This window comes from Micromonospora sp. A3M-1-15 (assembly GCF_024213425.1).
Lineage (GTDB): Bacteria > Actinomycetota > Actinomycetes > Mycobacteriales > Micromonosporaceae > Micromonospora > Micromonospora chersina.
Map to the genome: position 1 here is coordinate 223,903 of NZ_JANAVK010000003.1, position 774,081 is coordinate 997,983.

Genomic DNA, 774,081 nt, shown 5'->3' on the forward strand with positions numbered 1-774,081 from the left:
TCTGATCGTGCCGCGAAGTACGCCGCGAACGCGGCGTCACGATCGCTCATCCGATGCCTCCGATTCTCGAGTCCGGATAGTCACGCGGGGTCCGGCTCGGAGGGTTGCATCAGATGCGAGTTTCAATGTCGCGGGTCGCGGTCAGCGGACGTGGCGACCCTTGCCAGGCGGCTTGCGGCGAGGGCCCGAGCGGTCTGGGCAGCACTGTGCGGACATCGCGCTGCTGACCGGATGGGGCCAGTGCGGGCGTCAGGCGGCGCAGTCCGCTATTTGAGCTTGCGGGTCGACCGGGCCACGATGCCGTCGTACTCGGGATGCTTCTCCAGCCAGCCGCTCAGGAACGGGCAGATCGGCACCACGGTGCGCCGGTTCGCCCGCGCGTGGTCCATCACCGCACGGGCCAGCGTCGAACCGACGCCGCGTCCCTCGAACTCCGGGGCGACCTCGGTGTGGGTGTAGGCGATGATGGTGCCGGTCAGCTGATACGTCACCACGCCGGCCGTGGCGCCCGCCTCGTCCCGCGCCTCGAACCGCTCCCGCTCCGGGACGTCCACCACCGTGAAACCCATTCGCCCATCCAACCATGCCCTGTGCTCGGCGTTCACCTCCGCCGGGCGCGGGCGGTGGCCCGGGCGTTGGCCTTCTCGATGGCTCGGACCAGCTCGTCCCGGTCCAGGTTCTGCGGGTCGTCGACGCCCACCCGGCGGGCCACGTCCTCGAGGTGCCCCGTGCTGGCGTTGGCGTCGACCCCCTGGGCGGTCGGGCGGCTCCTGTCGCGGGAGGCCGGGGTGCCCAGGGCCGCCTGCGGATCCGACGGCCCCTTGTGCTCCTTGGGCTCCCAGTGGTCGCCGACCTTCTCGTGGGTGTGCTTCAACGACGCGTACGCCGTGCGGTGCGCCCGCTCCCCGTCGCCGTAGCTCTCCTCCGCCGCCTCCAGCGTCTTCTTGTACGTGCGGACCGCCTTGTCGTCGGAGCGCGCGACGGTCGACGGCACGTCGTCGCGCATCTGCTCGGCCTGCTCGTGCTTGTCCGGCATGAGATCCCTCCCGTCCGGTCCCCGTTACCGGCCCAGCTCGTTACGGGCGGCGTCGGTGCCGGCCGGGACCACCCGGGAGGCGGTCGCCGACACCATGTCGCGCACCTCGTCGGCGAGTCGGGCGGAACTGCCGCCTGCCGCGCGCAGCTGCTCCAGCCCCATCCCACCGAGGACCACGGCGGTGGCCAGGTAGCCGGCGGTGAGGCCCGCGGCGGCCAACCGGCGCGGCAGGAACGTCTCCAGCAGGCGCAGAACCGTGGTGGAGGCCGCGCCGGCGCCGAGGACCAGGCAACCGCCGGCGGCGGCCAGCAGCACGATCCCGAGCCCGGCTGGGCGGGCCGCCTCGGTCAGTTGCCCGCGGACGGCACGGACCTCCTCGCGGACGACGTCCGCGACGTCCTGCGCCAGACGGTCGGTCGGGCTGCCGCTGTGCCCGTTCCGGCCCGGACGCCCGATCGGGTCGCTCATGCGCGCCTCCCCCTGAGCTGGTGCACGGGCCGTGCGGGTACCCGGGTGGCCGGGTAACACACCGGAGGGGCCGTGTTTCCTCGGTCGTCAGGCTGGCGTGCGCGCGTGAGCGGCGCCGGTCAGCGCAGTCCGGCGAACAGGTCGTCCTCGGGCGTCGGCGCGTCGGTGGTGTCGCGGACCCGGACGAAGGTCTCCACGCCCATCAGCTCGGTGAACCGGTCCTGGCCCAGTTGCAGGAAGAAGATGTTCTCGGCCTGGCTGGCGTGCGCCGCCAGTGATGCGAACTTCTGCCCGCCGTAGCCGCTCGTGTCCACCCAGGTGGTGATCTCCTCGTCGGGCAGGCCGAGCTGCGGCATCTCCTCCGACGGCCCGTCCGGCTCGGGAAACTCGACGCCGATCTCCTTCATGATGCGGCCGAACTCCTCGAAGGCGCTGCGCGGCACGGTGGTCCAGTAGACCTTCGCGGGGATGCCCGTCCGCTCGACGGCGGCCATGGTGATGCGGTGCGCCTGGATGTGGTCCGGGTGGCCGTAGAAGCCGTTCTCGTCGTAGGTGACCACGACGTCGGGCCGGTAGCGCCGGATCAACTCGGCCAGCCGGTCGGCGGCCTCCGGCACCGGCGTGTTCCAGAACGCGCCGGGCAGGTCGTTGGTCGCCCAGCCCATCATCCCGGAGTCGGCATAGCCGAGCGTCTCCACGTGGGTGACCTTCAACGCCTCGCAGCTGGCCGTCAACTCGGCCGCGCGCATCGCCACCACGGCCTCCGGGTCGTGCCCCGGGTCGCCCGGCTTCACCCCGCCGGGCCCGTCGCCGCACCGCCCGTCCGTGCAGGTCACGAGCACCGTCGTGATGCCCTCCGCCGCGTACCGGGCGAGGACGCCACCGGTGCTCGTCGCCTCGTCGTCAGGGTGCGCGTGCACCGCCATCAGGGTCAGAGATCGTTCAGCCACCCCATCACCATACGAGAGACACCTGACGCACTAGCATTGCCGCGGTCCGGGACGGCTGCTGAAACGAGGCGAGATGCGTTGGCTCCGGCAGTTGCTGGGTGGCAGGCGGGTCCAGCTCGATCCGGCGCGGCAGCAGGCGCTGCTGCGGGACGTCCAGCACCGGTACGGCGCGGGCGCCCAGATCCGGTTTGCCGACCAGGTCGAGGCGGTCAGCCGGCTGCTGGCCGACGACGACGGTCTGGTGGTGGCGGCCCGGATCGTGAGTGTGGCCGCCGAGGAGGCCCACGCCGACCTGCGGGCCCAGGCCCGCGACGTGCACCGGCGGACGGGCCGGCGGCTCCTGGTGCACCGCGGGAACTACCGGCCGCTGTGGAAGGAGGCTGGCCGGGCGCTGCGCTGGCCACTGTTCGCGCTGCCGAGCGGCTTCCACCCGTACGCGCAGGTGGCCGCCGCCGTCGCGGTGGTGGGCGGCGGGGCGCCCCGGCTCGACCGGGTGACCGACCCCAACCCGCTGGTGACCCACGTGTTCGAGCTGCTCGACCTCACCACCGCCGGCTGGGAGTACGGCCGGGTGCGAGTGGACACCGACGCGGCCGCGCTTGCCGATCGACTGATCTCGACCGCCGGGCAGGTCCTCGCGGCCATGGACGACCCGCCCCGGCTGCCGCCTGCGGTCCGCGAGCTGATGCGCCGCAACAACACCCTCGACGTGTACGACCCGGCGGGCCCTCGGGTGGTCGGCCGCATCAATCCGGGCGCGCGGATGCGCGAGACCCTCCTGGCCTGACGCCACCGCAGCGGTGCACGCGGAAGTGTCCGAGGGGCCGCGTACCGTCCCTCGCGTGACCGATCGTGGCGACGTCCCACCCGAGATCCTCGATCGGCTCCGGCCCGCCTGCCTCGGGTTGCCGGAAGCCTACGAGGAGCCGGCATGGGTGGGCACCCGATGGCGGATCCGCAAGCGGACCTTCGCCCACGTGCTCACCGTCGGCCCCGACCACCAGGCCGCCTCTGCCCGGGCCGCCGCCAGCGACGAGCCGATCTGCGTGCTGAACTTCCGCTCCCCCGGCGACGAGATCGCCGGGTTGCTCGCCGGCGGCCATCCGTTCTACAAGCCCGACTGGGGCGCCGACGTCGTCGGCATGGTGCTCGACGACGGTGTCGACTGGGCCGAGGTCGGCGAACTGCTCACCGAGAGCTACTGCGTCCTGGCCCCGAAGAAGCTGGTCGCGCTTGTCGACCGGCCGGCCGGGCCACCGCCGGCCCGGCCGGCGCCGCACTGACGCGCCGGATCGCCTCTGGCGCGCGCCCGGACATGCTGCCACGCTGACGGTTGTGTACGACTACGACCTGCTGGTGCTGGGCTCCGGGCCGAGCGGTCAGAAGGCCGCGATCGCCGCGGCCAAGCTCGGCCGGCGGGTCGGCATCGTGGACCGCCGCGACATGATCGGTGGGGTGTGCATCAACACCGGCACCGTCCCGTCCAAGACGCTGCGCGAGGCCGTCCTCTACCTGACCGGCCTGAGCCAGCGGGACCTCTACGGCAGCAGCTACCGGGTCAAGGAGGAGATCACGGTCAGCGACCTGGCGGCCCGGACCCAGCACGTGATCAGCCGCCAGACGGACGTGATCCGCAACCAGCTGGCCCGCAACCGGGTCGCCATGATCACCGGCACCGGGCGGTTCGCCGACGCGCACGCGGTCTGGGTCGACGGTGGCTCCGGCCGCGAGTCCCGGGTGACCTTCGACAAGATCGTCATCGCCGCCGGCACCCGGCCGGCCCGCCCGGACAGCGTCGACTTCGACGACCGGACCATCGTGGACTCCGACGGCGTCATCAATCTTCAGGCCGTGCCCCGCAGCATGGTCGTGGTGGGCGCCGGCGTGATCGGCATGGAGTACGCGTCCCTGTTCGCCGCCCTCGGCACCAAGGTGACCGTGGTGGAGCGCCGCGACCGGATGCTCGACTTCTGCGACGAGGAGATCGTCGAGTCGCTCAAGTACCACCTGCGGGACCTGTCGGTGACCTTCCGCTTCGGCGAGGAGGTCGCCGCCGTGGAGAAGCACCGGACCGCCGCGCTGTGCGTCCTGCGCAGCGGCAAGAGGATCGTCGCCGACACGGTCATGTACTCCGCCGGCCGCCAGGGCCAGACCGACGACCTGGCGCTGGACGCGGCCGGCCTGGCGGCGGACCACCGGGGCCGGATCCAGGTCGACGCGACCTACCGCACCGCGGTCGACAACATCTACGCCGTCGGAGACGTGATCGGCTTCCCGGCGCTGGCGTCCACCTCGATGGAGCAGGGCCGGCTGGCCGCGCAGCACGCCTGCGGCGAGCCGGTCCGCGCGATGCCCGAGTTGCAGCCGATCGGCATCTACACGATCCCGGAGATCAGCTTCGTCGGGAAGACCGAGGAGGAGCTGACCGACAGCTCCACCCCGTTCGAGGTCGGCATCGCCCGCTACCGGGAGCTGGCCCGCGGCCAGATCGTGGGTGACTCGTACGGCATGTTGAAGTTGCTCGTCTCGCCGGACGACGGGCGGCTGCTCGGCGTGCACGTGTTCGGGACCGGCGCCACCGAGATCGTCCACGTCGGGCAGGCGGTGATGGGCTGCGGCGGCACCGTCGACTATCTGGTGGACGCGGTGTTCAACTATCCGACGCTGGCGGAGGCGTACAAGGTGGCCGCCCTGGACGCCGCCAACAAGATCCGCAACATCACCCGGATCGACGGCTGACCGCGATGTCGAGAACTCCGCGGGCGAGTCGCACCGCGGTGCTGGTGTGCCAGGGTCGCGCCGCCGCACACGCCCTGATCGCCCCCGGCCGCTTCGCCGATCCCACCGCCCTGAACCTGCTGCGTCCGGACGAGCGGGAGGCCGTCCAGTGGGTGCGCGAGGGGGTCCCACCCGGGACGTGGCGGCAGCGGATCGACTACGAGACCGTACGGGCCGCCGCCGAACTCATGGCGCCCCGGACGATCGCCATCGACGACGCGATCCGGGCGCACCCGTCCCCGCAGCTGGTGATTCTCGGCGCCGGCCTGGACGGCCGCGCCTGGCGGATGCCGGAACTCGTCGGGGTGACGGTCTTCGAGGTCGACCAGCCGGCCACCCAGCAGGACAAGCGCGAGCGGGCCGCGGGCCTGTCCGGCACGCCGCCCCGGTTCGTGCCGGTCCACTTCGGCCGTGACCGGCTGGCCGCGACGCTGGCGGCCCACGGGCACCGCGCCGACCTCGCCACGACCTGGGTCTGGGAGGGCGTCGTGCCGTACCTGACCCGGGCGGAGGTGGCTGCCACGGTTGCGGAAGTCGCCGCCTGCTCCGCGCCGGGCAGCCGCCTGGTCGTCAACTTCCAGAGCCCCGCCACCTCGACGGCGCTGGGCCGCGTCGTGGCCCGGCTGCTGACGGCGTCCACCGGCCGGTCGAGCGTCTGGGCGAACGAGCCGTGGCGCTCGACCTGGACCTCCGCCGCCATGGCCGCCCTGCTCACCCGCCACGGCTGGACCGTGACCCGGGACGAGGACCTGCTCGACACGGCGCGGGCACTGGCCCTCCCGGTCCGCCGCGGCACGTCGCTGCGCCACAGCCGAGTGATGGTCGCCGACCGACCCTGACACCCGGCACGCCGCCGGGGACGTTCGCGGCGCCGCCGTACAGATGCTTGGCCGGTGGCGCTTGTCGCCAGCCGCCGGCGCCCCACGGATGCGGCCGGATTCTGTTAGCGTGGCCGCCGTGGCCGTCGTACGGGCGTTCGAGCGCGACGATTACTCCCCCGAATATGGACTCGTCGTCCTGCGCGACCCGGGCGGATTCGGGGTGCCGGGCGACGCTGCGGAGTTGCCCCGCGAGCGCGACCGCGGGGACGAGCCGACCGGCACGTTCGCAGGCGCCGGCGCCGGCTGGATCACCTGCCAGGCCGGCGACGGCTACCACGTGGTGCGGCTGGAGCTCCACGACGGCCCGCCGCCGGATGACCACGCGGGCTTCGACGACGTGCTCGAGACGCCCTACCGCGCGCGCTCCGGTGGGCTGTCGCTGACCATGCTGACGGGCGGCGCCGGTCAGACCGACCTCGACCTGGGCGACGCCGGCACCTACCGGGTCCGGGTGGCATGCCGGCGCGGCGACACCGAGGACGGGTTCGGGGACCGCTGGCTGCTCCGGTTCTGGCCCGATCCGGCACCCGCCCCACCGGTCTGGCTGGCACGCGCCCGGCCCGCCGTGGGCCCCGGCTACGACGGCTGGCAGCTCGAACTGCAGTACGCGCCGATGGAGCTGGCCGGCATCGTCAACGCCGCGGCCCGTGAGCACGGCGGGCCGGTGACCGTGGAGCACGTCGACGAATGGTGCCGTGCCCACCAGCGCCCACCGGGCTGGCTCGACGCGCCGCTGTGGCAGCCGCCCCGGGAGCCGCTGACCACCGGCCACGCCGATCTGGACACGCGCAACGCGGCACAGCACGCGGAGGTGGTGGCCCGGCTGGCAGGGCAGCAACGCCGGCTCGACGAGATCGCTGCCGAGCTGGGCGTGCCGCCGGTACGCCGTAGGCGCGACGTGCTGCCGCTGCTGGCCGCCGCCGGCATCCTCGTCCGGGAGGGTCCGGACGGTTACCGCGCCGGGCGGCCGGCCCGGGTGGACACCGTGCTGTCGCTGCCGCCCGACCGGGTGCGGGCCGTCCGGCTGCAGGACGACCGCGCCCGTTACGGCCGCCTCGCCGACGATCTCGAGGCAGTGCTGAGGTGGTTCCCCGGGGCGCCGCTGGAGGTTACCGCCGCGAAGCTCGCCGGGCGGCTGCTGGTGAGCGAGGCGGAGCTGCGTGACGGGCTGGCCTTCGCGGAGCGGACCGGCCTGCTGCACGTCGACGGCGACGAGGACCAACCGCTGCGGCTGTGGCTGGGCCGCCGTTCGAGCGCGGCACCGGCCGCCCGCACCGCGCCGGACGCCACCAAGCCGGCCGCCCGCACCGCGCCGGCCGCCACCAAGCCGACCGCCCGCACCGCGCCCGCGGCGTCGGCCGCCGCGCCGATGAGGGCCGGCCCGGCGCCGAACCCCGGCGGCCCGCCGACCGGAGCCTTCGGGTTGCGCGCGATTGCCCGGTCGACGGGTGAGACGACGCACGGCCGCGCGAGGTTCGTGACGTTCCTGCGGCACAACCGGGAGGAGCGGCCGGGCCCGCCGTTCGGCGCGCCGCCGCGGGCTGGTGTGGTGGAGGCGAACGGCACCGTGGTCGAGTGGCGCGACGGCGGGCGGGTCGAGCTGGCCCGGCTCCCCGCCGCCCACTGGAGCCGGGCGCTGCAGACCAGGCACGGCGTGCTCGTGACGGGCCTCGGACATCCGGCCCGGTTGGTCTCCGCGGCGGGCGAGGTGACCGAGATCGACGAGGTGCGGATGCCGGGCGTGGCGCTGCTGGACGGCGGCAGGCGGGTGGCGGTGGTGGACGCCGAGCACCACCGGCGGGTAATTCGATACCGGCTGCGGGTTGTCGACCTGGCCGGCGGCCCGGTGGAGACCATGCCCTGGCCGGAGGACCAGGTGATCCACCTCCTCGGGGCGTACCGTGGCCAGGTCTTCTTCGGCGACCAGTCGGAGGGCCGGCGGGCGACCATGCGCTGGACGCCCGGCAGCGCGCCGGAGCGGCACGCGTACACCGTTGACCAGGTCGACCCGCTCAGCGGCACCGGAAGCGTGCGGACGGCGCAGGGGGTCGCCGTGGTCAAACAGGATGGGACGACGGTGACCGTACCGGTCGACCTGACGGCCCGGCTCGCGCCCGGAGGCGACCGGCTGTGGAGTGTGCGCCGCGAGCCGCCGGCCCTCACCCTCTTCCCGGTCGAGCCGGGAGCCGGGGCGCAGCCGCAGGTGTGGTGGTTGGCCCAGGAGGACCGACGCATGCCCCAGGGGATGTATCGGGAGCCGATCTGGGAGGACACCGGACACGTGTTGTTCGGCTACCAGCTCTGGCACTCCCCACGTGACCCCGCGGGCGGCGTACGGCTGTCGGTGCGCGACGGCGCGGTCGAGCGGCTACCCGCCAGTGGACCGCCCGGGCAGCCGGCGATGTTCGTGGAGCCGCTGCTCACGCCGTAGCCCTCGCGTCGTCTCGACGCGTGCCCGACCTCGCCGTCGTTGACATGTGACCATTTGGTCACCTATCCTGGTCCCGTGAGCGACGACGACGACCTGGTGTTCAAGGCGCTCGCCGATCCGACCCGACGCGCCCTGCTCGACCGGCTCTTCGTCCGCGACGGCCAGACGTTGACGGAGCTGGAGTCCGAGCTGGCGATGACCCGGTTCGGTGTCATGAAGCACCTGCGCCTGCTGGAGGACGCCGGTCTCGTGGTCACCAGGCGGCAGGGCCGGGAGAAGCTGCACTTCCTCAACCCGGTGCCGATCCGGTTGATCCACGACCGCTGGATCGACAAGTACACCGAGCACCACACCACGACGCTGCTGGACCTCAAGGCGGAACTCGAACGCGACGACCCGAAGGAGAAGTCATGACCACCACGACGACGGCCGGGACAACCAAGGTCTACCGGGTCTACATCAAGGCCACCCCGCAGGCGATCTGGGACGCGATCACCAAGCCGGAGTGGACCCGGAGGTACGGCTACCAGGGCATCGCCGAATACGACCTGCGGCCGGGCGGCGCCTACCGGGCCCGGGCCATCCCCGAGCACCAGGAGGCGGGCATGCCGGAGGTGCCGGTGGAGGGCGAGGTGATCGAGGTGGACCCGCCGGTCCGGCTGGTCCAGACCTGGCGGGCCACGTGGCTGGACGAGCCGGCCACCCGGTTGACGTACGAGATCGCGGAGCGCGGCAACGGCGTCACGTCGCTGACGGTGACCCATGAGCTGGAGGGCGCGCCGCAGACCTTGGCGCAGGTCGCCGGCGAGGTCGAGGGCGCCGGTGGCGGCTGGGCCGAGGTCCTCAGCGACCTGAAGTCGCTGCTGGAGACCGGCAGCCCGCTCTACGCCTGACCCGAGCGCTCGGGGACGCGGGCAGGGCGGCCCGGCTGGTCGTACGCCGGGCCGCCCGTCAGGTCGTGCGGTCAGCCGCCGAGGCTCGCCGCGGCCGAGGCGATGGCGGCGGCGAAGTAGCTGACCTGGGTGTAGACACCGGGGTAGTTGGGGCGGGCGCACCCGTTGCCCCAGCTGACGATGCCGACCTGGATCCAGGCGTTGCTGGCGTCGCGGCGGAACATCGGACCGCCCGAGTCACCCTGGCAGGTGTCCACGCCGCCGCTTGCGTAGCCGGCGCAGATCTCCTCGGCCGGGATGATGTCGCCGCCGTAGTTGGCGCTGCAGGTGGCGTCGCTGACGAACGGCACGGTCGCCTTGAGCAGGTACCGCTGCTGCCCGCCCCCTTCGGTCGCCGCGCCCCAGCCGGCGATCGTGAAGGTGCCGTTGTCGTAGGCGGTGGTGTTGGCGATCTTCAGGGTGCTCAGGCTGGTGACCGGGGTGGCCAGTCGGATCAGCGCCCAGTCCTTTCCACTGCCGTTGTAGCCGGGCGCCCGGTAGACGTAGTTCGACCGGACCGTGATCCGGCTGGACGACTGGAGGTCGACCACGCCCAGGGTCGCCGTGATGCTGGTGTTGGTGCCCGTACGGCCGACGCAGTGCGCGGCGGTGAGCACCAGGCGGGGGCTGTACAGCGCGCCGCCGCAGCCCATCGAGAGCCGCACCATGAACGGGAACTCGCCCTGCGCGGCGCGGGTGCCACCGACGACGTTCGGCGTCACGGGACCGGGATCGGCGACGGCGGGTGCGGCGAGAGTGAGGCTGCCCGCGGTCACCGCGGCCAACGCGGTGGCCAACAGGCCGGTGAGGGTGCGCCAGCGAACCATGAGTTCCTCCGCATCAGGACCGGTGCGCCTCGGGGAGCGCACCTGATTCGAGATTGCGGACAGCATATTGATATCAATAGATTGGCCGGCCATACTCTTCGGGTCGTATCGCCCCGATATGCACACCCGTCAGGGCGCCAGGCGCTTCTCGAACCAGTGGTGCGCGTAGGGCTCGTCGTTGTACGGCTCGATCTCCTCGTAGCCGGCGGCGCGGTACATGGCGATCGCCTCGGTGAGGTTGCGGTTGGTGTCCAGCCGGACGGCGGTCCAGCCACGCTCGGCGGCGTACCGCTCCAACCGGTCCAGCAGCCGCCGGCCGACGCCCAGCCCACGGACGCCGTCGGACACCCAGACCCGCTTGATCTCCGCGGGCGCGCCGGCGTGGAGCTTGACCGCCCCGCAGCCGACCGGCTCGCCGTTGAGGGTGGCGAGCAGGAACACGCCGGCGGGCGGGACGAGTTCCTCGTCGCGGACCGGCTTGCTGAGTGCCGGGTCGAATCCGTCGTCGAAGCGCTGCGCGATCTCGCGGGCGTACGCCCGCACGCAGGCGCGGGCCCGGGGCTCTGCCGGCGGGCAGGGCTCGACGACCACCATCGAGCCGACGAGCAGCCGCTCCACCTCCGCCATCGCCGTGACGAGGCGCTCGCGGCGGCGGTCGCTGAGCGGTTCGAGGATGGACCGGGCCAGCTCGTCGGAGCGCTCGTCCAGCTCCGCCCACTCCGACCGTCCGGCCGGGGTGAGCGTGGCGACGCGTACCCGCCCGTCGCCGCCGGCCCGGTCGGCCGGGCCGACGGTCACGAGCCCGTCGCCCTCCAGGGTGCGCAGGAGCCGGCTGAGGTACCCGGAGTCCAGCCCGAGCCGGGCCCGCAGAACCGCGACCTCGGCGCCGTCGGGGCCGATCTCCCACAGCAGCCGCGCCTGGGCGAGGGGCCGGTCGCGGGACATGTACTGGTCGTCGAGAGCGCCCACCCGTTGGGTGACCGTCCGGTTGAACCGCCGCACGGTGGCGATGAGCTCCGAGTTCATATGCCTGACTTTAGTCAGGCTTCATCGCCGGCCGCCGGCACCCTGGCGTGTCCCACGAGGTGGAACACCGGCTGAGCTGGCGGTAGGGGTTCGGGACGCCTCCCCCACGGCCGCGGGATTCAGCGTGCCGACGGGGAGGCCACGGTCTCGGTCGTGTCCTGGCGTTCGAGGTGCTGTTCGTGCACGCGCAGAGCGACCGTCGTGGCGTCCAGCAGAGGAGTGGGTACGCCGAGCGCACGGGCCCGCGCCGTGAGGTCGCCGAAGATCTGCTCGGCCTCGGTCGGCTGCCCGGCGACCAGATCCCGGTAGAGCGAGGCGGTGTCGGCCGAGCCGGGCCGGGTCATGAAGGCCCGGACGGTGTCGAGGGTCTGCTTCGGCACCGGATACCCGGCCGCTGCGGCGACGGCGGCGGCCTCGGCGGCGATCTGGGGGCCGAGGCGGTCGCCTCCGGGGACCGCGACGGCGTCGCCCACCGAGCCGCGTACCAGGGTGTTGAGGGCGCCGAGGGTGCTGATGAAGACCCACTTGTGCCACATGGCCGCGCGGATGTCCGGCGAGACGCGCAGGTCGAAGCCCGCGCCGGACAGCACCTCGGCGATCTGCGCGACGCGCGGCGACGTGCCGCCCCGCTGTTCGCCGATCACGATCTCGGCCAGGGCGCCCAGCCGGACGATGTCACCCTCGGCGTCGAGCGTGGTGAGGACGCGGACCACCCCGCCGAGCACGGCGTCCGCACCGAACCGCTCGTTCAGCGCGTCCATGTGCGCCATGCCGTTCAGGAACGGGATCACCGTGGTACGCGGACCGACCGCGGCGGCGACGTCGTCGAGCGCCGCCGGCAGCGCGGTGGCCTTCACCGAGACGAGGACGATGTCGTAGTGCCCGTCGACGTCGGCCGCGGTGAGCAGCCGCGGCGCGAGCACGGTGTCGGTCCCCAGGCCGGTGATGCGCAGCCCGCGCCCGCGGAGCACGTCGGCGCGCCGGGACCGGACGAGGAAGGTGACGTCCCGGCCGGCCTGCTGGAGCTGGGCGCCGAAGTAGCCTCCGGTCGCGCCCGCCCCGACGACAAGAATCCTCACTGCTGGACCTCTCCTCCGGCGTCTCGTGGTTGACGTGTGCTGCGGAACGGGACGCGCCGTGGCCGCGCTCCACCACGGCGGCCACGCGTCAGGCGGCGAGCTGCGCGCGCAGTCCCCACCGGTCGATCTGGATCCAGTACTCCGCGATCCTCCCGTCGGCGACGCGGTACACACAGCTGGTCACCTGCGTGACCGGCCGGCCGGTGGGGGCGATGCCGTCGACGGTGCCGACGTGGACGCCGTTCTGGGTCCAGCGCGCGTACACCTTGTCGCCGGATCCGAACAGCTCGTCGATCTCCAGGCGGAACGGCCCGTAGGCCGCGAGCATCTCCTCGACGTGCTCGGCGTACTCCCGCGGGGTGCGCGTGATCGTCGCCCGATCCTCGGCCTGCACCTGGTGGGCGATCACCGTGGGCGCCATCAGCCGGTCGGCCTGGCGCGGATCGGCTCCCGATCGGACGACCCGCAAGAAGTCCCGCACCACCGAAACCGGATCATGGCTCATGCGTCGATTCTGGTCGACGGGGTCGTTCCGGCAAGGGTGGCGGTGCGATCTGTGTGTGTCGTCACCAGCCGAGGCGGAGATCGGCCGGCGGCCGGCGAGGCGTCGTGGCCCGCCGGCCGTTGCGGCGTCGTCGTTGCCGGGCGGACCGCTCAGGTGGCCTTGATCGGCTTCGGCGTGGTCTTCGAGTCCAGCCAGGTGTTGATGAGCTTGGTGAAGTCGCGTCCGGTCTGCTTGTTGACGAAGGCGATGAACGACGCCCGGTCCTGCTGGGTGTTGCGCTGGTCCTGCACCCAGGCGCGGGCCAGCGCGAAGAACGCCTTGTCGCCCAGCTGCCGGTGGATCTCGTGGAGCATGGCCTCCGGGCACAGGTAGACGTTGCCCTCGGCGAAGTTCTTCGGGTTGGGCTTGCCGGGCGGGCCGAGCTTCTTGCGCATGGCCGCGTCGGCGTCGCGCAGGTAGCGGTCCAGGCTCGCGTCGCTGAGGTGCAGGGTCTCCTTGGTGTACAGGTCCTGGGCGTACTGGGCCCAGCCCTCGTTCAGCCACAGGTCGGTCCAGGTGGTCGGCGTGACGGAGTCGCCGAACCACTGGTGGGCGTACTCGTGCAGCAGGTCGCCGCCCCAGCGGTCGCGGCGGGCCTTGGTGTTCTCGATCTTCCGGCCCATCGTGATCATCTGCTGGGTCTCCATGCCGGACGCCGAATCCACCACCACGACGCCGCCGGACGGGAACGGGTAGGGCCCGAACTTCTTCTCCAGCCAGGCCAGGTACTGGGGGGACTTCTTCAGGTACGGCAGCAGCTTGTCGTCGGCGCCCTTGCGGTACCAGAAGGTCAGCGGAACACCCCGGGGCCCCTTGGCGGTCAGCTTCTGGTACTTCCCGACCGCCAGGGTGGTCAGGTAGGACGCGACCGGGTCGGCGCTGCGGTAGGTGAACGTGGTCCCGGACTGGCCGGCCGGGGTGCCGCTGGCGATCGCGGACCAACCCGCCGGGACGGTGACCCGGATGTCGTAGAGGGCCTCGTCGGACGGCTGGTCGTTGGCCGGGTACCAGGTGAAGGCCCCGAACGGCTCCTGCATCGTCCAGAGGCCGCCCTCCTTGGTGACGGTGAGGCCCAGGTCCTCCACGTCCTTGCGGTGCGACGGCATCGGCGTGGTCTTCGGCGTGCCGTGGTACTTGACCACCAGCGTCACCGGCTTGTCGGCGACGACCGGTGCGGTCACGGTCAGCTTCTCCTTGGCGACGGCGCCGGTGACCGTCGTGCCGTCCAGCGTCACCCCGTCGACCTGGTAGGGCATGAAGTCCAGGACCAGGGCGGGAGCGTCCTTCGTGGGCCGGATCCGCAGGGTGGCGGCGCCCGTGAGGGTCTTCGTCGCCGGCGCCCAGTCCAACGCCAGGTCGTAGTGCAGGACGTCGAGCGCGTCGCTGCCCCGGGCCGGGTAGATCTTGTCGGCCACCGGCGTCGAGCGCCCGGCCTGCCAGGCGGTGTAGTCGACGGCGGGCGCGGTCGGGCTCGGCGTGGTCGTGGGGGCGGACGGGCCGGCGGCCGGGGCGGCCGGATCGCTGGTGCACGCGGTGGCGAGCAGCGGTGCGAGGAGCAGGGTCAGGGGTACGCGGCGACGCATCAGCGCACCATACGGCAGAGATCCACTTCCGTGGGGGCCCTCGCCGGTTGGCACCTTTTGCGGCTTTGCCAGATTGGCACAACCCCTCTGGCCAGCGGGCGCGTTCGGCAGCAGGATGAGGGCGAGGCTCTGATGGGGTGGTTCCCATGGTCAGCACCGACCAGACAGTCCACAACTTCCGCCAGTTCCCCGTGGAGGCCCGGCGGTCGGCGGAGGCCGCTGGGGAGGAACGTGACAAACGCCTGCGGGCGGTCACCACGAAGCGCAGCCGCAGGGCGGCGAAGCTGTCGGCGGAGGCGAGCCAGCGGCTGCGACGCCTGCTGGGCGACGACGACTGGGCGCAGCTGCGCGAGTTGATGCGGCAGGAACGGATGACCGTTCGTGACCTGCTCCAGCCGCCCGAGGGGTTGACGACGAGCTACGACGCGCTGAACCGGGCCCGGCGACGGAAGGCCAAGGCGTTCCTGCGCAGCCGGGACATCCGGCGTGAGGCGATCGTCGCGATAGCGGCCGACTACCACGAGGCGTTGGGCGACGTGTTCGCCGCCGACGAGAACGTCGGTCCCGGGTTCCACCTCGGGCACCACCTCGACAAGTGGTTGAGCCTGTCCCCCTTCCACGACCGCGCGCTCCCCTGGGGTGTCTTCGAGCCGGACGACGGCGACGACCCGCACCGGTGGGAGGTCTTCCGGCCGCCCTTCTTCGGGTTCAACTTCGGCTTCGTCCCGGTGCGCAACGACAACTTCGTCGTCGACCGCGTCCACACGCTGAACCCCTCGGTCGGGGACGTCGGCATCTCGATCACCATGAAGGACGATGACGCCGGCGACTTCGACTACGCGTCCGGCGACGGCTTCAGCGCCATCGCGTTCGCGTTCGTCCCGCCGACGACCGGCCTGGTCGAGGTGCTCATCGACGCGCAGTGCGTCGAGGCGACGCACCGGCTGGACACCACGGACGAGTGGGGCTGGTCCAACTCCCGCACGACCCAGCAGAACTTCCTCATGCTCGACGTGCTGCACCCGAACGTGGCCGAGCCGTCGTACGCCGCGATGTCGACGCTCGACGAGACCACCGACGACGACGAGAGTTTCCACCAGGAGAAGCTGACCCGCGGCACCCACTACTTCGCGCAGCTGTTCAGCGCGGGACCGGTGCCGGCGGGCCAGTCGGTGATCGTGTGCGCCGGCACGCGCTCCTTCGACATGAGCGGCACCAATGACGTGTCCATCGACAGCACGTCCGACTTCCGGTGGTACATCAGCTCGGTCGAGGTCCGCGTCTCACCGTGAGCGGCTAGTGCTCCGCGACGCCGTCCAACCGGACGCAGCAGGCCCCGGGACGCGGCGCGAGGCGGGGCAGCAGGTCGGTGCGTCCCGCGCCGTCGACCAGGCCGGCGAGGAACGCGTGGTTGAGCCCGCACACCAGGGCGGTCTGCCGGGCGGCCAGGACGTGGAACGGGCAGTTGCCCAGCAGCACCTGGTCGTCGAGCGCCTCGGGCTCGAAGCCGAGGCCGGCGAGCGCGGCGACGAGGTCCTCGCCGGAGTCGCGTACCCGTGCTCCGATCTCCTGGCCGCGTCGCCGGGCGTGCCGCCGCGCCGCCTCGGGGGCGTCGTGGGGGTCGTCGGCGACCGCGTCGGCGAGGATCTCGGCGATGAGTTCGTAGCGCCGCTCGGGAACGGTGATCGCCACGCCGTCGCCGATCGCCTCGTAGACCTTCGGCGTCCGGCCGCGGCCCCGGGGCTGGTCGGCCGGCGTCCCGTAGTGGGCCCGCAGCAGGCCGGACTCGACGAGCTTGTCGAGGTGGAACGCCGTGAGGTTGCGGGACATCCCGTGCGCCTCGGCGGCCTCCTCGCGGGTGACCGGGTGGTCGGCGCGGCACACGTAGTCATAGAGCGCCCGTCGGGACCGGTCGACGAGCGCGGCCATCGCGTTCCAGCGCTCCCCCGTGCTCATGCCGAGAGGTTATCACCAATGAAGGCTATTGAAATTCGGGGCGCGGTGAGGCAGCATGATCGCTATCACCAATGAGCGTTGGTGAAAATCTCCTGGGGGTTCCGAGTGAGTGTCAGCGCGCTACGAGTGCAGCACCAGCGTCCGGGCCGCGACCCGGCCGCCGCGGAACGGGCGGCGGCGGAGTTCCTGGCCGCGCTCGGCGTCGACCTCTCCGCCGACGGGCTCGCCGACACGCCGGGCCGGATGGCCCGCGCCTACGCCGAACTGCTCACCCCGCGCGAGTTCCAGCCGACCACCTTCGCCAACGACGAGGGCTACGACGAGCTGGTGCTGGCCCGGGCCATCCCGATCCGGTCGGTCTGCGAACACCACCTGCTGCCGTTCGTCGGCGTCGCGCACGTCGGCTACCTGCCCGGCGAGCGCATCCTGGGCCTGTCCAAGCTGGCCCGGGTGGTCGAGCTGTTCGCCCACGGCCCGCAGGTCCAGGAGCGCCTCACGAAGCAGATCGCCGACTGGCTGACCGGCCAGCTGCGCCCGCGCGGGGTCGGCGTGGTCATCGAGGCCGAACACCTGTGCATGACGCTGCGCGGCGTCCAGGCCGTCGGCAGCAGCACCATCACCTCCACCCTGCTCGGCACCCTGCGCGACGACCACCGCTCGCGCGCCGAGTTCTTCACCCTGGCCGGGGTCGGCCCCCGCTGATCGACGTACCCCCGAAAGGAGCTGGACCGATGTCGAAGACCGGCACGTTCGTGATCGTGGGCGCCGGGCTCGCCGGCGCGCGGGCCGCGCAGACGCTGCGGGAGGAGGGCTTCGACGGCGGCATCGTCGTGATCGGCGACGAGCCGGAGCGACCGTACGAGCGGCCACCGCTGTCCAAGGGCCTGCTGACCGGCGGCGCCGAACCCGACAGCGTGTACGTGCACGACGCCGGGTGGTACGCCGCGCACGACGTCGACCTGCGCACCGACACCCGCGCCGTCGCCGTCGACCGTTCCGCCGGCGAGGTCCGGCTCGCCGACGGCCAGCACCTCCGGTACGACAAGCTGCTGCTGGCCACCGGCGCCACGCCCCGCGACCTGGCGGCACCCGGTGTCGACCTGGACGGGGTGCTGCGGCTGCGCACCCTCGCCGACAGCCGCCGGATCGCCGCCGCGCTTGTCGACGGCGCGCACCTCGTGATCATCGGCGCGGGCTGGATCGGCCTGGAGGTCGCCGCGGCCGCCCGGCAGCGCGGCGCCACCGTCGACGTCGTCGAGACGGCCCCACTGCCGTTGCGCCGCGTCCTCGGCGACGAGATCGCCCGGGTGTTCGCCAACCTGCACCGGGACCACGGCGTCAGCTTCCACTTCGGCGCCGAGGTCCACGACATCCGCGGCACCGGTCGTGTCGCCTCGGTCCGGCTGGCCGACGGCACCGACCTGCCCGCCGACACCGTGGTGGTGGCCGTGGGCGTACGGCCGAACACCGAGCTGGCCGAGGCGGCGGGCCTCACCGTCGAGAACGGAATCGTCGTCGACGCGTCCCTGCGCACCGCCGACCCGGAGATCCACGCCGCCGGCGACGTCGCCAACGCCTACCATCCCGTGCTGCGCCGGCACCTGCGCGTCGAGCACTGGGCCAACGCCCTGCACGGCGGCCCGGCGGCGGCCCGCGCGATGCTGGGGCAGGCGGTCAGCTACGACGACCTGCCCTACTTCTACACCGACCAGTACGACCTGGGCATGGAGTACGTCGGACACGCCCCGCCCGGGGCGTTCGACCGGGTCGTCGTCCGGGGCGACCTCGCCAAGCGCGAGTTCATCGCGTTCTGGACGGCGCGCGGTCGGGTGCTCGCCGGCATGAACGTCAACGTGTGGGACGTCGTGCCGTCGATCCGTCGGCTCGTATCCGCAGCCGATCCGGTGGACCTCGACCGGCTCGCCGACCCCGACGTGCCGCTCGACGAGCTGTAGCCGCAGGCGGCCGGAAGGCAGCCGGTCCGTTCGGGGCACAGGACGTCGGGCAGGATGGACCTCCGCCTCGCGGGGCGGGAGGACAACGGAGGGGCCAATGAGTATCGCCAGCGCACATGCCGCCGCATTCAGGCGGGAGGTGTCGACGGAGCGTCAGGTCTGGACGCTCCTGGAAGACGACTCATACATCGCCCCGCACAAGCCGGACGGCACGCGGGCGATGCCGTTCTGGTCGAAGGGGTCCCGAGCGAAGCTGGTGGTGGACCAGGTCGCGGCCTACCACGGGCTGACGATCGTGTCATGTGCCTTGGACCCCTGGCTGACCGACCTGTTGCCGTGGCTGGCGGAGCAATCCGTGCTGGTCGGCATCAACTGGAGCGGCGAGCGGGCACTGGGATACGACGTGCCTGCGAAGGACGTTCGTCACTGGTTCGACCCACCTGGTGCCGACGTTCAGCGCGACTGAACTTTCGCCAGCGGCACGGGCAGCTACCGGCCCGGCGTACCTGCGCCACGCTCCTGGCCGACCTCGACGTCCACCCGCGAGGCTTGCCACCGTCGGGAAGATGTCCACGTGGCAACGGGACAAGAGAACGGCAGGTCCTTCAAGCGCGAGGCGCCCGGGTTGCGACCCGCGCACCAGGCCGGAGAAAACACCGTGAATGACGACGAGCTCGCAACCTCCCTGGCGGCCCACCTGGGCCGGCTCACCTTCGTGGACCGGTCGACCGACGAGGTGACCGCGCTACTCGTCGACGCGGCCGCCGCGTGGGGCGAGGCCCAGGGCTTCCGGGTGTACCGACGTGCCGCGAGTGTCGTCCCGCTGCCCGCCCCCTACCAGAACCGGCACTCGGTCGTAGACGTCGCCTGCGCCCGTCTCGCGGGTCGTCCCATCGTGATCGAGGTGGACCGCACCGATCGCCGGCGCACGATGGAGAAGCTGCTCGCCGAGGCCGACGCCGGCCGGGTCGCTCTCTGGGTGCGCTGGGGGCCGGGCCCGTTCGCCGCCGCGCCGGCGCCCATCCGCCTCGTCACCTGCGAGGTCGCCGTGCGCCACCATCGGCACTCGCGATTGCCGAGCCGCCCGGCGCCGCACCACTCAGCGCCGGGCAGTACGGCCGTCGAGCCGGTCGAGCTGCCGCTCACCGCAGAGTGAGCGCATAAGCCGGCGCGAGGTGAACGTGAGCTTTCGGCCGACGAACTCGTGCGCACTCCGCCTGATCGACGCCGAGCAACGCGGGAAGGACCGCCACGAGTAGACCGAATTGGATCTCGGTTAGGGTCAGGCGGTAGCCGGAGGCGTCGGCCGCGTCACAGGGAGTCCTTGGATGAGCACGAGTCCGTCATCGAGGCCGGCCCTCCATGCGGGGCCGGCGGTGGCGCCGGTTCCCCGGGAAGGCACGACACCGCCGGTCGGCCGTGGCGGGAGGCACGCCGCGACGTACGCGCACCGCGGGTCGTCCGGGATGGCGCCGGAAAACACCGCGGCCGCCGTCGAGCGCGCGATCGCCGAGGGCGCCGACTACGTCGAGACCGACGTGCAGCTCAGCGCCGACGGGGAGCTGGTGATCATCCACGATGTGACGCTGGCCCGCACCACCGACGCCCGGCGGGCGTTCGCGGACCGCCCGCCCTGGAACGTGCACGACTTCACCCTCGCCGAGCTGAAGAAGCTCGACGCCGGCGGGTGGTACGCGGCCGAGTTCACCGGCCAGCACATCCTCACCCTCGACGAACTGCTCGACCTGCTCGGGGACCGGGTCGGGCTGAACCTCGAACTGAAGTCCCCCGCGGTGAATCCCGGCCTGGCGCGGGCGGTCGTCGCTCGGCTGCGGCGGCGTCGCGACTGGATCGCGCCAGGCGCCCGTCCGCGGCCGCTGATCGTCGGTTCCTTCGACGAGCAGGCCCTCCGGGACGTCCACACGCGGCTGCCGGACGTCCCGGTCTCGCTCATCACCTACGACGTGCCGGCGGGCGGGAAGCTGGCGGACCTCGCCGGGTGGATCTTCTCCGTCAACCCGGACATCCGCCGGCTGCGGCCCGAGGACGCGGCCCGTGTCATCGAGGCGGGCCTGGCCCTGGTGCCGTGGACGGTCGACTCGCCGGAGCTCTGGCGGTGGGCCCTGGACCTCGGCGTCGACGGCATGATCACCAACTACCCGTCCGCCCTGAAGGACCTGCTGCACGGCCGCGGCCCGGTGCGCGGCGCGGCGGGCGTGGCCATCGAGGACATCCGGTGCCACTCCCCCGGCGAGCACGTCGTGCTGCGCAACGTCTCCGACCAGCCGGTGGACGTCGGCGGCTGGTACCTGCGCAACCAGGCGTCCGACCGGATCATCGTGGGCGACGGCCACGTCATCGCACCGGGCGGGCTGCTGCGGGTGCACACCGGCCCGGGCACCGACGACGCGACCGCCTACCACGACGGGCGTGCCACCGCGTTCTGGAACAGCACCCACGGCGACTCCGCCGGGTTGCACCGCGCGGACGGCGCCCTCGTCGACCTGTACGCGTACGTCATCTGAGCCGGCGGAGACACGAAGGGGGGCCGGCTCCGCCGGAGCCGGCCCCCCTCAAGACCCGCTGGTCAGCTGACGGACTTGTTGTAACTGTCGATCGCGGGCTTCACGCTCGCCGCGGCGTCCTTCATGGCCTGGTCGGCCGGCTTGCTGCCGACGATCGCCGCCTCCAGGCCGTCCTCGGACGCCTTGCGGGCCTGCGGCATCACGCCGAGCAGGCAGCCGGCCGACGCCACCGACGGCGGCAGGGCGTGCAGCTGGTCCACGGCGGTCTTGAACTGCGGGTACTGCGCCACCCAGTCCTTGTCGATCTGCTCGTCGAGCGCCTTGGCGTTCACCGGCACGTACCCGGTGCCCGTGTGCCACTTGGCCTGCTGGCTCGGGCTCGCGGCGAACTTCACGAACTCCCAGGCGGCCCGCTTCTCCTTGTCGCTGTGCCCGACGCCGTTGATCCACAGCGAGGCGCCGCCGATGATCGGCCCGCCCGTCGCCGAGCTGCTGGCCTTCGGGTACGGCGCGGTGAGCACGGTGAACTTGCCCTTGGCCGCGTCGATGTAGCCACGCATGGCGCCCGTGGACTCCAGGTGCATCGCCACCGTGCCGGCCTTGAAGGCAGCCTGGGCGTCGTCGGTCTTGCGGCCGGTGTTCGTGGCGTAGCCGCCCTTGACCAGGTCCGCCCACCACTGCGCGACGCGCACGCCGGTCTCCTGGTCGAACTGCACCTTCGTGGCGAGACCCTTGCGGCCGTTGCCGTTGTCGCAGTACTCCTTGCCGTCGGTGGCGATCAGCTGCTCCACCAGCCAGCCGTAGATGGCGGCGCCGAAGCCGTACTGGACGGTCTTGCCGCCGGCGTCCTTGACGGTCAGCTTCTTCGCCATCTCCCCGATCTCGTCGAGGTTCTGCGGCGGCTTCGTCGGGTCGAGGCCGGCCTTCACGAAGGCTTCCTTGTTGAGGTAGAGCAGCGGGGTGGACGTGTTGAACGGCATCGACTGGAGCTTGCCGTCGATGGAGTAGTAGTTGGCGATGTTGGGTTCGATGTCGCCGGCGTTGAACTTGTCCTTGTCGATGAACTTGTACATCGGCACGGTCTGCTTGGAGTCGACCATGAAGCGGGAGCCGATGTCGTAGATCTGCACCAGCGCGGGGGTGTTCTTCTGCTGCACCGACGCCTTGTACTTCGCGATCGTCTCGTCGTAGTTGCCCTGGAAGATGGCCTTGACCTCGACCTTGCCACCGCTCTGGGCGTTGAAGTCGGCGACCAGCTTGTCGATCGCCGCGGCGTTGGCGCCCTTCATCCCGTGCCAGAACTCGATGGTGGTCTTGTCGGTGGCCTTCTCGAGCACCTCCGCGCCGGGCGCTTCGAGGGCGTCCTTGCCGGAATCGGTGCCGGACCCTGAGCCACCGCACGCCGTCAGCGCGGCGGCGGCGACCAGGGCGACGAATGCCGTCATGCTCCGGCGGAGCCTGGGTTGTCTCACGGGTTTCTCCTCTTTGAGAATTAACGCAGCGCGCCGGCGGTGAGGCCGCGGACGATGTAGCGCTGGCCGAAGAGCACGACGGCCAGCGTGGGGAGCAGGGACAGCGCGACGCCGGCGAGGACGAGGCCCGGCTGGGCCACCTCGGCATCGTTGAGCTGCGAGATGCCGATCTGCAGGGTCTGGTAGTCGGAGTCGCGGATCAGGATCAGCGGCCAGAAGTACTGGTTCCACGCCGAGAGGAAGACGTAGACCCCGACCGCCGCGATCGACGGCTTGGACAGGGGCACGATGACCCGCCACAGCAGGCGCCAGTGGCCGCACCCGTCGATCACCGCGGCGTCCCGCAACTCGGTGGGGAACTGCAGGAAGGCCTGGCGCAGCAGGAACGTGCCGAACGCCGAGGCGAGGAAGGGCAGCACGAGGCCGAGGTAGGTGAGGTTGCCCCGCGCCAGGCCCCAGCCGGAGACGGCCAGGTAGTTGGGGATGATGATCGCCTCCCACGGCACCATGAGGGTGGCGAGGAACAGGGCGAAGGTCGCCGCCTTCGCCGGAAGGCGAAGGAACGCGAAGGCGTACGCGGCCAGGATGCTCGTGACGATCTGGGCCACCGTGATGACCCCGGCCTGGACGGCGGAGTTGACGTAGAAGCGGCCGAGCGGCACCGAGTCGAAGACGTCGGTGATGTTCTTCCAGTGCAGCTGGTGCGGCACCAGCGCGGGCGGGTAGGTCGCCAGGTCACCGGGACCCATCACGGCGCCGACGAAGCCGTAGTAGATGGGGAACAGGACCGGGATCGCGGCCAGGCCGAGCACGACGTAGACGGCGATCTGCCCGAAACTGAGCTTCTTCATCGATAGTGGACCCGCCGCTCGAGGATGCCGAACTGGACGGCCGTGCAGCCGAGCATGACGATCAGCAGCACGACGGCCTGGGCGCTGGCTGATCCGAAGTCGGAGGACCCGAAGGCGAACGCCTTCTCGTAGATCGAGTAGACAAGCGTCGTCGTGGCCTGGTCCGGGCCGCCCTTGGTCAGGATGTGGATCTGCCCGAAGCTCTGAAGCGCGTGGATCGTGGACACCACGACGAGGAAGAACAGCTGCGGAGAGAGCAGCGGGACGGTGATCCGGGAGGCCAGCCGCCAGCCGGTCGCGCCGTCCAGCCGCGCCGCCTCGACCACCTCGGGTGAGATCGCCGCAACGCCGGCGGAGAGCACGAGGACGTTGTAGCCGAAGTTCATCCACACCGTCGCGGCGGCCACGGCGGGCAGTGCGATCGACGGGTCGGTGAGCCAGTTGACCCGGTCGATCCCGAGGGATCCGAGCACGCCGTTCGCCACGCCGATGGCCGGGTTGTAGATGACGGCGAAGACGACCGACGCGGTCGCCACCGAGAAGGCGAACGGCAGCGCGAACGCGGTGCGCAGCACCCGTACGCCGCGGATGCGCGCCTCCAGCAGCAGCACCACGACCAGCGCGCCCAGGACGGCCGGTACCACGGAGAACAGCGTGAACAGGCCCGTCGTGGCGAGCACCTTGCCGAACTCGGCGGACAGCATCTCCCGGTAGTGCTCCGCACCGACGTACACCGACGGGGCGCCGAACAGGTCGTTGCCGTGCACGGACAGGTACAGGGTGCGCCCCAGTGGCCAGAACACGAACAGCGCGAAGACCACGACCGACGGCGCCAGCAGCAGCCATCCGAGACCGGTTTCGGTGAAGCGCGCCGGTTTCCTTCGGCGGACGGTGGGGCGTGTGGACTCTGTGGTCGGCGCGCGGTCATCCGGTGGGGCGCTGACGGTAGGCGGGGGCGGCACGGCAGCACAGTATCGAAAGAAATCCTTCTCCGCAGGACCCGGAGCTGGAAGTTCTTTCCGGTGGCGGTCCCGTTCGGCGGCGCGGAGGCCGAGTGCCCGGCATAATGCCAGGTGGCCCAGGGACGTGAAAGGATGAGCGATGAGGCTCGGTCTGCACTACTGGAACTTCTCCACGCCCGCCGAACCGTCGGAGATGGCCGCGACCCTGGCGGAGACCGCCCGGATCGCGGAGCAGGCCGGGGTGTCCGCGTTCAGCGTCATGGACCACTACTTCCAGATGGAGTTCACCACCTCGGCCGAGGAGCCGATGCTGGCGGCCTACACGACCCTCGGCTACGTGGCGGCCAGGACCGAGCGGATGACGCTCGGCGTCCTGGTCACCGGCGTGATGTACCGCTATCCGGGCCTGCTCGCCAAGATCGTGACCACCCTGGACGTGCTGTCCGGCGGGCGGGCACGGCTCGGCATCGGCGCGTCGTGGTACGACCGTGAGCAGCGCGGGCTCGGTGTGCCGGTCGTCCCGGTCGCGGAGCGCTTCGAGCGGCTGGAGGAGACGTTGCAGATCTGCCTGCAGATGTGGAGCGACGACAACGGCCGGTTCGACGGCAGGCACTACCAGCTGGCCGAGACGCTGAACGTGCCGGCGCCGGTCAGCCGGCCGCACCCCCCGATCATGATCGGCGGTGGCGGCGAGAAGAAGACGCTGCGGCTCGTGGCCCGCTACGCCGACGCGTGCAACCTGTTCGGCAACAGCCCGGCGGAGGTCGCGCACAAGCTCGACGTGCTGCGGGAACACTGCGTCGCCGAGGGCCGGGACTACGGCGGCATCGACAAGACCGTGCTGGTCATGCGACCGCCCCTGCCCGACGTCGACGCGTTCGTGACCGAGGTGGCCGAGTACGCGGCGCTCGGCGTGACCGAGGTGCAGACGATGCCCGACCGCCACCCGGTGGAGTTCGCGCGGGAGCTGGCCGAGCGGCGGGTCGCCGCGCGGCTCGCCGAACTCGCCTGATCCCCAGGGCCCGACCGCCAGCCGGACGCCGGTGGTGCCCCGCCGGTCGGCGGGGCACCACCGGCGACTAGTTGCCGCCCTGGTCGTGCGGGACGGTGACGGTGACCGTGCAGCCGACCGGCCGTCCGATCTCGTCGTGACCGGCGTACGTGAGGGAGTAGACCCGGTCCCCGCCGTTGCCGGCCCGCTCGGCCCGCAGCTTCCCGCTGGTGTCCGGCGCGCCGGTGGCGAAGTCGCTGACGTCCGCGGCGTCACCCCCGGTCACGCCGGTCAGGGCGAACGCGTTCGGGCCGAGCACGCCGTCGCGCAGGTCCACGGTCACGTCGACGTCGACCAGCTCGTGGTTCGGCGGCCACAGGACCGGTCGGTCCACGGCGCAGTCGAGCTGCCGTACCGGCAAGGGGTTCGCCAGGGTGGCGGTGGCGTGCCCGATGGTCGCGGTGAGCCGGGCGCCGGCCTCGTAGTACATGTGCACGGTCCGGCCGTCGAAGTAGAACGTCGGCGCGGCCGAGCGGCCGAGGTCGGGGGCCGCGGTCATCGAGTCGTGCACGACGCCGAGGTGGATCTCCTGGTCGAAGCCCTCCCCCACGTCCACCGCGTGCATGTTGCCGTCGGCAGCGTGGTAGATCACCAGGTTGCGGTCGTTCCAGCGCAGGAAGAACGGCCCCGAGGCGTTCGGGCCCTCGTCGCCCTGCGGGGTCACGATCGGTTCGGGCTGCATGGTCCAGGTCCGCGCGTCGTTGGAGACCGCCCAGCGGATCCGCCGCGACACGGGCCCGGTCGGTCCGGGCAGCGCCGCGGTCGGGTTGTCCATGAAGAGCATCAGGTAACGGGTGCCCAGGCGCGGCACGGACTGCTCGAACACCCGGGCGTAGGACGTCTCGCCCCCGGTCGTCTCGTTGCGGCTGACCGCGGTGCCCCCGTAGCTGAAGTGGATGCCGTCGTCGGAGGTCGCGTACCGGGTGATGGAGTTCTCGCCGTGGAAGTAGAGGAACAGCTTGCGCTCGCCCTCGATCCACACGGCGTGCGGCGAGGAGATGTGGCTGACCGTGGAGTAGTGGGGCAGCCAGGTGTTGCTGACCAGCGGGTTGGCGTCGTACTCGGTCCACGGGCCGTCGATCGAGTCGGAGTACGCCAGGGCGATCCCGCCGGGACGCTCGTGCGGCGCGTAGTAGAGGTAGTAGGTGCCGAGCGGGTTGGGGAAGTAGTCGGCGGCCCGGATGACGCTCGGGAAGATGAACTCGTTCGTCGGGTTGTAGGCGAGGGCGCTCTTGTCGAACGCGGTGCCCTGGTAGGTGAACTGCGGGAAGTCCAGGCCGGGATCGGCGGTGGCCGGCGCGGCGCCGGCCAGGGCGGCGACGAGCAGGCCGGCGCCGGCCGTGGCCAGGACGGCGCGGCGGGAGGACGGGACGGGTGCCTTCGTCATGCGGCTTCCTCTTCTGTCGGTGCGATCGGACGCGGTGACGGTTCGCGCGCAGCGCAGGATGACTCTCAGTAAGAAAGCAGGGAGGATCGATCGGCGGACGCGTCGTGGCGTCGCCGCGCTAATACGTATTAGCATCTATGTTTCTCGAATGTTGCTCGGTCGGCGCCGCTTCTGTCAAGAGGTGGCCCGGCGCGGCGCCGAGCCAGCTCGGGCGCCGACCGTTCCGGCGGGCGCTGACTCGCTAATGCGCATTACTTCAGCGGGTTCATGCCGCCGAAATCTTCCGGCCACCCCTTGACACACGCCGGTCAACCCGCCAGGCTCCTTCCCAACGCCGAGCGCTAATACGCATTAGCCGCACCGGAAGGACCCGACGTGACCGCTCCCCCCAGACGCGTCACCCAACGTGACATCGCGCGGATGGCCGGTGTCAGTCAGGCAACCGTGTCGCTGGTGCTCAACAACCGCACCGACGCCGAGGTCCGCATCGCCCCGGAGACCCGCGACCGGGTGCTGCGGGTCATCGCCGAGACCGGCTACGCCGCCGACCCGGTGGCCCGCCGCCTCGCCTCGCGGTTCAACCGGATCATCGGCGTCTTCACCTACGAGCCCGCCTTCCCCAGCGGCAGCCGGGACTTCTTCCACCCGTTCCTGCTCGGCATCGAGGAGTACGCCGAGCGGGTCGGCTGCGACCTGCTGCTGTTCACCAGCGCGCCGGTCGTGGACGGCCGGCGGCGCATCTTCCACCACGACAACCGGCTGCGCCTGGCCGACGGGTGCATCCTGCTCGGACGCGAGATCCCCGGCGCGGAGCTGCAGCGGCTCAACGGCGACGGATACCCGTACGTCGCCGTCGGGCGCCGCGACGACGCCGGCGGTCCGGTCCCCTACGTGGGCGCCGACTACGCCTCGGCGGTGGCCCGGCTCGTCGAGGCGGCGCTGCGGCACGGCCACCGCCGCCTGACGTACGTGGGCATGGGGTCGACCGCCGAGTCCTCGCAGGACCGGCGCCAGGGCTTCGGCGCCGCCGCGAGCACCGCCGAGAGCGCCCGCCAGGTGTCCGCGGCGCCCGGGGCGGCCGACGCGACCCTCGACGATCTGCTGGCCGACGGGAGCACGGCGGCGTTCGTGGAGGACTTCGCCACGGCGGTGGCACTGGAGGCGGCCGCCCGCCGGCGCGGCCTCACCGTGCCCGGCGACCTGTCGATCGTGACCCTCGGCGACCCGACCGTCCCCGTCCCCACCGACGTCGTGTTCACCGGGTTCCGCATCCCCCGCGAGGAGATGGGCCGGCAGTCGGTCGAGGTGCTGACCGGCGTCATCGACGGCAGCGCGGGCGGCCTCCAGCAGCGACTTCTCCCCTGCGAACTCGTCGAGGGCAGCACCCTCGGCACCCCTGAACCGGCGGTCGACCGGCGCTGAGCGGCCGGCCGCGCAACTGGAAGGAAGCAAGTGGTCATCATGCGTGCGGACGTCCTCGTCGTCGGGGGCGGACTGGGCGGTGTCGCCGCGGCGCTCGCCGCGGCCCGGACCGGCCGGTCGGTCATCCTGACCGAGGAGTTCGACTGGCTCGGCGGGCAGCTCACCAGCCAGGCGGTCCCGCCGGACGAGCACTCCTGGATCGAGCAGTTCGGCGCCACCGCCAGCTACCGGGCGCTGCGCGACGGCATCCGCGACTACTACCGTCGCCACTTCCCGTTGACCGAGCGGTCCCGGGCCTGGACCGACCTCAACCCGGGTGCGGGCTGGGTGAGCCGGCTCTGCCACGAGCCGCGGGTGGCCGTCGCCGTCATCGAGGAGATGCTCGCCCCGTACCGCGGTTCGGGCCGGCTGCGGGTGCTGCAGCCGTACCGGCCGGTCGCCGCGGAGACCGACGGCGACCGGGTGACCGGCGTGACGCTCGCACACCGCGACCGGGACGAGCGGATCGACGTGGTCGCGCCGTACGTCCTGGACGCCACCGAGACCGGCGAGCTGCTGCCGCTGACCGGCACCGAGTACGTCACCGGATTCGAGTCCCGGGCGGAGACCGGCGAGCCGAGCGCCCCGGCCGAGGCCCAGCCCATGAACATGCAGGCCGTCTCGGTCTGCTTCGCCATCGACCACGTCGACGGCGACCACACCATCGACCGCCCGGCGGGATACGACTTCTGGCGCGACTATAAGCCCGACTTCTGGGGCGACCGGCTGCTGTCCTGGAAGTCGCCGCACCCGCGCACGCTGGAGATCGTCGAGCGCAGCTTCACCCCCAACCCGGACGACGACCCGTTGAGCGTCAACGCCGACCAGCGGGTCAACCCCGGTGACGGCAACCTGTGGACGTTCCGGCGGATCGCCGCGCGGCGCAACTTCGTCGACGGCACGTACGGCAGCGACATCACGCTGGTCAACTGGCCGATGATCGACTACTTCGAGGGTCCGGTCATCGACGTGCCGAACGCGTCCTGGCACCTGTCCAAGGCCCGGGAGCTGTCGTACTCGGTGCTCTACTGGCTGCAGACCGAGGCGCCCCGGCCCGACGGCGGCACCGGCTTCCCCGGCCTGCGGCTGCGCGGCGACGTGACCGGCAGCGCCGACGGGCTGGCCCAGGCCCCGTACATCCGCGAGTCCCGCCGGATCCGCGCCGAGTACACCGTCGTCGAGCAGGACCTGTCCCTGGCGGTGCGGGGTGAGCACGGCGCGGTCAGCTACCCGGACGCGGTGGGCGTGGGCATGTACCGCATCGACCTGCACCCCTCGACCGGCGGCGACAACTACATCGACGTCGGCTCCTGCCCGTTCGAGATCCCGCTCGGCGCGCTGATCCCGCAGCGGATGGAGAACCTGCTGCCGGCCGGCAAGAACATCGGCACCACCCACGTCACCAACGGCAGCTACCGGCTGCACCCGGTCGAGTGGAACGTCGGCGAGGTCGCCGGCCTGCTCGCCGACTTCTGTCTGGCGCGGGGCGAGTCCCCGCGTGCGGTCCGCAACACCCCCCGTCTGCTGGCCGACTTCCAGGACCGCCTCACCGCGGCCGGCGTGGAACAGCGCTGGCCGCGGATCGCGGGCTACTGAACACACACCCCCGGTGAGGAGAAGATTGTGAGAGCAGGAAAGGCCCTGCGCGGCGTCGCCGTGGCGCTGGCCGGCGCGCTCGCCCTGACCGCCTGCGGCGGCGGTGGCGAGTCCGCCGACAGCGGCCCCGCGAAGCTGCGGATGACCGTCTGGTCGGCCAACGAGGCGCACCTCAAGCTGTTCAACGAGATCGCCGACGAGTACCGCAAGAGCCACCCGGACGTGGCGGAGATCAAGTTCGACCCGCTGCCGTTCGACAACTACACCACCACCCTGACCACCCAGATCGCCGGCGGGAACGCGCCCGACCTCGCGTGGGTGTTCGAGAACTCCGCCCCCGACTTCGTCGCCTCGGGCGCGCTGCTGCCCCTGGACGACACGCTCAAGAAGGCCGAGGGTTACCAGTACGACGACCTCTCCCCCGCCACGCTCAAGCTCTGGCAGAACGACGGGAAGCTCTACGCGTACCCGTTCTCGACCTCGCCGTTCGGGGTCTTCGTCAACACCGACATGGTCAAGAAGGCCGGGCAGAAGACCCCGGCCGAGCTGATCGCGGCCGGCCAGTGGACCTGGGACAACGCCCTGACCACCGCCGCCGCGGCGGCGGCGAAGTCCGGCAAGGCCGGCCTGGTCATCCGCGACTTCGACTACAAGGGCTGGGACAACCTGTCCACCTTCTGGACCGGCTGGGGCGCCCAGGCGTGGAGCGGGGACGGCAGGACCTGCGGGTTCAACAGCCCGGAGATGGTCGAGGCGATGACCACCCTGCACAAGGCCACCTTCACCCAGAAGGCGCTGCCCGGCCCGGGCACGACGGCCGACTTCTTCGCCGGTGACTCGGCCATGACGATCACCCAGATCTCCCGCGCCTCGCTGCTGAAGGACGGCGGCTTCGGGTGGGACCTGGTGCCGCTGCCGGCCGGCCCCAAGGGGAACTACGCGGTGGTCGGCCAGGCCGGCCTCGGGGTGATGAAGAAGAGCCCGCACGCCAAGCAGGCGGCCGACTTCCTGGCCTTCTTCACCAACCCCACGAACTCGGCGAAGCTCGCCCAGTTCTTCCCGCCGCCGCGGCAGTCCCAGCTGACCGCCGAGACGCTCGCCAAGACGAACCCGAAGCTCAAGCCGGAGCAGCTGCAGAAGGTCGTCATCGACGGCATCACCAACGGCGTCGTCAAGCCCAGCCACGCCGGCCAGGCCGAGCTGAGCCAGCAGGTCCGCGCCGGCCTCGACCCGCTGTGGCAGCCGAACGCGGACGTCAAGGCCGTGCTCGACGGCGTCTGCGCCAAGATCCAGCCGCTGCTGGCGAAGTAGGGCTGAGGACCATGACCCAGACGGACACCAGGGTGGGCCCGGCGACCGCCGGGCCCGCCCCGGGCCGGGCCCGGCCGTTCTGGACCACCCGCCGCCGGGACCAGCTCACCGGTTACCTGTTCATCGCCCCGCAGCTGCTCGGCAGCGCCGTCTTCGTGATCCTGCCGCTGATCCTCGTGGTCTGGTACAGCCTGCACGAGTGGAACGTGCTCGCCGGGACCTTCGACTTCGTCGGCACGGACAACTACCAGGCCCTCGCCGACGATCCCAACCTCGGCGCGGTGCTGCGCGCCACCGGGCTGTTCTCGGTCGGCCTGGTGGTGCTCAACCTCGGCCTGGCGTTGCTGCTGGCCGTGCTGCTCAACCAGAAGCTGCGGGGCACGATCCTGTTCCGCACGCTGTTCTTCTCCCCCGTGGTGGTCTCGCTGGTGGCCTGGACCATCGTGTGGGGCTTCCTCCTGCAGGACAACGGCGGGGTGAACAGCCTGCTCGACACCCTCGGCGTGGACGGGCCGAACTGGCTGCGCGGCGAGGGCACCGCGATGGTGTCGGTCGTCGTCGTGCAGGTGTTCAAGAACGTCGGCCTGAACATGGTGCTGTTCCTGGCCGCCCTACAGGGCGTGCCTGCGGACCTGTACGAGGCCGCCGAGGTGGACGGGGCGAGCCGGATGCGCCAGTTCTGGCGGATCACCGTGCCGCTGATCAGCCCGACGATCCTGCTCACCTCGATCATCACCGTGGTCGGGTCGCTGCAGGTCTTCGCGCAGATCGCAGTGCTCACCCAGGGTGGGCCGGGCACGTCGACGACGGTGCTCGTCTACTACCTGTACCAGCAGGCCTTCCAGTTCCATCACTTCGGCTACGGCGCCACGCTGTCGATCGTGCTGTTCGCCATCGTGCTCGCGCTCACGGTGCTGCAGTGGCAGATGCGCAAGAGGTGGGTCTTCCATGAGTCGTGACCTGTCGCGGCGGACCAAGCTGGTGCTCTACGGGGTGCTGCTGGTCCTGGCGATCCCGTTCGTCTTCCCGACGTGGTGGATGGTCACCTCGTCGCTGAAGCCGGTGGCTGACATCTTCGCCTTCCCGCCGGACCTGCTGCCGACCAACCCGCGGCTCGACGCGTACCGGCGGGTGTTCGAACTGCAGCCGTTCGGCCAGCAGTACCTGAACAGCCTCTACATCGCGCTGCTCGTCACGGTCGGCACCCTGGCCGTGTCGGCGCTGGCCGGGTACGCCTTCGCGCGCATCCGGTTCCGCGGCCAGAACGTGCTGTTCCTGGTCGTCCTCGCGGGCCTGCTCATTCCCAGCGAGGTGACGATCGTGCCGCTGTTCCAGATGTTCTTCAAGCTCGGCCTGGTCAACACCCACTGGCCGCTGATCCTGGTGCCGATCTTCGGCGCGCCCAGCGTGCTGGCGACGTTCATCATGCGGCAGTTCTTCATCAGCCTCCCCGGTGAGCTGGAGGAGGCCGCCCGGGTCGACGGGCTCGGCCGGTTCGCCACCTTCTGGCGGATCGCCCTGCCGCTGTCGCGGCCGGCGCTGGGCGCGGTGGCCATCTTCACCTTCCTGCACAGCTGGAACCTCTACCTGGAGCCGATCGTGTTCCTCTCCTCGCCGGAGAAGTTCACCCTGCCCCAGGCGCTCACCCAGTTCGTCGACGCCTACGGCGGCCCCATGTGGGACGTCCAGCTGGCCGCGGCGTCGATGACCGCGCTGCCGGTGCTCGTGGTGTTCGTCATCGCGCAGAAGCAGTTCGTCGAGGGCCTCGCGCACACCGGTCTCAAGGGATGACGTCACCGGTCGTCGGCATCGACATCGGCGGCACCAAGACGGCGGCGGCGCTGGTCGACCGGGGCGGGCGGGTGCGGGAGCGCCGCGAGGCGCCCACACCCGCCCGGTCCGGGCCCGAGGCCGTGCTGGACGCCGCCGCGCGGCTGGCCGCCGACCTGCTCGGCGCGGCCGCCGGGCCGGTCGGTGTGGGCACGGCCGGCACGGTCGACCCCGCGACGGGCAGCATCCGGTACGCCACCGACAGCCTGCCCGGCTGGACCGGCACCCCGGTCGCCGACGCGCTGGCCGCCCGGCTCGGTCGACCCGTGCGGGTCACCAACGACGTGAACGCCGCCGCGCTGGGCGAATGCTGGGCCGGCGCCGGGCGCGACCACGCCCACGTGCTGCTGGTGGCCGTCGGCACCGGGCTGGGCGGGGCGCTCGTGCGCAACGGCCGCGTGGAGGCCGGTGCCCGTGGCGCCGCCGGCGAGGTCGGGCACCTGCCGGCCCCGGGCGCCGAACGGCTGCGGTGCGGGTGCGGCCGGCACGGGCACCTGGAGGCGATCGCCTCCGGCAGCGGGCTGGCCGCCGCGTACGCCATCGAGACCGGAACCGAGGTCACCGGCCGGACCGTGGCGGACCGCGCCGCGGCCGGGGACGCGGTGGCCCGGCGGGTCGTGGACCGGGCGGGAGCCGCCCTCGGCGCGGCCCTGGCCGGGCTGGTGGCCCTGCTCGACCCGGACGCCGTCCTGGTGGCCGGCGGCGCGGCCGGCGCGCTGCTGCCCGCCGCGTCGGCCGCCTACTCCGCCGAGGTGCCGGCGGGCTGGGCCGACGTCCCGCTGCGGCCCGCCGCGCTGGGCGCCGACGCCGTCCTGGTCGGCGCGGCCCGGCTGGCCATGGACAGTCACGACCTCGAAAGGACCAGGAGCAGGTGAACGTGCTCGACGACCTGGCCGGCGGGCTGGTGGTGTCCTGCCAGCCGCTGCCCGACGACCCGGACGACCCGATGCGGGACCCGTACGTCCAGGCCCGGGTGGCGGCCGCGGTGGTACGCGGCGGCGCGGTGGCGGTCCGGGTCAACGGACCGGACGACATCGCCGCGGTGCGCCCCGCCGTCGACGTCCCGGTGATCGGGCTCTACAAGCACGGCACCGAGGGCGTCTTCATCACCCCGACCGCGGCCCACGCCCTCGACGTGGCACTGGCCGGCGCGGACATCATCGCGATCGACGCCACCGACCGCCCCCGGCCGGACGGCCGCACCTTCGCCGACACGGTCCGCCTGATCCGCGAACGGACCGACGCGCTGATCCTCGCCGACGTCGCCACCGCGGCCGAGGGCGTCGCCGCCGTCGAGGCCGGCGCGGACGCCGTCGCCACCACGCTGTCCGGCTACACCCCGGCCAGCCCACCGACCGACGGGCCCGACCTCGGGCTCGTGGCGCGACTCGTCGCACAGCTGTCCGTGCCGGTGATCGCCGAAGGGCGGTACCGCACCACGGAACAGATCGGCCGGGCCTTCGAGGCGGGTGCGCACGCGGTGGTGATGGGCAACGCCGTCACCTCCCCGCTGTGGATCACCCGCCGGCTCGTGCCGGCCACCCCCCGCGCGGCGAGCGCGCCGGAGAAGAGGGAGTGAGCATGAGAAGACGTACCCTCCTGGCCACCGGCGTGGCCGGGCTGGCCACCGTGGCCGTCGGCCGGCCCGCCGTCGCCGGGCCCGCCGACCGGCAGCCGACCGTGGCGCTGGTGCCGCTGGACGACCGGCCGGTCAACACGTACGCCCCGCAGATGACCGCGGCGAGTGCCGGCGCCCGGGTGCAACTGCCGCCGCGGGAACTGCTGGGCCGCTTCTTCACCCCCGGCGACGGCGCCGCCATCGCCCGCTGGCTCGGCGCCACCGACGGCGTCGACGGGTACGTCATCTCGGTCAGCATGCTCGCCTACGGCGGGCTGATCGCCTCCCGCACCGCCGCACCGACCCTGGCCGCCGCCCTGGACAACCTGGCCGCCGTCCGGAATCTGCGCGCGACCCGGCCGGAGGCGGTGATCGAGGTGCACGACACCATCCAGCGCCTCGCGATCACCAGCACGGGCACCGAGCTGGACCGGTACCGCGACGCGCTGGTCAGCTGGGCGAAGCTCTACGACCAGGTGGTGAACCTCGGGCAGGAGGCGCTGCGGGCCCAGCTCGACGCCGTGCGGGCGCAGATCCCCGACCAGGTCGTCGAGGACTACCTCGCCGCGCGGGCCCGCAACCACCAGGTCAACCGGCTCATGGTCGAGTGGGTCGCCGACGGCACCATCAGCCACCTCGTGCTCTCCGAGGACGACACCGCGCCGGTCGGCCTGGCCCGGGCCGAGCGGGTGGAACTGGAGGCGCTCGTCGCCCGGCTCGGCGTCGAAGACCGGGTGGAGATCTTCCCCGGGGCCGACGAGGTCGACGCGCTGCTGGTCGCGCGGGTGATCGCGGCCGGCACGACGCCCACCTACCGCGTGGAGTACGCCGGCGTCTCCGGCGAGAACTGGACCGCCCAGCTGGAGGGCATCCCGTTCGCGGAGAACATCCGCCGGCACGTGGCCGCCGTGGGCGGACGGGTCGTGAGCGGTGACGCGGACATCGTCCTCGCCGTGAACACCCCCTCGGCCGCACCCGGGCAGCGGGCCGCCGACCTGGACGCCTTCGTCGGGCGGATCGGCGCGCTGCTGGCCGCCGGCACCCCGGTCATCGTGGTGGACCCGCTCATCGTCAACAAGGCCGACCACGACCTGGTCGCGCGGATGGAGAGCGGCCTGGACCTCGCGGCGCTGCTGTCGTACTCGGGGTGGAACACCGGCGGCAACGCCCTCGGCCTGGCGCTCGGGCACGGCACCGCCCGGTGGGCGTACCTCCGCTCCTCGGGCAGCGGGTTCGGGGTGCCCGAGCTGCGCGGGCCCGGCCAGGCGCACGCCGAATATCTGCTCTACCGGTTCGTCAAGGACGACCCGTGGAAGAACGTCGTGCAGGTCGAGGCGTACGCGCACGCGCGGGCGCAGGGGTGGGACCCGCTCGCGCTCACGCCCGAGCAGAAGAGCTACTTCGACGGCTGGGTGAGGGAGCGGCTCGTGCCGCTGACCGAGCGGTACTTCGCCGACCACTTCGCGGGGCACCGCATCGTGCTGGGCCGGCGGGGCGCGAAGACGTTCACGGCAACGTTGGCGGGCTTCGAGTCGGCGCGGGTCGAGCTGCCGTGGGACCGGCTCTTCGAGGTGATCCTGGAGCCCCGGCTGCGGTTGTCCTGACCGGAGGGCCGGTCGCGCCGGGTCTCACCCGCCGGCGCGACCGGTCCGGTGCCGTGCCTGTCGGGGCTCAGCCCGCGCGCTCGCGGTGCGGGCGCGGTCGGTGCTGGCCGTCCTCGCGGTCGATGCGCAGCTCCCGTTCGAGCTCGCCGATGACGGCGCGCAGGTCGTCCAGCCGTTGGGTGAGCGCGATCCGGTCGAGCTCGTCGGGGATCCCGTCGCCGTCCTCGTCGTAGTCCGGCGACAGCCGCTCCGTCATCTCCAGCCGGCGGGCCTCCTCCATCGAGTTGACGATGACCGCGATGAGGATGTTGAGCAGCAGGTTCACCGTGATCAGCACGTAGCTGACGTAGTAGACGAGAGTCCACGGCGAGACCGCCATGCCCTGCTGGAGCAGATCCGGCAGGGTCTCCAGCGACAGCAGCACGAACAGCGTCAGCAGCGAACGGCCGATGTCGCCGTACTGCTCCGGGTACCGCTCCCCGAAGATCAGCCAGCCGGCCATGCCGTACACGTAGAGGGTGACCGCGGCCAGGGCGAGGAAGCCCGCGACACCGGGCAGGCTGCGCCAGAGCGCCGCCACGATGGTGCGCAGCCCGGGTGAGAACCGCACCAGCCGCAGCACCCGCGCGACCCGCAGGAACCGCAGCACCCCCGAGTCACCGTGCAGGCCGGGAATGAAGATGCTGGCGATCACCAGGAAGTCGAAGACGTTCCAGCCGTGCCGGAAGAAGTCCTGCGGCCGGCGGCCGAAGGCCAGCACCCGGATCGCGATCTCGACGACGAAGACGAGCCGGAAGCACCACTCCAGCCACCGCAGGGCCGGGTGCGCCGCCCCGAGGTCGCGGTAGGTCTCGAAGCCGAGCACGACACCGTTGAGCATGATGACCACGACGATCACCACGTCGAAGGCGCGCGAGTCGGCGATCAGCCGGCAGCGGTCCGCCAGAGCGGACCGCCCGACAGGCGGTGCGCTTCGTTGCCTGGGCAGGCCGGGCGGCCTCACCGCCCCTGCCCGCCCAGGCTTCCACCGGAACCGTCGGGCTGAGCGGGTGCGCGGTGCCGGGCAAGCATGCCGACAAGCCTAGAGGTGCGGCGGGTTCACATTCGTCGCCGTCCCCTGCTGACCCCGTCCGCGTTCGCCCATCGCCCGGCGTCAGGATGCCGCTTCGATGATGCGCAGGTCGCGGTCGGCGCCGTCGCCGAGCGCCCGCAGCGCCTCCTGGTAGGCGGGGGTCTCGTGGGCGGCGAGCGCGGCGTCGACGCTGTCGAACTCGATCAGCGTCGTGCGCTCCAGCCGGCCCGACTCGAACGCGTACGACGGCAGGCCGCGCGCCAGGAACGTGCCGCCGGCGGCGCTCAGTGCCGGACCTGCCAGCTCCGCGTACGCGGCGACCTTCTTGTCGTCGCTGATGGACCGGTAGGTGGTGATCCAGTAGGCCTTGGGCATTGTCGCTGACTCCCGCTCATCCGGTCGGGCGCTCCCCTGCTGGATTGCCCTACGAAGGGTAACGGTCACCGACGGGCGCTCGGTCACGCCTCGGCGCCCCGGTCCACCGGACAAGCCTCCGTGACCCTGCCCGACCAGCAGCGCAGCGCCGCGACGCCGCGCCGACATGCCGCACCCACCACTCGGGAACACTGGTCACCCTTCCCGAGTCGGCTTGCCGGTGGCCGAGCGGGGCAGCGCCGTGACGATGACGATGTCCCGGGGCAGTTCGGCGCGGGTGAGCCGGTGCCGCAGCCACTCCCGGAGGCTGGCCTCGGTCAACGTGCGATCTGCGCGCACCTCGACCGTGGCCAGCAGGCGCTGGCCGAACTCCTCGTCGGGTACCGGCCGCAGCGCGGCGTCCGCCACGTCGGGGTGGCTGGTGATCGCGGCGGCAACGGGGCCGGGGTACACGTTCTCCCCACCGGAGACGATCATGTCGTCGACACGGCCGTCCAGCAGGAGCCGGCCCACCAGGTCGAGGTGGCCCAGGTCGCCGGTGGCGAGCCACGCGCCGTCCGGCTGCCATCCGCTGACCTGCACCTCGCCGACGTGGCCGGGTGGGAGGGGCGCGCCAGCGCGGTCGACGACCCGCAGTCGTACGCCGCGCGGTGCCCGGCCGACGGTGCCGGGCGCGGCTCGCAGGTCGGTAGGCGTGGCCATCGAGGCCCAGCCTGCCTCGGTCGTCGCGTACATGTTGAAGACGCGGTCGCCGAAAAGCCCGCGCAGTCGCTCGCCGAGTTGAGCCGGGAGAGGGGCGGCGCCACTGATCACCGCCCGCAGGTGGCGGAGTGGGGGGCGATCGGTCACGGGGAGATCGCACATCCGCCGCAGCTGGATGGGCAGTGCGACGAGCAACCGGGCGCGGTGTTCCTCGACCGCGTCGAGGATGTCCTGCGGCCCGCGGCCGCTGACCAGCACCACCGGCCCGCCGAGGGTCAGGCCGGCCGCGAGGTACGTCAGCCCGTAGCCGTGATGGACCGGTGCGGCGACGGCGATCGGTTCCCCAGGGCGGACCGGGGTGAGCCGCAGGTGGGTGATGGCCGGGCCGAGGAGCATGCGCGCCGGCAGGGGTCGGGACACGCTGCGAGAGGTGCCGGTGGTGCCGGACGTCAGCACCGACATTCGGCCCTTGCCGCGGCCTCGGGGCGGACACGTCGCCGGGTCTCCGGCCAACAGCGTGGATACCGGGACGGTGGGCACTGGGCACGCGGGCGCGTCCGACTCGTGGACGAGCGCGACCAGGCGTTCCCGGGTCACGAGGTCGGTTACGCGGTCGGCGGGCAGGTCCGGGGGCAGCAGCAGCACGTCAGCGCCGGCGCGGGCCAGGCCGGCCGCTGCGGCGACGAAGCCGCGGTGATCGCGGCAGGCGAGGCCCACCCGGTCACCGGGCTGCACGCCGAGGGTCGCCTCGGCCGCCGCCGCGCACCTGCCGGCGGCCGCGTCGAGTTCCGCGTACGTGGCCGGTCCGTCCTCATCGATCATGGCGACCGCCGTCGGCGACCCGGCGGCGATCGCCGTGGCGAGGGTACGCCCGTGGCGGCGGCCAGCCCGCGCCAGACGCACCAGCCGGCCCGGCCGCAGAAGGCCCGCGCCGACGATGACCCGTAGCGGTTCGGTCGCCGTCACCACCCGTAGTCCCGCGGCGAGCACCCGCTCCACCGCGCGGGGCAGCGCGGCCGCCACCACCGAGCCGAGCCGAGCCCACCATGGCCACCAGGTCCGCGGGCACGCGACGGCGCGGCACACGATGCCCGCCGCCTCGGCGGCCGACATCGCCGGCGCACGCCGGTAATGCACGGTAGGTGCAAGCATCCGGGTACGCACCAGGTTGCAGTACACCGTGCTGACGGTGACGCCGTCATGCCGCAGCTCGGCGGCGGCAGTGCGCAGCCACGTGTCGAACGCCGCCTTCGAGGCGTGGTACGCCGACCAGTGCGGGGTGTTGACGGCGAGTCCGGCGGTCGAGACGTTCACGAGGTGCCCGCCGCCGGTGGTCCGCATGCCGGACAGCAGCACCAGCAGCAGTTGGGCCGGCCCCAGGTAATTCAGGTTGATCGTGCGTTCGAGGTCGTGGAACCGGTCGGCGGTGTCGGCGACCCCACGGCGGATCGACCGTCCGGCATTGTTGACCACCACGTCGATCCGGCGGTACCGCGCGAGCAACTCCTCTGCCAGCGCGGCGGCCTGCGCGGGTACTGACAGGTCAGCGGTGTGAACGTACGCCACGCCGCCGCCCGCCACGATCTCGTCCCGAACCTGCTCCAGCCGCGACGTCGTGCGCGCCACAAGAAGCACGACAGCGCCCGCTTCGGCCAGGCGGCGGGCGGTCGCCGCGCCTATCCCCTCAGACGCGCCGGTCACGAGGACAGTACGACCGGCGACCGCCGCGCGCAGCCGGTCAGGGCTCACCCCACGTCCGGTGATCCCCGCAGCAATCCGCACCCAGTGCATGAGCCCGCCCATCACATGATTGTGCGGCCAGCGACGCGTTGATCGGCGGCCCGAGGAGCCGGCGTGCGGGAAATGGGGAGATACCGGCTCGGTTCACAGCTGCTTCAGGCATGGCACGATGTGCTCACCGAGCCCTTCGACGAACCCGACCGGGTCACCGGTCCAGGGCATGACGTGAACCTCCTCGATGCCCACCGCGGCGTACTCGGCCATCTGGTCGGTGAAGGCCTCGCCGCCCTCGGCGTGCGTGGCGACCGGCGCAGCCCACAGCACCGTCTTACGGATGCGGTCGTAGTCGGTGCCCTCCCGCGCGCAGTGCTCGGCGAGGACTTCCAGCTTGGCGCGCACCTGCTCCGGGCCGGTGTCGGGGCGGGCGAACAGGTTGGTGGCGTCGGCGTAGCGGGCGACCAGGCGCAGGGTCTTCTTCTCCCCCGCGCCGCCGATCATGATCGGTGGACGGCGCAGCGGCTGCGGGGAGTTGATCGTCTCGGCCAGCTGGTGGTGCTTGCCGTGGAAGGGACCGTTGTCCTCGCTCCACATCTGGTGCACGATCCGCAGTGTCTCCTCCAGCCGCTCGAAGCGTTCGGCCAGCGGCGGAAACGGCACGCCGAATGCGTCGTGCTCGCGCTCGTACCAGGCCGCGCCCAGCCCGAGGACCGCCCGCCCGCCGGACAGCACGTCCAACGTCGAAACGATCTTCGCGAGGAGGCCGGGGTGCCGGTAGGTGACCCCGGTGACCAGCAACTGCAGCTCCACCGAGGTGGTGTGCGCGGCGAGAAAGGCGAGGGTGGTGTAGCCCTCCAGCATGGGCGCGTCCGCGTCGCCGAGGCCCATGCCGGCGATCTGCAGGTAGTGGTCCATCGTCGACAGGTTGTCCACACCGGCGGCCTCGGCCGCGACGCCGACCCTGGCCAGGGTCGGGCCGATCGCGGCGGCGCCGCCGGGGACGTCGAAGTTGACCAGGTGTACGCCGAGTCTCATCGCGATCTGCCTTCCGTCGTCGTGGTTCCGAGTCGGAGCCCCGGCCGGTGATCAGCACGGTCCTGCCGGCCATCGGCTTGGCGTCGTCGGTCGTCACCGGGGCGGGTGGCCGGGCGTCGACCGGCCACCCGCGTGTCGGCCGGGTCAGCGGACGATCTTGAAGTTGAACATCGGGGTGTCCAGCGCGCCCATCAGGCGCAGCCACACCGGCAGGAGCATCTCGGTGCCGCGGGCGGTGGAGATGTCGCCGAGGTCGATGACGTCGGTGTGGCCGAAGGACTCCAGGAGGCCGGTCACGGTCTTCTTGGCCTCGGCGTCGTTGCCGGAGACGAAGATCGAGTGGTCGGCGTCGGCGAGGGCCTTCGGGTTGACCATCAGCGCCGCGGTGAGCGTGTTCAGCGTCTTGACCACGCGCAACTGCGGGAAGGCGGCCTGGATCTGCTCGCCGAGGCTGTCGGTGTCCTTGACGAACAGGGTGGGCGGGAACCCCTGGCTGAAGTCCAGCGGGTTGGCGATGTCGATGAGGATCTTGCCGGCCAGGTTGTCGGTGCCGGCCGCCTGCAGCGCTGCGATCGACACGTCGCCGGAGGTGGCGTTGACCAGCAGCTCGGCGCCGGCAGCAGCGTCGGCGAAGGGGGCCAGGCGCACCTGCGGATGTTCGGCGGCCCACGCGGCGTAGGGCGGGTTGCCCATCCCGTCCGGGGTGGTCCTGGCCAGCGTCGCTGCGACGTCGCGGGTGCCGACGGTGACCTCGTGGCCCAGCTCCGCGAGGCGGCCGGCCAGCGCCTGGCCGACCATGCCGGTGCCCAGAACTGCGATCTTCATGGTGCTGCTCCCTCGTGACGGCTCGGTATGCGCCCATTCCGGTTCTCGGCCAGCGCTCATCGAAGCTAACAGACCGGTCTGTCTACCCGCAACCCGCCTTCACTTGCCACTCGCGAATCAGGGTCGCTCAACTAGGCGCACAGACTTGTCTGTACAATCGGAGCCCTGCCACGGAGGTGAACGGATGAAGCAGTCAGCGCAGCCCGCGCGGGAGCGCATCCTCGACACGGCGTTCCAGCTGTTCTACGCCCACGGGCCCCGCGGCGTGGGCGTCGACACCGTCATCGCCCGGTCCGGGGTCGCCAAGGCGACCCTGTACAAGCACTTCCCCCGCAAGGACGACCTCGTGCTGGCGTACCTGGACAAGGTCGACCAGGTGTGGTTCGGCCAGCTCCGCGCCGCGGCCCGCGCGGCCGGCGACGACCCGCGCGACCAGCTGGTCGGGATGTTCGACGCGCTCGCGTCCGCGTGCCGGCGTGAGGGTTACCACGGCTGCGCCTTCATCAACACCGCTGCCGAGACCGAGACCGGCAGCGACGTGCACGCCCGCACCGTCGAACACAAGCAAGTGGTGCTGGGCTGGGTGACCGACCTGGCCCGCCGGGCCGGCGCCACCGACCCCGCACTGCTCGCCCGCCAACTGACCCTGCTGCTCGACGGTGGCCTGTCCGCCGGCGTGCTCGACGCCGATCCGGCGACGCCGGCCGCCGCCAGGGCGGCCGCCCGCGCGCTCACGGACGCCGCCTGCCCCACCCGTTAGCCGGACGATCGGGACGTGGCGGGGTTCCTGGCCGAGCCGGGCGCGGAATCCCGCCTTCGTTCACGGCGTGTTACGGTCCGCGACCACGAGGGTGGGAGCGGAGGGCCATGACGACAGTCGCCGAAGATGTGGCTCGCCAGGCACTGCGCCTGCTCGCCGAGCCCGGGAACGCGTCGGCCGAGCGCCTGGCCCGGTTGCGCACCGAATTGGCGGGCGACGCGCGAGCACGTGAGAGCGTCGCCCTCGCCCTGACGGTCAGTGAGCGGCTGGCCGAGCGGGATCGGCGCGAGCGCGAGCTGACCGCACTGTACGAGACGGCTGGCGACCTGTCGTCGCTGCGGGACGTCGAGGAGGTGCTGCGGGCGATCGTCGCCCGCGCGCGGGGACTGCTGGGCACCGAGGCCGCCTATCTGATGCTCATCGACGAACAACGCGGCGACACCTACGTGCGAGTCACCGACGGCATCCACACCGACGCGTTCAAGACGGCCCGGCTCGCGATGGGCGCCGGGCTGGGCGGACTGGTGGCGCAGACGCGCCAGCCGTACGCCACCCCGGACTATCCGCACGACAAGCGGTTCGTGCACACCGTCGACGAGGTCGTCGGCGACGAGGGCCTGATCGCGGTGCTGGGCGTACCGCTCCTGCTGCGCGAGAAGGTGATCGGCGTGCTGTTCGCCGCCAACCGGCGGGAACGGCCCTTCGCCGACGCCGAGGTCGCCCTGCTGATCTCCCTGGCAACCCACGCGGCGATCGCCATCGAGACCGCCTCGCTCTTCGCCGACGTACGCGCGCACGGTGACCTCATGGAGCGGGCGGCCGACGTGCACGAGCGCCTCACCACCGTCGCGGCCGAGGGCGGTCAACTGCCGGAGGTCGCGGCCGTGGTCGCGGAGGTGCTGGCCGCCGACGTGATCGTGGCCGATCCCGGTCTGCGGGTCCTCGCCTCGGCCGGCCCGCTCGCACCGGCGCCGGGCGACCCGGTGACCGGTGTGGTGGCGGAGACCTGCCGGTCGGCGATCACCACGCGGGCGACCGCGGCGACGCGTGAGGGCTGCGCGTCCCCGGTCGTCGTCGACTCTCAGGTCCTTGCCGTCCTGGTGGCCTGCCGAGGCGATTTCGGCGTCGACGACCAGCGCACCGTCGAGCGGGCTGCCCTGGTGGCGGCCATCCTGCTGCTGACCGAGCGGCAGCTGGCCGAGGCCGAGCACCGGGTACGTGGGGATCTGCTGACCGAACTGCTGGCCGATGCGCAGCCGGACCCGGACGGGCTGCGGCGGCGGGCCCGGCTGCTCGGATGGGACCTGGATCGGCCGCACGCGGTGGTCGTGGCCTACCCCGAACGGGCTGAGGACCGCCGCACCGTGGCGAGCGCCCTCGGCAGCTGGGCAGCCCAGTGCGGTGGCTTGTGCGGCGAGCACGGCCGGGACGTCGTCGTGCTGCTGCCCGGCACGGACCCGGCGTCCGCTGCGCCGGCGGCGGTGGATCGCCTGCGCCGGGCCGTCGCCGCTCCCGTCACCGTCGGTGCCGCCGGCCTCGGAGCGGGGCCGGCGGGGCTGCGTGACGCGCACCGCGATGCCCGGCACTGCGTCGACGTCCTGTGCGCGCTGGGCAGAGCCGGCACGGCGGCCAGTCCCCCGGATCTCGGCGCGTTCGGGCTGCTGTTCGGCCCGGCCGGCCGCGATCGGGTAGCGGCGTTCGTGCAGCGCACCCTCGGTGCGCTGGTCGATTACGACACGCAGCGCGGATCGGAGCTGCTGCGGACGGTGGAGGCCTACTTCGACGCCGACGCCAGCCACGTCCGCGCCGCCGCGGCGCTGTTCATCCACGTCAACACGCTCTACCAGCGGATCGAACGCATCAACGCGCTGCTCGGTGAGGGGTGGCGGACCGGTGAGGAGGCGCTACAGGTTCAGCTGGCCGTCAAGCTGCACCGGATCGTCACCTTCACGGAGCAGCACTCGGTTTAGTGGTCGACTCCTCCGTCGAACCGGCTCAGTAGTGTGGGAATCCTCCATCGTCCACCGGCCTGAACGGGCCCTAGGTTTCGCTCATGGAGTCCCGCTCATCCGACCCACGCAGGCCCGTTGACGACTTCCGGCCACGGTGGCCGGGGTTCGCCGCCTTCTTCCGTGACCGGACCGACCTCGACGCCGCGTACCTGACCGAGCTGCACCACGCGCGGGACACCCGGCGCGCCTGGACGGTCGGCGAGTGGCGGTCCCGGGTCGAGGCGACGGCGGTCTGGCTGCGTGGGCAGGGCATCGGTCCGGGGGACGCGGTGGCCACCCTCGCCGGCAACACCGCCGAGGCACTCGCGGTGGCGTACGGCTGCTGGCTGATCGGGGCATGCTGCGTCCCCCTGAACGCACAGGAGGCCACCGACCGGCAGGTCTTCGTGCTGCGCGACTCCGCGGCGCGCCTGCTCGTCCACGCGCCGGAGCACGCCGACCGGGCCGCCGCCCTCGCCGGGGCGACCGCCCTGCCGTTGCACCACACCGACAACCTGCCGACCGGGAGCCCGACCGCGGTGGAGGACCCGGCGACCGGGCTGGACGTCGCGGCGTTGCGGCTCTACACCAGCGGCACCACCGGAGAGCCGAAGGGCATCATCACCACGGGCGGCAACCTGCTGTCGGACCTGGACGCCCTCGCGAGCACCTTCGCCTGGGGTCGTGACACGCGTGTCTACACGGTGCTGCCGGTGCACCACGCCAACGCCCTGGTCATCTCCAGCCTGCTGCCGTGGCACACCGGCGCCTCCACGGTCCTGACCGACCGGTTCCGGACCGAGCGGTTCTGGGCCGACGTGGCCGCCGAGCGGGCGACCACCGCCAGCCTGGTGCCCACCCTGCTGGAGTTCCTGCTCGCCGGCGACGGCGAGGCGCCCGGGTGTTTCGCCGAGGTGCTGTGCGGCGCCGGGCCGCTGCTGGTGGAGACCGCCCTCGACTTCGAGAAGCGCTTCGCCGTCCCGATCCGGCACATCTACGGCCTGTCGGAGACCACCTGTGTCGCCTCCGCCATGCCCGCTCTCCCCGAGGAGCAGCGCCGTCACTGGCATGCCGACTTCGGCTTCCCCAGCATCGGCAGCGCGCTGCCGCACGCGCAGATGACCGTGCTGCACCCGCTGACCGGCGAGGAAATGCCCCCCGAGGTCCGCGGTGAGCTGGCGGTCCGCGGCGCGATCATCATGCGGGAGTACGCCGGGCGGCCCGACGCCACCGCCGAGGCGTTCCGCGACGGATGGTTCCACACCGGCGACGAGGGCTTCTGGCGTCCCGGCCCGGACGGGCGCCCCGCCTTCTTCATCACCGGGCGGATGAAGGAACTGATCATCCGGGGTGGGCACAACATCTCCCCGTTCGAGATCGACGAGGCGCTGCGCACCCATCCGCGGGTGGCGTTCGCCCTCGCCGTGCCGTTCGAGCACCGGATCTACGGCGACGAGATCGCCGCGTACGTCGTCCCCGACGGGCCGCTGACCGAGCAGGAGGTCCTGGACCACTGCGCGGCCCGCCTCGACTTCGCCCACCAGCCCAAGGTGGTCGTCTTCGGCGACGACGTGCCCTACACGGCGACCGGCAAAGCCAAGCGCCTGGAACTGAAGAAGCGCCTCGCCGCCGAACTCGCCGCATACCGCGACGCCGGCTTCCGTCGTCCCAAGGTCGCCCGTGAGGAGCAATCGTGAATCCCGAAGAACTCGACGTCCCCGTCGCCGGCGGCACCCTGCGGGTCTGCCGCTGGCCGGGCGGGACCGGCCCGACCGTGCTGGCCGCGCACGGCATCACCGCCAACGCCCTGTCCTGGGCGCCGGTCGCCGACGCCCTGGCCGGCCGCGCCACACTGGTCGCCGCCGACCTGCGCGGGCGCGCGGGGAGTGCCGCGCTGCCCGGTCCGTACGGGCTGGCCCAGCACGCCGACGACCTCGTCGCCGTCCTCGACCACCTGGGCCTCGACCGGGCACCGATCGTGGGGCACTCGATGGGCGCGTTCGTCGCCGCCGTCGCCGCGCTGCGCCACCCGGACCGCGTCTCGTCGGTGCTGCTCGTCGACGGCGGCGTCACCCTGCAGGTGCCCGAGGGAGCGAACATCGACGACATCCTGGAGGCCGTCATCGGCCCGGCCATGCGCCGCCTGCAGATGACGTTCGACAGCGAGCAGACGTACCTGGACTTCTGGCGGCGGCATCCCGCGCTGTCCGCGGCCTGGTCACCCGCCGTGCGGGACTACGCGCTGCGCGATCTGGTCGGCGAACCGCCGGCACTACGCTCCTCCTGCTCGCTGGAGGCGGTACGCCACGACGCCACCGACACGCTGCTAGACGAGCAGACGACGACCGCGGTCCACCGCATCGGGTGCCCGACCACCTTCCTGTGGTGCGAACGCGGCATCCTCGACGAACCGCAGGGCCTGTACGACGAGGCCCGCCTCCAGGCGGCCGGCCTCGACCGCGGCCGCATGAGCGTGGAGAAGGTGGCCGACGTCAACCACTACACGATTCTGCTGTCGCCGAAGGGCGCCGGCACCGTGGCCGACCACATCGGGCGGCTGGCGTGAGGCCCGTCCTGATCGCGGGCGTGGGCATGATCCCGTTCCGCAGGCCGTCGCACACCCTGGCGTACGACGTGATGGGCGAGACGGCCGCGCGAGCCGCCCTCGCCGACGCGGGCGTCGACTATGCGCTGGTGCAGCAGGCCTACGCCGGCTACGTCTACGGCGACTCCACCTGCGGGCAGGCCGCACTGTACGGACTGGGCACGACGGGGATCCCGGTCGTCAACGTCAACAACAACTGCGCCACCGGGTCCAGCGCGCTGTGGCTGGCCCGGCAGGCGGTCGCCACCGGCGCCGCCGACTGCGTCCTGGCGGTCGGCTTCGAGCAGATGGCCCGGGGTGCGCTCGGGATGGCCTTCGGCGACCGCGACAGCCCGCTTGCCCGCGGTGACGCCACCCGTTCCCGGCTGCAGGACGACGAGGGCGTGCCGTTCGCGGTGGCCTACTTCGGCGGCGCCGGCGCCGAGTACGCCCGCCGCCACGGCACGCCGGCGGAGACGTTCGCGGCGATCGCGGTCAAGGCCCGCCGCCACGCGGCCCACAATCCGAACGCGGTCTTCCGCGACGCCGTCACCGTCGAGGAGGTGCTGGCCTCCCCGCCGATGTACGGGCCGCTGACCCGGCTGCAATGCTGCCCACCTACCTGCGGTGCCGCCGCGGCCGTGCTGTGCAGCGCCGACTTCGCCCGTCGCCACGGCCTCGACACGACCGTGACCATCCGCGCCCAGGCCCTGGTCACCGACACACCGGGCACGTTCGACGAGACCGACATGATGCGGCTGGTCGGCTACGACATGACCCGCACCGCCGCCGATCGCGTCTACGCCGAAGCCGCAGTCGACCCGCTGGACGTGCCGGTCGTGGAACTGCACGACTGCTTCACCACCAACGAACTCATCAGTTACGAGGCGCTCGGCCTGACCCCGGAGGGCACGGCCGAGAAGTTCATCGCCGACGCCGACAACACCTACGGCGGCCAGGTGGTCGTCAATCCTTCTGGCGGCCTGCTCGCCAAGGGCCACCCGCTCGGCGCGACCGGCCTCGCCCAGTGCGCCGAGCTGACCTGGCAGCTGCGCGGCACCGCCGGCCCCCGGCAGGTCGAGGACGCGAACCTGGCCCTCGCGCACAACGTCGGCCTCGGCGGCGCCTGCGTCGTCACCCTCCTGGAAAGGACCGCATGAACAATCTGCAGGGGCGCGTCGCGCTGGTCACCGGCGCAGGACGCGGGATCGGCCGGGCCATCGCCACCAAGCTCGCCGCACACGGCGCCCGGATCGTCGTCAACGACCTCGATCCCGGTCCTGCTGCGGAGACCGCCGAGCTGATCGAAAAGGCCGGCGGGCAGGCGGTCGCGATCGCCGGCAGCGTCACCGATACCGACTTCGCCGGACGGTTCGTCGACGCCGCCGTGTCCACCTTCGACGGGTTGGACATCATCGTCAACAACGCCGGCTACACCTGGGACGCGGTCATCCAGAAGACCACCGACGACCAGTGGGCCGCCATCCTCGACGTGCACCTCACCGCCCCGTTCCGCTTGCTGCGCGCCGCCCAGCCGGTCATCAGACGGCTCGTGGAGCGGGACCGCGGCACCGGCACCACGCATCACCGCAAGGTCGTCAACGTCTCGTCGATCTCCGGGCTGGCCGGCAACCCCGGCCAGGCCAACTACTCGGCAGCCAAGGCAGGCGTCGTGGGCCTCACCAAGACCCTGGCCAAGGAGTGGGGCCGGTACGCGGTCAACGTCAACGCCGTCGCCTACGGCGTCATCCGCACCCGGCTGACCGATCCGGCAGGGCCGGGCAGCATCGACGTCGAGGGCCGGCAACTGGCCGTGGGCCTCAACCCTGGCATCGCGGCCTCGCTGGACCGGTCGATCCCGCTGGGGCGCGCCGGGACCGTCGGGGAAGCGGCCGGAGCGGCCTACCTGCTGTGCACGCCGGAAGCGGACTACATCACCGGCGAGGTGCTCCTCTGCGCGGGTGGCTACAGCTTCTGACAGAGCCATGACCCGAGCTGGCGCGCCGCTGGTCGGAGCATCTTTGGACAAGTGACCCATACCTGTGCGCCAGAGACGGGGTTACGCTTTCGACGGACGCGGCGTAGCCCTTGGCCGGTGTCTGGAGGCGAGCCATGGTACGCAGAGCGCTGGCTGTGCTGCTGGGTGCGGCGGTGGGGTTCGTGGGGCTTGCCGGAGGCGCGTCGCCGGCCCGGGCGCTGCCGACCCCGAGTGGATACGCGATCACCGGCGTCGACGTGTCCTACTTCCAGGGACCATCGCTCGACTGGGCGGCGACAGCCCGGGGCGGTGCGAAGTTCGCCTACATCCGGGCCAGCGAGCAGGACGGCCAAGCGGTGCCGCACAACAATCCTGATCCCTTCTACGCCACCAACTACACCGGCGCCCGGGCCAACGGCCTGTACACCGGGGCGTACCACCGGGCCCGCCCCGACCTGAGCAGCGGCAAGCAGCAGGCGGACGTCCTGCTCGGCTTCGCCCCCTACGTCGCCGATGGACGCAGCCTGCCGCCGATGCTGGACCTCGAGTGGCCCCGGGCCGACTGGGGTCTGAACGACTGCTACAACATGACCCCCGCGCAACTGGTGGCCTGGATCCGGGACTTCGTCACCGAGATCGCGGTACGCACCGGCCGGCAGGCCATGATCTACACCAACACGAACTGGTGGAATCCCTGTACGGGCAGCAGCCAGAGCTTCGCGGCGAACCCGCTGTTCATCGCGAACTATTCACAGAATCCGCCGCCGTTGCCGGCCGGCTGGTCGTCCTTCACCGTCTGGCAGCACGCCGCGGGAGCGCCCATTCCCGGCTCCGACTTCTCCACGCCCGATCTGGACGTCTTCAAGGGCGACCACGCGTCGCTGGCCCGGCTCCTCGGCGGTCCCGCGACGAGCTGGCTGGCGACGGTGAACAACCGTTACGTGACCGCGGAGACGGCCGGCGCCTCAGCTCTGATCGCCAACCGGACCGCCATCGGGCCCTGGGAGCAGTTCGACCAGATCGACGTGGGGGGCGGGTTCGTGGCGTTCCGCGCCAGGGTCAACGGCCGGTACGTCACGGCCGAAGACGCCGGCGCCTCACCGCTGATCGCCAACCGCACGGCCGTGGGGTCCTGGGAGAAGTTCCGTGTCATCCCCAACGCCGACGGCACGGCCAGCCTGCTGGCCAACGCGAACAACCGGTACGTGACCGCGGAGCAGTCCGGCACCCTGCCGCTGATCGCCAACCGGACCGCCGTCGGCGCCTGGGAGAAGTTCCGCGTCGTCACGCCGCCAACCCTCGTCAACCTGCTGGCCACCGTGAACCTCCGGTACGTCACCGCGGACAACGGCGGCGCCTCAGCCTTGGTCGCCAACGGGACCATGACCGGTCCGTCGCAGCAGTTCGACCAGATCGACGTGGGGGGCGGGTTCGTGGCGTTCCGCGCCAGGGTCAACGGCCGCTACGTCACGGCCGAGAACGCCGGCGCCTCACCGCTGATCGCCAACCGCACAGCCGTGGGGTCCTGGGAGAAGTTCCGCCTCATCACCAACGCCGACGGCACGGCCAGCCTGCTGGCCAACGCGAACAACCGGTACGTGACCGCAGCGCAGTCCGGCACCCTGCCCCTGATCGCCAACCGGACCGCCGTGGGCCCATGGGAGAAGTTCATCCGGCTGACCAGTTGACCGGAGACCTTGACGCTGCCTGCTCGTTGCGGGTGGATTGGGCGTACGCATCTGGCGACCAGCGGTGCCACGGCAGTCCAAGGGAGAGAATCCACATGACAATCCCACCGTTGCGCGGTGCCGCGCTGGCCACCGCAGCCCTCGTGACCATCGGGTCGTTGGCGGTACCGGACGCGGCCGGCGCAGCACCTGGCAATCCCGGAGCCCCTCGCTACTCGGCCGGCGCGGCGAGCGTCGGCGACCCGTACTTCCCGGACGAGGGCAACGGCGGATACGACGTCCAGCACTACGACATCAACTTCTCCTACGACCCGGCGACCCGGTTCATGGCCGCCACCGCCACCGTCACCGCGATCGCCACGCAGGATCTCGACCGGTTCAACCTGGACTTCCGCGGTCCGGAGATCTCGTCGCTGACGGTCAACGGGCACGCGAACGACTTCGTCCGGGACGGCCAGGAACTGGTCGTCACGCCGCGGCCGAAGCTCAGGACCGGGCAGGCCTTCACCGTGGTGGTGAGGTACGCCGGCGTACCGGGTCCGATCACCGACCCGGACGGGTCGATCGAAGGCTGGGTGCCCACCGACGACGGCGCCTTCGTGGTCGGTGAGCCGCAGGGCACGCCGGCCTGGCTGCCCACCAACGACCACCCGACCGACAAGGCCACCTTCCGGTTCACGGCGAAGGTGCCCGAGGGGCTCACCGCCGTCGGCAACGGGCAACTCCTCTCCCAGGAGACGCGGGACGGCTGGACCACCTTCACCTGGGACTCGACCGAGCCGATGGCCACCTACCTGGCGACGATCACCATCGGCAATTTCGTGGTCACCGAGTCGACCACGTCGAGTGGGATCCCCGTGTACGTTGCGATCGACCCGCGACAGGTCGCCGGGTCCTCCGCCGCGGTCGCGCAGATCCCGCGGATGATCGAGTTCTTCACCTCGACGTTCGGCCCGTACCCGTTCGCCTCGACCGGTGCGATCATCGACCGGGCCCCCGACGTGGGCTACGCCCTGGAGACCCAGACCAAGCCGATCTTCTCCAGCGCGGCGAGCGTCGGCACGATGGCCCACGAGCTGGCACACCAGTGGTACGGCGACTCCGTCTCGCCGCGGCGTTGGTCGGACATCTGGCTCAACGAGGGCTTCGCCACCTACGCCCAGTGGATGTACACCGAGTACAACGGCGGCGCGTCGGTCGGCCAGACCTTCAACGGCGGCAGCAACTACGGTCGCGCCGCGTCGTCGCCGTTCTGGCAGATCGTCCTCGCCGACCCGGGCCCCGAGGACATGTTCAGCAGCATCCCGTACAACCGGGGGGCGATGACCCTGCACGCGTTGCGGGGCAAGGTCGGCGACGACGCCTTCTTCCGCATCCTGCGCGAGTGGGCGGCCGGCCACCGGTACCGCGACGCCGCGACGGCCGACTTCATCGCCCTCGCCGAGCGGGAATCCGGGCAGAATCTCGATGCCTTCTTCGACGTGTGGCTGTTCCAGAAGGGCAAGCCCACGGCCTGGTGACGTATGTGCGGGCCTGCAACCGGAATGGTCGCGGGCCCACACGCCTCAAGTAATGCTCAAATCCAGTTCGGCCAATCCTTCACAGCGAAGACGCTGCATACGCTCAGCGCACCCAGCTCTCTCACGGTCCTCCCCGACCCGTCACGGCGGTGACCACCGTCGCGCACGGGACGGCCCTGTGCGAGCTCGGCGTGACCGTCGCGGATGGTCGGCCCGACCCGCAGCCGGCCCGGCCACCGCGTCCACCGCACGTCGCAAGCAGAAGGAGGGGAGAATGCGACGCATACGACGGCGCATTGCGCTTTTCGCGGTGCCCACCCTGGTGGGAAGCGTCCTCATGGCAACCGGGCCGGCGGGTGCGGATCCCGCGGGGTCGGCAGCCACGGCACGATCCAGCCTCGAGGTTCCGGAGGCCGCACGTCTCGTACGCATCAAGCTGACCGGCGCCGACATGCTGGACAAGGTGGTCGCCGCCGGATTCGACCTCGAACACGGCCTGAAGCGCGTGCCGACCGGCATCGAAGGCGAGGCGGTGGCGACCGCCGAGCAGGTCGCCGAACTCGAGGCGCTGGGCGTCGAAATCCTCGGCGACGGCGAGGGCTTCGCCTGGAGCGAGGAGGCCGACGGCGGCCTCCAGGCCCTCCGCGCGCAGGCTGTCCAGCCGCTCACTCACGAGGAGACGGTACGCATCGCCCGTGCCGACTGGTTCACGACGAAGGGCCAGGGCTTCCTCTACGTCGAGGCGCGGACCACCGAAGGGGCGCAGACGAACCCGGTCGTCGGGATGCAGCTCGAGAACGACTCGGGCCCGGGCACCTCGTTCGGCTCCGCCCGGACCATGAGCCGCTTCGTCGATTCCGGGCAGTACATGTTCCACCGGAACCTGTTCAAGCTCGACGCCCGCCCGAGCCAGATCCGGGTCACGAGCTCGACGGGGGGTGTCGCGACCGGCTACGTCTCCAACTGGCTCGAGGACGGGGCGCCGCCGCTGACGGCGAACCCCGCCTACAAGTGGGACTTCGTCGACGGTTACCGGCACCCGCAGCAGCTCTTCAGCCGCGCGGAGGAGATCGCCCGCCAGTACCCGGACATCGCCGAGATCGTCTACCTGCCGAACAAGACGAACGGCTACCAGCGGAAGGCGCAGGCCACGATCGGCGGCACGGGGCAGAGCGCTGTCGTCGTCAGCTCGGCCGCATGGGGCCACGAGGGCGGCAACGACATCACCGTCGAGTTCGTGGACCGGCCGGGGGCGAACCTCCCGCTCGGGGTCGAGGTCGCGGGCAAGGCGGTCCGCGTCCTCCTCGCGAAGGACGCCTCCGGCGGGCTGGCGAGTACGGCCGCCCAGGTGGCGGCGGCACTGGAGAGCCAGTCCCAGGGCCTGATCGACCGGGCGCACCCGTATCGCACCAACGCGGGCACCGGCATCGTCGCGGCGACCTCCGGCCCGGTCGCGCTGACCGACTTCCTCGACCAGAAGCGCGTCGGCGCGCCGGAGGGCGAGGTGCCGCGCGGTCCGGCCACGATCCCCGTCCTGCGGATCGGCAAGCACCGCGACGGCAGGAACCCCGGTGTGCTGATCCAGGCGCAGGACCACGCCCGCGAATGGGTGCCCGCGACGACCAGCCTGGAGTCGGCCGAGCGCCTGGTGCACAACTACAAGTCCGACTGGGAGACGAAAAAGATCGTCGACAACACCGACGTCTTCTTCATCCTGTCCAACAACCCCGACGGGGCGAACTACAGCTTCTACAACTTCGCCTCACAGCGCCGGAACATGACGAACCACTGCGCCGACGACAACGCCGATCCGGCCCGGCGCAACTCCTGGGGTGTCGACCTGAACCGGAACTACCGGGTCGGGTCGGCTCACGACGGCTACTCGGGCGGGTCGAACAGCTGCGTCAGCGACACCTACCAGGGACCGGAGAAGCTGTCCGAGCCTGAGTCGAAGAACATCATCTGGCTGGTCGAGAAGTACTCGAACATCAAGTTCATGATGTCGGTGCACTCCAACGGCGGCCAGCTGTTCTGGCAGCCGGGCGCCTACATCGCGGACGGGCGGATCACCACGCCGCGTCCGCCGCTGGGTGACGAGGCGTTCTACTGGCAGTCGGCCGCCAGGATCCTGTCGCAGGTCAAGGCGCACCGGCAGACCGTCGTCACGCCGGAGAACGTCGGCGGCTCGTCCGACGTGCTCTACTCCTCCGCGGGCAACGTACGCGAGGACCTCTACCACACCTACGGGATCTACGCCTTCGGCTGGGAGGTCGGCGGCTCGATCTACAACCCGGCCACCGGCGACTGGCAGGGCGGTTCGTTCCAGCCGGCGTGGGAGGGAAACCCGGACCTCGTCAGCGGCCACTCCGAGACGATGGAGTACGCCAACGGCATCATGGAGATGTTCAAGATCGCGGCGGAGTGGGGCAAGGACCACCAGATGCCGACGTCCCGGCTTGTTCCCGGCGGCGGGAAGTACTCCGGGCCGGTCGACGTGCGCTTCGAGACCAGCGAGCCGGCCACGATCTACTACACGACGGACGGCAGCCGGCCCACCCTCGAGTCGCCGCGCTACGCGGCGACCGAGTTCCGTGAGCCGGGGCAGGTGTTCCACGTGACCGAGACCACCACGTTCCGCTGGTTCTCGATCGACAGCGCCGGCAACATCGAGCAGAACTACGACCCGTCGAACAACGACAGGCGCAACAACTACCGCACGGCGACGATCACGGTCGCCGAGCAGTAGTCAGGCGCCGCCCTCCGGTGATCATTGCCTCGTCAGCGGGGTTCCGCCCTCGCTGACGAGGCAATGGTCGTGCTCGGCGCCGTTGACAGGCGCGTCCTGGACCGGCCGGCCCTGCCAGACCGGGCGCCGTCAGGCAGAGGCTGACCCTCGAACACCGTACCGTTCGGCGGCGCGCGCCTTGGCCTTTGCGGCCTCCACCTCGCGGTCACGGGGCGGCGCCTTCGTCACGAGGCTGTCCAGCAGCGTCCGGGTCGCTGCCGTGACGACGCGGACCGCCTCGTCGAACGCCTCCTCGTTGGCCGCGGACGGCCGGGTCGCGCCGCTGACCTTGCGCACGTACTGGATGGCGGCGGCCTCGATCTCGTCGTCGGTCGCCGGCGGCTCGAAGTTGTGGAGCACGCGAATGTTCCTGCACATGCCTCTAAGAATGCCAGGTCGGGCGGACACCGGTGGACGGGTGGCGTCCGACCTGCCGTGGCCTAGGCTGCGTCGTCATGGACGAGCCGCGCGGGTCAGGGGTACTCCGTCATCAGTCGCTGCACGAGGGGTTCGTGCCGGCGCAGGGCCCGCAGCAGGCCTTCGCCGACGCGATCGACCGGCACATCGAGGAGCACTTCGGGCCTGTCGAGTTCGTCTACCACGAGATCGCCTCGCACCTGGTCGGTGTGCACATTCATGTCGTGGCGCCGACCGAGGAACGCCCGTACCGCACGCTGATCACGTCCGGGATGAGCGAGCTGCCGATGGCGGTGCCGGAGGGCCACGGCATCAGCCCGTACGCCGAGCTGATGCTCAGCCTGCCCCTTGACTGGCCGCTGGACGAGGTGACCGGGCGCGACGGTGCAGGTGGGTGGCCGCTGCGTGTCCTCAAGCAGGTGGCGCGGCTGCCGCACGAGTACGGGACCTGGATCGGCGAGTGGCATTCCGTGCCGAACGGTGAACCCGCGCTGCCGTACGCCGCGGGCACCCCGTTCGCCGGAGTCGTCGTGGCGCCGATGCTGCGTGTGCCACCCGAGGCTCGGGCGATCGACGTCGCCGGCGGCGTACGGATCGCGCTGCTCGCGCTGATCCCTCTGCACCCGGACGAGCTGGCGGTCAAGGTCGAACGCGGCACCGACGCGCTCATCGAGGTGCTTGATCGCGGTCGCGTCAGCGAATTGCTGGATCCGCGGCGGCCCTCGTACGCCTGACCGCATACTGACCGCCGCGACCGACCATGAAGGAGGTGGCCGCTGTGCCGATCGGTCGGCTCCACCATCTGATCGTCGACTGCCCGGATCCGATGATCGAGGCGCGTTTCTGGAGCGCCGTCCTCGGCGACCCGATCACCTACGCGGACGAGGACTTCGTCGTCGTGTCGGCCAGCACGGCTGCGTCCGGGCTGGCGTTTCAGCGCGCCGCCGACCTGACGCCGCCCACATGGCCGGAGCCGGCGGTGCCGCAGCAGATGCACCTCGACGTGATGGTTGACGACCAGGCCGCGGCAGCGGAGGCAGTGCTCGCGCTGGGCGCGCGGCCGCTGCCCGGCGATCACGTGTACGCCGATCCGGCCGGCCACCCGTTCTGCCTGATCAAACGCCCTACCTGGGCGCCACCCGTGGCTTGAGCCGTCGACCGCGCGATCTCGGTTCTCCGGCTCGACGTCCATCGGCTGGTAAGGGGGCCCTGGATTGCCATTGCGGCTGGTAGAACTTGCACCGGCTGCACAGCGGCCTGGGCCACCGGAGTCCCGCCGACCACGAGGCCGCCCTTTCGGCGGGACCACCACACCGTTGGGGTCCGCCACGGCGGAACGAGCTCAGAGCACAGGAGTGTCAGAACGGATGGACGGAACCGCAGGCAACCCGTGGGCGGTGACCGGTCTGGATCCACTGGCCGGGCGGGTGTTGGAGCATCTGGTGACCGTGCCGTCCACGGACGTCGCCGAGGTGGCGGCGGCCGTCGGGGTGTCAGCGGCAGAGGCGGAACGGGCACTGCGGCACCTCGCGGACTCCGCACTGGTGCTGCAGATCGATGGCACGGCACCGCGATGGGCGGCCGGTCCCCCACGGTCATCGCTCAGCGCCCTGCTGGCTCGGCGGCGGGCCGAACTGGCCCGCGTCGAGGGCCTCGTGGATCGGCTCCACGAGGTGTACGAGGCGGTGTCCGGGCCGCGCGCGGCGCACCTGGTGGAGGTGCTGGAGCGCGAGGACGAGGTGCCGGCGCGCTACGGTCAGCTGCTGAAGGGGACTTCCGTCGAGGTACTGCACCTGGCCAAGCCGCCGTATGTGACGGCCGCGCAGGCGTCCGTCAGGGCGCCGGGAGTGGCGCCCGGAGTGCGGATGCGGTCGGTGTACGAGACGGAGGGCTTCACCGACGCCGTGTCGCTCACGACGGCGCTGCGCGGGACGGGTCAGGGCGGGGAACTGCGGCTGGCGTCAGGGCTGCCGGTGAAGTTGGTGGTGTTCGACCGGGCGGCGGCTCTGCTGCCGGTGCGCGGGGATCGCCCGGCGGCCGGCTCGTTGGTGGTGCACTCCCCCGCGCTGGTGGTGGCGCTGGTGGCGCTTTTCGAGAGCGTGTGGGAACGCGCCGAACCGGTGTCCCTGGCGAGCCGACACGACGGGCCGGCCCCGAAGGGCAGTCCGACGACCGTCGAGCCGGACCAGCGGACACGGGAGATCCTGCACATGATGGCCACCGGGCTGAAGGACGAGGCGATCGCCCGGGTGCTCAAGGTGAGCCGCCGTACCGTGCAGAAACATGTCAGCGACGCGGGTTTCCTGCTCGGCGCCCGGACCCGGTTCCAGATCGCGCTGCTGGCGGCGGAGCGGGGGTGGCTGAGGGAGTCGGTGGGGACGGGACGCCGCACCGGGCCTGCCGGTCCGGCGCCGGCAGCCGCCCCTCCATTTCCCGCCATGCCGGCCCCGGTCCCGACAGACGCTCGTTGAACGGGCAGCCCCGGTCGAGGCGCACGGCCCCGCCGGGTCACCAGAGGCGGTGACCAGGCGGGGCCGTTACGGCCTCCACCGGGGCGGACGCCGGTCTCGTCCGTTGAGCCGGAGCCTCAGAAGGTCAGGCTCCAGCGCTGGAGATGGCCCGCATCCAGGTCGAAGATGCCCGGGGTGCCGTCGGTGACGCGCAGCTTCCAGGTGCCGACGGCCGGGACCGCCGAGGCATCGACCGTGTACGTCTCGTGCAGCTCGGGCGTGAGCACCCAGGGTCCCCACGGCTTGACGGTGAGGACGGTGCCGTCGGGAGCGATCAGGTCGATCACCATGGCATTGCTGAACATGTGGTCGAGATCGACGGTGACCTTGAGGTCACCCGGTGCGTTGCCCGGCCTTCCCCGGACGACCAGCGGAGACTCGACCACGCCGTTCTCGGGGATCAGGTACCGGGTGGGGTTGACGAAGAAGTGTCCGCCGGATTCGAGGGCGCTCCAGGTGAACGAGAGGCTCCGGGTGTTTCCGGCCGCGTCCGTGATGACGATGACCGAGCCGTAGTCGCCGGCCTTGTCCGGCGTGCCGGTGATCAGGCCGGTGGTGCGGTCGATCGACAGGCCCCGGGGCAGCGTCTTGGCGGAGTAGGTCAGCGTGCCGGGACGGCTGCTGTATGCGGTGATCTGGCGGCTGACCGGCTGACCGACCGCCACCGGCTCGGTCGGCAGCGGCTCCACGGCGATGTGGTTGACGAACCGGATCCCGACGTTGACGCCCGCCCAGGCGTTGGCCACGGCCTCGGAGGCGTCGCTGTCCGGACCGTAGAGGTCCGCGGCGGCCCGGAGCGTCGCGGCCCGCGCGCCCGGGTAGTCGGTGGTGCTGGTCATGTAGACGGTGAGCGCGCGGTACACGACGGCGGCGGCGTCGGTGAGACCGATGCCTGCCACGGGCAGCCCGTCGTACGTGGGGCTGTCGTAGTCCACGCCGTTGATGGTCTTCTGCCCGCTGCCCTCGGCGAGCAGGTAGAAGAAGTGGTCCCCCACCCCGGCCGCCATGTGCGCTTCCTCCCACTTCAGCTGCGGCGTCCAGTAGTCCCGGGGCGGGTAGCCGACGGCGCTGACGCCGGCCTTCGAGGGACGGTCCATGTACCGGATGGGCTTGCCGTCACCGTGCAGGTCGTCCAACTCGGCCATCAGGTAGTCGGGCACGTCGTTGGGGTTGTCGGCGTAGAACTCCACGGCGGCGGCCATCATGTCGCTGATCGCCTCGTTGAGGGCCGGCGATTCGCCGAAGTTGCCCAGCCCCGCCGTGGCGGAGGTGACCCCGTGCGCCATCTCGTGCGCGGCGATGTCCAGGGACGTCACCGGGTGCTGCCCGTCCGCGCCGTCGCCGTAGCTCATGCAGAAGCAGCCGTCCTGCCAGTTGGCGTTGGCCAGGTTGACCCCTTGCACGGACTGGTAGTGGACCCGGGAGTAGCTGCCGCGGCCGTCGTCGGCGATGCCGTTGCGGCCGAAGCGGTCACGGTAGAAGTCCCAGGTCGTCCGCGCGCCGTACGCCGCGTCCACCGCCGCGGTCTGCGGGTTCGCCGCCGTACCGTCGCCCCACACGTCGTCACTGTCGATGAACAGGACCCCACTGGACTTGACGCTCGCGTCGAGGGTCCGGTGACCACCGCGCTCCGGATCGATCAGGGCGTACGTGCCGTCGTCCTGGCGGGTGGAGCCGATCGTGACCGGCCCGCTGTAGAGGCCGTTGCCCTCGGCGGACTTCACGTGCTCGGCATTGTTCAGGACGGCGTCGCTCGTGGCATCGGTCACGACGTGACGCTCGCTGGGGGAACCGTCCTGCTGCACGCCGGTGACGACCGTCTCCCAGGCCAGCTTCGGCCCGGCGCCCATCATCCAGACGACCTGGCGGGGGGCGGTGGGCGTGCCCGCCTTGCGGGTGCCCTTCTCCTCGGCCCTGCTCAGGGCCCCCTTCTTCGCCGTGGCCGCCGACACCTTCGGCGTGGTCGTCGCCAGGGCCAGCTTCTTCTCGGAGGCGTAGGTGACGGTGGGGGCCCCGCGCCGCTGGTGCACCACCAGGTCACCGCCGATCACGGGCAGTCCGGCGTAGGTCCGCTCGTAGCGGGTGTGGACCGTCCCGTCGGCGTCCTGGATCACGTCCGTCGGGATCAGCTTCTCCGTGGGACCGAGACGCAGGGCGCGGGCGGTGTCCGACGCCGCCCCGGCGGCCTGGTCGAGCAGCCGTCGGCGCTGCGCGGGCGAGAGGTGCACGGTCCCGGCCCCCGGCCTGGCTGTCGCCTTGATCTGCGGGAGCGCTCCGGTGTTCCGGCCTCCGGAGGCGTCGGCGGTGGGGGCGGCGCCGGCCGAGGCGGGCAGCGCGGAGAACGCGAGTGCCGCGGCCGTGATCACCACGGTCCCGGCCAGGCGCCGTCGGGGCCGGTGCGAACCCTGCGGGGACGCGGTCCGGTTACTGGGGGAAGTCAATCTGAGGTCCTTCCGTTCGGCCGTCTGCCGATGACGACAGCCGCGCACAGCGCGACTCATGGGAGCGCGCCCGCGGCTCGCACTGACCTTCGCTGCCACACGCGCACCGTGACAAGGAGAAGACCGCGGGGAATACGTGCAGTTGCGCAGGTGTGAAACCGCACCCTCGGCCCTCTGCTGCTCCCGGCGCGACGACGCGCCGGGACCGCAGGGTCCCGGCGCGTCGTCGTGGAGCGCCCTTTCCAGGGAGGGCTCACTCGCAGGACTTGGCGCCCTTCGCGTACGCCAGGCCGAAGCCGCCCGCCGACGAGTCCATGAAGATCACCTCGCGGCCCGCGCCCGCCGTCGCGAACATCTGCGCACCCGGGCTGCACGACGCCGGGCCGACGTACGTCCCGGTGAACGTGTACTGCTTGAGCTTCGGGTTGAGCGCGTTGTCCGGGTAGCCGCCGGTCGAGAGCCAGAGGTCCGCGGGGGCCTCCTCGGTGACCGTGAGGGTCGTGTCGGACAGCGTGAGGACGTCGGCACGGATCGCCTGCGGGGAGTTCTCCTCGAAGAGCAGGTGGCTGGTGCCCGTGGCGAAGTCGAAGAGCCGCACGGAGTCGTTGAACGTCCCCTTGCTCCACTGGCCGTCGACGTAGTGGCCGTAGTCGCGGTTGATCACCCAGGCGACGCCGGTGCCGGACACCTGGGGGTAGCTCATCGTCTCGGCGCCCGGGTCACCGCCGGCGAAGGTCGTCTTCCCGGTCGCGACGTCGTACACCTCGACGCCCAGCGACCACCAGGTGCCGTCGGGGTTGGGCTGCGCGTAGTCCTCGTACCGGACGTAGGAGATCTTCCCGTTCCTGACGCTCGGCGCCGTCGCGTTCCCGACCCAGTCGGGGTGCGCGAGGGTGTGGACGGTCCGCGAGGTGCCCTGCAGGTAGCGCACGACGTCGCGGTACCCCTGCTCCGGGTCGTACTGGCTCCACGCGACGACGTCGCCGTCGAAGCCCAGGCCGTTGATCCGGTACGGGGAGCTGTAGATCTCCTCGACGTGGCCGCCGCCGACGGGCGCCGACAGGATGCGGTTGGTCTCCCAGGTCGGCGAGCCGGGGTCGCCCGCGATCGACAGCCACACGACCCGCTTGCCATCGGTGTACGGGAAGGTGTGGTTGTTCCCGTCGTTCGGGGAGATCCGGTACGGCGCGACCTTGCCGTCGGTCCGGCCCACCCAGATCGACATCGGCTCGGTACGGTTCGCGTCCGACCGCGGCACGGTGAACCAGCCGGCGGCCATGCTCGCCTTGGTGTCGCTGTACAACCCGGTGTTGAGCCGGTCGATCAGCAGGTCGGTGTTCTTGCCGTACAAGCCGGCCTTCCACTTCGCGGTGATCCCGCGCGAGTCGAACGCCGCCCGCACGACCGTGAGGTCCTTGTTGCTGAGGCCGAAGGACCTGGCGGAGGCGAGCACCGCCTCGCGGGCGTCGACGAAGTCGGACATGGGCGCGAGGTAGTCGGTGAGCGCCCGGTAGACGATCTTGTCGGCGACCGCGCCGCCGAACGTCTGGCGCAGGTCCCACAGCGCCCCGGACACGATCGTCGAGTTGAGGTGGACGCCGCCGTCGTCCATCTGCGGCGTGTCCATGAGGTGCTGGAAGTCCGCCGTCGTGGCACCGTCGTCGAGGTTGCGCAGGGCGCACCTGGTGGGCGCCAGGGTGCGGCAGAGGTCGCCGCCGATCAGGCTCGCCTCGGGGTCGGACATCGGCGTGCCCGCCGCGTCGAGGTCGATGGCGTTGCCGAAGTAGTCGGCGATCGCCTCGTTGAGCGCCCCCGGCTGGCCGGCGTACACCAGGCTGGCGGAGTTCTCCACCACACCGTGCGTCATCTCGTGGCCCACGACGTCCGGGTCGGCAGCCAGCGGCAGGTACTCGTCGTCGCCGCTGCCGTACACCATCCGGGTGCCGTCCCAGTAGGCGTTGACGAACGGGTAGCCACCGTAGGTGATGCCGACGATCGAGTTGATCGGCATGCCGTCGTCGTCCAGGCTGTTGCGTCCGAGCTTCGCCTGGAACCACTCGAACACCTGCGCGGCATCCCAGGCCGCGTCCACGGCCCCGGCGTCGGTCAGGTCCGCGCCGAGCGTGCTCGACGGCGACGCGAACGGCCCCACGCCCTCGGGCAACTGGCCGTCGAGCAGCTCGTAGTAGTCCCGGCCCCGAGCGTCCCAGGTGGTGATCCGCACCGTCCGGCCGTCGGGAAGGGTGTGGGTCTGGTCGATCATGAAGTAGGAGCTCGCGTCAGCGCTCCGGACGAGCGGGACCGGCACCGTGGCGCCGTGCAGGCTCCTGCCCTCGCCGACAACCGGCGTCGTGCCGTCGCCCGACGGGGACGGCTCCGTCACGGTCCGCGGCGCGACGGCGGTGCCGCCGGCGGCCAGGGCGGCGGCCTGCTGCGCGGTGGCGAAGGGCTTGATCCGGCTGACGCTGAGCAGCGTCACCCCGTTCGTCGCGCCCACGTACACGTCGCGGAGCACGGGCTGACCCGTGACGACGTCCTTGCCCTGGACGAGCACGCGCCGCGCGAGCACGCCGGTGCCGGTCGGCATGACGACGAGCCCATGGTCGGTGCCGCTCAAGTCGGCGTGGGCCGCGTCGGGCTTCGTGCCGGGCCGCGGGGCGCCGGCCACGACGGCCGCACCGGGGTGCAGGCTCCTGCGCACGTCCTCGACCGCTCGGGAAGTGGCGACGTCCGCGGGCATCGGGGTGCGGGTCGTGTCGACGTCGAGGTCCGTGAAGTAGGTGCCCGACGTGCCGGTCACCGCGCGCTTGCCGGCCCTCTTCTCCATCCGCACCACGTACTGGGCGCCGAACACGGGCAGGCCCTTGTACCTCTGGTTCAGCCGGACCGTCTCCCGCGCGCCCCGCGTGTCGACGCGCGCGGTGGTGAGCGTGCCGGCCGGGTCGGTGATCTTGTAGCGGTCCTTGTGGCCCGCGAGGTGGGCCTTGGCGGCCTTGTCCGGTGCGATCGTGGCGTCGACCGGGTCGGCCAGGTCGTCCACGAGCGCGGGGGTGTCCGTAGCGGGCGCCACGGTGGCCGGAACGGAAGCCTCCGCGGCCGTCGTCGTGCCCGTCGCCGACGGGGTCGCCGCGTTCGCGGCCTGGGCGGTGGTTCCGAGGAGGGCGGCCGCCGCCAGGACGGCGAGGGCAGGTGGTGCCGTGAGTCTGCGCATCTGTTGCTCCTGCAAGGTGGTCCAGCGCCCGGCCGGCTCCTTGCGGCACGGGGTTCGCTCACCCTCGCCGCGCTGTCGTCAGCGGCACAAGAACGACTTTGCGCATCTGCACAAGTAGGAAGCTCCGCAGCGGCGGGCCTGGTCGTCGCCGTCCTCAGTCCGTGGCCGGTCCCTGATGGTGGCGTTCGGCGAGCCGCTTCAGGTTCAACAGCTGCCGTCGAGCCATGACCAGGTCACCGAGGGACAGCCCGAGGGCGGCCCAGCGGGTCGTCCGCATGACGACCTTGAGCAGCAGCCGCGTCGTGTCGGGCTCCTGGGGCACCAGGACGTACGACATGAAGGCGCCCATGATGGTGCTGGTCAGCTGCCGGCCGGGGTCGACCGAGACGATCCTGCCCAGCTTCCGTCCGCCGGCAGTGGTGAAAGCCTCGCCGACTCGGGGCTCGGGCAGACCCACCAACCGTCGGGGTGAGCGGCGGCCGAGGTTGTCGATCCAGTCATACGAGTACGGCGCGAGCCGCACCTGCGCCAGCCACGGCCACACCGCGGCGGCGGGCGCTTCGATGTGCACTCCCCGCCACGCCTGCAGGGTGGGCGAGACGACGAAGTCGTCGCACGGATAGGAACGCATTGTCTCGCCGTCAGTCACGCCCCACCGGTCACCGATCATCCCTCCATCTTCCACAGCCGATATCCGAACCCGGAACCTGTTGAAAATTGCCGATCGGTGCGATGGAATGGTCGAAATATTTCAGCCCGCACCGACATGCATCGACATTGTCCGCCGGCCCACACCAGTCGGTCGTTGTGGTTCCACACCCGCCATGGAGGCAGCGCATGTCAGCTCATCGGCACGAGGTCGATCGCCGCACCCTGCTCAAGGCGGGTCTGGGTACGGGGATCGCGGCGATCGTCGGCACCGAGGTGTTCACGGCGGCACCGGCGGGTGCGGCGCCCAGCGCCCTGTTCCCCTGGGTCATCGATTGCGACACATGGGGTGCGCGCCCGCCGAGGGGAACGATCCAGATCACCGGCAACACCACCAACAAGATCATCCTGCACCACATGGCGTTCCCGAACGTCGCGGACTACTCGCGCGACCATGCGATGCAACTGGCGCGGGACTGCCAGAACCTGCACATGGACGTCAACGGCTGGGCGGACACCGGACAGCACTTCACGGTCAGCCGTGGCGGCTACGTGCTGGAGGGTCGTCACCGCAGCCTGCAGACGCTCGACACGGGCGGGCACCAGGTCATCGCCGCACACTGCCCCGGCGAGAACGGGAACGCGATCGGGATCGAGAACGAGGGCACGTACATCACCGAGACCCCGCCCGACGCCCTCCTCGACTCGCTGGTGACGCTGTGCGCCGCAGTGTGCCAGCAGTTCCGGCTGCAGCCGTGGGACATCTTCGGCCACGGGGACTTCTATACGACCCAGTGCCCGGGCACCGCCTTCTACCGGCTGTTTCCGATGGTCCGCTCACGTGTCGCGGCAGCACTCGGCACCCAACGTGCGGACATCCCCGCACGCCGGTGGCCGGACATCTGGCGCTTCGTCGACGGCCCGGTCGTGCAGGTCGCGCAGTACCTGCTCGCAGACCTCGGCTACCCGCTGACCCCGAACGGCGACTTCGGCTACGACATGAACGCCGCCGTGGCGGACTTCCAGGCCAACCACGGGATTCGGGTCGACCCGGACGCGACCTTCGACGCCGCCACCTGGGAGGCGCTCGTGCCGACACTCGACAAGGACGCCGTCGGCCTTCCCGTCAACGCGCTGCAGTTCATGCTCGGCCGCAAGGGGTACGACGACGTCACGACAAGTGGCGAATTCGACCACAACACCATGAAGGCGGTCCAGGACATGCAGCGCCTGCACGGCCTGGTACCCAATGGAAAGGTCGACGTGGACACGTGGTGCGCAGTTGTCGGTGGCACCGTCCGTTCAGCCTTCCAGCGAGTGGACGCCGCCTAGGAGCGTGTCTCAGTAACCGGCACCCGCGTGTGTCTTGTGATCATGCATTCAGGATGATCCCGATTCGCGTGATGGAAACGGGCCGTTCGAGCTGGTTGTCACGCGGTGGAACAGCCTGATCTCCGACACGGCCTGATCGAACAGGGCCACGCCTTCGACCGTCCCTGCCATAGTGGGCGCATGAACTTGATCAAATATGGCCACGCCTGTGTGCGCCTGGAGGCGGACGACCGGGTACTGCTGATCGACCCGGGGACGTTCTCGGAGGCCGAAGCGCTCGACGGGGTCGACGAGGTGCTGGTGACGCACGAGCACCCCGACCACCTCGACATCGCCAAGCTCGTGGCGGCGAGTCAGCGCAACTCCGCGTTCCGGGTGTACCTGCCGTCGGCAGCGATCGAGTCGGCCCCCGAGCTGGGCGACGCAGCGGTCGCCGTCGATGCGGGGCAGCGGTTCACAGCGGCCGGGTTCGCCGTCGACGTCGTGGGCGGGGCACACGCCGAGATCTACGACGGTCTGCCCGGCTGCGCCAACGTCGGTTTCGTCGTCGACAGCACGGTCTACCACCCGGGCGACTCGCTGTTCGTCCCGCCGTCGCCGGTGGCGACGCTGCTCGTGCCGGCTGCCGCACCCTGGCTCAAGCTCTGCGAGGCGTTGGACTTCGTGCGGGCGGTGCGGCCGAAGCGGGCGTTCCCGATCCACGACGCCACGCTCAACGAGCTCGGCCAGGAGTACTTCGACGGCTGGTTGGACTTCAAGGGCGGCACCGAGTACGCGCGCATCCCGGTCGGCGAGTCGGTGACGATCCGTTAGGAGGATGTCACAGCAACCGGCAATCCGCGCGTCGCGGGCGCGTGCGGCAGCGGTGGGCAAGAAGTTCCGGGCGTTCGATCGCCCGGTTCCGCCGCCGTCACCTGGACGCCTTGGTCGGCTTCGAGGACGACGCCACCCGGTCAATGGGCCGTCAACGTCAGGTGATGGCCACCAGCACGGCCTGATCGTTCGCGGCTGCGGCGTTGTAGAACCGGCGCAATTCGACGAAGTGCGCCATCAGGTAGTCAAGCGCCTCGGCGCCGTCGGTCCAGATGTCGGGGTAGATCTCGGCCGCGGTCATGGCGTCCGGGTCGAAGCGGGCGCCCAGAGTCTCCACATCCAGTGCGTCCAGCTCGGTGGCCACCGCACGGACCGTGGCGCGGTCGAGTAGACGCGGAGGACCGTAGCCGCCGTCCTGGCCGATCTCGACACCACCGAGAATCGCCGCGCCAGCGCCCTCACCGATCCGCCATTCGGTGCCGGTGAGGAGGTAGTGGATGCCGTGCCACGACTTGTCCAGGTCGAGCTCCGGCTCGGGCATCTCGGCCTCGTCGTCGTCGAGGTCGCCGTAGAGCAGCGTGTCGACAGCCGTCGGGTCGGCGCGCACCGCTGCCACCTGCTCGGGCGACAGCCGGTACCCGATCAACACCATGCCCACGGGCGGCCCCTCCGATCGGCGGCGTACGGTCCTGCGGTCGACGGCTTGTCAGGCGCCACCGTACCGCCCTCACCGGCGTAGCGGCGGCAGCATCAGGTGTCGTCAGCCGCCGCTGACGTGGCGGAGGACGGCCAGGACCCGGCGGTTGTCGCTGTCCGAGGAGGGCAGGCCGAGTTTCGCGAAGATGTTCGCCACGTGCTTCTCCACGACTCCGGGGGTGATGACAAGTGCGGCCGCGATCCCGGCGTTGGAGCGCCCCTCGGCCATCAGCGACAGCACCTCACGCTCCCGGGGGGTCAGCGACGCCACCCCGGCCGTCGCCTGCCCGGCCCGCATCAGGTGACCGACCACCTCCGGATCCAGGGCGGTGCCACCGGAAGCGACCCGGGTCAGCGCGTCCACGAAGTCGGCGACGTCGGCGACGCGGTCCTTGAGCAGGTAGCCGACGCCGGTCGGCCGGTCGGCGAGCAGGCGCGTCGCGTAGCGGGTCTCCACGTACTGGGAGAACACCAGCACGCCGACGTCGGGATGGTCGCGTCGGATGTCGATGGCGGCACGCAGTCCCTCGTCGGTGTGCGTCGGTGGCATCCGGATGTCGATGATGGCGACATCCGGCGGGGTGTCGGCGATCGCCGACCGCAGCGCGTCCGCGCCGGCCACCGCGGCGGACACCTCGAACCCGCGGTCGGTGAGCAGCCGGACCAGCCCTTCGCGCATCATGGCGGCGTCCTCCGCGATCACCACCCGCATGTCGTCGCCTCCGTTCACACGTGTGTGGGCAGCTCGATCTCGACCCGGGTCGGACCGCCGGCCGGACTGTGTACGCGCATCCGACCGTCCACGACGGCGATGCGGCGGGCCAGGCCGGACAGGCCCGGACCGTCCGGGTTCGCCCCACCGACGCCGTCGTCGCTGACCGTCAACGTCAGACGCTCGCCGCGTCGCAGGACGCCGAGCCCGATCCGGGTCGCCCGGCTGTGCTTGGCCGCGTTCGCGAGCAGCTCGGCGGCGCAGAAGTAGGCGATGGTCTCGATCGCGGGCGCCGGGCGGTCGGGCAGCTCGACGTCCACCGCGACCGGGATGGCGCTGCTCGTGGCGAGGGTCGCCAGGGCGTCGCCCAAGCCGTTGTCGAGGACCGGCGGGTGGATCCCGCGTACCAGATCGCGCAGGTCGGCGAGGGCTTCCTTCGCTCCGCGGTGGGCGAGCGCGACCAGTTCGCGGGCCTGCGCGAGGTCCGGCGACGGGCCGTCGACGCCGAGCTTCTCGGTCGCCATGCCGAGGTTCATCGCCAGGGTGGCCAGCCGGATCTGCGCGCCGTCGTGCAGGTCCCGTTCCAGCCTGCGCATCATCGCGGCGGCGTCGTCGATCGCGCGGGCCCGGGTGACCTGCAGTTCGCGTACCCGCTCGGCGAGCCGACGCGGACCGAGCAGCCGGCGCATCGCGGCAAGGTCCAGTGTCGTGCCGGCCCGCATCAACCACGGTGCGATCAGCAGCATGGCGAGGCCGGCCGCGGCGATGAGCAACGCGCCGGCGAACGTCCGCGCGCCGATGGCGCCGAACGGCGTCAGCGCCCACACCGGACCGAGGCGCGTTCCGGCCGGGTGGTTGCGAAACAGCGGCCACCACACCGGGTAGCTGAGGTTGACCAGGCCGAACACGTAGCAGAACGCGCCGTAGCCCTCGGGAATGGCCAGTGGCACCTTGAGCAGGCCGTACCCGACGGCCCGCCAGCCCGGTCCGTCGGTGATCAGCGCGCTGATCCGCTTCGAGAGCCGCGGCGGCGGGGCCTCCACCTGCACGTCGAGCAGCCGGTCGGCGAGTGAGCGGTGCACGGCTCCCAGCGCGCGCCCGATCGGGGCGGCCAGCACGACCAGGAGCGCGGCGGTGAGCGGAAGCAGGACCAGGAACAGCGGGGCGACGGCAGGTGCGGGCTGCTGGGACATGGCGCCGGTCGCCCAGAGGACGAGGGCGCCCAGGGCCGGCACGAGCGCCGGTACGCTCAGGATCGCGGCCGCACTGACCACGCCGGCGAGGCAGAACACCGCCCGGCGCAGGGCCAGTGTGGTGAACGGAGCGTGCAGCGCGGTCATCAGCCCATTGTCGCCGCTCACGTGTCGCGGTGGCGGAGCAGCACGCCGCCGCACAGGATCGCTACCGCCGCGTACGCGCACATCAGCAGTGCGCTGATCCAGCCGGCGAACAGCCCGGGCACCGGCGCGGTCACCGCGATCGAGTTGAGCAGCATCAGCAGCGGCACGAAGCGGCCGACCTGGATTCCGCTCTCGCCGAACAGGCCGGTCACGATCGTCGGGACGAACAACAGACCGAACAGCGTGCCGATCGCGGCACCCGAGTGCCGCACGATCGTCCCGATGCCGACCCCGATCAGCGCGGTGAGGCCCAGATACACGCCGGTCAGCACGACCGCGCGCAGGATCGCCGGGTCTGTCAGGGGTGCGGCCGGGATGGCGGTGCCACGGATCGCGAGCTGCCCGCCCAGATAGCCAGCGAAGCTGGCGACGAGGCCGACGCCGAGTGCCGTGCCGCCGCACACGGCGACCTTCGCGGCCAGGACGATCCGACGCCGCGGGACGGCGGCGAACGTCGAGCGGATCATCCCGGTGCCGTATTCGCCGGTCACCGTCAGGACGCCGACCGCGCCGAGGAGCAGCTGAGCCACGATCGCGCCGCCGAGGCTGTTGTTCAGGATCTGGGCGGCGGTGGCGACCGGGGTGTGCGATCGGTACCCGAGTCCCACCCCGGTCCCGGCCGCGGCCATCGAGACCACCGCGGCGATCGCCAGCCACCACGTCGATCGGACGCTTCTCAGCTTGATCCGCTCCATCCGGGCCGCGTGCCGGAATCCGTACCCGTTCATGACGCTCCCACTCCGCGGTAGTCGGTGGCCTCCGAGGTGAGCCGGAAGAACGCATCCTCCAGGCTGTCGTCGCCGGCGGCGAGTTCGGTCACGGTCGTCTCGGCCAGCAGCCGGCCGCGGCCGATGACCACCAGTCGGTCGGCGGTCAGCGCCATCTCGGCGATCAGGTGGCTGGACACGAACACCGTCCGGCCTTCGGCGGCGAGCCCGCGCAGCAGGTCCCGGATCCAGCGGATGCCCTCCGGGTCCAGTCCGTTGACCGGCTCGTCGAGCAGGAGGACGCCCGGGTCGCCGAGCAGGGCAACAGCGACGCCGAGCCGCTGGCGCATGCCGAGCGAGTACGTGCCGGCACGCCGCGCCGCCGCGTCGGACAGACCGACGATGCGCAGCACCTGCTCCACCCGGGAACCGGGGATGTCGTTGCTCGCGGCCAGCGCGCTCACGTGCGCGCGGGCGCTCCGGCCGGGATGGAACGCCCCGGCGTCGAGGAGCGCTCCGACCGTCTTCAACGGCCAGTGCAGGTCCGGGTACCGCACGCCGCCGATCAGCGCCTCACCCTGGTCGGGGGCATCCAGGCCGAGGATCATGCGCATCGTCGTCGACTTGCCGGATCCGTTCGGGCCGAGGAAGCCGGTCACCACTCCCGGCTGCACCCGGACGCTCAGCCCGTCCACGGCGACCCGGTCGCCGTAGCGTTTCGTCAGCTCACGTAGTTCGATCACACCACCGACGCTAGGCAGCGCCGTCGGCGGTCAGAAGCCGGAAACCATCCGACTCCGCCTGGGGGTTTTCCACCCCCACGCGGTCCGGGCCCAGGTGGCGGCCGGCTACAGGTCGCCATGTCGAGGTCCAGCCCTGGCAGATCGGGTCACACCCGGTCGAGGCCGAGACCGCGGCGGCCGATCTCGTTGAGGTCCTCGACCCGGAAGCGGTTGGGCCAGTCCCGCTCATAGTGCTCGGGCGGGAAGTCGCTAGGGCTCGACCCGGTCAGGAACGCCTCTCGCACCTTCGCCGCGTACTGCTCGTTACGCGGGCACCAGGGCGCGGCGGGGATGTACATGACGTTGCCCCAGCCCTTCTGGTTCTCGACGGGGGCCACGCTGTGGATCATGTCGCAGTGCCACCAGACGGAGTCGCCGGCCTTCACGTCGGGGATGCCGGCGAGGGCCTCCATGAGCGGGGCATGCCACTTGTGGCCGGCCGGGAAGACCTGGTTGACGGTGACGCCGCACATGTCGTCGTCGGGCACGTCGTCGAGCAGCGGGCGCAGCATCAGGTAGGCCATCGCCTCGGGGATCGGCACGGTGTGCAGGACGCCCTGGTCATGGTCCATGTCGGACAGCGCGGTCCACCCCTGGAAGGTGCGGAAGGCCGAGCACATGGTCGAGCCGGGATACTGTGGTCCGGCGGTGCGGTAGGCCGCGTCCCACGGGTCGTACCGCTCGACACTGCCGTCGAACAGGTGCCGGAACGCCTTCTGGTAGGCCTGGGTCATCCACAGGTCGAGGGTGCCGGGGTCGAGGTGCGTGCCGAGGCCGGCTGAGTCGGCGCCCTCGGGCCGGCGGCGGATGCGGTCGGGGTACAGCGAGTCGCGGTCGGGGTCGAACCACCGCACACCGTCGGACTCGTGCTTCCACTGGCCGTTGAGGAACGCCTGGACGGTGGCCATGCGCTCGCTCTGCCGGGCCTGCATCTGCGCGGGCGACCAGTAGATCGGGTAGATCTCGGGCTTGGACCCCACGCTGCCGAAGAAGTCGTCGCCGGGACCGCGGTAGTTCTCGAAGAAGCGGTTGCTCTCGACGTAGTCGACGATGTCCCGGTCCCAGGCCAGGGCCTGATCACGGTCGAAGTGGCCACGCACGACCAGGCAGCCGCGGCGTCGCAGCAGGGCGAGCTGCTCGTCCGGGACGGCGCCGGCGGCGATGTCGGCGTACTCGATGACCGGCCAGATCGTCTCTCCCCGGCGGCGGGCCGCGGAGACGTCGTCGACCGCGGCCTGGACGCGCTGCTCGACGACCGAGAAGACCTCCTCGACCGTCCGGCCGGAGGCGGCGATCCGCTCCCGCAGCGCCTTCTTGATCTCGCGGGTCGCGGCCGTGAGGTCGGCCGGTGTCTCCTCCCAGTGCGGCAGCGCGGCAGTCGTCGACACGGCAGCTCCTTTTCAAGTGAGCCTTACTTACTTGAAAAGGACTGTAGGCGCTCTCCTCGCTTCAAGGCAAGGGCCCTGACTAGAATCGCGGCGTGGAATCCACCAAGCCGTCAGTGGATCTGGTCCGGTCGCTGACCGACGAGCACGTCCTGCGGGCACTGATGGAGCACCGCCGCCTCACGCGAGCCGAACTCGCCGTCGAGATCGGCATCTCCAAGCCGACCGCCGGTGAGAGCGTCCGCCGGCTGACCGAGCTCGGGCTGCTGGCCGACACCGGGGAACGCACGCCGGGCGGGCGCGGCCGCGGCCGGGTGGGTTCGTACTACGCGCTGGCGCCGACGGTGGGGGTGGCGCTGGCGGTCACGATCGCCCCGGAAGGCGTGGTGGCGGAGTGCGTGGACGTCTACGGCGACACCGTGACCCGCGCGGTTCGCCCGATCGACCGGCCTGCCCGGCCCAGCCAGGTCTCGTCGGCGTTGCGTGCGGCGGCGGCGGAGGCGGGCGCCACCGCCGGGCAGCCGGCCCGGTTGGCCGTCGTCGGAGCGGCCGACCCGGTGGACCGTGCCACCGGCCGTCTGGTGCAACTGCCCGACGCGCCCTTCCTGGTCGGCGAGCTGGACCCGGTCGCTGTCCTCGCCCCTTTCGCCGAGGGACCGGTCGTGGTCGACAACGACGTGAACTGGGCGGCCCTGGCGGAGCGCGACCGTGTCGGCGCGGAGCAGCTGCGCGACTTCGCGTACCTCTATCTGGGCGAGGGCCTCGGATGTGCGATCGTCAACGACGGCGAGGTCCGGCGCGGGGGTGCCGGCCTGACCGGTGAGATCGCCCATGTGGTGACTGCCGGGCCGGGCGGTCGGGCGCTCCGGTTCATCGAGCTGTTCGAAGACCTGGGTCTGCGCCTCAGCGGGTCCACGGCAATCGACACCGAGCGGCTCCTCGACAGCGCGGCAGCCACGCACGAGACCATCGGCACGGCCGTCAGCGGGGTCGTCGCCGCCGTGGTCGCGCTCGCCGACCCGCAGGAGGTCGTCGTCGGCGGATCGTGGGGCCCGGCGTTGATCGACAGCATCCGTGCGGCGACCGCCCTGATGCCGCGACAGGTGTCCGTCCGGCCCGCCCAGTTGAGCAGTGAGCCGGTCCTGGTCGGAGTGCGAGCCGAGGCCCTTCGGCGCCTGCGGTCGTCGGTCACCGCCAGCAGCCGACCGGAACGGACAGCTGACCGACCAACCTGAGTGGCACCGCAGCATGGGCGTCCGGCCACCACCGGTTCCAGCCAGGACGCCGGATGCCGCCGCGGCATCGCCAGGTACACCGTCACGCACAGTAGGGAACCGCAGGGGTGAGCCTCAGGGCGTCTCCTCGATCAGCTGCTTGGCGGCGCGGCGTACGTCGTCGAGCAGGATCTCCATGTCGCGGCGGGCGGTGCGGTAGTTGAGCACGCAGCCGCGCAGCGCGAAGCGGCCGTTGATGGTCGCGTTCGACAGGTATGAGCTGCCAGCCTGCTGCAAGGCCACCATGATGCGTTCGTTGATGCGGTCGAGTTCATCCTCGTCGGCCTGCGGTCGCGAGCCGGCGCGTGCACTCGGCGGCAGGTAGCGGAAGCAGAAGACGGAGAGCCCGACCGGGGCGAGCAGTTCGAAGTCGGCGCTGGCGTCGACGAGTTCGGCGAGGTGACGGGCGCAGTCGAGGTTGCCCTCGATCGCCTCGCCGAGGGCTCGCGAACCGGTGTGCGCCAGCGCCATCCAGACCTTGAGTGCCCGGAATCGCCGGGTCAGGTCCGGACCGTAATCCCAGAAGGCGAACGCCTCGGCCGGCTCGGTCTGCATCACCCGTGTGTAGTCGGCGTCCAGGCTGAAGGCGGCCCGCGCCGCCTCGGGGTCGCGGTAGATCAGGCAGCCACAGTCCGCGGGCAGGTAGAGCCACTTGTGCGGGTCGAGGGCGATCGAGTCGGCCGCCGACATGCCGTCGAAGAGCGGACGGGCCGAGGGGGCCAGCCGCGCGAAGCCGCCGTAGCACGCATCGACGTGCATCCACAGCCCGTATCTCCGCGCGACCGCTGCGATCTCCGCGAGCGGGTCCACCGCGCCGGTGACGACGGTGCCGGCGTTCGCCACCACGCAGAACGGATCCGCCCCGGCGGCCCGGTCCTCCTCGACGGCGCGGACGAGGGCGTTCACGTCCATCCGGAAGCAGTCGTCCACCGGGATCTCGCGGACGTTCGCCCGCCCGATACCCAGCAGTGCCGCGGCCTTGTGGATCGAGTGGTGGGTCTCAGTGGAGGCGTAGACGCGCAGTGGCGCGGGGTGGGCGGCCGCGCCGTGGGTGGCGACGGCGTCGCCGCAGTGGCGGTGTCGCGCGGCGGCGAGCGCGGTGAAGTTGGCCATCGAGCCGCCACTGGTGAACAGGCCCCCGGCACCCGGGTCGCAGCCGAGGGCCTCCTTGATCCAGTCGATGGCCACGTGCTCCAGTTCGGTGGGAGCCGGGGCGGACCGCCATGCCGTGAGGTTCGGATTCAGCGCCGACGCGAGGAAGTCGGCGACCGCGGCGATGGCGGTGCCCGGCGCGGAGACGTACCCGAAGAAACGGGGGTGCCCGTTGTGCCGGCTGCCGGGCACGACCACGTCACGAAATACCGTGAGCAGGTCGGTGAAGTCACGGCCCTCGACGGGCAGCGGCTCCGCGAGCGCCTTCTTCAGGGCGGCGGCGGAGGTTCGCGGGGCGATGGGCAGCTCGCGGATCGAGTTGTGGTGAGCGACCACCCACTCGACGGCACGCTCACCCATGTCCCTAATCTGCTCGGCCGAGGGGTCCAGAGGAGAGTCGACGCCGCGCCGATCGGGTGAGGTGGCTGCCATGGCCCGGAGAATAGTGTCGGGTGCTCACCCGTGCTGCCCCTGCCCGAGCGCAGCTCCGTCCGGGGTGACGGCACGGCCCAGCGCGGCTGGCCGCGCTCGTCGTCGTAGCCGTCACCTGATGCCCCGGGCCACCAGCAGCGGCACCAGCCGCCGTCCCACAACCCCGCTCCCGCCCGCCACAAAAACCCGCATGACCATCACCCTTCCGATCAATCTTGTTCCTGCATCTGAGAAGAACCAGCCCGGCCGCCGCTGACATGGCGGCAAGATCATTCACGAGCAAGACCCCGCCGCTGGTGTAGACGGCCCAGCACCCGTGACCGGCACGGCAAGACAACGGCGGCCGGCAACGGCGCCTGACCCCATCAGGCGGTCGCCGTTCCGCTGGGTCGGCCGGCGAACGACGCGGGACCGACACGTCCCCGCTAGACCGGCTTGTTGCGCCTGCCGCCGGTGGTGGCGAGCATCCGCGACGAGATGGTCAGCCGCTTCGCCAGCCCGTAGGTCTTGATCGGGCTGCTGCTGACCGTCTCCTTGTAGAAGATGGCCGCCCGGCCGGTGATGTACCAGCGCCGGGGGCTGTCGTCGCCGTGGGTGAACTGGATTACCGCGTCCTTGCGTCCGAGGCTCACCGGCTGGTGGAGGTAGCCGAAGCGGAACGGCTTGAGCTGCTTGCCCCGCAACTGGCGAGCGATGTTCTCGGCGACGTGCGCCGCCGACGGAATGCCGCTCTGGCAGGTGCCGTGGATGACGCCGTAAGCCTGGCGGATGGCGGCCGCGTCACCGATCGCGTAGATCTCCGGATGCGACACCGACCGCAGCATGGCATCGGTAAGGACGCGCCCGTGCTCGTCGGTGAGAATGCCGGCCTCGGTGGCCAGCGTGGCCACGCGCACCCCGGTGGTCCACAGGCAGCCGTCGCCGGCGACGAACTCGCCGCCTTCCAGCTCGACCCCGCCCGGACGCACCTTGGTCACGCTGACGCCCTGCCGGACGGTCACTCCCAGCCGATCCAGGGCCGCCGTCAGGTACGCACGAGCCTTGGCACCCATCATCGCGGCCGGCTCGCCCCGGCTCAGCAGGGTGACCCGGACGTTCGGGTGCGCCTCGGCGATCTCGGTCGCGGCTTCGATCCCGGTCAAGCCGGCTCCGCAGACAAGGAACTCGCTGTTGCCCCGGCGCGCGAGGTGCGCGGCCATGTCCTGTGCGCTCTGCGGGCTGTTGAGGGTGAAGGCGTGCTCGGCCACCCCGGGGACACCGCCGGTGTCGGTGGTGCTGCCGACCGCATAGACCAGCGCGTCGTAGCCGAGGAAGACCTGACGTTCATCCACGGTGGACACGGTGATGGCATGCGCGGCGGTGTCGATCCCGGTCGCCCAGCCCTGCACGAAGTCGATGCCGGTGCCGGCCACCAGGTCCGGGATGCGATGTTCGGCGAGCTGTTGGCCGGTGGCGATCTGGTGCATCCGCAGCCGCTCGGTGAACCTCTCCCACGGGTTGACCAGGGTCACGTGGACCCGGCCCTTGGCTCGATTCGCCGCGCCGAGGGCTGCCAGCATGCCGGTGTAGCCGGCGCCGATGACAACTACCTGCTTGATGTCGGTCATGCCCCACGGACGACACAGCCGCCGGAAGCCGTGAGGCGCTGTGACCGGCGTCACAGACCGGCGACGGCGGTGAGCTTCTCCGGGTTGCTGATCAGGTGAATCTCCCGCGCACGCCCATCGACAAGATGCAGCACGATGACCGCCACCGGGGTTTCCGCGGAGTAGATGACGACGCCGGGCCCGCCGTTGACCTCGGCCACCACCACGCGCGGCTCCTGCGGCATGCGGCCGCCGAACGTGATCAGTGCCCGCGCCACCAGATCGATTCCCTCGATCGCCTTGCGCGGCGCCGGCGCCAGGCCGCCACCGTCGCACACCAACCTGACGTCCGGCGCCAGCACCTCCATCAGCGAGACGAGATCACCACCGGCGCTCGCCGACATGAACGACTCCGTCACCTTGCGCCGGGTCGCCTGATCGGTGTCATAGCGGCGCCGCCTGCGGCTGACGTGCTCTCGCGCGCGCAACGCCGTCTGACGTACCGATTCCGGGCTGCGCTCCACCATGGTGGCGATCTCGCTGTGGGAGTAGCCGAACGCCTCGTGCAACACGAAGACAGCCCGCTCCAAGGCGGACAACGACTCCAGGACCAACAGCATCGCCAACGACACCGACTCCGAGCGGGCGACGTCGTCGGCGACATCCGGCGCGGTCAGAATGGGCTCGGGCAGCCATGGGCCGACATAGGTCTCGCGCCGGGACGCGGCACTGCGCAAGCGATCGATCGCCAGGCGGGTGGTCACCCGGACCAGATAACCCTCCGCGTTCTCCACCTGCTCGACGTCAACAGCACTCCACCGCAGCCACGCGTCCTGGACCACGTCCTCAGCGTCGCTCCAGCGGCCGAGCACCCGATATGCGACGGCGTTGAGAAGAGAGCGATGCTCGTTGAAGATCGTGTCGTGCGGCACCAGCCGAGCCTAGTCTGCCCTCAACGACACCAGCCCAGGCCGTGGTCGTCGCGCCCGCCTCGCGGGCGCCGCTCTGCCGGTGCCGCGGTCGTTCCTGAGCGGGTGCCCATGCGCTCTCCGCTCGTGGCGAGGAGGCACCGGGTCGCTCTACCAGGGCAACGGCCGGCGGTCGCGGTAGAACCCGCCGGTGGGTCCATCGTCGGGAAGCGTCGCCGCCCACACGATGCCCGCTGCGCCGTCGGCCACCGGTCGACCGCCGGCGCCACCCATGTCGGTGGCCACCCAGCCGGGACAGACCGCGTTGACCAGTACGCCGTCGGCGCGCAGCTCCGCGGCGAGCATCCGGGTCAGGGCGTTCAGACCCACCTTGGAGATCTTGTACGCGGGGGTGCCGCCACCCATGCCCGCCAGGGAACCGGCCTCGCTCGAGACGTTGACGATCCGGCCGTGGCGGCTGAGGCGGAGCAGCGGTAGCAGGGACTGGGTGACCCCCCAGGCGCCGAACAGGTTGGTGTCCAGGGCCTCCCGGACGGCGTCGAGGTCCGCGTCAGCCGCGTCGGCCCACGTGTCGTAGGAGATGGCGGCGTTGTTGACCAGCACGTCCAGCCGGCCGTACCGGTCGCGGATGGTGGCGGCGAGGGCGGCCGCCGTGGCGGGATCTCTGACGTCGAGCGGGTGTGGCACGACGGTGCCACCCGCGCCGCTCAGGTCCTTCGCGGCGGCTGCGGCCTTGTTCGCGTCCCGCGCGGTGAGGATGACGGTGTCACCGCCTGCGGCGAGCTGCCGCGCCACCTCCTTGCCGATACCCCGGTTGGCTCCGGTGACCACGGTGATCCGCTCGGCCACTCCTGACCCTCCCCGTCGGCCGTTTTCCCGGGAGTCTACGGGTCAGCGAATGGCGAAGAGACCGACTTGCACGGCGCCTCGGTCTAGCCTGTGGGCAGGGCGGATGGTCCGCGCCACGCGACCGGCAGGGGGGCGCCGGTGAGGTCGGGTGAACCGCGGCCGACGCCGGCCGACCCCTTTCCGAGCACGGACGCGCCGCGGCGGGTGCCGAGCGGCGCCTGCCGCGATCTCCCACCCGAGTTGGGGCCGGACACGGTTGGCGTGCTCGAGGGCCGCACCTTCATGTTCTCGGACGCGGCGGGGAACGTGCCGAAAGGCTCGATCGGCGGACTCGTGCACGACGACACGCGGTACCTGGACCAGTGGGAGTTGGCCATCGACGACCGGCCACTGCTGGTTCTGTCCTCGGGCACGGTCGACGCGTACTCGGCGGCGTTCTTCCTGGCCAACTCCGAGCTGCCCGACCTACCGGCGAACCGGGTGGGGATCCGACGACAACGGGTCGTCGGAGACGGCATGTACGAACGGGTCGAACTGCGGTACTTCGGCGCCGAGCCGGTGACGCTGCGGCTGCGCCTCGCGGTCGGCACCGACTTCGCCGACCTGTTCGAGATCAAGGAAACCGGCCGGGACCGGGCTACGGACATCGTCCGCCGGCATGAACCGGACGGTTCGGCACTGTCGTTCAGCTACCAGAACGGCGACTACGCGGCGCTGGTTCGCGTCGAGCCCGATCCGCCGGCCGACCACGTCGACGGCGACAGCCTGGTCTGGCACCTGCACCTGGAACGGGGGCAACGGTGGAGTTGCGCGATCTGGGTGCCACTGAGCTGCGGCGAGGAGAACTACCGGCCCGTCCTGCGCGGTTTCGGGGAATCCTTCGACCACGGGCCGGAGGACGCCGCGACCCGGTGGGCCGCCGGGAAGCCGCACCTGCACGCCGACCGGGACATGCTCGCCAGCATCTACGAGCGGTCCGCGCTCGACCTGGTCGCCATGCGTATCGAGAAGACCATCGCCGGTGAGCCAGTGGTGTTGACCGCCGCCGGCCTGCCCTGGTTCCTGACCGTATTCGGCCGTGACACGCTGATCACCGCCTACCAGACGATGATCTGCGGCCCGGACGTGGCCCGGGGCGCCCTCATCGTGATGGCCGCGCACCAGGCGACGACGGCCGACGACTTCACCGACCGGGAACCGGGCAAGATCTTCCACGAGTACCGCTCGGGCGAGCTGACCCGACTCGGCCTCAAGCCGTACAAGCCCTACTACGGCGGTGCGGACACCACGGCACTCTGGCTGGTCCTGCTCTCGGAGTACTGGCGGTGGAGCCGCGACGACGCCCTGGTTCGCCGGCTTCGGCCGAACGCCGACGCCGCGCTCGCCTGGATCGACCGGCACGGCGATCTCGACGGCGACGGATACGTCGAGTACCAGACCCGGTCCAGCCAGGGGTTGGGCAACCAGTGCTGGCGGGACTCCCCCGACGGTATCCAGTTCGCCGACGGCAGCATCCCGGTGTTGCCGATCGCCACCTGCGAGACACAGGGCTACACCTATGACGCGAAGCTGCGCGCCGCAGAGCTCGCAGACGGCCCGTGGCAGGACCCGAACCTGGCCCACCGACTGCGCGACGAGGCAGCCCGGCTGCGGGAGCGGTTCAACCGCGACTTCTGGATCGCGGAACGCGGCGGGTACTACGCGGTGGGCCTGGACGGCGACAAGAACCGGATCGACTCGATGACCTCGAACATGGGGCACCTGCTGTGGAGCGGCATCGTGCCCGCCGACCGCGCCGAGCTGGTCGCGCGGCAGCTCATGTCCGACGACATGTTCTCGGGCTGGGGTGTGCGCACGCTGTCCGCCGCCGACGGCGGCTACAACCCGATCGGCTACCACACCGGCACCGTCTGGCCGCACGACAACTCACTGATCGCCGCAGGTCTCGCCCGCTACGACTTCCGGCAGGAGGCGAACCGGATCGCCATGGGGCTGCTGGAGGCCGCCGCACACTCGAACTACCGCCTGCCCGAGGCGTTCTCCGGATACGACCGGCCCTTCGGGCGGCAGCCCGTCCCCTATCCCACCGCGTGCAGCCCGCAGGCCTGGGCGAGCGCGGCTCCACTGCTGCTCCTGCGGACGCTGCTGGGCCTGAACCCCCAGGGCGACGGGCTGGCAGCCGACGCACACCTTCCCGAGCACCTCGGCGAGATCCGTTTGCACGACGTCCAAGCCGGCGGCCGCCGCTGGAACGTGACGGCGCAGCAGACACAGTCCACCGTCGTCCCGGCCGACTGACGTGGCCCGTGGGGTTGTCGAACTGCAGGTGCACGGCGTCTGTCCGGCGCGACGGTGAAAGCCCTCTGCCGGCTGCAGGTGGGTCTGCCGGGATACGAGGAGATCGTCGCTCTCCTCTTCGCCATGTTGACCGCCCTGCTGATCCTGCTCGGAGCAGCTGTGCCGTCGGCACATCGCGGCGACCCGGGCGGGCCGCGACTGCGGGCCCTTGGCGCCCCCGTCATCGGGGCCGTCGCGGCAGGGCTGGCGGTGGCCTTCTCGGCCAAGCTCAGCTACCGCGTGGCGGACTTTCTCGACCGGAACGCGCCCACCCCAGAACGGCTCGCCAGCAGCCCGCCTTCGGCAGCCTGACCATGCTGCAGCTTCCGGCGACCATTCGCCAGCCTCGAACTCGTGCACGACCCCGCGCGTCCGGTCCGGGACGTCGGCGCGGTCAACCACCTCGTCATACAGGTTGACGACCTCAGCGCCACGGTCGCCGACGTCGCCGGACAGGGCGTCGCGGCGGAGCCACCGACGGAGCTGGGACCGGGAATGTGGACGTCGTGGCTCACCGATCCGGACGGCTGTCGGATCGAGCTCGTGCAGTGGCCGCCCGGCCAGCCAGCTGGCATGACGGCGGCAGACTTCAGGTGACGAGGAGCATCGGCCCGCGTGGGCCGACGGCCGAGGCGAAGGGCCTGCGTCAGCGGGTTTTCCGCGCCGAGCGCTTCCGCGGCGGAGTCAGCAGGTCCGCGATCATGGCGATCGCGGTCGGCACCAGCCGGTAGTACGCCCAGACACCGCGCTTCTCCCGCTCCAGCAGGCCGGCCTCGGTGAGGATGCGCAGGTGGTGGCTGACCGTCGGCTGCGAGAGGCCGAGCGGTGCGGTGAGATCGGTGACCGACGCCTCCCCCTCGGGGGTCGACTGGATCAGACTGAGCAGCCGCAGGCGGGCGGGGTCGGCGAGGGCCTTGAGGACTCCCGCGAGCCGCTCGGCGTCGGCGCGTTCGATCGGCTCGCCGGCGAGCGGCGAGATCTGAGGAACAGTCATTCCGGTCGGTGCGTGTGCCACACCTGCCATCCTTCCATTGGAAGCATCCACGCAACCCCATATCGGCCATTCGCGACACGCCACCTGGTGCGCCTCGTGCTCACGCCTCGGACGACGAGTGTCGTATGGAATGCCAGGCTGCGCGTACGTGGCTGCGCATGACCGACTCCGCCCAGTCGGGGTCGGACGCGGCGAGGGCCGCCACGAGCTCGTGGTGGTGCGCCAGGCTGCGGCGCAGGGCGTCCGGGCTGTAGCGGGAGAACGTCCGCCAGACGAGCGGCATCTGGATCAACGAGGAGACGACGCCGGCCAGCCGGCTGTTGTCGGACGCCTCGAGGATCATCCGGTGGAACTGGTTGTTCAGCTCGGTGAGCTCGTCCACGTCGGTCGGTCGTCCGCCCGGGGCGACCTCGTCCATCCGGTGCGCCAGCGCCTCCAGCGCGGCCAGGTCGATGGCGCCCGTGGTGGCCGCCAGCCGGCAGCCCCAGGGCTCGAGCACGGATCGCAGGCTGAAGATCTCGTCGAGATCGTGGATGCTCCAGGCCTGGACCTGCACGCCGCGGTTGCGTTCGTGGCGGACCAGCCCCTCCGCGGTGAGGCGCCTGAGCGCCTCCCGGACCGGCGTGCGGCTCACCCCGATCGACTCGGCCAGCTCGCCCTCACGGAGCCACTCGCCGGCCGACCGCTGCCCGGACAGGATCTGCTCCCGGATCAGCCGGTAGGCCTGGTCGGCGGCGTGGCCGTTGTCGGCCTCCCGCAGCGTGGCGTGGTCACTCATGATGCTCCGGACCGTAACAACGCCGAAGGTTGTATGCAATAAGCCCACCGGCCATTGACACCGTCGGCCGTGCAAGCCTACTTTTCCCGCACAGCCGGATGTAACGACGATCACAACCCCGGCTGATTGCATGCAAACACAGCTGATCGAGGGATGCATGAGCACTGCACTGCCACTTGACGACGTCCGGGTGATCGAGCTCGGCCAGCTGCTGGCGGGGCCCTTCTGCGGCCAGCTCCTGGGTGACTTCGGCGCCGAGGTGATCAAGGTCGAGGACCCGGGTCAGGGCGACCCGATGCGGCAGTGGGGACGCGAGAAGCCGTACGGCAAATCCCTGTGGTGGCCGGTGGTGGCGCGGAACAAGAAGTCCGTGACCGCGGACCTGCGGAACGCGCAGGGCCAGGACCTCGTACGCCGGCTCATCGCACGAGCCGACGTGTTGATCGAGAACTTCCGGCCCGGCACGTTGGAGCGCTGGGGCCTGGCCCCGGAGCGCCTGTGGGAGATCAATCCCGGCCTGATCGTCACCCGGGTGACCGGCTTCGGGCAGACGGGTCCGTACTCCTCCCGCGCCGGATACGGATCGATCGGTGAGGCGATGGGCGGCATCCGGTACGTGACGGGCGACCCCGATCGGCCCCCGGCCCGGGCCGGTGTCTCCCTGGGCGACTCGCTGGCGGCGACGTTCGCCTGCCTCGGCACCCTGGTCGCGTTGCACCAGCGTGGACGTACCGGCCGCGGCCAGGTGGTGGACTCGGCCATCTACGAGGCCGTGCTGGCGATGATGGAGTCGCTCATCCCCGAATACCAGATCGCCGGCTACCAGCGGGAGCGTACCGGGACGACCCTGCCGAACGTGTCCCCGAGCAACGTCTACCCGACCGCCGACGGCGAGATGGTCCTGATCGCGGCGAACCAGGACACGGTGTTCCGCCGGCTCGCCGACGCGATGGGGCGCCCGGAGCTGGCCACCGACGAGAAGTACGCCACGCACGGCGCCCGAGGGCGGTGGATGGAGCAGCTGGACGGACTGATCGCCGAGTGGAGCTGCACGTTCACGTCCGACGACCTGCTCGAGCGGCTGCACACCCACGGGGTTCCGGCAGGCCGCATCTTCCGGGCCAGGGACATGCTCGCGGACCCGCACTTCGCCGCGCGCGAGGCGATCGTCCGGCTGACCCACCCCGACCTGGGTGAGTTCGCCATGCACAACGTCGTACCCAGGCTCTCCGACAGTCCGGGCCGGGTCCGGCACGTCGGCCCCGAGCTCGGCGAGCACAACGAAGACATCTACCGCCATCTGCTGGGACTCGACGACGACGCGATGGCGTCGCTGCGTTCCGCCGGCGTCATCTGAGGAGGAACCATGACCTACCGGCTCGGCGTGGACGTGGGGGGAACGTTCACCGACATCCTGCTGATCGACGAGGCGACGGGAGACACCTACCGGGCCAAGACCTCCTCCACCCCCGAGGACCAGTCCATCGGGGTGCTGCGGGGCATCGAGCGGGCCTGCGCGGCGGCCGGCGTGCCCATGTCGGAGATCGCCGAGGTGTTCCACGGCACCACGGTCGCCACGAACGCGATCCTCGAGGGCAAGGGCGCACGGGTCGGGCTGGTCACCACCGACGGCTTCCGGCAGGTGCTCCAGATCGCCCGCTCCTTCGTGCCGGGGGGCCTCGCCGGCTGGATCATCTGGCCGAAGCCGGAGCCGCTGGCGGCCCTGGAGGACACCGTGCAGGTCGTCGGCCGGATCGGCGCCGACGGCGCGGTGGTGACCGAGCTCGACGAGGCGGACGTCCGCACGAAGCTGCGTCAGCTGCGTACGCAGGGCATCGAGGCGTTGAGCGTCAGCCTGATCAACTCCTACGCCAACCCGGGGCACGAGCGCCGCGTGGCCGAGCTGGCCGCCGAGGAGCTTCCGGGCGTACCGGTGTCGTTGTCGTCGTCGGTGCTGCCGGAGCTCCGCGAGTACGAGCGGACCATCACCACCGTCGCGAACGCCGCCGTGCAGCCGCAGGTGGCACGCTACGTGGCGAACCTCGAGGCGCAGCTGCGCGAGTCCGGGGTGGACGGCCGGCTGTGCATCCTGCGCAGCGACGGTGGCCTGGTCTCCGCGGCCGTCGCCGCGGACAACCCGGTGAACCTGCTGCTGTCGGGCCCCGCGGGCGGGGTGACCGGCGCGGCCTGGGTGGCCGAGCAGGCGGGCTACCCGAATTTCCTGACCTTCGACATGGGCGGCACCTCCACCGACGTCGCCCTGGTCCAGGAGCTCTCACCGCGCGTGGGTCGCGAGACCACCGTCGGGGACCTGAAGGTCCGCGCCACCTCCGTCGACGTGCGGACCGTGGGCGCCGGAGGCGGGTCCATCGCCCACGTGCCGCCGCTGACCCAGGCGCTGCGGGTGGGGCCGCAGTCGGCCGGCGCCGCACCCGGTCCGGCGGCGTACGCGGCCGGCGGCGACCAGCCGACGGTGACCGACGCGAACGTCGTGCTCGGCTACCTGCCCACCGACCTGGCCGGCGGCGAGATCAGGCTGGACCGCGCGGCGGCGCGGGCGGCGGTGAAGTCGATCGCCGATGCCACCGGGCTGGAATCGGTGGAGGCAGCCGCCGCGGGCATCATCGACATCGTCAACGAGAACATGTTCGGCGCGCTGCGGCTGGTGTCGGTGCAGCAGGGCTTCGACCCGCGCGACTACGCGCTGGTGGCCTTCGGTGGGGCCGGCCCGCTGCACGCCAACGCCCTGGGCAGGCTGACCGGGGCCTGGCCGGTCATCATCCCGCCGTCGCCCGGGGTGCTGTGCGCCTACGGCGACGCGACGACCAACCTGCGCGACGAGTCGGTGCGGACGCTGGTGCGCCGCTTCAGCGAACTCACCGACGACAGCCTGCGCGCGGTGCTCAGTGAACTCGCCGGCAAGGCGTGCGCCACGCTCGGCGAGCAGGGTGTGCCCGAGGAGGAGCAGCGGGTCGTCTACTCCGCCGACCTGCGCTACCACGGGCAGGGTTTCGAGATTCCGGTGGACGTCGACATCGACGCCTTCGACGGGACCGGCAGCGGGCTGGCGGCTCTGCGGTCGGCGTTCGACGCCGATCACCAGCGACTGTTCTCCTTCGTCCTCGACGCCGAACACGAGCTGGTGACCGTCCGGGCCACCGCGCACGGTCCCCGGCCACAGGTGGCCGCGCCGGAACTCGAACGGGGGGACGCGGACCCGAGCCCCGCGCTCCGGGCCCACCACCGCATCTGGGTCGACGGCGCCGAGGTCGACGCCGGCGGCTACGACCGGGCCCTGCTGCGCGCGGGCAACGTGGTGCCCGGTCCGGCGATCATCACCGAGATGGACTCGACCACCCTCGTGCTGCCCGGGCACACGGCGACCGTGCATCCCAGCGGCAGCCTTCTGATCCGTCCCGCCGACACCACCACGGAGAGCTGACCATGGCACGCCTCATCGAGACCGCTACCGGACCACTTCGCCGCGTGGATGTCGACGTGGTCACCCTCGACCTGATCGAGAACGGGTTGCGCAACGCACGCTACGAGATGGACGAGGTGCTCTTCCGGACCGCCCTGTCCCCCGGCATCCGCGAACAGCACGACGAGTTCCCGCTGATCGCCAACCGCGACGGGAAGATGATGGTGGGACAGTTCGGGCTGTCCATCCCCGACTTCCTGGAGAACTTCGACGGCGACATCGAGGAGGGCGACGTCCTGCTGACGTCGGACCCGTACTCCTGCGGCGCGGCGATCAGCCACGCGAACGACTGGCTCGTGGTGCTGCCCATCTTCTTCGAGGGCCGGATCGTGGGCTGGGCGGCGATGTTCGGGCACATGTCCGACGTCGGTGGGAAAACCCCGGCCTCGATGCCGACCGACGCCCGCACCATCTTCGAGGAGGGCGTGGTGATCCCGCCCTTCAAGCTGTACCGGAAGGGGGTGCTCGCCGAGGACGCCCTGCGGATCATCCTCAACCAGGTGCGCAAGCCCGACTGGAACCGCGCGGACCTCAACGGGATCGTCGCGGCCTGCCGGACCGCTTCGCGCCGGGTGCAGGAGATGTGCGCCCGGTTCGGGGTGGACACCTACGACTCCGCGCTCGACCAGCTCCTGGACCGCAACTACCGGGCCATGAAGGTTCTACTCGAGGCGGTATTCAAGGAGGGCGAGACGCTGTCGTTCACCGACTACGTCTGCGACGACGGGCTCGGCTACGGCCCGTACGAGCTGAAGCTCAGCCTGACCCGGACCGGTGAGAAGGTGCTGCTGGACTTCACCGGCAGCAGCCCGCAGGCGCAGGGCCCGATCAACTACTACATCAACGAGAACCTCGTCCGGATGTTCTTCGGCATCTACATGATCACCGTCGCCGACCCGCAGATCCTCTGGAACGACGGCTTCTACCCGCTGGTCGACGTCACGATCCCCGACGACTCGTTCTGGAAGCCCGCGTACCCCGCCGCCCTCAACGCGCGCAACCACGGCATCGGTCGCGTCTTCGACCTGTTCGGCGGCCTGCTCGGCCAGACCAACCCCGGGCTGCTCAACGCCGCCGGCTTCTCGTCGTCACCGCACTTCATGTATTCGGGCACCTACGGGCCCGGCGAACGCAAGGGCGAGTGGTTCCAGCTCTACTCGATCGGATTCGGTGGCATCCCCGGGCGACCCGTGGGAGACGGCCCGGACGGCCACTCGCTGTGGCCGTCGTTCGTCAACATCCCGTGCGAGTACCTCGAGTCCTACTACCCGCTACGGATCGAACGCTGGGAGACCATCGCCGACACGGGCGGCGCCGGGCTGCACCGCGGCGGAAACGGCGTCGACGTGGCCTACCGGTTCCTGGAGGCCGGCACGATCGCCATCCACGACGACCGCTGGCTGACCTACCCGTGGGGAGTCAACGGTGGCGAGCCGGGTGCGCGCGGCCGCAAATGGCTCGAACGGGCCGACGGCAGCACCGAGATCCTGGGCAGCAAGGTGCACGACGTGTCCGTGGCCCCCGGAGACGTGCTGCACTTCGTGACCTGGGGCGGCGGCGGGTGGGGCGACCCGCTCGCCCGTGACCCGGAACTCGTCGGCCTCGAGGTCCGCCGCGGCCTGGTCACCCCCGCGGGGGCCCGCCGCTACGGCGTGGTCTGCGACGACGCCGGCGCCGTCGACGTCGCCGCCACCGAGGAGGTACGGGCCGAGCTGCGCCGTGGGCGCCCCGAACCACTGCCCACCTTCGACATGGGGCCGCCGATCGAGACGATCCTGGAGCGGTGCCTGGAGGAGACCGGCCTTCCCGCTCCCCGGCCGCCCGTCGCCCGATGAGCCCCGCGCCGGACAGCAGCGACGACGGATTCGGGGGCGCCCTCCTGCCCGGCGCCCGTCCCGCCGTGCTCGTCATCGACCTCATGCGGGCGTACTTCGACCCGGCCAGCCCACTGTGCCTGCCGTCCACCGACTGCCTGCGGTCGGCTGGCCGGGTCATCGCCGCGGCCCGTGACCACCGGATCCCGGTGCTGCACACCCGCGTCGCCTACGGGCCCGGCGGTCTCGACGGAGGGTTGTTCGTCCGGAAGGTCCCCGCCCTCCGGCAGCTCTTCGACGGAGGCGGAGCGATGGGGGAACCGATGCCACAGGTCTCCCCCGCCGACGACGAACTGGTGCTCGTCAAGCAGTACGCCAGCGCCTTCTTCGGCACGTCCCTGGCGTCCACCCTGCGCGCGGGGAGCATCGACACCGTCGTGCTGGTCGGCGTGAGCACGAGCGGTTGTGTACGTGCCACCGCGGTGGACGCGATGCAGAACGGTTTCGTCCCGCTGGTGGTCCGGGAGGCGGTCGCGGACCGCGCCGCCGGCCCGCACGAGGCGAGCCTGTCCGACCTGCAGGCCAAGTACGCCGAGGTGATCAGCGAGGCCGGCGCCGTCGCGTACCTGTCGGAGGAACGATGAAAGCCAGGATCGACATCGTGGAGGTGTCGCCCCGTGACGGCCTGCAGAACGAGGCGACACTCCTCAGCACCCGCGACAAGATCGAGCTCGTCGAGCGGGCGGTACGAGCGGGCGCCCGGCGGGTCGAGGTGACCAGCTTCGTCAATCCCGCCCGGGTTCCGCAGATGGCGGACGCCGACGAGCTGATGGCCGCGCTCCCCCGCCACGACGGCGTCCGGTACGCGGGCCTGGTGATGAACCGGCGCGGCCTGGACCGCGCACTGGCCGCCGGCGTCGACGAGATCAACGTCGTCGTCGTGGCCACGGACACCTTCTGCGGCCGCAACCAGGGCATGACCACGGCCCAGGCGTGCGACACGGCGGCCGAGCTGGTGCGGGCGGCCGACGCGGCAGGAGTCTTCACGACGGTGACGGTCGGCGCGGCGTTCGGATGTCCGTTCGAAGGTGAGGTCCCGCCGGCCCGGTTGCGGGAGGTGCTCACCCGGGTGGTGGACGCCGGCCCCGACGAGCTGGCTCTCGCCGACACCATCGGGGTGGCCGTACCCGCCGACGTCACCGAGCGGCTGACGCTCGCCCGGGAGATCACGCGATCGCGGACACCACTACGGTTGCACCTTCACGACACCCGGCACACCGGCGTGGCCAACGCGGTCGCGGCGGTCCAGGCGGGCGTCACCACCCTCGACGCCAGCATCGGCGGGGCAGGTGGATGCCCGTTCGCGCCGGCGGCGACCGGGAACGTCGCCACCGAGGATCTCGTCTACCTCTTCGACCGGATGGGGCAGCCCACCGGCCTGGACCTGGAGGAACTCACCTCGGCCACCGGCTGGCTGGAACACCGCCTCGGCAGGCAGCTGCCGGGCGCGCTGCTCCGGGCAGGAGGCTTCCCCCGCTGAGCACCCGGCCCGCCAGGCTGACCGGGTGCGTTCCTGCTGCGCGGCCGGAGCAGGCTCAGCGCACGGACGCCTTACGGTCGGGCAGCCGATCCGGTTTGTCGACGACGATGTCGTGGGTCGTGTGCGGCGCGATGAAGGCGGCGAGCTGGACGGCCTCGGTCAGCAGTGCGTCGTGGTCGGCGTTGGTCAACGTGGTGAACGGCTGGATGTGCAGCGTCCGGTCCCGGATGCGCCAAGTGCCCTGCCAGACTCCGTCGATCAGGAACGTTCCGGTGCTGGCGCCCCGGCCCGGCGGTAGCGGCACCGGGCGGTTGTCGGGGATCAGGCGGCTGCGGTCCCGGTGCGACAGCAGCAGGTTGTCGTATTCGGGCAGGAATCGAGGTGGGGCGGAGGTGTCCGCGGAGGGCCGGGGCGCATCGGGTAGGTCGTACAGCAGTTGCCCCGTCTCGGCGTGCAGCCATGAAGGGCAGCGGGAGCGGGGCGGCGTCGGTGCCGACGAGGAGGTCCACGCCGGCGTCGTGCAGCGCCTTCACGTCCTGGCCGGAATCACCGCCATCGCCGCAGGCGCGATCCTGACCATGGTCGCCGACACCATGATCCCGGAAGCGTTCGAGAACGGTAACCTGCTCAGCGGCCTCGTCACCGTCGCGGGCTTCCTGCTCTCCTTCGGGCTGTCCCAGCTGGGCGAGTGAGGCTATGAGGCAGGACACCGGTGCGGTAGGCACTGCCTAGTGATCAGCTGCAGGCCCATCACGGTGATCGAGGAGGCCACCGCGGGTTACGGGAGCATCGCGGTGATGACCGCCCCTGGTTCGACAGCCGTGGAACCCGTAGCGTTCATCGCCCTAGCGGGCGGCCTTGTCCGGAACGGGTCGCGCGGGCCGAGAGACGACCAGCAAGGCGGCGAAGAGGCCAGCCGCCAGCAGGATCCTCGTCACGTCGAACAGCACTGCGTCGCCCCTGGAGTGGGGCGGAAAGACGTCCTTGACGAGCCAACCGGCACCCATCCCCAGCCCCAGGCAGACGTGCATCGCTGCCCGCAGGCGTGGATAGGGCTGCGGGCGGCCGAAGATCCGGGGCACCGCCGTGCCGCCACGGCTCCTGGCGAGCAGCACGGCGGCGACGGCCAGGTTGGCCGCGGCGACCACGACAGCCAGGATCAGGTCCACGGATCCCATGAGGCCAGACGCTATCGCACGAATGCACCCTGGCCAGGATCACCTGATGATGAACTCCTCGTCGTGGAACGATGCGGCCGGCGCGCCAAGCCACCAGCAGGGACAGCCCGCAGCGCCTGCTCCGCAAACATCACGAACGGCAGGATGCTGCCGTCCGAGGCGCTCACCGCGCCGACCGTGGCTGCCACCGCCGACACCATGAGCCGCCTGGTGCCTGCGAGCGCGCGGGGTGAGGCGACGGGCCTGCACGGATCGGCGATGACGGTAGTGCCGGCGCTCGGCGCCCCGCTGGCCGGGGCGGTGATCGACGCCTACGCACCGGCCTGGGGCTTCGCCGCGACCGGCCTGCTCGGCGCGCTGATCGCGCTGGCAGTGCTGCCGACCGAGTTGCGTCACCGGGCTCCGACACCGCCGAGGCCACCGTCACCCCACCGCCGCACCCATGCCCGATTCCACCCCCGTCCGACTGTCCGTCTAGAAGACGACACCCGGCAGATCGGTGACGTCGTTCGCCCGTCTCGGGCCAAGTGCGGTCAGCCACGCAGCGTGCAGATCAGGGGGTAACACTGGTTAGTGGCCGAGAGGGCGGTAACGGAGGTGAACGACGCCGTTGTGGAATCGGCGCTCGTCGAGGAGCGCGAAGTCGGCGCGCACGCCAGTAGGCAGACCCGGCTTGCCGCCTCCGACGGCCGTCGGCCAGACGAACAACTGGCACTCGTCAACCAGTCCAGCCCGCATGGCTTGCGCCGCCAGGTTGGCGCCTCCAACGGTGATATCACTGCCGGCGGTGGCCTTCAGCTGGTGTACGGCGGCCGGGTCGAAACGGCGGTCCAAGCTGGTGACGGCCGTTGACACCGCGGTGAGAGTCGTGGAGTAGACGACCTTGTTCGCCGCTTGCCAGACGCTCGCGAAGTCAGCCATGAGGCCGGACTGCGCGGCTAGAGCAGCGTCGGTTTCCCAGACAGCCATCGATTCGTACAGGCGCCGCCCGTACAGGAACGTACCCACCGACCGCAGGAGGTTGGTGGTGAACGCGAATACCTCGTCGTCAGGCGGAAACCAGGCGAAGTCTCCGCTTTCGTCCTCGATGTAGCCGTCAAGCGACACATTGGTCACGTAGATCAGCTCTGCCATGCCTCTACCTCCGGTGCACGTAGGACCTGCTTGGGATGTCACCCTCGCCTGCTGGCTGGTTGACCATCACGGGTCGGGCAGACGTCTCCGCCTCTCGCCCGTTCTACGAGCGGCTCGGCCCGGATCCGACACCATTTCGAGAGAAAGTTCCACGGGATCCTCGGCTGGTCGGCGCACGCTGGCGGTGTCCGCGCGACCGGGCCGGTCACCCGCTGGGAACTGGCGGCCCACCAGCAGACCTCTCGGGGACCGCGTTGATCGGTGCCGGACTCCACCACGTCGACCTCGCAGAACGCCGCTACCTCTCCATGAGCACCGTCAAGACCCACGTCACCAACGTGCTTGCCAGGACCGGCAGCCGCGACCGCGTACGAGCCGCCATCCTGGCGATCCAGGCCGGCCTCTCACCCTGACAAGAACCGGCGGCGGTCTCGCTCGACGCGTCCGAGCGACTCGCTCGGCCCAGGCAGAGACGACATGTTGGCGTTCGGCTTCCTGCTGCCCTGCTGGTCTGGCCTGTTCGCGACCTCAGTACTCTGCCCGAAGATCATGGGAAGAAGGAACGTGACTGTGCTGAAGATCCGTCCCGCTCGTCCTGACGAACTGCCGGCGCTGACGACGTATCCGAATGATGAAGTGCGCAACGCCGCTACGGCTGCCTACCTGAACGGGTTACTGGACAGCGGGTGCACCCACCCAGAGTGGTGTCTGGTCGCCGAACGCGACGGGACGCTGGCTGGCAACGCGGTGCTCTGGACGATTCCCGGTCGCGGGGTACCGATGGACATCGTGCTCCTCGAGCCCGGTGACGCCGACACTGGTACGGCACTGCTGGAGCACGCCGCCGGCCTCGCCCGATCGCTGGGAGCGGTGACGCAGGGGCATGTGTTGGACTCGCCGAGCCAGGCCCCTCAGTTCCAGCGCGACCCGCACATGCGCGAGCAACTGCTGGCCGACAACGGATTCTCGGTCGCCCGTGACGGGTGCCGGTTTCTGTGGCAGGCCGGCGAGCCCCTGCCCGCTCAGGACGAGCGGCTGCACTGGCGATCTCTGGCGGAGCTGGGCGAAGAGCCGTTCGTGGACCTGCTCTCCGACTCGTTCGCCGCCACCAGGGACTCGATCTTCCTCGCCGAGATCGCCGAGCACGGCCGGCGCGGTGCGGCAGAGCGCACCGTCGCCGACATGCTGGAGATGGACCACCAGCCGGACTGGTTCGAGATCGGCTACGACGCACAGGACCGACCTGTCGCCCTCAGCATGCCCGCTCGCAACCCGAGCGCCGCGGTGATCGGCCTCGTCGGCGTCGCGACCGCCGGACGGGGGCACGGTTACGCCACCGCTGTAGTCGCACGCGGTACCCAGATTTTGGCCACCAACGGCGCCACCGAGATCCGCGGCGACTGTGACGCCAGCAACGTCGCCATGTTCAAGGCCTTTCACCGCGCGGGCTACCGCAACTTCGCCAACCGGAAGATGTTCAGCCGCCCGCTGTAGACCGATGGAAGCGGCTCAGTGCCATGGAATCCATGGCACCGAGTCTTCTGTGCGAGTCCCCTGAGTGTGGATGCTTCCGCCGCCACGGAACAGCGGACGGTCCGGAACCGCCGTAGCGGCTCCGGACCGTGCGCGGTTCGGTCAGACCTGGTTCGCGCCGCCGTCGACGAAGATCTCGCCGCCGGTCATGAAGCTGCTCTGATCGGAGGCGAGGAACAGGGCGACGTTGGCGATCTCCTGCGGCTGGCCCATGCGGCTCATCGGCACTGTGGAGGCGAGCATCTGGACCAGGCCTGTGGCCTCCTCCGGGCTGTTGGCCAGCCCGGTGATGCCCGGGGTCTCGGTCGGGCCGGGAATGAGGGTGTTGACCCGGATCCGGCGGCCGGTCAGTTCGGCGGCCCAGGTACGGCCGAACGAGCGGATGGCGGCCTTGGAGGCGGCGTACACGCCGAAGGCCAGGGTGCCCTTGGTGGCGGCGGTCGAGCCGGACAGGATGACCGATGCGCCGTCGTTGAGCACCGGCAGAGCCTTCTGCACGGTGAACAGGGTGCCGCGGACGTTACGGTCGAAGGTGTCCGTGTAGTGCTGCAGGCTGATGTTGCCCAGGGACGCGAACTCGCCTCCGCCGGCGTTGGCGAAGAGCACGTCCAGGCCGGCGCCGTGGGCGGTGATCGCGTCGATGACGCGGTCGAGGTCGTCGAGGTCGCTCACGTCGCTGCGGATGCCCGTGGCGGCCGGACCGATGGCCGCGACGGCCTCGTCCAACTGCTGCTAGCGGCGTCCGGTGACGAAGACGTGCGCGCCCTCGGCGGCGAAGCGGCGGGCCGCGGCCAGGCCGATGCCGGTGGTGCCGCCGGTGACCAGGGCGGTTTGCCGCTGAGCTGTGCCATGTGTCGTACTCCTTGGATATCGGGTGGTGCGGGATGGGTCGTGCGTTCGCCGGTCCAGGTGGTGGCACTCGGCCGGCCGGGGTGGTCAGTTCGCGGTGCGCGGGGTGAATCGGGGCAGTAGCGCGGCGAGTTCCCGCCACTGCCGCAGGGGCAGACCGGCACTGTCGGTGTCGGGTCGTAGGACGGGCAGGGTGAGGTGGTCCGCCCCGGCGTCCAGGTGGGCCTGGACCCGGTCGGCCACGTCGTCGAGGTCACCCCAGGCCACCAGCGCGTCGATGAGCCGGTCGCTGCCGCCCGGGACGAGGTCCTCCTCGTCGAAGCCGAGGCGGGCCAGGTTGGACCGGTAGGCGGGGAAACCGATGAACATTCCGATACCGGCGCGGGCGGCAGCCCGCGCCCGGTCGGGGTCGCGATCCAGGACGACCGCCAGGTGCGGCGCGACGAGCGGGCGGTGGCTCACCCGCTCCCGCAGTCGGGCCGAGTACTCGGGCGTCACCACGAAGGGGTGCCATCCCGAGGTCCGAGCGGTGGCCAGATCCACCATCTTCGGGCCAAGCGCGCCCAACAGTCGCCGCAGTTCGGACCTCAGGTCGTCAGTCTCGTCAGCGGCCCGCTCCTGGGGCCGGCGTGGACGTTTCCGGGCTGGTCGCCGGGCCGGTGGGCTGGTGAAGACCGGGGCCGCCCGCCGCCGGGCGGCCCCGTGTCGGTCAGCGCGGCGGGCAACCGGTCATCGACGGAACGGCCCGGTGACGCAGTAGGTGATGCCGCCGGAGGACGAGCCGGTCGTGCCGCGTTGCGAGGAGAAGTACAGCCGGTCCCCAGCCGGGGTGAACGCCGGCCCCGTGATCTCCGAACCGCTCTGTCCGGTGATCCGCAGGAAGACGGAGATCTTGTCGTCGGGCGTGATCATGCAGATTTCCATGTTGCCGCCGTCCTCGGCGATGTACAGGTCACCGGCCGTGGACCCGGTGATGTTGTCGACCCCGGTCAGCGGGGCGGTGCCGGGGCTGACCAGGTTGTCGTCGTAGGCGAGCTCGTACGTGCCGGCGGCCAGGTTCACCTGCCACACGCGGTTGTCGCCCTTGGTGGTGAACCAGACGGTGTCGTCCGCGTAGTGGCAGCCCTCGCCACCGTTGAACGTCTTCGTGCCGGACACCTGCCGACGGGTCGGGGTGGGCGAGCCGTCCGGGTCGGGCACCGTGACCCAGGTGAACGTGCCGGAGGTGGCCGAACCGGCGCGGAAGACCTGGAGGGTTCCGGCGGACAGGTCGCCCCAGGTGGTCGGCACGAAGCGGTAGAACTTGCCGTCGGTCTCGTCCTCGGTCAGGTAGATGACCCGGCGGACCGGGTCAGCCGCGGCCGCCTCGTGCTTGAACCGCCCCATCGCGGGACGTACCACGGCGGTCCCGCCGAGCGGGTATGTCTCGAAGACCCGGCCCAGCGATACTTCCTCGCAGGAGAGCCAGGTGTTCCACGGCGTCTTGCCGCCGGCGCAGTTGTTGTTGGTGCCAGAGAGGATCCGCGAGGCCCCGACCACGGCACCGCTGGAGTTGAAGACGAGGCGCGAGGCACCGCCGCCCGCACTGGCTCCCACCTCGGAGTTCGACACGTAGATCCAGCCGGTGCCGTTCGGGAACACGGCGCCGCCGTCCGGGGCGTCGTGCCAGGTGTACGTCGTTCCCGGCACCGTCTGACGGGACCGCGCGACGATCGAGCTGGTGAAGCCGGCCGGCAACTGGATGCCGTTGGCGTCGGCGGGCTGAAGCCCACCGTAGGGCCCCGCCGCGTTCTGCGCCGGGGCTCCGTACGCCGCCGACCACGCCGTGAACGGCAGGGCGACCGCGCCCGCACCGACAACCGTGGCCCGCAACATTGCTCGACGATCCATGGAACCTCCTCGGTAGGTTCCCCAGATCTGACCGGGCGCAGCTTACGCACGTCGATCCGTTGGATGAACGTCGATGGACACCTCGGTGCGCGACGTCGTATCGACGACCATCTCGTGCCGGGCATGGCCCGGCCGACCGCCGGCTCTGGACCCCACTCGGCCCGGGAAGAGGCTTGGTCCATGCCGGGCCGACGTCGCTCGCAGTAATGCTGTTGACCCGCCGGGAACCCACTGTGATCGTTGTGCCGCCGCCTCTCCCACCTGGTTGGCGGACGGCGCCGTACGGGTCGGAATACCGGCGGTCCGACCGCCGATGAGAGGCTGCGATGATGATCGTGCAACGTCTACCCGCACCGGTCGGCGACGCCGAGAAGTTGGTGGCCATCCTGCATGAGGCCGACGAGGATGACGAGCGTATCCGGGCTGCCTTGCGTGATCCGGCCTGCCGCACCTACCTGGCGCTCGAGGACGACGCTCCGGTGGGGGCGGCGGTCGTACGGTGGGACGACGAGCAGCCGAACGAGATCCTCTACATCGCGGTCGTCGCGGACCGGCGCGGCGCCGGTCTCGGTCGGCAGATCGTCGCCGCGATACAGTCCGACCTACCCGCTCACGGACGCACTCTGGTCGTTGGCACGGCCAACTCAGCGATCGACAACATCGCCTTCTATCAGAAGTGCGGGTTCCGGATGCACTCAGTCAGGCGCGACTACTTCGACTACATCCAACCGCCAGTGGAAGAACATGGCATCGTGATTCGGGACATGCTCCTGTTCACCTACGACCTGCCTCTTGCGGCTGACAGGTCTTCCTGATCGTGCCGGCGCTCGGCCGAACCGGTCCGAGGGGCCTCGCGCCTGCTCACTGCTGGAACGGATCGCCCGTCAGGAGCCCCTGACCGAGGTGCTCGAGGGTGCCGGCTCCTGCGGCACCGCCGCCCACCGGCGCCAGACAACCCCGCGTACGGGAACCGGGGAATCTCAGGTGCGGAGAACGTTGGCGTAGATCAGCCAGGCCAGCGCGGACTTGGCCACCAGGCTGAGCACGATGTACGAGACCTCGCCGTAGCGGTAGTCCCGCCATCGGCCGCGCTGGGCGTACTGCAACGCCATGTTGACCGCGAAGCTCGCGAAGAGCAGGAACTGGACGATGATGATCGCCCACACGAAGCCAGGGATCTCCGGCGGCTGGGCGACGTAGACGGCGATCGCCAGCCACGGTGCCAGGCCGACCAGCGAGCCGAACCAGAAGGCGCTCCAGTCGGGACGGCCTGGCGTCTGCTGCCGCTCCATGAGCAGACCGAACAAGATCATCGCGGTGTTCGCGGCGAAGAGCCCGATGACCGCCGCGAGATCCCGGATCCCCACGAACAGGCCGATGAGCACAATCATGATCGACGCGCTGACCGAGTACTCGATCCAGCGGGCATAGTTGATCCGCCGGTCCAGGTGGCGTTCGTACCAGCGGTGCACGCCCGGCGCGGCGGTCACGAAGTGGTCGAGCGCGGCCAGGAGCAGGAAGACCGCCACCGCCGGGCCGACGGCGATCCGGAAGGCCACCTCCGGGAGCGTGGCGTCCCGCAGCGTCACCGGGTCCGCCGTCAGGTAGGACGCGGTGACCGGCAGGGACAGGTCGCTGCTGGCCGCCCACATCCAGATGCCCTCGGCGGCCAGCACCAGACCGACGAACACGTTGAAAGCGCGCAAGCGTCGGTAACGGTGCGCGCCCGCCGCAGCGTGATGCCCCATGCGCGCCACCATAGGCAACCCGAGGGGTCGCCGGCCGCGATTCTGCCCGGATCTGTCACCCCGCCGAGTCACGGTGCCCTTAACGCCTAAGATCAAATGGTTGCCGGCCGACTTCGCGGGCGGTCAGTGCCCGTGGCGACCGTGCCGTGCCTCCCGGGCAGCCCCGGCATAGTGTGGGGCAGGTGGACACACGCGCCCTCACACCCCGCGTACTTGTGATTGGACTCGATCCATATCGGGTGCCGGGGCCCTGGGATCCCAGGCCGGTCGCAGACGCTATCGAAGTCGGACGGTCCCGCTTCACGGAGCACGGTGTGGGGACGGAGTTCTGTCTGTTCGGTCTCGACGGCAGCGACGACATCGAGGTGATGGTCACCGTCGCCCTCCGGGCGCAGCCGTGGGAATGCGTCGTGGTCGGTGGCGGTGTGCGCAATCAGTTGGATCTCTTTGAACGCGTGATCAACCTGGTACACCGTCATGCTCCCGACGCAGCGATCGCCTTCAACGCCACGCCGGCGGACACGTTCGAGGCAGCTGCCCGCTGGTTGGACACGTCCGGCTGATCACGCGGTCTGCCGCCGTGCTCAGTGGGCTGAACGCGCATCCGCGCCGCGGCACGTCCCTCGGCGCGGCCCTCATGGGGCAGCGGCTGGGCGCCTGCTCGGTCCCCGAGCCGATCGTGCTGCGTACAGGCTGGTTCACTCGGTTCACCCTGGGCCTATGGTCAGGCATGCTGGCTCTGGAGGTGGAACGGCATGGCACGAATGGCGCCGGAGATGCACGACGAAATCCTCGCGGCCGCGGCGCGGCGTTTCGCATTCGCTGGCTACAAGGGCACCTCCCTACAGGACATCGCCCGCGAGGTGGGCTGCTCCAAGGCGGCGGTGCTTTACCACTTCCCCAGTAAGGAAGCTCTGCTGGTTGAGCTGATGGCCCCGGCCCTCGCGGTGATCCGGGCGCTTGAGGACGGCATCGCCGCCACCGCCGGTCCGGCCAGCGCGCAGCGAGTCGCCATGGAGGGCTTCGTCGACCTCGCGGTCCGGTTCCGGCGGGAGATGGCGCTGCTGCGAGGCGAGTTCCGCGAGTTGCTCGAGAGCCCCCAGTTCGCGCACCTCGAACGGTTCGCCGATCGACTCGTCGATGCGGTAGCCGGACACTCCGAGCGTCCGGCCGCCCGGATCGCCGCGCGGGTGATGCTCGCCGGCATCGCCGAGACGTCCGGCGATTTCGACGACGTACCCGACGACGAGCTCCGTGAGACGCTGCTGGTGCTGCTACGCGGGGCGCTCGAGCCCACCGACTGACGATCCGACCACGTCGGCAGGCCCACCCCGCCTGCCGGCTTTTGCAGCTCTGCATGCGGGGTGGGAGCCGAGAGTGTCACGACCCGCGGTGGGTGTCAGGGCTTGAGAATCAGTCGGATCGGGCTGCCTTCCTTCTTTACGAGCCGTTCGACGCCCCGGGGCGCCTCCGCCAGCGGGAGCACGTCGCTGATTGACCCGGAGAGATCGAGCCGGTGGTGGCCCACCAGGGAGACGAGCTGCTCGACGTGCTCTGGTGCGCTTCCATAGTGACCGCGGACCTGCTGCCTCAGGTAGCTGAAGAGCGTCGTCTGGTGGATGGTGAGGGGTTCGGGTGCCAGTCCGACCAGGACCAGCCGCCCGTCGCTCGCCAGAACGGTCTGGGCCTGACTCCAGACCCGTGGGGCCCCCGCCAGGTCGAAGGCGACGTCCAGGCCGCGCCCGCCGGTGATCCGACGGACCTGCTCGGCGAAGTCCGCGGCGCCGGGGTCGAGGACGTGGTCGGCGCCGAGGGCGAGGGCCCGCGCTCGGGCATCCGGGATCGGGTCCACGGCGACGATGGGGGCGGCGCCGATGAGTCGGAGAAGTTGGACGGCGTGGGCGCCCAGCCCGCCCAACCCCCACACGCCGACGGCCTGTGTGGGACGCACGTCGGCGGTGGCGACGATCGCTCCCCACGGGGTGGAGACCGCGTCCGGGATGATCGCGGCCTGCTCCAAGGGGAGGTCGTCGGGGATGCTGACGAGGGTGAAGTGTTCGGCGATGGCGTACTCGGCCCAGCCGCCGTCGTAGTCAACGCCGCGGGTGTGCGGGTGCTGGCACTGGCCTACCCGCCCCAGCAGGCAGGGCGGGCAGGCGCCACAGGGCTGGCCGGCCTGCAGGAGCACGCGCCGCCCAATCTGCCATTCGGTGGGTACCTGCTGGCCGACGGCGTCGATGACGCCGGCGACTTCGTGGCCCAGGGTCACCTTGTCGACGCCGGTTTCCAGCCGCAGGCTGCCGTCGATGAGGTGGACGTCGGACAGGCAGATGCCCGCCGCGGCGACCTTGATCCGGACCTGGCCCGGTCCAGGCTGCGGGACGGGTACCTCTTCCATCGCGAACTCGCCCGTCCGGTAGTCGAGTCGGCCGGCAAGCATGGTGGACATGACATTCTCCTTGTCTCGCGGTGGGTGCGGTCGCCCCACCGCGTCAGCGTGGGTGTCGGGTGCGGCGGTCGCACCCCTGGCGGACGGTCAGGCGAAGACGTCCTGCTGGTAGCGCCCGTCGGACTCGAGCTGGTCGAGCCATTTCTCGGCGTCGTCGGCGCTGCCGCCGGTGTGGCTGCGGTAGATGCCGGCCAGGGCGTGTCGTACGGAGGGGGCCATCCGCCTGCCGTCACCGCAGACGTAGATGTGGGCGCCGTTGTTGATCGCGTCCCAGATGCTGTCGCCGTCGGCGGTCATGGCGTCCTGCACGAACCGGTACGGGTGATCCGGCACGGTGGAGAACGCCAGGTGAACCTCGGCGATGCCGGCTTGCTGCCACGCCTGCATCTCCTCGCGGTAGAGCCAGTCGTGCTCGGGGTGCCGGCAGCCGTAGAACACCTTTGACAGGCCCACCTCGGCACCGCTGGCCTGCTGGGCGCCGCGCTCCTCGAGGAAGCCGCGCAGCGGGGCGAACCCGGTGCCGGGACCGACGAGGATCATCGGCGTGGCCGGTTCGGTCGGCGGGTGGAACGGCGGGGATGGGACGCGTACGTAACCGAAGAACACGTCGCCGGGCCGCAGCCGGGCCAGGTACTGGGAGGCCAGTCCCCGGTACTCCCCGTCTCCGGACAGTGCTGGGCCCTCCACCAGGCCGACGGTCAGTCGCGGCCGGTTGGGCTCGACAGTGGGGGCCGAGGAGATGGAGTAGAAGCGCGGCCTGATCGGACCGGCCAGCTCCAGGAAAACGGCGAGCGGCAACTCGACGGCAGGGAAGCGCTCCAGCAGGGTAAGGACCGAGAGCCGCTTCGCGAGGATCTCGTCCTGGTAGCGCTGACGCGCGTCGTCGGTGTCGCCGATGTACGCCTGCAGCTGCGCGGCGGTCCACTGACACTGGGTGTGCTCGACCAGCGCGCGCAGGTGGGTGCGGGTGGCCACCTCCTGCAGTTCGACGAACTCCGTCAGCAGCAGCTCTGCGGTCACGGGCAGGTCGATCGGCAGATGTGTGGGCTGGTTGCCCTCCTCGCGGCGTAGCCGGACCACCTGGTCGCGGGGCACCCGCAGCAGTCCCAGCGCCCGCGCCACCAGCTCCGGGTCGTTCTTGCCGAAGACGGCGAGGTGGTTGCCGGTGTCGTAGCTGACCCGGTCGGGCAACTCCACGGTGATCGACAGCGCCTGCGGGCGGGGCGCCTCGACGCTGAAGTCCCACAGGCCCGTCGGGTCGCCGACCAGCTCCTCGCTGGTCACCACCGTGATCGGGTACGCCTTCTGGGAGACCACTGCCGGGCGCACGTGCGCCTCGGTGAGAACGTCCAGCTGCAGCCGCGGGCCGGCGCTGGCGTTGGTGTTCGCGCCGTACTGCTCGGCCAGCGCCGCCCACAGTGCGTCCATCCAGGTGGTCGCCATGCCGTCGAAGTCGCCGTTGGCGTCGACCTCGCCGCGCGGCACGATCGGCGTCGCGCCGGCCGCCAGTAGCGCCGCCTCCACCCGCTTGGGGAAGGCCTGGTAGGTGATCCAGTGCGTGTTGCCGTTGCCCAGCACCGCGAACCGCACCTGCGACATCGATCCGGCCGTCAGTCCGCCGGTGGCGGCGAGGGTGTCGAAGCGCTGGGCGTTGTCGGGGGCCTTGCCGTTGTAGCTCGGCGTGACCACGACCAGAATCCCGTCGCGGGGCGGGTTGTCGGCCAGCTCGTCCAGCGTGAGCACAGTGGTGTCGAAGCCGGACTGCTCGGCTCGGCCGGCCAGCTGGCGCGCGAGATCCTCCGACGCGCCCAGGTTGGAGCCGTACGCGACGCGTAGCGTGACGCCAACGGCGTTGACCGCAACCGCTGGGGCCTGTGGCGCCTGCGCCGCCCGTACCTCGGTGCCGAATCGCTCGTACGGCTGGCGGGGGCGGACCCGCACCAGGAAGTTTTCCGGCTTGCGGGTGAGGGTCTCTTTGACCTTGATCTGGTAGTCGTTGGGGTCGGTGATCGCGAAGTTCCGCAGGACGAGGGCGAGGGCGAGCCGGGCCTCGGTGAGGGCGAACTGCCGGCCGATGCAGGCGCGCTCGCCGTTGCCGAACGGCTTGTAGGCGTGCGGATGGTGCTGGGAGATGTTCTCCGGCAGCCACCGGTCGATGTCGAACTCAGTCGGCCGGTCCCAGGCCTTGGGGTGCTTGTGCAGCGCGGGAATCAGGACCATGACCTGCTGGTCCTTCGGCAGTGCGTATCTGCCGCCGATCACGGTGTCCTCGTGCGGCGCCAAGGCGATCGCGGGGATGGGCCCCCACAGGCGCAGGGTCTCGTCCAGGATCCGCGGGATGACGTTCAGCTTCATGGTGGTCTCGTACGTCGGCACGGTGTCGCCCGGCAGCAGCCGGTCGACCTCGGCGTACGCCTGGGCCAGCACGTGCGGGTTGCGCAGGAGCTGGTACAGGGCGTAGGAGAGCAGGCCGCTGGTGGTTTCGTGCCCGGCGATGAGGAACGTCACCACGTTGTTGCGGATGTTCTCGTCGGACAGTGGCTCGCCGGTCTCGGGGTCGACCGCGTTGAGCATGAGGCTGAGCAGGTCGCGGCGGTCATCACCACCACCCGCGCGGCGCTCGCGGATGACCTCCTCGACGAGGGAGTGCATGACCCGCACGTTCTCCTCGAATGTCCGGATCTGTCGGCGCCGCATCGCGGTGACGAAGGGCGGCTGCTTCAGCCGGCCCATGGCCTCGTGCAGTGAGTCGGCAAGGGCCTGCAGGAACGGGTGGACCTCTTCGGTGCCGAAGGAGTCGAAGCGGTAGTCGAAACCGGTGAGCCCGATCGTGTCGAGGGTCAGGCGGGTCATGTCGGCGACGACGTCGAGGTCCTTGCCCTCGTTGCGCCGCCACTTGCTGACCAGGGCCTCGGCGACCTCGAGCATCTCCGGGAAGTAGGACTTCATCGACCGCTGACTGAAGGCGGGCATGAGGATCCGGTGGGCCTTGCCCCAGTTCGGCTCGTCCCCCCTGGCGGTGAACAGGCCGTCGCCGGCGATCGCGCGCACGTCACTGTGCGGTTTGTCGATCGGCTTGTAGAAGCGGGACTCGTCGCACACCTCCGCCACCAGGTCCGGGTCCCAGACGAGGACGATCTCGCGGTTGGGCAGGGCGAGCCGGTAGATGCCTTCGGGAAATCGACCGGTCAACTCCTCGAAGTACGCAGCTGGTCCATCGGATGGGATCTGCAGCGCGTTGCCGACGATCGGAACCCCGCGCGGGGCGGGGATGTTCTTGAGACTGCTCGACACGTGGACTCCATTCCTTGAGGCTGCCGGCGATGGCCGGCCCACGGAACACGGGCTCCGGCAGCCATACAGTGTATGGCTGCTGCTACCATACGGTGTATGGCTACGACTGGACAGGCCTCAGGCGGCCGAGGAGACGCACGTCTCACCGAGAGAGGGATCTACACCGCGGCGCTGCGGCTCATCGACGCCGACGGCGTCGGCGCGCTGAGCATGCGGAAGTTGGCCGGGGTGCTGGGTGTGAACCCGATGTCGCTGTATCACCACGTGCCGAGCAAGTCCGCGCTGCTACGCGGCGTCAAGAACCTCGTCGCGGCGCAGTTCCAGCCGCGGGTCGACGGCGGGAGCTGGCGGGAACAGCTGCACCGGTTCGCGAAGGACTTCCGGGCGCTCGCGCACCGGCACCCCAACCTGATCGTGCACAGCCTGGCCAGCCCCGACTTCATCGAGCCGGAAGATCCGTTCTGGACAGGGCTGACCGGCCTCCTCCGCAACGCAGGCCTTCCGGTCGCGGAGGTCGCCCGCGTCGGGGCGGTCCTCACCAGCCTCTTCTCGGGCTTCCTCCTTGCGGAGGCCAACGGAACCCTCGGGCGCCTCGCCGCCCTGCAACCCGCACCGGCAGAGGCCGCATCAGCCACCGGATCTGGCGCAGACGCAGATGGCGACGCCCGATTCGAGTTCGCGATCCAGACCCTCATCGCGGGCCTCGAGGCTCACCTCGGGCCCGCGACCGCCCGCTGAGCTCAGCGACTTCGCCACGTCCTACCCGGTGCCGGCGCGGCGGCCGGGAACAGCACGTTTATCGCCTTCCGCCACGGATACTCCGCCTCGTGTTCGATGACCGGAGCTGTGGGATTCCGCGGCAAGGCGCCGTGCGTGGGCTCGGCCACGAACGGGACTGATCACGGATGGGTGAGCCGGGTCGCGAGCAGTTTGCACGGCAGCAGTTCAGCTGGCACCGGGCGACCATCCTCGAGCTGTTCTTCGACCTCGTCTTCGTTTTCGCGCTCAACCGGATCAGCCTGCGGCTGTCGGCCGACTTCCACTCCGGCGGGCTGGGATTCACCCAGGCCGCCCAGACGCTCCTGCTCGCACTGGGACTGTGGTTCATGTGGCAGACGACCGCCGCCCTGACCAGTCGGGTGCACCCGGATTCGTGGCCCGGTCAGTTCATCGTCTTCTCCTCGATGGCCGGCGCCACGGTCATGGCGGTTTCGGTGCCGCAGGGTTTCGAGGGGCGGGCTCTGGTCTTCGCCGGCGCCTGGGTCTCGGTCCGGCTCAGCCGCGTGCTGCTCTACCTCCTGGTGCCGCGATTGCACACCGGCGGGTCGTCCCTACCCGGGCTGCTGTCGCTGCTCGGCAGCAGTGTTCCGTGGATCGCGGGGGCGTTGGTTCACGACCCGCTCCTGCGAGGTGGGCTCTGGGCGCTCGCGCTCGCCATCGAGTTTCCCGGGTTCGTGGTCGGCTTCCGTCACTGGGCCGGCATCCAGGTGGCGGGCGAGCATTTGGCCGAGCGGTTGCAGCAGATATTCCTGATCAGCCTGGGTGAGGCTGTCTTCGTGTCCGGCCGGGCATTCTCCGACGGCGACCTCACGTTCCCGCACGGTCTGGGGTTCGCGCTGGCCTTCGTCGGCATCGTTCAGTTGTGGCGGATCTACTTCTACCGGGCCGGCCTGGTCCTGCCACAGTCCATCACCGCCGCCCGGGATCCGGCCCGGCAGTCGGTGGGGGCCGCCCTCAGCCATCTGGTCTTGATCTCCGGGGTGGTCCTCAGCGGTGTGGGCTTCGAGCTGTACATCAGCGAACCCACCGGCCGGCCGGAACCGAACTGGCTGATCGCCATCCTCGGCGGCCCCGCGCTCTTCCTGTTGGGGCGGGCCCCCTTCGAACTACAGGTGTTCGGCCGTATCTCGCTGTCCCGGCCGATCGGGCTCGTCGCCCTCGGTCTGGTGATCCCGGCCGGGTGGCTCGCTCCCCCGGTGGCCGTCGGCGCGGCCGCCACCGCCGTGCTCGTCGGGATCGCGGTCGTGGACGCATGGCACGCCCGCCGGCGGCAACGGGAGCCGCCCGCCCCGCTGTTGTGACGCTCCGACGACGCCCGCAGCGCCGGGGATGGTGCGGCGCTGCCGGTCGCACAACAGCACGGGGGGTCAGCTCCGGCCGAGGTCGAGGGCGATGTCCAGGATCATGTCCTCCTGCCCGCCGATGAGCCTGCGCCGGCCGACTTCCAGCAGGATGTCGCGGGCGTCGAGACCGTACTGGCGAGCGGCGGCTTCGGCGTGGCGCAGGAAGCTGGAGTACACACCGGCGTAACCGAGGGTGAGGGTCTCCCGGTCGACGCGGACGGGTCGGTCCTGCAGCGGGCGGACGAGGTCGTCGGCGGCGTCCTGAAGGGCGAACAGGTCACAGCCGTGCTGCCAGCCTTGCACGGTGGCCACGGCGATGAACGGTTCGATGGGACAGTTGCCGGCGCCGGCGCCGTGGCCGGCAAGCGAGGCGTCGACGCGGGTGGTGCCCTCCTCCACGGCCACGACGCTGTTGGCCACGGAGAGGGACAGGTTCTCGTGGGCGTGGATGCCGATCTCGGTGGCGGGGTCGAGGACGTCCCGGTAGGCCCGCACCCGGTCGCGGACGCCGTCCATGGTGAGCCGGCCACCGGAGTCGGTGACGTAGACGCAGTGGGCGCCGTAGGCCTCCATGAGCTTGGCCTGGGCGGCGAGCTCCTTGGGCTCGGCGAGATGGCTCATCATGAGGAAGCCGGAAACATCCATGCCCAGCCCGCGGGCGGTGGCGATGTGCTGCGCGGCGATGTCGGCCTCGGTGCAGTGGGTGGCCACCCGGACCGACCGTACGCCGAGGGCGTGGGCTTGTCTGAGGTCCTGGATGGTGCCGATGCCGGGCAGCAGCAGGGTGGTGAGACGGGCGCGGGTGACCGCGGCTGCGGCCGCCTCGATCCACTGCCGGTCGGTGTGGCTGCCGGGGCCGTAGGTGAGGCTGCCGCCGGCGAGCCCGTCGCCGTGGGCGACCTCGATGCCGTCGACGCCGGCCGCGTCGAGCGCGGTGACGATCCGGGCGACGTCGGCCGGGGTGATGCGGTGCCGGGTGGTGTGCATGCCGTCGCGGAGCGTGACGTCCTGGATGAACAGGCGGCGGGTGGCTGCGGTGGCGGTCATCGGCGGGCTCCCTTGGCGGCCGCGAGGCGTTCGGCGACCCGGAGTGCCGCGGAGGTCATGATGTCGAGGTTGCCGGCGTAGGCAGGCAGGTAGTGGGCGGCGCCTTCGACCTCGAGCAGGACACTCACCTTGGTGGTGACCGCGGTCGCTTCATCGGGCAGCAGGGTGTGGACCGGTTCGTCCGGCGCCACCGGGGTGAACTGCACGGGCTGTTTGAGCCGGTAGCCGGGAACGTAGGCGGCGACATCGGTGATCATCTGCTCGATGCTGGCGCGGACGGCGTCGTGGTCGGCGGGGCCGATGAGGCACTGCACGGTGTCCCGCATGATCATCGGTGGCTCGGCGGGGTTGAGGACGATGATGGCCTTCCCGCGCCGGGCGCCGCCGACCTGTTCGATGGCGGCGGCCGTGGTCTCGGTGAACTCGTCGATATTGGCGCGGGTGCCGGGACCGGCGGACCGGGAGGCGATGGACGCGACGATCTCGGCGTACGGCACGGGCGTCACTCGCGACACCGCCGCGACGACGGGGATGGTGGCCTGTCCCCCGCAGGTGACCATGTTGACGTTGCCGGCGTCGAGGTGCGCGTCGAGGTTGACGGCCGGCACGACGTACGGCCCGATGGCGGCCGGGGTGAGATCGACGAGCGTCTTGCCGTACGGGGCGAGGGCGGCGGCGTTGGCCTTGTGCGCCCCGGCCGAGGTGGCGTCGAAGACCACGGCGACGTCGGCGAAGTCGGGCATCGCGACAAGTCCGGCGACGCCGTCGGCGGTGGTCGGCACGTGGAGGCGGCGGGCGCGCGCGAGTCCATCGGAGGCCGGGTCGATGCCGACCATCGCGGCCATCTCCAGCGTGTCCGACAGACGCAGAATTTTGATCATCAGGTCGGTGCCGATGTTGCCGGATCCGATGACGGCGACCTTCGTACGCGACATGAGCTGCCGCCTTTCGTCAGGGGGTGGTGAAGGTGGTCTCGACGCTGCCGAGGCCGGTGAGGTGTGCGCGGACGTGCATGGCGTGGGTGACCGGGACCATCGGCCCGAGTGCGCCGGAGAGCACGAGGTCACCGGCGCGCAGCGGGTCGCCGTGGGCCAGGGCGGCCCGCGCCAGCCAGGCGAGGGCCTCCAGCGGGTCGCCGAGGCACGCCTCGCCGGCGCCGGCCGAGGCGGGCACACCGTCGACGGACATGGTCATCTGCACCGCCACCGGTTCGACGGCGCCGAGGGGAACACGGTCGGCGCCGAGGACGAACAGTCCGCTGGATCCGTTGTCGGCGACGGTGTCGGCGAAGCTGATGTCCCACCCGGCGATGCGGCTGTCCACGATCTCCAGGGCGGCCACCGCGTAGGCGACCCGCTCCCGCACCGTGACAGCGGTGACGCCCGGGTCGGTGATGTCGTCGGCGAGGACGAAGGCGACCTCGGCCTCGATGCGGGGTTGCAGCAGCCGGTTGAGGCTGATCGCCTCGGACTGCGGGCAGGCCATGTCCTCGAAGAGCATGCCGAAGTCGGGCCGGTCGACCCCGAGTTGGCGCTGCACGGCCGTGGAGGTGAGACCGACCTTGCGCCCGACCGCCCGCCCGCCGTCCCGGATCCGGGCCTCGGTCAACCGGCGCTGGACGGCGTAGGCGAGGGTCTCGTCGTCGGGGCCGATGAGGTCGCGGACCGGCGGGCACGGCGTGCGAGTCCGCGCGGCGGTACGCAACCGGCGGTAGGCGGCGGCGACAGGATCGGCGGTGCCGGTGGTCACGGGGTCTCCGTGGCGGGACCGCCGGCGGTCAGGCGGGTGAGGGCGTCGTGGAGGGCGCGGCCGTGCAGTTCGAACAGCGGCCTGAGGTCGACGCTGTCGCCGCCGATCTCCTTGGCGATGAACAGCCCGTCGGCGCCGGCGATAGCGTAGGTGGTGACCAGGTCGATCGCGTCGCGGTCGGCGTCCGGGGCGAGCGTGGCGAGCACGGCGGTGAGCCGCGCGCGGGCGGTGTCCCGGACCTGCAGGAACATGCGCCGGGCGCTGGGCTCCTCGGGACGGCGCTCCAGGGTGAGCATGAGCCCCAGGCGGAGGAAGTCGGGCGAGTCCAGCAGGGTTTTGGCGACCTGACCCGCGAGTGCCGTGACGCGTTCCCGCGCCGGGTCGGTGTCGTCGCCAGGGAGGGTGAGCGCCTCGGCCCAGATGTCGAAGCTGCGCTCGATCACGGCGGCAAGGAGGTCGTCCTTGTTCTTGAAGTGCCAGTAGATCGAGCTGGCGGGCAGGCCGCACTTCTCGCTGACCAGCGCGATGCTGGTGCCGTCGTAGCCACGCACGCCGGCGACCTCGGCGGCGGCGTCGAGGATGCGCCGCCGTGACTCCTCGCCGTTGGCTCGGCGCTTGCGTTCCCCGCGAGATTCCGTCATCGCGCCCTTCCCGTGTTTCCGGCTGATGTCTTGACGATGTCAACAGTGAAGCTTACCGTAGCGGCCACTACAACTGGAACGTTCATTACATTAACGGCACAGTGGCTGCGGGAGGTCAAGTGAGCGTCGGGGAAAGCACTGCCGAGCAACGGCTGGTGCGGGTGGGCGCGCGGGACATCGCCGTCACCGATCGGGGAGCCGGCGAGGCGGTGGTGCTGCTGCACGGGGGCGGACCGGGGGCCTCCGGGATGTCGAACTACACCCGCAACGTCGACGCCCTGGCACAGCGATTCCGCGTGATCGTGCCGGACCTGCCCGGCTACGGCCGGTCCAGCAAAATGATCGACCAGTCCGACCCGTTTGGTGACCTCGCCGGTGCCGTTGGCGGCCTGCTCGACGAACTCGGCCTCGACCGGGCGCACCTGGTCGGCAACTCCTACGGTGGTGCCGCCGCGCTGCGGCTGGCGCTGGAGCGGCCCGACCGCGTCGGACGCCTGATCCTCATGGGCCCGGGCGGGATCGGCACGACCCGACGTCCGCCGACTCCCGGATTGCAGCGCCTCCTCGCCTACTACGGCGGCGAAGGCCCGACCCGGGCCAAGCTCGAACGGTTCGTCCGCGGGGACCTGGTCTACGACGGGAGCGCCGTTCCCGCCGAGATGATCGAGGAGCGGTACCGGGCGAGCATCGACCCGGAGGTGGTCGCCAACCCGCCGCTACGGCGCCCAGCCTCGCTCCGCACCCTGCTGCGGATGGATCTGCTGCGGGACAAGCGGCTGTCCCGGGCCGCCACGCCCACGCTCGTGCTGTGGGGCACCGACGACAAGGTCAACCGGCCGTCCGGCGGCCGGCTCCTCGCCGAGCGGATGCCCCGCTGCGACCTGTACCTCGTCGCCGGCACCGGCCACTGGGTGCAGTGGGAACGCCCGGGGCTGTTCAACTCCCTCACCACCGCCTTCCTCTCCGAGGAGTCCACATGAACGTCTTCGGCAAGGTCCACTTGGGCTTCCTGTGCATCGAGACCACCCGGTTCGGTGACTGGCGTCGCTTCGGCGCCGACGGCGTCGGCCTGCACGTCGACGAACTCGACCGCGACCGGATGCGCTTCCGGCTGGACGACCACGAGTGCCGCCTGCTGCTGCAGCGGGGCCCCGCCGAGGACGTGACCACGGTCGGCTGGCACGTCGACGACCACGAGGCGTTCGACGACATCGTCGCCCGCATCACCGCCCGCGGCGTCACCGTCGAACCGGGCCACGACGAGGAAGCCGCGCTGCGCGGCGTGCAACGGCTGGTGCGCTTCCCCGGCCCGAAGGGCCTGATCCAGGAGCTGTACACCACGCCTACCACCACCACCGCAGCGCTGCGCATGCAGGCCAGCGGCTTCGTCACCGGCGACGCCGGCATGGGACACATCGCCATCACCTCGCGGCAGCCGGACGCCATCCACCGCTACTACGACAACCTTCTCGATGCGCGGCTGAGCGACTTCATCGTCGAGACGATCAGCGCGGTGCGCTTCCGGATCCGGTTCCTGCGGGTCAACGGCCGCCACCACACCGTGGCGGTCGCCAACACCGAGGGCCTGCGCATCGATCCGGTCCGCACCGTGATCCAGCACCTCAACACCCAGGTCGCCACGTTGGACGACATGACCACCTCCTACCAGCGCCTCAAGCAGCTGGGCTTCACCATGGCGCTGGGCATCGGGCAGCACACCAACGACAAGGAGCTCTCCTACTACGCCCGGACGCCGTCCGGCTTCGAGTGGGAGGTCGGCTGGAATCCGATCGTCGTCGACGAGGCCACCTGGGAACCCACCACCCACCAGGGGATCAGCATCTGGGGACACACCCCCGAAGGCCAGACCGTCATCGACAAGCTCCACCAGTTCCGCCACAGCGCGGCCTCGCTGCGCCGCGGGGAGATCACCGTCCCGGCCTTGAGCGGAGCCACCGCATGAACACCGAACAGCACGACTACGACGTGATCATCGTCGGATACGGCCCGGTCGGCGTCACCGCCGCCAACCTGCTCGGCGGCATGGGCGTACGGGTGGCCGTCATCGAGCGCGACGCCTCGATCTACCCCCGGGCGCGGGCGATCTCCACCGACGAGGAGACGATCCGGATCTGGCAGGCGATCGGCCTCGCGGAGCGGCTCAAGCAGGACATGCTCGCCGGCCGGCCGATCGACTTCGTCGACGCGCGCGGCCGGTCGTTCCTCAGCCTCGCGCCGGCCCCCCGGGGCAACGGGCACCCGCCGCAGCTGTTCATCTACCAGCCGGCCACGGAACAGGTCCTTCGCGACGGCGTCGGACGCTACCCGAACGTCAAGGTCCTCCTCGGCCACGACTGCGAACTCGTCGAGCAGGACGGCGAGTCTGTCACCGTCACAGCGCGGGACCTCACCGACGACACGCCACGTACCCTGCGCGCGGCCTACCTCATCGCCGCCGACGGCGGCTCCAGCCCGACCCGGACCCGGCTGGGCATCGGCTTCGACGGCCGCACCTACCACGACCGGTGGATCGTCATCGACACCAAGGTCAAGCGCGGTTGGGACACCGTCGACCGACTGCGCTTCCACTGCGACCCCGCCCGGCCCGCCGTGGACTGCCCGACCCCACTCGGCCACCACCGCTGGGAGTTCCCCGTCCTGGCCGGCGAGGACGAACAGGATCTGATCAGCCACGACTACATCTGGCGGCTGCTGCGCCGCTACGGCCGGACGCCCGACGAGGTCGAGATCCTCCGCGCGGTCGTCTACAGCCACCACGTCCGCTTCGCCTCCCAGTGGCGCATCGGCCGGATCTTCCTCGCCGGCGACGCGGCCCATGCGATGCCGCCGTGGATCGGCGAGGGCATGTCCTCCGGCGTACGCGACGCGGGCAACCTGTGCTGGAAGTTGGCCGGGGTGCTGCGGGGCGAGCTGCCCGATGACGTGCTGGACAGCTACGAGGTCGAGCGCAAGCCACACGTGCGGGAGATGACCGCGCAGGCGGTGCGGTTCGGGCGCATCATCACCGAGCGACGTCCCGGGCTGACGGCCCTGCGCAACGTCGCGTTCCGGGTCCTCATGCGGGTCCCGGCATTCCGGGCCTACATGCAGGAGGCCGGGTGGTTCCCGGCCACCAGCTACCGGAAGGGCCTGCTGGACCTCACCGGTGGCAACCGGGCGGTCGGCGAGCAGCTCCCACAGCCCTGGGTCCACACCGAGGACGGCGACCGGGTCCGTCTCGACGACGTGCTCGCCGGTCGGTGGACGCTGCTGCACACCCGCCCGGCGCGACCCTGGCCGGCCTGGGCGGCCAGTGGCATCGGCTGTCTGCAGGTCACGCCGGCGGGCTCGGCTCCCGCTCCCGGCACGATCGTGGACGACGAGGACGTGCTCCTCCCCTGGATGCGCCGGCACCACGCCACGGTGCTCGCACTGCGACCCGACGTCGTCGTCTACGCCGCCGCGACCGGTGCCGCCGACCTGCCCCGCCCACCGGTCGACTGCGCGCCCCAGACGCCCGTCCGCGAACAGACGTCCCCATCCGCCGCGACGACAACGCCCTGACCCGCTCCACGCCACGAAGGAGAGCCGCAATGCTCAACCTCGCGCTCATGCTCGAAGGCACCGCCGAACGGCTGCCGAGCCGGGACGCCGTCGTGCTCGGTGACACCCGCATGTCCTACGCCCAACTCAACGACGCGGCGAACCGGGTCGCGAACCTGCTTGTGGACAGCGGCATCCGGCCGGGCGACCGGGTCGCACTCTCCTGCCCGAACCTGCCGTATTTTCCGATCGTCTACTACGGCATCCTGAAGGCGGGCGGCGTCGTCGTGCCGCTGAACGTGCTGCTCAAGGCCGGCGAGATCACCTACCACCTGCAGGACTCGGGCGCCAAGGCGTACTTCTCCTTCGAGGGCACCCCCGAGTTGGCCATGGGGGCCGAGGGCTGGCGCGGGTTCGGTCAGGCCGTTGGGTGCGAGCACTTCTTCCTCATCACCGCGGACCTTCACGCGCCGAGCCCGATCGAGGGCGTCCGCACGCTGGGCACCGTACTCGCCGGCAGGTCCCCCCGGTTCGAGACGGTGGTCACCGAGGCCACGGACACCGCGGTGATCCTCTACACCAGCGGGACGACAGGACAGCCCAAGGGCGCCGAGTTGACCCACGCCAACATGGTCATGAACGCCCTCACGTGCTGGCGCCTCTTCGGCGCCGCCGACCAGGACGTCCATCTGGTGACGCTGCCGCTCTTCCACTCGTTCGGGCAGACGGTGCAGATGAACGCGGGCCTGCACGGCGGGGCCACGCTGGTTCTCCTGCCCCGTTTCGACGCCGCGACGGCACTGGCGCTGATGGCGCGGGAGCGGGTCACCTTCTTCGCCGGCGTCCCGACGATGTACTGGGGCCTGCTTTCCGTCAATTCGGAGAACGGCAGCGCGCCGGCGATCGCGGCCGACCTGCGCATGGCGATCTCCGGCGGTGCCCCCCTGCCGGCGGAGATCCTCGAGCAGGTGGAGAAGGTCTACGGCGTTCGGATCCGGGAGGGCTACGGCCTCTCGGAGACAAGCCCCGTCGCGTCGTTCAACCACCCCGGACGCGAGGCCAAGCCCGGTTCGATCGGGCAGCCGATCTGGGGCGTGCAGATGAGGCTCGTCGACGCCGACTGGAACGAGGTCCCGGACGGCGAGCAGGGCGAGATCGCCATCCGGGGCCACAACGTCATGAAGGGCTACCACGGCCGCCCCGAGGCGACGGCAGAGGTGCTCCGGGACGGGTGGTTCCGCACCGGCGACGTCGCCCGCCGCGACGCGGACGGCTACTACTTCATCGTCGACCGGGCCAAGGACATGATCGTCCGCGGCGGCTTCAACGTGTACCCGCGAGAGATCGAGGAGACCATCCTGAGGCACCCCGACGTGAGCCTGGTCGCCGTGGTCGGCGTTCCGCACCGGTCGCACGGCGAGGAGGTAAAGGCCTTCGTGATCCGCCAGCCGGGCTCCCCGCTGACCGAGGACGAACTGGTCAACTGGTGCAGGGAGCGGATGGCCAGCTACAAGTACCCCCGCCTCGTCGAGTTCCGCGACGAACTGCCCATGACGTCCACCGGCAAGATCTTGAAGCGCAGGCTCCGCGACCAGGCGTGAACTTGAGGCCGAGCGCAGCCGCTGGTGTTTCGCTTGTTCCGCAGCGGGGTAGCCGCGCCCGGTGAGCGACGCCGCCGACCGGTTCATGGCCCGCCGGACGCTGATCGTCATCGGTCTGCTCCTTGCCACTGCGGCCGGGTTGGCGTTGGCGTGGGAGACCCGGCGGGTGCTGATGTGGGTGCTGGTCGCCGCGTTCTTCGCGGTGGCCCTGAATCCGCTGGTGGATCGCGTGCAGCGCCGGCTCGTCCGGCGTCGGGCGGCGGCCACGCTGGTCGTGTTCGTGGTCAGCTTCGTGGCGCTCGCCGCGCTCGGCGTGCTGATCGTGGTGCCCCTGTTGGACGAGCTGGCCCGGTTCGCCGACCGGGCGCCGGACCTGCTGCGCGAGGCTCGGGCCGGGCGAGGGCCGGTCGGCGAACTGCTGGAGCGGTTCCACCTGCGACAGTATGCCGAGGCCCACGCCGACCAGTTGCAGAATTACGGCGGCGAGCTCGGCCGGTCGACGGTCGGGTTGGTCCGCGGGACGGTTCAGGGCGTCGCCGGAGCGCTGACCGTGGTGGTGCTGGCGTACCTGATGGTGGTGCAGGGGCCGCGGATCACCGCCGGGACGCTGGCCCTGGCCGGCGGTGACCGGGCCGAGCGGCTGCGACGCGTCGGCCAGGAGTCGGCGCGCACCATCACCGGCTACCTGAGTGGAAATCTCCTGATCAGCCTCATCTGTGGCCTGGCGACGTTCGTGGTGCTCGCGCTCAGCGGCGTGCCGTTCGCCGCCGTGATCGCGCTGTTGGTCGCCATCGCTGACCTCATCCCGCTGGTGGGGGCGACCCTCGGCGCCGTCGTCGCGGGCGGCGCGGGCTTCCTGCACTCGCCCACCGCCGGGGTCGTCGTGCTGGTCTTCTTCGTGGTCTACCAGCAGGTCGAGAACCACCTGTTGCAACCGGTCATCATGTCCCGCGCGGTTCACCTCAACCCACTGACCGTCCTGGTCAGCGTGCTGCTCGCCGCGGAGGTGGGTGGCCTTCTGGGAGCCCTGCTGGCCATCCCGGTCGCCGGGATCGCGCAGATCCTGCTGCGGGAGTTCGTCCCCGCCAACCGGCGAGCCGGCTCTGTGCCGGCAGCGGCCGGCCATGCGGACCGCACCCCGAGCGACCGCCCGGACCAGCCGGCGGGCGAACGACCGGCGGACGGTGGGACAGCCGGCAGACGGCACTCCGGTCACCGGGGCCGGCCACCCGCCGACTGAACAGGCGAATCACCCCGACAGGGAGAACGGGCCGCAGGTTTGCGCGGGCCGGGCGGGGTAACCCCCGCCATGGCCGCTGACCGGAGTCCCCTGCCGCGCTCCGAGGAGATGGTCGAGCAGGCCAGAGACCTGGCGACGCAGGCAGCCCGCCGCGGTGGCAAGGCCGGCAGGCTGCGGCTGCGTCAATTCGAGGTCATCCTGGTCATCGCGGCCCAATGCGGGCTCGCCGCCACTCTGGCCTGGGGGCTGGCCCACGAGGTAGCGGGGCGTCCCGCGCCGGTCTTCGCCCCCAGCGCGGCCGTCGGCACGATCGTCGCCGCACTCGGACAGCGCGCCCGACGTACCGCCGAACTGATGCTCGGTGTCGGCCTGGGCCTGTTCACCAGCGACCTCCTCCTCCGTTACGTCGGGTTCGGAGCCTGGCAGATCGGGGTGGTGGTAGCGCTGGCCATCGCGGTCGCCCTGCTGATGACCGGGCACAGCGGCGCGCTGGTCGCCCAGGCCGGCAGCACCGCCGTACTACTCTCCACACTGTCACCGGTCCAGCACAACCTCGAATGGGAGCGCATCGTCGAAGCCGCGTCGGGCGCCGTCGTCGGGCTGGTGGTCGTCGCGTTGCTGGTGCCCATCGACCCGATGCGCACCCTCCGGCGCGCCGCCGCACCGCTGACCGAGACGCTCACATCGCAGCTTCGGGAGGTCGCGCAGGCGCTGAGACATCGGGACGCGGACCGCGCCGTGCGCGCACTCGACCAGCTTCGCGGTATGGACGACGACCTCAGACGGCTGCACGAGGCCCTGGGCGGCGCGGAGGAGGTGACGATGATCTCGCCGGTCCGGTGGCGGCGACGCCGCGATGTCGAGCGCTACCAGCGCGGCGTCCAGTACATGGATCGGGTGGCCCTCGAGTGTCGGGGGATGGCCCGCTGGGCGGCGACCTCGCTGCAGTACGACGAGCCGGTGCCGGAGGAACTCATCGCCGCCCTGGAGCGGCTCGCCGAGACGATCGGGATGCTGCAGCAGGAGGCACGAAAGTCCGGGCCCTTGGAGCAGACCCGCCGCGGGGTACTGGAAACCGCGCGGCTGGTCGGCCAGGCGTGCCGAAAGGGCCCGAAGTCGTACGGGAACGCCATGGTGATCCAGCTCCGCACGGTGGCGAGCGACCTGCTCCGGGCGACCGGATACGAGCCGGACACGGCCAACCGCATGGTGCGCGAGGCGGTCAACAGCTAGGTGGGTCGAGGGCGGCCACTGTCCAGGAGCCGCCACCCGGGGGATGGACATCGCCCTAAGGGCGACGGTCGTCCAGGTCGGGCAGCGGGCGTTGGCAGATCTCGTGGGCCTCGTCGGCCGCGACGCCGAGCATGCGCAGCACGTCTTCCGTGACCTGGTCGGTGGCCTCGGCATCGTCCCGCTCAGGCTGGTCGTGCAGCAGTTGACCAAGGCACAGCGCGGCTCCCGCGACGATCACCATTGCCAGCTCTGGCTCGCGCACGTGGAAGCGGCCGGCGCGGACCCCGTCGTCGATGTCGCGTCGGGCCCGCGGCGCGAGGCCCTTGCCTGAGCCGGCCAGCGCCAGGCCGTTGTTGAGCAGGACCTTGCTCAGTTCGGGACTCCGGCGGTGCAGGCGTCCGGTCAGGCGGAAGCTCTGGGCGAAGACGTGAGCCGGGTCGTCCAAGCCGACGGTCAGCTCGTCGAGCAGGGCGCCGTAGCGGTCGAGTGCGTCTTCCACGGCGGCTTGGAAGAGCTGCTCCCTGCTCTCGAAGTGGTTGTAGAAGGAGCCCATCCCCACGTCTGCGGCCTGCGTGAGCTCCAGGATCGGGACGTTGAGCTTCCCGGCGGCGATGAAGGCCTGGGCCGCGCGCACGAGCGCGCAACGGGTACGCGCTTTGCGCCGTTCCAGGCGGTTCGGGGCGTGCCCGGTCTGCTGCGCCATCGCTGTCCTCTCCGCGGTCGATCCGCACCCACCTTACCGTGGCGAAATTCAGAGGTGACGGAATCGTCATCTGCTCTTGACTGACGCTAAACTCGTAAGTGACGATTTCGTCAGCACCTGGAAAGGAGGGCGACATGATCGACCGGCACGATCCCCATGCGGGTCTGCACAGCGAGCAGGGCGCGCTGCGGGGCGAGCACCCCGGGCGGGCCCGCAACCCGATCCTCAAGGTGCACGATCTGGCCTGGCTGGAGTTCCAGAAGCCCGATCTGGAGCGGGCCGAGATCTTCGCCCGGGCCTTCGGCTTCACGACGGCGCTGCGCACCCAGGACGAGTTGCACCTGCGCGGCACCGACCCCGGATCGCCCTGCGTGCTCATCCGCCGAGGTCCTCGGTCCCGTTTCATCGGCCCCGCATTCAGGGCGGCCGAGCCGAACGACGTGCTGCGGCTCGCCGAGGCGACCGGGAGGACGATCGCGAGCCTGCCGGAGAGGCTCGGTGGGGTGACCGTGGATCTGGTCGACCCGAACGGGGCGCAGGTCCGCGTGGTCGCCGACACGCATGAGCTTCCCGCGCTGCCCACGCAACAGCCCTTGCCGTTCAACGCCGGGCACGACGTGGCGCGGGTGAACGCCACCCAGCGGCCGCCGCGGGAGCCGGCCAAGGTCCAGCGCCTCGGTCACGTCGTGCTGCAGACGACCCGGTACCTGGAGACGCTCAACTGGTACCTCGAGCACCTGGGCCTGATCGTCAGCGACTTCCTCTACCACCAGGGGCAGCGCGAGCGCGGCCCGGTCATGAGCTTCATCCGCTGCGACCGCGGCGGCACACCCACCGACCACCACACGCTCGCGATGACCCTCGGCCCGGCCAACCGGTACGTGCACTCGGCATACCAGGTCCCCGACCTCGACTCGCTGGCCGCCGGCGGGCAGCACCTGCTCGACCGGGGCTACCAGCGGTCCTGGGGTATCGGCCGGCACATCCAGGGCAGCCAGATCTTCGACTACTGGCGCGACCCGGACGGCTTCCTGGTCGAGCACTTCACCGACGGCGACCTGTTCGACTGCACGCTCGAACCAGGCTGGGCGCCGATGGCCGCCTCCGGGCTCGCCCAGTGGGGTCCACCCGCCACCAAGGACTTCCTCGGCATGAAACCCGGCCGGGAAGCACTTCGCGAGCTGCGCGCGGTCATCGGCGCGCTGCGCGAGGACAACGAATTCGACCTCCACCGCCTGCGCGGCCTGATGAAAGCGTTCGCCTCATGAGCACCTCCGTCCTGCGCACCGCCGACGCCTGGTGGGTGCTCACCCCCACCGGCGCCGCCAAGGTGCACACCAGCGCCACCACCACCGCCGAACTGCTGGCCGACCGGCGAGCGATCGCCGCGGCCGCGACGAGCAGCGACACGGTTCCGGTCGACGACCTCGCCCTGGTCTCCCCGGTGACGGCCCCCTGCCGCGTCGTCGCCCAGATGACGAACTTCGCCTCGCACGTCAAGGACAGCGGCGGCGATCCCGCAACCGTCCCCTTGACCTTCTTCCGCAAGACCTCGGGCTCGATCAGTGGGCCGTTCGCCGACGTGGTCCGCCCCGCCCACGTGCGTCTGCTCGACTACGAGGTGGAGATCGGCCTGGTCTTCGGCCGCGAGATGCCGGTCGGCACGACCGTCACCGACGGCAACCTCGCCGACTACGTCGTGGGCCTGGTGGTCACCAACGACATCTCGGCACGCGACGTGCAGCTGCCCAAGACCCAGTTCTACGAGGCCAAGTCGTACCCGACCTTCACCCCGGTCGGCCCCGCGCTGGTGCTGCTCGACGCCGACGAGATCAAGCGCTTCACCGACCTGCGGCTGAAGCTGTGGGTCAACGGCGAACTCCGGCAGGACATGACCGTCGCCGACATGATCTACCGCCCGGCCCAGGCCCTGCAGGCGCTGACCCGCTTCCAGCGGATCGACCCCGGCGATCTGCTGCTGACCGGCACGCCCGTCGGAACCGCCCTCAGCGCGCCGCCGAAGCCGGTCATGTTCCTCGTCTCGCTGTTGCCGCCCGCGGTCAAGTGGAAGATGTTCTTCAAGGGGCAGGCCCGCAACCCCCGGTACCTCCAGGACGGTGACGTCGTCGAGGCCACCGTCGCCACCGACGACGGCGCCATCGACCTGGGCCGCCAGCGCACGGTCGTGAGGTACGCCCCATGACCGGACCTCTGCTGTGGCCGGACTACGCGACGCCCGCCGACCTGGCTGCCATCGAGGCGGTGCCGCTCGAGGCGCGGGGCCTGCCCGAGTCGACGTACGAGCTGCTCGCCCGGGCGGCGACGCGCTGGCCCGACCGTAGGGCGCTCGCCGTCCTGCCGGACGCCGCCCACTGGCATGAGCCGCTGCACCGTACCTTCGCCGAACTCCTGGCCGACGTCCACCGGTACGCGAACCTGCTCCACGACCTCGGGGTGCGGCGGGATGATGCGGTCGCCCTGATGGCACCCAACTGTGCCGAGCTGGTCACCGCCACACTGGCCGCGCAGCTCGCCGGGATCGCGGCGCCCCTGGGCGGCGGCCTGGCACGGCAGCATCTCGCCGAACTCCTCCGGCGCTCCGGCGCCCGGGTGCTGATCACGGCCGGGCCCGACCTCGCGTCGGACACGTGGGCCGCCGCGCAGTCGCTGGCCCGCGACGGCCTGCTCGACACGATTCTCGTGCTCCGGCCCACCGGCGCCGTGGGCACCCCGGAGCCGCTGCCCACCATCGCCGGCGTGCGCATCGGCTACCTTGGCGAGCAGGCCGCAGCCATGGATTCCTCCGCCTTCCACGGGGATCTGCCCCGGTCGGCCGACCTGGCCGCGATGTTCCACACAGGCGGCACGACGGGCGCTCCGAAACTCGCCGCGCACACGCATGCCAACGAGGTCACCGACGCGTGGATGCTGGCCGCCAGCGCGCTGTTCGACCAGGAGACCGTGGTGTTCGCGGCACTTCCGCTGTTCCACGTGAACGCGCTCGTGGTCACCCTGCTCGCGCCCCTGTTCAAGGGACAGACGGTCGTGTGGGCGGGTCCGCTCGGCTACCGCGACCCGGCGCTGTACGCCGCGTTCTGGAAGATCGTCGAGCACTATCGGATCGCCGCCATGAGCGCCGTGCCCACCGTCTACGCCACGCTGGCGCAGTGCCCCGTCGACGCCGACATCAGCAGCCTGCGGTTTCCGATGGTGGGAGCCTCGCCGCTGCCCAGCGCGGTTCGGGAGGCCTTCCAGGCCCGCACGGGGACGACCCTCGTCGAGGGCTACGGGCTCACCGAGGCGACTTGCGCCAGCGCGCGCAGCTTCCCCGGTGTGTCGCGGGCGGGCTCGGTCGGGCAGCGCCTGCCCTACCAACGGGTGCGGGTGGTTACCGCTGACGGGACCTGGAAGGACCTGCCCACCGGTCGGACGGGCCTGCTGGCGATCAGCGGACCCACGGTGTTCCCCGGCTACGTCACCGACCGCGAGGCCGACGGCCACGTCCTGGACGGACTCGGCAAGCTGGTCGACGGCTGGCTAAACACCGGCGACCTCGCCCGCATCGACGACGACGGTTTCGTCTACCTCACCGGCCGGGCCAAGGACCTCATCATTCGCGGCGGGCACAACATCGACCCCGCCATCGTGGAGGACGCCCTGCTGGCCCACCCGCAGGTCACCGCGGCCAGCGCGGTCGGGCGCCCGGACGCCCACGCCGGCGAGGTACCCGTCGCCTACGTCACCCTCGCGCCGGGCGCCACGGTCACCGAGGACGAACTGCGCGACTGGGCGAGCGACCGGGTGCCCGACCGCACCGCCGCGCCCAAGACCGTGTCGGTCCTCGACGAGCTACCCGTCACCGCCGTGGGCAAGCTCTACAAGCCCGCACTGCGCGCGGATGCCATCGGTCGAGAAGTCCGCGCCGCGCTCGACAAGGTCGCGGGGATCCGCGACATCGGGGCCGCGATCGAGGGCAGCTCGGTCGTGGCCACGATCACCGTTTCCTCATCCGCCGACGAGGCGGCCGTCAAGGCCGTCCTCGGCCGTTATGCCGTTGAATGGCGATTGGTGGTTATGTCATGACGATCGCTGCGGCAATCCTCGCGGTGCTGCTCGGCCTGATCTTCCTCGCTCTCGGCACGGCCAAGATCCTGGCCCTGCAACCGATGCGCGAGCTGGCCAGGGAGGCCGGTTTCACCGTCGCGGCCTATCGCCGCATCGGCCTGCTCGAGGTCGCCAGCGCGGTCGGACTGCTCCTCGGCCTGTTCGCGCCGCTGATCGGCGCCCTCGCCGGTGCCGGGCTGGTGCTCCTGCTCGCCGGGGCCCTCGTGGTGCACCTACGCAAGGGAGACGGCCCCCAGAAGTACGCACCGGCCCTCGTCTGCGGGCTCCTCGTCGCCGCCTACCTCGTTCTTCGGTTGCTGACGCGATGACAGCGGTTCCGGTAGTGATCGTCGGCGCTGGCCCCACCGGGCTCACCGCCGCGACGCTGCTCGCCCAGTACGGCATCGAGTGCCTGATCCTCGATCGCTGGGAGTCGATCTATCCCCAGCCCCGGGCCGTCGCCCTCGACGACGAGGTCCACCGCATCCTGGCCCGCCTCGGGCTCCGGGACGAGTTCGCCGCCATCTCCCGGCCGCACCTGGGTCTGCGCCTCCTCGACCGGGACATGCGGGTGTTGGCCGAATTCCGGCGCGACGTCGCGCAGGGCCGGCACGGCTATCCCCAGGGGAGCATGTTCGACCAACCGGAACTGGAGGCGATCCTCCGCCGGAATCTCCAGCGATATGCCACCGTCACTCTTCGCGGCAGCGTCGAGGTCACCGGGCTGACCCAGGACGCCCATGGGGTGCGGGTCGACGTCACCGACACCGCCACGGGCGAGCGGGACTCCATCCGCGCGGCGTATGTCCTGGGCTGCGACGGCGCCAACAGCCTGACCAGGGCCTCCATCGGCGCCACCATGCACGACCTGGGCTTCACGCAACGCTGGCTCGTCATCGACGTGGCCACCGAGGCCGACCTCGACCAGTGGGAGGGCGTGCACCAGCTCTCCGATCCGGCCCGCGCCGGCACCTATATGCGCATCGGGAAGACCCGCTACCGCTGGGAGTTCCAGCTGATCCCGGGCGAGACCGCCGACGACTACCGCGACATGGCCCGGCTTCATCCGTTGATCTCGCGGTGGACCGGGGACATCCCCGTCGCGGACCTGGAGGTCATCCGCGTCGCCGAATACACCTTCCGCGCGCAGCTCGCCGACCGGTGGCGGGACCGGCGGGTGTTCCTGCTCGGCGACGCCGCCCACCTCACCCCACCGTTCATCGGCCAGGGCATGTGCGCCGGGCTGCGCGACGCGATGAACCTCGCCTGGAAGCTCGCCGGCGTGCTCGACCGGATCCTGCCCGAAGCCGTGCTCGACACGTACGAGATCGAACGCAAGCAGCACGTCCGCGCCATGATCAAGCTGGCGAAGTTCATCGGTACGGCAATGACGGCCGGCGGCGAGCTGGGCAGTGTCATCCGTCGCGCCGTGGCGCCGCGGCTTCACCTCGTGCCGGGCCTCACGGACCTCGCCACGGACAGCCGGACACCCCCGCTGCACCGCTCCGACCTCGTGGTGCGGCCACGGCTGCGCCGCGGCCTCGCCGGCGGGCTGTGCCCGAACGCGATCGTCGACGGAAATCGACGTCTCGATGACGTGGCCGCCGGACGGTTCGCGATCGTCACGTCCCTCGAGCCGACCGCGGCACTACGAGCCGACATCGAACGGCGCGGGGCGGTACTGATCACCGCCCGACCCGGCAGCGAACTGCACCGGTGGTTGCGCGCCGGAGCCGCTCGCGCGGCCGTGGTCCGCCCCGACGGCACCGTTCTCCGTGCCGACCGACGGCTGCTCCCCCGTACGATCGACGCTGTTCCGTCGGTCGTACGGGGGAGCGACAGCCCCGCTCGGTCGGGCAGCCTACGGGGGCCGCTGCCGGCGATTGTTGAGGCTCCGCCAGAATCGCGGCGGGAGCGGGCATAAGCTGACATTCTGGGAGCATTCGGCGACACTCGGTCGATGATTGATGTTCCGCCGAGGTCCTGTCGTACGTGTTCGGCGTGGTGATCGTCGCGAGCTTCGTCAGTCTCATGGGCGGACTCCTCAGCTGATGAATCCTTCCGACGAGCCAACTTCCGCTTGCAACCGCCCACGTGCGGGGGTGGCCTAACCGGCACCAGCAGCCCCGAGGCCGGCCCGGAGGGTGACGGGTCGCGGCCCCACACGGGCGGGCACGAGGGGCGCCGCCAGCCAGCCGGTTTCATCTACTCAGGAGCGGGAAGCCGGCATGGCATGTCCTCTGATCCGGGCGCAATGGCCAGGCAGCAACTGGAGCGGGCGCGAGAGGCAGTTCAGAAGATCCACCAGGCCGCCGTCCGGCACCGGGACGCGGGCTTGCACGAGCTGGCCGACGACATCAGTGAGGTGGCGCTGGCCCTGGGGCACGACGCGGGCCCGGTTCAGGAGTGGCGTGCCTGCCCGGTGTGCGGCGCCGAGCCAGGATCGAACTGCATCCGCAAGCCGGGCCATGAGATGGCCAACGGGATGCATCCCGAACGGACCAACCTGTAGCACCACGGGGGCGCCACGGCGTGACCTCGCGCCCGGCCTCACACATACACCAGTGTGACCCACCACCTCCGTTGGCAGGATGCGCCAATCCTCGTGAGGAGGGGTGGCGTGTTCGTTGTCCGGATGGCCTCGATCCACGAGTGGGGCCGTGATCAGCTGGTGGCGTTGCGGGAAATATGATCAGGTCATGCCTTTGACGGTGGATGACGTCGACCGATTCGAGCTGTCGAGGCCGCGTCTGGAGGCCATCGCCTACCGTCTCCTCGGCTCCGCGGACGAGGCGGAGGACGTCGTGCAGGAGACGTTCTTGCGCTGGCAGGCCGCCGATGTCGACCGCGTCGAGGTTCCCGAGGCTTGGCTGACGAAGGTACTCACCAACCTGTGCCTCAACCAGCTCACCTCCGCGCGGGCACGCCGCGAGACCTACGTGGGCCGATGGCTCCCCGAGCCGCTGCTCGCGGGGGACCCGATGCTCGGCCCGGCCGAGACCGCAGAGCAGCGCGATTCGGTCTCGTACGCGGTCCTCACCCTCTTGGAGCGCCTGTCCCCCAACGAGCGCGCCGTGTACGTGCTGCGGGAGGCCTTCGACTACCCGCACCGGGAGATCGCCGAGATCCTCGACATCACCGAGGCCGCCAGCCAGCAGATCTTTCACCGTGCCAAGAAGCATGTCGTGCACGGCAGAGCCCGCAGCGAAATCGACCAGGCCGCCGCCCGGCGGATCGTTGAGGAATTTCTTGCTGCCGCCACCAGTGGCCAGACCGATGAGCTCGTACGCCTGCTCACCAGGGACGCCATCTCCATCGGCGACGGCGGAGGGAAGGTTCCGGCGCGCACCAGGGCGTTCGAGGGAGCCGTCGCGGTCGCGAAGTTCCTGTGGGGCCTGTTCAAGCCCGCCGAGGCCAAGCGCACCGTCGTGGGCGGCTCGCCTGAGCTTTACGCCTGGAGCGCCAATGGCGAACCCGCCGTTGTGGCCGTCGTGGATGGCCGGGTCGTCGCCATCATGTGCCTGGAGGTCACCACGGAGGGCATCACTGCCTGCCGTAGCCAGGCGAACCCCGACAAGCTCCAACGCGCGACCGAGCGATGGGCGGCAACCACCCATGGGGAGCCCCTGCTGACGATGTGACGTGCGTCACCTGCGGTTCCTGTCAGTAATCGGTGAGCCATCCGGTTCAAGTGCCAGATCCGAACCGGACAGCAAGGGAGCCGACGATGAGGGTGCTGGTGGCAGGAGCGACCGGAGCGATGGGCAAGGAACTCGTGCCGCGTCTGGTCGATGCCGGGCACGAGGTGTTCGCCATGATCCGCAGTGAATCCAACAAGGCCAGGGCAGCACAGCTGGGCGCGGTACCGGTCATCGCCGACGCGCTGGATCGCGCCCAGGTCGAGGCGGCCGTACGCCAGGCGGCCCCGGAGGTGATCGTCCACCAGCTGACCGCCATCGGGCACATCGACACCCGCCACTTCGACCGCAGCTTCGCCGCCACCGACCGGCTGCGCATCGAGGGCACCGACAATCTGCTCGCGGCCGCACGCGCCGCGGGAGTACGACGGTTCGTCGCCCAGAGCAACGGCGCGTTCACCTACACGCGGACCGGCGGTCCGGTCAAGACCGAACAAGACCCCCTCGACCGCGCACCGGTCAGCCAGATGGCCGCGATGATCGCCGCGATCGAACACTTGGAGAAGGCCGTGCTGGGCGCCGCCTGGACCGAGGGGATCGTCCTGCGCTATGGCGCGTTCTACGGCCCCGGCACCTCCATGGCACCAGGTTCCGAGCAGCTCGAGATGATCCGCAAGCGCAAGTTCCCGGTCGTCGGCGACGGCGGCGGGGTGTGGTCGTTCGTCCACATCGCCGACGCCGCCGAGGCCACGGTCGCGGCGGTGGAGAACGGCGGCCGCGGTGTCTACAACATCGTCGACGACGACCCCGCCCCGGTCGCCGAATGGCTGCCGGAACTGGCAGCGATGCTGGGCGCCAAGAAACCCGTGCGCGTACCGCGGTTCATCGGACGGCTGGCCGCGGGACAGGCCGGCGTCGTGCTCATGACCGAGCTGCGCGGCGCATCCAACGCCAAGGCCAAGCGCGAACTGGGCTGGCACCCGACACACCCCACCTGGCGCCAAGGCTTCCAGATGGTGCCGTGACCAACCGAGCGTCGTTCTTCCCGCCTCAGTAGGTATCAGGGGATCCGATCGCCTGTCGAAGGGCAACCATCCGGCAAGGATGGCTGCCCTTCGGCCGCGCCCTAGGTGTCGCCGTCCCTCCGCAAGCGCCTGCGCCGCAACCATCGGCAGCTCCTCGCTAGCCGGGTCACCGGCCAGAACCCGCACCCCGCAGGTTGCGGTGCCCCAACGACGAGTCTTCACATCTTGGCAGCGGCGCGCGCCTCCGCTACCGTCCATGGGAACGCTCCCATAGACTTGGATACATCTATGTGATCAGGAGGAAACACGTCGTGGCTATCCTCTCCCCCCGGCGTCGCAGATCGGCGGCCATCAGTGTGGCGGCAGTCGCGGGCATCGCCGCCGCCGGCGTCTGCCTCGCCGTCGGCGGCGCGTCCGCCGGCACGGTTTCCGGATCGCTCTACCGCGACCCGAGTTCGGCCGTTGTCCGCTGGGTCGCCGCCAATCCCGGCGACTCGCGTGCCGCCGTGATCCGGGACAAGATCGCGAGTCAGCCGCAGGCCCGCTGGTTCGCCAACTTCAACCCGTCGACCGTGCAGTCCGAGGTTTCCGGGTTCATCGGTGCCGCCAACGCGGCGCAGCAGATCCCGGTGCTGTCGGTGTACGAGATCACCAACCGGGACTGCGGCGGGGCCAGCGCAGGTGGGGCGCCGGACCTCAACCAGTACCAGACGTGGGTGTCCAACTTCGCCAGAGGACTCGGCAACCAGACGGTCTTGATCATCCTGGAAACCGACTCGCTCGCCCTGCAGACCTGCCTGAGCAGCGGCGAGATCAGCGCGCGCAACCAGGCGCTCACGACGGCCACCCAGACCATCAAGTCGGCCAACCCCAACGCCAAGGTGTACCTCGACGGCGGCCACTCCACCTGGAACAGCGCGGGCGAGCAGGCCAACCGGCTCCGGGCGGCCGGCGTGCAGTACGCCGACGGCTTCTTCACCAACGTCTCGAACTTCAACTCCACCTCCGGCGAGGCGAACTTCGGCCGGGCGGTCATCTCCGCCCTCGCCGGCATGGGCATCCCGGGCAAGCGCCAGGTCATCGACACCAGCCGCAACGGGGGTGCCAGCGGGGACTGGTGCGCCGACGACAACACCGACCGGCGCATCGGGATGTACCCGACGACCAACACCGGCGACGGCAACATCGATGCGTACCTTTGGGTGAAGCCGCCGGGGGAGGCGGACGGCTGCCGCTACACGGCCGGTTCGTTCCAGCCCGACCTGGCCTACAGCCTCGCCAACGGTGCGCCCAACCCGCCCACCACCGCGCCGCCGACGACCGCTCCCCCGACCACCGCTCCCCCGACCACGGCCCCGCCGACGACCGCTCCCCCGACCACGGCTCCCCCCACCACCACGCCGCCGACCGGTAACGGCTGCTCCGCGTCGGTGGCGGTCAACCAGTGGTCGGGCGGCTTCACCGCGAGCGTGACGGTCACCGCCGGCTCTGCGGACATCAACGGCTGGACCGTGACCATCACGCTGCCCGGCGGCGCCGCGGTCACCGGCGCTTGGAACGCGCAGGCCAGCGGCACGAGCGGAACGGTCCGGTTCACCAACGTGAGCTACAACGGACACGTCGGCGCCCGGCAGTCGACCAACTTCGGCTTCCAGGGCACCGGCACCGGCCCGGGCGCGACGGCCACCTGCGCGGCAGTCTGACCCCACCCGATCCCGGGGCCCGGCGCGGAGGACCACTCTCCGCGCCGGGCCCGTCCCCGTCCTGCGGTACGGGCCGGACCGGCCGGCGCCGGAATGACGGGCGAGTGAACGTCACCGTGTGCGCGGGGACCACCTCGCCGTACACCCGTGGCGAATGTTCTCGAAAACATCTGGGCGTGCTTGTCGATTGGGGGTGCTCCTCTTCGTCGTCCTGGTGAGGGCCCGGTACCGAGCCGGTCCATACACCCAACTGGAGGGCACGATGACCACCACCGTGAACACGACCCACGCCACCGCTTCGACCTTCGGTGTGATGGTCCGGACCGGTGTCATCGCCGCGGTTGCCGCGAGCGCCGCCACCATGGCCGTCGCCGCCGCCGGCCACGCGGCAGGGGTCAGCCTCGACATGGCCGGCGCCCCGATTCCGGTGGCGGGGTTCGGCGTGCTGACCGCTGCTTTTTCGCTGCTCGGCGTCGTCATCGCCGCGCTGCTGTTCCGTTTCGCCCGGCGTCCGCGGCGGACGTTCGTCCGCACGACGGTGGTGCTGACGGTTCTGTCGCTGGTGCCGGACGTGATCGCCGATGCCGGGGCGGCCACCAAGGTGCTGCTGATGCTCACCCACCTGGTCGCGGCCGCGATCGTGATCCCGGCTGTCGCGCGCCGCCTCACCGCCTGACCGGCCCACCCCATGGGCGCGCTCATGAGCCGAAAGGGCCCGGGTTACGGAAGTCCCACAGGCGCACTGCCGAACCGTCAGACAATGCGGGAGTTGGCCTGCGGTTCATCCCCAGGGGCGGCCGGCGGGCTGATCGGACCACCGTCGGGAGGGAGCAGCAGTCGGATGAGCACGATGCACGCGGTGAGAGCTCACACCAGAGGCGGGCCGGAGCAACTCGTGTACGAGGAGGCGCCGCGGCCCGAGCCGGGGCCTGGTGAGGTGTTGGTGGCCGTGAAGGCTGCTTCCATGACACCCACTGAACTCACCTGGCCGCAGACTTGGACGCACAGCTCGGACGGGTCAGGACCGGAGCGCACTCCGATCATCCCGTCGCATGAGTTCTCCGGAGTCGTCGCGGCGTCCGGGACGGGGGTGGAGAGCCCTGCCGAGGGGGAGGCCGTCTACGGCTTGATCCCTTTCACCAGCGATGGCGCGGCCGCCGAATACGTCGCCCTGCCTGCGGCAGCCGTGGCGGCCAAACCCGCCAGTGTTGACCATGACCACGCCGCGGCGCTCCCACTGGCTGCGTTGACTGCCTGGCAGGCACTGGTGGACCACGCCGATCTGCAGGCCGGCCAGCACGTGCTGGTGCAGGGCGGCGCCGGCGGCGTGGGGAGCTACGTGGTCCAGCTCGCGGCCGGTCTCGGTGCTCGCGTGAGCGCCACGGCGGCGGCGGCCGACCTGGAATTCGTCAGGGGTCTGGGTGCCGAGCAGGTCATCGACTATGCGCGCGACCGCTTCGAGGATCACGTTCGCGACGTGGACGTGGTCGTTGATCTTGTCGGAGGAGCCACGCAGTCGCGGTCCTGGTCGGTCCTGAAACCGGGCGGTGTCCTGGTCACCCTCGTCACCCCACCCGATCAGCAGGAGGCAGCCCGGCACGGCGTTCGTGGGGTGTACTTCATCGTCGAGCCCGACCGGAACGCGTTGCGTTCCATCGCCGAGCTCGTCGACGACGGCAAGTTGAGGCCGGTGCTGGACCGCGTGCTGCCCCTCACGGAGACGCGCTCAGGTTACGAGGCGCTTGAGACGGCCAAACGCCGCGGCAAGATCGTCATCCACGTCGCTGACTGATCACTGCCGCGTCGGTGCCGCGGCGGGCACCCGCGGCCCGCTGTTCGGTGGAGCCAGCGAAGCGGTAGCCGCCCGTTACCCTGCACTCTGCCTGATCCTCACCCCATCGGTGCGTTTCCGGCCGCCGTGACCGGGTAGCACGGGCCATGCCTGGACTGTCACTGGTGACGGTCGGCGCCAGTCTGGTGCCGGCCGATCCGGCGCAGCTGCTGCCGGCGCGGGAGCAGATGGCCTTCACCCTCGGCTTCCACATCATCCTGGTGCCGTTCGGGGTGGCCTTCACCTTCCTGATGCTGATCGCGAACGCCCGAGGCATTCGTCGGAACGACGAGACCGCGCTGCTGCTGGCCCGGCGCTGGTCACAGGTGGCGGCGGTGCTGTTCGCCGTCGGCGCGGTGTCCGGCACGATGCTGTCGTTCGAGCTCGGCCTGCTCTGGCCACGACTGATGGGCACCTACGGCGCGGCGTTCGGCATCCCGTTCGCGATCGAGGGTCTGTTCTTCTTCCTGGAGGCGATCTTCGTCGCCATCTACGTCTACGGGTGGCGTCGGATGCGCCCGTGGCCACACTTCTGGACCGGGGTGCCGGTGGTGCTTTCCGGGATCGGCGGCACGCTGTCGGTGGTCGCGGCAAACGCCTGGATGAACCAGCCGGGTGGATTCACCATGCGGGACGGCAAGATCGTGGCGGTCCGCCCACTGGAGGTGATCTTCAACGACGCGTTCTGGTACGAGGCCATCCACATGCTGCTGGCCGCGTACATGGTCGCCGGGTTCGTCGTCGCCGGCGTGTACGCGGCGGGGATGCTGCGCGGCCGCCGCGACCGGTACCACCGGCTCGGCCTGCTGATACCGCTGACCGTCGCGGCGCTGGCCACCCCACTGCAGATCTTCGTCGGCGACGTCGCCGCACGCGAGGTCTACCGGAACGAGCCGGCGAAGTTCGCCACCATCGAGGCCCACCCGACCACGGGCACCCACGTGCCGGAGGTGCTGGGCGGCTACTACGCGAACGGGGAGGTGCACGGCGGCCTCAAGGTTCCCTCGGGCGCCTCGCTGCTGTCGGGCTACTCGCCGTCCACCCGCATCCAGGGCCTGGACGCCATACCCGCCGAGGTGCGGCCGCCGGACCGCCTGGTCACGATCGTCCACCTGAGCTTCGACGTCATGGTCGGTATCGGCTCCGCGCTGCTTGCCCTCTCCGCCTGGTACGGCCTGGCCTGGTGGCGCCGCCGTGACCTGCCGCGCAGCAGGTGGTTCCTGCGGGCGACCACGATCAGTGGCGTACTCGCGGTGGTGGCGCTGGAGGCGGGCTGGGTGGTCACCGAGGTCGGCCGGCAGCCGTGGACGGTCGTCGGTCACCTCCTCACCCGGGACGCGGTCGCCACGTCCGGCAACCTGTGGCTGTTCTTCGCCGCCACCGTCGCGCTGTATGCCGCGGTCGGCGCCACCACCGTGTACGTCCTGCGGCTGCTGCGCCGCCGCTGGCGCGACCAGGGCGGGGCCACCGAGACGGACGTGCCCTACGGGCCGCCCCGGTCCTCGGAGTCCGCGCCTGCGGGAGGGCAGGCGTGAGTACGTTCGCCGCTGTCGTGTTGTTCATCGGCGTCACCGCCTACGCCGTGCTCGGCGGCGCGGACTACGGTGCGGGCTTCTGGGACCTCACCGCCGGTGGTGCGCGGCGCGGGCGGAACCCGCGGCACCTGATCGACCACACCCTGGCACCGGTGTGGGAGGCCAACCACGTGTGGCTGATCTTCTGCCTGGTGATGCTCTGGACCGGCTTCCCGTCCGCGTTCGCCGCGATCATGACCACGCTCTACATTCCGCTGGGCCTCGCCGCGCTGGGCATCGTGGTCCGCGGCAGCGGGTTCGCCTTCCGGAAGGTGGTGGTGAAGACCGACCAGCAGCGGGCGACCGGGGCGGCGTTCGCCACCTCGTCGGTGATCACGCCGTTCTTCCTCGGCACGGTCGCCGGTGGAATCGCCTCCGGCCGGGTTCCCGCCGACGGGCACGGCAACCCCGTGACCAGTTGGGTCAACCCGACGTCGCTGCTCGGCGGGGTGCTCGCGGTCGGGGTGTGCGCGTTCGTCGCCGCGGTGTTCCTCACCGCCGAGGCCCGTACCTACGCCGACGCCGGCCTGGAACGCCGGTTCCGCCGCCGGGCCCAGGCCACCACCGTGGCGACCGGCGCCGTGGCACTGGCGGGCATCGCCATCCTGCACGCCGACGCCGGGCGCCTGTTCTCCGGGCTGACCGGCCGCGGCCTACCCCTGGTGCTGGTCTCCGCGGCATGCGGACTGGCCAGCATCGCACTGCTGCACCGGGCGGCGCCCCGGTTGCTGCAGGCGCTCGCCGTCAGCACGGCCGGCGCGGTGGTGCTCGGCTGGGGCGTGGCGCAGTACCCGTACCTCCTGGGCACCCACCTACGCATCGACGAAGCCGCCGCTCCCGACGCCACCCTGGCGTCGCTCACCCTTGTCGCCGCTGCGGCGCTCCTGCTCGTCGTGCCGGCCATGGCGCTGCTGTTCGTCCTGCATCAGCGAGGTCGTCTGGACGCCACCTGACCGCTTCCGTTCACGCCGGGCGGACGCTGCGCAGGACCAGGTAGGGGTGCGTCAGTTGACGATGCCGAAGCCGCCGGTCCACGGAACCTTCTCGTTCGCCGCCAGGCTGATCTGCAGGAAACCGATGGCCTCCATCTCCCGGGCGCGGTGGAGGGAGCCGACGTCGATCGCCTTCAGACCGGCGGCGGTGACAACGCCAACGAGGGCGGCCTTGGCGTCCGCGTCGTCACCGGCGATCAGCACGGTGGTGGTAAGCGGCCCGACAGCTCCCTCGGAGAGGGTGCCGGCGAAGGTGGTGTTGAACGCCTTGAGCACCCGCGAGCGCGGTAGCTTCGCCGCGATCTCCGCGGCGGCCGAGGAGTCGGCGGGAACGGTCAGGGAGTCGAAGGTCTCGAAGTTCAGCGGGTTGGTGATGTCGACGACGATCCGGTTGTCGAACTGGCCGGAGCGCTGCGCGAGCACCGGGTCCACGGCCGGATAGGGCACGGCGAGCACCACGATGTCGCCGGTGACCGGCTTGTCGAGGTCGTCCTTGCCGAGCATCTCCACGCCGTTGTTGCCCTTGGCGGCGACCGCGGAGATGGCGCGGCCCATGTTACCGGTGCCGATGATCGAAATTTGCGCCACGAGGCTCTTCCTTTCATTGATGGCTGCCGCTTCGGGAAGAAATTGGACCTGCAGCGGTCGGGCGGGCTCGCGCCCCAGCGGTGGGTCGCGTGGAGCCCGGGCAGCCTGGCAGCGGCCGCCCCCCGTCGGTGCGAAAGGACGGGCACTTCATTATCGACCCACCACGTCTCCGCCGTGGCCGCATCAACCGATGGCCGCCCGTCCACGGATCTGCGCCCGCCTCCTGGCCGTCACCCTCGATCACCAGACGAGGTGCCGTCCCGGATTGGTGGCCTTGGTGAGAACCGCCGTGCTGGAGGGGGCCGGCGGACGAGGGCGCAGGACTCCCCGGATTCTGCCCATCCCCCGCGCTACGAGGACGCGCCGTCTCAGATGAGACCGTGGGCGAGCATCGCCTCGGCGACGAGCCGGAAGCCGTCGATGTTGGCTCCAGCCACGTAGTTACCCGGCATGCCGTACTCGTCGGCGGTGGCGAAGCAGCGGGCGTGGATGGTGCGCATGACCTCCCGCAGCCGCTGTTCAGAATGGGCAAAGGTCCACGAGTCGCGGCTGGCGTTCTGCTGCATTTCCAGCGCGCTTGCCGCGACTCCGCCGGCGTTTGCCGCCTTGCCGGGCGCGAACCGCACCCCTGCCTCGGCGAAACCCCGCACCGCCTCCGGCGTGGTGGGCATGTTGGCCCCCTCCACCACGGTGGTGCAGCCGCCCGCGATCAGGCTGAGCGCGTCAGCGGCCGTGATCTCGTTCTGCGTCGCGCACGGGATCGCCACCTGGCAGGGCACCTCCCAGACCGGGCGACCGGCGACGAACGTGGCGTGCCGATGGCTCTCGACGTATTCGTCGATCCGTGCCCGGCGGACCTCCTTGAGCTGCTTGAGCGCCTCGACGTTGATTCCCTTCTCGTCGTGGACGTAGCCAGAGGAGTCCGAGCAGGCCACCACGGTGCCGCCGAGCTGATGTACCTTTTCGATCGCGTAGATCGCCACGTTGCCCGAGCCGGAGACCACCACCCGCTTGCCGTCGAGGCTGTCGCCGCCGTCGGCGCGCAGCATCTCCTCGGCGAAGAACACGGCACCGTAGCCGGTAGCCTCCCGGCGCACCTGGGCACCGCCGTAGCTGAGCCCTTTGCCGGTCAGCACCCCGGACTCGTACCTGTTGGTGATCCGCTTGTACTGCCCGAACAGGTAACCGATCTCTCGGCCACCGACTCCGATGTCGCCGGCCGGCACGTCCGTGTGCTCGCCGATGTGCCGGTACAGCTCGGTCATGAACGATTGGCAGAACCGCATCACCTCGCGATCGGAGCGGCCCTTGGGGTCGAAGTCCGATCCCCCCTTGCCGCCGCCGATCGGCATGCCGGTCAGAGCGTTCTTGAACAGCTGTTCGAAGCCGAGGAACTTCACGATTCCCAGATAGACCGACGGGTGGAAGCGGAGACCTCCCTTGTACGGGCCGAGGGCGCTGTTGAACTCCACCCGGAAGCCGCGGTTGATGTGGACCTCACCGCGATCGTCCTCCCATGGCACCCGGAAGATGATCTGCCGCTCCGGCTCGCAGATCCGCTCAATGATCTTCGCTTCGGCGTACTCGGGATGCCTCTTCAGGGCCGGCGCCACACTGTCGAGCACCTCCCGCACCGCCTGGTGGAATTCGCCCTCGCCCGGGTTGCGCCGCACCACCGAAGTGAAGATCGACTCAAGCTTGTCCTGTACCGACACGAATACTCCTCGGTGTGTAACCATGGCCGGTTCGCGACGGCGCGCCAGGCCACCCGCGGGGTCACCCACACCGCACGACCACATTTGTCGTGGTACGGCTGCTTCGGCGTGCTCAGCGAGAAGCTTCGGCAGGACGAGGTCTTCTCATGGACCTTGTCCGGTCCTTGCCAGCGCTTCGTCGTCGTTCACCCTGACATTCCCAGTTGCTGGTCCGTTACCGGCGGTACCGGTTGGCCAGATGACGGGTGTGCCGTAGCCCCGGCCCCCGACCTCCTCGCGGGGCCGCAATCGGGCTGGCACGCGGATAGCGCCCTTTCCGGAAATCGGCCGGCACGGGCCTGCCCCGGGGAACAGAAGCCTGCCGAGCCGGAGCCGCGACGGGACGAGCCCGGACGCCACATGATCTGTGGCGCCCGGGCGGTCGGACCTGCGATCAGGGCACCATCCAGTTCAGGACCGGGGATGCCTGGAGCGCGACCAGCACGCACATGAACAGCAGCAGCACGAGGCTCCAGCCGAACACCTTCCGGAAGATCTCCCCCTCCCGGCCGGCCATGCCGACCGCGCCGGCGGCGATCGCCAGGTTCTGCGGGCTGATCATCTTGCCCAGCACCCCGCCGGACGAGTTGGCCGCGGCCAGCAGCAGCGGGTCCAGCCCGGCCCGGGCCGCCGTCTGCACCTGCAACGCGCCGAACAGCGCGTTGGCGGAGGTGTCCGAGCCGGTCACCGCGACGCCGATCCAGCCGAGGATCGCCGACAGGAAGACGAACGCCCCGCCGGCCGCGGCGAGGAACGCGCCGAGGGTGTTGGTCTGGCCGGACTGGTTCATCAAGTACGCCAGGGCGAGCACCGCCATCACCGTGACGATCGCGTAGCGCAGCTCGACGTAGGTGCGGCCGTACGCGCGCAGCGCCCGGCCCGCCGAGACCCGCAGCACCAGCGCGGTCAGGATGCCGGCGAGGATCATCAGGGTGCCCGCCGCGGGCAGCCAGTTGAGGGTGAACGTCACCGAGGACAGCGGCTTGCCGTTGCCGCCCAGGATGTCCAGCCCCGGCCAGGGGAACTTCACCGTCCACGGCTCCTTCGCCAGGGCCGTCTTCACCGCGCCGAGGTTGGCGACGGAGAAGATCGCGATGATGATCAGGTATGGCGCGTACGCCCGGCCTATCTCGGCTGGCGTGTCCGCGATCCGCCGACCGCTCGCCGTGGCGGCGCGCACCTGGTCGGTGGGCCGCGGCTCCAGGTCGTCGTCGCCGCGGTGCCGGCCGGCGGGCGCGGTCTCGTCGATGCGCGGATCACCCGGCGGGGTCTCCCCGCCGGAGCCGCCCAGTCCGGGGGCGGCGGTGCTGGTGGTATCGGAGCGGGTGCCCGCGGCGGCGCGGACCGGGCCGTGGCCGGCCAGCTCCGCGTCGACTGCCCCGCGGGCGGCCGGCACGGCGGCGGCCTCCGGCTCGCGGCCGAGGTCGGCGGGGGTGACCGGGCGCCAGACGCGGACCAGCAGGACCACGGCGGCGGCCGAGACCAGCGCGGCGACGATGTCGGTCAGTGGCACGGAGATGTAGTTCGCCGCGACGAACTGCGCCAGGCCGAAGCTCACCCCGGCGACCAGTGCGGCGGGCCAGGTCTGGCGGATGCCGCGCCGCCCGTCGACCAGGGCCACCAGCATCAGCGGTACGACCACCGCGAGGATCGGGGTCTGCCGGCCGACCATCGCGCCGAGGGTGTCGACGGTGAGCCGGGGGTCGGGGTTGGCGCCACTGCTGACGCTGGCCAGCGTGACGATCGGGGTGGCGAGCGCGCCGAAGGCCACCGGCGCGGTGTTGGCCAGCAGCGACACCGAGGCGGCGTGGATCGGGCGGAACCCGAGCGCCATCAGCATCACCACGGTGATCGCCACCGGCGTGCCGAAGCCCGCGAGGGCCTCCAGCAGCGCGCCGAAGCAGAACGCGATGATGATCGCCTGGATGCGCATGTCCGGGCTGACCCGTTCGAAGGAGCGGCGCAGCACGTCGAAATGCCCGCTCTCGACGGTGAGGTTGTAGACCCAGATCGCGTTGATGACGATCCAGAGGATCGGGAAGAAGCCGAAGGCGGCGCCCTCGGTGGCCGAGAGCACGGCCTGCCCGATCGGCATGGCGTAGACGGCGATGGCCACGATCAGGGCGACCACGAGGGAGATCACGCCGGCCAACCAGGCCTTGACCTTCATGACGCCGAGCAGGACGAAGAGGGTGAGCAGGGGTAGGACCGCGAAGATGGCCGAGAGCGCGACGGAGTCACCGACGGGATCGGTGACGACCTTGAACTGGTCGAACATGGGTCACCTCGACGCTGTGGGGGGACGGGGGTCAGCGGTGACGGTGGATCCCGCCGTCAGGACGGGGTTCGCTGGTGCAGCAACTCCTCGACCCCTCGTCCGCGGATCGAGGCGTCGAGGACCTGGGCGGTGTGTGCCAGCGCGATGTCGCCGCCGGCGCGGGTCACCGAGGCGGCGACCTGCATCAGGCAGCCGGGGTTGGCGGTGACGAGCAGCCGCGCCCCGGTGGCCAGTACGGTGCGGGCCTTGCGGTCGCCGAGTTCGGCGGCCGGCCCGGGGTGGAGGATGTTCCAGATGCCCGCCGAGCCGCAGCAGATCTCCGGATCGGCGATCTCCCGCAGTTCCAGCCCGGGGATGTCGCGCAACAGCCGGCGGGGCTGCGCGCGGACGCCCTGGGCGTGGGCCAGGTGGCAGGCGTCGTGGTAGGCGACCGTCACCGGTAGCGGGTGCCGGGTGGCGACCGGGCCGAGCTCGACCAGCACCTCGGAGAGGTCGCGGACCTTGCCGGCGAAGTCGGCGGCGAGCGCCGCGTACCTTGGGTCGTCGCGCAGCAGGTCGCCGTACTCCTTGAGGGTGGAGCCGCAGCCGGCCGCGTTGACCACGAAGTAGTCGATGCCGGCGGCGGCGAAGGTGTCCACCATCCGGCGGGCGAAGCGGCGCGCCTCCTCCTCCCGTCCGTTGTGCACGCTCAACGCCCCGCAGCAGCCCTGCCGGTCAGGCAGGATCACCACCTCGCAGCCCTCGGCGGCGAGCACCCGGGCGGTGGCGGCGTTCACCTCGGGAAAGAAGGCGCCCTGCACGCAGCCGGTGAGCATCCCGACCACGGCCCGCCGGGTGCCGACGGCGGCCACCCGCTGCGGCGGGCGGGCGGCCCGGCCGAGCCGGGGGGCCAGCGACTCCACCGTCGCCAGGGTGGGTGCCAGCCGGCGCAGCAGCCCGCTGCGGCGGACCAGCCGGGGCAGGCCGGTGGCCTGGTACGCCCGCAGTGGCCCGCGCAGCAGCCGCAGCCGCCTCCGGTACGGGAAGAGCGCGAAGATCGCCGCCCGCAGCGCCCGGTCCCGAGGGCCGCGGCTGTGCCGGCGTTCGACCTGCTGGCGGGTGGCCTCGATGAGCCGGTCGTACTGGACGCCGGAGGGGCAGGCGGTCACGCAGGACATGCAGCCGAGGCAGCGGTCGAAGTGGGTGACCATGGAGTCGGCGAGCGGCTCGCCCTCGAGGCCCTGCTTCATCAGGTAGATCCGCCCGCGCGGCGAGTCCATCTCCTCGCCCCAGAGCACGTAGGTCGGGCAGGTGGGCAGGCAGAAGCCGCAGTGCACGCAGTCCGCGACCAGTTCGGCGGACGGCGGGTGGTGCTCGTCGAAGGCGCCGACGCCGGGCGGCTGGGCGGCCGCGCCGAGCACGTCCCGGGGACCGCTGGCCGGCTGGCTCCCGCCGGGTGAGGTGACCGGGGTCGGGCCGGGCTGCTGGGGGATGCTCATCAGATCCCTCCCACGAATCGGCCGGGCGCCAGCCGGGCGTCCGGGTCGAAGCGCTGCTTGACCCGGCGCATCAGCTCCAGGCCGTGGACCGGTCCCCACAGGTCGACGCGGTCCCGCACGGGCGCGGGGGCGGTGAGCACCACCGTGTGCCCGCCGACGGCGGCGGTCGTCGCCCGGAGCGCGTGCACCAGGCCGGCGACCCGTTCCGGGTCGGATGCGCCGGGCAGGCCGGCGTAGAGGACACCGACGCCGGCCGAGCCGCGCAGCGACAGCGGCAGGTCGTGCCGGTCGGCCGCCGCGGGGGCGTCGCTCAGCAGCCGGGGTACGCCGGAGAGCGCGGCGGTCAGCTTCAGGCCGACGTCCCCGTCCCGCCACGGATGACGTGCCCAGCCTTCGGGCGGCTGGTCGGCGTCGGTGGCGTCGGCGCCGAGCAGCCGGCGGGCCGCGGCGGCCCGGGCGGCCACCCCGGCCGGGGTGCCCTCCAGCAGCACGGTGACCGTCGCTCGCCCGCCGGCGGGCGCGTCCACCTCCAGCGCGGTGGGTACGAGCTGGGCCGCCCGTACGGTGGCGGCCAGGCGGCCGGCCTCGGCCAGGTCGTCCACGGCGCGGGAGACGTATGCGACGGTGGCGGGCAGCGGGTGCAGCCGGAACGCGCACTCCGTGATCAGCCCCAGCGTGCCGTACGCGCCGGTGACCAGCTTGCCCAGGTCGTAGCCGGCGACGTTCTTGACCACCTTGCCGCCGGCGTGCGCCACCACCCCGTCCGCGCGCACCAGGGTGACCCCGATGAGCAGGTCGCGGACCGTTCCGTAGAGCATCCGGCGCGGGCCGCTGGTGTTGGTGGCCACGGCGCCGCCGACGGTGCCGCCGGGCAGCGGTGCGTCGAGGGCGAGCTGCTGCCCGGCGCCGGCCAGGGTGGCCGGCAGCTCGTCGAGGCGGGTGCCGGCCCGGACCACGGTGATCAGGTCGCCGGCGGCGTGCTCGACCACCCCGGTCAGGGCGGTGGTGTCGAGGATCAGGTCGAGTCGACGGGGCGCACTCCCCCAGTCCTGCTTGGTGCCGCCGCCGCGGAACGTGACGGCCAGGTCGAGCGCGGCCGCCGCGCGCAGCAGGGCGGCGGCCTGGCCGGTGTCCCGGGGCGCGGCGACGTAGCGGGCCGCCGTCCCGGCGATGGTGTCGTGCTCGCCCGCGGTGCGGACGACCTCGGCGGCGGCGCGGAGCTGGTCGAGGGTCCGGTCGGCGGGCATCAGAACACCTCCGCCAGGCCGGCCTCCTGCGCCGGGTGGACCCCCTTGTGTCGGCCCGGCACCTCGCCGCACAGGCGGGGCGTCGGGAAGACCTTGCCGGGGTTGGCCAGCCCGTCCGGGTCGAACGCGCAGCGCAACAGCTGCATCGTGTCCAGGTCGTCGTCGGTGAACATGCGGGGCATGTACTTCGCCTTGTCCATGCCCACGCCGTGCTCCCCGGTGATCGAGCCACCGTGGGTGATGCAGAGGTCGAGGATCGCGCCGGAGACCTCCTCGGCGCGGACGGTCTCGCCGTCGACGGCGGCGTCGAAAAGGACCAGCGGGTGCAGGTTGCCGTCGCCGGCGTGGAAGACGTTCGCCACCCGGATGCCGCGCTCGGCGGAGAGTTCGCCGATGCGGCGCAGCACCTCCGGCAGGGCGGTCCGCGGAATCACCCCGTCCTGGACGATGTAGTCCGGGCTGATCCGCCCCACGGCGGCGAACGCGGACTTGCGCCCCTTCCAGAACAGCGCCCGCTCGGCATCGTCGGCGGCGATGCGGATCTCGAACGCCCGGTTCTCCCGGCACAGGCTCTCCACCTGCGCGAACTGGGCGGCGACCTCGGGTTCCGGCCCGTCCAGCTCGACGATCAGCACCGCCCCGCCGCCGGGCGGGTAGCCACAGTGCACCGCCGCCTCGGCCGCCTCGATGGCCAGGGCGTCCATCATCTCCACGGCCGCCGGCACCACCCCGGCCGCGATGATCGCCGAGGTCGCCGCACCGGCCTGGTCTGTCGTGGAGAATGCGGCGAGCAGGGTGCGCACCGACTCGGGCAGCCGGGTCAGCCGGACGGTCACCTCCGTGGCGATGCCGAGGGTGCCCTCGGAGCCGACGAACGCGCCGAGCAGGTCGTAGCCGGGGGCGTCGGGGGCGCGGCCGCCGAGGCGTACCCGGTCGCCGTCCGGGGTGACGAGCTCGACGCCGAGGACGTGGTTGGTGGTGAAGCCGTACTTCAGGCAGTGCGCGCCGCCCGAGTTCTCCGCCACGTTCCCGCCGATGGAACAGATCTGCTGGCTGGACGGGTCCGGCGCGTAGTAGTAGCCGTACGGGGTGGCGGCCCGGGTGACCGCCAGGTTGATCACGCCGGGCTGCACCACCGCCCGCTCGTCGTCCGGGGCGATCTCCAGGATGTTGCGCATCTGCGAGGTGACCACGAGGACGCCGTCGGCGCGGGGCAGGGCGCCGCCGGAGAGTCCGGTGCCCGAGCCGCGGGCCACGAACGGCGTGCCCGCGGCGACGCAGGCCCGCACGACGGCGGCGCACTGTTCCGCGTCCGCCGGGAGCGCCACCAGCGCGGGGACCACCTTGTACTGGGCCAGCCCGTCGCACTCGTAGGTGCGCAGCTCCTGCCGGTCGCTGATCACCCGGTCGGCGCCGATGGCGGCCCGCAGGGCGGCGGCGAGAGTGTCGAGGTCCGTCGTGGTCCTGCTCATCGCCACCTCCACGTCGCGTCGGCCGTCGGTCAGGGCATCCGTTCGTACGCGGGCACGGTCAGGAAGTCGGCGAACTCGTCGGCGACGGCGACCTCCATGAACAGCGCCCGGGCATCGGCGTAGTCACCGGGAGCACCGGGCAGTTTCCCGATCTCCTCGTCGGCGATCCGTTCGACCAGCTCCCGGGTGACCCGCTCACCGGTGTCGTCGAGGGTGACGTCGTTGTGCAGCCACTGCCACACCTGGCTGCGGGAGATCTCCGCGGTGGCCGCGTCCTCCATCAGGTTGTAGATGGCCACCGCGCCGGAGCCGCGCAGCCAGGTGGCCAGGTACTGCACGCCGACGCTGACCGCGTTGCGCAGCCCGCCCTCGGTTTGCTGTCCCGGGGTGGAGCGGACGTCGAGCAGCTCGGCGGCGGTCACCCTTACCTCGTCGCGGGTGCGGTCGAGCTGGTTCGGCCGGTCACCGAGGACGCGGTCGAAGACCTCCCGGCAGATCGGCACCAGGTCGGGGTGGGCGACCCAGGAGCCGTCGAACCCGTCGCCCGCCTCCCGGGTCTTGTCGTCCCGGACCTTCGCCAGGGCCGTCTCGTTGACCTGCGGGTCGCGGCGGCTGGGGATGAACGCGGCCATCCCGCCGATGGCGTGCGCCCCTCGCCGGTGGCAGGTTCGCACCAGCAGTTCGGTGTACGCGCGCATGAACGGCACCGTCATGGTCACCGAGTTCCGGTCGGGCAGCAGGAAGTCGGCGCCCCGGGTGCGGAACTTCTTGATCACGCTGAACATGTAGTCCCACCGGCCGGCGTTGAGCCCGGCGGAGTGCTCGCGCAACTCGTAGAGGATCTCGTCCATCTCGAACGCGGCCGGGAACGTCTCGATCAGCACGGTGGCCCGGATGGTGCCGCGCGGGATGCCGAGGCGTTCCTGCGCGAGCAGGAAGACGTCGTTCCACAGTCGCGCCTCGAGGTGGCTCTCCATCTTGGGCAGGTAGAAGTAGGGTCCGGCGCCGCGGTCGAGCTGCCGGCGGGCGCAGTGGAAGAAGTAGAGGCCGAAGTCGACCAGGCTGCCGGAGGTGCGCTCGCCGTCGACCAGGATGTGCTTCTCGCTGAGGTGCCAGCCGCGCGGCCGGACCACGATGGTGGCCAGCTCACCGTCGTGCAGGGCGTACTGCTTGCCGTCCGGCGAGGTGAAGCTGAGCTTACGATCGATCGCGTCGCGCAGGTTGAGCTGGCCGGAGATGACGTTCTCCCAGAGCGGGGTGTTGGCGTCCTCGTGGTCGGCCAGCCACACCTTCGCCCCGGAGTTGAGCGCGTTGATGGTCATCTTGGCGTCCGTCGGGCCGGTGATCTCCACCCGGCGGTCGACCAGGCCCGGCGCGGGGTCGGCCACCCGCCAGTCGGACTCGCGGATCTCCCGGGTATCGGGGAGGAAATCGAACGGCGCGCCTGCGGCGAGCTCGGCCTCGCGCCGCTTGCGCCGGTCGAGCAGGTCGCGACGGCGCGCGTCGAAGGCGCGGTGCAGATCGGCGAGGAAGCTCAACGCCTCGGGGGTGAGGATCTCGTCGTACCGGGGGTGCATCGGCCCGGCGACCTCGATGCCGGCAGAGTTGGCCATCGACTCGCTCCTCACCGTGATATGTGTCGCGATCTATCCGGTGGTGCTCCAGCCGACTGTAGTTCTCGCTGGTCATGGCCGCGAGTTGAGCGACGGCACAGGGGCCGGGAACGGTCGGTCCACTGCGGCGAGCGGTGCCTGACCTGCGGCGAGCGGTCGGGGCGGCGTCACCGCACCACGGCGTACCGCACGTGAACGGCGTACGGCGACTGGTGGACCGAGAGGATCTTGAGGTCGATGTCACGGTCGAAGCCCTCGAAGAGCCGCTTCCCCCGGCCGAGGACGACCGGGGCGGTGGTGATGCCGAGCTCGTCGACCACCCCCGCCGTGAGCGCCTGCCGGATGATGTCGGCGCCCCCGCCGATGGCGACGCCGCCGTCCCCGGCCGCCCGCCGGGCCGCCGCCAGCGCCTCCTCGAACCCGTCGACCATGAGGAAACCGGTGCTCGGATCCGGCTGGTCCGCGGTGCGGTGGGTGAGCACGACCATGGTCCCGCCGAACGGATTCCGGCCGCCCCACGCCCCGGCGCTGTCGTACATGCCCCGGCCGCACAGGCCGGCGCTCGTCCCCTCGAGCAACGCGTCGAAGTACGCACGGTCCTCGTCGGTCATGCCGGCGCCGGGTTCACGTTCCGTCTCATAGGTCCACGGCCCGCCCATCACCCAGTAGTGGAGCCGCTCACCGCCGATGCCGAGCCCCTGGCCCGCGCGATCGTCGGGACCGGTGACGTAGCCGTCCAGTGACACGGTGATGCCGGCCTTCACGGGGCCCTGCCGTTCGGTGGTGCTCACGCTTCCTCCTCCGACCATTGGTGCAGCACAGCGGCCAACTGGGCCAGAACGACATGAGCGGCGTCGAACAGGGCCAGCTTCCGCGGGAAATTGTGGATGAGCCCCTGGTACCGGGCCGCGGTGACGGGAACACCCGCCGCCAGCAGCTCGGCGGCGTACCGCTCCCCCTCGGCGGACAACAGGTCGAGCTCGGCGGTGACGACCACGGCGGGCGGCAGGCCGGTGAGGTCGGCCCGCAGCAGGTCCAGGTCCGGCTGCGTACGGTCCACGCCGGGTGGGGCGAACGCGTCCCAGAAGAACCGCATCTCCTCCCGGTCCAGGCCGTACTCGTCCAGCGCCGGGTAGTCGGCCGCGGGATCGATGACGGGGCAGACGAGGATCTGTCCCGCAAGCCGGATCCCGGCGTCCCGGGCACGCCGGGCGGTCACCGCCGCCAGGTGTCCGCCCGAGGAGTCACCGGCCACCGCTGTCCGGCCCGGATCAAGGCCGTGCCGAGACGCCTCCGGCCCGCGCAGCCAGGTGAGCGCGCGCACCATGTCGTCCACCGGGGCCGGGTACGGATACTCAGGCGCGAGCCGGTAGTCCACGGAGAGCACGGCCCAGCCGGACGCGGCCGCCAGGTGCCGGCACAGCCCGTCGTGGGTGTCCACGCTGCCCATCACCCAGCCTCCGCCGTGCGCGTAGAGGACCACCGGCAGCGCGTCGTCATCGCCGTCGCGGTAGAGGCGGGCGGGCACGCCGCCGGCGTCGACGGTCATCACGGACCGGATCGCCGGTCCGCCGCCCACCTCGGCGGGAGTCGCCTGGACCATGCTGAGCCGTGCCGCCGGCAGGTTCGCCCGGGTGAGCGGGACACGCTGCTGGACTCGCATCGCCGCCCGCGCCTGCGGGTGGAGCCGGCTGAGGTCCACCCGGTCAGTATCACCGGCCTGGCGGAGGTCAGTGTTGCCGACACGGCGGTACCGGACGGGTGACCAGGCCGTTACGGTCTGGACCGTGGACGAGCTTCTGCCGGCGCTGCCGGAGGACTGGGACCGCTGTCTGGCCGTGGTCGCACACCCCGACGACATCGAGTACGGTGCGGCCTCGGCGATCGCCCGCTGGACCGCTCAGGGCAAGCAGGTCACCTACCTGTTGGCCACCCGGGGCGAGGCGGGGATCGACGCGATGCACCCGGACCAGGCCGGGCCGTTGCGCGAGGAGGAGGAGCGCGCCGGGGCCCGGGAGGTCGGCGTACACGTCGTGGAGTTCCTCGACCACCGCGACGGCGTCGTCGAGTACGGTCCGGACCTGCGCCGCGACATCGTGCGGGCGATCCGCCGCCACCGGCCCGACGTGATCGTCTCGGGCGCGTTCACCGTCCGCATGGTGGGCGGTATGACCAACCAGGCCGACCACCGGGCAGTGGGACTGGCGGCGCTGGACGCCGCCCGCGACGCGGGCAACCGGTGGATCTTTCCGGAGCTGGTGGACGAGGGGCTGCCACCCTGGGGTGGTGTGCGCTACGTCTGCTTCGGCGGCGCCGAGCGCCCCACGCACGGCGTGGATGTCACCGGTGAACCGTTGCGGCGCGGCATCGCCTCGCTGGCCGCGCACGCGGAATACACCCAGGGCCTGGGAGTGGCCGGACCGGAGCCCGGGCCGTTTCTGACCTGGGCGGCCCGCCAGGGCGGGCCGGCGCTGGGCGTGGAGGCGGCGGTCCTGTTCGACGTTCACGCCCTCGCCTTCGAGGGCCCACCACCCTGGCTCTGAGCCCTGCCGGAAGGTGACGGGTCACCACCGCCGTCATCGAGGTCACCGACGAGCGAGTCTGGGGCACGCATGCGCCACGCGTCGGTGACGAGCTCCTTCAGCCGATCGACGCTCACCTGCGCCATCCGCAGCATGAGCAGGGGCAACCCGTCATACGCGGGCGTGGTGAAGAAAACCTCTGGCTCACCGAGGAGTAACGCCTGCTTCTCCGCTTCGTCGCCCACGTACAGCACCGCGATGTCGGTCCGGATGCGGCGCGGCGTACCGGGTCTGCGCTCGACCCGCCAGCAGCGAGAGCGTTTCGTCGTTTCAAGGAGCGCACGGCGGCCATCAGGATGTCGCCCTTTACCTATCGGTCGTTGCCGATTTCCTCGTTGCCGATTTCCACCAGGCCGCACTCGTAGCCGAGGATGACGGCCTGCACACGGTCCCGCAGCCCCAGCTTCGTCAGGATCCGGCCGAGGTGCGTCTTGACCGTGCTTTCGGAGACAAAGAGGGCTGCCGCGATTTCCGTGTTCGACAGCCCCCGCGCGACCAGGGTGAGGACCTCGAGCTCGCGCTCCGTCAGCGCCGCCAGCCGCGCGTTCGTGTCGGGCCGAGGCGGGGTCTTGCCAAGGTAGTGCGCGAAGAGGCGGCGGGTGACGCTGGGCGCGGCCACCGCCTCGCCGGCGGCCACCACACGGACGGCGGAGATCAGGTCGGCGGCGAGCGCGTCCTTGAGGAGAAAACCACTGGCTCCGGCGCGAAGCCCGGCCAGCACGTACTCGTCCAGGTCGAATGTGGTCAGGATGATCACGCGGGCCGCGTGGGGGCCAGAGCGGATGCGGCGGGTTGCCTCGATGCCGTCCAAGCCCGGCATCCGCACGTCCATCAGGACCACGTCCGGCCGGCTACGGGCCACCACGTCCAAAGCCTGTGACCCGTCGGCGGCCTCCCCGACCACCTCGATGTCGCTGGTCTCCTCCAGCACCAGCCGGAACCCGGTGCGCACCAGGGTCTGATCGTCGACCAGCACCACCCGTAGTGTCATGGCTGTACCGGCGTGATCCCGCGCGCCTGCAGCGGCAGCGCCGCACACAACCGGAATCCGCCGCCCTCGGTCCGGCCGATCTCCAGTTCGCCCGCCAGCATGGCGACGCGCTCGGCGATGCCGCGCAACCCGTTGCCGCGCCCGTCCGCCCCGTCCGCCAGACCCGTGCCGTCGTCGACCACCTCCAGCAGGAGCCGGCCGGGCTCGAAGGCCAACCGCAGCACCGCGACGGCGCCCAGGCCCGCGTGCTTCAGCGTATTCGTCAGGGCCTCCTGCGCGATCCGGTACGCGGACAGATCGACCGCTGCGGGCACCACTGCGGGTACCCCGTCGACGTGTAGCTCGATCCGCATTCCGGCGGACCGCAACTGATCGATCAGCGCGGGCAGCGCACCGAGGCCGGGCAGCGGGGTGAGTCGCGCGTCCTCGGCCGGATCGGTGTGCCCGGCGGCGAGCAGCCGGCGCATCTCGGCCAGCGAAGCCCGTCCGGTTGTGATCACGTGCTGCAGCGCGGTGGCGGCGCGGTCCGGATGCCGGTCCAGCGCGGCGGACGCGCCCTGCGCCTGCACCACCATCACCGAAATCCCGTGCGCCACCACGTCGTGCAACTCCCGGGTGATCCGCGCGCGCTCAACCGCGACCGCCAGCGCCGCCCGTTGCCGCTCCTCCCGAGCCAGGTCGGCGGTCCGCTGCTCGACCGCGGCCAGGTGCGCGCGCCGGCTGCGCATCGCGTCACCGACCGCGAACGCCGCGACCAGCAGCAGCCACAGCTCCGTGACCGCCTGGCCCACGGTGACCAGCCTGCCGACCGAGAACACCGAAGGGCGTCGTGGTCCCGTCCTGGCCACCTGCTTGGTTGACGCCCCCTGGACCTGCTCCGGTACGACCTGCTTGCCGGACCGGGCGAACTCCTGCTGTTCGACATAGATCCGGCCGCCCACCATGGCCGCATAGGTCAGGAGCATGGCGAGCGCGAGCACGGCGAGCGAGACCCGCCGGTTCCGGGCCACCCCGGCGACGGTGTACAGCACCAGCGGAAGCGCCAGATCGAGCAGCTGGAACCTGGCGTCGGTGAACAGATGGCCGAACGTCCCGGCCCCGGTGAGGACCAAGGCCAGCGGGGGATGCTGTTGTCTGACAAGTAGGCCGAGAACGATCAGTGCGGCGAACACCCACCAGGAGCGGCCCCCCTGGAGAGCCATCTTCTCCACGTATTCTTTCCCGGCAGCCGGGTTCGTTCTGGCCACGAATTCCATCACCAGCCCGGGCCCCACCGTGAGCACGACCAGCACCAGCGCGAGAGTGGCGTCGGTGAGGAAGTGGCGCGGCACGAACCGGGGCACCCTCCCATGGTAGGGAGCGAAGGCGTCGCCAGCGTCCGACTCAGGTGCTACGTCCGTGGTACCGGCGGCCGTCGAAGGACCGACTCCGGTCCGACGAATTCCATCGCCCCGGCGGCCACCGTGAAGCCATGACCAGGACAACGTCCACAGTGTTCCTCACCGTACTGCTCGCGGTCGGGGCTGGGGCCGCCGGATGCGACCGCGGCGGTTCTGCCTCCGGGGCGTCGAGCCCGTCGGCGTCCGCCTCGGTGGGCCGGCAGCAACTCCTCGCCCTCGGCCAGGAGTGGGTCCAGTGCCTGCGCGACCACGGCCTGACCCGGATGCCGGACGCGGACCTCACCCCGGATGGGTACCTCCAATTTCCACCTCAGGGCACGTACAACTGGAAGGGAGACCTCCGCAACCGTCCGCAGGTCATCGAGGCGTGCAAGTCAATCGAGGACCGGTACCCTCCGACGGCGTTCCGGCCCAAGGATCAGGTCTCGGCCGAGGACCTGCGCAAGCTCGCCGAGTACGCCAAATGCATCCGCGAGCACGGCATCCCCGAGTTCCCGGATCCGAACGCCGCCGGCGAATTCGACCTCACCGGAACCTCGCTGGCGAACGGTATCCCGCCCGCGCAGATGAACCCCGCGGCGCTGGCGTGCCGGCACATCTGGGGCGAAGGCCTCCGCATCCTGGACAACAACGGCGGAGGGAAGAAGTGAGCCGCCGGCGCGGGGCCGGCACCGTGCTCGCGGTCGCGGTGGCCGCGCCGCTCGCCGCTTGCGTGGCCTACGCTGCCCGTTCGGTGCCGGACGCCCCCGGCACACCCGCCGCTACGGTGGCCATCGGAACCGCCGAGGTCACCCAAGGCACGCTCACCGAACGCGTCCAGGTCGGCGGCGTCCTCGGATACGCCGGCTCCTACACGGTCGACCATCAGGGCGGGCCGGGTGTGCTGACCGCGGGGCCCGACTCGGGCGACACGATCGGACGCGGCGGCGTCCTCTACCGGGTGGCCAACGTGCCGGTCCGCCTCCTGCTCGGGGGTGTACCTGCCTACCGCGACTTCCGCTACGGAATGAGCGACGGCCCCGACGTACGCCAACTCGAGCGCAACCTGGTAGCCATGGGCTTCGACCCGTACCACCGGATCACCGTGGACCGGCATTTCAGCGCAGCCACGGCCGCGGCGATCCGGCACTGGGAGGCGTCCTGGGGGCGGCCGGCGTACCAGCGCACCGGACGGCTCGCCCAGGGCGAGATCGTCTTCCTGCCCACCCCGCTACGCGTCACCCAGCTGCAGATCCGGGTCGGCGGGACCGTCGGGCCCGGGACGACAGTGGTCACCGGAACGTCGACGAGCCGGGTGGTGACCGCCCAGCTGGACACCGCGCAGCGCAGCACCGTACACGTCGGTGACCAGGTCGAGGTAACCCTGCCGGACGCCGACCCGATCCGCGGTCGGGTCAGCGCCGTCGGTGAGGTCGCGACGACACCCTCCGCCGAGGCGGGCAACGGCCCCCCGCAGCCGGCGAGTCCCGACACGGCGACAATCCCGCTCACCATCGCGGTCCGCCTGCCCCGCGGCTCCGGCCTGGACCAGGCGCCGGTGACCGTCGAGGTCGTCACCGGCACCCGCCGCGATGTCCTGCTGGTCCCGATCGCCGCACTGCTCGCGCGGCCGGGCGGCGGTTATCAGGTCCGCCTGACGGGCGGCAGCGCGGTCCAGGTGGAACCGGGCCGCTTCGACGAGGGCACCGGCCAGGTGGAGATCGTCCGCGGCCTCACCGCCGGCCAGACCGTGGAGGTGCCTGCATCATGACCGCCGTCCTGGAGCTGATCGACACGCGTAAGGTCTACCCCGGCAGGCCGCCGGTCGAGTCGTTGCGCGGCGTCACCCTCACCGTGCACCGCGGCGAGCTGGTCGCCGTGGCAGGCCCGTCCGGCTCCGGCAAGACCACGTTGCTCAACCTCGCCGCCGGCCTGGACCGCCCGTCCGGCGGCTCGGTACGCATCGCCGGCCACCCGGTCGAGAAGCTGCGCGACGGGCAGCTGTCCGGCGTGCGTGCGCACCTCCTCGGGGTCGTCTTCCAGCAGTTCTTCCTGCTGGAGCGGCTGAGTGCGGTAGACAACGTGGCGACCGGCCTGCTCTACCGCGGGGTGCCGGCCGACGAACGCCGGCGTGCCGCCCACGTCGCATGCGAGCGGGTCGGCCTGGCCCATCGCGCCGACTTCCCCGCGGCACACCTGTCCGGCGGCGAGCGGCAGCGGGTGGCGATCGCCCGCGCGCTGGTCGGCCGCCCCGCCGTGGTGCTCGCCGACGAGCCCACCGGCAACCTCGACTCGGTCACCGGCGCCGAGATCATCGAACTGCTGCGCGAGCTCAACGACGACGGCGTCACCATCGTGGTGATCACGCACGACGAGCGGGTCGCGTCGGCGATGCGGCGCCGCATCCAGTTGCGGGACGGCCTGTTGGTCCGAGACAGCGGAGGTGCGTCGTGAGGTCTCGCCTGCGCGTCGCCGACCTGCTGCCGGTGAGCACCGTCGGACTGCGGTCGCGGCCCGGCCGGTCGGCGCTGTCCATCCTCGGGGTGGCGATCGGAATCGCGGCCATGGTGGCCGTGCTCGGCGTCGCCCGGTCCAGCCAGGCCGACGTGCTCGCCCGCATCGACCGGGTCGGCACCAACCTGCTCACCGTGGCCAACGGCAAGACCATCCGCGGGGAGGAGGCCAAGCTGCCAATGACCGCGGGCACGGCGGTGGCGCGTACCGATGGGGTGCTCACCTCGGCGGCGACCGCGACGCTCGACGAACGTATCTACCGCAACGACCGGATAGCGTCCGGGCGCACCGGCGGGCTGTCCGTGCGGGTCACCGACCCGGCGCTGCTCGCCACGCTGGACGGCGCCCTGGTGGACGGCCGCTTCCTGGACGCGGCGCTGGCCCATTATCCGGCGGTGGTGCTCGGTCACTACGCTGCCACGTCGCTGGGCATCCACCACGTCACCGGCCACCCACAGGTCTACCTCGGCCACCACTGGTACACCGTGGTGGGCATCATGGCGCCGGTCGAGCTAGCGCCAGAGCTGGACGCTTCGGCGCTGATCGGCGCGTCGGTGGCGGCCGACCAGTTCGGGTACGACGGCAGACCGACCCGGATCTTCGTGCGGGCACAGACCGAGCGCACCGACGAGGTGGCCGGCCTGCTCGGGCGGGCCGCCAACCCGGCCCACCCCGAGGAGGTAGCCGTGAGCCGGCCCTCGGAAGCGCTCACCGCCCGAATCGCGGTCACCGACGGAGCTACCATTCTGCTGCTCGGTCTCGGCGCGGTGGCGCTGCTGGTGGGCGGCATCGGCATCGCCAACGTGCTGGTGATCGCGGTCCTGGAACGGCGCGGCGAGATCGGGCTGCGCCGGGCGCTGGGCGCCACCCGGCGGCACATCGCGGCCCAGTTCCTGGTCGAGTCGCTGCTGCTGGGCGCGGGCGGCGGTGCTGCGGGGGTGTTGCTGGGCAGCGCGGTCACGTACGTGATGTCCGTCGTCCGCGGCTGGCAGATCCTCGTGCCGGCCGCCGCGATCGGCGCGGGACTGGCCGCTGCCATCCTCATCGGAGGGCTGGCCGGCGTCTACCCCGCTCTGCGGGCTGCCCGCCTCTCTCCTGCCGTGGCCCTGCGAACCGCTTGAGCGCCGGCACCCCGCAGCTTGAGGTAGCACGGATCCGGGCCGACAGCGCCCAGAAGGACGACTCGACGGCCCGGATCCGCGGCAGACGTGATCGAAGTGCACCACGGCCTGGCCCTCGCCGGGGCGTCGTCGCCAGCGGGGCAAGTCCGGCACGACGCGCAGTACACCCAGCCGCCCGGGGTGCGGTGCTGGGTGATGTCGGTGACCCACAGAGCGTCCGGCCGGTCGGCGACGAACGGCCGGTTGACCAGGTCCGCCGACGGTGAGGCGTGCGGGTCCGCATCGAAGGCACGCTCTCGCAGTGGCTGGTGACTGATCGTTGCTGACCCCGCGATGTCTTTGAGTACAGAATATCGAGCTCCGTTGACGGCCATTTGTGCGAGTCGACGCCTATACAGCCGACTGACCAGCGGAAATGTAAACCGCAGAGTGGACCTGCGCGGGGCGGAAACAGTCACTCCGGGCGATTACAGTAGGTCACTGCCACTGTTTGTCGCATCTGCCGCCGCTACTTCCCCGCCGCCTTCCCTTCCCGGTTCAGCCTCGAGGCGCCTTCGTGGACGCTGCGGACGCGACGACGGAAGAGGTCAGCCGACCGGCCCGGCCCGGGTCAGCCGGCGCGGACACACGTCGCTCGACCGGTCGTCCAGAATCAAGCGGTTCGTCATATAAATCCCGCATGTTCTCCTTTGCGCGGTGTTAGCTTTGCCCCCTGTTCATCTCGGCCCAAAGCGGCCAAATTAGCGCAAACCGGACACCAGGTTATAAACCGTTCAATGCTGCGTCGGCATCGTGGGGGAAGAGGAGCTGATGAGAAGTACATCGAAGGTCACCGCCGGTGGTACGCCGGAGACGGATCTCGCGCCGCGGAACGGCGTGACGGGGCCCGTCGGGGAGGGGATCAGGTGACCCTGAACCGGGACATCGATGCGCACGTGCCCAGTCTGCTGTCCGAGCCGCCGCTCCCCGCACCGTCCGGGCATGTTGACCGGCCACTGAGCATCCTGCGGATGCGGGAACGGCCCGAGGATGACGCCGGACTGGTCAACGGCCGCGAAGTGCGACAGACCGTGAGCGTGGTCATCCCGACGCTCAATGAGGAGCAGAACATCGCGTGGGTACTCGAGCGCCTACCGTCGATGGTCGACGAGGTGGTGCTCGTCGACGGGCACTCGTCGGACCGTACGGTCGAGGTCGCCCGCGCCATCCGGCCGGACGTCGTGGTGCTGACGCAGCACTGCCGGGGCAAGGGCGACGCGGCGCGGGTGGCGTTCGCCGCCGCCACCGGCGACCTGATCGTGATGATCGACGCCGACGGCAGCATGGATCCCGCCGAGATCCACCGCTTCGTCACTCCGCTCATGAACGGCTACGACTTCGTCAAGGGTTCCCGGTTTCTGGCCGCCGGCGGATCGACCGACCTGACGGCGCTGCGCCGGACCGGGAACCAGGTGCTGGTGCGGCTGACCAACACCCTGTTCCTCGTCCGCTTCACCGATCTGTGCTACGGCTTCTGTTCGTTCCGTCGCGACTGCCTGCCGGCACTCGCTCTGACCGCGCACGGCTTCGAGATCGAGACCGAGCTCGTGGTCCACGCGCTGAAGGCGAACCTGCGCATCGCCGAGGTGCCGAGCAACGAACTCCCCCGCCGCTGCGGCACCTCCAACCTGCGTACCTTCCGGGACGGTCAGCGGGTGCTCCGGACGCTCATCCGGGAGCGGATCGTACGGCGCCCCCGACCGGTGGTGGACCCGATCGACCACCGGGTGCTGCACCGATGGCAGCCACTGGCCGCCGAGCCGACCAACCCGGCGCTGAGCGAGGTGCCGCGGTGATGACCCGTCCCCTGCGCCGTGCCCGGCCGACGCGCACGTCCTACGCCTTGGCCCTACTGGTCGGCGTGCTGATCGGCGCCGGGCCGGTGCCCGGTGGGCTCGCCACGTCCGCCAGTGCGGCGACCGGCGACATCGGCTACGTCGGTCCGTCCACTGCGGGTGACGGCTCCGCGGCGACCGGTGAGAAGCCGGAAAGCAAGCTGTGGTGGAACGACGGCGCCTGGTGGGCGGTGCTCTTCCACACCAGCAGCCAGACCCACCACATCTTCCGGCTGGACCGCTCCACGCAGCAGTGGGTCGACACCGGGACCGTCGTCGACAACCGGCCGAAAACCCGGTCCGACGTGCTGTGGGACGGCACCAGGCTCTACGTCTCCTCGCACGTCCGCGCCAGTTCCTCCACGGGCGCGGCCTCCGGAAACCCGGCCCGGCTCTACCGCTTCAGCTACGACGCCGCAACGAAGACCTACTCCCGCGACACCGGCTTCCCGGTGCAGATCACCAACTACTCCAGCGAGACCCTCACCATCGACAAGGACTCGACGGGCGTGCTCTGGGCGACCTGGACGCAGGGCTCGAAGGTCTACGTGAACAACACCACGGGCGGGGACGCGGTCTGGGGCACGCCGTTCGTGCTCCCGGTCACCGCCGCCACCGCCCTGTCCAGCGACGACATCTCGTCGGTGGTGACCTTCGGCGGCACCCGGACCGGCGTGATGTGGAGCAACCAGGTGAAGTCCGCGATGTACTTCGCCGAGCACATCGACGGTGCGCCGCGCGAGACCTGGGACGTCACGCGTACGGCGATCCAGGGTCCGAACAGCGCCGACGACCACATCAACCTCAAGTCACTCCAGGCCGATGCCTCCGGCCGGGTCTTCGCGGTCGTCAAGACCGGACTCGACGACGCCGGCGCCTCAACGTCGGCGCCCTTGATCATGCTCCTCGCCCGGGACCCGTCGACCAGCGAGTGGTCCAGCTACCGGGTCGGGCGGATCAAGGACTGCCACACCCGGCCGGTCCTGCTGGTCGACTCCGAACACCAGACGCTGTACGTCTTCATGACCGCGCCGGACAGTGGGTGTCCCTACACGGGCTACCCGGGAACGATCTTCATGAAGAGCTCCCCGATGGATAGCATCGCCTTCCCCGATGGCCGCGGTACGCCGGTCATCAGGGACGCCCTCTCGCCCAACATGAACAATGTGACGACCACCAAGCAGAGCGTCACCGGCGCCACCGGCATGGTGGTCATGGCCAGCAACGACGCCACCCAGCGTTACTGGCACGCCGACCTCCAGTTGGGCTCCTCGTGAGCGTCGGAACCAGCCTGGAACCCGGCCTGCGGGGGGCGTCCGGCGACCCGCGACCGCTGCGGGTGACCAGTCCGGCGCCGGTCGACGTGTGGGAGCAGGTGCTCGCCTCCGCGCCGAACGCCCTGCCCAGCCAGACGCCGACGTGGCTCCGCTGCGTCTGCCTGGTCGAAGGCTACGAGGACGTCTCCCGGCTCTACGAGACGGCCGACGGACGGCGACTCGTCCTTCCGCTGGTACGGCGCCCGGGACTCGGCCCGATCCTCGCCACGGACTTCGGACTCCCGGTCGGCTGGGGACCGGGCGGGCTGGTCTGCGACGGTGGGGAACTCCACCCGGAGGACGTCCGGATGGTGGTCACCGACCTGGGGCGACGGCACGTGCTGAGCACCCTGGTCCGTCCCGACCCGGCGACGGCGGCGACCTGGGAAGCGGCGGTGCCCGCGAGCGTGCTCCGCGAGGAGCGGATGACGCAGACGCTCCCCCTCGACGGCGGTTTCGACGAGGTCTGGCGCAAGCGGTTCCGCAGCGACACCCGCAACCGGATCCGGCGCGCGGAGCGGGCCGGCGTCCTGGTCGAGTGTGACGACACGGGAGATCTGGTCCGGGTCTTCCAGCAGCTCTACCGGGAGTCCGTCGACCGATGGGCGCGACGCGACCGCCTCCCGCTGCCGCTCGCCCGGCGGCTGGCAGCCCGGCGGGAGCCGCCTCGGAAGCTGAGCACCGTCGCGGCCATGCTTGGCTCCCGGTGCCGGGTGTACGTCGCGTACCACGAGGGACGACCGGTCGCCGCAATCGTCGTGCTGCTCGGCGCGAGGACGGCCATGTACTGGCGCGGTGCGATGCTGGAGAAGCTCGCCGGCCCGGTCTACGCCAACTACCTGCTGCACAAGACGGCGATCGCGGACGCGGTCGCGGCGGGGTGCACGTCCTACAACATGGGCGACTCTGCTCGGGTCTCCTCGTTGGAGCTGTTCAAGAGCCGCTTCGGCGCTGTCAGCCAGGACTACGCCAGCTACCGGATCGAGCGGCTGCCGATCACTCCGCTGGTCCAGCGCGCCCGCGGTGGCGTACGGCGGATCCTGGCGCTCCGGCAGGTGCGGGAGTAGTGATGAGCCGTACCCCACGTCGCCGGCCAGGCCTGTCCCGGCCGGCTGGCCGCCGGTGGCTGGTCCTTTCCGCGGCCCTGACCGCGATCGCTCTGCTCGTGAGTTTCGACCGCCCCGCCTCGAACCCGCCGGACGACGCCGAAGGCCTCCCGATCGGCTGGGACGCGGCCGGATACGACTGGTCGGCGCCACAGAGCCACCGTCCCGACCCGGGCACCCTGTCCCTGGGGGTCACCCACACCCGCTACTCGATCGACGACTGGGGCAGCGCACCCGCCCTCGCCTCCGCCAAGGCCGTCCTGACGGCGACCGCCAGCTACCAGAATCAGCACATCCTCGGCTGGGGGGCGGAGAACCCGCAGCCGAGCCCGGGCAGGTTCGACTGGTCCTCCCTGGACCGGCGGATGAAAATGATCAGGTCGACCCGCGGCACCCCGGTCATCACGCTCTGCTGCGCCCCGGACTGGATGAAGGGTGGACGGCCCGGGGAGACCAACTGGAAACGGCTGGAGGTCGCGCCCCGTCCCGAGCACTACGCCGACTTCGCCGCGCTCGCCGCGGCGGTCGCCAGGCGCTATCCCGACGTGCGGCACTTCCAGGTGTGGAACGAGATGAAGGGCTTCTGGAACGCCGCCGGGAACCGCTGGGACTACGAGTCCTACACCAGGCTCTACAACCTGGTGTACGACGCGCTCAAAGCGGTGGACTCCACCATCGCCGTCGGTGGCCCGTACGTCGTCATCGACATCTGGGCGAACGCGAAGAACGCCAGTCACCCGTCAGCGCTCGCCGGCACCTGTGGTGTGGTCGACCAGCGCGGGCTCGACGCGCTGGACTACTGGCTCCGGCACAAGCACGGCGCCGACTTCGTCGCCGTCGACGCCGGGCTGTCCACCCGTGACCAGGGCACGATTACGGCGACCACCACCAGCGGCGAACTCTTCGGCGCGCTCACCCGATGGCTGCGTCAGCGGACGTCCCTGCCGATCTGGTGGAGCGAGTTCCACGTGGGCCGGGCCGATGCCGCCGGGCAGCAGAAACTGACCGCCCGGGCCGTCGCCGCCCTTCTGCACATGGCCGACCAGGGCGCGGCGGCGGCACTGATCTGGGAACCCCAGGGCGACACCGGGCAGCCGCACGCGCCCGCGCTCTGGACCTCGACGAACGGCGACGGCGGGGGACGGCCCCTGGCGTACGGGGAGGCGGTCGCCCGGCTGCAGCAGGTGCTCGCCGGCCGGGCTGGACCCGACGCCGTCTCGTGGCCGGCACCGGAGCTGGGCCTGGCCTGGGGCCGGGAGGGCGTCCTCCTGGTGCACAACGCCGGCGACCGGATCGACCTTCAGATTCAGGGGCGGCCGCTGAACCTCGGGCCGTACGAGGTCCGGTACCTCCCGCTGCGGGCCGGCACACCGGTGGAGTTCGCGGTCCCCGGGCCGTCGGCGCCCACCGCACCGGCGGGTCAGTGCCTTCGCCTGACCGACGCGACCGCATCCTCGGCGGAGACACGATGAGCGGCGATGACATGACCGCGCCGACAGGGATCGCGGCCGCGGAGCGCCCGGCGCCGGAGCCGGCCGGACCGGCGAGGGCCGCGCACGGGCTCGCCCGGGCGGTGCTGGCCGGCCTCGACGACGCCGGCGTGCGCTGGTGCCTGCTGCGGGGCGGTCCGGAGGCGCTCACCGGCCCCGGAGACCTGGACCTCCTGATCGCGCCGGCCGATCTCGCGCGGACGGTGGCCGTCATCGAGACCCACGGCCTGATCCGCCTGGCCGGTCACGGCCGGGGCAGTCACCGGTTCTTCCTGGGGCTCGACGAGGCCACCAGCTCGTGGATCGAAGTCGACCTGGTGACCGAACTCGCCTACGGCCGCCACTTCGAGGTGCGCACTCCGGTCGCCGGGCAATGCCTGGACCGCCGGGCCCGCCAGGACGACGTGTGGGTGCTCGCGCCCGAGGACGAGTTCTGGGCGTTGCTGCTGCACTGCGTACTCGACAAGGGCACCGTCGCCGGCCACCACCTCCGTCGTCTGCGGCACCTGGAGGACCACGCCACGCTCGACGGTCCGCTCCCTCGGGCGCTGCCGGACCGGACGGCCCGGATGCTCCTTGCGTACTGGCGGGCCGGTCGTCCGGCGGCGCTGCCGTCCGTCCGCCGGCAACTGCTCGCCACCTGGTGGCGGGCCCGTCCGGCAAGCGCGGTGCGCCGTGTCGTCGGCTCGGCCACCTTGCGCGCGATCGAGCGGCCCTTGCAGGCGTGGAGTCGCCGGGGCGCGGACGTCGCCCTCCTCGGCCCCGACGGGTCTGGGAAATCCACCCTGGCCCAGGGCCTCGAGTCGACGTTCTACTTTCCGGTACGCCGGGTCTACATGGGGCTCTGGCCGTCGACCGAGACGCCGCGCAGCGTTGCCGAGCAGGCCGTACGCATTTCGCTGCGCCCGTTCACGGTGTGGCGCCGGTACCTGACAGCCCTGGGCCACCGGACCCTCGGCCGGATGGTGGTCTACGACCGGTACGTCTACGACGCGCTGCTCCCGCCGCGCGGGCCGCTGGTATGGCTCAAGTGGCCGTACTTCCAGCTGCTGAGCCGGCTCTGCCCGGCACCCGACGTGGTGCTGCTGCTGGACGTCCCGGGGTCGGTCATGTACCGCCGCTCCGGGGAGTACGACCCGGCGCACCTCGAGCGGGAACGCGAGCAGTACCGGCGGCTGCGCCGGCGAATTCCGCATCTGGAGCTCGTGGACGCCGACCGGGCACCGGAACTGGTGCTCGCCGACGCGCTCGGCCGGATCTGGCGGCACTACGTCGAGCGGAGGACGCGGTGAGGGGCGCGGTCCAGTGGGCGCAGCCGGTCCTGCGGGACCGGCTCGCCTCCTGGCTGCACCGGCCCGAACGAAGCTGGACCGCCACGGTCGCTCCCCGCCTGGTCGCCCGGGCGACCGCCACCGACGACACCTGGTGGCGGACCGAGGCCGTCACCTTCACCAGCACGTCCGTCGCCGTGGCGGCGGTACGGAGCCGCGGAACCGGCGGCCGCTACATGGTCAAGGTGCCCTGGACCCGCCGGGCCGTCGAGGGCCTGCGGCGCCAGACCGAGGTACTCGACCTTCTGCGGGCGGACCCGCGCCTGCCCGCCCTGCGCCCGGTCCTGCCGTACTGCGCGGCGCAGGGGGAGATCGACGGGCGCTACTACTGCGTGGAGGGGGCCCTGCGCGGCGCTCCGGCGAGCGGGATGATGCTGCGGCGTACCCGGCGGAGCGCGCTGCTCGCCTCCGCCGGCCAGGTCGTCCGCGACCTCCACGCGCAGACCCGGGAACGGACCCTGCTCGACCGGGCCGCCGTGACGGGGTGGGTGGACGCCCCGCTCCGGCGGCTGGAGGAGTTCTCCGCCCGCCACCCGCGCGGCGGTCTGCTCCTCGGCACGGTCCGGCGGCTACGGGAGGAGCTCGTGGTCGCCCTCGTCGACCGCACCGTTCACACCTCCTGGATCCACGGCGACTTCTGGCCCGGCAACCTTCTGGCGACCTCGGTGGACGGCCAGGTGACCGGAATCGTCGACTGGGACCAGGCCGCGGACCGGCAACTCCCCCTGCACGATCTGCTGCACCTGCACGTCCTCGCCCGTCGGCTGGCCCGCGGCGACGAACTCGGCGAGATCGTCGTCCACGCGCTGCGGCACGGCATCGACCGGACGCTCGACGTCCCCGCCGGCGAGGTGGCCGACTGGCTGGACGGCATCCCACCGCGCCCGGCCCTCCTCCTCTACTGGCTACGCCACATCCTGCTCTTCCTCGGCTCGGAAGGTGACCATGACGATCCACGCTGGGTCCGCAGCAACGTCGAACGCGTCCTCGTCAACGTCTGAGCCGATCACCGTCCTCACTCCGGAGACGCCGGCCGGCTCGGCTCCGACCGCGACCGTGGTCATCTGCGTCTACACCGAGCGGCGGTGGCGCCAGATCGTCCGGGCGGTCGGCTCCGCGTTGGCGCAGGACGTACCGCCGGCACAGGTCGTCGTGGTCGTCGACCACAACCCGGCGCTGCTGGAGCGAGCACGCGCCACGTTCCCCGAGCTGACCGTCGTTCCGAGCAGCGGCCCGCGCGGCCTCTCGGCGGCCCGCAACACCGGGCTGGCCCGGGCGACCGGTGAGATTGTCGCCTTCCTCGACGACGACGCCGCGGCGGAGCCCGACTGGCTGGCCCGACTGCTGCCGCACTACCAGGACGAGCGGGTGCTCGCGGTCGGCGGCCACGCCCTGGCGGACTGGGAGAAGGAACGGCCACGGTGGCTGCCCCCCGAGTTCGACTGGGTGGTCGGGTGCAGCTTCACCGGCCAGCCCACAGAGGTCGCGCCCGTGCGGAACGTCATCGGCTGCAACATGTCCTTCCGTCGGTCGATCCTGGACCGCACCGCCGGCTTCGACCCGGCGCTCGGCCGAGTCGGCCGGACGCCGGTCGGCTGTGAGGAGACGGAACTCTGCATCCGTCTCCGGCAGCTCGAACCGGACGGCGTGGTGCTCTACGAGCCTGCGGCCCGGGTGCGGCATCGGGTGACCGTGGACCGGGCGAAGTGGCGCTACTTCCGGCAGCGGTGCTTCTCGGAGGGCCGATCCAAAGCCGTGGTCGCCCGGCTGGTCGGCAGCGACGCCGGACTCGCCACCGAGCGCACGTACACCCGCCGTACCCTGCCCGCCGGAGTGCGCCGCGGCCTGCGCCAGCTTCGGCACGGCGACCCTGCCGGGCTGCTGCGCTCCGCGGCGATCGTCGTCGGGCTGCTGGTCACCGCCGCCGGCTACGTCTCGGCCCACGCCCGTCGCGCCTCTCAGGCGGTGAGCACGCCGGTCCCCCGGCGCCGGACGGGTCCGACGCCCGTGCGGGTGGTCACCGTCGAGCTGTCCGAGGGGGTGCCTGACGTACCAGACACAGGCGGGCCGGACGACACCCGGTACGGCGCCGCGCAGGTCCTGGTCCGGCTGCACGGGCAGCCGCTCGGGCTGGTCGAGGTTCCGCTGCCGGCCGGCGGGCTGGCTGCGCCGGCGCTCACCGCCACCATCCGGTCCCAGCTGTCCTCGGCGATCGACGCGCACCGGCGGCACGACGGCCTGCCCACGCTCGACCGCCTCGACGCCGAGTCGGCCGAGGAGACCGGCGGCCCCGGGTCGTGTCCTTCCCGTCGACGGGCGGTGGAGCAGCCCGCCTTCATCAGCGTGCTGGTGCCCACCTGTGGACGCACACCGCTGCTCGAGTCCACCCTCGACTCGCTCGCCGCGCTCGACTACCCCGACTACGAGATCGTCGTCGTGGACAACGCGCCGCAGGTCACCGAAACGGCGCGAATCGTCGCCCGGCACGCCGCCGACGATCCCCGCTTCCGCTACGCCGCAGAGCCGCGACCCGGCGTCGCGCACGCCCGCAACCGGGGGCTGGCCGAGGCTCGGGGTGCGATCGTGGCCTACGCCGACGACGACGTGATCCTCGACCGAGGGTGGCTGCGCAGCCTCGTCGACGGCTTCACCGACGACGTCGCCGCGGTGACCGGTCAGGTCCTCGCCCGGGAACTCGACACGCCGTCGCAGATCTGGCTGGAACAGTACGGTGGCTACGGCAAGGGCTGCCAGCGGCGGCGGTTCGACCGGGCCGGGTTCACCACGCTCGAGGCCGGAGCAGCCCGTCGGGTGGACCTTCCACCGCGATCGCTGCACCCGTACCTGCCCGGCTCGTACGGCTCCGGCGCCAACATGGCGTTCCGCAAGGATGCGCTGCTCCGGCTGGGCGGCTTCGATCCGCGGCTGCGCAGCGGGGAGGACATCGACGTCCTGCTGCGCGCCGTTTTGGCCGGACATGTGCTGGCGTACGAGCCGGGGGCCATCGTCTGGCACACCCACCGACGTGAGGTGCGGGCGCTACGACGGACCATGTACCAGTACGGGGTCGGCCTCGGCGCGGTGCTGACGAAATGCCTGGCGGACGACCCCACCACCCGACGCGAGCTGCTGGTGCGGCTGCCCCGCGGCGTCGCCTACGCCCTGCGGCCCGGCTCGGCGAAGAACGGCCGCAAGCAGAAGGGATACCCCGCCTGGCTGACGGCCGTTGAACTCTGCGGGCTGGCGCTCGGGCCGGTCCATTACGCCGCCGCCGCGGCCAGATTCGCAAGGAGCCGCCCATGAACCCGGCACCGGAGATCTCCGTTCCCGTCCTCTGCTATCACAGCGTCGGCGACCTGCGCCGCGACGGCACGTTGCGCTGGTCGGTGTCGCCGGGCGACTTCGACGAGCAGATGGCGCTGATCCGGGCGCGCGAGCGGACGCCGATGACCGTGAGCGACTACGCGGCCGTGCTGCGCGGGCTGGTCCCGCTGCCGCCGCGACCAGTGCTGGTCACCTTCGACGACGGCTTTCCCGACCTCGCCGAAACCGCACTGCCGGTTCTCCGCCGGTACCGGCTCACGGCGACGGCGTTCGTCATCGCCGCCCGAGTGGGCGCGACGCCGTCGCCGGACGGGGATCCGTCACTCGACTGGGACCAGCTGCGTGATCTGCACTCGCACGGGGTGGAGATCGGGTCGCACAGCCAGAGCCACCGCGCCCTCGACTGCCTCCGCCGGACCGAGGTGCGGCGGGAGGTCGCCGGGAGCCGACAGGCGTTGGAGGACAGGTTGGCGACGCCGATCCGGTCCTTCGCCTATCCGTACGGCTACCACAGCGACGCCGTGCGGACCGCGGTGCGCGCCGCCGGTTACTCCTCCGCGTGTGGCGTCAAGAACGCGCTGAGCCACCCGGGCGACGACGTCTTCGCCCTCGCCCGGGTGCTGATCGAGCGGGACACCGGTGTCGCCGGCATCGGGGCCCTGCTCGACGGCACCGGCTGGCCGCTGGCGTGGCACGGCGAGCGGTTGCTCACCAGGGGCTGGCGCGCGTACCGACGGGCCCGCCACCTGGTGCACGCTGCGCATCCCCGGCTGAGCCGGCCGACGGCGTGACCGCTGGGAGAGCACGAGGGACGGGAGGAGGGCTGATGTCGTGAGTGCCCAACGAGCTGGGACGGCGGATCCGCCGGTGGGCCGCGCGACTCCCGGCGGTGGCATCGTCGCCGAGCCGATCGGCGTACGGCTGCGGCAGCACCTGCGCGACCCGCTGAACGGCAACGTCTACGCGCTGATGCTCAACACGGCGGTGAGCTCACTGCTCGGCATCGGGTACTGGGCTCTCGCCGCCCGCCTATATTCGCCGGCCGAGCTCGGCGTCGGGGCGGCGATGGTGTCCACGATGACATTTCTGAGCAACCTCGCGCAGCTCAATCTGAACGGAGCCCTCGCCCGTTTCCTGCCGGCCGCCGCCGGTCAGGCCAGTCGGCTGGTCGGGTACTCCTACGGGCTCGCCTGTCTCGCGGCGCTCGCCCTGAGCGGCGGTTTCCTGCTGCTCGCCCCCCGACTCACCGACCGACTTGATTTCCTGGACCGCACCCCCCTGCTCGCTGTGGCGTTCGCTCTCTCCGTCGCCGGCTGGTGCGTCTTCACCCTGCAGGACAGCGTGCTGACCGCCCTGCGCGGTGTCGTCTGGGTCCCGATCGAGAACGCCGTCTTCGGGCTCGTCAAGATCGCGCTGCTGGTGCTGCTCGCCGGCGCCGTACCGAGCCTGGGCATCTTCGTCTCGTGGAACCTGGCGGTCGTCGTGGCGCTCGTCCCCGTCAACGTGCTGGTCTTCCGCCGGCTGCTGCCCCGGCAGCGGGCGCGCCGGACCGAAGCGGCGCTGCCGGGCCGCCGGGTGCTCGCCCGGTTCGTAGCGCTGGACTACGTCGGATATCTGTTCATGCAGGCCGGCACGAACGCGCTGCCGTTGATCGTGACCGCCCGGCTGGGCGCCGAAGCCAATGGCGTCTTCTACGTGGCCTGGCTGCTCGGCGGGTCCCTGGAGCTGGTGGCGTACCACTTCGGCACCTCGCTGACCGTGGAGGCCGCCGCCGACGAATCGCGGCTCGCGGCCTACGCGCGGCAGATGCTGCGACGGGGCCTGCTCCTCTTCGTACCGGCGGTCGTCCTGCTCTGCGTGTCGGCGCCGCTGCTGCTGACCCTGTTCGGCAGCGGCTACGCCGCGACCGGCTCCGGCATCCTGCGGCTCTTCGCGATCGCGGTGCTGCCCAAGCTGGTGCTGACCGTCTTCGTCGCGGCGTCGCGCGTGCAACGCCAGGTGGGGCGGATCATCGCCGTGCACGCGGCCACGACCACGCTGGTCCTGTCGCTGGCGCTGGTCGCGATGGCCGAGATCGGGGTCGTCGGGGTCGGCGTCGCCTACCTCGCCGGACAGGTCGTGGTGGCGGGTGCCGTCCTGCCGTCGATGATCCAACTGCTACGGCGCGCGTCGTGAGCGGCAACGCACTGCTGGCCGCCCCGGCGGCCGCCGCCGGTCAGCGGATCCGGGACGGCCTGCTCGCCGTCGTCGAGTGGGCTGCGCCCGCGGCGGCGCTCGCGCTCGGGGTCTGGGCCCTGCGGCGGGGGGACGTCGCCGACATCGGGTCGCTCGGCCTGGTCACCGCGCTCCGGCCCGAGCTGTACGCCGCACTGGCCCTGCTGACGGCAAGTTTCCTGCAGGGCGTCTTCCGCACCCGCCCGGCCTCGGACACCCTGCTCGCCGCGCACGCGGTGGTGCTCGTCGTCCTGCTCTTCGGTGCGGCGCCGATCATCGAACCACTGCCGCGCATGATCCCGGGCTGGCTGCACGTCGGCTTCGCCGACTACATCGCCCGTAGCGGGAAGACGCTGCCGGAGCTGGACGCCCGCTTCAGCTGGCCCGGATTCTTCGCACTGACGGCCATGGCCACGCGGGCGGCCGGGATGCCGGACGCCATGCCGCTGCTCGCCTGGGCGCCCGTGGGGTTCAACCTGCTCTACGGCGCCGCGGCGTTCCGGCTGGCCCGGGTGACCTCGGCTGATGCGCGGACGGCGTGGCTCGCCCTCTGGCTGTTCCTTCCCGCCAACTGGGTGGGGCAGGACTACTTCGGTCCCCAGGCGCTGAACTACCTCTTCTACCTGGTCCTGCTGATGCTACTGCTCCGCTGGTTCCGGCCCGTTCGGTACGGCGGCCGGCAGCGCACGCGGCCCCGGCGAAGCCCGGTCGGCCTGCTGCTGCGCCTGCTCCGGCTGCCGCCGAGGCCGCTGCTGCTCGAACCCGTGGCCCAGCAGGCCAGCCCGGCGTCGCTGGTCGGTCTGGTGGCGGTGATCCTCGTCCTCTTCGCGGCCAGCACCGTCAGCCATCAGCTCACCCCGATCGCGATCGTGGTTTCCGTCGGTGCGCTGGTGCTGGTCCGCCGGTGCACGCTCCGTACGCTGCCGGTCCTGCTCGCCGTCGTGCTCATGGCCTACATCAGCTACGGCGCCGTCGTGTACTGGGCGGGGCACCTGGACGACATGTTCGGCTCCTTCGGACAGGTCGGCGGCACCATCAACCAAGGGGCGGTCGACCGGGTGCGGGGCGACGAGGGGCACCAGGTGGTCGTGCTGCTGCGACTCGCCCTCACGGTGTCGGTCTGGGGGCTGGCGGCCGCCGGTGCGTGGCGACGAATGCGCCGGGGTGATGCCGACCTGGGCCTCCTGGCGCTCGCCGGGGCACCGTTCATCCTCATGGGGATGCAGAGCTACGGCGGCGAGATCTTCCTTCGGGTATACACCTTCGCTCTGCCGTTCATGGCGATCCTGCTGGCCGCGCTGGTGGTCCCGGTGTGGCCGGCGCGGCGTCGCGTCCCCTCGGCCCTCATCGCGGGCGCGCTGAGCACCGTGCTCATCGGCGCGTTCTTCGTCGCCCGATACGGCAACGAGGCGTTCGAGCAGGTACGCCCGGCCGACCACCGGGCCGTCGAGTGGCTTTACGCGCATGCTCCGGAGGGCGTCTCGTTCGTCTCGGTGACGTCCAACGTCCCCTGGCGGGCGCAGGGCGTCGAACGATACCGGTACCGGCCCCTCGGCGAGGACCTCGGGCCGACGAGCGTCATGGCGATCGAGGACGAGATGCGGCGCAACCCGAAGGGCGCGTACCTGATCGTGACGGAGGGGCAGTTCGTCTTCGCGGAGTCGTTCCTGGGCAAGCCGCGCGGCTGGGGCGAAACCCTGGAACGCCAGGTCGTCGACTCAGGACGGTTCAGGCTTGTCTACACCAACCCCGAGGCGCGGGTCTATGTCCTCAGCAACGGCGAAAGGGGCGGCGGTGACGGAGATCGTTGAGCCCTGCGCGGCCGCCGAACGACGTCTCTCCGAGCAACCGGCCGCCTCCTCACTGACGGACCTCCCGTTCTCGCCTTGGCCGGCGTTGGCGACACTCCTCGCCAACGCCGGCGTTATCAACCTCGTCCTCTGGGACGTGCCAGGCAACTTGCGCGCGGTCATCGTCCTCGGCTACCTCGCCGTGGCGCCGGGACTGGCTTGCGCGCGTCTGATCCGGATACCGGACGGCCTCAGCCGGTTCGTCGTCGGCGTCGCGCTCAGCCTCGCCCTCGGCGTCCTGGTCGCGCAGGGGATGATCCATCTGCATCGGTGGTCACCGCCGCTCGGGCTCGCCGCCCTCACCGCGATCGCGTCGCTGGCCGCCCTGATCGAGCTGGCCCGATACGGGCTGCGGCACCGCCGGAGGCGACGGACGGAGACGGAATGACGGACATCGCCCTCACCGCGGCCCGGGCCGGGCCCGTCCAGGCGACCGTGCTCGCCCTGCTGGTGCTGGCGCTCAGCTCCCGGATCGTGGTGCAGCTCACCGGCCGCCCGGCGCGGCGGAAGACCCTGCGGATCCTCGACATGGTCGCCGCACCAGTACTCGTCGCATTCGTCATCATCATCCTTCAGCGGTTCCGTGACCTGAGCTGACGGTTGCTCCCTCGGTCCCCACAGTGAGCCCTGCACCCGCCGCCTGCCAGGAGATCGCCGGCCACTACGTGCCGCACCGGCCGATCCTGACCGAGGCCATGCGGGACGGCATCGCCATCACCTACACCTCGCGGCGTTGCACGACACCGGCTCTGCGACGAACGCGCAGAGGCGAGCGGAATCGGGGCAAGATCCGCGTCCGCTCTTTTAATGCCAATCAGGGTCCACCGACCCTGGACGGGGTCGCTTTGATGAGAGACCTCCTCCGGTGAGGATCCGGGCGCCGGCACCGCCGCCTGCGCGGTCAGCTCATCGTGTCCAGCAGGTCCTGGCAGGCTGGTTCGCACGCCCGGCAGGCGTCCGCGCACACCTTGCAGTGCTCGTGCTGGTACGCGTGAGAGGCGCACTCGTCACCGCAGGACCGGCACGCCGTCACGCACGCCTGCAGCAGGCTGCGGCTGATGTTCGCGTCGTCGACAGTGTGCCGCGACAGCACCCGGGAGGTGGTCGTGCAGATGTCCGCGCAGCCCAGGTTCGTACGGATGCACTTGGTCAGCTGCGCGACCATGTCCTCTGCTCGATCCACCTGGTTCGTCGAGCCGGGAGGGCAACGCTACTTCGAGCAGAGCAGTCCCCTCTTGAGCCTCTCCCCGCCCTGGCGGCGCCCGGGACTGCGCAGGCCAGATGAGAGCCACACGACCAGCGTGGGCAGCCGAATTGAGAGCGACAGCCCGGGTGCCTCGACCGAGGCCCGGCCGGGCAACGGTCGCAGGTCAACGAAACAAGTAGCCGAATTGAATATGTTGCGGCCAGCTGGTCGAGACCTGCTGGTCGTGCCGTTTCTGTGGGGTTGTTCGGCGGTCAGGGGACGGCGTCGGTGAGTCGGGTGGTTCCATGCAGGTCCGAACCCTTAATGCTGGCCGAGGACGAGGCGGCCGGATCATCGCGCACCGGCCCCACGAAGCTTCCGCTGGGCGGTCCTGAGCTCCCGGGGACTACCCCAAGGGTAGATGGTGATGCGGTTGCCGAGCGCCGCCAGCCGGGCGGCGGCGCCGGACAGGTCACCGGCGAGCCAGAGGACGTACGAGAAGCTGCACTCGGCCTGGACCCAACCGTGCACGGGCCGGTAATCGGGGTGCCCGACCGACCTGGCCACGGCGTCCCGGATCTCGTCGAGCACAGCCGGCGAACGCAGGTGGGCGATGCCCGACTCGTACGCGAACTCCAGGTGGGCGTCGGCCACGGCCGCCGCGTTGAGCGATCCGGGCGACGATGTCGCGGCGCAGTGCCGCGCGAAGCTGAGCAACTTGTCCAGCGAACCGCCCCACTTCGGGCACAGCTGCTGGACGTGGGTCAGCTGGGCGTAGAACGGATCCGGCCGTGCCTTCGCGGCGCGCTCGTACCGCCGGCTGGCCTCCGCATGCCCCAACCCGAGGCCCCGGGCGGTACGCAGCCGTGCCGTCCACGCGGCGATGTTGCCCGGCTCCTCCGCGGTCACCTCGCCGAGCACCCGCTCGGCCTCACGGAGGATCTCGTGGAAGGACGCGAACTGGCGGTTGCTGGTGTACCGGGCGCGCGCCGCCCCCCGGGCCTCCCACGCCATCCACACCAACCGGGCGCCGAGCAACGTACCGGCCAGGGTGGATTCGGCCGGTCCGCCTCCTGCCACCCGCAGGAACGTCTCCACGCCCTTCGTCTCGGCGACCATCGCGGTGGCGACTGTCGGGTCGTCGTGCTCCGGCAGCTGGTCGAAGAAGGCGACGACGGCCGGCCAGTCCTCGGCCTGCAGAGCACGCCGCAGCGGCGCGAGATCGGGGTAGTGGTCGACGAGGTCGTAGCTCGGCAGCCCGAAAAGCGAAGAGATCTTGAGGAGGGGCACGCCGGAGAGCATAGGAGCAGGCGGCCGACCGCCGAGGGCACCGATTGGCCTGAGGACGGGATCAAGCCGAATCGATGACCCGTCCCCGTACGTTCGGCCAGGCCGAACGCCAACGCGCCGGCGCTTCTGCACAAGCCCCGATGAGTGTCGGACTTCTTGACCCTCCGATCGCTTGAGGTCAAGACAAGAGTTCACGCGGCAGGATCTGACGGCTACCGGCGTGCCGTCGAGCCAACGGAACCCGCTTGGTCACGGGCCGCCGGTGCCTCGCGGCCGAGGCGGGCCCGTGCTCGGGCCATACGAATCGCGGCTGTCAAGGTCGTGATGTCGTAGGCGCCGTAGTGGCGGCGGCCGTTGATGAAGAACGTCGGGGTGCCGGACACTCCGCTGTCGTCGGCCGAGTCGATGTCGCTCTCGATGCGACCGGCGTGGGCGTGACTTGTCAGATCGTCGTGGAAGCGTTCCTGATCCAGGCCGAGGTCGCCGGCGTATTTGATCAGATCAGTGATGTTCAGCTTGTCCTGGTGGTCGAGCAGCAGGTCGTGCATCTGCCAGAACTTGCCCTGAGCGGCCGCTGCTTCGGCGGCCTCGGCTGCCAGCAGGGCGTGCGGGTGCACGTCTGGCAGAGGCAGGTGACGCCACACGAAACGCAGGTCGGCGTGGCCCAGCAACTCCCGGACGGCTGGCTCGGCCTTCCCGCAGTACGGGCACTGGAAGTCGCCGTACTGCACCAGCGTCACCGACGCATCGGCTGGGCCGCGGACGTGGTCCTGCTTCTCGTCGACGTCTGGGATGAGGTCGATCAGCTCCGTCATGTCGCCGAAGAGCGCCCGGGTGCGACTGTCCTTGGGCAACATGTTGGTGACGCGGAACGCGGTCCAGGTCAGCACCGCGGACACGACCGCGGCGCTGAGCACCCCGACCTTGGCCTCGGCCAGTTGGTCGCCGGTGAAGGCCAGGCCGGCGATCAGCAGCGACACCGTGAAGCTGACACCGGCGATCGTGCCGCTGCCGAGCACGCCCGCCCAGCCCACGGCCGGACGGACGCGGCCGTGTGAGATCCGGGTGAGCCCGGCCGAGGTGCCGATCACGGCGAGCGGCTTGCCTACGACGTAACCGAGCAGCACGCCCCAGGTGACAGGCGACTTGAACGCCTGGGCCAGGAACGGACCGTCGATGCTGAGGCCAGCGTTGGCCAGGCCGAACAGCGGCACGATGACGTAACTGGACCAGGGGTGGTAGATGCGCCGAAGGCGGTCGTTGGGCGACAACGTATGCGCGAGGCCGATGGAAGCCGTACGCGCGAGCTTGGGCGTCGGCTGCTCACGGAACGACCGGAACAGCCCGCTGACCTGCTCGAGCTCAGCGCGACCGGGAGAGTAGGCGAACGCGGTCAACCCGATGGCCAGTCCGGCCACCACCGGGTCGACTCCGCTGACCAACAGCGCGCCCCACATCACAATGGCGACCGGCACGTACGCCGAGCCACGTCGGACGCCAACTGCGCGGAGGGCCAGCATGACCACGAACGCCGCGACGGCCACCACGACGGGCATCATCCTGATGTCGTCGCTGTAGACCAGGGCGATGACGATGAGTGCGATCAAGTCGTCGACCACGAACACGGTGAGCAGGAAGATCCGGACCTGGTCGGGCACGCCGCGGCCGAGCAGTGCCAGCAGGCCCAACGCGAGGGCGGTGTCGGTCGACATGGCGACGCCCCAGCCGTGCGCGCCCGGCCCGCCGTGGTTGATCGCCAGGAAGATCAGCACCGGGATCAGCATGCCGATCACGCCGGCCACGGCGGGCAGCACGAAACGTCGCCGGTCGCGTAGGTCGCCGAGGTCGAACTCGCGCCGCGTCTCAAGGCCGACGACCAGGAAGAACAGAGTCATCAAGCCGCTGTTGATCCAGGCGTGCAGGTCGCGGGAGAGCTCGAGGTGCCCGAGGCGTAGGGACAGTTGGGTGCGCCAAAGGGCTTCGTAGGAGCCGAGGTCGATGTTGGCCCAGAGCAGTGCGGCGACGATGGCGGCCACGAGCACGCCGGCGCTGCCGGACTCAGTCCGCAGAAAGCCTTGCAGCGGTGCCGCTGGATTCCGCTTCCAGATCGTTCGGCCGTTCATCTTGGTCTCGGTCACACATCACCTTCGGACGCGCTGGCCGGGCCAGCATGGATAGCTAGATCACGTGCCGCATTGCGGGCACGCGACCCCTCGGTTCAGTACTGATCGCGCTGCCCCAGCTGTGGCCGGCCGCGGAGAGAGCGACGAGGCCCGCCGATGCCCTGCACGATGCGGGTGACTATCAGTGAGCTCATGGTCGGGACGACCGCGCGCGAGATCGACGCGATGGTGAAGCCCCGGCGCATCGTCCACCGTGGCCCGGCTGATCACACGGCGAGCCATGCGCGACCCCTGAGCTGCCGGCACGAGTCACCGGCCGTCCGCCAGCCACCGGGACCTGCGCTGCACGGCGCGGTCGACGGAAACACTGTCGCCGCCTGGGGAACGACAACCGCGTGCCGCTCGGCCGTGATCGCCGAGCAGCACGCGGCCCGATTCAGCGCGGCCCGACGAACTCGGTCCTCACGCTCCATGCGAACTGGATCAGCAGGGTCACCGGGGACTTCTCGGCGATGTCATGCATCACCTTCAAGTCCTCGGGGTCAGGTTCTTCGCTCAGCGTGATCGTGCGCTGCAGGTAACGCTCGGCGCCGTCCTGCTCGGGCTCGTGGTAGTCGATCTCGACGGTGATGTCACCGGCGGTGTCGTACTTGTAGTCGACATACTGCCGCAGCGTCTGAGCAGTGCACGATGCGAGCGCCATCAACAGGTACTCCGTCGGCGTCGGGCCTTCGCCGAGTGCGCCGTTGTGCGGTTCGTCGGCGACGAACGTGAAGCCGCGGGTGGTCATGTCCGTGCGCCGGCGCTCAGTGGCCGGAAGGACAGCTCGGGCGGATGCGACGACACGATCCTGATCGGTTTCCATCAGCCGCGCCTTCCTGTAGATCCTGGTAATGACGGTCCAGGTACGCGGATCCAGCAGCAGCCGAGCCGCAGTCTGAGCGAGGGCTGCGGCCGCGTACACCCCGTGACCGAGTACCTCCAGAGGCTAGCCTCTCCGGACTGGATGGTCCAAATTATCGCTCGTCGTCAGAATCGCTCAGCCCTCGCAACCCATCACCTCGGCGGCCTTCAGCTGCTCTCGGTGAAGGTTGGGGCCAGTTTCCCCCAGCTGAAGTCATCCAACGTCGGGCGCATGGTTGGACTCATAGGTCCGTTAAGGTTAGGATATGCTGTCGTTCACGCATCAGGGCGGACGCCTTCCGCGACTCGGGCGGACTCAAATCCGAACAAGGTGAGGAGCATCGATGCCCGGTGATCCGCGGTCGCAGTACGAGGCGATCCAACGACGGGTGGAACGACTCGATGGCAGCCTTCACCCGACAGCGGCCAGCGCCCAGCTCGCTGGATACCGAGCCTGCAAGCGTTGCTCCCCCGACGCAGCGCCGCGGCCCGGCCGGCGTCCGGTCAGTCGACGCTCGTCGGGCGTGCTGAAGCAATCATCGAGGACGCCGCAGCGGGATCGTGGCGGGGTGAGACCGCACGGCGAGCCTCCCGGTCGGGGCTCAATTAACGGGTCGGCTCGCCGGACGGCTCCGAGAGGAACGATCTGATGTGTTCCAGCGCCATGTCCAGCGCAACTTCCATGGGTGCGACGTTGTGCGCGGCGTTCGCCAGCAAGTAGCCGCCTTGCAAGGCTGCCATCAACCCCGTGGCCAACTTCTCCGGGTCGGCGTCCTGGCGCAGTGCACCGCTGTCCCGCATCCGGTGCAGACCATCACTGATCAGCTTTTCCCATGCCGCGAACGTCTCCAGCAGCATCGATCGAGCCTGCTCATCTTGATCGGACAGCTCGACCGCCATCGACCCGAGGCCGCACCCGTACCTGCCGTTGTTCAGCGAGTTGGCCTGGACCAACGCGTTACGCCACCGGACCAGCCCCGAGAACGATCTCAGTCGTTCGAGCCCTCCGCGCTCGCGTTGAAGCACAAGCGCGCCTCGATATTTGACCAACGCTCGCACGAGCTCCTGCTTGTCGGCGAAGTGGTGGTAGAGCTGAGACTTGCTGGTCTGGCTTGCCTCGCGGACGTCGTCAAGGGTCGTCGCGTTCACTCCGCGCACGAACATCAGCCGGTTCGCCGCCTCGAGGATTCGCTCTCGCGTGGCGATGCCCCGTTGACTGATCCTCCGCCGACTGTTCGGCGCAGCCACCTGCTCGTCGCTCATCGCTCAAGTCTATCCGGCGCGTCAGATAATCGCTGGAGAATGGGACCTTGTGGTCCATCGGGCCCCATGTCGCACTCGCGCGATGAGGAAAGGACGAGCGCTTGCTCCCCCAGCCTGGCGGACGATTGCTCTCTTCACGAGACCATCGACGGGGGTGTGCCTGTTGCTGGACTGCCTGGTCCTCGCTGCGCTAAGTCACGGCTCAGGAGCTGCTCGGCGATGCGTCGTAAGCAGCGCGCCGGAAGTCAATGCTCGTGACGTGCGTCTGCACGTCACACACATCACCGGTAGCTGACAACCTGCCCGGCCGTACCGACCGGTTGAAATGATCTTCAGGGCGCCCCTTGGCCGCACTCTCGGCGCCACGACCCCGCACGGTATCGCTCATGCTGTCACTGACACCTCGGCCTGAGCCGGCGCGCGGACCCGGGGTCCGCGCGCCGGAGGTGTCAGGCCGTCGCCCGCTTCGGGAGCTTCCACCCCGGGCGGGGGAAGTGACAGGTGTAACCGTTGGGGTAGGTCTGCAGGTAGTTCTGGTGCTCGGGCTCAGCCTCCCAGAAATCGCCTGCCGGGGTGACCTCGGTGACGACCTTGCCGGGCCACAGGCCCGAGGCGTCGACGTCGGCGATCGTGTCCTCAGCGACCCGCTTCTGCTCGTCGCTGGTGTAGAAGATCGCCGAGCGGTAGCTGGTGCCGATGTCGTTGCCCTGGCGGTTCTTGGTCGAGGGGTCGTGGATCTGGAAGAAGAACTCGAGCAGCGCTCGGAAGTCGGTCTTCTCGGTGTCGTAGACGACCTCGATGGACTCCGCGTGGGTGCCGTGGTTGCGGTAGGTGGCGTTCGGGACGTCGCCGCCGCTGTAGCCGACGCGCGTGGACACGACGCCGGGCTGGCGGCGGAACAACTCCTCCATGCCCCAGAAGCAGCCGCCGGCGAGAATCGCCTTTTCGGTGGTCACGTCGTCTCCTTACTCGTCGTCGGTGTCAGTGTCAGTGTCGGTGTCACTCGTGAACAGGTCGCGGTATTCGCCGTACCCTGCGTTCTCCAGGTCGTTGAGGTGGATGAACCGCAACGACGCGGAGTTGATGCAGTAGCGCAGTCCACCCCTGTGGGCGGGACCGTCGTTGAAGACGTGGCCGAGGTGGCTGTTCCCGTGCAGCGAGCGGGCCTCGGTCCGGATCATCCCGTGGGTGGAGTCTTGGCTCTCGACGACGTTCGTCTTGGCGATCGGCTTCGTGAAGCTCGGCCAGCCGGAGTTGCTGTCGTACTTGTCGACCGATGCGAACAGCGGCTCGCCGGACACGACGTCGACGTAGATGCCGGGCTCGTGGTTGTCCCAGTAGGCGTTGGCGAACGGGCGCTCGGTGCCGTCCTGCTGGGTCACGCGGTACTGCTCCGGGTCCAGCCGCGAGACGGCTTCCCGGTTCTTGTGGTACTGGGCCTGCTGGGGCACAGCTCTCCCTTCCCCGCCTTTCGGCGAGAAGCTGGGGAACCAGGCGAAACGCACCTGGACGCGCAAATATACAGACACCCAGTGGGCCGGATGTATTCCCCCAGCTCTCACCTTCAGTGGACTGTCTGGTCCGGAGGAGACTTCCTGGGATGCCGGCTAGACGCCGCAGTCATGCTGGTAGGCATGGGTTACGGCGCCGCCACAGTAGCAATCGCTCAACCCGATAGTGGACTTGACCGACCAGTTCTTCCGCGACTAGGTTCGGGGCGTCCGGCTGGGTGCCTCCGCTAGCGACGAACTGCCCGACGTGCCCACCGGCGCCGAGTTCTCCGGACGTCGCCCCACTCGCGCGGGACCGGGGAATGCTGATGAAACGAAGTTGTGCTCCTCGTGACCGTGCGAACGAGGACTGGATACAGGGGGTCCCGATGAGGGCGATTGTGGTGACGGACAGGGCCGCGGGAACGGCCGGGATGACGCTGGTGGAGCGGCCTGAGCCGGAACCGGCGCTGAACGACGTCGTCGTTCGGGTTCATGCGTCGGGATTCGTCCCGACTGAGCTGGCGTGGCCCTCGACCTGGACCGATCGCCTCGGCCGTGACCGGACGCCGTCGATCCCTGGGCACGAGCTGGCTGGGGTGGTCACCGCTCTCGGCTATGGCACGACGGGACTGTCGGTGGGACAGCGGGTGTTCGGCCTCACGGACTGGAATCGCGACGGCACCCTGGCGGAGTATGTGGCCGTCGAGGCGCGCAACCTCGCGCCGCTGCCCGGCGACGTCGACTTCACGGTGGGCGCGAGCCTGCCGATCTCGGGCCTGACCGCGTGGCAGGGACTGTTCGAGCATGGCCGCCTTCAGGCGGGGCAGAGCGTCCTCGTGCACGGCGCCGCTGGCGCAGTCGGTTCGATAGTGACGCAGCTCGCAGGTGAGTTCGGCGCCTACGTCATCGGCACCGGACGCGCCGCCGACCGTCAGAAGGCGCTCGGCTTCGGCGCGCAGGAGTTCGTCGACCTCGAGAATGAGGTCCTCGAAGACGTCGGCGGAGTCGATCTGGTTTTCGACGTCATCGGCGGCAACATCGGGAAGCGGTCCGCAGGCCTGGTTCGAGCCGGAGGAACGCTGGTGTCCGTCGTCGGGCCGCCCGAGGCGCAGCCCGCGGAGGGCCTGGCGGTCGATTTCGTCGTCGTGGCCGATCGCGCCCAACTGGGTGAGATCGTCCGGCGGGTGCGGGACGGCCGACTGCGGACGAACATCGGCAACGTCGCGACCCTCGACGACGCGGTCGCCGCTCTCAACCCGACCGAGCGGACCACCGGGAAGACGATCATCCGCGTTCCGTAAAGACTCACCCGCTCCCCGACCAGGTTGACTGATCCTTGCCTCCTCGGTGCCTTGCATCGGCCCAGGCGCTGTCATTGTTCAGCGAACCGAGCGCCCTCCCGAGGGGGATCATCGGTGGCGGACGGCGCGCAGCGACCCGGCAGCTGTCAGGAGAGCGGCACCGAGGAGCACTGTGTCCTTCAACAGGAACTGCCCCAGCTGGGAAAGGCTGAAAGTCCCCTGCCCCTCCTGCCGAGCCTCGGGCGTCGTGGCCAGGAAGCTGAGCGTGGTGAGGAACATCCCGACCGCGCCGAAGCTACCGATCGCCGACGCTTTGGGTGCAAGCGGCTTCATGGCGATCAGAGAGCCCACGGCGAGCTCCGTGACCCCGATGAGTCGGTTGAGCCTTTGGGCGCCCAGTTTCTCGCGGATCCGCGAGAACAGCGGACTCGAGGTGACCAGGGGCTCGTCGTTCTCGACCTCGTACTGCTTGAACTTGAGCGCACCGATCCACAAGATGTTCGTCGCCAGTGCGGAGCGCAGGACCGAGAGGCCTACGGAAGCGAGGCCATCGGCCGAGGCGTGTCGTGTGCCCATCGCTCGCTCCTAGTCGCTGTGTCGGCGGTCGGCGTGCTGGGGACCAATACCCGCTTGGACCCGCCACACGCACCGACGGCGCGCGCACATCACCGTGCTGACGTCCTACCGGCCGGGGCGGAAGGCTGGGTCACGTATGCAGCCCCTGGCTGCGGCGTTGGTGCTCGACTCCGGTCGCACCATCCGTGAGGTAAGTCGGAGTTGGGCGTCAACCACGAGACCCTGGGCAACTGGGTGGCCCATCTGCGGCAGGAACGTGACGGCGGCCGGAACAGCCGTCTGGGTAACGTCAGCCCCGACACCCACGAACGCAGCAGGCTCTCCTCGTAATGTCAACGTGCCCCCTCCGCCCCAGGGCGGCGCATCACCGCCTCCTGCGGCGTGCCCAGCAATTCCGTCTTGACCCCGCGGCGGATCAGCAACAAGGTGGGCGGCCAAGCGGCGAAGAAGCCGATGATCAACCCGACCTGGATAATGAGCCAAAAAACCGGACTACTAGGCCGCAGGGTCTCGTGGAAAACACGAAAATGCATCAGCGCCAGCCAACCCAATAGTGCGAGCTCGAAGACGGACACGGTCAGCAGGTCGCTGCGGAAAAATCTCCGCATTGCGGCCCACGCTCTTCGACCACCCGCGTGAGCCTCAGCAGAGTAGCGAAATGCAACACCGATGACCACTGCGCCCACATAGTCGCCGACGACTTCGGGCCACAGTGTGCTGCCGAATATTTCGAGGCCTACGCCGTAGGTGATAGGTGTAGCAATGATGACACCCAGAGTGCAATGCGTCGCACAATGATAAGTTTGGATTGTCGTGGGAGCATGTCGCGACGCCCTAGGCGGGTTGCCGTGCCGGTCCAGCCACCGGCGAGACTGGGTTCTACCCCACTTTATATAGGTTAGGACGGCTGCCGGGCCTAGGTAGAGGGCTGTTGCCGGCCAGACCATCTCCATGATCTTGACCGGCTGACGATATCCAAGAACAAATTGATCAACAGCGACAACGGCGGTGCTGGCCAACACCACAAAGAGCGAGGCCCACGCAAGCATCACCAGCCACGTCGGTTGCACAACCATCTCCGTTCGCTGCACGGCACTCAACACAATGTCGGTGGCGGCGGCCCTGACGAACTCCGCCCACCAGCTGAGTACGGCAACTCAAGATGCCGCTTCAAACATGAGAGCACATCGGGCGGTGAGGCATGCGGCATCGCGCACCTGCACAACGTCCCCCTTGCGGGCTGAACAATGAGAGTGTGACGGAGCACCCACGCCCCTGCCCGGCCAAATCTGCTGGCCGACGCCGGATGGCACGTCCTTGTGCTCGAAGCGGACGACGTGCCGGGCGGCGCTGTGCGGTCCGCGGAGGTTCTGGGGCCGGGATTCAACACGGACCTGTTCACTGCGTTCTATCCGCTGGGCGCGGCCTCCCCCGTTCTTCGGGCTCTGGATCTGGACCGGTACGGGGTGCGGTGGAGTCACGCCCCGGCCCCGCGTGGCGCATGTGCTGCCCGACGACCGGGCGGTCGTACTGTCCCGCAATGTGGCCGCGACGGCGGCCTCTGTCGAGCGCTTCGCGCCGGGCGACGGCGCGGCGTGGGAGGCTCAGGTCGAGCGGTGGGACCGCTACGGCGACGACGTGCTTGAGGCGCTCTTCAGCCCTTTTCCTCCCATCCGGTCCGGCGTTCGGCTGCTCGCCGGCATGGAGCCGGCCGACGCCTCTTGCGGCCGGGGTGAATGAGCAAATCAGGCGCCCGCCGAGTACGCCGCCCAGCTTCGACCGGTAGAGCGCCACCGGGAGGCTGAACAGGACTCGCCTCAGGCCACGGGCGAGCCTTTGGCTGCGATCTGCCGCACCATGCACTGATCTTTCGTTTCCCCTCGTCGTGAGCAGACGTCGGCGCGACGGCGGTGCCGCCTCCCCCGGTCTTGTCGCACAACTGTCATGAACCTGCGGAACGACCTCCACGATCCGCACCCAGAGTGGTCAGGGAGATCGCAACCAACAACAGAAGCGCACAGGAGTCGTCGGTAACCGCGCGCCTTCCGCTCCCAGCGGGGTGTCAGGTGCCCCTGGGTCGAGATCAAGATCGTCAAGGAACTCGGCCTTCCCAACTATCCGAGCTCGGCGTAGTCATCGACCGGGTCCTGTCCCAGCAGCAGAAGGAGGTGGTGGTGGTGGTGATCGATTTGTCCGAGTGCCGGCATGTCGACGCGGCGGCCATCGGCCTGCTCCTCAATGTCCAACGCCGCTTGAGCCGTGGCGGTGGAGTGCTCATCGTACGTGCGATGTCGCCGCGCTCTTGGCGCGGACGTGGCAGCCCGCTCGCGATCACCTACCGCCCGGGCGGGGACGCGCGCGAGTTACCCCGCCCACATCCTGAGCAGGGTAGGGAGAGGAGCACCTGGTGAGTGGCAGCGGTCTTCTCAGCGCCATGGCCGTCGGTGTCACCGTCGGCGTCCTAGGCCGACTCGTTGTGCCCGGTCCGAAGGCCGCTCCCGTGGGGCTGACCGTTGCGCTGGGCGTGGCCGCAGCGCAGTTGGGTTCCATCACCGCGAGCCTGATCGGCGTCGGCACCGTCGAGCCGAATGCATGGATACCGCGATCGGTGGCTCAGGTGAGCTTCGCCGTCGCGGCGGTGGTCCTGGCTGTGGTGGCGACGGGGCGGCGGCGGCCGTACGAAGAACCGGGTGCGAGGGTCGACCCGGAGGAGAAGCGGGCGGGTGGCCGGCCTGGCTCTGGCAGGACCCTGCGAGGACCGGCATGACCGACAGCCCTTAGTCGCCCGAGCTACGCGTCCAGCTACGCCGCCATGAGTCGTCCTCGCTCTGCAGCACGCGTAACCAGAGTTTCCTTTCGGATCCGATGAGCCAGCGACAACCGGCCTCAGGACCGCCGCCTCGATGTATTGAGGACGCCTGCGAGAGGTGGATCATCACAATCCGGGAACCCTGCCGTTACGTGAGGTTCGCGTTGTCCGGGATGAGCAGGCGAGGGTCGTGGTGCGGCTCATCGGCGGTGACCGGGCTATGCCGTTGGGGCGGTAGCCGAGCTGCTCGATCGCGGCGAGCACTTTGCCGGGGTCTGTGCCGACACGGGGGCGGCCCGCCATTGAGAACATAGCTCACCACCGCCGGCGAGGTGCCTGCCAACCGGGCCACATCCGTCCGCCGAACCATCACAGGACCCTCCGGTCAACACGGGTTGCGCTCGATGTGGCACGAATGATGTGACGAGCACAGAGTTCGAGGTCGTCAGCGGGCCGATCGGACGGCTGGCAGCCTGCTCCGATGACAGGGCCGGGTATCAACTCACACGGGAGGCGCCGTGGGCATGGCACCCTCGGCGAGCTTGAGTCGCGTCCAGATGTTCATGTTGATCACCACGGCAACGATCTCCAGGATCTCGTCCTCCGTGAAGTGCGTGGCCATCCTGTCATGTGCCTCCTGGACCCGGTTGTTGACGGTGGCGTCGGCGGCTCGGGTCAACGCCTCGGCGTAGGCCAGCGCGGCTCGCTCCTCCTCGGTGAACAGGTGCGTCTCCCACCATGCGGTGAGAGTCTCGACCTTGGACGGCGGGATGTCGGCGGTGCGGGCAGCGGCGTGGTGCACCAGAAGGCAGTAGCTGCAATTGTTGATCTGTGCGACGCGCAACCGCAGGAGCTGGGCCAGGGCCTGGTCCACCTGGAGTGTGGCGGTATGGCCGAAAGCTGCGGCCCCTGCATTTGCCAGAGCCATGAGTTGCTGGTTTGACGTGGCGTCCAGTCGGACGTTCTGGATCCTGGTATCCAAGAGATGACCTCCTGTAGGTCACAACGACAACACCAGTGGTGGGGACGTCCACGTCGCTGACAGCCGTGTCGGGATTCGCAGCAGCCTTGATAGGCGGGCGTAGGTCGTACCGCGTCTTTCAGGTGCGCAAGCGGGGGGAGTTCGACGCGCCACAGCCGGACCCGGTACTCAAGGCGTCCCGCCGGATTTCGAACCGCCACGGGTGGACCGGGACGCTGAGGCTGGCCGGTCGTTCCGCCAGGATTACAACGTCGCGGACCTGCTAGCGGCGTCGATCGCCACGGCCACGGCGGCCCTGACTGGGCTGGTTGGCTCTGGCCCTTTCCGCTCCACTCGACATGAAGGCATCGCTGGGAGAAGGCGCCTCAGCGCGCGGTTGGTACCAGCGGGTGTGACTTCGACGTCGCCGGCGGCCCCGACCGCGACGCGGGGTGCGTCGGAGGCCCTGCGGTGCGTACAGTTCCGGGTCGGACTTGGGGTGGGCCGGGCAGATCCGGCGCAGGAAACGGGATGAGACAGCGACGGCATGGCGGCGGACAACTATACGGAAACCGGTCAATCCGGCATCGATCGGAGCCTGCTGGAGACCTGTCTCAGCGTCTTTGAGGCGTTGGAGGACCTGCCTTCCGATCACCCCGACGTGGTGCGGGTGCAGCGGGCCACCGCGAAGTTCTACAAGGTGATCAAGCAGCGGCGACGCGAGGAACGGCGGGATGCCATCGCGGCGGCGGACCGCGCGGTGACGGCGGCCACCGCCACCGGCGCCCCGGGCCGGATCGACGACGAAACCCAGGGCATCCCGCTCGCCTCCCCCACCGTGGGTGCCACGGCCGGCTTCCTCCACAATCCGCGCGGCTGCTACATCTGCAAGCAGCGTTACCGCGAGGTGGACGCCTTCTACCATCAGCTCTGCCCGCCCTGCGCCGCGCTCAACCGGGAGCGCCGGGACGCCCGCACCGACCTGACCGGCCGGCGCGCGCTGCTCACCGGCGGCCGGGCGAAGATCGGCATGTACATCGCGCTGCGGCTGCTGCGCGACGGCGCGCACACCACGGTGACCACGCGGTTTCCGCACGACGCGGTCCGCCGATTCGCCGCGATGCCCGATAGCGGGGACTGGCTGCACCGCCTGCGAATCGTCGGGATCGACCTGCGCGACCCCGCCCAGGTGATCGCCCTCGCTGACTCGGTCAGCAGCCAGGGACCACTCGACATCCTGATCAACAACGCGGCGCAGACCGTCCGCCGCACGCCCGGGGCGTACTCGCAGCTCGTCGCCGCGGAGGCGGCGGCCCTGCCGGACGGCCCGCTGCCGGAGATGATCACGTTCGCCAAGGCTGCCGGCCAGGGCGACCCGGCGGGCCTGATCGCCTCGCCGCAGTTGAACCCGGTCACCCCACAGGCACTCACCGCGCTGGCGCTGACCAGCGGGTCCGCCTCGCCGGAACGGATCGCGGCAGCCACCGCCATCGACGCCGGCGGTCTGGTCCCGGACCTCGATCCGGTCAACAGCTGGGTGCAGCGGGTGCACGAGGTGAACCCGGTCGAGCTGCTCGAAGTCCAGCTGTGCAACGTGACCGCGCCGTTCGTGCTGGTCAGCCGGCTGCGACCGGCGATGGCCGCTGCGACCGCCCGCCGCAAGTACGTGGTGAACGTGTCGGCGATGGAGGGCCAGTTCGCCCGCGGCTACAAGGGGCCAGGGCACCCGCACACCAACATGGCCAAGGCCGCGCTGAACATGCTGACCCGGACCAGCGCCCGGGAGATGCTGGCCGACGGCATCCTCATGACCAGCGTCGATACCGGCTGGATCACCGACGAGCGGCCCCACCCGACGAAGATGCGACTGGCGGACGCCGGCTTCCACGCCCCGCTGGACCTGGTCGACGGCGCGGCCCGGGTCTACGACCCGATCGTCCGCGGCGAACAGGGCGAAGACCTTTACGGCTGCTTCCTGAAGGACTACGCGCCCTGCGCTTGGTGATCAGCGCGCCCCGTCAGCGGGCCTCGCCGCTCAGCGCGCGACCACCCCGGCGCAGCGCCAGCCCGCAGTGTGCCGGCCCCGTGGCGGCTCGCCGCTGGTTGATTCCACCCCAGACCAAGCCACCGATGGGGCTGTGACACCCGCCCGAGATTCTGTGCGATTCCACCAGTCGCCGAGCCCGTCTGGGTCGAGAAGAAGCCGAGCGCGCGATCCGCGCGACGGGTTTGGACGAGCGCGGGCCGCGTTCCCCTGCTCGGCGTCGAGTGACGGCTGGATGACGGTGAGGCTTCGTCATGATCACTCATTGGGCCGGCTGGCCGTGTCGATGTGCGAGTTGCGCGCAGCGACGACAGTGAACGCGGTGGCGAGGACGGCAAGTGTGCCGTACCCGAACGCGATGTGCGGCACCGAGAAGACGTTGGACAGTTGGGCGGCGATAAGGCTGGGAATGGTCGCGCTGCTGTAGCTGAGGAGATATACGACAGCGAAGATCGGTGCCCGGTCGTGCAGGGTGCTGCCGTACAGCAGGCCGCGGGTGGCGGCGCTGATGGCGATGCCCTGAGCGGCTCCCGCAACGATGGTTGCGGTGATGAACAACGGCAGTGCGGCGGTGGTGATCGCTGTGATGATGCCGATCCATCCGGCCAGGAAGGCGATCATGCCGATGCGTTGAGCTGCCGCCGGTGAGAACCGGCTGCCAAGGGGGGCGCCCAGAGCGCTGGGGCCCATGTATGCGGCGAACACCAGTCCAAGTACGAGCGAGCTGTTGGTGTGAAGTTGGTCCTCGACCAGTGCGGGCACGAAGGCCTGGTAGAAGGCCCCTGTTGCCCAGGTGGCCAGGAACACCGCGGCCGCGACGGGGAGCAGATGCCGGACGCGGACCGGTACCCGAACGCTGGGGCCCAGTGAACGCCAACCGCCCGGCGAGGGAGGCACGGTCTCCGGGCTGATGGCGACGAGCGCGGCAGACAGTAGGAGCAGGCTGATGACAACCAGGTAGATGAGGTCACGTGGCCAGGGGCCGAATTGGACCAGGGCACCGGAGGCGATGGCGCCCACGGCGAGACCGAGCATGACTGTTTGGCTGGAAGCGACGGACGCCAGCCAGGTCGGCCTGGTGGGTGCGGCGTCGACGATGTAGGCGGTGAGGCTGCTGCTGGCCAGCCCGGCGCCGAGGCCCATCAGGAGCCGACCGGCGATCAGGATGCCGATGTGGTGCACGTTCAACAGCAGCAGACAACCCAGTACGAGCAGGCCGAGGCTGGCGATCGCCGCAGGTCGTCGGCCCACATGGTTGGACAGTCGTCCCAGCACTAGCAGCGTGCTGAGAGTAGCGGCGGAGTAGGCGACGACGGTCAGGGAGATGCCGGCGTTGGTGAACCCGTCCTCGGCCCGGTAGATGTTGAAAAGAGGGATCGTCGAGCCCACTGCGGCAAACACGGCCACCAGTGAGACCACCGCAGATAAGAATGCAAGCCGGAGCGTTCTGTCTCGGCGGGCCAGGTTAGTCGCTGGGGTCACGTGTTGCATCGAGCCGTCTTTCTCTTGTTCTGCACCATGCCGGCGCTTCTGGAGGTTTCGGGGTGCGCACGTCTACGTGCCAGGCCGCCCCTCGCCTCATTTCGGTCCCATTTCCTCCGGGCGAGGGTCACGAACCGCGCCGCCACCGCGGCGAGCACGGCGGAGGTAAGGACAAATGAAGCCCGCCGTGAGGAGCACCATCTGCAAGGTTGTCGACGAAACAAGGATCGCGTCGAGGCAAGATCCTGCCGCCAGGGCTATCTGCGTTGATCGGCGGGCCACTCACGGACTTGAGTAGGGCGGCATGGTCAAGGTGCGTCGCGGCTGATGGCGTGGCTACCGTCGGGCCGGCCCGGTGTCGCGGCGAAAGCCGCTGAACAGGTTGCGATGGACTTGGATCCGGCCTCTTTGAAGAGCAGGGCCGCCGGGACGTCCCATGCGTCGGGCATGATGAACGTATCGGGGCCACGATGGACTTCGACGAACTGTTCGTACCGTAGCTGGGCGGCAATATCCGACACATGGTGGCGGGTCAGGCGCCCGGGGCGATCGCGCAGGCGGAGACGCAGACCCAGGTTCCCTCGCGCTTCTGGTACACGTCCGTGTACAGCGCTTCCTGCTCCACTCCATCGGCAATCACGGTGTATGTCGCCCGGCCGTGGATCAGCGCAACATCGCCGAGGATGCGGATCTTGAAGTCGCGCAGAGCGAGGTTTTTGAAGGGTCGGGGCTTGGCGATGTATTCGAGGTACTCCTCGCGGTTGCGGGTGACACCCGGTGTCTGCACGATGAAATCTTCGGCGAGAAATTCACTGAAGCGCTTGGCATCGCTGGCCTGGTCCGCGTTGTTGTAGTCGAGGTTGAGCTGTTCGAGGATCGCCAGATCTTCGGCGTACTGCTTGGAATCGTTCATTTCTTGCTCCTTCTCCGTGAAGTTCGGCTTTCGCTGAAGCTGGGTGTCGTTCCGTGCCCGATATGTGGTGCTGGCGTGAGCGGTCGTACGGTCTGGTTGGTGTCAGATTCGTCGCGCCGTTTTGCCGACCACGTCCCAATCTCGGTCGGGCCTCGACGCCCGCCCGCCCCAGTCGGTCCGCGGCTGATGGCTACCGCATGCTCGGTCCTCGAGTAGCGGCAGGTAGTTGGCCCGATGAGCTCGGCCGCTCCCGTTCGACCATATGGCGACTGGACGACTTGGTCCAGTCTACGAGGTCGCGGACCCGCTCGCAAACGCGTGCTCCTGGTTCTGACCTGACCATGCCCGGTCTACGGCTTGCTTCGTTGCTGAGCACGTCAGGGTGGATGCTTGACTGCCTGGCTTGCTGGTGCGCACGATCATCTGGCACCCTCCAGCAGCGCATCCGGGAATCCGCTTCTGGACTCTAACGTCCTTCTATTGCTGAGAAAGTAGCAGTGAGTTCCCCCCGCCTGGATGGAGCGGTGGTTACATGCCGCCGGACGGCGCAGGGGCGGACAGTTGGTTCGGCTGGTTTCCTCTGGCGGGTGTGCCAGGCGGTCTCGTACTCGTCGGGGCTCAGGTAGCCGAGTTGCCCGTCAACGACACGGGGCTGCCGCCGGAGAGCATCGGCCAGGACTGGTTGTGGGTGGAGTACGGCGGGGAACTACTGGCCGCTGACGTCGACGGGGTGTACGAGCCGGTCGCCGGTCGCCGGTTCCGGGCCGACATGGGTGTACATCTGGGCGCCCGCGGGGCGCTGACCGCGGCTGGCGACCAGGTCGGTGAGTTCCTGTTTCGCGATCCTGATCTTCCTTGTCGATGACGACGAGTTCGCCGATCAGCTCGGAGGTCAGCCGGCGGCGGGTCTTGCCGACCACGCCACGCGGGCGCACGGCAACCTCGAGCCGGGCAGTCCCCTCTTGAGCCTCTCACCGCCGCGGTGACCGGCGAGGCGCACACAGCCCGGTCCACGAGCCGCCGGCCACGCTATTCCGCCATGCGCGCCGACGCGGCGATGACGAGCACGAGAGGCGCGATCAACAGCACCGGCGACCATGCGGGCACGTGCCTGGCCATCAGTGCACCGACGACGGCACCGGTGATCAGGGCCAGCAGGACGTGAGCCTTGGGCCGCAGGCTGTGCCATGGGCTTCGAGCAGCGACCCCCGCGATCAGGCTCGTGAGCGTGCCGGTCAGGTACGTGGAGGAGAGGCCCGGTACGCCGAAGCGCTGAATGGCACTGCTCTGGACGCCCAGCGCCGCTGCCGACAGCATCAGGAGCCCAAGATCGACCTGCTCCGAACGACCGGGCAGGTTGACCACCCAGACGACGAGGAAGACGACGAACACCAGGAGTTCCAGGACGAGCGTGTGGGTGACCCGGCGGGGCCAGACAGGGTCGTCCGGCTGCGCCGAGCCGGCGAGGCGGGCGCCCGCGAGGACGCCAATGATGAAACTGACGATGGCGCAGCCGGAGGTCAGCGCGAGGTCGGCGTCGCCGCTGCCCGCCGAGAGCCCGAGCAGGACCATGTTGCCCGTCATGACGCTCGAGAAGGCTCCGCCGAGGGCCAGGAAGCCGATGGCGTCAGCGCTGCCGGTCAGGAAGGTGAGCACGACAACGAGGGCCTGCCGCCGCCGCGCGAGGTTCCGGTTCCCCGTCACCGCGGCGCGCAGGCGCATGACGGATGGCACTGTTTTCAGCACGGTCGGCTATCCTCCCCAGATTGTTCTTCGTATACGCTCTGCCTGGACGATTCACGGAGAGGCGGTCAGGTTGGCTGATGACCTGCGAGGCAAGCTCGGCGCTCAACACCTGCCGCTACGCGACCAGGTCCTCGCCGCACTGCGGACCGCCATCATCAACGGCGACTACCTTCCCGGCGAGCGGCTGACCGAGGATCGGCTGGCCGAGGACTTCGCCGTCTCCCGCAACCCGGTCCGGGAGGCACTGCGCGTCGCGGAGGCGGAGGGTTTCGTCGTGATCCTGCCCCGCCGCGGTGCGGTGGTCGCCTCCCCGAGCAGTGCGACCATCGCGGACATGTTCGCCGTCCGCCAACGCCTGGAGTCGCTGGCCGCGCGGCTGGCGGCCGAGCGGGCGACGGCGGCGGACGTGGCCGCCCTGCGGGGCCTGCTGGAGCAGGGCCGCGAGGCGACGCAGCAGCAGGACCTCGGCCGGGTCGCCGAGCTGAACAGCGCCCTGCACCTGCGGATCCTCGAGATCAGCGGCAACCCGTGGCTGTTGTCGATCGCCAAGGCGCTCTACCTCCATGTGCAGTGGGTCTTCCGGCTGGGCGCCGCGGAACGGGCACCACACTCGTGGGCCGAGCACATCCAACTGGTCGACGCCATCGAGTCGGGTGACGGTGACCGGGCCGAGCGGGCCGCACTGGCCCACCTCGATGCCGCTTCCGCTGCCGCGTACGAGAACGCCGAGGCCGGATACGGAACCCGCTGAGGCGTCAGCGGCCGCAGGCGTAGCCCTGCATGCCACGCGGGTTCGCTGCGGCCGCCAGCACGCCGGTGTCCGGATCGCGGGTCACGGCACAGAGGCGACCCAGGCTCCACGCGCCGGACAGCCGCACCTCGTGCCCCTGCGCGCGCAAAGCCGCCAGGGCATCCTCGTCCAGCCGGTCCTCCACCACGAGAACGCCGGGCTCGTTGTCGCGCGGGTAGAACGAGGCCGGCAGGCTGATGGTGTGCCACATCGGCGCGTCGATGGCTTCCTGCAGGGACCGACCGCCGACGAGATGGCGTAACAGGAACAGCAGCTGCCACTGGTCCTGCTGGTCGCCACCCGGAGTGCCGAACGCCAGGATGGGTTTCCCGTCGCGGTGCACCATCGTCGGGCTCAGCGTGGTGCGCGGCCGGCGTCCCGGCGCCAGCGACGAGGCGAGACCTTCCTCCAACCAGAACATCTGGAGCCGGCTGCCGAGGGGGAAGCCGAGGTCCGGAATGGTGGGAGAGCTCTGCAGCCAGCCGCCGCTCGGCGTGGCGGAGATCATGTTGCCCCAGCGGTCGACCACGTCGACGTGGCAGGTGTCGCCCCGGGTCACCCCGTCCGACTGCACCGTCGGCTCACCCGTCGTGGGGTCCGCCAGGTCGACCCGGCGTCCGGCACCGCGTCGCACGTGAGCCGGGAGGCGTGGCTCGGCGCCTTCGGGGCGGCCCGGTCGCAGCTCCGCTGACGCGCGGTCCCAGATGAGGCCGGCCCGCTCCCGCGCGTACTCGCGGGAGAGCAGCGCCTTTGCGGGCACGGGACCGTCGCCGTACCAGGCCTCACGGTCGGCGAAGGCGAGTTTGAGGGCCTCGGCCTGGGCGTGGATGCCGGCCGCGGTCGACGGGTCGTACGCCCCGGGGTCGTCGAGCGCGTCGAGGACCGCCAGGGTCTGCAAGAGCACCGGCCCTTGGCCCCAGAAGCCGGTCTTCGCCACCGTATAGCCGCGCCAGTCGAGGGTGGTCGGTTCCTCCCAGGTGGCCCGGTAGGCGGCCATGTCCGCGCCGGTGACGAGACCGGCGTGCGCGCGTCCGCTGGAGTCCTGGAAGGGCTCCCGGCTGAACCGGTCGACCGCCTCGGCGACGAAGCCTTCGCCCCAGGCGCGACGTGCGGCCTCGATCTGCGCCTCCCGGTCCGAGCCCGCTCCCCGGCCGGCGTCGACCAGTCGTTGCAGGGTCTGCGCGTACGCCCGGTTGGTGAACAGCTCCCCCGCCGCCGGCGGCCTGCCGTCGCGGAGCCAGAGCTGGGCGGAGGTGGGCCAGTGCTCCTCGAACAGCAACCGCACGGCGGCCACGGTGTCGCCGACCCGGCCGATCAGCGGGTGACCCGCGCCGGCGTAGCCGATCGCCGGCTCCAGCACCTCCTCGAGGGAGAGCGTGCCGTGGTCGCGCAGCAGCAGGAGCCAGGCGTCCACGGCGCCGGGGACGGCCGCGGCGAGCGGGCCGGACCCGGGGATGAGGTCCATCCCGAGGGAGCGGAAGTGCGCGATGGTGGCGCCGGCCGGCGCGGGCCCCTGCCCGCAGAGCACCCTCGGGGTCGGGTCGTGCGCGGTGGCGACGATTGCTGGCACCTCACCGCCGGGCCCGTTCAGGTGTGGTTCGACGACGTGCAGCACGAATCCGGCGGTGACCGCGGCGTCGAAGGCGTTCCCACCGCGCTCGAGGATCCCCATGGCGGACTGGCTCGCGAGCCAGTGCGTCGAGGACACCATCCCGAAGGTTCCCTGCAGGGTCGGCCTGGTGGTGAACGTCATGACAACACCTCACTCGAGTCGGCGGCGGCCCGGACGTCGGGCCGGGTGCCGTCGGGCTGGACCAGGTGGCAGGCGGCCATGCCGCCGCCGAACGCCACCTGTGCGGGTACCTCCGTGGCGCACCGGTCGAACGCGAGTGGGCACCGGGTGCGAAAGCGGCAGCCGGACGGCGGATCCAGCGCGGACGGCAGGTCGTCGCCGAGCAGCACCGGTTGACGCTGCCGTTGACGGACCGGGTCGGCCACCGGCGCGGCCGCCAGCAGCGCCTGGGTGTAGGGGTGGGCCGGGCGCGTGAAGATCCGCTCGCGCGGGCCCTGCTCCACGAGTTGACCGAGGTACATGACGGCGATGTCGTCGGCCAGGTACTCGACCGCGGACAGGTCGTGGGTGATGAAGAGGCAGGCGAACCCGATGTCGCGTTGCAGGTCGGCGAGGAGGTTGAGCACCGACGCCTGCACCGACACGTCGAGGGCGCTCGTGGGTTCGTCGGCGATGAGCAGCTTGGGCTCGGAGATCAGCGCCCGGGCGATGCTGACCCGCTGACGTTGGCCCCCGGAGAGCTCGTGCGGATACCGGCGCGCAACTTCCGCCCGCAGGCCCACCCTGCCGAGTTCCTCGGCGACGCGGGCCTCCCGGTCGCGTCGGGTGATCCGCTTACCGGACAGCCGCAACGGCTCGGCCACGATCTCGCCGACCAGCATGCGCGGGTCCAGCGAGCCGGCGGGGTCCTGGAAGACGATCGACACGTCGTTGCGGTGCTGGCGTAGCTGTCGCCGGGTCAGCTGGGTGACATCGGTCCCGGCGATCCGGACCACGCCCGCGGTGGGCTTCTCGAGCCGCACCACGCACCGGCCCACTGTCGACTTTCCCGAGCCGCTCTCCCCCACCAGCGCCGTGACCCGGCCCTTGGGAATGGTGAGGGTGATCCCGTCCACGGCCCGTACCGGCCCGAAGTGCATCACCAGGTCCTCAAGTTCGAGGGCGTTCGGTTGCGGCGTCATGCGGTTGTCTCCCGGGGCTGCGTCCGCGGCGCTGGGCAGGGATGCCAGCAGGCCGCGAGGTGGTCCGTCACCGCGGTTCCGACCGCCTCCAGAGGCGGCGCGGCCTCCCGGCACCGCGAGTCGGCGGCGGCGCAGCGATCCGCGAAGGTGCAGGCGTCGGGCTGGGTGGACAGGACCGGCACGAGGCCGGGAATCTCCTGCAGCCGCTCGGTACCGGCGTGCTTGCCCGGCGTCGGCGAAGCCGCCAGGAGCCCGGCCGTGTACCGGTGGTACGGGTGCGCGAACAGGTCGGTGACCGGTGCCCGCTCCACCACCCGCCCGGCGTACATGACGACGACGCGGTCGGCGATGTCGGCGATCACGCCGAGGTCGTGTGTGATGACGAGGATGGTGGTGCCGAGCCGGTCCCGCAGGTCCCGGAGCACCTGCAGGATGCCGGCCTGGACCGTGACGTCCAGGGCGGTGGTGGGTTCGTCGGCCACCAGCACCTTCGGGCCGCAGGCCACCGCCATCGCGATCATCACGCGCTGGCGCATGCCGCCGGAGAGCTGGTGCGGGTAGTTGTCGACGCGCTTCGCGGCGGAGGGGATTCCGACGAGCGAGAGCAGCTCGACGGCGCGGGCCCGGGCGGCGCGCTTGGACATCCGCTCGTGTACCTGCAGGACCTCCCCGATCTGCCGCCCCACGGTGAGCACCGGGTTCAGCGAGGTCATCGGCTCCTGGAAGATGTAGGCGATCTCCTTACCGCGCACGCGGCGCAGCACCGGCTCCCGAACGCCGACCAGCTCGGTGCCCTCCAGCTGGACGGAGCCGGAGACCCGGGCGCTGTCGGGCAGCAGGCCCGCGATGCTCATCGCGGTGACGCTCTTGCCGCAGCCCGACTCGCCCACCATCCCGACGATCTCTCCGGACGCGAGCTCCAGGCTCACCCGGTCCACCGCCGAAACGGTCCCGCCCTCGGTGGTGAACGAGACCGACAGATCGCGTACTTCCAGGACGGGCGTCGCGACCGCGGCGGAGGATGCGGCCGCCCGTTCGACCGTGGTCATCGCCGGTCTCCCTTCGGATCGAGGGCGTCCCGAAGGGCGTCGCCGAAGACGTTGAACGCCAGCGCCAGACCCATGATCACGACGCCGGGCAGGACGGCTGCCCAGGGCGCGCGGGCGGCGAACTGCTGGGCGGAGGCCAGCATGGTGCCCAGGCTGGGGGCCGGAGGCTGGATGCCCAGGCCCAGGAACGACAGCACCGCCTCGCCCAGGATCGCGGCCGGGATCGCGACGGTGGCCTGCACCAGGATCACCGACGTCGCGTTGGGCAGGACGTGCCGGGCGAGCACCCACAGGTCACTCGCCCCGTCCACGACAGCGGCGGCGACAAAGTCCAGCGACTTGAGCCGCAGGGTGTCCGAGCGCACTACCCGGATCACGCCCGGGATCTGCGCGATCCCGATGGCCACGGCCGCGTTGGTGAGGCTGGCGCCCCGGATGGCCGCCAACCCCACCGCCATGATCAGGAAAGGGAACGCGAGCAGCAGGTCGGTGAAGCGCGAGATCACCGCGTCCCAGGACCGGAAATAGCCCGCGGCCAGTCCGAGCGGCACCCCGATGATCAAGGAGGTGCCCACCGCCAGGAGTGCCACCAGCAGGGAGGCCCGGGCCCCCAGCATGATGCGGGACAGGACGTCCCGGCCCAGGTCGTCGGTCCCCAGGAAGTGACCGGGGGTGCCCGGCGGCGAGAACGTGTGGGCGAAATCGGTCTGCTGGACGTCGTGGGGAGCGATCCAGGGCGAGAGCAGGGCGACGATGGCCGCGAGCGCGAGCACGAGGAAGCTCACGACGGCGAGCGGGTTCCGGCGCAGTCGCCGGAGGACCCGGGTGCGCCGGCTGATGCCGGCGGGGCCGGCCTCCGCCATCGGTACGGTGAGGACGGTCATGCCGGCTCCCCCGTCACCCGGATACGTGGGTCGATGACCGAGTAGAGCAGGTCCACCAGGAAATTGATCACGATGTACGCCGTCGCGGTGAGCAGGACCACCGCCTGGATCACCGGATAGTCCCGCTGGAACACCGCGTCGATGGTCATCTTGCCGAAGCCCGGCAGCCCGAAGATCTGCTCGGTGACGACCGCTCCGGAGATCAGGCCGCCGAGCTGCAGGCCCACGATGGTCACCACCACGATGAGGCTGTTCCGGAGGGCGTGCCGGGTGATGACGGCCCGTGGCCGGAGACCCTTCGCCTTCGCCGTACGGACGTGGTCTGAGGAGAGCGCCTCCAGCATCGCCGAACGCGTCTGCCGCATGATGATGGCGGCGAGGCCGGTGCCGAGAATGACGGCCGGCAGGACGATGTGGTGCAGGTTGCCCGCGGGGTCCTGCAGCAGTGGCACGAAACCGGAGGCCGGGAAGAGCCCCGCCGCCACGGAGAGGTAGAGGATCGCCAGCAGTCCGAGCCAGAAGTGCGGCACCGACAGTCCCACCAGGGCCAGTCCGTTGGCCAGCCACTCGGCGGGACGCCCGCGGCGGACAGCGGCGAGCACCCCTGCCCCGACACCCAGCGCGGCGGCGAGGAGGATCGCCAGGAGGGACAGCTCGACCGTGACGGGCAGGGCGGTCGTGAGCATCGACGAGACCGGTATCCCGGTTCGGATCGACACCCCGAAGTCCCCCTGCACGACGCGCCCCACGTACTGCGCGAACTGGATGGGAAGCGGCTGGTCGAGCCCGTAGTGGTGCCGGATGGCCTCCAGTGCCTCCGGGGACCGGTCCTCGCCCGCGAGGGCGAGGGCCGGGTCCCCGGGCAGTGCCCGCACCCCGAGGAACACCACGACCGTCGACATCAGCAGCGTCAACGCTGAGTGCCAGGCGCGTGTGAGTAGATACCGAGCCACGGGGCGACCTACTTGGTGAATCCGGCGAAGGCCGCGCGGATCACGCCGTCGGGGAAGACCTGCAGGCCCTGGATCTTCTTGGAGACGGCGGTCAGGTTCCGCTGCCGGTAGAGGTAGATGAGCGCGTCGTCCTGCTGGAGGATCGTCACCGCCTGCCCGTACAGCTTCTTGCGCTCTTCGAGTTCGTTGGACTGCCGGGCCTGGGTCAGCGCGGCGTCGAGCTGCGGGTTGCTGTAGCCGGAGACGTTCTGGCTGCCGCCGGTGCCGACGAAGTTGGTGATGTTGGCGTCCGGGTCGATCCGTCCGCTCCAGCCCAGCTGCAGCAGCTCGAAGTTGCCGCGGTCCTGCTCGTCGAGGAGCGAGGAGTACTCCACCGGGTTGATCTTGAGGTCGAATCCGCCGTCCTTGACCATGGCCTGCAGCGCCTGCGCGAGGCGCAGCGAGTCGGGCGTGTTCGAGATGAGCATCGCCACCGGGTAGGGCGTCTGAACGCCGGCTTCGGACAGCAACTGCTTGGCCTTGGCGGGATCGTGCGGGGGGCACGCCTGCGCTTCCTCGGACGAGAACGGGCTCGCGGGCGAGATCGGCGAGCAGGCGGGGGCGAAGAGTCCGTTGAAGACGGCCTGGACCAGTGCCTTCCGGTCGAGGGCGTACTCGAAGGCTTGCCGGACCTTGGCGTTCTGCGCGATCGGGCGGTTGATCGGCTTCGGCGTGGTGCCGACGCCGTCGACATTGCCGATGTTGAAGGTGAGGCCCTGGTATCCGAGAGACTGGGACTGCAGGACGCTGAGCGAGGAGTCTCCGCGCAACGCCCCGTAGTCCTGTGTGGAAATGCTGTCGGCGACCTGAGCGTCGCCGGAACGCAGGTTGGCGGCCCGAATGCTCGCGTCGCTGAGGATGTGCCACGAGATGGCGTCGAGGTTGACCTTGGCGGCGTCGTAGAAGTTCGGGTCTCGCACCACGTCGATGGAGTTCTGCGGCACCCGCTTGGCGAACTTGAAGGGCCCGACGCAGACCGGCGCGCTGGCGAAGTTGTCGCCCAGGCTCTGCAGCGCCTTCGGGCTCATGATCATGCCGGCCCGGTCCGCCAACGCCCCGACCAGGGGTGCGAACGGCTGCTTCAGGTGGATCGCGACCGTGTTGGCATCGGGCGTGTCGACGGTGTCGATCGGACCGAGCTCGCTCTTTCGCGCGGACCGGGCGTTGGTCAGGTGCCGTTGAAGGGTGGCCTTGACCGCGGCGGAATCGAACGGCGTTCCGTCCGCGAAGCGCGCGCCCTGGCGCAGCGGAATGGTGACCGTCTTACCGTCGCCACTGATGGTCGGGAGTGCGGTGGCCAGCTGCGGCACGACCTGCGCCTGCTCGTTCACGTCGTAGAGCTTCTGGCAGATCGCCTGGAAGACGTAGCGCGAGTAGAGGCTGCGCGACAACGTCGGGTCCAACGCGTCGGGCTCCGCGGAGAGGGCGATGACCAGCTTGCCGCCCTTCTTCACCGCGGCCGGGTCCGCCGGCGTACCGAAGTTGTCCTGTCCTGCCGCCTGGTTGTCGCCGGAATTGGCGCCGCCCTCGTCCTTGGACACCGGCGAGCACGCTACGACGGTGCAGGCGACGGCGACCGCCGCCACAGCTGCCCGGAATGGATGAAGCCTTCGCAGGCTCGGTTCACTGAGGTTCGTCATTGGGGAGCTCCTCGAGTGGGCGATTCGGGGAGCGTATGTTGTATACGAACTGCTCCGCAAGACCTCCGGTCTGCGGCAGGACGCGCAGCCAGCGGCCGACCAACCGGGCCAAGCTATGCGCGGCGGGCAGGTCGGCAGCGACGACCGGCAGGTGGATGACGTACCGCTGGGTCACCGCTGGTGTCCTCGGGCGTCGGGGGCGCGGGCCTGGTCGGACTGCCAGCGGCGCAGCGCTTCATTGATGACGGCGGCCTACCGGCGGCTCGGGGACAGCGCGACTCATTCCCACCCCGCCCAGGACTCTGGACGAGGTGTGGGCATGAGCAGCATCGCGTCCAGCCTCAGGGTGCCCACATCTCAGGGGGAAGCCCACAGTCCCCCAGGTTTCCAGTCCACGGCCGCGTGCTATGCGATCGCGTGCGTGCAGCGCATCGACTCGTCGGGGGTGGCTTGGCCGTGGGTGCGCTGGAGGTGCGCCTCGCCCCAGACCCGGACGCCTTCCACGACGGGCAGAACCGTAATGCCGTAGGAGGTGAGCCGGTAGATGATCGGCGCTGGGATGGGTCCGGTCACGACGCGCTCGACGAGCCCGTCAGCCTCGAGTTCGCGCAGCTGCTCGGCCAGCACCTTGGGCGTGATCGGTGCGCCCAGACGGCGGAGGCCGGCGAAGTGGCACTCGCCATGGGCTAGCCAGTACAGAAGGGTCAGCTTCCACTTCCCACCGATCGCGGCGAACGCCGCGGCCATCGGGCAGCCGGGTAGCGGATTGGGGCGCGCCGGTGAGGGGTTACCTGCAGGTGCCTTCTTGTTCATGGGCGTGCTCCGCTCAGATAGTCGGATCATGAACCTTCACACCAAGATCACCCTGCCATACAAGCGGGTCCTGATCCCGTGCCTGTCGCTTCTCATCCTGGCCGCGACGGCGGCGTCGGGGGACGCGGCGGCCGCTCCCCGCAGGGCTTCGGCGGCTGTCGAGGACGGCCAACATGACTTCGACTGGGAGATCAGCGCCTGGCATACCAAGGTGCGGGTGCTCGCCGATCCGCTCTCGGAATCCGAGGATGAATGGCTCTACTTCGAGGGTACGAGCGTCGTGCGTCCGCTGCTGGACCGGCATGCGAATGTCGTCGAACTTAAGGTCTCGGGGCCGAACGGACGGATCGAGGGCCTCAATCTGCGGCTCTATGAGCCCCAGGCGGGACGCTGGAGCCTGACCTTCGTGAACATCCGCGATGGACTGCTCACCCCGTCCGTGTACGGCGGGTTCCACGACGGTGTCGGCGAGTTCTACGGCGACGACCAGCTCGGGGGACGCGCGATCAAGGTGCGCTTCCTCATCTTCCGGCAGGGCCCGGACAAGGCGAGGTTCGAGCAGGCCTACTCAGACGACGGCGGGGAAACGTGGGAGACCAACTGGATCGCCGTGGACAACCGAATTGACAATGCCAGCTGAGCTTTTCTACAACCTCGGCGGCTGGTCCTCGCCGAGGTCCGCGACGACAGGCGCGACTGGAAGCTCGACCGGGCCATTCACCGGGGCGTGCCCTTCCTCCGATCCCCGATTGCATCGACCCCCGTACCGCGTTCGGGCCACCGAACCGGTCGGCGATCAGCTGCCGCATGTCGTCGCGGACGACGTCGGCGTCTCACACCGCGGGGTATCAGGCCGACGAGAAACGGCGCGTCACAGTTGAGGGTGTAGGGCCTGGCGCGGGGCATTGGCAGTTCACACTGGGTCTGGCAGTTCGATGAGCGCGAGCTTGGCTGGGTCGATCACAGCGGTGATCTACCCGATGCTCACAGGCAACGGAATCAAGTACGGGCTGGATGGCGAGGCCACCGGCTATCAGACCGAGTACGGCTGGGCCTTCGCCGGCATCGTCGACGGGGACTGGACCTGGGCGGTGGACGTGCTGGCCGGCGGTCGTACGGCGATGGCGCCCGGGAAGGCGTCATACCGAGTGATCGACAGAAGCGTCGACCAGCGCTTGGAAAAGCATGCTCTTCTGGCCGACGTCAGCTACTGGCCCCACCAGAACCTGACCGTGACGACCGACCCAGGCGCCCTCCCGACCATCGCCACCGAGCATCTGCCCGTCGCTGGGCTGCTGCAGCAGTCTGCCGTTGCCCGAGGCCGTCCATCGGCGTACGTGCCCGATCGTCACTGAGTTGGTCACCCAGACTGAATGACCATATTGCTATCAGGGGCCATCGTTAGGCTGCGCGCCGTGATCACGCGGCCCACCGAGGAGTGGGCCCGCGAGGTACACGACCAGAGCCCCTGGGGTAGCAGTCCGTCAGTTCCAGAAGGAACCGGTGTTTGCGCCCCATGGCGACGATTCGAGGCGGCTATCGATGTGGTGTGTGCTTCGACCACCGTCGAGCAGACCGGCGTCCCAGGCGAATTTCGGCATCAGCGCTTGCAACGCGGGGGTGCCGAAGAGCGCCACCGCGAGGCCGACCTCAACGGGCTCCAGCTGGGATCTCTCGACGAGGCCGCGGTGTCGAACCCGGGCGGTAGCCAATGCTCGCGCTCCGGGGACAGTCCGGCGAGGCATCAACCAGACGGCGATCCCCACGATAACCACGACGGCCACCAGTCCCTCGGTCACACCGACCATTCCCGCGGCCACCAACTTCGGAAGCAACGCCGGGGGCAGCGCCACCAGCAGGACCGGCATCAGCACCCGTCGGCTGGACGCCCGCACGAGTCCGCGTTCGACCAGGCTCTGTCGCACGTCGCGAAGCGCTCGCTGCACGCGCTTCTGGCGGGCAAGTTCCCTCGGGCCGACAGAACCGTACAAGGCGGCGTACAGCGCCCGCTCCAGCGGCTCGGCATCCTGCGGAAGCGATCCCGTCCGGCGGATTCTGCCGACCCCCGTCGCCAAGACCCCGCGCGTGTGCAGCATGGCCAGACCAGCGATCACCGCTCCCCAGTTACCGCCCTGCAACCAGCCGATCTCGGTGGCGGCAAGCGTCTCGGAGTCGTCCATGCTTCCAGCCTCGGACACCCGTGCAACGTTGCCACTCTCGCATCGCGGCCACCGACGCGAGCAGAGCGACATGCGCCGCCGATGGCGATCAGCCGACGGAGTGTCACCCCGGGCCCTGAGACTTGTCACGCAGGGCCTGAGATCGGACATCGCAGGCAGCCGGGTGTCGTACGCGCTTGATTCGTTGCTTCGTGGCTTCACTTGATTTGTGGCGCTCCGCCGAGTGCCGATCGTGCTCGCTTTACGTCATATGGCTGAGCCGATCTAGTCTCTCCGCATGGGGAACCAGCCCGAGAGGGCTATGTTCGACTTCGACCAGTACTCGCGTCGGGTAACCGAGGGGCCCTGCTTCGTGTGCGCGTTCCTAGCCGGCGACCCCGACTACCGGCACCATCTCGTCTACGAGGACGACGACAGCATCGCCTTTCTCGCCCGCTACCCAACGCTGCTCGGCTACTGCCTCGTAGCGCCGAAGCGTCACCTGGAGAGCTGGGTGCACGACATGGAGCAGCGCGAGTTCCTCCACTTCCAAGGCGCCGTACACAGGGTCGCGAGTGCCATCGCGGCCACGCTACCCACCGAGCGGATGTACTCGATGAGCCTGGGCAGCCAGCAGGGTAACGCCCATCTGCACTGGCACCTCGCACCGCTGCCCCCAGGAGTCCCGTACCACCAGCAGCAGTTTTACGCGGTGATGGCGGAGAACGGCGTTCTACGGGTCAACGACAACAGCCAGGCGGCACTCGCCGAGCGCATTCGAAGTCGCATTCGAGCCTGAACGTCCACGCCACGTCGGCGTTCCAAAGGCTGATCCTGCATGATCCCGTCGGCGGTGAACCGGTTGATCGCCCTGAGCCGTCGGCCAGTCTGTATGGAAGCCTCCGTTTGGAACAGCGCGATCAACCGGCAGGCCGCCCGCGATGAAGCCGGGTAGCGGCTGCGCCCAGTACAGGTTGCCGATGGCCATTCCCGCCGCCAACGCGAACGGCAACGTCAGTCGGCGGCTCCTCTCCGAAGGCGGTGCCATGCGGGGTGCTGCCACCCTGCCAGCTAAGGCGCGGAGCCAGCGAGGGCCAGCGAGGGCCTGAGCGTGGCAGGGCCGCGCCCGCGGGGTCGCCGTTCCCTTGCCCACGTGGATGACACTGATGGTGTGAGCTCGGCAATCCGAATCCGGCTCGCGGTGCTGACCCTCTGCGTGGTGGTCGCCGCCGCGGTCGGTTCGCGGCTGGGCTGGAGGAGTGCGCGGGTGGAGCCGCCCTCACCACCCTCCTGTCTGTCAACTCATCCGATCCGAGGTTTTTGACCTTCTCGTACCTCGGCGCGGGCCGCTCAAGGCCGACGACGAGGAGGAGAGTGTCCCTGGCACTCGTTCGAACGTCTGTCAGGCCGAAAGTGCGTCCAAGACGGACAGGCAGTGGGCTTCGCTGTGGGTGGCGTTGGTCCGCTTCGGTCGGCACGATGGCCAGAGCCCCCGGTGCGTCGACCGAGACGGATTGCCGATGATGATTGTCAATCGCGTCAACCACCCGGTCGTGCTTGGCGACGGTGCTGTCTACACCGTCGCGGGCGATCCCGCCGGCGGCCGAGTCGTCAATTTCGCCGCCTGTCTTGGCACCTATCTCGTCTGGGTCAGGTACGAGGTTGTCGGTGCCACGGACGCTGCTGCCGTCGAATCGGCCACCACCGTCACCCAGGAGGTGCTGTCGTGGCTCTGATGTGGCCCCCGTGGGCAGGGGATCTCAAGAACGGCCTGCCACCCCGCACTCCCATGGCGCGGCGGGCGCTCGTCCGTGCATGGCTGTTTGGTCTGGTCGCGGTGTCGCTGGTCATCGCCGCGGGGGTTCTCGGCTGGCACTTCGCCCGGCTGGCCGCACCCACCGTCGTGCGCTGGCAGATCAACGGTATCGATGCGAACAGTGACTCCCCGCCACGGCCGCACCTGCCCCCGTCGCCGTTCGTGCGATGACTTCTATGGTCCGCCGTCCATGTCTCGGGCCAAACCGGTCCGCGCCGACACCAACCTTCTCCATCTCGGTGCGGTGCGCGATCCGCACGGCGATCCGGATCTCGTCGAGCCGCAGCCCGCTGTTGTAGCGCAGCTGCGCGCCGATCCGCCGCGCCGTGGCCGCTCCGAAGACGCTGACACCGGGCGGCCCGGTCCGCCTCTCGCCCTGCCCTCGTCCACGCCGCGATTCTCCCCCGGTGATCGCTCCCCCGCCACGGTGACATCGGGGTGACATCGCTGGCTGCCGGCGTCCACTCCCCAACGATGCGAGCGGTACAGCCAGGGCGGCACGTGCTCTGGTCACGCGGGTACGTACTGCCGCCCGTCAACACTCGTCGGCGAGGTGGCCGAGGCGGGCACCGCGGGGACGGCGAGCCCCACCGCAAGTCGCTCCGGGTGTGACCATGACGGTCACGCCCTCCGTCACCGCGCAGTGCCGCCGTCGTCAGCCAGCCGATTGCGTGTGGGCTACCGACCAGGGCCCGTCGCCGTACTTGGCCCCGCAGGCATCCGGCACGTCCACCTGGGTCTGGGAGTTGTCAATGTTCGTGTCCTCCCCTTGCGCTGCGCTGGTCGCTCCGGCCGTCCTCCGGCCATCGAGACCCTCGGACCGCTGCTCGCTCTGACACCCGCCCGCCGGCGTCTGGGCGGCCACGCTTGCTCGCTTCCAAGCCGTGTTAGCCGTCACCGAAGGTGACGGCTAACAGGCCTGGTGCATTACCGGCGCCGGAGTGTCGACGATCTGGGGGTCAGGTGACCCCGATGTTCAGGTAGAAGTGGCCGAGCTTGAGTGATAGCGAGGCGCCTCCAAAGTGGTGAATGAGCATGGCCAACAGGATGACGATCAGGATGCAGACGACGAGCCAGATCAGGAACCACACGAACGCTGGGATCCCGTAGCGACCGACGCGAGCCATTAGGCTCGCCCCCTCGCGCTTGGCGCTGCAACACGCGCCGCCGCGCATGGACATGTCGGCTGTCGGTAACTGCGCCCGGCGCTAGCGGACGTCTCCATACAGCCTCCTTCGTTGAGGTGCCCGCGAAATTTCCCTACCGAGGCGCGCGTCAAACCGGGCCGTAGGAGCCCGCTCCAGGATCCCGACGGAGCCGGGCCGTGTCCGTACTGTCGGTAACATCCGAGGTCGGTCAACTGGACGGGTTTCTTGCCCGCACGAACGTCACATCTGCACTGCGGTTCGCTCCCTACTTCCGCTTGCTGTCGGAGGCGACCGGGATCGGCCTACGACCAGGGAACGGCGCCTCGGCGTCGCCGATCGGCTGCTCCTCAAGGACCGCTTTGCATGCACCACCCGGACGCGAGTGGCATGGCCTACTCAGCAGTCGGCTCTCGACGGACGACCCCTCGCTTGTAATGCGGTTCCGGTGAGAGCCGTGGCGACGCCGATGTCTACTGAGCCCAGACCGGAGACGACATCCGTCCATGGTGGTCCGACTTGGGCCACCACAGTTGATGTCAAAGGCTGATGTCAGTTCGCCGCAGCTGCCGGCTCTCGATCCGAGGAGGGTGACTCCCCTCGGGGGATGCGGTCTCAAGCAATCGGCCGCTGCCAACTGGCGGCGGCCCGCGTCGGCGAGCAGGTACCGGGGTCGAGGGCTCACGTCCGGAGTCGACCCGGGCGAACCTCTGCCCGTCAGCACCGCCGGGCAGGATCTGCTGCGAGAGCGCCTTGCTTGGTACCCACGTGAAGAAGGCGCTAGCGTCCGTTGCATGAGTGACACCCCGCTATCCGATGTCATGACGGAGCACGCGGAGACCAGTAGCCAGGAAAGCTACGAACGTTTTCTCGGCCTGTTTCGGGCTTCCACCATCGGCATCGTGGCCGTCGGGACACCCTTACAAGATCCGGATGGGGGTTTCAGGGCTGACGGCGACCTTGGCGCGGGCAGGACCACTCACGGCGACGGCCGGGCACGCATACTGGCCTACGCCGACCCTGAGGCAGCCCTACGCAACTTTGGTCCCCGATTCAATGCCGGCCTGGCCGGCGAGGTGCTCCTACAGATGGCCGCAGCCGATCCCGGCTGCGAGGGCATCCTTGTCAACAGCGCCATCCGTGAAATCAGCCTGACGATCAGCCAACGAACCGCCCGGTCCCTCCTGACATCAACCATGACCGAGGTGCCCGGCCGACGGCGTTGGTGGAAGCGCCGTTAGCGAAGCTGTAATACTGGTGATGACAGGTGGGCGCGGCAGGCTCGTATCTGCGATCCCTCGCTTGTAAGAGGAAAATGCCGTTGGCGCGGCACCCCGCCTGTCTGGACGTAGCCCTGACTGGTCCATATCACTCAACCTCTACGGCTACTTCCGCCTGAGTTCTAGGCGCGTCGTCTGGTGGAGTCCGTCCGCATCCTCGACCGCGGGTCAATGCTGAGCCGCTGGCGGCTTTCCTCGTCCCGGCCCGTTGCTGTTGCCGCCGCTGTCGACAGCTACCCGCGCGTTCCGTCGCCCGCCGTACCGGAGCGCCCGACAAGCGCTCTGACCGGGGCAGCGTATTGGGGCAGGATCATCGGACGTGACACTCGTCCTGCCGCCGCGCCTGACGGCCTCGGCGCAAAGCTTGCGCGACGCGGCTCACCGACGAGGACTATGCAGCGTCCAGCTCCCTACTTTCGAAGTGCCCGCCGGGATGCGTGCTGATCACCTGCACGCGGGGCCAAGCTTCGCCGACGTCGTCGCACCGCTGCTCGGGATTGCGCCCCTGGAGGCTGAACCTGGCTGGCTGACCAGGCTCCCCCGTGAACTGACCCGCCGAGAGGTCACCCTGGTCCCCATCGGGGAGGCCTACGAACTCCGGCGACCAGCGTTCATCAAGTCGCCCAACGACAAGAACATCCGGGCGATGATCTACACCGATGGCTCCCGTCTGCCCGGCCCGGATGCTGTCGACCGACAAACTCCAGTGCTCGTCAGCGACATCGTCGACTTCACCGCCGAGTACCGGCTACACCTGCTCGACGGCGCGGTCTACGCAGGCAGCCAGTACGCCGAGGACGGCCGGATACACCTCGGCCCTCCGTCGGTCGACGCGCTGGCTTTCGGCACCGACCTTCTCGCCGGATATGGGCACACGCTGCCCTCCGCCATCGTCGTAGACGTAGGTCTGGTCGACGGCTACTGGGCCGTGATCGAGGCGAATGCCGCGTGGGCCAGTGGCGCCTACGTAGCGGCCCCAGACCTGGTCCTCGATGTTGTCCTCCGAGCGGCCAGCCCAGCAGCTTCTGTCAGCGCCCGCGACCTACCATTCATCCGGAGGCCTGAGCGGCCCGACCTAACCCCTTAGGCCACTTCGGTGTGAACCGGGACGCTGCACCGCCTTTGAGCTGCCGAAACGTGGAGCTGCAGGTGAGCGGGTGTGCCGTTGGGCGCAGTTGGGCGCCGTTCTATGCAGTTCAGCACCGTTCAGCGCGCCCATTGCTCCCAACCCGCTCCCCCACCGCCGGCAGGCCGTGCGACGGGCGTTGACGCCCGGTTGGGCCATCGGCCGCCGAGGCCTCCGTGCCCGGATGCCACATCGCCCATGCGCTCGTCAATGAGCAGCGTCAGACTCTGGCCGCTTGGTGCAGGGGTAATTCCGCCGGTAGGCAAGGTCCGTCTGCACCTCAACGGGAGCAGGGCCAGGCGCGATTTGGCACTCGTCAGGCGATCTCCGCACCGTCGGGGTGATCTTTCAGTAAAATTTCGGGAGTGGACGGCGATTCGAACACTCGGCTTGAGCACATTCTCGGCGTACCGCTCGCACAGGATGCGGTGCGCCAGTGGCCGCAGTCCGGCGAGCTGATCCGGGGACGGGCGCGAATAGCGGAAGTGGAGTCGCACTTCGTCGGGCTGCGGCTCGGCGTCGGCATGCGGCACTCCTGCGGAGACACCTTGGTCGTCGAGTGGAGCAACGATTATGGTGACGGCCGGATCTACCGCAACGTCTCGATCGCAGAGCTGCGCAATGGCGAGGCGATCCGGGTAACCGACTACTGGGGCGAGCCGTTCACCGCGCCCGAGTGGCGGCAAGCGCTAGGCGAGAAACTGGACCTGCGAGGCAGCGGCGTATGGCCAGCATCCGACGACCTGACCGTCAGCTGACGCCGGTCCCGGCTGCCAAATGTGTCTGATTCGTTCCGATCTGCAGAGACGGTCATCGGAGAAAGCACGAAGATAACCATGTGGTTCCAGGTCGCGGATACACATCAGAGTTATGAACGAGAGCTGACGGAACTCCCTCCACGCCGAATCATTTGTCCACGCGTGAAGACTGACCCCCGGAGCGGCGCGAATGACGATCGTCCCCGGTCACGCCTGTCAAGTCCTCGCGGTGAACCGTACCCAGCAAATGGCCTCCCGGGTCGGTGATGATCGCGTAGGTCAGGTGGTGGGCGCGCAGATGGGACTCGGCGCCGGCCAGGGCCAAATGGGGGCGCAGCGTCGAGGGGCCGGACTCCATCACTTCCTGGGCCGTGGTGCCGGGGGCGGCATCGAGGGCGGCGTGCCGGAGTCGGCCGAGCAGAGTGCGGTCGCCGGCGACAACAACGGCGAACCGGTACGGGGAGGCGTCGACGCGGGCACGAACGGCGGAGAGCGCCTCCTCGGGGCCGGCGGTGGGAACGTCGTGGCGCAGCCGGCTACCCACGGTAGGTGCGCTGGCCGAAGCGCCCCCGATGGGCAGGTTGTGCGCGAGCCAGTCCACCTTGCCGGCGGCATAGTCGTAGACGTCGGTGAACCCGAGGGCTTCGAGCCGGCACGCGGCTCGCGGGCTCATGTCTCAAAGGTCGTCCCAGCAGTAGACGACGATTGGGCGGGTGCGGTTGAGGCCAGCGGTCGTGTCTGGGCTGAGGACCTTGAGGGGGGATGCTGAGAGCGCCGGGCAGATGCTGGCTGGCGTACTCGGTCGCGGGCAACACCTCGACGAGCTGGGCGCCCGCGTCGAGCAACCCACGCAGCTGCGGCAACTCGATCCGGGCGACCATCAGTCGGCCGCCAAGGCGGACTGCCGGCGCTGCAGTGCGGCCAGGATCCACTCATCGGGCGGGGTACCCCGAACACCATCCTGTGTCGGGTAGAGCCGGCACTGCAGGCCGTAATCCGTGCGTTGCGCGGCCGTCGTGTCGACGTCCACGCCGTCGATTCGCAGGTCGGCGATCCGAGAAAACGGTGCGCCCCGGGCGCCGGCGTTAGTCTCCACCACGCGCTCGTGGATCGGATCGTCCACCCCAGCGCTGTCGAGCAGCGCCCGCAGACGCGGCACGAAGCCCTCGTGGTTCGGGCAGCCGTCGAAGAACAACACCTCGATCACGGCAACTGAGCCGCCGAACGCGAACGGGTTCTGCCACCAACACAGCCTGAACCACCTACACCGTGCGGCCGGCACCCCCGACGGCAGCTCATCCAACACCGTCAACGTTCGTAGTCACGGCACTAGGCCCTGTTTCAAAAATGAAACCGTCTGACCGCCCGCTGTTGGTCTGCGCTGGATTGGCACCGGCGTGTCGCTGATCGATAGATGGCGAGGCCTCCGGTAGAGGGTTCTTCGACCAAGACGAACTTCCAATACCGGAGACCTCGTGGCCACCTTAGCGGTGACGAGGCGACACGACCTGACCGATGCTCAGTGGGCGGAGCTGGAGCCGTTGCTGCCCAGGCCGCGTGGGTCGGGTCGTCCGCCGAAGTGGAGCAGACGGCAGTTGATCGACGGGATCCGGTGGCGTACCCGGGTCGGTTCGCCGTGGCGGGACGTGCCGGCGTCGTACGGGCCCTGGCAGACCGTCTACGGGCTGTTCCGCAGGTGGCAGCGGGCCGGAGTGTGGCGGGACGTGGTCACCGGTTTGCAGTCCCGCGCTGACGCAGCGGGATCGATCACCTGGGATGTCAGTGTCGATTCCACCAGCGCCCGCGCTCATCAGCACGCCGCCGGCGCCCGCACCCGTGGCAAGGTGCAGGTCGAGTCGCCCGGCGGCGTAGATGACGAGCCCGACGACCACGCCCTGGGCCGGTCGCGAGGTGGGTTGACCACCAAGCTCCACCTGGCCTGTGAGCAGGGCCGTAAGCCGTTGTCGACGGTGCTCACCGCCGGACACCGCGGCGACAGCCCGCAATTCGTCCCCGTGCTGGCCGCCATCCGGGTCCCCAGGGCCGGCGGTGGCCGGCCCCGCACACGACCGGACCGGGTCCTGGCCGACAAGGCCTACAGCTCCCGCGCCAACCGGCAGCACCTGGCCCGTCGAGGGATCGCTGCGACCATCCCCATCAAGATCGACCAGGCCGCGAGCCGACGCAGGAAGGGCTCCAACGGCGGCCGCCCACCAAGCTTCGACCCCGACACCTACCGGCAACGCCATGCCGTCGAGTGCGGCATCAACCAGCTCAAACACAACCGAGCACTGGCCACCCGCTACGACAAACTCGCCGTCCGCTACCACGCCACCGTGCACATCGCCACGATCAACGAATGGCTCCGACCCGGCTTATGAAACAGGGCCTAAGGCGTGTTTCGTAAGTCCCAGGGGCCGGCCGAAGTCACGGCGTGGCGGTGATCGATAACTGAAGAGGTCTCCGGTATCTGGTTCTGCGACCAAGCAAGAACTTCATACCGGAGACCTCGTGCCCAGCGTAGCGGTGACGAGGCGGCATGACCTGACCGACGGGCAGTGGGCTGTTCTGGCTCCGTTGCTGCCTGCCGCGCCGAGGACTGGTCGTCCGCCGAAGTGGGAGAAACGGCAGCTCATCGACGGGATCCGCTGGCGGATCCGCATCGGCGCCCCGTGGCGGGACGTCCCGGCCGAGTACGCGCCCTGGCCCACCGTCTACGGCCTGTTCCGCCGCTGGCAGCGGGACGGGACCTGGGACAAGATCCTGTCGGCGTTGCAGGCAGCCGGCGACGGGCAGGGCCGGATCGGTTGGACGGTGAGCGTGGACTCGATGACCAGCCGCGCCCACCAGCACGCCGCCGGCGCTCGCACCGACGGGCATCTGCAGAAGGAGCCGCCCGGTGGCGTGCATGACGAACCGGCCGATCACGGGCTGGGCCGATCCCGCGGCGGGCTGACCACCAAGACCCATCTGGCCTGCGAGCAGGGCCAGAAGGTCCTCTCCCTGATCGTGACCGCCGGACACCGTGGTGACAGCCCGCAGTTCATTCCCGTCCTGCGTCGCATCCGCGTGCCCCGCCTCGGCGTGGGCAGACCCCGCACCTGCCCCGACCTGGTCCTGGCCGACAAGGCCTACACCAGCCGCGGCAACCGCCGATACCTGCGCTCACGGGGGATCAAGGCCTGCATCCCCCGCAAGACCGACCAGGACGCCCACCGCAAAGCCAAAGGCTCCAAGGGCGGGCGCCCACCCACCTTCGACAGGGACCTCTACCGGCTACGCCACGCCGTCGAGAACGGCATCAACAGGCTTAAACGCCACCGCGGCGTCGCCACTCGATACGACAAGCTCGCGGTCCGCTTCCAAGCTGTCCTCACCATCACCGCCATCACCGAGTGGCTCTGACCGACTTATAAAACACGCCTTAGGGAACTCGAGCGGCGGATTCGGTTCCAACTGCCTTTGCGTCGAGTGGGATCGCGAAGGTCTCGATGTAGTCGAGAGCGGCTTCCAGTGCGTCCCTGAGGGGGGAGATGTCCCGGGCGACTTGTGCGAGGAGCATGCCGCCCTGGAACGCGGCGAGGAGCAGGCTCGCGAGCCGTTCGGGGTCGGCCTCGCTGCTCAGACGGCCCTGCCGCTGCAGGCGGAGGAGCGCGTCGCGGAAGATCTCTCGCCACTGGGCGAACGCATCCGCAAGCTCATCGTGAACGTCGAGGTCGGTCTTGATGATCTCGCTGGCGAGCGACCCGAGGCTGCAGCCCTCGTGGTAGGAGCGTTCATACCCGATATAGAACGCTGCCCACTTCCGAAACCCCTCGAGGCTGCCGAAGCCGTCGAACTGTTCGCTGTGATGGAACCCGAGGACGCGTTCAGCCTGCCATTCGATCACCGCCAGGACGAGGCTCTCCTTGGTCGGGAAGTAGTGGTTGATCTGCGACCCGCTGACGCCGGCGGCGCGCCGGAGCTTGTCGTTGTTCGTGGCGTGGACGCCCTCGGCGTAGATGAGCGCGGCGGCGTGCTCCAGTATCCGGGCACGCGTCGCCTGCCCCTTCTCGGTGAGCTGGCGAGGCGCTGGCGCTGCCGTCGTGGACTTCATGATCTACATCTTAGCAAAAGTGGGCTTGACAGCCCAGTCTTGTGTAGTGTTGCATCTACGGAGTGGGCTACGCAGCCCAAAACTTGACCAAGGTCGGTTACCGACCACCACCCACATGAACCGGAGTGGATCTCCCATCTCACGCCTGAGCGTTCTTCCTGCCGATGAACCCTCCGCCGACGTGCGGGGCACGCTTGACCAGGTCGGAGCGTGGTTCGGCTTCGTACCGAATATGTTCACCATGCTCGCGTCGAACCCGACCGTCCTCGATCTCGTCATGACGGTGCAGATGAAGGCGAGCAGCCTCCTGGACGCGAGGACGCGCCACACGATCGCGCTGGCCGTGTCCGAAGCCGATGGCTGCGACTACTTCCTGGCGCTGCACACGGCCGGATCCCTGAAGGGCGGCATGCCGTGGAGGACGTCGAGCTGGCGCGGGCGGGAAGCTCGGTCGATCCGAAGCGGGCTGCGGTAGCTCGCTTCGCCCACCGGGTGATCTGACGCGCGGACGGGTCAGTGATGCCGACCTCGCGGCCGTCCAGGGTGCCGGGTACACCGATCCGCAGATCTTGGCGATCGTCACGCTGGTCGTCCGGGCACTGCTGACGAACTATCTCAACAACGTGAACCTGACCGACGTCGACATCCCGGCCCCCGACCTCGCATGAGCGCTTACCAAACTCGCGAGAACAGCGGCCTGACCGGTCGAACCCTCGCTCTGATCGACCACACTGGAAAGGAATGACATGCCCGGTTCTGAGCTCTATGAGAAGTTCATGGCGCTGCACGCCCGAGAAGGGGGCCTCGTCATGCCGAACGCCTGGGATGGCGTGTCGGCATTGGTCCTGGCGGATGCCGGCTTCGAGGCCATCGGCACGTCGTCGGCGGCCCTGGCGGCCGCGCTCGGCCGCATCGACGGACGCCACAGCATCTCCCGCGACGAGCATCTCGACCACGCACAGCTGCTCGGCCGGCTCACGGGGTTGCCCGTCAACGGTGACTTCGAGGACGGCTACGGCGTCACCGCCGAGGACGTCGCAGTGACTGTGGACAGTGCCGTCGCGCACGCGCTGGCCGGCATCGGGATCGAGGACACCACCGGGAATCCCGATGACCCGATCCGCGACTTCGACGACGCGGTAGGCCGGGTTCGCAGTGCGGTCGCCGCGGCGAAGCGACGCATCGTCGTCACCGCTCGCACCGACAACTTCATCCAGGGGCGGCCTGACCTCGATGACACCATCCGACGGCTGACGGCCTTCGCCGAGGTCGGCGCCGACGTGCTCTACGCGCCGTTCCCGCCCGACCTCGAGTCCCTGGTCGCTATCGTAACCGCCGTCGCGCCGACACCCGTGAACGTTCTCATCTCACCGGCGGACCAGGTGCTGACCGTCTCTGAACTGCAGAAGGCCGGGGTCAAGCGCATCAGCCTGGGCCCTGCGCTCTACACGCATGCAATGGGTGCTCTCGAACAGGCGGCCGCGGCGCTCAAGTCCGGCGACATCGCCTCGGCCACGACAGGCATCAGCTTCGGCCGGGTGGGCGAACTCCTCGCCCGCAAACCCTAGCCGTATCCGACTTTCACCATCTACAACAACCCTCAACTCATCACGCACAGAAAGCACGATGACATGGATCTCGACAAGCTCATGAGTAAGCACCTCAGCCGGTATTTCGACGGCAGCAAGACGATCCCGGATGAGACTCTTCAGCAGCTGCTGAGGTTCCTGCGCTCGGCTCCCACCTTCGCCTGAGCGGCCCGGCCCGGGCGAACCGATCGCTAGAGGAGTTGATCAGCTATGGACGGACAGGAACTCCAGAAGGTCGCAAACGAGTACGCGACAGAGCTGCCGGACGTGACGTTCGAGCACCGTGTCGGCCCGAATTGGGAGCTGTACAAGGTGGGCGGCAAGGTCTTCATGCTCATGACCGACATGCCGGGACACCCCGTCGTGATCCTGAAGGCCGATCCGGACGAGGCCGTTGGGCTGCGCGAGCAGTACGCAGAGATCACGACCGGCTACCACATGGACAAGAAGCACTGGATCACGGCAGCAGGTGGGCCCAGCCTCGACGAAAACCTGGTGAAGGAACTCGTCACCGACTCCTACCGGCTCGTGGTCGACAAACTCCCGAAATCCAAGCGGCCCGTGGATCCGAGCACGAACCCGCCCGCTTGAAACCCGAGACACGCACGAACAGAATCAACACAGAAGGAAGAACCATGATCGGACTCGGTGTTCGAGCCGCCAACGGCGCACTGGAGATCCTCGACCTTCCGAACCCGCGCCAGCCTGACGCGGGCGAGCTCGTCCTGGAGGTGGTCGCGGCAGGGATCGGGCCGTGGGACGCCCTGCTTCACACGGGCGGATGGGACGTCGGCCTCGTTCCGCCCGCGGCTCTGGGCGTCGAAGCCGTCGGCCGCGTCACCGCGACCGGCCCGGACGAGACCGAATTCCGCGCGGGAGACCTCGTGCTGGTCCACGAGGCGCCTCTGCCAGGCGGCAGCGGCACCTGGGCAGAGCGCGTCCTAGTCCGTTCCGCGCACGTCGCACGACTGCCCGAAAACCTGGCGCCGGAGATTGGGGCGGCACTCCCGGTCGCCGGGCTCACCGCCCAGCAGGCGCTCGACGAGCTCCAAGTCGACGCCACCACCCGCCTGCTCGTCGTCGGAGCGTCCGGGCCCACCGCGTCACTGGCCGTGCAACTCGCCCACCTCCGGGGCGCCGACATCGTCGCCGGTGCCGGGCCGGCCCGCGCCGATCAGCTCCGCGCCCTCGGTGCCAGCGAGGTCATCGACACCCACGCTGACGGTTGGGTGCAGAAGATCGATCGCCGATTCGACGCCGTCCTCATCGCCGCGACAGGCACCGCCGAGGACGCGATCGGACTGCTCACCGACGGAGGCCGCCTCACCTCCATCACCTCGGACGCACCCGACCCGATTCGCGGAATCACCACCTCGGACCTCTATGTGCAGCCCGACGGACGTGCACTCGACGAACTCGCGGCACTCGCCGCCTCCGGCGAACTGAGATTTGACGTCCAGACGACGCCAATCAAGGACGGCGCCGCGATCGCGGACCAGGTCGCGGGCGGCCGCTCTGGTGGGGTCAAGTACGTCCTCGAGTTCTGACGTCCGCAGTAGAAGGACGTTGCAGATCGTCCGAAATGATGGTGTTCGTGCGTCATGTGGGGTCAGCGCCTTCGTGACACACCGCCCGTCTCCCTGCCCCTGACCATCGACGGCGACCGCATCACCGGGCTCGGTAAGTGCCTTCCTTGACGGGCGATCAGGGCCTTCGACAAGCCAGATCATCCCAGACGGGAAGGCACTTCCTCATTCTCGATCTTGAGTCACGCGCGGCCTTACTGAAGGGCCGAGGCGTCCCCCGCCTGTCCGGCTCGCCACACCCTGACAGGCGTGATCGGGGACGTCGAGGTTCACGGCAGTGTCCGTGCTGCTCGACCCCGCCTCCGCGCGGCATTGGGCGAAGCGCTGGCCGGCAGGGCGCGGCCGTCGTTCCCGGACCGGACCCGCGCGACGACGGGCACTTTCGCCGGACGTGCGGACCGGGCCCGGCCGCCCGGCTGGCGCCGTCGGCTCGTCAGGGAGCCCGGCCGCAGCAGGCACGGGGCGCGGTCACGACGCGCCTTGCTCGGTGTCGCCACCGGTTCGAGACAGCCGGCGGCGATGGCCCCCGTCCGTCATCCGCTGGGCGTGAGGGTGTTGATGTGCGCGATGGCCATGTCAAGGGCCCGGGCCAGGGGCCGGGCGGTCCGCCGGGTCTTGGCCAGGAGCAGGCCGCCCTGCAGGGCGGCGATGAGCGCCTCGGCGAGGGCCGCAGGATCCGCCTCGGACACCAGTTGCCCGTCGGCCCGCATCGCGGCCAGCCCATCGGCCAGCCGCGCCTCCCACCGCCCGAACGAGGAATCGAGGACACCACGGGTGTTCTCGTTCCGGTCGGCCAACTCGTTGGCCAACGAACCGAGCGGGCACCCCCCGACCCAGCCAGCGGCCTCCTGGGTCGCGACGACCAGATCCCGCCAGCGCCGGAGACCCTCGATCGAGTCGAGGTCGTCCAGCTCGGCGCGCTGAGCCTCCAGAATGCGGCTGGTCTGTCGGTCGATCACCGCCCGCAGCAGGTCGTCCTTGTCGGCGAAGTAGTGGTAGAGCTGCGATTTGCTGACCGCCGCCTCGGCCATGACCTCGTCCAGGCTGGTTCCGGCGGCGCCCTGGCGGAAAACCAGGGTGGCTGTCACCTCGATGATCCGCTCCCGGGTCCGGGCACCGCGGGCGGTCAGCCTGGTGGACCTCGTCGCTGTCATGTCCGTCACGATAGCTAAACTGGACTTGTTAGTCCAGTTTTCGTGGCGTTGACTCAATCGTGATCGTGGACCGGCTGACAAGGAGACGCACCATGGCTCGACTCGACAACGGCCAGACCTTCCCGACCCTCGAGGTGCCCCGTACCGGCGGGGGCACCCTCCGGCTACCCGACGAGTTCGCCGGGCACTACGGCGTCGTACTGATCTACCGGGGCTCCTGGTGCCCCTACTGCAACGCCCAGCTCGCGGCGTTCCAGCGCGCCACCGACACCCTCACTGCACTCGACGTCCGGGTCGCCGCGCTCTCCGTCGACGACGAACCAACCACCAAGGCGCTGGTCGACAAGCACCACCTCGCGTTCCCCGTCGGCCACAGCGCGGACGCCGAGCGGGTCGCCGCCCTGACCGGCGCGTACCTCAACGACGACCCCCGTTACCTGCAGTCGGCCGGCTTCGTCCTCGGCCCGGACGGCTCCGTACTCAACGCCGTCTACTCCAGCGGCGCCATCGGCCGCCTCGTACCGGAGGACGTCGCCGGGCTGGTGCGCTACCTGCGCTCCCACGCCTGACACCATGCCCCCGCTGCGGCCGGCCATGCTGGAGTGCGCGCACAGACACCCCATCGTGGCCGGGTACGCGGTGGACACCAGCGGCGGGAACAGCCACCCGTGGAAACAGGACAAGGCCAGACCCACGCCCGTAAGCGGGCGGTAAGGGTGTCAGACCAGGCCGCCGGGCTAGCATCCGGTCATGCCCGGCCCCCGCACAGCCACCGCCCCGGCCACCGCCGTCCTCGCGGCAGCGATCCTCGCCCTCGCCGCCTGCGGCGGCGCCGGGAAGCCGCCGAACAGCGCGACCGCCGCGTCGAGCACCGCCGCGAAGCCGACCACCACGACCGCTCCGGGCGCCATGCCGTCCGGTGGAACGGCCACCGCACTGCCCGAGACGATCTCGTTCAATGCCCGGACGATCGACGGCGGCACCTTCGCGGGCAGCAGCCTTGCCGGCAAGCCCGCCGTGCTGTGGTTCTGGGCGGCCTGGTGCACCCGCTGCCGTGCGGTGGCCGACGAGGTGGCCGTCGTGCAGCGGGACAACGCCGGCAGGGTCAACCTGGTCGGTGTCGGCGGACTCGGTAGCGGCGACGAGGCGATGCGGCGGTTCGCGCGGGAGACCGGCATCGACGGCTTCCCCAACCTGGCCGACGACGACGGCCAGGTGTGGCGCCGGTTCAAGGTGACCAGTCAGGAGCACTACGTGCTGCTGGACTCCGCCGGGACGGTCGTCCACTCCGGTCCGCTGTCCCAGGCGGAGCTGCGCAAACGGGTCGCCAGGCTGAGTTGAGCATGCCGGACACGCCCTACGGTCTCGCGCTGGGCGCCGGGCTGCTGGCCGCGGTCAACCCGTGCGGCTTCGCGCTGCTGCCCGCGTACCTGTCGATGCTGATGCTGAGCGATGAACCGGCGGCCGATCGGGGGCCGTTCGCGCCGATCGGCCGGGCGCTCGCGCTCACCGGCGCGATGACCGTCGGCTTCGTCGCGGTGTTCGGCACGTTCGGGCTGCTCGCCGCGCCGGCGGCGGACGCGGTGGCCCGGCGGCTGCCGTGGGTTTCGGTGCTGATCGGACTCGCCCTTGTAGCGGCGGGCGGTTGGTTGCTGACCGGACGGCAACTGCCCACCTTCACCCCGAAACCGGCCACAGGGCCAGCGGTTCGACGACGGTTCACCTCGATGGTGGTCTTCGGTGCGGCGTACGCGGTCGCCTCGCTCGGCTGCACCATCGGCCCGTTCCTGGCCGTCGTGGTCGCCGGCTTCCGCGCCGGCTCCGCCTTCTCCGGCGTCGGACTGTTCGTGGCGTACGCGCTGGGCATGGGACTCGCGGTCGGGGCCGCCGCGCTCGCCGTCGCGCTGGCCCGGGAGTCACTGGTCCGCCGCACGCGCCGCGCCGCGCCGCTGCTCGGCCGGCTCGCCGGCCTGCTCCTGGTGCTCACCGGCGGCTACGTGGCCTGGTACGGCAGGTACGAGATCCGACTCTTCACCGGCCGGAGCGGCGCGGACGACCCGGTCATCGAGGCCGCCGGCGCCGTCCAGAGCGCAGCCAGTGGCTGGCTTGCCGGCCTCGGCCCGTGGACGGTCGCGGGGACGGCCTTCGCGCTGCTCGTCCTGACCGCCGGCGCCACGCTGCTCCGCCTGCGCCGCTCGCCCGGCGAGTCCTCGGCAAGCCGCCACCCACCCGACTGAGACCACGATCAGCTCGCCGCACGCGCCGATGCCACCGTCATCTGGCACAACTGGACCATCGACGCACCCGTGAAGCGATCACTCATCGCCTATGACCACTGATCTTCAAGGCACTAATCATCTAGGGACGACAGACGTAGGCCAGGCGGCTGCTCCGCCTGGGTGACAGCAGACTATCCGCAGCTGAGGCGCTGTTCGTGCACGCGCGGAGCCACCGTCGTGGCGTCCGGCAGAGGAGTGGGTACGCCGAGCGGACGGGCCTGCGCCGTGAGGTCGCCGAAGATGTGCTCGGCCTCGGTCGGCTGCCGGGCGATCAGGTCCCGGTAGAGCGAGGCGGTGTCGGCCGAGCCGGGCCGGGTTACGAAGGCCTGGACGTTGTCGAGGGCCTGCTTCGGCACCGGGTACCCGGCAGCTGCGGCGATGGCCGCTGCCTCAGCGGCGTTCTGCGGGCCGAGGCGGTCGCCTCCGGGGACTGCCACGGCGTCGCCCACCGAACCGCGGACCAGGGTGTTGAGGGCGCCTAGCTCGGTGTCACCGTCAAGAAGACCCGCCCCTACCAGCCCCAGACAAACGGCAAGGTCGAACGTTTCCACCGGACCATGACTGACGAATGGGCCTACGCCAAACCCTACCGGTCCGAAACCGCCCGACGAGCGGCCTTGTCCGCGTGGCTCCACGCCTACAACAATCACCGGCACCACACCGCACTCGGCGGCCCACCCGCCAGCCGCGTCCCCAACCTATCTGGGCAGAACACCTAGCGGACGGGTCGTCCGGCAGCCGGCGCAGGTGGGTTCGGCAACGGTGAGATCGGTCCCCATGATCTCGCCGAGCGGTCCGGCGAGAGCGTCACCGTCCGCCCAGGGTGCGTCGTCGGCTCCGACGTTGGTGGTCGACATGGTCATCCTCCGGTGGGTCCGAAACGTTCGGTGCGGATGTTCGCGGGGTCGTGGCCGATGTCGACGAGTAGGTCGGCAACGGTCTCGACGAATCCGGTGGGCCCGCAGACGAACGCCACAGCGTCGGCGTCGCGGGGCCAGGCGACGCGGGCGAGGGTGTCCGCGTCCAGTCGTCGGGGTGGGGCCGGCCAGCCGGGGGGCGCGACCCTGGTATAGACGTGTGTGACGGCGACGAGCCCATCGCCTGCGGCTCGTGCAGTTGCAAGATCCGCGGTGAACAGCGCATCGGACGGGGATCGGGTCGAGTAGAGCAGTCTGGTGGGATTCGTCGCCGCACGCACCATCGACATCAGGGGCGCCACGCCGGACCCGCCGCCGATCAGCAACGCCGGGCGCGGATCGGCGGGTCGGCGTACGAACCAGCCGCCGAGCGGTCCACGGATCTCGAGTTGGTCACCCGGCTCTGCAACGTCGACGAGGTACGGCGAGACCTCACCGTCGGTCACCGCCTGGACGGTCACCTCGAAGCGGTCGGGCTCCGGGGCGGAAGAGATCGAGTAGCTGCGGTACGCCGTGTAGCCGTCGGGAGCCGTCAACCGGACGTCGACGTGCTGGCCCGGCACGTGGCCTGTCCAGCTGTCAACGTCGAGGACCAGGGTCCGCGCCGTCGCGGTCTCCGCGCGGGTGGCGGCGACGGTCGCCGGCTGCCAGGTCAGTCTTCCCGGTACCGCTGCTCGCGCCATGGGTCCCCGTCATTGTGGTAGCCGGCCGTCTCCCAGAACCCGGGCTCGTCGTCGAGACGCAGTTCCAGTGCGCGCAGCCATTTCGCGCTCTTCCAGAAGTACAGATGAGGAATGAGGAGACGAGCTGGCCCACCGTGCACCGGTGCCAACGGCTCGCCGTCGAACTCGTACGCCACCCAGGCCTGGCCGTCGAGAAGATCCTCGAGCGGGACATTCGTGGTGTAGCCGCCGTAGGAGTGGGCGACGACGTACTCGGCCGCAGTCTCGACGTCGGCCAGCAACGTGTCCACCGAGACGCCTCGCCAACTCGTGCCGAACTTCGACCAGCGCGTGACGCAATGGATGTCCACGGTCGGCTCGTCGGCGGGAAGGGCGGTGAACTCCGCCCATGACCACGTACTCCGCTCGCCAGTCTCGGTCACCACGGCGAGCTGCCACTCGTCGAGGCCGATGCGCGGTGTCGGTCCCGCCGACAGCACCGGGAAGTCGTCCGTGCGGTACTGGCCGGGCGGGAGGTCGGTGTCGTCGCGTCTGCGGCCGCCGAAGCCGCGGGTGATCACTGTCATGCGCCCCTCCCCAAGCGGCGGAGCGGCCGTGATCCCGCTGCCACCCGCGCTTCCACTCGGCCGGTCGATGTCGATGTGGTACCCGCCCATGACGTCATCGCCAGCGAGTGTCCCGGTGATGAGATTCTCCCCGGTAGGAACGTGGTCGCCCGCATTCCGGGATATATTAACTGGACCATCGCGTCCAGGGTAGGCTGGCGTGGCACCGGTCTGCAAACCCCGCTGACCGGTGGCCTGCAGCAGCAGCCGGACGGTTGTGACGGTGCGTCCCCCACCTGGCGGATGCCTCTGCAGCGAACAGATGGTGGACTATAGCGTCCATAGGGTGCGGCTAGAGATTGTTCCGAGTTGGTCGTTCGACATGTCGTCGCCGCTGCGAGATGGCGGCGGCCAGTGTCTTGCCCGATGTCAGGAGAGTTCGATGGACCCGGTTCCCTCCGGTGGGGACGTTGTCGATGGCCAGCCGGTCGATGCGGTGGACATGATCGCCGCCCTGACCGCTGCACAGCTTGTGTTCCACAACGGTGCAACTCAATCGTTCACGGCGGATGGTCGAACGACTTACGTCGACAGGGGCACACCGTCAGCTGGCGAGTGGTCTGTTACGGGTGACGGGACCTTTTCTTCATTCTGGCCGCCGACGTACCGGGCGGCGTACACGGTTCGGTGGATCGTCGACGACGGAGTGCGGGTGGGCGTCAGCTTCACGGATACCCGAAGCGGGGTCCGCTACGACGGCCAGTACGAGTGACTGAACGAGATTGCAGCCATACGTCGAGTCACGATTCGTTCGGTTACCTCCGGTGAGGTTGCGCGACTCCTGGCTCAGGGCACTCTCCTCGTCCGCATGACGATCCCTGTCAGCGGGAGGGAGGTCAGTAGAACGGCCGCGTGGAGGAGCGCTCAAGCCAGGCCACAGCCTCGCGGTTGACGGCGCGTGGCGCGAAGACGAGGTCTCGGATCATCGAGACGGCAGCCGACCTGATGCGAGTACGCCCTGCAAGAGGGCAGGTACGGGTGCCCATTACTGCCGAACGAGCTTCGGTAGAAACCGGAGACATGGGTACTACGAACAGCAGTTTTCACGCCGACGTTCTCCTCATCGGCTCCGGCAGGGGGAAGGGCCGTAGCCGCGAAGATGGGCCGGTCCGCCGGCCAATCCCCGGCAGGCGGTCGCTCGTCACGTGAGGTTTCCTTGATCGGCAAAACAGGCGACGGCCGGTACCGGAACATCCGCCCCGAGGCCGCCTGACACCCGCGGCAGACCTCACTAACCCAACCAGTTTCAAGATCGGCAGGAAACATCCTAGGTTTCCACCATCGCTGGAGTCTTACGAAGGAGAGACGGCCGTGAGCCAGACCGAGAGCATCGAGCCCGTCGAGGAGTGGGACGCGATCGAGGACGACGGGGTCCTGGACGCCTCGGACACGCTGGACGACGATCGCGTCAGTGATCCCCTCGATACCGGCATCGTCGCCGCAGATCACTGGACGGGCGCGAACCGCTTCGGCACCACCATCGCCGAGCAGCGGGCGGGCGAGTCCCTCGATCAACTGCTGGGCCAGGAGGAGCCAGACCTCGATCCGTACGCCGAGGTGGCCGACGACGAGGATGAGTTGGCCCGGCGGGGGTACGAGCGGGAGACGCGCGCGGGGCGCCTCGTCGCCTACGACGAGGGTCTGGGCGCGGACGAGGAGGCCGAGTTAGTGGCGTGGGACGCCGGAATCGACGCGGGTGCCGCAAGCGCCGAAGAAGCCGCGATTCACCTGGTCGACGACCCCAACGGCCCCGGCGATGGCCCGTTGCGATAAGTCGGGCCGTTCGCACAGCCCTAACTTGATCTAACCTCCGAGGGGCCTTTGGGGACCCTGGCTGGCCGCGGAAACAACCCTTGGCCGATGATTTCCTTGTCTAGGGAAGAGCATCAATAACCAAGGGCTGTTCTGGTGACCAGTGTGCGTGACCATCGTCCGGCTGATGCCGTCGGGGACCTGGAGAAGTTCCGGCGGGAGTTTTGCCGCGGCTTGACCGTGCGTGGTGACGCGTTGTTCGACCTGACGGACGCCGCGTTGTGCGCCGATGGACCGGTCCGGTCGTTGGTGGAGTTGTCGCTGGTGGGTGAGCACCGTCGAGGTCACGGGGCGTTGTATGACGCCCTCGCCTGCGGGCGGCTGGACATCGACCGGCTGCGCACCGCCCTCGCCGGGGTGCCGCTGCCGCGGGCGTGCGGGGCTCGAATACTCGGTTCGGCTGTCTGAAGTGCGGTTCTGTGCGAGCCCGAGCCCTGCGCAGCCGCATGTTCGTGCCCATGAGCGCGTCGTTGCTGTACCTGCTGCTTCGCCAGATTCTGCCGGTCCACACAGTCGTAGGAACCCGTTACCAGCTCCGCGTACCGCGCACTGAAATCATCGATCACTCTCACGCCGTACGGACCGCCCGGCCGGCACCGCACCTACCCGCCAGGCGAGGCTGCCCCGAAGGGGCCACCGATGTTGGCGAAGTCCCAAGATCAGCAAAGGTTTCTGGCTTCTCGAAGGTCAGGAACCGAAGATCGGAACACGGCGTGCGTTTGACCAGGGTATTTCATCGGCAGGTGGGCTTCGATCGGGCGGTCGTCGAAGGACGTGTGCCTCGATGAGGACGCCGACGGCGAGGTCCTCGTCGTTGCGGCCGGCCACGTAAGGGCGTCATGCGCCGGTGCGGGCGCTGCTCGGATGAGGGGCAACAGCGCTCTGGGCGCGGTCGGCGTCAGCGTGATCAGTCGGCGGAGGGCGGGACGCGGAACGAAGCCGGATTGACGGGACGGCTCTGCTTCGGCAGGCCGGCAACGACGAGGAGGTACGACTCGGTCACGAGATTGTCGACAAGCGCGGGCTCGACGTCCGCGCCCGCCCGCACCGTGATCCAGTGCTTCTTGTTCATGTGGTAGCCGGGCGAGATGCTCGCGTGAGCTGCGCGGAGCGCCTCCGCGTCGGTTGGATCCGCTTTCAGGATCACGACGGGCTCGCCGGGCATGGACGTCTGCAGCATGAACACCTTGCCGCCGACTTTCCATACCTCCCAGTCGCCGGCGAACTGGTGTGTGTGCTCGGAGCCGGGAAGCTCGGCAGCGCGGGCCGCGGCTCGATCCTGCGCTGCCTTATCAATCTGCATCTTGACCTCCTCGAAGTCCTCAGGGGGTCGACTGCCCAGCCTCCGTTGAGGAGGTGCGGACGCCGGGCAACCGAGTCGAAGTGAACGGGGCCGGCACCGCGGTCCGATGTCCGCCCCGTCCGTCACATGTGCGTGAAGATCTTCTCCGCGTCGAACCGCGAGACCGGCTGGCGGGAGATCCGAGCCTCGTCGGGGTAGCCGAGCACCAGAAGCAGCGTGGTCGTGTAGTCGGTGTCAGTCAGGTCGAAGGCCGCGTCCACGGTCTTGCGGTCGAAGCCCTCCATCGGCGTCGCGTCCACCCCGAGGGATGCGGCGGCCATCATCGTGGCGCCGACGACGAGGTAGGTGTTCTTCTCAAGCCAGTGGAGCACGTTCCCGCCATAGTTCTTTGTCTGGATCTCCACGAAGTTGGAGGCGCCCGCCTCCCATCCCTTCTGGATCTCCGGGTCGGCGAAGCGCCCGTCGGCGCGCTCCTTCTCGAAGATCTCCTGCAGGTGCGTGTCGGGGATGTCCTTGCGCGTCGTGAAGACGATGGCGTGCGACGCGTTGCGCACCTTCTCCGCGTTGTCCGCGAAGCGGCCGACCAGTGCGTCCGCGAGCTTGTCCTTGCCATCCTGCGTCTCCAGCACGTGGAAACGGTTCGGCTGGATGTTGATCGTCGTCGGCGAGGTGCGCAGGTAACGCAGCAGCTGCTGGAACGTCTCCTCCGGGATCCTCTTGCTCGGGTCGAAGTAGCGGGTGAGGTGCTTCGTGATCAGCTTGTCGAGATTCAACATCGTGCTTTCCTTCGTTTGAACGGCGGGTGGAGAGGAAGGTCAGGCCGACTGGTGGTCGGCGCCGGGGACGTCGACGACGGCGTCGCTGACGTTGTTGAGGTAGTTCGTGAGCAGGGTGACGACCACGATCGTGACGATCGCCTGGATCTCCGGGTCGATATACCCGACCTCGCGGATCGCTGCGAGGTCGTCGTCGCTGACCTGGCCACGCGTCTCGATCACGTGCTGCGCGAACTTCGCGACGGCGGCGCGCTTCGGGTCGCTGGACGTGCCCATGCGGGCGAGCTCAATCTCCTCCGCCGACATACCGCCGAGGTTCGACGAGATGAAACCGTGGAGTGCCTGGCAGTAGTGGCAGCCGTTCGACTGAGAGACCGCGAGGGCGATCGTGTGGCGCGTCTTCGCGTCCAGGAGCTTCGCGATGCTGCCCTGCAGGCCCATCACGATCTCGAGCACGGTCGGGTTCGCGGCGAGCGTGGTGAACATGCTGGGGGCGAAGCCGAACTGCTTCGCGATGGCGTCGAGGGCGCCCTGCGTCTTCGCGTCGATGTCGGCGCGCGCGGGAGCGGTCAGGCGGGACATGGTGATGAACCTCCGGGTGACCTTACTGGACTATTTAGTCCACTCGCTTGAGTGAACACCATCGAAAGTGGGCTTCCAAGCCCAGTTTGTGTAACGTCGATTACATGCGGGGAGGCAACGGGGTGCAGGCAGCCCAGAAGTTCACTCCCAAGGGCCAGGCCGCGCGCGAGCGAGCACTGGCGAACGCGGCCCCCGCATGAGGTTACTGGACTATTTCGTCCGCTCGCTTGAGCGAACACCATCGAAAGTGGGTTTCCAAGCCCACTTTGTGTAACGTCGATTACATCCAGGTAGACAACGGGGCGGAGGCAGCCCAGAAGCTCCCTACGCCATCGTCTTCACCAACGGGGCGCTCATCGTCGGATACCTCGTCGCCCTCACCTGGTGGGGCATTTGGCTTACGCACACTCTGCGGCTTGCCTTCCCCACCGCAGGCGCAACGCTCCGCCGCCTCCTCGACGGCCGAGATGCTTGATGTTCTCGCACCCAGGCCCGCCTCGATCTTGCGACGACCCGACCCTATTGTTGACTGGATCGGCGAAACCTGAGCGGCGTCTTCGCATCTCCTTACCGCCCGCTCACGTGCTCGTCACAAATGCCCGCTTGATATCGAGCAGGTCCTGGGTGTTGTTCTCCCTGACGCAGTCAAGCAACCGGCGACGACCCAGGACCCGACCGAGCCGATCGAGCAGCGAACCGCCGGTAAGCGTGTACGTGATCTGAACGGTGGTGGCACGGCCACCGTCGTGAGGGACCAGCCGATACTCAGTGACGCTATGCCCGCCTGCCTGGCACTCCACCAGGTATCGGGCCTGAGGCTGACAGTCGGTCACGCACAGGTCCACCGTGACGGGCCGGCCGTAAGGGCTGCGGGCCTCCCGCCATCTGGTGCCCTGTCCGAACGGGTGGCGGGTGAGCAGCTCAGCGCTTCGGCATCAGTGAACAGAGCCGAGTACCCCGAGATGTCAGTGAGGAGCTGCCACACCTGCTCTGGCGGCGCGCAGACCGTGCCGCTGAAGGCCATCGGCTGCATGCTGATCATCCTCTGCTGGGCGACGGTGACCGCGCCAACCCAACGGAGCCTCACGATCCCGACGATCCTTCTGTAGCGATGATCAATGATGGCTTGATGTCGGCCATCTCGGCGTCGCGCCACGACTGGGTCTACCCGTTCACCGGCTGCGCCCGACCCGGTTCCGCCGCCTGGTACGCAGTGGTCACCAGCCGGGGCGGAGATGCATCGGCGACCGGCCGTGGGTGCCTACGTCGAACACACCGTCGTCCGGGACGCCGGCCGGCCGGGTTCACCTCGGGCTGCACCTGACCGACGAGGCGGAAACACAAACGGTGCGGGCAAGTGAAAATCTTGCCACGCACCGTTGGGATTTCGTTGGTGTCCGAGGGGCCACACGAACCATTGCCCCACCGCCGATGAGGATCGGCAAGACCTTGAGGCTAACCCAAGCCTAATTGGTCGGTGAACTCTTCTGGCACGCCGAAGAGCGAGGAGCAACGCCGGCTGCTCACCGACGCGCGACTTACGATTCCGGCGCAACGCCGCAAGCACCAGTCACCTGGGCCGATGTCGTCACCAGTGGTCGTCGTTGGTCGGTCCCGATCGACCTCCGACGGCCTGGTGACGGCCTGGATGTCCGTCGTGGTCGTCACTCGGTAAGCACCCCCACGCGGACTTCATGGTAGGTCCAGGACCATGACCCCCATGGATGAGGCTCAACGGCGGCGGTGGCATCAGCAGCACGAGATGTCCTGGCTCCAGCTCGCGGCCACCCTGCGGACCGAGGGCTGGGAGGCGCAGGTGACCTGTTCGGCAGCTCCAGTGCAGGTAGAAGGGTCGCTGCCCAATGGCGAGCGGTTCTACTTCCGCGCCCGGCATAGCGACGTGTCGTTGGGCATCGGCGGCGACGACCCGGCAGACATCCCCGAATGGGAAGACAGCGAGTCACATCACGAAGCCAGTTACCTGCCCGCCGCCGACGGCGAGGCCTTCATCGGACGGCTTGCTCGCAGCTACCTAGCGGAGCGCTAACCGACCGGATGAGCACCCTCAGTCGACTGTCAGCTTGGGAATCGCATTGCTCCCAGGGCCAGGCAGATGAATGCTGCCGTGGTGGCCAGCCCTTGGCCGCACGCTGGCCACCTTTAACATCCTCTCCGCACCCTCGTTGACCTCTGCATCGGGCACGGATCGGGCACGCTTGTCGACTGCTGGTTTCGTTCGCGGTCACTCATTCGGTCAGTCGCTCGGCCTGTCGAGCGGCCTCCCAAAGCGCTTGCCTGTTTCCTTGTAGCCAAAAGGTGGCGGTAGAACTCATGCGCGTCGCTGCGCTGAGCACCGGAGGTGACGACAACCCTGCCTGCTCCCGCCTGAATGGCCCACCGTTCGAATGCCTCGACTAGCGACCGGCCCACCCCAGCCCGCTTGGCGGCTTGTGACACAACAAGGATGATGAGTTGAGCGATGCAGTTGTCTTCCTCTAACGGACGCATGAGGTGACCGCCCGCCAACCCAAGTAGCCGCCCATCATCAGTCTCGACTGTCCACGCCGAGTAGCTTGGGTCTCCCTCGATCCGCTTCAACCGTGCAGCGAGGCTCATCGCACTGGTCGGATAGCCGAGTTCCCCAAGCAGGTCGAGCAGAGCGACGGCATCATGCTGAGAAACGTGTCTAATCTGCATATGCTGGTCACAATCGCTTGCGCATGTGGATGGCTGTGACCTCGAAGCCCATCTGCTCGTACAGCGCGCGGGCCCCGAGATTCGACCCAAAAACGCTCAAGCCAACGGACACAACGCCCAACTCTCGGCAGACCTTCTCGGCCGCATGCATGATCGCTCGGCCGTAGCCCTTCCGGCGTAGCTCCGGGCGCACCTCGAAGTCATAGCCAAAAGCATGCAGGCCGTCCGACTTCTGCTCTACCTGCAGCCATAGCACGCCAATCTCAACATCCCCGTCATAGGCGGTCCAGAGACGATGACCCTTCGTGCCCAGACCATCGGGCAAAAGTTCGTTGTAGTCCTGTTGTGCCTTCTCCTGGGCTTCCGGCAATGGCATTGCGCCGGAGGCGGCAATGTTCTGCGCATAACTTACTTCCGCCCGCTGTCGGTACAGTTGGTACTGCTTGTCGGTCATCGTTTCGAGTCTCAGCGTCACCACTCAGGTACCGTATTCCACCCGCTCTCGACGAGCCGCCCACAAACACGAAACGCATAGTCGTCCCTTATCGGGCAAAAGCCAATTTCAGCTTGACGCCTGGCCGAGCAAGCGCGATGAGGCCGTGGTGGGGAGGCGGCGCGCGCACCCCGGGCAGGCCCCCGGCCTGCCGGCGACTGCCGGCCCGAGGGGTCGCAGAGGCTCCCGGGTCAAGGGCGGCCCGTAGGGCCGTCGCGCAGCGACGCGAAGCGCCCTTGAGGTCGGAGGGGCGGCCCCGCATCCTCCGCGCCGCGTCCCCACCACGGCCGGCGGTGACTCGCCCTACGGCGCGGCGGTGCGACGGCCGCCGCGCCCCGGCCGCCTGCCGGCGAACCACAACCACTCTCGGCGCTACCGGCTGCGGCGCCCCCGGGCTCCCCGCTCTCCGCGCCGAGCCGCCGGGGGGGGCGTGTTGCGTGGCCGGCGTGGAGCGACAGCGGAGCGTCGGACGCGCCTATAGCCGGACGCGTCCGGTGCCCTATTCTCGCACCGACGCCGTCCTCGTTCCTGTTGTGGGGTCCGAGCCTGTTGCTAATGAGAGTTACCGGGTCGGTTACGGCAGACTCGGATCCGGTAGCCGCTGGCAGGTGAGCACTCCCCGTTGCAGGACGCGACGCAGTCCTATTGACAGATCGTGTCCCTGCCGGTGGTCGGGAGACGGAATTGCTGATGGGATGTCGTGTCCGCCGCGCCGGCGTGAACACTTGATCATTAGCTTGCGGAAGGTCTCCCGGAGGCTGTCAGACAGCTCGCTCGACTTTGGACCAGCGGGAGGATGACGTGCTGTTCGTGGGAGACGACTGGGCCGAGGACCACCACGATGTCGAGATACAGGACGAGGCGGGCCGGCGGCTGGGCAAGGCGAAACTCGAGGAGGGGATCGGCGGGGATCGCCCGCCTGCACGCGCTGATCGGCCAGCAGTTGGGCGAGGACGACGCGCCGGTCCAGGTGGTGATAGGCATCGAAACCGACCGGGGTCCGTGGGTGCAGGCCCTGATCGCGGCCGGCTATCAGGTGCATGCGATCAACCCACTGCAGGTGGTGACCCGGGCGCACAAGACGCTGATCTGGGAACGCACCCGCCACACGTTGCGGCTGCGGCAGACGCTGCGGGAGTTCTTCCCCGCCGCGCTTGCCGCGTTCGACGACTTGGCCGCCGCCGACAACCTGGATCTGCTGAGCAAGGCCCCAGACCCCGCCTCGGCGGCCCGCCTGAGCACCGCGACGATCACCGCCGCGCTGAGACGGGCTCGTCGCCGCGATGTGGCGGCCAAGGCCGAGAAGCTGCGGGCGGCGTTGCGCAGCCAGCAGCTGGGCCAGCCGCCGGTCGTGACTGCGGCTTACGCGGCCACCGTCCGCGCCCAAGTGGCGATCCTGACCACGCTGCACACCCGGATCAAGGCGATGCAGGAGCAGGTCGAGGCGCATTTTGGGCAGCACCCGGACGCTGAGATCTACCTCAGCCAGCCCGGCCTGGGGCGCATTCTCGGCGCCCGGGTGCTTGCCGAGTTCGGCGACGACGCCAGCCGCTACGCCGACGCCAAAGCCCGCCGCAACTACGCCGGAACCAGCCCCATCACCAGACAGTCCGGCAAGAAGAAGATCGTCCGGGCCCGCTACGTGCACAACGACCGACTTCTCGACGCCCTCGGCCGGCAGGCCTTCGCCGCCCTCATCGCCTCCCCCGGCGCCCGCGCCTACTACGACCAGCAACGCACCCGCGGCATCGGCCACCACGCCGCCCTGCGCCAACTCGGCAACCGCCTCGTCGGCATCCTCCACGGATGCCTCAAAACCGGCACCGCCTACGACGAGGCCACCGCCTGGCGACACCGCGAAGAGCCCCACCAAACGGCCGCTGCTTGACCCCAAAGCTCATGGGATGTCTGTCAGGATGGTCGCCAGCCAATGAGGGTAGTGACTCAGCGGTGGGCGCCTGGCTTGAAGGATCGCGACGCGGGGAGGACGGCATGACTGCGCGGCGGACGGCGTTGGTCATTCCCGGCAGCGGTGGCTGCTGGCACATGCCCCATCAGATGTTCGCTGTCGACGCGGTGCGGTCGCGGGGCGCGCAGATGCACTACGTGTCGTGGAGCGGCCAGGTGCCATCAGAACCGGAGGCGCGGGGCCCGTGGGCGGTCGAGCAGATAGCGGCGGCGCGGCGTGGGCTGTCCGAGCCGTTGATCGTCGCCAGCTCGCTGGGCACACTCGCTTCGGAGCTTGCTGCCGAGCATGGACTGCCCGCAGTCTGGATCACGCCGTTGCTGCACCGCCCCGAGGTGGTGGAGAGCATCCGCCGCGCCAGCGCGCCCTGCCTTCTCATCGGCGGTACGGCCGACAGCAGCTGGCGTCCGATTCTGGCTCGTGATCTGTCGCCGCATGTGTTCGAAGTAGAGGGCGCCGATCACGGCCTCCGTGTGCCGGGACCACTGGCCAGGTCAGCTGCGGTGCTGGGTGAAATGGCTACAGCGGTCGAGAATTTCCTCGACCGAGTTCTATGGCCTGCGCCCTAATTGGCTCTGGTACCACCCGAGTGGCGGTCGACCTACCCATTGCAAGATCAAGTTGCGCACCACTCCCCTGTCGTCCGCTGCCCTCTCGCGGGTTGGAGGCGGACCGCTCGCCTTGCCGGGCGGCACGGAGCGTCGGTTTCGCAAGGACGAAGATCACGGCCGACAAGGACCTCAATCGAGCACGCAGCGGGCACGGGACGGGAGAGCAGGCACCTCGTAGGGTTGATGGGGTGTTGTTCGAGCCTGTGACTGCGGAGCTGTCGTTCGAGAACGACGGGAACGAACTGGTCGGCGATTTCGTCCGCCCGCCCTGGCCGGGTCCGTACCCGGCGGTGGTTTTCGTCGAAGGTTCTGGTCCGGGCGGTCGCAACCAGGGGCCGTGGCAGACGAGGCTGGCCGCAGCCGGCTTCGCGAGCCTCGCCTATGACAAGCCCGGTTCCGGCGCCTCAACTGGCGATTGGACCCGTCAGACCATGGCCGACCGCGCCGAGGAGACCGTGGCTGCGGTACAGGCCGTGAGAAGCCGCGAGGACGTGCTCTCCCATGCGGTCGCGCTGATCGGCGGCAGCCAGGGAGGCTGGGTGGCTCAACTCGCGGCGTCAGCGGACGACAGGATAGCCGCGGTGGTGACGGTGTCAGGCCCGGGCGTGAGCGTGCGAGTTCAAGAGGAGTACCGGCTCCGCCACCAACTCGCGGCGGAGGGCTTCACCAGCGCGGACATCCAGCAGGCCCTTTTTCTGCTACACGACCAGATTCGGCGGGTTCAGTCAGGCGACGATCCGGCGCGAGTGCACGCCGCGCAAGCGCACTGGCATGCCGCCCCCTGGTATCCGCTACTCGCCGGAACAACACCCCAGTCCATCGCATTCATCGCGGGCATCGCAGACTACGACCCTGCCCCGGCACTGGCAGCCGTGAACAGCCCGCTGCTGGCAATCTTCGGCGCAGATGACCTGCTGGTGCCGGTAGAGGCGAGCGTGCGCGCCATCAGCAACACCCTCAAGGACGCACGCCATGCCGATCACGCGATGGTGGTCTTTCCCTGCGCTGACCACAACATCCGCGTCTACAAGGGCAAGGGACCCGCGCAGGTTAAGCAGGGTCGCTACACCCCTGCCGAGCGGGCTCCGGGTTTCGATGAACTCATCGTCACCTGGCTACAGCGGCGCTTGCCGCTGGGACCTGATCTCCTCGGCAGGCAGTCGTAGACCTTCCAGCCTCCCCAGACGGGGACAAGGTGGAGCGCCCTACCGGACGAGTCTCAATGGCGGCTGTCAAGCGAGCGCGCAGTGGGGCCCGGGGACATCGTCGCCATCTGGGGTGCCGGGCCGATCGGCCAGTTCGCCGCGATCAGCGCGTACCTGCTCGGGGCCCGGACGCGGACCGCTGACCCTTGGATCCGTAGCCTCGGCCGACCTGTCTGGGTCGATCCACATACGCCTACAGCCACTTATCAGAGTGCTCTCCGCGGTGTATGTCCGCGCGGTGCCGCTGTTGTCAACGGTTGCTGTCATCGGGGTTCTGCTCCGACGACAGCCAGAGCCCGGGCAGCTCCGTTCCCTCCGGAACTCCGCCAAGGACCAGAGACGTGTTCACGCCGGCCGGAGCAACACGCGAGTCGATGAACCTGGTGCAGAGGTGGTGGACGGCTCGCACGAAGACGTGATGCCGCAGCTCACCCTGGTGGAGCCAGAGGGCATCGCCCTGGTTGATGTCCGCCCACTTCTGCCGTCCGGTGACTACAACGCCGACACGGGGAACCGCGAAGGAGTCGACGATCAGCATTCGAGCCACACGTACCTCCTTCACGGCGTTTCGGCCCCTGACTTGCAGAGATCAAGCTTGCTGTCGACCGAGGTCGGTGACCGCCGTTTAGCTGCTCGTCCTGTCGCCTCGGGTCGCCCTCCGACCGGCTGGGTCGGCCCGCTTGCCTGTACGGTGGCTGCACAGCCCAGCCCTTGGACCTAAGCCCGTGGCCTGTGAAGCGGCCTACAGTTCCTCAGGAGCAGGGCGAAGCAGGCCCAGCTGCGGGTCGAAGCAGACAAGGCCGTGTTCAGCAGCAATTCGTGCAGCGCCGGCCGATACTTCCTCACAGCGGCTGTACACCATCGGGAAGTAGATGAACGGTCCCGATACCTCCTTGATCAGTGGCCCCGTCGACCATGGGCTCCGCTCATCGTCGTCGTCCTCAGTGAGGCCGATCCACTGCTCAAGGAGGGCTTCGACATAGGCCCGGATGCGTGGCGCCGGCGGAGCCTGGCCTCTACCGCTGTACCTCTCATAGAGCGCCTTGAAGGTGGCCAGCGCCGCGGCGTTGTCAGCGGGCCTGTCACCTTCCCAGACCGCCAAGTCGTAACTCATGCGGCGGAGTGTGCCAGCCAGCAACGACAAGTCGCGGAGCAGGCTCCGCCAGCCACCTCGCTGCGGAGGTTGACACCGTCGTCCCGAAGGAACACCGGCCGGCGATGAGCTGCGTCAACAGCAGGGTGAGTTGCCTACATGCTCGACCGGAGTCCAGGGGCGTCCGACGCTAGCCGCGCCCGTCGTCATCCAGCTCAGCTGCTCAAGCACCTACGGAGCAAACGGCTGGTACTTGAGAGCTTCTTCGATTACTTCCTCGTCACTCAACTCGGGTTCCCTGAAGAACATCAGGGAGACGACGTGTGGGCAACACAGGATGCGTTCCAGCTCCTCAACTCGCGCCCCGGTCTCCTCGTCGGGAAGGGCGGGATCGCGCAGTTCACGAACGAGGGCCAGCGCTCTGCTTCGCGCCGGGTCGTCCAGCTCCACAGCCACGCAGAATACGTGACCCGAACTGCCATCCCGTCTGCCACCGACCCGCCCTTCGGAGAGCCGGCCGCCGCCCGGGCCCGCCCACGTCAAGCGGACCTTGACGGCCACGACGTCTACGGCCGGCCGCGGACGAACGGAGGCCCGTCGCCTCCGCCGCGTCCTTTGGAGCGCGTCGGCGAAGGACGCCCCGCGAAGACCGGGCCGCCCAAACCACCTTCCCCGTCCACGCCGACGACCATCTCCTCACCGAAGTGCCTCGCACCACCGCCAAGCCCATCGCCGGTTCAAGGCTCGTAAACCGGAACCACCACGGCAGACGACGATGGGCAGGCGAGGCGGACAACGACCCTCTATCGCCTCGGCGGCCGATGCCATACTCCTCGGATGCCCGACAGAGCTGCAACGACTCGGCTGGTCGCAGCGGCCGCACGGCAGCATCTACAGCCGCTTGGACTGCATCGGCGAGGCGCATCACGCGTCTGGTTCGATGACCGAGGCTGGTGGCTAATCGTCGTTGAGTTCCAGCCTTCCCGCTCACATGGCACCTACCTCAACGTCGGCGCGATGTGGCTATGGCACGAACGCGACCACTGGTCATTCGACGACGGCGGCCGCATCTACTGGCGCAACGACGGCGCGTTTGTCCCACATCCGCCGATCGGCGAAGCCGGATGGACAAGCTCTCTCGACTTCGTCAACGCCGAACAATTCACCCGCGACATGGACATGGTCGCCGGTATTGCCGCACAACGGGTCGAGCAACTGCGCAGCCAGTTTCCCGACCCCGCAGCCACCGCTCGCCAGCTGGCCTCTCGCACGACCAAGCACGGCGAGTCGCCGTGGTGGCACGCCTATCACACTGGGGCCGCTGCAGCGCTGGCCCGTGACCCCCACACAGCACGCCAAGCATTCCACCGCATCACCGTCGGCAACCTGAACCCGGCCTGGGCCCATGACCTCGCCCAGCACGCAAAACAACTAGCCGACCTCGCTGACAACCCGCCTGCTCTGCAACAGCGCGTCACCGAAGTCATCCACGCCACCCGCCAGCGGCTCAAACTACCGCCGGCCCCACCCAGCCCATGCCCAGACCGCGTGCCTAGCGGTCGGGGCGAGAACACCAGACCGCGTGCCTAGCGGTCGGGGCGAGAACATCAGCGTGGGCAACTGACCGACTACCCTGACCATGAAGATCGTCTAGCCGGACGTGTCACCCACGTCCCGAGACTGATCTGGGTCGCGTCTCACCAAATGCTTGACACCGCTGGCTGGGAGCGTGTGAAGTCGCCGCGGCCCGTCGGTTGCGAACCGGAGGTGATGCGTGGATTCTGGCCGGCTGGTGATCTGGCGCGAGGATCTGCGGAAGGCAGTCGCCTCTGCGGTGCTCGACTTCGAAGACCGTTACGGGTACCCGCCTGGCGAGAATGCTGTCAGTGGGCCGGACACGACCACTGCTGCGCTGATCGCTGCTGCCCGTCCCTCCATCCCGGCTGCCCTCGTAACGCTGTACGGGGCGGTCGGTACCGTCGACCTACCGGACATCGGTAACGGGTTCTTCCTGCGCACGGCCTCCCACGTGGCCCATGCCCACGAGGCACGGGACCTCTGGCACGTAAGCGGCCGCCACGACGCCGACGTTGTCGTATTCGCTAGCGATGGCGGCGGCACGCAGTACGCGCTAGCGACGCCTGCCGGATCGCCCGTCTACCGACTCCCACCCGACCTCGTCCTCAACGGCATCTACACCTCAGAAGACCCGCGCTTCAACGTGGCTGCCCCGGACCTGTCCACCTTCCTCGACCGCTTGCTCCAGGCCGTGAGGACGTTCGCTGCATCGAGCACACCGCCGAGCTTGTGATCGATCCTCTAGGCCAACCGTCAAACAGGTATTGCCCGTCACCATCGAGGTCACCGTCACCGAGCTGGCCATCGCCTGCGAGGACGGCACCCGCATCGTCCGACGCACCACCGACCAGCCCGCCCGCAACCGTAAAGCCAGCAGGCCGCGCACGACAGGTCGGGTCACCACTATCACTGGCCTGGCAGTGACCGTCGATGAAATGCCACCGACCTCAGCTTCGACCCGACCGAGGTGACGCGATGGATTTCGTGGAGCTAGTGATCGACGGTCCAATCGCCGTCGATCGCGACGACATTGAAGATGAGCTCAACCACGCTCTCCTCGGACGCGGCGAGGTCACCGGCGCCGGAACAAGTGAGCGTGGCTCCCACCTCGACATCGACATCCTTGCGACAGCGGACAGGCAGGCCGTCCTGGACACCATCTTCGGGGTGCTCGCCGCCCTGGACGTAGGCGACTCGGTGCGGGTCCGGCCTGGCGATGGGCAGACCTGGCTCCGCCCGAGTGAGTGGCAGCCTTCATGACCAAAGCCGCGGACAGCAACCTAGACCAACGGTCAAGCGTCAGGTGGGACCAGACAGTAGGCAGGAGGGGGAGACTGCAACGGTGGCCAGCGGACGGATGCGAACGCAGATCGACGAGTTCTTGGCGTTGAAGGATCAGGTCATCCGGTCCTGGAGTGGCGTGGAGATGGCGGTGCGGGGCGGCGATGGGCCGACACCCGAGTTCGCCGGCCAGGACGTACCCTGCCTACAACTGTGGGCTCTGTACGCACGGACTGACACCGGCGACACGGTCACCATCGCCACCTACCAACACGATGACCTGTTCGGGTTGAGGATCGAGCGGAGTGCCGGGTCTGACGGCGATGACGTCAGCCATGGTTATCGACGCCGCGCCCTGCCAGAGCTGCCCACGGGCCTGGTCCGAAGGGTGTCTATCGACTTGGACGGCGACGTTCTCGCCGAAGTCCGGCTTCAAGTTGAACGCCGCGATCTGCTGCTGGTGGCCGGCGAAGCGGAGGAGAACTTCGACGGCCGGCTCGTATGGCGCCGCCTTGACGAGTCCGTCCTCGCGTTCACAGACCCGAACACGGTCGAACAGATGAAGTGGGTACCCGCTCGTAGGCGGCTACAACGAATCACCTGATGCCCTGCTGTGTCGCTCGGGCACGCGTCTGCATCGATGCCCCTGGACGTGTGCGCGGGCCCGTTCGGTGACGACCTCAACGCGACCGCCAAACCGGCTCGACAAGGCGGTCACGGCGCGGGACGCGGACTATCTGCGGACTGACACCACGGACCGCGGCGTACCGACCGCGGGAAACGGCGAAGCCCAGGTCGATGACCTGCGCTCTGCACAGAGCCGCCTGACGGAATCGAACCCGCAACCATCCGCAGCTTCACCCGTGGCCTACGCCAAGACCTCGCCGCAGTCACCGCCGGACTGTCCATGTCCTGGGACTCCGGCCCCTTCGAAGGGCACGTCAACCGGATCAAGATGCTCAAACGACACATGTACGGCCGCCGGTGGGGGTTCGAGTCGCCGGCCAGCGACTTGGCGCCAATGTTGCCTGACCTGCGATGTGGGGCCTGGGGCTAATCGGGGGGCCACACGAACCAATGCCCCACTGCCGATGACGATCACCAAGACCATGAGGCTCACACAAGTCTAGGTGCTCCGGTGACCTCATCGAGCCCGCCGAAGAGGTCACCGGCCAGGAAGCCCTGGTCAGCAGGGTTGCCGGTGGATTCGAGCCCCAGCTCTCGGGATCCGTACCGACGCCACCACGGCGGATCCCAGAGGCGTACGTCGATGCATCATGTTCCCTGTGAATGGCGTCAGCAGGCCCCAGGACGGCGGCCGGCACCAGCCAGGCGGGGAGCAGCCAACGCTGACCACTTCGGCGTTCTCTGGGAGGTCGCGCCGAACCGCTCGCACGCATCACCGCAGGTAAAAGCCCTCTGTTCTGTCCAGCCTTGATGAGCACTTCGGGCGCGGTGACCACTTCGCCAACCTGCACCCAATCTGCTCCCACTTGCAAGGCCAGGCCATCCAGCGGCTCCTTACCGTCGTAACCTGCGCATACTCCCTGCCAGGCGACATAGATTGCCGTCAAGTGCGCGCAAAACTGCTGAGCACTCCGTGTGAGGCAGGACGCTGCACCCACTCTGACCTGCGATGCAGTTGTGTTGACCGGTGCATGGACATGCATTAATACGTCGGTGCCCGCCTGCCACCTGTGTCGTACGGCTCAGGGTTCTGGTGCTCAGCTGTTCTGTGGGAAGCCGAGGTTCACTCCACCGTGGGAAGGGTCGAGCCACCGGCTGGTGACCACCTTGGATCTGACGAAGAAGTTCACTCCTTCCGGCCCGTACGCGTGCGTGTCACCGAACAGGGAGTCCTTCCACCCGCCGAAGGAGTAGTACGAAACCGGGACCGGGATCGGGACGTTCACTCCGATCATGCCGATCTCGATCTCGTTCTGGTAGCGCCGGGCTGCGCCGCCGTCGTTGGTGAAGATGGCGGTGCCGTTGCCGTAGCGGTTGGTGTTGACCACCTCGACGGCGTCGTCGTAGCTGGGCACGCGCAGCACCGAGAGCACCGGTCCGAAGATTTCGTCGGTGTAGAGGGACATGTCGGTGTCGACGTGATCGAAGAGGGTCGGCCCGAGCCAGAAGCCGGCTCGCTCACCGTCGATCGGGTGGCTTCGCCCGTCGACCACCAGCTCTGCCCCCGCGGCCCGTCCAGCGTCCAGGTACGACACCACCCGGTCGCGGTGGGCGCCGGTGACCAGGGGCCCCATCTCGCAGCCCGGCCGACGGCCGTCGCCGACCTGGAGCGCGGCGATCCGCTCGCTGATCTTGCCGACCAGCGCGTCGCCGACCGGGTCGACGGCCACGACCACGGAGATGGCCATGCAGCGTTCGCCGGCCGAGCCGAAGCCGGCCGAGACGGCGGCGTCAGCGGCGAGGTCGAGGTCGGCGTCGGGCAGGACGACCATGTGGTTCTTCGCGCCGCCGAGCGCCTGCACACGCTTGCCGTTGCGGGTGCCGGTCTCGTAGACGTAGCGGGCGATCGGGGTGGATCCGACGAAGGAGATCGCCTTCACCGCCGGGTGTTCGAGAATACGGTCGACTGCCTCCTTGTCGCCGTGCACGACGTTGAACACTCCGTCCGGCAGCCCGGCCTCGGCGAACAGTTCGGCGAGGAAGTTCGCCGCGGACGGGTCCTTCTCGCTCGGCTTGAGGACCACGCTGTTGCCGCACGCGATCGCGTTCGGCGCGAACCACAGCGGCACCATGGCGGGGAAGTTGAACGGGGTGATCACGCCGACCACGCCGAGCGGCTGCCGGATGGAGTACACGTCGACCTGGGTGGAGGCGTTTTCACTGAACCCGCCCTTGAGCGTCTGCGGGATGCCGCAGGCGAACTCCACGTTCTCCAGCCCGCGTTGGATCTCCCCCGCGGCGTCGGACAGCACCTTGCCGTGCTCGGCGGTGATGATCTTGGCCAATTCGGGCCGGCGGGCGTTGAGCAGTTCCCGGAAGGCGAACATCACGTTTGACCGCTGGGTGAGGGAAGCCGTACGCCAGCGGGTGAAGGCCTCGCCGGCGGCGGCGACGGCCTGGTCGACGACCGCGGCGGTCGCGAAGTCGACGTGCCCTGCGATCTGTCCGGTGGCGGGGTCGTAGATGTCGCCGGCGCGTTCGGCGACGCCGTTCCACGGCTTGCCGCCGATCCAGTGGGTGGTCCTCATCGCTGCTGCACCTCCTTGGCCACGGCCTCGATCGACTGGGTGAGGATCTCGAGCGCCTCGTCCGCCTCGGCCCGGGTCAGCGTCATCGGTGGTGCCAGGCGGATGACGTTGCCGTACAGGCCGCCCTTGCCGACGAGCAGTCCACGTTCCCGGGACTCCTCCAGCAGTGCGGCGGCGGCCGCCGGGTGGGGCGCGCCGTCGGGTCCGACGAGTTCCAGCGCGATCATCAGACCCTTGCCGCGGACGTCGCCGACCACGGGATGTGCCTGCGCGACCGCACGGAGGCCGTCGAGCAGCCGGGCACCGAGATCTGCGGCGTTGGCCTGGAGGTCGTGTTCCAGGAGGTAGTTGAGCGAGGCCAGAGCGCCGGTGGTGGCGAGCGGGTTGCCGCCGAAGGTGGAGATCGAGTTGGCGCCGAGGCAGTCCATGAGGTCCGCCCGGGCGATGACTCCGCCGATCGCCAGGCCGTTGCCCAGGCCTTTGGCGAAGGTGATCGCGTCGGGTACGACGCCGTGCGCCTGGATGCCCCAGAAGTGCTCGCCGGTGCGGCCCCAGCCGGTTTGCACCTCGTCGGAGACGAGGAGGATCCCGTACTCGTCGAGCACCTTCTTGAACTCGCCGAACAGGCCGTCCGGCGGGGTGGTGAAGCCGCCGACGCCCTGGATCGGTTCGACGATCATGCACGCGACGTCACCCGCGGTCGTCGTCTCGATGATCTCGCGCAGGTCGGCGACGCAGGCGCGGACGTAGTCCGCGTCGGGCAGGTCCCGGAAGGGGCTGCGGTAGCGGTAGCCGCCGTGCACCCAGCTCACCTTGACGGGGCTGAGCGCGCTGGCCGACCAGCCGCGGATGCCGGTGATGCCGACGGTGGCGAACGCGCGGCCGTGGTAGGAGTTGCGCAGGGCGAGCACCTGCTCGCTGCGCCGGTGCTGGGTGGCGAGCATCAGCGCGGTCTCGTTCGCCTCGGTGCCCGAGTTGGTGAAGAACACCTTGGCGTCCGGGATCCCGGAGAGCTCCGCGATCTTCTCCGCGAGCTCGACCTGCGACTGGATCAGGTAGAGCGTGGAGGAGTGCAGCACCCCGGTGTCGATCTGCGACCGGACCGCGTCGCTGATCTCGGCCACGTCGTAGCCGATCGCGTTGGTGAGGATGCCGGCGAAGAAGTCAAGGTAGGTGCGTCCCTCCCGGTCGGTCACCCGGCGACCGGACGCGCTGGCGAACTCGATCGGCTGTTCGTAGTACAGCGCCAGCCACTTCGGCATCACGGACCGGTGTCTGGTCAGCAGCTCGCGGTGCGCCATCGCGTCCTCCGTATCTCCGCCGGTAGGCCGAGTGTGGCGGCATTCGTTGTCCAACCGCTATGTGCAACCTGTACCGCTCTGCGGCCGCTGCCATTACGTTGTGTGCAATCCCGGTAGTAGGGAGGTCGCGATGTATCCCTCCGTCGCAGAGGCCGTCGCGTTGCCGGTGATCCGGCGCGCGAGGCCGCAGGTGGTGGCCGGGTCGGCCGGGATGCAGGGCCGGGTCCGCTGGGTCCACGTGGCGGAGGTCGCCGACATCGCGCACCTGCTCCGCGGTGGGGAACTGGTACTGACCACCGGCATCGCGCTGCCCGAGGAGCCGGCGGCGCTCACGGGCTACGTGGAGGACCTGGCCGCGGTCCACGCGGCGGGACTGGTCATCGAGTTGGTCCGCCGGTGGAACGATCACGTACCCGAGGCGCTCGTGACGGCGGCCGACCGGCACCGACTCCCCCTGATCACGCTCGCGGAGGAGACGCGGTTCGTGTCCGTCACCGAGGCGGTGGTGGCGCTGATCGTCGACGCCCAGCTCGCCGAGCTGCGGGCCGCCGAGCAGGTGCACGAGACGTTCACCTCGCTCACCGTGGCCGGGGCCGAGCCGGCCGAGGTGCTGCGCGAGGTGGCCAGGATCTCCGGGCTGCCCGTCGTGCTCGAGACGCTGGGGCACGAGGTGCTCGCGTACGACGCGGCTGGGCAGGATCCCACCGAGCTGCTCGCGGACTGGAGTCAGCGGTCCCGGTCCGTGGCGGTGCCCGAGCGGACGGCCTACGACGAGGGGGCTGGCTGGTTGGTCACGGTGGTCGGCGCGCAGGGCGCCGACTGGGGACGCCTGGTGCTGCTCTCCCCGGACCCTCCGCCGCACCGGCACATGGTGGTCGCGGAGCGGGCCGCGTCGGCGCTGGCGGTGCATCGGCTCGTGGCACGTGATCGGGAGAGTCTGGAACGGCAGACGCATCGGATGTTGCTCGCGCAACTGCTCGGTCAGGCGGTGCCGCCGCCGGATCTGGCCGCCCGGGCGGCCGCGCTGGGCGTCGGCCTCGAACGGCGGCAGCTCGTCGGGGTGGCGATCCGGCCCGGGCACATGACGCCACGCGCGCCTGCGCTGGCCACCCAGGAGGTGCTGCGCGACCTCGCCGAGGTGACCGCGTCGGCCGCACGGCGGGTGTCGGTGCCCGCCCTGGTGGGTGTCGTGGACGACACGAGCGTGCGGGCGCTGTTGTCGCTGCCCGCCCACGCCAGGGTCGACGCGGTCCTGCGTCGGCTGGCCGAGGAGGTGCACCGCTCGACAGCCGGCCCGGTGCTGGTGGCGGTCGGCACCACCGTGTCACACGCCGCCGAGGTGCGCCGCAGCCTCGGCGAGGCCGCCCACGTGGCGGGGGCGGCCCTCCGCACCCCCGGTGCGCAGCTCTACCACAAGCTGGACAACGTGCGCCTGCGCGGCCTGTTGCACCTGTTGCGGGAGGACGAGCGGGTCCAGGCGTTCGCGGACCGGGAGTTGGGCCCGCTGCTGGCGCGGGACGCCCACCAGCGCAGCCGGCTGGTGGAGCTGCTGCGCTGCTACTGCGAGCAGGGCGGGAACAAGTCGGCGGCGGCCGCTGCGGCGCACCTGTCGCGTACGGCCTACTACCAGCAGCTGTCGCGGATCGCGCAGGTGCTCGGGGTGTCGCTGGAGGACCCGGAGTCGGTGCTGTCGCTGTACGTCGCGCTCCTGGTGCACGAACTCGACGCGTAGGACTCCTCGCAGCGTTAATCCACCCACCGTGCTGATTGACAGGTCGGCGCGGGCGTGCCGTGGACAGAGTGTGCCCCGATCATGGCAAGCGCGGACACTTTGCCGCTGCCCGGGGCGGGCTCGCGACACCCACCATTCCCCCATAAAGATCGCGCTGAACCGCCCACCAGGAGCCCGTGAGCCGGGTTGGTCGGCCAGTGTTGCGGCACCGTATCAGGAGGTGACCGATGACCGTCGAACCCCTGCCCCCGGCCGAAACCACAGCGGTCGAACCCGGCACGCAGATCACCCATCCGGACGGCCGAGTCGAGTTGCGCGACTTCTCCACGATCGCCGACAGCCGCTACTTCAACGAAGAGCTCGCCCCGGTGCCCATCGAGAAGCGCACCTGGACCACGTACAACTTCGCGGCGCTGTGGATCGGCATGGCGCACAACATCCCCACCTACCTGCTCGCCGCCGGGCTCATCCAGCTCGGTATGAACTGGGTGCAGGCGTTCCTCACGATCACGCTGGGCAATCTGCTCGTCCTCATCCCGATGCTGTTGAACAGCCACGCGGGCACGAAGTACGGCATCCCGTTCCCGGTCTTCGCCCGCGCGTTCTACGGAGTCCGCGGCGCGAACCTCCCGGCGCTGCTCCGCGCCTTCATCGCCTGCGGCTGGTTCGGCATCCAGACCTGGATCGGCGGCGAAGCGATCTACGCCATCGCTGGCAAGTTGCTGGGCTCCTGGTGGGTCGACGCGGCGAAGATCATGGACTACCCGTGGACGCTGTGGGCGTCGTTCCTCGTCTTCTGGGTGATCGAGATGGCGATCATCTGGCGCGGCATGGACACGCTGCGGCGCTTCGAGAACTGGGCCGCGCCGTTCGTCCTCGTGGTCGCCATCGCCCTGTTGATCTGGGTGCTGGTCGAGGCCGGCGGGCTCGGCCCGATCCTGTCCGAGCCGTCGAAGCTGGGCTGGGGCGCCGACTTCTGGAAGCTGTTCGCCCCGTCGCTGATGGGGATGATCGCGTTCTGGGCGACCCTGTCACTGAACATCCCCGACTTCACCCGGTTCGGTGGGAGCCAGCGGCAGCAGGCGTACGGACAGATCCTCGGTCTGCCGACCACGATGTCGTTCTTCGCCATCCTGTCGATCATGATCACCTCGGGCACGGCCGTCATCTACGGCGAGGCGATCTGGGACCCCATCCAGCTCGCGGCCAAGTTCGAGAACCCGCTCGTCGTCGCGCTCGGCCTGTTCACGGTGGTGGTCGCGACACTGTCGGTCAACGTCGCGGCGAACACGGTCAGCCCGGCGTACGACTTCTCCAACGCCGTCCCACGGCTGATCAACTTCCGGACCGGCGGCCTGATCACTGGCGTGCTCGGCATCCTGATTCAACCGTGGCGGCTGGTGCAGGACCCCAACATCTACATCTTCGTCTGGCTCGGGTTCTACGGCGGCCTGCTCGGCGCGGTCGCCGGCGTGCTCATCGCCGGTTACTGGATCCGCTACCGGACCAGCCTCCAGTTGCCTGCCCTCTACCGTCCGGAGGGCCGGTACTGGTTCTCCGGCGGCTGGAACTGGGCGGCCGTCGTGGCCACCATCGTCGGCGCGGTCCTCGCGGTGGGTGGCGCCTACTCCGCGCCCGGCAAGGGGCCGTTCCCGGAGGACGGTCTCATCCCGTTCCTCAAGCCGCTCTACGACTACAGCTGGGCGATCGGTCTGATCGGCGGGTTCCTCGTCTACCTAGCGTTGTCGATGCCGCGCACCAGCCACGTAGCCAGCCACGCAAAGGAGGCCCGATGAGCAACATCGTCCGAGCCGGACTGGTGCAGCAGAAGTGGACCGGCGACAAGGAGTCGATGATCGCGAACGCGGTGGAGGCGATCCGAAGCGCCGCGTCGCAGGGCGCACAGGTCGTCTGCCTGCAGGAGTTGTTCTACGGCCCGTACTTCTGCCAGGTGCAGGACGCCGACTACTACTCCTACACCGAGGCGATCCCCGACGGGCCGACGACCGCGCTGATGCGTGAGATCGCCGAGCAGCACGGTGTGGTGCTGATCGTACCGATGTACGAGCAGGAACAACCAGGCGTCTACTACAACACGGCGGCGGTGATCGACGCCGACGGCACCTACCTCGGCAAGCACCGCAAGAACCACATCCCGCAGGTGAAGGGGTTCTGGGAGAAGTTCTACTTCCGGCCGGGAAACCTGGGCTATCCGGTGTTCGACACCGCGGTGGGCCGCATCGGCGTCTACATCTGCTACGAACGGCACTTCCCCGAAGGCTGGCGGGCGCTGGGGCTGGCCGGCGCGAAGATCGTCTTCAACCCCTCCGCCACGAGCCGGGGCCTGTCGGAGTACCTCTGGCGCCTCGAGCAGCCGGCCGCCGCGGTCGCCAACGAGTACTACGTCGGCACGATCAACCGGGTCGGCGTGGAACCGTTGGGCGACAACGACTTCTACGGCCAGTCCTACTTCGTGGACCCGCGGGGGCAACTGGTCGGCGACGCCGCGTCGGACACCGACGAAGAGGTCGTCATCCGCGATCTCGACATGGACAGGCTGGCCGAGGTGCGCGACCTGTGGGCGTTCTACCGCGACCGCCGGCCGGAGACCTATGAATCGCTGGTGACGCCGTGAGCATCGTCATCCGCAACGGAACAGTCGTCAACGCCACCGGGGAGTACCTGGCGGACGTGCTGGTGGAGGGCGAGCGGATCGCCGCGCTCGCCGCGCCGGACTCGGGTCTGGCCCAGCAGTGGGCGTCCGGCGCCGAGCGAGTGATCGACGCCGCCGGGAAGTACGTCGTGCCAGGCGGCATCGACGGCCACACCCACATGGAGATGCCGTTCGGGGGCACCTTCTCGGCCGACACCTTCGAGACCGGGACGACCGCGGCGGCCTGGGGCGGCACGACCACGATCATCGACTTCGCCGTGCAGGGCAAAGGCACGTCGCTGCTGTCCGCGCTGGACAAGTGGCACAGCAAGGCCGACGGCAACTGCGCGATCGACTACGGGTTCCACATGATCGTCTCGGACGTCAACGACACGTCGCTCAAAGAGATGGAGACCTGCATCGACGCGGGCGTGAACACCTTCAAGATGTTCATGGCCTACCCGGGTGTCTTCTACGCCACGGACGGGGAGATCCTGCGGGCGATGCAGAAGGCCCGGGACACGGGATCGATGATCATGATGCATGCGGAGAACGGCATCGCCATCGACCAGCTCGTCGCGCAGGCACTGGCGAGTGGGCGGACCGACCCGGTACAGCACGGGCTGACCCGGCCGCCCGAGCTGGAAGGCGAGGCGACCTCCCGGGCGATCACCCTGGCGAAGGTCACCGGCGCACCGCTGTACATCGTGCACCTGTCCGCCGCGCACGCCCTCGACGCGGTCACCCAGGCCCGCGACACCGGGCAGAACGTGTTCGCCGAGACCTGCCCGCAGTACCTGTTCCTGTCGCTGGACGACCTGGCCAGGCCTGACTTCGAGGGCGCGAAGTACGTCGCCTCTCCCCCGCTGCGGCCCAAGGAGCACCAGGCGGAACTGTGGCGGGGCCTGCGCACCAACGACCTGTCGCTGGTGTCCACCGACCACTGCCCCTTCTGCTTCAAGGATCAGAAGGAGCTGGGCCGGGGAGACTTCTCGAAGATCCCCAACGGGATGCCGGGCGTCGAGCACCGGATGGACCTGCTCTACCAGGGCGTCGTGAAGGGCGAGATCACCCTGCCGCGCTGGGTCGAGATCAGCTCGACGACGCCCGCCCGGATGTTCGGTCTCTACCCACGCAAGGGCGTCATCGCCCCGGGCGCGGACGCGGACATCACGGTGTACGACCCGACGGCCGAGCAGACCATCTCCGCCCGCAGCCACCACATGAACGTGGACTATTCCGCGTACGAGGGCATGCGGCTGACCGGGAAGGTCTCCACCGTGTTGTCCCGCGGCCGGATCGTGGTCGACGACAACGCCTTCCACGGCGCCGCCGGGCACGGCACGTTCCTGAAGCGCGACCTCAGCCAGTACCTGGTCTGACGAGGAGTTGACCGTGGACTTCGGTGTCGTACTGCAGACCGATCCGCCCGCTCGCGACGTGGTGGCGGGCCTCGCCGCCGCCGAGGACAACGGATTCCGCTACGGGTGGACGTTCGACTCCTGCGTGCTGTGGCAGGAGCCGTTCGTCATCTACTCGCAGGTCCTCGCCGCGACCAAGCAATTGATCGTCGGACCGATGGTGACCAACCCGAGCACCCGCGACTGGTCGGTCACCGCGTCACTCTTCGCCACCCTCAACGACATGTTCGGCAACCGAACCGTCTGCGGGATCGGCCGCGGCGACTCGGCCCGCCGAGTCATCGGCCAACCGCCGGCGAGCCTGGCCACCCTCAGCAGCGCCATGCGCGTGATCAAGGAACTGGCCGAGGGACGCGACGTCGAACACCACGGCACGCCGGTGCGCATCCCGTGGGTGCGTGACGGCAAGCTGGAGATCTGGATGGCCGCCTACGGCCCGAAGGCGCTGCGGCTGGTCGGCGAGCAGGCCGACGGCTTCATCCTGCAGACCGCCGACCCGGACATCGCCCGCTGGACGATCGGCACGGTACGCGACGCGGCCGGCGCCGCCGGCCGGGATCCGGACTCGATCACGATGTGCGTGGCCGCCCCCGCCTACGTGGGTACGAACCTCGTACACCAACGGGATCAGCTGCGCTGGTTCGGCGGCATGGTCGGCAACCACGTGGCCGACCTGGTCGCCCGCTACGGCGACTCCGGCGTGGTGCCGAAGGCGCTGACCGACTACATCACAGGCCGCGAGGGCTACGACTACGCACACCACGGCCGCGCCGGCAATCCGTCCACCGACTTCGTCCCCGACGCCATCGTCGACCGATTCTGCCTGCTCGGCCCCGAGTCGGCCCATGTCGACCGGCTGCAGGAGCTCAAGGAGATCGGGGTCCACAACTTCGCCCTCTACCTGATGCATGACGACAAGGAGAAGACCCTCACCGCGTACGGCAAGAACGTGATCACGCACGTCTAGTGCGTCGCGGCTGCGGCAGGAGCGGATCAGGGCAACGGGGGCAGCTGCTGGTGGATCGGGACCTCAAGGCCGGTGAGCGGACGGCCCGAGCCTCCCCAGGCCTGGGCGATGATCTCGGCGGCGATGGCCACGGCCGTCTCCTCCGGCGTCCGTGCGCCGAGGTCGAGCCCGATCGGCGAGGAGAGCCGGGCGAGGGCGGCCTCGTCCACACCCTCTTCCCGCAGCCGTCGTAGCCGGTCCGAGTGGGTGCGGCGGCTGCCCATCGCGCCGATGTAGCGGGCCGGCGTGTGCAGGGCGAGCTTCAGCAGCGGTACGTCGAACTTCGGGTCGTGGGTCAGCACGCAGAGCACCGTGCGCTCGTCGACGGTGGTCGACTCCAGGTATTTGTGCGGCCACTGCACGACGAGGTCATCGGCCTCGGGGAAGCGCCGGCGGGTGGCGAACACGGGGCGGGCGTCGCAGACGGTGACGTGGTAACCGAGGAACCGGCCGATCCGGGCCACCGCGGCGGCGTAGTCGATCGCCCCGAAGACGATCATCCGGGGCGGTGGCAGGTACGACTGGACGAAGACGGAGACCTCGTCGCGTCGCTGCTCCCCCTGCCTCCCGAGGTGGATCGTGCCGGTGGTGCCGAGCGCGAGCATGCCGGCCGCCTGCTGCGCCGCCGCGCGGTCCAGGTCGGGGTCGCCGAGGCTGCCCGCGACCCGGTCGGGCCAGACCACCAGCTGCGCGTCCTCGACCGAGGCCGTGGCGACGGGCCGGCCGGTCCGGATCGCGGCGAGCACCTCGTCGGGTTCGGTCAGCGCGGTGTCCGGCCGGACCAGGATCTCGATGGTGCCGCCGCAGGTCAGTCCGACGTCGAACGCGTCGTCGTCGCTGACGCCGTACGTCTGGATGTGGGCCGTGCCGGTCTCGACGGACGCCAGGCACAGCTCGTAGACGGCGGCCTCGACGCAGCCACCGGAGACGCTGCCCAGGACCTCGCCGTGGGCGGAGACCGCCATGGCCGCGCCCGGTTGCCGGGGCGCCGAGCGCCAGGTCCGTACGACGGTGGCCACGGCGAAGGCGACACCGGCGGCGCGCCAGGCGATCAGTCCGTCGGCGATGTCCCGCATGGCGGCACGATCCGCGAGCCGCGGCGGACCGTCAACGCCGACCTAAGGAACTGCTTAGGTCGGCGTTGACTTTGTCGGGTGCCGGGGCGAGATTCTGCCGGACTGCGGAGGTGCGACATGCAGGTCCCGGCACCGTTCGAGTACGAGCGAGCCACCACTGTGGATCAGGCCATCGGCCTGTTGGAACGGCTGGGCAGCGGGGCGCGGCTGATCGCCGGCGGGCACAGCCTGCTGCCCATGATGAAGCTTCGCCTGGCCAACTTCGACTATCTGATCGACATCAACGATCTGCACGCGGAGCTGGGCTACATCCGGCCGGGCCCCGACGAGCTGCGGATCGGCGCGCTCACCCGGCACCGCGAACTGCTCGAGTCCGCGGAGCTGGCCGCGGCGTTCCCGATCTTCGCCGACGCGGAGCGGGTGATCGCCGACCCGGTGGTGCGGAACCGGGGCACGTTGGGCGGGTCGCTGTGCCAGGCCGACCCGTCGGAGGACCTGTCGGCGGTGTGCACGACGCTGGACGCGAGCTGCGTGATCCGTGGGCCGGGCGGCGCCGAGCGGGTCGTGTCCATGGAGGAGTTCCACGTCGGGCCGTACGAGACGGCGGTCGGCGAGGCCGAGATCCTGGTCGAGATCCGGCTGCCGGTGCGGCCGGGCGGCGGCAGCGCGTACGAGAAGGTCGAGCGCCGTGCCGGCGACTGGGCGGTGGTGTCGGCCGGCGCGGCGGTCTGGCTCGACGGCGGCGTGGTCGTGGACGCCCGGGCCGGGCTGGCCGCGGTGGGGCCCAACACCACGGGCATCCCGGGGATCTCGGCGCTGCTGCGGGGCCGTCAGCCCAGCGAGGACCTGCTGGAGCAGGCCGGGGCGATCGCGGCGCGCAGCTGCGATCCGGTCACCGACCAGCGCGGCAGCGCGGACTACAAGCGGCATCTGGCCGCCGAGCTGACCAGACGGGCCCTGCGCCGGGCCGTGGAGCGGGCGAGGAGCTGAGCATGCAGGTGACGATGACCGTCAACGACGTCGAGGTCACTCGGGAGATCGAGGGCCGGCTGCTGCTGGTGCACTTCCTGCGGGACGTGCTGGGCCTGACCGGCACGCACTGGGGCTGCGACACCAGCAACTGCGGCACCTGCGTGGTGTGGCTGGACGGCGAGCCGGTGAAGTCGTGCACCGTGCTGGCCGCGATGGCCGGAGGCCACGAGGTGCGTACGGTCGAGGGCCTGGCCAGGGGCGGTGAGCTGGACCCGGTCCAGCAGGGGTTCATGCAGTGCCACGGCCTGCAGTGCGGTTTCTGCACGCCCGGGATGATGATGACGGCCCGGGCGCTGCTCGACCGGAACCCGGACCCGACGGAGGCGGAGATCCGCGAGGCGATCTCGGGGCAGATCTGCCGGTGCACGGGTTACGCCACCATCGTGCGGTCGGTGCGCTGGGCGGCCGTGCACGAGGCGGCCGCCGCTGCCCAGGTCACCGAGACCACCGAATCAGACGATGCCGGTGAGATCGCGAACGCCGGCCAGCCCGCCGGGAGCCTGTCATGACGGCCGTGCACGAGCGCCCGGACACCTTCCACGACAACGACCAGAAGCCGGTCGGGCACGGCCGGATGCTGCGCAAGGAGGACCCGCGGTTCCTGCGCGGCCGCGGCCGGTACGTCGACGACGTCCAGCTTCCCGGCATGCTGCACCTCGCCATCCTCCGGGCGCCGGTGGCGCACGCCCGCATTCTCGGCATCGACACCAGCGCGGCCGAGGCCTCCCCCGGGGTGAAGGCGGTCGTGACCGGCGCGATGCTCGCGGAGCAGAACCTGGCCTGGATGCCGACGCTGTCCAACGACGTGCAGGCCGTGCTCGCCACCGACAAGGTCCGCTTCCAGGGCCAGGAGGTGGCGTTCGTCGTCGCCGACGACCGCTACGCGGCACGGGACGCGCTCGAGCTGATCGACGTCGAGTACGACGTCCTCGACCCGGTCGTCGACGCCCGCCGCGCGCTGGAGCCGGACGCGCCGCTGATCCGCGACGACCTCGAGGGCAAGACCAACAACCACTGCTTCGACTGGGAGACCGGCGACGAGGCGGCCACCGCGGCCGTGTTCGGACGCGCCGACGTCGTGGTCAGCCAGGACATCGTCTACCCCCGGGTGCACCCGGCGCCCATGGAGACGTGCGGGGCGGTCGCCGACTTCGACGCGGTCGAGGGCAAGCTGCGGCTCTGGTCCACCACCCAGGCACCGCACGCGCACCGCACCCTCTACGCCATCGTGGCGGGCATCCCCGAGCACAAGATCCAGGTGATCTCGCCGGACATCGGCGGCGGGTTCGGCAACAAGGTGCCGATCTATCCCGGGTACGTCTGCGCGATCGTCGCCTCGATCGTCACCGGCAAGCCGGTGAAGTGGATGGAGGACCGGTCGGAGAACCTGGTCAGCACCGGCTTCGCCCGCGACTACATCATGCGCGGCGAGATCGCGGCGACCCGCGACGGCCGGATCCTGGCCATCCGCACCAACGTGCTCGCCGACCACGGCGCGTTCAACGGCACCGCCGCGCCGGTGAAGTACCCGGCCGGCTTCTTCGGGGTGTTCACCGGCAGCTACGACATCGAGGCCGCCTACTGCAGCATGACCGCGGTCTACACCAACAAGGCGCCGGGCGGTGTGGCGTACGCCTGCTCGTTCCGGATCACCGAGGCCGTCTACCTGGTCGAGCGGATCGTCGACTGCCTCGCCGGCGAGCTGGGCATGGACCCGGCGGAGCTGCGGCTGAAGAACTTCATCCGGCCGGAGCAGTTCCCGTACACGACGAAGACCGGCTGGGTGTACGACTCCGGCAACTACGAGCCCACCATGCGGCTGGCGATGGACATGGCCGGCTACGACGCGTTGCGCCGCGAGCAGGAGGAGAAGCGGGCCCGGGGCGAGCTGATGGGCATCGGCATCGCGTTCTTCACCGAGGCCGTCGGCGCCGGGCCCCGCAAGGACATGGACATCCTCGGCCTGGGCATGGCCGACGGCTGCGAGCTGCGCGTGCACCCGACCGGCAAGGCCGTGGTACGGCTCAGCGTGCAGTCCCAGGGCCAGGGACACGAGACGACGTTCGCGCAGATCGTCGCCGAGGAGATCGGGATCCCGCCGGCCGACATCGACGTGGTGCACGGCGACACCGACAACACCCCGTTCGGTCTCGGCACGTACGGCAGCCGCTCGACGCCGGTGTCCGGTGCGGCGGCGGCCCTGGTCGCCCGGAAGGTCCGCGACAAGGCCCGGATCATCGCCTCCGGGATGCTCGAGGTGTCGGTCGCCGACCTGGAGTGGGAGAAGGGTGCCTTCCACGTCAAGGGCGACCCGGGCAAGACGGTGACGATCCAGGAGATCGCCCTGCGCGCGCACGGCGCCGGCGACCTGCCCGAGGGCATCGAGGGCGGGCTGGAGGCGCAGATCTGCTACAACCCGTCGAACCTGACCTACCCGCACGGCGCGTACATCTGCGTGGTGGACGTCGACCCCGGCACCGCCCAGGTGAAGGTGCGGCGGTTCATCGCGGTCGACGACTGCGGCACCCGGATCAACCCGATGATCATCGAGGGGCAGGTGCACGGCGGGCTGACCGACGGCGTCGGCATGGCCCTGATGGAGATGATCGCGTTCGACGAGGACGGCAACTGCCTCGGCGCGTCGCTGATGGACTACCTGATCCCGACGGCGCTCGAGGTGCCCGACTGGGAGACCGGCTTCACCGTCACCCCGTCGCCGCACCACCCGATCGGCGCGAAGGGCGTGGGCGAGTCGGCCACCGTCGGGTCGCCGCCCGCGATCGTCAACGCGGTCGTCGACGCCCTCAAACCCTTCGGCGTACGGCATGCCGACATGCCGTTGACGCCGTCGCGGGTCTGGGACGCGATGCGCGGCAACGCCCGCCCGCCGGTCTGAGGGAGGCCGCCATGACGACCATCGCCGACCGCGCCCGGGAGCTGACCGTGTCGCGCGCGCCGTTCGTGCACGCCACCGTGGTCCGCGCCCAGGATCCGACGTCGGCGCGGCCCGGCGACGACGCGGTGATCCTGCCGGACGGCACGATCGAGGGTTTCGTCGGCGGGGTGTGCGCGGAGAGTTCGGTGCGGGCGGCCGCCCTGGACACCCTGCGCGACGGCACCACCCTGCTGCTGCGGGTCCTGCCGGACGGCACGGCCACGTTCCCCGACACCCCGGGGGCACTGGTCGTGGTCAACCCGTGCCACTCGGGCGGCGCTATCGAGATCTTCCTGCGCCCGGTGCTACCCGTGCCCGTGCTGGGCCTGGCCGGCAGCACGCCGATCAGCGCCGCGGTGGCCACGCTGGCCGCGTTCCTCGACTTCGAGGTCTCCACGTCCGGCGACTACGCGGGCGCGACCGCGGTCGTGGTGGCCGGTCTCGGCAAGGGCGAGCAGGACGCGATCCGCGCCGCGCTGGACGCCGGCGTGGGCTTCGTCGCGCTGGTAGCCAGCCGCACGCGCGGCGCGGCCCTGCTCGACGAGCTGGCGCTGACCGACGCCGAACGCGCCCGCGTCCACACCCCGGCCGGCCTGGAGATCGGGGCGCGCTCGCCGCAGGAGATCGCCCTGTCGATCATGGCCGAGGTGGTCCGGGCGCTCAGGGTGGACGGGCTCGCCTCCTCCCCCGGCGCACCCGCGGCGCGCCCCCAGCAGGCCGTCGACCCGGTGTGCGGGATGACCGTCCTGGTCGGGCCGGACACCCCGCACGCGCGGGTCGACGGGCAGGACGAGTGGTTCTGCTGCGCCGGCTGCCTCGCGCGCTACACGGCGGCGTAGCCGTGTTCGTCACCGGCCTGGTCCTCGCCGCCGGGGCGTCCGTACGCCTCGGCGAGGCCAAGCAGCTGCTGCCGTACCGCGGGCGGACGCTGCTCGACGCCACCCTGGAGCTGGCCCGCTCGTGCGCCTTCGACCAGCTGCTCGTGACCCTCGGCGGCGCCGCGGACCTGGTCCGCGACCGGGTGGACCTGACCGGGGTCCAGGTCGTCGAGAACGCGGAGTTCAGCACGGGCTGCGGGTCGTCGATCAGCGCGGCGGCGCAGGTGGTGGACCCGCGCGCCGACGGGCTCGTCCTGCTGCTCGGCGACCAGCCCGGCGTACGCGCCGCCGACGTGGGGAGGGTCGTGGCGGTGAGCACCCCGCTCGCGGTGTGCCGGTACGCCGACGGGCTGGGGCATCCGTTCTGGTTCGCCCGCGAGGTCCTTCCGGAGCTGCGCAGCCTGCACGGTGACAAGGCCGTCTGGAAGCTGCTGCACTCCGGCCGCCACCCGGTGACGGAGGTACCCGCGGACGGGCCGGTGCCGATCGACGTGGACACCCGCGCGGACTACGAGCGGCTGCTGACGGGCGAGGCGCGGTGAAGGATCCGCTGGCCGTCCGGCGCCGGCTCGACGCCGTCGACTACCTGGCCGACGACGGCATGGCGATGGCCATCTTCCTCGCGCTGGAACTGGGCAAGCCGCTGCTGCTCGAGGGCGAGCCCGGCGTCGGCAAGACAGCGGCCGCGAAGGCTCTGGCGCGGGCGCTGGACACGACGCTGATCCGGCTGCAGTGCTACGAGGGCCTGACCGCCGGCGAGGCGCTCTACGAGTGGAACTACCAGCGGCAGCTGCTCGCGATCCGGCTCGCCGAGGCCCAGCACGCGACCCTCACCGACGCCGACCTGTTCAGCGCGGAGTTCCTCCAGGAACGGCCGATCCTGCGGGCGATACGCCATGAGGGGCCCGTCCCGCCGGTGCTGCTGATCGACGAGATCGACCGCGCCGACGACGAGTTCGAGGCGCTGCTGTTCGAGTTCCTCGGTGAGGCCGGGATCACGATCCCCGAACTCGGCACGTTCGCCGCGACCACGCCGCCGGTCGTGGTGCTCACCTCGAATCGCAGCCGCGACCTGCACGACGCGCTGCGCCGCCGCTGCCTGTACCACTGGATCGACTTCCCGGAGCCGGGCCGGGCCGCCGAGATCGTCCGCCGGGCCGTGCCGGGCGCGGCCGAACCGCTGATCCGTACGGCGACCGAGTTCATCGGCGTCGTGCGCGCCCTGGAGCTGGACAAGGCGCCCGGCATGGCCGAGGCCATCGACTGGGTCGCCGCGCTGTCCGTGCTCGGCGCCGCCGACCTCGCCGCCGATGACGTCCTCCAGACCATCGGCACCATCGCCAAGACCCCCGACGACCGCGCCGCCGTCGCCGCCGCGCTCGGCGCCCACCAGGAGAGCCCGGGATGAAGATCACCAACGAGTTCACGGTCAACACCCCGATCGAGCGGGCCTGGGCGGTCCTCACCGACCTCGAGGGCATCGCGCCGTGCCTGCCGGGCGCCCAGCTGACCGGCGTCGACGGCGACGTCCACCGGGGCAAGGTGAAGGTCAAGGTCGGGCCGGTCGTCTCCGAGTTCGCGGGCACCGCCCGGTTCGTCGAGAAGGACGAGACGCGGTACCGGGGAGTGATCGACGCGAAGGGCCGCGACGCACGGTCGGCGGCCAACGCGTCCGCGCTGGTCACCGCCCGGCTGCGGCCGGACGGCGACCGGACCCTGGTCAACGTGGACACCGACCTGAAGATCTCGGGGAAGCTGGCCCAGTTCGGCAGCGGCATGATCAAGGAGGTGTCGGGCAAGCTGCTCGCCCAGTTCGTCGGCAACCTCGAGGCCAAGCTGGCGGCCGAGGAGATGGGCAGCACAGCGCCGGTGGGCAGCCCGCCCACGTCCACCGCGCGACCCGAACCCGAGTCCGCAGCAGCCGCGACAGCCTTCGCGACCACGCCCGACACCCCCACAGCCACCGCGACCACGCCCGACACCCCCGCAGCCACGGCCGAAGCCCCCGCGGCCGTCGCAGCCCCGCCCGACACCGCCACGGTCGCGTCGACGCCAGTCGAACGGCCGTCCACCACCGCCCGCGCCGTGCCGGCCGCCGAACCGGAGGCGCTCGACCTGCTCAGCATCGCCGGTGGCTCGATCACCAAGCGCCTCGTGCCGGTGCTCGTCGGGATCGTCGTCGTCGGCGCGGTGATCGCCTGGCTGGTCGCGCGCCGGTGAGTTCCGGCCTGTTGCGCGGGACCGACCGCGCCGCGTTCGCGGTGGCCTTCGCCGGCCGGCTGCGGCACGCCGGTGTGCCCGCCGGGCTCACCGAGGCCGACGACTTCGTCCGGGCGCTCGCCGTCAGCACACCCGTGGAGATGTCCACGCTCTACTGGACCGCCCGGATCAGCTTCGTCCGGCGGCACGCCCACCTCGCCGCGTTCGACCGCGTCTTCGCCACCGTCTTCGCCGACGCGCCGCCGCTGCCGCTGACCCGGTCCGCGGCCCCGTCGGGTGCCCGCGACGACGTACACCTGCCGGTTCCCGCGGACACCGACGACACCGGCGGCGGCGGTGGGCTGCCGTGGGCGATGCTGCCACCGCCCGTCGCCGAGGCGGAAGCGTCCGATGCCGCGATGCGGCTGCCCGAGCGGCGCCCCAGTGCCCTCGCCGGGCTCGTCGACCGGCCGTTCGAGGACCTCGACAGCGCCCAGGTCGACCTGCTCGGCGACGCCCTGCGCGAGGCCGTCGCCGGCTGGCCGACCCGACGCACCAGGCGGCACGCCGTCGGCCCGGCCGGGCGGCGGGTCGCGCTGCGCCCGACGATCGCCCGCGCCCGCCGCACCGCGTGGGAACCCGTCGAGGTCGTCCGCGAGCGGCCGGTACGACGACCGCGCCGGGTCGTGCTGCTGTGCGACGTCAGCGAGTCGATGCGGGCGCAGGCCCACGCGTACCTGCACCTGCTGCGGGCGTTCGCGGTGGTCGCCGACGCGGAGGTGTTCGCGTTCGCGACGACGCTTACCCGACTCACGGTCGCGCTGCGACACACGTCGGCGACCGCAGCGATCGCGCAGGCCAGCTCGGCCGTGACCGACCGGTTCGGTGGTACCCGCATCGCCACGAACCTGCGGGCGCTGCTCGCGTCCCATCACGGCGACGCGGTCCGCGGGGCGGTGGTGGTGGTCGGCTCGGACGGCTGGGACAGCGACCCGCCCGGCGAACTCGCCGCCGTCATGGCACGGCTGCGCCGCCGCGCCTACCGGATCGTCTGGTTGAACCCACGGGCCGGCGCCCCCGGGTTCGTTCCCCGGGTGGCGGGCATGGCCGCAGCTCTGCCCTACTGTGACCGGCTACTGCCGGCCGCGACGTTCCAGGACCTCGTGGACGCCGCCCGTCAGCTCCAGAGCGTCACGTGCACCGACGGCCTGAAGTGGTTCACCGCGACGCCCACGCCGCGCATCATGGCCTGAATCGCCCGCGGCGTCGACGCGAACCGGCACAGCTCGGCCGCGGCGGACGGGGCGCCCGGGTTGGTGAGCACCAGCGAATGCCACACCGCGTCGGCCGTCGCGTGCGGCCCGGACAGCGCCGCGAGCTGGCCGTTGCGGACGTCCGGAGCGACGGTGAACGACAGCGCCGGTGCGACACCCTTGCCGCGCTTCGCCTCGCCCAGCGCGGCCGCGTGGCTCTGGAAGATTTGCTGCCGCTCCTCGGGCACACCGAGCCGGCGCAGCATCGCCGGCATCGTGCCCAGGTCGGCGGCGGCCGACGGCCCGAGCAGCCAGGTCTGGTCACGCAACTGCCCCGGCGACGCCGGCACGCCGGCCAGCGGATGGTCCGGGCCGACGACTATCACGAGCCGGTAGTTCATCACCGGCCGGCCGGCGATCGCCGTGTCGAGCACCGGCGGCAGCGGCCCCATCGCGATGTCCGCGGCCCGGGTCAGCAGCAACGACTCGAAGGATCCCGGGTCGCACACGCTCAGCTCGACCTCGAGGTCGGCAGCCCGTTTCGCGAACAGCTCGATCAGTCCCGGCGCGGCGAACTCGGCGAACAGGCTGGACGCGGCGACCCGCAACAGACGGCGGCCGCGTCCTGCCGCGCTCACCTCCAGCACCGTACGGTCCTGCAGGCCCAGCAACTCGGCTGCGCGGCTGGCCAACCGCAGCCCACCGGGGGTGAAGGCCAGCCCCACCGCCGTCCGCGAGAACAGCTGGTCCCCGAACTCCTTGCGCAACTGGCCGATCAGCAGCGAGACCGCCGATTCGGAGACCTCCAGCTGCGCGGCGGCCTGCTTGACAGATCCCAGCCGGACGACGGCGACGTAGGCACGCAGCTGCGTCGGTGTCATCGGCGTCGACCCACTCTCCCGCTCCCCGATCGAGTGCTCCGGACATCCCGCGATGTGCCTCGATCATTCCCGGTCAGCCGCCCTGCCGCCAGTGCCAGCTCAAGGTCGGGCTGCCTGATCGAAGAAGGTCCACGGCACCGTGCGCGTCGCCTGGCCTGCGGTGTTCGTTGCCTGCGGTCAGGCGGTCACTCTTTCCGCCAGTCCCCCTCAATCACCCGTCGCAATCGATTGACTTCGCACGGATCTGGCATGCTGCTCCCGCGTGAGCGCGAATGGGGCCGACGCCGCCCGATGCCGGCCGCCCGACCCTGCCCGGCGGCCCGCACCGCCTCCCCACCTGACGGGACAGGTTTCTGGTCAGCAGAGAGATGGCGACATGGAGACGCCGACTCTGCCCGTCAGCCTCGCTACGGTACGCCGGTTCTCAGATGAGCCCGTGGGCGAGCATCACCTCGGCGACGAGCCAGAAGCCGTCGATGTTGGCTCCAGCGACGTAGTTGCCCGGCATGCCGTACTCGTCGGCGGTGGCATAGCAGCGGGGCGTGGATGGTCCGCATGATTTCCTGCAGCCTCTGCTCGGAATGGGCGAAGGTCCACGAGTCGCGGCTTGCGTTTCGCTGCATTTCCAGTGCACTCGCCGCGACCCCGCCGGCGTTGGCCGCCTTACCGGGCGCGAACCGCACCCCGGCCTCGGAAACCCGCGCGGAACTCGACGCCGGTGCTGACCCGGCCGTGGTCGCCGGCTGGATCGCCGAAACCCAGGCAGATCGGCAACGCGCCGAGCAACGCCACCAGGCGCCGGCCGAAGAGAACCCTGTTTACCCGCTCGCCCCAGCGAGGAGCAGATCATCGCCGTCGTCGAGGAACTCGGAGACCTCGTGGACGCCCTTCGGGACGCCGAGCCGGAACACAAGCTGGAGGTCTACCGCAGCCTCGGGCTGCACCTGACGTAGGACCCCGCAACACAAACGGTGCGGGCAAATGCATCTTGCCGCGCCGTTGGAATTCGGTTCGTGTCCGAGGATCGACACGAACCGATCACCAACTCGAATTGCGCGAAGTGGGTGCCATCCCGATCGCCTGACAATCACCCTACAGGGAGCGATCATGAGCCCCAGGATCGCCGCACGAACGCGACTTCGCAGATGACGGGGCGGTGACGCGAGGGCGGAGCCGTTAGGCTGGGCGGCTGTCCGAGCTCGTCACCGACCACGTTGCCGGCCCGGTTGCCGGGGATCGTCGCAGACGCCCTCCCGCGGATGTGCCTGTAGCCGTCATCGGCGAAGTCATCGCCGGACTGCTGCCCCCGGGCCTCACCGCGGATAGCATCCCAAGCGGCGCCAAGATCTGGTTGGCGGGATACCCGCCGGGCCGGGGCTCCGGGCCGGGCTGATCCTCCCGGCCTGGAGCCCACCGGGTCAGGCTGTCGCCACCTGGCGGACGTGTCTGCCCTCGGCGAACTCGTCTACCATCTTGGCGCAGAAGGCCGGAAGGTCGCTGGGGCTGCGGCTGGTGACCAGGCCGTTGTCAACCTGTACCTGTTGGTCCACCCAGTTCCCGCCCGCGTTGCGGATGTCGGTACGCAGGCTGGGGAACGAGGTGACGGTCCGGCCGTTGACCATCCCGGTTTCGACCAACGACCAAGGGCCGTGGCAGATCGCCGCCACCGGCTTCTGTTGCTCAAAGAACGCCCGGACGAAGCCCATTGCCTGCGGGTTCATCCGGAGCCGGTCGGGGTTGACCGTCCCGCCCGGCAGCAGCAGGGCGTCGTAGTCGGCCGTGTTGGCCTCGTTCACGGTCCGGTCCACCCGATACCGGTTGGCAGGGTTGATGTCCTGGTTCATTGACTGAATCTCGCCGGAATTCAATGAGATCAGGTGGACTTCGGCCCCCGCCTGCTCCGCGGCGGCCCGGGACTGGGTGTACTCCACGTCCTCAACCCCGTCGGCGGCGAGGCAAGCGACTCGTTTGCCGGTCAGCGGCTGCTGGCTCTGCGCCATTTTTGCGGCCTTCCCTTCGCGGCGCCGCCCCGTCGACGGCGCATCGTTCGCTCGCTGTCGCCTTCCCGGCGATGGCACCGGAAAACAGGCCACCGAACGCCACTCGAGGGCGGACAATCCGTCCTATACGTCCGCCGCTCACAGAGGGCCTGCGCGGAGGAAGGTCGCACTACGAGAGTGCTTCCTGTCGCAGCGGGTAACGCACCCAGCCCACTGGTACCAGGCTCCCGAAAGGCCGCCATGACCCTCGCTGCCGCCGCGATCGAGCTACCATCCGGCCAGACCATGCCCGTGCTCGGCCAGGGAACCTGGCACCTGGGTGAGCGCCCCGGACGGCGGCAAGACGAGATAGCCGCCCTACGCGCCGGGCTCGACCTGGGCATGACCATGATCGACACTGCGGAGATGTACGGTGACGGCGCCTCCGAGGAACTCGTCGGCGGGGCGATCATCGGACGACGCGCCGACGTCTTTCTGGTCGACAAGGTGCTGCCGTCCAACGCCAGCCGACAGGGAACCGTGCAGGCCTGCCGCCGCAGCCTGCAACGACTCGGCGTCGACCACATCGACCTCTACCTCCTGCACTGGCGCGGCACACATCCACTCGCGGAGACGATCGAGGCGTTCGCCGAACTCGTCGACGCCGGTGACATCGGGCAGTGGGGCGTGAGCAACTTCGATCTTTCCGGCATGACGGATCTACTCGAGGCGGGCGGGAACTCCTGCGCGACCAACCAGATCCTGTACAACCTCACCCGCCGCGGTCCCGAGTACGACCTGCTGCCGTGGCTACGCGAGCGCCGAATCCCGGTGATGGCGTACTCGCCGATCGAGCAGGGCCGACTGCTCGGCCACCCCCAGGTCGCGGAGGTCGCCGCTCGGCACGGGGCCACACCCGCTCAGGTGGCGCTGGCCTGGCTACTGCGGCAGGAGAGGGTTGCGGCCATCCCTCGATCGTCCAACCCGGAACACACCCGGGAGAACGCGGAAGCGCGCGACCTGCATCTGAGCGAGGAGGACGTGGCGGCACTCGACACGGCGTTCCCGCCGCCGGCCGGCCCGCAACCGCTGGAGATGTTGTAGCGTCACGGATCGGTTCGGCGGACGGCGGCTACGTCCGCGCGTCCGCTCGGCGGTGGGCGAATTGCGGCGGGCCACGGCTTCGGCGGCAGCCACCACCTACCTGCAGGGCAGGTTCACCTCGTACGGCTGCGCCGCGAGCGCGGCGATGAATGAGGTCTTCCTCGAGCCAGATGTGGGCGTGGTCCCGCCCGGCGGTCGGGACCGCAGGTGCGCTCGGCGGACCCGGCGAGACATCCGGAGTCGAGCCGGGCGCCGACCGGCCCGGTCAGGTGCCGACCCGGCGGGGCTGGAGACGTCCCGTCCCCGGCCCGGTCAACTGCCAGAACTCCTGGGGCAGCTGGTCGACCAGGTCTCCGTACTCTTTCGCGCTGGCCGACTCACGAAGGGTATCCAGCACCGCCCGTGCTGCGTCGGTGGCCACCTGGCGATCCACCCCGGCCCGTGACTGCACCCGTTGGAAGAATTCGGCGAGCCCGAACCGTTCCGGATCTTCAGTGGGCCTGTCCACCAGCCCTTGCAGCTCCTCAGGGAGCTGAGAAGCGAGGTCCCTCGCCTGGCCGCCAGTGATCCGTTCTGCCAACGTCTCGAGCGTGGCCCGGGTGATCGGTTCCGCCTGCCCCGGCGGAACCTTCGGTCGCGCTGCCACGGACTGGATGAACTCGGTGTAGTTCACCTGGGATCCCCTCTCGAACCTGATTGCGGCGGGTACCCGCGCCCGCCGGGGTGAAACGGCGGTCCGCCCGCCCTCAGCCAGCTGGTGGCGGAGGGCGGTGGCTGATCCGGCGGGTCACCCGAAACTGGTACAGGCCCGCGCTGGTGACGGCGTAGAAGGCGGGCAGGAGGAGGAAGATGGCGAGGCCGACCAGCGGCGTCACCAGGTAGCCGAGCACCCCCGCGAGGGCGTACAGCAGGACTCCGGCGAGGGCCCGGATCCGCTCGACGCGGAAGAACTCGTGCTTGACCTGTTCCTTCAGCAGGTCCGGGTGCCGGGCCAGGTAGTGGTAGAACGCCAGCCACGCCGCGCACAGCGACGCGCCGATCAGCGCGTAGAAGGCGATGGCCACGCGCTGGTCCGCGCTGTCGTGCTCCTGCAGGGCGTGCGACACGACGATGGTCGGAAACGGCAGCAGCGCCGTGGTGAACAGCACCAAGAGGTTCATCCAGTGCAGGCCGCGATCAGTCTGCTGGATGCGGTTGAATGCCGCCTTGTGGTTGAGCCAGACGACGGCCACGTACGAGTAGGACGCGAGATACGCGACGTACGACGGCCACTGGCTGAGCAGTCCGGACAGGAGGCGGCCGGGCGGGACGTCCGGCACCCGGAGGTCCAGGACCAGCAGCGTGATGATGATGGCGAAGATGGCGTCGCTGAACGCCACGGCACGGCTGGTGTCCGACCGGGTGCCGAGCTCCGTCTCTGGCCCGCTCACCGAGCGTGCCTTCCCAGGGGTCGTCCGCGGCAAACACCCAGGCACCCGCCGCCCGCAACGCGAATCAGTATGACCGGCGCCTCCCGACAGACGCCGCATCCGGCCACCGTGCACGCCGCGGTCGCCGGATGCGGGTGGTCGTCAGGGTTTGAGGACGACCTTCTCGCAGTGGTCCTGCTTGTTCTTGAAGATGTCGAAGCCGCGTTCTGCCTCGTCGAGCGGCAGGGTGTGGGTGATGACCCGGGTCGGATCGATCTCGCCGCGTTCGATGCGCTGCAGAAGCGGCTTCATGTAGCGCTGTACGTGGCATTGCCCGGTACGCAGGGTCAGCGCTCGGTTCATCCACGCGCCGGAGGGGAACTTGTCCAGGAAACCGCCGTACACGCCGATCACCGATACGATGCCACCGCTGCGGCACGACAGGATCGCCTGCCGCAGCGCGTGCGGGCGCTCGGTCTCCAAGCGGACCGCCTGCTTGACCCGGTCGTAGGCGTGGACGTGTGCACTGCCGTGGCTGGCCTCCTGGCCGACCGCGTCGATGCACTTGTCCGGTCCCCGCCCACCGGTCAGTTCCAGCAGCCGGGACCGCACATCCACCTCCTCAAAATTGATCGTCGTGTAGCCCGCCCGTTCCGCCATCTGCAGCCGGTACGGCTCCTTGTCGATGGCGATGACCTTCGCGGCGCCGAGCACCCGGGCGCTGTCCATGGCGAACTGGCCGACCGGGCCGGCGCCCCACACCGCCACCACGTCGGTGGACTGGATGTCACACAAGTCGGCACCCATGTAGCCGGTGGGCAGGATGTCGGAGAGGAACAGCACCTGCTCGTCGGTCAGATCGGACTCGATCTTCAACGGACCGACGTCGGCGAACGGCACCCGCGCGTACTGCGCCTGACCGCCCGCGAAGCCGCCCGTCAGATGCGAATAGCCGAAGATCCCGGCGACCGGATGACCGAACATCTTCTCCGCGATCCCTGCGTTGGGGTTGGAGTTCTCGCAGCAGGAGTACAGCTCGGCGGCGCAGGCACCGCACGCGCCGCAGGCGATCGGGAACGGCACGACAACCCGGTCGCCGACCCGTAGCTTGTCCGCGGGCACTCCCGATCCGACCTCGATCACCTCACCCATGAACTCGTGGCCGATGACGTCGCCGTCCTGCATCGTGGGCACATACCCATCGATCAGGTGCAGGTCCGAGCCACAGATCGCGGTGGACGTGATCCGTACGATGGCATCGCGCTTGTTCAGGATCTTCGGGTCCGGTACGTCACGGACCTTGACCTTGTTGCGGCCCGCCCAGGTGTTCGCCCTCACGCATCCGCTCCCTTCGCGAGGTCGGAAGCCGACAGCGGTTGCGCCGGACGCTGCGGGAACTCCTTGCGGGCCCGCTTGCCCCACGGGGCGCCGTCGGAGCGGATCACCTCGCCGGTCTCCAGAACCTGCTTGAGCCGGCGCAGATCGTCGTCGAGCTGCTGGTGCGGTTCCTCGCCGAAGTACTTGGCGACCGCCTTGCCGACGGCGCCGCCCGGGATGTCGTAGGTCAGGACGACGTGCACCTCGGTGCTCACACCGTCCGGGGCGGGCACGAACCGAACCGTACCGGCGTTCGGCACGTCGGCGTTCCCGGTCGACCGCCACGCGATCTTCTCGCCGGTCGCCTCGTCGATGATCTCGGCGTCCCACTCGACGTTCATGCCGAACGGAGCGCTCGCGGACCAATGGCTCGTACGGTCACCGGTGGCGCTGACCTCCTGGAGATGAGCCATAAACGTCGGGAGGTTGCCCAGATCGCGCCAGAACGCGTAGACCTCCGATGGGGGTTTGCGAACGGTGGTCGTGGCTGTCAGCTCCATGGGTCCTCCTTTGCGTGCGCCCCGTACCGCCGGCGCGGAGCCGATCTTCTTCGCCCGAGTGGCTTGCACGGCGGTCAGTACATCCAGCACCGTGATCCCGAGGACGGCGCCAGTGACACCAAGGAGCCGCCGCCGGCGGCGCCCGCCCCGGTGAGCGATGGCCATTCCAAGCGAGGTCAGGTCCATCGCGTCGCCCACGACACGGGTCCATGTCCAGGCGCTCTTCCGCCGGCTCGTCAGGAGCCCGGCCGCGTGTACCAGCTCCCGCGCCCCGACGAGCGGCACCACCGCCCGAGACGTCGCGGAGTCGTCTACGCCGCTGATCCGGCGCACCGTGTCCGGCGCCGCCAGCTGCGCCACGCCCAGACCGAGACTCATCCAGCCGAGCCCGCGCCCCCGCCGCTGCACCTCCTCGTGCCTGGGATTCGCTGCCTCTCGGACTGCCAGTCGAGTCACCGGTAGCCTCCGTATCCGATCGCACCTCGCCGAGCATCCCGGTCATAGCGAACCGGGGCGGCGAACTAGTGGGGCCGGCATACCCGCCGCAGTCCACCTGAACCCCCGCGAATCGCCCGCTGACGGAGACTGCACTTCAGGCTCGGGCGGCTCGGGGGGGCGTCGGGAGGAGCCCATCGTCACTGCAACCGGCCGGCGAACGCCGGCGGACTACGGCCTGTTTCATAACTCGGTGGAGTTGTGAGACAGCGCCCTTCTCGGGCGTCCGCGCCTCGCCCTGGGTGGGGTGGGTGCGGTTCCTGCGTCATCGGGGCCGGTTTCGCCTGCGCGTGTGCGCGGGCCAGAGCCTTCCCCTCGGCCGGCGTTGGTGACCGGGCCCCCTGCGGGGAGGTCCCGGGACTGGGCGTGGTGCTGCTCGGCCCAGACAGCGAGGTTGACTGCGGCGTTGTGGTCCCGATCGGCCTGATAGCCGCACGCCTGGCAGGTGAACGTGCGCTGGTGCAGAGGCATCGCGGGGGCCACGGTCCGGCATGCGGAGCAGGTCTTGGTCGACGGGTACCAGCGGTCGACCAGGGCCAGTTGGCCGGCGCGCCACTGCTGCTTGTAGGCCAGTTGGCGGGCCAGTTCGCCCCATGCCGCGTCGGCGACCGCGGACGCCAGGCGCCGGTTGGCGAGCATGCCGGTGATGGTGAGGGTCTCGATGGCGAGCCGGTCGTGGGTATTGACCAGCTGGTTGGAGACCTGGTGCAGGAAACGGCGCCGGGTCGCGGACACCCGGGCGTGGTGGCGGCCCAGCCGGGCTGCGGCCTTGGCGCGGTTGGTGGAGCCGCGCTGTTTGCCGGTGACCTTCCGGGACAGGCGGCGCTGCCGCGCCAGCGCGGTCCGGGCGGGCCGTGGCCAGCCGTCGACCCGCAGGACCTGCGTGCCGTCGGCGCGCGCCGCGGCGACGAACGTCGACAGGCCCCGGTCGACACCCACCCACCCTGCGGCGCCGGTGTTCGGCTGGTGGCGGCGGGCATCGTGCAGGTCGGCGGCTTCGCAGGTCAGTGACACCGCCCACCGGCCGGCCCGGTGGCTGACCGTCGCGGACACGACCTTCGCCCGCCCCTTGGCCAGCATGCGCCGCAGCCGGCGGGTGTCCTGCCGTACCGCCACGGCGCCGATGCCGGGCAGGGTCACGGTACGCGGCGCGCGCTCACCGACCCGGATACCCGCCCGGCCCGTGGCAGAGGTCCTGCTGCGGATGCGAAACGACAGCGGTGCGCGTTTCTTGGACTTGAACCTCGGAAAACTGACCCGCCGACCCCGCCGCCGGCCGGCGCGCGATGCCGTGTACGCGGACAGGCCGCGGCCGAGATCGACCGCGGCCTCTTCAAAAACCTGCTGACACACCTCGCCCCGCCATGCCAGACCGGTCACCTGCACCGCGACGGTCCCGTCACCGGCGGCGACCATCACCCGGCCCGCGTCACCCGACCGTTTCCACCCGTTGAACGCGTTGATCAGATCGAAGCCCGACCACGGCACCTTGCCGACCGTCCCACCACGCCTGCCGCCCAAAGCGTCCTTGACCAGCCGCAGGCACTGGTTGTAGCCGAACCGGGCCGCACCCGCATGCCGACGCAACACAAACTCCTGCTCAGCGGTCGGGTCCAGACAGAACCGGAACGTGGTGAAACGCGCCACGGCAACACACCATGCCACACACCACCGACAAACAGCCCACCACCTGCACACACCCAGAAACCCCACGAGCCGACCGACCACAATGGCTCACCACGCCCAGCACCAGCCGCTCACTTATGAAACACGCCGTAGGAGCTGACTGCCCTGAATGAACCGATCCGTGCGTGGTGCCCCGCGGTTCGGTCGCGACTCGGGCATGCGTCCGCTCACACCCCGCCCACGGTGGGGCTACCCGTCCCTCTCGTCCCGCCAGCCGCCGGGTTCGGGATGGTAGCCGTAAGCGGCGGCTCGCACCGTTTCCTCGTTCTCCAGCCCGGAGCCGATCGCGCCACCGACGGTGGCCAGCGAACTGGTGATCCAGGCGAGCGTGAGGTAGTCGGTGACATCGACCGGTCGCTGCAAGGTCTGCTCCAGCACCGATGTGTCGATCAGCAGCGCCCCGACGAGCACCGTGCCAGCGAACAGGACCAGGTAGGAGACCGCCGTGGCCAGAGTGAGGGTGAGGATCGTACCCAGGTTGAACAGCCTGGCCAGCTCAGGCGGTGTCTCGCGGCCTGGTTTCTCCCACAGGCCGTGGGCGACGATCAGCCAGGCCACCAACGCGGTCAGCCCGAGTACCATGATCACGGCGAGCCGGAGTCCGCCGAGCGCATCGCCCATCTGCCAGATGGTGTCCGTGGTGAGCGCGAACGCGGCAGTGCCAAAGGCGCCGACCAGCAGCTTGGACAGGCCCAGCAGAGCCCGTCCCGGTCGGTTGGCCCGGACCATGCCGGCCAACAGCCGCACCCGGCCGATCAGCGGTGAGGCGACGTAACCCAGCTCCCCGGCCTTGCCGACCACCTGATGGATGGCCGTAACCCGGCTTGCCATCTCGGCCGGTGCCCAGCCGGCCCGCGGCACCCGCTGGTCGGAGGCGTCGGTGAGTAGCCGGCTCACCATATCGGGAACGGCCGCGCGGGCTGCTCGCAGCTGCTGCAGTCCCAGCGCCGGCAGGGAGACCATCGCGACCCGGCGCCGGCCGGAGGTCTGCGCGACCAGCGGCACCCCCTCGGTGTGCAGCGGCAGGTCGGTCAGGCAGATTGCGACGTCCCACCGGTCGCCGGTGCGCCGTTCCGCAACGTCGTCGAGCAGCGCCTCGACGCCACCGTCGCGGCGCGGCGCCACCTCCCCCCAGCCTTCCCGAACGGTCCACCGTACGTCCGCGTCCACCCGCTCGGCGAGCCGGCCGGCCAGCTCGGCGGTGAGCCGCGCGGCCACCCGGGCTGGGTGGTCCGGCGGGGTCGCCACCAGCCCGACGACGATCTCCGGGCGGTGCTGTTCGCTGTAAGCCATCGGTGTTCCTCACGGGTAGCTGGGCTCGTCGCCGTCCACCGGCACCAACCGGGTCGCCGTGAGCCCTCCGACGGTTGTCATGGTGCTCCCTCTCGGTGTCGGCACGGAGGTCATTCGCCACCCCGGTCGACGCGGCGGCCACGAAGAAAATGCCGACCAGCCCGACAGAATCAGCCACCACACCGCAGGCGAAGGCGCCGACCGCTGCCCACTCCCTGGATCACCCGATAGACGGCCGGGCCCCGGGCGCACACAGCCATGAACGACCCGGTGGCGCAGCTTTGCCTGTCGTTGGCTCGTCGTGAGCGCGCGGGCACGGGTGGGAGCAGGTGGTCACCTGCTCGCCCCTCGCTTTCCGGCGCAGCTGATCCGCGTCTCCTCGGCCGCACCACTGAGCCGTTTGATGCTTCGGCACACGGGTAGACCGCGACCCGGTCCGAGGGGGTGGGCCGAGGATCGGAGCCACATACCGATGTTGGGCTCCATCCGGTCCGCATGCGAGGCGAGGCCCGAGGAGTGCGGGATGGCCGAACCGGAGAGCCGGGGCAGGGGCGCACGGGAGTCGCCTGCGCAACCGCGCGAGCAGGTCGATCGACAGCGCGACGCCGAGGAGGGCGCGGGAATGTCCGGTCGTGGCCAGAACCTCGGTCGCGCCGACGGGCCAACGGGTGCCGAGCGGCCGGGCAACCACCCCGCCGCCCCGCAGCGTGGTGAGCACGAACTTCCCCAGCCGGCTGGCGGGCACAGCAGCAAGACGATGTCAGACCCAGACGTCGTCCTCCAGATCCCGCAGGCCAAGGTCGAACAGATCTACGTCGAGGTCGACGACCTGGACGCCTCCGTCTCACTGCGAGCCCGACTGGGTAGCCTGCTCCAACTCGACGTGGGCGTTCAGGCGCAGCTCGGCACGGTGAAGATCGATATCAAGGGCGTTGAGGCCGAGGCGATGCTCGAGGTCCGGCTCGAAGAGCTCCGCGGCATTCTCGACAGCGCCCTGCGCACCATCGAACGCAACCCTCAGATCATCGAGTCGCTGGTCAAGACGGTGGACACCGCCGTGAACCAGGTCGGGCAGACAGCTCAACAGGCGCTCGGGCCGCAGGGGCCGCTAGCGCGGACGCTCGACCACGTCGGGCAGACGGCACAGGAGGCTCTGGGGCCCAATGGGCCGCTGTCGCAGACGCTGCAGCAGACCACCCAGCAGGTCGGCCAACAACTCGGACAGACCACCCAGCAACTGGCTCAGAACAGCGGGGCGGCGGCTGGCGGCGGTGGGGGTCTGGGCGGCGTGCTGGGCGGATCTCCGGCCCGAACGGCGTGGCAAAGAATGAAGAAGGGCGTCAACAACAGCCAGCCACTGAGGCAGGTCACGGCACGGCTGGTAGGACCGCAGGGGCAACAGCCGCAGAGCTGATTGCGGCAGGCGTGCCGCAGCGGCTCCAGCAGCCACTTGTACCGGCCGCGGGCTACCCGACGGACCAGCACGCCGGAGATCAGGTCCACGACCACCGCCCTCGCCAGCGCGGCTACCACGATCAACGCGGTATGCAGGCGGTGCCGGGCGGCAGGATCGCCATCGGGTGCCCGTGCCGGCGAGGGCGTCCGCGCAGTGCTGCACCATGCCGTCGCCGCCAAACGAAGATCAACTCGCCCCCTTCTTCAGCGCCTTGCGGACCTTCTTCGGGGCCTTGCGGCTCTTCGGCACCGCCTACCAGATGGGGTCTTCGACGCCCGCGCCGGCCAGCTCCGCCCACAGCTTGTCGAGGCCGCCGCTGAGGGTCTTCCGGTGGTGGGCGACGACGGCGACCATGCCCACCCGGGCGACGGCCACCCGCTCGGGGCCCACCCCAGTGCTCGTGCTCATGGCCGCCGGTGTCACCCGGCCGATCAGATCCGTACGCGTCGGCTGCCTCTCACCGCGGTGCCGGCGCCTATGAGTGCCACCCGGAAGGGGTGTTCTTGACAGGAAAAACTCGGTGTCCTCCCGGTGTGCATAGGGTCAGGCGGTAACCCGTCCTCTGTACGTCATGACGTGGGCGAGGAGCGCAGCGGGATGACGCTCGAGACCACGGCGGTCGCCGCCTGATGCGCGCGGCGTTGATCATGCTGGCCACGCTGGCGGTGGTCGTGCTGCTGGACATCGGCACACGCAGGCTCGTCCGTCGCGTCGACCACGGTCGCTACCGATGGGTCCTGGGACCACTGCGGAAGGCCTGCCGCCGTCCGACGGCCGCCGTGCTGCTCCTCACCGGGCTGTACCTCGCACTACCGCCGAGGCCGGCCGGATGGCTCGGCGACGTCCGACACGCCATCGGGCTGTTGCTCATCGGCAGCGTCGCCTGGCTGGTGATTAAGGCGTTGCACGTCGCCGAGGGCGTCACCTTCAGCCGGCTGCCGCCGGAGGTGGTCGCGGACCGCCGGATCCGGCGGGCCCGAACCCAGATCCGCCCCGTCCGACGCTTCACCGCGGTAGTGGTCACGATCGTGACCATCGGCCTGATCATCACCACCTTCCCACCCATCCGCGCGTTCGGGATCTCCGTCCTGGGCTCGGCCGGCGTCGTCGGCGCGCTCATCGGCCTGTCCGCCCGGACCGCGCTGGGCAACGCGTTCGCCGGTATTCAGGTCGCCTTCTCGGACGGTCTGCACGTCGGCGACGTGGTGGTCATCGAGGGCGAGTGGGGCCGGGTCGAAGAGGTCAAGCTAACCAACGTGGTCGTCCGGCTGTGGGACGACCGGGTGCTCATCCTGCCGACGATGTACTTCACCGAGCGCCCGTTTCAGAACTGGTCCCGGCACGAGGAGCGGGTGGTCGGCAAGGTCCAGATCCACGTGGACCACACTGCCGACCTGGAGGACCTGCGTACGGAGACCCGACGGCTCGTCGAGTCCTCACCGCTGTGGGACCGGAGCCAGTGGGTACTGCAGATGGTCGACGCCACCGCATCGAGCGTCGTGATCGAGGTGCAGGCCGCCGCCGCCGACGGGCCCAGCGCCTGGGACCTCCGCTGCGACCTCCGCGAGGGCCTGATCCGCTACATCCGCGACGACCACCCGCAGTGGCTCCCCCGCACCCGCAGCGAGTACAAACCCTGACCTCCCCGCAAACCAGGTCCAGCTCGGTGCGGGCCCGGCGGCCCACAAAAGCCGCCTTGACGGGCGAAAGGTGCGTAGCGTTCAGGTGGGCCTGCGCCGAGAGCATCCAGATTGTCTGGACGTGAGCGATAGTGGTGCGCTACCGGATGAGGCAGAACGGGTGGCCGGCTGGGTCGGCGAAGACCCTGAAGCGTTCACCGTCGGCGCTCAGCCGACGGCCGCCCAACTCCAGCGCCCGGGCCTCGCCTGCGTCGAGGTCGTCGACGAGGAGGTCGAGATGGGCTTGCTGTGGGTACGCCGGATCCGGCCAGCGGGGCGGGTTGTAGGCGCTGATTTGCTGGAATATCAGGCTCTTGCCGCCACCGGCGATGAGCGCGCCCTCGGGACCGTCGTAGGTGATCTGCATACCGGCGAGGTTGGCGTAAAAACGGGCCAGTGCTGATGCGTCCGGGGCGTCGATCGTCACCGCGAACAGCCTCATCGCCGAGCCGACACCCTCCGCCTGGCAGAGGTCGAATGGATGACCGGCCGGGTCGACCAGTGTGATCCAGGTAGGGCCGTCGGCCAGCCGGACGGCACCGAGGGCGACTGCTCGCTCGGCCTCCGCCTGGGGATCGTCGGTCTGCAGATCCAGGTGGAACTGCTGCGGGTGCTTCTGCCCGGGCCACCGCGGCCCGACATGGTCGGGCGCGCGCTGAAACTCGATCTCCTGACCGTCCGACGTCCGGACGCCGAACCGATCAGAGTCCTGACGGACGACGTCCCAGCCGGCCAACTCGGCATAGAACGAGCCGACCTTGTCAATGTCGGCCGCATCGAAGATGGCCAGGTCCAGGCGAGCTGTCACGGTCATGACCACATCCTGTCCCAGCCCACCGACACGAACCCCCGCTACGACACGACGAGCGCAGAAGCGCCACCGCGACCTGCACGGACGCACCTCGCTCGATCGGGTACACGCTCATGCCGCGAGGCGCGCGGTCTTGCTGAGCTGCCACGAAGCGTTCGCGCCTAGGGTGACCGTAGGTGTCAGGTCGAGCGGTCGGCTCGTGGAGCTGGGGGCAACGGACTGGTGCGGGGCCAAGGGGACGAGGCGATAGGACTGGCACGCTCCCCGGCCACGAGCGCAAGGAGCCACCGCTCCTGATCTCCGATCGATGCATCGGGCCGCCACGACCGAGGAGTCGGACGCTCCGCCGTTGGGTTCGAGTCGTCTCGGAGGCCAGCATCTCGAAGTCGGGCTTGACCTGGAGTGTTGGGTCTGGGTGTGTGTCGGGATCGACACGAACTGACAGCCATCACGGGTTGCGTCTTGTCGGCGCCATTCCGCTCGGCCGACAACAACCTACGGAGATTGGGTTGCCCCGGGCTCTCAAGCCCGGGGCAATCGGGCACTGCGGTGCAACGGGTGGGCGTGTAACACGCCCACCCGGGCAGGCCGCTCAGCCCAGCACCCGATGCGGGTTCGCGCGCAGCGCGGCGACCAGCGGCTTCGGCGCGGTGCCCGGGGATCCCGCCGGGTACGGCGGCCGGGGGTCGTACTCGATGCCGAGCTGGATCGCCTGGGCGACGGCGTCGCCGGCGATCCGGCCGGCCAGCGTCAGGGCCATGTCGACGCCGGCCGACACGCCGGCGGCCGTGACGTACTTGCCGTCCACGACCACCCGCTCCTCGGCCGGCACCGCCCCGAACGCGGGCAGCTGGTCCAGGGCCAGCCAGTGCGAGGTGGCCTGGCGGCCGTCCAGCAGCCCCGCCGCGGCGAGCAGCAGCGAGCCGGTGCAGATCGAGGTGGTCCAGGTGGTGGTGGCGTCGACGGCGCGCAGCCAGTCGAGCAGCCGGGCGTCGGTCATCCGGGCGATCTGCCCAGGCCCGCCGGGGACCACGAGCACGTCCGGGCTGGTCACCTCGTCCAGGGTGGCGGTGGCCGTGAGGGCGAGGGTGCCCACGTCGGTGGTGACCGGGCCGGGCCGGTCGGCGACGAAGACGGTACGGGCGCCGGGGAGCCGGCCGAGCACCTCGTACGGGCCGACGGCGTCGAGAGCGGTGAACCGGTCGAAGAGGAGGACTGCGATCTGCATGGCTGTTCCTTTCAGGGTGTGGGCTGGTCAGCGGGCGTCGACGGTGAACGGCACGGTGACCACATGGCCGTCGGCGAGGCGGAACTGGCCCCAGAGCCGGTAGCGGCCCGGGCGGGGGAAGTCGACGTGCAGGTCCAGGTCAGGTCCGTAGGTCTGACCGGGCAGGGCGAAGACGGGCCGGCCGTCGGCGTCGGTGGTCTCGGCGTGCTCGTGGGCGAAGCTGTCGCCCGCCTCCGACATGACGACCACGTGCCCCGCGGCGGCCAGGTAGGGCCGTAGCCGGGTCAGCGGCCGGCCGGTGGCCGCGTCGGCGAAGCGGTAGGTGAAGCTGCTGCCGCCGACCTTGGCGGTCCCGTCCAGGGTCACCCGCACGTCGTCGACGACCTGCTGCCGCCCGGACACCTCCGGCCGCTGGTGGATGACCTCCGCGGGGTCGCCGACCACCACGTCGTGCCGTTGCAGCACGTCGGTCAGCTGGCCCTTGCGCCGGAACTCGGTGTGCACGATGTACCGGCCGGGGGTGGGGAAGGTGAGCGTCACGTCGAATTCGCCGGGCCGGCCCGCTGGCTGCGGGTGGACATGGGCGAAGCTGGCCAGGTCGTCGCGCACGGCGATCAGGTGCATCCAGGCCTCGTGGCTGCGTCCCACGTCCCGGACCGGATGGCCGCTCTCCGCGTCGGTGATCCGGACCCGGACCGCGGCGGGCCGGCCGGGCGCGACGTCGGCGGGCAGCCGGACGTCGACCCGGACGCCGGCGTCCTCGGCGTGCACCGGCTCGGTCTCGGCGGTCATCATGGTGCTCATCGCCGGCCGCATCGGCATGCCGGTGTCCTGCGTCCAGGCCAGCACCCCGTTCATTCCCCGCGCGGCGGCGTCGGTGCGGCTGAGCGCGGTGAAGCCGGCGCCCACGGCGAGCGCGAGCGCGGCGACTCCGGTCAGGTACGCCCACTCGCCGAGCCGGGCACCCAGGCGGGGCCGCAGCGCGGCCGCCGTCTCCGGGCGGCGGAAGCGGCGCAGCCGCAGCGCGTTGGTGACCACGCTGACCGAACTCATGGCCATCGCGGCGGCGGCGAGCGACGGGTCGAGCAGGATGCCCCAGGTCGGGTGGAGCACGCCGGCGGCCACCGGGATGAGCAGGGCGTTGTAGCCGAACGCCCAGCCGAGGCCCTGCTTGATCGTGGTGGCCGTACGCCGGGACAGCGCGATCGCCGAGACGATGCCGCGCAGGTCCCCGCCGACCAGGGTGATGTCGGAGGCGGCGATCGCCACGTCGGTGCCGGTGCCGATGGCGATGCCCAGGTCGGCGCGGGCCAGCGCCGGAGCGTCGTTAATGCCGTCGCCGACCATCGCCACGACCGCGCCCCGTTCCTGCAGGGCGGCGACCCGGGCGGCCTTCTCCTCGGGCCGTACGTCGGCGATCACGTGGTCGATGCCGACCTCGCGGGCGACCACCTCGGCGGTGACCCGGTTGTCGCCGGTCAGCATCCACACCTCCAGGCCCAGGGCCTGCAACTGCGCCACCGCCTCGACGGACTCGGGCCGCAGGGTGTCGGCGATCCCGGCGACGCCGGCGAGCCGGCCGTCGAGGGCGACGTGGACGGGGGTGCCGCCGGCGGCGGCGACGGCAGTGACCTGGCTCGACAGGGCGGCCACGTCGATGCCGTGGCGACGCATCAGGGCGGCATTGCCGATGAGCAGGTCGTGGCCCTCGACCCGCGCCTCGACGCCGTGCCCGGGCACCGCCGTGAAGGTGTCCGCCGCCGGCACGGTCAGGTCGCGGGCGCGGGCGTGCCGGACGATCGCCTCACCGAGCGGGTGCTCCGAGCCGGTCTCGGCCGCTGCGGCGTAGGCCAGGAGCTGGTCGGCGTCGACACCGTCGACGGTGTGCACCGCGGTGACGTCGGGACGGCCGCGGGTCAGGGTGCCGGTCTTGTCCAGGACCACCGTGGTGATCCGCCGGGCCTGCTCCAGCGCCTCTCCCCCGGAGATGAGGATACCCAGCTCGGCGGCCTTGCCGGTGCCGACCATGATCGCGGTCGGGGTGGCCAGGCCGAGCGCGCAGGGGCAGGCGATGATGAGCACCGCGATGGCGGCGCCGATGCCGAGGGTCAGCCGCCCGTCGGCGGGGCCGGCGATCGCCCAGACGGCGAAGGTGAGCAACGCCAGCCCGAGCACCGCCGGGACGAACCAGGCGGAGACGGTGTCGACCAGCCGCTGCATCGGCGCCTTGCCGCCCTGCGCCTCGCGGACCAGGCGGACGATCTGGGCGAGGGTGGTGTCCTGGCCGACCGCGGTGGCCCGGAACACCAGGGCGCCGGTCCGGTTGACGGTCGAGCCGATGACCGGGTCCCCGGCGGTCTTCGACACCGGCATGCTCTCGCCGGTCAGCATGCTCTCGTCGACGGTGGAGGCGCCCTCGGTGACGGTGCCGTCCACCGGCACCTTCTCGCCGGGTCGCACCCGCACCAGGTCGCCCACGACGACCGAATCGACGGGCACCTCGATCTCGACACCGTCGCGCAGCACCTGGGCGGTCCGCGGGCGCAGCCCGAGCAGTGCCCCGATCGCGGCGCCGGTCTGCCTGCGCGCCCGGGCCTCCATCCACCGCCCGGTCAGCACCAGTGCGATGACCACCACGGATATCTCGAAGTAGACGTGCAGAGGCAGGCCGAGCCGTTCGGCGGTCGCCGGCCATAGGGTGACGAAGGCGCTGTAGGCGTATGCGACCGTGGTGCCCAGGGCGACCAGGGTGTGCATGTTGACGCCGCCGTGCCGGGCCGCGGCCCACGCCGCTCGGTAGAAGGGCCGGCCCGCCCCGAACTGCACCACGGTCGCGACGACCAGCAGCGCCGGCATCAGCCAGTCCATCGCGTCGACGGACAGCGGCAGGTACATCAGCACCATCATGGACAGCCCGGTGGCCAGGGTGAGCTGCCAGATCCGCTTCAGCCGGGTGACCTCCCGGTCCCCCGCCCGGCTCAGCTCGGCGTCATCCGCGCTCCCGGCGGCCGGTGGCCGGGACTCGTCGGCCTGGACCGTGGCCGTGTAACCAGCCCGCTCCACCGCCGCGATCAGCGCCGGCGGGGTCGCCCGGGCGGAGTCGTAGACCACGGTGGCCGTCTCGGCCGCCAGGTTGACCTCAGCCCGCTCGACGCCCTCGACCCGGCTCATCGCCCGCTCCACCCGCCGGACACAGGACGCACAGGTCATCCCGCCGATGTCCAGCGTGCCGGAGACGATCGTCGGTGTCGTCATCGCACTGCTCCTCTCGTACCGGGCGTCGCAGGCGCCCTCGCTGGTCCGGCGGCATTCGCCGGCCGGTGACGCCACGCTCCCGGCCGCCGCTGTCCGCCCGCTGTCCGCGACCCGTTCGCCCGTCCTGGCGTAGGCGACAGGGCGCGGACAGCGCTGCCCGGCACGGTTTGATCCGCCGGCCGCCACGAGGGCGGCCCGCAGGACGAAGGAGTGAACCGTGAGCCAGCTCGTGCTCTCCGTGCCGAACATCCGCTGTGGCCGCTGCGTCGAGGCGATCCGGGAGGAGGTCCGCCTGGTCGCCGGTGTCCGCGCCGTGGCGGTGGACCTCGCCAGCCGCACCGTCCGGGTCGACGGCGACGCCGAACGGGCCGCGGTGGTGGCCGCCATCGGCGAAGCCGGCCACCAGGTCGCCTGACCAGTACGAGGGGAGACGGACCGATGGACCTGGACACCGTGGTCGTCGGCGGCGGCCAGGCCGGGCTGGCGCTCGGCCACCACCTGCGCCGCGCCGGCGTGCCCTTCGCGATCCTCGACGCGCACGACCGCGTCGGCGACGCCTGGCGGCACCGGTGGGACTCGCTGACCCTGTTCACCCCGCGCCGGTTCTCCGCCCTGCCGGGCCTGCCGTTCCCCGGCGATCCGGACGGGCACCCCGGCAAGGACGAGGTCGCCGACTACCTCGCCCGGTACGCCGCGCACTTCGACCTGCCGGTCCGGCTCGGCTGCCGGGTCACCTCGGTCCGCCCCTGCACGGCGGGCGGCTTCACGGTCGACACCTCGACGGGAACCGTGCGCGCCCGGCGGGTGGTGGTCGCCGCCGGGGCGTTCCACACGCCCCGGATCCCCGACGTGGCGCGGAAGCTCGCACCGCGGGTCGCCCAGCTGCACAGCAGCCGGTACCGCCGGCCCGGCCACGTGCCCGGGCAGGACGTGCTGGTGGTCGGCGGCGGGAACACCGGGGTGCAGATCGCCGCCGAACTCGCCGACGACGGCCGCCGGGTGGTGCTCGCCGCACCGACCCTCGGTCCCGTGCTGCCGCAGCGCTGGCTGGGCCGGGACATCTTCTGGTGGTTCTCCCGGCTGGGAACCATGCGGCTGGGCCCGGAGAGCGTCCTGGGCCGCCGGATCGCCGCCCAGAACCCCGTCATCGGCACCGACGTGGCCGGGTTGCTGCGCCGGGTGGACCGGGTCGGTCGGGTGGTGGACGCCGACGGGGACAACCTCAGGTTCGCCGACGGCGGACAGCGGCGGGTGGACGCGGTGATCTGGGCCACCGGCTTCCGCCCGCACTACCCCTGGTTGCAGGTGCCGGTGCTGGACCCGTCCGGCGCCCCCGTCCAGCGGGAAGGCGTGACGGACTGGCCGGGCCTGTACTTCCTCGGCCTGCCCTGGCAACGCGCCCGGGGCTCGGCGGTGCTCGGCTGGGTCGGCCGGGACGCCGAGGTGCTCGCCGCCCGGCTGGCCGAGGACCGGCGGCCGGCGCCGGCCCGACCGGTGGTCCCGGCCTGATCGCGGCAGCTCACCGCCGCTCGGATGATCGTTTCGAGGGCGGTCGGGACGTACCATGGGCCCGCCCGGGCAGCCGCCCGGCGACCGGAGCGGGCCCTGCGGCGTCCGCCGCGGCGGACGGGAGTGCGATGAGCGGGGACAGCGAGCCCACGGTGAGCTTCGGGGTGCTCGGCGCCGTCGAGCTCCAGGTGGCCGGCCGTCCCGCCACGCCACTCGCACCGGCGGTCCGCGCGCTGCTGGCTCGGCTGGTCCTCGCCGCGGGCCGGGTGGTCTCCGCGGACGCGCTGACCGACGCGCTGTGGGGCGAGCGGCCTCCGGCCGACGCCACGAACGCGTTGCAGCTGCGGGTGTCCAAGCTGCGCCGCGCCCTGGTGGCCGCCGGGGCGGGCGGCGACCTGTTGGTCACCCGCGCCCCCGGCTACCGGCTCGCGGTGGCCGTGGACGCGGTGGACGCGTACCGCTTCGAACGGCTGCTGGAAACGGCGCGCAGCGCGACCACCGGCGACGGACCGGCCGCGGCGCTGGCCCGCTTCGACGAGGCGCTGCGGTTGTGGCGGGGACCGGCCCTGGCCGACGTCGGTGACGCCGACTGGGCGCTCGCGGAGGCGGCCCGCCTGGAAGAGCTGCGGCTCGGCGCGGTGGAGGACCGGCTGGAACTGCTGCTGGAGGTGGGCCGGCAGGCCGAGGCGGTGGCTGACCTCGAACGGCTGGTCGCCACCCACCCGCTGCGCGAGCGGCTGCACCGGCTGCTGATGCTGGCGCTCTACCGGGGCGGGCGGCAGGCGGAGGCGATCACCGCGTACCACGCGCTGCGGCACCGCCTCGCAGACGAGCTGGGTATCGACCCGGCACCCGAACTCCAGGCGCTCGCCGAGGCGATCCTGCGCCAGCAGGTGCCCGCCCCGGCACCCGCCGCCCCACCCGTGGCCGAGCCGGCCGCCCCGCCCGCCGTGCCGCCCGCCCGGACGGCGGCGGCGGCGCCGGTCCCCGTCCCCCGGGCGCCGCAACGCGGCGACCTGCCCCGCCGGCTCGCCTCCGTCATCGGCCGCCAGGACGACGTGCAGCGGGTGCTCGACCGGCTCCGCCAGAAGCGGGTGGTGACGCTGACGGGACCGGGCGGCGTCGGCAAGACCACCCTCGCCCTGGAGGTGGCACGCCGCGCCGACGACACCCTCGCCGATCGGGTGCACCTGGTCCGCCTGGCCGCCCTGCCGACCGGGACGGACCTGCCCGAGGCGGTCGCCGGTCAGCTCGGCGTGCCCGCCGGCGGGCCGGGAGCGGCCGCGACCGCCGCGCTGGTGGCCTGGCTCGGCGCCGACCGTACCCTGCTCGTGGTCGACAACTGCGAGCACGTCATCGACGAGGCCGCCGAACTGGTCGAGCAGGTCGTCGCGGCCTGCCCGGCGGTGACCGTGCTGACCACCAGCCGCGAGGCGCTGGCCGTACCCGGCGAGACCCAGCTCGCGGTGGCGCCGCTCGGCGTACCCGACGGTCCGGCTGATCTCGCGCGACTCGGCGACAGCCCGGCGGTGGCCCTGTTCGTCGATCGCGCGCGGGCGGTGCGCCCCGGGTTCGTCCTCGACGAGACGACGGCGCCGGTGGTCGCGGACATCTGCCGGCAGCTCGACGGCATGCCGCTGGCCATCGAGCTGGCCGCCGCACGGGTGAAGGCGCTGCCGCCGGGCGAGATCGCGGCCCGGCTGCACGACCGGTTCGCGCTGCTCACGGCGGGCGCGCGGACCAGCGAGGCGCGGCACCGCACGCTGCGGGCCACCCTCGACTGGAGCCACGACCTGCTGTCCGAGGCCGAGCGGCGGCTGCTGCGCCGGCTGGCGGTGTTCCGCGGCGGCTGGGACCTGGCCGCCGCCGAGCAGATCTGCGCGTTCGACGGCCTGGCTGCCGACGAGGTTTTGGACCTGCTCTTCCGCCTGGTCGACCGGTCGCTCGTGGTGCCGGAGCCGACGACCGGGCGGTTCCGGCTGTTGGTCACCATCCGGGAGTACGCCGCCGCCCGGCTCGCCGAGGCGGGCGAGACGGAGGCGGCCCGCGACCGGCACCTGACCCACTTCATTGAGCAGGCCGAGCGGTACGGACCGCACGCACGGTCCGACGCCGACGCCTGGGCGCGGTTGACCGAGGAGCACGACAACTTCCGCGCCGCGATCGACCGCTGCCTGGACCGGCACGACGGGGTCGACGCCGGCCTGCGGCTGGCGGACGCCCTGTTCCTGTTCTGGAACTACGGCCCCCGGTACGAGGGGGTCCGCGCCCTGACCGCGCTGCTCGCCGCCGGCATCCCGACGCCGGCCGCCCGGGCCGCCGCCCTGCAGCGGATCGGCCTGCTCGGCGTCTACTACCCCACCGCCCAGACCCGGGCCGCGGCCCGGGACAGTGTGCTGGCGTTCGAGCGCCTGGGCGACCCGGTCAACACCGCCACCTCGCGGCTGGTCGTCGCGTGGGAGGGCCAGTACGACGGCGACCCGGACCGGTACCGGGCGATGGTCGCCAAGGCGGTCCGCGAGCGGGGCGACACCGACGACCCCTGGTGGCACGGGACGGTCCACTACGTCGAAGCGCTGCTGGATCTGCGGACCGGCGCCTTCGAACGGTCCGCCGAGCAGTGGGCCCACAGCCTGGAGTGGACGCGGAAGGCGGGGGACCTGCTGCTGCCCGCCGGGATCCTGGCGCACCTGGGCATCGCGCTGCGTGAGGCCGGCCGACCCGACGAGGCGATCGCCACGCTGGAGGAGGCGGCGGCCGAGGCACGGCGCAACCCCTCACCCCACGCGACGGCGTTCACCCTCGTGCAGCTCGCGCACACCCGGCTGGACCGGGGCGAGGTCGACGGGGTGACGGCGATGCTCGCCGAGGCCGACGACACCGCCCGCCGCAGCGGCAACCCGCGCTGCCAGGCCTGGTCGGCCTGGGGCCGGGCCCGGATCCGGTACGCGGACGGCGACGCCGCCGGCGCGGCGGACGAGTGCCGCCGCGCCCTGGACCTGCTCCAGGAGCGGGAGTTCCCGTGGGCGCGGCGCCGGCTCTGGTGCCTGGCGGCCGACGCGGCGTCGGCCGCGGGGCGGCCGCAGGAGGCGGACGCGGCCCGGCGGGCCGCCGAGGACCTGACGGCGGACCGCTAACCGGAGCAGTCCGGTCCGGCGCGGCACACCGTCAGTCCGGCCCGGCGCAGGGCGGCCGGATCCACCTCCCCGCCCACTCGCAGCGTGCCGGCGTTCACGTCGAACTCCAGCGACACCACCCCGGGCAGGTCACTCACCCGCCCGCTGACCGCGCGGACGCACCGTCGGCATATGCCGGCCGGCAGCCGCACGGTGGTCACCGGCGTTGACGCCCCGGGCTGGTTCCGTTCCACCATGCCGCCAGTCTGGGCGGGGCCGCTGTCCATTCGCTGTCCGCCGCCAGCCCGTCGACAGCCAGCGTCCGGACAGCGCGACCGGCGACTCTCCTCGTGTCACCCGAACCGCACCGAGGAGTTGCCATGAACCATCTGCTCACCGCCGAGCTGGTCCACCTGGAGCGCGCCGAGCTGGTCCGCCGGCTGCGCCGGGACCGGCACGCCGCCACCGTTCGCGCGACCCGCAGCCCGCTGCGCCGCCGAACCGCCCGCTGAAGCCCCCGACGCACCAGCCAGGAGATCCCCGATGACCACGAGCACCGCTCCCGCCCCCGCCACCACCGTCGCCGTGCAGGCCCGGGACGTCGTCCGCACCTACGGCCGTGGCGACGCCGCCGTCCGCGCCCTGGACGGCGCCACGGTGTCCATCCCGGGCGGACGTTTCACCGCGATCATGGGCCCGTCCGGCTCCGGCAAGTCGACGCTCATGCACGCGCTGGCCGGCCTCGACACCGTCGACGCTGGGCAGGTCCTGCTCGGCGGGACGGACCTCGGCCAGCTGACCGAGCGGCAGCGCACCCTGCTGCGCCGCGACCGGATCGGCTTCGTGTTCCAGGCCTTCAACCTGGTGCCGACCCTGACCGCCCGGGAGAACATCGTCCTGCCGCTCACCCTGGCCGGCCGCCGGCCCGACCCCGAGCGCCTGGCCCACCTGGTCGCCACCCTCGGCCTGGCCGACCGGTTACGGCACCGGCCCGGGGAACTATCCGGCGGCCAGCAACAGCGGGTCGCGGTGGCCCGCGCCCTGGTCACCGGCCCGGAGATCGTCTTCGCCGACGAGCCGACCGGAAACCTCGACTCGCAGGCGGCCGAGGCGCTGCTCGGCTTCCTGCGACAGGCCGTGGACGAACTCGGGCAGACCATCGTGATGGTCACCCACGACCCGCACGCCGCCGCGTACGCCGACCGGGTGGTGTTCCTCGCCGACGGTCGGATCGACGGCGAACTCGACGCGCCGACCGTTCCGGCCATCCTGTCCCGCATGGCGCGCCTGGGCGCGCCCGCCGCCACCGGGGGGAACTGACATGTGGCGCCTGACCCTGCGTACCACCCTCGCCCGCCGGACCCGGCTGGCGCTGACCCTGCTCGCGGTCGTCCTCGGCGTCACCTTCGCCACCGGCGGCCTGATCCTCACCGACACGTCCGGCCGGCTGCTGGACGACCAGTTCCGCACCGCGACCGCCGGCGTCGACCTGACCGTGCGCGACGCGGTCGCCTTCGACTCCGCGATGGGCGTGGAGGTCGCCCGGGATCCGCTGCCGGCCGGCCTGCCGGAACGGATCGGCGCGGTGCCCGGCGTGGCCGCCGCCCGGCCACAGGTCCGGGGCCAGGGCCTGCTGGAGGTGGACGGCGCGGCGGTCGTGCCGAGCGGTGCCTCCGTGCTGTCCTCCTGGGTGCCGGCGCCGGTCGGCGCGTTCACCGTTCGAAGCGGCCGGCCGCCGGCCGCCGACGACGAGGTGGTGATCGACGAGGCCACCGCCCGCGGCCACCACATCGGGCTCGGCGACACCGTGACGGTCCGGGCGACCGACACCGCGCGGTTGCGAGTGGTCGGACTCGTCGGGTTCGGCGCCCGCGACGGCCTGCCGAACAGCACGGTCGCCCTGGTCACCCTCCCGTCGGCGCAGCGCCTCCTCCGGCTCGGCTCCGCCGTCTCCGAGGTGGCGGTGGTCGCGGCACCCGACGTCGCCCCGGAGGAACTGCGGGACCGCGTCAGCGCCACCGTCGGCCCCGGCTACGAGGTCTCCCCGAGCCGTGACATCGCGGCGGCCGGGGCGGCCGCCGCCCGGGACCAGCTCAGCTGGCTGCAACTGGTGCTGCTCGCCCTGGCGGCGGCGGCCCTGCTGGTCGGCGCGTTCCTGATCGCGAACACGTTCTCCATCGTCATCACCCAGCGCACCCGGGAACTCGCCCTGCTGCGGGCCGCCGGGGCGACCGGCGGGCAGGTGCTGCGCTCCGTCCTCGGTGAGGCGCTGGTGATCGGGCTCGCCGCCTCGACCGTGGGGCTCGGCCTCGGCGTCGCCGCCGCCACCGGCATTCGGAACCTGGCCGGGGCGTTCGGCGTACCGCTGCCGGAGGGCGGGCTGGTGCTGAACGTCCGTACCGTCCTGGTGGCCTTCGCCGTGGGCGTGCTCGTCACGGTCGGCTCGGCGGTCGGCCCGGCTCGGCGGGCCGCGGCGGTGGCGCCGGTCGCGGCGCTGCGGGAGGCGGCCGCCGCCCGCACCGGACGGCTCCGGGTGGTCTCGGGTGCGCTGGCCGCCGCGGCCGGCCTGGCCGCGACCGCCGCGGTGCTCGCCGCCGACGCGCCGGTCCCGCTGCTCGGCGTGGCCGCGCTGGGCGCCGTCGGCGGGCTCGCGCTGCTCGGCCCCGCGATCACCCCGACCCTGGTACGCCTCGTCGGCCGGCCGCTGGCCGCCGCCGGCGTGACCGGCCGCCTGGCCACCGCGTCGGCGGCCCGCACCCCGCGGCGTACCGCGGCGACCGCCCTGGCGCTGGCGCTGGGCCTCGCGTTGATCAGCTTCATGGCCGTCCTCGGCACGTCGGTCAAGAGCTCGGTCCGCCAGTCGTACGCCGAGGTGATCACCGCCGATCACGTCGTGGAGAGCGCCCGCAACGAGATGCTCGGTGGCCTCTCCCCCACCGTGTACGACCGGGTGAGCCGGCTGCGTGAGGTGGCGGTCGCGTCCCGGCTGCGCTACGGCCACTGGCGCGACGGGGACGCCACCCAGGCCCTCACCGCCGTGGACCCGTCGACGCTGCCCCGGGTGACGTCGCTGCACTTCACCGCCGGCAACCTGGCGGCCCTGGACGGCGGGGGCATCGTGCTGGCCGAGCACGTGGCCCGGGACCGGGGCCTGGCCGTCGGGGACGAGTTGCCCATGACGTTCTCCCGCACCGGCGCCCGCCGCCTTCCGGTGGTCGGCCTGCTAAGGGACGGGGATGCTCGGGCGCTGTCCACCGACTACCTCATCTCGCTGGACACGTTCGCCCGGCTCTACAGCGAGGAGATGGACGCGAGCGTGCTGATCCGCACCGCCGAGGGGACCGACCGGGCGGCCGCCGAGCGGGCCATCAGGGCGGCGCTGTCCGAGACCCCGACCGCGCAACTGCGCGACCAGGCCGCCGCGGTGGCCGGCCGAACCCAGATGATCGACCAGGTGCTCGGCCTGGTGACGGTGCTGCTGATGCTGGCCGTGCTGATCGCACTGCTCGGCATCACCAACACCCTGGCCCTCTCGATCACCGAGCGGACCGCGGAGATCGGGCTGCTGCGGGCGGTCGGAATGACCCGCCGGCAACTGCGCTGGATGATCCGGGGCGAGGCTGTCCTCGTTGCCGCGCTGGCGAGCGTCCTCGGGATCGCGTTGGGCGGCGGCTTCGCCGCCGCCACGGTCCGAGCGCTGGGCCGGGACGCTCCGACAGTGCTCGCGGTGCCGGCCGGCCGGCTGCTCCTGGTGCTGGCCGTCGCCCTCGCCGCCGGTCTCCTCGCCGGGCTGCTGCCCGCCCGGCGAGCCGCCCGGCTGGACGTCCTCACCGCCGTCGGCACCCCGTGACTCCCCCGGGCGGCACCGGCCTCGTCCGGTGCCGCCCGGCCACCACCTTCGAAAGAGAGCACCATGAACGACACCATCACCATCCGCCGGGCCGGCCCGAACGACGCGACGACCGTGGACACGCTGGTCCGGGAGATCGCCGCCCACGAGGGAGACAGCGCCCACGTCATCGTGACCACCGCCGGGTGGCGCAGCCTGCTCGCACGAGCTGACGTCACCGTCCTGCTGGCCGAGCGGGCCGGCGAGCCGCTGGGCTACGTGTCGGCGCAGCGCCGGTTGCACCTGTGGACCGGCGCGGACATCCTCGCCCTGGACGACCTGTACGTCCGCGCGCAGGCCCGCGACGGCGGGGTGGGGCGAAGGCTGATGACGGCGCTCGCCCACTGCGCCGCCGTCGACCGCCTCGCCATCCGGTGGGAGGTAAAGCCGGAGAACGCCGCGGCGCAACGGTTCTACCGCCGGCTCGGCGCGCGGCTCTTCACCAAGGTGATCGTCGGCTGGCGTCCGGATGACTATCTCCCGCTGCTCTCGTTAGGAGACACCGAGGCATCTGGCGTCAGGCCGGGCGCCACCGAGCGCGCACAGTGGTGTGGCGGCCGTGGCGGGATCGCGTTCCAGCAACGCCTCCAGCCGTAGCTTGGCGCTGTTGGTCGCCGCGTTGGTGGCGACTGCCGGGCCGGCCCTCCTCGCGCTCGTTGCGACCAATTGCGGCTGGTACGCACCGCGGTCGTTTTCCTGGTGCTGACCGTCGTGATCGCCGTGCCCGCCGTCCCGTTCGCCGTGCTCGCCGGCCGGAACCTCGATCCGGCGCCGCCCGTGACGACGCCCGGCCCGCCGGGGCACTGCGTGGAACACAGCGGCGGGGACACCCGTTGCCCGGGCGGCTGAACGACTGGTTCCGTCGGACCGTCGTGCCATGAGTGGGCGCCGGTGGGCATGCTGCTGGCGGTGGCGGGGAACCAGCCGATCGTGTCCGCCGTGCACGAGCCGCGCCCCTACACGACGCTGTCCGGCATCCTGGTGCTGGCCGACGTCGCCGCGCTCAAAAGACCGAGGGCGGGCCGATCATCATCAACGGAAGCGCCACCCTGAACCGCAACCTGGCCGACGCCCGCCTGATCGACCGCTACCACCTGCTGGTCTTCCCAGTCCTGCTCGGCGCGGGCAAGCGGCTGTTCAGCGACACCGATCGGGACAAGCAGAACCTCAAGCTCATTGAAAGCGAGTCATACGCCAACGGAATCCAAAAGCTCATTTACGACGTCATCCGCTGAGCAGCCCGTCGGGGTCGGCCCTGTTCAGGGGCCGACCCCGAGGGACCCTCGGGGGGTTGGTCAGGCTGGTGGATCGTCCCGAAAGAGATGCTCTTTCAAACCTCGGCCGCGCCAGAGGGTCGCAACGAGTTCGGGACGAGGACGGCGCGGCTTGGGCACCCAGCCGTGTTGTCTGTTGTCGGGCGCGGGGCTATCCCAGTCGGCGATCAGCGCAAAAGGAACCGTGGCGCGATCAGGCCCTTCGTCACACGGCTCCCGGACGACCATCGCTGGGTAGAAGCGCGTCTCCTGAGCCACCCTCCAGTCATCCGTTCGGATGGCGACCACGGCGCCGCAGTCTTCGCAAGCCACACACGGGTTCCACCCCACCACTGACCAGCGGCCCGTGCGAACAAGGTTGTGGACGAAGCGTGTCCCGCGTACGTCGCCGGGTGAGAGCACGAAGGTGCCGACGACCTGATCACGGCCATACGCGGCCTCGCCGATCGCATAGGTGCCGGGCTCGAGGAGCGGCGGGTTCACGTGATGGCAATCCAGGAGCGACCAGTGCGGCCCCGCCGGCAGCCCCACCAACCGGACTGGGACGCTCAGCGTGTTCCCGCAGCTCGCACACCGAAAGCCCTCCACCGCGGCAGTGTGACATTCGGGCCAGGCGACGGCATCCGAGAATGCGAGGGACCAGGCGTTGGGGTGATGGACCAGCTCGAAGTGGTCGCCTTCCCGAATGCACTCCGGTGCTGAGTCACGCTGCGTATCGCGCGGCTCGCGGCGGGTGTGCGCACTGCTCGCGGACGCGCTGATCGGCGTGCCGACTGACCCCGGAGCTGAACTCCAACGTCCAAGGCTCAGAGGGGACGGGGGTGGGCGACTAGTCACCGACGAATGTCGCGCACATACTGCTGATAGAGCCGCCGCGCGGGATCCGGTGACACAGGGAGGCGCCCATACCAGCAGGCGCAGCGCTGCCGATCGCCGCCGGAGGGTATGCACCGTTGATCGTGGCTGGCGGATGAGGTGGGAACACCGCAGACCGGTCACCGTCGACTGATCGTCGGGTCCCGTCCGGCGCACCGGTATCGGTGCGAGCTACGTGGAGGTGGCCGTGTACCCAGCGGCGAAGGTTCGCACCGCTCTGGCGGCCGGGACGCTCGGCCTTGCGATGGTCGCCTGCCAGTCCTCGCGCGCCCCCGCGCCCCGGCCGTCCACCCCTGGTGCGACACGCTCAATCTGGTTCACGCCCAGTGGGTCGGGTGGCGGATGGGTGGCATCGCCGTCCGCATCGACCGCGCCGCCGTCCACGAGGGTCCAGCGGCCGCCGGCGCCGGTACCGTCCGTGCCCGCGCCGACCAGGTCGGCCGGCCTTACCAGGCGCCAACTGGCCGGGCAGCGGATCATCTACTCCTATCCCGGGTTGACACCACCGGCGGGCCTCTTGAGGATCATCCGCGCCGGTGAGGCCGCCGGGGTGATCTTCTTCGGGGAGAACATCGCCGACACCGCCCAGATCAGCAATGTGATCGCCCAGTTGCGACGAGCCCAGGCGCAAAGCCCGGTCCACGTACCGCTGCTGCTCATGGTGGACCAGGAGGGTGGCCTGATCCGGCGGTTGCCGGGGGCGCCCATGCGGTCGAAGAAGCAGATCGGCCAGTCCGCCGATCCGGTCACCGCAGCGGCCGCGGCGGGCACCGGTGCCGGCCGCACCCTTGCCGCAGTGGGCATGAACGTCAACCTCGCCCCGGTTCTCGACGTCTACTCCTCTGCGGGCAACTTCATCGACCAGTACCAGCGCTCCTACAGCGCGAACCCCGGCACCGTCGCGCCCCTGGGGCGGGCGTTCATCGCCGCCCAGCAGCGCACCGGCGTGGCCGCCACCGCCAAGCACTTCCCCGGACTGGGATGGGCGGCAACGGCCCAGAACACCGACACCGGGCCGGTCACCCTGTCCCAGTCGCTGGCCAGGTTGCGCGGCACCGACGAATTCCCGTACTCAGCCGCCGTCGCCAGCGGCGTCGACCTCGTCATGGTTTCCTGGGCCATCTACCCGGCGCTGGACCCGAACCGCCCAGCGGGCCTGTCGCCGACCGTGATCGGGCAAGAGTTGCGCGGCCGCATCGGGTTTACCGGGGTGACCATCACCGACGCCCTGGAAGCCGGTGCGCTGGCTCACTACGGCAGCACCGGTCAGCGCGCGGTCGCCGCCGCAGCCGCCGGCATGGACCTCATCCTGTGCTCCGCCCGTGACGTCAGCCAGGGCGAAGCCGCCACCACCGCCCTGGTCAACGCCCAGGCCGGGGGCCAGCTCGACTCCACCGGCTTCATCGCCGCGGCGGATCGGATCGCCGACCTACGGGCCCGTCTCCACTGAACGGCTAGTGCGCCACCTGGTTAGCTCGCCTCACCGCCCGGCGACCAACTCCTTCTGCCTCCGGATCACGTCGAGGCAGATCTCGCTGGCTGTCTGCTGTTCGAGTTTGATCCTGCAGCCGAGACCCCTTCCTTACCGTCGACCTCGCCCGACGCGACGACGGCACCTGGCGCGTCGTCGAACTCGGCGACGGCCAGGTCAGCGACCGGCCCAGCACCATCAGCCAGCCCATACGACTTCGTCGCTACGCTCCTCGACGGCGAGCGGGGACTGGCTGCACCGCCTGCGAATCGTCGGGATCGACCTGCGCGACCCCGCCCAGGTGATCGCCCTCGCTGACTCGGTCAGCAGCCAGGGACCACTCGACATCCTGATCAACAACGCGGCGCAGACCGTCCGCCGCACGCCCGGGGCGTACTCGCAGCTCGTCGCCGCGGAGGCGGCGGCCCTGCCGGACGGCCCGCTGCCGGAGATGATCACGTTCGCCAAACCGGCCGGCCGGGGCGACCCGACGGGCAGCCTGGACGCCCCGCCGAAGTCGGCCACAATCACCCCGCACGCGCTCACCGCGTTGGCGCTGACCAGCGGGTCCGCCTCGCCGGAACGGATCGCGGCAGCCACCGCCATCGACGCCGGCGGTCTGGTGCCAGACCTCGACCCGGTCAACAGCTGGGTGCAGCGGGTGCACGAGGTGAACCCGGTCGAGCTGCTCGAAGTCCAGCTGTGCAACGTGACCGCGCCGTTCGTGCTGGTCAGCCGGCTGCGACCGGCGATGGCCGCTGCCACCGCCCGCCGCAAGTACGTGGTGAACGTATCGGCGATGGAGGGCCAGTTCGCCCGCGGCTACAAGGGGCCAGGGCACCCGCACACCAACATGGCCAAGGCCGCGCTGAACATGCTGACCCGGACCAGCGCCCGGGAGATGCTGGCCGACGGCATCCTCATGACCAGCGTCGATACCGGCTGGATCACCGACGAGCGGCCCCACCCGACGAAGATGCGACTGGCGGACGCCGGCTTCCACGCCCCGCTGGACCTGGTCGACGGCGCGGCCCGGGTCTACGACCCGATCGTCCGCGGCGAACAGGGCGAAGACCTTTACGGCTGCTTCCTGAAGGACTACGCGCCCTGCGCTTGGTGATCAGCGCGCCCCCGTCGGCCGCCCAGGCTCAGGCCGAGTAAACGAGAACACGCAAGTCGTGGTGGGTGCAGTTGAGTGCCGTTCGGCGCCGTCAGTTGCCGTTCAGTGCACCCGGTTGCTCCCAACATGCTCCCCAATCTCAATCCGCGAGACCAGCGGCACCTCGCGCCGGACCCGGACCGCCACCGTATCTGCTTCTTTTGCACCTCGATCGCCGCGACCCGCGGATACCGGACCTCCACGACGCCGCCAGGTGGGAGCCGAGCCGACAAGGCGCCGCCCGCGGAACCCGTCAGGACCCTGGTCGCAGCGCCGCGAGCTGGATCTGCAGCGCCAGCCGGGTACGCGACGACTCCAGGTCGATGTGGGTGATCTCGGCGAGGCGGCGCATGCGGTGCCGGAGTGTGTTGGGGTGCACGTGCAACTGCCGGGCCGCCTTGTTCGGGTTTCCCTGCTGCTCGAGCCAGGCGGCGACTGTGGCGACGTAGTCGGTGCCGTGCCTGCGGTCGTGGGCGACGAGGGCGGGCAGCGGTCCGCCGACCAGCAGGTCGGGCTGCGGTACGGCGGTGACCACGCGGTGCACCACCACGTCGGCCCAAACGTCCTCGAACCGCAGCACGGGACCGTGCTGCCGGGCCGAGCCGCGCAGCGCGAGCAGTTCCGCCGCCTCGGCGCGTGATCGGGGCAGGTCGGTCGGCTCGGCGGCGACGCCGCCGGATCCGGCGCCCAGCCCCGGGTCGTGCACGGCGATGTCACGGATCAGCCGCTCCATCCAGAGCCAGGAGCCGGGCAGCTCGCCCCGGTCGACCACGACGGCGAGCAGGACGTCTCCGACATCGGCGATCAGCGGCTGGCGCCAACCGTGCCGACGGGTGATCGACTCCCACAGGGCCAGGTTGTCGACGATCTCCCCGGTCCCCCCGTGCGCCCCGAGCGCGACGACCCGCCACGGCCCCTGGGGCAGGCCGAGTTCCTCGCGGCTCATCGGGGCGGGGGCACGCAGGGCGGCCTTCAGGCGCTCGGCGGACACTCGGCGGGCGACGTCTGCCTGCACCCGGAGGCGGAGCAGGTGCAGCGCCAGCACGGACGCCGTGCCTTGGAGATCGCGCAGGCGCTCGTCCGGCACCGGACCCTCCACGACGGCCCAGATCGAGCCGAGCAGCTCACCTCCGGCGCGGATCGGGATCACCAGCCGGGGCAGCGTCCCGTCCGGGCCCTGCGGCACGAAGACCAGTTGCCTACCCTTCGCCAGTTCGCGGAAGACGCCGCGGGAACGGAAATGTGCGATCACATCACCGGGGACCCGCCGTCCGACGATGGTCGAGACCCGCGCGGGGTCGGTGCGATCTTGACGCGACGAGTAGGCGATCACCCGGTACTGGGCGTCCTCGATCGTCACCGGCGCGTCGACGATGGCGGCGGTCGCGTCGGCGAGCGCGAACAGCTCGTCGTACACCCCGGTTTCCCCGGTCTCCGGCGAGCCTGGCGCGACGGCCCGGTCGATCACGCCCCGGAGCAGCCAGACGAGCTGGGTCCACGACCCGTGGCTCTGCAACTCGACCAAGGTCAGGTCGCGATCGGCGGCGGACGACGTCACGTCGGGGTGCGAGGCGAGCGGCGGCTTGAGGACGAGGCCGGCCGCCGCAGTCGCCGCGCAGCGCTCGATCACGGCAAGGGCCTGATCAGGGGTGGCGATGCCCGCGCCGAGGACGAGGTCGCCGCTCTGACCGGTCGGCGCTTCGTCGAGTTCGGCGAGGGTCACGTCGCGGACCTCCGCCGCTCCGGCGGCGACGACGACCTTGAGCAGCGCGGCGCCGACGGCGTCCACGATGCCAGCCACGGTGATCATGACCGAATTGTGCCTCGGCATTGTTCGTTTCGACCAGTCGTACGGACGAGCATTGGCCCGGCGGAACAATGACGTTCCGCCGCAGTAGAGACAGGATGGGGCCGATCTCAGTTGCCGTGAAGGAGACAACGGATGTCTGCCACCGGGTCCGCGCCCAGCCCTCAGCGCATCGCCGTCATCGGTGCGGGAATGGTCGGGCTGGCCACCGCCTGGTTCCTGCAGGAGCGGGGGATCCAGGTCACCGTGCTCGACCGCACGGGTGTGGCGGCCGGCGCCTCCTGGGGCAACGCGGGCTGGCTCACCCCCGGCATCACCACTCCCCTGCCTGAGCCGGCGGTGCTCCGCTACGGCCTGCGCGCCGTCCTGAGCCCGTCGTCGCCGGTCTACGTGCCGCCGCGCGCCGACGCTCGGCTCCTGCGGTTCCTGGCGGGCTTCACCCGGCACAGCACCGCGGCTAAGTGGCGGACCGCAATGCGGGCATACATCCCGATGAACCGCCGCGCGTTCGAGGCGTTCGACGCGCTGACGGCCGGCGGGGTCGACGCGACGACGCACGAGGCGAAGTCGTTCATCGCGGCGTACCGGACCGAGGCCGAACGGGCGGTCCTGCTCGATGAGCTGGCGCACATCCACTCGGCCGGCCAGGAGATCGAATTCGACGTCCTGACCGGGGCGGAGGCACGCGAGGTCGAGCCTTCGCTGTCGGACGGCATCAGCGCCGCGATCCGGCTCCACGGCCAGCGGTTCATCAACCCCGGTGAGTACGTGCACGCACTCGCCGAGTCCGTCCGGGCGCGCGGTGCCGCGCTGGAGATCGGGGCGGAGGTGGTGACCGTTCACGACGAGGGAGCCGGGGTCCGCCTGGTGACCTCGGCCGGCGCGGACGAGCGCTACGACGCGGTGGTGCTGGCGACCGGCACCTGGCTCGGTGACCTCGCCCAGCGCTTCGGGGTCCGGACCGTCGTGCAGGCCGGCCGTGGCTACAGCTTCAGCATCCAGCTCGAGCACGTCCCGGCCGGTCCGGTGTACTTCCCGGCGCAGCGCGTCGCGTGCACCCCGCTGGGTGACCGGCTGCGCGTCGCGGGGATGATGGAGTTCCGCAACGCCGAGGCGCCCCTGGACCGCCGCCGTATCCTGGCCATCGCCGAGGCCGCCCGACCGCTGCTGCGCGGCGCCGACCTGGACGACCGCGCCGACGAGTGGGTGGGTTCGCGCCCCTGCACCCCAGACGGGCTGCCGCTGATCGGCCGCACCCGGTCGCCGCGGGTCTTCGCCGCCGGCGGCCACGGCATGTGGGGCATCACCCTCGGTCCGCTGACCGGCAAGCTGCTCGCCGAGCAGATCACCACGGGCCGGCAGCCCGCGGAGCTGCACCCCTTCGACCCGCTGCGCTGAGCCCTGGTCGGTCCGGCGGTCGCTCGCGATCGCCGGACCCGGTCGCCCCATGGTCGTCCCGATACATTCGCCTGACCGGCAAGAGCGGGCGGAGCGCGACAGCGCTCCGCCCGCTCTTTTCATAAGTTGGAAGGACTCCGAGGTGTACGTCGTGAGCAGGCAGGACGAGCTGGGTTTGCTGCGGATCGTCCTGGAGGAGCAGTACGAGCGGCACAGCACCCAGCTCGCGCTGCTGGCCCGGCAGGCCCGCCAGGCACCCGGTGACGAGGGCGACCTGGCCGCCGCGTCCGCGCTGACCGCGGCATCGCGACGGGCCCTGGGCGACATCGCCCGGGCGCTGCACTATCTGAAACAGGGCCGGTACGGAACCTGCGAGAGGTGCCACTGCGATATCCCGATCGAGCAGCTGGCGATCCGGCCGGCGGCCCAGTTCTGCACCACCTGCCAGCCGGAGGCTCCCCACCTGTCGGGCTCGTAGATCAGAGCGCGGGCTTCCTGCTAATGGCCACGGCAACCTGCGGGGGAGGCAGTATGCCGAGCAGTACCGGAACGCGGAGTTGATGGCACGCGCGGAAAGCTTTCCGGCGTTCGTCACCGCCGCGTCGGCCGCGACCGGTGGCCGGATGATTCCCTCCCCGGGGCGGAGTTCTGATCATCGACGCGAGCAGTAGTGCATCTGATCTTGGCGACTGCTGGCTGAAGCGACTGCAGGGAGGGCGAGGTGCTGAGCGCTAGCGGTGACAGCCGCGACGCCTACTGCGTAGGTTGGACCCCGCTTCGATACCTGTCCGCCGAGACTTCCTCAACTAGGGGTCCGCTTTCGCGCGGGCACGATAGGCGCGCATCTTCACCTTGCTGCCGCAGCTCGCCATCGAGCACCGCACGCGAGAGCCGTTGCGGGACGTGTCGTAGAACGCGTAGTTGCATGCGTCCTCCGGGCAGGCTTCAACCCTGCCCCAGGTCCCGTCCCGTATCGCCTCGTAGACGATCCCGTCGATCTGCCCGAGCGCTCCGATAGCACCCGACGACAAGACGTCCAGACCGACGCCGTGGACGGTGAACGCCGGCCCCATGTCCGAGTCGCGTACCAGAGCATGGAGGGCGTCGATGCCGGCGGCGTGAAGCTCGGCGCCGTTGTTGGCCAGGCACATCCGGCGGAGCACCTCGCGCAGCCGATGCAGCCGGGCGAGGTCTACGGCCGTCAAGGCGAACTGCGGGGCCGAGCAGGCCACGCGCCCGAAGCCAGCCCGCGGCATCCCGGGGCCGGCCAGGTCGTCGCGCCCACGCCGCACGTCGAAGCTGTTGGCGAGTTGCTGGATCACCGCCAGCCGGCCCTCCTCGGCCGCCGACCCGCGCGGGCCGACCTACCGGGCGACCAACTTCTCGACCTGCGGCACCAGCGGCCGGCGGTCCGGCGCCGGCGTGGTGGGCCGGCCGGACCAGAGCACCCGGGCGACGATCCCCGGCGCGAAGAGCCCGGGCGGCGGCGTCATCAGATTGGCGACGCTCAGGAAGCGCCGCCCGACGACGGGGTGCCGTGCGGCGGCGGCGTGCAGCCGGGTGACGTACCCGTTGAGGAAGCGTGTCCGGCCGCTGCGCGGCCCGACCACGGCCGGGTGACGCAGGTCGGCGCCGACGGCCATGTCCCAGGGCACGTCCACCACCTTCGCCGCTGCGGCGAAGAACCGGCGGGGCAGGTCCCGCCGGCCGCGGCGGAGGCAGTCACGCAGCACGATCGCCTCCGCCGCAGCCACCGTCATGCCCTGCCCGTACGCGGGATTGAAGCTGCACACCGCATCGGCGACCGCGATGAACCCCTCCGGGAGACGGGCGAGGCGCTCGTAGCGGCGCCGCTGGCTCGTGGGCAGCCGCATCCGCTTCGGCGGGCCGAGCGGCTCCGCCCGGCTCAACAGCGCGTGCAGCTCCGGCGCGGGCAGCCGACCGGCGAAGGCGAGGTAACCCTCGGAGTCGACCGGCGGGGCGTGGTCCGGGCCGACGCCGAGGAGCGTCACCATCCACCGGTCGCCTTCTGCGGAGATGGCCACCCCGCCGTACGGGGCTGCCGGCGACGGGCTACTGATGACGGCGGCGAAGTCGGTGTCGCCCGGGGCGCGACGGTAGTCGCGGGAGACGTACACCGTCCGCGGGTCCACCCGCTCCTCTGCGGGCGGCTGGTAGCCGAGCTCGGCAAGCCAGGCGGGACCGCGGTTGCCGCGGCCGGTCGCGTCCACGACGAGGTCGCCGACGTGGCGCTCCTCCCGGCCGCCGCGAGGAAGGACCCGCGCGCCGGTCACCGCGCCGCCTTCGGCGACCAGCCCCACGGCCTCGCACCGGTCCCGGATCTCCACGTTGGGCAGCGCACGGACCCGATCCCGGACGTACGCCTCCAAGGCGCGCCGGCTGACGCAGAGCCCCGCCAGACCGGAGGCGACCCGGGGGATCCGGTGGCCGTCGTTGATCCATAGGCAGTCCCGTTGGATGTCGACGGGGACGGCACCGTAGGCGGTCAGGTCGGCGGTCAGGCCAGGGAACAATTCCTCGAGGATCTGGCGACCCCGGGCGAGCAGGCCGTGCGAGTGCTCGCTCTGCGGCACACCCTTGCGGTCGGCGGCGTCGGCCGGCAGGTCGTCCCGGTCGAAGACGGTCACCGTCGCGTACGACTCGCTCAGCACCCGGGCGACGAGCAGGCCGCCGATGCTGCCGCCGAGGACGATCGCACGCCCGGTCTGGTTGGTGGTGGACACGGCTGACTCCGTTTCGTTTTCAATGGATGTCTCCAGTCAGCGGCACGCCGTGTGCTCAAGGGAAGCAAATTGGCGGACGACTAGCTGACAGTGAAGTTCCGGTCAGGAGCGCCGCCCGCTCCGACCCGTCCGCCGATCACCCGACGGTGGGTGAAACTCCTGGTCAGGCCTTGTCTTCCGGCTCGGCCGGTCCGGCGGTGACCGACATCTCAGTCGACTAGCGGTCAGTCGTCCCGGGCCGTCGGCGCTGGGCGGACCACGGTGGTCAGTGGCGAGAAAGGATGCACGTTCGCTTTCGCCCGTCGTCGGGCAGGAGGTGCGGGCCAAGCGGCGGTCGAGGTCGAGCGGAGAGAACGTGGGCGCGTCGGGATGGTCGTACAGCGTCACCTACCAGCCGGAGGTCGCCGCTGCGCTCGAACAGTCGCGTCAGGACGCGTACAACCGGGGCGCGTACTACCGCGAGGAGCCCGACCCGAACGACGGCCCCGGATCAGGTTGTTAAGTGGATGAAGACGGTCGACCCGTTCTCAATCCACGATTGATGGCAGGGCGTACACGTCGTCAGCTACCTCGACGGCCAGCCCGAGCAGATCCACTTCTCCGGGTTCCGAACGACGAGATCCGGTGGGCTCAGCGGTGCGTGCCGGCACGTAACATCTCGATGGTCTTGGTGACCCGCTGCGCCCGGGTGGCCTCCCGCTTGGCCTCGGTGATCCAGCGGACGAACTCCTTCCGATGCGAGGGGGCCAGCGCCTCGAACGCCACCTGCGCGTCGGCGTCGCCGGCCAGAGCGCCGGCCAGGTCCTCAGGCACCTCGACAGCACGCGTCCCCACGTCGGGGGCGATGCCGACCTCGTACGCCGACCCGATGCTCACCCCAGCCTGCTCCCGCGCCGCGCGGGACAACCCGATCAGGTTCTCGCCACCCATCCGAGCCACCCGCAGCGGCAACGTCACCCCGTTGACACTGACCCGCACCGGGAACGTCCTGCGCCCCTCCCCCACGACGGCTACCTGCTCGTCGGACAGCACGAACGCCCCCGCCGGACCACGCTGCTCCAACGTCAACGCCAACGTGAGGTTCTCGGCCATGCCGCCATCGTAGCCGTCAGGTGTCCGGCAATATCCCGCTAGATCACCTACGGTCGGCCTGAAGTTGCTGCTCCACGCGGTCCTGGTGACGGCCAGATGACGTCCGGGCCGGCGAGGTCGGTGACGAGGCCAGGGCTGACGCGGGCTCTTCGCGGGCCGCGGAATGGGCCGCCCGCGAAGAGTTCCGCGTGGTGTGGCTCTCAGTGGTGGCGGCAGAGCAGGAGACGTAGGGCGGTCGCCGCTTGGGCGGGGACGACGCCGTTGCCGAGGACGCGCAACGCGCCGGTGCGGGGAAGATCGAGGGTGGGGTCGGTGACCCAGTGGGCGGGTAGGCCCATGAGCCATTCCACGAACGGCGGTGCGAGCACGGGCTTGCCGTGCTGGCCGGGTTGAGTGGGCGCGGGAACGGGCCGGCCGATCAGGAGCTCCCAGCGTGCGACCGCCGGTGCGTCGATCCCCCAGGCCGCCTCATCGGGTGTTTCCAGCCTGCTGGCGCCGAGCTGGGCGACGGTGGTCCGAAGGTCGGGGCCGCCGTCGCCGTGGTGGCCGGGGCCTCGCGCGTCGGAGGCCCGGGGCGTCGGTAGGGCAGGCGCTGCGCATCGCACGGCTGCGGACGGAAGGGTGAGGTCGCCGTAGGAGCCCGGTTGTCCCGGGCGGCCTTTCTGCCCGTCCGTTGCCCAGGGGGTGGGTAGGAGCACTTGTGACAGTGGCGGCCGGAAGCCGTCGCCTGCGTGGCGGCCGGGGGTGCCGGTGTCGCTGGTGCGTGGGGTTGGCAACAACTTGTGGCGGGTGCCGTGGGGTTCGATGACGTCGGGCAGCCCGTTGTGGTGTGTCCGGGTCCTTTGCCGTCACGGGCGCAGGGCGCGGGAAGTGTCCGCACCTTCTCCCCCGCCGCTGGTGGTGGCGAGCAGGAACAGCCGGTCGCGTCGGTGGGCGGCGCCGATGTCGGATGCGCGTAGGCACAGCCAGCTCGTGTCGTACCCGAGCGCGGCCAGGTCGGTGTGGAGGACGTCGAGTCCGCGCCTGCGCAGGGCGGCGACGTTCTCCACGAACACGAGCGGGGGTCGAAGATGGCGAAGGGCTGTGGTGATGTGCCGCCAGAGGCTGGAGTGGGGGCCGGTGATGCCGGCGCGTTTGCCGGCGTTGGAGATGTCCTGACAGGGGAAGCCTGTCGTGAGGACGTCGACATGCCGGACGCGGGTCCAGTCGATGGTGCGGATGTCGCCGAGGTTGGGCACCTCGGGCCAGTGGTGGGCGAGGACGGTGCGGGCGTGTCGGTCGGTTTCGGCGTACCAGGTGAGGCGGCCGCCGAGCACCATCTCGACGGCCCGCACCACACCGCGACCAACCCGCACCGGTACACCGGAGACTCCGACATCAGCCGAGGGGCGGGCCGCGTTCCCACAGCGCTTGGCCGAGCCGACCTCCTAGGCGCGCCCTCCGGAACGGGTCACGCGGGGGATACCGAACCCGGCCGGCCGCGGATAGTGTCCACGCATTGACCGCCCGTTCGTCCGGAGGGCTCCGTCATGAGATTCGGACTTCCGTGGCTGCCCCGAACGGTGGCCACCGTGCTGCTTCTTCTCGGAGGGGTCGGCGTGCCCGCCGCGTCCGCCTCGGCGGCGCCGACGGGTACGGACCTCACCGTCGACCTGGCCGGCGGGACGATTCCGCTGGGGGTCACAAAGAAGACGCTTCACCTGAAGATCAGCAACCAGGGCGACGCGACCCCGACCCAGGTCGTCGTCCGGGTCGACGCGTCGGAGCTGGATCCGTCGAGTTTCAAGATCACGCTCTGGCCGACCGGCGGGCTGGGTGAGTGCGACGGGGATGTCTCCGGCTGGTACTGCGACCTGCTGCCGGATCAGCTTCCGGGGCCGGGCGAGGCGGTGGAGCTTCCCGTCCTCGCCACCGTTCAGACCGGAGAGCCCTTCGCGGGCCGGATCAAGGTGACGGTCGAGGTCAAACCGGTCGACACGAATCCGGCCGACAACACGAAGTGGTTCCCGATCGAGGTGGTGGACCACCCCGAAGCCGACCTTTCGGTGGTCGCGCCGGACGTGACGCAGTCGGTGCAGATCGCTGCCGACGGCAGCCTCAAATCCACCGGCACGTTGAATCCGGGCGAGACGGGCGCGGTGCGCTACACGATCGCCAACCAGGGGCGGAAGCCGGTCGGTGGCGTCAAGGTCGAGCTGCGCCTGCCCACGGGCGCGACGTTCACCAGGCCGCCGAGTGAATGCGTCCTCGGTGCCGCCGGGCGCACGGCGGTCTGCACCTACGACCGGCTGGTCCTCATTCCGGTCGACCAGGACACCGACCCGAACGACCAGCTCCACTCCGCCGTCGAGCTGTACCACCTGGTGACGGTGTCGGCCGCCACGAAGGCGCCGGTCACGCTGCGGAGCGGGACCGTCCGGGTCGAAGGCCTGAGCGAGCCTCGGTCGGACCTTTCCGGTCTGGCGCGGAGCGACCTCCCCGCGAACGCGGTCGCCGTACGGGCGGTCGACGTGGACGACAGCGACAACCAGGACGGGTTCGCGGTCGTGGTGGTCGCGAACAGCAGCAGCGGAGGTAGTGGCGGCCCCGGTGACGGTGGTGGCGGTGGTGGTGGCGGCCGCCACCTCGGTAACGGTGGTGGCGGCAGCTTGCCGATCACCGGGTCCCGGGCCGGGCTGACCGCCGGGACCGGCTTCGCCCTGCTGGTGGGTGGCGGCGTGCTACTGCTCCTGACCCGACGGCGCCGGGCCATCCGGTGACCATCGAGGGGTGACCGGTGTTGGCGGTGCGCAGCTAGCCCTGCAGGACCCCGACCGCCAGGCCGACGATCCAGATGGCCGCGAGGAGCCGGAACGCGGGCTCCGGCCGCGCGCCGCCCACTTGGCCCGGCATCGTCCGATCAAGTCGGGTGATCGGACGACCAGGTAAAGGCACTTCAGGGCGGCCTGTTCGGCCGGGAATTGCCCGCGAGCCCAGCGCTTGCACCGCCAGCAGGCCGAGCGCGACCCGCCGCCTTGACGGCTCAAAGCCGAACTCGGCAACCGCCGCGGTTAAGCCTCGCGACGCGTTCGGTGGAAGATTGATCGGCGGGCGATGAGCTGCCCGTGAGCCCCTGCTGAGCTGCTGCGGCAGTCCGCCGCGTCCGAGTACGTCCGTCGGCGTGCGTACCGATCGTCACTCAGATGGGCACCCAGGCTGGTCGACTCCAATCGATATCAGACGCGGTCACTAAGCTGCGCGCCATGATCACACGACCCACCGCGAAGTGGGGCCGCGAGGTGCAGCACCAGAGAGGCCGCATCGCTGCAGGAACCCTTGCTGAGGATGACGCCTACGCCCTGAACCTCTGGCCAGAGGCATTCATCACTGCTGTCGATACTGCTCTTGACGCGTATGAAGCAGGCGTACATTCATTCTCGTCACCGTCGGATGATGAAGTCTTCGCATCGGTCGAGCGGGTCGTCATGGCTCTCAACCTGATCGATGAGGAACACGGAAGCAGGATCGAGACGGGCGAGCGCGAGGAGCTGTGTGAGTACGTCGACGATGTCCTGACAGACGCCGGTATTGATGTCGATGGTCTCACCTCCCGACGAAACATCGACCGGGCAGAACTTACCGACGAGTGGCGCGACTGGTGAGGCACTGATCCAGCCAGTGAGGCCTCGCCATCCCGTCGCCGTCGACCCGCCCTTGCGGGAGCGGGCCGCCGTCGGGGCCGCCACCTCAAGACGGCCTTGACGCACGGACGGACGCTGGCGGCCCTGGCGGCGGTCTGCTCGGCTCGTCCCGGGTCGTCGGCGGTGGCATGGCGCTGCCGCAACCACCGACGGACCGCGACCCGCCGACGGGTGATGCTGCGTCCGCTCGCTACGGTCAGCTCGCGCTTTGAGGCTGCCCGGCACACCAGGTCGCGAGAGCCTCCTCTGTATAGGGGAGATTGCACTCTCCGATGGCTCTCGGCATCATCGGACCCTGCCTGAGCAGGCGGACATGTATGACGACACGAACGACCTCCTGCTGGAGAGGTGAGAGATCATCGAACGCGGCGCCGTCCGGAAGCGGACCGTCGGGAAAGGCCAGGCCGAGCAGGAGCCGCAGCGCCAGGAAGTCATGCCGATGCGGGTCCGGAACCCGCATCCGCTCCAGCAGCAGACCAGCGAGCTGTGGCACCGAGTTGGCGGTGAGACGGCCGAGGGCCGAGGCGGTGGCGTTGGCCATCGCGCCATCCGGTGAACCCCAATCCACAACCGGTTCCATCAGGCAATCGGCCAGTTCGGCCAGCAGCGCCGTGTCGGGCTCCGGGACCAACCGCACCAGTCCGATCAGCGCCGCCCGGTGAACAAGCCGGCCGGAGTTGCCGCGCCATCGGCCTACCGCATCCACGATGGCGCCGTCAGAGGGTTGGCCGGCGAGTCCCGCCGCGATGCACATTTCCGCCGCTACGGCCGGGTCCATCTCCACTGAGAGCCGTTGGGCCAGAACGGGTGACATGGTTGCCCACTCCCGCGGGAAGGCGGCGAGCAGATACGCCATCCCGAGCCGAAGGTGCGGATCGGGACTCTGCAGGACCAGCAGGTACGTGGGGACACCCGCCCGGACCGCCTCATACGCCGCGGCGCGCCAGGGAGCAGTGACCGGGCGTCGGTATCCGCCATGCCTGCGCCACTCCGGCGACCCGGATAGCCACCAGTCCGAGCGCTGCGATGCGAGTTCGCTGAGACTCGGAACGTCCGACGCCGGCCTCGGCGATTCGTACAGCTCGGCACAATCGAGAATCGTCCGCAGGAGGCGGTAGGCCACCAGCCGATCCGATGCCTCCTGGTCGGCCAGCAGATCGATCAGGTACGGCGCGGCGGCCGCCGCCGGCTCCTCCACCAAGCCTTGGTGCTGGAGATGGTCTTCGAGCTGTTCTTCCGCCTCGGCCCGCGCCGCCGGGTCGTGAGATCTAAGCGTTTGCAACAGCCTTGGCACGTCCGAGGCCGGTCCGTACGGACCTTGCAACGATTCCCAGTCGACGGCGCACAGGTAGTCATTCACGGCCGGCAAAGTAGCAGCAGGGACCGACCGCCAGGCTGATCGAGAACCGGCAGCCGTATAAACCCGCGTGCCCGCGCCCGTGGGTCGTCACTCCCCCGCTGACCGTTTCTGTACAAAGCTGCTGTACGCAAGCAGAAAGGCCACCTCCCGAATCCGGGAAGTGGCCTTTGACTGGAGACCGTGTTCTGGGACGCCGGCACCGCCCGCCTGCTGCCCAGCTGATCAAGGGCCGCACGCGCGGGCCGGTGTTTGTCACCCATCGCCGGCCAGCGCCGGGGAAGGTCGTCAGCCGGCGCGACGTTTGCCCGGAGTTCGAGCTCATCCGGCTGTCATACGGCCAGGCCCGCGCCCTGCTGGATGAGCACACCGCACTCGGCGGCGTGCCGGGTACGGGCTGGGATCTGCATGATCAGCGGTGTCGGGCGCCGCCGTCGACGTGGACCGTCTCGCCCGTCACCCATCCTGCACTCAGGAGCCACAGGGCGGTGTCGGTGACGTCCTCGAGCGTCCCGACCCTGCCTGCGAGGGAGGCCGCGGCGGCACTGTCGTACAAGGCACGGCGCCGCTCGTTCGGAAGCCGGTCCCAGGTGCCCGAGTCGGTGATACCAGGCGCGACAGCGTTGATACGCAGCGGCGCGAGCTCCACGGCCAGGTGAGTGACCAGCGCTGCCAGGGCAGCATTCGCAGTACCTTTGACGACGGTGCCGGGCTTGGGCTGCCAGCCCACTATGCCGGAGAAGAACAGGAACGATCCGTCGGCAGGCATCCGTGGGGCGAAGTGCTTGGCCAGCAGCAGCGGGCCGACGACCTTGGCGGAGAACGCGGCCTGGATCTTGTCGTGTTCCAGGTCGGGCACCGGCACGTCATGGTGAGCCGACGCGGTGGAGATCACGTGGTCGAAGGCGCCGAGCGCCTGCGCGGCTCGCGCGATGGTGGTCTCGTCGGTAACGTCGATCCGGACCTCGGGGCCAGAGCGTGTGGCGACGACGACGTCGGCGCCGGCCTGCCCGGTGCGCCGGACGATCTCAGCGCCGATACCGCGGGCCCCGCCGACGACCAGGATTCGCTTGCCTGTCAGGTTCTCGCTCATGACCGCGACGGTATACATTTGCTACCGGTATCTTCAACGCTACCGAGAGGACCTCCATGGGCAAGGCGTACAACGTCATGGCGGCGACGTGCCCGAGCCGCACTGTGCTGCACCGCATCGGGGCGCGTTGGACGGTGTTCGCCATCAACGCACTGGAGGACGGACCGATGCGGTTCACCGAACTCAAAGCCCACATTCGCGGGATCACCCCGAAGGCCCTCACCGAGACGCTGCGCGCCATGGAGGCTGACGGCCTGCTCACCCGTACCGACCTGGGCGGCAACCCGCCGCACGTCGAATACGCCCTGACCGAGCTCGGCCGTTCCCTGCTGGTTCCGCTGCGTGCCGTACGACAGTGGGCCGAGACGCACGTCCCGGACATCCTCGCTGCGCGCCAACGAGCCGGCGTCCAGGAGGCCTCAAGCTGAGGATGCCTCCCCGACCGACGGCAGCAGCGCGAGGTGCCGACGACAGCGTCATGTCGAGCCTCTCAAGCCGACACGCCGTGTCAACAACGCTCATGATCACTACACCTAGTCGCACAGCGAGAAGGTCCACCAGTGCTCCTGGCCTGAGGCCAAGAGCGTGAGTTCTTCCATTGAACCTCACGAGACGGTCGCTGCCGACCGCCCCGTCGAGCGGCATTCATCCGTAAACAGCCGCATGGCGTTCAGAGTCGTGCGACCACTGCTTCTGCGGCACGCCCTCCCGCTGCTTCCCGCAGTGGAGACGGCATGTCGAGAGCGCCTGGAGCGCCCCAAGGGGGCGATCTGACCGGCCCGAACCCGGCCAACCGAGGCAAACCAGGCAGCAAGATCCATGTCGTCTGCGACCGGGCCGGTCTGCCCTTGGCCGTTGGACGACAGACGGTTCTGGGAAGGGCGCGCTTCATCGCTTCCCCAGGTGGCAAGCGCGCTGGACAGATCTCCGGGCGCGCGCCGCCGGCGTTATGAACTTCGGTGCAGATCGAGGCCCAAGCGTAAGCACCGTCGGTGGAGAATGCCGGCGTGCCCACGCCGATGCTCCTCGCCCGGATCCTGCTGGGGATCCAGGCCCTGATCCTGTCGTCCATCACCCTGTTGGTGGTGCCAGCCCTGTTCCAGGCGGACCCGGGGCTCCGTTCGCTGTGGCAGGATCTGCTACTCGGAGCGGCCACGGTCGGCCCGGCCGCGCTCGCCATCATCTCGGTGATCCGGATCGGCGCGGCCCGCCCGTGGATCTGGGCGGCCGCGGTCTCGGCACACCTCGTGGCGCTCGCCGGCTATGGCTGGTTCATGTTCGAGGCGATGACGGCCGACGTGCCAGAGGGCATGCTCTTCTTCTCGGCGGTGGTAGTCGGAACCCCGCTGGTGCTTCTCTCGGTGGCGGGACTTGTCCTGCTTTTGGTGCCGGGGTCAGTGAAGCACGGCTTCGGCCGTCGGCGGGCGACGTGAAGGCGGCTGTTTCATCGACGCCGGCCGGAAGGATCCTGCCTCCAAGATCAAGTACCGGACACACTCCGGGTTACCTGCGCGGCGCTGCTCAAGCACGGCGCGGCGGCCAAATCCCCTACGAACGCCTCAAGCAGAGGACTACGACCCGGCGTAAAGGTCAGCGTCGGTTGCACACGGCAGACCTTCCGCCCCGGCACGAGGGATCACGCCGGACCGACGTGTCGGTGCCCGGTGCTACTCTGGCGCTCGTCGAGCACACCACCGCGGCCTTCCTGCCGGATCGCTGGTCTCGACGTCGGAGATTTCGAGCGGCCTTGGTGCCGCTGATGCGGGCCACGTCCTGCCGGCTCTCAATCGCACCGGCCCCACGCGGAGGCTGTGCTGGAGGTCGGGTTGCAGCGCGGTTTCGTCGAGGCTGAGAGGGTTAGCGGCGTAACGTCGTTCATCCGAAACGGAGCAGCAGCGCGGCGCCCGCCGCCTCGCCGCCTGAGCAGCCCACCCTGCACGTCCGAGCCCATCGTCCGGGGCGGGTTGGCGCGCATGGTCGGCTTCTCAGTGGGTGTGGCTGACCAGGGCGGGCGCGGCTCTTCGCGGGCGGCCGGCGGATCCGCCCGCCCGCGAAGAGCCACGCGATGGGTGGTGTGGGTTAGTGATGGCGGCACAGCAGGAGGCGCAGCGCGGCCGCTGCTTGGGCGGGGACAACGCCGTTGCCGAGGACGCGCAGCGCGCCGGTACGGGGTAGGTCGAGTACCGGCTCGGTGACCCACCGGTCGGGTAGGCCCATGAGCCATTCCACGAACGGTGGCGCGAGGACGGGCTTGCCGTGCTGGCCGGGTTGGGTAGGCGCGGGTACGGGCCGGCCGGTCAGGAGTTCCCATCGGGCGATGGCCGGGGCGTAGACGCCCCAGGTGGCGTCGTCGGGTGCGCCGAGGCTGTCGTTGGTGAGCTGGGCGACGGTCGTGCGGAGGTCGGGTCCTCCGGCGCCGTGAGGGCCGGGGCCTCGGGCGTCGGAGGCGCGGGGTGTCGGCAGGCTGGGTGGTGGGATGCGCACGGCTGCCGAGGGCAGGGTGAGGTCCCCGTGGGATCCGCGTTGGCCGGGGCGGCCCTTCTGTCCATCAGTCGCGCGGGGCGTCGGGAGGAGTACCTGGGACAGGGGTGGGCGGAAGCCGTGGCCGGCTCGGCGGCCGGGGCTGCCGGTGTCGCTGGCGCGTGGCGTCGGCAGCAGGGTGTTGCGGGTGCCGTGCGGCTCGATCAGGTCGGGCAGCCCGTGCTGGTGGCCGGGTCCCTTGCCGTCACGAGCGCACGGGGTGGGCAGCGTGCGTAGCTTCTCCCCTGCGGCTGGTGGCGAGCAGGAACAGTCGGTCGCGTCGGTGGGGTGCGCCGATGTCGGATGCGCGTAGGCACAGCCAGCTCGTGTCGTACCCGAGCGTGGCCAGGTCGGCGTGGACGACGTCGAGTCCGCGTCGGCGCAGCGCGGCCACGTTTTCCACGAACACGTGCGGTGGTCGAAGGACGCGAAGGGCTGTGGTGATGTGGTGCCAGAGGCTGGAGTGGGGTCCGGTGATGCCGGCGCGTTTGCCGGCGTTGGAGATGTCCTGGCAGGGGAAGCCTGCGGTGAGGACGTCGACGGGCGGCACGTGGGCCCAGTCGATGGTGCGGATGTCGCCGAGGTTCGGAACGTGCGGCCAGTGGTGGGCGCAGACGGTGCGGGCGTGCCGGTCGGTTTCGGCGTACCAGGCGAGGTGGCCGCCGAGCACCAGTTCGACGGCCAGGTCGAGGCCGCCGTATCCGGTGCACAGGGATCCGATCCGGAGCCCGGGGTGGTGGTCACTCACGCCACCTCCCGCGCACATCGAGCCGTCCCCACCGCCATGGCCGCTGCGGTGCGTGGATCACCAGCGGGCGGCTGGTGGGCTACGGTTCGCCGATGACAAGGTTCCGGCGGACCTACCGCGACGTGGACGGACAGCGGGTCGAAGGCACCTGGCGGCACATCTTCATCCGCAACATGGACACGTACTTTCTGACCGACCTCGTGATCTACGCCGACGGGGCCATTGACTGCGGTGTCGGCGGCCTTACCGATCTTGAGGGGTTGCGCGAGGAGCTGCGGTGCGGCCGGGTGGTGACGAGCATCGAGGAGGGTGGCCGGGCGTCGGCGCCTCATGTGGCGGTCTGGCGGTTCACCGAGCCCCACACCTGGATCGACGAGGGGATGCTCCTCGGCGAGGTCGCTGACGAGATCGACCGGCTCAACGACCGCCCCGACTCGACCGGCCGGTGCCTGCTCGCGGTGCAGGCGTTCTTGGCTGACATGAGCGAGCGCAATCGCCTTGCCGTCCGGGATCGGTAGCTCGCTATCCCGGAGCATCTGCGCGTCTACGCGCTTGGCGACATGGACCGCAAGGACGCTCCGCTGCGCATCCTGATCAGCGGTCTCGGTGAACCGATGTACGGGTCGCCGATCGGACCGACGGTCACGCAGGAGCAGCGGGACGAAGCGGTCGACTATTTCCGGAAGCGCGACAGGTCGATCGCTGAATGGGATGCTCGGGTGCCCGCCGACGGCCCGGCGCAGCCTGAGCAGCCGACGCTGAGTCTGAACAGGACCCACTACCCGAACGGGTGGCCGACCGAGCCAGGGGTGGCGGTGTTGCAGAACGATTTCCCGGCCGCGATCACCGCCAACGGGCGCAGCTACCCGACCGTGTCCCACGCCTACTGGGCCCTGTCGACAAGTGATCCGGATCTGCACGACCAAATCGCCGCGGCGCCGCGGGCCTATGCGGCCACCAAGCTGGCCGAACAGGCTCCGCGCCGCGACGGCTGGCCGGAGGTTCGTCTGGCGGTCATGGCCGCGCTGATGCGCGCGAAGTACCTCCAGCATCCCGAATTGGCGCAGACGCTGCTGTCCACCGGTGACGCCCGGATGATCTACACCGACCTGGATTCGCCGTACTGGGTCGCCGGCCAGCACGGCACCAACTGGATCGGCCGGCTCCTGGAGGTCATCCGCTCCGAGCTGGCAGCCGCCGCGGCGGGCATACCGGTGCCCGCCCCTCATGAGGGCGGCTCCTCGGCTATGCCGTGAACGGGAGCAGCCGCCTGCGCGGGCGAGCCGTCAGGAGGCTCGAGTTCGGCATGAGCGACCTCCGGTTCGCCGGAGCGGGCGGATTTCGGCGGCCGGCGGAAGATCAGCACATCCTCGTGGGTGATCAGGTGTAGCGGGGTGCCGCCGGCGCGGGCCCTGCGCACGGCCTGGAGTTGGAAAAACGACGGCCGGGCGACGAGGTGCCCGCCGCGGACCGCGGCAAGGAGGGCGACGCACCGCTCGGTCGGGACCAAGCCGGCGCGCAGGCCGGCGGCGATGACCGCGGAGGGCAGGTCGACGAGCTGGCCGTTCTTGCGCCAGGGTCGCGCGGTGACCACGACCGTGCCGCCGGGGCGTAGCAGGGCGGCGCAGCCGGTCAGGATCTGTTCGAAGCCGTCGGTGAGGCCGGTGAGGTCGCGGTAGGCGAGGTTGCCACGGTCGGTGCCGTAGGTGTTGTCGAACTTGGCGACTCCGTCGGTCCCGGGCCGGACGAGGCCGTGGACGGTGGGCCCGTACGGGGGTGAGGTGACCACGAGGGCGACCTGCCCGGCGAGGGCTGTGGGCAGGAGGGAGGCCAGGCGGGTGGCGTCGCCGCGGACCACGGAGGCGCGGCCGGTGGCGCCCTGCTGGTGGGCGTGGGTGATGTTGGTGTCGGCGATGTTCGACCAGCGTGGCTCGTACTCGACGCCGATGGCGTCGCGGCCGGCGTGGATGGCTTCGACGAGGGTGGTGCCGATGCCGCACATGGGGTCGAGGACGAGCTCGCCGGGCTGGGTGTAGGCGGCGATGGCGTGCGCGGCGATCGCGGGGAGCATCCGGGCGGGGTGCTTGACGGAGTCGGGGACGTAGCGGCCGCGGCGTTGCACCGGTCCGGTCTGCTGCGCGGTGGCCCACACCGACAGGCGCTGGGGTTGGTCCGGTGCCCGGTGACGCCCGCTGCTCTCGAGGTGGCCGCCGTCGTCGCCCTGCTGGCCCGGGTAGGCGTCCTCGGCGTCGCCGGGCTGCCCCTGGCCGGGTGGGAAGGGGGTGTGTTCAGCCACGGCGATCACCGCCCTCGCGCCGCCGCCGGTTCGTCTGTCTGGTGGCCGGTCCGGGTACGGGACTGAACACGAGCAGGTCCGCGTGGACATTCAGGTGCGCCACCGTCCACCGCTGCGGGCTGGCCTGCTGGGCGATGGTGAGGAGTTCCTCGTCGGTGACGTGGTAGACGAAGGCGTCCCCTTCGGTGTCGGCGGAGACGGCGACGATGTGCTGCAGGTAGCCCAGGCCCACGGACGCGGCGGCGGTGGCCACCGGGGTGAAGTCCTCCGGCCCGGCGGCGGTCGTGGTGGGGACGGTGACGACGAGGATGAGGCAGCCGCCGGGGCGCAGGAGGCGCGCGCAGGCGGTCAGCAGCCATGCCAGCCGGATCCGGTTGGTGGCGTCTGCCGGGTCGAGGGGCCAGCAGGCGACGACGAGGCTGGTCGCATCCTGCAGTGATGTTCCGTGGCGGGACGGGGTGCTCAGGTCGGTGGACGGGGGCAGGTCGGGGTCGGTGAGGTCGTCGCCGAACCAGGTGCCCATGTCCGGCAGGTCGCCGTTGGTGGGCGGCGCGGCGGGGTCGGGCGGGGTCGGTGCGGTGGCGGGGCCGATGATGAGGCTGGAGACGTCGGTGAACCAGCCGGGGTGGTGCCGGCGGCGGCCTGCGTGGCAGACGGCGGCCAGGGCGTGGTCGAAGGTGAGGTCGACGACCGGGTCGCCGGGGCGGCTGTAGGCGGCGACGAGACGGTAGGCCAGCCGGGCGCCGATGCTGCGGCCGGTGTCGGCGTCGGTGCGGGCGGTGCGCCACACGGTGACCGGCACCGGTGGGTCACCGGCGACCACGTCGGTCGGGGTTGGGTCGGCCTCGGGTGGGTCGACGGGCTGGACAGGGTCGTGGGGGTGCTGCGGCGTGTGCTCGCTCATGTGGATGTGGGCTCCGCGCCGCGCCGTGATGCGCTGACACCCTCAAATCGGCGTGTGTCAGCTGTGGCGGACACCCCCTTGGCCTGACGGAGGTCTGACAGCACCGCCGGGCGTAAAGCGTGGCGCCCGGGGTCGGTCAAACGTGCCCGGACGGCGTCGCGCCCGCCCTGACCGAAGGTGACGGACAGCCGTGGCGGCAGCGGTGGGATCCGTCGGGGCGGCCGCTGCTGTCAGACATTCGCCGGGTCGTGGTCGCCGCATGTCAGGTCCAGCGCGGTGAGGGCGGCTTCGTCGACGGCCGCCGTGTCTGTCATCCAGCGGTGCCGCTGTCAGACCTGGTGAGGCCGCCGTGTCAGACGCCGCGCCATGTTTCGCTGTATCGGCGCTGTCCGGCGACGGGCAGGCTGTCAGAGACGGCCACGGCGGCACCGTGCGATTGTCAGGCCGCCGTCAGATCCGGTTGTGGGGCAGGCGAGGCTGTCAGGTCCGCCGGCGCGGCGTGCGTCACCACCGCGCTGGCGATGTCATCGCCCAGGTCAGAGCCGGCTTGTCAGGCCGGCGCCAGGATCCGACGCGGACGACGGCCGTCGTCGGCGTCGATGCGTGCCAGTGCGGCGGCACGCGGCTGTCGTGCTGCCGGCCTGCACTGTCGGAGGTCTGTGAGGGCGCTGTGGCGCAATCGATGTCTTCCGCGCCGATGTGACACCACCTCGGCGTGCCGTCGACGATCGCCTCTTGGAGTGTGTGACATGACCGTGTCCGACTCGAATTGGCCGGACTCGCCGCTGGACGCTGTCGAAGCCGCCTTCGCGGCACTGACCACCGGCCCCGCCCCCATGACACTCGATCTGGACAGGCTCGGACCTGGCACCGGCTTGCCGGCCGGTGTCATGACACTGCCGGCGCTGCGGGCCTGGCTGCTGCGCCATCCGCGCGCCTATGCGGCACGTGACGCGGTGTGGCGGGACCTGGTTCGCCGCGCTCGCCTGGACGGACCGTCCTGGGTCATCGCGGCGGTGGCGATGGCGATGCCCGCGCTGCGCCGGCATGCCGGGCGACTGCATGCGGGGTGGTCCGGCGACGGCGCCGACCTGGACGCGGAGATTCTCACCGGTTTCCTCACCGCCTTGCGCGACCGCGTCGACCTGGCCAAGCCGGCCCCGTACGCCGCGTTGTGCATGGCCGCCTGGCGGGCCGGACACGAGATGCTGCGCCACGCGGGCACCGCGGTGCCGGTGCAGGACGTGGAGCACGTCATCGGCCCGCGTGCCCCGCTCGCCCCCTACGGCCACCCCGACCTTCTGGTTCAGCGGGCCGCCCGGCTCGGTCTGCTGGAGGCCTGCGACCTCGAGCCCTACATCGACCTGCGGCTCGGGGGCAGGGCGATCGAACCGATCGCCGCGCGTCTGGGCATCACCGTCGACGCCGTGCGCAAGCGGATGAACGGCATCGACCAGCGCCTCGCTGACGCCCTCGCCATGGGACTGCTCAGCGGCGTCGTCTCGGCCAAGGCTCGCGAGTGTCTGCAGCAGCAGTCCGCGCACCGCACGCGGACTCGTGCCGGCCGCGCCCCGCAGAGCGCGCCTCGGGCAGCCGCCTGACCTGCGAGGCTCTCCTGCAGCCTGGCGCTTAGCAGAGTCCGGAGGCAGGGCGCCGCGTGGTCAGGGGCGGATGCCCTTGGCCGCCACGAACTCCAGGAAGTCCGGTGCTTCCCACGTCGGGGCGCCGCCGTCGTGGTAGTGGAACAACACCTCGTCCCGGCACCGGCCCTCAAGGACGGGAAAGCACCAGTAGTCGCCTGTGCCCACGGGCGCCACCGCGACGAAGGCCCCGTCCGGGAACTCGGCCTGGCTGACGGCCACGACGTCTTCGTCGTGGCGCGTGGCCCCTGCCGCCGGTATGGGCAGCAGGTCGAGGAAACCGAACTGCCCGGCCCCGTATCGCAGCATGAACGCCTTGTACTTCGCGGGCAGGGCCGCCCCGAGCGCGCGTTCCGCTTCGGCGATCTCCTGCGCCGATGCGGTCAGCCCTTCGATCAGTGCGAAGTCTTCGATGGCTGCCACGCCGGAGCGTGCCGCCCGGTCGAGTAGCGACGCGACATGCTGGTCGAACTCCTCGAACTCCATGTCTCGATCATCGTTGACCGCTGCGTGGTGCTGACCGGGCGGGATGGTTAGAGCAGATCTCGCCAGAACTCGACGGTCGCTCGTGGCTGCGCGCGGTCGGCGCCTTCGCCCCGGTCGGGATCGCCGAACTCGCGACCGATGTAGTCGACCAGGTCGACGCCGTAGTAGATGACGTCTGTCTGCCACATCGACAGAACCGGGTGACCGTAGGTTCCCCTCCCGGCCGGGAAGAACCGGTGCCCATAGATCGGCACCATCCTCGGCACGTCGGCCAACATCCGGCGGGCTGTCGAGATCGCCGAGGCAGACGAGTCGGGACGCGGGCCCCAGCCGTCGTCCCAGAAGCCGTTCCTCTCGACGTCAAACAGGACTCCCCGGACAGGCCAGTCGAGCAGTTCCCGAAGGGCTGCGGGATCGCCGTCGCGCCAGTCCGGCCACGGCTCAGGATGGGTGTAGACGACCCCTGGCTCCCGCGGCTGCGGCCGGGTGTTCACCGGAAGCCCGGCCGCCAGGAAGCCCCGATGGTCGTCGGCGAACTCGAATCCGAACTGCGTCTCGATGCGGGCGAACTCCGCATCCGTCAGGCCGGCGTCGATGTCACACACGTCCCTGAGCCGGAGTCGTCGCATCGCCTCCGCGCCGAGCTGGCCCCCATCTGCGCGTCGCGGTTCATGCCTCACCACGGCAGGGCACTCTACCGAGCGGGCCGGGCATCATGATGCCCGCGCCTGGGCGCAGCTGGTGCTCAGATGAGCGCCGTGGCTGTCAGACCGGTGTCAGCTGCGCGGGTGTCCGGCAGAGCTGACAAACGCCGGTTTGAGGGTGCGGAACTCTTCCGCCGCGCTACACGAGGCGCTGGGAGGTTCCGCCCGCCGCCGGGCCCGAGATGTGGGGCTGACGCGAGCCAGGCGCCTCGGGTGCCGTGCCGTCTTGGTGCGCTGACACCTCACCGATTCCCGCTACATCCGACAGGGAGGACGCGCTCCTCCCGAGGGACTGTCGTGGCTCGCTGACGCTCCGTTTCCAGTGCCCGGCGGCGGCCCTGTCGACGTCCTTTCGACGCCCACCCCTCGCCAGGTCGAGGGGTGGGCTGGAGGTGAACCCGCCCATGTACCGCATCCGCGTACGTCTTCGTGCCCTCACCAACGTCCACGTCCTCCGCCGCGTCGTCACGGTGGCCGTCGCGATCGTGCTGGTCGTGGCGGCGCCGGCCGCCGCGCACGCCGATCCTGGTGCGCCGGCGATCGTGGCGGTGAACTCGCTGCCGGTTGTCATCGCCAATCTGCGGGCCTGGCTGATCGGCATCCTCGCCGCCCTGGCCACCTTGTTCCTCGTCCTGGCCGGCGTCTACTGGGCCACCGCAGGCGGCGACCCGGCGCAGGTCGAGCGGGCCAAGGGCGCGCTGAAGAACGCCCTGGTCGGCTACGGCCTTGCTGTCCTCGCCCCTGTCCTGTTGCAGGTCGTCCAGGGCATCGTCGGGGGCTGACCGTGGGCTGGCTATTCGACCAGATCCTGGACTGGCTGGCGGCGGCGATCCTCGCGAGCCTGGACGCGCTGTTCGGGGTGATCAGCGACGCGCTGCTGATCACTCCAAAGGTCACCGCCCTGCCGCAGGTGCAGGCCCTGACCGGCCGCTCGGTGCTCGTCGTCGACACCGTCTTCGTCCTCGCCTTCGTCGCCGCCGGGCTGCTCACCATGACCGCCGGCGGCAATGAAACCACCCGCTACACCGCCAAAGACCTCATTCCGAGGCTGATCGTCGGGTTCGTCGCCGCGCACTTCTCCCAGCTCTGGTGCGGCATGCTCACCGACCTGGCCAACGCCCTGACCGGCGCGCTCACCACACCCGACGGCGACAGCGACGGCGCGCTGCGCGCCATCAAGACGCACATCCTCGCCGGGCGCGACACCACCGCGGTGCTGCTGTTCGTGATCTGCGTGGCGATCATCGCCGTGCTCCTCGCGGGCACCGCGTTCAGCGTGATCGTCCGCTTCGCCGTCGTCATCGTCCTGACCGCGTTCGCGCCGCTGGCCCTCGCTTGTCACGCGATGCCGCAGACCGAACCGGTCGCCCGCATGTGGTGGCGGTCCTACACCGGCGTCCTCGCCGTCCCTGTGGTGCAGGGCTTCACCCTCTACGCCGGCCAGTGGATGCTCACCGACCCCGACCATCTGCTGCCCGTGCTCGGTCTGCCGGTGGACCCGGGCGGCGCGATCAACCTGTTCGTGGTCATGGTCATGCTCTGGACGACGCTGCGCGTGCCGTCCCTGATGCGCCGCTACGTGACCACGGGCAACAGCGGCCGCGGGGTGAACATGCTCGGCGCGGCAGTGCGGGTCATCGTCGTGCAGCAGGCCACCCGCTCCGTTCCCGGCCTCGGCCGCGGCCTGAAGGCGGTCGGCCGATGACCCGCCACGACGACCGCGCCGATGCGGGCCGGGTGCGGATGCCCGCCGACGTCGACGCTCCCGACAAGGTGCTCTACGGGCTGACGTTCCGGCAGCTGGCGATCCTCGCCGTCGCCGCCCTCGCCTTCTACGGGACGTGGCGGACCCTGCACACGTTCGTTCCGGCGCTGGTGCTGGTCGGCGCGGCTGTCGTGCTCGGCGGTCTCGTGTTCGGCATGGCCGTGGGGCGGCGGGACGGCCTGCCGCTGGACGTGTGGCTGCTCGCCGCCGTGCGGCACTCTCGAGCGCCGCGGGCGTTGTCGACGACCGACACGACAACCGAGGTGCCCGACTGGGTGCAGGCCCCGGCGTCGAAGGTGACACTGCCGGCGCCGCTGACGCTGCCCGCCGACGCGATCGACGACGGCGGGGATATTCGCCTGGCCGGAGCGCGCGCGGCGATGGTCGCCGCCACCAGCGTCAACCTCGCCCTGCGCACCCCTGATGAGCGGGCGGCGCTGGTGGACGCGTTCGGCCGGTGGCTGAACTCGCTGTCCGCGCCGACGCAGATCGTCGTGTCCGCCCAACCGGTGGACCTGCAGGGCGCCGCCCGCACCCTCGCTGAGGCAGCCGAGCGGCTGCCTCACCCCGCTCTGGCGGACGCGGCGGCCGATCATGCCCGCTTCCTCGGCGATCTCGCCGCCCGGCGGGATCCGCTGCGCCGGCAGGTCCTCATCGTCACCCGCACCGCCGGCGAGCGCGCCGCTCGCCGGCGCGCCGAGGACACCGTCCGCGCGTTGGCCGGCCTCGGCGTCACCGCCCGGGCGCTGGACGGCGCGGCCGTCACCGCGGCGCTCGCCGCCGCGGCTGACCCCTATCGGCCGCCCCGACCCGGCGGTCTCGCGGCCCCCGACGCCGTCATCACCGCATCCGCGTCCCACCGGCGCCACTGACCTGAAGGGAGCCGACAGGCATGAAGAAGCGCAACCGATCCCACCCGGGCGGGCCGGGCCGCCGGGCGCGGGGGCTGGCCGCGACGGTCGCCCCTGCCTCCGTGGAGGTGTCCCCGCGGATGCTGCGCGTCGGCGACGGCTACGCCGCCACCCTCGTGGTCACCGGCTACCCGGCCGAGGTCGGCCCGGCCTGGCTCGAGCCGCTGCTGTCCTGGCCTGGCCGCCTGGACCTCGCCCTGCACATCGACCCGCTGCCCGCCCCGGTCGCCGCGGCGAGGCTGCGCACCCAGCAGGCCCGCTTCGAGTCCTCCCGGCGCGCCGACGCCGGACGGGGCAAGCTACCCGACCCGGCCGTCGACGCCGCGGCTGACGACGCGGCGGACCTCGCGCAGCGGCTCGCCCGTGGCTCGGCGAAACTGTTCCGCGTCGGCCTCTACCTGACCGTGCACGCCCGCACCGAAGACGAACTCCTCGAGGCGTGCTCGCAGGTCAAGGCCGCCGCGGCGTCCACCCTGATCGAGGTGCAACCGGCAACCTGGCGGCATCTGGCGGGCTGGAGCACCACCCTTCCCCTGGCCACGGACTCGCTGCGGATGCGGCGCACCATGGACACCGCCGCCCTCGCTGCCGCGTTCCCCCTCGCCTCCGCCGACCTGCCGGCGCCGCTGCCCGGCGACCCGCCCGCCGAGGGTGGGGTGCTCTACGGGGTGAACCCGGACTCGCAGGGCATCGTGTGGTGGGACCGGTGGGCGCAGGAGAACCACAACTGCGTCGTCCTGGCCCGCTCCGGCGCCGGCAAGTCGTACTTCGTGAAGCTGGAGATCCTGCGCAGCCTCTACCAGCAGGTGCAGGTCGCCGTCATCGACCCCGAAGACGAGTACCCGCGCCTGGCCGACACGGTCGGCGGCACCGTGGTCCGCCTCGGCGCGTCCGGGGTGAAGGTCAACCCCTTGGATCTGCCGGCCGGCGACACCCGCCCGGACGTGCTCACCCGACGCGGTCTGTTCCTGCACACCCTCGTCAGCGTCCTGCTCGGCCAGCAGCCGCCGCCAGCGGAACGCGCGGCCCTGGACCGGGCGATCCTGGCCGTCTACCGGGCCGCGGGCATCACCGCGGACCCGGCCACCCACCATCGGCCCGCACCGCTGCTGCGTGACCTCGCCGACCGCCTGCACGCCGAGACCGACCCCGCCGCCGGCCAGCTCGCCGCCCGCCTCGCCCCCTGGGTTGAGGGTTCCTTCTCGCACCTGTTCGACGGGCCCACCACCACCCGCCCCGACGGCCACCTCGTGGTGTGGTCGCTACGGCACCTGCCCGACGAACTGCGCACCGTCGGCACCCTCCTCGCCCTGGACGCGATCTGGCGGCAGGTCGACGCACCCAGCCGGCAGGCCGCACGGCGGCTCGTCGTCGTGGACGAGGCGTGGCTGCTCATGCGCGACGGCGAGGGGGCCCGGTTCCTGTTCCGCATGTCCAAGGCCGCCCGCAAACGCCACGCCGGCCTGACCGTCATCACCCAGGACGTCGCCGACGTCCTGGGCACCGACCTCGGCCAGGCCGTCGTCGCCAACGCCGCGACCCAGGTGCTGCTCAAGCAGGCACCGCAGGCCATCGACGCCGTCGGCGAGGCGTTCGGGCTCACCGCCGGCGAGCAACGCCTACTCCTCGCCGCCCGGGTCGGCACCGGGCTGCTGATCTCCGGCACCAACCGGACCAGCTTCGAGGCTGTCGCCTCCCCCGCCGAGCATCGACTCTGCACCACGAGCCCGAGCGAGCTGGCCGACCTCGACGACGAAGGAGACGCGCTGTGAAGTGCTCCATCGCCACGTACCTGGCCTTGCCAGCGACCGCACCCAGCCCTTCCGCGCCCGGCACCGATGTCCTCCCACCACCGACGGGCGCCGCGCGGTGGGTGCTCGACGCCGCCGGCTGGGCAGCGCAGCGACCCTGGCTGCTCGCCGTCGCGGCGATCGTGCTGGTCGCCGCCGTCGCCGGGCGCAACCTGCTGCGGCTGTGGCAGCACCGCCGGCATGCCGCCGGCGCCCGTCTGGTCACCATTGCTCCGCCACCGGAGGTGGACCCGCACGGCGCGGCGGCGTTGTGGGCCAACCTCGCCGGCACCCTCACCCCGTCGCGCCGACGGAGGCTGCTCTATGGCAGTCCGCACGTGGTGTGGCAGTACTCGTGGACCGGCCGGCGGCTGCTGATCTCAGTGTGGGTGCCCGGCACGGTCGCGCGCGGCGCCGTGGAAGCCGCCGTCCGCGCCGCCTGGCCCGGCGCCGCCTGCGCGGTCGAGGAGGCCACTCCCCCGCCGATGCCGTTGGATGTGCCGGCGGCGGTGGGCGGTCACCTTCTGCCCGCAGCAGCGGAGTGGCTGCCGTTGCACACCGGGCACGACAACGATCCGCTGCGGCCGTTGATGTCCGCCGGCTCCCAGCTCAAGGCCGACGAGTACGCGTGCGTGCAGGTCCTGGCCCGCCCTGCCGCGCCCCGTCGGGTGTCGCGCGCCCGGCGGGCCGCCGCCCGGTTACGCGAGGGCAAGACCACCGTCCCTGGGCCCAACCCGGCCACTGCACTGCGGTGGCTCGTCGAGCTGTTCCTGCCCGGCGGCACCGCCGGCCCCGCCCGATCAGCTCCGGCCGGGCGGCGCGATCCGGGCGTGGAGCGCGATGTGCGAGCGATCCTCGACAAGACCTCCCACCCGCTGTGGGAGACCGCTGTGCGCTACGCCGTCGGCAAGGACAGCCGACGCGGGAGCACCGACCAGCGGCCCCGGCTGCTGGGCATCGCCGATGCGATCGCCTCATCCTTCGCTGTGTACTCCGGCCGCAACCGCCTGGTCCCTCGTACCCGCATGTCGTCGCCGGCCGCGGTGCTGGCGTCGCGGCGTCTCGGCGCCGGGTTCCTCACCTGCACCCCGGAGCTGGCGGCGCTCGCCGCGCTGCCCCGGGACCTGGCCGTGCCCGGGCTGGATCGGGCGCGGGCGAAGTCCATGCCGGCACCGGTCGCCGTGCCCAGCGGCGGGCGCGGCACGAAGATGCTCGGCGACGCGCAGGTCGGCGGTCACGGGGTGGCCCTGGCCGTGCCCGACGCCCGCTACCACCTGCACGTCGTGGGGGCCACCGGCTCCGGGAAGACGACGTTGCTGGTGAACATGGCCGTCGACGACATCACCGCCGGCCGCGGCACCGTGGTCATCGACCCGCACGGCGACATGGTCCTGGACATCCTCGACCGGCTTCCCGCATCGGTCGCGGACCGGGTAGTGCTGTTCGACCCCGACCAGCCCAACCCGCCGACGATCAACCCGCTGTCCGGCGACGACCCGGATCTGGTCGTGGACAACCTGGTGTCGATCTTCGGGAACATCTTCGCCAAGGCGTGGGGCCCCCGGATGGACGACGTGATGCGGGTGGCGTGCCTGACCCTGCTGCGGCACGCCAACGTCACCCTGCAACACATCCCGCCCCTGCTCAACTCCGCCCAGTTCCGCTCCGCGATGACCGTTGACCTCGACGACCCGGCCGGCCTGTCCGGGTTCTGGCAGTGGTACGACGAGCTCAACCCCGCCCTGCGCTCCCAGGTCATCGGACCCGTCCTCGCCCGCCTCCGCGCCTTCCTGCTGCGCGACTTCGTCAAACGCACGATGCGCTACCCGCGCTCGAGTTTCGACATGGGCAAGGTCCTCGACGGCGGGGCGCTGCTCGTGCGCATCCCCAAGGGTCAGCTCGGGGAGGACACCAGCAAGCTGCTCGGCTCTCTGGTGCTGGCGCAGGTGTGGCAGGCGGCCACCGCCAGGGCGAAGATCGCCCCCGACAAGCGGCGCGACGCCACGCTGATCATCGACGAGGCGCAGAACTTCCTCACCCTCGCCAACAGCCTGGACACGATGCTCGCCGAGGCCCGCAAGTACCGGCTGTCGCTGGTGCTGTCCCACCAGGACCTCGCCCAGTTCCCGAAGGATCTCCTCGCCGCGGCGTCGGCGAACGCCCGCAACAAGATCTATTTCTCGTGCGCGCCGGAGGACGCCCGCGTCCTGGCTCGGCATACCCTGCCGGAACTCGACGAGCACGACCTCACCCACCTCGACGCATACACCGCCGCCACCCGCCTGGTCGTGGGCGGCCGGCAGACGCCGGCGTTCACCATGAGGACCCGCCCACCCAAGCCGCTGATCGGCGAGGCGACCGCGATCCGGCAGGCCGCGGCGCGCGCCGTTCCGGCGCAGGACATCGGCGCGATCGACGCCCTGGTCGACAGCTACTCACGGCCACCCCAGCAAACCCGCGCGCCCCGCGTGGAGAACGACAAGGCCAGGCCTTGAGGCCGGTTGACCGCCAATGGGTCGCCGATACGGCCAGGTGGCCGGGCTGACGGGATTCCTTCGGCGTCTGTCAGGCGCCTGCTGGGGTTTCCGTCACCCCTTCCGCAGACGCTTCCTCCGCCCTTCACCACCAAGGGCTGACCGCCGCTGACAGACCAGCGCGCAAGGGCCTGTCAGTGCAGCACACGGCGGCCCACCGGCACGGTCACCACCAGCTTCGAATTCAGACACCCCTCCACGGAGGGGATCCACTTCCTCCCTGAAGGGATGTCCGCTCGTGTCTACCGATCGACCTGTCTTCCATCCTCGGTCATCCAACCCCCGGCTTCTCGCCTCGCGCAGCAACACCAGCCGCCGCTCCCGTCTGGAGCAGCTGCGTCGGCTCACGCTGCGCGACCGTCAGCTCCTCGCCTGGCTCGCTGAGCACTATGTGCTCTCCGCAGACCAGATCACCGAGGCGGCGTTCACCTCCCGCCGTTCCGCCCGGCTGCGGCTGGCCACCCTGCACGGCATCGAGGCCGTCAGCCGCTTCGTCGACATCACCACCGGCGACGGGCAGTACCTCTACGCCCTCGGTCCCCTCGGCATGCTCGTGCACCCCACCGCCTACAACGACCCGGACCGGCCCGACGCCCGACCACCGCGCAGCAGCATCGAGCGCACCGAACGCATCATCGGCAGTTGCCGCCTCGCCCACCTGCTCGGCACCAACCAACTGTTCGTCGACCTCCTCGCCCACGCGCGCAACCATCCGAACGTGCGGCTGGCCAGGTGGTGGTCCGAGCAGCACGCCACCGCCGCCTACGCCGTCGCCGGCATCCGGCCCGACGGGCACGGCGTGTGGTGCGTCGGGGACCAGCAGGTGGGGTTCTTCCTGGAGCACGACAACGGGACCGAGCCACTCGCCGTCGTGCTGCGCAAGCTGCGCGGCTACGAGCGCCTCACCCAGTTCGGGCCCCGCTACCCCGTCCTGCTGCGCGTGCGGAGCCGACGCCGCGAGGCCAACATCCTGCGGGCGCTCGCCGGCGTGCCTACCGCCATGCCCGTCGCCACCGGCATCCACGACGAGCACCCCGCCGGACCCGCCTGGACGCTGACCACCGAGCCCGGGCTGCGCCGCTGGCTGCACGAGCTGCCCAGCGACCACGGCCCCGACAACCCCGCCACGAACCCCCACCGCTTCACCCACCCCGACGACGACTAACCAGATGCCGCAGTCAGCCCCGCTGGCGCGGGTCACTGCTCGACAGTGCCTGCAGCCCGGCGGGGCAGGTGAAGCCGACCTCGTTGAGCGCCTGCTGCCACGGGTCGTCTGGCCCACTCGACAGGTGCTGAACGTAGCCAGGGCCGAGGATGAGGTAGTCGATGAACCCGGCAACGTCGTCCGCCAGCTTCGCGAAACTGGCCAGCTCAGCGTCGGTGTACCAGACGATGTTCAGGTCGGAGAACCACCACACCTCCCCGGTGGCACGCTCCACCAGAACGGGATTCTCCAGCACGTCCGCGACCGCGCACCACCGTGCAGCACTGCCCGGCAAGTCGTCGGCCGCCCACGGCATCTGCCGCACGGAAGCTGCCGACCACAGCCGGATGTCGCCGGTGCTTCCACATGCAGCCCCGTCGGCAAGGCGCAGGAACTCGGCGTAGCCGGGGGCGATGTCGTCGAGTGGCTCGTCTGGCGAGATCGGTGGTGGCAGCTCCAGCGGCCCGTACGGCGGTGCAAGACGCCCCAGAACCAGGGCGATTCGACGGACCGAGTCGGTCAAGGGCATGGCCCTCATTCTCTAGTGCGATGTCCGCGAACGTTCACCAGGCGTGCGGTGGTTGTTGTGGGTCCTCGCCTGATGGGCGAGCGACTCCCCGCCTGAAGGTGGTGGACAGCTGGGCAACGCGTCCAGGTCGGCAAGGTCCACGCCCGCACGATGGTGTCCGTCGCCCTCGACGAGCTCCCCTGCGCGGCATATCGCCCCAACCTCGACGGCGAGCGGCCACGGTTCCGATCGGTCCGCCCCACCATGCCGCCCGCATGGCAACCGCTCGATTACGCCTGGTCGTACGCGTCGCCCTGGCTGGTTGCGAGAGTTGGATTCCCGCCGTCTGCGCTGAGAAGCCATCGGAGCAGCTCGGGAACCGATGTGGCGACGACAGGCATCTCGCCGACGAGGCCGTAGGTATCCCAACTCACCAAATAGCAGCGTCCCGCCCGGGCCGGGTGGAGGTCGACAACGACGTGCAGGTCTGTGGCTGCCCCGCCGCCGTCGGCGATAACGTAACAGCCGTTGGTCAAATCCTCTGGCGCCTCTGTCGCGACTTCTCGCGCGATGTGCTCAGTCAGCAGTCGGGGACTCGCCGGCACGAGGTCCCCTGGTCGGCAAACTCGCCATTGGTAAGGGCCGTCGCGGAATAGCCAGGCCCCGCCGCACAGCTCGTAGAGCTCCCGCAGGTCGTTTGGGAGTCGGTGCCCTCGGCCTGCGACAGCACCACCTGTCGGCGGCAGGACAGAACATCCGTGGGTGCGCGCGATGCAATCGAGCAAGTCACGCAGCTCCCCGGCGGGCAGCCCGGAATCCGTCACGCCAGAACGATAGGCCCCGCGTGGCCGACCGGCTCGGCGTTCCTCATCCGTTCTGTCCAGCAGTCTCCACGTCACCGACACCGAGCTGGCCATCGCCTGCGACGACGGCACCCGGATCGTCCGATGCACCACCGACCAGCCCGTCCGCGACCTCAAAGCAAGCCGACCCCGCGTGCATGCGGCGTGTCCACCGATGCTGCCCGCTTCTGCTGCGGGCGCCCCTCAGACCCGGCGCAGATCGTGAATAGCGAAATGCAGGTCCACCTCATCGCCGGGTTCGAACCACAGACCCACGGCGGCCAGCACGTCGGCAGCAACAATCGGGGCCTGCGCCACCGGCTTCTGCTCGGCACGGAAGCTCGGCCACACCAACAAGGGGATCGCGTGCTCTTCGCCGTAGCGGCGAACGTCGGTGATGTCACCGAGCACCGCCGGCGGAAGGGGGTCATTGGCCCAGGACCACAACCACGTCTGCTGGACATGATCCACGCTGCCGATCACCGTGATCCGGCCGTGAAGGAAGTCCCGGCCACCGCGCGACCAGGCAATGGTGGCGTCGTCCATTGACCAGTGGTACTGCACATCACGACCGAGCCCATGATCGGCAACCATCGCTACCTGCCGCTGCCCGACCCTGTCGCGAGCCGGTGTCCGACAGGTGCAGGATCCGCATGCCGCAAAAGTGTCGAGTGATCCTTCTACCGGTTGCCTCGGACAACGGCAGACTTCGGATCGCTCATCGGCACGTCCGGATGCGTGCATCCGTGACCGAGTGCATGTCTAGGGCTAATGGCGCGACGCCTCGCGGACTGGCCACGCCCGCGGCTGTTCTTCATCGGTTGTCTGCCGGCCGGTAGATCAAGACCCAGTTGGCCGTCGCGCGGGCTTGCCCTGGCACAAGACGGTCACTGCGTCGCGGGCCACAGAACTCGTCGTGTTGATCTAGGGTGATGCGGTGACCGCCAAGCCCGTGACGACAGTACTGTTCGACTTCGCCTGGACTCTGTTCGCCCGCGATTCGGAGCGCTGGGTGGGCAACGCGGCGGCATCGATCGACCGGACATTGGCTGCCGGCGAGGCGCACCGTATTGCCGGCGACTTCGCGGAACTGTTGCGGGAGACGGCCACGGATCCGGCCCACATCGCCCGGGATCTGGATCCGCGGGTCTGGGATCGGGCGATCCTCGCCGCGCTGGAACAGATTCCTGGGGTGGACCAGGCGTTGGCATCGGTCTTGCACGAAACACACGCCGAGGCGATCGAGCCGTACGCCGACACCGTCGCCACCTTGTCCGCATTGCGTGATGGCGGTGTTCGCATCGGCGTCGTCAGCAACGTCGGCTGGGACATCCGCAAATGCTTTGCTCGGCACGGACTCGACGGCATTGTCGATGCGTTCGTACTGTCCTACGAGGTCGGCTTCGTCAAACCGGACCCTCGGATCTGGGGCGCTGCCCTCGAAGCCCTTCAGGCCGCACCTGGCCAGACCCTGATGGTCGGTGATCATCCCGCTGGCGACGGCGGATCGGTTTCCGCTGGCATACCAGCGCTGCTCCTGCCCATGGTGGATTCGCCCGCGCAGGAACGCGGCTTCGGATACGTGCTCAGGCTTGCCCAGGTTCCGTCGTGACGGTCTGTCGCCGGTCCATTGTCTGAGGCTGCCGGGGGTGGAGGGGCTCAGTAGAGGTACACGTCGACCAGGAATGCGACAACCCGGCGAGGAGCGCGTACGCGGTGGTGCGTCGTGCGGGTTGGGCCGGAAGCGCCGCCAGAGCGCGCGCAGAGCGGTGGTGTCCGAGGCGACCGGTCCGAATACCTCTGCTTGAGCCCGCAAGGCTTCGATGTCGACGATGTCGACCCCGCCCGCGGCGATCGCACACGCCATGTCGACCAGGACCCGGCCGCGGTCATGGATCGGCCGGAACCCAGGCCGGGCAAGGATTGCCGATATCGCCTGCGTCAGACCGGTGCGGTCGGCGAGCATCCGCACCGCGGCCACTCCGACCATGCTCACACGCCGTCACCGTTGGTGCTGACGCGAAGATCTGCCGACCATCCGGTAACCTGATGCACTTCGGAAGTGCCTCCTCGCAAGAGATCACGGTAGATGTCGTAATCACCATTTTCCCTTGCGTCGCAGGCACTTTCGTCTATCCAGACCTCACGAAACGGTCACAAGATCACGACCTCGTGAATGTCCAGGGTTAGGTCACCTTTCGGGCAGCCTCTGGCGGCTATCCGCCCGCCCCCCTTGGCCCGGGGGTGCCGTTTGAGCTTTGACCTGTGGCGCCCGGGACTCGCACGCCCGCGACGAGACGGCGTACGGCCTCGGGATCACCGATGATGGCGGCGCCGGCCGCTGCGTGCCCGGCGAGGTCGGCGCTGCCGAAGGCGGCGAGGAGGGCATCCGTCGTGGTGGACAGGACGGCGTCTGGCTGTTCGGGCGGTTCGTGGGTGACCTCGGCGCCGGCCGAGGTGAGGCGGACGCCGAACACCCCGGCCGGACCGTGGTCGCGTAGTTCGATCCGGAGCGTGACCTCATGCTGCTCCGGCGTCGGCACGAAGAAGGTGCGGATGCTGAGCATGGCGCTGTCCACGCTCACGAAGCGCTGTTCGGCGGTGGGTGGGGCGGCCAGCGCCCAGGTGCCGAGCGCGACCACGATCGGTTCGAGGCCGCGACCCCACGGGGTCAACTCGTAGACCCGCACGTTGCCTGGTGGAGGCAGTTGCCGACGGCGTAGGACGCCGGCGTCGGCCAGCTCGCGCAGCCGGTCGGACAGTGCGTTCGGGCTGGCGGTCGGGAGCGCCTGCTGGAGGTCGGTGAACCGTTTCGGCCCGAGCAGCAGTTCGCGCACCACGAGCAGCGACCACCGCTCCCCCACGATGTCGAGGCCGCGTGCGACACCGCAGGCCTGCCGATAACCCCGCTGAGTCGGCACCGAAAACCTCCCTACGCCTTGTCCGGAACCGCGCCGCCCGTTCGTCACACTGGTGAGTCCAAGAATCATACTTGCTTGATCCTAGCAGTCACTATTAGCCTCATAGCTACTGACCCGAGGAGGAGTCCATGCCCACACCAGCGACACCCCCGATCACCGACCGCGAGACCTGGCAGAAGCAGCTTGATGAGTTCCGGCTCCGCGAGAAGGCGCACACGCGTGAGGGCGACGCCATCGCCGCGGCTCGCAGGCGGCTGCCGATGGTCGAGGTCGACCCGACCGCCCCTCTGGTCGGCGCCGACGGCCAGGTGCCCCTGCTCGACGTCTTCCAGGGGAGGACCCAGCTGTTCGCGTCGTACCACATGTGGCACACGGGCAGGCCGGCCGCCGACCAGTGCGAGGGCTGCACATTCTTCACCGGCCAGGTGCTCGAACTGTCGTACCTGCACTCTCGCGACGTCACGTTCGCGGTTTTCTGCCAGGGTCCGTTCGAGGAGACATCGCGCTACCGCGACTTCATGGGCTGGCAGGCTCCCTGGTACTCCGTGCCCGAGGAGTCGCTCGACTCCCTCGTCGCCGGTCGCGCGTTCGGAATGAAGGCGTGCTACCTGCGCCAAGGAGAGCGCGTGTTCGAAACCTACTGGACCACAGGGCGGGGCGTCGAAGCGATGGCGCCGTCGTACGGCCTGCTCGACATGACCATCTACGGTCGCCAGGAGGTCTGGGAAGACTCGCCGGAAGGCTGGCCGCAGCGCTTCCGGACCGACGGCGACCAGTTCCGCCTCGACGGGCGGCCGACCTCCCAGTGGTCGCGCCTCGCCGCCGGCCGTGACGACGACCTGGGCACGACCGGCCCCACCGGCAGCGAGCACCAGTGCTGCCACTGAGGTTCGGCGTCTGCCGGAGGCCCCGCCACCGTTCGTGGGGCCGATGATCGGCATTGCCCCCCTCCGATGGCTGCTGACAGTGGCGTTCGGCGGGGCGGCCGCCTTTCACCTGCTCCGGTGCCTTCGCCCACCCGCTGCGTGGCTCTGTCCGGTGGCGGAGCATCGACTCTCCGAGATGTTGCACCTGGTCATGGGTCTATCGATGATCGCGATGATCTGGCCGTGGGGCGCGGCGGTCCCGGCAGCAGCCTGGATTGCCATTTTCATGATGTCGACGGGGTGGTTCGCGGTGCGGGCGATGTGGACGCCGCGCGGTCGCGCCCACCCGGTTTTCTTCGCCACCGCCACAGGGACAATGGTGTGGATGGGTGCATCGGCACCGGGGGACGCCTTCGCCGGCGGTCACAGTGGTATGGACATGGCCAGGATGGGTCATGCGCCGGTCGGATGCGCCGGATGGGCCAGTGCGCTGCTCGGGGGGTACCTGGCACTCGCCGCTTTCTGGTGGGTTGGCCGCGGGATGCACATCGGTGGACTGTCCACGGCGACGACGAACGCGGTGGGGTGCCCGCTGGACTGGTCGGCACTGTGCCACGGCGTGATGAGCGCGGGTATGGGCATCGCCCTGCTCGCGATGGCGTAAACGATGGGCGCCAGGCGGGATGCTCGTCGCCGGGTGAACTTCGGTTGAGATCAACAGGAACATGCCAAGATCGGGCGTTTCAGCAAGGTTACATTCGGCCCTGCGAAAAAGTGTCGTGTTAGGGAGGTTCAGAAATGACGGTGGCAGTCGACGCCGAGATCACCGCGTTGATGCAGTGCCTCCAGAGGCAGCGAAACCACGTGCTGGGTGCCGTGGAAGGACTGAGCGATGAGGCGCTGCGGCGCCCCGTGCTGCCCTCTGGGTGGAGCTGCCTGGGGATGCTGCAGCACCTCACGCTGTCGGTGGAGCGTTTGTATTTCCGCGCTGCTGTGGCCGGCGACCCGGAGGTCATCGACATGGTCGGCAGCCAAGACAGCCCATGGCAGGTAGCCCCGGGACTACCGGCCGGCGATGTCCTTGACTGCTATCGCCATGAGGCGTCTCTGGCCGATGCCGTCATCGCCGCCTCATCTGCCGATGCCGACCTGGCCTGGTGGCCCTTCCCCGAGAGTGAGTGGCGCCTGCACAATCTTCGGGACGTCCTGCTCCATGTGATCACCGAGACCGCCTGCCACGCCGGACACCTCGACGCGGTTCGCGAACTCATCGACGGGCAACAGTGGCTGGTGAACACCTGACCAGTTGGCCTGGCGCCGCATTTCGACTCCCGTGCGGCCGAACCCTGGTTGCGCCATTCCGGTCCCCCATGTCAGACCTGGCGACCACTCTCACGGCCAACCGGATCTGCCGCGGGTCGCGCGCTCGATGCGACGCCGGAGCGATCATGTCAAGCGTCAACCGAGGCCCGTGTCAACCATCAACCGGAGTCGGACAAAGTCTCCCCAGAATGTGATCCGACAACTGATGTGCGACGCAGCTCTGCCAGGTGATGTGCGACAGAGCCAGCAAGCTAGGGGCGACAGGATGGCCGCCGGCGCAAGGTCCTGTCCTGTCATGTAGCCGGGGAGCGGATGTCGGTGGAAACGACGGTGGGGCCGGATGACGGGTACTAGGCCAGCCGTGCACGATGCTGTCTGTGCGTACCGAGCGTCTGAGCTTCTCCGTTGAGTCCGTCCAGGCCGTGCCGGGAGGCTGGCAGCTGGAGGGTGAGCCCGGGTATCACCCGCAGCATTGGGCTCGCCCGGGTGACCGCTTCGACCGTGCCTGCCGGGAGCACGGCCGCAAGGAGCGGAACGTGGACCTCGTCGTGGTTGAGCTCACCGGGTCATCCGCCATCGTCACCGGCGCCGGCGGCGACCAACTCAGGCCCGGCGACATTGTCTCCGGCGAGCGACTCATCGAGGACGACAGCCTGGCCAACGAAAGGCTCCAACGGCCAGTCGACGCCACTGAGCGCCTGTCCCGGCTACTGGGTCTGCCAGCACCCACCGTGGCAACCGAGGCCGGATGCGACTGGTCGCCAGTCGAGACGCAGCTGGGTGTTGCGCTTCCGGACGATTACAAGACGTTCGTCGACGCGCACGGTTCCGGCTCGGTCGATGATCACCTCATCGTCTGCGCCCCCAACGCCGTCCACGATTGGGCAGACCTGGTGCAACACAACACCTATGCGCACGAGTGCGTCCGCCTCGACTTCGCGGGGCCCGACAACTGGTCCGGAGACTGGCCACTCGGCGACGCGTCCCGTTGGGCCCCGAACCGTGAAGATGTCCCGTCCTGGTTCGAACCCGGCGACAACCTGATCTCGTGGGGGTACACAGGCAACGGCGACTTCCTCTTCTGGCACGTCAGGCCGGCCATGGCCCCTGAAGACTGGCCTGTGGTGCTGAAGGAAAGAGGGCCGTATTGGGAGCACTACCATGTCGGATTCTCCGCAGCACTGGTCGGCCTACTCACCGGCGAAATCCAATCCGAGTATCTGAGCCGCTGGCTCGGCGGGCCGCACACCTACGGCCTCTGACGAGCTGACCACGGCATACAGCTCCCCACGGTCAGGTGCACGACCTGCCGCAATCAGGGCGCTGAGGTCTCGCAGATCAGTTGGCGCACGTATGTCGCACATCAGTGGACGGAGGACACGCTCCTTGGCGCACTGTTGCCGAATTGGCCTTCTGATAGAGCAAGGCGGCCCGCACGTGCGCCGCGCCGGCCCGGCCCCGGCCTGCTGGCGACCTCGGGCCGGCATCGGCCGGGCCGGCCGGCCACCCTTGGGAGGACCGAGCCCTTGAAGACCTCGGGCTCCGCCCCGAACCCCAACCCTCCTCAGAGATGCCGCCGCGGATCTCCTCGTCGGGCACCACAAGGGCTGGACGGTCTGGCGGCTGCCCGACGAGGAGATCCGCTTAAAACGCTAATGCCGATGCCACGCTCGCGACGGTCGTGACCAGCAGGCCCGTGACGACCGCGGATAGGTCTGCCTGCGCCGTCACCGGGTGCCGCGGCGCTCCTCATCTGTCTCCGCTCCTGTGGGGGTTCAGGAGGAGAAGGTCAGTAGTGACAACTCCGACTGCCTACTGGGAATTCCCGATTCCGCTGTGTCCTTTCTTCAACGCTCCGCCACTTCCCGCCACAGCTGTCACCTGCGCATACTCCAGGGCCGCCGCCCTTGAACCGCCGAAGGGCGAAGGCCGAATCAGATGGAGTTGATGGAAAAGATGACGTCGCACTCGGTCTCTGCAGCAGCCGCTGGGACGTGGCTGCTCGGTGACCTCAAGGTCAACAGGATCGGCTTCGGCGCCATGCGCCTGACCGGCAGCGCCGCCCTCCACCAGGGCACTCCCAGCGACCGCGGCCAGGCGATCAGCGTGCTGCGTCGCGCGGTCGAGCTGGGCGTGAACCACATCGACACCGCCGCGTTCTACTTCTCCCGGTTGCGCTCGGCCAATGAGCTGATCAACTCGGCGCTGGCTCCGTACCCGGACGATCTCGTCATCGCGACCAAGGTCGGCCCGGCACGGGACGCCGCCGGCGAGTGGGCCACCCCGGCGCGGCCCGACCAACTGCGCGGCCAGGTGGAGGAGAACCTGCGTCAGCTCGGCCGCGACCACCTCGACGTGGTCAACCTGCGTCTAATGGGCCAGGACTGCATCAGCGAGCACTTCGGGGCCCTGGCCGAGCTGCGCGACGCGGGACTCATCCGCCACCTCGGCATCTCCGGCGCCCGCCCCGAGCATCTTGCGGAAGCCCAGGCGATTGCACCGGTGGTGTGCGTGCAGAACCGCTACAGCATCGACGCACCCGGCGAGGACGAGCTGCTCCGCGCCTGCGCGGAGTTCGGCATCGCGTTCGTGCCCTTCTTCGCCATCGCCGGGGAGGGGCGCATGGCGGGAGCCGCCCGGGCCGAGCACGACGAGGTTCGCGCCGTCGCTCGTGTGCACGGCATCTCATATGCCCAGATTCGCCTGGCATGGATCCTGCGAAAAGGTGCCCATGTGCTGGCCATCCCCGGTACGGGCAACCCGGATCACCTCGTCGACAACGTGGCAGCGGGCGCAATTCGACTGACGGAGGAAGAACTTCAGCTTCTCAATGCGATTGGCTCGTCCAAATCCTGATGTCGATCACGTCAACCGTGCCGTTCCGCCGGGCGTTCGAGGTGTGCCCGGACGTGGCATTGGCGTGCCATCGGGCGGGACAGCAAGGGCCAGCCGACGCCACCGGGGGCCGCCGAGATCAGACGGCCGATCCGGTACCAGGCAGACATCGACAATTTCCAGACTGACAGGTCTGGGAGCCCACGGCCGGGAGCCACCGGGGTGAACGAAGCCGGACGAGCCCGGACCGATCCAGCTGCCGGGAGCGCGCGGGCCAGGGCGAGGCGGACGTTGCCGAATGACTGCGGAGTGGCCTTGGGAATCTACGGCTCAGAAGGCTAGGAGTTCGAGTCCCTTCGGGCGCGCAATAGTGAGCAGGGAAAACGCACAGGGCCGGTCGCTTGCGACCGGCCCTGACAGCAGCCGGTGACAGCAACGTCATTCTTCGGGCTGTTGGTCGAGCAGGCCGCCCAGCTGATCCAGCGCCGCCCGTTTGTCGTCCAGGCTCACGTGACCGTAGACCGTCATGGTCATCTCCAACGTGCTGTGCTACACGATGTCCATCACCGTCCGGGAGCGTCGAAGTGGCCGTCGTGATCACCGCCAGCGACGCCGGCTGGGACGCCCACCGCCGCCTGGCCAGCGACACCGACGAGGACCGCGACGGCTTCGCGTTCCTCTGCGACCAAGATCCCGTCTTCACGCTGCGCTTCGAGGAGGAAAGCACCGTCGCCGTCACCGTCCACCCACCGACGACCACCGCCGGTTCACCCTCACCGAATACACCGGGCCAACACATCGCCCAGTCGAGCATCACATCGAACTAACCCAACCCCACGCCCCCGGGCGACGATGACGCTGCCCTGCCGCGACCGGGCCCAGCTGGTCGTGTGGGCGTACGAGTCGGGGCTGGTCGCGCCGCGCCGCCGCTGACCGCCGGGCGTACGTCAGCTCAGTCGCGCGAGCTGGACGCGCACCGCCTCCGCGTCCGGATGATTCAGCTGTTCCAGGATCGCCAGCGCGTGGCGCCACGCCGCGCGCGCCTCCTCCCGGTCACCGGCGGCGCGGCGGGCGCTGCCGAGATGGGTCAGGACGATGGTCTCGTCGTACCTGATGCTCAGTTGCCGGGTCAGGGCGAGCGCGTTGCGGTAGCACTCCGTCGCCCGCTCGTGGTCGCCCAGGTTGCCGTGGACGTGACCGAGGCTGTCCCAGGCTTGGGCGGCACGGCGCCGGTCGCCGGTACGCTGGTGCAGGTCGAGGGCCCGCCGGCAGTGGCCGAGGGCCTGCCGGTGCTCCCCGAGGTGGGTGAGGTACCAGCCGATCGCGTTGAGCCCGTCGGCCTGCCCGGCCACGTGGCCGAGTGCCTGGTAGAGCGCGAGCGCCTCCCGCGCCTGCGGCAGCGCTTCGGCGTAGCGGCCCTGCCGGTCGAGCACCCAGGCCAGGTTGAGCCGGGTGTGCGCCTGGCCCGTGCGGTCGCCGGTCTGTTCGAACAGCTCCAGCGCGCGCTGGAAGTGCCGGCGGGCGTCCTCGTGGTCGCCCAGCTTCGCCCTGGCCCGCGCCAGCCCCCAGTGCGTGTGGGCCTCACCGCGGCGGTCGCCGAGGCGCCGGGCGGCCGTCATCGCAAGATCCTGCACCGCGGCCAGGTCGTGCCAGTACGCGTGGGCGTCGAGGAAGTCGAGCAGGGTCCAGGCCAACTGCCAGGCCCGGCGGTCCGAGCCGGTGCGGGTCGCCTGGGCGACGGCGGCCAGGAGCACCGGCCTCTCCGCGCGGAACCAGGCGAGTGCCTCCGCGTAGCCGGCGAGGGCGGTCGGGACCGTGCCGGGCTCGTGTGCCGAGTCGGTGATCGGGTCCCGATGGGGGTCCAGGAGGCGGGCGGCGCTGTCGGCGGTGTGCAGGTAGTGGTCGAGCATCCGGTGCCGGGCGCGCCGCCGGTCGCCGGCGCCATCGTGAGTGTGGGCCAGCTCCGCGGCGTACCGGTGGAGCAGGTCGTGGCAGGCGTAGCGCCCGGGGGCCGGCTCGCCCAGCAGGTGCGCGCGGGCGAGCTCCGCCAGGAGTGGCTTGACGACTGCGGCCGACCGGCCGGCGAGGCTCGCCGCGGCCGGCGCGGCGATGTCCGGGCCGGCGTGCAGGCTCAGCAGCCGGAGCAAACGGGCGGCGTCGGTGGTCAGGGTGCGGTACGACCAGGAGAAGATGGCCCGGATGTCGGTGGCGAGGTCCCCGCCGTCGAACGGGTCCAGCGCTGCGTCCGGTTTCTCCGCGGCGCGCCGCAGCTCGGCGGTCAGCGTGGCGAGCGGAAAGTCGGGCCGGGTGACGGCGCGCGCGGCGACGACGGCTAGCGCGAGCGGCAACCGCGCGCACCGGGCGATGAGGTCGTCGACCGCGCCGGGATCGGTGGCCAGCCGGTCCGCGCCGAGGCGCCCGGCCAGCAGCTCCCGGGACTCCTGCGTCGACAGCAGGTCCAGGGTCAAGGGATGCGCGCCCTCGCTCACCGTCAACGGGGTCAGCTCGGTGCGGCTGGTGACCAGGACCAGGCAGCCCGGCGCGGCGGGCAGCAGCGGCCGGACCTGCGCGGCGTCGCGGGCGTTGTCGAGGACGACGAGCACCCGCCGGCCGGCCAGCATGCTGCGGTACAGCGCGGCCTGTGCGGTCGGCTCGACGGGAATCCGCTGCGCCGGCACCCCGAATGCGTCGAGGAAGCCACGGATCGCCGCGGCCGGATCCACCGGGCAGCCGTGGTCGGCGAACCCACGAAGGTCGACGTACAGCTGCCCGTCGGGAAACTCGCCGGCCACCCGGTGTGCCCAGTGCACAGCGAAGGCGGTCTTGCCCACCCCGGCGGTGCCCGACACCACCGCGATGGGCAGGGTGCCGGGCTGGTCGACGCGGGACGTCCGCGCGGCACGCAGCAGGGCGTCGAGTCGCGCCAGCTCCGGACGGCGGCCGGCGAATCCGCGCACGGCCACGGGCAGTTGGGCGGGCACGGGACCGGACGGTGCCGGCTGGCCGGCCGGCGCGCCGGTCACCCGGGCCGGCTCGCTCATGGCCGGCGGTGCCAGGTCGGCGTCCTGCCGGAGGATGGCGGCGTGCAGCCGGCACAGTGCCGGGCTCGGGTCGACGCCGAGGTCCGTAGCCAGGGCGGTGCGCAACCGCTGGTAGGCCGCCAGCGCGTGGACCTGCCGGCCGTCGCGGTACAGCGCGAGCATCAGGCGGTGGTGGATCTGCTCGTGGTAGGGATGCTCGTCGGCCAGGCGCGCCAGTTCCGGTACGAGCGACGCGTGTTCACCCAGCGCCAGCCGGGCGTCGAGCAACGCCTCCCGGGCCGACAGCTCCAGCCCGGCCAACCGCTCGGCCTGCTCGTCCAGCCAGCGGAGCCCGGCCAGGTCCGCCAGCGGCCGTCCCCGCCAGAGGGCCAGCGCGGCACGCAGCGCAACCGCGCGTTCGGCGGGCTCCGCCGGATGCCTGCTTTCGCCGATCAACCGCTGCGCGAGGTGCAGGTCGGTGGCCTCCCGCGGCAGGTCGAGGACGTAGCCATGTGGACGTACCGCGATGGCCGCCCGCCCGCCGAGCACCCCACGCAGGTACGAGATGTGCCGTTGCAGCGAGTTCTTCGCGGTGGCCGGCGGCGTGCCGTCCCAGACGATGTCGATGAGCAGGTCGGGGTGCACGGCGTCACCGGCGTGCAGGGCGAGTGCCGCGAGTAGGGCCTTGCGTCGTAGGCCGGGCACCGGCCGAGCCCGATCCCCCTCGGTGACGTCGACCGGCCCGAGAAGACGGACCTGAATGGTCGCCACCTCCGCTCCACAGTGGTCGGGCAATCGAATGCTAGCGATCGCCGGGCCGCCCGGGTCAGCGCGCGTCAGGTTCACGTCAGCGCCGGATGCCATCGTGCGACGGCGCGCCGGCCGCCGCGGCGCGGTCTCCGCCCGCAGGACAAGCCCGATCAGAGGAAGTGAGGGACCAAGATGCTCAGGCATGCCATCCGCAGGACGTTGACCCTCCTGACCGCAGCGACGGTCGTCGCCGCCGGAACCGTCACCGCGAGTGCGGCGCCCGCGCTCGCCGTGACCGCGAAGCTGGAACTCTTGCTGGGGTGCCAGACGAGCGACGGCCGCAACTGGGACTACACGGTCCGGGTGAGCGGGATCACGGCACGCAGCTACTACGACCGGTACATGGTCGAATTTCGGGTCTGGGGCGACGACGAGTGGAGCGACGATCTGCTCGGCGGCCCGTACCGGACGTACTACGAGGGTCTCGGGCAGGGCTCCTACTCCGTCGGCGTGTGCATGAACAGCTCGACCCTGAACGAGGACGTCGGTCTCGACGACATCTACGCTGGCGTGCGCATCTACAACGCCAGCGGCGTGAACACCGAGACGGCGGAGTCGAACCGCTGGTACGGCTACTTCTGAGGGGCGGAGACCTCGCCGTCGGGGCGGCGTCCGGTCCCCGGCGGCGAGCCCGGTCGCGGCGATCGTCGCCGCCGGTCGATTCCGCAGACGCACCGCCCCGGCCTGCGGATTGGCCATGGTCACGTGAGCGGTCAGCCACCCCGGTCCTTGCTGGGCGAGTCGCGCCATGTCGCCGGCCTTACCCAGGAGGAGTTGGCCGAACGCACCGGGCTGACCGTGCGGGGCATCCAGCAACATCGAGCGGGGCCGGGTCCTTCGACCGCGCCGGCGTTCGCTGGAGGCGCTCGCCCTCGGTCTCGACCTCTGGGGCGACCAGGTCGACCAGTTCGTCCGGCACTACTAACGCGGCCTCGGCGGCGTGGGCGTTCACGGCCGTGTAAATCGGTCTGATGTCGCGGTGAAGAGTGCTCGATGAGGACGCCGCCGGTGAGGTCCTCGTCGTTGCGGCCCGGCCACGCAGGGGCACCATGCGCCGGTGGGCGCTGCTCGGATTAGGGGCCACAGCGCTGTGTGCGCGGTCGGCGTCAGCGTGATCAGTCGGCGGAGGGCGGGACGCGAACCCTCACCGCTACATCCACCCCGACGACGACTAGCTAGGTGTCACAATCAGCCCTGCTGACGCAGGTCACTGCTCGACAGCGCCTGCAGCCACGGGTCGTCTCCGGTGTCTGGAGGTGTGGCGGGATCAAGCATGCTAAGCGTGGCTTTGCTTGCATCCCATGACCGATATGGGACTCACTCCTCAGCCCTACCGCTGCTCACAGGCCCGGTTAGCCCTAGGCGAGAACGTGATCCTCAGGGACCGTGTACAGGTACAGGACGCTGCCTTCGTCCACGTAGAGGCGCCGCTCCCCGCCGCCGGCCTAGGCGGCAACATAGTGGATTCGGCCAGACCCACCACTCTGACGCCATGCCCCAAGGATGACGCGGTCAAGGATGTGAGGCATGGCAGTCCTCCTTGCGCGGCGAGGTTCGCCTCCTATCCCAAGGGGTCCAGCCAGGCAGTGTCAGCCACTCGCTGCCAGCCGCCGACTGGCTGGCGATCCCTCGCTTGCAGGTTCTAGGCGATGCGTCCGCCGTCGTTCGTGTACGGCTGTGACCTCGGATAGCCGTCCACCAGCGCCTCGGCCTGAACGTCGTCGTCCGGGCCCGTTGCTGTCACGGTTGCTACCAGAAAGTCGGCCTGCGACAGTAAGCGGCCGTCCGGGCCTCCCGATCTCGAACTGACGGCGAAGCGGCGGTCTCATCTGTCATGGCTCAAGGCATGCCAATGGATGTCTTGATTGCCGTCGCAGCCAGCGCGACCCCAATGCTGTTGGCGGTCTGCAGAGCCCACTTCCCAGCCGACCGCAGATGCTCCAAGGCCCTGCCTTGGTCCCCCTCTTGGGCCGCCCTCGAAGCGCGCCCCACCTCTGCGAGTGCGATGTCGTTCTCCTCCGAATCGGGCTGTTTCCGAAGGGCTGCCCGAAGAAGCGCGAGCTCCTGAGCCAGTGCGGTCAGGTCGAGACTTGACCCACCGCCTGCCTGTATCTGGTTGAAGGTGGCGTTCGGCGCGGTCGCGTTGCTGCCGACCGCGCCGGCCTGCTGCACGTAATTGTTGTCGCCCATTCTGGCTCCTGACTGATCAAAGTGGATAATGGTCTGTACTGTCGGTGTACTGGGGAATGACTCTGCGGTTTCTGGCGTCGAACCCCCTTCTGGCAAGTGATCGTCGGCGCTAACTGGAAAATCATCCGTGGTCCGGATTCGGGCAAGTGTCTCGTTGTCGAGTGACGCATCGGTCGATATCGTGCGCACGATGTCGTGTTGGAGACCGGTCAGTTCGCTCGGAATCCGGGGGAACACGAATGCTGCATCAAGGCCCGGTGCGACCGAGCGTCGACCCCACGTTTTAATCCATGCCGCCAGGCTTGGCTCCTCGTCGACGTCCGGCTCGTGGAGCGCAAGAGACGAGTATTTCCTCAACTGTTGGAGGGCGGCATGGTGGTCACCGAGTAGAAAGTACGCGAGGGACCGCAACCAGACGTGCGCCGGGTGAGTCGATCGCAACCCCTTCAATCTCTGCAGTGCATCGGCGGGCCGACCGAGGCACAGATCCGAGAACGCAAGTTGGTAGTTCAAAGGAGTGGCGCTGAGCCCTCCTGCGACCGGCTGGATAATTGAGGCTTTGAGAAAGTCGTGGTCGAGCTGGTGGAGGAGACAGTCAATCAGGTGCTCTAGGTTCTTTCGTTCGAACCTCTTGACCAGGACGTCACGGATTTTTTGCAGTCCTTCGCGGTCGCCTCCGGCGAACGCCAAGAGCGCTGCCTGTTCGATCACCAGGCCCAGGTTCGGGGACGCTCTCTCGAGCCGTGAAGTGTGCGACACCAACAGGTCGATTGCCTCGCGGTATCGCCCCTCTGCGGCCAGCAGGACGGAGGCGAGTTGATAGAGCACCCAGGAACTGGGCGCCGCGTGCGACAACGGCAATGCGTGGTTGAGCAGCCCTATAAGATCCCGAACGGGGGCCTGTCGCTCCATCCAGACCTTGATGCCAGCGAAGTAGACATGCGCCAAGGCCTCGGCCGGCAGGACGCTGTCCGCTTGTCGCAAGGCGGCGACCGTGGCCGAGAATGTCTCCAGCCGGGCGGTCAGCCGTACACGCAGGACCCACACCTGGAAATCGCGCGACTGGCTACTGGCAACGGTCACGTGCCGCAGAGCTAGGAGGAGGTCCTCGTGTCCGCCCAGTGACTCGAGAATCCGGGCGGCGGTGTGACGGGCCTCGGGATAGCCCGACCTCTTGCCTCGCAACGCGGCGATGATGGTACTCGCGGTTTGGCGGGCGACCTTGGGATCCGATGGTATGGGACGTGACTTGCCGAAGTTTGCGAGCAGATAGCTGCCATACCTCGCTGCCAGGTCCTGAAAGGCTTCCTCCTCCCCGGCGAGGACTAGGTGGTAGCGGGCTTCGACGAACTCGCTCCCGCGACTTGCCAGATCACTCTTATCCTTGGCCTTGAAGTGACGCAAGAAGTGGGCGGCAGCTAGGGAGTGGGCCTCTCTGGCTCTGCCCTGGTCGGCCTCCATCCGCTTTCTGGCGAGTTCGCGCGTTACAGGGTTGAGCGTCACCCAACCCGTCGAGTGTTCCAGCAGGAATCGGCCGATGAGATCGGCGTAGGCGCGGCCCACGTCGCCGACCTTGGGGGCGAAGGGCTGAATGCCTTCCTTGACGAATGGCTTCCGGTAAACGGACAGGTACTCGAGCAACAGCAGGCTCGGCGATTCGAGGCGCCCTATGACGCGATCGAGAAACTCCGCTTCGAGCTTGCCGACGAGCGATGGCGAGAACGCCTGATAACGGACGTCCCAGGCCTCTGGCTGCAGTTCGATGAGATCGTCCAATGAGTCACCGTCGACTAGGCAGGAGACTAGCGCACGCAGAGCCCGCGGGTTGCGCCCAACCCACTGAACAACGTCGGACCGCAGATCGGGCGCGATCTCCCCCTCCACCCGCCTACTTACCAGGAGCTGGTCCAACAGCTGCATGGCATCACTCTCATCGGGTGGACCCAGGGTAATGATCGGCAGCTCGATCGTCCTGGCAAAGGGCAGCCGTTGGTCGGTGACGAGCAGGAGTCGAGCTTTGGAATGGCGCGTCGCGAGACGTTTGAGAAGGTTGTAGAAGTCGGCCGGCGGCAACTTGGTCTTCGGGTCCACGAGTTCGTGGAAGTCGTCGATCACGGCGAGGCACTCGGTACGCATCATCGCGTCAAATACTTTGATAAGATTTTCGTCGATCCGCTTCGCCATTAGATCGCTTCCGGAGTGTTCGAACTCGGCGGCGAGCTCGAACAGTACATCTTCGACGCCTAGGCTCTCCGTGGTCCCGTACACATGCGCTGTCGGGAGCGATGTTGATTGGGCGAGCTTTCGAACCAGTGTCGACTTCCCCACTCCGGTGAAGCCCTCTAGAACGGCGACCACTGGACCGTCACGGATCCAGTCGAGCAACAGCGTGCTGGGGGTGGGAGTTCCGCCTACAGTGTCCTTCACCTGTACCGCGCCCTTCGCCGAAACTGGCTCGTGTTGTTGCAGTAACCCGGTGCTGTCGAGCGTACGGCCGGATGGCCTGGTGTGGCTAAGTTGACCATCAGTCTCACCGGCTACGGCCCGCTGTCCGGTTCACTCCTATGTGGCGGTGCGGCTCAGCCATGGCGGTCGGCGGCGCCCGAAGCGGCCGGCAAGTTTGACCGGCGGGGATCCAGAGTGGCACGGACGTGCTAGCGGGACTTTCACCTGATGCGCAATCGCGTACTCCTTCGGTGGGGCGCCCAACCGCTGTCCAGCATCGAGCGCGCGGGCCTGGTCGCGGTCAAGGTCCATGCCGTGAATGTCGGCGATCGCGAGGGCGAAGGTCCCGGTGATCTCGGACTGGAGTTGCTCATCACCAGCTGGCAGGAGTGCGACGGCCCTTTGGGCGCCTGTCTTCCCGGCGTTGAGCGCCACGCCTTTCGCGAGCGCTTTCGCCGCCTCCTTGCAGGCCTTCTTCGCCGCAACCTTGCCGGCCTTCTTCGCCGCAACCTTGCCGGCCTTCTTCGCGTCCTGGGCGCTCACAGTCTTGGCAGCCGTAGCGGCGCCACCGCCCGGGACCAGCGCAATCCCGGCGGCAGCGGCAATCGAGCCGGCAGAGACGATCCCCCCGGCGATGGTGATCGCAGCGACGTGGTGCCGCTCAAGCATCGTGATGACCTCGACGGGAGTCGCGTCGGGGTTGCGCTTCCGCACCCGCTTGACGTACTTGCGGGCGATGGCGTGCCGGGCGCTCACCGCCTTCGCGATCTCACGCTCGGCTTCTTCGTTCGGGAGTTCCGCCTCCAGGGTGATGTTCTCGACGTCAGTCACAGGATCGTCTCTCCCACGGTCAGATACTTCTCAGCGCCAGCTCAGCTGCACGAGTCTATGAGCGGGCTGTGTCGCAGGCGACCCCGAACACCTCATCGCGCTGATAGCCGACAAGCCAGCTTTGCCGCCCGCTGCCGTTGGTGGTCACAGACCGCCTCGCAAGCCCTGCGGCGGCCCGGGCCAGCGCCCGGGCTTTCTCACCGACGCTGGCGCCCGGCCGGCGACGTGCATCTGTCACCGTCGCCGGTCGCCTGTCAGACCCACCCGATCTGACAGGCATCCGCCCAACCCTGGCGGCGCAGCCGTCACGCGGGCTGACATCGCAGGTCAACACCGCTTCTCGGTCAGGACGGGGGCAACGGGCGCTGACAGATCGGGCCGCTACCGTCTCGGCCAACACCACCCCACATTTCGCAGCATCCCGGTCCGGTCCCATCTCAGGGATCCCCGCCGCACCCCTGCGGTGTGCGATGCCCACCCGCTTCGGCCGGTCGGCACACAACCCGCGCGGCGACCCCTCGAGGACGACCGGCCACTCGCACCACTGTCTTCCCGCCCACCTGAAGCCGACCCGCGCGCCCCGTGGGCCGGTCACTCCTGCGCGCCCACGCGCAAGCGCATCGAAGGAGGATCACCCATGTCCCCTGTCAACGGCACTCCCCTGACCCGCCACGGCAGCCGCGTGCCCGCAGTCCCCGCACGACCGACCGCCGCGAAGGCCGCTCCATCCTCAGGGCCCCGACCGGCCGCCACCCGGGCGGCCACCACCGCGTCGCGGCCGACCGTGACACCGGCCCCGAGCATCGCCACGATGGTGATCTGTCTGCCCGAGGAGCTGCCCGCCGCGGCGCTCACGAGCCACCACCTCGACACACACTTCGGCGTCACCGGCACCCTCACGGCCCTGTTCTGGGCGACGCCGCGACTGCGGCTCTGGCAGCACCACCTCATGATCGGGCTGCGCAAGGGCCACCCTGCGCCGTGCGCGGGCGGACCAGTGCGACGGCTCGACCTGGCCGGTATGCGCCAGGCCGCCGCCGTGGGCGCCGGCATCCGCCACCAGGTCTGGCAGCGGGTGGTGCATGGCACGAGAGCGGCCACCCCTTGGCCGACGTTCGAAGCTCGCTACCTCGCCGACCCCGACCGCTACCCCCTCGGGTCCGCGGTCGCGGATTTCCACGCCCAGCCCCGCGTACAGGCCATGCGTCTGCACGCCGCCACCGTCGGTCCCGGGCAACCCTCCGTCGGGGAGCTGGAGATGTACCAGGCCGGTGAGGTCGCCTACCAGCACTACCGGGCCGCGAGTGCCGTCGCCGGCGATGCGATGCTCACCGTCGATGGCCGCAAGCTCGCCCCGGCCAGCGATGCCCTCGCTCACCGCATCACCTACCTGGAGCAGGCCCTGGCCCACCTCGATTCCCTCGATCCAGATCAACGGTTGCTCGCCGTCGCTCTCTAGTACGAGACAGGCCGCCGACCTCACTGTCACGGAGGGACCCCACCGCCGCCCACTATGTGACGCTGCCGCTGTCGGCCGCATCGGCTATCGAGCTGCGGACCGCTGCCGCTCCCCCGGGCCAGCTGAGTCCAACCGATCTCGCATCACCTCCGGCCTTCCTCCGCCCCGGCTGGCGCGTCATCCGCCGCCAGGGGCGGTGGCCGCGCGCCGGCCGGCGGGCCGCGGGGAGGCGGCCGCCGCATCGCCAGCGCCCCGGGCCCGGGGCCCCCTCTGAGCCGAGGCCGGCGACAGGCCGCTGTTTCCTCTTCCACCTGCCAATCGAGAGCTGCACCGTCACGACACACCGACTGTGCACCGCATCGAGACGCGTGCCTCGCTCGCAAGACCCACCTCGCCTGCCCAGCCGCTCACTCCACCAGCTCGCGGCTTGCCACTTCCGGGAGGCGGAGCGGCTCTTCGGGAGCCGGGAGACAACCGGCCAGCAAGAAGGCAGCGAGCGCGTCGCCGCTACCAAGCGCCGACATGGGCGAAGGGCTCGTGCGTGACGGCCATTGCCGGATCAGTGCGGACGCGGCGCACTGAATTCCATGTCAGTAAGGCCTCGTCCCGGTAGTCAGGAGCGGGCTGCGAGGTCGTCGCGCTCCTCGGGGGTCATCTCTTGGAATGCGGTCCAGAAGGTATGGAAGGGCGCAGTCAGCTCGGTTCCGTAGGTGTTGCTGGCAGCTGCCTGGCGGAGGGTGAGTTGGCCTTCTTGGACTGCGGTGGCCATCTCGCGCAGCAGCGGGTTGTTGCTGCAGGCGAGTTGGTCCAGAACCTGGCGCAGGGCTTGGCCGCGCTTCTCATCGCCGCCGGTGATGTCGTCCAGGTCGTCCACGCCGTTCACGCAGTGGCCCCGGCGAGGGGGTGGTCGTAGCGACCGCCGTCCGGAAGTGCGGGGAGCGCGACGGTGTCGAGGTCGCTGAGCTCGCGGGTGAGGGCGGCCCGGAAGACGAGGACGGCGGCGGAGATCTGTTGGCAGAGCTTGGTCGCTTCGCCCCAGAGCCGGAACATGTTCGCGACTTCGGCGGCGGCGACGCCGTAGCCGACGAGCGCGCCGACGCCGGTTTCGGAGGTGACGGTGCCGGCAGCGGCGGCGATGCCGGCGATGATGGCAGCGTCGATGAGGCTTTTGACGACACCGCCGAGGGCTTCACCGGCGGACCAGAGAGCGTCGGCCATCTCCCGGTATGCCCTGCTGATGGCGGACATGGGGGTGTGGAGGTCGGCGGTGGCGTTGGCCGTGGTCGTGAAGTAGCGGAAGGCGCCGTCGCCGGCGGCGCCGTGCCAGAGGGGCCGCAGGGTGGTGGTGCCGGACTGGACGTTGTAGGCCAGGTTGTGCAGGGCGCCGCCGATGTTGTCGACGACGGGCGCCATGTTGGCCAGGGCTTCCCAGTCCCCGGAGACCTGGCTTTGGATCCTGCCGATGGGGTCGAAGCCGAACACGTGGTTGAAGACCTCGTTGAGCCAGTTCGCGGGGCTGATGTAGTCCATCCAGCCCAGCGGGTTCGCGGGCTTGTCCGGGTCGCCCGGAGTGTCGAGGTGGCCGCGTACGTCCCGGACGTCGACGAAGTTCGCCGGAGCGCAGGGGTTGTTCGCCAGCTCCAGTTCCAAGGCGGTGATGCAGCGGTCGGCCGCCGGCGGCAGGGTGCGGTCGAGGCGCTCGGCGTTGGCCAGGTCGGTGCTGCGGTAGTAGCCGGCGGCGGCCCGCAGTTCGGGGGCGGAGTTCTCTAGCAGGCAGGCGAGCCGGTTCAGGGTGCCGTTGATGACCTGCACTGCGTGCTCGTGCGCCTCCTTGGCGATCTTGATCTGCTCGCCTCCGGTCGCGACGTCGGCGTGGCGGTTGAGGTAGGCGCGGATCTCCCACACGTCTGCGGCGGCGCGGTCGACCTGGCGGGCGAAGCCGACCAACGCCTCCGGCTCGACCGACAGCGTCATCTGCGCCGCCCTAGTCGGTGAGGAACATGCCGGCCACGCCCACCACGGCCAGGACGACGGCGGCGGCGAGCACGTAGAGCCGCGGACGCGGCTCCCGGACGAAGTAGGTGGCCAAGCCGAACGCGCCGCTGAGGATCGACACGGCGTACCACGGGAAGCTCGCCGGGGTGGCCTGCCCGATGAACAGCATCCAGGTGGCGACGACCGCGACGAAGATGGTGGCGTAGGCGATCGTCTGCCGCAGGTTCCGGTAGGCGGTGTGCTGCAACCGGCCGACGGACTCCCGGTAGTCCTTCACCGCCGCAGTCCGTTCCTCGTCGCTGACCTGCCGCCGCTTGTTGCGGCTTCCAGAGCCCCGGCCCCCACTCATGCCGCAGAAGATACCAACGACAGTCACGCCGCCGCTGCCCTGAGTAACGCCGGTGGGCAATCTCGACCACGAGCCGCCGGCCGACCCACACGCGCTTGCGCTGGTGCGGGCTCGGCGGTAGTCCCCGCTGACTGCGAGCGCCATGCGCGCAAGAACCATCGTCGCCTTCCGCCAGCTGGCGGCCTCGGCACCTTCCACCGCCAGCGCCTCGCCTTTCGCCGGATCCCCCCAAACGACGTCCGGCTGCGCCGAACCAGGCCCTCTGGCCTATCCCGAGATGCGGTCCATGCACTTGATCACCGCCGCCTTCCAAGCGTGGATCAGCGCGCGGACCTCGACCCGAATCGAACGATGAAAGGACAACTGGCATGACCGAAACACACACGGAAAGCCCTCCCGCGCACAGCGCGTTCAAGGTCCTCGCGGCGCTGGCGGAACTCGGCCAAGCCACCGCCGCCGAAGTCGCCGAGCACGCCGGACTTGGCTACTCCACCACCACTCCGAAGCTGCGCGCCTGGGAAGGCTCCGGGCAGGCTGAGCGGTTCCGCACCGGCGACGGCCGCACCCTGTGGCGGCTCACCGACGCCGGCCGCGCCGCCACCGCCGCCAGCCCGCAGCCAGCTCCGACCGACGCACCCGCACCGGCCGCCGAACCCGAGACCAGCGACCCTCCCGCCGCCCAGCTTGAGGCCGCCGAGGCGCAGCTCCAGCCCGGTGACGCCGACCCGCCGGCCGCAGCCGACACCACCGGACCGTCCAGCAGCGACACTGCCTCCCAGCAGCAGCCCGAGCTGGACGCACCGCACGCCGGGGAGTCCACCGCCGGCAACGTTGCGGACAAGCCCACCGACCCGGCGTGCCAGGCGCCGGCAGGCAGTCACGACAGCGGCGACGGGCCGCGCGGCGAGGGCCGTTCGGCGGCGGCGCGCCGTAGGGGCGGGTCGTTGCGCGGGGCGGTCCTGGACATCCTCGAAGCGCACCCCGATCGGGCCTACAGGACCGGCGAGCTGTGCAAGCTCATCGACGCCGCGAACGCCGGCACGGGCGCGGCCAAGGCCAGCGCCGGTGCGGTCGCCAACGCGGCCATCAAGCTCGTCGCCTCCGGCAAGGCGGTGCAGACCGTCGAGCGCCCCGCCACCTTCCAGCTCGCCCCCGCCAACGGCGGCGAGTAGTCCACCTGTCCGGCAGCCCGAGGGCGGGCGTCGAAGTTGGCGCCTCCCGCCCGCCCCCGGTGCTCCTTCACGTACAAGGAGCGTCCCGAGTGTCTCCCACCCTGAACACGATCGCTACCGCCACCGGCGGCATCCTCGCCGGCCTCGCCTTCGCCGGAGCCCTGCTCTGGCGGCAGCAGCAAGCCCTGCAGACGGCCCGCTACCAGGCCACCCACGATGACATCACCGACCTGCCCAACCGGCGGCTGTTCCTCACCCGGCTGCGTGCCGCGCTCGCCGACCGCACCCCAGTCGGAGTCGTCCTGCTCGACCTGGACCGGTTCAAGACTGTCAACGACACCCTCGGCCACGACGCCGGCAACGATCTGCTCGAGCGGATCGCACGACTCCTGGCCGGCCTGCCGGCACCGGTGCAGGTCGCGGCCCGGCTCTCCGGCGACGAGTTCGCCCTGCTCGTCTCCGGCGACCGGGACGACACGGCCGCCGTGGCCCATGCCGCCTGGCAGGTCATCGCCGCCGCCCCGATCCGCGTGGTCAACGGCAACCTCCGGGTGGCCGCCTCGGTCGGCCACACCCACAGCGGCAACCGGCACACCAGCCCCCGACAGCTGCTCGCCGAAGCCGACACGGCCATGTATCAGGCCAAGCGCTCCGGTGGCGGAGTGTGCGAGCACCATCCCCGCACCGCCCCAGATGGCCGGCGGAGCCGCGACCGCCACTACCGCTGACCACCGGGCGCCCGGCCCGCACATCGCTGGCAGAAATGGGCACCGGGCGCCGCGCCCACCGATGCCGGACCGCTGCGGTCGGCTGCCCCGGGTCTGCGCCGGCCGCGCCGCCCACCAGTCCCCCGCCCACAAGTCGGCCCGTTCCTGATGCCGAGGACCCCGCAGCCGCTGGCTGCGGGGTCCTCCCCTTTTCCTGCCCCCATGACAAGGAGATCCCTGTGTTGTCCTTCGCCGCTGTCCACACCCTCGCCGGATGCCTGCTGGCCGTCAACGCCGACGCCGACGCGCTGGACTGGGGCCGGCCCGTGACGCTGCTGCTCATCCACGACCGCCCCCTGATCACCGACGGGCCGACGGTACGCCAGATGCGCAGCGTGGAGTTCCCGCTGCACCGCGACGACCTGCTCACCGACCCGGCCGGGCTGCCCGCACTGCTGCACCGCCTCGCCGCCAGCCTCGACGAGCCGGGGGCGGCGGCACCCTACCCGGCCACCCTCGACGCCATCGTCCGGCTGATCCGCGCGACGCAGCCCGACGTGCGGCTGCTGGCCTGGGCCGCCTGCTACGACGACATCCTCACCCACGACGGCCAGCCGAGTCAGGTCCGCCGCATCGACGCCGTCGACACCGATGGCCGCGTCTACCAACTCACCCACTACCTGGGTGAGGACCACCCGGCGCTGGTCGTCGACGACATCCCCGACCCGGACGACACCCCTGCCACCCAGCCCGGACTCGCCGCGCTGATCGCCGCCACCGCCCGCCACCCCCACTGGAACACGTCGGGGGGCACGGCATGACCGGGCAGCTGCCGCCTGACACCGACCCCGACGAGCCGATCTTCGCCGTGTGCGGGCCCGACGGCGCGTCCATCCGGTGCCGGGTCTGCGGCGCGGTCGACCAGGTCGTCTCCGACGAGGTGCCGTCCATGGCCGGCTACGGCGAGGACACCTACACCCGCTGCACCCGCTGCGGATCCGTCGAGACCACCGACCCGATCTTCGGCTGGCGCCCCCGGCCCGCCACCTGGCCGCCCCGCCCTGACCACGACGAGCCCTGACCGGACGGCGCCACCAGCTTCACCCATTCCACGCGCCCGGCATGGCCATACCGGCGGACGTCGCCACGCGCGAGCAGTGCTCGCGCCAGCCGCGGCAGGCCTGTCCGGGCCTCCCCCACCACCCGAATGCGCCCGCCCGCCGCAATGCGGGCAGGCGCACCCCATGTCATTCGCCTCTCGCTGAAGGAGTCCTGTCCCGTGAGCAGCCACTGCTACGTCGGCGTCACCGAACCCGACCGCCCGCGCCTCGCGCACGCCCGATTTGTGCTCTGCGACGGCCACCCGAGCGTCATCCTGCCCAGCCTGGCCGCGATCTGGGCCGGGCATGCCCACTACGACACTCGCGCGTTGATCACCGCGATCCTTGCCTGCGACTGGGAGTACCTCGACCCGGACATCACCGCCGCTACCCACTCCGGGTTCGCCGGCCAGCACACGGTGCCGGGCGTTGGCATGACCCTGGCCCTCACCTGTGCCGACGGGACGGTGGACGTGCTGGAACCGCTCACCGTGTTCCCGTTGAGTCACGCCCAGCACCTCGACGTCGCATGGATCTACCTGCTCGACCCGGACACCGCCACTGTCGCCGTGCACACCGACGACGGCAGCCTCATCGCCTGCTACCCCCTGTCCGGGTGTCTGCCCGGGCCCGCCGCCGCGAACCGGTGCATGGCAGAGCCTGGACGCACGGCAGCGACGGCGGGAGCGGCGCGGTGAACGCCCGCGCCCTCGCCGCCCTCGCCGGTGGGGTGGTCGCGGTGGTGGTGCTGTGCGCGGGCGGGATCGGCGCGCTGTTCACCGACGGCGGCACCGCCTCGGCTGCCTGCTACGGCGCCATCAGCGCCGGGTCCACCATCGCCGTGTCTCCGCCCGCGGCCGGCGCCGCCGGGTGGAGCAGCGACCAGGTGGCCAACGCCTCCGTGATCGTCGCCGTCGGCGCGCAGCTGACGGTTCCGCCTCGGGGCTGGGTCATCGCGCTGGCCACCGCCATGCAGGAGTCGACCCTGCGCAACCTGCCCGTCGGCGACCGCGACTCGGTGGGGCTGTTCCAGCAGCGCCCGTCGCAGGGCTGGGGCACACCTTCCCAACTGCGGGAGCCGCGCTACGCGGCCGGGAGGTTCTATCACGCGCTGCTGGCCGTGGACGGCTGGCAGGCCATGGCGCTGACCGACGCCGCCCAGGCGGTGCAGCGATCCGCCTACCCCAACGCCTACGCCCCCTGGGAGGACGACGCGATCGCCCTAGTCCGCGTCCTGACCGGCGGCACCCCCGCCGAGCCTGTCGCCGCCGATCTGGAGCAGGCCATGAGCAATCCGCTGTGCCTGTTCGACGGCGGCGACGGCCAACCCGGCAGCGAGCAGGTGCCGCTACCGGCAGGGTTCGCGCTGCCGCCGGGCACCCCGGCGCAGGTGGTGACGGCGGTCGGCTGGGCCCTGGCCCAGCTCGGCACCCCCTACACCTTCGGCGGGGACTGCACCGCACCTCACTCCGGTGTTCCCGCCCGACAATGCGACTGTTCGTCCCTGGTGCAGCAGGCGTATCGGGCGGCTGGCGTTGGCCTGCCGCGGACCACGAGCGAGCAGGTCGACGCGGGCCAGCCTGTCATCGATTACCGGGACATGCGGCCCGGGGACCTGCTGTTCATCCCCGGCAGCCGCGGCAGTGCGGCCCGTCCCGGCCACGTCGGCATGTATCTCGGTCAAGGGCTGATCGTGCAGGCCCCGCACAGCGGCGACGTCGTCAAGATCAGCCGCTTGGCCGCGTGGATCGAGCAGCTGGCCGCGGTGCGCCGCGTCGCGCCCAGTGGGCTCGCTCGCCCAGCCGGGGACCGGACACCCGCCTCGCGCTCTGACGACCAACTTCCAGAACCACGCGGACGGGCCACGCTAAGCGATAGCCACCCATACGTGGCCTAACCCGCGACGCGACCATCCGGCCACCGATCCGACGGGCACCGTCACAACACCTTGCAATGACGACGGTTCTCAGCCATCTGTCAGGCGCGAAAGCACGAGGTCGTGCAACAGGCCGTTGGTCACAACCGCAGTTCCACGGGCAGGGTCCGCACAGCCGTCGATGTCGCTGAACCTGCCGCCGGCCTCTTCCACGATGATCTGGCTCGGCGCCAAGTCCCAGACATACCCGGTGGGGTCGAGGGCGACATCTAACTTCCCTTCCGCCACTGCCATTTGCGCCAGGAAGCCACCTGATCCGAAAGTCCACCGCGCTTCCGAAACCAGCCCTACCAGGGGATCCAGCAGCTGGCGGCCGCTCCACACCTCCAACTGGGCAAAGCTCAGGTGAGCATCGGCCAAAGCATCCACACCTGACACACGGACAGGTCGGCCGTCGGCGAAAGCCCCACCACCGCGGGAAGCCCACCACCTGCGCTTCAGCGATGGCGCAGAAACCACACCAACGACGGGCCGAGCGTCTTCCAGCAGCGCGATCAATGTTCCGTAGTGCGGCATACCCCGAGCGAAGTTGTTTGTGTGGTCGATCGGATCGATCGTCCAGCAACGACCCTCTTGGATCTGCTCGCCATGCAGCTCCTCCGCGGCGATCGCGTCTCCCGGCCGGCGCTCGGCCAACACCGCGGCGAGTTCCCGTTCCGTCTTCAGATCAGCTTCCGTCACCAAGCTGCGATCGGCCTTGACCGTGACGGCTGCGCCCGTGTGGAAGAACCGGGTATTGATCCGGTCGGCGCGCTCGGCAAGCTCCAACGCCAAGCTCAGGTCCTGCTCATTTCGGGCACGCACGGCCCGACCCTATCCCGGCCGCCCGAGGGCGAACCGACAGGCACATGCCTGCAGAACGCCGAACGGGTTTGGTTCGCACACAAGCGCTCTGCGAGTTGCTTCAACCCCCAACCGCCCGCGAGTCCGGGCGGTTCCGCCGTGGCGTGTCCCGGTCGTTCCCGGAGCGCCACCACTTCTGACCAGCACAAACGAAAGGGACATCGATGAACGACTCACCAACAGCGTCCATGGCGACCGTGAGCTACCAACCGGGCGAGCGCGTCGCGCTCGAGCACACCAGCGACCCGCACACCCGGCTGCGGCCGGGCGACGAGGGCACGGTGCGCCGCTACGACCCGCGCCAGCAGGTGCTGGACGTGCGGTGGGACAGCGGCTCCCGGCTGGCGATGCTGCTTGGCGCGGGTGACCGCGTGCGTCGCCTCCCTGACGCCGGCTGGGAGCGGGTGCTCAAAGCCCTGCACGAGGTCGGACAGGCCGCCGGGCGGGGCGCCGCCGCATGGTGGGCGCAGGACACCATCGGCGGGCGGGCCAGCGGCGACGTAGTCGCGGCCGCGCGGGAGATCCTCACCGCCATCGAAGCGGGTCGGGACATTGGCGGGCTGCCGGCCGCCGACCGATACACGCTGGCCGACGACGCCGGCCGGTACGCCGAGCACGCCCCGTTTGGCGCGCCGGCATGGGAGCGGCTCACCGCGCAGCGGTGTGACCAGGCGCGGTGGGCGTGGTGCGACGGGTACGACGCCGCCGCCGAAGCCGAGGCGGCCCGGCAGTGCCGCGTGGTGCTGCACCCCGACGGCGACGACCGGGACCTCAGCCATGTGTACCCGGACCGGGTGCGTCTGGGCGGGCCGGGCGTGTTCGCCGGCGACTGGGCGTGGACGCCCAACGAGCACGGGCAGCTGCGCATCCCGGTCGGGTTCGCCGGGACCCTGGTCGACACGTGGAACGGGTGGGCGGTGTTCACCTGCACCCGGCGGGTGGCGGAGGCGATCGTCGCCGACCAGCACGATGCCCGCGACCGCTACCGGCAGCAGCTCGCCGCCGACGGGATCGTCGGCGAGCGCCTGGAGCAGATGGTCGACGAGTCCTTGGCCCGCCTGCGCTTTGACGACGACGTCATCGTGGCCGACGAGAGCCGGGTGCACGACGACCCGGACGCCGTCGACCGCATCACGCCAGACGTGGACGGCCAGTACACCGTGATGGGCCGCGCCTGGACCTGGATCGCGGTACACCCCTACGACTGCGACCGGATCGCCGGCGACCTCCCTGGCCCGCCTGCGACGGCGGCTACCTGACCCGGTCTCCCCAGCTCATTCCCGGGTGAGCTCGTCCAGAGGCAGCCGGTACCAGTGCTCGGCGGTGATCAGGTGCAGCACCGGGCCGCGACCTATCACCGTGGCCTGCGGTGGGAGCGGGGCTCCGCCGGGCAGCACCAGCCGGTACTCACCGACGACTCGCATCGCCTGGTCCGCCAGCTCACCCACAACGAGGCGGTCCTGCTGCGGTGCGTACCCGCCGAGCAGTCCAACCCGGTTGCCGCTGACCGCCAGGGCCTTCGCCCCGGAGATGTGATTGCGCCAGCCGGCGACCGAGTCATGACGAATCTGCACGATGGGATAGTCGGTGTAGTAGCAGGTCCAGACCGATTCGTCGCTGACGTTGAGCGCGTAGCAGTCGCTGATGGCGCCCCACTGGTTGTCCACGTGGGACGGGAATCGCCACGTCGGCTCGAGCTGTGGTGAGAACCGCACCAGGCCGCTGCTGCCCACCGGCGGCGCCGAGTTTGCATCGCCCCAGCCGTAGTTTCCGTAGACGCCTTCGTCGAAGTAGCCCACCCATACCTCTCCGGAGGTGGTGGTGAAGACGTGTTCGATGCCGTCACCGAGCGTCGCTTGCGCCTCGATGCGTCCGTCGCTGCCGTAGATCACGGCGTTGCGGTCCGGGCCGTCCTTGCGCCACCGGCAGCGGGCTCCGACCACCAGTACCCGTCCCTCGGGCAGGGGCTGGACTGAGGGGTGGGCCAGCGTCAACCCGGGCAACTCGGTGACGTCGACGAGGTCCCCTGCCTGCCTGGTCATTCGGGCGGTCACGGGTCGGGCCGCCGTTGGGTCGGGGAACGTCGCCCAGCCGGGTTGGGTGGTGACCGACCGCAGCGCCGCCTCGTCCTCGGATGTCGACCACAGCGCTACCAGCTCACCGGCAGGCCCGATGGAGGCCGACACGAGCGCGTCACGCGGGTCAGCCCGCAGGACCGGCCAACCCTCGCCCAGCTCCCACTTCGGCAGCGCCCGGCTCGTCTGCTTCCTCTTGCGCCATCGACCCTTCCCGCTCATCACCCGGGTACCTCATCACCTCACCACACCCCTACGCCAGCCGATTCGATCTGCGGCAGACGCCCCCGCGGCGGCGGCATACCGAGACGCGCTCGCCACCACGCAAGCGTTCCGTGGCTTCCAGCCGGCCGGACGACATGAAGCGACACGACCTACAACGAGGAGCATCAACATGTTCGATGACCCTGCCGACGAGTTCGGCGAGTACGCCCACGAGGAGATACTCCAAGCCCTCGTCCGGAGCCTGCTGACCAGCGCCGACCTGGATCAGCTCTGCGACGAGGCCGACCTGCCCCAGCTCACCCACGACGACGACACCCCGGTGACCGTCACTTCCGCCCGCGTCTACCGCGACGCCGGCGTCATGACCCTCGACCGCGGCGTGTGGCTGGAGCTGTCCGACGGCAGCGTTTTCGGCCTGACCGTGACCATCGCCCGCCGCCCCCACCACGAGGTCACCCTCCGCCGCAGGTAGGCCCTCACCGCCGGATCGACTTGATCGATCCGGGATTGGGTGCGTTCCTTGTCGTCGCCCACCGCCGGTGGCGGCGACACCACCCCCGGCAGTCCTTCCTGGGTTGCCCTTTGAGCACCTCACGGAGTTGCTGATCGGCCCCTGCCAGGGGGCTGTTCCAGTACCTGCCCGTCTCCCCCGCGCGGATACCGCACCAGCTGCCCGCGCACCCGGCGACGGGTGCGCGGGCCCCTATGACAGGAGAACCCGCATGGACCCTGCAACCCCACCTCACCCGAGCGACCCCACCCCGCAGACAGCCGACGGCCGACGGCCCGGCTACCTCTACCGGCAGGTCGCCGCCCACCTCGCCGCGCACCCCGATCAGGTGTTCAAGGTCGGGGAACTCACCGCGGCGATCGCCGCCCCGTCCACGGGAGCGGTGTTCGAAGCGTTGAAGAAGATGGCGGCGGCCGGATACGCCACCCACACCACAGGCCCGCACCGCTTCCAGATCACGCAGGCCGGTGTCGACGCCGCCGGGACGATGCCACCGCCCGCCCCGCGTACACCCCGCCAAGGACGTCGCGGGGCGGGTCGGCGGCAGCCGGTCACACGCCCCAACGGGGACCTCTACTTCCCGCGCAAGCTCGCGGGGGCGACCGATGTGGACGTACTGCGCCGGCTACGCGAAAAGCGTATACCGGTGCTGCTCTACGGCCCGCCCGGCACCGGCAAGACCGCCCTCGTCGAGGCCGCCTTCCCCGACCTGCTCACCGTCGCCGGCACCGGCGACACCGTCGTGGAGGACTTCCTCGGCAACTTCATCCCCCTGCCCGACGGCGGCTTCGAGTTCGTCTACGGGCCCCTCGTCACCGCCATGCGGCAGGGGCGGGCGTTGCTGGTCGACGACGCCACCCTCATCCCGCCGAAAGTCCTCGCCGTGCTCTACCCCGCGATGGACGGACGGCGGGTCATCACCATCCCCGGCTACCGCAACGAACGCGTCGACGCCGCCGACGGCTTCTACGTCATCGCCGGCCATAACCCGGGCGTGCACGGCGCGATCCTCACCGACGCGCTCGCCTCCCGGTTCGACGTGCACATCGAGGTCACCACCGACTGGTCCCTCGCCCGCCACCTCGGCGTCCCCTCCCCCGCCGTGGCCGCCGCCGTCGCCCTCAACGGTGACCTGGCCGCCGGGCGGATCAGCTGGGCGCCGCAGCTACGCGAGCTGCTCGGCTTCGCCCGCGTCCGCAAAACCCTCGGCCTGCCCGCCGCAGCCGCCAATCTCGCCGGCCGCGCACCTGAGGAGGACCGGGAGCAGGTCCTCGCCGCGCTGCGGCAGCACTTCGGCACCGAGATCACCCCGCTGACCCTCGGCAAGCAGCGCTAACCCCTGGAAGGAGTTCTGATGCCTCAACCACACCACCTGCAGCCCGGCCCGACCGCGCCCACTGGTGGCGACCCGGCTTGGCAGGAGTGGAGCGACGCCTGGACCCGGCACGTCCCGGTGCTGACCGGCCGCACCGACCTCATCGTCACCGTCGCCCCCGGCGCCGGCGGCGGCGCACCGGCCTGCTTCTACCCCGCGGCCGGCCGTATCGAAGTCGACGCCACTCACATCGGCGCCGCCGACGTCGCGAACCCCCGCCGCGCCGGCCACAAACGCCTTGTTCCGACCGCCTACGGGCTGCTCGTTCACGAAGCCGCCCACGCCGTCCACAGCCAATGGAGCACCCCGCCCGGCACTCCGCCCGTCGTCGCCGCCGTCGCCGAACTGCTCGAGGAATCCCGGATCGAAAACCGGCACCGCGTCCGCCGACGGACGGACCGGCGGTGGCTGCGCCACACCGTCACGGCACTGGTCAGTCCCGCCGACGCCCCCGTCGACGACGTTTGGCACGCAGGCCAGCTCGCCGGGCTGCTGCTGGCCCGGGTCGACGCCCGCATCATCACCGCCAAAGACATCAAGGGTGTCCGCGCCGCCGTCACCGCCATCCTCGGCCGCAAGCGGCTGCTGCAGCTGCGCGACGTGTGGCGGCAAGCCCACACCACCGACGACACCGATGCCGACGCGATGATCGGCCTGGCGTGGCGGTGGTGCGAGATCCTCGGCATCGACCCGCACCGGCAACCCGACACCCCCACCGTGGACGCGGGCGTGTTCGCCGGTGTGCTCGCCCAGGCGCTGGCGGACTACCTCGCCCACACCACGGGCCTAACTCCCGCGCAGTATCGGGCGCAGCAGCTCAACGCCCGGTTCTCCGCGCCTGCCACCTGGTCGCTGCGGGACCCCACCGACGGCGAACGCGCCGCCGCCCGCGCCCTCGCCGCCCGACTACGGCGCGCCCGCACCCACCAGCCCGAACCTGACACCCGGCCCAGTCTCGCGCCGCCCGGACGGCTGCGCACCCGCCACGCCATCACGGCGAAGGCACAGATCGCCGCCGGGACCGTGCCGACGGCGACCCCGTGGCAGCGCCGCGCTCAGGTGCCGCCGCCGAAGCCGACACTGCACCTCGGGGTCATCGTCGACGCCTCCTTCTCCATGCACCCCTGGGCGGCGCCGATGTCGTCGGCCGGGTGGATCCTCGCCCACGCCGCCCGCGCCAATCAGGCGGTCACCGCCACTATCGCCTTCGGTAGCGACGTCACCCTGCTCGTCCCACCCCGCCAACACCCTCAGCAGGTCCTCGAGCTGCGGGCCGACGGCGGCAGCGCGGCGTTCACCGACGCGGTGAAACTCGCCGACGAGCTGCTGCAGCTGCGTCAGCCCGGGCGGTTGCGGATGCTCACCGTCGTCTCCGACGGCGACCTCCCCGACATCGAACCCGCCCAACGGCTGATCACCACCCTGCACCGGGCCGGCTGCGCCGTGCTGTGGCTGCGCCCCGCCGAGCTGCCCGGGCACACCTTCACCGACACCACCACCCTCGCTGTGACCGATCCCGTGCAGGCCATCGGACACATCGCGGACGCCACGGTCACCGCCCTCGAGCGCGCCTGACACCTCCGGGCAGCCCAGACAGGCGCCACGTCGAACAGCCCACCGCCCGCAGGCCCCGGACGCCGCCATGCCTCGCCAGGCCAACCAGCGGGCCGCCGATCCATCCCGCACCTCTCGACGCCGTTGCCGGATACCGGCGCGAATCCGCGCGCCCTGGCGCGGCCGATCGACCCTGCCCGACTTCACCTCACCTAACGACAGGAGACACCATGACCGACTTCAACCGGCTACCGGTCGGCTCACCCGCCGACCTGCTCACCGCCGTGCCGTACCTGCTCGGGTTCCACCCCACCGACAGCCTCGTCACCGTCGGCGTCGCCGGCACCCGAGTCGCCGTCGCAGGCCGCGCCGACCTCCCCGAACCCTCCCACGTCGCCGCCTGGATCGGCGGCATGGCCCGCTCGCAGATCCGGCTGCTGCGCCACGCCGCCGCCACCCGCGTCATCGTGATCGGCTACGGGCCCGCCACCGCCGTCACCCCGGTCATGGACGCCATGACCCCACGCCTCACCGCCGCAGGCCTCGACATCCTCGACGCCCTGCGGGTCACCGACGGCCGCTACTTCTCCTACCTCTGCCAGGACCCCGCCTGCTGCCCCACCGACGGGACGCCCTACGACCCGCACCGCAGCGACGTCACGATGCACGCCATCGTCGCCGGCTGCCGAGCCCTGCCCGATCGGGCGGCGCTCGTCGCCAGCATCGCCCCCACCAGCGGGGCCGCCCGCGTCGCCGTCACCCGCGCCACCGTCGGGGCCCGCGCCCGCCGCCGCGCGCTGCTCGCCGCGGCCGGACACGACGGCCTCGTCCGCGCAGGCGTCGACGCAGTGACCGCCGCATTCGCCCGCTACCGCGACGAACAGGTCCTCCACGACGACGAGCTCGCCTGGCTGACCGTCCTGCTGTCCGACCCGGTGATCCGCGACGCCGCCTGGCAGGCCAGCGACGACTGGCAGGTGCCCATGTGGACCGACATCACCCGCCGCGCCCACCCGCCCCTCGCCGCAGCACCGGCCAGCCTGCTCGCCTTCACCGCCTGGCGATGCGGCGAAGGCGCCCTCGCGTCCGTCGCCGTAGACCGTGCTCTCGCCGCCGACCCCGATTACAGCCTCGCGCACGTGATCGACCAAGCGCTACGCGCCGGGCTCCCCCCGTCCGTGCTGGATGGCTGGCCGCACATCGGTCACCCTCCGTTCTGAGCCGCAGGAGAAACGCTTCGATACCGCCCTTCCTCGACGCCGTATCCGGGCTCCTGCACGACCACGCGGCTACACCCCCAAACCCGGACCAGCTCCCCGACGCCTGCGCCCATCGCCCGACGAGGTAAACGCGCTGCTCGCCGGAGCGCGCACCATCACCGCCGCTGGTGGGCAGATCATCGCCCTGACCGGCGCCACCGGCGTACTCAGCAACCCCCACACCAGCTGCGGCCCGAAACTGTCGCTGCGGGGAACGGCTCGAGCACATCGCGCACGCGCTGACCACAGCCCTCGCTCGCCACGACAAGGCCACCACAGCTCGTCACCGCGTCCGTGAGTTTCTCAGCCACGCCGGCTGACCTGGTGTTGGTTCCCAATCCCAGCACCGCTGAGCGCGGGCGTACCAGCTGCGATGCGACGCCTTGAACGGCCCACCACGGCGACGTTCACCGCGTGGCCGTGATCCGCACGCCGCGGACCCAGCACCGCCACCGCCCGCGGGCCGACCTCGCATGCCGGTGCCTTGCCGACCACACCCACGCCCAGAAAGGGGCACACCCACCCATGGCCCTGCATCTCTATTTCGACCTGACACAGACGCTACGGCTGGCTGAGCACGCCGTCGCAGCCACCGACCAGGCACCCTCGTTCACCGAGCACGAAGACGGCATCGCCTGCCCCGGTGCGCTCGTGTGGGTCCACGACCACGGCGTCTACCTGATGTCCAGCGGCCTGCCGCGCCTCGAGGATCCGAACCGGCCCGGCAGCAGCCTCGTCGTCTACGCACACGGTTGGAACCCCGACACCGACGGCCACCGCCGCGACCCGGATCTCGGCGGCGACGACTTCGCCGAGCACCTGCACCTCACCGACCAGCCCACCCCGCTGATCACCACCCTGCGCACCGCCGCGGCCGCCGGCTATTCGTGGCTGCGCCTGACCGTGCGCTCCGACACCTACGAGGTCCGGGTCACCCGGATCCGCCGCCAGTCCTGACATCACCCGACGGTCCCGCCGCCCGCCAGGGCGGCGGGACCCTTCCCGTTCCCGAGGAGGAACCTCCGATGACCACGCCTGAGACGACGACGTCACCACCGACCCTGGAATCCGTCCTACTCGACGCCTGGAACATGTTCCACCCGGGCCAACCCGCACCACTGGGATGGCTCACCCACACCACCGCCCAGATCCACGCTCATCTGCACAGCCCACACACCCCGCCGCAGGCCCAACCGCACACCGCCGACCCGTACGCACTGGCCCGCTTCCGCCGCGAGGTGTGGCGATCACTGCGCGAGGCCGCCAGCACCCACGACATCGACGCCGACGCCGCCGACCGGGTACTGAGCGCGCTGGACCTGCCGGCGCTGCCCCGCCGCTGGCAGGTCCGCCTCACCCTGCCGATCCTCATCGAGGTCACCGCCACCGGCCGCGAGGACGCCTTCGACACCGCCGAAGCCGCCGCCGAAACCGCCCTCAACGCCGCAGAGGTGGGAGCGCGGATTGAGTGGGACGGCAGCGAACGCGACGACGCTGACCCCGGCGACCTGGACCCTGCCGTCGACGAACCGGCCGAGCTGGGGTGAGCGCCACGGCGCGCCGCACCGAGGCAATCTCCTCGCAACAGCGAACGAGGAGCCGATCCCGCCGAAGGAGGCAACAAGCGTGCAGCTGCCGCACCGCCACGCCGTGCCCCGCGCCGTCACCGACGTCCTGCTGTGGCTGCTCGCCACCGACGTCGCCGCAGCTCACCATGCACAGCCCGACCAGCCGGGCCGCTCCGCCAATCTGCGGTGTACCGGCCTGGCCTATCCGTGCCCGCCGGCACTCGACGCCCACCGCGCCTGCCAGGTCGCGGCCCGGCCCGATCCGCCGGGAGTGGGGATTGCTCCTCTGTCAAGCGGCGACTGGTTGGCGGGTGACGAGGTCGGCGCGTAGGGCTTGGTAGACGACGTCGGAGAGGCGCCGCTTGAGGACGCGGATGCGGGGCGCTGACCTTGGATATCGAGAGAGGCGCGTGGCGGCCGCGGTGATCGACGGGCCGGTCGCCGGCGTGAAGTCTCCAGAGGTCATTGGGACGCCTTGCCAACCGTTATTGCCACGACCACCTCCGTTGGGCCAGGGCACAAGCTGTCGGGCCGTCGAGGCCGCGGGCGGCCGGGCCGGCGAACCGGTACCCGACCGCCCGCGTTCTGATCGCTGGCGAACCTACAGGTCCAGGGGCTCGATCCAGATGCTGCGGTACTGGACCGGGTTGCCGTGATCCTGCAGCCGGATGGCACCCGTCGCCGGGCCTTCGGGCCGGCTGCTGCCGGTCGGGCCGAGGATCTCGACGTCGTCCTGCACCTTCACGCCGTTCCAGACCACCGTGACGCGCGGGTTCTCGAGCTTCTTGCCGGCCGCGTCGTAGCGGGCCTGCCGGTAGACGATGTCGTACGTCTGCCAGGTCTCGGGCGGCAGCGCCGCGTTCACGTCGGGGGCCTTCTGGTTGTAGATGGCCGCGGCGTCGTTCTTCTGGGGCGGGTCGATGCCGAACGAGTCCAGTATCTGGATCTCGTAGCGGTCCTGCAGGAACACGCCGCTGTTGGCGCGCGCCTGGCCGGTCACGTCCGGCGGGTACAGCGGCAGGTTGAACTCGAGGTGCAGGCGGAAGTCCCCGAAGGCCTGCAACGTGCGCAGGTCCCCGTTGCGCACCGTCATGGCGCCGTCGGCAACGGTCCAGGTCGGTTCGCGTCCGTCGGTGTGTTGCCATTCGGTGAGCTCGCGTCCGTTGAACAGCGTGATGCGCTTGCCGTGCGGCCGCACCGCGAGCACGTCGAGATTCACGTGTCCGGAGTCCGCGGCCTCCTTGCGGTACTCGACCATGTTGCGCCCCTTGTTCAGCGGCACGGTGGTGGTGACCGTCCCCCATTCCTCCCAGGTCACGGTTGAGGGGAAGACCGTCTGCTCGACGCGTTCGCCGTTGACGTACAGACTCAGCTGTTTCTGCCCGGAGTAGGGGTTCGGGCCGTTGCTGTAGCGCATCGCCAGGTCGTAGCTGCCGCTCTCGCCGACGTCGACGGAAATCCGGGTCGACGAGCCGTTCTCGGTGAACCCGGCGGCGAAGCCCGCGCCGGAGTAGGCGGCGTGGTCGGTGGCCATACCGACCGCGACCGTTCGGCCCTCTTCGGCCTCGAAGAATGTCTGCGGTTGCACCACGCGGCCCGGGATCTCGTTGAGCGTGTACCAGGCCTCAGTGTTCCACAGCTCCTTGCCGCCGGCGGAGGAGAACGGACGCGGGGAGCGCACGTGCACCACGCGGTTCTCCTTCAGGCCCGGGATCTGCAGCTCGACCGTGCGGCCGTCGGCCGACAGCTCGGCCTTGGCCACCTTGAGCGTCTCCAGCTCGAGCTTCGGACCGCCGTACTGGCTCGTGGCGCCGTAGCGCCACTGCTCCACCTGGTACGCGTCGGCGAGCTGCTGCGCGGTCTCGGCAGACAGCGGCTCGGTGTACTCCAGCTCGAATCCGACATGCGACGCGCGCATCTGCTTGACCTCGAAGACCGAGGTGCCGTTGGGCGTCAGCTTCTGCAGGCCGTAGGTGAACTTGCCCTCCTGGCCCCAGTTGCCGCCGGCGCCCAGGCCGCCGACGTAGAGCGCGCCGTCGGGGCCGAGGGCCACCTCGTTGATGCCGGACTCCAGGCCCTGCGTGTGCCGGAACACGGCGCCCTGGTACTGCCCCTCGATCTCTTCCAGGAAGACCCGCTGCAGGCCGCCGTAGGTCACGTCACCGACGACCAGCTGCCCCGCGTACGGCCCCTGCTTCAGCAGCACCGGCGTGGACGGCGAGTTGGCGATCTCGTTCTGTGGCAGCCAGACGATGGGACGGGTCACCGCCTTGTCGTCGTACGGGCCCGCGGGGGTGGTGTAGTGGTTGTAGAACGCCCCTTGCTTGATCTGGACCAGCTTGTTCGCGGGTAGCCAGCCCCCCTGGTTGTCGGTGACGAGGACCTCGCCGCGCGGTCCCCAGCCGATGCCGTTGGGGGTGCGCAGGCCGCCGGCGACGTACGTGATCTCGCCGGTCGCGGCGTTCACCTTGATCGACGTGCCGCGGTTGCTCGCCGGCTGGGGCACGGTGGTGGCGCCACCGAGGTTGATGGCGACTGACAGGTTGAGATAGAAGTACCCGTCCCGGTAGAGCAGGCCGAACGCGAACTCGTGGAAGTTGCCGCCCCACGGCCAGGTTGCCACCGTCCGGTAGTCATCGGCGGCGCCGTCGCCGTCGGTGTCGCGCAGGGCGGTCAGCTCGTGCTTCTGGCTGACGTAGACGGTGCCGTCGACCACCGTCACTCCCTGCGGTTCGCGCAGACCTTGAGCGAACTTGCGGTAGGTGACCTGTTCGGGGCCGGTCTTGCCGGTGACGCCCTCGACCAGGTAGACCTCGCCGGTCGCGTTGTCGGTGCCGCCCCATGTCGAGATCACCAGGTCGCCGTCGGGCAGGAAGGCCATGCCGGTGACCTGCGGCTTGAAGCCTTCGGGGCGCAGGTCGGTGAGCGTGTAGCCGGGGTGCACCCGATCCAGGGGAAGGCCGTCTCCCGCCGAGTCGGTCGCTCCCTCGCAGTACTTCCATCCCGGGGCGGTGACGCGTACGACGTCGGCCTCGGTGCTCAACGCGGAGGTCGGCACGAGTTCGAATCCGCTCGCGCCCGGGGGACTCCACTCCAGCCGGAGCACCTGGCCGCCGCCGTTCTCGAAGAACTCGACGAACAATGGGTGCAGGCCGGCGGTCAGGGTGAGCGACCCTTCCTTGGAGGTTTCGCCGTGCAGGCCGTCGTGGTCGACGACGAGCTTGTCGTCGATCGTCAGCCGCGACCCGTCGTCGCTGGTGAGGCGGAACGTGTACTCCCCGTCGGTGGGCACGGTGAGGTTGGCGATGGCGTGGCTGATAAACCGGTCGGACAGGCCGAACTCGTCGGTGCTGGTCCAGTTGATCTGCGGCATCAGCTTGTCGACGTTCGGAGTCTGTGCGGGTTTGAGGGTGCACAGCGCCGACAGTGGTGCGCCCATGTCGTATGAGCGCAGGGTGACGCCGGGTTCCTGGGGCGGGACGTCGGCTTTGACGGGCGCCGCCGCGGACGGGGTGACGGGGACGGCAGCGAGCAGGGTCGCCAAAGCGGCACCTGCGGCCGCGAGCGCGGCTCTCCGGCGTCGACGCCGGCCGTTCGGTGCGGTCATGGTTCCTCCTGGTGCGAGTGGTGGGGGCCCGGCCGGGAGGATCGGTGCGGCTCTCCTCCCTTGGACCGGCGTCTTCGATCTCACAGCACAAAAGATCGATGAGCCACACGCTAATCTTTAGATCGATACGATTCAACTTTTGAATTTCCGAATGGAAGCGGGCCCCTCCGGGGTGGGTGTCGAACCGCCGTGAGGTCGGGGCTTGTCGATCAGCTCGGCCAGCGCGGCACCGCCCTGCGCGATGATCGGGCACCCGGAGGGTCGACCAGGATGATCCGGTGGCAGCCGTCGAGTTCGACGTAGGTCTGCGGGCCGATGCGCTGCCAGCACAGCGGCCGGCCGGCCCACTGCGACCGCTGCGTCGATGACTGCTGCCACGACGACCCGGCGGCACCGGACTGCTTCCTCACGCGAGGACCCATCACGGCAAGAGCCGCGGCCGACGAGGTGACGACTTGATCGAGCTGAAAAGTCGAGCGTCAATGCTCCCGGCCGCCGCCACTGGCGAACCCGACAGCCGCACCCCACGCCGCTGGCCAGTGGCGGCGGACCCACGAGCCGAGCCCGTCGAAGGAGGCAACCAGGGCTGACCATCTCCCTGACGCGCGAGCAGTCCGTGCGGCACCTGGAAATGCCGTCCCTTAGGGCCGATCGCGCACCGGCCTAGACACCTCAACCCCAGCTACTTCCGCAACGGGCGCCGCCCTACGGCGGCGCCCTCGCCATCGTGGGAAGGGAAACATCATGGAACGCGTTCCGGAACCCGACGTCGAGCGCGACGGCGACGCTGAAATCAGCGTCGGCGACCCGGTCCTCGGCAAGTCAAGGCTGTTGTCACGGCAGTGCGACACCTGCATCTTCGCTCCTGGCAACCGGATGCACCTCGGCCCCGGCCGGTTGCGCGACCTCGTTACCGAAGCCCGCCAGCGCGAATCCTTCATCGTCTGCCATGACACGCTGCCGCACTACCGGCAGCCAGAGGCCAAGCCGGCGATCTGTCGCGGCTTCGCAGACCGCTACCGCACCCAAGCGCTGCAACTGATCGAACGGCTGTTCGGCTTTGTAGAGGTCGACCCGCCACACTGAGCCGGACCAGACCCGCGGCAGGAGTTGACCGCCGTTGAACTACGAGACCCGCTTCGCCTGCCACCCAGGGCTATCGCCGCCTCGCAGCATCGCCAGCGCATTGGTCACGCCGGGGTGGGCCAGTCCAAGCAGCACGACCAGCCTGGGCACGCTGATGAGGCAGAGGCTGTCGTCGCGGTCGAACCCGCATTACCAGTGCGGACATCATTGCCGACACCAGCAGGGCTGCTCCGAGTTCCCCAGCGCCACATCGGGCAGGTCACCGGCCTCGTCCGAGCCCGGGCGATCCTCCGCGCCATGCACGCGTGTCACGACCGGGTCCGAATTCGATGTCGTCGGTCGGCGGCTTGTCCTCCATCTCCGCCATCGCGAACTCAATGCGCTCGGCTCGGATCCGTGCATCGCGTCGTTCGCGTCGTTCCGCGATTTCGTCGCTCGGCTGACGTGGGCGCCCGTGCCCTTTGCGGCTCATAGCGAGTGAGAGTCGCATCTCGGGGATCGTTCTTCAAGAGTCAACGGCTCGGCACGCCTCGCCGCCCAGGGCGCTGGGCGCGGAGCCCAATCGCCAGCGGTCCGGTTCCACGTTGTTCGGCTACCCTGGTGCCCGCCAACCGTTGCGCCTCTGGCTATGGTCGGTCACCGCACCACGGGGGTCTGCGCGAATCGAGGCAGCTCCGGATACGTCTTGAGCGGCGCGCGAAGAAGCGCCCGACGCGACCGGGACGACGGTGTCTCATGAGGTCACTGAACGGTGCGCCGACCGGATAGGCCGGCCAGTTGGGTCCCCGGGTGCCCGCTCCGCCCGGACGGGGCACCCGGGGATCCGCACGGATCAGAGGGCGGTCCGGCGCAGGCCGGTGATCTGGAGGGCGGCGAATCCGGCGACCACCACCGCCTGCGCGATCACGAGCGCGACGCCGAGGGTGGTCAACGGGAACCAGCCGGCGACGAGCAGCTCGACGCTCGCGGCGACCCAGGCGATGTTGACGGCGATCACGACTGCCACGGCGGGTCGGCTCACTGTCGGCCTCGACGCGAGGAAGAGCAGGGCGGCCGCGAAGGCGACCAGGAAGGCGCCTACGGGGTAGAGAAGACCGGCGGGAAGGCCGAACAGCCGGCCGAAGATCGCCGCGGCGGCGAGGTAGACGACGCCGTTGGCGCCTGAGCCGATCGCGTCCTGCTTGAGGGCGAAGCGGAGCAGCTTGGCGTCGTCGGCGGTCCGGACGGTGCTGGCGATGGTGGCCATCTCGAATTCCCTTCGTGGTGCTGACGTGCGTCTGATCACGAAGCTACGGAGCTGGCGGCCGTGCCGAATCCGTCATCGTGACGGTAGGTTGCCAGTCGTGTTGCACGGGCGGGCCGAGGAACAGGCGGAGATCGACCGGCTGGTGGACGGTGCCCGGGAAGGTCGCAGCGGCGCCCTGGTTCTGCGGGGTCCGGCGGGGATCGGCAAGTCGGTGCTGCTGGAGTACGCCGCGCTGCGGGCGACCGGCATGCGGGTGGTGCGCGGTGTCGGCATCGAGTCCGAGGCGGCGTTGCCGTTCGCCGCACTGCACCTGCTCCTGCGGACCGGGCTCGACCGGATCCACGCGCTGCCCGACGCGCAGGTGAGGGCGCTCGGCGCCGCCTTGGGGCTGCGCGACGCGCCACCGGAGAGCCGGTTCCTGGTGGGCCTGGCCACCCTCAGCCTCCTGTCCGAGCTGGCCGGGGACGGCGGGCTGCTCTGCCTCGTGGACGACATGCAATGGTGCGACGCGGCGTCCGTCGACGCCCTGGTGTTCGCGGCGCGCCGGCTCGGGGCCGAGGGCGTCGCCATGATCTTCGCCGCCCGTTCGGACCTGCCGGTCACCGGCCTTCCCGAACACCGTCTCGCCGGGCTCGACGACACGGCGGCCGCCGCCCTGCTCCCCGCCGATCTTCCGCCGCAGGTCCGCGAGCGCCTCGTCCAGGAGTCGGCCGGCAACCCGCTGGCGCTCATCGAGCTGCCGGCCGCGCTGACTCCCGAACAGCGGACTGGGCGGCTGTCGCCGGTGGGGGCGATGCCGGTGGCGGAGCGGATCCAGGAGGCCTTCCTCGCGCAGATGGCCGCGCTGCCCGAGGCCGCGCGCACCGCGCTTTTGGTCGCGGCGGCGGAAGGTTCCGGCGAACTCGCGACGCTGGTCGCCGCCGGCGCTCCGCTCGACGGTCTGGAAGCCGCCGAGCGCAGCCGGCTGATCGGGATCAACGGGACGGCCGTCGGTTTCCGTCATCCCCTCATCCGGGCGGCCGCGTACCAGAGCGCGTCGGTGAGCCGACGCCTCGCCGTACACCGGGCGCTCGCCGACGCGTTGACCAGCTCGACCTCGCCCGACGCCGCCGACCGGCGCATCTGGCACTTGGCCGCCGCCGCGCTCGGTCCCGATGAGGGCGTCGCGCGGCAGCTGGAGGAGGCCGCGGGCCGGGCCCGTACCCGAGGCGGCCACGCCGCGGTGGCGGCTGCCTACCAGCGGGCCGCCGAGCTCACCGTCGATCCGGTACGCCGATCCGCCCGGCTGGCCGCGGCGGCGCTGGCCGCGAGCGACGCCGGTTTGACCGACCGCGCCGCCGCGCTCGCCGCAAGCGCCACGCCCGACGTGGACGACCCGGCGATGATCGTGGCGTTGACCCAGGTCCGCGCCCACCGTGAGGTCGAGCTGGGCACCCCGCTGGCCGCCGGCCGGATCATCCTCGACGCCGCCCCCCGGGTGGCGGCGCGCGACCCCGAGCAGGCGACCTGGCTGCTGGTGGAGGCGGTCCGCTGCGCCTGGTTCGCCGGCGACGCGCGGCTGGCCGGACAGGCGGCGACAGCGCTCGACGAGCTGCCGGCGACCGGTTCGCCGCTGGTCGGCCAGGCGGTCGGGCTGGCCCGGCTGCTGGCCGGCGACCTCGCGGGTGGGCTGCCGCTCACCGGCGATGCGCTGGACCCGTCCGGGCTAGCCGGGCTGGGCGTTCCGGGGCTGACCTTCACCGCCGGCGCCGCCCTCGCGACGGGCCGCGCGGCCCTCTGCGAGGAGCTCACCGGGCGGGTCGTGGCGGACTGCCGCAGGAGCGGGATGATCGGCTGGCTGGCGTTCGCCCTTCAGGACCAGGGGTTCGCGCAGGGGCTTCAGGGCCGTTACGGGGAGGCGAGGGCGACCCTCGAGGCGGGGCTGCGGCTGGCGACAGACCTGGGTCACGAGCACCGGGTCATCCACCTCACCTGCTGCCTCGCTTGGGTGCTCGCGCACCAGGAGGACGTGGCGGGGTGCCGCGCGAGGGCCGAGGAGGGCGTCCGGCGGGCCGACGACCGCAAGCTGGTCCTCGCGGCGACCCTCGGACGCTGGGCGCTCGGCCGGCTCGAACTCGGGCTGGGGAACGCGGACGCCGCTCTGGAGCAGTTGGAACGGATCCCGCCGAACGGGTTCGGGGCGCTCGCCGCCGCCGATCTCGTCGAGGCGGCGGTCCGCAGTGGCCGGCCCGGGCGGGCCGGCGAGCCGCTGGAGCGCTACGTGACCTGGGCGCGGCATGTCCGTCAACCGGCCTCGGACGCGGTCGCCCTGCGCTGCCGGGCCCTGGTCGACCAGGACGAGGCGCACTTCGTTGCCGCCGTCCGCGCCCACGACGGCGACGACCAGCCGTACGAGCAGGCGAGGACGCGACTCGCCTACGGCGAGTGGCTGCGACGGGCCCGGAGGCGGGCGGATGCCCGCACGCAGCTGCGCGCCGCTCTGGAGGCCTTCGACGGGCTGGGCGCGGAGTCGTGGGCCCGGCGGGCCCGCACCGAGCTGCGCGCGACCGGGGATGTCCCGGCTGCGCCGCGCCGGGCCGGCGACCCGCTCAGCGTGCTCACCGCGCAGGAACGCGAGGTCGTGCGGCTGGCGGCCGCCGGCGCCTCCAACCGGCACATCGCCGCCCAACTCTTCCTCAGCCCACGGACGGTGGGCTACCACCTCTACAAGGCGTTCCCCAAGCTGGGCATCACGTCGCGGGCTCAGCTGGCGACGCTGGCCGGGGTCGCGGCCGCCGAGTGACGACGGCCGCCCGCGGGAGCGGGCGGCGTCCGGGCCGATGTTCCTGGTGGGCAATACCGGGTTTGAACCGGTGACTTCTTCCCTGTCATGGAAGCGCGCTCCCACTGCGCCAATCGCCCGTGGTGCCCGCCGACCCGGCAGGGCCGGGGCAGGCGGCCGCGAGCGGACGACGGGATTCGAACCCGCGACCCTCACTTTGGCAAGGTGGCCGATTGCGGCGGCCACGCCGTTATCAACGCACAGCTGTTCGAGCGACGGGCCCGGCGGGCGGCGCTGCTCGAGGACGCCCTCGCAGCTGACCCTCACACCGCAGGTCACCGACCTGGACGAGGTAGGCGATTGGCTGACCGGTACACGGCGACTGGAATCGGGGGGTGGTAGTGAAGCGGCTTGACGGCCGGTACGAACCCAGCCAGCGCGGCTCGCAGAAGTTCCGGGTGCGCGTGGCGACCGAGGCACTCGCTGGCGGGGAGACCGTCAGCCTCGCCAATCCACCCTGCGCTAGGTGCCGGGTGAGCCGACCGTGCTGGCTGCGATCGAAGTGGACGCCGCCTTCGCGCACCGGCGGTGGCTCTTCCGGGTGTGGCACGTGCGCCCGCGGCTAGACCGGTCGGGGTACGGAGCGGGTGGCTCATCGTCGGACGGTGGGCCGGTCAAGCGGATGTTGCCCCAGGCAACCGGCGTCTGGGTCAGGACTTCCGGGGGAGGCATCTGTGGAAACGCTGTGAGAGCGTCGAGGGTAGCGCGCTCGATACGGGGCAGCGCGCCATGCAGCCTGGGAGACCTCCGCACCCATGACCACCCCCTATGACCCTGCCCAGAACCAGCCCGGCCAGCAGCCGATGCCGCCGACCGCCCAGTTCCCGCAGGTCCCTGCCGGACAGTTCCCGTCGCCGCCCGGCCAGGTGTTCCACGCCGACGGCACCATCACCGCCTTGGACGCCTCCGGCCGCGAGCATGACGTCGACGGAGAGGCCGCCCTCTACGGCAACGACGACGCCAAGGGCTTCCTCGACGAGATCATCCCTGGCAACTCGGTGAAAGCGAACGTCTACTTCGAGGTTCCCATGGGCACGAAGCTGAGGGCCATCACGATAGCCGCCGGCATTTTCACCTTGGCCGAGGACGCTGTCGTCACGCCCTGACAGGCCAGAAGGCCTCGACACCTACCCGGTTTCGACACGCCAGCCCGCGCTACTCCCTCAACTGTGCAGAGCTGTTTCCCCCGCACGTACGTCAGGAGCAAACAATGGAAGACGAGATTCAGCTGATCAGTGACGGCGATGGACTGGCGGTCATCGGACACCCGACGGCTGTCGAACGCTTCCTCGTCTCCGAAGGACTGCCGTCGAGGGACCTCGGACTGCACCGGCTCGGATCTGTCCTCAATGCCGGGGCGGCCGCGGCACAGGCGGGTTCCGAGATTGCCGCAAACTCGGGTCGCTGGGTGCAGCTGACCAAGGAGTCCGCGCAGGCTGTCCACAAGTACGGGCTGATGCAGAGCAAAACTCCGGGCGTGCACCATGCGATGCTGGGGCAGCCGGGCTCGATCAAGAAATGGCTCCAGATCTCGAAGGGGCCTGGGGCGATCGCGGGCAACCCGGCGCTGCTGGCCGGTGCTGCGGGGATCATGGCGCAGGTTGCGATGCAACAGAGCATGAAAGAGATCACGGACTATCTCGCCACGATCGACGAGAAGGTCGACGATGTGCTCCGCGCCCAGAAGGACGCCGTGTTGGCCCGCATGATCGGCGTGGGCTTCGTCATCGAGGAGTCCATGCCCATCCGCGAGCAGCGGGGCCGGGTCGACGAAGTCACATGGTCGAAGGTGCAGGGCGCGCCGACAACGATCGCAGAAACCCAGGCGTACGCGTTGCGTCAACTCGACGCGCTCGCGGAGAAGCTGGAGCACAAGACCACGATCGGCGATCTCGCGAAGGCGGCCAAGGAAGCAGAGTCCAAGGGACAGGAGTGGCTCGCTGTCCTGGCCCGCTGTTTCCAGCTGCAGGACGCGATCGCCGTGCTCGAACTCGACCGGGTGCTGGACGCGTCGCCGGGAGAGTTGGACGGGCATCGCCTCGGGCTGAGGGCCGCCCGGCAGAACCGGCTGGAACTCATCTCCCGGTGCACCGAGCGTCTGCTGGCCCGCATGGAGGCGGCCGCGGGAAAGGCCAACGCCAAGGTACTGCTGAATCCGATGGACTCCCCGGCTGTGGTGAAGTCGAGCAACCATGTCTCGATCGCCATCGTCGAGTTCCACGGGCGCCTCGGAATCGAGGGCGATCGACAGTCATCGGAGGCAAGACGATGGACTGACGCGGCCAAGGAGGCGAGGGACAAGGCGCTCGAGGCGGGAGCAGACGGCGTTGGTGCCGCCAGGCGCCTTGGCGACCAGACCCTCGGCCGGGCCAAATGGGCGACGGGCAAGCTCTCCAGCCGGTTCGCTGAGCGAACGCTCCGTCGGCGCGGGGACGACGAGGAGCGCGACGAGCGGGACTGAGTGGGTGCCGACCGTGCGTCATGTGGGCTCTCCAATGGGCCGGGACCAGAGTCTCGGGCTCGGTATGCCTCGACAGGCTTCACTTGCACCGTCCTGGTCCCGTCAGCTGCCACCTGCGTCTTGAGGTCCTTCCGTTGCTCTCGATCTACAGGACGCTACGGCCGAGCGCCCGGTTGAACCGGGCTTTCCTCTGGGGTCCCGAGCGCTGCTTTCCGAACCTTGCCGGTGGCGCCTCCTGGCGCGCGATCGGCGCCTGACCTTCCGATACCGCGTCAATCCGCCGACACTGAGCCGATGAACCCGGACGGCGCCCTCGAGATCGCCTTCGACGTACCAGGATGGCCACCGATCAAGAACGAAGCCAAATCCATGCTGGCCGCCAGCCACAAGCACCACGGAAGTGTCCGAGCCCTATTGGAAGCAGCAGCCGCAGCGTCACGGCAAGTCGGCTGGGCGATCGCAAGCGCCGACATCGCGCTTGATGTAGTTGTTCGAGCGCCGGCAGGCGGTCCTCCTGGAGACGCAACCAACTATCTCGGTGGAATCGGGGACGTTCTCCAAGACAAGAGTCACCCAACCAGCATGGACCTTTCTCACCTCGGAGCGCTCCAGGAGGTAGCACTCTACTTAGACGACCGCCAGATCCGCCGGGTGACCTACAGCGTCCAGCCTGCCGCGAGCGCTTCTTACTTTGTCCGCGTTTCAATCCTGGACGGCCGATGATCAGCTTGCGTCGCGAGCAACTGCGATGGTTCGGTGACAGAGCGAGCGGATTGCGGCCATGAGAGTAAGCCGGATCTTGGCTGGGTTGATGTCGACCGGAGTTGTCGGATCCGGGTCGCGTCGTTCGTAGTTACGGTGAGAGGCGGTCCACGAGTGGGGCGGTACATCGTCCTAGATCAGGATTCGGGGCAACGCTTGCAGGATCGCTCCGACAGCGAGTAGCGGCCAAGAAATTGCCCGCTGGTCGGCATGAGATGGCGAGATCGAGACCGGGCCTGCGGCCGAGAGACAGCAGACACGACGTAGCCGCCATTGGGGCGGAGGGATGAGGAGCGCAACTCACCTACGCCTGTCAACGCCAGCGACTCTCTGCAGGTGGAGCTTCAAGCTCTCGTATGCGCTATCCAAGTCACTGTCCTCTTTAAACTGGATTTCACTGTCGTTGAAGTCATTGAGGCAAGCCGCCAACGCCGGGAACTCCTGCGCGTCGCGGAGTAGGTTGCCGACGCACATCGGTTGCAGAAGATCCGTCGGCAGGAGCGGCCGGGCGTCTTTTGCAAGCTCCTCCAGCCTCGCCTCGAGGACTTTTTCGTCGAGCTTGCCCTGCATCATGACGCGCAGGTAGTGACTCTCGTACTCCTGGATCAACGGTTTCAGGTAGTTCCGCATCCCCTGAACATGACGCCTCAGATCACCGGGGCGGTCGTACGCCTCGGGCAGGGCGATGATCCGTCGCAGCATGGCACGCATCTCACGGCACTTCTCAATCATGTCCGTGTACGTCTCGGCGTTGGTGTTCGAGATCAGTCGCATGAACGCGCCTTCCAGAGCATCCTGGGCGACGACCACATCCTGGAGCATTGTGGTCCAGGCCTCACGCTTCGTCCGGGTGACCTCGACTTGGCGGAAGACAGCGGTGATGAACCCGCCGCCGGTGAAGACGGTGGCGAGTTGCAGCAGCCATTTGCCGATCTCGAACGATGGCCCGGACGATGTGGGCGAGCTGCGGATGACGACGAAGCCGGCGACCGCAGAGCTCAGGGCGAGCAGAAAGAGCACAGACCCGAGGGCCATCAAGTCGCGAGGACGCCGAGCGTCGGACCTCATGGCGCCGACCCTGCCACCTTTGGTCAATTCAGCCAAGAGGTCGACGTCACCGCGGAACCTGAAGCCAAGCCAGCAGCACCCAGGCGACCTGACCTATCGAAACGCTCGGGTGATTCTGCTGCACCTCCGCGTGCAGCCAGTACGGGTCGACCGGCCCGGACTGGGACCGCCTCACCATCGCCGCCGCGGCGGCGACGATCGCGTCGCAGATCTCACGCGAGGGCTGTTCGTTGATCGAACGGGCCAGTGCCCGCAGCTCGGGCAGCGGCAGGCTCAGGTGGATCTGCCTTCCGGTTACGCCGTAAACCATGATGACCCCCCACCGCACACGGTAGGAACGTCGAATGGCGCCGGTCCATGACGAACTATGCGACAGGATCCTGACAGGTTGAGTCGCGATCGTGTCATCGTCGGTCGGTGCGAGATCGGTACGGGATGATCCTCGGTCTGAAGGCCCATACGAAGAAGGGATCATGCCACGGCACGTGTCGCAGTCATCGATCCCCTGCCACTGTTCCGGGAGGGGGTCGCCATGGTGCTCAGTGCCGCTGGTCACCAGGCGGAGACGCCGTCGGACCTCGTTCGGTGGGCGCGCAGGCGCACATCTGCACTGGTGCTCTTGACGCTGACGCGCGACTCCGAGTGGCGGCTCTTGGCCCGGCTGCACGACGCCCAGGTCACGCTGCCGATCATGGTGCTCATCGACGCCGACTCGATCGAGCAGGGGGTGCGGGCGGCCCGGGCCGGTGCGCGGTCGGTGCTGCCGCGCAACATCGCCGGGGACGCGCTCCAGCGGACCGTCATCGCGACTATGGACGGTCACGCAGTCCTGCCTGCAGAGGTAGCGGCGCGGCTCGCCGCCGGCGTCCCGCCGGAGAGCCCGCAGGTCGTGCCGCCCGATCGCATCGGTTGGCTGCGACAGCTAGCGTCGGGCGTGACGGTCGCCCAGCTCGCCGACAGGGTCGGGTACTCCGAACGTGCGATGTTCCGGCTGCTGACCGCCCTCTACAGAGACATCGGCGCCCGAAACCGCATCGACGCAATCATGCTGGCTCGAGACAAAGGCTGGATCTAGGAGTCGCGGAGGGCGGCGATCACTGGTTGCAGGGCCCCGGGCCGGGGCGCAGTCTCGTCCAGACGCTCCAGCATGAACGCCATCCGGTCGACCAGACCCTGTGCGCGTGGTGGACTGGCGAGTTCCGGCATCCGGAACGACGTGAGCGCCGATTCCAAGGTGGCGCGGCCGGCCAGGAATAGACCGCACAGGGCGAAGCCCTGGAAGTGCCGGGCGCCGAAGTCGGCCCGACCGATCTCGACGAGCCTACCCGACGTGAAACGGACGCCGGTGTCTTTGGCGATGCGGTTGGCAGCCTCTTCTCGCAGGTCGTCGAAGAGGTCGCTTGCGGCGCCAGGATCGTCGGTAATGCGTTTGGTGAGCGCCTCGAGTCCCAGCACCACCAGGTGTCGGCCACGCGGTCGATGCCAGCCCGCACGCGTGATGGACGTCGCCGCTTCGGACGTTCGGCCGGCGCGAAGGTGCGCGACGCACAGTGTGGTGCGGGCCTGTAGCAGCGTCGCCCGATCCTGCACCGTGAAGGCGAGGTCCACGGCACGGCCCGCGGTCTCGATCGCACCGTCGACCGCGCCGGTTGGAAGTCCTTCGAAGAGCTGCAGGTCGGCCAGCGCGTCCAGGTAGGTAGCGCGATGCCAGGGGTCGCCGTGCTCCGTAATCGCGCGGATCTCATCCAGCCAAACGTGTGCCTGTTCGAGATCCGCCTGTTCGGCATGCCAACGGGACAACCGGACCGCCAGGCCGACCGCAAGTGTGCGGCCCTCCACGTCCGCTCCCCGGGAGCCGGGGAAGTTAAGTGATCGAAAAATCTGGAAGGCCTCGGTGGCGCGCCCGATCGCCTCCGCGTACTCACCCCTGCGGCGGTGGTAGTCGGCCAGACCGTTCATCGCGCCCATCCGCGCGATTGCGTCATTCGCCTCGGTCGCCTGCAGCAGCGCTTCCGCGTGGCCGGCGCGCGCCTTCTCGACGTTGTTCGACTGCCAATTCGCCGTGGCCAGATTCGTCTTAAGCCGGGCTAGCACGTGCGGTTCCGCGTCAGCTCCAGCCAGGTTCAGCGCGCACTCGTAGGCGTCGTTCGCCTCCGTGAGTGCGCCGATGGCGAGGTAGATGCCACCGAGCGCGTTTTCGTTGATCTTCTCTAGCTCGGGACTGCCGAGCCGGCCGCGTACCGCGATCCGCTGCAGCAACAGAACGGGGGTGCAGTTCCACTGCCGTAGAAGCATGTCGACGTCTTCCATCACACGTAGCGCCAGGGGAAACGTTCCTGCGGCCACCAGCGCCCGCACCACGGCGAGGTGATAACGCAGGTCCGCAAGGGTGCGGGGTGCCGGCACGGCGTACCGTTTCAGAGCCTTGGCGGCCGTGTAGGACAGCCGTCGACGATCCGGCTCCGGCGTGTGGTCTAGAACGGCCCGCGCGTCCGCGTCGGGCAGGAAGAACAGCTCCGACTCGTGTCGCAGCAGATGGTCGTCGCGCAGGTTCCAAAGCGCTTGCTGTACCTGGTCCGGCTGGAGGTCGTTAAGCACGTCGTGCATCACCTGAACCGGAACCGGCGTGCCGACCGCAGCCAGTGCCCGGATCACGCGCTGCAAGAGCGGGTGCATCCCGTCGGTGAGCGCGTGGATCAGATAGGTCCTCGCTTCGCCCTGGTGCTCCCGCAGCCCTCGGACTAGCGCCGGTAAGGGCAAGCTGGTGTGACGCACGGTCACGTACACCAGCTCACCGATCCGCGGGAAGCCGTGGGTGCACTGCCACAAGTCGTGGCGTTCGTCGGAGGACAGCTCGTCCAGCCTGAGTCGGTTACCTCTGTCGATGTCATGGAGCAGGTCGAAGAAGTCGTCGAGGTCCAGCCCGGGCAGCCGGACCGGTTCCTCGTGAGACCCGACCGCCGCAAGCCCTTCGTCGGGCGTTTCAAGGACCACTGACACTCGGTGGTCCTCGGCGGTGTTAAGTAGCGTGAACGCCTCGTCCAGTCCGAGATCTACCAGTCGCCGAGTGTCCGGGTCGACAAGTTGCTCTGCGGACTCGATCGCGATGACGACCGGATCCCGCGCTTTCCTCAGCACCGCCTCGAGCCGGACCAGTGCTGCGCCCGGCCCACCGGCGACGCTCGCTGGCTCGCCGCTGATCAGCTCGATTAGCGTGGGAACGTCGAAACGGTAGTCCGGCGTGGCGTGCCGCCGAACTGACCTCACCGTCGGGCCCAGCGTCGTAATGACTGTGTCGACCAGCTTGCTCTTTCCGACGCCGCTTAGTCCTTGGACCGGCAGCACTCCATGCGGACCGTAGGTCAGCTGGTGGGTCAGCAACTCCTGCTCGAAGTACCGGTCAATGATCTCGCGTCGTCCGGTCGTCGGAGGGACGCCGGACGACGTCGTGCCGCCGAACTGCTCGCAGTACCTTTCGGCTGCTGCGGCGGCGAGGTTATAGCACCAGCGTCGGGCCCCCTCGGGATCCGCCGTGGTGATGGTGCGACCGACGCGAAGCAGCGCGACGCCGACGAGCGCCAGCAGGCACTGCGGCGACCAGAGGTTGCCGAGGCCCGCCCTTGTCGGGAAGCTGGCGACACACGCATCGTGGACGGCACGGCTAATCTCCTGGAAGTAGGCCACCCGTCCTGACACACGCGCCTGGTACGGGTCGACGATGGCCCTGATGAGGTCCGGGCCATCGGATTGCAGGCGACCAAAGTCATCGAGAGCGAGGGCCACCAGGAGGTGCATCGGGTCGCGTGCCAGCGGGGCATCCTCGGAGTAGTGGTCGTAGTCGATGAGCTCGAAGTCGTTGCTGCGCACTTTCGGTTTCGACCGGATGAGGATGTTTCGACCGGACAGGTCACCGTGCGCTTTGCCGACTAGCAAGTCCTTGACCACCCATCGGCCGCGCGCTCCGGTCAGAAAGTCGAGCGGTACCCGACTACCGAGATCGTGCACGGTGCGGGCCCATCGGATGACGTTGCCTCGGCGGCGCCCGACAAGGCCGCAGACAATCGATCGAACAGTGCGCCGCACGTGCTTCGGACCGCCGTCGTTCCACTCGCCGATCACCGCCTTGACAATCGAGCGATATTTGATGTCGTTCCTGGCCGGATTCTCTTCGCGCAGCTGCGCCAACGACCGATAGTCCTCCAGGTTCCCGCCGGCGACGCGCATGAACGTGGCGTAGGCATCGCTCCTGCCGAGGCTGAACACCTCTCCCTCGAGCTGGGCCAGATGCCGCTTAACGAACGCGTTTCGAGGACGCTGCGCCAGACTCAACTGCTCGGCACGTCGCCCCGAAGCGCAGAACTTCAGAATGAGCTGCTCGGTGGGTGGATGACGCAACACCCGAGCCACCGGGCTGCCACTGCGGCCGTCGTCGAACCATCCGCCGAACTGAAGGTTGTACCGCTGAGGGGAGAGGTGAGATTCCAGGCCGTCCAGCAGGTGACGGTGAGCGAAGCCACGCTCTTCTTCCCATTCCGGCCGATCGATCAGTTGCCCCATGTCGGAGAAGGTAGGCGCTGAGCAACATCAATAAAATCATCCATACCGTCCGGATCCGTCACCCCAACAGGACACCCGGCGCCTGAGTGGTGCATGCGACGTACCAGACCTCGTGCAGGGGCCTGGAGGCGGATGGTTCTCCGGCCTGGCGGCGACGCGGCTCGCGATCCGGCTCGAGGCTCAGCCTGCTCCTTGGCCGGTGACCAGAAGAAGCACTGGACTGGCCCCGTCATAAGACATTCGCGGCGTCAACGCAATGCTGAAACAGCAACGGAATGCCAATTTTCTGGGTCGGCTCGCACGGCTATTGGGCAATCAGATGGGCGCATGCGTGGCACCGTCGACGCCGCATCGCGGGTAAGGGCGCTTTAAAGACCGCTGGCGGTTGGGCACCCGTACTTGCCTCCGCTCATCGCCGTCAGTCCGCTGGAGGCTGTGCGAGTTGGACTCTGGGAGGACTGTGCGGTGACCCGCGCGCGGACAGGTGTCAGCGAGGGCGGTCAGCGAGGTGCCGTTGACGTCTGCTGGAGCCGTTGCTTGCCGGGTGATGGCCAGTGGCGGCGGACGGTGCGCTCAGACCTGCCGATTCGCGCGGCGATTTCGGCCGGGTGCAGCGTGGGGTCGCGTCGCCGCCAGTAGGCGACGGCTGGGGCGGTGTCGGCCGGCACGTCGTCTGGGTTGGTGTCCGGGGCCGCGTGCGGCAGCGCCGGCCTGCTCGCGCCGTTGTTGTCCGTAGATCCTGGCTGCGACGCTTCAGATGGCCGTGTCGGCGGCGTGTCTTGGGCCGGGTCGTGGTGCGTGGCGCCGCGAGGCACCCGAGTGCGGGTCGAGCGGGTGACGGTCGTGGCTGGTGATTGTTCGGCTAGGGGTGGCGCTGTTGGCGGTGTGACCAGGGCTTTCCCCAGCGTCGCGGCGTGGATCCTGGCGGTGATCTCGACGAGGCTGACGCTGGCGACGATGACGAGCCCGTCGACGGAGATAGGCAGTAGGTACGCAGCGCCGTGTTCGGTCTCACCGTAGCGTGCGGCGACGCCGACGAGGTGCCAGTAGCTCACCCAGGTGGCGATGGCGGCGATGACAGCGGTCGCGGCGAGGCGGATGGCGCGGAGCAGGCGACGGTGGTGGGGTGCGCGGGAGATCAGCTCGACGGTGAGCAGCAGGGCCAGAGGGGGCCACGCGGCAATGATTTGGCTGATCGGGTTCGGGCGGGCGTGCAGCACGTTCGCGGCCACTGACGCGACGACGCCGAGGGCGAGGCTTGCCCGTACCGCCCACCGCAGTCGCTGCAGTTGGTCAGTGGCGTCACCAGTCAGCGCGTCCGGTGAGTTGTCACTGCTGGAGGTGAGCGTGGTGTTCACGGTCATTCGGTGCCTCCCTCCGTGTTGAGCGGACGGCGGTGGCTGGAGGCATTGCTGTGGCGTCGCAGGTCGGCGATGAGCCGGTCGGCGAGGGCGAGGGTGTCGTCGCTGGGTTCGGCGTCGATGTCGTTGAGCCGGCGTGCGAGGGTTCGGCGCAGCATCCGGATGCCCTCGACATCGCCGAGGTCGGCGCGGGCTCGCATCGCTGCCTGGTACAGGGTTTCGTGGTGCGGGTTGTGGGTGATGGCGGCGTCGAGGACGTTCAGTTGTTGCGCGGGCTGCCCGGTGAGGGTGTCCGTGAGGGCGAGGTGCGCGTCGAGGGCTTCCTGGCGTATTGCCTCCCGGTAGGGCTCGATCCATTCGTAGTCGCAGCCGTCGGCGAGGGGTCCGGTGTAGGCGTCGACTGCTCGGCGTAGCGCGGCTGCGCGGGTGTGCGGGTCGGTGGCCTGTGCGGCGTCGCGGGTGGCTGTGCGCATGCGCCACAGGTCGATGTCGAGCAGGTCTCGGTTGAGGACGTAGCGGTGGTCGGGGTGGGTGACGTGTCCTGCGGATCGGCCAGCGTGGCGTAGGACGGCGCGCAGTCCGGAGACGTAGGTGTAGAGCCGGCCGGCGGCTTTGCTGGTTGGGGCGTCGGGCAGCAGGTCGTCGAGGATCGCCTCGCTGGAGGCGGCACCGTCGTGCACCGCCAGGTACACCAGCAGTTCGAGGGATTTGGCGCGAGGCGTGCGGTTCGGGTCTGCGCCGACGACGGTAGGTGCGCCCAGCACCTGGACCCGCACTTGCTTGCCGTCCTCGGGGTCGCTGCCCCTGTCGCTGGTTGCCTGATCTGGCGCCTGCGAGTCCTCAGGGGGCTTGGATGCTTGGACGGCGGGGTTGTCCTGGTGCCCGTCTCCTGGCCCGGAAGCGGTGCTGCGGGGTTTGTCGGCTCGGGTTTCGCCGTCAGCAGTCGAGTCGGCGATAGCCCCTTCGGTGTGGGTGGCAGGCGAGGCCGGAGTCTCGGCTGTCGGCGGGTAGGCGGCGTCGGCGGACACAACGGATAGGCGTTCGGCGGGCACGGGGACCTGTGGCAGCCCGGTGTGTGACTCCGCGAGGGTCGTGAGCAGGTCAAGGGTCTCGGCCGGGTTGAGAACGGTGAGGCGGTCATTCTCGTCAGGGTGGGTGGTGTGCCGGGCGTCGCGGTCGCCGGAGGCGGTGGTGCCGTCGTTGTCGACGGTGATGGTGTCGCCGGCGGTCCAGTGGCCGAGGAGTACGCCGTGGATGTTCAGGCGTTGGCCCTGGTTGAGCAGGGCGGCGATCCGGGCCTGCTCGCCGCTGGGGTCGGCCAGCAGCATGACTGGTGGGACGGGTTCTTCGTAGGGGTTGGCGGCGCGCAGCTCGTCGATGGTGCCGACGTCGTGTTGCTGGAGCAGCCGGGTGCGGTGCATGGTCTGCGCTTCGAGGTTCCGCAGGGCCTCGTCCAGGTCGGTGGTGACGGTCAGCCGCGGCGTACGGGGCAGGTTGGCGGTGGTGGTGCCTAGCAGCGTCGCTGCGGTCGCCGATGGCATGACCACCTCGGTGCGGGCGTCAGGATGTTCGGCGCCGCCGGCGGCGAGGGCGGCGGTGAGGAGTCCGCGGGCGGCGGCGTGGGCGCCGGGCCCGGTGAGGCCCAGTCCGGCCGAACGCCGCGGCGGCGACAGCAGGGCGTGCAGTGTCGGCACGACCGACCTCGGGCCTTCATCTTCAGCCTGGTCAACGGCAGGGTGCGCGTCGTCGCGATCCGATGTCCGGTCGCGCCGTTCGCTGGCGGTGTGCCGGTGCGGGTAGGGGTTGTCGGCGCGCCGGTGTGCCGGATCGCCCAGGTGTGAGTAGCGGGCGGTGGCGCGACGCAGCCCGCGACGGATCTGGGCGACCACCGGCGGCATCGGGATCAGGGTGGGGTCGTCGAGGCGGGGCCGGGTGGAAGGTGCACGGGGTACGTAGCGGCGTCGGCGGTGGGCCCAGACCAGTGCGGCGGCGGCGACGATGGCGCTGGCCAGGCCGAGGTCGACCCAGCTGCCGGTAGGAAGCGACACGCCTGGGGAAGTCTTCTCGGCCGGGCGGCTGGTGTCTGCCCTTGGGCTGATCGCGTTGCCTGTTGAGCTGGGTTGGGCGGCGTTTCCGTGGGGGTTCGTGGTGGCGGCGGATTGCGGGGCGGCCGGGTGTTCGGTGTGCGCTGGCGCCGGACGTGACGGTCGCGGGTCGGAGTCCGGCGCCGCACGCTCGTCGGGATTGCCGCCCTTCGGTGGTGCTGTGTTAGCAGGCGGGCGTGCCGTGGGGGGTGGGTCGGCGTCTGCCGGCAGGTCGAGGGTCCAGCCGGGGTAGATGACGTCCGGGTCGCGCAGGGTGCCGCCGACGTGGGGGAAGTGGGTGCCGCGGTTGAGGGCGAAGATTTCCGGCCAGCGGTCGGCGTCGCCGAGGGTGCGGGCGGCGATGCGGCAGAGGCTGTCTCCGCGCCGCACGGTGTAGGTGGGTGTCTGCTCGGCTGGTCGCGGATCCGGGCTGGCGTGGTGGTGGGACGTGGACGTGGTGGTGGTCGGTTCGGCGGTCGGCAGTCCGCCGCTGGTCGTGGCGGTGGCGGGGTTGGCGTGTGCGGTGGCGCCCGTGGCGGTGGTGACGGCGGTGGCGCCGAGCAGCGCCGCGGTGAGGCCTTGCAGCGGGCCGGGAAGGCGGAGGGTCGTCGTTAAGCGCAGCCGGCATGCCAGCGCGGCGTAGGCGTGAGTGAGGATGACGGTGGCCAGGAGCAGCCACAGCGCCACTGCTGCGGCTTCGGCGAGGACGATGACGAAGCCGGTGCTCATCGGTTGGGCGATCCACTGCCGAGCGGTGGCCGGTGAAGGTAGCTGCGGGGTCCATGTGCCGGTGGCGGCAAGGATCACCGGCACGGCTGTTGTGGACAGGACGACGGTGGTGGTGGCTGCTGCGCGTGCTGTTCGGAACGTCACCTGGCCTCCCCTCGTGGCCCGCGCTGGCAGGCGAGGGTGCTGCCGGTGCGCGGGGTTGGACGGTGCCGTGACGCTATGGCGGCCGTGGCGGTGATGGGCGGTGATGACGGCTGACAGAACCTGACACGACCTCACACGACCTCACACCCGCAGGTCAGCGCCGCCCCGCAACAGCTCCTGACACGTGGCTGCACGGGCAGATCAAGCTGCTGATGGGGTGAGCGGCTGGGTCAGCGCGAGGTGGGCGCGGGTTGGTCGCTGGCGGCGATGCCAGCGAGTTGTAGGCGCCTCTGGTAGCCGTCCAAGAGCCGGGCAGCGGCGTCGGCGTCGCCCAGCGCGTTCAGCTGGTCAGCGGCGAGGTGGTGCAGCGTCTGGTTGTAGGGGTCGACGCGGATGGCGTCCTGCAGGAGCCGCAGCCGGTGGTGGGGATCGATCTGGGCCGCTGCGGCGCTGGCGTGGGCGTCGAGGACGAGCCGGCGGGTGGCCTCGCGCGGCGGGTCGATCCAGGCCCAGGTGTGACCAGCGGCGAGGTCACCGGCGTAGGTGTCAATCACCGTTTGCCAGGCGGGTGCGGCGTCGGTGAGGGCGGTAGCGGCGTGGTGGGCGGCGGCGTGCAGCCGCCACAGGTCGACGTCGACTCGATCGGGGTCCAGGTGGTAGCGGTCGTCGGTGTGTCGGAGGACGGTGGCGTCGGTGGCGGTGCGGATGGCGGCCCGGAGGTCGCTGAGGGTGGTGTAGAGGCGACCGGTGACGGTGTGGGCGGGCAGCCCGGGCCAGATGGCCTGAACCAGGTCTGTGGTGGTGGCTCCGTCGGGATGCACGGCGAGGAAGACCAGCACTTGCAGGGCGGCGCTGCGACGGATCGTGACGGGTTCCCCGTCGGCGAGGAGAGCGGGCCGGCCGAGCACCCGCACGTGAAGACGGGGGTTCGTGACCACTGGAATGTCGGGCGCGGCCGCCCGGCGGTCACTGCCGGCTTGGCGGGGAATCCGGGCGTGGCCGGTCTCGGCTGGCTGCAGCTGCGGCGGAGCCGGTTCGGTGACGGGGTGCTGCCGTTCACGGGCGGGGTGGGCGATGACGGCGAGCAGATCCGTCGCGGCGGTGCGGTTGAGGACGCAGAGCCGGGGTCCCGCCCGCCCGGTGTGCTCGTCGCGGATGTGGCCGTGGCGGTCGATGCTCCAGGAGGTCCCGGACGGTCCGGCGCCGAGCATCACGACGGTCGCGCCGGCCTGGTGCAAGGTCCCGAGTTGGGCGGCCGTCGGAGCGTTCGGCGGGTCGGTGATCAGCAGCAGGTCCGGGTGGCCGGCTCCCCCACCGGGCGCGGGAGGTGCGTTGATGAGGGAGGCAAGCAGCGCGGCCGCCTGGTCGATGGTGTCGACAACGCGCAGGCCTGGGATCTGTGTGTCCGTGGGAAGGTCGGGCAGGAGGGTGGTGAGGGCGGTGTGGGTGATGAGCAGCCGGGTCGTGTCTTGTGGGTCTCGCAGTGCGGCGAGGAGTCGGGTGAGCAGGATGCCGCGGGCGGCGTCAGCGGCGCCGTCTCCGGTGAGGGCGACGCAAGGTCTGGGCAGGGCTGGCAAGGCTGCGCTGGCGGGTATGGCGGGCAGCTGCCGGGTGTCTGCCTCGGTGAGGGCTTCGCGGACGGCGGTGATGGTGGCCGGTAGCGGCGTCAGGTCCGAGGCGTCGGTTGAGGGTTGCCCGGGTTGGTAGGCGCGACGGCGGCGTAGCCACACCAGGGCTGCCGCGGCGGCGACCTGTTGGGCGGTGGTGTCGGGTAGCCAGCCCCCGGGCAACGTGATGCCATCGCCGGCCTGCGTGTCGGCTGCGCTGCCGTGCGGGTGGAGGGTGCCGGTGGAGGCTGAGACCGGCGGGATCGGTGTGTCCACGGTGGGGATGTGGGCGGTGTTGAGGGCGGCGGCGCCGGCCACGGTTGTGGCCGCGGCCTGCCAGGGTGTGGGTAGCGGTAGGCGGCGCAGCCATCGGGCGCGGGCGCGTGCCCGGCGGGCGGCGGTGGCCGCGACGGTGCAGGCCAGGCCCAGCCACACGAGCCATGCCAGGGCGGTGAGCCCGGCGGTGAGGGTGTGTTGGTTCAGCGGGTCCGCGATCCAGCCCCGCAGCTGCGCCCCGGTGGGCCAGGCGGGCAGCGGCGGCCCGGCGAGGGCGGTCAACAGCCACGGCGGTACAACCAGCATGGTCAAGACGAAGGCGGCTGACACGACCCGCCGTGGCCACCTCATCCCCCGCGCTCCCACCCGGTTACGCGGTCGCCAGCTGCGGCTCGTCGGCTCATCGGGCCGCGATGAGGTGGTGGGGCTTGTTGGCGCAGGAGGCGGGTCCACAGCTGGCGCAGCCACCACCCGGCCACAGCGATCGCGTAGATCACCCCGAGGATCCCCGAGGCGGGCCAGCTGACGAGGGCGGCGGTGATCACGGCCAGTGGCGCGCCGAGGATCAGCCGCAGAATCGGCTGGGACACGACCGCCATGACCGCACCGATGCCGAGGAGGAGGCCGCCGACACGTCCGGCGAGGTCGATCCACAGGAGCATGTTCGGCCAGCGGTCGGCGGTCAGCGAGTACTGGATCAGCGCCATGCCGAGCCCGGCGGTGATCACCGAGCCGGTCGGGAAGGCGAGCAACTTCGACCAGCCGCCGGGTGGGGTGCGCCATTGTCGGGCGGCGACGAGGGCCATCACCGCGGCAGCGGCGATGATCGGGGCGATCGGCAGCAGCGTCCAGCGGAGGAACCCGCCGACGGGGTCGCCGATGTAGAGGCTGCCGAGGACGGCGTACATGCCGGCGACGGCGACGCCGAGGGATGCCGACGCCAGGATTCCGGTGCCGGTCTGCGACCCAGGGCTGGACGGTGTGCCGGGGGTGAGGCTGGTGCGGGCGGCGATGGCGGAGGCGAGGACGGTGCCGGCGCCGAGGCTGGCGATGACGGCGAAGACGGCGGCCACGGCGAGTTCACCCCAGTTGAGCAGCGCCCACTTGTACATGAGGCTGCCGTTCCACTCGGGGGTGAGCAGGAACTGGGAGATCAGCCCGAGCGAGGCGAAGCCGGGCACAGCGATCGCGACCGCACGCCGCACCGGCGGTACCGGCTCCTCCCCCACCGGCTGCTCGGCAGTGGCATCGGCGGCGCCAGTGTCGGCGGCCCCGCGGGCCGCCGACAGCCCAGGATCGGCGAGCACGACGGGGGTTATCCCGGCGGTTTCGGTGAGCGCCTTTCCCAGCAGCGGCATCCGGGCGACGCCGCCGACGCAGTAGACGCCTGCGAGGTCTTCGACCTTGAGCTCCGCGGCCGCGATCGCCTCGGTGGTCAGTTGGGCGGCGCGGTGCAGGATCGGGTGGGCGGCCTGTTCCAGCAGGCCCGCGTTCAGCACGATGGCTGATCCCCGCGGCTGCGGGATCGTGACCGCGACATGGTCGGCCAGGGCGTGCTTGCCGGTACGGACGCTTGCCAGCAGCGCCCACCGTTCACCGTCACCTTGGGCAGGGCTGGTGCCGGCGAGCGGGGCGGCGAGGGCGTCGTCGATCGCCGTGCCGCCGGCGGCCGGGTCGGCCAGGGTGGCGAGGACCTCGAACCCGGCCGGGCCGCGGCGCAGGACGCTGACCTCCGCCCCCGCGCCGACGTCACAGACCACGATGAACGATCCGACCGGCAGCTGCACGCCCGCGGCAAGGAGATGCCCGGCGACTGCCACCGGCGCCTCGATCAGCGTGGGTTGCGGCAGGCCTGCCCGGTGCGCGGCGTGGCGCATCCACGTCCGGCGTCGTGGACCCCACCCTGCTGGCACGACCAGCCGCACATCCTCGATGTCGGATCCGGCGACCTTCTGCGCCTCCTGAGCGACTCGACGCAGGGTGGCCGCGACCATGTCGAGAGGGTCGACGTCCGCGCCGGCGACGCTCAGCCGCTGGTCGGGAGGCTGCCGCGGGGAAGGGATGAACCGATCAGGGGCAGTGGCGGCGGCCTGCCACGCCTGGTGGCCCGTCAACGCCGCCTCGTCTGTGGACAGAAGAACTGCGCTGGGCAGCTCGGGTTCCCCGTCGAACAGCAGCGGCTGCCATGTGCCGTCCGGCCATGCCACCACGGCGCTGGTGCTGGCGCTTCCGCAGTCGATCGCCAGCCGCGCCTGCCCCGCTCGCATAGATCTTAGTCAAACATGAGGATCACGTTCACGTCACCCGCGAATTACTCACCGCCATGGACCAGGGTTCGCGCATCGGGCGGTGGCGGACCACCGCAGTGCGGTGCACTGCGGCGACGAAACCCGGGCGGGGGCCACCGGGCCTGACCGAACCACGACTTGACCAACGACCGCACGATCAATAGACAGGCGTCCATCAGGTCCCTGTTGGAGGAAACCATGGAGCCAGCGATCTACCCGATGACGGCCCAAGCACAAGCCGTAGCCGACAGGTGGGCGCAGGCGGCCTTGTCCTGCGAGCCCGCCGACCATGCGCGCGCCGAAGCCGCCGCGCGACTCGCCTACCAGGCGGCCGGGCAGCCCGAGCCGTCCCGCTTCCTCTGGTGCCCCTCTCCCCCGTCTGCTGTCGAACAACTGCGACGCCTCCTCGAAGACGGACACAAGTCGCTGGTCACCTCGGTGCGGCGCGACAACCTCAACCGGTCCCTGGCTGTGGCGCGGGCGCCGATCTGGGAGCAGACCAGCGAGCTCGATCGCTTCAACGCCTTCGGGGACTTCCACCACTTCATGGAGTGGACCGGTTACTACGGCGAGCAGCGCTACGACGGCGTCGAAGCCCGCTACGACCTTATGGAGCACCCGTACCGCTGCAATCCCGTCACCGTACCGGAGCGTCGAACCCTCGAACCGGTGCTGCACACGGTGCGGCGGGTGTACGACCTCGTGCATGGCCCGATCTGGGCAACCATCGACGGCAACCTCACCGCCAGCTACACCATGCAGCCGGCCTGGTTCTGGGACTCCGAAAGCAGCATCGTCGACCAGGACGACGAAGGACATGCCGTTGTTCGCTACTGCCTGAATCCCCGTGACTGGTTCTTCGAGCCAGCCTGGAACTACTACCCCGACTGGCTTCTGCTGGCCGCCATCGACACGTACCAAGAGGTCCTCGGCACCAGGCCAGGTGCCGCCTGGGAAGGATGCCGGGAGGTGGCCCTGGCAGCCGGGCCCTGGTGGCCGCTGACCGACGTTGCCGTCATAAGCGAACGCCCCACCGTCCTGCGGATCAACGCACAGGGCCGGCTGCACGCCGAGGACGAGCCGGCCGCCGTCTGGCCCGACGGCAGCCAGATGTGGGCGCGGGACGGCAAGGCGCTCCCGCCGCCCTGACCATCCGACACAAGCAGGTCGCAACGGGCGACTCGCCGGCCGCTTCATCCGCGGTTGGGTCACTCAGCTACCTCGAGAACGCAAATCGGCTGGTTAGGTGTGCCCTCTGAGCTATGGCGGACAACTAGACCTTTGAACCCCGACCTCTTGTTACTGCCAAAGGTCCCTGTCGCCGGACGGTGGGAGGTCTCGCGCGCCGTGACGAGTGTGGTTGGCCGGTCATCGCCGACAGCGCGTCGGCGACGACGTGGAGGTCGCCTTGATGTAGGTGGTGGTGGACGATCCTGGGCTGTCGGTGTGGCCGGCGTAGGCGCGGGCCACACCGTAGCCGAAGTGGCGTTCCACCCAGGTGAGGGTGGTGTGCCGCAGCCAGTGCGTGGAGATGCCCTGCGCGGCGACCCAGGGCAAGCGCTCGCCGATGCGTTTCCACAGGTGGTCGTACCGTCGGCTGCTGATCCGTAGGCCGTTGCGGTAGCGCAGCAGCCGGTCGGTGGGCAGAACGGCGCCGCGGACGCGGGCGTGGTCGTGCAGGTGCGCGGCGAGGTCGAGGCTGACCGGCTGCCACCGCACGGTGCCTTTCTCGGCCAGGCGCACGAGCCCGTTGGTGGAGTCCAGGTCGACAAGCCGCAGGGCGAGGGCACCACCGCGCCGGCAGGCACTTTCGATATGCAGGCGCGGCAGCAGGGCGTCGAGGACGACATCTTTGCCGCTTGCCCGCGCCACCACGTTGATCTCCTCCAACTCGTGCAAGGTCAGAGTGCGGCGTGTGCTGGGGAGGCGGCGGGTTTGGCGACACGGTGCGCGGGACTGGCCGACGCGTCGATCAGCCCGTCAGCGACGGCCCGGGGATAGAAAGCGCGGGCGGCAGCGATCACGTGCTCGCCGGCGTGCCGGCCGTTACGGCTGTTACGCCGCGACCGCGCTGCAGCGATCATCTGCTGTTTCATCGCCTCGATGTCGCTGGCCGCGACGCGGTCCAGGGACCGGTCACCTCCACGTGGCGGCCATCCGCTCCCAGTACGTGCCGTACGTACGTTTCGCGCCCGGACCCGCCGCCGCGACCACCCGCGGCAGATACTCCGCAACCGCCGGCACTGACACCACCAAGCCGGCGTCGGACTCCAGATCGGCCACGGTGACACCCAGATGGGCCAGGACTTGCCGGGCTGCGGCAACCGTGGCGGGATCAGCAGACATCCTCGCCTCCCGCCAGCTCGACGTGCAGGTCAGCGAGCAGACGAGCGACCGCGCAGACCGGGTGCGCCACCACCAGGCCATGGCCGACGAGCGCGGCCAGCAGCACCGGCTCACCATGCCCAATCCCACACATACGTCAAACAGAAGCCGGTAGGAACAACGCGCCTCGGCAGCCCACCCTGTACCGACCACCGCCGGCCGGAGCGATCACGAGCACCCCTCGGTGTGCCTGAATGCCGAGGCGGTGGCCCGGCTGCCAACCCAACGCCCGCAGGATGGTCTGCTCGGCAACCCGGCCGCAGCGGGACGGGACAGCCATCCCCAACAGAAGCTCGGTGGCATCGACGACCGCCGGAAGCTAAACCCGGGCAGGTAGTACCGGCATCGGAACCGGACGGGGACGCGGACGGGCAGGCAGGGCAGCAGGAACAAGCGGACGAACAAGCTGTTCACCGCTCGGGACAGGAGGTCGTGTCATGGCGGTGGCAACAGGAAGACGAGGTCTTGGGTCTCGTCGTTCCCGAGGGCCGGGCGCGATCGGCGGTCAACGAGGCCTGGTCAATCGATCGCAGCGTGGTTCCGTCAGAGGGTGACGGTAGTGTGCCCGGCGTGCTACAACCTGCTACTGACGTCGGTTTCGCTCAGCGCGTGAAAGCGCTGGCGTGTACGGCGCCGCTTCATGATCTCGACAGTCGCAAGTCTCAGGTCCAGTCGGCGGACTTCAACGTCTATCAGATGAGTGAGCTGGCGTTGAACGCCATCGACTTGGTCACCCTGTCGATGGACTTTGATACTGGGGCTCCGCCGGAGAAGATTGTCGCCGGCCTGGCCGTGTTCGCGGCCCGGCACGCCCCGGACCGTGACGACGCCGAGCACCTGCGGGTGGCGCGGTGGGTGTTGGAAAACCTGCTCAACGTCGGGTCGACCGACCGTGGCTTCCGGGCGGTGTATGGGATCACCGCAGGTGACGGTAGCTACAACCGGTTCGAGTTCGACTTCAAGCTCCTCGAAGAGGTTCCGGCGGCTGACGGCAGCATCTTCCTGCGGGCGACGAACGAGGCGGTCAACGTCTTGGTCGGTGCGCTCGAGCTGGACATCGAGTCGGCGCAGATCGCGGCCGACCTCCGCCTGGAGACCCTGATCCGCCGAGGCCGGCTCTCCGACGCGCAGGCGGCAGCACAGTCGGCCCGGTACCGCACGATCCAGTACGGCGAGAAGCTGCGTCAGCGTTTGGAAGCCACCGAGCGGGATGTGCGCACGGTGGACTGGCTGACCGAGATGCCGGCGTTCATCGCCGAGGCGGTGGAACACATCGCCGCCCGGTTCAAGGCGGAGAACGCGATCCTGGTCAACATCATCGAAGTCCGGGACACCGCCGACGTCGCGTCCCGCAAGCTGCAGGCGGCCGGGCTGGTGGAAGTCGTCCGGGATTGCCTGCGCCGCCACGAGCAGCTGCAAAGCGCGCTGCAGGCCGCTGGCCGCCGATTCCGGGCCCAGCAGGACCGGCAGACGTTCGCCCCAGACAGCCCCGCCGCGGCACTGGACCTGCATGCACAGCTACTCGTCCCGGTACTTGGTCTGCCAGTCGAGCAGGCCGATCAGGTACTGACCGCGTACTTCGCCCGGGGAACCGGCGTGAACGTTCCCTCGGCGGTGCGGCTCAGTGACCTGTTCACCGCGCTGGTGACCCCGCCGCCGGAACGAGAGCTGCTCGGCGGGATCATCGACAAGCCGCAAATTGACGAGACCGAGGACGAGCCCGCCTTCCCCGCCGAGTGCTACGACCTGCTCGACGGCCTTCTGGACCTCGACGTCGACGCGCCGCGCCGACTGTCGGGGCTGCTGGAGGAGGCCCGGTCGCTGCACCCGGACCTACCAAGCCTGGTCATCGTGCGGGTCGTCGCGCTGGCCGCGCAGGAGATCAACCCGGCGTTGCGGCACAAACTGCCGTCCGTGTTCATCGCCGTCGACGACGGCAGCGTGCTTGACGACCCGGAGTTCGCCGGTGCGGATCTGATCGTGGCCCGCGCCGCTATCGAACCGGCCGACGCGCCTGGCGCCGCGTTCGCTACCAGCTCCCGGAAGGATCTGCTGCATGACCACACCATCGCAGGTGACCGCGGACGCGGCCCGGCTCGTCGCGTTCGGTCTGCGGCCGAAGCTGGTCCCGGCCCGCGATGACGAATACCGCGAGCTTGTGGAACGTGCCCGCACCGACGATGTGTTCGCCGCCGTCGTGCAGGCCGTCGCGACCGGCATGGACCTGGTCGTGATGGAGATCAGCGACCGGGCGGGGATCGTGGTCGCGTCGACCGAAGACAGCGTCTTCGCGGTGAAGATGACCGACTACGCCCGCCGGACCGGCGGCGAAGGCAAGGCCGCGGAACGGGTTCTGCACGCGCTGGCTCACCTGGGCGCGGCGACGCTGGCGTTCCCCCGGCCGGCGGACCTGTCCAACGAAACGTATCTGGGCCGAATCACCGTCGAAGGCGTCGAGGCGTTCGTGCGTGAGGCGGCCTCGCGGCTTGCGGAAGCCGCGACGCAGGACGACGCGGCGGACACCGCCGCCGGCGAACCGGGGTTGGAAGCTGCATGGCGGGTCTACACCCGCCGGGCGCGGACCGGAAGCACCGGCGACGGACGCAAACTCGCATCAAGCACGACCGGCATCATCAACAAGGCGTTGATGTTCCTCGCCGACCAGGGCCTGCTGGTCCGCACCGGCGACGAACGCGGCGGCACGTTCCGGACCACACCGCGGTACCGGACTCAGGTCCGTGAGGCCGGTGTGGTGATGTTCGACGAGCTGCTGCGCCTTGGGATCACGCAGGCCACCGACGGCTCCGCCACGATCGCGGTCGGCTGGACGCCCCAGTCGCTGACCGAACTGTAGAAAAACCAGGAGAAGAATGTACGAGCTCAACCGCATTCGACTGTTCGGGGTCGGGCCGCGAGGTGCCCGGTACACCGACGTCACCCTGGACTTGTCCGGTGTCGGTGCGACCGTCGGCGGGCAGGGGGCACTGTTCGGGGCGCCGACGCGTCGGCCCAGCCCCTACAGTCTGCTGCTGCTGGAGAACGGCGGCGGTAAGAGTGTGCTTCTCAAGCTGCTGTTCTCGGTCGTGCTGCCGGGCCGGCGCAACACGGTCGGCGGACCCGGGTCGGTAATGGAAAAGTTCGTCGTCGGTGACGACGCCGCGCACGTGGTCCTGGAGTGGATGAACGTGCGCACCGGCGGCCGAGTGATCACCGGTAAGACGTTGCAGCGGCGCCGGAGCGCCTCTGCTGCGGAGAAGCTCTCCGAGCAGTGGTGGTCGCTGCGCCCGCACGCGGACGTGGAGATCGACAGTCTGCCGTTCAGCGCTGATGGCCGGCGGCTGCGCGTCGACGGATTCAAAGAGGCGCTGCAGGAGATCGACCGGACCGCTCCGGTGACACAGTTGACGTGGGTCGGCGCCGAGATCAGCGGCTGGGAAGGTCATCTGCGCTCGATCGGGATCGAGCCGGACCTGTTCCGCATCCAGCGCCGGATGAACGCTGACGAAGGTGACGCGGCGACCGCGTTCAAGTTCAAGTCCAGCCGTGACTTCATCGATTGGCTCCTCAAGGTCGTCCTCGACCCGGCGGACGCGGTCAGCGTTGCCGACAACTTCGAGTCGTACGCCCGGACCGTCGGTGACCGCGCCGCGATGCTGTTGGAACGTGACTTCGTCGACGGAGCTGTCGCGTCGCTGCGGCCGCTCGCCGACGCGCAGGACCGACACCGGACCGCCTGCACCGCTCGGCAGGTCGCTGAGGATGAAGGTTTGATGCTGCTGCGCCAGATCCGGGCGCGGGAAACCGCTGAGGCGGCCGCGACCAGCCGGCTGCGTGAACTCGCCGCCGGGGCGGCCGAGATCGCCTCCGGTCGGGAGAAGGACCGCGACCGGGCCCGTGACATCGTCAACGAGACCCGACGGCAGACCCTCGCGCTCGAGCATGCCGCCGCGCAGCAGGAACAACGCGACGCGATCGAAGGCCGTGACGGCGCCGATGCGGACCTGCGGGCCTGGGAGCTCGCCGGGCTGATCGAACGCCGCAACACTGCGGCACAGAGCGCCGCCCGATTCACCGAACAGATCGTCACCGCCGAACGTGAGGCCCGTCCCGCGCTGCAAGGTCGTGACGCCGCGGCTGGTGAGCTGCTGAGCAAGCTCGCCGCTGAGGTCTCCGCCGGCCGTGAAAAGCAGGGCCACCTCAACGACACGGAACGTGATCTTCGTGCCCGCGCCGCCGAGATCGACGATGACCGGTCACAGACGATGCGCGACGCCGAACGGTGGCGTTCGGAGCAGGCGCAGATCAACGACCGGATCACCGAAAGCCGGCACCTGATCGACGCCGCTGTCGCTGATGGCCTGCTCGCCGTCGGCGAGGATGTCAAGACTGCCGCCGCCGATGCGCAGCAGGCCGCCACAACCGCGGCGGCTCAGCTGCGGACCGCCGAGCAGGACGCCAAAGACGCCCAGGCCGCAGTCCGGGAAACCAGCCGCCTGTTGAAAGAAGCTGGCACCGCCCTCAACACGGCCCGCACCGCTCACGGTGACGCCGCCCGGGCGGTGCAGACGATCCTGGACCGGGCGGCACCGCTGATCAGTGACGACCTCGTCCGCACGGCCCTGTCGGCCGACGAGGTCGACGTCGACATGCTCGACAGCGCCGCCGACGCGGTGATCGACCGTCTCCACGGCGACGCGAAGATCAAAGAGCAGATCCTCGACGACCTGCGCGCGGAGCAGCGCGACGACCAGCGGCTGCTCGAAGCGCTCGGCGACGGCGGATTCCTGCCGCCCCGCGACGCGGTCGAGACGACCCTGACGGTGCTGCACCACGCCGGGATCGGCGCGCACGCCGGATGGCGGTACCTGGCCGAGAACGTACCCGCCGACGAACGTGACGCGGTCATCGCCGATCACCCGCACCTCGCCGACGGTGTCATTATCGTCAACCCCGCTGCACTGGACATGGCCCGGCAGGCGCTGCAGGACGCCCAGCTGCTGCCGGCTGCTGCGGTAGCGGTCGGTACCGGCCTGCTGATGCTGACCACCAGCGGGGCGGAACCCGCCGCCGACGGGCAGTTCGTCATCGAACCGAACCCGGCGCTGTTCGATCCGGAAGCCGCCGAGCAGCGGCGCGAGCAGCTGCGCACCGCGATGATCACCCGCGGCAGCGAGATCAGCGCCAGCGGCGACGACCTTGCCCACCTGCGTGACGTGCACATCGACCTGGTCCGGTGGCGACGCGACTACCCGCCGGGCCGGCTCGCCGAGCTCCGCGAGTCGCTCGGCCAGCGCGAAACCGAACTCGGCGACGCTGTCGAAGCCGAACGTGAAGCGCGCACGGCCGCCGACGCCGCCGAAGCGGCCCACGACCGGATCGCCGGGCAGGTCGACAAGCTGCGCACCGCCGAGCGGGCGGCCGCGGACCGGTCCGGTGCCCTGGCCCGGTTGGAGCAGACGACCGGGGCTGCCGAACAGCTGCGGGCCAAGCTGCCGGAACTGGCGCAGCAGATCAGCGAGGCGGACCGGACCGTGCGGGAAATGACCGCCGACCGGGAGCAGAAGCTACGGGAGGCCACCGAGGCGGCCCGTAGCGCGCAGGACGCGGCCGCGCGTGTCGAGCGGCACCGCGCCGACATGCGCGACGTGGTCACCTCCACCGGAGAGCATGCCGCCGCCGTCCCGCTAACCTCAGTGTCCGACCTGCGTTCGGCGTACCTGGCCGCCGCCGCAGCGTACGCCGCCGTCGAAGTCGGCCAGGACATGCGCGCAGCAGCCACCACCGCCGACCTCGAAGCCGCCCGGCTGCGGGAGGAAGTCGGCCGCCACGAGCCGGCCGACGTCGACCGCGCCGAGCAGCTGCTGGCGACACCGGAAGGTGCCGACGAAGCGGGCCGGCAGACCGCGATCGCGCGAACCCGCCGGGAACGTGAGCGGTTCGCCGACGCCGTCAGCGCCGCCGACACGAAGGTCGGCGGGCTTGCCAGTGACCTGAAAGCTGCCACCCCGGCCGGTGGTGCCGCCTGGATTCAGCTGCCCGAGTCCCGGCGGCCGACCAATGTCGAGCACGGCCGGCGGCTCACCACGACGGCTATTGCCGAGCACCGCGACGCCCAGCACGAGTACGAGACTGCTGTCAGCGACGTCGAGGACCTGAACCGCAAGGTCGAGGTGGCGAAGGAAGCCGCCCGGGCGTTTCGGGAGATCCACGGCCCGCTCGCGGTCCTGCTGGCCGACCCGCCCGCCGACCCGGACGACCCGATCGAGGCGTATGACGGCGACTCCGACGGAGCTCGGGCGGCGACCAGCCGGGTCCAACAGACGCTGAGCGCCGCGGTGATCGTGGAGAGCAGCACCGGCCGTGAAGTGAACCGCCTCGTCGATCACGCTGTCCGGCACGCGAATCAGGCGAAGTTCGAGAAGATGAGCAACATGTCGCGCCGGGCGATCGTCGGCCTCGACCGTGACCAGCTCGCCGCTCGTGCGGCAGAGTTCACCACGCAGCTCGAGCAGCGCTTGGCGACGCTAACCACCGACCTCGACTCCGCAGGCCAGCATCGCAAGATGATCGTCGACCGACTGTCCGCCCTCGTCGTCGGCGCGCTCAAGACGCTGCGCACCGCGTCGCGACTGTCGAAACTACCCGCCGGCCTCGGCGAGTGGGAGGGCAAGGAGTTCCTCCGAATCCGGTTCAGTGAACCCGACCCGGCGCTGCTGCACGCCCACGTCGGTGAAGTCGTCGACGACATGTCGGCGGCAGCGACCGCCCGGGCCAGCAGCGGAACTGCACCGAAACGTGACGGAATGGTGCTGCTACTACGCAGCATCGAAGCAGCGGTCCCGAAGGGTTTCACCGTCGACCTGCTCAAACCCGACGCGGTCCTGCGTGACGAACGGGTACCGATCGAGAACATGAACGAGGTGTTCTCCGGTGGGCAGGAACTCACCGCCGCCATCGTGCTGTACTGCACTATGGCGGCGCTGCGGGCCAACGAACGCGGCCAGATGCGCACCAAACACTCCGGCGTATTGTTCCTCGACAACCCAATCGGCAAAGCCAGCGCCGAGTACCTGCTCGAACTGCAGCAGGGCGTCGCTGCGACCCTTGGCGTTCAGCTCGTGTACACCACCGGCCTATCCGACGACCGGGCCCTGGCCGCCTTCCCGCTGTGGGTCAGGATGCGTAACGATGCGGACTTGCGTGCCGGCCTGAAACACATCCGCGTGGCCGAAGTCGTCCGGCGTCAGCTACCGGACCCGTTCACCGACGCCGACGCCGCCCCGGGTGAGATCGCTCCAGGCACGATCACCGCCACCCGCGTTTACCGCAGGCCGGCATGACCGGGACCGTAATTGGCGGCCCGCTGACCCCGCGCGCTACCCGGCTCGCTGCCGAGTTGGAGGCGTGGGGCCGGCGGACCGTCACCCTGGACGAGCTGTGGACGCTGTACGCCCGCGCCGACCCGGCATCGGCAACCCGGGTGTCACGGCGCACGGACCTGGCAGCAGCAGTCGCTGCTCTGACCGCAGCGGGGGTGCTCACGCCGTCGAAGGCGACCGACCGGACCGCGGCCCCGCCATTACCGGTCCGGTTGACGTTGCCACCCCCGGCCGCCTCGGTTTCCGCGTCGCAACTGGCACGGCAGGTGCCGTGGCGCCCGGAGTTGGCATGGGCGGCCAGCGCCAGACTGACGGTCGGGCAGGTCGGCCTGCTGCAGGCCGTGAACGGCTGGCTGCGTGACAGAGGACGAGGCACCGATATCGTTCCCACTCGGGAACGTTCGCTGGAACTGTTCGGTTACGAGAAGACCCTGGACGCGGTTCTGGGCACGACGCTTTTTGGTGCCGGCCGGCTCAGCCTCGACCTGCTGCGAACGTTCCGCGCGCACCCGCCGCTACCGGTGCGGACCATCAGCGATGGACACGTCCTGCTGGTCGTCGAGAACGCGGACACGTTCGACACGCTGCGCCGCGTCCTCAGCAGTACCGCAGGGCACGCGGTCGGCCAAATCGCCTGGGGTGCCGGCGGCGCGTTCGAAGCCTCCGTGCTCAGCATCGCCGAGTTGACGACGGTCCGCGATATCGCCTACTTCGGTGACCTGGACGCTGACGGCCTGCGTATCCCCGCATCGGCGGCCCGGACCGCTGCCGAGGAGCGCCTGCCTGCGGTACGGCCGGCACACGGGTTGTATCACCTCTTGCTGTCTCATGGGGTACCGCAGAGCGGGCAGCCGTCGGTGGATGCCAAGGCGGTTGGGCCCTTGGTCGCATGGCTCGGCACGGAGGCCGCTGCGCCTGCCGAGGCGTTGCTGACCGCCGGAATGCGAATCCCGCAGGAGGCACTCACCGGCACCGTCCTCGACACCGACCGGACCTGGCTGCGGGATCTAGCCTGATCCGCACTCAACCATGCCTGGTGCTCCGGTAGACGCAGGAGCCCGTGCGACCGTGGCGCTGTCTACCGCTGTACTCGCCGCTGCGGCGGGAACCACTATGGCCCGGAACCCTGATTAGTGCCGGCCTCGAAGGTCTGGACTCGACGACGCGCCGGGACTCGCCCGTTCGGCGAGACCACGACGGTCGAGCAGCTGCGGGGTAGGCTGGCCGATCTGACCGCGTATCAGCAGGAAGCCGCCGCCCGCGAACGCAGTCTGGAGACGGTAATCGCGGCCCTTTGTACGGAGAACACCGACCTCAACACCCGGCTCGGCGAAGCCCGGATCGCGGCCGCGGCGGCCGACGCCCGCGCCGACAGCGTCGAGGCCCGTTACACCCAGCTACTCACCGTCCTGTCCGACCCGGCGCAACGCGGCGCCGCAGTGAAAGGCCCCGACGCATGACCTCGACGGCACCCACCACGTCGTCCCGGCGGCTGTGGCTGGCCGTCTTCGTCCTCGCCGCCGCGGCGGTCGGCGCGGTGGCCGGGCTGCTCGCCGTCGCCGGCGGCACCAACGTGCCCACCGCCATCCTTACCGGCACCGTCGCGCTGCTGCTCGCCTTGGCGCATTACCTGTCCGGCAGCCCCCGGTGACCGTGGGCACCGCCCCGGTGCGGTATCAGCCGAACGCCGACAACACGGTGCTGCGCGACGTGCTGCACCGGCTGTGGGATTACCGGTGCTACGCCTGCGGAACGCCCAAAGATTTCACCGACGCCCAGATCGACCACCTCATCGCGCGGAACCTGACCCCCGCCAACCGCGCCACCGTGCTGCACGGCTACGGACTGCCGCCCAAGTTCGACCTCGACCGGCCGGCGAACCTCGCCCCGATCTGCGGCGACTGCAACCGTAAGAAGAGCAACCACCACGCCCCGACGATCACGCTAATCCTCGGCATGCACCTGGGCAAGGCCCGCAAGCTCGAGCCCCGGGTGGACGCCGCAGTACGCGGCTTCGCCGCCGGCAACCGGATTGGCAGCTACCTGCGCCGCGTCAACGCCGACAGCCTGCACGACAGCCCGGCCCGGACCGCCTTCCTGCGCCATGCGCCAGCGATCGTGCAGAAACTGGCCCTCACCGACCCAGCCAGCGTCGACTTCTTCACCGCTGACCGCCTGCACGTCGACCTGGAGTACCTCGCGGTCCCGGTCGCGCTGACCCTCAACCAGCGGGGCCGCACTGCCATGACGGTGCTGGCCGAGATCATCGGGTGCCCACTGGTCGACGCCCTGCGCAGCGGGGTGCACACTTTGGTTGGCGCGGTCGCCGAGCAGGCCCGTGGTTCCATCGAGGGCGTGAATCTGCCGAACGGTCCGGTGAACGCGGAAGAACCGCAGTGCGACGACCTCGACCTGACCATCGACGAGGTCGACTTCAGCCGTGCGAACGACGAGCTGACGATCACCTTCGACGGTGCGTTCTCCGGTCACTTCTCCGGCTCCGTGGTCTTCGACGCCCCGGGCGGTGACGGTCTGATGGTTTCCTCGGCGGACAGTGAGGTCGCCGGCCGGTTTGCGTTGTGGGCCAGCTGGCAGCTCGGTGCCGCGGGCGGGCCACCGGCCGAGTCGTCCGCGGAGGTCACACACTGGGCGCGCAGCAGCGTGCTGATCTGATCCGAGCCGGCGGCGCCCAGGGCACCGCCAACTCGAATCGTCGCCCGAGACGCTGGGCGGCCGGGTCCTGCCGCCGGCACCGCGGCGTTCTTGTCGTACCTCGATGCGACGATGGGCAGTCGTCGGCGCGGCGGTCGACGGCACACCCCACGGCCCAGTCCTTCGACGAGGTGTTGCTCTTGAATCCGCGGCCCTGCCCGCCCCAGCAGGCATTCAACTTCCTACCCGTCACTTTCACCGCGGCCACGTTCGACGGCGGCGAGGTGCCCTATACCTCACCCGAGCAGTTGTCCGAACTGCGCGCCAAGCTCGCCGACAGTCACGTCGTCACCAGGATCCGGGACTCGATCAAGTGCATCCCGATCGTTGACGGCGCTGACCCGTACGGCACCCCGTCGACGTATCACCTGCGGGAGCACAAGCCGCTGACGATGCGGCTGGCGGAGCAGGCGCTGCTGCGTGCGGTCCGCGGCTGGGGGTACCAGCTGCGCAAACGGCAGCCGGTCACGTTCGTGTCCCGGTTCGCCGGTAAGGATTTGCTCGAGCCGCTCGTGGGTGAGCACCGGCCGCAGGCGCTCGGCCGGTTGCACGTCTACCCCCAGTTCATCTTGGATGCCCGGACGATGGGCCCGTCCGACCGGCCGGGTGTGATCGTCGGCGTCAAGACCCGCCGCGAGATCGACCTGACCGTCGCGGAGCTGCTCGAGCTGGGGGTCGGTGTGCTCGGTCAGTACGTGCTCGCCGATCCCGGCACGGTGGTCACGGAGCCGGACATGGATCCGTGGGCGTACCGGCGCGCGGCCGGGGCGGTCGAGCGGGTGCACGGCAGCGACCTGATCCTGCGCGACGCCCCCGGTGCGGACACCGTGGACGCGGGCCAGGCCTGGCTGGAGAGCAGGCTGGAGACCTTCCAGGATGTCCTGCGCACGCTGGCCGGCACCGACGGCGCCCGCATCCAGCGGGAACTCGACCAGGCGGCCTTCGAGTTGCTGGGCGCCTTCGGCCGCTACGAGAAGACGATCGACATCGCCACCCGGCTCGGTAAGCACGGGCCGCTGCTGCTGGCCAACGGGCTGGCCGCCACCATCGAGCAGCCGGTCGGTTCGAGCAACGGGCGCTCGGTACACAGTGTGCGGTATCAGTCGCCGACGTTCCGGTTCGACCAGGCCGGCGACAAGACCGACTACAAGCTCGAGCGTGGCCTGACCACGAATGGGCCGTTCGACGTCGAGTTCTTCGCGAACAAACGACCCCGGATCGCGGTGATCACACCGCGCGAGCACGAGGGCGTCGTCGAGAACTTCATCAACCAGCTGCTGCACGGCGTACCCGGGCAGACCCCGTTCAGCCAGGGGTTCATCCGCAAGTACCACCTGGCCAGCTGCGACGTCTCGGTGCACCCGTTCGACGGCGGCCCGCTGGACGCCGGCGCCTACCGGCACGCCTGCCGCGCGGCGCTGCAGGCCGGCACCGTCGACCTGGCCATCGTGATCACCAGCGAGGCGCAGACCCACCTGGCCGGCGACGACAGTCCGTACCTGGTGGCGAAGTCCACGTTCATGGGGCACGGCGTGCCGGTCCAGGAGGTCAAGATCGAGACGGTGCGGCTGCCGAAGCGCCGTCCCGCTCAACAGCATCGCGCTGGCCTGCTACGCCAAGCTGGGCGGGATCCCGTTCGTGATCGCCGCGCCCCGCGCCCTGGCGCAGGAGCTGGTCATCGGAATCGGCAGCGCCCACGTCAAGGCCAGCCGGCTCACCGAGCCGGAACGGGTCGTGGGTATCACCACTGTGTTCTCCGCCGACGGCACCTACCTGCTGTCGGACGCCTCCCGGGAGGCCGACTACGCCGACTACCCCCGGGAGCTGCTGCGCTCGCTCACCGAGTGCATCGAGGACATCAAGAACCGCAACGCCTGGCAGCGCGGCGACGGCCTGCGCCTGATCTTCCACGTGTTCAAGCCGCTCAAGGACGTCGAGGCGATCGCGGTCAAGCAGTTGGTGGAACGGCTCACCCGCGACTACGCGTCGGTCGAGTTCGCGTTCGTCCACGTCAGCAACGACCACGAGCTGGTGATGTTCGACCGGGCGAGCACCGGCATCGCCACCCATGGCGGCGCGGTTAAGGGCCGGTTCGTCCCGGAGCGCGGGCACGCCGTCGCGATCGGACGGCGCGAGATGCTGCTGGCCGTCGGCGGCCCCTACGATCTCAAGAGCGCCACCCACGCGATCCCCAAGCCGCTGCTGCTCAAGCTGCACGCCGAGTCGACGTTCACCGACATCGAGTACCTCGCCCGGCAGGCCTACCGGTTCACCAGCATGTCGTGGCGCACGATGTACCCCTCGCGGCTGCCGGTGACCATCCAGTACTCCGATCTGATCGCCGAGCTGCTCGGCCAGTTGCGGCACGTGAAGAACTGGAACGCTGACGCGATCGTCACCCGCCTGCGCGGCAGCCGGTGGTTCCTGTGACCGCCCCGGACCCCGGCGCGCCTGTGCCGGTGGGCCCCCTGCTCGGCGATCAGCTCCGGGCCCTACAGGAGCCGCTGCTGCGGGCCAACCTGCCCGGCAACCTCGACGGACTGCTCGCCCATCACCTGCTGGGCGGGCGTCACTTCGGGTTCGGCTGGAACGTCGATCCGCTGACGCCGGCGTGGCTACGCGATAACACGCACCGGTTCATCCAGGCCGCGGGTCTGGCCGTGCTCGGCTACGGACTGACCGCGTTCCCGGGCGAGCAGAGCCCGGCGGCCCAGGAACTGCTGATCGACGGCATGGCCGCAGTGATGCGCCGCAGCCCCTTCCAGAGCGATGGGGTGACCTTCATCAACGACTCCGGCCAGCTCGTCGGCCTGGCCCTGGCGGCCACCGCCGTGGCGGCCGAGGCACCCCAGGTCCGCACCTGGCTGAGAACAGTGCTGCAGGACGCCCGGCTACGCCCGCCGACCCTGCTGCTCCAGCTGTTCCAGGAGTACGCTCGCCATCTGCTCGACCTGGGCCCGGCGGCCCGGCCGGCCCTGGACGGCATCGACGACCCGGTCGAGCTGGCCGCCCTGCACTGGGTCCTGACCCTGCCGCCCCGCCCCGCGGCCGGGGACCCCGACCAGCTGCGCCTGCTGCATTCCCGTCTGATCAACGCAATCCTGCTCGGCGGGCCGCGCCCGGTCGCCGCGTGGCGGTCGGCGCTGTTGATCGCGGCCGCCACTCGCATCGTCACCAGTAGCATCGACGATCAGCTGCTCAGCCTCAACCACGTCGGCGTGCTGCTGAGCCGGTTCGAGGACGCGATGCGCCACTGGCGCTACGACACCACCGGCGAGCGGCCCATCCGATGGCCGATCACCTCCGAACGCGAGGTCCAGGACATCCTCTGGATGATGCTGCGGCCGGGTCTTCCCCGACCTCGTCGACGAGGAGACCCTCCGCAAGATCGGGCACAGCACGTACCGGGCCGACTTCGGCATCCCGTCGCTCGGCCTGCTGATCGAGGTCAAGTACGCCCGCAAGGCCGGCGACTTCAAGGAGTTCGAGCAGCAGATCTTCATTGACTACGTCGCCTACCTGACCGGCAACGGCCCCTACCGCAAGCTGGCCGTGTTCATCTACGACGAGTCCGGCTCCGTCCAGGAGTACGGCACCACCCGCCGTGCCCTACTGGAACGGCCCAACATCACCGACGTCGTCATTGTGTCTCGGCCGAGCCACGTGCCGGTCCCCACCCGTCAGTCCCGCTCGCGCGGGTCCGGCTCCCGACCGTGACGGCCGCCCGCTAATCCGCTGCGCAGGGCAATCCGCGCCGTCGGCACGTTTTCGACCGACAGAGCCGATGGAGTCATCCCGCGATGGCCCTCCGCCTGTCTCGACCGAATCGGTGCGGGGGGAGGTACCCACGGCCGGGGTCATCGGTGGGAAGCACCGTCGACAGGGACCCAGCCTGGTTCCTGACTCGGTACAGTTCCTCCACCGAAAATCTTGCCCAGGGAAGGACACGTGCGCGGTTGGACACCGTTGACTTCCGGAACTGGTGCACCCTCGGTGCACCCGTGTCCATCGGCAGCCACCACGCTGGCGTCATCGAGTCATTCGACGACGCCACTGGCATCGCTACCCTTGCCGCCGCGCTGCCCGGCGCGTACGCCGACTCCGGGTCCCTCGCACTCATCGCCCGCCGGCTCGGCAAGGACGGGGTGGCCAAGTTCCTCAGCAACAAGCTGCCGACCAAGCCGTCTGCACGGTCCGGGGACATGGGTGAGATCCTTGCGACGGCGTACCTGCACGAAGAGCACGGATGGGTGGTCGGACCGAGCCGGCTCATCCAACGCGACCATCAGCAGTGGGCGATGCGCGGCGACGACGTGCTGGGCGCGAAGCTCGACGCCGCGGGCAAGGCGGTGATCATCAAGGCGGAGGCCAAGAGCCGCGTCACCCTCGCCAAAGCCACCGTCACGGAGGCCCGCAAGGGTCTGGCGCGGGAAAAGGAGATGCCCTCGGCACACTCGCTCACCCAGTTCGCCGAGCGGCTGCTGTCGACAGCCGATGCCGAGGTCGGCGAAGCCGTGCTGATGCTGCAGCTGCTCGACGAGGTCCGTGCCAACCGGGTCAGCCACCTGATGTTCCTGTTCACTAGCAACGACCCCGGCAAGCACGTGACCGCTGACCTGCAGGCGTACACCGGCGCCGTCGCGCAGCTGACCATCACGCTGCGGGTCCACGGCCACAAGAAGTTCATCACCGACGCCTACGAGCTGGTGGTCACCGATGGCGCGTGAGGCGCAGCGCCTGGCACAGCTGTTGACGATGGCCACTGACGCCGGCTTCCGCGGCCGGCTCCTGGCCCGCGGGCAGGCCCAATCGATGATCCGCCGCGAAGGGGTCCTGCCTGCGGGCGCACCTACGTTCAGCGCCTTCCTCGACGCCGACCTGCTCAACTACGGATACGCCCTGCTGTCGACCAGCCTCGGCTTGCTGGAGGCGGCCGAGGACGACACGACGGGCCAGCCGACCCTCACCCGGGAAGGGTTCATCCAGAGCTCGTACGCCATCGAGGCTGCCACCCGCAACGCGGCCCCCGGACCCGATCTGGTGTTCCATAACCTCGTCGCCGGGGCGGCCAGCCACCTCGCCGGCTACGCCGCCCGCGCGTATTCGCTGATTCACGCGAGCCGCGCGTCGGGCCGGCTCACGCCGATGGAGCACACCCTCGCTGACTTGCTCATGCGCGACTTGTCCGCTATCGACCAGCGGACCCGGCGGCTGCGGTCGTCACCTGAGGTCTCCGACGAGGCCATGCTGTCCGCCTTCACCGCACCCGACGTCGACCCGGACGACCCGGATGTCCTGAACGACCTGGACAACGCACCTGATCAGGTCGGGCCCGTCATGCTGCTGCTCAGCGAGAACTACCTCTCCGCGGTCTCGGCCGCCCTGTTCGCCATCGAGATTGGCAGCCACGCCCTGCTCGACGCCGCGCTGCAAGACCTGCAGCTCGGGGAACAGGCGTCTTCGGACGTCAGCGCGCCCGGGCCGTGGTGGGTGTACCGCCTGACCCGGCACCTGCTCGGCGAGCTGTTCGACACCAGCCTGCAGACGACGATTCCGCAGCCCCCGCCGCCCGGAGTCGCCGCTGACCGTGCCGGCCGGTGGCGCGAGCTTCGGGAGACCTTCGTCGCGTCGCTGCTGGCCCGCGAGCGCGCCGAGATTGACCTGTGGCCGTCGCAGTTGCATGTCGTCCACCGGATCTTCCAGGACTCGCGGGATCTCGTCGTCGCGCTGCCGACCAGCGCCGGCAAGACCCGCATTGCCGAACTGGCGATCCTGGCGTGCCTCGCCCAAGGCCGCCGGACGGTGTACGTAACCCCGTTACGTGCCCTGTCCGCGCAGACCGAGCACGTTCTAACCCGGACCTTCGCCCCGCTGGGCATCCGGGTCTCGTCGTTGTACGGCAGCATGGGCACCAGCGACGTGGACGAAGACACCCTGCGCTCCGGTGAGGTCGTCGTCGCCACCCCGGAAAAGCTCGACTTCGCGCTGCGCTCCGATCCGTCCGTGCTCGACGACGTCGGCCTGATCGTGCTGGACGAGGGACACATGATCGGCGCCTCCGAGCGGGAGGTCCGCTACGAGGCCCAGATCCAGCGCCTGCTGCGCCGCGCCGACGCCGCGACCCGGCGCATCCTGTGCCTCTCGGCGGTGTTTCCCTCCGGCGATGACCTTGACGACTTCGTCGCCTGGATCACCGACGATGAGCCGGACGGCCTGCATCGCGAAGGCTGGCGCCCTACCGGGCAGCGGTTCGGGCTGGTCGAGTGGCGCGACGACCACGCCCGGCTGACGATCACGCTCGGACCGGAACAGTCGTTCATTCCCCGCTACTTCGAGGCCAAGAAACCCAGCGGGCGACGCCGCAAGCTGTTCCCGGCCGACCAGCGCGAGCACGTCATCGCCACCGGGTGGCGGCTGGTCGAGGAAGGCCAGACCGTCCTTGTGTTCTGCCCGCAACGCAACTCGGTCGAGCCCTACGCCCGGAAGATCATCGACCTGCACGGCCGCGGACTGGTCCCGTCCGTGCGGCCGGACGGCGTCGATCTCAGCGACGCGCTGACCGTCGGAGCGGAGTGGTTCGGCGCCGACCATCCCATCCTGCGCTGTCTTGAGCTCGGCGTGGCCATCCACCACGGAGCACTGCCGGGGCCGTTCCGGCGCGAGGTGGAACGGCTGCTGCAACGCGGGAGTCTGAAGGTCACCATCGCCTCGCCGACACTGGCCCAGGGGCTTAACCTGTCCGCCTCGGCCGTGCTCTTTCACGGGCTGCGCCGCAGCGGGGAGCTGCTCAAGGGATCCGAGTTCGCCAACGTGATCGGACGGGCCGGCCGGGCGTTCGTCGACACCGAGGGTCTCGTCCTCTATCCGATCTTCGAGACCGGTGCCTGGCGGCGCCGGGAATGGCTCGAGCTGACCCAGGGCGACGGTGGCCGGCCGCTGCAGTCCGGGCTCATCGGCGTCGGTGTCGCCCTGGTCCGGCAGCTGCTCACCGCCTTCGGGCTGGCCTCGGTCGAACCGGTGCTCGCCTACCTCACCGGCGGCCTGGACTGGTCGCTGCCCGTGCTGTCCGCCGGCATCGCTGACGAGCAGGCCGCCGCGGCGGCGGGCTGGCGGTCGAACCTCGCGCTGCTCGACATCGGCATCCTGAGCATCGTCGGTGACGGCGACCAGGACCTCGTCACGGACGCGGCGACGCAGTTCCTCACCGATGCGCTGCGCGACTCATTGTTCGAGCGTCAGCTGCGCCGCTATGACGACATCGCCCAGGCCGTCCTGCGCGAAGTCGTCTTCAGCCGCACCCGGCACCTGTGGCGCACGTCGACGGCCTCGCAGCGCCGAGGCTGGTATCTGGCCGGACTGGGCGCGCAAGCAGGATCCGAACTCGCGCAGGTCTCGGGGCACATCGTCGCGTTGGCCGGCCAGGCCGAAACGGCACTCCTCGGCGACGACCACGAGCAAGCCGGCGACCTGATCACCCAGATCGCCGACGTCGTGTTCGCAGTGCCGGCGTTCGCACCGGAGAACCCGGTCGACAACCGCGACACGGTGCTCCGGCACTGGGTTCACGGGCTGGCCCTCAGCGAGGTGCCGGGCGACCAGGTCCAGATCGCGCAGTTCATCGAAGCCGACGTCATCTACCGGCTGGTCTGGGGAATGGAGGCAGCCCGCGTCTATGAGACCGCCCAGGACAACGCCGACGCCACCGCCCTGCTGGGCACTGCGGTCACCGCGATCGAGACGGGCACCTTTCACCTGCCGGCCTCGGTCCTCATCCGCTCCGGATTCGACTATCGCCTCGCCGCCATATCGGCGGTGACCAGCACTGGCGCCACCTTCGACACGGTGGCCGGCATGCATCACTGGATCGACAACCTCGACCCCGCCCACGCGTTGAGCCCGCAGTGGCCGACACCCGAGTCGCGGTCGGCGTGGGAGGCGTTCACGAACCCCGCACGGACCCGCCGCGCACGGCGGTGGCGCCGGCAGACCGTGGTCGTCCCCGACGTCGTCTGGCACGCGGCGGCACCGGATCCCGAAACGTGGCTACGGGTGACCGACACGGACCCAGGAAAGATCGACATCTGGTCGACGGGTTTCGACCTGCTGGGCGAGGCGACGGTTCGCCTCGTGCCGCAGCGGCACGGGGTGCTGCGCGCCCGGCGCATGCCCGTCGGTACTGGGATCGTGCTGCACTATCAGGGCCCCGAGGAGGCATCGCCATCGCCGGCGGGCGCACCGCTGCCCTCGTGAGACAGGCGGCTGCGCCGCCTGCGGCCGTACGGTCCGTGCCGGCACCGAATGATTTGGTGCCGGCAGCGCCTGTCGTATCCGGCGGAGCTAGTGCCGTGCCCACGAACGTTCACGGTGCTGGATGACACGCCGTCGGGGGTGCCGACCGCACGGTGTAGGTGGTTCAGGCTGTGTTGGTGGCAGAACCCGTTCGCGTTCGGCGGCTCAGTGACCAGGAGGGTCAGCAGCTGCTGAGGATCACTCGTAGAGGTACCGGCCCGCCGATCCGGTTACGGCGGGCGATGGTCGTGCTCGCCTCGGCCGGCCGGAACACGGTGCCGGCGATCGCCCGCTTGGTGCAGGCCGCAGAGGACACGATCCGGCAGGTCATTCACCGGTTCAACGAGATGGGGATGGCCAGCCTGGACCCTCAGTGGGCGGGTGGCCGCGTACCATGTCCTCGGCAACGAGACCAGGCGGCGACAGTACGACCGCTACAACAGCCCGGCTGCCGCAGACTCTCGGGGTGGCTGGGGTGCTCCGGCGAACAGCTGGTACGACAGTCACGATGACGGCGCCCGCTGGGTCGACACCGACGCGTTCTATGACGCGCAGCAGCCACCGTCGGTGGATTGGCAAAGCCTGGCCAAGGGGATAAAAGACGGGCAGCTAACCAACGGTGGGTTCACGCTGCCGTGGTGGATGGCGGAGCGAAGCTCGCGGACCCGATTGTCGGGCGTGTGGCACAACGAGGCCAGGATACGGAAGTTGTCGAGCGCCCCACCAGACGGCATCGATGATGAAGGCATCCCCTGGTACGTAGGAGTGTTGTATCCGGGACTCCCGGACGAGTACAGCGACGACATCATCGGGGTGATGACGAAGGCTGGCCACGTCGGCTGTCTCCCGAGCAGCCTTTCCTGCGGTGGCCTTGGTCAGCTGGTGCGTGATTCGGCAAGCCCGTTCAAGCTTGTGTGCGTGCCGGTAGTGTTCGGCGCCTCTGGTGACGCCCACCTGCCGCTGCCGATCGGCACGGACTTCGGCGCCTTCAACTATCCATGGGGCGCGGATGGACAAGAGGTTTCGTGCAGATTCAAGATCAATCGGTCGCATCTGCTGGCGCTGCACATGCGACGGCATGGCCTCACGCATGAGTGGGCACAGGTGGCCGCAACGTTGTGCCTGCTACACGAGGCATCCGGGGTGTCAGTCCTCGAACCACTCAACGTGAGCGGCCTCTATCGGGTTTACGACTCCGTGCGACACCGACGCTCGGAGGCGTCGCAGCAGATCTTCGACGCCATCTGCGAAGCCGCCGGGGTGGTCGTCACGGAGGAGTTCGACACCGACGTGGACGCCGTCATCGTCCGACGCGCGGATTCGGAAACGCGGGCATGCCGCACAGCCCGAGATCGCCGCATTCCGCTTTTCCGCAGCGACGAGTTCACCGGCCGGATCGCGGAGGCGATGGTGTCTCGGTTCGTCGAGCCGCGACAGACGCGGCAGAATGCGGCACGCTCGGTCAACGTCGGAAGTGCAAACGCTTCCTCGATGCCGGTGCGAGGCGGTGCCCGGAGAGTCCTGCTCGGTTCGGGCCTCGCCAATCCTCATCACGGCGCCGCCGGCGCGCCGTAATGTGCATGCGGCTCACACCGCCGCGGCGACCGATTATCAGCAGGTCGACGATTGATTCAGAGGTTGTCCTTCATGATGGCTGACCCGAACTGATCGCGGCTCACTCGGAACTTCACGGGGACACGGTCGGCCAGGACGCTCACGTGGGTGACTACTCCGACCATGCGATTGCCCTGGCTGGCGAGATTCTCCAGCGTGCCGGCGACTGTCTCCAGCGTCACCTCGTCGAGTGTTCCGAACCCCTCGTCCAGGAAGATCGAGTCCAGCCGGGCCGAGCCGGCCGCGGCCAACGTGGTGATCTGCGCCGAGAGTGCGAGCGCCAGCGCCAAGCTCGCCTGGAACGTCTCGCCACCGGAGAGGGTTTTCACTGGCCGAGGCAGGTCGGCGTTGTTGTGGTCGATCACCACGAACTCGCCGTTCTCATGCGCGAGGTTGAACTGGCCACCGGACAGTTCGGCGAGGCTCGCCGAGGCGTCCTGGACCAAGACGTCAAGAGCCGATGCCACGAGCCAGCGGGGAAACTCGTTCGACCGCAGTAGGCCGCCCAGCGTGCTGGCGACGGCATGCTCCTCGTGCGACTTCGCCCGGCTGGAGCGCAGGTCGGCCAGCTGCGACAATTGCGCCTCGATGCTCTGGACGTGGGCGCGCGCCCGCTCAAGCTCGGCAGCGACGGCGGCGGAGACCGTATCCGCTGCGGAGGCAGGAGAGATGGCGATTCCCGCCTGCCCGAGGGCCTGACCAAGCGCCAGCTCCTTCTCGCCACGGTGGTGCTCCGCCGCCGCAAGAGCAGCCCGGGCGGTCGCGAACGTCACCTCTCGCCTGCCGACTTCCTGCTCGGCCCAGCCGACGAGCTCGGCCCAGGCGGTCCGCAGGTTCTCCTCCCGGGCCGGCGGGGCCCCGAGCGGAACGAGCACGTCCCGTGCCGCGCGAAGTTCCTTCCAGGCCGTCTGCTCCTGAGCTTTCAAGGAGGCGAGCGCTTGAATAGCCGAGTCGCGGCCGGCACGGGCTTCCTTCAGTTCCCCTTGTGCGACCTTGGCTTCCGCCTCTAGCTGGTCGATCCGAGCCAGCTCGGCCGCAACCTCGGCACTGCTCGGCGCCGCGCCCAGGGCTTCCGCCAGAGTCCTCAAGCGGTCATTCTTCGTGCGAAGCGTCAGTTCGGTTTCTCGATCCGAACGCTCCGCGGCCACCCTCGCCGTATCGAGGCGTTCGACCTCCCCGTGCGCTTGCTTCAGACGCGCCGCCATCGACGACGACTCGGCGTTGGCTTTGCGCGCCTCGGCTTCGGCTTGTAGCAGGAGTTTGGCGTCGGCTTCGGCCATCTGACCGGACCAGCTCGCCAAGGTGCGCCAGGCGTCCGCTAGGTCGAGCCCGTCCACGGACGGCGCGCCGAGCGAGACAAGTGGATCCCGAGCGGCGGTCAGCGCTGTCCGCGCCTCCGCGTACGTCTTCGCAAGCGCCGCCGCCGCCTGGCCAGCCGCTTCGTGAGCAGCCCGAGACTCGCGGAGCGTTACGCCGGCCTTCTTGAGTCTGGCGTTCAGGCCGTCCAGACGACTCAGCTCGCCGTCAACGGCGCTCTCGTCCGCCCATTCGCCGGTGAGCGCTCGCCTGAGCTCGGCTGTCTTTTCCCGCGCTGCAGCAAGCGCGTCGCTGGCTTTCTGCTCCTGCGCCAAGGCCGCAACGTGTTGCCGGGCCGCGATGTCGCGGTGCCGTTCGGCGGTTGCCAGGGCCTTCTCGGTCGCCGCAACGGTCTCATGTTCGAGGGGTGCCGGCAGCTCCTTCACCGGATGCTCGCAGACCGGGCACGGCTCGCCGGCCAAGAGGTGCGGCCGAAGTACCGCCGCGGCTTGGGCGCGGACGGCTTCGTTGCGGGCCAGTCGAGCCTGGTCAACGGCCCGGATCGCTTCGTCGAGTGCGACCTGCCTCGCGGTGACGTCCCCTCGCGCCCGGTCGGCCCGGGTGATCAGGTCCGGTTCCGCGGCCGCGAGCTTGGTCAACTCGGCGTGGTGGTGTTTGGCCTGGTCCAGCAGGCTACGGGTGGGTGCCGCCTCAACATCGCGGCGCGCGTCAGACTCCGCCTCCTCCGCCTCGGCCAGGCGTCGGCCGGCGGCCGCTAGCGCACTCTTGACGGAGACCTCGCGTTCCTGGATTTCGTCTACTCCGGTCGGGACGGACAGCCTGTTGAGCTTCTCGTACTGGGACCGGACCGTCTCGACGCGTTCCCGCGCGGACTTTGCCTCCGCCTTCGCGGTCTCTGACGCCGCTTGAGCAGCGGCCGCCGTCTGCATCGCCAGATCGCGTTCAGCGGTGACCGCGGCGAGAGTCTTAGCCGCCTCCGCGCGATCGTTCTCCGCGTCGGGTAGCTGTAGCTCGAGTTGTGAGCGCTCGGCGTGGTTGCGCTTCGCGTGCTCCAGAAAACCCCGTTCCGCGGCCGCCGTCTCGAAGGTCGCCCTCGCGATGTCGTCAGCCTTCTCGGCTACGGCGAAGGCCTCGGTGGCCCGATCTGCGGCGCCTGTCGCTTCGGCCAGCCGCTCGGCGCGCATCTCAAGGTCGGACGGGAGTGCGACGCCGCCGAGTAGTTGCGTCTCCTCGTGGATCCGGTCGGTGTTTTGCCGCGCTTCGTCGACCGCTGCTGTAGCGGTCGCAAGTTCGGACAGGATCGTGACGAACTGGTCTTTCAGTGCGGTGAGGTGCTGGACTCGTTGGTCAGCATCGCCAAAGGCCTCCGGCGTGACGGTGGCGAGGCGGCCGATCTGCTCGTCGAGGAAAGCGACTCGCTGCTTGGCCTCGGCCGCTTCGGCGTTGGCGCGCTGTCCGATGGTTTCGTACATGCCGATTCCGAGCAGGCGCGTGAGGATCTTCTGGCGGTCGGCTGGCTTGGCGTGGAGGAACTCGGCGAAGTCGCCTTGGGGCAGGACGACGCAGGAGCAGAAGTGGTCGAACGACAGCCCGAGGAGTTCTTCGACGGCGGCATTCACCTTGCCGTCGGCCGCGATCAACTCAGTCTCGTCATCGGTGGACCCGAGCCGGGTGCGGTCGATCAACCGCTCGAGTCGGCCGCTGTGGATGCCGACGCCCACCCGGGTTCGCCGCAGTTCGCGCGCGGCGACGTACCGGCTGGCACCCACGTCGAAGACCAGGCGCACGACTCCCCTATTCACCGCGGGTGACAGCGCCAGCGAGACGGTTCGCCGGTCGTCCCAGCGCGGCACCGATCCATAAAGTGCGAAGGTCATCGCGTCGATGACGGTTGATTTGCCGGCGCCCGTTGGGCCGACGAGGGCGAAGAAGTCCGCATCGGTGAAATCAACCGTCGCCGGCTCACGGAACGATCCGAAGCCGGTCATCTCCAGCAGCACTGGCCGCATAGCTTGCCCCTTATGACTCGGAGATTGCGTCGTGCAGGCGTGCGAAGAGTGCCGCCAGCCGTGGGTCGTCGATGTTCTTGGTGGCGCAGTACTCGGCGAACAATTCCGTCGGGGTGCGCTCGATGCCGCTGCTCGCCGGCCGGGTGGTGGCGTTCGGGGCGGCGAAGGCCGGATCGATGCGAATGTCGAGGGCGTTTGGCAGGAGATCGCGAACCTCCTCGAGCAGACCGGCACGCGCCGGCTCCTTGAGCAGGACGCGGAGGAACGCATCGCCGGTGCCACGCGCCCGGCTCTCAATCTCGGCGAGTGCGCCCCGGAGCGTCATCAACCGGCGACCGCTCTTGATCAGGATGTCGGTGACCTTCGCCGGCGTCGACGGTGTGGCCTCCACGAGGCACACGGCACTGTCGTTGTCTTGCTCTCCGAAGTCGATCGAGATCGGCGAGCCGCTGTAGTGCACCGGACGCGGTGCGCCGATCGCCTGCCTGCGGTGCAGGTGCCCAAGCGCCACGTACTGCGCCTCAGCCGGGAACGCGCTAGCTGGCACGTGATATTCGAAGATTGACTGGGAGTCGCGCTCGCCGCCGCCGAACTTGCCTCCGGTCACGGTGAGGTGTGCCATCAGAATGTTGACGGCATCCGGCCGGAAGGCGCGGGCTAAGACCGTCAGCATGTCTTCGACGCGCTGGGCGTAGCTGATGGAGTTCATCACGGGCGTGTTGGCGATGAGCTCGGCTGCCCGGATGACGGTGCGCTGGGAGACGAAGGGCAACGTCGCGATCACCGCGGACTCGCCGGTCGACCGGGCGGTTATCTCAATCGCGCCGTCCGAGCCGGCCCCGGGGGTGCCGACGAGGTGGATGCCGACCTCATTCATCAGCGGTCGGTACGCGTCGAAGGTCGGAGCGTGGTCATGGTTGCCGGCGATGGCGATCACCTGCACCCCGGAATTGCGGATCTCGAGCAAGGTCCGGACGAGAAGTTGCTGAGCCTCGGCCGACGGTGCCGCCGAGTCGTAGATGTCGCCCGCGATGAGGACTGCGTCCACCTCGTGCTGCCGGACAATGCCGACGATCTCCTCCAGAACCGCGCTCTGCTCGGCGAGGCGGTTGTGGCCCTTCAGGGTCTTGCCGATGTGCCAGTCGGAGGTATGCAGGAACCTCATGTCCGGCTCCTTTCAAGAGATATCAGGCCGCGACGCGGTGCGCGTACAGGTGATTCATGACGGTCTGGTTGGCCGCCCATCCGTCCGGGAACTTCACCGGCTCGTGTAGATGAACCGGCTCGCTGGATGGGTGTGCGTCGAGCAGTTCCCGGATGCCGGCCCGCCCGACGACGACGCAGGCCTGTCGATGGCGGGAGGTGAGTACGCACAGGCGTCCGGCCTCGAGATGGAACGCCGTGGCGTCGCGTCGTCCCGACAACGGATGCAGTACCACGGTCAGGTCGTACTCTCGGCCCTGCAAGCGGTTCGCCGTGTCGACCGTGACGTCCGGCAGGTCGGACAGCGCTTCGCGAAGGGCCGCCGCTTGATCGCGATGCGCAGTGCCGACCGCGACTCGCTGCGCGGTGATCGGCCGAGAGTCGCTCCCCGACCGCGCGCTCGCTCCGCGTTCGAGAAATCTCCGAACTACGTCGGCGACCGTGGAAACCGCTTCGGCGTCTGTCCGAAGGCTGTGTCGCGCGGGCAGTTCGTAGAAGCCCCAGCCGGTGGTCGCCGCCTCGGCCAGCAGGGCGTCCAGGGGAGAGCGCCCGAAGGCGCGGGTGCCAAAGGTGAGTTCACGGTCTCCCGGTTCGGCGCCGGTCCGAAACCCGGTGTACGGGTAGAAGGCGGTGGCCACGACCTTTTCGGCACTCGCGGGCAACCGCCACGAGACGGGCAGCCGATGAACCGGCAGGTCGGGGTTTGTCCGCAGCAGGCCGGCCACCGCGCTCTGCATCGGGTCCCAGCTGAGCCCGCGCCAACGGTCGTTCACGACCACGGAGAATGGATCCAGCTGGCCCGGGTCGCCGACGAACAGGGCCCGCTCGAACCGCGGGGCAATGGCGAGCAGGGAGTCCGAACGCATCTGGTAGGCCTCGTCGACAATCGCCCACGGCCAGGAGCGGTCCTTCACGTAGGCCCAGCGGGCGGCCGTCGCGATGACGATCTCACAGCTCAGCAGGTTGCCGAGATCTCTGTCGACCAGCACGTTGGCCAGGGCCGCGAGGCGCGCGGGCCGCACGTACATGGAACTCGCCAGCCGTCCGATCGTGAGGCCGCTCGGCAGGGCGGCGGAGAGGTTGGTGGTCAGGTCGTCGACCTGCTCATTGGTTTGGGCGACAACTATCAGCCGCTCGCCGTCCGAGGCGAGCGCGACGGCGGTCCGGACCACGAGGGTCGACTTTCCCGCCCCGGGTGGGGAATCGACGACCACGCCACGGTGCCGGCCGGATCGGAAGTCGGCGAGGATCGCGGTGATAACGCGTTCGGCTTCGGCTGCTGGGTCGATGGTCATTCCCATGCCTCCTGGGCGTCGTCATCTGTCGGTACGTACGGTCGGGGCGGTCCGCCGTGGGTCCACGGCGTCTGGTCCGTCGGCGGCAGGTCGGGCATGCGGATCGCGTCCGGGTAGACGCTGGTGTAGGTGATCTCGTCACCGACCTCGGGCACGCTGCCCGGCGCGGGAGCAGCCGCCCGGCCCATGCCTCCGTCGAGCTCGAGGCTGACCAGCACACCGTCGGCCGATCGTGCGATTTCGGTGATCCGGGCGTTCTGTTTCATGCGCTCCGGCGCCCGCAACGCCTTGCCGACCGGCAGGTGTACAGGATCGCCGGTGCTGACCACGATCAGCGGCCGGGTGATCCGGCGACCCTTCTCACTCCGGATGCGCCGATCGCGGTCGACCGAAACGACGGTCCCCTGGAACGCCTCGCCGTTGACCCGGTAGCTCGCCAGGACGAGCGGATCGTCCAAGGCACGGCTGGCGTCGTAGGTCGTCTGCTCCCGCTCGAGGGACTGGAGTCGCCGAGCCGCGGCCACCGCACCGTCCCGACGGGCCTGCGGACGGCCATCGGTCGTGAGGTAGTCGTGGTAGCGGCTGAAATCCCGGCGATCCGCCGTCCAGCGGGTCTCGACCGTTGCTGCGGCCGGCAACTTCCGAAGAACCCCGATCGCGCGCCACATCAACCGCCAGGTTGGCTCCAACTGACCACGGAGCTCACGCTCGAGAGTTTCCACCGCGCGCAGCTGTTTTGGGCTGTCGGGCGCAGCGCTCTCATACGCCCGGATGGCGGGCGCCAGCACCTCGTTGTCGAAGGCGGGGTCGGTTGACGGGCCGGCTGGCGGCCAGACGAGCGGATCCTCGGCCGCAAGCGCGGCCTCCGGCCCGGAGACTCCCTCGGGCGGGTCGATCCAGCCGAGCAGTGCGGCCAGGTTCGCGTCCTCCACAGCGCTCTGCCCGCTAGCCCAGTGCAGGTTCAGGGCCTGAGTCATCGCGAGCATGGCCGAGGAGCCGGGATGCTCAGATCGCTCGCCCAGGTAGGTCAGCCACCGGCCCAGCAGCGGCACACCATGCGCTACCGGGAACGGCCCGTTGGTGCGCCGGAAGCGGGTGGATCGGCCGAGCAGCTTGACGAAGCCGAGGCCGGCCGCGTTCGGAACCAGCAATTGGGGAGCATCGAGGAACACCTTGTTCGCGCCGACCACCTCGAACCTCGCCGTGCAGGAGCGCACATAGGCCAGCACGACGTCTGCCAACGAGGCGGCGAAGTCGAAGCGGAGGTCGCGGTTCCTCGGCTGGGGCACCACCAACAGGGCCGGGTTGTGCTGGTCAGTGCCGATCATCGCGGCCAGCGGCGCATTTGCCTCGCCCGCCAGCGCCAGCGGGACTAACACCAACGGCCGGTCGGACAGATGGACATGACGACGTGTTGCGATCGGAACGGCCCTGCCAGCGGTCACGGCCAGCGCTTTGGCGTACGAGGAGATGGCGCTCATGCCGCCACCGAGCCGAAGATCCTGGCGGTCCTGCGGAGCATCGTTGCCGCCTCGGCCTGGTCGTCGCTCGCCACCAGGGTGCCGTCGGCCAGGCCGAGCGCCTCGACGATTGTCTCCACACCGCCGAGCTCCTCGCGCACGCTAAGTCCCAGAGCCGCGGTGCAGCCAGTAGCCTCGTGCCGGCAGAAGAAGGCCATCTCGCATTTGGCGAGGCAGTCGGGTGCATAACGCGCCTCGATCTCGCCGAGTGCGAATATCACGTCGGCGGCCGGGCGGCTCGGTCTGCCGTCGTCGTCCGGCGCGAGGTCGAGCGTCAGCGTCGGCGGCAACGCCGCGAGTAGGCGCTCGATGCGGGTGAGCCGGGACAACTGATGGTTCAGCACGATGAGCTGCTTTCGGACGTCGACCTTGGTGGCCACCGGCTGGTTCGAGAAGTCCTTCGGGCAAACCAACACAACCTCGTCGGCGACCTTGTCGTCGCCGAGCAGCCGCCGAAGGGCAAGCACGTAGACGGCGGACTGCGTGGCCGCAGCGGCGACCTTCCGGGCATCGGCCTGATCGTCGATCACCGCGAACGACTTGATCTCGACCACGTGAAAAACACCGTCGTGGTGGAAGGCGACCAGATCCGGCTCGAGGTAGACCTCGTTCCCGCCGACATCAAGGCGCAGGAGTGGGTGGTCGTAGAAGGTGGCGGCAGCATTCGGGTCGGCCGCGGCGCTGGTGAGCTTCCGTCGCGACCGGGCATGCCGAACCTCCTGCCCGGTGTTGCCACCGACGTCCTCCAAGTCGATGCTTCCGACTTCTTGGATCTCGAGGCCCAAGGTCTCGCGCAGCAGGCGGAGCAGTTCGGCGTATCCGTTCGCCTTAACTTGAGCCTCGAAGGCGTTGCCGCGGGTGATCGCGAACTGGGACTGGCCGAACTTCGCCGGGAATCCGACGTGGCGCGCCAAGGCGTCCTTGTCGACGCCGGCGGCGTCGAGCACGGCGCGGCGTACGCAGCCGGGGTTACCGGTCAGCGCGGCGACCGTACGGGCATTGTGCCGTTTCGCGGCGCCGGCGCCGCGGATACGGCGCAGCCGGTCCTGGGTGTCGTTGTCCATCGAGTCGTCCTTCGCGGAAGACGAAGTGCTATCAGGGGTTAAGAGCCGGCCGCGGAGATGCTCCGCAGCCGGCTGCCGAAGAGCTGCTCGACGTCGTCGAGCTGCTCGCGGGCCCGCTTCGCGGCCGCTTCGCGGTGCGACCGGTCGGCGTCCCGGTGGATCTCGAGCTCGGCCTCGGCCGCCTCGGCGACGGCCGCAGCGGTCATCGCGTCGGCGCTGGCGGCGGCGCCGGGGATGTTAGCGGCGAACCGCCACAGCAGCCGCCGGGCTTGCGGACCGGGATCGGGGATCCGGTCCAGATGTTCGGCCAGGCGGATGGCCGAGGTGAGGAAATCAACGCGCGGGCTCAGCGGCCCGATCACTCGGGTGACCATCGGCCAGGTGGAAACGGCGAGCAGGCCGCGGGCCGGCGCGAGCAGGTCGGCGGTCAGGGCAGCGCAGAGATAGTACGGCCGGGAATGCGGCGCCGAGCGAAAGGACCGTTCCTCGTCGCGACGCAGGCTGGTGAGCCGGGCCGGGATCATCTCCCCCATGTGGAACGCCTCGTGCACGGCGATGACCAGCTTCGGTGCGGCGGGCGCACCCAGCAGGGTCAGCGCCTGGTGGACCTGCTCACGCAGCGGCAGCAGCGGGCCGGTCTGCCGGCGGACCGCGACGGGCTGCTCGGCGAGCTCGTCGAGCACCTCCTCCCATTGCCGCTCGGCCTTGCGCAGCTCACCGCGCAGCACCTTGGCGCGCTCGCGTTCCCCGCCGGTCACCGCCTTGCGGACAGCGGCGCGCAGCTCGTCGATGCGGCGTTCGAGGGCTTCGGCAGAGGAGGTCACGGGAACACCATACAATATTCCAGCACCTTCCAGCAATTGCCAGCTTCATGGCCTTGTTGGTGACGAGGACACCCATCACCTTCGGCCCCGGAGAGGCAGATGACCAGGGGTCAGGCATTACCTCAGATGCGAGCCGTGCTCGCCAACGGCTGACCGCCGTTACTGGCCGACATCCTGCGGTCCCAGCCTCTGCATCAGATGGTGATGACCACTTTGGCCCGCGGGTGTTCGGTTTCGAGGTACCGGATGGATTCGGGCACGTCGTGGAGCGGATAGGTCCGGTCGATTACCGGGGTGAGGCGGTCGGTCTCGGCGTGGGTGCGGAGCGTGTCAAGGTGTTGCCGGCTGGGTGCCGTGCTGAGAGTGACGATGCGGTGTGGAACGAAGCGTCCCAGCAGCCGCCCGCGCGCGAGTAGCCAGATCGGTCCGATGAGGCTACCGCCGCTGTAGACGCCGCCGGAGAGCACCAAGGTCCCGGTCGGGGCCAGTGCCCGCCGGAGCGCGGTGAGTGAGCGGTGCCGTACGTGGCGGCGGGGAACGGTGCCAAGATCGTTGAGCTGGTGCAGCTCGGCTCGGCGGCTGGCGTTGCTGGACTTCGCTGCTATACATCGGCGCTCGCTCGGAGCCTGCAAAGCGACGCCACCATCCGCCCGCCTTTCACTTCCAGACCGGGACCCACCATTGCCACCCATCCGGCGCGACTGGCCAGCTCGGGTCCGGCTGCCAGCCGGCTGGCGGGATCCAGCCTTCGGGCGGTGATGGCCAACCAGGGGGAACCTCGAACTTGATACCGCTCGGCGGTGGAGGGATCGGGCCGTGCGCTCGCGGCGCTGCCGGGATGACCGGAGCCGACTGATCAACCGGATCGGTCACGGGAACCAACGGGGCGGCGGTGGGTCGAGACGAAGCGGTGTCGCCGAGCCAGCTCTCCGGGAGTTCATGTGCTCGCGCGACGTAGAGGACTACCTCGGTCTTGATTCTGTTGCCCTTTACGACGGCCCGGGCCGCCGCAGTGGCGCCTTGCTGCTCGAGGTGCCGCATCGCCGGCAAAAGCTCACTGCTCATCTTCGGAGTGAGCTGCCCGACGCAAGCACCGTCGATACGAACCTCCACTACCGTCCGGCTACTACGTGCCAACTGCTCGACGATCTCGTGAAGGGTGACGTGCACCCAGCATTCGCCCTCGGGCCGCAGGAAGGGCGCCAGGCTACCCAGGTACCTCTCCTCGCCCGTCACCTGGATCGCGTTGCCGGTCGGCAACATCCGGCAATCGCCACTCGGCGGCATGTTGGCTGGGACAAGCATGTGTGGTTCGGCGAGGTCCAACCGGACGGACCCTTGGAAGGCGCCCGGTTTACCGTCATAGTCGGACCACTCCGAGCCCCATACCGTCGCAGCGACCTGCGGTAGCCAGCCTTGGGCCGTGAGTGCCGAGAGAACTGGCGCGTACCGGACCGCATCCTCGCGCGGTAAGGTAGCCAACCTGGGCACTGCCCACCCAGACGCCGACTGCGTTGCGATCGTGCTTGTTGCGCGGCTCGGGTATCAGGTGGGCCGTCAGTACGACCTCGGTGCCGCTCGCCTTAAAATTCTTGCCAAACAGTCCACGAATCGCACGTCGGTAGTGGCGACTCGCCAGCCACGTCGACGCTGGCCCAACCGCGCTGGCCCCAAAGATCAAGCGGGATCGACATGCAGACAAGGTAGCCATGCCGGTGGGTGACTACCCGTATGGCTTGCAGGCAACGCCAGCAGCACAGACCTCCGGGCCGATCGGACCCCTGTACCGTGGCTCACGTTATGTAGACCCTCGTCGGGACCCGTCGCCGAGGTGCGCGACAAGCTAGCAACCGTGCTGCGGGCAGTGACCCATCGCCGCCGTGCTCGCATACCTACGCCGCTGGCTGCCCACCGCGGTCGCCGGGTACACAACGGGACTGTGAACTTAATTCAGGCATCCAGTGACCCGCCCGGCCACGGCGCGCGGCTCCCGCGCCTCTGCGGACCAGGGGCCCGTTCCCGACATTGAAGACCGACTGGCATATCGCACACTGGGACTCGCTGGGCAAGCCGCAGCAGTCACAGCGGCAAATGCGCGGGTGCGAGCCCGATGGCCGATACTGTAGGCACTCTCCGGAGGGCGACCGCTCGCCGCATCGACCTCCGGGTCTGCTCGGGCCGCACTGCCCTGCGTCGGCGCGGATCGTCCCGCCGCAATGTGGGCTGTTCGCTTGAGAGGTGCCGCGGGTATCGGGAGGCAGCGCGAGTGGTACGGAGCAAAGCTTCTCGCGGTTTCGGGCTGGGTCTGGCTGCTGGAGCGCTCGTCGGCTATGTCGTCAGCCGCCGCGGGTACGGGATGGTCGAGAGCGTCTTGCCGCACGCCGCCCCGGCGGGCGCCAGCGAGAACGTCGGCGATGGTATGGGCGGGGCGGCCTCCCACCCTGGAGTACCCGGGTCGTCCGGGCAGCTGGTTGATCGGCTGCCGGGCCCGGCTGCGGTCCGCAAGCTGCGTGACGTCGACAACCAGGATCGGGCCATCGCGACATGGCAGATGGTGGCCCTGGTGGTCTTGCTCGTTCTGGCCGGTTCTGCGAGCTGGTTCGGATACGGCCGGATCAGGTACCACGCCCCGCCGCTTCGGGACAACGCCGAGAGCGCTGCCTACGAGCTGAGCGTGCCGGCCAGGATCGATTCGATGCGGTTCGAGATCAAGGATCTGTTCACGACCATTCAGTTTGCGGTCTCCGGATGGGACGGCGAACGCGGGGTGACCCTCAGCTCGCACGACGGGGACAGGGCGGAGCTTCTGCAGGCGAAGGCGCAGGCCGTTAACGGGGAGTCGATCGAGGCGAGCGGCTGGCGCGCGGTCACCAGCGGGGACGGCTACCTGGAACTCGTCCCGCAGATGGGCTCGCCGCCGTCGTCGATCACGCTGACGCTCAGGAACGGCAGCCTGACCCGTTCGGGTCAGTATCAGTTCCTACGGACCAAAAGGATTGACATCGATGGTGCGGACGGCTCGGCCGAAACGGCCGCGGGCCTCGTGCTGGTCAACTCCGGCTCCTACATTGTCGAACGCCTCGCGACTGGAGGCGTGAGCCGTCCCGGCGAAACGGAGGGCACCACCAGCCGGTACGCGGTGACCGTCACCGAAGTCTTCGGAAGCCACCGCAGCGTCCTCCCCGTACCGGCGGTCTCCATCGACATGGTCGACGTCGAACTGCAACGCGGCCGGGATCCCCTCCTGCTCGCCCTCGGCGCGGGCCTCGGGTTCGCCGGCGGCGTGCTGATCGAGATCGTGCTCACGGCCGCCCACCTCATCAGGTCGAGGAGGCGCACTAACCCACCGGCCGGGTCGGAGATCGAACATGACCACCCGTCGGTTCGCGGCGCGTAGCGGGCTCACCTTGCCGCGCAGATGTCCCCGGCTCCGATCCGCTCGACCGTGTCGGCGTCGGTCAGCCCTGTGGTGAAGCCCAACAGCACAGGAGCGCCATCAGGTTCGTTCGCAATGTAAAACTCCGGCCCGAGGCTGGTCTCTTCCAACTTGAACCGCGCCCCGTAGGCCTGACGTGCCTTCTCAACACTGTCACCCAACCGCAGGCCCTCGACGGTCGTCGCCCTCTGCACATCTTTCGCCACGGGAGTGATCGGGTCGGCCGGCCTCGGCCCAATCAAATAGCCGGTCAACCCGTCTGCGCTGAAGACCAGCATCACCCCGTCCCAGCGCAGAAACTTCGACACCGCTAGGCTGTCGCACCCTGCCTCTGTCGTCTCGGGCGGACCCCACCTGGCGCGAGCCTGGCCGGCGACCGACTCGATCGAGTCACCAAACGTCGCCAACCCGATGCCATCGTTACTCAACACCAGCGACGTTGTACCGGTCGCCTCCGTGTCACCCGCCGACGAGGACCTAGAACACGCCGCAGCCGCTAATACCGTGACCGCGAACATCGCGATGATCGTCCACCGGACGGACCCACGAACGCCAATGCACACCTGGTCTCCCGAACATGTCTGCTGTTGCCGGAGTTCTCCGCAGTACGTGGGCGCACCGTAGCCAGCCGACTTCAGGCCCCCAGGCCCGCAGGCAGTTGCCGAGACGCCGCATCTCTTCACCGTCATTCCGCCCCAGCAGACGAGTCAACGCAACTGCCAACCGAATCCGACCATGCTCGGTGCCGGCACGAGGGCCGACTGCCGCCTTGGACTTTGACTACCGCTGGCTGCCCTCCGCTTCTGGAGTGGCGATGTCCGCACCGCCCTGTTCAGGCAGAGGAATTGCTGCTAACGGGGCAGGTTGGCCAGGTGGGTACGGCGGACCGGATGCCTGAGCCCCAGATTGCTGGACTGGAACGCCAGGTCTCTCATGTCCTAGAGAAGGGCGCGATACGGGCATGGGTGGTGCCGCGAGAACGAGAGCAACCAGCAGTGCCGAGGCCACGACGAGCTCGATACCGATAGTCGGCACCACCGTCCATGGACCGGGGCGCCCCCACCAGTCATCCGAAGCGCTTGCAAGGAGCCCAGCAACAATTGGTGTTACAACCGCGTAGAGGAGCATCCCGTACACCGCGAAGCGCAGGGAACGCTGCCAGAAGCTCTTGCCCCTACCCTCCTGCCACTCAGCCGGTTGTCCCCGCCAGCGCCTAATGAGCCCAAGGACAATCATGGCCAGCAGGACCAGAGCCGGCACGGACCAGATCGCCAACAGCCACACGCTTTCGTCGTCACGCGTCACGATACGCAGGTAGTGGTCGGCCGTCATCGCCAGGAGAAGAACAATGGCAACCGTGACGCCATACATGATGATGGCCGCGAGCCACGGCAGGTGGATGCTGCCGCCTCCTGCTGCTGGAGATGCCTGGCTCGCCTTCCCGCTCAGTGACTGCTCGGGATTGTCCAAGTGCGCGGCGAGCAGCCAGCAGGCACCCGTCACCACGCCTGCGGCACCGACCCCGAGCATGCCGCTGGCGAACATCCCGTCTGTCCACACGCGTGCACAGAGGTCGTCGCCGGCACTGCCTGTGACATGGCTGAAGATATAGCTGTCGAAGCCCAGCATGATGAAGGTCGGTGCCAGCACTGCCAGTGTGTGGGTGTAGCGGGCCCCACGCATGGCGAACAGCACGACGATGCCGGTGAAGACGAAACCGGCAAGAGCTCCGGCGAACTGTGAGTTGGTGGAGGCCGACGTGACGATGCTCCAACCGTGGCTCGCGCATTCAACTGCGGGCTCCATGTGGTCAGCATCGGGAGCGGCGGGCTTTCTGAACTAGCGTTCTGACGCCTACCGGACAGCGAGCTGCCGAGGACCGGCACCCTCCTACGAGGGTGGCGGGTACAGGCGGCCGGGGTATGCACCTGCCACCGTCGATGGCTAGCGGCGGAATGCGCTAACGAGACAAAGCGGCAGACATTCGTATCAGTCCACTGAAGCATGGTGACCATGCTGCTGCCGCTTCGACTCGGCTGGCGGCTGTCGACATCGGGACGTAGTGGTAAACCGCGGCGAAACGGCCTCGTAGGGTGCGATTCTCAGGCTGGCAACATGCCTGGATTCAGGGGAGCAACGGTGGCCAACGACCTTATCGTCATAACCTGGAACGTGGAGAACTTGTTCCGGCCTGACGGTGCCGACACCTCAGCAGCGGAAACCTACGCCGCGAAGCTCACCTATCTTGCCGCGCTGATCTCCGGCACCGGCGCCGACGTCGTCGCGCTTCAGGAGATCGGTACTCCGCAAGCTGCGGATGACCTCCGGGCGGCCCTCGGCGAGCCCTGGCAAACCGTCGTGTCGTCCCACCCGGACGGCCGAGGCAGCCGCGTGGCTGTCCTCGCCCGCCACGCCCTCACCGACGAAGCGCAGATCGTCGCGCTGCCGCAGGCGGGGCTGCCGGCGGTCCCCGACGTTGACGGCGGGACCCTTACGCACCTGGGGCGCGGGGCGGTCCGGGTGGACATCGACTGCGGCGGCCCCGGGTTACGGCTGCTGACCGCCCACCTCAAGAGCAAGCTGCTCACCTACCCCGGCGGGCGGCGCTACCCCCGCACCGAAGACGAACGCGCCCGCGGTGCAGGCTACGCGCTGCTACGCCGCACCGCCGAGGCCGTCGCGCTGCGCGTGCACCTCAATGACGTCCTTGCCGCGGCCGCCGTCGATGGGCAGCCGGGCATGCCGACGATCCTGTGCGGCGACCTCAACGACGGACCGGACGCCGTTACTACTGTGCTGCTGGAGGGCCCCGCGGATGGGGACGTTCACCGCCCGGACAAGGGCGACGCGGTCCGGCTGTACAACCTCGGACGACGCCTGCCCCCAGCCCGCGCCTACTCCCGCATCTACCAAGGCCGCGGGGAGCTCATCGACCACATCCTGGCCACCCGCGACCTGCAACTGCGCCTGGGAAGTATCGACTCGCTCGTTGACGACATCACCTCCATCGGTACCTCCACCCGCAGCCGGGAGGCGGTCATCGTGCCCGATCACGCCCCGGTCGTCGCTCGCTTCACCGGCCTGTAGCGCGTTGCTGGGGCGATGCGCGCCTCCCAGGCGACGCAGATTCGACGTCCATAGCCACCTGCACGGCACTCGGTACTACCTCCGCCGGTTCGCGCCTGTCAGCCGGCCGGTATCCCAAACGGGTCATCGCCCCCACCGAGCAGTAGCGGCACGTCGTAGACCGACGTGTCCGGCCGGGCCCGCGCGTAGCGGACCCGGTGGCCACCGTTGGTGCTCGAACGCAACGTTGGCCTCGATCTCGGCCACCACGACTGGGTCGACCTGCACATACGGCAAAGGCTCAGGCCGGTCCAGCTGGCCGGACCAGGATGCGGGCAGCGGCTGCGGCCACGGGTGGGCGATCATGCCGGGCCGTGGCAGGCGCGGTGGTGTGAGCAGCGCCGCCAACTCCGCGGCCTGCCCCGTGGTGAGAGGGTGGGAGCGGCCGGTGTAGCGCAGTCGTCCCCTCCGGTCAAGCCGGCCGAGCAGCAAGGCTTCCGGGCTGCGGAGGTTGCCGGTGACGCCGCCGACGATGGCCTCCGTGACGATGCGGGTGCGGAACTTTGACCAGCCGCGGCGGCCGGGCTCGTACCGGCCGGCCAGCCGCTTGCTGACCACGCCTTCGATGCCCGCCGCGACGGTCCAGTGCAACAGCCAGTCCGACACCTGCCGCATGTCGGCCGTCTCGGGAGTCAGGGTGAGCTGCGCCGGCGCGCCGGCGAGCAGCCCCTCCAGCCGGGCCCGACGCTCCGACAGCGCCAGGTCCAGGATCACCCAGCCGTCGGCATCGGCGAGCAGGACGTAGTGGGCGGCGCACTCGCGTGCCAGGCGTCGGAGGGCTCGGCCGGCGGTGACGCGCCGCTGCAGCTGGGCGAAGTTGATCCGGCCGCGTTCCCAGACGATCAGTTCCCCGTCGAGCACGACGCCCGGTGGAATGGCCGCCCGAATCGCGCGGGTTCGGGAAGTAGGTGGTCAGGTTCCGGCCGGCCCGCGACTGCAGGTACACCCCATCCGCCTCGCGGAAGGCGACCGCCCGCCACCCGTCCCACTTCGGCGCGTGCACCAGGCCCGGTCCCTCAGGCACCACGTGCACCGGCGCCGCGAGCATCGGCGCGACGGGCCGACGCAGCACCGGCCCCTCCCCGGCACTCCCCCATGGGCGGGCTGGCGTCACCTCCAGTCCTCACCACGCCGGCCGTTAGTGCCACTCATCCTCCGCCCCCTTCACGTCATGCTCGAAGAGACGAGGGCCCGCAGGGGCGGAGATACGCGACAACGAGTGACCGACGCGTTGCACAGCCGGGTCGGGTGCTGGATCTCCAGCAAAGGAGGATCCCTCACGCCGTGACCGGGCACCTCGGCCAGACTGGTCGGCCCATTACGGGTAGCCGCCACGGCCGCCGGGCGCACCAGGATGTTGGAGCCAAGCGGCGCCAAGTCTGGAAGCCGCCGACACAAACCGCTGGTCGCGGGGGTGCTAGCACACCCGGCCATGATCAGGGCGTCTTCCACAGCCACCGAAGTCCTCCACAACGCCAAGCCGTCCACTGGCGAACCGTGGCGGCGCCGGCGAACCTCAACAGGTCGGCGAGGTCACCCCTGAGGCTGCTGGCCACGGCCACGCGCAGGTGAAGCAGCCCCGGCAGCAGGCCACCGACACCCAGTCCCCGCAGCGTGAACGTCACGCTGCGGGGACCCGCTCCTCCTCGACCCGTCCAAGGCGGCGAGGGTGATCGGTCGAGCTCGGGCCCGGCCCGCGGCCGATCACCTACGGTCGGAGAGGTGGAAGTGCTGCTGCGCGGCGGGCCGGGTGACGGCCAAGTGGTGTCCGGCGGCGGGGAGACCGTCGTGTGGCATGCCTGCTTGTACGAGATCACGCCGGAGTTCGCCCGACGGAGCAGGCGCGATCTTCGGGTGTATCGACACCGCCCGGACTGCTGCGAGCCCTACGGCCGGGGCGCGGAGGACCGCTGCGAGTAACCCTTCGCTACGGGCGCGCGAGACACACTCGCCATCCGAGCCGCCCATTAGATCGAACGTATGTACGATCACGGGGTGCAGGAAGTGGTACGGCTGGTGGAACGGCGTCTGGGGGCGCCTGACCCGGCGCGACGTGTGGCTCGTCCGCGAGACGCGCTGGACGGTGATGGCCCGGGCCGGGGACACGGAGACCGGAAAGGTACTGCGCTGGGAGTTCGACTCGGAGCCACATGCCCTGGAGATGGTTGATCGCCTGCTGCGCGCCGACACCGCCGGCCAGTGGCGAGAGCAGGACCGCGGCACTCCCCCGCCGGGCACCGGCGCCGGCAAGGCGCGGCGGGCCACATAGTGACGATTGTGGGACGGCTGCCACGGTTGCCTGGTGCTTTGCCGCTGTACTGCTGGCATCAGACAAGGCGCCGAATACGGACCTTCGGGCGATCGTTTCGAAGGTGCCCCTCCTTGTGCTGGCGGACCTGCTCGTCCCAGACCTCCTGGTCGTAGTCCGGGTCCGGTGCGATCCACCGGTGCGAGCCGTCACTGTAGTGAAACTTCTCGTCCCCGGGCCGCAGGATGCTCACCGCACCCAGCCGAGAAAGCGGCGATGCAGAAGGCCAGCCGGTACCCAGTGCAGGTCCTCCGCCGCCCGCGCCAGTTGCGCACCCATGTAGAGCGCGAGCGACACCCTGGCTCCGGCGAACTCCGCGCGCAACTCCTGCCGCCGGGTATCGCACGGCCAGGGCCCGCCGCAGCCACCGCAACTCCACAACGGCAGCACCGGGCCATGCGTGGTCACGCGCGGCCTCCGAACACCGCTGCTCTCAGAAACCGCGACTGCCGGCTGGCCGCCCATTCCACCCGCCAGTACGGGCACGGTTCAAACCGCGCCCGCCACGCCTGGCAGCCGGTGCACGAGCGGTGCAGGCCACGCAGATGCACGCCCAGGTTGCGCCGTTCCAGGCCCGTCACCGCTCCTCCACTGGCCAGTGCTCCCTACCGATCGGGATGCGGTGCCGCGCTCTGCACGGCAACTCGGCACCGCAGCGACAAACCCTTCGCCACCGTCGCCAGGACCACACCGGCCGATGCCTCCGCGCCAAGGTCATCGCGACTGCGACCAGGTACGCGGCGTAGGGCACCGGGCGCGCCGTCGCGGGCGGGTTCCGGCTCATCTAGTCGGCCTGCCCAGCGTCCGTCGATTCGGCTGGCCGGCTCGTTTTCCACATTTGAACGTCATGCCAGCACCGTCCCGCCCGGACAGGTCCGCCACCATGTCCGCAGGTCATGTCACGGTGACATGACGCTTCTCGACTGCCAGCCGGTCACCGCCTTAGGCTGCCGAGCAGACACCTTCGGTAGCGAACTGCTGAGAGGGGAGCCGGCCGTGCCGCTCGGTCCGCTTCGAATCCCCGAGACCGTCTGGTTCGACAAGGCCGTCTGGGAGTCGCTAAGCAGGCGAGACATCGGCGAGGTGTTCCGCAGGCTCAGTCGGCTGACTGGCGCGAGTCAGACTCGGATCGGTGCCGCCGTCGGCTTGGAGCAGGGTTACGTAAGTCGGGTCATGGCGGGCCGGAAGATCACTTCGATCGAGGTGCTGGAGCGCGTAGCAGACGGACTCGATATGCCTGCCGAGGCCCGGATGGCGCTGGGCCTGGCACCGGCTCGCCAGCCATGTCATCAAGGCATGGCGCACACAGCCGCGCCACGGCAAGGTGACACGCCGGTCGACCGATGTTGGCGCGACGACCTGCGCGCCGCAGTAGAGATCCGGGAAAGCGACGTGAATCGCAGAGACATAATCCGCCAGACGGCTTTCGCCTCGGCGGGTTACACCCTCCCCGCACTGCGCTGGTTTACCGCACCCTTACGGCCGCCGGTCAACACGTCCGGCCGTCGCGCCGTCGGTCAAGCCGATATCGACCCCATTCGTGAGATGTCGACGACCTACCGACGACTCGACAACCAGTTCGGCGGTGGCCATGCCCGCGACGCCGTGTCCCGCTATCTCCATCAGGAGGTGGTCCCGCTGCTGGCCGATGGCCGATACGACGCGGTCACGGGCCGCAGCCTGCTCAGCGCTACGGCCGAACTGGTGCAACTCGTGGGATGGCAGGCGTACGACCGGGCAGAGCACGGCATCGCTCAGCGTCAGCTGACCCTGGCACTGGACCTCGCCCGCGCCGCCGACGACGCCGGCCTGGGCGCCGAAATCCTGGCCGCGATGAGCCACCAGTCCACCTACCTCGGCCATTCCGCCGACGGCATCGACCTTGCCCGCGCCGCGCGACAGATTGCCCAACGCGCCGGGCTGGCCGTCCTGACCGCCGAGGCGTACGTGATGGAAGCGCACGCCCATGCCACCGCTGGCGAGGAGAAGGCCTGCGCTAGGCCGTGTCTTCAAAGGTTCACAACCATTGGAGTAGCGCGGCGATGGTGACGGTGGCCCGGTATGACGTTGCTGTCTTGTCGTATCGGGTCGCCAGGCTGCGGCACTGCTTGAGCCGGTTGAAGCACCGTTCGACGACGTTGCGCCGCTTGTAGAGCTGCTTGTCGAACGCTGGCGGCCGGCCGCCGCGGCTGCCTCGCCGGCGGCGGTTGGCCTGCTGATCAGCGCGTTCGGGGATCGTATGTGGGATGCCTCGTCGGCGTAGGTCGGTGCGGATGGCCTTGGAGCTGTAGCCCTTGTCGGCGATGACGTGGTTCGGGCGGACGCGAGGCCGGCCGGGACCTGAACGCTCGACACGGATGCCGGTGAGGACCTGGGTGAAGCGGGTGCAGTCGTTGACGTTGCCGCCGGAGAGCACGAAGGCCAGGGTCCGCCCAAAGCCGTCGCAGGCGAGGTGAATCTTGGTGGTCAGTCCACCTCGAGATCGACCGAGGGCGTGATCTTGTGGTTCGTCCGTTTCTCGGCGCCCCCTTTAGCGCCTGCAGCGTGCTGGTGGGCCCGCACGATGGTCGAGTCGACCGACACCAGCCAGTCGATGTCACCGGCGGCGTCCGCGTCGGCCTGCACCCCGGCGAGCATCCGCTCGAACGTGCCGTCCAGGGCCCACCTGCGGAAACGGGTGTAGATCGACTGCCAGGACCCGTAACGGGCGGGCACGTCGCGCCACGCCGCCCCGGCCCGGATCTTCCACACGATCCCGTTGAGCACCCGCCGGTCATCGACCCGCGGCCGACCACCCGTCACCGCCGACGGCAGATACCTGGACAGGGCTTCCCACTCGACGTCAGACAACTCGTAGCGACGACCCACGCGCTACATCATCCGACACCAAGCTCCTTTGAAGACACTGCCTAGGGCCTTGCACCAGGCCGAACAGGCCCTCGATAGGGCCGACCGCAGCAGCAACCCTCACTGGCTGGGTTATTTTGACGAGGCTTACCTGTCCGCGAAGTTCGCCCACTGCTTCCTCGCCCTGCGCAAAGCGTTGCCCGCTGAGCGCTTCGCCAGCCGGTCACTCAAGATGGACGAACGCTACGTCCGGGGCAAAGCCTTCAACCTGGCGCTACTCGCCTCCGTGCAGGTTCAACGCGGGGAGCTAGAGCGCGCCTGCACGATCGGAACGGAAGCCCTAATGGTCACCACGCAACTCCGCTCATCGCGAGCCGTCGGCTACGTGCGCGATCTGCAAGCTCAGCTCACGCCCCACCGGCAGGTGCCCGCGGTACGGCAGTTCGTGAGCCGTGTCGACGCCGCGCTCGGCGCCCAGCGGTGACCTCTACAGTTCGCCGCGCGCGTGGCGCGCCACCAGCTCCAGCACCGCGATGACCGTGCCCGCCCCAACGATCTCACCCCGGTTGACGAGCTCACGCGCTTCGCTGAGCGGAATCCACCTGATTTCCTCGGCCTCGTTGACGTCTGTCGGCGCGCCGATGTGCTCCGCGCTGCGGGACAGGAACAAGATGTTCTCCGCGTCCGCGGTACCCACCCAAGGCTGGAAGGTCAGCAACGGCTCCACGCCGCTCGGACGCCAGCCGGTTTCCTCCTCCACCTCCCGTACTGCGCACACCGCCGGTTCTTCCTGATCATCGATGTAGCCGCCGGGCAGCTCCCACACCCACCGGTCGAAGACGAAGCGGTGCCGCCGCATCAGTAGCAAGTGCTGTCGGTTGTCGAGGACGGCGACCATGGCTGAGCGGGGCGCGCGGATCACGTACTGCTCGAACCGGACGCCGTCGGGCAGTTCCACCGAGGCAATGCTTAGGCGTGCCCGCCGGGTGTCGTCCACAACCCGCTCACCGTGAATCGTCCATCGGGTCAACTCGGCCATCCGGCAAGTATCAAGGCTCACGGGTTACCGCACCAACCTGCCATCACGCGGGAGTTCCTGGACGGTTTCAGGCACTTCCGATGATCTGAGAGAGTGCGTCATCGCGTCCGGCATCGAAGGACCTCGCGGCGGTGGACGATCAGATCGCCGCGATGCTCGGCGAACTGCACGCGGCGGTCACGCGCCGAGACCGTCACACGCATGCAAGCCCTTCAGGCCGAACGGGCCACGCTTGCGAAGCGCTGGGAGACTCGCGTCGAGCGAGTGCCGACTGGCCAGTAGGCCCGTGGAGAGTGAGAGTCGCGAGAAGGGTCGACGGGAAATGCTGTCGGACGAGTTCGAACGGTTGGAGGCGGGGCCGGGCAAGCCGAACGACCGGCGAGGCTTCGATCCGCCGCGTGTCCGTCTCATCTTGTTGCCGTCGAGATTCTTGCGGTACAGGATGATCACCTGGGGTTGCCGCGGTAGCCGTCGTCGGCCATGACGGTTCATCCTGCCTGCATTTGATGGACGCCGGAGGTGCGATGGACGATGGTGTCGTTGCGGTTGCACGGCTGGGGTCGCCAACGGAGATGACCAGGTGAGGGCTGGCGTCGATGGCACCCTGCAGGTTCGTCAAGCACCGGTAGTTCTTGCTCGGCGCGGCGAGGCGGTGGTCCCGGGTCGGGATGAGGTTGCCGTCGAGGATCGCGATCTGCCGACCAGGCGCCGGCGCACCGGGGGGCGAGGGCAACGATCGGGCCGAGGGTGCGATGACCCGGTGGGCCGCGGAGGGCGCGACCCCTGACAGCGGCCCGATCTGTCGCATGGTCAGGTTCGTGCGCCAATAGGCCGCCACCACCAGCACCGGGCACGCAGGTCGAGAGCCGGCTGTCGGCCCGATGTCAACGGCGGTCCCTAGGTTGCGCGCCCATGACGACGATGAACGCCGCCACCCCAAACGCCCATGCAGCCGGACTAGATGGGCGGACCAACACCACCAATACGCCCACGAAGATCGCCACCGCCAGCCGGAGTATCGGGTTCACCTGGCACCCGCCGACGCTAGCCGTGCTACCTCGTGCCGTTCCTCCAGCCCTTCCTTCAGACCGTGAAAGTCACTGCGTCGAAGGGTTCCGTCCAGCGGAGGCGCCGCCGCCAACCGCAACACCGGCAGATACGTCAGGTCAACTGACCAGGCGATCACGCGGCCGAGCCTAGCGTCCTTCCGATCCGCCAGCAGAGGCTGTTTCTCACGACCGGTGCGGCCCGCTGATCCGAAGCCACGCTCGCCGGCGTTCGGTTTGCAAGAGCTTCGCCCCACAAACGCTGAGGAAGGGTTTAGCGCCTGCTGCAGCGATCCCCGTCCTACCAGGACCTAGGCCCGACGGCTGCTCGACGATACGCTTGATCGTTCCGCAAATGTTCCGGATCCTGGCCGGGCCCTGAGTCGAGCCCCGAACGTGTTCATGGTGCTCGTGCTCAACGTCCGAACAGCATCAGTGCTCGGCCACCACCTGCTCGACCTCAACGAGTTCTGTGGGCCGGTTGGAGCTGCCCCTGCAACGCGGCGATCTCCGTCTCCAGGAGCTCGGTCAACGTGCCGGGCTTGAACTCGTTCGCCACGTTCCGCGCCCCTTGGAGCAGTTGGAGGTTGAGGCCGGGCAACTGGGTCTCACCCTCCTCGTCCGTGGTCTCGGGCCGGTCCGGCCACCGCAGCTGAACCAGGGGGAGTTGGATCGGCCCCCGTACGCCCTGGCGGCCGCGGGTCTCGAGGATGTCGGCGCAGGCCGCCTCGACGGTCTCCCGTGCTGTGCTCTCCGCGGCGCTGATCGTCGACTGCAACTGCTGCCAGGACTGGGCGTGCTCGGCCACCTGTCGCCGTGCTTCGCCGATCACCTTCTCCGTGCCGCGCTCCGCCTTGCCGCGCTCGCGCTTCACCCGCTTGGCGTGGTCGGCGTACGGGTTGTGCGCCTGCACCTTCACCGCGATCGCCGCGATGCTCAGCAGCAGCAGTAGCGCCACGAACACCACCTGGAAGCCGGCGAGCGTGGCGAACCCCTTGCCGGAGTACGCGCGAACGTACGCGAGTGCGGCGAGCATGCCGAGCGTCAGCACTACGAACAGGACCGGGACGAACAGCCGCGACCAGGGCAGGTCGCTCTCCTCGCGGGTGACCTCGGCCGGCCGCCAATGCCAGAAGACGCGCTTGAGAGCCACCGCCGGGTTGAGCGGTCCTAGGGTGCGGCGGCGGCTGAGGCGGTCGCGCCGGCGGAAGAGGTGCACCGCCAGCAGGTTTCCGGACGCCAGCAGGCAGAGCGCGATGCCGAGCCCGGGCAGGTAGGCGAACTGGTACTGCCACGAATCCGGGCCCACGCCCATGACGCGCTGCATGACGTTGCCTATGAAGGAGGCGTCGAAGAGGGCGGCCACGGCCAGGGTGATCCAGACCATGTACTTCCACATGGTTCGGTCGGTGCGCTCCTCCGGTCCGTCCTCGGCATGTCGATGCGCCACCCGGGCGTGGGCGGCGACGGCTTCCGCCACGCTGCCGGCGAGCCGACGGCGGGTGACGGCGTCGATCGCGGTCCGCGCCACGCGCCACTTGTCAATCATGTCGTCTCGGGCGGCGTCCACTGTCGGCTGCGACTCGCTCAGTACGGCGTTACCCGCGCCGAATGCTCGCAGCAGCGCGGCGGCCTCCAGGTCCTCGACGCTCTCCTGCACCTTTCCCGGTGCGGAGAGGCCGATCAGCTCCGGCGCACCGCGTTGACAGGGAACGGGGCCGGCCCACCTACGTCCGTTAGTCGCACCGTTGACGGTGGCATTGACCTCGGTCATCAGGGATTCCTCTGCTCGGTGTTCAGGAGGCGACGATGTCCACGCGACGGAAGCACTGCAGCCTTTCCTCCTCGGTGGCGTTCGCCGACGCGGGTGACTGGTACGGGCAGGTCGTCGTCTCCCCGAGCCCGTGCGGCGTCACCCGGGTCACCCCGTTGCGCGACAGGAACTCGGCGACGGCGTCCGCCCGCTGGCCCGACAGGGCCTTGTTCTCGTCGGCGTTCCCACGCGGGTCGGCGTACCCCCTGACGTCGACGCGGTGGTAGGTGCCGGTGCGGATGGAGACCGCGATCCCCAGCAGTAGTCGCTCACCCTCCGCCCGCAGCTCGGCCCGGCCGGTGTCGAAAAGCGCGGCCGCAGAGAGGCTGAAGACCGTTTCCTTCACCCCGAACCGCACCGGCGGATCGGTCACCGACGCATCCGGTCTGGCCGCGGCGTCCCCGTCGGACTTGGCTCCGATGGCGGAGGACGTGCTCACGGTGCAGCTGCCGCCGGCGGTCTGGCAGAGCTTGCGCCACAGATCGGCCAGCCACTGGACCCCAGCGGTGGTGGGGACTGGTTGCTCGGCGGCGGGATGGCCGACGCCGACCAGATGCACGTCGATGTCCCGGAGCTCGTCCGCTCGGAGCTCGCCCTTGCCGCACTCGCCAGCGATCGCGTCGATCTCCCGTTGCGAGCCGAAACTCGACTGGACGAGGCTCGCGCAGCCGATGGTGATCAGGCCGTCGGTGGCAATGACCAGGTGCTTCGGTCCGCCGGACTCCTTCAACCACTGGGCGGCATGGTCGATCGCCCGCAGGATGTCGGTCCCGGGGGCCTGCGGCGCCTCCACCTGCGCCTTGCGGACCTGCTCGGCGAGACACCCCTCAGCGTCCCGCCGTCGGTCATGCTGGTTGTCGGGGTTGTCGTCGTCCTTGCGCCAGTCGGTCGACAGGTTCCGCACCGTCCAAGTCAGGTCACCGGTGGTACCGCTGAACGCGGCGACGGAGACGGAGTCCCGCCGCTGCACGGCGTCGCGCACGGGACGCTCCGTGGCCGTGCGGTAGTCCGGCCGCCTGCTCGGCGAGCCGGCGGTGCGTACCGAGTTCGAGCCGTCCACGAGCAGCACGGTGCGGCCATTGACATCGGAGGGTTCCTTCATCCAGCCACAGGCACCGGGCTCCCTGGGGAGCATCCGGCAGGACGAGACCGTCACCAGCGACGCGCCGACCAGGGTGGCCACCGCCCCGAGCCGAGCCAGCCGGCGCGCCGCGGACATCAGCCGCGCGGTCACTGGGACGCTCCCGTGGACGGGGAGTCGACCGCCTCGGGCTCCCCGAAATCGGCCAGCATCCACTGGCTCGCGCCGACCCCCATCTGCCGACAGAACGTCTGCAGCGCCTTGTCGTACGCGTTGGCGAACTCGAAGAGACCGAGTCGCTCGTGGTCGTTGCTGGCCACCTTGAGCAGCCCGACGAGGTCGGTGTACCGCTGGTGCCGGTCCCGGGCGAGCACGGTGGTGACCTTTGCCAGCCGCTCGTCGGAGAGGCTCGCCGCGTAGGGGAGCAGGAACTGTCGCTCGTCCTTGCCCAGATCGGCGAACGTCTCCAGCTCCTGGAATCCCCGCAGCCAGCTCTCGGTGCGGGTCCGGACCAGCTCGTCCCGGGCCATGCCGAGGTTGTGCTCCTCCTCGATGCTCAGCCGCTGGATCTCGAAGGGGTTCTTGTGCTCCCGCAGTTTCGGATCGAGAAAGACCCGCACCGTCGGAACGCACTGCACCGTGCCGTTCTCGTCGCCGAAGCACCAGCCCCGGCGAAGCTGCGGATCGTTGTTCATCTCCGTCTCGGCCTGCGCGGGATAGAGCGGATCGAGACTGCGGGCAAGCTGCCAGACCCGCTTGAGCACGGAGTTCATCGCAGTGTCGTGGTAGACCCGGGACAACTCCTCGGCCCGCTCGTAGCTCAACCGCTTGTCGGGCGGGCTCTGCCAGCGCAGGTGGACGATGACGTGCAGGTCGAACACGTCTCCCGCCCCCGGTACGACCAGCGGCACCGGCTCCGGCGGCGGCTCGTACGGCCCGGTTGGCTGGACGGGGGCGTCGGGTACGGCCGGCGCCGCAAGCCTCGGACGGTTGCGAATGGCGTCCCACACCCGGCGGAACAGCCCCTTGGATTCAGACATCGGCTCTCTCGTCTCTCAGCTCGGGATCGGCGTGGATCGGGCTCGGTCGAGGTGGCTGAGCAGCTTGGGGATGAGGTCGGCCCCCGGCTGACGCCGGCTCCAGATGGTCAGGTTGAACCGGGCGCGTTCGGCCAGCGTCCCGTCGAACACGCGTAGCGCCATGGACTCCACGAAGGCGCTCAGGTCCGGATCGGAATCGGCGGCGGTGAGCCACCGTCGCATCGACTCCCACGCCCGCCGCGAGGTCATCGAACCGGTCAACGCGCGGCGCCACAGGTTCACCAGGGCGTCCTGGCGCGCGGCGCTCTCCGCCGCGAGTTTCGGCAGCGCAGGCCATCCCTCCGGGCCGCCGCTGCCGTACAGCCGCGCCAGCTCGACCAGGAGGCGTACGGCGTGATGGGCGAGGTGCGGGCTCTCCGCGGTGATCCAAGCGCCGAGGGCGTCCATCACCTCCTCGGCCGCGCCGCTGAGGAAGAGCGTCCCCATGGCGACGGTGACGGACTTGCTCGCCGCCAGCTCCGGTCGGCGGCCGAGACGGGCGAGCTCCTGGATCGCCCGGGGCACGTCGTCCTCGCCAATGCCCATGCCGTACGCCCGGGCGGCGCTGTCCTGCAGCAGCGGATCGGGGCTGTTCGACCAGTCACGGATCCGGTTCAACACCCGCTTCTCCAGGCCCTTGTCGCTGTAGGCCATGTCCATCGCTATCGCCGCCGAGTTGCGGTACGTCGCCTGCCACCGGGCCCAGACGCCGATGAGGTTCCGGTACACCTCGTTGAAGTCGAACGACGCCAGCACCCCGGTGATCTGCGCGGCGCGGACCTGCACCTCGACCAACGGGCTGCCGGCAAGCACGGTGAGCCAGGCCTGCAACGGGCCGCGGAGGGTGTCGTAGTCGTGCCAGGCGACCTCGAGGAGGGTGTGGATCAGCCCCACGTCGGCGAGGCGGGCGCGGCGGGGATTCATGCGGCCCGCGGCGGGGGGTTGTTGGCCGACCATCGTCGGGTGGATCAGCTTCTCGATGTTGCCGTCGATGATCAGTCTGGCCGGCTTCGAGTCTCGCACCTCGAACAGTGGCATGATCTTCTGACTGAGCAGTTCCCCGGCCTGGAAGACCGCCGACAGCGGGTGACCGTGGAATACCGCGTAGGCGATGCGGAACGCCTGCTGGTGCGGCACCAGCTGCGGGTTCTCGGACCGCTCCACCCCGATCTCGAGGATCTCCTTCGCTAGCTTGCGGGGGTGGTCGTCCCACTCGGAGATCAGCTGATCGAGCGGCTCCTTCCGGTGGATGTGCTGCACGAGGTGCTGCGCCAGTTGGGCGATGTAGAGGACGGAGGGGGCGATGTTGAGCCGTCGCCGCACCGCCCAGTGCTCCTCGACCCGGTTCCGATACCGCTCGGCGTCGGCGAGGGTGCAGGGGTCCTCCCTGATCGCGCGATGCTCGTCGAGCCGCCACCGGAGATGCCGGTCGAGCACCATCGCGGAGTCGGGTCGCCTGTTCTCGTAGACGGCCTCGCCGGAGGCGGCTCCGGGGCCGTCGATGACGACGAGATACGCGCCCCGCTTCTCAGCGCGGTCGCGGAGCGCCTCGAGGGTGTTCGCCAGCAGCGGCCGGCTCCCGCGCTCGACGATGAACCCCTGGCCACGCTCGAACGAGACGGTGTCGTAGATGACGGCGAAGATGCTGTCGTCGTCGACTTCGAGGGTGCCGATGCTCCTCGGGTCGCAGAACACCCGGGTCAACAGCGTGAGCGCGGTACCGCGCCGTCCACTGCCAGGCTCCCCGGAGAGCACCAGCAGGTGCCGTTCGAGCAGCGTCGCCCGCATGTCGACGAACCGGTCGACCTCGAGATAGACGCCGGACTCCCGTTCCACGTACTCCGCCCCGAAGTACGACACCTGGACGGTCACCTGACGACCGGCGTAGCTGACGTTGTGGGTCTCGTAGTAGACGCTCGACGAGTGGTCGCCTGTGGAGACGATGCCCCGCTTCACCGAGGCGCTGGCCAGCGTCTCCCGGCCGGCGGTCCGGGACTGCTGCTGCTCGGGTACCCGGTCGGCCCGGTCGTCGTCGTCCACCGCGCCGACGGCGCTCGGCGCCGTCCCGCCCTTCCCGTTCGTGAAGGGCTGGCTCTTGACCTTGCCGACCGCCTGGTCGGCGGGGGATGGCGAAGGCTCGTCCGGCGTCGCCGGGTCGGCGGCGGGTGGCACCCGGGGTGGAACCTGGTCGGCACGGTCGGCCAGCGCCGGCGTCCCGGGCTCGTCGTCCTCGACGGTGCCCGCAGGCTCCGCGTCACCCGGCTCGACGGTCTCCGGGACCTCGTCATCCGTCATGGCTCGCGACCTTCGTTGTACGTCGCGGACGAGTGGTCCCCCTGCACGATCCCGCGACCCACCTTGATCTTCGTGGCGACCGGGTCCTTCCGTCGCGGCGGCTCCGGCCGGGCAGCGTCTGCACCCGACGCCCCGGGCACGTGCCCGCTCAGGATCCGGACCAGTTCCGCCAGGTCCCGGTCCAGGTGGCGGGAACGGAGGTTGCATTCCTGATGGGAAACCAGCACCGCGATGTCGGACGGCAGCTGCCTGGCGTCGGGTCGTGGAGTGTCGTCGAGCAGGACCGGCAGCACCAGGATCTGCCGCTCCAGCGAGCGCCGGATTTCGTACGCCACGTAGTCCGTCGGTTCGTCGATGCGGCGCTCGCCCGCCTCGTTCCGGACCGTCAACCAGTTCGGGCCTATTAGCACCAGCAGGACGTTGCTCTCGATCAGTCGCCGTTCGAGTTCCGGGGGGAAAGGACGACCTGGAGGAAGTGACGTCGAGTCGAGGAAGACCCGGTCATCCCCGAATTTTCTACGCAGTTCGCGATTGAGTGCCGCGGCCAACTGGTGGCCGTCTCCGGTGCGGTAGTTGATGAATACCCCAGCCATCTGAATCGCCCTTTCGAAGGCGCGAGGGGACGCACGGGCAAAGCGATGAAGCGGCCCGACGAAGCGACTTTCGTCCGCCGAAAGGCCGTCTACAGCGTTGCAGTCCCGTTCACGGGCCTGCAATGGTTGCCCTTGGCCTCTTCGGCTGGACAACGGGACACGAGGAGTCCACTGAGAACACCCATGGACCGGCCTCACCGGCCGTACAGCAATGGTGACCGTACCGGTCGGTCACCAGGCGAAACCGAAAGACGGCGGTCAGCTGGTATGGAGAGCCGACGCCAGTTCGGGCATCATGCGCCGCACCATGGGCTCCTGATGCCAGCGACGCAGCGTACGGGCGAGCCTGCGGAGGTCCACCCGTACCGTGGCCGAGTCGACCAAACGGGCGGCGGCGATGGTGGGCTCGGCGACCTCGCAGGCGTGGTCCAGCGCCTTTTGGCTGGCCAGCGCCAACGCGAGGCGCGCCCCATACCGCGCGCGTACCCGGTGCGCGTGGTCGGGGACGGTGGCAAACTCCGCACCCAGCACCTCGACGGACTGCTTGAGCCGGCCCAGGTCGAACAGGCACCAGCCCGTGGTGAAGGCGAGCGGATCGCGCATCGTGGCGCTGCCCAGGGCGGCGCCCCGGGGGCTCTGTCCGTCGCGGTCCCGCAGGTCCGCGGCCTCCTGCAGCGCGCGCATGCAGGCTGGCTCGTCGCCCAGCAACGCGTGCGCCTGAGCGATCCGCTGCATCGCGAAAGCTCGGGTTCGCGGGCTCCCGCCCTTCTCCAGCGCGGTACACGCCGCCGTCAGGACACCGAGCGGGTCGTCCCGGTAGAGCGAGATCTCGGCGGCCCGTACGGACGCGTAGCTGCTCATCTCGATGTCGCCTGCGGCCTCCGCAAGCGCGACGGCGTACCTCGTCCACCAACCGCACGCGTCGTCGTTGCCGAGGTCCTGCGCCATCCAGCCGGTGTACTCGGCGAAGCGGGCCGCGAGCAGGAGCAGGCGCGACCGATCCGCCGGGGAGGCCGCGTCCGTCTGGGTGCGCAGGGCACTGGTCACCGTCGCGGCGATGGGCAGCACCGCGGAGGGGCGGCTCGCCTGACCGAGGTGCCGCAACTCGACCAACAGACGTTCGTAGGTGGCGCCACCCTCCGGGCAGACCGGAACGGGTGACCCGGCCAGCTGTCCGGAGGGAGGCCAGGAGAGCATGTTGGCCCCGCCGAAGAGGGCGGATGCGTTTTCACCGAGGGCGTGAAAACCGCCCGAGCCATCAGTGCGCAGGTGCATCGTCCAGACCTCACCCTCGTGATCGGCGTCGGGACGAGGCTCGGGTGACTCGCGGGCCGGGGCCAGCTTCGCGAGTGCGCCGTCAGCGTTCAACTGCCGGTCGCACTGTCGGGCAAGCTCGACGCTCGGGAGCTTTCTGCCGCATTCCACCTTCGACAGGTGGCTCTTGCTGTAGTTGACCAGCGTGGCCAGCTTCGTCAGTGAGATTCCCTGCTCTTCCCGGCGGCGCCGTAGTTCGACACCAAAGGCTCGCATCGGAGGGGTTTTGTGCGCCACAGTCGTCACCGCGTTTCCGTGGGTTCAACGGAACCAGGGGTGGGAAACCCTGGCCACCGTTTGCTTGTTGTGCCGCCGTTTCAGTGTCTGGTCAGCAGATATCCGCCGGCGCCGAGCACGACGACCAGGTTCGAGCCGTAGAGCAGGGACACGGCCGGGCTGCGCAGTGCGGCCAGGACCTCACGTGGCCTGGGCGAACCGGTGGTCAGGGACCACGTGTCGACGTCCTCGTCGACCGCGTGCTGATACAGGCGACGATACGCCCGTTCCAGACTCAGGTAGTACGCGTCGAGCACCGCGAAGGCGATGACCACGTAGACGGCGATCAGCGCCAGGCCCGGCGTCGTGGCGGTGGCGGCGAAGCTCAGCAGCGCGGCGGTGACCGTCACGCACCATGCCTTAACCGCGGTCGACTGGGACGACAGGCGGGCGATCACCGTCTGGATCAGCTGAAGGTGTGCGTCCTCGGGCATGAGGCCATGGTGTCAGCCCGGGTAAAGAAACGCCGATGACGTGGACGTCGGGGTCGGCGAGCCGCTGGCAGCGGCCCGGCGACCCCGGTCGGCGCCCACCAGGGCGTGATCAGCCGGCCCCGCCGGTGCGGAACGTCAGCCAGGCGTCGCTTATCCGGTCCCCCTGTCCGGCGGGACCATGTTCATGCGGGAGTCCTGCGTATATAGCCGCGTACCCAATACCTCGGCCGGAGGGGCCATGGGGAGGTCGGACGCCAGGGACTGGCCGCCGTGCTCCCAATCTGCTCCCAATTTAAGGGGCGATAGCGCGAAAGCTGGTTACCCATGGCTCCGGTAACGAACTCCCAACCTAGGCATATTCACGGCCAACGATGTTCAAAGGATCTGCAATCTCGTGCGCGCCGTCCAAGCGGAGGATCAGGAGTCGGGCTACGACGAGCGGTTCGAGTTCGAGCTGCGGTGAGCGCTTCGGTGTGAACGCGGGCAGGAAGCATCGCTGGATCTCATCCGGTGACGTCTTGCGTCGCAGAGCGGGGCCTCCGTGCCAGCCGCTACGGTCTTTTGACGGTTGGTACTGGCCTTCTTGCTGCCTCTTGGCTGCCTCTCCAGGGTCTGCCAGCGGTCTGGGTCGCCGACGCCACCCGCATCCCCTGCGGCGAAGGCGTGTTCTGGCTCGCCGCGGTGCGGGATGTATTCTCTAACCGCATCGTGGGCTGGCGCTGCTCAGACCGCTGCGACACCAACCTGATCCTCGGCGCCCTCGAATACGGCATCTGGTCCCGCGATGTCCGCGACGGCCAACTGATCCACCACTCAGACCGCGGATCGAAGTACACGTCCTTCCGCTTCGCCCAACGCCTGGCCGACAACGGGATCCTGCCCTCGATGGGCTCCGTCGGCGACTCGTTCGACAACGGTCCTGGGAGAACTTCTGGTCCACGCTGAAGATCGAACTGGTCTACCGCAACTCGTGGCGCACTCGCGACGAGGCGGAGAACGCGATCTTCAGCTACGTCGACGGGTGGCACAACACCCGCCGCATCCAGAAAGACCTCGGCTGGCGATCTCCAGACGAGTACGAAATCGCCTTCCACACCCACCAGGCCCGACAGGACGAACGGCTACCGTTCAGCCTGAGCCCACCGGCGCCAGGTAGCCAACCCTCCGGCGAACCGGGGGAACCTCATGGCGTAGCGCGTCACAGCTCTTCGACGACCTGCCGCAGTTCCGGGTTGAGTGTCCAGCCGTGCGTGTCGAGCAGGCCGCGCAGCTCGGCCAGCGCGGCGCGCGCCGGTATGCCGGTGGTCAATGTCGTGTAGCGGGCGGCGACCGCCGGCGTGCGACTCTGACCGGCGGCGCAGTGCAGCAGCACGACATGGCCATCCTTGCGCAACTCGAGCAGCATGCGTGCGGCCTGATCGACCACGAAGTGCGGGTGTGCGTTGGCGCCGGGCTGGTCGACCAGCCACGCCCCGACCCTGTTGGCAACGGGCACGTCGTCGAAATCGTCGCAGCCAACGCGACACAGGGAGATCACCGCGGTGGCGCGCGCCGCGGCTGCGTCGGTGTGGAGGTTGCCGAGGATCACCCCGGGGTCGTGCGGGTGCGCCTGCATCAACGGTGCAACTGCTTGCCGTGGCGCGCGGGCGCAGCCCGGCCAACCGCCCTGGCCCGCCTGGCCGCGTTGGGCGGTCAGCACGCTCAGGCGGATCAGGTCCGCCGCACGCCGCCTCGGCCAGCCGTGAACGACGCGCTGCCAGGCCAGGGGCACCGCGGAGGAGCCCCATCGGGTGCCAAGCAGGGCGCCGGCTATCGCCGCGACGGTGTCGGTGTCGTCGCCGACACGGACCGCCGCGGTGAGGGCGTGTTCGAGATGCTGGCAGGGGAAACTGCCCTGACGTGGGTTGTGGTCCGGAACGTCGGTGTGTGTGATCGCCGACCAGGCGGCCTGCAACGCGGGGACTACGAACCCGTTGGGTCGGAACTGCTCCGGCGGCTTGGACTCCGCCTCGGCCAACCAGCCCGACCATCGGTCACGGCGTTGCGCGGGCAGCAGGTCCAGACCCTCGCGTACCCCGTCGAAGGTCCCGTCGAGCACCGCCCGGCGGATCCCGGCGCACCACAGCACACACGCGTCCGCAGCCAGGGGGTCGTAATGGGTCAGCTCACTGACTGCGCGGGCGGCTTCCGCGAGTGCCTGCGGATCGCCGAGATAGGCCAGCGCAACCGGCGCGGTGCGCATCAGCGACCCGTTACCGGCGCTGCGGCCAGTCCGCCGGTGCAGATCGGCGGCTGCGTCTCGCATCGCCGCGGCGATGCCCGGTCCGTTCACGTGCGAGACCGCGTCCAGGACCTTGCGGGTCTGGGCCCCGATGTCGCTGGCGCCCTCCCGTTTCCAGCGGAGAAAGCTGCCGGCGATGCGGTCGAGGGAGTCGCTGCGGCGCAGGTCCGCCCCGGTGGCGGACACCTCCGCGATGCACATCGCCATCTGGGTGTCATCGCTGTACTCACCCGGCGCGTACGGGCCGAGTCCCCCACCGCGCATCTCCGGCTGCTCGGTCGCCGGAAGCGGCGCTCCGAACTCGTACGGCACGCCCAGCGCGTCACCGCACGCCGCAGCGAGGAGAACACCGGCAGCCCGGTCGCTCTGGATCGCATCCAGCGGCACAGTCGCTGTCATCCACTCCCCCACCCCGCAACTCCCCCATTCTCGTAGCCGTCGCCGCCGTCACAAGGCCGCTGGTCACTATGTCAGCCGGGTACGACGTTCTGTACGCCGCTCGGGCCTACATCAACGCACTGAACCAGGAGACCTATGGGCACCAATCCGCCTTCGGATCGAACAGGGGAACGAACCGCGGCGCCTGCGGCAAGGTCAGCGGGAGCAGCAAATCGACGAGATGTCCCACCAGCCACGAGTCGTGCACGCCCGTGCCGCGCAGCCGGCCCACCGCTACCGGCGTACAGGTCCGGTATCCCTCTGCTCCCCGGCTATCGCCAGCTCGCAGCTTGCTTGGTAGACGAGGACGCCGGCCGCGGCTTGGTGGTCAAATCTCGTCGGAGCCCGGGCCTAACATGTACGGCGCAACCCAAAAGGTTGTAACGGGTGTTCCCCGGCTGAGCTGGGAGCCGGGCACGCCCCCCACCACTCGCATACCAGGCGTCCGCCTAACCCTTTGGAGGTGATCGACATGCCACCCAGGCGTTAAGTCCCGCGCACGGAGCGCGGGCGGCCGGAAGGCGGTCGTCACATGGCCCGTACCGACGTTCACCGACCCGAGCGAGTTCAGCAGCTGGATCCGCACTTGCGTTACTGGTTTACCGACATCCACCGACACGGCTCCGGCCCCTGCGACCTCGACAAGTTCCTCGCCTCGCCCGCCTGGAACCGCACTCGCTGCTACCGGCAGCCCTCGGCTCAGGCCCCGAACCTTTGCGGCTGTCAGCTCTGCACCTTCCAGTCGCACCGTAAACTCGCCCACCGGCAGGAGCGCGTCGCTTGGCGTTCGATCCGTCGGCAGCTCCTCGCCGAGCACCGCGGCGACGAGCGCGACCTCGACGTGCCCCCGATCCGCGGAAAGGCCTGGTAGCAGTCAGCCGCGGCAAGTACCTGGCCTTCAACAACCGGTCGCCACCTGACCTACATGGTCGACGAGTGGAGCCTCGTCGCCGACTCGACCGAGGCGGCGCCACGAAGGCCCTCAGTGTTTGAGGTTCCGGTGGTGGAGGTCGAGCTTCACTTCACCCTCGCCGATGGACCGCCACCGGAACCTCGCCAACGATCGCTCAAGCTGGCGCGGCTGAGCGCGCCGAACCTGAGGCAAGGCTCAGCAGTCGTCCTGCTTCCACTTGCCGCTTTCCCGCACCCACGGCTCCTTGTTCTGGTTCAGGGCAGGCACGTCATAGGTGTAGGTCACTCGAGCCAGATCACCTGAGATCTGCGCCTCGAAGCTCTTGATTGGCATCGCCTTGCCGTACATCTGCTTGGCGGCCGTCAGCATCCCGGTGAACTCGCTGAGGGTCACGCGTTCCTTGCACCTGGCCGAGAACAGGTCGTAGCCGGCCGTAGGCTTCGCGTCGAGGAAGGCATCCGAGTACGCCACCACCGCCTGGCGAAGTTCCGCCTCCTCGCTGGCGGCCTGAGCGGTCGGGCTGACCGCCGCCTCCGACGCCGTGGTGGCGGCAAGAGCTGGCGATGCCGAGGACGCAGCGGCTTCCGGCTTATCGGCGTTGCTGCTACAAGCAGTGAGGGAGAGCAGGCAAAGGGGCATTACGATCATGGCTTTCCGGATCATGGCGCGCACGGTACTGCCGCGATAGCCCTCGATACTCGACGGGAGCAGGACGGTCAGCTCGGCTAACAGCCCTGCAGGCGGTCGGCGCGCCGTTCCCTGCTGCGTGGGCCTGAGGGCGAACGACACAACGGCCGCAACGCCCCTCAATGCCGTGCAGATCGTGCCGCCCGCTGTCCCCACAGCGTTCGGATTGCCTCCGCCGCAGGCAAACGCGCCGGGAATGGGTTGTCCCAGTCGATCTCCCCGCCGACCCGGTCGACCGCATCCAGCAGTTGCTCGTAGGTTCGCGGCTCGAGGCCGTCCTCGGCGCCCTGCGGCCAGACCAGCAAGGCGGTTGGGCGAGTTTCGTCCAGGACGACACGCGCCACGATGGCTGGCGGGCTGACAGCCGAGTTCCTGCGCGGTTGTTGACGGAGAGGGCCTGCCTGAACCAGTACAACCTCGTCTCCCGGTCGCACCGCGCGCTCGTCTCCGGGATTCATGAGCCATGAGTCGACCACCCCGCGCCCGTAGCGCTGTTCGAGGTTCTCGCGGGCGGCGGCGGCCTTCGGTGGGACCGGGACCGGGTCGTTGATGCCGATCCCGATCCACAAGCGGCGGGGCTGCGGCGCGGCCCGGCGTTGGGCCGGTACGTGGGCTGGGGGACGGTAGATCTCGCGAGCCCGTTTCAGCCACGTCTGATCGATTGGGTCGCTTTCGGCCCACCAGACATCCAACTGTTCGGCCACCTGTGTACACAGCCCTTCGTCGTCGGTGAGGACTGCGGCTTCCCGAAGCAGGTTGCGGGAGCGGGCGGAGGCGTTGGCTGAGCCGATGACGACGTACGTCTCGCTGCCCTCGAGGTGGATCATCTTCGCGTGCAGGTTCGGTAACGTGCGGACGTCGACACCGGCTTTGTGCCATCGGCTCATCGTTCTCGGGTCAACCTGCCCGGCTTGCAAGGCCGCGTCCGACCCGTCGATGATGATCATGTCGTCGCCCACCAGATCGAGAAGCTCTGCGGCGGCTGGTCCGATGTAGGAGATCGCGGCCCGCTTGCGGACATCCGCGTGCAGGTAGTCCTCGAGTCCGTGCCAGGTTCCGTCTGCTACCAGCTGGATCATGATGGGTATCCGCCATCCTTGGCTGCCGCATCCGGGCCTGCCGTTGGGGTTGTTGAGACGCCCCTTGCGAGGCCGACGCTCGTGATCGCTTCGGCGACCCTCTCGATCTGCTCGTGCAGGTGCGTGACAGGTGCCGACAAGTCGACCCGGTGCACGACGATGCGCACCCCGCTTCCCCTGAGTTGGTAGGTCACCCGTTTTGCTCCTGCCGATGCGTAGACGAGATGACCCCGGGTCAAGTTGAGCGTGGTGCAGTAGGCGAGCATCTGGTAGATGTCGTCGCGGGGTGGGGTCTTGCCGGCTGACTTGTATTTGGCGTCAATGACGGCGAGGCACTGGCGCCCCTGCCACCAGGTGATGTCTGGCCGTACCAGGGGTAGCAGGTGGTCGTGGTCGAGGTGCATCTGGTGCTGGCCGGTGATGGTTCCGCCGTAGCGTGTCTCGACGGCGTGTCGTAGAGCTGTGGTCAACCAGTCTTCGAAGACGGTGTTGAGGTCGAAGACGAAGCCGGCGGCGAGGGTTGAGCCGTGGGCGTGTTCGATGCTTTCGCCGGTCAGGATCAGCCGGGCGAGCCGCAGGGCGGGTTGGTACCGGTTGTTGAAGCGGTTGGGCGGGGTTTCGGGTATGGGGGCGCCTGCCGTGAGGGGGGTGACGTCGGCGAGTGCGGCCGCAGTGCGGTGCAGGGCGTTGCGGGTGGCCGGTGGGACGCCGGGTAGGCGGTGTAGGCGGCGTACGGCCGACAGCAGGATCTGATTTTCTGGTATGTCCGGGTTGTAGTCGTCGTAGCGCACCTCGACGGGTAGGGCCAGTCCCGGCCGTGCGCGCAGTTGGTCTGCCTCTCGGAGCCGGCCGCGCACCAGCGGCAAGGCTTCCTCGACGGTTCGGTATCCCTGCAACAGGCCTGGTGCGAGTGCCTGAGACGTAGCGGTGGCGAAGGCGACTGCCATGGCGGGGACGAGGTCGTGTTCGGGGGTCAGGCCGACGGGTTCGGTGCGCCAGCCGCGGGGGTCGCGGGCGTAGCCGAGCAGCCACAGTAGCCGAGCGATTCCGACCTTCGGCCGTACGTGCAGCTCCACGTGGTCGTCGCCGGCAACGATGCGGGCCGCGCCGACCATGGAGCCGGATCGCAGCAACAGCCGCCCGTCGAGGGTGAGTGAGGTGTCGACGAGCTTCGTGGCTCCCATCGCCCGGGCGACGGCCGCTGTCGTCGGCTCACATTCGTGCGTCTGGTGCTCGCGTAGGCTGATCAGCCTCACTGGGCCGGGTCTCCGGCGTACTCACGGGGTGCCGGCACCGCGGTAGGGGCGGCGGCCTGCTTGAGGCGTTTACGGAGTGCGTCAAGGCCGTAGCGGAGGTTGATGTCAACTCCGTCGCCGAGGTGGCGTTCCTCGAGCAGGGGCATGATGGCGTTCTTCCAGATCCTTGCCAGCCCCTTCTCGGTGGCGGCCTGGGTTGTCATCAGGTAGGACGGGCCGACGGCGGCGTCACGGTCGCCGATGACGCGGTTGAGTTCGTCGAGCAGGTCCGCGCGGTCGGCGGGGAGGTTGTGCTTCTTCAGCCACTCGCGGAGCAGTCCGTCAAGGGGTGTCTCGCCGGGAAACAGCGGCTGGAAGTAGAACCGGCGGCGCATGGCGGCGTCGACGAGTGCGATGGATCGATCGGCGGTGTTCATAGTGCCGATGAGGTAGACGTTCGGTGGGAGCTCGAAGTCGTCGGTGGGTGAGTACTGCAGTTGGATGCTGCGGTTGCGGTATTCGAGCAGGAAGTACAGCTCCCCGAACACCTTGGCGAGGTTCGCCCGGTTGATCTCGTCGATGATCAAAATGTAAGCCTGGGACGGGTCGTCCTTCGCGTCGGACACCAGTTGCTTGAAGGGCCCGGGCTCGAGTGCGAAGCCGACCCCGCCGTCGGCGGCGGCCCTGGGACGGAAGCCTTCGAAGAAGTCCTCGTACGAGTACGACGGGTGGAACTGGACCAGCCGGTAAGCATTGTCGGCCTGCCCGGTGAGGAACTGGGCCAGCGCCTGCGCGAGGTAGGTCTTACCCGTGCCGGGCGGCCCGTACAGCACGATCTGCTTCTTCTCCCGCAACAGGTCAACTGTCTCGCTGAGCCACTCACGGTCGATGAGCAGCTCGTCGGCCAACTCGGCGGTCGGCTCGGGCAACTCCACCTCGGCCACCTCGAGCTTATCGTCGACGTCCTCCTCCCCCGGCTGGTCATCCAGTTCGGCGAGGGCCGCGAACTCGGCGACGTAGGTTCCGAGGTCCGACACCGTCAGCTGACCGGACAACTTGTTCCGCGCCTCGGCCGACAGCTCGTTCCGAGTGAATGGTGCGTCGGGATTTGCCCAGGCAACCTTCCGCCGCCGGTTCGACAGGTCGTCAGGCATGTTCACCCAGGTGGCGGGGCCGGTGATGGTGCCGACATACACCTTGGGCCCGTCGACGGTGACGACGATGTCGCCCTCGCTCATCCGGTTGAGGAACCGGTCGAGCACCCCCACGTGGAGACCACGCTGGGACGGTGAGAAGTCCGGCAACGAATCCCGTAGCTGCTGGTCCAGCTCCGCCTTCGACAGGCCGGGCTTCAGTTCCGGCAGCCCTGGGTAGGCGATGGAGCAGAACCCTTCGGTGAGCCAATGGCCGATCAGGTTGTGTCCGTGCACCTTCGCGCCTCGCACCAGCCAGCCGCGCGGTCCCTTACCCTCGCCGACGGGCCCGGTCTGCTGCCGCCACCGGTCGACCCAGGGCGGCTGATAGAAGTGAACCCGCGTGCCGGCCCTTTCCGACAGCGCCGTCCGAAGCTCCGCCAGGTCGCGATCGATGTCGCCGGTCTGATGGGGTAGCTCATCAGTGAACGCGTCAACGATCAGCTTCTTGTGCCGCCGGGAGGCGACCGGCGGGAAGGTGTCGGGAAACGCGAGGTTCAGCAGGATGTTGCGTTGGCTGTAGGCGCTGTTGATCGGGAGCCTGTCCAGGACGTCCTTGAAGGCCCACGGGTCGCGCAGTGCCGTCTGTTGGTCGTCGACGGACAGGCGCTTCCACGCCTGCACGAACCGCACGAGCCACGCGATCTGCCGGTCCCGTTGCGTCATGTAGGCGGCGCCGGCTCGCACCACGCCATGATCGAGAACCGTGTCGAGGTCCGCGGGGATCTTGACCGGCTCGGGCAGCAAGGACAGCGCTCCGTTGATCACTGCGCGTTTCGCCGTGCCGCCGATGTCGCGTGGTAGGAGCAGATGCAGGTAGATCAGTTCGCCCATGAGCTGCACCGCCGTGGGCGGTGCTGCGGCAAGCTGCCCCTGTAGCTTTCTGACGAAGCTTCCCCTGCCCGTGTCCGGCTGCTGAACAAACCTGGCATACAGCTGGTCGGCAGCTTCTGCTGTCCAGACGGCTCGGCCGGGGGTGAAGGCCGATCCGTTCCCGGCCAGGCCAGCCTGGATCACCCTGCGGGCGGCGGCGTAAACAGCATCCTCGTTCACGGCACTCCTTGTCAGTTCCAGGTGGCCGACTGCGCAGCTGGCCGTCGCCACCGTGGGCGTGGGGGAAGGTACGTTCATGGGCGGTAGTCGTCATGGACAGCCACCCTGGACAACTCGTACCCGTCGGGGGTGCGCCAGTAGTGCAGACGACGTGCCGCCGGCGCATCCTGTTGCAGCGCCACCCGCCAGCAGGTTGCGCCGTCAGCGCGACGCACATACGGACCGCCGGCGCCGCCGGCTCGTAGCTGGTGCACACCGCGGCCCGCCAGATGCTGCACCTGGGCGGTGAGCACCTCGACCACCACGGCTACGATCTTGGCCCGGCTGATGCCCGCCAACTGTTCGACGGACTCGAGGAAACCTGGACCGAGCAGATAGTCAGCGAGTGGCTTGCTGGCTTTCTCGGCAGGGGGAATCCGCCGCACCCACTCGGAGTACACCTCGAACCGGAACTGGTCCTCGGCGTCGAGGAACGCCGGAGCGTCTATGCCCAGTGCATTCTCGTTGCGGCCTTGTGCGCTCCTCAGCTGCTTGACCGCCCGCTGGCGAGCGAGGTCCGCGCTCCGGTAGCGGGTCTGCAACTGCTCGATGACATGGTTAGCGTGAGCCAGCTCGTTCTCCAGGTCCGCGGCCCGGCCTCGTAGGCCGGCAAGGTCGCCGGCCAGAGCCTCCCGGGTCGCCCGCTCTGCCGCCAACTCGTTACGCAGCTGGATGACCGGTGGCCCGTCCGCACTGCCCGGCGCGCCATCCATCGGCGGCGACGCCACGGGTCTCGGCACCGGGACCCGACCACGGGGGCCCATGTCCAGAGGTGTCGGCCTGCGCGGGGGCGGGTCCGGTACCGGGGATGGGCTGGGGGCCGGGCTCGTCGGGCGGGCGGCAGGGGTGGCGGGCGGCTGTAGTTCAGGCTCGGGCAGGCACAGCCATGGAGGGCCACCGGGAAGCAGGCTCGGCGCGGGCTTCGGCGTTTCCTCGTCGTCGACGTCATCCAGGCGCAAGCGCAGAGGGTCGTCGTCGGCGATTCGGCAGGCGACGATCTCCCCCGGGGTGAACAGGCCGCGCAAGGTGTCGTTCGCGTTGGAGGTGACCGCATCCCTTCCGACGTCCACCACAACATCGGGCAGCAGCCGCAGGCTCACGGCGTCATCGCTTACCGCAGCCACGTCCGCCAGGACCACGTCACCAATCCGGTAGGTCTCCGCGACCGCAGCCGACGCGGTCGATGGGTCGGTGAACAGCAGTGCCTCGCGCAGATCCAGTCTCCGCGACACAGGATCGTAGACGCCCGTAACGCGCTGCCCCCGAACGAGCAGCCGCTCCAACGCGACGCCGGGTACGGTCAGCTCCTCCCACACCGTTGCCACCGACGAGTCGTCCAACCTAACCAGCGCCCGTGACCCGATTACACCCTGAACCGCTCCAGACCGCTGCTGAAGACGCGGGTTCGTCTGTGGCTCAAGGAGGCCGGCAGCCAGCGCCGCCTCCAACGCATCGTGTATCAACTGGTCCGTGATACGCCGCCGGTCCTGCAGTGAATAGGCGAACCGCAACCTGCTACGGGCCGGGTCGGCAACCCAGCGGTGATCGAGCGGGTACACGCGTCCCGCGCCGCCGTACACCTGCGTTCCCTGCGGCATCTCCCGTGAGAACGCCCAGGAGACATCGCTCGTGGGCATCAGCACGACCTCAGCCAGGTCCCCGACCGCGTCCTTGACCTCGTGCGGATCCCCGAACGGCTCCTGCTGCCCAGCCGGAATCGTCAGCACCACAACCGGCCACCGGCGTCGGCCAGGAGTCAGCACACGGTGAGCGAGATCGCGAGCGTCGGGCTCCGTGTCGATCCGGCGCACGTCGGCGGGAGGCGCGAGGGCATCCGTCGGCCTAGTGGTGCTCGGCTTCTTCAACAGCACGGACCTCCCATCGGTCAACCGATCCCTGTCCCCTGCCGCAGCCCTTGTCAGTCGTCGTAACCGCGCTCGACCATGCCCTCGCGAATCTCGGACATCGCAAACAGAAGCCGCTCCGCGACCTCCTCACACACCTCGTCAATCATCGTCAGGGCATCCTCGTCGCCGTAGGCCCTCGCCAAACGGCGACCGTTCACCTGCACCTTGCGAAACCACCCATACACGGCGTCCAAGCGCTGACGCGCAGTCGCCGTCCGGTCCAGGACCCGCAACTGGTGCACGTCATCGAAGACCACGTTCGCGGCCAAGCCGCCGAAGTCGTACTCGGCCCCAATCGGCGGATCCTCGCCCGGGACATCCCACCGACCAAACAGGCGTCGCTTGACGCGAGTCACGTTCATCGGGCGTTCTGCACTCCACATCGCAGATGGAAGGGGAATCCCATGTAACCGCATAGGTACGACATCCCGTGTCCGTCGAACCGGCCCACTTTCCATCCCACGGACCGATTGATCAGCCGCGCCGCCAAGAACTAGCTGTACTGCCCAGGACGGTTGGTGAGGTCGTGTGACGACACAACGTAGATAGACGTGATTTCGAGGCCGTGCTCGCCGGCTGCGCGCCGCTCCTCCCCGCCGATGTCCGAGGCGGTGCCGCGTTCGTCCCGCCATCCCTGATCGTCCGGAACGCCACCGACGTCCGGCACCGCGTCGGCTGGCCGGCCGAGATCGCCGGCATCGGCGAGCACACCCGGATGATCGCCGAATGCCTACGGCACCTCGACCCGTTCCGGCTCTCCACCCAGCTTGACGTGCTCGATCGCCTCCTGCGTCACCCGAAACCGGTGGCGTCATGACTCACCATGTCGTCTCGGCGGTACGTCACCGGCCCCTACCCTGGAGTGCCATGGACAGGATCGCCATCATCGGCTGCGGTGGGAGCGGTAAATCCACCATCGCCCGGCAGCTGGCCCAGATCCTCGACGCACCGCTGACCCACCTCGACGCCGTCTACTACGACGAGCAGTGGCGGCCGTTGCCGCAGGACGATTTCGCCGCCCAGCAGGAGAAACTCGTCGCCGGGGAACGGTGGATCATCGAGGGCAACTATGCCAGGACCCTGCCCATCCGGCTGGCTGCCGCGGACACTGTCATCTTCCTCGACCTACCCGCCGCCACCTGCTTGTGGGGCATCACGCAGCGGCGCTGGCGCTACCGAGGCGGGCAGCACCACCAGGATGGCGTCTACGACCGGATCACCTGGAACTTCGTCCGCTACATCTTCGGATACCGACGCAGTATGCGACCCCGGGTACAGAACCTTGTCCGGGAACACGGACCTCACATCCGGCTTCTCACCCTCAACGGCCGCCGGCAGGCCAACCAGTTGATCAACCGCGTACGGGACGAACACCAGCCCTTGCCCTAACCGCAACGGGACGGCGCGCTGTGTCATCTGCACGGCGAGTCCGCTCAGCCTCGCACAAGCCTATCGTCGCCTGCCCAGCCGCCCTCACTGCGCGAGCTGAGCGGGTCCTACGGCCCGGAACGTCCGTGGGTAGCCGTTCCCTGGCCGCCGCCTGGCCGACCTCCAACGCTCAGCACGTTCGGGATTCGGGCGTGTTACTCCTCGCCGAGTTTGATTCGGACGCAGTCGGTAGCCGGTTGGGACGCCCACCTCTCCTCTGCGACTTGACCTTCAGCGATAGCTGAGCGTGGATCACTAGACCCCTCGCTGGTACGGCGCGGGGTGCCAGATGAAGCTCGGCGTCATCGGTGCAGAACACCTGCCCGTGGCCCCGACGGACGTAGGAGGTCCGAGGCCAATGAGTCTTGCCGTTAAGGGCGCTCTTCTCGCGACGAAAGACCTAGGGAAGAACGAGCGGGCCGTGGCTATCGCCATCGCTGCACACGCCAACCACGAAGGTAAGGCTTGGCCTTCCGTCGCCACCATCGCGAACTACGCCGGCTGCTCCGAGCGGACGGTGCAGCGGTGCCTCACCAAGCTGGTCCAACTCGGCCGCCTGGCCGTGTCCAAGGTCGCCGGGATCGCCACCCGCGTCTACCGCCTCGTCATCGCAGATCGAAGGACGGGAACCTCCTCTGGGGTGACAAATCAGCAGGGCAGGGCGACAGATTCGGCCAGCAGGGGTGACAGCCAGGGTGTCACCCGAAGCCTTGAAGACCAATCAACGAGAGGCAGGCAGGCACCAGTTTCCGACCGATTTGCTCCGCAGAGGAAGCAAACCCGCGCTCCGGGTTGCGCCGAGCGTGGCGGCGCGGCGCCGCCGATGACCGACGGTGGCCGCCGCTGCTCGCGTCCGGGGCACATTGGCCAACCTGCTGGCAGGTGCATTCCCTGCCGCTCAGAGGCGATCGAGCGCCGGGCATGATCGCGACCATCACCTATGTGCTGGCATGCTGATCGGTCTTCGGCTGGACGAGCGCGGTGCACCATGAGACAAGCGAAAGTCGGCCGGCGTAGCCGGCCAGGGCTTCGCCCAGGCATGGTCACGCCGATGACTCATGTCGACCCAAGGTGAGGCGTCCCTCTTGGTCGAACCGGATTCGGCCGCTGGTCACCGCGACGTGCAAGCCGTACCGGAGCAACTTGTCGATCTTGTCGGTGCGCCGCCGGTAGCCGAGGCGCTCCAGCCCCGCGCGCAGCAGGCGCTCCTCGTCCATGCTCGGCACGCTTTGCAGAACGTGCACGAACGCGTTGGCGACCTCCTCGGGCGGCACCTCCTCGAACGCCCGGTCGTTGCTCACCTGGGTGACCCGGTACGCGCGGTACGTCTGCGGGTCCGTCCCCTCGGGCCAGGCGTACCGCCCTACGGTGGGATGGTCGTACAGCCGGCGGGCGTCGACGAGCGCGAGCACGGCGAGGCGCCGGTCCTCCCGGGTCCGCAGGAAGCCAAACCGGGCCAGGGCCAGGCGGGCCAGCCGGTGCTGTTCGACGGGTCCCTCGGCCGCGATGATCTCCCGCAGCGCCTCCCGGACGAGCCCGCGTACCCGCTGGTCGGTGGCGAGCAGGTCGAGGTCGCTCTGGTCGCCGAGCGGCGTCGGGGCGTACGGGATGAAGGGGCTGACTTCGATGGCGCCGGTCGTCGCCTGCGGCGCGCTCGCGACGGGGGCCGGCGCGGAGGCGGTGGCGAGGTCCGTGACGGGGGCCGGCGCGGATGCGGCGGCGAGGCCCGTGACAGGTGCCGGCGACACTTCCGTGGCGGGCTCGGTGTCCTCCGCCAGGTGTGTACCCGACAGCTCGACGAGGTGGACCTGCTCGACGTCCTCGGCGGTGCGGGGCGACGGCAGCTCGACCGTGCCGTAGGGCGCGACCGCCTCCGCCGGCGCGGGCAGCTCTGGAGCGTCGGCCTTCGCGACGGCGTCGTCGACGCGGTCGAGCAGCGTGGAGCGGTCGTGGATCCACGCGGGCAGCCAGAACCGCACCACCTCCGGCCAGCCCATGATGGTCCGGAGCAGGGCGGGCGCCAGGTCCCGGTCGGCCACCGTCGGTCGGGCGCTCCAGTCGGGCCCGTCAAGCATGACGGCCACCTGCCAGCGGGCCGAGCCCGGCCGGCGTACGGCAAGGTCCACGGTGAAGTCGGACAGGCCGTGCGAGGTGCGGACCTCGTGGCCGCGGTCGCGCAGCGCGGCGGCCACCTCGTCGCGGATGCGGCTGCGACGCTCGGCCCGGTCGATTGCCAGGTCGCCCAGCCGGTCGGCGCCGGCGGCGGCCATCTCGCAGTACGCGCGCAGGTGCTGCGTGCCGACCGCCGAGGTGCGGGACAGGTCGATGTCGGACGGGTCGAAGGACGAGAAGAGCACCACCTGCTGGCGAGCCCGGGTGATCGCCACGTTGAGCCGCCGCTCACCGCCGGCCTGGCTGAGCGGACCGAAGTTCAGCGGAAGCTGGCCGGTCTCCGGGTTGGTGGAGAAGGCCAGGGAGAACAGGACGACGTCACGCTCGTCGCCCTGCACGTTCTCCAGGTTCTTGACGAAGATCGGCTCGGCGACCGCACCGGAGAGCTGCTCGCGGATGATCGGGTCGGTGCTGTCCTCCAGCAGGTTGAGGATGAGGTCCCGCTGCTGAATGTTGAAGGTGACCACACCGATCGACTGCCCGGCGGTGGCCGGATCGTGCAGGCGCCGGGTGATGTCGGCGAGGACGGCGCGCGCCTCGACGTCGTTGGTCCGTGAGCCGCCGCGGTCGTACCGGCCGTCGACCCGCTGCCAGGCGATGCCGGCGGAGCTGCTCATGCCAGGCGACGGGAGGCTGGAGAGTTTGTTGTCGTAGTAGTAGCGGTTGGAGAAGGCGATCAGCGACTCGTCGTGGCTGCGGTAGTGCCAGGACAGCCACCGCTGTGGCAGCCCGGACTCGACGGCTTCGCTGAGGATGCTCTCCAGGTCCTCCAGCACCGGGCCGTCGCCCTCGTCGACCTCGTCGACGGTGTGGCTGGCCTGCATGAAGGTGGTCGGCGGCATCTGCCGGGAGTCGCCGACGACCACCACGGCGCTGCCCCGCCCCATCGCGCCGATCGCCTCGGCGACCCGGATCTGCGACGCCTCGTCGAAGATGACCAGGTCGAAGCGCTGGCTTCCCGGGGCCAGGAAGTTCGCCGCCGAGGCGGGGCTGACCAGCACGCACGGGGTCAACGCCAGCACGGCGTCGGGATACTGCTCGAATAGCTCCCGGAAGGATCGGCCGCCGCGCTTGCGGCGCAGTTCCGCGGCGAAGTCGGCGAAGCGGCCCCGCCGGTCGGAAGGGCTGAACGGGCGGCGGCGGACCAGCACCGAGGGCAGGCGCTCGGGCAGCGCCGACCGCAGCTCCCCGGCGGCCGTCTCGAACTGGGCGATTTCGTCGTCGTGCAGTTCCGGGTCGAAGTACTGCAGCCCGCCGGCCCGTACCCGCTCGCCGAGTGAGGCGGCGGCGACGCCGCGCCGATACGCCTCCTCGGCGAACTGTCCGTTCACCTCGGCGCGCAGCAACTGGTCCCGGTAGTCGGTGAGGCCGGCGGAGGCGAGCACGTCGGCGTGGGTAAGGACGGTGGCCCAGCGGCGCAGCGGAAAGAGTTCCTCGCTGCGCAGGTCGTGCAGCCAGGTCGCGCCGTCCCGCTGCCAGGCGTCGACCCAGTGCGAGCCGGCCGACCACAGGGCCAGCTCCGGCTCTGCGGAGCGCAGCACCCCGCGCCAGGCACGCCATCGGGAGGCGACCCGGTCCAGGAGGACGGCGTCGACGTCCGTGACGCCGCGCTGGAACAGCTCCCAGACCTGCGGGTGCCGGGCCAGGAGCGTGCGGCCGGCCCGGGTCGCCTCGATCGCCTCGGCCAGCCGCTGCTGCGCGTCCGGGTTCGTGGGCTGCCACGCCGGGATCGGTAGGCCGCCGAGCGCGACCGCGTGCTGGTGCAGCGCGGCGGCCTGGGCCTGGGCGGCGACCAGGCGTCCGGTGGTCACCTCGACCCGCTCGACGTCGAGCGTCGCGCCGGCGACCAGGTGCACGGCCATTTTGTCGACGACGGCCTGCCGGCGCTTGCGCTTGCCGAGCAGCTTCTTCGCCGCCTCCTGCGCCTCGGCGTGCCACGCGGTCAGCTCGGGGCGGGCGAACACGTCCGGGCGGAAGGTGGCCAGCTCACCGGCGAAGCCCTGGTGGAAGGCGGCCAGCTCCCCCTGGAGCCGGGCCGCGGCCTCGTCCCAATGGCGGTCGCCGGCGCGCAGGGTCGTCTCCCGGTCTGGGAGCATCCCCCGTACGGCGAGCCACGCGCCGGCTTGCAGCTCGGTGACGGTTTCCGGGGTAGGCAGCGTTCGTAGCAGCCCAACCAGGTGGGGGTGGGCGGCGAGGTCGGCGCGGAGGCGTTCGAGGTCGGCGGCGATCTCGGTGACGGCCGCGCCGTGCAGCCCGTCGAGGGTCCGGCAGCCGCTGAGCGCCCAAGGATGCCCGGTCCGGACCCGCGCCGAGCGGGCGGCGGCAGGGAACTCCCGCAGCGTCGTCTCCACCCGGGCGCGTACCTCGGCGGGTGCGTGCAGGTAGCTGACCGGAACCGGGGCGGCCGGGCCGTCCCCGTACGCGAGGACCTGCTCGTAGGCCGACCAGAGCGACATCCCGATCGGGTTGGCGGTGTGGACCTGCGCTGGATACTCCGCCAGCGGGGCGAGCCTCGTCCGGTAGGCCGTTTCGACGGCCGTCCAGTCGCCGTCGCTGCCCAGGTCGTACTGGTTGAGGGCGTCGCGCAGTTGCTGTCGGATGGCGTTGAGGGACTGCTTGCGCCCGTGCAGGTCCAGCGCGAACGGTCCGAGGCCGATCTGCTTGAGCCGGCGCTTCACCACCTCGAGGGCGGCCTGCTTCTCGGCGACGAACAGCACCGACCGGCCGGCGGCGACCGCGCGGGCGATCATGCTGGTGATGGTCTGCGACTTGCCGGTGCCGGGCGGCCCTTCGAGGACGAAGGACTGGCCGCGCTCGGCCATGACGATGGCCTGCATCTGGGAACCGTCGGCGGGGATCGGCAGGTGCAGCTCCCCCTCGTCCACGGCGACGTCGGCGTCGTGGTCCGGGCGGGCCGGGTCGTCGAAGGTGGCGCCGGAGGATTCCACCAGGTGCCGGACGACGGGGTTCTCCATGAACCGGGGCCAGTGGTCGCCGAGGTCCCGCCACATCTGGAAGGTGGAGAACTGCAGCAGCCGCAGGCTGGCGGTCTCGTCGATGCGGTAGTTCAGCCGGTTGTCGACCAGCCCGGTGTTGATCGCAGCCAGGGTTTTCGCGATGTCGATGCCGTGCTCGTCGAGGACCGGCTGCTCCAGCGCCGGGATCCGCACGCCGTGCTTGACGCGCAGCCACTCGATGAGGCAGTAGTTGGGGCTGGCCACCTCGGTGCCGTCGATGACCATCGCGTACGGACGGCGGCCGCTGCCGCCCTCGATGCGCACCGGCAGGAGGAACAGCGGCGCATACGCCTCTCCCCCGGTGGTCTTGGTGTGCACCAGGGTGCCGATGGTCAGGTAGAGGTAGTTGCTGCCGGTCTCCTGCTCCATCGTGCGGGCCTCGCGCTGCAGCGCCCGCATGGCGGTTTTGTAGCGGGCCTCGGTGACGGCGCCGTAGACCCGCCGGTCGGTGCGCAGCTCCCGGGTGAGGATCTCGGCGTCGAGGTCCTGCGCCCGGCGCGCGCCGGCCAACTCGTGCACGTGACTGATGTCGTCCTGCGGGATGACCTGCACCTGGCGGCCGTCGTGGATGAGGTCGTCCAGCAGTGCCAGGGCGCCGGCCGGCACGTGCAGGTCCAGGCCGCGGCCACGCTTGGGCAGGTTGAGCAGTGGGTTGCGCAGGCTCAGGTCGAGCAGGCACTTCCGCCACTGCTGGATACGCGCCGGCGAGCCGTCGGAGAGCTGCGGCACCTCGTCGCCCTCGTCGGCGAGCTGGCGCAGCTTCGCGGCGGCGACACCGGGCGGGAGATCGAGCGACGCGCCGGCGTCGGGGGTCATCTCGGCGTCGACGGGCGCGGGCGCGACCAGCTCGTCGGCCGACGGCAGCGGCCGGATCCCGGAGCGGTGGGCGAGGTGGACATCGACGACGCCCTGCAGGCGGTGGCCCTCGCCGCGGAAGTGGCCGAGCCCGACGCGTACCGACTCGGTGAAGGTCGCCGACTGGGCGCCGGGCCCGATGCGGGTCAGTTCGACCGGCACCGCCCGGCCCGAGTCGACCATCGAGATCAGCAGGTTGGTCTCGGTGACCGCCGCAGCGCCGAGCCGCTCCTCTTCGAGGAGGAAGCCGCCGAAGGCGTGTCCCTCGCTGATGAAGATGAGCGGGTGCAGCCCGGCCGCCTCCAGGCACGCGGCGTAGGTGACGGAGAGGTCGAGGCAGTTGCCGAGGCGCCCGTCCAGCACCGCGGCCGTCGTCCGCACCTTCTGGCCGCTGTTCTCGAACGACGCCGGCAGGGTCTGGTAGGTGATCTCGAGCTGGCGCAGCGCCTCGTACACGGCGCCGGCGATCAGCGCCGCCCGCTCCGCTCCGTCCTGGTAGCCCTGCAGCGAGCCGGAGCCGGTACGCGCGAGCAGAAGCTGCGCCGCCGACCGCAGCACGGCCTCGACCGCCCGGGTGTTCGGCTGCACGAAGGCCGCCAGGCTGTCGTAGAGGGCGGGGCTATTGAACCACTCGTTGTGCGCCAGCACTCGTGACGGGGCGACCAGCGCCACGGCCTTGTCATCCGCCTCGACGGTGAGGCGGTAGTCGACCGGGAACGCCTCGTCGGTGCGATACAGCAGCGCCCGGTCGGGCGTGACGTCACGGAAGTCGTCCCAGCCGGTGCTCGCGCCCGACCGCAACGGCGCGGTGAGCGTACGCGTCCACGGCTCGGTGAGCGCACCGTCGGGGCCGAGTAGCTCCAGCGTCAGGGTCACGTCCGCCAGCGGCTCGGCGCCGCGGTTGACCAGCGTGAGATGGCGGACCAGCGGCACCCGGTTGTGCACCAGGGCGGCGTTGATCGCCGGCTGCACGAGCAGCGCGACGGCGAGCTGGTCGTCGTCGGCGGTGAACTGCGCGAAGACGCTGTCGGACATGGCATTTCTCCAGGTGGCAAGGCCAGGACTCGTCAGCCTAGCGGTCACCCGACCGGTGGATCCGCCCCCGGCCCGTATGCCGATCTTGGTTGTCGTACCCGTCGTGCAGGATGTGCGCCATGACGACGCACCACCCGAACACCCGGCGCCTGGTCTACGGCCACGCCACCAATCACGACTGCCTCGCCTTCGTTGACGCCGACACCGCCGCCGGGGAGGCCCCGGAGATCAGGGCGCTCGCCGCCGCGCGTACCTGGGGCGAGGCCCGGCAGGTGCAGATGACGCATCTGTCAAACCCGGCCGGCCCCGAGTGCTACGAAGAGGACGACTACCCCGACGACGAGCCCTTCGACATCACCGAGGTGGGTGCGATCGTGGAAGGGTACTGGCCCGAGATGGTCACGGCGCGGGCGCTCGACGCGCTGCCGCAGGACCTGCAGGACCGGTACGGCGAAGTCGTGCTCACGGTTCACAACGGTGAGTACCTGCAGGTTCCGCTCGACGGCGAGGCGGAACTGGTCGCGGAGCTGCGCGAGCGTGGCTACGAGGTGACCCGCGACGATGACCTCGTCAACCTGCTCGACGGCCTCCGCCTCGGCTCGGTGACCGCCTGACGAACGACGGAGACGCCGGCATCGGTTCCGAGGACCGGTTCGCTACCGGTGCCTGGCCGGCGTCTCCGTGGCTTGTGCTCACCGGCGGCGCTTGGTGAGGCCAATTCAGAAGCGCGAACAGCCATTACACCCTGCGAGCCCATGACGGCGACGATCAGTAGCGCCCCAGCCTACCCAGAAGCAATCCGCTCAAACCCGCACACATCTCCTAGCCGCCTCCGAGATCGACGGGCCGCCCGGCACCCTGAAAAATGGTTGCGGCCGGGCCTTCCACATCAGCGGCGGAGGCGGCGGGAGCAGGGGCCGTCGTGGTCGGCGCGGAGCAGGCAGCGCCGGCCGCTGGGCAGCAGCAGGTCGCAGAAGACCCGACGGCGTACGTTCTGGTCGTCCTCGGCCGACACGGTAGTCTCCCCCGGGTCGGTCTGCGGCAGCATCGCGGTCCAGCGGGCGACGACCCGGGCCAGGCGTTGCGCGGCGGGCAGGTCGGCGGCGGTCACCGGCAGGTGGATGACCCAGCGCTCGGTCACCGGCGCTCGCCGTTCGCAATGCGGGCCTGCTCCGACTGCCAGCGGAGCAGCGCGTCCTTGATGCGCAGGGTCTCCTGGCGGTGCTCCGTGATCTCGGCGTAGAGCGCCATCATGTCGCCGGCGGCCCGGTCGAGGTAGGCGTAAACGGCGTCCGGGTCCAGGCCGCGGCGCCCGAGCCGGGCCGGCGGGAAGCGGCGCTCGCGCACCTGCCACGGCAGCAAGGAGGGGTACGCGGACGAGCGGTAGGGTGTCGCTCCGCTCCCCTGCCCAGATGGTACGTCGCGGACGCTCATCAGCCTGCCCCTCCTGGTCGTGGAAAGGGTGGGCCCACCTGCCCGTCCCGCGCTGGCGGGCCCACCCCGCCCTGACACCGCAGCTCTAATCAGCGGTACGGCGCCAGGGCTGCTCAACGGATTGCCGATCGAGTGTGCGCGGCGGCCGGTCGGGGAGATCGCCCGACAGCCGCGTCGGTAGCCATCCTGTGACAGTGCGAAGTGGACACGCAACGCCCGGGAGCGCATTTTCTAGAGCAGACCCGGACTTTCTTTACTGAAACTCATAAACGTTCCAAGAATGCATTGCCCCATGTTGCGAAATGGAACCAAGGAGTGTCGAGACGGCGACGGACCTCGCTTGGACCAGGGCAGGCCGACACCTTGCCGGCTGCTGCCACAGTTCCGCACCGCAGGGCATGACGCTGGACGTCAGGGCGACCTGCTAGCCGAGCCCAGGACGCAGGCGAACCCGGTCGCCGGGATGGCGGTAAAGGCAGCCAGCGAGGTCAGCAAGATCAGGCCTGTCCTCCCGGGCCCGCAAGCCGATACCGACCTCGCTCGTCCCGGACGAAGTCGGCGAAGCGTGTTGCGTGATGCGCCGGAGCATTCGCACACATGCGGGAGACCACGTGAGTACGGGTGCTCTCCGCGTAGGCAGTGCCTCTGCTGACGAGGAGCCGCACCACCTCGTCAGGTGTGACAGTACCGTCAGAGCTTCGGGCTGCAAGCTCCGTCGCTGCCTGCAGAACCTCGTCGCGGCACGTCCACGTTGCCATGAGCAGACTCTATGAGCACATAGCCTTCCGCGTAGTGAGTGCCCTTCCGCCATTCGGTGTCTACCTGGCGAAGCGGTCGGTGACGTTCCGGCCCTCAGGCATGACGTCGGCAAGCCGGATCTGGACGCCAACCCGAACCACCTCTGTGCCCGCCCCGAACGAGACCGGCATCCGCCACGTGCGCCATTTTCGCAGCGGCACTGCCGCCTCTCGCTTCTGCCGCTTGAGGATCGCCTCCGCGGCGATGACGTCGGCGTGGCGGCCCTCAACCACCTCGACCAGCTCAGCGCCCGCCAGCAGGTGCTCCCGCACCCGCCGCGCACCGCCGACCCCAAACTTCAGCAACCCACGATGACGCACCAGGTAGAGCAAGTAAGACGTGTCCTGCAACGCGGCGAACGACCGGTCACCGGGCTCGGGCGGACACACCGGGCAAGACCGGCTGCGGAGCGGCTGCCACGACCCGCAGCGGGCGTGGACGCCCCAGGTGCCGTGGGACGGCGTTCCTTGGCGTTCGCTGTACCACGGTAGTCCGTGGACGTCGCCGGCCAGGTCGGTCCAGCCGTCACGGCGACGCCGGTCGAGCTCCTCACCTAGGGCGACCGCGGCCTGAAATTCGGCGGCGGCGCGAACGGGGATGGCGTCCGTCGCAGTAACGCCGGCGAACCGGCGAACCTGGTCCGCGAGGGCCGCTTCGTGGGAAAGCCGGGACAGCAGTCGCTCCCCGGCCGCAAGAGCCAGGCCGGACGAGCGATCGTCCAGGCAGATGTGGCACCGGGTCCGCCAGCTGGTATGGCAGATCCGGTGGGTACCGCAGTTTCGGCACCGGAAGATGTCAGCGCCGCCATCCGCGGGCAGAAGGCCCAGCGGTTCCATCTGGCCGGCTACCAGCGCCGCGCACGGGTGACAGTGGACGAACCACGCGATGTCCGGGCCGCGATAGCGCGAGTTCGCCCGGCCGTGAACGGTTTCCCCGCAGTTGACGCAGGCGCGTTCCGTAGAGTGACTGGGGCCTTTCACTTGACGCGTCATTCACCCGAGTCGGCACGATTCCGGATGCCGGTCCGGTCCGCACCGGCCGCGATCGATTGCGGAGTGCCGCGTCGACCACCTTTTTCCCATGACACCTGGCTGTAGCTGTCCCAGCGCTTGTCGAGGTGGGCTGGCACAGCCTGAGCGTCCGGCGTGACGGTGAAGTCGCAGCCAATCGCCTCCATCTGCATCCAGATCGCGTTCACGATGTCCGCATACTTCTTGTTGCTCACACCGTCGAGTCGAACCGTAATCTCCCGCATCTCATCACTCCCACTGTGATCATCTGGGGTCAGGGAAGTTGCAGGCCCGCGCATCCCTTACCGCTATGGGCGTCTCGGTGCCGCATCCAGAACACAACGTCGAGGACCCGAAGTCGGGTGACCTCCGCCGGCAGGTTGACCTTCGCGTGCAAGGCGTCAAGGCGCTGCGCCAGAACGCCACCCTCCTCGCGGAGCTTGCCGTGCAGCCAATCCCAGAAGCCGGTCCCGGTGCCGAAGGCACAGGACACCACCTCGTCGTACACCGGCACCAGCTTCGGGCGTTTGCGGGCGAGCAACTTGCCGGCGGTGACCCAGCCGATGCCGTCCGCGGCGCGCAGCATTCGCCACGCGTTGTCCGCGTGGCCGCCCGTCACGATGAGTGGAAGCGCGTCGTCAGCGCCCAGCTCGACGTCGACCGGAATCTGCTCCAGTTCCGTGGCAACCTCGCGGCCGAGTTGCCCCTGCAGCAGGTCGAGCGCCCGGCGCGGCGGCACTTGCACGCTGAGCAGTTCCACCGCGATGAGGTCCTCGGCGGTGACCGTGTCTGAATTCTCCGGGCGATCACCACCACCGCCGAGTCGCTCGAAGTGCCCACCGGTGAACGCCGCATCGCCGACCCCCAGGAAGTAGCGCTGAAGGTCGGGGACTGACCGAGGATCATCCAGCACGGCCAGAATCTCGGCGAGTGTCAGGGGCTCCCTCATGCTTCTCCTCCGGTATGAACTCGGCTAGCTGCCGGCGACAAAAGACAGGAACGGGCTGGGTGTTCCGCTCCACGACACGTAAAGGGCCTCGCGGGCGCGAGTGCTGGCGACGAAGAGCAGGCAACGTTCCCTCAGCATGTCGCTCTCGTGCTGCAGCTGATCGACCTCGCTCGGCGTGACCTCCTTGGCAAAGGGAACCGCCTTGGCCGTGGCCCCCACCACCGCGACGCACCGAAACTCCAGACCCTTCATCGCGTGCATGGTGGCGAGCCGCACCCCGTCGACGTCCGCGCCCGGCTGATCCCGCACCCGCACCGCCGGAATCCCAGCCCCTGTCAGCTCGTCGTACACACTGGTGAGCAGGGTGTTGAACCGCGCGCAGACAGCGATCTCGCTCGGTTGAACGCCCTGCTCCAGCCACTCCCCCACCCGCTTGACGAGCGCGGTGACCTCGGCCTGGGACGTCGGATATCCCTGCCCGTGCGGCCGCTTGCCGTGCAGCAGCGACCGGTAGCCGGTGAGGCTGTCCTCGCCCTCACCGCCCAGGTCCTCGACGCGCGACCCGACGAGTACGCCGGTGGACCAGGAAAGGATTTCCTCGGTGCTGCGGTAGTTGATGCGCAACCGGCTGCTGCGGCCGGCGACGGAGATACCGAGGGCGCCAAGCGACACCCGGGAGTCGTAGATCCTCTGGTGCGGGTCGCCGGTGATGAACAGGTCGTCGGGGCCGGCTGCTACTGCGGCGCGCAGCACCCGCCACTGCGCAGGGTGCAGGTCCTGCGCCTCGTCGACCACCACGTGGTCGTATCCGTGGACGGTTAGATCAGCGTCTTCAAGCAGTTGCGCGGCCCTCCCACACACCTGCAGGTGCGTCATCGTGCCCGCCGCCGTCAGCTCGGCCGAGAACATCTCGACGGCGTCCCACACCTGATCGCGTTGCCGGGCGCCCAGCGCCGATCCTCTCCCCCGTCGGCTGGCCGCGCGGTACTCGTCCCGGCTCCGCACGTCCTGAGCGAGTACGACGTGCCGGAACTCCTGGGCGAGGAACTGCTCGGTCCAGGGCAGCTTCAGTCGCCGGCACACCCGCCGCCACACCTGCCGCTCGTCCACGTCCCCGATAGGGGCCGGCACGCGACCGGCGAGGACGCGCACGGTGCGGTTGGCGAAGGCATTCACCGTTGTCACCTCTACCCGCGCCAACTGCTGGTCGTCGCCGAGGAGCAGCCCAAGGTTCTCGCGCAGGGTCGCGGCGAGGGCATTGGTGTACGTGGTGAGGAGCACCCGGCTATCGGCGGAGCGGGACAGCAGGTGCTTGACCCGGTGCAGGGCGACTACCGTCTTGCCCGTTCCGGGTCCGCCCGTCACCTGCGCCGGCCCCTTATACGAAACTCTGTACGCGACGCGCCGCTGGGACGGATGGAGGAACACTCGCCAGGCGGCGAACGGCTTGTCCAGGATCTCGGCGAGCTCATCGGGCCGGGTCACCAGGGTGATGCGGCTCTTGGTGTTGGCGATCGCCACCGCGAGGTTCTCGCTCGGCTCCGGCGTGGCATCCGCCGGGCGGCGTTCCGCCACGACGTCCCGGTAGACCTCGTCGGGCGAGAAGCCCTCGGCGAGGTACTGCAGAACCTCGAACTGGTCCTCTGGCAGCAGCGTGCCGAACGCTTCGAGCTGCGGCTTGTCGATGATCGTCCGAACCGCTCGCAGCACCTGGTCGTCGAGGCCGAGGTGTCGTAGCACCGTGTCCGAGTGGCCGGCGAACAGCAACGTCGGCGCTTGCGCCGCGGCCTTCTCCAGTGCCGGCGTGAGCTGTTCGATGGCGACGACGTTGCGGACCTCCAGCGCCCGCGTCGCGGTGTTCACCGTGTAGAGCCGCTTCGCCGCCCAGGTGTACGCGTGGTCATGCGGCACGACGTTGAGCAACAGAAAAGTGTCGCTGCCGTCGTCGGGCGCCAGCACCACCCCACGCCAGAAGTCAGTGATCCGGATCGTCCGCATCCGCGGGTCCCGCGCATTGTTCACCGACTCCAGGTGCAGGCCTTTGTCAGCGTGCAGCTCGGCGATGCTGAGCTGCTGGAACTTCTCCATCGCCTTCCGGACGCCGGCCCTCACCGGCTTCTCCAAGACGTCGTAGCTCTGCCAGAAACTGTTGGCGAAGGCGAGCTGCGGCACTGCGCGGCCTCCTGCATGATGGGTCGAGGGCGGTGGGTGCGACCCTACCGGCCGCCTGCGCCGCGTGACTGTTGGGCAATGGCGCCTCCGCGAGGCGAGCGCGGGCAGGGCGTCGCTCACAGCCATGCGGTGAGTAGCATTTGCCGTCTTCGCCTTTTATCGACACGATTCCGTAGTTTCTGAGCGGAGCAGGTAAGCGCGGTCAAGCGGGTTGCTGGTGGCCCGGGTCGACGGCGCACCCCTTCTTGTCAAGGCCCTGTTCGTCGCGTGCAGTTCGGGTCGCAGGGCGATACCCCGACCTCGGTCGGACGCCATAGAATGCCCGCCAGGCTACGGGGAGGTACGGGTCCGGCATGGGGCACATCGACTTTGCGCCGGGCACGACCGTTCGGCTCGTCGCTCGACCCGAGATTCTCGGCGTGGTTACGGGCTCGCGTCTCGTCGGCGACGCGCTACGCTTCGACGTTTTCCACGATAATTACGTCCACGGCTACTTCGCCTCGCAGATCGAGCTGGCTCCGAATCGCTCGCAACCCACTACCATCGCCGCCCCGGCGCTTCGTGCCGGTCTGACGTCCGAGCTGCTCCGGGACAAGAACACGGCCTATCTTCATGCACGAAACGCCGGACGGATCGACTACGAGCCGTATCAGTTTCGCCCTGTACTGAAGATCGTCCAGGCGGAGCGGCCGCGGATCCTCGTGGCCGACGACGTGGGCGTGGGCAAGACCATCGAGGCCTGCCTGATCATCAAGGAGCTGCAGGCTAGGCACCGGGCTCGTTCGGTCCTGGTCATCTGTCCGAAGCCGCTCATCGTCGATGAGAAGTGGCGCAACGAGCTCAAGCGGTTCGATGAGGACTTCGTCCACTTAAACGGTGCCGATCTTCGGTTCTGTCTGGAGGAGACGTTACGCGAGGGTGAGTGGCCACAGCGGTTCTCGAAGGCGATCCTGCCCTATTCGCTACTCGATGAGCGCCTGCTCGTCGGCGCTGACTCCGGTGAGGCCCGCCGGGTCGGCCTGGTTGATCTTGCGCCGGGACCGCATTTCGATTTGGTCATCGTGGACGAGGCGCACCACATCCGTAACCGCTCAACCTTCGCCTACAAGAACGCGGCGCGCCTGACAGCGTCCGCGGAAGCGGTCGTGATGCTCTCCGCGACCCCGCTGCAGGTGCACAGCCAGGATCTGTACACGCTCGTACACCTTCTGCGGGATGACCTCGTGCCCGGTGAGCAGGACTTCGCCCAGATGTTGGAACCGAACCACTTCATCTACGAGGCGGTGGAGGCCGCCAGGGCCGGTCAGGAGCGGTGGCAGCAGCAGGTACACCAGGCGCTGGGCCGCGCACTGGCCACCGCCTGGGGACGCCAAGTCATGGCGGTGGACCCACGGGTCGGTCAGGTCACGGACCTGCTCGCCGAATCTCCTGATGACGCCCGGACCCGTATCCGAGTCGTGCGCGCGTTGGAGGATCTCAACACTTTTTCGACGATCGTGAGCCGCACCCGCCGCCGCGACATCGGCACCTTCACGACCCGCAAGCCCAGCTCACCGGTGATCGCATTCACGCCGCAACAGCAGGCCGTCTACAACGCGGTGCTCGCGCTGGGCCGACGCATTGTGCAGCTGCAGGCTCCCGGCGTGCCGGTTGAGTTCCTGCTCTCGATGCTGCATCGCCAGGCGGCAAGCTCCATCAGCGGGCTCGCCCCCCTGGTTGAGCAGATCCTCACGAGCCGGCTCGACACTGTCGAACTCTTCGAAATCGGCGAGGACATCCCTCAAATCGCACCCGGCGTCACGGGCGCCCTCCGTGACCAGATCCGGCAGATCGGCCAGATGGCCGCCGGACTCGAAGGTCAGGCTGACCCGAAGGCCGACTACCTACGCCAAGTCGTCGCTGACAAGCAGAACGAGACCAACAACAAGATCCTGGTCTTCAGCACCTTCCGGCACACTCTCGCCTACCTGCAGCGCCAGGCCAGCACGTGGGGAGTGCGCGTCGCCGTCGTCCACGGCGCGGTCGCCGACGAGGAGCGCCACGCGCTACGCCGGCGCTTCAAACTGCCTAAGGAGAACCCCGACGCGATCGACCTGATGCTCTGCTCAGAGGTCGGCACCGAGGGCTTGGACTACCAGTTCTGCAACACCCTGGTGAACTACGACATCCCATGGAACCCGATGCGCATCGAGCAGCGCATCGGCCGTATCGATCGGCGCGGACAGCGCAGCGAGTCTGTCGCAATCGTCAACATCCTCACCGAGGGAACGATCGAGGCTGAAATCTACCAACGCTGCCTCCTGCGGATTGGCGTCTTCCACCACGCCCTGGGCGGCAGCGAGCAGATCCTCGGCGACATCACCACGCAGCTCCGACGCATTGCCGACGATCTAACCCTCTCCCAGGCCGACCGGAAACAGCGCCTGCGGCAGCTCGCCGACAACCAGATCGGGCGCATCGAGGAACTCGAACGACTTGAGGAACAGCAAGCGGCACTGCTCGGCCTCACGACCGAGTCCCTCGAGCAGCGCATTGCGGAAGCTAGCAGCGAGTGGCTCGACGACGGCAAGCTCGGCGAACTTGTCCGCTTCTACCTAGGAACCGTCCTCGGCGGCCGCCGCATTACGGGCCTGAAGCCAGGCAAGGTCGCGACCGTACGGCTGGACGATGAGGCGGCTACCCGCGTGGCGGCCGACCTTCGTGCCGTTGGCGGCGACGCACGCCTTGGACGGATCCTGCGCCGTAAGGAACCCGTGCTACGGCTCACCACTGATCCCGATCTCGCGACGGACGATGACGACGTCGAACTGCTGGCACCGACGCATCCGCTCGTGGTGGCGGCAGCTGAACACGCGGCACTGACAGGCGTGCCCGTCGCGTCACTGCGGGTCCGCTCGGCCGCCGTCCCGCCCGGCCGCTATCCCATCGCCATCCACGCGTGGACACGGCTGGACTCCCGCGACAGCCTCACCCTGCGCTACATCAGCACGGACCCACAGGTGGAGGCCGCTGCTGGGGAGCTCCTCGCGAACGCCACCGACGGTGACCCCGAACAGATCATCACACCCGCCGACACCGACGCCCTCGACCACCGGCACCACAGCGAGTGGGCGTCGGCTCGCGAAACGCACGAGACGAGGGCACGTGCCGCAGCCGCCCAGCGAGTGGCCTCCCTTCGCGCGCAACGGGACCGGCAGCTACAGGTCATCGATGAGACCGCCAGCCGGGTGAGCGACCCCAACATCCTGAGGATGCGCCAGAGCGAGCACGCTCGGGTGCAGGAGAAGTTCGAGCGGCTGATCTCGCAATACGAGCGGACACCCGACCTCGTGACCCGCCAGCTCGCGACCGTGCTCCTGGAGGTAGTCAAGCCGTGATGACCTTTGAGGAGCTGTCCGCACGCCGACGCAGTTACGTCGACTCGGCACGGGCGAACGGGTTCGAGGAGGGATTGCGCAATCTGCTCTCGGAGCTGTATCCCGACAACGCGCATTTCATCTACGAGCTGCTGCAGAACGCCGAGGACGCCGGCGCGCGCGAGGTGATATTCGACTTGCGCAGCGAGGGACTACAGGTCGAGCACGACGGAAAGCGGCTGTTCGACCTGCGTGACATCGAGTCCATCACCGGGATCGGTCAGTCGACAAAGAAGGACGACGCCACGACGATCGGTAAGTTCGGCGTCGGGTTCAAGGCGGTCTTTGCTTACACCGAGACCCCGGTCATCCACTCCGGGGAGCACGCCTTCGTCATCCAGGACCTGTTCGTGCCCACGCAAGTCGCCGCTGCCGCCCGGTCCGAGCGGACGACTTTCTGGTTCCCTTTCAACCGGGCCGACAAGCCCACTGCACGAGCAGTGGATGAGGTCGCGAATGCACTTTGTGACCTGTTGCCGACGACCCTACTGTTCCTCAACAACATCCAGCTCATCGCGTGTTCGCTGCCCGACGGCGACGAGTTGCTGATCGAGCGCGTCGCGCTGGACGAGCACATTATCAAGATCGAGAGCACTGACGACGAGGGGTCCGCCTCGTACTGGTACCGGATCTCCGGGGATGTCGACGTTGACGGGCGGTCGTTCCCTGCTGCCGCTGCCTTCGAACTCGAGGCGTCGGGTGTCCAGCCCAAGGGACTCACAGGCTTCTCGGTGAAGCCCGCTGACGGCCAGGTATTCATCTACTTCCCGGCCGTGAAGGAGACATCGGGGCTACGGTTCCACATCCACGCACCATTCGCGTCAACGGTGGCCCGAGACAGCGTCCGGGACGATCCCGGCAACGACGCGCTCATCGATGGAATCAGTGAACTGATCGTTGAGGCTCTGCCTGCCATGCGGGACGCCGGCCTCATCACCGACGGTCTACTCAAGGCGCTACCCAATAAGAGTGACGTCCTCCCCGACCGATATGACGTGGTGCGGGACCGGATCGCCGAGGCGTTCGAAAACGACGAATTGACACCGCTGGCCGGGGGTGGCCACGCGCCATCAGTCCAACTGTTTCGGGGGGAAAGCAGCCTCCGTGCCGCTCTCGCCATCGGCGATGCAAACTTCCTTCAGCGGTTTTCCGCGTATGACACCGATCCCCGCCTCGGCTGGATCCGCTCTGCAGAGGGGCGGGCGGGGGCATTCCTCAACGCCCTGAGCGCTACGGATTTCACCGTGATGCACCTGGCGGGGCTGTTGGCGCAGACCACCGCCGACGCAGGTGCCAGAAAGAGGTGGGATGAGTGGCTCGCGGCGAAGCCAGACGACTGGCTGCGGGGACTCTATTCAGCACTGGGCGGCCTAGCGCAGCGGAACTCGCCCTTCCTTCTGCACCACGCGTGGAAGTCGGTGCCGTTCATCCGTGTCCAGTATGGTGGCGGGACCACCCACGTTGCGGGCCACTCTGCCTACATGCCGACAGCCCGGGGGCTTTGCGGCGACTGGTTGGTGATCGACGCGCTCGCGGTATTCGACGACGAGTGGGACGCCGGTGACGACCGCGCGCGCAAGGCGCTGAGAGAATTCTATGACAGTGCCGGGGTCAGACCGTGGGATGCGGCCGCCCAGCTGGATGCCCGTCTTGGACTCTACAGCCAGCATCCGCCTGTGATCACCGACGGTCACCTCGCCGATCTCGTCGCCTTGAACCTGCTCATTCAGCGTAACGCTGTCACGCCGGGCGCGTACGCCGACAGGCCGATCTTCGTTGCCGTTCAGCCCGACGGGACCCGGCGCTGGGCTGCGGCCCGTGAGATCTATTTGGATGATCCATTCGTCACGACCGGCCTAGGCGCTCTCTACCACCACCCCGCGTACCAGGGCAACCCGCTACTTCGGCTCGCGCCGGAATACGCCGGGGAATCCTTCGACATCGCCACCCTCGCCAAAACGCTGGAGGCGACAGTCGGCTTGGTAATCAAGAGGGTTCCCGTATGGGGAAATCAGAGATTCGACAAGCAATGGCGCTGGGACGGCAAAGAGACGCAATACATGGTCAGTCGTGATTGGGTGATCCCCCACTTTGACGCCGTTGTCGCAACCGAGGACGAGGTGCTGGTACGCAGCCTCTGGCACCTGGTTTCGTCTGCCGACGGAGACTATGCCGACGCGGCATACCGCTCAAACGCATCGACTCGGAGTCACATCATCGAGTCGCAGCTCCTGCAGGCTCTGCAATCGACGCCATGGATTCTGGATCGCGACGGCAACTTGCGGTATCCCGACGACGTAACGGCGGACGACCTCGCCGAGGGCCTGAGCATGCCACCAAAGGCGCCACTTCTGGAACGCGCCGGGTTCGGGAGGAAGGCAGCCGCTAACCTCCAGCGCCAGCGGGAGGACGAAGACGCCGCGAGGACGTTGGGCTTCGAGTCCCCGGCGGAGGTGCGGCGGCTCGCGGAGCTACGCAAGCAGAATCCGGAAAAATTCAGCGCATTCATGGAAGATCTGGAAGCAGCGGTTCGCCTTCCGGATGGCGTGACCGTCTCCCCGGAAGGTCGCGCACGGCGCGCCCGTCAGTCCTCTGCGGACGCGCCGGTGCGCCGGTACGAAAATCGGGTGCGTTCGGTCTATGTGGCAGAGCCGGGTCATTTGAGCGCATCCCGCGGATACCTGAGGCAGCACTACACTAACGGCGACGGTGTCATGGTGTGCCAGGCCTGCTCTTCCGCCATGCCGTTCAAGCTCTCCGGCGAGTACTATTTTGAGGCCGTTCAGTTCGTTACGGACACGGAGCGCGACCTCCGAGAGAACCGGCTTGCGATGTGCCCGACCTGTGCAGCGAAGTACCGCCATGCACGGGGAACATCGGTGGAAGATCTGCGCGACGACCTGCTTACTCAGGATGTCGGGAGTCGGGGCAGCATTACGGTTGATGTAGTCCTTGCGGGCGTCTCGGGGAGGCTTCGTTTCGTCGGCAAGCATGCGATCGACCTCCAGGCCGCCCTGAAGGCAAGCGAAGGCTACCGCACCGCGAGCGATGAGTACGAGAACTCTGATATGGGTAGTGATGGCTGGCTCTAACTTGATCTTTAACCTGGGGCGGGTCCGTGGGTACCCCGGCTGATCATGCCGACAGCCCCTGGTCGATCTTCTTGTCGAGGGAAGAGGATCAATGCCAGGGGCTGTCTTGGTGATCAGTGTGCATGATGCTGGTTCTGCTGCTGCGTTCGGGGAGCTGGCGGCGTTCCGGCGGGAGTTCCACTCCTGTCTGACCGCGCGGACGGACGCGATGTTCGAGTTGGCTGACGCGGTGTTGTGCGGCGACGGGCCCGTGCATTCGCTGGTGGAGCTGTCGCTGGTGGGCGAGCATCGCCGTGGCCTTGGGTCGCTGTACGCGGCGCTGGCCCGGGGCCGGGTGGATGTCGAGCGGCTGCGCACGAGCTTGGCGGCGCTTCCGCTGCCTCGCGCTACCGACGGCCGCTTGGTCTTGGCGGTGGACATCACCTGCTGGCTGCGGCCGGACGCGCACACCTCGGCGGAGCGGATCCTGTGCCACACCTACGGCCGCGGCAAGGACCAGCACGTGATGATCCCTGGCTGGCCATACTCGTTCGTCACGGCGTTGGAACCCGGTCGCAGTTCTTGGACTGCTCCGCTGGATGCTCAGCGGCTCACGCCGGGCGATGATGCCGCCACCGTCACCGCCGGGCAGCTGCGCCAACTCGTGCAGCGACTGATCACCGCGGGACAGTGGTGCACCGGCGATCCCGAGATCCTCATCGTCGCCGACGCCGGCTACGACACGCCCCGACTGGCATACCTGCTGCGCGACCTGCCGGTGCAGGTGCTGGGCCGGATGCGCTCCGATCGAGTGCTGCGCCGCGCTGCCCCGCCCCGCCAGCCGGGCACGAACGGTCGACCACCCCGCCACGGCGGTGAGTTCATCTTCGGTGACCCCGCCAGCTGGGGCACGCCCGACGTGACCACGGTGACCGACACCCGTCTCTACGGTGTTGCCGTCGTCCGCAGCTGGAACCGGCTGCACCCCCGCCTGACGCACCGCAACGCCTGGATCGACCAAACGGGCGACCTGCCGCTCATCGACGGCACCGTGATCCGGCTCGAGGTGAATCACCTGCCCAGCGGCGCGATCCCGAAACCGGTATGGCTGTGGTGGTCCGAAACGGCTGCGACGCCCGTCGACGTCGACCGGCTCTGGCAGGCGTTTCTGCGCCGCTTCGACATCGAGCACACGTTCCGCCTGCTCAAACAGACCCTCGGCTGGACCTGCCCGAAGATCCGCACCCCACAAGCCGCCGACCGATGGACCTGGCTCATTCTGGCCGTCTACGCGCAGCTACGCCTGGCCCGTGGCCTGACAGCTGACCTACGCCGTCCCTGGGAGAAACCGACACCACCCGAACGCCTCTCACCCGCCCGCGTCCGGCGAGGGTTCCGGCACCTCCGCGCCAAGACCGCATGCCTGGCCAGCGCACCGAAACCTTCCCGCCCAGGTCCCGGTCGACCACCAGGCCGACGCAACAAACAGTCCGCCCAACGCCACGACGTGCACATCAGCCCACGGGCGAGAACGAAACCGAAGGCCTCCACCACTCCCCGCCCGCGCCGTACGGGTTAAAGATCAAGCTAAGGGACGTCTCGTAACCCCGATGGGTGTCCGCTGAGGACGGTCATTGCTGATGCCTGCGTGCAGGTGATCTCCGCAGCCCGCCAGGAGTGGATCTTCCCGTTCACCGGGCTGCAGCCCGCCCAGTTCCGCCGGCTGGTCCGCCTGGTTGCCGAACGCGGCGGGGACTCGATCGCCGATGGCCGGCCGGGCCGGCAGTGGGCCCTGGACCTGCCGGACCGGGTGCTGCTGGTCGCCGCGTACTGGCGGACCAACCTGACTATGCGGCAGATCGGCCCGCTGTTCGGGGTGTCGCACTCCGCCGCTCACCGGGTCATCGACACCCTCGGACCACTCCTCGCCCTCGCCCCGGTGCGGCGGCGGCCGGTCGACCAGATCGCGATCGTCGACGGCTCACTGATCCCGACCCGGGACCACCGCCTGGCCGCGCGGAGCAAGAACTACCGGTACTCGACGAACCTGCAGATCGCCATCGACGCCACCACACGCCTGGTCATCGCCGTCGGCGACCCGCAACCGGGCAACCGCAACGACACGGTCGTCTACCGCACCAGCGGGATCGACCAGCAACTCGCAGGTAGGCCAGTCATGGCCGACGGCGCCTACCGCGGCAACCCCGAGGTGATCATCCCGTACCGCAAGCCCGCCGACGGCAGCGACTTGCCGGCCTGGAAGGAAGACCTTAATCACGAGCACCGCACCGTTCGCGCCCGGGTCGAACACACCCTGGCCCGAATGAAGAACTGGAAGATCCTGCGCGACTACCGCCGCGCCGCCCACACATTGACCGACGCCGCCTCCGGCATCGCCAACCTGCACAACATCACCCTCACCTGGTGACCCACCAACCCGGTACCGGGCAACACCTTGACCGCGTTACGAGACAGCCTTTAGTGCGTCGCCGTCTCTCAATCTACCTGGATCTGTCTCGAAAGGGCTGCGCCAATAGTTCCTCGTGCTGGTCCGTACCAGACGAGGGTTCAACCTGACGACGGTCAGCGCCAGGTGGCTGTCGCGTCAATTCGGCCGCCTGCCCGAGAGGTGCCAGGCGAGCAGAGCCGTTCCAGACGTCAAGTGGTCAAACCGTTCGATCTCCTGGGCTACATCGATGATCTGCTCGAGAAACCCTTCGTGTGCGCCGGTGTCGGGATCTTCCGCCGTGCCTCTTACGTGCAGGATGATGAATGTCGCTGGGCGTCGATCGGCTTTAGGGCGGATGACGCGGCCCATGCGCTGAATCATCTGAAGCCTGCTTCGGCTTCCCGCGACGATGACACCGACGTCCGCCTGTGGGACGTCGATCCCTTCGTCCAAGAGTCGAGGCGCGGCCAACACCTTTGCCTGTCCGTCCTTAAACGCCGCCAGCCGCTGTTTGCGTTCCAGGGCGTTCATGCCACTGGTGATCTCCATCGCCTGCACACCGCTCGCCCGCAGCACCGCGGCCGCGTCCTCCGCGCTCCGCATGGTTTGGCCGAACACAAGTCCCCGGTCCGCCGTGGCCAAGACCGGCGCCACAAAGGCAAGCGCTTCCTGCTTGTTCCGGCACTCGGCCAGAACCTCGCGCCGCTTGTTGAAGGCGTTGAGGTACTTGCGGGCGTCCCAGGCCGCACGCGAGTCCCCTTCACCGCCGGCGCTGAGGTGGTTGACCGTCGCCATGAACTCACCGAACGGTTCCGCCGGACAGCCGTGGTCGACGATCAGGCGGCGCCGGAGACTTCTCACGCGATCGTCGTACTCGTCATAAGCCTTCTGTTCCTCTGGAGTGAAGTCGACGCCCACGAAGGCGACACGGAAGGGCGCCAAGATCTCGTCGGCCAGCCCGCGATCGTAGCTGCAGTCCGCCACCACGCCGCCGAAGAAGGGTTCCAGGTGGTCGATCAAGCCATTGTCAGGGCGCTCGTAGGTCGCGGTCAGCCCCAGCCGGGCACCGAAGCGCGACTGCAGAGCACGCGCGAAGAAGGGTGTCCCATAGTGATGCACCTCGTCTGCAATCAGCAGGCCCGGCATGCCGAGCGGCAGCATCTGATATTTGGCAGCGGAGTTCACAATGGCGACCACGATGGAGTGGTCTTCGAGGGTGTCCTCATGGCCGTCCCCGTGTCGACCTACAACAGTACCGTGAATGTCACGTCGCAACACGTCATACCACTGGTCGAGCAGCTCACGACCGGGCACGAGCACCAGCACCCTATGGCCGGCATCCACTGCGGCCGCGGCTGCCAACACGCCTACAGTTGTCTTGCCTGTCCCGGTTACCGCCTCTACCACGCCTTGCCGGTTGTGAGCTCGCCATGCGGCGAACGCCTCAATCTGCCAGGCCCTCGGCTCCTTGCCGACATAACACCGCGGCAGCGCTGGCGGCACTGCGGCAGGAACTGCTCCGCCATTCCATGATGCGGCTGCAGTGAGTCGCCAACGGGGCGGTGTGGCGCCGTCACGAGCGAAAGTCGCTGTGTTGGCGTACAATGTCCGGTTAACGTCCGTCGTGGTCAGTCCGTGCAGACCCATGTGCTGCAGCCCAGCGAGCAGTTGCCGCTTGTTCTGCCCTGGCGTCGCCGCCAGCAACTGCCACAGTTCCACCCACAAGGGTCGCGGCTGCATCTACCTCTCCCCGTCTACCCCAAGCCTGTGCCGACCTCGCCGGCGATCTGCCAAGCACCTTGCGTCGCGGCTAGGCCGTCGCCAGGTTGTCTGAAGGAGCCATCTGCGCCACCTGGTAGAACCAGTGGAGATGGTCGAGCAGCGCCTCGCGAGCGTCGGCGTCCGCGAGGACATCCAGGGGGAAACCTGGACGTAGGGCGATCTTGGCGGCGGCGATATCGACGCCGGGCAGCTGGTTAAAGCGCTGCCGTAGCTCCTCCCGCAGCGTGACGTCGTCAAACGGCGGGCGCACGGTGAGGTGCTGGAACACCACCTCGAACTTGCCGCTCGGATAGATCGTCGCCGGCCAGATATTGCCCAGCTCGTGCTCCTTGCCGCGCGCCATGAGAAAGCAAGAGGTCTCCCCGCCGGTGCCGTAGAGCAGGGTGCCGCCCATCGAGATCCAGGCTTCCAGTACGACGAGCGTGGCGGTGGCGACGGCCGAACCCTGCAGAGCGGTCACCTGTTCGATGAACCGCTCGCTGTAGGTGCGGTCGTCGCCGGAGCGCGGCCCAGGCAGCCGCTCGGGTAGGTCCTCCGGCGTGAGGCCGGCGAGCTGCGCCAGCTCCTCGGTGCCGATGCGCTGCGCCTGATCGGCGCGGCCGTACTGGTCGAACTCCACGCCCTCGGCGCGCAGGATGTCCCGTGGGTCGTCCGTGCGGTTCGGGTCGAGCCAACGGAAGTTCGGCGAGACGGTGCCCTCGACCTGCAACACGCGGTGGGCGTTCGGAGCCAGGTGGGTCGCGAGGCGAGCCCCGACTGGCACCGGGTGGCTACCGATCAGCGCGGCGAGGTCGCCGTACGTGGTCCACGAGCCGGCCGGCAGCTCGGCGAGTGCCTTGGTCATGACCTCCCACAGCGCATCCGGCTGGTCGGCCGCCTGCTCCGTCGGTCCAGGCCAAATGGAGATGATGCGGTCGGCGAGAGCGTCGGCGCGGGCGTGGATCTCTGGGCGCCCCCACCGATCCTGCGTGAGGATCTTCTGGCTCAGCCTGATCCCGCTCCTTGCGAACTCGACTCGCTTCTCGGCGAAGGACTTGTTGCCCAGCTCCGAGTTGTAGCCGGTGAGGGTCAGGTTCCCCAGGGTGTGAACCAGAGCCTCGTACGCTTCGTCAAAGTTTTCGTCCGGGCCGAGGTCGGCAGCGAGCATCTGCCGCCACTCGGGGGTGAGGGTCTGCGGCAGCACGTGCTCGATGGTCGCCTTGTCCAGTGTCACGGGCTCATTGCTCTCGTACGACTCCTCCAGCCACTGGAGGATCAGCTTGCGTTGGGACGCGCGGCCGTTGAGGTAGTACGGGATCGACCGGATTGCGGCCCGCACGCTGGCGTCGTTGGAGTAGTACTTCCGCCCCGTCGACAGGTAGGTCCGCACCGCGTCATCCGCCGGCAGGTTGTTGTCCATCTCAGTGACGACGGCGAGCAGGATTCGATTGAGGTTGTTGGTGGGACGGCCAGTCAGCAGGCGTCGGACGAAAAAGCTCTCCACGTACAGCATCGCCGAGGCGACCTGCTCCGAGGTCGCCGTGCCCTGCTGCCGGCGGTCGAGCAGATGCAGCAGGAGGGGGTAAACCGTGGTCGTACCCCAGGCGCTCAGTCGCTCCAGCCGCCGCCGTACGCCCATGTCCTGCTCCTCGCCGGGGTGGAGGATGACCCGGAGCAGGGCGCCGAGTCGGCTGAACCGCTGCACCTCCGCCTCTATCTCCTCCTCGGAGCGCAGCCGGTTCAGGCGGGCCTGCTGGGCCGCGTACACGTCGGTCTGCTTGACCCGCTGGTCGCGGTGAACCAGGTCGAGCCAGAAGAGCAGTTCCAGCTGCTCCGACGTGAGACGCTTCTGAAGCGGCAGCCACAGAGCCTGATAGACGGCCTCACCGAGGGTGGGCAGACGCATGAACAGGTAGTTGCGCAGCAGGTCGGCCTGGGTGAGCCGGAGTCCGGTGTTGTTGAGCGACTCGAAGATCCGGTACACGTTGTCGCCGGGCTGGGCGGTGACCGACACCAGGGCCAAGCCCGAGATGACGGCGTTCTCAATGCGTTCGATGTCGAGCGGGTCGTCCGGGTCGTCGGCGGCGGCCAACTGCGCGACGAAGAAGCGGTACGCCGAGCCCACCGGGTCTGCGCCCCCGGCCTGGGGCGTCGAGTCCAGGCAGGCCAGGTAGGCGTCCCGGTCGGCCTGGGTAGGAACGAGCTTCAACCGCTGCGGCTCCGGCTTCCACGGGTTGACCAGGTACTGCTGGTCGAGCCGGTCCCGGTGCACCGGGCCCTCGTGCTGCGCGCGGTAGTCGCGAATGGCGCAGAGCAGGATGGTCAGGGTGGTGAGGCGCTGCTGGCCGTCCACCACCAGATACTCGGCCACACCCGTCGGCCCGTTGGTGGGGCTCGGGGCGAGCACCAGGGACCCGATGAAGTGCGTCGCGCTTCCGTCATAGGTCCGGTCGTCGGCCAGCTTCAGAATGTCGTCCCAGAGGCGCTGCAACTGCAACGTGGTCCACGAGTATGTGCGCTGGTAGAGCGGCACCTGGTACTGCTTCGCACCCTCCAGCAACTCCTGCAGCGTCGTCTCGCGTGCCGCAACCACACCCGGTCCCCCGTCTACTTTGGCGCCCTGAGCTGGCAAGACAACCAGATCAACAACGGACGGAGCAACCTACGAAAGGCCCAAAACGCCGCCAAACCGTCTGCTCGCTTGTCGGCTTCCCGACAGAGAACTATCCGCCGTCCACGAGGTGCTCGGCACTACGAGGCCAAGTCCTCCTTCCGGTCGAGGTACAGCGCCCTGATCAACCGTTGCGGCGCCACCTCGGGATGACGACGATCAAGATCCGGCACTCGCCGCCTTTCCCCTACCGGCCTTATCCGACCACGACACATCGGAGAGTGACGTCATCAGCAGAGGGACGATCGGTGACTGGTACGCCGATGCGGAGATGCGAGGGTCAGCGGACCCGGGCCGCGACTGGGAAAACGACGACATCCCAGATCGCGCCCCCGACTCCTGGCTCGATGACCTGGGCGTCTCATCACCCCCGTATTCCCCCGCTGACCGTCCTGGCGGAGCGCGGCCAGCCGGCTCGGCCGGCAAGGTGCCTCACCGTGCCGGGACGTCCTGTCAGTGCGACTCCTGCCAGACCCAACTCCGTCAGGTCACGGCAAGACCGAGGGCGGACCTTGCCACCGCAGCGCGAAAGCTCCGCAGCACGATGCCGAATGCCAAGGACAGCACGCTTGCGCGACACCTGCGCCTCTTTGGATGGCCCGATGTCACCGCGGATCAGGTCCGGCTGGCGCTACTCGGCTCAGGCGAACGGCAGCCGCAGCGGCATAGGTTTCCTGTTAAGGCAAGCCCCCCGAAGCCAGTAAAGAAGAGTCCGCGAAAGCCAACTCTCGCCGAAGCCGCCTGGGCTGCACAGGACAGGCACCCGAACCTGGGCATCCGCAAGGTGACTCAGCAACTACGACGGTCTGGCTGGCCCAACGCGACCAAGGACGAGGTTCGCGCCGCGCTCGCAGCACCCCGGCCTAAGGTCGCTCCATCGGCCCCCGCCCCGCTGCTGCGCGCCCCGAGGACTCGTCCGGACGCCTGCCCCGCCTGCGGCATGGTCGTGACGTCGCTGGGGCTGTGCCGCTGTTCCTGAATGTGTCGGACAAGCGGGCCACCATCCCGGAGATGTATCAGCGGAGCGCGGTGATCGCATTGCGGCCTCAGCACGACGACGGGGCCGCGCGCAGGAAGGCCGTCCAGGAGTCGGGGGTGAAGATGAGGACCGGGCCGCTGCGGTCCTTGCTGTCGCGTACGGCGACGACGTCAGGCAGATTGTCGGCGACCTCGACGCAGTTGCCGCCGTTGTCGCCGCTGCGGGTGCTCTTGCGCCAGCGAGCGCCGGCCAGGTCAGCCATGGTGGACCTCCTCGGAAATCTTGACAATCAACTGTCGGGACTGCCCCTCATCCAGGGCCAGCGAGTCGAGGCTCGCCCAGATCCGCTCGTAGGCTGCCAACTCCTCCTTCCGATCGAGGTACAGCGCACCGGTCAACGACTCGCTGTAGACGACCGATGGCTCGGGTTCGACGCGACTGCCGAGCGGAAAGTCGAGGATCACGAAGGATCCGGCGACCGCACCGAAGTGCAGCCCGGCGGCCAGCGGCACGACCCGGATGGAGACCTGGGGCAGCCGGCCGACCTCCGCCAGGTGCCGGAGCTGTTCCGCCATCGCCGCAGGGCCGCCGACGACGCGTAGCAGCACCGCCTCGGAGAGCATGACGTCGAGCCGGGGCGGCGGAGGCAGCCGTCGCCGCAGGAGCGCCTGCCGCCGCAGCCGTACCTCGACCAGGCGCTCCCACTCGTCGCAGGTCATGCCGGACCGGTGCTGGTAGACGCCAGCCGCGTAGCCAGGGGTTTGCAGGAGTCCGGGAATCAGGGCGTCGTCGTGCTCCCGTAGCCGGCCGGCGGCGGCCTCCAGGCCGACGTACAGCTCGAACCAGTCGGGGATGGTGTCGCCGTACGTGTGCCACCAGCCCTTCGCCTTCGTCTCGCGGGCCAGGCCGGTCAGCGCGGCGGTCAGCTCGGGCGTTGCGCCGTACAGCTCGCACATGGCCCGCACGTCGAGGCCGCGCACCGCGCAAAGGCCCGTCTCGATCCGCCACGTCTTCTGGCGGCTGCACTGCAACGCCTCCGCCGCGCCGTCCAGCGTCATGCGCGCCTGGGTCCGCAACTCCCGCAGCGCCCGCCCGAGCTGCCGGCGAGGCACCGTCGACCCCATGTCCTCAGCCATCCGCTCCCCGACTCTCGACCGGGCCGCTCCCCCGACGCTGCCCGGCGGTCCGCTCGCCGGACGACCGCGGGTCGTTGCGGTCCGCGCGCCGGTTCCGCGCCGGAACCGGCCGCCACCGCTCGGGCCGCTCGTAGACGACCGCGCCGTCGCACCGCGAGGTCACCCGCCCATCGGGTACGACGTCAGGTGCGCCCTGCAGGCAGTCGCGCCCCCGCACGTTGCCGTCCGGCACGACCTGCCCGATCAAGTCAACTGCGACGCGACCCGGCCGCAAGAACCACTTCCACCGCCGACCCATGCGCCTCCCCTCCCGTGGTGGCTTCGCCCTCTGGGTGAACAGATGCGCAGCCTACACGCTTCTGCACGGATGCAAAGTGCGGTCGAGCAGAGAGCAACCGTTCAGTTCGCATGCTCCTAGGGTCGACGCATGGGGAAGGTCCGGCTGGTGGCGAGCCAGGAGGTACAGGAGATGCTCGGCGTCTCCCGTACGCGCGCCTATCAGATCACCAACTCAAAGTCCTTCCCTGACCCGGTGGCCATCCTGTCGGTCGGGCGAATCTGGCAAGCCGAGGACGTGGAGCGGTGGATCAGAGACCACCGACCGAGTCTCCAGGACACAGAAGAGTAGGCACATAAGCGCAAGATCGACCGCTGGCCCTGATGGACTCCCGTATGGCCCGCTACGAGCCGCTGTAGCGGAGGATCCGACGAGAGGTCCAGGCCAAGATCGCTTTCGGGGTCTTGAAGCCTGGCGACAAGCCACCGATGACACCGAACTTGCCGAGCGCGGAACCTCGGGCGTGATCGCCAGGAAAGCGATGACCTACTGATTGAGGCGGGCGCCCTGGAGGGTCGACAAAGTGTCAGCGTCCACGTCGCCGACACTTCGAAGCATGATTCGTAGCTGTCGATACAACAGCAATTGGTAAACTCGAGCACCACGAAGCATCTACGGGCACAGCATGAGCGGCGGATAGCCCTACCCGGCTACCTCAGACACCGAGGTCGCCGCACTCGCCGCCGGAGACCGCCCGTTCCCGTGTGCCGCCTTCGCGGCTGGGGCAACCCGATACACCCGATACCCGGGCAGAAAAATACTAGAGCCGGGAAGAGCCCGCAGAGTGGGGGCGCCCAGGAGCTGTCATCCCAGGCGCCCCACCCACAGTGTAGTCCAACTCGAACCTGGCTTGATCCTCGGTGGGCTGGGCTCCCAGCCGCTACCGCGGGGCGGCAGGTGCCGCCGGGTGACGGGGACCATGCCCAGGCGGCGGGCTCAGGGTCGAGCGGTAGCTGTCTCCATCAACCAGGGGGGTGGTCGGGCTGACGCCAGCCGCTGCCATCCTGTCGTACTCGGCGAGGATCAGCCCCTTGGTCCGGTACGTGCCGTACTTCCCCTCGTCCCTACGCTTAACGATGGGGAACGTCTCCATTATGTAATCCACGTCATCCCGAGAAATTCCATAAAGGTGAAAGAGAAGGGCATCCAATTCAGCCCGGATCACCGCTCGCCTCTCGGGGATCCAGCGGAAGGGAGGGGCCGTGTCGCCCAGGTTGCGCCCGAAAGACATCATGTCATATGCCGTATATGTCAGTTCGAGCACGCGCGGGATAATGAACGGGGACCAGTCAATTAGCTGCGAGGGTGAGATCACGGGAAATTGCTTGAGGTAGAAGTAATTGAGAGTTGTCCCACCAATCTTTGTGCGCGCCACCCAATCCAGCATGAAGCTCGAGATGACGGCAAGAAGTAGTGCCTTCTCCTTCTCCCCTCTGGCCGTTTGAATGATCGGGGCCTTGTTCCCTACTGCCACAGGCGGTAGCGGGTAGGCGACGACAGTTCGCTCATTGGTGGGACTCGTAATGTCCGAGAAAGCAAGGATCCAGCCTTCTCCGGCGCCAGGCACCTTTTGCTCGGCCACCCAATACCGGGGCAGGGCAAGGCGATCGGCGGAGGCGTGAGACGCCTCGTCGAGATAGGCGGGCTGATTCTGCCGCTTTCCAGCACTTGCACTGCTGACTACGTCAGCGGCCCGATGGTCGTAAAAGTTTGCCATCATACCCTGGTAAAGCGGCAACATCCTGGCGGCGTCCTTCTTGAAAGTATTGCCAGAAAGGCCCCATCCGTCGGATTCAAGTTCCTCGCGGGTATGAAAGAGGTGCGAGTCGTTGGACATGTGGAACATCGTCATGAACGACACACCCCACGGGTTACCCTTTGGGTCGCCCTCTTTGACGAGGACTGGCATGCGGCGATAGACGCCAAGGGTGATCTCGGCATCTCGACGGGAGCGGAAGACGGGGCAGGTGCCGGTGTTGGGGTTGAGGAGGTTAATCTCGTCGGAGGTGAGGGTGAACGACTTCCCGGCATTGCCTAGTTCGGCCGGATCGTGGAGGAAGAAGGCGAACTTGGCAGCCGGTTCGCGTAGTGCGCGCCCGGCGAGGGAGAGGATGCTGAGCTTGAATGAGCGATGCACGCCGGGGAATAGCGGTGCTGCGTTCTCGAAGTCGTAGAGCGCTGCGATCGAGCCGTTGGCCGCGAGGTCCTTGAAGAAGAATTGCGTGGTGGCGTCCGTCGCGATGCCAGTCGGTACGATCACGCCCATTCGACCCCGCAGCCCGGTCAGCATCCGGCCGGTTTCCGAGAAGACCGCGTAGGTGTTGATGTCTCCGCGGCCGGTGAGCGGGTAGCGGCCACCGATGCGCAGGAAGTGGCTCTCGCCTTCCGCCTTCCGCTTGGCCGCCTCAAACTCCTCGTACAGCGAGCGGCGGTCCTCGTCGTCTTTGAGCGCGGCAATCAGCCTCTTCCGGGCGGCGGCGTTCGCCGCCGTCGCGATCGCCTCGTCTCGCTGGGCGAAGAACTCCTGCTCCTGAAGCTTGATGCGTTCCCAGGGAGGGTTGCCCAGGAGGCAATCGAATCCGCCGGCCCAGCCCGTTGCCGTGTCGATGCCCGCGTCGTGCTCTGGCACCTCGAAGGCCTCGGGAAACTCCAGGTGCCAGTGGAAGAACCCGTACTGCTCGCGTAGCCGCACGATCTCGTCGTGGGTGGCCTGCGGCGCGGCTGAGGCATCGGGGTCTTCCAGCGCGCGGAAGACCCCGTGCGTCACGGCGGGCGGGGCGTCCGGCGTCTTCTTCCACATGAACCCGGCACACCAGGCGTCGGCGACGTGTAGGGCACGGGCGTAATCGGCGGAGGTCTTCCAGGTCCGATAGGCGGACGCCTGCCTGCGAACGTCGCCAAGGTTGTTGGCGGGGGCCGCCGCGATCCGGCGCAGGTCCTGGGCGAAGACGGTGTTGGCGACCTTCGCCCCTTCGTCCAAGTCGAAGAGGCTGCCCTGCCCCTCCCGCTGCTTGGCGTTCTGCTTCTCCAGGGCCTTGGCGTACTTCTTGTCGTCACCCTCGATGGGCTTGAATGCCTCGTCGGGGATGCCGCGCTTAAGCAGCGCGGGCGTAGCGCCGATCAGTGCGTTGCCGCACTTGACGTGCGCGTCGAGGAAGCTCAGCGGCTTGCCCGGCTCCAGGGCCTCCATCCACAGCGACACCTTGGCCAGCTCGACGGCCATCGGGTTGAGGTCCACGCCGTAGATGCAGCGCGCGACGACCTCGTGCAGGGCGTGGCGGACGGCGTCAACGGTCGGCTCGGGGTTGCGTTCGCGGACTGCGGCGACCCGCTTGGCGATCCGGCGGGCCGCGGCGACGAGGAAGTGGCCGGAGCCGCAGGCCGGGTCGCAGACGGTGAGCGACAGCAGTTCGGAGACGATTGCATCGCTCGGTTCGGGCTGTCCGGCTGCGGTGGCGGCCTGCTCGCCGCGCTTGACCGCGTCCTCGATCACTGGGTCGAGCGCTGAGTCGAGCAGGCAGTCGATCAGCGAGGACGGGGTGTAGTAGGAGCCGGTGGTCTTGCGAGTATTGCCGGCGAGTTCGACCAGCTCGAACGTGCGGTCCACTGCGCTGTGCTTCGGTACCAGCTCCAGCAGGGACTCGTAGATCGAGCCCAGCTCCTCCGCGTCCAGATTGCGGTAGTCGACCGACCGCCACCGGCGCGAGCCGGCGTCCCGGACCAGCGACAGGTGCCGCACGGCCGTGAGCAGATGGTCGTTGGACAGCGACAGTTCCTTCAGCGGCTTGTCCGCAATCTCGTCGTCGTCGAAGAGGCCGCCGAGGCCGGGCAGGCCAAGCTCTGGGCGGCCGTTCTCGTTGCCGAGCGCGTCGAGGACGATCCGCAGCGCCTGGTAGAGGTCGCTGTGCGTAGTGCCTCGGCGGCGGCGCGCCTGCGCCCGTAGCCGGGCGGACGAGAAGTACGCGGCGTACCGTTCGCGGGCCTGCTCGTCGGCGTCGGGGTGGTGCAGCGCGTCGCGGTCCTCGGCGACGAAGAGGAAGAGCAGCCGGTAGACCAGGCGCAGCAGGGCGTTGTGCAGGGCCTGCGGGTCGACGTTCTCCCGCAGCGCGGCATTGTCGGGATGGCGCAGGAAGCCGGTGCCGAGGGCGGTGATCGCGTCCTGCACACCCTTGCGGAGCTGATCAAGGGCGCGGGTGCCGGCGGTGATCGCCTCGGTACGCCACTTCTCCAGCCAGCACATCGACGGCGCCGCGCCCTCGGCGACCTCAAAGCGGGAGACGTGCAGCAACCGATACAGCAGCACGAACTCGCTGAACAGCTCGCCGTCGAAGATCGCCTCCAGGTCGAACTCGACGTACGCGGCGGTGGCGAGCGCGCTGGAGTCACGCAGCAGCCGCAGCTGCCGGCCGTTGGTGAGAACGCCCCAGAGGTGTGCCTCGGACCGGTTCAGCAGCTCCTGCACCAGCGACTGCGGCGGGACGCTTCCCCCGCCAACCGGCCGCTTGTCGAGTGCGGCGTTCCACGGGGCCAGGTGAATCGGCACGTGATTCCAGCGGTGGCTGATGGCGAACGTTTTGGCACCGTCGTCGGAGGTGATGCCGCTGGCCCCGAGTGCGGTCAGCCGGCCGAAACCCAGCTCCGTGAAGAGCGGCTCCAGCCACTGGGTGACCGCCTGGCCGGTCGGGTCGGCGGGGGTATCGGCCTCCGGGGCGACGGGGAGCCGGTCGCGCAGTTCCTTCCAGACCGACTTGAGGTAGTCCCAGTGCCGCTCGGCGTCGTCACGGACCGACCGGGAGCCGATCACCCGGTAGTCGGCGGGCTTGGCGCCGCTGACGTCCTTGCCCTCCGAAATCCGGACCAGCATATCGGCGGGGATCAGCCCGCCGATCGTGTGGACGGCGGAGAAGACCTGGTTGCGGGCGGTGGCGGACATCAGGCGTTGCCTCCGGCGGCGGTGGTGGAAGCGGGCAGGTAGACGTAGGCGCCGAGGACGTCGGCGGGCTTCTGCACGGTGACGGTGAGGCCGCGGACGATCTCACCGGCGGCGCTGCGCACCCGGCGGTGTGAGGCGAGCAGGTCGGAGGCCAGTTCCTCGCCGTACGCCTCGAGGTGGTCGGTCACCTCGGGCAACCCGTCGAGGATCCGGCTCATCGTGCGCTCGCCGAAGTCCGGGTCGGTGTTCTCGTCGGCGGTGGCATCGAGCAGCTTCAGCGCGTCCTGAGTGGGCAGCCAGGTGGCGTTGGTGGGTGCGCCAGCGAAGGCGAGCAGCCGGGCGTCCTCTGCGACGAGCTGCCGGGTTCCGGTCCGGGACGGCAGGGTGAGGTGGAAGCGGTAGCGGACCAGCAGCAGCGTGGTGCGGCCGGCGACGGCCCCGGTTCGGATGACGCCGCAGCGGCGGGCCGGGCGCGGGCCGCTGACCTGGTTGTCCAGGGCAGCGTTGAGGACGTACCCGGCGAGCGCCACCACGGCCGGGTCGGTGCGGACCAGGGCCGCCTCGCCGCGCGCGACGGCCGCGGTGGCCCGGAACGGGACCGGGCGGCCCGCCTCGACGGCGTCGCCGCCGAGCACGGGAGCGAGCGCGTCACGGAGCCCGGCCGGCGTGCCGCTCACGTCTGCGGTGAAGTCCCCGGACCGACCCGGCTCGTTGCGCAGCACACCGTCGAGCGCGCGGAGCGCCTGGCGTACGAAATCGCGGATCTCGGCGGCGCGGCCGAGGGTGTCGCGGATCGCGGCGACCTCCTTGGCCACCTCGTCCGGTCGGATGGTCTGCTGGGCGAACCGGGACCGGGACGTCTTCTCCTTTTCGGCGGCGGACTGCCACTCGGTGGCCAGGGCGGCGGCCTTCTTGTCGATCGCCCGGTACTCCTCGACGTCGAAGAGGCTGCCCTGCTCCTGCTCCTGGCCGCGCAGTAGCAGCCACTCGACGATCGCGTCGGTCACGCCCTGGGAGGCGGCGTCGGGGACGGAGACGGAGATGCCAAGGTCCTTGCGGATCTGCCGGTGCTTCTTGATGAGGACGTCGAGGACCTTGCCGTCGATGCCGTTGTCGCTGCCCCAGAGGGTGATGACCCGGACGACGTCGCGCTTCTGGCCGTACCGGTCGACCCGGCCCTCCCGCTGGTCGTGGCGGGTGGGATTCCAGGCGAGGTCGTAGTGGACGACGGCGTCGAAGTGGTGCTGGAGGTTGACGCCTTCGGAAAGGCAGTCGGTGGCGATCAGGACGCGGCGGGCGGCGGGGTCGTCGCCGGCCGCCTCGGCGAGCTCCTCGATGCGCTGCAGGCGCTGCTGCGGGGAGAGGGTGCCGGTGACGGCACGCACCACGGTCTTCTTGCCGAGCGCGCCCTCCAGGTGCTCCGCGACGTACTCGGCGGTGGGGATGTAGCGGCAGAAGACGATCGGGTGGTAGCCCTCCTTGAGCAGGTCCCTGAGGTGCTTGACCAACGCGGCCAGCTTCTTGTCCTCGGCCGGACCTTCCAGCTCGGCCGCCCGGTCGGCGAGTTCGGCGAGCCGCCGGCCCGCGTCGACCTCCACGCCGCCGGCCTCCGCGCCGGGGGCGACATCCAGCCCTTCCAGGGCGTCGGTGTCGGAGAAGTCGCTTGTCAGCGGGGCGCCGAGCCGGTCGGCCTCCTCGGCGGTGACTGCGGTCGCGGTCGCCGAGCGGGTGCGCAGGGTCTGCGCGGCGGCCCGTGGCGAGGACACCAGGGAGCGCAGCAGCGCGATGGCGGACCACCAGGCGATCCGGGCCTCCCGCCGGCCCCGGCTGTCCGCAGCGGTCACCCGCTCGCTGGCGTACCCGATGGCATCATCGAGCAGGGCCCGATAAGCCGGGGAGAGCTTGTAGGTCTCGTCCTTGAAATGCCGGTCGGAGGGGAAGGCCGTCTCCTCGGCGAGGCTGTCGTCGGCCAGGCCGTCTTCCTTGGTGAGGTACTGCCGCACGTCGGCGCGCTTGCGGTGCACGAAGTGCTGGGCGAGCATCCGCCGGCCGGTCTCCGAGCCGAGGTCGACGGCGGCGAGTTCCGGCCGGACCAGGCCGAGCAGGTTGCGGAAGGCGCTCTCCTTGCCGCTGTGCGGGGTGGCCGTCACCAGCAGCAGGTGCCGCTCGGTGTCGGCGGCGACGCGCTGCAGCAGCTCGAACCGGAGCTGGTTCTGGGCCGAGGTGTTGTCGTCGGCGGCGACGCAGGTGTGAGCCTCGTCGACGATGACCAGGTCCGGGCAGTGGCGGACGAAATCGTCGCGGTGGCGGGTGGACTTGATGAAGTCCGTGGAGACGATCACGTGGGGGTGCCGGTCGAACAGCGACTGGCCCAGGTCCAGCCCGCGCTCCAGCCTGGACACCGTGGAGGCCAGCACCAGCTCAGCGTCGATGCCGAACTTGGTGCGCAGCTCCGCCTGCCACTGCTCTGCCAGGGCCGGCGAGCAGAGCACAGCCAGCTTGGTGGCGCTCCCCTGGGCCAGCAGCTCGCTGGCGATCAGGCCCGCCTCCACAGTCTTGCCGATACCGACGTCGTCGGAGATCAGCATGCGAACGGTCTTCTGCCGCAGTGCCATCAGCAGCGGCACGAGCTGGTAGGCGCGCGGCTCGACGGCGATCCCGGCGAGCGAGCGGAAGGGGCCGGCGCCGGAGCGGAACCCGATGCGCAGCGCGGAGCGGAGCAGGCTCGCCGCGTACGCGTCACCGAGGTCGGAGGGCGTGGGCGGGGCGAACTCCGCGCTGTTGACCTGCTCGAAGGCGGGGAAGACGGCGGCGATGTCGTCGTCGGCGCCGCCCAACGGTCGCAGGACCAGCATGTCCGGGGCGCTCTCGGGCAGCACGACCCAGTCGCGGCCCCGGGCGGAGACCAACGTTCCGGCGCTGAAGGTGGTCATGAAGAGATTCCTCGCGTCGTCTTAGTGAGTGGCGGTCGGACGGTCAGGCGCTGGAGAGGGTGCCGAAGTAGCGCTTGTTCTTGGTGACGATTGCGGACCAGTCGGCGTTGTGCGGGAACCGCACGACGTCCCAGCCCATGTCGAACAGGCGCTCCTCCGCCTCGCGGTCCCGTTCGGCGACCGAATCGTGCTCGTGGACCGGTCCGTCGACGAACACGGCGACGTTCGCCCCGGGCAGGCGGTAGACGTAGTCGGGACGGGCCAGCGCCTCGGTGACGAAGACCTGCGCGTCGTCCGGAAGCCGCAGACCATGCTCCTTCAACCAGGCGACCAGCTTCCCCTCCAGCTTGGTGTCCGACTGCGCGGTGAGCCGGGCCAGCTGTTCCGTCCGGGACTCGCCCTCTCCGGTGGTTCGTGCCGCCCCATGGGCGAACCGCAGCAGCAGGTCGCGGACCAGGTGCCGGTTGATCGACTGGTGGTTGAGCTGGTTGCCGTAGGTCAGCAGGCACTCGTAGCAGCCCCAGGCGCACGGGCGGTCCTTGTGCGGTCCGCCCCGGTCGCTGCCATCTGAATCGAAGTGGCAGATGTCCAACGCCGTTGCGGCGGCGCGGGCCAGCGCCGCTGGGTCCGATTGCATGAGCCGGAGCACACCGGCACCGCCCTCCGCCGCCTCGGTGAACAGCATCCGGTCCCGGGGACCGTCGTCCGGCGGGAGCAGCTCGGTGGTGAGCTCCGAGTCCTCCAGTTCGAAGGCCGCCTCGATGCCGCGTTCGAGCGCGTACATCAGGGTGAGCGCGACGTCGTGCTCCAGCGGCTCGTCGAGCTTGAGGACGAGGATGTTCCGGCGGTCCTCGACGTACGGGATGACCCGCTTCTTGCGTCGCTTCTCGTTGCCATCGGCGTCGACCACCGGCATCTCGCTGGAGTCGCCGGACGCCTCGCCAGCGTCGCGTTCGTTCATCCAGCGCCCGTCGGCGGGGTCAAGCCAAAAGCCGTCGGGCTCGTCCTGCTTGGCGCGGACCCGACCAGTGTTGGTGATGCGGACGGTCGCCGAGTCGCCGTAGGAGAGGGTGGCGAGCCGATCCTCTCCGTCGGAGACGATGGCGTCCTGCCGGCCTGGCCGGGCACCGTGGTCCTGGAAGCGGTACGACGTCACCAGCCGGAAGCCCGCCCGGCGGCGCTCCTCCTCGTCCGAGGAAATTCGTTCCCGGCGCTTGGTGTAGACGGTGTGCAGGTGCAGCAGGCCGTAGGTGGTGTCGCCCAGCGGTTCGTTGCACATCTCGCAGCGCACGGCACCGCCGCGGATGTCGTGGTGGTAGCCGCAGCTGGTGCACCGGCGGGCCTCGCTGGTCACGACCTCGCCGGCCGCGTCGGGTGGCAGCTGGATCCGGGTGACCTGGTAGCGGGCGCCCTCGTGGTAGATGAGCGCGCCCGGGCCGAACTCCCGGATGGCGAGGAAGCGGGGACGCTGCAGGTAGTCACCGTCACCCGACCGACGGCCGGTGGTCGGCACGTATGCGGCCAGGGGCAGGCGTGGGAAGGAGTAGCCCGGCAGGAAACCCTCGCTGGCCAGGTAACGGTACGGGTTGAAGTCCGACAGCACCGACCTGCTCTCGACCGTCTCGTTCTTGAGCAGGTTGAGCTGCGTCTCGGCTTCCTTCCGGCGGCCGACGGCGATCCGCCGGTCGCGTTCGGAGAGGGTGTGGTCGAGGACGCGGCGGTTCTGCTCTGCCTGGTCAACGAGCGCCGCGCGGAACAGGTCCCGCCAGCGGTCGAACGCGCGGTTGAACCGCTCCGGCGTGGTTCGGATCGTGTCGTCGATCCAGTTGTCGTCCCACCACGTCGACTTTTCGAAGTCAGTCAGCAGGCCGGCGAACACCGTGCGTGCCGCGGCTACCGCCCGCTCCTGCGCGTACGTGTCCTGCAGGGCCGCGGTGATGTGATCGTGCAGGGCCAACGCCGGGTTGGGGCGGCGGCTGTCCTCCAGGTAGCTGATGTCGACGGTTTCCGGAATGGCTCGGCCCAGCTTCAGGCCCGCCTCAGCCAGCCACACGGCGTGCACGTGCGAGCGCACAAGGTCCTCGTTGGCCAGGTCCAGCCGCGGCGGCGCCACCGCACCGGCGACCATCCGCTCCGAGCGTCGGAAATAGTACTGGTCGTGGCTGTTGCCAGTCGCGCAGTACGTGGTGACGAGCGCCGGCTGCCCCGACCGTCCCGCGCGGCCACTGCGCTGGGCGTAGTTCGCCGGGGTCGGCGGGACGTTGCGCATCATGACGGCGTTCAGTTCGGAGATGTCAACGCCGAGTTCCATGGTCGGCGAACAGTAGAGCAGCTTCAGCTCAGCCTTGCGGAAGGCCTCCTCCCGCCGCTCCCGCTCGACGGGGTCGACCTGCGCCGTGTGTTCCCGGGCCGTCAGGCCGGCGAGAGTGCCAGCCGCGGTCCGGTACAGCTCCCGGAAGAACGTGTTGACCCGGGGTCCGTCGCCGCTGGCGTACGTCCGCGTCAGCGGGTCGTGGCTACCGGTCTGACCCGACCCGGCCCGCCAGATGAGCGCTGCTGCAGAGACCTGGTAGCCGGTGATAGGCGTGCTGGCCGAACGCCGGAACCGGCCCGCGCGTTCCGGCGCCTGGGTGACCTCGGTGACCTGGCCGCCTCGCTTAAGCACCTCCAGCAGGTCCGCGATCACTTCCTGCGCCTCGTCCCATTTCAGCTCCGGGAAGTGGACCCTGCGCAGGTATTTACCGATCTTTCCCCGCCCCGACAGGAAGAGGTTGGACCGGTCCAGGCCCCGTCCGGAAGGCTGGGGGTAGGCGGCTCCGACCTTGGGCTTGTCGCTGGCGGAGAGCACCCAGGGGTCGATGAGCCGTTCCTCGCTGGCCCGCTGGAGCGAGTCGAAGTCGTCGCGGAAGTACTGCACGTCGATCGCCAGGCCCCGGCGCATCTCGTCCAGCAGCACCCGCATGATCTTGACCCGCTCGTCGGGCTCTGCCTCGCGAAGCTTCTCGTGCGTGCTGGACCAGCGCTCCTGCTTCTCCGCGAGCCAGGTCAGATCCTGGTAGTCGATCTTCAGGAGCCCGGTCTGCTCCAGGTTCGGCATGGTGATGCGCCAGCCGCGTTCCAGATCGAGATACAGCCGGAACGCGACGACGTCCCGGAGGGTCTTCGCCGCCAGACTGGCCAGCGCCGGTGGAAGGTCGGCTTCCCGCGCGTAGTCGCCGAGGCTCAAGCCGAGCGCGGCGGTGACCTGCGTGGCGAGATCTTCGTGGGTGATGCCCCTGTCGCCCGCTTCGACCACTGCCCGGTAGAGGGCGCCACGAAGCTGGGTGACCTGGACGAAGTCGTTGAAGTGACCGGCCTGCAGCGAGGCGTCCTGGCGGTTGTCTACGAAGGTGAGCAGCTTGCGGGCCTTCTTGCTCAGCGCTTCCGCCGGTGCCTGCATGAGCGATCGGACGATCGACGCCGACACCAGCGAGGTCGCCGAGGAGCGGCCCTCCTGGTCGAGCGTCGCGAGCTTGGCGAAGTCCTTCCCCCGGGTCTGCTCGTAGCTCACCCCGCAGTGCAGGCAGAAGAGGAACGGGGACGGGATGAACGCCGCCCTCAGGTCACCGTGGCCCTCCCAGCCCTGCGGGTTGACCGTGATCGCCTGGGGCAACCGTTGCCGATACGAGCTGCGGACCACTTCGCGCCCGCCGGCGTCCACCTCCAGCCACGATTCGGGGATCCGGCGGGCCCCGATGGCCTCCTCCTCGTGTGCCGGCCACGGGCGGTCCGAGTCGATGTAGAGGTAGCCGTCGTCGCCGCGGCCACCGGTAGCGGCGGTGTCCCGACGCGGCGCGTACACGACCTTGCCGTCCTTCTCGGACCGCCAGACCGTCAGGTACTCCTGGCCGCACTCGCGGCAGAAGGCCAGCGGCAGGAGGATCTTCCCGTCCGAGCCTGGCAGGACCAGTTGGTAATCCCGCGTGAGGTGCCGGGTGAGCTCGTCCCCGAGGGTGACGTACACGGTGTCGCCCTTGGAGAGGAACTGGTGCAGCCGGAATGCGAACAGCGGACGCTCGGTGACCGGGTCCCGAGCTTCGGACCCGGCGCTGAGCGTGTCCCGGATGGCGCGCATGCAGTCAGCGACGGTCAGGCCGCTCTGCCGAGCCAGGTCCAGCGCGGCGTCCTCGATCTTGGCGGGCTTCTGCCGGACGAGGTGGCCGGTGACCGGGTCGGTGGCGAGCCCGAAGCGGGTCTCAATCCACCGGGCCAGGGGGTCGTTCACCAGGTCGGCGTAGGCCCGGGGTGCCCCAGGGGCCTTGAGCCTCTCTACCGGCACCGTGTCGGGCGTCTCTGCCGTCGCCCGGATCAGCGTCTCCCCGATCACGTTCTGGCTGCTCACCGGGGTACCGAAGAGGGTGGTCGCCACCCGAGCCACCGCCGCCCGCTGATTGTCGAGGGTGCCCTCGGTCGACATGGTGGCGGAGGTGCCGATGCACTGCAGCTCATCGGCCTGGCAGGCTTCGCGCACCCGACGGATCAGCAGGGCCACGTCGGCACCTTGGCGGCCACGGTAGGTGTGCAGTTCGTCGAAGACGAGGAACTCCAGCCCCCGGGCCATCTTGATCAGCGAACGGCGGTCGTCGGGCCGGGTGAGCATCAGCTCGAGCATCACGTAGTTGGTGAGCAGGATGTCCGGCGGGTTGTCGCGGATCTCCTTGCGCCGCTCGTCGCTCTCCTGCCCGGTGTACCGGGCGTACGTCACCGGCTCGCGGCCCGTCCCGTACCCGTCGCAGAGGTACTTGTCGAGTTCCTTGAGCTGGCTGTTGGCCAGCGCGTTCATCGGGTAGACGATGATCGCGCGAACGCGCTTCGACGCCTTTGCGCCCTCCTGCGCTCGGGTCTTGAGCACCTTGTCGACGATGGGAACGATGTAGGACAGCGACTTGCCGGACCCTGTGCCGGTGGTGAGGACGTAGGACTCACCCGACTGCGCCTTCTCGATCGCCTCCCGCTGGTGCCGGTGCAGCGTCAGCGGTCGCCCGTCGCAGGCCGTCCCGCCCTCCGTCTTGTTTGCCTGGAAGATGCGCGCGCACTCCGGATGCAGGACTCCCTCGTTGACGAGCTCCAGCATGCTGCCGCCGGAGGCGAAGAACGGGTTGAGCGACAGCCACGGGTCGGGCCACTGCGACTTCGCATCGAGGTCATCCTCAACGAAGTCTGCGATCCGGTCATTACGAATGGTGGTGCCGCCCTCGGTGAAGGCGCGGTAGTCGCTGATGAGCTGCTGGTGCACCTCGAAGACGTCCATGCCGGGCGTCGCGCGGGTGAGAGGGGCTGAAGGCGTCTCCGCCTGCGGGGCGGCCGGGGTGCCGATGGTGTATGCGGTCCGGAAATGGCCGACCGGGTTGAAGTCGTCCCAGCCGGGGACCTTGTCCTCTCCCTGTACCAGCGGCAACAGCGCCTCACGGACGGCCACCGCATCTTCGGGCCGCTCGGTGGGGTCCTTGGCGAGCAGCCGTTCGATGAGTCGCTCGAGGCTCCGCGGAACGTCGGAGCGCAGCACACGTACCGGCGGCGGCGGCTCCTCCAGGTGCTTCTGTCCCACCTCGTGGGCGGACCCGCTGTGGAAGGGCGGCACACCGGTCAGCAACTCGAACAGGACGCAGCCCAGGGCATACAGGTCGGCGGCCTGGGTGACCGACGATGCCCGGAATTGCTCGGGAGCCATGTAGCGGGCGGTACCCACCGTGACGCCGGTGCTGGTGAGCCTCTCCGCTTCGTCGGCGTCGATGATCCGGCCCATGCCGAAGTCCAGGACCTTGACGAGTCCACGGCGCAACAGCATCACGTTGGACGGCTTGAGGTCGCGGTGAATGACGCCGGCGGTGTGCGCCGCGGTGAGGGCATCGGCGATCTGAGCGCCGATCGCGGCGACCCACGAGATCGGCAGCTGCGGCTGCTCGGAGATCAGGTCGCGCAGCGTCTCGCCGTCGAGGAACTCCATGGCGATGTACGGAAGGCCGGAGGAATCGACGCCGCCCGCGATCGATCGGGGCAGGTTCGGGTGGGTGAGACGGCGCATGATGCGTGCCTCGCGCTCGAATCTCTGGACGGCCTTGCTGTCGGCGGTCGAGTCGATGACCGCGCCCGACCGGCTCCGGAGGATCAGCTTGACCGCGGCGAGCCGGTCCGGCGAGCCTTCCTTTGCCTGCAGGTCCTCCGCGCGGTGGACCTCTCCCATATTTCCCCTGCCGAGCGCGTTCAGCAGGCGGAACCTGTTCGCCACCAGTTCCATATCCACGGCCACTCCTACATCCCCCACTAGCCGCCGCAATGCGTACGTCAGCGTCCCTGCGACACGGTCGATGTCAGCGCCCGCCCGCGCCATCCGAGCCTTCTCACCGGGTTCCTTTGGTTTTCCTTAAGGCAGGCAGTATGCCTGCTGGTCTGCATCGTTGTAGCCCCCACCCGGCCGAGGCGATTAACCGAGCGCCTGCGGGGGCGCCCGCCAGGTTTCCGCGTACGTCACCGAGGCGCTGCGCCGGCGTCGGATATCCGACGACATGCGTGCCGTGTTGCAGGCTGCGGGCCACGCGAGTTACTCCTCGTCGGGTCGGATCGCGCCCCGGGCCAGCCCATCGGCGGTGAGTTGCACCAGCTCCGCGCCGAGCGATGCCGCCAGTCGGATTGCCGACTCGAAGGTGTCGAGCCGCTGAAATGCCTGCCCGTGCACTCGCTGCTCAGCGGGCGGCAGCCGCCGCACTTGCGCGCGCCGGATGTCGATGCGCAGCGTCCCTGACAGGCTCGACGCCTGCCTCTCGTTTGCCGACGTCCGAAGCTGCCCGGCAAGGAACCACGAGTCGAGTGCCGCCGGGTTGGGCCGCAGCAGGTAGAGGTTCCGCCCCAGCAGCGCGCCCTCGGTCGTCACCACCCGGGCGGTGAGCTGCCGGGCGATTGTCGGCACCACCACGTCGCCGGGAGCGAGCCGGATCTCCTGCCCGAGCTGGCCGTCGTCCCGACCGGACGGGCCTTCGCCGTTCAGCACGTCCTGCACGGTCAGTACCGGCGGCCCGCCCCTTGACGGCGCGCCGCCCTCGGATGACGCCGCTCGGATGGGGCCGATCAGTTGCAGTGCCCCAGCCCGGGCCAGCTCCCCCACCGACAGGAAGTCCCCGTCCGGCCCTTCGGGCGTGGGCGTGACCTGCGGCATCAGCGCCGGAAGGTCGCCAACAATGGCAGCGAGGCGCTCTCTGGTGCGTACCAGATGCTCTCCGGTGGCCTCGCCCCCGACGGCGGGTTGCCGACGCGCGGGGGTGAGGTCGACCTCCTCGTCGAGCAGCTCGATTACCGGGACCGCCCGGGCCAAGCCGGCCTCCTCGACCTCTGCGTCCGGCGCAGCAGCGAAGGACCGCCAGACGGCGAGGATCCGCGGATAGGTCACGGCAGCGTCGCCGACAGCGGCGTCCACCAGCAGCGTCCGAGCGGGCGGCGGCGCGTCGGGCGCGGGCCGCCGCAGCACCCACAGGTGCAGGGGTACGCCGTGCGGCGCGGCCACTCCGGGCGGCAGCGCGATGACGGCCCGCAGCGCGCCGCGGCGCAGCAGCTCGGCGCGGATGCGCCGGCCGGCGCGTCGGCTGGCGACGGTAGGCGGCATCAGCAAGACGGCGTGGCCGCCGGCGCGCAGGTGGGCGAGGGCGTGCTGGGCCCAGGCCAGCTCCGGTTCGGTACGTGGGGTAGTGCCGACGATCCAGCGGGGGTCGTGGCCGAGTTCCTCGTCGCCCCAGTTGCTGGTCCCGAACGGTGGATGGCAGACGACCGCGTCGAAGGTGCGACCGGCGAAGGCGTCGGCGCGCAGCGAGTCACCGGTGCAGACCTCCCCTGCCACGTCGCGCAGGGCCAGCCAAAGTCCGGCGAGCCGGGCGAGGTCCTCGTCGATCTCCTGCCCGTACGCCGAGGTGCAGCCGGCGCGGACGGCGGCCTTGAGCGTGGCGCCGGAGCCGGCGGCCGGGTCGAGGACGGAGCCGCCGCCGACCCCGGCGAGCCCGGCCATCAGGTCGGCCAGGTCGTCCGGGGTGGCGAACGGGCGGCCGGGTCCGGGGGCGGAGAACCGTTGCCAAAGGGCGTCGAAGGCACCCTGCGGTCCGAGTTCGCCGGCGAGCGCGTCGATATCCGGTAGTAGCGGCTTGAGCTGCGGATCCGCTGATCGGCCGGGGCGTTGACCGCGTTGCCGGGCGAGGAGCAGGGCGCCGACGGCGGCCAGGCCGGCGGCGGGTGACTGGCTGGCTGCGGCGAGGTGCCGCCACAGCCGGTCGGCGCTGGCCAGTTCGGGAAGTTTCCCCTGGGCGTGGAGCCACTGCTCGACCTGCCCCAGGTCGAACTCGGGGCTGGCCGCGGTGCCGCCTACCGGGGCGGGGAAGTCGGCGTGCCGTTTGCGCCAGTTGCTGACTGCGGCCCGACCGACACCGGCGAGCCGGGCGATCTCCGCTGCGGTGATGGTCGGTGTCTCCTGCACGTTCAGAGTGTGTCACACCTGTCAAGCATGATGCGTGTTGACAGGGTTCACAGATGATGCTCTCATTGACGCCGCCACGTTCACAGCAGGAGGAAAACGATGCGCAAGGCCACCACTCTCGCTCTGCTCGCCACCGGTCTCGTCGCCTTGGGCTGCGGCGCCGGCTCCACCGACGACGCCACCAGCAGCAAGGGCGACTCCATCAGCAGCAAGGCCGACGCCGGCGGCGCCAAGGGCGACGACAAGCCCGCCAAGGTCGCGAAGATCGGCCAGCCGGCCCGGGACGGCAAGTTCGAGTTCACGGTCAAGTCGTCCAAGTGCGGCGTCGCCAAGATCGGCACCGACATGCTCGGCGCCAAGGCGCAGGGCCAGTTCTGCCTGGTCACGGTCAACGTCAAGAACATCGGCAAGGAGTCGCAGATGTTCGACGGCAGCAGCCAGAAGGCGTACGCCGCCAACGGCACCGAGTACTCCGCCGACGGCGGGGCCGCCATCTACGCCAACAAGAACGCCGAGACGTTCCTCAACGACATCAACCCCGGCAACCAGGTCACCGGCGTGGTCGTCTTCGACATCCCGAAGAACATCAAGATCGCCAAGCTCGAGCTGCACGACTCGCCGTTCTCCGGCGGCGTGACCGTCTCCCTCACCTGATCCACCGCCAACCCGGGGCGGGCAGCCCGCCCGCCCCGGCCCAGTCCCCGTGTTCACAGAGGAGACCGTCATGACCGACCCGACCAGCTCTACGCCGCCCGACGAGTCCGCCAACGCGGCCGGGGTATCGCCGCGGCCGGACCCGCCCCTCGCCGGTGCCGCCGCGGTCCCGCCCACCGCTCGCCCTCAGGACGCCACGCTTACCGAAGCGTCCAGCCCGACCACTCCCCCCATGCGCTCCAACGCTCGCGCCTGGGCCGTCGGCGGCATCGCCCTCGTCATCGCCCTCGGCATCGGTGGTGCCGTGATCGCCACGTCTGGCGACCAGGTGAAACAGGCCGGCGCCGCGACGTCCGCGAATCCGAGCACCGCCGCACCGACCACTGCCGCACCCACCTCCGCTGCGCCCACGACGGCGGCTCCCACCAGCGCCGCTCCCTCGCCGACGAAGACCGCTGCGCCGCCGAAGCCGAAGCCGCCGTCCTACAAGACGCTGACCGCCCGGCAGTGGAAGCTCATCGCCAAGAATCCCGACGGGCACATCGGCGAGCACTACGTCGTGTACGGCCGGGTGACCCAGTTCGACGCGGCGACCGGAACCGACACGTTCCGCGCCGACGTCGCCCACCGGCGGATGTCCGACGAGTTCGACTACGAGACCAACACCATGCTCTCCGGCACCGGCTCGGACCTGGAGAACCTCGTCGAGGACGACATCTTCCGCGCCAACGTCCTGGTCTTCGGCTCCTACAGCTACGACACCCAGATCGGCGGCTCGACGACCGTGCCGCTGCTCCAGATCGACTCGATCAAGGTGCTCTGACCCCCAACGACACGACAGGAGGCGTCGTGCGCCCCGATGAGTTCCTCCGCGCCCTGCACCTGCTCCCCGCCGCGCTGCACGCCCGCGCCCTTCCGCTCCGGAGCTACGTCCGCCCCACCGACTGCGAGGACTGCCTGCGGATCGGCGACGCGGTGACGCTCGCGCTCACCGCCGTCCACTACGACGAGATCGGCTCGGCCGAGCAGCTGCTGGACACCGCCGAGCGGCTCGCCGCCGTGCACGGCACGGCCTGCCGGCCGCAGCCGGACCAGGAACGCGGCCGCGGCCGGGTCGGGCGGTGGGCGGCGGCGCCCGCGCCGGTCGTCGCCGCGACCGACGCCAGCTGGAAGGGGCGCGCCGGCGGGATCGCGTACGTGGTCAGCGACGGTCACTACGGCCTGCGCGGCCGGGGTACCGGCCGGCTCGACCCGACCGGGGCCTCCCGGGTGCTGATCAACGAGCTGCGCGCGGTCGACTTCCTGCTCTCGGCCTACGAGGCGGCGCCGGCGGGGATGACGGTGCTGGTAGACAGCGTCGTCGCGCTGCGCTGGCTGCGCCGCTGGCAGGCCGGCGAGGTGACCGCGATGCCGGCCGGCTACAGCCTGCGGCCGCGCCGGTGGTCCGACCAGCCGACCCTGGTTCGGCTCGCCGAGCAGGTGAGCCGCCGGCCGGACCTGTCCTTCGGCCACGTCAAGGGGCACAGCGGGCACGCCCTCAACGAGGCCGCCGACGGCCTGTCCCACATGGCCCGGCGCCGGCTCACCGAGACCTTCGACGTGCGCCCGCGGGCGCACGCCCTGGTGGAGGCGTTCCTCAAGGACTGGCACGCCAGCCTCACCCGCTGAGCTCCCCCGCGACTTCACACCACCCAGCAGCGAATCGACGCCCTGTCGATCCGCAGATCGCACGCGCCTGGAGACCGTTATGACCTTCCCCCGCCCCGACTCCGACCGAACCCGCTGGGTCGGTCCCGGCCTGCTGCGGCGGCGCCCCGCCGGTCTGCTGCTCGCCGCCACGCTCGCGACCGCCGGTCTCAGCGCGTGCGGCGACGACGGCACGACGCCCGCCGCCCGGTCGACGCCGTCGGCCACCCCGTCGACCTCGGCGGCCTCCCCGACTCCGAGCCCGACGCCACCGGCCGACCAGGACGGCGACGGCATCCCGGACAGCAGCGACACCTACCCGACTGATCCGAAGAACATCCCTCAGCAGGAACCCTTCGTCCTCACCTGCTACCTCACCGACGGCTTCGACCAGAGCCGGCCGTTCACCATCCTCACCGGCAAGGACGGCCGTCCCGACTTCAGCGAAGCCTGGGCCGCGAAGCCCGTGTCCTGCGACGCCGGCCAGGAGATTCGTCCGGTCAGCCCGGTCGAGGAGGCGGCGTACAAGACGTCCGGCTACGACGACAGCAATATCGCGGTGCTCTACGAGATGTGCGCCGAGGTGGACGCCGACGACGCGTACGCCGAGGCGGGCTTCGCCGCGAGCAGCGAGCAGATCCCGGAAATCAACGCGGCCCTGACGCTGTGCCCCGGCCACCCTTACGCGAAGAAGTGGCGGGCCGCGGTACGGCAGGGCAAGGCGGACGCGGAGCTGGCGGCGCAGGGGCGGCTGTTCGAGGACGGCACCTACCGCGTCGGCAAGGAGATCAAACCGGGCACGTACGTCACCACGGACGTCGACGGCTGCTACTGGGAGCGGCAGGACCGCTCGGGCAACACGATCGACAACTACTTCACCAACAGCGCCCGCCGCGTGCAGGTCACCATCCGCTCCTCCGACTACGCCTTCCACTCGGAGAACTGCGGCGAGTGGCGCCCGGCCCGCTGACACCACCCGCGCAAGGTGCACGTTGCACTGCCGGCCTGACCACCGATGCACATAACAAGAGCAACTACACAACGTCCCCGCGCCATCACCGCCGGCCGACCGGCCCGAGCCGACACCGCCCGGCACCACATGCCTTCCCACGCCCGCATCGGCACTCGCCGGAGGTCGCCTGATGAACCACACCGAACCCCTGGTCGAGCTGATCTTCGACCGGCTCGCCGCCGACCGCGTACCCGATGACACCGCCGAGGTGGTCCTCGCCGCGCTGAGCGGCGAGGCCGACCTGGCCGCGGCGCTCGCCGGCACGCCGACCGCACTGGAGCCGCAGCGCACCGGCGCGGACGAGCCGCGGGAGCGGATCTGGCTCTCGTCGGTCACCGTCGCCGGGTTCCGCGGCGTCGGCCCGGAGCGCACCCTCGCCATCGAGCCCGGCCCCGGGCTGACCGTCGTGGTGGGTCGCAACGGCTCCGGCAAGTCCAGCTTCGCCGAGGCGGTGGAACTTGCCCTGACCGGGGACAGCGCGCGCTGGGCGGACCGCAACAGCGTGTGGCGCACCGGGTGGCGCAACCTGCACGCCGGCGACCCGTGCCGGATCGCCGTCGAGCTGCGGGTCGACGGGGTGGCCACGCCCACCCGGGTGATCCGTTCCTGGCCGTCGGAGGCGGAGCTGGGCGACGCCGAGGTGGCGGTCACCAGCGCACGCGGCAGCCACCAGGACCTGGCCGAGCTGGAGTTGTCCCGGCCGCTGGAGCTGTACCGGCCGTTCCTCACCGCCGCCGAGCTGGGCCGGCTCACCGCCGGCACGCAGAGCCAGCTCTTCGACGCCATCTCCGCGATCCTCGGCCTGGAGGCGATCACCGACGCCGACCGCCGCCTGATGGTCGCCGCGCGCCCCGTCGACACCGCCATCAGGGAGGTACGCGGACAGCGCGCCTCCCTGACCGACACTCTCGCGGGGATCGACGACGACCGGGCCCGGCGGGCCGCCGCGCTGCTGCGCGCCCGGGGCGCGGCCGACCTGGCGGCGCTGACCGCGATCCTCGACGAGCCGGACGAGCCGACCGACGACGAGGCGGTGATGCTGTGCCGGCGGCTGGTGGCGATGCAGCTGCCCGACGCCGGCGAGGTGACCCGGCTGGCCGGGCAGTTGCGGGAGGCCGCCGCGGAGGCGCGCCGGCACGACGGCGGCCGGTCGCGGGCGTCGCTGCGCAGCGCCGAGCTGCTCCGGCTGGCCGTCGAGCATCACGACGACCAGGGTGACGGGCAGTGCCCGGTCTGCGCGACGGGTCGCCTCGACGGCGACTGGCGGACCCGCGCGGCCGCCTCCTTGGCGGAGCTGCGCGACCGTACTCTCGCCGCGCAGGCCGCGGCTTCCCGGCTGACGGCGCTGCTGCAGCGAGCCCACTACCTGATCGACGACCTGGACGTGCCCACCGGCGCCGCCGACGGGGTGCCGGTCGAGGCGCTGCATGCGGCGGTGACGGCGTTGCGGCTGGCACCGGGCGGGCCGGAGGAACTGGCCGACCACCTGACCGCCCGGTACCCGGCGGTGCTCGCGGCGGCGCAGGCCGCGCAGGCGTACGCGAAGGGTCTGCTCCGCCAGCGCGACACCGGCTGGCAGGCTGCGGCCGCTGACCTGCGGGCCTGGGTCGCGTCGGCGGCGACGCTGCCGGAGCGGGAAGGCGCCCTGGCCCGGTTGAAGGCGGCGCGGGCGTGGCTGAAGGCGACCGGGGCGCAGCTGCGCAACCAGCGGGTGGCGCCGTTCGCGGAGCACTCGCAGCGGATCTGGGCGCAGCTGCGGCAGGAGAGCAACGTCGAGCTGGGCGCGATGACCCTGGCGGGCATGAACACCCGCAGGCGGGTGGTGATCCCGGTCAGCGTGGACGGCGCGGACAACGGCACCGCCCTCGGCGTGATGAGCCAGGGCGAGATGCACGCCCTCGGGCTGGCCACGTTCCTGCCGCGCGGCTGCGCCCCGGAGAGCCCGTTCCGGTTCATCGTCATCGACGACCCCGTGCAGAGCATGGACCCGGCCAAGGTCGACGGGCTGGCCCGGGTGCTCGCCGAACTGGCCGAGCAGCGGCAGGTTGTCGTCTTCACCCACGACACCCGGCTGCCCGACGCCCTCGCCCGCCTCGACCTCGGACGGTCCCGCATCGTCGAGGTGACCCGCGCGGAGCAGTCGGTGGTGATCCTGCGGCCCGGCTCCGACCCGGTGACCCGCTACCTCGACGACGCGTACGCGCTGGCCCGCACCGAGGAGATCGCGTCCGAGGTGCGCGGGCCGGTGGTGGCCGAGCTGTGCCGCTCGGCCATCGAGGCGGCCTGCCACCGGATCGTCTGGCGGCGTCGGGTGGCCCGCGGCGTGCCGCACGACGAAATCGAACGGGCCGTCGTGGCCGCGTCCCGCAGGCTCACCACCACCGTCGCGCTGGCGCTATTCGACGACGCCAACCGGGGCGGCGACGTGCTCGGGTACCTCAGCCGCCGGCACGGGTCGCGGGCGGTGGGCGCGTACAAGGCGTGCAAGGAGGGCGTGCACGGGTCGTACCTGTTCGACCTGCCCGAACTGGTCGCTGACGCTCGCCACCTCGCGGAGGCGCTGCGAGCCCACATCGCTGCCGTGTCCGCGCCTCGCAATGGCGCCGAGGTGAAGTCGTGACCGCGCCGACGCCCCGGCGCTGCCTGGCGGCGGCCGACCAGATGCTGCGCGGCGCCGGCCCGCTCGGCACGGCCGCGGTGACCGCCGGCTGGTGGCCGCGGGCGTGCGCCTGCCTGATCCGCCTCGCGCTCGAAGGCGGCATCGACGCCTACTGGCGGCGCACCCGCCCGGTGGTGGCCGCCTGCCGGCAGGGCCGGGCGAAGCAGCTGATGCTGCGCGGCCGGTTCGGGCCCGGGCCCGCCGTCGCCCAGCGGGTCGCCTTCACCTGGGCGGCCCTATCCGCCGCCGCCCACCACCACTGCTACGAGCTCGCGCCGACGGCCGCTGAGCTGCGTCGCCTGCACACCGAGGTGAGCGCCCTGCTCACCCACCTCGACGGAAGAACGGAACCGCACCGATGACCTACCCGCAGCCCGGCCTCGACCCCACCCGCCCGCAGCCGCCGCTGCCCGCCGTCCTCGGGCCCTATCCCCCGGTGTCCGCGCCCACCCGCGCCTACGCACCGGTCCCGGCCATGCCCTACCCCGGCGGCGGCTACCCGCCGGGCGGGCAGCGGCTCACCGTCCAGCCCATCCTGACCTCGGGCATGGCGACGGCGTCGCTGGTGCTCGGCATCCTCGGCGTGCTCGGCGGCTGGTGCCTGTTCGGCCTGCCCTGCGTCCTGGCCGTCATCCTCGGCCACCTGGCCCTGCGCGAGACCCGCGACGGCATGCGGTCGGGGCACAGCATGGCGGTCGCCGGCCTCGTCCTGGGCTACGTGTTCGTCGGCCCGATGATCCTCTTCACCGTCATGGTCTTCTTCGGCAGCGTCCTGAGCGCCGCCACCCCGACGCCCTGAACCGGGCGGGACAACAGGGTGTGACACGCAGCCGCCACCGCGGCCCGGACACAGGCGCCCACAAGGCCGCCGGAAAGACAGGAACGCATGTCCCGAAAGCATCCCCTCCACGCCGTGCCCGACCCGTCCCTCGGACTGTCCCGGCGGGACGACGGCTTTGTCGTCACGGCCCGCTGGCACAGCGACACCGGATCGGACGAGATCAACGGACCGGACGAGGTCGTCATCCGCATCTCCGACGAGGCAGCCCCCGAGGTACGCCGGCACGGCATCACGTCGGCGGTCCTGCACCGCACGGGCCGACAGGTCGACGACATGGTGGCGGAGTTCCACGACATGCCCAGCGTCGGCGCGTACCAGGTGATGGTGGGCCGCTACATCGAGGCCCGGCTCGCCGAGCTTGCCCAGGCCCGCGGCGCCACCGCCGACGGGTTCGAGGCCGACCTGCTCGCGGTGTACGAGGACCTGGCAGGTCGCGGGCACCGCGATCCGCTCGGCGCGCTTGCCACCGCGACCGGCCGGACCCGCACAGTCCTCAGCCACCTGCTCGACGTGGCTCGTCAGCGCAACGACCAGGAGGGACCGTCGCGTGAACGCCTCCCATAATGCCCGGTGACATCTGCCGGTCGGTTGTTGCCACGACGGCGTCGACCTCGAACTCCACCAACCACTCTTGATCAATGAAACGTGATACTTCGATGAAGGTGCACGCCGGTCGTACCTGAGAGAACCGTTCGCCATGTGCGCGCGCCGCCTCTCGCCAACGGGCGATGTCAACAAGCATGACCCTGGTCAAGCATGACCCTGGTCAAGCATGACCCTGGTTCTGATGACGTCTGCCAGCGATGCACCGGCCTCGCGTAGCGCTTGCTCAGCGATGTCCAGGCAACGCACGGCTTTCGCGTACACATCTCCCGGACCGGCTGTGGCACCGTCGTCCGCGATCGGCGCGGTGCCGGCCACGGATATGCACGGCCCTATCCGCACGGCGCGTGAGAAGCCGATCTCCGGTTCCAGCGGTGACCCTGAAGTCACCGAGTGGCGAAAAGAAGTCACGTACAAGAGCACCGCAGAGCAGCGACCGCGCCGGGCGCCCCGCCCGGGGCCTTGACCGCCCTCAGCTCCCCTGGCGCTGCCACCCCGACTGGCTCATCCGCGTAACGCACTCAACTCGGCAAAGCCGCTCGTCGTGGCTGCTGCCCCATGCACGGTGACGGATGCTTTTCCGCACCGTGCGCTCGCTCGGCGGCAGATCCGTGCAAACAGTCATAGAGATGAGATCGTCGCTGCTCCGCGCTGATCAGTAGTGCGCGAGGATCTGCGCGACCGGGTGGCCGAGAAGATCAGCCACTCGGGCGAGCTCGTTGGCCTCGAGTTCGTACTTCGCCCGAGTTGGGTTCATGGCACTGATTTCGAACCGCGCGAAGCCGATCGGTTCCTCGTAGCGCAGGCTGTCCAGTTCGATGACGGCGCCGCAGCAGGGAACCGTCACGTTCAGGTGATCAAAGCTCAAGCTGCCGTTTTGCCTGACCAGGTCGCCCAGCCAGTCCAAGGTGACCTCCCCGTCGCAGCGCGAGCAGGTGATCCGGGTGGTGTACTCGCCGGCGTCGATCAGGGTCACCCGATCGTAGAACTTGTCCTCGACCCGCTCGACAGCGTCGCCCGGAGCTGAGAACAGGCTCGCCACATAAGCCGAGGCGGATGCGGCGGCCACCGGCGCGGGCTGCCAGTCTCGGTCGGTCGGGATCAGGCGAATGTAGCCGTCGCTCACAGTTCCCAGAATGCCTGGTGCCGCGGACCCGGGGCACGGGGGGGGGGAAGCCCTCCTGCCGTGCACGCTCATCGGCACGTCCGGACGGCAACCGGGGAGGCTCGGCGTGACGTTGCGTAGTTCGCGAGTCGCGGCAAATGAGCGCAGCTGATCTTGTATCGAATGCGCTGCCCTGCCCTCCTGCCTAACCTGAGTCCGCCCGTACCCTGCTCGTGTGGTGAAGCTGATGACCTACGCCGGTCCGGCAGCGGACGACGCCTTCGGGACTCGGACGGGCGGAGTCCCGCACGTACCGCCCGGATTCGAATGGCCTCGATGCCGGGAATGCGCGGGACCTATGCAATTCCTGGCGCAGGTCAACCTGGCGGACGTCGAGCCAGGCAGCGTCGGCCTGCTCTCGGTCTTCATGTGCCAGAACGATCCCGGCTTGTGCGACGAGTGGGATCCCAGCGCCGGCGGCAATCGAGCATTCATTTTCCTAGCCGACGCCGCACATACCCGCACCCCGCCCGGGGATGGCATCACGCTGCTCGACGAAGCCTGCGCGGTCGAATTTGAGGACATCGCCGCTGAGGACTACCTCGATGCTCCCGAGCGCTGGCACCAGCGAAGCGGCCGGCCTGTGCGGGAGGTCCTGGGCCAGCTTGGTGGCCAGCCCGCCTGGCTGCAGAACGACGAGACGCCCACGTGCAGCAGCTGCGCGGAACCGATGGCTTTCGTCGTGCAGCTCGAGGAAGGCCACGATCACCGCACCTCGATCAACTTCGGCGGCGGCGGTTGCGGCTACGCCTTCTACTGCCGAGCATGCGCAACGGCTGCATTCCTGTGGCAGCGCTGAGCGGTTCACCTGATAGGCGGCGCCAAGGTTGGGCGCCGACGGCCGCGCCCGCCCCGCGGCAGATGCGGATGGCGCCGCAGGCTCATTTCGGCTCGCGTGGATTCGGAATCTCGGTGGAGCGGTCGAGCCCCGATCGGTGAGGATCGGGATGTGTCCGTTCCCGCCCGTCAGATCCGCGCCCGCTACTCGGCCGACACCATCACCGTGTACCAGGCGTATCCCCCGCAGATTGCGCTGCCGGCGGTGACAACCGGCAGCTTCGTGGCCCCCTTCAAGCGGGACCGGATGACGTGGATCAAACCGTCGTTCCTGTGGATGATGTACCGCTGCGGCTGGGCCACCAAACCAGGGCAAGAGCGCGTGCTGTCCATCGACATCACGCGGGAGGGCTTTGAGTCGGCGCTCGCGCAAGCCTGCCTTAGCCACTACGACCGAGAGCTGCACGGCGACAAGGCGACCTGGTCACGGCAGCTAAAGACCAGTCCGGTCCGAGTGCAGTGGGATCCGGAACGGTCACTGCACCTGACGGCGTTACCGTACCGGTCACTGCAGGTTGGATTGTCCCGCGAGGCTGTCGACCGGTACGTCGACGACTGGGTCGTCGCCATCACCGACATCACCCCCATGGTGCACCAGGTCAGGAACCTCCTGCGCGGCGGCGACGAACAGACGGCAGTAGCTCAACTGCCTGTCGAGTTTGTCTACCCGCTGCCGGACCAGATCGCCGCCGGTCTCAACGCCATCCCGGACATCACCACTGGCAAGGTGCCCGAGCAGCAGCACGGACAGTGACGGCCGCTCGGCGCGCCGACGCGCCCCGGTCGCGGCATAGAGCGCACATGCCGCTGTGCTCGTTCAGTCATCGTCGACCCCTGGCATCAGCGAACCGTCCAGGGCATGGGGCACCGCAAAGGGATCCGCGGGAAGGAAGCAGCCGTAGTCCTGCAGCGGCTGCGGATCATCGAGCACCACTTGTTGCAGCCAACCGGCGGCCGACAGCCCATCCGGGCGGTCGCTGACCCGCACGCCAGGCAAAGGTCCACCGATACCGACGGATTCGGTGTCCACGGCGTCGGCGGCGAGCGCTCCGTCCCGATCCAGCAGTGCACGTACCGCGTCGTAGACGTCGGCCACCGCCTCGGCTACCTCAGCGTCGGTCAGACCCGGGTTGCAGTCGCGTAGCGCCTGCCGTGCCGCGGCCAAGAACCGATCCGGGTCCACGACGACGACATCGCGTCGTGTCCGGATGCTGATCGTCATGCCCGCTTTCGGTGCCACAGGGCCCGTCATACCGGGAGGGTAGACCTGAGGCACCGCGCCGGCGGCCGAGGGCGGCATCGCCACCTTGTCGATCGCTCCGCGAAGGCGGCTTCGAACGCGCGGATCGCGGCAAATCCGGAAGCGAAGATCGCGACGACGGGATGCAGCGGTGGCCGGGCTACGGTGTTGGCTTCCGGGGTGTCGGGTTGGGCCAGCCGGAGCAGGCGTGCCCACGCTGGCTGACGACGGGTAGGAGCCGGCGGTGGAGATGGTCGAGCAGCTTCTTTCCCGGACGGATGCCGTCTATCAGCGGTGGTTGGCGTCGATTACTGATGACGTCGTCGCCGACGGGGTGGTCATGTTCTGCCTGGAATCCCTGCTGGAGCGCCACACGACCTACGGGATCGGCGATTGGCTCGCGGGCTATCTCATGATCGGCCAAGAAGGCGATCGCGGATTGTTCCTCAGGTGCGACGGTGGCGGCGGCCCGGTGTTCCGGGCCGACCTGGGTGGTCTGGGCGAAGTCGACCTCGATGTTGTTGCTCCCGTGTTCGAGGTGTGGCTGCATTCCGGCTTCGCCCTGCCACCCGACCCGGAGCCGGAGCTGCCGCAAACAGCCGACGTCTATGTAGACAACGTTCCGGTCGATGCCGTTCAGCTGCTGGTACGAGTCAGGGAGCTGCTGGGTGTGGGTTGGCGGTTCGGGGACTTTCGGGGACTGCTCGCCGCCCAACCGTTCCTGGCGGCGAGGTCAGCTCATCTGCGCGCGCTGCGTCGCGACCTGGAGCACGCTCCCGAGTTGCGGCCGTACGTGCACTACGCCAGCGACCATGGCCTGGAAGCAGTATGGTCGCCCGTCCGCCCAGGAGGCCGCTGACGTGACGGACGTCCTCGGCTCCAGATCTGCCGGAAGCGTGGCCGTGGTGGGAGCGGCAGTTCATGTCGTGAGTGCACGCACATCGGCAGAGTCGGGTGGTAGCGGCTGGGTGGGCGCGCGGTCGGCGGCAGAAGCGGATGTCGGGCAGGACCACGATCTGCTCGTGCACGTGCGGCATGATGGGCGCTCATGGGCACCATCGACCCGTACACGACTATCGCGGAACCAACCTTCGTGGCACGGTTCCTTCTCAATCCCAGCACGGACACCGAGGAGTCCGTAGCCAATGTAGATGCCTTCGTCGATCTTCCTGACGGCTCCAGTTGGGCGTTGACCATCTTCACCGTCGAGGAAGTCCGCCGCCTGCTTACGAGATGGAAGGAGACCGGTGAAGTCGCGAACGGCAGTTACTTCTGGGCCGTTGACCAGCTGATCGTGCCGGAACCGGGCGTGCCAGCCATGACCACAGCGATCCGAGAACTCGTTCGCAGCGGGGAGATCGCAAGCGTCGGCGTCCGATGCGAGGGTCTGGACTGAAGCCCCCTGGGGTATGCACTAGGGATGATGGTTCAGGATGGGTGCCCCGCACGGGTGGCAGCAGAAGAGTGCACCTGGCCGTGTTCTCGGGCCCATCGTCCGTGCCTCCGTGATCTATCGTGCCCTTCGTCGCACAAGGACCCGGAGGGTGGCCCACGATGGCTCGTACACAGCTGTACCTCATCCGCCACGGCGAACAGGATCCAGCGGCTTCGGACGGAGGCCTTTCGCAACTCGGTCGCGAGCAGGCGGACCAGCTGGGCCGGCGGCTGCGTACAGTGCCTTTCTCGGCGATCCACCACAGCCCGTTGGCCCGGGCAGCCCAGACCGCCGACATCATCGCCGGCCATCTCCCACAGGTGCCGCGACACGACTGCGACTTTGTAGCAGACCGAACCCCGGTGCCCTCCGCCGCGCAACGCGGCCGATACCCGGACCGGTGGCATGCCTGGCTCGACGGCGTACCCGACGACGAACGCGACGAAGACGCTACGGCCCTGCAAGCTGCCGTCACACACTTCGGTCTCGCCGGCGACACCGACCGGCACGAACTGCTGATCACGCACAACTTCGTCATCGGGTGGTTCGTCCGCCACATGCTGGACGCCCCGGAGTGGCGGTGGATCGGCCTCAACCAGGCCAACTGCGCGATCACCATCGTGCAGTGGGATTCCGACCGGCCACCTACCTTGGTCAGCTTCAACGACACGGGGCACCTGTAACTGTGTGGCATCCGCTCATCGGCTACTTGTTTCATTGACCTATGACCGTGGCCCGGCCAGGCTTCGGTCGAGGCGCCCGGGCTGTCGCTCTCACATCGGCTGCCCACATTGGTTGTGTGGCTCTCATTTGGCCTGCGCAGTCCCGGGCGTCGCCCGGGGCGGGGAGAGGCTCAAGAGGGGTTTGCTCGGCTCGAAGTAGCGTTGCCCTGCCGGCTCGACAACTCAGGTGGATCGAGCATCGGAGGACGCGTTGAGTGGCACGTCGGATCGTGTGGTCGTCGGTATGGACCCGCACAAGCGCTCTGCCACGATCGAGGTCATGGCCGGCGATGCGACCGTCGTCGGCGGTGGCCGGTTCGACACCGGGCGAGACGGCTACGCGGCGATGAGGAAGTACGCCAGGCAGTGGGCGAACCGGGTCTGGGCGATCGAGGGCTGCCAGGGCATCGGCCGGCATATCGCCAACCGGCTGCTGGCCGACGGCGAGCAGGTCGTCGACGTGCCACCGAAGTTGTCCGCCCGGGCGCGGGTGTTCGCTACCGGGCAGGGCCGCAAGACCGACGCCACCGACGCCCACTCCATCGCGCTTGTCGGCACCCGCATGGTCGGGCTGCGCCCGGTGGTCAACGATGAGCAGCTGGCCCTGCTGCGAATTATGGTCGACCGGCGCCGCTCGCTCGGCGAGGACCACACCCGGATGGTTTCCCAGCTGCACCAGCTGCTGTTGGAACTGATTCCCGGCGGGGCGAAGAAGAACCTGTCCGCCGCCCAGGCCAAGGCACTGCTGGCCACGGTCAGACCCCGCGACGCGGTCGGCGAGGCCCGCCGGCGGGTCGCCGCGGAGCTGATCAGCGACCTCGAACGGGTCTACCAACGCTCCAAGCAAGCCGACAAGGAACTGACCGAACTGGTCGCCTCCACCGGCACCACGCTGATGGACCTGCACGGCATCGGACCCTCCGGCGCCGCCCGGCTGCTGGTCGAGGTCGGTGACATCACCCGGTTCCCGAACCGGGCCCACTTCGCCTTCTGGAACGGCACTGCCCCCATCGACGCCTCTTCTGGCGACCAGGTGCGGCACCGGCTCTCCCGTGCCGGGAACCGGCAGATCAACCGGGTGCTGCACATCATGGCCACCGTCCAGTTGCGTAACCCCACCGAAGGCCGCGCCTACTTCGACCGGAAGAAGACCTCGGGCAAGACATCGATGGAGGCGATGCGCGCCCTGAAACGACGCCTGTCCGACATCGTCTACCGGTGCATGATCAGCGACGCGGTGGCCACGGCGGCGGGCCCGGGAGGACACCGGGGAACGGCAACTGGCTCCAGCGTGACCGACTTCCATCCCCCAGCCGGCTCTTCGGAGAAGTCACTTCCCGGACCCGCCGAGGCCCAGGATAGAGCTCTCCTCCCGGCGGTGTCTTGACACAGAGGGGAGCCAGATGCGTGCGTTCGTCGTCTGGGAAGTCGCACGCGCCAGCTCAGGGAAGGTCGGGATCTGGGTGCTCGGCCACGAAACGCTCGCCCGTTTCGTCGTCGACCAGCGAGTTGTCGACCAGCCATTCAACCACCCGCCGCTTTGCGCGCACGTCGCGGAAGGCGTGCCATGTCGGCAGCAGGTGCGGATACTCGTCGTGCAACTCGTTCTTGAACCGGCGGAAGGCCCCCTTTCCCTGGATCGCTCGCGCGAGTCTGCGGCCGGCCGCCGCGTCACTGATCCGGTCGGCGAAGTCGGCCATGTCCTGGGACCAGACGTAGGACGGCAGCGGGTCGATGCCCACCAGGTCGAGATCGTCAAGGTCGACGGGCGTGTGTCCGTCGATGCCGCCGTCCGTTGTCCAGAACACGATCTCGCCGGTCTGCGGGTTGATCAGCCATCGGTGCTCGTAGTCGGTCTGGTCCTCGAGCGCGGTGGCGATCGCCTCCAGGTCTAGCCTGCTCAGGTCAAGCGTCCGGCCACCATAGACCCGCTCTTCCGCGCCGCGACCCGCGACCAGCGGCAGATCCGTGCGCGCCGGCTGGTTAGGCGCGAACTCTCATGGCAGCTGGCCCAGGCGCTCGATTTCCAGCGGCTCAGCGTCGTTGAGGTACAAACCCTCCCCGGACTCTTCTCCGTCTTCTCCATCTGGATGCCACTCTCCGAAGACCGGAACAACGTTCAGCGCCCCGGTAGGACGGGGAAGCCAGCCCGTATCCTTCGGCGGATCGAAGTGCACGGCCCACGTGACGACGACCTCGGTAGGCGGGATCAAGACCTGGCAGAAATCACCCTCTTGCAGCTCGGTGGGCGGCGGGTCAAGCCGCCAGAGCTGGTCGAAGTCACGGTGCTCCGGGTCGCGGGCGAACGCACGCGTCCCATCCCAGCAGAACGCCGACTCGGGATCCGGCCGGCGCCATGGCCAGCGCACGTAGACATAGCACCGGTCAGCCCCCACCACCTCGGCACGATGCGGTTCGCAGGAAACCAACACATGATCGCCCGGACAGAACTCAACGGCATCCACGACGTGCGGCTCCTCAAATCCCGGTGAATCCGCGAGATCGTATCCCGCACCTGCGGCTCGCTGGGCCCGCAAGCCAGCACACTCACTCTGGCTCGTCCGGAAGCCAGTGGGCCAGCTCGGCGTGACGCTGCGTAGCCTGCGGACCGCGGCAGATCAGTACACCTGACCTTGCGAGTGGGTCGCGCCCACGCTGGTGCCGAGCGTGATCTGCTAGGGCGGAGACCATGGAGAAGCGCCGCGCGGGCCGTCGAGGATTTCGAGGGTCAACGGTGCGAAGTCATTGATGCTGTCACGCACGGTGAAGCCCGCCGCGGTCAGGATCTCGGTCATGGTCCGGAGCATGGCCTCGACAACCACTTGGTAATGGCGGAAGACGGGGGCATCGACCTCTTCCGCCATGGCTACTCGCTGGAACATTTCTTGTAGCGTGCGGTCGGTGCGCCACTCGACGCGTACCGGGGCATGGCAGTCCGCAAGTTTGTCGACCCTCACCTCCGCGCCGGACTGTCGTAGATGCGGACTCATGTCGGCGGCCACGATCGGCAGGCCGGCTGAGGCCAGCTCATCACGCACGCGTCCCGCCAGGCTCTCCCGCTGGGCCATAGCTGAGGCGGCGGCCAGTTCAACCACGGTCCGTTTATACAGTGAGCCGGCGTAGGGAGAGAGCATCCTCAGGTAGCATCCCTGCGCTGTGCGTCACGTACAGTGACGCCCGGTCTGCGGCAAATGAGGGTGGCCGAGGATGGTGACGGCGGGGTGGAAACCAGATAGGCGCAGCGCTGTCCAGTCCGGTAGCGAGTCGCGGACATCGAGACTGATCTTGCCCTGGAACGGCTTGACTGTCACGAGCCCTTTCGGCGCGGCCCTCATCAGCACCGTAGCGACATCGTTACCGCGAGCACGGCCAAATCGGTGAACATGTTTCACAGTCGCGAGACGCGGGCCGGACCGCTCGGGCAGCGTCGCCGGCGGTGGCGGTCTAGGCTGACCCGCATGCCTGCTGATCATGGCGCACGTGACCTCGGCCAGCTGATGGAGCGCGTCAATGCCGGTTATTTTGAGGAGGCCCGCGACATTGCGTGGCTAGGCTTTGTGCCTGCCGGCAAGGCGTCGAGCATCAACGCCGTCGCCGGACTCAATCCCCAGCAGATGGCGACGGAGATCGGGATCTCCGCGATGGAGCCGCCGAGCGCGATCGCCCTGGTACGGCGACGCTGCCCGGGCATCGTGATCGCGATGGCCCGCCCAGGCGAACCCGATCCGCGCCAACCCTTGCGTCCAGGCGGCGCCGTGCTGTGGCATTACGACGTTACCCGGGAGACCGCGGCCCTGCCCCCGCCCGACCCGGACGCCGCAGGGGTGGTGACGGAGCTGGCCGCGCAACGGTCCTGGGGCCCGCCTGCGGTCACCCTGCATGCGGCGGCGCGGCTGCGCGAGGTACCCGTCAAAGAATTGTTGTCTTTGCTCGTCCACCCGCCGCAGTCGCCGGTGCGCACACGGATGTCCGTGTGGGAGCGGACCGTACAGGCGTGGTGCTGCCTTGGCCTGCTGCACCGGGGTGAAACGGGGCTGCTGGCCGACATCGTCTTCGGCGTCGAGGACTGGACCACCGAGGCGGCCGTCTACGCGCTGGTGGCCTCGGCGTGGACGGACCCGTCGCAACGGGCCGGTGTCGCCGCGCTGGTGGCCGAGCGCTTCGAGAAAGCGTTTACGGCGCAACAGACCCGGCCCGTGCTCATCGCGACGTCGCTGGCGCAGCTTGTGTGCGTGACTCCGGACCTGTCCGCCGCCACGCGCGACGCGGCCCGGCGGATGCTTGCCGAAGACGTGCTGCCCTCGGCGCAACCACAGCCCAGACGGACAGTGTGGGACAAGCTGCGGGGCCGCTGACACCGGCGCCGCGTCACCGGGCGCGCCGTCCTCGACAACCAGCAGCTCGAACGCTTCACTCGACACCTCATCGCTGTGCCGCTGCAGCCGCTGGCCGTGCCCGCCGACCCGACGCATCTCTACGTCGCGCCCGGGCTCGTCGCTCTCACCGCCGGGTTGCACGGCGGCACCCACGTGTTCGTCGGCGCCCGTCAACGGGCAAGCCTGCGCGCCACTCGCGATTGGACCACCGCCTGGAGCACGTTCAACGGCTGACGGCCCGCGGACGTCGGAAAGCCGGGATACTTCAACGCCCATGATCCAGTGCGCGCTCATCGGCAGTTCCGCGCGTTCGCTGTCTGCGGCATGGCCGAGCCGCCGGCGGTAGAGCCGTCACACCTCGTAGCGATCGGATCGCGGCGAGCGAGTGAACACCGCTCAGCTGGGCGATGAGTCGTCCGGCGCTTTGAGGACCAATACCGTCATGTCCAACAGTCGCTGGTAGTACGCGGCCTCATCGTCGTCCAACTCCGGGATGACACGGAGGAGTTCCTGCTCGCATGCCGCAAGGATGTCCCACCGCCCGTCATCGATGTTTCCGCCTCGATGCAGCCAGTTACTGACGCAACCGGCCACATTGGAATCGAGCAGCACCGTGCTGACGCCGGCCGCGTCAAGACTTCTCAGTCGGCCAGGAAACGGGGCCTGCGTGTGCGCCTCCCAGAGTTCGGCGACTGCCGCCAGTCGTTCTGTCATGCGAACCGGCACTCCGATCATCGACCAGGTACCGACTGTAGACGCACTGCTCTCGGTAAAGCCGTGAGCGGCTGGCTATGTCCCGGAGGCCATGTATGCGGCCAGGATGTAGTTGGGGTGCCGGTCGAGGTTCTTGCGGGCTCGGTCGTAGCGCATGGTGGTTCGCGGGTCGGCGTGGCGGGCGGCGATCTGCACGTCGCGCAGGCTGACGCCGGCGTCGAGCATGGTTGTCACGAACGTGTGGCGCAGCATGTGCGGATGCATCCTCGGCATCCGGATCCCTGCGGCTTGGGCCAGGTGCTGAGCCGGCGGGTGGCGGCGTGCCGGTCCATCCGCCCGCCGAGGGTGTTGCGCAGGATCGGCCCGCTGGTGCGGTCGTCGACGGCCCTGTCGATGGATCGGGCCACCGCGGGTGGGAGCGGAACGAGCACGACCTTGCCACCCTTGCCGCCCACGCGCAGTACCCGGTGGCCGTGCTCCTCGCCCAGGTCGGCGATGCTGGCCCCGCAGGCTTCGAAGATCCGCAGACCGAGCAGGCCCAGAAGGACGACCAGGGCGAAGTCGTTCGGGTTGGTCGACAGCCGGGCGGTGGTGATCAGTGCCTCGAACTGCAGGTGACCCAGCCCGAGGGTCGGCGACTCGGCCGGCACCGTCGGCCGGCGGACGTAGTCGGCCGGCGAGTGGTCCAGGATCGCGTCGATGACGCAGACCCGATAGAACCCGACCACGACGGACAGGCGCCGCGAGACCGTCGAGGGCTGGTACCGGCGTACGTCCTGCAGCCAGCGCACATACCGCTCGACGTCCACCCGTGCCGCAGCCAGCGGGTCGAGGTCCTGGTCGGTGCACCAGCGTAGGAAGACTCGCAGGTCAGACTCGGTATGAACGCGAGTCCGGCCACGGTAGCGGCCCAGGAAGGCAGACGCCGCGGCGCATAGAACGAGCTGATCGGTAGGTACGACACCGGAAGCGGGAGCAGGAAAGGCAGCCATACATCACCGTGCGTCACCAGCGACGATGAACGCCAGCACGCCCGGAGCGGCAGATGCGGATACGGCGTCGTTCCTATAGTGCAGACCATGGGGATGTACGCGTCGGTCCGGGGTTGGATCGAGATCGACTTCAAACAGCGCCCCGCCGCTGAGCAGATAATCGAACGGAACCGCCACAAGCTGTACTCGGGCGGTTGGGCATTCCCGTCGGCACCGTTCAACTGGAGCCTGTACCTGTTCTACGGCGGTGATATCCGGCAAAGCGACTTGCGGTGGCTACGTGACCAGGTCGAACAGCTAGCGGTGATGCCGCCGGTTGACGACGATAACGACCTGCCGCGGGGCTTGTTCCTTGTCACGGCAGACCAGCGCGAGGGAGCGGAGATGTGGCAGATCCGCGAGGGACGCTTGGATGAGTTGCCCGCTCCGGACCTGTCCTGGCTCGGCGAGTAGGCCACTACAGAGATGTGCCTGCGAAGCCCGCTGCAGCCGTCGATCCGACGCACGCCTCTCGGCATGTCCGGACGGCAACCAGGCCCGCTCTGCGTGACGCTGCGTAACGCGCGAGTCGCGCCAGATGAGGATGGCGTCCAACAGGAGGCCGTGTCATCACGGCGTGCTGACCGGACTCCTCCGCGACTGCTGGCGGTACCGACCGGGGGCCAAGCCGTACTCTCGTTTGAACGCTTTGGCGAACGCGAATTCGGAGGTGTAGCCGGTGCACTGCCCGACGGCCTGTACCGGTTTGTCGGTGTCGCGCAGCAGTTGCGCCGCCAGAGTCATCCGCCACCAGGTCAGGTAGCCCAGCGGTGGTTTGCCGACCAGCGAGGTGAACCGGCGGGAAAAGGCCGCCCGCGACAGTCCGGCCTTCGCGCCCAGCGATTCGACCGTCCACTGCCCGGCGGGTTCCTGGTGGATGTGGCGCAGCGCTGCGGTGATCGCCGGGTCGTTTAGCGTCGCGGCCCACCCGGTGGCGGGGCCGTCGTCGCTCTGCTCGTCGAGCCAGGCCCGCAGGATGTAGAGCAGCATGATGTCCAGCAGGGCCGACACGACCGCTTCAGTTCCTTGGTCGGGGTTGGCGATCTCGTCGCCGAGCAGGTTGACGGCAGCATATAGCGGCGTGCGGTGGCCGAGACGTGCCGGCAGATGGATGACCTCGGGCAGTTCCTCGAACAGTGGATGTGGCCGGGTCTGGTCGAGCGTGTACGCGCCGCAAAGCAGGATCGTCGTGGCCTTCCCGCCGTCGTCGGCGCTCGGCGCTATCTCCGGCAGAGAGGCCGAGGGTGCGCCCGTCAGGGGCGTCGACTGGCTGTCAGCCAGAGCGTGCCCGCAACCGTGCGGCAGGCACACCACATCGCCCACGCTCAGGGCGATCGCGTCGCCCTTCGGCGGGATCAGCCAGCACGTCCCTTCCAGCACCACATGGAAGCCGGCCCCGGAGAACGGCTCGGCCCGCACTCCCCACGGAGCTTGCTTACGGATCTCAGTGGAATGCGGGCGCCCTGTACGCATGACACCGATTGCATCGCTGAGCACGTCCACCGCCAGATCGTATCGCGGGGTGCCATCGGGCAAGACGATCAGATATGAAGCGGAGACGGTGAGCCATGGGGAGCGGCTCCTGACCTCCTTACGCTGAGTGCGTCAAACAGATGACTGATCGGTCTACCAGAAGGGCAGGACATGAGCCAGTACACCGCGACCGCGACCGCGACCGGCCGCGACGGCCGCGCCTTCAGTTCGGACGGCAAGTTGAACGTTGAGCTGGCCCTCCAGAAGGAGTTGGGCGGCACCGGTGACGGCACCAACCCCGAGCAACTCTTTGCGGCGGGCTATGCGGCCTGTTTCGCCACCTCCATGCAGATGGTGGCGCGGAAGAAAAAGATCGACGTCTCGGGCATGTCCGTCACCGCCGAGGTCGGCCTCGTCCCCAACGGCCAGGGCGGCTTCCAGCTCGAAGTTGCCCTCCGGACGAAGCTGCCGGAGAGCCTGCCTCGGGAAGTCGGTCGCGAGCTCATCGAGGCGACCCACCAGGTATGCCCGTACTCCAACGCCACCCGCGGCAACATCCCAGTCGAGCTGCTCACCGAGTAACCGACGCCCGCAGACCGCCACCTGGACCGCGACCGCCGGAGTACGCGATCCAGGTGGCGTCGTCTTTCCCCGTCGCCCATGTCTAAGCCGTCCGGCACCATCTTGGAAGGACGAACATCATGACCGACAAGGACCTGGTGGGCCAGGTCAAGGCAGGAATCCGTTGTCGGGTGGCGTCGGCGTCAGCCGATGGTCTTGGCTGTATGGCTGCCTGTACAGCCTTCAGGCGTGGGGCCCGGCGCGTCACCGTCGCGGGCGGAAGTAGCGCTCAATCATGTATGCGGTGACCTTGGCGCCGATCTTCGCGCCCTCGACGTCGGCCGTGCGGGTGTGGATGCCGCCCCAGATGCGGGCCTCGATGACCTCGGCGATGGCCGCAGAGAAGCTGCTGAAGTACCGAGTGGTGCCCGAGGCTTCGCTGTAGGCGCTGAACGGGATGTCGTCCCGGCCGAAGAAGTGCTTCAGCGCCAGCATGCTCGCCGCCGTGAAGCACGTGTGCCCGGATGTGAAGTCGGGGTGCGGCGGCGTGACGAGAAGCGGCATCCAGTTGGGGTCGGCCTCGGTGGCCGGGTTGCCGTCGGTGTCGGCCAGTTGGATGGCGGTGACCGGCCGCCAGAACATCCAGGCGGCCTTCTCGTTGTAACAGGCGGTCGTGGCATCGGCTTCCGCGAGGTCGACCATCGCGAACATCCGCGCCGTCTGCAGCGTGTTCAGCCGTTGCGTCATGGCGAGCTGGCGCTTGATCTCCCACTCGCCCAGGTGCCGATCGTGCCACCAGATCGCCGCCTGAGTCTGGTCCGCGGTCCGGATCGGACTGTTGACCGCGCCGATCGCCTTGACCTCGTTGAAGTCCCGGGCGTACTGCTCGCTGGTGAGAGCGGGCGGGCCGGATGAGCGGAACATCGACGCGCTGGGGATGAGGAACGGCTTGAGCGTCCCCACCCATGCCCCGTCGTTGGCGTTGGTCGGCGGGGTGGGCCGCCACTGGCCGGGCTCGGTACCAACCGGCCAGGCCGGATTGCCGAACGCCCCGTCGTTCTGCCGGGCGGCGATCATCGCGGCGGCCGTCTGGCTGCCCACGGAGATGCCCCCGCGCTTCGCGGCGCCGTTGCGAATCGTCGCCAGCCACTCGTCGTACTGCGTCTGCAGCCGCGCCTGCTGGTTCGGGAACAGGGAACTGAGCACCTGGAAGGCCGCGGTCCCGACCGCCGCGTCGACCGACTCCCGGCCGTTGGTGGCCGGCGCGATCAGGTACGGCTGGTATTGCCGTCCGGCGATGGCGTTGACCGCGTCATACACGGCCCCGTGCACCATCGCGAAGCTGCGCGCCTGGACCTGCGGCTGCTGGCCCGCCACATCCCAGATCGCGGATTGCGCGTTGCGGTCCCAGACGATGACGGCGTTGGCGGACGTGCTCGTGTCGGCCGCGGAAGCCGACGGGCTGACGATCGCGACCGGCGACCCGGCGGCGAGGACGCCGGCGACGACCGCGCACACGACCTTCCGTCGAGTGCGAACCTGACTTGTCATGACTGCCCCCTCGTTGGCGATCCCGACCAACTGACTGACCGTCCATGGGAGTTGCTGCCAGCGAAGAAGCTACAGCCGCGACCCATCCTCCATAGTGGCCTATCGGTGAACAACTCGTTGTCCCTCGACCGACTCGAGCGTGACGAACTTTCAGGCTCTTTTGCGGACGCCGGTCACCGCGGCGACGTCGCGTCGCAGGCTGAGCTTCGCCCGACTCGCGGAGGCGGCCTGCCACCAGATCATGTGGCGTCGGCGAGTGGCACCGGACGAGCGGCGCTCCGCCGACCTGCGGAGCGTCTATGCCTCGGATGCCGAAACCGCACAGTCTGCGCGGCATCTGCGCGGTATCGACGAGCCCTTCGATGTGGTGTGTGGCGGACCAGCCCGTGCGCCGCCGGTCAACCCATCCCGCAGCGCCCTCGACGAACCGCCCCGTAGGCCTGGGTCGCCGCGACCTCCTTGGCGTACCTCCGTCACTGGCTGGCTAGAACGCCGGCGGGAGCGCCGGCGCGGCGCGGGATGCTCCGGGTCGGCCTGGTCGGCCGCCTGCGCAGCGCCCATTCGACGACGGCCAGGTTGATCACCCAGCCGGCGAGCATCAGCAGCGCCCGGCCGATCCCGTTCGGCTGGCCGGCCAGCAGCATCCAGGGCAGGTGGGTCAGGACCTGGGTGCCCGCACCGAGACCAATCGCGTAGCCGCGGGCCATCCAGGCACGGTGACCGGCGATGTCCCGACCCCGGATGGCGGCGACGCCGAGGACGATGCAGCAGAACATGGCCGTGCCGAAGACGAGCCGCATCGGGGTCACCAGCACGTGGTCGATCGGCGGACGGGGATAGAACAGCGCCATCCACACGCCAGACAGGGCAGCGGCAAGCCCCCACGGGATCAGCACCCGTCCGGCGAGGCGGTGCCAGCCGGGTCGGCGGCGGCGGAAGCTGGGAGCGAATTGGAACGCCGTTACCTTTCAGTGCGCTCTAGTGGGCACACGATCGGTCGCCTCGCCTTGCGGTGGGGCGGTCCCGGTCTTGCCGGCGGATGCCGTGCCGGGTTCACGCTTCACAGCCACCTGCCCGCGTGCGCGGGTCTTCTGGTCGGCTCCACGTGCTGCCACCGAGCCACTCTCGGCGGTGTTGCACTCAGCGGCCAGGGCGGCCAGGTTGCGTGCGGCGTTGTGGTCACGGTCGATGACCAGCCCGCACGCCTCACATTTGTACTCACGCTCGTGCAGGGCGAGCTTGGCTTTCACCGCGCCGCAACCCGAGCAGGTTTTCGAGGACGGGTACCAGCGGTCGGCCACGAGCAACCGGCCGCCGTTCCACCCGGTCTTGTATGTCAGCTGACGGCGGATCTCGGCGAAGCCGGCATCAGCGATGTGCCGGGCCAGCCGCCGGTTGCGGAGCATGCCCGCGACGTTCAGGTCTTCGACAACGATGCTGCCGTGTTCGTGTGCCAGCCTGGTGGTGAGCTTGTGCAGCCCGTCGCGGCGCAGGTTCGCGACTCGAGCGTGGGCACGCCCAAGTCGGTTCGAGGCACGCTGCCAGCGGTTCGAGGGCCGGCAGCCGGTGCGCCGGTCGGGCCCGGACTTTCGCGCGCAGGCCCGACCGAGCGCCCGCAGTCGGGCCTGCCCGGCGACGAGGTGGCGCGGGTTGTCGACCAGCTCGCCGGTGGACAACACCGCAAGGTGCTTGATCCCGACATCCACACCCACCACCGAGCCGGGCCGGGCCGGTTGCCGTTCGGCCCGCTGCACCTCAACGGTGAACGAGACATGCCACCGTCCGCCGTCGCGGCGCACGGTGGCGGACATGATCCGCGCGGTGCCGTTGTCGACACGGCGGGCGAGCTTACGGGCGGATTCGTGCAGCTTCAACCGGCCCAGCCTCGGCAGCACCACGTGCCTGCGGTCGGGCTCGACGCGGATCGCGCCGGTGGTGAACCGCACCGAAGGTGTGGCACGGCGGCGCGACTTAAAGCGGGGGAAACCGACCGGCCTGCCGGCCCGCCCGCCGTTGCGGCAGTCAGCCCAGCTCTTCAAGCCGCGGGCCAGAGCGTCCAGGCCCGTGTTGAACGCCTCTTTGGACACCTCGCCCCACCACGGCGCCGCCTCGGCCTTCGCGGCGTTCCACGCCTTGCGCAGCCCGGCCAGCGACCACGGCAGCGACGGCGTCAGCAGCTCATCGGGCACGCCATAGGAACGCTCCGCCGCGCGCTGGTCCATGACCGCCTTGACCCGGGCCAGCGCCCAATTGTGCGCGACTCGCGCAGCCCCGACGTGCGCCTTCACGGCGCGTTCCTGGCCCGGGTTGAGGTCAAGGGCGAATCGGTACGCCTGGAACGTCCTCACGTCGGGTCCTCGGTGGCCGCCTCGACCGCCCGGCGGACACGCTTCGCAGCGGCGCGACGGCCGTATAGGCGGGCGCACAGCGACGTCAGGATCTCCGTCACATCACGCACCAGGTCGTCGTCGACCTCCGCCGGGTCTACGACCAACAGCCGGCGGCCCTGCGCGCACAGCGCAGCCTCGACGTACTCGGCTCCGAACCGGGCGAACCGGTCCCGGTGCTCGACCACGATCGTCGAAACGGCCGGGTCACGCAACAGGGAGAGCAACTTCTTGCCGTGCCCGTTGAGCGCTGAGCCGACCTCGGTCACCACCCGATCGACGGCAAGTCGCTGACCCGTGGCCCACACCGTCACCCGGGCGACCTGCCGGTCCAGATCCGGCTTCTGATCGGCCGAGGACACCCGGGCGTACACCACGACCTGCCCGGCGTCCGGGGCCGCGCCGGTCACTGGTTCACCGACCATGATCAGCCGGCCGAGCCGGTAGGCGGGAACGGGCAGCGTTCCAGACTCGTACCGCCGCCGCGCGGTCGCGTACGAGATGCCAGTGGCCGCCGCCCATTCCTTCAAATTCACACCATCACCATAGCTGACTGTTGGGCACTCCTGAACACCGACGAGCCAGCAGTTATTGGCCGCCAGAAGGCAGTACAGGCTGGCGCCGACGATGTGCACCAGCACGGGTACGGGCGAGGCGAAGAACCGGGCGTTGTCCGGGGCGACCGTCGCATCGCCGGTGAGTTCGGCGGTGCGAACGGCGCCGGCGATCACGGGAACGGCGCTGAGCATGATCAGGCCGGCGGGCACCAACCACTCTCGCTTCGCCGAACGTGCCATGGCAGCTCCCTTCATCCACTGGCCAGCCGCCCACGTCACCACCACATGAGGTGTACGGCGCACACCCCGCACGTTGGGGCTAGGGTGTACGGCGTACACCGTCAAGAGGCGCTACCGTGTGGCATCCGCTTCCTGGGAACGCGGCGCCGGGTCCTGACCCTGGGAGGCAACCCGCCGATGTTCAACACCGCACGCCTGCAGGTCATCCTGGAGATCGCCCGCCACGGCACCATCGTCGCCGCCGCGGAGCGCCTTGCGCTGAGCCCGTCCGCGGTCTCGCACCAGCTCGCCGCGCTGGAGCAGGAGGCCGGGGTGGCGCTGGTGGACCGGGGGCCGCGCAGCCTGCGGCTCACGGTCGCGGGCCAGCGCCTGGCGGACTACGCGCAGCAGATCTCCGATCTGATGTCGGCCGCCCGCGACGAGCTGTCCGCACACGGCGAGGGCCGCCAGGGACTGCTGCGGATCGGGTTCTTCGCCACCGCCGGCACCGAGCTGCTGCCGCGCGCGCTGTCGAGCTTCACCCGGGACCATCCGCAGGTCGAGCTGGCGCTGATCCTGGGGCAGCCGCACGAGCTGCTCCCCCGCCTGCATCAGGGTGAGCTGGACCTGGTGGTGGTGTTCGACCATCCGCTGAGCCCGGCGCAGGAATCGCCGTACGCGAAGGTCGAGCCGCTGATGGTGGACCCGCAGCTGGTGGTGCTTCCTCCGGATCATCCGCTCGCCCGCCGGCGGCGCCTGCGGCTCGCCGATCTTGCCGCCGAACCGTGGATCACCACGCTCGGCGTGCAGGGCGAGGTGTCGGTGCTGGAGCTGGCGGCGCGAGCGGACGGCTTCGCGCCGCGGATCCGCTGCCGCAGTGACCATTACGAAGTGGTGCTGGGCCTGGTGCGGGCCGGTGTCGGGGTGGCGCTGGTGCCGTCGCTCGGCCTGCGCAACCCCGGCGGGGTGGCGGTGCGGCAGCTCGCCCACGCCAGGCTGTACCGGGAGATCGGCGTGGCGATGCGTTCCGGCAATCCCAACCCGGTGGTCGGCAGGTTCGTCGAGCGGCTGCGCGACGCGGCGGCGGCGCTCAGTCAGGAGTTGTCGGAGCGGTGGGGTCCGGCGAGCCGGTCGACTGTCGCACCCCAGCGGCGCAGCTCGGCGACGGCGGCCCGCTCCTCTCCCGGGGCGAACGCGGCGATCACGGCGTAGACGAGGGTGTGCCGGCCGGACACGATGCCGGTGTCGGCGCGTACCCCGGTGTCGGTGCCGGTCTTGTTCTCCACCCGGACGCCGTCTCCCGACCACGGGTCGTGGCCGATCGAGTCGGCGACCATCGTGCGGTCGGTGTTCCCGGCGAGCCAGCCGCGCAGCAGCTCGCAGGCCTGCGGGCTGTGCCAGGTCCCCTGCGCCACGTCGGCGAGGAAGGCGCAGAGTTCTCCGGCGGTGCCGGTGGCGAAGGTTTCCGGTACGCCGGGGCCGCGTTCGGCGCGGATCCGGTCGTGGACGGTGGTGTCCCGCAGGCCGGCGCCGCGGGCGAGATCCCGCACGGCGTCCAGGGTCACCAGCCGCAGCAGGGCGTTGGTGGCGGCGTTGTCGCTGACCGTGGCGACCGCGGTGGCGAGGTCGGCGACCGTCCACCAACGGGGCGACAGTTGGCCGAGCAGGCCGGTGCCGCCGACCTCCCGGTCGGTGTCGAGCAGTTCGACCGGCTGGTCCGCCTCAAGGGTCCGCTCGCCGAGGCGCCGGGCGACCTCGCCGAGGAGCAGCACCTTGCCGACGCTGGCCAGCGGCAGGACCAGGTCGGGGTCGCTCACGTCGGTGCGGCCGTCGTCCAGCCGCCGCACCATCGCACCGACCCGCACCGCCGGGCTCATCGCGGCCCCGGCACGGCGCGCCGCCGATCCGGTACGGCCAGCACCCGGCCCGGCCGCGCCTCGGTGACCGCACCGCCGTCCACGACGACCCGGCCACCGACCAGCACGCACCGCACGCCGTGCGGGGGCGCCAGCGGATCGTCGTACGTGGCGCCGTCGGCGACTGTCTGCGGGTCGAGGACCACCAGGTCGGCGGCGTACCCGTCGGCGAGCAGCCCGCGGCCCCGGAGGCCGAAGCGGGCCGCGGGCATCCCGGTCATCTTGTGCACCGCCCCCGCCAGGTCCAGCAATCCCACCTCACGAACGTAGTGCCCGAGCACCCGGGCGAAGCTGCCCGCCCACCGCGGGTGGGGCCGACCCCCCTTCGGTACGCCGTCGGAGCACAGCATGGTCAGCGGGCTGGCCAGCACCCGGCGTACGTCGTCCTCGTGCATCGAGTGGCTGAGGATGGTGACGTCGCCGTGTTCGGCGGCGAGCAGGTCGCAGGCGTAGTCGACGGGGTCGACACCGCGGGCGGCGGCCAGGTCGGCGATGGTCTGCCCCTGCGCGTCGGCGTTGTTCGGGGCGGACGCCACGCGGATCAGGTCCCAGCCGCCGTTGCCGACGGTGTTCTCCCAGCCGGGCACGCCGGCGACCAGGTCGTGGCGGATCCGGTCGCGGACCCCCGGGTCGGCGGCGGCGGTGAGCATCGCCGGTACCCCGTCGGCGATCAGCCACGGCGGCAACATCGCGTGCAGGGCCGTGCTGCCGGCGGTGTACGGGTAGACGTCGCAGGTGACGTCCAGCCCGTCGGCGCGCGCCTGTTCGAGTCGGGCGAGGGTGCGGACGGTGGCGCCCCAGGCGCGCCGCCCGGCGGTCTTGTGGTGGGAGACCTGCAGCGCCGACCCGGCCGCGGTGGCGATCTCGATGGCCTCCTCGAGTGCGGATTCGACCTGGGACATCTCGTCACGCAGGTGGGTCACGTACGGCTTGCCGTGTGCGGCCGCGACCCGGGCCAGCGCGATGACCTCGTCGGTGCCGGCGTTGACGCCCGGGGAGTAGATCAGGCCGGTGGACAGCCCGACGGCGCCCGCGGCGAGCGCCTCGTCGAGCAGGTCGCACATCGCCTGGATCTCCGCGGGGGTGGCCCGCCGCTGGGCGAAGCCGACCACCGCGGCGCGCAGCGTGCCATGGCCGACAAGGGCGGCGAGGTGGTTGCGCCGGGCCACGCCCTGGGCGTCGGCGAACTCGGCGAACGACCCGTACGCCGACGCGGGTGGCCCGAACGTCGCGGCGATCAGCTCCCGCACCGGTTCGGTGCGATCGGGCGGGACCGGGAAGGGGCTGATGCCGCAGTTGCCGCAGATCTCCGTGGTGACGCCTTGGAGCAGCGGCGCCCGGCGCAGCACCTCCCGCTGTTCGTCGTTTCCGGCGAGCAGGTCGGAGTGGGTGTGCACGTCGATGAAGCCGGGTGTGACGGCCAGGCCGGTCGCGTCGATGACCTCGGCGGCGGACGTACGGCTGCCCGGTGGCAGCAGCACGAGCCGCCCGTCGCGGACGCCCACGTCGGCGGGGCGGGACGGCGAGCCGGTCCCGTCGACCACGTCTCCATCGGCGACCAGCAGGTCCAGCCGGGCCATCAGAGCACCTTGGACAGGAAGGCGCGGGTACGGTCATGCCGCGGCGCGGCGAGCACCTCGCGGGGTGGGCCCTGCTCGACGATGAGGCCTTCGTCCATGAAGACGAAGTGGTCGCCGACCTCGCGGGCGAAGCCCATCTCGTGGGTCACCACGATCATGGTCATGCCGCTCGCCGCGAGGTCCTTCATCACCTCCAGCACCTCCCCGACCAGTTCCGGGTCGAGCGCCGAGGTCGGCTCGTCGAAGAGCATGAGCTTCGGCGACATGGCAAGCGAGCGGGCGATGGCCACCCGCTGCTGCTGACCGCCGGACAGCTGCGCCGGGTAGTGGTGGGCGCGGTCGGCCAGCCCGACCCGGTCGAGCAGGTCGGCGGCGCGCCGCCGCGCGTCGGCGGTGGGGACGCCCTTCACCGCCACCAGGCCCTCCATCACGTTCTCCAGGGCGGTGCGGTGCGGGAACAGGTGGAAGCGCTGGAAGACCATGCCGATCGACTCGCGCTGGCGGCGCAGCCGGGCATCCGGCAGTGGCCGCAGCCGGCCGCCGCTCTCGGAGTACCCGATCAGTTCGCCGTCGACGTAGACGCGGCCCGCCTGCGGTTCCTCGAGGTGGTTGAGGCAGCGCAGCAGGGTGGACTTGCCGGAGCCGGACGGGCCGACCACGCAGACGACCCGGCCGCGGTCGATGGTCAGGTCGATGCCGCGCAGCACCTCCAGCCGGCCGAAGCTCTTGCGCAGGGACCGGCACTGCACCATCGGCGGGGTCATCGGGCGCTCCCGGTGAAGCGCAGGTTGCGGGCGATCCGCCCGCGCAGTGTCCCCGGCGCGGTGGCGCCGAAGCCGCGGCTGAACCGGCGTTCCAGGTAGTACTGGCCGATGCTGGCGACGGTGGTCAGGACCAGATACCACAGGGACGCCACAATCAGCAGGGCGATCACCTCGAAGTTGGTCAGGTAGAGCCGCTGGGCGACGGTGAGCAGGTCGGCGCCGGCGATCACCGAGACCAGCGAGGTGGTCTTGAGCATGGAGATGAACTGGTTGCCGGTCGGCGGGACGATGATCCGCATCGCCTGGGGCAGCACCACCCGCCGCATGATCTTCGTGCGGGACATGCCCAACGCCGCCGCGGCCTCCTGCTGGCCCGGATCGACCGCGCGCAGGCCGGCCCGCACGATCTCACTCATGTAGGCGCCCTCGTTGATGCTGAGCCCGAGCAGCGCCGCGACGAATCCGGTGACCAGGGTGTTCGTCTCCCAGGTCATCAGCTTCGGGCCGCCGAACGGCACGCCCAGCCCAATCTCGGGGAAGATCAGCGCGATGTTGAACCAGAAGATGAGCTGCACCAGCAGCGGCGTGCCGCGGAAGAACCACACGTAGGCCATGGCACCGGCGCGCAGGACGCGGCTGTCGGAGACCTGCATCAGCGCCACGACGACGCCGAGCACCACACCGATCGCCATGGACGCGACGGTGAGCTGGACGGTGACCCAGAGCCCTTCGAGGATGACCCGGTCGAACTGGTACTTGACGACGATGTCCCAGTGCAGGTTCGGGTTGATCGCGATGCTCCAGGCCAGCCAGGCCAGGACCAGGGCGGTCACCGCGGCCGCCAGCCAGCGGCCCGGCCGCAGCGGGTGACTGATCCGGTTCACCTCCGGCGTCGCGGGCCCGGCCGCGGCCGGGCCCGCGGCGGTCGTATCCACCGGCGTGCTCACTTCTGGTCGTTGACCGTCGCAGCCTGCACACCGCTGCCCTGCACGCCCCACTTCTCCAGCAGCTTGACGTACTCACCCGAGTCGATCAGCTCCTGCAAAGCCCGCTGGACGGCGTCACGCAGCTGGCTGTCCTTCTTGTCGATCGCGATGCCCCACGGGCCGGCCTCGTACTGGGCCTCCAGCACCTCATACTTGCCCGCCTGCTGGGCCAGCATCTTGGCCACCGGGTAGTCGACGATGGTCGCCACCGCCCGCCCGGCGTCGATCTGCAGCAGGCCGGTCGGGGCGTCCTCGCTCTGCGAGATGGCCATCTTCTTGGCACACGAGGTGTTCTGCTTCTCGCCGATGGCGAGGTTGGAGCTGCCCTTGGCCAGCACCACGGCGCGGCCGCACAGGTCCGCCAGGTCCTTCACCCCGGCCGGGTTGCCCTTGGCCACCATGATGGCGCCGCCGGCCTGGAAGTAGTCGACGAAGTCGACGGCCTTACGACGCTCCTCGGTGTCGCTCATCGAGGACATCGCCAGGTCCCAACGGTCGGCCTGCAGGCCCGGGATCAGGCCGGGGAAGCTGGCGTTGGTCATCTCCAGCTTCAGGCCGAGCCGCCCGGCGATCGCCGCCGCCAACTCCGGATCGACACCGATCAGCTCCTGGGTCCCCTCCTTGTACATCTCCATCGGCGGGTAGCCCTCGGCGGTAGCGACCCGCAGAACACCCTTCTCCTTGAGAGCCGCCGGGACCAGGTCGACCGCCTTGGCGTCGGTGGCGACCGAGGCGGAGGCACCGGCCTGCGGCGTCTGACCGCTGGTCGAACGTCCGCAGCCCGTGACGGCGAGTGAGAGTGCGGCGAGACCGACGACAATGCGAAGCGCACGCTTCCTGACCACCGGAAACCTCCTGCCTGAGACGATGGCGGGGACCCTATCCGGGATCGGCCAGCATGAACAGCCCGAATGCTTTGCGGGGTGAGCGCCTAAATGTTCGATGCTCACCGGCGTGATCCACGTCGGTCACGAAGGCCGGCTATGCCGACGTCAAGGACCAAGCGCCCGGAGGAACTGAGGCCCATCTAGGCGAAGCCGCATGGTCGCCGTCGGCTTCCCGGCCTTTTGGATCACCCCGGACCCACCGGTTGTAGCCTCGGCCCAATGACTTGGCTGCCTGACGACTTCGTCCACCCCGTTTACGTGCCCGTGCCCGACACCACGCTTCATCTACGGCCGATCCGGGAGGCGGACAGCCCCCTCGACTACCCCGCCGTGATGGGCTCCCGAGAGCGCTTGTGGGAAATCTTCGGTCCGGCCTGGGCTTGGCCGCCAGAGACGATGACCTACGAACAGAACCGCATCGACCTGCTGCGGCACGAGAAGGAGATCGCCGCGCACCAGTCGTTCAACTACGCGCTGCTGGACGAGCAGGAAACCAAGATCCTCGGCTGCGTCTACATCGACCCGCCCGAGCGCATCGGCTCCGACGGCGAGGTCTCCTGGTGGGTGGTGGACGACCTCGTCGGCGGCGAGCTGGAGCGCGCGTTCGACGCGCTGGTACCGCGCTGGATCGTGGCCGACTGGCCCTTCCAGCAGCCCCGTTACCTGGGCCGTGACATCAGTTGGCAGGACTGGCTCGCGTTGCCGCGCGCCTCGTAACACCCCGGGCGGGGGGCATCAGCGGCTCGGTCATCAGCGGGTAGTCGTAGACCGGCGCCCAGATCGTGTCGTTAGGGATCGCTCGCGACCGTGACCGACCCTGATCCCGGCCGGTCAGGCGGTGCGACCCAACGGCGAGGCACGCCGCGGCACCGACCGTGACACGGTCGGGCGAGCCTGCATTGCCCTCGGCCTGCTCCTCCAGCATGAGGCACGGCTACCGCATGCGCGAGGTGGCATCCGGACCAGATGAGGCGCCCTGCCGATGCCCAGACCGGAGGGCGCCGTGCCGTCAAGCCATTGCGGGAAGGATGACCCGTTCCAGCACCGTAAGCGGGGTTCGCCACTGGTCGGGGTCGTCGTAGTTGCCGGCGGTGACGGCCACGGTGAGGTCCAGGTCGGTCAGGACGAACAGGCGCTGGCCGCCGTTGCCCATGCCGGCCACCAGCCGATGGCCCTCGATTGAGTCGATGTACCACTGATAGCCGTACTGCGCCCCCCAGGTGGTCCGCAGACGTGGCTGGAGCATCGTACGGATCCAGTCGGTGGGGACGATCCGATGACCGTCCCAGGCCCCCTCAGCCAGCACCAGCTCGCCGAGCCTGGCCAGGTCGCGGGGGGCGAGTCGCAGCCCGGACGCGGCGGAGGCCACTCCGTCCGCGCCGGTCATCCACTCGGAGCTGCCGATGCCCAGCGGCGCGAACAGCACGGCCTGCGCGTACTGCGGCAGCGACTGCCCGGTGCCGTCGGCAATCAGTCGGCCGAGCAGAGCCGTGGCACCGCCGCAATAGGTCCATCGGGTGCCCGGCGGCTCAAGAATCGGACGCTCCAAGATGTACCGGTACCGGTCCGGCGCCAGCTCCATCGCGATCTCGGCGTTGGCCGGGCTGTTGTACGGAAGATCCTCGCGCCATTCCACGCCCAACGACATTGTCAGCGCGTGCTCGACGGTGAGCCGGGCAGGCTGCGGGTCGACCCCCAGGTCGGCGTACTGCGGGAACAGCGGCAGGAGCGGCTCTGCCGGCGGCGGGACCAGCCCCTCGCCGAGCGCAATGCCGTACAACAGCACGGTCACGCTCTTGGTGACGGACCGGATGTCATGCAGCGTCTCGGGCCCGAACTCGACGACGCCCAGCGAGTCGCCCCAGGCGAAATCCTCGCCGGCCCCGTAGTGCTCCAGCAGGGTGTGACCACCGCGAACCGCCACCACAGCATGCAGACCGCCGACCTGGCCTGCTTGGAGAGTTTCGTCGAGACGGTCACGCAACTGCATCGTCATGGGCACTCCGAGGGGACGACGGGCCAGCGGAACAGCATCCTCGTTATACCGGAATCTCCGCCTTCGGAACGGCCCAGGTGAGAGGGCCGGGCCCGGCACGCCGCAGCGACATTCGGTCGTGAGAGACGGCCACCTCCTGGCGCAGAGTCTCGACGTCGAGGTGCAGGACCGTGCCGGCCCATTTTGCGTACCAGACCTTTGATGAGGTCGCTGTCGACGGTGCGCGGGGTGGTGCCGAGCACGAGCAGCACAACCCGCCACGTCCAGCGCGAGCGGGCGCCGCGCATCCGCATCTGCCGCAGAGCGCGCCCAACCGCCTACGGCCTTGACCTGAAGCTCACTCAAGCTCGGACCATGGGTGCATGACAGTTAGGGGCGAGACGCGGCAGGCGCTGGAGCAGCAGCGAACTGTGGAGATCACCACGACCGGGCGACGGAGCGGTCAGTCGAGAAGAATCGAGATATGGCGCTATCGAGCCTGTGGCCGCTACTGGCTCACGGGGAGCCCGGGATCGCGTGACTGGTACGCCAATGTGCTCGCGTATCCTGAGTTCACGCTGCATCTGGCCGACATGGATCTTCAGGTCCGGGGGCGCCCCGTGACCGACCCGGACGAACGGGCACTCGTGTTCGGTGAGATCGTCCCGGCCTTGGACTGGGCCGGAAGCTTGGAGAGCTGGATTGCCGGAAGCCCGCTCGTGGAAATCGAGCTCGGTTGACACCGCGCAGCCCGGAGCGAGAATCCTGACGATTCTGGTGTGAGCGGCGGAAGTATCGCCCCCCGCACTGATCTGCCGCAGACCGCGGTCAGCAGCACCGCCAGGTGAACATGGCTCGGTCGAATCGCCGGGTAGCGAAGTCGGGTCGGATGAGCCAGTAGAGCATGGGCCGTGTGTCGCCGGAGGTCTTCCACCGAGGCCGAATCTCACCCCACGTGTTCGTCGTCGCCGACGCCGAGGCAGACCAGGTCAACCAGGTGATGGCCGGCCTCGGCCTGCCGCAGGCCACCTCGAACAGCCTGTACGACAACGCCCACTGGGCGACCCCGCTGCTCCACGGCGCCGTGACGCGACTGCTCACCTACGGCCTGCCCGCACTGCCCAGCGGCACCCGGCTCTACGGGCACCGGCCGATGCGCCTCCTCTGCCACCTCATGGACCTCCGACCACCCACCCGCGCACTAAGAGGCGAACGGCAGGTGCCGGACATCGACCAGTCGCTGGCCCACCTCGATCCGCAGCGGCAGGCCGAACCCGAGGCGCTGCTCGCCCAGGCGCGTGCGGCCATGGCGAACGACACGCAGGAGGTGGTGACGGCGGTCCGGGGTGTTCTTCGGAGACGAAGCGGCCGACGTGACCGCCGTCGAGGTACCGGGATAGCCGGGTGCGCATCCCCGTCATCGGCTGGCAAGAGCGTCGGCAAGGTCGCGCTCGCCGACCACACCGAGGTCGACTCCGTGAGCACGCACAACCTCGCCCAAGAGTTGGGCCTCGTACCGATGACGCTCTACGAACGCATGGCCAACAAGGAGGAACTCCTCGACGGCATGGTCGAGGTCGTCGTCGGCGGGATCGACCCACCGGCCGACGGCACCGACCGGAAGTCGCCGATCCGGCAACGCATACTCTTTGCGCGAGGTGCCCTACCGCGCCACGCGTAGCGGTCACCTGACCGACGACCCAGCGCCGTTGCCCGGCTCCTACCGAACCGGCGCTGCCACCACCGGCCGCTGTCGCCGCGTGCACCGCGGCTCGGCAAACGCAGGCGCTGGCACCCGACTGCGGTTCGCAGCCCGCTGGCCCAGCCATGCTCACCGCAACCTGTTCGGTACCGGCGCTGGACTGTCTACCGACGCCCGCCCCGCCCACACCATCGCCAACGGCACCATCGTCTAGGGACGCAACTGAGGAAGGCGCCGGCACACTGCTCCTGTCTTCAACTCTGCGTGCTACGAGCCGCGGCGCCGCCCGCCACCGGCCCCCCCACCGGTTCGATCACCTGCGAGAACTCCTGGGGGAGCTGGGCCACGGCGTTCTCGAACTCGTCTCGGGTAACGGCCTCACGGAGGGGTGGTGAGCACCGCGCGGACCCCGGCACCAGCGAGCGCACGGTCGACCCCCGGACGATCCCCCACCCGCCGCACGAACTCGTCGAGTCGGAACGAGGTGGCCATTTCCCCTCCGAGCGGTCTGCTCAGGTGACCGGCAAGTCGATCCGGAAGCTGATAGGCGAGGTCCTCAGCCTGGCCGGCGCTGATCCGATCCGCCAACGTCTCCAACGTCACCCCGGTCAGTGTGGCCGCCTGATCGGTCGACACCTTGGCCCGTGTCGCCACTGCGTTGACGAAATCCTCGTATTCCACCTGATTCTCCCTCCGGCCAGGCCCCTGTCGAACGGCTGAAATGCGTCACATCGCTTCGTTGAGCGAACTGGTACTTCGACAGCCTGCTAGGACGGGGGGTGATCCGGCCTCATCCTCATCGGGCGAATCACCACGGCGCCATGCGGCGACGTCCTCGACATTCCAGTCAAGACGGGACGAGCGGGAGAGGTGTTGGCGAGGCCGCGCCAACGCGGCTACGAGGTCAACCCGCGCTGCAGACCGGGCCTGGCGGGAGGGCGTGCGCGGCCGGCGATGATCACTTGCGCGGTCTTGCCCGGTCGTAGCCGACAGGGGGACGCCTATGTTTAAACGCCTCCGCGGCGTCCATGAGGGCGTCGATCAGCGCGCGCAGTGCGGGCTGATCGAGTGAGGTTTTCCGGACTGCGGCGTAGATCGTCCTGACCGGCTCGCTGGCACGGGTGGGGTGCGCTGAAGGACAACAAGCAGATCGGCTGAGCCGGCGTCACACGGCAACCAGCGAGGGGATGCGACGACGAACGACAACTATGGGCAGTCCGGCGAGTGGCGTGGAGCGGAGGTGCGGTCGGCCCCGGACACGACCGGCGACAGCGCCCTGCGGTCGAAGATGTCGTCCCGGCCGCCGCCGTACGGGTCGGATGCTGCGGTGACTGGTGACGGCGCTTCTGAGTTCGGCGAGCTTCGGCGCGAGGGCGGCATCGACGGCGAGCGGATCCCGTGCGTTGAGCTCCCTCATCGCGTGCCTCCGGCGGACCGTCCGCCCGGTGAAGTAGCTCTGCGTAACAACGGCGACCGATCGTGCGGGAAGCCGTCACGCATCACGTGGAGCCGGACATGCCGGCGGACAAGCCGGCGGCCGGCCGGGATTCTGTGTGGATCGGACCGGGCGGTAGCTGCCTTCGGGCCTTCACGGTGGTGCGCCTGGTGGCGACGGTGCTTCGGCTGGATGTGATCGAGCGCGAGTGGCGTCGGAAATGGCGACTCCGGCGAGGACTGCGGTGGCGGCGAGGGCGACCAGCAGCGGCGGCAGGAGGAGCATCGCCGGTGTCAGGGCGGCCAGCACGACCAGGCCGATCGGCCGATCCCGCGATACGCGGGCGAAGACCGCGTACTCGAAGCCGGCACGCCCGGCTAGGAAGAGTGCGGGTCCGCCGAGGATGACGGCGATCCAGGCCGGTTGCGTATGTCCGAACGGGTGGGTGATGACGAGTTCGTCGCCGACGGCGGTGACGACGATGCCGACCACCATGACCAGGTGGGCGTATGACGTCGATCCGGCAAGGCGGGCCGGCTCGGGGGCCGTTTTGATGGCCGCGGCCGCCAGTTCCCCGGCACGGTAGATGTAGATCCGCCACAGCAGCACGGTGGTGGAGATCGTCACGAGGAACGCAGCGGCCCGGTCGGGCGTGAAGGCGGTGCCGCGAAGCGCCAGTCCGGTGACCAGGATCAACTCGCCGAGCGCGATGATGTAGAACTGCCGGTAGCGCTCGGACAGGTGTTCGCCCATGGTCGGCAGATCCGACGGGGGCGTGCGACCGATCCCCGGCGTGGGGTAGTAAAGCGCGTATGCGGCGTAGTCCAGGGCCACCGCGAGTGTCCACAGCGCCACACGCGCCGTCCCATGCGAAAGCGCCCCGGCGATCCACGGCACCGCGGCCACGCTGTACCAGAACAGTATCCGCCCGGAGGTGCGCCGCGGTGCGTGGCCCCGCAGGGCGATCACAAGAAAGATGTTGGTGCCGATGAATATTGCGACGAATACCCCTGCGAAGACCATGCCTTGCCTGCCGAACGCGTCGGGCAGCGCGATTGCGATCACCAGGGTGCCCACCAAAGTCGCGATGACTAGCAGCTGTATCGCCAGTTGTTGAGGGTCGAACCTGTCGGTTATCCACGCCGTGTTGAACCAGACCCGCCACAATGTCAGCAGCAGCAACAGCGTCTGGAAGGCGCCACTCCAGGTGAGATCCTGGATCAGCGCGTGCGAGAGTTGGGTGAGCGCGAAGACAAACGCCAGGTCGTAGAACAGTTCCAGGAACGTTGCCATCTGCGAATCCTCAGGCTCGCGCAGCAGCACGCCCGCCCTGCTCGTCGTCATCGGCTCGCCCGTTCTGTCGGCTTCGTGGCAGCGTTGAAGCAGTCGTACCACGCTGCCGCGCCTCCCGGTGCCGACAAGACGATGCGCCAGCGGCCGGGAGCATCGCCATGGCCGTCAGGGGCGCGGCAACCTTTGTTGCCACAAACACCATGCTGGCCTTCGGGATCGACCATAATCAGTGTCGATGGCCCATGCGATCGTTCAGCGGCGGCTCAACGGCAGGCGTCCTGCCGGACTTGCACATCCCGGCGGGGAGGGCCGGCTGCCCACACCCGCCAGCCGCCGGCGTTGCGCCAGGTCTCGAACCGCCACGGGTTGGCTGGGACAGGAAGCGTCCTGCTGCCCGGCGCTGCTCGGTTGGCCGCTGCTGCCAGAGCTCCCCCAGCGCGCGACAGATTCAGTTCGTGCATGCGGTGCTACGCGACGCACTCCAACACACCCATGCGCACGGGACTGATGTCCGGCAACGTCGCCAAGCTCGTCCGGGCTGCGCTCGCCGAGGTCTGGGTGGACCACGGCCTGGTCTTCCCCTCCGAGCGGGGCACCCCGTTGGAGCCGACCAAACTCAGCCGCTCGTTTGCTCGGCTTCGGGAGACCGCCGGTCTGCCCGGTGTCCGCCTGCACGACCTGCGGCACACGGTCGCGTCGCTGCTGATGGAGCTGGGCGTCCCGCCGCACGTCGTCCAGGCCATCGCCCGGCACGCGGACGTGAAGGTCACGCTCAAGGTCTGTTCTCACGCCAATTTTGGTGCGATGCGTCAGGGCGCTCGTCAAGCTCGGCGGGCGGCTGTCATGAACCGCATTGTCGTCAGCGTTGCTGTCATCGGGCCGTCTCGCGGCGGCTACCGCCCCAAAACGCCCGATGGAATTGGAGCCCCCACAGGATCGAACCGGCGACATCTCGCTTACAAGAACTGCGCGCCCCGTCCGCGTGAGTCGGTGGTCGTCGGCGGCCTCGGCCAACCGTCCGTGAGCCGCCCGCCCTGGCCGTCTTCGTCTCGGTCCGTTGCTGTCGCCGCTGCGGTCAGCAGCTGTTCACGTCGATCAGCGATCTGGTGTCCCGGGCTGGTGGCTGGCTACCGACCTTTGAAGCCACACCCGCTCGTGCTTGGGCGGCGGTCAGCCGGGCGGTGACGGAACTTCCGGTGGCTTGGCCGCTTGGTTGGCGCGCGCCGTGGTGCGGGTATCCCCGCCGTGCACCTCCCGCGGATGAAGTTTCGGCGAAGGAGCTTGGGCGAGACAGCCACGCATTAGCGTCAGCGCCGATGGCAGTAGCGCATGGCACACGGGCGGCATTGATGGAATATCCGGCGTGTCGTGGATCGGAACAGGGGTCGACTTTCATGGTTAAGAAGTTCATCAAAGAGGCGGTGTCGCGCAGCGCGGAGTCGGATGACGATCGACGGAAGCTCTCGTCGATGACGGACCCGACGAATCCTGCCGCGCAATCGCCGGACGGCTCGGGGCCGAGTGACGCGACGATCCTGAACTTCGCCCTCAACCTCGAATACCTCGAAGCAGAGTTCTACCTTCGCGCCACCACGGGGCAGGGACTGCCTGACGAGATGACCACCGGTACCGGCACCCGGGGTGAGGTGACCGGTGGGGGCATGGTCAACTTCAGCAACTCGGTAGTGCGCAAGTTCGCACGGGAGATCGCGTCGGACGAGCAGCAGCATGTGGCCTTCCTGCGGTCCGCCCTCGGGGAGCACGCCGTTTCCCGTCCGGCGATCTCTCTTGACACGAGCTTCACCGCAGCGGCCACCGCGGCCGGGCTCATCAAGTCGGGCGAAATATTCGACCCGTACGCCAACGATCTCAACTTCCTGTTCGCCGCGTTCCTGTTCGAGGACGTCGGCGTCTCCGCGTTCAAAGGAGCGGCACCGCTGCTGTCCAACAAGACGTACCTGGACGCTGCCGCGGGTATGCTCGCCACGGAGGCGTACCACGCCGGGATCGTCCGCCACGCGCTCTACAACGAAGGCATGATCGACGATGCCGTCTTCGCGGGCGTGCAGAAACTCTCCGACGCCCGCAACAGTCTCGACGGACCGGTCGACGACGACCAGGGTATCGGCACCAGCGCCGAGGCGAACCTTATTCCTAACGACGCCAACGGCATCACCTACGGCCGCTCGGCCCAGTCGGTCCTGAATATCGTGTACCTCAACGCGAGCCCGGCGAACTCCGGCGGCTTCTATCCCTCCGGCCTCAACGGCGACATCACGATGAGCGGCGGGGCCGCCAGCTAGTCACCTGGCCATCGCCGCAGTCCCGGCGCGCACTGCGGCACGTGTTCCCAGGCTCGTACCGGGCCCGTGCGCCCAGCACACGGCCAGCGCCAGACCCCACCTCAGCGGCACCGGATCGCCGCCGTCACCGCCGGGCAACGACCAGGATAGAAAGCACATGATGCACCTCGAACTCCACGCGATCCACCGACGGGTTCGACGCGCCGCAGGGCAGCTTTGGCACAGTGATCGAGATGGGTGTCGTCGACCCACCACCCGTGGCACGCGCGGCGCTGCAGAACGGCGCCTCGGTGGCCGGCCTGCTGCCGACCACGAACACGCCGGTCGTTCGAGAGCAGACACCGTGGGATGGCACTCGGTCGCCGATGACCCAGTTCGGGCCGCTGGACGAGGGGCTGCGACAGCCGTCGCCGGACTCCCGTACGCCGCAGCCGCTCGGGCTCGGGCCGTCGGTCCGGGTGAGGCATGGGCCCCGTAATCGGTGACGGCCGATCACCGGCCGTCACCGATCCCGCCGCACCCGTCACCGAGCCCGCCGCACCCGTCACCGAGCTGAGCGAGCTGCAGCTGCTGCGCTCCCGCGGGCGGCTGCGCGGGGTGCTGGCGCTGCTCGGTCCGGCGTTCGTGGCAGCGGTTGCGTACATCGACCCCGGCAACTTCGCCACCAACTTCACCGCCGGCGCGAGGTTCGGGTACACGCTGGCCTGGGTGATCGTGGTGGCCAACCTCATGGCCATGCTGGTGCAGTACCTGTCGGCCAAGGCTGGCGTGGCGACCGGGCGTGACCTGCCGGAGCTGTGCCGCGAGCACCTGCCGCGCCCGGTCTCCCGGGGCCTGTGGGTCCAGGCAGAGGTGATCGCGATGGCGACCGACCTGGCCGAGTTCGTCGGCGCGGCGGTCGGGCTGAATCTGCTGTTCGGCGTACCGCTGTTCCCGGCCGGGCTGATCACCGCGGTCGTCGCCTTCGGGATCCTCGGCCTGGAGCAGCGCGGCTACCGGCGCTTCGAGCTAGCCATCGTCGGGCTGCTCTGCATCGTGGTTCTCGGTTTCCTCTATGACCTGGCCGTGGTCGGCGCCGACCCGGTCGGTGTCGCCGACGGGATGGTTCCCGGGCTCGCGGGTAACGACAGCCTGCTGCTCGTGGCGGGCATCATCGGCGCGACCGTGATGCCGCACGTGGTGTACCTGCACTCCGCCTTGACGAAGGCCCGGGTGGCCTGCCGGGATGACGCCGAGCGCCACGAGCTGCTGCGCTTCCAGCGGATCGACGTGGTTGTCGGGCTCGGCGCGGCCGGTGTGATCAACCTGTCCATGCTGGTGATCGCGGCCTCGCTGTTCAACCGCACCGGCCATGCCGACGTCGACTCGATCGAGGCCGCCCACGCCGGGCTCGGCCACCTCGTCGGTGGCGGCGCGGCCCTCGCGTTCGCCGTGGCCCTGCTCGCCTCCGGACTGTCCTCGTCGAGCGTGGGTACCTACGCCGGGCAGGTCGTCATGCAGGGCTTCATCCGCCGGCGCATCCCGCTGTTCGTCCGGCGCGGGCTGACAATGCTCCCGGCACTGCTGGTGCTGGGGTTGGGCCTGCCGGCCACGGACAGCCTGGTCGTCTCGCAGGTGGTCCTGTCGTTCGGCATCCCCTTCGCTCTGGTCCCGTTGCTGTTGCTCACCCGGCGCGCGGACATCATGGGCTCGTTCGTCAACAGCCGGGCCACCACGGCGGCGGCAGGTGGCATCGCCGCAGTGATCATCGTGTTGAACGTGTACCTGCTGTACGTCACGGTCCTCGGCTAGCCCCAGGGCCAGCCAGCTCCCGGTCGGGGTCACAGCGCCGCCTCGGCCTGCTGTCCAACGATCACGAGATTCGGCAGGCGTCGAGGTGTACCTGCGGCGTGGACCGGGTGCACCGGCAGCTACGCCGTGACGGCATCTGATGGGGCGTCTGTGCAAGCACGCCAGCATGGCCGGTTGCGGCGGGGCCATGAGGTCAGGCGCGGGAGCGCAGGAAGCGCACCAGACCGGCTACGTCCTCCGGTACGAGGCGGCCGATGGCACCGCTGGAGTAGACGGCGTTGAGTACGGAGCCGTCCGGGCCGAGGACGAAGCCGGTCGACTGCAGGTGACGGCGGTCGTCGTTGAGGTACGCGCCGGTCAGGGCGGCGACCTGCTCGGCGTCCGCGCTGTGGCCGACGGGGAACGCGAGGTGGTGCTTGTCGACCAGCGCCTTGGTGGTGGGTTCGTCGTCGACGGAGAGTGCGGCGACCCGGACGTCAAGTGCAGTGAGAGTGTCGGTGGCGCGCTGGAACGCCGCGAGCTGAGCGGTGCAGTAGGGGCACCAGGAGCCCCGGTAGATCAGTACGACGCCGTAATGCCCGGCGCACTCATCGGGTAGCCGGAGGGTGCCCCCGCCGGTACGGGGCACCTCGAGAGTCGGGAAGGTCTGGCCGTTGTCGAGTCGAGCCATGGTGCGCCTCCTTGTCAGCCGGTCCACGATGACGATTGAGTCAACGCCACGAAAACTGGACCGACAGGTCCAGTTAAGCTGTCGTGACGGACATGACAGCGACGAGGTCCACCAGGCTGACCGCCCGGCGCTCTGGGCGCGGTCGGCGTCAGCGTGATCAGTCGGCGGAGGGCGGGACGCGGAACGAAGCGGGATTGACGGGACGGCTCTGCTTCGGCAGGCCGGCAACGACGAGGAGGTACGACTCGGTCACGAGATTGTCGACCAGCGCGGGCTCGACGTCCGCACCCGCCCGCACTGTGATCCAGTGCTTCTTGTTCATGTGGTAGCCGGGCGAGATGCTCGCGTGAGCTGCGCGGAGCGCCTCCGCGTCGGTTGGATCAGCTTTCAGGATCACGACGGGCTCGCCGGGCATGGACGTCTGCAGCATGAACACCTTGCCGCCGACTTTCCATACCTCCCAGTCGCCGGTGAACTGGTGTGTGTGCTCGGAGCCGGGAAGCTCGGCGGCGCGGGCCGCGGCTCGATCCTGCGCTGCCTTATCAATCTGCATCTTGACCTCCTCGAAGTCCTCAGGGGGTCGACTGCCCAGCCTCCGTTGAGGAGGTGCGGACGCCGGGCAACCGAGTCGAAGTGAACGGGGCCGGCACCGCGGTCCGATGTCCGCCCCGTCCGTCACATGTGCGTGAAGATCTTCTCTGCGTCGAACCGCGAGACCGGCTGGCGGGAGATCCGAGCCTCGTCGGGGTAGCCGAGCACCAGAAGCAGCGTGGTCGTGTAGTCGGTGTCAGTCAGGTCGAAGGCCGCGTCCACGGTCTTGCGGTCGAAGCCCTCCATCGGCGTCGCGTCCACCCCGAGGGATGCGGCGGCCATCATCGTGGCGCCGACGACGAGGTAGGTGTTCTTCTCAAGCCAGTGGAGCACGTTCCCGCCATAGTTCTTTGTCTGGATCTCCACGAAGTTGGAGGCGCCCGCCTCCCATCCCTTCTGGATCTCCGGGTCGGCGAAGCGCCCGTCGGCGCGCTCCTTCTCGAAGATCTCCTGCAGGTGCGTGTCGGGGATGTCCTTGCGCGTCGTGAAGACGATGGCGTGCGACGCGTTGCGCACCTTCTCCGCGTTGTCCGCGAAGCGGCCGATCAGTGCGTCCGCGAGCTTGTCCTTGCCATCCTGCGTCTCCAGCACGTGGAAACGGTTCGGCTGGATGTTGATCGTCGTCGGCGAGGTGCGCAGGTAACGCAGCAGCTGCTGGAACGTCTCCTCCGGGATCCTCTTGCTCGGGTCGAAGTAGCGGGTGAGGTGCTTCGTGATCAGCTTGTCGAGATTCAACATCGTGCTTTCCTTCGTTTGAACGGCGGGTGGAGAGGAAGGTCAGGCCGACTGGTCGGCGCCGGGGACGTCGACGACGGCGTCGCTGACGTTGTTGAGGTAGTTCGTGAGCAGGGTGACGACCACGATGGTGACGATCGCCTGGATCTCCGGGTCGAGATATCCGACCTCGCGGATCGCTGCGAGGTCGTCGTCGCTGACCTGGCCACGCGTCTCGATCACGTGCTGCGCGAACTTCGCGACGGCGGCGCGCTTCGGGTCGCTGGACGTGCCCATGCGGGCGAGCTCGATCTCCTCCGCCGACATACCGCCGAGGTTCGACGAGATGAAACGGTGGAGTGCCTGGCAGTAGTGGCAGCCGTTCGACTGAGAGACCGCGAGGGCGATCGTGTGGCGCGTCTTCGCGTCCAGGAGCTTCGCGATGCTGCCCTGCAGGCCCATCACGATCTCGAGCACGGTCGGGTTCGCGGCGAGCGTGGTGAACATGCTGGGGGCGAAGCCGAACTGCTTCGCGATGGCGTCGAGGGCGCCCTGCGTCTTCGCGTCGATGTCGGCGCGCGCGGGAGCGGTCAGGCGGGACATGGTGATGAACCTCCGGGTGACCTTACTGGACTTTTTCGTCCGTTCGCTTGAGTGAACACCGCCGGAAGTGGGTTTCCAAGCCCAGTTCGTATGACGTCGATTACATGCAGGTGAACAACAAGGGTAGGCAGGTCGGAAGCTCACTCCCAGGGCCAGGCAACGCGCGCGAGCGGATACTGGCGCACATGGCCATCGCATAAAGCCTCTGGACTGTCTGGTCCAAAGTTTTCGGGGTGAACACCCAAGAGTGGGTTTCCAAGCCCAGTTTGTGTAACGTCGATTACATGCAGGCGGACAAGGGGGCGGAGGCGGCCCGGAAGCTGACTCCCAGGGGCCACGCCACGCGCGAGCGGATACTGGAGCACGCGGCGGCGTTGATCTACGCCAAAGGGGTTCACGCAACCAACAACGAGCTCGTCCGCCGCGCTGCAGGTGTGAGTGGATCGCAGCTGAGTCACTACTTCCCCACCAAGGAAAGCCTCGTCCTGGCAGTCATCGACTGGCAGGCCGACAGCGTCCTCGGCTTCCATCGCAGCGAACGGTTTGCCGGCTTCGACACCGTCGAGGCGTTCCAGGACTGGACAGACTTCTACGTCCTCTCGGGACGTCCGTTCGAGGCCGGCTGCAGCCTCGGCTCGCTCGCGGGCGAGATCGTCAAGACCGATCTCGGAGTGCACGACCGGCTCGCGGAGGTGTTCGCCCAGTGGCGCGAGATCTTCCGCATGGGGCTTGATCGCATGCGGCAACTCGGCCGCATCGACGCGTCCGCCCACCCCGCGCGGCTCGCCGACATGTTCCTTGCGGCGTATCAAGGCGGCATGCTCCTCGCTCAGGTCGCCCGGGACATCGGCCCCCTGCAGGACGCGCTCTCTGCGGCGGTTGACCATCTGCAGACGTTCGTGACGTCTGACGACCAGCACATGAGCTGACGCGGCGCATCCGCGCCTCGGGCTTCGGAGCGCGGAAGTAGGTCCGGCGACCTGGTAAGACGACCATGTCGGCACGCGTAAGGCGTCCGCTCTGTTAGCAGAATCCGACGGCCGCACCACGTCCCTCCGCACAGGCGTGACCGCTTCCGAATCCGTTTACCCCTCAGGCGTCAACGGTGACCAAGGCCGTTGCCAGCAACTCAGGCGACCGGCGGGAAAGCCCCGGCGACGGTTGTCGCCGTCGAGGCGCCGCAGACCCCGGCCCTGAAGCCCGGCTTCGCATCGATGGCTGGTACTGCGTTACCGCAAAGGCCACGAGATGTGCGACGGCTCCGTGGTCCAGCGGCGGCCCCCGGGCGCTCAGCCGCCGATGCCGACCTTTTGCCCGGGCAGAGCGAGGTCGGCGACCACCGGCAGGTCGTCGGACGCGGTGGCTGCCACCGGAGAGGTGACGACGGCGATGGTACGAGCGACGACGTCGCCGGACTGCAGGATGTAGTCGATGCGGTGGGTGGGGTCCTCGGCGGGGTGCGTGTGACCCTCGCCGGCACCGGCTGCCTCCCACGCATCGACAAGGTTCTCGACGAGGGTGCGGATCTCGGGCGCGGCCGGCGTGGCGTTGAGGTCCCCCACCAGGACGACGGACTCCTCGGGGGTGCCGATGAGCTGCGTTATCGCCTGCGCCTGGGCGACCCGCTCGGCGGCGTCGTTGTGTTGCAGGTGGGTGTTGTAGACCTGCACCGGCGCGCCTCGCACGTTGATCCGGGCCCGCAGCAGTCCGCGTTGTTCGTGGTTGGCGAACCGTGGCAGGTACGTGTTGTCCCAGTCCAGGATCGGGAAGTTGGACAGGATCGCGGTGCCGTACTGGCGGCGCGGCTGGCCTGGGGAGAGCGGATCGAGGTCGAGGTTGGCGCCGTAGACGACGTGCATGTTCAACTCGCGGGCGAGCCAGGAGGCCTGATCGACGAAGTTGCTGCGCGCACCGTAGTGCCGGTCGACCTCCTGGAGGCCGACCACGTCGAGCCGGCTGTCCCGAATCACCTGGGCGATCCGGGACAGGTCGAGGACATCGTCGGTGCCGGCAGCGTGATGGATGTTGAAGGTCATGACACGCAGGGGTCGATCGGGAGCCTGCGGCTGGAGCGGATCGCCGGGCATGGCAGCTGTGGCCGGCGAGGCCAGGGCCACTGTCACCGCAGCGAGGGCGACGAGCGAGACGAACACTCGTGGAATGCGCATGCGTGGAGCTTGTCGGCACCGCCGCGACATCGGATTCAATGGGGAGCGAATACCTCACTTACATCGAGTGATCCGCACGTTTCTTCGCCGGGACGCGGGGTCACGCCGTACGCAGCCAGCCGAGGGTCTTCATGTTGGTGAGGCTGGTCGCCTTGAGGCCGGCGTCGGACACGGTCCAGAGCACGCCGTCGACCACCAGTGACCGCCGGATCATCACCACGTCCCCGGGACGTCCGCCGCCGAATGCGTGGTCGACGGTGCCGGCCTCGGTGAATCCGCCGTCGCCGACCCGCAACGCCAGCGCCACACTGCTCGGCAGGCCCGGCTTGCCCACGGCGCCCGAGTCGTGGACTGTCAGGGGGACCACGACCAGGCGTTCGGCCGGCCAGTAGAGGAAGGCGTGCGGGTCGAACTCCGCTTCGGAGTGCCCCTGCCGGACGTGGTACTGCGCGATCCGGCTCGGCGCGGCCGGATCGGCGACGTCGAAGAGCGAGAGCTGGGTGCCCTGGACCCGGCCCTGGTCGGTCGCCTCCTGCCCGACGCCGAGCAGCCGTCCTTCGCCGACCGGGTGCAGATACGCCGAATACCCGTTGATCTTCAGTTCCCCGCTCACCTTGGGCGCGGTCGGATCCCGCAGGTCGACGGTGTAGAGCGGGTCGGTCTGCCGGAACGTGACGACGTACCCGCTGCCGCCGACGAACCGTACGGCGTGGATCCGTTCCCCCGTGCCCAGTCCGGTGACCGTGCCGACCTGGGTCAGTGTCGAGCCGTCGGCGCGCAGGACGTACACGCTGGACGTCGAGTCGGGCTTGGTGCCCCAGGTACGGCCACGAGTGGTGGCGACCCGCAGATGCCCGTCCCACTCCGACATGGCGTACTGGTTGACCAGCCAGCCCGGAACGGTGGCGGCAGCGACGTACCGCGGTGCGCCCGCTCCCCCGGTGTCGAACTGGTAGATCTCCGTGGTCTCGTCCTTGGGATCGGGTGCGACGTTGCGGGCGGTGAGCATGGGCAGCACTCGCCAGCGCTGGTCGTTGGCGACGTACAGCCGGTCTCCGGTGCTGTAGACCGTGTCGCCGTCGGCCATCACGGTGACTGGGTCGCCGGCGCCGAGCATGGCCGCCGCGAGGTCGAAGCTGAGCACGGTCACCAGCGAGGTACCGGAGTAGCTGGCCGGCCGGCTCACCCGTTCGCAGCCGACCCGTCCGGTGCTGGTTCTTTCCCCGGAGGTGACCTCGTACCGGGGCAGCCAGTCGTCGACCGTGGACCTGTCGATGATCTCGCGGTTGGCAGCGGTGCGCTGCGCGTCGGTGGCCCGTTCCGGGTGCGGGAAGGTCAGCCGGGGCGCGGATCGGACCACGACCCGGACCGTCGTGCCGACCTGGCGGGCGTCCACCAGACTGCCGTCGATCCGGTACTCCCCGATGATTTTCGGCGCCCCGGCGAGGTCGACCATGACCAGGCGTGGACCGACGATGTCGCCGCGGGTCGGACCGGCTGCGGCGGGCCGCCCCTCGGGGACGGCCGGTTTCGCGATCGCGGCCCACCCCTCGCGGAGCAGCACGAGCGCCCGGTCGCCGTGGAGGAGGAGACTGCCGTCGGTCCAGCCGTCGGCACCGGGCGCCAGCTCCAACTCCCCGGTCAGCCGCCGGGTGGCCGGGTCGATCACGTACAGCTTGCCCCGTGTGACGCTGACGATCCGCTTGCCGTCGGTCTTGACCAGGTCCGGTTCGTCGACCCCGGCCTCGTGTGTGTTCGTGCCCGAGTGGCCGGGGGTTCCGGCTCCGGCCGCGTTGGCCTCGGGCGCCGCGTCCGCCTGCTTGGCCGCTGCGGGCGCTCCGGCCTGTTCCGCCCGGCCGAAGGTACGGAAGTCCCCGCCCGGCCCGAACCCCCAGGGCCCGACGTACGCCTTGGCTGCTGTCTTGAGCTGCCGCATCGCCTGCCCGCAGGAGTCGAACGCGACGAGCCGGAACCCGCCGGCCGGCACTCCCCCGTCCCGTCGTGGCGTGGGAACCACCTCCGCCGTACACCCGCTGATCAGCGACAGGCTGGCGACCAGGGCCAGCCCCATCACCCGGGGAACGCCGGTCGTTCGATGCTGTAGGGGGACGCTGCTGCCTGTCATGCCCCTAGGACGTGTCTGCCGTAGGCCGGGTTCCCCGGGCGGAGGCATCGGGATGAGGCCGCTGCGGCTGACCTGAACCACGACCCGCAACACGACAGCCGCCGAGCGGAGCGATATTCGATTCGTCCCCTGTTCAGGCTGGGGGTGCAGCGGTACTTCCCCGGACGGCGAGCGTGGTGGCGAGCTCGAGACCGGCCGTACCGCGACGGCGAGCAGGTTTCGCCGGAGCCGCGAATGGTGATTGTCGGCGCATGTCATCGCTGTCCTCGCGGGCTCGCGGCGCCGTCTCCCGCGCAGCCGACAACCCTGGCCTGGAGCACCTCACCCGGGCCGGCTTCATCGGCTACGGAATCCTGCACCTGCTCTTCGCCTGGGTGATCGCGCGGGTCGCCTCGGGTGGGCCGACCGCCGACCGCGACCAATCGGGCGCCATGCAGGAGATCGCCGACGAGCCGTTCGGGCTGGCGCTCATCCTGGCGATCGTCGTCGGGCTGGTGGCCATGGCAGTCTGGCAGGTGCTGGAGATGTTCCGGGGGCGCTTGCTGAGCGAGCGGATGGCGTCGGCCGGCCGGGCCGCGTTCTACCTCTACCTTGCCTTCAGCGGGATCAAGGTGCTGCGCGGCAAGAAGTCGTCGAGCGCCGACACCCAGCAGGACACCGCCGAGGGTCTCCTCGCCTCGAGCGGCGGGCGGGTCACGGTCATCACGGCGGGGCTGATTCTGGCCGGGATCGGCGGATGGCTGGCGTTCGTCGGGTTCACCGGGCGTTTCGAGAAGCACCTGCGGGTCGGCGAGATGGCGGCCGGGACGCGGCGGCTCGTGCGCCGGCTCGGCGCGACCGGTTTCGTGGCCAAGGGCCTGGCGTACGGGAGCGCCGGCGCGCTGTTCGTCATCGCGGCATGGCGGTACGACCCGGACAAGGCACGCGGACTCGACGCGGCGCTGCGGACGCTGGCCGGCGAGGCGTACGGCACCGGCCTGCTGCTCGTGATCGCGGTCGGCTTCGCGGCGTACGGCCTGTTCGCGCTGACCGAGGCCCGCTACCGCAAGGTCTGACCGCTCAGCGGAGGCCGGGCCAGGCGGCGAGGTAACCGAGGTCGGTGAGCACCACCCAGCTACCGGGTTACCGCTTCCGACCGTGACCGCGTTGCGGCGTCCGCGTGGGCGGTCAGGCGGACGCCGCCGCGGGCAGGTCCACCACCAGGAGCCGGTCGTCCAGGCCGACCAGCACGCCGTGCCGCCGGGCGTACGCCTGCGCGGCCGGGCCGAATGCCGGATCGTCCGGCGAGACCACCCGGCCGAGGCCGGCGCGGCACCGTCCGCCCCGGCACAGCTGCACCTCGGCTGGCCGGCGGAAGTGTCGCCACCACCGCTTGTCCGAGGCGTCGCCGACGAGCACGACGTACTGCTCCTCCGCTGCGGCATAGAGCACCGGCAGGCTGACCGGCCGCCCGTCGGCGGCGCGGTAGCGCACCTCGCACAGTTGCCCGTCGAGCAGGCCGTGCAGGCGCCGGGAACGCAGGACCGCCAGGATCAGCCGGTTGACCACGGCCGGCGGCCGGTTGGCGTGCCGGTGCCGTCGGGCGGGACGGGTGTCGCTGTTAGCCATGAGCTTTCTCCTGGTCCTCGTGCCCCTTGATGCTCGCCCCATGCGTGGCCCAGGTGCAGGGTCTTGCGGCCCGGTCTGTCGGAGGCGTCCGCGCGGGGTCAGCCGGTGTGGACGTGGGGCCGCCGAGTCGGGTCGGGTTCCTGCCGGCGCAGGATCTCCCGCGTGACGGGAGCGATCTCACCCTGACCGAAGATCAGGTAGCGCAGGAAGTTGCCGGCGGGGTCTCCCTCAGTCCACTCGAAGTAGATGTGCGGGCGGTGGTGGGTGAGGTCGCGGATGTGCAGCAGGAGCGCGGCGAGGGCGTTGGGCACGGACGAGCTGGCCAGCCGGAGCAGCCGGTATCTGCCGTGCACGATCGTCCCGCTGACGTGCAACTCGGTTTCGAAGTCCGACGGGTCGGTGACGGTGACCTCGACGAAGATGACGTCGCTGCCGGCGGGGAAATCGTTGTCCTTGACGATCTGCGCGAGTTTGTCGCGGTACTCGGCCGGGTTCCCCGTGCTCGACTCGTGGGCGATGAGCCGAATTCGCCGCCGGGCGCAGTCAGTGATGAACTGCCGGGCAGTGGCGTCCAGTTCTACCGTGTCGACCCGGAGGTCGAAGGCCCGGAACAGCCGGGATAGCAGCGACACCGCGATGATACCGGCGATGAAGGCGGCCGCGATCTTGACGCCGTCGGGCCGCTCGACGATGTTCGCGATCGTGGTGTAGACGAAGATCACCGTGATGATCCCGAACGCGACGGTGCGGCCGTGCTGGCGTCGGTGCCGGGCGGAGAGCGTCACTGCGGTCGCGGCGGAGGTGATCAGCACGAGCACGCCGGTGGCGTAGGCGCCGCCTTGGGCGTCGACGCTGGCGTCGAAGATCACCGTGATCAGGAACGCCACGGCGGTGAGCACCAGTACCAGCGGTCGCACCGCGCGGGCCCAGGTGGGGGCCATGCCGTAGCGGGGCAGGTAGCGCGGGACCAGGTTGAGCAGGCCGGCCATCGCCGAGGCGCCGGCGAACCAGAGGATCGCGATGGTCGACAGGTCGTAGATGGTGCCGAACACCTCGCCGAGGTGCTGGTGCGCCAGGTACGCCAGGGCCCGCCCGTTCGCTGGCCCGCCCGGCTTGAACTCGTCGGCCGGGATAAGGATGGTGGTGACGATGCTGCTGGCGATCAGGAAGATGCTCATGATCACAGCGGCGGTGGTGAGCAGCCGCCGCGTGCCCCGGATCCGCCCGGTTGGCTTCTCCTCGGTGTCCTCCGGGTCGCCCGTGACGTGCGGCATCACCGCGACGCCGGTCTCGAAACCGGACAGGCCGAGCGCGAGCTTGGGAAAGACGAGCAGCGCGATGCCGACCATGAGCAGCGGGTCGCCGTGCTGGGCGGTCAGTGCGATGGTCCAGTCACCGATCATGGCGGGATGGGTGAGCACCCGCCAGAGCGCGTCGCCGACCACGACCGCGTTGAGCGCCAGGTAGACGCCGACCAACCCGACGGCGATGCCGATCGCCTCGGTGAACCCCTTGAGAAATACCCCGCCGAGCAGCGCCACCAACAGCAGCGTGATGATCACCGGGTGGCCGCGCAGGCTGTCCGGCCAGAACGGGTTCTCGTCGATGTGCGCGGTGGCGTCGGCTGCCGACAGGGTGATCGTGATGATGAAGTCGGTCGCGGCGAAGCCGAGCAGCACCAGCACGAACAGCTTGCCCTGCCAGTAGGCCAGCAGCTTCACCAGCATCGCGATGGAACCCTCGCCGTGCGGGCTGTCGTGCGCGACCCGCAGGTAGACCGGCAGCGCTCCGAGCAGGGTGACCAGGACCAGTACCAGGGTCGCGATCGGAGACAGCACGCCGGCGGCCAGCGCCGCGATGCCGGGTTGGTAGCCGAGGGTGGAGAAGTAGTCCACGCCGGTGAGACACATGACCTTCCACCAGCTGTGGTGGTGGTGCTCCGGCGGTCGAGCGTGGGGACCTTCGGTCCGGGCGGGCCGCGCGGAGGTGTCGGCCAGCAGCCAGCCGCTGAGCGGGCGTTTCTTCCGTTCTCGTACCCGGTCCCGCACGTCGACGCTCACGGTGCCTCCCCAGTTCCTCCCGTCGCCGGGAGAGTGGGCCCTGCACGTACCTGCTGGCCGGGAGAGACCCAGGCGTTGCCGCACGGCTACCGGACCATCGCCCGGTCGACCACGACGTTCCGTCGCCCATGATCGGGCCGGCAGGCCGGATCGACGGCCGCTGCTACGCCGATTTAACGCGTACCGCCGTTTCTTTCACGCCTTTCATACGCCGACGCCCTTGACCCCTCGCAGGCCGAGACCCGTACGGACCTTCGGGTCCTCGGCCGGCTTCGACCAGTCGCCAGCACGCTCGACACCGTCGGTGTGGCCGACGGAGGCGCAGACGACCCCGCGGCAGTAGTGGCGTTCCCGGTCGCAGCGGGGCTGCTGACTGGTTGCCCCAGGGCGTCGAGGCTGCGGTGTGCGCGGCAATCCTGTGGCGAAGCCGCTGCGACCGGCCGACACGTGTCCGGCCGGTCCACGCGTACCGGCGATCAGTTGGTGGTGACCGGCGTCCCGTTCACCACGGCCCGCTCCACGGTCGGTCCGGGGGCCGGCACGACCCCGGTGCGGACCGCGTCCAGCAGCGCCATGCCTTGACCGGCCAGCGACGCGACCACGCTGCTGAGCCCCTCGGCGCCGTTCAGCACGGTGATGTTGGCGCCCTGCAGGCCGACCGCGGCCGCGCGCAGCAGGTCGGGCAGCTGCTCGATGATCCGCTGGTCGAGGGCTATCCGGTCCTGCGCGGCGGCCGCCTCGGCGGATAGCTTGGTGGCGTCGGCCTGCGCCTGGGCCAGGGCGCGGATCCGCTCGGCCTCGGCCTGGGCGGGCCGGATCACCTCGGCGATCAATTCGGCCTGCCGCAGCTCGGCGTTGCGTTCGGCGACCCGGGCGCGCTCGACGAGCACCTCCTGCTGGGCGCGGGCCGCCGCCAGCGGGCCGGCCTGGGCCGCCGTCTGCTGGGCCTGGTCAATCTCGGCCTGGTACTGGGCCCGGGCGATCGCGGTCTGCCGGGCGTACTCGGCCTGGTGTCGTACGCTCTCCTGCTGCGCCATAGCGCTGGCCTGGTCGGCGGCGGCCTGCGCCACCTTCGCGTCCTGGTCGACCTTGGCCTGGTGCGGGGCGGCGAGCGCGCGGATGTAGCCGACGCCCTTGTCGTCGATGCTGCTGATCTGGAGCGAGTCGACGGCCAGGCCGATCCGGGCCATCTCGGTCTTGCTGGCATCCACGATAGCGTCCGCGAGGGTCTGCTGCTCGCGGATGATCGACTCGACGGTCATGCTGCCGATGATGCTGCGCAGGTGACCGCTGAAGATCCGCCCGACCAGGGTTGGCATCTGGCTCTGGTCGCCCTGGAAACGCCGGGCGGCGGCGGCGATGGACTCGTGGTCGTCAGCGACCTTGAACGCGATGACGGCCTGCACGGTCAGGGTGATGCCCTGCTTCGTGTAGCAGTCCTCGACGACCTCGGCCTCCTGCATGGCCAGCGTGAGCCGGGTGGCCTTGGAGAAGACCGGCACCACGAAGACGCCGTGACCTGTGACGATCTTAAATGGGAGCGCCTCGGCTCCCCGCTGCTTGCGTCCGCTGATGAGCAGAGCCTCGTTCGGGGCGGGCACCCGGTATCCGAACATTGGAGGACCCTTCTGTCCTACCGGGAGACCTCGCCCCCGGCGACGGTGGGCCATGGCTCGACGTCGATCTGGCGCGCGCCACGGTTGTTGATGATCAGTACCTCGGCGCCGGCCGGAACCGGCGTCGAGGCGTACGCGAGGTAATAGTGCGCGATGCCGTCCACCACGACGCGGACCTCCCCTGGGCGATCACCGCCGCGCAGTGCGTGCACCACGCGCCCGATCCTGCCGACCAGCAACCGACCGTCCACCATGCTCCCCGCGACCGGGCGCCTAGCGCTGTCCGCGCCGCCCGCCGATCATTCTCCGCCCGGATCGGCCGTAGGAAAAGAGTGCCAGCCGCTCACTCCTGCGGTGCGACGACCGGCCGCCCAGCCAGACTCGTCTGGGCGCCGCATTGAACAAGGCGCGCCGATTTCCGGTGGCATCAGGAGCAGGCGATCTACGGGCCTCTCCACGGCTTCCGGGATGCCGCCGACGGTGACGATGCCACCCGAGCGCTGGCGGGTGCTGGCGGCGCGGGTGTGTCCATGACAGATCGGTATCAGCACCTCGGCGACGTTCCTTTCGGAATGCTCGACGACAGGCGAGGGTTAGGCCAACGTCGCTGGCAGGACGAGGAGGGCGAAACGGAACACTCGCCCGAGTAGGCACGCGACGGCGAACTCCCAGTGTCGAAGGCCCGCGGTGCCGGCGGCGAGGCTGACTGCGGCCAGCGGTGGAACCCCGACTGTGGCGGAGACGAGCACCGTCGGTAGGGCGCTGCGCCGACGGGAGAGCCAGCGCTGGGTCCGCCCGGCCCAACGGGCGCCCGCGGCCGCCGCGCAACCTGATCGGCTCCGATGCGCGAGTTTGTGGGCCAGCCTCCCCGTCCCGCGACGCGCGGCTTCGAACAGGAGCAGTTTGCCGGCGGTCTGCCCGAGCGCCAGAGCGAGGACGGCGACCAGAGCGTGGCCGCCACGGTGTCCGGCGACTACGGCGTAGGCCTCGGCGTTGACGATCGGGACGAGGGCCGAGGCGAGACCGTACCCGAGCGCCAGCACCGCCTCGGCGAGGCTGCTCATGCCCGGCCGTCCCGTTCGAGCAGCCGAACCATCGCCGCGGTTGACCACAGCTTGACCGCAATGACGGCGACGGCGACGGCGAGCGCGAGCCGGTACTGCCCGAACGTGATGGCGCCGATGACCCCGGCGGTGTTGGCGGCCTTCGCCATGGGCGACCAGTTCCACGCCCATACCCGCCGGTCGATCAGGTAGAAGTAGTTGGGGCTGATCACGGGCCAGCACAGGAACGCCAGCGACAGCATGGTGTCCAGCACCAGGAACGAGAGCAGGAACACCAGGGCCACGACCGCGACGTCGGGCAGGAGTGAGACCAGACCCGCGCCGAGCACGGCGGTGCACGCACGGTCGCTCACGATATCGAGGACGGCCCCCGCCCGGGTCTCCTGTCCGAGCCTGCGGGCGGCCCAGCCGTCAAGCACGTCGCCGAGCCAGTAGATGCCGTACGCCACTGCCAGCAGTACGACGGAGCCGGCGACGAGGGCGGCGACACCGACGGTGACAGAGGCGACCGTGCGGATGGCGGTGATGTAGTTGGGAACCGTACGGAGAGGGCCGGTGCTGATAGCGGTGCGCAGGTCAACATGAGTCACCTCCGTAGCGTCGTGCGGTGAGCGTTCCGGGCGGAACGTGCCGCGGTGCCGATCTGGTCGCGGGAGCGGCACCGGAGTGCCGGCCGATCTGGTACCGAGGTACCTGGCCGGCTTCCGGGCTGGTCGCCGAGACTGTGCAGGTGAGGACCAGGAACCGGGAAGGGTTGCGCGACCCCGAGCGAGTGCGCCGCCTTGCTTACGGCGCGGCGGGCTTGATCGTCGCCGTCGTGGTCACGACCGTCGAGGGGGGCCTGTCCGTGCCGGCGGGCTGGGCGCGGCTGGTGCTGCCCATTGGCCTCGGGGCCGTGGCGCTGCGGCCCCGCTACCGGGCCCTGGTCTTCGCGGTCTGTGCCGGGTTCGTGGCGATGGTGAGCACCGGGGAGTCGGTGCAGTTGGGCCTCGCGGCCGCCGGCCTCGTGTTCTTCTCGACCTGCGAAGACCCGGCCCGACGCCCGTGGCTGGGGTGGGTGGCCGGCTTGACCGGCGCCGCCGGCGCCCTCGCTGTCGCGCTGCTCGACCAGCGTGGGCTGTACGAGCAGCCCATCGTCTTCGTGACGGCCGGCTACCTCCTGGCGATCCTGCTCCGGTCGTGGTCACGCGGCTACGCCCTCACCCGGGAGGCAGGAGAGCTGCGCGGCCAGGCAGCCTGGCTCGAGCAGCGCACGAACCTGGCCCGCGAGCTGCATGACGTGGTCGGCCACCACGTCACCGCGATGGTGGTTCAAGCCGAGGCGGGCCAGTTCAGTGACGACCCGGGGGCGGCGCTGCGGGCGATCGCGGACAGCGGACGCATCGCACTGAGCGAGCTCGACACGCTCGTCGTGCACCTGCGTGACCCGGAAGCGGCGATCGCGGTGAGCGCGCCGCCGCGCCTGTCCGACATCGACGAGCTACTCGCGCAGCCGCTGCGCCAGCAGGGCGTGACGGTGCAGGTACGTCTGGACCCTGAGCCAGGGCTGGACGAGATCGGCGTGTTGACCGTCTACCGCATCGCCCAAGAGGCCCTCACCAATATCGCCCGCCACGCGAAGGCCACGGCTGCCTGCGTCGAACTGATCCGCATCGGCGACCGCGCCCGTCTGCGGGTCAGCGACGACGGCATCGGGCCGCCCCCTGCACCCACGCGCGGCTCGGGCCTACTCGGCATCGAGGAGCGCGTGCGAGCTCGCGGTGGGAGCTGGGAGCTGAGCCGGCGACCTGGCGGCGGCACCATCGTTCAGGCCAACCTGCCGGCGGCGAAACCGTGATCCGTGTTGCGATCGCCGACGACCAGCAGTTGGTCCGCGACGGCTTCAGCCTGATCCTGCGTTCCCAACCCGACATCCACGTCGCCGCTGAGGCCTCCGACGGTCGGCAGCTCCTCGACGCCGTGCGTCACGACTCCCGCATCGACGTCGCCCTGGTCGACATCCGCATGCCGGTACTCGACGGCCTCCAAGCCACCCGCGAGCTGGCCGCGATCCCGCACGCCCCGGCCGTGATCGTCGTAACCACCTTCGACGACGACGCCTATGTCCTGGACGCCATCGCCTCCGGCGCGCGCGGATTCCTGCTCAAGCGGGGCAGCGCCCGCGATTTGATCGCCGCGGTGCGCACCGTCGCGGCCGGGGAGGCAATCCTCTCCGCCGAGGTCACCGGCGCCGTCCTCGACCGGGTACGCGCGACCGGACCGGCCACCCGCGTGGAACTGGCGGCCTACCAGCCGACCGCTCGGGAGACCGACGTGCTCGCCCTGATCGGTGCCGGACTCAACAACACCGAGATCGCAGAACGCCTCTACCTCTCCATGAGCACCGTCAAAACTCACGTCACCAACGTGCTGGCCAAGACCGGCAGCCGCGACCGCGTACGAGCCGCCATCCTGGCGATCCAGGCCGGCCTATCACCCTGACAAGAACCAGCAGCGGTCTCGCTCAGCGCGTCCGATCGACTCCCTCGGTACCGTCGCTGTTGACAGCGCATCGAGAGCTCAAGATCGGGTACGCGCTCCTCGGCACGACCGAAGATCGAACCACGCGTCCGCTGCCCACCGTGCATAGCGCATGGCGGCGGCAGATCTGGTCGCCTGACCTGGCCCCAATCGAGCTGCCAAGCAGGGGCACAGCGACGTGCGCCGTCGCACTGTCGAAGGCAGTGCCAAGCGGGTGAGCTGTGGTCGCGTCCGCAGGCTCAGGACGCGGTATCAGTCGTGGGTGATCGAGAGACCGAGGATCACCGCCGCGGAAACCACCACATGTCCGGGTGCGAGATCCTGAGCGGAAGCCTCACCGCCCGAACCATGGCCACGGTAACGTTCGTGGCCCACGTTTTCTGGATCGACGTCATCGATGTGCACGACAGCACCGAGCCGAACCCCGGCCGCCTCGGCGTACAACTCGGCCTTCCGTCGAGCAGCCGCTACCGCCTGACGCCGAGCCTCCGCGCGCATCTCAGCCTTCGTCGAAACGTCGAAGTCAACCGCAACGATCCCGAGGGCGACCGGGACCTGGCGGGCGGGATTACGCGCGGAGTCTGGGGGGCGTCAGGAACAGCTCCCGATCGCGCCAGACCACGACGACGGACACCACCAGCAGCAGGGCCGTCTGGATCAACTTGGTGTCCGGGTGCGTGAGGAAGACCTCGTTGCCGAAGTTGGCGGCGAGGTGGAAAACGATCGCGACGAGGACGCTGCGGCCGCCGCGGTAGTAGAGCCAGTTCATCAGGATGATGAACGGGATCAGCGAGAAGGCGTAGTTGAGGCTGTGGATCAAGCCCTCCTCGACGACCTCCGCCTGGTAGTAGCCCTTGATGAAGCCGAGCGGCACGTGCCACAGCACCCAGACGACACCGAACACCAGCGACGCCCACAGGACCTTCATCCGGGACGCGAGCGCATCCGTGCCGTAGGTCTTCCAGGCGACCTCCTCCAGGACGGGGGCCAGCACGAGCGTGATCCACGCAGGCAGCAGGCCCGTCGCGAACGTGAAGCCGTTGCGGAGCTCGAACTGCGAGACGTCGTAGCCGAACGGGATGGAGATCGCGGTGGCGACGAGCAGGGCGCCCGGGAGCAGGGCGACAGCCGCTAGCCAGACCCAGGCGCGAGTGCCGCGCGGCGCGACCAGGCGAGCGAGGACGTCGCGGGTGAGCCCGTCCTTGCGGATGAACCAGATCGCCACGACGACCGGGGCGGCGAGACCGGCCAGGCCGAGGCCGGTCATGACGGCGAGGGTCGTCTGGCTGGGATCGGGCTGGTTCGACAGCCAGGCAGCGGTGAACCACAGCACCCACGGGATGGCGGTGGCGAGGACGTAGAACGCGAGGGGGTGGCGGTACCGGCTGACGTTCTGCAGCTCCAGCGCGCGACGCATCTCAGCAGGTTGGAGAGGTTGTGCCGTACGGGTCATGACCTGCATGTTTTCCCTGCTGAGCCGGAATCGCCATGGCTCCCAGGGCGAGTTCCGGGACGCCTCAGGGTCGGCTCAGGGGGCGGGGGCAGGGTTCGGGCAGGGTGAAGATCTGACCGTTACAGGCGTTTCGGTAAAGGCGCTCCCAATCATGGCGATATGGGGAACGGGCACTGGCAACCGCGGAGAGCTTCCGATCGCAACGGGCGCCCGCGAGTGGGACGCACGCGACGCCCGCATCACGCATACCGCACGGTGTGCGGCTACATGAGAGTGAGGCTGATCTTGGCTGGATTAATGTCGGCCGGAGTTGTCGCATCCGGGCCGCGTTGTTCGTAGCTGTGTGAGAGGCCGCCCACAAGGGCGCGGTCACGACCAAAGGAGATGTCAACCTATGCAGCACCCACTGGCCAAGATCCACCGCGTGTTCGAGCTCGTCGAGCCGATCGCCACCGTCACCTTCTCCGAGGTGCCGAACGAGGCGTTCCTGGCCTTGGGAATGCGCAACTACTGGGACGGATACTTCGCGGGCCGGGCCGCACCGCTGGGCCTGGCACCGGCCGAGGTGGTGCACGCGGTCTTCTACAACTTCGCCGACGGCGAGGTGGCCCGCCACATCCCCTGGGTCTGGGGAAAGACCACCCCGCAGGAGGCGATCGCCGTGCGCGAGCGGGGCAGCGCCGCCGCGCTGCGACAGAGGATCGGTCCGCTCGCCGACTCCCCCGACCTGGTGCGGGTCGCCGACCTGGCCACCCGGGCAGCGGTCAGCGCGCCGACCGAGGGCCGCGCGCTGTACGCAGGGCTGCGGGCGCTCGACGTGCCCGCAGAGCCGGTGGCCAGGCTCTGGCACGCGGCGACGCTACTGCGAGAGCACCGCGGGGACGGCCACAACGCCGCCCTCCTCGCCCACGGCATCGGCGGCACCGAGGCCCACGTCCTGCTCGCCCTCTCCCTCGGCATGCGGGCGGAGGAGTTCGGCCGGACCCACCACCTGCCCAAGGCACAGCTCGCCGGTGTCGTCGACGGGCTGCGCCGCCGCGGCCTCGTGGACGCCGCCGGCGGGTTCACCGACGCCGGCCGGGAAACCAAAGAGCGGATCGAGGCCCTCACCGACGAGCTGGCGGCGCCGGCGTACGACGTACTCACCCCCGACGAGATCGACGAGCTGATCGCGGGGCTCAAGCCGATCGCGGCCACGGCACAGGAAGTCGACGACTGAGCGGGCGCATCAGACGTCGGCCACGACCCCAGCTCACCGGGCACCCTGCGGCAACGCATGGACGGCGAAGATCTCTCCGGGGTCAGCATGCCCGTCGAGCTCATCATCCGTGGCTCGGCGGCAGCGGCAGGCCGAACCCGAGGCGCTGCTCGCCCAGGCGCGTACGGCCATGGCGAACGACACACAGGAGGTGCTGACGGCGGTCCGGGTGTTCTTCGGAGACGAAGCGGCCGACGTGACCGCCGTCGAGATGCCGGGATAGCTGCGTGCGCATCCCGTCATCGGCTGGCAAGAGCGCCGGCCACCGGCGACTGCTCCTGCCTCAACTCTGCGTGCTACGAGCCGCGGCGCCGCCCGCCACCGGCCCCCACCGGTTCGATCACCTGCGAGAACTCCTGGGGAAGCTGGGCCACGGCGTTCTCGAACTCGTCTTGGGTTACGGCCTCACGCAGGGTGGTGAGCACCGCGCGGACCCCGGCACCGGCGAGCGCACGGTCGACCCCCGGACGATCCCCCACCCGCCGCACAAACTCGTCGAGCCCGAACGAGGTGGCCATTTCCCCTCCGAGCGGTCTGCTCAGGTGACCGGCAAGTCGATCCGGAAGCTGATAGGCGAGGTCCTCAGCCTGGCCGGCGCTGATCCGATCCGCCAACGTCTCCAACGTCACCCCGGTCAGTGTGGCCGCCTGATCGGTCGACACCTTGGCCCGCGTGGCCACCGCGTTGACGAAATCCTCGTATTCCACCTGATTCTCCCTCCGGCCAGATCCCCCGTCGAACGGCTGGAATGCGTCACATCGCTTCGTTGAGCGAACTGGTACTTCGACAGCCTGCTAGGACGGGGGGTGATGCGGCCTCATCCCCATCGGGCGAATCACCACGGCGCCCTGCGGCGACCTCCTCGACATCCCGGTGGAACGGGACGAGCGGGCGAGGTGGTGGCGAGGCTGCACCAATGCGGCTACGAGGTCACTCGCGCGCTGCAGACCGGGCCGGGCGGGAGGGCGTGCGCGGACCCTACCGGGCGGACCGGGCTGGCCTGATCGCCCCCGCGATCTCGTGGCCGCCATCCGTGGGACTGCATCGCCGACGGTCGGGGCTGTCGGGCGAATGACGGGTGTATGGCTTTCGCCCTGCTCCTCCGTTTCCACTCTCCGGCGACCTCCGCTTTTGTAGGTTGGCGAAAGAAGCGTCCTCCGCCCCCGAGGGGCGTGCCGAAGGAGGCAGACGCGCGTGAGGCCAAGCCCGCTCCCCCGGATCCTTCGCCGGCGCGGCGAGCCTGACTATCCGACGTTCCTGGAGCTCTTCTTCGACCTGGTCTACATCTTCATGCTCTCCAGGCTCTCGGCGGGGCTGGCCGAGGACCTCACCGTCCGGGGCGCCGCCGAGACCGCCGTCCTGTTGATGGCCGCCTGGTGGGTCTGGGTACTGACCGCGTGGCTCACCGATCTGTTCAACCCGCGCCTGCCGGTCATTCAGGCCACCGTCCTGGCGGTCATGTTCGGCACCTTGTTGATGGCGATCGCGGTGCCGTACGCCTTCGCCGATTACGGCTGGCTGCTCGTCGCGGCGTACTTCGGCATCCATCTCGTCCGGGACGCCGTCCTCATCCCCGGTACCCGGGTGAATCGCCCGATCCAGGCCCGGAGCATCCGGGTGTTCTTCTGGTTCGGCGTCACGGCGCTGCCGTGGGTGGCCGGGGTGTTCGTGCACGGAACGGCCCGGCTGCTGCTGTGGTCGGTCGCGGTGGCGGTTGACCTCGGGTCGGCCCGGTTGGGCTGGCCGACGCCGAAACTTGGTCGCACCGAACTGGCCAGTCAGATCTTCACCGGCACGCACCTGTCCGAGCGGCATCGAGAGATCTTCATCATCTCCCTCGGCGAGCTGATCCTCGCCTGCGGCATCGGGCTGGCCGGCAGCGGCTTCCAGGCCGGCCGGGTGGCCACGAGTATCGTCGGGTTCGCCAGCGCTGTCGTGCTCTTTCAGCTCTATTTCCACCGGGTGCGGCAGCTGCTGGCGCCGCCCGCTGTCATGGTGGTGGAGCGGGTCCAGCCCGGCACCTCCACCTCGTACAGCCACCTGGTGATGGTGGCCGGGGTGCTGGTGGTGTCGACAAGCGTCTCGCTGGTCATCGACCGGCCGTTCGGTGCGGCACCGGCCGCCTGGATCGCCGCCATCCTCGGCGGGCCGGCGCTGTTCCTGCTCGGGAGTTGCCTGTTCGACGCCGTGCTCACCGGTCGGATCCTCTGGTCCCGGGCTTTGGGGATCGTGCTGCTGTGCGTCATCGGCCCCGTGATGGCGCTGCTTCCGCCGCTGGCAATCCTGGTCGTGGCGAATCTGGTGCTGCTGCTCATCCTGGCCTGGGAGACGTTGCCCGCACACGCGCGGCCGGTTCGGGTCACCGTGCCGACCGGGTGACGGTCACCCGAGCGCCGGTGGCATCGGCGCGCGGGCGTGCAGGTGGGTGCTCACCAGGTTCGCCGCAGCGACCAGGGCCAGGATGCTCATGGCGAGCAGCGCCACCACGACCGGCGGCAGCAGGCCCGCGGCCGGCGCAGCGCCGGCCAGCAGGACCAGCCCGGCCAGCCGGGACCGGGAGATCCGACCGAAGACCGTGTAGTCCAGCACCCCGCGACCGGCCAGGAACAGCGCCGGTCCGCCGAGGATGACCGCAGCCCACGAGGGCGGCGTCTCCCCGAAGGGACGCATCACGACGAGGTGACTCGTGACCGCCATGCCGCCGATGCCCGCCACCATGATCAGGTGAGTGACGGCGGCGGACTGCGTGAGCAGTGACGGGTTCGTCGATCGCGCGATGGCCTCGGTCAGCAGCTCGCCGGCCCGGTAGATGTAGATCCGCCAGGCCAGCACCACGGTCGTGAACACGACCAGCAGCGCCCACGCCCGGTCCCTGGTGTAGTCGCTCAGGCTGAAGGTCGTCCCGATGACGAAGATGGAGGCGCCGAGCGCGATGATGACGAACTGCCGGTACCGCTCGGCCACCCGCTCGCCGACCAGCCGCCACTCCTGCGGCTGCGACCGCCCGAGCTTCGGCAGCGGCCAGCCGAGCGAGGCGGCGACATACTCCATGGCGACCGTCGCCGCCCAGAGCAGGAGGCGGGTGTGGCCGGTGGCCAGCGCGCCGCCGATCCAGCCGACGGCGGCGATGCTGTACCAGAACACGATCCGGCCGCTGCGACGCGGCTCGGCCGCACTCGGCACGAGCAGGAGGTAGTAGGTGCTCGAACCGAGGTGGATCGCCAGGTAGGTGATCGCGAAGAGCAGGCCGCGCCCGTCGTACGCCTCAGGTGCCGCGGCCGCCAGCAGCAGGCTGGCGGCCGCCACCCCGATGAACTGCACCTGGACCGCGGGCCGTGTCAGGTCCAGGGTGTCGGCGGCCCACGTGGTCACCGCCCAGACCAGGGTGAACGCGAGCAGCAGGACCAGCGTCTGGCCGACGCCGGTCCAGCTCACGTCGGCGGCGAGCACCCTGACCAGGGAGATCATCACAAAGACGTACGCCAGGTCGAAGAAGAGCTCCAGGAACGCCGGGCGGCCGGGGTCCCGTGGGGTCGGAGCCGCCGCGTCGGCGCCGCCTTCGGTCACCATCGACGTCCTCCGGACCCCCGCACGTCCTCGCCTGATGACACCTTACGGGCAGCGGCCCGGCCGCAGGGTCGCCATCGGCGTCATACCCGCTACCGCGCGATCTTTCGGTGGTGACGGCCCGGTGAGCGATGGCTGCCGCCCTCGGCGCCGCGCGGCGCCGAGGGCGGCAGCCGAATCCCCAACCATCTATGTGACCAGATGCGGATACGGGCACGGCGTGACACCTCACGGCCGGCGCCTCTCGACCCGGGTCCACCCGATCCAGCCACGCTCGGCAACGAGCTCCCGTAGCCGCGCGACGGCGGGGTGGGCAGCGTCGGCGAACGAGTCCATCAGGTGCACGAACGCCGCGTCGGGCGTGAACTCGTCCTGCTGGTCCAGCTCCCCGTCGGCCGCCGCCTGCTCGAACAGCTCGCTCATCAGGTCGGCCGTCTCGCGTAGCAGCTCCTCGTCCTCCCAGTCGTCGGCGATCCGACCGATGAGCTGGTAGAGCCGGACGACCTTCGGGTTGGCCAGCTGGGCCACCTTCTCGACCATGAGCGCGGGTATCGCCTCCGGCCACCGCGCCGCCATGAGGATCCACGCGTCGCGTTCCGCCTCGACGAGGGCCCCCGCCGCTCCGATGGCACGGAGACGGTCGAGGTAGTCGAGCACCTCCGCGGGCACGGCCAGGGAGTCGCCGCCCCCGAGCCGGGCGATGCGCCGCCGGTGCTCCTGCAGCGCGCGGATCTGCGTCCGCAACCGTCGGTCGATCTCGGTGGTCGCGGCGGCGAACGTCTCCGGGTCGGCGTCGAGGAGTTCGCTGACCCGGGCCAGCGGGACGCCCGCCTCGGCGAGGGTGCGGATCCGGATGAGTCGCACGACCGCGGCCGCGTCGTAGCTCCGGTAGCCGGAGGCGTCGCGCTCCGGCTCCCGAAGCAGCCCGATCTGGTGGTAGTGCCGCACCGCGCGGATGGTCACCCCGGCGTAGGAGGCCAGCTGGCCGATCGTCAGCATGACCTCAGCCTGCATGACCAGGACCCGTCGTCAACTGATCTTCCGGCGGTAGATGGTCATGGCGACGCCGTAGGCGACGACGAGGAGGCCGGCACACCAGGCAAGGGCGATCCAGATGTCGCCGCCGACGTGCTGCTGGGCGAACAGGTCGCGGATCGTGTTGACGATGGACGTCACCGGCTGGTTCTCGGCGAAGGCGCGCACCGGGCCGGGCATGCTCTGCGTGGGTACGAAGGCCGAGCTGACGAACGGCAGGAAAATGAGCGGGTACGAGAACGCGCTCGCGCCGTCCACGGACTTCGCGGTCAGGCCCGGGATCACGGCGAGCCAGGTCAGAGCCAGCGTGAACAGCAGCACGATGCCGGCGACCGCGAGCCAGGCCAGCGCGCCTGCCCCCGAGCGGAAGCCCATGAGGAGGGCGACCAGCACCACCACCACGACCGAGATGAGGTTGGCGACCAGAGAGGTCAGCACGTGCGCCCACAGCACGGACGAGCGTGCGACCGGCATGGACTGGAACCGCTCGAAGATGCCGCTCTTCATGTCCAGGAACAGCCGGTACGCGGTGTAGGAGATGCCCGAGGCGATCGTGATGAGCAGGATGCCGGGCAGCAGGTAGTTCACGTACTTGTCCGACCCGGTCTGTATCGCGCCGCCGAACACGTAGACGAACAGCAGCATGAAGGCGATCGGCATGATCGCGGTCGTGATGATGGTGTCCGGGCTGCGGCCGATGTGGCGCAGGGACCGCCCCAGAAGGACGAGGGTGTCGCCGAAGAAGTGCCTGTTCATCGGGTTTCCTTGGTGGCTCGTGCGGTCGAGGTGGGGGCTCCTGCGGTGCTGTCGTCGCCGACGATGGCGAGGAAGACCTCCTCGAGGGTCGGCTGCTTCTCGACGTACTCGACCTTGGCGGGCGGGAGCAGCTGCTTGAGCTCGAGCAGGGTGCCGTTGGCGATGATGCGCCCCTGGTGCAGGACGGCGATCCGGTCGGCGAGCTGTTCGGCCTCGTCGAGGTACTGCGTGGTGAGCAGCACCGTCGTGCCCTGCCGGGCGAGTTCCCGGACGGCCTGCCACACCTCGAGACGTGCCTGGGGGTCGAGCCCGGTCGTCGGCTCATCGAGGAAGATAACTGGTGGGTTCCCGATGAGGCTCATCGCGATGTCGAGGCGGCGGCGCATGCCACCCGAGTACGTCGACACCTTCCGGGTGGCCGCATCGGTCAGCGCGAAGCGGGCCAGCAGGTCGTCCGCGATCCGGCCCGGGTCCCGCAGGTGCCGCAACCGGGCGACCAGCACCAGGTTCTCCCGCCCGCTGAGGATCTCGTCGACGGCCGCGAACTGCCCCGTCAGGCTGATCGACTCCCGCACTCTCGCCGCCTGCCTGACGACGTCGAAGCCGTTGACGCGGGCCGCCCCCGCGTCCGGCTTGAGCAGCGTGGACAGGATCCGCACGACCGTGGTCTTGCCCGCCCCGTTCGAGCCGAGCAGGGCGAAGATGCTGCCCCGCGCCACGTCGAAGTCCACACCGCGCAGGACGTGCAGCTCTTTGTATGACTTCTCCAGGCCCTGGACCTGGATCACAGGCCCGCGGGCCTGCTCGGTTGTCATCTGGAGATTCATGGACATGGCGCCAGCATGCGGGGTTGACGCTGCGTCAAGGTCAAGCCCCGGAGCATGGCAGGACGTCTGCGCAAATTCCGGGGTGGCGTCACGGCTGATCCACCGCTCGCTCATCAACGCGGCAGGCATTTCGGCACGGGCACCCGGATACGGTCCGTAGCGAGCGGTCGGCGTCCGCTGGGGTGTCCAGTCATGGTTGGTTGATCGCGCCCGGCGGCCTCGATCGAGGTGTTCCCAGGGCGCGCGAAGCTCAGCAGGCGGCCCCTAAACTTGCGGCTCGTGACGACATCCCCCACTCCGGTCGAGGTGGCCTTCGCGCTGTTGCGGGAGGGCCGTATGGGCGACGCCGAGAACCTGATGACGCGCGAACTGCAGGCAGCCGCCGACAGACACGGTCACGGCAGCCCGCAATGGGCATCGGCCCAGTGCGACCTCGGCAACGTGCTGCTCAACGCCGACCAACTCGACCGCGCGGTCGAGTGCTACCGCCGCGCCGTCTCCGCGACGCCACACGATCACGAATCCCGCAAGGACCAGTTGACCTACCGACTCAATCTGGGCTTGGCGCTGCGCATGGCCGGACGACTCGACGAGGCCGAGGCCGAGTTGCGCCAGGGGGTTCAGGAGCGGCTCGCCTTCTACGGTCGCGAGCACGCCGGGTACGCGTTCGGCCTCGAACCGCTGGCGGACCTGCTGCGGCAGCGTGGCGACGTGGCAGGTGCCCGGCAGGTCGTCGAGGAGGCGGTGGCCAACCTGTGGCGCAACGGGCACGAGCGGGTGGCCTCTGCGTTGGCGCTGCGAGCAGCGATTGTGCACGCCGGTGGCACCCGCGAGCCGCTTTTCGTGGGCCTGCAGCAACTGCCGGACGAGGTCGTCGAGGAGGTCGGGCGAGTCGTCATCCAGATGCTGGACCACGACGGCCGGGCATCCAAGCCGCTGCTCACCGCCCTGGTCGCCGCCTTGGAGGAGCGGCTCGGCATTGACCACCAGGCGACGCTCAACGCCTTGTCCGCGTTGGCGAACCTCGGCCGTGATCTCGATGACCAGGCGGGGCGGGTTGATGCGATCGAGCGCGTGCTCGCTTCCTACGACCGCCAGGGCCGGCAGGAGGAGGCGCTGATGGCAGCGCTCGGCTTGGCGATGGCTCAGGACGAGGCCGGCGATGCCGAGGCGGGGCTGCGCACGTACGCGTCGGCGCACGCGAGGGCGGAGCGCATCGGTCGTCCGGAGCTGCGGAGTCAGGTGCTGCGCAACTGGGGTCTCGCGCTGAAGGAGGCCGGCCAGGCGGGCCTGGCGGAGCAACGGCTGACGGAGGCGGTGAACCAGGCGCGCCGCGGCGCCGACCATGACACCGTCGGGCGGGCCTGCATCGCCCTCGGTCTGTTCCTCCAGCATGAGGCACGGCTGTCGGAGGCCCGCACGGTTCTGGAGGAGGGCCTGACCGTCATGGACCCCGTACACCCGGACGCGATCGTCGGCCGCAGCCACCTCGGTGCGGTCCTGGATGGGCGCACCTGCGGGTGCGGCGACATGGCCGGCACGATCGCCGACGCGTTCCGCGAGTTCGTTGTCACCAGGCTCCCCGCGGACCTGCTCGACCGCCTCGACGTGGCGATTGTCGACGGCGACTTCAAAATTGAAGTCGGGCTGCGGCGAGAACCGACCCAGGGCGAGCTCGATCGGCTCAACGACGTCTTCCAAACCGCTCACGCCGAATTCCGCCGCCGGATCAGCGAGCCCCGCTACGCCGGCTGACCGCCCGACCGCCGTTCCAGTACCAGGCTGTTGGCGCGCGCGACCAAGCCTCGACCTCGCCAGGATCACACGCACTGTTCTCGGCATGGTCGGATGCGCCCCACCTGCCGAGCAGCCAACGCCCGACCAGCGGCTATGACAGGGCCGTGCTAGTCCAGTTCGACGAGTCTGGCGAGGTTCGCCAGGGCCATGCGCGTACCCGTCTCGTTGTCCTCGGCCGGGATCGCGTCGGGAATGCCGTCATGCACGACGACGACCTCGGTGCCGCCGTCCACGTCGGTGAGCGTCGTGGTCATGGTCATCGCGCCGCGCAGTGCGGGATCGTCGGTCTCGAACTCGACCACCTCGACCACCTGCTCGTCGGACACGATCTTGACGAAGTGGCCGTGGTAGCTGTCGGTGTGTGCCGTCGACTTGCCGGTATTGTCCGGTGCCTCGTAGGTGAGCGACACGCGCAACGAGCCGCCCTCGCGCGCGTCGAACTCGTGCACGTGGCCGCTCATGCCGGTGGGCACCCGCCACTTGGCGACCGCAGCCGGGTCGAGCAGTGCCCGAAAGACAGTCGAGCGCGGCGCCTTGACGAGGTGGGACACCTGGGTCGAGTACATGAGGTGAATCTAGTGCCCGGCGCTCGGGATCGACCTGCACTCACACCGGCTGAAGTCGTGCCTCCGCGATGCGCGATCAGCGAGTAGCCCTGTGTCAGGCGGCGGAGGCGAGGACGGCAGGAAGTGCTCGGTGGCGGGTGGGGTCATAGGCGACGCCGTCTTGCCAGCAGCGCCAGCGGTCCTGCACCGGTTGGGCGCGCAGGTCAACGACATGGTGGCGGAGTTCCACGACCTGCCCGGCGGGCGCGTACCAGGTGATGGTGCGCCGCTACCTAGCTGCGGGCCAGTGCTCCGCCCTTCAGGGCGGGAATGAAGGCCGCGCGGAAAGGCCGGTTAGGCCCGCGCGTGCTCGAATACTCCAGCCGTAAATCGTGATCATCTCGGGCCGCGAAACTGGCTGCAGCTGATCGGCTCGCGCGGACAGCGGCATGGGCGGATGTTCGGCGCGGCGCCCGGTGTGGTGGTCGCTCGCGGATACCCGAACCCGGCTGAGCACGGGCCTACGTCCCGAATCCGCCGTACTCGACAAACTCAGCCATGCGTCTCTGCCAGGGAGGGGAACGCGCGGCGCGGCTGCTGGCCCGCCCACCACAGCCCGATCGCCAGCGCCGCTGTCGCCTCCAGGTACGCCGCCCGCGCCAGCCCGCCGCACGGCGCCGGCGTGCAACCGATCGAGCTGATGAGGGTCTCCGACGCGGTGGCTGCCTCGGCGTGGTCGGCGCAGTAGGGTACGGCCAGTGGTACGTCCTCGAAGGTTGGCGGACGCAGGGTCCAGATGCTCGCGTGGCAGAGGTTGAACGCCTTCACCACGTGCGCATCGGGCGCGGCGGCGGCCAGTTGCCGCGCCACAGACGTGGTGCCACCGGTGTTGAGCATCAGCCCGTCGCTGGTCGGTACGACAGGGTTGGTGCAGTCGATGACCGTCCGACCGGCGAGGCACCCGGCGAGGCCGCCCACCAGTTGCGGTGCCTCCGCCGCCGGGACCGCGACGAGGATGACGTCGCCGTGGCCCGCCGCGTCCGCGAGGCTGCCATACCCGGCGGCGCCGATTCGCCCGGCGGTCTGCTCCGCCCGCACCTGATTCCGACCGCCGATCACCACCTCGTGCCCGGCCGCAGTCCACGCGCCGCCGAGCGCCGCCGCCATACCGCCCGTGCCGAGTATGCCAATCTTCACGTCTGCTCCGTCTCTCGCTTTGCGGCGGCTCGGTACGCAACCGCCGTTCAGGACGATAGGCAGGTCCATGCACACCGAACGGTATGCAAGAGGTCGTGCAGGATGGGCGCATGGGTGATCCCGTTGACCAGCTCGACGACTACACCTCCGACTGCCGGGCCCGCGTGGCATTCGAGGTGCTCGCCAACCGCTGGGACAGCGTCGTGGTCTTCACGATCGCCGCGTACGGTCCGATGCGTCCGGCGGTGCTCCTTACCCGGATCGGCGGGATCAGCCCCAAGGTACTCAACGACGCGTTGCGCCGGCTGGAGTACAACGGCCTGGTGGAGCGCCGGCCGTACCGGCAAGTGCCACCCCGCGTGGACTACGCACTCACGGAAGCGGGCGGCGCGCTGCTGGAGCCGATGGAGGCGATGGGTGCCTGGGCCACCCGGTACGCCGACGCGGTTCTTGACGCTCAGGAACGGTTCGAGGCGCGTGAGAGGTCCATCCGGCCCGGATCCGCTCGGCGTCGCCGCTGAAGCATCCGACCCAGCGGCGAGCCTGAATGGCAGAAGGCGTCCGAGCGCCCATGGCCTTTTCGTTCGGCCGGCGACGCCCTCCTCGTCCCGGCTACGACCGCGCGGCGGTGCTGCGGGGTCCTGACCGCGCTGCGTTGACTTCCTCCACCGCCATGAATGGCGCCGATCCGATGAGCCGCACCGCCGGTGCCCGGGGGTCTCGGGCACCTGCGACGCGGCGTGGCGGGAGGGTCAGAGTGTGCTGCGGTACGGCGGCATGAACCGCAGCCGGGGCATCTGGTCGGCGAGCACTCCTCCGTCGACGACGAGATGGGTGCCGTTGATGTAGCGGCCGGCGTCGGAGGCCAGCAACAGGAGCGCGCCCACGCAGTCGGCCGGTGTGCCATAGCCACCGCGCAAAGGGATCCGCTCCTGCCAGGCGGCCTCGAACGCCTGGCGGTCCAGGGGGAACTCGCCGTCGATCGGAGTGGCGATCATGCCGGGAGCGATCGTGTTGGCGGTGATGCCGTGCGGGCCCAGCTCGGCGGCGAGCGATCGGGTGAGCAGCTCGACGGGCTCACGGTCGGCGACCTGGTCACCGTCGAACCACACGACTACTGCACCCGGTGTACGTACTGCCGCCTCGGCCAGGAACACCTCTGCGACAGCAAGCGGGGGTACGGCGTGAAGCTCGACGGCGGTATGACCGAGCGGATGGTGGTGCCGGCGCGGATCGCGTACCGGCTGCCGGACGCAACGCCACCGTGGATCGGGGCGCTGACCGAGCCGCTCGCCTGCTGCCTGCACGGGATGGACCAGCTGAACCCGCGCTCGGGCCTGCCGATCCTCATCTTCGGCGCCGGACCGGCCGGGGCGATGATGGTCGCCCTCGCCAAGGCGCGCGGGCTCGCACCGGTCGTGGTGCTGGATCCGCGCGCCGACCGGCGGGAGGCCGCCCTGCGGATGGGCGCGGACGTCGCCCTCGACCCGGCGTCGCTGGACGAGGCCGCCGCGCTGACCGACGGGCTCGGCTTCCCGCGCGTGATCGACGCGGTCGGCTCCGGCCGGATCCTGGAATCGGCGATCACCGTCTCGTCGCGCGGCGGCCGGATCCTCGTCTTCGGAGTGGCCCGACCCGACGACGAGGCCCGGGTACGCCCCAACGACATCTTCGCGCGCGAACTGACGCTGGTCGGTGATCAACCCATACACGCACCACCGCGCCGTGCAGATGCTGCCAACCCTGGGCCTGGACCGCCTGCGTCCGGCCTTCTACGGCCTGGACCAGCTACCGGCGGCCCTTGAAGCGCAGCGGACCGGCACGGCGGACAAGGTTTTCATCGCCCCGCACGGCACAGCCGCCGCACGGGGCTGACAAATCGCCGACACCCGGACAGCACATCCGCCGGCCCCAATCTGCCCCACCTGCAAGGCATGGACGGCATGCGTGCCCCGCCTGCTCCCACCCCGCTCCCCCCGACCCCGCGGCCCGCGGTACCCGCTGGCCGGCGGGATCCGGATGCCCGCCCACGGCGATGGTGACGGCCGACGAGGAGGACCGAGTCGACCCGGCCCTAAACCGGTGATGACCTTCAGGGCGACCTCCGCCTGAGCGCCGCCTGCGTCGGCGAAGAGAGTGAGCGCGCAACACGCCAGCTCAGGCTGAACCGACGCCGACGCCGACACCGCGCACCGCAGAGCCACGCGTCGACACGCCGACCTCGTGGCAGAGGCAGGTGTGACCCTGATACAGCTGGCTGTCGCCCTCGTGCTGCCACCCCGCGGTGACGTCCCGGCTCATGGGCGCGAGCGCAGGTCTGCGCGGCAGCTCGGCATCGAACGCGAGCACCTCTCCGCTACGAGCTTCGCTGATCCCAACCCCCGGACACCGGTTCGTTGGCACAGTGATTGGGTGGCCACGAGCGCGTCGGGGGTCGAGCGGCTGCGTGCCGCGATATCCAGGCGGATTCGGTTCGCGCCCGGAGGTGTGACGCGCCTGGAGCTCTTCCTCGACCTGGTCTTCGTCTACGCCTTCATCAACGTCACCGACCTGATGTCGGCAAACTTCCACCCGGTCGGCCTGGTCCGGGGATTGCTGGTGGTTGCGCTGCTGTGGCGGTGCTGGGTGTCGTACGCCTGGCTCGGGAACCTGGTTCGCCTCGACCGCGGCATCATGCCGCTGATCGTCTTCGGGGCGGCAGCCTGCATCTTCGTGGTCGGCGTCACGATTCCCGAGGCGTTCGCGGACCGACCGCATGGTCTGCCGGGCCCGCTCGTCTTCGCCATCGCGTTCGTGCTGGTTCGCCTCGGGCCACTGCTGGTCGCGAGCGTCGCTGTGTGGAATTCCGATGGCCGGCGCCCTTTTGTTCGGCGGGCGTGGACGCCGCTGTTCGCCAGCGCGCCGTTGCTGCTGGCTTCCGCATCACTTCCCTTGCTGCTGCCCACGTGGGCGCCGGCACACCTCGTACAGCTGGTGCTGTTCGCCGTGGCCACTGGTGCCGACTTCCTCGGTCTGATGGCGCTCGGCACGAGTGACTGGCAACTCATGTCGGTGGGCCACTGGGCCCAGCGCCACAGCCTGATCGTGCTCATCGCCCTGGGTGAGACGATCATCTCGATCGGCACCAGTCGCGGACTGGTTGGCGATCCGCCCATCACCTGGTCGGTGATCGTCGGATCGGCTCTGGGCTTCGTCGTGGTGGCGGTGCTGTGGTGGTCCTACTTTGACATCGCCAGATTCGCCGCGGAACAGTCACTGCAGCGCCTCCCGAATGACGCCAAGGCGCTGTTGGGCCGCGACGCCTACGCGCTGCTGCACCTGCCGATGGTGGGTGGCCTCATTCTGCTTGCGCTCGGCCTCAAGCACGCCCTGAGCTCCACGGAGGTGAGCACCGCCGATCGCTGGGACACGGGCAGCGTGCTCGTCCTCTACGGCGGAGCGGTGCTCTACCTGCTCGGGCTGCTGGCATTCGAGAAACGCGCCATCAACCTGGTCGGTCGCAGTGTAGTGCTCGGCATCGTGCTGCTCGTCGCCGTGACACCCGTGGCCCTGAATATGCCGACCCTGGGATCTCTGGCGATTCTCGCCGCCGGTGCGGGCGCTGTCGTGGTGGCCGACCGCACCGTCTTCCACGGCCGGCATCGCCGGTTGCACGGCGATATTTCCGCCACGGTGGGGCGAGTGGTCGCGGTTCGGCCCAACGAGCTCTTCCTCGACCTGATGGTCGTGTACGCGTTCATCCAGATCACGGTCCTGGTGACCCGCCAGCCATCGCCGGCAGGGGTCATTCAGGGCCTCGGCGTCCTGGTCCTGCTGTGGTGGTCCTGGTGCTTCTACGCCTGGCTGGGCAGCGCGACGACCCGCGTCACCACATCGGTGCGGGTGACCACGCTGACGGCAGCAGCGCTGACGCTCATACTCGGCATCGCCACCCCACAGGCGTTCAGTCGCGTTCCCGGCGGGCTACCCGGCCCGCTGATCGTCGTGACCTGCTACGTGGCGACTCGGGTGCTGCACATCGCCTCGTTCTGGTGGTTCACGAGGGCGAATCCAGTGCTGCGAGCCCAGGTGTTCCGGGCCGCCGTACCCGCCGCGGCGGCGTTGTCACTGCTCGTGGGGGCGACACTGACCTTTCCCGAGATCGGGGAGGCCATCTCGCCCGTCAGCGCGGCGTGCTGGGCAGTCGCGTTGGTGGTGGACCTCGCGGGCGGCTACCTGATCGGTCCCCGCAACTGGCGGATACGCTTGCTCGAGCACTGGACGGAGCGGTATCACCTCATTGTTCTGATCGCATTCGGTGAGGGGTTCATCTCCACGGGCGTTGCTCTGGCGGACACGCCGATCTCCCTGGCCGCCCTGCTCGCCATCACGTTCATCGTCACCCTGCTCGCCGCCCTGTGGTGGACCTACGCCGGCACAGACCGCCTGCTGCACCAGCGCCTGCCTCAGCTGTCGAACGCTCGGCGCCGGGCCGCGCTGGCCCGAGACGCCTACACCTATCTGCATCTGCTGCCCGTCGCCGGGCTGATCTTGGTCGCCTTGGGCCTGACCATGACGCTCGAGCAGGTGGCGGACCGGCCGGCCGCGCCGCTGGAGCCCCTGGGTCACGCCGCACTGTACGGAGGCGTGTTGCTCTTCCTTGCCGGTGACCAGCTGATCTGGTGGCGCGCTCGTGGCGCCCTCTGCCGCCGGCGGCTGCTCGGGACGCTGGTGGTGGCGCTTGCCGCTCCCGCAACGATCCTGCTGCCCAGTCTCGCGGCACTGGTGCTGCTCGCGGCGCTCGGTCTCACGGTCGCCACGACCACGCCGCTTCAAGGCAAGGAGGGCACAATCGCAGGGTGATCGTGAGTGTGTTCTTCGACGTGGGCGAGACGATCGTCGACGAGTCCCGGGAGTATGGGACCCGGGCGGACTGGCTGGGAGTGCCCCGGCACACCTTCTCGGCGGTCTTCGGGGCGGTGATCGCTCGTGGCCTGGACTACCGGGAGACGTTCCAGGTCTTCCGGCCCGGGTTCGACCTGGCCGGGGAGCGGGAGCGCCGCGCAGCGGTCGGTCGGCCCGAGCACTTCTCCGAACAGAACCTCTACCCAGATGCTCGGCCGTGCCTGGCCGCCTTGCGTGAGTTGGGCGTGCAGGTCGGCCTGGCCGGTAACCAGACGGCACGAGCTGAGACGATCCTGCGCGCCTTGGACCTGCCGGTGGACGTGATCGGCACATCGGACGGCTGGAGCGTGGAGAAGCTGTCGGCGGCGTTGAGCGCGTTGTCGCGGAGGCGGGGTGCCCCGCCGATCAGGTGCTGTACGTCACGGACCGGCTGGACAACGACATCCGGCCCGCGCAGGAAGCCGGGATCGCGACCGCGCTGGTGCGGCGCGGCCCCTGGGGCACATCCTCGATGACAAGGCGGTTAGCGAGCGATGCCTGTTCCGGCTCGACTCGCTGGCGGAGCTGCCGGAGCTGGTGCGCAAGCACAACGAGTCGGCGGCTTAGCTGCCGGGTAGGCCCGCTCGGCTGGCGGCGGGGCGGTGATCCGTTCGTCGAGCTGTCTGACCTGCCGGCTGTCGGCGAGTACGGGCCGGAGAGCACTTACTCGTTCCAGGCCGGTGCCGTACCAGTCGTTGTGGAGGGCGTCCATCGCCTGGTTGAGGCAGTGGGCGGCGTGGTCTCCGTCGCCACTGTGTGCGGCGACGACGTCGGCGAGGATGACGCTGCGCTGCTTGGCCACGTTGACGATCAGGCGGGCGAGGGCCTCGATGAGTTGTCCGGTGGCCTCGGTGTGGTCGTCGGCCGCGAGGGCTGCGTAGCCGGCGAAGGAGTGCAAACCACCGGCGTCGTAGAAGTCGAGCCATTCCGGCGGGGTGGGGTTGGCCTCAATCGCGGTTACGACGAGGTTGATCTGGTGGCGACTGACTGCGCCGGCGCCGGTGCGGGCTTCGCCCTCCGAGGCGACGCAGTGCAGCCAGCAGCGGACGGCCGGGCTAACGCCTTGCCAGCTGTGCTGGGCAGCGTCGACCAGTGGGCGGGCGGCGGAAGGGTCGTTGCGGAAGGCGGGGATGAAGGCCATGTGGCCGAGGACGGCGGCGGCTAGGGCGTGGTCTCCGGCTTCCCGGGTGACGGCGAGGGCGACGTCGTAGCAGCGCTGGGCGATGGCGGGTTGGTTGAGGTCGAAGAACGCCAGCCGGGCGGTGAGGAGCGCGGATTCGGCGAGGGTGGTGCGGCTGGTGCCGCTCGCGGCGCGGACGAGTCCGGTGCCGAGCTGGGTGTGAGCGTAGGCGGCCTCGTAGAGCGGCCGGGCCGGGCTGGTCCAGTACTCCTTGACCGACGTGGTCAAGCGCGGCGGCAGGGCTGTGGTGCCGACTGGCAGGCGTTGTCATGGCGACTACGTGCCCCAGGGCCGACAGTGTCCGGCGAATCCCCGAGCGGAAGCGCCACACGGGCGACGCGAATCCACGCTCCTCAGCCTGCACCGGCGGCCTGGCGTGGTCGTGCCGCGCCTACCGTCCTCCGACGGGCCGGCCGGACCCGTCGATGCGTGTCGGGAGACTGCAGGGCTCGAAGAGGCTCGGGTCGTGGAAGGAAACGATCCGGGAGACGCCTGTTCGGGTGAGGGTGAGCACCTGCAGGCCGTGCGGGTGGTAGAGCCCGTCGGCGCCGCGGGTGTAGGTGGCGAGCGCCGGCTGGCCGTTGGCCGTCGCCGGGATCGTGCGGACCGCCCCGGCGCGGTCGAACACGGTGGTGGTGAGGAAGCGGGTGACCGTGTCGCGTCCGGCGAACCAGGTCAGGTGTGGCGGCATCTCCATCGTGACGTCCTCGCGCAGCACCTGTAGCAGTGCCGCGGTGTCCGCGTTCTGGAAGGCCTGTGCGTACCGGTCGAGCAGCATCCGGTCGGCCGGATCGGCCGGTTCGGCGAACATATCCTCGGTGAGGCCGGTGCGAGCCAGGTGCGCGCGGGCCCGGGCGAGCGCGCTGTTGACCGCGTCGGTGGTGGTGTCGAGCAGATCGGCGACCTCGGAGGCGTGCCAGGCGAGCACGTCGCGCAGGATCAGCACCGCCCGCTGTCTGGCCGGAAGGTGTTGCAGAGCTGCCACCAGGGCGAGTCGGACGCTGCTACGTGTGGTGACGATCGTGGCAGGGTCCACGGCGGGCAGTGCCGCGTCCGGCAGCGGGTGGACCCAAGCGACGTCTGGGCCGGCGACCGTCAGCGGCTGGTCCGGGTCGCCGGACGGACCCAGCCCGGAGGGCAGGACCCGTCGACTGCGGTGGTTCAGGGTGGTGAGGCAGGCGCTGGTGGCGATGCGATACAGCCAGACCCGCAGCGACGATCGGCCCTCGAAACCGGCAAAGCCGCGCCAGGCCCGCAGGTAGGTCTCCTGGACGATGTCCTGGGCGTCGTGCATCGAGCCCAGCATGCGGTAGCAGTGCGCCAGAAGTTCGCGGCGAAACGGCTCGGTGAGCCGGGAGAACTCCTCGTCGTCCCTCCCCGCGTAAGGCTCCCGGACCAGATCCTGCGCTGCTTGCGCCATGTCGTCACTCCACCCGTCTGCGGCCTGACCTGTCTTGATGCAGACCTACGGTCCGCCTGAAAGTGATCGGCCCGGAGCTTCGGTGTGGCCAAGCCCACGTCGCTGTAGGTGGCCGACCACTCCGATCCATCCGCTGAGTCTTCATTCCTGACCGGCGAGCTGCCGCCCGGCGCTCGTACGGCCACTACTCGTGCCCGATCCGCTTCATCTCAGGCTTCAAAAGGCCGCAGAGGCCGTCGCCGCTGGCGTCGCGCCCTCCAAGTGGCGGTGGCCCCCGAACCGCGACGCGGGCCCCCTGGCCCCAGGTCAGTCGAGGCACAGACACATCGATGAGAGGACGACCAATGACTTCCACGACGACCCAGGACACCGACGAGCATGCGGTACGAGCGCTGATCGACGCCGTCTCGGCCGCGTGGGCGGACAACGACGTGGCCGCATTCGTCGCCCACTACGCCGACGACGCGACCGCGGTACTGCCCGGGCTCGCCCTCCTGAGCAAGGCGGTGATCCGCACCGCGATGGCAGCAGCGTTCGCCGACCAACTCGTTGGCACTCGGCGCATCCATCGCGTCCAGGACGTGCGGTTCCTCGACAACGCCACCGCGATCGTGATCAGCCGCAGCGTCACCGTCCGCGCCGGCGAGAACGAGCCGCCCGCCGATCACTGGTCGATCGCGACGTGGGTCCTGTCCGACCGCACCGGCCGATGGCTCATCGAGGCCTACCACGACTGCCCCGCCGCCTGACCGCAAACACCGCCAGACAACCGACGAGGAGGAACACGATGACCCAACTGTCCGGGCGGGTCGCACTGGTCACCGGCGGCAGCCGCGGGATCGGCGCGGCCATCGCCCAGCGACTCGCGCACGACGGCGCGACGGTGGCGCTCACCTACACCAGCGCCGCCATGAAGGCCCAGGTCGTCGCTGACAAGATCGAGGCCGAAGGCGGGCGCGCACTGGTCATCCGCGCCGACAACGGCGACCCGGACGAGGCCGTCGGTGCCGTCGAGCAGACCGTGCGGGTCCTCGGCGGCATCGACATCCTGGTCAACAACGCCGGCATCTTCACCGGCGGCCCACTGGACCAGATCACGCTGACCGAGCTCGACCGGATCCTCGCCGTCGACGTGCGCGCGGTCTTCCTCGCCTCGCAGGCCGCCGCGCGGCACATGACCGAAGGCGGTCGGATCATCACCATCGGCAGCGCTCTGACCGAGCGGGTCCCGGCGGATGGCATGACCGTGTATGCGATGTGCAAGGCCGCGCTGACCGGTCTGACCCGGGGCCTGGCGCGTGACCTGGGCCCGCGTGGGATCACCGCCACCGTGGTGCACGGCGGCCTGATCGACACCGACATGAACCCGGCCGATGGCCCAGCGGCGGGCCTGCTCAGCGGTGTCACCGCGCTCGGCCGCTACGGCACCGCCGCGGACATCGCCGCGACGGTGTCCCACCTGGCCAGCGACGGCGGCCGGTACATCACCGGCACCGCGATCACCGTCGACGGCGGATTCGCCGCCTGACCGTTCCGCCTGACCTGCCTCTCAGGGCGAGGCGGAACCCGAGCACCGGACAGACAACTCATGGAGAAGAACGTGGACAAAACACGAACGCCGGCACGCACCACCCCGGCGCAGCGGTGGGTTCTGGCCCTCAGCTCCCTCGCATCGTTCATCGTGGTGCTGGACATGCTGGTGGTGGCGACCGCGCTGCCCGCCATTCAGCGGGACCTCGGCGCGTCGCTCGAGGATCTCGAGTGGACCGTCAACGCCTACACGCTCAGCTTCGCGGTCCTGCTGATGACCGGGTCGGCGCTGGGCGACCGCTACGGGCGGCGGCGCCTGTTCGCGATCGGGCTGGGCCTGTTCGCCACGGCCTCGGCCGCCTGCGCGCTGTCCACCCAGGCGGGCCCGCTGATCGCGGCGCGAGTCGTGCAGGGCGCCGGCGCCGCGATGATCATGCCGGTCGCGCTGGGAGTGCTCAACGGCGCGTTCCCGCCCGAGCGACGCGGCTGGGCGACGGGCATCTACGGCAGCGTCACCGGGCTCGCCGCGATCACCGGCCCAGTCCTGGGTGGCGTCGTCACCCAGGACCTCGCCTGGCAGTGGATCTTCTGGCTGAACGTTCCGATCACGCTGATCGCGATTCCGCTGGTGCTCGGCCGGATTGTCGAGACCCGCGGGCCCGGCGGTGCGCTCGACCTTCCGGGCCTGGCCCTGGCCGCCGGCTCGGCGCTCGGCGTCACCTGGGCTCTGGTGCGCGGCAACGCGGCCGGATGGAGCAGCGCCGAGACCCTGGCGACGCTGGCCGGCGGGATCGTGCTCGGCGGCCTGTTCATCATCAGGGAGCTGAGAACCCCTACCCCCATGCTGCCGATGCGGTTGTTCCGCTCGCCGGCCTTCTCCGCCGGCAACGCCGCGGTCTTCTTCACAAACGCGTCGCTGACCAGCGCGATCTTCTTCACCGCCCAATTCCAGCAGGTCGCACTCGGCCACGGTGCACTGCAAGCCGGCCTGCGGCTGCTGCCGTGGGGCATCGCGCCGTTCCTCATCGCGCCACGGGCGGGCGCGCTCACCGATCGAATCGGCGAACGGACGCTCGTCATCGCCGGCACGCTCCTGCTCGGCGTCGGCATGGGATGGATCGCGCTGATCTCCGAGCCCGGCATCGGGTACGCCACGACCGCCGTCGCGATGACCGTCGGCGGCCTCGGGTTCTCGCTGGCCCTTCCCGCCGTCACCAAATCGGTCGTCAGCCGCGTCGCGCCGCAGGACATCGGCCGGGCCTCGGGCACCTTCAGCACCCTCCGCCAGCTCGGCGGCGCGTTCGGGGTCGCCCTCACCGGCGCCGTCTTCGCCACGGCCGGCGGCTACGCCACGGCTCGCGCATTCAGCAACGGCTACGTCCCGGCAATGAGCGTCTCCGCCGCGCTCGCCTTCGCAGCCACCGCCGCCGGCATGGTGCTACCACGACACCGCCGACTCGCGCCGACCACGATCACCGGACATGCCGCACCTGTCGAATCCAAGACGGGATGACCCGTCGAGCAGGATGAGCTACTTGTCCTCGTCTTTCGAGTGACGGTCGCCTACCTCGTCGTACCGGGGCCGAGGAGGCACGACTGCGCCCACTGCACCAGTGGACAGCGCACGGGAACGGCTCCAGAGAACGGCATAGTGAGCGGCATTGCGCATCGGATCGTCCGAGCCGACTCTCCGAGAGAGCCACGGGCCGCCCGGTCGGCACCAGGCCGACGCCGGCGCCGATGACAGCATGTGGGCAGGTAGGTCAGCTACCCGTTCCTGCGCCAGATGGTGACCACCACGGTTCCAACCTGGCGCGCGGTCGGGAGAACGTTTCGGAGCCGTCGGCGACAGCTGGGGAGGTCACGGTGGCGAGGTTGCCCTGGTCGGTGCCGTAGACGCTGTCGGACTCCGCGAGGCTGTCGGCTCCGTACGTGACACAGACCTGACCGCAGTCCGCTCGACCCGAAGTGGCAGGCTGCTGTGGTGTTTGCGGAGCCGCGCGGCGACTACTCCTGGCTGTTCGACCTGGTGGCGACTGATCCGGTCATCCGTCACCGTGCGCTGGCCCGCCATCAGGCAATCCTCGCCGCGGCGAGCGAAGCGCTGCACCGCTCGAATGCCCTGTGGGCCGCGCATTACCGGTCGAGGTCCAGCCAGACTCGCCTAGGCGCGGCATTGGATCAGGCGCGCGCCGATTTCCGGTGGCATCAGGAGCAGACGATCTACGGGCCCTTCCACGCCTTCCGCGATGCCGCGGACGGTGACGATACGGCACGCGGGCTGTGGGCGCCGTTCGCCGTGCTGTACCTGCAGTGGGAGGCGGAGTATCCCGACCAGTGGGACGCGCCGGAGTCGTGGATGTGGTCCCGCTGGGGCACCAAGGAGGGAGTTCTTCGCCGGCTCGATCGCGGCGGTCTCCCTGACGACATCCAGCCTCAGATCGCTGCGCTGATCCTCGCGGCGTTGAGGCGACCGTACCGGTGCAAGGACTGGGCGTACGCCTGTCTGGTCCGCCATATCGACGACCCGTTGTTCTTCCACGCGGTGGAGATGCTGACCTCGGCCGACGACCCCTCGGTCCGGCTCCGAGCGCAGTTCGTTCTGCACGTGGCCGCGCACCCCGAGCAACGGACCACCCGCACGAGCTGGCGACGGTGGCTCAACGCAGCTGGCTGACCTGCGGGCTGCGGGCACGCGCAGATCGCGGGTACAGCGGCCGCCTCCGGCGTGAGCCATGTCGCGCTCTCATGCCGTGCTGATCGGAACGCAGGTCTCCCGGGTGTCAAGTAGCCAGCCGACGGGGCGGCGGCAGCTGCGCCACTGGCCAGCCCTTGCTCACAGGGTGCTCCCACCGCCGTCGGGCCACCTGGTCTGCCGACTCGCCCGCCCGGCCCGACGAGTGCACAGTCGGACGGCGAACCGACACTGATCCGTAACGCATCAACTGGAGCCCGACAGGACCAGCAGCCGGCGGTCCCGCCCCTGCGGAGCTCACGCCCGGTTGACGTGTCGGCCGCACGGATGCGGTACGCGCCAATCCTCGACGACCGCCGGCGCCGGCAGGAACCACCAGGACCACTGCCGACGCTGTATTCCCATGACCACCAGGACAACCCAGGCCACAGCGGCCAGACCGAGCAGGTGAACCAGGCCGAGCGCTCAGGAATGCCGCGTCTTACCAGCGGCATGGCCTTAGCCCGATCTTGGCTGGGGTGATGTCGACCGGAGTTGTCGTATCCGGGCCGCTTTGTTCGTAGCTACGGTGAGAGGCGGTCCACGAAGGCGCCGTCACGACCACAGGAGCTGCCACCGATGACGCACCCGCAGACCAAGGTCCACCGCATGTTCGAGCTCGTCGAGCCGATCGCCACCGTCACCTTCTCCGAGGTGCCGAACGAGGCGTTCCTGGCGTTGGGTATGCGCAACTACTGGGACGGGTACTTCGCGGGCCGGGCCGCGCCGCTGGGCCTGGCGCCGGCCGAGGTGGTGCACGCGGTCTTCTACAACTTCGCCGACGGCGAGGTGGCGCGCCACATCCCGTGGGTCTGGGGGAAGACCACCCCGCAGGAGGCGATCGCGGTGCGCGAGCGGGGCAGCGCCGCAGCGCTGCGACAGAGGATCGGTCCGCTCGCCGACTCCCCCGATCTGGTGCGGGTCGCCGATCTGGCCACCCGGGCAGCGGTCAGCGCGCCGACCGAGGGCCGCGCGCTGTACGCCGGGCTCCGGGCGCTCGACGTGCCCGCGGAGCCGGTGGCCAGGCTCTGGCACGCGGCGACGCTGCTGCGGGAGCACCGCGGGGACGGCCACAACGCCGCCCTCCTCGCCCACGGCATCGGCGGCACCGAGGCCCACGTCCTGCTCGCCCTCTCCCTCGGCATGCGGGCGGAGAAGTTCGGCCGGACCCACCACCTGCCCAAGGCACAGCTCGCCGGTGTCGTCGACGGGCTGCGCCGCCGCGGCCTCGTGGACGCCGCCGGCGGGTTCACCGACGCCGGCCGGGAGACCAAGGAGCGGATCGAGGCCCTCACCGACGAGCTGGCGGCGCCGGCGTACGACGTGCTCACCCCCGACGAGATCGACGAGCTGATCGCGGGGCTCGAGCCGATCGCCACCGCGGCACAGGAAGTCGACGACTGAGCGGGCGCATCAGGCGACGGTAACGACACCAGCTCACCCCGGCACCTGCGGCATCGCATGGACGGCGACGATTCCTCCGGGCCAGCATGCCCGTCGAGCTCATCGTCCGTGGCTCCGCCTGGTCGGAACCATACGACGTAACCGGCAGACGACATCGACAGGCAACGGCATATAGAAGGGCTGCCGACCTCGATGCCAGCGCCCTCGGCGCGGTATGAGCGGATGGTGTTCACCACGTAACGAGTTCGGCCAGTGCGGCACTGGTGGTTTCGTCGGCCGGGAGGAATGCTTCCAGTCGCAGTTCGGCGATGGTTACGTCGGTGGCGGTGCCGAAGTGGGTGAGTGTGGTGATGAGCCGCAGTTCCCGGTTGTCTGGGTCGCTCGTGCGCAGGTGCAGCGGCACCGCGAACCCGAGGTGATGTGGCGAGAGTTGCCGTGGCCGCGGGGGTGCCAGGTTGACGAGTTCCTCGGCGAGGCGCTGGAGCCGGTCGCTCGGGTTGCGGACGCTTTCGGCTTGGACGCTGTCGATGATGTGCCAGGCCCATTCGTCGAGGTTGACGATGCGGGGTGCGAGACCGCGGGGGTGCAGCAGGACTCGGGGGACGCTCACGGGTGGGGTGAGCAGGTGTGGGTCCACTCCGCGGGTGATCATGTGGAAGCCGGCGTTGGCGGAGATGAGGTCGGCGTGCCGGTCGACGATCACGGCCGGGTACGGCAGGTGCCCGTGCAGGACGCGTTCGAGGGCGGTTCGGACCGGTGCCAGTTGAGGGTCGTCCAGTTCGCGCTGTGGGTACGCGGGCGCGAATCCGGCGGCGAGGAGCAGTTCGTTGCGTTCGCGGATCGGCACCTCCAGCGATTCGGCCAGCCGTATGATCATCGCCCGGCCAGGTGTTGAGCGTCCGCTCTCGATGAAGCTGACGTGCCGTTGCGTGGTGCCGGCCCGCACGGCCAGTTCGAGTTGGCTGACGCGTCGTCGGGTGCGCCATGTGCGCAACGCACCCGCGAGTCCGCCGCTCGCGGATTCGGTGATCATTCTTCCTGTGTACCGGGTGCCGCGCCTGCTGGCGATTCCCTCCGGGGAATTGTCGCGGCGCGTTCGGGGCAGAACAGTCGTGGTCGTAACGATCATCACGACCCGAAAGATCACTATGACTGACATCGACCTGAGGAATCTCACCGACCGCTACGTCGCGGTGTGGAGCGAGCCCGACCCGGAACGTCGCCGCGCCGCCGTTCGCGAGCTCTGGTCCACCGACGGGGTCCATGTCCTGCAGCCGCCTCACGAAATGCGACAGGCCGCCGAGGGCCTGGGGTTCGATCATCTCGTCCTGGAGGCGCGCGGGCATGACGAACTGGAGGTGCGGGTGAGGCGCGCGTACGAAGAGTTCATCGCCCCGGGCATCTTCGTGTTCCGCTCCCGCGGGGATGCGGAGCGGCTCCACGACGTGGTCAAGTTTCGCTGGGAGATGGTGCCTCGCGACGGTGGCGACGTGGCCGGTGTCGGGCTGGAGATCCTCGTGCTCGGAGCGGACGGGCGCATCGTCAGCGACTACCAGTTCATCGAGGGATGACCGCGATGACTGCGACGCTGCCCCCGTCCGTGCGCAGCTACCATGTCAACAGCGGCGACGGCATCGATGGCCTGTCGCTGCGTACCCACGAACCGCGCACGCCAGGCATCGGCGAGGTCGCAGTCGCGGTCCAGGCCGTCTCGCTGAGCTTCCGCGACCTGCTGGTGCTGCGGGGGCGCTACGTGCTGCCGGTCAAACCGGATGTCATCCCCGTCTCCGACGGTGCCGGGCAGGTCATCGCCGTGGGGCCAGGTGTCCAGCGGGTGCGACCCGGTGACCGGGTCACCGCCGCGCTGTTCCCGCAGTGGCGGGACGGTCCCCTGGAACCGTCATCCCTGCCACAACTGGGAGGCTCCCTCGACGGCATGCTTACCGAACTCGCCGTCCTGCCGGAGCAAGCCCTCCTCCCGATCCCCGAACACCTCTCCTACGCCGAAGCCGCAACGCTGCCGTGCGCTGCGGTCACCGCGTGGAACGCGCTGACCGGGGACGGTCCTGGGATCCAGCCCGGGCACACGGTGCTGACCACCGGCTCGGGCGGCGTATCACTGTTCGCGGTACAACTGGCCAAGCTTCTCGGCGCGAAAGTGATCGCCACGACCGGCCAGGCCGAGAAGGAGCAGCGGCTTCGTGACCTAGGCGCTGACGAGGTCGTCAACTATCGCACCGTTCCCGACTGGCACACCGCGGTCCGCGACATCACCGGCGGGCGAGGGGTCGACCGGGTCGTCGACACTGCCGGAACACTGGAGCAGTCACTGAAGTCGCTTGCCATCAACGGCCACGTGGCGTTCGTAGGGTCCCTCTCCGGAGACTGGCCACCACTCGATCCTCGCCTGCTGTTCGGTGTCGCCGCGACGGTCCGGGCGTTGGCAGTCGGAAGTCACGCCCAGTTCACCAAGCTGAACGAGATCATCACCGCGCACCAGCTTCGGCCTGTCACCGACCGAGCGTTCCCGTTCGAGGAAGCCGGCGCGGCGTTCCGGCACTACGAGTCGGCCAGCCCGTTCGGAAAGGTCATCATCGAAATCCGATAACCGGTCTGTGTGGCGGCGGAATCCGCCACACACGCTCATCGGCAGAGCCGTGAGCGCTGGCTATGTCCCGGAGGCCATGTACGCGGCGAGGATGTAGTTGGGGTGGCGTCGAGGTTCTTTCGGGCGCTGTCGTAGCGCATGGTGGTTCTCGGGTCGGCGTGGCGGGCGGCGATCTGCATGTCGCGGAGGCTGACGCCGGCGTCGAGCATGGTGGTCACGAACGTGTGCCGAAGCATGTGGGGATGCATCCTCGGCATCCGGATCCCTGCGGCAGCGGCGAGGTGTTTGAGGCGCCAAGTGGCGGAGTGCCGGTCCATCCGCCGACCATGGGTAGTACACCGCGGCGCGCAGAACGAGCTGATCGGCCGGCGTGGTACTGGAGGCGGAAGCAGTATAGGTAGCCATATATCACCGTGCGAAACCACCAGGCATGAACGCCAGCCTGCCCGGTGCGGCTCATCCGAGCGCCGTGGTCAAGGCCTGTACACGGATGTCCGTGTATGCGTCGGGCTTACGATGACCCGGTGGCGACGGACAAGTGGGCCCAGTGGCTCTTGACCCGCCGGGACGGCAACAGCGCGGCCTTGCGTGCCCGCTATGCCCCGGAGCTGGCGGCGTTCCGTGACGGCGTCCTTGAGGGAGCTGGCCTGGCGGCCGACGACGTGGTCCTCGACGTGGGCTGCGGGACGGGACTGATCGGGTTCGGCGCGCTGGATCGACTCGGCCCGGACGGCCGTGTCATTTTCTGCGATGTCTCACTGGATGTGCTCGACGAGTGCCGGCGCACTGCCAGTGGCGACGGGCGGTGCAGCTTTGTGGTCGCGTCGGCCGATGATCTCGCCGGAATTGCTGACGCCTCTGTCGACGTCGTGACTACTCGGTCGGTGCTCATCTACTCCGATCGCAAGGCCGCCGCCTTCGCGGAGTTCTTCCGGGTCCTGCGGCCGGGCGGACGGATTTCCCTGTTCGAGCCCATCAACCGCTTCGTGGAACAGCTACGGCCCGATGATCTGTTCGGCATGGGCGACTCGCCCCTAAACGACCTGATCGCCAAGGTCGCCGACGTCTACCGGGGCACCACCGAGGAAACCACGCGACCGATGATGGACTTCGACGAGCGTGACCTCGTCGACTGGGCGGTGACCGCCGGCTTCGAGGCGGTGGAACTGGACTACCACGCCCAGGTCGACGTACCCGCCGACCCGATCGGGGACTGGGAAACACTCAAGCGCGTGGCACCCAACCCCTTGGTCCCCACCTACGGCGAAGCAATCGCCGCCGCCCTGAACGACGACGAACGCGAGTGTCTCGACACGTACATGACCGCCCTGGCCGCGGCCGGCACGCCAATGCGGCGCACGATGGCCACGGCGTTCCTTCGCGCAGGGCGTCCGCACTGGAACCGCTGAGGACGCACCGCGCCACCCCGCACTCACCGACGCACCGGACACGCGTGTCCGCAAGTCCTGCAAGCCACCCACCGTTAGCGCCCGGACCGCGGCAGATCCGGATACCGAAACGCGGGCCGTGAGCGTGGCATCATGCGACGCAGAACTCGTTGCCCTCGGGATCCTGCATGACGACGTGACCGAGCACGTCGCCGTACCCCTCCTCTCGGACCACCGTCGCGCCGGCGGCGACCAACTCGGGGACTTTCTGCCGGATCAGTCGGGCGCGCTCGACCATGTCCCAGGGGCCTGGACCGGCCACCCGAACATCAATATGCATGCGGTTCTTGCTGGCCTTGCCCTCGGGCACCTTCAGGAAACTGATGGCGGGGCCCCGGCCGTCCGGGTCGATGATGGACGCGCTATCGGGCTCGTCGAAGCCAGATTCCTTGACATAGCCGAGGGCCAGCGCCCAGAACGCAGCGATCCGCTGCGGATCGCCGGCATCGCATCCCAAGGTCCAAAAAGTCGCCATGGCGCCAACATACGAAGGCTGCGACCCGCTGTCATCGGCAGATCCGCGCGCAATCAGCGGCATGAGCGGGTGCTTCGCCACGCCGATCACTGTTGGCCCGCGGCTACGCGGGGAACCGCTTCCAGTGCCCCTCGGAGACGACCTCGACGGTGCCGTCGGTCACCTTGATGGCCGTCTCGTCGTCGATCGCGTACGCCGGACCCGCGATCTCGGCCGCCCATTTCTCGGCACCAGCCATGGTGTTGTCCGGCTCGAGACCCAGGTGCGGGAAGATCGAGAAGTCGACGACCCCCAGTGTGCGGTCGTCGGGCGCGAACTGCCACTCGACGAAGTCCGCACCGATCCGGGGGGTCAGCACCATGCTCCCAGCACTCAACCCCACCCAGACGGTGTCCCGCAGCGACGGCAGGAGGTCCGCCAGCCCGGACTGCCGCATCCAGTGGCACAGGTACGTCGCATCGCCGCCGGCCACGAGCATGACGTCAGCCTCCCGGACCCAGGGGACCCACCGCTCCTCGCCGATGCTGGGCAGCGCTGTCAGCTCGAGGACGCCCAGCGACTTCCAGCCCAGGCCGCACATGGGTAGCGGCGTCTGACCGGTGATGAAGCGCCAGGCCGAGGCCGGCCCGCCCATGGGGTGGACCGCCGTAGGGATGCAGAGGGCACTGGATTCGGCGATCGGCTTGCCCAGCAGGTCGACCAGCGCATCGCGGATGCTCGGGTTCTGGACGCCTGCGGACGTGAGAAGAAGCTTCACGCTTGCCTCCTGTACGTAGAGGTGCTGAAACGCTCTCCCCGAGAGTCGGGAAAGGGGTGCACGGGAGTACAGACTGGACACCGTAGCGAAACTCATCGCCGTTGCGACCCCTCAAGCCCCCCGCACGCACATCGGCAGAGCCCTGAGCGAAGCCAGCGCACGTACCGCTCGACGTCCATCCGCGCCACGGCGAGCGGATCAAGGGCCTGGTTGGTGCACCAGCGGAAGAAGACTCGCAGGTCGGACTCAGTATGGACGCGAGTTCCCACGGTAGCGGCCCAGAAAGGCGGCACCGCGGCACGCAGAATGAGCTGATTGGTCGGTACGACGCTGGAAGCGAGAGCAGGAGAGGTAGTCATACATCACCGTGCGTCACCAGCAGCGATGCACGCCGGTCCGCCCAGAGCGGCAGATCCGTGCACCTGGTCCTGAGCCTTGCATTCCCAGGGTCTCGCTGAATCGAGGCCGAGCGAGGACGCGGGTTGCCTCGAGATGCGCCGATAGGTCAGGGCGGGCTGGGCACGTGGTGCACGGACAGTTGACCGGTGTCGCCACCGCAAGCGAGCAAGGTGCCGTCGGCGGAGAAGGTTACGCGGTGGGTGCGGCCGGTGTGCGACGGTGCCAGCGCCATCGGTGAGGGCTCGCCGTTAGGCAGGTGCAGGCTGGCGCCGAGACGGCCGCCGATGGCGAGGAGATCTCCGTGTGGGGAGTACTGCCAGCTGAAGCAGGTGCCGTAGCGGTCGGTGCGGTACGGGTCGGGCACGGCCCAGGCGAGGGTGTCGCCGTTGACGGGCAGGGCGAACGGTCCCTCTGCGAAGCCGCCGGTGGCGAGAAGGAACCGTTCGGTGGGGTCGAATCCCAAGTGGCCGATCCCGGTGCGGCCGGTCGTGCTGGTGAACGGGAACGGGAATCGGGTGTTTTGCAGTAGCCGGCCGGTGTCGACGTGCCACAGCTGCACCGTGGAGTCGTGCACGCCGTAGGCGAGGGCAAGCAGCCGCCCGGAGGGCGACAAGGCCCCAGCGCGGCACTCGGGTTGGTCGGCGGTGTGCAGCACCAGCACGTCATCGCCGGTGCTGGTGGCACGGACACGGACCCGGTCATCGGTGTCGAACAGAAGCAGCCGCTGCCGGGTGCCGTCCTGGACCGGCCGGGCGCAGAAAGGGTTGAACCGAGCCGTGCTGAACTGCTCATAGCGTGCGAGAACGCGGGTGGTGCCGGTGCTGAGGTCGAGGTGACGCGTCTCGCCGTTGAGCGTGTACACCAAGCCGGTGCCGTCGGCATCGAACAGCACGGTGTGGATGAACGTCTGCCCCCCGCGGCCGGTGCCGGCTGTCTCGGTGTGCAGGAGTCGGCGCCGGCCGGTTGTGACGTCGACGAGGTGCAGGTCAGCGCCGTAGGCGTCACGGTGCAGCGAGGCAACTGCGAGGGTGTGGCCGTGTGGATGCAGGTCGAAGGTCTGTGGGCCGTCGCGGTTCGGCGGGGCGCAGCGTAGGACGAGCTCCCCAGGTGGGGTGCCGGCCGAGTCACGGACGAAGACGTAGCCTTCGCGCATTCGAGTGGCGGCCTCACGTGCGAGGGCATCGCGAGCGGCCTGCAGGTTGGGGAAGTCGCGGGCACTGTGCCGACCTTTAGCGCTGCCTCGCCATGAGCGGCGTAGCAGACGGGCGCCATCGACCGCGAGGTGCAAGTGTCTGGGTGTCGGAGGGTCCGGATGGGTGAGCAGCAAGTCCTCGGTCGGCACGGGCGGACTGTAGCGGACCACCGGCCGCATCCAAGCCCAAGACTGCTAGGCCGTCGAGCGGGGCAACGTGCTCTCACACCGACCATCCGCTTCTCGGCAGTTCAGGATGCCGGGCACCACGGGACGCCGAACACCGAGCGTGACGGCTCGTCGTCTACCTGCGCACGGACGGCGGCAGATGAGGGCGTCCCCCGCACGACCCCACGAACCAACTCCACCTGGTGGCAGTCCGGCTCTGCTCAACCGGGGCCAGCGGGTCAGCGGGACACACTTCGCCGGCGTGCAGCGGCCGAGGCATGATGATCGGATGCGCACCGTAGAGGAGCTGACGGCTACATCCGATCCTGCGTGGCCAGCGCTCGAAACGGAACTGCTGTCGAATCCGCACATCAACATCTTGCCGGTCTCTGCAGCCGCCGGGCGGGACAGCCTGTACCGCCTGCAGGTCTCCACGCGGTCGCGGCTGGGCGCGTTGGCTTTGCACACCGGTGGTCTGCTAATCGACGGTGGCTGGCTGCGTGTGCTCGGCGGCGGTGGTGAGCGCGGTCTGCCCTCGCTGGCGGAGGTCAACGGGCTGCCGGGCGATGAGCAGGCGCCTGCGGCGCTGGTGGTCGGCTACGACGTGCTCGGCGGACGGTTCGAGGTCAACGGCCCCGATCCGGCGACCATCGGCCGACCCGGGGAGCCCGGCGACGTGTGCTACTTCGGGCCGGACACGTTGGAGTGGGAGTCCCTCGGCGCTGGTCACGGTGCCTGGCTGTCGTGGATCGCCGAGGGCGGTACCGGCCAGTTCTACGAGTCCCTGCGCTGGCCGGGCTGGCAAGAGGAGACACGTAAATTGCCCTTGTCGCACGGCATGACGGTCTACCCGTTTCTGTGGTCGCGCGAAGCGCACCAGGACCTCGCTGGCACCACCCGGCGGCCGGCCCCCATGGACGAACTGTTCTCGTTACAAGACGAGTTCGCTGCGCGGTTCGCCGCGGAACCAGACACCTCGGCGGCACACATCCGCCTCGTGTAAAGCGGCCAGCGTCGACACCCACAGCCTGATTCCCAACGATGCACTCTCAGCAACGATGGACTCTCATCGGGCGCGTCCGGGCGTATCGGCGACAGCCGATCAACTACCGAGAGCCACGCCCGGTCGGCGGCAGATGTGCACGTCGGGGATGACCCCGTGAAGCTGCGGATGAGCGGGATGTTTGCTCGGTCCGGACGGGGTGCGAGGCTGAACGCGTGGCTTCGCGACCGACGTACACGTGGACAACCCCCGGCTGCCCGGCGGCTTGGTACGCACCGTGGACGCGTCGGTGTATCTGAAGACCAGCCAATGCGCCGTGGAGTGTCACGGAACCGGGCTCACCCTGCGGCAGGTCGATGACATCCGCGCCCAGGTGGAGAACGTCGCCGGGTTTCTCGACCCGTACGCCCGCCAGTCCCTGAGCCGGCGCGACGCCCGCCCGCCGGTCACGCCCGCATGAGCTTGGTGTCGGCGTTCGTACCGATCTGGATCCTTACCGCGGTCGGCTACGCGGCCTGTCGTTGGGGCCTGCTGGGCGAGGCGGTGGCGTCGGTGCTCGGCCGCTTCGTGTTCCACCTTGCGATGCCGTCCGCCCTGTTCCTGGCCCTGTCCCGAATGCCGCTTTCCGGGTTCGCCGGCCGCTCGCTGCTCGCCTTTGCCGTGAGCACTGCCGCGGTCGTCGGGTTCGGGTGGGTCGGCGCGAGCCGGCTGTTCGGTCGCAAGCCCGGCGAACGGCCGATCTGGGGCATGGCCGCCGGGTACGTGAACTCGGCGAACCTCGGCATCCCGATCGCAACGCAGGTTCTCGGCAGCGTGTCGTTCCTGGCGGAGGTGGTGCTGCTGCAGGTGCTGGTGGTGACGCCCGTGATCCTGGTCGCCCTGGACCGGCACAGCGACCCGGCCGGGCGGGTGCGGGTCCGCCGTATCGCCTCCCTGCCGGTACGCAACCCTGTGATCCTGGCGTCGCTGCTCGGTGTCGCGTGCTCGGCTGCCGGCCTGCATCTGCCGTCGGCGGCCGGCGCGTCGCTCACCCTGCTGGCGGGTGCCGCGGTTCCGGCCGCCCTGGTCGCGCTCGGCGCGTCGCTGCACCGCACGGCGCCGGCGCGGGCAGAGCCGCCCGAGCCGGCCGAGCTGGCCGTGATCACCGCGCTGAAGCTCGTCGCACAGCCGGTCATCGCGTACGCGGCCGGGCTGGCCTTGCACCTGTCCGCGCCGCAGTTGCTCGCCGTGGTGGTGTGCGCGGGCCTGCCGACAGCGCAGAACACGTTCATCTTCGGCCAGGAGTACGGCGTCGGCGAGGCGGTGGCCAACCGGGCGGTGGTGGTGACCACGACGCTGTCGCTGGCCACCCTGGCCGCGGCGGCGGCGCTGCTCGGGTAGGTCCGTCAGGTGACTCGTCCAGCAATCATGGTGAGTCGCGCCTTGACCTTGTTCAGTCTGGACGTTGCACGCCTTCGGAAAGCGTGCGGTGGGGGCCGTCGCTGCTGATCACGGATCGCTCGGTCGAGCGCGCTCGCCGGCAGCGGGCCGTGTGCTGTGTCGGGTCGGCACGGACGGCCCAGGACGTTCGGCCGATCGTCGACGGCCGCGGTGTCGGCCCGCCGGGGCTGGCGCGTTGGTGCTGAGGCCACCGGTGCGCTCCGTGGATACCGGGCGCCAAAGTCCCAGGTTCAGGCGGTGCCGTGCTGCACCGGATAGTGGATGACGACCACACCGCCGGTGGCGTAGTTGGCGACATCGGCGGTCACTTGCCGGCCCTGTGGCGACGCCCTCGCCGCGGTCATTGCCGCGGCGTCGGCGAACTCGGCTTCGAAGACCGCGAAGTACGGCGTCTCTCCCTGCGTCGCTGCCACGTCGAAGCTGTAGCGCCACGCCAGCAGGCCGGGCATGCGGGCGACCAGCGGGAGGTGGTTGGTGACGTAGTAGTCGCGGAAGTGGTCGGGATCGGCGGGTTCGGGATACAGGACCAGCAGCTTGTGAGTCGAGCCGTTCGAGTCGGAGCACGGGAGGCCGCCAGAATCAGCGAGTCGTTCGGGTCCCTGGTGCATGGGTGTGTCCTTCCAGCCAGCCGGTGATGAGTGGGACGGTGTCACTGAGGGTGTCGACGCGGTGGTGTGCGCCGGCGAGTTCGTCGTCAAGGTGGGTGGTGCGTACCGCGACCACTGTCATGCCGGCGGTTCGGGCTGCTTCGACGCCGGCGGGAGCGTCCTCGATGACCAGGCAGTCGGGCGCCGGCACGTCGAGGAGCTGAGCCGCGCGTAGGTAGCCCTCCGGATCCGGTTTGCCGCGGCGGACCTGGCTGCTGTCGACCAGGACCGGAGGGTCGGGTAGCCCGCCTGCGCGCAGGCGTTGCAGGACGGTGGGCGTTCGGCCTGAGGTCACGACGCCCCACCGCCGGTCCTGCAACAGGCGCAACACTGCGGCGGCGTCCGGGTACACGGGAAAGCCGTCGCCTTCGTTCGCCATGAATTCCCGGATCAGCGAGTATTCGGCGGCGGCGTCGAGGTGTGGCGCTACGGCCTGGATGGTGTCGACGGGCCGGCGGCCGTGGGTGTGCGACCAGACCAGGTCCGGGTCGAGGTTGCGGTGGTCGGCCCATCGGCTCCAGATCCGGTGGTACGCGGGGTAGGAGTCGACGAGCACGCCGTCGGCGTCGAACAACACCGCCTTGTCGTTCGTGCCCGAACCGATGTCGTGGAGGTGATGGAGCCCTTCGTGCGCGGCCTGCCGAACCATCCACAGGACGGTGCGGCGTTCCCCGGGGAGCCGGACAGCTGTCCGGCTCCACTGCGGTTCGCTGATCTCACTCGTGAGGGCGGCGAACCGGTCGGCGTTCCGTTCGAGGTCCAGCAGTACGGCGGCCGGCGGTTGCTGGTTGTAGGCGCGCTGTGCAGCGCGCTCGTCGTTGCGCATCGGCTCGAGCGTGGGCTCGTGCTCGGTCAGCGCGCTGCGAACCCGGGTGTCGTAGACATCGTAGACGTCGCGGACATGGCAGGCGTACTCCAGCGCCGACCACACCCCGGAGGCGGGCCGCCGACGCAGGACGTCGACGGACAGGTGTTGCAGCCGGCGGCGGTACTGCGCGGGATGGCTGCGGATCAGCCCGAGGGCCGCAGACGGGGTCAGGTCGCCGTATCGCAGACCACACGACTTGCAGAAGTGGTCCTCTTCCGGCAGGGGTGGAAGGGCCATCACGCCGCCAGGGCTGGGCAGCAGGCCGACCGTGGTCGCAGCCTGCTCGGCCAGATCCCTGGTTGTCCCGGGTAGCGGTAAACGTCTCACGAAGCCATCCCCGTCGCTTCGGAAATCGAATCAACGCAGTGGACGCTACTGTATCGAAGACAGAAGCATCAAGAGGGGGCACAGGCGATGACGGCACCCAGGCCGGGCCGGCCGGTACGCGGATCGAGCACCGGGCGACCCCTCATGGCCGCCCTCGACCTGTTCGGCCGCCGCTGGAACCTGCGCATCATCTGGGAGCTGCAGCACGGGCCGGTCGGGTTCCGCGCGTTGCAGCAGCGCTGCGACAACATGTCCTCCAGCGTTCTGCGGCAACGGCTGACCGAACTCCTCGACGCCCACCTCGTCGCCCAGCAGCCGGACACTGCCTACACGCTCACCGACCTGGGCCACGGCGTCTACCAGGCATTGCGCCCGCTCGCCCGCTGGTCCGACGCGTGGGCCTCGGCCCTGGGCGAGAACGGCGAACACTGAACCCCTGAAGCACCGCCCCTGGCGCTTCGGAAACCAAATCGCTACGGTGCTTCTGAATCCGAATCGCCTGGAGGGGTTATGGCCCGTATCCCAGCGCTCGAACCGCCATTCACGCCAGCTGTGGCGGCACAACTCGCCACGATGATGCCCGCCGGCATGCCTCCGATCGGCCTGTTCCGGACGTTCGCCAAGAACTTGCCGATGACCGTCGCGCTGAGCAACTGGGGCAGGTACGAACTCGGCCGCGACCTGACCCTGACACTCCGCGAACGGGAGATCGTCATCCTGCGCACCTGCGCACGCTGTCGCTGCGAATACGAGTGGGGCGTCCACGTGATGGTCTTCGCTGACCGTGCTGCGCTCACGCCAGCCGAGGTCACCTCGCTCACCTGCGGCTCCCCTGACGATCCCTGCTGGACGGCCGGCCGCGAAGCCACGCTCATCCGGATGGTGGACGCCCTGCACGACTCGTACGACATCAACGACGCACTGTGGCGATCCGCGCAGGAGTCGTTCGACGAGCGGCAACTGCTCGACGTGCTCCTGCTGTGCGGGTGGTACCACGCGATCTGCTTCGCCGCCCGCGCCGCTCGCGTCGACCTCGAGCCTGGTGCTCCCCGCTTCGCCGACGTCACACCCACCTGATGGCCGGCCCACCGGTGGCCGTGGTGAACGCCTGCACCCGCGACGGGCAGGGCGGCAGCCCCACCGCGGTCGTGATCGACGACGCCACCCTCACCGACGGCGACCGGCACGCCATCACCCGCAGGACCGGCACCTCCCACACCGCGTTCATCGACACCGGCACAGCGGGCACGCCCACGGTGCGCTTCTTCACCAGCGCCGGAGAACTCACGAACTGCGGCCACGGCACCATCGCCGCCCAAGCCGTCCTGCTGCACCGCAGCGGCGCCACCGAGCACCACGGGCGCCAGCGCACCGCAGGCCGCACCTTCGCCACGACCGCCATCCGCCGTCGCGGAGGCGTTGAAGTCTGGTTCGACCAAGGCGCCATCGCCCTGGCTGACGACGGCGACGCCACCGGTGGTGGCATCATCGCGGCCCTCGGCCTGCAACGAGCGGACATCGCCGCCGGCGTACGAGTCGCTTCGCCGGGCACGCCACGACTGCTCGTCCCCGTCCAGGATCACGGGACGCTGCAGTCCATGCAGCCCGACTTCGATCGGCTCGCAACCGAGTGCCGGCGACTCGGGTATCTCGGCTGCTTCACCTACGCACTCTCGCCGACCGCGAGAACGGCGGCAGCCCGCATGTTCGCCCCCGCGATCGGAGTCAACGAGGACATCGCGAACGCCAACAGTGTCGGCTGCCTCGCCGCCCACCTCCTCGACACCTCCGGCAACGGCGACATCGAAGTCCACCAGGGTGACACACTCAACAGGCCATCATCGATCTTCGCGAGTGCGACCCGTACCGGATCCGGCATCGTCGCGAGAATCGGCGCAGTGGTCGACCTCGCCCCGCCCATCGTGCTCGGCTGAAACATCAAGCGATCCGCGCTCGAGCGACTTCCTTTCCTGTCGATAATCGGATGCACGGTCATCGGCACGTCCGGGCGGCATGCGGCAGGCGTGACGGGGAGTTGGTCGCCCCGGACGCCTGCCCGTGCGAGGCTGCTATGGCCCCAGCTAAAGAAGCATCTGCGGCACGGGATCCGTGCAGGCTCAGGTGCCGGTGCCGGTGCTGAGGATTCGAGCGCGAAGCACCCCCACGCCGAACGCCAGGCCGCTGCGACCGAGCGCGATGGTGGGGCACCCGTCGATGGTCGACGGCCGGACCGGCCCGGCTCACCCGATTCTCCCCGCCTGCCTCCGCCGGCGCACCGCGTTCAGCGGACTGGCAGCGCCTTCGTGCCACCTCCCTTGATCGAGTGGGTCACCTTCGGACCCCCCGACCAGTAGAAGCAGCGGATCCCCCGGTCACCGCGCGCCCATGCCTCCGCGGCCGGCACCAGGTACGAGGTGCCCGTCCGGTAGCGCAGCACGCCGTCGACCGGGACCTTCGCGTACTGGGCCACGAGGGCCCGGCACTTCGCGTGCACGCCGTCCTCGTCGCGGCCCGCGTCCGCGTACGGGGTGTCGGGCGCCATCCACGAGCCGACGTACTCGAACGTGTGCGGCCGGGCGCAGGCGGTCTGCTCGAAGGCGCCGTACCGGTCCTCGTTCAGGCACCCGAAGGCCAGCGGTGACGGGCCCTTCAGCGCGTCCCGCAGGCTGCCGGTGTGCTGCACGGGGTGGTCGTCCGGATGCCGTTGCGCGGAGCCGCCGTCGGCCGTGTCCAGCTCGAAGACGTCGCACCGGAACCAGCGACTGCCACCCTGCCACCCGCCCGGGGACGGGGGCGCGACCTGCACCGTCAAGCGGGCGCCCCGCCAGTCGCCAGCGACAAACGTGGTCGCCTTCGCGTCGCATTCGGCAAACGCCGGTCGCAGCACCGCCGAGCCCACCGGCGGCGGGGTTTCCCGTTCGGCTACCGCGCCGGTGAACGTGCCCAGGTAAAAGGTCTCCAGCAGGTGCTGCCGCGTGCAGTCGACCGGCTGGTAGCTGGTCAGGTAACTCGACGGGCCGGGAATCACGTGGCAGTCGCCCACCCTCGGGGTGAACTGCACGGCCGCCGCGGCGGGCCGCCAGTCGTCGGTCAGGTCGCCGTCCAACCCGGCCGGCGCTCCGCACCCCGCCATCGCCGTCGCCGTCCCGGCCAGGGCGGCCACCGCCACCCGTACCCGCCACCGTCGCATGTCACCCTCCCCGTCGTGCCGGCGCAGCATATGCCACCCGGAGGCAACGCCAAGCTCCCCGTCCGTCGTGCGACATCCAGCGGAGGCCAGGCGCTGAGAGGGCGCGGGCGGCCCGTGACGACCCCGACGGCGAACCGCTCAGGGGCGGTCCCGGTCTTTCGTCACACCGCATGCTGACCACTCCCGCCCCGCGCAAGACGCTGCAGCCACTTACCTGGCTGCTCCCCACGTGCTTCCCGATCCCCGGCGGGGCGGCCGTAGCGCCCCCGGCACCTAGCGCTCTACTTCGCCGCTTCGCCGCGCTTTCCAAGGTGCAGCACGAGCGTCTTGTCCCTCAGCGAGACCGATGGCCAAGACGGCGGCCATGGGTCGGCGGCACGAGTGCACGCCGGCTCGCCGAGGACAAGCCATCGAGACGGCAAGTGGCGTTGTCACAACGCGATGGGTCGATAGCTCAAGGTGGCGTCGACGATGTCCGCCGGGGACGCATCGGCCAGCTCCGATGGTGGAAAGAAGATCAGACTGCTGACTCGTGGGTGCAGGACGTGGCTGTGCAGCAGGCGAACGTAGTAGTCGGTGCCGTCGTCGGCGCGCTGTATCCGGCGGACGATCTCAATCAGCTCGTCGGGGGTGACGTTCTCGACCTTCAGCGAAGCGGGTCGGGTGCCTCGATCGCAAAGTCCCCGACGTTACGAGACTTCCATAGATGCGGAAGTCGTAGGCGGTGTAGGCGTGGCCGGTGCCGGCGTTGAACGCGGCGATTGCCGAGTCGGCCGACTCGCCGCGCTCCAGCAGCTTTGCGATGGTCGCTTTGGCGGTAGATAGGTCGGCGATGCGTTGCTCCGGGGCCACCGGCGGGCAGAGTTCAGGACGCAGCTCCATCCAGACAATGTCTGTGGACCGACCGGCATAATCTCCTCGGCGCACCGACCGCCCATCAGCAGTGAGCGGAGGCCGTCGCCCGCCTGACACTCGGAGCCAGCATGGCAGACGCCTTCGGATCCGCCGAAGTGGTCACCGTTCAGGAAGCCCTGGTCAAAGGTTTGCCGGTGGGATTCGGATCTCAGCTCACGGGATCCATACCGACGCCACCACAACGGCAACCAAAGCCGTACATCGATGCGGCATGGTCCTCGTGATCAGCGTCGACAGGCCTCAGGTCGACAGCCGGCACCAGCCAGGCGGGAGCAGCGAACCCTGACCACTTCGGTCTTCTCTGGGAGGTCTCGCCGCACCGCTCGACCGCATCACCGCAGGTCAAAGCCCTCGTCCCCATCCGGGTCGGCGTGCACTTCGGGCGCGGTGACCACTTCGCCAACTTGCACCCAATCTGCTCCCACCTGCAAGGCGAGCCCATCCAGTGGTTCCTTACCGCCGCCACCTGCGCACACTCCCCTACCAGGCGACATAGAGTGCTGTCGACTGCTGCGCAAAACCGCTGAGCACTTCGTGTGAAACCGGAACGCTGCACCGCCTCTGACCAGCCAAAACGTGGAACCGCAGGTCGGGACCAGTGCCGTTCAGAGCAGTTCAACGCTGTTGAGTGCAGTTGCGGGCCGTTCAGTGCAACCTGCTGCTCCCAATCTGCTCCCCCGGCCGGCAGATCTACCCGGTTGGCGTTCGGGATCACCCCTGTCTGGGCGCCCAAGTCAGGGCAGATCGGGGTATGTCTCGTCGATGGCGGCCGAGACGGCGACGCCCCGCATCGTCTCGCAGTGGTCGACCGGGTGTTGGGGTGCGACCACGGAGGTTGATCTTCGTGTTCCTTGCACTCTCAGGTGGTGAGTGCTAAACCATAGTTAGCACTCGCCCTGTGCGAGTGCTAGCCGATTGGGATGAGCCCTCTGGTGGGGCGTGCGCGTACGTCATCGCAGGTCGGTCCGATCAGTGCTGCATGTCAGCACGACGAGTAGAGGACGACGCAGATGGCCAAGTTGATCGCATTCGGTGAAGACGCCCGTCGCGGCCTCGAACGTGGCATGAACATCCTCGCCGACACGGTGAAGGTGACGCTGGGCCCCAAGGGCCGCAACGTCGTGCTGGCCAGCAGCTGGGGCGCGCCGACCATCACCAACGACGGTGTCAGCATCGCCAAGAAGATCGAGCTCGACGACCCGTACGAGAAGCTCGGTGCCGAGCTGGTCAAGGAAGTCGCCAAGAAAACCGACGACGTGGCCGGCGACGGCACCACGACGGCGACCGTCCTGGCCCAGGCCCTGGTACGGGAGGGGCTGCGCAACGTCGCCGCGGGCGCGAACCCGATCGCGCTCAAGCGCGGCATCGAGCAGGCCGTGGCCGCGGTGACCGAGGCGTTACGTAACCAGGCCCAGGACGTCGAGACCAGAGCGCAGATCGCGGCCACCGCGTCCATCTCCGCCGCCGACGCAAGCGTCGGTGAACTCATCGCCGAGGCGATGGACAAGGTCGGCAAGGAAGGCGTCATCACCGTCGAGGAGAGCAACACCTTCGGCCTGGAGCTGGAGCTCACCGAGGGCATGCGCTTCGACAAGGGCTACATCTCGCCCTACTTCGTCACCGACACGGAACGGATGGAAGCCGTTCTCGACGACCCGTACCTCCTCATCGTCGAGAACAAGATCTCGAACCTGACCGACCTGCTCCCGATCCTGGAGAAGGTCATGCAGGCGGGCAAGCCGCTGGCCATCGTCGCCGAGGACGTCGAGGCCGAGGCTCTCGCAACCCTGATCGTCAACAAGGTCCGTGGCACCTTCACGTCGCTGGCCGTCAAGGCACCCGGCTTCGGTGACCGCCGCAAGGCCATGCTGGCCGACCTTGCCGTCCTCACCAATGGTCAGGTCGTCAGCGACACCGTAGGTCTCACGCTGGAAAACGTCACCCTCGACATGCTCGGCCGGGCCCGCAAGGTGGTCGCCACCTTGGACGAGACCACCATCGTCGACGGTGCCGGTGACGGGGAGCAGATCGCCGGCCGGGTCGCCCAGCTCCGCGCCGAGATCGACAACAGTGACTCCGACTACGACCGGGAGAAGCTGCAGGAGCGGCTGGCCAAGCTGGCCGGCGGCATCGCGGTGATCAAGGTCGGCGCGGCCACCGAGGTGGAGCTCAAGGAGCGCAAGCACCGCATCGAGGACGCCGTCCGCAACGCCAAGGCCGCCATCGAAGAGGGCCTGCTCCCCGGCGGCGGCGTGGCCTTGGCCAACGCCGCGGTCACGGCGTTCGACAAGCTCGACCTTGCCGGTGACGAGGCCACCGGCGCGATCATCGTGCGGGTCGCGTTGACCGCGCCGCTCAAGCAGATCGCCAGCAACGCCGGCCTTGAGGGCGGCGTGGTGGCAGAGAAGGTCAACTCACTTCCCGCCGGCCACGGCCTCGATGCTGCCACCGGCGAGTACGTCGACATGATCAAAGCGGGTATCGTCGAACCGGCCAAGGTGACCCGTTCCGCGCTGCAGAACGCCGCGTCGATCGCCGCATTGTTCCTGACCACCGAGGTGCTCATCGCCGACAAGCCATAGACGCCCGGCGTCGGCTTGCCGGCCAGCGACGACATTCGGGGCTGTCACAGACCGGAGCCGGCCAGTGCGGCTGCGTGCCGCACTGGCCGGCCCCGTCAAGGGATTGAGCTGTCGTGCCGTCAGGGACGGCGGGTGGATCTGGAATCAGGCGGTGACGGTGAGATGATTCTTGACGCTGGTCACGCCGGAACCTGACCACGACACGTTCTCGGCCTGACGGCGTTCGGCCCACGATCGCACGGACCCGCGCAGCGTCACCTCCGCGCCGTTGACATCAGCCTTGATCTGGTGGGAGTCGAGCTGGGCGTTGCGCAGGATCGCCCCGTCGATCGCGGCTCTCAGATCGTCGGACGCTGGAGTGGCCGCGATCAGCCTGATGGTGTTGGCGACCGCGGTGACGCCCTTGAGGTACATGACCGCGCGTGCCGCGGCCTCCCGCTGGTGCTGCCAGTTGACGGTGCCGGACAGGGTGACCACGTGATCGCGGACCCCTGCCTTGACCGTGTCGGAGGGTACGTCGACCGCCCAGTTGAGCATCTGGTTCGCCGCCTCGGCGATGTCGCTGTCCTTGGCCCCGGACACGCCCGGGTCGCGGACCACGATCTCGTCGGTGACGGCCTGGACGCCGGCTACTCGCATGGCCGCCCGTCTCGCCGTATACCGCTCGGGCAGGCTGCCCACGTCGCCGGAAAGTGTCACCACGCCGCCGTTCGCCAGTACCACGAGATGCGCGGCGTCGATGCTGGAATCAAACAACAGTTCGTCGGTTACGTTGGTCTGCAGGTCCTTGTCGCTCCTCCGGACAGTCTGTGTCATAGGCCAACCATGACCCTCCGACTGTCAGCACGCCAGCCGATTTGGTGCATATTCGAATAAATCTTGAGATTGATTCTCAACTGCATGTGTTTAACAGGTTATGCCGCCTTATTTGGTGCGGCTGGCCTGATCGCAAACAGAAGCGTGCGACAGCGACTCGCCTCGGCGCAACCACCGTCGGTGGTGGACTGAGGTTCGCGTTCTACGGGCGGATGTCGACGGAGGACTTTCAAGATCGGGCCTCGTCGTACCGTTGGCAACGCGAGGTGGCCTTCGACCTGATCGCCGACCGAGGCACGATCGTGGCCGAGTTCTTCGACGTCGGGCACTCCCGCCGCAAGGCGTGGGTGATGGGTGTCACGGACCTGAACCCCACAAGCCAAGCGCAGGCGGAGATGGCGGCGCTGCCCGCCTGCGCCGCGGGCAGCGGAGGTTCGGCGAGCGGCGTGCCGGTCATCGTGGACATGCGATCGGCCAACGTTCACTGAGCGCCGCTGCGGACTCCCGTCTGCGCATGGAACCGGGTTGGTTGCAGCGCAGCCACGTTCAACGCGGCCGCCAATGGGGGAACGCAACGACCCCCAAGAGCACCAAGCGCGCCAGGCCGAACAAGCGTACGATCGAGATATCCCGGAATCGACGACATCCCACTCCTGAGGTGCCAGCCACACCGGCCCTACCCCAAGGGGATGTCATGTCCGTCAATCGCACCCGAAACGCACCGGCAGACCCGGCCACCACAGCGCCGCCGCCGGCGGCAGCAGGCCCCACCAGCCAGGCGCCCTCCACCCAGGAGAGCGCCGCCTGGATCAGCCGCGCGAACAGCCTGCCCGGGACGTGTGGAAGACCGACGGGGCAGCCTGGCTGCCATGATTCCGACCGCGAGGCGGACCCGGCCCCGATCCTGGGCGCGTGGATCGGAACAGTGATGACAGCAATGAGGGAAGCAGCCACCCGTGTCAACGTCGGGCGCCGGTTTGCCGCGCACCCATCCCCGCCCTCACCCGACTCCGGCGAACGCCCCGCCGCCGGCACGAAGATCCACGATAGGAAGGAAACCAGCATGGCAACCATGGTCGACCGCATCCGCACATTCCTGCACAACCCGCAAGGACAACGGCTCACCCGCCAAGCGCGTGAGCAGCTCAACAAGCCCGACAACCAGCAGCGGCTGCGGAAGCTTGCGCAACGACTCCGGCGACGCGGGTGACTCCCGGCGAGCCCGTCAGATAGCCAGAGCCACCATGACACGTCGTCGGCCTCGTCAGTGACGTCAGCAGCGGGGCCAGGGCGCGCCGCCGCCCTGGCCCTGGGTGTCAGGGCCTGCGGGGCCTCCAGGACAAGGAACTGGCCCGGCTCCGTGCGCGGGTGGAGCATCTGGAAGGCGAGCTTCCCAAGGCCAAGACCGCGACGATCTTCCTGGACTGACGGTGCAGGTTCGGGTGGTCAACCTGGGACGGGTCCGGGCCCAACGATCAAGCATCGACGTAGAACAGAAGACCGGGGATGCGGATAGCCGGTGGGAACTCAGTGACTGGGCAGAGTTCCCCAGGTGGATCGAGCCCGGAGAAGCCCTCACTTTCCTAATGAGCAGGCAGGAGGTACCTCGCATGAGCATGCGGCATCCCTCATCAACCCGTGCTCATCGGGCAAAACCCGATCATCCTGCTGACCGGCAAGAACGTCGCTGAATGCCCGGCCATACCGTTCCTGCTGGAAGAACGCCACGAGCTGTCGCTTCAACTCGCCAGCGCGATCCAACAGATCATCATCGACGCTCCTTGTCACGGCCCTGTTCCTACCACGATCACCGATCGTCGGAATCCGTCAGCCGGTGAAGTCCTGCCCGACCAGTACCCGGTCGTAGGCCCGGACGTCGGCCAGGTTGCCCTGCCACCAGGCGGTGTCGCCGCGGCCCAGCCGGAACTCCCCGGACGGGTCGTCGACGGCGGTCACGTTGCCCACCATGGCCTCGGCCACCCCGTTCACCCCGAGGGTAAGGGTCCGTGCGGTGGCGTCATGCGCCACTGGCCTCCCCGTCTCGCGCCAGCATCGCGAGCTGCGGCGCCACGCGGGAATCCGAGTCGACCGCCTTCGGCAGCGCCTTGGCGGCCTGGACCCGCATCTGCAGGTCCTGCCCGGCAGCCATCGCCAGCAGCGCGTCCACCGCGGCCGGCCCGCCCACCGAGCCAAGGGCTTCCACGGCGCGCTCGTGGACATGCCGGTCCGGGTCGTGGAGCAGCCGCCGCAGAGCCGGCGTCGCCTCATCATTGCGGAGTCGCCCGAGTGCGTATGCGACCATGGACCGTACTCGTGGGGACCGGTCAGCGGCGAGAGCAACCAGCGGCGCCACCGCGTCAGCCCGGCCGGTGTAGCCGAGCCGGCTCACCGCCGACACCCGCACCTGCTCATCCAGGTCACCCAACGCCGCGGCGAGCACGGCAAAGGCCCAATCGTCGCCGGCAGGGTCAGGGATCGAGCCGATCGCCAGGGACCTGACCCTCGGATCCGGGTCGGCCGCGGCCGCAGCAAGCAGCTCCACATCTTGCGCCTCGACCACGAACCCAAGCGCCCACAGCCCCACGCGGCGAAGCTCCGGCGTATCGCCGGCGGCGAACTCACGCACCACGCGCCGGCTGGCCGCCCGATCCGCGTGCATCAGCTCGATGATCTCAGCCTGCAAGCTGTCCTGGTCATCGCCCAGGTCACGCGCCGAGGCGCGCAGCAGCACCGGCAGTGCCGCCATCCCCTGAATGCCGGCCAGGACGGCGGCGATCAGGTCGCGGCCGTAGAAATTCTCCTCATCAAGAAACCGGTCCAGCGCCTCCTGCAGCTGCGGCACCAAGCTGGTATCCCCGCACGCCGCCAGCGCCGTAACGACAGGTGCCACGTCCTCGTAATCGTCCTCCAGGTCCACGGCATGCCGGACCACGGCCTCCAACGCCCCACGACTGTCGATCACCCGCGCACCATGCCACACCGCCGGAACCGACACAGTGCCGCTGTCAACGTTTGCTGTCGTCGCGGTTCTACTCGGAGAACAGCCAGAGCCCGGGAAGCTCCGTTCCCTCCGGAACCCGGTCAAGGACCAAAGACGTGTTCACGCCGGCCAGAGCAACATGCGAGTCGATGAACCTGGTGCAGAGGTGATGGACGGCTCGCACGAAGACGTGGTGCCGCAGCTCGCCCTGGTTGAGCCACAAGACATCACCCTCGCGGATGTCCGCCAACTCCGGCCGTCCGGTCACCACAACTCCGACACGGGGAACCGTGAAGGAGTCAACGATCAGCATTCGAGCCACAGATACCTCTTTCACGAAGTCTCGGCCCCCGACCTGCAAAGATCGAGACTAGTGTCGACCAACGTCGGTCGCTGCCGGCGACCTGCTCGCCGTGTTGCCTGCCGTCGCCCCCGGGGGCCGTATCCGTCGGCGGGCTTGGCTGTACCGACGGCTGTACAGCCAGCCCTGGGCCATAGGGCGACCAGCGCTGGATGCGCGACGGCCAGACCGTTACCGTGCTCGACGTGCACATGGCGGAGTTCTGGAAGTTCCTGGAGCGATCAGCCGAGGAGACAACCGACCCGGCCCAGAGGCTCGACTGGTTGGCATTCCGGCTCAGCCGCGTCTCTGTTGAGCACATCGCGGACTTCCAGCTCCACCTAGAGGCTGCACGTCGCCCGATCGATACCCACGCCATGTGGGGCGCAGCCAACCAGATCATGGACGGCCTCTGTAGCGGCGACGCGTTCTGGTACTTCCAACCATGGCTCATCGGCCAAGGGCAGCGCTGGTGGCATCACGCCACCCAAAACCCCGACAACCTCGCCGACCTGCCCGCCGTTCGTGCGCTCGCCGGCCGCAACCCCCGGGACTGGGCCGACTCGGAATGGCCTCACTGGGAAGAACTCGCCTACGTGGCACCCCGCGCCTGTGACCGCATCACCGGGGGTGAAGACAGCCTCGAGGAAGCGCTGAACGCCCGGGGCCACCGCACCTACTCCGACCCGGAACCAACCGATCGACCCTGGGACAGCGACAGCCTCGCTCAGATCGAACAACGTCTGCCGCGCCTCGCGCGCTTGTTCCCCCGCCAGCACTACATGAAGCCCTGACCGCCGGGTGCTGGGCTGGGTAGAAGTGATGGAGGGGACCTTCTCGTCGGGCAGTCGTAGACCGTCCAGCCCTCCCTGGGTCCGGCCGCCGCACTTGCCGCGACTGCGGCAGAACCTGGCACCCCGCGTTCGCCGCCCCCGCACACCCCGATCTCTGCGACCGCTGCGGAAGTGAACTATTCCAGCGCCACGACGACAGCCCCGATCGCGCCACTGCGGGCCTGCAGTCCTATCGACCAGCTGCCACAGTCGTGCTCAACCACTACGGCTCGCTAGGTAGGCTCACCTCTATCGACGCGCCCCTCACACCGTCGGAGATCACCGCCGAGACACTCGAAGCGTCCGCAAGGGCTGGCGATGTTGGCTTAATGGGGCTGGCTGCTGGCACCTGCATATCGCGGGTACGGGCGGCCGCCCTCCAAAGTGAGCCCTGCTGCGCCGTCGGCTGTGCTGATCGACACGCAGGTCTCCCGGGTGTCGAGAAGCCAGCCGGCCGGGCGGCAGCTGTGTCCACCGTCCGGCGCCGGCCAGCCCCTGCTCGCCAGGTGGCCCCACATCCGTCGGGCCACTCGGTCGGCCGACTCGCCTGGCCGGCCGACGAGTGCGTAGGAAACGGCGCAACGACCGGTGCCGCACTCCGAGTCGCCGCCTGCGCCCCGAATGGCGAGGCCGTCGGGCAGCGGGCCGAGGTCCTGCACCGACGGTACGAACCCGTCGTCGTTAAAGTCCCAGGCCGCGGCGGGGATGCAGGCCAGGGCGACGAACAAGGAAAGACCGACCGCGATCCGGTACGGCCAGCGCCGGCCCGCCCGGTCGTCGTCGCCGCTGTCGGCGAGCTTCCGGCGCTGCATCTCCCCCGCGACGAGCAGCGTCACGGCGACCCCGAGGAACAGCAGCAGGCGCGCCTCCACCGCCGCCCGGGGCACAACGGCGGCGAGGGTGATCGAGGCGACCGCGACCAGGGTGAGCGCCACCAGCACGACGCCGGTGAACCACGGCAGCCGGGCGACGGTCAACCACGCGAGAAGCGCCAGCATGGTGACGACGGACGCGACGAGCATGGGTTAATGATCTATCGGCGGTGGCTCGGCGGGCGACCCCGTCAAGCCGGCCAGGTGATGTCGCGGGCGGTCTACTCGTCCAACAGTGCGCCGGCGTCCCGGTGCGGATGACGGTTTGCCGACGGGTCACCTCCAGCGGCCGTTGGCTTGCCATTGACGGTTTGCGTGGCGGCATGGGGACGCTGTTGGTCGCACTGCTGGCGGCGTCCACCGGTGCTGCCATCGCCATCACCGCGACCGTTCGCATCCAGCAACGCCGGACCGCCGATGCGGGACGGCGGGCGATTCGGCAGCTGGGCCGAGCCGCGGAGCGTCATCGCAGGCGCAAGCCGTCGACAGACGACGCCCCTCTCGACGACATCAACCGGGATGCGCGAAGCGCCGCTGACCAGCTCGGCGGCGGCTTATAGGTGCCCGGTCGCACGACGGGGTGAAACCGACACGGTGGTCGCACCGATCGAAGCCCCGTCGAGCTCTGTGGCCGCAACAGAATCAGGCCGCCCGACCCCTTCTGCCGCCGGTAGTCCGGGCGTCCGCCCCCACCGGTCGGCGGGTTGGCCCCTGGCCCGCCGATGATTCTGAGATGCTGCGGCGGTCCACCTGTCGACACCACCGATCGAAGGGACCATGCGATGGCAAAGGTCATCTCCACCCTGTTCATCTCGGCCGACGGCGTGGCCGAGATCGACCCGGACTGGCACTTCCCGTACTTCGACGAGAACATGGGCCGCGCCGTCGGCGAGGACTACGACACCGCCGACGTGATGCTCATCGGCCGGGAGACCTACGACAGCTTCGCCGGGGCCTGGCCCGACCGCGAGGCCGCCGGCGGCGAGGACGCGGTCTTCGCGAAGCAGCTCGGAGACATGCGCAAGGTGGTCGTCTCGCGCCAGCAGCTGGAATTCTCCTGGCGCAACTCGGAGCTGATCGAGGGCGATCTTGTGGACGCGGTCACCGCGCTCAAGGCCGATGCCGGCAGCAGAGGCGTCCTCATCCCGGGGTCGATCTCCGTGGTGCAGCAACTGCTCGCCGCCGGGCTGGTCGACGAGCTGCGCCTCCTGGTGCATCCGGTGGCCGCACGCAAGGGCCGCAGGCTGTTCGACGACGGCGACACGCCGTACCACTTCCGGGTGACGGCGACGGAGGCCTTCCCGACCGGCGTGATCCGCATGATCTACGCGCCGACCGCGGCACCGGGCAAGGTCGGCTACGCCGACGTCACGGACCAGGTGCCCGCAGGCAGCTAGGACCACGACGCGCCGAGGGCGTCGGCCGGCCCGTAGCCTTCGGGCATGGCGGGCGCACGGGCGGAGCGAGGGCCGGGGCGCCCGCGACAGGAGACGTCACAGGCGCGGTGCTGTCCGCGGTCCTGGAGTTGATGACCGGCCAGGGGCTGACCGCGGTCACGATGGACGCGGTGGCCGCACGTGCCGGGGTGAGCAAGCCCGCCATCTACCGGCGCTGGCCGGGCAGGCACGATCTGGTGCTCGCGGCGGCGGAAACGCGGATCGGTGTGCTCGCCGTGCCTGATCTGGGCAATCTCCGCGCCGAGTTGCCGGCGGTGCTGGACGCGCGGCTGGACGTCTACCGGATTCCGGGGACGGCCAGGTTGCTGGCGGGGCTGATTGCGGCGGTGGACGAGGCGGCACGGTGCGCGGCGCCTATCAGCGGTATGTCACCCGTCTCATGGGCGAGACGAGAAAGATCCTCGAGCGGGGTATCGTGCGCGGTGACGTGCGTGCGGACATCGATGTGCAGGCGGCGGCCACGCTGGTGGCGGCGCCCTTGATCTTTCGGCTGATGATCGAGCAGCAGGTGCCCGACGGGCGTTTCGCTGCGGGCCTGGCCGACATGATCGCTCGCGCTGCGGGGTCGCCCGCCTGATCCGGTAGCGCGGAGAGGCCTCCCGCATCTGTTGGCGCGGCATGCCCGACGCCTCTTGAGCTGGTGTCCGCTGACCTGCGGCGGCGGCGAATTTCCGCCTCGGGCTCTTGCGCACAGGTACGCCTATAACGATACTGTCGGTCACGGATTTAGCGTGTCCGAGGTCACGTAGATGCCACCATCCCTGGCGTCCCGCCCTGCTGAACCACCCGCACACCGCCCCCCACCCATCGCAGCCACCAGTGGAGCAACCGTGGCCGACACCGAAGTCGCACCCGCAACGGCCGTTAGCCTCTCCGCGAAGGCACCGGACAACCGCCGCCGCTCGTGGATCGTCACCGCGTTGCTGGTCGCCTTCATGATGATCAACTTTGCGGACAAGTCGATCGTGGGTCTGGCCGCGGACCCGATCCGGGAGGATCTGGGGCTGTCCGCGACCCAGTTCGGCACGGCGAACAGCGCCTTCTTCCTGCTGTTCTCCATCTTCGGCGCGGTCGGCGGGTTGCTGGCCGACCGGGTGCGCCCGCGGTGGCTGCTGCTGGGCATGGTCCTGTTCTGGTCGGTGTCTCAGGCGCCGCTGGCGCTGGGCGCGGGCGTGGCCATGCTGTTCACCTCCCGCATCATGCTGGGCGCGGCGGAAGGCCCCGCTTTCCCGATCGCCCAGCAGACCGCTCTGTCGTGGTTCCCGAACAGCAGGCGCAATCTGCCCAGCGCGCTGATCACCGCCGGCACCACGTTCGGCGTGGTGGTCGCCGCGCCCGGGCTGACCTGGATGATCACGGAGCACGGCTGGCGGTCCGCGTTCGGGGTGGTGGCCGTCGCCGGTGTGCTGTGGGCGCTGGTGTGGGCCGTCGTCGGCAAGGAGGGCCAGTACGCCGTCGCGACCGGCCCGGACACCGCCGCCGACACGGCGGCCAAGGCCGCCTCCGAGCCGGCCCCGAGTAACGTCGGCTATCGGCGCATCCTGGGTACCCGCTCCTGGATCGGCGTCACCGCCGCCTTCTTCGCCACCTACTGGATGGTCGCGCTGACCGTCGCCTGGCTGCCCTCGTACCTGCACGACGGGCTGGGCTACTCCAGGACCGCCTCGGCCAACCTGGTGGCGCTGCTCTGGGCCGCCAACGCCGTGGCCCTGCTCGGCCAGGCCGGGCTGACCGGATGGCTGCTGCGACGCGGAGTCAGCAGTCGCTGGGCGCGAGCCCGGGTCGGTGGCATCACCCTGCTCCTCAGCGCGGCCGGCTGCCTTGCCCTGACCGCCGGCCAGGGCGGCCCGCTCACCGTGCTGCTGCTGATCGCAGGGTTCGGGATCTGCGGAGTGATGGCGACCATCGCGGTCACCACCGTCGCGGAGATCGCACCGGCCGAGCGACGCGGGGGCGCCCTCGGCATCATGCAAGGTGTCGTGACCACTGCGGGCCTGATCGCCCCCATCCTGGTTGGCCGCCTGGTCGACACCCAGGGCGCGGCCGGATACCAGCACGCGGTCCTGATCTCCGCAGCCGTGCTCCTGCTGGGCGGAACCGCCGCGGTCACGCTCGTCGACCCCGCCCGGGACCAGCGGCGCCTGGCGCAGTGACCCGCCGCGCCACCCGGCCGCCCGCCTCTATGACGTAAGCGGCGGCCGGGTCCACGCGGGCACGAGGGCCCGTTACGCCGACATCCCCAGAGACCGGCGCGGCCGGCCTGCCGCGGCTGATGCCGGAAGCCGAAGAACCGATCCACGTGAACCGCATCCCGATGGAGAAACCGATCATGACCAACCTTGCCCAGAACCTGGCGGACTCGGCCGCCCGCGACGGCGCCGCACCCGCCATCCGGCTCGGCGACACGGTGCTGTCGTTCGCACAGCTCGAGGCGGCCAGCGCCCGGGTGGCTGGGCTGCTGCGCGACCGTGGCGTGCGGCCCGGCGACCGGGTTGGTGTCATGCTGCCCAACGTGCCGCAGTTCGCCGCCGCCTACTACGGCATCCTGCGCGCCGGTGCGGTGGTCGTGCCGATGAACGTGCTGCTCAAGTCCCGCGAGGTCGCGTTCTACCTGAGCGACTCGCAGGCCAAGGTCGTACTGGCCTGGCACGGGTACGGTGAGGACGCCGCGGCCGGCGCCGCCGCCGCCGGCACCGAATGCCTGCTGGTGGTGCCGGGCGAGTTCGAAGCCCGGCTGAGCGCCACCACGCCGCAGGGTGGCATCGTCGCGCGCGAGGCGGGCGACACCGCTGTCATCCTCTACACCTCGGGCACGACCGGTACGCCCAAGGGCGCGGAGCTGAGCCACGCCAACCTGACCCGCAACGCCGAGGTGGGCGTCGATCTGCTGGCGCTGACCTGCGCCGATGTCGTGCTCGGCGCGCTGCCGCTGTTCCACTCGTTCGGGCAGACGTGCGGGCTCAACGCGGCGGTCGCCGCCGGGGCGTGCCTTGCGCTCGTGCCGCGCTTCGACCCCCAGGCCGCGCTCGACACGATCCACCGCCACCGCGTCACGGTCTTCGAAGGCGTGCCGACGATGTACGTCGCGCTGATGGCCCACCCGCAGCGGGCCGAGTTCGACGTGGACAGCCTGCGCCTGTGCGTGTCCGGTGGCGCGGCGCTGCCCGTGGAGGTCATGCGCGCCTTCGAGGCCGCGTTCGGCTGCATCATTCTCGAGGGCTACGGCCTGTCGGAGACCTCGCCCATCGCGTCGTTCAACCACGCCGACCGGCAGCGCAAGGCCGGGTCGATCGGCACCCCCGTCGCCGGGGTCGAGATGGCGCTGCGCGACGTCGAGAACGGCGTCGGTGAGATCGTGATCCGCGGTCACAACATCATGAAGGGGTACTGGGGCCATCCGGACGCGACCGCGGAGGCGATCGACGCCGACGGCTGGTTCCGCTCCGGCGACCTGGGCCGCGTCGATGAGGACGGCTTCTTCTTCATCGTCGACCGCAAGAAGGACATGATCATCCGCGGTGGGTACAACGTGTATCCGCGCGAAATCGAGGAGCTGCTGTACGAGCACCCCGCCGTGCGCGAGGCCGCCGTCATCGGCGTCCCGCACGCCGAGCTGGGCGAGGAGATCTGTGCCGTGGTCGCGCTCAAGGCCGGCGCCGAGGCCACCGCGGAGGACCTGCGCGAGCACGTCAAGACGCAGGCCGCGGCGTACAAGTACCCGCGGCACGTGTGGATCGTCGCCGAGCTGCCGAAGTCGCCGACCGGCAAGGTCCTCAAGCGTGAGGTCACGGTGCCCGCCGGCCTGGTCGCCTGACACCGCGCCGGCGCCGCCGGCGCCCGGACACCATCGCCTGCCGTTGGGAGCAGCGGCAGGCGGCGGCCGGATCCCTGAACCCCTCCGGGGCGTACTCGCGGCCACGTTCGCGTTCACGATCCTCGGCGACCTTCCGCCGACCCAGCGCCGACAAGGACACCGATGACAATCAGCACCGCCACGACCGCGCAGCTGGACCAGATGATCGCCGAGCTTCGCGACGGCGAGCACGCCTGGGCCCGCGAGCCCCTCAGTTCCCGCCGCGCCCTGCTGCGCCAGTTGCAGGCGGCCGTGGCCGCCCACGCCGAGCAATGGGTGCGGGTGGCCGGGGGTATCAAGCAGCTGCCCGCCGGATCGCCGCTGCTCGGTGAGGAGTGGACCAGCGGCCCGTGGGCCGTGCTCGGCTACATCGACGCGCTGGCCGACACCCTGGCGCGCCTGGAGCAGGGACGTGACCTGCTAGCGGGGTACAGGGTCGGCGCCGCGCCGGGCGGCCGGGTGAGCATCGGCGTGCTGCCGTACAACACCTTCGACCGGTTGCTGCTCAGCGGTTTCCGGGCCGAGGTCTGGATGGAGCCCGGCGTCACCGAGCAGGAGACCCGGGAGCGCGCCGGGCTGGGCCTGCTCGCTCCTGAGCGCACCGCAGGCGTCGCCGTGGTCATGGGCGCGGGCAACATCTTCTCGATCGCACCGCTGGATGTGCTGTACCAGCTGTACGCGTACAACCGGGTGGTCCTGCTCAAGCTCAACCCGGTCGCCGACGCGCTGCTGCCGGTGCTGGCGGCGGTGTCCGCGCCGTTCATCGACCGGGGCTATCTGCGCATCGTCGCCGGGGACGCGTCCGTCGGCGACCACCTGGTGACCCACGCGGGTGTCGACGCGGTACACCTCACCGGCAGCGAGGCCACCCACGATGCGATCGTGTGGGGAACCGGCGAGGCGGCGCGGGCGGCGAAGGCCACCGGTACGCCGCGGCTGGACAAGCCCGTCACCAGCGAACTCGGCGGGGTGTCTCCGACGATCGTGGTGCCCGGTCGCTGGTCGAAGGCTGACATCCGGTTCCAGGCCGAGCACGTCGCCACGCAGCGCCTGCACAACAGCGGCTTCAACTGCGTCGCGGCGCAGATCGTCATCGTGAGCCGGGACTGGCCGCAGAAGCGGGAGTTCCTCACCGCGCTGCGCGACGCGTTCGCGAACGCGCCCGTCCGCCCGGCCTGGTATCCGGGCTGCGACGTGCGGGTGTCCGGCGCCCGGCGGTCGCATCCTCGCTTCGAGGCCGTCGGCGGCACCGCCGAACGCACCGTGCTGTGGGACCTCGACCTGGACGATGACGCCGAGCCCGCGTTCGGCACCGAGTACTTCGGTCCGGTCCTCGGCGTGGCCGAGCTGCCCGGAACGGGCATGGAGTTCCTCGACGCCGCGGTCGACGCCGCCAACGAGCGTCTGCACGGCACGCTCGGTGCCAACCTGGTGATCGACCCCCGTACGCGCCGGCAGCTCGGCCCGCGCCTGCGTGAGGCCATCGCCCGGCTACGCTACGGCACCATCGGCGTCAACGCCTGGACCGGCGTGGGCTACCTGACCGCCCGCGCCACCTGGGGAGCGTTCCCCGGGCACCCGCTCGACGACATCGCCAGCGGCCGCGGCGTGGTGCACAACTCGTTGCTGCTGCACCGACCCGAACGGACCGTGGTGTACGGGCCGTTCCGGCCGCTGCCGCGCTCGGTCATGACCGGCGAGTTCAGCCTGACCCCGAAACCGCCGTGGTTCCTGAGCAACCGCACCGCCGCGACGACCGGCCGACGGCTCACCGCGTTCGCCGCTCGGCCCCGCTGGTCGGCGCTGCCCGGGATCTTCGCCTCCGCGCTGCGGGGGTAACCGGCCCATCCCGGCGCCATGCGGGGCGGGCGGCGAGCCCTCGGCCATCCGCCGCGGCTTCGCCGGTCAGCGCTGATGGGTTCACTTTCCGGCCGGCAGGCTCTTGCCCTGCCGATCCTTAATAACGATACTGCCGTTAACGCATTTGGTGCGGCGCTGACCACGGATCTGACGCTGCTGCGGAAGGTGTGCATGTCATGAGTACCCACGATTACGACGTCCTCGTCATCGGCTCCGGCTTCGGCGGATCCGTCTCTGCCCTGCGCCTGACCGAGAAGGGCTACCGCGTCGGCGTGCTCGAGGCGGGCCGGCGCTACACCAGCGAGGAACTGCCCAAGACGTCCTGGGACGCGCGCAAGTTCGTGTGGGCCCCTGCCCTGGGGCTTTTCGGCATCCAGCGCATCCACCTGCTGCGCGACGTCGTGATCCTCGGCGGCGCCGGCGTCGGCGGCGGATCGCTGAACTACGCCAACACGCTCTACAAGCCGCTCGCGCCGTTCTTCGACGACCCGCAGTGGGCCCACATCACCGACTGGCGCGACGAACTCGAGGCGCACTACGACCAAGCCCGGCGCATGCTCGGCGTCACCATGAACCCCACTGTCACCGAGGCCGACAAGGTCCTCAAGTCGGTGGCCGACGACATGGGAGTCGGCGCCACGTTCACCCTGACGCCCGTGGGAGTGCTCTTCGGCAAGGACGGCCAGAAGCGCGGCACCGAGGTCGACGACCCGTTCTTCGGCGGTGCCGGACCCAGGCGCAACACCTGCATCGAGTGCGGCTCCTGTATGACGGGCTGCCGGTACAACGCCAAGAACACCCTGGACAAGAACTACCTGTACCTGGCGGAGCAGAACGGCTGCGAGATCCACCCGATGACCACGGTCGTCGACGTCAAGCCGCTGCCGGCCGGGGGATACGCCGTGCACACGGTGGCGACGGGCAAGTCGGCGCGCCGCAGGCGCCACCGGCGCACCTTCACCGCCGAGCAGGTGGTGTTCTCGGCCGGCACCTACAACACCCAGAAGCTGCTGCACCGCCTGCGCGACACCGGGTCGCTGCCGCGCATCTCCGGCAGGCTCGGGCAGATGTCCCGGACCAACTCCGAGTCTGTGCTGGGGGTCAAGGCGCGGGCCAAGAACATCGCCTACACCCAGGGTGTCGCGATCACCTCGTCGATCCACGTCGACGAGCACACCCACATCGAACCGGTGCGCTACGGCAAGGGCAGCAACCTGATGGCGCTGCTGCAGACCGCGCTCACCGACGGCGACCAGGGCCGCCCCCGCTGGGTCACCTGGGCCAGGACGATGCTCACCCAGCCGCGGCACTGGACCTGGTTCTCGCCGAAGAACTGGTCCGAGCGCACGATCATCCTGCTGGTGATGCAGGCGCTGGACAACTCGATCACCGTCCGCGGGCGCCGGACCATGTCGGGCCGGTACAAGCTCACCTCCGGCCCCGGTCACGGCGAGCCGAACCCGTCCTGGATCCCCGCCGCCAACGAAGCCGCCCGCCGGGTCGCAGAGAAGATCGACGGCATCGCCGGAGGCACCATCGGCGAGATCGCCAACATCCCCCTGACGGCCCACTTCATCGGCGGCTGCCCGATCGGCGACTCTCCCGAGACCGGTGTCGTCGACCCCTACCACCGGCTCTACGGCCACCCGGGCGTCCACGTCGCCGACGGCTCGACCGTGTCGGCCAACCTCGGCGTCAACCCGTCGCTGACCATCACCGCCCAAGCCGAACGCGCCATGGCGTTCTGGCCCAACCGCGGCGAGCCCGACCCCAGACCCGCGCTGGGCGCCGCCTACGTGCGGCTCGCCCCGGTCGCCCCGCTCCGACCCGCTGTTCCCGCCGGCGCCCCGGCCGCCCTCGGCGCGGCCGCCGCCTCGCCGTCATCGCCCGACAGCTCGGCCCTGTGATCCGCCCACAGCCGACAGCCCAGGTCTCAAGCACTTCTCAGACGTACGGAGGTTCCGCAATGGACGACCCACTCGACCTCGGCGATCGGACCGACTTCGCCAACGCCGACCGGGGCTTCGTCGCCGCGCTGACGCCAGGTGTCGTCACCGCTGCCGACGGGCGGGTCGTGTGGGACGCCGACGCGTGGGCCTTCCTCGACGGCGAATGCCCGGACACCGCGAACCCGAGCCTGTGGCGGCAGAGCCAGCTGTGCGCCCGCCAGGGCCTCTACCGGGTCACCGAGGGCATCTACCAGGTACGCGGCCTGGACCTCTCGAACATGACCATCGTCGAGGGCGACACCGGAATCATCGTCGTCGACCCGCTGCTCAGCGTCGAGACCGCCGCGGCGGCGCTCGGCCTGTACCGCGCCCACCGCGGCGACCGCCCCGTCACCGGCCTGGTCTACTCCCACTCCCACGCCGATCACTTCGGCGGCGCCGCCGGTGTCACCGGCGGCGACGTCCCGATCCTCGCGCCCGTCGGGTTCATGGAGCACGCCGTCGCGGAGAACGTGTACGCGGGCACGGCGATGACCCGCCGGGCGAGCTTCATGTACGGTACGACGCTGCCGGCCGGCCCGGCGGGACAGATCGGGTTCGGGCTGGGCAACGCCGCGTCCTCCGGAACCGTGTCGCTGTTTCCGCCCACGATTGACATCACGCACACCGGGCAGGAAGAGACCATCGACGGCGTGCGGATCGTGTTCCAGCTGACGCCGGGCACCGAAGCGCCGTCGGAGATGAACTTCCTGTTCCCCGACCACCGCGCCCTGTGCCTGGCTGAGAACGCCACGCACACCATGCACAACGTGCTCACCCTCCGCGGTGCGCTGGTCCGCGACGCGCGAATCTGGTCGCGGTACCTCACCGAGGCGATCACCATGTTCGACGCTGCGGCCGACGTGGTGTTCGCCTCGCACCATTGGCCGACCTGGGGCCAGGACAACATGACGCGATACCTGACCGAGCAGCGTGACCTGTACGCCTACCTGCACGACCAGACGCTGCGGCTGGCCAACCAGGGTCACAACGCAGCCGAGATCGCCGAGATGATCCAGCTTCCGCCGGCGCTGGACGCGGCGTGGCACGGACGAGGCTACTACGGGACGGTGTCGCACAACGTCAAGGCCGTCTACCAGCGCTACCTCGGCTGGTTCGACGGCAACCCGGCCAACCTGTGGCAGCACCCGCCGGTCGAGACCGCCAAGCGCTACGTCGACTGCATCGGCGGGGTCGACGCCGTCCTGACCAAGGCGCGCGACTACGCCGACGCCGGGGACCTGCGGTTCGCCGCGCAACTGCTGCAGCACGCGGTCTTCGCCGACCCCGCTCGTGGCGACGCGAAGGAACTGCTCGCGCAGGTGTACGAGAAGCTGGGTCACGGCGCGGAGAGCGGCATCTGGCGCAACTTCTACCTCACCGGCGCGCAGGAGCTCCGCCACGGGCCCGACGTCACCCCGGTCGACCTCGGCGGCGGCATGGCCGCGGTGCTGTCGATCGAGCAGATCTTCGACACCCTGGCGATCCGGGTCGACGCGCCCAAGGCATGGCACGACACGATCATCATCGACTGGACGTTCACCGACCTGGGCCAGTCGCACCGCACCACGCTGCGCAACGGGGTGCTCGTCCAGCAGCAGAACCCACCCGCCGGCAACCCCGATCTCAGCCTCACCCTGACCAAGGCGCAACTGCTGGGCATGCTGGCCGGCAAGGGCCTCGGCGGCATCACGCACGACGGCGATCTCGACGGTCTCAAGCGCATGCAGGGCTACCTCGACGCGCCCGATCCGCGGTTCGCGATCGTGACGCCCTGACGGCGATGTGACCGGCCGGTTGCCGCCCCTCGCCGTCGACGTATCCGGCCCTCCTCAGTCGGGCCGGATACGTCGACCGCGATCCACGCCGCAAGCCAGACGAACGGTCCACCCCGCCACCCGCCCACCGACCTGACACCGAGCACCATCAGGGGACGAGCGTGAGCAACACCGACGGCAGCCCGCCGACCGCGCGGCCCACCCCGGGGCGGCAGGCCGCGGGCATGGCGTGGATCCCCGGCGGCCGGTTCACGATGGGATCAGACCGCCACTACCCGGAGGAGGCCCCGGCCCACCCGGTCGACGTCGACGGGTTCTGGATCGACCCTGCCCCGGTCACCAACGCCCAGTTCGAAGCCTTCGTCGAGGCCACCGGATACGTGACGACGGCGGAACGGCCCGCCGACCCTGCCGGGTACCCCGGCGCCGACCCGGCGCTGCTCGCACCGGCCTCTGCGGTGTTCACGCCGCCGCCGTATCCGGTGGACCTGGGTGACCCCTACCAGTGGTGGTCGTACGTGCCCGGCGCGAACTGGCGCCATCCGGGTGGTCCCGGCACGTCGCTGCGCGAACGCCGCGACCACCCGGTAACCCACGTGGCCTATGCCGACGCCCTCGCATACGCGCAGTGGGCCGGCAAGCAGCTACCCACCGAGGCCGAGTGGGAGTACGCCGCACGCGGCGGCCTGTCCGGCAGCGAGTACGCGTGGGGCGACGAGTTCAACCCCGGCGGCAACCACATGGCCAACACGTGGCAGGGCCGGTTTCCGCATGAGAACCTGCGGCTGGACGGCTATGACGGGACCTCACCGGTCGGCGCCTTCCCCGCCAACGCTTACGGCCTGCACGACATGATCGGCAACGTGTGGGAGTGGACGTCCGACTGGTACGCCGAGCACGACCGTCTCGCACCGAGGGGGCCCACCTGCTGCGGCACTCCCGCTCCCCGGCTCAACCCGGCCGGCGGCACCGAGTCCGACAGCTTCGAACCCGGCCAGGCGCACCTGCGCATCCCCCGCAAGACGATGAAGGGCGGCTCGCACCTGTGCGCGCCGAACTACTGCCGCCGTTATCGCCCCTCCGCACGGCTGGCCCAGCCGGTTGACACCTCCACCTGCCACCTGGGCTTCCGCTGCGTCGTGCGGCCGGCGTGGTGACCTGCCGCCGACCCGACGGCGTCCGCATCACCCCACCACATCGAAACGGAGAACCCCGTGCCTGCGTATGACGACCTGCCCCGCACCACGCTGCCCATGCCCGACCGGCCCAAGCCGGGGCTGATCACCTACGACGCGCGGGACCCGGACACCTCGTTCGCGCCGATCACGCCGGTGCGGCCGCCGACGGGCGCGCCGAACGTGCTGGTGATCCTGCTCGACGACGTCGGTTTCGGCGCCTCCAGCGTGTTCGGCGGCCCGGTGGACACCCCGGTGGCGCAGCGGCTGGCCGACGGCGGGCTGCGCTACAACCGGTTCCACACCACGGCGCTGTGCTCGCCCACGCGGCAGGCGCTGCTGACCGGCCGCAACCACCACTCGGTCGGCATGGGCGCGATCACCGAGCTGGCCACCTCCGCGCCGGGCTACAGCACCATCCGGCCCAACAGCAAAGCGCCGCTGGCCGAGACGCTGCGGCTCAACGGCTATGCCACCGCTCAGCTGGGCAAATGCCACGAGGTCCCGGTGTGGGAGACGAGCCCGGCCGGCCCGTTCGACCGCTGGCCCACCGGCAGCGGTTTCGAGTACTTCTACGGTTTCATCGGAGCCGAGGCCAACCAGTACTACCCGACCCTCTACCACGGCACCACCCCGGTCGAGCCGACCCGCACCCCGGAGGAGGGCTACCACCTCACCGAGGACCTGGCCGACCGGGGCGTGGACTGGATCCGCCGCCAGCACGCGCTGCAGCCGGACCGCCCGTTCTTCATGTACTTCGCGCCCGGCGCCACGCACTCCCCGCACCACGCGCCCAAGCAGTGGTGCGACCGGTACGCCGGGCGCTTCGACGTCGGCTGGGACGCGCTGCGCGAGGAGATCTTCGAACGACAGAAGGAGCTCGGCGTGATCCCGCCCGACGCGGTGCTGACCGCGTTCAACCCGGAGATCCCGCACTGGGACGACATGCCTGACGACCTCAAGCCGGTGCTCGCCCGGCAGATGGAGGTCTACGCCGGATTCCTGGCGCACACCGACGACCAGATCGGCCGGCTCGTACAGGCCCTGGACGACCTGGAACTGCTCGACAACACGCTGATCTACTACATCATCGGCGACAACGGGGCCTCCGCCGAAGGAGCCATGCATGGCACCTTCAACGGATCGATCAACTACAACGGCATGGGCGCGCTGGAGACCCCGGAGTTCCTGCGCGCGCGGATGGACGAGCTCGGCACTCCCAGCTCGTACAACCACTTCGCGGTCGGCTGGGCGCACGCGCTGTCCACGCCGTACCAGTGGACCAAGCAGGTGGCCTCGCACTGGGGCGGCACCCGCAACGGCACCATCGTGCACTGGCCCGCCCGCATCACCGCCGCCGGCGAGCTGCGCGAGCAGTTCGCGCACGTCATCGACGTCGCCCCGACCATCCTCGAAGCGGCCGGGCTGCCCGAACCGACCACCGTGCACGGCGTCACGCAGGCCCCGATCGAGGGCGTCAGCATGGGTTACACGTTCAGGGACGGGGCCGCGTCGGAGCGCCACCAGACGCAGTACTTCGAGATCGGCGGCAACCGGGGCATCTACCACCGGGGCTGGACCGCGGTCACCCGGCACCGCACGCCGTGGCTGCTGCTCGGCGCGCAACTGGCCGCCTTCGACGACGACGTGTGGGAACTGTACGGCCCCGACGACTGGACCCAGTCCAGCGACCTGGCTGCTGAGCAGCCCGACATGCTGCACCGACTGCAGCGGCTGTGGCTGATCGAGGCGACCAAACACGGGGTGCTGCCGCTGGACGACCGGGGCGCCGAGCGGTTCAACCCCGACCTGGCCGGGCGGCCGCAGCTTATCCGAGGCAACACGCAGGTGCTGTTCCCCGGGATGGGCCACCTGAACGAGAACTCCGTCATCAACATCAAGAACAAGAGCCACGCCGTCACGGCCCAGGTCGTGGTGCCCGACGCCGGCGCGGAGGGCGTCATCATCGCCCAGGGCGGCATGGCCGGCGGCTGGAGCATGTACGCCCGCGAGGGGCGGCTGCGCTACTGCTACAACCTCGTCGGCCTGCGCCACTTCTACATCGACTCCGATGCCGAGATCCCGGCCGGAGAGCACCAGGTCCGGGTGGAGTTCGCCTACGCCGGCCCCGGCCTGGCCAAGGGCGGCAGTGTCACCCTCCACCTCGACGGCGTCGAAGTGGGCCGCGGCACCGTGTCGGCCACCCAGCCGGTGATGTTCTCCGCGCACGAGGCCACCCACGTCGGCCGGGAGTCCGGCTCCACGGTCACCCCGGAGTACCCGGCCCGCGGCAACGACTTCAGCGGCACCATCCGTTGGGTCCAGATCGACGTCGACGCCGAAGCGGCCAACGCCGAGCACCTCATCCCGATCGAGGAACGCTGGCGCGTCGCCATGGCCCGGCAATGACGGGCCGCCAAACGGCGCCAAGCGGGCAGTGACGAAGGACGGGTGGGGTGAATCCGAACGCCGGCCACCCTGCCTGTCCTCATATCACCACCGCGTCCACACGGCACGTGATGCAGTCGGACCGGACAAGCCAGCGATGGTGTGCGCGTCGCGGCTGGGTTCGGGCCAGGCCGTGGGATCAGTGCAGGCGAAATCGTCCCCGTGCGGTTTTGGGCGGCCCGCACCGCCCGGGGTCTTGGCCGGCGTCGCAAAGCGAATGTCCACAGCAGGCTGGTGCGCTTGGCGTGCCGCATTCCGACCTACCCACAAGACGAGCCTCAGCGGTGAGGTGTCGGTGTCCGCCGAGACGTCAGGGGGGCCTCGGCGGCGACCTGCTCGGTGTGGACCTGGGCAATCCACCGGCTGCCGATGCTGCGGTCGGCTGCCGTTGCCGATAGCGGCACGGTAGCGATCTCCAGAGCGGGCTTTAGGGCATTGAAGATCTAATCGGCAGCTTGGGGATCTCGAGCATTCGATCACTGTTGGCGTACGACGATGTCGTTGGGGAGCCGATGGATACACGGGGGTGAGAGGTGCTCGGCCGGCTTCGGGGTGCGTTGAGCGGGGGTGTGCGGCGAGGGCGCCGAGATGTGTACGAGCGGCTTCGCACGTACCTCATCGTCGCGGCGCAGGCGGGTGTGGCGGCCGAGCTGTCGTGGTTCATCACGCGCGACGTACTGCACAATGCGCAGCCGTTGTTCGCGCCCGCCGTCGCGGTCGGCACGATCGCGGGAGCCATCGGCAATCGAATCAGGCGAGCACTGGAGTTCATTGCCGGGGTGACCGTGGGGGCGGTGGTCGCGCATGTGATCACGCGGGGCTTCGGGGTAGGGCCGGCACAAACGGGCGTGGTCGTCGCGTTGGCCATCGCGGTGGCCGTCGCTTTTCGGGGCACCGGCGCGGTCCTGGCGCAGGCAGGAGGCACAGCTCTGCTGTTGGGGTCGGTGGCGCAAGGACCGGATCTGGCGGTGCCGCGAACGGCAAGTGCAGTGGTCGGTGGTGTCGCCGCCATCGCCGTCGCGTTCCTGATCCTGCCACTCAACCCGCTGCGGGTCGTACATCGCAGCGTCGGTCCGACGCTGGATGCCTTCGCCCGTGAACTGACGGCTGTCGCCGACGCACTGGCCCATCGTGACCCTCAACAGGCCGAATGCGCTCAGGAGCGCTTCTCCACGGCATGGGAGAAGAGACAGAAGACGGCTGAGTTGGTGGCCGCTGCGCGGCAGGTCGCGGCCCTCTCACCGTGGCGCAGGCGCCGGCTCGGCGTCGTACGCCGGTGGGAGCACGCCGCCGAGCACCTCGACAGGGCCTACACCTGCACCCGCGAACTGGTGCACTGGGCGGTGGCGACCCTCCGCGCCGGCGAGCCGGTGCCGGCCGGTCTTCCAGCGTCGATCGGGCACGCCGGCGAGGCGCTGAGGCTGCTGTACCGGGACGTCGTCACCGGCCGGGAGCCAGGTCCTGCGCGCGCCCGGGCATTGCAGGCGATCAAAGAGGTCAACGAGGCCTGCGCCGAGGGTGTCGAGTTCTCCGGAAGCGTCGTCGTCGCACAACTGCGCGCCGCCGTCAGCGAGCTGCTACAAGCCTCCGGACTGCCAGAAGCAGAGGCAACCAAGCAGGCGGGCCTGACGGCCGCCGTCTAGCCACGGCGGCCGTCAGCAGATGGTGGCGTAGGGCTCCTGGCTCCGCGTCAACGGTCTGGGCGCCGACTGGCAACCTCCAGCCGGAGGGCGACGCGCGGGCGGGGGTCTTACTTGAGCAGGTCGGACACGACGATAGCCACGAAGATCAGGATCACTGCCTCGCTGACCCACCACGAGTGGTCGTTGGCCCAGTTGCGGATCTTGGGCAGCGCTGCTGCCGCCCGCTGACCGAACGCGAGCAGGGCGAGCAGTGGCAATGCCAGTAGCAGCAGCGTCAGACACAGGAACGGCAGCAGGTGCCACCACGGCTTGTCGTGGCCGGCCAGGGATCCGGCGACTGCCAGCATGGTGGCCTCGTCACTGGGCATGGCGACGAAGAGAAGGACGCCCAGCCCGAAGGCGAAGCGCGGCTTGGCCTCCTGCAACTTGCTCATCCACTTGGGCGGCTGGGTTCGCTTGCGGCGAGAGAAGATCATCGCCATCAACGCCAGCAGCACCAGCAGCACCACCCAGTCGATCAAGCGCCGCGTGCCGTCATTCTTGTGCTGCCCGTCTCCAGCGCCACGCACCGTGTGGAAGACGACGTACCACACAGTCAGCGCGACGATTACGGCGAGACCAGCCCCGACCAGGAAGGCCAGCGAGCTGCGCCTCGCGTCCCGGCTGGAGGCCAGGAAAATGGCACTGATGATCTGCGGGCCGGCGATCATCACCAGGGCAAGCGGTAGGACGCTCAGCAGGTTCATACCCCCCCTTCCTGCCCCTCATTCTTGGCCGGGCCGCGCCCGCACGGACGCCCTTGCACGAACGGTCCGACGCAAGTGCCGCCGACCGGCAAGATCCGTGGTCGGGCGGGGGCGTACCTCGCTCAGGTGAAGCGGTTCACCGGGTGACGATCGGGTCGGAGACCAACGGATGAGCATGGACCACGCCCGCAGCCAGAACCGGGCCGTGGTGGCTGACGGCAATTCGGCCTCGCCGGTGGCGCGAGCCCGGTTGGCTCGCGCCAGCGGGGAAGAAGGGCGGGCGATTATCCTTCGAGGCGAAGGGCTACCTGCTACGCTGCGGGGCCGCGCTGAGCCTGACGGCGCCTTACCCGACCAGGTCGGCCGGCGCCGTCGCCTCGCGTTTGAGGATCTTGCCGGCGGCCGTCTTGGGCAGCTCGTCGACGATCCACACGTGCCGCGGGTACTTGTACAGCGCCGCCCGCGTCTTGACGTGCTCGTAGAAGCTCTTCGGGGGTAGCACCGTCCTTCAGCGCGACCGCGGCGCAGACCTGCTCGCTCAGCTTCGGGGTGGGGGATGCCAATGACGGCCACCTCCCGCACCGCCGGGTGCTCGTACAGCAACTCCTCGATCTTGCGAGGGTAGACGTTGTACCCGCCCCACGGATCTCGCTGAGCGCGGCGTTGCGCGCGCACTCGTGGTTGTTGTAGGCGTCGGCCAGCGCCTTCTTGCCCCGGTTCTCGAACCCAGGCGACGGTGGACCGGTACGGCTCGCCCTGGGCGGGGCGCAGGTCGGCCTCGCCCTTGTTTGGCCAGAGCGACATGGCCCTCTCGGCCTGGGCGGTAATGGTCAGGGCGGGGTTGACCCCGAGATCAACGGCTTCCCGGGGCAGTTCGGTGGGTGAGATCTTCGACATCCCTCTGACGGCGCACTTCATCGGCGGCTGCCTCATCGGCGACAGCCCCAACACCGGCGTGATCGACCCCCTACCACCGCCTCTACGGGCACCCTGGGATCAGCGTCGTCGACGGCTCTGCCGTACGCGGGCGAGCAGGCGGGCCGCCTGCTCGGCGGCGGGGATCCAGGTCGGGGGTGGGGGCCCCGTGTCCCTGGCGGGAGGTCAGCTTGGCCTTGCCTCGGCGCACCTTCTTCGCTGAGACGGTGAGGGAGTTGTCCAGGGACTGCATGACCAGGCCGATGGTGGTCCGCCCCGACCAGCGGCGCTTGCTCAGCGAACGGGCGAACAGCACCGGGTGTCGAACCCAGGTGACGAGGAAGTGCAGCGAGCGCGGGCCGCGGCCGCCGCCCGGCGCCTGCAGCACGGACAGCAGGCCCAGAGCCAATCCGTCGTTTCCACTCTCGGACCCTGTTGCACCGCTCCGTGAATGTAACTGGAGCCGCACGTAGGCTTCGAGCATGGTGAGTCGGGTGGAGCGTGGGCCGGGCCGTCCGCGGGAGGAGCGGGTGACCGGGGCGGTTCTGTCGGCGGTTCTGGAGTTGGTGACCGAGCAGGGTATGGCCGCGGTGACGATGGATGCGGTGGCCGCTCGCGCGGGCGTCAGCAAGCCGGCCATCTATCGCCGGTGGCCTTCCAAGCACGACCTGGTCATCGCGGCGGCGGAGAACCGAATCGGCGTACTGACCGTGCCTGACATGGGCGACTTCCGTGTCGAACTGCGTGCGGTGCTCGACGCCCGTGTGGAGGCCTACCGGATACCGGGCACGTCCCGGCTGATGGCGGGCATGATCACCGCGGTGGAGGAGGGCGGCGACGTCAACGGTGCGTATCGCGGATACGTCTCGCGGATCATGGGTGAGACGAGGAAGATCCTCGAGCGCGGGGTCGCGCGCGGTGACGTCCGCGCCGATGTCGATGTGCAGGCCGCAGCGACGCTGGTCGCCGCGCCACTGGTGTTCCGTCTGGTGATCGAGCGGCAGCTGCCGGACGAGCGGTTCGCCGCCGACCTGGCCGACATGATCGCACGCGCGGTAGGTGTCGCAGCTTGACTCGGCAGCGCGGCCAGACCTCGCTCTTCTGGCCGAGGCGACGTTCCTGACGCCGGCGGCCGATGGTGGCGGGGTCGCGGGTAAACGCTGGGACGCTGCGCGCAACCCCGCGCTCAGCGAGATCCTCGCGTTCTATGGCCGCTCGGTCATCGTTGCCTTGCGGACAGGTCCCGATGAGCTTCCGCCCCGCCAGTCGTCCATCTCTTAGCAGTCGCATTCGTTCGACCGACGCAGACCACCGGCGGGGACGCGTCGCTTGTGCCGCCGTCCCCGCGCCACCGGCCCACGACGCCCCCTGGAGGTTCCTGATGTCTCCGACGGTCCACTCGTTCCGCACGTCCGACGGCTTCATCCCGACGGCGGAGGCGTGATGACGACGGTCGAGGCCAATGGCGTCACGCTCGGAGTCGAGCACTTCGGCGACGCGGCGGCACCGCTCGTCCTGCTCGCGGGCGGCACGACCATGCTCTCCTGGCCCGACGCACTCTGCGAGGCGCTCGCGCACGGCGGGCGCCACGTCGTGCGGTACGACCTGCGCGATTCCGGCGCGTCGACCACCGTCGACCCCGAGGCTCCGGCGTACACGCTGCGCGATCTTGCCGCCGACGCCGCGGCGCTCGCCCGCGAACTCGACGACCGGCCGGCGCACCTGGCGGGCATCGGCGTCGGCGGGATGGTCGCCCAGGTCGCCGCGCTCGACCACCCGGGCGCGTTCTCGGCGCTCACCCTCGTCGGAACGCGGCCCGTCGCTCCGGGCCCGGTCGACGACGACCTGCCCGACCATGACGCGGCGACGATGGGCCGGCTGTTCTCACGATCGATGCCCGACTGGTCCGACCGCGCAGCGGTGGCCGAGTTCGCCGCCGGAAGCGCGGAGATTCTCGGCGACGACCCCGTCGCCGCGCGCGCGACCGCCGAGCGCAGATGGGACCGCACGCCGAGCACAGAACCCGCGGTGCAGATGGCCAATCATCTGGGCACGGTGTTCGCCAAGCTCGACTGCAAGCCCCGCTGGCGCGAGCGTCTGTCCGAGCTCGCGGTCCCGACGCTGGTGGTGCACGGTCGCCGCGATCCGTTCTTCCCGCTCGGCAACGGCGAAGCGCTCGCGCGCGAGATCCCTGGTGCGCGGCTGCTCGTGCTCGAACGGGCCGCGACGGCGATCCCCGACGCGGCCGCCGGTGAGGTCGCGGCGGCAATGCTCGCGCTCTAGGTGTACCCGGCCATCGCGTTGATCGGTGACGGGCAGCTGGTCGGCGAAAGCCCTCCGAGTACGGGTGACGTCGCTGAGCGTCTTACCGCTCAGGCGATGGCGTAAGGGGCTGGGCTCCCAGATTGGCGATGGCCCTCATGGCGTCGTTGCTCAGGCGATACCTGAACTCGGGGTCCTTCCAACGCTTCCTGTTCTTCACCCTGGGGTTGCCTGGTGCGAGAAGCGCGCAACGACCAGCGAACGTAGGCTGATGCGGCACCAGCTGCAGCCGAACGGGTCCCGATCGCTGTCGGCGTCGCCGAATCAGTTGATGTCTATCGACCCCTAGCGTTGACTCATGAAGCTGAGAATCGTCCTTACGTTGGCCGCACTCGCCACCCTGCTCTACGCCGTCGGCGCACCGCACGAGCACGGCGGCTGAGGTCGGTCGAGCATGAGAGGCCGCATCGCCCTGTTGCTCGTCGCACTCGCCACCCTGCTCTACGCCGTCGGCGCACCGCATCAGCACGGCGGCTGAGGTCGGTCGAGCATGAGAGCCCGCATCGCCCTGTTGCTCGTCGCGCTCGCCACCCTGCTCTACGCCGTCGGCGCACCGTACAACCACGGCGGCTAAATGTCCGTTTTCCTCTTCGGCCCCGTTCTCGTCGGTCTGGCCGCCGGGTACCTCACCGGCGGCCGGTTGCGGCACCTCGCCCGCCAGCCGCTGCGGGGCGTCTGGCTGCTGTACGCTGCCGCCGCCGGACAGCTGCTGGGCCACGTGCCGCCGAGCGGCCGCCTGCTCTCCCCGTCCGCACAACGATGGCTGACCGCTCTGGTGTTCAGCATGGTCGGCGCCGCGCTGCTGCTCAATCTGGCCCGCCTGTCCCTGCCGGCCCGCGCCGGCGTCGCCGCGATCCTCGCCGGGGCGGCATTGAACGCGGCCACCATCGTGCCCAACGGGCACATGCCGGTGGCACCAGCCGCTCTGGGCGAGATCGGGGGCGCTCCGACTGACACCAGCCTGGATCCGCACCACACCGTCAGCAGCGGGACGACCCGGATGGCGGCGCTCGGCGACGTCCTGCCCGTGCCTTGGCTGAACCTGGTGATCAGCATCGGCGACATCGTCGCCATGGTAGGTGTGGCTCTGCTCGTCGCCGCCCTCATGCACGAACATTCAGGCCGAGTGCCGGGTCGTCGGCGCGCACTGGACCGTGCCGGAGCCACGATCGACCCCCGTCCACCGGCTAGTAGGCCGTAGGGCGGCGCCGACACCCGGGCGGGCCGAACTGCTACACGTGAGGCCGCCCGAAGGAAGCGGACGACACGCGGCTGCATCCTGTCCGGGCCGCCGCACGAGGTCAGGCCGTCGGTGAGCGGCGCCTCGCACAGGTCGTTTGCGGGCCCGCGGCACGTCACCTCGCATAGTCTGAAGCTCTGAGTGAGGCGTCGGCACGGTGTGCCGATTCGCGGACAAGTAGAGCCATCCTTCGGGGCGCTCGCCGTTCAAGCCCGGTCACCGTCCAGGCAGCGCTCGTCACATGCGCGGCGGGTGACTCCCGCGCGGTTCGGAGACAGGAGCCAGACATGCGTGTGGCCGTCGCCGGCGCATCCGGCAACATCGGGTCCCTGACCGTGGCCGCCCTGCGCCGCCACGGCCACGATCCCGTCCCGATCAGCCGGTCGCAGGGTGTCGACCTGGTGGCCGGCACCGGGCTGGACGCGGCGTTGACCGGGGTGGACGCCGTCGTCGACGCGATCAGCGCGCCGGCGGCCGACCGCGAGGCCACCGTGGCCTACTTCGGCGCCGCCACCCGGAACCTCCTGAGGGCCGAGCAGGATGCGGGGGTACGGCATCACGTCCTGCTCTCCATCGTCGAGGTGCATCGCATCGCCGGAACCGCGCACTACTCGGGCAAGCGGGAGCAGGAGCGCCTGGTCTCGGCCAGCGAGGTGCCGTGGACCATCGTTCCCGTCACCCAGTTCTTCGACTTCGGCGCGACGGTGGCCACGTGGACCGAGAGTGACGGCACCGCCTTTATCGCGCCGCTGCTCATCCAGCCCATCGCCCCGGCTGACGTCGCGGAGGTGCTCGTGGAGGTGGCCGCCGGGCCGTCACAGGGACGCCACCGCGACGTGGCCGGGCCCGATCGTCACGATCTCGTGGACATGGCTCGCCGGACCCACCAGGCGCTCGGGCGCGAGATGAAGCTCGTTCCCACCTGGGAGGCGATCCTCGGTCCGGACATGGCGGGCAACGTGTTGCTGCCGGGACCGGACGCCCGCATCGCGCCCACGACCTTCGACGACTGGCTCGCGGAACAGGAGGCGGACCGGCCGCGACCGCGATAGCGACCGCCTTGCTCGGCGGGACGACCCCATCGATTCCAGGGACCGGGACAGAGGCGACCGAGGCAGCCCCTGCTCACGCCTTCGCGGCGTCCATGAGGGCGTCGATCAGCGCCCGCAGCGCGGGCTGATCGAGCGAGATCTCCCGGACCGCAGCGTAGATCGTCCGCACCGGCTCGGGGCGGCGGACCGGGCGGATGGTCACGCCCGGGTGGCGGGTGCTGAGTCCGAGTCGAGGGATCAGGCTGATGCCGAGGCCGGCCGCGACGAATCCCTGAGCCGTGGCGTAGTCCTCCGACTTGGCCACGAAGTCCGGGCTGAAGCCGGCCGCGGCGCAGGCGTCGGTGATGGGCTCCAGGCAGGGGCCCGGCGGTTCGCTGCCGACCCAGGGTTCGCCGGCGAGGTCGCCCAGGTCGATCACCCGTCGCCCGGCGAGCGGATGGTTGTTGGGCAGCACCGCCTGGTACGCGTCGTCGTGCAGGGGCATCACGCGGATGCCCGGTCGGCTCTCGTCGCTGGTCCGGCGGACCACGATGGCCAGGTCGGCGTGGCCTTGCTCCACGTCCGGCAGTGGATCGTTCGGATCCGTCAGCTTGGGGTCGATCGTCACGTCGGGGTGCTCGCGCCGGAGTCGGGCGAGGGCGGGCGCCAGCAGGGTCGGGCCGACCGAGGCGAAATAGCGGACCGTCAACCGGCCGGTACGTCCCGCGCGCAGGTCGGCCAGTGCGGTCTCGGCCTCGGCGACGTGTTGGCCGATGATGGCCGCGTGCTCGGTGAGCAGTCGTCCCGCCGCGGTGGGCTGCACGCCCCGGCCGACGCGTTCGAGCAGCGCGATCCCGGCCTCCCTCTCCAGTGCCGCCACCTGCTGGCTGACGGCGGACGGGGTGTAGCCCAGGTGCGCCGCGGCCGCGGTCACCGATCCGCTGGTGACCACCGCCCGCAGCACCTGCATCCGCCGCACGTCAAGCATGTAGCGAAGCTTAACGGAACTGCAGAACCTTTTGCTTGTCCTTCCAGGTTGGGTTCGGCACCGTTCATGAAGAGAGATCAAGGAGATCAACGTGAACGGTGTGGCGGGCAGGACATGGGCGTGGGCACGGGTGGGCGTGCTCGCCCTGCTGTGGGGATCGACCTTCCTGTGGATCGAGCTGGCCCTGGAGGCCCTGACGCCGGTGCAGGTCACCCTCAGTCGGTGCGTCCTCGGAACGGCCACCCTGCTGGTCGTATGCCTCGGCTCGGGTCGACGGCTGCCTCGGGATCGGGCGATCTGGGGTCACCTCGTCGTGGCCGCGTTCTTCTGCAACGCCCTGCCGTTCGCCCTGTTCAGCATCGGCCAGCAGACCGTCGACTCCGGGGTGGCCGGCGTGCTGAACGCGACGACCCCGCTGTGGTCCCTGCTCATCGGTATCGTCATCGGCTCCGAGCGCGGACTCCGGCCGGTCCGGCTGGGCGGACTCCTGCTCGGGTTCGCCGGGGTCGTGCTGATCTTCGCACCATGGCAGACGACCGGGCCGGTGGGCTGGGGCGCCCTCGCCATCGTCGCCGCAGCGGCGAGCTATGCCGTCGGCTTCGCGTACATGGGCCGCAACCTGGTTGGCAGGGGCGTCCCCACCATCTCGCTGTCCGCGGCGCAGCTCGTGGCGGCTACCGGCCTGACCTCGCTGACCCTGCCGGCCGGTGGCCTGACCTCGATCGAGATCGGCCCGAAGACCGCGATCGCCGTCGTGGTCCTGGGCGTTGTCGCTACCGGGATCACGTTCCACCTCACGTACCGGATCATCGCCGCCGAGGGCGCCACCAACGCCGCGACGGTCGGCTATCTGCTGCCGGTGGTCTCGGTGGCACTGGGGGCCATCGTGCTCGACGAGCCTTTCAGCCTCCGGGTCGCCGCCGGGATGGTGGTCGTACTCGTCGGGGTCGGCCTGACCCGCCGACAGAAGCCGTCCCCGTCGCCATCGGCGCCGGCGGACACCTCGCCATCGTTGAGCGTCCCGAGAGCCTGACACCCATTCCGGCGAAAAGGATCACGACCCAGCCGGCGTGGGAGCGTACATCCACATTCGCCCGATCGGGTCGAGGCTGACCCGACGTGAAGCCCCTGGGCTCCGCAATGTGATCTTCGCGGACCTGTCGGACGGGCGGCACGGCCAATACTCTGAGCCCCGTCCGCACTATCTGGGAGAGTCATGACGAGTAGGTTCACCGAGTTGATCGTTGACTGCCACGATCCGGAGAGACTCGCGGCCTTCTGGTGCGAGGTCCTGGACTTTACGGTGATCGACCGGAGCGAGGGCAAGGTCGAGATCGGCTCGTGGGTACCAACCGTCGAGGATGTTCGAGCCCGTCAGATGCCGCCCACCCTGCTGTTCGTCCAGGTACCTGAGGGCAAGACGGTGAAGAACCGGCTTCACCTCGACGTCAGCCCAATCGACGGCAGCACCGAGGACGAGGTGACCAGATTACTTGGCCTCGGCGCCACCAAGACGGATGTGGGCCAGGGCTCGGACCGAAACTGGGTGGTCATGGCTGACCCGGAGGGCAACGAGTTCGACGTCCTACGTACCCTGGCGCCGCAGACCTAGCCACGAGCGGCACCCGCACCCCGTCACACACGCAACCGTCACGTTGCCGAGAAGACCTCAGTGCATTGCCAGGGGTTGTCCTGGGCCGTCGATCAGCCGTTGGGGCGTGACTCGATCGCCTGCAGCGACCACCTGTTGCCGTCGGGATCGCCGAAGTAGACGAAGTTGCCCCATGGCTGCACCTCGACCTCACTGGCATCGACGCCGGCGTCGAGGAGCTGCCGGCGCGCCGCCTCGGCGTCGGCGACCACGACCTGGATTTCCTGCGTGCCGGGAGTCTTTTCGGTGATGCCGTCGCCGATCACGATGGAGCAGGCCGAGCCGGGTGGTGTCAGCTGGACGAACCGCAGGCCCTCGTGCACCTTGTGATCGTGGTCGGCGTTGAAGCCCACCTTCTCGTAGAACGCCTTGGCCCGGTCCACATCGGTCACCGGAACGGGGATGAGTTCAATCTTCCAGTCCATGGACCCACCGTAGGACGGGGGTACGACCCTTCGGGCTCACCACACCATCCGTGGCGGAAGTGCGCACCTGAGCATGGCCACTGCGGCACCGGCCGTCGGCGGTCGACGCGCCGCCGGGCAGGTCGGCGACCCGGGTCAGTCGCGGACCTGGAACCGGCGGGCTGCCGCTACCCGATCAGCCGGGAAATCCAGGGCGCCCATGGCGTGATCGATCAGCGCGCTCCGGTATCCCGCATGGGGTACCTTCGGCGCCAACTCCAGCAACAGGTCCAGGTCCGTGAGCGAGCCCTCGGCGCGCGCCCGGTACGCGGCGCCTGCCGCCCTCAGTGTGACGTCCTCCGGCTCATGCTGAACGCCCTGGCGTACCAGGTCGGCGGCCCGGGCGAAGTCACCGTCCTCCGCCGCCAGATCGGCAAGATCGACATAGAGCGACCAGTTCGTCGGGTCCAGCTCCAGCGCCCGCCGGAACGCCGCGGCTGTGCGCCGCCGGTCACCGAGACGGCGCCAGGTCCCGGCGCGGACGACCTCGGTGAACATGACCCGACTGACGGAGTCCGCACGGTCGCACAGGGCGAATGACGCATCCGTACGCCCGCAGACCCGCAGCAGGATCGCCATACGGGCCATCGCCTCCGCCACCGGCTCCCGGTCGCACACCACGTCGATGGCTCGGAACCACGGCCCCATGCGGTCCCTCGCCGCATCGTCGTCCAGCTCGGGACCGTAGTCGGTGATGTTCAGGGTTGCGTCGGCGAGCCCAGCGGCCGTCACTGCCGCGAGGAATCGCTCGTCGCCGAACCAGGGCGCGGACGCCCAGGCCACGTCGGGGCGGTAACCGGTCACCGAGCCCAGCCTCTGCGCGGCCTGATCCATGTCACCGTCGAGGAAGCACAGGTACGCGCCGGCCACGAACTGCCAGAGGCTGCTCGGCGCCGCGACGGTGCGCGTCACCTCCTCCGGTGACTCCTGACGCAGCTCGGCGAGCAGTTCGTACGGCTCCGGATCGTCCGGGGCCTGCGCGATCGCCTGGGCGAGGTACGCCACCGCCTCGCCGGGTGCGCCGCCGCAGTGCGCCATGACCCGCGCGATTGCGAGTGATCCGGACTTCGACACGCCCGGCACGCTACCGGGAGCGGAAGCGGATCATCGTGGCGGGATGCGCTCCTGTCGGAGGTAGGCATCGCGGCAGGGCCAGGAGTGGAAGCACCTGGCCGACCGGTCTATCTGCCGCGCGCGCCTGCGGCAGATCCGCGCATCCGACCTTGGCCAACCGGTGCCGCGAGACGTGCAATTAGGGTCTGCGCATGGGGGATGACATCGTTCTGCGGCTCGACCGCGCAACCGCCGAAGATCTGTACGTCGCGCTGTACGAGGCCGGAGAGCACATCGCGGCCGGCGCAGCCATCACTCCGCCCACCGCCGAGGAGGTCGAGCGCCTGGGCAGCCTTCTGCGGGACCTGGGCCACACCCTTGGCCGTCGTTGCTCCCCGTACTGCAACCACCTCTAGTTGGTTGGGGTCGCGCGTGCTCACCGGCAGAAGCGCGCCCCGCCCTGACCTTGACCGAGTTCCGCTGGCATCGGCGATCTTCGGCTTGCTGTTCGCCCGCAGCCAGCGGCGATGGGTGGCCGTGGCGATGCCGTGGACCAGTCGAGCCAGGTCCGCTGCTCCCTCGGCGTCGTCGGCCCGGCGGACCGTCGTGAGGATCGGCGCGACCTCGTCGAGTTCGACGCGCTCGCGCAGCAGCACGAACTGGAGCACCAGCCCGGCCAGACGAGCGTTGCCGTCGTCGTACGGGTGGAAGAAGGCGACGTCGAGGTAGGCCCGGGCGGCCCGGGCCGGCACCGGTGTGTCCCGGTCGGCGGTCTCCGCCAGACATGAGGCGAACCGGTGCTCGGTGTCGGCGTGCAGCCCGTACCGTTCCCGGCCGTTCTTCGCGTACGCCGGTGCCCGGCGGAACGCCGCGACCGGGACACCACGGATGATGCGGTTCCAGCGGGCTGGTAGGTCCGGGGTGAGGTCGGCGCCGGCGGCGGCTTCGAGCCGCACGTCGTCGTACGCGGTCAGCAGCCGGCTCAGCCGTTGCGGGCTACGCCCGGCGGGTCGGCAGGCGAACCCGACGAAGCCGTCACGGATCGCCGGCACCGGCGTCTTCGGGTGCGGGACGACATCCCGCCAGCCGACGGTGTCCCGCACCCGCTGCCACACCGCCAAATGATCAGGCGTGGTCAACGGCCACCCGCCGGGCCAGGTCCTCGGCCACCGACTCCACGACCGTTCTCGGCGGCTCCACCCAACTGTTGAAGCGGCCGGCGACCGCGTGTTCGAGCAGTTCCTTCCGGCGGGTGGACTCGATGCCGGCGGCGTCGAGAAACCAGCCGAGCACTGTCATGCAGCAGTGGTACCAGCCAGACTCGTACTGCGTGCGATCACCGACCGCAGTCACCAGGTGAGCAACCGCGCGTTCCCATCCGTCCAGGTCGTCGGCGGGGAGGGGTAGGAACCGGTCGAACCGCTCCGCCAGATCGTCCAGCCAGTCGCGCCACTCCGTCAGGGCCGCGGAGATCGTGGTCGCTGTCGCCTCCGGCGTGGTGACCGAGTGCGAGAAGCAGCACCAGGAACCGACCGGGCCACCATCAAGGTCGCCCTCGCCGACCGACCAGCGCCAGCCCACCGCCCACGGCCCGTACCGGTCGACGAGCCCGGCCGACACGTTCTCCAGCCACAGGTCCATGAGACGCCAGTCGGCCTCGTGTGACGGGAGTTCGAACGCCGCGAGCAGATCGTCCACCACCCCCGGAACTGTGTCCGGAGCGAAGGTCCGATCCGCGGGATCGGTGTCCGCCCAGCCCAACCGACTCGGATGGGGCAGACGGCGGTCCTGGTGCGTCGTGTAGATGGTGATCCGGCCATTGCCCTGAACAGCCCGCCAGGCCGGCGGTTCGCCCGTACCGTCCGCCGCCGGGGCCCCCTCGGCGAAGCGGTCGTAGGCATCGGTGGCGAGTTCAACCAGTAGTTCGTGCCAGGCCACCACGGCGTCGGCGAGGCGGGTCAGCGTCTCGTCCGGTGTCGTCACCGGAGGGCGTTCCGCCCGCCAGACGGGAATGACGCCGCGGTCCTGGTAGTCCTCCATCGCGACGGTGTACCACCAGCCCACCACCCAGTCCCCCAGGTGCGCGACCAGCGCCTCGGTCATCCGGTCGTACCAGAAGTCGATGAGCCGCCAGTCGGTGCCGGCGGGCGGGACCTCGGCGGCCGGCGGCAGCACCCGCACCAGCTCCGCGACACCGGCCGAGTCGAACGCGGGCCGCGCGGCGGGATCGACGTCCCTCCAGGTGAGTCTCCAGAGCTCGGGAAGATCGACTCGATCAGTTGTCACACTGGGCCTTCCGTATGGCAGCCGCCCAGCCTAACGGCTCCACCCTCCTGCTCGCCGCCCCGTCATCGACGAAAGCCGCGTTCGTTCGGCGATCCTGGGTCTTCCATGATCGCTCGCCCAGGCCTGCACCTCACCGACCGCGGCGTCCTCCTCAAGGGGCGAGACATCCGCTCATCGGCACGTCCGGAAGGCCACCGGGCCAGCTCGGCGTGACGCTGGGTAGCGCGGATCGCGGCAGATCCGTGCGTTCCTCACCGTCACTTGGCCGAACCTTCGGGCCGGTGGCCTCCGAGCGCCCGACGAGGTTGCGTAGCACCGGACGCCGCGCAACCCCGAGTCGCGACCTCTCACCGGCCGGTGGCACCGTCGATAAGCTCCCGCAGGATGTCGGCGTGACCGGCATGCCGGACGGTCTCACTTGTCATGTGGGCGAGCACCCAGCGAAGCGTACGAGGCGCGTCACCGACGGGCTGCGTGGTGAGGACGTCGGGGCCAGCGGCTGCGATGATGTGGGCGTCGCTTTCGGCGATCGCAGTCCGGTAGCGGGCAATGATCTGATCTGGGGACCGGCCTGGCTCGACCGCCATGTCGAAGTCCACGTCGGCGTAGCGCGGGTCGCCGGCGAACGTGTAGCCGAACCAGTACCGTTCGGCGTCGGTCAGGTGCTGGACCAGGCCCAGCAGTGTGGTGTCGGAGGCGACCAGGCGGCGCCGCAGCTGCTCCTCGTTCAAGCCGGCGACCTTCTTCAGTACGCATGATCGAGCGAAGGACAAAAAGGCGAGGGCGGTGTCGAGCTCGCCACCGTCGTTGCGCGGCACGGCTTCGCGTTGCGATTCGATCATGGCCCGACTTTACGCCCTTGTCCTGCCGCGGAAGGCAGGCGCGGACGTCGTCCGAGCGGTTCCGACCCGACGCACGCTCATCGGCACGAGCGGACGCGGACGGGGGCGCGGTCAGCGGCAGAAGCGCATGCCGGCATGGCCCCGATCTGCTGGTGGACGTACGGCACGATGAACGTTCCGCTCGCCGGCTCTTCCTCTGCTTAGATCGTTCTGACGATCGAGGAAGGGAACGGTACGCCGTGACGCCGGAGCTTCGGGAGCAGGAAGAACGCCTCCAGTTCGACCGCTTTGACCATGACGACGCCTGGGCCTTGGGAACTCGCCTGGTCGGGCTGGCCAGAGAGCGCGGCCACGCTGTCACCGTCGACATCCGCCTCGGCGACCACCAACTTTTCCACTACGCACTGCACGGCACCTCCGCCGACAACGACGACTGGATCGAACGTAAGATCCGCGTGGTCCGCCGGTTCGGACACAGCTCCTACCTCGTGGGCCAGACCTACCGCGACCGCGGCACCACTTTCGAGGAAAAATCCCACCTCGAACCGGCCCTGTACGCCGCGCACGGCGGCTGCTTCCCGATCATCCTCAGGGGCACCGGACCGGTCGGCACCGTCACCGTCTCCGGACTGCCCCAACTCGACGACCACCGCCTCGTCGTCGAGGCCCTCGAACTCTTCCTGAACTCCAAGGGCTCCGAAAAGGGCGCGTCGTCTCGTGAACGGTAGGCCAGCATCTCGATGAGCCCACTGGTACCGGATCCGTTGCCACGGAGCGGATGATCGGTCAGGAGGTGGCCCCGGCTGTCACCGCGGCGCCCGCGATGACCACCTCCAGACAGTCGCGGAACAGGTCGTCCACGGTGCGGCCGGGCTCGAAGTAGTCGGCGATCGCGGCCACCGCGGTCGGGTGCTGTTCGGCGAATGTGGCCATGTCGAAGTTCTTCAGCGCTTCCGCGTCCGGGCGGGGGGCTTGTTCCTCGAGGACGTGGCCGACCGTGAAGCGCTCGACGGTCAGGACGATCACGCGGGCCTGTCGCAACGGGATGCCGCGCGCCACCAGGGTGCTCATTGCCAGTTCGGAGATCGCCGCCATGGTGCGGGACAGCTGAGCGGCGGAGATGACCCGGGCACCGTCCGGATGGGCGAGCAGCGCCCGGCGCAACTGCCGGGCGAGGCTACTCAACCAGTCCTGCCAGTGTTGATCCGGCTCGGGCGGTGACAGGTGGCCGAACTCCTGGTCGAGGATCGCGTCGGCAATCGCGGTGACCAGGGCCGCCTTGTTGGGCAGATGCCAGTAAAGCGTCGGCGATTGCACACCCAGCCGCGCGGCGAGCTTGCGGGTCGTCACGCCGTCGAGACCCTCGGCATCCAGCAGGGCGACGGCCTCGGCGACGATCCGCTGTCGGTCTAGCGCCAATTCGGTACCTCCCAGCGGCACTCTATCAGTGATAGAGTTTCTCTATCAGTGATAGAGAGGAGAGGGCGATGACAACCGAACGCTCGTTGCGCGGCCTGCTGCACGGGGTGACGCATCGCATTCCGGGGGTTCCTGCGCATGTCGAACGGTCGGCCGGACACCAGGGCACGGTGGCCCACGGCCGCGCCCTGCGCCGGAGTGGCGCCGCGGCTCGCCCGTCGCTGAACCACCGACCCGCCCGCCCTCCCCGGGTCATGCCGGCCTGGCAGCGACGAATCGCGGCGGTTTTCGGCCGGGAGCTGTGATGAAAGCGGTCGGGAGCGTCGACAAGCGCACCGCGTCGGAGGATCGGCCGGCTTGACGCGTTCTTCATGCTGGAGCGGAGGCCCATGCCCGCCCACGCCAGGAGGACCGATGCGCAAGCCGGCCAAGACCGCATCCGCACTCTTCGGGCTCGGTGTCGGCGCGGCGGTCGGTGCGTCCCTCGGGCCGGCGGCCGTCTGGCCCGGCGTCGCTGTCGCCGCGCTCGGCGTCGCGCTCTCCCTGATCGGTACGACGGAATCCGATCTCGTGGGGGACGACCTGGTCGACCGCGACGGGGAGCCTGGGGCGGCAGGCGACGGGACGACCGCAGGAACGGCGGTCGTTGCGGTACGACGACGACGGGACCGGCAGCGGCCAACCCTCAGCGGCCTGGGCACCCGGGTGGAACAGATTCTCCACCTGGCCGAGGAACAGGCCGACCATCACCGCGCCGAGGCGCGGCGCGAGTCCGAGGGGATCGTGACCGCCGCCCGGCGGGAGGCGGAGGCGATCCTGAACCGGGCGCACGAACAGGCGGCCGGGATCACCGGCACCCTCCCGGGTCGGCTGCCGGCACCGCCCAGTCGGGCGCCGTTACCGGACGAGGAGCCGCGCGCCTGACGGAGACCATCGAGGTCCGTTCTGGGCCAGTTGGTCAGGCTGGCGGATCGTCCCGAAAGAGATGCTCTTTCACACCGCGGCCGCGCCAGCGGGTCGCAGCGAGTTCGGGACGAGGGCGGGTCGGCTTGGGCACCCAGCCGTGTTGTCTGGTGTCGGGCGCGGGGCTATCCCAGTCGGCGATCAGCGCAAAAGGAACCGTGGCGCGATCAGGCTCACCGTCAAACGGCTCCCGGACGACCATCGCTGGGTAGAAGCGCGTCTCCTGAGCCACCCTGCACTCATCCGTCCGGGAGGCGACCAGGGCGCCGCAGTCTTCGCAAGCCACACACGGGTTCCACCCCACCACTGACCAGCAGCCCGTGCGAACAAGGTTGTGGACGAAGCGTGTTCCGCGTACGTCGCCGGGTGAGAGCACGAAGGTGCCGACGACCTGATCGCGACCATGCGCGGCCTCGTCGATCGCATAGGTGCCGGGCTCGAGGAGCGGCGGGTTCACGTGATGGCAATCCAGGAGCGACCAGTGCGGCTCCGCCGGCAGCTCCACCAACCGGACTGGGACGCTCAGCGTGTTCTCGCAGCTCGCACACCGAAAGCCCTCCACCGCGGCAGTGTGACATTCGGGCCAGGCGGGGCTGTCTCGGTAACGGTGTTTCCGGCGATCTTGGTTAGTAGGTTTCAGCGGCCGGGAAGCGGTCGCTGAAGGTGATGGCGAAGGCGTTCAACGCGGGTTTCCAGCGCATCGTCCATCGGGTTCGGCCTGCTCCGGTGGGGTCCAGGGACCGGGTCACCAGGTACAGACACTTCAACGCGGCCTGCTCGTTCGGGAAGTGGCTGCACTCGCCCCGGGCAGAGCAGGCGTAGCGCAGCAGAGCGAGCTGAGTGCCGATGAGGCATGCTCGTCGGTATGGCCGAGCGGCGGCCCACCGGCGTTGAGTCACGCTGCGTAACGCGCGGCTCGCGGCATGAGCGCGCACCACCGCGACCCGATCGGCGGAAGGTGCCTGAGCGGACAGCGGGCCGGAGGTGCCTCATGAGGACCGCGCGTGTTGAGGGGTGAGCCGTCGCCGAGGCGATCGAAGCAGCTGGCACCTCACCGGTGTCGGGCACACTGATCGCATGGACCTCCCGTACCCGTGTGTCTGTTGCGGCTACCGAACGTTGGGGGAGCCGCCGGGCTCACACGAAATCTGTCAGGTGTGCCGGTGGGAGGACGATGTTTACCAGTTGCGTTGGCCGTACCGGGCGCGAGGTGCGAACAAACCCTCGTTGATCGACGCGCAACGCAACTTCGGCAGGTACGGCGCCTGCGACGAGCACAGCCTCGACGAGGACCGAGCCGACCCGGCCGACTACAGCCGAGAACCGCACTGGCGGACGATCGACCTTCAGCGGGATCGTTTCGAGCCTGCCGGTGGCGCCCTGGCGGCATGGCCGGACGATCGGACCGTCCTGTACTGATGGCGCCGGCGCAGGGGCCAGTTCTGGTGGGAGGACATGCAGGCTGTCGAACCGCCGGTGGACGACGCCGACCTGACCGCCTTCGCCGAGGCAGTCCGCGCGGTCGCAGCTGTGGCAACCCCCGCCGACCCGGACAACCTCTCCGGTATGGCGATCGACTTCGACCACTACCTCGCCCAGTGCCCTTCGATCCGGGAGGTGACCGTGACGACAGCCCCCGACCGGGCACCGCAGATCACGGCTGCCTGTCTCGCCGAGCCAGCGACATCTCCGGTCCGTATCGCGCAGGAGGTCGAGCAGATCTGGCTACGCGACCTGCGATACCGCCACTGGGAGGTCCACCGGCTTCGCACCACTCCGACCTCCGTCGAACTCGAGGTTGCCACCCGCGTCGATGAAGACGGTTACTACATCACGGGGCTGATCATGGTGCAGTGGTCGCCGGCTTGGGGCGAGGACCGCTCCTGAACTCCAATGGTGCGTGTTCGAAGTCGACAGGTTGTTCTCGTGGCCTGGACCTGCAGTGGCGGGGTCCTGGACGGACTGTCGCGCCCCTTCGTGGCTGGCAGGGGCGTTCGGTGATGAATGTGTTCCTGCTCCGCGCGGCAGAGGACCGGACCGGGAGTTGACCCTCTCCCAGAGGGAGGGTCGAGGCTGTTGGAGGCGCCGGTGACGGGATTGATGTCGATCGGGGTGTTCGCGCGGGCGACCCGGTTGTCCGTTCGAGTGCTGCGTAACTATGACCAGCTGGGTCTGCTCGTCCCAGCATGGGTCGATCCGATGACCGGCTACCGGCGGTACAGCGTCGACCAGTTCGCCCGTGCGGGGCTGGTCCGACGGCTGCGAGAGTTGGAGGTGCCGTTGCCCGAGATCGCCGAGATCCTGTCGGCCGATACCCCGGAGCAGGCAGGCGACGTCATCGAGCGGCACCGGGAACGCGTGGCCGCGCGGGCGGCCCGGCTCGACGAGATCGCCGCTCGGTTGGGCACCGTGCTGGCCGAGCCGGGCTGGCTGCACGTGTACGAGCGGTGGCGCGACGCTCAGCCCACCGCCCGCACGCTGGTGCGTGCCCCGCTGAGCGAGCTGGCCGAGGCGCTGGGGCCCGGGTTCGCGCGGCTGCTCGCCGGCCTCGCCGAGCAGGGCATCGCCCCGACGGGGCCGGCCGGGGCCCGCTACCTCATCGACGACCTCGACGCGGCCGAGCTGGAGGTGGAGTTGTTCGCCCCGGTGGCGCGCCCGCCCCGGCCGACTGCGGCGATCACACCCGGGCAGCTGCCGGGCTGTCTGCTCGCCGCGACCGTTCACGAGGGCGGCTACGACGACATCGAGGCCGCCTACCGATCGCTGGGGCGGTGGATCACCGAGCAGGCGCGGGTGCTGGCGGGCCCGGCCGAGGAGCGCTACCTCGTCCCGCCCACGCCCGGCGCACCCCCGACCAAGCTCCGCACGGAGATCGCCTGGCCGGTCCGACCCCCGTCCGACCTGTCCCGGCCAGCAGACAAGGAGACCAAGTGATCATCGAGGACGTGGCGTTCCCCGCCGGTCGGCACTGCGAGACCACCACGCTCGCGGCCCTGCTGCACCACCAGGGCCTCGAGCTGTCCGAGCCCATGCTGTTCGGTCTCGGCGAAGGTCTGGGCTTCGTCTACTGGGATGCCAAGAGCATGGACTTTCCGTTCCTGGGCGGCCGTACCAAGCCGTCCATGGTCACGCGGACCGTGGCCGACCGGCTGGGCCTGACGCTGCACATCCAGGAGACCGCCTCGCCCCGCCGGGCCTGGCAGAACGTCGCCGCCGCTCTCGACGCCGGACGCCCGGTCGGCCTACAGCTGGACTGCTACCACCTCGACTACTTCACCACGCGGGTCCATTTCGGGGGCCATTTCGTCGCGATGTACGGCTACGACGACACCCAGGCCTATCTGATCGACACGGCCCAGCAGGGCGGCGCCGTGACGACCACGCTGACGAACCTGGAGCGGGCCCGCAACGAACGCGGACCGATGACCGCCCGCAACCTCTCCTACACCATCACCGGCCGCGCTGGCCGGCCCGAGCTGGGCGACGCCATTCGGGCGGCAGTCCGCAGCAACGCAGACGCCTTCCTCAACCCACCCATCGCCAACCTCGGCCACCGCGGCATCGGCAAGGCGGCCCGACAGGTACTGCGGTGGCTCGACCGCTCCAGCGACCCGTCCCGCGATCTCCCGCTGGCCGCGGCGCTGATGGAACGCGGCGGGACCGGCGGCGCGCTGTTCCGCACCATGTACCGCGACTTCCTCGCCGAATGCGCCACGATCGTCGACGACGACAACCTCCGCCTCGGTCACCGGCTGTACGCCGAGATCGCCCCCCTGTGGACTGACGTCGCCCACCAGATCACCGCCGCCGGAGAAACCGGCGACCCAGCCCATCTGACCCGCGCCTCGGCAGTCCTCACCGAACTCGCAGACCGGGAACGCCACGCCATGCAGGTCCTGGCCAGCGTCCGCACCGACTGACCACCTCGACGATCGCCACTCCTACACCCGCTCGAACGCGCTCAGATCCGCAGCGTCCGACGGTAGCGGCCTGGTAGGCGCACGCCGGCGGGAAGAGCCTGCCCACGATCATGAAAATGCCGATTAGGGCAGGTCGGCAGGCTTGGCCTTCTGCGGGTGGATGGTCTCGTGACGGGCCAGCATGGCGACGAATTCGGCGATCTTCCGCTCGCGGGTCTCCGCCCGTTTGACGGCATTGACGCGGTGGATGAGGGAGAACCGGTTGGTTTTGGTGAGTACGTCGAACATCGCCTGGGCGGCGGGTTCGGCGGCGATGGCGGCCAGCAGGTCGGCCGGCACCTCGGCTTCCGACGGCGGGGCGTAGGCGGCCACCCAGCGCCCGTCCGCCTTCGCGGCCTCCACCGCGGCGCGGCCCGGGGGCAGCATCCGCCCCTGCGCCTCCAGCCGGGCCACGTGGGCGACGTTGCGTTGTGACCAGGAGCTGCGGGGTCTGCGAGGGGTGAACCGGATCCAGGAGGTTTCCTGATCCCGCTTACGGGCCTGCCCGTCGATCCAGCCGAAACACAGGGCCTCGTCGACCGCCTGCTGCCAGGTCAGCGTCGTGACTGTGCCGCCCTTCCTGGTCAGGGCGAGCCAGACCCCGGGCGACGTGGCGTGGTTGGCCGACAACCACGCCCGCAGCGCGTCGGCGTCCGCGACGATCAACTCATCCAGTTCTGCGCTCCCCATGGGTGGCAGGCTATCGCTGGACCCCGACACTCAGGACCTGCGCAACCCGGTGGGCCAGGCCGGTGCCAGCGCTGCCGAGGACACGTCAGAAGAAGAGCACGCACTCCGCGGCCAAATCCGTAACGAGACACCCGACAACGCCGGCACCGATCCTGGCGGCAGTCCGCCCAGAACCGCCAGACGTGACACTCACAGCTCCGTAGGTTCCCAAGACCGTGTCCAAGCCGTCCGGCACCGTCCGCAAAGGGATCGTTGTTACACGGACGGGTCCCAGGCGATGAGCTGATCGAAGATGCGACGGTCGCCTTCGAGCTTCAGGGAATCCAGCGGTATGCGGCCGTAGAACATCAGGACCAGGTCACTGGCCGTGCCCCGGGCGGAGGCGTCGGCCGTGTCCGGGGCCCCGCCGGCAGCGGGCTCGCCGAGGCGGGCGACCCGAGCCCCGTCGCGGGAGAGCCGGAGGCGCCAGGAGCGGCCCTCGGTGGCGTGGTATTCGACGACAGCGGGTTGGTGTGGCCAGGCGACCGTCGTTGCACAGAGGGTGAACTGGCAGTCGTCGAAACCGTCGAGGGCGACCTCTTCTGGTAGCGGCTGCGGGGCACCCACGGTGAGCTGAACGTCGTAGGTGTGCACCGCGATCTCGGGGACCTGTCGCCGCGCCCAGGCACCGGAGGTTTGCGGTGACGGCGAGTCATCCCACCACGTCCAACAACCGCGGTCCGGGCCGGCCTCACGCAGCACGCTCGTCAGTTGCTCGATGGACTCGGTCCACCAGGCCAGCAGTGCCTCGCGTTCCCGAGGCGCACCCATGTCGTCATCCCAAGCCGACTTCTCCGGGGGCGCGTCTGCAGGCCCTGCGGCGACGATGGCGGCTGCTTTGCGGCGGCCCATGCCCACGTGTTGCACGAGATCGAACAGCGTCCGCCCGGGATGGGTCGGAACCTGCATGTCGAGGCTGGGCGCCGCGGCGACCGCGGCGCCGAAGGCGGTCGATCGTTCGTCAATGAGCCGCAGCTGATCAGAGAACGTCAAAGTCTTGTGCACTGCGGCTTTCTACCAGTGTGCTCCGACGACCGGACAGCGATTTTCGCAGCCGACGCGGCGGGTGCCGCGGCACCGGCGCGCCAGGGTTCCACCTGCCGTGACCTGCACCGTCACGATGAGAATCCTTGCCCGCCGTGTGGCTTACCCCCTTGCTCACCCTGCCGTGGGTTGATGATGCGTTGGGCCGCTCAACCGCCATGTCTCTGCGATCGGGGGTCGGCGGTCATCGTCTCCAGAACAGGAGGTGAGTGATTCCGCTGGGGCTCGGCACTGACTCAAGGTGGAAGCGGTCGAGAAGGTCGGTGTGGCTGTCCCACAGCCGCTCACCTCGGCCGAGGTCGACGGGCGCGACGGCGATGTGCATCGTGTCGACCAGGTCGGCCTCGATGAACTCGCGGATGGTGGCGACTCCACCACCGAGGCGCACGTCCCGACCACCGGCGGCCTGCTTGGCGTGTTCCAGCGCCTCGGCCGGGCTCGCATTGAGGAAATGGAATGTGGTGTCGGACAGGGTGAACGACGGTCGTTCGTAGTGGGTGAGCACGAAGACCGGCGTGTGGAACGGTGGGTTGTCGCCCCACCATCCCTGCCAGTCGTGGTTCTCCCAGGGCCCGCGCTGGGGGCCGAACTTGTTTCGTCCCATGATCTCCGCGCCGATGTTGTGGTCGTAGTCGCGGGTCATGTAGTCGTCCAGGCCGCGAGTGCCGCCGGGTTCGGTGCGGTAGACGAAGCTGGCGGTAGCGGCACGCCAGGAGAACAGGGGGGTGGGGTCGGCATGGCCGAAGGGCCGCTCCAGGCTCTGCCCCTCACCGGTACCGAACCCGTCACGCGATATGCAGAAGCTCTGCACCCTTAGCAGCTGCGGCACGAATCCTCCTTGGTAGCCACGGAGAAGTTCCGGTTGCAGCTTGCAACCGGTGATACGGTACTACACTGGTTGCGTGCCGCAATCAGTAGGGGTTGGTCGCCTGCCCGTACCCGACGGAAGGTCCGGGTGCCCGATCAATCTGACCGTCGAGCTCCTGGGCGACCGATGGAGCTTGGTCGTGCTACGGGATGTCATGTTCGGCGGCCACAGGCACTTCCGCGAGCTCCTCACGAACTCGATCGAAGGCATCGCCTCGAACATCCTCGCCAGCCGCCTGTCCAAGCTCGTGGACGCGGGCCTGCTCAGTCGGCACGAGGACCCGACCCACCGACAGAAGATCGACTACCGCCTCACCGAGGCAGCGATCGAACTCGTTCCGCTCATGGCGCATCTCGGCGCCTGGGGCTCCCGATGGCTCCCCACCTCACCCGAGCTATCGATCCGCGCCCAACTACTCGCCGACGGCGGTCCTGAAATGTGGCAGAGGTTCATGGACGAACTCCGCGGCATACACCTCCAAGGCCGTCCGCAACCTGCCGACGGAGTTCTCGCCGAACTGACTCTGGCCTACGAACGCGCTCGGGCACGCGCATCGGCATGACGGGGCGTTGATCGCCGTTTGGTGCCGTCCAGACGACTGAATCCTGTCGCACATCCCCTGGCAGAGCTACGTCGCACACCAGTTGTCGGGTCACAGCGGGCCTCGGCGGTTGAACTCCGTCGGCTGATGGGCAACACACGTCTGTCAACTGCGACAGGCGCGCGGATCGCGGCAATCCGAGAGCGCACGCGACCTGCGACATGGGCCGGCGTTCTTGGAAGTGCGGCACGTCGACGGGCCGCGTCCACCGACGCGACGTCACCGATGCCGGCGCCTATGACCCGAACCTCTTCCATTGCCCTTCGGAGACCACCTCGACCGAGCCGTCGACGACCTTGATGGCCGTCTGTTCGTCGATGGCGTAGGCCGGGACACCGACTTCGGCGGCCCACCGCTCTGCGTCGGCCAGGGTGTTTGTTGGGAAAGCGTCCAGGTGCGGGAAGATCGAGAAGTCGACGACTCCCAGGGTGCGGTCGTCCGGCGCGGACGGCCACTCCACGAAGTACGTTCCGATCCGCGGCGTCATCACCATGCTTCCGGCACTCACTCCCACCCAGACCGTGTCGGGCAGCGATGGCAGCAGATCGGCCAGCCCGGACTCCCGCATCCAGTGGCACAGGTACGTCGCGTCGCCGCCGTCGACCAGGAGAACGTCGACCTCCCGGACCCAGGGGACCCATCGCTCCGCGCCGATGCTGGGCAGTGCGGTGAGCTCGAGGACACCGAGCGACGCCCAGCCCAGGCCGGACAGGTGTCGAAACACGGGCTCGGCGGCCACGAAGCCCCGCACCGATTTCGGACCGCACATCGGGTGACCCCACTGTGCCGTCGGGACGCACAGGGCGTGGCATTCGGCGATCGGCTTGCCGAGGAGCTGCACGAGCGCCGATTGGATGCTCGGGTTCGTGACGCCGCCTGACGTCAGCAAGAGCTTCAAGGTGCCTCCAGATTCGCGCGCGGAGGGTGCATGTGCATGAAGACTCGGGACCGTGCTGGAACTCATCGGAGGTCGAGCAACCTCTTCAGAGGTCCCTCAGGTCGCCTGGTGCGATTGCCCACCAATCCTCCACCGGTCCTACCCGCACAGCACGTGCACCCGATCGACGGACGCAGGATGCCCGTTGAGGATTTCACGGTTGCGAACGACCGCACCCCCGCTGAGATCGCCACGGAGATTCTTGCCCGAGCGGGGTGGGCCGGGCAATCGATGTGCCTGCCGGGCCCGACACACCTTTCGGAGCTCCGGGCGACCTGACCGACGAGACCCACACGAGACGGCATTTTTCCCGAGCGCACGGTCTACCCTCGACGACAGTCCGTCTGGTGAGCGTCCATGGGAACGCGCAGCCAGCTGGCCACCGCACGCACTCATCGGCCGGACGCCGACCGAGCGGCGTGACGTCACGTGTGGCGCTTCGCACGGCTGGAACGGTCAAGGTGGGTCGCCGGGGCCTCGCGCGGGCGGGCAGCCGGCATCGAACTGGATCATCACGAGGGCGAAGGTGAATCGTCATGGCGGGGACCCGGCAGATCCTGTTCATCCAGGGCGGCGGCGCGGGCGTGCACGATGAATGGGACGACAAGCTGTGCGACAGCCTGAGGCGGGAACTCGGGAACGGGTACGAGGTCCGCTACCCGCACATGCCGGACGAGGACGACCCGAGCTACGCCAGGTGGAGCGCGGCCATCCGGCGTGAGATGGCCGCCCTGGACGGCGGCGCGGTCGCCGTCGGCCATTCGGTGGGCGCGACGATCCTCGTCAACGCACTCGCCGAGCGGCCACCGGAGCAGGAGCTCAGGGCGATCGTGCTGGTCGCCGCCCCGTTCGTCGGTGCGGGCGGCTGGCCCGGCGACGAGTTCGAGCTACCGCACGACCTCGGCGCGAGGCTGCCACAAGGCGTGCCGGTGCATGTGTTTCATGGGCTCCGGGACGAGACTGCCCCACCGTCGCATGCCGACCTGTACGCCCGCGCCATCCCGCACGCACAGCTGCACCTGCTGCCCGGGCGCGATCACCAGCTGAACAACGACCTGAGCGAGGTGGCGAAGGCGATCAGCACTGACGACCTCGGATCCGTTACCCAGGAATAGCCTCGGCTGGCGACGCTGTCCTGGATAAGGTCGTCCGCATGGCTGACGCTGTCGTAATCCCGGGCGGTAGGTTCGGACCGGGTGCTCCCCTGCTGATGTATGCCGGCGATGTGGCGGAGCAGCGGGGCGCAACGGTGCATCGACACTCGTGGTCCCAGGAGTTCCCGAGGCCCGATCAGCCAGAGATCGAGAGCTGGGTTGCCGGGGAGATCGCTCCGCGAATCGACGCCGTTGGCGGTCGCCCGCTGCTGATCGGCAAGTCGCTCGGCACGAATGCGGCAGCGATCGCCGCCGAAAGGTCCCTGCCCGCCGTGTGGCTCACGCCCTTGCTCACTCTGCCGTGGGTGGCTGATGCGTTGGGCCGTGCGACCGCTCCGTTCCTGCTCGTGGGTGGCACCGCCGACAAAGTGTGGGACGGTGACACGGCTCGCCGCCTGTCACCCCATGTGCTGGAGGTGGAGGGCGCGGATCACGGCATGTACGTACCCGGCCCGCTTACCGAGTCGATCGCAGTGCTCAGCCGAGTCGTGGTCGCCGTGGAGGAGTTCCTCGACGCGATCCGCTGGCCGAGCTAGCCCTCAGCTGCTACCTGGTTCCGGGCATGCCCCGCCGCCTGCCACCTTCGGGGTCGCGGCGACGCGCAGCCGATGTCACGTCGCCCGGCCTTCGTCACGGGCGTACCCAAGAACCTCGTGAAGCCAGTGATCGAAGTACCGGTCCAGCGCCGCGTCGTCCGCAAGGTCCAGAGCCAGCCACTCTTGAGCCGCACGAACCATCTCCAGGTTCGCCTCCTGCTCTTCCTCCGGGTTGAGTTCCACCCAGCCAGTGAGCGCCGCCCACTGGAGGTACAGACTGATTCTCAGCGCGTCGTCGACCTCTGGAGGCCCCAACTCACCCCAGAGGTCCACCGCAGCCTCGTAGGCACGGTCGGCAACCAGGATCCGTCTGAGCAACTGGTTGATCTCGTGCAAGTCAAGCTCGGTGCCTTCGATGTAGCTGCTGGTCACGCTCCGAGCGTTCCACTCGGCCCCAGCTCTGGCAAAGGTCCGGACTGCTGTCGGTCGGCGTCTGCCAGTGCGGGCGACCTGCTCGTCTCGTCGCTCCGCGTCGACGTGCTCAACCGGTCGTAATGCCCGAAACGCCTGCGGCCGGCGGCCGAGCCTGCCCCTCCTGCGCTCATGACAGCTGCGCACCCTGCTTACCGGCCCGTGGATGGCCCACGACCGCCTTGGGATAGGAGAAGATCCGGAAGGCTGGCCAGAGTTGGCGCCGGCAAGTGCTTGACTCTGACGCTGCCCGAGACTCGATGCTGTTGCGGTGAGCACGGATCACCTGTTGAGCATCGGCGGCTTCGCCATCGTCTCTGGCCTGTCCATCACGGCGCTGCGGCATTACGACGAGGTCGGCGTCCTGCTGCCCGCCTGGGTGGATCCAGTCACCGGGTACCGCCGCTACCGGCCGGAACAGGCTCAACAGGCCCGACTGATCCGCGCTCTGCGCCAGCTCGAAATGCCCGTCGAGTCCATTCGGCAGGTGGTTGAGGACCCGTCCGGACCGACCGCTGCCGCCCTCCTCCGGAAGCATCGCGACCACCTGGCGCAACGAGTTGATGTCCTGACGGAGCTGGTCCGAGAGGCGGACCGGTACATCAAGGGAGGAGTCGGCATGCCCGCACTGAAGGGTTCACGCATCGTGCAAGCGACGATCAACGCCACCGACCGAGCGGAGTCGATCGAGTTCTACCGGAGGGCCTTCGGCGCCACCTTCAACGAGGAGATCGGATCGTTCGAGTTCGGCACGTGGCCGAACGAGGAGTTCTTCCTCCTGACGATCGCCGACGAGCAGAACCATCCCGGACCGGCCGGGCCGGCGCGGTTCGGACTGCTCGTTGAGGATGTCGATTCCGCCCATCAGCGGGCGCTCGACGGTGGAGCGAACGAGGTGTACCCGCCCGTGGAGCGGCCGTGGAAGCCGCGGTCATCCTGCCTGATCGACCCGAGCGGCAACTACATCGACCTCTACCAGAGCTGACCCCCAAGGCTCGATGTCGGCAGGAAAGCGGCAGCTCCGGGAGGCTGAGCGGATCTCCTCGTCGGTCAGGGTGTGGCGTCGGTCGACCGCGGTAGCGGACCGGTCGGCGATGGCGGATGGCGTCACAGTTCGGCGACGGCTTCGGCGGTGGCGGGCGGTGCGCCAACCGCTTGGACAGGGATACGAGCGGCGGGCCGGGTCGTCACGTGCGCGGCGCTGACACGGTCGAGGCGGAGCCAGCGGATCGCTTGACGAGTGTGGCAGTGCCCGACGAGGTACCAGTGTCCTCGGGTGCGGGCCAGGAGCACGGGATCGAGTTGTCGGGTGGTGGCCGTGCCATGCCGGTCGTGGTAGTCCACGACGAGGACGCGTTGTGTGTGCATTGCTTGCTCGATCGCGCGGCGAGTCCGGGCGTCGCCGGGCGTGTCGGTGTGGTCGATCCAGATACGACCGTTCAGCGCGGTGGCGTCTTCTCGCGCGCGGGCGTCCATCACGCTGAGCACCTTCACGAGGGCCGCACGGGCGTGGCTGTCGAACGGCTGGCCGCGGTGCGCGGCCACGGCGGCGGCGAGGCCGGAGACCTCGGCGTCGGTGAAGTTCACCGGCGGCAGGGTCGCGGCGGCGTCAACGACGTAGCCACCACCGGGTCCGGGTCGAGCCCGGACCGGGAAGCCGCCCTGTTGCAAAGTCGAGATGTCTCGCTTGATCGTGCGGATGCTGACCTCGAAGACCTCGGCGAGCCGTTCCGCCGAGCGCCCGGTGGGTCCCGCGCGCCGCAGTTCCTCACGCACGGCGTAGAGACGATCGGTGCGATTCATCCAAGAGATAGTGACATACCGGTGACATCGCCGGAGGTGACGATGGTGTCATGAGCACTGCACGCGACCCGATCATGTTCCTCAGCGGTGCCGGGCTTCCCGCCTGGATCTGGGATGACGTCCGCCGCGACCTCGGCGAAGGGCAGCACACCTGCGTCGCTTCCCGACCGCAGGGCGACCGGCCCCGGCTGCGCGACTACGCCCAGGTGGTCATCGACTCCGCACCGCCTGGTGGATTCGTGATCGTCGCGCACTCGGCCGGCGGTGTGATCGGCGCCGAAGTCGCGCGGCTCGCGCCCGAACGCGTCAGCGCGTTCCTGGCGATCAGTGCCGTGATCCCGCAGCCGGGACAATCGTTCCTGTCAGCGATGCCGGTGCCGAACCGGTGGGTGCTCAATGCTGCGATGCGAGTCGCCGGCACCCGGCCGCCGGACTCGGCGATCAGACGTGGCCTCGCCCATGGTCTGGACGAGGAGATCGCCGACCGCATCATCGCCGCCTTCACACCCGAGTCACCCGCCCTCTACCGAGACCGGACCGCTCACCGGTCGTGGAGCGGGTGGCGCGGCTACCTGCGCACCACCGACGACCATGAGCTGCCGATGGCGCTGCAACAGCGCTGTGCCCAGCGACTCGGCGCCGCCTGGCAGGACGACCTGGACACGGGGCACCTACCGATGCTCGAAGACCACCGAGCCGTCGCGGCGGCAATCACGCGCTTCCTCGGTGCACGGCCGTCACACCGAGATCCATCGACGTCCCGCCCGGCACGACCGTTGTCGTGGTGACTGGGCAACCATCTTGACGGCTGCCGTCCGTGTCCGTGCCTGATGGCACGCCGGCTGGTCACAACGCCAGGGCGGCCAGTTCGGTGCGGCTGGTGACGCCGAGCTTCGGGTACGCCTTGTACAGGTGGTACGCGACCGTCTTGGGGCTGAGGAACAGCTGCGCGGCGATGTCCCGGTTGGACAGCCCCGTGCCGGCGAGCCGGGCGATCTGCAGCTCCTGCGGGGTGAGGTCGGCGGCGGCCGACGCGGCGGGTTGCGGTGCGCGCAGGCCGGTGGCCTCCACCTCGCCGCGCGCCCGCGCCGCCCACGGCGCCGCGCCCAACTGGTCGAACGTGCTTAGGGCGTGGTGCAGGCGGCCGCGGGCGTCGGCCTTGCGCCGGGCGCGGCGCAGCCACTCGCCGTAGAGCAGTTCGGTGCGGGCCTGCTCGAAGGGGCGGCCGCCGGCCTTCAGCGCGAGCAGGTAGTCCTGCTCGTCGCCGGAGAGCAGCGCCCGGCACCGGTACGCCAGCGACGTCGCCCACGGCTGGTCCACCCGCTCCGCCCAGGCTGAGAAGCGGGTGTACGCGTCCTGGGCCTGCTCGGGCACGCCGGCCCGCACGGCCGCCTCGACCAGGTCGGGCACGCTCCGGTAGGCGCACACCTGGTGCGCGTACGGGTTCTCCTGCAGGACGGCGAGCCGGGTCACGGCGGACTCGGCGCGGCCCTGGCCGAGGTCGAGCAGGCCCTGCGCCCACAGCGTCCACGCCCGACCGCCCGCTTCGGCGCCCGCCGCGGCGCCGTCCAGCGCCGAGGCCACGAGTTCCTGGCCGCGTGCCTCGTCGCCGGCCACCGCGGCCAGCACGGCCTGCACGGCGAGCAGTTGGCTGACCCAGAGCGGCTGGTTTCCGTCGCGGGCGACCCGGACCGCCTCGTCGAGGCTGACCGCGGCGTCGCGGTGCCGGCCGTGGAAGAACTCCGCCTCGGCGAGGAAGAACAGCAGCGTGGGCAGCAGGCCGAGGACGCCGTCGGCCCGGCAGCGGGCGACCAGGCCGGAGGCCAGCTCGTACGTCTCGGCGTCCTGGCCGGCGACGAAGCCGAGCCCGCACAGCTGCACGCGCTCGCGGGGTTCGGCGCCCACCTGGGCGGCGACCGTGGCGAGCGGCAGCGGACGGCCGCGGACGGCGGCGACCTGGTAGCGGGCCACCGGATGGTCCAGCGTCGCGAGCTGGTCGAGGCAGGCGCCCAGGTACGGCTCGCCGAGGTACCAGGCCGGGTGGAACGCCGCCACCAGCAACGCGTCCCGCTGTCCGGGGTCGAGCTGCGCACCCTGGCTCATCAGGTCGTACGCGGTCTGATGGCCGCCCTGCCAGAACCAGGCGTGCCCTTCGACCCAGGCGACGCGGGCGTGGAAGGCCGGCTCGTTCACCAGGCCGGCCGCCCGCTCGGCGAGCCGGACCGCGTTGTCGAGGTGCCCGGACTGCAGGCCGCTCTCGGCGGCCAGCAGCAGCCGGCGTGCCTGTGCGTCGGCGTCCCCGCTCAGCTCGGCGGCGCGCGCGAACGCGGCCAGCGCCGCGCCGTAGCCGCTGCGCGCGCGGGCCTGCTCGGCGGTGCGTTCGAGGGTGGCGGCCACCTGCTCGTCCGGTCCGGTGGTGGCCGCGGCGAGGTGCCAGGCCCGCCGGTCGGCGGTGTCGGGCGTGGTGAGCACGTCCGCGAGCGCCCGGTGCACGGCGAGCCGCTCCGGGTACGCGGCGGCGGCGTGCACGGCGGCGCGGACCAGCGGGTGGCGGAACCGCAGCCGCCGGCCGGTGACCTCGACGAGCCGGGCCTCCTCCGCCGGCCGCAGGTCCGCCGGGCCCGCGCCGAGGGGGGCGGCGGCGCGCAGCAGCACGTCCAGGTCGCCGGTGTCCTCGACGGCGGCGAGGAGCAGCAGCGTCCGGGCGCCGGCGGGCAGCCGGTCGACCTGGCCGTGGAACGCCGCCTGCAACCGGTCGGTCAGCGGCAGCGGGCCGCCGGCGTCGCCGGCCCGGACGACGCGGGGCAGCTCGATCAGCGCGAGCGGGTTGCCCTGCGCCTCGCCGAGCACCCGCATCCGCACCTCGGGGGCGAGCTGCGGGTCGAGCAGCCGGACGGCGTCGGCCGGCGCGAGCGCGCCGACGATGAGTTCGGGCAGGCCGGGGGCGGGAAAGACGCCGTCCCGGGCGGCGAAGATCATCACGACGCCCTCGGCGTGCAGCCGGCGCGCGGCGAACAGCAGCGCCTCGGCGGAGACGCTGTCCAGCCACTGGGCGTCGTCGACGAGGCAGAGCAGCGGACTGTCCTCGGCCAGGTCCGCCAGGAGCGACAGCACCGCGAGCCCCACCAGCAGCCGGTCGGCCGGGGCGCCGCCGCCGAGCCCGAACGCGGAGGCGAGCACCTGCCGCTGGGGCGTAGGCAGCCGGTCGAGGCGGTCGAGCGCCGGCCGGACGAGCTGGCTCAGCCCGGCGAACGGCAGCTCGGCCTCGAACTCGGCGGCGCTGGCGCGCAGCACGCGCAGCGGCCGGCCGGTGGGCGACGTCAGCTCGGCGGCCCAGTCCAGCAGCGCGGTCTTGCCGATGCCCGGCCCGCCCCGCAGCACCAGCGCGGCGCTCTCCCCCGCCCGGGCCCGCGCCACCAGGGCCGCGATCCGGTCCTGCTCTGCGCCGCGGCCGTGCAACATTCTCTCGACCCTACACAGGTACGCGGTACCTAAGCGCTACCGATTCCCGGCCGCCGGATCCTCCATAGCGTCTTCGCCATGGAACTGATCGAGAAGTACCTGACCGCCTGGAACACCACCGACGCCGCCGCCCGCCGGGCCCTCATCGACGAGGTGTGGGCGGCCGACGGGACGTACACCGACCCGCTGGCCTCCGTCGCGGGCCGCGACCAGATCGACGCGCTGATCGCCGGCGTGCAGCAGCAGTTCCCCGGGCTGGAGTTCAGCCTCGCGGGCCCGGTCGACGCGCACCACGACCTGGCCCGCTTCACCTGGAACCTGGGCCCGCGCGGCGCCGAGCCGATCGTCGTCGGCTTCGACGTCGCGGTCATCGTCGACGGCCGGATCGCCACCGTGCACGGCTTCCTGGACCGGGTGCCGGCATGACCGTCCTGAGCGCGCGGCCGGTGCGGGTCACCGCACCGGCCGCGCGGCCCGGCGCTTTCCTGCCGGTGCTGCTGATCTCGACGTTCATGACCGCGATCGACGCGTTCATCGTCAACGTGGCCCTGCCGGTGATGCAACGCGACCTGGACGCCGGCCCGGCCGCGCTGGAGTGGGTGGTCGCGGGCTACGTGCTCGCGGTGGCCGCCGGCCTGATCACCGGCGGCCGGCTGGGCGACCGGTACGGCCGCCGCCAGGTCTTCGGTCTCGGCGTGGCGCTGTTCACCGCGGCCTCGGTGCTGTGCGGGCTGGCGCCCACCGTGGGCGTTCTCATCGGCGCCCGGGTGCTGCAGGGGCTCGCGGCGGCGCTGCTCATGCCGCAGGTGCTGGCCATCGTGCGGACCAGCGTCGCGCCGACCGAGCAGCCGAAGGCGATCGCCCGGTACGGCCTGACCATGGGCCTGGGCGCCGTCTTCGGCCAGTTGATCGGTGGCCTGCTGATCCGGGCGGACCTGTTCGGCCTGGACTGGCGGCTGTGTTTCCTCATCAACCTGCCGATCGGGGTGGCCGCGCTGGCGCTGCTGCGCCGGGTGCCGGAGTCCCGCCACCCGGCGACCCGGCTCGACCTGGCCGGCGTGGTCCTGGTCAGCGCGGCGCTGGTCGCGCTGGTGCTGCCGCTGGTGGAGGGACGCGAGCAGGGCTGGCCGCTGTGGACCTGGCTGAGCCTGGCCGCCGCCGTGCTGCTGTTCGCGCTCTTCGCGGTGACCCAGCGGCGCAGCGCGCAACCCCTGGTGGACCTCACGCTGTTCCGGGAGCGGGCGTTCTCGGTGGGGCTGGTGGCGACCCAGGTGTTCTGGATGGGGCAGGCGTCGTTCTTCCTCATCCTGGCGCTCTACCTCCAGGTCGAACGGGGCCTGTCGGCGCTGGAGTCGGGCGTCGTGTTCATCGCCATCGGCGCCGGCTACCTGGCCACCTCGATGTACGCGCACCGGATCGCGGCCCGGCTCGGCCGGCAGGTCGTCAGCGTCGGCGCGCTGGTGATGGCGGTCGGCCTGTACGGCATGTGGCAGGCGGCCGGACACGACACCGGCTGGCTCGTGCCGGGGCTGGCCGTGGACGGCATCGGCATGGGCATCGCGCTCGCCCCGCTCACCACCACCGTGCTCTCGCGGATCAACCCGCAGCACACCGGCGCCGCCGCCGGGGTGCTGGCCACGGTGAACCAGACCGGCAACGCGGTCGGGGTGGCCCTGATCGGCATCGTCTTCTACCGGGCCGCGGACCTGACCGGCGGGTTCCGGGCCGGGCTGGTCGCGCTCATCGTGCTGGAACTGGCGCTGGCCGCCATCATCCAGCTGCTGCCGAAGCGATGACGCCGTACGCACCGGCCGCCGTCCCTCGGGCCGGCGGCCGGTGGACCGCTCCCCCACGGCGGTCCTCCGGCGGGGCGTTCCCCTGGTCAGGCGGACGCCGGACCGCTGGTGGGGGCGTCCCGGATGGCGAGTGCGGCCTGGACGAGCGCGGCGTGGGTCAGCGTCTGGGGGTAGTTGCCGAGGTGGGCGCCGGTCTCGGGATCCATCTCCTCGGCGTAGAGGCCGAGGGGGCTGGCGTGGTCGAGCAGGGTCTGGAACAGCTCGACGGCCTCGACGCGGCGCCCGGTGCGGGCCAGGGCCTGCACGAGCCAGAACGAGCAGGGCAGGAACGCGCCCTCACCGCCGGGGAAGCCGTCCCGGCCCGGCGGGTAGCGGTAGAGCAGCGGACCGCCGGCGGAGAGCCGGTCCCGGACGGCGTCGATGGTGCCCCGCACCCGGGGCGATTCGGCGCTGTCCAGGTCGAGCAGCGGCAGGACGAGCACGGCCGCATCAAGGTCCGGGGAGCCGTAGCCGCGCATGTAGCAGCCCGCCTCGGGGTCGAAGCCGCGCGTCCGGACCTCGGCGGCGATCGCGTCCCGTGCCTCCTGCCAACGCCGGCGCTGGCGGTCGGACAGCGGATGGGTGTCGGCGATGCGCAGCGCGCGGTCCAGCGCGAGCCAGCCCATGAGCTTGGAATGGACGTGCTGCGCCGGTTCGCGGACCTCCCAGATGCCCGCGTCGGGCTCCTGCCAGCACCGGGCGACCACGTCGGCGAAGCCGCGCACCGCCCGCCACGTCTCGCTGTAGAGGCGCTGTCCGGCCTGCGCGAACGCCCAGGCCGCGTCGACCACCCAGCCGTAGCCGTCGAGCTGATGCTGGCCGGCGGCGCCGTTGCCGATCCGTACCGGGACGCTGCCGAGGTAGCCGGGCCAGCCGGGCAGGTCGCGTTCCGCCGGCACGTGGCGGCCGTGCAGGGTGAGCAGTGCGGGCAGGCGTGGCCGCTGCAGCCGGCTGGCGTGCAGCAGCCAGGCGAGGAAGCCGTGGGCCTCCCTGGCCTTGCCGACACCGAGGAAGGCACTGACGCCGATGCTGGCGTCGCGGGGCCAGACGTAGCGGTAGTCCCAGTTGCGCATTCCGCCGGGGTCCTCGGGCAACGACGTCGTGGGCGCCGCCACCGGCGCCTGCGAGGGTGAGTAGGTCAGCAGCCGCATGGTGAGCAGGCTGCGGACGACGGCCTCGCGGAACGGCAGCGACTCATCGATCTCGGTCGTCCAGTTCCGCCAGCGGCTCTCGTCCTCGACGAGCAGGTCCCAGGCCGCCGCCGGCTCGACGTGGATCAACGGTTCGCGGTGGGCCACGGCCAGGACGAGGGTGACCGGGCTGCCGGGCCGGACCGTGATCGGGGTGGACCGGCCGGTCTCGATCGCGAGCTCGGGAGCACTCGCCAGGGAGATCGCGACCGACCCCCACGCACAGACCAGGGCCTGGCGACGGTGGTCGATCCGGGGCCGGCGGTGCAGGGCGCCGAGACGGGGATCGAACTCCACGACGGCCTCGACCGCCTCCTGCTCGGCTGACAGCCGCCGCACCAGCAGTGTCGTCGGCAGCAGCCGCCCGCTGACCTCGGTCACCATGCCCTCGGTGAGGGTGAGGCGGCCACCGCCCACCGCCCAGGTCGTCTCCAGGGTGGCGGTGTGCTGCCGGTAGCGCCGTTCGACGACCGCCGCCGGCCGGGCCGGTCCGACCCGGAACGTTCCCGCCTCCGGGCCACCGACCAGCCGGCCGAACAGCGGCTCGCCGTCGAAACGCGGCACGCACAGCCAGTCGATCCCACCGTCACCGGCCACGAGGGCGGCGGTGCGGGTGTCACCCAGCAGCCCGTAGTCGCTGATCGGTCCCGGACGTCGGGGGGAAGTCAGGTCCGGCCCACTAGTCATGACGACCGCTCCCTCACGAGTCGGCGACCACGGGTCAGTCGGCCTGGAGGAGCAGCCCGAGGACGATTCCGTAGATCACGTGGATGACGACCGCGACCGCGGGAGTCTGCACGCCGTAGTTGACGCCGAGCATGCCGGGCGGCTCCAACACGGCCGTGCTGGTCAGGCCGGCCCGCTGCGACGCCATGCGGGGATGGACGCCCGGTAGCAGCGGCAGGAGCACCGTCAACGCGATGCCGACGTGCAGCAGCCCGAGCAGCGCCCCGATCCACCAGGTGGCCCGGTGCAGCAGGGCGAACGTGGCCGCGTAGCCGAGGGCGAAGCCCTGGCCGGCGCCGAGGTGCATGAAGAACCCGACGACCCGGGCCCGGTCGGGATCCTCGGTGACCAGGGTCCCGAGCACCAGCGGAAAATCGAGGCGGGTGAGGCCGGCCAGTTGCGCGGTGATCAGCGCCGCGGTGAGCGCCGCGGTGGCGACCAACCCGAACAGACCCCATCCGGCCCAGTCCATGTCAGCGGTAGCCGGCGTGGCGCTGGCTCCCGCTCGGAACGGCGAGCGTTCCGGCGGGAGCGGATGTTCGTGCTGTCATGGACCCATCCTTCAACCGCAAACCCCTCGACTTCACCATAAGCCACCCATCCCGGCACGTCGGCCCGCTTGTCGCGGTACGGCGGGGCCAGGTGGTACGTTCGCGAGAATCTCGATCATGGCCGTACGGTGCGGCTGCTCATGCCCATGGCCGCGCTGCTGTTCCTGAGCCTCGCCCTGCTGATCCGCGCCGTCGACGACGGGCTGCTGCGGCAGTACTCCGGCACCGCGCTGTATGCGTCGACGGTCTGGGCCGGCCGCCGGGGCCGGCCGGGGTGCTGTTCCTGTGGCCGTTACCGTTCAGTGCGTTCTAGCGAGCGCACGGTTGGTAGTCCCGCCTTGCGGTGGGACGGCCCCGGTCTGACCGGCGGGCGCCGTGCCGGGTTCACGTTTCATAGCCGCCTGCCCGCGTTGGCGGGTCTTCTGGTCGGCTCCACGTGCTGCCACCGGGCCACTCCCGGCGGTGTCGTACTGGGCGGCCAGGGCGGCCAGGTTGAGTGAGGCGTTGTGGTCGCGGTCCATGACCAGGCCGCACGCCTGGCAGTGGTAGGTGCGCTCGGACAGGGCCAGCTTGGCTTTCACGGTGCCGCAGCCCGAGCAGGTTTTCGAGGACGGGTACCACCGGTCGGCCACGATCAGCCGGCCGCCGCTCCACTGGGTTTTGTACGCGAGTTGCCGGCGGAGTTCGGCGAGTCCGGCGTCGGCGATGTGCCTGGCGAGTCGCCGGTTGGCGAGCATGCCGGTGATGTTGAGGTCTTCGACCACGATCGTGGCGTGTTCGCGGGCAAGCCGGGTGGTGAGCTTGTGCAGCCCGTCGCGGCGCAGGTTGGCGACCCGGGCGTGGGCGCGGCCGAGCCTGTTCGCGGCGCGCTGCCAGCGGTGGGAGGGGCGGCGGCCGGTTCTGCGGTCCGGGCCGGTCTTGCGCGACAGCGCCCGGCCCAGGTGCCGCAGGCGCTGCTGAGCAGTGGTCAGGTGGCGCGGGTTGGGCTCCGTTTCGCCGGTGGACAGCACGGCAAGGTTCGTGATGCCGACGTCGACTCCGATAGTCGAGTCGGGCCGCGTGGGTCGGCGTTCGGCTCGCTCGACCTCGACGGTGAACGAGACGTGCCACCGGCTGCCGTCGCGCCGGACGGTCGCGGACATGATCCGGGCGGTGCCGTTGTCGAGGCGGCGGGCGAGCTTGCGGGCCGACTCGTGCAGCTTCAACCGTCCCAGCCGTGGCAGCACGACATGCGTGCGGTCCGGCTCGACGCGGATCGTTCCGGTGGTGAAACGCACGCTGGGCGTCGTGCGGCGGCGGGACTTGAACCGAGGGAATCCGACCGGCCGGCCGGCCCGATTGCCCGTTCGGGAGTCGGACCAGTTCTTCAACGCGCGAGCCAGCGCGTCGAGGCCGGTGTTGAATGCCTCCTTCGAGCACTCGGCCCACCACGGCGCAACGTTGTGCTTGGCGGCGTTCCACGCCTTGCGCAGCGCGGGTAACGACCACGAGACAGCCGGAGTGAGCCGGCGATCGGGAATACCGTAAGTGCGTTCGGCCGCCCTCTGGTCCATAACGGCTCTGACCCAGGCCAGCGCCCAGTTGTGCGCGACGCGGGCGGCACCGGCGTGCGCGAGCACGTCGCGTTCCTGACCGGGGGTGAGGTCGAGGGCGAACCGGTACGCCTGGATCGTCTTCACGCCAGGTCCTCGGTGGCAGCTTCGATGGCGCGGCGGGCGCGGTCCGCGGCGGCGCGACGGCCGTACAGGCGGGCGCACATCGAGGTCAGGATCTCGGTCACGTCGCGCACGAGCTCGTCGTCCACCTCGGCGGGGTCGACCACGAGCAGGCGGCGGCCCTGCGCGGCGAGTGCGGCTTCGACGTACTCGGCTCCGAACCGGACGAACCGGTCGCGGCGCTCGACCACGATCGTGACCACCGCCGGGTCGCGCAGCAGTGCGAGGAACTCCTCGCGCTGCCCGTTGAGCGTCGAGCCGACCTCGGTCACGACCCGATCGACGGCGAGCTGCCGCCCGGTCGCCCACATCGTGACCCGGGCGACCTGCCGGTCCAGGTCCGCCTCCTGGTCACCCGACGAAACCCGGGCGTACACCACGACCTGCCCGGCGTCCGGAGCCGCGCCCGTCACCGGCTCACCGACCATGATGAGCCGGCCGAGCCGATACGTCGGAACGGGCAGCAGCCCGGCCGCGTACTGCCGCCGCGCGGTCACGTACGAGATACCAGTTGCCGCCGCCCACTCCTTCAAATTCACCGCAACAACTATAGACCGCTAGATATCGCTAACGACCAGCGACACGCCAGCATTGTTGCCCCGGATGGCCCCGGTGCCCGCCGGGGCGCTCCCCACTGGGTGTGCAGTTCGACCCCGTCGACCTGGCCTGGCACCCGGCCGGCGTGGCGCCCCTGGTGGTGCTGCACCACCTCGTGCTCGCCCGGCGCCGCACGGCGTCACCAGCGGCCGGCCCAGCCGGTAGCTGCTGACCACGGAGCCGTCCGCCGCGCTAGCCGGGGCGCTTCGCCGCCAGGCCGGTGCAGCGTTGTGCGGTGGCGAGCGTGTCGAGGATCCGCCGCTTGCCGGCCCCGGTGGCCGGCACCGGCTGGCCGTTGCCGGAGACCGTCGCCGGGACGAACGTGCTGTCCACCACCGTCCGGCCGCGTACGACCAGCTTCAGCACGCCGGAGTCCGTGCTGTGCGACGTGGCGTACCAGAGGAAGTTGCCCAGGCCGTAGTGCACGTAGGTCCGGCCCAGCCAGCCGTCGGCCAGCAGCGTGTGGGCGTGCGCACCGACCACGATGTCGGCGCCGGCCTCGGACAGCCGTCGGGCGAACGTCTTCATCTCCCCGGTCGGGCACGAGTTGCCCTCGACGCCCCAGTGCATGAAGACGACGACCAGGTCGGCCCGCTGCCGAGCCGACCGCACGGCGGCGGTGGCCCGGGCCGGATCGAATGCCATCGCCACGCCGGATCGGTTGTCCGTCGCCCGCCACGACCCGGCCAGGTCGTGCACCTGGGAAATGCCGAGCACCGCGATCCGCAGCCCTCGGACGGTGGTGAGCCAGGGCGCGTACGCCGCGTCGGCGTCGCGCCCGGCGCCGAACACCGGGTACCGGGCCTCTGCGGCGGCGTCGAGGGTGTCGGAGAGCCCCTGCCGGCCGTAGTCGAGGATGTGGTTGTTGGCGATCGACGCCGCGTCGACCCCGGCCGCGCGCAGCGCCGTGAAGGCGGTCTCCGGCGCCCGGAAGTGGTACGTCTTCGGCTCGGGGGTGCCCCGGTCGGTCACCGCCGTCTCCAGGTTGACCAGCGTGAGGTCGGCATCGCGCAGCGTCGACGCGATCGACCCGAAGGCCGTCTCCGGATCGTCGAGCAGGCCCCGGGTGCGGCCGGCGAAGTGGACGTCACCGGCGAAGGCCAGCCGCACCTCGACCGACGTGCTCGGCGCGGACGTCGCGGCGCCGGTGGCGGACGGCGTCGGACCCGGCGTGGCCTCGCGCCAGACCGGCGCCGGGTCGGTCGGTCCGGCGGCGCAGCCGGCCAGCGCGACGCCGACCGCGACCACCGTCAGCGCCGCCAGCGAGGCACGCGCCGTCCTGCGGATCACCCGGCCGAGGGTACGCGCTCCCGACGGCGCCCGGTGACCCCCGCGCACCCAAGGACGGACCGGCTCTCCGCACCACTGGTGGCCTGCGCCTCAGCACGGCCGCAGACGGTTCCTCACGCCGTCGGATCCGGTGCGGGACTAGACTGCGCGTCCGTGACGAACGCGTGCGGCTCGGTGAGGTTCGCTGCCTTCCCGGACAGTTGGTGTTAACGGACGACCGCCACCGCGGGCGGTGGTTCGGACCGGATGCGGCCGGCACGGCACTCATCCTGGTCACCGTCGACTGCGCAGCGGAAAGGGCGGCAGTCTCGGGGGCCGCCCACCCGGGGGCGTCGTGAGGCAGCCCGGCCGCCGCGCCCGCGACCTCGGCGTCGTCGTCGGGCCGCTGCCGACCGGACGGCACAACGCCATCACCGACGTCGCCGGCGTGCTGGTGGGGCACACCACCGTCGACGACGGCGCCGACCTGCACACCGGCGTCACCGCGGTGGTGCCGGCAGGCCTCGGCCCGCAGCGGTGGGCCCTGCCGGCGGCGGTCTGGACCGGCAACGGGTACGGGAAACTGGTCGGCTCGACCCAGGTGGACGAGCTCGGTGTCCTGGAGTCGCCGATCGTCCTGACCGCCACGCTGTCGGTGTTCCGGGCCGCGGACGCGGTGCTGACCCACCTGATGCGGCGCCGGCCCGACGGCCTGTCGTTCAACCCGCTCGTGGGCGAGACCAACGACGGGCACCTCTCGGACATCCGCCGGCGCCCCATCACCGAGCGGCACGTGCTCGACGCCATCGACCGGGCCTCGGACCGGCCGCCGGCGGAGGGCTGCGTCGGGGCCGGCACCGGCACCACGGCGCTGGGCTACAAGGCGGGCATCGGCACCTCGTCCCGGGTGGTACGGGCGGCGGACACCCCGGTGACCGTCGGCGCCCTGGTGCAGGCCAACTTCGGCGGTGTGCTGACGGTGCTGGGTGTCCCGCTGCCGGTCGACGAGCTCGTGCCGCAGGCCGACCGCACGGAGCCGCCCGGCAACTCGTGCATGATCCTGATGGCCACCGACGCCTCGCTGGACGCCCGGCAGCTCGGGCGGCTGGCCCGCCGGGCCGTCTTCGCCATGGGCCGGGTCGGCGCCGCGTACGCCAACGGCAGCGGCGACTACGCGATCGCGTTCAGCACGGCGGAGCCGGGCCGACCGACCATTCCCGATGCTCACCTCGATCCGGTCTTCGCCGCCGTCCTGGACTCGGTGGAGGAGGCGCTGCTCAACTCGCTCTTCGCCGCCACGACCACCCGCGGCGTAGGCGGTCGCGTCAGTCACGCCGTACCGCACGAGGCCGCCGTGCGGCGGTTGGTGGCCGCCGGCCGGCTGCCCGGAAGCGGTGGGAACGGCCCCACCACCCGCTCGGCTGCCCCACCGGGCCGGTGAGCCGCCGGCGCTCCGGGGCACCTCGCCTCAGGCGGTGAGCTGAAGAGCGAGGATGGCCAGGTCATCGGCCTGTGGGACGTCCTGGTGGGCGGTCACCGCCGCACGGACTCGATCCACGAGCTCACCGGGGCTGCCGCTCGGGGCGGCCGCGAGGACGTCGACGAGGCGCTGCTCGCCGAACAGCCCACCGCTGCCGCGGGCCTCGATGACGCCGTCGGTGTAGAGGACGACGCTGTCTCCCCGCCGCAGGTCGATGGCGCGCTCGTCGCGGACGATCTCACGGACAGCTCCGAGGAGCACCCCTCGTACCGCGACGACCTCGACCGTGCCGTCGGCGCGACGGGAGGGCGCCATGTTGGGTCGGCTCCGACGCCACGACCTACTCCCTGGCCGGCGGTCCGGTCGTACTCCCTGAACCTACCCGGCGGGAGGGCCTCGAACGACCCTCGCAGGTGGGCCGACACCGGCACGCCTCGGTTGATTTCTCGCCCCGGTCCGCCGCTGCCAGCGGCTCAGGTGCGTCGAAGCGGTGGTTCCGGCGCATCCGGGGTAGAGGAAACCGCAGGCCGCCGGAGCGGGCGGACACCCGCGGTGTCAGGATGGTCGCAACGCCGACGACAGACACCGAGGGCGGGGACAAGGCTGAGACGAGGTGGGGTCGGACGTGACGCGGGCGGCGCGGGAGCTGTTCGTGGACGGCGGCGATACGGGGCGGTTGATGGCCGCCCTCGACTGGGGGTCGACCCCGCTCGGGGGTGTCGACACGTGGTCGCAGAGCCTGCGTGCGGCAGTACGGATCGTGCTCTCCTCCCGCTACCCGATGCTGCTGCTCTGGGGTGAGGAGTTCACCCAGCTCTACAACGACGCGTACTCCGCGCTGATCGGCGACAAGCACCCGGGTGCGCTCGGTGACGACGTCCGGGTGACCCTCGCCGAGGGCTGGGACGTCCTGGCACCGCTGATCCAGGAGGCGATGGCCACGGGCGTGGCCAGTTGGGTGCCGGCCCTGCAACTGCTGCTCGATCGGTCCGGCTACCGGGAGGAGGCGTACTTCAGCGTCTCCCACGCCCCGGCGCGCGACGACGACGGCCGGACGGTCGGGATCTTCACCGTGTGCAGTGAGGTGACCGAGCAGGTGGTCGGCCAGCGGCGGATGCGTCTGCTGCGTGACCTGGCCGTCCGCGGTGGCGATGCCGCTCCGGACGTCGACGGCACCTGCATCCGGCTCGCCGACGCCATCAGCGGCCATCCGCTGGACGTCCCTTTCGCCGCGGTCTATCTCCGCGAGGGCGACCGGCTACGCCGGGCGGCCTGCACCGACGACGAGCGGGTCCGGGCGGCACTGCCGGCGGTGACGACGGACGTCGACGCGGTGTGGGGCATCGCGACGGCGGCCGGCGGGTCGGCTGCCGAGATCAGCGGGTTACCGGCCCGGCTGACGCTGCCGGCCGGCCCGTGGGGCGACCCGGTCGTCACCGCGTTGGCCCTGCCGCTGCCCTCCGCCGAGGCGGGCCAGCCGCTCGGCGTGCTGGTGGCCGGCGTCAGCCCGAGCCGCGCGCTCGACGAGTCCTACCGGTCGTTCTACGACCTGCTGGCTCAGCAGGTGGCGGTCGCGGTGCGCAACGCCCGCGCGTACGAGGAGGAACGCCGGCGCGCGGAGGCGCTGGCCGAGCTCGATCGGGTCAAGACGAGCTTCTTCACCAACGTCAGTCACGAGTTCCGCACGCCCCTGACCTTGATGCTCGGCCCGCTGGCCGACGCCCTCGACGACGAGGAGGAGCGGCTCTCCGGCCGCCAGCGGGAGCGGGTGGAGACCGCGCAACGCAACGCCACCCGACTGCTCACCCTGGTGAACAACCTGCTCACCTTCGCCAGCGTGGAGGCCGGCCGGGCACGGAGCGACACGCGCCGGGTCGACCTCGCGGCACTCACCGTCGAGCTGACCAGCGTCTTCCGGTCGGCGGTGGAACGCGCGGGCCTCCGGTTGGAGGTGAACTGTCCACCCCTGCCGCGGGCGGTGACGATCGACCCCGTCAACTGGGAACGCATCGTGACCAACCTGCTGTCCAACGCGCTGAAGTACACGTTCGTCGGCCGGATCACCGTCGAGCTGCGCGCCGACGAGGCAGGCGTACGGCTGACCATCGCCGACACCGGGATCGGCATATCGGACGCCGAGCTGCCCCGGCTCTTCGACCGGTTCCACCGCGTGCCCGGCGTCCGCTCCCGCAGCCACGAGGGCACCGGCATCGGCCTGGCGCTGGTCCGTGAACTCGCCCGGCTGGAGGGCGGCGACGTGGAGGTGCACAGCCGGGCCGGGTCGGGGACCGCGTTCACGGTGGCGCTGCCCTGGACAGCTCTGGACCGGCCGGCCACGGCGACCGGGCCGGCGGAGGGGACCGTCGGCGCCGCGGCGCGGGGCGCCGCCCGGGAGGCCGCCGGTTGGCTGGCCGACTCCCCCGGAACGCCGGTCCCGGCGGCCTCCGGCGAGGCGGTCGGCGCGCGCATCCTCGTCGTCGACGACAACGCCGACATGCGCTCGTATCTGATGCGCATCCTGAGCGACCAGGGCTGGCACGTACGCGCCGTCGGGGACGGCCGACAGGCGTTGGAGGCGATCCGGCGCGAGGCACCGGACCTGGTGCTCACCGACGTGATGATGCCCCACGTGGACGGCTTCGAGCTGGTCCGCCGGCTGCGGGGGGACCCGGCCACCCGCACCCTTCCGGTGCTGGTGCTGTCCGCCCGCGCCGGGGCGGAGGCCAGCGTGGAAGGGCTGGCGCTCGGGGCGGACGACTACGTGGTGAAGCCGTTCACCGCCGCGGAGCTGATCGCGCGGATCCGGGCCGCCCTGTCCGGCGCGCGGCTGCGCCAGCGGACGGCTCCGGTTCCACCGGTTCGTGGCGCCGTCTCGTCGTACGCCGATCCGGAGCCCCAGGAGACCGCCACGGCCGCCACGGCCGACGCCGGGCAGCCCGCAGCGCGCGACGGAGTCCGCCGGCCCGACGTGTCGCGGCAGGAGGCGGTGGAAGCGGTCGACAGCAGTTGGACGTACCGGTCGGAGCCCGCGGCGGCCGCGACGATGCGCCGCGACCTGAGAACCGCGTTGGCCGCGCTGGACGCCGACCCGGACCTGGTGCAGGACCTGGTCACGGCCGCCTCGGAGGCCATGAACAACGCGGTCGAGCACGCGCAGCACCCCAGTCGGCCCGAGGTGCGGGTCGGCCTGCGGGTCGACGCTGGCACGGTACGGGTCACCGTACGGGACTTCGGCACGTGGCGGGACCGGCGCCCGGCGATGGACCGGGGGCGCGGCGCCACGGTGATGAACGCCTGCGCCGACGTCCGGTTGGTTTGCCAGGCCGACGGCACCACTGTCACCCTGGAGCGGAGCGTGTAGCTCCGCCGGCCATGGCAGCCACTGCTCGCAGCGGACCCGCCAGGCGTACGACGAACTCGCGCGGCCGGTGCGGTTGCTGGCGGCGCTGCTCGTGCTGCCCGGCTGTGTCGCGGCCGTCGTCTCACGACGGCCCGCGCTGCTGGCCACCGGCGCCGCGGCGGTCGTCGCGCTGGCCGAAACGGGTCGCCGCCGCGCCGGCGGCACAGCGGTTTTCCCCGCGGCCACGGCCTGGACGGCGCCGCTGTCGCTGCTGGAACGCGGCGTGTGCAGCTGGTTCGCCGTGAGCCAGGCGTTGTGCCGCGGCGGGGTCCGCTACGCCGGCGGGCGGCTGGGCCGCGCCGCGAACTCGACCCGCGCCCTGCGCCGCCGACTCGCACAACCGCGGCCCACGGCCCGCTCGCGACAGGCGGACAGCGCCGGAGCCGCTTGCCGTTACCGGGCTCACCCGGCCACGTCGTCACCCTCCCCCCGGCCTGCCGAGGTGCTCCACCTGCTCGCCGGACCGCTCTACTACCGCCTGGCACCGCCGGCGCCCCCGTCGACCGGTCCTTAGCGCAGCGCATGGTGGAACGGGTGCTGAGGGCCTACGCACCCTGAGGCGACGCGGACTCAGCTCAGCTCGGCCGCCTTGCGCAGCAGCACTGAGCGTTCGCGCTGGTTGGGACACAGCCGGGCCGCCAGCTCCAGCTCGGCGCGCGCTTCCGGTCGCCGGCCGAGCCGGGCCAGCAGTTCACCGCGTACGGTCGGAACCAGATGCGAACCGGCGAGCCGGTCCGAGACGATCAGCTCGTCCACGATGGCCAGGGCTTGGGCCGGACCCGATGCCATGGCCACGGCGACGGCCCGGTTGAGCTCGACCACCGGCGAGGGTGCTACCCGGCCGAGCGCCTCGTAGAGCACCACGATCCGGTCCCAGTCGGTCGCCTCGACCGAGGGCGCCGAGGCGTGGGCGGCGGCGATCGCGGCCTGCAGGCCGTAGGGGCCGAGGCCGCGAGTCGATGCCCTGGCCAGCGCGGCCAGCCCACGGCGGATCGCGGCGACGTCCCACCGCCGCCGGTCCTGGTCCTCGAGCAGGATCGGCGAACCGTCCGGGGCGGTCCGGGCCGGGAAGCGCGCGGCCGTCAGCTCGAACAGGGCGAGCAGGCCGTGCACCTCCGGCTCGTCCGGCTGCAGCGCGGCCAGCGTACGAGCCAGCCGGATCGCCTCGTACGCGACCTCGGGGCGCAGCAGCCGGTCGCCCGACGTGGCCGTCGACCCCTCCGTGAAGATCACGTAAAGGACGCTGAGCACGCCGCCCAGCCGCTCCCGGCGCTCGCCGGCCGCCGGCAGCTCGAACGGCACCCCGGCTGCCGCGATCGTCTTCTTGCCCCGGGTGATGCGGGCCTGCACGGTCGGCACGGGTACGAGGAACGCGCGAGCGATCTCCTCGCTGGACAGGCCACCGACCACGCGCAGGGTCAGCGCCACCCGGGCCTCGGGAGAGAGCACCGGGTGGCAGCTGACGAACATCAGCGCAAGGACGTCGTCATCGATCCGGTCGGGATCGACTTCGTCGTCAACCGCCGAGCCGACCGCCAGGTCGGCCGCCAGCAGGGCGTACCGGTCCTGAAGGGTGGCCCGGCGGCGGATCGCGTCGACGGCCCGCCGCCGGGCCGTGGCCATCAGCCAGCCGGCCGGATTGGCCGGAGAGGCGAGCGGCCACGACACCAGCGCCTCGGCCACCGCCTCCTGCGCCGCGTCCTCGGCCAGCCCGAAATCGCCGGTGAACCGGGTCAGAGCGGCGACGATCCGCGCCGACTCGATCCGCCAGACGGCCTCCACGCCGGCCGTGTCCATCAGATCCGACCGTCACTCTGACGCCCGGCCCGGCCCTCGGCGGTCACCTGTCGACCTGCGGGACCTCGTCGCTCTCGGGCACCCGCCGGACCTCGATCTTGGATCCGCGGGCCGCCGGGACCCGCTTGGCCCACTCGACCGCCTCCTGCTTCGAGGCGACGTCGAGCAGGAAGAAGCCGCCGAACAGTTCCTTGGTCTCGCCGTACGGCCCGTCCGTGACCACCGGGGCCTCGCCGCTGAAGTCGACCACGACGCCCTGACCCGGATCGTCCAGCCCTTCGGCCGCGAGGAGAACGCCGGCCTTGACCATCTCTTCGATGAACTGACGGGTCGTGGCCATCATCTCGTCGATGTCGGCCATCATGGCCGCGTTCGACTCGTCGGTGCCCCGCATGATCAGCAGGTACTTCGGCATCGCGTTCTCCTCGTTCGGCGGCGCCGCCTCTCGGCCCTCGCACCCTAACGTCGAACGAGCGACCGGCGGATCGACACGGCCCCGGAGAAATCTCTCGCCGCGACGCAGCCGATCCCTCCGCCCGCCGTTTCGCACGCGTCGCCGACGGCTGTCGAAGGACAAGGCGGAGACAGCGGGAGGAACAAACGCGGAAGGTGGCCTCGCCCCGGGCTGCGTCACGCAGCGGTCCGCGCGCGGTCGCGCGAACGAAGGTCAGGGCCGGCTCGATACCGGCGACGAACGTGAACGCCCGGGTGCACACCACGGTGCCGACGGCCGGGAATTCGTTCGTGCCAGCAGCGAAGCACTTGCTCCTCACGCGTCAGGGCACACCCCGCCCCGAGGATGAGTCGGGACCTTGGTCCCGACCGAATGAGTGTTCTGGCCCGCGCGCCCCAGCACCCCGGCGAGAGAGGGTGAGTCTGTAAGGAGAGAAGACGGACAGTCCCGGAGGCACCAGATGACCAGCCGCACGAACAGCGCCAAGGTTCCCGTCAAGGTTCCGGCGCACGGTCTCGAACACGCCGCGTCGCCCGGCCACATGCTCACCAACACCGCCGCCCGCGCGTTGGCTGTCCTGCGGATCACGACCGGGTTCGTGTTCCTGTGGGCGTTCCTGGACAAGACCTTCGGGTTCGGCTACTCCACCCCGGCCGAGCGGGCATGGATCAACGGCGGCTCGCCGACCAAGGGCTTCCTGTCCCACGTCGAGGTCGGCCCGTTCCAGTCGATCGCGCACACGATCGCTGGCGCCTGGTGGGCCGACATCCTGTTCATGACCGGCATGGCCGCCGTCGGTGCCGCCCTCATCCTGGGCATCGGGCTGCGCGTCGCGGCCGGCTCCGGCGCGCTGATCATGGCCCTGATGTGGCTGGCCGAGTTCCCGCTCGCCCGGCTCACCGCGACTGGTGAAGCGTCGGGGTCGACCAATCCGATCACCGACTACCACGTCATCTACGCGGTGGTCCTGGTCGTCCTCGCCGCCGGATACGCCGGGCACACCTGGGGCCTCGGACGCATCTGGGCCCGGCTGCCCTTCGTCCAGCGCAACCGGTGGATGATCTGACCTATCTCTGGAAGTGTCTGCTGGGCCGCCCGACGGCCCAGCAGACGCGTGTTGCCCCTACTGCCTCTCCGGCTGAGCCTGGCCGACAGCCGCCCGAGGGGTTCTGGAGCCAGCCTCGAGCCCGGTGCAGGGGCCGATGACGGACCGGGCGCCGCGCCCGACAGCAGACTGACGCCGAACGCGGTCACGGACCGCTACGGCGTCCACCTGACTGCCGGGACCGCGATCTTCACCCCAGCAGTCTGGCCTGCGGGAACGCGGGTCAGGCGTGGATCAGCCGCCCGCCGTCGTTCCGGCCGTGAACGGAGCCCAGGACGGGGCGGAGCGTTTGCCTGGGTACACCTCGGGCATTCGCGCTGCGGAGCACGGCGGCCGGGGAAGCGGTCGTGAACATCCACAGCCCGGCCGGTCAGGCGATGCAGGACGACACGGCACCGACATCGAGCGCGTGATGAGCAAACGGGACGGGAAGAACGACGACCACTGATCAGGAATGGAATTCCCGCCTGAGCCCGACCAGGTCTGCGAGGACCTGAAGACAAGCCGGCAGGGCGTACGGGGACGCATCGGTCTACAGCAAGGGGCGTAGGGGGCATGCGGGGCAGCATCGCGGTGAAGCCGGCGGTGACCGGCGCCGAGTCGGCGGGGCTGGCCGACGTGGTCTGGGAGAACGCGCGGCGGAAACCGGACACGGTGCAGTTTCTGCGACCGGACCCGGACATCCGGTCGTGGCCCGCGCCGCAGCCCCGCGTCGGCGACGCGGGCGCGGTGACCTGCCGGCAGTTCCGCGACGACGTGCTGGCGTTGGCGCGCGGGCTCATCGCGGCAGGGGTCGAGCCGGGGGCCCGGGTGGCGTTGATGAGCCGCACCCGCTACGAGTGGACCCTCGTCGACTATGCGGTGTGGACGGTCGGCGCGGTGACCGTTCCGGTGTACGACACCTCCAGTGCCGAGCAGCTGGCCTGGATCCTGGCCGACTCCGGCGCGGTGGCGTGCGTGGTCGAGACAGCCGAGCACGCCGCGATGCTGTCCGGCGTGCGGGACCGGCTGCCCGGGCTGGAGCAGGTGTGGCAGATCGAGGCAGGGGACCTGGTGCAGGTGACGGCCCGCGGGCGGGCCGTCGACGACGAGCAGGTGGAGGACCGCCGTGACGCGGTGTCCGGCGCGGACGTGGCGACGATCGTCTACACCAGCGGGACGACGGGCCGGCCGAAGGGCTGCGTGTTGACGCACCGCAACATCGGCCTCGACGTCGGCAACGCGGTCGCGGCCCTGCCGGAGTTGTTCCACGAACGGGCGTCGACGGTGCTCTTCCTGCCCTTGGCGCACGCGTTCGCCCGGATGATCCAGGTGGGGATGGTGCAGACCCGGGCGACCATGGTGCACAGCGCCAGCATGAGTGGCGTGCTGGACCAGCTTCGCCGGTACCGGCCCACGTTCGTCCTCGCGGTGCCACGCGTGTTCGAGAGGATGTACAACCGGGCGCAGCAGAAGGCCATCGAGAAGCACCAGGGTCGCCTCTTCGCCGTCGCCGAGCGGGTGGCCGTGCGGTACAGCCGGGCCCTCGACCGCCCGTCCGGCCCCGGCCGGATGCTCCGGCTGGCGCGGTGGGTCTTCGACCTGCTGGTCTACCGGAAGCTGCGGGCGGCGCTCGGCGGACGGTGCCGCGTCGCGATCGTCGGTGGCGCCCCGCTCGGTGAGCGGCTCGGACACTTCTTCCGCGGGGCCGGTCTGACGCCGCTGGAGGGGTACGGGTTGACCGAGACCTCCCCGGCGCTGGCGGCGAACCGGCCGTCGGCCATCCGGATCGGCACGGTCGGCAGGCCGCTGCCGGGCGTCGAGTTGGCGATCGCCGACGACGGGGAGGTCCTCGCCCGCGGCGACGTCGTGTTCCAGGGCTACTGGCACAACCCGTCCGCCACCCGCGCGGCGTTCACCGCCGACGGCTGGTTCCGCACCGGCGACCTCGGCAGCCTCGACGAGGACGGCTATCTGCGCATCACGGGACGCACCAAGGAGATCCTGGTGACCGCGGCCGGCAAGCACATCGTGCCGGCGCCGATGGAGGATCGGGTACGCGCGGACCCGCTGGTCAGCAACTGCATGCTCGTCGGCGACGCCAAGCCGTACGCCGCCGCACTGATCACCATCGACCCGCAGGCGTGGCAGCGGTGGCGGACCGCCCACGGCCATCCGCGCGCCTCGGTGGCGGAGCTGCGCGACGACCCCGCCCTGCGCGGCGAGATCCAGGCTGTGGTCGACCGGGCGAACAGCTCGGTCTCCAAGGCGGAGGGGATCAAGACCTTCCGCATCCTGCCCCACGACTTCACCGAGGCCAACGGCGAGCTGACTCCCACCCTGAAGATCAAACGGGAGGTGGTGCAGCAGCACTGCGCCGCCGAGATCGAAGCCCTCTACGCCGGTCACTGAGGCCGCCGAGGGCTGACCCGCCTTGATCGCTGCGGAGCCGGCTGATTAGCTGGCCGCATGACCGACCTCGGACCCGTCCCGTGGCCGCCACAGCCGATCCGGACCGAGAGGCTCGTGCTCCGGGAGCCCGAGGCCCGCGACCGTGCGGCTTTCGTCGAGCTGCTGGCGTCGCCGGAGGTGCACACCTACCTCGGCGGTCCCCGGCCGCGTGACGAGCTCGAGCGCGAGCTGCCCGAGGCACCCGGACGGTGGCCCGGCAGTTTCGTCGTCGAGCTCGAAGGGGCGATGATCGGCCAGATCCTGCTCCGGAGAGCAACGGAGCACCGTCGCCCGGCTGCCGTGGGGAAGGCCGACCTCGGTTACCTGTTCCTGCCGCGGGCGTGGGGACTCGGGTACGCCGCCGAGGCGTGCGCGGCGGCACTCGACTGGTTCGACGGCGTCCTCCCCAGCGAGCCGGTGGTGCTCACCACCCAGACCGCAAACGTCAGCTCGATGCGCCTCGCGGCAAAGCTCGGGTTCACCGAGGTGGAGCGGTTCCAGGCCTGGGACGCCGAGCAGTGGCTCGGCCTCCGGTCCCCGGGCACACCGCCTGCGTGAGCCTGCGAAGGAACCACTTTCGTCGTTTCAGGACGAAAGTTTGGCTGGATCAGAGGAAAGCTATAGACACCTGACCATGTCTTTTGTAGCGTCGGCCAGGTCAATGGTGTTTCGTCGCGGTTAACCGCCAGGTCGCCGTCGACTGATCGCCACCTGTCCCCTATCCCAGTCCGCCGGCCCGTTCCCCAGCACGCCCGCCCAGTGGCGCCTGCGTGGTGACGGGCGACTCCGCCATGCCCGCAGCAGGTCCACAAAGGAGTAGCTGACTCCTCGACCTGCCCCGACCGGTCCCCAGCACAAGGAGAGGCAGATGAAGAGACGACTCGCGCTCGCTGTAGCGGGTCTGACGACCACGGCACTCGTCGCCACCCCCACCGTCGCGACGGCCGCGCCCGACGCGGCCGCTCCCCCGCCGGACAGCGGATTCCAGAAGGTCACCCTCAACGACAGCCCAGGCGAGCCGATGGACCTCGCGGTGCTGCCCGACAACCGGGTGCTGCACGTGACCCGTGCCGGTGAGGTCTGGTTGCACGACCCCACCACCGGCCGCAACACCGTCGCCGCCACTCTGGACGTCTACCGGCACGACGAGGAGGGCCTGCAGAACGTCGCCATCGACCCGAACTTCGGCAGGGCCGGCAACAACTGGGTCTACCTGTACTACTCCCCGCCCATGGACACCCCGGTCGACGACCCGTCGACCCCGGACGTCAACGAGGGCGACGCACCGGCCTGGGGCACGGCCGCGGACTTCGCGAAATTCAAGGGTGCCCTGCGGCTCTCCCGGTTCCGGCTGGTCAAGGACAAGCTGGACCTCTCCACCGAGCAGCAGATCCTCGACGTACCGGTCGACCGGGGCATCTGTTGCCACGTCGGCGGCGACATCGGCTTCGACGCCGCGGGCAACCTGTACCTGTCCACGGGTGACGACACCAACCCGTTCGAGTCCGGGGGCTACGCGCCGCTGGACGAGCGTCCGGGCCGCAACCCGGCGTACGACGCGCAGCGCACCGCGGCCAACACGAACGACCTGCGCGGCAAGATCCTGCGCATCACGGTCGGCGCGAACGGGGGGTACCGCATCCCGGACGGCAACCTCTTCCCGGAGGGCACGGCCGGCACCCGGCCGGAGATCTACCTGATGGGCCTGCGCAACCCGTTCCGGATCGAGCTGAACCGCGAGACCGGCGACCTGTACGTCGGCGACTACTCGCCGGACGCGGGCGCGCCCGATCCGCTGCGCGGGCCGGCCGGGCACGGCAAGTGGTTGGCCGCCCGCAAGGCCGGCAACTACGGCTGGCCGTACTGCGCGACCGCGCAACTGCCGTACGTGGACTACGACTTCGCCACCGGACAGTCGGGGGCGCCGTTCAACTGCTCCGCGCCGGTCAACGAGTCGCCGCACAACACCGGGCTGCGCCAGCTTCCGCCCGTGGAACAACCGCAGGTCTGGTACAACTACGGCCCCTCGGCGCAGTTCCCGGAGCTGGGCACCGGCGGCATCGGCCCGATGGCCGGGCCGGCGTACCAGTTCTCCCCGCCGACCACGCGGGGACGGGCGCCGGTGGCGTGGCCGGCCTACTACGACGGCATCCCGCTGTTCCACGAGTGGACGCGGGACTACGTGAAGGGTTTCCGGCTGGACGCCGGCGGCGACCTGACCGGGATCGAGCCGGTGCTCCCCTCGATCACCTTCGACAACCCGATGGACCTGGAGTTCGGGCCGGACGGCGCGCTCTACGTGCTGGAGTACGGCGACGGCTACTTCAGCGAGAACCCGGACGCGCAACTCGCGCGGATCGACTACACCGGCTGGACGGGCAACCACACCCCGGTCCCCCAGGTCTCGGCCACGCCCACGAACGGGGTCGCCCCGCTGACCGTCACGTTCTCCAGCGCGGGCACCACCGACTACGACGGCGACCGGCTGACGTACGCGTGGGACTTCGACAACGACGGCAAGGTCGACTCGCGGGCGGCGAACCCGACGTTCACCTACCGGAAGAACGGCCTGTACAACGCAACGCTCAACGTGAGCGACCCGGGCGGCCTCTCGGCCCCCGCCTCGGTCCGGATCGTGGTCGGCAACGCCGCGCCGGTCGTGGAACTGGTCAAGCCGGCCGACGGCCAGCCCTTCGCATTCGGCGACACCGTCCAGTTCGAGGTGCGGGTGACCGACGACCAGCCGGTGGACTGCTCCCGGGTCACCGTCACCTACGTCCTCGGCCACGACCAGCACGGGCACCCGCAGACCACCGCCACCGGCTGCACCGGCTCGATCCAGACGACGGTGCCCTCCGGCCACGACCCGGAGCAGGACAACCTGACCGCGGTGTTCGTCGCGTCCTACACCGACGCCGGCGGTGACGGCCTGCCGTCCCTGTCCGGCAGCGACCAGGTCGTCCTGGTCCCCACCGCCTAACCCTCGAAAAGGAGCAACCATGTGTTACGGACACGACGGGATGGCCGCGCTGCGGCGCTCCGTTGACCGGCGCAGCCTGCTGCGCGGCTCACTCGCCACCCTCGCCGGCGTGGGACTCGCGGCGTCCGGCGTCGGGGCCACGGCCGCGTCGGCCACCATCCACCCGACCGGGCGGAACCACGTACCCCCGGGCCTGATCAGCATCCAGCTGTGGACGGTGCGCGACGCCCTGTGGGGTTCGCCCGGCTACGACGCCACCCTCACCCACCTGGCCCGCATGGGATATCCGCGCGTGGAGCTGGCGCTCGGCTACTTCGGTCGGACCGCCGCCCAGCTGCGCCAGTTCCTCGACGGCATCGGCATCAAGGCCAGCTCCAGCCACGACGGGATCAGCGGCAGCGCCGCCGAGCTGGAGCAGAAGATCCAGAACGCGGTCACCCTGGGCCAGCAGTTCATGGTGGTGCCCTACCTGTACTCCGAGAGCGCCGACGAGTGGAAGCGCTGGGCGGAGCAGATGAACGTCGAGGCCGCCGCGGCGCGAGCGGCCGGCCTGCGCTACGGCTACCACAACCACGCCCACGAGTTCACGATCGACCTCGGCGGCGGCAAGCGGCCGTGGGACGTCCTGACCGCGGAACTCGACCCGGCGCTCGTGCACCTGGAGGTCGACCTCTACTGGGCGGTCACCGGCGGCATCAACTCCGGCGACGGCGTCGCGGATCCCGAGGGCTTCGCCCTGGACGTCATCCGCTCCGCGCCACAGCGCGTCCTGCAGTACCACGTCAAGGACCGCGACGCGGCCACCGGCGACATGGCCGACCTGGGCACCGGGATGATCGACTTCGCCCGGATCTTCCGGGAGCACTCGGTGCTGGAGTACATCGTCGAGAACGACACCCCCGACGTGACGCCGCAGCAGACGGCCGAGGTCGGCTACCGCTACCTGCGCAAGCTGCGGTACTGAGCAACCGCCTGCAGGAATGCTGACGGGCACCAGGGCCGGCGGCCGGAGCTGCCGGCCCTGGTGCCCGACGGGGTCGCAGCCGCGGTCCTCCGTCGTCAGTCGCGCGCCCAGCGGCCGACGACGGCCGCCGCGCCGCCGCCCCGGCGTACGGGCTCGGCCGCCGCGACCAGCCGGCCGTCCGGCAGGAACTCGACACCGGTCGCCGCGCCGATCTCCGCGGTCGGCGAGAAGGCGTGGCCCGGCGGGAGGCCGGCGGCGTACGCGGTGATGAAGGCCGGCTCCGCCTGGGTGCTGGCGCCGTTGCGCTGCGACGCCCGCGGCGCGGCGAGGGCCTGCGGCAGCGTCATGCCCCGGTCGATCCGGTTCACCAGCATCTGCAGGACGGTGGTGATGATCGTCGCGCCGCCGGGCGAGCCGACGGCCAGGAACGGCCGCCCGTCGGCCAGCACGATCGTGGGTGACATGGAGCTGCGCGGGCGCTTGCCCGGCCCCGGGAGGTTCGGGTCCGGCGCGGCGCCCTGGGTCGGCGCGAAGTTGAAGTCGGTCAGCTCGTTGTTCAGCAGGAATCCCCGGCCGGGCACGACCATGCCGTTTCCGCCGGTCGCCTCAATGGTCAGCGTGTACTCGACGACGTTGCCCCACCGGTCGGCCACGGTCAGGTTGGTGGTGCCGGTGCGGTCGTCGCGGACATCGGCGACCCTCGCGGCCGAGCAGCCGCCGTAGGCGCCGTCGGGGACGCCGGGCGCGACCGGCTTGGGCAGCGCCGCCGACGGATCGATCAGGCAGGCCCGCTCCTTGGCGTACGCGTCGCTGAGCAGCTCGCGCAGCACGCTGCGCTGGGTGTGGTCGCCGACGTACCGGTTGCGGTCGGCGAACGACAGCGCGCTGGCCTCCAGGTAGTGGTGCATCGCCTGGGTCGCGGTCATGGACCGCAGGTCGAACTGTTCGAGGATGTTGAGCGCCTCCCCCACGGCGGTGCCGCCGCTGGACGGCGTGGGCATGCCGTACACCTCGAAGCCGCGGTAGTCCGACCGGGTCGGCTCGGGGAAGCGGGTGCGGTACGCGGCCAGGTCGGCGGCGGTCATGGCGGCCGGGCGGATGGGGTACGGCCACGAGCCGACCGGCTGCGCCGCCACCGGCGGGTGCCGCACGGTCGCGACCACGTCGCGACCGACCTCGCCGCGGTAGAGGACGTCGGTGCCCCGCTTGGCGATCAGCCGGTACGTCTCGGCGAGGTCCGGGTTGCGGAAGGTGCTGCCGACCGCCGGCGGCTGCCCGCCGGGCAGGTACAGCGCGCTTGTCGAGCTGAACTGGCCGAACGCCGCCTGGTTCCCGGCGATCTGATTGGCGAAGGTCTCGTCGACGGGGAAGCCGTCCTCGGCGACCCGCGCGGCGGGCGTGAGGAGCTGCGCGAGCGACCGGGTGCCCCAGCGGTCCAGCGCGTCCTGCCAGGTGAGCAGGGTGCCCGGGACGCCGACCGACAGCCCGCTGATCCGCGCCTCGTCGAACCGGTAGGGCGCTCCGGTGGCCGGGTCGATGAAGGTGGTCTCGCTCATCGAGGCCGGTCCGGCCTCGCGACCGTCGATGGTGTGCACCCGCCGCGTCTGCGCGTCGTAGTAGACGAAGAATCCCCCGCCGCCGATGCCGGCCGAGAAGGGTTCGGTGACGCCGAGCGTCGCCGCGGCGGCGACCGCCGCGTCGACCGCGTTGCCGCCGCGCCGCAGCACCTGGAGGCCGGCGGCGGTGGCGGTGGCGTCCACGGTGGAGACCGCTCCCCCGTAGCCGACGGCCACCGGCTCCTTCGGCGGATCGGACGGCTTCGCCTCGGCGGGAACGGCGGTCCCGGCCGCGAGCGTGGCCAGGGCGATGGTCGCGGTGACGAGGGCTCGAGGTCTCATCTGGCCTGCTTCCTACTTGTTGCCCATAGCTGAGCGGTTCGGATGTTTCGCTCTCCGCACGGCGGTGGTGGCCGGGCTGGAGTCCTGGACCGGCAGTCTGGTCCGGTGGCGATCGGTCCGGTCCTGCAGGATCTGCTTCACCTTGTGGTGTGGGGTGTGCAGGGCGATGTCGGGGTCGCCGGCTCGGTGCAGGATGTTGATCGCGGCGTTCACGTCGGCCTGCCACACCACCCCGCACGGCGTGCAGTGAAACCGGTCCCCACTACGTCGGCCGAACCGAGCGCAGCGGTGACAGGTTTGTGAGGTGTAGGCGGCGTTGACGGGAACGAGCGCAGAACCTCTGCGCTCCGACACGCTTTTCAGGGCCTCGGCGGTGACTCCTTTGGTCCACGCGGCGAGACGCCGGTTGATGTTCTGGCCGAGCTTTTTGCGCCCAGTGAAGCGCTTGGTGAGGTCTTCGGCGATCACTGTGGCGGCCTTGTCCACGACCTCGTGCACCGCGGTGAAGATCTCCGTGCGCACCCGTGCCCGGTGCCGGGCCGCTTTCCGATCCCGCTTAACGGTGCCGAGGTTGTTGACCTTGATCCGGTGTGCTTTTGCGTGGTCGCCACGCAGCGCGGCGTTGTTGGCGATTGAGCGTAGCTTCGCCCGACGACGGTTTCGTTCCTTCAACCGATCCGACTCACTGGACAGCAGCACGCCGAGCTCCGCACCGTGGGGCTGGCCGTCGGAGTCGGTCAGGGCTTCGGTGTAGCCCTTGTCCACGCCGATCGTCGCCTCGCCGCATGCTCGCTGTGATGAGCGCATCTGCGACGCGTCGATCTGGTAGTGCACCTCCACTCGGCCGCCGCGCAGTATCAGGCGCAGCGTCCCGGTGGGGGCGACGGTCGTGGACAGCGGGATCCTGACCATCTTGCGGGGCTCGAGCCCGGGAATCGCCAGCCACAACCGTCCCCGGCCATCGACGGCGGTGTGGTACTTGTCGGCGCGCACCACGATCTGATCGTGCGTGCGGTTGCGGCCGCGCTTCCAATGCTTGCGCATCTGCCGCGCCAGGAACGGATCACTGGCCCAATTGTCAGCCTTCAACGCCGTGAACATCCGCTTACGCTCGGCCGGATCGGTGGTGCGTCGGTTGATCGTCCGCCGGACGTCGACCTTGGCTGCCGCGAGGTTTGCTGCGATGTCGGCCATGGCATCGCGGACGGTTTCCTTCCACGCATTCGCCAATACACCAAACACCGCGTGTGTGCCGTCGGCCAGCCACCGGTCCCGCACCTGCCGGTCTGTCAACCCGGACCCGACCCCGGCGATCGAACCGTAGCGCTGCCACACCTCGCTGCGCACCCGGCCCAATCGGCGGGCCTGCTCCAGCAGGGCACCGTACTTGCCCGGATTCAATCGAGCAGAGTAGGCGATCCGGGTAACCTTCACCGGTCACCCTCCATGGTCAAGTCCGCCCTTTCCAACTCCTCCTTGGAGCGGCGCGAACCGTACAGCCGACACGAGAAGGTGGGCACGACGGCCAGCAGGTCCTCGACCAACTCCTGCTGCGGGGACAGTAACTCCTGGTTGGCGACGACCATCTTGCAGCCGCCGCGCGCCGCCAGATGCTCCACCAGGTCAAAACCGAACCGGGCCAACCGGTCCTTACGCGCCACGACCAGCGTGGCGATCTCACCCCGGTCGACGGCGTCCATCAACGCCAGGAACTTCTTGCGGCGAAGGTCCATCCCGCCGCCGACCTCGCTGATCCACTCGTCCACCGCCAGACCGCGAGCGACGCAGAACTGCTGCATCGCCGCCACCTGCGAGGCCAAGTCGACCTTCTGACCCGACGACGAGACCTGACCACAACCTTCCCGGTCGGCATCGAAGCCCGGCTGAAGCACCCCGTGCACATCCGAATCGCTGAAACACCGCCGCCAGGACGGCAACGGCGGGCCTTGATGCCCTCCGCGCCTCACCGCAGCACCGTGCTCACCCAGCCACCCGCCCGCTTGGCGAACTCGCCGATCCGACTGAAACCCCCACGGCAATCGATTGTGGACAGCTCTGGAGAGAGAATCAACCACTGCGCCCCTGTCACATCGAGGGGGGCGGCCGTCGTGGGTCGTAGCCGGGGCGGCTGGCTTACGCTGCGCGAGGACGATGCTCGAAGACGGGCACGCGAGGACGAGTGCGCGCCGCCCTCCAATTCGGAGTCAGCGGCGTTCGACGGGCACGTCGAAGAAGTCTCCTCCGACCAACCGACGGCATCTGTCGCCGCCCGCCCGTGAAGGTTCTTGATATGCCTGGCAACGCACAGTTGATCGTGGCGCGCGCCCTGGGTTTCCGACGCGGGTGAAACCACCCCGCTACGTGGCAGCTGACGATCCCGGGACCATGGCCGCGCAGCAGGTTGGCGATGTCGGGGCACAGGAAGAATGTCCGCGCGGGCCACCGCTGCGCCGACCGCGAAGGCGATCCCGGGAGCCGCCACGCTGATAGGACCGCGCGCCGACGCGGAACTCATCGCGCTCCCGTGCGCCTCACTGGACGACGAAACCGCCTGCGATTGCGGCTGGCTGACACGCAGCGGGAATAGCTCTTTCAACCAATGGGTTGACGGCCGATTCTCCTGCTGCCTACAGTTCTTCAAACCATCTGGTTGAAAGAGCGGGACGGGATGACCACGGATGCGCTGTCCCGGGCCTTCGCCGCCCTCGCGGATCCGACCCGGCGCGACATGGTGGCCCGGCTCTCGGAGGGCGACGCGACCGTGAGCCAGTTGGCCGAGCCCTACCGGATGACGCTGCAAGCGGTTTACAAGCACCTGCGGGTGCTCGAGGACGCCGGGCTGGTCAGCCGGCCGAGCGGGCCGCAGCCCCGGCCGGTGCGTCTGGAGGCCGGGGCCTTCGACCTGATGGACACCTGGATCGAGCGCCACCGGCGCCGCGTCGAGCAGCGCTACCGCCGCCTCGACGCCGTCCTGGCGGAGATGGAAGGAGACGAGCATGGACCGGATCACGGAGACAGCGATCGAGGCCGACCCGAGGCTGCCGGTCATCCGGACGAGTCGTGACTTCGCGGCACGGCCCGAGCAGCTGTTCCGCGCCCACACCGATCCCGTGTTGTTCGCCCGATGGGTGGGTCCCGATGCCACGACCACCCGGATCGACCACTGGGACGCGTCCACCGGCGGCAGCTGGCGGTACGCCTCGACGCACGACGGCACCGAGTACCGGTTCCGCGGCTGCTTCCACGAGGTACGGTCGGACCGCATCGTGCAGACCTTCACGTTCGAGGACGAGCCCGACGGCGTCGCGCTGGAGACGTTGTGGTTCGAGGACCTGGGCGGCGGCCGTACGCGGCTGCGCACCCAGTCCCTGGTCGACAGCTTCGAGGGCCGCGACGCGTGGCTGCGCAGCGGCATGGAGGTCGGCGTCAACGAGGGTTACGCGAAGCTGGAGAGGATGATCATCGATGGCGCTGTCTGACCGTCCGGCCGAGCGGCACCGCCAGGTTGCCGGGCTGTTCACCGACCACGTCCGTGGCGCCCGGTCGTGGGACGCCCCGGCCCCGGTCGCCGGCTGGACCGCCCGCGACGTCGTCCGTCACCTGACCGACTGGTTCCCCGGGTTCCTCGCCTCCGGCGCCGGCATCGACCTGGCGAAGGGGCCGTCCGTGGACGAGGACCCGGTCGCCGCCTGGCAGGTCCACAGCGATGCCGTGCAGGCGGTGCTCGACGACCCGGAGACGGCGCACCGCCAGCTCACCAACCCCCACCTCGGCAGCCTGCCGCTGGCGGCCGCGATCGACCGGTTCTACACCAGCGACGTGTTCATGCACACCTGGGACCTCTCCCGGGCCACCGGCCAGGACGACGCGCTGGACCCGGAGTTCTGCGCCGAACTCCTCGGTGGGATGGAGCAGATGGAGGAGGTCATCCGCTCCTCCGGCCAGTACGGCCCGCGCGTGCCGGTCCCCGAGGATGCAAACGCCCAGACCAAGCTGCTGGCTTTCATCGGAAGGGATCCGTTCTGGTCGAAGCCGTGAGCCAGACGCCGCCTGGCCTGCACTCAGGCCCACGCGTCCACAGTGAACGACCCGCGTCCCTCTCATCGCGGCTGCTCGATCGTGACGGCCTACTCGGCCGGTCTGCGGGCCATCCGTAGCGGACACCGGGGCCGACCTCGGCACGGCACCCACCACCCGATCGCTACCGCGGCTGATCGCCCTGCCCCTGGCCGGGCCAGGCCGGCGTCGCCGGCCCGTACTGCGGCGCGGCGGCAGGGTACGGCGGATACTGCGGCCGTCCGGCCTGCGGGTAGGGCGTATATGGCTGGTGGGGCTGCGGCACCGAGCCCGGCCGCAGGGCCGCGACCTGCTCGGCGAAGCGGTCGTGCGCGCGGCGGAGGTGCAGGATGCTGCCGTCCCTGGACACGTACCCGGAGGCGATGGGGCCGTTGGCGGCGGTGCTGGCCACGCCGAGTCCCGCGATGAGCAGTAGCACGAAGACCAGCACGATCGGGCCGGCGGTCGAGTCGCTTGGCGGAAGCAGGGCGGACAGCGCTACCGCGCCGACGACCGCGAGCACCACCAGGCCGACGCCGATGAGCAGGCGGCGGGTGCGCAACCTGCCGCAGTCGGCGCAGAAGGGCCAGGTCGGGGCCTTGACGCGCTTCTGCAGCACGGCGGCGACGATGGCGAAGGGCAGCACTCCGAACAGAAGCAGAACGTAGACCCACTTCGGCGTGTAGGACCGGAACACCGTCTTGCCCCGACGGGTCGCGGGCTGACCGTGACGGGCACAAACCTCGGGTACGGCTCCGGCGGTGACTGCCTGGGCGGGGAGATCGACTGTCATGGCGTCTCCATCGGAAGGGTCTGCGGCGTGAGCGGCGGCATCGCGGGCTGTACCCGGAATCGGAGCTGGCCAACCGCCGGTTGATCCGTCGCCGCTAGCGGCCGAGCACGTCCACGGCGAGTTCCCGCACCACCGACTCGTCCACCTCGACTCCGAGCCCCGGCCCGGTCGGCACCCGCGCGACCCCGTCCTTCACCTCGACCGTCGCGCCGGTGGCGTAGGAGGAGGTGAGGAACTGCCGCCCGTTGAGGTCGACCGGGGTATCGATCCCGTACGCCGCGAACAGGTGCAGCGAGGCGGCCAGCCCCAGGTCGGAGTCGGTGAGCCCGGATCCCATGAGCCGCACCCCGGCGTCCTCGGCCAGGGCGCAGAGCCGCCGCGACAGGGTCAGGCCGCCGCTGCGCTGCACCTTGGCGATCGCCACGTCCACCGCGTTCAGCTTCACGAACGTCGCCAGGTCGCTCGGGTGGCGCAGGCTCTCGTCGAGCGCGACCGGGATCGGTGAGGTCTCCCGCAGCCGGCGCTGCCCGGCGACGTCGTTGGCCGGCAGCGGCTGTTCGAACGCGGTGACGTCGAGGTCGGCGAGCCGGCGGGCCATCCGCAGCGCGCCGTCGACGGTGTACGCCTGGTTGGCGTCCACCCACAGCGCGGCGTCGGGCGCGGCCTCGCGGACCGCCCGCACCACGGCGGCGTCCTCGGCCTCGCTGTGCAGGCCGACCTTCACCTTGAACGCCTCGTACCCGAGGGCGCTGCCCTCGGCCACCGCGTCGGCCACCTCCGCGGCCGACTGCCCGGAGACGATCCAGCCGAGCTGGATGGTCTCCCGGCGACGCTGACCCCACAGCACACCGACGGACACGCCCAGGGCGCGGCCGAGCAGGTCGTGCAGGGCGACGTCGACCGCGCACTTCGCGAGCGGGGCGCCGATGGTGAAGCCCCGGTTGATCGCGCGGTCGAACGCGGTGGTCACCCCGTCGAGGTCCCAGGCTGGTCGGCCGAGGATCGCCGGGGCGAGGTAGCGGTCGACGGTGGTGACGATGGATTCGGCGGTCTCGTAGGTCCACGCCGGGATCGGGGTGGCCTCGCCCCAGCCGGTGACTCCGCCGGCGGTGACCTTGACGAGCACCCGGATGCTGGGCGTGCCGGCGACGGCGACCGAGCCGCCGGAGACGCCGAACGAGCGGATGGTGGGCAGCGCGACGGCGTACGTCTCGACCGCCTCGATGGTCAGGCCGGCCAGGTCGGCGGCGAGCGGGGTCACGAGCCCACCTTGGCGGTGCTGCCGCGCAGGACCACTTCGCCGCCCATCCGCAGGAGCCGGCGTCGCCGTCCGTTGTTCTCGGTCAGCGCCAGCTCCATCGCCTTCTCCCCCAGGCGTTGCAGGGGCAGCGCCACCGTGGTCAGCGCCGGGGTTAGGTCGCGGACGATCGGGATGTCGTCGAAGCCCGCGACGGAGATGTCGCCGGGGACGGACAGGCCCCGGTCGCGCAGCGCCGCACAGGCGCCGATGGCCATCACGTCGGTCAGGGCGAACACACACGTGGCGGCGGAACGGCGGTCCAGCAGCTCGGACATCGCGCCGTAGCCGCCGTCGCGGGTGAAGGGGCCGTCCACGATGTCGGCCGGGTCGAGCGCCACGCCGGCCTTGGCCAGCTCCTCGCGGAAGCCGCCGAGCCGGTCGGCGACGGTGGTGAGCGCCCGCGGCCCGGAGAGCACGGCGAACCGGCGGTGGCCGAGGTCGAGCAGGGCGCGGGCCATGGCCGCGGCGCCGGCCCGGTTCTCCGGCAGCACGCTGTCGACCTTCAGGCTGCGGTGCCGGCTGACCACCGCGACCCGGCCGCCACCGTCCAGGTAGGGCTTCAGCTCGGCCTCCAGGGCCCGCTCCCAGCGGGCGTCCTCGAAGCCGGAGCCGATCAGCAGGATGGCCGGCGCCCGCTCGGCGCGCAGCATCGACACGTACGCGATCTCCCGTTCGGGGTCGCGGAAGGTGCTGGCCAGCATGACCAGCAGGTCGTTGTCGCCGGCCACCCGCATGACGCCGCCGGCGATGGCGGCGAAGTAGGGGTCCGTGACGTCGTGGCAGATGACCCCGACGGTGCGGTGCGAGGCGCCGGCAAGGGCCCGGGCGTGCGCGTTGGGGGTGTAGGCCAGCTTCTCGGCGGCGGCGATGACCCGGTCCCGCAGTTGCGGGGTGACGCGCATGCCGTTGAGCGCCCGGGAGGCCGTGGCCAGCGAGACGTCGGCGGCTCTGGCCACGTCTTCCAAGGTCACGTGCGCCCGTGGCTGCATCGGTTTTCCCCCTGCGGAAGTTCTTGACCGGATTATTTCGGCGTGGTTACCGTAGCACCCTGAAAGCGCTTACTGAAAGCGCATTCAGGGCCGGTTCCCCGTCCTCACCGGGGTCGTCCGGCCCTGCCGACGGCACGCGCCTACCCAGCGGCTGAAGACCCGGAAACCACCGGCCAGCCAGGGAGAACGGAGGGTCATGGCCGCGCAGAGCACCATCGAGCAACCGGAGCGCACCGCTCCCGCCGGCGCCACCGCGTCGGCCGCCCGCCGCCCGGCCGCAGCGGGGGCCGGCCTGCTCCGGTTCGCCCGGAACACCTGGCGTCCCGCCGCGGTCCTCGTGGCCATCCTCGTCGTCTGGTGGGTGGTCACCGCCGCCGACCTGGTGAAGCCCTACCTGGTCCCCTCGCCCGGCACGACGCTGGACGTCGTTCTCGCCCAGCCGGGCTACTTCGCCCACCACACCTGGATCACCAGCTACGAGACGGTGCTGGGCTTCGCCATCGCCATCGTGGTGGGCGTGCTCTCCGCCGTGGTGATGGTCTACTCACCCACCGTCGAGAAGAGCCTCTACCCGCTGCTGCTGTTCGCCCAGGTCATCCCGAAGATCGCCATCGCGCCGCTGTTCATCGTGTGGCTCGGCTTCGGGCTCTCGCCCAAGGTCGTCGTCGCGGTCCTGATGGCCTTCTTCCCGATCGTCATCTCCACGGTCACCGGCATGAAGTCCATCGACCCGGAGATGCTGCAACTGTCGGCGACCATGGGCGCGGGCCCGGCACAGACCTTCCGCAAGATCCGGTTCCCCGCCGCCCTGCCGCACCTGTTCGCCGGCCTCAAGGTGGCCGCCACCATGGCCGTCACGGGCGCCGTCGTCGGTGAGTTCGTCGGCGCCAACGAGGGCCTCGGCTACGTGATCCTGCAGGCCAACGGCAACCTCGACACCCCGACCCTGTTCGCCGGGCTGATCATCATGTCGCTGCTCGGCGTGCTCCTCTTCGTCGTCGTCGAACTGCTGGAGTACCTGGTCCTGCCCTGGCACGCCAGCCGCCGCACCGACGCCGCCACCACAACGATGTGAACAGGAGAACCCTCGGATGAAGTTGCGTACTCTCGCCGCCGCCCTCGTGCCGGCACTCCTTCTGGCCACCACCGCCTGCGGCTCGTCCTCCGACGAGCAGGAGAAGAACGCCCAGGGCCTGGACAAGGTCACCCTCACCCTCAACTGGTACCCGTACGGCGAGCACGCGCCGTTCTACTACGGCAAGAAGAAGGAGATCTTCGCCAAGCACGGCATCGACCTGACCATCCAGGCCGGCCAGGGCTCCCAGAAGACGATCCAGGCCACCGCCGCCGGGCAGACCGACTTCGGCTGGGCCGACACCCCGGCGCTGCTCTCGGCCGTGGGTCAGGGGATGGACGTCAAGAGCGTCGGCGTCTTCCTGCAGACCACCCCGTCGTCGGTGCAGTTCTTCAGCGACAAGAACATCAACTCCCCCGCCGACCTCAAGGGCAAGACCATCGCCTCCACGGCGGGCGACGCGCTGAGCAAGACCTTCCCGGCGTTCCTCAAGGCCAACGGTCTGGCCGCCACCGACGTGACCCTGCAGAACACCGACCCGGCCGGCAAGATGGCCGCCGTCATGTCGGGCAAGACCGACGCGCTGCTCGGCTTCGCCACCGACCAGGGCCCGACCATGCAGGAGAAGGCCGGCAAGCAGGTCTCCTACCTGAAGTTCGCCGAGCACGGCCTGACCTTCTTCAGCAACGGTCTGCTCGCCTCCGGCGACACCGTCAAGAACAAGCAGGACCTGGTCAAGCGGATGGTCGCGGCCAGCAGCGAGGCCTGGTCCGCCGCCGAGAAGGACGCCGCCGGCGCCGTGGCGGCGATGCAGGGCGCGTCCCAGCAACTGCCGTCGGAGAAGGTGCTGACCGACCAGTTCAACGCCACGCTCCAGCTCCTGCACACCGACGCCACCAAGGGGCAGGCCCCCGGCGTCAACGACGAGTCCGACTGGCAGAAGACCATCACCGTCTTCGCCGACGCCGGCGTGATCACCAAGGCGGAGTCGCCCTCGAAGTACTGGGACGCGAGCTTCGCGCCGAAGGGATGAGACCGATGACGGTCGGCAACACCACCACGCAGCGCTCCGCGGACGCCACGGCGACCGGCGCCGCGGTCGACATCGAGCAGGTCGCGGTCCGGTTCCGCACCAAGAAGAAGGACGTCACCGCGCTGCGCGACGTCTCGGTGCGGATCGAGCCGGGCGAGTTCGTCGCCATCGTGGGCGCCTCCGGCTGCGGCAAATCCACGCTGCTCAAGCTGGTGTCCGGCCTGCTGCGGCCGTCGTCGGGCCAGGTCCGCCTGCACGGCGAGGACGTGCGCGGGCCGCGGCGCGACATCGGGTACGTCTTCCAGCGCGCCGCCCTGCTGGAGTGGCGCACGGCCCGGCGCAACATCCTGCTCCAGGCCGAGATGCGGGGCATGCCGAAGGCGCAGGCACGGCAGCGCGTCGACGAGCTGATCGCCATGACCGGGCTGACCGGCTTCGAGGACGCGTACCCGAACGAGCTGTCCGGTGGCATGCAGCAGCGCGTGGCCCTGTGCCGCGCGCTGCTGCACCGCCCCCCGGTGCTGCTCATGGACGAGCCGTTCGGGGCGCTCGACGCCCTCACCCGGGAGCAGATGAACGTCGAGCTGCGGCGGATCTGGCGGGAGACCGGCACCACCGTCCTGCTGGTCACCCACTCCATCGCGGAGGCGGTCTACCTGGCCAACCGGGTGATCGTCATGACCCCTCGACCCGGCACCGTCGCCGAGGTCATCGATGTCGACCTTCCCGTCGAGCGGGACTACGGCCCGACCATGTCGGCGCCGGAGTTCGCCCGTGCCACGGGACGCATCCGGGACCTGCTGGGTGCGACGACGACCGCCGAATAACCACTGGAAGGACACACACGTGGAGCGCACGTCTATCGGGATCATCCTCAACGGGGTGACCGGACGGATGGGGTACCGGCAGCACCTGGTCCGGTCCCTGCTCGCCATCCGGGAGCAGGGCGGCCTGCCCGCCCGCGACGGCAGCCGGATCTGGCCGGAGCTGACCCTGGTCGGCCGCAACGAGGCCAAGCTCGCCGAGATCGCCGCCCGGCACGGGCTGACGTCGTACACCACCGACCTGGACGCCGCGCTCGCCGACGACTCCCACCAGATCTACTTCGACGCGCAGGTCACCGCGCAGCGGGAGAAGGCCATCCGGGCGGCCATCGAGGCCGGCAAGCACATCTACACCGAGAAGCCGCTCGCCGAGGGGCTGACCGGCTCGCTGGAGCTGGCCCGGCTCGCCGCCGCCAAGGGCGTCAAGAACGGCGTCGTGCAGGACAAGCTGTTCCTGCCCGGCCTGCGCAAGCTCAAGCGGCTGGTCGACAGCGGCTTCTTCGGCCGGATCCTGTCGGTGCGCGGCGAGTTCGGCTACTGGGTGTTCGAGGGTGACTGGCAGGACGCCCAGCGACCGAGCTGGAACTACCGCGCCGAGGACGGCGGCGGCATCACCGTGGACATGTTCCCGCACTGGCACTACGTGCTGGAGCAGATCTTCGCCCCGGTGACCGCGGTGACCGCGCACATCGCCACGCACATCCCCGAGCGGGTGGACGAGACCGGCCAGACCTACCGGGCCACCGCCGACGACGCCGCGTACGGGATCTTCGAGCTGGCCGGCGGCATCACCGCGCAGATCAACTCCTCCTGGGCCGTCCGGGTGTACCGGGACGAGCTGGTCGAGTTCCAGGTCGACGGCACGCACGGCAGCGCCGTGGCCGGGCTGCGCGAGTGCCGCATCCAGCACCGCGGCGCCACCCCCATGCCCGTGTGGAACCCGGACCTGCCGGTCACCGAGAACTTCCGCGCCCAGTGGCAGACCGTCCCCGACAACGAGGACTTCGACAACGGGTTCAAGGTCCAGTGGGAGGCGTTCCTGCGGCACGTCGTCGACGGCGAGCCCTTCCCGTGGGACTTCCTGGCCGGCGTCCGCGGCGTCCAGCTCGCCGAGGCGGGGCTCCGCTCGGCCAGGGAGGGACGGCGGATCGAGATCGAGGAGATCCGGCTTTGACTTCGTCCCCCTCCTAAAGGAGGGGGATCCCACCGACCATACGGCCGATCCGGCTTACGCCGGGCGCCTCACGGCGGGGGGTTCCTGTTTCACGGCCGACTGCGGAAGGGAGGGCCCTTGCCGTCTCACGTCAGCTCCACAGACATCACCGAGGTTGCCCTCGGCTACGGCTCGACCAGCCGCAAGGATGTTCTTCGCCGCGTTCACGTCCCGATCATGGCGGGTGCGGCAGGTGGGGCACGTCCAGTGCCGGGTGGAAAGACTCAGAACGGCGAGCAGATGCCCGCACGCCGAGCAGGTTTTGGAGCTGGGGTACCAGCGGTCGATCACCACGAGGGTGCGGCCAGCACGCTCGGCCTTGTACTCCAACTGGCGGCGGAACTCGCCCCAGCCGCAGTCGGAGATCGCTTTCGCGAGGCTGCGGTTGCGGAGCATGTTCTTGACCGCGAGGTCTTCGATCACGATCGTGTCGGCGGCCCTGACCAGGTTGGTGCTGATGCGGTGCAGGAAGTCCACGCGAGCGTTACGGACCTTGCGGTGCGCACGGGCGACCTTCGCCTTGGCCTTGCGCCGGTTCGCGCTGCCGCGCTGGCACCGGGCCATGCGCCGCTGGTAGCGAGCAAGGTTACGGGCCCGACGGTCGAGGTGCTGGGGGTTGGCGATCCGCTGCCCATCGCTGGTCACCGCGAAGTCCTTGACGCCAAGGTCGATGCCGATCTCGTGCCCGGTCCCCTCAAGCGGTTCGGGCGAGTCGGTGTCGACCGCGAACGTCACGTACCAGCGGCCATCCGGGTCGCGGGAGATCACGACCATGCTCGGGTTGAGGGTGGTGATGTCGACACCGCCGAACGACCACGCGAACGGCAGCGGCCCATTCGTCTTCGCCACGTGCAGCGTGCCGTCCTTCATCCGAAACGCCGAGCGGGTGTAATGCGCCGACTGGCGAGCCTTGCGGCTCTTGAAGCGCGGGTACCGGGCGCGACCGGCGAAGAAGTTCGCGAACGCGGTGTGCTGGTGCCGCAGGGTCTGTTGCAGCGGCACCGACGACACCTCGGACAGGAACGCCAGCTCCGCGGTCCGCTTCCAGCCGGTGAGGGCGGCGTCGGTCTGCCTGTACGGGGTCCGCTCGCCCCGCTGGTGGTAGGCGGCGTGGCGTTCGGCCAGAGTCCGGTTCCAGACAAGGCGTACACACCCGAACGTGCGGCTGAACACGGCCGCCTGCTCGGGTGTCGGGTAGGCCCGACACTTGTACGCCGTCCTCATAGGACTGAAGTTACACAGCCTGCCCGTCTATGTAAGAAGGCGGGTTGCGCGTCAGAGGACTTCGTTCTCGAACCGCCCCGGCTCCGCCGGGCCGCTCCTGACGGAGTCCGAATTCCTCCCCGGTCTGAAAGCCGGGGCATCCTTCGGAGGTATAGGTGACCGCCCGGATTACTCTGCCCCGCCCGGCCGGCGGCGCCGAGGAGCTGACACTGCACGAGCCGGCCGGCTGGCAGCGGCCGGCCACACCGCCGGCCAGCCGGATCGCGTACGCGGCGGCGCACGTGGTCGCCGATCCGCACGCCGACAACGCGCCCGGCCGGCCCGCCCGGCTGGACTGGGACGCCACGCTGAACGTGCGGCGCAACCTCTGGTCCTGGGGGCTCGGCGTGGCCGAGGCCATGGACACCGCCCAGCGCGGGATGGGGCTGGACTGGGCGGCCACCCGGGAGCTGATCCGGCGCAGTGCCGCCGAGGCCGCCGCCTGCGGCGGGCGCATCGTGGCCGGGGCGGCCACCGACCAGCTCACCGGCGTGCCGGACACCCTGGACGAGGTCGTCGGCGCGTACGTCGAGCAGGTCGCGTTCGTGCAGGAGTGCGGCGCGACCGCCGTGGTGATGGCCAGCCGGCAGCTCGCCGCCCGGGCCACCGGCCCGGACGACTACCTGCGCGTCTACGAGCAGGTCCTGCGGGAGACGTCCACGCCGGTGGTGCTGCACTGGCTCGGCGACATGTTCGACCCGGCCCTCGCGGGCTACTGGGGGTCGACCGACCTCGACGAGGCCACCAAGACGTTCGTCTCCCTGATCCAGACCCACGCCGACGTCGTCGACGGGGTGAAGGTGTCCCTGCTCGACGCCGAGCGGGAGGTGCGGCTGCGCGACCTGCTGCCGGCCACCGTCAAGGTCTACACCGGCGACGACTACCACTACCCGGAGCTGATCGCGGGCGACGGCCAGCGGTTCAGCCACGCGCTGCTCGGCGCGTTCGCGGCCGTGGCCCCGGCCGCGTCGGCGGCGCTGCAGCGTCTCGACGCCGGCGACACGGCGGGCTTCCGGGCGATCCTGGACCCCACCGTGCCGCTGTCCCGGCACGTCTTCGCCCCGCCGACGCAGTACTACAAGACCGGTATCGCCTTCCTGTCCTGGCTCAACGGCTACCAACCCGGCTTCACCATGGTGGGCGGGCTGCACAGCGGGCGCAGCGTGCCGCACCTCGTTCAGGTGTTCCGGCTGGCCGACGCGGCCGGGCTGCTGCTCGACCCGGACCTGGCCGTCGCCCGGATGCGGCGCTACCTGTCCGTCGCGGGGGTGACGGCGTGAGCGCGAGGAGTGAGCCGGTCCTGCGAGCCCCGCAGTCGCGAACGAAGGAAGGCACGGTGAGCGCCGCGGTCGATCCTCGTCTGGCGAAGCTGTCGCTCAACCAGCGCACCACCGAGTCCTGGTCGGTGCGGGAGGCCGTGGAGGGCTGCGTCCGCGCCGGCATCCCGGCCATCGGGCTGTGGCGCGAGCCGGTTGCCGAGATCGGGGTGGCCGCCGCCGCGAAGCTCGTCGCCGACGCGGGACTGCGGGTGTCGTCGCTGTGCCGGGGCGGGTTCCTCACCGCCGGCGGCGAGGCCGGCCGGGCCGCGCTGGAGGACAACCGGCGCGCCATCGACGAGGCCGCCGGCCTGGGCACGGACTGCCTCGTCATGGTCGTGGGCGGCCTGCCGCCCGGTTCCCGTGACCTGATCGGCGCCCGGCAGCGGGTGGCCGACGCCCTCGCCGAGCTGGCCCCGTACGCGGGTGAGCGGGGCGTGCGCCTGGCCCTGGAACCGCTGCACCCCATGTACTGCGCGGACCGGGCCGTGCTGTCCACCCTGGGGCAGGCGATCGACCTGGCCGAGCCGTTCCCGGTCGCGCAGGTGGGGGTCGTCGTCGACACCTTCCACATCTGGTGGGACCCGGACGTGTGGCGGCAGATCGCCCGCGCCGGTGACCGGATCGCGAGCTTCCAGGTCTGCGACTTCCTCACCCCGCTCCCGGCCGACGTGCTCCTCGGCCGGGGCATGATGGGCGACGGGCACATCGACTTCCCGCCGTTCCGGCGGGCGGTCGAGGAGGCCGGCTACACCGGCGACACCGAGGTGGAGATCTTCAACGCCGAGGTGTGGGCGACCGACCCCGACGAGGTCCTCGCGACCATGAAGGACCGCTACCTCCAGCTCGTGCTCGCCGACTGATGCGGGTCGTCGTCGCGCCCGACTCGTTCAAGGGCTCGGTCACCGCCGGCGACGCGGCCCGGGCCCTGGCCCGCGGCTGGCTGGCCCACCGGCCCGGCGACGACGTACGGCTGCTGCCCCTCGCGGACGGCGGTGAAGGCACGGTCGACGCCTTCGCCGCGGCGCTGCCCGATGCCGAACGCCAGACCGTGACCGTGCCGGGTCCGGACGGCCGGCCGGTGTCCGCGGCCTGGCTGCTGCTGCCCGACGGCGCGGCCGTGCTGGAGCTGGCCCAGTCCAGTGGCCTGCCGCTGATGCGCCGGCCGGACCCGCTCGGCGCGCACACGTACGGGCTCGGCGTGGTGGCGCGCGCCGCCCTGGCCGCCGGGGCCACCCGTCTCGTGATCGGCCTCGGCGGCTCGGCCTCCACCGACGGCGGCGCCGGCGCGCTGCACGCCCTCGGTCTGCGGCTGCACGACGAGGGCGGCCGAGACCTGCCGCTGGGCGGCGCGGCGCTGGCCGACCTGGCCCACCTCGACGCCACCGACCTGGTGCCCGCGCCGCCCGGTGGCGTGCAACTGCTGGTCGACGTGACCGCGCCGCTGACCGGCCCGGCCGGCGCCGCGGCCGTCTTCGGGCCGCAGAAGGGCGCGCAGCCGGCGGACGTGAGGCTGCTGGACGCCGCGCTGCGCCGGTTCGCCGGACTGGCCGGCGGCGACCCCGACGAGCCGGGGGCCGGCGCGGCCGGCGGCACCGCGTACGGTCTGGCGGCGGTGTGGGGGGCCCGGATCGTGCCGGGCGCGACGACGATCGCGGAGCTGGTCGGGCTGGCGGACGCGCTCGTGGGCGCGGACGTGGTGCTCACCGGCGAGGGACGGTTCGACGAGACCTCGCTGACCGGCAAGGTGGCCGGTTCCCTGCTGGACTCGGCCGCGTCCGCCGGCGTACCCGTCGGGGTGGCCGCCGGGCAGGTTGCCGGACCGGTTCCCGCGTCGGTGGCGGCGGCGGTGTCCCTGGTGGAGCTGGCCGGCTCGATCGACGCGGCGCTGAACGGGCCGACGACGTGGCTGGCCGAGGCGGGCGCGGCGCTGTCCCGGCTGCTGACCCAACGACCGGACGGTGCTCCTCGCCGCGTCCGCCCGTAGCGGTGCTCGCCTGCTTCCGGGCGGAGCCGTCAGGAGTAGCGGAAGTCAGCCGGTGACACTGCCGTGGCTCCGCACGTCGGTGGAGTTCCGGTGCATTCCACCCAGTGGTCCGTCCCGGCCATGACCCGGTATCCGTGCGGACTGACGAAGCCTGTCGTCCGGAAGGGTTGGCCATGGTTGGTCACTTCGACGTTCTGCGACTCGCCGCCCACGACGAGGTCGAGATCGATGACCCACTCCACCGTGCGCTTGGTGGTGGCGGTCAGCTCGAAGACCTCGGTCTCTCCCTTCTCGAGGGTGAACCCGAAGAGCGGGAGTCGGCCGTCGACCTTGGTGGCGTACTCGGCCGACGGAGCCGCCTCGTCCAGGTTCATGGCGACCTGCCGCGGCGTGACGGTGCCCTGCCCGCCGCCGCAGGTCAGGGAGGTGCCGCCAGGGTCAGGGTGCTCTGAACGCCTGATGATGCGTGCGCGCATTCCCTGGATGAGCACACCCTTGTCGGACAGACCCTGCGTCACCAGCCGCACCCTAGTGGTCTCGTGATCGACCCCGCCGTTGCGGTGCGCCCAGTCCACGATCGAGGGGCAGTCGAGCGGAGGACGTGTGGCGGGACGTGCGGTCGTGGGCATGACGAACGAGAACACGTCGTTTCCCCAGGCCGGCACGGTGGCGGGGTTGCTCACCACGTTGATCGCGATGGGCCGCTCGTCCTGCGGGTCGAGCATCTTCGGCACATAGATGCTCGCCGCAGTGCCGATGACAGCCAGGACGGTGCCGCCGACCACGAACCACCAGCCCTTGCTGATGGACTGCAGCACCCGCCGAAGCGGGCTCAGTTCTTGCCGCGTGGCAGGATCCGCACGCGGACGCCGTCGGGTATCGACCAGACCTGCCCGCCCTCGCCGTCGTCGAGCAGCAGCCATTTCCCGTCCTCCGTGAAGTGCGGCTCCACACCGAAGTACCGCAGTGGATAGTCCCCGTTGAGCGGCGGCAGGTCGGGCAGCGTCCAGACCCGCTGCTCGCGTCGGCCGGCCACGTCCCACAGCGACAGTTTGTTGTCCGGAATCACCAGGGCCACCAGGCTGCCGGCGCGGTTCACCGCGCCGGTGTCCGCTCCGCAGCCGCACGGCACCCAGGAGAGCTTCTGGCTGTCCACCGCCCAGTGCAGGAATCCGTCGCTGCCGGCGGCCACGACCTGCTTTCCGTGATCGAAAACGGCGAGCGATCCCGAGTACCAGTACTTGCCCGGATCGTTGGACACCTCTATCTGCGGCGGCACCGGCGAGGTGATCCATTTCCCCGTCGCCACGTCGATCACCACGAGGCGCCCGTTGCGGACCTTCTGATAGTCCTCCCGGCCGACCAGGTAGGCGCTGTCGGTTGAGAAGCGAATGCTCTCCACGGACGGACTGAACAAAGCCTTCGGTTGCTTCGTCCTCAAGTCGTAGAGGATCACCGTGTCGGGATGCGCTACGGCGAGATAATGCCCGTCCGGTGAGAAGTCCGCGCCGAGGATGCGCTCCGCAGCGGTGCCGAAACGGCCGAACTCTTCGCCGTCCCGGGTGACCACCACCCACTCGTTGACATGCTTGGCTTCGAATCGCCCATCCTGGCTGAGATAATGATCGAGCTGGCGCCAGGACAGGTCGAAGGTCTCGGCCGGCAACGTGATCGACGTCGGTGACGCCTGGGTGGTGACGATCGGGTCGGACCCGTCGGAGGCCGTCTGCTGGGGAGTCGACTGGCAAGCCGCCAGACAGGCCACCATTGCGACGCCCGCGACCAATCGCACCGACGCCCTCCCCCGAAATCGCCGCACATCCTCGCAATACTTTATAGAACCTCGTCAAGGTTTCAGACGGGAGGACTGCCGCGCGCCATGGGCACGGTGCCGTTGCGCCATCGCCCTCAGGACGGCCGCCCGCCGAACGCCCAGTCGTGCACCTCGATCTCGGCGTACCGGTCCGGGATCAGGACGGCGCGTGCCTCGTCCGGGTCCGCAGCCCGCACCAGCGCCGCGGTGCCCAACCACGTGGCGCCGTCGTCGGAGAGCAGCGGCCCGTACGCGATCAGGTCGGGCCGGCCGGGCGGCACGTCGAGGTCGGCGGCCTGGCCCGCGCCGAGGCCGAGCACCAGGTAGCGGTTGCCGCCGGTCCGGCCCCCGGGGAAGTCCCACATGGTGCGCCCCAGCGTGTTGCGCCACCGACGCAGGAGCACGTCCCGGTACGCGCCGGCCTGGTAGTTGGGCTCGTCGAAGGCGAACGCCCGGGCGGCGGCGGGGTCGGGCAGGTCGAGGATGTGCACGCTGCCGGTGGGGGTCCTGCCGTCGGCGGCGAAGGTCGGGCCGCGGGCGATCATCTCGGCTGCGTACCGGTCCATGTATGACCAGTGCGCCTCCAGCAACTCCCTGCGCAGTGCCAGGGAGCCGCGCCGGTCGCGGTGGTAACAGAAGAACCCCATGCACCACATCCTGGACGAGGGCGGGCTTCCGCGGGCGCCGGCTTCCGTGGAGTGCGGTGAACGGGGGCGGCGGCATGCTCCGCGCCGCCCCCACATTGTCCGGCTACGTCAATCCAGGGAGCTACGGTGACGCAGGGGCGCGAGCTGCACCGTCCAGGTCCGGGCTGTCCCGACGACCGCAATTGCCCGGCAGAGGAGGTCGCAGCCCAGCTGGGGACTTCCTTCGGCGAAGCCGCGGTTGATGAAGTTGATCGCTCTCGGGTGGTCACCCGCTTCAAGAGCCCTCTCCAGCCCAGCGGCCAGGACCGCGGCGAGCGCGGCGTGAAAACTGTCCGCCCCTTTTTCGCGGAGGGTCTTGGTGGGCTCGCGCAATGGTGACGGAGGGACCGTGGGCGGGGCTAACACGAAAGTCATGTCCTTCTCCTGTGGTGTCAGTGCTGCTCGGTCAGGCCAGCCAGATTGGCGCTCACCTGCCGCAGCCGCGCCGCAACGGCCTCGTCTTTAGCGCGCCGGGCGAGATCGGCTGATGTTGCCGCAAGGTAGCGTCCGACGACCCGGGCCTGATCGCTGACGGGACGCCAACGCGTGGTTGTGGCGTGGCGATCGGATGGTCTGCCGACGCGCGGCCCTCAACCTCGACGTTGTCCTGGGGACACTGCCGAGACCTGGGCAGCACGCGCGGTAGGCGCTGGCCCGCCAAACGATGTTGACGAACTGATCCACCGCCCACTCTACGCGCACGACACGCAGCGGTGCCGCTGCCAGCTCAGGGAGCTGACTCCAGCGATGAACTAGCTTCTACGACATGGCAGCTACGGTGCTACGCGTCCGGCTCATCGGCGGCGACCGCATGGACCTCACGTACGACGAACCGGGCGTCTCCGACGAGGACGAGCTTGTGGAACACGTGATCTCGACACTGGCGCAGGATTCGGGGGTGCTGCGGACCAAACACGGTGATCGGCTCGTCGTGCTCTACGGCCGAGGCGTCGCGGCGATCGAAGTTGCGCCTCGCGGTGCCGTGCTGTGACGGGCCGCGCGCATGGGTGACGTCGATCGACGGATTCTGTGTTACGGTTGCCCGGTTGCAGTTTTGATTTCCGTAGACGTTTCGGCGCCTGATGGGTCAACCAAAACCCATCCAGGCGCTTTTTTCGTTTCATGTCGTTTCCGGCGCGGCTGATCAACGCGGCAGCGCGCGAGTCCGCACAATGCGGTCTTCCACAGCCTGCAAGGGAGCAGACATGGCTACCGGTACCGTGAAGTGGTTCAACGGCGACAAGGGCTTCGGCTTCATCAGCCAGGACGGCGGCGGCGCCGACGTCTTCGCCCATTTCTCGGCGATCTCCGCGAGCGGCTTCCGCAGCCTCGAGGAGAACCAGCGGGTGGAGTTCGACATCACCCAGGGCCCGAAGGGCCCGCAGGCGTCGGATATCCGCCCGCTCTGATCCATATTTTGCCGAACGGCGGCCTGACTGGTTCAGCAGGCCGTCGTTCGGCATTTCATCCATCGTCATTGTTCAGGTTCGTTTTGCGATGTCCCGTGGCCTACGGCCCGTGCCTTCTCTGCGACGCGCCGTTCGAGGAAGGCACAGCATGACCGTGATCACCACGTCACCGCGCACACCAGACGCCCACCCGGCGACGGTCCCCGGCGGGTTCAGCCCCGACCGGCACCCGGTTGCCGGCGCTCCGAGCTTCCGCGGCCCGACCCCTGCTCCGGCCTGCGGTTCCATGGCACAGTTTCTTTCGCCGTCCACCGCGGAGGAAGAGAAGCCCGAGCCTCGTGCATCCGACTGCGGCGAGGTGGCGATGCATCGATTGCGCCACCCGTTCACCGTCGCAGCCAGCACGACGCCACACCGGACGACGGCAAGTACGGCCGCCCAGGCAATGTGAGCTCATACAACGACTTGCCGGCGATACCCGCAGTTGTTCCCACCTCTCATCACTGGTCGCGGCCCTACCCGACCTTCTGACCCGGCCGACTGCTGGCTCGCTGATGTAGTGTCCTGCCAGTTCAGCGGCCCTTGGCAGGTCAGAGAGCGCGTGACACCTCACCCGCGGCGCCTCGAACTGCGTGACGGGAGGAGTCGATGGGGATGGCGGCAGAGCGACCGATGCCCACACAGGACGACGTGCTCGGGTACTTCCGCACGCTGTCGAACTGGGGACGGTGGGGCGACGACGACGAGCTCGGGACTCTGAACCACATCACCGACGACGTCCGGCTGGCGGCGGCGCGGGCAGTGCGCCACGGCAGGAGCGTGTCGTGCGCGTGGGAGGTTGCCGTACCGGCGGACATGGAGCGGTCGACGACGACGTGCCCGTGCGCCGCCGACATGCCGGGTGCCGAGAACATGCCGGTGTCCGCCTTCCACGCCGACCGGCGCTGGGGCTTCTCGTCCGAGCGGCTCGGCATCACGTTCCACGGCAACACCATCACCCACATCGACTCGCCGTGCCACATCTACTGGGACGGCACGATGTACAACGGGCGGTCGCACTCGTCGGTCGACGCCGCAACGGGATCGGCCTGGGCCGCCGTCACGGCGGCGGCGAACGGGATCGTCACGCGAGGTGTTCTGCTGGACATCGCGAGGGTCCGCGACGTGCCGTGGTTGGAACCGGGGCAGGGTGTGTTTCCCGACGATCTCGAGGAGGCCGAGCGTCGCCAGGGTGTGCGGGTGCGACCTGGCGATGCGGTACTCCTGCGCACCGGCTACGGCCGCTTCCGGCACGAGACCGGTGAGGCCAGCGGTTTCACGCAGGCCGGCTGGCACGCGGCCTGCCTGCCGTGGCTGCATGAACGGGAGGTCGCGCTGATCGGCGCCGACACGCCGCAGGACGTTCAGCCGTCGGGGTACGACAACGTGTTGATGCCGGTCCACGCCGTGAGCCTCGTCGCGATGGGTCTGTGGATGCTCGACAACTGCGACCTGGAGGTGTGCGCGACGGCCGCTGCCGAGCTCGGCCAGTGGGACTTCCACCTCACCGTCGCGCCGGTCCGCTTCGCCGGTACCTCCGGCAGCCCGGTCAACCCGATCGCCACATTCTGACCGCGGCGGAGGGCTCCGGCCCGCCACCGCGGTCACCTCGGCCGCCTCGGCCGCCGAGCCGCCGAAGCGCCGGAGGGGACGGCGGCACCGGCCGCCGTCCCCTCCACTCCTCGAATCAGGCCGGGGAGCCCGTCACGGTGAAGAGACGGGTACGGCCGATGTTGTCGAACGAGCCGAAGCCGACCCGACCGGAGGTGAAGGTGGTGTCCTTCGCGGTCAGCAGCGGATCCCGGTGCCCGTCGACGTAGACGGCGATCTCGCCGGTGGCGGGCAGGTGCACGACCCGCACCTTGTGCCAGTCGGCGTCGGTGATCGCCGGGTTGGCGCCGCGCGAGCGGCCGTTCCACTGGTGGTCGATCCGTTCCCGGTCGGCGTTGTTGACCTTGAAGATGCCGTTGTGCGGGTAGATCGTGTTGTCGGTCGACAGGTGCGCGTAGTAGTACTGCGTGTCCGACTGCCAGCCGAACACGATGATGACGTCCCGGTTGGTGACCTCCACGGGCGTGTCGAGGCGTACCCGGGCGTCGATCTGGACCGACGAGAAGGCCGGGCCCTTGTTGAGGATGGCGTACTCGAAGGGCCGGCGCGGCCCGGGGCGGCTCACGCCGGCCTCGGCGAGGATGACCTCGTCGCCGTCGAACTGCCACTTCGACGGGGTGACCGGCGTCCAGTTCTCCGCGCCCCCGGTGTGGACCACCTTGGTCCTGCCCACGTCGCCCTCCGCCACCGTCTTCGTGCCGACCACCTTCCAGACCTTCCCGTTGGCCTTGGCGAGGATGTAGAGCTCACCGGCGGCGTCGGTGCCGAAGCGCAGGTCGACCCGGTTCGGGTCGCCGGGCGCGCCCGGGCTGGACAGGTCCTGCATGCGTACCAGGTCGCCGGCGCTGGTGTACAGGGCGAGCCGATGGATCGGGGCGAGCCCCTCGCCGCGGCGCATCTCGTTCGCCTCGGTGTAGAGGATCCGGCCGTCGACCAGGTCACCGAAGACGTACTTGCCGATCAGGGCGGGCACCGTGTGTCCGCGGTAGACGAACCCGCCGGCCACGGCGACGCCGACGTCGGAGGTGCAGTTCCAGCCGGCCGCCGGGTCGTGGTCGTACGCGGCCACCGGGTAGGTGTAGCCGTACTTCGCGTCGTCGGCCGGCAGCGGGTAGAGCTTGTCGCACGGGTTGGTGGCGGTCTTGTCGAAGACCCAGTTGCCCTCGCGCTCGCTCCAGCCGAAGTTGTCCCCGGCCCGCACCTCGTAGATCGACTCGACAGCGTGCTCGCCGATGTGGCCCAGGTACATCCGGCCGGTGGCCCGGTCCCAGCTGAACCGGTGCGGGTCGCGGAAACCGACCGCGTAGATCTCACCGAGCGCGCCGGCCCGCCCGACGAACGGGTTGTCGGCCGGGATCCCGTACCGGCCGTTGGGCGCGTCGGTGCCGCGCGGGTCGATGCGCAGCAGCTTGCCGTGCGGCATGCCCATGTTCTGCGGGTCGCCGTTGCGGTAGCCCTGGCCGCCGTCGCCGACGGCGAGGTAGAGCATCCCGTAGTCGCTGTCGTGCGGCTTCGCGGTCGGGTTGAAGTTGATCTCCTGTACGCCGTGGATCTGGCCGCCGAAGCCGATCCGCAGCACCTCCCGGTGGCTGCCCGCGAAGGTGCCCGCGGCCGGGTCGGTGGCCGTCCACTCGGTGATCACGGCCTGGTAGATGGTGTTCGGCTGGGCATAGTCGGGCGTCCGGGTGGCCAGCGACGCCTGCTCGGTGTGAATGGTGTAGAAGCGGCCGTTGCGCCCGAAGTCCGGGTGGAAGGCGACGTACCCGAAGCCCTGGCCGAGGCCGCGGCCGGAGAAGAACTGCGGCGCGAAGGTGGCCGCCACGTCCAGGTAGACGTGCGGCGTGCCGTTCTCCACGAGGTAGAGGTTGCCGTTGAGGTCCGGCACGGCCCGGCGGCCGGAGCCGTCGGGCAGCTCGCTGATGGTGTTGATCCGGGCCTTGCGGACCAGGCGCTGGTCGACCGGGGCCGGGTTCGGCGTGGACTGCGGGAAGCTCGCGTACTCCTCGAGCACCAGCCCCAGCCGCGACTGGATAGGCGATTCGGGGATCGGGTCGTAGACGGCGCCGTCGGCCCGGGCGGGCGCGGCGACCAGGGTGGACAGGACGAGGGTGGCGGCAGTGACCCCGGCGGTGAGGACGGCTCTGCGGAGCCTGCCGGTGCTGCCAGCGCGAATGGACACGCGGGTTCTCCTTCTCGGTGGGACGGTCCGAGGAACGGTCAGCGGGCCATGTAGCGGTACTGCTTGGCGATGTCGCCGGCCGGGATCACGCTGTCGAGGAACATGAGGCCGTCCATGCGGCAGTCGCACGGGTTGCGTTCCAGGGTGTTCTGCGGGAAGCTCCCGCCGATCTTGATGCCGCGCGGGTCGGTGGCGCTGGTGACGTGCGGGCCGGGCCCGTTGAGCTGCCACGGGTCGCCCGCGGTGGTGTAGAAGCCGTCGACCGGCTCGCCGTTGCGGTAGAGCGCCATGGTGCCGGTGGTGAAGTCGTAGGTGGCGGCCAGGTGCACCCACTCCCCCTTCGGCAGCAGGGTCCGCCAGTCCTCGTTCGCGGCGAAGGTCTGCGAGGCCCCGCCGTCGACCCGGCGGCCGAGGGCGACCAGGCGCAGCTGGCCGCTGACGTCGATGAGTTCCAACAGGGCGCGCACGCCGTGCCCGTCGGAGTCGCCGGTCAGCACGCCGGCCAGCCCGATGGCGTTGAAGCGGTCGGTGGGATTGGCGGTGGTGGAGTTCAGCGCGGGGCCGTCCATGTCGCGCTTGAACCAGCCCATCACCGTCGTGCCCTCGGCGCCGCTGAACGCGCGCAGCGTGCGTACGCCGCTGGAGGACCAGGTGCCGGCCTTCCAGTCGTCGTTGCCGGCGGCCTGCGGGTTGACCTGCCGGGTCTGGAGCGCGTCGCCGCTGCCCTTGTACGCCTGGTCGGGCACCCGCATGGCCTCGGCGCCGTTGACCAGCTCGATCTCGGTGCCGGAGCGGCCCAGGTCCCGTTCGAGCGCGGGGTCGCCGACCACGGGGTGGTCGAAGTCGTAGAAGGCGACCAGGTGTGACCAGAGGGCGGGGTGGACGTCGTGTGGTCCGGGTCGGTCGGCCTGGGCCGGGCTCGCGGCCGCGGTCAGCGCCAGCGCCAGCAGGGCGGTGGCGGCGACGGCGGCGCGTCGAGGTCTTCTCATGGGGAGGTGCTCCCTTCGTCGGTGCGGTGGTGGCGGTGACGAAAGCGCTTACGTACCGGGCGTGGTGCGGTGCCCGGAGGTGGGTTCGGAGGCACGTCGGGACAGGACGGAGGTCCGTCCGAGCGCCGCACGGCCGAGGTGAGGCTCGCCGGGCGGCGGGTCGGACGGCGGCGTTGCCGTTCGTACGAAAGCGCTTACGTAAGCGCTTTCGTACCCTAAGCTGTGCCCTACGCCACAGGCAAGAGCGCGGCGCGGATCAATGCCTCCCAGGAGTTGCCCATGCCCCGACCCGGACCACGGTTGCGTCTCGTCGACGTGGCGGAACGCGCCGGCGTCTCGCTGGCGACCGCCTCCCGCGCCCTCGCCGGCCGGGAGGGCGTCAGCGAGGAGGTGGCCCGGCACGTCCGGCAGGTCTCCCGGGAACTCGGGTACGTGGCCAACCCGTACGCCCGCACCCTCGCCGGCGGCGCCAGCTCCACCGTCGGTCTGATCGTCCACCAGATCGACGACCCGTACTTCTCCGAGATCGCCAGCGGCGTGCTCCAGGTCGCCGCCGAGGAGGGCCTGCTGGTCCAGATCGCCCACTCCGGACGCGACCCGGAGAACGAGCTGCGCCAGTTGCAACACCTCATCGCCCAGCAGGTCGGGATCATCCTGATCGCCGGGTCCGGCTACGACGACCCCCGGGTGGAGGCGGAGGCGCGCGCCGAACTCGCCGGCTTCCAGCGGGCCGGTGGCCGGGTCGCCGTCATCGGGCGGCACGCCCTGGGCGTCGACGCGGTGGTGCCGGACAACGAGGCCGGCGGCCGGGCCATCGGCGCCCACCTGCTCGCCCTCGGCCACCGGCGGATCGCCGTCGCCGCCGGCACGCCGGGCCTGACCACGGTGGCCGACCGGCTCGCCGGGGTGACCGCCGCGCTCGCCGCGCACGGCCACTCCCCCGACGACCTGGCCGTCGTCCACTCCGACTTCACCCGCGACGGCGGCCGGGTGGCCACCGAGCGCATCCTGCACTACCACCCGGAGACCACGGCGATCATCGCGCTCAACGACGCGATGGCGATCGGCGTGCTGTCCGTCCTGCGGTCCCGTCGCATCCCCGTGCCGGAGCGCGTGTCGGTGGTCGGCTTCGACGACGTGTCCGTCGCCGCCGACCTGGCGCCGAGCCTGACCACCGTGCGGCTGCCGATGACCGAGATGGGGCGGATGGCGCTGACCCTCGCGCTGAAGCCCAGATCGACCCGGCCGCGACGCCGCTCCACCGGCCACACGCTCATCGTCCGCGACTCCACCGGCCCCGCGCCCGCGCCCGGCGGCCGACCGTCAGACTGACGTCATGGGCGCGAGCGCGAGGAGCAGCGACCAGTGGTTGCTTTCCTTTCTAGAACTGTCCACAATCGGCTGCTGTGGGTAGCGTGTATCGGATCGGTGAGTTCGCTAAGCGGGTGGGCCGCTCGGTGAGTACGGTGCGCCGGTGGGAGGCGGAGGGCCGGATCACTGCCCGTCGTCTGCCGTCCGGGCAGCGGTACTTCGACGATTCGGATGTGCGCCGGGTGCTGCAGCCGGGCTTCGACGCCGGCCGGCGGAAGGTTGTGGTGTACTGCCGCGTCTCGTCCCCTGAACAGAAAGTCGACTTGGCCGCGCAGGTGGCGGCGATGCAACAGTTCTGCCTCGCTCGTGGTCTGGCCGTGGACGAGTGGATCAGCGAGGTCGGCGGCGGGATGGACCTTCGCCGTAAGAAGTTCCTGGCGTTGATGGACGCCGTCGACCGGGGTGAGGTCGCCACGCTGGTGGTGGCGCACCAGGACCGGTTGGCCCGGTTCGGGTTCGACTTGCTGGAGCATCTGGCGGCGCGTGGCGGCTGCGAGATCGTCGTGGCCAACCAGGAGTCCCTGTCCCCGCAGCAGGAGCTGGTGGAGGACCTCCTGGCCGTCGTGGACACCTTCTCGTGCCGGCTGCACGGTTTGCGCCGCTACGAGAAGGAGTTGAAAAGGGCGGACCTAACCGTGGGGGATGACCGGTGAAGGTCACCCGGACCGCCTACTCGGCCCCGATGAACCAAGGAAAGTACGCCGCCTTGGTGGAGCAGGCCCGTCGGTTGGGGCGGGTGCGCAGCGAGGTGTGGCAGCGGTATGGCTCGATCAACGGTGTCGGGGCCGGGCTGCGGGACCGGCAGGTGCGCGACCGGTGGCTGCCTGACGGCACGCATGTACAGTTCGCCGTGTTGGCGAATGCGTGGAAGGAAACCGTCCGCGACGCGATGGCCGACATCGCCGCGAACCTGGAGGCGGCCAAGGTCGACGTCCGGCGGGCGATCAGCCGACGCACCAACGATCCGGCCGAGCGCAAACGAATGTTCACGGCGTTGAAGGCTGACGATTGGGCTGACGATCCGTTCCTGGCCCGGCAGATGCGCAAGCACTGGAAGCGTGGCCACAACCGCACGCACGATCAGATCGTGGTGCGCGCCGACCAGTACAACACCGCCGTCGATGGGCGGGACCGGTTGTGGCTGGCCGTCCCGGGCCTGCAACGCCGCCGTATGGTCAAGATTCCGCTGACGACGACGGTGGCCCCGGCGGGCACGTTGCGGCTGATCCTGCGCGGCGGCCGAGTCGAGGTCCACTACCAGATCGACGCGGCGCAGATGCGCTCATCACAGCGACCATGCGGCGAGGCGACGATCGGCGTGGACAAGGGCTACACCGAGGCCCTCACCGACTCCGACGGCCAGCCCCGCGGTGAACAGCTCGGCGACCTGCTCACCCGCGAGTCGGACCGGTTGAAGGAACGCAACCGCCGTCGGGCGAAGCTACGCTCAATCGCCAACACCGCGGTCCTGCGTGGGGACGACGCGAAAGCGCACCGGATCAAGGTCAACAATCTCGGCACGATCAAGCGGGATCGGCAGGCCAACCGGCACCGAGCGCGGGTGCGCACGGAGATCTTCACCGCGGTGCACGAGGTCGTGGACAAGGCCGGCACCGTGGTCGCCGAGGATCTCACCAAACGCTTCACCGGCCGCAAGCCGCTGGGCAAGAACATCAGCCGGCGTCTCGTCGCGTGGACCAAAGGAGTCACCGCCGAGGCCCTCAAGAACGTGTCGGAGCGCAGAGGTTCTGCGCTCGTCCACGTCAACGCCGCCTACACCTCACAAACCTGTCACCGCTGCGGACGGTTCGGCCGGCGCAGCGGGGACCGATTTCACTGCACCTCGTGCAGGGTGGTGTGGCAGGCCGACGTGAACGCCGCGATCAACATCCTGCACCGAGCCGGCGACCCCGACATCGCCCTGCACACCCCACACCACAAGGTGAAGCAGATCCTGCAGGACCGGACCGATCGCCACCGGACCAGACTGCCGGTCCAGGACTCCAGCCCAGCCACCGCCGGGCGGAGAGCGAAGTATCCCGACCGCTCAAACATGAGCAACAAGTAGGAAGCAGCTGAGGGCCATGGGCGCCACCACCGTCGTCAACCTCAAGGGACACCGGGACGACCCGGCGTACGCCGATGTGGTCTACGTCGGGCGGGCCATGTCGCGCGGCGGCTGGCGGCTGCCGCAGTCGCCGCTGTCCAGCCCGTACCGGCCCGGTCCGGACGGCACCCGCGAGGAGGTGATCGAGAAGTACCGGGCGTACCTGCTCGGCCGGCCCGACCTGCTCGCGCTGCTGCCCGACCTGCGCGGGCGCCGGCTCGGCTGCTGGTGCGTGCCGGAACGCTGCCATGCCGAGGTGATCGCCGAACTGGCCGACGCACCGCCCCGCGGCTGATCCCCGGGGCTCCGGTGGGTCAACCCAGCTTCTTGCTCAGGGTCTCGAACGCCAGATCCGGTCGCAGCGGCCGGCCGAACCGCTCGTCGCCGTACGGGAACGGGCTCAGCTCGCCGGTGCGGACGTAGCCGCGCCGCTCGTACCAGGCAATCAGGTCCTCCCGCTGCGTGATCACGGTCATCCGCATCTCGCCGGTGTGCCACTCGTCCCGCGCGTACCGCTCGGCCTCGGCCAGCAGGTCCCGGCCCAGCCCGCCGCCCTGCCGCCCCGGATCGACCGCGAACATCCCGAAGTAGACGTGGTCGTCACGGCGCTCCAGCTGGCAGCAGGCGACGATCCCCGCGCCGTCCTCGACGACCAGCACCGTCCCGCCCGGGCTGCTCACCGCCTCGGCCACCATGTCCGGGTCGGTGCGCTGCCCGGCGAGCAGGTCGGCCTCGGTGGTCCAGCCGGCCCGGCTCCGCTCCCCCCGGTACGCCGACTCGACCAGGTCGACGAGGGCGGCCACGTCGGCGGGACGGGCGGTCCGGATCGTGCGCGGGCTGGTCATCGGCGGTCTCCACGGTCGCGACGGTCCACTGCGCCAGCGTACGCAGACCGACGCACCGGGGAACGACGGCCCGGCGGCGGGCTGCGGGACCACGGCGGGGCGACCGGGACCATGTGCGGCGTGGTTGACTGCCGGCATGGAGCTGCGCGTCGGTGAGCTCGACCTGGCCGCCACCCTGGACCTACCGGCCGGGCCGGCCCGCGGCGGCGTGGTGGTGCTGCACGGCTCGCACGCCGACCGGCGGTCGTACTTCCTGTACGAGCACCTGGCCCGGCTGCTGCCGCCGGCCGGGATCGCGGTGCTGCGGTACGACAGGCGTCCCCGGGTGGACGGTCACGACGTGCCACTGACCGCGCAGGCCGACGACGCGGCAGCGGCCCTGGACCTGCTGCGCGGGCAGGTCGGGGACGTTCCGGTCGGACTGTGGGGGTTCAGCCAGGGCGCCTGGGCTGCGACGGTCACCGCCACCCGGCACCCGGTCGACTTCCTCGTGCTGGTCGGGTGCAGTGGGGTCAGCCCCGCCGCGCAGATGCGCTACGGCACCGCCGAGCAGTTGCGCCGGCACGGGTACGGCGAGGCCGACCTCGCCGAGCTGGACCGGCTGCGTGGTGTCGCGGAGGGATTCCTGCGCGGCGACGTGCCCCGGGCGACCGCCCAGGCGGAGCTGGACGTCGCTGTGCGGCGACCCTGGTTCCCGCTGGTACACCTGCCCCGCGAGCTGCCCGTGACTCCGGGCAGCTGGGTCGACATGGACTTCGACCCGGAGCCGGTCTTCGCGAAGGTGTCCGGCCCGGTGCTGCTCTGCTACGGCGAGACCGACGGCTGGACGCCGATCGAGAAGAGCCTGGTGGTGTGGCGGCGCGCCGCACGCGACGCGGAGCTGACCGTGGCCCGGCTGACCGGCTGCGACCACGCGCCCACCCTGGACGGGCGCGACGACCTGGCCGGCGTCAGCCCGGACTACGAACGGGTCCTGCTGGACTGGCTCGGGCGCCGGCTGCCGGAGCGCCGGGCCGCGCGGTGACGGCCCGGCGCCCGGCGCGTCAGCGGTGCTTCTGCTGGCAGGGCACGCAGAAGGTGGCGTGCGGCACCACCTCCAGCCGCTCCACCGGGATCGGCCCGGCGCACCGCTGACAGCGGCCGTAGCCGCCGTCGGCCATCCGGCGCAGCGCGTCGCCGATCTGCCCGAGGCTCTGCCGGGTGGCCGCGATCAGCGCCGACCGGGTGTGCGCCTCGCCGGGGTCGCCGGTGTCCGCGGTGAGCTCGGTCAGCCGGGCCGTCTGCGCCGCGAAATCCTCGGTCAGGGTGGCGCGCAGCCGGGTGAGCCGGGCGTCGTGCAGGTCGGTGCCCATGTGGATCCCCTCCAGGAAAAAGAAAAAGGGCCGAAGCCGGTTGGCTTCGCCCTGGGTGGCCGTACGCGGATGAACGGGGATCCGGGTGGGCCACGGTCGGTGGGGATCGGGCTCGGGAGGCCGTGGATGGGCGCGACGGAGCGGGTGCCCGCCGGACGGGCGGGCACGGTCGCGGGACGCCGGCGGTGGGCAGCAGCGGGCGCCGCCGTGGTGACGGCGGTCGCGGACAGCAGCCCGGCCGGGTACATGCGGCCAACCATAGGCGACCCCACGCCGTTCGCCAACGACTTTGCCCGGCCGCCCTCGTGCCGGCCCGCACGTCTGCCGGGGCAGCCGTTCGGCCGGTGCGCGCCGTCGATCGGGACCGGTCGCCGGGCCGCGCGGACGAAGGGGATGTCCGGCCACCGACAGGCCAGTTTCCGGGGACCCACCGCATGCGGTATTCGAGAGGTGACCCTCCGCCCACACCCCGAGCAGAGCGGAGCGCCGACGTGTGGATGACAACGGAAACAGCAGCGGCAGCCGTACCCCCGCAACGGGTCGGCTGGCGGCTGCGGCTGCTCGGCGGTTTCGCGCTCGACCGGGACGGCGATCCGGTCGCCCTGCCCGCGACCGCGCAGCGGCTGGTGGCCTTCCTGGCGGTGCGCGGCGCTTCGGACCGGGCGCGCACCGCCTGGTCGATGTGGGCCGGCAAGCCGGAGGAGCGGGCGTCGGCGGACCTGCGCACGGCGCTGTGGCGGCTGCGCAAGGCCGCGCCCGGGCTGCTCGGCGACTCCACCGGCGCGCTCGCGCTGGCCGCCGGGGTGGCGGTGGACAGCCGCTCCCTCGGCGGCCGGGGCCCGGTCGACCCGGCGTTCCTGCGCCGGCACGCCGCCGCCGGCTGCCCCGACCTGCTGCCCGGCTGGTACGACGACTGGGTGCTCATGCACCGGGAGCTGCTGCGGCACCGGGCCCTGCGGGCCCTGGAGGACGCCGCCGCGGCGGCGATCCGGGCCGGTGACCCGGCCGCCGGGCTGGGCTGGGCGCTGGAGGCCGTGGCCGCGGACGCGCTGCGGGAGAGCGGCCACCGGTTGGTGCTCACCGCGATGCTGGCGAACGGGAACGTCAGCGACGCGCTGCGCCACGCCGAACTGGTGGTCCGGCTGCTCGCCGAGCAGTTGGGGGTGCGGCCCTCGGCTCAGCTCATGGCGTTGATCGAGGAGGCGCGCTGCCGGTCGGCGGTGGCCGCCGGCCGGGCGCGCGGGTAGGCGTCGAGCAGTTCGGCCAGCCGCGGGTCGGGTTCCATGTCCAGCTCGCGGGCCAGCAGCCGGCGGTAGGTGTCCAGGCCGCGCCGGCCCTCCACCCAGTTCCCTTCGGCCAGGTGCGCCTCGAGCAGCACCCGCTGGGCGCTCTCCCGCAGCGGCTCCGCCCCGGCGGCGGTCAGCGCCACCTCGACGGCCTCGGCGCAGCGGCCCGTGGTGACGAGGTGCCGGCTCATCGCCTCCATGCCGTGCAGCACTCGCTGGCGGACGCGCTCCCGTTCGGTGAGCACCCAGTCGTCGTACCAGCCGGGGAGCAGGTCGAACAGGATGCCGCCGGTGGGCAGCGCGGTCAGGTCGGCGCCGGCCGGGCGGCCCGCGATCAGCCGGCCCGCCCAGGCGGTGACCAGGTCGATGTCGACAAGCACGCCGGGCCGGAACGCCAGGTGGTGCCGGTCCACCCCGATCAGGCCGACGTGCGCCTGGTTGAGCCGCCACAGCGCCGAGCGCAGGTTGCCGGCCGCCCGCGAGTCCGGGGCGTCCGGCCAGAGGGTGGCGGCGGCGTGGCCCCGGTCGAGGCGGCGGCGGTGCAGGGCGACGTAGACGAGCAGCCGCTTGCTGCCCTCGGGCACGTCGTACCAGCGGGTGCCGTGGCTGACCCGGACGTCACCGAGCAGCCGCAGCACCGGACCGGCCCCGGCCGGCTGGTCGGCGACGAGGACGTCGACGAAGTCGGCGGTCATCCGGGACCTCCCCTGCGGCGCGGGCCTGCCCCGGCAGGGTAGAACGCGCTGCGTCACCCCGGCGTCACATCGCGGCGGCCCTCACGGGGTGACGTCCCGGCCGACCAGGATGTCCAGCCGGGCCGGTTCGGCCGTGTCGTTGGTGAAGGTCAGGCTCGCCGGGTCCGCGCCGAGCAGCCGGGCCGCCCCGGCGCCGAGGAAGGCGTGCGCGCCGTCGAGCGCGATCGCCGTGCCGTCGATCTCGTACGACAGGTCGGCGCTGGGCGTGGCCGGCACGATCAGCACCATGCCGACCCGCTCGGTGCCGGCGGGCACCAGGTCTACCTGCTGGCTCTCCCCGGCCGCGATCTCGACCGAGACCTTGTCGTACGCCTCGACGTCGACGACGCCGGTGGCCGCGATCTGCGGCCCGTGGGCCACGCGGACCTGGAGGCTCCAGTTGATCTTCTCGGTCATTCTGCCTTCCCTGGGTCGGGCGGTGGGCGTCACCGCGGTTGGTGACCGGCGAGGATGTCCACCAGTCGGCTGCGCACCATTTCGACGACCGCCTCCGGCGAGGTCACCGCCCGGCTCTCCGGCCGGCCGCCGGCCAGGTCGACGCAGCTCGTCACCAGGGCGCGGAAGCCCAGCTCGTCCGGCCGGTCCTCGAACCACACCCGGACGACCACCACCCCACCGCGGTCCGGGTCAGGGGTCGTCACGGGAGCGCCTCCGGGGCAGGAGTCTGGTGCGCGGGCCGGCCCAGCCTGCCGCCCGCCCGTCACCGGCCCGTGCCCGCCGCGTCACCGGGCCACCTGGCGACCGTGCCGGGCCCGCCGTCGTCTCGCGGCTCGGTCTCCGGGCCGGCCTCCGCTAGTACGGCAGCCGCCGTTTGAGATCTTGCTGCTCTAGCGGAGTGTGGATTGATCAACACCTGCATCATTCGCTCGATCAGCGACCTCACCCACCGATTGCGCTGGTCAACCTGTCGTACTAGAGGCGTCGTGGCAGCCACCCGGTTGTTCGGTCGCCGGGTCGGGGTTGTTCCCGTGGGCGGCGGGCCGAGCGGCGGGTGTCGATGGCTGCGATGCCGGCCAGGATCACGGTGGCGGTGATCGCGGCTGCTAGTGGCGGTGCGGCGGTCAGTGGTACGGCTGCCAGTAGGAGGACCAAGGCCCCTATCCAGCGGTGTGGGGACGCTCGGGAGAAGACGGCCCGTTCCAGAGCGCCCCGGCCGGTGAGGTAGCAGGCCGGCCCGCCGAGGATCATGATCAGCCAGGTCGGGTAGCTGTGGTCGACGGGGTGGGTTTGGACGATTTCGTGGCCGATGGCGGTTGCCACGATGCCGAGGATCATCACGACGTGGGCGGACGCGGCGAAGCGACCCAGTCCGGCCGGGTCCTCGGCGTCGGCGACGGCGTCGCCGAGAAGTTGGCCGGCCTTGTGGAAGTAGATGCGCCATAGCAGGACGGTCGTGAGGAACGCCAGCAGCAGGCCGATGCTTTGGTAGCCGCCGACACGGCCGAGCCCGGTGGCGTAGGTGACGCCGACAGCGAGGATCGTTTCGCCCAGGGCGATCAGCAGCAGTTGCTGGTACCGTTCCGCCAGATTGTGCGGCGCGATGGCCCATGCCGTCGCTCGCCCCTTGCCCAGGCCTGGTACCGGCCATCCCCGCCACGCGGAGCCGAGATCAACTACGACCGCCGCGAGCCACCAGGCGGCCTGCGTCCCACCCGAGGTCAACGCCCCGCCGATCCAGAACACCCCGGCGACCAGGAACCAGATCAAGGCCCGAAAGTACAGTCGGGCTAGCGCGTGCCGGCCCAGCGCGTAACCGAAGACCATCGCGCGGCTGACCTGAGCGAGGACGTACGACACCGCGAAGGTCATTCCCGCGCCGCCGAACGCGTGGGGCACCGTCGCTCCCATGACCAGCAGCGCGAACGACGTCACCACGATCATCCACTGGGTGTGGGCGGTCCGCGGGTCGAACCGGGCGGTGATGTACGCCGTGATGATCCACAACCACATCAGCGGCACGAACAGCAACAAGATGCGTCCGATCGCCGTCCACTGCGCCGCCAGGTCGCCGCCGCCCACCGATGGCGCCGCGAACGCCACCAACCGATTGAGCGCGAACACCATCACCAGGTCGAAGAACAACTCCACGTAGGTCGCCTGCTGCACGCTCTCCTTGCCGCGCAGCAGCCCTACCGCGTGTCCACGTCCCCATCGCCGATCGGCCATCACCCGCCCATCCCAGCGGATCTGCACTCCACGCGCCGTCGACTTCGAGAAACCCCGGCGCCACCCCGCCACCTGGAGCAACTACGCACGGGCCCAGGGACGGCCTACAGACGATCACGCGTCGGCCGCGCCTCGTCTACCCCGCACCGGCCAACGTCATCTCAGACGGCGGCTGCCGTACTAGGGACGGTCGTGCAGGAACCAGGCGTCGCTGCGGGCAACGGCCATGGCGAGCTGCCACTGCTCGTGCTGGAGGCTGCCGCCGACGGCGAGGAGCTGACCGGCCAACTCCCAGGCCCATGGGCCCGGCTGCGGTTGCCGGGACACGACGAGGTGCAGCGTGGTGCTGAAGGCGGCCACCAGCTCGGCGCCTCAGCGCCGGTGCCACTGCCGCATCGCCGCGGCCCACGCCTCCGGTCCACCGGGACGGGTCGCGCCGAAGTAGCCGATCCAGGCCGGGGCGAGCCACGGGGACGTCGTGGGCAGCAGCACCAGTTGCACCTCCCGCATGGGGTGCCAGGTGCGGGTGCCGACGAGGGGCTCGTACCAGCGACGGGCGTGGTCGGCTAGGACCGGGTCGGCCAGCAGCGTGTCGTAGAGCCACCGGTCCAGCTCCGGCTCGCTCCTCGGCGCGGCCAACGGCCCGGCGGCCGAGGACAGCCCTTCGGCGCCCAGGAAGGCGCTCACGTAGCTCTCGATCCGCCAGGGCTCCATCGGGCGGTCGTCCCGGTGCCGCCGGAACACCGCCCACGGGTCAACCGCCCCCGCCGCCTGCGCCAGGTCGTCGATCTCGGCCGGCGTGGGCTCGTGGTGCAGGTCGCCGGGAAGTGTGAAGACCGGGAACCGGCCCGTGGCCGGCGTGACCGCCCGGGCCGCGCGCCACGCATCCAGCAGGCGGCCCGGGTCCACCTCGTCGACGATGACGGTGCCGCCGATTCCTTCCTCGACGGGATGGTCCTGGAGAACCGTGCCGTGGAACGCTGCCGCGATCGTCCGGAGGTCCCACTCTGGCGCTGTCACGACGCGGACCGTACCGGCTGCCACCGACAGCCGGGTCGACACGGCCGGGTGACGGGGCGGTGACGGGCGGGCGGCACAGTCGCGCCAGCGGCGTACGGCCGCCCGTGGAGTCGAGGAGTCGTCATGGCGGCAACGCTCAGCCATCCCGGGGTGTACATCCAGGAGATACCCGGCGGCAGTCGCACCATCACCGGCGTCGCCACGGCCGTGGCCGCGTTCGTCGGGCGGGCGCTGCGCGGGCCGGTCGACGTGCCGGTGGCCATCTCCTCGTACGCGGAGTTCGAACGCACCTTCGGCGGCCTGTGGCGGGACAGCGGCCTCGGCTACGCGGTGCGCGACTTCTACCTCAACGGCGGCAACCAGGCCGTGATCGTGCGGCTGGCCCGCGACGCGACCAGCGCGCAGCTCGACCTGAACGGTGCGCTGACCCTCGAAGCGGTGGGGCCGGGCGGCTGGGGCAACGGGCTGCACGCCGAGGTGACGCACGCGTCCGGCGAGGAGGCCACCACGGTCGCCGACCAGCAGGGCGTGGACGCCGACGAGCTGTTCCACCTGACCGTGCGGGAGGGCCCGGCGGAGAACCCGGTGCTGGTCGAGACGTACCCGAACGTGACCCTGGTGGACGGGCCGCGCCGGGTGGACACCGTGCTGGCCGCGTCCCGGCTGGTCCGGGTCGGCGCGGCGCCCGCGCTGCCCGGCACCGGCCGCCCCGACGCGGGCGGCTACGACGTGGACACCGCCGACGCGGCGGCCACCGGCACCGACGGGACGCACCTGACCGCCGCCGAGTACACCGACGGGGGCGCGCTGGAGGGCACCAAGCAGGGCATCTACGCGCTGCGCGACGCCGAGCTGTTCACCCTGCTCTGCCTGCCGCCGTCGGTGCCCGACCAGGCCCTCGACGACACCGTGTGGGCCGACGCGCTGGACTTCTGCGTACGCCAGCGGGCCTTCCTGCTGGTCGACCCGCCGCCCACCGAGACCGCCGACACGGTCCGGGCCTGGGTCGGGGCGCGCGGGCTCACCGCCAACGGCCGCAACGGGGCTCTCTACTTCCCGCGGGTGCGCCGGCCCGACCCGCTGCGCGACGGCGCGGTCCGCGAGTTCGCGCCGTGCGGCGCGGTCGCCGGGGTGATGGCCCGCACCGACGCGGCGCGCGGCGTGTGGAAGGCGCCCGCGGGTGTGGAGGCGGCCCTCGCGGGGGTGACCGGGCCGGCGCTCGCGCTGACCGACGGCGAGAACGGCAGCCTCAACCCGTACGCGGTGAACTGCCTGCGCACCTTCCGGGCCACCGGGACGCTGGTCTGGGGCGCGCGGACGCTGCGCGGCGCGGACGTGCTCGCCGACGAGTACCGGTACGTGCCGGTGCGGCGGCTGGCGCTCTTCCTGGAGGAGACGCTGGTCCGGGCCACCCAGTGGGTGGTGTTCGAGCCCAACGACGAACCGCTGTGGGCGCAGGTCCGTGCCTCCATCGGCGGGTTCCTCCAGGACCTGTTCCGGCAGGGCGCCTTCCAGGGTCGCACCCCGCGGGAGGCGTACTTCGTCAAGTGCGACAGCGAGACCACCACGCAGTACGACATCGACCGGGGGGTGTTGAACATCCTGGTCGGCTTCGCGGCCGTCAAACCGGCCGAGTTCGTGGTGATCGGCATCCAGCAGCGGACCGCGGCCGCGGCGACCTAGGAGGGGCGGGCATGGCCGAGTTCACGGTCAACGCGCAGCGCTTCGACCCGTACAAGAACTTCAAGTTCCGGGCGAAGTGGGACGGGCGATACGTCGCCGGGATCAGCAAGATCGGCACGCTGAAGCGGAGCACCGAGGTGGTCACCCACCGGCACGGCGGCGACCCGAGCAGCAGCCGCAAGTCGCCGGGGCGCACCGAGTACGACGCGATCGTGCTGGAGCGCGGCGTCACCCACGACCCGGACTTCGAGCAGTGGGCCAACAAGGTGTGGAACTACGGCTCCGGGCTGGGCGCGGAGACCTCCCTGGCGGACTTCCGCAAGGACATCATCATCGAGATGTACAACGAGGCCGGGCAGCTGGTCATCGCGTACAAGGTCTACCGGTGCTGGGTGTCCGAGTGGGTCGCGCTGCCCGAACTGGACGCCAACGCCAACGCGGTGGCCATCCAGAGCATCAAGCTGGAGAACGAGGGCTGGGAACGCGACTACACGGTGGCCGAGCCCGCCGAGCCGTCCTTCGTCGAACCCTGACCGCCATGACCGCCCTGGACGACCCGGGCCGGCTCCTCGCCGTCTGGGAGGCCGCCGCGACCGCCCCGCCGGCCGCCCGCGGCCCGGTGCTGCTGCACGGCGCCGGGCTCCTCCCCGACCTCGACGCCGCCCTGGACCTGCCGGTCGGGACGGCCGCCGCGCTGGCCGCCCGGCTGCACGCCGACACCTTCGGCGACCCGGTCGACGCCGTGCTCACCTGCGGCTGCGGCGAGGTCCTCGACGTGGCGCTGCCCCTGGCGCCGGTCGCCGCACTCCCGGCCGGGGACACCGGGACGGTCGCCGACGGCACGCTGCGGGTCCGCGCCCCCACCGCCCGGGATCTGCTGGCCGCCGGGGCCTCCGACGACCCGCTCGGCACGCTGCTGGCCCGCTGCGTCCGGGACGCCGCCGGCCGGCCCGTCGCCCCCGGCGGGCTGACCGTCGAGCAGCGCGCGGCCGTCGACGCCGCCGCCGAGGAGCTGGCCGGCGCGGCGGCCGTGGTGCTGCGGACCCGCTGCCCCGGCTGCGGGGAGACTGTCGTGGCCGCGCTGGACGTGGCCGAGCTGCTGTGGGAGCGGGTCGCTGGCCGCGCCCCGGCCGTGCTGGCCGAGGTGGCCACCCTGGCCGTCGCGTACGGCTGGGCCGAGGCCGACATCCTCGCCCTGCCGGCCGGGCGGCGGCGCGCGTACCTGGCCCTCGCCGCGGGGCGGGCGGCGTGAGCGGCGACGGCGGCTTCTTCGCCCGGCTGGCGCGGCAGGCCACCGGCCGGGAGCCGCTGGTCCGGCTCCGCGCCCCGCAACCCTTCGAGGCCGCTCCCCTGTCCTGGCCCCCGGACGTGCCGGTCGAGGCGCCCGCGTCGTGGCCCGGGTCCGCCGCACCGACGCCGACGCCGTCCCGAGCGGTCCCGGACCGGCCGGCCGCAGGGTCCGGCGCAACGACGGGCCGCACCGCGCCGGTGCAGGCGCTGCCGACCGACCCGAACCGGTCGCGGGCCGATCAAAGGCCGCCGGCCACGCCGCCCGAGGCCGACCCGGCCACCCCGGACAAGACCGCCGAGCCGGCCGACCCGGCGCGCCGCGAACCGGACGCCCCGCACTCCGCCGCCAACCCGCCCGCCGTCATCCCGCCCGCCGCCACTCCCCCGGCCGCCCGGCCACCGGACGCCTCCCGGCCGGCCGCCGTCGTCCCGCCCGCGCCGCCGGCCCTGGCGTCCGCCGCCCGTCGGCCCGCCCCCACTCCGGTACGCGCCGCCGCGCCGGACCTGGCCCGGCTGCTGCGGGAACGCCTCGGCCCGGCGCTGATCGCCCGGCGTGCCGTGGAGCCCGGGGAGCGCCTCGTCTTCGTGGACCGGCCGGCCCCGGCCGGCACGCCGCCCCGGACCGGCACCGCCGAGGTGCGCACCGGCCTGATCCGACCCGCGCCCACCCCGCCACCCGGAACGGCCGACGACCCATCGCCGGCCGGCGACGTCCACCTGCACATCGACCGCGTCGTGGTCACCCGCGCGCCCAGCCCGCCGCCGCCCGCGCCGCCGCCGCCGGCCCGGTCCACCGTGGACCACGCCGCCTACCTCGCCCGCCGCCGGGAGGGCCGATGAGCAACAGCCTCGCCATCGCCGCGGTCACCTCGACCCTGCGGTACGTCCTCGAACGGGCCCTCGACGCCACCCACCCCGGGCCGGTCGGCGGCGCCACCGTCACCACCCTGCGCCCCAACCAGCTCTCCGACACCACGCTGGTCTCCACGCCCGGCATCAACATCTACCTGTACGACGTGCGCCCCAACCACGCCTGGAACCTCACCGACCTGCCCACCCGGGGCCGCGACGGCAGCTTCACCCGCCGGCCGGTCGCCGCGCTCGACCTGTACTACCTGCTCACCTGCTACGGGGAGGCCGAGTCCCTGGACGCGCAGCGGCTGCTCGGCCGGGCGGTGCTCGCCCTGGCGGTCACCCCGACGCTCACCCGGGACCTGGTCAGCGCCGCCATCGACCTGTACGCCGACGACGTGCCGACCGCGTTCCTCGCCGAGTCCGACCTGGCCGACCAGGTGGAGCGGGTCAAGGTCGCCCCGTACACGCTGTCGGTGGAGGAGATGTCCAAGCTGTGGGCGACCTTCGCCACCCCGCACCAGCTCTCCCAGACGTACGTGGCGACGGCCGCGCTGGTCGAGGCGGACGTCACCCCGCGCCGGGCCCTGCCGGTTCGGCAGCGGACCGTCACCGTCCTGGCCGGCGGCCCCGCCGTGCTGACCGCCCTGGTCACCGACCCGCCCGGCGGGACCGCCGCCACCGGCGACCGGGTCGAGCTGCGCGGCGCCGGGCTGCGCGGCCGGCCCGGGCAGACCACCCGCGTCCACGTCGGACCGGCCACCCTCACCCCCGACCCGGGCGGCACCGACAGCACCCTCGCAGTCACGCTCGACGGCACCGTGCCGGCCGGGCTGCACGGCGTACGGGTCGCGCACGTCACGCCGGCCGCCGGTGGCGCGCCCGCCCGGGTCACCGCCGGCTCCAACGCGCTGCCGCTGCTGGTCCGCCCCACCGCCTCGGTGGTGGACGGCCCGCCCGACATCGTGCTCGGGGTCGACCCGCCACTGATGCCCCGGCAGCGGGCGACCGTCCTGCTCAGCCGGCTCACCCCCGGCTCGGCCGGCGAGCCGGACGCGCTGGCCATCCGGCTCGCCCCGCTCGGCCCGGACGCCGCCCCGCAGGACCGGCTCGCCCTCGCCGCCGGCGACGTGCCCAGCGGCGACTGGCTCGTACGGGTGCAGGTCGACGGGGTGGACAGCCTCCCCGACCTGGTCGGAGAGGTTTACGGCGCGCCCGCCCTGACCGTGCCGTGACCGCCGCCGACCGCCAGGCCCGCCCGGCCGATCCGCCCGCCTTGCCATGGGACGAGGCGAACCGGCTCGCGCTCGTGGCCGAACTGGACGTGCTGCGGGTGCGGCTCGTCGCGTACCCGGGGGAACCCGACCGGGCCGAACTCGCCGCGGCGGAGGAGCGGCTGGCGGCGGCCCGCGCGCTGCTCGACCGGCCCACGGCGCTCGACGGGCTCGCCGCCGCCCTGCGCCTCACCGGCTTCGAACGGGCGGTGCTGCTGCTGGCCACCGGCCCGGAGCTGGCCGGCGAGGTCGCCGACGAACTCACCGCCGCGCACGGGCAGCCCCGCCCCACCTTCGGCCTCGCCCTGGCCGCGCTGCCCGGCGCGCACTGGAACGCGCTCACCCCGGACGCCCCGCTGCGCCGCTGGGACCTGGTCCGCCTGCTCGACCCGGACACCCCCACCGGCAGCCCGCTGGTCACCGAGGAACGGGTGCTGCACCACCTCATGGGCGTCCGCTACCTGGAACCCGACCTCGCCGCCGTGGCCCGGCCCGTCCCGCCACCGGCCGCGCTGCCACCCGCGTTCGCCGCCGTCGCCGCCACCATCCGCACCGTCTGGGAGCACGGTCGTCCCGCCGTGCTCCAGGGACCGCAGCCGGCCAACCTGCCGGTCGTCGCGGCCGCCGCCGCCGAGACCGCCGGCCGCGAGCTGCGGCTGGTCGCGGTGGCCGACCTGCCCTCCGCGGTACGCGACCGGGACCGGCTGCTGCGCCTCATCGGGCGGGAGAGCCTGCTCGCGCCGGCCGCCTGGGCGTTCGACGCCGACGGGGCCCGCCCCGAGGACGCCCGCGCCCTGATCCGCGCCCTCGGCACGCTGCCCGCCCCGGTCGCCGTGCTCGGCGCCGTCGACACCGTGCTGGCCGACGGCGTGCTGGTCGGCGTACCCCGGTTGCCCATCGCGGAACGGGCGGCGGCGCTGGACGCCGCGCTCGACCGGCACCTGGCCGACCGGGCGGCGGGCGAGGCGGCCGCGGTGGCCGGAGTGTTCGACCTGGCCCTGCCCGATTTGGAGCTGGCCGCCGGGGACGCCGCCGCCGGCACGCCGCTGTGGCAGGCGTGCCGGGCCCGCTCCCGCAGCCGCTACGGCGGGCAGGCCCGGGTGGTCCGGCCCCGCGCCGGCTGGGCCGACCTGGTGCTGCCCGACACGCACGTGGCGCAACTGCGCTCGCTGGTCGCCGCCGTGCACCACCGCACCCGGGTGCTGCACGACTGGGGTTTCGCCGAGCGGAGCAGCCGCGGCCTGGGCACCGCCGCGCTCTTCGCCGGGCCCAGTGGCACCGGCAAGACCCTCGCCGCCGAGGTGATCGCCCAGGAACTGGGCCTGGACCTGGTGGTGGTCGACCTCAGCCAGGTGGTCAGCAAGTTCATCGGCGAGACGGAGAAGAACCTCAGCCGGGTCTTCGACGCCGCCGAGGACGGGGCGGCCGTGCTGCTGTTCGACGAGGCGGACACCCTGTTCGGCAAGCGCACCGAGGTGCGCGACAGCCACGACCGGTACGCCAACCTGGAGGTCGGCTACATGCTCCAGCGGATGGAGTCGTTCACCGGGCTGGCCATCCTCACCACCAACGCCCGGTCCGTGCTGGACCAGGCGTTCCTGCGGCGGCTGCGGATCGTGGTGACGTTCCCGTACCCGGACCGGGCCGCCCGGGAGACCCTGTGGCGGCGGGCGTTCCCGGCCGGTGTGCCCGCCGACGTCGACCCGGAGCGGCTGGCCGCCGTGGACCTGCCCGGCGGCGGGATCGCGGCGGCGGCGCTGACCGCCGCGTACCTGGGGGCGGACGGCGAGCGGATCACCGGGGAGCAGGTGGCCACGGCGACCCGGTGGGAGCTGGCCAAGAACGGGCGCTCCCTGGGCGGCCGCTGACTCCTGACCCATCGGTCACCGGTCCAGTGCACTTGGGGCGGTGGGTGCAGATTGTCGATCTGAAGCTGGAGCATCGGCCCCGTGTCGTCCCAACTGGCGATGATCGACAGCTGGCGGGCTACGAGTCAGACGCGCTTCAGGGTGCGCGACGGCTGAAGTCACGTTGGTAGCCTGACGCGTTCGCCGCAAGAGGTGGAGTCTGGCCGGTGCTCAGGATGGTGCAGCGTAGGTTGGTCGCGGTGGTGGCCGTCTGCATGGTGACCGCGTGCGGTCCTTCAACGGCTCATACGGCGGATCGATCAGCGGGCGAAACGATTCCCTCCGCGGCGGAGGCGACGGGCTCGGCAACAGCCAGGCAGCCCGCTTCCCCAGCAGCTCCGGCGGCCGGCGGATCCGGCTACTCCGCGACGCTGTCCGCACGCTTGGTGGCCACGGACTCAGTGCCGCCCGGATTCACCGTGGACATCGCGACGGTCATGCCGGCGGATGCTGGAGACGACCACCCGGACGTCGAGGTGCCCTGTTCGGACGGCATGATCCCGCTGCTGTCGGCCAGGCGGCTGACCGGGACTCCGTCGGCGATGGCCGCGGCCACCCTCAGCTATGGCTCCGGTCCCCATGACCTCTGGGTGGGGACCGAAGTCCTCAGGACCTACGCCGACGATGGTGCACGACGAGCAATGACCAACCTGCGAACCCTCATCGGACGTTGCCCCACCGTTGTTGTGTCGTCCGGCCTTGGCATCGGCGACAGGCACCACTTCGCAGTGGCACCGGGGCCGCGGCTGGGCGATGACAGCATTCACGTCAGCTGCAGCATGGCGTCCGGTTCCGGCACACTGGAATGCGACAGCGTACTCGTTCGCATCGGAACCGCTCTGGTGGCCGTCCAAGAGGAGGGCAACAAACCCGGCGGTGACACGTACCTCACCCAGCTCGCCGAAGCTGCGCTCGACAGCTATCAGGCGACCGGATCCTGAAGGCCCCACGGGCCCGACGCCATGGCCGTCTGCGACCCAAGTGGCGGGACCCGGCCGTCGCCGCGTACCGGCAAGAACATGTGCCTGTGGGTGATGGTTGTTGCCGAGGGCTCGTACCCTTCATGGCCATGAAGAGGCGCAGACTGCTGCTGGTGGCTGCATGCGGCGCCGCTGCCCGCCGTGCTGCTGGCAGTCGTCGGGTGCGCCGCAGCGGGGATCCTCCTCGTCCGCGACGGTCCGACGGACGCGCGCACGTGCCAGGAGTCCGTGCAGGCCGCCGAGGCAGAGGTCCGCACCGACCATTGGGATCCTCCCGAGGACTTGCCGGACCTCGGCGATCACGCAGAAATCCACTGGCAGCTGCGCGCCCCGGGCAACCCGTGTTCCAGGATGCCCGGCCCGACCGACTTTGCGTACCAGGGCGTGGTCAAGCTGCGACCGGAGAACGCGCGGACGTTGGCGAAGCGCTACGAGTTCGTACCGCGGGCATCTGTCAATCTGGATGAACTTCCGGACGACCTCCCCCCGGCAGATGTCTGGCCGGCCCTGGTGCCGTTCCTGCCGAGCCAGTCGCGGTGGCTGCACAACAGGTCGTACGACGAAACCGCGCCGTCGTCGCGGTGGCGGGTTGCGCTCCTCGATGTCGAGCACCAGACGCTCATGTTCATGCTCAACGACCACTAGCTGGCGCCTGCCAGTTCCCGTTGGTCGCGTTGCCGCGATTTGGAGGCGCGTCGGTGAGCGGTTTCGATGGACGGCGGCTGCCGGTCGTCGTGGCGGTAGTCCTGGGCGGTCTGCTGTTCGGTGGCGGGCTCCTTCTCTCGGCCCGGCTGAACACGGTGATCGACGAGAGGGTGCGCGTCGGCGTCGAGACGACCGGCCGGGTCGTCCACGTGGAGCGATACCAACTCGGGCGATCGACCACGGTGACGAGGTTGACTGTGGAGTACGCCCTCAACGGCGCGCGGCACCGGGAAAAGCTCTCCAGCGATCTCGACGACGTTCGGTATCGCGACGGAGACGCGGTAATCCTGCACGTCGACCGGACAGATGCCACAAAAGCTGCTACCGCAGAGGGATACGCAACGGAGGACCTGCTTCTCCGATTGCCTACCTTCCTCGAAGCCGCCGGAATCATCATGATCATGCTGGCTGTCGCTCGGCTCACACGCCGGGGGCGAGGATCGCCACCTACGCCGTAGGCCAGCTCCGGCAACTGGCTCATGGCGCGGTCGAGGTTGAGCTGTCCGCCGTGTTGGGCCGCGCCGGGCGAACCGGTGGGATCGAGGCGTGGGAGAGCACTCAACCGGGTCGATGCAAGCCAGCACGACCGCGATATACGATCCGCCGGTGAGTCGATCTCTCGCCGCGCGCCTGCTTGGCGCCACCCTGCTTCTTGCCGCTTGTACCGACGAGAAGCGGGCAGCGAGCCGGCCGAGCCCCGACAAGTACACCCGCGGTGGGAAGAGGCTGGCGACCCGGACGTGGGCAGCCACAGTGGCCAACAGGTCGACGAGATGAGGGAGGCGCCGGCGTGCCGGTGGGGATCGCGGTCAGCATTCTGGTCGACGGCGAGCGAGTGGACGCGGCCGACCTGCTGGGTTCGGTGACGCCGCTGGCGCGGGAGAACGGCGTCACCGTGGAGATGTCCGCGTCAATCCTGCTGCTGACTGCCGCCGAGGTCGGACCGCTGGCGGCGCTCGCTGAACCGCTTGCCGCCTGGTGGCAGGGTTACGGCCCAACCGAGAGCGACCGCAAGGTGGCCCTCCGGTTCGCTGGCCAATACGGGGTGAGCGAAATGACGTACTGCCGTCCCGACCTGGCGGTGGAGATCGTCCGGAACACCATCCTCACCGAAAGTGGTCCGGTCTACCGGCCCGGTGAACGCCCAGGCCTCGTTCGTCGAGTGACCGCCCAGCTAGTACGACCTTTCCGGAACGGCTTTACTGCGACACAGGTGCAGGTGGTGGAGGAACACGGCGTCCTCACAGTGGCACTGACGGGCCGCGAATGGGACGACACACCGCGCCGCCTGGAGTTCCAGGCCTGCGATCCGACCTACGAGCGATACGACCCGGACGATGACGAGGGCCTGTGCCTGCTTACCGAGGCACACGCGCCCACCTGGAACGGCCTACTCGCCCTCCGATTGGCCCGCGACTCACTACGGGTGCGGCTTACCGGAGAGGCAGCCAAGGAACTAGGCCTGCGCTCGCCGGCGCTCAACGTTCGGCTACGGCTCGATCCGCCCGAGCTGGCGGCACTGCGCGCAGGGCTCGGCCGAGCGTTCACATTTACTGCCGTACATGCCACTCCGACGCTCGACCTAGGTGCGCCGAACGCTTACCAATGAACCTTGCGGAATCGACGACCAACGGTAAGACCAGGCTCGCATCCTCAGTTGAGCGGCGGTCGGCAGTCGCTGTTCCACCACAGTGACGGCTCCCACGAGTAGACCCCGCTGGACCAAGACTTAGACCGGGCGGTCTGGGGGGTCCGCCAGCACAAGCATGGCCACCTCAAGATCGAGCGCCCGAAGTTCCGCATCCAGCCTCTCGTCTGATGCCAGCAGTACAGCAGCGAAGTACAGCTACCGTGCCAGCCGAGCCCAGCTGAGAGGCACGCAGGCTGCCCGATTGACCTCGCACCGCACCCGACCCGGCGGGCTCGCCGGATATCCATCAGTTCAGGGTTCGAGTCCCGGTTGACCCGCACGCCCGGTGCCGCGCGGAGCCGGGCCGCCGGTGCGGGAGATGCCCGTGAGTCCGCCGGCGTCGGCCACCCGCTCGGCGATGTTCGTGAGGTGGGTCAGGTCGTGCTCGTCGAGCTGGTCGAACAGCACCCGGCGGACCGTTTCCACATGCCCCGGCGCGGCGGTGGTGATCGCCGTACGGCCGAGGTCGGTGAGGTGGACCAGCGTGCCACGCCGGTCCGTCGTGCTGCCGGACCGCGCGACGAGCCCGCGCTGTTCCATGCGCCGGAGCTGGTGGGCGATGCGGCTGCGGTCCCAGCCGATGAGCGCGGCCAGGTCCCGTACGCGCAGTGCTTCGCCGCTCTGGGAGAGCGGGGCCAGCACGTCGTAGTCGGCGGGCGACAGGCCGGCCTCGGCGAGCTGACCGTCGATCGCGGCGTCGATGGCGCGCCGCATGCGCAGGAAGGCCAGCCACAGACGTTGTTCCTCGGGGTTCAGCCACCGGGGTTGGGTCATAGGTCACAGCCTACGACGGATTGCTGACACATCAGCATTGAGCGGATAGATTCGCTGACACGTCAGCAACTCTCCAGGAAGCGCAGCATGTCTACCCTGCAGATCATCATTGCCAGCACCCGGCCGGGCCGGCTCGGCCTGCCGGTCGCCGAGTGGATCAACACCGTGGCGGTCGAGCACGGCGGCTTCGACCAGGTGGAACTCGTCGACCTCGCCGAGTGGAACCTGCCGTTCATGGACGAGCCGAACCACCCGCGCCTGCGCCGCTACGAGCACCAGCACACCCGCGACTGGAGCGCCACGATCGACCGGGCCGACGCGTTCCTGATCGTCATGCCCGAGTACAACTTCGGCTACACGGCCCCGCTCAAGAACGCCATCGACTACCTCGCGCACGAGTGGGCCTACAAGCCGGTCGGCCTGGTCAGCTACGGCGGCGTCAGTGCCGGTACCCGCGCCGCGCAGATGATCAAGCAGGTGCTGACCACGCTGAAGATGACGCCCATCCCCGAGGCCGTGCACATCCCCTTCGTCGCCCAGTTCATCGACGACGGGGCGCTGCGACCCAACGAGACCATGGACGCCAGCGCCAAGGCGATGCTCGACGAACTGGTGCACTGGACCGCCGCCCTGGCCCCGCTGCGTGAACGGGCACGGCAACACGCGGCCGGATGACCATCCTCCAAGCAGCTGCCGGGAGTCGACCGCGCGGGCAACCGGCACGCGAGGCAGTCACCCTTCGACGTCGACCACGACCTTGCCGGCCGCGGTGCCGCCGGCGAGCACGTTGTGCGCGTCCGTCACCGTGTCGAGGGTGAAGTGGCGCGGGTCGAGCCGTGGGCGCAGCGCGCCCGCGTCGGCCAGCGCCGCGGCCTCGCGCAGGATCTCGCCGTGGTGCTCACGGGCCGCCCCGGTCAGCATGGGCAGCAGCGTGAAGACCCCGGAGTACGTCGCGCCACGGAACGACAGCGGCGCGAGCGAGTGCGATCCCCAGCCCAGCGCGCTCACGACGTGCCCGTGGTAGGTGCGCACCGCCGCGAACGACGCGTCCAGCGTCGCGCCGCCCACGTTGTCGGCCACGATGTCGAAACCCTCACCCGCGGTGCACCTCGCGACGTACTCGTCCACACCGGTGGTGGTGTAGTCGATCGGGACCGCGCCCAGACTCTCGATCACCGGCAGGCTCGACGGGGCGCCCGTCGCGTACACCTCGGCGCCCCGGGACCGGGCGAGCTGGACGGCCACGTGCCCCACACCGCCGGCGCCGCCCTGCACCAGCACCTTCTGCCCGGCGTGCACCCCGGCCCGGTCGACCAGCCCCTCCCACGAGGTGATCACGGCCAGCGGCAGCGCGGCCGCCTCACGCAGGGACAGGCTGCGCGGCTTGCGCGCCAGCAGCCGGGCATCGACCGCGGCGTACTCGGCCAGCGAGCCCTGCAGGTCACCGACGCCGCCGGTGAGCCCGTACACCTCGTCGCCGGCGTCGAAGCCGGTGACCCCGGCGCCTACGGCGGCGACGACGCCGGCGAGGTCCAGGCCGAGCACCGCCGGCGGCCGGACGCGGGCATGCGGGGCCGCGCCGGCCTGGATCTTGGTGTCGAGGGGGTTCACGCCACTGGCCACGACCCGCACCAGCACCTGGCCGGCCCCCGCGGTCGGCCGATCGATCTCCTCGACCCGCAGTGGAGCACCGAATTCGCGTAGCACCACGGCACGCATAGCTGTCCGCGCTTTCTGTTGTTGGGGCGTCACGGGCTCACCCGGTGCAGCACCGGGACGATCCGGAAGTCGACGGTGGTGTGGTCGATGGTGGCGTGCACCGGCGAGTCCGCCATCTCGGTCGTGATCCCGGCGGCGCTGCGCCGGGCGTCGGCGACGGAGTCCCAGGCCACGATGTCGGTGATCGTGCCGCCGTCGTCGAGGATGCGGCGCCAGCGGAATCCCGGCCGGCCGCGCAGGTAGGCGTCGATGTCCTGGTTCGCCTTGACGAAGTCGGCGCCGGTGAGGCCGGGGACGAGCCGGAAGGTCGTCATCTCGAGCGCCTCGCTCATGATCGCACTCCTAGCCGTGAACGATCAGCCCTGCGCGGTGGAGCGCATGACGATCTCGTTGACGTCGACGGTGTCGGGCTGGCTGACGGCGTACGCGATGTCATTGATGCTCCTGGCGTCGGTCGTGCCTGCGGCGAGCACCGCGGGTTCAACGATGCGACGCGCGGGTCGGCCCCGGGAGGGCGCGGTTTCCTGGGTGCGCGGCACCCAGGCACGGCCCGCCGGCCCGGCGTGCCTGGTCGCCCGGACGCCACCGACGCCGGCCAGGTCGACGGCAGCAGGATAGATCCGCCGCGACCCCGTGCGACGCCGTTGACCCGAAGTTCGACCGCGTGCGCTCCGGGGGTGGTAAGGCGTCTCCGAGCAGGTCGCTGACCAGGAGCTTTAGGCTGGTGAACGTGCCCGCCACCCACAACCGGCTCGGGGAGTTCCTCCGAGCCCACCGCGCCCGCGTCGACCCCACGGAGGTGGGACTGCCCGGGGGCGGCGACCGCCGGGTGGCCGGCCTGCGCCGCGAGGAGATCGCGGTGCTGTCCGGGGTGAGCGTCGACTACTACGCCCGCCTCGAGCAGGGCCGGGAACGCAACCCCTCCCCGCAGCTGCTCGACGCGATCGGAAGGGCCCTCCGTCTCGACCGCGACGCCCGCGAACACCTGTTCCGGCTCGCCGGGTTGAAACCCGGCCCGGGCCCGGACAGCTCTCGCAATTCGGTGCATCCCGCACTGCTGCGCCTGCTGGATGCCTTCCCCGCCTCCGCCGCCTACGTGCTGGGTCCCGCGTTCGACGTGCTCGCCACCAACAGCGTCGCGGCGGCGTTGCTCTCCCCGTTCGCGGGCACGACCAACATGGTGCGGGTGCTGTTCCAGCACCCGCGGGCGCGCGCCATCTTCCCGGACTGGCCGGCGCTGACGGAGAACGTCGTGCACGCCCTGCGGCTCAATGCCGGCCTGTTCCCGAACGACCCGGAGATCCAGGCGCTCGTGGCCGACCTGCGGCGGCACTCGCCGCGGTTCCGCGCCCTCTGGGCGGACCAGACGGTGCGCGGCCTGACCCGCATGTTCAAGGAAGTGCACCACCCCGACGTCGGGCGGATCGGGCTGACCTATCAGACCTTCGACGTCCGCGACGCCCCCGGCCAGCAACTGCTCGTCGGCACACCCGAGCCGGGAAGCAGCAGCGCCGAGGCCCTCGCCCACCTGGCTGCCGTGCACCCACCGGCTGGACACGCCCGCACCGCCCCGCAAGCTGACTGACGGCGGCAGGGCCTGATCCTCGACGAGCACCGGCCGTCGCGGGTGCCGCGATTCAGCCCTGCGCGAGGGGGAGACTGTCGTGACCGGGCCCGGCGGCGGCTGCCCTGGCGGCCCGCTCGATCCTCGCGCACCGCGCCGCCAGAAACTCCTTGTCGGTCGGCTCCAGGTGGGCGTACTCGGCCATGGCCCCGGTGGAGCCGTCGAGCTGTTCGCGCAGGATGTCGGCGTGCCCGGCGTGCCGGCTGGTCTCGGCGAGCACGTGCACCAGGATGTTGAACAGCTTCACGTTTGGACGTGGCCACCAGGGCACATGGCCGGGCGAGTCGATGGCGAGGGCGCCGATCGTCGCGTCCGAGTGCGCCCACACCCGGCGGTAACGGTCGATGATCTCCGCGCGGGTCTCGTGCTCGGTCGCCCACATGTCGGTGTCGTCGTGGGCGGCGTCGTCCCACCGGGGCAGGGGCTCGGGGAACGGCCGGCCGAAGACCTCGCCGAAGTACCTGGCCTCCGTGATCGACAGGTGCTTGACCAGGCCGAGCAGGTTGGTCCCGGTCACGGTCAGGGGACGACGCACGTCGTACTCGGGCAGCCCGTCGAGCTTCCACAGCATCGTCTCGCGGATGTCGCGCAGGTCGTGGTGCAGGTACTCTTTCGCGAACTCATCGATCATGGGTCACGACCCTGCCATGCGCCGTCGACACGTGCAGCCCCGTGGGCAGCATCAGCACCTACTTGACAGGCCACCTCACGAACCCGGTCGACGTGGCCCGTCCCTCACATCGACCTCCCGATCCGCGACATCGAGGTTCCGGTCAGAAGTCCACGATCTTCAGCAGGACGATCGCGTTCGGGTCGTTGCTGAGGATCCGCCGTGCGTGCGCCAGGGCCCGGTCGCCGGGCGCCCGGTCGTACTCGATGTGGATACGGCGTCCGTTCAACGTCGCCTGCACGTCTGGGCGGTTGGTGCCGAGGCGGAAGCTGTCGGTGACGTCGACCTGGGTCTGGTTGATCCGGAAGTCGCTGGCGCCCGCCGCCTCCAGCAGCTCGATGTCGTGCCGTACGTCGATGTTCTGCACGCTGCTGCGCCCCACCCCGCGACTGGTGAACTGCCCGGACGCGTCGCGGATCGGGATGGCGGCGGGCGCGGCGCGGGTCGGTACCGGCCCACTGGTGGGCAGCGCGGCCTCGAAGTCGGCCCGGGTCATCGGGGTGGCGTCGCCGAGGATCGCATCCGGCACCCCGGCCTCCCGGGCGACGGCGTGGCTCTCGGCCACGGCGAGGTCCGGTCGCGGCCGGCCCGGGCCCTGGTGGCCGGGCCCAAAGTGCTCGCCCGCACCCGCGAGGTCGGCCTCGACCTCGGCGGCCAGGCCGGTACGTCCACCGGCCCGCTCGGCCATCTCCTGCCGCACCCGGGCGGCCAGCTGCGCGAAGCCCTCCGGGTCGGCCGCAGCCGCGCGTTCCAGCTCCTCCCGACTGAGCCGCTGCCCGAGCCCCTCGGCCTCGGCGACCAGCCGGTCGATCTCCGCCGCATGTGGACTGCGCGGCCCGGGCAGGTGCGACGGGCCGCCGGTGGTGTAGCGGCCGAGCGAGGTGCGGCTGGCGATCATCTCGACCTCGTACACCCCGGGGCCGACCGGGGTGGCGGCGAACGTCTCGATCCAGCGGTACCGGCGCTTCAGCACCATCAGCGAGGCGAGCAGCACAGGGACCGGGCTGTCGAGCGCGTCGTTGGTGGCCTCGATTGCCCGGGCCTCGGCCACCGCCTCCGGGTACTGAGCGGCCTTGGCCGCGTCGTCGGCCAGCGTCGGTGTCCCCGGTTCGTCGGTGGCGCGGACCGCTCCCTCGCCCAGTTCGTCGGCCTCGCGGGTGGCGGCTCCCTCGGCGCCTTCGCGGCCGGCCCGGGCGCCACCGGCCTCGGTGGCCTCGCGGGCGGCGCGGACCTCGGCCGCCTCCCGGCCGGTGCGGGACGCCCCGGTCGCCGCGCCCTCCCGGGCCACGCCGGCCTCGACGGCCTCCCGGGCGGTGCGGGACGCCCCGGTCTCGGCGCCCTCGCGGGCGGCCCGGCTCGCGGCGAGCGCCGCCTCGTCGCCCAGGCCGAGCATCCGCCCGGCCAGCCCTTCGACACGTTCGAGGAGCCCGGCGGCGAAGCGGAACCGGCTGAGGAAGCCGCGCGCGGCGCCGATGCCGCGCATGAGCGGTCCGCGCAGCGGGCGCAGCGCCCGGCCGAGGACGCCGAGCAGCTCGCCGCCGAGGTCGAGGAACCGCAGCAGGTAGACGAGCAGGGTCCGCAGTCCCGGCTCGACGGCCTTGAGAGCGGCGTAGTTGCCGGCGCTGAAGTAGATGATGGCGGCCTGGAGCAGCAGGAACCCGGCCACGAAGCCGATCTTCCGGCCCAGCTCGAAGTCGGGCAGCATGATGAATTCGAGGAGCGCGTCGGCGGCCCGGGCACCGAGCGACTGGGCGCCGGCCACCATGGCCGCCCAGGCGTCGCCGAGGAGCTGGGCGAGCCCGCCCACGGTGGCGCCCTCGCTCTGCACCTCGCCGCGCATGTCGGTCTCCAGCGTGGCGGGGTCGAGGTCGGCCTCCATCCCACCGGCCGCCGCCTGGGCCAGGGCGCCGGCCGGCAGCGCCGCGACGATCTGCGCGTCCGTGGGTTCGCCGGGCACCGCCGCCAGCTCGACCGCCGCGCCGGCCGCCCCGGCGCCGGCCGCCGTCGGGCCCGCGGTGGCGGCCGCCGGGACGGCGGTGGTCGCCGGAGCGGCGGTGGTCGCCGGAGCGGCGGTGGTCGTCGGAGCGGCGGTGGCGGCGGTCGTCGCGGTGGGGCCGGCCCCGGCCGCCGCGGTGAGCCCCGAGGCCGGCGTCGAGGTCGCCACCGCGCTGACACCGGACGGGGAGGCGGAGGCGGCCACGCCGGACGCCGACGGTCCGGCCGTGGCCCCGGTGGTGGCGGGAGCGGGGGCCGCGGTGAGTGCCGTCCCGGCCGGGCCGGCACCAGGCGGGGCGCGGACCAGGGCCATGCCCGGGGCGTACGACTGGACGACCCGGGCCACGGCGCGGGCGGCGGCCACCAGGAGCTGGGCCAGCATGAACAGCAGCCGGAACGGGTCGATGATGCCATCGACGACGCCCTGCACTATCCCCCACGCCATGCCGGCCACGAAGGACACGCCCCCGCCTGCGGCCAGGTTGGCGATCTTGTTGCTGGCGTCGATCCGCTGCTGGTCGCCGATCCGCTCGCCGTAGCGCAGCTGGGTGAGGAAGCCGACGACGCCCTCGCGCAGCAGCGCGCCGAGCGGGCCCAGGCCGGTGAGCAGGGTGGGCAGCGCGCCGATCGCCACGATGAGCAGGTCGAGGACGAAGTTGATCACGGGCGGTTTGAGGTCGTCTGGGCAGAGCAGCCAGATCACCGCGCCGATGACGACCGGCAGCATGAGCGGGTTGGCGACCACCACGGCCAGCCGGACCAGGAAGTCCAGAATGGGCTGGAAGATGGCGACCAGCGCGTCGAAGACGGCGTGCAGGGCCTCGGTGAGCCCGCTGAAGCCGCCGCGCGCCCAGGCGGCCATCCGGGTGAACTGGTTGGCCACCGCGGTGAGCAGGGTGGACACCGCAGTGAGGCAGGTGTTGGCGCCGAACGCGCCGAGCACGCCGCCCATGGCGGTGCCGACCTGGCCGGCCACGTCGGCGAGCCAGGTCGCCGCGGCCGCGAGGGTGTCCGCCGCCCCGGCGACCGCGCCGATGACGGTGGGCAGGATGCGGTCCTGGAGCACCTGCCGAGCGGCGACCAGGATCTCGCGGGTGTTCCAGTTCTCCCAGAGCCAGGTCAGCCCGTCCCACAGCGGCGGGAGCACCTGCGTCAGCACCACCACGGGACCGAGCGGCGAGAGCAGGACCAGGATGCCGCCGACCACCATGAGCGGGGTACGGATCGGTTCGATGGTGGCCCGCAGGGTCTCCCAGGCCGAGTTCGCGAGGTTGCCGAGCCAGCCGCGGGCGCCCTCGGTGCTGTCCCAGGCCAGGCCGAACTGGGTGCAGAGCCAGTCCCAGGCGTACGAGGCGCCGGCGCGGATGGGCGCCGTGAGGTCCCACAGCCAGCCGCCGAGCCGGGTGAAGGACTCCCAGACCGCGCCGCCGGCCGCGCCGAGCAGGTCCAGCGCGGGGACCGCCAGGTGGTCCCAGAGCCCGGTGAAGACCTGGTTGACGGTGTCCGCGACGGTCCGCAGGTTCCGGATGATCGGGCCGTCCCACTCCTGGAGGGCGGCCACGACGGGGCGCAGCAGGGCGCCGACGGCCGACCGGGCGGCGCCGCCGAGCCGGGCCTGGACGTCGCGGACGCCCTGGGCGAGCCCGGTGAAGGTGGACTCGACGGCGGACATCGGGTCGAGGCCGGCGAGGCCGGCGAGCAGCCGGCCGAGCAGCGCGTTGACGCCGGTGCACAGCAGCTCACGCAGCCGGACCAGCGCGCCGCCGCGGAGGAATTCCAGCAGGCCGGGCGCGAGCCGGTCGACGACCGCGGAGGCCGCCTCCAGGGCGGTCCCGGCGATCTCCCCGCCCACGTCGAGGGCGGTGTCGAGCGCACCACGGCCCAGGGCGGCGGCGTCGCTCGCGGTGTCGGAGACGAACCGGCCCACGGGGGTGTCGGCGAGCGCGAAGCACTGCACGCCGAGCGGCGCGGACCGGACCGGGGCGGCCGGCGGGCCGCGACCGGGGTGCTCGGTGGCCGCGCCGGCCGGGACGGGCGCGGGGCGGGCCTGCTGGCGGACGTGGGCCAGCTCGTGGGCGAGCACCAGGTCCCGGACCGGCCCGGCCCCGGCGCCGAGGACCACGTGGTTGCCGTACGTGAAGGCGTGTGCCCGCCGCTCCTTGGCGGCCAGCTTCGCGGCGAGGCCGTCGTGCAGGCGCACCCCGGTCAGGTCCATGCCGAGCGCCGGCTCGTAGCGGGCCCGTTCGGCGCCGGTCAGTGGCCGGCCGCCGCCCAGCCGGGGGTCGGGCACGGTGGCGAGCCGGGCGACCGGCCGGGCCGACCGGGCGGGGGCGGCCGGCGGCGCGGGCCGCGCGGCGGTGGCGTGGGCGGGCCGGGCGGCGGTGGCGTGGGTGGGCCGGGCGGCGGTGGCGTGGGTGGGCCGGGCGGCGACGAGGCGGGCGGCGGTGGCGTGGGCGTCGTGCTCGGCGGCCGGGTCGGGCGGGGCGTGCACGGGGATGCGGGCCACGCTGTGGGTGCTGCGGGTCGGCCGGCTCGGCCGCCGCTCCGGCCGTTCCGCCTCCGGGCGGGCGCGCTCGGGCTCGTCCCGGTCGGCCGACCGGGACGGCTGGGCCGCCTCCGCCACCCTCATCCGCTGACGTTCCCCTCGTCGCGCCACGACCCGGTGCCGTCGACCAGCGCCGGGCCGGTGGTGCAGACATTGTCGCGCGCCACCCAGAGCGTGGGCGAGCCCGACGGGCCGGACACCGCGCGGATGCCGAGCACGGTGCCGTCGAAGGTGTTCGCGGCGGCGACCGCGTGCGGGCCGAGCCGGCCGGCGCAGAGCAGCCCCTGCGCCGGGTACCCGGGCTTGCCGTCGGCCAGGTCGACCACGTTGGACGACACGTCGAGGCGGTGGCAGTCCCCGACGTACACCCCCTGGTGGAGGAAGGCGGTGGCGGCCCGCGCCGGCGGGGCGACGGTGTTGCCGGTGATCCACGCCCGGCGTACCGTCTCGCGCTCCTCGTCGGGGTCGCCCAGGGCGACGCTGATGCCGGTGAGCGCGCCGGTGACGGTGTTGTCGCGGACCCGGACGTCGGCGGCGGTGGTCCCCGCGACGGTGATGCCGGCGGTGGCCGTGGCCACGGCGGCGAACTCCTCGGCGACGCGGCGCAGCCAGGCCGCGAACCGGGTGCGCTCGTCGAAGAACCGGGAGTCCGGGTTGTGCCGGACCAGGTCGTCGCGGACCACGTCCTGGAGCTCCTCGACGGTCCGGACCTCCTGGTCGCCGAGGTACGCGGTCCAGCCCTTCGCGTCGTCGATCTCGGAGCCGAAGCGCAGGTTGCGGGTCTCCACCAGCGACGACCAGCCCTTGCGCAGGCCGAGGCCGTCCTCCCCGGCGAGCAGCGGGTGCACGGCCCGCCGGGCGATCCGGCGGGCGAAGCGGGGGTCGCCCAGCCATTCGAGGAACCGCTTCTCCGGGTCGGCGCCCGGGTCGGCGGTGGCCAGCACATCGCAGCCGGTCACGTCGCTGCGCCGGCTGTGCAGCACCAGCACGCCGGTCTGCGCGTGCCCGGCCTCGATGCGGCAGTCCCGGACCACGGTGCGCTCCACCGGCCGGCCGCCCTCCTGATCGTCGCCGCGGACGGTGATCCCGCTCGCCACGGCGGCCGGGGCGTCGCCCATCTCGGCGTGGACCCGTTCGACGAGGACCAGGCCGGTGCGCCGGATGTCGAGGGCGCCGTTGCGCTTGTCGCTCTCCGCCGGCACGGCGGCCACGGACAGGTCGCGGACCTGCACCTCGCCGCAGTCTTCGAAGCGCAGCGCCGACTCGGCGGCGGAGACGACGCGGGTGGCGGAGCCGACGCCGGTGACCAGCACGCAGGAGACCCCGGACAGCACGGCGGGCTCGTCCAGCGTCCACTCCCCCGCGGTCAGGCAGAGCGCCAGCGCGGTGACCCCGGACAGGTCGGCGAGGAGCTGGACCAGGTCGGTCTCGGGGCGGACGACCAGGCAGACCGTGCCGCCCTCGTCGCGGCGGCCGGTGACGCGGACCTCGGCGTCGACCGGGGCGTCGGCGTCGTCGAGCCGGACCGCGGTGAGCACCCGGGTGGCCGGGCCGGTGCTGGGCAGCAGCCAGCGCACGTCGATCTGCCCGCGCGCGTCGGTCTCCAGGACCACCTGGGCCGGGTCGCCGGCGGTGGGCACGCCGGTGGCCAGGTGCCCGTCGACGGCGGTGAAGCGGACCCGGGCGCGGTGGACCGGGCGGCCGCCGTTGCGGACCACCACCCGCACCGGCTCGGGCAACGGCTGGCCGGGCGGGGCCTGCTGCCCGTCGCCGCCGAGCAGGTCGAGGGTCACCAGGTCGGTCAGCGGCGGGGTGAGCCGGCGGCAGTCCTCGTCGAGCGCCCAGCGGCCGGCGCCGCCGACGGTGGTGCGGCGCAGGATGCCGAGCACCGCGACGTGGTGCACCGGGCCCAGCGGCGGGCGGGCGAGCGGGTTGCCGAGGCCGTCGGTGGGCCAGTCGATGGTGCCGGAGAGGGCGCTGACGCCGTAGACGAGGCGGACCGTGCGGGCGGGGATCAGCCAGTGGTCGCCGACCCGGAAGTCACCGGCGCCGAAGCGCACCTCGATGCCGGCGTCGTCCAGCTCGTCGGGGCTGGCGTTGGCGACCTGGGCCGGGCCTTCCCAGCGCCGGACGATCGGGGTGCGGCCGAGCGCCGCGAGGCTGGCCGGCGCGCCGGCGGCCCACGTCACCGGCAGCGCCGTCCCGTCCGGGGCGCCCGCGGTGGCCAGGTGGCCGGGCCGGCCGTGCAGCTCCCGGTCGGGGCTGGTCACCTCGACGAGGTCACCCTCCCGGAAGGACAGTTCCTCGTCCCGGCCGACCCGGTCCAGGCTCAGCTCGGCGTCCATCCCGGCCGCCGCTGCGGCGGCCGAGGGCGGGCCGATGGCGGTCAGCCCGGCCACCACGCTGCCGTTCTCCCGCGACCAGAGGTAGCGGGCCGTGCCGTCGCCGGCCACGTCGTGCACCTGGACGCGGTAGAGCTGGTTCTCCAGCCGCCGGTAGCCGCCGGAGCCGCTGAGCCGGCACGGGTCGGCGGTCGGGTCCACCTCGCGCAGCGCGGCGGTCATGGTGGGGGTCGTCCGGCCGCCCCACACAGGGTCGACCACGGTCGCGCAGGCCGTGCCGGCGGCCACCTTGACCAGCCGGACCTGCCAGACCGTGCGGGCCCGGGTGGTGGTATCCGGGCCGCCGAGGGCGGCCTCCCGCAGCCGGGGCGCCTGGTCGGCGGTGACGTGCTGGTCGGCGACGTCGAGCACGACGGCGTACCGGCCGTCGGCGGTCGGCTCGGGCAGCCCGGGCAGGTCGCCGACCTTGGGCAGGTACGGCTGGTCGGCGAGCTTGTGCCCCGGCCCGCCGCCGACCGGCGGGAGGGCGTCGACCAGCACCCCGTCCACGTAGTAGCGGCCGGCGGTGATCCGCAGGTCGGCCCACGCGGCCGCCGTGGGGGTGGCGCCGGCCGTGTCCACCACGGCGAAGCCGGCCCCGTCGAGCGGCCCGCCGGCCGTGCCCACGATGTCGCGGGTCCGCTCCTCGTCGTGCCAGGCGGTGATCTTCGTCTGCTCGTTCCACTCGGCGTCGAGCAGCATCCGGCCCTGCTGCAACAGCACCTGGCGGTAGCCGTCGCGCGGGTCGAACGTCCAGCGGGTGAAGTCTCCCTGCACGTCAACTCCCGAAGATCCCGAGCTCGATGCCGACCGGCCGGTAGGGATCGAGCTGCCGCTGCGCCGCCCGGAGCCGCAACGGTCGCCTGAGGTGGTGGTGCACGCCCGGCTCGGCCCGGTCCTCGCCGCCCTCCCGGATGGGCAGCGGGCAGGATCCGGCGAGGGCCGGGTACGCAGGCGAGGCCGGGTCGGTGGCCGCGTACACCGGGAGGGGGCCGGGTTCGCCGTCGGCGGGCACGCAGCGGTAGCGGCGCGGGGTGCGCGAGCCGGGGGCGACGTAGCTGAACCGCAGGCAGCCGACCTGGCGGTGGGCCACCTCCACCGGCCCGTCCAGCACGCAGCTGCTGGCGTCGAGGCTGCGGACCCGGACCGCGCCCCGGACGGTGCTGCCCTCCAGGCAGGCGTGCACGCCTTCCCCCGCGAGTGCGGTCCCGCCGCCGGCCGTGGCGTCCAGCACGCTGGTGTCCACGGTGGCCATCGGCACGGTGGCGGCGAGCGTGACCGTGCCGGCCACCACCCGGCTGAGCCGGAGCTGGAGCCGGCTGTTGGGCCGGCCGGCGGCGGACTCGACGCGTACCGCGCCGGTGACCGTGGCGTGCGCGATCGTGAGGTGGCCGAGTTGGCCGGGCGCGACGACCACGTCGCCCTCGACGAGCAGCCCGTCGAGGACCACGCTGCTGCCCGGCTCGCCGGTGATCCGCAGGCTGCCGCGCAGGTGCGGGCGCAGCCCGTCGGGGGCGTACCGGCCGGGGACGGGGGCGAGGACCTCGCCGTCGGGGCGGCGGCGGGTCGGCCAGGCGGCGGCCACCAGCACGAGCCGGGTGCCGGCGGGCACGGTGACCGCGACGTCTCCCGGGTAACTGGCGCTGTCGGCGACCGAGACGACGTACGTGCCGCCCCGGGTGGTGCTGCCGGGGGCCGCCCAGGACGCCTCGGCCGCGGCCAGGCCGGCGGCGAGGGTGGGCACGCTGCCGGCCGGGGCGGGCGTGCCGGAGCACACCTGGGTCTGGCCGGCGGCGGGCGGGGCGTCCGGTCCGTCGGCGGTGACCGGGGCGCCGGGGTCGGTGGCGAGCAGCGCCTCGTGGGCGGCCGTGCGGTCGTAGGTGCCGGCGCCCACGTCGGCGAGCCCGCCGTAGGCGTAGCGGACGAAGACCGCGTCGGGGGCGGCCGGCGCGTGGACCCGCAGCCGGCCGGCCACCGGGTCGACCATCACCCGCGGCGCCGGGCCGGGGGCCGGGTCCTCCAGGTGGCAGACCCGGATCCGGTCGGGGGTCAGCTCCGGCTGGTCGACGCCGCCGACCCGCAGCCGTACGCCGAGCGGCAGCGCGGCCGCCGCCAGGGCGCCGGCCCGGGCCTGCCCGAGCAGGTCGAGCAGGCGGCGCGGGCGCAGCGGCACGGGCAGGTCCGCCTCGGTGGCGAGCCGCTCGACGGCCTCCTCGCGGCGGGGCGGGGCGTACAGGGGCACGGCCCGGCCGAGCGGGTCGAAGGTCCAGTGGTCGGCGACGGCGCGGGCGGCGGACCAGCCGCCGTTCGGGCCGGCCGGCGGGTCGGCCTCGGGGGCGCCCACCTCGTACGCCTGGGTCGGGAACAGGTGCACGGCCACGTGGTCGATGCCGTAGCGGCCGCGGCGGGTGGGGATGCGGCGTACCTCGGCGGTGTGGGTGAGCGGGTCGAGGGCGCCGCGCGGCCCGGGCGGACTGACCACGGCGGCGGCCTCGATGCGGGCGGCGCCGCGCAGCGAGACGGTGGCCGGCCGGTCGGGGCGGACGTGGTTGACGTGCGTGGCGCCGACCAGCAGCGGGTGGTGCTCGACGGCGCGGGCCGGCCAGCCGGTGACGTCCCGGGCGACCTGTTCCAGCACGGCCACGGTGCCCTTACGGCGGCGGTAGGCCACGGTGTTGGCGACCAGGGCCCGCCGGCTCACCGTCACCCCGAGGTCGGGGGGCAGCTCGGCGAGGCCGACCAGGTCGGCGAGGTACGGCACCAGCCACTCGGCGCAGGTCTCGACGAAGAACCCGTCGTGCAGCCGGTCGAGGTCGGCCTCCAGCAGCTCCAGTTCCCCGGCCACGGCGGCGAGCAGCGCGGTGAGCGGGCCGGTGCCGCCGTCGGCCTGCGCGTCGCGGGCGAGCAGGTGCACCGGGACCAGGTCGAGCAGGCGGGGCAGGGCGGGTTCGGTCACGACATCACCCCGATCGTGAGGTCGGTGAGGGTGAGCACCTGGGCGGGGCGCAGCGTGCCGGCGAACCGGCCGGGCAGCGCGGCCAGCAGGTCGACGGCGGCGCCGCCGGGCGGCGCGGCGAGCCGGGGCAGGGTGCAGGCGCGTACCCCCGGCACCGCGCGCACGGTGACGAGGGCCCGGGAGGCCACCACGCCGGCGGCGAAGCCCAGCGCCGGCGGGGCGTACGCGGTCGCGAGGGCGGCCCGGACGGCGGCCTCCACGTCGGCGCGCGGGTAGGCCGGGTCGTGCGCGAGGTCGACGTGCAGTCCGAACGGGACGGTCTCGCCGGCCAGCACGGCGAGCCGGGTGCCCGGGTCGCGGGCGGCCACGAGAGCGGCGCGCAGCGCGGCGACCAGCTCCGGCCCGGCCGGGGCGGCCCCGCCGCCGGCCGCGGCGCCGAGCGCGGAGACGACGACCACCTGTTCCCGGCCGTCCCACACGTCGTCGGCGCGGGCCAGGGTGACCCCGGCGAAGCCGGCCGCGAAGTCCTCGTGGTCGGCCACCGAGACCGCCCGGTCGAGGGTGCGGATCCGCAGCGGGGCGTGCGACCGGGCCGCGTCGAGCTGCTCCGGGTCGGCCCAGTCGCGGGCCGGGCCCGGGTTGGCGGCGGCCCGCACCCCGTACGGGCGGCGGGGCAGGATGCTGAGCTGCCCGGCCCGGACCGCGCCGGTGGCACCGACACCGACCCGGTAGGTGGCCACGACGTTCTCCACGCCGCCGGGCAGCCGGGCGCCGTGCCGGCCGTCGCCGGTGGTGACCGTTGCCAGGCCATCGTCGTCGAGCCGTTCGGTGTGCACCCGGTCGTGCGGGCCGGCGGTGTCCAGCGCGGGCACCGGGTCCCAGCGCACCCCGTCGACCCGGACCTCCAGGCTGCTGCGGGCGCCGGCGGGGCTGTCGTCGCGGACGTGGGTGAGCGGGCCGCGCCGGGTGCGCATCCGCTGGAAGGCGAGGGTGGGGTCGCCGCTGCCGAGCGGCTGGACGACGGTCTCGCCGTGGCTGGCCGGCGCGACGTTGCCGCGTACCCGCAGGCCGCGCGGGTCGTAGCTCAGGGTGAGGTCGCGGTCCAGGTCGACGGTCATGGTCACGCCGTCGGCGGCCACCGTGCAGGCCAGCACCACGGCGGTCTCGGCCAGCGGGGGCGCGGTGGCCGCCGCGACGAGCGGGTCGGCGGGCGGCCCGCCCGGCGGGAAGCCGGTCACCACCACCCGCCGGCCGGCGGGCAGCGGCGGGTCGGTGGCGGCGAGGGTGAGCCGCCGGCCGCCGACCGGCTCCACGAGGGGCCGCTCCGCGGCCGGCAGGGGCCGGGACTCGCCGCGCACCAGGGTGTCCCGCCGGCCGAAGGTGTCCAGGTTCTCGGTGATGTCGACGCGCAGCCGGGTGATACGGCCGCTGACCCCGAACCGGGAGCCGCCGGCCGGGTCGGCCGCCTCGACGGCGTACAGCTCGCGGTAGTCGGGGCGTTCCAGCAGCAGCCAGGAGCCGGGCACCATCCGGGGTTGGTCGCCGTCGACCTCGACCACGTCGGCGGGGTGCGGGTGGCCGGGCGGGAACGGGTTGTCGATGTCGTCCCACTCGCCGTTGGTGATGCCGGGCGGCGGCGGGTCGTTCCCGGCGAGCAGGCCTGCCATCGGCGCGTTCCAGCCGAACAGGTTGGTCCGGGTGGCGAAGGCGTGCACCTGGACGCCCTCCTCGGCGGTCAGCGGCGTCAAGCGCCGCCAGCCGATCCGCTCGGCGAGGGCCAGCCGGGTCCAGCCGGCCAGGCCGGGCGGGCCCTCCTCGACGGCCGTGACGATGCGGAAGTCCCACCGCTCGTCGTCGCGCCGGCGGTCGGCGGCGGCCCGGCTGTGGGCGGGGGTGCGCCCGTAGCGGCGGCGTTCGGCGCCGACCACGAGCACGCCGTCGCCGGCCCGTACGCCGAGCGCGGTGCCGCGCAGCCAGATCGCGTCGGTGGCGAAGTCGATCTCCTGTGGCCCCGCGGTGGCGCCGGGGATCGCGTTCCACACCGCGTACGCGCGCAGGTCGGCGCCGGTCTCGAAGGTCTGCGGCAGCTCGCCCTGCCCGGGCACCGACTGCACCGGGGTGCCGGTGGGCACGTCCACCTGCGACGGTGCGCCCGGCGCGTCCTCGACGTCGAAGGCGATGTCCACGGCGGCGGCGACGCCGGGTCGCGGCTGGTAGCCGATCATGCCGGCCAGGTGCCGCACCGAGGTCAGCTCGGTGGCGGTGCGCAGGTACGCCTCCTGCGCGATCCGCTCGGTGTAGAAGGAGACCACGTCGGTCATCACGGCGGCGGCGTCGAGCAGCGCCAGCATCGGGTCGTCGGCGTCCTGCCCGGCCACGGCCCGCACGCCGGCCGGCAGGCCCGGGTCGGCGAGCGCGGCCCGCATCCGGGCCAGGGCGTGGCTGTGCGGGGCGACCCGCCAGGCCAGGGCGGGCTGGCCGGGCGGGTTGGTCACCTCGGGCGCGTGCGGGCGCAGCGGGTCGCACCCGCATCCACCGCCGCAGCCGCAGCTCACGCGCCACCGCGCAGGTGGAAGGCGACCCGGCCGTACTCCGGATTGCTCGGGTCGCTGTCGGCGCGCAGCACCTCGCGGGCGGCGGCGTCGATCCGGCCGCGGGCCACCTCCCCGGCGGGTGGCCGGCCGAGCCGGCGGAACCGCAGGCCGGTGGCGTCGTCGTCGGCCACCTCGACGTAGCCGACGCCGGGCACCGCCATGACGGCGGCGACCAGGTCGGAGACGTACAGGGGCTGGCCGAAGGTGAGCCGGTCGGGGTGGAAGAAGCCGAGCCGGCCGTCGGGCAGCACCCGGGTGGACAGTTCGGCGCGCAGCCGGCGTTCCACGTCGGCGGCGAGGTGGCCGTCGGTGACGCAGATGCCGAGGACGATCTCCAGCGGGACGTGCGCGGGCGGCGCCAGTTCCACGTCGGTGCCGGCCAGCCGGCGTACGTCGAGCAGGGCGGCCACCTCGTCGGCGAGCGCGGGGTCACCGGCCCGGCGGGCCACCGGGTCGAGGGTGACCTCCTGCGCGTACCAGGAACCGGTCCAGCGGCGGCGGGCCACCGCGCGCTGCACGCCCGGGTTCTCCTCGGCGGTGGCGGCGTGGTCGGCGCTGGTGACCGCGCGGAGCTGGGTGCGGAACGCGTACGGGGCAAGCTCCTTCACCTCGTCGACCGACTCGGGGTCGACCCCGCCGGTGGCCGGCAGCGGGTTGCTGACGCTCACCCCGGCCGGCACCGCCCACGCGGCGGTGGGCAGCGGCAGGGTGAGCACGTCCGCGCCGACGTTGCCGGCGGTGCCGCCGCCCACCCGGGGCCAGGCCGTGAGGGTGACGCCGGGCGCGGGGCGGCGGCCGTTGATCCCGTCGCCGGGGCGCAGGCGCAGCACGCCGGTGGTCTCCGGTTCGGCCACCACGTGCGGGTCCAGCCGGCCGCTGGCCAGCAGGTCGGGCACGGGCGTCCAGGTGCGGCTGCCGTCGTCGAGCAGCACGGCGGGCAGCGCGCGGCGTGGGTCGGGGCGCAGGGCGGCGGTGGCGCTGCGCGCGTCCACCTCCGCGTCGGTCCAGGCCACCGGGTGCCGGCCGGTGGGCAGCCGGGGCCGGTACGGGCCGTCGGCGGGGGCCTGTGGCGGCAGCAGCCCGCGCGGGGGCAGCCCGGCGGCGTGCTCGGCGAGCGCGACGTTCGCGAGGGCCACGGCGGCCGGGGCGGCGGTGCCGTCGGCGGCCCGGCGGGCCACCGGCAGCGGGACCGTCAGGGCGTCCTCGGCGGCCCAGTGCAGCTCGCGGACGACCGTGCCGGCGGGGGCGAGCGGGTCGGCGCGGGTGACCGGGTCGCGGTCGAGCCGGACGGCGCGCCGGCGGGCCTCGTCGCCCACCACGGTCCCGGTCTCGTCGACCGGCGCGAGGACGAGCACGTCGCCGGCACGCAGCTGCGGGTCGGCGGCAGCCGGGTGGCGCAGCCAGCCGCTGGTGGCGCCGGCCGGCAGGCAGGCGTCCGGGTCGCCCCAGGCGTGCAGGTCGAGCTGGTTGCGGGCCGGCCGCAGCGACAGCGGGGCGAGGGTCTCGAAGACGGTGGCGCCGGCGTCCACCGCGACCTCGATCCCGGCGTCGGGCGGCAGCGGGTCCTCGACCCCGGCGACCGGGGTACGCGCCGGCAGGGTCAGCGGCGCGGCAGTGCGCCACGCCAGCCAGGTCCGGGCCGCGCAGCCGTCGTGCATCCGGTAGTCGAGCAGCCGGGCGTGCCGGCGCACCGAGGGGCGCAGCCGGGCGGTGGCCAGGTGCGCCTCGGCGGCGATCGCGTCCTGCCGGTAGGTGAGCCGGTCCCCCACGTACGCGAACAGCTCGGCGAGGGTGACCAGTGGGTCGGCCGGGTTGCGGTCGGTCCAGCCGGGCAGCAGCACGGCGAGCCGGTCGAGCAGCCGGGTGCGCAGCCCCGCGTAGTCACGGGCCAGGTAGTCCAGGGCGGGGGTGGTGGCGGGCACCGGCGGGCAGCCGTCGTCGGGGCGGCAGTCCAGCTCGTCGGGGCAGTCGACGGCGAAGGCGAACGGGCAGGTGGACAGCGGCTCGTCGAAGCCGGCCGGGAAGCCGTCGCCGCCCGGGCCGGTGAGGGCGAGCAGGTAGCTGGACCAGTCCCCGCTGGAGGAGGTGCGCACCACCAGCACCCGGGCCCGGGCGGGCGCCGGCACCGCACCGGTCACCAGTGTCCGGTCGGCCGCGGTCACCCCCGGCGGCGGCCCGGCGGCCACCACGTTCGCCGGGTACGCCCAGAGCACCCGCACCGGGTTGACCCGCGGGTCGACGCGCACCCCGCCGAGGACGCGGACCCGGCCGGCGTCGAGGTCGGCGGGGACCGGGCCGCGCAGCAGGTGCACGAGGAGGGTGCGCTGGCGGGGCGCGCCGGGCACGTGCCCCGGTGTGCCGGGCCGGTTCGACAGCACCTCGACGTGGTCGATGCCGTCGAGGGTGCTCTCCCCCTCGACGAGCGCCCGGCGGGCCTCCCGGTCGAGCAGCGGCGCGGTCACGGGGTGCCGCCCACGACGGTGAGGCTGCGGCGCTCGCCGACGGCCGCCCCGGCGACCAGCGGCACGTAGCTGACGGTGACCCGCAGCTGGGCGTCGACCGCCTCGACCCGCACGTCGTCGATCTGCACGAGGTCGCCGAGCCAGCGTTGCAGGGCGCCGTGCACCAGCGCCCGGGTGGCGTGCGCCATCTCGTCGCCGGCCGGGGCGAAGACCAGCCGGTCGACGCCGCTGCCGAAGTCGGGCCGGTTGACCCGTTCGCCGGGTCGGGTGAACAGCACCGCCTCGACCAGGCCGCGGAGGTACTCCTCGTCGCCGACCAGGGCGGTGCGGCCGCGGCCGCCGACGCGCAGCGGGAAGCCGACGTGCCGGCCGGCGGTCATGTCGCCACCGCCCGGAACTGGCTGGCGGTGACCGCGAGGGGCACGCCGGTCGGCGCGCAGGTGGCCAGCCCGCTGGCCAGCACGAGGGGCTGCCCCATCGAGCGCACCCGGACGCTGCCGACGCTCCACACGCTTGTGACGCAGGGACCGCCGGACACCGGCGGGAACGGGCACGCCGCCACCGTCCACGGCGCGGCGAGCAGCACGGTGGGCTGCCCGCCGACGCGTACCCGGGGGTTGGGCACGGTGGGCATGGCCTGGCCGCCGTGCGCGCAGATCACCACGGCGCCCTGGTGGACGAGGGGTGCGGGCATCACATCACCTCCAGCGCGCCGTCGTTGACCGAGACCCGCACGCCGTCGAGGACGACCTTGGTGGCCCCGGTGGACAGTTCGATCCCGCCGGGGCCGAGCACCACCTTGAGCGGGATGAGCACGGCCGGCGGCCCGACCTCGATGGTCAGGCCGCCCATCATGGGCAGGTCGCTGACCGTGACACTGACCGAGTCGGACTGGAACACCCGCTGCTGCGGCAGCCCGGGCGCGGGCGACTCGCCGATCTGCCAGTAGCAGCCCAGCAGGACCGGGTAGTCGGGGTTGCCGCCCTCGAACGCCACCCAGGCGGCGGCGCCCACCGGCGGCAGGTTGAACCCGCCGACGCCGTTGCCGGCGTAGGGCACGCACGGCTCGGCCCAGGCCAGCCGGCCGTCGCCGAGCACCTTCGGGACGGAGACCTGCACCCGTCCGCGCAGCATCGGGTCCAGGTTCTGCTCCACCTTCCCTCGGTAGACGCCGAAGAACTGCCGGGTCATCGCCGCTCCTCCCGGGTGGTCACAGTGGGCTCCGGGGCAGCGCGGGGGTGATCGAGCCGTGGCCGTCCCGGGACAGGGTGAAGCCGACCCGGTAGCCGCCGTAGGCGAGGTCGTGTTCGACCTGGCGGACGTACCAGAGCCCGTCGTGGCTCCAGCCGGCGCCGCGCATGCCGACCAGGCCGCGCGGGCGCAGCACCGCCCCGTACCGGGCGCCGTCGGCGGTGCCCTCGGCGACCAGCGCGTCGGCGCTCCGGTCCACCTCGCCCTGCGCGCGGGCGAAGGCGGAGACCGCGTCGCTGCTGCCCTCGCGCAGCCGGCGCCGCCGCACGTCCCCGGCGTTGGCCAGGGCGAACGGTACGGCGGCCAGCGGCGGCCGGGTGCTCACCACCGCGGCGACCGGCAGTGTGACCCCGGTACGCCGGTCGCGCACCGCCCCGGTGACGGTGGCCGGCCGGGTCGCCTCGGTGCGGAAGGAGACCTCCCGCACGTTGCTGTCCGAGCCCAGGTCGATGGCGAGCGCGGGCTGCGGCAGGCCGAGCCGGACCGGCGGTCCCCAGTAGAACGAGCTGATCCCCGGCACCGGGCCGGGGTCGACGTAGGTGACGTAGCCGTGCCGCTCGGCCAGCTCGGCCAGGTGTTCCAGGTCGGTGCCGTGCTGGGTGGGGATCCGGTCGATCGGCAGCGGCGGGTCGGTGACCGGCGCGGGCAGCGCCTTGGGCAGGATGCCGCGCGCCGCGTACGGGGCGAGGATCTTCAGCACGGTCAGGTAGTCGTCGAGAGCGGGATGCTCGACATCGCGGTCCTCGCGGTCGAGCAGGTTGCCCACGTCCTCGCCGGTGACCGTGAAGGTGGCCCGCCCGGCGCCGGTGCCCGGGTCGAGCCGGGTCTCGGTGACGATGCCGTCGAAGAGCACCTTCGGCACCACGCCGAAGGTGAGCACCAGCACGACCCGGGCGAACGGGACCAGCGGGCCGGTCGGCCCGAACGGGCTGTCCACGGCGGCCAGCGGGCCGGCCCGGCCGGCGTCGAAGACCAGCGAGAAGACGCTGCGCTCGGCGTCGCTCTCGGTGACCCGGGTGGAGCGCCAGCGCTGGGCCAGGTCCACCGACAGCGGCAGCGGCACGGTCCGTCCCGCCAGGACGGTGAGCCGCAGCCCGGACCCGAGCAGCACGTCACACCCCCGGCAGCGGGATGACGATCAGCTCGCCTTCCGCGTCCGGGCCGGTCAGCGCCTCCGGGTCGAGCGCCCCGTTGGCGTCGGCGATCCGCCACCACGCGGTGGCGTCGCCCAGGTACCGGTGGCTGACCAGGTCGAGCCGGTCCCCGGCGCTCAGCCGGTGGGTGGCGGCGGCCCGCACGTCACGCAGGTCGGGCAGGGGCCGCCGGCGCAGGTAGCGGACCTCCCGCAGGCCACCGGCGCCGTCGGGCACGGTCGTTCCGGCGACGGGTACGGAGTCGTAGCGCCCGGTCATGTCACGCTCCCGCCAGGTCGGTGACGGCGTCGACGGCGCCGGAGACCGCGCCCACCATGGCGAGGACCTCCTTGGCGACCAGGTGCGCGAGGTAGAGCCCGTAGCCGACGTCGGTCAGCGACAGGTCGTCGTAGGTGAGCACCTGGGCGGAGACGTCCACGGTGGCCCGGATCGGGCTCAGCGCGGGATTGAACGCCTGCTCGGTGACGCCGAGCTGGGTGATCCGCACCGGCACCACCCGGGCCGGCCCCCAGACCAGCACCGCCATGGGCAGCTCCACCGGCAGGATCTCGATGGTCCCGGCGGCCAGCAGCACCGAGTTGGCGATCACCCGCACGCTGCCCGGGTGCAGCAGCATCTCCAGCACGGACAGCTGGGGCAGGACGCCGACGGTGGCGGCCACCGGATCGCCGGTCTCCAGCTGGTCGGCGGCGTCGACGTCGACCGTCATGGTGATCGTCTCGGTGGGCGCGCCCCAGGCCCGGTGCGCGTCGGCGGCCCGCTGCCCGGACTCCCCGCCGGAGCGGGGCGCGATGGTGCGCTGCACCTGGTCCGGGTTGTACTGGAACACGACCACCCGGGACAGCGGCCCCAGCGGGTCCACCGCGATGATGGCGCCGCGCAGGGTACGCGGACTGCCCGGGAAGCTGCTCACGCCGCCGAGGGTCCCGCGGAGCCGTCGCCCCGCCGTCACGCCCGCGTCACGCCGGACACGGTCGGGCGATCCCACCGCTGTTGCGTTTCGCGCCCGATCTCCGATCCATAGATGACAGGGCTGCCCGTGGGAGGAGAGATCAGATGTCGTTCACCCGGTTACTCGCCGGCACCGCGGTGGTCACCGCACTGGTGGCGGCCGCGGCAACGCCCGCCCAGGCGGCCGTCAACGATCCGTTGTACGACAAGCAGTGGGGCCTGCGGCAGATCCACGCCGAGCAGGCCTGGGCGACCAGCACGGGAGCGGGCGTGGTCATCGCGGTGGTGGACACCGGCGTCGACCTCGGCCACCCGGATCTGGTCGCCAAGCTCGTCCCCGGCGCGACCTTCGTCGACTGCGGCCCGGCCTCGTGCGGCAACGGCGACTGGCGCGGCCCCAACGGCGTGCCCGACACCGGCGACGAGCACGGCACCCACGTGGCCGGTATCGCCGCCGCGGCGACGGGCAACGGTGTCGGTGTCGCCGGCGTCGCCCGCGACGCGAAGATCATGCCGATCAAGGTGCTGGAGGCGGGCAGCGGCAGCTTCGCCGACATCGCCGCTGGCATCCGCTACGCGGCCGACCACGGCGCCAAGGTGGTCAACCTCAGCCTCGGCGCACTGCCCGGCAGCCAGGCCCTCACCCTCACCGGCCTGGAGTCCGCGGCGACCGAGGCGATCGCGTACGCGCAGGCGAAGGGCGTCGCCGTCATCGCGGCCGCCGGCAACGAGACTGCCCCGCTGTGCGACACCCCGGCCTGGGAGGCCGGGGCGCTCTGCGTCACCGCCACCGACCGCAACGAGGTCAAGGCGTGGTACTCGAACCTGGGTGTCAAGGCCGACCTGAAGGCCGTCGCCGCGCCCGGCGGTGCCGGCCTCGTCAACTGCGACGACGACATCTGGTCCAGCGTCCCGGTGGGCGCCGGCGCGGCCACCTGCGGGCAGGGCGACTACGACGCCTACGCCGGCACGTCGATGGCCACGCCGTACGTGTCCGGGGTGGCGGCGCTGCTCGCCGCCCAGGGGCGCAGCGTGGCCGACGTGTACGCGGTGCTGATGTCGACCGCCCGGACCCCGGTCGCGGGTCTGCGCGGCGTCTACACGCCGCTCTACGGCTGGGGCATCGTCGACGCCCAGGCCGCCGTGGCCGCGCCGCGCACCTGAGGCGGCCGGCACCCTCGGCGGCGACCACCTGCGAGCCCCGGCTCGGGCAGCTTTCCGCGCCGGGGCGGGTCGCCGCCCGCCGGGACTTCGGCGCTACGGCATGGCCGGTGTCATCAACCACCGGCGCCGCCGGCCTGAGGAGTCCCGCACAGCCAGGCATCCTGCCCATATGCTCGGGGACATGGCGATCCAGCGGATGGACCACGTCGGCATCGTCGTCGGCGACCTTGAGGCCGCGGTGGCCTTCTTCGTCGAGCTCGGCATGGAGTTGGAGGGCGAGGCGGCCGTCGAGGGACGGTGGGTGGACCGGGTCAACGGCCTCGACGACGTCCGGGTCGACATGGCCATGATGCGGACCCCGGACGGCCACCACAAGGTGGAGCTGACGAGGTTCCGCTCGCCGGCGGCGGTCAGCGCCGAGCCGGCCGTCGCACCGCCGAACACGCTGGGCATCCGCAACATCATGTTCGCGGTCGACGACATCGACGACGTGATCGCCCGCCTGCGGGCCCACGGCGCCGAACTCGTCGGCGAGGTGGAGCGGTACGAGGACCTCTACCGCCTCTGTTACCTCCGCGGCCCCGAGGGCATCATCGTCGCCCTGGCCGAGCAGCTGAGCTGACGGCTGCCGAAGGGCCGTCAGCGGCCTCGGCAGTATCGTGCTCGGATGATCTTCGAGCGGGGGCAGACCATCGTCCGCCGACACCTGTACCCGGACGGCCGGGTCGGCTCGGTGCTGTGCGGGCGGGTGGTGAGCGACGACGAGCGCGGACTGGCGCTGTGGATCGACGCGGGCTCACAGGCCATGCGCCGGGTCGACACCGCCGGCCAGCCGACCCGGCAACTCTCGCTGCTCACCGAGCTGCGGATGACCACGATGCTCAGCCTGAGCACGTGGCAGCCGTTCCGGACGTTGATGCTGATGCCGCCCGGTGCGGCCCATTCGATCTGGTGGAGCTGGCGAACCGAGGCCGGATTCACTCACTGGTACGTCAACCTGGAGCGTCCGATCACCCGGTGGGCCGGCGGGGTCGACGTCTACGACCAGGAGCTCGACCTGCTCGTCTACCCGGATGGCAGATGGTCGTGGAAGGACGAGGACGCGTTCGCCGAGTACACCGGCGAGCCGGCGTTCTGGGATGAGGCCGAGGCCGCCGGGGTCAGGGCCGAGGGCGAACGATTGCTTGCCCTGGCCCGCGCAGGGGCCGCACCCTTCGACGGCCGGTGGATGGACTTCCAGCCGGATCCGGAGTGGCGGCCGACGGTGATGCCGCACTGGTGGGAGTTGCCGGCGGACGCGACCTGCTGGGGTCCCGACTACTTCCGGCCCTGACAGCGGGCCTCAGTGGTCGGCGGCGGGCGGGCCGGAGTCGGCCACCCAGGTGGGGTGGGCCGACACGAACGCCGCGACCTTGTCCTCGCGTACCGCACGCAGCAGTTGCAGGCTGGTGGGGCTGAGGATCTCGGCGCTGCCGACGCCCGGGACGGTACGGCTGTTGAAGGTGCCGCCGTTGGTCTTGATCGTGGTGATCGAATCGGGCTTGACGCCGTGCATGGCGAACGCCCAGTCGGCGAGGGGGATGCCGCCGTCGTCCACGGTCATCGTGCGGCCCACGGCCGACAGCAGGCCCGGCAGCTTCGTCGGCGAGTCCAGCCCCTGGCTGACCACCTGGGCGAGCACCGCCTTGACGAACTGCTGCTGGTGGCGCTGCCGGCCGTAGTCGAAGTCGTGGTCGGCCAGCAGGTCCCGCTGCCGGACGAAGTCCAGCGCCTGCGCCGGGTCGAGGCAGTGCTGGCCCTTGGTGTAGACGTTCGGGGTGACGCCGGCGATGCGGTGGTTCACCGTGCCGTCGGGGTTGATGGCGTACGGCGCGGCGGGCTTGCCGTCGGCGTCGTGCCCGACGTGGATCGAGGTGGTGGTCTCGTCCACGTACATGCAGACCCCGCCGAGCACCTGGACGATCTGCTTGAAGCCCTGGAAGTCGATGATCGCGCCGGCGTCGGGGGTGATGCCGGTCAGGTCGCGGACGGTCAGCGCCAGCAGTTCGAAGCCGTGCGAGAGCGCCGCGGAGCCGCTCAGTCCACGGCTGCCGAAGGCGAAGGCCGAATTGATCTTGTTCTGCCCGCCGCGGAAGGGCGTCGCCCCGTTGTCGTACGCCGGGATGGTGACCAGCGAGTCCCGCGGCAGCGAGACCAGGTACGCCCGGCTGTGGTCGGCCGGGACGTGCAGCAGGATGATCGAGTCGGCGCGGGTGAGCTGGCTCGGGTCCTGGTTCGGGCGGGTGTCGACCCCGACGAGCAAGATGTTCTTCGCCCCGGTGATCGTCCGGTGCTGCTCGGCCGGCGCCGCCGCGGCGCCGAGCAGGTTCTGCCGGGTGACCTCGCCGGTGGCCGCGTGCAGCAGCCAGGCGCTGCCGCCCAGCGCCACCCCGCTCAGCGTCATGAGCGTGGTGCCGACCGCCACGCACCACCGCGCCCAGCGCGGCCAGGGCCGCCGCGCGGACCGGCGCGGCGGGACCGGACCGGACGGTCCGGCGGTGATGGGGTGAGACACCGTGTGATCTCCCAGGTTAGAGGGGGTGGCGGGCCGGTCCAGGCTACGTCGGGCCCGGCCGGCCGGACAGGTCGCGCGGCTGTGAGCTGGCTGGGAGCGGGCCGGAGTGTCGGCGTTAACAACTGCTGGCGCGCCGGTGGTCTTTAGCAACATCTAGCGCGCTATAGTTGCTGCGGTGAATTTGAAGGAGTGGGCGACGGCAACTGGTATCTCGTACGTGACCGCGCGGCGGCAGTACGCGGCCGGGAAGCTGCCCGTTCCGACGTACCGGCTCGGCCGGCTCATCATGGTCGGTGAACCGGTGACGGGCGCGGCCCCGGACGCCGGGCAGGTGGTGGTGGTGTACGCCCGGGTTTCGTCGGCCGAGCAGAAGGCGGATCTGGACCGGCAGGTCGCCCGGGTCACGATGTGGGCGACCGGGCGGCACCTGGGCGTGGATCGGGTGGTGACCGAGGTCGGCTCGGCGCTCAACGGGCATCGCAAGAAGTTCCTGGCGCTGCTGCGGGACCCGGCTGTTTCGACGATTGTGGTCGAGCATCGGGACAGGTTCGCCCGCTTCGGTGCCGAGTACGTCGAGGCCGCGCTGGCCGCGCAGGGCCGCCGGCTGCTCGTGGTCGATCCCGCCGAGGTAGACGACGAACTCGTGGCTGAAGTCACCGAGATCCTGACGTCGCTGTGCGTGCGCCTGTACGGCCGCCGCGCGGCGGGGAACCGCGTCCGGCGTGCTGTCGAGGCAGTCACCGGGGCGACGTCGTGAAGGTGATCCAGGCGTACCGGTTCGCCCTCGACCTGACCCCCACGCAGGAACGCGACGTGCTCGCGCACGCTGGGGCCGCCCGGGTCGCTCACAACTGGGCGCTGGCTCGGGTGAAGGCGGTGATGGGCCAACGGGCAGCAGAACGCACCTACGGGGTGCCAGAGGAGTTGCTGACCCCGGCGCTCAGCTGGTCGCTGCCTGCGTTGCGGAAGGCGTGGAACGCCGCGAAGACCGATGTCGCGCCGTGGTGGCGGGAATGCTCGAAGGAAGCATTCAACACCGGCCTCGACGCGCTCATCCGCGCGTTGAAGAACTGGTCGGACTCCCGCAGCGGCAAGCGGGCCGGCCGTCCGGTCGGTTTCCCTCGGTTCAAGTCGCGCCGCCGCACCACACCGAGCGTGCGGTTCACCACCGGCACGATCCGGGTTGAGTCGGACCGGAAGCATGTGGTGCTGCCCCGGCTGGGACGGTTGAAGCTGCACGAGTCCGCCCGAAAGCTGGCCCGGCGTATCGGCAACGGCACCGCCCGGATCATGTCGGCCACCGTCCGGCGTGACGGCGGCCGGTGGCATGTGTCCTTCTGCGTCGAGGTTGAACGGGTCGTCCGCGTACCGGCCCGTCCCGACTCGACGGTAGGTGTCGACGTCGGCGTCAAGCACCTCGCCGTGCTATCGACCGGCGAGCTGGTGCCGAACCCGCGCCACCTTAGCGACGCCCAGCGCCGCCTTCGCAGACTCGCCAGGTCAATGTCGCGTAAGACCGGCCCGGACCGGCGCACCGGCCAGCGCCCTTCGAACCGTTGGCAGCGCGCCTCTGCCCGGCTCGGTCGGGCCCACGCCCGGGTGGCGAACCTGCGCCGCGACCGCCTGCATAAGCTCACCACCCAGCTCTGTCAAGAGCACGGCGCGATTGTGGTGGAAGACCTCAACGTCGCCGGGATGCTGCGTAACCGGCGCCTGGCCCGGTACATCGCCGACGCCAGCTTCGGCGAGCTGCGCCGGCAACTCACCTACAAGACGCAGTGGAACGGCGGCCGGTTGATCGTCGCCGACCGCTGGTATCCATCGAGCAAGACGTGTTCGGGTTGCGGTGCGGTGAAAACCAAGCTGGCCCTGTCCGAGCGCACCTACACCTGCCAGACATGCGGCCTGACCATAGACCGCGACCATAACGCCGCACGCAACCTGGCCGCTCTGGCAGCCGAGTACGACACCGCCGGGAGTGGCCCGGTGGCAGCACGTGGAGCCGACCAGAAGACCCGCGTACGTGGGCAGGTGGCAGTGAAGCGTGAACCCGGCACCGCCACGGCGGGTCAGACCGGGACCGTCTCACCGCAAGACGAGACTACCGATCGTGTGCTCACTAGAGTGCACTGAGAGGTAACGGTGGTGGGCCAGAATGGCCGCTATGGCGCAGCGGATGAGCGACGAGCAGTGGCGGGCCTTCGTGACCGCCGGCACCCGGACGGGAAAGCTGGCCACCGTGCGGGCCGACGGCTCCCCGCACGTGGCGCCCATCTGGTTCGTGCTCGACGGCGACGACCTGATCTTCAACACCGCCCGGAGCAGCGTGAAGGGGCGCAACCTGCTCCGCGACCCCCGGGCCGCGCTGAGCGTCGACGAGGAGCACCCGCCGTACGCCTTCGTCACCGTGCGGGGCACGGTGACGATCAGCGAGGACCCGGCCGAGTCGCTGCCCTGGTCCACCCGGATCGCCGCCCGCTATATGGGCGCCGACAGGGCCGAGGAGTACGGCCGCCGCAACGCCGTGCCCGGTGAACTGCTGGTGCGCCTGCGCGCCGAGCACGTGGTGGCGTTCAGCGGCATCGCCGACTGAGCCGCCGCGCTCGGCCGGGTCAGCCGTCGAGGCGTTCGATGATCGTGGCGTTGGCGGTGCCGCCGGCCTCGCACATGGTCTGGAGGCCGTAGCGGCCGCCGATGCGTTCGAGGACGTGCAGCAGGGTGGTGGTGAGCCGGGCGCCGCTGGCCCCGAGCGGGTGGCCGATGGCGATGGCGCCGCCGTCGACGTTCACCCTCGCCGGGTCCGCGCCGGTCTCGTCCAGCCAGGCCAGCACGACCGAGGAGAACGCCTCGTTGACCTCGAACGCGTCGATGTCGCCGATGGTGAGGCCGGCCCGGGCGAGCACCTTGGCGGTGGCCGGGATGATGCCGGTGAGCATCATGATCGGGTCGTCGCCGACGGCCGTGGCGGTGTGGATCCGGGCCCGGGGCCGCCAGCCGCGCCGGCGGGCGGTTTCGCCGGTGGTGAGCAGCAGCGCCGCCGCGCCGTCGTTGAGCGGGCTGGAGTTGCCCGCGGTGATCTTCCAGTCCAGCTCGCCGAAGCGGGCGGTCCAGTGCTCGGCGGCGAAGGCCGGCGGAAGTTCGGCGAGGCGGGCCACGGTGGTGCCGGGCCGGATGGTCTCGTCCATGGCGAGGTCGACGCCCGGCAGCGGGGCCACCTGCCCGGCGAACCGTCCCTGCCGCCACGCCTCGGCGGCCCGCTGGTGGCTGGTGGCGGCGTACTCGTCGAGCCGGGTGCGGGACAGGCCCCACTTGCGGGCGATCAGCTCGGCGGCGACGCCCTGCGGGACGAGCCCGCCGGGGTAGCGCGCGGCGACGGTGAGCCCGGCGACGTCGGCGCGGACGCCGTCGACCAGGGCGGCGCTGCCGATCGGCACCCGGCTCATCGACTCGACGCCCGAGGCCACCACGATGTCGTACGCCCCGGCGACCAGGCCCTGGGCGGCGAAGCTGAGCGCCTGCTGGCTGCTGCCGCACTGCCGGTCCACGGTCACCCCGGGCACCGACTCGGGGAAGCCGGCCGCGAGTGCGGCGAGCCGGGTGGTGTTGGTGCTCTGCTCGCCGACCTGGGCGACGGCGCCGCCGACCACGTCGTCGATCTCCACGGGGTCCAGCCCGGGCACCCGGGCGACCAGGCTGCGCAGCGCGTGCGCGTGCAGGTCCACGGGGTGGACGTCGAGGTACGCCCCGCCCCGCTTCGCCCGACCCAACGGGGTCCGTACCGCCTCGACGATGACCGCGTCGCGCATCGCTGCCTCCTACGACATTCTTTGGCGGACCGATCGGTCCGGGACCGAGTGGTCCGATACTGCGACACCCGCCGGCACGCGGTCAATCGCCGCCGGACCGATCGGTCCGTTATTCTCGCCACAGCACAGCGAAGGAGGATCTATGGCCCGCACCGCCGCACCGGGAAGCCGGGAACGCATCCTGCGCGCCGCCGGCGAACTGTTCTACCGGCACGGCGTCCGGGCCGTCGGAATTAACCAGGTCATCGACGCCGCCGGCTGCGGCAAGAACCTGCTCTACACCCACTTCCCGAGCAAGGACGACCTGGTCGCCGCGTACCTGCGGGCGTGCCGGCGGGAGCGCGAGCGGGCCGGCCTCGCGGCCGCCGAGGGGATGGCCGACGACCCGGCGACGCGCCTTCGGGCGCTGGTCGCGGAGATCGCCGCGACCGCCACCGCCCCGGCCTTCCGCGGCTGTGCGTTCCGCCTCTACCTCGCCGAGTTCCCCGGCGATGCGGGCGAGCCCGCCCGGGTGGCCCGGGACTACCTGCGCGACACCCGGGCGGAGATCGACGCCCTAGTGGCCCGGCTGGACGTGGCCGACCCGGGCCGGCTCGCCGACCGGATCTGGCTGATCGTGGAGGGCCTGTACGGCAGCGCCGGGCGCACGGACGCCGCCGCCGCGGCGGAGACCGCCACCGGGCTGGTCGACGACCTGCTGGCGCAGCAGGTGACCGGCATCGTGGACTGACCCGCCGGTCTACCTGGCCTGCGGCCAGCCGTTGGCGGCGGTGAAGAGGTCCTCGGTGAGTTCGTCCCAGGGCCGCAGCCGGGGCATCTTCTGGCCGAGGGCCTCCGCCAGGAAGCGGAAGTCCTCCTCCAGCACGCTGATCGTCTTCACGTAGGTGTGCGCGTCCAGCGACTTCAGCGTGAACAGGGTCGCGTCCGCGATCTGCTGCACGGAGAAGAGGCTCTCGGACCCGTGCGGGATGAGGGTCCGCATGATGTCGGTCTTCGCCTGGTGGACGTAGCGGATCACGTGCGAGGACGGGTCGACGCGGATCATCTGGGCGGCGACGGCGGCGTTCTTGGGCACCAGGAACGCCTGGAAGGCCAGGTATTCCGGCACGGCCTCGGTCCACTCGCGGAGCCGCCGGATGAACCGCTGCTCGATGATGTGATCCAGCTCGAAGAGGTACCCGAAGCCGGACACCTTGCGGACCTGATTCTGCATCGTGTTGTACTGGTTGATGCCCATCCTGGCCACCTTGTCGTAGTGGCCCAGCATCGCCGGCGTGAGCGTCACCTGGTTCGGCAGCCTGCCGTGGGCCGCCTTGACGACGGTGCGGTAGTCGTCGCCCAGGTGCGCCGTGAGGTAGGCGTGGACCCACTCACGTTTCGTCGCGAGCAACCAGTCCAGCGGCGCCTTCGGGTCCTTGCTGATGCGCGCGACCCGGACGAGATAGTCGTCGTACTCCCAGCGCAGCATCGAGTTGGCGAACGAGGCCATGTCCTCGGTGAACAGGGCGTGCACGTCCAGGTCGAGGAGGTCCTCGGCCTGCTTCGAGGCCTGCTTCGTCTCCTGCAGCACGTCCTGGACGCCCTTGGCCAGGGTCGCCGCCGCCGCGCGAGGGTTCGCGGCGGCGGCCTCCAGCATCTTGACGAGCTTCTCCTGCTGGGGCTCCGGCAGGCTCTTGAGCCGTTTGAGGAGCGAACCGGGCCGCGCCGGACCGTCGACGTCGTCCACCATCCGGCGCAGGTCGGTCGTGAGCCCTTCGATGCGGGCGAGTTCCTGGCTGAGCCGGGCCGAACTCCTGCCCATGCGAACGTAGGCCGTCGCGCCGACGGACACGGCCGACAGGGTCCCGTACAGGATGATCTCGTTGGAGGTGACGCGGGTGCCCCAGAAGTCCCGCCCGGTCGCCATCATGAACGCGAGCTGACCGAGCTCGTAGAGGTCACCGATGACGGGGACGAAGCTGAGCGGCACCTCGATCATCAGCTGGAGCACCGACAGGAACCCGGTCCGGTCGGGCAGCTCGTGGCGATGGTAGGTCTTCGGGTCGAGGTCGAGGTGCGCGCCCTGCCGCGGAACCGCGTCGTGTGGCACCTTGCGGGCGTAGATGAACGTCGCTCGCGCCACCGCGTTCGGCCCGGCCTGGGCGGTCACGGTGACGTTGTCGTCGTGTTGGATGACGATGAGACTGACCGAACCCTGGCAGCGAGCCGAGTAGGCGTACGCGGCCGGCTTGTCCGGGTCCTTGATCGTGACCTGCACCTGGAAGCGGCCCTCCCAGGACTGGATCACCACGCCGGTGGGCTGCGGCACGATCAGCAACCCGGGCGGCAGAATGCGCTTCGAGACGTAGCCGAGGCTCCCCGCCATCCGGTCGGCGATCCTGCCGAGGTCGTCCGCCTCGATCGGGACGGGCTCCTCGGTTCCCGAGACGAGCACGTACGGAGTGCCCATGGCCGCGAGGATCGACTGCGGGTGGCCGAACGACGGCGTCACCCGGGGGTCCTGGTTCCGGAAGACCGTGACGTGGGGCGTGAGGTCGCACAGCATGGCGTCGGGATCGAGGACCTCGTGGCGCAGGTCGGACATGGGCCTGCGCTGGTGATGCGACGGGTGGCACTGGCAGGCGGGCCCGGGTGAGGTGGTGACGGCGGTGAACGGCGACCGGGGCCGCTCGACACGGAACGCCGTGAAGGACTGCCGGTCCCGGCGTACCTCCACGGTGACGTCCCGCGCCAGCGCCATCAGCAGGACCGGTCGCCGGAACTCTGGTGACTGGGGAAACGCCACCGTCGCCGGGCCGCCGGACGGCGGCGCCCAGTGCCACACGACCGGCGGGATGCCCAGCTCCTTCCACCGCTTCGCGCTCGCCCGCCCCGCGCGGATGGTCCAGGTCCAGGAGACCTTCAGCGAGGTGTCCGTGACGGTGACGCGGGCGAGACCGTCGGCCGGGATCAACCGGCCGGTGAACGCGAGCGCGCCGGCCAGCGAGGGCATCGACGGGTAGGTGGCGCCGTCGCGGAGCACCTCACGGCCCCTCGTCGGGCACCCAGTGCCCGTCCGCCTGTCTCGTCCAGCGCGGCAGCCCCTCCGCCGTGCGCAGGTGCAGGAGGCTCGTGGGCACCCGCACCTCCCACGGCTCTCCGACGGGAACCTCCGTGCCGGGCATTCCCAGCCGTTCCGCGATCTCGTCCGCGATCGGCAGGTAGGTGTCGTCGCTGACCGTCGGGAGCGGGCCGCCCTCCCACGGGTCGCCGGTCTTGCGGAAGTGATCCACGGCGGACTCGAATCCGGGCCGGACCGGCAGCACGAGCCGCGCGTAGCCCGCCTTGAGGAAGTCCTCGAACTCCAGGTCGCCGTCGCGGATGTCGAGGCGTTCCAGCCAGCTCGACCGCCGTGCCCAGAAGTACGGGTAGCACACCCAGGACATGTTCTCCCACTCGAAGGCCTGCTCGAAGAAGCGCACGTAGGCGCCCTCCAGGCCGACCTGGTCGAACCGGATCCTGGGCAGCCCGTCCGGGCCCGCCGTCGTGGCGTCGAACAGCTCGAAGTGCTGTTCGGTCAGGAGCGTGACGCACATGCGCTTGAGCTCGTCGACCATCGTGGCCCGGTTGCGGTACGCCTCCCGGCTCACGATCACCGGCGGCGCCGTCGCCTCCACGGTGGCCAGCTTCGCCTCGTACTCGGAGAGCCGCGAGCGGTAGGCCTCCACGAGCTGGGCATGGGTCTCGTGCTGCCACACGGCCATCGCGCGGGGCGTCGCGGCGCAGGTGACCTCGACGGCGCAGGCGATGTGCCCGACCTTGTCGGTGGTCAGCGCGAACGGGACGGCGTCGGTCTCGCCGTCCAGGTCCGTGATCCAGACCCACGGGGCTCCCTCGCCGAACCGGTGTGCGCGCCGGCCCACGACCACGTCGACGCTCCAGCCGTCCCAGATGGTGGTGACGACGCCGACCGACGCCTGCACCGCCCGGTACCCGTCGGGCACCTTCACCCTGGTCGAGTCCGTGAACTCCTGGGTCGACTCCTCCCCACCGGTGTGGAAGTCGTACGCCTCGGTGGCGAACGGCTGCGGCGGCGGCTTGATGCCGGTTGCCCCGTACAGCGTCACGAAGGTCTGGTAGGTGTCGGGATGCAGCTCCTCGGGGCGCACCGAGAACGGCACCGGCTCGACGATCTCGACGACCTCGGCCCGGCTGCGGCGGAACGCCTCGATGAGCTGCGCTCCCGGCTCGGGCACCAGCACGTCGTACAGCGTCCGCCTGCCGTAGTTGTAGACCTGAGCCTCGTAGATCTTGGTCAGCCACTGGTACACGCCGACCACGTGCTCGGTGCCGAGCGTGTTGTCGAACGTGTGCTGGTCGGTCTCCTCCACCTCGGTGGTGGTGCGGCGGGTCTCCCGGGTGAGGATGCGCTCGGCGGTCCGCTCCGCGGCGGTCTGGGTCACCTCGCGGGCCATGGTGCTCGCCGAGGACTCGCTCTCCTCCGTGTTCCGCGTCCACGCGGCCTCGGCGCTGGCCTGGAAGTCGACGGTCGGCCCGTAGCTGCCGGAGACCGTGAGGGAACCTTTGACGTCGGAGCGCTCCTGCAGCAGGGACTGTGTCTCGCGCTGCAACTCGAAGCGGTCGGTCGTCGTCAGGGAACTGCTCTGCTCGTTCTCCCGCTCCCGCTCCTGGACGAAGATGCTCTCCGTCTCCGTCCGGGTGCGCCGGATCCGGTCCCGCGACTCGCTGCGCATCACGTTCTCGACGTACGCGATCTCGTCGCGTACGTAGCCCTTGAGCTGCTGGCGCACGACGTACAGGTCCATGACGCCGGCGGGTCCCAGGTCGGCGTGGGTGTGCGGGACGACCTCCGGCGCGGGCGGGCTCTCCGCGTGCTCGAAGAGGTCGAGCAGGCCCCTCGGGGTGCGGCGGTGAACATCCGCGAGCAGGCCGTTGGCGCGGGAGACCACGACGTCGCCGCGTCGCCACCAGCTGGCGCGGGGCAACAGCGACCGCACCAGGCCCTGCGCCGACTCGTGCAACGCACGTCGCTCACGCAGCAGAGCGCTGACGACGTCGGGCAGGTGGTCGGCGGGATCGATCCCGAGATCTCGGAGGGTTCCCCTGGTGCCACCGCCGAGCCGGTCGACGGCGGCCGGGTCCAGCCGCACCCCGACCTGCTCCGTCATCGGCAGGAACCCCGCCCGTCCACTGACCGCGATCCGGGTGCCGGGCTGCACCGGGATGCCGGGTTCCGGCGACGGCAGCTCCGCCAGCCGCAGCGGCAGCTCGAGTTCCTTGCGGCGGATCGCCAGGTCCCGCTCGAAGAGCGCCTGCGGCCGCAGGTTGTCCGGCGGCAGCACCTGCGGGTACTCCCGCTGGGAGGTGCGCCGGAAGCCGGTCGCGGGCACGGCCGCGAGCTCGGCGATCGCCGCGTCGACGGCCTCGTGCCGGACCGCCAGCTCCGTCAACCGGTCCTTGATCGCGCCCGGGTCGCCGGGCGACGACGCCGGTCGGGGCCGGCGTCCGAACCACTCCGGCAGGCGTACGGTGCGTAACAGGCGCTCCTCGCCGGAGGCGATGTAGTCGTGCACGCGCAGCGCGTCGACGAGACGGGCGATCGGGCGGCGGTGTTCGGCGGGCAGCAGCTTGATGACCAGGATGCTGTCCTTGATGTCGGCGATGCCCGCCGTGGTCTCCGGGTCCGCCAGGAAGTCGGCGACCGGGCGGCCCAGCAGATCCGCCAGGTCGAGATCCGGCTCCGACCGGGCGAGCGCCTCGCTCACGGCGCGCGTCGCGCCGACGACGCCCGTCGTCTCCTCGCCGGTGACGTAGTGCGGACCGGCCGCGAACTCCTCCGCCAGGCGCTTCATCCGGGCGAGGGAGTCCGGTTCGGCGGCGACCGCGACAAGGCGCCGTTGCAGCTCGGTGTCGGCACTCAGGTCGACCGCCTCGGGAGCGTCCGTCCGGAGCGGTTGCCTGACCTGGGCGAAGCGGAAGAGGGCTTCCATGGGCGGAGGTTAGTCCCCCGGGGCACACCGGCTCAGTCACCTTCGCGACGGACAACCGTTGGCCGCGACGGCTGACCGCTCACTCGGCCAGCCAGGCGCGCAGTTCCGCGCCGTGCTCGTCCAGCCCGGGCGGCGGCAGGTCGTAGCGGGGCGGGGTGGCCGACAGGCCGATCGGGTGGCGCACCCCCGGCACGCCGTCGACGGTGGCCACCGGGTCCAGCCCGAGCCCGTCGGCCAGGGCCAGCCCGTCGGCGACCGTGTTGATGGGGCTGCACGGCACGCCCGCCGCGCGCAGCTCGCCGAACCACTCGGCGCTGGTCCGGCCGGCCAGGGCGGCCACCAGCAGCGGCCGCAGCGCGTCGCGGTGCGCCGTGCGGTCCTGGTTGCGCCGGAACCGCGGGTCGTCGGGCAGGGCGGGCAGGCCGAGGACCTGGCACAGCGTCCGGAACTGGCCGTCGTTGCCGGCGATCACCACCAGCTCGCCGTCGGCGGTGGGCAGCGGCTCGTACGGCACGATGCTCGGGTGGGCGTTGCCCATCCGGTGCGGCACCACTCCCCCGGCAACGTGGGCGCTGGCGTGGTTGACCAGCCCGGACAGGGCCGAGGAGAGCAGGTCCACCTCGACGTGCTGCCCGACGCCGGTGGCCGCCCGGTGGTGCAGCGCGGCCAGGATCCCGACCGCCGCGTGCAGCCCGGCGATCACGTCGAAGACCGCCACCCCCGCCTTGTACGGCGGGCCGTCGGCCTCCCCGGTCAGGCTCATCAGCCCGGACGCCGCCTGCACCATGAGGTCGTACCCGGGCAGGTCCGCGCCGCCGCCCGCGCCGAACCCGCTGATTGACGCGTACACCAGCCGCGGGTTGGCGGCGGTGACCGTGTCGTGGTCGAGGCCGAAGCGGCGCAGCGCGCCGGGCCGGAAGTTCTGGATCATGACGTCGGCCCGGGCGGCAAGCCGGCGGGCCAGCACCGCGTCCCCGGGATCGGCGAGGTCGAGGACCAGAGAGCGCTTGTTGCGGTTGACGCCGAGATAGTAGGTCGAGACCCCGTCGCGGACCGGGGGCTGCCAGGTCCGCGTGTCGTCGCCCCCCGGCGCCTCCACCTTCACCACGTCGGCGCCCAGGTCGGCCAGGAGCATGGTCGCGTACGGCCCGGCCAGGATCCGGGAGAAGTCCGCGACGAGGACGCCGCGCAGCGGCCCGGACGAACCCTCCCCCACGGGCGCTCCCCTCCCTCTCGGGCGCGTACCACGGCGGCCCGGACCGGCCAACGATGGCACACCGGCCGCCGCCCGGCATCGGCACATCACCCGGCAGGGTGGCCCGCTCGGGGCGCCCCCGCTACGGTCAGGTCGTCCGGCACCGGCGCCGGGCCGCCACGACCGTACCGGGGGGGGCGGGGCGGTGGCGCGCCGCCGACGCGACCGGAGAGGGGCCCGCACCGTGCCGCTGCTGAGCTGGCTGTCCGAGTCCACCGACGAGCGCCCGGAGGCGGTCCGCGTCGACGACCGGTCGGTGTCCTGGGTGGAGCTGCGCCGGACGGCCGCAGCCGTCGCCGACGAGCTGCGCGGTGTCCGGCGGGTGGCCGTGCCGGCCGCCCCGAGCCTGGAGACGGTGGTCGCCGTCGTGGGCGGGCTGCTGGCCGGCGCCGCCGTCGTCCCGGTGCCGCCGGACGCCGGGCCGGTCGAACGCGACCACATCCTGCGCGACTCGGGCGCCGAGGTGCTGCTGGTGCCCGCCGGCGCCGGGTCCGTCGGTTCACCCGCCACTCCCCCGGCCGTGCCGGTCGACCTGACCCGGCGGTCGGACACCCGGCACCCCGAGCCCGACCCGGCGGCCACCGCGCTGATCCTCTACACCAGCGGCACCACGGGCGCCCCGAAGGGCGCCGTGCTGTCCCGTCGCGCCGTCGCCGCCTGCCTGGACGGGCTCGCCGACGCCTGGGCGTGGACGCCCGACGACCGGCTCGTGCACGGGCTGCCGCTGTTCCACGTGCACGGGCTGGTGCTCGGCGTGCTCGGCCCGCTGCGCCTCGGCAGCCGGCTGCACCACGTCGGCCGGCCCCGCCCCGAGCGGTACGCGGCGGCCGCCGGCTCGCTCTACTTCGGCGTACCCACGATCTGGTCGCGGATCGCCGCGGACCCGGACGCCGCGCGGGCGCTGCGTGGGGCGCGGCTGCTGGTCTCCGGCAGCGCCGCGCTGCCCGAGCCGGTCTTCGCGGCGCTCGCCGACCTGGCCGGCCACCGGGTCGTCGAGCGGTACGGCATGACCGAGACCCTGATCACCGTGAGCGCCCGGGCGGACGGACCCCGGCGGCCCGGCACGGTGGGCCTGCCGCTGCCCGGGGTGCGCACCCGGGTGGTGGACGAGCAGGGCGGCCCGCTGCCCGCCGACGGGGCGGCCATGGGCGAGCTGCAGGTGGGCGGCGACACCCTCTTCGACGGCTACCTGCACCGGCCGGACGCCGACGCGGCCAGCCGGACGGCGGACGGCTGGTTCCGCACCGGCGACGTGGCGACGGTCGGGCCGGACGGCTGGCACCGGATCGTCGGCCGGGCCGCCACCGACCTGATCAAGAGCGGCGGCTACCGGATCGGGGCCGGCGAGGTGGAGGACGCGTTGCTCGGCCATCCCGGGGTCCGCGAGGCGGCCGTGGTCGGCACGCCGCATCCGGACCTGGGGCAGCAGGTGACCGCGTACGTGGTCGGCGACGGGCTGCGGGAGGCCGAGCTGATCGACTTCGTGGCCCGGCAGCTCTCGGTGCACAAGCGGCCCCGGCAGGTCCGGCTGGTCGACGCCCTGCCCCGCAACGCCATGGGCAAGGTGCAGAAGAAGCTGCTGACCGAGGAGTGACGCGGCGGGCCGCGGCGTGAGGTTCGGCGGGTCGTCAAGCGGTGTGGGTGCGGAGGCTTCGCGTCAGGGTGGGGATCATCACCGCCGCGGCGACGAGGTGCAGCCCGAGGAGGGTGCCGGTGGTGGCGGTGTCCGCCCCGGCGACGACGGGCGGGACCAACGAGATCGCGGTCAGCGACAGCGCCGTCCACACGAACCGCTGTGCGGGGCGGGCGCTCCAGCGAAGCAGGGCGGCGGCGATGACGACGCCCACGACCGAGAAGAAGCCGGTCACCACGGCGAACCCGGGCAGCGGGATCGTCTCGCCACCATCGGGGACCTCGAAGTCGACCCCGACGGCCTGGGCGAGCGCAGCGGCGAGGGTGGTGGCCACCATCGCGGCGAGCGTGGCGATGAGGCCGGTGACGGCGAGCCGGCGGAAGCGGTGGGTGCGGCTGGTCCGGCCCGATGCCCGGACCGCGACGACCCCGGTGTCATCCGTGCTGTTCATGTCGTTCCTCCATCGTCGCTGATCGGCGTACGGGGCGAGAGCGTCCACACCCGGACTACTCCGTGCCGTCCGCCGGCAGCCGCTCCGGCAGCCCGAGCCGCGGGAACTGGTCGTCGTGGAAGATGACGATCTCGGTGATCGCCCCGCCGGTGATCCGCAGGACGTCGATCGTCAGCGGCAGGTACGCGCCCTCCCGCTCCCGCCAGTGGTAGAAGGCGACGGCGGGCTGCCGGTTCACGGAGGTGGGGACGGCGCGCAGACCCGTCATGCCCTCGAAGCCGTCGTCGACCCAGTCCTTCACCACCGCGTCGCGGCCGACGTGCAGGCCCGGCGTGGGCGGCATCGAGCACCGGACGTCGTCGCGGAGCATCGAGGCGAGCGCCGGGATGTCCGTGGCGACGCTGGCCTCGGTGAAGCGGCGCACCAGCTCGCGGGTCGCGGCGTCCTCGTCGCCGCCGGTCCAGTCCTGCCGCTCAACGGGCAGGTGCTCCCGCATGCCGGCGCGGGCCCGCTGCAACGCGCTGTTCACGGAGTTGACGGAGTCCCCGAGGAGCTCCGCGACGTCCTTCGCCGGCCAGCCGAGCACGTCCCGCAGGATCAGCGCGGCCCGCGGGCGCGGCGCGAGGTGCTGGACCGCGACCACGTACGCCAGCTCGATGGTCTCGCGGGCGACGGCGAGGGTCTCCGGCGCGTCCGCGTCGCCCGCGGGCAGCTCGTCGAGCAGCCGGCCCGGGTAGGGCTGCAGCCACCGCACCTCGCCGCCGGTCGCCGGTTCCGGGCGGCACCTGGCGAGCAGGTCCAGGCAGGCGTTGGTGGCGATCCGGTACAGCCAGGCCCGGAACGTCGACCGCCCCTGGAAGGTCTCCCGCCGCCGCCAGGCGCGCAGGAACGTCTCCTGCACGGTGTCCTCGGCGTCCTCGAACGACCCGAGCATCCGGTAGCAGTGCACGTGCAGCTCCCGCCGGTGCCGCTCCACCAGCCCGGCGAACGCCGGCTCGTCGACCTCGCCCAGTCCGCTCACTCCCCGCTCCTCCAGCCGCGCGTCCGCACCCATCACGTCATCCTTCCGCCTCGTCATGTCCCGTCCCACGTATGACGGGTGCGGGCGCGACAACTCATCACCAGGGTCGGTCGGCATGGCTCATCCGGTGCCGGGTCCGGTGGCGGAGCACGGCGCGCGGTACGGCGAGGAGGGCGCGGGTCCGCCGGCGTGGGCGGGCCTGCGACCCGTCTCAGCCGCCCAGGCCGAGCTGGGGATACAGGGCGTCGGGGGCGACGACGGCTCCCTGCGGCCGCACGACGTCGACAGGCGTGCCGAAGTCGCTGTAGCGCAGGGTCGCGTTCGGCATGCCGCTGGCGGCGGGGATCGAGAAGCTGACCAGTCGGCCATCGGCATCCAGCGTGGCGCTGAAGGCGTTGCTCCGGGCGCCGTCGGGAAAGCCGTCCGGGCCGGGACGGAAGTTGATCCCGTTGCCGGCGCCGACCCGGGTCAGGTCGATCGTCCCCGTGATGTGCAGGCCGTCCGCCCGTGCGGTGACGATCGCGTCGATGAGGCGCGCCGAGCCCCCGGGATCGTTCCTGCCCGGGGCGAAGCTCATGGCGAAGTCCGAGGGCACCCGGGCCGGGTCGAGCTTCATCCATTCGCGGCCGACACCCGGGAGGTCCAGATCGGTCCTCAGGTAGACCTCGTTGTCGATCATCCGGGTTTCGATGACCCGGCCGGAGGCCGAAATCGTGGCGTCGGCGCGCTTGTTGACGTTGTCGGCGTGCGCCACCGTCATGACCTGGCTCGCGATGTCGGCGTCGACGCGGAAGCTCGTCTGCTCGATGAACGCCGTGCCTGACCTCAGCAACCCGGTCGCCCGGGCCGTCGTGGCGGCGTCAGCGCCGACGGTCGGCGCCGGGTCGGGTTCGTCTCCCGTCCGCGCGCCAGCCGCCCAACCCAGCAGGAGCAGGGTCACTGCGGAAATCGCGGCCACGGCGGCTCGACGCGTCACAACCGCAGCGTAGGCGGCTCCCGCAAGCCCACGCGGATCCTTCAGCGCCGCCATCCGGCACATCGGTTCACCGAGGCTGGAGCAGGCCACGTTCGGCCATGAAGGCGCGCAGCGTCTCGGCGTCCTCGGCGGACATCAGGTGGCGTGGGATCACGGTCGCCGGCATCCGGCCGACGTACAGGATCCAGAAGTCCGGGGTGTCCTTCACCTGGGCGACCCCGTCCCAGGCGATGCCGCCGGACTCCGAGCCGCTGCGCATCATGATGTTGTCGTCGGTGATGTCGTAGGCGCCCTCGACGGCGTAGCCACCAGAGCGCCGCCGGGCGCGCCACCGCACCCAGGGTGCGTACAGCATCGACAGCAGCCCGGCCACGACCAGCGCCACGGACAGCGGCACGATCCGGTCGCCCCGCGCGAACGCCCGTGAGACGCCGAGACCGAGCACCCCGACCGCCGCCAGCACCGCGCCGATGTAGCCGTACCTGCGCAGGCGGACACTGCTGAGCGCCGCGGCCACGCGGCCGGGGTAGGCGGGATCGGCGGGTACGTCGAAACGGATGTGCACGTCAGAACGATAGTGCCCCTGCCCGGTCGCGGGCAGCGCCTGGCTCACCCCGCCGGCGTCAACGAGTAGCGCACGGACGTCCCGCTCATGCCCCTGGCGACGGACGGCCGTTGACGAGCTGCTCTCGGAGAATGTCCGCGTGCCCGCAGTGCTGGGCCAGCTCGCGCAGCACGTGGAGGTACACCCACCGCAGCGGAAGCGGGCCCCGCCGGTGCCCGTGGAGGATGTCGTCCAGACCCAGGGAGGACGTCGCACGGCGTGATGCGTCGCAGGCTTCACGGTGCGCGTGCCGGACGGTGGCGATCGTGTCGTCGTCATCGACGACGAACGACTCCTCCGACGTCGCGGGGATGCCGATCGCCGCGCGCGACCGGCCCGTGACCGCCTCGTCGAACCACACCTTCTCGACGAAGGTCGCGTGCTTCACCAGGCCCAGCAGCGTGGTCCGGGAGGCCACCAGCGATCGGCGCGCCTGTTCCTCGGTCAGCCCGTCCAGGCAGCCGTCGAGCGCGCCGCGGTGCTCGTCGAGGAACGCCTCGAACTGGGCCTTGGCCGGCTGCGCGACGACCTCGTCGGCGAAGGTGGGCGGGAAGGAAGGCATGGGCGAAGCATCCCAGATCATCGCCGTTCGAGTGCGGGGCCCGGACTCGGTCGGCAGATGTGGGCTGGGAGGATCGTGGCCATGTGGTGGGAGGCGCGGTGACGGCGAGGTCGGACCGTGGAGTGGTGCCGGTACGCGGTTCGTTGGCGGTCTATCCCGGTACGTTCGATCCGTTCACCCCGGGGCACCGCGATCTGGTGGCCCGTGCCCGGGTGATGTTCGACCAGATCATCGTGTTGCTGGCGGTGAACGCCGACAAGCGACCCACGGCCGAGGCCGCGACCAGGGCGGTACACGTGCGCGACGCCATGCCGGCAGCCTGGGGCAATGTCGAGGTGGACACCTGGACCGGCCTGACCGCCGCCTACTGCCTGCGCCGCGGCGCCACGGTCATCGTCCGCGGCCTACGTACGGCCGCGGACCTTCACCACGAGTACCAGCTCGCTGCGATGAACGAGAAACTCGGCATTCAGACCGTCTGGTTGCCGTCCCGTCCGCAGCTGGCCGCCACGTCGTCCACGGTCGCACGCGCATACCGCTCGGCACGGTCGGCCCGCCCGTCCCTGAACGCGGAAGAGTGACCGCCGGGGGTAGCGGAACGGTGACAACGCCTCAGGGTGCGAGGTGGCCGGGCGGCACCTGGCCGACACCGACCCGGACCGGCTCGCCGCGCTGGGTGGGCGGCGCGCGAACGCGGCCTCCCGGCGCCCCCATGCTGGCCCACCAGAGCGACGCCCACCTGGACTTCTTCGGGCTCTGACCGGCGGATCGACCCGGGCCGCGGGAACCAGGCGGGCCGTGCGGACGACTACCTGTACATGGCGTGTGAGCAGTGGCGGGAGATCCTGTCGGCGCAGCTGGACGGGGAGGCGTCCCGGTCGGAGAGCGAGGCGGCCGACGCGCACCTGGCGGGCTGCGCCGGCTGCCGGGGCTGGTTCGAGGCGGCCGCCGGGGTGACCCGGCGGGCCCGTACGCAGCTCGCCCCGCAGGTGCCCGACCTCGTCGACGCGGTGCTCGCCGCCGCGCCGCCGCCCCGGCCCGGGTGGCGGGAGCGGCTGGCGCTCGGGCTGCGCGGGGTGCTCGGGCTGCTCGGCGCGGTGCAGCTCGTGCTCGGCCTGGCCGAGGTCGGCCGCGAGACCGTGATCGACCACGGGCACGCCACCGGCCAGCACCTGTGGCACGAGTCGGCCGCGTGGAACGTGGCGGTGGGCGCCGGATTCCTCTACGTGGCGCTGCGGCGCTCCGCCCCGGCCGGGCTGCTGCCGATGCTCAGCGCGTTCGTCGCCACCCTGGTGCTGCTGTCGGTGAACGACCTGATCACCGGGCAGGTGGCGGTGCAGCGACTGGTCAGCCACGGCTTCCTGCTGGTCGGCTGGGTGGTGATGGTGCTGCTCGCCCGGCCCCGGTGGCGCCCCGGTGGCACGCCGCCCCGGCAGGGCCGCCCGGCCGGGTCGCGCTGGTCGCTGCGCACGGAGGAGCCACCGGAGCCGGCCCCGCTGCGCCTGCTGCCGCCCACGCCGTACGCCGCGCAGGCCCGTCACCGCCGGGCCGCCTGACGAGCGGCTCCGGCCACCGGCCGGACAGGGGACCGTCGTCAGACCACGCGGCCGCCCCTGGCCGGCCGGGCGTCGCCCTGCCAGGCGGCGACCAGGTCCTCGCGGGCCCGGGCCACCCGGGAGCGGATGGTGCCGACCGGGCAGCCGCACACCTGGGCCGCCTCGGCGTAGGAGAGGCCGACCACCTGGGTGGCGACGAACGCCTCCCGCCGTTCGGGGGCGAGCCCGGCGATGAGCCCGCGCAGGGTGACCGCGTCGTCCCCGCCGGGGGTGACCGCCCCGGCCGCCTCGGCCGCGGCCTGCCAGTCGGACAGGGCGGCCACCCGGGGGCGCGCCGTGGCGGCCCGGACGTGGTCCACGGCGACGCGGCGGGCGATGGTGAAGATCCAGGTGCGTGCCGCGGACCGGCCGGCGAAACCGGGCAGGCCGCGCAGCGCGCGCAGGAACGTCTCCTGGGTCAGGTCGTCGGCCTCCGCGGGGCCGGCCAGGTGCGCGAGGAAGCGCCACACCGGGCCCTGGAGGGCCCGGACGAACGCGGCGGCGGCCTGCTGGTCGCCCCGGCCGGCCCGGTGCGCCCACCGGGTCACCTGCTCGTCGTCGGCCTCGGGGCTCATCCGCGACCGGCCCGCCGGTCCACCGTCGTCATGATCGACGGTACGGGCGCGGGCCTCGCTCGGTTCATCCCTGGCGTCCTCCCTGCCACCTCGCCGCCGACCGGACGGTCGCATGTTGGTCGGCCGGAGGGGCCGGAAAGTTCCCCGGGCCCGCTCAGGAGCTGACGGTGACCTCGACGGGCCCGACCCGCAGCACGCCGTCGGTGAGCGGGGCGCAGCGCACACCGCCCCGGCCGCGCAGCGCCTTCCAGGTGCCGGGCGCGATGGTGACGTCCAGCCAGGCGCAGGGCGGGGCGGCCCGGTGCACCCGCAGGCTGACCGGTCCGTCGCCGGAGTCCAGGGTGAGCACCCGGCCGACCATCTCGTCCACGGCGATGCCGCTGGTCAGCACGTTGCGCCGGACCTGGGTGAGATCGGCGCCGGCGGGCAGCGACTCCTGCGCGATCAGGGTCACGCTCGCCTCGCGGTGCGCCGGCCGGCCGAAGTAGCGGTCGCCGACGATGCCCAGCCCGGCCCGGATCCGGACCTGCTCCACCAGTTCGCCGGGCGGCGCCGGGGCCGGGCCGTCCGCCGGCCGGCCCACGTAGCGGTGCACCGGCGAGGCGAGCAACTGGACGATCTCGGGCATGCGCCGATTGTAGGCACGGACGTACCGCCACCAACCCGGACGATAGCCGCCCTCACGTGTCCACGCTGGGTGGAGGGCGTTGTACCGGGTGTGACGGCGAGACGGTCCACCCCGGTCGGGCGTCACCCCGAGCTGGGACGGCAGATTGCATGGGCGCGGCGCGAGAACGAACGCCGGCGGCGCGCGTACGAGGCGGCGGCGCGGGACTGGCGCCGCCGCGACCAGCACCTGGAACGGCTACGGATCGAGGCGACCGGGTTCCACGGGTGCGCCCTGCCCGGCACGGAGCTGCCGGTGCGGCTCGACGACGGCGAGGTGGTCTACCGGATCCTGCCGGTCGCGGAGCTGGTCGAGGCGGAGGCCCGGCATCTGCCCGGGCTCCCCGCGCCCGGCTCGGCGCTCAGCGCGGAGTTGCTCGACCCCGCCGGCGGCCCGCTCCCGGCCGGGCTGCGGGTGGTCGACACCGGCGCCGCCGTGGTGACCGACCGGCGGATCGCCTTCGCCGGGCGTGCCGGCCGGCGCGAGTGGGCCCACGCTGACCTGCTCGGGCCGGGGAACCACCCCGACGCGCCGGTCACCCTGCTGCACACCGGGGGCGGCGGGCGCCCGGCCGGGCTGCGGGTGCCGGTGAGCGCGGCGGCGAACTTCCGCTTCTACCTCACCCTGGCGTACGCCGCCGCCACGGGGACCCGTGACGGCGTCGTGGCGCGGCTCGACGCGCTGCTGGCCGCCCACCGCGCGGCCCGGCCTCGGCCGGGCCGGCCGCTCGGGGTCGAGGACGCCCCGGCGGTACGGCGGCGGCCGGAGCGCCTGGCCGCGGCCGGGGTCGTGGCCGTCGCGGTGCTCCTCGGCGTGTCGGCCGCGGGCACCTGGCCCGCGACAGCTGGGCCGGCGCACCGGGCGGCCGCGACGGGCAGCCCGGCCGGCGCACCGGACGGCGACCTCACGCCGGATCCGTTCCCCGCCCCGGCGGGCGGGCGCGACGGCGGGTCGGCCCCGTCGCCGGCCGGCGGACCCACCCCGCTTCCCCGCCCGGCCAGCGGGCGACCAACCGTGACGGACACCCCGACCGGGGTCGGCACGGCGCAGGTCGTACTCCCGGCGCCGTCCGGCGCCGCGACGCCCGCACCGGCGGCGCCGTCGACGACCCCGCCGGCGGTGAGCCCCACCGGGAGCCCGTCCCCCACGGTGAGTCCGACCGGAAGCCCCACCGGGACGACGACCGGCTCGCCGTCCCCGACGGGCGCCTGCCGGGCGCCGGTGGACCCGCCGCAGTGCCGCCGCAGCTGAGCCGGGGCCGGCTCGATCGTCAGGCGGTCTGCGGGGTGAGCAGGTAGTCCTCGGCCTCCGCGCTCCACCGCAGCTCCACCGCGCCGCTCGTGGCGGCCGCCTTGCAGAACTGGAGGAAGCTGCGGTAGCCGAGCTTCTTCTCGCTGAAGTCGGGCCGCGCCCGGCGGAGCTGGTCCTTCAGCCCGGACAGCGCCGCCGCGCCGCCCTCGCCGGCCAGGTCCACCACGACGGACCGCAGCAGCGCGAAGGCCACCTCCCGGTCGCCCCGCTCGGGCAGCGACACCTCCGGGTCGCCCTTGGCGGGCCCGGCGGCCAGCTCGATGACGTTGTGCCCGGCCAGGTGACGCAGCAGCTCCCCGAAGGTGCGGAAGCCGTAGTCGGACTCGCTGAACGTCGGGTCCTTGCGGAGCAGCGTGCGCTTCAGGCCGGAGGCGGTGACCTCGCCGCTGGAGCTGCCCTGCATGCCGGCCACGGTCTGGGCCACCAGCACGGCGAGCGTGTCGACGTCCCGCGCCGGCTCCTCGGCCGCCGGGGCGATCTCGACGGGCGGCTCGGCCGGTCGCTCGGCCGGCGGCGGCGCCCCGGTCCCCGCCGGTCGGGCCGCGCGGCCCCGGCGGCCGGCCGCCGGAGGCACCTCGACCCCTTCCAGGCGGTCGTAGAAAAGAAACTCGTCGCAGGCCGGCGGGAGCAGCGCCGAGGTGGAGTTCTCCACGCCGACTCCGATGACGCGCTTGTTCAGTTCCCGGAGCTTGTGCACCAGCGGGGTGAAGTCGCTGTCCCCGGTGCCGATCACGAACGTGGAGATGTACTCCCGCTCGAACGCCAGCTCCACGGCGTCGACGGCCATCTTGATGTCCGCGGCGTTCTTCCGCGAGGCGCCCATCCGCTGGGGGATCTCGATGAGCTCGACGTGCGACCGGGTGAGCATCCGCCGGTCCTCGTCGAAGTAGGACCAGTCGGCGTACGCCCGGCGCACCACCACCCGGCCGCGCTCGGCGAGGGCGTCGGCGATGGGACGGAGGTCGAACGCCCGGCCGCCGTGATGGTCCCGTACTCCCAGCGCCAGGTTCTCGTAGTCGAGGAACAGCGCGATCCGGTCTTCCTGATCCACCCGGCCAGCCTAGCCGGGTCCCCGGCGCGGCCCGCTCACCGCCGCGTCCGGTCCCGGTAGAGGGTGTCGCGGCGGGCCGCGTACTGGATGGCGTAGCTGGCGACCAGCAGCAGCAGGGCCAGCACGACCTCCACGCCGGCGACCGTGCCGTTGGCGACGGTGAGGGCGAGCAGCAGCAGGATCAGGCCGACCACGGCGAGCAGGCCGGCCAGGAGCAGGCGGTTGCGCCGCGCCCTCGACCGGTCCTGACCGCCAGCAGCCACCGCTCCGCCTCTCACCCGGCTCCCCCGGCCAGCCTAGGCGCTACCCGGGGGCGTCCTCCCGCAGTTCGTCGAAGGCGACGGCGTCAGCGCGCCGGCCGCCCGTACCGCGCGAGGACGGCGGCGCCCGCCTGCTCCGCCGACCGGCACTCCAGGTACGCGGGCGGACCGCCGGCGGGAAAGAGCCGCCGGCCGGTGCGGAGGATCGTGGGGAAGGTCAGCAGGCGGTACTCGTCGACCAGGTCCTCGGCCATCAGCGTGTGGACGACGCTCAGGCTGCCGGTCACGATGACATCGCGTCGCTCGCGCCGGACCGCGTCGAGGAGGTCGCCGTCGACGACCCGGGAGTTCGCCCACGCCGAGACGTCGGTCAGCGTGCGGGTGGCGACCAGCTTGGGCACCGCGTTCATCCGCCGCGAGAACGGGTCGTCGCGTCCCGGCCAGAGCCGGGAGAACAGCTCCCAGGTGGTACGCCCCAGCAGCATGACCCCGTCGTAGAGCAGGGCGCCGAGGCGGAACTTGTCCCCCGCGACGGTCGCCGGGCCGTGCCGGAAGGCCCAGCCGCCGGTGGGCGTGCCCCCGGACCCGTCCGGGTCGGACACGATCCCGTCGAGGGTGACGAACTGGATGACGATGACGCTCACGATGCTGTCCCTTCGGTAGGTGCTCACCGGTACGTACCGGCGGCACCGCCCGGACTCATCGCGCCGGCGGGAGATCGTCGGAGGAGATCTGCGGGGGCAGGTCGAAGGCCGCGAACACGCCCGGATCGGCGAACACGACGTTGTGCGCGACCCGGTCGCCGGTGACCGTGAGAACCTGCAGCGTGTGCAGCCGGTGCGGCCCGCCGGGCTGCGGCGCGTACGCGGCCAGCGCCGGTTGCCCGTTGGCGCTCAGGGGCGCCATCCGCCAGCCCGTCCCGCGCATCCCGAACACCCGGTCCAGGAACAGGCCGTAGTCGCGGCTGCCGCGATACCAGAGCGGCACCGGCGGCATCTCCAGGACCGCCTGGTCGGTGAGCAGCCGCACGAGCGCGGGGACGTCCGCCGCCTCGAAGGCCCGCACGTACCGCTGGATCACGGCACGCACCCGCGGATCGTCCGGCTCGGTGACCGCGCCAGCGTCACCCACGTCCGCGAGTGCGACGCGGGCGCGTTGCAGCGCGCTGTTGACCGCCGCCACCGTGGTGTCGAGCTGCGCGGCGACCTCGGCGGCGCTGAACTCCAGCACCTCCCGCAGCAGGAGCACGGCCCGCTGGCGGGCGGGCAGCGCCTGCATGGCCGCCACCAGCGCGAGCCGCAGGTCGGTGCGCAGGTCCGGGTCGATCCGGGCGTCGGGAAAGGGCTGTAGCCACGGGATGTCCAGCGCCGGGGCGAGGGGCGCGCCCGGGTCGGCGCTCGGCGCGCCCAGCCCGGACGGCAGCGGTCGTCGCGCCCGCCCCTCCAGCGCGGTCAGGCACGCGTTCGTGGCGATCCGGTAGAGCCAGGTCCGCACCGACGCGCGCGTCGGGTCGTACCGGTCGCGGGCCCGCCACGCGCGCAGCATCGTCTCCTGGACCAGATCCTCGGCCTCGTGGAACGAGCCCAGCATCCGGTAGCAGTACGCCAGCAGCTCACCCCGGTGAGGCTCGAAGTCCACGGCGCCCATCCTGGCGTACGCGGCGGCCGCATCCCGGCCCCGGGCGCCCACCGTCAGGCCGGCACGTCCTGCCACAGCTCGTTGAAGGCGATGCTGTCGAAGAAGGCGGTCCCCTCGACCACCTTGCCGTCGCGCATCCTGAGGAACCAGGCGACCGTGTCGGTGTACGTCGTGCCGATCGTCGTGGTGCCCGCGCCGTTCCAGGCCACGACCACGGTGTCCGTGGTCGGGTCGTCGTGGATGCCCCGGATCAGCACGGGCCGGAACGGGTCCTCCGCGGTGAAGCGCGCCTCGAACGGCGTGAGCACCTCCTCGACGAACTGCCGGGCGGGCTGGTACAGGCCGGCCGCAACAGACCGGCCGATGATCTCCCACCGCAGGTCGTCGGCGAAGATCTCGGTGATGCTGCCGGTGCCGGCGTTCCAGGCGGCGAAGGCGTCCGCGACGATCTCCCGGTTGGCGGTCATCGGCGGCTCCCCCGTCTCCCGGCGGCGCCCCCGCCGCCCCTCCGCTCATCCTGCGCCGGGACGTCCGCGGGCGGCGGCGGATCCGCCGCACCGCCTACCCTGAGCGCGTGGATCGGTGTGACGAGTGCCTGTTCGTCTATTCCGCGCTCGGCAGCGGCGAGCTGCCGCAGCGCCTGCGCGACGTGGTCGGGCGCTATCCGGCCGCCCTGCGCGGGGTGCCGGACCCGCGCCGGCGACCGGCCCCGGAGGTGTGGTCGCCGCTGGAGTACTCCTGCCACGTCCGGGACGTGTTCCGCGTCCAGGGTGAGCGGCTGGCGCTGGCGTTGCGGGTGGACGAGCCGGAGTTCCACCCGATGGGCCGCGACGAGCTGGTGATCAGCGAACACTACAACGCGCAGGACCCGGAGGTGGTGCTCGCCGACCTGGGCACGGCCGCCGACGCGTTCGCGACCCGCTTCGCCGCGCTCGGTGACGTGGAGCTGGACCGCACCGGCGTCTACCCGTGGCCGCGGCGGGAGGTGCGGACGCTGCGCTGGCTCGGCCGGCACACGGTCCACGAGGCCGAGCACCACCTGCTCGACATCCGCCGTGCCGGCGGGGCCGGAATGGCCGGCGGGGCCTGACGCCGGTCGGCGTCAGGCCCCGCGACGGCGAGCCTGCCCGGATCGGGCCGCCGGGACGGTGCCCCGGCGGACCGACCCGCCGGTCAGTGGATCGGGACCGGGGTGGGACGCTGACCCTCCCCCGCCTCGCCGTCGAGCAGGTGCGACGGCTCGCGCCGGCGCGGCAGGAGCGCGGCCGGGATGAACGTGAGCAGCACCAGTCCGAAGCCGACCCAGAAGGTGGTCGCGAAGGAGCTGGCCGCGAAGTCGAGCCCGCGCTCGATCAGCGACGGCGGCACCGGGAACTGCTGGAGCAGCTCCGGTCGCAGCTGCGACGTGATGGCCAGGCTGGCCTCGGTGACCGGCTTCCCGCTCGGGTCGGTCGCGCCGGGGATCACCTCGGAGCCGTTCAGCCGGCTGGTGAGGATCACCGACATCACCGCGGCGCCGACCGAGCCGCCGATCTGCTGGAGGATGTTGACAAGCGTGGAGCCGCGGGCCACCTCGGCGGCGTGCAGCGTCTTCAGCGCCGAGGTCATGATCGGCATCATGGTGCCGCCCATGCCGAGGCCCATCACGAACAGCGAGCCGCAGAGCAGCCAGTAGGACGTGTGCGGGTCGACCTGGGTGAAGGTGAAGAAGCCGGCGGCGATGAGCACCAGCGCGAACGGCACCGTCCGGCCGACCGGCACCTTGTCGGCCAGCATGCCGGCGATCGGCATGGTCAGCATCGCGCCGAGACCCTGCGGCGCCATGAGCAGGCCGGCGGTGAGCGTCGACTCGCCGCGGATCTGCAGGAAGTAGCTCGGGAACAGCAGGCCCGCGCCCATGAACGCGATGATGAAGACGAACAGGGTCACCGCGGCGATGGTCAGGTTGCGGTTGCGGAACAGCCGCAGGTCGAGCAGCGGGTGCCGGGGCCGGAACGAGTAGAACACGAAGGCCACCACGAGCACGGCGCCGACCAGCATGGGCAGCCAGACGCTGTTGTCGCGGATGGTGCCGGCCTCCGGCAACGAGGAGACGCCGTAGAGGAAGAGCGCCAGGCCGGGCGAGAGCATCAGCATGCCGAGGAAGTCGAACGACTCCGAGGGCTCCGGGTTGTCCTTCGGCAGCGCGAGCTGGGCGTAGATCAGCGCGACGACGCCGATCGGCAGGTTGATCAGGAAGATCCAGTGCCAGCTGGCGGTGTCGATGAGCCAGCCGCCGAGGATCGGGCCACCGATCGGGCCGAGCAGCATCGGGATGCCGAGGACGGCCATGAGCCGGCCGATCCGGTGCGGGCCGGCCGCCCGGGTCATGATCGTCATGCCGAGCGGCATGAGCATGCCACCGCCGAGGCCCTGGACCACGCGCCAGGCGATCAGCTCACCGATCGAGTCGGCGGTGGCGCACAGCCCGGAGCCGATGGTGAACAGCGCCAGCGCCACCATGTAGAGGCGCTTGGTGCCGAACCGGTCGGCGGCCCACCCGCTGAGCGGGATCACCGTGGCCAGCGCGAGCGTGTAGCCGGTCATCGTCCACGCCACCCGGGCGTACGAGGCGTCGAACTCGTTCTGGAACGTCGGCAGCGCCACGCTGACGACCGTCACGTCGAGGATCGACATGATCGCACCGAGCACGACGACGCCGGCCACCTTGAGTACCGCGGCGTCGAGCTTGTTCGATGTCGCGACAGGTTGCTGGGTCACAAACAGTCTCCTGGTTCAGGTCCGGTCGGGGCCGCTGGCGGCGCCGCGCGCCCCTGCGGGCGCGGGGTGATGTGCGGTGGGGCGGCGTCCGGCAGGAAGCGTAGTCACGGGCTGCGACATCGCGCGGCCGGTTTACCGGGATCAACGGCGACCCGGGTCGGCCTCAGGCCGCGGCGCGGTGGTCGCTCGGGTTGACGCCGCGGACCCGTTTGAAGGCCGCGCTGAGCGCGAAAGCGCTGCTGTAGCCCACCCTGCGGGCCACCGCGGCGAGGGTCAGCTCGGTGTCGCGCAGCAGGTCGGCGGCGAGCGCGAGGCGCCAACTCGTGACGAAGGTCATGGGCGGCTCGCCGACCAGTTCGGTGAACCGGCGGGCGAACGCGGCCCGGGAGGCGCCGGTGGCGGTGGCCAGGCCGGCCACCGTCCAGGCCCGGGCCGGATCGTGCTGCACCAGCCGGACCGCGTGGCCGACCACCGGGTCGGCGTAGGCCCGGTACCAGCCGGGCGGCTGCGCGCCGGGTCGGGCCAGCCAGGTGCGCAGCACCCCGATGACGAGCAGGTCGAGCAGCCGGTCCAGCACCGCCTCCTGCCCGGGTCCGTCCAGGTCCAGCTCGGCGGCGAGCAGCGCGACGACCGGCAGCTCGCCGCCGGCGGCGCTCAGCACCACGAGGGGCGGCAGGGCCGCGAGCAGGCCGGCGCCCACCGCGCCGCTGCTGGCGTAGGTGCCGGTGAGCAGGGCGGTCGCGCCGTCCGGCCGGGTGCCCCAGGTACGCAGGCCCAGCGCCATGGTCTCGGTCAGCTCCTGCCCGCCGAGGGTGTTGCAGCGCTGCCCGGGATGGATCACCACCTGCGGTGGGGTGTCCGGGTGGTCGGCAACCGTGTACGGGTCGGGCCCGCGCAGCACGGCCACGTCCCCGGGCTCCAGCAGCGCGGGCGCGCCGCCGTCGGGCGCCACCCACGCGCTGCCCCGGACCACCGTGGTCACGCTCAGCGGGGCGGCGTCGCGGACCCGGATCGACCAGGGCGGGTCCATCACGGTGCGGAGCAGGAAGGCGTCCCGGGCGCGCAGCCCGCGGAGCACGTCGGCGAGGACGTCCACCCGGCGAGCGTAGACGCTCGCGTATGGTTTCGGGCGTTCCAGCCATGGAGCGTCCAGCCGGGCCCGGGGTCCAATGGGTGCCATGATCGCATCGAACGTCCGGGCCGGCGTGCTACTGCTGGCCACGGTGACCACGGGGTTGACGGCGGGGCTCTTCGCGGCCTTCGCGTACGCGGTGATGCCGGGCCTGGGCCGGGTGGACGACCGGGCGTTCGTCGCCGGCATGCGGTCGATCAACCAGGCCATCCTCAACGGCTGGTTCGCGCTCTGCTTCGGCGGCGCGCTGGTCTGCACCCTCGCGGTGGTCCTGCTGCACCTGCCCGCCGGCGAGCGCGGGCCGCTGCCCTGGCTGATCGCCGCCCTGACGCTCTACGTGCTGGTGCTCGCGGTGACCGCGGCGGTGAACGTGCCGCTCAACGACCGGCTCGAGGCGGGCGCCGCCCGGCTGGCCGACCCGGCGGAGCTGCGCGCGGCGTTCGAGAGTGCCTGGGTGCGCTGGAACGTGGTCCGGGCGGTGCTGAACACGGCGGCGCTCGGCTGCCTCGGCTGGGCGCTGCTGGTGGCCCGGTCGCTGCCCGGGTGACCGCCGCCCCGCCTCACCCGGCGGGCAGTTTCGCCAGCAACGCGACCTCGGCGGTCCGCGACCGTTCGATCCGGCCGGCGAGGTCGCGTACCCGGGCGCTGGTGCCGGCCTGGACCTGGGCGCGGGCCAGGTCCGCCGCGGTCCGCTGGTGCGCGGCGAGCACGTCGGCCAGCACCCGGTCGACCTGGTCGGCAGGGGCGGCCCGCAGCCGGGCCAGCCCGGCGGCGGCGTCGCTGTGTCCGGAGTGGTCGTGCCGCTCGGCCGCCGCCACCGCGGACGGGCCGGCCTCGCGCAGCCAGCCGCGCATGGTCGCCAGTTCGTCGGTCTCGGTGGCCCGGACCGCGGCGATCAGCGTGCGGAGCCCCGGGTCGGTGCCGCGGTCGAGCCCGACCTGGACGAGTTCCAGGGTCTGCTCGGTGTGCGCGACCATCATGGCCAGGAAGAGCGCGTCGATGCCGCTGGTCGCGGTCTCGACGGCCGGCCCGGGACGGGTGGCGGCGGTCGGCGCCGGCTGGCCGGCGCACCCGGCCGCGGCGAGCAACGCGGCCAGCAGGACGGCGGTGAGCGCGCGGCGCATGCCGGTTCTCCGATCGGGGTGCGGCAGGTGTCGGGTGCGGCGCACGCGGAGCGTGGCCGCACCCGTCGGAGTCAGATCTGGAGCCACAGCGCCGGCACGTTCGGCGGTTCCCAGCCGGCGATCGCGGTGTGCGCCTGGCGGCACCGGTAGGTCAGGCCGTTGTAGGTGACCGTGTCCCCCACCTGGTAGGTGCGCCCGGCGGTCCAGGTGCCGCTCGGGGCCGGCGAGCTGCTCGCGGTTGGCGTGGGCGCCGGGGTCGTCGGGGCCGGGGTGGGTGTGGGAGACGGTGTGGGGTTGCCGCCACCCCCGCCGATCTGGAGGTCGACGCAGGAGTAGAAGGCGTTCGCCGTGTCGGCGATGTTCCAGACGGCGAGCAGCTTCTGCCGGCCGGAGAAGCCGCCCAGGTTGAAGGTGTGCGACACGGTGGCGTCGGGCTGGCGGCCACCGCCGTCGACGACCGCGACCCGGGTGTTGCCGATCCAGTATTCCCAGTTGGACGTGGCGTGCCGGGCCGTGTTGACCCAGGTGAACGTCACCGAGCTGCCGACCGAGGTGGCCGGCCAGCCGCGGCTGTCGTCGTTGAGCACGGCGAACTGGGCGATGCCGGCGTTGCAGCTCTTCAGGCCCTTGGGGCCCTCGACGCTCTGCGGCTCGTACTTGATCTGGCCGCAGTCGGGCACCCGGTTCTGCGCGCAGAGCGCCTGGCGGCTGGGGGGCGAGGAGACGTAGCCGTGGGCCTGGGCGGGGCCGGCGACCGCCAGGGTGGCGGTGACGGCACCCGTGGTGAGCAGCGGCAGGGTGATTCTTCGACGCATGTCGGCAACTCCTTCGGGGGTGGTGGGAGATGCCAACGAACATAAATTAAACCTTGTTAACAGTAAAGACTCTTGTCTATAAATTAAGCCGCGTACCCGGGCCTCTCCTTGAGCGCGTCCGGGGCGGCATGGGATTCTGGTGCGTCGATGGCTCGCGCGGGGCCGATCGTCGCTCTCCGGGCACCCGGACACCTCTCCGGGAGGGCGACGCGGACAGACGATCGCCCGACCCCTGAAGGAACCCCGCATGAGCAGAATCCCTTCCACAGCGCGCCGGCTCACCGCGTACGCGGCCGTCCTGCTACTCGCCGCCGCGGCGCCGGCCGCCGTCGACCCGCCCGCCGCCGGCGCGGCGGCCGACCCGGTGGCGGTGACCGTGAACGCCCGCGCCGGGCTGGCCGCCGTGCCGGACACCGCGCTCGGCGTCAACCACGCCATCTGGGACCAGCACCTGGGCAGCACCGAGACCTCGGACCTGCTCCGCGCGGCCGGCGTGAAGATGCTGCGCTACCCCGGCGGCTCCTACGCCGACATCTACCACTGGCGTACCCACACCGCGCCCGGCGGCTACGTCGCCCCGAACACCGACTTCGACACCTTCATGGCGGCGGCCCGGAGGGTCGGCGCCCAGCCGATGATCATCGCCAACTACGGCACCGGCACCCCGGCCGAGGCCGCCGAGTGGGTGCGGTACGCCAACGTCACCAAGGGCTACGGCGCGAAGTGGTGGACGGTCGGCAACGAGAACTACGGCAACGGCCACTACGGCTCGGCCTGGGAGGCCGACGACCACCCGGACAAGAGCGCCACCCAGTACGCCCGCCTGGTCGTCGAGTACGCCGACGCCATGAAGGCGGTCGACCCGAGCATCAAGGTCGGCGCGGTGCTGACCATGCCGGCGAACTGGCCGGACGGGCTGACCGCCGGCGCCGACCCCGGGCCCTGGAACCAGACGGTGCTCTCCCTCGCCGGCCCGAAGATCGACTTCGTGGACGTGCACTGGTACCCGGGCGGCACCGCCGCCGAGTCCCTGGCCCGCACCGCCCACCTCCCCGACGCCGCCTGGCTGCTGCGCCAGCAGATCGCCCGCCACGCCGGCCCGGACTCCGGCCGGATCGGAATCAGCTTCACCGAGCTGAACGTCGGCGCCGGCCAGAACACCCAGCCGGGCGCGCTGTTCCTGGCCGACGCCTACAGCGGGTTGCTGGAGCAGGGCGTCTTCACCGTGCAGTGGTGGAACGTGCACAACGGCATCGGCACGGTCTCGGAGGTCGCCGGGCAGACCGACTACGGCGACTTCGGGATGCTCTCCAGCGGCGGGTGTACGGCCGACGGGTCGGTCTGCGAGCCGCCGTTCAACACGCCGTTCGCGCCGTACCACGGGCTGTCCATGATGAACCTCTTCGCCCGGGCGGGTGACCAGCTCGTCCGCGCCGGCACCGACCAGCCCCTGGTCACCGCGCACGCGGCCCGTCGGCCCGACGGCAGCCTGGCGGTCCTGCTGCTGAACAAGGACCCGGACACCGCCCACCCGGTGTCGATCGACTACGCCGGCTTCACCCCGGCGGACGAGGCGCCGACCGTGCACACGCTGGCCAACGGCGCGAGCGGGGTGGCCACCGGCCGCTCCGGCAGCGCCACCGCCCGGACGCTGCCGCCGTACTCGCTGACCACGCTCGTGCTGCGCCCCGCCGGCGCGGCCGACGGCCGGCCCGGGGCGCCCGGCCGGCCCGCCGCGGGCGCGGTGACCGACCGGACGGCCACCCTCTCCTGGCCGCCGGCCGCGCCGGGCGGCGCGCCGATCGCCAAGTACGAGGTGTACCGGCAGCAGGGCGCGGTCAGCGAGCAGCTCGGCGAGACGGCGGGCACCTCGCTGACGGTCGGCAACCTCGAACCGGGCACCCGGTACACGGTGAACGTGCTCGCCCGGGACACCGCGGGCCGGGTCTCCTGGTCCTCCCCGCCGCTCACCTTCGCCACCGGCAGCCCGGCGGCCAGCACCTGCGCGGTCCGCTTCCGCACGGACACCGACTGGGGCAACGGGTACGTGGCGACCGTCGAGGTCGCGAACACCGGACCGGGCGCGCTCGACGGCTGGACGCTCACCTGGACGTGGCCCACCGGCTGGCAGCAGGTGAGCAGCGGCTGGAGCGCCAACTGGTCGCAGGTGGGCACCGAGGTCAGGGTGACCAGCACCCCCGACAACCGCCGGCTCGCCGCCGGCGGCGGCAGCACCAGCGCCGGCTTCGTCGGCGCGTACAGCGGGCCGAACGTGCTGCCCGGCGCGTTCCGGCTCAACGGCACCGTGTGCACCACGCGGTGAGCCGGGCGGCGGTCACCCCCGACGCGGTGGCCTGACCCGGGCGTCGGTCGCCGACGGGGTCCGCGGGCCCCGTCGGCGGGC

Annotated in this window: 702 protein-coding genes, 1 tRNA gene and 23 pseudogenes (1 of these 726 only partly in view); 374 read left to right on the forward strand and 352 right to left on the reverse strand. The window is 70.4% G+C overall.

What is annotated here, in order from left to right; all coding sequences use genetic code 11:
• The 5 genes from NLX85_RS16285 to NLX85_RS16305 form a co-directional block, all read right to left on the reverse strand.
• Positions 1 to 50 carry the start of a SigE family RNA polymerase sigma factor gene (locus NLX85_RS16285; protein ID WP_254335929.1) on the reverse strand. The gene continues 463 nt to the left of window position 1, outside the view, so only the first 50 of its 513 coding nucleotides appear in the window; it begins with the start codon at positions 48 to 50; its stop codon lies beyond the left edge, outside the window.
• Between the two features lie 216 nt (positions 51 to 266).
• Positions 267 to 569 (reverse strand): GNAT family N-acetyltransferase, encoded by a 303-nt coding sequence (locus tag NLX85_RS16290; RefSeq protein WP_091307376.1) that lies wholly within the window; start codon positions 567 to 569, stop codon positions 267 to 269.
• A gap of 32 nt (positions 570 to 601) precedes the next feature.
• Positions 602 to 1,036: a ChaB family protein gene (locus NLX85_RS16295; RefSeq protein WP_254335931.1), complete on the reverse strand. Its 435-nt coding sequence runs from the start codon at positions 1,034 to 1,036 to the stop codon at positions 602 to 604.
• Positions 1,037 to 1,060: 24 nt separating this feature from the next.
• Positions 1,061 to 1,504, reverse strand: coding sequence for a phage holin family protein (locus NLX85_RS16300; protein WP_254335933.1), 444 nt, complete (start codon positions 1,502 to 1,504; stop codon positions 1,061 to 1,063).
• A 119-nt stretch (positions 1,505 to 1,623) separates the two neighbouring features.
• Positions 1,624 to 2,454: a PIG-L family deacetylase gene (locus tag NLX85_RS16305; RefSeq protein WP_254335941.1), complete on the reverse strand. Its 831-nt coding sequence runs from the start codon at positions 2,452 to 2,454 to the stop codon at positions 1,624 to 1,626.
• Positions 2,455 to 2,527: 73 nt separating this feature from the next.
• On the opposite strand from NLX85_RS16305, the gene NLX85_RS16310 reads away from it, so the two are divergent.
• The 7 genes from NLX85_RS16310 to NLX85_RS16340 all read left to right on the forward strand — a co-directional run bounded on the left by NLX85_RS16310 (position 2,528) and on the right by NLX85_RS16340 (position 9,437).
• Positions 2,528 to 3,241: a hypothetical protein gene (locus NLX85_RS16310; protein ID WP_254335943.1), complete on the forward strand. Its 714-nt coding sequence runs from the start codon at positions 2,528 to 2,530 to the stop codon at positions 3,239 to 3,241.
• Between the two features lie 55 nt (positions 3,242 to 3,296).
• Positions 3,297 to 3,737: an MmcQ/YjbR family DNA-binding protein gene (locus tag NLX85_RS16315; RefSeq protein WP_254335945.1), complete on the forward strand. Its 441-nt coding sequence runs from the start codon at positions 3,297 to 3,299 to the stop codon at positions 3,735 to 3,737.
• A gap of 52 nt (positions 3,738 to 3,789) precedes the next feature.
• Positions 3,790 to 5,193, forward strand: coding sequence for a Si-specific NAD(P)(+) transhydrogenase (sthA, locus tag NLX85_RS16320; protein ID WP_212835908.1), 1,404 nt, complete (start codon positions 3,790 to 3,792; stop codon positions 5,191 to 5,193).
• Between the two features lie 5 nt (positions 5,194 to 5,198).
• Positions 5,199 to 6,071: a class I SAM-dependent methyltransferase gene (locus NLX85_RS16325; RefSeq protein WP_254335947.1), complete on the forward strand. Its 873-nt coding sequence runs from the start codon at positions 5,199 to 5,201 to the stop codon at positions 6,069 to 6,071.
• A gap of 118 nt (positions 6,072 to 6,189) precedes the next feature.
• On the forward strand, positions 6,190 to 8,544 hold the full coding sequence (locus NLX85_RS16330) for a hypothetical protein (RefSeq protein ID WP_254335948.1): 2,355 nt from the start codon (positions 6,190 to 6,192) through the stop codon (positions 8,542 to 8,544).
• A gap of 75 nt (positions 8,545 to 8,619) precedes the next feature.
• Positions 8,620 to 8,958 (forward strand): helix-turn-helix transcriptional regulator, encoded by a 339-nt coding sequence (locus tag NLX85_RS16335; protein WP_254335950.1) that lies wholly within the window; start codon positions 8,620 to 8,622, stop codon positions 8,956 to 8,958.
• Complete coding sequence (locus tag NLX85_RS16340) at positions 8,955 to 9,437, forward strand: SRPBCC domain-containing protein (protein WP_254335953.1); 483 nt, start codon at positions 8,955 to 8,957, stop codon at positions 9,435 to 9,437. The genes NLX85_RS16335 and NLX85_RS16340 overlap by 4 nt, the downstream gene beginning before the upstream one ends.
• 71 nt (positions 9,438 to 9,508) lie before the next feature.
• Here NLX85_RS16340 and NLX85_RS16345 read toward each other — a convergent pair whose 3' ends face one another.
• The 5 genes from NLX85_RS16345 to NLX85_RS16365 form a co-directional block, all read right to left on the reverse strand.
• Positions 9,509 to 10,303, reverse strand: a complete 795-nt coding sequence (locus tag NLX85_RS16345) for a trypsin-like serine protease (RefSeq protein WP_254335955.1) — start codon at positions 10,301 to 10,303, stop codon at positions 9,509 to 9,511.
• A gap of 129 nt (positions 10,304 to 10,432) precedes the next feature.
• Positions 10,433 to 11,329, reverse strand: a complete 897-nt coding sequence (locus tag NLX85_RS16350) for a helix-turn-helix domain-containing GNAT family N-acetyltransferase (RefSeq protein ID WP_254335957.1) — start codon at positions 11,327 to 11,329, stop codon at positions 10,433 to 10,435.
• A gap of 119 nt (positions 11,330 to 11,448) precedes the next feature.
• Positions 11,449 to 12,408: a ketopantoate reductase family protein gene (locus NLX85_RS16355; RefSeq protein ID WP_254335959.1), complete on the reverse strand. Its 960-nt coding sequence runs from the start codon at positions 12,406 to 12,408 to the stop codon at positions 11,449 to 11,451.
• 88 nt (positions 12,409 to 12,496) lie between these two features.
• Entirely contained in the window at positions 12,497 to 12,913 is a 417-nt protein-coding gene (locus NLX85_RS16360) for an ester cyclase (RefSeq protein ID WP_254335961.1), read from the reverse strand.
• Positions 12,914 to 13,062: 149 nt separating this feature from the next.
• Positions 13,063 to 14,535, reverse strand: coding sequence for a M1 family metallopeptidase (locus tag NLX85_RS16365; RefSeq protein WP_254335963.1), 1,473 nt, complete (start codon positions 14,533 to 14,535; stop codon positions 13,063 to 13,065).
• Positions 14,536 to 14,681: 146 nt separating this feature from the next.
• Between NLX85_RS16365 and NLX85_RS16370 the strand changes: the two genes are divergently transcribed.
• The gene (locus NLX85_RS16370) at positions 14,682 to 15,827 is read left to right on the forward strand and encodes a hypothetical protein (protein ID WP_254335965.1); all 1,146 of its coding nucleotides are present in this window, start codon (positions 14,682 to 14,684) and stop codon (positions 15,825 to 15,827) included.
• 4 nt (positions 15,828 to 15,831) lie between these two features.
• Here the strand turns inward: NLX85_RS16370 and NLX85_RS16375 are convergent, their stop codons facing one another.
• Positions 15,832 to 16,491 carry a metalloregulator ArsR/SmtB family transcription factor gene (locus NLX85_RS16375; RefSeq protein WP_254335967.1) on the reverse strand — a complete coding sequence of 220 codons (660 nt, stop codon included), beginning with the start codon at positions 16,489 to 16,491 and terminating at the stop codon, positions 15,832 to 15,834.
• Between the two features lie 126 nt (positions 16,492 to 16,617).
• Here NLX85_RS16375 and folE point away from each other — a divergent pair, with 126 nt between their 5' ends.
• From folE to NLX85_RS16400, 5 genes are all read left to right on the forward strand, one after another.
• Entirely contained in the window at positions 16,618 to 17,193 is a 576-nt protein-coding gene (folE, locus tag NLX85_RS16380; protein WP_254335969.1) for a GTP cyclohydrolase I FolE, read from the forward strand.
• 29 nt (positions 17,194 to 17,222) lie between these two features.
• Positions 17,223 to 18,446 (forward strand): NAD(P)/FAD-dependent oxidoreductase, encoded by a 1,224-nt coding sequence (locus NLX85_RS16385; RefSeq protein ID WP_254335971.1) that lies wholly within the window; start codon positions 17,223 to 17,225, stop codon positions 18,444 to 18,446.
• Positions 18,447 to 18,543: 97 nt separating this feature from the next.
• Positions 18,544 to 18,912 carry a DUF2750 domain-containing protein gene (locus tag NLX85_RS16390; protein ID WP_254335973.1) on the forward strand — a complete coding sequence of 123 codons (369 nt, stop codon included), beginning with the start codon at positions 18,544 to 18,546 and terminating at the stop codon, positions 18,910 to 18,912.
• 192 nt (positions 18,913 to 19,104) lie between these two features.
• Entirely contained in the window at positions 19,105 to 19,602 is a 498-nt protein-coding gene (locus NLX85_RS16395; RefSeq protein WP_254335975.1) for a hypothetical protein, read from the forward strand.
• Positions 19,603 to 19,774: 172 nt separating this feature from the next.
• A complete protein-coding gene (locus NLX85_RS16400; protein ID WP_256566947.1) occupies positions 19,775 to 20,971 on the forward strand; it encodes a glycerophosphodiester phosphodiesterase family protein in 1,197 nt (398 codons plus the stop codon).
• Between the two features lie 62 nt (positions 20,972 to 21,033).
• Here NLX85_RS16400 and NLX85_RS16405 read toward each other — a convergent pair whose 3' ends face one another.
• Genes NLX85_RS16405 through NLX85_RS16415 form a run of 3 tightly spaced genes read right to left on the reverse strand, consistent with a single transcriptional unit; the run spans position 21,034 to position 24,115 of the window.
• Positions 21,034 to 22,443: an ABC transporter substrate-binding protein gene (locus NLX85_RS16405; protein WP_254335984.1), complete on the reverse strand. Its 1,410-nt coding sequence runs from the start codon at positions 22,441 to 22,443 to the stop codon at positions 21,034 to 21,036.
• 20 nt (positions 22,444 to 22,463) lie between these two features.
• Positions 22,464 to 23,294: a carbohydrate ABC transporter permease gene (locus tag NLX85_RS16410; protein ID WP_254335986.1), complete on the reverse strand. Its 831-nt coding sequence runs from the start codon at positions 23,292 to 23,294 to the stop codon at positions 22,464 to 22,466.
• A complete protein-coding gene (locus tag NLX85_RS16415; protein WP_254335988.1) occupies positions 23,291 to 24,115 on the reverse strand; it encodes a carbohydrate ABC transporter permease in 825 nt (274 codons plus the stop codon). The genes NLX85_RS16410 and NLX85_RS16415 overlap by 4 nt, the downstream gene beginning before the upstream one ends.
• Before the next feature lie 280 nt (positions 24,116 to 24,395).
• Here NLX85_RS16415 and NLX85_RS16420 point away from each other — a divergent pair, with 280 nt between their 5' ends.
• Positions 24,396 to 25,268: an LLM class F420-dependent oxidoreductase gene (locus NLX85_RS16420; protein ID WP_254335990.1), complete on the forward strand. Its 873-nt coding sequence runs from the start codon at positions 24,396 to 24,398 to the stop codon at positions 25,266 to 25,268.
• 67 nt (positions 25,269 to 25,335) lie between these two features.
• Here the strand turns inward: NLX85_RS16420 and NLX85_RS16425 are convergent, their stop codons facing one another.
• Positions 25,336 to 26,694 carry a hypothetical protein gene (locus NLX85_RS16425; RefSeq protein ID WP_254335992.1) on the reverse strand — a complete coding sequence of 453 codons (1,359 nt, stop codon included), beginning with the start codon at positions 26,692 to 26,694 and terminating at the stop codon, positions 25,336 to 25,338.
• Between the two features lie 375 nt (positions 26,695 to 27,069).
• Between NLX85_RS16425 and NLX85_RS16430 the strand changes: the two genes are divergently transcribed.
• Genes NLX85_RS16430 through NLX85_RS16465 form a run of 8 tightly spaced genes read left to right on the forward strand, consistent with a single transcriptional unit; the run spans position 27,070 to position 36,114 of the window.
• Positions 27,070 to 28,116: a LacI family DNA-binding transcriptional regulator gene (locus NLX85_RS16430; RefSeq protein ID WP_308210746.1), complete on the forward strand. Its 1,047-nt coding sequence runs from the start codon at positions 27,070 to 27,072 to the stop codon at positions 28,114 to 28,116.
• Between the two features lie 39 nt (positions 28,117 to 28,155).
• Positions 28,156 to 29,751, forward strand: coding sequence for an FAD-dependent oxidoreductase (locus tag NLX85_RS16435; RefSeq protein WP_254335996.1), 1,596 nt, complete (start codon positions 28,156 to 28,158; stop codon positions 29,749 to 29,751).
• 27 nt (positions 29,752 to 29,778) lie between these two features.
• Entirely contained in the window at positions 29,779 to 31,062 is a 1,284-nt protein-coding gene (locus NLX85_RS16440) for an extracellular solute-binding protein (RefSeq protein ID WP_254335997.1), read from the forward strand.
• Between the two features lie 11 nt (positions 31,063 to 31,073).
• Positions 31,074 to 32,021 (forward strand): carbohydrate ABC transporter permease, encoded by a 948-nt coding sequence (locus tag NLX85_RS16445; RefSeq protein ID WP_254335999.1) that lies wholly within the window; start codon positions 31,074 to 31,076, stop codon positions 32,019 to 32,021.
• Entirely contained in the window at positions 32,011 to 32,853 is an 843-nt protein-coding gene (locus NLX85_RS16450) for a carbohydrate ABC transporter permease (protein ID WP_151462263.1), read from the forward strand. Before NLX85_RS16445 ends, NLX85_RS16450 begins: the two co-directional genes overlap by 11 nt.
• Entirely contained in the window at positions 32,850 to 33,767 is a 918-nt protein-coding gene (locus tag NLX85_RS16455) for an ROK family protein (protein WP_254336001.1), read from the forward strand. The genes NLX85_RS16450 and NLX85_RS16455 overlap by 4 nt, the downstream gene beginning before the upstream one ends.
• A complete protein-coding gene (locus NLX85_RS16460; RefSeq protein WP_254336003.1) occupies positions 33,764 to 34,471 on the forward strand; it encodes an N-acetylmannosamine-6-phosphate 2-epimerase in 708 nt (235 codons plus the stop codon). The genes NLX85_RS16455 and NLX85_RS16460 overlap by 4 nt, the downstream gene beginning before the upstream one ends.
• A 2-nt stretch (positions 34,472 to 34,473) precedes the next feature.
• Entirely contained in the window at positions 34,474 to 36,114 is a 1,641-nt protein-coding gene (locus NLX85_RS16465; protein WP_254336005.1) for a DUF4127 family protein, read from the forward strand.
• A gap of 67 nt (positions 36,115 to 36,181) precedes the next feature.
• Here the strand turns inward: NLX85_RS16465 and NLX85_RS16470 are convergent, their stop codons facing one another.
• The 5 genes from NLX85_RS16470 to NLX85_RS16490 all read right to left on the reverse strand — a co-directional run bounded on the left by NLX85_RS16470 (position 36,182) and on the right by NLX85_RS16490 (position 41,860).
• Entirely contained in the window at positions 36,182 to 37,117 is a 936-nt protein-coding gene (locus NLX85_RS16470; protein ID WP_254336007.1) for an ion transporter, read from the reverse strand.
• 150 nt (positions 37,118 to 37,267) lie between these two features.
• Complete coding sequence (locus NLX85_RS16475; protein WP_254336008.1) at positions 37,268 to 37,561, reverse strand: DUF1330 domain-containing protein; 294 nt, start codon at positions 37,559 to 37,561, stop codon at positions 37,268 to 37,270.
• Between the two features lie 195 nt (positions 37,562 to 37,756).
• Complete coding sequence (locus NLX85_RS16480; RefSeq protein ID WP_308210747.1) at positions 37,757 to 40,066, reverse strand: SDR family NAD(P)-dependent oxidoreductase; 2,310 nt, start codon at positions 40,064 to 40,066, stop codon at positions 37,757 to 37,759.
• An 81-nt stretch (positions 40,067 to 40,147) separates the two neighbouring features.
• Positions 40,148 to 41,035, reverse strand: coding sequence for an LLM class F420-dependent oxidoreductase (locus tag NLX85_RS16485; protein WP_254336010.1), 888 nt, complete (start codon positions 41,033 to 41,035; stop codon positions 40,148 to 40,150).
• 144 nt (positions 41,036 to 41,179) lie between these two features.
• Positions 41,180 to 41,860 carry an NADPH-dependent F420 reductase gene (locus NLX85_RS16490; RefSeq protein ID WP_254336012.1) on the reverse strand — a complete coding sequence of 227 codons (681 nt, stop codon included), beginning with the start codon at positions 41,858 to 41,860 and terminating at the stop codon, positions 41,180 to 41,182.
• Between the two features lie 184 nt (positions 41,861 to 42,044).
• On the opposite strand from NLX85_RS16490, the gene NLX85_RS16495 reads away from it, so the two are divergent.
• From NLX85_RS16495 to NLX85_RS16535, 9 genes are all read left to right on the forward strand, one after another.
• Positions 42,045 to 42,620, forward strand: a complete 576-nt coding sequence (locus tag NLX85_RS16495) for a TetR/AcrR family transcriptional regulator (RefSeq protein WP_254336013.1) — start codon at positions 42,045 to 42,047, stop codon at positions 42,618 to 42,620.
• Positions 42,621 to 42,727: 107 nt separating this feature from the next.
• On the forward strand, positions 42,728 to 44,590 hold the full coding sequence (locus NLX85_RS16500; RefSeq protein WP_254336015.1) for a GAF domain-containing protein: 1,863 nt from the start codon (positions 42,728 to 42,730) through the stop codon (positions 44,588 to 44,590).
• 83 nt (positions 44,591 to 44,673) lie between these two features.
• The gene (locus NLX85_RS16505; protein WP_254336017.1) at positions 44,674 to 46,308 is read left to right on the forward strand and encodes a class I adenylate-forming enzyme family protein; all 1,635 of its coding nucleotides are present in this window, start codon (positions 44,674 to 44,676) and stop codon (positions 46,306 to 46,308) included.
• Positions 46,305 to 47,177: an alpha/beta hydrolase gene (locus tag NLX85_RS16510; RefSeq protein WP_254336018.1), complete on the forward strand. Its 873-nt coding sequence runs from the start codon at positions 46,305 to 46,307 to the stop codon at positions 47,175 to 47,177. Before NLX85_RS16505 ends, NLX85_RS16510 begins: the two co-directional genes overlap by 4 nt.
• Entirely contained in the window at positions 47,174 to 48,355 is a 1,182-nt protein-coding gene (locus NLX85_RS16515; RefSeq protein ID WP_254336020.1) for a lipid-transfer protein, read from the forward strand. Before NLX85_RS16510 ends, NLX85_RS16515 begins: the two co-directional genes overlap by 4 nt.
• Positions 48,352 to 49,173 (forward strand): SDR family NAD(P)-dependent oxidoreductase, encoded by an 822-nt coding sequence (locus NLX85_RS16520; protein ID WP_254336027.1) that lies wholly within the window; start codon positions 48,352 to 48,354, stop codon positions 49,171 to 49,173. The genes NLX85_RS16515 and NLX85_RS16520 overlap by 4 nt, the downstream gene beginning before the upstream one ends.
• Before the next feature lie 134 nt (positions 49,174 to 49,307).
• Positions 49,308 to 50,861, forward strand: coding sequence for a GH25 family lysozyme (locus tag NLX85_RS16525; RefSeq protein ID WP_254336029.1), 1,554 nt, complete (start codon positions 49,308 to 49,310; stop codon positions 50,859 to 50,861).
• 95 nt (positions 50,862 to 50,956) lie between these two features.
• Positions 50,957 to 52,381, forward strand: a complete 1,425-nt coding sequence (locus tag NLX85_RS16530) for a M1 family metallopeptidase (RefSeq protein ID WP_254336031.1) — start codon at positions 50,957 to 50,959, stop codon at positions 52,379 to 52,381.
• Positions 52,382 to 52,655: 274 nt separating this feature from the next.
• On the forward strand, positions 52,656 to 55,127 hold the full coding sequence (locus NLX85_RS16535) for a M14 family metallopeptidase (RefSeq protein WP_254336033.1): 2,472 nt from the start codon (positions 52,656 to 52,658) through the stop codon (positions 55,125 to 55,127).
• Between the two features lie 129 nt (positions 55,128 to 55,256).
• On the opposite strand, the gene NLX85_RS16540 is transcribed toward NLX85_RS16535, so the two are convergent.
• Complete coding sequence (locus NLX85_RS16540) at positions 55,257 to 55,544, reverse strand: DUF2277 domain-containing protein (RefSeq protein ID WP_254336035.1); 288 nt, start codon at positions 55,542 to 55,544, stop codon at positions 55,257 to 55,259.
• 77 nt (positions 55,545 to 55,621) lie between these two features.
• Here NLX85_RS16540 and NLX85_RS16545 point away from each other — a divergent pair, with 77 nt between their 5' ends.
• The 3 genes from NLX85_RS16545 (at position 55,622) to NLX85_RS16555 (ending at position 58,054) form a co-directional block, all read left to right on the forward strand.
• Positions 55,622 to 56,317 carry a suppressor of fused domain protein gene (locus NLX85_RS16545; protein WP_254336037.1) on the forward strand — a complete coding sequence of 232 codons (696 nt, stop codon included), beginning with the start codon at positions 55,622 to 55,624 and terminating at the stop codon, positions 56,315 to 56,317.
• A gap of 35 nt (positions 56,318 to 56,352) precedes the next feature.
• On the forward strand, positions 56,353 to 56,733 hold the full coding sequence (locus tag NLX85_RS16550) for a VOC family protein (protein ID WP_254336039.1): 381 nt from the start codon (positions 56,353 to 56,355) through the stop codon (positions 56,731 to 56,733).
• A 217-nt stretch (positions 56,734 to 56,950) separates the two neighbouring features.
• A complete protein-coding gene (locus tag NLX85_RS16555; RefSeq protein WP_254336041.1) occupies positions 56,951 to 58,054 on the forward strand; it encodes a helix-turn-helix transcriptional regulator in 1,104 nt (367 codons plus the stop codon).
• 116 nt (positions 58,055 to 58,170) lie between these two features.
• On the opposite strand, the gene NLX85_RS16560 is transcribed toward NLX85_RS16555, so the two are convergent.
• From NLX85_RS16560 to NLX85_RS16570, 3 genes are all read right to left on the reverse strand, one after another.
• Entirely contained in the window at positions 58,171 to 60,534 is a 2,364-nt protein-coding gene (locus NLX85_RS16560; protein ID WP_254336042.1) for a M4 family metallopeptidase, read from the reverse strand.
• A 253-nt stretch (positions 60,535 to 60,787) separates the two neighbouring features.
• Positions 60,788 to 63,745 (reverse strand): M4 family metallopeptidase, encoded by a 2,958-nt coding sequence (locus NLX85_RS16565; RefSeq protein WP_254336044.1) that lies wholly within the window; start codon positions 63,743 to 63,745, stop codon positions 60,788 to 60,790.
• Positions 63,746 to 63,899: 154 nt separating this feature from the next.
• Positions 63,900 to 64,415: a polyketide cyclase gene (locus NLX85_RS16570; RefSeq protein ID WP_254336045.1), complete on the reverse strand. Its 516-nt coding sequence runs from the start codon at positions 64,413 to 64,415 to the stop codon at positions 63,900 to 63,902.
• A gap of 167 nt (positions 64,416 to 64,582) precedes the next feature.
• Between NLX85_RS16570 and NLX85_RS16575 the strand changes: the two genes are divergently transcribed.
• Both NLX85_RS16575 and NLX85_RS16580 read left to right on the forward strand, forming a co-directional pair.
• Complete coding sequence (locus NLX85_RS16575; protein WP_254336047.1) at positions 64,583 to 65,725, forward strand: N-acetylmuramoyl-L-alanine amidase; 1,143 nt, start codon at positions 64,583 to 64,585, stop codon at positions 65,723 to 65,725.
• A gap of 180 nt (positions 65,726 to 65,905) precedes the next feature.
• On the forward strand, positions 65,906 to 66,538 hold the full coding sequence (locus tag NLX85_RS16580; RefSeq protein ID WP_254336049.1) for an MBL fold metallo-hydrolase: 633 nt from the start codon (positions 65,906 to 65,908) through the stop codon (positions 66,536 to 66,538).
• Positions 66,539 to 66,695: 157 nt separating this feature from the next.
• Here NLX85_RS16580 and NLX85_RS16585 read toward each other — a convergent pair whose 3' ends face one another.
• The 6 genes from NLX85_RS16585 to NLX85_RS16610 form a co-directional block, all read right to left on the reverse strand.
• On the reverse strand, positions 66,696 to 67,190 hold the full coding sequence (locus tag NLX85_RS16585; protein WP_256567058.1) for a YfbM family protein: 495 nt from the start codon (positions 67,188 to 67,190) through the stop codon (positions 66,696 to 66,698).
• Positions 67,191 to 67,298: 108 nt separating this feature from the next.
• Entirely contained in the window at positions 67,299 to 67,946 is a 648-nt protein-coding gene (locus tag NLX85_RS16590) for a response regulator transcription factor (RefSeq protein ID WP_254336052.1), read from the reverse strand.
• Between the two features lie 14 nt (positions 67,947 to 67,960).
• Positions 67,961 to 69,286 carry a sensor domain-containing protein gene (locus tag NLX85_RS16595; RefSeq protein WP_254336054.1) on the reverse strand — a complete coding sequence of 442 codons (1,326 nt, stop codon included), beginning with the start codon at positions 69,284 to 69,286 and terminating at the stop codon, positions 67,961 to 67,963.
• Positions 69,287 to 69,303: 17 nt separating this feature from the next.
• A complete protein-coding gene (locus NLX85_RS16600; protein WP_254336056.1) occupies positions 69,304 to 70,041 on the reverse strand; it encodes an ABC transporter permease in 738 nt (245 codons plus the stop codon).
• Positions 70,042 to 70,070: 29 nt separating this feature from the next.
• Positions 70,071 to 70,796: an ABC transporter ATP-binding protein gene (locus NLX85_RS16605; RefSeq protein WP_254336058.1), complete on the reverse strand. Its 726-nt coding sequence runs from the start codon at positions 70,794 to 70,796 to the stop codon at positions 70,071 to 70,073.
• Positions 70,797 to 70,942: 146 nt separating this feature from the next.
• Positions 70,943 to 72,223 (reverse strand): YbiU family protein, encoded by a 1,281-nt coding sequence (locus NLX85_RS16610; protein WP_254336060.1) that lies wholly within the window; start codon positions 72,221 to 72,223, stop codon positions 70,943 to 70,945.
• Between the two features lie 92 nt (positions 72,224 to 72,315).
• Here NLX85_RS16610 and NLX85_RS16615 point away from each other — a divergent pair, with 92 nt between their 5' ends.
• Entirely contained in the window at positions 72,316 to 73,455 is a 1,140-nt protein-coding gene (locus NLX85_RS16615) for an ROK family transcriptional regulator (RefSeq protein ID WP_254336062.1), read from the forward strand.
• A gap of 114 nt (positions 73,456 to 73,569) precedes the next feature.
• Here NLX85_RS16615 and NLX85_RS16620 read toward each other — a convergent pair whose 3' ends face one another.
• From NLX85_RS16620 to NLX85_RS16635, 4 genes are all read right to left on the reverse strand, one after another.
• Complete coding sequence (locus NLX85_RS16620) at positions 73,570 to 75,006, reverse strand: aminotransferase class I/II-fold pyridoxal phosphate-dependent enzyme (protein WP_254336064.1); 1,437 nt, start codon at positions 75,004 to 75,006, stop codon at positions 73,570 to 73,572.
• A gap of 497 nt (positions 75,007 to 75,503) precedes the next feature.
• Complete coding sequence (locus NLX85_RS16625; protein WP_254336066.1) at positions 75,504 to 76,685, reverse strand: NAD(P)/FAD-dependent oxidoreductase; 1,182 nt, start codon at positions 76,683 to 76,685, stop codon at positions 75,504 to 75,506.
• Positions 76,686 to 76,735: 50 nt separating this feature from the next.
• Positions 76,736 to 77,596, reverse strand: a complete 861-nt coding sequence (gene sigJ, locus NLX85_RS16630; protein ID WP_254336068.1) for an RNA polymerase sigma factor SigJ — start codon at positions 77,594 to 77,596, stop codon at positions 76,736 to 76,738.
• A 147-nt stretch (positions 77,597 to 77,743) separates the two neighbouring features.
• Positions 77,744 to 78,442 (reverse strand): SDR family NAD(P)-dependent oxidoreductase, encoded by a 699-nt coding sequence (locus NLX85_RS16635; RefSeq protein ID WP_254336070.1) that lies wholly within the window; start codon positions 78,440 to 78,442, stop codon positions 77,744 to 77,746.
• 261 nt (positions 78,443 to 78,703) lie between these two features.
• Here NLX85_RS16635 and NLX85_RS16640 point away from each other — a divergent pair, with 261 nt between their 5' ends.
• Genes NLX85_RS16640 through NLX85_RS16650 form a run of 3 tightly spaced genes read left to right on the forward strand, consistent with a single transcriptional unit; the run spans position 78,704 to position 81,376 of the window.
• Positions 78,704 to 80,740, forward strand: a complete 2,037-nt coding sequence (locus NLX85_RS16640; protein ID WP_254336072.1) for a glycogen debranching N-terminal domain-containing protein — start codon at positions 78,704 to 78,706, stop codon at positions 80,738 to 80,740.
• 54 nt (positions 80,741 to 80,794) lie between these two features.
• Positions 80,795 to 81,091, forward strand: coding sequence for a hypothetical protein (locus NLX85_RS16645; protein ID WP_254336074.1), 297 nt, complete (start codon positions 80,795 to 80,797; stop codon positions 81,089 to 81,091).
• A gap of 42 nt (positions 81,092 to 81,133) precedes the next feature.
• On the forward strand, positions 81,134 to 81,376 hold the full coding sequence (locus NLX85_RS16650; RefSeq protein ID WP_254336076.1) for a VOC family protein: 243 nt from the start codon (positions 81,134 to 81,136) through the stop codon (positions 81,374 to 81,376).
• A 49-nt stretch (positions 81,377 to 81,425) separates the two neighbouring features.
• Here the strand turns inward: NLX85_RS16650 and NLX85_RS16655 are convergent, their stop codons facing one another.
• Complete coding sequence (locus tag NLX85_RS16655; protein ID WP_254337478.1) at positions 81,426 to 81,773, reverse strand: helix-turn-helix transcriptional regulator; 348 nt, start codon at positions 81,771 to 81,773, stop codon at positions 81,426 to 81,428.
• Positions 81,774 to 81,873: 100 nt separating this feature from the next.
• Positions 81,874 to 82,551 carry a GntR family transcriptional regulator gene (locus tag NLX85_RS16660; RefSeq protein WP_254336078.1) on the reverse strand — a complete coding sequence of 226 codons (678 nt, stop codon included), beginning with the start codon at positions 82,549 to 82,551 and terminating at the stop codon, positions 81,874 to 81,876.
• A gap of 157 nt (positions 82,552 to 82,708) precedes the next feature.
• Here NLX85_RS16660 and NLX85_RS16665 point away from each other — a divergent pair, with 157 nt between their 5' ends.
• Genes NLX85_RS16665 through NLX85_RS16685 form a run of 5 tightly spaced genes read left to right on the forward strand, consistent with a single transcriptional unit; the run spans position 82,709 to position 89,386 of the window.
• Positions 82,709 to 83,908, forward strand: a complete 1,200-nt coding sequence (locus NLX85_RS16665) for a CaiB/BaiF CoA-transferase family protein (RefSeq protein ID WP_254336080.1) — start codon at positions 82,709 to 82,711, stop codon at positions 83,906 to 83,908.
• A 9-nt stretch (positions 83,909 to 83,917) separates the two neighbouring features.
• A complete protein-coding gene (locus NLX85_RS16670; RefSeq protein WP_254336082.1) occupies positions 83,918 to 85,993 on the forward strand; it encodes a hydantoinase/oxoprolinase family protein in 2,076 nt (691 codons plus the stop codon).
• Positions 85,994 to 85,995: 2 nt separating this feature from the next.
• Positions 85,996 to 87,867, forward strand: a complete 1,872-nt coding sequence (locus NLX85_RS16675; protein WP_254336084.1) for a hydantoinase B/oxoprolinase family protein — start codon at positions 85,996 to 85,998, stop codon at positions 87,865 to 87,867.
• Positions 87,864 to 88,490 (forward strand): isochorismatase family protein, encoded by a 627-nt coding sequence (locus NLX85_RS16680; protein WP_254336086.1) that lies wholly within the window; start codon positions 87,864 to 87,866, stop codon positions 88,488 to 88,490. The genes NLX85_RS16675 and NLX85_RS16680 overlap by 4 nt, the downstream gene beginning before the upstream one ends.
• Complete coding sequence (locus NLX85_RS16685) at positions 88,487 to 89,386, forward strand: hydroxymethylglutaryl-CoA lyase (RefSeq protein ID WP_254336088.1); 900 nt, start codon at positions 88,487 to 88,489, stop codon at positions 89,384 to 89,386. The genes NLX85_RS16680 and NLX85_RS16685 overlap by 4 nt, the downstream gene beginning before the upstream one ends.
• A 55-nt stretch (positions 89,387 to 89,441) precedes the next feature.
• Here the strand turns inward: NLX85_RS16685 and NLX85_RS16690 are convergent, their stop codons facing one another.
• Positions 89,442 to 89,843, reverse strand: coding sequence for a DNA glycosylase AlkZ-like family protein (locus NLX85_RS16690; RefSeq protein ID WP_308210768.1), 402 nt, complete (start codon positions 89,841 to 89,843; stop codon positions 89,442 to 89,444).
• Between NLX85_RS16690 and NLX85_RS16695 the strand changes: the two genes are divergently transcribed.
• On the forward strand, positions 89,779 to 90,078 hold the full coding sequence (locus NLX85_RS16695) for a hypothetical protein (RefSeq protein WP_254336095.1): 300 nt from the start codon (positions 89,779 to 89,781) through the stop codon (positions 90,076 to 90,078). The genes NLX85_RS16690 and NLX85_RS16695 overlap by 65 nt on opposite strands.
• A 153-nt stretch (positions 90,079 to 90,231) precedes the next feature.
• Here the strand turns inward: NLX85_RS16695 and NLX85_RS16700 are convergent, their stop codons facing one another.
• Positions 90,232 to 90,555: a hypothetical protein gene (locus tag NLX85_RS16700; protein WP_254336097.1), complete on the reverse strand. Its 324-nt coding sequence runs from the start codon at positions 90,553 to 90,555 to the stop codon at positions 90,232 to 90,234.
• 153 nt (positions 90,556 to 90,708) lie between these two features.
• Here NLX85_RS16700 and NLX85_RS16705 point away from each other — a divergent pair.
• Positions 90,709 to 91,011, forward strand: a pseudogene (locus NLX85_RS16705) (MFS transporter); the annotation flags it as partial.
• A gap of 123 nt (positions 91,012 to 91,134) precedes the next feature.
• Here NLX85_RS16705 and NLX85_RS16710 read toward each other — a convergent pair.
• The gene (locus tag NLX85_RS16710) at positions 91,135 to 91,698 is read right to left on the reverse strand and encodes a dihydrofolate reductase family protein (RefSeq protein WP_254336099.1); all 564 of its coding nucleotides are present in this window, start codon (positions 91,696 to 91,698) and stop codon (positions 91,135 to 91,137) included.
• A 477-nt stretch (positions 91,699 to 92,175) separates the two neighbouring features.
• Between NLX85_RS16710 and NLX85_RS16715 the strand changes: the two genes are divergently transcribed.
• Positions 92,176 to 93,192: a GNAT family N-acetyltransferase gene (locus NLX85_RS16715; RefSeq protein ID WP_254336101.1), complete on the forward strand. Its 1,017-nt coding sequence runs from the start codon at positions 92,176 to 92,178 to the stop codon at positions 93,190 to 93,192.
• A 141-nt stretch (positions 93,193 to 93,333) separates the two neighbouring features.
• Here the strand turns inward: NLX85_RS16715 and NLX85_RS16720 are convergent.
• From NLX85_RS16720 to NLX85_RS16730, 3 genes and pseudogenes are all read right to left on the reverse strand, one after another.
• A pseudogene (locus tag NLX85_RS16720) lies at positions 93,334 to 94,140 on the reverse strand (SDR family oxidoreductase).
• A gap of 27 nt (positions 94,141 to 94,167) precedes the next feature.
• Positions 94,168 to 94,683, reverse strand: a pseudogene (locus NLX85_RS16725) (LLM class flavin-dependent oxidoreductase); the annotation flags it as partial.
• A gap of 126 nt (positions 94,684 to 94,809) precedes the next feature.
• On the reverse strand, positions 94,810 to 95,970 hold the full coding sequence (locus NLX85_RS16730; protein ID WP_254336104.1) for an alkaline phosphatase PhoX: 1,161 nt from the start codon (positions 95,968 to 95,970) through the stop codon (positions 94,810 to 94,812).
• Between the two features lie 326 nt (positions 95,971 to 96,296).
• Between NLX85_RS16730 and NLX85_RS16735 the strand changes: the two genes are divergently transcribed.
• Positions 96,297 to 96,785, forward strand: coding sequence for a GNAT family N-acetyltransferase (locus tag NLX85_RS16735; RefSeq protein ID WP_254336106.1), 489 nt, complete (start codon positions 96,297 to 96,299; stop codon positions 96,783 to 96,785).
• Positions 96,786 to 96,950: 165 nt separating this feature from the next.
• Here NLX85_RS16735 and heR read toward each other — a convergent pair whose 3' ends face one another.
• Complete coding sequence (gene heR, locus NLX85_RS16740; RefSeq protein WP_254336114.1) at positions 96,951 to 97,676, reverse strand: heliorhodopsin HeR; 726 nt, start codon at positions 97,674 to 97,676, stop codon at positions 96,951 to 96,953.
• A 356-nt stretch (positions 97,677 to 98,032) separates the two neighbouring features.
• Between heR and NLX85_RS16745 the strand changes: the two genes are divergently transcribed.
• Together NLX85_RS16745 and NLX85_RS16750 are read left to right on the forward strand one after the other, a co-directional pair.
• Positions 98,033 to 98,281 (forward strand): hypothetical protein, encoded by a 249-nt coding sequence (locus NLX85_RS16745; RefSeq protein ID WP_254336116.1) that lies wholly within the window; start codon positions 98,033 to 98,035, stop codon positions 98,279 to 98,281.
• A 192-nt stretch (positions 98,282 to 98,473) separates the two neighbouring features.
• A complete protein-coding gene (locus NLX85_RS16750; protein WP_254336118.1) occupies positions 98,474 to 99,022 on the forward strand; it encodes a TetR/AcrR family transcriptional regulator in 549 nt (182 codons plus the stop codon).
• A gap of 95 nt (positions 99,023 to 99,117) precedes the next feature.
• Here the strand turns inward: NLX85_RS16750 and NLX85_RS16755 are convergent, their stop codons facing one another.
• Both NLX85_RS16755 and NLX85_RS16760 read right to left on the reverse strand, forming a co-directional pair.
• Positions 99,118 to 100,167 (reverse strand): zinc-binding dehydrogenase, encoded by a 1,050-nt coding sequence (locus tag NLX85_RS16755; protein ID WP_254336120.1) that lies wholly within the window; start codon positions 100,165 to 100,167, stop codon positions 99,118 to 99,120.
• Positions 100,168 to 100,254: 87 nt separating this feature from the next.
• Positions 100,255 to 103,461 (reverse strand): bifunctional cytochrome P450/NADPH--P450 reductase, encoded by a 3,207-nt coding sequence (locus NLX85_RS16760; RefSeq protein ID WP_254336121.1) that lies wholly within the window; start codon positions 103,459 to 103,461, stop codon positions 100,255 to 100,257.
• A 96-nt stretch (positions 103,462 to 103,557) separates the two neighbouring features.
• On the opposite strand from NLX85_RS16760, the gene NLX85_RS16765 reads away from it, so the two are divergent.
• Positions 103,558 to 104,199: a TetR/AcrR family transcriptional regulator gene (locus tag NLX85_RS16765; RefSeq protein WP_254336123.1), complete on the forward strand. Its 642-nt coding sequence runs from the start codon at positions 103,558 to 103,560 to the stop codon at positions 104,197 to 104,199.
• A 167-nt stretch (positions 104,200 to 104,366) separates the two neighbouring features.
• Positions 104,367 to 105,542 carry a low temperature requirement protein A gene (locus NLX85_RS16770; RefSeq protein ID WP_254336125.1) on the forward strand — a complete coding sequence of 392 codons (1,176 nt, stop codon included), beginning with the start codon at positions 104,367 to 104,369 and terminating at the stop codon, positions 105,540 to 105,542.
• A 66-nt stretch (positions 105,543 to 105,608) separates the two neighbouring features.
• On the opposite strand, the gene dmpG is transcribed toward NLX85_RS16770, so the two are convergent.
• From dmpG to NLX85_RS16790, 4 genes are read right to left on the reverse strand one after another with little or no spacing between them, the layout of a single operon-like run.
• Positions 105,609 to 106,631 carry a 4-hydroxy-2-oxovalerate aldolase gene (gene dmpG / locus NLX85_RS16775; protein WP_254336127.1) on the reverse strand — a complete coding sequence of 341 codons (1,023 nt, stop codon included), beginning with the start codon at positions 106,629 to 106,631 and terminating at the stop codon, positions 105,609 to 105,611.
• Positions 106,628 to 107,566 carry an acetaldehyde dehydrogenase (acetylating) gene (locus NLX85_RS16780; protein ID WP_254336130.1) on the reverse strand — a complete coding sequence of 313 codons (939 nt, stop codon included), beginning with the start codon at positions 107,564 to 107,566 and terminating at the stop codon, positions 106,628 to 106,630. The genes dmpG and NLX85_RS16780 overlap by 4 nt, the downstream gene beginning before the upstream one ends.
• Positions 107,567 to 107,582: 16 nt before the next feature.
• Entirely contained in the window at positions 107,583 to 108,380 is a 798-nt protein-coding gene (locus tag NLX85_RS16785) for a 2-keto-4-pentenoate hydratase (RefSeq protein WP_374628096.1), read from the reverse strand.
• The gene (locus NLX85_RS16790) at positions 108,377 to 109,021 is read right to left on the reverse strand and encodes a TetR/AcrR family transcriptional regulator (protein ID WP_254336137.1); all 645 of its coding nucleotides are present in this window, start codon (positions 109,019 to 109,021) and stop codon (positions 108,377 to 108,379) included. The genes NLX85_RS16785 and NLX85_RS16790 overlap by 4 nt, the downstream gene beginning before the upstream one ends.
• 119 nt (positions 109,022 to 109,140) lie before the next feature.
• On the opposite strand from NLX85_RS16790, the gene NLX85_RS16795 reads away from it, so the two are divergent.
• The 6 genes from NLX85_RS16795 (at position 109,141) to NLX85_RS16820 (ending at position 116,638) form a co-directional block, all read left to right on the forward strand.
• Complete coding sequence (locus NLX85_RS16795) at positions 109,141 to 110,001, forward strand: alpha/beta fold hydrolase (RefSeq protein WP_254336139.1); 861 nt, start codon at positions 109,141 to 109,143, stop codon at positions 109,999 to 110,001.
• Complete coding sequence (locus NLX85_RS16800; RefSeq protein ID WP_254336146.1) at positions 109,998 to 110,984, forward strand: VOC family protein; 987 nt, start codon at positions 109,998 to 110,000, stop codon at positions 110,982 to 110,984. The genes NLX85_RS16795 and NLX85_RS16800 overlap by 4 nt, the downstream gene beginning before the upstream one ends.
• Positions 110,981 to 112,585, forward strand: coding sequence for a bifunctional 3-(3-hydroxy-phenyl)propionate/3-hydroxycinnamic acid hydroxylase (locus NLX85_RS16805; protein WP_254336148.1), 1,605 nt, complete (start codon positions 110,981 to 110,983; stop codon positions 112,583 to 112,585). The genes NLX85_RS16800 and NLX85_RS16805 overlap by 4 nt, the downstream gene beginning before the upstream one ends.
• Before the next feature lie 29 nt (positions 112,586 to 112,614).
• Positions 112,615 to 114,165: a long-chain fatty acid--CoA ligase gene (locus tag NLX85_RS16810; protein ID WP_254336150.1), complete on the forward strand. Its 1,551-nt coding sequence runs from the start codon at positions 112,615 to 112,617 to the stop codon at positions 114,163 to 114,165.
• 61 nt (positions 114,166 to 114,226) lie between these two features.
• The gene (locus NLX85_RS16815; RefSeq protein WP_254336152.1) at positions 114,227 to 115,405 is read left to right on the forward strand and encodes an AI-2E family transporter; all 1,179 of its coding nucleotides are present in this window, start codon (positions 114,227 to 114,229) and stop codon (positions 115,403 to 115,405) included.
• Positions 115,406 to 115,513: 108 nt separating this feature from the next.
• A complete protein-coding gene (locus NLX85_RS16820; RefSeq protein ID WP_254336155.1) occupies positions 115,514 to 116,638 on the forward strand; it encodes an aromatic acid exporter family protein in 1,125 nt (374 codons plus the stop codon).
• Between the two features lie 55 nt (positions 116,639 to 116,693).
• Here NLX85_RS16820 and NLX85_RS16825 read toward each other — a convergent pair whose 3' ends face one another.
• Entirely contained in the window at positions 116,694 to 117,341 is a 648-nt protein-coding gene (locus tag NLX85_RS16825; RefSeq protein WP_254336157.1) for a TetR/AcrR family transcriptional regulator, read from the reverse strand.
• A gap of 134 nt (positions 117,342 to 117,475) precedes the next feature.
• On the opposite strand from NLX85_RS16825, the gene NLX85_RS16830 reads away from it, so the two are divergent.
• The 13 genes from NLX85_RS16830 to NLX85_RS16890 all read left to right on the forward strand — a co-directional run bounded on the left by NLX85_RS16830 (position 117,476) and on the right by NLX85_RS16890 (position 132,169).
• Positions 117,476 to 118,609 carry a VOC family protein gene (locus NLX85_RS16830; RefSeq protein ID WP_254336159.1) on the forward strand — a complete coding sequence of 378 codons (1,134 nt, stop codon included), beginning with the start codon at positions 117,476 to 117,478 and terminating at the stop codon, positions 118,607 to 118,609.
• Positions 118,606 to 119,544, forward strand: a complete 939-nt coding sequence (locus NLX85_RS16835) for a fumarylacetoacetate hydrolase family protein (protein ID WP_254336161.1) — start codon at positions 118,606 to 118,608, stop codon at positions 119,542 to 119,544. The genes NLX85_RS16830 and NLX85_RS16835 overlap by 4 nt, the downstream gene beginning before the upstream one ends.
• Positions 119,541 to 121,424: an acyl-CoA synthetase gene (locus tag NLX85_RS16840; RefSeq protein ID WP_254336163.1), complete on the forward strand. Its 1,884-nt coding sequence runs from the start codon at positions 119,541 to 119,543 to the stop codon at positions 121,422 to 121,424. Before NLX85_RS16835 ends, NLX85_RS16840 begins: the two co-directional genes overlap by 4 nt.
• Positions 121,421 to 121,774, forward strand: coding sequence for a DoxX family protein (locus NLX85_RS16845; protein ID WP_254336165.1), 354 nt, complete (start codon positions 121,421 to 121,423; stop codon positions 121,772 to 121,774). Before NLX85_RS16840 ends, NLX85_RS16845 begins: the two co-directional genes overlap by 4 nt.
• A gap of 14 nt (positions 121,775 to 121,788) precedes the next feature.
• On the forward strand, positions 121,789 to 123,369 hold the full coding sequence (locus NLX85_RS16850; protein ID WP_254336166.1) for a bifunctional 3-(3-hydroxy-phenyl)propionate/3-hydroxycinnamic acid hydroxylase: 1,581 nt from the start codon (positions 121,789 to 121,791) through the stop codon (positions 123,367 to 123,369).
• A 309-nt stretch (positions 123,370 to 123,678) separates the two neighbouring features.
• Positions 123,679 to 123,957 carry a hypothetical protein gene (locus tag NLX85_RS16855; RefSeq protein ID WP_254336168.1) on the forward strand — a complete coding sequence of 93 codons (279 nt, stop codon included), beginning with the start codon at positions 123,679 to 123,681 and terminating at the stop codon, positions 123,955 to 123,957.
• Positions 123,958 to 124,144: 187 nt separating this feature from the next.
• On the forward strand, positions 124,145 to 125,086 hold the full coding sequence (locus tag NLX85_RS16860; RefSeq protein WP_254336169.1) for an RNA polymerase sigma-70 factor: 942 nt from the start codon (positions 124,145 to 124,147) through the stop codon (positions 125,084 to 125,086).
• 86 nt (positions 125,087 to 125,172) lie between these two features.
• Positions 125,173 to 126,108, forward strand: coding sequence for an NAD(P)-dependent oxidoreductase (locus NLX85_RS16865; RefSeq protein WP_254336170.1), 936 nt, complete (start codon positions 125,173 to 125,175; stop codon positions 126,106 to 126,108).
• Positions 126,109 to 126,419: 311 nt separating this feature from the next.
• Complete coding sequence (locus tag NLX85_RS16870) at positions 126,420 to 127,811, forward strand: glycoside hydrolase family 6 protein (protein WP_254336171.1); 1,392 nt, start codon at positions 126,420 to 126,422, stop codon at positions 127,809 to 127,811.
• A 262-nt stretch (positions 127,812 to 128,073) separates the two neighbouring features.
• Positions 128,074 to 128,487, forward strand: a complete 414-nt coding sequence (locus NLX85_RS16875) for a DUF6069 family protein (RefSeq protein ID WP_254336178.1) — start codon at positions 128,074 to 128,076, stop codon at positions 128,485 to 128,487.
• Positions 128,488 to 128,652: 165 nt separating this feature from the next.
• Complete coding sequence (locus NLX85_RS16880) at positions 128,653 to 129,603, forward strand: NADP-dependent oxidoreductase (protein ID WP_254336180.1); 951 nt, start codon at positions 128,653 to 128,655, stop codon at positions 129,601 to 129,603.
• A 146-nt stretch (positions 129,604 to 129,749) separates the two neighbouring features.
• The gene (locus tag NLX85_RS16885; protein WP_254336181.1) at positions 129,750 to 131,177 is read left to right on the forward strand and encodes a cytochrome ubiquinol oxidase subunit I; all 1,428 of its coding nucleotides are present in this window, start codon (positions 129,750 to 129,752) and stop codon (positions 131,175 to 131,177) included.
• The gene (locus NLX85_RS16890) at positions 131,174 to 132,169 is read left to right on the forward strand and encodes a cytochrome d ubiquinol oxidase subunit II (RefSeq protein ID WP_254336183.1); all 996 of its coding nucleotides are present in this window, start codon (positions 131,174 to 131,176) and stop codon (positions 132,167 to 132,169) included. Before NLX85_RS16885 ends, NLX85_RS16890 begins: the two co-directional genes overlap by 4 nt.
• Positions 132,170 to 132,220: 51 nt before the next feature.
• Here the strand turns inward: NLX85_RS16890 and NLX85_RS16895 are convergent, their stop codons facing one another.
• The 9 genes from NLX85_RS16895 to NLX85_RS16935 form a co-directional block, all read right to left on the reverse strand.
• Positions 132,221 to 132,796 (reverse strand): NADPH-dependent F420 reductase, encoded by a 576-nt coding sequence (locus NLX85_RS16895; protein WP_254336185.1) that lies wholly within the window; start codon positions 132,794 to 132,796, stop codon positions 132,221 to 132,223.
• Positions 132,797 to 133,164: 368 nt separating this feature from the next.
• Complete coding sequence (gdhA, locus tag NLX85_RS16900; RefSeq protein ID WP_254336187.1) at positions 133,165 to 134,511, reverse strand: NADP-specific glutamate dehydrogenase; 1,347 nt, start codon at positions 134,509 to 134,511, stop codon at positions 133,165 to 133,167.
• Between the two features lie 433 nt (positions 134,512 to 134,944).
• Positions 134,945 to 136,828 carry an L-lactate permease gene (locus NLX85_RS16905; protein WP_254336189.1) on the reverse strand — a complete coding sequence of 628 codons (1,884 nt, stop codon included), beginning with the start codon at positions 136,826 to 136,828 and terminating at the stop codon, positions 134,945 to 134,947.
• 56 nt (positions 136,829 to 136,884) lie between these two features.
• Positions 136,885 to 138,306 (reverse strand): (Fe-S)-binding protein, encoded by a 1,422-nt coding sequence (locus NLX85_RS16910; RefSeq protein WP_254336191.1) that lies wholly within the window; start codon positions 138,304 to 138,306, stop codon positions 136,885 to 136,887.
• Positions 138,306 to 139,553 carry an FAD-binding oxidoreductase gene (locus NLX85_RS16915; RefSeq protein ID WP_254336193.1) on the reverse strand — a complete coding sequence of 416 codons (1,248 nt, stop codon included), beginning with the start codon at positions 139,551 to 139,553 and terminating at the stop codon, positions 138,306 to 138,308. The genes NLX85_RS16910 and NLX85_RS16915 overlap by 1 nt, the downstream gene beginning before the upstream one ends.
• The gene (locus NLX85_RS16920) at positions 139,553 to 141,025 is read right to left on the reverse strand and encodes an FAD-linked oxidase C-terminal domain-containing protein (RefSeq protein WP_254336194.1); all 1,473 of its coding nucleotides are present in this window, start codon (positions 141,023 to 141,025) and stop codon (positions 139,553 to 139,555) included. The genes NLX85_RS16915 and NLX85_RS16920 overlap by 1 nt, the downstream gene beginning before the upstream one ends.
• A 29-nt stretch (positions 141,026 to 141,054) precedes the next feature.
• Positions 141,055 to 142,638, reverse strand: a complete 1,584-nt coding sequence (gene aceB, locus NLX85_RS16925) for a malate synthase A (protein WP_254336196.1) — start codon at positions 142,636 to 142,638, stop codon at positions 141,055 to 141,057.
• A 167-nt stretch (positions 142,639 to 142,805) separates the two neighbouring features.
• The gene (locus NLX85_RS16930; protein WP_254336198.1) at positions 142,806 to 143,429 is read right to left on the reverse strand and encodes a dihydrofolate reductase family protein; all 624 of its coding nucleotides are present in this window, start codon (positions 143,427 to 143,429) and stop codon (positions 142,806 to 142,808) included.
• A complete protein-coding gene (locus NLX85_RS16935; protein ID WP_254336200.1) occupies positions 143,426 to 144,340 on the reverse strand; it encodes an alpha/beta hydrolase in 915 nt (304 codons plus the stop codon). The genes NLX85_RS16930 and NLX85_RS16935 overlap by 4 nt, the downstream gene beginning before the upstream one ends.
• Positions 144,341 to 144,425: 85 nt before the next feature.
• Between NLX85_RS16935 and NLX85_RS16940 the strand changes: the two genes are divergently transcribed.
• On the forward strand, positions 144,426 to 145,181 hold the full coding sequence (locus NLX85_RS16940; protein ID WP_254336201.1) for a PIG-L deacetylase family protein: 756 nt from the start codon (positions 144,426 to 144,428) through the stop codon (positions 145,179 to 145,181).
• Here NLX85_RS16940 and NLX85_RS16945 read toward each other — a convergent pair.
• From NLX85_RS16945 to NLX85_RS33440, 3 genes are all read right to left on the reverse strand, one after another.
• Positions 145,142 to 145,405 (reverse strand): hypothetical protein, encoded by a 264-nt coding sequence (locus tag NLX85_RS16945; protein WP_374628097.1) that lies wholly within the window; start codon positions 145,403 to 145,405, stop codon positions 145,142 to 145,144. The two genes, NLX85_RS16940 and NLX85_RS16945, sit on opposite strands and share 40 nt — an antisense overlap.
• 125 nt (positions 145,406 to 145,530) lie before the next feature.
• On the reverse strand, positions 145,531 to 146,211 hold the full coding sequence (locus NLX85_RS16950; RefSeq protein WP_254336203.1) for a response regulator transcription factor: 681 nt from the start codon (positions 146,209 to 146,211) through the stop codon (positions 145,531 to 145,533).
• Complete coding sequence (locus tag NLX85_RS33440) at positions 146,208 to 147,554, reverse strand: sensor histidine kinase (protein ID WP_254336205.1); 1,347 nt, start codon at positions 147,552 to 147,554, stop codon at positions 146,208 to 146,210. The genes NLX85_RS16950 and NLX85_RS33440 overlap by 4 nt, the downstream gene beginning before the upstream one ends.
• 128 nt (positions 147,555 to 147,682) lie before the next feature.
• Here NLX85_RS33440 and NLX85_RS16960 point away from each other — a divergent pair, with 128 nt between their 5' ends.
• The 16 genes from NLX85_RS16960 (at position 147,683) to NLX85_RS17035 (ending at position 166,327) form a co-directional block, all read left to right on the forward strand.
• A complete protein-coding gene (locus NLX85_RS16960; RefSeq protein WP_254336207.1) occupies positions 147,683 to 148,261 on the forward strand; it encodes a hypothetical protein in 579 nt (192 codons plus the stop codon).
• Entirely contained in the window at positions 148,258 to 149,361 is a 1,104-nt protein-coding gene (locus NLX85_RS33445) for an HlyD family efflux transporter periplasmic adaptor subunit (RefSeq protein ID WP_254336208.1), read from the forward strand. The genes NLX85_RS16960 and NLX85_RS33445 overlap by 4 nt, the downstream gene beginning before the upstream one ends.
• Positions 149,358 to 150,044, forward strand: a complete 687-nt coding sequence (locus NLX85_RS16970) for an ABC transporter ATP-binding protein (protein WP_254336210.1) — start codon at positions 149,358 to 149,360, stop codon at positions 150,042 to 150,044. The genes NLX85_RS33445 and NLX85_RS16970 overlap by 4 nt, the downstream gene beginning before the upstream one ends.
• The gene (locus NLX85_RS16975; protein WP_254336212.1) at positions 150,041 to 151,225 is read left to right on the forward strand and encodes an ABC transporter permease; all 1,185 of its coding nucleotides are present in this window, start codon (positions 150,041 to 150,043) and stop codon (positions 151,223 to 151,225) included. Before NLX85_RS16970 ends, NLX85_RS16975 begins: the two co-directional genes overlap by 4 nt.
• A 1,010-nt stretch (positions 151,226 to 152,235) precedes the next feature.
• Positions 152,236 to 153,060: a glycosyltransferase family 2 protein gene (locus NLX85_RS16980; RefSeq protein WP_254336214.1), complete on the forward strand. Its 825-nt coding sequence runs from the start codon at positions 152,236 to 152,238 to the stop codon at positions 153,058 to 153,060.
• Complete coding sequence (locus NLX85_RS16985; protein WP_254336215.1) at positions 153,060 to 154,376, forward strand: hypothetical protein; 1,317 nt, start codon at positions 153,060 to 153,062, stop codon at positions 154,374 to 154,376. The genes NLX85_RS16980 and NLX85_RS16985 overlap by 1 nt, the downstream gene beginning before the upstream one ends.
• The gene (locus NLX85_RS33450) at positions 154,373 to 155,482 is read left to right on the forward strand and encodes a GNAT family N-acetyltransferase (RefSeq protein WP_254336218.1); all 1,110 of its coding nucleotides are present in this window, start codon (positions 154,373 to 154,375) and stop codon (positions 155,480 to 155,482) included. Before NLX85_RS16985 ends, NLX85_RS33450 begins: the two co-directional genes overlap by 4 nt.
• 98 nt (positions 155,483 to 155,580) lie before the next feature.
• A complete protein-coding gene (locus NLX85_RS16995; protein ID WP_254336220.1) occupies positions 155,581 to 156,993 on the forward strand; it encodes a hypothetical protein in 1,413 nt (470 codons plus the stop codon).
• Positions 156,990 to 158,303 (forward strand): hypothetical protein, encoded by a 1,314-nt coding sequence (locus tag NLX85_RS17000; RefSeq protein WP_254336222.1) that lies wholly within the window; start codon positions 156,990 to 156,992, stop codon positions 158,301 to 158,303. Before NLX85_RS16995 ends, NLX85_RS17000 begins: the two co-directional genes overlap by 4 nt.
• Positions 158,300 to 159,343, forward strand: a complete 1,044-nt coding sequence (locus NLX85_RS17005) for a phosphotransferase (protein WP_254336228.1) — start codon at positions 158,300 to 158,302, stop codon at positions 159,341 to 159,343. Before NLX85_RS17000 ends, NLX85_RS17005 begins: the two co-directional genes overlap by 4 nt.
• Positions 159,288 to 161,645 (forward strand): glycosyltransferase family 2 protein, encoded by a 2,358-nt coding sequence (locus NLX85_RS17010; protein ID WP_254336230.1) that lies wholly within the window; start codon positions 159,288 to 159,290, stop codon positions 161,643 to 161,645. Before NLX85_RS17005 ends, NLX85_RS17010 begins: the two co-directional genes overlap by 56 nt.
• A complete protein-coding gene (locus tag NLX85_RS17015; protein ID WP_254336232.1) occupies positions 161,642 to 162,457 on the forward strand; it encodes a polysaccharide deacetylase family protein in 816 nt (271 codons plus the stop codon). Before NLX85_RS17010 ends, NLX85_RS17015 begins: the two co-directional genes overlap by 4 nt.
• A gap of 76 nt (positions 162,458 to 162,533) precedes the next feature.
• Positions 162,534 to 163,841 carry a lipopolysaccharide biosynthesis protein gene (locus tag NLX85_RS17020; protein ID WP_254336233.1) on the forward strand — a complete coding sequence of 436 codons (1,308 nt, stop codon included), beginning with the start codon at positions 162,534 to 162,536 and terminating at the stop codon, positions 163,839 to 163,841.
• Complete coding sequence (locus NLX85_RS17025; protein ID WP_254336234.1) at positions 163,838 to 165,691, forward strand: hypothetical protein; 1,854 nt, start codon at positions 163,838 to 163,840, stop codon at positions 165,689 to 165,691. The genes NLX85_RS17020 and NLX85_RS17025 overlap by 4 nt, the downstream gene beginning before the upstream one ends.
• A complete protein-coding gene (locus NLX85_RS17030) occupies positions 165,675 to 166,118 on the forward strand; it encodes a hypothetical protein (protein WP_254336235.1) in 444 nt (147 codons plus the stop codon). Before NLX85_RS17025 ends, NLX85_RS17030 begins: the two co-directional genes overlap by 17 nt.
• Positions 166,115 to 166,327: a hypothetical protein gene (locus NLX85_RS17035; protein WP_254336236.1), complete on the forward strand. Its 213-nt coding sequence runs from the start codon at positions 166,115 to 166,117 to the stop codon at positions 166,325 to 166,327. The genes NLX85_RS17030 and NLX85_RS17035 overlap by 4 nt, the downstream gene beginning before the upstream one ends.
• Before the next feature lie 304 nt (positions 166,328 to 166,631).
• On the opposite strand, the gene NLX85_RS17040 is transcribed toward NLX85_RS17035, so the two are convergent.
• The 4 genes from NLX85_RS17040 to NLX85_RS17055 form a co-directional block, all read right to left on the reverse strand.
• A complete protein-coding gene (locus tag NLX85_RS17040) occupies positions 166,632 to 166,913 on the reverse strand; it encodes a hypothetical protein (protein WP_254336237.1) in 282 nt (93 codons plus the stop codon).
• Between the two features lie 354 nt (positions 166,914 to 167,267).
• Positions 167,268 to 168,206 (reverse strand): hypothetical protein, encoded by a 939-nt coding sequence (locus NLX85_RS17045; protein WP_254336238.1) that lies wholly within the window; start codon positions 168,204 to 168,206, stop codon positions 167,268 to 167,270.
• Positions 168,207 to 168,418: 212 nt separating this feature from the next.
• Positions 168,419 to 170,329 (reverse strand): Na+/H+ antiporter NhaA, encoded by a 1,911-nt coding sequence (gene nhaA / locus NLX85_RS17050; RefSeq protein ID WP_256567076.1) that lies wholly within the window; start codon positions 170,327 to 170,329, stop codon positions 168,419 to 168,421.
• Positions 170,330 to 170,765: 436 nt separating this feature from the next.
• Entirely contained in the window at positions 170,766 to 171,194 is a 429-nt protein-coding gene (locus tag NLX85_RS17055) for an OsmC family protein (protein WP_254336240.1), read from the reverse strand.
• 382 nt (positions 171,195 to 171,576) lie between these two features.
• Here NLX85_RS17055 and NLX85_RS17060 point away from each other — a divergent pair, with 382 nt between their 5' ends.
• Positions 171,577 to 171,882 (forward strand): Ada metal-binding domain-containing protein, encoded by a 306-nt coding sequence (locus NLX85_RS17060; protein WP_254336241.1) that lies wholly within the window; start codon positions 171,577 to 171,579, stop codon positions 171,880 to 171,882.
• Here NLX85_RS17060 and NLX85_RS17065 read toward each other — a convergent pair.
• The 3 genes from NLX85_RS17065 to msrB all read right to left on the reverse strand — a co-directional run bounded on the left by NLX85_RS17065 (position 171,839) and on the right by msrB (position 173,946).
• Positions 171,839 to 172,495 carry a TetR/AcrR family transcriptional regulator gene (locus NLX85_RS17065; RefSeq protein ID WP_254336242.1) on the reverse strand — a complete coding sequence of 219 codons (657 nt, stop codon included), beginning with the start codon at positions 172,493 to 172,495 and terminating at the stop codon, positions 171,839 to 171,841. The genes NLX85_RS17060 and NLX85_RS17065 overlap by 44 nt on opposite strands.
• A gap of 449 nt (positions 172,496 to 172,944) precedes the next feature.
• Positions 172,945 to 173,451, reverse strand: a complete 507-nt coding sequence (gene msrA, locus NLX85_RS17070; RefSeq protein WP_091343884.1) for a peptide-methionine (S)-S-oxide reductase MsrA — start codon at positions 173,449 to 173,451, stop codon at positions 172,945 to 172,947.
• Between the two features lie 9 nt (positions 173,452 to 173,460).
• The gene (gene msrB / locus NLX85_RS17075; protein WP_254336243.1) at positions 173,461 to 173,946 is read right to left on the reverse strand and encodes a peptide-methionine (R)-S-oxide reductase MsrB; all 486 of its coding nucleotides are present in this window, start codon (positions 173,944 to 173,946) and stop codon (positions 173,461 to 173,463) included.
• 428 nt (positions 173,947 to 174,374) lie between these two features.
• Between msrB and NLX85_RS17080 the strand changes: the two genes are divergently transcribed.
• Positions 174,375 to 175,289 carry an NADP-dependent oxidoreductase gene (locus tag NLX85_RS17080; RefSeq protein WP_308210748.1) on the forward strand — a complete coding sequence of 305 codons (915 nt, stop codon included), beginning with the start codon at positions 174,375 to 174,377 and terminating at the stop codon, positions 175,287 to 175,289.
• Positions 175,290 to 175,397: 108 nt separating this feature from the next.
• On the opposite strand, the gene NLX85_RS17085 is transcribed toward NLX85_RS17080, so the two are convergent.
• Positions 175,398 to 175,865, reverse strand: a complete 468-nt coding sequence (locus NLX85_RS17085; RefSeq protein WP_254336245.1) for a YkgB family protein — start codon at positions 175,863 to 175,865, stop codon at positions 175,398 to 175,400.
• A gap of 332 nt (positions 175,866 to 176,197) precedes the next feature.
• Positions 176,198 to 176,956 (reverse strand): DUF4396 domain-containing protein, encoded by a 759-nt coding sequence (locus NLX85_RS17090; protein WP_254336247.1) that lies wholly within the window; start codon positions 176,954 to 176,956, stop codon positions 176,198 to 176,200.
• Between the two features lie 403 nt (positions 176,957 to 177,359).
• Between NLX85_RS17090 and NLX85_RS33675 the strand changes: the two genes are divergently transcribed.
• The 3 genes from NLX85_RS33675 (at position 177,360) to NLX85_RS17100 (ending at position 178,632) form a co-directional block, all read left to right on the forward strand.
• A complete protein-coding gene (locus NLX85_RS33675) occupies positions 177,360 to 177,605 on the forward strand; it encodes a hypothetical protein (protein WP_254336249.1) in 246 nt (81 codons plus the stop codon).
• A gap of 440 nt (positions 177,606 to 178,045) precedes the next feature.
• A complete protein-coding gene (locus tag NLX85_RS33680) occupies positions 178,046 to 178,276 on the forward strand; it encodes an STAS domain-containing protein (RefSeq protein ID WP_374628116.1) in 231 nt (76 codons plus the stop codon).
• Complete coding sequence (locus tag NLX85_RS17100) at positions 178,273 to 178,632, forward strand: hypothetical protein (protein WP_254336251.1); 360 nt, start codon at positions 178,273 to 178,275, stop codon at positions 178,630 to 178,632. The genes NLX85_RS33680 and NLX85_RS17100 overlap by 4 nt, the downstream gene beginning before the upstream one ends.
• A 544-nt stretch (positions 178,633 to 179,176) precedes the next feature.
• On the opposite strand, the gene NLX85_RS17105 is transcribed toward NLX85_RS17100, so the two are convergent.
• Positions 179,177 to 179,548, reverse strand: coding sequence for a carboxymuconolactone decarboxylase family protein (locus tag NLX85_RS17105; protein WP_254336253.1), 372 nt, complete (start codon positions 179,546 to 179,548; stop codon positions 179,177 to 179,179).
• A gap of 634 nt (positions 179,549 to 180,182) precedes the next feature.
• Between NLX85_RS17105 and NLX85_RS17110 the strand changes: the two genes are divergently transcribed.
• A complete protein-coding gene (locus tag NLX85_RS17110) occupies positions 180,183 to 181,640 on the forward strand; it encodes an SDR family oxidoreductase (protein ID WP_254336255.1) in 1,458 nt (485 codons plus the stop codon).
• Between the two features lie 297 nt (positions 181,641 to 181,937).
• Here the strand turns inward: NLX85_RS17110 and NLX85_RS17115 are convergent, their stop codons facing one another.
• The 3 genes from NLX85_RS17115 to NLX85_RS17120 form a co-directional block, all read right to left on the reverse strand.
• On the reverse strand, positions 181,938 to 183,098 hold the full coding sequence (locus NLX85_RS17115) for an MFS transporter (RefSeq protein ID WP_254336257.1): 1,161 nt from the start codon (positions 183,096 to 183,098) through the stop codon (positions 181,938 to 181,940).
• A gap of 371 nt (positions 183,099 to 183,469) precedes the next feature.
• On the reverse strand, positions 183,470 to 183,682 hold the full coding sequence (locus NLX85_RS33685; RefSeq protein WP_374628098.1) for an isocitrate lyase/phosphoenolpyruvate mutase family protein: 213 nt from the start codon (positions 183,680 to 183,682) through the stop codon (positions 183,470 to 183,472).
• A gap of 11 nt (positions 183,683 to 183,693) precedes the next feature.
• The gene (locus tag NLX85_RS17120) at positions 183,694 to 184,074 is read right to left on the reverse strand and encodes a nuclear transport factor 2 family protein (protein ID WP_254336259.1); all 381 of its coding nucleotides are present in this window, start codon (positions 184,072 to 184,074) and stop codon (positions 183,694 to 183,696) included.
• A gap of 631 nt (positions 184,075 to 184,705) precedes the next feature.
• On the opposite strand from NLX85_RS17120, the gene NLX85_RS17125 reads away from it, so the two are divergent.
• Positions 184,706 to 184,939 carry a hypothetical protein gene (locus tag NLX85_RS17125; protein WP_254336261.1) on the forward strand — a complete coding sequence of 78 codons (234 nt, stop codon included), beginning with the start codon at positions 184,706 to 184,708 and terminating at the stop codon, positions 184,937 to 184,939.
• Positions 184,940 to 185,103: 164 nt separating this feature from the next.
• Here NLX85_RS17125 and NLX85_RS17130 read toward each other — a convergent pair whose 3' ends face one another.
• Positions 185,104 to 185,820 carry a YoaK family protein gene (locus NLX85_RS17130; RefSeq protein ID WP_254336263.1) on the reverse strand — a complete coding sequence of 239 codons (717 nt, stop codon included), beginning with the start codon at positions 185,818 to 185,820 and terminating at the stop codon, positions 185,104 to 185,106.
• Positions 185,821 to 185,890: 70 nt separating this feature from the next.
• Here NLX85_RS17130 and NLX85_RS17135 point away from each other — a divergent pair, with 70 nt between their 5' ends.
• Positions 185,891 to 186,571, forward strand: a complete 681-nt coding sequence (locus tag NLX85_RS17135; RefSeq protein WP_254336265.1) for a GntR family transcriptional regulator — start codon at positions 185,891 to 185,893, stop codon at positions 186,569 to 186,571.
• Between the two features lie 4 nt (positions 186,572 to 186,575).
• Here NLX85_RS17135 and NLX85_RS17140 read toward each other — a convergent pair whose 3' ends face one another.
• The 7 genes from NLX85_RS17140 to NLX85_RS17170 form a co-directional block, all read right to left on the reverse strand.
• On the reverse strand, positions 186,576 to 188,363 hold the full coding sequence (locus tag NLX85_RS17140; protein ID WP_254336267.1) for a gamma-glutamyltransferase family protein: 1,788 nt from the start codon (positions 188,361 to 188,363) through the stop codon (positions 186,576 to 186,578).
• On the reverse strand, positions 188,360 to 189,364 hold the full coding sequence (locus NLX85_RS17145) for an ABC transporter ATP-binding protein (RefSeq protein WP_212836116.1): 1,005 nt from the start codon (positions 189,362 to 189,364) through the stop codon (positions 188,360 to 188,362). Before NLX85_RS17145 ends, NLX85_RS17140 begins: the two co-directional genes overlap by 4 nt.
• Positions 189,361 to 190,413: an ABC transporter ATP-binding protein gene (locus tag NLX85_RS17150; RefSeq protein ID WP_254336269.1), complete on the reverse strand. Its 1,053-nt coding sequence runs from the start codon at positions 190,411 to 190,413 to the stop codon at positions 189,361 to 189,363. The genes NLX85_RS17145 and NLX85_RS17150 overlap by 4 nt, the downstream gene beginning before the upstream one ends.
• Positions 190,410 to 191,297 (reverse strand): ABC transporter permease, encoded by an 888-nt coding sequence (locus NLX85_RS17155; protein ID WP_254336271.1) that lies wholly within the window; start codon positions 191,295 to 191,297, stop codon positions 190,410 to 190,412. Before NLX85_RS17155 ends, NLX85_RS17150 begins: the two co-directional genes overlap by 4 nt.
• Complete coding sequence (locus NLX85_RS17160) at positions 191,294 to 192,250, reverse strand: ABC transporter permease (protein WP_308210749.1); 957 nt, start codon at positions 192,248 to 192,250, stop codon at positions 191,294 to 191,296. The genes NLX85_RS17155 and NLX85_RS17160 overlap by 4 nt, the downstream gene beginning before the upstream one ends.
• Before the next feature lie 8 nt (positions 192,251 to 192,258).
• Positions 192,259 to 193,830: an ABC transporter substrate-binding protein gene (locus tag NLX85_RS17165; protein ID WP_254336275.1), complete on the reverse strand. Its 1,572-nt coding sequence runs from the start codon at positions 193,828 to 193,830 to the stop codon at positions 192,259 to 192,261.
• Positions 193,831 to 194,334: 504 nt separating this feature from the next.
• On the reverse strand, positions 194,335 to 194,742 hold the full coding sequence (locus tag NLX85_RS17170) for a helix-turn-helix domain-containing protein (protein ID WP_254336276.1): 408 nt from the start codon (positions 194,740 to 194,742) through the stop codon (positions 194,335 to 194,337).
• Positions 194,743 to 194,770: 28 nt separating this feature from the next.
• Here NLX85_RS17170 and NLX85_RS17175 point away from each other — a divergent pair, with 28 nt between their 5' ends.
• Together NLX85_RS17175 and NLX85_RS17180 are read left to right on the forward strand one after the other, a co-directional pair.
• The gene (locus NLX85_RS17175; protein ID WP_254336278.1) at positions 194,771 to 195,382 is read left to right on the forward strand and encodes a hypothetical protein; all 612 of its coding nucleotides are present in this window, start codon (positions 194,771 to 194,773) and stop codon (positions 195,380 to 195,382) included.
• A gap of 328 nt (positions 195,383 to 195,710) precedes the next feature.
• Positions 195,711 to 196,097, forward strand: coding sequence for a hypothetical protein (locus NLX85_RS17180; RefSeq protein WP_254336279.1), 387 nt, complete (start codon positions 195,711 to 195,713; stop codon positions 196,095 to 196,097).
• A gap of 129 nt (positions 196,098 to 196,226) precedes the next feature.
• Here the strand turns inward: NLX85_RS17180 and NLX85_RS17185 are convergent, their stop codons facing one another.
• Positions 196,227 to 196,922: a TIGR04222 domain-containing membrane protein gene (locus NLX85_RS17185; protein WP_254336281.1), complete on the reverse strand. Its 696-nt coding sequence runs from the start codon at positions 196,920 to 196,922 to the stop codon at positions 196,227 to 196,229.
• A 277-nt stretch (positions 196,923 to 197,199) separates the two neighbouring features.
• On the opposite strand from NLX85_RS17185, the gene NLX85_RS17190 reads away from it, so the two are divergent.
• The 3 genes from NLX85_RS17190 (at position 197,200) to NLX85_RS17200 (ending at position 198,888) form a co-directional block, all read left to right on the forward strand.
• Positions 197,200 to 197,700, forward strand: a complete 501-nt coding sequence (locus NLX85_RS17190) for an HIT family protein (protein WP_254336283.1) — start codon at positions 197,200 to 197,202, stop codon at positions 197,698 to 197,700.
• A 721-nt stretch (positions 197,701 to 198,421) separates the two neighbouring features.
• The gene (locus tag NLX85_RS17195; protein ID WP_254336285.1) at positions 198,422 to 198,637 is read left to right on the forward strand and encodes a hypothetical protein; all 216 of its coding nucleotides are present in this window, start codon (positions 198,422 to 198,424) and stop codon (positions 198,635 to 198,637) included.
• Positions 198,628 to 198,888 carry a hypothetical protein gene (locus NLX85_RS17200; protein WP_254336287.1) on the forward strand — a complete coding sequence of 87 codons (261 nt, stop codon included), beginning with the start codon at positions 198,628 to 198,630 and terminating at the stop codon, positions 198,886 to 198,888. Before NLX85_RS17195 ends, NLX85_RS17200 begins: the two co-directional genes overlap by 10 nt.
• Positions 198,889 to 199,676: 788 nt before the next feature.
• Here NLX85_RS17200 and NLX85_RS17205 read toward each other — a convergent pair.
• Complete coding sequence (locus NLX85_RS17205) at positions 199,677 to 199,898, reverse strand: hypothetical protein (RefSeq protein WP_254336289.1); 222 nt, start codon at positions 199,896 to 199,898, stop codon at positions 199,677 to 199,679.
• A gap of 758 nt (positions 199,899 to 200,656) precedes the next feature.
• Here NLX85_RS17205 and NLX85_RS17210 point away from each other — a divergent pair.
• The 3 genes from NLX85_RS17210 (at position 200,657) to NLX85_RS17220 (ending at position 203,026) form a co-directional block, all read left to right on the forward strand.
• Positions 200,657 to 201,103: a hypothetical protein gene (locus NLX85_RS17210; protein WP_254336291.1), complete on the forward strand. Its 447-nt coding sequence runs from the start codon at positions 200,657 to 200,659 to the stop codon at positions 201,101 to 201,103.
• Positions 201,104 to 201,461: 358 nt separating this feature from the next.
• Positions 201,462 to 202,229, forward strand: coding sequence for an ATP-grasp domain-containing protein (locus tag NLX85_RS17215; protein ID WP_254336293.1), 768 nt, complete (start codon positions 201,462 to 201,464; stop codon positions 202,227 to 202,229).
• Positions 202,230 to 202,633: 404 nt separating this feature from the next.
• Entirely contained in the window at positions 202,634 to 203,026 is a 393-nt protein-coding gene (locus NLX85_RS17220; protein ID WP_254336295.1) for a hypothetical protein, read from the forward strand.
• Positions 203,027 to 203,174: 148 nt separating this feature from the next.
• On the opposite strand, the gene NLX85_RS17225 is transcribed toward NLX85_RS17220, so the two are convergent.
• The gene (locus NLX85_RS17225; RefSeq protein WP_254336297.1) at positions 203,175 to 203,699 is read right to left on the reverse strand and encodes a CBS domain-containing protein; all 525 of its coding nucleotides are present in this window, start codon (positions 203,697 to 203,699) and stop codon (positions 203,175 to 203,177) included.
• A gap of 207 nt (positions 203,700 to 203,906) precedes the next feature.
• Positions 203,907 to 204,332, reverse strand: a complete 426-nt coding sequence (locus NLX85_RS17230; protein WP_254336300.1) for a hypothetical protein — start codon at positions 204,330 to 204,332, stop codon at positions 203,907 to 203,909.
• Between the two features lie 184 nt (positions 204,333 to 204,516).
• Here NLX85_RS17230 and NLX85_RS17235 point away from each other — a divergent pair, with 184 nt between their 5' ends.
• Positions 204,517 to 205,407 (forward strand): IS5 family transposase, encoded by an 891-nt coding sequence (locus tag NLX85_RS17235; RefSeq protein ID WP_374628099.1) that lies wholly within the window; start codon positions 204,517 to 204,519, stop codon positions 205,405 to 205,407.
• A gap of 145 nt (positions 205,408 to 205,552) precedes the next feature.
• Complete coding sequence (locus tag NLX85_RS17240) at positions 205,553 to 206,431, forward strand: IS5 family transposase (protein ID WP_374628117.1); 879 nt, start codon at positions 205,553 to 205,555, stop codon at positions 206,429 to 206,431.
• Positions 206,432 to 206,450: 19 nt separating this feature from the next.
• On the opposite strand, the gene NLX85_RS17245 is transcribed toward NLX85_RS17240, so the two are convergent.
• Positions 206,451 to 207,122: a TetR/AcrR family transcriptional regulator gene (locus tag NLX85_RS17245; RefSeq protein ID WP_254336305.1), complete on the reverse strand. Its 672-nt coding sequence runs from the start codon at positions 207,120 to 207,122 to the stop codon at positions 206,451 to 206,453.
• Between the two features lie 181 nt (positions 207,123 to 207,303).
• On the opposite strand from NLX85_RS17245, the gene NLX85_RS33460 reads away from it, so the two are divergent.
• The 5 genes from NLX85_RS33460 (at position 207,304) to NLX85_RS17265 (ending at position 210,258) form a co-directional block, all read left to right on the forward strand.
• Complete coding sequence (locus NLX85_RS33460; protein WP_254336307.1) at positions 207,304 to 207,597, forward strand: carboxymuconolactone decarboxylase family protein; 294 nt, start codon at positions 207,304 to 207,306, stop codon at positions 207,595 to 207,597.
• Positions 207,598 to 207,868: 271 nt separating this feature from the next.
• Positions 207,869 to 208,690, forward strand: coding sequence for an isocitrate lyase/phosphoenolpyruvate mutase family protein (locus NLX85_RS17255; RefSeq protein ID WP_254336309.1), 822 nt, complete (start codon positions 207,869 to 207,871; stop codon positions 208,688 to 208,690).
• Positions 208,691 to 208,753: 63 nt separating this feature from the next.
• Positions 208,754 to 208,876, forward strand: a complete 123-nt coding sequence (locus NLX85_RS33050) for a hypothetical protein (RefSeq protein WP_256566952.1) — start codon at positions 208,754 to 208,756, stop codon at positions 208,874 to 208,876.
• Between the two features lie 45 nt (positions 208,877 to 208,921).
• Positions 208,922 to 209,302: an MmcQ/YjbR family DNA-binding protein gene (locus NLX85_RS17260; RefSeq protein ID WP_254336311.1), complete on the forward strand. Its 381-nt coding sequence runs from the start codon at positions 208,922 to 208,924 to the stop codon at positions 209,300 to 209,302.
• Between the two features lie 44 nt (positions 209,303 to 209,346).
• Positions 209,347 to 210,258, forward strand: coding sequence for an NADP-dependent oxidoreductase (locus tag NLX85_RS17265; RefSeq protein WP_254336313.1), 912 nt, complete (start codon positions 209,347 to 209,349; stop codon positions 210,256 to 210,258).
• Between the two features lie 572 nt (positions 210,259 to 210,830).
• Here the strand turns inward: NLX85_RS17265 and NLX85_RS17270 are convergent.
• Positions 210,831 to 211,451, reverse strand: coding sequence for a TetR/AcrR family transcriptional regulator (locus NLX85_RS17270; RefSeq protein WP_254336314.1), 621 nt, complete (start codon positions 211,449 to 211,451; stop codon positions 210,831 to 210,833).
• A gap of 92 nt (positions 211,452 to 211,543) precedes the next feature.
• Here NLX85_RS17270 and NLX85_RS17275 point away from each other — a divergent pair, with 92 nt between their 5' ends.
• The 3 genes from NLX85_RS17275 to NLX85_RS17285 all read left to right on the forward strand — a co-directional run bounded on the left by NLX85_RS17275 (position 211,544) and on the right by NLX85_RS17285 (position 213,688).
• The gene (locus NLX85_RS17275) at positions 211,544 to 212,020 is read left to right on the forward strand and encodes a peroxiredoxin family protein (RefSeq protein WP_254336317.1); all 477 of its coding nucleotides are present in this window, start codon (positions 211,544 to 211,546) and stop codon (positions 212,018 to 212,020) included.
• 181 nt (positions 212,021 to 212,201) lie between these two features.
• On the forward strand, positions 212,202 to 212,792 hold the full coding sequence (locus NLX85_RS17280; protein ID WP_254336318.1) for a redoxin domain-containing protein: 591 nt from the start codon (positions 212,202 to 212,204) through the stop codon (positions 212,790 to 212,792).
• A 2-nt stretch (positions 212,793 to 212,794) separates the two neighbouring features.
• Positions 212,795 to 213,688: a cytochrome c biogenesis CcdA family protein gene (locus tag NLX85_RS17285; RefSeq protein WP_254336320.1), complete on the forward strand. Its 894-nt coding sequence runs from the start codon at positions 212,795 to 212,797 to the stop codon at positions 213,686 to 213,688.
• A 173-nt stretch (positions 213,689 to 213,861) separates the two neighbouring features.
• Here the strand turns inward: NLX85_RS17285 and NLX85_RS17295 are convergent, their stop codons facing one another.
• The gene (locus NLX85_RS17295; protein ID WP_308210751.1) at positions 213,862 to 214,281 is read right to left on the reverse strand and encodes a ketopantoate reductase C-terminal domain-containing protein; all 420 of its coding nucleotides are present in this window, start codon (positions 214,279 to 214,281) and stop codon (positions 213,862 to 213,864) included.
• Between NLX85_RS17295 and NLX85_RS17300 the strand changes: the two are divergent.
• A pseudogene (locus tag NLX85_RS17300) lies at positions 214,228 to 214,449 on the forward strand (integrase core domain-containing protein); the annotation flags it as partial. The gene NLX85_RS17295 and the pseudogene NLX85_RS17300 sit on opposite strands and share 54 nt — an antisense overlap.
• Here NLX85_RS17300 and NLX85_RS33690 read toward each other — a convergent pair.
• The 3 genes from NLX85_RS33690 to NLX85_RS17310 are packed head-to-tail and all read right to left on the reverse strand — an operon-like array spanning position 214,429 to position 215,896.
• Positions 214,429 to 214,593, reverse strand: coding sequence for a DUF6510 family protein (locus NLX85_RS33690; protein ID WP_374628100.1), 165 nt, complete (start codon positions 214,591 to 214,593; stop codon positions 214,429 to 214,431). The pseudogene NLX85_RS17300 and the gene NLX85_RS33690 sit on opposite strands and share 21 nt — an antisense overlap.
• Positions 214,590 to 215,330 (reverse strand): ferredoxin reductase, encoded by a 741-nt coding sequence (locus tag NLX85_RS17305; RefSeq protein WP_256566953.1) that lies wholly within the window; start codon positions 215,328 to 215,330, stop codon positions 214,590 to 214,592. The genes NLX85_RS33690 and NLX85_RS17305 overlap by 4 nt, the downstream gene beginning before the upstream one ends.
• Entirely contained in the window at positions 215,300 to 215,896 is a 597-nt protein-coding gene (locus NLX85_RS17310; protein WP_254336324.1) for a molybdopterin-dependent oxidoreductase, read from the reverse strand. The genes NLX85_RS17305 and NLX85_RS17310 overlap by 31 nt, the downstream gene beginning before the upstream one ends.
• 421 nt (positions 215,897 to 216,317) lie before the next feature.
• Here NLX85_RS17310 and NLX85_RS17315 point away from each other — a divergent pair, with 421 nt between their 5' ends.
• The 3 genes and pseudogenes from NLX85_RS17315 to NLX85_RS17325 all read left to right on the forward strand — a co-directional run.
• Positions 216,318 to 216,647, forward strand: a complete 330-nt coding sequence (locus tag NLX85_RS17315; protein ID WP_254336326.1) for a hypothetical protein — start codon at positions 216,318 to 216,320, stop codon at positions 216,645 to 216,647.
• A gap of 599 nt (positions 216,648 to 217,246) precedes the next feature.
• The gene (locus NLX85_RS17320) at positions 217,247 to 217,708 is read left to right on the forward strand and encodes a DUF5709 domain-containing protein (protein WP_254336331.1); all 462 of its coding nucleotides are present in this window, start codon (positions 217,247 to 217,249) and stop codon (positions 217,706 to 217,708) included.
• Between the two features lie 135 nt (positions 217,709 to 217,843).
• Positions 217,844 to 218,140, forward strand: a pseudogene (locus NLX85_RS17325) (transposase); the annotation flags it as partial.
• A 514-nt stretch (positions 218,141 to 218,654) separates the two neighbouring features.
• Here the strand turns inward: NLX85_RS17325 and NLX85_RS17330 are convergent.
• From NLX85_RS17330 to NLX85_RS17345, 4 genes are all read right to left on the reverse strand, one after another.
• Positions 218,655 to 219,050, reverse strand: a complete 396-nt coding sequence (locus tag NLX85_RS17330; protein ID WP_254336335.1) for an MmcQ/YjbR family DNA-binding protein — start codon at positions 219,048 to 219,050, stop codon at positions 218,655 to 218,657.
• Positions 219,051 to 219,172: 122 nt separating this feature from the next.
• Positions 219,173 to 219,826 (reverse strand): nitroreductase family protein, encoded by a 654-nt coding sequence (locus NLX85_RS17335; protein ID WP_254336337.1) that lies wholly within the window; start codon positions 219,824 to 219,826, stop codon positions 219,173 to 219,175.
• Between the two features lie 39 nt (positions 219,827 to 219,865).
• Positions 219,866 to 220,408 (reverse strand): carboxymuconolactone decarboxylase family protein, encoded by a 543-nt coding sequence (locus NLX85_RS17340; RefSeq protein WP_254336338.1) that lies wholly within the window; start codon positions 220,406 to 220,408, stop codon positions 219,866 to 219,868.
• A 578-nt stretch (positions 220,409 to 220,986) separates the two neighbouring features.
• Entirely contained in the window at positions 220,987 to 221,241 is a 255-nt protein-coding gene (locus tag NLX85_RS17345) for a hypothetical protein (RefSeq protein ID WP_254336340.1), read from the reverse strand.
• Positions 221,242 to 222,128: 887 nt separating this feature from the next.
• Here NLX85_RS17345 and NLX85_RS17350 point away from each other — a divergent pair.
• Positions 222,129 to 222,455, forward strand: a complete 327-nt coding sequence (locus tag NLX85_RS17350; protein WP_254336342.1) for a hypothetical protein — start codon at positions 222,129 to 222,131, stop codon at positions 222,453 to 222,455.
• A gap of 113 nt (positions 222,456 to 222,568) precedes the next feature.
• On the opposite strand, the gene NLX85_RS33695 is transcribed toward NLX85_RS17350, so the two are convergent.
• Together NLX85_RS33695 and NLX85_RS17355 are read right to left on the reverse strand one after the other, a co-directional pair.
• Positions 222,569 to 223,105 carry a GNAT family N-acetyltransferase gene (locus NLX85_RS33695; protein ID WP_374628101.1) on the reverse strand — a complete coding sequence of 179 codons (537 nt, stop codon included), beginning with the start codon at positions 223,103 to 223,105 and terminating at the stop codon, positions 222,569 to 222,571.
• A 7-nt stretch (positions 223,106 to 223,112) separates the two neighbouring features.
• Positions 223,113 to 223,559, reverse strand: a complete 447-nt coding sequence (locus NLX85_RS17355) for an N-acetyltransferase (protein WP_254336344.1) — start codon at positions 223,557 to 223,559, stop codon at positions 223,113 to 223,115.
• 840 nt (positions 223,560 to 224,399) lie between these two features.
• Here NLX85_RS17355 and NLX85_RS17360 point away from each other — a divergent pair.
• The 3 genes and pseudogenes from NLX85_RS17360 (at position 224,400) to NLX85_RS17370 (ending at position 227,341) form a co-directional block, all read left to right on the forward strand.
• A pseudogene (locus NLX85_RS17360) lies at positions 224,400 to 225,486 on the forward strand (transposase).
• Positions 225,487 to 225,590: 104 nt separating this feature from the next.
• Complete coding sequence (locus tag NLX85_RS17365) at positions 225,591 to 226,133, forward strand: alpha/beta hydrolase (protein ID WP_254336345.1); 543 nt, start codon at positions 225,591 to 225,593, stop codon at positions 226,131 to 226,133.
• A 230-nt stretch (positions 226,134 to 226,363) separates the two neighbouring features.
• Complete coding sequence (locus NLX85_RS17370; protein ID WP_254336347.1) at positions 226,364 to 227,341, forward strand: S9 family peptidase; 978 nt, start codon at positions 226,364 to 226,366, stop codon at positions 227,339 to 227,341.
• Positions 227,342 to 227,630: 289 nt separating this feature from the next.
• Here NLX85_RS17370 and NLX85_RS17375 read toward each other — a convergent pair whose 3' ends face one another.
• The 3 genes from NLX85_RS17375 to NLX85_RS17385 all read right to left on the reverse strand — a co-directional run bounded on the left by NLX85_RS17375 (position 227,631) and on the right by NLX85_RS17385 (position 228,923).
• Positions 227,631 to 227,927, reverse strand: coding sequence for a hypothetical protein (locus NLX85_RS17375; protein WP_254336349.1), 297 nt, complete (start codon positions 227,925 to 227,927; stop codon positions 227,631 to 227,633).
• Positions 227,928 to 228,122: 195 nt separating this feature from the next.
• Positions 228,123 to 228,494: a hypothetical protein gene (locus NLX85_RS17380; protein ID WP_254336351.1), complete on the reverse strand. Its 372-nt coding sequence runs from the start codon at positions 228,492 to 228,494 to the stop codon at positions 228,123 to 228,125.
• A gap of 210 nt (positions 228,495 to 228,704) precedes the next feature.
• A complete protein-coding gene (locus NLX85_RS17385; RefSeq protein WP_254336352.1) occupies positions 228,705 to 228,923 on the reverse strand; it encodes a hypothetical protein in 219 nt (72 codons plus the stop codon).
• Positions 228,924 to 229,310: 387 nt separating this feature from the next.
• Here NLX85_RS17385 and NLX85_RS17390 point away from each other — a divergent pair, with 387 nt between their 5' ends.
• From NLX85_RS17390 to NLX85_RS17405, 4 genes are all read left to right on the forward strand, one after another.
• Positions 229,311 to 230,063 (forward strand): hypothetical protein, encoded by a 753-nt coding sequence (locus NLX85_RS17390; protein WP_254336354.1) that lies wholly within the window; start codon positions 229,311 to 229,313, stop codon positions 230,061 to 230,063.
• A 184-nt stretch (positions 230,064 to 230,247) separates the two neighbouring features.
• Positions 230,248 to 230,784, forward strand: coding sequence for a hypothetical protein (locus NLX85_RS17395; RefSeq protein ID WP_254336355.1), 537 nt, complete (start codon positions 230,248 to 230,250; stop codon positions 230,782 to 230,784).
• 242 nt (positions 230,785 to 231,026) lie between these two features.
• Positions 231,027 to 231,311, forward strand: a complete 285-nt coding sequence (locus tag NLX85_RS17400; protein ID WP_254336357.1) for a hypothetical protein — start codon at positions 231,027 to 231,029, stop codon at positions 231,309 to 231,311.
• A gap of 82 nt (positions 231,312 to 231,393) precedes the next feature.
• Positions 231,394 to 231,936, forward strand: a complete 543-nt coding sequence (locus NLX85_RS17405) for a hypothetical protein (protein ID WP_254336359.1) — start codon at positions 231,394 to 231,396, stop codon at positions 231,934 to 231,936.
• Between the two features lie 1,120 nt (positions 231,937 to 233,056).
• Here NLX85_RS17405 and NLX85_RS17410 read toward each other — a convergent pair.
• Both NLX85_RS17410 and NLX85_RS17415 read right to left on the reverse strand, forming a co-directional pair.
• The gene (locus tag NLX85_RS17410) at positions 233,057 to 234,547 is read right to left on the reverse strand and encodes a CoA-acylating methylmalonate-semialdehyde dehydrogenase (RefSeq protein WP_254336361.1); all 1,491 of its coding nucleotides are present in this window, start codon (positions 234,545 to 234,547) and stop codon (positions 233,057 to 233,059) included.
• Positions 234,544 to 235,848: an aspartate aminotransferase family protein gene (locus tag NLX85_RS17415; protein ID WP_254336363.1), complete on the reverse strand. Its 1,305-nt coding sequence runs from the start codon at positions 235,846 to 235,848 to the stop codon at positions 234,544 to 234,546. Before NLX85_RS17415 ends, NLX85_RS17410 begins: the two co-directional genes overlap by 4 nt.
• Before the next feature lie 130 nt (positions 235,849 to 235,978).
• Here NLX85_RS17415 and NLX85_RS17420 point away from each other — a divergent pair, with 130 nt between their 5' ends.
• The 5 genes from NLX85_RS17420 (at position 235,979) to NLX85_RS17440 (ending at position 242,621) form a co-directional block, all read left to right on the forward strand.
• Positions 235,979 to 237,580: a PucR family transcriptional regulator ligand-binding domain-containing protein gene (locus tag NLX85_RS17420; RefSeq protein ID WP_254336365.1), complete on the forward strand. Its 1,602-nt coding sequence runs from the start codon at positions 235,979 to 235,981 to the stop codon at positions 237,578 to 237,580.
• 227 nt (positions 237,581 to 237,807) lie between these two features.
• Positions 237,808 to 239,376 carry an NCS1 family nucleobase:cation symporter-1 gene (locus tag NLX85_RS17425; protein ID WP_254336367.1) on the forward strand — a complete coding sequence of 523 codons (1,569 nt, stop codon included), beginning with the start codon at positions 237,808 to 237,810 and terminating at the stop codon, positions 239,374 to 239,376.
• On the forward strand, positions 239,373 to 240,215 hold the full coding sequence (locus NLX85_RS17430; RefSeq protein ID WP_254336369.1) for a nitrilase-related carbon-nitrogen hydrolase: 843 nt from the start codon (positions 239,373 to 239,375) through the stop codon (positions 240,213 to 240,215). Before NLX85_RS17425 ends, NLX85_RS17430 begins: the two co-directional genes overlap by 4 nt.
• A complete protein-coding gene (gene hydA / locus NLX85_RS17435; RefSeq protein ID WP_254336371.1) occupies positions 240,212 to 241,615 on the forward strand; it encodes a dihydropyrimidinase in 1,404 nt (467 codons plus the stop codon). The genes NLX85_RS17430 and hydA overlap by 4 nt, the downstream gene beginning before the upstream one ends.
• A gap of 13 nt (positions 241,616 to 241,628) precedes the next feature.
• Positions 241,629 to 242,621 (forward strand): TIGR03842 family LLM class F420-dependent oxidoreductase, encoded by a 993-nt coding sequence (locus NLX85_RS17440; RefSeq protein ID WP_254336373.1) that lies wholly within the window; start codon positions 241,629 to 241,631, stop codon positions 242,619 to 242,621.
• 26 nt (positions 242,622 to 242,647) lie between these two features.
• Here NLX85_RS17440 and NLX85_RS17445 read toward each other — a convergent pair whose 3' ends face one another.
• Positions 242,648 to 243,736: an XdhC family protein gene (locus tag NLX85_RS17445; protein WP_254336375.1), complete on the reverse strand. Its 1,089-nt coding sequence runs from the start codon at positions 243,734 to 243,736 to the stop codon at positions 242,648 to 242,650.
• 117 nt (positions 243,737 to 243,853) lie between these two features.
• On the opposite strand from NLX85_RS17445, the gene NLX85_RS17450 reads away from it, so the two are divergent.
• From NLX85_RS17450 to NLX85_RS17485, 8 genes are read left to right on the forward strand one after another with little or no spacing between them, the layout of a single operon-like run.
• Positions 243,854 to 244,726: a xanthine dehydrogenase family protein subunit M gene (locus NLX85_RS17450; protein WP_254336377.1), complete on the forward strand. Its 873-nt coding sequence runs from the start codon at positions 243,854 to 243,856 to the stop codon at positions 244,724 to 244,726.
• A gap of 2 nt (positions 244,727 to 244,728) precedes the next feature.
• Entirely contained in the window at positions 244,729 to 245,277 is a 549-nt protein-coding gene (locus NLX85_RS17455) for a (2Fe-2S)-binding protein (RefSeq protein WP_139583170.1), read from the forward strand.
• On the forward strand, positions 245,274 to 247,664 hold the full coding sequence (locus NLX85_RS17460; protein WP_254336379.1) for an aerobic carbon-monoxide dehydrogenase large subunit: 2,391 nt from the start codon (positions 245,274 to 245,276) through the stop codon (positions 247,662 to 247,664). Before NLX85_RS17455 ends, NLX85_RS17460 begins: the two co-directional genes overlap by 4 nt.
• 11 nt (positions 247,665 to 247,675) lie before the next feature.
• The gene (locus NLX85_RS17465) at positions 247,676 to 248,542 is read left to right on the forward strand and encodes an XdhC family protein (RefSeq protein WP_254336381.1); all 867 of its coding nucleotides are present in this window, start codon (positions 247,676 to 247,678) and stop codon (positions 248,540 to 248,542) included.
• Between the two features lie 2 nt (positions 248,543 to 248,544).
• Positions 248,545 to 249,123 carry an NTP transferase domain-containing protein gene (locus NLX85_RS17470; RefSeq protein WP_254336383.1) on the forward strand — a complete coding sequence of 193 codons (579 nt, stop codon included), beginning with the start codon at positions 248,545 to 248,547 and terminating at the stop codon, positions 249,121 to 249,123.
• Positions 249,120 to 249,989 carry an AAA family ATPase gene (locus tag NLX85_RS17475; RefSeq protein ID WP_254336386.1) on the forward strand — a complete coding sequence of 290 codons (870 nt, stop codon included), beginning with the start codon at positions 249,120 to 249,122 and terminating at the stop codon, positions 249,987 to 249,989. Before NLX85_RS17470 ends, NLX85_RS17475 begins: the two co-directional genes overlap by 4 nt.
• A complete protein-coding gene (locus NLX85_RS17480; RefSeq protein WP_254336388.1) occupies positions 249,986 to 250,801 on the forward strand; it encodes an SRPBCC family protein in 816 nt (271 codons plus the stop codon). Before NLX85_RS17475 ends, NLX85_RS17480 begins: the two co-directional genes overlap by 4 nt.
• Positions 250,798 to 252,033, forward strand: coding sequence for a VWA domain-containing protein (locus tag NLX85_RS17485; RefSeq protein WP_254336390.1), 1,236 nt, complete (start codon positions 250,798 to 250,800; stop codon positions 252,031 to 252,033). Before NLX85_RS17480 ends, NLX85_RS17485 begins: the two co-directional genes overlap by 4 nt.
• Here the strand turns inward: NLX85_RS17485 and NLX85_RS17490 are convergent.
• The 3 genes from NLX85_RS17490 to NLX85_RS17500 all read right to left on the reverse strand — a co-directional run bounded on the left by NLX85_RS17490 (position 251,958) and on the right by NLX85_RS17500 (position 254,914).
• Positions 251,958 to 252,914: a LysR family transcriptional regulator gene (locus NLX85_RS17490; RefSeq protein ID WP_254336392.1), complete on the reverse strand. Its 957-nt coding sequence runs from the start codon at positions 252,912 to 252,914 to the stop codon at positions 251,958 to 251,960. The genes NLX85_RS17485 and NLX85_RS17490 overlap by 76 nt on opposite strands.
• Positions 252,915 to 253,321: 407 nt before the next feature.
• On the reverse strand, positions 253,322 to 253,597 hold the full coding sequence (locus NLX85_RS17495; RefSeq protein ID WP_254336394.1) for a hypothetical protein: 276 nt from the start codon (positions 253,595 to 253,597) through the stop codon (positions 253,322 to 253,324).
• A gap of 735 nt (positions 253,598 to 254,332) precedes the next feature.
• Positions 254,333 to 254,914, reverse strand: a complete 582-nt coding sequence (locus tag NLX85_RS17500) for a type 1 glutamine amidotransferase domain-containing protein (protein WP_254336395.1) — start codon at positions 254,912 to 254,914, stop codon at positions 254,333 to 254,335.
• A gap of 240 nt (positions 254,915 to 255,154) precedes the next feature.
• Between NLX85_RS17500 and NLX85_RS17505 the strand changes: the two genes are divergently transcribed.
• Positions 255,155 to 255,997 (forward strand): aldo/keto reductase, encoded by an 843-nt coding sequence (locus NLX85_RS17505; protein WP_254336397.1) that lies wholly within the window; start codon positions 255,155 to 255,157, stop codon positions 255,995 to 255,997.
• A gap of 265 nt (positions 255,998 to 256,262) precedes the next feature.
• On the opposite strand, the gene NLX85_RS17510 is transcribed toward NLX85_RS17505, so the two are convergent.
• From NLX85_RS17510 to NLX85_RS17535, 6 genes are all read right to left on the reverse strand, one after another.
• A complete protein-coding gene (locus tag NLX85_RS17510) occupies positions 256,263 to 256,670 on the reverse strand; it encodes a DUF2267 domain-containing protein (RefSeq protein ID WP_254336399.1) in 408 nt (135 codons plus the stop codon).
• Between the two features lie 73 nt (positions 256,671 to 256,743).
• On the reverse strand, positions 256,744 to 257,427 hold the full coding sequence (locus tag NLX85_RS17515) for a TMEM175 family protein (RefSeq protein ID WP_254336401.1): 684 nt from the start codon (positions 257,425 to 257,427) through the stop codon (positions 256,744 to 256,746).
• Between the two features lie 141 nt (positions 257,428 to 257,568).
• Positions 257,569 to 258,744, reverse strand: coding sequence for a zinc-dependent alcohol dehydrogenase (locus NLX85_RS17520; protein ID WP_254336403.1), 1,176 nt, complete (start codon positions 258,742 to 258,744; stop codon positions 257,569 to 257,571).
• The gene (locus NLX85_RS17525) at positions 258,741 to 259,661 is read right to left on the reverse strand and encodes an SRPBCC family protein (RefSeq protein WP_254336404.1); all 921 of its coding nucleotides are present in this window, start codon (positions 259,659 to 259,661) and stop codon (positions 258,741 to 258,743) included. Before NLX85_RS17525 ends, NLX85_RS17520 begins: the two co-directional genes overlap by 4 nt.
• A gap of 300 nt (positions 259,662 to 259,961) precedes the next feature.
• The gene (locus NLX85_RS17530; protein ID WP_254336407.1) at positions 259,962 to 261,425 is read right to left on the reverse strand and encodes a transposase; all 1,464 of its coding nucleotides are present in this window, start codon (positions 261,423 to 261,425) and stop codon (positions 259,962 to 259,964) included.
• 228 nt (positions 261,426 to 261,653) lie between these two features.
• The gene (locus tag NLX85_RS17535; RefSeq protein ID WP_254336409.1) at positions 261,654 to 262,682 is read right to left on the reverse strand and encodes a DUF2267 domain-containing protein; all 1,029 of its coding nucleotides are present in this window, start codon (positions 262,680 to 262,682) and stop codon (positions 261,654 to 261,656) included.
• 598 nt (positions 262,683 to 263,280) lie between these two features.
• On the opposite strand from NLX85_RS17535, the gene NLX85_RS17540 reads away from it, so the two are divergent.
• A complete protein-coding gene (locus NLX85_RS17540) occupies positions 263,281 to 264,171 on the forward strand; it encodes a hypothetical protein (RefSeq protein WP_254336411.1) in 891 nt (296 codons plus the stop codon).
• Positions 264,172 to 264,465: 294 nt separating this feature from the next.
• Here NLX85_RS17540 and NLX85_RS17545 read toward each other — a convergent pair whose 3' ends face one another.
• Positions 264,466 to 264,621: a hypothetical protein gene (locus NLX85_RS17545; RefSeq protein WP_254336413.1), complete on the reverse strand. Its 156-nt coding sequence runs from the start codon at positions 264,619 to 264,621 to the stop codon at positions 264,466 to 264,468.
• Between the two features lie 221 nt (positions 264,622 to 264,842).
• Here NLX85_RS17545 and NLX85_RS17550 point away from each other — a divergent pair, with 221 nt between their 5' ends.
• On the forward strand, positions 264,843 to 265,853 hold the full coding sequence (locus tag NLX85_RS17550) for a mechanosensitive ion channel family protein (protein WP_254336414.1): 1,011 nt from the start codon (positions 264,843 to 264,845) through the stop codon (positions 265,851 to 265,853).
• Between the two features lie 139 nt (positions 265,854 to 265,992).
• Here NLX85_RS17550 and NLX85_RS17555 read toward each other — a convergent pair whose 3' ends face one another.
• From NLX85_RS17555 to NLX85_RS17565, 3 genes are all read right to left on the reverse strand, one after another.
• Complete coding sequence (locus NLX85_RS17555; RefSeq protein ID WP_254336416.1) at positions 265,993 to 266,706, reverse strand: VOC family protein; 714 nt, start codon at positions 266,704 to 266,706, stop codon at positions 265,993 to 265,995.
• A 589-nt stretch (positions 266,707 to 267,295) separates the two neighbouring features.
• Positions 267,296 to 267,931, reverse strand: a complete 636-nt coding sequence (locus tag NLX85_RS17560) for a DJ-1/PfpI family protein (RefSeq protein WP_254336418.1) — start codon at positions 267,929 to 267,931, stop codon at positions 267,296 to 267,298.
• Between the two features lie 27 nt (positions 267,932 to 267,958).
• Positions 267,959 to 271,186 carry a cation-translocating P-type ATPase gene (locus NLX85_RS17565; protein ID WP_254336420.1) on the reverse strand — a complete coding sequence of 1,076 codons (3,228 nt, stop codon included), beginning with the start codon at positions 271,184 to 271,186 and terminating at the stop codon, positions 267,959 to 267,961.
• A 217-nt stretch (positions 271,187 to 271,403) separates the two neighbouring features.
• Between NLX85_RS17565 and NLX85_RS33055 the strand changes: the two genes are divergently transcribed.
• From NLX85_RS33055 to NLX85_RS17580, 3 genes are all read left to right on the forward strand, one after another.
• Positions 271,404 to 271,601, forward strand: coding sequence for a heavy-metal-associated domain-containing protein (locus NLX85_RS33055; protein ID WP_254336422.1), 198 nt, complete (start codon positions 271,404 to 271,406; stop codon positions 271,599 to 271,601).
• Positions 271,602 to 271,624: 23 nt separating this feature from the next.
• Complete coding sequence (locus NLX85_RS17575) at positions 271,625 to 272,695, forward strand: NAD(P)/FAD-dependent oxidoreductase (RefSeq protein WP_254336424.1); 1,071 nt, start codon at positions 271,625 to 271,627, stop codon at positions 272,693 to 272,695.
• Positions 272,696 to 272,823: 128 nt separating this feature from the next.
• Positions 272,824 to 275,832 carry a BTAD domain-containing putative transcriptional regulator gene (locus NLX85_RS17580; RefSeq protein ID WP_254336426.1) on the forward strand — a complete coding sequence of 1,003 codons (3,009 nt, stop codon included), beginning with the start codon at positions 272,824 to 272,826 and terminating at the stop codon, positions 275,830 to 275,832.
• On the opposite strand, the gene NLX85_RS33060 is transcribed toward NLX85_RS17580, so the two are convergent.
• Positions 275,829 to 276,098, reverse strand: coding sequence for a heavy-metal-associated domain-containing protein (locus NLX85_RS33060; RefSeq protein WP_308210755.1), 270 nt, complete (start codon positions 276,096 to 276,098; stop codon positions 275,829 to 275,831). The two genes, NLX85_RS17580 and NLX85_RS33060, sit on opposite strands and share 4 nt — an antisense overlap.
• A gap of 93 nt (positions 276,099 to 276,191) precedes the next feature.
• Between NLX85_RS33060 and NLX85_RS33065 the strand changes: the two genes are divergently transcribed.
• The 6 genes and pseudogenes from NLX85_RS33065 to NLX85_RS33070 form a co-directional block, all read left to right on the forward strand.
• Entirely contained in the window at positions 276,192 to 276,323 is a 132-nt protein-coding gene (locus NLX85_RS33065) for a hypothetical protein (protein WP_255509889.1), read from the forward strand.
• A gap of 31 nt (positions 276,324 to 276,354) precedes the next feature.
• Positions 276,355 to 277,131, forward strand: a complete 777-nt coding sequence (locus tag NLX85_RS17590) for an ABC transporter ATP-binding protein (protein ID WP_254336430.1) — start codon at positions 276,355 to 276,357, stop codon at positions 277,129 to 277,131.
• 1 nt (position 277,132) lies between these two features.
• Positions 277,133 to 279,661 carry an FtsX-like permease family protein gene (locus NLX85_RS17595; protein ID WP_254336432.1) on the forward strand — a complete coding sequence of 843 codons (2,529 nt, stop codon included), beginning with the start codon at positions 277,133 to 277,135 and terminating at the stop codon, positions 279,659 to 279,661.
• Positions 279,662 to 279,724: 63 nt separating this feature from the next.
• Entirely contained in the window at positions 279,725 to 280,297 is a 573-nt protein-coding gene (locus NLX85_RS17600; RefSeq protein WP_254336434.1) for a GNAT family N-acetyltransferase, read from the forward strand.
• Positions 280,298 to 280,399: 102 nt separating this feature from the next.
• Positions 280,400 to 280,549: a hypothetical protein gene (locus NLX85_RS17605; RefSeq protein ID WP_254336436.1), complete on the forward strand. Its 150-nt coding sequence runs from the start codon at positions 280,400 to 280,402 to the stop codon at positions 280,547 to 280,549.
• Between the two features lie 155 nt (positions 280,550 to 280,704).
• Positions 280,705 to 280,935: pseudogene (locus NLX85_RS33070) on the forward strand (dihydrofolate reductase family protein); the annotation flags it as partial.
• A gap of 60 nt (positions 280,936 to 280,995) precedes the next feature.
• Here NLX85_RS33070 and NLX85_RS17615 read toward each other — a convergent pair.
• Positions 280,996 to 281,457 (reverse strand): hypothetical protein, encoded by a 462-nt coding sequence (locus tag NLX85_RS17615; protein WP_254336440.1) that lies wholly within the window; start codon positions 281,455 to 281,457, stop codon positions 280,996 to 280,998.
• 811 nt (positions 281,458 to 282,268) lie between these two features.
• Here NLX85_RS17615 and NLX85_RS17620 point away from each other — a divergent pair.
• Entirely contained in the window at positions 282,269 to 283,300 is a 1,032-nt protein-coding gene (locus NLX85_RS17620; protein ID WP_254336442.1) for a glycoside hydrolase family 3 N-terminal domain-containing protein, read from the forward strand.
• 226 nt (positions 283,301 to 283,526) lie between these two features.
• Positions 283,527 to 284,441: pseudogene (locus NLX85_RS17630) on the forward strand (SDR family NAD(P)-dependent oxidoreductase); the annotation flags it as partial.
• Between the two features lie 292 nt (positions 284,442 to 284,733).
• Here the strand turns inward: NLX85_RS17630 and NLX85_RS17635 are convergent.
• Complete coding sequence (locus NLX85_RS17635; protein WP_254336444.1) at positions 284,734 to 286,290, reverse strand: CdaR family transcriptional regulator; 1,557 nt, start codon at positions 286,288 to 286,290, stop codon at positions 284,734 to 284,736.
• 132 nt (positions 286,291 to 286,422) lie between these two features.
• Here NLX85_RS17635 and NLX85_RS17640 point away from each other — a divergent pair, with 132 nt between their 5' ends.
• Both NLX85_RS17640 and NLX85_RS17645 read left to right on the forward strand, forming a co-directional pair.
• Complete coding sequence (locus tag NLX85_RS17640) at positions 286,423 to 287,685, forward strand: FAD-binding oxidoreductase (protein ID WP_254336446.1); 1,263 nt, start codon at positions 286,423 to 286,425, stop codon at positions 287,683 to 287,685.
• Between the two features lie 151 nt (positions 287,686 to 287,836).
• A complete protein-coding gene (locus NLX85_RS17645; protein WP_254336448.1) occupies positions 287,837 to 288,163 on the forward strand; it encodes a TraR/DksA C4-type zinc finger protein in 327 nt (108 codons plus the stop codon).
• A gap of 328 nt (positions 288,164 to 288,491) precedes the next feature.
• On the opposite strand, the gene NLX85_RS17650 is transcribed toward NLX85_RS17645, so the two are convergent.
• The 5 genes from NLX85_RS17650 to NLX85_RS17670 form a co-directional block, all read right to left on the reverse strand.
• Positions 288,492 to 289,007: a CGNR zinc finger domain-containing protein gene (locus tag NLX85_RS17650; RefSeq protein ID WP_254336450.1), complete on the reverse strand. Its 516-nt coding sequence runs from the start codon at positions 289,005 to 289,007 to the stop codon at positions 288,492 to 288,494.
• Between the two features lie 42 nt (positions 289,008 to 289,049).
• The gene (locus tag NLX85_RS17655; RefSeq protein ID WP_254336452.1) at positions 289,050 to 290,429 is read right to left on the reverse strand and encodes an FAD-binding protein; all 1,380 of its coding nucleotides are present in this window, start codon (positions 290,427 to 290,429) and stop codon (positions 289,050 to 289,052) included.
• 630 nt (positions 290,430 to 291,059) lie between these two features.
• Positions 291,060 to 291,521, reverse strand: a complete 462-nt coding sequence (locus NLX85_RS17660; protein ID WP_254336454.1) for a YdeI/OmpD-associated family protein — start codon at positions 291,519 to 291,521, stop codon at positions 291,060 to 291,062.
• A gap of 200 nt (positions 291,522 to 291,721) precedes the next feature.
• Entirely contained in the window at positions 291,722 to 291,889 is a 168-nt protein-coding gene (locus tag NLX85_RS17665; protein WP_254336456.1) for a hypothetical protein, read from the reverse strand.
• Between the two features lie 480 nt (positions 291,890 to 292,369).
• Positions 292,370 to 292,876 carry a DNA cytosine methyltransferase gene (locus tag NLX85_RS17670; protein WP_254336458.1) on the reverse strand — a complete coding sequence of 169 codons (507 nt, stop codon included), beginning with the start codon at positions 292,874 to 292,876 and terminating at the stop codon, positions 292,370 to 292,372.
• 216 nt (positions 292,877 to 293,092) lie between these two features.
• Between NLX85_RS17670 and NLX85_RS17675 the strand changes: the two genes are divergently transcribed.
• Both NLX85_RS17675 and NLX85_RS17680 read left to right on the forward strand, forming a co-directional pair.
• Complete coding sequence (locus NLX85_RS17675; RefSeq protein WP_254336460.1) at positions 293,093 to 294,280, forward strand: hypothetical protein; 1,188 nt, start codon at positions 293,093 to 293,095, stop codon at positions 294,278 to 294,280.
• Between the two features lie 483 nt (positions 294,281 to 294,763).
• Positions 294,764 to 295,162 (forward strand): hypothetical protein, encoded by a 399-nt coding sequence (locus NLX85_RS17680; protein ID WP_254336462.1) that lies wholly within the window; start codon positions 294,764 to 294,766, stop codon positions 295,160 to 295,162.
• 235 nt (positions 295,163 to 295,397) lie between these two features.
• Here the strand turns inward: NLX85_RS17680 and NLX85_RS17685 are convergent, their stop codons facing one another.
• Positions 295,398 to 296,561 (reverse strand): hypothetical protein, encoded by a 1,164-nt coding sequence (locus tag NLX85_RS17685; RefSeq protein WP_254336463.1) that lies wholly within the window; start codon positions 296,559 to 296,561, stop codon positions 295,398 to 295,400.
• 409 nt (positions 296,562 to 296,970) lie between these two features.
• Positions 296,971 to 297,651, reverse strand: coding sequence for an SDR family oxidoreductase (locus tag NLX85_RS17690; protein ID WP_254336464.1), 681 nt, complete (start codon positions 297,649 to 297,651; stop codon positions 296,971 to 296,973).
• Positions 297,652 to 297,707: 56 nt separating this feature from the next.
• Between NLX85_RS17690 and NLX85_RS17695 the strand changes: the two genes are divergently transcribed.
• From NLX85_RS17695 to NLX85_RS17705, 3 genes and pseudogenes are all read left to right on the forward strand, one after another.
• A complete protein-coding gene (locus NLX85_RS17695; RefSeq protein WP_254336466.1) occupies positions 297,708 to 298,079 on the forward strand; it encodes a helix-turn-helix domain-containing protein in 372 nt (123 codons plus the stop codon).
• A gap of 324 nt (positions 298,080 to 298,403) precedes the next feature.
• A pseudogene (locus NLX85_RS17700) lies at positions 298,404 to 298,508 on the forward strand (IS5/IS1182 family transposase); the annotation flags it as partial.
• A gap of 150 nt (positions 298,509 to 298,658) precedes the next feature.
• The gene (locus NLX85_RS17705; protein ID WP_254336468.1) at positions 298,659 to 299,084 is read left to right on the forward strand and encodes a hypothetical protein; all 426 of its coding nucleotides are present in this window, start codon (positions 298,659 to 298,661) and stop codon (positions 299,082 to 299,084) included.
• Between the two features lie 646 nt (positions 299,085 to 299,730).
• Here NLX85_RS17705 and NLX85_RS17710 read toward each other — a convergent pair.
• On the reverse strand, positions 299,731 to 300,135 hold the full coding sequence (locus tag NLX85_RS17710; protein ID WP_254336470.1) for a hypothetical protein: 405 nt from the start codon (positions 300,133 to 300,135) through the stop codon (positions 299,731 to 299,733).
• 241 nt (positions 300,136 to 300,376) lie between these two features.
• Positions 300,377 to 300,919: a DNA cytosine methyltransferase gene (locus NLX85_RS17715; RefSeq protein ID WP_254336472.1), complete on the reverse strand. Its 543-nt coding sequence runs from the start codon at positions 300,917 to 300,919 to the stop codon at positions 300,377 to 300,379.
• Between the two features lie 122 nt (positions 300,920 to 301,041).
• On the opposite strand from NLX85_RS17715, the gene NLX85_RS17720 reads away from it, so the two are divergent.
• A complete protein-coding gene (locus NLX85_RS17720) occupies positions 301,042 to 301,437 on the forward strand; it encodes a hypothetical protein (protein WP_254336474.1) in 396 nt (131 codons plus the stop codon).
• A 42-nt stretch (positions 301,438 to 301,479) separates the two neighbouring features.
• A complete protein-coding gene (locus NLX85_RS17725; protein WP_254336476.1) occupies positions 301,480 to 302,175 on the forward strand; it encodes an NADAR family protein in 696 nt (231 codons plus the stop codon).
• On the opposite strand, the gene NLX85_RS17730 is transcribed toward NLX85_RS17725, so the two are convergent.
• Complete coding sequence (locus NLX85_RS17730; protein ID WP_254336478.1) at positions 302,145 to 303,215, reverse strand: TRM11 family methyltransferase; 1,071 nt, start codon at positions 303,213 to 303,215, stop codon at positions 302,145 to 302,147. The genes NLX85_RS17725 and NLX85_RS17730 overlap by 31 nt on opposite strands.
• Entirely contained in the window at positions 303,208 to 304,119 is a 912-nt protein-coding gene (locus NLX85_RS17735) for a hypothetical protein (RefSeq protein ID WP_254336480.1), read from the reverse strand. Before NLX85_RS17735 ends, NLX85_RS17730 begins: the two co-directional genes overlap by 8 nt.
• Positions 304,120 to 304,868: 749 nt before the next feature.
• Between NLX85_RS17735 and NLX85_RS17740 the strand changes: the two genes are divergently transcribed.
• The gene (locus NLX85_RS17740) at positions 304,869 to 305,720 is read left to right on the forward strand and encodes a hypothetical protein (protein ID WP_254336482.1); all 852 of its coding nucleotides are present in this window, start codon (positions 304,869 to 304,871) and stop codon (positions 305,718 to 305,720) included.
• A 60-nt stretch (positions 305,721 to 305,780) separates the two neighbouring features.
• Here NLX85_RS17740 and NLX85_RS17745 read toward each other — a convergent pair whose 3' ends face one another.
• Together NLX85_RS17745 and NLX85_RS17750 are read right to left on the reverse strand one after the other, a co-directional pair.
• Positions 305,781 to 306,245, reverse strand: a complete 465-nt coding sequence (locus NLX85_RS17745) for an SMI1/KNR4 family protein (protein WP_254336484.1) — start codon at positions 306,243 to 306,245, stop codon at positions 305,781 to 305,783.
• Between the two features lie 47 nt (positions 306,246 to 306,292).
• Positions 306,293 to 306,874, reverse strand: a complete 582-nt coding sequence (locus NLX85_RS17750) for a hypothetical protein (protein WP_254336486.1) — start codon at positions 306,872 to 306,874, stop codon at positions 306,293 to 306,295.
• Positions 306,875 to 307,353: 479 nt separating this feature from the next.
• On the opposite strand from NLX85_RS17750, the gene NLX85_RS17755 reads away from it, so the two are divergent.
• From NLX85_RS17755 to NLX85_RS17780, 6 genes are all read left to right on the forward strand, one after another.
• On the forward strand, positions 307,354 to 307,731 hold the full coding sequence (locus NLX85_RS17755) for a pilin (protein ID WP_254336488.1): 378 nt from the start codon (positions 307,354 to 307,356) through the stop codon (positions 307,729 to 307,731).
• 2 nt (positions 307,732 to 307,733) lie between these two features.
• On the forward strand, positions 307,734 to 308,654 hold the full coding sequence (locus NLX85_RS17760; RefSeq protein WP_254336490.1) for a hypothetical protein: 921 nt from the start codon (positions 307,734 to 307,736) through the stop codon (positions 308,652 to 308,654).
• Complete coding sequence (locus NLX85_RS17765) at positions 308,651 to 309,586, forward strand: PrgI family protein (RefSeq protein WP_254336492.1); 936 nt, start codon at positions 308,651 to 308,653, stop codon at positions 309,584 to 309,586. Before NLX85_RS17760 ends, NLX85_RS17765 begins: the two co-directional genes overlap by 4 nt.
• A 20-nt stretch (positions 309,587 to 309,606) precedes the next feature.
• The gene (locus NLX85_RS17770) at positions 309,607 to 311,397 is read left to right on the forward strand and encodes a VirB4 family type IV secretion system protein (RefSeq protein ID WP_305885045.1); all 1,791 of its coding nucleotides are present in this window, start codon (positions 309,607 to 309,609) and stop codon (positions 311,395 to 311,397) included.
• Positions 311,398 to 311,405: 8 nt separating this feature from the next.
• Positions 311,406 to 313,910: a helicase HerA domain-containing protein gene (locus tag NLX85_RS17775; RefSeq protein ID WP_374628118.1), complete on the forward strand. Its 2,505-nt coding sequence runs from the start codon at positions 311,406 to 311,408 to the stop codon at positions 313,908 to 313,910.
• Positions 313,911 to 314,274: 364 nt separating this feature from the next.
• Positions 314,275 to 315,114, forward strand: a complete 840-nt coding sequence (locus tag NLX85_RS17780) for a replication-relaxation family protein (RefSeq protein WP_254337488.1) — start codon at positions 314,275 to 314,277, stop codon at positions 315,112 to 315,114.
• Between the two features lie 13 nt (positions 315,115 to 315,127).
• On the opposite strand, the gene NLX85_RS17785 is transcribed toward NLX85_RS17780, so the two are convergent.
• Both NLX85_RS17785 and NLX85_RS33700 read right to left on the reverse strand, forming a co-directional pair.
• Positions 315,128 to 315,682, reverse strand: coding sequence for a hypothetical protein (locus NLX85_RS17785; RefSeq protein ID WP_254336494.1), 555 nt, complete (start codon positions 315,680 to 315,682; stop codon positions 315,128 to 315,130).
• A gap of 1,025 nt (positions 315,683 to 316,707) precedes the next feature.
• A complete protein-coding gene (locus NLX85_RS33700; RefSeq protein ID WP_374628102.1) occupies positions 316,708 to 317,247 on the reverse strand; it encodes a DUF6882 domain-containing protein in 540 nt (179 codons plus the stop codon).
• A 193-nt stretch (positions 317,248 to 317,440) separates the two neighbouring features.
• Between NLX85_RS33700 and NLX85_RS17795 the strand changes: the two genes are divergently transcribed.
• Entirely contained in the window at positions 317,441 to 318,115 is a 675-nt protein-coding gene (locus NLX85_RS17795) for an HAD family hydrolase (RefSeq protein ID WP_254336498.1), read from the forward strand.
• 604 nt (positions 318,116 to 318,719) lie between these two features.
• Here the strand turns inward: NLX85_RS17795 and NLX85_RS17800 are convergent.
• Positions 318,720 to 319,493 carry a helix-turn-helix domain-containing protein gene (locus NLX85_RS17800; RefSeq protein WP_254336500.1) on the reverse strand — a complete coding sequence of 258 codons (774 nt, stop codon included), beginning with the start codon at positions 319,491 to 319,493 and terminating at the stop codon, positions 318,720 to 318,722.
• 59 nt (positions 319,494 to 319,552) lie between these two features.
• Here NLX85_RS17800 and NLX85_RS17805 point away from each other — a divergent pair, with 59 nt between their 5' ends.
• From NLX85_RS17805 to NLX85_RS17830, 6 genes are all read left to right on the forward strand, one after another.
• Entirely contained in the window at positions 319,553 to 320,311 is a 759-nt protein-coding gene (locus NLX85_RS17805) for a DUF899 family protein (protein WP_254336502.1), read from the forward strand.
• Positions 320,312 to 320,354: 43 nt separating this feature from the next.
• The gene (locus NLX85_RS17810) at positions 320,355 to 320,954 is read left to right on the forward strand and encodes a DUF5134 domain-containing protein (RefSeq protein ID WP_256566962.1); all 600 of its coding nucleotides are present in this window, start codon (positions 320,355 to 320,357) and stop codon (positions 320,952 to 320,954) included.
• Between the two features lie 134 nt (positions 320,955 to 321,088).
• On the forward strand, positions 321,089 to 321,592 hold the full coding sequence (locus NLX85_RS17815) for a DinB family protein (RefSeq protein WP_254336505.1): 504 nt from the start codon (positions 321,089 to 321,091) through the stop codon (positions 321,590 to 321,592).
• A gap of 557 nt (positions 321,593 to 322,149) precedes the next feature.
• Positions 322,150 to 322,875 carry an SMI1/KNR4 family protein gene (locus tag NLX85_RS17820; protein ID WP_254336507.1) on the forward strand — a complete coding sequence of 242 codons (726 nt, stop codon included), beginning with the start codon at positions 322,150 to 322,152 and terminating at the stop codon, positions 322,873 to 322,875.
• A gap of 694 nt (positions 322,876 to 323,569) precedes the next feature.
• A complete protein-coding gene (locus NLX85_RS17825; protein ID WP_254337490.1) occupies positions 323,570 to 324,469 on the forward strand; it encodes an aldo/keto reductase in 900 nt (299 codons plus the stop codon).
• A gap of 563 nt (positions 324,470 to 325,032) precedes the next feature.
• On the forward strand, positions 325,033 to 325,275 hold the full coding sequence (locus tag NLX85_RS17830; RefSeq protein WP_254336509.1) for a hypothetical protein: 243 nt from the start codon (positions 325,033 to 325,035) through the stop codon (positions 325,273 to 325,275).
• A gap of 120 nt (positions 325,276 to 325,395) precedes the next feature.
• Here the strand turns inward: NLX85_RS17830 and NLX85_RS17835 are convergent, their stop codons facing one another.
• Positions 325,396 to 328,239 (reverse strand): BTAD domain-containing putative transcriptional regulator, encoded by a 2,844-nt coding sequence (locus NLX85_RS17835; RefSeq protein ID WP_254336511.1) that lies wholly within the window; start codon positions 328,237 to 328,239, stop codon positions 325,396 to 325,398.
• 171 nt (positions 328,240 to 328,410) lie between these two features.
• Between NLX85_RS17835 and NLX85_RS17840 the strand changes: the two genes are divergently transcribed.
• Complete coding sequence (locus NLX85_RS17840) at positions 328,411 to 328,860, forward strand: hypothetical protein (RefSeq protein WP_254336514.1); 450 nt, start codon at positions 328,411 to 328,413, stop codon at positions 328,858 to 328,860.
• A 1,257-nt stretch (positions 328,861 to 330,117) separates the two neighbouring features.
• On the opposite strand, the gene NLX85_RS17845 is transcribed toward NLX85_RS17840, so the two are convergent.
• Positions 330,118 to 332,895, reverse strand: a complete 2,778-nt coding sequence (locus NLX85_RS17845; protein ID WP_254336516.1) for an AAA family ATPase — start codon at positions 332,893 to 332,895, stop codon at positions 330,118 to 330,120.
• Positions 332,896 to 333,030: 135 nt separating this feature from the next.
• Complete coding sequence (locus NLX85_RS17850; protein WP_254336518.1) at positions 333,031 to 333,744, reverse strand: hypothetical protein; 714 nt, start codon at positions 333,742 to 333,744, stop codon at positions 333,031 to 333,033.
• Between the two features lie 811 nt (positions 333,745 to 334,555).
• On the opposite strand from NLX85_RS17850, the gene NLX85_RS17855 reads away from it, so the two are divergent.
• Positions 334,556 to 335,203, forward strand: coding sequence for a hypothetical protein (locus NLX85_RS17855; protein ID WP_254336520.1), 648 nt, complete (start codon positions 334,556 to 334,558; stop codon positions 335,201 to 335,203).
• Between the two features lie 613 nt (positions 335,204 to 335,816).
• On the opposite strand, the gene NLX85_RS17860 is transcribed toward NLX85_RS17855, so the two are convergent.
• Genes NLX85_RS17860 through NLX85_RS17870 form a run of 3 tightly spaced genes read right to left on the reverse strand, consistent with a single transcriptional unit; the run spans position 335,817 to position 337,547 of the window.
• Positions 335,817 to 336,077, reverse strand: a complete 261-nt coding sequence (locus tag NLX85_RS17860) for a hypothetical protein (RefSeq protein ID WP_254336522.1) — start codon at positions 336,075 to 336,077, stop codon at positions 335,817 to 335,819.
• Positions 336,078 to 336,082: 5 nt separating this feature from the next.
• Complete coding sequence (locus NLX85_RS17865) at positions 336,083 to 337,177, reverse strand: WXG100 family type VII secretion target (RefSeq protein ID WP_254336524.1); 1,095 nt, start codon at positions 337,175 to 337,177, stop codon at positions 336,083 to 336,085.
• A 10-nt stretch (positions 337,178 to 337,187) separates the two neighbouring features.
• Positions 337,188 to 337,547, reverse strand: a complete 360-nt coding sequence (locus NLX85_RS17870) for a hypothetical protein (RefSeq protein WP_254336526.1) — start codon at positions 337,545 to 337,547, stop codon at positions 337,188 to 337,190.
• A 368-nt stretch (positions 337,548 to 337,915) separates the two neighbouring features.
• Between NLX85_RS17870 and NLX85_RS17875 the strand changes: the two genes are divergently transcribed.
• The 6 genes from NLX85_RS17875 (at position 337,916) to NLX85_RS17900 (ending at position 342,423) form a co-directional block, all read left to right on the forward strand.
• Positions 337,916 to 338,719 (forward strand): MarR family winged helix-turn-helix transcriptional regulator, encoded by an 804-nt coding sequence (locus NLX85_RS17875; protein ID WP_254336528.1) that lies wholly within the window; start codon positions 337,916 to 337,918, stop codon positions 338,717 to 338,719.
• A gap of 89 nt (positions 338,720 to 338,808) precedes the next feature.
• A complete protein-coding gene (locus NLX85_RS17880) occupies positions 338,809 to 339,447 on the forward strand; it encodes a diguanylate cyclase domain-containing protein (protein ID WP_254336530.1) in 639 nt (212 codons plus the stop codon).
• A 218-nt stretch (positions 339,448 to 339,665) separates the two neighbouring features.
• The gene (locus NLX85_RS17885) at positions 339,666 to 340,247 is read left to right on the forward strand and encodes a hypothetical protein (protein WP_254336532.1); all 582 of its coding nucleotides are present in this window, start codon (positions 339,666 to 339,668) and stop codon (positions 340,245 to 340,247) included.
• Positions 340,244 to 340,507, forward strand: coding sequence for a hypothetical protein (locus tag NLX85_RS17890; protein WP_254336534.1), 264 nt, complete (start codon positions 340,244 to 340,246; stop codon positions 340,505 to 340,507). The genes NLX85_RS17885 and NLX85_RS17890 overlap by 4 nt, the downstream gene beginning before the upstream one ends.
• Positions 340,508 to 340,705: 198 nt before the next feature.
• A complete protein-coding gene (locus NLX85_RS17895) occupies positions 340,706 to 341,224 on the forward strand; it encodes a hypothetical protein (RefSeq protein ID WP_254336536.1) in 519 nt (172 codons plus the stop codon).
• Positions 341,221 to 342,423: a C40 family peptidase gene (locus tag NLX85_RS17900; protein ID WP_254336538.1), complete on the forward strand. Its 1,203-nt coding sequence runs from the start codon at positions 341,221 to 341,223 to the stop codon at positions 342,421 to 342,423. Before NLX85_RS17895 ends, NLX85_RS17900 begins: the two co-directional genes overlap by 4 nt.
• A 69-nt stretch (positions 342,424 to 342,492) precedes the next feature.
• On the opposite strand, the gene NLX85_RS17905 is transcribed toward NLX85_RS17900, so the two are convergent.
• On the reverse strand, positions 342,493 to 343,266 hold the full coding sequence (locus NLX85_RS17905) for an inositol monophosphatase family protein (protein WP_254336540.1): 774 nt from the start codon (positions 343,264 to 343,266) through the stop codon (positions 342,493 to 342,495).
• 227 nt (positions 343,267 to 343,493) lie between these two features.
• Between NLX85_RS17905 and NLX85_RS17910 the strand changes: the two genes are divergently transcribed.
• A complete protein-coding gene (locus NLX85_RS17910) occupies positions 343,494 to 344,564 on the forward strand; it encodes a DUF4314 domain-containing protein (RefSeq protein ID WP_254336543.1) in 1,071 nt (356 codons plus the stop codon).
• A 15-nt stretch (positions 344,565 to 344,579) separates the two neighbouring features.
• On the opposite strand, the gene NLX85_RS17915 is transcribed toward NLX85_RS17910, so the two are convergent.
• Positions 344,580 to 345,605: a hypothetical protein gene (locus NLX85_RS17915; RefSeq protein ID WP_254336545.1), complete on the reverse strand. Its 1,026-nt coding sequence runs from the start codon at positions 345,603 to 345,605 to the stop codon at positions 344,580 to 344,582.
• Between the two features lie 169 nt (positions 345,606 to 345,774).
• On the opposite strand from NLX85_RS17915, the gene NLX85_RS17920 reads away from it, so the two are divergent.
• The 7 genes from NLX85_RS17920 to NLX85_RS17950 all read left to right on the forward strand — a co-directional run bounded on the left by NLX85_RS17920 (position 345,775) and on the right by NLX85_RS17950 (position 352,203).
• The gene (locus NLX85_RS17920; protein ID WP_254336547.1) at positions 345,775 to 346,077 is read left to right on the forward strand and encodes a hypothetical protein; all 303 of its coding nucleotides are present in this window, start codon (positions 345,775 to 345,777) and stop codon (positions 346,075 to 346,077) included.
• Positions 346,078 to 346,327: 250 nt separating this feature from the next.
• Positions 346,328 to 347,452 (forward strand): AAA family ATPase, encoded by a 1,125-nt coding sequence (locus tag NLX85_RS17925; RefSeq protein WP_254336549.1) that lies wholly within the window; start codon positions 346,328 to 346,330, stop codon positions 347,450 to 347,452.
• A gap of 18 nt (positions 347,453 to 347,470) precedes the next feature.
• Positions 347,471 to 349,066: a VWA domain-containing protein gene (locus NLX85_RS17930; RefSeq protein WP_254336551.1), complete on the forward strand. Its 1,596-nt coding sequence runs from the start codon at positions 347,471 to 347,473 to the stop codon at positions 349,064 to 349,066.
• Positions 349,067 to 349,275: 209 nt separating this feature from the next.
• The gene (locus NLX85_RS17935; RefSeq protein WP_254336553.1) at positions 349,276 to 350,265 is read left to right on the forward strand and encodes a DUF4192 domain-containing protein; all 990 of its coding nucleotides are present in this window, start codon (positions 349,276 to 349,278) and stop codon (positions 350,263 to 350,265) included.
• Positions 350,266 to 350,718: 453 nt separating this feature from the next.
• Entirely contained in the window at positions 350,719 to 351,261 is a 543-nt protein-coding gene (locus NLX85_RS17940) for a DUF3085 domain-containing protein (RefSeq protein ID WP_254336555.1), read from the forward strand.
• A gap of 68 nt (positions 351,262 to 351,329) precedes the next feature.
• Positions 351,330 to 351,851: a hypothetical protein gene (locus NLX85_RS17945; protein ID WP_254336557.1), complete on the forward strand. Its 522-nt coding sequence runs from the start codon at positions 351,330 to 351,332 to the stop codon at positions 351,849 to 351,851.
• A gap of 79 nt (positions 351,852 to 351,930) precedes the next feature.
• Positions 351,931 to 352,203 (forward strand): hypothetical protein, encoded by a 273-nt coding sequence (locus NLX85_RS17950; RefSeq protein ID WP_254336559.1) that lies wholly within the window; start codon positions 351,931 to 351,933, stop codon positions 352,201 to 352,203.
• Positions 352,204 to 352,473: 270 nt separating this feature from the next.
• Here NLX85_RS17950 and NLX85_RS17955 read toward each other — a convergent pair whose 3' ends face one another.
• Positions 352,474 to 355,479 (reverse strand): family 16 glycoside hydrolase, encoded by a 3,006-nt coding sequence (locus tag NLX85_RS17955; RefSeq protein WP_374628103.1) that lies wholly within the window; start codon positions 355,477 to 355,479, stop codon positions 352,474 to 352,476.
• A gap of 209 nt (positions 355,480 to 355,688) precedes the next feature.
• A complete protein-coding gene (locus NLX85_RS17960; protein WP_254336563.1) occupies positions 355,689 to 355,889 on the reverse strand; it encodes a hypothetical protein in 201 nt (66 codons plus the stop codon).
• 334 nt (positions 355,890 to 356,223) lie between these two features.
• Between NLX85_RS17960 and NLX85_RS17965 the strand changes: the two genes are divergently transcribed.
• Positions 356,224 to 356,565 (forward strand): hypothetical protein, encoded by a 342-nt coding sequence (locus NLX85_RS17965; protein WP_254336565.1) that lies wholly within the window; start codon positions 356,224 to 356,226, stop codon positions 356,563 to 356,565.
• 832 nt (positions 356,566 to 357,397) lie between these two features.
• Here NLX85_RS17965 and NLX85_RS17970 read toward each other — a convergent pair.
• Positions 357,398 to 357,811 carry a hypothetical protein gene (locus tag NLX85_RS17970; protein ID WP_254336567.1) on the reverse strand — a complete coding sequence of 138 codons (414 nt, stop codon included), beginning with the start codon at positions 357,809 to 357,811 and terminating at the stop codon, positions 357,398 to 357,400.
• A 97-nt stretch (positions 357,812 to 357,908) separates the two neighbouring features.
• Here NLX85_RS17970 and NLX85_RS17975 point away from each other — a divergent pair, with 97 nt between their 5' ends.
• Entirely contained in the window at positions 357,909 to 360,593 is a 2,685-nt protein-coding gene (locus NLX85_RS17975; RefSeq protein ID WP_254336569.1) for a LuxR family transcriptional regulator, read from the forward strand.
• 44 nt (positions 360,594 to 360,637) lie between these two features.
• On the opposite strand, the gene NLX85_RS17980 is transcribed toward NLX85_RS17975, so the two are convergent.
• Positions 360,638 to 360,712, reverse strand: a tRNA-Val gene (locus tag NLX85_RS17980).
• Positions 360,713 to 361,387: 675 nt separating this feature from the next.
• Here NLX85_RS17980 and NLX85_RS17985 point away from each other — a divergent pair.
• The 3 genes from NLX85_RS17985 (at position 361,388) to NLX85_RS17995 (ending at position 363,816) form a co-directional block, all read left to right on the forward strand.
• Positions 361,388 to 361,738, forward strand: a complete 351-nt coding sequence (locus tag NLX85_RS17985; RefSeq protein ID WP_254336571.1) for a DUF4352 domain-containing protein — start codon at positions 361,388 to 361,390, stop codon at positions 361,736 to 361,738.
• Positions 361,739 to 361,842: 104 nt separating this feature from the next.
• Positions 361,843 to 363,093, forward strand: a complete 1,251-nt coding sequence (locus NLX85_RS17990) for a hypothetical protein (RefSeq protein WP_254336573.1) — start codon at positions 361,843 to 361,845, stop codon at positions 363,091 to 363,093.
• Between the two features lie 294 nt (positions 363,094 to 363,387).
• Entirely contained in the window at positions 363,388 to 363,816 is a 429-nt protein-coding gene (locus NLX85_RS17995) for a hypothetical protein (RefSeq protein WP_254336574.1), read from the forward strand.
• A 339-nt stretch (positions 363,817 to 364,155) separates the two neighbouring features.
• Here the strand turns inward: NLX85_RS17995 and NLX85_RS18000 are convergent, their stop codons facing one another.
• Positions 364,156 to 364,875, reverse strand: a complete 720-nt coding sequence (locus NLX85_RS18000) for a hypothetical protein (protein ID WP_254336576.1) — start codon at positions 364,873 to 364,875, stop codon at positions 364,156 to 364,158.
• A 94-nt stretch (positions 364,876 to 364,969) separates the two neighbouring features.
• The gene (locus NLX85_RS18005) at positions 364,970 to 365,233 is read right to left on the reverse strand and encodes a hypothetical protein (protein ID WP_254336578.1); all 264 of its coding nucleotides are present in this window, start codon (positions 365,231 to 365,233) and stop codon (positions 364,970 to 364,972) included.
• 222 nt (positions 365,234 to 365,455) lie between these two features.
• On the opposite strand from NLX85_RS18005, the gene NLX85_RS18010 reads away from it, so the two are divergent.
• The gene (locus NLX85_RS18010) at positions 365,456 to 365,998 is read left to right on the forward strand and encodes a DNA-binding response regulator (protein WP_254336580.1); all 543 of its coding nucleotides are present in this window, start codon (positions 365,456 to 365,458) and stop codon (positions 365,996 to 365,998) included.
• Here NLX85_RS18010 and NLX85_RS18015 read toward each other — a convergent pair.
• The 5 genes from NLX85_RS18015 to NLX85_RS18035 all read right to left on the reverse strand — a co-directional run bounded on the left by NLX85_RS18015 (position 365,995) and on the right by NLX85_RS18035 (position 377,948).
• Positions 365,995 to 369,480 (reverse strand): tetratricopeptide repeat protein, encoded by a 3,486-nt coding sequence (locus tag NLX85_RS18015; protein ID WP_254336582.1) that lies wholly within the window; start codon positions 369,478 to 369,480, stop codon positions 365,995 to 365,997. The two genes, NLX85_RS18010 and NLX85_RS18015, sit on opposite strands and share 4 nt — an antisense overlap.
• A 500-nt stretch (positions 369,481 to 369,980) precedes the next feature.
• Positions 369,981 to 370,844: a DUF2637 domain-containing protein gene (locus tag NLX85_RS18020; protein WP_254336584.1), complete on the reverse strand. Its 864-nt coding sequence runs from the start codon at positions 370,842 to 370,844 to the stop codon at positions 369,981 to 369,983.
• Positions 370,841 to 373,798, reverse strand: coding sequence for a BTAD domain-containing putative transcriptional regulator (locus NLX85_RS18025; RefSeq protein WP_254336585.1), 2,958 nt, complete (start codon positions 373,796 to 373,798; stop codon positions 370,841 to 370,843). Before NLX85_RS18025 ends, NLX85_RS18020 begins: the two co-directional genes overlap by 4 nt.
• Positions 373,799 to 374,028: 230 nt before the next feature.
• Positions 374,029 to 375,681: a hypothetical protein gene (locus NLX85_RS18030; RefSeq protein ID WP_254336587.1), complete on the reverse strand. Its 1,653-nt coding sequence runs from the start codon at positions 375,679 to 375,681 to the stop codon at positions 374,029 to 374,031.
• A 347-nt stretch (positions 375,682 to 376,028) separates the two neighbouring features.
• A complete protein-coding gene (locus NLX85_RS18035; protein ID WP_254336590.1) occupies positions 376,029 to 377,948 on the reverse strand; it encodes an Hsp70 family protein in 1,920 nt (639 codons plus the stop codon).
• A 219-nt stretch (positions 377,949 to 378,167) separates the two neighbouring features.
• Here NLX85_RS18035 and NLX85_RS18040 point away from each other — a divergent pair, with 219 nt between their 5' ends.
• Complete coding sequence (locus tag NLX85_RS18040; RefSeq protein WP_254336592.1) at positions 378,168 to 379,118, forward strand: DUF6745 domain-containing protein; 951 nt, start codon at positions 378,168 to 378,170, stop codon at positions 379,116 to 379,118.
• A 219-nt stretch (positions 379,119 to 379,337) separates the two neighbouring features.
• Here NLX85_RS18040 and NLX85_RS18045 read toward each other — a convergent pair whose 3' ends face one another.
• On the reverse strand, positions 379,338 to 379,859 hold the full coding sequence (locus tag NLX85_RS18045) for a site-specific integrase (RefSeq protein WP_254336594.1): 522 nt from the start codon (positions 379,857 to 379,859) through the stop codon (positions 379,338 to 379,340).
• Positions 379,860 to 379,870: 11 nt separating this feature from the next.
• On the reverse strand, positions 379,871 to 380,065 hold the full coding sequence (locus tag NLX85_RS18050) for a hypothetical protein (RefSeq protein WP_254336596.1): 195 nt from the start codon (positions 380,063 to 380,065) through the stop codon (positions 379,871 to 379,873).
• Positions 380,066 to 380,786: 721 nt separating this feature from the next.
• Between NLX85_RS18050 and NLX85_RS18055 the strand changes: the two genes are divergently transcribed.
• The 7 genes from NLX85_RS18055 (at position 380,787) to NLX85_RS18085 (ending at position 390,406) form a co-directional block, all read left to right on the forward strand.
• Positions 380,787 to 382,496 carry a hypothetical protein gene (locus tag NLX85_RS18055; RefSeq protein WP_254336599.1) on the forward strand — a complete coding sequence of 570 codons (1,710 nt, stop codon included), beginning with the start codon at positions 380,787 to 380,789 and terminating at the stop codon, positions 382,494 to 382,496.
• The gene (locus tag NLX85_RS18060; RefSeq protein ID WP_254336601.1) at positions 382,411 to 383,208 is read left to right on the forward strand and encodes a hypothetical protein; all 798 of its coding nucleotides are present in this window, start codon (positions 382,411 to 382,413) and stop codon (positions 383,206 to 383,208) included. Before NLX85_RS18055 ends, NLX85_RS18060 begins: the two co-directional genes overlap by 86 nt.
• Before the next feature lie 16 nt (positions 383,209 to 383,224).
• Complete coding sequence (locus NLX85_RS18065) at positions 383,225 to 387,694, forward strand: hypothetical protein (RefSeq protein ID WP_254336603.1); 4,470 nt, start codon at positions 383,225 to 383,227, stop codon at positions 387,692 to 387,694.
• Positions 387,691 to 388,749, forward strand: a complete 1,059-nt coding sequence (locus NLX85_RS18070; RefSeq protein WP_254336605.1) for a Wadjet anti-phage system protein JetD domain-containing protein — start codon at positions 387,691 to 387,693, stop codon at positions 388,747 to 388,749. Before NLX85_RS18065 ends, NLX85_RS18070 begins: the two co-directional genes overlap by 4 nt.
• Before the next feature lie 117 nt (positions 388,750 to 388,866).
• Positions 388,867 to 389,193, forward strand: a complete 327-nt coding sequence (locus NLX85_RS18075) for a hypothetical protein (protein WP_254336607.1) — start codon at positions 388,867 to 388,869, stop codon at positions 389,191 to 389,193.
• Positions 389,190 to 389,384, forward strand: a complete 195-nt coding sequence (locus NLX85_RS18080) for a hypothetical protein (RefSeq protein ID WP_254336609.1) — start codon at positions 389,190 to 389,192, stop codon at positions 389,382 to 389,384. The genes NLX85_RS18075 and NLX85_RS18080 overlap by 4 nt, the downstream gene beginning before the upstream one ends.
• Positions 389,381 to 390,406, forward strand: coding sequence for an HNH endonuclease (locus tag NLX85_RS18085; protein WP_254336611.1), 1,026 nt, complete (start codon positions 389,381 to 389,383; stop codon positions 390,404 to 390,406). Before NLX85_RS18080 ends, NLX85_RS18085 begins: the two co-directional genes overlap by 4 nt.
• Before the next feature lie 275 nt (positions 390,407 to 390,681).
• Here the strand turns inward: NLX85_RS18085 and NLX85_RS18090 are convergent, their stop codons facing one another.
• A complete protein-coding gene (locus tag NLX85_RS18090) occupies positions 390,682 to 392,043 on the reverse strand; it encodes a hypothetical protein (RefSeq protein WP_254336613.1) in 1,362 nt (453 codons plus the stop codon).
• Positions 392,044 to 392,083: 40 nt separating this feature from the next.
• Between NLX85_RS18090 and NLX85_RS18095 the strand changes: the two genes are divergently transcribed.
• From NLX85_RS18095 to NLX85_RS18120, 7 genes and pseudogenes are all read left to right on the forward strand, one after another.
• Positions 392,084 to 392,875: a Piwi domain-containing protein gene (locus NLX85_RS18095; protein ID WP_254336615.1), complete on the forward strand. Its 792-nt coding sequence runs from the start codon at positions 392,084 to 392,086 to the stop codon at positions 392,873 to 392,875.
• The gene (locus tag NLX85_RS18100) at positions 392,872 to 393,951 is read left to right on the forward strand and encodes a hypothetical protein (RefSeq protein WP_254336617.1); all 1,080 of its coding nucleotides are present in this window, start codon (positions 392,872 to 392,874) and stop codon (positions 393,949 to 393,951) included. Before NLX85_RS18095 ends, NLX85_RS18100 begins: the two co-directional genes overlap by 4 nt.
• Positions 393,833 to 394,162 carry a hypothetical protein gene (locus NLX85_RS33705; protein WP_374628119.1) on the forward strand — a complete coding sequence of 110 codons (330 nt, stop codon included), beginning with the start codon at positions 393,833 to 393,835 and terminating at the stop codon, positions 394,160 to 394,162. Before NLX85_RS18100 ends, NLX85_RS33705 begins: the two co-directional genes overlap by 119 nt.
• Positions 394,163 to 394,446: 284 nt before the next feature.
• A complete protein-coding gene (locus NLX85_RS18105) occupies positions 394,447 to 395,172 on the forward strand; it encodes a DUF1837 domain-containing protein (RefSeq protein WP_254336619.1) in 726 nt (241 codons plus the stop codon).
• Positions 395,162 to 398,695: a DEAD/DEAH box helicase gene (locus NLX85_RS18110; protein ID WP_254336621.1), complete on the forward strand. Its 3,534-nt coding sequence runs from the start codon at positions 395,162 to 395,164 to the stop codon at positions 398,693 to 398,695. Before NLX85_RS18105 ends, NLX85_RS18110 begins: the two co-directional genes overlap by 11 nt.
• A 281-nt stretch (positions 398,696 to 398,976) precedes the next feature.
• Positions 398,977 to 399,063, forward strand: a pseudogene (locus NLX85_RS33465) (hypothetical protein); the annotation flags it as partial.
• Positions 399,064 to 399,115: 52 nt separating this feature from the next.
• Positions 399,116 to 400,309 carry a hypothetical protein gene (locus NLX85_RS18120; RefSeq protein ID WP_254337516.1) on the forward strand — a complete coding sequence of 398 codons (1,194 nt, stop codon included), beginning with the start codon at positions 399,116 to 399,118 and terminating at the stop codon, positions 400,307 to 400,309.
• A 56-nt stretch (positions 400,310 to 400,365) separates the two neighbouring features.
• On the opposite strand, the gene NLX85_RS18125 is transcribed toward NLX85_RS18120, so the two are convergent.
• The 8 genes and pseudogenes from NLX85_RS18125 to NLX85_RS18160 all read right to left on the reverse strand — a co-directional run bounded on the left by NLX85_RS18125 (position 400,366) and on the right by NLX85_RS18160 (position 410,906).
• Positions 400,366 to 403,674: an AAA family ATPase gene (locus tag NLX85_RS18125; protein WP_254336623.1), complete on the reverse strand. Its 3,309-nt coding sequence runs from the start codon at positions 403,672 to 403,674 to the stop codon at positions 400,366 to 400,368.
• A gap of 10 nt (positions 403,675 to 403,684) precedes the next feature.
• Positions 403,685 to 404,839 carry an exonuclease SbcCD subunit D gene (locus tag NLX85_RS18130; RefSeq protein WP_254336625.1) on the reverse strand — a complete coding sequence of 385 codons (1,155 nt, stop codon included), beginning with the start codon at positions 404,837 to 404,839 and terminating at the stop codon, positions 403,685 to 403,687.
• A gap of 22 nt (positions 404,840 to 404,861) precedes the next feature.
• A complete protein-coding gene (locus NLX85_RS18135; RefSeq protein WP_374628104.1) occupies positions 404,862 to 406,178 on the reverse strand; it encodes an AAA domain-containing protein in 1,317 nt (438 codons plus the stop codon).
• Positions 406,169 to 407,653 (reverse strand): hypothetical protein, encoded by a 1,485-nt coding sequence (locus NLX85_RS18140; RefSeq protein ID WP_254336629.1) that lies wholly within the window; start codon positions 407,651 to 407,653, stop codon positions 406,169 to 406,171. The genes NLX85_RS18135 and NLX85_RS18140 overlap by 10 nt, the downstream gene beginning before the upstream one ends.
• Positions 407,650 to 408,756 carry a hypothetical protein gene (locus NLX85_RS18145; RefSeq protein ID WP_254336631.1) on the reverse strand — a complete coding sequence of 369 codons (1,107 nt, stop codon included), beginning with the start codon at positions 408,754 to 408,756 and terminating at the stop codon, positions 407,650 to 407,652. The genes NLX85_RS18140 and NLX85_RS18145 overlap by 4 nt, the downstream gene beginning before the upstream one ends.
• Positions 408,757 to 408,794: 38 nt before the next feature.
• Positions 408,795 to 409,580 (reverse strand): hypothetical protein, encoded by a 786-nt coding sequence (locus NLX85_RS18150; protein WP_254336633.1) that lies wholly within the window; start codon positions 409,578 to 409,580, stop codon positions 408,795 to 408,797.
• Between the two features lie 194 nt (positions 409,581 to 409,774).
• Positions 409,775 to 410,104, reverse strand: a pseudogene (locus tag NLX85_RS18155) (zinc-binding dehydrogenase); the annotation flags it as partial.
• Positions 410,105 to 410,237: 133 nt separating this feature from the next.
• Complete coding sequence (locus NLX85_RS18160) at positions 410,238 to 410,906, reverse strand: hypothetical protein (RefSeq protein ID WP_254336636.1); 669 nt, start codon at positions 410,904 to 410,906, stop codon at positions 410,238 to 410,240.
• Positions 410,907 to 411,936: 1,030 nt separating this feature from the next.
• Between NLX85_RS18160 and NLX85_RS18165 the strand changes: the two genes are divergently transcribed.
• Entirely contained in the window at positions 411,937 to 412,977 is a 1,041-nt protein-coding gene (locus tag NLX85_RS18165) for a hypothetical protein (protein ID WP_254336638.1), read from the forward strand.
• A gap of 5 nt (positions 412,978 to 412,982) precedes the next feature.
• Here NLX85_RS18165 and NLX85_RS18170 read toward each other — a convergent pair whose 3' ends face one another.
• Positions 412,983 to 413,534 (reverse strand): hypothetical protein, encoded by a 552-nt coding sequence (locus tag NLX85_RS18170; RefSeq protein ID WP_254336639.1) that lies wholly within the window; start codon positions 413,532 to 413,534, stop codon positions 412,983 to 412,985.
• Positions 413,535 to 413,796: 262 nt separating this feature from the next.
• Positions 413,797 to 414,822, reverse strand: a complete 1,026-nt coding sequence (locus NLX85_RS18175) for a hypothetical protein (RefSeq protein WP_254336642.1) — start codon at positions 414,820 to 414,822, stop codon at positions 413,797 to 413,799.
• Between the two features lie 333 nt (positions 414,823 to 415,155).
• Between NLX85_RS18175 and NLX85_RS18180 the strand changes: the two genes are divergently transcribed.
• Complete coding sequence (locus NLX85_RS18180) at positions 415,156 to 416,103, forward strand: endonuclease/exonuclease/phosphatase family protein (RefSeq protein WP_254336644.1); 948 nt, start codon at positions 415,156 to 415,158, stop codon at positions 416,101 to 416,103.
• Between the two features lie 123 nt (positions 416,104 to 416,226).
• Here the strand turns inward: NLX85_RS18180 and NLX85_RS18185 are convergent, their stop codons facing one another.
• On the reverse strand, positions 416,227 to 417,003 hold the full coding sequence (locus NLX85_RS18185; protein ID WP_254336646.1) for an ATP-dependent DNA ligase: 777 nt from the start codon (positions 417,001 to 417,003) through the stop codon (positions 416,227 to 416,229).
• Between the two features lie 861 nt (positions 417,004 to 417,864).
• Between NLX85_RS18185 and NLX85_RS18190 the strand changes: the two genes are divergently transcribed.
• Together NLX85_RS18190 and NLX85_RS18195 are read left to right on the forward strand one after the other, a co-directional pair.
• The gene (locus tag NLX85_RS18190) at positions 417,865 to 418,062 is read left to right on the forward strand and encodes a hypothetical protein (RefSeq protein ID WP_254336648.1); all 198 of its coding nucleotides are present in this window, start codon (positions 417,865 to 417,867) and stop codon (positions 418,060 to 418,062) included.
• Between the two features lie 133 nt (positions 418,063 to 418,195).
• Positions 418,196 to 418,411, forward strand: coding sequence for a hypothetical protein (locus NLX85_RS18195; protein ID WP_374628105.1), 216 nt, complete (start codon positions 418,196 to 418,198; stop codon positions 418,409 to 418,411).
• A gap of 58 nt (positions 418,412 to 418,469) precedes the next feature.
• Here the strand turns inward: NLX85_RS18195 and NLX85_RS18200 are convergent, their stop codons facing one another.
• Positions 418,470 to 418,643, reverse strand: a complete 174-nt coding sequence (locus NLX85_RS18200) for a hypothetical protein (protein WP_254336650.1) — start codon at positions 418,641 to 418,643, stop codon at positions 418,470 to 418,472.
• Positions 418,640 to 418,858, reverse strand: a complete 219-nt coding sequence (locus NLX85_RS18205) for a hypothetical protein (RefSeq protein ID WP_254336652.1) — start codon at positions 418,856 to 418,858, stop codon at positions 418,640 to 418,642. The genes NLX85_RS18200 and NLX85_RS18205 overlap by 4 nt, the downstream gene beginning before the upstream one ends.
• Positions 418,859 to 419,446: 588 nt before the next feature.
• Between NLX85_RS18205 and NLX85_RS18210 the strand changes: the two are divergent.
• Positions 419,447 to 420,448 (forward strand): annotated as a pseudogene (locus NLX85_RS18210) (helix-turn-helix domain-containing protein); the annotation flags it as partial.
• A gap of 19 nt (positions 420,449 to 420,467) precedes the next feature.
• On the opposite strand, the pseudogene NLX85_RS18215 reads toward NLX85_RS18210, so the two are convergent.
• Positions 420,468 to 421,318, reverse strand: a pseudogene (locus tag NLX85_RS18215) (IS5 family transposase).
• A 46-nt stretch (positions 421,319 to 421,364) separates the two neighbouring features.
• Here NLX85_RS18215 and NLX85_RS18220 point away from each other — a divergent pair.
• Positions 421,365 to 421,781, forward strand: a pseudogene (locus NLX85_RS18220) (XRE family transcriptional regulator); the annotation flags it as partial.
• Between the two features lie 3 nt (positions 421,782 to 421,784).
• Here NLX85_RS18220 and NLX85_RS18225 read toward each other — a convergent pair.
• From NLX85_RS18225 to NLX85_RS18265, 9 genes and pseudogenes are all read right to left on the reverse strand, one after another.
• On the reverse strand, positions 421,785 to 422,336 hold the full coding sequence (locus NLX85_RS18225; RefSeq protein WP_254336654.1) for an NUDIX hydrolase: 552 nt from the start codon (positions 422,334 to 422,336) through the stop codon (positions 421,785 to 421,787).
• 408 nt (positions 422,337 to 422,744) lie between these two features.
• Positions 422,745 to 423,183: pseudogene (locus tag NLX85_RS18230) on the reverse strand (transposase family protein); the annotation flags it as partial.
• A 659-nt stretch (positions 423,184 to 423,842) separates the two neighbouring features.
• On the reverse strand, positions 423,843 to 425,156 hold the full coding sequence (locus NLX85_RS18235; protein ID WP_254336656.1) for a hypothetical protein: 1,314 nt from the start codon (positions 425,154 to 425,156) through the stop codon (positions 423,843 to 423,845).
• A gap of 22 nt (positions 425,157 to 425,178) precedes the next feature.
• Entirely contained in the window at positions 425,179 to 426,429 is a 1,251-nt protein-coding gene (locus NLX85_RS18240) for an OmpA family protein (RefSeq protein ID WP_254336659.1), read from the reverse strand.
• On the reverse strand, positions 426,426 to 427,316 hold the full coding sequence (locus NLX85_RS18245) for a hypothetical protein (RefSeq protein ID WP_254336661.1): 891 nt from the start codon (positions 427,314 to 427,316) through the stop codon (positions 426,426 to 426,428). Before NLX85_RS18245 ends, NLX85_RS18240 begins: the two co-directional genes overlap by 4 nt.
• Positions 427,317 to 427,331: 15 nt before the next feature.
• On the reverse strand, positions 427,332 to 429,650 hold the full coding sequence (locus NLX85_RS18250; RefSeq protein ID WP_254336663.1) for a hypothetical protein: 2,319 nt from the start codon (positions 429,648 to 429,650) through the stop codon (positions 427,332 to 427,334).
• A complete protein-coding gene (locus NLX85_RS18255) occupies positions 429,647 to 430,243 on the reverse strand; it encodes a toll/interleukin-1 receptor domain-containing protein (RefSeq protein WP_254336665.1) in 597 nt (198 codons plus the stop codon). The genes NLX85_RS18250 and NLX85_RS18255 overlap by 4 nt, the downstream gene beginning before the upstream one ends.
• Positions 430,244 to 430,501: 258 nt before the next feature.
• A complete protein-coding gene (locus NLX85_RS18260) occupies positions 430,502 to 431,803 on the reverse strand; it encodes a helix-turn-helix domain-containing protein (RefSeq protein WP_254336667.1) in 1,302 nt (433 codons plus the stop codon).
• A 71-nt stretch (positions 431,804 to 431,874) separates the two neighbouring features.
• Positions 431,875 to 432,267: a hypothetical protein gene (locus NLX85_RS18265; protein WP_254336669.1), complete on the reverse strand. Its 393-nt coding sequence runs from the start codon at positions 432,265 to 432,267 to the stop codon at positions 431,875 to 431,877.
• Positions 432,268 to 432,777: 510 nt separating this feature from the next.
• Between NLX85_RS18265 and NLX85_RS18270 the strand changes: the two genes are divergently transcribed.
• Both NLX85_RS18270 and NLX85_RS33710 read left to right on the forward strand, forming a co-directional pair.
• Positions 432,778 to 433,212 carry a DDE-type integrase/transposase/recombinase gene (locus NLX85_RS18270; protein WP_308210758.1) on the forward strand — a complete coding sequence of 145 codons (435 nt, stop codon included), beginning with the start codon at positions 432,778 to 432,780 and terminating at the stop codon, positions 433,210 to 433,212.
• An 8-nt stretch (positions 433,213 to 433,220) separates the two neighbouring features.
• A pseudogene (locus tag NLX85_RS33710) lies at positions 433,221 to 433,289 on the forward strand (hypothetical protein); the annotation flags it as partial.
• Positions 433,290 to 433,465: 176 nt separating this feature from the next.
• Here the strand turns inward: NLX85_RS33710 and NLX85_RS18275 are convergent.
• Positions 433,466 to 434,947, reverse strand: a complete 1,482-nt coding sequence (locus NLX85_RS18275; RefSeq protein ID WP_254336673.1) for an ADP-ribosylglycohydrolase family protein — start codon at positions 434,945 to 434,947, stop codon at positions 433,466 to 433,468.
• A 571-nt stretch (positions 434,948 to 435,518) separates the two neighbouring features.
• On the opposite strand from NLX85_RS18275, the gene NLX85_RS18280 reads away from it, so the two are divergent.
• Complete coding sequence (locus NLX85_RS18280; RefSeq protein WP_254336675.1) at positions 435,519 to 435,857, forward strand: hypothetical protein; 339 nt, start codon at positions 435,519 to 435,521, stop codon at positions 435,855 to 435,857.
• 237 nt (positions 435,858 to 436,094) lie between these two features.
• On the opposite strand, the gene NLX85_RS18285 is transcribed toward NLX85_RS18280, so the two are convergent.
• From NLX85_RS18285 to NLX85_RS18315, 7 genes are all read right to left on the reverse strand, one after another.
• Positions 436,095 to 436,562 carry a hypothetical protein gene (locus NLX85_RS18285; RefSeq protein WP_254336676.1) on the reverse strand — a complete coding sequence of 156 codons (468 nt, stop codon included), beginning with the start codon at positions 436,560 to 436,562 and terminating at the stop codon, positions 436,095 to 436,097.
• A gap of 143 nt (positions 436,563 to 436,705) precedes the next feature.
• Positions 436,706 to 437,665, reverse strand: a complete 960-nt coding sequence (locus tag NLX85_RS18290; RefSeq protein WP_254336677.1) for a phospholipase D-like domain-containing protein — start codon at positions 437,663 to 437,665, stop codon at positions 436,706 to 436,708.
• Complete coding sequence (locus tag NLX85_RS18295) at positions 437,662 to 438,921, reverse strand: McrC family protein (RefSeq protein WP_254336679.1); 1,260 nt, start codon at positions 438,919 to 438,921, stop codon at positions 437,662 to 437,664. The genes NLX85_RS18290 and NLX85_RS18295 overlap by 4 nt, the downstream gene beginning before the upstream one ends.
• Complete coding sequence (locus tag NLX85_RS33470; protein WP_254336681.1) at positions 438,918 to 441,146, reverse strand: AAA family ATPase; 2,229 nt, start codon at positions 441,144 to 441,146, stop codon at positions 438,918 to 438,920. Before NLX85_RS33470 ends, NLX85_RS18295 begins: the two co-directional genes overlap by 4 nt.
• A gap of 74 nt (positions 441,147 to 441,220) precedes the next feature.
• On the reverse strand, positions 441,221 to 443,056 hold the full coding sequence (locus tag NLX85_RS18305; RefSeq protein WP_254336683.1) for a hypothetical protein: 1,836 nt from the start codon (positions 443,054 to 443,056) through the stop codon (positions 441,221 to 441,223).
• 47 nt (positions 443,057 to 443,103) lie between these two features.
• A complete protein-coding gene (locus NLX85_RS18310; RefSeq protein ID WP_254336685.1) occupies positions 443,104 to 443,454 on the reverse strand; it encodes a hypothetical protein in 351 nt (116 codons plus the stop codon).
• Positions 443,455 to 443,585: 131 nt separating this feature from the next.
• Positions 443,586 to 443,801 carry a hypothetical protein gene (locus NLX85_RS18315; protein ID WP_254336687.1) on the reverse strand — a complete coding sequence of 72 codons (216 nt, stop codon included), beginning with the start codon at positions 443,799 to 443,801 and terminating at the stop codon, positions 443,586 to 443,588.
• 158 nt (positions 443,802 to 443,959) lie between these two features.
• Here NLX85_RS18315 and NLX85_RS18320 point away from each other — a divergent pair, with 158 nt between their 5' ends.
• Positions 443,960 to 444,481: a topology modulation protein gene (locus NLX85_RS18320; protein ID WP_254336688.1), complete on the forward strand. Its 522-nt coding sequence runs from the start codon at positions 443,960 to 443,962 to the stop codon at positions 444,479 to 444,481.
• Between the two features lie 397 nt (positions 444,482 to 444,878).
• A complete protein-coding gene (locus NLX85_RS33715; RefSeq protein ID WP_374628106.1) occupies positions 444,879 to 445,445 on the forward strand; it encodes a helix-turn-helix domain-containing protein in 567 nt (188 codons plus the stop codon).
• A gap of 118 nt (positions 445,446 to 445,563) precedes the next feature.
• Here NLX85_RS33715 and NLX85_RS18325 read toward each other — a convergent pair whose 3' ends face one another.
• Complete coding sequence (locus NLX85_RS18325; protein WP_254336690.1) at positions 445,564 to 451,599, reverse strand: DUF4011 domain-containing protein; 6,036 nt, start codon at positions 451,597 to 451,599, stop codon at positions 445,564 to 445,566.
• Between the two features lie 119 nt (positions 451,600 to 451,718).
• On the opposite strand from NLX85_RS18325, the gene NLX85_RS18330 reads away from it, so the two are divergent.
• On the forward strand, positions 451,719 to 452,213 hold the full coding sequence (locus NLX85_RS18330) for a hypothetical protein (protein WP_254336692.1): 495 nt from the start codon (positions 451,719 to 451,721) through the stop codon (positions 452,211 to 452,213).
• Between the two features lie 275 nt (positions 452,214 to 452,488).
• On the opposite strand, the gene NLX85_RS18335 is transcribed toward NLX85_RS18330, so the two are convergent.
• The 6 genes from NLX85_RS18335 to NLX85_RS18360 form a co-directional block, all read right to left on the reverse strand.
• The gene (locus NLX85_RS18335) at positions 452,489 to 452,740 is read right to left on the reverse strand and encodes a hypothetical protein (RefSeq protein WP_254336694.1); all 252 of its coding nucleotides are present in this window, start codon (positions 452,738 to 452,740) and stop codon (positions 452,489 to 452,491) included.
• Positions 452,737 to 453,033: a DivIVA domain-containing protein gene (locus tag NLX85_RS18340; RefSeq protein WP_254336696.1), complete on the reverse strand. Its 297-nt coding sequence runs from the start codon at positions 453,031 to 453,033 to the stop codon at positions 452,737 to 452,739. The genes NLX85_RS18335 and NLX85_RS18340 overlap by 4 nt, the downstream gene beginning before the upstream one ends.
• Before the next feature lie 818 nt (positions 453,034 to 453,851).
• Positions 453,852 to 454,823, reverse strand: a complete 972-nt coding sequence (locus NLX85_RS18345; protein ID WP_254336698.1) for a hypothetical protein — start codon at positions 454,821 to 454,823, stop codon at positions 453,852 to 453,854.
• Positions 454,820 to 455,056, reverse strand: coding sequence for a hypothetical protein (locus tag NLX85_RS18350; protein WP_254336700.1), 237 nt, complete (start codon positions 455,054 to 455,056; stop codon positions 454,820 to 454,822). Before NLX85_RS18350 ends, NLX85_RS18345 begins: the two co-directional genes overlap by 4 nt.
• A gap of 59 nt (positions 455,057 to 455,115) precedes the next feature.
• Positions 455,116 to 455,790, reverse strand: a complete 675-nt coding sequence (locus NLX85_RS18355; protein ID WP_254336702.1) for a DUF6308 family protein — start codon at positions 455,788 to 455,790, stop codon at positions 455,116 to 455,118.
• 24 nt (positions 455,791 to 455,814) lie between these two features.
• A complete protein-coding gene (locus tag NLX85_RS18360; RefSeq protein WP_254336705.1) occupies positions 455,815 to 457,962 on the reverse strand; it encodes a UvrD-helicase domain-containing protein in 2,148 nt (715 codons plus the stop codon).
• A gap of 353 nt (positions 457,963 to 458,315) precedes the next feature.
• On the opposite strand from NLX85_RS18360, the gene NLX85_RS18365 reads away from it, so the two are divergent.
• From NLX85_RS18365 to NLX85_RS18380, 4 genes are all read left to right on the forward strand, one after another.
• Complete coding sequence (locus tag NLX85_RS18365; protein ID WP_254336707.1) at positions 458,316 to 461,339, forward strand: DEAD/DEAH box helicase; 3,024 nt, start codon at positions 458,316 to 458,318, stop codon at positions 461,337 to 461,339.
• Positions 461,339 to 464,470, forward strand: coding sequence for a sacsin N-terminal ATP-binding-like domain-containing protein (locus NLX85_RS18370; RefSeq protein WP_254336709.1), 3,132 nt, complete (start codon positions 461,339 to 461,341; stop codon positions 464,468 to 464,470). Before NLX85_RS18365 ends, NLX85_RS18370 begins: the two co-directional genes overlap by 1 nt.
• A gap of 109 nt (positions 464,471 to 464,579) precedes the next feature.
• A complete protein-coding gene (locus tag NLX85_RS18375) occupies positions 464,580 to 466,028 on the forward strand; it encodes an NF041680 family putative transposase (protein WP_254336711.1) in 1,449 nt (482 codons plus the stop codon).
• Between the two features lie 69 nt (positions 466,029 to 466,097).
• Positions 466,098 to 466,877, forward strand: a complete 780-nt coding sequence (locus NLX85_RS18380) for a transposase family protein (RefSeq protein WP_254336713.1) — start codon at positions 466,098 to 466,100, stop codon at positions 466,875 to 466,877.
• Between the two features lie 177 nt (positions 466,878 to 467,054).
• Here the strand turns inward: NLX85_RS18380 and NLX85_RS18385 are convergent, their stop codons facing one another.
• The 4 genes from NLX85_RS18385 to NLX85_RS18400 form a co-directional block, all read right to left on the reverse strand.
• Entirely contained in the window at positions 467,055 to 468,617 is a 1,563-nt protein-coding gene (locus NLX85_RS18385; RefSeq protein WP_254336714.1) for a DEAD/DEAH box helicase, read from the reverse strand.
• A 91-nt stretch (positions 468,618 to 468,708) separates the two neighbouring features.
• A complete protein-coding gene (locus NLX85_RS18390) occupies positions 468,709 to 471,252 on the reverse strand; it encodes a DUF262 domain-containing protein (protein ID WP_254336716.1) in 2,544 nt (847 codons plus the stop codon).
• A 1,124-nt stretch (positions 471,253 to 472,376) separates the two neighbouring features.
• Positions 472,377 to 472,571 carry a DUF397 domain-containing protein gene (locus tag NLX85_RS18395; protein ID WP_254336718.1) on the reverse strand — a complete coding sequence of 65 codons (195 nt, stop codon included), beginning with the start codon at positions 472,569 to 472,571 and terminating at the stop codon, positions 472,377 to 472,379.
• On the reverse strand, positions 472,564 to 473,445 hold the full coding sequence (locus NLX85_RS18400; RefSeq protein WP_254336721.1) for a helix-turn-helix transcriptional regulator: 882 nt from the start codon (positions 473,443 to 473,445) through the stop codon (positions 472,564 to 472,566). The genes NLX85_RS18395 and NLX85_RS18400 overlap by 8 nt, the downstream gene beginning before the upstream one ends.
• Positions 473,446 to 473,872: 427 nt before the next feature.
• On the opposite strand from NLX85_RS18400, the gene NLX85_RS18405 reads away from it, so the two are divergent.
• The gene (locus tag NLX85_RS18405) at positions 473,873 to 474,073 is read left to right on the forward strand and encodes an AlpA family transcriptional regulator (RefSeq protein WP_254336723.1); all 201 of its coding nucleotides are present in this window, start codon (positions 473,873 to 473,875) and stop codon (positions 474,071 to 474,073) included.
• A gap of 589 nt (positions 474,074 to 474,662) precedes the next feature.
• Here the strand turns inward: NLX85_RS18405 and NLX85_RS18410 are convergent.
• From NLX85_RS18410 to NLX85_RS18425, 4 genes are all read right to left on the reverse strand, one after another.
• Positions 474,663 to 478,715: an Eco57I restriction-modification methylase domain-containing protein gene (locus tag NLX85_RS18410; RefSeq protein ID WP_254336725.1), complete on the reverse strand. Its 4,053-nt coding sequence runs from the start codon at positions 478,713 to 478,715 to the stop codon at positions 474,663 to 474,665.
• Entirely contained in the window at positions 478,715 to 481,648 is a 2,934-nt protein-coding gene (locus NLX85_RS18415; protein ID WP_254336727.1) for a DEAD/DEAH box helicase, read from the reverse strand. The genes NLX85_RS18410 and NLX85_RS18415 overlap by 1 nt, the downstream gene beginning before the upstream one ends.
• 43 nt (positions 481,649 to 481,691) lie before the next feature.
• Positions 481,692 to 488,018 (reverse strand): protein kinase, encoded by a 6,327-nt coding sequence (locus NLX85_RS18420; protein WP_254336728.1) that lies wholly within the window; start codon positions 488,016 to 488,018, stop codon positions 481,692 to 481,694.
• A 210-nt stretch (positions 488,019 to 488,228) separates the two neighbouring features.
• Positions 488,229 to 490,142 (reverse strand): N-6 DNA methylase, encoded by a 1,914-nt coding sequence (locus tag NLX85_RS18425; protein WP_254336731.1) that lies wholly within the window; start codon positions 490,140 to 490,142, stop codon positions 488,229 to 488,231.
• A 99-nt stretch (positions 490,143 to 490,241) separates the two neighbouring features.
• On the opposite strand from NLX85_RS18425, the gene NLX85_RS18430 reads away from it, so the two are divergent.
• The 8 genes from NLX85_RS18430 to NLX85_RS18465 all read left to right on the forward strand — a co-directional run bounded on the left by NLX85_RS18430 (position 490,242) and on the right by NLX85_RS18465 (position 497,558).
• Entirely contained in the window at positions 490,242 to 490,796 is a 555-nt protein-coding gene (locus NLX85_RS18430) for a DUF4352 domain-containing protein (RefSeq protein WP_254336733.1), read from the forward strand.
• Positions 490,797 to 490,866: 70 nt separating this feature from the next.
• Complete coding sequence (locus tag NLX85_RS18435; protein WP_254336735.1) at positions 490,867 to 491,619, forward strand: hypothetical protein; 753 nt, start codon at positions 490,867 to 490,869, stop codon at positions 491,617 to 491,619.
• Positions 491,620 to 491,645: 26 nt separating this feature from the next.
• The gene (locus NLX85_RS18440) at positions 491,646 to 492,464 is read left to right on the forward strand and encodes a ribonuclease HI (protein WP_254336737.1); all 819 of its coding nucleotides are present in this window, start codon (positions 491,646 to 491,648) and stop codon (positions 492,462 to 492,464) included.
• A gap of 79 nt (positions 492,465 to 492,543) precedes the next feature.
• Positions 492,544 to 493,452, forward strand: a complete 909-nt coding sequence (locus NLX85_RS18445; protein ID WP_254336739.1) for a hypothetical protein — start codon at positions 492,544 to 492,546, stop codon at positions 493,450 to 493,452.
• Between the two features lie 172 nt (positions 493,453 to 493,624).
• Entirely contained in the window at positions 493,625 to 496,114 is a 2,490-nt protein-coding gene (locus NLX85_RS18450; RefSeq protein ID WP_254336741.1) for an AAA family ATPase, read from the forward strand.
• Positions 496,111 to 496,515: a hypothetical protein gene (locus NLX85_RS18455; RefSeq protein WP_254336743.1), complete on the forward strand. Its 405-nt coding sequence runs from the start codon at positions 496,111 to 496,113 to the stop codon at positions 496,513 to 496,515. Before NLX85_RS18450 ends, NLX85_RS18455 begins: the two co-directional genes overlap by 4 nt.
• Entirely contained in the window at positions 496,512 to 496,952 is a 441-nt protein-coding gene (locus NLX85_RS18460; protein ID WP_254336745.1) for a DUF4190 domain-containing protein, read from the forward strand. Before NLX85_RS18455 ends, NLX85_RS18460 begins: the two co-directional genes overlap by 4 nt.
• 114 nt (positions 496,953 to 497,066) lie before the next feature.
• Positions 497,067 to 497,558: a hypothetical protein gene (locus NLX85_RS18465; RefSeq protein WP_254336747.1), complete on the forward strand. Its 492-nt coding sequence runs from the start codon at positions 497,067 to 497,069 to the stop codon at positions 497,556 to 497,558.
• A 186-nt stretch (positions 497,559 to 497,744) separates the two neighbouring features.
• On the opposite strand, the gene NLX85_RS33720 is transcribed toward NLX85_RS18465, so the two are convergent.
• Positions 497,745 to 498,020: a Rid family hydrolase gene (locus NLX85_RS33720; protein ID WP_374628107.1), complete on the reverse strand. Its 276-nt coding sequence runs from the start codon at positions 498,018 to 498,020 to the stop codon at positions 497,745 to 497,747.
• A 232-nt stretch (positions 498,021 to 498,252) separates the two neighbouring features.
• Positions 498,253 to 498,723 carry a hypothetical protein gene (locus NLX85_RS18470; RefSeq protein WP_254336750.1) on the reverse strand — a complete coding sequence of 157 codons (471 nt, stop codon included), beginning with the start codon at positions 498,721 to 498,723 and terminating at the stop codon, positions 498,253 to 498,255.
• 214 nt (positions 498,724 to 498,937) lie between these two features.
• Here NLX85_RS18470 and NLX85_RS18475 point away from each other — a divergent pair, with 214 nt between their 5' ends.
• Together NLX85_RS18475 and NLX85_RS18480 are read left to right on the forward strand one after the other, a co-directional pair.
• Positions 498,938 to 499,561 carry a DUF1963 domain-containing protein gene (locus tag NLX85_RS18475; protein ID WP_254336752.1) on the forward strand — a complete coding sequence of 208 codons (624 nt, stop codon included), beginning with the start codon at positions 498,938 to 498,940 and terminating at the stop codon, positions 499,559 to 499,561.
• Between the two features lie 150 nt (positions 499,562 to 499,711).
• Complete coding sequence (locus NLX85_RS18480) at positions 499,712 to 500,353, forward strand: DUF4291 family protein (RefSeq protein ID WP_254336754.1); 642 nt, start codon at positions 499,712 to 499,714, stop codon at positions 500,351 to 500,353.
• Positions 500,354 to 500,416: 63 nt separating this feature from the next.
• Here NLX85_RS18480 and NLX85_RS18485 read toward each other — a convergent pair whose 3' ends face one another.
• The gene (locus NLX85_RS18485) at positions 500,417 to 500,821 is read right to left on the reverse strand and encodes a hypothetical protein (protein WP_254336756.1); all 405 of its coding nucleotides are present in this window, start codon (positions 500,819 to 500,821) and stop codon (positions 500,417 to 500,419) included.
• 262 nt (positions 500,822 to 501,083) lie between these two features.
• Between NLX85_RS18485 and NLX85_RS18490 the strand changes: the two genes are divergently transcribed.
• The 4 genes from NLX85_RS18490 (at position 501,084) to NLX85_RS18505 (ending at position 504,383) form a co-directional block, all read left to right on the forward strand.
• Complete coding sequence (locus tag NLX85_RS18490) at positions 501,084 to 501,698, forward strand: hypothetical protein (RefSeq protein ID WP_254336758.1); 615 nt, start codon at positions 501,084 to 501,086, stop codon at positions 501,696 to 501,698.
• Between the two features lie 189 nt (positions 501,699 to 501,887).
• A complete protein-coding gene (locus NLX85_RS18495) occupies positions 501,888 to 502,235 on the forward strand; it encodes a hypothetical protein (protein WP_254336760.1) in 348 nt (115 codons plus the stop codon).
• Positions 502,236 to 502,393: 158 nt separating this feature from the next.
• On the forward strand, positions 502,394 to 502,957 hold the full coding sequence (locus NLX85_RS18500) for a histidine phosphatase family protein (protein ID WP_254336762.1): 564 nt from the start codon (positions 502,394 to 502,396) through the stop codon (positions 502,955 to 502,957).
• A 319-nt stretch (positions 502,958 to 503,276) separates the two neighbouring features.
• Complete coding sequence (locus NLX85_RS18505; RefSeq protein ID WP_254336764.1) at positions 503,277 to 504,383, forward strand: IS110 family transposase; 1,107 nt, start codon at positions 503,277 to 503,279, stop codon at positions 504,381 to 504,383.
• A 55-nt stretch (positions 504,384 to 504,438) separates the two neighbouring features.
• On the opposite strand, the gene NLX85_RS18510 is transcribed toward NLX85_RS18505, so the two are convergent.
• The 3 genes from NLX85_RS18510 to NLX85_RS18520 all read right to left on the reverse strand — a co-directional run bounded on the left by NLX85_RS18510 (position 504,439) and on the right by NLX85_RS18520 (position 506,091).
• Positions 504,439 to 504,960: a UPF0158 family protein gene (locus tag NLX85_RS18510; protein ID WP_308210770.1), complete on the reverse strand. Its 522-nt coding sequence runs from the start codon at positions 504,958 to 504,960 to the stop codon at positions 504,439 to 504,441.
• A 33-nt stretch (positions 504,961 to 504,993) separates the two neighbouring features.
• Complete coding sequence (locus NLX85_RS18515; RefSeq protein ID WP_254336766.1) at positions 504,994 to 505,461, reverse strand: hypothetical protein; 468 nt, start codon at positions 505,459 to 505,461, stop codon at positions 504,994 to 504,996.
• 210 nt (positions 505,462 to 505,671) lie between these two features.
• Positions 505,672 to 506,091, reverse strand: a complete 420-nt coding sequence (locus NLX85_RS18520) for a hypothetical protein (protein WP_254336768.1) — start codon at positions 506,089 to 506,091, stop codon at positions 505,672 to 505,674.
• Positions 506,092 to 506,454: 363 nt separating this feature from the next.
• On the opposite strand from NLX85_RS18520, the gene NLX85_RS18525 reads away from it, so the two are divergent.
• Together NLX85_RS18525 and NLX85_RS18530 are read left to right on the forward strand one after the other, a co-directional pair.
• Positions 506,455 to 507,351, forward strand: a complete 897-nt coding sequence (locus NLX85_RS18525; RefSeq protein WP_254336770.1) for a hypothetical protein — start codon at positions 506,455 to 506,457, stop codon at positions 507,349 to 507,351.
• 75 nt (positions 507,352 to 507,426) lie between these two features.
• On the forward strand, positions 507,427 to 507,606 hold the full coding sequence (locus tag NLX85_RS18530) for a hypothetical protein (protein ID WP_254336772.1): 180 nt from the start codon (positions 507,427 to 507,429) through the stop codon (positions 507,604 to 507,606).
• A 162-nt stretch (positions 507,607 to 507,768) separates the two neighbouring features.
• Here the strand turns inward: NLX85_RS18530 and NLX85_RS18535 are convergent, their stop codons facing one another.
• From NLX85_RS18535 to NLX85_RS18545, 3 genes are read right to left on the reverse strand one after another with little or no spacing between them, the layout of a single operon-like run.
• Complete coding sequence (locus NLX85_RS18535; RefSeq protein ID WP_254336773.1) at positions 507,769 to 508,107, reverse strand: hypothetical protein; 339 nt, start codon at positions 508,105 to 508,107, stop codon at positions 507,769 to 507,771.
• A gap of 54 nt (positions 508,108 to 508,161) precedes the next feature.
• Positions 508,162 to 508,338, reverse strand: coding sequence for a tyrosine-type recombinase/integrase (locus tag NLX85_RS18540; RefSeq protein WP_254336775.1), 177 nt, complete (start codon positions 508,336 to 508,338; stop codon positions 508,162 to 508,164).
• Positions 508,317 to 509,078, reverse strand: a complete 762-nt coding sequence (locus NLX85_RS18545; RefSeq protein ID WP_254336777.1) for a site-specific integrase — start codon at positions 509,076 to 509,078, stop codon at positions 508,317 to 508,319. Before NLX85_RS18545 ends, NLX85_RS18540 begins: the two co-directional genes overlap by 22 nt.
• A gap of 87 nt (positions 509,079 to 509,165) precedes the next feature.
• Between NLX85_RS18545 and NLX85_RS18550 the strand changes: the two genes are divergently transcribed.
• A complete protein-coding gene (locus NLX85_RS18550; RefSeq protein ID WP_254336779.1) occupies positions 509,166 to 509,531 on the forward strand; it encodes a hypothetical protein in 366 nt (121 codons plus the stop codon).
• Positions 509,532 to 509,687: 156 nt separating this feature from the next.
• Here NLX85_RS18550 and NLX85_RS18555 read toward each other — a convergent pair whose 3' ends face one another.
• Positions 509,688 to 510,620 (reverse strand): AraC family transcriptional regulator, encoded by a 933-nt coding sequence (locus NLX85_RS18555; RefSeq protein WP_254336782.1) that lies wholly within the window; start codon positions 510,618 to 510,620, stop codon positions 509,688 to 509,690.
• Positions 510,621 to 510,761: 141 nt separating this feature from the next.
• On the opposite strand from NLX85_RS18555, the gene NLX85_RS18560 reads away from it, so the two are divergent.
• On the forward strand, positions 510,762 to 511,172 hold the full coding sequence (locus tag NLX85_RS18560) for an organic hydroperoxide resistance protein (protein ID WP_254336783.1): 411 nt from the start codon (positions 510,762 to 510,764) through the stop codon (positions 511,170 to 511,172).
• 243 nt (positions 511,173 to 511,415) lie between these two features.
• On the opposite strand, the gene NLX85_RS18565 is transcribed toward NLX85_RS18560, so the two are convergent.
• The 4 genes and pseudogenes from NLX85_RS18565 to NLX85_RS18580 all read right to left on the reverse strand — a co-directional run bounded on the left by NLX85_RS18565 (position 511,416) and on the right by NLX85_RS18580 (position 515,625).
• Positions 511,416 to 512,702 (reverse strand): vanadium-dependent haloperoxidase, encoded by a 1,287-nt coding sequence (locus NLX85_RS18565; protein WP_254336785.1) that lies wholly within the window; start codon positions 512,700 to 512,702, stop codon positions 511,416 to 511,418.
• A gap of 473 nt (positions 512,703 to 513,175) precedes the next feature.
• A pseudogene (locus NLX85_RS18570) lies at positions 513,176 to 513,601 on the reverse strand (DUF2306 domain-containing protein); the annotation flags it as partial.
• A 69-nt stretch (positions 513,602 to 513,670) separates the two neighbouring features.
• A complete protein-coding gene (gene tnpB, locus NLX85_RS18575) occupies positions 513,671 to 515,050 on the reverse strand; it encodes an IS607 family element RNA-guided endonuclease TnpB (RefSeq protein ID WP_254336787.1) in 1,380 nt (459 codons plus the stop codon).
• Positions 515,047 to 515,625, reverse strand: a complete 579-nt coding sequence (locus NLX85_RS18580) for an IS607 family transposase (RefSeq protein WP_254337495.1) — start codon at positions 515,623 to 515,625, stop codon at positions 515,047 to 515,049. Before NLX85_RS18580 ends, tnpB (NLX85_RS18575) begins: the two co-directional genes overlap by 4 nt.
• 438 nt (positions 515,626 to 516,063) lie before the next feature.
• Here NLX85_RS18580 and NLX85_RS18585 point away from each other — a divergent pair, with 438 nt between their 5' ends.
• Positions 516,064 to 517,077 carry a LysR family transcriptional regulator gene (locus tag NLX85_RS18585; protein WP_254336790.1) on the forward strand — a complete coding sequence of 338 codons (1,014 nt, stop codon included), beginning with the start codon at positions 516,064 to 516,066 and terminating at the stop codon, positions 517,075 to 517,077.
• On the opposite strand, the gene NLX85_RS18590 is transcribed toward NLX85_RS18585, so the two are convergent.
• From NLX85_RS18590 to NLX85_RS18610, 5 genes are read right to left on the reverse strand one after another with little or no spacing between them, the layout of a single operon-like run.
• Positions 516,960 to 517,730: a serine hydrolase gene (locus NLX85_RS18590; RefSeq protein ID WP_254336791.1), complete on the reverse strand. Its 771-nt coding sequence runs from the start codon at positions 517,728 to 517,730 to the stop codon at positions 516,960 to 516,962. The genes NLX85_RS18585 and NLX85_RS18590 overlap by 118 nt on opposite strands.
• A gap of 8 nt (positions 517,731 to 517,738) precedes the next feature.
• Positions 517,739 to 519,361 (reverse strand): amidohydrolase family protein, encoded by a 1,623-nt coding sequence (locus NLX85_RS18595; protein ID WP_254336793.1) that lies wholly within the window; start codon positions 519,359 to 519,361, stop codon positions 517,739 to 517,741.
• Positions 519,361 to 520,125: an amino acid ABC transporter ATP-binding protein gene (locus NLX85_RS18600; RefSeq protein ID WP_305885046.1), complete on the reverse strand. Its 765-nt coding sequence runs from the start codon at positions 520,123 to 520,125 to the stop codon at positions 519,361 to 519,363. The genes NLX85_RS18595 and NLX85_RS18600 overlap by 1 nt, the downstream gene beginning before the upstream one ends.
• The gene (locus NLX85_RS18605) at positions 520,122 to 521,060 is read right to left on the reverse strand and encodes an amino acid ABC transporter permease (protein WP_254336795.1); all 939 of its coding nucleotides are present in this window, start codon (positions 521,058 to 521,060) and stop codon (positions 520,122 to 520,124) included. The genes NLX85_RS18600 and NLX85_RS18605 overlap by 4 nt, the downstream gene beginning before the upstream one ends.
• 8 nt (positions 521,061 to 521,068) lie before the next feature.
• On the reverse strand, positions 521,069 to 521,956 hold the full coding sequence (locus NLX85_RS18610; protein WP_254336797.1) for an ABC transporter substrate-binding protein: 888 nt from the start codon (positions 521,954 to 521,956) through the stop codon (positions 521,069 to 521,071).
• Between the two features lie 261 nt (positions 521,957 to 522,217).
• Here NLX85_RS18610 and NLX85_RS18615 point away from each other — a divergent pair, with 261 nt between their 5' ends.
• Positions 522,218 to 522,715: a GNAT family N-acetyltransferase gene (locus NLX85_RS18615; protein ID WP_254336799.1), complete on the forward strand. Its 498-nt coding sequence runs from the start codon at positions 522,218 to 522,220 to the stop codon at positions 522,713 to 522,715.
• A gap of 292 nt (positions 522,716 to 523,007) precedes the next feature.
• Here the strand turns inward: NLX85_RS18615 and NLX85_RS18620 are convergent, their stop codons facing one another.
• Positions 523,008 to 523,994, reverse strand: coding sequence for a serine hydrolase (locus NLX85_RS18620; RefSeq protein ID WP_254336801.1), 987 nt, complete (start codon positions 523,992 to 523,994; stop codon positions 523,008 to 523,010).
• Between the two features lie 362 nt (positions 523,995 to 524,356).
• Between NLX85_RS18620 and NLX85_RS18625 the strand changes: the two genes are divergently transcribed.
• Positions 524,357 to 524,713 carry a nitroreductase/quinone reductase family protein gene (locus NLX85_RS18625; RefSeq protein ID WP_256566969.1) on the forward strand — a complete coding sequence of 119 codons (357 nt, stop codon included), beginning with the start codon at positions 524,357 to 524,359 and terminating at the stop codon, positions 524,711 to 524,713.
• A gap of 215 nt (positions 524,714 to 524,928) precedes the next feature.
• Positions 524,929 to 525,654: a hypothetical protein gene (locus tag NLX85_RS18630; RefSeq protein WP_254336805.1), complete on the forward strand. Its 726-nt coding sequence runs from the start codon at positions 524,929 to 524,931 to the stop codon at positions 525,652 to 525,654.
• Positions 525,655 to 526,053: 399 nt separating this feature from the next.
• Here the strand turns inward: NLX85_RS18630 and NLX85_RS18635 are convergent, their stop codons facing one another.
• Both NLX85_RS18635 and NLX85_RS18640 read right to left on the reverse strand, forming a co-directional pair.
• Positions 526,054 to 526,356 carry a DUF2267 domain-containing protein gene (locus NLX85_RS18635; protein ID WP_254336807.1) on the reverse strand — a complete coding sequence of 101 codons (303 nt, stop codon included), beginning with the start codon at positions 526,354 to 526,356 and terminating at the stop codon, positions 526,054 to 526,056.
• A gap of 907 nt (positions 526,357 to 527,263) precedes the next feature.
• Positions 527,264 to 528,433, reverse strand: coding sequence for a low temperature requirement protein A (locus tag NLX85_RS18640; RefSeq protein ID WP_254336809.1), 1,170 nt, complete (start codon positions 528,431 to 528,433; stop codon positions 527,264 to 527,266).
• A 462-nt stretch (positions 528,434 to 528,895) separates the two neighbouring features.
• Here NLX85_RS18640 and NLX85_RS18645 point away from each other — a divergent pair, with 462 nt between their 5' ends.
• The 3 genes from NLX85_RS18645 (at position 528,896) to NLX85_RS18655 (ending at position 532,497) form a co-directional block, all read left to right on the forward strand.
• Complete coding sequence (locus tag NLX85_RS18645; RefSeq protein WP_254336811.1) at positions 528,896 to 529,588, forward strand: tyrosine-type recombinase/integrase; 693 nt, start codon at positions 528,896 to 528,898, stop codon at positions 529,586 to 529,588.
• 209 nt (positions 529,589 to 529,797) lie between these two features.
• Positions 529,798 to 530,706 (forward strand): ferritin-like domain-containing protein, encoded by a 909-nt coding sequence (locus tag NLX85_RS18650; protein WP_254336813.1) that lies wholly within the window; start codon positions 529,798 to 529,800, stop codon positions 530,704 to 530,706.
• 465 nt (positions 530,707 to 531,171) lie between these two features.
• Complete coding sequence (locus NLX85_RS18655; RefSeq protein WP_254336815.1) at positions 531,172 to 532,497, forward strand: Nramp family divalent metal transporter; 1,326 nt, start codon at positions 531,172 to 531,174, stop codon at positions 532,495 to 532,497.
• Between the two features lie 193 nt (positions 532,498 to 532,690).
• On the opposite strand, the gene NLX85_RS18660 is transcribed toward NLX85_RS18655, so the two are convergent.
• The 4 genes from NLX85_RS18660 to NLX85_RS18675 all read right to left on the reverse strand — a co-directional run bounded on the left by NLX85_RS18660 (position 532,691) and on the right by NLX85_RS18675 (position 535,075).
• The gene (locus NLX85_RS18660) at positions 532,691 to 533,167 is read right to left on the reverse strand and encodes a peroxiredoxin family protein (protein WP_254336817.1); all 477 of its coding nucleotides are present in this window, start codon (positions 533,165 to 533,167) and stop codon (positions 532,691 to 532,693) included.
• Positions 533,168 to 533,324: 157 nt separating this feature from the next.
• A complete protein-coding gene (locus NLX85_RS18665; protein WP_254336819.1) occupies positions 533,325 to 533,720 on the reverse strand; it encodes an MmcQ/YjbR family DNA-binding protein in 396 nt (131 codons plus the stop codon).
• 122 nt (positions 533,721 to 533,842) lie between these two features.
• Positions 533,843 to 534,496, reverse strand: a complete 654-nt coding sequence (locus NLX85_RS18670) for a nitroreductase family protein (RefSeq protein WP_254336821.1) — start codon at positions 534,494 to 534,496, stop codon at positions 533,843 to 533,845.
• 39 nt (positions 534,497 to 534,535) lie between these two features.
• Positions 534,536 to 535,075, reverse strand: a complete 540-nt coding sequence (locus tag NLX85_RS18675; protein WP_254336823.1) for a carboxymuconolactone decarboxylase family protein — start codon at positions 535,073 to 535,075, stop codon at positions 534,536 to 534,538.
• Between the two features lie 284 nt (positions 535,076 to 535,359).
• Between NLX85_RS18675 and NLX85_RS18680 the strand changes: the two genes are divergently transcribed.
• Positions 535,360 to 536,004 (forward strand): TetR/AcrR family transcriptional regulator, encoded by a 645-nt coding sequence (locus NLX85_RS18680; RefSeq protein WP_254336825.1) that lies wholly within the window; start codon positions 535,360 to 535,362, stop codon positions 536,002 to 536,004.
• A 360-nt stretch (positions 536,005 to 536,364) separates the two neighbouring features.
• Here NLX85_RS18680 and NLX85_RS18685 read toward each other — a convergent pair whose 3' ends face one another.
• Together NLX85_RS18685 and NLX85_RS18690 are read right to left on the reverse strand one after the other, a co-directional pair.
• The gene (locus NLX85_RS18685) at positions 536,365 to 537,243 is read right to left on the reverse strand and encodes an endonuclease/exonuclease/phosphatase family protein (RefSeq protein ID WP_254336827.1); all 879 of its coding nucleotides are present in this window, start codon (positions 537,241 to 537,243) and stop codon (positions 536,365 to 536,367) included.
• Positions 537,244 to 537,343: 100 nt separating this feature from the next.
• Positions 537,344 to 539,368, reverse strand: coding sequence for a beta-propeller domain-containing protein (locus NLX85_RS18690; RefSeq protein WP_254336829.1), 2,025 nt, complete (start codon positions 539,366 to 539,368; stop codon positions 537,344 to 537,346).
• Between the two features lie 251 nt (positions 539,369 to 539,619).
• Between NLX85_RS18690 and NLX85_RS18695 the strand changes: the two genes are divergently transcribed.
• The gene (locus NLX85_RS18695; protein WP_254336831.1) at positions 539,620 to 540,423 is read left to right on the forward strand and encodes a DUF1206 domain-containing protein; all 804 of its coding nucleotides are present in this window, start codon (positions 539,620 to 539,622) and stop codon (positions 540,421 to 540,423) included.
• Between the two features lie 112 nt (positions 540,424 to 540,535).
• Here NLX85_RS18695 and NLX85_RS18700 read toward each other — a convergent pair whose 3' ends face one another.
• The 6 genes from NLX85_RS18700 to NLX85_RS18725 form a co-directional block, all read right to left on the reverse strand.
• Positions 540,536 to 540,976: a hypothetical protein gene (locus tag NLX85_RS18700; protein WP_254336833.1), complete on the reverse strand. Its 441-nt coding sequence runs from the start codon at positions 540,974 to 540,976 to the stop codon at positions 540,536 to 540,538.
• 98 nt (positions 540,977 to 541,074) lie between these two features.
• Positions 541,075 to 543,036 carry an amino acid transporter gene (locus NLX85_RS18705; protein WP_254336835.1) on the reverse strand — a complete coding sequence of 654 codons (1,962 nt, stop codon included), beginning with the start codon at positions 543,034 to 543,036 and terminating at the stop codon, positions 541,075 to 541,077.
• A gap of 476 nt (positions 543,037 to 543,512) precedes the next feature.
• A complete protein-coding gene (locus tag NLX85_RS18710) occupies positions 543,513 to 544,652 on the reverse strand; it encodes a flotillin family protein (protein WP_254336837.1) in 1,140 nt (379 codons plus the stop codon).
• Between the two features lie 17 nt (positions 544,653 to 544,669).
• Positions 544,670 to 544,867 (reverse strand): hypothetical protein, encoded by a 198-nt coding sequence (locus NLX85_RS18715; RefSeq protein WP_254336838.1) that lies wholly within the window; start codon positions 544,865 to 544,867, stop codon positions 544,670 to 544,672.
• A 378-nt stretch (positions 544,868 to 545,245) separates the two neighbouring features.
• Positions 545,246 to 545,716 carry a VTT domain-containing protein gene (locus tag NLX85_RS18720; protein WP_254336840.1) on the reverse strand — a complete coding sequence of 157 codons (471 nt, stop codon included), beginning with the start codon at positions 545,714 to 545,716 and terminating at the stop codon, positions 545,246 to 545,248.
• Entirely contained in the window at positions 545,713 to 546,306 is a 594-nt protein-coding gene (locus NLX85_RS18725) for a CDP-alcohol phosphatidyltransferase family protein (protein ID WP_254336842.1), read from the reverse strand. The genes NLX85_RS18720 and NLX85_RS18725 overlap by 4 nt, the downstream gene beginning before the upstream one ends.
• A 17-nt stretch (positions 546,307 to 546,323) precedes the next feature.
• On the opposite strand from NLX85_RS18725, the gene NLX85_RS18730 reads away from it, so the two are divergent.
• Both NLX85_RS18730 and NLX85_RS18735 read left to right on the forward strand, forming a co-directional pair.
• Complete coding sequence (locus tag NLX85_RS18730) at positions 546,324 to 547,553, forward strand: sensor histidine kinase (protein WP_254336844.1); 1,230 nt, start codon at positions 546,324 to 546,326, stop codon at positions 547,551 to 547,553.
• On the forward strand, positions 547,550 to 548,197 hold the full coding sequence (locus NLX85_RS18735; protein ID WP_254336846.1) for a response regulator transcription factor: 648 nt from the start codon (positions 547,550 to 547,552) through the stop codon (positions 548,195 to 548,197). Before NLX85_RS18730 ends, NLX85_RS18735 begins: the two co-directional genes overlap by 4 nt.
• Before the next feature lie 291 nt (positions 548,198 to 548,488).
• Here NLX85_RS18735 and NLX85_RS18740 read toward each other — a convergent pair whose 3' ends face one another.
• Together NLX85_RS18740 and NLX85_RS18745 are read right to left on the reverse strand one after the other, a co-directional pair.
• Positions 548,489 to 548,773: an SIMPL domain-containing protein gene (locus NLX85_RS18740; RefSeq protein WP_308210772.1), complete on the reverse strand. Its 285-nt coding sequence runs from the start codon at positions 548,771 to 548,773 to the stop codon at positions 548,489 to 548,491.
• Between the two features lie 31 nt (positions 548,774 to 548,804).
• The gene (locus NLX85_RS18745) at positions 548,805 to 549,653 is read right to left on the reverse strand and encodes a CPBP family intramembrane glutamic endopeptidase (RefSeq protein ID WP_254336850.1); all 849 of its coding nucleotides are present in this window, start codon (positions 549,651 to 549,653) and stop codon (positions 548,805 to 548,807) included.
• Between the two features lie 430 nt (positions 549,654 to 550,083).
• Between NLX85_RS18745 and NLX85_RS18750 the strand changes: the two genes are divergently transcribed.
• Together NLX85_RS18750 and NLX85_RS18755 are read left to right on the forward strand one after the other, a co-directional pair.
• On the forward strand, positions 550,084 to 550,908 hold the full coding sequence (locus NLX85_RS18750) for a MarR family winged helix-turn-helix transcriptional regulator (RefSeq protein WP_254336852.1): 825 nt from the start codon (positions 550,084 to 550,086) through the stop codon (positions 550,906 to 550,908).
• A 109-nt stretch (positions 550,909 to 551,017) separates the two neighbouring features.
• A complete protein-coding gene (locus NLX85_RS18755; RefSeq protein WP_254336854.1) occupies positions 551,018 to 551,170 on the forward strand; it encodes a hypothetical protein in 153 nt (50 codons plus the stop codon).
• Between the two features lie 73 nt (positions 551,171 to 551,243).
• Here NLX85_RS18755 and NLX85_RS18760 read toward each other — a convergent pair whose 3' ends face one another.
• Entirely contained in the window at positions 551,244 to 551,654 is a 411-nt protein-coding gene (locus NLX85_RS18760) for a DUF2267 domain-containing protein (RefSeq protein ID WP_254336856.1), read from the reverse strand.
• A gap of 487 nt (positions 551,655 to 552,141) precedes the next feature.
• Here NLX85_RS18760 and NLX85_RS18765 point away from each other — a divergent pair, with 487 nt between their 5' ends.
• A complete protein-coding gene (locus NLX85_RS18765) occupies positions 552,142 to 553,326 on the forward strand; it encodes a low temperature requirement protein A (RefSeq protein WP_254336858.1) in 1,185 nt (394 codons plus the stop codon).
• Positions 553,327 to 553,329: 3 nt separating this feature from the next.
• Here the strand turns inward: NLX85_RS18765 and NLX85_RS18770 are convergent, their stop codons facing one another.
• The 4 genes from NLX85_RS18770 to NLX85_RS18785 form a co-directional block, all read right to left on the reverse strand.
• Positions 553,330 to 554,517 carry a low temperature requirement protein A gene (locus tag NLX85_RS18770; protein ID WP_254336860.1) on the reverse strand — a complete coding sequence of 396 codons (1,188 nt, stop codon included), beginning with the start codon at positions 554,515 to 554,517 and terminating at the stop codon, positions 553,330 to 553,332.
• 225 nt (positions 554,518 to 554,742) lie between these two features.
• Positions 554,743 to 555,513 carry a MerR family transcriptional regulator gene (locus tag NLX85_RS18775; RefSeq protein WP_254336862.1) on the reverse strand — a complete coding sequence of 257 codons (771 nt, stop codon included), beginning with the start codon at positions 555,511 to 555,513 and terminating at the stop codon, positions 554,743 to 554,745.
• 30 nt (positions 555,514 to 555,543) lie between these two features.
• A complete protein-coding gene (locus tag NLX85_RS18780; protein ID WP_254336864.1) occupies positions 555,544 to 556,305 on the reverse strand; it encodes an ABC transporter permease in 762 nt (253 codons plus the stop codon).
• Positions 556,302 to 557,138, reverse strand: coding sequence for an ABC transporter ATP-binding protein (locus NLX85_RS18785; RefSeq protein ID WP_254336866.1), 837 nt, complete (start codon positions 557,136 to 557,138; stop codon positions 556,302 to 556,304). Before NLX85_RS18785 ends, NLX85_RS18780 begins: the two co-directional genes overlap by 4 nt.
• Positions 557,139 to 557,411: 273 nt before the next feature.
• On the opposite strand from NLX85_RS18785, the gene NLX85_RS18790 reads away from it, so the two are divergent.
• Entirely contained in the window at positions 557,412 to 558,887 is a 1,476-nt protein-coding gene (locus NLX85_RS18790; RefSeq protein ID WP_254336868.1) for a tetratricopeptide repeat protein, read from the forward strand.
• 149 nt (positions 558,888 to 559,036) lie between these two features.
• Here NLX85_RS18790 and NLX85_RS18795 read toward each other — a convergent pair whose 3' ends face one another.
• Positions 559,037 to 559,495 carry an SRPBCC domain-containing protein gene (locus NLX85_RS18795; RefSeq protein ID WP_254336871.1) on the reverse strand — a complete coding sequence of 153 codons (459 nt, stop codon included), beginning with the start codon at positions 559,493 to 559,495 and terminating at the stop codon, positions 559,037 to 559,039.
• 531 nt (positions 559,496 to 560,026) lie between these two features.
• A complete protein-coding gene (locus NLX85_RS18800) occupies positions 560,027 to 560,740 on the reverse strand; it encodes an NADPH-dependent F420 reductase (RefSeq protein ID WP_254336873.1) in 714 nt (237 codons plus the stop codon).
• A gap of 41 nt (positions 560,741 to 560,781) precedes the next feature.
• On the opposite strand from NLX85_RS18800, the gene NLX85_RS18805 reads away from it, so the two are divergent.
• On the forward strand, positions 560,782 to 561,192 hold the full coding sequence (locus tag NLX85_RS18805) for a helix-turn-helix domain-containing protein (protein WP_254336875.1): 411 nt from the start codon (positions 560,782 to 560,784) through the stop codon (positions 561,190 to 561,192).
• 231 nt (positions 561,193 to 561,423) lie between these two features.
• Here NLX85_RS18805 and NLX85_RS18810 read toward each other — a convergent pair whose 3' ends face one another.
• Complete coding sequence (locus NLX85_RS18810; RefSeq protein ID WP_254336877.1) at positions 561,424 to 561,783, reverse strand: SDR family oxidoreductase; 360 nt, start codon at positions 561,781 to 561,783, stop codon at positions 561,424 to 561,426.
• Between NLX85_RS18810 and NLX85_RS18815 the strand changes: the two genes are divergently transcribed.
• On the forward strand, positions 561,700 to 562,476 hold the full coding sequence (locus NLX85_RS18815) for a zinc-binding dehydrogenase (RefSeq protein ID WP_254336879.1): 777 nt from the start codon (positions 561,700 to 561,702) through the stop codon (positions 562,474 to 562,476). The two genes, NLX85_RS18810 and NLX85_RS18815, sit on opposite strands and share 84 nt — an antisense overlap.
• 352 nt (positions 562,477 to 562,828) lie before the next feature.
• Here the strand turns inward: NLX85_RS18815 and NLX85_RS18820 are convergent, their stop codons facing one another.
• Entirely contained in the window at positions 562,829 to 563,020 is a 192-nt protein-coding gene (locus NLX85_RS18820) for a hypothetical protein (protein WP_254336881.1), read from the reverse strand.
• A gap of 63 nt (positions 563,021 to 563,083) precedes the next feature.
• On the opposite strand from NLX85_RS18820, the gene NLX85_RS18825 reads away from it, so the two are divergent.
• Both NLX85_RS18825 and NLX85_RS18830 read left to right on the forward strand, forming a co-directional pair.
• Complete coding sequence (locus NLX85_RS18825; protein WP_254336882.1) at positions 563,084 to 565,513, forward strand: low temperature requirement protein A; 2,430 nt, start codon at positions 563,084 to 563,086, stop codon at positions 565,511 to 565,513.
• A pseudogene (locus NLX85_RS18830) lies at positions 565,510 to 566,161 on the forward strand (HAD family hydrolase). The gene NLX85_RS18825 and the pseudogene NLX85_RS18830 overlap by 4 nt, the downstream one beginning before the upstream one ends.
• Here the strand turns inward: NLX85_RS18830 and NLX85_RS18835 are convergent.
• Together NLX85_RS18835 and NLX85_RS18840 are read right to left on the reverse strand one after the other, a co-directional pair.
• Positions 566,079 to 567,002, reverse strand: a complete 924-nt coding sequence (locus tag NLX85_RS18835) for a hypothetical protein (protein ID WP_254336884.1) — start codon at positions 567,000 to 567,002, stop codon at positions 566,079 to 566,081. The pseudogene NLX85_RS18830 and the gene NLX85_RS18835 sit on opposite strands and share 83 nt — an antisense overlap.
• Before the next feature lie 163 nt (positions 567,003 to 567,165).
• Positions 567,166 to 568,194: a sigma-70 family RNA polymerase sigma factor gene (locus tag NLX85_RS18840; protein WP_254336886.1), complete on the reverse strand. Its 1,029-nt coding sequence runs from the start codon at positions 568,192 to 568,194 to the stop codon at positions 567,166 to 567,168.
• A gap of 344 nt (positions 568,195 to 568,538) precedes the next feature.
• Between NLX85_RS18840 and NLX85_RS18845 the strand changes: the two genes are divergently transcribed.
• The 5 genes from NLX85_RS18845 (at position 568,539) to NLX85_RS18865 (ending at position 573,862) form a co-directional block, all read left to right on the forward strand.
• Positions 568,539 to 568,943 carry an SgcJ/EcaC family oxidoreductase gene (locus NLX85_RS18845; RefSeq protein ID WP_254336888.1) on the forward strand — a complete coding sequence of 135 codons (405 nt, stop codon included), beginning with the start codon at positions 568,539 to 568,541 and terminating at the stop codon, positions 568,941 to 568,943.
• A 38-nt stretch (positions 568,944 to 568,981) separates the two neighbouring features.
• The gene (locus tag NLX85_RS18850; protein ID WP_254336890.1) at positions 568,982 to 569,722 is read left to right on the forward strand and encodes an SDR family oxidoreductase; all 741 of its coding nucleotides are present in this window, start codon (positions 568,982 to 568,984) and stop codon (positions 569,720 to 569,722) included.
• A gap of 60 nt (positions 569,723 to 569,782) precedes the next feature.
• Positions 569,783 to 571,237: an MFS transporter gene (locus NLX85_RS18855; RefSeq protein ID WP_254336893.1), complete on the forward strand. Its 1,455-nt coding sequence runs from the start codon at positions 569,783 to 569,785 to the stop codon at positions 571,235 to 571,237.
• A 471-nt stretch (positions 571,238 to 571,708) separates the two neighbouring features.
• Positions 571,709 to 572,401: a hypothetical protein gene (locus NLX85_RS18860; protein ID WP_254336895.1), complete on the forward strand. Its 693-nt coding sequence runs from the start codon at positions 571,709 to 571,711 to the stop codon at positions 572,399 to 572,401.
• Positions 572,402 to 573,037: 636 nt separating this feature from the next.
• The gene (locus tag NLX85_RS18865; RefSeq protein ID WP_254336897.1) at positions 573,038 to 573,862 is read left to right on the forward strand and encodes a MarR family winged helix-turn-helix transcriptional regulator; all 825 of its coding nucleotides are present in this window, start codon (positions 573,038 to 573,040) and stop codon (positions 573,860 to 573,862) included.
• Between the two features lie 229 nt (positions 573,863 to 574,091).
• Here NLX85_RS18865 and NLX85_RS18870 read toward each other — a convergent pair whose 3' ends face one another.
• Entirely contained in the window at positions 574,092 to 574,895 is an 804-nt protein-coding gene (locus NLX85_RS18870) for a helix-turn-helix domain-containing protein (RefSeq protein ID WP_254336899.1), read from the reverse strand.
• Between the two features lie 115 nt (positions 574,896 to 575,010).
• Here NLX85_RS18870 and NLX85_RS18875 point away from each other — a divergent pair, with 115 nt between their 5' ends.
• Together NLX85_RS18875 and NLX85_RS18880 are read left to right on the forward strand one after the other, a co-directional pair.
• Entirely contained in the window at positions 575,011 to 575,433 is a 423-nt protein-coding gene (locus tag NLX85_RS18875; RefSeq protein WP_254336901.1) for a hypothetical protein, read from the forward strand.
• A gap of 5 nt (positions 575,434 to 575,438) precedes the next feature.
• Positions 575,439 to 576,470, forward strand: a complete 1,032-nt coding sequence (locus NLX85_RS18880; RefSeq protein WP_254336903.1) for an NAD(P)-dependent alcohol dehydrogenase — start codon at positions 575,439 to 575,441, stop codon at positions 576,468 to 576,470.
• Positions 576,471 to 576,505: 35 nt separating this feature from the next.
• Here NLX85_RS18880 and NLX85_RS33725 read toward each other — a convergent pair whose 3' ends face one another.
• Entirely contained in the window at positions 576,506 to 576,895 is a 390-nt protein-coding gene (locus NLX85_RS33725) for a tyrosine-type recombinase/integrase (protein ID WP_374628108.1), read from the reverse strand.
• A 99-nt stretch (positions 576,896 to 576,994) separates the two neighbouring features.
• Here NLX85_RS33725 and NLX85_RS18885 point away from each other — a divergent pair, with 99 nt between their 5' ends.
• Positions 576,995 to 577,879, forward strand: a complete 885-nt coding sequence (locus tag NLX85_RS18885; RefSeq protein WP_254336905.1) for a class I SAM-dependent methyltransferase — start codon at positions 576,995 to 576,997, stop codon at positions 577,877 to 577,879.
• A gap of 130 nt (positions 577,880 to 578,009) precedes the next feature.
• On the opposite strand, the gene NLX85_RS18890 is transcribed toward NLX85_RS18885, so the two are convergent.
• From NLX85_RS18890 to NLX85_RS18900, 3 genes are all read right to left on the reverse strand, one after another.
• The gene (locus NLX85_RS18890) at positions 578,010 to 578,474 is read right to left on the reverse strand and encodes a VOC family protein (RefSeq protein ID WP_254336907.1); all 465 of its coding nucleotides are present in this window, start codon (positions 578,472 to 578,474) and stop codon (positions 578,010 to 578,012) included.
• A gap of 22 nt (positions 578,475 to 578,496) precedes the next feature.
• Positions 578,497 to 579,150, reverse strand: a complete 654-nt coding sequence (locus tag NLX85_RS18895; protein ID WP_254336909.1) for a Type 1 glutamine amidotransferase-like domain-containing protein — start codon at positions 579,148 to 579,150, stop codon at positions 578,497 to 578,499.
• Positions 579,151 to 579,655: 505 nt separating this feature from the next.
• Complete coding sequence (locus tag NLX85_RS18900) at positions 579,656 to 580,891, reverse strand: WD40 repeat domain-containing protein (RefSeq protein WP_254336911.1); 1,236 nt, start codon at positions 580,889 to 580,891, stop codon at positions 579,656 to 579,658.
• A gap of 307 nt (positions 580,892 to 581,198) precedes the next feature.
• Between NLX85_RS18900 and NLX85_RS18905 the strand changes: the two genes are divergently transcribed.
• From NLX85_RS18905 to NLX85_RS18915, 3 genes are all read left to right on the forward strand, one after another.
• On the forward strand, positions 581,199 to 581,912 hold the full coding sequence (locus NLX85_RS18905) for a DUF2625 family protein (RefSeq protein ID WP_254336913.1): 714 nt from the start codon (positions 581,199 to 581,201) through the stop codon (positions 581,910 to 581,912).
• Between the two features lie 238 nt (positions 581,913 to 582,150).
• Positions 582,151 to 582,372, forward strand: a complete 222-nt coding sequence (locus NLX85_RS18910; RefSeq protein WP_254336915.1) for a hypothetical protein — start codon at positions 582,151 to 582,153, stop codon at positions 582,370 to 582,372.
• Entirely contained in the window at positions 582,369 to 583,292 is a 924-nt protein-coding gene (locus tag NLX85_RS18915; protein ID WP_254336917.1) for an AEC family transporter, read from the forward strand. Before NLX85_RS18910 ends, NLX85_RS18915 begins: the two co-directional genes overlap by 4 nt.
• A 290-nt stretch (positions 583,293 to 583,582) precedes the next feature.
• On the opposite strand, the gene NLX85_RS18920 is transcribed toward NLX85_RS18915, so the two are convergent.
• On the reverse strand, positions 583,583 to 583,960 hold the full coding sequence (locus NLX85_RS18920) for an EthD family reductase (protein WP_254336919.1): 378 nt from the start codon (positions 583,958 to 583,960) through the stop codon (positions 583,583 to 583,585).
• On the reverse strand, positions 583,932 to 585,194 hold the full coding sequence (locus NLX85_RS18925) for an HAD-IA family hydrolase (protein WP_254336921.1): 1,263 nt from the start codon (positions 585,192 to 585,194) through the stop codon (positions 583,932 to 583,934). The genes NLX85_RS18920 and NLX85_RS18925 overlap by 29 nt, the downstream gene beginning before the upstream one ends.
• Before the next feature lie 87 nt (positions 585,195 to 585,281).
• Between NLX85_RS18925 and NLX85_RS18930 the strand changes: the two genes are divergently transcribed.
• The 3 genes from NLX85_RS18930 to NLX85_RS18940 all read left to right on the forward strand — a co-directional run bounded on the left by NLX85_RS18930 (position 585,282) and on the right by NLX85_RS18940 (position 587,128).
• A complete protein-coding gene (locus NLX85_RS18930; RefSeq protein WP_254336923.1) occupies positions 585,282 to 585,626 on the forward strand; it encodes a helix-turn-helix domain-containing protein in 345 nt (114 codons plus the stop codon).
• Positions 585,627 to 585,704: 78 nt separating this feature from the next.
• On the forward strand, positions 585,705 to 586,271 hold the full coding sequence (locus NLX85_RS18935; protein ID WP_254336925.1) for a carboxymuconolactone decarboxylase family protein: 567 nt from the start codon (positions 585,705 to 585,707) through the stop codon (positions 586,269 to 586,271).
• Complete coding sequence (locus tag NLX85_RS18940; RefSeq protein ID WP_254336927.1) at positions 586,271 to 587,128, forward strand: PhzF family phenazine biosynthesis protein; 858 nt, start codon at positions 586,271 to 586,273, stop codon at positions 587,126 to 587,128. The genes NLX85_RS18935 and NLX85_RS18940 overlap by 1 nt, the downstream gene beginning before the upstream one ends.
• A 347-nt stretch (positions 587,129 to 587,475) precedes the next feature.
• Here NLX85_RS18940 and NLX85_RS18945 read toward each other — a convergent pair whose 3' ends face one another.
• The 3 genes from NLX85_RS18945 to NLX85_RS18950 all read right to left on the reverse strand — a co-directional run bounded on the left by NLX85_RS18945 (position 587,476) and on the right by NLX85_RS18950 (position 589,266).
• The gene (locus NLX85_RS18945; RefSeq protein ID WP_254336929.1) at positions 587,476 to 588,384 is read right to left on the reverse strand and encodes a septum formation family protein; all 909 of its coding nucleotides are present in this window, start codon (positions 588,382 to 588,384) and stop codon (positions 587,476 to 587,478) included.
• 431 nt (positions 588,385 to 588,815) lie between these two features.
• A complete protein-coding gene (locus NLX85_RS33730; RefSeq protein ID WP_374628120.1) occupies positions 588,816 to 589,034 on the reverse strand; it encodes a bacteriocin immunity protein in 219 nt (72 codons plus the stop codon).
• Positions 588,997 to 589,266 carry a hypothetical protein gene (locus NLX85_RS18950; RefSeq protein ID WP_254336931.1) on the reverse strand — a complete coding sequence of 90 codons (270 nt, stop codon included), beginning with the start codon at positions 589,264 to 589,266 and terminating at the stop codon, positions 588,997 to 588,999. The genes NLX85_RS33730 and NLX85_RS18950 overlap by 38 nt, the downstream gene beginning before the upstream one ends.
• Positions 589,267 to 590,309: 1,043 nt before the next feature.
• Between NLX85_RS18950 and groL the strand changes: the two genes are divergently transcribed.
• Positions 590,310 to 591,881 (forward strand): chaperonin GroEL, encoded by a 1,572-nt coding sequence (gene groL, locus NLX85_RS18955; protein ID WP_254336933.1) that lies wholly within the window; start codon positions 590,310 to 590,312, stop codon positions 591,879 to 591,881.
• A 144-nt stretch (positions 591,882 to 592,025) separates the two neighbouring features.
• On the opposite strand, the gene NLX85_RS18960 is transcribed toward groL, so the two are convergent.
• The gene (locus NLX85_RS18960; protein WP_254336935.1) at positions 592,026 to 592,697 is read right to left on the reverse strand and encodes a BON domain-containing protein; all 672 of its coding nucleotides are present in this window, start codon (positions 592,695 to 592,697) and stop codon (positions 592,026 to 592,028) included.
• Between the two features lie 266 nt (positions 592,698 to 592,963).
• Here NLX85_RS18960 and NLX85_RS18965 point away from each other — a divergent pair, with 266 nt between their 5' ends.
• Both NLX85_RS18965 and NLX85_RS18970 read left to right on the forward strand, forming a co-directional pair.
• Positions 592,964 to 593,185 (forward strand): hypothetical protein, encoded by a 222-nt coding sequence (locus NLX85_RS18965; RefSeq protein WP_254336937.1) that lies wholly within the window; start codon positions 592,964 to 592,966, stop codon positions 593,183 to 593,185.
• A gap of 575 nt (positions 593,186 to 593,760) precedes the next feature.
• The gene (locus NLX85_RS18970) at positions 593,761 to 593,907 is read left to right on the forward strand and encodes a hypothetical protein (RefSeq protein WP_254336939.1); all 147 of its coding nucleotides are present in this window, start codon (positions 593,761 to 593,763) and stop codon (positions 593,905 to 593,907) included.
• A gap of 617 nt (positions 593,908 to 594,524) precedes the next feature.
• Here the strand turns inward: NLX85_RS18970 and NLX85_RS18975 are convergent.
• From NLX85_RS18975 to NLX85_RS18985, 3 genes are all read right to left on the reverse strand, one after another.
• Positions 594,525 to 594,686, reverse strand: coding sequence for a hypothetical protein (locus NLX85_RS18975; protein ID WP_254336941.1), 162 nt, complete (start codon positions 594,684 to 594,686; stop codon positions 594,525 to 594,527).
• Between the two features lie 28 nt (positions 594,687 to 594,714).
• On the reverse strand, positions 594,715 to 595,659 hold the full coding sequence (locus NLX85_RS18980; RefSeq protein ID WP_254336943.1) for a HEAT repeat domain-containing protein: 945 nt from the start codon (positions 595,657 to 595,659) through the stop codon (positions 594,715 to 594,717).
• 67 nt (positions 595,660 to 595,726) lie between these two features.
• Positions 595,727 to 595,999, reverse strand: a complete 273-nt coding sequence (locus tag NLX85_RS18985; protein ID WP_254336945.1) for a hypothetical protein — start codon at positions 595,997 to 595,999, stop codon at positions 595,727 to 595,729.
• Between the two features lie 191 nt (positions 596,000 to 596,190).
• On the opposite strand from NLX85_RS18985, the gene NLX85_RS18990 reads away from it, so the two are divergent.
• Together NLX85_RS18990 and NLX85_RS33735 are read left to right on the forward strand one after the other, a co-directional pair.
• Positions 596,191 to 596,811, forward strand: a complete 621-nt coding sequence (locus tag NLX85_RS18990) for a DUF4240 domain-containing protein (RefSeq protein WP_254336947.1) — start codon at positions 596,191 to 596,193, stop codon at positions 596,809 to 596,811.
• A gap of 98 nt (positions 596,812 to 596,909) precedes the next feature.
• Positions 596,910 to 596,993: pseudogene (locus NLX85_RS33735) on the forward strand (adenylate kinase); the annotation flags it as partial.
• Positions 596,994 to 597,176: 183 nt separating this feature from the next.
• On the opposite strand, the gene NLX85_RS18995 reads toward NLX85_RS33735, so the two are convergent.
• Positions 597,177 to 597,872, reverse strand: coding sequence for a hypothetical protein (locus NLX85_RS18995; protein ID WP_254336949.1), 696 nt, complete (start codon positions 597,870 to 597,872; stop codon positions 597,177 to 597,179).
• Positions 597,873 to 598,045: 173 nt separating this feature from the next.
• On the opposite strand from NLX85_RS18995, the gene NLX85_RS19000 reads away from it, so the two are divergent.
• The 12 genes and pseudogenes from NLX85_RS19000 to NLX85_RS19050 all read left to right on the forward strand — a co-directional run bounded on the left by NLX85_RS19000 (position 598,046) and on the right by NLX85_RS19050 (position 613,924).
• Positions 598,046 to 598,282, forward strand: a complete 237-nt coding sequence (locus tag NLX85_RS19000) for a hypothetical protein (protein ID WP_254336951.1) — start codon at positions 598,046 to 598,048, stop codon at positions 598,280 to 598,282.
• Positions 598,283 to 598,504: 222 nt separating this feature from the next.
• Complete coding sequence (locus tag NLX85_RS19005; protein ID WP_254336953.1) at positions 598,505 to 599,119, forward strand: dihydrofolate reductase family protein; 615 nt, start codon at positions 598,505 to 598,507, stop codon at positions 599,117 to 599,119.
• Positions 599,120 to 599,226: 107 nt separating this feature from the next.
• Positions 599,227 to 599,355 (forward strand): annotated as a pseudogene (locus NLX85_RS33740) (helix-turn-helix domain-containing protein); the annotation flags it as partial.
• Between the two features lie 167 nt (positions 599,356 to 599,522).
• Positions 599,523 to 599,756, forward strand: coding sequence for a TetR-like C-terminal domain-containing protein (locus NLX85_RS19010; RefSeq protein WP_254336955.1), 234 nt, complete (start codon positions 599,523 to 599,525; stop codon positions 599,754 to 599,756).
• A 253-nt stretch (positions 599,757 to 600,009) separates the two neighbouring features.
• A complete protein-coding gene (locus NLX85_RS19015) occupies positions 600,010 to 601,332 on the forward strand; it encodes an MFS transporter (RefSeq protein ID WP_254336957.1) in 1,323 nt (440 codons plus the stop codon).
• Positions 601,333 to 601,508: 176 nt separating this feature from the next.
• Complete coding sequence (locus tag NLX85_RS19020) at positions 601,509 to 602,993, forward strand: long-chain fatty acid--CoA ligase (RefSeq protein WP_254336959.1); 1,485 nt, start codon at positions 601,509 to 601,511, stop codon at positions 602,991 to 602,993.
• A gap of 162 nt (positions 602,994 to 603,155) precedes the next feature.
• Complete coding sequence (locus NLX85_RS19025) at positions 603,156 to 604,871, forward strand: aldehyde dehydrogenase family protein (RefSeq protein ID WP_254336960.1); 1,716 nt, start codon at positions 603,156 to 603,158, stop codon at positions 604,869 to 604,871.
• Positions 604,872 to 605,068: 197 nt separating this feature from the next.
• Positions 605,069 to 606,799 (forward strand): GMC family oxidoreductase, encoded by a 1,731-nt coding sequence (locus NLX85_RS19030; RefSeq protein ID WP_254336962.1) that lies wholly within the window; start codon positions 605,069 to 605,071, stop codon positions 606,797 to 606,799.
• Positions 606,800 to 606,858: 59 nt separating this feature from the next.
• Positions 606,859 to 608,658 (forward strand): alkyl/aryl-sulfatase, encoded by a 1,800-nt coding sequence (locus tag NLX85_RS19035; protein WP_254336964.1) that lies wholly within the window; start codon positions 606,859 to 606,861, stop codon positions 608,656 to 608,658.
• Positions 608,659 to 608,882: 224 nt separating this feature from the next.
• On the forward strand, positions 608,883 to 609,815 hold the full coding sequence (locus NLX85_RS19040; protein ID WP_254337499.1) for a formylglycine-generating enzyme family protein: 933 nt from the start codon (positions 608,883 to 608,885) through the stop codon (positions 609,813 to 609,815).
• Positions 609,816 to 609,872: 57 nt separating this feature from the next.
• Positions 609,873 to 612,242 (forward strand): arylsulfatase, encoded by a 2,370-nt coding sequence (locus tag NLX85_RS19045; protein ID WP_308210760.1) that lies wholly within the window; start codon positions 609,873 to 609,875, stop codon positions 612,240 to 612,242.
• A 629-nt stretch (positions 612,243 to 612,871) separates the two neighbouring features.
• Entirely contained in the window at positions 612,872 to 613,924 is a 1,053-nt protein-coding gene (locus tag NLX85_RS19050) for an aromatic acid exporter family protein (RefSeq protein ID WP_254336966.1), read from the forward strand.
• 107 nt (positions 613,925 to 614,031) lie between these two features.
• Here NLX85_RS19050 and NLX85_RS19055 read toward each other — a convergent pair whose 3' ends face one another.
• The 4 genes and pseudogenes from NLX85_RS19055 to NLX85_RS19070 form a co-directional block, all read right to left on the reverse strand.
• A complete protein-coding gene (locus NLX85_RS19055) occupies positions 614,032 to 614,670 on the reverse strand; it encodes a GAP family protein (RefSeq protein WP_254336968.1) in 639 nt (212 codons plus the stop codon).
• 346 nt (positions 614,671 to 615,016) lie between these two features.
• Positions 615,017 to 615,172, reverse strand: coding sequence for a hypothetical protein (locus NLX85_RS19060; RefSeq protein WP_254336970.1), 156 nt, complete (start codon positions 615,170 to 615,172; stop codon positions 615,017 to 615,019).
• A 74-nt stretch (positions 615,173 to 615,246) separates the two neighbouring features.
• Positions 615,247 to 615,603 (reverse strand): annotated as a pseudogene (locus NLX85_RS33745) (hypothetical protein); the annotation flags it as partial.
• A 46-nt stretch (positions 615,604 to 615,649) separates the two neighbouring features.
• Positions 615,650 to 615,994: a hypothetical protein gene (locus NLX85_RS19070; RefSeq protein ID WP_254337518.1), complete on the reverse strand. Its 345-nt coding sequence runs from the start codon at positions 615,992 to 615,994 to the stop codon at positions 615,650 to 615,652.
• Between the two features lie 73 nt (positions 615,995 to 616,067).
• On the opposite strand from NLX85_RS19070, the gene NLX85_RS19075 reads away from it, so the two are divergent.
• From NLX85_RS19075 to NLX85_RS19090, 4 genes are all read left to right on the forward strand, one after another.
• The gene (locus NLX85_RS19075) at positions 616,068 to 616,658 is read left to right on the forward strand and encodes a TetR/AcrR family transcriptional regulator (protein WP_254336972.1); all 591 of its coding nucleotides are present in this window, start codon (positions 616,068 to 616,070) and stop codon (positions 616,656 to 616,658) included.
• A 370-nt stretch (positions 616,659 to 617,028) separates the two neighbouring features.
• A complete protein-coding gene (locus NLX85_RS19080; RefSeq protein ID WP_254336973.1) occupies positions 617,029 to 617,868 on the forward strand; it encodes an alpha/beta fold hydrolase in 840 nt (279 codons plus the stop codon).
• Positions 617,869 to 618,481: 613 nt separating this feature from the next.
• Positions 618,482 to 619,108: a DUF5317 family protein gene (locus NLX85_RS19085; RefSeq protein WP_254336975.1), complete on the forward strand. Its 627-nt coding sequence runs from the start codon at positions 618,482 to 618,484 to the stop codon at positions 619,106 to 619,108.
• Between the two features lie 326 nt (positions 619,109 to 619,434).
• A complete protein-coding gene (locus tag NLX85_RS19090; RefSeq protein WP_254336977.1) occupies positions 619,435 to 620,199 on the forward strand; it encodes an SDR family oxidoreductase in 765 nt (254 codons plus the stop codon).
• A 73-nt stretch (positions 620,200 to 620,272) separates the two neighbouring features.
• On the opposite strand, the gene NLX85_RS19095 is transcribed toward NLX85_RS19090, so the two are convergent.
• A complete protein-coding gene (locus tag NLX85_RS19095) occupies positions 620,273 to 621,166 on the reverse strand; it encodes a LysR family transcriptional regulator (RefSeq protein WP_254336979.1) in 894 nt (297 codons plus the stop codon).
• Between the two features lie 91 nt (positions 621,167 to 621,257).
• Between NLX85_RS19095 and NLX85_RS19100 the strand changes: the two genes are divergently transcribed.
• Together NLX85_RS19100 and NLX85_RS19105 are read left to right on the forward strand one after the other, a co-directional pair.
• Positions 621,258 to 622,199: a DMT family transporter gene (locus tag NLX85_RS19100; protein WP_254336981.1), complete on the forward strand. Its 942-nt coding sequence runs from the start codon at positions 621,258 to 621,260 to the stop codon at positions 622,197 to 622,199.
• A gap of 183 nt (positions 622,200 to 622,382) precedes the next feature.
• On the forward strand, positions 622,383 to 622,778 hold the full coding sequence (locus tag NLX85_RS19105; RefSeq protein WP_254336983.1) for a VOC family protein: 396 nt from the start codon (positions 622,383 to 622,385) through the stop codon (positions 622,776 to 622,778).
• 92 nt (positions 622,779 to 622,870) lie between these two features.
• On the opposite strand, the gene NLX85_RS19110 is transcribed toward NLX85_RS19105, so the two are convergent.
• From NLX85_RS19110 to NLX85_RS19130, 5 genes are all read right to left on the reverse strand, one after another.
• Positions 622,871 to 623,242 (reverse strand): VOC family protein, encoded by a 372-nt coding sequence (locus NLX85_RS19110; RefSeq protein ID WP_254336985.1) that lies wholly within the window; start codon positions 623,240 to 623,242, stop codon positions 622,871 to 622,873.
• Between the two features lie 135 nt (positions 623,243 to 623,377).
• Positions 623,378 to 624,355: a tetratricopeptide repeat protein gene (locus tag NLX85_RS33475; RefSeq protein ID WP_254336987.1), complete on the reverse strand. Its 978-nt coding sequence runs from the start codon at positions 624,353 to 624,355 to the stop codon at positions 623,378 to 623,380.
• Positions 624,356 to 624,462: 107 nt separating this feature from the next.
• Positions 624,463 to 625,437: a Fic family protein gene (locus tag NLX85_RS19120; RefSeq protein ID WP_254336989.1), complete on the reverse strand. Its 975-nt coding sequence runs from the start codon at positions 625,435 to 625,437 to the stop codon at positions 624,463 to 624,465.
• A gap of 22 nt (positions 625,438 to 625,459) precedes the next feature.
• Positions 625,460 to 626,620: a hypothetical protein gene (locus tag NLX85_RS19125; protein WP_254336991.1), complete on the reverse strand. Its 1,161-nt coding sequence runs from the start codon at positions 626,618 to 626,620 to the stop codon at positions 625,460 to 625,462.
• A gap of 347 nt (positions 626,621 to 626,967) precedes the next feature.
• A complete protein-coding gene (locus NLX85_RS19130; protein WP_254336993.1) occupies positions 626,968 to 627,462 on the reverse strand; it encodes a DinB family protein in 495 nt (164 codons plus the stop codon).
• A 239-nt stretch (positions 627,463 to 627,701) separates the two neighbouring features.
• Here NLX85_RS19130 and NLX85_RS33480 point away from each other — a divergent pair, with 239 nt between their 5' ends.
• Complete coding sequence (locus NLX85_RS33480) at positions 627,702 to 628,190, forward strand: heme-degrading domain-containing protein (RefSeq protein WP_254336995.1); 489 nt, start codon at positions 627,702 to 627,704, stop codon at positions 628,188 to 628,190.
• Positions 628,191 to 628,248: 58 nt separating this feature from the next.
• On the opposite strand, the gene NLX85_RS19140 is transcribed toward NLX85_RS33480, so the two are convergent.
• Positions 628,249 to 628,902, reverse strand: a complete 654-nt coding sequence (locus NLX85_RS19140; protein ID WP_254336997.1) for a TetR/AcrR family transcriptional regulator C-terminal domain-containing protein — start codon at positions 628,900 to 628,902, stop codon at positions 628,249 to 628,251.
• A 47-nt stretch (positions 628,903 to 628,949) separates the two neighbouring features.
• Here NLX85_RS19140 and NLX85_RS19145 point away from each other — a divergent pair, with 47 nt between their 5' ends.
• Both NLX85_RS19145 and NLX85_RS33750 read left to right on the forward strand, forming a co-directional pair.
• Positions 628,950 to 629,186: a hypothetical protein gene (locus NLX85_RS19145; protein WP_254336999.1), complete on the forward strand. Its 237-nt coding sequence runs from the start codon at positions 628,950 to 628,952 to the stop codon at positions 629,184 to 629,186.
• 109 nt (positions 629,187 to 629,295) lie between these two features.
• Positions 629,296 to 629,805, forward strand: coding sequence for a DivIVA domain-containing protein (locus tag NLX85_RS33750; protein ID WP_374628109.1), 510 nt, complete (start codon positions 629,296 to 629,298; stop codon positions 629,803 to 629,805).
• A gap of 34 nt (positions 629,806 to 629,839) precedes the next feature.
• Here the strand turns inward: NLX85_RS33750 and NLX85_RS19155 are convergent, their stop codons facing one another.
• Positions 629,840 to 630,349 carry a hypothetical protein gene (locus NLX85_RS19155; RefSeq protein ID WP_254337000.1) on the reverse strand — a complete coding sequence of 170 codons (510 nt, stop codon included), beginning with the start codon at positions 630,347 to 630,349 and terminating at the stop codon, positions 629,840 to 629,842.
• 121 nt (positions 630,350 to 630,470) lie between these two features.
• Positions 630,471 to 630,662 (reverse strand): annotated as a pseudogene (locus NLX85_RS19160) (IS256 family transposase); the annotation flags it as partial.
• 259 nt (positions 630,663 to 630,921) lie between these two features.
• On the opposite strand from NLX85_RS19160, the gene NLX85_RS19165 reads away from it, so the two are divergent.
• The 4 genes from NLX85_RS19165 (at position 630,922) to NLX85_RS19180 (ending at position 633,764) form a co-directional block, all read left to right on the forward strand.
• Entirely contained in the window at positions 630,922 to 631,263 is a 342-nt protein-coding gene (locus tag NLX85_RS19165) for a CPCC family cysteine-rich protein (RefSeq protein ID WP_254337003.1), read from the forward strand.
• 36 nt (positions 631,264 to 631,299) lie between these two features.
• Positions 631,300 to 631,731 (forward strand): hypothetical protein, encoded by a 432-nt coding sequence (locus NLX85_RS19170; protein WP_254337005.1) that lies wholly within the window; start codon positions 631,300 to 631,302, stop codon positions 631,729 to 631,731.
• A gap of 201 nt (positions 631,732 to 631,932) precedes the next feature.
• Positions 631,933 to 632,778, forward strand: coding sequence for a GyrI-like domain-containing protein (locus NLX85_RS19175; protein WP_254337007.1), 846 nt, complete (start codon positions 631,933 to 631,935; stop codon positions 632,776 to 632,778).
• Positions 632,775 to 633,764, forward strand: coding sequence for a BtrH N-terminal domain-containing protein (locus NLX85_RS19180; RefSeq protein WP_254337009.1), 990 nt, complete (start codon positions 632,775 to 632,777; stop codon positions 633,762 to 633,764). Before NLX85_RS19175 ends, NLX85_RS19180 begins: the two co-directional genes overlap by 4 nt.
• A gap of 123 nt (positions 633,765 to 633,887) precedes the next feature.
• On the opposite strand, the gene NLX85_RS19185 is transcribed toward NLX85_RS19180, so the two are convergent.
• The 3 genes from NLX85_RS19185 to NLX85_RS19195 form a co-directional block, all read right to left on the reverse strand.
• Entirely contained in the window at positions 633,888 to 634,493 is a 606-nt protein-coding gene (locus NLX85_RS19185) for a YdeI family protein (RefSeq protein WP_254337011.1), read from the reverse strand.
• Between the two features lie 255 nt (positions 634,494 to 634,748).
• Complete coding sequence (locus NLX85_RS19190; protein WP_254337013.1) at positions 634,749 to 635,537, reverse strand: maleylpyruvate isomerase family mycothiol-dependent enzyme; 789 nt, start codon at positions 635,535 to 635,537, stop codon at positions 634,749 to 634,751.
• 223 nt (positions 635,538 to 635,760) lie between these two features.
• Positions 635,761 to 636,405, reverse strand: a complete 645-nt coding sequence (locus NLX85_RS19195) for a dihydrofolate reductase family protein (protein WP_254337015.1) — start codon at positions 636,403 to 636,405, stop codon at positions 635,761 to 635,763.
• Between the two features lie 73 nt (positions 636,406 to 636,478).
• On the opposite strand from NLX85_RS19195, the gene NLX85_RS19200 reads away from it, so the two are divergent.
• On the forward strand, positions 636,479 to 637,006 hold the full coding sequence (locus tag NLX85_RS19200; protein ID WP_254337017.1) for a helix-turn-helix domain-containing protein: 528 nt from the start codon (positions 636,479 to 636,481) through the stop codon (positions 637,004 to 637,006).
• Positions 637,007 to 637,280: 274 nt separating this feature from the next.
• Here the strand turns inward: NLX85_RS19200 and NLX85_RS19205 are convergent, their stop codons facing one another.
• The gene (locus NLX85_RS19205; protein ID WP_254337019.1) at positions 637,281 to 637,943 is read right to left on the reverse strand and encodes a Type 1 glutamine amidotransferase-like domain-containing protein; all 663 of its coding nucleotides are present in this window, start codon (positions 637,941 to 637,943) and stop codon (positions 637,281 to 637,283) included.
• 575 nt (positions 637,944 to 638,518) lie between these two features.
• Here NLX85_RS19205 and NLX85_RS19210 point away from each other — a divergent pair.
• Both NLX85_RS19210 and NLX85_RS19215 read left to right on the forward strand, forming a co-directional pair.
• Positions 638,519 to 639,097, forward strand: coding sequence for an alpha/beta fold hydrolase (locus NLX85_RS19210; protein ID WP_254337021.1), 579 nt, complete (start codon positions 638,519 to 638,521; stop codon positions 639,095 to 639,097).
• 38 nt (positions 639,098 to 639,135) lie between these two features.
• Positions 639,136 to 639,672, forward strand: coding sequence for an alpha/beta hydrolase (locus NLX85_RS19215; protein WP_254337023.1), 537 nt, complete (start codon positions 639,136 to 639,138; stop codon positions 639,670 to 639,672).
• Between the two features lie 75 nt (positions 639,673 to 639,747).
• Here the strand turns inward: NLX85_RS19215 and NLX85_RS19220 are convergent, their stop codons facing one another.
• Complete coding sequence (locus NLX85_RS19220) at positions 639,748 to 640,104, reverse strand: hypothetical protein (RefSeq protein ID WP_254337025.1); 357 nt, start codon at positions 640,102 to 640,104, stop codon at positions 639,748 to 639,750.
• A gap of 310 nt (positions 640,105 to 640,414) precedes the next feature.
• Here NLX85_RS19220 and NLX85_RS19225 point away from each other — a divergent pair, with 310 nt between their 5' ends.
• Entirely contained in the window at positions 640,415 to 641,128 is a 714-nt protein-coding gene (locus NLX85_RS19225) for a VOC family protein (protein ID WP_254337027.1), read from the forward strand.
• Between the two features lie 122 nt (positions 641,129 to 641,250).
• Here the strand turns inward: NLX85_RS19225 and NLX85_RS19230 are convergent, their stop codons facing one another.
• Positions 641,251 to 641,946, reverse strand: coding sequence for a YafY family protein (locus tag NLX85_RS19230; protein ID WP_254337029.1), 696 nt, complete (start codon positions 641,944 to 641,946; stop codon positions 641,251 to 641,253).
• Positions 641,947 to 641,996: 50 nt separating this feature from the next.
• On the opposite strand from NLX85_RS19230, the gene NLX85_RS19235 reads away from it, so the two are divergent.
• Complete coding sequence (locus NLX85_RS19235) at positions 641,997 to 642,734, forward strand: alpha/beta fold hydrolase (RefSeq protein WP_254337031.1); 738 nt, start codon at positions 641,997 to 641,999, stop codon at positions 642,732 to 642,734.
• A gap of 58 nt (positions 642,735 to 642,792) precedes the next feature.
• On the opposite strand, the gene NLX85_RS19240 is transcribed toward NLX85_RS19235, so the two are convergent.
• Positions 642,793 to 645,408, reverse strand: a complete 2,616-nt coding sequence (locus tag NLX85_RS19240) for a LuxR family transcriptional regulator (protein WP_254337033.1) — start codon at positions 645,406 to 645,408, stop codon at positions 642,793 to 642,795.
• Positions 645,409 to 645,486: 78 nt separating this feature from the next.
• Here NLX85_RS19240 and NLX85_RS19245 point away from each other — a divergent pair, with 78 nt between their 5' ends.
• On the forward strand, positions 645,487 to 645,834 hold the full coding sequence (locus NLX85_RS19245) for a nuclear transport factor 2 family protein (protein WP_254337035.1): 348 nt from the start codon (positions 645,487 to 645,489) through the stop codon (positions 645,832 to 645,834).
• On the forward strand, positions 645,831 to 647,204 hold the full coding sequence (locus NLX85_RS19250) for an MFS transporter (protein ID WP_254337037.1): 1,374 nt from the start codon (positions 645,831 to 645,833) through the stop codon (positions 647,202 to 647,204). The genes NLX85_RS19245 and NLX85_RS19250 overlap by 4 nt, the downstream gene beginning before the upstream one ends.
• Before the next feature lie 86 nt (positions 647,205 to 647,290).
• Here NLX85_RS19250 and NLX85_RS19255 read toward each other — a convergent pair whose 3' ends face one another.
• From NLX85_RS19255 to NLX85_RS19270, 4 genes are all read right to left on the reverse strand, one after another.
• Entirely contained in the window at positions 647,291 to 649,120 is a 1,830-nt protein-coding gene (locus tag NLX85_RS19255; protein ID WP_254337039.1) for a glycoside hydrolase family 15 protein, read from the reverse strand.
• A 34-nt stretch (positions 649,121 to 649,154) separates the two neighbouring features.
• Positions 649,155 to 649,631, reverse strand: coding sequence for a hypothetical protein (locus tag NLX85_RS19260; RefSeq protein ID WP_254337041.1), 477 nt, complete (start codon positions 649,629 to 649,631; stop codon positions 649,155 to 649,157).
• Positions 649,632 to 650,009: 378 nt separating this feature from the next.
• A complete protein-coding gene (gene tnpB, locus NLX85_RS19265) occupies positions 650,010 to 651,389 on the reverse strand; it encodes an IS607 family element RNA-guided endonuclease TnpB (protein WP_254337043.1) in 1,380 nt (459 codons plus the stop codon).
• Positions 651,386 to 651,964: an IS607 family transposase gene (locus tag NLX85_RS19270; RefSeq protein WP_254337045.1), complete on the reverse strand. Its 579-nt coding sequence runs from the start codon at positions 651,962 to 651,964 to the stop codon at positions 651,386 to 651,388. Before NLX85_RS19270 ends, tnpB (NLX85_RS19265) begins: the two co-directional genes overlap by 4 nt.
• A gap of 101 nt (positions 651,965 to 652,065) precedes the next feature.
• Here NLX85_RS19270 and NLX85_RS33095 point away from each other — a divergent pair, with 101 nt between their 5' ends.
• Positions 652,066 to 652,194, forward strand: coding sequence for a hypothetical protein (locus tag NLX85_RS33095; RefSeq protein WP_256566977.1), 129 nt, complete (start codon positions 652,066 to 652,068; stop codon positions 652,192 to 652,194).
• A gap of 20 nt (positions 652,195 to 652,214) precedes the next feature.
• On the opposite strand, the gene NLX85_RS19275 is transcribed toward NLX85_RS33095, so the two are convergent.
• The gene (locus NLX85_RS19275) at positions 652,215 to 653,312 is read right to left on the reverse strand and encodes a CapA family protein (RefSeq protein ID WP_254337047.1); all 1,098 of its coding nucleotides are present in this window, start codon (positions 653,310 to 653,312) and stop codon (positions 652,215 to 652,217) included.
• A gap of 334 nt (positions 653,313 to 653,646) precedes the next feature.
• Between NLX85_RS19275 and NLX85_RS19280 the strand changes: the two genes are divergently transcribed.
• On the forward strand, positions 653,647 to 654,732 hold the full coding sequence (locus NLX85_RS19280; protein ID WP_254337049.1) for a P1 family peptidase: 1,086 nt from the start codon (positions 653,647 to 653,649) through the stop codon (positions 654,730 to 654,732).
• 27 nt (positions 654,733 to 654,759) lie between these two features.
• On the opposite strand, the gene NLX85_RS19285 is transcribed toward NLX85_RS19280, so the two are convergent.
• Entirely contained in the window at positions 654,760 to 655,086 is a 327-nt protein-coding gene (locus NLX85_RS19285) for a PP2C family protein-serine/threonine phosphatase (protein ID WP_254337051.1), read from the reverse strand.
• Positions 655,087 to 655,396: 310 nt separating this feature from the next.
• On the opposite strand from NLX85_RS19285, the gene NLX85_RS19290 reads away from it, so the two are divergent.
• Together NLX85_RS19290 and NLX85_RS19295 are read left to right on the forward strand one after the other, a co-directional pair.
• Positions 655,397 to 658,132, forward strand: coding sequence for an ATP-binding protein (locus tag NLX85_RS19290; protein ID WP_254337054.1), 2,736 nt, complete (start codon positions 655,397 to 655,399; stop codon positions 658,130 to 658,132).
• 67 nt (positions 658,133 to 658,199) lie between these two features.
• Positions 658,200 to 658,685, forward strand: coding sequence for a hypothetical protein (locus tag NLX85_RS19295; protein WP_254337056.1), 486 nt, complete (start codon positions 658,200 to 658,202; stop codon positions 658,683 to 658,685).
• A gap of 56 nt (positions 658,686 to 658,741) precedes the next feature.
• On the opposite strand, the gene NLX85_RS19300 is transcribed toward NLX85_RS19295, so the two are convergent.
• A complete protein-coding gene (locus NLX85_RS19300; protein WP_254337058.1) occupies positions 658,742 to 659,968 on the reverse strand; it encodes an RNA polymerase sigma factor in 1,227 nt (408 codons plus the stop codon).
• A gap of 43 nt (positions 659,969 to 660,011) precedes the next feature.
• Positions 660,012 to 660,383: a YciI family protein gene (locus tag NLX85_RS19305; RefSeq protein WP_254337059.1), complete on the reverse strand. Its 372-nt coding sequence runs from the start codon at positions 660,381 to 660,383 to the stop codon at positions 660,012 to 660,014.
• 499 nt (positions 660,384 to 660,882) lie between these two features.
• Between NLX85_RS19305 and NLX85_RS19310 the strand changes: the two genes are divergently transcribed.
• The 5 genes from NLX85_RS19310 (at position 660,883) to NLX85_RS19330 (ending at position 667,901) form a co-directional block, all read left to right on the forward strand.
• Positions 660,883 to 661,488 carry a hypothetical protein gene (locus NLX85_RS19310; protein WP_374628110.1) on the forward strand — a complete coding sequence of 202 codons (606 nt, stop codon included), beginning with the start codon at positions 660,883 to 660,885 and terminating at the stop codon, positions 661,486 to 661,488.
• 594 nt (positions 661,489 to 662,082) lie between these two features.
• The gene (locus tag NLX85_RS19315) at positions 662,083 to 663,918 is read left to right on the forward strand and encodes a long-chain fatty acid--CoA ligase (RefSeq protein WP_254337061.1); all 1,836 of its coding nucleotides are present in this window, start codon (positions 662,083 to 662,085) and stop codon (positions 663,916 to 663,918) included.
• 57 nt (positions 663,919 to 663,975) lie between these two features.
• The gene (locus NLX85_RS19320) at positions 663,976 to 664,515 is read left to right on the forward strand and encodes a GNAT family N-acetyltransferase (RefSeq protein ID WP_254337063.1); all 540 of its coding nucleotides are present in this window, start codon (positions 663,976 to 663,978) and stop codon (positions 664,513 to 664,515) included.
• Positions 664,516 to 664,825: 310 nt separating this feature from the next.
• Complete coding sequence (locus tag NLX85_RS19325) at positions 664,826 to 666,937, forward strand: PQQ-dependent sugar dehydrogenase (RefSeq protein ID WP_254337065.1); 2,112 nt, start codon at positions 664,826 to 664,828, stop codon at positions 666,935 to 666,937.
• A gap of 19 nt (positions 666,938 to 666,956) precedes the next feature.
• The gene (locus NLX85_RS19330; protein ID WP_254337067.1) at positions 666,957 to 667,901 is read left to right on the forward strand and encodes a sugar phosphate isomerase/epimerase; all 945 of its coding nucleotides are present in this window, start codon (positions 666,957 to 666,959) and stop codon (positions 667,899 to 667,901) included.
• A 95-nt stretch (positions 667,902 to 667,996) separates the two neighbouring features.
• Here NLX85_RS19330 and ggt read toward each other — a convergent pair whose 3' ends face one another.
• The 3 genes and pseudogenes from ggt to NLX85_RS19345 form a co-directional block, all read right to left on the reverse strand.
• Positions 667,997 to 669,799, reverse strand: coding sequence for a gamma-glutamyltransferase (gene ggt, locus NLX85_RS19335; RefSeq protein WP_254337069.1), 1,803 nt, complete (start codon positions 669,797 to 669,799; stop codon positions 667,997 to 667,999).
• A 12-nt stretch (positions 669,800 to 669,811) separates the two neighbouring features.
• The gene (locus NLX85_RS19340; RefSeq protein WP_254337070.1) at positions 669,812 to 671,233 is read right to left on the reverse strand and encodes a transposase; all 1,422 of its coding nucleotides are present in this window, start codon (positions 671,231 to 671,233) and stop codon (positions 669,812 to 669,814) included.
• Positions 671,230 to 671,816: pseudogene (locus NLX85_RS19345) on the reverse strand (IS607 family transposase). The gene NLX85_RS19340 and the pseudogene NLX85_RS19345 overlap by 4 nt, the downstream one beginning before the upstream one ends.
• A gap of 633 nt (positions 671,817 to 672,449) precedes the next feature.
• Between NLX85_RS19345 and NLX85_RS19350 the strand changes: the two are divergent.
• From NLX85_RS19350 to NLX85_RS19360, 3 genes are read left to right on the forward strand one after another with little or no spacing between them, the layout of a single operon-like run.
• On the forward strand, positions 672,450 to 672,863 hold the full coding sequence (locus NLX85_RS19350; RefSeq protein WP_308210762.1) for a metalloregulator ArsR/SmtB family transcription factor: 414 nt from the start codon (positions 672,450 to 672,452) through the stop codon (positions 672,861 to 672,863).
• Positions 672,796 to 673,278: an SRPBCC domain-containing protein gene (locus NLX85_RS19355; RefSeq protein WP_254337074.1), complete on the forward strand. Its 483-nt coding sequence runs from the start codon at positions 672,796 to 672,798 to the stop codon at positions 673,276 to 673,278. The genes NLX85_RS19350 and NLX85_RS19355 overlap by 68 nt, the downstream gene beginning before the upstream one ends.
• Positions 673,265 to 673,837: a TIGR03086 family metal-binding protein gene (locus NLX85_RS19360; RefSeq protein WP_254337076.1), complete on the forward strand. Its 573-nt coding sequence runs from the start codon at positions 673,265 to 673,267 to the stop codon at positions 673,835 to 673,837. The genes NLX85_RS19355 and NLX85_RS19360 overlap by 14 nt, the downstream gene beginning before the upstream one ends.
• A gap of 163 nt (positions 673,838 to 674,000) precedes the next feature.
• Here NLX85_RS19360 and NLX85_RS19365 read toward each other — a convergent pair whose 3' ends face one another.
• The 3 genes from NLX85_RS19365 to NLX85_RS19375 form a co-directional block, all read right to left on the reverse strand.
• Positions 674,001 to 674,648, reverse strand: a complete 648-nt coding sequence (locus NLX85_RS19365) for a hypothetical protein (RefSeq protein ID WP_254337077.1) — start codon at positions 674,646 to 674,648, stop codon at positions 674,001 to 674,003.
• 94 nt (positions 674,649 to 674,742) lie between these two features.
• Entirely contained in the window at positions 674,743 to 675,909 is a 1,167-nt protein-coding gene (locus tag NLX85_RS19370) for a mandelate racemase/muconate lactonizing enzyme family protein (protein ID WP_254337079.1), read from the reverse strand.
• Positions 675,906 to 676,904: a LacI family DNA-binding transcriptional regulator gene (locus NLX85_RS19375; protein WP_254337081.1), complete on the reverse strand. Its 999-nt coding sequence runs from the start codon at positions 676,902 to 676,904 to the stop codon at positions 675,906 to 675,908. Before NLX85_RS19375 ends, NLX85_RS19370 begins: the two co-directional genes overlap by 4 nt.
• Before the next feature lie 229 nt (positions 676,905 to 677,133).
• Here NLX85_RS19375 and NLX85_RS19380 point away from each other — a divergent pair, with 229 nt between their 5' ends.
• The 4 genes from NLX85_RS19380 to NLX85_RS19395 are packed head-to-tail and all read left to right on the forward strand — an operon-like array spanning position 677,134 to position 681,043.
• Positions 677,134 to 678,012, forward strand: coding sequence for an ABC transporter permease (locus NLX85_RS19380; protein ID WP_254337083.1), 879 nt, complete (start codon positions 677,134 to 677,136; stop codon positions 678,010 to 678,012).
• A 16-nt stretch (positions 678,013 to 678,028) separates the two neighbouring features.
• Complete coding sequence (locus NLX85_RS19385) at positions 678,029 to 679,045, forward strand: ABC transporter substrate-binding protein (protein ID WP_254337085.1); 1,017 nt, start codon at positions 678,029 to 678,031, stop codon at positions 679,043 to 679,045.
• A 5-nt stretch (positions 679,046 to 679,050) separates the two neighbouring features.
• A complete protein-coding gene (locus tag NLX85_RS19390) occupies positions 679,051 to 679,872 on the forward strand; it encodes an ABC transporter ATP-binding protein (RefSeq protein ID WP_091308372.1) in 822 nt (273 codons plus the stop codon).
• A gap of 19 nt (positions 679,873 to 679,891) precedes the next feature.
• Entirely contained in the window at positions 679,892 to 681,043 is a 1,152-nt protein-coding gene (locus NLX85_RS19395) for a Gfo/Idh/MocA family protein (protein ID WP_189194654.1), read from the forward strand.
• Between the two features lie 54 nt (positions 681,044 to 681,097).
• On the opposite strand, the gene NLX85_RS19400 is transcribed toward NLX85_RS19395, so the two are convergent.
• Entirely contained in the window at positions 681,098 to 682,306 is a 1,209-nt protein-coding gene (locus NLX85_RS19400; RefSeq protein WP_256566979.1) for a transposase, read from the reverse strand.
• Between the two features lie 155 nt (positions 682,307 to 682,461).
• On the opposite strand from NLX85_RS19400, the gene NLX85_RS19405 reads away from it, so the two are divergent.
• Genes NLX85_RS19405 through NLX85_RS19415 form a run of 3 tightly spaced genes read left to right on the forward strand, consistent with a single transcriptional unit; the run spans position 682,462 to position 685,648 of the window.
• A complete protein-coding gene (locus NLX85_RS19405; protein ID WP_254337089.1) occupies positions 682,462 to 683,625 on the forward strand; it encodes a dihydrodipicolinate synthase family protein in 1,164 nt (387 codons plus the stop codon).
• 56 nt (positions 683,626 to 683,681) lie between these two features.
• A complete protein-coding gene (locus tag NLX85_RS19410; protein ID WP_254337091.1) occupies positions 683,682 to 684,524 on the forward strand; it encodes a sugar phosphate isomerase/epimerase in 843 nt (280 codons plus the stop codon).
• Positions 684,524 to 685,648 carry a glycerate kinase gene (locus NLX85_RS19415; protein ID WP_254337092.1) on the forward strand — a complete coding sequence of 375 codons (1,125 nt, stop codon included), beginning with the start codon at positions 684,524 to 684,526 and terminating at the stop codon, positions 685,646 to 685,648. Before NLX85_RS19410 ends, NLX85_RS19415 begins: the two co-directional genes overlap by 1 nt.
• A 29-nt stretch (positions 685,649 to 685,677) precedes the next feature.
• Here the strand turns inward: NLX85_RS19415 and NLX85_RS19420 are convergent, their stop codons facing one another.
• From NLX85_RS19420 to NLX85_RS19430, 3 genes are all read right to left on the reverse strand, one after another.
• Positions 685,678 to 686,466, reverse strand: coding sequence for a hypothetical protein (locus tag NLX85_RS19420; RefSeq protein ID WP_254337094.1), 789 nt, complete (start codon positions 686,464 to 686,466; stop codon positions 685,678 to 685,680).
• Between the two features lie 14 nt (positions 686,467 to 686,480).
• Positions 686,481 to 687,440, reverse strand: a complete 960-nt coding sequence (locus NLX85_RS19425; protein WP_254337096.1) for a WD40 repeat domain-containing protein — start codon at positions 687,438 to 687,440, stop codon at positions 686,481 to 686,483.
• 116 nt (positions 687,441 to 687,556) lie between these two features.
• On the reverse strand, positions 687,557 to 688,108 hold the full coding sequence (locus tag NLX85_RS19430) for a YciI family protein (protein WP_254337098.1): 552 nt from the start codon (positions 688,106 to 688,108) through the stop codon (positions 687,557 to 687,559).
• Positions 688,109 to 688,913: 805 nt separating this feature from the next.
• Between NLX85_RS19430 and NLX85_RS19435 the strand changes: the two genes are divergently transcribed.
• From NLX85_RS19435 to NLX85_RS19450, 4 genes are all read left to right on the forward strand, one after another.
• A complete protein-coding gene (locus tag NLX85_RS19435) occupies positions 688,914 to 689,138 on the forward strand; it encodes a hypothetical protein (RefSeq protein WP_254337099.1) in 225 nt (74 codons plus the stop codon).
• A gap of 214 nt (positions 689,139 to 689,352) precedes the next feature.
• Positions 689,353 to 689,556 (forward strand): cold-shock protein, encoded by a 204-nt coding sequence (locus tag NLX85_RS19440; protein WP_212836447.1) that lies wholly within the window; start codon positions 689,353 to 689,355, stop codon positions 689,554 to 689,556.
• 148 nt (positions 689,557 to 689,704) lie between these two features.
• Complete coding sequence (locus NLX85_RS19445) at positions 689,705 to 690,007, forward strand: hypothetical protein (RefSeq protein ID WP_254337100.1); 303 nt, start codon at positions 689,705 to 689,707, stop codon at positions 690,005 to 690,007.
• Positions 690,008 to 690,228: 221 nt separating this feature from the next.
• Entirely contained in the window at positions 690,229 to 691,167 is a 939-nt protein-coding gene (locus NLX85_RS19450) for a cyclase family protein (protein ID WP_254337102.1), read from the forward strand.
• A 115-nt stretch (positions 691,168 to 691,282) separates the two neighbouring features.
• Here the strand turns inward: NLX85_RS19450 and NLX85_RS19455 are convergent, their stop codons facing one another.
• Entirely contained in the window at positions 691,283 to 693,385 is a 2,103-nt protein-coding gene (locus NLX85_RS19455) for a sorbosone dehydrogenase family protein (protein ID WP_254337104.1), read from the reverse strand.
• Between the two features lie 38 nt (positions 693,386 to 693,423).
• Entirely contained in the window at positions 693,424 to 694,374 is a 951-nt protein-coding gene (locus tag NLX85_RS19460) for a LamG domain-containing protein (RefSeq protein WP_254337106.1), read from the reverse strand.
• A gap of 279 nt (positions 694,375 to 694,653) precedes the next feature.
• On the opposite strand from NLX85_RS19460, the gene NLX85_RS19465 reads away from it, so the two are divergent.
• The 4 genes from NLX85_RS19465 (at position 694,654) to NLX85_RS19480 (ending at position 698,147) form a co-directional block, all read left to right on the forward strand.
• Positions 694,654 to 695,706, forward strand: coding sequence for a LacI family DNA-binding transcriptional regulator (locus tag NLX85_RS19465; protein WP_254337108.1), 1,053 nt, complete (start codon positions 694,654 to 694,656; stop codon positions 695,704 to 695,706).
• 83 nt (positions 695,707 to 695,789) lie between these two features.
• A complete protein-coding gene (locus NLX85_RS19470) occupies positions 695,790 to 696,398 on the forward strand; it encodes an IS607 family transposase (RefSeq protein ID WP_374628111.1) in 609 nt (202 codons plus the stop codon).
• Complete coding sequence (locus NLX85_RS19475) at positions 696,395 to 697,813, forward strand: transposase (protein ID WP_254337112.1); 1,419 nt, start codon at positions 696,395 to 696,397, stop codon at positions 697,811 to 697,813. The genes NLX85_RS19470 and NLX85_RS19475 overlap by 4 nt, the downstream gene beginning before the upstream one ends.
• Positions 697,814 to 697,829: 16 nt before the next feature.
• Positions 697,830 to 698,147, forward strand: coding sequence for a DUF4326 domain-containing protein (locus tag NLX85_RS19480; RefSeq protein ID WP_254337114.1), 318 nt, complete (start codon positions 697,830 to 697,832; stop codon positions 698,145 to 698,147).
• A 19-nt stretch (positions 698,148 to 698,166) separates the two neighbouring features.
• Here the strand turns inward: NLX85_RS19480 and NLX85_RS19485 are convergent, their stop codons facing one another.
• Entirely contained in the window at positions 698,167 to 698,697 is a 531-nt protein-coding gene (locus tag NLX85_RS19485) for a GNAT family N-acetyltransferase (protein WP_254337116.1), read from the reverse strand.
• A 136-nt stretch (positions 698,698 to 698,833) separates the two neighbouring features.
• On the opposite strand from NLX85_RS19485, the gene NLX85_RS19490 reads away from it, so the two are divergent.
• On the forward strand, positions 698,834 to 699,721 hold the full coding sequence (locus tag NLX85_RS19490) for a S9 family peptidase (protein ID WP_254337118.1): 888 nt from the start codon (positions 698,834 to 698,836) through the stop codon (positions 699,719 to 699,721).
• Between the two features lie 19 nt (positions 699,722 to 699,740).
• Here NLX85_RS19490 and NLX85_RS19495 read toward each other — a convergent pair whose 3' ends face one another.
• Positions 699,741 to 700,049 (reverse strand): TraR/DksA C4-type zinc finger protein, encoded by a 309-nt coding sequence (locus tag NLX85_RS19495; RefSeq protein ID WP_254337120.1) that lies wholly within the window; start codon positions 700,047 to 700,049, stop codon positions 699,741 to 699,743.
• 497 nt (positions 700,050 to 700,546) lie between these two features.
• Between NLX85_RS19495 and NLX85_RS19500 the strand changes: the two genes are divergently transcribed.
• Entirely contained in the window at positions 700,547 to 701,296 is a 750-nt protein-coding gene (locus NLX85_RS19500) for a BTAD domain-containing putative transcriptional regulator (protein WP_254337508.1), read from the forward strand.
• Here the strand turns inward: NLX85_RS19500 and NLX85_RS19505 are convergent.
• The 6 genes from NLX85_RS19505 to NLX85_RS19530 form a co-directional block, all read right to left on the reverse strand.
• A complete protein-coding gene (locus tag NLX85_RS19505; RefSeq protein WP_254337122.1) occupies positions 701,227 to 702,030 on the reverse strand; it encodes a BTAD domain-containing putative transcriptional regulator in 804 nt (267 codons plus the stop codon). The genes NLX85_RS19500 and NLX85_RS19505 overlap by 70 nt on opposite strands.
• 81 nt (positions 702,031 to 702,111) lie before the next feature.
• The gene (locus NLX85_RS19510; RefSeq protein WP_091308430.1) at positions 702,112 to 702,486 is read right to left on the reverse strand and encodes a hypothetical protein; all 375 of its coding nucleotides are present in this window, start codon (positions 702,484 to 702,486) and stop codon (positions 702,112 to 702,114) included.
• A gap of 29 nt (positions 702,487 to 702,515) precedes the next feature.
• Positions 702,516 to 702,731 carry a hypothetical protein gene (locus NLX85_RS19515; RefSeq protein WP_254337124.1) on the reverse strand — a complete coding sequence of 72 codons (216 nt, stop codon included), beginning with the start codon at positions 702,729 to 702,731 and terminating at the stop codon, positions 702,516 to 702,518.
• Between the two features lie 271 nt (positions 702,732 to 703,002).
• On the reverse strand, positions 703,003 to 704,283 hold the full coding sequence (locus NLX85_RS19520; RefSeq protein ID WP_254337126.1) for a low temperature requirement protein A: 1,281 nt from the start codon (positions 704,281 to 704,283) through the stop codon (positions 703,003 to 703,005).
• A 153-nt stretch (positions 704,284 to 704,436) separates the two neighbouring features.
• Positions 704,437 to 704,616, reverse strand: coding sequence for a hypothetical protein (locus NLX85_RS19525; RefSeq protein WP_254337128.1), 180 nt, complete (start codon positions 704,614 to 704,616; stop codon positions 704,437 to 704,439).
• 12 nt (positions 704,617 to 704,628) lie between these two features.
• Positions 704,629 to 705,276 carry a DUF4253 domain-containing protein gene (locus tag NLX85_RS19530; protein ID WP_254337130.1) on the reverse strand — a complete coding sequence of 216 codons (648 nt, stop codon included), beginning with the start codon at positions 705,274 to 705,276 and terminating at the stop codon, positions 704,629 to 704,631.
• 123 nt (positions 705,277 to 705,399) lie between these two features.
• Here NLX85_RS19530 and NLX85_RS19535 point away from each other — a divergent pair, with 123 nt between their 5' ends.
• From NLX85_RS19535 to NLX85_RS19580, 10 genes are all read left to right on the forward strand, one after another.
• A complete protein-coding gene (locus NLX85_RS19535; protein WP_254337132.1) occupies positions 705,400 to 706,959 on the forward strand; it encodes a phage tail sheath subtilisin-like domain-containing protein in 1,560 nt (519 codons plus the stop codon).
• 11 nt (positions 706,960 to 706,970) lie between these two features.
• Positions 706,971 to 707,492: a phage tail protein gene (locus NLX85_RS19540; RefSeq protein ID WP_091261579.1), complete on the forward strand. Its 522-nt coding sequence runs from the start codon at positions 706,971 to 706,973 to the stop codon at positions 707,490 to 707,492.
• Between the two features lie 5 nt (positions 707,493 to 707,497).
• Positions 707,498 to 708,211 (forward strand): hypothetical protein, encoded by a 714-nt coding sequence (locus tag NLX85_RS19545; RefSeq protein WP_254337134.1) that lies wholly within the window; start codon positions 707,498 to 707,500, stop codon positions 708,209 to 708,211.
• Positions 708,208 to 709,089, forward strand: coding sequence for a hypothetical protein (locus NLX85_RS19550; protein ID WP_254337136.1), 882 nt, complete (start codon positions 708,208 to 708,210; stop codon positions 709,087 to 709,089). Before NLX85_RS19545 ends, NLX85_RS19550 begins: the two co-directional genes overlap by 4 nt.
• Entirely contained in the window at positions 709,086 to 710,336 is a 1,251-nt protein-coding gene (locus tag NLX85_RS19555) for a DUF4255 domain-containing protein (RefSeq protein WP_254337137.1), read from the forward strand. The genes NLX85_RS19550 and NLX85_RS19555 overlap by 4 nt, the downstream gene beginning before the upstream one ends.
• Positions 710,333 to 712,243 (forward strand): ATP-binding protein, encoded by a 1,911-nt coding sequence (locus NLX85_RS19560; protein WP_254337139.1) that lies wholly within the window; start codon positions 710,333 to 710,335, stop codon positions 712,241 to 712,243. Before NLX85_RS19555 ends, NLX85_RS19560 begins: the two co-directional genes overlap by 4 nt.
• Before the next feature lie 458 nt (positions 712,244 to 712,701).
• On the forward strand, positions 712,702 to 713,223 hold the full coding sequence (locus NLX85_RS19565) for a hypothetical protein (RefSeq protein ID WP_254337141.1): 522 nt from the start codon (positions 712,702 to 712,704) through the stop codon (positions 713,221 to 713,223).
• Between the two features lie 180 nt (positions 713,224 to 713,403).
• Positions 713,404 to 713,907, forward strand: a complete 504-nt coding sequence (locus NLX85_RS19570; protein WP_254337143.1) for a hypothetical protein — start codon at positions 713,404 to 713,406, stop codon at positions 713,905 to 713,907.
• A 53-nt stretch (positions 713,908 to 713,960) separates the two neighbouring features.
• On the forward strand, positions 713,961 to 714,425 hold the full coding sequence (locus NLX85_RS19575; RefSeq protein WP_254337145.1) for a DUF3592 domain-containing protein: 465 nt from the start codon (positions 713,961 to 713,963) through the stop codon (positions 714,423 to 714,425).
• 332 nt (positions 714,426 to 714,757) lie between these two features.
• Positions 714,758 to 715,576 carry a hypothetical protein gene (locus tag NLX85_RS19580; RefSeq protein ID WP_254337147.1) on the forward strand — a complete coding sequence of 273 codons (819 nt, stop codon included), beginning with the start codon at positions 714,758 to 714,760 and terminating at the stop codon, positions 715,574 to 715,576.
• 333 nt (positions 715,577 to 715,909) lie between these two features.
• On the opposite strand, the gene NLX85_RS19585 is transcribed toward NLX85_RS19580, so the two are convergent.
• The gene (locus NLX85_RS19585; RefSeq protein WP_254337149.1) at positions 715,910 to 716,431 is read right to left on the reverse strand and encodes a MarR family winged helix-turn-helix transcriptional regulator; all 522 of its coding nucleotides are present in this window, start codon (positions 716,429 to 716,431) and stop codon (positions 715,910 to 715,912) included.
• An 87-nt stretch (positions 716,432 to 716,518) separates the two neighbouring features.
• On the opposite strand from NLX85_RS19585, the gene NLX85_RS19590 reads away from it, so the two are divergent.
• Positions 716,519 to 717,106, forward strand: a complete 588-nt coding sequence (locus NLX85_RS19590) for an NADPH-dependent FMN reductase (RefSeq protein WP_254337150.1) — start codon at positions 716,519 to 716,521, stop codon at positions 717,104 to 717,106.
• Between the two features lie 57 nt (positions 717,107 to 717,163).
• Here the strand turns inward: NLX85_RS19590 and NLX85_RS19595 are convergent, their stop codons facing one another.
• The 3 genes from NLX85_RS19595 to NLX85_RS19605 are packed head-to-tail and all read right to left on the reverse strand — an operon-like array spanning position 717,164 to position 718,689.
• Positions 717,164 to 718,138 (reverse strand): zinc-binding dehydrogenase, encoded by a 975-nt coding sequence (locus tag NLX85_RS19595; protein WP_254337152.1) that lies wholly within the window; start codon positions 718,136 to 718,138, stop codon positions 717,164 to 717,166.
• 41 nt (positions 718,139 to 718,179) lie between these two features.
• On the reverse strand, positions 718,180 to 718,482 hold the full coding sequence (locus NLX85_RS19600; RefSeq protein ID WP_254337154.1) for a hypothetical protein: 303 nt from the start codon (positions 718,480 to 718,482) through the stop codon (positions 718,180 to 718,182).
• Between the two features lie 24 nt (positions 718,483 to 718,506).
• Entirely contained in the window at positions 718,507 to 718,689 is a 183-nt protein-coding gene (locus NLX85_RS19605; RefSeq protein ID WP_254337156.1) for a hypothetical protein, read from the reverse strand.
• A 191-nt stretch (positions 718,690 to 718,880) separates the two neighbouring features.
• On the opposite strand from NLX85_RS19605, the gene NLX85_RS19610 reads away from it, so the two are divergent.
• Entirely contained in the window at positions 718,881 to 719,735 is an 855-nt protein-coding gene (locus NLX85_RS19610) for a helix-turn-helix transcriptional regulator (protein WP_254337157.1), read from the forward strand.
• Positions 719,736 to 719,787: 52 nt separating this feature from the next.
• On the opposite strand, the gene NLX85_RS19615 is transcribed toward NLX85_RS19610, so the two are convergent.
• The 12 genes from NLX85_RS19615 to NLX85_RS19670 form a co-directional block, all read right to left on the reverse strand.
• On the reverse strand, positions 719,788 to 720,405 hold the full coding sequence (locus tag NLX85_RS19615; RefSeq protein WP_254337159.1) for a DinB family protein: 618 nt from the start codon (positions 720,403 to 720,405) through the stop codon (positions 719,788 to 719,790).
• Positions 720,406 to 720,547: 142 nt separating this feature from the next.
• Positions 720,548 to 725,068: a DUF4157 domain-containing protein gene (locus tag NLX85_RS19620; RefSeq protein ID WP_254337161.1), complete on the reverse strand. Its 4,521-nt coding sequence runs from the start codon at positions 725,066 to 725,068 to the stop codon at positions 720,548 to 720,550.
• Entirely contained in the window at positions 725,065 to 728,142 is a 3,078-nt protein-coding gene (locus tag NLX85_RS19625; protein ID WP_254337163.1) for a DUF6519 domain-containing protein, read from the reverse strand. The genes NLX85_RS19620 and NLX85_RS19625 overlap by 4 nt, the downstream gene beginning before the upstream one ends.
• Position 728,143: 1 nt before the next feature.
• Complete coding sequence (locus tag NLX85_RS19630; protein WP_254337165.1) at positions 728,144 to 730,321, reverse strand: phage tail protein; 2,178 nt, start codon at positions 730,319 to 730,321, stop codon at positions 728,144 to 728,146.
• The gene (locus NLX85_RS33485) at positions 730,318 to 732,816 is read right to left on the reverse strand and encodes a baseplate J/gp47 family protein (protein WP_254337168.1); all 2,499 of its coding nucleotides are present in this window, start codon (positions 732,814 to 732,816) and stop codon (positions 730,318 to 730,320) included. The genes NLX85_RS19630 and NLX85_RS33485 overlap by 4 nt, the downstream gene beginning before the upstream one ends.
• Before the next feature lie 56 nt (positions 732,817 to 732,872).
• On the reverse strand, positions 732,873 to 735,377 hold the full coding sequence (locus NLX85_RS19640; RefSeq protein WP_254337170.1) for a putative baseplate assembly protein: 2,505 nt from the start codon (positions 735,375 to 735,377) through the stop codon (positions 732,873 to 732,875).
• Positions 735,374 to 735,757: a GPW/gp25 family protein gene (locus NLX85_RS19645; RefSeq protein WP_107077944.1), complete on the reverse strand. Its 384-nt coding sequence runs from the start codon at positions 735,755 to 735,757 to the stop codon at positions 735,374 to 735,376. Before NLX85_RS19645 ends, NLX85_RS19640 begins: the two co-directional genes overlap by 4 nt.
• Positions 735,754 to 736,071, reverse strand: a complete 318-nt coding sequence (locus NLX85_RS19650; protein WP_254337171.1) for a hypothetical protein — start codon at positions 736,069 to 736,071, stop codon at positions 735,754 to 735,756. Before NLX85_RS19650 ends, NLX85_RS19645 begins: the two co-directional genes overlap by 4 nt.
• Positions 736,071 to 736,568 (reverse strand): phage baseplate assembly protein V, encoded by a 498-nt coding sequence (locus tag NLX85_RS19655; RefSeq protein ID WP_091308497.1) that lies wholly within the window; start codon positions 736,566 to 736,568, stop codon positions 736,071 to 736,073. The genes NLX85_RS19650 and NLX85_RS19655 overlap by 1 nt, the downstream gene beginning before the upstream one ends.
• 19 nt (positions 736,569 to 736,587) lie before the next feature.
• Complete coding sequence (locus NLX85_RS19660) at positions 736,588 to 737,739, reverse strand: hypothetical protein (RefSeq protein ID WP_254337173.1); 1,152 nt, start codon at positions 737,737 to 737,739, stop codon at positions 736,588 to 736,590.
• A 1-nt stretch (position 737,740) separates the two neighbouring features.
• Positions 737,741 to 738,040 carry a hypothetical protein gene (locus tag NLX85_RS19665; protein ID WP_254337174.1) on the reverse strand — a complete coding sequence of 100 codons (300 nt, stop codon included), beginning with the start codon at positions 738,038 to 738,040 and terminating at the stop codon, positions 737,741 to 737,743.
• Between the two features lies 1 nt (position 738,041).
• Complete coding sequence (locus NLX85_RS19670; RefSeq protein ID WP_091308503.1) at positions 738,042 to 738,695, reverse strand: hypothetical protein; 654 nt, start codon at positions 738,693 to 738,695, stop codon at positions 738,042 to 738,044.
• A gap of 143 nt (positions 738,696 to 738,838) precedes the next feature.
• Between NLX85_RS19670 and NLX85_RS19675 the strand changes: the two genes are divergently transcribed.
• The 3 genes from NLX85_RS19675 to NLX85_RS19685 all read left to right on the forward strand — a co-directional run bounded on the left by NLX85_RS19675 (position 738,839) and on the right by NLX85_RS19685 (position 741,230).
• Positions 738,839 to 739,897 carry a S8 family peptidase gene (locus NLX85_RS19675; protein WP_254337176.1) on the forward strand — a complete coding sequence of 353 codons (1,059 nt, stop codon included), beginning with the start codon at positions 738,839 to 738,841 and terminating at the stop codon, positions 739,895 to 739,897.
• 181 nt (positions 739,898 to 740,078) lie between these two features.
• The gene (locus NLX85_RS19680; RefSeq protein ID WP_254337178.1) at positions 740,079 to 740,519 is read left to right on the forward strand and encodes a VOC family protein; all 441 of its coding nucleotides are present in this window, start codon (positions 740,079 to 740,081) and stop codon (positions 740,517 to 740,519) included.
• Positions 740,520 to 740,564: 45 nt separating this feature from the next.
• A complete protein-coding gene (locus NLX85_RS19685) occupies positions 740,565 to 741,230 on the forward strand; it encodes a DUF402 domain-containing protein (RefSeq protein WP_254337180.1) in 666 nt (221 codons plus the stop codon).
• A gap of 9 nt (positions 741,231 to 741,239) precedes the next feature.
• On the opposite strand, the gene NLX85_RS19690 is transcribed toward NLX85_RS19685, so the two are convergent.
• A complete protein-coding gene (locus tag NLX85_RS19690) occupies positions 741,240 to 742,451 on the reverse strand; it encodes an LCP family protein (protein ID WP_254337182.1) in 1,212 nt (403 codons plus the stop codon).
• Between the two features lie 175 nt (positions 742,452 to 742,626).
• On the opposite strand from NLX85_RS19690, the gene NLX85_RS19695 reads away from it, so the two are divergent.
• The 3 genes from NLX85_RS19695 to NLX85_RS19705 are packed head-to-tail and all read left to right on the forward strand — an operon-like array spanning position 742,627 to position 745,044.
• Positions 742,627 to 743,208: an IS607 family transposase gene (locus NLX85_RS19695; RefSeq protein ID WP_254337184.1), complete on the forward strand. Its 582-nt coding sequence runs from the start codon at positions 742,627 to 742,629 to the stop codon at positions 743,206 to 743,208.
• On the forward strand, positions 743,205 to 744,584 hold the full coding sequence (gene tnpB, locus NLX85_RS19700; protein ID WP_254337186.1) for an IS607 family element RNA-guided endonuclease TnpB: 1,380 nt from the start codon (positions 743,205 to 743,207) through the stop codon (positions 744,582 to 744,584). Before NLX85_RS19695 ends, tnpB (NLX85_RS19700) begins: the two co-directional genes overlap by 4 nt.
• A 31-nt stretch (positions 744,585 to 744,615) precedes the next feature.
• Positions 744,616 to 745,044 carry a PPOX class F420-dependent oxidoreductase gene (locus NLX85_RS19705; RefSeq protein ID WP_254337188.1) on the forward strand — a complete coding sequence of 143 codons (429 nt, stop codon included), beginning with the start codon at positions 744,616 to 744,618 and terminating at the stop codon, positions 745,042 to 745,044.
• A gap of 19 nt (positions 745,045 to 745,063) precedes the next feature.
• On the opposite strand, the gene NLX85_RS19710 is transcribed toward NLX85_RS19705, so the two are convergent.
• Entirely contained in the window at positions 745,064 to 746,257 is a 1,194-nt protein-coding gene (locus NLX85_RS19710; protein ID WP_254337190.1) for a thiolase family protein, read from the reverse strand.
• Between the two features lie 142 nt (positions 746,258 to 746,399).
• Here NLX85_RS19710 and NLX85_RS19715 point away from each other — a divergent pair, with 142 nt between their 5' ends.
• Positions 746,400 to 746,987 carry a TetR/AcrR family transcriptional regulator gene (locus tag NLX85_RS19715; protein ID WP_254337191.1) on the forward strand — a complete coding sequence of 196 codons (588 nt, stop codon included), beginning with the start codon at positions 746,400 to 746,402 and terminating at the stop codon, positions 746,985 to 746,987.
• A 9-nt stretch (positions 746,988 to 746,996) separates the two neighbouring features.
• On the opposite strand, the gene NLX85_RS19720 is transcribed toward NLX85_RS19715, so the two are convergent.
• The 3 genes from NLX85_RS19720 to NLX85_RS19730 form a co-directional block, all read right to left on the reverse strand.
• Positions 746,997 to 749,279, reverse strand: a complete 2,283-nt coding sequence (locus NLX85_RS19720; protein WP_254337193.1) for a hypothetical protein — start codon at positions 749,277 to 749,279, stop codon at positions 746,997 to 746,999.
• Position 749,280: 1 nt separating this feature from the next.
• Positions 749,281 to 752,247, reverse strand: a complete 2,967-nt coding sequence (locus tag NLX85_RS19725) for a hypothetical protein (protein ID WP_254337195.1) — start codon at positions 752,245 to 752,247, stop codon at positions 749,281 to 749,283.
• A 79-nt stretch (positions 752,248 to 752,326) separates the two neighbouring features.
• Positions 752,327 to 753,463 (reverse strand): CaiB/BaiF CoA-transferase family protein, encoded by a 1,137-nt coding sequence (locus NLX85_RS19730; protein ID WP_254337196.1) that lies wholly within the window; start codon positions 753,461 to 753,463, stop codon positions 752,327 to 752,329.
• 223 nt (positions 753,464 to 753,686) lie between these two features.
• Between NLX85_RS19730 and NLX85_RS19735 the strand changes: the two genes are divergently transcribed.
• Entirely contained in the window at positions 753,687 to 755,096 is a 1,410-nt protein-coding gene (locus NLX85_RS19735) for an acyl-CoA synthetase (RefSeq protein ID WP_254337198.1), read from the forward strand.
• 34 nt (positions 755,097 to 755,130) lie between these two features.
• Here NLX85_RS19735 and NLX85_RS19740 read toward each other — a convergent pair whose 3' ends face one another.
• The 5 genes from NLX85_RS19740 to NLX85_RS19760 all read right to left on the reverse strand — a co-directional run bounded on the left by NLX85_RS19740 (position 755,131) and on the right by NLX85_RS19760 (position 758,770).
• On the reverse strand, positions 755,131 to 755,586 hold the full coding sequence (locus NLX85_RS19740; protein WP_254337200.1) for a DUF6069 family protein: 456 nt from the start codon (positions 755,584 to 755,586) through the stop codon (positions 755,131 to 755,133).
• Positions 755,587 to 755,641: 55 nt separating this feature from the next.
• Entirely contained in the window at positions 755,642 to 756,643 is a 1,002-nt protein-coding gene (locus NLX85_RS19745) for an RNA polymerase subunit sigma-70 (RefSeq protein WP_374628121.1), read from the reverse strand.
• 175 nt (positions 756,644 to 756,818) lie between these two features.
• Positions 756,819 to 757,637 (reverse strand): hypothetical protein, encoded by an 819-nt coding sequence (locus tag NLX85_RS19750; RefSeq protein WP_254337204.1) that lies wholly within the window; start codon positions 757,635 to 757,637, stop codon positions 756,819 to 756,821.
• A gap of 13 nt (positions 757,638 to 757,650) precedes the next feature.
• Positions 757,651 to 758,148, reverse strand: a complete 498-nt coding sequence (locus NLX85_RS19755) for a YcxB family protein (protein WP_254337206.1) — start codon at positions 758,146 to 758,148, stop codon at positions 757,651 to 757,653.
• Between the two features lie 85 nt (positions 758,149 to 758,233).
• Entirely contained in the window at positions 758,234 to 758,770 is a 537-nt protein-coding gene (locus NLX85_RS19760) for a DinB family protein (RefSeq protein WP_254337208.1), read from the reverse strand.
• 104 nt (positions 758,771 to 758,874) lie between these two features.
• Between NLX85_RS19760 and coaD the strand changes: the two genes are divergently transcribed.
• Complete coding sequence (coaD, locus tag NLX85_RS19765; protein ID WP_254337210.1) at positions 758,875 to 759,330, forward strand: pantetheine-phosphate adenylyltransferase; 456 nt, start codon at positions 758,875 to 758,877, stop codon at positions 759,328 to 759,330.
• Positions 759,331 to 759,567: 237 nt separating this feature from the next.
• Positions 759,568 to 760,305 (forward strand): zf-HC2 domain-containing protein, encoded by a 738-nt coding sequence (locus NLX85_RS19770; protein WP_254337212.1) that lies wholly within the window; start codon positions 759,568 to 759,570, stop codon positions 760,303 to 760,305.
• Between the two features lie 38 nt (positions 760,306 to 760,343).
• On the opposite strand, the gene NLX85_RS19775 is transcribed toward NLX85_RS19770, so the two are convergent.
• Together NLX85_RS19775 and NLX85_RS19780 are read right to left on the reverse strand one after the other, a co-directional pair.
• Positions 760,344 to 760,919 (reverse strand): sigma-70 family RNA polymerase sigma factor, encoded by a 576-nt coding sequence (locus tag NLX85_RS19775; protein ID WP_254337214.1) that lies wholly within the window; start codon positions 760,917 to 760,919, stop codon positions 760,344 to 760,346.
• A gap of 154 nt (positions 760,920 to 761,073) precedes the next feature.
• The gene (locus NLX85_RS19780; protein ID WP_254337216.1) at positions 761,074 to 761,547 is read right to left on the reverse strand and encodes a molybdenum cofactor biosysynthesis protein; all 474 of its coding nucleotides are present in this window, start codon (positions 761,545 to 761,547) and stop codon (positions 761,074 to 761,076) included.
• Between the two features lie 90 nt (positions 761,548 to 761,637).
• Between NLX85_RS19780 and NLX85_RS19785 the strand changes: the two genes are divergently transcribed.
• Positions 761,638 to 762,837, forward strand: coding sequence for a hypothetical protein (locus NLX85_RS19785; RefSeq protein ID WP_254337218.1), 1,200 nt, complete (start codon positions 761,638 to 761,640; stop codon positions 762,835 to 762,837).
• A 19-nt stretch (positions 762,838 to 762,856) separates the two neighbouring features.
• Here NLX85_RS19785 and NLX85_RS33285 read toward each other — a convergent pair whose 3' ends face one another.
• The 5 genes from NLX85_RS33285 to NLX85_RS19815 all read right to left on the reverse strand — a co-directional run bounded on the left by NLX85_RS33285 (position 762,857) and on the right by NLX85_RS19815 (position 766,313).
• On the reverse strand, positions 762,857 to 763,948 hold the full coding sequence (locus tag NLX85_RS33285; RefSeq protein WP_308210763.1) for an NYN domain-containing protein: 1,092 nt from the start codon (positions 763,946 to 763,948) through the stop codon (positions 762,857 to 762,859).
• Between the two features lie 35 nt (positions 763,949 to 763,983).
• The gene (locus NLX85_RS19800; RefSeq protein ID WP_254337220.1) at positions 763,984 to 764,211 is read right to left on the reverse strand and encodes a hypothetical protein; all 228 of its coding nucleotides are present in this window, start codon (positions 764,209 to 764,211) and stop codon (positions 763,984 to 763,986) included.
• An 83-nt stretch (positions 764,212 to 764,294) separates the two neighbouring features.
• Positions 764,295 to 764,852, reverse strand: coding sequence for a dihydrofolate reductase family protein (locus NLX85_RS19805; protein WP_254337222.1), 558 nt, complete (start codon positions 764,850 to 764,852; stop codon positions 764,295 to 764,297).
• Positions 764,853 to 764,907: 55 nt separating this feature from the next.
• Entirely contained in the window at positions 764,908 to 765,855 is a 948-nt protein-coding gene (locus tag NLX85_RS19810) for a sigma-70 family RNA polymerase sigma factor (RefSeq protein ID WP_254337512.1), read from the reverse strand.
• A gap of 44 nt (positions 765,856 to 765,899) precedes the next feature.
• Positions 765,900 to 766,313, reverse strand: coding sequence for a nuclear transport factor 2 family protein (locus NLX85_RS19815; protein WP_254337224.1), 414 nt, complete (start codon positions 766,311 to 766,313; stop codon positions 765,900 to 765,902).
• A gap of 107 nt (positions 766,314 to 766,420) precedes the next feature.
• Between NLX85_RS19815 and NLX85_RS19820 the strand changes: the two genes are divergently transcribed.
• Positions 766,421 to 766,936, forward strand: a complete 516-nt coding sequence (locus tag NLX85_RS19820) for a DinB family protein (RefSeq protein WP_254337225.1) — start codon at positions 766,421 to 766,423, stop codon at positions 766,934 to 766,936.
• Positions 766,937 to 767,019: 83 nt separating this feature from the next.
• Here the strand turns inward: NLX85_RS19820 and NLX85_RS19825 are convergent, their stop codons facing one another.
• Complete coding sequence (locus NLX85_RS19825; protein WP_254337227.1) at positions 767,020 to 768,606, reverse strand: DHA2 family efflux MFS transporter permease subunit; 1,587 nt, start codon at positions 768,604 to 768,606, stop codon at positions 767,020 to 767,022.
• A 163-nt stretch (positions 768,607 to 768,769) separates the two neighbouring features.
• Positions 768,770 to 769,702 carry an AraC family transcriptional regulator gene (locus NLX85_RS19830; protein WP_254337229.1) on the reverse strand — a complete coding sequence of 311 codons (933 nt, stop codon included), beginning with the start codon at positions 769,700 to 769,702 and terminating at the stop codon, positions 768,770 to 768,772.
• Between the two features lie 82 nt (positions 769,703 to 769,784).
• Here NLX85_RS19830 and NLX85_RS19835 point away from each other — a divergent pair, with 82 nt between their 5' ends.
• Positions 769,785 to 770,285 carry a DUF1772 domain-containing protein gene (locus tag NLX85_RS19835; protein WP_254337231.1) on the forward strand — a complete coding sequence of 167 codons (501 nt, stop codon included), beginning with the start codon at positions 769,785 to 769,787 and terminating at the stop codon, positions 770,283 to 770,285.
• A 13-nt stretch (positions 770,286 to 770,298) separates the two neighbouring features.
• Here the strand turns inward: NLX85_RS19835 and NLX85_RS19840 are convergent, their stop codons facing one another.
• Together NLX85_RS19840 and NLX85_RS19845 are read right to left on the reverse strand one after the other, a co-directional pair.
• The gene (locus NLX85_RS19840) at positions 770,299 to 770,862 is read right to left on the reverse strand and encodes a DUF305 domain-containing protein (RefSeq protein ID WP_254337233.1); all 564 of its coding nucleotides are present in this window, start codon (positions 770,860 to 770,862) and stop codon (positions 770,299 to 770,301) included.
• Between the two features lie 71 nt (positions 770,863 to 770,933).
• Positions 770,934 to 771,677, reverse strand: a complete 744-nt coding sequence (locus NLX85_RS19845) for a lytic polysaccharide monooxygenase (RefSeq protein ID WP_254337235.1) — start codon at positions 771,675 to 771,677, stop codon at positions 770,934 to 770,936.
• A gap of 247 nt (positions 771,678 to 771,924) precedes the next feature.
• On the opposite strand from NLX85_RS19845, the gene NLX85_RS19850 reads away from it, so the two are divergent.
• Complete coding sequence (locus NLX85_RS19850) at positions 771,925 to 774,000, forward strand: cellulose binding domain-containing protein (protein ID WP_254337237.1); 2,076 nt, start codon at positions 771,925 to 771,927, stop codon at positions 773,998 to 774,000.
• The last annotated feature ends 81 nt before the right edge of the window (positions 774,001 to 774,081 follow it).

Bases quoted from the DNA above. Each gene is read 5' to 3' on its own strand.
- NLX85_RS16290 (WP_091307376.1), bottom strand. From the start codon at position 569: ATGGGTTTCACGGTGGTGGACGTCCCGGAGCGGGAGCGGTTCGAGGCG.
- NLX85_RS16295 (WP_254335931.1), bottom strand. From the start codon at position 1,036: ATGCCGGACAAGCACGAGCAGGCCGAGCAGATGCGCGACGACGTGCCG.
- NLX85_RS16300 (WP_254335933.1), bottom strand. From the start codon at position 1,504: ATGAGCGACCCGATCGGGCGTCCGGGCCGGAACGGGCACAGCGGCAGC.
- NLX85_RS16310 (WP_254335943.1), top strand. From the start codon at position 2,528: ATGCGTTGGCTCCGGCAGTTGCTGGGTGGCAGGCGGGTCCAGCTCGAT.
- NLX85_RS16325 (WP_254335947.1), top strand. From the start codon at position 5,199: ATGTCGAGAACTCCGCGGGCGAGTCGCACCGCGGTGCTGGTGTGCCAG.
- NLX85_RS16340 (WP_254335953.1), top strand. From the start codon at position 8,955: ATGACCACCACGACGACGGCCGGGACAACCAAGGTCTACCGGGTCTAC.
- NLX85_RS16345 (WP_254335955.1), bottom strand. From the start codon at position 10,303: ATGGTTCGCTGGCGCACCCTCACCGGCCTGTTGGCCACCGCGTTGGCC.
- NLX85_RS16350 (WP_254335957.1), bottom strand. From the start codon at position 11,329: ATGAACTCGGAGCTCATCGCCACCGTGCGGCGGTTCAACCGGACGGTC.
- NLX85_RS16360 (WP_254335961.1), bottom strand. From the start codon at position 12,913: ATGAGCCATGATCCGGTTTCGGTGGTGCGGGACTTCTTGCGGGTCGTC.
- NLX85_RS16365 (WP_254335963.1), bottom strand. From the start codon at position 14,535: ATGCGTCGCCGCGTACCCCTGACCCTGCTCCTCGCACCGCTGCTCGCC.
- NLX85_RS16370 (WP_254335965.1), top strand. From the start codon at position 14,682: ATGGTCAGCACCGACCAGACAGTCCACAACTTCCGCCAGTTCCCCGTG.
- NLX85_RS16375 (WP_254335967.1), bottom strand. From the start codon at position 16,491: ATGAGCACGGGGGAGCGCTGGAACGCGATGGCCGCGCTCGTCGACCGG.
- NLX85_RS16385 (WP_254335971.1), top strand. From the start codon at position 17,223: ATGTCGAAGACCGGCACGTTCGTGATCGTGGGCGCCGGGCTCGCCGGC.
- NLX85_RS16390 (WP_254335973.1), top strand. From the start codon at position 18,544: ATGAGTATCGCCAGCGCACATGCCGCCGCATTCAGGCGGGAGGTGTCG.
- NLX85_RS16400 (WP_256566947.1), top strand. From the start codon at position 19,775: ATGAGCACGAGTCCGTCATCGAGGCCGGCCCTCCATGCGGGGCCGGCG.
- NLX85_RS16410 (WP_254335986.1), bottom strand. From the start codon at position 23,294: ATGAAGAAGCTCAGTTTCGGGCAGATCGCCGTCTACGTCGTGCTCGGC.
- NLX85_RS16420 (WP_254335990.1), top strand. From the start codon at position 24,396: ATGAGGCTCGGTCTGCACTACTGGAACTTCTCCACGCCCGCCGAACCG.
- NLX85_RS16425 (WP_254335992.1), bottom strand. From the start codon at position 26,694: ATGACGAAGGCACCCGTCCCGTCCTCCCGCCGCGCCGTCCTGGCCACG.
- NLX85_RS16435 (WP_254335996.1), top strand. From the start codon at position 28,156: ATGCGTGCGGACGTCCTCGTCGTCGGGGGCGGACTGGGCGGTGTCGCC.
- NLX85_RS16445 (WP_254335999.1), top strand. From the start codon at position 31,074: ATGACCCAGACGGACACCAGGGTGGGCCCGGCGACCGCCGGGCCCGCC.
- NLX85_RS16450 (WP_151462263.1), top strand. From the start codon at position 32,011: ATGAGTCGTGACCTGTCGCGGCGGACCAAGCTGGTGCTCTACGGGGTG.
- NLX85_RS16455 (WP_254336001.1), top strand. From the start codon at position 32,850: ATGACGTCACCGGTCGTCGGCATCGACATCGGCGGCACCAAGACGGCG.
- NLX85_RS16465 (WP_254336005.1), top strand. From the start codon at position 34,474: ATGAGAAGACGTACCCTCCTGGCCACCGGCGTGGCCGGGCTGGCCACC.
- NLX85_RS16475 (WP_254336008.1), bottom strand. From the start codon at position 37,561: ATGCCCAAGGCCTACTGGATCACCACCTACCGGTCCATCAGCGACGAC.
- NLX85_RS16480 (WP_308210747.1), bottom strand. From the start codon at position 40,066: ATGGGCGGGCTCATGCACTGGGTGCGGATTGCTGCGGGGATCACCGGA.
- NLX85_RS16485 (WP_254336010.1), bottom strand. From the start codon at position 41,035: ATGAGACTCGGCGTACACCTGGTCAACTTCGACGTCCCCGGCGGCGCC.
- NLX85_RS16490 (WP_254336012.1), bottom strand. From the start codon at position 41,860: ATGAAGATCGCAGTTCTGGGCACCGGCATGGTCGGCCAGGCGCTGGCC.
- NLX85_RS16495 (WP_254336013.1), top strand. From the start codon at position 42,045: ATGAAGCAGTCAGCGCAGCCCGCGCGGGAGCGCATCCTCGACACGGCG.
- NLX85_RS16500 (WP_254336015.1), top strand. From the start codon at position 42,728: ATGACGACAGTCGCCGAAGATGTGGCTCGCCAGGCACTGCGCCTGCTC.
- NLX85_RS16505 (WP_254336017.1), top strand. From the start codon at position 44,674: ATGGAGTCCCGCTCATCCGACCCACGCAGGCCCGTTGACGACTTCCGG.
- NLX85_RS16520 (WP_254336027.1), top strand. From the start codon at position 48,352: ATGAACAATCTGCAGGGGCGCGTCGCGCTGGTCACCGGCGCAGGACGC.
- NLX85_RS16525 (WP_254336029.1), top strand. From the start codon at position 49,308: ATGGTACGCAGAGCGCTGGCTGTGCTGCTGGGTGCGGCGGTGGGGTTC.
- NLX85_RS16530 (WP_254336031.1), top strand. From the start codon at position 50,957: ATGACAATCCCACCGTTGCGCGGTGCCGCGCTGGCCACCGCAGCCCTC.
- NLX85_RS16535 (WP_254336033.1), top strand. From the start codon at position 52,656: ATGCGACGCATACGACGGCGCATTGCGCTTTTCGCGGTGCCCACCCTG.
- NLX85_RS16540 (WP_254336035.1), bottom strand. From the start codon at position 55,544: ATGTGCAGGAACATTCGCGTGCTCCACAACTTCGAGCCGCCGGCGACC.
- NLX85_RS16545 (WP_254336037.1), top strand. From the start codon at position 55,622: ATGGACGAGCCGCGCGGGTCAGGGGTACTCCGTCATCAGTCGCTGCAC.
- NLX85_RS16555 (WP_254336041.1), top strand. From the start codon at position 56,951: ATGGACGGAACCGCAGGCAACCCGTGGGCGGTGACCGGTCTGGATCCA.
- NLX85_RS16565 (WP_254336044.1), bottom strand. From the start codon at position 63,745: ATGCGCAGACTCACGGCACCACCTGCCCTCGCCGTCCTGGCGGCGGCC.
- NLX85_RS16570 (WP_254336045.1), bottom strand. From the start codon at position 64,415: ATGATCGGTGACCGGTGGGGCGTGACTGACGGCGAGACAATGCGTTCC.
- NLX85_RS16575 (WP_254336047.1), top strand. From the start codon at position 64,583: ATGTCAGCTCATCGGCACGAGGTCGATCGCCGCACCCTGCTCAAGGCG.
- NLX85_RS16580 (WP_254336049.1), top strand. From the start codon at position 65,906: ATGAACTTGATCAAATATGGCCACGCCTGTGTGCGCCTGGAGGCGGAC.
- NLX85_RS16585 (WP_256567058.1), bottom strand. From the start codon at position 67,190: ATGGTGTTGATCGGGTACCGGCTGTCGCCCGAGCAGGTGGCAGCGGTG.
- NLX85_RS16590 (WP_254336052.1), bottom strand. From the start codon at position 67,946: ATGCGGGTGGTGATCGCGGAGGACGCCGCCATGATGCGCGAAGGGCTG.
- NLX85_RS16595 (WP_254336054.1), bottom strand. From the start codon at position 69,286: ATGACCGCGCTGCACGCTCCGTTCACCACACTGGCCCTGCGCCGGGCG.
- NLX85_RS16600 (WP_254336056.1), bottom strand. From the start codon at position 70,041: ATGGAGCGGATCAAGCTGAGAAGCGTCCGATCGACGTGGTGGCTGGCG.
- NLX85_RS16620 (WP_254336064.1), bottom strand. From the start codon at position 75,006: ATGGGTGAGCGTGCCGTCGAGTGGGTGGTCGCTCACCACAACTCGATC.
- NLX85_RS16625 (WP_254336066.1), bottom strand. From the start codon at position 76,685: ATGACCGACATCAAGCAGGTAGTTGTCATCGGCGCCGGCTACACCGGC.
- NLX85_RS16655 (WP_254337478.1), bottom strand. From the start codon at position 81,773: ATGACTGTTCCTCAGATCTCGCCGCTCGCCGGCGAGCCGATCGAACGC.
- NLX85_RS16660 (WP_254336078.1), bottom strand. From the start codon at position 82,551: ATGAGTGACCACGCCACGCTGCGGGAGGCCGACAACGGCCACGCCGCC.
- NLX85_RS16665 (WP_254336080.1), top strand. From the start codon at position 82,709: ATGAGCACTGCACTGCCACTTGACGACGTCCGGGTGATCGAGCTCGGC.
- NLX85_RS16670 (WP_254336082.1), top strand. From the start codon at position 83,918: ATGACCTACCGGCTCGGCGTGGACGTGGGGGGAACGTTCACCGACATC.
- NLX85_RS16675 (WP_254336084.1), top strand. From the start codon at position 85,996: ATGGCACGCCTCATCGAGACCGCTACCGGACCACTTCGCCGCGTGGAT.
- NLX85_RS16680 (WP_254336086.1), top strand. From the start codon at position 87,864: ATGAGCCCCGCGCCGGACAGCAGCGACGACGGATTCGGGGGCGCCCTC.
- NLX85_RS16685 (WP_254336088.1), top strand. From the start codon at position 88,487: ATGAAAGCCAGGATCGACATCGTGGAGGTGTCGCCCCGTGACGGCCTG.
- NLX85_RS16710 (WP_254336099.1), bottom strand. From the start codon at position 91,698: ATGGCAGAGCTGATCTACGTGACCAATGTGTCGCTTGACGGCTACATC.
- NLX85_RS16715 (WP_254336101.1), top strand. From the start codon at position 92,176: ATGTTGGCGTTCGGCTTCCTGCTGCCCTGCTGGTCTGGCCTGTTCGCG.
- NLX85_RS16730 (WP_254336104.1), bottom strand. From the start codon at position 95,970: ATGGATCGTCGAGCAATGTTGCGGGCCACGGTTGTCGGTGCGGGCGCG.
- NLX85_RS16735 (WP_254336106.1), top strand. From the start codon at position 96,297: ATGATGATCGTGCAACGTCTACCCGCACCGGTCGGCGACGCCGAGAAG.
- NLX85_RS16750 (WP_254336118.1), top strand. From the start codon at position 98,474: ATGGCACGAATGGCGCCGGAGATGCACGACGAAATCCTCGCGGCCGCG.
- NLX85_RS16755 (WP_254336120.1), bottom strand. From the start codon at position 100,167: ATGTCCACCATGCTTGCCGGCCGACTCGACTACCGGACGGGCGAGTTC.
- NLX85_RS16765 (WP_254336123.1), top strand. From the start codon at position 103,558: ATGGCTACGACTGGACAGGCCTCAGGCGGCCGAGGAGACGCACGTCTC.
- NLX85_RS16770 (WP_254336125.1), top strand. From the start codon at position 104,367: ATGGGTGAGCCGGGTCGCGAGCAGTTTGCACGGCAGCAGTTCAGCTGG.
- dmpG (WP_254336127.1), bottom strand. From the start codon at position 106,631: ATGACCGCCACCGCAGCCACCCGCCGCCTGTTCATCCAGGACGTCACG.
- NLX85_RS16780 (WP_254336130.1), bottom strand. From the start codon at position 107,566: ATGTCGCGTACGAAGGTCGCCGTCATCGGATCCGGCAACATCGGCACC.
- NLX85_RS16790 (WP_254336137.1), bottom strand. From the start codon at position 109,021: ATGACGGAATCTCGCGGGGAACGCAAGCGCCGAGCCAACGGCGAGGAG.
- NLX85_RS16800 (WP_254336146.1), top strand. From the start codon at position 109,998: ATGAACGTCTTCGGCAAGGTCCACTTGGGCTTCCTGTGCATCGAGACC.
- NLX85_RS16805 (WP_254336148.1), top strand. From the start codon at position 110,981: ATGAACACCGAACAGCACGACTACGACGTGATCATCGTCGGATACGGC.
- NLX85_RS16810 (WP_254336150.1), top strand. From the start codon at position 112,615: ATGCTCAACCTCGCGCTCATGCTCGAAGGCACCGCCGAACGGCTGCCG.
- NLX85_RS16820 (WP_254336155.1), top strand. From the start codon at position 115,514: ATGGTCGAGCAGGCCAGAGACCTGGCGACGCAGGCAGCCCGCCGCGGT.
- NLX85_RS16825 (WP_254336157.1), bottom strand. From the start codon at position 117,341: ATGGCGCAGCAGACCGGGCACGCCCCGAACCGCCTGGAACGGCGCAAA.
- NLX85_RS16830 (WP_254336159.1), top strand. From the start codon at position 117,476: ATGATCGACCGGCACGATCCCCATGCGGGTCTGCACAGCGAGCAGGGC.
- NLX85_RS16835 (WP_254336161.1), top strand. From the start codon at position 118,606: ATGAGCACCTCCGTCCTGCGCACCGCCGACGCCTGGTGGGTGCTCACC.
- NLX85_RS16840 (WP_254336163.1), top strand. From the start codon at position 119,541: ATGACCGGACCTCTGCTGTGGCCGGACTACGCGACGCCCGCCGACCTG.
- NLX85_RS16845 (WP_254336165.1), top strand. From the start codon at position 121,421: ATGACGATCGCTGCGGCAATCCTCGCGGTGCTGCTCGGCCTGATCTTC.
- NLX85_RS16855 (WP_254336168.1), top strand. From the start codon at position 123,679: ATGTCCTCTGATCCGGGCGCAATGGCCAGGCAGCAACTGGAGCGGGCG.
- NLX85_RS16860 (WP_254336169.1), top strand. From the start codon at position 124,145: ATGCCTTTGACGGTGGATGACGTCGACCGATTCGAGCTGTCGAGGCCG.
- NLX85_RS16865 (WP_254336170.1), top strand. From the start codon at position 125,173: ATGAGGGTGCTGGTGGCAGGAGCGACCGGAGCGATGGGCAAGGAACTC.
- NLX85_RS16875 (WP_254336178.1), top strand. From the start codon at position 128,074: ATGACCACCACCGTGAACACGACCCACGCCACCGCTTCGACCTTCGGT.
- NLX85_RS16880 (WP_254336180.1), top strand. From the start codon at position 128,653: ATGAGCACGATGCACGCGGTGAGAGCTCACACCAGAGGCGGGCCGGAG.
- NLX85_RS16885 (WP_254336181.1), top strand. From the start codon at position 129,750: ATGCCTGGACTGTCACTGGTGACGGTCGGCGCCAGTCTGGTGCCGGCC.
- NLX85_RS16905 (WP_254336189.1), bottom strand. From the start codon at position 136,828: ATGTTCGACCAGTTCAAGGTCGTCACCGATCCCGTCGGTGACTCCGTC.
- NLX85_RS16910 (WP_254336191.1), bottom strand. From the start codon at position 138,306: ATGAGCATCCCCCAGCAGCCCGGCCCGACCCCGGTCACCTCACCCGGC.
- NLX85_RS16915 (WP_254336193.1), bottom strand. From the start codon at position 139,553: ATGCCCGCCGACCGGACCCTCGACCAGCTCCGCGCCGCCGCCGAGGTC.
- NLX85_RS16920 (WP_254336194.1), bottom strand. From the start codon at position 141,025: ATGAGCAGGACCACGACGGACCTCGACACTCTCGCCGCCGCCCTGCGG.
- aceB (WP_254336196.1), bottom strand. From the start codon at position 142,638: ATGGCCAACTCTGCCGGCATCGAGGTCGCCGGGCCGATGCACCCCCGG.
- NLX85_RS16950 (WP_254336203.1), bottom strand. From the start codon at position 146,211: ATGACACTACGGGTGGTGCTGGTCGACGATCAGACCCTGGTGCGCACC.
- NLX85_RS16960 (WP_254336207.1), top strand. From the start codon at position 147,683: ATGACCAGGACAACGTCCACAGTGTTCCTCACCGTACTGCTCGCGGTC.
- NLX85_RS16970 (WP_254336210.1), top strand. From the start codon at position 149,358: ATGACCGCCGTCCTGGAGCTGATCGACACGCGTAAGGTCTACCCCGGC.
- NLX85_RS16980 (WP_254336214.1), top strand. From the start codon at position 152,236: ATGCGGGAACGGCCCGAGGATGACGCCGGACTGGTCAACGGCCGCGAA.
- NLX85_RS16985 (WP_254336215.1), top strand. From the start codon at position 153,060: ATGACCCGTCCCCTGCGCCGTGCCCGGCCGACGCGCACGTCCTACGCC.
- NLX85_RS17000 (WP_254336222.1), top strand. From the start codon at position 156,990: ATGAGCGGCGATGACATGACCGCGCCGACAGGGATCGCGGCCGCGGAG.
- NLX85_RS17010 (WP_254336230.1), top strand. From the start codon at position 159,288: ATGACGATCCACGCTGGGTCCGCAGCAACGTCGAACGCGTCCTCGTCA.
- NLX85_RS17015 (WP_254336232.1), top strand. From the start codon at position 161,642: ATGAACCCGGCACCGGAGATCTCCGTTCCCGTCCTCTGCTATCACAGC.
- NLX85_RS17035 (WP_254336236.1), top strand. From the start codon at position 166,115: ATGACGGACATCGCCCTCACCGCGGCCCGGGCCGGGCCCGTCCAGGCG.
- nhaA (WP_256567076.1), bottom strand. From the start codon at position 170,329: ATGAACGGCCGAACGATCTGGAAGCGGAATCCAGCGGCACCGCTGCAA.
- NLX85_RS17055 (WP_254336240.1), bottom strand. From the start codon at position 171,194: ATGGAAACCGATCAGGATCGTGTCGTCGCATCCGCCCGAGCTGTCCTT.
- NLX85_RS17060 (WP_254336241.1), top strand. From the start codon at position 171,577: ATGCCCGGTGATCCGCGGTCGCAGTACGAGGCGATCCAACGACGGGTG.
- NLX85_RS17065 (WP_254336242.1), bottom strand. From the start codon at position 172,495: ATGAGCGACGAGCAGGTGGCTGCGCCGAACAGTCGGCGGAGGATCAGT.
- NLX85_RS17080 (WP_308210748.1), top strand. From the start codon at position 174,375: ATGAGGGCGATTGTGGTGACGGACAGGGCCGCGGGAACGGCCGGGATG.
- NLX85_RS17085 (WP_254336245.1), bottom strand. From the start codon at position 175,865: ATGGGCACACGACACGCCTCGGCCGATGGCCTCGCTTCCGTAGGCCTC.
- NLX85_RS17110 (WP_254336255.1), top strand. From the start codon at position 180,183: ATGGCGGCGGACAACTATACGGAAACCGGTCAATCCGGCATCGATCGG.
- NLX85_RS17120 (WP_254336259.1), bottom strand. From the start codon at position 184,074: ATGAACGATTCCAAGCAGTACGCCGAAGATCTGGCGATCCTCGAACAG.
- NLX85_RS17140 (WP_254336267.1), bottom strand. From the start codon at position 188,363: ATGACGTTCACCACCAGGCCGACCCTGCAGGGAACCTTCGGGATGGTG.
- NLX85_RS17145 (WP_212836116.1), bottom strand. From the start codon at position 189,364: ATGACGCCGCAACCGAACGCCCTCGAACTTGAGGACCTGGTGATGCAC.
- NLX85_RS17150 (WP_254336269.1), bottom strand. From the start codon at position 190,413: ATGACCACGGTCGAACGGGCGGCCGCATCCTCCGCCGCGGTCGCGACG.
- NLX85_RS17155 (WP_254336271.1), bottom strand. From the start codon at position 191,297: ATGACCGTCCTCACCGTACCGATGGCGGAGGCCGGCCCCGCCGGCATC.
- NLX85_RS17170 (WP_254336276.1), bottom strand. From the start codon at position 194,742: ATGAACAAGAAGGCACCTGCAGGTAACCCCTCACCGGCGCGCCCCAAT.
- NLX85_RS17175 (WP_254336278.1), top strand. From the start codon at position 194,771: ATGAACCTTCACACCAAGATCACCCTGCCATACAAGCGGGTCCTGATC.
- NLX85_RS17185 (WP_254336281.1), bottom strand. From the start codon at position 196,922: ATGGACGACTCCGAGACGCTTGCCGCCACCGAGATCGGCTGGTTGCAG.
- NLX85_RS17190 (WP_254336283.1), top strand. From the start codon at position 197,200: ATGGGGAACCAGCCCGAGAGGGCTATGTTCGACTTCGACCAGTACTCG.
- NLX85_RS17195 (WP_254336285.1), top strand. From the start codon at position 198,422: ATGATGATTGTCAATCGCGTCAACCACCCGGTCGTGCTTGGCGACGGT.
- NLX85_RS17205 (WP_254336289.1), bottom strand. From the start codon at position 199,898: ATGTCCATGCGCGGCGGCGCGTGTTGCAGCGCCAAGCGCGAGGGGGCG.
- NLX85_RS17210 (WP_254336291.1), top strand. From the start codon at position 200,657: ATGAGTGACACCCCGCTATCCGATGTCATGACGGAGCACGCGGAGACC.
- NLX85_RS17225 (WP_254336297.1), bottom strand. From the start codon at position 203,699: ATGAGCCCGCGAGCCGCGTGCCGGCTCGAAGCCCTCGGGTTCACCGAC.
- NLX85_RS17245 (WP_254336305.1), bottom strand. From the start codon at position 207,122: ATGAAGTCCACGACGGCAGCGCCAGCGCCTCGCCAGCTCACCGAGAAG.
- NLX85_RS17255 (WP_254336309.1), top strand. From the start codon at position 207,869: ATGCCCGGTTCTGAGCTCTATGAGAAGTTCATGGCGCTGCACGCCCGA.
- NLX85_RS33050 (WP_256566952.1), top strand. From the start codon at position 208,754: ATGGATCTCGACAAGCTCATGAGTAAGCACCTCAGCCGGTATTTCGAC.
- NLX85_RS17260 (WP_254336311.1), top strand. From the start codon at position 208,922: ATGGACGGACAGGAACTCCAGAAGGTCGCAAACGAGTACGCGACAGAG.
- NLX85_RS17265 (WP_254336313.1), top strand. From the start codon at position 209,347: ATGATCGGACTCGGTGTTCGAGCCGCCAACGGCGCACTGGAGATCCTC.
- NLX85_RS17270 (WP_254336314.1), bottom strand. From the start codon at position 211,451: ATGACAGCGACGAGGTCCACCAGGCTGACCGCCCGCGGTGCCCGGACC.
- NLX85_RS17275 (WP_254336317.1), top strand. From the start codon at position 211,544: ATGGCTCGACTCGACAACGGCCAGACCTTCCCGACCCTCGAGGTGCCC.
- NLX85_RS17280 (WP_254336318.1), top strand. From the start codon at position 212,202: ATGCCCGGCCCCCGCACAGCCACCGCCCCGGCCACCGCCGTCCTCGCG.
- NLX85_RS17285 (WP_254336320.1), top strand. From the start codon at position 212,795: ATGCCGGACACGCCCTACGGTCTCGCGCTGGGCGCCGGGCTGCTGGCC.
- NLX85_RS33690 (WP_374628100.1), bottom strand. From the start codon at position 214,593: ATGACCATGTCGACCACCAACGTCGGAGCCGACGACGCACCCTGGGCG.
- NLX85_RS17305 (WP_256566953.1), bottom strand. From the start codon at position 215,330: ATGGCGCGAGCAGCGGTACCGGGAAGACTGACCTGGCAGCCGGCGACC.
- NLX85_RS17310 (WP_254336324.1), bottom strand. From the start codon at position 215,896: ATGACAGTGATCACCCGCGGCTTCGGCGGCCGCAGACGCGACGACACC.
- NLX85_RS17315 (WP_254336326.1), top strand. From the start codon at position 216,318: ATGGACCCGGTTCCCTCCGGTGGGGACGTTGTCGATGGCCAGCCGGTC.
- NLX85_RS17330 (WP_254336335.1), bottom strand. From the start codon at position 219,050: ATGCAGATTGATAAGGCAGCGCAGGATCGAGCCGCGGCCCGCGCTGCC.
- NLX85_RS17335 (WP_254336337.1), bottom strand. From the start codon at position 219,826: ATGTTGAATCTCGACAAGCTGATCACGAAGCACCTCACCCGCTACTTC.
- NLX85_RS17340 (WP_254336338.1), bottom strand. From the start codon at position 220,408: ATGTCCCGCCTGACCGCTCCCGCGCGCGCCGACATCGACGCGAAGACG.
- NLX85_RS17350 (WP_254336342.1), top strand. From the start codon at position 222,129: ATGGATGAGGCTCAACGGCGGCGGTGGCATCAGCAGCACGAGATGTCC.
- NLX85_RS33695 (WP_374628101.1), bottom strand. From the start codon at position 223,105: ATGCAGATTAGACACGTTTCTCAGCATGATGCCGTCGCTCTGCTCGAC.
- NLX85_RS17355 (WP_254336344.1), bottom strand. From the start codon at position 223,559: ATGACCGACAAGCAGTACCAACTGTACCGACAGCGGGCGGAAGTAAGT.
- NLX85_RS17365 (WP_254336345.1), top strand. From the start codon at position 225,591: ATGACTGCGCGGCGGACGGCGTTGGTCATTCCCGGCAGCGGTGGCTGC.
- NLX85_RS17380 (WP_254336351.1), bottom strand. From the start codon at position 228,494: ATGAGTTACGACTTGGCGGTCTGGGAAGGTGACAGGCCCGCTGACAAC.
- NLX85_RS17390 (WP_254336354.1), top strand. From the start codon at position 229,311: ATGCCCGACAGAGCTGCAACGACTCGGCTGGTCGCAGCGGCCGCACGG.
- NLX85_RS17400 (WP_254336357.1), top strand. From the start codon at position 231,027: ATGGATTTCGTGGAGCTAGTGATCGACGGTCCAATCGCCGTCGATCGC.
- NLX85_RS17410 (WP_254336361.1), bottom strand. From the start codon at position 234,547: ATGAGGACCACCCACTGGATCGGCGGCAAGCCGTGGAACGGCGTCGCC.
- NLX85_RS17415 (WP_254336363.1), bottom strand. From the start codon at position 235,848: ATGGCGCACCGCGAGCTGCTGACCAGACACCGGTCCGTGATGCCGAAG.
- NLX85_RS17420 (WP_254336365.1), top strand. From the start codon at position 235,979: ATGTATCCCTCCGTCGCAGAGGCCGTCGCGTTGCCGGTGATCCGGCGC.
- NLX85_RS17425 (WP_254336367.1), top strand. From the start codon at position 237,808: ATGACCGTCGAACCCCTGCCCCCGGCCGAAACCACAGCGGTCGAACCC.
- NLX85_RS17430 (WP_254336369.1), top strand. From the start codon at position 239,373: ATGAGCAACATCGTCCGAGCCGGACTGGTGCAGCAGAAGTGGACCGGC.
- NLX85_RS17445 (WP_254336375.1), bottom strand. From the start codon at position 243,736: ATGCGGGACATCGCCGACGGACTGATCGCCTGGCGCGCCGCCGGTGTC.
- NLX85_RS17450 (WP_254336377.1), top strand. From the start codon at position 243,854: ATGCAGGTCCCGGCACCGTTCGAGTACGAGCGAGCCACCACTGTGGAT.
- NLX85_RS17455 (WP_139583170.1), top strand. From the start codon at position 244,729: ATGCAGGTGACGATGACCGTCAACGACGTCGAGGTCACTCGGGAGATC.
- NLX85_RS17460 (WP_254336379.1), top strand. From the start codon at position 245,274: ATGACGGCCGTGCACGAGCGCCCGGACACCTTCCACGACAACGACCAG.
- NLX85_RS17465 (WP_254336381.1), top strand. From the start codon at position 247,676: ATGACGACCATCGCCGACCGCGCCCGGGAGCTGACCGTGTCGCGCGCG.
- NLX85_RS17480 (WP_254336388.1), top strand. From the start codon at position 249,986: ATGAAGATCACCAACGAGTTCACGGTCAACACCCCGATCGAGCGGGCC.
- NLX85_RS17490 (WP_254336392.1), bottom strand. From the start codon at position 252,914: ATGACACCGACGCAGCTGCGTGCCTACGTCGCCGTCGTCCGGCTGGGA.
- NLX85_RS17500 (WP_254336395.1), bottom strand. From the start codon at position 254,914: ATGGCGCAGAGCCAGCAGCCGCTGACCGGCAAACGAGTCGCTTGCCTC.
- NLX85_RS17505 (WP_254336397.1), top strand. From the start codon at position 255,155: ATGACCCTCGCTGCCGCCGCGATCGAGCTACCATCCGGCCAGACCATG.
- NLX85_RS17525 (WP_254336404.1), bottom strand. From the start codon at position 259,661: ATGAGTCTCGGTCTGGGCGTGGCGCAGCTGGCGGCGCCGGACACGGTG.
- NLX85_RS17540 (WP_254336411.1), top strand. From the start codon at position 263,281: ATGGCCGAACCGGAGAGCCGGGGCAGGGGCGCACGGGAGTCGCCTGCG.
- NLX85_RS17545 (WP_254336413.1), bottom strand. From the start codon at position 264,621: ATGAGCACGAGCACTGGGGTGGGCCCCGAGCGGGTGGCCGTCGCCCGG.
- NLX85_RS17550 (WP_254336414.1), top strand. From the start codon at position 264,843: ATGCGCGCGGCGTTGATCATGCTGGCCACGCTGGCGGTGGTCGTGCTG.
- NLX85_RS17555 (WP_254336416.1), bottom strand. From the start codon at position 266,706: ATGACCGTGACAGCTCGCCTGGACCTGGCCATCTTCGATGCGGCCGAC.
- NLX85_RS17560 (WP_254336418.1), bottom strand. From the start codon at position 267,931: ATGCAGATCGCAGTCCTCCTCTTCGACCGGTTCACCGCTCTCGACGCC.
- NLX85_RS17565 (WP_254336420.1), bottom strand. From the start codon at position 271,186: ATGACGACACCGACGATCGTCTCCGGCACGCTGGACATCGGCGGGATG.
- NLX85_RS17575 (WP_254336424.1), top strand. From the start codon at position 271,625: ATGGACCTGGACACCGTGGTCGTCGGCGGCGGCCAGGCCGGGCTGGCG.
- NLX85_RS17580 (WP_254336426.1), top strand. From the start codon at position 272,824: ATGAGCGGGGACAGCGAGCCCACGGTGAGCTTCGGGGTGCTCGGCGCC.
- NLX85_RS33060 (WP_308210755.1), bottom strand. From the start codon at position 276,098: ATGGACAGCGGCCCCGCCCAGACTGGCGGCATGGTGGAACGGAACCAG.
- NLX85_RS33065 (WP_255509889.1), top strand. From the start codon at position 276,192: ATGAACCATCTGCTCACCGCCGAGCTGGTCCACCTGGAGCGCGCCGAG.
- NLX85_RS17590 (WP_254336430.1), top strand. From the start codon at position 276,355: ATGACCACGAGCACCGCTCCCGCCCCCGCCACCACCGTCGCCGTGCAG.
- NLX85_RS17595 (WP_254336432.1), top strand. From the start codon at position 277,133: ATGTGGCGCCTGACCCTGCGTACCACCCTCGCCCGCCGGACCCGGCTG.
- NLX85_RS17600 (WP_254336434.1), top strand. From the start codon at position 279,725: ATGAACGACACCATCACCATCCGCCGGGCCGGCCCGAACGACGCGACG.
- NLX85_RS17635 (WP_254336444.1), bottom strand. From the start codon at position 286,290: ATGATCACCGTGGCTGGCATCGTGGACGCCGTCGGCGCCGCGCTGCTC.
- NLX85_RS17640 (WP_254336446.1), top strand. From the start codon at position 286,423: ATGTCTGCCACCGGGTCCGCGCCCAGCCCTCAGCGCATCGCCGTCATC.
- NLX85_RS17660 (WP_254336454.1), bottom strand. From the start codon at position 291,521: ATGGCCGAGAACCTCACGTTGGCGTTGACGTTGGAGCAGCGTGGTCCG.
- NLX85_RS17680 (WP_254336462.1), top strand. From the start codon at position 294,764: ATGATCACACGACCCACCGCGAAGTGGGGCCGCGAGGTGCAGCACCAG.
- NLX85_RS17690 (WP_254336464.1), bottom strand. From the start codon at position 297,651: ATGAGCGAGAACCTGACAGGCAAGCGAATCCTGGTCGTCGGCGGGGCC.
- NLX85_RS17695 (WP_254336466.1), top strand. From the start codon at position 297,708: ATGGGCAAGGCGTACAACGTCATGGCGGCGACGTGCCCGAGCCGCACT.
- NLX85_RS17725 (WP_254336476.1), top strand. From the start codon at position 301,480: ATGGACCGCAAGGACGCTCCGCTGCGCATCCTGATCAGCGGTCTCGGT.
- NLX85_RS17735 (WP_254336480.1), bottom strand. From the start codon at position 304,119: ATGAGCGAGCACACGCCGCAGCACCCCCACGACCCTGTCCAGCCCGTC.
- NLX85_RS17740 (WP_254336482.1), top strand. From the start codon at position 304,869: ATGACCGTGTCCGACTCGAATTGGCCGGACTCGCCGCTGGACGCTGTC.
- NLX85_RS17745 (WP_254336484.1), bottom strand. From the start codon at position 306,245: ATGGAGTTCGAGGAGTTCGACCAGCATGTCGCGTCGCTACTCGACCGG.
- NLX85_RS17750 (WP_254336486.1), bottom strand. From the start codon at position 306,874: ATGCGACGACTCCGGCTCAGGGACGTGTGTGACATCGACGCCGGCCTG.
- NLX85_RS17755 (WP_254336488.1), top strand. From the start codon at position 307,354: ATGTACCGCATCCGCGTACGTCTTCGTGCCCTCACCAACGTCCACGTC.
- NLX85_RS17765 (WP_254336492.1), top strand. From the start codon at position 308,651: ATGACCCGCCACGACGACCGCGCCGATGCGGGCCGGGTGCGGATGCCC.
- NLX85_RS17770 (WP_305885045.1), top strand. From the start codon at position 309,607: ATGAAGAAGCGCAACCGATCCCACCCGGGCGGGCCGGGCCGCCGGGCG.
- NLX85_RS17785 (WP_254336494.1), bottom strand. From the start codon at position 315,682: ATGCCCTTGACCGACTCGGTCCGTCGAATCGCCCTGGTTCTGGGGCGT.
- NLX85_RS33700 (WP_374628102.1), bottom strand. From the start codon at position 317,247: ATGCACGCATCCGGACGTGCCGATGAGCGATCCGAAGTCTGCCGTTGT.
- NLX85_RS17800 (WP_254336500.1), bottom strand. From the start codon at position 319,493: ATGATTCTTGGACTCACCAGTGTGACGAACGGGCGGCGCGGTTCCGGA.
- NLX85_RS17805 (WP_254336502.1), top strand. From the start codon at position 319,553: ATGCCCACACCAGCGACACCCCCGATCACCGACCGCGAGACCTGGCAG.
- NLX85_RS17810 (WP_256566962.1), top strand. From the start codon at position 320,355: ATGATCGGCATTGCCCCCCTCCGATGGCTGCTGACAGTGGCGTTCGGC.
- NLX85_RS17815 (WP_254336505.1), top strand. From the start codon at position 321,089: ATGACGGTGGCAGTCGACGCCGAGATCACCGCGTTGATGCAGTGCCTC.
- NLX85_RS17825 (WP_254337490.1), top strand. From the start codon at position 323,570: ATGACGTCGCACTCGGTCTCTGCAGCAGCCGCTGGGACGTGGCTGCTC.
- NLX85_RS17840 (WP_254336514.1), top strand. From the start codon at position 328,411: ATGCTCAGGCATGCCATCCGCAGGACGTTGACCCTCCTGACCGCAGCG.
- NLX85_RS17855 (WP_254336520.1), top strand. From the start codon at position 334,556: ATGGTGATCTGTCTGCCCGAGGAGCTGCCCGCCGCGGCGCTCACGAGC.
- NLX85_RS17865 (WP_254336524.1), bottom strand. From the start codon at position 337,177: ATGACGCTGTCGGTCGAGCCGGAGGCGTTGGTCGGCTTCGCCCGCCAG.
- NLX85_RS17870 (WP_254336526.1), bottom strand. From the start codon at position 337,547: ATGAGTGGGGGCCGGGGCTCTGGAAGCCGCAACAAGCGGCGGCAGGTC.
- NLX85_RS17875 (WP_254336528.1), top strand. From the start codon at position 337,916: ATGACCGAAACACACACGGAAAGCCCTCCCGCGCACAGCGCGTTCAAG.
- NLX85_RS17890 (WP_254336534.1), top strand. From the start codon at position 340,244: ATGACCGGGCAGCTGCCGCCTGACACCGACCCCGACGAGCCGATCTTC.
- NLX85_RS17910 (WP_254336543.1), top strand. From the start codon at position 343,494: ATGGCGACCGTGAGCTACCAACCGGGCGAGCGCGTCGCGCTCGAGCAC.
- NLX85_RS17920 (WP_254336547.1), top strand. From the start codon at position 345,775: ATGTTCGATGACCCTGCCGACGAGTTCGGCGAGTACGCCCACGAGGAG.
- NLX85_RS17925 (WP_254336549.1), top strand. From the start codon at position 346,328: ATGGACCCTGCAACCCCACCTCACCCGAGCGACCCCACCCCGCAGACA.
- NLX85_RS17930 (WP_254336551.1), top strand. From the start codon at position 347,471: ATGCCTCAACCACACCACCTGCAGCCCGGCCCGACCGCGCCCACTGGT.
- NLX85_RS17935 (WP_254336553.1), top strand. From the start codon at position 349,276: ATGACCGACTTCAACCGGCTACCGGTCGGCTCACCCGCCGACCTGCTC.
- NLX85_RS17945 (WP_254336557.1), top strand. From the start codon at position 351,330: ATGACCACGCCTGAGACGACGACGTCACCACCGACCCTGGAATCCGTC.
- NLX85_RS17955 (WP_374628103.1), bottom strand. From the start codon at position 355,479: ATGACCGCACCGAACGGCCGGCGTCGACGCCGGAGAGCCGCGCTCGCG.
- NLX85_RS17965 (WP_254336565.1), top strand. From the start codon at position 356,224: ATGGAACGCGTTCCGGAACCCGACGTCGAGCGCGACGGCGACGCTGAA.
- NLX85_RS17970 (WP_254336567.1), bottom strand. From the start codon at position 357,811: ATGGCCACCATCGCCAGCACCGTCCGGACCGCCGACGACGCCAAGCTG.
- NLX85_RS17985 (WP_254336571.1), top strand. From the start codon at position 361,388: ATGACCACCCCCTATGACCCTGCCCAGAACCAGCCCGGCCAGCAGCCG.
- NLX85_RS17990 (WP_254336573.1), top strand. From the start codon at position 361,843: ATGGAAGACGAGATTCAGCTGATCAGTGACGGCGATGGACTGGCGGTC.
- NLX85_RS17995 (WP_254336574.1), top strand. From the start codon at position 363,388: ATGAACCCGGACGGCGCCCTCGAGATCGCCTTCGACGTACCAGGATGG.
- NLX85_RS18005 (WP_254336578.1), bottom strand. From the start codon at position 365,233: ATGGTTTACGGCGTAACCGGAAGGCAGATCCACCTGAGCCTGCCGCTG.
- NLX85_RS18010 (WP_254336580.1), top strand. From the start codon at position 365,456: ATGGTGCTCAGTGCCGCTGGTCACCAGGCGGAGACGCCGTCGGACCTC.
- NLX85_RS18015 (WP_254336582.1), bottom strand. From the start codon at position 369,480: ATGGGGCAACTGATCGATCGGCCGGAATGGGAAGAAGAGCGTGGCTTC.
- NLX85_RS18020 (WP_254336584.1), bottom strand. From the start codon at position 370,844: ATGACCGTGAACACCACGCTCACCTCCAGCAGTGACAACTCACCGGAC.
- NLX85_RS18035 (WP_254336590.1), bottom strand. From the start codon at position 377,948: ATGCGAGCGGGGCAGGCGCGGCTGGCGATCGACTGCGGAAGCGCCAGC.
- NLX85_RS18040 (WP_254336592.1), top strand. From the start codon at position 378,168: ATGGAGCCAGCGATCTACCCGATGACGGCCCAAGCACAAGCCGTAGCC.
- NLX85_RS18050 (WP_254336596.1), bottom strand. From the start codon at position 380,065: ATGAAACAGCAGATGATCGCTGCAGCGCGGTCGCGGCGTAACAGCCGT.
- NLX85_RS18060 (WP_254336601.1), top strand. From the start codon at position 382,411: ATGACCACACCATCGCAGGTGACCGCGGACGCGGCCCGGCTCGTCGCG.
- NLX85_RS18065 (WP_254336603.1), top strand. From the start codon at position 383,225: ATGTACGAGCTCAACCGCATTCGACTGTTCGGGGTCGGGCCGCGAGGT.
- NLX85_RS18070 (WP_254336605.1), top strand. From the start codon at position 387,691: ATGACCGGGACCGTAATTGGCGGCCCGCTGACCCCGCGCGCTACCCGG.
- NLX85_RS18080 (WP_254336609.1), top strand. From the start codon at position 389,190: ATGACCTCGACGGCACCCACCACGTCGTCCCGGCGGCTGTGGCTGGCC.
- NLX85_RS18090 (WP_254336613.1), bottom strand. From the start codon at position 392,043: ATGCTGTTGAGCGGGACGGCGCTTCGGCAGCCGCACCGTCTCGATCTT.
- NLX85_RS18110 (WP_254336621.1), top strand. From the start codon at position 395,162: ATGGCGCGTGAGGCGCAGCGCCTGGCACAGCTGTTGACGATGGCCACT.
- NLX85_RS18125 (WP_254336623.1), bottom strand. From the start codon at position 403,674: ATGCGGCCAGTGCTGCTGGAGATGACCGGCTTCGGATCGTTCCGTGAG.
- NLX85_RS18130 (WP_254336625.1), bottom strand. From the start codon at position 404,839: ATGAGGTTCCTGCATACCTCCGACTGGCACATCGGCAAGACCCTGAAG.
- NLX85_RS18135 (WP_374628104.1), bottom strand. From the start codon at position 406,178: ATGGGAATGACCATCGACCCAGCAGCCGAAGCCGAACGCGTTATCACC.
- NLX85_RS18140 (WP_254336629.1), bottom strand. From the start codon at position 407,653: ATGAGCGCCATCTCCTCGTACGCCAAAGCGCTGGCCGTGACCGCTGGC.
- NLX85_RS18145 (WP_254336631.1), bottom strand. From the start codon at position 408,756: ATGGACAACGACACCCAGGACCGGCTGCGCCGTATCCGCGGCGCCGGC.
- NLX85_RS18165 (WP_254336638.1), top strand. From the start codon at position 411,937: ATGGTCGAGAGCGTCTTGCCGCACGCCGCCCCGGCGGGCGCCAGCGAG.
- NLX85_RS18170 (WP_254336639.1), bottom strand. From the start codon at position 413,534: ATGTTCGCGGTCACGGTATTAGCGGCTGCGGCGTGTTCTAGGTCCTCG.
- NLX85_RS18175 (WP_254336642.1), bottom strand. From the start codon at position 414,822: ATGGAGCCCGCAGTTGAATGCGCGAGCCACGGTTGGAGCATCGTCACG.
- NLX85_RS18225 (WP_254336654.1), bottom strand. From the start codon at position 422,336: ATGGCCGAGTTGACCCGATGGACGATTCACGGTGAGCGGGTTGTGGAC.
- NLX85_RS18235 (WP_254336656.1), bottom strand. From the start codon at position 425,156: ATGACCGAGGTCAATGCCACCGTCAACGGTGCGACTAACGGACGTAGG.
- NLX85_RS18245 (WP_254336661.1), bottom strand. From the start codon at position 427,316: ATGTCTGAATCCAAGGGGCTGTTCCGCCGGGTGTGGGACGCCATTCGC.
- NLX85_RS18250 (WP_254336663.1), bottom strand. From the start codon at position 429,650: ATGACGGATGACGAGGTCCCGGAGACCGTCGAGCCGGGTGACGCGGAG.
- NLX85_RS18255 (WP_254336665.1), bottom strand. From the start codon at position 430,243: ATGGCTGGGGTATTCATCAACTACCGCACCGGAGACGGCCACCAGTTG.
- NLX85_RS18265 (WP_254336669.1), bottom strand. From the start codon at position 432,267: ATGCCCGAGGACGCACACCTTCAGCTGATCCAGACGGTGATCGCCCGC.
- NLX85_RS18275 (WP_254336673.1), bottom strand. From the start codon at position 434,947: ATGACAGCGACTGTGCCGCTGGATGCGATCCAGAGCGACCGGGCTGCC.
- NLX85_RS18280 (WP_254336675.1), top strand. From the start codon at position 435,519: ATGGCCCGTACCGACGTTCACCGACCCGAGCGAGTTCAGCAGCTGGAT.
- NLX85_RS18285 (WP_254336676.1), bottom strand. From the start codon at position 436,562: ATGATCCGGAAAGCCATGATCGTAATGCCCCTTTGCCTGCTCTCCCTC.
- NLX85_RS18290 (WP_254336677.1), bottom strand. From the start codon at position 437,665: ATGATCCAGCTGGTAGCAGACGGAACCTGGCACGGACTCGAGGACTAC.
- NLX85_RS18310 (WP_254336685.1), bottom strand. From the start codon at position 443,454: ATGAACGTGACTCGCGTCAAGCGACGCCTGTTTGGTCGGTGGGATGTC.
- NLX85_RS18320 (WP_254336688.1), top strand. From the start codon at position 443,960: ATGGACAGGATCGCCATCATCGGCTGCGGTGGGAGCGGTAAATCCACC.
- NLX85_RS33715 (WP_374628106.1), top strand. From the start codon at position 444,879: ATGAGTCTTGCCGTTAAGGGCGCTCTTCTCGCGACGAAAGACCTAGGG.
- NLX85_RS18325 (WP_254336690.1), bottom strand. From the start codon at position 451,599: ATGTCCGACAGCGTCTTCGCGCAGTTCACCGCCGACGACGACCAGCTC.
- NLX85_RS18330 (WP_254336692.1), top strand. From the start codon at position 451,719: ATGACGACGCACCACCCGAACACCCGGCGCCTGGTCTACGGCCACGCC.
- NLX85_RS18340 (WP_254336696.1), bottom strand. From the start codon at position 453,033: ATGAGCGTCCGCGACGTACCATCTGGGCAGGGGAGCGGAGCGACACCC.
- NLX85_RS18345 (WP_254336698.1), bottom strand. From the start codon at position 454,823: ATGACGCGTCAAGTGAAAGGCCCCAGTCACTCTACGGAACGCGCCTGC.
- NLX85_RS18355 (WP_254336702.1), bottom strand. From the start codon at position 455,790: ATGAGGGAGCCCCTGACACTCGCCGAGATTCTGGCCGTGCTGGATGAT.
- NLX85_RS18365 (WP_254336707.1), top strand. From the start codon at position 458,316: ATGGGGCACATCGACTTTGCGCCGGGCACGACCGTTCGGCTCGTCGCT.
- NLX85_RS18370 (WP_254336709.1), top strand. From the start codon at position 461,339: ATGACCTTTGAGGAGCTGTCCGCACGCCGACGCAGTTACGTCGACTCG.
- NLX85_RS18395 (WP_254336718.1), bottom strand. From the start codon at position 472,571: ATGGCTGACCTGGCCGGCGCTCGCTGGCGCAAGAGCACCCGCAGCGGC.
- NLX85_RS18400 (WP_254336721.1), bottom strand. From the start codon at position 473,445: ATGGCTGAGGACATGGGGTCGACGGTGCCTCGCCGGCAGCTCGGGCGG.
- NLX85_RS18405 (WP_254336723.1), top strand. From the start codon at position 473,873: ATGGGGAAGGTCCGGCTGGTGGCGAGCCAGGAGGTACAGGAGATGCTC.
- NLX85_RS18410 (WP_254336725.1), bottom strand. From the start codon at position 478,715: ATGTCCGCCACCGCCCGCAACCAGGTCTTCTCCGCCGTCCACACGATC.
- NLX85_RS18415 (WP_254336727.1), bottom strand. From the start codon at position 481,648: ATGACCACCTTCAGCGCCGGAACGTTGGTCTCCGCCCGGGGCCGCGAC.
- NLX85_RS18420 (WP_254336728.1), bottom strand. From the start codon at position 488,018: ATGGCGCGGGCGGGCGCTGACATCGACCGTGTCGCAGGGACGCTGACG.
- NLX85_RS18430 (WP_254336733.1), top strand. From the start codon at position 490,242: ATGCGCAAGGCCACCACTCTCGCTCTGCTCGCCACCGGTCTCGTCGCC.
- NLX85_RS18435 (WP_254336735.1), top strand. From the start codon at position 490,867: ATGACCGACCCGACCAGCTCTACGCCGCCCGACGAGTCCGCCAACGCG.
- NLX85_RS18445 (WP_254336739.1), top strand. From the start codon at position 492,544: ATGACCTTCCCCCGCCCCGACTCCGACCGAACCCGCTGGGTCGGTCCC.
- NLX85_RS18450 (WP_254336741.1), top strand. From the start codon at position 493,625: ATGAACCACACCGAACCCCTGGTCGAGCTGATCTTCGACCGGCTCGCC.
- NLX85_RS18460 (WP_254336745.1), top strand. From the start codon at position 496,512: ATGACCTACCCGCAGCCCGGCCTCGACCCCACCCGCCCGCAGCCGCCG.
- NLX85_RS18485 (WP_254336756.1), bottom strand. From the start codon at position 500,821: ATGACGATCAGCATCCGGACACGACGCGATGTCGTCGTCGTGGACCCG.
- NLX85_RS18495 (WP_254336760.1), top strand. From the start codon at position 501,888: ATGGGCACCATCGACCCGTACACGACTATCGCGGAACCAACCTTCGTG.
- NLX85_RS18500 (WP_254336762.1), top strand. From the start codon at position 502,394: ATGGCTCGTACACAGCTGTACCTCATCCGCCACGGCGAACAGGATCCA.
- NLX85_RS18505 (WP_254336764.1), top strand. From the start codon at position 503,277: ATGGCCGGCGATGCGACCGTCGTCGGCGGTGGCCGGTTCGACACCGGG.
- NLX85_RS18525 (WP_254336770.1), top strand. From the start codon at position 506,455: ATGCCTGCTGATCATGGCGCACGTGACCTCGGCCAGCTGATGGAGCGC.
- NLX85_RS18535 (WP_254336773.1), bottom strand. From the start codon at position 508,107: ATGATCGGAGTGCCGGTTCGCATGACAGAACGACTGGCGGCAGTCGCC.
- NLX85_RS18540 (WP_254336775.1), bottom strand. From the start codon at position 508,338: ATGCTGCGCCACACGTTCGTGACAACCATGCTCGACGCCGGCGTCAGC.
- NLX85_RS18545 (WP_254336777.1), bottom strand. From the start codon at position 509,078: ATGGCTGCCTTTCCTGCTCCCGCTTCCGGTGTCGTACCTACCGATCAG.
- NLX85_RS18550 (WP_254336779.1), top strand. From the start codon at position 509,166: ATGGGGATGTACGCGTCGGTCCGGGGTTGGATCGAGATCGACTTCAAA.
- NLX85_RS18560 (WP_254336783.1), top strand. From the start codon at position 510,762: ATGAGCCAGTACACCGCGACCGCGACCGCGACCGGCCGCGACGGCCGC.
- NLX85_RS18565 (WP_254336785.1), bottom strand. From the start codon at position 512,702: ATGACAAGTCAGGTTCGCACTCGACGGAAGGTCGTGTGCGCGGTCGTC.
- NLX85_RS18585 (WP_254336790.1), top strand. From the start codon at position 516,064: ATGTTCAACACCGCACGCCTGCAGGTCATCCTGGAGATCGCCCGCCAC.
- NLX85_RS18595 (WP_254336793.1), bottom strand. From the start codon at position 519,361: ATGGCCCGGCTGGACCTGCTGGTCGCCGATGGAGACGTGGTCGACGGG.
- NLX85_RS18600 (WP_305885046.1), bottom strand. From the start codon at position 520,125: ATGACCCCGCCGATGGTGCAGTGCCGGTCCCTGCGCAAGAGCTTCGGC.
- NLX85_RS18615 (WP_254336799.1), top strand. From the start codon at position 522,218: ATGACTTGGCTGCCTGACGACTTCGTCCACCCCGTTTACGTGCCCGTG.
- NLX85_RS18620 (WP_254336801.1), bottom strand. From the start codon at position 523,994: ATGACGATGCAGTTGCGTGACCGTCTCGACGAAACTCTCCAAGCAGGC.
- NLX85_RS18625 (WP_256566969.1), top strand. From the start codon at position 524,357: ATGACAGTTAGGGGCGAGACGCGGCAGGCGCTGGAGCAGCAGCGAACT.
- NLX85_RS18645 (WP_254336811.1), top strand. From the start codon at position 528,896: ATGCGCACGGGACTGATGTCCGGCAACGTCGCCAAGCTCGTCCGGGCT.
- NLX85_RS18650 (WP_254336813.1), top strand. From the start codon at position 529,798: ATGGTTAAGAAGTTCATCAAAGAGGCGGTGTCGCGCAGCGCGGAGTCG.
- NLX85_RS18655 (WP_254336815.1), top strand. From the start codon at position 531,172: ATGGGCCCCGTAATCGGTGACGGCCGATCACCGGCCGTCACCGATCCC.
- NLX85_RS18660 (WP_254336817.1), bottom strand. From the start codon at position 533,167: ATGGCTCGACTCGACAACGGCCAGACCTTCCCGACTCTCGAGGTGCCC.
- NLX85_RS18665 (WP_254336819.1), bottom strand. From the start codon at position 533,720: ATGCAGATTGATAAGGCAGCGCAGGATCGAGCCGCGGCCCGCGCCGCC.
- NLX85_RS18670 (WP_254336821.1), bottom strand. From the start codon at position 534,496: ATGTTGAATCTCGACAAGCTGATCACGAAGCACCTCACCCGCTACTTC.
- NLX85_RS18675 (WP_254336823.1), bottom strand. From the start codon at position 535,075: ATGTCCCGCCTGACCGCTCCCGCGCGCGCCGACATCGACGCGAAGACG.
- NLX85_RS18680 (WP_254336825.1), top strand. From the start codon at position 535,360: ATGCAGGCGGACAAGGGGGCGGAGGCGGCCCGGAAGCTGACTCCCAGG.
- NLX85_RS18685 (WP_254336827.1), bottom strand. From the start codon at position 537,243: ATGCGCATTCCACGAGTGTTCGTCTCGCTCGTCGCCCTCGCTGCGGTG.
- NLX85_RS18690 (WP_254336829.1), bottom strand. From the start codon at position 539,368: ATGACAGGCAGCAGCGTCCCCCTACAGCATCGAACGACCGGCGTTCCC.
- NLX85_RS18695 (WP_254336831.1), top strand. From the start codon at position 539,620: ATGTCATCGCTGTCCTCGCGGGCTCGCGGCGCCGTCTCCCGCGCAGCC.
- NLX85_RS18700 (WP_254336833.1), bottom strand. From the start codon at position 540,976: ATGGCTAACAGCGACACCCGTCCCGCCCGACGGCACCGGCACGCCAAC.
- NLX85_RS18710 (WP_254336837.1), bottom strand. From the start codon at position 544,652: ATGTTCGGATACCGGGTGCCCGCCCCGAACGAGGCTCTGCTCATCAGC.
- NLX85_RS18720 (WP_254336840.1), bottom strand. From the start codon at position 545,716: ATGAGCAGCCTCGCCGAGGCGGTGCTGGCGCTCGGGTACGGTCTCGCC.
- NLX85_RS18745 (WP_254336850.1), bottom strand. From the start codon at position 549,653: ATGCGTCGCGCGCTGGAGCTGCAGAACGTCAGCCGGTACCGCCACCCC.
- NLX85_RS18750 (WP_254336852.1), top strand. From the start codon at position 550,084: ATGCAGCACCCACTGGCCAAGATCCACCGCGTGTTCGAGCTCGTCGAG.
- NLX85_RS18770 (WP_254336860.1), bottom strand. From the start codon at position 554,517: ATGGTGACCGAAGGCGGCGCCGACGCGGCGGCTCCGACCCCACGGGAC.
- NLX85_RS18775 (WP_254336862.1), bottom strand. From the start codon at position 555,513: ATGCTGACGATCGGCCAGCTGGCCTCCTACGCCGGGGTGACCATCCGC.
- NLX85_RS18780 (WP_254336864.1), bottom strand. From the start codon at position 556,305: ATGAACAGGCACTTCTTCGGCGACACCCTCGTCCTTCTGGGGCGGTCC.
- NLX85_RS18785 (WP_254336866.1), bottom strand. From the start codon at position 557,138: ATGTCCATGAATCTCCAGATGACAACCGAGCAGGCCCGCGGGCCTGTG.
- NLX85_RS18795 (WP_254336871.1), bottom strand. From the start codon at position 559,495: ATGTACTCGACCCAGGTGTCCCACCTCGTCAAGGCGCCGCGCTCGACT.
- NLX85_RS18800 (WP_254336873.1), bottom strand. From the start codon at position 560,740: ATGGACCTGCCTATCGTCCTGAACGGCGGTTGCGTACCGAGCCGCCGC.
- NLX85_RS18805 (WP_254336875.1), top strand. From the start codon at position 560,782: ATGGGTGATCCCGTTGACCAGCTCGACGACTACACCTCCGACTGCCGG.
- NLX85_RS18840 (WP_254336886.1), bottom strand. From the start codon at position 568,194: ATGGCGCAAGCAGCGCAGGATCTGGTCCGGGAGCCTTACGCGGGGAGG.
- NLX85_RS18845 (WP_254336888.1), top strand. From the start codon at position 568,539: ATGACTTCCACGACGACCCAGGACACCGACGAGCATGCGGTACGAGCG.
- NLX85_RS18850 (WP_254336890.1), top strand. From the start codon at position 568,982: ATGACCCAACTGTCCGGGCGGGTCGCACTGGTCACCGGCGGCAGCCGC.
- NLX85_RS18855 (WP_254336893.1), top strand. From the start codon at position 569,783: ATGGAGAAGAACGTGGACAAAACACGAACGCCGGCACGCACCACCCCG.
- NLX85_RS18865 (WP_254336897.1), top strand. From the start codon at position 573,038: ATGACGCACCCGCAGACCAAGGTCCACCGCATGTTCGAGCTCGTCGAG.
- NLX85_RS18870 (WP_254336899.1), bottom strand. From the start codon at position 574,895: ATGATCACCGAATCCGCGAGCGGCGGACTCGCGGGTGCGTTGCGCACA.
- NLX85_RS18875 (WP_254336901.1), top strand. From the start codon at position 575,011: ATGACTGACATCGACCTGAGGAATCTCACCGACCGCTACGTCGCGGTG.
- NLX85_RS18880 (WP_254336903.1), top strand. From the start codon at position 575,439: ATGACTGCGACGCTGCCCCCGTCCGTGCGCAGCTACCATGTCAACAGC.
- NLX85_RS18905 (WP_254336913.1), top strand. From the start codon at position 581,199: ATGCGCACCGTAGAGGAGCTGACGGCTACATCCGATCCTGCGTGGCCA.
- NLX85_RS18915 (WP_254336917.1), top strand. From the start codon at position 582,369: ATGAGCTTGGTGTCGGCGTTCGTACCGATCTGGATCCTTACCGCGGTC.
- NLX85_RS18920 (WP_254336919.1), bottom strand. From the start codon at position 583,960: ATGCACCAGGGACCCGAACGACTCGCTGATTCTGGCGGCCTCCCGTGC.
- NLX85_RS18930 (WP_254336923.1), top strand. From the start codon at position 585,282: ATGACGGCACCCAGGCCGGGCCGGCCGGTACGCGGATCGAGCACCGGG.
- NLX85_RS18935 (WP_254336925.1), top strand. From the start codon at position 585,705: ATGGCCCGTATCCCAGCGCTCGAACCGCCATTCACGCCAGCTGTGGCG.
- NLX85_RS18940 (WP_254336927.1), top strand. From the start codon at position 586,271: ATGGCCGGCCCACCGGTGGCCGTGGTGAACGCCTGCACCCGCGACGGG.
- NLX85_RS18945 (WP_254336929.1), bottom strand. From the start codon at position 588,384: ATGCGACGGTGGCGGGTACGGGTGGCGGTGGCCGCCCTGGCCGGGACG.
- NLX85_RS18950 (WP_254336931.1), bottom strand. From the start codon at position 589,266: ATGGAGCTGCGTCCTGAACTCTGCCCGCCGGTGGCCCCGGAGCAACGC.
- groL (WP_254336933.1), top strand. From the start codon at position 590,310: ATGGCCAAGTTGATCGCATTCGGTGAAGACGCCCGTCGCGGCCTCGAA.
- NLX85_RS18960 (WP_254336935.1), bottom strand. From the start codon at position 592,697: ATGACACAGACTGTCCGGAGGAGCGACAAGGACCTGCAGACCAACGTA.
- NLX85_RS18970 (WP_254336939.1), top strand. From the start codon at position 593,761: ATGGCAACCATGGTCGACCGCATCCGCACATTCCTGCACAACCCGCAA.
- NLX85_RS18990 (WP_254336947.1), top strand. From the start codon at position 596,191: ATGCGCGACGGCCAGACCGTTACCGTGCTCGACGTGCACATGGCGGAG.
- NLX85_RS18995 (WP_254336949.1), bottom strand. From the start codon at position 597,872: ATGCTCGTCGCGTCCGTCGTCACCATGCTGGCGCTTCTCGCGTGGTTG.
- NLX85_RS19000 (WP_254336951.1), top strand. From the start codon at position 598,046: ATGGGGACGCTGTTGGTCGCACTGCTGGCGGCGTCCACCGGTGCTGCC.
- NLX85_RS19005 (WP_254336953.1), top strand. From the start codon at position 598,505: ATGGCAAAGGTCATCTCCACCCTGTTCATCTCGGCCGACGGCGTGGCC.
- NLX85_RS19020 (WP_254336959.1), top strand. From the start codon at position 601,509: ATGACCAACCTTGCCCAGAACCTGGCGGACTCGGCCGCCCGCGACGGC.
- NLX85_RS19025 (WP_254336960.1), top strand. From the start codon at position 603,156: ATGACAATCAGCACCGCCACGACCGCGCAGCTGGACCAGATGATCGCC.
- NLX85_RS19030 (WP_254336962.1), top strand. From the start codon at position 605,069: ATGAGTACCCACGATTACGACGTCCTCGTCATCGGCTCCGGCTTCGGC.
- NLX85_RS19035 (WP_254336964.1), top strand. From the start codon at position 606,859: ATGGACGACCCACTCGACCTCGGCGATCGGACCGACTTCGCCAACGCC.
- NLX85_RS19040 (WP_254337499.1), top strand. From the start codon at position 608,883: ATGGCGTGGATCCCCGGCGGCCGGTTCACGATGGGATCAGACCGCCAC.
- NLX85_RS19055 (WP_254336968.1), bottom strand. From the start codon at position 614,670: ATGAACCTGCTGAGCGTCCTACCGCTTGCCCTGGTGATGATCGCCGGC.
- NLX85_RS19075 (WP_254336972.1), top strand. From the start codon at position 616,068: ATGGTGAGTCGGGTGGAGCGTGGGCCGGGCCGTCCGCGGGAGGAGCGG.
- NLX85_RS19080 (WP_254336973.1), top strand. From the start codon at position 617,029: ATGACGACGGTCGAGGCCAATGGCGTCACGCTCGGAGTCGAGCACTTC.
- NLX85_RS19085 (WP_254336975.1), top strand. From the start codon at position 618,482: ATGTCCGTTTTCCTCTTCGGCCCCGTTCTCGTCGGTCTGGCCGCCGGG.
- NLX85_RS19090 (WP_254336977.1), top strand. From the start codon at position 619,435: ATGCGTGTGGCCGTCGCCGGCGCATCCGGCAACATCGGGTCCCTGACC.
- NLX85_RS19095 (WP_254336979.1), bottom strand. From the start codon at position 621,166: ATGCTTGACGTGCGGCGGATGCAGGTGCTGCGGGCGGTGGTCACCAGC.
- NLX85_RS19105 (WP_254336983.1), top strand. From the start codon at position 622,383: ATGACGAGTAGGTTCACCGAGTTGATCGTTGACTGCCACGATCCGGAG.
- NLX85_RS19110 (WP_254336985.1), bottom strand. From the start codon at position 623,242: ATGGACTGGAAGATTGAACTCATCCCCGTTCCGGTGACCGATGTGGAC.
- NLX85_RS19130 (WP_254336993.1), bottom strand. From the start codon at position 627,462: ATGATCGAATCGCAACGCGAAGCCGTGCCGCGCAACGACGGTGGCGAG.
- NLX85_RS19145 (WP_254336999.1), top strand. From the start codon at position 628,950: ATGACAACCGAACGCTCGTTGCGCGGCCTGCTGCACGGGGTGACGCAT.
- NLX85_RS33750 (WP_374628109.1), top strand. From the start codon at position 629,296: ATGCGCAAGCCGGCCAAGACCGCATCCGCACTCTTCGGGCTCGGTGTC.
- NLX85_RS19165 (WP_254337003.1), top strand. From the start codon at position 630,922: ATGGACCTCCCGTACCCGTGTGTCTGTTGCGGCTACCGAACGTTGGGG.
- NLX85_RS19170 (WP_254337005.1), top strand. From the start codon at position 631,300: ATGCAGGCTGTCGAACCGCCGGTGGACGACGCCGACCTGACCGCCTTC.
- NLX85_RS19185 (WP_254337011.1), bottom strand. From the start codon at position 634,493: ATGGGGAGCGCAGAACTGGATGAGTTGATCGTCGCGGACGCCGACGCG.
- NLX85_RS19210 (WP_254337021.1), top strand. From the start codon at position 638,519: ATGGCGGGGACCCGGCAGATCCTGTTCATCCAGGGCGGCGGCGCGGGC.
- NLX85_RS19215 (WP_254337023.1), top strand. From the start codon at position 639,136: ATGGCTGACGCTGTCGTAATCCCGGGCGGTAGGTTCGGACCGGGTGCT.
- NLX85_RS19230 (WP_254337029.1), bottom strand. From the start codon at position 641,946: ATGAATCGCACCGATCGTCTCTACGCCGTGCGTGAGGAACTGCGGCGC.
- NLX85_RS19235 (WP_254337031.1), top strand. From the start codon at position 641,997: ATGAGCACTGCACGCGACCCGATCATGTTCCTCAGCGGTGCCGGGCTT.
- NLX85_RS19240 (WP_254337033.1), bottom strand. From the start codon at position 645,408: ATGTTGCACGGCCGCGGCGCAGAGCAGGACCGGATCGCGGCCCTGGTG.
- NLX85_RS19245 (WP_254337035.1), top strand. From the start codon at position 645,487: ATGGAACTGATCGAGAAGTACCTGACCGCCTGGAACACCACCGACGCC.
- NLX85_RS19250 (WP_254337037.1), top strand. From the start codon at position 645,831: ATGACCGTCCTGAGCGCGCGGCCGGTGCGGGTCACCGCACCGGCCGCG.
- NLX85_RS19255 (WP_254337039.1), bottom strand. From the start codon at position 649,120: ATGACTAGTGGGCCGGACCTGACTTCCCCCCGACGTCCGGGACCGATC.
- NLX85_RS19260 (WP_254337041.1), bottom strand. From the start codon at position 649,631: ATGGACTGGGCCGGATGGGGTCTGTTCGGGTTGGTCGCCACCGCGGCG.
- NLX85_RS19285 (WP_254337051.1), bottom strand. From the start codon at position 655,086: ATGGCGCCCTCCCGTCGCGCCGACGGCACGGTCGAGGTCGTCGCGGTA.
- NLX85_RS19300 (WP_254337058.1), bottom strand. From the start codon at position 659,968: ATGGACACGGCCGGCGTGGAGGCCGTCTGGCGGATCGAGTCGGCGCGG.
- NLX85_RS19305 (WP_254337059.1), bottom strand. From the start codon at position 660,383: ATGCCGAAGTACCTGCTGATCATGCGGGGCACCGACGAGTCGAACGCG.
- NLX85_RS19310 (WP_374628110.1), top strand. From the start codon at position 660,883: ATGACCAGCCGCACGAACAGCGCCAAGGTTCCCGTCAAGGTTCCGGCG.
- NLX85_RS19315 (WP_254337061.1), top strand. From the start codon at position 662,083: ATGCGGGGCAGCATCGCGGTGAAGCCGGCGGTGACCGGCGCCGAGTCG.
- NLX85_RS19320 (WP_254337063.1), top strand. From the start codon at position 663,976: ATGACCGACCTCGGACCCGTCCCGTGGCCGCCACAGCCGATCCGGACC.
- NLX85_RS19325 (WP_254337065.1), top strand. From the start codon at position 664,826: ATGAAGAGACGACTCGCGCTCGCTGTAGCGGGTCTGACGACCACGGCA.
- NLX85_RS19330 (WP_254337067.1), top strand. From the start codon at position 666,957: ATGTGTTACGGACACGACGGGATGGCCGCGCTGCGGCGCTCCGTTGAC.
- ggt (WP_254337069.1), bottom strand. From the start codon at position 669,799: ATGAGACCTCGAGCCCTCGTCACCGCGACCATCGCCCTGGCCACGCTC.
- NLX85_RS19355 (WP_254337074.1), top strand. From the start codon at position 672,796: ATGGACCGGATCACGGAGACAGCGATCGAGGCCGACCCGAGGCTGCCG.
- NLX85_RS19360 (WP_254337076.1), top strand. From the start codon at position 673,265: ATGGCGCTGTCTGACCGTCCGGCCGAGCGGCACCGCCAGGTTGCCGGG.
- NLX85_RS19365 (WP_254337077.1), bottom strand. From the start codon at position 674,648: ATGACAGTCGATCTCCCCGCCCAGGCAGTCACCGCCGGAGCCGTACCC.
- NLX85_RS19380 (WP_254337083.1), top strand. From the start codon at position 677,134: ATGGCCGCGCAGAGCACCATCGAGCAACCGGAGCGCACCGCTCCCGCC.
- NLX85_RS19385 (WP_254337085.1), top strand. From the start codon at position 678,029: ATGAAGTTGCGTACTCTCGCCGCCGCCCTCGTGCCGGCACTCCTTCTG.
- NLX85_RS19390 (WP_091308372.1), top strand. From the start codon at position 679,051: ATGACGGTCGGCAACACCACCACGCAGCGCTCCGCGGACGCCACGGCG.
- NLX85_RS19400 (WP_256566979.1), bottom strand. From the start codon at position 682,306: ATGAGGACGGCGTACAAGTGTCGGGCCTACCCGACACCCGAGCAGGCG.
- NLX85_RS19415 (WP_254337092.1), top strand. From the start codon at position 684,524: ATGCGGGTCGTCGTCGCGCCCGACTCGTTCAAGGGCTCGGTCACCGCC.
- NLX85_RS19430 (WP_254337098.1), bottom strand. From the start codon at position 688,108: ATGGGGTTCTTCTGTTACCACCGCGACCGGCGCGGCTCCCTGGCACTG.
- NLX85_RS19435 (WP_254337099.1), top strand. From the start codon at position 688,914: ATGGCAGCTACGGTGCTACGCGTCCGGCTCATCGGCGGCGACCGCATG.
- NLX85_RS19440 (WP_212836447.1), top strand. From the start codon at position 689,353: ATGGCTACCGGTACCGTGAAGTGGTTCAACGGCGACAAGGGCTTCGGC.
- NLX85_RS19445 (WP_254337100.1), top strand. From the start codon at position 689,705: ATGACCGTGATCACCACGTCACCGCGCACACCAGACGCCCACCCGGCG.
- NLX85_RS19450 (WP_254337102.1), top strand. From the start codon at position 690,229: ATGCCCACACAGGACGACGTGCTCGGGTACTTCCGCACGCTGTCGAAC.
- NLX85_RS19460 (WP_254337106.1), bottom strand. From the start codon at position 694,374: ATGAGAAGACCTCGACGCGCCGCCGTCGCCGCCACCGCCCTGCTGGCG.
- NLX85_RS19465 (WP_254337108.1), top strand. From the start codon at position 694,654: ATGCCCCGACCCGGACCACGGTTGCGTCTCGTCGACGTGGCGGAACGC.
- NLX85_RS19480 (WP_254337114.1), top strand. From the start codon at position 697,830: ATGGGCGCCACCACCGTCGTCAACCTCAAGGGACACCGGGACGACCCG.
- NLX85_RS19485 (WP_254337116.1), bottom strand. From the start codon at position 698,697: ATGACCAGCCCGCGCACGATCCGGACCGCCCGTCCCGCCGACGTGGCC.
- NLX85_RS19490 (WP_254337118.1), top strand. From the start codon at position 698,834: ATGGAGCTGCGCGTCGGTGAGCTCGACCTGGCCGCCACCCTGGACCTA.
- NLX85_RS19495 (WP_254337120.1), bottom strand. From the start codon at position 700,049: ATGGGCACCGACCTGCACGACGCCCGGCTCACCCGGCTGCGCGCCACC.
- NLX85_RS19500 (WP_254337508.1), top strand. From the start codon at position 700,547: ATGACAACGGAAACAGCAGCGGCAGCCGTACCCCCGCAACGGGTCGGC.
- NLX85_RS19505 (WP_254337122.1), bottom strand. From the start codon at position 702,030: ATGACCGCCGACTTCGTCGACGTCCTCGTCGCCGACCAGCCGGCCGGG.
- NLX85_RS19510 (WP_091308430.1), bottom strand. From the start codon at position 702,486: ATGACCGAGAAGATCAACTGGAGCCTCCAGGTCCGCGTGGCCCACGGG.
- NLX85_RS19535 (WP_254337132.1), top strand. From the start codon at position 705,400: ATGGCGGCAACGCTCAGCCATCCCGGGGTGTACATCCAGGAGATACCC.
- NLX85_RS19540 (WP_091261579.1), top strand. From the start codon at position 706,971: ATGGCCGAGTTCACGGTCAACGCGCAGCGCTTCGACCCGTACAAGAAC.
- NLX85_RS19545 (WP_254337134.1), top strand. From the start codon at position 707,498: ATGACCGCCCTGGACGACCCGGGCCGGCTCCTCGCCGTCTGGGAGGCC.
- NLX85_RS19555 (WP_254337137.1), top strand. From the start codon at position 709,086: ATGAGCAACAGCCTCGCCATCGCCGCGGTCACCTCGACCCTGCGGTAC.
- NLX85_RS19585 (WP_254337149.1), bottom strand. From the start codon at position 716,431: ATGACCCAACCCCGGTGGCTGAACCCCGAGGAACAACGTCTGTGGCTG.
- NLX85_RS19590 (WP_254337150.1), top strand. From the start codon at position 716,519: ATGTCTACCCTGCAGATCATCATTGCCAGCACCCGGCCGGGCCGGCTC.
- NLX85_RS19600 (WP_254337154.1), bottom strand. From the start codon at position 718,482: ATGAGCGAGGCGCTCGAGATGACGACCTTCCGGCTCGTCCCCGGCCTC.
- NLX85_RS19615 (WP_254337159.1), bottom strand. From the start codon at position 720,405: ATGATCGATGAGTTCGCGAAAGAGTACCTGCACCACGACCTGCGCGAC.
- NLX85_RS19620 (WP_254337161.1), bottom strand. From the start codon at position 725,068: ATGAGGGTGGCGGAGGCGGCCCAGCCGTCCCGGTCGGCCGACCGGGAC.
- NLX85_RS19645 (WP_107077944.1), bottom strand. From the start codon at position 735,757: ATGACCGCCGGCCGGCACGTCGGCTTCCCGCTGCGCGTCGGCGGCCGC.
- NLX85_RS19650 (WP_254337171.1), bottom strand. From the start codon at position 736,071: ATGCCCGCACCCCTCGTCCACCAGGGCGCCGTGGTGATCTGCGCGCAC.
- NLX85_RS19655 (WP_091308497.1), bottom strand. From the start codon at position 736,568: ATGACCCGGCAGTTCTTCGGCGTCTACCGAGGGAAGGTGGAGCAGAAC.
- NLX85_RS19665 (WP_254337174.1), bottom strand. From the start codon at position 738,040: ATGACCGGGCGCTACGACTCCGTACCCGTCGCCGGAACGACCGTGCCC.
- NLX85_RS19675 (WP_254337176.1), top strand. From the start codon at position 738,839: ATGTCGTTCACCCGGTTACTCGCCGGCACCGCGGTGGTCACCGCACTG.
- NLX85_RS19680 (WP_254337178.1), top strand. From the start codon at position 740,079: ATGGCGATCCAGCGGATGGACCACGTCGGCATCGTCGTCGGCGACCTT.
- NLX85_RS19685 (WP_254337180.1), top strand. From the start codon at position 740,565: ATGATCTTCGAGCGGGGGCAGACCATCGTCCGCCGACACCTGTACCCG.
- NLX85_RS19705 (WP_254337188.1), top strand. From the start codon at position 744,616: ATGGCGCAGCGGATGAGCGACGAGCAGTGGCGGGCCTTCGTGACCGCC.
- NLX85_RS19710 (WP_254337190.1), bottom strand. From the start codon at position 746,257: ATGCGCGACGCGGTCATCGTCGAGGCGGTACGGACCCCGTTGGGTCGG.
- NLX85_RS19715 (WP_254337191.1), top strand. From the start codon at position 746,400: ATGGCCCGCACCGCCGCACCGGGAAGCCGGGAACGCATCCTGCGCGCC.
- NLX85_RS19725 (WP_254337195.1), bottom strand. From the start codon at position 752,247: ATGGAAGCCCTCTTCCGCTTCGCCCAGGTCAGGCAACCGCTCCGGACG.
- NLX85_RS19740 (WP_254337200.1), bottom strand. From the start codon at position 755,586: ATGAACAGCACGGATGACACCGGGGTCGTCGCGGTCCGGGCATCGGGC.
- NLX85_RS19750 (WP_254337204.1), bottom strand. From the start codon at position 757,637: ATGGCGGCGCTGAAGGATCCGCGTGGGCTTGCGGGAGCCGCCTACGCT.
- NLX85_RS19760 (WP_254337208.1), bottom strand. From the start codon at position 758,770: ATGATCTGGGATGCTTCGCCCATGCCTTCCTTCCCGCCCACCTTCGCC.
- NLX85_RS19770 (WP_254337212.1), top strand. From the start codon at position 759,568: ATGGCGTGTGAGCAGTGGCGGGAGATCCTGTCGGCGCAGCTGGACGGG.
- NLX85_RS19775 (WP_254337214.1), bottom strand. From the start codon at position 760,919: ATGAGCCCCGAGGCCGACGACGAGCAGGTGACCCGGTGGGCGCACCGG.
- NLX85_RS19780 (WP_254337216.1), bottom strand. From the start codon at position 761,547: ATGCCCGAGATCGTCCAGTTGCTCGCCTCGCCGGTGCACCGCTACGTG.
- NLX85_RS19810 (WP_254337512.1), bottom strand. From the start codon at position 765,855: ATGGGCGCCGTGGACTTCGAGCCTCACCGGGGTGAGCTGCTGGCGTAC.
- NLX85_RS19815 (WP_254337224.1), bottom strand. From the start codon at position 766,313: ATGACCGCCAACCGGGAGATCGTCGCGGACGCCTTCGCCGCCTGGAAC.
- NLX85_RS19835 (WP_254337231.1), top strand. From the start codon at position 769,785: ATGATCGCATCGAACGTCCGGGCCGGCGTGCTACTGCTGGCCACGGTG.
- NLX85_RS19840 (WP_254337233.1), bottom strand. From the start codon at position 770,862: ATGCGCCGCGCGCTCACCGCCGTCCTGCTGGCCGCGTTGCTCGCCGCG.
- NLX85_RS19845 (WP_254337235.1), bottom strand. From the start codon at position 771,677: ATGCGTCGAAGAATCACCCTGCCGCTGCTCACCACGGGTGCCGTCACC.
- NLX85_RS19850 (WP_254337237.1), top strand. From the start codon at position 771,925: ATGAGCAGAATCCCTTCCACAGCGCGCCGGCTCACCGCGTACGCGGCC.